The sequence below is a fragment of the Enterobacter sp. CPE_E863 genome (genome assembly GCF_046521465.1).
GTDB lineage: Bacteria > Pseudomonadota > Gammaproteobacteria > Enterobacterales > Enterobacteriaceae > Enterobacter > Enterobacter adelaidei.
Genome location: NZ_JBKFZX010000001.1, coordinates 1 through 922746, shown reverse-complemented (window position 1 = coordinate 922746; position 922746 = coordinate 1). Strand labels below are relative to the sequence as shown.

Annotated in this window: 825 protein-coding genes, 20 tRNA genes, 9 rRNA genes, 23 pseudogenes, 2 riboswitches and 2 other annotated features (1 of these 881 only partly in view); of the genes and pseudogenes, 380 read left to right on the top strand and 497 right to left on the bottom strand. The window is 54.1% G+C overall.

The features are described 5' to 3' along the window. The 5 genes from ACLHV8_RS04385 to ACLHV8_RS04365 form a co-directional block, all read right to left on the bottom strand. A protein-coding gene (locus ACLHV8_RS04385) for a DnaB-like helicase C-terminal domain-containing protein (RefSeq protein ID WP_410377039.1) crosses the window boundary here: on the bottom strand, window positions 1-463 show its 5' end (the start). It extends 950 nt beyond the left edge of the window; the window shows 463 of its 1413 coding nt (coding positions 1-463); it begins with the start codon at window positions 461-463; its stop codon lies beyond the left edge, outside the window. 11 nt (window positions 464-474) lie between these two features. Then, a complete protein-coding gene (locus ACLHV8_RS04380) occupies window positions 475-1293 on the bottom strand; it encodes a replication protein (RefSeq protein ID WP_063448421.1) in 819 nt (272 codons plus the stop codon). Then, window positions 1286-1432, bottom strand: a complete 147-nt coding sequence (locus tag ACLHV8_RS04375; protein WP_165569684.1) for a hypothetical protein — start codon at window positions 1430-1432, stop codon at window positions 1286-1288. The genes ACLHV8_RS04380 and ACLHV8_RS04375 overlap by 8 nt, the downstream gene beginning before the upstream one ends. An 80-nt stretch (window positions 1433-1512) precedes the next feature. Further along, window positions 1513-1734: a CII family transcriptional regulator gene (locus ACLHV8_RS04370; protein ID WP_054626097.1), complete on the bottom strand. Its 222-nt coding sequence runs from the start codon at window positions 1732-1734 to the stop codon at window positions 1513-1515. A 40-nt stretch (window positions 1735-1774) separates the two neighbouring features. Continuing rightward, window positions 1775-1993 (bottom strand): helix-turn-helix domain-containing protein, encoded by a 219-nt coding sequence (locus ACLHV8_RS04365; RefSeq protein ID WP_047721617.1) that lies wholly within the window; start codon window positions 1991-1993, stop codon window positions 1775-1777. 102 nt (window positions 1994-2095) lie between these two features. On the opposite strand from ACLHV8_RS04365, the gene ACLHV8_RS04360 reads away from it, so the two are divergent. The 18 genes from ACLHV8_RS04360 to ACLHV8_RS04275 all read left to right on the top strand — a co-directional run bounded on the left by ACLHV8_RS04360 (window position 2096) and on the right by ACLHV8_RS04275 (window position 12401). Beyond that, complete coding sequence (locus ACLHV8_RS04360) at window positions 2096-2791, top strand: XRE family transcriptional regulator (protein ID WP_047721615.1); 696 nt, start codon at window positions 2096-2098, stop codon at window positions 2789-2791. A 22-nt stretch (window positions 2792-2813) separates the two neighbouring features. Next, window positions 2814-3248, top strand: a complete 435-nt coding sequence (locus ACLHV8_RS04355) for a hypothetical protein (protein WP_063448422.1) — start codon at window positions 2814-2816, stop codon at window positions 3246-3248. 697 nt (window positions 3249-3945) lie between these two features. Then, window positions 3946-4269 carry a hypothetical protein gene (locus tag ACLHV8_RS04350; protein ID WP_410376763.1) on the top strand — a complete coding sequence of 108 codons (324 nt, stop codon included), beginning with the start codon at window positions 3946-3948 and terminating at the stop codon, window positions 4267-4269. A gap of 4 nt (window positions 4270-4273) precedes the next feature. After that, the gene (locus tag ACLHV8_RS04345; RefSeq protein WP_032655957.1) at window positions 4274-4468 is read left to right on the top strand and encodes a hypothetical protein; all 195 of its coding nucleotides are present in this window, start codon (window positions 4274-4276) and stop codon (window positions 4466-4468) included. A gap of 155 nt (window positions 4469-4623) precedes the next feature. After that, window positions 4624-4863 (top strand): hypothetical protein, encoded by a 240-nt coding sequence (locus ACLHV8_RS04340; protein WP_047723660.1) that lies wholly within the window; start codon window positions 4624-4626, stop codon window positions 4861-4863. Next, on the top strand, window positions 4860-5018 hold the full coding sequence (locus ACLHV8_RS04335) for a hypothetical protein (protein ID WP_181388849.1): 159 nt from the start codon (window positions 4860-4862) through the stop codon (window positions 5016-5018). The genes ACLHV8_RS04340 and ACLHV8_RS04335 overlap by 4 nt, the downstream gene beginning before the upstream one ends. Then, window positions 5015-5521 (top strand): HNH endonuclease, encoded by a 507-nt coding sequence (locus tag ACLHV8_RS04330; protein WP_023277200.1) that lies wholly within the window; start codon window positions 5015-5017, stop codon window positions 5519-5521. The genes ACLHV8_RS04335 and ACLHV8_RS04330 overlap by 4 nt, the downstream gene beginning before the upstream one ends. Further along, the gene (locus tag ACLHV8_RS04325) at window positions 5499-5732 is read left to right on the top strand and encodes a hypothetical protein (protein WP_023300417.1); all 234 of its coding nucleotides are present in this window, start codon (window positions 5499-5501) and stop codon (window positions 5730-5732) included. Before ACLHV8_RS04330 ends, ACLHV8_RS04325 begins: the two co-directional genes overlap by 23 nt. 69 nt (window positions 5733-5801) lie before the next feature. Next, entirely contained in the window at window positions 5802-6197 is a 396-nt protein-coding gene (locus tag ACLHV8_RS04320; RefSeq protein ID WP_214597111.1) for a hypothetical protein, read from the top strand. Beyond that, on the top strand, window positions 6191-6346 hold the full coding sequence (locus ACLHV8_RS04315; RefSeq protein WP_214597110.1) for a hypothetical protein: 156 nt from the start codon (window positions 6191-6193) through the stop codon (window positions 6344-6346). The genes ACLHV8_RS04320 and ACLHV8_RS04315 overlap by 7 nt, the downstream gene beginning before the upstream one ends. Then, window positions 6330-6986 carry an exodeoxyribonuclease X gene (gene exoX, locus ACLHV8_RS04310; RefSeq protein WP_032628892.1) on the top strand — a complete coding sequence of 219 codons (657 nt, stop codon included), beginning with the start codon at window positions 6330-6332 and terminating at the stop codon, window positions 6984-6986. The genes ACLHV8_RS04315 and exoX overlap by 17 nt, the downstream gene beginning before the upstream one ends. Window positions 6987-6989: 3 nt before the next feature. Continuing rightward, window positions 6990-7655, top strand: a complete 666-nt coding sequence (locus tag ACLHV8_RS04305; RefSeq protein WP_410376762.1) for an ATP-binding protein — start codon at window positions 6990-6992, stop codon at window positions 7653-7655. 11 nt (window positions 7656-7666) lie between these two features. Continuing rightward, window positions 7667-8377 carry a hypothetical protein gene (locus ACLHV8_RS04300; RefSeq protein WP_410392112.1) on the top strand — a complete coding sequence of 237 codons (711 nt, stop codon included), beginning with the start codon at window positions 7667-7669 and terminating at the stop codon, window positions 8375-8377. Between the two features lie 11 nt (window positions 8378-8388). Next, a complete protein-coding gene (locus ACLHV8_RS04295) occupies window positions 8389-8541 on the top strand; it encodes a DUF1317 family protein (RefSeq protein WP_128348905.1) in 153 nt (50 codons plus the stop codon). Then, complete coding sequence (locus ACLHV8_RS04290; protein ID WP_410376760.1) at window positions 8538-10730, top strand: Dam family site-specific DNA-(adenine-N6)-methyltransferase; 2193 nt, start codon at window positions 8538-8540, stop codon at window positions 10728-10730. The genes ACLHV8_RS04295 and ACLHV8_RS04290 overlap by 4 nt, the downstream gene beginning before the upstream one ends. A gap of 2 nt (window positions 10731-10732) precedes the next feature. Further along, on the top strand, window positions 10733-10972 hold the full coding sequence (locus tag ACLHV8_RS04285; RefSeq protein ID WP_410377038.1) for a DUF4060 family protein: 240 nt from the start codon (window positions 10733-10735) through the stop codon (window positions 10970-10972). 41 nt (window positions 10973-11013) lie between these two features. After that, the gene (locus ACLHV8_RS04280) at window positions 11014-11361 is read left to right on the top strand and encodes a helix-turn-helix domain-containing protein (protein WP_410376759.1); all 348 of its coding nucleotides are present in this window, start codon (window positions 11014-11016) and stop codon (window positions 11359-11361) included. Continuing rightward, window positions 11244-12401: a site-specific integrase gene (locus ACLHV8_RS04275; RefSeq protein ID WP_410377037.1), complete on the top strand. Its 1158-nt coding sequence runs from the start codon at window positions 11244-11246 to the stop codon at window positions 12399-12401. Before ACLHV8_RS04280 ends, ACLHV8_RS04275 begins: the two co-directional genes overlap by 118 nt. Window positions 12402-12415: 14 nt before the next feature. Here the strand turns inward: ACLHV8_RS04275 and ACLHV8_RS04270 are convergent. The 3 genes from ACLHV8_RS04270 to proB form a co-directional block, all read right to left on the bottom strand. Continuing rightward, window positions 12416-12491 (bottom strand) — tRNA-Thr (locus ACLHV8_RS04270). Window positions 12492-12602: 111 nt separating this feature from the next. Beyond that, window positions 12603-13856, bottom strand: coding sequence for a glutamate-5-semialdehyde dehydrogenase (gene proA, locus ACLHV8_RS04265; protein WP_049007196.1), 1254 nt, complete (start codon window positions 13854-13856; stop codon window positions 12603-12605). Between the two features lie 11 nt (window positions 13857-13867). Then, complete coding sequence (gene proB, locus ACLHV8_RS04260) at window positions 13868-14971, bottom strand: glutamate 5-kinase (protein ID WP_028017715.1); 1104 nt, start codon at window positions 14969-14971, stop codon at window positions 13868-13870. Between the two features lie 304 nt (window positions 14972-15275). Between proB and phoE the strand changes: the two genes are divergently transcribed. Continuing rightward, on the top strand, window positions 15276-16328 hold the full coding sequence (gene phoE / locus ACLHV8_RS04255; protein ID WP_028017716.1) for a phosphoporin PhoE: 1053 nt from the start codon (window positions 15276-15278) through the stop codon (window positions 16326-16328). Window positions 16329-16423: 95 nt separating this feature from the next. Here the strand turns inward: phoE and crl are convergent, their stop codons facing one another. From crl to gpt, 3 genes are all read right to left on the bottom strand, one after another. After that, window positions 16424-16825 (bottom strand): sigma factor-binding protein Crl, encoded by a 402-nt coding sequence (gene crl, locus ACLHV8_RS04250; protein ID WP_114977848.1) that lies wholly within the window; start codon window positions 16823-16825, stop codon window positions 16424-16426. A gap of 57 nt (window positions 16826-16882) precedes the next feature. Beyond that, a complete protein-coding gene (gene frsA, locus ACLHV8_RS04245) occupies window positions 16883-18127 on the bottom strand; it encodes an esterase FrsA (RefSeq protein WP_134707175.1) in 1245 nt (414 codons plus the stop codon). A 105-nt stretch (window positions 18128-18232) separates the two neighbouring features. Further along, window positions 18233-18691 carry a xanthine phosphoribosyltransferase gene (gpt, locus tag ACLHV8_RS04240; RefSeq protein ID WP_003863205.1) on the bottom strand — a complete coding sequence of 153 codons (459 nt, stop codon included), beginning with the start codon at window positions 18689-18691 and terminating at the stop codon, window positions 18233-18235. A gap of 260 nt (window positions 18692-18951) precedes the next feature. Between gpt and pepD the strand changes: the two genes are divergently transcribed. After that, window positions 18952-20409, top strand: coding sequence for a cytosol nonspecific dipeptidase (pepD, locus tag ACLHV8_RS04235; protein ID WP_049007195.1), 1458 nt, complete (start codon window positions 18952-18954; stop codon window positions 20407-20409). A gap of 71 nt (window positions 20410-20480) precedes the next feature. Here the strand turns inward: pepD and dinB are convergent, their stop codons facing one another. The 8 genes from dinB to ACLHV8_RS04195 form a co-directional block, all read right to left on the bottom strand. Continuing rightward, the gene (gene dinB / locus ACLHV8_RS04230; protein WP_049007192.1) at window positions 20481-21539 is read right to left on the bottom strand and encodes a DNA polymerase IV; all 1059 of its coding nucleotides are present in this window, start codon (window positions 21537-21539) and stop codon (window positions 20481-20483) included. A 107-nt stretch (window positions 21540-21646) separates the two neighbouring features. Further along, entirely contained in the window at window positions 21647-21850 is a 204-nt protein-coding gene (nqrM, locus tag ACLHV8_RS04225) for a (Na+)-NQR maturation NqrM (RefSeq protein WP_028017721.1), read from the bottom strand. After that, complete coding sequence (nqrF, locus tag ACLHV8_RS04220; protein ID WP_208595080.1) at window positions 21850-23073, bottom strand: NADH:ubiquinone reductase (Na(+)-transporting) subunit F; 1224 nt, start codon at window positions 23071-23073, stop codon at window positions 21850-21852. Before nqrF ends, nqrM begins: the two co-directional genes overlap by 1 nt. Before the next feature lie 10 nt (window positions 23074-23083). Continuing rightward, complete coding sequence (gene nqrE, locus ACLHV8_RS04215; protein WP_023334613.1) at window positions 23084-23680, bottom strand: NADH:ubiquinone reductase (Na(+)-transporting) subunit E; 597 nt, start codon at window positions 23678-23680, stop codon at window positions 23084-23086. Window positions 23681-23686: 6 nt separating this feature from the next. Next, the gene (locus ACLHV8_RS04210) at window positions 23687-24325 is read right to left on the bottom strand and encodes an NADH:ubiquinone reductase (Na(+)-transporting) subunit D (RefSeq protein ID WP_049007189.1); all 639 of its coding nucleotides are present in this window, start codon (window positions 24323-24325) and stop codon (window positions 23687-23689) included. Then, window positions 24318-25112, bottom strand: coding sequence for a Na(+)-translocating NADH-quinone reductase subunit C (locus ACLHV8_RS04205; RefSeq protein WP_049007187.1), 795 nt, complete (start codon window positions 25110-25112; stop codon window positions 24318-24320). Before ACLHV8_RS04205 ends, ACLHV8_RS04210 begins: the two co-directional genes overlap by 8 nt. Further along, window positions 25105-26340, bottom strand: a complete 1236-nt coding sequence (locus tag ACLHV8_RS04200) for an NADH:ubiquinone reductase (Na(+)-transporting) subunit B (RefSeq protein WP_129323778.1) — start codon at window positions 26338-26340, stop codon at window positions 25105-25107. The genes ACLHV8_RS04205 and ACLHV8_RS04200 overlap by 8 nt, the downstream gene beginning before the upstream one ends. Window positions 26341-26343: 3 nt before the next feature. Continuing rightward, window positions 26344-27687, bottom strand: a complete 1344-nt coding sequence (locus ACLHV8_RS04195; RefSeq protein ID WP_028017725.1) for a Na(+)-translocating NADH-quinone reductase subunit A — start codon at window positions 27685-27687, stop codon at window positions 26344-26346. Window positions 27688-27985: 298 nt separating this feature from the next. Here ACLHV8_RS04195 and dpaA point away from each other — a divergent pair, with 298 nt between their 5' ends. Further along, window positions 27986-28726 carry a peptidoglycan meso-diaminopimelic acid protein amidase gene (dpaA, locus tag ACLHV8_RS04190; protein ID WP_208595079.1) on the top strand — a complete coding sequence of 247 codons (741 nt, stop codon included), beginning with the start codon at window positions 27986-27988 and terminating at the stop codon, window positions 28724-28726. Here dpaA and ACLHV8_RS04185 read toward each other — a convergent pair. Further along, on the bottom strand, window positions 28697-29464 hold the full coding sequence (locus ACLHV8_RS04185) for a class II glutamine amidotransferase (RefSeq protein WP_028017727.1): 768 nt from the start codon (window positions 29462-29464) through the stop codon (window positions 28697-28699). The genes dpaA and ACLHV8_RS04185 overlap by 30 nt on opposite strands. Before the next feature lie 46 nt (window positions 29465-29510). Further along, entirely contained in the window at window positions 29511-30089 is a 579-nt protein-coding gene (gene lpcA, locus ACLHV8_RS04180) for a D-sedoheptulose 7-phosphate isomerase (RefSeq protein ID WP_028017728.1), read from the bottom strand. 239 nt (window positions 30090-30328) lie between these two features. Between lpcA and fadE the strand changes: the two genes are divergently transcribed. After that, window positions 30329-32773, top strand: a complete 2445-nt coding sequence (gene fadE, locus ACLHV8_RS04175; RefSeq protein WP_028017729.1) for an acyl-CoA dehydrogenase FadE — start codon at window positions 30329-30331, stop codon at window positions 32771-32773. A gap of 108 nt (window positions 32774-32881) precedes the next feature. Continuing rightward, complete coding sequence (locus ACLHV8_RS04170; protein WP_028017730.1) at window positions 32882-33652, top strand: amidohydrolase; 771 nt, start codon at window positions 32882-32884, stop codon at window positions 33650-33652. Window positions 33653-33703: 51 nt separating this feature from the next. On the opposite strand, the gene ACLHV8_RS04165 is transcribed toward ACLHV8_RS04170, so the two are convergent. The 9 genes from ACLHV8_RS04165 to dnaQ form a co-directional block, all read right to left on the bottom strand. Further along, window positions 33704-35305: a gamma-glutamyltransferase family protein gene (locus tag ACLHV8_RS04165; protein ID WP_208595078.1), complete on the bottom strand. Its 1602-nt coding sequence runs from the start codon at window positions 35303-35305 to the stop codon at window positions 33704-33706. 9 nt (window positions 35306-35314) lie between these two features. Further along, window positions 35315-36190: an ABC transporter permease gene (locus ACLHV8_RS04160; RefSeq protein ID WP_208595077.1), complete on the bottom strand. Its 876-nt coding sequence runs from the start codon at window positions 36188-36190 to the stop codon at window positions 35315-35317. A 2-nt stretch (window positions 36191-36192) separates the two neighbouring features. Next, window positions 36193-37134 (bottom strand): ABC transporter permease, encoded by a 942-nt coding sequence (locus tag ACLHV8_RS04155; protein WP_208595076.1) that lies wholly within the window; start codon window positions 37132-37134, stop codon window positions 36193-36195. Between the two features lie 18 nt (window positions 37135-37152). Continuing rightward, window positions 37153-38667 (bottom strand): ABC transporter substrate-binding protein, encoded by a 1515-nt coding sequence (locus ACLHV8_RS04150; protein WP_208595075.1) that lies wholly within the window; start codon window positions 38665-38667, stop codon window positions 37153-37155. 2 nt (window positions 38668-38669) lie between these two features. After that, window positions 38670-39752 carry an ABC transporter ATP-binding protein gene (locus ACLHV8_RS04145; RefSeq protein WP_208595074.1) on the bottom strand — a complete coding sequence of 361 codons (1083 nt, stop codon included), beginning with the start codon at window positions 39750-39752 and terminating at the stop codon, window positions 38670-38672. Continuing rightward, complete coding sequence (locus ACLHV8_RS04140; RefSeq protein ID WP_129323774.1) at window positions 39749-40762, bottom strand: ABC transporter ATP-binding protein; 1014 nt, start codon at window positions 40760-40762, stop codon at window positions 39749-39751. The genes ACLHV8_RS04145 and ACLHV8_RS04140 overlap by 4 nt, the downstream gene beginning before the upstream one ends. After that, window positions 40759-41478 (bottom strand): FadR/GntR family transcriptional regulator, encoded by a 720-nt coding sequence (locus ACLHV8_RS04135; protein WP_108090747.1) that lies wholly within the window; start codon window positions 41476-41478, stop codon window positions 40759-40761. Before ACLHV8_RS04135 ends, ACLHV8_RS04140 begins: the two co-directional genes overlap by 4 nt. 379 nt (window positions 41479-41857) lie before the next feature. Then, window positions 41858-41934 (bottom strand) — tRNA-Asp (locus ACLHV8_RS04130). Window positions 41935-42065: 131 nt separating this feature from the next. Further along, the gene (dnaQ, locus tag ACLHV8_RS04125; protein ID WP_048029949.1) at window positions 42066-42797 is read right to left on the bottom strand and encodes a DNA polymerase III subunit epsilon; all 732 of its coding nucleotides are present in this window, start codon (window positions 42795-42797) and stop codon (window positions 42066-42068) included. Window positions 42798-42861: 64 nt separating this feature from the next. On the opposite strand from dnaQ, the gene rnhA reads away from it, so the two are divergent. Continuing rightward, complete coding sequence (rnhA, locus tag ACLHV8_RS04120; RefSeq protein WP_028017739.1) at window positions 42862-43329, top strand: ribonuclease HI; 468 nt, start codon at window positions 42862-42864, stop codon at window positions 43327-43329. Here rnhA and ACLHV8_RS04115 read toward each other — a convergent pair. Continuing rightward, a complete protein-coding gene (locus tag ACLHV8_RS04115) occupies window positions 43326-44045 on the bottom strand; it encodes a class I SAM-dependent methyltransferase (RefSeq protein WP_208595073.1) in 720 nt (239 codons plus the stop codon). The genes rnhA and ACLHV8_RS04115 overlap by 4 nt on opposite strands. 32 nt (window positions 44046-44077) lie before the next feature. Here ACLHV8_RS04115 and gloB point away from each other — a divergent pair, with 32 nt between their 5' ends. Further along, a complete protein-coding gene (gene gloB, locus ACLHV8_RS04110; RefSeq protein WP_208595072.1) occupies window positions 44078-44836 on the top strand; it encodes a hydroxyacylglutathione hydrolase in 759 nt (252 codons plus the stop codon). Between the two features lie 68 nt (window positions 44837-44904). Then, the gene (mltD, locus tag ACLHV8_RS04105; protein WP_208595071.1) at window positions 44905-46269 is read left to right on the top strand and encodes a murein transglycosylase D; all 1365 of its coding nucleotides are present in this window, start codon (window positions 44905-44907) and stop codon (window positions 46267-46269) included. Window positions 46270-46321: 52 nt separating this feature from the next. Here the strand turns inward: mltD and ACLHV8_RS04100 are convergent, their stop codons facing one another. The 3 genes from ACLHV8_RS04100 to ACLHV8_RS04090 form a co-directional block, all read right to left on the bottom strand. After that, window positions 46322-47095: a class I SAM-dependent methyltransferase gene (locus tag ACLHV8_RS04100; protein WP_208595070.1), complete on the bottom strand. Its 774-nt coding sequence runs from the start codon at window positions 47093-47095 to the stop codon at window positions 46322-46324. A 75-nt stretch (window positions 47096-47170) separates the two neighbouring features. Beyond that, the gene (locus ACLHV8_RS04095; protein WP_028017744.1) at window positions 47171-47971 is read right to left on the bottom strand and encodes an endonuclease/exonuclease/phosphatase family protein; all 801 of its coding nucleotides are present in this window, start codon (window positions 47969-47971) and stop codon (window positions 47171-47173) included. A gap of 136 nt (window positions 47972-48107) precedes the next feature. Continuing rightward, the gene (locus ACLHV8_RS04090) at window positions 48108-49283 is read right to left on the bottom strand and encodes an MFS transporter (protein WP_028017745.1); all 1176 of its coding nucleotides are present in this window, start codon (window positions 49281-49283) and stop codon (window positions 48108-48110) included. A gap of 104 nt (window positions 49284-49387) precedes the next feature. Here ACLHV8_RS04090 and yafC point away from each other — a divergent pair, with 104 nt between their 5' ends. Continuing rightward, entirely contained in the window at window positions 49388-50293 is a 906-nt protein-coding gene (yafC, locus tag ACLHV8_RS04085) for a DNA-binding transcriptional regulator YafC (RefSeq protein WP_028017746.1), read from the top strand. A gap of 31 nt (window positions 50294-50324) precedes the next feature. Here yafC and dkgB read toward each other — a convergent pair whose 3' ends face one another. The 8 genes from dkgB to gmhB form a co-directional block, all read right to left on the bottom strand. Further along, window positions 50325-51128, bottom strand: coding sequence for a 2,5-didehydrogluconate reductase DkgB (gene dkgB / locus ACLHV8_RS04080; RefSeq protein WP_208595069.1), 804 nt, complete (start codon window positions 51126-51128; stop codon window positions 50325-50327). A 163-nt stretch (window positions 51129-51291) separates the two neighbouring features. Beyond that, a tRNA-Asp gene (locus tag ACLHV8_RS04075) sits at window positions 51292-51368 on the bottom strand. 55 nt (window positions 51369-51423) lie between these two features. Continuing rightward, window positions 51424-51539 (bottom strand): 5S ribosomal RNA (gene rrf / locus ACLHV8_RS04070). Between the two features lie 70 nt (window positions 51540-51609). Further along, window positions 51610-54512 (bottom strand): 23S ribosomal RNA (locus ACLHV8_RS04065). 180 nt (window positions 54513-54692) lie between these two features. Continuing rightward, window positions 54693-54768 (bottom strand) — tRNA-Ala (locus tag ACLHV8_RS04060). A 42-nt stretch (window positions 54769-54810) separates the two neighbouring features. Then, a tRNA-Ile gene (locus tag ACLHV8_RS04055) sits at window positions 54811-54887 on the bottom strand. Window positions 54888-54956: 69 nt separating this feature from the next. Continuing rightward, a 16S ribosomal RNA gene (locus ACLHV8_RS04050) occupies window positions 54957-56495 on the bottom strand. Together the 16S, 23S and 5S rRNA genes with 3 tRNA genes alongside form the textbook arrangement of a ribosomal RNA operon. Window positions 56496-56884: 389 nt before the next feature. Continuing rightward, window positions 56885-57451 (bottom strand): D-glycero-beta-D-manno-heptose 1,7-bisphosphate 7-phosphatase, encoded by a 567-nt coding sequence (gmhB, locus tag ACLHV8_RS04045; RefSeq protein ID WP_028018279.1) that lies wholly within the window; start codon window positions 57449-57451, stop codon window positions 56885-56887. 188 nt (window positions 57452-57639) lie between these two features. Between gmhB and metN the strand changes: the two genes are divergently transcribed. From metN to proS, 6 genes are all read left to right on the top strand, one after another. Then, complete coding sequence (gene metN / locus ACLHV8_RS04040) at window positions 57640-58671, top strand: methionine ABC transporter ATP-binding protein MetN (RefSeq protein ID WP_028018280.1); 1032 nt, start codon at window positions 57640-57642, stop codon at window positions 58669-58671. Then, the gene (locus ACLHV8_RS04035) at window positions 58664-59317 is read left to right on the top strand and encodes a methionine ABC transporter permease MetI (RefSeq protein WP_003856130.1); all 654 of its coding nucleotides are present in this window, start codon (window positions 58664-58666) and stop codon (window positions 59315-59317) included. Before metN ends, ACLHV8_RS04035 begins: the two co-directional genes overlap by 8 nt. Window positions 59318-59357: 40 nt before the next feature. Beyond that, window positions 59358-60173: a methionine ABC transporter substrate-binding lipoprotein MetQ gene (gene metQ, locus ACLHV8_RS04030; protein ID WP_014168729.1), complete on the top strand. Its 816-nt coding sequence runs from the start codon at window positions 59358-59360 to the stop codon at window positions 60171-60173. 106 nt (window positions 60174-60279) lie between these two features. Continuing rightward, window positions 60280-60684, top strand: a complete 405-nt coding sequence (gene rcsF / locus ACLHV8_RS04025; protein WP_008501883.1) for an Rcs stress response system protein RcsF — start codon at window positions 60280-60282, stop codon at window positions 60682-60684. Beyond that, window positions 60681-61388 carry a tRNA (N6-threonylcarbamoyladenosine(37)-N6)-methyltransferase TrmO gene (gene tsaA / locus ACLHV8_RS04020; RefSeq protein WP_028018282.1) on the top strand — a complete coding sequence of 236 codons (708 nt, stop codon included), beginning with the start codon at window positions 60681-60683 and terminating at the stop codon, window positions 61386-61388. The genes rcsF and tsaA overlap by 4 nt, the downstream gene beginning before the upstream one ends. 112 nt (window positions 61389-61500) lie before the next feature. Beyond that, window positions 61501-63219, top strand: a complete 1719-nt coding sequence (gene proS / locus ACLHV8_RS04015) for a proline--tRNA ligase (protein ID WP_208595025.1) — start codon at window positions 61501-61503, stop codon at window positions 63217-63219. A 48-nt stretch (window positions 63220-63267) separates the two neighbouring features. Here proS and nlpE read toward each other — a convergent pair whose 3' ends face one another. Genes nlpE through ACLHV8_RS04000 form a run of 3 tightly spaced genes read right to left on the bottom strand, consistent with a single transcriptional unit; the run spans window position 63268 to window position 64965 of the window. Beyond that, complete coding sequence (gene nlpE / locus ACLHV8_RS04010) at window positions 63268-63966, bottom strand: envelope stress response activation lipoprotein NlpE (RefSeq protein WP_134708327.1); 699 nt, start codon at window positions 63964-63966, stop codon at window positions 63268-63270. Window positions 63967-64000: 34 nt separating this feature from the next. After that, window positions 64001-64423, bottom strand: a complete 423-nt coding sequence (arfB, locus tag ACLHV8_RS04005; RefSeq protein ID WP_208595026.1) for an alternative ribosome rescue aminoacyl-tRNA hydrolase ArfB — start codon at window positions 64421-64423, stop codon at window positions 64001-64003. After that, window positions 64420-64965 (bottom strand): YaeQ family protein, encoded by a 546-nt coding sequence (locus ACLHV8_RS04000; protein ID WP_049005322.1) that lies wholly within the window; start codon window positions 64963-64965, stop codon window positions 64420-64422. The genes arfB and ACLHV8_RS04000 overlap by 4 nt, the downstream gene beginning before the upstream one ends. Window positions 64966-65161: 196 nt before the next feature. Here ACLHV8_RS04000 and ACLHV8_RS03995 point away from each other — a divergent pair, with 196 nt between their 5' ends. Together ACLHV8_RS03995 and rof are read left to right on the top strand one after the other, a co-directional pair. Next, on the top strand, window positions 65162-65362 hold the full coding sequence (locus ACLHV8_RS03995) for a YaeP family protein (RefSeq protein ID WP_008501889.1): 201 nt from the start codon (window positions 65162-65164) through the stop codon (window positions 65360-65362). Further along, complete coding sequence (gene rof / locus ACLHV8_RS03990) at window positions 65349-65609, top strand: Rho-binding antiterminator (RefSeq protein ID WP_008501890.1); 261 nt, start codon at window positions 65349-65351, stop codon at window positions 65607-65609. Before ACLHV8_RS03995 ends, rof begins: the two co-directional genes overlap by 14 nt. A 28-nt stretch (window positions 65610-65637) precedes the next feature. Here rof and tilS read toward each other — a convergent pair whose 3' ends face one another. From tilS to rpsB, 20 genes are all read right to left on the bottom strand, one after another. Then, window positions 65638-66927, bottom strand: coding sequence for a tRNA lysidine(34) synthetase TilS (gene tilS / locus ACLHV8_RS03985; RefSeq protein ID WP_129323892.1), 1290 nt, complete (start codon window positions 66925-66927; stop codon window positions 65638-65640). A 58-nt stretch (window positions 66928-66985) separates the two neighbouring features. Then, a complete protein-coding gene (locus tag ACLHV8_RS03980) occupies window positions 66986-67375 on the bottom strand; it encodes a VOC family protein (protein WP_049005320.1) in 390 nt (129 codons plus the stop codon). A gap of 65 nt (window positions 67376-67440) precedes the next feature. Then, window positions 67441-69573, bottom strand: coding sequence for a lysine decarboxylase LdcC (locus ACLHV8_RS03975; RefSeq protein WP_208595027.1), 2133 nt, complete (start codon window positions 69571-69573; stop codon window positions 67441-67443). A gap of 100 nt (window positions 69574-69673) precedes the next feature. Continuing rightward, complete coding sequence (gene accA / locus ACLHV8_RS03970; protein WP_006810033.1) at window positions 69674-70633, bottom strand: acetyl-CoA carboxylase carboxyl transferase subunit alpha; 960 nt, start codon at window positions 70631-70633, stop codon at window positions 69674-69676. Window positions 70634-70645: 12 nt separating this feature from the next. Further along, window positions 70646-74128: a DNA polymerase III subunit alpha gene (dnaE, locus tag ACLHV8_RS03965; protein WP_208595028.1), complete on the bottom strand. Its 3483-nt coding sequence runs from the start codon at window positions 74126-74128 to the stop codon at window positions 70646-70648. Between the two features lie 38 nt (window positions 74129-74166). Further along, entirely contained in the window at window positions 74167-74763 is a 597-nt protein-coding gene (rnhB, locus tag ACLHV8_RS03960) for a ribonuclease HII (protein WP_134708322.1), read from the bottom strand. Then, on the bottom strand, window positions 74760-75908 hold the full coding sequence (gene lpxB, locus ACLHV8_RS03955; RefSeq protein WP_208595029.1) for a lipid-A-disaccharide synthase: 1149 nt from the start codon (window positions 75906-75908) through the stop codon (window positions 74760-74762). The genes rnhB and lpxB overlap by 4 nt, the downstream gene beginning before the upstream one ends. Further along, window positions 75908-76696, bottom strand: coding sequence for an acyl-ACP--UDP-N-acetylglucosamine O-acyltransferase (gene lpxA / locus ACLHV8_RS03950; protein ID WP_049005315.1), 789 nt, complete (start codon window positions 76694-76696; stop codon window positions 75908-75910). The genes lpxB and lpxA overlap by 1 nt, the downstream gene beginning before the upstream one ends. A 3-nt stretch (window positions 76697-76699) precedes the next feature. After that, window positions 76700-77155 (bottom strand): 3-hydroxyacyl-ACP dehydratase FabZ, encoded by a 456-nt coding sequence (gene fabZ / locus ACLHV8_RS03945; protein WP_010426706.1) that lies wholly within the window; start codon window positions 77153-77155, stop codon window positions 76700-76702. Between the two features lie 102 nt (window positions 77156-77257). After that, window positions 77258-78283 carry a UDP-3-O-(3-hydroxymyristoyl)glucosamine N-acyltransferase gene (gene lpxD / locus ACLHV8_RS03940; RefSeq protein ID WP_208595030.1) on the bottom strand — a complete coding sequence of 342 codons (1026 nt, stop codon included), beginning with the start codon at window positions 78281-78283 and terminating at the stop codon, window positions 77258-77260. A gap of 3 nt (window positions 78284-78286) precedes the next feature. After that, window positions 78287-78781, bottom strand: coding sequence for a molecular chaperone Skp (skp, locus tag ACLHV8_RS03935; RefSeq protein WP_008501902.1), 495 nt, complete (start codon window positions 78779-78781; stop codon window positions 78287-78289). A 122-nt stretch (window positions 78782-78903) separates the two neighbouring features. Continuing rightward, entirely contained in the window at window positions 78904-81321 is a 2418-nt protein-coding gene (gene bamA, locus ACLHV8_RS03930; protein ID WP_208595031.1) for an outer membrane protein assembly factor BamA, read from the bottom strand. A 29-nt stretch (window positions 81322-81350) separates the two neighbouring features. Then, window positions 81351-82703 (bottom strand): sigma E protease regulator RseP, encoded by a 1353-nt coding sequence (gene rseP / locus ACLHV8_RS03925; protein ID WP_028018296.1) that lies wholly within the window; start codon window positions 82701-82703, stop codon window positions 81351-81353. An 11-nt stretch (window positions 82704-82714) separates the two neighbouring features. Further along, a complete protein-coding gene (gene cdsA, locus ACLHV8_RS03920; RefSeq protein ID WP_028018297.1) occupies window positions 82715-83572 on the bottom strand; it encodes a phosphatidate cytidylyltransferase in 858 nt (285 codons plus the stop codon). Window positions 83573-83584: 12 nt separating this feature from the next. Next, complete coding sequence (gene ispU / locus ACLHV8_RS03915) at window positions 83585-84343, bottom strand: (2E,6E)-farnesyl-diphosphate-specific ditrans,polycis-undecaprenyl-diphosphate synthase (RefSeq protein ID WP_028018298.1); 759 nt, start codon at window positions 84341-84343, stop codon at window positions 83585-83587. A 186-nt stretch (window positions 84344-84529) separates the two neighbouring features. Beyond that, window positions 84530-85729 (bottom strand): 1-deoxy-D-xylulose-5-phosphate reductoisomerase, encoded by a 1200-nt coding sequence (gene ispC / locus ACLHV8_RS03910; protein ID WP_410376758.1) that lies wholly within the window; start codon window positions 85727-85729, stop codon window positions 84530-84532. A 95-nt stretch (window positions 85730-85824) separates the two neighbouring features. Further along, complete coding sequence (gene frr, locus ACLHV8_RS03905; protein ID WP_028018300.1) at window positions 85825-86382, bottom strand: ribosome recycling factor; 558 nt, start codon at window positions 86380-86382, stop codon at window positions 85825-85827. Window positions 86383-86549: 167 nt separating this feature from the next. Further along, window positions 86550-87275: a UMP kinase gene (gene pyrH / locus ACLHV8_RS03900; protein ID WP_008501910.1), complete on the bottom strand. Its 726-nt coding sequence runs from the start codon at window positions 87273-87275 to the stop codon at window positions 86550-86552. 150 nt (window positions 87276-87425) lie between these two features. Beyond that, window positions 87426-88277, bottom strand: coding sequence for a translation elongation factor Ts (gene tsf, locus ACLHV8_RS03895; protein ID WP_014830708.1), 852 nt, complete (start codon window positions 88275-88277; stop codon window positions 87426-87428). 117 nt (window positions 88278-88394) lie between these two features. Then, complete coding sequence (gene rpsB, locus ACLHV8_RS03890; RefSeq protein ID WP_003856207.1) at window positions 88395-89120, bottom strand: 30S ribosomal protein S2; 726 nt, start codon at window positions 89118-89120, stop codon at window positions 88395-88397. A gap of 321 nt (window positions 89121-89441) precedes the next feature. Between rpsB and map the strand changes: the two genes are divergently transcribed. The 4 genes from map to ACLHV8_RS03870 all read left to right on the top strand — a co-directional run bounded on the left by map (window position 89442) and on the right by ACLHV8_RS03870 (window position 94333). Continuing rightward, on the top strand, window positions 89442-90236 hold the full coding sequence (gene map, locus ACLHV8_RS03885) for a type I methionyl aminopeptidase (RefSeq protein WP_028018301.1): 795 nt from the start codon (window positions 89442-89444) through the stop codon (window positions 90234-90236). 63 nt (window positions 90237-90299) lie between these two features. After that, entirely contained in the window at window positions 90300-92975 is a 2676-nt protein-coding gene (gene glnD / locus ACLHV8_RS03880) for a bifunctional uridylyltransferase/uridylyl-removing protein GlnD (protein ID WP_032666892.1), read from the top strand. 32 nt (window positions 92976-93007) lie between these two features. Next, window positions 93008-93832, top strand: coding sequence for a 2,3,4,5-tetrahydropyridine-2,6-dicarboxylate N-succinyltransferase (gene dapD, locus ACLHV8_RS03875; protein WP_008501915.1), 825 nt, complete (start codon window positions 93008-93010; stop codon window positions 93830-93832). A 111-nt stretch (window positions 93833-93943) separates the two neighbouring features. After that, on the top strand, window positions 93944-94333 hold the full coding sequence (locus ACLHV8_RS03870; protein ID WP_008501916.1) for a DUF3461 family protein: 390 nt from the start codon (window positions 93944-93946) through the stop codon (window positions 94331-94333). A 59-nt stretch (window positions 94334-94392) separates the two neighbouring features. On the opposite strand, the gene ACLHV8_RS03865 is transcribed toward ACLHV8_RS03870, so the two are convergent. The 3 genes from ACLHV8_RS03865 to dgt form a co-directional block, all read right to left on the bottom strand. After that, a complete protein-coding gene (locus ACLHV8_RS03865) occupies window positions 94393-95550 on the bottom strand; it encodes a CdaR family transcriptional regulator (protein ID WP_049005311.1) in 1158 nt (385 codons plus the stop codon). A 146-nt stretch (window positions 95551-95696) separates the two neighbouring features. Continuing rightward, window positions 95697-97133 (bottom strand): serine endoprotease DegP, encoded by a 1437-nt coding sequence (gene degP / locus ACLHV8_RS03860; protein WP_032666893.1) that lies wholly within the window; start codon window positions 97131-97133, stop codon window positions 95697-95699. 131 nt (window positions 97134-97264) lie between these two features. After that, entirely contained in the window at window positions 97265-98779 is a 1515-nt protein-coding gene (gene dgt / locus ACLHV8_RS03855) for a dGTPase (protein WP_049005310.1), read from the bottom strand. A gap of 83 nt (window positions 98780-98862) precedes the next feature. On the opposite strand from dgt, the gene mtnN reads away from it, so the two are divergent. The 3 genes from mtnN to ACLHV8_RS03840 are packed head-to-tail and all read left to right on the top strand — an operon-like array spanning window position 98863 to window position 101005. Then, window positions 98863-99561 (top strand): 5'-methylthioadenosine/S-adenosylhomocysteine nucleosidase, encoded by a 699-nt coding sequence (gene mtnN, locus ACLHV8_RS03850; RefSeq protein WP_028018306.1) that lies wholly within the window; start codon window positions 98863-98865, stop codon window positions 99559-99561. Continuing rightward, window positions 99554-100354 (top strand): vitamin B12 ABC transporter substrate-binding protein BtuF, encoded by an 801-nt coding sequence (btuF, locus tag ACLHV8_RS03845; RefSeq protein WP_049005309.1) that lies wholly within the window; start codon window positions 99554-99556, stop codon window positions 100352-100354. Before mtnN ends, btuF begins: the two co-directional genes overlap by 8 nt. A 27-nt stretch (window positions 100355-100381) precedes the next feature. Then, a complete protein-coding gene (locus ACLHV8_RS03840) occupies window positions 100382-101005 on the top strand; it encodes a TRIC cation channel family protein (RefSeq protein WP_028018308.1) in 624 nt (207 codons plus the stop codon). 39 nt (window positions 101006-101044) lie between these two features. Here ACLHV8_RS03840 and erpA read toward each other — a convergent pair whose 3' ends face one another. Both erpA and clcA read right to left on the bottom strand, forming a co-directional pair. After that, window positions 101045-101389, bottom strand: a complete 345-nt coding sequence (erpA, locus tag ACLHV8_RS03835; protein ID WP_013095643.1) for an iron-sulfur cluster insertion protein ErpA — start codon at window positions 101387-101389, stop codon at window positions 101045-101047. 79 nt (window positions 101390-101468) lie between these two features. Then, window positions 101469-102869, bottom strand: coding sequence for a H(+)/Cl(-) exchange transporter ClcA (gene clcA / locus ACLHV8_RS03830; RefSeq protein ID WP_049005307.1), 1401 nt, complete (start codon window positions 102867-102869; stop codon window positions 101469-101471). 176 nt (window positions 102870-103045) lie between these two features. Between clcA and hemL the strand changes: the two genes are divergently transcribed. After that, window positions 103046-104326 (top strand): glutamate-1-semialdehyde 2,1-aminomutase, encoded by a 1281-nt coding sequence (hemL, locus tag ACLHV8_RS03825; protein ID WP_134708315.1) that lies wholly within the window; start codon window positions 103046-103048, stop codon window positions 104324-104326. 34 nt (window positions 104327-104360) lie between these two features. Here the strand turns inward: hemL and fhuB are convergent, their stop codons facing one another. The 6 genes from fhuB to hrpB form a co-directional block, all read right to left on the bottom strand. Then, window positions 104361-106343: a Fe(3+)-hydroxamate ABC transporter permease FhuB gene (gene fhuB / locus ACLHV8_RS03820; RefSeq protein ID WP_208595033.1), complete on the bottom strand. Its 1983-nt coding sequence runs from the start codon at window positions 106341-106343 to the stop codon at window positions 104361-104363. After that, complete coding sequence (gene fhuD, locus ACLHV8_RS03815) at window positions 106340-107230, bottom strand: Fe(3+)-hydroxamate ABC transporter substrate-binding protein FhuD (RefSeq protein ID WP_208595034.1); 891 nt, start codon at window positions 107228-107230, stop codon at window positions 106340-106342. The genes fhuB and fhuD overlap by 4 nt, the downstream gene beginning before the upstream one ends. Next, window positions 107230-108027, bottom strand: a complete 798-nt coding sequence (gene fhuC, locus ACLHV8_RS03810) for a Fe3+-hydroxamate ABC transporter ATP-binding protein FhuC (RefSeq protein ID WP_208595035.1) — start codon at window positions 108025-108027, stop codon at window positions 107230-107232. The genes fhuD and fhuC overlap by 1 nt, the downstream gene beginning before the upstream one ends. Window positions 108028-108077: 50 nt before the next feature. After that, window positions 108078-110327, bottom strand: a complete 2250-nt coding sequence (gene fhuA, locus ACLHV8_RS03805) for a ferrichrome porin FhuA (protein WP_208595036.1) — start codon at window positions 110325-110327, stop codon at window positions 108078-108080. Between the two features lie 235 nt (window positions 110328-110562). Then, the gene (gene mrcB, locus ACLHV8_RS03800; RefSeq protein ID WP_128348534.1) at window positions 110563-113088 is read right to left on the bottom strand and encodes a bifunctional glycosyl transferase/transpeptidase; all 2526 of its coding nucleotides are present in this window, start codon (window positions 113086-113088) and stop codon (window positions 110563-110565) included. Window positions 113089-113167: 79 nt separating this feature from the next. After that, window positions 113168-115597: an ATP-dependent helicase HrpB gene (gene hrpB, locus ACLHV8_RS03795; RefSeq protein ID WP_208595037.1), complete on the bottom strand. Its 2430-nt coding sequence runs from the start codon at window positions 115595-115597 to the stop codon at window positions 113168-113170. A 73-nt stretch (window positions 115598-115670) separates the two neighbouring features. Between hrpB and thpR the strand changes: the two genes are divergently transcribed. The 12 genes from thpR (at window position 115671) to ACLHV8_RS03735 (ending at window position 125080) form a co-directional block, all read left to right on the top strand. Beyond that, window positions 115671-116216 (top strand): RNA 2',3'-cyclic phosphodiesterase, encoded by a 546-nt coding sequence (gene thpR / locus ACLHV8_RS03790; protein ID WP_049005299.1) that lies wholly within the window; start codon window positions 115671-115673, stop codon window positions 116214-116216. Beyond that, window positions 116216-116920 carry a DNA/RNA nuclease SfsA gene (sfsA, locus tag ACLHV8_RS03785; protein ID WP_049005298.1) on the top strand — a complete coding sequence of 235 codons (705 nt, stop codon included), beginning with the start codon at window positions 116216-116218 and terminating at the stop codon, window positions 116918-116920. The genes thpR and sfsA overlap by 1 nt, the downstream gene beginning before the upstream one ends. Before the next feature lie 176 nt (window positions 116921-117096). Continuing rightward, the gene (dksA, locus tag ACLHV8_RS03780; protein WP_001155232.1) at window positions 117097-117552 is read left to right on the top strand and encodes an RNA polymerase-binding protein DksA; all 456 of its coding nucleotides are present in this window, start codon (window positions 117097-117099) and stop codon (window positions 117550-117552) included. 59 nt (window positions 117553-117611) lie between these two features. Then, window positions 117612-118502, top strand: a complete 891-nt coding sequence (gene gluQRS / locus ACLHV8_RS03775) for a tRNA glutamyl-Q(34) synthetase GluQRS (protein ID WP_028018319.1) — start codon at window positions 117612-117614, stop codon at window positions 118500-118502. Between the two features lie 42 nt (window positions 118503-118544). After that, window positions 118545-119942, top strand: coding sequence for a polynucleotide adenylyltransferase PcnB (pcnB, locus tag ACLHV8_RS03770; protein WP_028018320.1), 1398 nt, complete (start codon window positions 118545-118547; stop codon window positions 119940-119942). After that, a complete protein-coding gene (gene folK, locus ACLHV8_RS03765) occupies window positions 119939-120418 on the top strand; it encodes a 2-amino-4-hydroxy-6-hydroxymethyldihydropteridine diphosphokinase (RefSeq protein WP_208595038.1) in 480 nt (159 codons plus the stop codon). The genes pcnB and folK overlap by 4 nt, the downstream gene beginning before the upstream one ends. Window positions 120419-120540: 122 nt before the next feature. Next, window positions 120541-121332, top strand: coding sequence for a 3-methyl-2-oxobutanoate hydroxymethyltransferase (gene panB / locus ACLHV8_RS03760; protein ID WP_049005295.1), 792 nt, complete (start codon window positions 120541-120543; stop codon window positions 121330-121332). An 11-nt stretch (window positions 121333-121343) separates the two neighbouring features. Continuing rightward, window positions 121344-122195 (top strand): pantoate--beta-alanine ligase, encoded by an 852-nt coding sequence (panC, locus tag ACLHV8_RS03755; protein WP_208595039.1) that lies wholly within the window; start codon window positions 121344-121346, stop codon window positions 122193-122195. 33 nt (window positions 122196-122228) lie between these two features. Next, window positions 122229-122609 carry an aspartate 1-decarboxylase gene (gene panD, locus ACLHV8_RS03750; protein ID WP_006810068.1) on the top strand — a complete coding sequence of 127 codons (381 nt, stop codon included), beginning with the start codon at window positions 122229-122231 and terminating at the stop codon, window positions 122607-122609. Between the two features lie 289 nt (window positions 122610-122898). Continuing rightward, window positions 122899-123489: a fimbrial protein gene (locus ACLHV8_RS03745; RefSeq protein ID WP_049005293.1), complete on the top strand. Its 591-nt coding sequence runs from the start codon at window positions 122899-122901 to the stop codon at window positions 123487-123489. 74 nt (window positions 123490-123563) lie between these two features. Next, a complete protein-coding gene (locus ACLHV8_RS03740; RefSeq protein WP_075204718.1) occupies window positions 123564-124307 on the top strand; it encodes a fimbrial chaperone in 744 nt (247 codons plus the stop codon). A gap of 62 nt (window positions 124308-124369) precedes the next feature. Then, window positions 124370-125080: a FimD/PapC N-terminal domain-containing protein gene (locus tag ACLHV8_RS03735; protein ID WP_244250138.1), complete on the top strand. Its 711-nt coding sequence runs from the start codon at window positions 124370-124372 to the stop codon at window positions 125078-125080. Window positions 125081-125090: 10 nt separating this feature from the next. Here ACLHV8_RS03735 and ACLHV8_RS03730 read toward each other — a convergent pair. Beyond that, window positions 125091-125787, bottom strand: a protein-coding gene (locus ACLHV8_RS03730; protein ID WP_174491968.1) for an IS1 family transposase whose coding sequence is annotated in 2 segments (ribosomal slippage) — window positions 125091-125535 and window positions 125534-125787 — 699 coding nt in all. Because the reading frame shifts where the segments join, the coding sequence is not laid out codon by codon here. 56 nt (window positions 125788-125843) lie between these two features. Here ACLHV8_RS03730 and ACLHV8_RS03725 point away from each other — a divergent pair. The 5 genes and pseudogenes from ACLHV8_RS03725 to ACLHV8_RS03705 all read left to right on the top strand — a co-directional run. Next, a pseudogene (locus ACLHV8_RS03725) lies at window positions 125844-127733 on the top strand (outer membrane usher protein); the annotation flags it as partial. A 27-nt stretch (window positions 127734-127760) separates the two neighbouring features. After that, window positions 127761-128342 (top strand): fimbrial protein, encoded by a 582-nt coding sequence (locus tag ACLHV8_RS03720; protein ID WP_053089352.1) that lies wholly within the window; start codon window positions 127761-127763, stop codon window positions 128340-128342. Window positions 128343-128367: 25 nt separating this feature from the next. After that, entirely contained in the window at window positions 128368-128919 is a 552-nt protein-coding gene (locus tag ACLHV8_RS03715) for a fimbrial protein (protein ID WP_049005291.1), read from the top strand. A 28-nt stretch (window positions 128920-128947) separates the two neighbouring features. After that, on the top strand, window positions 128948-129565 hold the full coding sequence (locus tag ACLHV8_RS03710) for a fimbrial-like protein (protein ID WP_065422653.1): 618 nt from the start codon (window positions 128948-128950) through the stop codon (window positions 129563-129565). A 73-nt stretch (window positions 129566-129638) separates the two neighbouring features. Further along, on the top strand, window positions 129639-130706 hold the full coding sequence (locus ACLHV8_RS03705) for a fimbrial protein (protein WP_160311040.1): 1068 nt from the start codon (window positions 129639-129641) through the stop codon (window positions 130704-130706). On the opposite strand, the gene ACLHV8_RS03700 is transcribed toward ACLHV8_RS03705, so the two are convergent. From ACLHV8_RS03700 to ACLHV8_RS03685, 4 genes are all read right to left on the bottom strand, one after another. Then, complete coding sequence (locus ACLHV8_RS03700; protein WP_049005290.1) at window positions 130707-131954, bottom strand: polysaccharide deacetylase family protein; 1248 nt, start codon at window positions 131952-131954, stop codon at window positions 130707-130709. Window positions 131955-132018: 64 nt separating this feature from the next. Beyond that, the gene (locus ACLHV8_RS03695) at window positions 132019-132459 is read right to left on the bottom strand and encodes a PTS sugar transporter subunit IIA (protein WP_028016719.1); all 441 of its coding nucleotides are present in this window, start codon (window positions 132457-132459) and stop codon (window positions 132019-132021) included. A 104-nt stretch (window positions 132460-132563) separates the two neighbouring features. Continuing rightward, window positions 132564-133334 (bottom strand): ABC transporter permease, encoded by a 771-nt coding sequence (locus ACLHV8_RS03690; protein WP_028016718.1) that lies wholly within the window; start codon window positions 133332-133334, stop codon window positions 132564-132566. After that, window positions 133331-134257: an ABC transporter ATP-binding protein gene (locus ACLHV8_RS03685; RefSeq protein WP_028016717.1), complete on the bottom strand. Its 927-nt coding sequence runs from the start codon at window positions 134255-134257 to the stop codon at window positions 133331-133333. The genes ACLHV8_RS03690 and ACLHV8_RS03685 overlap by 4 nt, the downstream gene beginning before the upstream one ends. A gap of 107 nt (window positions 134258-134364) precedes the next feature. Between ACLHV8_RS03685 and can the strand changes: the two genes are divergently transcribed. After that, the gene (gene can, locus ACLHV8_RS03680; protein ID WP_013095615.1) at window positions 134365-135027 is read left to right on the top strand and encodes a carbonate dehydratase; all 663 of its coding nucleotides are present in this window, start codon (window positions 134365-134367) and stop codon (window positions 135025-135027) included. A gap of 61 nt (window positions 135028-135088) precedes the next feature. Here can and hpt read toward each other — a convergent pair whose 3' ends face one another. Continuing rightward, a complete protein-coding gene (gene hpt, locus ACLHV8_RS03675; RefSeq protein WP_008501948.1) occupies window positions 135089-135625 on the bottom strand; it encodes a hypoxanthine phosphoribosyltransferase in 537 nt (178 codons plus the stop codon). A gap of 206 nt (window positions 135626-135831) precedes the next feature. On the opposite strand from hpt, the gene ACLHV8_RS03670 reads away from it, so the two are divergent. Continuing rightward, window positions 135832-138222 carry a glucose/quinate/shikimate family membrane-bound PQQ-dependent dehydrogenase gene (locus tag ACLHV8_RS03670; RefSeq protein WP_108089580.1) on the top strand — a complete coding sequence of 797 codons (2391 nt, stop codon included), beginning with the start codon at window positions 135832-135834 and terminating at the stop codon, window positions 138220-138222. Window positions 138223-138306: 84 nt separating this feature from the next. On the opposite strand, the gene cueO is transcribed toward ACLHV8_RS03670, so the two are convergent. Next, window positions 138307-139875 (bottom strand): multicopper oxidase CueO, encoded by a 1569-nt coding sequence (gene cueO, locus ACLHV8_RS03665; protein ID WP_208593959.1) that lies wholly within the window; start codon window positions 139873-139875, stop codon window positions 138307-138309. Between the two features lie 145 nt (window positions 139876-140020). Between cueO and ACLHV8_RS03660 the strand changes: the two genes are divergently transcribed. The 3 genes from ACLHV8_RS03660 (at window position 140021) to speD (ending at window position 142148) form a co-directional block, all read left to right on the top strand. Continuing rightward, complete coding sequence (locus ACLHV8_RS03660; RefSeq protein ID WP_028016713.1) at window positions 140021-140368, top strand: YacC family pilotin-like protein; 348 nt, start codon at window positions 140021-140023, stop codon at window positions 140366-140368. A 115-nt stretch (window positions 140369-140483) separates the two neighbouring features. After that, window positions 140484-141353 carry a polyamine aminopropyltransferase gene (speE, locus tag ACLHV8_RS03655; protein ID WP_028016712.1) on the top strand — a complete coding sequence of 290 codons (870 nt, stop codon included), beginning with the start codon at window positions 140484-140486 and terminating at the stop codon, window positions 141351-141353. Continuing rightward, window positions 141354-142148, top strand: a complete 795-nt coding sequence (speD, locus tag ACLHV8_RS03650) for an adenosylmethionine decarboxylase (protein WP_028016711.1) — start codon at window positions 141354-141356, stop codon at window positions 142146-142148. Window positions 142149-142179: 31 nt separating this feature from the next. On the opposite strand, the gene yacL is transcribed toward speD, so the two are convergent. Both yacL and acnB read right to left on the bottom strand, forming a co-directional pair. Next, window positions 142180-142542, bottom strand: coding sequence for a protein YacL (yacL, locus tag ACLHV8_RS03645; RefSeq protein ID WP_028016710.1), 363 nt, complete (start codon window positions 142540-142542; stop codon window positions 142180-142182). Between the two features lie 190 nt (window positions 142543-142732). Beyond that, on the bottom strand, window positions 142733-145330 hold the full coding sequence (gene acnB, locus ACLHV8_RS03640) for a bifunctional aconitate hydratase 2/2-methylisocitrate dehydratase (RefSeq protein WP_208593960.1): 2598 nt from the start codon (window positions 145328-145330) through the stop codon (window positions 142733-142735). A gap of 400 nt (window positions 145331-145730) precedes the next feature. On the opposite strand from acnB, the gene ACLHV8_RS03635 reads away from it, so the two are divergent. Together ACLHV8_RS03635 and ACLHV8_RS03630 are read left to right on the top strand one after the other, a co-directional pair. Then, window positions 145731-147284: a DUF3300 domain-containing protein gene (locus tag ACLHV8_RS03635; RefSeq protein ID WP_208593961.1), complete on the top strand. Its 1554-nt coding sequence runs from the start codon at window positions 145731-145733 to the stop codon at window positions 147282-147284. A 10-nt stretch (window positions 147285-147294) separates the two neighbouring features. Next, on the top strand, window positions 147295-148086 hold the full coding sequence (locus ACLHV8_RS03630; protein ID WP_208593962.1) for a DUF2950 family protein: 792 nt from the start codon (window positions 147295-147297) through the stop codon (window positions 148084-148086). Between the two features lie 70 nt (window positions 148087-148156). On the opposite strand, the gene traT is transcribed toward ACLHV8_RS03630, so the two are convergent. The 5 genes from traT to pdhR all read right to left on the bottom strand — a co-directional run bounded on the left by traT (window position 148157) and on the right by pdhR (window position 156145). Further along, window positions 148157-148888, bottom strand: a complete 732-nt coding sequence (gene traT, locus ACLHV8_RS03625; RefSeq protein WP_028016706.1) for a conjugal transfer complement resistance protein TraT — start codon at window positions 148886-148888, stop codon at window positions 148157-148159. Window positions 148889-149083: 195 nt separating this feature from the next. Further along, window positions 149084-150508, bottom strand: a complete 1425-nt coding sequence (lpdA, locus tag ACLHV8_RS03620) for a dihydrolipoyl dehydrogenase (RefSeq protein ID WP_023332094.1) — start codon at window positions 150506-150508, stop codon at window positions 149084-149086. 175 nt (window positions 150509-150683) lie between these two features. Continuing rightward, window positions 150684-152579 carry a pyruvate dehydrogenase complex dihydrolipoyllysine-residue acetyltransferase gene (gene aceF, locus ACLHV8_RS03615; RefSeq protein ID WP_108089575.1) on the bottom strand — a complete coding sequence of 632 codons (1896 nt, stop codon included), beginning with the start codon at window positions 152577-152579 and terminating at the stop codon, window positions 150684-150686. A gap of 14 nt (window positions 152580-152593) precedes the next feature. Continuing rightward, the gene (aceE, locus tag ACLHV8_RS03610; protein WP_028016704.1) at window positions 152594-155257 is read right to left on the bottom strand and encodes a pyruvate dehydrogenase (acetyl-transferring), homodimeric type; all 2664 of its coding nucleotides are present in this window, start codon (window positions 155255-155257) and stop codon (window positions 152594-152596) included. 123 nt (window positions 155258-155380) lie between these two features. After that, window positions 155381-156145: a pyruvate dehydrogenase complex transcriptional repressor PdhR gene (gene pdhR / locus ACLHV8_RS03605; RefSeq protein WP_008501960.1), complete on the bottom strand. Its 765-nt coding sequence runs from the start codon at window positions 156143-156145 to the stop codon at window positions 155381-155383. Window positions 156146-156682: 537 nt separating this feature from the next. On the opposite strand from pdhR, the gene aroP reads away from it, so the two are divergent. The 3 genes from aroP to ACLHV8_RS03590 all read left to right on the top strand — a co-directional run bounded on the left by aroP (window position 156683) and on the right by ACLHV8_RS03590 (window position 160579). Continuing rightward, on the top strand, window positions 156683-158053 hold the full coding sequence (gene aroP, locus ACLHV8_RS03600; protein ID WP_028016703.1) for an aromatic amino acid transporter AroP: 1371 nt from the start codon (window positions 156683-156685) through the stop codon (window positions 158051-158053). Window positions 158054-158220: 167 nt separating this feature from the next. Further along, window positions 158221-159618 (top strand): MFS transporter, encoded by a 1398-nt coding sequence (locus ACLHV8_RS03595; protein WP_208593963.1) that lies wholly within the window; start codon window positions 158221-158223, stop codon window positions 159616-159618. Between the two features lie 10 nt (window positions 159619-159628). Further along, window positions 159629-160579: a family 43 glycosylhydrolase gene (locus ACLHV8_RS03590; RefSeq protein WP_208593964.1), complete on the top strand. Its 951-nt coding sequence runs from the start codon at window positions 159629-159631 to the stop codon at window positions 160577-160579. 18 nt (window positions 160580-160597) lie between these two features. On the opposite strand, the gene ampE is transcribed toward ACLHV8_RS03590, so the two are convergent. Continuing rightward, window positions 160598-161452 (bottom strand): beta-lactamase regulator AmpE, encoded by an 855-nt coding sequence (gene ampE / locus ACLHV8_RS03585; RefSeq protein ID WP_208593965.1) that lies wholly within the window; start codon window positions 161450-161452, stop codon window positions 160598-160600. A 9-nt stretch (window positions 161453-161461) separates the two neighbouring features. After that, window positions 161462-162013, bottom strand: a complete 552-nt coding sequence (ampD, locus tag ACLHV8_RS03580; protein WP_208593966.1) for a 1,6-anhydro-N-acetylmuramyl-L-alanine amidase AmpD — start codon at window positions 162011-162013, stop codon at window positions 161462-161464. 87 nt (window positions 162014-162100) lie between these two features. Between ampD and nadC the strand changes: the two genes are divergently transcribed. The 4 genes from nadC to hofC all read left to right on the top strand — a co-directional run bounded on the left by nadC (window position 162101) and on the right by hofC (window position 166173). After that, window positions 162101-162994: a carboxylating nicotinate-nucleotide diphosphorylase gene (nadC, locus tag ACLHV8_RS03575; RefSeq protein WP_208593967.1), complete on the top strand. Its 894-nt coding sequence runs from the start codon at window positions 162101-162103 to the stop codon at window positions 162992-162994. Window positions 162995-163168: 174 nt separating this feature from the next. Next, on the top strand, window positions 163169-163606 hold the full coding sequence (gene ppdD / locus ACLHV8_RS03570) for a prepilin peptidase-dependent pilin (protein ID WP_028016697.1): 438 nt from the start codon (window positions 163169-163171) through the stop codon (window positions 163604-163606). Window positions 163607-163616: 10 nt separating this feature from the next. Continuing rightward, window positions 163617-164999: a type II secretion system protein GspE gene (gene gspE / locus ACLHV8_RS03565; protein ID WP_208593968.1), complete on the top strand. Its 1383-nt coding sequence runs from the start codon at window positions 163617-163619 to the stop codon at window positions 164997-164999. Then, complete coding sequence (hofC, locus tag ACLHV8_RS03560; RefSeq protein WP_208593969.1) at window positions 164989-166173, top strand: protein transport protein HofC; 1185 nt, start codon at window positions 164989-164991, stop codon at window positions 166171-166173. The genes gspE and hofC overlap by 11 nt, the downstream gene beginning before the upstream one ends. Window positions 166174-166206: 33 nt before the next feature. On the opposite strand, the gene ACLHV8_RS03555 is transcribed toward hofC, so the two are convergent. Then, the gene (locus tag ACLHV8_RS03555; protein WP_049005275.1) at window positions 166207-167250 is read right to left on the bottom strand and encodes a GMP reductase; all 1044 of its coding nucleotides are present in this window, start codon (window positions 167248-167250) and stop codon (window positions 166207-166209) included. Window positions 167251-167478: 228 nt separating this feature from the next. Between ACLHV8_RS03555 and coaE the strand changes: the two genes are divergently transcribed. Genes coaE through yacG form a run of 3 tightly spaced genes read left to right on the top strand, consistent with a single transcriptional unit; the run spans window position 167479 to window position 169046 of the window. Then, window positions 167479-168099: a dephospho-CoA kinase gene (coaE, locus tag ACLHV8_RS03550; protein ID WP_028016693.1), complete on the top strand. Its 621-nt coding sequence runs from the start codon at window positions 167479-167481 to the stop codon at window positions 168097-168099. Then, on the top strand, window positions 168099-168842 hold the full coding sequence (gene zapD / locus ACLHV8_RS03545) for a cell division protein ZapD (protein ID WP_028016692.1): 744 nt from the start codon (window positions 168099-168101) through the stop codon (window positions 168840-168842). Before coaE ends, zapD begins: the two co-directional genes overlap by 1 nt. 9 nt (window positions 168843-168851) lie before the next feature. Continuing rightward, window positions 168852-169046, top strand: coding sequence for a DNA gyrase inhibitor YacG (gene yacG / locus ACLHV8_RS03540; protein ID WP_028016691.1), 195 nt, complete (start codon window positions 168852-168854; stop codon window positions 169044-169046). Between the two features lie 34 nt (window positions 169047-169080). On the opposite strand, the gene mutT is transcribed toward yacG, so the two are convergent. The 23 genes from mutT to leuO all read right to left on the bottom strand — a co-directional run bounded on the left by mutT (window position 169081) and on the right by leuO (window position 196275). Beyond that, complete coding sequence (gene mutT, locus ACLHV8_RS03535; RefSeq protein WP_028016690.1) at window positions 169081-169473, bottom strand: 8-oxo-dGTP diphosphatase MutT; 393 nt, start codon at window positions 169471-169473, stop codon at window positions 169081-169083. 57 nt (window positions 169474-169530) lie between these two features. Continuing rightward, window positions 169531-172236: a preprotein translocase subunit SecA gene (gene secA, locus ACLHV8_RS03530; protein ID WP_208593970.1), complete on the bottom strand. Its 2706-nt coding sequence runs from the start codon at window positions 172234-172236 to the stop codon at window positions 169531-169533. A gap of 58 nt (window positions 172237-172294) precedes the next feature. Further along, window positions 172295-172798 (bottom strand): secA translation cis-regulator SecM, encoded by a 504-nt coding sequence (secM, locus tag ACLHV8_RS03525; RefSeq protein ID WP_208593971.1) that lies wholly within the window; start codon window positions 172796-172798, stop codon window positions 172295-172297. A 279-nt stretch (window positions 172799-173077) separates the two neighbouring features. Continuing rightward, a complete protein-coding gene (lpxC, locus tag ACLHV8_RS03520) occupies window positions 173078-173995 on the bottom strand; it encodes a UDP-3-O-acyl-N-acetylglucosamine deacetylase (RefSeq protein ID WP_028016687.1) in 918 nt (305 codons plus the stop codon). A gap of 101 nt (window positions 173996-174096) precedes the next feature. Beyond that, a complete protein-coding gene (ftsZ, locus tag ACLHV8_RS03515) occupies window positions 174097-175248 on the bottom strand; it encodes a cell division protein FtsZ (RefSeq protein WP_008501978.1) in 1152 nt (383 codons plus the stop codon). A 63-nt stretch (window positions 175249-175311) separates the two neighbouring features. Further along, window positions 175312-176568, bottom strand: a complete 1257-nt coding sequence (gene ftsA, locus ACLHV8_RS03510; protein ID WP_006173845.1) for a cell division protein FtsA — start codon at window positions 176566-176568, stop codon at window positions 175312-175314. Further along, window positions 176565-177407: a cell division protein FtsQ gene (ftsQ, locus tag ACLHV8_RS03505; protein ID WP_008501979.1), complete on the bottom strand. Its 843-nt coding sequence runs from the start codon at window positions 177405-177407 to the stop codon at window positions 176565-176567. Before ftsQ ends, ftsA begins: the two co-directional genes overlap by 4 nt. Before the next feature lies 1 nt (window position 177408). After that, window positions 177409-178329 (bottom strand): D-alanine--D-alanine ligase, encoded by a 921-nt coding sequence (locus tag ACLHV8_RS03500; protein ID WP_134708294.1) that lies wholly within the window; start codon window positions 178327-178329, stop codon window positions 177409-177411. Further along, entirely contained in the window at window positions 178322-179797 is a 1476-nt protein-coding gene (gene murC, locus ACLHV8_RS03495; protein ID WP_049005272.1) for a UDP-N-acetylmuramate--L-alanine ligase, read from the bottom strand. The genes ACLHV8_RS03500 and murC overlap by 8 nt, the downstream gene beginning before the upstream one ends. A 56-nt stretch (window positions 179798-179853) precedes the next feature. Continuing rightward, window positions 179854-180918 carry an undecaprenyldiphospho-muramoylpentapeptide beta-N-acetylglucosaminyltransferase gene (murG, locus tag ACLHV8_RS03490; protein WP_049005271.1) on the bottom strand — a complete coding sequence of 355 codons (1065 nt, stop codon included), beginning with the start codon at window positions 180916-180918 and terminating at the stop codon, window positions 179854-179856. Then, a complete protein-coding gene (gene ftsW / locus ACLHV8_RS03485) occupies window positions 180915-182159 on the bottom strand; it encodes a cell division protein FtsW (RefSeq protein WP_028016683.1) in 1245 nt (414 codons plus the stop codon). The genes murG and ftsW overlap by 4 nt, the downstream gene beginning before the upstream one ends. Then, window positions 182159-183475 carry a UDP-N-acetylmuramoyl-L-alanine--D-glutamate ligase gene (gene murD, locus ACLHV8_RS03480; RefSeq protein ID WP_208593972.1) on the bottom strand — a complete coding sequence of 439 codons (1317 nt, stop codon included), beginning with the start codon at window positions 183473-183475 and terminating at the stop codon, window positions 182159-182161. The genes ftsW and murD overlap by 1 nt, the downstream gene beginning before the upstream one ends. Window positions 183476-183477: 2 nt before the next feature. Then, window positions 183478-184560 carry a phospho-N-acetylmuramoyl-pentapeptide-transferase gene (mraY, locus tag ACLHV8_RS03475; protein ID WP_028016681.1) on the bottom strand — a complete coding sequence of 361 codons (1083 nt, stop codon included), beginning with the start codon at window positions 184558-184560 and terminating at the stop codon, window positions 183478-183480. After that, entirely contained in the window at window positions 184554-185912 is a 1359-nt protein-coding gene (gene murF, locus ACLHV8_RS03470) for a UDP-N-acetylmuramoyl-tripeptide--D-alanyl-D-alanine ligase (RefSeq protein WP_208593973.1), read from the bottom strand. The genes mraY and murF overlap by 7 nt, the downstream gene beginning before the upstream one ends. Beyond that, window positions 185909-187396, bottom strand: coding sequence for a UDP-N-acetylmuramoyl-L-alanyl-D-glutamate--2,6-diaminopimelate ligase (gene murE, locus ACLHV8_RS03465; protein WP_208593974.1), 1488 nt, complete (start codon window positions 187394-187396; stop codon window positions 185909-185911). The genes murF and murE overlap by 4 nt, the downstream gene beginning before the upstream one ends. Further along, window positions 187383-189149: a peptidoglycan glycosyltransferase FtsI gene (locus ACLHV8_RS03460; protein WP_028016678.1), complete on the bottom strand. Its 1767-nt coding sequence runs from the start codon at window positions 189147-189149 to the stop codon at window positions 187383-187385. Before ACLHV8_RS03460 ends, murE begins: the two co-directional genes overlap by 14 nt. Window positions 189150-189164: 15 nt before the next feature. Beyond that, entirely contained in the window at window positions 189165-189530 is a 366-nt protein-coding gene (gene ftsL / locus ACLHV8_RS03455) for a cell division protein FtsL (RefSeq protein ID WP_014830643.1), read from the bottom strand. Next, window positions 189527-190468: a 16S rRNA (cytosine(1402)-N(4))-methyltransferase RsmH gene (gene rsmH, locus ACLHV8_RS03450; RefSeq protein WP_028016677.1), complete on the bottom strand. Its 942-nt coding sequence runs from the start codon at window positions 190466-190468 to the stop codon at window positions 189527-189529. The genes ftsL and rsmH overlap by 4 nt, the downstream gene beginning before the upstream one ends. 2 nt (window positions 190469-190470) lie before the next feature. Then, the gene (gene mraZ, locus ACLHV8_RS03445) at window positions 190471-190929 is read right to left on the bottom strand and encodes a division/cell wall cluster transcriptional repressor MraZ (protein WP_021240528.1); all 459 of its coding nucleotides are present in this window, start codon (window positions 190927-190929) and stop codon (window positions 190471-190473) included. Between the two features lie 599 nt (window positions 190930-191528). Beyond that, window positions 191529-192536 carry a catabolite repressor/activator gene (cra, locus tag ACLHV8_RS03440; protein WP_028016676.1) on the bottom strand — a complete coding sequence of 336 codons (1008 nt, stop codon included), beginning with the start codon at window positions 192534-192536 and terminating at the stop codon, window positions 191529-191531. Window positions 192537-192715: 179 nt separating this feature from the next. Continuing rightward, on the bottom strand, window positions 192716-193207 hold the full coding sequence (gene ilvN, locus ACLHV8_RS03435) for an acetolactate synthase small subunit (protein WP_028016675.1): 492 nt from the start codon (window positions 193205-193207) through the stop codon (window positions 192716-192718). A 1-nt stretch (window position 193208) separates the two neighbouring features. Beyond that, window positions 193209-194933: an acetolactate synthase 3 large subunit gene (gene ilvI / locus ACLHV8_RS03430; RefSeq protein WP_028016674.1), complete on the bottom strand. Its 1725-nt coding sequence runs from the start codon at window positions 194931-194933 to the stop codon at window positions 193209-193211. A 379-nt stretch (window positions 194934-195312) separates the two neighbouring features. Next, window positions 195313-196275, bottom strand: a complete 963-nt coding sequence (gene leuO / locus ACLHV8_RS03425; protein WP_410376757.1) for a transcriptional regulator LeuO — start codon at window positions 196273-196275, stop codon at window positions 195313-195315. A 594-nt stretch (window positions 196276-196869) separates the two neighbouring features. Between leuO and leuL the strand changes: the two genes are divergently transcribed. The 7 genes from leuL to ACLHV8_RS03390 all read left to right on the top strand — a co-directional run bounded on the left by leuL (window position 196870) and on the right by ACLHV8_RS03390 (window position 203477). Then, entirely contained in the window at window positions 196870-196956 is an 87-nt protein-coding gene (gene leuL / locus ACLHV8_RS03420) for a leu operon leader peptide (RefSeq protein ID WP_071530973.1), read from the top strand. 91 nt (window positions 196957-197047) lie between these two features. Then, window positions 197048-198619, top strand: a complete 1572-nt coding sequence (gene leuA / locus ACLHV8_RS03415) for a 2-isopropylmalate synthase (RefSeq protein WP_108089561.1) — start codon at window positions 197048-197050, stop codon at window positions 198617-198619. Continuing rightward, a complete protein-coding gene (gene leuB, locus ACLHV8_RS03410; protein ID WP_028016671.1) occupies window positions 198619-199710 on the top strand; it encodes a 3-isopropylmalate dehydrogenase in 1092 nt (363 codons plus the stop codon). Before leuA ends, leuB begins: the two co-directional genes overlap by 1 nt. 2 nt (window positions 199711-199712) lie before the next feature. Next, window positions 199713-201113, top strand: a complete 1401-nt coding sequence (gene leuC, locus ACLHV8_RS03405; RefSeq protein ID WP_208593975.1) for a 3-isopropylmalate dehydratase large subunit — start codon at window positions 199713-199715, stop codon at window positions 201111-201113. 10 nt (window positions 201114-201123) lie between these two features. Beyond that, entirely contained in the window at window positions 201124-201729 is a 606-nt protein-coding gene (gene leuD, locus ACLHV8_RS03400) for a 3-isopropylmalate dehydratase small subunit (protein WP_028016669.1), read from the top strand. Window positions 201730-201893: 164 nt separating this feature from the next. Then, window positions 201894-202784 carry a cation diffusion facilitator family transporter gene (locus ACLHV8_RS03395; RefSeq protein WP_208593976.1) on the top strand — a complete coding sequence of 297 codons (891 nt, stop codon included), beginning with the start codon at window positions 201894-201896 and terminating at the stop codon, window positions 202782-202784. A gap of 111 nt (window positions 202785-202895) precedes the next feature. After that, window positions 202896-203477, top strand: a complete 582-nt coding sequence (locus tag ACLHV8_RS03390) for a cytochrome b/b6 domain-containing protein (protein ID WP_049005261.1) — start codon at window positions 202896-202898, stop codon at window positions 203475-203477. Window positions 203478-203523: 46 nt separating this feature from the next. Here the strand turns inward: ACLHV8_RS03390 and ACLHV8_RS03385 are convergent, their stop codons facing one another. Together ACLHV8_RS03385 and sgrT are read right to left on the bottom strand one after the other, a co-directional pair. Next, the gene (locus ACLHV8_RS03385) at window positions 203524-204702 is read right to left on the bottom strand and encodes a sugar efflux transporter (RefSeq protein ID WP_208593977.1); all 1179 of its coding nucleotides are present in this window, start codon (window positions 204700-204702) and stop codon (window positions 203524-203526) included. A gap of 120 nt (window positions 204703-204822) precedes the next feature. Further along, window positions 204823-204975 (bottom strand): glucose uptake inhibitor SgrT, encoded by a 153-nt coding sequence (sgrT, locus tag ACLHV8_RS03380; protein ID WP_208593978.1) that lies wholly within the window; start codon window positions 204973-204975, stop codon window positions 204823-204825. A gap of 88 nt (window positions 204976-205063) precedes the next feature. On the opposite strand from sgrT, the gene sgrR reads away from it, so the two are divergent. The 4 genes from sgrR (at window position 205064) to thiQ (ending at window position 210136) form a co-directional block, all read left to right on the top strand. Next, entirely contained in the window at window positions 205064-206719 is a 1656-nt protein-coding gene (gene sgrR / locus ACLHV8_RS03375) for an HTH-type transcriptional regulator SgrR (RefSeq protein ID WP_410376756.1), read from the top strand. A gap of 36 nt (window positions 206720-206755) precedes the next feature. Further along, a riboswitch (TPP riboswitch) is annotated at window positions 206756-206856 on the top strand. A 31-nt stretch (window positions 206857-206887) separates the two neighbouring features. Continuing rightward, on the top strand, window positions 206888-207871 hold the full coding sequence (thiB, locus tag ACLHV8_RS03370) for a thiamine ABC transporter substrate binding subunit (protein WP_108089558.1): 984 nt from the start codon (window positions 206888-206890) through the stop codon (window positions 207869-207871). Next, the gene (gene thiP / locus ACLHV8_RS03365) at window positions 207847-209457 is read left to right on the top strand and encodes a thiamine/thiamine pyrophosphate ABC transporter permease ThiP (protein WP_208593979.1); all 1611 of its coding nucleotides are present in this window, start codon (window positions 207847-207849) and stop codon (window positions 209455-209457) included. The genes thiB and thiP overlap by 25 nt, the downstream gene beginning before the upstream one ends. Continuing rightward, window positions 209441-210136 carry a thiamine ABC transporter ATP-binding protein ThiQ gene (thiQ, locus tag ACLHV8_RS03360; protein ID WP_208593980.1) on the top strand — a complete coding sequence of 232 codons (696 nt, stop codon included), beginning with the start codon at window positions 209441-209443 and terminating at the stop codon, window positions 210134-210136. Before thiP ends, thiQ begins: the two co-directional genes overlap by 17 nt. Here thiQ and ACLHV8_RS03355 read toward each other — a convergent pair. Together ACLHV8_RS03355 and araC are read right to left on the bottom strand one after the other, a co-directional pair. After that, on the bottom strand, window positions 210133-210900 hold the full coding sequence (locus ACLHV8_RS03355; protein WP_028016661.1) for a DedA family protein: 768 nt from the start codon (window positions 210898-210900) through the stop codon (window positions 210133-210135). The genes thiQ and ACLHV8_RS03355 overlap by 4 nt on opposite strands. Before the next feature lie 128 nt (window positions 210901-211028). Then, on the bottom strand, window positions 211029-211874 hold the full coding sequence (araC, locus tag ACLHV8_RS03350) for an arabinose operon transcriptional regulator AraC (RefSeq protein ID WP_208593981.1): 846 nt from the start codon (window positions 211872-211874) through the stop codon (window positions 211029-211031). A gap of 337 nt (window positions 211875-212211) precedes the next feature. Here araC and araB point away from each other — a divergent pair, with 337 nt between their 5' ends. The 6 genes from araB (at window position 212212) to rluA (ending at window position 222320) form a co-directional block, all read left to right on the top strand. Beyond that, entirely contained in the window at window positions 212212-213921 is a 1710-nt protein-coding gene (gene araB, locus ACLHV8_RS03345) for a ribulokinase (protein ID WP_208593982.1), read from the top strand. Between the two features lie 10 nt (window positions 213922-213931). Next, window positions 213932-215434, top strand: a complete 1503-nt coding sequence (gene araA / locus ACLHV8_RS03340; protein WP_208593983.1) for an L-arabinose isomerase — start codon at window positions 213932-213934, stop codon at window positions 215432-215434. 52 nt (window positions 215435-215486) lie between these two features. Next, window positions 215487-216182 (top strand): L-ribulose-5-phosphate 4-epimerase, encoded by a 696-nt coding sequence (gene araD, locus ACLHV8_RS03335; RefSeq protein ID WP_028016657.1) that lies wholly within the window; start codon window positions 215487-215489, stop codon window positions 216180-216182. Between the two features lie 44 nt (window positions 216183-216226). Next, window positions 216227-218614 (top strand): DNA polymerase II, encoded by a 2388-nt coding sequence (polB, locus tag ACLHV8_RS03330; protein WP_208593984.1) that lies wholly within the window; start codon window positions 216227-216229, stop codon window positions 218612-218614. Between the two features lie 127 nt (window positions 218615-218741). Then, the gene (gene rapA / locus ACLHV8_RS03325) at window positions 218742-221648 is read left to right on the top strand and encodes an RNA polymerase-associated protein RapA (protein ID WP_208593985.1); all 2907 of its coding nucleotides are present in this window, start codon (window positions 218742-218744) and stop codon (window positions 221646-221648) included. Between the two features lie 12 nt (window positions 221649-221660). After that, window positions 221661-222320: a bifunctional tRNA pseudouridine(32) synthase/23S rRNA pseudouridine(746) synthase RluA gene (rluA, locus tag ACLHV8_RS03320; protein WP_028016654.1), complete on the top strand. Its 660-nt coding sequence runs from the start codon at window positions 221661-221663 to the stop codon at window positions 222318-222320. A 27-nt stretch (window positions 222321-222347) separates the two neighbouring features. On the opposite strand, the gene djlA is transcribed toward rluA, so the two are convergent. Continuing rightward, window positions 222348-223163, bottom strand: coding sequence for a co-chaperone DjlA (djlA, locus tag ACLHV8_RS03315; protein WP_008502016.1), 816 nt, complete (start codon window positions 223161-223163; stop codon window positions 222348-222350). Between the two features lie 238 nt (window positions 223164-223401). Between djlA and lptD the strand changes: the two genes are divergently transcribed. From lptD to apaH, 6 genes are read left to right on the top strand one after another with little or no spacing between them, the layout of a single operon-like run. Continuing rightward, a complete protein-coding gene (gene lptD, locus ACLHV8_RS03310) occupies window positions 223402-225753 on the top strand; it encodes an LPS assembly protein LptD (RefSeq protein WP_028016652.1) in 2352 nt (783 codons plus the stop codon). Window positions 225754-225806: 53 nt separating this feature from the next. Next, window positions 225807-227093, top strand: a complete 1287-nt coding sequence (gene surA / locus ACLHV8_RS03305; protein WP_208593986.1) for a peptidylprolyl isomerase SurA — start codon at window positions 225807-225809, stop codon at window positions 227091-227093. Beyond that, on the top strand, window positions 227093-228079 hold the full coding sequence (pdxA, locus tag ACLHV8_RS03300; RefSeq protein WP_208593987.1) for a 4-hydroxythreonine-4-phosphate dehydrogenase PdxA: 987 nt from the start codon (window positions 227093-227095) through the stop codon (window positions 228077-228079). Before surA ends, pdxA begins: the two co-directional genes overlap by 1 nt. After that, window positions 228076-228897: a 16S rRNA (adenine(1518)-N(6)/adenine(1519)-N(6))-dimethyltransferase RsmA gene (rsmA, locus tag ACLHV8_RS03295; protein WP_013095540.1), complete on the top strand. Its 822-nt coding sequence runs from the start codon at window positions 228076-228078 to the stop codon at window positions 228895-228897. Before pdxA ends, rsmA begins: the two co-directional genes overlap by 4 nt. 3 nt (window positions 228898-228900) lie before the next feature. Beyond that, a complete protein-coding gene (apaG, locus tag ACLHV8_RS03290) occupies window positions 228901-229278 on the top strand; it encodes a Co2+/Mg2+ efflux protein ApaG (RefSeq protein ID WP_028016649.1) in 378 nt (125 codons plus the stop codon). A gap of 4 nt (window positions 229279-229282) precedes the next feature. Beyond that, the gene (apaH, locus tag ACLHV8_RS03285; protein WP_208593988.1) at window positions 229283-230131 is read left to right on the top strand and encodes a bis(5'-nucleosyl)-tetraphosphatase (symmetrical) ApaH; all 849 of its coding nucleotides are present in this window, start codon (window positions 229283-229285) and stop codon (window positions 230129-230131) included. Between the two features lie 38 nt (window positions 230132-230169). Here the strand turns inward: apaH and folA are convergent, their stop codons facing one another. The 8 genes from folA to ACLHV8_RS03245 form a co-directional block, all read right to left on the bottom strand. Further along, window positions 230170-230649, bottom strand: a complete 480-nt coding sequence (folA, locus tag ACLHV8_RS03280; RefSeq protein WP_008502023.1) for a type 3 dihydrofolate reductase — start codon at window positions 230647-230649, stop codon at window positions 230170-230172. A 114-nt stretch (window positions 230650-230763) separates the two neighbouring features. After that, window positions 230764-232629: a glutathione-regulated potassium-efflux system protein KefC gene (kefC, locus tag ACLHV8_RS03275; RefSeq protein ID WP_108089549.1), complete on the bottom strand. Its 1866-nt coding sequence runs from the start codon at window positions 232627-232629 to the stop codon at window positions 230764-230766. Continuing rightward, window positions 232622-233152, bottom strand: a complete 531-nt coding sequence (gene kefF, locus ACLHV8_RS03270; protein ID WP_208593989.1) for a glutathione-regulated potassium-efflux system oxidoreductase KefF — start codon at window positions 233150-233152, stop codon at window positions 232622-232624. The genes kefC and kefF overlap by 8 nt, the downstream gene beginning before the upstream one ends. A gap of 103 nt (window positions 233153-233255) precedes the next feature. Then, entirely contained in the window at window positions 233256-233489 is a 234-nt protein-coding gene (locus ACLHV8_RS03265; protein ID WP_208593990.1) for a YgdI/YgdR family lipoprotein, read from the bottom strand. Between the two features lie 139 nt (window positions 233490-233628). After that, window positions 233629-236853, bottom strand: coding sequence for a carbamoyl-phosphate synthase large subunit (gene carB, locus ACLHV8_RS03260; protein ID WP_028016645.1), 3225 nt, complete (start codon window positions 236851-236853; stop codon window positions 233629-233631). Window positions 236854-236871: 18 nt separating this feature from the next. Further along, complete coding sequence (carA, locus tag ACLHV8_RS03255; protein WP_028016644.1) at window positions 236872-238020, bottom strand: glutamine-hydrolyzing carbamoyl-phosphate synthase small subunit; 1149 nt, start codon at window positions 238018-238020, stop codon at window positions 236872-236874. 454 nt (window positions 238021-238474) lie between these two features. After that, window positions 238475-239296 carry a 4-hydroxy-tetrahydrodipicolinate reductase gene (dapB, locus tag ACLHV8_RS03250; RefSeq protein ID WP_208593991.1) on the bottom strand — a complete coding sequence of 274 codons (822 nt, stop codon included), beginning with the start codon at window positions 239294-239296 and terminating at the stop codon, window positions 238475-238477. 133 nt (window positions 239297-239429) lie between these two features. Continuing rightward, window positions 239430-240437, bottom strand: a complete 1008-nt coding sequence (locus ACLHV8_RS03245; RefSeq protein ID WP_129323952.1) for a LacI family DNA-binding transcriptional regulator — start codon at window positions 240435-240437, stop codon at window positions 239430-239432. Window positions 240438-240624: 187 nt separating this feature from the next. Between ACLHV8_RS03245 and ACLHV8_RS03240 the strand changes: the two genes are divergently transcribed. From ACLHV8_RS03240 to ACLHV8_RS03220, 5 genes are read left to right on the top strand one after another with little or no spacing between them, the layout of a single operon-like run. Next, window positions 240625-242367, top strand: coding sequence for a class I mannose-6-phosphate isomerase (locus ACLHV8_RS03240; protein ID WP_208593992.1), 1743 nt, complete (start codon window positions 240625-240627; stop codon window positions 242365-242367). Window positions 242368-242369: 2 nt separating this feature from the next. Beyond that, window positions 242370-242798, top strand: coding sequence for a PTS sugar transporter subunit IIA (locus tag ACLHV8_RS03235; protein ID WP_049005240.1), 429 nt, complete (start codon window positions 242370-242372; stop codon window positions 242796-242798). 10 nt (window positions 242799-242808) lie between these two features. Further along, the gene (locus ACLHV8_RS03230) at window positions 242809-243303 is read left to right on the top strand and encodes a PTS system mannose/fructose/N-acetylgalactosamine-transporter subunit IIB (RefSeq protein WP_028016639.1); all 495 of its coding nucleotides are present in this window, start codon (window positions 242809-242811) and stop codon (window positions 243301-243303) included. A 10-nt stretch (window positions 243304-243313) separates the two neighbouring features. Continuing rightward, entirely contained in the window at window positions 243314-244111 is a 798-nt protein-coding gene (locus tag ACLHV8_RS03225) for a PTS mannose/fructose/sorbose/N-acetylgalactosamine transporter subunit IIC (protein WP_049005239.1), read from the top strand. Beyond that, on the top strand, window positions 244111-244929 hold the full coding sequence (locus ACLHV8_RS03220; protein ID WP_028016637.1) for a PTS system mannose/fructose/sorbose family transporter subunit IID: 819 nt from the start codon (window positions 244111-244113) through the stop codon (window positions 244927-244929). Before ACLHV8_RS03225 ends, ACLHV8_RS03220 begins: the two co-directional genes overlap by 1 nt. Before the next feature lie 28 nt (window positions 244930-244957). Here the strand turns inward: ACLHV8_RS03220 and ACLHV8_RS03215 are convergent, their stop codons facing one another. The 8 genes and pseudogenes from ACLHV8_RS03215 to ACLHV8_RS03180 form a co-directional block, all read right to left on the bottom strand. Next, entirely contained in the window at window positions 244958-245728 is a 771-nt protein-coding gene (locus tag ACLHV8_RS03215) for a glucose-6-phosphate isomerase family protein (protein WP_049005237.1), read from the bottom strand. Beyond that, on the bottom strand, window positions 245721-246275 hold the full coding sequence (locus tag ACLHV8_RS03210) for a glucose-6-phosphate isomerase family protein (protein ID WP_049005236.1): 555 nt from the start codon (window positions 246273-246275) through the stop codon (window positions 245721-245723). The genes ACLHV8_RS03215 and ACLHV8_RS03210 overlap by 8 nt, the downstream gene beginning before the upstream one ends. 156 nt (window positions 246276-246431) lie before the next feature. Further along, on the bottom strand, window positions 246432-247382 hold the full coding sequence (gene ispH / locus ACLHV8_RS03205) for a 4-hydroxy-3-methylbut-2-enyl diphosphate reductase (RefSeq protein WP_208593993.1): 951 nt from the start codon (window positions 247380-247382) through the stop codon (window positions 246432-246434). Between the two features lies 1 nt (window position 247383). Next, on the bottom strand, window positions 247384-247833 hold the full coding sequence (gene fkpB / locus ACLHV8_RS03200; protein ID WP_013095528.1) for an FKBP-type peptidyl-prolyl cis-trans isomerase: 450 nt from the start codon (window positions 247831-247833) through the stop codon (window positions 247384-247386). A 52-nt stretch (window positions 247834-247885) separates the two neighbouring features. After that, window positions 247886-248386, bottom strand: a complete 501-nt coding sequence (gene lspA / locus ACLHV8_RS03195; RefSeq protein WP_028016633.1) for a signal peptidase II — start codon at window positions 248384-248386, stop codon at window positions 247886-247888. After that, window positions 248386-251202: an isoleucine--tRNA ligase gene (gene ileS, locus ACLHV8_RS03190; protein WP_208593994.1), complete on the bottom strand. Its 2817-nt coding sequence runs from the start codon at window positions 251200-251202 to the stop codon at window positions 248386-248388. Before ileS ends, lspA begins: the two co-directional genes overlap by 1 nt. 45 nt (window positions 251203-251247) lie before the next feature. Continuing rightward, complete coding sequence (ribF, locus tag ACLHV8_RS03185; RefSeq protein WP_208593995.1) at window positions 251248-252174, bottom strand: bifunctional riboflavin kinase/FAD synthetase; 927 nt, start codon at window positions 252172-252174, stop codon at window positions 251248-251250. 7 nt (window positions 252175-252181) lie between these two features. Next, window positions 252182-252400: pseudogene (locus tag ACLHV8_RS03180) on the bottom strand (DUF2575 domain-containing protein). A 101-nt stretch (window positions 252401-252501) separates the two neighbouring features. On the opposite strand from ACLHV8_RS03180, the gene rpsT reads away from it, so the two are divergent. Beyond that, on the top strand, window positions 252502-252765 hold the full coding sequence (gene rpsT, locus ACLHV8_RS03175) for a 30S ribosomal protein S20 (protein ID WP_003856458.1): 264 nt from the start codon (window positions 252502-252504) through the stop codon (window positions 252763-252765). A 57-nt stretch (window positions 252766-252822) separates the two neighbouring features. Here rpsT and nhaR read toward each other — a convergent pair whose 3' ends face one another. The 4 genes from nhaR to dnaK all read right to left on the bottom strand — a co-directional run bounded on the left by nhaR (window position 252823) and on the right by dnaK (window position 258274). Continuing rightward, entirely contained in the window at window positions 252823-253722 is a 900-nt protein-coding gene (gene nhaR, locus ACLHV8_RS03170) for a transcriptional activator NhaR (protein ID WP_032660752.1), read from the bottom strand. Between the two features lie 58 nt (window positions 253723-253780). Further along, window positions 253781-254956 carry a Na+/H+ antiporter NhaA gene (nhaA, locus tag ACLHV8_RS03165; RefSeq protein WP_208593996.1) on the bottom strand — a complete coding sequence of 392 codons (1176 nt, stop codon included), beginning with the start codon at window positions 254954-254956 and terminating at the stop codon, window positions 253781-253783. A 172-nt stretch (window positions 254957-255128) separates the two neighbouring features. Further along, window positions 255129-256274: a molecular chaperone DnaJ gene (gene dnaJ, locus ACLHV8_RS03160; RefSeq protein WP_028016628.1), complete on the bottom strand. Its 1146-nt coding sequence runs from the start codon at window positions 256272-256274 to the stop codon at window positions 255129-255131. A gap of 86 nt (window positions 256275-256360) precedes the next feature. Then, a complete protein-coding gene (gene dnaK / locus ACLHV8_RS03155; RefSeq protein ID WP_128348228.1) occupies window positions 256361-258274 on the bottom strand; it encodes a molecular chaperone DnaK in 1914 nt (637 codons plus the stop codon). A 296-nt stretch (window positions 258275-258570) separates the two neighbouring features. Between dnaK and satP the strand changes: the two genes are divergently transcribed. Continuing rightward, window positions 258571-259137 carry an acetate uptake transporter gene (gene satP, locus ACLHV8_RS03150; protein WP_028016626.1) on the top strand — a complete coding sequence of 189 codons (567 nt, stop codon included), beginning with the start codon at window positions 258571-258573 and terminating at the stop codon, window positions 259135-259137. On the opposite strand, the gene ACLHV8_RS03145 is transcribed toward satP, so the two are convergent. From ACLHV8_RS03145 to tal, 3 genes are all read right to left on the bottom strand, one after another. Further along, complete coding sequence (locus ACLHV8_RS03145) at window positions 259114-260436, bottom strand: MFS transporter (protein ID WP_028016625.1); 1323 nt, start codon at window positions 260434-260436, stop codon at window positions 259114-259116. The two genes, satP and ACLHV8_RS03145, sit on opposite strands and share 24 nt — an antisense overlap. Before the next feature lie 122 nt (window positions 260437-260558). Further along, window positions 260559-261146, bottom strand: a complete 588-nt coding sequence (mog, locus tag ACLHV8_RS03140; protein WP_128348227.1) for a molybdopterin adenylyltransferase — start codon at window positions 261144-261146, stop codon at window positions 260559-260561. Window positions 261147-261257: 111 nt separating this feature from the next. Beyond that, window positions 261258-262211: a transaldolase gene (tal, locus tag ACLHV8_RS03135; protein WP_028016623.1), complete on the bottom strand. Its 954-nt coding sequence runs from the start codon at window positions 262209-262211 to the stop codon at window positions 261258-261260. A gap of 262 nt (window positions 262212-262473) precedes the next feature. Between tal and ACLHV8_RS03130 the strand changes: the two genes are divergently transcribed. Beyond that, complete coding sequence (locus tag ACLHV8_RS03130) at window positions 262474-263904, top strand: alanine/glycine:cation symporter family protein (RefSeq protein ID WP_049005230.1); 1431 nt, start codon at window positions 262474-262476, stop codon at window positions 263902-263904. A gap of 66 nt (window positions 263905-263970) precedes the next feature. After that, window positions 263971-264744, top strand: coding sequence for a peroxide stress protein YaaA (yaaA, locus tag ACLHV8_RS03125; RefSeq protein ID WP_208593997.1), 774 nt, complete (start codon window positions 263971-263973; stop codon window positions 264742-264744). Between the two features lie 31 nt (window positions 264745-264775). On the opposite strand, the gene ACLHV8_RS03120 is transcribed toward yaaA, so the two are convergent. The 7 genes from ACLHV8_RS03120 to yjjY all read right to left on the bottom strand — a co-directional run bounded on the left by ACLHV8_RS03120 (window position 264776) and on the right by yjjY (window position 271586). Then, on the bottom strand, window positions 264776-265069 hold the full coding sequence (locus ACLHV8_RS03120; protein WP_129323958.1) for a DUF2502 domain-containing protein: 294 nt from the start codon (window positions 265067-265069) through the stop codon (window positions 264776-264778). Window positions 265070-265315: 246 nt separating this feature from the next. Continuing rightward, window positions 265316-266602 (bottom strand): threonine synthase, encoded by a 1287-nt coding sequence (thrC, locus tag ACLHV8_RS03115; RefSeq protein WP_208593998.1) that lies wholly within the window; start codon window positions 266600-266602, stop codon window positions 265316-265318. Between the two features lie 3 nt (window positions 266603-266605). Next, window positions 266606-267535: a homoserine kinase gene (gene thrB / locus ACLHV8_RS03110; protein ID WP_028016618.1), complete on the bottom strand. Its 930-nt coding sequence runs from the start codon at window positions 267533-267535 to the stop codon at window positions 266606-266608. A gap of 1 nt (window position 267536) precedes the next feature. Next, window positions 267537-269999: a bifunctional aspartate kinase/homoserine dehydrogenase I gene (gene thrA / locus ACLHV8_RS03105; RefSeq protein WP_049005227.1), complete on the bottom strand. Its 2463-nt coding sequence runs from the start codon at window positions 269997-269999 to the stop codon at window positions 267537-267539. A gap of 24 nt (window positions 270000-270023) precedes the next feature. Further along, window positions 270024-270141, bottom strand: a sequence feature (Thr leader region). Further along, entirely contained in the window at window positions 270080-270148 is a 69-nt protein-coding gene (gene thrL / locus ACLHV8_RS03100) for a thr operon leader peptide (protein WP_015572623.1), read from the bottom strand. (Overlaps the previous feature by 62 nt.) A gap of 211 nt (window positions 270149-270359) precedes the next feature. Further along, window positions 270360-271046, bottom strand: a complete 687-nt coding sequence (locus tag ACLHV8_RS03095; RefSeq protein WP_028016616.1) for a tRNA/rRNA methyltransferase — start codon at window positions 271044-271046, stop codon at window positions 270360-270362. Between the two features lie 399 nt (window positions 271047-271445). Next, on the bottom strand, window positions 271446-271586 hold the full coding sequence (gene yjjY / locus ACLHV8_RS03090; protein WP_085928893.1) for a protein YjjY: 141 nt from the start codon (window positions 271584-271586) through the stop codon (window positions 271446-271448). Between the two features lie 95 nt (window positions 271587-271681). Between yjjY and arcA (ACLHV8_RS03085) the strand changes: the two genes are divergently transcribed. Beyond that, window positions 271682-272398 (top strand): two-component system response regulator ArcA, encoded by a 717-nt coding sequence (arcA, locus tag ACLHV8_RS03085; protein WP_003856501.1) that lies wholly within the window; start codon window positions 271682-271684, stop codon window positions 272396-272398. 45 nt (window positions 272399-272443) lie between these two features. Here arcA (ACLHV8_RS03085) and creD read toward each other — a convergent pair whose 3' ends face one another. Genes creD through creA form a run of 4 tightly spaced genes read right to left on the bottom strand, consistent with a single transcriptional unit; the run spans window position 272444 to window position 276451 of the window. Then, window positions 272444-273796 carry a cell envelope integrity protein CreD gene (gene creD, locus ACLHV8_RS03080; RefSeq protein WP_410376754.1) on the bottom strand — a complete coding sequence of 451 codons (1353 nt, stop codon included), beginning with the start codon at window positions 273794-273796 and terminating at the stop codon, window positions 272444-272446. Between the two features lie 56 nt (window positions 273797-273852). Beyond that, the gene (gene creC, locus ACLHV8_RS03075; protein ID WP_208594000.1) at window positions 273853-275277 is read right to left on the bottom strand and encodes a two-component system sensor histidine kinase CreC; all 1425 of its coding nucleotides are present in this window, start codon (window positions 275275-275277) and stop codon (window positions 273853-273855) included. Beyond that, window positions 275277-275966, bottom strand: a complete 690-nt coding sequence (gene creB / locus ACLHV8_RS03070) for a two-component system response regulator CreB (RefSeq protein ID WP_134708268.1) — start codon at window positions 275964-275966, stop codon at window positions 275277-275279. The genes creC and creB overlap by 1 nt, the downstream gene beginning before the upstream one ends. A gap of 14 nt (window positions 275967-275980) precedes the next feature. Next, window positions 275981-276451 carry a protein CreA gene (creA, locus tag ACLHV8_RS03065; RefSeq protein WP_028016612.1) on the bottom strand — a complete coding sequence of 157 codons (471 nt, stop codon included), beginning with the start codon at window positions 276449-276451 and terminating at the stop codon, window positions 275981-275983. Window positions 276452-276662: 211 nt separating this feature from the next. Between creA and robA the strand changes: the two genes are divergently transcribed. Continuing rightward, window positions 276663-277532, top strand: coding sequence for an MDR efflux pump AcrAB transcriptional activator RobA (gene robA, locus ACLHV8_RS03060; protein ID WP_028016611.1), 870 nt, complete (start codon window positions 276663-276665; stop codon window positions 277530-277532). On the opposite strand, the gene gpmB is transcribed toward robA, so the two are convergent. Further along, window positions 277529-278176, bottom strand: coding sequence for a 2,3-diphosphoglycerate-dependent phosphoglycerate mutase GpmB (gene gpmB, locus ACLHV8_RS03055; protein WP_048989680.1), 648 nt, complete (start codon window positions 278174-278176; stop codon window positions 277529-277531). The genes robA and gpmB overlap by 4 nt on opposite strands. A 51-nt stretch (window positions 278177-278227) precedes the next feature. On the opposite strand from gpmB, the gene yjjX reads away from it, so the two are divergent. Continuing rightward, window positions 278228-278743: an inosine/xanthosine triphosphatase gene (gene yjjX, locus ACLHV8_RS03050; protein WP_208594001.1), complete on the top strand. Its 516-nt coding sequence runs from the start codon at window positions 278228-278230 to the stop codon at window positions 278741-278743. Here the strand turns inward: yjjX and trpR are convergent. Both trpR and sltY read right to left on the bottom strand, forming a co-directional pair. Next, window positions 278734-279063 (bottom strand): trp operon repressor, encoded by a 330-nt coding sequence (gene trpR, locus ACLHV8_RS03045; RefSeq protein WP_080328985.1) that lies wholly within the window; start codon window positions 279061-279063, stop codon window positions 278734-278736. The two genes, yjjX and trpR, sit on opposite strands and share 10 nt — an antisense overlap. A 55-nt stretch (window positions 279064-279118) precedes the next feature. Next, window positions 279119-281056 carry a murein transglycosylase gene (sltY, locus tag ACLHV8_RS03040; RefSeq protein ID WP_208594002.1) on the bottom strand — a complete coding sequence of 646 codons (1938 nt, stop codon included), beginning with the start codon at window positions 281054-281056 and terminating at the stop codon, window positions 279119-279121. Between the two features lie 226 nt (window positions 281057-281282). Between sltY and ettA the strand changes: the two genes are divergently transcribed. After that, a complete protein-coding gene (ettA, locus tag ACLHV8_RS03035; RefSeq protein WP_208594003.1) occupies window positions 281283-282950 on the top strand; it encodes an energy-dependent translational throttle protein EttA in 1668 nt (555 codons plus the stop codon). Between the two features lie 91 nt (window positions 282951-283041). Here ettA and ACLHV8_RS03030 read toward each other — a convergent pair whose 3' ends face one another. Further along, window positions 283042-283941, bottom strand: coding sequence for a LysR family transcriptional regulator (locus ACLHV8_RS03030; protein ID WP_208594004.1), 900 nt, complete (start codon window positions 283939-283941; stop codon window positions 283042-283044). Between the two features lie 108 nt (window positions 283942-284049). Between ACLHV8_RS03030 and ACLHV8_RS03025 the strand changes: the two genes are divergently transcribed. Further along, the gene (locus ACLHV8_RS03025; protein ID WP_208594005.1) at window positions 284050-285051 is read left to right on the top strand and encodes a zinc-binding alcohol dehydrogenase family protein; all 1002 of its coding nucleotides are present in this window, start codon (window positions 284050-284052) and stop codon (window positions 285049-285051) included. 54 nt (window positions 285052-285105) lie between these two features. Here the strand turns inward: ACLHV8_RS03025 and nadR are convergent, their stop codons facing one another. The 3 genes from nadR to serB are packed head-to-tail and all read right to left on the bottom strand — an operon-like array spanning window position 285106 to window position 288739. Beyond that, window positions 285106-286338, bottom strand: a complete 1233-nt coding sequence (gene nadR / locus ACLHV8_RS03020) for a multifunctional transcriptional regulator/nicotinamide-nucleotide adenylyltransferase/ribosylnicotinamide kinase NadR (RefSeq protein ID WP_208594006.1) — start codon at window positions 286336-286338, stop codon at window positions 285106-285108. Window positions 286339-286373: 35 nt separating this feature from the next. Beyond that, window positions 286374-287759 carry a DNA repair protein RadA gene (gene radA / locus ACLHV8_RS03015; RefSeq protein ID WP_014068810.1) on the bottom strand — a complete coding sequence of 462 codons (1386 nt, stop codon included), beginning with the start codon at window positions 287757-287759 and terminating at the stop codon, window positions 286374-286376. 11 nt (window positions 287760-287770) lie between these two features. Continuing rightward, the gene (serB, locus tag ACLHV8_RS03010) at window positions 287771-288739 is read right to left on the bottom strand and encodes a phosphoserine phosphatase (RefSeq protein WP_028016602.1); all 969 of its coding nucleotides are present in this window, start codon (window positions 288737-288739) and stop codon (window positions 287771-287773) included. A 117-nt stretch (window positions 288740-288856) separates the two neighbouring features. Here serB and ACLHV8_RS03005 point away from each other — a divergent pair, with 117 nt between their 5' ends. After that, complete coding sequence (locus ACLHV8_RS03005) at window positions 288857-289501, top strand: YtjB family periplasmic protein (protein ID WP_028016601.1); 645 nt, start codon at window positions 288857-288859, stop codon at window positions 289499-289501. A 39-nt stretch (window positions 289502-289540) separates the two neighbouring features. Beyond that, window positions 289541-290557 carry a lipoate--protein ligase LplA gene (gene lplA / locus ACLHV8_RS03000; RefSeq protein ID WP_208594007.1) on the top strand — a complete coding sequence of 339 codons (1017 nt, stop codon included), beginning with the start codon at window positions 289541-289543 and terminating at the stop codon, window positions 290555-290557. Window positions 290558-290618: 61 nt separating this feature from the next. On the opposite strand, the gene deoD is transcribed toward lplA, so the two are convergent. From deoD to deoC, 4 genes are all read right to left on the bottom strand, one after another. After that, window positions 290619-291341: a purine-nucleoside phosphorylase gene (gene deoD / locus ACLHV8_RS02995; RefSeq protein WP_028016599.1), complete on the bottom strand. Its 723-nt coding sequence runs from the start codon at window positions 291339-291341 to the stop codon at window positions 290619-290621. Window positions 291342-291429: 88 nt separating this feature from the next. Continuing rightward, window positions 291430-292653 carry a phosphopentomutase gene (gene deoB / locus ACLHV8_RS02990; RefSeq protein WP_028016598.1) on the bottom strand — a complete coding sequence of 408 codons (1224 nt, stop codon included), beginning with the start codon at window positions 292651-292653 and terminating at the stop codon, window positions 291430-291432. A gap of 52 nt (window positions 292654-292705) precedes the next feature. Beyond that, entirely contained in the window at window positions 292706-294028 is a 1323-nt protein-coding gene (deoA, locus tag ACLHV8_RS02985) for a thymidine phosphorylase (protein WP_049005216.1), read from the bottom strand. Between the two features lie 54 nt (window positions 294029-294082). Continuing rightward, the gene (gene deoC / locus ACLHV8_RS02980; protein ID WP_208594008.1) at window positions 294083-294862 is read right to left on the bottom strand and encodes a deoxyribose-phosphate aldolase; all 780 of its coding nucleotides are present in this window, start codon (window positions 294860-294862) and stop codon (window positions 294083-294085) included. Between the two features lie 262 nt (window positions 294863-295124). On the opposite strand from deoC, the gene ACLHV8_RS02975 reads away from it, so the two are divergent. Continuing rightward, on the top strand, window positions 295125-296672 hold the full coding sequence (locus ACLHV8_RS02975) for a YjjI family glycine radical enzyme (protein WP_208594009.1): 1548 nt from the start codon (window positions 295125-295127) through the stop codon (window positions 296670-296672). Next, the gene (locus tag ACLHV8_RS02970) at window positions 296647-297507 is read left to right on the top strand and encodes a YjjW family glycine radical enzyme activase (protein ID WP_208594010.1); all 861 of its coding nucleotides are present in this window, start codon (window positions 296647-296649) and stop codon (window positions 297505-297507) included. Before ACLHV8_RS02975 ends, ACLHV8_RS02970 begins: the two co-directional genes overlap by 26 nt. Here ACLHV8_RS02970 and ACLHV8_RS02965 read toward each other — a convergent pair. From ACLHV8_RS02965 to ACLHV8_RS02930, 8 genes are all read right to left on the bottom strand, one after another. Continuing rightward, entirely contained in the window at window positions 297502-298284 is a 783-nt protein-coding gene (locus ACLHV8_RS02965) for a TatD family hydrolase (protein WP_208594011.1), read from the bottom strand. The two genes, ACLHV8_RS02970 and ACLHV8_RS02965, sit on opposite strands and share 6 nt — an antisense overlap. Beyond that, window positions 298281-299333: a patatin family protein gene (locus ACLHV8_RS02960; RefSeq protein ID WP_208594012.1), complete on the bottom strand. Its 1053-nt coding sequence runs from the start codon at window positions 299331-299333 to the stop codon at window positions 298281-298283. Before ACLHV8_RS02960 ends, ACLHV8_RS02965 begins: the two co-directional genes overlap by 4 nt. A gap of 120 nt (window positions 299334-299453) precedes the next feature. After that, a complete protein-coding gene (locus ACLHV8_RS02955) occupies window positions 299454-299615 on the bottom strand; it encodes a DUF1328 domain-containing protein (protein ID WP_032666762.1) in 162 nt (53 codons plus the stop codon). A 127-nt stretch (window positions 299616-299742) separates the two neighbouring features. Next, a complete protein-coding gene (gene osmY, locus ACLHV8_RS02950) occupies window positions 299743-300360 on the bottom strand; it encodes a molecular chaperone OsmY (RefSeq protein ID WP_028016591.1) in 618 nt (205 codons plus the stop codon). 299 nt (window positions 300361-300659) lie between these two features. Further along, complete coding sequence (prfC, locus tag ACLHV8_RS02945; protein ID WP_028016590.1) at window positions 300660-302249, bottom strand: peptide chain release factor 3; 1590 nt, start codon at window positions 302247-302249, stop codon at window positions 300660-300662. Window positions 302250-302340: 91 nt separating this feature from the next. Continuing rightward, window positions 302341-303018: a pyrimidine 5'-nucleotidase gene (gene yjjG, locus ACLHV8_RS02940; RefSeq protein ID WP_028016589.1), complete on the bottom strand. Its 678-nt coding sequence runs from the start codon at window positions 303016-303018 to the stop codon at window positions 302341-302343. Window positions 303019-303037: 19 nt separating this feature from the next. Continuing rightward, window positions 303038-303481 carry a ribosomal protein S18-alanine N-acetyltransferase gene (rimI, locus tag ACLHV8_RS02935; protein WP_023334424.1) on the bottom strand — a complete coding sequence of 148 codons (444 nt, stop codon included), beginning with the start codon at window positions 303479-303481 and terminating at the stop codon, window positions 303038-303040. Beyond that, window positions 303450-303863, bottom strand: a complete 414-nt coding sequence (locus tag ACLHV8_RS02930; protein ID WP_208594013.1) for a DNA polymerase III subunit psi — start codon at window positions 303861-303863, stop codon at window positions 303450-303452. The genes rimI and ACLHV8_RS02930 overlap by 32 nt, the downstream gene beginning before the upstream one ends. A gap of 102 nt (window positions 303864-303965) precedes the next feature. On the opposite strand from ACLHV8_RS02930, the gene rsmC reads away from it, so the two are divergent. The 4 genes from rsmC to ACLHV8_RS02910 all read left to right on the top strand — a co-directional run bounded on the left by rsmC (window position 303966) and on the right by ACLHV8_RS02910 (window position 305487). Further along, window positions 303966-304994 carry a 16S rRNA (guanine(1207)-N(2))-methyltransferase RsmC gene (rsmC, locus tag ACLHV8_RS02925; RefSeq protein WP_208594014.1) on the top strand — a complete coding sequence of 343 codons (1029 nt, stop codon included), beginning with the start codon at window positions 303966-303968 and terminating at the stop codon, window positions 304992-304994. A gap of 172 nt (window positions 304995-305166) precedes the next feature. Further along, window positions 305167-305253 (top strand) — tRNA-Leu (locus tag ACLHV8_RS02920). A gap of 28 nt (window positions 305254-305281) precedes the next feature. Next, window positions 305282-305367, top strand: a tRNA-Leu gene (locus ACLHV8_RS02915). Window positions 305368-305400: 33 nt separating this feature from the next. Then, window positions 305401-305487: transfer RNA gene (locus tag ACLHV8_RS02910), tRNA-Leu, on the top strand. A gap of 38 nt (window positions 305488-305525) precedes the next feature. On the opposite strand, the gene ACLHV8_RS02905 is transcribed toward ACLHV8_RS02910, so the two are convergent. Continuing rightward, complete coding sequence (locus ACLHV8_RS02905) at window positions 305526-305795, bottom strand: DUF1435 domain-containing protein (RefSeq protein ID WP_208594051.1); 270 nt, start codon at window positions 305793-305795, stop codon at window positions 305526-305528. Between the two features lie 215 nt (window positions 305796-306010). Between ACLHV8_RS02905 and ACLHV8_RS02900 the strand changes: the two genes are divergently transcribed. Both ACLHV8_RS02900 and fhuF read left to right on the top strand, forming a co-directional pair. Further along, window positions 306011-307075: a GGDEF domain-containing protein gene (locus tag ACLHV8_RS02900; RefSeq protein WP_028016585.1), complete on the top strand. Its 1065-nt coding sequence runs from the start codon at window positions 306011-306013 to the stop codon at window positions 307073-307075. Window positions 307076-307169: 94 nt separating this feature from the next. Beyond that, entirely contained in the window at window positions 307170-307958 is a 789-nt protein-coding gene (gene fhuF, locus ACLHV8_RS02895; RefSeq protein WP_208594015.1) for a siderophore-iron reductase FhuF, read from the top strand. Between the two features lie 96 nt (window positions 307959-308054). Here fhuF and ACLHV8_RS02890 read toward each other — a convergent pair whose 3' ends face one another. Then, window positions 308055-309401, bottom strand: coding sequence for a PTS sugar transporter subunit IIC (locus ACLHV8_RS02890; RefSeq protein ID WP_028016583.1), 1347 nt, complete (start codon window positions 309399-309401; stop codon window positions 308055-308057). A 328-nt stretch (window positions 309402-309729) separates the two neighbouring features. On the opposite strand from ACLHV8_RS02890, the gene ACLHV8_RS02885 reads away from it, so the two are divergent. After that, window positions 309730-310188 (top strand): YbaK/EbsC family protein, encoded by a 459-nt coding sequence (locus ACLHV8_RS02885; protein ID WP_008502085.1) that lies wholly within the window; start codon window positions 309730-309732, stop codon window positions 310186-310188. A gap of 36 nt (window positions 310189-310224) precedes the next feature. Here ACLHV8_RS02885 and bglJ read toward each other — a convergent pair whose 3' ends face one another. Then, window positions 310225-310860 carry a DNA-binding transcriptional activator BglJ gene (gene bglJ / locus ACLHV8_RS02880; RefSeq protein WP_208594052.1) on the bottom strand — a complete coding sequence of 212 codons (636 nt, stop codon included), beginning with the start codon at window positions 310858-310860 and terminating at the stop codon, window positions 310225-310227. Beyond that, window positions 310857-311588, bottom strand: coding sequence for a helix-turn-helix transcriptional regulator (locus ACLHV8_RS02875; protein ID WP_028016581.1), 732 nt, complete (start codon window positions 311586-311588; stop codon window positions 310857-310859). The genes bglJ and ACLHV8_RS02875 overlap by 4 nt, the downstream gene beginning before the upstream one ends. Window positions 311589-312001: 413 nt before the next feature. Between ACLHV8_RS02875 and ACLHV8_RS02870 the strand changes: the two genes are divergently transcribed. From ACLHV8_RS02870 to ACLHV8_RS02825, 10 genes are all read left to right on the top strand, one after another. Then, window positions 312002-312778, top strand: coding sequence for a threonine/serine exporter ThrE family protein (locus ACLHV8_RS02870; protein ID WP_028016580.1), 777 nt, complete (start codon window positions 312002-312004; stop codon window positions 312776-312778). After that, a complete protein-coding gene (locus ACLHV8_RS02865; RefSeq protein WP_028016579.1) occupies window positions 312769-313242 on the top strand; it encodes a threonine/serine exporter in 474 nt (157 codons plus the stop codon). Before ACLHV8_RS02870 ends, ACLHV8_RS02865 begins: the two co-directional genes overlap by 10 nt. 67 nt (window positions 313243-313309) lie before the next feature. Continuing rightward, complete coding sequence (locus tag ACLHV8_RS02860) at window positions 313310-313951, top strand: TetR family transcriptional regulator (protein ID WP_208594016.1); 642 nt, start codon at window positions 313310-313312, stop codon at window positions 313949-313951. 41 nt (window positions 313952-313992) lie between these two features. Beyond that, entirely contained in the window at window positions 313993-314445 is a 453-nt protein-coding gene (locus tag ACLHV8_RS02855) for a MarR family winged helix-turn-helix transcriptional regulator (RefSeq protein WP_208594017.1), read from the top strand. An 84-nt stretch (window positions 314446-314529) separates the two neighbouring features. Then, complete coding sequence (locus ACLHV8_RS02850) at window positions 314530-314958, top strand: organic hydroperoxide resistance protein (protein ID WP_013095463.1); 429 nt, start codon at window positions 314530-314532, stop codon at window positions 314956-314958. Window positions 314959-315105: 147 nt separating this feature from the next. Continuing rightward, complete coding sequence (gene dnaT / locus ACLHV8_RS02845; protein ID WP_208594018.1) at window positions 315106-315651, top strand: primosomal protein DnaT; 546 nt, start codon at window positions 315106-315108, stop codon at window positions 315649-315651. Beyond that, complete coding sequence (gene dnaC / locus ACLHV8_RS02840; RefSeq protein ID WP_023334409.1) at window positions 315648-316385, top strand: DNA replication protein DnaC; 738 nt, start codon at window positions 315648-315650, stop codon at window positions 316383-316385. Before dnaT ends, dnaC begins: the two co-directional genes overlap by 4 nt. Window positions 316386-316469: 84 nt before the next feature. Continuing rightward, window positions 316470-316952 carry a DUF2501 domain-containing protein gene (locus tag ACLHV8_RS02835; protein WP_049007398.1) on the top strand — a complete coding sequence of 161 codons (483 nt, stop codon included), beginning with the start codon at window positions 316470-316472 and terminating at the stop codon, window positions 316950-316952. Between the two features lie 269 nt (window positions 316953-317221). After that, entirely contained in the window at window positions 317222-319513 is a 2292-nt protein-coding gene (gene opgB / locus ACLHV8_RS02830) for a phosphatidylglycerol--membrane-oligosaccharide glycerophosphotransferase (RefSeq protein ID WP_208594019.1), read from the top strand. Beyond that, entirely contained in the window at window positions 319513-320034 is a 522-nt protein-coding gene (locus tag ACLHV8_RS02825; protein ID WP_208594020.1) for a GNAT family N-acetyltransferase, read from the top strand. The genes opgB and ACLHV8_RS02825 overlap by 1 nt, the downstream gene beginning before the upstream one ends. Here the strand turns inward: ACLHV8_RS02825 and tsr are convergent. The 6 genes from tsr to ACLHV8_RS02795 all read right to left on the bottom strand — a co-directional run bounded on the left by tsr (window position 320031) and on the right by ACLHV8_RS02795 (window position 327944). Then, complete coding sequence (gene tsr / locus ACLHV8_RS02820; protein WP_028016572.1) at window positions 320031-321695, bottom strand: methyl-accepting chemotaxis protein; 1665 nt, start codon at window positions 321693-321695, stop codon at window positions 320031-320033. The genes ACLHV8_RS02825 and tsr overlap by 4 nt on opposite strands. Before the next feature lie 108 nt (window positions 321696-321803). Then, window positions 321804-322823 (bottom strand): Ldh family oxidoreductase, encoded by a 1020-nt coding sequence (locus ACLHV8_RS02815; protein ID WP_134708256.1) that lies wholly within the window; start codon window positions 322821-322823, stop codon window positions 321804-321806. 11 nt (window positions 322824-322834) lie between these two features. Next, window positions 322835-324436 (bottom strand): APC family permease, encoded by a 1602-nt coding sequence (locus ACLHV8_RS02810; protein ID WP_208594022.1) that lies wholly within the window; start codon window positions 324434-324436, stop codon window positions 322835-322837. An 11-nt stretch (window positions 324437-324447) separates the two neighbouring features. After that, a complete protein-coding gene (locus ACLHV8_RS02805; RefSeq protein ID WP_208594023.1) occupies window positions 324448-326055 on the bottom strand; it encodes an aldehyde dehydrogenase (NADP(+)) in 1608 nt (535 codons plus the stop codon). Between the two features lie 14 nt (window positions 326056-326069). After that, window positions 326070-326990 carry a dihydrodipicolinate synthase family protein gene (locus ACLHV8_RS02800; RefSeq protein ID WP_049007403.1) on the bottom strand — a complete coding sequence of 307 codons (921 nt, stop codon included), beginning with the start codon at window positions 326988-326990 and terminating at the stop codon, window positions 326070-326072. 138 nt (window positions 326991-327128) lie between these two features. Then, window positions 327129-327944, bottom strand: coding sequence for an AraC family transcriptional regulator (locus ACLHV8_RS02795; RefSeq protein ID WP_208594024.1), 816 nt, complete (start codon window positions 327942-327944; stop codon window positions 327129-327131). A gap of 308 nt (window positions 327945-328252) precedes the next feature. Here ACLHV8_RS02795 and ACLHV8_RS02790 point away from each other — a divergent pair, with 308 nt between their 5' ends. Genes ACLHV8_RS02790 through ACLHV8_RS02775 form a run of 4 tightly spaced genes read left to right on the top strand, consistent with a single transcriptional unit; the run spans window position 328253 to window position 331788 of the window. After that, complete coding sequence (locus ACLHV8_RS02790) at window positions 328253-329194, top strand: 4-hydroxyproline epimerase (protein ID WP_028016566.1); 942 nt, start codon at window positions 328253-328255, stop codon at window positions 329192-329194. After that, window positions 329191-330294: an NAD(P)/FAD-dependent oxidoreductase gene (locus ACLHV8_RS02785; RefSeq protein ID WP_208594025.1), complete on the top strand. Its 1104-nt coding sequence runs from the start codon at window positions 329191-329193 to the stop codon at window positions 330292-330294. Before ACLHV8_RS02790 ends, ACLHV8_RS02785 begins: the two co-directional genes overlap by 4 nt. After that, complete coding sequence (locus tag ACLHV8_RS02780; protein WP_134708252.1) at window positions 330291-330545, top strand: (2Fe-2S)-binding protein; 255 nt, start codon at window positions 330291-330293, stop codon at window positions 330543-330545. The genes ACLHV8_RS02785 and ACLHV8_RS02780 overlap by 4 nt, the downstream gene beginning before the upstream one ends. Further along, window positions 330532-331788, top strand: a complete 1257-nt coding sequence (locus ACLHV8_RS02775; RefSeq protein ID WP_208594026.1) for an FAD/NAD(P)-binding oxidoreductase — start codon at window positions 330532-330534, stop codon at window positions 331786-331788. The genes ACLHV8_RS02780 and ACLHV8_RS02775 overlap by 14 nt, the downstream gene beginning before the upstream one ends. A gap of 1 nt (window position 331789) precedes the next feature. On the opposite strand, the gene hpaR is transcribed toward ACLHV8_RS02775, so the two are convergent. Continuing rightward, a complete protein-coding gene (gene hpaR / locus ACLHV8_RS02770; protein ID WP_028016562.1) occupies window positions 331790-332233 on the bottom strand; it encodes a homoprotocatechuate degradation operon regulator HpaR in 444 nt (147 codons plus the stop codon). Window positions 332234-332503: 270 nt separating this feature from the next. On the opposite strand from hpaR, the gene hpaG reads away from it, so the two are divergent. The 14 genes and pseudogenes from hpaG to yjiA all read left to right on the top strand — a co-directional run bounded on the left by hpaG (window position 332504) and on the right by yjiA (window position 347404). Continuing rightward, window positions 332504-333781: a 4-hydroxyphenylacetate degradation bifunctional isomerase/decarboxylase gene (hpaG, locus tag ACLHV8_RS02765; RefSeq protein ID WP_208594027.1), complete on the top strand. Its 1278-nt coding sequence runs from the start codon at window positions 332504-332506 to the stop codon at window positions 333779-333781. Next, the gene (hpaE, locus tag ACLHV8_RS02760) at window positions 333778-335244 is read left to right on the top strand and encodes a 5-carboxymethyl-2-hydroxymuconate semialdehyde dehydrogenase (RefSeq protein WP_410376753.1); all 1467 of its coding nucleotides are present in this window, start codon (window positions 333778-333780) and stop codon (window positions 335242-335244) included. Before hpaG ends, hpaE begins: the two co-directional genes overlap by 4 nt. Window position 335245: 1 nt before the next feature. Continuing rightward, window positions 335246-336097 carry a 3,4-dihydroxyphenylacetate 2,3-dioxygenase gene (hpaD, locus tag ACLHV8_RS02755; protein ID WP_208594029.1) on the top strand — a complete coding sequence of 284 codons (852 nt, stop codon included), beginning with the start codon at window positions 335246-335248 and terminating at the stop codon, window positions 336095-336097. Between the two features lie 9 nt (window positions 336098-336106). Continuing rightward, window positions 336107-336487, top strand: coding sequence for a 5-carboxymethyl-2-hydroxymuconate Delta-isomerase (locus tag ACLHV8_RS02750; protein ID WP_028016558.1), 381 nt, complete (start codon window positions 336107-336109; stop codon window positions 336485-336487). A 105-nt stretch (window positions 336488-336592) separates the two neighbouring features. Further along, complete coding sequence (hpaH, locus tag ACLHV8_RS02745; RefSeq protein ID WP_108089514.1) at window positions 336593-337396, top strand: 2-oxo-hept-4-ene-1,7-dioate hydratase; 804 nt, start codon at window positions 336593-336595, stop codon at window positions 337394-337396. A 9-nt stretch (window positions 337397-337405) separates the two neighbouring features. Beyond that, a complete protein-coding gene (hpaI, locus tag ACLHV8_RS02740; protein ID WP_128348638.1) occupies window positions 337406-338203 on the top strand; it encodes a 4-hydroxy-2-oxoheptanedioate aldolase in 798 nt (265 codons plus the stop codon). Window positions 338204-338224: 21 nt separating this feature from the next. After that, a complete protein-coding gene (gene hpaX, locus ACLHV8_RS02735) occupies window positions 338225-339571 on the top strand; it encodes a 4-hydroxyphenylacetate permease (protein WP_208594030.1) in 1347 nt (448 codons plus the stop codon). Beyond that, window positions 339543-340430, top strand: a pseudogene (hpaA, locus tag ACLHV8_RS02730) (4-hydroxyphenylacetate catabolism regulatory protein HpaA); the annotation flags it as partial. The gene hpaX and the pseudogene hpaA, both read left to right, overlap by 29 nt. A 221-nt stretch (window positions 340431-340651) precedes the next feature. Beyond that, entirely contained in the window at window positions 340652-342214 is a 1563-nt protein-coding gene (hpaB, locus tag ACLHV8_RS02725; protein ID WP_208594032.1) for a 4-hydroxyphenylacetate 3-monooxygenase, oxygenase component, read from the top strand. 17 nt (window positions 342215-342231) lie between these two features. Beyond that, the gene (locus ACLHV8_RS02720) at window positions 342232-342741 is read left to right on the top strand and encodes a 4-hydroxyphenylacetate 3-monooxygenase reductase subunit (protein WP_208594033.1); all 510 of its coding nucleotides are present in this window, start codon (window positions 342232-342234) and stop codon (window positions 342739-342741) included. A 179-nt stretch (window positions 342742-342920) separates the two neighbouring features. Further along, window positions 342921-343838, top strand: coding sequence for a helix-turn-helix transcriptional regulator (locus tag ACLHV8_RS02715; protein WP_028016552.1), 918 nt, complete (start codon window positions 342921-342923; stop codon window positions 343836-343838). Window positions 343839-344028: 190 nt separating this feature from the next. Then, window positions 344029-346182, top strand: a complete 2154-nt coding sequence (locus tag ACLHV8_RS02710) for a carbon starvation CstA family protein (protein ID WP_208594034.1) — start codon at window positions 344029-344031, stop codon at window positions 346180-346182. A 54-nt stretch (window positions 346183-346236) separates the two neighbouring features. Beyond that, window positions 346237-346440 carry a YbdD/YjiX family protein gene (locus ACLHV8_RS02705; RefSeq protein WP_003856610.1) on the top strand — a complete coding sequence of 68 codons (204 nt, stop codon included), beginning with the start codon at window positions 346237-346239 and terminating at the stop codon, window positions 346438-346440. Between the two features lie 10 nt (window positions 346441-346450). Beyond that, window positions 346451-347404: a GTPase gene (gene yjiA / locus ACLHV8_RS02700; RefSeq protein ID WP_208594035.1), complete on the top strand. Its 954-nt coding sequence runs from the start codon at window positions 346451-346453 to the stop codon at window positions 347402-347404. A 430-nt stretch (window positions 347405-347834) separates the two neighbouring features. Here yjiA and ACLHV8_RS02695 read toward each other — a convergent pair whose 3' ends face one another. After that, window positions 347835-349193: an esterase-like activity of phytase family protein gene (locus ACLHV8_RS02695; protein ID WP_129324074.1), complete on the bottom strand. Its 1359-nt coding sequence runs from the start codon at window positions 349191-349193 to the stop codon at window positions 347835-347837. A 410-nt stretch (window positions 349194-349603) separates the two neighbouring features. Here ACLHV8_RS02695 and ACLHV8_RS02690 point away from each other — a divergent pair, with 410 nt between their 5' ends. Beyond that, window positions 349604-350149 carry a YfaZ family outer membrane protein gene (locus tag ACLHV8_RS02690; protein ID WP_028016547.1) on the top strand — a complete coding sequence of 182 codons (546 nt, stop codon included), beginning with the start codon at window positions 349604-349606 and terminating at the stop codon, window positions 350147-350149. Window positions 350150-350237: 88 nt separating this feature from the next. Here ACLHV8_RS02690 and ACLHV8_RS02685 read toward each other — a convergent pair whose 3' ends face one another. Beyond that, entirely contained in the window at window positions 350238-350975 is a 738-nt protein-coding gene (locus ACLHV8_RS02685) for an HNH endonuclease (protein ID WP_049006226.1), read from the bottom strand. A 101-nt stretch (window positions 350976-351076) separates the two neighbouring features. Between ACLHV8_RS02685 and ACLHV8_RS02680 the strand changes: the two genes are divergently transcribed. Together ACLHV8_RS02680 and ACLHV8_RS02675 are read left to right on the top strand one after the other, a co-directional pair. Beyond that, a protein-coding gene (locus ACLHV8_RS02680; protein WP_121528277.1) for an IS3-like element ISSen4 family transposase occupies window positions 351077-352197 on the top strand; the annotation gives its coding sequence in 2 pieces (ribosomal slippage) (window positions 351077-351335 and window positions 351335-352197; 1122 coding nt in all). Window positions 352198-352220: 23 nt separating this feature from the next. Beyond that, window positions 352221-355796: pseudogene (locus ACLHV8_RS02675) on the top strand (helicase-related protein); the annotation flags it as partial. Between the two features lie 71 nt (window positions 355797-355867). Here the strand turns inward: ACLHV8_RS02675 and ACLHV8_RS02670 are convergent. From ACLHV8_RS02670 to ACLHV8_RS02600, 15 genes and pseudogenes are all read right to left on the bottom strand, one after another. Next, window positions 355868-357196 carry a restriction endonuclease subunit S gene (locus ACLHV8_RS02670; RefSeq protein WP_410376752.1) on the bottom strand — a complete coding sequence of 443 codons (1329 nt, stop codon included), beginning with the start codon at window positions 357194-357196 and terminating at the stop codon, window positions 355868-355870. Continuing rightward, window positions 357196-358782, bottom strand: coding sequence for a type I restriction-modification system methyltransferase (hsdM, locus tag ACLHV8_RS02665; RefSeq protein WP_410376751.1), 1587 nt, complete (start codon window positions 358780-358782; stop codon window positions 357196-357198). Before hsdM ends, ACLHV8_RS02670 begins: the two co-directional genes overlap by 1 nt. Window positions 358783-358853: 71 nt before the next feature. After that, the gene (hsdR, locus tag ACLHV8_RS02660; protein WP_410376750.1) at window positions 358854-362366 is read right to left on the bottom strand and encodes a type I restriction-modification system endonuclease; all 3513 of its coding nucleotides are present in this window, start codon (window positions 362364-362366) and stop codon (window positions 358854-358856) included. Window positions 362367-362862: 496 nt separating this feature from the next. Next, a pseudogene (locus tag ACLHV8_RS02655) lies at window positions 362863-363408 on the bottom strand (restriction endonuclease); the annotation flags it as partial. A gap of 258 nt (window positions 363409-363666) precedes the next feature. Continuing rightward, on the bottom strand, window positions 363667-364008 hold the full coding sequence (locus ACLHV8_RS02650) for a TA system toxin CbtA family protein (protein WP_049007153.1): 342 nt from the start codon (window positions 364006-364008) through the stop codon (window positions 363667-363669). Window positions 364009-364034: 26 nt separating this feature from the next. After that, the gene (locus ACLHV8_RS02645) at window positions 364035-364352 is read right to left on the bottom strand and encodes a type IV toxin-antitoxin system YeeU family antitoxin (RefSeq protein ID WP_049007152.1); all 318 of its coding nucleotides are present in this window, start codon (window positions 364350-364352) and stop codon (window positions 364035-364037) included. A gap of 18 nt (window positions 364353-364370) precedes the next feature. Next, window positions 364371-364592 (bottom strand): DUF987 domain-containing protein, encoded by a 222-nt coding sequence (locus ACLHV8_RS02640; protein ID WP_049007150.1) that lies wholly within the window; start codon window positions 364590-364592, stop codon window positions 364371-364373. 8 nt (window positions 364593-364600) lie between these two features. After that, entirely contained in the window at window positions 364601-365080 is a 480-nt protein-coding gene (gene radC, locus ACLHV8_RS02635; protein ID WP_049007149.1) for a RadC family protein, read from the bottom strand. A gap of 11 nt (window positions 365081-365091) precedes the next feature. Continuing rightward, window positions 365092-365550: an antirestriction protein gene (locus tag ACLHV8_RS02630; protein ID WP_049007147.1), complete on the bottom strand. Its 459-nt coding sequence runs from the start codon at window positions 365548-365550 to the stop codon at window positions 365092-365094. A gap of 102 nt (window positions 365551-365652) precedes the next feature. After that, the gene (locus ACLHV8_RS02625; RefSeq protein WP_049007145.1) at window positions 365653-365892 is read right to left on the bottom strand and encodes a DUF905 domain-containing protein; all 240 of its coding nucleotides are present in this window, start codon (window positions 365890-365892) and stop codon (window positions 365653-365655) included. Window positions 365893-365918: 26 nt separating this feature from the next. After that, a complete protein-coding gene (locus tag ACLHV8_RS02620; RefSeq protein ID WP_410376749.1) occupies window positions 365919-366740 on the bottom strand; it encodes a DUF932 domain-containing protein in 822 nt (273 codons plus the stop codon). 124 nt (window positions 366741-366864) lie between these two features. Continuing rightward, complete coding sequence (locus ACLHV8_RS02615; RefSeq protein WP_229220742.1) at window positions 366865-367161, bottom strand: permease; 297 nt, start codon at window positions 367159-367161, stop codon at window positions 366865-366867. A 104-nt stretch (window positions 367162-367265) separates the two neighbouring features. Then, a complete protein-coding gene (locus ACLHV8_RS02610; RefSeq protein WP_334632420.1) occupies window positions 367266-367538 on the bottom strand; it encodes a hypothetical protein in 273 nt (90 codons plus the stop codon). Window positions 367539-367602: 64 nt separating this feature from the next. Beyond that, complete coding sequence (locus ACLHV8_RS02605) at window positions 367603-368334, bottom strand: WYL domain-containing protein (RefSeq protein ID WP_049007140.1); 732 nt, start codon at window positions 368332-368334, stop codon at window positions 367603-367605. Window positions 368335-368595: 261 nt separating this feature from the next. Beyond that, a complete protein-coding gene (locus tag ACLHV8_RS02600) occupies window positions 368596-369483 on the bottom strand; it encodes a GTPase family protein (RefSeq protein ID WP_229220743.1) in 888 nt (295 codons plus the stop codon). 89 nt (window positions 369484-369572) lie between these two features. Here ACLHV8_RS02600 and ACLHV8_RS02595 point away from each other — a divergent pair, with 89 nt between their 5' ends. Then, complete coding sequence (locus ACLHV8_RS02595; protein WP_049007795.1) at window positions 369573-370532, top strand: hypothetical protein; 960 nt, start codon at window positions 369573-369575, stop codon at window positions 370530-370532. Here ACLHV8_RS02595 and ACLHV8_RS02590 read toward each other — a convergent pair. Both ACLHV8_RS02590 and ACLHV8_RS02585 read right to left on the bottom strand, forming a co-directional pair. Beyond that, entirely contained in the window at window positions 370529-371734 is a 1206-nt protein-coding gene (locus tag ACLHV8_RS02590; RefSeq protein WP_049007796.1) for a hypothetical protein, read from the bottom strand. The two genes, ACLHV8_RS02595 and ACLHV8_RS02590, sit on opposite strands and share 4 nt — an antisense overlap. Before the next feature lie 16 nt (window positions 371735-371750). After that, the gene (locus tag ACLHV8_RS02585; RefSeq protein WP_049007797.1) at window positions 371751-371918 is read right to left on the bottom strand and encodes a helix-turn-helix transcriptional regulator; all 168 of its coding nucleotides are present in this window, start codon (window positions 371916-371918) and stop codon (window positions 371751-371753) included. A 408-nt stretch (window positions 371919-372326) separates the two neighbouring features. Here ACLHV8_RS02585 and ACLHV8_RS02580 point away from each other — a divergent pair. Together ACLHV8_RS02580 and cysS are read left to right on the top strand one after the other, a co-directional pair. Next, window positions 372327-373294 (top strand): annotated as a pseudogene (locus ACLHV8_RS02580) (IS5 family transposase). A 56-nt stretch (window positions 373295-373350) separates the two neighbouring features. Further along, window positions 373351-374562, top strand: a pseudogene (gene cysS / locus ACLHV8_RS02575) (cysteine--tRNA ligase); the annotation flags it as partial. A 176-nt stretch (window positions 374563-374738) separates the two neighbouring features. On the opposite strand, the gene ACLHV8_RS02570 reads toward cysS, so the two are convergent. The 12 genes from ACLHV8_RS02570 to rraB all read right to left on the bottom strand — a co-directional run bounded on the left by ACLHV8_RS02570 (window position 374739) and on the right by rraB (window position 400975). Further along, complete coding sequence (locus tag ACLHV8_RS02570) at window positions 374739-376847, bottom strand: HlyD family efflux transporter periplasmic adaptor subunit (RefSeq protein ID WP_049005802.1); 2109 nt, start codon at window positions 376845-376847, stop codon at window positions 374739-374741. Between the two features lies 1 nt (window position 376848). Beyond that, on the bottom strand, window positions 376849-378198 hold the full coding sequence (locus ACLHV8_RS02565) for an efflux RND transporter periplasmic adaptor subunit (RefSeq protein ID WP_049005804.1): 1350 nt from the start codon (window positions 378196-378198) through the stop codon (window positions 376849-376851). Beyond that, on the bottom strand, window positions 378195-379283 hold the full coding sequence (locus tag ACLHV8_RS02560) for an efflux RND transporter periplasmic adaptor subunit (RefSeq protein WP_239664021.1): 1089 nt from the start codon (window positions 379281-379283) through the stop codon (window positions 378195-378197). The genes ACLHV8_RS02565 and ACLHV8_RS02560 overlap by 4 nt, the downstream gene beginning before the upstream one ends. 12 nt (window positions 379284-379295) lie before the next feature. Further along, complete coding sequence (locus tag ACLHV8_RS02555) at window positions 379296-381215, bottom strand: TolC family protein (protein WP_049005806.1); 1920 nt, start codon at window positions 381213-381215, stop codon at window positions 379296-379298. 79 nt (window positions 381216-381294) lie between these two features. Next, window positions 381295-395937 carry an Ig-like domain-containing protein gene (locus ACLHV8_RS02550; protein WP_410376748.1) on the bottom strand — a complete coding sequence of 4881 codons (14643 nt, stop codon included), beginning with the start codon at window positions 395935-395937 and terminating at the stop codon, window positions 381295-381297. Window positions 395938-396142: 205 nt separating this feature from the next. Next, window positions 396143-396839 (bottom strand): IS1 family transposase gene (locus ACLHV8_RS02545; RefSeq protein WP_410376747.1). Its coding sequence is split into 2 segments (ribosomal slippage): window positions 396143-396587 and window positions 396586-396839, totalling 699 coding nucleotides; the frame shifts between segments, so codons are not numbered across the junction. 28 nt (window positions 396840-396867) lie between these two features. Beyond that, complete coding sequence (locus ACLHV8_RS02540) at window positions 396868-397128, bottom strand: hypothetical protein (RefSeq protein WP_049007579.1); 261 nt, start codon at window positions 397126-397128, stop codon at window positions 396868-396870. Between the two features lie 203 nt (window positions 397129-397331). Beyond that, window positions 397332-398594: a tyrosine-type recombinase/integrase gene (locus ACLHV8_RS02535; protein WP_208594691.1), complete on the bottom strand. Its 1263-nt coding sequence runs from the start codon at window positions 398592-398594 to the stop codon at window positions 397332-397334. Between the two features lie 198 nt (window positions 398595-398792). Continuing rightward, window positions 398793-398877 (bottom strand) — tRNA-Leu (locus ACLHV8_RS02530). Between the two features lie 106 nt (window positions 398878-398983). Next, window positions 398984-399715, bottom strand: coding sequence for a topoisomerase II (locus ACLHV8_RS02525; protein ID WP_208594690.1), 732 nt, complete (start codon window positions 399713-399715; stop codon window positions 398984-398986). A 30-nt stretch (window positions 399716-399745) separates the two neighbouring features. Beyond that, window positions 399746-400504: a tRNA isopentenyl-2-thiomethyl-A-37 hydroxylase MiaE gene (miaE, locus tag ACLHV8_RS02520; protein WP_208594689.1), complete on the bottom strand. Its 759-nt coding sequence runs from the start codon at window positions 400502-400504 to the stop codon at window positions 399746-399748. A 45-nt stretch (window positions 400505-400549) separates the two neighbouring features. Next, window positions 400550-400975, bottom strand: a complete 426-nt coding sequence (gene rraB, locus ACLHV8_RS02515; RefSeq protein ID WP_025759886.1) for a ribonuclease E inhibitor RraB — start codon at window positions 400973-400975, stop codon at window positions 400550-400552. Window positions 400976-401074: 99 nt separating this feature from the next. Between rraB and argL the strand changes: the two genes are divergently transcribed. The 3 genes from argL (at window position 401075) to ACLHV8_RS02500 (ending at window position 403003) form a co-directional block, all read left to right on the top strand. Next, window positions 401075-401170, top strand: coding sequence for a putative translational regulatory protein ArgL (gene argL, locus ACLHV8_RS02510; RefSeq protein WP_244250088.1), 96 nt, complete (start codon window positions 401075-401077; stop codon window positions 401168-401170). Further along, the gene (argF, locus tag ACLHV8_RS02505; RefSeq protein ID WP_208594688.1) at window positions 401140-402144 is read left to right on the top strand and encodes an ornithine carbamoyltransferase; all 1005 of its coding nucleotides are present in this window, start codon (window positions 401140-401142) and stop codon (window positions 402142-402144) included. The genes argL and argF (ACLHV8_RS02505) overlap by 31 nt, the downstream gene beginning before the upstream one ends. 406 nt (window positions 402145-402550) lie before the next feature. Next, window positions 402551-403003, top strand: coding sequence for a DUF3828 domain-containing protein (locus ACLHV8_RS02500; protein WP_028016508.1), 453 nt, complete (start codon window positions 402551-402553; stop codon window positions 403001-403003). Window positions 403004-403098: 95 nt separating this feature from the next. Here ACLHV8_RS02500 and ACLHV8_RS02495 read toward each other — a convergent pair whose 3' ends face one another. Further along, window positions 403099-403551, bottom strand: a complete 453-nt coding sequence (locus ACLHV8_RS02495) for a YhcH/YjgK/YiaL family protein (RefSeq protein ID WP_208594692.1) — start codon at window positions 403549-403551, stop codon at window positions 403099-403101. Between the two features lie 675 nt (window positions 403552-404226). Here ACLHV8_RS02495 and arcA (ACLHV8_RS02490) point away from each other — a divergent pair. The 5 genes from arcA (ACLHV8_RS02490) to ACLHV8_RS02470 all read left to right on the top strand — a co-directional run bounded on the left by arcA (ACLHV8_RS02490) (window position 404227) and on the right by ACLHV8_RS02470 (window position 409409). Then, a complete protein-coding gene (gene arcA, locus ACLHV8_RS02490; RefSeq protein ID WP_008501384.1) occupies window positions 404227-405447 on the top strand; it encodes an arginine deiminase in 1221 nt (406 codons plus the stop codon). A gap of 10 nt (window positions 405448-405457) precedes the next feature. Beyond that, a complete protein-coding gene (gene arcC, locus ACLHV8_RS02485; protein ID WP_208594687.1) occupies window positions 405458-406369 on the top strand; it encodes a carbamate kinase in 912 nt (303 codons plus the stop codon). A 25-nt stretch (window positions 406370-406394) separates the two neighbouring features. Continuing rightward, on the top strand, window positions 406395-407399 hold the full coding sequence (gene argF / locus ACLHV8_RS02480; RefSeq protein WP_028016505.1) for an ornithine carbamoyltransferase: 1005 nt from the start codon (window positions 406395-406397) through the stop codon (window positions 407397-407399). A gap of 46 nt (window positions 407400-407445) precedes the next feature. Next, window positions 407446-408849, top strand: a complete 1404-nt coding sequence (locus tag ACLHV8_RS02475) for a YfcC family protein (RefSeq protein WP_208594686.1) — start codon at window positions 407446-407448, stop codon at window positions 408847-408849. Window positions 408850-408929: 80 nt separating this feature from the next. Next, window positions 408930-409409: an arginine repressor gene (locus tag ACLHV8_RS02470; RefSeq protein WP_028016503.1), complete on the top strand. Its 480-nt coding sequence runs from the start codon at window positions 408930-408932 to the stop codon at window positions 409407-409409. Between the two features lie 3 nt (window positions 409410-409412). Here the strand turns inward: ACLHV8_RS02470 and ACLHV8_RS02465 are convergent. Then, window positions 409413-409530 (bottom strand): annotated as a pseudogene (locus ACLHV8_RS02465) (hypothetical protein). Here ACLHV8_RS02465 and ACLHV8_RS02460 point away from each other — a divergent pair. From ACLHV8_RS02460 to ridA, 4 genes are all read left to right on the top strand, one after another. Next, window positions 409510-409614 (top strand): pyrBI operon leader peptide, encoded by a 105-nt coding sequence (locus ACLHV8_RS02460; RefSeq protein ID WP_022646880.1) that lies wholly within the window; start codon window positions 409510-409512, stop codon window positions 409612-409614. The pseudogene ACLHV8_RS02465 and the gene ACLHV8_RS02460 overlap by 21 nt on opposite strands. 34 nt (window positions 409615-409648) lie before the next feature. Continuing rightward, a complete protein-coding gene (gene pyrB, locus ACLHV8_RS02455) occupies window positions 409649-410581 on the top strand; it encodes an aspartate carbamoyltransferase (RefSeq protein ID WP_025759900.1) in 933 nt (310 codons plus the stop codon). A 12-nt stretch (window positions 410582-410593) separates the two neighbouring features. Next, window positions 410594-411055 (top strand): aspartate carbamoyltransferase regulatory subunit, encoded by a 462-nt coding sequence (pyrI, locus tag ACLHV8_RS02450; protein WP_028016502.1) that lies wholly within the window; start codon window positions 410594-410596, stop codon window positions 411053-411055. Window positions 411056-411129: 74 nt separating this feature from the next. Continuing rightward, a complete protein-coding gene (gene ridA / locus ACLHV8_RS02445; protein WP_014068687.1) occupies window positions 411130-411516 on the top strand; it encodes a 2-iminobutanoate/2-iminopropanoate deaminase in 387 nt (128 codons plus the stop codon). A gap of 49 nt (window positions 411517-411565) precedes the next feature. Here the strand turns inward: ridA and ACLHV8_RS02440 are convergent, their stop codons facing one another. Both ACLHV8_RS02440 and mgtA read right to left on the bottom strand, forming a co-directional pair. Further along, window positions 411566-413950, bottom strand: a complete 2385-nt coding sequence (locus ACLHV8_RS02440; protein ID WP_208594685.1) for a beta-N-acetylhexosaminidase — start codon at window positions 413948-413950, stop codon at window positions 411566-411568. 200 nt (window positions 413951-414150) lie between these two features. Beyond that, complete coding sequence (mgtA, locus tag ACLHV8_RS02435) at window positions 414151-416859, bottom strand: magnesium-translocating P-type ATPase (RefSeq protein WP_049005193.1); 2709 nt, start codon at window positions 416857-416859, stop codon at window positions 414151-414153. Window positions 416860-417247: 388 nt separating this feature from the next. Between mgtA and treR the strand changes: the two genes are divergently transcribed. The 5 genes from treR to nrdG all read left to right on the top strand — a co-directional run bounded on the left by treR (window position 417248) and on the right by nrdG (window position 424553). Then, entirely contained in the window at window positions 417248-418195 is a 948-nt protein-coding gene (treR, locus tag ACLHV8_RS02430; protein ID WP_049005192.1) for a trehalose operon repressor TreR, read from the top strand. Window positions 418196-418323: 128 nt separating this feature from the next. After that, the gene (treB, locus tag ACLHV8_RS02425) at window positions 418324-419742 is read left to right on the top strand and encodes a PTS trehalose transporter subunit IIBC (RefSeq protein ID WP_049005214.1); all 1419 of its coding nucleotides are present in this window, start codon (window positions 418324-418326) and stop codon (window positions 419740-419742) included. 51 nt (window positions 419743-419793) lie between these two features. Then, window positions 419794-421437 carry an alpha,alpha-phosphotrehalase gene (gene treC / locus ACLHV8_RS02420; protein ID WP_410376746.1) on the top strand — a complete coding sequence of 548 codons (1644 nt, stop codon included), beginning with the start codon at window positions 419794-419796 and terminating at the stop codon, window positions 421435-421437. Between the two features lie 372 nt (window positions 421438-421809). Then, window positions 421810-423948, top strand: coding sequence for an anaerobic ribonucleoside-triphosphate reductase (gene nrdD / locus ACLHV8_RS02415; RefSeq protein ID WP_049005190.1), 2139 nt, complete (start codon window positions 421810-421812; stop codon window positions 423946-423948). A 140-nt stretch (window positions 423949-424088) separates the two neighbouring features. Further along, window positions 424089-424553: an anaerobic ribonucleoside-triphosphate reductase-activating protein gene (gene nrdG, locus ACLHV8_RS02410; RefSeq protein WP_049005189.1), complete on the top strand. Its 465-nt coding sequence runs from the start codon at window positions 424089-424091 to the stop codon at window positions 424551-424553. Window positions 424554-424556: 3 nt separating this feature from the next. Here the strand turns inward: nrdG and ACLHV8_RS02405 are convergent, their stop codons facing one another. The 14 genes from ACLHV8_RS02405 to pmbA all read right to left on the bottom strand — a co-directional run bounded on the left by ACLHV8_RS02405 (window position 424557) and on the right by pmbA (window position 435861). Further along, window positions 424557-424841: a type II toxin-antitoxin system RelE family toxin gene (locus ACLHV8_RS02405; RefSeq protein WP_028016494.1), complete on the bottom strand. Its 285-nt coding sequence runs from the start codon at window positions 424839-424841 to the stop codon at window positions 424557-424559. After that, window positions 424831-425073 (bottom strand): type II toxin-antitoxin system RelB/DinJ family antitoxin, encoded by a 243-nt coding sequence (locus ACLHV8_RS02400; RefSeq protein WP_028016493.1) that lies wholly within the window; start codon window positions 425071-425073, stop codon window positions 424831-424833. The genes ACLHV8_RS02405 and ACLHV8_RS02400 overlap by 11 nt, the downstream gene beginning before the upstream one ends. Before the next feature lie 77 nt (window positions 425074-425150). Then, window positions 425151-427061, bottom strand: coding sequence for a BglG family transcription antiterminator (locus ACLHV8_RS02395; RefSeq protein ID WP_208594683.1), 1911 nt, complete (start codon window positions 427059-427061; stop codon window positions 425151-425153). A 19-nt stretch (window positions 427062-427080) separates the two neighbouring features. Next, window positions 427081-428217: a lactonase family protein gene (locus tag ACLHV8_RS02390; RefSeq protein ID WP_208594682.1), complete on the bottom strand. Its 1137-nt coding sequence runs from the start codon at window positions 428215-428217 to the stop codon at window positions 427081-427083. A gap of 60 nt (window positions 428218-428277) precedes the next feature. Next, a complete protein-coding gene (dagF, locus tag ACLHV8_RS02385; protein WP_208594681.1) occupies window positions 428278-429018 on the bottom strand; it encodes a 2-dehydro-3-deoxy-phosphogluconate aldolase in 741 nt (246 codons plus the stop codon). Beyond that, window positions 429015-430133 carry a DgaE family pyridoxal phosphate-dependent ammonia lyase gene (locus tag ACLHV8_RS02380; RefSeq protein WP_049005185.1) on the bottom strand — a complete coding sequence of 373 codons (1119 nt, stop codon included), beginning with the start codon at window positions 430131-430133 and terminating at the stop codon, window positions 429015-429017. The genes dagF and ACLHV8_RS02380 overlap by 4 nt, the downstream gene beginning before the upstream one ends. Next, window positions 430117-431250: an amidohydrolase/deacetylase family metallohydrolase gene (locus ACLHV8_RS02375; protein WP_129324123.1), complete on the bottom strand. Its 1134-nt coding sequence runs from the start codon at window positions 431248-431250 to the stop codon at window positions 430117-430119. Before ACLHV8_RS02375 ends, ACLHV8_RS02380 begins: the two co-directional genes overlap by 17 nt. A gap of 42 nt (window positions 431251-431292) precedes the next feature. Continuing rightward, entirely contained in the window at window positions 431293-431934 is a 642-nt protein-coding gene (locus ACLHV8_RS02370) for a DUF4310 family protein (RefSeq protein ID WP_015572508.1), read from the bottom strand. Between the two features lie 13 nt (window positions 431935-431947). After that, on the bottom strand, window positions 431948-432724 hold the full coding sequence (locus ACLHV8_RS02365; RefSeq protein WP_006810337.1) for a DUF4311 domain-containing protein: 777 nt from the start codon (window positions 432722-432724) through the stop codon (window positions 431948-431950). Between the two features lie 22 nt (window positions 432725-432746). After that, complete coding sequence (locus ACLHV8_RS02360) at window positions 432747-433046, bottom strand: DUF4312 family protein (RefSeq protein WP_008501409.1); 300 nt, start codon at window positions 433044-433046, stop codon at window positions 432747-432749. Window positions 433047-433048: 2 nt separating this feature from the next. Beyond that, complete coding sequence (locus ACLHV8_RS02355; protein WP_023293430.1) at window positions 433049-433411, bottom strand: SFCGS family glycine-rich protein; 363 nt, start codon at window positions 433409-433411, stop codon at window positions 433049-433051. 10 nt (window positions 433412-433421) lie between these two features. Beyond that, window positions 433422-433760, bottom strand: a complete 339-nt coding sequence (locus ACLHV8_RS02350; protein ID WP_028016486.1) for a glycine dehydrogenase — start codon at window positions 433758-433760, stop codon at window positions 433422-433424. A 320-nt stretch (window positions 433761-434080) separates the two neighbouring features. After that, entirely contained in the window at window positions 434081-434467 is a 387-nt protein-coding gene (gene cybC / locus ACLHV8_RS02345) for a cytochrome b562 (protein WP_208594680.1), read from the bottom strand. Between the two features lie 41 nt (window positions 434468-434508). Then, on the bottom strand, window positions 434509-435861 hold the full coding sequence (pmbA, locus tag ACLHV8_RS02340) for a metalloprotease PmbA (protein ID WP_032666755.1): 1353 nt from the start codon (window positions 435859-435861) through the stop codon (window positions 434509-434511). A gap of 95 nt (window positions 435862-435956) precedes the next feature. On the opposite strand from pmbA, the gene yjgA reads away from it, so the two are divergent. Next, window positions 435957-436508, top strand: a complete 552-nt coding sequence (yjgA, locus tag ACLHV8_RS02335) for a ribosome biogenesis factor YjgA (RefSeq protein WP_008501414.1) — start codon at window positions 435957-435959, stop codon at window positions 436506-436508. A 72-nt stretch (window positions 436509-436580) separates the two neighbouring features. On the opposite strand, the gene mpl is transcribed toward yjgA, so the two are convergent. Next, window positions 436581-437954: a UDP-N-acetylmuramate:L-alanyl-gamma-D-glutamyl-meso-diaminopimelate ligase gene (mpl, locus tag ACLHV8_RS02330; protein WP_028016483.1), complete on the bottom strand. Its 1374-nt coding sequence runs from the start codon at window positions 437952-437954 to the stop codon at window positions 436581-436583. A gap of 197 nt (window positions 437955-438151) precedes the next feature. On the opposite strand from mpl, the gene fbp reads away from it, so the two are divergent. Then, window positions 438152-439150, top strand: coding sequence for a class 1 fructose-bisphosphatase (fbp, locus tag ACLHV8_RS02325; protein WP_049005180.1), 999 nt, complete (start codon window positions 438152-438154; stop codon window positions 439148-439150). Window positions 439151-439300: 150 nt separating this feature from the next. Next, complete coding sequence (locus tag ACLHV8_RS02320) at window positions 439301-439657, top strand: LysR family transcriptional regulator (protein WP_049005179.1); 357 nt, start codon at window positions 439301-439303, stop codon at window positions 439655-439657. Here the strand turns inward: ACLHV8_RS02320 and ACLHV8_RS02315 are convergent. From ACLHV8_RS02315 to ytfQ, 5 genes are all read right to left on the bottom strand, one after another. After that, on the bottom strand, window positions 439629-441200 hold the full coding sequence (locus ACLHV8_RS02315; RefSeq protein ID WP_028016480.1) for a methyl-accepting chemotaxis protein: 1572 nt from the start codon (window positions 441198-441200) through the stop codon (window positions 439629-439631). The genes ACLHV8_RS02320 and ACLHV8_RS02315 overlap by 29 nt on opposite strands. 93 nt (window positions 441201-441293) lie before the next feature. After that, window positions 441294-442295: a galactofuranose ABC transporter, permease protein YjfF gene (yjfF, locus tag ACLHV8_RS02310; protein ID WP_208594679.1), complete on the bottom strand. Its 1002-nt coding sequence runs from the start codon at window positions 442293-442295 to the stop codon at window positions 441294-441296. Beyond that, on the bottom strand, window positions 442282-443307 hold the full coding sequence (gene ytfT, locus ACLHV8_RS02305) for a galactofuranose ABC transporter, ATP-binding protein YtfT (protein ID WP_208594678.1): 1026 nt from the start codon (window positions 443305-443307) through the stop codon (window positions 442282-442284). The genes yjfF and ytfT overlap by 14 nt, the downstream gene beginning before the upstream one ends. A 10-nt stretch (window positions 443308-443317) precedes the next feature. Then, on the bottom strand, window positions 443318-444820 hold the full coding sequence (gene ytfR, locus ACLHV8_RS02300) for a galactofuranose ABC transporter, ATP-binding protein YtfR (RefSeq protein ID WP_049005177.1): 1503 nt from the start codon (window positions 444818-444820) through the stop codon (window positions 443318-443320). A gap of 64 nt (window positions 444821-444884) precedes the next feature. Next, on the bottom strand, window positions 444885-445841 hold the full coding sequence (ytfQ, locus tag ACLHV8_RS02295; protein ID WP_014068659.1) for a galactofuranose ABC transporter substrate-binding protein YtfQ: 957 nt from the start codon (window positions 445839-445841) through the stop codon (window positions 444885-444887). Between the two features lie 308 nt (window positions 445842-446149). On the opposite strand from ytfQ, the gene ppa reads away from it, so the two are divergent. After that, complete coding sequence (gene ppa, locus ACLHV8_RS02290) at window positions 446150-446680, top strand: inorganic diphosphatase (RefSeq protein ID WP_010427397.1); 531 nt, start codon at window positions 446150-446152, stop codon at window positions 446678-446680. A 212-nt stretch (window positions 446681-446892) separates the two neighbouring features. Further along, a complete protein-coding gene (locus tag ACLHV8_RS02285) occupies window positions 446893-448476 on the top strand; it encodes a methyl-accepting chemotaxis protein (RefSeq protein WP_208594677.1) in 1584 nt (527 codons plus the stop codon). 42 nt (window positions 448477-448518) lie between these two features. Here the strand turns inward: ACLHV8_RS02285 and ACLHV8_RS02280 are convergent, their stop codons facing one another. Genes ACLHV8_RS02280 through tamA form a run of 3 tightly spaced genes read right to left on the bottom strand, consistent with a single transcriptional unit; the run spans window position 448519 to window position 454372 of the window. Beyond that, window positions 448519-448863: a gamma-glutamylcyclotransferase gene (locus tag ACLHV8_RS02280; protein ID WP_014830431.1), complete on the bottom strand. Its 345-nt coding sequence runs from the start codon at window positions 448861-448863 to the stop codon at window positions 448519-448521. Between the two features lie 2 nt (window positions 448864-448865). Then, window positions 448866-452642, bottom strand: coding sequence for an autotransporter assembly complex protein TamB (gene tamB / locus ACLHV8_RS02275; protein ID WP_208594675.1), 3777 nt, complete (start codon window positions 452640-452642; stop codon window positions 448866-448868). Beyond that, the gene (tamA, locus tag ACLHV8_RS02270) at window positions 452639-454372 is read right to left on the bottom strand and encodes an autotransporter assembly complex protein TamA (protein ID WP_208594674.1); all 1734 of its coding nucleotides are present in this window, start codon (window positions 454370-454372) and stop codon (window positions 452639-452641) included. Before tamA ends, tamB begins: the two co-directional genes overlap by 4 nt. Window positions 454373-454596: 224 nt before the next feature. Here tamA and msrA point away from each other — a divergent pair, with 224 nt between their 5' ends. Together msrA and ACLHV8_RS02260 are read left to right on the top strand one after the other, a co-directional pair. Beyond that, complete coding sequence (gene msrA, locus ACLHV8_RS02265) at window positions 454597-455238, top strand: peptide-methionine (S)-S-oxide reductase MsrA (RefSeq protein ID WP_208594673.1); 642 nt, start codon at window positions 454597-454599, stop codon at window positions 455236-455238. A 208-nt stretch (window positions 455239-455446) separates the two neighbouring features. Next, entirely contained in the window at window positions 455447-456784 is a 1338-nt protein-coding gene (locus ACLHV8_RS02260; protein ID WP_028016472.1) for a hemolysin family protein, read from the top strand. A 71-nt stretch (window positions 456785-456855) separates the two neighbouring features. On the opposite strand, the gene ACLHV8_RS02255 is transcribed toward ACLHV8_RS02260, so the two are convergent. Continuing rightward, window positions 456856-457062, bottom strand: coding sequence for a DUF1107 domain-containing protein (locus ACLHV8_RS02255; RefSeq protein ID WP_028016471.1), 207 nt, complete (start codon window positions 457060-457062; stop codon window positions 456856-456858). 324 nt (window positions 457063-457386) lie between these two features. Here ACLHV8_RS02255 and ACLHV8_RS02250 point away from each other — a divergent pair, with 324 nt between their 5' ends. After that, complete coding sequence (locus ACLHV8_RS02250; protein WP_028016470.1) at window positions 457387-457944, top strand: YtfJ family protein; 558 nt, start codon at window positions 457387-457389, stop codon at window positions 457942-457944. Here the strand turns inward: ACLHV8_RS02250 and cysQ are convergent. Further along, window positions 457938-458678: a 3'(2'),5'-bisphosphate nucleotidase CysQ gene (gene cysQ, locus ACLHV8_RS02245; protein WP_208594672.1), complete on the bottom strand. Its 741-nt coding sequence runs from the start codon at window positions 458676-458678 to the stop codon at window positions 457938-457940. The two genes, ACLHV8_RS02250 and cysQ, sit on opposite strands and share 7 nt — an antisense overlap. Before the next feature lie 190 nt (window positions 458679-458868). Here cysQ and ACLHV8_RS02240 point away from each other — a divergent pair, with 190 nt between their 5' ends. Continuing rightward, entirely contained in the window at window positions 458869-460812 is a 1944-nt protein-coding gene (locus ACLHV8_RS02240) for a bifunctional 2',3'-cyclic-nucleotide 2'-phosphodiesterase/3'-nucleotidase (protein WP_208594671.1), read from the top strand. A gap of 71 nt (window positions 460813-460883) precedes the next feature. Here the strand turns inward: ACLHV8_RS02240 and ACLHV8_RS02235 are convergent, their stop codons facing one another. After that, the gene (locus ACLHV8_RS02235) at window positions 460884-461270 is read right to left on the bottom strand and encodes a winged helix-turn-helix transcriptional regulator (RefSeq protein WP_108089454.1); all 387 of its coding nucleotides are present in this window, start codon (window positions 461268-461270) and stop codon (window positions 460884-460886) included. Window positions 461271-461354: 84 nt separating this feature from the next. Here ACLHV8_RS02235 and ACLHV8_RS02230 point away from each other — a divergent pair, with 84 nt between their 5' ends. From ACLHV8_RS02230 to ACLHV8_RS02220, 3 genes are all read left to right on the top strand, one after another. Further along, entirely contained in the window at window positions 461355-462203 is an 849-nt protein-coding gene (locus tag ACLHV8_RS02230) for an SDR family oxidoreductase (protein ID WP_028016466.1), read from the top strand. An 81-nt stretch (window positions 462204-462284) separates the two neighbouring features. Next, the gene (locus ACLHV8_RS02225) at window positions 462285-463109 is read left to right on the top strand and encodes an AraC family transcriptional regulator (protein WP_028016465.1); all 825 of its coding nucleotides are present in this window, start codon (window positions 462285-462287) and stop codon (window positions 463107-463109) included. Between the two features lie 75 nt (window positions 463110-463184). Beyond that, window positions 463185-464150, top strand: a complete 966-nt coding sequence (locus tag ACLHV8_RS02220) for a DMT family transporter (RefSeq protein ID WP_128348288.1) — start codon at window positions 463185-463187, stop codon at window positions 464148-464150. Here the strand turns inward: ACLHV8_RS02220 and ACLHV8_RS02215 are convergent. Next, window positions 464147-465796 (bottom strand): annotated as a pseudogene (locus ACLHV8_RS02215) (methyl-accepting chemotaxis protein). The gene ACLHV8_RS02220 and the pseudogene ACLHV8_RS02215 overlap by 4 nt on opposite strands. 244 nt (window positions 465797-466040) lie before the next feature. Between ACLHV8_RS02215 and ytfE the strand changes: the two are divergent. After that, entirely contained in the window at window positions 466041-466703 is a 663-nt protein-coding gene (gene ytfE, locus ACLHV8_RS02210) for an iron-sulfur cluster repair protein YtfE (RefSeq protein WP_208594670.1), read from the top strand. A gap of 95 nt (window positions 466704-466798) precedes the next feature. On the opposite strand, the gene cycA is transcribed toward ytfE, so the two are convergent. Continuing rightward, the gene (cycA, locus tag ACLHV8_RS02205; RefSeq protein WP_049005168.1) at window positions 466799-468208 is read right to left on the bottom strand and encodes a D-serine/D-alanine/glycine transporter; all 1410 of its coding nucleotides are present in this window, start codon (window positions 468206-468208) and stop codon (window positions 466799-466801) included. 313 nt (window positions 468209-468521) lie between these two features. Then, on the bottom strand, window positions 468522-469142 hold the full coding sequence (fklB, locus tag ACLHV8_RS02200) for an FKBP-type peptidyl-prolyl cis-trans isomerase (RefSeq protein ID WP_028016460.1): 621 nt from the start codon (window positions 469140-469142) through the stop codon (window positions 468522-468524). Between the two features lie 233 nt (window positions 469143-469375). Between fklB and ACLHV8_RS02195 the strand changes: the two genes are divergently transcribed. Beyond that, a complete protein-coding gene (locus ACLHV8_RS02195; RefSeq protein WP_208594669.1) occupies window positions 469376-470014 on the top strand; it encodes an OapA family protein in 639 nt (212 codons plus the stop codon). Window positions 470015-470082: 68 nt separating this feature from the next. On the opposite strand, the gene rplI is transcribed toward ACLHV8_RS02195, so the two are convergent. Genes rplI through rpsF form a run of 4 tightly spaced genes read right to left on the bottom strand, consistent with a single transcriptional unit; the run spans window position 470083 to window position 471522 of the window. Further along, window positions 470083-470532 (bottom strand): 50S ribosomal protein L9, encoded by a 450-nt coding sequence (gene rplI, locus ACLHV8_RS02190; protein WP_028016458.1) that lies wholly within the window; start codon window positions 470530-470532, stop codon window positions 470083-470085. Window positions 470533-470573: 41 nt separating this feature from the next. After that, window positions 470574-470801: a 30S ribosomal protein S18 gene (gene rpsR, locus ACLHV8_RS02185; protein ID WP_000135199.1), complete on the bottom strand. Its 228-nt coding sequence runs from the start codon at window positions 470799-470801 to the stop codon at window positions 470574-470576. Between the two features lie 4 nt (window positions 470802-470805). Then, complete coding sequence (priB, locus tag ACLHV8_RS02180; RefSeq protein ID WP_008502895.1) at window positions 470806-471120, bottom strand: primosomal replication protein N; 315 nt, start codon at window positions 471118-471120, stop codon at window positions 470806-470808. A gap of 6 nt (window positions 471121-471126) precedes the next feature. Then, window positions 471127-471522, bottom strand: a complete 396-nt coding sequence (gene rpsF / locus ACLHV8_RS02175; protein ID WP_014830397.1) for a 30S ribosomal protein S6 — start codon at window positions 471520-471522, stop codon at window positions 471127-471129. A gap of 345 nt (window positions 471523-471867) precedes the next feature. Between rpsF and yjfY the strand changes: the two genes are divergently transcribed. After that, window positions 471868-472143, top strand: coding sequence for a DUF1471 family protein YjfY (yjfY, locus tag ACLHV8_RS02170; RefSeq protein WP_028016457.1), 276 nt, complete (start codon window positions 471868-471870; stop codon window positions 472141-472143). 141 nt (window positions 472144-472284) lie between these two features. Here yjfY and ACLHV8_RS02165 read toward each other — a convergent pair whose 3' ends face one another. From ACLHV8_RS02165 to ulaA, 6 genes are read right to left on the bottom strand one after another with little or no spacing between them, the layout of a single operon-like run. After that, complete coding sequence (locus tag ACLHV8_RS02165) at window positions 472285-472971, bottom strand: L-ribulose-5-phosphate 4-epimerase (protein WP_028016456.1); 687 nt, start codon at window positions 472969-472971, stop codon at window positions 472285-472287. Continuing rightward, window positions 472964-473824 carry an L-ribulose-5-phosphate 3-epimerase gene (locus tag ACLHV8_RS02160; protein WP_028016455.1) on the bottom strand — a complete coding sequence of 287 codons (861 nt, stop codon included), beginning with the start codon at window positions 473822-473824 and terminating at the stop codon, window positions 472964-472966. The genes ACLHV8_RS02165 and ACLHV8_RS02160 overlap by 8 nt, the downstream gene beginning before the upstream one ends. Before the next feature lie 9 nt (window positions 473825-473833). Next, on the bottom strand, window positions 473834-474484 hold the full coding sequence (ulaD, locus tag ACLHV8_RS02155) for a 3-keto-L-gulonate-6-phosphate decarboxylase UlaD (protein ID WP_023345304.1): 651 nt from the start codon (window positions 474482-474484) through the stop codon (window positions 473834-473836). Window positions 474485-474496: 12 nt separating this feature from the next. Beyond that, window positions 474497-474964, bottom strand: a complete 468-nt coding sequence (gene ulaC, locus ACLHV8_RS02150) for a PTS ascorbate transporter subunit IIA (protein WP_028016454.1) — start codon at window positions 474962-474964, stop codon at window positions 474497-474499. A 9-nt stretch (window positions 474965-474973) separates the two neighbouring features. Then, complete coding sequence (gene ulaB / locus ACLHV8_RS02145) at window positions 474974-475279, bottom strand: PTS ascorbate transporter subunit IIB (protein WP_003856022.1); 306 nt, start codon at window positions 475277-475279, stop codon at window positions 474974-474976. Window positions 475280-475291: 12 nt separating this feature from the next. Continuing rightward, a complete protein-coding gene (gene ulaA / locus ACLHV8_RS02140; protein WP_028016453.1) occupies window positions 475292-476692 on the bottom strand; it encodes a PTS ascorbate transporter subunit IIC in 1401 nt (466 codons plus the stop codon). A gap of 358 nt (window positions 476693-477050) precedes the next feature. Between ulaA and ulaG the strand changes: the two genes are divergently transcribed. Further along, window positions 477051-478115: an L-ascorbate 6-phosphate lactonase gene (gene ulaG / locus ACLHV8_RS02135; protein ID WP_028016452.1), complete on the top strand. Its 1065-nt coding sequence runs from the start codon at window positions 477051-477053 to the stop codon at window positions 478113-478115. A gap of 109 nt (window positions 478116-478224) precedes the next feature. Further along, window positions 478225-478980 (top strand): HTH-type transcriptional regulator UlaR, encoded by a 756-nt coding sequence (gene ulaR, locus ACLHV8_RS02130; RefSeq protein ID WP_028016451.1) that lies wholly within the window; start codon window positions 478225-478227, stop codon window positions 478978-478980. Here ulaR and yjfP read toward each other — a convergent pair. After that, entirely contained in the window at window positions 478977-479699 is a 723-nt protein-coding gene (gene yjfP, locus ACLHV8_RS02125; protein WP_208594668.1) for an esterase, read from the bottom strand. The two genes, ulaR and yjfP, sit on opposite strands and share 4 nt — an antisense overlap. A 137-nt stretch (window positions 479700-479836) precedes the next feature. Here yjfP and bsmA point away from each other — a divergent pair, with 137 nt between their 5' ends. From bsmA to ACLHV8_RS02110, 3 genes are all read left to right on the top strand, one after another. Continuing rightward, window positions 479837-480166, top strand: a complete 330-nt coding sequence (bsmA, locus tag ACLHV8_RS02120; RefSeq protein WP_028016449.1) for a biofilm peroxide resistance protein BsmA — start codon at window positions 479837-479839, stop codon at window positions 480164-480166. A 136-nt stretch (window positions 480167-480302) separates the two neighbouring features. After that, the gene (gene yjfN, locus ACLHV8_RS02115) at window positions 480303-480590 is read left to right on the top strand and encodes a DUF1471 family protease activator YjfN (RefSeq protein ID WP_032666749.1); all 288 of its coding nucleotides are present in this window, start codon (window positions 480303-480305) and stop codon (window positions 480588-480590) included. A gap of 170 nt (window positions 480591-480760) precedes the next feature. Beyond that, window positions 480761-482692 (top strand): methyl-accepting chemotaxis protein, encoded by a 1932-nt coding sequence (locus tag ACLHV8_RS02110; protein ID WP_208594667.1) that lies wholly within the window; start codon window positions 480761-480763, stop codon window positions 482690-482692. Here ACLHV8_RS02110 and ACLHV8_RS02105 read toward each other — a convergent pair. Beyond that, window positions 482689-484311, bottom strand: a complete 1623-nt coding sequence (locus ACLHV8_RS02105; protein WP_208594666.1) for an isovaleryl-CoA dehydrogenase — start codon at window positions 484309-484311, stop codon at window positions 482689-482691. The genes ACLHV8_RS02110 and ACLHV8_RS02105 overlap by 4 nt on opposite strands. A gap of 201 nt (window positions 484312-484512) precedes the next feature. Between ACLHV8_RS02105 and ACLHV8_RS02100 the strand changes: the two genes are divergently transcribed. Continuing rightward, window positions 484513-485787, top strand: coding sequence for an MFS transporter (locus ACLHV8_RS02100; protein ID WP_208594665.1), 1275 nt, complete (start codon window positions 484513-484515; stop codon window positions 485785-485787). 41 nt (window positions 485788-485828) lie between these two features. Here ACLHV8_RS02100 and rlmB read toward each other — a convergent pair whose 3' ends face one another. The 14 genes from rlmB to nnr all read right to left on the bottom strand — a co-directional run bounded on the left by rlmB (window position 485829) and on the right by nnr (window position 501606). Next, complete coding sequence (rlmB, locus tag ACLHV8_RS02095) at window positions 485829-486560, bottom strand: 23S rRNA (guanosine(2251)-2'-O)-methyltransferase RlmB (RefSeq protein WP_028016444.1); 732 nt, start codon at window positions 486558-486560, stop codon at window positions 485829-485831. 69 nt (window positions 486561-486629) lie between these two features. After that, on the bottom strand, window positions 486630-489071 hold the full coding sequence (gene rnr, locus ACLHV8_RS02090) for a ribonuclease R (RefSeq protein WP_410376745.1): 2442 nt from the start codon (window positions 489069-489071) through the stop codon (window positions 486630-486632). Between the two features lie 38 nt (window positions 489072-489109). Further along, complete coding sequence (gene nsrR, locus ACLHV8_RS02085) at window positions 489110-489535, bottom strand: nitric oxide-sensing transcriptional repressor NsrR (RefSeq protein WP_023293453.1); 426 nt, start codon at window positions 489533-489535, stop codon at window positions 489110-489112. A gap of 193 nt (window positions 489536-489728) precedes the next feature. Further along, on the bottom strand, window positions 489729-491027 hold the full coding sequence (locus ACLHV8_RS02080; protein ID WP_024907332.1) for an adenylosuccinate synthase: 1299 nt from the start codon (window positions 491025-491027) through the stop codon (window positions 489729-489731). Window positions 491028-491131: 104 nt separating this feature from the next. Continuing rightward, window positions 491132-491329 carry a DUF2065 domain-containing protein gene (locus ACLHV8_RS02075; RefSeq protein WP_010427497.1) on the bottom strand — a complete coding sequence of 66 codons (198 nt, stop codon included), beginning with the start codon at window positions 491327-491329 and terminating at the stop codon, window positions 491132-491134. Window positions 491330-491400: 71 nt separating this feature from the next. Further along, a complete protein-coding gene (gene hflC, locus ACLHV8_RS02070) occupies window positions 491401-492405 on the bottom strand; it encodes a protease modulator HflC (protein WP_028016442.1) in 1005 nt (334 codons plus the stop codon). Between the two features lie 2 nt (window positions 492406-492407). Further along, entirely contained in the window at window positions 492408-493670 is a 1263-nt protein-coding gene (hflK, locus tag ACLHV8_RS02065) for an FtsH protease activity modulator HflK (RefSeq protein ID WP_049005160.1), read from the bottom strand. 56 nt (window positions 493671-493726) lie between these two features. After that, window positions 493727-495007, bottom strand: coding sequence for a ribosome rescue GTPase HflX (gene hflX, locus ACLHV8_RS02060; protein ID WP_028016440.1), 1281 nt, complete (start codon window positions 495005-495007; stop codon window positions 493727-493729). Between the two features lie 73 nt (window positions 495008-495080). Further along, window positions 495081-495392, bottom strand: a complete 312-nt coding sequence (hfq, locus tag ACLHV8_RS02055; protein ID WP_008502919.1) for an RNA chaperone Hfq — start codon at window positions 495390-495392, stop codon at window positions 495081-495083. Window positions 495393-495477: 85 nt separating this feature from the next. Further along, window positions 495478-496428, bottom strand: coding sequence for a tRNA (adenosine(37)-N6)-dimethylallyltransferase MiaA (gene miaA / locus ACLHV8_RS02050; RefSeq protein ID WP_049005159.1), 951 nt, complete (start codon window positions 496426-496428; stop codon window positions 495478-495480). Next, complete coding sequence (mutL, locus tag ACLHV8_RS02045) at window positions 496421-498265, bottom strand: DNA mismatch repair endonuclease MutL (protein ID WP_208594662.1); 1845 nt, start codon at window positions 498263-498265, stop codon at window positions 496421-496423. The genes miaA and mutL overlap by 8 nt, the downstream gene beginning before the upstream one ends. Before the next feature lie 9 nt (window positions 498266-498274). Next, the gene (gene amiB / locus ACLHV8_RS02040; protein WP_410376744.1) at window positions 498275-499612 is read right to left on the bottom strand and encodes an N-acetylmuramoyl-L-alanine amidase AmiB; all 1338 of its coding nucleotides are present in this window, start codon (window positions 499610-499612) and stop codon (window positions 498275-498277) included. A 16-nt stretch (window positions 499613-499628) separates the two neighbouring features. Then, window positions 499629-500090, bottom strand: coding sequence for a tRNA (adenosine(37)-N6)-threonylcarbamoyltransferase complex ATPase subunit type 1 TsaE (gene tsaE / locus ACLHV8_RS02035; RefSeq protein WP_028016436.1), 462 nt, complete (start codon window positions 500088-500090; stop codon window positions 499629-499631). After that, window positions 500083-501606 (bottom strand): bifunctional ADP-dependent NAD(P)H-hydrate dehydratase/NAD(P)H-hydrate epimerase, encoded by a 1524-nt coding sequence (gene nnr / locus ACLHV8_RS02030; protein ID WP_208594660.1) that lies wholly within the window; start codon window positions 501604-501606, stop codon window positions 500083-500085. Before nnr ends, tsaE begins: the two co-directional genes overlap by 8 nt. Between nnr and queG the strand changes: the two genes are divergently transcribed. Continuing rightward, a complete protein-coding gene (gene queG / locus ACLHV8_RS02025) occupies window positions 501605-502744 on the top strand; it encodes a tRNA epoxyqueuosine(34) reductase QueG (RefSeq protein WP_208594659.1) in 1140 nt (379 codons plus the stop codon). The genes nnr and queG overlap by 2 nt on opposite strands. Before the next feature lie 270 nt (window positions 502745-503014). Here queG and ACLHV8_RS02020 read toward each other — a convergent pair. From ACLHV8_RS02020 to orn, 4 genes are all read right to left on the bottom strand, one after another. After that, window positions 503015-503090, bottom strand: a tRNA-Gly gene (locus ACLHV8_RS02020). 36 nt (window positions 503091-503126) lie between these two features. Further along, window positions 503127-503202, bottom strand: a tRNA-Gly gene (locus ACLHV8_RS02015). Between the two features lie 36 nt (window positions 503203-503238). Further along, a tRNA-Gly gene (locus ACLHV8_RS02010) sits at window positions 503239-503314 on the bottom strand. A 196-nt stretch (window positions 503315-503510) separates the two neighbouring features. Then, entirely contained in the window at window positions 503511-504056 is a 546-nt protein-coding gene (orn, locus tag ACLHV8_RS02005) for an oligoribonuclease (RefSeq protein WP_028016433.1), read from the bottom strand. 107 nt (window positions 504057-504163) lie between these two features. Between orn and rsgA the strand changes: the two genes are divergently transcribed. The 3 genes from rsgA to mscM all read left to right on the top strand — a co-directional run bounded on the left by rsgA (window position 504164) and on the right by mscM (window position 509625). Beyond that, window positions 504164-505216, top strand: a complete 1053-nt coding sequence (gene rsgA / locus ACLHV8_RS02000) for a small ribosomal subunit biogenesis GTPase RsgA (protein WP_032666746.1) — start codon at window positions 504164-504166, stop codon at window positions 505214-505216. A 97-nt stretch (window positions 505217-505313) separates the two neighbouring features. After that, the gene (gene asd / locus ACLHV8_RS01995) at window positions 505314-506282 is read left to right on the top strand and encodes an archaetidylserine decarboxylase (protein WP_108089439.1); all 969 of its coding nucleotides are present in this window, start codon (window positions 505314-505316) and stop codon (window positions 506280-506282) included. 19 nt (window positions 506283-506301) lie between these two features. Further along, a complete protein-coding gene (gene mscM, locus ACLHV8_RS01990) occupies window positions 506302-509625 on the top strand; it encodes a miniconductance mechanosensitive channel MscM (RefSeq protein WP_028016430.1) in 3324 nt (1107 codons plus the stop codon). Between the two features lie 38 nt (window positions 509626-509663). On the opposite strand, the gene yjeM is transcribed toward mscM, so the two are convergent. After that, on the bottom strand, window positions 509664-511163 hold the full coding sequence (gene yjeM / locus ACLHV8_RS01985; protein WP_134708438.1) for a glutamate/gamma-aminobutyrate family transporter YjeM: 1500 nt from the start codon (window positions 511161-511163) through the stop codon (window positions 509664-509666). Between the two features lie 195 nt (window positions 511164-511358). After that, window positions 511359-512336 carry an elongation factor P--(R)-beta-lysine ligase gene (gene epmA / locus ACLHV8_RS01980; protein WP_028016428.1) on the bottom strand — a complete coding sequence of 326 codons (978 nt, stop codon included), beginning with the start codon at window positions 512334-512336 and terminating at the stop codon, window positions 511359-511361. Between the two features lie 310 nt (window positions 512337-512646). Here epmA and frdA point away from each other — a divergent pair, with 310 nt between their 5' ends. From frdA to frdD, 4 genes are read left to right on the top strand one after another with little or no spacing between them, the layout of a single operon-like run. Next, window positions 512647-514437 carry a fumarate reductase (quinol) flavoprotein subunit gene (gene frdA, locus ACLHV8_RS01975; protein ID WP_028016427.1) on the top strand — a complete coding sequence of 597 codons (1791 nt, stop codon included), beginning with the start codon at window positions 512647-512649 and terminating at the stop codon, window positions 514435-514437. Beyond that, complete coding sequence (frdB, locus tag ACLHV8_RS01970; protein WP_208595129.1) at window positions 514430-515164, top strand: fumarate reductase iron-sulfur protein; 735 nt, start codon at window positions 514430-514432, stop codon at window positions 515162-515164. Before frdA ends, frdB begins: the two co-directional genes overlap by 8 nt. A gap of 10 nt (window positions 515165-515174) precedes the next feature. Then, complete coding sequence (gene frdC / locus ACLHV8_RS01965; protein WP_028016425.1) at window positions 515175-515570, top strand: fumarate reductase subunit FrdC; 396 nt, start codon at window positions 515175-515177, stop codon at window positions 515568-515570. 10 nt (window positions 515571-515580) lie between these two features. Next, window positions 515581-515940 carry a fumarate reductase subunit FrdD gene (frdD, locus tag ACLHV8_RS01960; RefSeq protein WP_013095272.1) on the top strand — a complete coding sequence of 120 codons (360 nt, stop codon included), beginning with the start codon at window positions 515581-515583 and terminating at the stop codon, window positions 515938-515940. A 30-nt stretch (window positions 515941-515970) separates the two neighbouring features. Here the strand turns inward: frdD and ampR are convergent, their stop codons facing one another. After that, entirely contained in the window at window positions 515971-516846 is an 876-nt protein-coding gene (gene ampR / locus ACLHV8_RS01955; protein WP_208595128.1) for a LysR family transcriptional regulator AmpR, read from the bottom strand. 132 nt (window positions 516847-516978) lie between these two features. Between ampR and blaACT the strand changes: the two genes are divergently transcribed. Both blaACT and ACLHV8_RS01945 read left to right on the top strand, forming a co-directional pair. After that, the gene (gene blaACT / locus ACLHV8_RS01950; RefSeq protein WP_208595127.1) at window positions 516979-518124 is read left to right on the top strand and encodes an ACT family cephalosporin-hydrolyzing class C beta-lactamase; all 1146 of its coding nucleotides are present in this window, start codon (window positions 516979-516981) and stop codon (window positions 518122-518124) included. Between the two features lie 95 nt (window positions 518125-518219). After that, on the top strand, window positions 518220-518750 hold the full coding sequence (locus tag ACLHV8_RS01945; RefSeq protein ID WP_028016422.1) for a lipocalin family protein: 531 nt from the start codon (window positions 518220-518222) through the stop codon (window positions 518748-518750). On the opposite strand, the gene sugE is transcribed toward ACLHV8_RS01945, so the two are convergent. Beyond that, window positions 518747-519064, bottom strand: coding sequence for a quaternary ammonium compound efflux SMR transporter SugE (gene sugE / locus ACLHV8_RS01940; RefSeq protein ID WP_028016421.1), 318 nt, complete (start codon window positions 519062-519064; stop codon window positions 518747-518749). The two genes, ACLHV8_RS01945 and sugE, sit on opposite strands and share 4 nt — an antisense overlap. Before the next feature lie 262 nt (window positions 519065-519326). Here sugE and ACLHV8_RS01935 point away from each other — a divergent pair, with 262 nt between their 5' ends. Then, window positions 519327-519926 (top strand): helix-turn-helix transcriptional regulator, encoded by a 600-nt coding sequence (locus tag ACLHV8_RS01935; RefSeq protein ID WP_028016420.1) that lies wholly within the window; start codon window positions 519327-519329, stop codon window positions 519924-519926. A gap of 37 nt (window positions 519927-519963) precedes the next feature. On the opposite strand, the gene ecnB is transcribed toward ACLHV8_RS01935, so the two are convergent. From ecnB to efp, 3 genes are all read right to left on the bottom strand, one after another. After that, window positions 519964-520110, bottom strand: a complete 147-nt coding sequence (ecnB, locus tag ACLHV8_RS01930) for a lipoprotein toxin entericidin B (RefSeq protein WP_003025482.1) — start codon at window positions 520108-520110, stop codon at window positions 519964-519966. A gap of 108 nt (window positions 520111-520218) precedes the next feature. Further along, window positions 520219-520350, bottom strand: coding sequence for an entericidin A/B family lipoprotein (locus tag ACLHV8_RS01925; protein ID WP_024907352.1), 132 nt, complete (start codon window positions 520348-520350; stop codon window positions 520219-520221). A gap of 58 nt (window positions 520351-520408) precedes the next feature. Further along, window positions 520409-520975: an elongation factor P gene (efp, locus tag ACLHV8_RS01920; protein WP_010427766.1), complete on the bottom strand. Its 567-nt coding sequence runs from the start codon at window positions 520973-520975 to the stop codon at window positions 520409-520411. Between the two features lie 40 nt (window positions 520976-521015). On the opposite strand from efp, the gene epmB reads away from it, so the two are divergent. Next, complete coding sequence (epmB, locus tag ACLHV8_RS01915) at window positions 521016-522044, top strand: EF-P beta-lysylation protein EpmB (protein WP_028016419.1); 1029 nt, start codon at window positions 521016-521018, stop codon at window positions 522042-522044. 47 nt (window positions 522045-522091) lie between these two features. On the opposite strand, the gene ACLHV8_RS01910 is transcribed toward epmB, so the two are convergent. From ACLHV8_RS01910 to ACLHV8_RS01900, 3 genes are all read right to left on the bottom strand, one after another. Then, on the bottom strand, window positions 522092-522445 hold the full coding sequence (locus tag ACLHV8_RS01910; protein WP_023310115.1) for a DUF4156 domain-containing protein: 354 nt from the start codon (window positions 522443-522445) through the stop codon (window positions 522092-522094). A gap of 134 nt (window positions 522446-522579) precedes the next feature. Next, window positions 522580-524223 (bottom strand): chaperonin GroEL, encoded by a 1644-nt coding sequence (gene groL / locus ACLHV8_RS01905; protein ID WP_028016418.1) that lies wholly within the window; start codon window positions 524221-524223, stop codon window positions 522580-522582. Between the two features lie 31 nt (window positions 524224-524254). After that, window positions 524255-524548 (bottom strand): co-chaperone GroES, encoded by a 294-nt coding sequence (locus ACLHV8_RS01900; RefSeq protein ID WP_003855929.1) that lies wholly within the window; start codon window positions 524546-524548, stop codon window positions 524255-524257. 179 nt (window positions 524549-524727) lie between these two features. On the opposite strand from ACLHV8_RS01900, the gene yjeH reads away from it, so the two are divergent. Beyond that, a complete protein-coding gene (gene yjeH, locus ACLHV8_RS01895) occupies window positions 524728-525966 on the top strand; it encodes an L-methionine/branched-chain amino acid transporter (RefSeq protein ID WP_208595126.1) in 1239 nt (412 codons plus the stop codon). A 33-nt stretch (window positions 525967-525999) separates the two neighbouring features. Here the strand turns inward: yjeH and ACLHV8_RS01890 are convergent, their stop codons facing one another. Beyond that, window positions 526000-526464, bottom strand: coding sequence for an FxsA family protein (locus ACLHV8_RS01890; protein ID WP_025758222.1), 465 nt, complete (start codon window positions 526462-526464; stop codon window positions 526000-526002). Between the two features lie 335 nt (window positions 526465-526799). On the opposite strand from ACLHV8_RS01890, the gene aspA reads away from it, so the two are divergent. The 6 genes from aspA (at window position 526800) to ACLHV8_RS01860 (ending at window position 532585) form a co-directional block, all read left to right on the top strand. Continuing rightward, window positions 526800-528236, top strand: coding sequence for an aspartate ammonia-lyase (gene aspA, locus ACLHV8_RS01885; RefSeq protein ID WP_003855923.1), 1437 nt, complete (start codon window positions 526800-526802; stop codon window positions 528234-528236). Window positions 528237-528351: 115 nt separating this feature from the next. Next, window positions 528352-529653, top strand: a complete 1302-nt coding sequence (locus tag ACLHV8_RS01880) for an anaerobic C4-dicarboxylate transporter (RefSeq protein WP_028016415.1) — start codon at window positions 528352-528354, stop codon at window positions 529651-529653. A gap of 113 nt (window positions 529654-529766) precedes the next feature. Beyond that, window positions 529767-530090 (top strand): divalent cation tolerance protein CutA, encoded by a 324-nt coding sequence (cutA, locus tag ACLHV8_RS01875; protein ID WP_028016414.1) that lies wholly within the window; start codon window positions 529767-529769, stop codon window positions 530088-530090. Then, window positions 530066-531757 (top strand): protein-disulfide reductase DsbD, encoded by a 1692-nt coding sequence (locus tag ACLHV8_RS01870; protein ID WP_410376743.1) that lies wholly within the window; start codon window positions 530066-530068, stop codon window positions 531755-531757. Before cutA ends, ACLHV8_RS01870 begins: the two co-directional genes overlap by 25 nt. Before the next feature lie 49 nt (window positions 531758-531806). Next, the gene (locus ACLHV8_RS01865; RefSeq protein WP_028016412.1) at window positions 531807-532382 is read left to right on the top strand and encodes a transcriptional regulator; all 576 of its coding nucleotides are present in this window, start codon (window positions 531807-531809) and stop codon (window positions 532380-532382) included. A 127-nt stretch (window positions 532383-532509) separates the two neighbouring features. Continuing rightward, a tRNA-Phe gene (locus tag ACLHV8_RS01860) sits at window positions 532510-532585 on the top strand. Window positions 532586-532808: 223 nt separating this feature from the next. Here the strand turns inward: ACLHV8_RS01860 and rrf (ACLHV8_RS01855) are convergent. The 3 genes from rrf (ACLHV8_RS01855) to ACLHV8_RS01845 form a co-directional block, all read right to left on the bottom strand. After that, a 5S ribosomal RNA gene (gene rrf / locus ACLHV8_RS01855) occupies window positions 532809-532924 on the bottom strand. A 72-nt stretch (window positions 532925-532996) separates the two neighbouring features. Next, window positions 532997-535898 (bottom strand): 23S ribosomal RNA (locus tag ACLHV8_RS01850). Between the two features lie 208 nt (window positions 535899-536106). Beyond that, a 16S ribosomal RNA gene (locus ACLHV8_RS01845) occupies window positions 536107-537644 on the bottom strand. A 498-nt stretch (window positions 537645-538142) separates the two neighbouring features. On the opposite strand from ACLHV8_RS01845, the gene ACLHV8_RS01840 reads away from it, so the two are divergent. After that, window positions 538143-539096, top strand: coding sequence for a nickel/cobalt transporter (locus tag ACLHV8_RS01840; RefSeq protein WP_108089431.1), 954 nt, complete (start codon window positions 538143-538145; stop codon window positions 539094-539096). Window positions 539097-539130: 34 nt separating this feature from the next. Here the strand turns inward: ACLHV8_RS01840 and proP are convergent, their stop codons facing one another. Beyond that, a complete protein-coding gene (proP, locus tag ACLHV8_RS01835) occupies window positions 539131-540633 on the bottom strand; it encodes a glycine betaine/L-proline transporter ProP (RefSeq protein WP_028017885.1) in 1503 nt (500 codons plus the stop codon). A gap of 648 nt (window positions 540634-541281) precedes the next feature. Between proP and kdgT the strand changes: the two genes are divergently transcribed. Beyond that, on the top strand, window positions 541282-542274 hold the full coding sequence (kdgT, locus tag ACLHV8_RS01830) for a 2-keto-3-deoxygluconate transporter (RefSeq protein WP_049007705.1): 993 nt from the start codon (window positions 541282-541284) through the stop codon (window positions 542272-542274). A gap of 58 nt (window positions 542275-542332) precedes the next feature. On the opposite strand, the gene ACLHV8_RS01825 is transcribed toward kdgT, so the two are convergent. Then, a complete protein-coding gene (locus ACLHV8_RS01825) occupies window positions 542333-543208 on the bottom strand; it encodes a diguanylate cyclase regulator RdcB family protein (protein ID WP_028017887.1) in 876 nt (291 codons plus the stop codon). Continuing rightward, window positions 543205-545559, bottom strand: coding sequence for a clamp-binding protein CrfC (crfC, locus tag ACLHV8_RS01820; RefSeq protein WP_208595122.1), 2355 nt, complete (start codon window positions 545557-545559; stop codon window positions 543205-543207). The genes ACLHV8_RS01825 and crfC overlap by 4 nt, the downstream gene beginning before the upstream one ends. 595 nt (window positions 545560-546154) lie before the next feature. On the opposite strand from crfC, the gene ACLHV8_RS01815 reads away from it, so the two are divergent. From ACLHV8_RS01815 to phnP, 16 genes are all read left to right on the top strand, one after another. Next, window positions 546155-546490, top strand: coding sequence for a zinc ribbon domain-containing protein YjdM (locus ACLHV8_RS01815; RefSeq protein WP_028017889.1), 336 nt, complete (start codon window positions 546155-546157; stop codon window positions 546488-546490). 80 nt (window positions 546491-546570) lie between these two features. After that, entirely contained in the window at window positions 546571-547008 is a 438-nt protein-coding gene (yjdN, locus tag ACLHV8_RS01810; protein WP_134708633.1) for a VOC family metalloprotein YjdN, read from the top strand. Window positions 547009-547144: 136 nt separating this feature from the next. After that, window positions 547145-547933 (top strand): phosphonate ABC transporter ATP-binding protein, encoded by a 789-nt coding sequence (gene phnC, locus ACLHV8_RS01805; protein WP_208595121.1) that lies wholly within the window; start codon window positions 547145-547147, stop codon window positions 547931-547933. A gap of 24 nt (window positions 547934-547957) precedes the next feature. After that, window positions 547958-548974 carry a phosphonate ABC transporter substrate-binding protein gene (gene phnD / locus ACLHV8_RS01800; RefSeq protein ID WP_028017892.1) on the top strand — a complete coding sequence of 339 codons (1017 nt, stop codon included), beginning with the start codon at window positions 547958-547960 and terminating at the stop codon, window positions 548972-548974. Window positions 548975-549089: 115 nt separating this feature from the next. After that, a complete protein-coding gene (gene phnE / locus ACLHV8_RS01795) occupies window positions 549090-549869 on the top strand; it encodes a phosphonate ABC transporter, permease protein PhnE (protein ID WP_208595120.1) in 780 nt (259 codons plus the stop codon). 20 nt (window positions 549870-549889) lie between these two features. Further along, window positions 549890-550615 carry a phosphonate metabolism transcriptional regulator PhnF gene (phnF, locus tag ACLHV8_RS01790; protein WP_410376742.1) on the top strand — a complete coding sequence of 242 codons (726 nt, stop codon included), beginning with the start codon at window positions 549890-549892 and terminating at the stop codon, window positions 550613-550615. After that, window positions 550616-551068, top strand: a complete 453-nt coding sequence (gene phnG, locus ACLHV8_RS01785; RefSeq protein WP_208595118.1) for a phosphonate C-P lyase system protein PhnG — start codon at window positions 550616-550618, stop codon at window positions 551066-551068. Further along, window positions 551065-551649 carry a phosphonate C-P lyase system protein PhnH gene (gene phnH / locus ACLHV8_RS01780; RefSeq protein WP_049007711.1) on the top strand — a complete coding sequence of 195 codons (585 nt, stop codon included), beginning with the start codon at window positions 551065-551067 and terminating at the stop codon, window positions 551647-551649. Before phnG ends, phnH begins: the two co-directional genes overlap by 4 nt. Continuing rightward, window positions 551649-552713: a carbon-phosphorus lyase complex subunit PhnI gene (locus ACLHV8_RS01775; RefSeq protein WP_208595116.1), complete on the top strand. Its 1065-nt coding sequence runs from the start codon at window positions 551649-551651 to the stop codon at window positions 552711-552713. The genes phnH and ACLHV8_RS01775 overlap by 1 nt, the downstream gene beginning before the upstream one ends. Then, window positions 552706-553551: an alpha-D-ribose 1-methylphosphonate 5-phosphate C-P-lyase PhnJ gene (gene phnJ, locus ACLHV8_RS01770; protein WP_049007713.1), complete on the top strand. Its 846-nt coding sequence runs from the start codon at window positions 552706-552708 to the stop codon at window positions 553549-553551. Before ACLHV8_RS01775 ends, phnJ begins: the two co-directional genes overlap by 8 nt. Beyond that, on the top strand, window positions 553548-554303 hold the full coding sequence (gene phnK / locus ACLHV8_RS01765) for a phosphonate C-P lyase system protein PhnK (protein WP_208595115.1): 756 nt from the start codon (window positions 553548-553550) through the stop codon (window positions 554301-554303). Before phnJ ends, phnK begins: the two co-directional genes overlap by 4 nt. Window positions 554304-554312: 9 nt before the next feature. Then, window positions 554313-554993, top strand: coding sequence for a phosphonate C-P lyase system protein PhnL (gene phnL, locus ACLHV8_RS01760; RefSeq protein WP_129324880.1), 681 nt, complete (start codon window positions 554313-554315; stop codon window positions 554991-554993). Continuing rightward, complete coding sequence (gene phnM, locus ACLHV8_RS01755; RefSeq protein ID WP_028017900.1) at window positions 554990-556126, top strand: alpha-D-ribose 1-methylphosphonate 5-triphosphate diphosphatase; 1137 nt, start codon at window positions 554990-554992, stop codon at window positions 556124-556126. Before phnL ends, phnM begins: the two co-directional genes overlap by 4 nt. Then, window positions 556123-556674, top strand: a complete 552-nt coding sequence (gene phnN, locus ACLHV8_RS01750; RefSeq protein WP_028017901.1) for a ribose 1,5-bisphosphokinase — start codon at window positions 556123-556125, stop codon at window positions 556672-556674. Before phnM ends, phnN begins: the two co-directional genes overlap by 4 nt. Then, window positions 556667-557101: an aminoalkylphosphonate N-acetyltransferase gene (gene phnO, locus ACLHV8_RS01745; protein WP_049007717.1), complete on the top strand. Its 435-nt coding sequence runs from the start codon at window positions 556667-556669 to the stop codon at window positions 557099-557101. Before phnN ends, phnO begins: the two co-directional genes overlap by 8 nt. Window positions 557102-557110: 9 nt before the next feature. Continuing rightward, window positions 557111-557869 (top strand): phosphonate metabolism protein PhnP, encoded by a 759-nt coding sequence (phnP, locus tag ACLHV8_RS01740; protein ID WP_049007718.1) that lies wholly within the window; start codon window positions 557111-557113, stop codon window positions 557867-557869. 45 nt (window positions 557870-557914) lie between these two features. Here the strand turns inward: phnP and yjdP are convergent, their stop codons facing one another. Together yjdP and rpiB are read right to left on the bottom strand one after the other, a co-directional pair. Continuing rightward, complete coding sequence (gene yjdP / locus ACLHV8_RS01735; RefSeq protein ID WP_049007719.1) at window positions 557915-558238, bottom strand: DDRRRQL repeat protein YjdP; 324 nt, start codon at window positions 558236-558238, stop codon at window positions 557915-557917. Window positions 558239-558307: 69 nt separating this feature from the next. Then, window positions 558308-558757 carry a bifunctional allose-6-phosphate isomerase/ribose-5-phosphate isomerase RpiB gene (gene rpiB, locus ACLHV8_RS01730; protein ID WP_134708623.1) on the bottom strand — a complete coding sequence of 150 codons (450 nt, stop codon included), beginning with the start codon at window positions 558755-558757 and terminating at the stop codon, window positions 558308-558310. 349 nt (window positions 558758-559106) lie between these two features. On the opposite strand from rpiB, the gene alsR reads away from it, so the two are divergent. From alsR to alsK, 6 genes are all read left to right on the top strand, one after another. Further along, window positions 559107-559997 carry a D-allose utilization transcriptional regulator AlsR gene (gene alsR, locus ACLHV8_RS01725; protein ID WP_134708622.1) on the top strand — a complete coding sequence of 297 codons (891 nt, stop codon included), beginning with the start codon at window positions 559107-559109 and terminating at the stop codon, window positions 559995-559997. Window positions 559998-560062: 65 nt separating this feature from the next. Continuing rightward, the gene (alsB, locus tag ACLHV8_RS01720; RefSeq protein ID WP_134708621.1) at window positions 560063-560998 is read left to right on the top strand and encodes a D-allose transporter substrate-binding protein; all 936 of its coding nucleotides are present in this window, start codon (window positions 560063-560065) and stop codon (window positions 560996-560998) included. A gap of 76 nt (window positions 560999-561074) precedes the next feature. Next, a complete protein-coding gene (gene alsA / locus ACLHV8_RS01715; protein ID WP_134708620.1) occupies window positions 561075-562607 on the top strand; it encodes a D-allose ABC transporter ATP-binding protein AlsA in 1533 nt (510 codons plus the stop codon). After that, on the top strand, window positions 562586-563566 hold the full coding sequence (alsC, locus tag ACLHV8_RS01710) for a D-allose ABC transporter permease (RefSeq protein ID WP_134708619.1): 981 nt from the start codon (window positions 562586-562588) through the stop codon (window positions 563564-563566). Before alsA ends, alsC begins: the two co-directional genes overlap by 22 nt. A gap of 10 nt (window positions 563567-563576) precedes the next feature. Continuing rightward, on the top strand, window positions 563577-564272 hold the full coding sequence (gene alsE / locus ACLHV8_RS01705; RefSeq protein ID WP_208595114.1) for a D-allulose 6-phosphate 3-epimerase: 696 nt from the start codon (window positions 563577-563579) through the stop codon (window positions 564270-564272). After that, window positions 564256-565200, top strand: coding sequence for an allose kinase (alsK, locus tag ACLHV8_RS01700; protein ID WP_208595113.1), 945 nt, complete (start codon window positions 564256-564258; stop codon window positions 565198-565200). The genes alsE and alsK overlap by 17 nt, the downstream gene beginning before the upstream one ends. Here alsK and ACLHV8_RS01695 read toward each other — a convergent pair. Further along, window positions 565154-567433 carry a hybrid sensor histidine kinase/response regulator gene (locus ACLHV8_RS01695; protein ID WP_208595112.1) on the bottom strand — a complete coding sequence of 760 codons (2280 nt, stop codon included), beginning with the start codon at window positions 567431-567433 and terminating at the stop codon, window positions 565154-565156. The genes alsK and ACLHV8_RS01695 overlap by 47 nt on opposite strands. A gap of 125 nt (window positions 567434-567558) precedes the next feature. On the opposite strand from ACLHV8_RS01695, the gene ACLHV8_RS01690 reads away from it, so the two are divergent. From ACLHV8_RS01690 to ACLHV8_RS01665, 6 genes are read left to right on the top strand one after another with little or no spacing between them, the layout of a single operon-like run. Continuing rightward, on the top strand, window positions 567559-569079 hold the full coding sequence (locus tag ACLHV8_RS01690) for a sugar ABC transporter ATP-binding protein (protein WP_208595111.1): 1521 nt from the start codon (window positions 567559-567561) through the stop codon (window positions 569077-569079). Beyond that, on the top strand, window positions 569076-570071 hold the full coding sequence (locus ACLHV8_RS01685) for an ABC transporter permease subunit (RefSeq protein WP_208595110.1): 996 nt from the start codon (window positions 569076-569078) through the stop codon (window positions 570069-570071). Before ACLHV8_RS01690 ends, ACLHV8_RS01685 begins: the two co-directional genes overlap by 4 nt. Window positions 570072-570101: 30 nt before the next feature. After that, window positions 570102-571043 carry an ABC transporter substrate-binding protein gene (locus tag ACLHV8_RS01680; RefSeq protein ID WP_049007723.1) on the top strand — a complete coding sequence of 314 codons (942 nt, stop codon included), beginning with the start codon at window positions 570102-570104 and terminating at the stop codon, window positions 571041-571043. Between the two features lie 49 nt (window positions 571044-571092). After that, window positions 571093-571779, top strand: a complete 687-nt coding sequence (locus ACLHV8_RS01675; RefSeq protein WP_028017909.1) for a D-lyxose/D-mannose family sugar isomerase — start codon at window positions 571093-571095, stop codon at window positions 571777-571779. Between the two features lie 10 nt (window positions 571780-571789). After that, the gene (locus tag ACLHV8_RS01670; protein WP_049007724.1) at window positions 571790-572650 is read left to right on the top strand and encodes a ketose 1,6-bisphosphate aldolase; all 861 of its coding nucleotides are present in this window, start codon (window positions 571790-571792) and stop codon (window positions 572648-572650) included. After that, entirely contained in the window at window positions 572650-573654 is a 1005-nt protein-coding gene (locus ACLHV8_RS01665) for a carbohydrate kinase family protein (protein WP_108089417.1), read from the top strand. Before ACLHV8_RS01670 ends, ACLHV8_RS01665 begins: the two co-directional genes overlap by 1 nt. On the opposite strand, the gene ACLHV8_RS01660 is transcribed toward ACLHV8_RS01665, so the two are convergent. Beyond that, window positions 573651-574382 (bottom strand): response regulator, encoded by a 732-nt coding sequence (locus ACLHV8_RS01660; RefSeq protein WP_028017912.1) that lies wholly within the window; start codon window positions 574380-574382, stop codon window positions 573651-573653. The genes ACLHV8_RS01665 and ACLHV8_RS01660 overlap by 4 nt on opposite strands. 256 nt (window positions 574383-574638) lie before the next feature. Here ACLHV8_RS01660 and fdhF point away from each other — a divergent pair, with 256 nt between their 5' ends. The 4 genes from fdhF (at window position 574639) to ACLHV8_RS01640 (ending at window position 579501) form a co-directional block, all read left to right on the top strand. After that, window positions 574639-576786, top strand: coding sequence for a formate dehydrogenase subunit alpha (fdhF, locus tag ACLHV8_RS01655; RefSeq protein ID WP_208595109.1), 2148 nt, complete (start codon window positions 574639-574641; stop codon window positions 576784-576786). Between the two features lie 297 nt (window positions 576787-577083). Then, a protein-coding gene (locus ACLHV8_RS01650; RefSeq protein ID WP_085949440.1) for an IS3-like element ISKpn8 family transposase occupies window positions 577084-578453 on the top strand; the annotation gives its coding sequence in 2 pieces (ribosomal slippage) (window positions 577084-577564 and window positions 577564-578453; 1371 coding nt in all). Window positions 578454-578552: 99 nt separating this feature from the next. Then, complete coding sequence (locus ACLHV8_RS01645; RefSeq protein WP_028017915.1) at window positions 578553-578705, top strand: Hok/Gef family protein; 153 nt, start codon at window positions 578553-578555, stop codon at window positions 578703-578705. Between the two features lie 121 nt (window positions 578706-578826). After that, window positions 578827-579501, top strand: a complete 675-nt coding sequence (locus ACLHV8_RS01640) for a tetratricopeptide repeat protein (protein WP_028017916.1) — start codon at window positions 578827-578829, stop codon at window positions 579499-579501. Between the two features lie 37 nt (window positions 579502-579538). On the opposite strand, the gene gltP is transcribed toward ACLHV8_RS01640, so the two are convergent. Next, on the bottom strand, window positions 579539-580852 hold the full coding sequence (gene gltP, locus ACLHV8_RS01635) for a glutamate/aspartate:proton symporter GltP (protein ID WP_014830305.1): 1314 nt from the start codon (window positions 580850-580852) through the stop codon (window positions 579539-579541). Window positions 580853-581275: 423 nt separating this feature from the next. Between gltP and acs the strand changes: the two genes are divergently transcribed. The 3 genes from acs (at window position 581276) to actP (ending at window position 585273) form a co-directional block, all read left to right on the top strand. After that, complete coding sequence (gene acs, locus ACLHV8_RS01630; RefSeq protein ID WP_028017917.1) at window positions 581276-583234, top strand: acetate--CoA ligase; 1959 nt, start codon at window positions 581276-581278, stop codon at window positions 583232-583234. A 78-nt stretch (window positions 583235-583312) separates the two neighbouring features. After that, entirely contained in the window at window positions 583313-583627 is a 315-nt protein-coding gene (locus ACLHV8_RS01625) for a DUF485 domain-containing protein (protein WP_028017918.1), read from the top strand. After that, window positions 583624-585273, top strand: a complete 1650-nt coding sequence (actP, locus tag ACLHV8_RS01620) for a cation/acetate symporter ActP (RefSeq protein ID WP_129324873.1) — start codon at window positions 583624-583626, stop codon at window positions 585271-585273. Before ACLHV8_RS01625 ends, actP begins: the two co-directional genes overlap by 4 nt. 33 nt (window positions 585274-585306) lie before the next feature. On the opposite strand, the gene ACLHV8_RS01615 is transcribed toward actP, so the two are convergent. Both ACLHV8_RS01615 and ACLHV8_RS01610 read right to left on the bottom strand, forming a co-directional pair. Beyond that, window positions 585307-585996 (bottom strand): LrgB family protein, encoded by a 690-nt coding sequence (locus ACLHV8_RS01615; RefSeq protein ID WP_208595108.1) that lies wholly within the window; start codon window positions 585994-585996, stop codon window positions 585307-585309. Beyond that, the gene (locus tag ACLHV8_RS01610) at window positions 585989-586408 is read right to left on the bottom strand and encodes a CidA/LrgA family protein (RefSeq protein ID WP_410376741.1); all 420 of its coding nucleotides are present in this window, start codon (window positions 586406-586408) and stop codon (window positions 585989-585991) included. The genes ACLHV8_RS01615 and ACLHV8_RS01610 overlap by 8 nt, the downstream gene beginning before the upstream one ends. Before the next feature lie 101 nt (window positions 586409-586509). On the opposite strand from ACLHV8_RS01610, the gene ACLHV8_RS01605 reads away from it, so the two are divergent. After that, window positions 586510-587397 carry a LysR family transcriptional regulator gene (locus ACLHV8_RS01605; RefSeq protein ID WP_028017921.1) on the top strand — a complete coding sequence of 296 codons (888 nt, stop codon included), beginning with the start codon at window positions 586510-586512 and terminating at the stop codon, window positions 587395-587397. A 74-nt stretch (window positions 587398-587471) separates the two neighbouring features. Here ACLHV8_RS01605 and ACLHV8_RS01600 read toward each other — a convergent pair whose 3' ends face one another. The 4 genes from ACLHV8_RS01600 to soxR form a co-directional block, all read right to left on the bottom strand. Further along, window positions 587472-589118, bottom strand: coding sequence for a Na+/H+ antiporter (locus tag ACLHV8_RS01600; RefSeq protein WP_028017922.1), 1647 nt, complete (start codon window positions 589116-589118; stop codon window positions 587472-587474). Between the two features lie 150 nt (window positions 589119-589268). Then, window positions 589269-590618 carry a guanine/hypoxanthine transporter GhxP gene (gene ghxP, locus ACLHV8_RS01595; RefSeq protein ID WP_028017923.1) on the bottom strand — a complete coding sequence of 450 codons (1350 nt, stop codon included), beginning with the start codon at window positions 590616-590618 and terminating at the stop codon, window positions 589269-589271. A 294-nt stretch (window positions 590619-590912) separates the two neighbouring features. Beyond that, a complete protein-coding gene (locus ACLHV8_RS01590) occupies window positions 590913-591584 on the bottom strand; it encodes a glutathione S-transferase family protein (RefSeq protein WP_028017924.1) in 672 nt (223 codons plus the stop codon). Window positions 591585-591850: 266 nt separating this feature from the next. Then, on the bottom strand, window positions 591851-592309 hold the full coding sequence (gene soxR / locus ACLHV8_RS01585; protein ID WP_023331806.1) for a redox-sensitive transcriptional activator SoxR: 459 nt from the start codon (window positions 592307-592309) through the stop codon (window positions 591851-591853). A gap of 97 nt (window positions 592310-592406) precedes the next feature. On the opposite strand from soxR, the gene soxS reads away from it, so the two are divergent. Continuing rightward, the gene (soxS, locus tag ACLHV8_RS01580) at window positions 592407-592733 is read left to right on the top strand and encodes a superoxide response transcriptional regulator SoxS (protein ID WP_013095071.1); all 327 of its coding nucleotides are present in this window, start codon (window positions 592407-592409) and stop codon (window positions 592731-592733) included. Between the two features lie 6 nt (window positions 592734-592739). On the opposite strand, the pseudogene ACLHV8_RS01575 reads toward soxS, so the two are convergent. Beyond that, window positions 592740-593933, bottom strand: a pseudogene (locus tag ACLHV8_RS01575) (EAL domain-containing protein); the annotation flags it as partial. A gap of 55 nt (window positions 593934-593988) precedes the next feature. Here ACLHV8_RS01575 and ACLHV8_RS01570 point away from each other — a divergent pair. After that, a pseudogene (locus tag ACLHV8_RS01570) lies at window positions 593989-594684 on the top strand (IS1 family transposase). A gap of 10 nt (window positions 594685-594694) precedes the next feature. Here the strand turns inward: ACLHV8_RS01570 and ACLHV8_RS01565 are convergent. Continuing rightward, window positions 594695-595066: a hypothetical protein gene (locus ACLHV8_RS01565; protein WP_244250100.1), complete on the bottom strand. Its 372-nt coding sequence runs from the start codon at window positions 595064-595066 to the stop codon at window positions 594695-594697. A gap of 490 nt (window positions 595067-595556) precedes the next feature. Here ACLHV8_RS01565 and ACLHV8_RS01560 point away from each other — a divergent pair, with 490 nt between their 5' ends. After that, a complete protein-coding gene (locus tag ACLHV8_RS01560; RefSeq protein WP_028017927.1) occupies window positions 595557-595838 on the top strand; it encodes a YjcB family protein in 282 nt (93 codons plus the stop codon). 60 nt (window positions 595839-595898) lie between these two features. On the opposite strand, the gene ssb1 is transcribed toward ACLHV8_RS01560, so the two are convergent. Further along, the gene (ssb1, locus tag ACLHV8_RS01555) at window positions 595899-596423 is read right to left on the bottom strand and encodes a single-stranded DNA-binding protein SSB1 (RefSeq protein ID WP_008503384.1); all 525 of its coding nucleotides are present in this window, start codon (window positions 596421-596423) and stop codon (window positions 595899-595901) included. Between the two features lie 251 nt (window positions 596424-596674). Between ssb1 and uvrA the strand changes: the two genes are divergently transcribed. Next, a complete protein-coding gene (uvrA, locus tag ACLHV8_RS01550; RefSeq protein ID WP_028017928.1) occupies window positions 596675-599497 on the top strand; it encodes an excinuclease ABC subunit UvrA in 2823 nt (940 codons plus the stop codon). 3 nt (window positions 599498-599500) lie between these two features. Here the strand turns inward: uvrA and ACLHV8_RS01545 are convergent, their stop codons facing one another. The 5 genes from ACLHV8_RS01545 to dnaB form a co-directional block, all read right to left on the bottom strand. Further along, window positions 599501-599854 (bottom strand): MmcQ/YjbR family DNA-binding protein, encoded by a 354-nt coding sequence (locus ACLHV8_RS01545; protein ID WP_049007732.1) that lies wholly within the window; start codon window positions 599852-599854, stop codon window positions 599501-599503. Window positions 599855-599970: 116 nt separating this feature from the next. Continuing rightward, window positions 599971-600684: an acid phosphatase AphA gene (gene aphA / locus ACLHV8_RS01540; protein WP_028017930.1), complete on the bottom strand. Its 714-nt coding sequence runs from the start codon at window positions 600682-600684 to the stop codon at window positions 599971-599973. A 174-nt stretch (window positions 600685-600858) separates the two neighbouring features. Further along, window positions 600859-602052, bottom strand: a complete 1194-nt coding sequence (tyrB, locus tag ACLHV8_RS01535) for an aromatic amino acid transaminase (RefSeq protein WP_208594811.1) — start codon at window positions 602050-602052, stop codon at window positions 600859-600861. A 119-nt stretch (window positions 602053-602171) separates the two neighbouring features. Continuing rightward, on the bottom strand, window positions 602172-603251 hold the full coding sequence (gene alr, locus ACLHV8_RS01530; RefSeq protein WP_410376740.1) for an alanine racemase: 1080 nt from the start codon (window positions 603249-603251) through the stop codon (window positions 602172-602174). A gap of 16 nt (window positions 603252-603267) precedes the next feature. Beyond that, the gene (dnaB, locus tag ACLHV8_RS01525; protein WP_208594810.1) at window positions 603268-604680 is read right to left on the bottom strand and encodes a replicative DNA helicase; all 1413 of its coding nucleotides are present in this window, start codon (window positions 604678-604680) and stop codon (window positions 603268-603270) included. Window positions 604681-604746: 66 nt separating this feature from the next. On the opposite strand from dnaB, the gene ACLHV8_RS01520 reads away from it, so the two are divergent. Beyond that, window positions 604747-605730, top strand: a complete 984-nt coding sequence (locus ACLHV8_RS01520) for a quinone oxidoreductase (protein ID WP_028017933.1) — start codon at window positions 604747-604749, stop codon at window positions 605728-605730. A gap of 184 nt (window positions 605731-605914) precedes the next feature. Here the strand turns inward: ACLHV8_RS01520 and pspG are convergent, their stop codons facing one another. The 4 genes from pspG to ACLHV8_RS01500 all read right to left on the bottom strand — a co-directional run bounded on the left by pspG (window position 605915) and on the right by ACLHV8_RS01500 (window position 609277). Then, window positions 605915-606157: an envelope stress response protein PspG gene (gene pspG, locus ACLHV8_RS01515; RefSeq protein WP_208594809.1), complete on the bottom strand. Its 243-nt coding sequence runs from the start codon at window positions 606155-606157 to the stop codon at window positions 605915-605917. Window positions 606158-606293: 136 nt separating this feature from the next. Continuing rightward, window positions 606294-607289, bottom strand: a complete 996-nt coding sequence (dusA, locus tag ACLHV8_RS01510; protein ID WP_028017935.1) for a tRNA dihydrouridine(20/20a) synthase DusA — start codon at window positions 607287-607289, stop codon at window positions 606294-606296. Window positions 607290-607370: 81 nt separating this feature from the next. Beyond that, entirely contained in the window at window positions 607371-608618 is a 1248-nt protein-coding gene (locus tag ACLHV8_RS01505) for a conjugal transfer protein TraF (RefSeq protein WP_208594808.1), read from the bottom strand. 170 nt (window positions 608619-608788) lie between these two features. After that, window positions 608789-609277: a cupin domain-containing protein gene (locus tag ACLHV8_RS01500; protein ID WP_049007735.1), complete on the bottom strand. Its 489-nt coding sequence runs from the start codon at window positions 609275-609277 to the stop codon at window positions 608789-608791. 115 nt (window positions 609278-609392) lie between these two features. Between ACLHV8_RS01500 and zur the strand changes: the two genes are divergently transcribed. Next, entirely contained in the window at window positions 609393-609905 is a 513-nt protein-coding gene (gene zur, locus ACLHV8_RS01495; RefSeq protein ID WP_028017938.1) for a zinc uptake transcriptional repressor Zur, read from the top strand. A gap of 66 nt (window positions 609906-609971) precedes the next feature. Here zur and ACLHV8_RS01490 read toward each other — a convergent pair whose 3' ends face one another. The 5 genes and pseudogenes from ACLHV8_RS01490 to ACLHV8_RS01470 all read right to left on the bottom strand — a co-directional run bounded on the left by ACLHV8_RS01490 (window position 609972) and on the right by ACLHV8_RS01470 (window position 612785). Then, entirely contained in the window at window positions 609972-610181 is a 210-nt protein-coding gene (locus tag ACLHV8_RS01490) for a CsbD family protein (RefSeq protein ID WP_028017939.1), read from the bottom strand. A 48-nt stretch (window positions 610182-610229) separates the two neighbouring features. Beyond that, a pseudogene (locus tag ACLHV8_RS01485) lies at window positions 610230-610304 on the bottom strand (hypothetical protein); the annotation flags it as partial. Continuing rightward, window positions 610301-611638, bottom strand: a complete 1338-nt coding sequence (gene dinF / locus ACLHV8_RS01480; RefSeq protein ID WP_208594807.1) for an MATE family efflux transporter DinF — start codon at window positions 611636-611638, stop codon at window positions 610301-610303. The gene dinF and the pseudogene ACLHV8_RS01485, both read right to left, overlap by 4 nt. Before the next feature lie 63 nt (window positions 611639-611701). Continuing rightward, window positions 611702-612309, bottom strand: a pseudogene (gene lexA, locus ACLHV8_RS01475) (transcriptional repressor LexA). A gap of 107 nt (window positions 612310-612416) precedes the next feature. Continuing rightward, window positions 612417-612785, bottom strand: coding sequence for a diacylglycerol kinase (locus tag ACLHV8_RS01470; protein ID WP_028017941.1), 369 nt, complete (start codon window positions 612783-612785; stop codon window positions 612417-612419). Between the two features lie 154 nt (window positions 612786-612939). Between ACLHV8_RS01470 and plsB the strand changes: the two genes are divergently transcribed. Beyond that, window positions 612940-615360 (top strand): glycerol-3-phosphate 1-O-acyltransferase PlsB, encoded by a 2421-nt coding sequence (gene plsB / locus ACLHV8_RS01465; RefSeq protein WP_108089402.1) that lies wholly within the window; start codon window positions 612940-612942, stop codon window positions 615358-615360. 117 nt (window positions 615361-615477) lie between these two features. On the opposite strand, the gene gntU is transcribed toward plsB, so the two are convergent. From gntU to ACLHV8_RS01440, 5 genes are all read right to left on the bottom strand, one after another. Beyond that, window positions 615478-616818, bottom strand: coding sequence for a gluconate transporter (gene gntU / locus ACLHV8_RS01460; RefSeq protein ID WP_049007738.1), 1341 nt, complete (start codon window positions 616816-616818; stop codon window positions 615478-615480). A gap of 3 nt (window positions 616819-616821) precedes the next feature. Next, window positions 616822-617349 (bottom strand): gluconokinase, encoded by a 528-nt coding sequence (gene gntK, locus ACLHV8_RS01455; RefSeq protein ID WP_008503362.1) that lies wholly within the window; start codon window positions 617347-617349, stop codon window positions 616822-616824. Between the two features lie 126 nt (window positions 617350-617475). Further along, the gene (gene gntR, locus ACLHV8_RS01450; RefSeq protein ID WP_028017944.1) at window positions 617476-618471 is read right to left on the bottom strand and encodes a gluconate operon transcriptional repressor GntR; all 996 of its coding nucleotides are present in this window, start codon (window positions 618469-618471) and stop codon (window positions 617476-617478) included. Between the two features lie 101 nt (window positions 618472-618572). Beyond that, a complete protein-coding gene (locus ACLHV8_RS01445; protein ID WP_028017945.1) occupies window positions 618573-619268 on the bottom strand; it encodes a pirin family protein in 696 nt (231 codons plus the stop codon). 123 nt (window positions 619269-619391) lie between these two features. Next, window positions 619392-620429 (bottom strand): oxidoreductase, encoded by a 1038-nt coding sequence (locus ACLHV8_RS01440; RefSeq protein ID WP_208594806.1) that lies wholly within the window; start codon window positions 620427-620429, stop codon window positions 619392-619394. 255 nt (window positions 620430-620684) lie between these two features. Here ACLHV8_RS01440 and yhhY point away from each other — a divergent pair, with 255 nt between their 5' ends. Next, window positions 620685-621173, top strand: coding sequence for an N-acetyltransferase (gene yhhY / locus ACLHV8_RS01435; RefSeq protein WP_049007740.1), 489 nt, complete (start codon window positions 620685-620687; stop codon window positions 621171-621173). A gap of 77 nt (window positions 621174-621250) precedes the next feature. On the opposite strand, the gene ggt is transcribed toward yhhY, so the two are convergent. Then, window positions 621251-622996 (bottom strand): gamma-glutamyltransferase, encoded by a 1746-nt coding sequence (gene ggt, locus ACLHV8_RS01430; protein ID WP_208594805.1) that lies wholly within the window; start codon window positions 622994-622996, stop codon window positions 621251-621253. A gap of 123 nt (window positions 622997-623119) precedes the next feature. Between ggt and ACLHV8_RS01425 the strand changes: the two genes are divergently transcribed. Beyond that, window positions 623120-623497: a DUF2756 family protein gene (locus tag ACLHV8_RS01425; protein ID WP_049007741.1), complete on the top strand. Its 378-nt coding sequence runs from the start codon at window positions 623120-623122 to the stop codon at window positions 623495-623497. On the opposite strand, the gene ugpQ is transcribed toward ACLHV8_RS01425, so the two are convergent. From ugpQ to livK, 10 genes are all read right to left on the bottom strand, one after another. Next, window positions 623481-624227, bottom strand: a complete 747-nt coding sequence (gene ugpQ, locus ACLHV8_RS01420) for a glycerophosphodiester phosphodiesterase (protein WP_049007742.1) — start codon at window positions 624225-624227, stop codon at window positions 623481-623483. The two genes, ACLHV8_RS01425 and ugpQ, sit on opposite strands and share 17 nt — an antisense overlap. Next, window positions 624224-625294 carry a sn-glycerol-3-phosphate import ATP-binding protein UgpC gene (locus tag ACLHV8_RS01415; protein ID WP_028017951.1) on the bottom strand — a complete coding sequence of 357 codons (1071 nt, stop codon included), beginning with the start codon at window positions 625292-625294 and terminating at the stop codon, window positions 624224-624226. Before ACLHV8_RS01415 ends, ugpQ begins: the two co-directional genes overlap by 4 nt. 1 nt (window position 625295) lies before the next feature. Further along, window positions 625296-626141 carry a sn-glycerol-3-phosphate ABC transporter permease UgpE gene (gene ugpE / locus ACLHV8_RS01410; protein ID WP_114979554.1) on the bottom strand — a complete coding sequence of 282 codons (846 nt, stop codon included), beginning with the start codon at window positions 626139-626141 and terminating at the stop codon, window positions 625296-625298. Continuing rightward, a complete protein-coding gene (ugpA, locus tag ACLHV8_RS01405; protein ID WP_023618241.1) occupies window positions 626138-627025 on the bottom strand; it encodes a sn-glycerol-3-phosphate ABC transporter permease UgpA in 888 nt (295 codons plus the stop codon). Before ugpA ends, ugpE begins: the two co-directional genes overlap by 4 nt. 157 nt (window positions 627026-627182) lie before the next feature. Beyond that, on the bottom strand, window positions 627183-628499 hold the full coding sequence (ugpB, locus tag ACLHV8_RS01400) for a sn-glycerol-3-phosphate ABC transporter substrate-binding protein UgpB (protein WP_028017953.1): 1317 nt from the start codon (window positions 628497-628499) through the stop codon (window positions 627183-627185). 247 nt (window positions 628500-628746) lie between these two features. Beyond that, window positions 628747-629460, bottom strand: a complete 714-nt coding sequence (livF, locus tag ACLHV8_RS01395) for a high-affinity branched-chain amino acid ABC transporter ATP-binding protein LivF (protein WP_023298801.1) — start codon at window positions 629458-629460, stop codon at window positions 628747-628749. 17 nt (window positions 629461-629477) lie between these two features. Continuing rightward, window positions 629478-630245 carry a high-affinity branched-chain amino acid ABC transporter ATP-binding protein LivG gene (gene livG, locus ACLHV8_RS01390; protein WP_008500101.1) on the bottom strand — a complete coding sequence of 256 codons (768 nt, stop codon included), beginning with the start codon at window positions 630243-630245 and terminating at the stop codon, window positions 629478-629480. Continuing rightward, window positions 630242-631519, bottom strand: a complete 1278-nt coding sequence (gene livM, locus ACLHV8_RS01385; protein WP_013099130.1) for a branched chain amino acid ABC transporter permease LivM — start codon at window positions 631517-631519, stop codon at window positions 630242-630244. The genes livG and livM overlap by 4 nt, the downstream gene beginning before the upstream one ends. Next, complete coding sequence (gene livH / locus ACLHV8_RS01380) at window positions 631516-632442, bottom strand: high-affinity branched-chain amino acid ABC transporter permease LivH (RefSeq protein ID WP_028017954.1); 927 nt, start codon at window positions 632440-632442, stop codon at window positions 631516-631518. The genes livM and livH overlap by 4 nt, the downstream gene beginning before the upstream one ends. Window positions 632443-632488: 46 nt before the next feature. Beyond that, a complete protein-coding gene (gene livK, locus ACLHV8_RS01375) occupies window positions 632489-633598 on the bottom strand; it encodes a high-affinity branched-chain amino acid ABC transporter substrate-binding protein LivK (protein WP_208594804.1) in 1110 nt (369 codons plus the stop codon). A gap of 424 nt (window positions 633599-634022) precedes the next feature. On the opposite strand from livK, the gene panM reads away from it, so the two are divergent. Then, on the top strand, window positions 634023-634412 hold the full coding sequence (gene panM, locus ACLHV8_RS01370; RefSeq protein WP_134708604.1) for an aspartate 1-decarboxylase autocleavage activator PanM: 390 nt from the start codon (window positions 634023-634025) through the stop codon (window positions 634410-634412). A gap of 217 nt (window positions 634413-634629) precedes the next feature. Here the strand turns inward: panM and livJ are convergent, their stop codons facing one another. The 6 genes from livJ to ftsY all read right to left on the bottom strand — a co-directional run bounded on the left by livJ (window position 634630) and on the right by ftsY (window position 641615). After that, entirely contained in the window at window positions 634630-635730 is a 1101-nt protein-coding gene (livJ, locus tag ACLHV8_RS01365) for a branched chain amino acid ABC transporter substrate-binding protein LivJ (RefSeq protein ID WP_152546598.1), read from the bottom strand. Between the two features lie 197 nt (window positions 635731-635927). Further along, the gene (locus tag ACLHV8_RS01360; RefSeq protein WP_028017958.1) at window positions 635928-637193 is read right to left on the bottom strand and encodes a 4-aminobutyrate--2-oxoglutarate transaminase; all 1266 of its coding nucleotides are present in this window, start codon (window positions 637191-637193) and stop codon (window positions 635928-635930) included. Window positions 637194-637329: 136 nt separating this feature from the next. After that, window positions 637330-638187: an RNA polymerase sigma factor RpoH gene (rpoH, locus tag ACLHV8_RS01355; RefSeq protein WP_208594803.1), complete on the bottom strand. Its 858-nt coding sequence runs from the start codon at window positions 638185-638187 to the stop codon at window positions 637330-637332. A gap of 251 nt (window positions 638188-638438) precedes the next feature. Then, entirely contained in the window at window positions 638439-639494 is a 1056-nt protein-coding gene (ftsX, locus tag ACLHV8_RS01350; RefSeq protein ID WP_208594802.1) for a permease-like cell division protein FtsX, read from the bottom strand. Next, the gene (ftsE, locus tag ACLHV8_RS01345) at window positions 639487-640152 is read right to left on the bottom strand and encodes a cell division ATP-binding protein FtsE (protein WP_025758973.1); all 666 of its coding nucleotides are present in this window, start codon (window positions 640150-640152) and stop codon (window positions 639487-639489) included. Before ftsE ends, ftsX begins: the two co-directional genes overlap by 8 nt. Window positions 640153-640154: 2 nt before the next feature. Then, entirely contained in the window at window positions 640155-641615 is a 1461-nt protein-coding gene (gene ftsY / locus ACLHV8_RS01340) for a signal recognition particle-docking protein FtsY (RefSeq protein WP_028017961.1), read from the bottom strand. 127 nt (window positions 641616-641742) lie between these two features. Between ftsY and rsmD the strand changes: the two genes are divergently transcribed. Together rsmD and ACLHV8_RS01330 are read left to right on the top strand one after the other, a co-directional pair. Then, window positions 641743-642345 carry a 16S rRNA (guanine(966)-N(2))-methyltransferase gene (gene rsmD / locus ACLHV8_RS01335; protein ID WP_028017962.1) on the top strand — a complete coding sequence of 201 codons (603 nt, stop codon included), beginning with the start codon at window positions 641743-641745 and terminating at the stop codon, window positions 642343-642345. Then, entirely contained in the window at window positions 642329-642610 is a 282-nt protein-coding gene (locus ACLHV8_RS01330) for a DUF1145 family protein (protein ID WP_049007747.1), read from the top strand. Before rsmD ends, ACLHV8_RS01330 begins: the two co-directional genes overlap by 17 nt. A 54-nt stretch (window positions 642611-642664) precedes the next feature. Here ACLHV8_RS01330 and ACLHV8_RS01325 read toward each other — a convergent pair whose 3' ends face one another. Then, window positions 642665-643021: a DUF2500 domain-containing protein gene (locus ACLHV8_RS01325; RefSeq protein WP_049007748.1), complete on the bottom strand. Its 357-nt coding sequence runs from the start codon at window positions 643019-643021 to the stop codon at window positions 642665-642667. Window positions 643022-643150: 129 nt separating this feature from the next. Here ACLHV8_RS01325 and ACLHV8_RS01320 point away from each other — a divergent pair, with 129 nt between their 5' ends. Then, window positions 643151-643777 carry a lysoplasmalogenase gene (locus ACLHV8_RS01320; RefSeq protein WP_028017965.1) on the top strand — a complete coding sequence of 209 codons (627 nt, stop codon included), beginning with the start codon at window positions 643151-643153 and terminating at the stop codon, window positions 643775-643777. A gap of 76 nt (window positions 643778-643853) precedes the next feature. Further along, entirely contained in the window at window positions 643854-646025 is a 2172-nt protein-coding gene (gene zntA / locus ACLHV8_RS01315) for a Zn(II)/Cd(II)/Pb(II) translocating P-type ATPase ZntA (RefSeq protein WP_208594801.1), read from the top strand. 38 nt (window positions 646026-646063) lie between these two features. Here the strand turns inward: zntA and ubiA are convergent, their stop codons facing one another. The 5 genes from ubiA to malK form a co-directional block, all read right to left on the bottom strand. Further along, window positions 646064-646933 (bottom strand): 4-hydroxybenzoate octaprenyltransferase, encoded by an 870-nt coding sequence (ubiA, locus tag ACLHV8_RS01310; protein ID WP_208594800.1) that lies wholly within the window; start codon window positions 646931-646933, stop codon window positions 646064-646066. A 13-nt stretch (window positions 646934-646946) separates the two neighbouring features. Beyond that, window positions 646947-647444 (bottom strand): chorismate lyase, encoded by a 498-nt coding sequence (gene ubiC / locus ACLHV8_RS01305; protein ID WP_028017968.1) that lies wholly within the window; start codon window positions 647442-647444, stop codon window positions 646947-646949. Between the two features lie 180 nt (window positions 647445-647624). Then, on the bottom strand, window positions 647625-648581 hold the full coding sequence (gene malM, locus ACLHV8_RS01300) for a maltose operon protein MalM (RefSeq protein ID WP_028017969.1): 957 nt from the start codon (window positions 648579-648581) through the stop codon (window positions 647625-647627). Window positions 648582-648694: 113 nt separating this feature from the next. After that, on the bottom strand, window positions 648695-650008 hold the full coding sequence (locus tag ACLHV8_RS01295) for a maltoporin (RefSeq protein WP_128348333.1): 1314 nt from the start codon (window positions 650006-650008) through the stop codon (window positions 648695-648697). Between the two features lie 71 nt (window positions 650009-650079). Next, complete coding sequence (gene malK / locus ACLHV8_RS01290) at window positions 650080-651189, bottom strand: maltose/maltodextrin ABC transporter ATP-binding protein MalK (RefSeq protein ID WP_028017971.1); 1110 nt, start codon at window positions 651187-651189, stop codon at window positions 650080-650082. 372 nt (window positions 651190-651561) lie between these two features. Between malK and malE the strand changes: the two genes are divergently transcribed. From malE to malG, 3 genes are all read left to right on the top strand, one after another. Continuing rightward, window positions 651562-652752 (top strand): maltose/maltodextrin ABC transporter substrate-binding protein MalE, encoded by a 1191-nt coding sequence (gene malE / locus ACLHV8_RS01285; protein ID WP_032666867.1) that lies wholly within the window; start codon window positions 651562-651564, stop codon window positions 652750-652752. A 121-nt stretch (window positions 652753-652873) separates the two neighbouring features. Further along, entirely contained in the window at window positions 652874-654418 is a 1545-nt protein-coding gene (gene malF, locus ACLHV8_RS01280) for a maltose ABC transporter permease MalF (protein ID WP_208594799.1), read from the top strand. Between the two features lie 14 nt (window positions 654419-654432). Then, the gene (gene malG, locus ACLHV8_RS01275; RefSeq protein WP_014830272.1) at window positions 654433-655323 is read left to right on the top strand and encodes a maltose ABC transporter permease MalG; all 891 of its coding nucleotides are present in this window, start codon (window positions 654433-654435) and stop codon (window positions 655321-655323) included. 97 nt (window positions 655324-655420) lie between these two features. Here the strand turns inward: malG and psiE are convergent, their stop codons facing one another. The 6 genes from psiE to pgi form a co-directional block, all read right to left on the bottom strand. Continuing rightward, entirely contained in the window at window positions 655421-655831 is a 411-nt protein-coding gene (gene psiE / locus ACLHV8_RS01270; RefSeq protein ID WP_000202963.1) for a phosphate-starvation-inducible protein PsiE, read from the bottom strand. A 122-nt stretch (window positions 655832-655953) separates the two neighbouring features. Next, window positions 655954-658050 carry a YjbH domain-containing protein gene (locus ACLHV8_RS01265; protein ID WP_208594798.1) on the bottom strand — a complete coding sequence of 699 codons (2097 nt, stop codon included), beginning with the start codon at window positions 658048-658050 and terminating at the stop codon, window positions 655954-655956. Then, window positions 658050-658787 carry a capsule biosynthesis GfcC D2 domain-containing protein gene (locus ACLHV8_RS01260; RefSeq protein WP_049007753.1) on the bottom strand — a complete coding sequence of 246 codons (738 nt, stop codon included), beginning with the start codon at window positions 658785-658787 and terminating at the stop codon, window positions 658050-658052. The genes ACLHV8_RS01265 and ACLHV8_RS01260 overlap by 1 nt, the downstream gene beginning before the upstream one ends. After that, complete coding sequence (locus ACLHV8_RS01255) at window positions 658784-659422, bottom strand: YjbF family lipoprotein (RefSeq protein WP_049007754.1); 639 nt, start codon at window positions 659420-659422, stop codon at window positions 658784-658786. The genes ACLHV8_RS01260 and ACLHV8_RS01255 overlap by 4 nt, the downstream gene beginning before the upstream one ends. Window positions 659423-659484: 62 nt before the next feature. Beyond that, entirely contained in the window at window positions 659485-659727 is a 243-nt protein-coding gene (yjbE, locus tag ACLHV8_RS01250; protein WP_208594797.1) for an exopolysaccharide production protein YjbE, read from the bottom strand. Between the two features lie 365 nt (window positions 659728-660092). Continuing rightward, a complete protein-coding gene (gene pgi, locus ACLHV8_RS01245) occupies window positions 660093-661742 on the bottom strand; it encodes a glucose-6-phosphate isomerase (protein WP_208594796.1) in 1650 nt (549 codons plus the stop codon). Between the two features lie 375 nt (window positions 661743-662117). On the opposite strand from pgi, the gene lysC reads away from it, so the two are divergent. The 3 genes from lysC to ACLHV8_RS01230 all read left to right on the top strand — a co-directional run bounded on the left by lysC (window position 662118) and on the right by ACLHV8_RS01230 (window position 664825). Beyond that, window positions 662118-663467 (top strand): lysine-sensitive aspartokinase 3, encoded by a 1350-nt coding sequence (gene lysC / locus ACLHV8_RS01240; RefSeq protein WP_028017979.1) that lies wholly within the window; start codon window positions 662118-662120, stop codon window positions 663465-663467. Window positions 663468-663557: 90 nt separating this feature from the next. After that, a complete protein-coding gene (gene panS, locus ACLHV8_RS01235) occupies window positions 663558-664502 on the top strand; it encodes a ketopantoate/pantoate/pantothenate transporter PanS (RefSeq protein WP_208594795.1) in 945 nt (314 codons plus the stop codon). A gap of 50 nt (window positions 664503-664552) precedes the next feature. After that, window positions 664553-664825: a DUF3811 domain-containing protein gene (locus ACLHV8_RS01230; protein ID WP_028017981.1), complete on the top strand. Its 273-nt coding sequence runs from the start codon at window positions 664553-664555 to the stop codon at window positions 664823-664825. On the opposite strand, the gene rluF is transcribed toward ACLHV8_RS01230, so the two are convergent. The 5 genes from rluF to metH form a co-directional block, all read right to left on the bottom strand. After that, window positions 664826-665698 (bottom strand): 23S rRNA pseudouridine(2604) synthase RluF, encoded by an 873-nt coding sequence (gene rluF / locus ACLHV8_RS01225; protein ID WP_049007759.1) that lies wholly within the window; start codon window positions 665696-665698, stop codon window positions 664826-664828. Between the two features lie 54 nt (window positions 665699-665752). Then, window positions 665753-666070 (bottom strand): CcdB family protein, encoded by a 318-nt coding sequence (locus ACLHV8_RS01220; RefSeq protein WP_208594794.1) that lies wholly within the window; start codon window positions 666068-666070, stop codon window positions 665753-665755. Further along, window positions 666070-666363, bottom strand: a complete 294-nt coding sequence (locus tag ACLHV8_RS01215; protein ID WP_049007761.1) for a type II toxin-antitoxin system CcdA family antitoxin — start codon at window positions 666361-666363, stop codon at window positions 666070-666072. The genes ACLHV8_RS01220 and ACLHV8_RS01215 overlap by 1 nt, the downstream gene beginning before the upstream one ends. A 95-nt stretch (window positions 666364-666458) precedes the next feature. Beyond that, on the bottom strand, window positions 666459-668090 hold the full coding sequence (locus ACLHV8_RS01210; protein ID WP_049007762.1) for a Na/Pi cotransporter family protein: 1632 nt from the start codon (window positions 668088-668090) through the stop codon (window positions 666459-666461). 116 nt (window positions 668091-668206) lie between these two features. Beyond that, a complete protein-coding gene (gene metH / locus ACLHV8_RS01205) occupies window positions 668207-671890 on the bottom strand; it encodes a methionine synthase (protein WP_208594792.1) in 3684 nt (1227 codons plus the stop codon). A gap of 193 nt (window positions 671891-672083) precedes the next feature. On the opposite strand from metH, the gene iclR reads away from it, so the two are divergent. Continuing rightward, complete coding sequence (iclR, locus tag ACLHV8_RS01200) at window positions 672084-672911, top strand: glyoxylate bypass operon transcriptional repressor IclR (RefSeq protein WP_075204663.1); 828 nt, start codon at window positions 672084-672086, stop codon at window positions 672909-672911. Here the strand turns inward: iclR and aceK are convergent. The 8 genes from aceK to ACLHV8_RS01160 form a co-directional block, all read right to left on the bottom strand. Next, window positions 672865-674628, bottom strand: coding sequence for a bifunctional isocitrate dehydrogenase kinase/phosphatase (gene aceK, locus ACLHV8_RS01195; RefSeq protein WP_410376739.1), 1764 nt, complete (start codon window positions 674626-674628; stop codon window positions 672865-672867). The two genes, iclR and aceK, sit on opposite strands and share 47 nt — an antisense overlap. Window positions 674629-674679: 51 nt before the next feature. Then, window positions 674680-675984, bottom strand: a complete 1305-nt coding sequence (gene aceA, locus ACLHV8_RS01190; protein WP_028017988.1) for an isocitrate lyase — start codon at window positions 675982-675984, stop codon at window positions 674680-674682. 31 nt (window positions 675985-676015) lie between these two features. Further along, a complete protein-coding gene (gene aceB / locus ACLHV8_RS01185; RefSeq protein ID WP_208594790.1) occupies window positions 676016-677617 on the bottom strand; it encodes a malate synthase A in 1602 nt (533 codons plus the stop codon). A 270-nt stretch (window positions 677618-677887) separates the two neighbouring features. Then, a complete protein-coding gene (gene metA / locus ACLHV8_RS01180) occupies window positions 677888-678817 on the bottom strand; it encodes a homoserine O-succinyltransferase MetA (protein ID WP_028017990.1) in 930 nt (309 codons plus the stop codon). 179 nt (window positions 678818-678996) lie between these two features. After that, a 5S ribosomal RNA gene (gene rrf, locus ACLHV8_RS01175) occupies window positions 678997-679110 on the bottom strand. A gap of 70 nt (window positions 679111-679180) precedes the next feature. Then, window positions 679181-682085 (bottom strand): 23S ribosomal RNA (locus tag ACLHV8_RS01170). Between the two features lie 192 nt (window positions 682086-682277). After that, window positions 682278-682353, bottom strand: a tRNA-Glu gene (locus ACLHV8_RS01165). 85 nt (window positions 682354-682438) lie between these two features. Then, window positions 682439-683975 (bottom strand): 16S ribosomal RNA (locus ACLHV8_RS01160). 565 nt (window positions 683976-684540) lie between these two features. On the opposite strand from ACLHV8_RS01160, the gene purH reads away from it, so the two are divergent. Further along, window positions 684541-686130 (top strand): bifunctional phosphoribosylaminoimidazolecarboxamide formyltransferase/IMP cyclohydrolase, encoded by a 1590-nt coding sequence (gene purH, locus ACLHV8_RS01155; RefSeq protein WP_129325403.1) that lies wholly within the window; start codon window positions 684541-684543, stop codon window positions 686128-686130. A 15-nt stretch (window positions 686131-686145) separates the two neighbouring features. Beyond that, window positions 686146-687438, top strand: a complete 1293-nt coding sequence (gene purD / locus ACLHV8_RS01150; RefSeq protein WP_208595245.1) for a phosphoribosylamine--glycine ligase — start codon at window positions 686146-686148, stop codon at window positions 687436-687438. A gap of 57 nt (window positions 687439-687495) precedes the next feature. On the opposite strand, the gene ACLHV8_RS01145 is transcribed toward purD, so the two are convergent. From ACLHV8_RS01145 to nudC, 6 genes are all read right to left on the bottom strand, one after another. Continuing rightward, entirely contained in the window at window positions 687496-688188 is a 693-nt protein-coding gene (locus ACLHV8_RS01145; protein ID WP_049007695.1) for a DUF1481 domain-containing protein, read from the bottom strand. A gap of 11 nt (window positions 688189-688199) precedes the next feature. After that, complete coding sequence (gene hupA, locus ACLHV8_RS01140; protein ID WP_002445246.1) at window positions 688200-688472, bottom strand: nucleoid-associated protein HU-alpha; 273 nt, start codon at window positions 688470-688472, stop codon at window positions 688200-688202. Between the two features lie 186 nt (window positions 688473-688658). After that, on the bottom strand, window positions 688659-689249 hold the full coding sequence (locus tag ACLHV8_RS01135) for a YjaG family protein (protein WP_028018463.1): 591 nt from the start codon (window positions 689247-689249) through the stop codon (window positions 688659-688661). A gap of 41 nt (window positions 689250-689290) precedes the next feature. Then, window positions 689291-689962, bottom strand: a complete 672-nt coding sequence (gene nfi / locus ACLHV8_RS01130; RefSeq protein WP_049007696.1) for a deoxyribonuclease V — start codon at window positions 689960-689962, stop codon at window positions 689291-689293. Between the two features lie 9 nt (window positions 689963-689971). Then, window positions 689972-691036 carry a uroporphyrinogen decarboxylase gene (gene hemE / locus ACLHV8_RS01125; protein WP_049007697.1) on the bottom strand — a complete coding sequence of 355 codons (1065 nt, stop codon included), beginning with the start codon at window positions 691034-691036 and terminating at the stop codon, window positions 689972-689974. A 38-nt stretch (window positions 691037-691074) separates the two neighbouring features. Beyond that, window positions 691075-691848 carry an NAD(+) diphosphatase gene (nudC, locus tag ACLHV8_RS01120; RefSeq protein WP_028018466.1) on the bottom strand — a complete coding sequence of 258 codons (774 nt, stop codon included), beginning with the start codon at window positions 691846-691848 and terminating at the stop codon, window positions 691075-691077. Window positions 691849-691943: 95 nt separating this feature from the next. Between nudC and rsd the strand changes: the two genes are divergently transcribed. The 10 genes from rsd (at window position 691944) to ACLHV8_RS01070 (ending at window position 700719) form a co-directional block, all read left to right on the top strand. Further along, a complete protein-coding gene (gene rsd, locus ACLHV8_RS01115) occupies window positions 691944-692441 on the top strand; it encodes a sigma D regulator (protein WP_208595244.1) in 498 nt (165 codons plus the stop codon). 54 nt (window positions 692442-692495) lie between these two features. Next, a riboswitch (TPP riboswitch) is annotated at window positions 692496-692609 on the top strand. 78 nt (window positions 692610-692687) lie between these two features. Then, complete coding sequence (gene thiC / locus ACLHV8_RS01110; RefSeq protein ID WP_049007698.1) at window positions 692688-694586, top strand: phosphomethylpyrimidine synthase ThiC; 1899 nt, start codon at window positions 692688-692690, stop codon at window positions 694584-694586. Next, window positions 694586-695221, top strand: a complete 636-nt coding sequence (gene thiE, locus ACLHV8_RS01105; protein WP_049007699.1) for a thiamine phosphate synthase — start codon at window positions 694586-694588, stop codon at window positions 695219-695221. The genes thiC and thiE overlap by 1 nt, the downstream gene beginning before the upstream one ends. Further along, entirely contained in the window at window positions 695214-695969 is a 756-nt protein-coding gene (gene thiF / locus ACLHV8_RS01100) for a thiazole biosynthesis adenylyltransferase ThiF (RefSeq protein ID WP_049007700.1), read from the top strand. The genes thiE and thiF overlap by 8 nt, the downstream gene beginning before the upstream one ends. Further along, window positions 695953-696153: a sulfur carrier protein ThiS gene (thiS, locus tag ACLHV8_RS01095; RefSeq protein ID WP_028018471.1), complete on the top strand. Its 201-nt coding sequence runs from the start codon at window positions 695953-695955 to the stop codon at window positions 696151-696153. The genes thiF and thiS overlap by 17 nt, the downstream gene beginning before the upstream one ends. A 1-nt stretch (window position 696154) precedes the next feature. Then, complete coding sequence (gene thiG / locus ACLHV8_RS01090; protein ID WP_208595243.1) at window positions 696155-696925, top strand: thiazole synthase; 771 nt, start codon at window positions 696155-696157, stop codon at window positions 696923-696925. Continuing rightward, entirely contained in the window at window positions 696922-698055 is a 1134-nt protein-coding gene (thiH, locus tag ACLHV8_RS01085) for a 2-iminoacetate synthase ThiH (protein WP_128348910.1), read from the top strand. Before thiG ends, thiH begins: the two co-directional genes overlap by 4 nt. A gap of 317 nt (window positions 698056-698372) precedes the next feature. Continuing rightward, a complete protein-coding gene (locus ACLHV8_RS01080) occupies window positions 698373-699914 on the top strand; it encodes a diguanylate cyclase domain-containing protein (protein ID WP_410376738.1) in 1542 nt (513 codons plus the stop codon). A gap of 179 nt (window positions 699915-700093) precedes the next feature. Beyond that, window positions 700094-700402 carry a PTS sugar transporter subunit IIB gene (locus ACLHV8_RS01075; protein WP_010425948.1) on the top strand — a complete coding sequence of 103 codons (309 nt, stop codon included), beginning with the start codon at window positions 700094-700096 and terminating at the stop codon, window positions 700400-700402. Next, complete coding sequence (locus tag ACLHV8_RS01070) at window positions 700402-700719, top strand: PTS lactose/cellobiose transporter subunit IIA (RefSeq protein ID WP_028018475.1); 318 nt, start codon at window positions 700402-700404, stop codon at window positions 700717-700719. Before ACLHV8_RS01075 ends, ACLHV8_RS01070 begins: the two co-directional genes overlap by 1 nt. Window positions 700720-700773: 54 nt before the next feature. Here ACLHV8_RS01070 and rpoC read toward each other — a convergent pair whose 3' ends face one another. From rpoC to ACLHV8_RS01005, 13 genes are all read right to left on the bottom strand, one after another. Next, window positions 700774-704997: a DNA-directed RNA polymerase subunit beta' gene (rpoC, locus tag ACLHV8_RS01065; RefSeq protein ID WP_028018476.1), complete on the bottom strand. Its 4224-nt coding sequence runs from the start codon at window positions 704995-704997 to the stop codon at window positions 700774-700776. Between the two features lie 76 nt (window positions 704998-705073). After that, window positions 705074-709102, bottom strand: a complete 4029-nt coding sequence (gene rpoB / locus ACLHV8_RS01060; RefSeq protein ID WP_014882065.1) for a DNA-directed RNA polymerase subunit beta — start codon at window positions 709100-709102, stop codon at window positions 705074-705076. Between the two features lie 319 nt (window positions 709103-709421). Beyond that, complete coding sequence (gene rplL / locus ACLHV8_RS01055) at window positions 709422-709790, bottom strand: 50S ribosomal protein L7/L12 (RefSeq protein ID WP_014882064.1); 369 nt, start codon at window positions 709788-709790, stop codon at window positions 709422-709424. A gap of 66 nt (window positions 709791-709856) precedes the next feature. Beyond that, entirely contained in the window at window positions 709857-710354 is a 498-nt protein-coding gene (gene rplJ, locus ACLHV8_RS01050) for a 50S ribosomal protein L10 (protein ID WP_004097644.1), read from the bottom strand. 291 nt (window positions 710355-710645) lie between these two features. After that, a complete protein-coding gene (gene rplA / locus ACLHV8_RS01045; RefSeq protein WP_013095000.1) occupies window positions 710646-711350 on the bottom strand; it encodes a 50S ribosomal protein L1 in 705 nt (234 codons plus the stop codon). 3 nt (window positions 711351-711353) lie between these two features. Continuing rightward, window positions 711354-711782, bottom strand: a complete 429-nt coding sequence (rplK, locus tag ACLHV8_RS01040) for a 50S ribosomal protein L11 (RefSeq protein ID WP_008503452.1) — start codon at window positions 711780-711782, stop codon at window positions 711354-711356. A 156-nt stretch (window positions 711783-711938) separates the two neighbouring features. Then, window positions 711939-712484 carry a transcription termination/antitermination protein NusG gene (gene nusG, locus ACLHV8_RS01035; protein ID WP_003862341.1) on the bottom strand — a complete coding sequence of 182 codons (546 nt, stop codon included), beginning with the start codon at window positions 712482-712484 and terminating at the stop codon, window positions 711939-711941. A gap of 1 nt (window position 712485) precedes the next feature. After that, window positions 712486-712869, bottom strand: coding sequence for a preprotein translocase subunit SecE (gene secE / locus ACLHV8_RS01030; protein ID WP_013094999.1), 384 nt, complete (start codon window positions 712867-712869; stop codon window positions 712486-712488). A 229-nt stretch (window positions 712870-713098) separates the two neighbouring features. Next, the gene (gene tuf, locus ACLHV8_RS01025; RefSeq protein WP_014830236.1) at window positions 713099-714283 is read right to left on the bottom strand and encodes an elongation factor Tu; all 1185 of its coding nucleotides are present in this window, start codon (window positions 714281-714283) and stop codon (window positions 713099-713101) included. A gap of 118 nt (window positions 714284-714401) precedes the next feature. Beyond that, window positions 714402-714477: transfer RNA gene (locus tag ACLHV8_RS01020), tRNA-Thr, on the bottom strand. 6 nt (window positions 714478-714483) lie between these two features. Next, window positions 714484-714558, bottom strand: a tRNA-Gly gene (locus ACLHV8_RS01015). A 117-nt stretch (window positions 714559-714675) separates the two neighbouring features. After that, window positions 714676-714759, bottom strand: a tRNA-Tyr gene (locus tag ACLHV8_RS01010). A gap of 8 nt (window positions 714760-714767) precedes the next feature. Continuing rightward, window positions 714768-714843: transfer RNA gene (locus ACLHV8_RS01005), tRNA-Thr, on the bottom strand. Window positions 714844-715160: 317 nt separating this feature from the next. On the opposite strand from ACLHV8_RS01005, the gene coaA reads away from it, so the two are divergent. After that, on the top strand, window positions 715161-716111 hold the full coding sequence (coaA, locus tag ACLHV8_RS01000) for a type I pantothenate kinase (protein WP_028018278.1): 951 nt from the start codon (window positions 715161-715163) through the stop codon (window positions 716109-716111). A 44-nt stretch (window positions 716112-716155) separates the two neighbouring features. On the opposite strand, the gene dppF is transcribed toward coaA, so the two are convergent. From dppF to ACLHV8_RS00955, 9 genes are all read right to left on the bottom strand, one after another. Then, a complete protein-coding gene (gene dppF, locus ACLHV8_RS00995; RefSeq protein WP_028018277.1) occupies window positions 716156-717169 on the bottom strand; it encodes a dipeptide ABC transporter ATP-binding subunit DppF in 1014 nt (337 codons plus the stop codon). Beyond that, a complete protein-coding gene (dppD, locus tag ACLHV8_RS00990; RefSeq protein ID WP_208595176.1) occupies window positions 717166-718149 on the bottom strand; it encodes a dipeptide ABC transporter ATP-binding protein in 984 nt (327 codons plus the stop codon). The genes dppF and dppD overlap by 4 nt, the downstream gene beginning before the upstream one ends. Before the next feature lie 10 nt (window positions 718150-718159). Further along, window positions 718160-719062 (bottom strand): dipeptide ABC transporter permease DppC, encoded by a 903-nt coding sequence (gene dppC / locus ACLHV8_RS00985; RefSeq protein ID WP_410376737.1) that lies wholly within the window; start codon window positions 719060-719062, stop codon window positions 718160-718162. Window positions 719063-719071: 9 nt separating this feature from the next. Next, the gene (gene dppB, locus ACLHV8_RS00980) at window positions 719072-720091 is read right to left on the bottom strand and encodes a dipeptide ABC transporter permease DppB (RefSeq protein ID WP_028018275.1); all 1020 of its coding nucleotides are present in this window, start codon (window positions 720089-720091) and stop codon (window positions 719072-719074) included. A gap of 160 nt (window positions 720092-720251) precedes the next feature. Further along, window positions 720252-721859, bottom strand: a complete 1608-nt coding sequence (gene dppA, locus ACLHV8_RS00975; protein ID WP_208595177.1) for a dipeptide ABC transporter periplasmic-binding protein DppA — start codon at window positions 721857-721859, stop codon at window positions 720252-720254. 621 nt (window positions 721860-722480) lie between these two features. After that, a tRNA-Pro gene (locus ACLHV8_RS00970) sits at window positions 722481-722557 on the bottom strand. 91 nt (window positions 722558-722648) lie between these two features. After that, complete coding sequence (eptB, locus tag ACLHV8_RS00965; RefSeq protein ID WP_208595178.1) at window positions 722649-724340, bottom strand: kdo(2)-lipid A phosphoethanolamine 7''-transferase; 1692 nt, start codon at window positions 724338-724340, stop codon at window positions 722649-722651. A 260-nt stretch (window positions 724341-724600) separates the two neighbouring features. Continuing rightward, window positions 724601-725803 (bottom strand): MFS transporter, encoded by a 1203-nt coding sequence (locus ACLHV8_RS00960; protein ID WP_028018272.1) that lies wholly within the window; start codon window positions 725801-725803, stop codon window positions 724601-724603. A gap of 238 nt (window positions 725804-726041) precedes the next feature. Further along, window positions 726042-726740, bottom strand: coding sequence for an autotransporter domain-containing protein (locus ACLHV8_RS00955; RefSeq protein ID WP_108089368.1), 699 nt, complete (start codon window positions 726738-726740; stop codon window positions 726042-726044). A gap of 162 nt (window positions 726741-726902) precedes the next feature. On the opposite strand from ACLHV8_RS00955, the gene tag reads away from it, so the two are divergent. Continuing rightward, complete coding sequence (tag, locus tag ACLHV8_RS00950) at window positions 726903-727484, top strand: DNA-3-methyladenine glycosylase I (RefSeq protein WP_208595179.1); 582 nt, start codon at window positions 726903-726905, stop codon at window positions 727482-727484. Next, window positions 727462-727908: an N-acetyltransferase gene (locus tag ACLHV8_RS00945; RefSeq protein ID WP_208595180.1), complete on the top strand. Its 447-nt coding sequence runs from the start codon at window positions 727462-727464 to the stop codon at window positions 727906-727908. The genes tag and ACLHV8_RS00945 overlap by 23 nt, the downstream gene beginning before the upstream one ends. Here ACLHV8_RS00945 and ACLHV8_RS00940 read toward each other — a convergent pair. After that, window positions 727871-730150, bottom strand: coding sequence for a molybdopterin guanine dinucleotide-containing S/N-oxide reductase (locus ACLHV8_RS00940; protein ID WP_244250156.1), 2280 nt, complete (start codon window positions 730148-730150; stop codon window positions 727871-727873). The genes ACLHV8_RS00945 and ACLHV8_RS00940 overlap by 38 nt on opposite strands. 211 nt (window positions 730151-730361) lie before the next feature. Here ACLHV8_RS00940 and ACLHV8_RS00935 point away from each other — a divergent pair, with 211 nt between their 5' ends. From ACLHV8_RS00935 to ghrB, 6 genes are all read left to right on the top strand, one after another. Next, on the top strand, window positions 730362-731024 hold the full coding sequence (locus ACLHV8_RS00935; protein ID WP_028018267.1) for an OmpA family lipoprotein: 663 nt from the start codon (window positions 730362-730364) through the stop codon (window positions 731022-731024). 97 nt (window positions 731025-731121) lie between these two features. Beyond that, window positions 731122-732138, top strand: coding sequence for a LacI family DNA-binding transcriptional regulator (locus ACLHV8_RS00930; protein ID WP_208595182.1), 1017 nt, complete (start codon window positions 731122-731124; stop codon window positions 732136-732138). A gap of 103 nt (window positions 732139-732241) precedes the next feature. Then, window positions 732242-732991 carry a sugar phosphate isomerase/epimerase family protein gene (locus ACLHV8_RS00925; RefSeq protein WP_410376736.1) on the top strand — a complete coding sequence of 250 codons (750 nt, stop codon included), beginning with the start codon at window positions 732242-732244 and terminating at the stop codon, window positions 732989-732991. Between the two features lie 3 nt (window positions 732992-732994). Next, window positions 732995-733933, top strand: coding sequence for a sugar kinase (locus ACLHV8_RS00920; protein ID WP_208595183.1), 939 nt, complete (start codon window positions 732995-732997; stop codon window positions 733931-733933). Window positions 733934-734015: 82 nt separating this feature from the next. Next, window positions 734016-735296 carry an MFS transporter gene (locus ACLHV8_RS00915; RefSeq protein WP_208595184.1) on the top strand — a complete coding sequence of 427 codons (1281 nt, stop codon included), beginning with the start codon at window positions 734016-734018 and terminating at the stop codon, window positions 735294-735296. 26 nt (window positions 735297-735322) lie between these two features. After that, window positions 735323-736297 (top strand): glyoxylate/hydroxypyruvate reductase GhrB, encoded by a 975-nt coding sequence (ghrB, locus tag ACLHV8_RS00910; RefSeq protein WP_208595185.1) that lies wholly within the window; start codon window positions 735323-735325, stop codon window positions 736295-736297. Between the two features lie 58 nt (window positions 736298-736355). Here ghrB and cspA read toward each other — a convergent pair whose 3' ends face one another. Together cspA and ACLHV8_RS00900 are read right to left on the bottom strand one after the other, a co-directional pair. After that, the gene (gene cspA / locus ACLHV8_RS00905; protein WP_003860775.1) at window positions 736356-736568 is read right to left on the bottom strand and encodes an RNA chaperone/antiterminator CspA; all 213 of its coding nucleotides are present in this window, start codon (window positions 736566-736568) and stop codon (window positions 736356-736358) included. A 246-nt stretch (window positions 736569-736814) separates the two neighbouring features. Then, window positions 736815-737525 (bottom strand): DUF3053 domain-containing protein, encoded by a 711-nt coding sequence (locus ACLHV8_RS00900; protein WP_028018261.1) that lies wholly within the window; start codon window positions 737523-737525, stop codon window positions 736815-736817. Window positions 737526-737855: 330 nt separating this feature from the next. Between ACLHV8_RS00900 and ACLHV8_RS00895 the strand changes: the two genes are divergently transcribed. Further along, complete coding sequence (locus tag ACLHV8_RS00895; RefSeq protein WP_028018260.1) at window positions 737856-738143, top strand: HTH-type transcriptional regulator; 288 nt, start codon at window positions 737856-737858, stop codon at window positions 738141-738143. Window positions 738144-738181: 38 nt separating this feature from the next. On the opposite strand, the gene ACLHV8_RS00890 is transcribed toward ACLHV8_RS00895, so the two are convergent. From ACLHV8_RS00890 to ACLHV8_RS00875, 4 genes are all read right to left on the bottom strand, one after another. Next, window positions 738182-739801: an ABC-F family ATP-binding cassette domain-containing protein gene (locus ACLHV8_RS00890; RefSeq protein ID WP_208595186.1), complete on the bottom strand. Its 1620-nt coding sequence runs from the start codon at window positions 739799-739801 to the stop codon at window positions 738182-738184. Window positions 739802-740030: 229 nt separating this feature from the next. Continuing rightward, entirely contained in the window at window positions 740031-742100 is a 2070-nt protein-coding gene (gene glyS, locus ACLHV8_RS00885) for a glycine--tRNA ligase subunit beta (protein WP_028018257.1), read from the bottom strand. A 9-nt stretch (window positions 742101-742109) separates the two neighbouring features. After that, window positions 742110-743021: a glycine--tRNA ligase subunit alpha gene (glyQ, locus tag ACLHV8_RS00880; RefSeq protein ID WP_003860141.1), complete on the bottom strand. Its 912-nt coding sequence runs from the start codon at window positions 743019-743021 to the stop codon at window positions 742110-742112. Between the two features lie 160 nt (window positions 743022-743181). Continuing rightward, on the bottom strand, window positions 743182-743487 hold the full coding sequence (locus tag ACLHV8_RS00875; RefSeq protein WP_028018256.1) for a YsaB family lipoprotein: 306 nt from the start codon (window positions 743485-743487) through the stop codon (window positions 743182-743184). 183 nt (window positions 743488-743670) lie between these two features. Between ACLHV8_RS00875 and ACLHV8_RS00870 the strand changes: the two genes are divergently transcribed. Continuing rightward, complete coding sequence (locus ACLHV8_RS00870) at window positions 743671-744666, top strand: acyltransferase (protein WP_049007791.1); 996 nt, start codon at window positions 743671-743673, stop codon at window positions 744664-744666. On the opposite strand, the gene ACLHV8_RS00865 is transcribed toward ACLHV8_RS00870, so the two are convergent. The 4 genes from ACLHV8_RS00865 to xylA all read right to left on the bottom strand — a co-directional run bounded on the left by ACLHV8_RS00865 (window position 744659) and on the right by xylA (window position 749057). After that, window positions 744659-745579: a GlxA family transcriptional regulator gene (locus tag ACLHV8_RS00865; RefSeq protein ID WP_208595187.1), complete on the bottom strand. Its 921-nt coding sequence runs from the start codon at window positions 745577-745579 to the stop codon at window positions 744659-744661. The two genes, ACLHV8_RS00870 and ACLHV8_RS00865, sit on opposite strands and share 8 nt — an antisense overlap. Further along, the gene (locus ACLHV8_RS00860) at window positions 745555-746118 is read right to left on the bottom strand and encodes an isochorismatase family protein (protein WP_049007789.1); all 564 of its coding nucleotides are present in this window, start codon (window positions 746116-746118) and stop codon (window positions 745555-745557) included. Before ACLHV8_RS00860 ends, ACLHV8_RS00865 begins: the two co-directional genes overlap by 25 nt. Window positions 746119-746219: 101 nt before the next feature. Further along, window positions 746220-747674 (bottom strand): xylulokinase, encoded by a 1455-nt coding sequence (xylB, locus tag ACLHV8_RS00855; RefSeq protein WP_208595188.1) that lies wholly within the window; start codon window positions 747672-747674, stop codon window positions 746220-746222. 60 nt (window positions 747675-747734) lie between these two features. Beyond that, window positions 747735-749057, bottom strand: coding sequence for a xylose isomerase (gene xylA, locus ACLHV8_RS00850; RefSeq protein ID WP_014830210.1), 1323 nt, complete (start codon window positions 749055-749057; stop codon window positions 747735-747737). A 372-nt stretch (window positions 749058-749429) separates the two neighbouring features. On the opposite strand from xylA, the gene xylF reads away from it, so the two are divergent. The 4 genes from xylF to xylR all read left to right on the top strand — a co-directional run bounded on the left by xylF (window position 749430) and on the right by xylR (window position 754407). Continuing rightward, on the top strand, window positions 749430-750422 hold the full coding sequence (gene xylF, locus ACLHV8_RS00845; RefSeq protein WP_028018251.1) for a D-xylose ABC transporter substrate-binding protein: 993 nt from the start codon (window positions 749430-749432) through the stop codon (window positions 750420-750422). 72 nt (window positions 750423-750494) lie between these two features. Further along, window positions 750495-752036, top strand: a complete 1542-nt coding sequence (locus tag ACLHV8_RS00840; protein WP_028018250.1) for a xylose ABC transporter ATP-binding protein — start codon at window positions 750495-750497, stop codon at window positions 752034-752036. Continuing rightward, window positions 752014-753195, top strand: a complete 1182-nt coding sequence (xylH, locus tag ACLHV8_RS00835) for a xylose ABC transporter permease XylH (RefSeq protein ID WP_208595145.1) — start codon at window positions 752014-752016, stop codon at window positions 753193-753195. Before ACLHV8_RS00840 ends, xylH begins: the two co-directional genes overlap by 23 nt. A gap of 33 nt (window positions 753196-753228) precedes the next feature. Next, window positions 753229-754407 carry a D-xylose utilization transcriptional activator XylR gene (gene xylR / locus ACLHV8_RS00830; RefSeq protein ID WP_028018248.1) on the top strand — a complete coding sequence of 393 codons (1179 nt, stop codon included), beginning with the start codon at window positions 753229-753231 and terminating at the stop codon, window positions 754405-754407. Window positions 754408-754446: 39 nt separating this feature from the next. Here xylR and ACLHV8_RS00825 read toward each other — a convergent pair whose 3' ends face one another. After that, window positions 754447-755271, bottom strand: a complete 825-nt coding sequence (locus ACLHV8_RS00825) for a protein bax (RefSeq protein WP_032666887.1) — start codon at window positions 755269-755271, stop codon at window positions 754447-754449. 314 nt (window positions 755272-755585) lie between these two features. Here ACLHV8_RS00825 and ACLHV8_RS00820 point away from each other — a divergent pair, with 314 nt between their 5' ends. The 4 genes from ACLHV8_RS00820 to ACLHV8_RS00805 all read left to right on the top strand — a co-directional run bounded on the left by ACLHV8_RS00820 (window position 755586) and on the right by ACLHV8_RS00805 (window position 762391). Continuing rightward, window positions 755586-757613, top strand: coding sequence for an alpha-amylase (locus ACLHV8_RS00820; RefSeq protein WP_208595144.1), 2028 nt, complete (start codon window positions 755586-755588; stop codon window positions 757611-757613). 193 nt (window positions 757614-757806) lie between these two features. Continuing rightward, a complete protein-coding gene (gene avtA / locus ACLHV8_RS00815) occupies window positions 757807-759063 on the top strand; it encodes a valine--pyruvate transaminase (RefSeq protein ID WP_208595143.1) in 1257 nt (418 codons plus the stop codon). A gap of 304 nt (window positions 759064-759367) precedes the next feature. Then, window positions 759368-760582: a collagen-like triple helix repeat-containing protein gene (locus tag ACLHV8_RS00810; RefSeq protein WP_244250152.1), complete on the top strand. Its 1215-nt coding sequence runs from the start codon at window positions 759368-759370 to the stop codon at window positions 760580-760582. Between the two features lie 90 nt (window positions 760583-760672). After that, window positions 760673-762391, top strand: a complete 1719-nt coding sequence (locus ACLHV8_RS00805) for a ShlB/FhaC/HecB family hemolysin secretion/activation protein (RefSeq protein ID WP_208595142.1) — start codon at window positions 760673-760675, stop codon at window positions 762389-762391. Here ACLHV8_RS00805 and ACLHV8_RS00800 read toward each other — a convergent pair. Together ACLHV8_RS00800 and yiaJ are read right to left on the bottom strand one after the other, a co-directional pair. Then, window positions 762375-762830: a 4Fe-4S dicluster domain-containing protein gene (locus tag ACLHV8_RS00800; RefSeq protein ID WP_208595141.1), complete on the bottom strand. Its 456-nt coding sequence runs from the start codon at window positions 762828-762830 to the stop codon at window positions 762375-762377. The two genes, ACLHV8_RS00805 and ACLHV8_RS00800, sit on opposite strands and share 17 nt — an antisense overlap. 3 nt (window positions 762831-762833) lie before the next feature. Next, complete coding sequence (gene yiaJ, locus ACLHV8_RS00795) at window positions 762834-763652, bottom strand: IclR family transcriptional regulator YiaJ (protein ID WP_021242452.1); 819 nt, start codon at window positions 763650-763652, stop codon at window positions 762834-762836. Window positions 763653-763878: 226 nt separating this feature from the next. Between yiaJ and yiaK the strand changes: the two genes are divergently transcribed. From yiaK to araD (ACLHV8_RS00755), 8 genes are read left to right on the top strand one after another with little or no spacing between them, the layout of a single operon-like run. Continuing rightward, on the top strand, window positions 763879-764877 hold the full coding sequence (gene yiaK, locus ACLHV8_RS00790; RefSeq protein WP_049007781.1) for a 3-dehydro-L-gulonate 2-dehydrogenase: 999 nt from the start codon (window positions 763879-763881) through the stop codon (window positions 764875-764877). Between the two features lie 10 nt (window positions 764878-764887). After that, window positions 764888-765355, top strand: a complete 468-nt coding sequence (locus tag ACLHV8_RS00785) for a YhcH/YjgK/YiaL family protein (RefSeq protein ID WP_208595140.1) — start codon at window positions 764888-764890, stop codon at window positions 765353-765355. A gap of 26 nt (window positions 765356-765381) precedes the next feature. Next, window positions 765382-766308: a DUF4862 family protein gene (locus ACLHV8_RS00780; protein ID WP_208595139.1), complete on the top strand. Its 927-nt coding sequence runs from the start codon at window positions 765382-765384 to the stop codon at window positions 766306-766308. A 43-nt stretch (window positions 766309-766351) separates the two neighbouring features. Further along, window positions 766352-767671 (top strand): MFS transporter, encoded by a 1320-nt coding sequence (locus tag ACLHV8_RS00775; protein ID WP_208595138.1) that lies wholly within the window; start codon window positions 766352-766354, stop codon window positions 767669-767671. A gap of 56 nt (window positions 767672-767727) precedes the next feature. Further along, complete coding sequence (locus tag ACLHV8_RS00770) at window positions 767728-769233, top strand: FGGY-family carbohydrate kinase (protein ID WP_208595137.1); 1506 nt, start codon at window positions 767728-767730, stop codon at window positions 769231-769233. Continuing rightward, entirely contained in the window at window positions 769230-769883 is a 654-nt protein-coding gene (gene ulaD, locus ACLHV8_RS00765) for a 3-keto-L-gulonate-6-phosphate decarboxylase UlaD (protein WP_208595136.1), read from the top strand. Before ACLHV8_RS00770 ends, ulaD (ACLHV8_RS00765) begins: the two co-directional genes overlap by 4 nt. Before the next feature lie 2 nt (window positions 769884-769885). Then, entirely contained in the window at window positions 769886-770746 is an 861-nt protein-coding gene (locus tag ACLHV8_RS00760) for an L-ribulose-5-phosphate 3-epimerase (RefSeq protein ID WP_108089344.1), read from the top strand. After that, window positions 770740-771435 carry an L-ribulose-5-phosphate 4-epimerase gene (gene araD / locus ACLHV8_RS00755; protein WP_028018236.1) on the top strand — a complete coding sequence of 232 codons (696 nt, stop codon included), beginning with the start codon at window positions 770740-770742 and terminating at the stop codon, window positions 771433-771435. Before ACLHV8_RS00760 ends, araD (ACLHV8_RS00755) begins: the two co-directional genes overlap by 7 nt. Here the strand turns inward: araD (ACLHV8_RS00755) and ACLHV8_RS00750 are convergent, their stop codons facing one another. Continuing rightward, window positions 771436-772245: an AraC family transcriptional regulator gene (locus tag ACLHV8_RS00750; RefSeq protein ID WP_108089343.1), complete on the bottom strand. Its 810-nt coding sequence runs from the start codon at window positions 772243-772245 to the stop codon at window positions 771436-771438. 224 nt (window positions 772246-772469) lie between these two features. On the opposite strand from ACLHV8_RS00750, the gene ACLHV8_RS00745 reads away from it, so the two are divergent. From ACLHV8_RS00745 to ACLHV8_RS00735, 3 genes are all read left to right on the top strand, one after another. Then, window positions 772470-773870 (top strand): MFS transporter, encoded by a 1401-nt coding sequence (locus ACLHV8_RS00745; RefSeq protein WP_108089342.1) that lies wholly within the window; start codon window positions 772470-772472, stop codon window positions 773868-773870. 10 nt (window positions 773871-773880) lie between these two features. Then, the gene (locus tag ACLHV8_RS00740; protein WP_208595135.1) at window positions 773881-775830 is read left to right on the top strand and encodes a glycoside hydrolase family 127 protein; all 1950 of its coding nucleotides are present in this window, start codon (window positions 773881-773883) and stop codon (window positions 775828-775830) included. A gap of 205 nt (window positions 775831-776035) precedes the next feature. Next, entirely contained in the window at window positions 776036-777112 is a 1077-nt protein-coding gene (locus tag ACLHV8_RS00735; RefSeq protein WP_049006244.1) for a type I restriction endonuclease, read from the top strand. 3 nt (window positions 777113-777115) lie between these two features. On the opposite strand, the gene ACLHV8_RS00730 is transcribed toward ACLHV8_RS00735, so the two are convergent. From ACLHV8_RS00730 to ACLHV8_RS00720, 3 genes are all read right to left on the bottom strand, one after another. Next, a complete protein-coding gene (locus ACLHV8_RS00730; RefSeq protein WP_049006243.1) occupies window positions 777116-777523 on the bottom strand; it encodes a type II toxin-antitoxin system HicB family antitoxin in 408 nt (135 codons plus the stop codon). A gap of 14 nt (window positions 777524-777537) precedes the next feature. Next, on the bottom strand, window positions 777538-777723 hold the full coding sequence (locus tag ACLHV8_RS00725; RefSeq protein ID WP_041911637.1) for a type II toxin-antitoxin system HicA family toxin: 186 nt from the start codon (window positions 777721-777723) through the stop codon (window positions 777538-777540). A gap of 210 nt (window positions 777724-777933) precedes the next feature. Further along, window positions 777934-778674: a MipA/OmpV family protein gene (locus ACLHV8_RS00720; RefSeq protein ID WP_049006241.1), complete on the bottom strand. Its 741-nt coding sequence runs from the start codon at window positions 778672-778674 to the stop codon at window positions 777934-777936. 117 nt (window positions 778675-778791) lie between these two features. Here ACLHV8_RS00720 and ACLHV8_RS00715 point away from each other — a divergent pair, with 117 nt between their 5' ends. Then, the gene (locus tag ACLHV8_RS00715; RefSeq protein ID WP_108089338.1) at window positions 778792-779757 is read left to right on the top strand and encodes a LysR family transcriptional regulator; all 966 of its coding nucleotides are present in this window, start codon (window positions 778792-778794) and stop codon (window positions 779755-779757) included. Here the strand turns inward: ACLHV8_RS00715 and aldB are convergent. The 7 genes and pseudogenes from aldB to ACLHV8_RS00680 form a co-directional block, all read right to left on the bottom strand. Next, window positions 779754-781292: an aldehyde dehydrogenase AldB gene (gene aldB / locus ACLHV8_RS00710; RefSeq protein ID WP_208595134.1), complete on the bottom strand. Its 1539-nt coding sequence runs from the start codon at window positions 781290-781292 to the stop codon at window positions 779754-779756. The two genes, ACLHV8_RS00715 and aldB, sit on opposite strands and share 4 nt — an antisense overlap. 85 nt (window positions 781293-781377) lie before the next feature. Further along, a pseudogene (yiaY, locus tag ACLHV8_RS00705) lies at window positions 781378-782529 on the bottom strand (L-threonine dehydrogenase). 179 nt (window positions 782530-782708) lie between these two features. After that, a complete protein-coding gene (selB, locus tag ACLHV8_RS00700; RefSeq protein WP_208595133.1) occupies window positions 782709-784553 on the bottom strand; it encodes a selenocysteine-specific translation elongation factor in 1845 nt (614 codons plus the stop codon). Continuing rightward, window positions 784550-785935, bottom strand: coding sequence for an L-seryl-tRNA(Sec) selenium transferase (gene selA, locus ACLHV8_RS00695; protein ID WP_208595132.1), 1386 nt, complete (start codon window positions 785933-785935; stop codon window positions 784550-784552). The genes selB and selA overlap by 4 nt, the downstream gene beginning before the upstream one ends. Before the next feature lie 103 nt (window positions 785936-786038). Beyond that, window positions 786039-786647 carry a glutathione S-transferase gene (locus ACLHV8_RS00690; RefSeq protein WP_028018226.1) on the bottom strand — a complete coding sequence of 203 codons (609 nt, stop codon included), beginning with the start codon at window positions 786645-786647 and terminating at the stop codon, window positions 786039-786041. Window positions 786648-786737: 90 nt separating this feature from the next. After that, a complete protein-coding gene (locus tag ACLHV8_RS00685; protein WP_129325172.1) occupies window positions 786738-787874 on the bottom strand; it encodes an HlyD family secretion protein in 1137 nt (378 codons plus the stop codon). A gap of 2 nt (window positions 787875-787876) precedes the next feature. Then, the gene (locus tag ACLHV8_RS00680; RefSeq protein WP_028018224.1) at window positions 787877-788233 is read right to left on the bottom strand and encodes a DUF3302 domain-containing protein; all 357 of its coding nucleotides are present in this window, start codon (window positions 788231-788233) and stop codon (window positions 787877-787879) included. Window positions 788234-788890: 657 nt separating this feature from the next. Between ACLHV8_RS00680 and ACLHV8_RS00675 the strand changes: the two genes are divergently transcribed. From ACLHV8_RS00675 to ACLHV8_RS00655, 5 genes are all read left to right on the top strand, one after another. Next, window positions 788891-790798: a PTS mannitol transporter subunit IICBA gene (locus ACLHV8_RS00675; protein ID WP_028018223.1), complete on the top strand. Its 1908-nt coding sequence runs from the start codon at window positions 788891-788893 to the stop codon at window positions 790796-790798. 108 nt (window positions 790799-790906) lie between these two features. Further along, window positions 790907-792055 (top strand): mannitol-1-phosphate 5-dehydrogenase, encoded by a 1149-nt coding sequence (mtlD, locus tag ACLHV8_RS00670; RefSeq protein ID WP_208595131.1) that lies wholly within the window; start codon window positions 790907-790909, stop codon window positions 792053-792055. Further along, entirely contained in the window at window positions 792052-792642 is a 591-nt protein-coding gene (gene mtlR, locus ACLHV8_RS00665) for a mannitol operon repressor MtlR (RefSeq protein WP_028018221.1), read from the top strand. Before mtlD ends, mtlR begins: the two co-directional genes overlap by 4 nt. A 58-nt stretch (window positions 792643-792700) precedes the next feature. Then, complete coding sequence (locus ACLHV8_RS00660) at window positions 792701-793063, top strand: YibL family ribosome-associated protein (protein ID WP_049007966.1); 363 nt, start codon at window positions 792701-792703, stop codon at window positions 793061-793063. 269 nt (window positions 793064-793332) lie between these two features. Then, a complete protein-coding gene (locus ACLHV8_RS00655) occupies window positions 793333-797631 on the top strand; it encodes a DUF4011 domain-containing protein (RefSeq protein ID WP_410376735.1) in 4299 nt (1432 codons plus the stop codon). 9 nt (window positions 797632-797640) lie between these two features. Here ACLHV8_RS00655 and ACLHV8_RS00650 read toward each other — a convergent pair. Then, window positions 797641-798761, bottom strand: a protein-coding gene (locus ACLHV8_RS00650; protein WP_121528277.1) for an IS3-like element ISSen4 family transposase whose coding sequence is annotated in 2 segments (ribosomal slippage) — window positions 797641-798503 and window positions 798503-798761 — 1122 coding nt in all. Because the reading frame shifts where the segments join, the coding sequence is not laid out codon by codon here. 21 nt (window positions 798762-798782) lie between these two features. Between ACLHV8_RS00650 and ACLHV8_RS00645 the strand changes: the two genes are divergently transcribed. The 8 genes and pseudogenes from ACLHV8_RS00645 to trmL all read left to right on the top strand — a co-directional run bounded on the left by ACLHV8_RS00645 (window position 798783) and on the right by trmL (window position 806767). Continuing rightward, a complete protein-coding gene (locus tag ACLHV8_RS00645) occupies window positions 798783-799514 on the top strand; it encodes a DUF3320 domain-containing protein (protein WP_410376734.1) in 732 nt (243 codons plus the stop codon). Between the two features lie 276 nt (window positions 799515-799790). Beyond that, a pseudogene (locus tag ACLHV8_RS00640) lies at window positions 799791-800612 on the top strand (lactate permease LctP family transporter); the annotation flags it as partial. A gap of 67 nt (window positions 800613-800679) precedes the next feature. Then, complete coding sequence (locus tag ACLHV8_RS00635) at window positions 800680-801684, top strand: IS110-like element IS4321 family transposase (protein WP_000427623.1); 1005 nt, start codon at window positions 800680-800682, stop codon at window positions 801682-801684. 255 nt (window positions 801685-801939) lie between these two features. After that, a pseudogene (locus ACLHV8_RS00630) lies at window positions 801940-802773 on the top strand (lactate permease LctP family transporter); the annotation flags it as partial. Continuing rightward, window positions 802770-803543, top strand: a complete 774-nt coding sequence (gene lldR, locus ACLHV8_RS00625) for a transcriptional regulator LldR (protein WP_028017883.1) — start codon at window positions 802770-802772, stop codon at window positions 803541-803543. The pseudogene ACLHV8_RS00630 and the gene lldR, both read left to right, overlap by 4 nt. Further along, window positions 803540-804727, top strand: coding sequence for an FMN-dependent L-lactate dehydrogenase LldD (gene lldD / locus ACLHV8_RS00620; protein WP_208595309.1), 1188 nt, complete (start codon window positions 803540-803542; stop codon window positions 804725-804727). The genes lldR and lldD overlap by 4 nt, the downstream gene beginning before the upstream one ends. A 180-nt stretch (window positions 804728-804907) precedes the next feature. Then, complete coding sequence (locus ACLHV8_RS00615) at window positions 804908-806248, top strand: MFS transporter (RefSeq protein WP_208595310.1); 1341 nt, start codon at window positions 804908-804910, stop codon at window positions 806246-806248. A 45-nt stretch (window positions 806249-806293) separates the two neighbouring features. Then, window positions 806294-806767 carry a tRNA (uridine(34)/cytosine(34)/5-carboxymethylaminomethyluridine(34)-2'-O)-methyltransferase TrmL gene (gene trmL / locus ACLHV8_RS00610; protein WP_028017880.1) on the top strand — a complete coding sequence of 158 codons (474 nt, stop codon included), beginning with the start codon at window positions 806294-806296 and terminating at the stop codon, window positions 806765-806767. On the opposite strand, the gene cysE is transcribed toward trmL, so the two are convergent. From cysE to ACLHV8_RS00585, 5 genes are all read right to left on the bottom strand, one after another. Beyond that, window positions 806764-807585 (bottom strand): serine O-acetyltransferase, encoded by an 822-nt coding sequence (gene cysE / locus ACLHV8_RS00605; protein WP_008502718.1) that lies wholly within the window; start codon window positions 807583-807585, stop codon window positions 806764-806766. The two genes, trmL and cysE, sit on opposite strands and share 4 nt — an antisense overlap. Window positions 807586-807661: 76 nt before the next feature. Beyond that, on the bottom strand, window positions 807662-808681 hold the full coding sequence (gene gpsA, locus ACLHV8_RS00600; protein ID WP_208595311.1) for an NAD(P)H-dependent glycerol-3-phosphate dehydrogenase: 1020 nt from the start codon (window positions 808679-808681) through the stop codon (window positions 807662-807664). Beyond that, window positions 808681-809148 (bottom strand): protein-export chaperone SecB, encoded by a 468-nt coding sequence (secB, locus tag ACLHV8_RS00595; protein ID WP_003860835.1) that lies wholly within the window; start codon window positions 809146-809148, stop codon window positions 808681-808683. The genes gpsA and secB overlap by 1 nt, the downstream gene beginning before the upstream one ends. A 32-nt stretch (window positions 809149-809180) precedes the next feature. After that, the gene (gene grxC / locus ACLHV8_RS00590) at window positions 809181-809432 is read right to left on the bottom strand and encodes a glutaredoxin 3 (RefSeq protein ID WP_014068373.1); all 252 of its coding nucleotides are present in this window, start codon (window positions 809430-809432) and stop codon (window positions 809181-809183) included. Between the two features lie 11 nt (window positions 809433-809443). Beyond that, a complete protein-coding gene (locus ACLHV8_RS00585; protein WP_028017878.1) occupies window positions 809444-809875 on the bottom strand; it encodes a rhodanese-like domain-containing protein in 432 nt (143 codons plus the stop codon). A gap of 248 nt (window positions 809876-810123) precedes the next feature. Between ACLHV8_RS00585 and gpmM the strand changes: the two genes are divergently transcribed. The 4 genes and pseudogenes from gpmM to ACLHV8_RS00565 all read left to right on the top strand — a co-directional run bounded on the left by gpmM (window position 810124) and on the right by ACLHV8_RS00565 (window position 814645). Further along, a complete protein-coding gene (gpmM, locus tag ACLHV8_RS00580; protein WP_208595312.1) occupies window positions 810124-811668 on the top strand; it encodes a 2,3-bisphosphoglycerate-independent phosphoglycerate mutase in 1545 nt (514 codons plus the stop codon). 33 nt (window positions 811669-811701) lie between these two features. Next, complete coding sequence (gene envC, locus ACLHV8_RS00575; protein ID WP_240739585.1) at window positions 811702-812961, top strand: murein hydrolase activator EnvC; 1260 nt, start codon at window positions 811702-811704, stop codon at window positions 812959-812961. 3 nt (window positions 812962-812964) lie between these two features. Next, the gene (locus ACLHV8_RS00570) at window positions 812965-813921 is read left to right on the top strand and encodes a divergent polysaccharide deacetylase family protein (RefSeq protein WP_208595313.1); all 957 of its coding nucleotides are present in this window, start codon (window positions 812965-812967) and stop codon (window positions 813919-813921) included. Between the two features lie 28 nt (window positions 813922-813949). After that, window positions 813950-814645 (top strand): annotated as a pseudogene (locus ACLHV8_RS00565) (IS1 family transposase). 62 nt (window positions 814646-814707) lie between these two features. Here ACLHV8_RS00565 and ACLHV8_RS00560 read toward each other — a convergent pair. The 6 genes from ACLHV8_RS00560 to kbl all read right to left on the bottom strand — a co-directional run bounded on the left by ACLHV8_RS00560 (window position 814708) and on the right by kbl (window position 821868). Further along, window positions 814708-815619, bottom strand: a complete 912-nt coding sequence (locus tag ACLHV8_RS00560; protein WP_247171584.1) for a capsular polysaccharide synthesis protein — start codon at window positions 815617-815619, stop codon at window positions 814708-814710. A 7-nt stretch (window positions 815620-815626) separates the two neighbouring features. Then, entirely contained in the window at window positions 815627-816484 is an 858-nt protein-coding gene (locus ACLHV8_RS00555) for a glycosyltransferase (protein ID WP_049006978.1), read from the bottom strand. A gap of 71 nt (window positions 816485-816555) precedes the next feature. Beyond that, complete coding sequence (locus ACLHV8_RS00550; protein ID WP_323673950.1) at window positions 816556-817818, bottom strand: O-antigen ligase family protein; 1263 nt, start codon at window positions 817816-817818, stop codon at window positions 816556-816558. Between the two features lie 61 nt (window positions 817819-817879). Further along, entirely contained in the window at window positions 817880-819460 is a 1581-nt protein-coding gene (locus ACLHV8_RS00545) for a phosphoethanolamine transferase (RefSeq protein WP_208595149.1), read from the bottom strand. A 176-nt stretch (window positions 819461-819636) separates the two neighbouring features. Further along, on the bottom strand, window positions 819637-820662 hold the full coding sequence (tdh, locus tag ACLHV8_RS00540) for an L-threonine 3-dehydrogenase (protein WP_028017870.1): 1026 nt from the start codon (window positions 820660-820662) through the stop codon (window positions 819637-819639). Window positions 820663-820671: 9 nt separating this feature from the next. Further along, a complete protein-coding gene (gene kbl, locus ACLHV8_RS00535; protein ID WP_128348858.1) occupies window positions 820672-821868 on the bottom strand; it encodes a glycine C-acetyltransferase in 1197 nt (398 codons plus the stop codon). A gap of 214 nt (window positions 821869-822082) precedes the next feature. On the opposite strand from kbl, the gene rfaD reads away from it, so the two are divergent. Genes rfaD through ACLHV8_RS00510 form a run of 5 tightly spaced genes read left to right on the top strand, consistent with a single transcriptional unit; the run spans window position 822083 to window position 827263 of the window. Continuing rightward, window positions 822083-823015 (top strand): ADP-glyceromanno-heptose 6-epimerase, encoded by a 933-nt coding sequence (gene rfaD / locus ACLHV8_RS00530; RefSeq protein ID WP_008502707.1) that lies wholly within the window; start codon window positions 822083-822085, stop codon window positions 823013-823015. Between the two features lie 9 nt (window positions 823016-823024). Next, window positions 823025-824071, top strand: a complete 1047-nt coding sequence (gene rfaF / locus ACLHV8_RS00525; protein ID WP_208595150.1) for an ADP-heptose--LPS heptosyltransferase RfaF — start codon at window positions 823025-823027, stop codon at window positions 824069-824071. Between the two features lie 3 nt (window positions 824072-824074). Then, on the top strand, window positions 824075-825061 hold the full coding sequence (gene rfaC / locus ACLHV8_RS00520; protein ID WP_208595151.1) for a lipopolysaccharide heptosyltransferase RfaC: 987 nt from the start codon (window positions 824075-824077) through the stop codon (window positions 825059-825061). Then, window positions 825054-826157: a putative lipopolysaccharide heptosyltransferase III gene (rfaQ, locus tag ACLHV8_RS00515; protein WP_208595152.1), complete on the top strand. Its 1104-nt coding sequence runs from the start codon at window positions 825054-825056 to the stop codon at window positions 826155-826157. Before rfaC ends, rfaQ begins: the two co-directional genes overlap by 8 nt. After that, entirely contained in the window at window positions 826154-827263 is a 1110-nt protein-coding gene (locus ACLHV8_RS00510) for a glycosyltransferase family 4 protein (RefSeq protein WP_208595153.1), read from the top strand. Before rfaQ ends, ACLHV8_RS00510 begins: the two co-directional genes overlap by 4 nt. Here the strand turns inward: ACLHV8_RS00510 and ACLHV8_RS00505 are convergent. Next, window positions 827242-828345 (bottom strand): glycosyltransferase family 4 protein, encoded by a 1104-nt coding sequence (locus ACLHV8_RS00505; protein WP_049006988.1) that lies wholly within the window; start codon window positions 828343-828345, stop codon window positions 827242-827244. The genes ACLHV8_RS00510 and ACLHV8_RS00505 overlap by 22 nt on opposite strands. A gap of 157 nt (window positions 828346-828502) precedes the next feature. On the opposite strand from ACLHV8_RS00505, the gene ACLHV8_RS00500 reads away from it, so the two are divergent. The 4 genes from ACLHV8_RS00500 (at window position 828503) to coaD (ending at window position 832080) form a co-directional block, all read left to right on the top strand. Then, on the top strand, window positions 828503-829486 hold the full coding sequence (locus ACLHV8_RS00500; protein WP_134708582.1) for a glycosyltransferase: 984 nt from the start codon (window positions 828503-828505) through the stop codon (window positions 829484-829486). 66 nt (window positions 829487-829552) lie between these two features. Next, entirely contained in the window at window positions 829553-830827 is a 1275-nt protein-coding gene (gene waaA, locus ACLHV8_RS00495; RefSeq protein WP_028017861.1) for a lipid IV(A) 3-deoxy-D-manno-octulosonic acid transferase, read from the top strand. Next, window positions 830827-831597: a glycosyltransferase family 2 protein gene (locus ACLHV8_RS00490; protein ID WP_208595154.1), complete on the top strand. Its 771-nt coding sequence runs from the start codon at window positions 830827-830829 to the stop codon at window positions 831595-831597. Before waaA ends, ACLHV8_RS00490 begins: the two co-directional genes overlap by 1 nt. A 3-nt stretch (window positions 831598-831600) precedes the next feature. Next, entirely contained in the window at window positions 831601-832080 is a 480-nt protein-coding gene (gene coaD / locus ACLHV8_RS00485) for a pantetheine-phosphate adenylyltransferase (RefSeq protein ID WP_129324339.1), read from the top strand. 2 nt (window positions 832081-832082) lie between these two features. Here the strand turns inward: coaD and mutM are convergent, their stop codons facing one another. From mutM to radC (ACLHV8_RS00465), 4 genes are all read right to left on the bottom strand, one after another. Next, window positions 832083-832892, bottom strand: coding sequence for a bifunctional DNA-formamidopyrimidine glycosylase/DNA-(apurinic or apyrimidinic site) lyase (mutM, locus tag ACLHV8_RS00480; RefSeq protein WP_028017858.1), 810 nt, complete (start codon window positions 832890-832892; stop codon window positions 832083-832085). A gap of 72 nt (window positions 832893-832964) precedes the next feature. Continuing rightward, a complete protein-coding gene (gene rpmG, locus ACLHV8_RS00475; RefSeq protein WP_003024094.1) occupies window positions 832965-833132 on the bottom strand; it encodes a 50S ribosomal protein L33 in 168 nt (55 codons plus the stop codon). A gap of 22 nt (window positions 833133-833154) precedes the next feature. After that, the gene (rpmB, locus tag ACLHV8_RS00470) at window positions 833155-833391 is read right to left on the bottom strand and encodes a 50S ribosomal protein L28 (protein WP_002436699.1); all 237 of its coding nucleotides are present in this window, start codon (window positions 833389-833391) and stop codon (window positions 833155-833157) included. A 218-nt stretch (window positions 833392-833609) separates the two neighbouring features. Beyond that, a complete protein-coding gene (gene radC, locus ACLHV8_RS00465; RefSeq protein WP_028017857.1) occupies window positions 833610-834278 on the bottom strand; it encodes a RadC family protein in 669 nt (222 codons plus the stop codon). A 170-nt stretch (window positions 834279-834448) separates the two neighbouring features. Between radC (ACLHV8_RS00465) and coaBC the strand changes: the two genes are divergently transcribed. The 3 genes from coaBC to slmA all read left to right on the top strand — a co-directional run bounded on the left by coaBC (window position 834449) and on the right by slmA (window position 836813). Beyond that, on the top strand, window positions 834449-835660 hold the full coding sequence (gene coaBC / locus ACLHV8_RS00460) for a bifunctional phosphopantothenoylcysteine decarboxylase/phosphopantothenate--cysteine ligase CoaBC (RefSeq protein ID WP_028017856.1): 1212 nt from the start codon (window positions 834449-834451) through the stop codon (window positions 835658-835660). Continuing rightward, entirely contained in the window at window positions 835638-836096 is a 459-nt protein-coding gene (gene dut, locus ACLHV8_RS00455) for a dUTP diphosphatase (RefSeq protein ID WP_208595155.1), read from the top strand. Before coaBC ends, dut begins: the two co-directional genes overlap by 23 nt. Before the next feature lie 120 nt (window positions 836097-836216). Continuing rightward, window positions 836217-836813, top strand: a complete 597-nt coding sequence (slmA, locus tag ACLHV8_RS00450; protein ID WP_208595156.1) for a nucleoid occlusion factor SlmA — start codon at window positions 836217-836219, stop codon at window positions 836811-836813. Window positions 836814-836854: 41 nt separating this feature from the next. On the opposite strand, the gene pyrE is transcribed toward slmA, so the two are convergent. Together pyrE and rph are read right to left on the bottom strand one after the other, a co-directional pair. Next, the gene (gene pyrE, locus ACLHV8_RS00445; protein WP_028017854.1) at window positions 836855-837496 is read right to left on the bottom strand and encodes an orotate phosphoribosyltransferase; all 642 of its coding nucleotides are present in this window, start codon (window positions 837494-837496) and stop codon (window positions 836855-836857) included. A gap of 67 nt (window positions 837497-837563) precedes the next feature. Further along, window positions 837564-838280, bottom strand: a complete 717-nt coding sequence (rph, locus tag ACLHV8_RS00440; RefSeq protein ID WP_028017853.1) for a ribonuclease PH — start codon at window positions 838278-838280, stop codon at window positions 837564-837566. A 125-nt stretch (window positions 838281-838405) separates the two neighbouring features. Between rph and ACLHV8_RS00435 the strand changes: the two genes are divergently transcribed. Both ACLHV8_RS00435 and ACLHV8_RS00430 read left to right on the top strand, forming a co-directional pair. Next, a complete protein-coding gene (locus tag ACLHV8_RS00435; protein WP_410376732.1) occupies window positions 838406-839269 on the top strand; it encodes a YicC/YloC family endoribonuclease in 864 nt (287 codons plus the stop codon). A gap of 192 nt (window positions 839270-839461) precedes the next feature. Next, window positions 839462-840724 (top strand): tyrosine-type recombinase/integrase, encoded by a 1263-nt coding sequence (locus ACLHV8_RS00430; RefSeq protein ID WP_049121247.1) that lies wholly within the window; start codon window positions 839462-839464, stop codon window positions 840722-840724. A 73-nt stretch (window positions 840725-840797) separates the two neighbouring features. Here the strand turns inward: ACLHV8_RS00430 and ACLHV8_RS00425 are convergent, their stop codons facing one another. From ACLHV8_RS00425 to ACLHV8_RS00415, 3 genes are all read right to left on the bottom strand, one after another. Continuing rightward, window positions 840798-841157: an acyl-CoA dehydrogenase gene (locus ACLHV8_RS00425; protein WP_239658883.1), complete on the bottom strand. Its 360-nt coding sequence runs from the start codon at window positions 841155-841157 to the stop codon at window positions 840798-840800. A 40-nt stretch (window positions 841158-841197) separates the two neighbouring features. Beyond that, window positions 841198-841692: a hypothetical protein gene (locus tag ACLHV8_RS00420; protein WP_333022531.1), complete on the bottom strand. Its 495-nt coding sequence runs from the start codon at window positions 841690-841692 to the stop codon at window positions 841198-841200. Window positions 841693-841786: 94 nt separating this feature from the next. Further along, complete coding sequence (locus ACLHV8_RS00415) at window positions 841787-842371, bottom strand: hypothetical protein (protein ID WP_084832746.1); 585 nt, start codon at window positions 842369-842371, stop codon at window positions 841787-841789. Between the two features lie 257 nt (window positions 842372-842628). Here ACLHV8_RS00415 and ACLHV8_RS00410 point away from each other — a divergent pair. Next, a pseudogene (locus ACLHV8_RS00410) lies at window positions 842629-843009 on the top strand (helix-turn-helix domain-containing protein). A gap of 31 nt (window positions 843010-843040) precedes the next feature. On the opposite strand, the gene ACLHV8_RS00405 reads toward ACLHV8_RS00410, so the two are convergent. Beyond that, window positions 843041-843592: a hypothetical protein gene (locus ACLHV8_RS00405; RefSeq protein WP_049121918.1), complete on the bottom strand. Its 552-nt coding sequence runs from the start codon at window positions 843590-843592 to the stop codon at window positions 843041-843043. Between the two features lie 284 nt (window positions 843593-843876). Here ACLHV8_RS00405 and ACLHV8_RS00400 point away from each other — a divergent pair, with 284 nt between their 5' ends. Both ACLHV8_RS00400 and ACLHV8_RS00395 read left to right on the top strand, forming a co-directional pair. Beyond that, window positions 843877-844110, top strand: coding sequence for a helix-turn-helix transcriptional regulator (locus ACLHV8_RS00400; protein WP_074165460.1), 234 nt, complete (start codon window positions 843877-843879; stop codon window positions 844108-844110). 188 nt (window positions 844111-844298) lie between these two features. Further along, entirely contained in the window at window positions 844299-845390 is a 1092-nt protein-coding gene (locus ACLHV8_RS00395) for a hypothetical protein (protein WP_063448497.1), read from the top strand. A gap of 242 nt (window positions 845391-845632) precedes the next feature. Here ACLHV8_RS00395 and ACLHV8_RS00390 read toward each other — a convergent pair whose 3' ends face one another. Both ACLHV8_RS00390 and ACLHV8_RS00385 read right to left on the bottom strand, forming a co-directional pair. Further along, on the bottom strand, window positions 845633-847003 hold the full coding sequence (locus ACLHV8_RS00390) for a reverse transcriptase domain-containing protein (RefSeq protein WP_213783215.1): 1371 nt from the start codon (window positions 847001-847003) through the stop codon (window positions 845633-845635). Beyond that, a complete protein-coding gene (locus tag ACLHV8_RS00385) occupies window positions 846987-847535 on the bottom strand; it encodes an SLATT domain-containing protein (RefSeq protein ID WP_049122221.1) in 549 nt (182 codons plus the stop codon). Before ACLHV8_RS00385 ends, ACLHV8_RS00390 begins: the two co-directional genes overlap by 17 nt. A 712-nt stretch (window positions 847536-848247) precedes the next feature. Between ACLHV8_RS00385 and ACLHV8_RS00380 the strand changes: the two genes are divergently transcribed. Beyond that, a complete protein-coding gene (locus tag ACLHV8_RS00380) occupies window positions 848248-848865 on the top strand; it encodes a trimeric intracellular cation channel family protein (RefSeq protein ID WP_028017845.1) in 618 nt (205 codons plus the stop codon). A 2-nt stretch (window positions 848866-848867) separates the two neighbouring features. Here ACLHV8_RS00380 and ligB read toward each other — a convergent pair whose 3' ends face one another. Continuing rightward, a complete protein-coding gene (gene ligB / locus ACLHV8_RS00375; RefSeq protein WP_208595157.1) occupies window positions 848868-850538 on the bottom strand; it encodes an NAD-dependent DNA ligase LigB in 1671 nt (556 codons plus the stop codon). A gap of 250 nt (window positions 850539-850788) precedes the next feature. Between ligB and gmk the strand changes: the two genes are divergently transcribed. The 5 genes from gmk to recG are packed head-to-tail and all read left to right on the top strand — an operon-like array spanning window position 850789 to window position 856655. Then, complete coding sequence (gmk, locus tag ACLHV8_RS00370) at window positions 850789-851412, top strand: guanylate kinase (RefSeq protein WP_028017843.1); 624 nt, start codon at window positions 850789-850791, stop codon at window positions 851410-851412. A gap of 54 nt (window positions 851413-851466) precedes the next feature. Then, on the top strand, window positions 851467-851742 hold the full coding sequence (rpoZ, locus tag ACLHV8_RS00365) for a DNA-directed RNA polymerase subunit omega (RefSeq protein WP_000135058.1): 276 nt from the start codon (window positions 851467-851469) through the stop codon (window positions 851740-851742). Between the two features lie 19 nt (window positions 851743-851761). Beyond that, window positions 851762-853876, top strand: a complete 2115-nt coding sequence (spoT, locus tag ACLHV8_RS00360) for a bifunctional GTP diphosphokinase/guanosine-3',5'-bis pyrophosphate 3'-pyrophosphohydrolase (RefSeq protein ID WP_049006997.1) — start codon at window positions 851762-851764, stop codon at window positions 853874-853876. Window positions 853877-853880: 4 nt separating this feature from the next. After that, window positions 853881-854570, top strand: coding sequence for a tRNA (guanosine(18)-2'-O)-methyltransferase TrmH (gene trmH / locus ACLHV8_RS00355; protein ID WP_049006999.1), 690 nt, complete (start codon window positions 853881-853883; stop codon window positions 854568-854570). Between the two features lie 3 nt (window positions 854571-854573). Further along, window positions 854574-856655: an ATP-dependent DNA helicase RecG gene (gene recG / locus ACLHV8_RS00350; protein ID WP_049007000.1), complete on the top strand. Its 2082-nt coding sequence runs from the start codon at window positions 854574-854576 to the stop codon at window positions 856653-856655. Between the two features lie 2 nt (window positions 856656-856657). Here the strand turns inward: recG and gltS are convergent, their stop codons facing one another. Next, window positions 856658-857860 carry a sodium/glutamate symporter gene (gltS, locus tag ACLHV8_RS00345; RefSeq protein ID WP_049007001.1) on the bottom strand — a complete coding sequence of 401 codons (1203 nt, stop codon included), beginning with the start codon at window positions 857858-857860 and terminating at the stop codon, window positions 856658-856660. A gap of 224 nt (window positions 857861-858084) precedes the next feature. On the opposite strand from gltS, the gene xanP reads away from it, so the two are divergent. Both xanP and ACLHV8_RS00335 read left to right on the top strand, forming a co-directional pair. After that, complete coding sequence (xanP, locus tag ACLHV8_RS00340) at window positions 858085-859476, top strand: xanthine/proton symporter XanP (RefSeq protein ID WP_014881972.1); 1392 nt, start codon at window positions 858085-858087, stop codon at window positions 859474-859476. A gap of 119 nt (window positions 859477-859595) precedes the next feature. Further along, window positions 859596-861284 (top strand): AsmA family protein, encoded by a 1689-nt coding sequence (locus ACLHV8_RS00335; protein WP_049007002.1) that lies wholly within the window; start codon window positions 859596-859598, stop codon window positions 861282-861284. A 90-nt stretch (window positions 861285-861374) separates the two neighbouring features. Here ACLHV8_RS00335 and yicI read toward each other — a convergent pair whose 3' ends face one another. Both yicI and ACLHV8_RS00325 read right to left on the bottom strand, forming a co-directional pair. Then, window positions 861375-863693 carry an alpha-xylosidase gene (yicI, locus tag ACLHV8_RS00330; RefSeq protein WP_208595158.1) on the bottom strand — a complete coding sequence of 773 codons (2319 nt, stop codon included), beginning with the start codon at window positions 863691-863693 and terminating at the stop codon, window positions 861375-861377. Between the two features lie 12 nt (window positions 863694-863705). Continuing rightward, window positions 863706-865097, bottom strand: a complete 1392-nt coding sequence (locus ACLHV8_RS00325; RefSeq protein WP_208595159.1) for a glycoside-pentoside-hexuronide family transporter — start codon at window positions 865095-865097, stop codon at window positions 863706-863708. A gap of 290 nt (window positions 865098-865387) precedes the next feature. On the opposite strand from ACLHV8_RS00325, the gene ACLHV8_RS00320 reads away from it, so the two are divergent. Then, window positions 865388-865482: transfer RNA gene (locus tag ACLHV8_RS00320), tRNA-Sec, on the top strand. A gap of 12 nt (window positions 865483-865494) precedes the next feature. Here ACLHV8_RS00320 and ACLHV8_RS00315 read toward each other — a convergent pair. The 4 genes and pseudogenes from ACLHV8_RS00315 to ACLHV8_RS00300 form a co-directional block, all read right to left on the bottom strand. Continuing rightward, window positions 865495-865737 (bottom strand): annotated as a pseudogene (locus tag ACLHV8_RS00315) (hypothetical protein). Then, a complete protein-coding gene (locus ACLHV8_RS00310; RefSeq protein WP_032636617.1) occupies window positions 865674-866654 on the bottom strand; it encodes an IS5-like element IS5 family transposase in 981 nt (326 codons plus the stop codon). The pseudogene ACLHV8_RS00315 and the gene ACLHV8_RS00310 overlap by 64 nt, the downstream one beginning before the upstream one ends. A 209-nt stretch (window positions 866655-866863) precedes the next feature. Further along, complete coding sequence (locus ACLHV8_RS00305) at window positions 866864-867862, bottom strand: class I SAM-dependent methyltransferase (RefSeq protein ID WP_134708645.1); 999 nt, start codon at window positions 867860-867862, stop codon at window positions 866864-866866. Window positions 867863-867939: 77 nt separating this feature from the next. Next, on the bottom strand, window positions 867940-868464 hold the full coding sequence (locus ACLHV8_RS00300) for a lipocalin family protein (RefSeq protein ID WP_028017827.1): 525 nt from the start codon (window positions 868462-868464) through the stop codon (window positions 867940-867942). A 117-nt stretch (window positions 868465-868581) separates the two neighbouring features. Between ACLHV8_RS00300 and ACLHV8_RS00295 the strand changes: the two genes are divergently transcribed. The 4 genes from ACLHV8_RS00295 (at window position 868582) to ACLHV8_RS00280 (ending at window position 872112) form a co-directional block, all read left to right on the top strand. After that, complete coding sequence (locus ACLHV8_RS00295; RefSeq protein ID WP_028017826.1) at window positions 868582-869307, top strand: MerR family transcriptional regulator; 726 nt, start codon at window positions 868582-868584, stop codon at window positions 869305-869307. A gap of 99 nt (window positions 869308-869406) precedes the next feature. Beyond that, window positions 869407-869817 (top strand): hydroxyisourate hydrolase, encoded by a 411-nt coding sequence (gene uraH / locus ACLHV8_RS00290; RefSeq protein ID WP_028017825.1) that lies wholly within the window; start codon window positions 869407-869409, stop codon window positions 869815-869817. 101 nt (window positions 869818-869918) lie between these two features. Beyond that, entirely contained in the window at window positions 869919-870878 is a 960-nt protein-coding gene (locus tag ACLHV8_RS00285) for a YbgA family protein (RefSeq protein WP_108089309.1), read from the top strand. 145 nt (window positions 870879-871023) lie between these two features. Further along, a complete protein-coding gene (locus ACLHV8_RS00280; protein ID WP_208595322.1) occupies window positions 871024-872112 on the top strand; it encodes an AAA family ATPase in 1089 nt (362 codons plus the stop codon). A gap of 40 nt (window positions 872113-872152) precedes the next feature. On the opposite strand, the gene ACLHV8_RS00275 is transcribed toward ACLHV8_RS00280, so the two are convergent. From ACLHV8_RS00275 to ACLHV8_RS00265, 3 genes and pseudogenes are all read right to left on the bottom strand, one after another. After that, entirely contained in the window at window positions 872153-872383 is a 231-nt protein-coding gene (locus ACLHV8_RS00275) for a hypothetical protein (RefSeq protein ID WP_208595321.1), read from the bottom strand. 517 nt (window positions 872384-872900) lie between these two features. Then, window positions 872901-873527, bottom strand: coding sequence for an SMI1/KNR4 family protein (locus tag ACLHV8_RS00270; RefSeq protein WP_208595320.1), 627 nt, complete (start codon window positions 873525-873527; stop codon window positions 872901-872903). A 443-nt stretch (window positions 873528-873970) separates the two neighbouring features. Further along, window positions 873971-874867: pseudogene (locus ACLHV8_RS00265) on the bottom strand (VENN motif pre-toxin domain-containing protein); the annotation flags it as partial. Here ACLHV8_RS00265 and ACLHV8_RS00260 point away from each other — a divergent pair. Then, a pseudogene (locus tag ACLHV8_RS00260) lies at window positions 874866-875085 on the top strand (AAA family ATPase); the annotation flags it as partial. The pseudogenes ACLHV8_RS00265 and ACLHV8_RS00260 overlap by 2 nt on opposite strands. 243 nt (window positions 875086-875328) lie before the next feature. Here ACLHV8_RS00260 and ACLHV8_RS00255 read toward each other — a convergent pair. From ACLHV8_RS00255 to ACLHV8_RS00235, 5 genes are all read right to left on the bottom strand, one after another. After that, a complete protein-coding gene (locus ACLHV8_RS00255; protein ID WP_410376731.1) occupies window positions 875329-875751 on the bottom strand; it encodes an Imm63 family immunity protein in 423 nt (140 codons plus the stop codon). Further along, a complete protein-coding gene (locus ACLHV8_RS00250) occupies window positions 875741-875815 on the bottom strand; it encodes a hypothetical protein (RefSeq protein ID WP_410377036.1) in 75 nt (24 codons plus the stop codon). Before ACLHV8_RS00250 ends, ACLHV8_RS00255 begins: the two co-directional genes overlap by 11 nt. A 35-nt stretch (window positions 875816-875850) precedes the next feature. Then, entirely contained in the window at window positions 875851-876060 is a 210-nt protein-coding gene (locus ACLHV8_RS00245) for a hypothetical protein (RefSeq protein ID WP_410376730.1), read from the bottom strand. Window positions 876061-876205: 145 nt separating this feature from the next. Then, window positions 876206-876598 carry a DUF596 domain-containing protein gene (locus tag ACLHV8_RS00240; protein ID WP_410376729.1) on the bottom strand — a complete coding sequence of 131 codons (393 nt, stop codon included), beginning with the start codon at window positions 876596-876598 and terminating at the stop codon, window positions 876206-876208. Next, complete coding sequence (locus ACLHV8_RS00235; protein WP_410376728.1) at window positions 876595-876825, bottom strand: hypothetical protein; 231 nt, start codon at window positions 876823-876825, stop codon at window positions 876595-876597. The genes ACLHV8_RS00240 and ACLHV8_RS00235 overlap by 4 nt, the downstream gene beginning before the upstream one ends. A gap of 115 nt (window positions 876826-876940) precedes the next feature. Between ACLHV8_RS00235 and ACLHV8_RS00230 the strand changes: the two genes are divergently transcribed. The 4 genes and pseudogenes from ACLHV8_RS00230 to ACLHV8_RS00215 all read left to right on the top strand — a co-directional run bounded on the left by ACLHV8_RS00230 (window position 876941) and on the right by ACLHV8_RS00215 (window position 879434). Beyond that, window positions 876941-877921, top strand: a complete 981-nt coding sequence (locus tag ACLHV8_RS00230) for an IS5-like element IS5 family transposase (RefSeq protein WP_032636617.1) — start codon at window positions 876941-876943, stop codon at window positions 877919-877921. Continuing rightward, window positions 877858-878067 (top strand): annotated as a pseudogene (locus tag ACLHV8_RS00225) (hypothetical protein); the annotation flags it as partial. The gene ACLHV8_RS00230 and the pseudogene ACLHV8_RS00225, both read left to right, overlap by 64 nt. A 55-nt stretch (window positions 878068-878122) precedes the next feature. Next, window positions 878123-878419 carry a YicS family protein gene (locus ACLHV8_RS00220; protein WP_028017815.1) on the top strand — a complete coding sequence of 99 codons (297 nt, stop codon included), beginning with the start codon at window positions 878123-878125 and terminating at the stop codon, window positions 878417-878419. Window positions 878420-878528: 109 nt separating this feature from the next. Beyond that, a complete protein-coding gene (locus ACLHV8_RS00215; RefSeq protein WP_028017814.1) occupies window positions 878529-879434 on the top strand; it encodes a DMT family transporter in 906 nt (301 codons plus the stop codon). Window positions 879435-879470: 36 nt separating this feature from the next. Here the strand turns inward: ACLHV8_RS00215 and nepI are convergent, their stop codons facing one another. Together nepI and ACLHV8_RS00205 are read right to left on the bottom strand one after the other, a co-directional pair. Further along, window positions 879471-880661 (bottom strand): purine ribonucleoside efflux pump NepI, encoded by a 1191-nt coding sequence (gene nepI, locus ACLHV8_RS00210; RefSeq protein ID WP_028017813.1) that lies wholly within the window; start codon window positions 880659-880661, stop codon window positions 879471-879473. A 102-nt stretch (window positions 880662-880763) separates the two neighbouring features. Beyond that, a complete protein-coding gene (locus tag ACLHV8_RS00205) occupies window positions 880764-881216 on the bottom strand; it encodes a DUF1198 domain-containing protein (RefSeq protein WP_028017809.1) in 453 nt (150 codons plus the stop codon). Window positions 881217-881413: 197 nt separating this feature from the next. On the opposite strand from ACLHV8_RS00205, the gene ACLHV8_RS00200 reads away from it, so the two are divergent. Next, window positions 881414-882214, top strand: coding sequence for an MBL fold metallo-hydrolase (locus ACLHV8_RS00200; protein WP_128348490.1), 801 nt, complete (start codon window positions 881414-881416; stop codon window positions 882212-882214). Window positions 882215-882275: 61 nt separating this feature from the next. Here ACLHV8_RS00200 and uhpT read toward each other — a convergent pair whose 3' ends face one another. The 9 genes from uhpT to ACLHV8_RS00155 all read right to left on the bottom strand — a co-directional run bounded on the left by uhpT (window position 882276) and on the right by ACLHV8_RS00155 (window position 890973). Next, entirely contained in the window at window positions 882276-883673 is a 1398-nt protein-coding gene (gene uhpT / locus ACLHV8_RS00195; protein WP_208595216.1) for a hexose-6-phosphate:phosphate antiporter, read from the bottom strand. A gap of 142 nt (window positions 883674-883815) precedes the next feature. Beyond that, complete coding sequence (locus tag ACLHV8_RS00190; protein ID WP_208595215.1) at window positions 883816-885126, bottom strand: MFS transporter; 1311 nt, start codon at window positions 885124-885126, stop codon at window positions 883816-883818. Continuing rightward, window positions 885119-886624 carry a signal transduction histidine-protein kinase/phosphatase UhpB gene (gene uhpB, locus ACLHV8_RS00185; protein ID WP_208595214.1) on the bottom strand — a complete coding sequence of 502 codons (1506 nt, stop codon included), beginning with the start codon at window positions 886622-886624 and terminating at the stop codon, window positions 885119-885121. Before uhpB ends, ACLHV8_RS00190 begins: the two co-directional genes overlap by 8 nt. Further along, window positions 886621-887214 (bottom strand): transcriptional regulator UhpA, encoded by a 594-nt coding sequence (gene uhpA / locus ACLHV8_RS00180; protein ID WP_028017804.1) that lies wholly within the window; start codon window positions 887212-887214, stop codon window positions 886621-886623. The genes uhpB and uhpA overlap by 4 nt, the downstream gene beginning before the upstream one ends. Before the next feature lie 77 nt (window positions 887215-887291). Beyond that, complete coding sequence (gene ilvN / locus ACLHV8_RS00175; RefSeq protein ID WP_010426528.1) at window positions 887292-887579, bottom strand: acetolactate synthase small subunit; 288 nt, start codon at window positions 887577-887579, stop codon at window positions 887292-887294. A gap of 3 nt (window positions 887580-887582) precedes the next feature. Further along, entirely contained in the window at window positions 887583-889271 is a 1689-nt protein-coding gene (gene ilvB / locus ACLHV8_RS00170) for an acetolactate synthase large subunit (RefSeq protein WP_208595213.1), read from the bottom strand. Window positions 889272-889377: 106 nt separating this feature from the next. Next, entirely contained in the window at window positions 889378-889476 is a 99-nt protein-coding gene (gene ivbL, locus ACLHV8_RS00165; protein WP_057979964.1) for an ilvB operon leader peptide IvbL, read from the bottom strand. Between the two features lie 107 nt (window positions 889477-889583). Continuing rightward, complete coding sequence (locus ACLHV8_RS00160; RefSeq protein ID WP_129324371.1) at window positions 889584-890063, bottom strand: Hcp family type VI secretion system effector; 480 nt, start codon at window positions 890061-890063, stop codon at window positions 889584-889586. A gap of 196 nt (window positions 890064-890259) precedes the next feature. Further along, a complete protein-coding gene (locus ACLHV8_RS00155) occupies window positions 890260-890973 on the bottom strand; it encodes a hypothetical protein (RefSeq protein ID WP_129324372.1) in 714 nt (237 codons plus the stop codon). Window positions 890974-891684: 711 nt separating this feature from the next. On the opposite strand from ACLHV8_RS00155, the gene tisB reads away from it, so the two are divergent. From tisB to emrD, 4 genes are all read left to right on the top strand, one after another. Beyond that, window positions 891685-891774: a type I toxin-antitoxin system toxin TisB gene (gene tisB, locus ACLHV8_RS00150; protein ID WP_020684667.1), complete on the top strand. Its 90-nt coding sequence runs from the start codon at window positions 891685-891687 to the stop codon at window positions 891772-891774. 64 nt (window positions 891775-891838) lie between these two features. Further along, window positions 891839-892285, top strand: coding sequence for a GNAT family N-acetyltransferase (locus tag ACLHV8_RS00145; protein WP_014881927.1), 447 nt, complete (start codon window positions 891839-891841; stop codon window positions 892283-892285). A gap of 62 nt (window positions 892286-892347) precedes the next feature. After that, window positions 892348-893181: an EamA family transporter gene (locus ACLHV8_RS00140; protein ID WP_108089294.1), complete on the top strand. Its 834-nt coding sequence runs from the start codon at window positions 892348-892350 to the stop codon at window positions 893179-893181. A 175-nt stretch (window positions 893182-893356) separates the two neighbouring features. After that, window positions 893357-894541 carry a multidrug efflux MFS transporter EmrD gene (emrD, locus tag ACLHV8_RS00135; RefSeq protein WP_028017801.1) on the top strand — a complete coding sequence of 395 codons (1185 nt, stop codon included), beginning with the start codon at window positions 893357-893359 and terminating at the stop codon, window positions 894539-894541. Here emrD and ACLHV8_RS00130 read toward each other — a convergent pair. Together ACLHV8_RS00130 and dsdC are read right to left on the bottom strand one after the other, a co-directional pair. Further along, the gene (locus ACLHV8_RS00130) at window positions 894444-895520 is read right to left on the bottom strand and encodes a cellulase family glycosylhydrolase (protein ID WP_208594869.1); all 1077 of its coding nucleotides are present in this window, start codon (window positions 895518-895520) and stop codon (window positions 894444-894446) included. The genes emrD and ACLHV8_RS00130 overlap by 98 nt on opposite strands. 84 nt (window positions 895521-895604) lie before the next feature. Then, window positions 895605-896531 (bottom strand): annotated as a pseudogene (gene dsdC / locus ACLHV8_RS00125) (DNA-binding transcriptional regulator DsdC). 204 nt (window positions 896532-896735) lie between these two features. Between dsdC and dsdX the strand changes: the two are divergent. Then, the gene (gene dsdX, locus ACLHV8_RS00120; RefSeq protein ID WP_208594870.1) at window positions 896736-898073 is read left to right on the top strand and encodes a D-serine transporter DsdX; all 1338 of its coding nucleotides are present in this window, start codon (window positions 896736-896738) and stop codon (window positions 898071-898073) included. A gap of 17 nt (window positions 898074-898090) precedes the next feature. After that, on the top strand, window positions 898091-899380 hold the full coding sequence (gene dsdA, locus ACLHV8_RS00115; protein WP_028017797.1) for a D-serine ammonia-lyase: 1290 nt from the start codon (window positions 898091-898093) through the stop codon (window positions 899378-899380). On the opposite strand, the gene ACLHV8_RS00110 is transcribed toward dsdA, so the two are convergent. The 4 genes from ACLHV8_RS00110 to ACLHV8_RS00095 form a co-directional block, all read right to left on the bottom strand. Then, a complete protein-coding gene (locus ACLHV8_RS00110) occupies window positions 899364-899711 on the bottom strand; it encodes a DUF202 domain-containing protein (RefSeq protein WP_028017796.1) in 348 nt (115 codons plus the stop codon). The genes dsdA and ACLHV8_RS00110 overlap by 17 nt on opposite strands. Continuing rightward, on the bottom strand, window positions 899701-900048 hold the full coding sequence (locus tag ACLHV8_RS00105; RefSeq protein ID WP_028017795.1) for a YidH family protein: 348 nt from the start codon (window positions 900046-900048) through the stop codon (window positions 899701-899703). Before ACLHV8_RS00105 ends, ACLHV8_RS00110 begins: the two co-directional genes overlap by 11 nt. Before the next feature lie 92 nt (window positions 900049-900140). Continuing rightward, window positions 900141-901463 (bottom strand): 6-phospho-alpha-glucosidase, encoded by a 1323-nt coding sequence (locus ACLHV8_RS00100; protein ID WP_028017794.1) that lies wholly within the window; start codon window positions 901461-901463, stop codon window positions 900141-900143. Then, window positions 901460-903082, bottom strand: coding sequence for an alpha-glucoside-specific PTS transporter subunit IIBC (locus ACLHV8_RS00095; RefSeq protein ID WP_208594871.1), 1623 nt, complete (start codon window positions 903080-903082; stop codon window positions 901460-901462). Before ACLHV8_RS00095 ends, ACLHV8_RS00100 begins: the two co-directional genes overlap by 4 nt. A gap of 222 nt (window positions 903083-903304) precedes the next feature. Here ACLHV8_RS00095 and ACLHV8_RS00090 point away from each other — a divergent pair, with 222 nt between their 5' ends. After that, window positions 903305-904051: a GntR family transcriptional regulator gene (locus ACLHV8_RS00090; protein WP_208594872.1), complete on the top strand. Its 747-nt coding sequence runs from the start codon at window positions 903305-903307 to the stop codon at window positions 904049-904051. Here ACLHV8_RS00090 and ACLHV8_RS00085 read toward each other — a convergent pair. The 3 genes from ACLHV8_RS00085 to ibpA all read right to left on the bottom strand — a co-directional run bounded on the left by ACLHV8_RS00085 (window position 904019) and on the right by ibpA (window position 906828). Continuing rightward, window positions 904019-905680, bottom strand: a complete 1662-nt coding sequence (locus ACLHV8_RS00085; RefSeq protein ID WP_028017791.1) for a putative transporter — start codon at window positions 905678-905680, stop codon at window positions 904019-904021. The genes ACLHV8_RS00090 and ACLHV8_RS00085 overlap by 33 nt on opposite strands. Before the next feature lie 172 nt (window positions 905681-905852). Then, window positions 905853-906281 carry a small heat shock chaperone IbpB gene (gene ibpB / locus ACLHV8_RS00080; protein WP_028017790.1) on the bottom strand — a complete coding sequence of 143 codons (429 nt, stop codon included), beginning with the start codon at window positions 906279-906281 and terminating at the stop codon, window positions 905853-905855. Window positions 906282-906417: 136 nt separating this feature from the next. After that, window positions 906418-906828, bottom strand: a complete 411-nt coding sequence (gene ibpA / locus ACLHV8_RS00075) for a small heat shock chaperone IbpA (RefSeq protein WP_008500162.1) — start codon at window positions 906826-906828, stop codon at window positions 906418-906420. Beyond that, window positions 906822-906894: a sequence feature (ROSE (Repression Of Heat Shock gene Expression) occurs in the 5'-region of heat shock genes and acts as an RNA thermometer to modulate expression.), on the bottom strand. It overlaps the preceding gene by 7 nt. 247 nt (window positions 906895-907141) lie before the next feature. On the opposite strand from ibpA, the gene ACLHV8_RS00070 reads away from it, so the two are divergent. Further along, window positions 907142-907474, top strand: coding sequence for a YceK/YidQ family lipoprotein (locus ACLHV8_RS00070; RefSeq protein ID WP_028017788.1), 333 nt, complete (start codon window positions 907142-907144; stop codon window positions 907472-907474). Here ACLHV8_RS00070 and ACLHV8_RS00065 read toward each other — a convergent pair. The 8 genes from ACLHV8_RS00065 to ACLHV8_RS00030 all read right to left on the bottom strand — a co-directional run bounded on the left by ACLHV8_RS00065 (window position 907471) and on the right by ACLHV8_RS00030 (window position 915653). Beyond that, window positions 907471-908700: a DUF3748 domain-containing protein gene (locus tag ACLHV8_RS00065; RefSeq protein ID WP_208594873.1), complete on the bottom strand. Its 1230-nt coding sequence runs from the start codon at window positions 908698-908700 to the stop codon at window positions 907471-907473. The two genes, ACLHV8_RS00070 and ACLHV8_RS00065, sit on opposite strands and share 4 nt — an antisense overlap. A gap of 51 nt (window positions 908701-908751) precedes the next feature. Then, entirely contained in the window at window positions 908752-910089 is a 1338-nt protein-coding gene (locus ACLHV8_RS00060; RefSeq protein WP_208594874.1) for an MFS transporter, read from the bottom strand. Window positions 910090-910163: 74 nt separating this feature from the next. Further along, a complete protein-coding gene (gene dgoD / locus ACLHV8_RS00055) occupies window positions 910164-911312 on the bottom strand; it encodes a galactonate dehydratase (RefSeq protein ID WP_049007075.1) in 1149 nt (382 codons plus the stop codon). Then, window positions 911309-911926 (bottom strand): 2-dehydro-3-deoxy-6-phosphogalactonate aldolase, encoded by a 618-nt coding sequence (locus tag ACLHV8_RS00050; RefSeq protein ID WP_129324378.1) that lies wholly within the window; start codon window positions 911924-911926, stop codon window positions 911309-911311. The genes dgoD and ACLHV8_RS00050 overlap by 4 nt, the downstream gene beginning before the upstream one ends. Then, window positions 911910-912788, bottom strand: a complete 879-nt coding sequence (locus ACLHV8_RS00045) for a 2-dehydro-3-deoxygalactonokinase (RefSeq protein ID WP_208594875.1) — start codon at window positions 912786-912788, stop codon at window positions 911910-911912. Before ACLHV8_RS00045 ends, ACLHV8_RS00050 begins: the two co-directional genes overlap by 17 nt. Then, the gene (gene dgoR, locus ACLHV8_RS00040) at window positions 912785-913474 is read right to left on the bottom strand and encodes a D-galactonate utilization transcriptional regulator DgoR (protein ID WP_003861109.1); all 690 of its coding nucleotides are present in this window, start codon (window positions 913472-913474) and stop codon (window positions 912785-912787) included. The genes ACLHV8_RS00045 and dgoR overlap by 4 nt, the downstream gene beginning before the upstream one ends. 225 nt (window positions 913475-913699) lie before the next feature. Then, the gene (gene yidA, locus ACLHV8_RS00035; protein WP_208594876.1) at window positions 913700-914512 is read right to left on the bottom strand and encodes a sugar-phosphatase; all 813 of its coding nucleotides are present in this window, start codon (window positions 914510-914512) and stop codon (window positions 913700-913702) included. 115 nt (window positions 914513-914627) lie between these two features. Then, a complete protein-coding gene (locus ACLHV8_RS00030; RefSeq protein WP_208594877.1) occupies window positions 914628-915653 on the bottom strand; it encodes a zinc-dependent alcohol dehydrogenase family protein in 1026 nt (341 codons plus the stop codon). Between the two features lie 110 nt (window positions 915654-915763). Here ACLHV8_RS00030 and ACLHV8_RS00025 point away from each other — a divergent pair, with 110 nt between their 5' ends. Further along, window positions 915764-916699, top strand: a complete 936-nt coding sequence (locus ACLHV8_RS00025; RefSeq protein ID WP_208594878.1) for a LysR family transcriptional regulator — start codon at window positions 915764-915766, stop codon at window positions 916697-916699. Window positions 916700-916733: 34 nt separating this feature from the next. On the opposite strand, the gene gyrB is transcribed toward ACLHV8_RS00025, so the two are convergent. The 4 genes from gyrB to dnaA all read right to left on the bottom strand — a co-directional run. Beyond that, the gene (gene gyrB, locus ACLHV8_RS00020; protein ID WP_028017779.1) at window positions 916734-919145 is read right to left on the bottom strand and encodes a DNA topoisomerase (ATP-hydrolyzing) subunit B; all 2412 of its coding nucleotides are present in this window, start codon (window positions 919143-919145) and stop codon (window positions 916734-916736) included. Window positions 919146-919173: 28 nt separating this feature from the next. Next, entirely contained in the window at window positions 919174-920247 is a 1074-nt protein-coding gene (gene recF / locus ACLHV8_RS00015; RefSeq protein WP_013094779.1) for a DNA replication/repair protein RecF, read from the bottom strand. Then, window positions 920247-921347 (bottom strand): DNA polymerase III subunit beta, encoded by a 1101-nt coding sequence (dnaN, locus tag ACLHV8_RS00010; RefSeq protein WP_008500170.1) that lies wholly within the window; start codon window positions 921345-921347, stop codon window positions 920247-920249. Before dnaN ends, recF begins: the two co-directional genes overlap by 1 nt. Window positions 921348-921351: 4 nt before the next feature. Next, on the bottom strand, window positions 921352-922746 hold a 1395-nt coding region (dnaA, locus tag ACLHV8_RS00005; protein ID WP_410376727.1), incomplete at its 5' end, for a chromosomal replication initiator protein DnaA.

Genomic DNA, 922746 nt, shown 5'->3' with positions numbered 1-922746 from the left:
TTCTGCCGGTTCGCGCGTAATCGCTGATCTCGGTGAACAGACTCTGGATAGCTTCGAACTTCTCGGCGGTAGTCATTCCGTTGCGCGCATACAGCAGTTCGGTTGCCTTAGTGGTCATGTCGATGCCGTAGCGCTCCATGGCCTTCTCGCGAACCACTATGGCGTAGTGAACGATGTTCGCTGCGCTCGGCGTGTTCTTCGACAGCTCAGCCATGTAGGCAAAACCGCCAGCCATCTCTTCAAGGCCTTTAGCCTCCAGCGACTCAATCAGGGTTATCAGGTCTACCGGTCGCTGTTTTGCCACCAGCTCACGCATCTCTGCAAAGATCACCTGGTGGGCTCGGAGGTAAAACGATTCGGGCTTCAGCATGGCAAGGGCTTTCTGGCAACGTTCGCTGCCGGTATCCAACATGATGCCACCCAGCACGCTCTGCTCTGCTTCGAGGTTATGAGGTACGGTCAGGAATTCATTGCTCACAGTGAACCCTCCCGCGTTTTAACCAGTGTTTCTGAACGCAGCAGGTAGTCAAAGCTGGCACGCCAGCCGGTGTCGTTGTCACCAAAATAAAACGGCTTTGCAGTACGGGAGAACGCTGAAAAATAGTTCTCAATTGCTTCTACCGTTGGTTCTTTCAGCTCAGACAACAGACGCTTGATATTACGGCGACGTTTGTCATTAAGGGCCTCTGCCTGCGGCAATCTGTCTCCCAAGGTTGAGTTGTATGCTGACATCACAGCTTGATAGTCGATTGCTGGTTTTTTCTGTGAAACCGGTTTTTCTTCCTGCCCGCCACATTCCCCCTTGGGGGATTTAGGGGGATCTTTTCTTTCTTTCTTTTGAATAGTTTCTTTTGTGTTTAGCTGAGTTGGCTTATGGGTATTAGCTGAGTTGGCTAATGTTTCATTAGCTGTTTCGGCTAATGTTTTGCCATGTTGGCTAATGCTGAAATTCCAGTCAGAAATCACCTTATTCACCCCGATCGCCAGACCATTGGTAACGATGATGTTCATTGCAATCATCTCGTTCTTGGCCTTGCAGACATGCGTGTGGTGAATGCCGGTCATCGCCGAAATCTGGGTATTGGTAATGCGGTCAAACTTTTTCCCGAACCCGTAGGTTTTGCGGATCACCGCCAGAACGACCTTCAGCTGGCGAGCCGTTAAATCAGCAGCCATAACCGCTTCCAGCAGCTCGTTAGCGATGCGGGTATACCCATCATCGATATCTGCCACCTGACGCTCCACGACCGATACAGACGGTCTGAAAGGTATTACTTTTGCGAGGTTATCCACGACCACTCTCCTTGCGTTTCAGTTCTTCCAGGATGGCGCGCATCTTTTCGGCCACTTCCGGGTTAACGGAACGGACAAAGCGGTCACGGGTAATGTTTTTATGTACAGCGGTATGGAAATAGCGTGGTTTTTTTGCCATTATTCCTCCTGCAACTACTGTCGTTTTTGCACCAGAAAGCCGTTGGTGTTCCAGCACCGCGGCTTTTCCCCTTTCTGCGTTCATGCTTCAAAATCTCCCTTCACTCCATCCCTGCTAGAAATCAGGATGGCGAGCAGCAGCGACATGTTCGGAACCAGGTTCTCCCGCCACCGGCTTACGGTTGATTTGTTCACGCCAGCTACTTCGGCGATCCTGGTGGTCCCAAGATCTGCGATTTGCCGCTGTACCCAGCTCTCAATTCGTCGCGCCTCCGCTTTGTTGCGTGTTGTTAAGGTCTCCATTTGCGATACTTCCTCTGAATTAATTGGTTATGGCCGCCGGTCAGGCGGCTGTTGAATTTGATTGCTCACCGAAAAGTAACCAGCGCGGTTCGCACTGCAGCGCGGTCGCCAGTTCGATCAATTTTCTTGGGCGCTTTGTAAGACCTGACTCAACCTGCTGGATGGTTTGCTGTTTTGTGCCAACCAGTTCGGCCAGGCTTGCTTGAGTAAGGTTTAACTCGTTACGACGTTTTTTTACGCGTTCTGAAAGAGATTCCATGATTCCTCCTTTACAAGGTTATTTGTATTTTATTGTCAAACAAACTTGTTTGTCAAATACCTTGTTTCTTGTAAGCATTGGAATGCTATCTATGAGGTGAATATGACTATTGCGGAGAGAGTTAAGTTAAGAAGAGCTGAGTTATCACTTACTCAGGCTGAGTTGGCGGTTTTGGCAAAAACGTCTCAACAGGCCATTCAGCAACTTGAGGACGGAAAGACAAAGCGACCGCGATATCTTCCAGAGCTGGCATCAGCCTTAAAGTGCTCTGTTAAGTGGCTTCTTACTGGTGAGCACGACAAAAACGATGAGCTTCCTCCAGAAGCCGAATGGGGCACAATTGATGCCTGGGATAAAAACACTCCATTGCCTGTCGACGAGGTCGAAGTGCCGTTTCTTAAGGATATTGAATTCGCATGCGGTAACGGCCGAATTCAGAGCGAGGATCACAACGGTTTTAAGTTAAGATTTTCAAAGGCAACGCTCAGGCGTGTCGGGGCAAATAGTGATGGCTCTGGAGTTCTTTGCTTCCCAGCGTCTGGTGACAGCATGGAACCTGTCATCCCTGATGGAACTACCGTAGCGGTAGACACAAACAATAAAAGAATTGTGGACGGGAAATTATATGCGATTGCTCAACCTGGAGCTGGAGAAGAAAAACTAAAACGCATAAAGCAACTTTACCGAAAGCCGGGCGGAATACTGATAATACGCAGCTTTAACCGTGAGGATGAAGAAGCTATGGAGCAAGATGTTGAAATCATAGGCCGAGTCTTCTGGTACTCAGTTTTGCTATAGCCAACCAAGGAAAGCGGCGCTCATGGATATCCTATCTTTTCTTTTAGGTTTACTTGCTGCACTAGCGATTATCGGTATTGCATTTTATTGGCTGAAAAAAATACACACAAAAAGAAAACTGAAGCAATATCGATCAAATGGTCTTGATTCCTCATTAAAGGATGCCAAGACGCTGCTGAATGCTGCTGATCATCTGAACGCCATTGATAACAATGCTATCGGGGCGATTTGGAGGGCCAGACAATGCTCTGAACACGCCAGCAAAAATGGTGAAGTTTATGCCATCAAAGGCTCTTGGGCATTAAAGAAAAAAATGATGAAAGTAGGTCCGAACGGCTATCTAAACGACAACCCTCTCCCGCGTTCCTGCGGATGCTACTTAACCTACATTTACAACCTGCGAAGCCTTCCAGACAATATGCTCACGGCGAACGCCAATAAAATCCTCAAAAAATAACCGCCCCTTATTAAGAAAGCCTGCTATGCGGGCTTTTTTTTCGTCTTTTACAAAATATGACGCCCCCACTCACATTTACAACAAACTAAATTACAAGCAAAAACATCTACATACCCAATAAAGACAAGAAAATACAAATTTATGTGTTTACAAGATTGATTGTATTCTTGTATCTTTACCCCATCGAAACGAAACATCGACAGCTGAGCGAAGTTAGCCAGCGGCGGACAGCAAGTCGCCTGCTTTTTAACAACATGCAGATTTACAGCGTCAATGACCTGTTAAGACCCCTACACGTAAACGTGCTGTATCACCGGGTGCGATCCGGTCGGTGAGAGAGTATCCCCGCGCGAGAGCGATAACGGCGTGAGAACGGGCAACACTGGCAAGGAGTTGGCGCTGATTCAACTTAGAGGAGTGATTCCAATGAAGCACTAAAGCGGACAGACCGCACTTTCAAGCCGCAGTAATGATGCGGCCCCGAGTCTCAGTGAGAGAGCCAGACGCAGGTCCGAACTGCGACATACCGCTGGTCAGGGTTAAACGAGGAAAAGGGTATGCCGGTAAAGCAGCGCGAACGCCAGCCGCGCACCGGTTATGAGCGGCGATGAGCGACAAGGACTCAAGGGCATGAGCGCGGCCACTGCGAGAGTGTGGCGAAGTACCACAGGAGTGTTTTGGGGTGTGGCAAGCAAGAATGGGTAAACGTGAAGAAGCCCTGACTTGTGCGGCTGGTTACCGCCCACACCACCAAAGCATTTCTATTCATCAACCCACGCAACAAAGGAGATTCTATGCGACGGCAAAGCTATATCGTTCACAAATAATCGGTACCACAAATGATTTCGGAAACCCCGACAATGTCGGGGTTTTTGGTGAGTGCTTTGGGCTGGCAGACGGTTATCAGCTTGTTGGTGAGGTAATGGCTCACCAAGGTGACGACGGCCTTCCCTGCTGCTTGAAAGTGGGGAGCCAGCACCAAAGCATTTCTCCTGCATCAGCGGGTAACGACAGAGGGTAAGACGATGAAAAGCAGTTTATTAACAAGTGAGATTGAAAAAGATAAGGCTAATGAGATTAGCGAAATCATCTTCCAGGCATTGCAGGAAATCGATCCAGCAGAGTTTAAAGATGAGGACTCAGGTGGCCCAGAGCGGGCATCAGGCCTTGCCGATCAAATTTCAGAACGCCTTGTACTCAAGGGCGCATCTATCAACTAACCCGCTCCGGCGGGTTTTTTCATACCTCACCGTTCTCGATGAGTGCGGTTAGTTATGACAATCGGCGGCCATCCACCGCCCATTGAAACACTGAATAAATGCGTTGAAGTCTTGTATTAACCGTTCCGTTCGCCGCGATAAGGCCAAGAGGATTTATGAGCAACAAAACTGGAGGGCGCGCTTTCCCGTGTGATTCTATCGTGGAGCGCGACGAAGTTGGTCACTTACATGGTTTTGAAGTCAGCTCAGGCGGCATGACGCTGCGCGATTACTTCGCGGCTAAGGCTATGCAGGGTCGACTAGCTAATCCTGACTGGTTGTGTAGCGATGACCGCACGGCAACCGAAGCATACCAGATAGCTGACGCAATGCTCCGCGCCCGGGAGGAATCATGACAGTCACCCACAACGGCAAGCAGTACACCGCCAAAAAGCTCAACGATAACGAGTGGCAGCTGACGTCGGTATCGAACCCGCGTGAAAAGATGACGCTTAACCGCTGGCAGATGCATATGGCTGGCCTCCTGGTACAGGTTGAGGTGAAGGTATGATGCGAAAGCACAAGTTGCCAAGTGCTGAAGAGATAGATTCCTTGCTGGATTACAACCCTGAAACCGGAGTATTTACGTGGAAAGTGACGAAATCAGGATGGGTTGTAAAGGGGCGGCCTGCTGGTTCAAAAAACAATAATGGCTATCTCCGAGTTGGTATTGGAAGAAGGCACTACTTCCTTTCTCGAATCGCATTTTTCTTATGCACCGGGGAATCACCTGAAGAAGTAGACCATATCAATGGTGACAGAACAGATAACAGGGCGTGCAACTTAAGAGCCGCAAGCCGTCATGAAAACTGCCTCAATAAGTCGGTAAGAAGCGACAGCAGGACTGGTGTAAAGGGCGTCTCATGGCGACCGGATGTTAAAAAATGGTCTGCACGATCAACTGATTCATCGGGGAAGAGAGTGTTTTTAGGTTACTACCGCACCATCAGAGATGCGGTGGCTGTCCTTAATGATTTTCGGAGAGAACAGCATGGTGAGTTTGCAAAAAATTAGCAGCAACTTGCACTACGGCACCACCCCGCTCATTCGCCAGTGTGTAACGCCCGGCATGATGGCAATGCATGAGGGGCGCACCTATCGCGTCTCAGCAGTCATTCAGGAGCGCAAATGGGTGTACCTGCACACCGATGCAGAAATCATCCGCCTCAGTGACTGCGTGATTGACGTCCTTCTGGACGGTCACGGCAACCCTATCCAGCACTAACTACCCTATTCAACCGATCGGCCTGGCATTGCGCGGGCGGCCTTCGCACGCACTTTTTAAGGAGTCTTTATGCAACCTTACGAGCGATTAACCTCTGAACGTCTGGCAAGTTTGCCAGAAGGATCCCGACTAAAACTCGGCGGGCAAATTATCAAACTTACCGGGCGCGGGTCATTTACCAACAGCGCCGGGCGCACCGAGAACATGATCGAGTATGTCGATTCTAGTGGTGTGCCCGGCAGTTTTGCGGAAAGCATCATTCTCGACTCGGCTACCGAGTACCTCAGCTCTGTAATGTGTGCTTACTGCGGCGCGCAGCGCCATAAGAGCGATTGCACTGTTCAGACGGTATCGACCTACATGTCGACGTCACAAAAGCATTTCTGCACCGACAAAGGCTGCGCTGAGAAGTTCTTCCGCCAGAACCCTTCCCGCACCAAGACATCACGGAGAACGCGATGGTAACTCAGCAGACCGGATTGCTGATGGTTGCCATGCTCTGCCTGCTGTATGACCTGCAGCCGGCAGACCTCGAATCACTGGCCCACCAGCTCGCAGAATTTGACGCAGTTAACGACCACCTTACGGAGATTAAGCATGTTACGAGTTATTGATACCGAAACTACCAGCCTGGAAGGCAGTGTGCTGGAGATTGCCAGCGTTGATATTGTCGACGGTGTTATCTGCAATCCCATGAGCGACTTTGTGAAGCCCACTGAAGCGATCAGCTTCGAGGCTATGGCTATCCACCATATCACTGAAGATATGGTCGCTGACGCCCCGCTGATTGGCGAGGTTATCGGTCGTTACCTTGGCGCTCAGGCTTACGTCGCGCACAACGCAAAGTTCGATAAATCGAAGTTGCCACAAATCGACGCACCATGGATTTGCACCGCTAAGCTGGCCCGCGCCCTTCTCCCCGATCACCCAAGCCACAGTAACCAGTACCTGCGTTACAGCCTGGGCCTGAAACCTGAACTGCCAGAAGGTCTTTATGCGCACCGCGCGCTGTATGACTGCTACGTCACTGCTGAATTGCTTCTGTACATGGGCCGCCTGGCGAAATGGACGTTTGGCGAAATGCGCGCCATTTCAAACAGCCCGTCACTGATTAAGGCTATCCGGTTCGGCAAGCACAAGGGCCTGACATTCGAAGAGATCGCGAAGGTCGACCCTGGCTATCTCCGCTGGTTGTCCAGCAACAGCGACGACGAAGACATTCTCTTCACCATCAAACACTGGCTTAAGGGGTGATTTATGGCGGTGATGACTCTCATCCTTGCCGACTCCGGGTATGGCAAGACGTACAGCATCCGCAACGTTAACCCGGAAAATGCCATTCTCGCTCGTTGTATTCGTAAGGCCCTCCCGTTTCGCAATACCGGCTGGAAACTCCACGGTAAACGTCTGCCGGATAACTCCATCCAGCGCGGGAACGTGGTTGATATCCGCAATGGCCGGCATCTTCTTGACGTGATCCGTAAAGCTGCGATGAGTGGCCGAAAGATTCTGATTATTGATGATTTTCAGGCCGTCATGCAGCACGAGAACATGGACCGGGCCCACGAGACTGGCTACACCAAGTTTACCGAAATGGCGGAACACGCCTGGCGCATCATCGAAGCTGCCACACAGCTTCCTGACGACTTCCGCGTCTATTTTCTCGCTCACACCGAAGAGAGCGAAGGAAAAATCAGGATGAAGACCGTCGGCAAGATGCTTAACGAAAAGCTCACTCCTGAAGGCTACTTCCCTATCGTTCTGCGCATCATCAAGCGCGACGGCAAACACCTTTTCCTGTTGAAGGGCGACGACAACGACACCGTGAAATGTCCTCCTGACCTGTTCGGGCCAGAAGTGACTGACATGGATAACGACCTGGCGGCGTTCGACAACGCAATTTCTGAATTCACTGACTTATAAGAGAGATAACGATGAACCAACCAATCAGCTTTACCTGGAATCAGCAGTCGGCAGAAGCAGCACTCAAAGCAGGATCCTCCGCTGGCATTTCTGAAACCGGCGCATACGAAGGGGTGATCACCTCCGCTGTGTATGAGTTCGGCAAGGACGGATCACAGTCGCAGGCACTTGTTCTTTCGCTTGACGCTGACGGCCAGAAAGCAAACTTCCTGCGTATCAATTTCCTCGGTCGCGACGGCAGCCAGACATTCGGTATGGGCCTGATTGCCGCCATTATGTGGGTTGCTCAGGTTAAAAATGCTCAGGCACAACAGCGCCAGGGGCAAAATGGCCCTGAATGGTTCCTCCCGGCACTGGAAGGTAAGCGTGTCGGCTTGTTCCTGCAAAAAATCCTCACCACCAAGACAGATGGCAGTGACAGCTACAAATTCGAAGTCCGGCATGTTTTCCAGCCGGGAAGTCGTCTGACCTATAAAGAGTTCACCGACAAAACGCCAGCAGAAGCGATCGCCACACTCGAACGCACCATGAAAGACAAAGACGACCGTAAACCTCACGACTCTTCTCGCGGGGGCTGGGGTGCACCATCACATAGCGGTGGTGGATGGGGTGGTAATCAGCAGGATCCGAATGCGGTACCTGAATCGCGCCTGCAGCAGGCCAACCGTCAGGTATCGCAGAGCAATCAACATCCTCAGTTCGACGATGATATCCCCTTCTGAAAGGCATCGCTATGACTCACGCTCACGACGACATCAGGGTTAGCACACTGTGCCTTCCCTTCATTGGTAACGGCTGGCTAATGCCATGGGGTGAAGTGGTCAGCAATCCATTAAAGGCGCAGCGGCTCGCTGAGGAATATCGGGAAAGGCAGGAGGCGGCATGAAATACGGAAGCGTGTGCAGCGGTATCGAAGCCGCCAGTAAAGCGTGGGAACCTCTCGGCTGGAAACCTGCCTGGTTCTCTGAAATCGAACTATTCCCTTCCGCAGTCCTCGCCCATCACTGGCCGGAAGTAACCAACCTCGGCGACATGACCAAAATCGCGGACGCGGTGCGCGCTGGTGATGTCGAAGCGCCTGATGTTCTGGTCGGCGGTACGCCTTGCCAGGCATTCAGCATCGCCGGATTACGTGAAGGCCTGTCTGATGACCGCGGCCAGTTAACTCTTTCTTACGTGGAATTAGCCAATGCAATCGACGCAAAGCGCCGCGAACGCGGTGAACCAGAAGCAATTATCGTCTGGGAAAACGTCCCCGGCGTGCTCAGTAGCAAAGACAATGCCTTCGGGTGCTTTCTGGCAGGACTTGCCGGAGAAAGCAGTGAGTTGCAGCCAGCAGGGGGAAAATGGACGCACGCAGGTTGTGTGTCTGGACCACAAAGGATTATCGCCTGGCGCGTCCTTGATGCTCAATTTTTCGGAGTGGCCCAACGACGCCGCCGTGTGTTCGTTGTCGCAAGTGCTCGAAAAGGATTCGATCCCGCAGCGGTACTTTTTGAGCTCGACAGCGTGCGCCGGGATTCTGCGCCGCGCCGAGAAACGCAAAAGGCTGTTGCCGCCCTTACTGCACGAGGCGTTGGAACGTGTGGCGCAGATGACAATCAGGCACAAGCTGGACACCTGATTGCTTTTGGCGGTGGCAATACTGCCGGTCATATTGATGTGGCGACCGCCTGCACCGCGCATGGAATGAGGCTGGATTTTGATACTGAGACTTTCGCAGTGCACGGCACGCAGGATCCAGATACCAATTGCGAACTGGCGCACACACTTGGCCGCAACAACGGACAAGAAAACGCCTGCATCGCATTTAGCTACAAAGATAATGGTGCTGATGCGACATCGGATCTATCGCCAACGATTCGCGCAGGAAACCACGATAAAAGCCATGCTAACAGCGGACAGCCTCCAGCTATTGCGTATGCATTCAAGGCCGGACAGGGTGCTAAAGCCGGTGGAATTGGTTACGCGGAAGAGCAATCACCGACATTAACCAGCGCCAGCAGCGGAACCAATCTTGCACCAGCGGTAATGCATGGCGTGGCAGTTCGACGACTTACGCCGATTGAGTGCGAGCGCCTTCAGGGCTTTCCTGATAATCACACTCTGATCGGCTGGCGCGGGAAGGATGCTGATGAATGCCCGGACGGGCCACGCTATAAAGCCATCGGCAATAGCATGGCAGTGCCGGTAATGCGCTGGATCGGTGAGCGTATCGCCGCTGCGCTTCCAGTCGAAGCGCCTGCACCGCGCAACTGGCAGCGTCCGTTCCTTAAATGGGCTGGCGGCAAATATTCGCTGCTGCCGGAACTGGATCGCCTGATCCCCGCAGGAAAGCGACTCATTGAGCCTTTTGTGGGTGGCGGATCGGTGTTCCTTAACTCAGACAAGCACGAACGCTTCCTTCTGGCTGACGTCAACGCTGACCTGATTAACCTGTATCAGATGCTGGCGGTGGTCCCCGATTCAGTGATCTATGAGGCAATGAAGGCATTCAGGCATCTGAATGATGCCGAAAACTACACGGTAATTCGTGAAGCATTCAACGCGCAGCGGCTGGATGCGGTTGAGCGCGCAGCAGCATTCCTTTACCTCAACCGGCACTGCTTCAACGGCCTGATCCGTTACAACCTGGACGGTTTTTTTAACGTCGGCTTTGGGAAATATAAAGCGCCATATTTCCCGGAAGAAGAGATCAAGGCATTTAAGCGGAAGGCTCATGCATGCGTATTCATGAATGCAGGCTTCAGGCGCACGCTCGCGCTGGCAGGTGCTGGTGACGTCGTTTACTGCGATCCGCCTTATGAACCGCTGCCCGGCACCGCTGGTTTCACTAACTACGCGGCTGGTGGGTTCTCATGGGATAGCCAGGTGGAGCTTGCGGAAAGCTGTGTGGCAGCCCACCAGCGGGGGGCAAAAGTGGTAATCAGTAATTCTACCGCTCCGCGCGTAATTGAACTTTACGAACAGCACGGCTTCACGCTGCACCGCGTCAGTGCTCGCCGGGCTATATCCAGCAAAGGCAGCACCCGCGAAACAGCGAGTGATGTCGTAGCCACTTTGGGAGTGCAGTGATGATGAAGCTGATTAATCGCAGTAAGCAATCACCTATTGGTCGCCGCGCTTGCGATGTTGCGCTGGCGGCGCATCACGCAAAATATGGCGATTACGGCAGGCAGAAGCACCAGACAAATTACACCGTTGAGGTGGATGGCATGAAGGTCACCGTCGAAGTCGTCAACCGGGCCACCAGCTATGTCGCCACAGCAATGATCGGCGTTCGTAAACTTCGAAGCCTGCCAGCACAGGCACACTGATTAACAATGACGGCCCCGGCTGGGGCCACTGGAGAACATCGATGGACGAAGAAGTATTTACCAGAGATGAGGCCGCCGCCTTCCTTAAAGTGGATAAAGGCACGATTGCCCAGTGGATAAAGTCCGGTCGCCTGGCTGCTACCCGAAAAAATCCACATAAGAAAAAAAGCCCATATCTGATCTGCAAAACAGACTGTATTGCGGCAGTGAAGAACCCGATCCACAATCAACCCGTGAATGCGGTTGATGTGCAGGAGGATAAAGCATGTCAATCAAACAACGTGCCGGTACGTGGCACTGCGACTTCGTTACGCCTGGTGGAAGTCGAATTAGACTGTCTCTTGGGACAACGGACAAAAGGCAAGCGCAGGAGCTCTATGATCAGCTGAAAGCTGAAGCATGGCGAGTTGATAAGATGGGGGAGTTTAAGCCGCGAACGTTTGATGAAGCGTGCGTTCGCTGGCTTAACGAAAAGCAGCACAAGAAAAGCCTGGACGATGACAAAAGCCGGATCGGATTCTGGAGGATGCACTTCAAAGGAATGGACCTGTCAGCAATCACGGAAGACAGGATCTTGTCGGCGGTGAGTTCGATGGTTAATCGCAAACATCGAATGAACTGGGAGGCTAAGCGGGACAGCCTGCTGCGAAGAGGTAAGCCGGTTCCTGAATTTAAGGATAAACCAGCGTCGCTGGCGACGAAGGCAACGCACCTTGCTTTCATCCGGGCGCTGTTACGATGCGCGGCCAACGAATGGCGATGGATAGCCAAAGCGCCGAACATCAAATGCCCGGTGCCGAAAAATAAGCGTATTCGCTGGCTAACCAAAGAGGAAGCGGCGAACCTGATCCGGGAGCTGCCCGAGCATATGAAACCAGTTGTTATTTTTGCACTGGCGACGGGGCTGCGCAGGTCGAACATCACAGATCTGGAGTGGTCGCAAATTGATATGCAGAGGAAGGTCGCATGGATTCATCCCGAGGACGCGAAAGCAGGAAGGGCGATTGGGGTCGCCCTGAACGAATCGGCCTGTAAGGTGCTGCGGGAGCAGCTGGGGAAACATAACCGGTGGGTCTTTGTTCACACTGAATCATCCGTTCGCCCGGATGGAACGAGAACAAAGGCAGTGCGCAAAATGCGGTCTGATGCTAACACGGCATGGCGCGCAGCGTTAAGGCGGGCGGGAATAGAAAATTTCCGCTTCCATGACCTGCGGCACACCTGGGCGAGCTGGCTTGTTCAGTCCGGCGTACCACTCAGTGCGCTACAGGAAATGGGCGGTTGGGAAAGTATCGAGATGGTACAGCGTTATGCACATCTGGCACCGAATCACCTGACGCAGCATGCCATGCAAATCGACTCATTCCTGGCGGGGAATGGCACAAATATGGCACAAGGCGCTTTTGCTGAACTGGTGAATATCGCGTGAACCCGCGTGGTTAGTGGTGCCGATAATAGGAGTCGAACCTACGACCTTCGCATTACGAATGCGCTGCTCTACCAACTGAGCTATATCGGCCCTGAGAGGCCGGTTACGAATGTAACCACGGGGCAAAAGGTTAGATCTATCCGGGTGATGCGTCAATGCCCTTTTGAATCAAACGGCTATTTTTGCATCACCCGTGATTATTTACGCACGAATCGTATCGTCACCAAAGCCGATCCACTTGTAAGTGGTCAGTGCTTCAAGGCCCATCGGGCCGCGCGCGTGCAATTTCTGCGTGCTGACAGCCACTTCGGCGCCCAGCCCGAACTGACCGCCATCGGTGAAGCGCGTCGAGGCATTAACATATACCGCAGAGGAATCCACTTCGTTCACGAAGCGATCGGCATTGCGCAGGGTGCGCGTCAGGATCGCGTCAGAGTGCTGCGTACCGTGTTCACGAATGTGCGCAATCGCGTCGTCGAGATCGGCAACAATCTTCACATTCAGATCCAGAGACAGGAATTCATCGTCATACTGCTCAGCTTTTACTGGAACCGCAGTCGCCGGGCCATCCTTCAACAGCGCCAGAGCACTGGCATCAGCGTGCAGCGTCACGCCGCTTTGCGCCATCTGTTTGCTTAGTGCTGGCAGGAAAGTGCTCGCAATGCCCTGATGCACCAGCAGCGTTTCCACGGTGTTACAGGTGCTTGGACGCTGGGTTTTCGCATTGACGATAATCTTCAGCGCCGGCTCAATCTCAGCACTGTCGTCCACGACGATATGGCACACGCCAATACCACCGGTAATTACTGGAATGGTCGACTGCTCGCGGCAGAGCTTGTGCAAGCCCGCACCCCCACGTGGGATCAGCATGTCGATGTATTTATCCATGCGCAGCATTTCGTTCACCAGTGCGCGGTCCGGGCTCTCGATAGCCTGGACGGCACCCGCCGGTAAACCACACTCTTCCAGCGCCTGCTGAATAACGTTTACCGTCGCAGCATTGGTACGCCAGGTCTCTTTTCCGCCGCGCAGAATGGCGGCGTTGCCGGTCTTCAAACACAGGGAGGCGACATCAACGGTGACGTTTGGGCGAGCTTCATAAATCACGCCGATTACGCCAAGCGGCACACGGCGACGCTCAAGACGTAAACCGCTGTCGAGCAGGCCACCGTCAATCACCTGCCCAACCGGGTCGGCGAGATTGCAAACCTGACGGACATCATCAGCGATGCCTTTCAGACGCGCCGGCGTCAGCGCCAGGCGGTCAAGCATGGCCTCGCTCAGACCGTTTACACGTGCCTCAGCCAGATCCTGTTCATTAGCTCGCAAAATCTCAGCGGATTGCGATTCCAGATAATCAGCGATTTTTTCCAGCACGCGATTTTTCTCGCGGCTGGAAAGGAGCGCCAGTTTGTAAGAGGCGGCTTTCGCAGCTGCGCCCATTTGTTCCAGCATGTTCTGGCTCCTTAACGAATAATCATGTCATCACGATGCACAGCAACCGGGCCATACTCATAGCCGAGGATGGCGTCGATCTGCTGCGAGTGGTGACCGGCAATGCGGCGTAAGGCATCGCTGTTATAGCGGCTTACGCCGTGGGCAATATCGCGACCTTCGAGGTTACGGATGCGGATCACTTCACCACGGGAGAAGTTGCCTGTCACGCTTTTAATTCCTTTAGGAAGTAATGAACTCCCTCGTTCCAGAATCGCGGCTGTCGCCCCTTCATCAACGACGAGTTCGCCAGCAGGAGGCGCGCCAAATATCCAGCGTTTACGGTTTTCCAGCGGGGATTCCTGCGCGTGGAAACGGGTGCCGACGGAGAGGCCTTCCATCACGTCGCCAATCACACCTGGGCGGCTGCCCGCCGCAATAATGGTGTCGATACCGGCGCGGCACGCTACATCAGCGGCCTGCAGCTTGGTACCCATGCCGCCGGTTCCCAGGCCAGACACGCTGTCGCCCGCGATGGCGCGAAGCGCATCGTCAATGCCGTGTACATCGGTAATCAGTTCGGCTTCAGGGTTAGAGCGCGGGTCGGCAGTAAACAGACCCTGCTGATCGGTCAGGAGCAGTAATTTATCGGCACCGGCCAGAATCGCGGCCAGCGCTGAGAGGTTGTCGTTATCACCCACTTTGATTTCAGCGGTGGCAACGGCATCGTTTTCGTTAATGACGGGAACAATATTATTGTCCAGCAACGCACGCAGGGTATCGCGGGCGTTCAGGAAACGCTCCCTATCTTCCATATCCGCACGCGTCAGCAGCATCTGCCCGACGTGGATACCGTAGATAGAGAACAGCTGTTCCCAGAGTTGAATCAGTCGGCTTTGTCCCACGGCGGCCAGCAGCTGTTTAGAGGCGATCGTCGCGGGGAGTTCGGGGTAGCCAAGGTGTTCACGCCCGGCGGCAATCGCCCCGGAGGTTACAATCACAATACGATGCCCTGCGGCATGTAACTGAGCGCACTGACGTACAAGCTCAACAATGTGGGCGCGATTTAGGCGGCGCGATCCGCCTGTTAAAACACTGGTACCGAGTTTTACCACCAGCGTCTGGCTGTCACTCATGATTCTCTGCCGTTCAACGATAAGGGAAAGTAATGTCAAACGAACGTTTTAACAGGAGTCAGCCCCGTTGCCAACTGCCATAGCACATCACGAAACACTTTATTGCTCGGGATCAGGAAGCGTAGCGGCAAAGTTTGACAATTTTATTACTGAAATAATAAATCACAGTTTTTTAAAATTATTCTTAGTTTGTCATAAAAGTTTCACTCCAGAACGATAAAACCCTTCCTGTTTTTTCACGGGACTTAAGCATGAGCTTATCGTCCAGCGAATTTTTTAGCGCGTTTATAAGACAGGATCGAAAATGAAAAAGAGCACTCTGGCATTAGTGGTTATGGGCGTCGTGGCTTCTGCATCTGTTCACGCAGCTGAAGTTTATAATAAAGATGGTAATAAACTGGACGTGTACGGCAAAGTTAAAGCCATGCACTACATCAGTGATGATGCCACCAAAGATGGTGACCAGACTTACGTGCGTTTCGGTTTTAAAGGCGAAACGCAGATCAACGATCAGCTGACAGGCTATGGCCGCTGGGAATCTGAATTTGCGGGTAACAAAGCAGAAAGTGATTCCTCACAGAAAACACGTCTGGCCTTCGCCGGTCTGAAACTGAAAAACTTCGGTTCCCTGGATTATGGTCGTAACCTGGGTGCACTGTACGACGTCGAAGCATGGACCGATATGTTCCCTGAGTTCGGCGGTGACTCTTCCGCGCAGACCGACAACTTCATGACCAAGCGTGCCACCGGCCTTGCCACGTACCGTAACACCGACTTCTTCGGTGCGATTGACGGTCTGGATATGACGCTGCAATACCAGGGTAAAAACGAAAACCGTGACGCCAAGAAGCAGAACGGTGACGGCTTTGGTACTTCTCTGACGTATGACTTCGGTGGCAGCGATTTCGCCATCAGCGGCGCCTACACCAACTCTGACCGTACCAATGCTCAGAACCTGCTGACTCGCGGCCAGGGCGACAAAGCAGAAGCGTGGGCAACCGGTCTGAAATATGATGCTAACGATATTTATCTGGCAGCAATGTATTCAGAAACTCGCAATATGACGCCAATTTCTGGTGGTTTTGCGAATAAAGCTCAGAACTTTGAAGTTGTCGCACAATATCAGTTCGACTTTGGTCTGCGTCCGTCCCTGGGTTATGTCCAGTCTAAGGGCAAAGATATCGAGGGTATTGGTGACGAAGATCTGGTGAAATACATTGATGTTGGCGCAACCTATTACTTCAACAAAAATATGTCTGCGTTTGTTGATTATAAAATCAACCAGATTGACGACAAAAATAAACTGGGCGTGAGCAGCGATGACATCGTTGCCCTGGGGATGACTTACCAGTTCTGATTATGAGAAATAAAAAAACCGGCTTGATGCCGGTTTTTTTTGGTCGAGATTAATGCAGTCTGATGCCCTCTCACACAGGAAGAGGGAGAAAACCATCAGGCAGTCAGCTTCACCGCTTCGCTGGAGAAGTCATCCGCTGGCTCGAACTTGAGATCCAAAGTAGCCAGCAGCGCGCTTGCCTTGTCCTGGAACTCTTTCAGGGTATATTCCAGGCGGTCAATGACTTCCTGATCTTTAATGGAGGTGGCCTGCCATTTGCCGTCTTTATTAAACAGGCCAAACTGGTAGCTATATGTAAAGCGTTTTTCCTCTGCTTCCATTTCCATCCACCAGCCCCAGAATTCACGTTTTTCGGGTGCAGGCTTCACGTTGACGCATACAGCCAGACAGTCGAAAAAAAAGCGATTCTCTTCACACTGCTCTTCTCGAATATACGGGCCAAGAGCCATAAATTTCTTAATCAGTCTACTTTTCGGGTGTCCACTCGGTAACGTCATTGCGATCTCCTTTTGTGAAGCCACTGTTTTACCAAACCAGCAAAATTTAGCAATCTATTAACACAATCTCTGAGCGATCCAGCGCGTGATCTCTTTCAAGGCTTTGTCAAAATTCTGATAAACCGGGCTGAACGGCACCTCAAGCAATTTACCATCCGCAGATGACGAAGTGATTAAGCGGGACTCTTCTTCCGGACTAAACGGATCGTTTTTCCAGAAACCTGATAGCATCGGTGTTGGACACCGACGTCCCAGCAGACCTTGCGTTTTTAACGAGTAACGATTGAGTTCAACGCGTAGCGCTTCGTCTGATGCATCATGCATGCCAAGACGGCTGGCCAGCACATCCAGATACATTTCGGGTACGCTGCCCTGACGTTCGGGATCGCTTAGCAACGCGTGAACGACCGGGCCAAGACAGGCGACGGCTTTCAGGCGGGATGATTCAATGTAAGCCAGACGCACCGCGACGTTCGCCCCGAAACGGAAACCAAATGCGGCAACACGGGTGTGATCTACCCAGGGAATATTCTCCAGCGCTTTTAGCGCATGCTGGTGCAGTAAACTGGAATCCTGAGTCAGTTTCCACTTGGATGAGAAGCCAATTGACGGCATATCAAGCGTTAGCATCGCGATCCCTTTTGGTGCGAAGTAACGCTCATAAAGGCTGTAATAGTCGATCTGTAGTGAATCCAGCCCGCCACACATGAGGACGGTTGGGAACGGACCTTCCCCTTCAGGCATATGCAGGAATCCGGTAACGGACGCCCCGCCAGGAATGGTGAATTCCAGCTCGCGCATCCGCCCCGGTAAGCGTTGAGCAGCCTCTTCATAGGCACGATTCGCCAGCGCCTGAGCCTGCTCAGCCAGTTCATCCCCTTTTAAATGCGGATACGCGGCAATGCCATAGAGGTTTGCAGCATGCAGCCAGTGCTTGCCGCTGATCGTGGCGTCCTCTTCCTGGCTGGCTTTTTGCTGCCAGAGCATCGCCTGTTTAGACCACTCGTAGATCCAGTTACCACCGCGGTATCCCACGACGGTATCGTAGAGTTCACTGTCGGTGCGCTCGGCGTCACTCATGACGATCCGAGCCTGCACGTCGAGAATTTCACGGGGGTCTATACCCCGCCAGATCCACATCAGGCGGTTAATCATGCGATACCAGTGGGGCACGTTTTTACCGTCTAATGCAGACTGGATGGCAGGCATGGTCCCCGGATTAAAGCGGCGCACCAGCGTCGACGTTTCGGGGTGTTTGAAACGGGGTTTGAAGAGAGTCTCGGTGAGATTCGCCTGCGTCATTACGTTGCCTCCATGAATCGTCATATAGAGACTATTGTAACGCGCGCCAGACTAAAAAAAACAACGCCCGGTATCACCGGGCGTTAAAATAATGACGGTTCGGAATTAACGACCAGAGATAGGTGGTACAAAGACCACGCCCATATCCCACGGCTGTTCAATCCAGGTGTCCTGTGGAATATCAATCACATAATCGTCAACCAGAGGGCGGCCTGCAGGCTTGGCGAAAATAGTGACGAAGTGGGCTTTTGGATACATTTCGCGAATGGCCACAGCGGTACCACCGGTATCCACCAGGTCATCAATAACGATGAAACCTTCACCGTCACCTTCCGCGCGTTTCAGCACTTTCAGCTCACGCTGGTTGTCATGGTCATAGCTGGAGATGCAGACGGTATCGACATGACGAATACCCAGCTCACGAGCCAGCAGCGCCCCCGGTACCAGACCGCCGCGGCTAACGGCAATAATGCCTTTCCACTGTTCGGAAGGCATCAGACGCGCAGCCAGTTTGCGGGCGTGAATCTGCAACATGTCCCAGGTGACGACGTATTTTTCGCTCATGTGAAGTGTCCCAGCCTGTTTTTATACGGCTTAAAAAGTGTTCGAGGGGGAAATAGGTTGCGCGAGATTATAGAGATCTGACGCACTAAAAACCAGTGTTTAGCGCCCTGAGCCCGAGTTTTTACATGCTTTATGCTACCAGCCAGCGGAGAAAGTGGTATTCTCGGTTTCATCTCGCAAGTCTGACTTGTGGTAACTATTAACCTGCTAACCCTGTGACCTGCAACCCTGTTTGCAGTGCATCGACAAGGAGACTTATCGTGTCTGAACTGTCTCAATTATCTCCGCAGCCACTGTGGGATATTTTTGCCAAAATCTGTTCCATTCCACACCCTTCCTACCATGAAGAACAGCTTGCCGAACACATTATGGGTTGGGCGAAGGAAAAAGGCCTGCATGCTGAACGTGACCAGGTTGGTAACATTCTGATCCGCAAACCAGCAACTGCTGGCATGGAGAACCGCAAACCGGTTGTACTGCAGGCGCACCTGGACATGGTGCCACAGAAGAACAACGACACCGTTCACGACTTCACCAAAGACCCGATTCAACCGTACATCGACGGCGACTGGGTGAAAGCACGCGGCACCACGCTGGGCGCGGATAACGGCATTGGTATGGCCTCTGCGCTGGCCGTGCTGGCGGACGACAGCGTTGAACATGGTCCGCTGGAAGTGCTGCTGACCATGACCGAAGAAGCGGGTATGGACGGTGCATTCGGTCTGCAGGCGAACTGGCTGCAGGCAGATATTCTGATCAACACCGACTCAGAAGAAGAAGGCGAGATCTACATGGGCTGCGCGGGCGGAATTGATTTCATCTCTACCCTGCCGCTGTCACGCGAAGCGATTCCTGCTGGCTTCCAGACCTTCAAGCTGACGCTGAAAGGGCTAAAAGGCGGTCACTCCGGCGGTGATATTCATCTGGGTCTCGGCAACGCCAACAAACTGCTGGCACGCTTCCTGGCTGGCCATGCGGCTGAGCTGGATCTACGTCTGGTAGACTTCAACGGCGGTACCCTGCGTAACGCGATCCCACGTGAAGCATTCACCACCGTGGCCGTACCAGCGGCAAAAGCGGACGAGTTGAAAAAACTCTCCAGCGTGTATCTGGATATCCTGAAAAACGAATTGTCGGCGAAAGAGAAAAATCTGACCGTGGTGCTGGAACCCGTCTCCACGGATAAAGCCGCGCTGACCGCGCAGTCCCGCGACACCTTCGTTCAGTTGCTGAACGCGACGCCAAACGGCGTGATCCGCAACTCTGACGTGGCCAAAGGCGTGGTTGAAACCTCTCTGAACGTGGGCGTGGTGACCATGAGTGACGACAGCGCAGAGATCATCTGCCTGATCCGTTCACTTATCGACACAGGCAAAGAGTACGTGGTGAGCATGCTGGAATCTCTGGGCACGCTGGCCGGTGCGAAAACATCTGCTAAAGGCAGTTACCCTGGCTGGCAGCCGGATGCAAGTTCTCCGGTGATGGCTCTGGTCCGTGAAACCTATCAGCGTCTGTTCGACAGCACGCCGAACATTCAGGTGATCCACGCGGGTCTGGAATGTGGTCTGTTCAAGAAACCGTATCCGAATATGGACATGGTCTCTATCGGGCCAACTATTACCGGGCCACACTCTCCGGATGAGCAGGTTCATATCGAAAGCGTGGGTCATTACTGGACGCTGCTGACTGAGCTGCTGAAAGCGATTCCTGTTAAGTAACTCCCTCCCCCAGCCCTCACCAAAAGGGAGAGGGTGAAAAACATAGGCCCGGTAAGTACTTCCGGGCTTTTTTACAATCCCAAAACCAGCTGCCGCTCTAACTGCGGGTCCAGCAGCGTGACGTGCAATCCCACCAGCCTCACCCCTCGCCCTCCTCTTCGTTCTTCCCATGCCTTTTTCGCCGTCGCAATGAGATCCTCTTTATTCAGACGCGGCCAAACGTGTTCCTGCGTGGTCTGCTGGAAATCGTTGAATTTTAATTTGATACCCTGACGGGCAATGAGCAGATCCGGTTTCACCTTGAGCAAGCGTCGCTCCAGCTCAGGATAGAGCTGTTCCGTAATGATGGTTTCGCATTCAGACCAGTCATGAATGTCTTCAATCAGCGTTCGCTCAACCCCAACGGATTTCCGTAGCCGTTCGCTGTTCACATCACGATCGTCAATCCCCTGGCTGCGTTCCCACAGTACGCGCCCAAATTTTCCAAAACGCTTAAGCAACATTGCCAGATCGCTTCGCTGCACATCTTCACAGGTCCGTAATCCCATACTTTCCAGCTTTGCAGCAGATACTTTTCCCACACCAGGGATTTTGCCAAGTGGCAGCGTTTTTAAGAACGCAGGCACCTCTTCCGGCGTGATGACGTACTGACCGTTGGGCTTATTTAAATCGGAGGCGATCTTGGCCAGAAATTTCACCGGAGCGACTCCTGCCGACGCGGTCAGATTTAACTCTTTGAAGATGGTCTGGCGGATTTCCTGTGCCATCAGGGTTGCTGAGCCGTGGCAGTGTACGCTGTCGGTCACATCAAGATAGGCTTCGTCCAGCGACAGCGGTTCTATCCGAGAGGTGTAGCGGGAGAAGATTTCCCGAATATGAATTGAGGCCTCTTTGTAAGCGTCAAAGCGACCGGGTAAAAGAGTGAGATGAGGGCAAAGCTTCAGGGCCATTGCGGTAGGCATGGCGCTGCGCACGCCAAATTTACGCGCAGGGTAGTTGGCGGTGCTGATAACACCACGCTGAACGCGGCTGCCGCCAATGGCGATGGGAATATCCCGCAGCGCCGGGTTGTCACGCATCTCCACTGCGGCAAAAAAGCAGTCCATATCAACATGGATTATTTTGCGCATAGTAAGCCCTCACTCATTACTGGATAAGTATACAGTAAATAAATGAGGGTTGAGAAGTGTGCGTGAGAATTGTCGGGTGGCGGTTTCGCCTTACCCAACCTACCAGATTAAATGATGCGCTGCTGCTCGCGCGCCATGCGTTTTTTACGGGCATCGCACGGTTCCGGGCAGTCGCACACCTTCTTCATCCCAATGGAAGAGATGCCGCCGCAGCTGCCCTGAAGGCTTTTCCGCTTAACGATCCAGCCTAACGACATGCCGAAGATGACAAGCACAAAAACCGCAAAGGTTGCCAGAAACGTCAGCATCATCAGCCTCCAAAGTCATCAAGCATGATGTTCTCATCTTCCACGCCAAGATCTTTCAGCATCTTAATGACTGCGGCGTTCATTACTGGCGGGCCACACATATAAAACTCGCAGTCTTCCGGCGCAGGATGCTGTTTGAGGTAGTTTTCATACAGCACGTTGTGGATGAACCCCGTATAGCCCGTCCAGTTATCTTCTGGCTGCGGATCGGAAAGCGCCACGTGGAAGGTAAAGTTCGGGTTTTCACGCGCCAGCTGTTCGAACTCATCGTCGTAGAACATCTCACGCAGCGAACGGGCCCCGTACCAGAAGCTGATTTTTCGCTGGCTACCCAGTCGTTTGAGCTGATCAAAGATGTGCGAGCGCATCGGGGCCATGCCGGCACCGCCGCCGATAAACACCATTTCCGCGTCGGTATCTTTGGCAAAGAACTCACCGAACGGACCGGAGATCGTCACTTTGTCACCAGGCTTGAGAGACCAGATGTACGAAGACATGACACCCGGCGGTGCATCCGGCACATTCGGTGGCGGCGTGGCGATACGCACGTTGAGCATGATGATGCCCTTCTCTTCCGGGTAGTTAGCCATCGAGTAGGCGCGTAGCGTTGGCTCTTTTACCTCCGATACAAAGCGGAAGAGATTGAATTTATCCCAGTCGGCGCGGTACTCATCCGGCACGTCGAAGTCAGCATACGCCACAGCGTGTTCCGGGCACTCAATCTGAATGTATCCTCCGGCGCGGAACGGAACATCTTCCCCTTCCGGCACCCGCAGCTTCAACTCTTTGATAAACGTGGCTTTGTTATCATTAGAGATAACCTCACATTCCCATTTTTTAACGCCAAATATCTCTTCCGGCAGCTCTATTTTCATGTTCTGACGTACGGCGACCTGGCAGGCCAGACGACAGCCCTCTTTTGCCTCACGCTTTGTGATATGCGCCAGTTCGGTTGGCAGGATATCTCCTCCGCCCTCTTTCACCGTAACGCGGCACTGCCCGCAGGAGCCACCGCCGCCACAGGCCGAAGAGACAAAGATCCCGTTGCCGGAGAGCGTATTCAACAGTTTATCTCCGGCGGGCGTGCGGATCTGGTTCTGCGGCTCGTCGTTAATATCAATCACCACGTCGCCGGAATTCACCAGCTTCGCACGTGCCACCAGAATAAGCCCTGACAACACCAGTACAATCAGCGTGAACATCGCCACGCCAAGCATAATTTCCATCAGTTAGCCCTTATAGCTGCACACCGGAGAAGGACATAAACCCCAATGCCATCAGTCCGGTGGTGATAAAGGTGATCCCTAAGCCACGCAGGCCTGCAGGCACGTTGGCATATTTCATTTTTTCGCGGATCCCCGCCATGGTGACAATCGCCAGCATCCAGCCAATGCCAGAACCGAAACCGTACACCACGGATTCACTGAAGTTGTAATCACGCTGAACCATAAACGAGACGCCGCCGAAGATGGCGCAGTTCACCGCGATCAACGGCAGGAAGATCCCCAGCGCGTTGTATAGCGACGGGAAATACTTATCGAGGATCATCTCAAGGATTTGCACCAGCGCCGCAATCACACCGATAAAGGTGATGAAGTTCAGGAAGCTGAGATCAACGCCTTCCACCAGCGCGCCGTCCCGCAGTACAAAGTTGTATACCAGGTTGTTGATCGGCACCGATAAGCCGAGCACCACGGTAACCGCTACGCCCAGGCCAAATGCCGTCGAGACCTTCTTGGACACGGCAAGGAACGTACACATGCCGAGGAAGAACGCGAGCGCCATGTTTTCAACAAACACCGCACGCACAAATAAACTCAGGTAATGAGCCATTGTCGGTTACTCCTTTTCCTGCTGTTCTGGTCTCAAAGTACGAATAAGCCAGATCAACAAACCGATAATGAAAAATGCGCTAGGAGCCAGCAGGAACAGGCCGTTTGGCAGATACCAGCCGCCGTTCTGCACCGTTTCCAGCACCGTGATGCCAAACAGCTTGCCGCTGCCAATGAGTTCACGCAGGAACCCCACGGTCAGCAGGATCACACCGTAGCCGAGGCCGTTACCTATACCGTCCATAAAGCTCGCCAGCGGCGGCATTTTCATAGCGTAGGCTTCCGCACGCCCCATCACGATACAGTTGGTGATAATCAGGCCGACAAACACCGACAGCTGTTTGGAGGTTTCATAGGCGAAGGCGCGCAATAGCTGATCGACCACGATCACCAGCGAGGCGATGATCGCCATCTGCACAATGATCCTCACGCTGTTGGGAATGTGATGACGGATCATGGAGATAAACATGCTGGAAAACGCGGTAACCAGCGTGACTGCCAACGTCATCACTACCGCTGTTTCCAGCTTGGTCGTCACCGCCAGAGCTGAACAGACACCCAGTACCTGCAGCGTGATCGGGTTATTGGCGATCAACGGGCCAATGAGCACCTTTTTGACTTCTTTCAGTTCACCGGTATCAGCCATTGTTCAGCGCTCCTTCACGTACGTTTTTCAGGAAAGGACCAAAGCCCAGCTCGCCCATCCAGAAATCAAAACTGTGCTGCACACCTTTTGAGGTGAGCGTGGCACCGGAGAGCCCGTCGACGGCGTAGTCGTCACCGGGACGAGCAGCCCCTTTCATTACCTTCAGCGCAGGCAGACCGTTATCGTCGAGCACTTTCTTGCCGACAAACTGTGCCCGCCAGTTAGGGTTCTCCACTTCACCGCCGAGCCCCGGCGTTTCGCCCTGGTCATAGTACGTAATGCCTTTCACAGTGCGACCATCCGTATCAAGCGCCACAAAGGCGTACATCATCGACCACAGACCGTTGCCGTAGATAGGCACTACCACTTCCTGCACCCGTTTTTGTTCATCGCGCACGAGATAGATTTCGGCAAGATTACTGCGACGCTTGATGCCAGCCGGATCCTGTGAGGCGTCCAGCGTCAGGCTCATCTGCGGGTCTTTTAATGCCAGCGACTGGTTGTATTTCGCCGGATCTTTATCCAGCAGTTGCCCGGTTTTTAAATCCACCAGACGCGCGGTAATACGCTCAGAAAAGACTGCAGAGACGTCGTCGGCATTCATACCTTCCTGCATCAGCCCGGCAACAGCCAGGATATTGCGCTGTTTATCCAGCGCGCGCTGCTCCTGCTGTCGCGGCTTTAACCCCACGGCAGAACCGGCCACCACAATGGAACAGACAAGGCAGAGCACCAGCACCACCAGCAGCGTTTTGCTGATGCTGTCGTTATTTTTAACTTCAGCCACGCGCCTTCCTCCGCTGAATATTGGCACGCACCACCAGATAATCGAAAAGTGGCGCAAACAGGTTGGCAAACAGAATGGCCAACATCATCCCTTCCGGATACGCCGGGTTGACCACACGAATCAGGACACACATCGCACCAATGAGCACGCCATAGCTCCATTTACCTTTATCGGTAAACGAGGCAGAAACGGGATCGGTCGCCATGAACATCATGCCGAATGCGAAGCCCCCCAACACCAGATGCCAGTACCAGGGCATGGAGAACATCGGATTGGTAGTCGAACCGATCACATTGAACATCGTGGCGGTCAGCACCATGCCGATCATCACACCGGCAACAATCCGCCAGGAGGCTACGCGACCGAAAAGAATGATCGCACCACCCAGCAAAATCATCAGCGTAGAGACTTCTCCAATGGAGCCCGGTATGTTGCCAATAAAGGCATCAAACCAGGTAACAGGCTGGCCTGTCGCGTTGTTAACCAGCGTTTCGCCCCCGTGTGCCGCCCACTGAGAAAGAGGTGTCGCACCGGAGAAACCATCCGCCGCTGTCCATACCAGATCGCCTGAGATTTGCGCAGGATAGGCAAAGAACAGGAACGCACGTCCCGCCAGCGCAGGGTTGAGGAAGTTACGCCCGGTCCCGCCGAAGATCTCTTTCGCAATCACCACACCAAAGCTAATCCCCAGCGCAGCCTGCCAGAGCGGTAATGTTGGCGGAACAATCAGGGCAAAAAGAATGGAAGTAACAAAGAAGCCTTCGTTGATCTCATGTTTACGGATGATGGCAAAAAGCACTTCCCAGAAGCCACCCACGATAAATACCGTGATGTAGATCGGCAGGAAGAACACCGCCCCCAGCGTCATCATGCTGACCCAGCCCGCGTCTGACGCAAAGCTCACGCCCAATGACTGCGCCAGACGGTAGTGCCAGTCAGACTGGATCACCTGCGCCAGCTGCTGAGCATCGTACAGATGATGCAGTGCAGGAATGGTCTGCAGCCCCACGTTGTACATGCCCCAGAACATGGCCGGGAAGACCGCAAACCACACCAGAATCATCATTCGCTTCAGATCGATGGCATCGCGAACGTGTGCCGCGCCTTTCGTCACCAGGCCTGGCGTGTAAAAAATGGTGGTCGTCGCTTCATACAGCGGGTAATACTTTTTGAGCTTCCCTTCGGTAAAGTGCGGCTCAATTTTTTCAAAGAGGTGTTTTAAGCCCATCGGTTATCCTTCCTGCTCAATGCGGGTTAACACCTCGCGCAATACGGGTCCGTATTCGTATTTTCCCGGACAAACATAGGTACAAAGCGCCAGATCTTCTTCGTCCAGCTCCAGGCAACCCAATGCCTGAGCGCTGTCGGTATCGCCGGCGAGCAGATCGCGCAGCAGCATGGTCGGCAGAATATCCAGCGGCATGACGCGCTCGTAGTTGCCAATGGGTACCATCGCGCGCTCTCCGCCATGCGTGCTGGTCGAGAAGTTAAAGAGTTTATGGCGCAGGAAATGGCCCAGCGTGGTCCGGGTGACGGAGTATTTTTCCGCACCGGGCAGAACCCAGCCAAACAGCTCTTTCTCGCGCCCTTCCTGCACAATGCTGACCTGCAAATGGAAACGCCCCAGATAAGCGTGCGCATTCACGGCATGGCGTCCGCTGAGAACCGAGCCGGAGATCAGGCGGTTTTCGCCCTCTTTTATTTCACCCACCAGCAGTTCATTAATGTCAGCGCCCAGCAGCGTTTTCACCAGACGCGGGTTGGCCGCTTGCGGCCCGCCGATGGCGATTACCCGTTCAGCCCTGAGTTCACCCGTGGTAAACAGCGTACCGATGGCAATAACATCCTGATAATTCAGGTGCCAGACCTGTTTCGTCAGGCTCACGGGTTCAAGAAAGTGAATATGCGTCCCGACCAGACCTGCGGGATGAGGGCCTGCAAACTCATTAAATGTCACCTGCCCCTGCGGGTGCCCACCGAGCTTACCGCCACCAGCCTGACAGACGTGGACCTTTCCTGAGGTCAGGCGGGTTAAAATAGTCAGCCCGGCATCAAAGGCTTTTCGCTGAGACAGAATAACCGGTTGCGGGTCTGCGCTGAGCGGGTTGGTGTCGATTGCCGTAACAAAAATAGCGGCCGGTTCCGTACCCGGAACAGGTGATTTGCTAAAAGGACGCGTGCGAAGCGCGGTCCATAAACCAGACGCCAGAAGCTGAGCCTGAACCGCGTCACGGCTCAGCGATGCGAGGTCTGCGGCGTCATAATGCGCAAATTCACACTGCTCATCGCCTTCAATACGGATAACCACCGACTGCAGAACGCGGCGTTCGCCGCGGTTGATCGCGACAACAGTGCCGCTTGCGGGTGCCGTGAACATGACGCCGGGATTTTTTTTGTCCTCAAAGAGCGCCTGCCCTTTAATCACGCGATCGCCCTCCTGCACCAGCATAGAAGGACGCATTCCCAGATAATCATCACCTAAAATGGCAACATGACGGACACTTGCGCCTGACGAGACGAGCTGCTCAGGCACGCCTGCAATCGGCAAATTAAGTCCTTTTTTTATTTTAAACATGTGGTTAGCAGGTTTCCATAAACAACAATCCAGTGGACGCGGAGTGTACCATTTTCACCTTCTGACGGGCAGGTAATCCGCCGTCGGGGGCGCCAAATTGCGAGCTATTGCGCAAAGTTCCTGGCGCAAACGCGATTGTGATGGTTTATAAAGTAAAACTAATTTGTAAACTCACCGCCCGGCTCTTGCGAAAATCTCTGGCGGTGCTAATGTGAGCGCTCCTAACAGAATAATCTGATTTCGGGTCTCTTTTGCCGTCCTGGCAAGTTGGTCATGGTTTTATCAAGGAACTAGTAGTATGCGTAAAATCGCATTGTTCATTGCGATGCTTCTGATTCCGTGCATGTCGTTTGCCGGGCTGCTCAGCAGTAATAGCTCAACGACGCCGATCAGCAAAGAATATAAACAGCAGTTAATGGGATCGCCGGTTTATATTCAGATCTTCAAGGAAGAGCGCACTCTCGATCTGTTTGTAAAAATGGGCGAGACTTATCAGCTGCTTGATAGCTACAAAATTTGTAACTACTCCGGCGGGCTGGGGCCAAAACAGCGTCAGGGCGATTTCAAAAGTCCGGAAGGGTTTTACAGCGTTCAGCGTAACCAGCTCAAACCTGACAGCCGCTTCTATAAAGCCATTAACATCGGCTTCCCGAATGCCTATGACCGTGCTCACGGTTATGAAGGTAAATACCTGATGATCCACGGTGCCTGCGTGTCTATAGGCTGTTATGCGATGACCGATTCCGGCATTGATGAGATTTTCCAGTTCGTGACGGGCGCGCTGGTCTTTGGGCAACCTAACGTTCAGGTCAGCATCTATCCGTTCCGCATGACCGATGCCAACATGGCACGCCACAAGTACTCTTACTACGCGGATTTCTGGAAACAGCTGAAACCTGGTTACGACTACTTTGAGCAGACCCGCAAGCCACCAGTGGTCTCTATCGTAGATGGCCGTTACGTGGTCAGCAAACCGCTGAGCCACGAAGTCGTCCATCCACAACTGGCGTCAAATTACACGGTCCCCGAGACAAAATAGCACCCACTCGCCTGGCATAATCTTTTGCCAGGTTTCGTTGCCCGTCAGCGGCTGCGTTGCAATGACAGTGACCACATCGTTCGGTGTGGTCTCCTTCTGAAAATCAATCTCCACATCCTGATCGAGCAAGGTCGCAACGCCAAACGGTGCGCGACGGGTGATCCAGAACAGATTTGTCGAGCAGAACGCCATCACATATCGCCCGTCAGAGAGCAGCATGTTAAACACGCCTTTTTCGCGTAGCTCCGACGCCAGCGTCGCGATGTATTTAAACACGGCGGCCATGTTACCTGGCGTGCGGGGATAGCGCTCCGTCAGCTTGTGCAGTAACCAGCAGAAGGCTTTTTCACTGTCGGTTTCGCCAACCGGGCGGAAATTGCCCGTCTCCAGAGATTTATAACCCGTGAGTTGCCCATTGTGTGCATAGGTCCAGTTACGGCCCCACAGTTCACGGGTAAACGGATGGGTATTTTCCAGCGCCACTTCGCCACGGTTTGCCTGGCGGATGTGGGCAATCACCGAACAGGATTTAATGGGATAGTCCTGCACCAGTTTAGCGATCGGTGAGTTAAAGCTGGGTTGTGGATCTTTGAACGTGCGACACCCTTTGCCTTCGTAGAAAGTGATGCCCCAGCCGTCTTTATGAGGCCCGGTTCCTCCACCACGCTGAACCAGCCCGGTGAAACTAAAGCAGATATCGGTTGGCACATTGGCGCTCATCCCGAGCAATTCGCACATACATCACCTCCACAACAGCGGGGGCAATTCAGCCCCCAGCGAAGTCTTACTTAACCATCTCTTTTTCGATCAGCTGGATCAGGATATGGATCACTTTGATGTGAATTTCCTGAATGCGGTCAGCATAACCGAAGTGCGGAACGCGAATTTCAATATCCGCCGTACCCGCCATTTTACCGCCATCTTTACCGGTCAGGGTGATAACCTTCATACCCTTCTCACGCGCTGCGGCAATCGCTTTGATCACGTTGCCAGAGTTACCAGAGGTAGAGATACCCAGCAGCACGTCACCTTCACGTCCGACCGCTTCAACATAGCGGGAGAAGACGTAGTCGTAACCAAAATCGTTGCTCACGCAGGAGATATGGCTCACATCAGAGATCGCAATCGCGGGATAGCCCGGACGGTTTTCGCGATAACGCCCGGTCAGCTCTTCTGCGAAGTGCATAGCGTCGCAGTGGGAACCGCCGTTACCGCAAGAGAGCACTTTGCCCCCGGCTTTGAAACTGTCGGCCAGCAGGACCGCCGCGCGCTGAATAGCGTGAATATTGGCATCATCTTTCAGAAAGTTAGCCAGCGTTTCCGCCGCTTCGTTCAGTTCGTTACGAATAAGATCCTGGTACATGAGGATAATCCTTCAGTATTGATGAAATAACACAGTGGAGTGTACCGGATAGCGGGAAAAGCGAGAAGCTAAAGCCATACGAATCGCTCGGCGTTTTGATTTTTTGTGCCGGCTAAAACACGAACAATGTGAACCAGGTTGTAATTATTTTGTAAACACATTGCTAAAAGAATTCACATCAACTACAACCATATCATCACAAGTGGTCAGACCTCCTACAAGCAAGGGAGCTTTTCTTTATGATGATTTTGAGCATTCTCGCAACCGTTGTTCTGCTCGGTGTGTTGTTCTATCACCGTGTAAGTTTATTCCTGAGCAGCCTGATTCTTCTGGCCTGGACGGCTGCACTTGGCGTCGCAGGTCTCTGGAATATCTGGCTTTTAGTCCCACTCGCTATCATTCTTCTGCCGTTTAACTTTGCCCCGATGCGTAAATCCATGATTTCTGCCCCGGTGTTCAAAGGTTTCCGCAAAGTGATGCCGCCAATGTCGCGTACTGAAAAAGAAGCGATTGATGCGGGCACCACCTGGTGGGAAGGCGACCTGTTCCAGGGTAACCCGGACTGGAAAAAGCTGCATAACTACCCACAGCCACGTCTGACTGCTGAAGAACAGGCCTTTATTGACGGCCCTGTGGAAGAAGCGTGCCGTATGGCAAATGATTTCGCCATCACCCATGAAATGGCCGATCTGCCGCCAGAACTGTGGGCGTACCTGAAAGAACATCGCTTCTTCGCGATGATCATCAAGAAAGAGTACGGTGGTCTGGAATTCTCCGCTTACGCTCAGGCCCGTGTCCTGCAAAAACTGGCTGGCGTCTCTGGGATCCTGGCCATCACTGTCGGCGTACCTAACTCCTTAGGCCCGGGCGAACTGCTGCAACATTACGGTACGGAAGAGCAGAAAGATCACTACCTGCCGCGCCTGGCACGCGGTCTGGAAATCCCTTGCTTCGCGCTGACCAGCCCGGAAGCGGGCTCCGATGCGGGTGCGATCCCGGATACTGGCGTGGTTTGCATGGGTGAATGGCAGGGTGAGCAGGTGCTCGGGATGCGCCTGACCTGGAACAAGCGCTACATCACGCTGGCACCTATCGCCACCGTGCTCGGTCTGGCGTTTAAACTCTCTGACCCGCAGAAACTGCTGGGTGGAGAAGAAGATCTGGGCATTACCTGTGCGCTGATCCCAACTTCTACCCCAGGCGTTGAAATTGGTCGTCGTCACTTCCCACTGAACGTGCCGTTCCAGAACGGTCCAACGCGTGGCCAGGATATCTTTGTACCGATTGATTACATCATCGGTGGCCCGAAAATGGCCGGTCAGGGCTGGCGTATGCTGGTGGAATGTCTGTCTGTAGGTCGCGGTATTACCCTGCCGTCAAACTCCACTGGTGGTCTGAAATCTGTGGCGATGGGGATTGGTGCGTACGCTCACATCCGCCGTCAGTTCAAAATCTCCATCGGCAAGATGGAAGGTATTGAAGAACCGCTGGCACGTATCGCGGGTAACGCCTATGTGATGGATGCCGCAGCTTCCCTGATTACCTACGGCATTATGCTGGGCGAGAAACCAGCTGTACTGTCCGCAATCGTGAAGTACCACTGTACTCACCGTGCGCAGCAGTCGATCATTGACGCGATGGATATCGCGGGCGGTAAAGGCATTATGCTCGGCGAAGGTAACTTCCTCGCCCGTGGTTATCAGGGCGCGCCTATCGCAATCACCGTTGAAGGGGCGAATATTCTGACCCGCAGCATGATGATCTTCGGTCAGGGCGCCATTCGCTGCCATCCATACGTGCTGGAAGAGATGGCCGCTGCGCAGAACAACGACGTAGATGCCTTCGATAAGCTGCTGTTCAAACATATTGGTCATGTGGGTAGCAATAAGATGCGCAGCTTCTGGCTCGGTCTGACGAATGGCCGTACCAGCGCTACGCCAACCGGTGATGCGACGAAACGTTACTATCAACAGTTGAACCGTCTGAGCGCCAACCTGGCTCTGCTGTCTGACGTTTCTATGGCAGTGCTGGGCGGTAGCCTGAAGCGTCGCGAACGTATCTCTGCACGTCTGGGAGACGTGCTGAGTCAGGTGTTCCTGGCCTCTGCGGTCCTGAAACGCTACGACGATGAAGGTCGTCAGGAAGCGGATCTGCCGCTGGTCCACTGGGGCGTACAGGATGCGATGTATCAGGCAGAACAGGCCATTGACGATCTGCTGGCGAACTTCCCGAACCGTTTTGTGGCCGGAGCCCTGCGCGTGGTGATCTTCCCGACCGGTCGTCATCACCAGGCACCATCCGACAAGCTGGATCACAAAGTAGCGAAGATCCTGCAGGTTCCGAGCGCAACCCGTTCACGTATCGGTCGTGGTCAGTATCTGGCTCCAACCCCGCATAACCCGGTGGGTCTGCTGGAAGAGGCGCTGCTGGACGTGATGGCTGCCGATCCGATTCATCAGAAGATCTGCAAACAGCTGGGCAAAAACCTGCCGTTTACCCGTTTGGACGAACTGGCAAAACAGGCCCTGGCGGGCGGTATCATCGATAAGGATGAAGCTGCAATCCTGGTGAAAGCTGAAGAGAGCCGTCTGCGCAGTATCAACGTGGATGATTTCGAACCGGATGAGCTGGCGACGCAGCCGGTAAAGCTACCGGAGAAACACCGCAAATCTGAAGCTGCATAAGGCGTTTCGCTTGCACAAACCCCGCCATGCGCGGGGTTTTTTATTGCCACATTTTCTCGTTATGTCGTGCTACAGTGTCAAAAAGTGGTCGTTTGAGGAGTCTGAATTGTGCCTGGTCTGAAGATTTCGATTTTGCAGCAACCGTTAGTGTGGATGGATGGCCCCGCCAACCTGCGTCACTTTGATCGTCAACTGGAAGGTATTACCGGGCGTGATGTGATTGTCCTGCCGGAGATGTTCACCACCGGCTTCGCAATGGAAGCGGCTAAACAGTCTATGCCGCAGGAAGAGGTAGTTGCCTGGATGCATGCCAAAGCGCAGCAGACCAACGCGCTGATCGCGGGCAGCGCCGCCCTGCAAACCGAGCGCGGGCCGGTGAACCGCTTCCTGCTGGTTGAGCCAGAAGGGAAAGTGCATTTTTACGACAAACGCCACCTGTTCCGTATGGCGGATGAACATCATCACTATGAAGCCGGAAACGAGCGCGTGGTGTTCGAATGGCGCGGCTGGCGAATTCTGCCGCTGGTCTGCTATGACCTGCGCTTCCCGGTGTGGTCACGCAACCGCAACGATTACGACGTAGCGCTGTATGTCGCCAACTGGCCTGCGCCACGCTCCCTCCACTGGCAGTCGCTGCTGGTGGCGCGTGCGATTGAGAACCAGGCATACGTGGTGGGCTGTAACCGCGTGGGGACTGACGGCAACGGACATCACTATCGTGGCGACAGCCGGGTGGTGAACCCGCAGGGCGAGATCATTGCCACCGCCGAGCCACATCAGGCGACGCGCATTGATGCCGAGCTGTCGCTGACGGCACTGAAGGAGTATCGGGAGAAGTTTCCGGCGTGGCAGGATGCGGATCCGTTTAGTATTGGGTGAAATTTTCCTCTCACCACCGCCCTCTCCCATTGGGAGAGGGCGGATAAAACATTAACTCACTAATGCCTGCCCGTCTTTGCGGCTTTCCGTCGCGGCAACGTAATGCCCTTCCGGCAGACGGTAAATCACCTGCGCACCGCCAAAGTTGTAATCCTGAAGCGGATCTTCTACCACGATCTGATGCCCGCGTTCGCGTAGCGCCGCAATCGTGTTGCGATCGAACGTCGACTCAACGATCACCTCTCTCCCCTGCACCACGCGCCAGCGCGGCGCGTCGATAGCTGCCTGCGGGTTTTGTCCGTGCAGCATAATGCGCAGCGCCATCTGCATGTGCCCCTGCGCCTGCATTGGCCCGCCCATCACGCCGAATGACATCAGCGGTTTTCCCTTACCGTCCATCGCAAAGCCAGGAATGATGGTGTGGAACGGACGCTTGCCGCCCGCCAGCGCGTTCGGGTGATTCGGATCCAGCGAAAAACCACAGCCGCGATTTTGCAGGCTGATCCCCGTGTCCGGCACCACAATCCCGGAGCCAAAGCCCATATAGTTAGACTGAATAAACGAAACCATCATGCCGTTGGCATCCGCTGTGCTGATGTAGACCGTCCCGCTTTGCGTCGGCGAACCATAGACGAAATCAGAGGCGTTATTCTGATCGATAAGCGCTGCACGCGATTTCAGATAGCTATCGCTCAGCAGCGCTTTGGCAGCGAATTCCATGTGCTCTTCATCCGCCACGTAGCGATCAAGATCGGCCAGCGCCAGTTTCATTGCTTCAATAGACAAGTGCAGCGCCTGAACGGAATCCGGGTGGTGTTTTTCGATACCGCACTGCTCCAGAATGCCGAGCGCAATCAGCGTGGCGATCCCCTGCCCGTTTGGCGGCAACTCCTGCACCGAACCGCCCGCAAAATCACGTGACAACAGTTCAACCCAGTCTACACGATGGTTTGCCAGATCGTCGGCGGTAAGATGTGCGCCATGTTCTTTGGCAAAGCCGGCAATTTTCTGCGCCAGCTCGCCGTGATAAAACGCTTCGCCGTTGGTTTTGGCAATCAGCTCCAGCGAGTTTGCCTGCGCCGGGTTACGGAATATTTCGCCAATGCGCGGGGCGCGTCCCTCAGGGGCAAAACACGCACTAAAGCCCGGCTGGTCTTTCAGCTTGTTGTAGCCCCGTTGCCACAGATGACCAATCAGCGGAGAGACCGGAAAACCGTTGCGCGCGTAATCAATCGCAGGCTGTGCCAGGGTGGTCAGCGGCAGCGTGCCAAAGCGTTCCGCCAGTGCGACCCAGCCGGATACCGCGCCCGGCACGGTCACTGCGTCCCAGCCAATTTCCGGCACCGCGGTTTTGCCAGCAAACAGATCGGCATGCCAGCTGGCAGGTGAGCGGCCCGATGCATTAAGGCCGTGGAGCTTTTCCCCATCCCAGACAATGGCAAAGGCATCGCTACCAATACCATTCCCTGTGGGCTCGACTACCGTCAGCGCCATCGCCGTAGCAACGGCCGCGTCGACGGCATTACCGCCCAGTTGTAACATGCGCATCCCCGCCTGTGCCGCCAGCGGCTGCGAGGTAGCAACGGCATTATGCCCCATCATCGGTGGGCGTCGTGAATCATAACCGGATGTGAAATCAAGCGCTTTGGTCATCATGACTCCTTAGTCGTGGCGCGGCTCGAGCGCATCGCGCAGCCCGTCGCCGAGTAAATTAAAGCCCTGCACGGCAAGGAAAATCGCCACGCCGGGGAAAACGGACATCCACGGAGCCTGCTCCAGGAAACCTTTCGCGGTATTGAGCATCGAGCCCCAGGACGGATTTGGCGGCTGCTGTCCCAGCCCCAAAAACGAGAGGCTGGCTTCGGCGATAATCGCCGAGGCAATCGCCAGCGTGGCCTGCACCAGGATCGGTGACATTACATTCGGCAGGATGTATTTGATGATGATCCAGCGGTCCGGCAGGCCAATCGCCCGCGCACCGTCGATGTACTCTTCGTTGCGGATGGCGATCACCTGCCCGCGCGTCAGGCGGGCGAAGATCGGCATCGCCGAAAGACCGATGGCGATCATGGCGTTGGTCAGGCTCGGGCCCAAAAACGCCCCCAGCGCGATCGCCATGATCAGGAACGGACAGGCCAGTAGCGCCTCGATAACGCGCGAGATCACCCCATCCCACATCTTCTGGAAGTAACCCGCAACCAGCCCCAGCGGAACGCCGATGACAACAGCAATCACCACCGACATACAGCCTGCCATCAGCGAGGTGCGTGCTCCCCAGATAATGCGGGATAAAATGTCGCGCCCCAGCTCGTCGGTGCCGAACCAGTACATCGCCGAAGGCGCTTTGCGCACCGCCAGGAAGTTGGCTTTGACCGGGTCGAACGGCGCAATCCACGGCGCCAGCAGCGCGAGCAATACAAAGAAGCCCACAATCACCGCACCAATCACCGCACTTTTGTTCGCGAGGAATTTCTTCAGCACCCGGTTCTGCGCGCGCGGCAGTGCAGGCACAACGGTTTGAGTCGACAGTTCCGCCATGGTTAACCTCGCATTTTCGGGTTGATAAGAACGTAGAGCACGTCGGCCAGCAGGTTGAGCATCAGGAAGCCAATCGCCACGATCAGCACCACACCCTGCACCACCGCGTAGTCACGGTTAAATACCGAGTCGACGATCATCTTGCCGAAGCCCGGAATGGTGAAGACCTGCTCGGTCAGCACCGCGCCGCCCAGCAGCTCGCCGAACAGCAGCGTGGTGAGGGTAATTACCGGCACCAGCGCGTTGCGAAACGCGTGCTTCAGGATCACCGCCTTAGGCAGCAGCCCCTTAGCCCGCGCGGTACGGATGTAATCTGCTTTCAGGACCGCAATCATCGAGGCGCGGGTGTGGCGCATCAGCGTCGCCGCCAGGCCGGTTCCGAGCACGGACGCGGGCAGCAGCAGCGTGCGTAGGTTCTGGAGAGGATCTTCACTGAACGGTACGTAGCCAGACGCGGGCAGCCACTGCAGGTTTACCGAGAAGACCAGAATCAGCAGGATCCCCAGCCAGAAGTGCGGGATCGAGATCCCCGATATCGCCACAAAGTTCGCCCCATGATCGACCCAGCTGTTTTTGTTCACCGCCGCGAGGATCCCCATGCTGATGCCAAACACCAGCGCGATAATCATCGCCAGTAGCGACAGCTCCAGCGTGACCGGCAGCTTGCTGGCGATCAGCTGCATCACCGGTTCGTGCGTGCGTAAGGAGACGCCCAGATCGCCCTGCAGCGCCCGCGTCAGCCAGTGGAAATACTGCACGGGGATCGGCGCATCGAGATTCAGCTCCGCGCGCAGCTGAGCAATGATCGCCGGGTCGCGCTCCTCGCCGGCCATGGCAATCAGCGGGTCGCCGGGCAACAGCTTTTGCAGTCCGAAGACCATCATGCTCACCAGCAGCAGGGTTGGTATAGCCAGCAGCAGACGTTTGCAAATCAGTTCCAGCATGGGTTCTCCTCAGGACGTTTATTTCGCCAGCGTCAAACCGGCCAGACGCACGATGCCGTCCGGGTACGGCTTAAAGCCCTGCACGCTTTTGTTCAGGCCAAAAATGCGCGGCTCGAAGTAGAGGTAGGCAATCGGCATATCGGTCTGGAGCTGCTTCACCACCTTGTCGTACAGCGGCTGGCGTGCGGCCTGGTCGGTGCTCTGGCGCGCCTGGGTCAGCCACTCATCGACCTGCGCGTTGCTGTAGCGGCCGTCATTCAGGGTGCCTTTGCTGTTGATAAAGCCGTAGATGCTGCCGTCCGGATCCGGGCGACCGGACCAGCCGGAGAAGCTCAGCTGATAGTCCCCGCTCTGCTGGCGGTCGAGCAGGGTAGCGAACTCCGTCATTTGCAGATTAAGGTTAAAGCCCGCCTCCGCCACCATCGCCTGCAGCACCTGACCGACCTGCTGCGATGTCGGGTTGTTCGGCACCAGCAGGTTGACGGTCAGCGGTGCGGTGACGCCTGCCGCTTTCAGCAGCGCTTTGGCTTTATCGACGTCACGCGGTGGTACCGGCAGGTTGACGTGATACGGGCTGACCGGCGAAAACGCCTGATTGGCCGGGGTGTACAACCCCTCAAAGACCACCTGGTTTAACGCATCGCGGTCGATGGCCTGAGAAAACGCCTCGCGCACGCGCGCGTCTTTGAACGGATCGTTGGCCGGCACCTTGCCGTTGTTGATGTTGAAGGTGATGCCCTGATAACCCAGACCGGTGACCTTCGCCAGCGCCAGCTTGCTGTCAGCCTCCACCGTCTTCACGTCGCTGGCGGCGATGCCTTCAGTCAGGTCGAGATCGCCCGCGCGCAGGTTCGCGAGGCGCACGGAGGCATCGGGGATCGGCAGATAGATAATTTTGTCGAAGTGGTAAGCGCCTTTGTTCCAGTAGTTGTCGAAGCGGGTCAGAACGATGCGGTCCTGGGACACGCGGCTGTCGAATTTATACGGACCGGAACAGACGGGATGCGCGGCAAAATCCGGTTTTTTTGCCGCTTCGGGTGCCATCATCGCGCCCGCGCGGTCGGTGAGTTGCATCAGCAGCGCGGCGTCCGGCGTTTTCAGGTGCAGGGCAATCTGCATCGGGCCAGTGACTTCAACGGACTCCACGGAGGAAATCTCGCTTTTACGCAGGGAGCCTTTTAAGGTCAAGGCACGGTCGAGGTTGTATTTTGCGGCGGCAGCATCGAATTTCTCACCGTCGTGGAAGGTGACGCCCTCGCGCAAATTCAGGGTGAGGGTTTTACCGTCGTCGCTCCACGCCCAGTCTTTCGCCAGACCGGGGATAACCTTCAGGTTTTCATCCACGTCCACCAGCCTGTCGCACAGGGAGGCAAACACGAAGCGGCCATAGTAGGTGCGCGCCAGATGCGGGTCGAGCATGTCCGGGTCAGCGCCCAGACCAATCCGCAGGACACTTTCAGAATGGGCGGGCAGCGCCGCGCCGAGCAGCATTACACTTCCCAGTACGGTCAAAAGAGAATTACGCATTGTCATTATCATGAGTTCCTTGAAGGAAGGGAGGAGTGAGATGCCGCGTGTTCAAACAGCGCGCGGCGGCGCAGAAAGGCAGCAGATGGCGGAGCAATCTGGATAACGCTGCGATCGCGGTTGATCTCCTGCCAGCGGTGGCAGGCAACCTGACGCCCGCCGTCGAGCACCTGATTGATCGGCTCAACCTGGCGGCATTCGTCGGTGACGTACGGGCAGCGGGTGTGGAAACGACAGCCGGACGGCGGGCTGGCAGGGTTCGGTAAGTCCCCCTGCAGCAGCGGCGCGTCACGTTCAACGCCTGGCTGCATCTGCGGCGCAGAGGCGATAAGTGCCTGGGTATAGGGGTGCAGCGGCGCATCAAAAATTTCGTCAACAGTCGCAAGCTCGACGATTTGCCCAAGATACATCACCGCCACCCGGTCGCTCATGTGGCGGATAACCGCCAGGCCGTGAGCGACAATCACCATCGTCAGCCCCAGCTGGTGCTTCAGGCTTTCCAGCAGGTTCACCACCTGCGCCTGAACGGACACATCCAGCGCGGATACCGGCTCATCACCCAGCAGCAGCTTCGGTCCCGAGGCCAGCGCGCGCGCGATGCCGATACGCTGGCGCTGCCCGCCGGAAAACTCGTGCGGGTAACGCCCAGCCCAGGCCGCAGGCAGGCCAACGGTTTTAAGCAGCTCGGCAACGCGGTACTGGCGGTCCGCTTTTTTCATATTCTGATGCAGCCACAGCGGCTCACCGACAATCTGCTCCACCGTCATGCGCGGGTTCAGCGAGGCAAAGGGATCCTGGAAGATAATCTGCAGCTCGCGCCGGAGCTGGTTCAGACGCGCTCCTGATGCATAGGTGATCTCCTCCCCCTGGTAAAACACGCGCCCTTCGCTGGCGGCCAGCAGGCGCAGCAGCAGACGACCGAGAGTGGATTTTCCGGAACCGGACTCGCCAACAATCGCCAGCGTTTCGCCCGGCATCACGGCAAGCGAAACGCGATCGACCGCCGTGACGAACCGTGCCGGGGTAAACAGTTTTTTCGGGCCGGGGAAGAGCTTGCTCAGGTCACGGGCTTCAAGAATGGGCGTAGTCATGCAATTTCTCCCAGGGCAATGTGTTGCTCCAGCGGCACGCGGAAGCAGGCAACCTGATGACCCGCGCCGAGCGTATTGAGCAAAGGTTTTTCATCATGGCAGCGTGACTGCGCAAACGGGCAACGGGTAGCGAAACGGCAGCCTTTCGGCATAAATTCTGGCAGTGGCACCGAGCCTGGAATGGTGGAGAGCTGCCCCTTACGTGCCCCAAGAGAAGGAATCGACCCCATCAGGCCGATAGTGTACGGGTGCTGCGGATCGGCAAAGATGGCCTCAACGCTCCCCTGCTCTACCACCTGACCGGCATACATCACCGCCACCTGCTGGGCGACTTCTGCCACCACGCCTAAATCGTGAGTGATCATCAGGACCGCCGTGCCGGTCTCTTCTTTGAGGGTGTTCAGCAAGGTGAGAATTTGCGCCTGGATCGTCACGTCAAGGGCTGTGGTCGGTTCATCGGCAATCAGCAGTTTCGGGTGGTTAATCAGCGCCATCGCAATCATCACGCGCTGGCGCATTCCGCCGGAAAGCTGGTGGGGATATGCTTTCAGGCGCATCTCTGCCGCCGGGATCTGTACCTTCTCGAGGATCTGCAGCGCGACATTCATCGCCTCTGCGCGCGAGACACTCTGGTGTCGCATGACCGCTTCGCTAAGCTGGTCCCCCAGCGTAAACGCCGGATTGAGCGAGGTCATCGGCTCCTGGAAAATCATCGCCAGCTCGCTGCCACGCAGGTCAGCGTATTCCCGAGGCGAAAGCTTGCGGAGATTGTGACGGCGAAACTGCATCTCCCCGCTGACGATCTGCGCGCTGGCGGGCAGTAACCCCATTAACGCCAGTGAGGTGATACTTTTTCCGCATCCAGACTCTCCCACCAGCGCCAGCGTTTCGCCCGCTTTAATTATCAGTGAAATACCATCAAGGACGCTCACAGGCGAGCCGGCGAATTTAACGTTGAGATTATGCAGGTTCAGTACAGGCGCAGTGTCCTTAAACGGGATCGTCGTCATAGCGTGAAGTCGTCCTCAAGGTGGATAGCATGGATCAGGGCGGTTTGCAGGCTGAGCAGGTGTTCGCGCATGGCGGCCGCGGCCTCATTAGGCTGGCGATGGATAATCGCAGACATGATCTTGTGATGGTGGTCGTTGTAGCTGTCGACACGTTCGGGGGTGCGGGCTAATTCGCGCAGATGCTGCCAGCCCGGTTCACGCCGCACGGCATCAATGGCATCAAACAGGCCGAGCATCAGGCGATTACCCGCAGCTTCCGCAATCGCCCGGTGAAATGCGCTGTCCCACAGTTCGTTGAGATCGCGGTCATCCGGGCTGACCTTATCAATGCGTTCCAGCATGCGCTGCATCAGCGCGAGGTTTTCCCTGGTGGCACGCAGTGCCGCAAGCCGGGCTAAGCCGGGTTCGAGCTGCAGACGAGCTTCCATCACTTCCAGAAGGTTGGTTTGCTGAACCAATCCCTGAAGGGCCAGCGGTTCAACCGGGGCAGCCGGACCGATAAAAGTCCCTTTGCCCTGTTTACGCCAGATGCGCCCCTCTTCTTCCAGCACATCCAGCGCACGACGCACTTCACGTCGTCCTACGCCGAGAGTTTCCGATAGCTCACGTTCTGTGGGCAGCGGAGTGCCTGGTGTTGACTCGTGCTGGTTGATTAACCCGCGCAGTTGTTCAAGCGCGGTGCTGGAATTTGCCAGAAACCGTGACGGTTTTTCCATATTGGTTCGCTCGCTTTCATCATTACTTTATTTTTATTAACGATAAGTTATTGATATGAAATGAAGCTTATCGTGCTAATGATTAAGCAATAACCAAACCAATTCACAATTGGTTCGGTTATTTTTTGGAAAGCGGGAGATAACCAAATGATTCTGCGTGAATTATTTTTACAGAAAGACACATTCTGTCTGAGATCTGGAGAGAGGGAGGGTGGCGAAATGCACAACATCAGTGCAAATAACGCACTAAATCTGTGCAAATGTTAATTAATTGCACTATAAAAATTAACGTTTTGTTAACGATAAGTGAGGGAACGGAATTGCAGAATGCTGAAACGACGAAGGCCTGAATCATTTCTGATTCAGGCCTTCTGAATAGTGGCGGAACGGACGGGACTCGAACCCGCGACCCCCTGCGTGACAGGCAGGTATTCTAACCGACTGAACTACCGCTCCACTGTTCCCGTTTGGGGAACGAGGCGCATATTACGGTGTGCCTCCGATCTCGTCAACGCTTTTTCTCACGTTTTGAATCGTTTGCTGCAAAAATCGCCCAAACGATGTTTTTACAAGCATTCCGGCGCTTTTCAGGCGCGCCACAGACAGCTTCCACCCTTCTTCTGTACCAGATCAAGTCGGGATTCGTGGTTAAGAAGCTCTTCATCACTGGCTAAAACAACCCGCAACCGACTGGCCTGACGGACAACGCGCTGAATTCCCGCCTCACCCTGCGTTTGCTGAGATTCATTTTCCATGCTGAACTTCATTGACGTCTGCCCGCCGGTCATCGTCAGATAGACATCGGCCAGGATCTGGGCATCGAGTAATGCCCCGTGCAGCGTTCGCTTGGTATTGTCTATTTCGTAGCGGGAACAGAGCGCATCAAGGCTGTTACGCTTGCCGGGGAACATTTTCCTCGCCAGCGCCAGACTGTCTGTTACCTTACAGAAGGTGTTTGTCTTCGGGATATCACGATTAAGCTTGCTGAATTCATAATCCATAAAGCCGATATCGAACGAGGCGTTATGGATGACAAGCTCGGCACCCTTGATATATTCCAGGAACTCGTCAGCGACATCCGCAAAAGTTGGCTTATCCAGCAAGAACTCATCGGCAATACCGTGAACGCCGAACGCTTCTGGGTCCACCAGCCGATCAGGTTTGAGGTAGACGTGGAAGTTGTTCCCCGTAAGACGACGGTTCACCACTTCAACGGCACCAATCTCGATGATCTTGTGCCCTTCGTAGTGCGCGCCAATCTGGTTCATACCGGTGGTTTCGGTATCGAGGACAATCTGGCGAGTAATTGCAGTGCTCATAGCGGTCATTTATGTCAGACTTATCGTTTAACTGAACGTTTCAATTACAGGAAGTCTACCAGAGATGCGTAAACAGGTAGAAATTTTCACCGATGGATCTTGTCTCGGCAACCCAGGGCCTGGCGGCTATGGCGCCATTATGCGCTATCGCCAGCACGAAAAAACTTTTAGCGAAGGCTATTTTCTGACCACCAACAACCGAATGGAATTGATGGCGGCCATAGTGGCACTGGAGGCGTTAAAAGAGCATTGTGACGTGGTGTTAAGCACCGATAGCCAGTACGTACGTCAGGGGATAACCCAGTGGATCCATAACTGGAAAAAACGCGGCTGGAAGACCGCTGATAAGAAGCCGGTTAAGAACGTCGATCTTTGGAAACGTCTTGATGCGGCGCTGGGCCAGCACGAGATTAAATGGGAATGGGTTAAAGGCCACGCCGGTCACCCGGAAAACGAACGCTGCGACGAACTGGCGCGCGCTGCGGCATCCAATCCTGCACATGAAGATGCAGGGTATCAGCCCGACGTTTAATCGGTTTTTTTGTATTGCCGCGTTGCACCAACAGTTTGACGGATATGCGTTTTCGTTTTGCTCTGCTTCATTGGATTAAGCGTAAGAGGGATTGTGCGCTTACGTGCAACGATGAACTGCATGCAGCCTAAAGCGGGCAAATGCGTGCTCAACAGTACCCCTCCCTGCCGCGCCCAGGGGAGCACCTGAAAACCGCCGTAGCAGAGCACCTCAAAGTTTAGCAGTGAAAGCCAGTCGAGCTGGCGCATCATCGTAAACATCCGGCTGTTGTAAGGTGGCGTCCTGCGCAGCACGGGTACCAGCTTACGCAGACCCATTAAACTCAGTGGATTGAACCCGCTGAGTACCAGCCAGCCATCGTCAATCAGAACACGGTCGGCCTCACGCAGCAAGCGATGGGGATCGCTACACCAGGGCAACGTGTGTGCAAGCAAACACGCATCAACGGACTTTTCCGCAAATGGCAGATGCAATGGGTCTGCTTTCACCTGAACCGGCAATCCGCCGAGCGAGACATTGACCTGATGTGAGATAGCGCAGCTTTCGGTATTGATTTCCGCGCTGAGATTGCCAATCTTAAGCAGGTGAAAGCCATACATTTTCGCAAGCCAGGGCTTCAGTTGTTGCTCTAAGGCCTCGCGATAGTATTCACCCCAGGGCAATTCCGCCCAACGCTCCGGTGCTGCGACAGTCTGAGGTATCCTTGCCGGTTTCATCAAAACACCTGCCACGTTATTAGAGGTAATGTATGAATCTTATCAGTATTCCTGCTTTTGAGGACAATTACATCTGGGTTTTGGTTGACGATGATCGTCGATGCGTCATTGTTGATCCCGGAGAAGCCGCCCCTGTATTACGTGCCATAGAAGAGAATAACTGGCAGCCAGAAGCCATTCTCTTGACGCATCATCATCACGATCACACTGGCGGCGTTCCCGAGCTGCGGGCCCATTTTCCCCATCTTGTGGTTTACGGACCGGCAGAGACACAAGATAAGGGAACAACCCGGATAGTCCAGGAAGGCGAAAAGATCCTCATACACCAGTGGGAATTTTCCGTATTTGCCACACCAGGTCACACTTTGGGACATCTGTGTTTCTACAGCAAACCTTATCTTTTTTGTGGCGACACACTGTTCTCTGGAGGCTGTGGAAGACTTTTCGAAGGCACAGCGACCCAGATGTATCAGTCCTTACAGAAAATTAATGCCCTACCCGATGACACGCTTATTTGTTGCGCACATGAATATACATTAGGAAATATGAAGTTTTCCGTTAACCTCTTACCCGAGGATCGCGCGATCCAGGATTATTATCACAAAGTGAAGGAGTTACGTGCAAAAAACCAAAACACACTCCCCGTAATTCTGAAAAATGAGCGCAAGATTAATTTATTTTTACGAACAGATGATATTGATTTAATTAACAAAATTAACCAAGAAACAAATTTGCAACAACCAGAGCATCGTTTTGCATGGTTAAGGTCAAAGAAAGATAACTTCAGATAATTGCGGGTTGCCTTTTCAAAATTTCGCCGTTATCATCGCTCGTCTTTTAAGCAACTATTGACACACACATGAAGGCAAAAGCGATATTACTCGCCTCTGTCCTGCTTGTAGGTTGCCAGTCGCAGAACGGCAGCAACGTACAACAGCACGCACAGAGCCTTTCTGCAGCTGGTCAAGGGGAAGCAGGGAAGTTTGCAAGTTCGGCGCGATGGATGGACGATGGAACATCATTCGCGCAGGATCAAGACTTGTGGACCTCTATTGGCGACGAGCTAAAGATGGGAATTCCGGAAAACAGCCGGATTCGCGAACAGAAACAGAAGTACTTAAGAAATAAGAGCTATCTCCACGATGTAACGTTACGGGCAGAGCCGTATATGTACTGGATAGCCGGGCAAGTTAAGAAACGTAACATGCCTATGGAGCTGGTACTCCTACCCATAGTGGAGAGCGCTTTTGACCCACACGCAACGTCTGGCGCCAATGCCGCAGGCATTTGGCAGATCATTCCGAGCACCGGGCGAAACTATGGTCTGAAACAGACTCGCAGCTATGATGCGCGTCGTGACGTTGTCGCTTCAACGACAGCCGCTCTCGACATGATGCAACGTCTGAACAAGATGTTTGATGGCGACTGGCTGTTAACGGTCGCAGCGTACAATAGCGGCGAAGGTCGTGTACTGAAGGCAATGAAAGCGAATAAAGCACGGGGTAAATCCACCGATTTTTGGTCGCTCTCACTGCCACAGGAAACAAAGATTTACGTACCGAAGATGCTGGCATTGAGCGATATTCTCAAGAACAGCAAGCGTTACGGTGTACAACTGCCAACACCAGACGAAAGTCGTGCACTGGCGCGCGTTCGCCTCAGCAATCCAGTTGATATTCAACAGGTTGCAGATATGACGGGTATGTCGGTAAGTAAATTGAAAACCTTTAATGCTGGCGTTAAAGGCTCAACGCTGGGGGCGAGTGGCCCGCAGTACGTAATGGTTCCGCAGAAACATGCCGATCAGTTACGCGAGTCTTTAGCATCGGGTGAAATTGCCGCCGTTCAGTCAACGCTGATCGCGGACGCTTCATCAGTCAACAGCCGCAGTTATAAGGTTCGTTCAGGTGATACGCTTTCGGGTATTGCATCACGTCTTGGCGTGACAGCAAGCGATCTGCAGCAGTGGAATAACCTGCGCAGTTCAGGCCTTAAAGTGGGTCAAACTCTGACAGTGGGTGCAGGTAGCAGCGCACAGCGTCTCGCCAGCAACAGCGATAGCATCACCTATCGCGTGCGTAAAGGCGATTCCCTGTCCAGTATCGCAAAACGACACGGCGTGAACATCAAAGATGTGATGCGCTGGAATAATGATACTGACAATCTGAAACCAGGCGACCAGTTGACGCTGTTTGTGAAGAACAGCGCCACGCCAGACTCCTGAGAACACGATGGAAAGATAAAAAGGCACCGATTCCCCTCGGTGCCTTTTTTGTTTATCCCGCTTTTTGCGCTTCAGCCATGATGGTATCGCTGGTAAACGAACCATCCTCCTGTAATTCAAAGTAAGCCTTCACCTCTGCGGACGCACTCTGCTGATACAACCGAATAGCGTGACTTAATGCCTCCGGAGTGCGCATACGGGCGATCCATGAGCTGAATTCCAGCGGTAAGCGATCGGTTATTAATGAGCGCGAAATCAATCCCGCCTCGGTAATGAACGATAACCACTCTCCACTGGAGTAGTTTTGCACATGCGAGGTATCGCGCAGTGCTTCCACCGTCTGCAGCCAGATATTGCGCACCGGGTGTCCCGGAGACATCACATCCATAATGATAAGAACACCACCCGGCTTCAGGACACGTTTTACTTCACGTAATGCCTGGCCAACATCATGCCAGTGATGTGCGGAATAACGGCTGATAACCACCTCAAACGAAGCATCTTCAAAAGGTAAAGATTCGGCATAGCCCTGGTGCGTATCAATGTTTTCCAACCCCTTCGCTTTCGCCGCCTCGGCAACCACCGCCAGCATCTGGCTGGATAAGTCATACGCGGTAACGTGCGCGACCTGTTGCGCAGCCTTAAAGCTGGCATGCCCTGCCCCGCAGCCTAAATCCAGCACGTGCGCCTGCGGGAACGCCGCCAGACGTTCACCGAGACGCACCAGATCGCGGCCAGATGCGTGCACGGCGCTGCTCAGATACGCACTTGCCTGAGAGCCAAACTGTTTTTCTACGTTGTCATGATGGGAGCGTGTTGTTGTCATCGTACTGTCCTTTGTGGGTGAAAAATAAAGGGCAGCACCCGAACAGGCCTGCCCCACGGCAGACCTGACACACCATTATTTATCAGGTTTGCCGGGACTGAATTCAACGAGTAGAGGATTGTGATCGGAGGCGCGCGTCACCAGAACGGAGGCGTCGTGCACGCTCAAACCGCGATAGAAGACAAAATCGAGAGGACGACCAAAGGCTTTCTTGCGTTGGTCATCGCTAAAACGAACTTCACGCAGCGACATCTCGCGCGCAAAGCGATACAAGGCATTCATGCGCGGACGGCTCCAGGCATTGAAATCGCCTGCCATAATGATGGGGCCGCTGTGATGGGCAATCTGATCGCCAATTGGAAGTAACTGCTTACTGTAGACATCCACGCCCAGGCTGAAGTTTACCGCATGGATATTCACGACCATCAACATTCGGGTGTCCGGCAACGGGTAGACCGTGACCAGCGCCGATTTCGCCAGACGCAGAATGGGTTCACGTTCGCGCAGAGGACAGCAATAGACCGGATGCGCTGAAGAGAGTGTCATCACACCTGAGGGATGTTGCGGCAGGACAAACGCGGGAACCTGATCGGCGGCAAGATAGTTCGTGGTGGCAAACCGCACCAGCTCAGGGGTGGTTTGCGCCTCCTGGAGCAGAACCAGATGGGCATCTTTTCCAAAATTCTTAAGTACCGATAACCATTCCGCACGCTGCTGCTTAAAGATATTCCACACCAGTACACGGATTTTCTCATCGCTGCTTAACGGTGTGCCGGCAGGTAATGCCTGGCTTATGCTCGCAAACGACCCCGGAGGCAAGATCCTCTCCGCTGGCATTCCGGCAACATAACGCATGGCATAGGTATTTTTTCGCACTTTTGGAAACAGCCTCTGTAACATGAACCAGCCCTGAAAACGGTCTGGTTCTAATGTTATAGGGACTTTAGGTTACACTTTCAACGCAATTTCTGAGAAACCGCTTTCCAGTTTTGTAAGCAAGCACTTACTGATGTTACCCCAGTGCTACCCGAGTTGGTCTATCAAGGCGTCCACTCAGACCAATCAACAGGAAGGCTACAAGCACGATCGCAGCACCAATCCATGGCGTTTGCGCCAGTCCAAAATGTTCAACCGTCTGCCCACCCACAATGGAGCCAATAGCAATGCCGATATTAAAAGCGGCAATGTTCAGGCCGGATGCCACATCCACCGCGTTGGGCGTATACAGTTCTGCTTTCTGTACCACATAAACCTGAAGGCCCGGCACGTTACCGAAGGCAAAGATCCCCATGACCAGGACCGTGGCCAGTGCGGCGTATTGCATTGATGCAGTGAACTGGAACACCAGCAGCAAAACAACCAATGCTGCAAAGATGAATTTGAGAGCGGGAACCGCACCATGTTTATCTGCCAGTTTGCCGCCCCAGATATTACCTATTGCGACGGAAATACCGTAGCCCAGCAGAATCCAGCTCACCGCATTCGGGGAGAAGCCTGCGAGATCCTGCATCATCGGCGCCAGGAAAGTAAAAGCAGTGAATACACCACCATAGCCCAGTGCGGTCACGGCATAAATGATCAACAGGCGCGGATGCGTCAGAACCTTTAGCTGGTCGCGCAGGCTGGCGCTCGCACGACCAGGTATATTCGATGGCACTAACAGAAAACTGGCTACCAGAGCAATCACACCCAGTAAAGAAACCGCCAGGAAGGTTTCACGCCAGCCGAAGTGTTGGCCGATAAATGTCCCCAGCGGTACGCCTGTAACAAGCGCGACAGTCAGTCCACCAAACATAATCGCAATCGCTGATGCCGCTTTCTCTTTGGGTACCAGACTTGTGGCAATGGTAGAACCAATTGAGAAAAAGACACCATGAGCAAGGCCGGTCAGCAGGCGGGCAATCACCAGTGTGGTGTAATCCGGGGATTGCCAGGCCAGAACGTTACCCGCTGTGAACAACACCATTAGCGCCACCAACAGTTGCTTGCGAGGGAATCGACCGGTGAGTGCCGTCAATACAGGCGCACCGACAGCAACACCCAGTGCATAAATAGATACCAGCAGCCCGGCAGATGGCAGCGAAATCGCAAGCTGGTCGGCGATGGTAGGAACCAGTCCTACGATAACAAATTCGGTCGTGCCAATTGCAAAGGCACTGATCGTGAGGGCAAGTAGCGCCAGTGGCATAAAATACTCCGTCTCTTCAGGATTAAGATGACAGGCAGTATGCGCCAGTGCTTAAATAACAAAAATGGTCAAAATATCAATTGAATTTTGCAGGTGGTGCAACAATGAAAGCAACGTCGGAAGAGCTGACAATCTTTGTCGCCGTCGTCGAAAGCGGCAGTTTTAGCCGTGCGGCTGAACAGTTAGGGCAGGCTAACTCGGCCATCAGTCGCTCGGTGAAAAAGCTGGAGATGAAGCTTGGAGTCAGTCTGCTCAACCGTACGACGCGGCAGCTCAGCCTGACGGAAGAAGGAGAGCGCTATTTCCGCCGCGTGCAGTCCATCCTGCAAGAAATGGCCGCTGCAGAGACGGAGATTATGGAAACCCGCAGCACACCACGTGGATTGCTGCGCATTGATGCGGCCACGCCGGTTGTGCTTCACTTTCTGATGCCGCTGATCAAACCTTTCCGCGAACGCTATCCGGAGATGACGCTCTCTCTGGTCTCCTCAGAGACGTTTATCAATCTTATCGAACGGAAAGTGGATGTGGCCATCCGGGCAGGAACCCTCACAGATTCAAGCTTGCGTGCCCGTCCACTGTTTGCGAGCTACCGCAAAATTATCGCCTCACCGCAGTATATTGCAGAGCATGGAAAACCTGAGACGGTTGAAGAGTTAAAGCAGCATCTGTGCCTGGGCTTTACGGAACCTGTGTCGCTGAACACCTGGCCTGTCGCCTGCCCTGACGGTCAGTTACATGAGATCACCTGCGGGTTGTCGTCTAACAGCGGGGAGACGCTGAAGCAATTGTGCCTTGAAGGTAACGGGATCGCCTGTCTGTCTGACTACATGATTGATAAAGAGATTGCGCGTGGCGAACTGGTGGAACTGATGGCAGATAAACGTCTGCCGGTCGAAATGCCGTTTAGTGCGGTGTATTACAGTGACAGAGCGGTAAGCACGCGCATTCGTGCCTTTATTGACTTCCTGAGCGAGCATATAAAAACAGCTCCCGAAGGAGCTGTATGAGGGTTTCAGGATACAAAGGGTGGGGTCAAACTTAATCCCAGTGAGGGGCTAACCCTTCCGGGCTGACCTGGCGATCGTTGCAATCCAGTGCGGCGATCGCCTTTTTGTCTTCGTCGTCGAGCTGGAGATCCTGTGCTAACAGGTTGCTGGCCAGGTTTTCACGTTTAGTTGAAGATGGGATCACGGCATAACCTTCACCCATTGCCCACGCCAGGATGACCTGAGCTGCAGTCACATTATGTTTTGCTGCGATGCGTGCAATCACTTCATCTTTCAATGCTTTGCCATAAGCCAGCGTCATATAAGACGTAATATGAATGCCATGCTGTTTTGCCCAGTCAACAACTTTGCGGTTTTGCAGGTAAGGTGACAGTTCAATCTGGTTAGTCGCAATATTTTCTGCACCAACGGCCGCAATTGCTTTTTCCATCAGCGGAATAGTGAAGTTAGAAATACCAATTTCACGGGTTAAGCCCTGTTTTTTCGCCTCCAGCAATGCCTGCATGAATTCTTCCACTGAAACAGCATCATTCGGTGAAGGCCAGTGGATTAGAGTCAGATCGACGTAATCAGTACGCAGTTTTTTCAGACTCTCTTTCAGGCTGGGGATTAGCTTGTCTTTGCTGAGGTTTTCAATCCAGATTTTCGTGGTGATAAACAGTTCGTTACGCGGTACACCACTCTCTTCGATAGCCTGACCAACAGCAGCTTCATTTTCATAAATTTGTGCCGTATCGACGGCACGATAGCCAAGTTCAAGAGCAGTTTTTACAGATGCGATAACAACGTCGTCTTTCAGGCGGAAAGTGCCGAGACCAAATGCAGGGATAATCATGTAATTCCTCGTTAATCATAGTTTTCGTTAACTGAGGAAGATTATCGCTATTGTCGTTGTTCAGAAAAAGAGCGTAAAAAGCAGAGGATTTTTGCTAATTAAGCAATAATTATACGACAGATAAGAAAAAAGCCCTGAGCGTTAACTCAGGGCTTTTAATAAGTGGCGGAACGGACGGGACTCGAACCCGCGACCCCCTGCGTGACAGGCAGGTATTCTAACCGACTGAACTACCGCTCCACCGAAGACTACTGTAACCACCGGATTTATGCACCGGCTTACTACTTAATTTGATGCCTGGCAGTTCCCTACTCTCACATGGGGAGACCCCACACTACCATCGGCGCTACGGCGTTTCACTTCTGAGTTCGGCATGGGGTCAGGTGGGACCACCGCGCTAAAGCCGCCAGGCAAATTCTGTTAATCTGTATCAAAGCTGAAAATCTTCTGTCTCTCTTCGCCGAAACAGCTTCGGCGTTGTAAGGTTAAGCCTCACGGTTCATTAGTATCGGTTAGCTCAACGCATCGCTGCGCTTACACACCCGACCTATCAACGTCGTAGTCTTCAACGTTCCTTCAGGACTCTCAAGGAGTCAGGGAGAACTCATCTCGGGGCAAGTTTCGTGCTTAGATGCTTTCAGCACTTATCTCTTCCGCATTTAGCTACCGGGCAGTGCCATTGGCATGACAACCCGAACACCAGTGATGCGTCCACTCCGGTCCTCTCGTACTAGGAGCAGCCCCCCTCAATTCTCCAGCGCCCACGGCAGATAGGGACCGAACTGTCTCACGACGTTCTAAACCCAGCTCGCGTACCACTTTAAATGGCGAACAGCCATACCCTTGGGACCTACTTCAGCCCCAGGATGTGATGAGCCGACATCGAGGTGCCAAACACCGCCGTCGATATGAACTCTTGGGCGGTATCAGCCTGTTATCCCCGGAGTACCTTTTATCCGTTGAGCGATGGCCCTTCCATTCAGAACCACCGGATCACTATGACCTGCTTTCGCACCTGCTCGAGCCGTCACTCTCGCAGTCAAGCTAGCTTATGCCATTGCACTAACCTCCTGATGTCCGACCAGGATTAGCTAACCTTCGTGCTCCTCCGTTACTCTTTGGGAGGAGACCGCCCCAGTCAAACTACCCACCAGACACTGTCCGCAACCCGGATTACGGGTCTACGTTAGAACACCAGCCATTAAAGGGTGGTATTTCAAGGGCGGCTCCACGCAGACTGGCGTCCACGCTTCAAAGCCTCCCACCTATCCTACACATCAAGGACCAGTGTTCAGTGTCAAGCTATAGTAAAGGTTCACGGGGTCTTTCCGTCTTGCCGCGGGTACACTGCATCTTCACAGCGAGTTCAATTTCACTGAGTCTCGGGTGGAGACAGCCTGGCCATCATTACGCCATTCGTGCAGGTCGGAACTTACCCGACAAGGAATTTCGCTACCTTAGGACCGTTATAGTTACGGCCGCGTTTACCGGGGCTTCGATCAAGAGCTTCGCGTTGCCGCTAACCCCATCAATTAACCTTCCGGCACCGGGCAGGCGTCACACCGTATACGTCCACTTTCGTGTTTGCACAGTGCTGTGTTTTTAATAAACAGTTGCAGCCAGCTGGTATCTTCGACTGATTTCAGCTCCACCCGCAGGGGCTTCACCTACATATCAGCGTGCCTTCTCCCGAAGTTACGGCACCATTTTGCCTAGTTCCTTCACCCGAGTTCTCTCAAGCGCCTTGGTATTCTCTACCTGACCACCTGTGTCGGTTTGGGGTACGATTTGATGTTACCTGATGCTTAGAGGCTTTTCCTGGAAGCAGGGCATTTGTTACTTCAGCACCGTAGTGCCTCGTCATCACACCTCAGCGTTAATAAACGACCGGATTTACCTAATCGTTCCGCCTACATGCTTAAACCGGGACAACCGTCGCCCGGCTAACATAGCCTTCTCCGTCCCCCCTTCGCAGTAACACCAAGTACAGGAATATTAACCTGTTTCCCATCGACTACGCCTTTCGGCCTCGCCTTAGGGGTCGACTCACCCTGCCCCGATTAACGTTGGACAGGAACCCTTGGTCTTCCGGCGTGCGGGCTTTTCACCCGCATTATCGTTACTTATGTCAGCATTCGCACTTCTGATACCTCCAGCATCCCTCACAGGACACCTTCAACGGCTTACAGAACGCTCCCCTACCCAACAACGCATAAGCGTCGCTGCCGCAGCTTCGGTGCATGGTTTAGCCCCGTTACATCTTCCGCGCAGGCCGACTCGACCAGTGAGCTATTACGCTTTCTTTAAATGATGGCTGCTTCTAAGCCAACATCCTGGCTGTCTGTGCCTTCCCACATCGTTTCCCACTTAACCATGACTTTGGGACCTTAGCTGGCGGTCTGGGTTGTTTCCCTCTTCACGACGGACGTTAGCACCCGCCGTGTGTCTCCCGTGATAACATTCTTCGGTATTCGTAGTTTGCATCGGGTTGGTAAGCCGGGATGGCCCCCTAGCCGAAACAGTGCTCTACCCCCGAAGATGAGTTCACGAGGCGCTACCTAAATAGCTTTCGGGGAGAACCAGCTATCTCCCGGTTTGATTGGCCTTTCACCCCCAGCCACAAGTCATCCGCTAATTTTTCAACATTAGTCGGTTCGGTCCTCCAGTTAGTGTTACCCAACCTTCAACCTGCCCATGGCTAGATCACCGGGTTTCGGGTCTATACCCTGCAACTTAACGCCCAGTTAAGACTCGGTTTCCCTTCGGCTCCCCTATACGGTTAACCTTGCTACAGAATATAAGTCGCTGACCCATTATACAAAAGGTACGCAGTCACACCACGAAGGTGCTCCCACTGCTTGTACGTACACGGTTTCAGGTTCTTTTTCACTCCCCTCGCCGGGGTTCTTTTCGCCTTTCCCTCACGGTACTGGTTCACTATCGGTCAGTCAGGAGTATTTAGCCTTGGAGGATGGTCCCCCCATATTCAGACAGGATACCACGTGTCCCGCCCTACTCTTCGAGTTCACAGCCTGTGCATTTTCGTGTACGGGACTATCACCCTGTACCGTCGGACTTTCCAGACCGTTCCACTAACACACAAGCTGATTCAGACTCTGGGCTGCTCCCCGTTCGCTCGCCGCTACTGGGGAATCTCGGTTGATTTCTTTTCCTCGGGGTACTTAGATGTTTCAGTTCCCCGGTTCGCCTCGTTAACCTATGTATTCAGTTAACGATAGTGTGACGAATCACACTGGGTTTCCCCATTCGGACATCGCCGGGTCAAAGGTTCATATCACCTCGCCGGCGCTTTTCGCAGATTAGCACGTCCTTCATCGCCTCTGACTGCCAGGGCATCCACCGTGTACGCTTAGTCGCTTAACCTCACAACCCGAAGATGTTTCTTTCGATTCACCATCGACTTGCGAAAATTTGAGAGACTCGAACACACATAACATGTGTGTCGTTTCAATTTTCAGCTTGATCCAGATTTTTAAAGAGCAAAACTTCGCAGTGCACCTTTTCAGGTACACTCTGAAGTTTTCTTGGGTTCGCAGTAAAGGATGGTGGAGCTATGCGGGATCGAACCGCAGACCTCCTGCGTGCAAAGCAGGCGCTCTCCCAGCTGAGCTATAGCCCCATCGTTTGCAATCTCTGTACCGCTCATCCTTTAAAAGGAGTTTGGTAGGCCTGAGTGGACTTGAACCACCGACCTCACCCTTATCAGGGGTGCGCTCTAACCACCTGAGCTACAAGCCTGCAGAGATTTTTACTGCTGTTTTTCATCAGACAATCTGTGTGAGCACTACAAAGGCAGGTTCTTTAAGGTAAGGAGGTGATCCAACCGCAGGTTCCCCTACGGTTACCTTGTTACGACTTCACCCCAGTCATGAATCACAAAGTGGTAAGCGCCCTCCCGAAGGTTAAGCTACCTACTTCTTTTGCAACCCACTCCCATGGTGTGACGGGCGGTGTGTACAAGGCCCGGGAACGTATTCACCGTAGCATTCTGATCTACGATTACTAGCGATTCCGACTTCATGGAGTCGAGTTGCAGACTCCAATCCGGACTACGACGCACTTTATGAGGTCCGCTTGCTCTCGCGAGGTCGCTTCTCTTTGTATGCGCCATTGTAGCACGTGTGTAGCCCTACTCGTAAGGGCCATGATGACTTGACGTCATCCCCACCTTCCTCCAGTTTATCACTGGCAGTCTCCTTTGAGTTCCCGGCCGGACCGCTGGCAACAAAGGATAAGGGTTGCGCTCGTTGCGGGACTTAACCCAACATTTCACAACACGAGCTGACGACAGCCATGCAGCACCTGTCTCAGAGTTCCCGAAGGCACCAATCCATCTCTGGAAAGTTCTCTGGATGTCAAGAGTAGGTAAGGTTCTTCGCGTTGCATCGAATTAAACCACATGCTCCACCGCTTGTGCGGGCCCCCGTCAATTCATTTGAGTTTTAACCTTGCGGCCGTACTCCCCAGGCGGTCGATTTAACGCGTTAGCTCCGGAAGCCACTCCTCAAGGGAACAACCTCCAAATCGACATCGTTTACGGCGTGGACTACCAGGGTATCTAATCCTGTTTGCTCCCCACGCTTTCGCACCTGAGCGTCAGTCTTTGTCCAGGGGGCCGCCTTCGCCACCGGTATTCCTCCAGATCTCTACGCATTTCACCGCTACACCTGGAATTCCACCCCCTCTACAAGAGACTCTAGCCTGCCAGTTTCGAATGCAGTTCCCAGGTTGAGCCCGGGGATTTCACATCCGACTTGACAGACCGCCTGCGTGCGCTTTACGCCCAGTAATTCCGATTAACGCTTGCACCCTCCGTATTACCGCGGCTGCTGGCACGGAGTTAGCCGGTGCTTCTTCTGCGGGTAACGTCAATTGCTGAGGTTATTAACCTCAGCACCTTCCTCCCCGCTGAAAGTACTTTACAACCCGAAGGCCTTCTTCATACACGCGGCATGGCTGCATCAGGCTTGCGCCCATTGTGCAATATCCCCACTGCTGCCTCCCGTAGGAGTCTGGACCGTGTCTCAGTTCCAGTGTGGCTGGTCATCCTCTCAGACCAGCTAGGGATCGTCGCCTAGGTGAGCCGTTACCCCACCTACTAGCTAATCCCATCTGGGCACATCTGATGGCAAGAGGCCCGAAGGTCCCCTCTTTGGTCTTGCGACGTTATGCGGTATTAGCTACCGTTTCCAGTAGTTATCCCCCTCCATCAGGCAGTTTCCCAGACATTACTCACCCGTCCGCCGCTCGTCACCCGAGAGCAAGCTCTCTGTGCTACCGCTCGACTTGCATGTGTTAGGCCTGCCGCCAGCGTTCAATCTGAGCCATGATCAAACTCTTCAATTTAAAAGTTTGATGCTCAATGTTTCTTTATTTCTAAAGAAAAGAACTTCGTAATGAATTACGTGTTCACTCGTTGAGACTTGGTATTCATTTATCGTCCGAGGACGTTAAGAATCCATGTCACTTTGAGTGCCCACACAGATTGTCTGATAAATTGTTAAAGAGCAGTGCAACGTGGCTTTCAGCTCACCGTTGCGAGGTGGCGTATATTACGCTTTCCTCTTTCAGAGTCAACCCGTTATTTCAGGATTTTTTCTCTTCAACCGACCGGGTTGTTTGTGAAGTGATTCACATCCGCCGTGTCGATGGAGGCGCATTATAGGGGGCCGCCGAGGAATGACAAGCGGAAAAATGCATTTTTATTTCAACCGCTCACCTTTTCACCAAAAAGGTTATTTTTGGTGCTTTTTGATCTCTTTTGGCAGTTCAGCCAGACTATTAATCACCCAATCCGCTGCATTCTCTGCTTCTGGCGTCACTGGCTTACCGGTGCGTACTAATATTTTGGTGCCTACGCCAGCTGCGGTTGCCGCCTGCATGTCTTCAAGTTTATCGCCCACCATATAAGAAGCAGCCATATCAATGTGCAAAAATTCCTGCGCAGAGATAAACATGCCTGGATGAGGCTTACGGCAGTCGCAGGTCTGCCGATACTCTTCGACTGTTCCTTGCGGATGATGCGGACAATAATAGATACCGTCGAGATCAACACCGCGATCGGCCAGCGACCAGTCCATCCATTCTGTCAGCGTTTCGAACTGCGCTTCGGTAAATTTACCGCGAGCAATACCAGACTGGTTGGTGACAACCACCAATGCATAGCCCATCTCTTTCAGCTGACGCATTGCATCTATTACGCCTTCGATAAACTCGAACTCATCAATCTCATGGACATAACCGTGATCCACATTAATAGTGCCATCACGATCGAGAAAAATTGCGGGTACTGATTTTGCCACCGGTTTGCTCCTGAAAAAGGCATGTCCGGCTAGTATCTCATGAATCGCAGCGCAATAAAGTGCTCATCGTACAGAGTTGGATTGATTTAGACGTCTGGATGCCTTAACATCCGTTTTGTTTACGGTCATCACCCGTATATGGCAGAAGAAAATGCCACGGCTAACTTACATACGATAAAAATAATCTAATGATTAAACTTTCCAATATCACCAAAGTGTTCCAGCAGGGGAACCGAACCATTCAGGCGCTGAACAACGTCAGCCTGCATGTCCCTGCTGGTCAAATTTATGGCGTCATTGGCGCATCGGGTGCAGGTAAAAGCACGCTGATTCGTTGTGTTAACCTGCTTGAGCGCCCAACCCAGGGCAGCGTAGAAGTTGGCGGCCAGGAACTTACCGCCCTCTCAGAGAAAGAACTCACCAAAGCGCGTCGTCAGATTGGAATGATCTTCCAGCACTTTAACCTGCTGGCCTCCCGCACCGTTTTCGGCAACGTCGCCCTGCCGCTTGAGCTGGATAACACGCCAAAAGAAGAAGTGAAGCGTCGCGTCATCGAACTGCTCGACCTCGTGGGTCTGGGAGACAAACATGATAGCTACCCGGCCAATCTGTCCGGTGGGCAAAAACAGCGTGTGGCCATTGCCCGCGCGCTGGCCAGTAATCCAAAAGTACTGCTGTGTGATGAAGCCACCAGCGCATTGGATCCCGCCACTACACGTTCAATTCTGGAACTGCTGAAAGACATTAACCGTCGTCTGGGCCTGACAATTCTCCTTATTACGCATGAAATGGACGTGGTGAAACGCATCTGTGACTGCGTCGCAGTGATCAGCAACGGCGAACTGATTGAGCAGGATACGGTAAGTGAAGTGTTCTCTCATCCGAAGACACCGCTGGCACAGCAGTTCATTCAGTCCACGCTGCATTTGGATATCCCGGAAGATTATCTGGAGCGTTTGAAAACTGAACCCACTGCAGACAGCGTCCCGATGCTGCGCATGGAGTTCACGGGCCAATCTGTCGATGCTCCCCTGCTTTCCGAAACCGCGCGTCGCTTTAACGTGAACAACAACATCATCAGCGCGCAGATGGATTACGCCGGTGGCGTGAAGTTCGGCATCATGCTGACAGAAATGCACGGCACACAAGAAGAAACCCAGGCCGCGATTGCCTGGCTGCAAGAACACCACGTAAAAGTAGAGGTACTGGGTTATGTCTGAGCCGATGATGTGGCTGCTGGTTCGCGGCGTTTGGGAAACGCTGGCAATGACCTTTGTATCTGGCTTCTTTGGGTTTGTGATTGGTCTCCCGGTCGGCGTGCTGCTGTATGTGACACGTCCGGGGCAAATCATTGAGAACGCGAAACTATACCGCACGCTCTCTGCGCTGGTGAATATCTTCCGTTCTATCCCGTTCATTATTCTGCTGGTATGGATGATTCCATTCACCCGCGTGATTGTCGGTACCTCTATCGGTCTGCAGGCTGCCATCGTTCCCCTGACTGTCGGCGCTGCGCCGTTTATCGCACGTATGGTTGAAAACGCCCTGCTGGAAATCCCGACAGGTTTGATTGAAGCCTCCCGCGCAATGGGTGCCACACCGATGCAGATCGTACGCAAGGTGCTGCTGCCGGAAGCACTGCCAGGGCTGGTCAACGCGGCTACCATTACGCTTATCACCCTGGTGGGTTATTCCGCGATGGGGGGTGCAGTTGGCGCTGGCGGTTTAGGCCAAATTGGTTACCAGTACGGCTATATTGGATATAACGCTACCGTGATGAATACCGTTCTGGTATTGCTGGTTGTGTTGGTTTACTTAATCCAGTTCTCTGGCGATCGCATCGTCCGGGCTGTTACGCACAAATAACGTTACACACAACACAAACTCTACGAGTTAAGGATAAAACATGGCGTTTAAATTAAAGACCTTTGCAGCAGTAGGCGCGCTAATCGGCTCTCTGGCACTGGTGGGTTGCGGTCAGGACGAAAAAGATCCAAACCACATTAAAGTGGGCGTTATCGTGGGTGCAGAACAACAGGTTGCTGAAGTCGCTCAGAAAGTCGCAAAAGAGAAATATGGTCTGGACGTTGAACTGGTCACCTTCAACGATTACGTTCTGCCGAACGAAGCGCTGAGCAAAGGCGATATCGATGCTAACGCCTTCCAGCATAAACCGTACCTGGATCAGCAGATCAAAGATCGTGGCTATAAACTGGTTGGTGTGGGTAACACCTTCGTTTACCCAATTGCGGGTTACTCCAAGAAAATTAAATCTTTGGACGAACTGCAGCCAGGTTCTCAGGTTGCCGTGCCTAACGACCCAACCAACCTTGGACGCTCTCTCCTGCTGTTGCAGAAAGTGGGTCTGATCAAACTGAAAGACGGTGTTGGCCTGCTGCCAACCGTTCTGGATGTCACTGAAAACCCGAAAAATCTGAAAATTGTTGAGCTGGAAGCACCACAGCTGCCACGTTCTCTTGACGATGCGCAGATTGCCCTGGCCGTTATCAACACCACTTACGCCAGCCAGATTGGCCTGACGCCAGCCAAAGACGGTATCTTCGTTGAAGATAAAGACTCCCCGTACGTTAACCTGATCGTGACTCGCGAAGACAATAAAGACGCGGAAAACGTGAAGAAGTTCGTTCAGGCCTATCAGTCTGATGAAGTTTACCAGGAAGCGAACAAAGTGTTTAACGGTGGCGCTGTTAAAGGCTGGTAATCTCACCTCAGTGTAATATCATCAGGACGGGCTTATGCCCGTCTTGTCATTTGTGCAGTCAACTGATTCAATATCTGACGTTTTGATTATCCATTGAGGAACTATTATGCGTGCTTTACCGATCTGTCTTTTAGCACTCATGTTGAGCGGCTGTTCTATGCTAAGCAGATCTCCCGTTGAACCTGTTCAAAGCACGGCAACCCCGCCAAAAACAGAGCCTGCGAAACCGAAAGTGGTTCGTCCTGCACCGGTTCGCATTATCACTAAGGCTGATGAGCTCGTCGGTAAACCGTTCCGTGAACTGGGTGAAGTGAGCGGTGAGTCCTGCCAGGCGACCAACCAGGACTCTCCACCGAATATCCCGACAGCGCGTAAACGCATGCAGATCAATGCCGCAAAAATGAAAGCTAACGCTGTTCTGCTGCACAGCTGCGAAGTGACCAGCGGTACACCGGGCTGCTACCGTCAGGCAGTATGCATCGGTTCTGCGCTGAATATTACGGCGAAATGAGTGCATTTCAGTTCGAGCAAATAGGCGTTATCCGCTCGCCCTATAAAGAGAAGTTCGCCGTACCTCGCCAGCCCGGTCTTGTCACCAGCGGAAGCGGTGAACTTCACCTGATTGCACCTTACAATCAGGCCGATGCGGTACGCGGACTCGACGCTTTCAGCCATTTATGGGTGGTATTTGTGTTTCACCAGACGATGGAAGGTGGCTGGCGTCCAACCGTACGCCCACCCCGGCTTGGTGGAAATGCGAGAATGGGGGTGTTTGCGACGCGTTCGACCTTCCGTCCAAACCCGGTTGGAATGTCGCTGGTCGAACTGAAGGGTATACGTTGCCAGAAGGATCAGGTGATACTCGAGTTAGGCAGTCTTGATCTTGTGGATGGCACACCGGTTATCGACATCAAACCCTATTTGCCTTTCGCCGAAGCTCTCCCGGACGCGCGCGCAAGTTATGCTCAGGATGCCCCCCAGGCGGACATGCCTGTATATTTTACGCCTGAGATAGCAACTCAGCTGAGTCAACTGGAGAAACACTATCCTCGTTTGCAGAATTTCATCACCGAAGTTCTGGCGCAGGACCCCCGTCCCGCTTATCGCAAAGAAGAGGAAGCCGGGAAAACCTACGCTGTCTGGCTGCTGGATTTTAACGTTCGCTGGCGCGTCACACAGGCAGGTTTTGAAGTGTTTGCCCTGGAACCCAGGTAATTTTAATCTCCTCTCTTTTGGCATCTTTGCCACACTGGTAAACTAAACCACTTTTTTTGTGTCAGGTTGACCTTTCAGCCTGTCTCACTAGTCGAAACGGAACCGTAACAACATGCGTACTAGCCAATATCTGCTCTCCACTCTGAAGGAGACGCCTGCCGACGCCGAAGTGATCAGCCATCAGCTGATGCTGCGCGCCGGGATGATCCGCAAGCTGGCCTCCGGGTTATACACCTGGCTGCCGACCGGCGTGCGCGTCCTGAAAAAAGTCGAAAACATCGTGCGTGAAGAGATGAACAACGCCGGTGCTATCGAGGTGTTAATGCCGGTTGTTCAGCCCTCTGAGCTGTGGCAGGAGAGTGGTCGCTGGGAGCAGTACGGTCCGGAACTGCTGCGAATTGCCGATCGAGGCGATCGTCCGTTTGTCCTCGGCCCAACGCATGAAGAAGTCATTACCGACCTGATTCGTAATGAGCTGAGCTCTTACAAACAGCTGCCGCTGAACTTCTTCCAGATCCAGACCAAATTCCGTGACGAAGTTCGCCCACGTTTCGGCGTCATGCGCTCTCGCGAATTCCTGATGAAAGATGCTTACTCTTTCCATACCTCTCAGGAATCCCTGCAAGAGACCTACGACAAAATGTACGAGGCATACAGCAAAATCTTCTCCCGCATGGGTCTGGATTTCCGTGCTGTGCAGGCTGATACCGGCTCCATCGGTGGTAGCGCATCCCATGAGTTCCAGGTACTGGCGCAGAGCGGTGAAGACGATGTGGTCTTCTCTGACTCCTCAGATTACGCGGCAAACATCGAATTTGCAGAAGCGCTGGCACCAAAAGAGCCACGTGCAGCTGCAACACAAGAGATGACGCTGGTTGATACGCCAAATGCAAAAACCATTGCCGAGCTGGTTGAGCAGTTCAACCTGCCTGTCGAAAAAACCGTTAAAACGCTGCTGGTGAAATCCACCGAAGGCAGCGCTTATCCGCTGGTTGCCCTGCTGGTACGTGGCGATCATGAGCTTAACGAAGTGAAAGCAGAGAAGCTGCCGCAGGTTGCCAGCCCGCTGACGTTCGCGACGGAAGCTGAAATCCGCGCTGTGGTCAATGCTGGTCCAGGCTCTCTGGGTCCGGTAAACATGCCTGTGCCTGTTGTTATTGACCGTACGGTAGCGGCAATGAGCGACTTCTCTGCAGGTGCCAACATCGACGGTAAACATTACTTCGGCATCAACTGGGATCGCGATGTGGCGACACCTGAAGTGGCTGACATCCGTAACGTCGTTGCTGGCGACCCAAGCCCGGACGGACAGGGTACGCTGATGATCAAACGCGGCATCGAAGTCGGTCACATCTTCCAGTTGGGTGATAAATACTCTCGTGCGATGAACGCTGCCGTTCAGGGCGAAGATGGTCGTAACCAGATCCTGACCATGGGTTGCTACGGTATTGGGGTAACACGTGTTGTGGCCGCAGCGATTGAGCAGAACTATGACGAGCGTGGTATCGTCTGGCCGGACAACATCGCACCGTTCCAGGTCACGATTCTGCCAATGAACATGCACAAGTCTTACCGCGTGCAGGAACTGGCTGAGAAGCTGTACGCTGAGCTGCGCGCTCAGGGTATCGAAGTGCTGATGGATGACCGTAAAGAGCGTCCAGGTGTGATGTTTGCTGATATGGAACTGATCGGTATCCCACATACCATCGTCATCGGCGACCGTAACCTCGACAGCGACGAAATTGAATACAAATACCGTCGTAACGGCGAGAAACAGATGATCAAGACCGGCGACATTCTTGATTACCTGGTGAAAGCCATTAAAGGTTAAGAAACAAAAACCCCGCTCCGGCGGGGTTTTTAATGGGGCTATGTCGGCTTACTTGCTGTTGCAGTCTTTACCCGCGACAAACTTCGCGTCTTTATCTGCCACCAGCGTTTTCACCATCTCTCCGCTATCCGGGTTTGGCTCCAGCGTAAAGTGACCGTCGACCGTCAGCAATACCGGCTTACTGTCATTTCCGCGCGCAACAGCGTAATCACGCTCAAGCTGTGCGTTGTTCGCCACGCTGACTTTCCTGCCGGTTGCACAGTCGGTAAAGATCGCCGCATCAGCCATATAGAAATACATGCCCCGCATTGCCATCGGCGTGGCAGGCAGGGCCGCCTTTACCGGTGCCAGCGTGTAATTGAACTGGGACTCAATCGGATTACCTTCGCGGTCGAGCATCTCCATCCCCTCGCCTTTAGCGCGGAAATAGGTTTTCTCACCTGTGGTATCCGTCAGGACCAACTTCTCAGCCGTACGCGCCCATGTCCCGTAAGTCGCAAAAGAAGACGGTTCTTTAGCGCCCTGATACCTCTGATTCATGACCCAGGTACCGTCTTTTTGCAGGAACAGAGACGTTTCAATACCCTCACAGTCTGCGCAAGGCAATACGCCGCGCCAGCTCTGCTGCATGGGCTTTAACTCTTCATTCTGCGCGGGCTGCAAAACCTGCGTTTCAGAACGGTTGTTACACCCGAAAAGCGCAAACAGCGTACTCACTGCCAGCGCTGATAATAATGCTTTTTTCACAATGAATTCCTTCTGAAAATTGTGTTCCCTTTCGTCACTCTGTCGGGCGACGAACTTTACCGCGTAGTGCTTTCACTGTGGATTTTTGGGCCTTCGACGACAGCCGACGCTCTTTCGATGCGCGAGTGGGCCGTGTTGCCCGACGGCTCTTTTGTACCGCGGTTAATTCTTTGATTACCGCCACTAGCCTGGCGATGGCCGCTTCCCGGTTGAGCTCCTGGCTGCGGTATTCCTGAGCTTTGATCACCATCACGCCATCGCTGGTGATCAGGTGATGGCTGGCAGCAAGCAGGCTTTCTTTATAATACTCTGGCAGGCTTGAGGCCCGAATGTCAAAACGCAAGTGGATAGCCGTAGAAGCCTTATTGACGTGCTGCCCCCCTGCCCCCTGAGCACGAATGGCGGTGATCTCCAGCTCATTGTCAGGAATGTTGACGTTTCGGGATAAGACGATCATGAGGCGGGTTGCCACGCCGTCAAATGAATTTCCAGATTATTCTGAGAATCAGAGAGCCAGATTGCGCCATCCTGAATCGTCGCCTGCAGGATCATGGTCCGGCTGGCAAAGGCACTCAACTGCGCCAGTTGCTCATCATCCAGATACCAGACGGTAAGATTGGCAAACTGCCTGCATTTGCTTTTATTTTGCTGCCACCAGATCTCCGCAGCACGCTGATTATACGCAAATAACGCGACTTCAGCGGACTGGGTGCAGGCCTTTTTAATACGACGTTCATCCGGCAGGCCAAGTTCAATCCACAGATCGATACCCAGATGATCGTTGCGCAGCCAGGCTTCTGGCTCGTCCTCTGCGCTTAAGCCTCGGGTAAATTGCAGTCGCTCGTCAGCATACTTAATCCACGCCAGCAGGCGCAGCATCATGCGTTCCTGAGTTTCTGAGGGGTGGCGTGCCAGAGTAAGCGACGCATCCAGGAACTGGTTGCGATCAAGATCGGCCACATTGACCACTGCTTTATAAATTGTCGCTTTCAGCGCCATGAGAGAACTCCATTCGAATCAGGCGCACATTGTAGCGAAAACAGCGGCAAAAGGCTGTTACTGGGTGATAAATACACCACTATCAAGGCTCTGATATTGCTTAAATGAGTATGGTATAGTCACCTTGCTAAACCGAGTTTATCTTCGTAGGCTTAATGATATCTCACAGTAAGTCAGTGCGCTGGCGGGAGGGGATGTGAATAATTATTGTGAGTTAATTCGCAAACGGTATGCGGAAATCGCCAGCGGGGATCTGGGGTATGTCCCGGACGCGCTGGGCTGTGTATTGAAAGTGCTTAATGAAGTGGCCTCTGATGAGAGCCTTTCAGAGTCGGTCAGGGAGAAAGCAGCGTATGCTGCGGCGAATTTACTGGTGAGCGATTATGTCGATGAATGATACTTATCAACCCATCAATTGTGATGACTATGACAACCTCGAACTCGCCTGCCAGCATCATTTATTACTGACGCTGGAGCTAAAAGATGGCGAAGTGTTGAAGGCGAAAGCCAGCGATCTGGTTTCGCGTAAGAATGTGGAATATCTGATCGTGGAAGATGCCGGTGCGACGCGTGAGCTGCGTCTGGACAAAATAGCCAGCTTCAGCCACCCGCAAATCGGCACCGTCGTGGTGAGCGAATCCTGATGACACTAACGGGCAGCCAGGCTGCCCGTTACGCTTTCTGCCATGCAAAACTAACACCCTCTTCTGCCCATCCCTCTTCCGTGATGAAAACCCCTGCAGCAGCAATCAGCGTTTCGCCGTAGAAAAGGAGTGGCGTTGTATCGCGCAGCCACGGTGGCACGTTACACTCCTGCCATATTTTCTTCAGCTTCCGCCCCCCGTTGCGCCCGACGATATGCAGCATGCCGCCAGCCTTAAAGCGCACGGTAACCTGTTCACCGCCATTCGGTAGGCGTACATGGCCAGACGATACCAGAGAGACTCGTCCTGCATCACAGGGCAATATCAGCGGTAATTCGGGTGACGCCCAGTTGAGTACGACATCGCTAAAAGAGGGGGTAGATTTTATCCACCAGAGCTTCCCTTTATAGCGCCTTACGTCATAACCATTCAAATGTACGCACGGGGACGCATCCTCCCGCGACCGAGCAACTTCGTCCCAGATACGGCTCAGCATTGCCCGCGATGGCATTGCGGCGCGATGAGTGGCCAGCCAGCGTCGTAACAGTGCCGCCCGACGCACCGGGCTCATCGCTTCCAGCGGTGCGATCGCCAGCGATCCGTCTTCAGAGATCAGTTGAGCCAGCTCTTCACTCAACAACTCATCCAGCAATGCTTCCTGTTCGGCGCACAGCATGGCGCTTCTTGCTGTGGCGTCAGCAAAATGCGGCCAGCGCTCGCTCAAAAGCGGGAGGACATGCAGACGCAGAAAATTACGGTCGTAGCTGTCATCCTGATTGCTCTCATCTTCAATCCAGTTCAGCTGATATTCCCGTGCCCAGGCTTCCAGCGACGCACGTGTCTCACCCAACAGCGGACGAAGTAATGTCGTCCCGGCAAATTCAGCACGTTCGGGCATGGCAGAAAGCCCCGCCGGCCCGCTGCCCCGCTTTAGCGCCAGCAAAAAGGTTTCGCACTGGTCATCCAGATGCTGCGCCGTAACCAGCGCTTCGCCTGGCTGTATTACGCTGGCAAAAGCGGCATAACGCGCTTTACGTGCTTGTGCCTCAATCCCCAGCCCTTCGTCCTGAAGCGTGACGCGCTCAGCAATGAACGGGATCGCCCACGCGGCACACAGCGCCTCACAGTGCGCCACCCAGGCATCGGCATGAGAACTCAATCCGTGGTGGATATGTATCGCCCGAAGCTGAACATCAGGCTCCCGATCGCGCCAGAGCTTCAAACGATGAAGCAGAACGGTAGAATCCAGGCCACCGCTAAACCCCACCAGCAGCTGGCGGTACGGTGAAACGGCTTTGGCGATAGCGGGTAAGGTCATAGGAAATTACACATAAAAAATGCCCGAACTGAGCGGGCATTATCACACAGGAAAATCATTACTGCTGATAAAGCTCCAGCGGCAGGCCGTCCGGGTCGCTGAAAAAGGTGAAACGCTTGTCGGTGAACGGATCGACGCGTATCGCTTCGCACGCCACACCGTGCGCTTCCAGATGTTTTACTGCGCTGTCCAGGTCATCAACGCTAAAGGCAAGATGGCGCAGACCACAGGCTTCCGGGCGTGACGGGCGTGCAGGTGGGAAGGGAAAGGAGAACAGTTCAATCACATATTGCCCGTTTAACGCGAGATCCCCCTTCCAGGAATCACGTTCCTCACGATAGGCCTCGCTCAACAGCGTAAAGCCCAGGATATCGCAGTAGAAGGCCTTACTTTTCGCGTAATCGGTCGCAATGATCGCAATATGATGAACAGCTTTTAAACCCAGCATAGCTTCTCCTTTTTATGATCCCTGAACGTTACAACCGAAAACCCGCACCTGGCAAGTGGCCATCTTTATTTTAGGACTCGCACCCAGTAAACGCCGTTCTCATCGCGCTTCGCACCGTGGATATCCGTCTCAAATCCTGGATAGTGACGCCCTACCGAGCAAAGCATCAACAGGAAATCGAGCACGGCCCGGCTTTCCTCGGTAATCATCTCTCCCGGCATCAGGAGCGGTACGCCCGGCGGGTAAGGCAGGATCATGTTGGCCGATACGCGCCCGACAAGATTTTCCAGCTCAACGGTTTCGACCTCCCCTTTCACCTGCCGCTGCCATGCCTTGTGCGGGGTAAGCTTCATTTCTGGCAAAACATCGAACGCCTGCAGCATCAGACGCGGCAGATCGTGCTGCCGAATAAGCCGATGGATCCCCTGAGCGAGATCCTGAATACGCATATTGCGATAGAAGTCAGGATCCTCTGCATAGAGATCCGGCAGCATGTTTTTCACCCGCAAGTTGAGATCATAAGCGCGCTTAAACTCCATCAGGCCGCGCAATAGCCCCATCGCCCGGGTTTTATCAATACCAATACTGAACAGGAACAGCAGGTTATAAGGACCCGTTTTTTCAACCACCACACCCCGTTCATCAAGAAATTTCGCCACCAGCGCGGCGGGGATCCCTTCGTCGCTCATCTTACCCTGCTCATCCATGCCCGGCGTCAGGATCGTGACTTTTACCGGGTCGAGGAACATATGGTCGCGATCAGCTTCGCGGAAACCATGCCAGTTTTCACCGGGTGAGACGGGCCAGCATGCTGCTTCATCAATCTCTTCCGGTTGCCAGATATCGAAGAACCAGCCGTCAGCTTCATCTTTAAGTCGCTGAACCTCTTTACGAAAATGCAGTGCTCGTTCAACCGAGCGGTTAATCAAACGCTTACCAGGATTACCGCGCAGCATTGCCGCGGCCGTTTCAATGGAGGCAACCAGCGGATAGCTCGGCGAGGTCGTGGTATGCATCATAAAGGCTTCGTTAAACGTCTCTTCGTCGTACTCGCCTTTAATGTGAATTAGCGAAGCCTGGGAAAAGGCGGCCAGCATTTTGTGCGTCGACTGCGTTTCGAAGAACACTTTACCCGGCACGCGTTCACCGCTCATGCCGCTTTTACCCGCGTAAATCGGGTGGAAGTTGGTGTACGGCACCCACGCGGAATCGAAGTGGATCGACGGCACGTCCAGCGTTTTTTTAATCCAGTTAGTGTTGTACAGCAGACCGTCATAGGTCGAGTTGGTGATCACCGCATGGACAGGCCAGCTTGCGCCGGGCACTGCCGCGACCTTGCTTTCAATGGCTTCATGCGTAAACTCCCGGCGCGGAATGCCGCCAAGAATACCGAGCGCGTTACGCGTGGGTGACAGCCAGAGCGGTACGACGTCGCTCATCATGAGCAAGTGCGCCAGCGATTTATGACAGTTCCGGTCAATCAGCAAGGTGCTACCAGCGGGGGCGGCGTACATCCCGACAATTTTGTTCGAGGTCGAGGTGCCGTTGGTCACCATATAGCTTTGCTCAGCGCCGAACGTGCGGGCGATATACTCTTCAGCTTCCAGATGTGGGCCTGTATGGTCGAGCAGAGATCCCAGCTCAGTGACCGAAATCGACACGTCCGCTTTTAGCGTATTGCCACCAAAGAAATCATAGAACAGACAGCCCACCGGACTTTTTTGATACGCCGTTCCCGCCATATGTCCGGGCGTACAGAAGGTATATTTACCTTCTTTCACATAGGTGAACAGCGCGCGGGTAAACGGTGGCGTGATGTTATCGAGATATTCACGCGTGTACTGCTGAATACGGGTCGCAATATCGTCCGCGACGCCAAGCGAATATTCAAAGAACCACAGCGCCATACGCATATCATGGGCGCTGACATCCATCGTCGAGTGGGTATTGATAAACGCGTACAGCGGGAGATATTCGTTCAGCTTGTTGATATCGCTGCACAGCTCGAGGTCGTACTCATCCCAGTCGAAGATTACCCCGCAGATACGCGGGTTGTGCTCAATAAATTTCAGCAGATCGGCGCTATTGTGTGGCCAGATCAGCTGGTACCCGCGCGACTGCAGGGTTTGTTCCAGCTCCTTGATGGGCTCGTCTTTATAAAAGACGCCGTGCGGCCCCATAATGGCAATAATGTTCACGGTTTACCTCCTTGAAAAATATTAGCTAAGCATAGTTAAGGTAAACGGCAGGTATAAAAAAAGCCGCAACATTGTGCGGCTTTTCAGACAATTGTGAATCTTAGGCGTAACCGTAGGTCATCAGACGCTGATAACGACGGTTCAGCAAATCTTCTTTACTCAGCACGTCGAGGTCTGCCAGGTCTGCCAGCAGCTGTGCTTTCAGGGAAGCCGCCATCACTTCAGGCTTGCGATGCGCGCCACCCAGAGGTTCCGGGATAACGGTATCGATCAGCTTCAGCTCTTTCAGACGTGGAGCAATAATGCCCATCGCCTCTGCGGCCAGCGGCGCTTTGTCGGCGCTTTTCCACAGAATGGACGCACAGCCTTCCGGAGAGATAACGGAATAGGTGCTGTATTGCAGCATGTTAACTTTATCGCCAACGCCAATCGCCAGCGCACCACCGGAACCACCTTCACCGATAACGGTACAGATGACCGGCACGCTCAGGCGAGACATCTCACGCAGGTTGCGTGCGATAGCTTCAGACTGGCCACGTTCTTCCGCGCCCACACCCGGGTATGCACCCGGCGTGTCGATAAAGGTGATGATTGGCATGTTGAAACGCTCAGCCATCTCCATCAAACGCAGAGCTTTACGGTAGCCTTCTGGTGCAGGCATACCAAAGTTACGACGGATTTTCTCTTTGGTTTCACGACCTTTCTGATGACCAATGATCATCACCGGGCGTCCATCCAGACGAGCAATACCACCGACGATAGCTTTATCGTCAGCGTATGCGCGATCGCCGGCCAGTTCGTCAAATTCATCAAACGCCAGGCGGACATAATCCAGGGTGTACGGACGCTGTGGGTGACGCGCCAGCTGGGCAATCTGCCATGCGCCGAGATCGGCAAAGATTTTGCGCGTCAGTTCTACGCTTTTTTCGCGCAGACGATGCACTTCTTCGTCGATGTTAATATCCAGTTTTTCATCCTGACGGCTTACCGCTGTCAGAGAATCGATTTTCGCTTCCAGCTCAGCAATCGGCTGTTCGAAATCAAGGAAATTCAGACTCATAGTATTCCTGTATTAGTCAAACTCCAGTTCCACCTGCTCCGAACCAATGAGGCCACGGAGATCGTTAAGTAAACGATCGCTCGGAGAGACACGCCACGTTGCACCAAAGCGCAACCGCGCACGTGCATCCGCCCTCTGATAGTAGAGATGTACTGGAATTGTCCCCGAGCGGTGGGGTTCCAGAGACTGACGGAGTCGGTTTAAAAGCTGGTCATCAATTTGCCTGTCCGTCAGCGAGATAGCAAGCCCGCGAGCATATTTTTCCCGGGCTTCGTCAATGTCCATCACTTCGCGGGCGGTCATTTTAAGCCCCCCGCTGAAGTCATCAAAGCTGACCTGTCCGCTGACGATAAGTATGCGGTCTTTTTCCAGCAATTGCTGGTATTTATCCAGCGCGTCGGTGAACAACATCACCTCCAGACGCCCGGAACGGTCATCCAGCGTACAGATGCCGATACGATTGCCGCGCTTGGTGACCATTACCCTTGCAGCAATCACGAGCCCCGCAGCCGTGGTGATTTTACCACGTTCTGTCGGATGCATGTCTTTCAGCCTGTAGCCTCCGACATAGCGCTCAATTTCTTTGATGTACTGGTTGATCGGGTGTCCTGTCAGGTACAAACCTAACGTTTCACGCTCGCCATCCAGCACCACCTGTTCTGGCCACGGCAGGCAGCTGGCGTATGACTGCTCGATCTGCTCTGGCTCTTCTGCCAACACACCGAACATATCCGCCTGGCCAATGGCTTCCGCTTTCGCATGTTGATCAGCTGCTTTCAGCGCATCGCCGAGCGAGTTCATCAGTGCGGCACGGTGCGGCCCCAGCCTGTCGAACGCGCCAGACATGATCAGTTTTTCCAGCACGCGGCGGTTCAGTTTTTTGGTATCCGTACGGGCGCAAAGATCGAACAGCTCACGGAAATAACCACCGTTGTTACGGGCTTCGATGATCGCTTCGATCGGCCCCTCACCTACGCCTTTGATCGCACCGATCCCGTAGACAATTTCCCCGTGCTCGTTGACGTGGAAATGGTAAAGACCTGAGTTGATATCCGGCGGCAGGATCTTCAGCCCCATGCGCCAGCACTCATCCACCAGACCAACCACCTTCTCGGTGTTGTCCATATCGGCGGTCATAACCGCCGCCATAAACTCAGCCGGATAGTGCGCTTTCAGCCACAGCGTCTGATACGAAACCAAAGCATAGGCGGCAGAGTGAGATTTGTTAAATCCGTACCCGGCGAATTTCTCCACCAGGTCGAAAATTTTCATCGCCAGTTCGCCGTCAACGCCGTTCTTTTTCGCCCCTTCTTCGAAGGTGCCACGCTGCTTGGCCATCTCTTCCGGCTTTTTCTTACCCATCGCACGACGCAGCATGTCCGCACCGCCAAGGGTATAACCAGAGAGCACCTGGGCAATCTGCATAACCTGTTCCTGGTACAGAATGATGCCGTAGGTCGGTTCCAGTACTGGTTTCAGGCTTTCATGCTGCCACTGAACGTCCGGGTAGGAAATCTCTTCGCGCCCGTGCTTACGGTCGATAAAGTTATCTACCATCCCTGACTGAAGGGGCCCCGGACGGAACAGCGCCACCAGTGCGATCATATCTTCGAAACAGTCAGGTTGCAGACGTTTAATCAGGTCTTTCATGCCGCGGGATTCAAGCTGGAAGACCGCGGTGGTCTCCGAGCGCTGCAGCATGTCGAAACTTTTCTTGTCATCCAGCGGGATAGCGGCAATATCCAGCGGCGGCTCGCCGTTCTTCTCACGGCGGGCGTTGATCATCTCCAGCGCCCAGTTGATGATGGTCAAAGTACGCAGACCGAGGAAGTCGAACTTCACCAGCCCGGCGTATTCCACATCGTTCTTGTCAAACTGGGTAACCGGATGCTGACCTGCTTCATCACAGTAAAGCGGCGCAAAATCGGTAATTTTGGTTGGAGCAATAACCACCCCACCCGCATGTTTTCCGGCGTTACGCGTGACCCCTTCCAGCTTACGCGCCATGTCGATCAGCGCTTTGACTTCTTCGTCAGCTTCGTAAATTTCCGGCAGTTGCGGCTCGGCTTCGAACGCTTTCGCCAGCGTCATGCCCGGATCGGGCGGGACCAGTTTCGAGATACGATCAACAAAGCCGTACGGATGTCCCAGCACGCGGCCTACGTCGCGGATAACCGCTTTTGCCGCCATCGTACCGAAAGTAATAATCTGCGATACCGCATCACGACCGTACATATCCGCCACGTGCTCGATAACCTGGTCGCGTTTCTCCATGCAGAAGTCGACGTCGAAGTCGGGCATGGAGACACGTTCCGGGTTAAGGAAACGTTCGAACAGCAGGTCGAATTCCAGCGGATCGAGGTCGGTAATTTTGAGTGCGTAAGCAACCAGTGAACCCGCACCGGAACCACGTCCCGGACCTACCGGCACGCCGTTATCCTTCGACCACTGGATAAACTCCATAACGATCAGGAAGTAGCCTGGGAAGCCCATCTGGTTGATCACCTGGAGTTCTATATCCAGGCGTTCGTCATATTCAGGACGACGTTTTTTGCGTTCTTCTTCATCCGGGAACAGGAATTCCAGACGCTCTTCCAGACCCTCTTTGGATTTCACGACCAGGAAATCTTCCGTGGTCATATCTCCCGTCGGGAACTGCGGAAGGAAGTATTCTCCGAGGCGCACGGTAACGTTGCAGCGTTTTGCTATCTCGACGCTGTTTTCCAGCGCTTCCGGAATATCGGAGAAGAGTTCGCACATTTCCTCTTCGCTGCGCATATATTGCTGCGAGGAGTAATTACGCGGACGCTTTGGATCGTCGAGGGTGAAGCCATCGTGGATAGCGACGCGGATTTCGTGCGCGTCAAAATCACCGGACTCCAGGAAACGCACGTCATTCGTTGCCACCACGGGCAAGCCGCGCTCTTCAGCCAACGCGACAGCAGCGTGCAGATAATTCTCTTCGTCAGGGCGGCCAGTACGAATCAACTCCAGATAATAGCGATCCGGGAAGTACTCTTCATAAAACGAGATGCACTGATCCACCAATGCGCTGTTGCCACGCAGCAGGCATTTACCGACATCACCCATACGGCCGCCAGAGATGAGCAGCAGCCCTTCATTTAGCTCAGCCAGCCAGTCGCGGTCGATCCACGGCCCCAGCGCGCCATAGCCGCGTTGATAGGCTTTTGAGATAAGCAGTGTGAGGTTTTGATAACCCGTGTTGTTCATCGCTAACACGGAAATTTGCGTCATTTCATCGCCGATGAGATCGCTCTGCACATGAAAATCTGCACCGACGATAGGCTTCATCCCCGCGCCATGCGCCGTTCCGTAGAACTTCACCAGGCCACACAGGTTGGTAAAATCGGTGATCGCCAGTGCAGGCATGCCAAGAGAGGCCGCCTTTTTAACCAGCGGTCCGGTCTTCGCCAGCCCATCGATCATGGAGTAGTCACTATGCACCCGCAGGTGTACGAAACGTGGTTCAGCCATCTTCAGATTCCGCGTTACTTAATTGCTTGCGTATTGATTCAGGACACCAGTCCCAGCGCGCGTTTCACCGGGCCAAAGCTGCGCCGGTGATGTTCGGTTGCGCCATGTTCAGCCAGCTTTTCCAGATGGAAAGCTGTTGGATACCCCTTGTGCTGGGCGAAACCATACTGAGGGTAAGTGAGATCCAGCGCGGCCATTTCGGCATCGCGTGTCACTTTGGCAATAATAGAAGCGGCACTGATTTCTGCGACGCGGCTATCGCCTTTGACCACGGCCATCGAAGGCATAGGCAATGACGGACAACGGTTACCGTCAATCAGGACGTATTCCGGGGGTATTTTCAGACCCGCCACCGCACGCTGCATCGCCAGCATCGTGGCATGCAAAATATTCAGCTCGTCGATTTCATGCGGTTCAGCGCGCCCCAGGCTCCAGGCCAGCGCCTTCTCCTGAATCTCACTAAACAGCGCCAGTCGACGCTTTTCGGACAATTTTTTAGAGTCGTTCAGTCCAATAATCGGGCGGGTCGGATCGAGGATCACCGCTGCGGTCACTACAGCCCCCACTAACGGCCCACGCCCCACTTCATCCACACCCGCCACAAGGTGGGTATGAGGATATACAAATTCCATCATCTAGCTAACTCCAGCACCGCATCAGCCGCTTGCTCATCGGCATTACAGCGGATCTGCTGATGCAGTTCACGGAACGTATCATGCATCTGGTGGCTGGTCTTGCCGTCGGCGAGCAGCGGCAGCAACGCATCGGCAAGCGCCTGTGGCTGGCACTCATCCTGCAACAGCTCTTTCACCAGCTCGCGCCCGGCAAGCAGGTTTGGCAGGGAGACATAATCCGTTTTCACCAGACGTTTTGCCAGCCAGAAGGTGAACGGCTTCATGCGATAGCCGACCACCATCGGGCATTTCGCCAGCATACATTCCAGCGCCGCCGTGCCGGAGGCCAGCAGCGCGGCATCGCTCGCATACATCGCTTCCCGCCCTTTCCCGTCCAGAAGACGAACGTGAAGATCCGGGGCGACTTCCGCTTTGATGCGCTCAAACTGCTCGCGGCGTTTGGCATTCACCAGCGGAACAACGACTTCCAGATCGGGGTATGTCTGGCGAAGAATTTGCGCCGTTTTGAGGAAATCGGCGCTCAGCATCTCAACTTCTGCGCCACGGCTGCCTGGCAGCAATGCCAGACAGTGCGCATCATGCGGGATGCCGAGCACGTCGCGCGCCGCTTTTTTATCCGGATCCAATGGCATCGCATCCGCCATGGTATGACCGATAAAACGGCACGGAACATTAAATCTGTCGTAAAACGCTTTTTCGAAAGGCAGGAAAGCCAGCACCAGGTTGGTGGACCGTCCGATTTTGAAAACACGTTTTTGTCGCCACGCCCAGACGGACGGACTGACGTAATGAATGGTTTTTATGCCCTGCTTTTTCAGATTCCCTTCGAGGGTAATGTTGAAATCAGGTGCATCGATACCGACAAACACATCGGGTTTCAGTTCGGTAAAGCGGCGAGTAAGATCGGCACGAATATGCAGTAAACGGCGTAGCCGCCCCAGCACCTCAACGATGCCCATCACAGCCAGCTCTTCCATTTCATACCAGGCTTCACAGCCTTCGGCCTGCATCAGCGGGCCAGCAACGCCAACAAATCGTGCATTGGGTACACGCGCCTTAAGCGCACGGATAAGACCTGCACCAAGAATATCGCCGGAGGTTTCTCCGGCGACCAGGGCTATCGTAAGCGGACGACTGTCGACCATTAACGAATCAGACCCCTTGTTGAACGGTCAAAGAATTCCATGAACGCGTTCACCTCCGGGTACTTATTCGCCAGCTCGGCAATTTCCGGCTTCGCCTCTTCCAGCGTTTTGCCGCTACGGTACAGCAGTTTGTACGCGTTGCGGATGGCAGTAATCGCTTCGCGGCTAAAGCCACGACGCTTGAGGCCTTCGATGTTCACGCCAAACGGCGTGGCATGGTTGCCCTGCGCAATCACATACGGTGGGACGTCCTGCGCCACACCGGAGCATCCGCCGACCATCACGTGTGCACCAATAATGCAGAACTGATGGACTGCGGTCATGCCGCCAATAATTGCGAAGTCATCAACCGATACGTGTCCTGCCAGCGTTGCGTTGTTGGCAAGAATACAGCGGTCACCCACGGTACAGTCGTGCGCGATATGCGCATTAACCATAAACAGGTTATCGCTGCCCACCTTCGTCAACCCACCACCCTGTACTGTTCCACGATGAATGGTGACGCTTTCGCGAATACGGTTACGATCGCCAATTTCCAGACGGGTCGACTCACCAGCATATTTAAGATCCTGGTTAACTTCGCCGATGGAGGCGAACTGATAGATCTCGTTATTGCAGCCAATGGTCGTGTGACCATTCACGACAACGTGAGATTTCAGTACTGTACCCTCACCAATTTCGACATGCGGTCCAACAATACAAAACGGGCCAATGTGGACGTTAGCGCCAATGATGGCACCGGTTTCCACAATCGCGGTAGGATGAATAAAGGCGGATTTATCAATCACGTATCAGGACTCCCGGCTACGAGCACACATCATCGTCGCTTCGCAAACAACTTTGCCGTCAACCAGCGCTACGCCTTTGAAGCGAGTCAGGCCACGACGCGTTTTTTCAAAAGTGACTTCCATGATCATCTGATCACCAGGCACGACAGGGCGCTTAAAGCGCGCTTCATCAATACCCGCGAAGTAATACAGCTCACCTGGCTCCAGTTTGCCAACGCTTTTAAACGCCAGAATACCGGTAGCCTGAGCCATCGCTTCCAGAATCAACACACCCGGGAAGATAGGCTTACCAGGGAAGTGCCCCTGGAAGAACGGCTCGTTCACGGAAACATTTTTCACTGCGCGCAGAAAACGACCTTCTTCAAAATCCAGCACACGGTCTACCAGCAGAAACGGGTAGCGGTGCGGCAGAAGTTCTAAAATCTCTTCAATATGCAGAGTATGAGTGTCAGTAGTCAAAATACTCTTCCTGTCAAAATGTACTGATAACAATAATAACACGGCCTGCCGGTTTATTAGAAAGCCGACAGGCCGGGAAAAATAGCGTTAAACGGATGACGTTTAGTCTTGTTGATCGATCTTGCGCTCAAGAGACTTGAGACGCTTGCTCATATCATCAATGTTCATCACCAGAGCTGCTGTTTTACGCCATACCTTGTTGGGTTGCAGCGGGATGCCGGAGGAATAGACGCCAGGTTCAGTGATAGGGCGCATTACCATGCCCATTCCCGTCACTGTGACTTTGTCGCATATTTCCATATGGCCATTAATCACGCTCGCGCCGCCAATCATGCAGTAACGGCCAATTTTCAGGCTGCCAGCCATGATGACGCCCCCCGCTACCGCGGTATTGTCGCCAATCACAACGTTATGCGCAATCTGGCACTGGTTATCAATGATAACACCATTGCCAATGATCGTGTCGTCAAGCGCGCCACGGTCAATAGTGGTACAGGCCCCGATCTCCACACGATCGCCAATGATCACGCGACCAAGCTGTGGGATTTTAACCCAATTACCACGATCGTTAGCGTAACCAAAGCCATCCGATCCAATCACTGTACTGGACTGGACGAGGCAATTTTCGCCAATTTCAACTTCATGGTAAATGGACACATTGGCCCATAAACGGGTCCCGGCGCCGATTTTCGTATTTTTCCCAACGAAGCAACCCGGTCCGATAACGACGTTATCGCCCAACACTACGCCAGACTCGATAACGGCATTCGCACCAACCGCTACGTTGTTACCCAACTGAGCCGTCGGATCAATCGCTGCACTGGCAGCAATGTTCTGGGCCGGCTGCGGCGTGGTGTCAAGAATTTGTGCCATGCGTGCATAAGTCAGGTAGGGGTTTTTCACTACCAGTGCGCTTACAGTGGCATATGGAAGATCGTCCTGCGTCAGAACAACAGCTGACGCCTGGCATTGAGCCAGTTGCTCACGGTACTTAGGGCTTACCATGAAGGTAATCGTGCCAGCTTTAGCAGATTGCATGGACGCAACAGCGGTGATGACGATATCGCCATCACCGTGTAATTCTGCATCCAACTGCTGAGCTAAATCAGCCAGTCGAATTGAAGGCATTACTTATTTAACCTGTTTCAGAACATCAGCGGTGATGTCTTTAACATCTTTGCTGTTGAAAGCGACGGCGTTCGCATCAACAACCAGATCGATGCTCTGATCGGCAGCCACTGCTTTAACAGCAGTCTGAATGCGAGTTACCAGCTTGCCACGTTCTTCGTTAGAACGACGCTGACGATCCTGCTCGAAAGCCTGCGCTTTCTGAGAGAACGCCTGGCGCTGAGCCATTACGTCTTTTTCCAGCTTGCTGCGATCGCTTGCTTTCATGGTAGAACCATCACGCTGCAGACGCTGCATTTTGGACTGAAGATCGTTTTCCATACCCTGCAGTTCGCTTGCACGGCCTTTGAATTCGTTTTCCAGAGTCGCAGAAACGCCAGTTTTCTGTGCAACCTGCTGGAACAAATTACCCATGTTGACGATTGCAATTTTGTCTGCTGCCTGAGCAGAAGTTGCCATCGCTAAACCGAGACCTGCAGCTAATAACCACTTTTTCACAATTAACTCCTTACCATCCCATTGGCACCAGAAGGTACCGTTCTTTGCGTGGCAAGGCGACCGTGTTACCGATCGCCAGTTGTCAGCGCTACACTGCCAACGCATTCCTTTGCAGCGGATTATTACCAGGTTTTACCAATGTTAAACTGGAATTGCTCCGACTTATCTCCATCATATTTCTTAAACGGCTGGGCGTAAGAGAAGACCAACGGCCCCAGCGGTGACATCCATTGTAATGCGATACCGGCAGACATGCGAATATTGCTCGGATCGCTGTAGTCAGGAATACCTTCTGCACGCATCTGAGCAGTATTCTGCCAGTTGGTATCCCACACAGTACCGGCATCCCAGAAGAAGGACGTACGGACTGAGTTCGCATATTTATCACTGATAAACGGCGTTGGTGTGATGAACTCCAGGCTGGCAACGGCCATGGCGTTACCGCCCACAGCATCATTGGAGCTACAAACGTCGGAAGTCGAGGACTTATTACAATTATCTTTGTCGTTTCCGCCGTAGTAGACCGCTTTCGGACCAATGTTGTTGGACTGGAAGCCACGAACGGTGCTGGAACCACCGGCATAGAAGTTCTCATAGAATGGCAGTTCCTTGCCACCCAGACCATCACCATAGCCCCAACGGGTACGACCCAGAACCACCCACTTGTGGTCGTCATCAATTGGGAAGTAAGACGCGGTATCCAGCGTGACCTTATAGAACTCGTTATCGGAACCCGGTACGGTCACTTTACCGTTCAGGTTGACACGAGAACCTTCCGTCGGGAAGTAACCACGGTCAAGACGGTTATAGGTCCAGCCGTAGTTAAAGGTGAAGTCATCCGCGGCAAAGCCGTTGTCATGACCGCTTTTGCTGGTTGGCTGGCCAATAGAGTCCAGATAACGCCACATCGCCACCTGCGGTTGCATGTTGGACAGGTCGTTATGCACGTAACCTAAGCCCGCACGCAGCGTGTTGTATTCGTTGACAGGGAAGCCAAGCGTACCATCTGCACCGTAACTCTTGTTGGTGTAAGAGGACAGATCCGCGTTGTCAGCTTTAAAGTCGTTATAGAAGATACGACCGCCCAGGCTCACACCGTCTACGGTGAAGTATGGGTTAGTGACAGAGAACTCAGAGTAGGTCTGGTAGTCGTTTTTGGTACCATTAATACCAACAGAGTAACCCGTACCCAGCCAGTTATCCTGCTGTACACCAACCTGGAAGCTCACGCCGCTTTCAGTACCGTAGCCCACACCAAAGTTGAAGCTACCGGTGTTACGCTCTTTCACTTTATAGACGACATCAACCTGATCCGGGCTACCTGGCACGCGCTGGGTATCCGTATCTACGGTTTCAAAATAACCCAGACGGTTCAGACGCTCTTTCCCCTGATCAACGAGGTCGCTACCCAGCCATGCGCCTTCCATCTGACGCATTTCGCGGCGCAGAACGGAATCTTTAGAGGTGTCGTTACCAACGAAGCGGATCTTACGCACGTAGAAACGGTTACCCGCATCAACATTCACGTGCAGCTTAACGGTTTTATCCGCGTCGTTAATTTCCGGCTGTGTTTGTACGCGAGGATAGGCATAACCATAGCGGCCGAGCAGCTTCTTAATGCTGTCTTCCATTTTGGTGACCTTGGAACCACTGTACAGATCGCCTGGCTGAATTTTGGTCAGCGATTCGATCTCAGCAGAATGCCCTGCCAGGTTACCACTTACTTCAACACCAGAAAGCTTGTACTGATCGCCTTCAGTGATGTTAATCGTAATGTAGATCCCTTTCTTGTCCGGCGTCAGACTGACCTGGGTTGAGTCAATGTTGAAACGGGCATAACCACGATCCAGATAGTAGCTGCGCAGGGTCTCAAGGTCGCCCGCCAGTTTCTGTTTCTGGTATTTACGATCGCCCACCACGTTCCACCACGGCACTTCATCGCGCAGTTGGAAGGTCGAGATCAGTTCGTCGGTGCTAAACGCGTGGTTGCCGACAATGTTGATCTGTTGGATCTTCGCAGAAACACCTTCCTGGAAGACCAACTTCAGGTCAACACGGTTACGTGGCAGAGGTGTTACCACTGCTTTCACGCTGGCACTGTATTTACCCACGCTGTAGTAGAAGTCTTCCAGACCTTTCTCAATGTCTGAAAGGGTTGTGCGGTCCAGAGACTCGCCCACACGAACACCCGATGCTTCAAGGTTTTGCTTGAGCATGTCATCTTTCACCGACTTGTTACCGGAGAAAGTGATACTGGCAATCGTTGGACGTTCTTTTACCTGTACCAGCAGCGTATCACCATCGCGCAGGACGCGGACATCCTCGAAGTTGCCGGTGGCAAACAGAGCACGGATGGTGTTACTGATATCATCATCATTGACCGTATCGCCGGGGCGTACAGGCATACTGAGGAGGGCCGCACCAACGGCGACACGCTGGAGGCCTTCGAAATGAATGTCTTTCACTACGAACCCGTCAGCACCGTATACGGTGGCGCTGCTAAACAGCAGCGACGCTATGAGCAACTTTTTCATCGCCATCGTTATTATGCGTTCTTCCTAACACTCTCTTACAACCGAGAGAAATCATTGAAAAGTGCAAGCCCCATTAACAGCACCAGCAAAATCGAGCCAATGCGATAACTAAAGTCTTGAACTCGCTCGGATACCGGTCCGCCTTTTAGCTTTTCAATCGCTAAAAACAGCAGATGACCCCCGTCTAAAACGGGAAGCGGGAACAGGTTGATTATCCCAAGGTTCACGCTAATCAGCGCGAGGAACATGAGATAGTAAATCACCCCGAATTCCGCTGACATCCCAGCCCCCTGAGCAATCGAAATTGGCCCACTGAGGTTGTTCAGTTTCACATCACCGGTTATCAATTTCCCCAACATGTTGACCGTCAGCTTCATCAGTTGCCATGTTTTATCCGTGGCTTCAAGGATGGCGCTGAACGGCCCATACTGGCGTATTGTCTTGTACTCATCTGGCAGCGGGATCACTTTTGGCACAACGCCTGCAAACCCTTCTGCCTTTTTGCCGACCGACTTCGTATCCGGGATCAGCGTCAGCGAAAGCGGACTACCTTTCCTCTCAACTTCCAGTGCGAGGGACGTTCCCGGATTATCGCGCACCAGAGTAACAAAGGTCATCCACTCTGTTAATGGTTGACCATCGACTTTAACGATCCTGTCGCCCGCTTGCAAACCCGCTTTGCTCGCCGCCGAATTTGCCTGTACTTCGGCTAACACCGGCTCAATCTGAGCGCCACGTGGACGAATGCCCAGTGCAGCGACGGGATCTTCTTTGTCTGGCTCGAAACGCCAGTGACGTAAATCGAGCACTTTGTCCTGACGCGTGTCGGAACCAAACGGTGATACGCTGATGGTTGTCTGCTGATCACCAATTTTGGCTACCAGTTGCAGTCGCACGGCATCCCAATCAGGGGTTTCGATGCCATCAATCGCTTTAAGTTCCATCCCTGACGTAATTTGCGCACTCGCCGCGATGGAATTGGGGGCAATTTCACCTACCACAGGGCGCACGCCGGGGACGCCAATGATAAACACCAGCCAGTAAGCGAAAATAGCAAAGATGAAATTGGCTACCGGTCCGGCAGCGATGATGGCGGCGCGTTGTCCAACCGTTTTGTTGTTGAATGCGCTGTGTCGTAATTCAGGTGCGACAGGCTCAACGCGCTCGTCGAGCATTTTAACGTAGCCGCCCAGCGGGATAAGGGCGATGACAAATTCCGTACCGTGACGGTCGGTGCGCGTCCAGAGTGATTTACCGAAACCGATGGAAAATCGCTCTACCCGCACACCACAACGGCGAGCAACCCAGAAATGGCCAAATTCATGCACGGTAATCAGTACACCCAGTGCAACAATGAACGCCGCCAGATTCCAGAGAATGCTCAGCATAAAACCTTCCGTTAAATCGTCCCAAATACCAGTAAAAGCAAGCAAGCAAATACCGGAACAGCCGCTGTCAGGCTATCAATGCGATCCAGTATACCGCCATGCCCTGGAATCAGGTGTCCGCTGTCCTTAATCCCTGCTTCACGCTTAAACATACTCTCGGTTAAATCACCGAGCACTGAGGCAAGCGCAGCAAAAATCGAGCACACCAGCAGTATTGACGGTGCCACTTCCAGATTCGCCCAGACGCCGTAGCCCCAGGAGATAATCGCTGCCGTAAACAAGCCACCGATGAAGCCTTGCCAGGTTTTACCCGGGGAAACCTTCGGCGCCAGTTTATGTTTGCCAAACAGTTTACCAAACATATAGGCCCCGGAGTCAGCCCCCCAAACGAGAATCATCACATAAAGCAGCCAGATCGCGCCGCTGTAGTGGTTTTCGTCATAGTGCCAGGCACGCAGTGCGACCATACCCCAGAAAAATGGAACAATCGTGAGCAAACCAAAAATAAGCCGCAGCACTTTTGAATTACGCCAGATTGCCGCAGAGCCGGGGTAGAAAAGCACCAGCAGCAGAGCAGCAACCCACCAGGCCAGCGATACCCACAGGGAACCAGCAACCAGCGGTTGATGAATATCATGATGATATTCAGGCAACGTAAACAGCATTATGGCCAGGATAAAGCCACAGAGTACCGCAAGCCATACTCGCTGACTGCGTGAGGTAAAGCCGCTAAACTGTCCCCATTCCCACGCGGCGAGCATACAGACCACCAGCGTAACAATAGCGAATCCCACTGGGGGCAGTAAAAACAGCGCCGCAATGACAATGGGTATTAATACAAAAGCGGAAATCAGGCGATACTTCAGCAAAAGCTACCCCCATCAGGCTTTGTCGCCACCAGGCTCGGTGCCGCCGAAACGACGCTCTCGATTGGCAAAGGCATGCAGCGCACCTTCAAAGTCTTGTTCATCAAAATCGGGCCAAAGAACATCCGTAAAGTAAAGTTCGGCATAGGCAATTTGCCATATCAAAAAGTTACTTATGCGATGTTCCCCCCCTGTCCTAATTACCAAATCCACAGGTGCCTGTTCATTCATGCAGATTTGCTTGTTCAGCGCCTCTTCATCAATTTGGTCGGGTCTCAACAGCCCTTCCTGAACCTGTTCGGCAAGATGCCGAACGCCCTGGATAATATCCCAGCGTCCGCCGTAATTCGCCGCAATATTGAGCGTCAGACCCGTATTATTCTCAGTCAGCGCTTCTGCTTTACGAATCCGTTCCTGCAAACGTGAGTTAAAACGACTGGTATCGCCAATGATACGCAGGCGGACGTTGTGGCGGTGCAGGCTTTTTACTTCGCTGTCGAGCGCCCACACAAACAATTCCATCAACGCGGTTACTTCCTGCGGAGGTCGATTCCAGTTTTCACTGCTAAAAGCATAGAGCGTTAACGCATCAATGCCGTTATTGGCGGCAAAAGAAACGGCGCGGCGAACAGATTTCGCCCCAGCTTTATGCCCAAAGGCTCGTATCTTCCCTTGTCTTTTCGCCCAGCGGCCGTTGCCATCCATAATGATTGCTACATGACGACAGCCATGAGCTGGCAAGTTTTCGCTTATTGGTTGATTCGCAGACAACATAACGCGTTTTTTGTCCCTGAAAAGGATTTAACGGTACTCAGGAATACTGAAGCCTATACATAAAAAAGCCGTGTCAAACCACGGCTTACCTGACCACATTAAGTCAAATACCTGCGATCAGGTGGCGCAGACTATATCACTGAAGCCCAACGCTAACAAATAGCACGACGACTAGTGCTTGCTTTATCACCAGCTTGCGGGACGTGTCACTTGTTTACGCGCAATATCACGAGCCGCTGTATCTACCGCCTGCACCTCTTCCACACTTTGTGGTTCACGCAAATCCATCATTTCCAGTACCGATAAATTCAACACTGCAATATCGGTAAAACGGATCTGCTGATTCAAAAATGCCTCAACGGTAATTTCATTAGCTGCATTCAGTGCCGTCGTCGCCGCCTGCCCCTGGTCAAAGGCATGCATCGCAAGCTTCAGACACGGATAGCGATCGTAATCTGGTTCGCTAAATGTCAAAGAACTTAACTTGCAGAAATCAAGCGGCTTCACGCCAGATTTCACTCGATTTGGCCACGCCATTGAATGGGCAATTGGCGTACGCATATCCGGCTCGCCCAACTGTGCCAGCACACTGCCATCCTGATAGCGCACCATCGAGTGAATCACCGATTGCGGGTGGATCAGTACTTCCATCTGTTTCGCTGACGCATTAAACAGCCAGCGCGCTTCAATGTATTCCAGACCTTTATTCATCATGGTGGCAGAGTCAACGGAGATTTTACGCCCCATTGACCAGTTCGGATGACGGCACGCCTGATCCGGCGTCATTGCGCTCAGTTCAGACAGTGGCGTTTCGCGGAACGGGCCACCAGACCCGGTAAGCAGAATAGACACCACACCATTCTGCTCAAGGTCAGCGTACCCCAGGTTCTGTTGAAAAGGTTGCGGTAAACTCTGAAAAATCGCGTTGTGCTCGCTATCGACCGGTAAAAGACGCGCCCCGCGCTGCTTCACCGCTTCCATAAACAAACGTCCGCAGGTAACCAGAGACTCTTTATTGGCTAGCAGAACATCCTTACCGGCATCAATTGCGGCAAGTGTTGGCAACAGCCCAGCCGCCCCGACGATGGCCGCCATAACCTGGTCAACCTCATCCAGCGCAGTCATCTCACAAGCTGCCTGTTGTCCACTCAGAACCTCAGTTCGACAGCCCTTTTCACGCAGTTGCACTTTCAGCAGACGCGCACTCTCTTCGTCATCCATCACCGCATAGCGGGGTGAAAACTCCAGGCACTGCTCGACCATTCGCTGCACATTCTTACCGGCCACCAGCGCTGTCACGGTGTAAAGTTCAGGATTATGGCGAACGACGTCGAGAGTACTGCAACCGATAGAGCCGGTTGAGCCGAGGAGTGTTAAATGCTTCATGAGATGCCCGAAAAAAGTTAGACCAGATAAAAGCAAAACGCCGCCAGCAAGACCCGAAGTCCCTCTGAACGGCGTTTATCAGTGTACGACAGAAATCAGAACTGCATCAGTTCCGCTTCTTTATCTGCCAGCGCCGCATCAATTTTCTTGATGGCAGCATCAGTCATTTTCTGAACATCGTCCTGTGAACGACGATCGTCATCTTCACTGATCTCTTTTTCTTTCAGCAGCGCTTTGACTTTATCGTTCGCGTCGCGACGTACGTTACGAACGGAAACGCGACCCTGCTCAGCTTCGCCACGAACGACTTTGATCAGGTCTTTACGACGCTCTTCCGTCAGCGGAGGAAGTGGAACGCGGATATCAGCGCCCGCAGAGCTTGGGTTCAGACCGAGGTCAGACGCCATGATCGCTTTCTCAACGGCCGGGCCCATAGAACGATCGAATACGTTGATTTTCAGCGTACGGGTATCTTCAACCGTCACGCTTGCCAGCTGACGCAGAGGGGTTGGCGTACCGTAGTATTCTACGATGATGCCATCCAGCAGGCTTGGGGAAGCACGGCCAGTACGGATTTTGCTGATTTGGGTTTTGAACGCTTCTACGCATTTTTCCATGCGTACTTCAGCATCTTTTCTGATGTCGTTAATCACGTTACGAATCCTTGAAAACTTGTCTCAGGCAGACTATCCGCCAGCACAGCGCTACAGGTGTGCTAAGTATAGTCGCGTTTAATTCATGACAACGCCAAAGGCGCGCCCGGGTAAGATACCACTACAAAATAAAGCGGAATCTTACCTGTATTTAGCGTCAACGGAAATTATTCCGTGATCAAAGTGCCTTCTTTTTCACCCATGACCACGCGACGCAGTGCGCCTGGCTTGTTCATGTTGAAGACACGGATCGGCAGTTTGTGGTCGCGAGCCAGCGTGAAGGCGGCAAGATCCATCACTTTCAGCTCTTTATCCAGCACTTCGCTGTAGCTCAGCTGATCGTACATGGTGGCAGAAGGATCTTTTGCCGGGTCGGCAGTAAACACGCCGTCTACTTTGGTCGCTTTCAGTACCACATCGGCTTCGATCTCGATACCGCGCAGGCAGGCAGCGGAATCGGTTGTAAAGAACGGGTTACCCGTACCGGCGGAGAGGATCACCACGCGGTTGTTGCGCAGCAGGCTAATCGCTTCTGCCCAGCTGTAATTATCGCATACGCCATTCAGTGGAATCGCGGACATCAGGCGGGCATTCACATAGGCGCGATGCAGTGCATCACGCATTGCCAGGCCATTCATGACGGTTGCCAGCATACCCATGTGGTCGCCCACAACGCGGTTCATCCCCGCTTTCGCCAGACCAGCACCACGGAAAAGGTTGCCACCGCCAATGACCACGCCAACCTGGATACCCAGTTCGACCAGTTCTTTGATTTCCTGTGCCATGCGATCAAGGATGCTTGCGTCAATACCGAAGCCTTCCGATCCCTGCAGCGCTTCGCCACTCAGCTTAAGCAGAATGCGTTTGTACACGGGTTTTGCATTGGTAGCCATGTTTCTTTCCTGAGACTGTCAACGATTAAGATGGGGGTTAATTCTGGCGACATGATATGCCGCAAATCAGCACAGCGATACTGGAGCCTGTCTGATTTCCTGTGACGGGTGACAAAAAGAAGCCGCCCTCAGGCGGCTCCTTTTCAATCATTAAGACTGCTTGGACATTGCAGCAACTTCTGCTGCGAAGTCAGTCTCAACTTTCTCGATGCCTTCGCCCACTTCGAAGCGGATGAAGCCAGTTACGTCAGCGTTGTGCTCTTTCAGCAGCTGAGCAACAGACTTGCTTGGATCCATTACGAATGGCTGGCCAGTCAGAGAAACTTCGCCGGTGAATTTCTTCATGCGGCCTTCAACCATTTTCTCTGCGATTTCTTTTGGTTTACCAGACTGCATCGCGATGTCCAGCTGAACCTGGTACTCTTTCTCTACCACTTCAGCAGACACGTCTTCTGGCTTAACGAATTCTGGTTTGCTTGCAGCGATGTGCATAGCCAGCTGTTTAACCAGCTCTTCGTCAGCACCTTTAGCAGCAACCAGAACGCCGATACGCGCACCGTGCTGGTAAGAGCCCAGAACGTCACCTTCCAGAGAAGCAACACGACGGATGTTGATGTTCTCACCGATTTTAGCAACCAGCGCAACACGTTCTTCTTCGAACTGTGCTTTCAGAACTTCAACGTCAGTGATTTTGCCAGCAACTGCAGCGTCCAGAACTTTGTTAGCAAATGCCTGGAAACCACCATCTTTAGCAACGAAGTCAGTCTGGCAGTTAACTTCCAGAATGATGCCGTAAGTGCCGTCGATTTTAGTGATGATCACGCCGTCAGCAGCAACGTTGCCTGCTTTTTTAGCTGCTTTGATCGCACCGGATTTACGCATGTTTTCGATTGCCAGCTCGATGTCGCCGTTCGCTTCAGTCAGCGCTTTTTTGCAATCCATCATGCCTGCGCCAGTACGCTCGCGCAGCTCTTTTACCAGGGATGCGGTAATTTCAGCCATTCTTAAATCCTCGGGAGATGTGAACTGCCCGGCCTGCGGCCAAACAGTGTAAATTGAAAAAAGGGGCCGATAATGGGCCCCTATTCATACACGGTACTAATAAGGGGTGAAACCTTATTATTCAGCTTCTACGAAGCTTTCTTCCGCCTGAGAAGCCAGATCCTGGGAACGGCCTTCACGAACGGTAGCAGCTACAGCGCTCAGGTACAGGCTAACAGCACGGATTGCGTCGTCGTTACCCGGGATAACGAAGTCAACACCGTCCGGATCGGAGTTGGTATCAACGATAGCGAATACCGGGATACCCAGGTTGTTAGCTTCTTTGATTGCGATGTGCTCGTGGTCTGCATCGATTACGAACAGCGCGTCTGGCAGGCCGCCCATATCTTTGATACCGCCCAGGCTGTTTTCCAGCTTGTCCAGCTCACGAGTGCGCATCAGCGCTTCTTTCTTAGTCAGCTTGTCGAAAGTACCGTCCTGAGACTGGGTTTCCAGATCTTTCAGGCGTTTGATTGACTGACGAACAGTTTTCCAGTTAGTCAGCATGCCGCCCAACCAGCGATGGTTCACGAAGAACTGGTCGCAGCTGTTAGCAGCATCTTTCACAGCTTCGCTTGCAGCGCGCTTAGTACCAACGAACAGAATCTTACCTTTACGGGAAGAGATCTTGTTCAGCTCAGCCAGGGCTTCGTTGAACATTGGTACAGTTTTCTCAAGGTTGATGATGTGAACTTTGTTACGTGCGCCGAAGATGAAAGGCTTCATTTTCGGGTTCCAGTAACGGGTCTGGTGACCAAAGTGAACACCAGCCTTGAGCATGTCGCGCATGGAAACAGTTGCCATGTTTAAAACCTCTATATTGAAAGTTGGGGTTATGCCTCCACGTATCCCATATTACCGACCCCGAAGGGCACCCCGGAATATGTGCCGATACGTGTGTGTTGTTACACAAAGTGAGATTTGTCGCTTCCGTCCAGCTTGTGTATCTGAGATGGATCGGAAGTCCGGCGCGCTTTATACCACAAAACACGACCAGAAACCAACAGTTGTTGGCGGAGTGTGCTGTTAATGATTCTCAATTTGGCACGAGGTGTGCCTGACTGATACCATTGGCGACACTTAGACTAGTATTGTCGAAAAAATCGACACCGATGGACAGATTACATGGCTATCTCTATTAAGACACCTGAAGAAATTGAAAAGATGCGCGTCGCCGGTCGTCTGGCCGCGGAAGTGCTGGAAATGATCGAGCCGTTCGTGAAGCCGGGCGTCAGCACCGGTGAACTGGACCGCATCTGTAACGACTATATTGTGAACGAGCAGCATGCGGTATCCGCCTGCCTCGGCTACCACGGTTTCCCGAAATCCGTCTGCATTTCTATTAATGAAGTGGTTTGCCACGGTATTCCGGACAACGAAAAACTGCTCAAAGATGGCGACATCGTCAACATCGACGTGACGGTCATTAAAGATGACTACCACGGTGACACCTCTAAGATGTTCATCGTTGGCAAGCCAACCATTCTGGGCGAGCGTCTGTGTAAAGTGACGCAAGAGAGCCTCTACCTGGCGCTGAAAATGGTGAAACCGGGTATTCGCCTGCGTACCATTGGTGCCGCGATTCAGAAGTTCGTGGAAGCGGAAGGGTTCTCCGTCGTTCGCGAATACTGCGGTCACGGCATTGGCCGTGTGTTCCACGAAGAACCGCAGGTTCTGCACTATGATGCAGATGATGGCGGCGTAGTGCTGCAAAAAGGCATGACCTTCACCATCGAGCCGATGGTCAACGCCGGTGACTACCGCATCCGCACCATGAAAGATGGCTGGACGGTGAAAACCAAAGACAGAAGCTTGTCTGCGCAGTACGAGCATACTATTGTGGTAACAGACAACGGCTGCGAAATTATGACGTTGCGCAAGGATGACACTATCCCGGCGATACTGACGCACGATGAATGATAAAAAAGCCGGCAAATGCCGGCTTTTTTAATGGCTATAGCTTTTTCTTATGGGTGGCGCACGATGAGTAATCTTTTACCCGAACAGTATGCTAACACAGCACTTCCCACCCTCCCCGATCAGCCCGATAACCCGGGCGTATGGCCGTCGCACGAGCTGACCTGCGCGCATATTAAAGCCCATATGGATGTTTTCCATCGCTGGCTGGGTAGTGCGTTCGACGCAGGCGTATCAGCCGAGCAGCTCATTGAAGCGCGCACCGAATTTATCGACCAGTTGCTGCAGCGCCTGTGGATCGATTACGGTTTTGGGCAAATCAGTGACGTTGCACTGGTTGCCGTTGGGGGCTATGGCCGCGGTGAGCTGCATCCGCTTTCCGACATTGATTTACTGATCTTAAGTCGCAAAAAACTGCCGGACGAACAGGCTCAAAAAATTGGCGAACTACTGACCCTGCTCTGGGATGTGAAGCTGGAAGTCGGCCACAGCGTACGCACTCTTGAAGAGTGCCTGCTGGAAGGGTTATCTGACCTGACCGTCGCCACCAACCTGATTGAAACCCGCCTGTTGATAGGCGACGTGGCGCTGTTTCTGGAGCTACAAAAACATATTTTCAGTGACGGTTTCTGGCCGTCAGAAAAGTTCTTCGCCGCGAAGGTTGAGGAACAAAACCAGCGCCACCAGCGCTACCACGGCACCAGCTATAATCTGGAGCCTGATATCAAAAGCAGCCCCGGCGGTCTGCGCGACATCCACACCCTGCAGTGGGTGGCCCGTCGCCACTTCGGCGCGACCTCGCTGGATGAGATGGTGGGCTTTGGCTTTTTAACCGAAGCCGAGCGTAACGAATTAAATGAGTGTCTGCACCTGCTGTGGCGCATTCGCTTTGCCCTGCATCTGGAGCTTAATCGCTACGATAACCGCTTGCTGTTTGACCGTCAGCTCAGCGTAGCTCAACGTCTGAATTACCAGGGCGAAGGCAACGAGCCGGTTGAACACATGATGAAGGATTTCTTCCGCGTCACCCGCCGCGTTACCGAACTGAACCAGATGCTGTTGCAGCTATTCGATGAGGCAATTCTGGCCCTGACGGCAGATGAAAAGCCCCGCCCTATCGACGACGAGTTCCAGCTGCGCGGCACCCTTATCGACCTGCGCGACGAAACGTTATTTATCCGCGAACCGGAAGCGATCCTGCGCATGTTTTACACCATGGTGCGTAACAGCGCGATCACCGGGATCTACTCCACCACTCTGCGCCATCTGCGCCATGCGCGCCGCCATTTGACGCAGCCGCTGTGCTATATCCCGGAAGCGCGTTCGCTGTTCCTGAGCATGCTCCGCCACCCGGGGGCCGTCAGCCGCGGCTTGCTGCCGATGCACCGCCACAGCGTGCTGTGGGCCTATATGCCGCAGTGGTCACACATTGTCGGGCAGATGCAGTTCGATCTGTTCCACGCCTACACGGTAGATGAACACACGATCCGCGTGATGCTCAAGCTGGAGAGCTTTGCCAGCGAAGAGACGCGATCTCGCCATCCGCTGTGCGTGGAATTGTGGCCGCGCCTTACTCATCCGGAATTGATCCTGATTGCTGCCCTGTTCCACGATATTGCCAAAGGTCGCGGCGGTGACCATTCGGTGCTGGGTGCCCAGGACGTGCTCAAATTTGCTGAACTGCACGGTCTGAACTCACGTGAAACACAGCTGGTCGCCTGGCTGGTACGCCATCACCTGCTGATGTCGGTCACCGCACAGCGTCGTGATATTCAGGATCCTGAAGTGATCAAGCAGTTCGCGGAAGAGGTGCAAACGGAAAACCGTCTGCGTTATCTGGTCTGCCTGACGGTGGCGGATATTTGTGCCACCAACGAGACGTTGTGGAACAGCTGGAAGCAAAGCCTGCTTCGCGAGCTGTACTTTGCCACCGAAAAACAGCTGCGCCGCGGGATGCAAAATACCCCGGACATGCGCGAGCGTGTGCGCCACCACCAGTTGCAGGCACTGGCTCTGCTGCGGATGGATAACATTGATGAAGAGGCACTGCATCAAATTTGGGCGCGCTGCCGTGCTAACTATTTTGTTCGCCACAGCCCAAATCAGCTTGCCTGGCATGCGCGGCATCTGCTGCAACATGATTTGTCGCAGCCGATGATCCTCCTCAGTCCGCAAGCCACGCGCGGTGGCACGGAGATTTTCATCTGGAGCCCGGACCGACCTTATCTGTTTGCCGCCGTCTGCGCCGAACTGGACAGGCGTAATCTGAGCGTTCACGACGCACAGATTTTTACCACCCGCGACGGCATGGCGATGGATACCTTCATTGTGCTGGAACCGGACGGCAGCCCGCTGTCGTCGGACAGGCACGAAGGAATACGCTTCGGTCTGGAACAGGCCATCACCCAGCGCAGCTGGCAACCTCCTCAGCCGCGTCGTCAACCTGCAAAATTACGCCACTTTACCGTCGATACCGAGGTCAATTTCCTGCCGACCCACACCGACCGTAAATCGTTCCTGGAGCTGATCGCGCTCGACCAGCCAGGGCTGCTCGCCCGTGTCGGCCAGGTTTTTGCCGATCTGGGAATTTCGCTTCACGGGGCCAGAATTACAACCATTGGCGAGCGAGTAGAAGATTTATTTATAATCGCCACCGCAGACCGGCGTGCCCTTAATAATGACCTGCAACTTGAAGTGCAACAACGGTTGACAGCAGCCCTCAATCCAAACGATAAAGGGTGACGTGTTTTTTAGTGAAATGGAAAGAGTAAACAATGCAGCAGTTACAGAACGTTATTGAGTCCGCTTTTGAGCGTCGCGCCGAGATCACCCCGGCCAATGTGGATACCGTGACCCGTGAAGCGGTAAACCAGGTTATTTCCCTGCTGGATTCCGGCGCATTGCGTGTGGCAGAAAAAATCGACGGTCAGTGGGTCACTCATCAATGGCTGAAGAAAGCCGTGCTGCTCTCTTTCCGTATCAACGATAACCAGGTTATCGACGGAGCTGAAAGCCGCTACTTCGATAAAGTGCCAATGAAATTCGCTGACTATGACGAAGCGCGTTTCCAGAAAGAAGGTTTCCGCGTGGTTCCACCAGCGGCAGTTCGTCAGGGTGCTTTTATCGCGCGCAACACCGTGCTGATGCCATCCTACGTGAACATCGGTGCCTACGTTGACGAAGGTACCATGGTGGATACCTGGGCTACCGTTGGCTCCTGCGCGCAGATCGGTAAGAACGTTCACCTGTCCGGCGGCGTCGGTATCGGTGGCGTCCTGGAGCCACTGCAGGCTAACCCAACCATCATCGAAGACAACTGCTTCATCGGCGCACGCTCAGAAGTGGTTGAAGGTGTGATCGTGGAAGAAGGCTCTGTGATCTCCATGGGCGTTTACATCGGCCAAAGCACCCGTATCTACGACCGTGAAACCGGTGAAGTGCATTACGGTCGCGTTCCGGCGGGCTCCGTGGTGGTTTCCGGCAACCTGCCGTCAAAAGATGGCAAATACAGCCTGTACTGTGCGGTTATCGTGAAGAAAGTCGATGCGAAAACTCGTGGCAAAGTTGGCATCAACGAACTGCTGCGCACCATCGATTAATCGGGTATAACAAAAAGCGGGGGCAACCCCGCTTTTTTTATATCTGAGGGTGGCGAAAATAGATTTTTTCGTTAATTATTCAAAGGTTATGTTGAGATCAAGGGTACCGCTATGTACGATAATCTGAAAAGTCTGGGCATTACCAATCCTGATGAAATTGATCGTTACAGCCTCCGTCAGGAAGCCAATAACGATATTCTGAAAATCTATTTTCACAAGGACAAAGGAGAGTTTTTCGCCAAGAGCGTGAAGTTTAAATATCCACGCCAGCGTAAAACCGTCGTCGCTGACGGTGTAGGACAAGGGTACAAAGAAGTTCAGGAAATCAGCCCTAACCTGCGCTACGTGATCGATGAACTCGATCAGATCTGCCAGCGCGACCGCACTGAAGTCGATCTCAAGCGTAAGATCCTCGACGATTTGCGTCACCTTGAAAGCGTTGTGACGAATAAGATCAGCGAGATTGAAGCAGATCTTGAGAAATTAACGCGGAATAAATAAGTCAGGTGCGGCCTGTTGCCCTCACCCCAGCCCTCTCCCACAGGGAGAGGGTGAAACTCTTATCTCTGCTCATCCAGCTGCAGCGCCACATACAGCAGCAGTCTGTCGTCAAAACTCCCCAAATCCAGCCCCGTCAGCTCCGAAATCCGGTTAAGCCGATATTCAAGAGTATTGCGATGAATAAACAGCGCTTTCGAGGTCGCCAGCGGCTGCACATTATGACGAAACCACGCCTGTAGCGTCCGGCGCAGTAAGCCATTGCTGTCCATGGCCTTCAGGCGCGCTAATGGCCGTGCCAGCTCATTAGCCTGCCAGCCCCCGCGCAGGCTGTCGAGCAGCACCGGCAGCATCAGATCCTGATAAAAATAACTGCGGCTTTCCGGCATCCGCTGCTTGCCCACCATCATGGTGGTGCGTGCAGTACGCCAGGAGCGGGCAATGCTGCCCGGTCCGGTAAAGTAATTGCCCAGCGCAACGCGAAAACGCAGTTGACCATTTTCCTTCATCCGGGAGATCAGCAGCTCCACGCGACGACGATGATCGTCCGCATCCCAGCGGCCGAATGCATTGAGCGCCGGTTTGAGCACCACCATTTCCGTCAGAGACACAATTGCCACCAGGTTATCGCGCTCCGGCGTCGCCAGCGCATTTTGTAGCTGCTGCAGCTCAACCATCGCACTGTCGACCCCAAGCTGGCCGCTATCGACCTCAATCACCGCCACCACACGCGGCTGGTTCAGATCAATCCCCAGACGCTGCGCCCATTCGCTCAGTGCCGGCGTGTGTTCTTCCGCCTGGATCAGATTCATCACCAGCTCTTCACGCAGGCGGCTGTCCTGGGCGAGCAGGTGCATCAGGCGCGACTGTTCCAGCATCATCTCTGCCGTCATGCAGACCAGCTCGCCGTATTTACGCAGGGACTCCGGCTCGCCTGTCAGGCCAATTACCCCCACAATCTCGCCTTCAAGGCGCAGCGGCAAATTAATGCCCTGACGGACGCCGTGCAGGTGTTTCGCTACCGCATCGTCGATATCCACGACCCGCCCCTGGGAGAGCACCAGCAACGCACCTTCGTGCAATTCACCAATACGCTCACGATCGCCGCTACCAATAATGCGCCCACGAGCATCCATTACGTTGATATTGGTATCAATGATTCGCATGGTGCGCGCCACAATATCCTGCGCCATTTTGGTATCAAGGTGCCAGCCAGCCATGTAACCCTCCTCTGAGCAGAGCTCAAGCATAGGGAAGTTCAGCGGCGGCTGCATTGTGCGAATGCACAAAGAGAGAGGAAGATATATGGAGTTGTGGTAAGAGTCACAGAAACGAGAAAGCCCCTGCGTACAGGGGCTTTAGAGGATTACTGCATCAGCAGGTAGAGAGAGGTATCCCCACGCTGGATATTCAGCGCCAGCACGGAAGGCTTGCTGTCGAGAATTTTGCGCAGTTCAGCAATGTTTTTCACCGGCTGCTGGTTAGCACCCATGATGACATCACCTTTTTTCAGGCCGATACGTGCAGCCGGTGAATTCGCTTTCACGTTGTTCACCACCACACCTTTATCCGCACCTTTATTGCTCATCTCGGCACCTTCAATACCGCTGAAGATGGTGCTGGAATCCACCTGATTCTGGCTGCTCTGCTGCAGTTCCAGGCTCACATTAACCGGCTTACCGTCACGCAGCAGGCCAAGGGTCACTTTGCTGCCAATCGGCATAGAGCCCACTTCCGCACGCAGGGCGGCAAAGCTGCTGATCGGTTTACCGTTCAGAGAGGTGATCACATCCCCCGCTTTAATACCCGCTTTTGCCGCAGAGGAGTTCGGCATCACCTGGCTGACGAATGCCCCACGCTGAGCGTCAACTTTCATCGCCTTAGCCAGTTCGGAGTTCAGTTCCGTACCGAGGATACCGAGCTCACCGCGTTTCACCTGGCCGTACTGCACCATCTGCGCGGTCAGGTTTTTCACCATGTTACTTGGAATAGCAAAGCCGATGCCGATGTTGCCACCGTCCGGGGCCAGGATCGCGGTGTTGATCCCGATCAGTTCACCGTTCAGGTTAACCAGCGCACCGCCGGAATTACCGCGGTTGATCGCCGCATCCGTCTGGATGAAGTTTTCGTAGTTTTCCGCATTCAGACCGCTGCGACCAAGAGCGGAGACGATACCCGAGGTGACGGTTTCACCCAAACCGAACGGGTTACCGATCGCCACAGTGTAGTCACCCACGCGCAGCGCGTCGGAGTCGGCAATTTTAATCGCCGTCAGGTTTTTCGGATCCTGAATCTGGATCAGCGCGATATCAGAGCGCGGATCTTTACCCACGACTTTTGCATCGAATTTACGGCCGTCGCTCAGCTGAACTTTAATGGTGCTGGCGTTATCAACAACGTGGTTGTTCGTCACCACGTAGCCTTTCGCCGCATCAATAATCACCCCAGAACCAAGCGCCATGAATTTCTGCTGCTGGCCGCCGCCCTGGCTGTCATCCCCAGCGCCACCGCCCTGACAGAACGGAGAACTCTGGAATGGCGAACCGTCCTGGCAGAATGGTGAGTTGTCACCAAAGAACTGCTGGAAGTTACGCGGCATACGCGGCGTGTTGACGGTCGTGCTGCCCTCAACGTTAATACTCACCACCGATGGCATCACTTTTTCGAGCATCGGTGCCAGGCTTGGCATCTGCTGCGCGGTTGCTGACGACGACGCGGTCTCGGCTGCCGTAGCCGTCAGAGGAGACAGCGCTAAACCTAAACTCAGAGCCAGTGCACTCATTGCTAATGTGGTTTTTTTCATGTTTCTCAATCTCGATTTACAGGTAACGCATAATTGCTGTGTAACTCAGATTCGTTTTATACCGCTTAGTTCCGGCGATAAGTTTATGGAAAAGGTAAAAATTTATTGGCCGTCTTTACAAAACTCAGCGTTTATTCCACAGCCATGAGCTTGCGGTATTCATCCCAGGCATACAAATCTGTCATACCGCTGATATAGTCCTGGATAAGACGACAGCGATAATAATATTCCATCACTGGCCATTGGGGAGAATGGCGATCCAGCTTACCGACCGCTTCAACATACGCCAGCCGATGACGGGTTGAGAGTTTCTGATAAAGGCGGGATTCGATGGGTATTCCACGCACGCGTTCTTTTTCCACCAGTTCACTGAACTCATCGACCGATAACTGAAGCAATGGAGAGTAAATTTCCAGTAACCCACTGATCACCCGGTATCCCTGTAGCTCTAGCTGTTCGACATCCGGATGGCTAAATACATGTCGCATTGCCACATGCTTATAAAGCTCAAGGAGTTGACTGAAACTGCTGTCATCTTCCAGCAGCGCGTGATTGAATTCCCCGCTGAAAATTAGCGGCAAATTATCAATAAAACGCGACGCGGCATACGGCACCAGTTTATTTAGTGTATTGACCCGTAAATACATAAAGAACTGATCTTCCGTGCTGCGGCTTAACGTATTTGAGCGCGATTTCTCCCAGGCATTTTCGACAACCTGAGCAAACAGCGACCCTTTTTCATGCTTTCCCCAGGCAGTATAAAGATGCTGATAAAGCTCCTCGACGCTGAATATTCTTTTCTCAACGGCATCTTCCAGGTCGGCAACACAATAGGAAATATCGTCTGCGGCTTCCATAATCCAGGTTAATGGAAAACGGCCGTTTGGCGTCAATGAAAGTTCTTTACGTAGCCGTTCAATATAGGCTTCTTCAGAAAGGTAATAGCCCGGCTTTTTCATCAAATAGCTGTGGGATGCGGGCGTCTCTCCCATCCACCAGGCAGGACGCGTATATTTCAGGATACAGCCGACCTGTGCCCAGGTCAGGTTCATACGCATCAGGGAATGGACCAGTCTGATCCCCTGCGCATTACCTTCGAAGTGACACAGATCCTGGCGCACTTTGCGACGCAGATCGTTCAGCCCCTCTTCGCCTTCGCGCAGGCGTAGATCGCGTACGATGCAGCGGTCATCACTAAGCGGCTGGCTTACCGCATCCGAAGGGTAAAGTCGTTGTTTAAACCAGTCATTGATTGCCGCTTCACCAAAGTGACCAAACGGCGGGTTGCCGATGTCATGCATCAGGCAGGCCATCTCAACGATGCTCTCAAAGGGGCCTGTCAGTTCGTCCAGCCCATAGGTTTCCAGCAAACGTTGCTCTTTGAGACGGCTCAAAATCTCTTTGGCAATGTAACGGCCAACCTGCTGCACTTCCATTGAGTGGGTTAAGCGAGTGCGCACTGCAGCGTTACGTTCAAGCGGAAATACCTGAGTCTTTTGCTGCAGACGACGGATGGCGGGCGAGTTAATGATCCGCCCGCGATCGCTTTCGAAGATACGCAGTATCTCATGTTCGGTCTTGTCGCCCTGCGGCGAACGGAAACGTCGGTGCCAGTTAATTTTGGTGCGAAAATCGATCTGCGCCATGTGCTCCCCCGCGTGAGAAATGCGCTTCCACTAAAGCCCATGATAGACTATGCATCTTAACAAGGCACATCGCGAGTAAATCTATGAAAATCGGCATTATTGGTGCAATGGAAGAAGAAGTTACGCTGCTGCGTGACAAAATTGAGAACCGTCAGACGCTCTCTCTGGGGGGTTGTGAGATCTACACCGGCCAACTGAACGGTGTTGACGTGGCTCTGCTGAAATCAGGCATCGGTAAAGTGGCTGCTGCACTGGGTGCAACCCTGTTGCTTGAGCGCTGCAAGCCAGACGTGATCGTTAATACCGGCTCTGCGGGCGGTCTGGCACCGTCGCTGAAAGTAGGTGATATCGTCGTCTCCGACGAAGCACGTTACCACGATGCTGACGTCACCGCATTCGGCTATGAGTACGGCCAGCTCCCGGGTTGCCCGGCAGGGTTTAAAGCTGACGATAAACTGATTGCGGCGGCAGAAACCTGCATTGCCGAGCTGAACCTCAACGCTGTGCGTGGTCTGATTGTGAGCGGTGATGCCTTCATCAATGGTTCTGTTGGCCTGGCAAAAATCCGCCATAACTTCCCGCAGGCCGTTGCCGTTGAGATGGAAGCGACCGCGATCGCTCACGTTTGCCATAACTTCAACGTACCGTTCGTGGTGGTTCGCGCCATCTCTGACGTGGCAGATCAGCAGTCTCACATCAGCTTCGACGAGTTCCTGACCGTTGCGGCAAAACAGTCCACCGTGATGGTGGAACGCCTGGTGCAGAAACTGGCACGTGGCTAAACATACCGTCAGGGCGCTGGCCGCCCTGCTTCTGCTTACGCCGGTATGGCTCTATGCTGTGCCGCGCGTGATTACACTCTCTCCCGCCAACACCGAACTGGCATTTGCCGCCGGGATCACGCCCGTTGGCGTAAGTAGCTTTTCAGATTACCCCCCGCAAGCGGCAGGTATTGAACAGGTTGCGACCTGGCAGGGAATGAACCTTGAGCGCATCGTCGCACTTAAACCGGATCTGGTGCTGGCGTGGCGTGGCGGTAATGCCGAGCGGCAGGTCAACCAGCTCACCTCGCTTGGGATCAACGTCATGTGGATTGATGCCGTGAGCATTGAACAAGTCGCTCAGGCGCTACGCTCTCTCGCCCCTTATAGCCCAACGCCCAAAAAAGCCGAGAGCGCGGCGAAACAGATGCTCAGCGACTATGCCGCGCTAAAATCGCGATACGACACTCCAGTTAAAAAGCGCATCTTCCTGCAGTTTGGTAGCCAGCCGCTGTTCACCACCGGTAAAGGCTCAATTCAGAATCAGGTGTTGGAAGTTTGCGGCGGTGAAAATATCTTTGCTGCCAGCCGGGTACCGTGGCCTCAGGTCAGCCGAGAACAGGTACTGGCACGCCAGCCACAGGCGATTGTCGTGGTCGGAAATGCGAGCGAGATTCCTAAAATTGAACAATTCTGGCGAAACCAGCTAAAAATTCCGGTGATCCCACTCAACAGTGACTGGTTTGAACGCGCCAGCCCGCGTATTATCCTCGCCGCAAAACAGCTCTGTGCCGCGCTGGCAGAGAGTCACTAACATAAGACCCTGTTCGAGGATTTAACGATGCTCGTCTATTGGCTGGATATTCTTGGCACAGCCGTTTTTGCTATCTCCGGTGTCCTGCTGGCCGGGAAACTACGCATGGATCCGTTTGGCGTGCTGGTACTGGGCGTTGTGACCGCCGTTGGCGGCGGGACTATCCGCGATATGGCGCTGGCGAATGGCCCCGTGTTTTGGGTAAAAGATCCCACCGACCTGGTGGTGGCGATGGTTACCTGCCTGTTAACCATCGTCCTGGTGCGTCAGCCCCGCAGATTACCAAAATGGATACTTCCGGTGCTGGACGCCGTCGGCCTGGCCGTGTTTGTGGGTATTGGGGTCAATAAAGCCTTCAATGCGGGAACAGGCCCGATGGTGGCAATCTGCATGGGGGTCTTAACCGGCGTCGGCGGCGGGATCATTCGCGATATTCTGGCGCGTGAAGTGCCGATGATTCTGCGTACCGAAATCTATGCTACGGCCTGCATTATTGGCGGGATTGTTCACGCCACGGCGTACTACACCTTTGCTGTTCCGCTGGAAAACGCTGCTATGCTGGGCATGGTGGTGACGTTGGGAATACGTTTAGCGGCGATACGCTGGCATCTGAAGCTGCCGACGTTTGCGCTGGATGATAACGGAAGGTAAAAGCAAAACGGTAACCGCCAGGTTACCGTTTTTTGGTCATCAGATGCTGAACGACGAACCACATCCGCAGGTGCTGGTTGCGTTCGGGTTGGTCACAACAAAGCGTGAACCTTCCAGACCTTCAGTGTAATCCACCGAACCGCCTACCAGATATTGCAGGCTCATCGGGTCAACCACCAGCGCAACGCCCTGCTTCTCGATAGTCATATCGCCATCGTTAACCTGGTCGTCAAAGGTAAAACCATACTGGAAGCCGCTGCAGCCGCCACCGGTAATATAGACACGCAGTTTCAGATCCGGATTGTCTTCATCGGCAATCAGGGTTTTCACTTTGTTGGCTGCTGCTTCGGTAAATTCCAGCGGCAGCGCTACGTCATCACTCATCTTATGCTCCCATGAATACTGCTATTGGGCAAAATTCACCCAATTCTTTATGTCATTATCTAATACCCTGGTATTTCATTCAAGTATTCTGCGTGGCCGCCCGTTCAGCCTCTTGTTTTGCCAGGGTACGTGCAAGGATGGTGGAGTATAGCGGTTTTCCACCCAGGAATTGGGCTAATAGTGTCGCGCCGAGGCAGGTAATGATCATTGGCAAAATGAGCTGGTAATTATCCGTCATTTCCAGCACCAGCACGATGCCGGTCAACGGCGCGCGCAAGGACGCGGCCAGCAGCGCCCCCATTCCGGCCACCGCAAACGTCCCGGCGTCCAGATGATAAGCCGGGAAACCCACTTCAGCCGCCATCCCAAACGCGGTCCCCAGCAGCGTGCCCAATGCCAGCATTGGCGCGAAAATCCCGCCGGGTGCACCGGAGGAGAAACACAACACCGTTGTGATGACGCGTGAAATAAACATAAACAGCAGCAGACCCACGCTGAAATTGCCCGCCGCCGCGATGGGAATCAGCCCGAAGCCACCGCCAGCGGCATTGGGCTCAATAAAACCGAGTAGACCACACATCCCACCCAGCAGGCCGCCCATCAGCACCCATTTGGTGGTATTTCCGCCGTGAATGCGCTGGAACATATCCTGAGCACGCAAAATAGAGGTGTTAAATAGCGGGCCAACCACGCCAAAAATCATACCGAGGATCAGGTAAAGCCACAGGGTATTCACCGGGGCATTGGTGAGTTTGCCGACCTCAATCACCGCGCCCTCGCCATTGAAGATGCGAAAAACGATGCTCGACATAATGACGCCAGTAAACACCGCTTTAATCGAAATCAGGTTGTAGCGAAACTGCGCGCGCATCTCTTCGATGATAAACAGGATCCCCGCCAGCGGCGCGTTAAACGCTGCCGAAAGCCCCGCCGCCGCGCCGGTTGCCAGCAGCGTATGGCGCGCTTCGGCGCTACGCATCCGAAACAGATCGCCCACCATGCGGCCGACGTTCCCGCCCAGTTGTACGGTTGGCCCTTCTCGCCCCAGAACCATGCCCGCCCCGAGCGTTCCCATACCCCCGATAAATTTTACCGGGATGACGCGCCACCAGCGCACCGGGCGTAACTCTTCCAGCGCACCTTCAATTTCCGGGATCCCTGAACCGCCAGCTTCAGGAGCAAATTTGCGCACCAGAAAGTAACCCACCATGGCAAACAGCGCCGACAGTCCGAACGCCCATACCCAAACCAGCCACCGACTATCGGCGAAACCGGCTACGGTGCCAACTCGCCAGTTCAGTACCGCATTGACCGCTTTTTCAAATAGTACACCCACCAGCCCGGCGACTGTACCGACCACGGCAGCAGCCAGCAGAATAGCCAGCGGGGTTTTATCGCGATTGAGCAAACGTCGAATGCTAATACGGTGCTGTATGCGTCTGAACTGTTGTTCTTCAAATGTGGGGATGTCTGCTTTCATTACCGTTTCTTATCGTCATACAAATAGCCCCAGGGATTCTACCAGAGTGCGCCATGTCATCCCGTGAAAAATACTTAACAATTGTTTAGGAATGAAAGAGGCAAAAATTTCATTACCTTCCGCGGATCACTTAGAATAGTGTGCTTAATCATTTTATACGAACCAGGAACGACGCCATGAGCAAGTCTGAAAACCTCTACAGTGCAGCCCGCGAGCTTATTCCGGGTGGCGTGAACTCACCTGTACGCGCCTTTACCGGCGTTGGCGGCACGCCGCTGTTTATCGAACGTGCTGACGGCGCGTATCTGTATGATGTCGATGGCAAAGCCTACATTGATTATGTCGGTTCCTGGGGACCGATGGTACTGGGGCATAACCACCCTGCTATTCGTAACGCGGTGATTGAAGCGGCTCAGCGTGGCCTGAGCTTCGGCGCGCCAACCGAGATGGAAGTGAGAATGGCGGAGCTGGTGACTGAACTGGTGCCCACCATGGACATGGTGCGCATGGTGAACTCCGGTACCGAAGCCACCATGAGCGCCATCCGTCTGGCGCGTGGTTTTACTGGCCGCGACAAAATCATCAAATTTGAAGGCTGCTACCACGGCCACGCGGACTGCCTGTTGGTGAAAGCGGGCTCCGGCGCGCTGACCCTCGGCCAGCCAAACTCTCCGGGTGTACCGGCTGATTTCGCAAAGCACACGCTAACCTGTACCTATAACGATCTGGATACCGTTCGCGCAGCGTTCGAGCAATATCCACAGGAGATCGCCTGCATTATCGTTGAGCCCGTTGCGGGCAACATGAACTGCATCCCACCGCAACCTGATTTCCTGCCGGGCCTGCGCGCACTGTGTGATGAATTCGGCGCGCTGCTGATCATTGACGAAGTGATGACCGGCTTCCGCGTAGCGCTGGCGGGTGCCCAGTCCTATTATGGCGTTGAGCCTGATCTGACTTGCCTCGGCAAAATCATCGGCGGCGGTATGCCAGTCGGTGCATTCGGTGGCCGTAAGGATGTGATGGAAGCCCTGGCACCAACAGGCCCGGTTTACCAGGCGGGAACGCTCTCCGGTAACCCAATCGCGATGGCTGCGGGCTTCGCCTGCCTGACCGAAGTGGCTCAGCCTGGTATTCATGAGACCCTGACTGACCTCACCACTCAGCTGGCAAACGGTCTGCTGGAAGCCGCCGAAGAAGCGGGTATCCCGCTGGTGGTGAACCATGTGGGAGGGATGTTCGGAATTTTCTTCACCGATGCGAAAACCGTCACCTGCTATCAGGATGTGGTGAAATGTGACGTCGAACGCTTCAAGCGTTTCTTCCACCTGATGCTGGAAGAAGGGGTGTACCTGGCTCCGTCAGCGTTCGAAGCGGGCTTTATGTCCGTGGCGCACAGCGAAGACGATATCAATAACACCATCGACGCGGCGCGTAAGGTGTTCGCGAAGCTCTAAGGGCATTGCCGGGTGGCGCTAACGCTTACCCGGCCTACCTGCTCTGCTTTCTTAACAGATAAATAAAGTACGGCGCGCCAATAAAGGTCGACAGCAGACCTGCCGGGACCTGATAGGGAAACAGCACCATTCTTCCGCACCAGTCCGCAAACACCAGCATTATCCCGCCCGTTAGCGCCGACATCACAATATGCGGCATGGTCCGGCGAAAACCCATCATTCTGGCGATATGCGGAGCCATCAACCCCACAAAGCTTAGCGGTCCTATCGTCATGGTGGCCGTCGCCGTCAGACACGCAGCCAGCAGAAGAAGCGCCACGCGCGTTGGCGTTAGCGCTAACCCGACCGCACGTGCAGTTTCGCCCCCCAGCGGCAGGATGGTCATCCAGCGACGACACAGCGGCACAACCGCCAGCAACACGATCATCACGATCCCGGTGTAAACAACCTGGCTGCCGGTAGCACTGTACGTTGAGCCGGAAATCCAGGTCAGAATCTTCGCCATACGCGGATCGCCACTCGCCTGAAGCAGCATCAGCAACATGGTAAATGCCGTGCTGAGCGCCATCCCGGCCAGCAGCATTCGGTGCGGGGAAAAACCGCCGCGACCAGAAGCAATCAGGATGATTAACAGCGTCACCGCCGCACCAATACTCCCCGCAGGCATCAACCAGCCGAATGCATTTCCCGGCACGAGGAACAACATCAGCACCACGCCGAACGCCGCGCCAGAGCTAATCCCCAGCACTTCCGGGCTGGCCATCGGATTGCCGGTCAGGCGCTGGATAATACAGCCCGCGACGGCCAACATGACCCCGGCAATTAACGCGGAAAGCACCCGCGGCCAGCGCCACTGCAGCAGTTCATGGAATAAATCGCCCGTTGCCCAGTGCCAGCCCGCCGCATCACGCCCAAAAGCGAATGCGGCAAACAAAGCAATAATCAGCACCGCCAGACCGGCAAGGCTAAACCACAGCACTGACTGACGTTCAGCATGAACCTTATCGCCAACATCCATCGCCGGCGCGCTAATACTGCGCAGACGCGGGAGTAGCCACAGCAGCAGCGGCGCACCTATAAGCGCGGTCACCGAGCCCGTCGACACTTCCCTCCAGACATGCGCCAGCCAGAGAATGATCTGATCGGAAAGCCAGAGGATCAGCGCGCCAATCAGAGGAGCCAGCATCAGGCGCGCCAGAAGACGCCGTGCGCCGAGCATTTTTGCCAGCAGCGGAGCAAAGAGGCCAATAAACCCGATGATGCCAACGGCGTTTACCAGCAAAGCGCTCAATACAATTGCCAGCGTCAGCGCCGCCAGACGAGCCAGCGACAACGCCAACCCCAGGTTACGCGCCACACCATCATCCAGCCCCATTAACGTTAACGGACGCAGGAGCAGCAGGGTCAGCAGTACACCGCCAATTAGCTGCGGCCACAGACGCTCAACACCACTCCAGTCAGTCTGGGTAAGGGTTCCGGTACTCCACAGGAACATGCTTTGCAGCTGATCGTGATGGAACAGCACCAGCAGTTGATTAATCGCGCCACAATAGAGACTGACCACCAGCCCGGCCAGGATTAGCGTCACGGGGGACAGGCGTTTACCCCAGGCCACGCCAAAGACCAGCGCCCCCACCACACATGCCCCCGCGAGAGCCGCAAACTGCGTGGTTAACGCGCCGGGCAGCGCCCACAGCGTGGTAATGGTGATCCCAAGCTGCGCACCTGTTGCAACACCCAGCGTCGTCGGCTCTGCCAGAGGGTTACGCAGTACCTGCTGGAACAAAACGCCCACCAGGCCTAACCCGGCCCCGACCAGCAGCGAGATCGCCAGACGCGGTAGCAGGCTGTAGTGGAACACCATCTGCTGAATGTTGTTGATATCCGGGGCTGTCAGAGCGGTGCCCCACTCCCCGCGCGGCAATGCCGTCGACAGGTTGAACCAGGTTAAAACCAGCGCAGCAAGGAAGAGTAAGGACAACAGCAGTGCCGGGAAGCGTGCAATACGCGTACTCATGCTTTACCTCCCAGCGCATTATCCAGCACGCGGGCAAAATGCATGGCCGACAGCGTCGCGCCGTAGAACCATACCGCTGGCACGCGCTGGAAACGCTGCTCACGCACAAACGGCATCGCCTGCCAGAGCGGAGTGGCCATCAGCGTTTGCATGCCACGTTCGTTGCCGTGGTCGAAACACAGCACGTCGACATCACGAAATGCCGCCAGGCGGTCAATACCTACGGTCGTACTGCCCCAGAAGTTCATCTCACCTTCCCAGGCATTGCGAATACCAACACTGTCGAGCACGTCCTGGAACAGACAGTTTTTGCCAAAGACCAGCATATGGCGGGCATCCAGTAACGTCATCATCAACAGCGGGCGATCGCCCCGATGGGCAAAGCGCGGCTTCAGGGAATCAATCAGGGCGTCGAATTCGTCGAGATGCTTTTTAGCCTCCGCCTCACGGTTGAGGATATGCGCCATCTCGTTAATAGAGTGTTTCGCCATGGTCAACGGTTTTTTACCGTCACTGAAGGAGAAACCTCGACCGGGCGCAATACGCGCCATTGTCTCTTCTGACGGACCGTACCCCGCAGACCAGAACAGGAATGACGGCTTCATCTGAGTGAGCAGTTCAAGGTTTGGCTCAGTACGCAGGCCGACGTCGATCACCGAGTCCGGCAGCTTCGGCTCGTTCACCCAGAGGTTATAGTTGGGAATGTCCGCCACGCCATAAGGCGTGACGCCGAGCGCCATCATCAGCTCGACTGGCAGCCACTCAAGAGCCACGATACGGTGCGGATCGACGGCAGCGGCATGCGCCGTATTCATTTTTAATAACAACGGTGATAGCGCCATTGCCGTCAGCAGGCGACGGCGGCTCATTTGCATTGAATCCAGCATCAGTATACAAAGCTCACCGGTGCTGCCCCGGCCGGGTGAGGCAGAATACCCATTGGAATTCCGTAAATGTGTTCCAGCGTTTCGCTGCGCATCAGTTCGGATGGTGTGCCCTGCGCAATCATTTCCCCGCCACGCAGCGCGACGAGGTAGTCACAATAACGCGCGGCCATGTTGATATCGTGCAGGACCGCAATCACCGTCAACCCACGCTGCTGGCTTAAGCGATGTACCAGCGCCAGAACGTCAACCTGATGGGCAATATCCAGCGCAGAGGTGGGTTCATCCAGCAGCAGGCAACGGCTGTCCTGAGCCACCAGCATCGCAATCCACGCGCGCTGACGTTCGCCCCCGGACAGGCTATCCACCAGACGGTGTGCCAGCGGTTTTAATCCCACCAGCGAAATCGCCTCTTCCACTTTTTCTCTGTCGGCGACACCGAAACGCCCAAGCGCCCCGTGCCACGGATAACGCCCAATCGCTACCAGTTCACGCACCGTCATCCCCTCCGCCTGCGGCAGCTGCTGCGGCAAATACGCGACTTTGCGGGCAAAGGCTTTACTGCTCCAGCTCTCCAGCGGTTGGTCATCAAGCAGAATATCGCCTTCCGAAGGCGGCTGATGGCGGCCCAGCATCTTAAGCAAAGTCGATTTACCGGAACCGTTGTGACCAATCAGGCCAGTGACTTTACCAGCAGGGAATGCCAAAGAGAGCGGATGCAGCAAGGTGCGCCCGGGTACGCGAAAGGAGAGATTGTTGAGCGTAAAAGTGGTGTCGGATTGCGTTTTATTATCCTGCATGTCAGCCAACTTAAATAAAAAGGGCACGGCGAACCGTGCCCAAAGAGAGATTAGAAGCGGAAGGTCGCAGTGGCTACAACCTGACGTTCAGCACCCCAGAAGCAACCGTAGGTGTTGAAGCAGCTGGCAACATATTCACGATCGAACAGGTTGTTCACGTGAAGCGCGACGTTTGAGCCGGCCATCCCTACACGCGCCAGATCGTATCTGACAAGTGCATCAACCACGGTATAGCTGCCCACTTTGAAGGAGTTCGCCGGATCGCCGAAGCTGGAACCGGTATAACGAACGCCAGTACCCAACGTCAGGCCAGACAGCGGGCCATCAAACATGGTGTAATCCCCCCATACGGAGGCCATGTGTTTCGGCACCTGCGCTGGCGTGTTGCCTTTGTAGTTAGTGTCGGTAGTGTACTCGGCATTGGTATAGGTGTAAGAACCGACAACGTTAACGCTCGCAGACAATGCCGCTTTCGCTTCCAGCTCTACGCCACGGGAACGGATCTCACCGCCTTCAACGGAGAAGAATGAGCCCGCTGGATCAGCCATCAGGTTGTTGGTTTTCGTCAGCTGGTATACCGCACCGGTAATCACGATCGGACGATCGTTCGGCACGTATTTCACACCCGCTTCGTATTGCTTCCCTTTAGACGGAGCAAAAATGTTGCCACTCGCACCAGTCTGGGAAGCAGGTTCAAAGGATTCGCTATAGCTGAAGTAAGGCGTTACGCCATTGTCGAACAGATAGTTAACGCCACCGCGCCAGGTGAACTGCGTGTCATCGCGTTTAGCTGTCGTGTTCGTTACGCGGTTATAAGACTCTTGATCGGCCCAGTCATAACGGCCACCAAGGGTTACCAGCACTTTATCCCACTGCGCCTGATCCTGAACGTACAGACCTGTCTGTTTCTGGCGGTTGAGAATTTGATAAGGGCCTGAAGTTGCAGGATCTTTTGAGCCGAAATCAAAATCGCTGTTCACCGGATGGTAGAGATCCAGCAGCGGTACAGAATCGTCATAACCAAACCAGGAGTTGATGTCATTACGCATACGCATAAAGTCAACGCCGGTCAGCAGAATGTGGTCCACCTCACCGGTAGAGAATTTGCTCTGCAGTTGAGTATCAACGGTGAAGTTCTGCAGTTTTTCATGATCGACAACGTATTTACGCGCCAGGTAATGGCCTTTGTCTGCCGGGGCTAACGCTGCACACTGTTTGTTGCCGCTATTCGCAGGATCGGTACAGACGCCATAGCCGTAAACGCTGTTTTGCGAAGTTTTATTCTCGGCAAAACGCAGGTTCTGACGCACGGTAAAGGTATCGTTGAATGCGTGATCGAAGCTATACCCCACCATTTTCTGGTTACGGGAATAGGTGTTGTTCTTCGCGCCTTCGTTGAAGTCAGTCGGCAGACGATCGCCGTTTGGCAGCGGATCAACCGTTCCCTCTTTTGGCAGCCAGCCGTAGTAGCCCGTTTCAGGCTCGTTCTGGAAATAGGAGAGGAACGTGAAGGTGGTTTTATCATCCGGACGCCAGGAGAACGATGGCGCGATAGCATAACGCTGTTCTTCCGCACGCTCCTGCTGGGCATTGTTAGAACGCGCCACGCCGGTTAAACGGTAGGAGTAAACGCCGTCGTCGTCGATCGCATCGCTAAAGTCAAAGCCAGTCTGGAACAGGCTGTCAGTACCCACTTTGAACTGGATCTCTTTCAGCGGCTCAGTGGTTGGGCGCTTACTCACCATATTCAGCAAGCCACCAGGGCTGCTTTTTCCGTACAGAACAGAAACCGGACCACGCATGATTTCAGCGCGTTCCAGCATATAAGGGTCAATCACCGCGTCGTTATAGAAGTTGCCCTGCATCTTCATACCGTCGAGGTAGTTATTCTGGCTCTGACCATCGGCCGCGAAACCGCGAATGAGCAGGTAGTCATAGGTATTGGACGCACCACGCGTGCCGACCGCAACGCCTGGGGTATAACTCAGCGCTTCTTTAACAGAGCGTGGCTGATGCAATGCCATCTCTTCAGCAGTCACGACCGAAATGGACTGTGGGACCTTTTGAATCGGGGTGTCCGTTTTCGTTCCGGTCGCGGATTGCCTTGCAGCGATAGTCGCAGCGGGTCCCCAGGCACTTTCCTGTGCCGCAGGCGCTGCGGTTACCGTAATGTTTTCTTCTTTTTTAGGGGTTTCGGCAGCATGTGCATAAGTCGACATGCCGGCAACCGCTGTGGCGACGACGACCGCGAGTTTACGCAGCGACGTGTTCATTGGCTGAGCAGTATTGGAAAGCGCCATGTTGAATCTCTGATGTGAAAGTGAATGATAACGTAAACGAGAATTATTATTATGAGCGCCAGAATAATATGCGAAACGCTGGTTGCATAGCAAGCAGTAAGCGGCCCTATGAGAATTAAGGGTTTAAGAAATCATCAAGAGAAAACGAAGGGTTAATCAGAGTTAAAGCGAGGGTTAACGAAATGAGGTCTACGGGTAAAAAAAGCCCCCTTCCAGGGAAGAGGGCTTTAAAAGGCTAGTTACCGCCGAACATATCTTTAATCCAGCCGGCGACACCGTCGCTGTCTTTCTTCTCATTCTGCTGCTGCGGCTGTTGCTGCTGCGGCTGCTGTGGCTGAGAAGACGAATCAAACGGATTGCCCGATGGTTGTTCTGGCTGACTTTGCTGACACAGCGCGTCCGGGTTGGTCGTCCAGACCGGCAAGGTACGCATCCCGCCGCCGCAGACAAAGTTACCGGAACCATCCACGCCCATATCAACAATGTCTTCCGGAGCGACCAGATTCAGCGGCACCGGGGACTGATTCGCCAGATAACGCTGGTAAATCGACATTGCCCCGCTTGCGCCGTACAGTTTGGTCGGCTGGTTGTTGTCGCGACCGACCCAGGTGATCACCACTTCACGGCCATCAATACCGGCAAACCAGGTATCGACGTTGTTGTTGGTGGTCCCGGTTTTACCCGCCAGATGCAGACCCGGATACTTCGCTCCCAGTTGACGCCCGGTACCACGCTGCACAACCTGTTGCATCGTCCACAGCGTCATATAGGCGGCCTGAGCGGGCACCGCACGTTCAGCCTGCGGGAAGCTCTGATACAGCACGGAACCATCTTCAGCTATTACTGAACGCAGCGCAGACAGCTGTGCGCGGTTCCCCCCGCTGGCAATGGTCTGGAACGCCTGTGCGACTTCGATTGGCGTCAGGTTAAGCGCACCCAGAATCATCGCCGGTACCGGATTTAGCTGATCTTTCGAAATACCCAGTTTCTGCCAGGTATCAACAATCGCTGGCAGGCCCAGTGACATGCCCAGATTAACCGTTGGTACGTTCATGGAGCGGGTTAACGCATCCACCAGCATCACCTGGCCGCTGAACTGTTTATCATCGTTCTGCGGTGACCATACCTGGCCGTTAGGCTGACGCAGGGAAATTGGCGCATCCGCAATCCAGGTATTCAGGCGGTACTGGTTTGGCTGACTCAGCGCAGTGAGATAGGTTGCTGGTTTTGCCAGAGAGCCGATCGAACGACGCGCCTGCATGGCGCGGTTGTAACCTGCAAACTGTGGCTCAGCCCCGCCCACCATCGCGCGAACTTCACCGGTGTTACGGTCAACCACCACCATCGCGGTTTCAAGATCGGAGAGCTTGCGCTGTTTCTTCAGCGCCGGAATGCCTTCCACCGCCGCTTTTTCCGCGGCATCCTGCGCTACGGAGTCAAAGGTAGTGAAGATCTTCACGCCGGAGAGATCTTTAACCTTATCACCGAGCTTACTTTGCAGCTCCTGACGCACCAGCTGCATAAACGCAGGTTGAGGCGAGATCACGCCACCGCGCGGCTGCACGCCGAGTGGACGAGCGCTCAGCATCTCGTACAACTCCTGATCGATCACCTGCTGTTGCTGCAGCAAACGCAGCACCAGGTTACGACGCTCAAGCGCCAGTTTTGGGTTACGCCACGGGTTATAAATTGACGCCCCTTTCACCATGCCGACCAGCAGCGCCTGCTGGTCAAGGCTCAGCTCTTCAACCGGACGGCCAAAGTAGTACAGACTCGCCAGCGGGAAACCTCGGATTTCGTTATCACCGCTTTGGCCGAGGTACACTTCGTTCATGTACAGCTCAAGGATACGATCCTTGCTGTAACGCGCGTCCATCAGCACGGCCATGTACGCTTCGTTGGCCTTACGCCAGTAAGAGCGTTCGCTGGAGAGGAACAGGTTCTTCACCAGCTGCTGGGTGAGTGTACTCGCCCCCTGCACCGTGCGCCCTGCTGTCAGGTTCGCCAGCACCGCACGCCCTATGGAGTAAAGGCTGATGCCATCGTGCTCGTAGAAGTGACGGTCTTCGGTTGCCAGCAGCGTATCCACCAGCAGATCCGGGAAACCGTTACGGGCCACAAACAGACGCTGTTCACCGTTTGCTGACGAAAGCATGGTGATCAGGCGAGGATCAAGACGGAAGAAACCGAACTGGCGGTTGTTATCCATGTTCTCTATGGTATCCAGACGATCGCCGTCAAAGGTCAGACGCGCCCGCACCTGTCCCTCTTTGCTGTCCGGGAAATCAAACGGACGGCGGATCATCTCGATGCTCTTCGCCTGCACGGTGAATTCACCCGGGCGCGTCATCTTAGACACCTGACGATACTGGGTCGCTTCCAGCAGTTTCACCATCTCGTTCTTACTGATGGACATATCTGGCTCAAGGTTCACCATGCGGCCATAGACTGCCGCAGGCAACTGCCAGACTTTACCGTCGATGCGGCTGCGGATCTTCTGATCCAGATAGACGCCGTAAATCGCCATCAGCACAACAAAAATAATGAACAGCTTCAGCAGCAGCCAGAACCAGCCGCGTTTACCCCGAGGCTTACGCCCTTTGCCTTTCCCTTTACGCGGCATCGGTTCTTCATCCTCATAATCGTCTTCATAGTCATCGTCATAGTCCTCATCTCTGAGGCGACGACGGCTTACCTTTTCTTTCGCCGGACGCGTTGGTTTTCCCTTACGTCCTATTGGCTCGCGGTCATTCCCCGCCATGCTTTTTCTCCGCAACTTTCAGGCGCAAAGGCCCGATTCTCTTTTCTTCCACATCACCGTGAAAGAAGAAATCTCTCAATTAAGAATATTTCTTCGTACGCCGTGTCGGCGCGGTATTCGCCGGATCGTCCGGCCAAACGTGTTTGGGATATCGCCCTTTCATCTCTTTTTGCACTTCCCGGTAGCTTCCCGCCCAGAACGCCCCCAGATCGCGGGTGATCTGTAGAGGACGATGAGCAGGCGACAACAGTTCAAGCACCACCGGCACACGCCCTTCCGCGATAGACGGCGTGGTCGCCTCACCAAACATTTCCTGCATCCGAACCGCCAGCGCTGGCGGATTATCCTCGTGATAACGAATGGCAATTCGGCTTCCGGTCGGCACAGTGTAATGCCCTGGCAGTTCACTATCCAGACGTTGACGTAATGACCAGTCCAGTAAATTCTGTAACGCGACCTTAACATCAAGGGCTTTTAGTGCCCGCAGCGAGTGTACACCGCGCATTTGCGGCAGCAGCCAGCTCTCCAGAGAGGCAAGCAGCGTCTCATCATCCACCGCGGGCCAGGCATATTCTGGCAGCCAGCGCGCGGCACAGTGCAGACGAATACGGTATTGCTCCGCCTCTGGCGTCCAGTTCAGTACGTTCAACCCTTTTTCCCGAATGCCGTTTAGCATCGCCTGATGCATCTCTTCTTCTGACGGCTTCGTCAGTGGCTTCGTGCCGAGGGTCAGTTTGCCAATCTGGCTACGCCGAAACGCTTTCAGGGTGCCCTGGGTGTCATCCCATTCGACAATATCAGATTGCTGAAGCAGTTGCGGACATGCACGCGTCAGGGCCTCAATATCGACAGCTATCGCCAGTAATATCCGCGCATCCGGCGACTGGCTGCCCTGAAGCAGAAGCGGCGCAATCAGCCACTCATGGCGCGTCATAGCATCGTCGCTGTCCAGCATCGCGCCCATGCCATTTGCCAGCTGATATCGACCGTCCAGCCCGCGTCGGCGCGCAATTCGGTCCGGAAATGCTTGTGCCAGCAACTGTGCGATAATATCGCTGTCTGGCAAGCCGCCACGGCTGTTTAGCCGTTTGCTGAGCTGCTGCGCCCGTTGCTGCCAGTTCCCCTGATTACGTGAAAATGCCTGCGCCAGATCGCTGCTGCCACCGCGCGGCGGCTCCTCAAGAATAGCTGCCAGTTTCGCCGCCGTGGCAATTTCATCTTCCCCTTGCGCGGCCACCAGCATTGCGGCCAGACGCGGATCGTTGCCCAGCGCGGCCATTTTTTGACCGCGCGCCGTCAGACGCTCCCCTTCCAGCGCGCCAAGCTGGGCCAGCAGTGTACGCGCTGCGGTGAGGTTTACGACAGGAGGCGGATTAAGCCAGGTCAGTTTTCCCGGATCCGGACAGCCCCATTGCAGCAGATCCATCACCAGACCTGATAAATCACTTTGTAAAATTTCCGGGGGACTTTGTTGTGCCGCGCGTTCAGCCTGCTCTGCGCTGGTCAAATGCAGGCAGATACCCGGCTCAAGACGCCCGGCACGGCCTGCGCGCTGTACCATCGACGCCTGGCTTATACGTTGCGTCAGGAGTTTCGTCAGCCCGGTACGCGGGTCAAAGCTTGCCACTCTCTCCTGCGCGCTATCCACAACCAGGCGAATACCTTCGATGGTCAAACTGGTTTCCGCAATATTGGTTGCCAGTACCACTTTGCGCTGCCCCGCAGGCGCCGGGAGAATCGCTTTACGCTGGTCGGCCAGCGACAGCGCGCCGTAGAGCGGACACAACAGTACATCGCTGCTGACACGGGAGGCCAGGTGCTCCTGCACGCGCTGGATTTCGCCCACGCCGGGTAAAAACAGCAGCAGCGAACCGGGTTCCTGACGCAGCAGTTCTGCGGTTGCGATGGCGACCGCTTCATCAAAACGCTGATGGGCAGGCAGCGGTTGATAACGGCGCTCTACGGGAAACGCTCGCCCTTGCGAGGCTATCACTGGTGCATCAGGCAGCGTCTGCTGCAGCCGTTCGTTATCCAGCGTCGCCGACATGATGAGCAGCCGAAGGTCGTCACGCAGCCCCTGTTGAACATCCAGTAACAGTGCCAGAGCCAGATCCGCCTGCAGGCTGCGTTCGTGGAATTCATCCAGAATCACCAGCCCGACGCCGGTCAGTTCAGGATCGTTTTGCAGCATGCGGGTGAGTATTCCCTCGGTCACCACTTCAAGCCGCGTGGTTGGGCCGATACAGGTTTCAGCGCGCATACGGTAGCCCACCGTCTCGCCCGGTTTTTCGTTAAGCAATTCCGCCAGGCGTTGTGCTACGTTGCGCGCGGCCAGCCTGCGCGGCTCCAGCAGGATAATTTTCCCGCTGATATTCCCGTCTTTCAGGATCTGCAGCGGCAGCCAGGTGGATTTACCGGCCCCTGTCGGGGCATTCAGCAAAACCTGCGGGGCATGTTGTAAGGCAGCGAGAAGCTCGGGAAGGACGACGGCGACCGGCAATGAGGACACTAACAGCTCCAGAGGGTTAACATTAGTCGGCGTACATTGTAGCATCGGCGCATATCATTACCGAGTCCCCCGTATGTCTGAGTCGAAACGGCTGTTTTTTGCCATTGAATTACCCGCCCCGATACAGCGGCAAATCGTTCGCTGGCGCGCTGAGCACTTCCCGCCGGAAGCGGGTCGCCCTGTTGCCGCGGCTAACCTGCACCTGACGCTGGCCTTTTTGGGTGATGTGAGCGCCGATAAGCAGCGAGCCCTGGCATCAATGGCCGGACGGATCTCTCAACCGGGGTTTACGCTACACCTTGATGATGCCGGGCAGTGGTTGCGCTCGCGGGTGGTCTGGCTGGGTACGCGCCAGCCGCCTCGTGGGATATTACAGCTTGCAAATATGCTGCGCGCCCAGGCGGCACGCAGCGGCTGTTACCAGAGCCCGCAGCCGTTTCATCCGCATATCACGTTGCTGCGCGATGCAGGTCAGGCCGTTGCCATCCCACCACCAGGTTTTCACTGGGCCTTTCCGGTTAATGAATTCGCACTTTATGAATCCGTCTTTGCACAAGGACGCACCCGCTACACGCCGCTACAGCGCTGGACGCTGGGCAACACCGTTAAGGACGCCTGATGAAGTTTAGCCCTCCCCTGCAGCACGCCACGCTGATTCAACGCTACAAACGCTTCCTCGCAGACGTAGTCACGCCTGAAGGAACACAGCTCACCCTGCACTGCCCCAATACCGGTGCTATGACGGGGTGTGCGACACCGGGTGACCGGGTCTGGTATTCCACATCAGAGAATATGAAACGCAAATATGCCCATACCTGGGAAATGACCGAAACACAAAGCGGGGCATTTATTTGTGTTAACACCCTGCGTGCCAATCAGCTGGTTAAAGAAGCGCTAATGAATAATGCCCTTCCCGAACTGGTGGGTTATGACACGCATAAAAGCGAAGTGAAATATGGCGATGAAGGCAGCAGAATCGACTTCATGTTACAGGCGCAAGACAGGCCTGAGTGCTATATTGAAGTAAAATCAGTGACGTTAGCGGAACAGGAAAATGGCTACTTCCCGGATGCGGTAACGCTACGCGGGCAGAAGCATCTGCGAGAGCTAATGAGTGTTGCGGCGGCGGGCAAACGCGCCGTGTTGCTGTTTGCGGTTTTGCATTCAGCCATTGAACGATTCTCTCCTGCCCGCCATATTGATCCTAAATACGCGCAATTGTTGAATGAGGCACAAAAGCAGGGGGTAGAGGTTTTGGCTTATAAAGCGGAACTTTCTGCCGATAATATGACTCTGAGATCCTCTCTTCCCATTGTCTTATAAGGGATTAGACGATTGATGATTAAGTGTTCTGGCCGCGTGCGCAAATACGCTTTTCCTCACAGGCTTGTCAAGTGTTACGTTTAGATAATTGCCATCCGGAAAAGCATCTGCTATTTATAGCGACCTGATTTTTCCCCCGACACGGGGATCGATAGTGCGTGTTAAGGAGAAGCAACATGCAAGAAGGGCAAAACCGTAAAACATCGTCCCTGAGTATTCTCGCCATCGCTGGGGTGGAGCCGTATCAAGAGAAACCGGGCGAAGAGTATATGAACGAAGCCCAGCTGTCGCACTTCAAGCGTATTCTTGAAGCATGGCGTAATCAACTCAGGGATGAAGTCGATCGCACCGTTACTCATATGCAGGATGAAGCTGCTAACTTCCCGGATCCGGTCGACCGCGCCGCTCAGGAAGAAGAGTTCAGCCTCGAACTGCGTAACCGTGACCGCGAACGCAAACTGATCAAAAAGATCGAGAAAACGCTGAAAAAAGTCGAAGACGAAGATTTTGGCTACTGCGAATCCTGTGGTGTTGAAATCGGTATTCGTCGCCTGGAAGCGCGTCCAACCGCCGACCTGTGCATCGACTGTAAAACACTGGCTGAAATCCGCGAAAAACAGATGGCCGGTTAATACCAGCGCTGTTTACACACTCCAAAGGCGGGAGTCACTCCCGCCTTGTTACTGTTGATATGTCTGAATCACACTATATTGGGCGCTTCGCGCCATCTCCTTCCGGTGAATTACACTTCGGCTCATTAATTGCCGCGCTCGGCAGCTACCTGCAGGCTCGTGCCAGCCAGGGTAAATGGCTTGTTCGCATTGAAGATATTGACCCTCCGCGTGAAGTTCCCGGTGCAGCAGACACCATTCTGCGTCAGCTGGAACATTACGGTCTTCACTGGGATGACGACGTTCTCTGGCAATCAAAACGTCACGATGCGTATCGGGAACGGCTGGCCTGGCTTCGCGCTCAGGGGCTTTCCTATAACTGCACCTGTACCCGCGCACGCATCCAGAGCGTGGGAGGGGTTTATGACGGTCATTGTCGTACGCTTAATCTTCCCCCGGAAAATGCCGCCGTGCGCATCAAGCAGCGCTCCCCGGTGACGCACTTTAACGATTTACTCTCCGGCAAGATCCACGCCGATGAACGTCTGGCATGTGAAGATTTTATTATCCACCGCCGTGACGGTCTGTTCGCCTACAACCTGGCCGTTGTCGTGGATGACCATTTCCAGGGCGTCACGGAAATCGTTCGTGGCGCAGATCTTGTTGAACCTACCGTGCGGCAAATATCGCTCTATCACCAGTTTGGCTGGAAAGCGCCGGATTACATTCATCTGCCGCTGGCAGTCAATGAACATGGCTGTAAGCTGTCGAAGCAAAACCATGCGCCAGCCCTGCCACACGGCGATCCACGCCCGGTTTTGATCGACGCGCTGCGATTTCTCAACCAGAATGTAACCAACGAATGGCAGGATCTGCGTATTGACGAACTGCTGAAAATGGCGATCGCCCACTGGACGCTCACGGCGGTGCAAAAAATCCAGCATTCTCAAATGCGTTGCGCTGAGCTATGATTAGCCGCTTTTTTCATAACAAAACACACTACGAGGTGTACCATTTTTACCCGAGTCGCTAATTTTTGCCGTAAAGTGCTAAGCCGCGAAGAGAGCATGGCGAATGATGCTATTGCACAGCCACACATGTCGGTTATTCCGCGTGAGCAGCACAATATTTCCCGCAAAGATATCAGTGAAAATGCCCTCAAGGTGCTCTATCGTCTGAATAAAGCGGGCTACGAGGCCTATCTCGTGGGCGGTGGAGTGCGTGATTTACTGCTGGGCAAAAAGCCAAAAGATTTCGACGTGACGACCAGCGCCACGCCTGAGCAGGTGCGTAAATTATTCCGTAACTGCCGTCTTGTTGGCCGCCGTTTCCGTCTGGCTCACGTGATGTTTGGACCGGAGATCATCGAAGTGGCGACCTTCCGCGGCCACCACGAAGCGGGCGCATCGGATCGCACCACGTCGCAGCGCGGCCAGAACGGTATGCTGCTGCGCGATAATATCTTCGGTTCTATCGAAGAAGATGCCCAGCGTCGTGACTTCACGATCAATAGCCTTTACTACAGCGTGGCGGATTTCACCGTGCGTGATTACGTCGGCGGCATGCAGGATCTGAAAGAAGGCCTGATTCGTCTGATCGGCACGCCGGAAACGCGCTACCGTGAAGATCCCGTGCGTATGCTGCGCGCCGTGCGTTTCGCCGCCAAGCTGAATATGCGCATTAGCCCGGAAACAGCCGAGCCTATTCCCCGTCTGGCGACGCTGATCAACGACGTGCCCCCTGCCCGTCTGTTTGAGGAAGCCCTGAAACTGCTGCAGGCCGGCCACGGCTTTGAAACTTATAATCTGCTGCGCGAATACAACCTGTTCCAGCCGCTGTTCCCGACCATTACCCGCTACTTCACCGAAAGCGGTGACAGCCCGATGGAGCGCATGATTGCGCAGGTGCTGAAAAATACCGATACCCGTATTCGCAACGATATGCGCGTGAATCCGGCGTTTCTGTTTGCGGCGATGTTCTGGTATCCACTGCTGGAAACGGCTCAGCGAATCACTCAGGAGAGCGGTCTCGCCTATTACGATGCCTTCGCACTGGCCGCGAACGACGTGCTGGACGAAGGGTGCCGTACGCTGGCGATCCCGAAACGTATTACCACGCTGGTGCGTGATATCTGGCAGCTTCAGTTGCGTATGTCCCGTCGTCAGGGCAAACGTGCCTGGAAGTTGATGGAGCATCCTAAGTTCCGCGCGGCATTCGATCTGCTGTCACTGCGGGCTGAAATTGAAAGGAATCAGGAGCTGCAGCGTCTGGCGCAATGGTGGGCCGAGTTCCAGGTTTCCGCCCCGCCTGAACAGAAAGATATGCTCACCGGGCTGGATGAAGAGCCGGAACCACGTCGCCGTCATCGTCGTCCGCGCAAACGTGCGCCTCGTCGTGAAGGTGCTTCATGACCCTCGCGTATATCGCCATCGGCAGCAATTTAGCCTCTCCGCTGGAGCAGGTTAACGCTGCCGTACAGGCGCTGGGCGAAATTCCGCAAAGCCGGATCGTGGCCGTCTCTTCGTTTTACCGTACCCCACCGTTGGGCCCGCAGGATCAGCCTGATTATCTCAATGCCGCCGTCGTGCTGGAGACCACTCTGGATGCCGAAACGCTGCTGGATAATACTCAGCGCATCGAACTGCAACAGGGTCGCGTACGCAAAGCCGAACGCTGGGGGCCACGCACTCTCGATCTCGATATTATGTTGTATGGTCATGAGGTCATAAACACCGATCGCCTCACTGTTCCGCACTACGACATGAAAAACCGGGGTTTTATGCTCTGGCCGCTGTTCGAAGTTGCACCCGACCTCACCTTTCCGGATGGTATCTCGCTGAAAGCCATTCTGGACACTCTCAAGGCGGAAAGACCCGCTCGCTGGTAATCCTGCATCTTACCGATTAACCCTGAAATATTTGCCGTTAATCGGTTAGCTAAAATCATTGTTCCCCCGAATGTTACTGTTAAAATGCGCAAAGATTCGCTTTTGGGCTATCAGGAAACAGTATGAAACCAACCACCATCTCCTTACTGCAGAAATGCAAACAGGAAAAAAAACGCTTCGCCACCATCACCGCGTATGACTACAGCTTCGCCAAACTCTTTGCCGAAGAGGGTATCAACGTCATGTTGGTCGGAGATTCGTTAGGGATGACGGTACAAGGACATGATTCCACCCTGCCGGTTACGGTTGAGGATATTGCTTACCATACCCGTGCCGTGCGCCGTGGTGCGCCAGCCTGCCTGCTGCTTTCCGACCTGCCGTTTATGGCATACGCCACGCCAGAGCAAGCCTTTGAAAATGCAGCAGTCGTGATGCGTGCCGGGGCCAACATGGTCAAAATCGAAGGTGGCGCCTGGCTCGTTGATACGGTGAAAATGCTCACCGAGCGCGCCGTGCCGGTGTGCGGTCATTTGGGCCTGACGCCGCAATCCGTGAACATCTTTGGCGGTTATAAAGTGCAGGGCCGTGGCGATGCCGCACAAACGCTGTTCGATGATGCCCTCGCCCTTGAAGCCGCAGGCGCACAACTGCTGGTGCTGGAGTGCGTTCCGGTTGAGCTGGCAAAACGCATCACTGACGCGCTGTCGATTCCGGTGATAGGTATTGGCGCAGGTAACGTGACGGATGGCCAGATCCTGGTGATGCACGACGCTTTTGGCATTACTGGCGGACATATCCCGAAATTTGCCAAAAATTTCCTCACGGAAGCGGGCGACATGCGCGCTGCGGTCAGGCAGTATATTGCCGAGGTTGAGTCCGGCGTTTACCCGGGCGAAGAACACAGTTTCCATTAAGGAGTCTCGTTGTGCTAATCATTGAAACCCTGCCGCTGCTGCGCCAGCACATCCGTCGTGCACGTCAGGAAGGTAAACGCATCGCACTGGTCCCGACCATGGGCAACCTGCATGACGGCCATATGAAGCTGGTCGATGAGGCGAGAGCCCGGGCAGACATCGTGGTGGTCAGTATCTTCGTTAACCCAATGCAGTTTGACCGCGCCGACGACCTGGCACGCTACCCGCGCACCCTGCAGGAAGATTGCGAGAAGATCAAAAAACGCCATGCGGATATTGTTTTCTCCCCAGCTTCCGCCGATGTCTACCCTCAGGGTACCGATGAGGCGACCTACGTTGACGTTCCGGGCATTTCCACCATGCTGGAAGGCGCGAGCCGTCCGGGTCATTTCCGCGGTGTGTCCACCATCGTCAGCAAACTGTTCAATCTGGTGCAGCCAGACGTTGCCTGCTTCGGCGAGAAAGATTTCCAGCAGCTGGCATTGATCCGCAAGATGGTTGCCGATATGGGTTACGATATCGAGATCGTCGGCGTGCCGATTGTGCGTGCCAAAGACGGTCTGGCGCTCAGCTCCCGTAACGGCTATCTGACGGCCGATCAGCGCAAAATCGCGCCGGGCTTAAGCAAGGTCATGAATACCATGGCTGAGCAACTTCTGGCTAAAGAGCTGAGTGCAGAAGAGATTATCGCCCTGGCCGAACAAGCGCTGAACGAAAAAGGTTTCCGCGCTGACGACGTTCAAATTCGCGATGCCGATACGCTGCTGGAGCTTGCAGAGACCAGCAAACGTGCGGTGATCCTGGTGGCGGCATGGCTCGGTCAGGCCCGCCTTATTGACAATAAAGTGGTTGAGCTGGCGTAGTTTTTTCTACCCGGACGATTAAAGGTAAACGTAATGATTCGCAAAATGCTGCAAGGTAAGCTTCACCGTGTGAAAGTCACCCAGGCCGACCTGCACTATGAAGGCTCCTGCGCAATCGACCAGGATTTTCTGGACGCGGCTGGCATCCTTGAAAATGAAGCGATTGATATCTGGAACGTGAACAACGGCAAACGCTTTTCTACCTACGCGATTGCCGCCGAGCGCGGCTCAAAAATTATCTCCGTCAACGGCGCGGCAGCACACTGCGCTGACGTGGGTGACATCGTAATCATCGCCAGCTTCGTCATGATGTCCGACGAAGAAGCGCGCCGCTGGCAGCCGAAAGTGGCCTACTTCGAAGGCGACAACGACATGAAACGCACCGCAAAGGCAATTCCTGTTCAGGTTGCCTGATAAAAAGGCCCGAATTATATCGCCAGATAAATAATTCGGGCCGGCAGATATAATCATCACCAAGAAATATTATTCTTCAAAAAGAAATATTCCGCCAGTCCTTTCCATTTTTTTAAGATTTTATTTAATCTTTTTACAATACCACTATTAACCAACTGGTTTATTTGAAAAAACAGAATAGCTAAAGCCCATTTTAAGTAAATTTAAAATTACTTTTTTTAGTGTGCACTCTATTATCCGTCCGCCAAAAACAATGTTTGGCTTTTTAATCTTTTACATGGATATTGTTATGTCACTGAAAAAAATTAGCATGGCAGCTGCTACCGTAGTTCTGGCACTGGGTTCCTCTTCATCTTTCGCTGCTACCGATCTTGGCCTGATCACATTTGACGGTGCAGTTACCGATACCACCTGTACTATTACCACCAACAATGGTGAAGGTACTAACAACATCACTATCGCATTGCCGGTCGTAAAAAAATCTGATGTTGAAGCCACTACGCTGGACAAAGGTGTTGGTGCGAAAAACTTTGAACTGCTGCTGACAAACTGCCCTGATACTGTGTCTAAAGCTTCCGCAAACTTTATGTCCAAAAACATGGGTTCCGTGGCTAACGGTACCGTGGATCCAGACTCTAACGTTGCAGGTTCAGCAACCAACGTTAGCCTGGCGATGTATAACAACTCCAGCAGCAATACCGATCGTATTATGGTTGGCCAGCCTGCCAATAATACGCAGGTTGCGACTGTCACCAGTGGTTCCGGCAAACTGTATTACCGCGTGGCGTATGTTCCGGGTTCTGCCTGGGTGAAAGACACCAACCCAGTCACTGCGGGTAAAGTCTCTGCTAATGCCTACTTCACTATGAGCTACGAATAATCGTCGATTATTTATTTAATAATGCGCCCGCTTAGCCGTGGGCGCTTGTTTATCTCAATTATCCTGGAGTGGATATGCGACAGCTTAATGCAAAAATGATCAAAGGAATGAAAGCACTCTCTTTTGTGCTGACCAGCATAATGGCATGTCATGCCCACGCTGATATTGTTATCTCCGGAACCCGTATTATTTATCCTGAAAAAGCAAAAGATGTTGTGGTGAATCTGGAAAACAGAGGCTCACACCCTTTACTCGTTCAGTCATGGCTGGATGATGGCCGTGACACGACCGACCCTCAGGAGCTTAAGTTACCGTTCGTCATTACGCCGCCGGTCACTCGCGTAGACGCGCAAAAAGGCCAGTCTATCCGCATTACCTCACTCGGCCAGTCATTACCCAAAGACCGTGAATCACTGTTCTGGTTTAATGTGCTGGAAGTACCACCCAAAGCCAAAAACAATGGCGATCAGAATATGCTGCAACTGGCTTTCCGCACGCGTATCAAACTCTTTTTCCGCCCAACAGGACTCAAAGGTTCACCCGATGAATCTGCAAAGCACCTGATCTGGTCGCAGAAAAAGGTTGCTAACGATGTTGTGCTGGTTGCGAAGAATGATTCTGCATACAACGTATCAATTGCCTCCGCTTCTCTGACCGTTAATGGCAAAAAATATGAAGTGGAGAGTAGTTCTGTGAAACCGTTCTCCAGCGAAACAATGAAAGTGAAAGGGCTGACTGGCATTAGCAACGGCAAAGTTAACTATGCATCCATTAATGACTTTGGTGGCATGCAAGAGCACGAAGCAACACTCAACTAATAATAATCATAGTACATGGCTATGCCGAGCACGTTATCGGCAACTCACGGATCGGGATAATAATGTTTTTTCGACGTTCATTTCTGTGCCTTTCTATTAGTGCGGCAATACCTCTGAATGCCATAGCGGATGATATTCAATCCACTGTCAGTTCTGCAGCGGATGATATCGAGTTTAACGACCAGTTTTTATTTAATACGGGCAATAAAATTGACGTAGGTCGTTTTTCACAAGGCAACCCTATTTTACCAGGGAAATATCAGACAAAAATAACGGTTAATGGTAAAGAAAAAATAACAGCCGAAGTCGAGTTTAAAGATAACGGCACGCCGCGTGCAACGCCGTGCATGACATTAACAATACTGAAGCAGGTCGGTATTAATACTGAATCGCTCGAAAAAAATGATTCGGGTGATGCGGCAGCGTGTATTGATATTGCGAAAGCCTTCCCTGGTGCGACGGCGAATTTTAACACATCAACACAAGAGCTGGATCTGACCGTTCCCCAGCTGTACGTGCTTAAACTTCCTCAGGGTTATGTCGATCCTTCACTCTGGGAAGAAGGTATTCCTGTCGCGATGGCATCTTACGACCTCAACGCCTGGCATAGTGAAGGTACGGGCAGCAACAGTGACAGTGCCTATGCGGGCTTACGTTACGGTGCCAATTTAGGCCCGTGGCGTTTCCGCTCACGCGGGAGTCTGAACTGGAATGAAAAAGACGGCAGTGATTACTCAAACCAGGATATTTATCTGCAGCGAGATATCAGGTAATGACTCCAACTTACTGATAGTGTTTTATGTTCAGATAATGCCCGATGACTTTGTCATGCAGCTCCACCGATTTTGAGAACGACAGTGACTTCCTGCCCAGCCTTGCCAGATGCTGCCTCAGATTCAGGTTATGCCGCTCAATGCGCTGCGTATATCGCTTGCTGATAACGTGCAGTTCTCCCTTCAGGCGTGATTCATACAGCGGCCAGCCATCCGTCATCCATACCACGACCTCAAAGGCCGACAGCAGGCCCAGAAGACGCTCCAGCGTGGCCAACGTGCGTTCACCGAATACGTGCGCCACAACCGTCCTCCGTATCCTGTCATACGCGTAAAACAACCAGCGCTGGCGTGATTTAGCGCCGACGTAACCCCACTGTTCGTCCATTTCCGCGCAAACAATGACGTCACTGCCCGGTTGTATGCGTGAGTTTACCGACTGCGGCCTGAGTTTTTAAGTGTCGTAAAATCGTGTTGAGGCCAACGCCCATAATGCGTGCACTGGCGCGACATCCGACGCCATTCATGGCCATATCAATGATTTTCTGATGCGTACCGGGTTGAGAAGCGGTGTAAGTGAACTGTAGCTGCCATGTTTTACGGCAGTGAGAGCAGAGATAGCGCTGATGTCCGGCAGTACTTTTACCGTTACGCACCACGCCTTCAGTAGCTGAACAGGAGGGACAGCTGATAGAAACAGAAGCCACTGGAGCACCTCAAAAACACCATCATACACTAAATCAGTAAGTTGGCACCATTACCAGATATCACGCCGCTTAAAGCCCAAATGCTGATTGGCGACTCTTATACTCGCGGTGACGCATTCGACTCGATCGGCCTGCGCGGTTTACGTCTTTATAACGATGATCGCATGCTGCCGAACGGGCTATCTAACTATGCGCCTGTCATCCGTGGTGTAGCAAACAGCAACGCCCGTGTCTCTGTGACGCAAAGCGGGAACAAGATTTATGAAACCACCGTGCCACCGGGTGCATTTGAGATTTCCGATCTCAGCACCACAGGCTACGGCAACGACCTGCTGGTGACTATCGAGGAAGCCGATGGCAGCAAGCGATCTTTCTCGGTCCCGTATTCATCCGTGACTCAAATGTTACGTCCGGGCTTCGCACGTTGGGATGTTGGTGCCGGCGAATTGCATGACGATTCATTGCATGACTCACCAAAAGTGGCTTATGCCACCCTCTATTACGGGCTGAACAATACCTTCACCGGGTATACCGGCCTGCAATATATGGACACCGGTTTTTACGCGGGCCTCGCAGGTCTTGCCATGAACACTGAGATCGGTGCATTTGCACTGGATGTTACCCACTCCAGCGCAGATATCGACGGGCTTCGTACGCTGACAGGCCAGAGTTATCGACTCTCCTTCAGTAAGATGCTCTCGGCAACGGATACGTCATTAAACGTGGCAGCCTACCGCTTCTCCACGGAAGACTACCTCAGCTTGCACGATGCGGCCTCACTGGCCGATCGCGTGAAGTATCGCGATCAGCAACTGAAACCCGGCAGTAATAGCGAGGATGTGTATAGCACCTTCCAGCGTATGAAAAACCAAATTCAGGTCAACATCAGCCAGCCGCTACGCACTGGCAAAGTGGATTATGGTTCGATGTACATCAACGGTAGCTGGCAGGATTACTGGGATGGCAGCCGTTCAAGCTCTAACTATACCGTGGGTTATAGCAACGCCTTTACCTATGGCAGTTACAGCGTCTCCTTGCAGCGTACTTATGATGAATTTGGTGAACAGGAAGACAGCGTTTACCTCAACGTCAGCCTGCCGTTCGATGCGCTGTTTGGTACGGGTAAACGCCCTGCCGGTTTCAACAGCGTTAACGTGGGTCTGAACTCTGATTTCAAAGGCAGTACGAGTCTCAATACCACCGCAAACGGCAATACCGAGGACAACCGCTTCAACTACAGCGTGACGAGCAGCAATAGCCGCACGGATGAGAGTACGCTCAATCAGATCAGCGGCTACGGCAGTTATAACAGCCCTTATGGTTCGCTAAGCCTTTCTGCCTCAGCGAGCGATGACAACCAGCAACAATATTCTGCCAGCTACAGCGGCGGCATGTTGTTGCATTCCGGTGGGATCACTCTGGCGCCAGGCAGTATCAGTGATACCGATTCGCTGGCACTGATTAAAGCCAGTGGCGCAAAAGGAGCACGTCTGAGCAACGGCGACGGTGAGATCGGTAATTCAGGTTACGCCATCATGCCTTATCTTTCCGCCTACCGTGAAAACCGTATCGGTCTCGATACCAGCACCATGAGTGCCGACGTTGAAGTGAAAAATACCAGTACGGTTGCCGTACCGCGTAGCGGTGCCGTGGTGCTGGTGAATTTCGAAACCGACGAAGGTCGTTCGGCAGTACTTGAACTCCAGCGTTCTGATAACGGCTTCATCCCTCTCGGCGCCGACGTGCTGAGCGAGAAAGGAGAGATTGTCGGCAGCGTGGGCCAGGCAGGACAAGCCTATGTTCGCGGTATCGAAGACAAAGGCACGCTCAGGGTTGTCTGGGGAAACGGGCAGCAAAGTGCCTGTAATGTGCATTATCAGATTCAACCCAATGCACAGAAAGCGGGTCTGACCACGCTTTTAACTCATCAACTTTGCCGGATGTAATTCATCTATAACAGGGAGTTTTCACTCATGACGTTCACTTTGAATCATTTCGTTCGCTGCATTTATGCAGCAACGCTCTTGTCTGTTACCTGTGGCTATGCCCAGGCTGCGGATAATCTCGACGTAACCTTCACGGCCAATATCCGGGAAACGACCTGTGATATGGCCATCAGTGGCGGAACCGGTAACGGCAAAAACAACACGATTACGCTCGGAACCAGCGGAAAAACCCGTATTGATACGATTGCGGCAGGTACAGCAACAACTGATTTCAAACTGGTGCTGACGGAGTGTCCATCCAGCCTCACTTCACTGAAAACAACTGTAAGCGGCTCAGTGTCAAATCTAATGAAAACGGCCATTGCCAACGGCATTACCGCGACATCTGGCGGAGCCAGTTATGTTGGGGTATCGATTGCACGCAGTTCGGCACCGACCACGCCTTTTGAGATCAACTCGACAGATGACAGCAAACGTATTGTCTGGACCCCGGGTGAAATCACCGCAAAAGAAGTGCCTTTAACCGCCAAACTGGTAGAAACCCAGGCAGATAGTGCAACGACAGGTCAGTTCAGCGCCGTCGCCACTTTTAACTTCTATTACGAATAACCAGACAGAAAACGGAGAACCTATAATGGAATTTAAACCTACGATCTTTGCCCTCTCTGTTCTGGGATTCGTATCCACAGCCGCGTCTGCAACCATTACCGGGACGAGCAGTGTTTCAGCCACCTTTAACACCACCATTGAAGCGGGAACCTGTAGCGCTCAGGTGCAGGATGCCTCTGGCTCGCCAACATCGCAGATTAGTTTTGGTGACGTCTTCAAATCCGACCTGGCCAATAAAACCCGCGAAGAGGCGTTCAAAATCGCCTTCACCGGTTGTGCAGGTGTGAGAACGGCAGCAATCAGAGCAACCACTGGCGCAGGTGGCAGTTGTTCTTCCGCGTCTAGCCTGAACTTTGGCGCAAATAACAATACGGCATTTGAACTGTGGAATGGGGATTCAGCGACGGGTACCCAGTTGAGCTGTAAATCACCGCAAACCGAAACCGTGACTATTTCGTCTGGCACCGCGACCTATAATTTGAGTTCGCGCATTGTGGTCGCTGACGGTAAGACCGTTGCCGATGTCACTACAGGGTCGGTTACTTCGCCTGTCACGTTTCTGGTCACCTATCAATAAGTCATAAAGAACAGGCGGTAGCTTGACGATGCGAAATACACCGTTATTTATAAAAAAATACAGGCTGCTGCTGGCCGTTATTTCAGGTTTGCTGATCCCTGCCTCATCCCATGCGGATGGGGCATGGATGGACGTTAATATCAGAGCCAATATTGTCGCCAATACCTGCAAAATTAACGTGTCTGACGGCGGCCAGGTTCAGTTGCCGGTGGTTCCCCGCAGCTGGTTTTTCAATACCGATGGCAGTAATAAATACAATGCAACCCAGGATGCGGGTGGAACGCGCTTCACTGTGCAAGTGACAGATTGTGATGATATTGCCAGTGGTGCAGCAAGCAAATTGCATTTCAATTTTTCACCGCAATCAGGTTCTCTGGCTCAGGGGAATAAACAGGTATTTGCTAATGATAAAGAGCAAGAGAGTGATGGCGCGAAAAATGTCGGTATTGTCATCTTTTCAGACGCATTCCATCAGAATGTTTTAAGTCAGGATGGCAGTTCTGATGTCATCTTTGACGTTACCTCAAAGCAAAATAGTTTCGCGTACTTAACCGATTACGCCTTTTATGCTCGTTACCAGAATATTGGTCAGGTGACGTCAGGACGCGTCACCAGCAATGTACTGGTGAGTGTGATTTACGAATAATCCCCGGACCAGCGTTAAACCGCAGAGTTCTGGTATTGCCCATCACAGGAAGAGAATATTCAGGTTTATGACCATGACAGGATGTTTAAATAAAAAATCAATAATCACGATGTCGCTTTTCGGCGTGCTGTTTTCTGCCACCTCAGCCTGGGGAGCGACCGAATGCCGTTTTGGAAATGGCTATGGTGGGACAACAACATTAGTAAATGGCCCTACCAGTGGCCCAGCTCGCGCGGCCCCACGCCCAAGCACGGGAGGGACATTTTTAATGCAATTTACTACAGATATTTCGCCAGGTATCCAGATTGGCTGTAGTTTAGGTAACGACGGCACCAGTGAATGGGGGATGACCGATCCTTCCGTCTATGCTGGTTCTCTGTATCAGGACGGAACGTTTCAAACCAATATCCCGGGCATTGTCTACACGGTGAATATCGAAACAGTGGATGGCATTGGCCACGTTTTTGGCACCAATACAACGGCCTATAAAGAGCTCTATGTGAATAACGTCCCCAGCAACTGGGATGGCAAATGGGTTAATGCCAAAATTCAACTGTGGCAAACATCTGCTTACAACGGCAACCCGAATAAAGTTAGCGTCATCAAACCCGTTGCCGGAACATTAGGGCTAATGGGGCTCGGGGATCCAAACGACTCTAATAACCGCCCATGGTATTTTAAAGTTACCGAAGATACTTTTCAGATCCCGCTCGTTCTGCCAACTTGTGATGTTGTCACCTTGGCAGATGGGGGAAATACCGTAGAACTGGGTGACTATTTTGTTTCCGATATTCAAAAGAACCAGACACGCGATGTCCCGTTTGCCGTGCAGGTCAGTAACTGCACCAGCGTGGCGAAATTCACGACGAAACTGTCGACATCAAAGATCACTGGCGGTGCAAAAAAGCTGCTTGCCAATACATTGTCCAGTAACGCTGCGGCAGGGGCTGGAGTGAAAATTATCGACGCGAATAACCAACAGCTTATTCCTAACGATTCGAATTCAGCTTTTGTACAGACAGACGCTAACTTACCTGCGGTAAGGAATTTTAATTTTATCGCCAGACTAGAAGCAGACGGAAATACCATTAAATCCGGTGCGTTCAGTGCTGTGGGCACGTTCACCCTGACGTACGAATAATCACCCCTGCGGCTGATTACTGATCAGCCGCGACATCGTCTCCAGCGAATCGGTTCTTAAGATGTACAGGCGTTTCAGTAAGAACGGATTATCTCCCGGTTTCACCTTTCCCCTTACCGTCGTCACTGCCAGGTGGAACCCTGCATCGTTCGCCGCTTTTATCGCCTTCTCGTCGTAGCCACCAAACGGATATGAGAGGTAAAGCACGTGCGGGTTAAACTGCGCCAGGTCGCGTCGTGAGCGCTTAAAATCAAACAAAATATTGTGGTAGCTGCGGCTCAGTAAAATGGGCTGATGGTTGACGTCAACGCGGTGCAGAAAATGCGTGTGAGACTGATAGTCGAACACGTCATGCATCTGATCCAGCTCCGACACGCTCATAAACTGCAGGAATTTTGGCGCCCATTTCTGCGGCTGGCGCTTAATGCGTGACGAAATGATAAATGCAGTCGCCTTAAATCCATACTCTTTCAGGATCGGGTAAGCATAGCGGTTCACGGACTTCAGCCCGTCATCGAAGGTGATCACCACGGCCTTTGCGGGTAGGTTCATTTTATTTCGTACGTACCCTTCCAGCTGGTACATGGTCAGGGTGGTGTAGCCCTGGTCGCGAAGCCAGGTCATCTGGTTGTTAAAGGCACGCACGCTGGTGGTTGTGGAGGTATGACGAAAACGGGTGTTCTCTTCATCACGCAAAATATGGTGGTAAGTAATAACCGGAATACCGTTGTCTTCCTGTGCATCCAGGCTGCTGACCCATGCCAGACGGTTGCCGATGCGGATCTGGAACCAGGTCTGGTTCAGACGGTCCTTAAGCTTGTTCAGTATAGGGTAGCGAAGATTGGCGCTTAACGTCCCGAACGGCGCGCTACCACTGGAGGGCGCGTTATAGATCGGCGTGTCTTTCCAGGTAATGAGGTTCTGATTGCTCAGCGGTTTATTCAGATCGCCAAGGCTGTCCTCAACGCGCTGTTTCCCCTGAACCGGCTCAAGGTGCCCCTTGTCGATAAAACCCGTGCCAAAACCGAAGCGAAATTCGTAGTAATCCGCCGCCGCAGGTACGACGGCCAGGATTTGCCCCGCGCGCACATTGCCAACATTAATGACGCTGTTCCCCACCTGCGCCCAGATCGCCGCATCTTCGGTGGTTTGCATATATTGAGCAGGCAGGCTTTGCTGACTGAGTAAACTGGCAGAAGAAATGCCAGACACGAACATCAATAACAGGAAAACAATACGCGTGAACATGAGGGTCTTATTCGAAGCGGAAATACTTATGCCATTGTAGCAAAAGCGACATCAATACCAACGTTTAATTCTTATACAGGTCATGAAGCAGGACGAAAGGAGGATTTTTTTGCTGCTGATGCCACAAGCTGCTGACTTCCGGTGCGCCCTGCACAACAATAGCGTCACGGAATCCGGCACTGGTTAACGTTTCACGCTGCGGATACATCATTTTCAGTAATGGAAGGCTGATGCCCGAGATCACCTCACAGCAATCATGCTTATGGCTCAGCAATGCGGCTGCGCGGTAAGGCGCCGCGCCCGATTTATCGGTCAAAAAAATCACGCCATCACCGGTGTCGGTTTCATGCAGGGCATCGCACATCATGCGGCTGAGCATGTTGGTGCTCAATCCACGCCAGTAATTTACCGCCCGGCATTGCGCCAGCGGGCCAAATTTGGCTTCAAGCTTATCCAGCATGTCCTGCGCCCGTTCATCGTGGCAGGTAATCACCCATCCCAACATAACTCTCTCCTTAGCAGGCAAGTAGTTTAGCGGAGTGAAGGTTCGCTTTGGGTGATAACTGTCAAAGAAAGTGCCCGGCAAACAGAATGTCGCCGGGCAGACGGTTAGCTGCGAAGACCGCGCCCGCGCTGGATCAAATACCAGCACAGCAGATAGAAGAAGAGGATAAACACCACCAGCACCGCCACCGTGGTAAACAGCGGCACATCGGTAATGCCAAGGAAGCCAAAGCGGAAGCCGCTGATCATGTACACAATCGGGTTCAGGTGCGACAGTGCCTGCCAGAACGGAGGCAGCAGCGTGAGGGAGTAGAATACCCCACCCAGATAAGTCAGTGGCGTCAGCACGAACGTCGGGATCAGGCTAATATCGTCAAACGTTTTGGCGAACACGGCGTTCAGCAGACCAGCCAGCGAGAACAGGATCGCCGTCAGGAGCAGCGTCAGCGCGACAAACAGCCACGAGTGGACCTGGAACGGCACAAAGAACAGCGAGATCGCCGTGACCAGAATCCCCACGCAGAGGCCACGCGCCACGCCGCCACCGACATAACCGGCGATAATGACGTGCGTTGGCACAGGCGCGACCAGCAGCTCTTCAATATTACGCTGGAACTTGGCGCTAAAGAATGACGACGCCACGTTGGCATAGGCGTTAGTGATCACCGCCATCATGATCAGACCCGGCACGATAAACTGCATATAGGTAAAACCGTGCATCTCACCAATACGGGAGCCAATCAGGTTGCCGAAGATGATGAAATAGAGCGTCATGGTGATCACCGGCGGCACCAGGGTTTGCACCCAGATGCGCATAAAGCGGTTAATCTCTTTCGCCCAGATACTTTTCAGCGCGACCCAGTAAAGATGCGTCATGCCTTGTCTCCTTGTTTATCCTGCACCAGAGAGACAAACAGCTCTTCCAGTCGGTTCGCTTTGTTACGCATACTTAAGACCTGAACACCCTGTGCGCTTAGCTGAGAGAACACGCTGTTAATCCCCTGCTCACGCAACACTTCCACTTCCAGCGTCGAGGTATCCACCAGACGATACTGATACCCTTCCAGTTTTGGCAGCGGGCTTTTCGCCGCCAGGTCGAGGATAAAGGTTTCTGATTTCAGCTTGGAGAGCAGGTCTTTCATCGAGGTGTTTTCCACCAGCTCGCCATTCTGAATGATACCGATGTTGCGGCAGAGCATTTCGGCTTCTTCGAGGTAATGGGTTGTCAGAATAATGGTGGTGCCTTTGTCGTTAAGATCTTTCAGGAAGCCCCACATGGAACGACGAAGTTCGATGTCCACACCAGCGGTGGGCTCATCGAGGATCAACAGTTTTGGTTCATGCATCAGCGCACGCGCAATCATCAAACGGCGCTTCATCCCACCGGATAACATCCGCGCACGTTCGTTACGCTTTTCCCACAAATCGAGCTGTTTTAGATACTTTTCGCTGCGCTCAAGCGCCTCTTTGCGCTCAACGCCGTAGTAACCTGCCTGGTTCACTACAATCTGTTGTACGGTTTCAAAGGGGTTAAAGTTGAACTCCTGCGGAACCAGCCCCAGTTGGCGCTTGGCGTTCACCACGTCTTTTTGCAGGTCATAACCAAAGACGCTGACCCGACCGGACGTTTTATTAACCAGCGAGCTGATAATACCGATCGTGGTGGATTTCCCCGCGCCGTTCGGTCCCAGAAGCGCGTAAAAATCACCGGCCTCTACTTTTAGATCTATCCCGCGTAGCGCCTGAACGCCACCTGGATAGGTTTTTTTAAGCTGCTCAAGCTCCAGTGCAATAGCCATGAATTTAACTTACCTTCAGTTCTTACACACGTTGTGTGGTTTCATTAAAAGTCGGGTTACCCTATAGTAGCGCAACGCAATAACTCGGTTACAGGTCGCTAACCTCCATGAACAACATAGATACACTCATCAGCAACAATGCACTATGGTCAAAAATGCTGGTGGAGGAAGACCCAGGATTTTTTGGAAAACTGGCGCAAGCCCAGAATCCACGCTTTCTGTGGATTGGGTGTTCCGACAGCCGCGTCCCGGCCGAACGCCTGACCGGCCTCGAGCCCGGCGAACTGTTTGTTCACCGTAATGTCGCCAACCTGGTGATCCATACCGACCTCAACTGTCTTTCTGTGGTTCAGTATGCCGTTGACGTTCTGGAAGTCGAGCACATCATTATTTGCGGCCACTATGGCTGCGGCGGCGTACAGGCGGCGGTCGAGAACCCGGAGCTGGGGCTCATTGATAACTGGCTGCTGCACATCCGCGATATCTGGTTCAAACATAGCTCACTGCTCGGCGAAATGCCGCAGGAGCGTCGCATGGATACCCTTTGCGAACTGAACGTGATGGAGCAGGTCTATAACCTGGGCCACTCAACGATTATGCAATCGGCGTGGAAACGCGGGCAGAAGGTCTCTATCCACGGCTGGGCGTATGGTATCCATGACGGCCTGCTGCGCAATCTGGAAGTGACTGCAACAAACCGCGAAACGCTGGAACAGCGTTACCGTTCGGGAATTGCCAACCTCAAGCTTAAGCATGTGAACCATAAATAAAGCCGGGGATTGTCTCCCTCTCCCCATGGGAGAGGGCCGGGGTGAGGGCATCAGCCCGCAGTTACTCGTCCAGCAATACCACCTTCCCCACATACGGCAGATGACGGTAACGCTGCGCGTAGTCAATGCCGTAACCGACGACGAATTCGTCAGGAATCGAGAAACCCACGAACTCTACCGGCACCTGCACTTCACGGCGGTCAGGTTTATCCAGTAGCGTACAAATCGCCAGAGATTTTGGTTCACGCAGGCTCAGGATCTCGCGCACTTTAGACAGCGTGTTGCCGGAGTCGATGATGTCCTCAACGATCAACACATCTTTGCCACGAATATCTTCATCCAGGTCTTTCAGGATTTTCACATCACGGGTTGTGGACATGCCGCTGCCGTAGCTGGAGGCGGTCATAAAATCGACCTCATGTGGCACATGCACTTCACGGCACAGGTCTGCCATGAACATGAAAGAGCCACGCAACAGACCGACCAGCACCATTTCGCTGCCGCTGTCCTTGTAATGTTCGGTGATTTGACGACCCAGTTCGGCGATACGCGCTTTGATCTCGGCTTCCGGGATCATCACTTCAACAGTATGTTTCATATTACTAACCATATGATTTTAATGAAAATCTCTCAATGCGGATGAATTAATCTCCGGCATCGATACGCAAGCCAGCCATTATATCAGCAAATGGATAACCCTGGCGTATGAGTTGTAAAAAGCAAATATTGTGATTCCGATCACATTTGTTAATGCCTATAATTAATTGCTAGCAAATAATTAACAAAACTGACGAGTACTTTTCTATGGCTGAAACAAAATCTCAACAGCCGCGTCTACTGGTGACATTAACAGCGGCCTTCGCAGCTTTCTGCGCGCTGTATTTGTTAATCGGTGGCGTCTGGCTGGTCGCGCTTGGCGGCTCCTGGTACTACCCAATTGCAGGTTTGGTTATGGTTGGTGTAACCATCCTGCTATTGCGTAGAAAACAATCCGCGCTGTGGCTGTATGCTGCATTACTCCTCGCCACCATGATCTGGGGCGTCTGGGAAGTCGGGTTCGACTTCTGGGCACTGACGCCACGTAGCGACATCCTCGTGTTCTTTGGTATCTGGCTGATCCTGCCCTTCGTGTGGCGTCGCCTGATTGTGCCTTCCAGTGGTGCCGTTGCAGCGCTGGTGGTAGCCCTGTTAATCAGCGGTGGCATCCTGACCTGGGCCGGTTTTAACGACCCGCAGGAGATCAACGGTACGCTAAACGCGGAATCCACGCCTGCTGCGGCTATCTCGCAGGTGGCGGACGGTGACTGGCCTGCGTATGGTCGTAATCAGGAAGGTCAACGCTACTCCCCGCTGAAGCAGATCAACGCGGATAACGTTAAAAACCTGAAAGAAGCCTGGGTATTCCGTACTGGCGATCTGAAGATGCCAAACGATCCGGGCGAACTGACCAACGAAGTGACGCCAATTAAAGTGGGCGATATGCTTTATCTGTGTACGGCGCACCAGCGTCTGTTCGCGCTTGATGCGGCCACGGGTAAAGAGAAATGGCACTTCGACCCACAGCTCAATTCCAACCCGTCGTTCCAGCATGTCACCTGCCGTGGCGTCTCTTACCACGAAGCGCGTGCCGATAATGCCAGCCCGGAAGTCATTGCCGACTGTCCTCGCCGCATTATGCTACCGGTGAACGATGGCCGCCTGTTCGCCATCAACGCCGAAACGGGCAAGCTGTGCGAAACCTTTGCCAACAAAGGTATCCTTAATCTGCAGACCAATATGCCGGATACCACGCCGGGTCTGTATGAGCCAACCTCTCCGCCGATCATCACCGATAAAACCATCGTGATTGCTGGTTCGGTAACGGATAACTTCTCCACGCGTGAAACCTCCGGCGTCATCCGTGGTTTCGACGTGAACACCGGTAAACTGCTGTGGGCCTTCGACCCGGGCGCGAAAGATCCCAATGCGATCCCGTCAGATGAACACACCTTTACCTTTAACTCGCCAAACTCCTGGGCGCCAGCGGCGTATGACGCGAAGCTGGACCTGGTCTACCTGCCAATGGGTGTAACCACACCCGATATCTGGGGTGGTAACCGCACGCCGGAGCAGGAACGCTACGCGAGCGCTATCGTGGCGCTGAATGCGACCACCGGCAAGCTGGCCTGGAGCTACCAGACCGTTCACCACGATCTGTGGGATATGGACATGCCATCCCAGCCGACACTGGCGGACATTACCGTTAACGGCAAAACCGTTCCGGTGATTTACGCTCCGGCGAAAACCGGCAACATCTTCGTACTGGATCGCAGCAACGGTAAACTGGTTGTGCCTGCGCCAGAAAAACCAGTGCCGCAGGGTGCGGCAAAAGGCGATTACGTCAGCAAGACGCAGCCATTCTCTGACCTGAGCTTCCGTCCGAAGAAAGATCTGAGCGGTGCAGACATGTGGGGTGCCACCATGTTTGACCAGCTGGTGTGCCGCGTGATGTTCCACCAGTTGCGCTACGAAGGTATCTTCACCCCACCTTCTGAGCAGGGCACGCTGGTCTTCCCGGGTAACCTGGGAATGTTCGAATGGGGCGGGATCTCCGTTGACCCGAACCGTCAGGTGGCCATTGCCAACCCGATGGCGCTGCCGTTCGTTTCCCGTCTGATCCCACGTGGCCCAGGTAACCCAATGGAGCCACCGAAAGACGCGAAAGGCACAGGAACCGAATCCGGCATTCAGCCGCAGTATGGCGTGCCGTTTGGCGTGACGCTGAACCCGTTCCTGTCTCCGTTTGGTCTGCCGTGTAAACAGCCTGCCTGGGGTTATATCTCCGGTCTGGACCTGAAAACTAACCAGATTGTGTGGAAAAAACGTATTGGTACGCCACAGGACAGCATGCCGTTCCCAATGCCGGTTCCGGTGCCGTTCAATATGGGTATGCCAATGCTGGGTGGCCCAATCTCCACCGCCGGTAACGTGCTGTTCATCGCGGCAACCGCAGATAACTACCTGCGCGCGTACAACATGACCAACGGTGAGAAACTGTGGCAAGGCCGTCTGCCAGCCGGTGGACAGGCAACGCCGATGACCTATGAAGTGAATGGCAAGCAGTACGTTGTCATCTCTGCGGGTGGTCACGGTTCGTTTGGCACGAAGATGGGCGACTATATTGTCGCGTATGCACTGCCTGATGAAAGTAAGTAACTAAAAAGGCCCGGTGGCGCTACGCTTACCGGGCCTACGGTTCGAGATGTAAGCCGGGTAAGGCGACGCCGCCACCCGGCTTTTTTATACCGTGAACCCCAACATCATCCCCGTATCTTCATGCTCCAGCAGATGACAGTGCGCCATATAGGCAAACTCTTTCGGCGCGGCATGGTCAAATTTCACCAGCACCTCGCTGACCCCTCCTTCAACCCTGACGGTATCTTTCCAGCCCGCGCGATGCACATCAGGCGCTTTGCCGTTCTCTGAAAGAATGCGGAACTGGGTACCGTGGATATGGAACGGATGCAGCATCATGTCGCCTTCGCCAGAAATCACCCAACGCTCAAACTGCCCTTTTGTGGCAGCAAACATTGGCGTGTTCATGTCGAACGCCTGGCCGTTGATCATGTTGGCGTTGTGGAAGTCAAAACCATGGTCACCATGATTCATGTTGCCCATGCCGCCCATTTTGCCGTGGTCCATATTCATATGCCCCATCATCTGCCCGTGGTGCATCCCCGCCATCGCCCGATCGCCATATTTCGCCATCAGCGCCTGCATACCCATCATATCGAGCATCGGGTTCATGGAAAGCTGCAGCTTGCGTTGGGTTAAACCTTCAAGGGAAGGTAACGCCGGGAGCGACGTCAGCGTATCCTGCAGCGTGCCCGATGCTGTAACCTGCAGTGGCTGGATCCGCAACACCGGGTGCGGCTTGTCAAAGGGCGCAACCGCCATACCCATCTGACTGACCGGCAACGTGACCAGGTCAAACGCTTTGCCGTCGCTGATATCCACCAGCACCTCAAAGCGCTCACCCATCAGCATAGGAAGTTCATTCAGTTTGACCGGCTCAGGCAGCAGTCCACCGTCGCTTGCCACCACGTAAAGAGGGCGTTTATCGCTGGTGGCGAAATTCAGCGAGCGCGCATTACATCCGTTGAGCAGACGTAACCGCAGCCAGCCTTTTGGCGCGGCGTGCTGGGGGTAGATCGCGCCATTGGTGAGCAGCGTGTCGCCGAACCAACCAACCGCCGCGGTCATCACATCCAACTGATAATCAATCTGCCCGTCAGCAGTGAATTTTTTGTCCTGGACAATCACCGGTACATCGTCGATCCCCCACTGTTTAGGCAGACGCAGCAGGCGGCTTTCGTCATCTTCAATCAGCACCAGGCCCGCCAACCCCATTGCCACCTGATGGCCCGTTTTGCCGTGCTGATGGGGGTGGAACCAGCAGGTCGCGGCGCGCTGGTCAGGCGTAAAGGTAACGCTGCGCGTACCACCCGCTTTAATAATCCCTTGCGGACCGCCGTCGACCTCGCCCGGTACCTCCAGCCCGTGCCAGTGCAGCGTCGTCTCTTCTGCCAGCGTGTTGTGAATATCAACGGTGACGGCTTTCCCTTTACGTAGCTGAAGCGCCGGACCAAGCAGATTGCCGTTATAACCCCACGTTGTAGCGTTGTGTCCACCGAAGGCCGTTTTACCGGACTGAACAACAAGCTGGATACGACTACGGGCGTCAGCAGTCAGTAAGTCCGGGATGGGTAAGGCAGGTCTGTCAGCCGCGAAAACCGTGCGGCTCCACAGTGGTAATGCGCTGGCAACCCCCAGCGCAACGGAATATTTTAAAAAATCACGACGTTGCATGTTCATTTCCTTATTTCCAGCCGGCGATCTTTTGAGCATAAACCCTCCCCTTACCGGAAGGTCAAGTAAAGCGGTAATAATAAAGATCGTCGCACTGGCACCAAGTATGCTAACGTTATTTTTCCGTGAAGAAGTGGTAGAAGCAATGAAGACGTTTTTCAGGACAATTTTGTTCACCAGCCTGATGGCAATGTGTGCGAACAGCTATGCGCTAAGTGAAAATGAAGCGGAAGATATGGCCGATCTGACGGCGGTTTTTGTATTCCTGAAAAATGATTGTGGCTACCAGAATTTACCCAACGGGCAAATTCGCCGCGCGCTGGTCTTTTTTGCTCAGCAGAACCAATGGGACCTCAGCAATTACGACAGCTTCGACATGAAATCTCTTGGTGAAGACAGCTACCGTGACCTGAGCGGTATTGGTATCCCTACTGCCAAAAAATGCAAAGCGCTGGCTCGCGATTCACTCAGCCTGCTCGCCTACGTGAAATAAGCTTCCCGACGCTCCTTGTTGAGCCTGTAGCCGTGCAACCACGGTGAGAGTTAGCTATCATGTTTCGCTCACTTTTTGTGAATGTAACGGATGTTAACAAAGGAGGAGTCTGCGTATGGCCGACCACACGTTGTGGCATGAAACACTGCATGACCAGTTTGGTCAGTACTTTGCCGTTGATAACGTGCTCTATCATGAGAAAACCGATCACCAGGATCTGATCATCTTCGAGAATGCCGCCTTTGGCCGCGTCATGGCGCTGGACGGCGTCGTGCAAACGACCGAGCGAGATGAGTTTATCTATCATGAAATGATGACCCACGTCCCGCTGCTGGCGCACGGGCATGCGAAGCATGTCCTGATTATCGGCGGTGGCGACGGGGCTATGCTGCGCGAAGTTTCCCGCCATCGCTCTATTGAAACCATCACCATGGTGGAGATCGATGCGGGCGTGGTCTCTTTCTGCCGTCAGTACCTGCCCAACCACAATGCTGGTAGCTATGACGATCCGCGTTTTAATCTGGTGATTGACGACGGGGTTAACTTCGTTAATCAGACCACGCAGACCTTTGATGTCATTATCTCGGACTGTACCGACCCCATCGGCCCAGGCGCGTCGCTGTTTACTTCCTCCTTCTACGAAGGCTGCAAGCGCTGCCTGAATCCTGGTGGGATCTTTGTCGCGCAAAATGGCGTCTGCTTCCTGCAGCAGGATGAAGCTCTCGATAGCCATCGCAAACTGAGCACCTACTTTGGCGACGTCAGCTTCTACCAGGCCGCCATTCCGACCTACTACGGCGGGATCATGACCTTTGCCTGGGCGACGGATAACGACGTGCTGCGCCATCTCTCCACCGAAATTATCCAGGCCCGTTTCCATCAGGCGGGTCTTCAGTGCCGATACTACAATCCTGCTGTTCATACCGCAGCGTTTGCGCTGCCACAGTATCTTCAGGACGCCTTATCCACTAAGGGGGTGAGCTAATTGAAAAAGCTTAAACTACATGGCTTTAACAACCTGACCAAAAGCCTGAGTTTTTGTATTTACGATATCTGCTATGCCAAAACAGCGGAAGAACGCGATGGTTACATCGCCTATATCGATGAACTCTACAACGCCAACCGTCTGACCGAGATCCTGTCAGAAACCTGCTCGATTATCGGGGCAAACATCCTGAATATCGCCAGACAGGATTATGAACCTCAGGGTGCCAGCGTAACCATTCTGGTGAGCGAAGAACCCGTCGATCCTAAGCTTATCGACAAAACCGAACATCCGGGCCCGCTGCCGGAAGTGGTTGTTGCTCACCTTGATAAAAGCCATATCTGCGTTCATACCTATCCGGAGAGCCATCCGGAAGGTGGGCTGTGTACGTTCCGCGCCGATATAGAAGTGTCGACCTGCGGCGTGATCTCCCCGCTGAACGCGCTGAACTATTTAATCCACCAGTTGGAATCCGACATCGTCACCATTGATTACCGCGTGCGCGGTTTCACCCGTGATATCAACGGCATGAAGCACTTCATTGACCACGAGATCAACTCGATTCAGAACTTTATGTCTGAGGATATGAAGGCGCTGTACGACATGATGGACGTGAACGTATATCAGGAGAACATCTTCCATACCAAGATGTTACTGAAGGAATTCGACCTTAAGCACTACATGTTCCACACGAAGCCAGAAGATCTGAGCGAAGAAGAGCGTAAGGCCATCACTGACCTGCTCTGGAAAGAAATGCGCGAAATCTACTACGGCCGCAATATTCCGGCCGTGTAGGTGTTGCCCGGAGCAAGGATGCTTCGGGAAATTATCTCTGTTTCATAAACTCGCGGTATGCATTCACCACCTTCAGGAAGTCTTCAACGCCGCACAGCGACAGACTCTCTTCATCGTAGTAGCTCATCCCCTCTTCCATCTCGTCACCCGAGAATTCAAGCTGGTTGGCTCGCACCATCACCTCTTCACCGTCCATCCACAGCGTGTATTCGTGTCCGGCACGTTGCCAGGAGCGTTCACTGCCTTTCACCGTATTCGCCGCCTGTTCAACTTCATCAAGAAGTGCGAGATTCTCTTTCACCTCTTCGTTAAACCAGTGTCCAACGGCTTCGTGGCCCATCGACATACGCACTTTCACCACTCCGGTGATGTCGCGCAGAAATTCGTAATCCATAGTGTTTTCCTCTGCAAAGCCATTAGGGTAATTATCGCAGCAGAGAGGCAGAAAAAAAGCGTGGGAGGTGGGAGGAATGAAAATAAAAAGGTGAGAGCGAGGCCTTGTAGCCTGATGCTCTCACCCCGTCCCTCTCCCACGGGAGAGGGTGCAAACACTAAAAACCGTCTCGTGGAGACGGTTTTGCTGTTTATACTGCCGTCTGGAAGATAACGCCGTCAGCTTTCTCAGTGTACTGGGACAACTGATCGAAGTTCAGATAGCGGTAGGTATCCACCGCCGTCTTATCAACCTGAGCGACAAAGGTCTGGTACTCTTCCGGCGTTGGCAGTTTGCCAATCAGCGCCGCAACTGCCGCCAGTTCCGCAGAGGCCAGATAGACGTTCGCACCAGTACCTAAACGGTTAGGGAAGTTACGGGTAGAGGTAGACACTACCGTCGCACCGTCAGCTACGCGCGCCTGGTTACCCATACACAGGGAACAGCCAGGGATTTCAATACGCGCCCCGCTCTTACCAAATACGCTGTAGTAGCCCTCTTCGGTCAGCTGAGCCGCGTCCATACGGGTTGGCGGTGCCACCCACAGACGGGTTGGCAGCTGGCCTTTATGGGTATCCAGCAATTTACCTGCCGCGCGGAAGTGACCGATGTTGGTCATACAAGAACCGATGAACACTTCATCGATCTTCTCGCCCTGAACATCAGAGAGCAGACGCGCATCGTCCGGATCGTTCGGTGCACACAGAATTGGCTCTTTGATATCCGCCAGATCGATGTCGATCACTGCCGCGTAGTCTGCGTCAGCATCAGCTTCCAGCAGCTGCGGATCGGCCAGCCATTTTTCCATGCCCTGGATACGACGCTCCAGCGTACGACGGTCGCCGTAGCCTTCTGCAATCATCCACTTCAGCAGCACGATGTTAGAGTTCAGATACTCAATAATCGGCTCTTTGTTCAGCTTGATGGTACAGCCCGCAGCAGAACGTTCAGCGGAGGCATCGGTCAGTTCGAACGCCTGCTCAACTTTCAGATCTGGCAGACCTTCAATTTCCAGGATACGGCCAGAGAAGATGTTTTTCTTCCCTTTCTTCTCAACGGTCAGCAGGCCCTGTTTAATCGCATACAGCGGGATCGCGTGAACCAGGTCACGCAGGGTGATACCCGGCTGCATTTTGCCTTTGAAGCGCACCAGAACAGATTCCGGCATATCCAGCGGCATAACGCCAGTTGCCGCAGCAAACGCCACCAGACCAGAACCCGCCGGGAAGGAGATACCAATCGGGAAACGGGTATGAGAGTCACCGCCGGTACCCACGGTATCTGGCAGCAGCATACGGTTCAACCAGGAGTGGATAACACCATCACCCGGACGCAGGGAAACCCCGCCACGGTTCATGATGAAGTCAGGCAGCGTGTGGTGCGTCGTCACATCAACCGGCTTCGGATACGCCGCAGTGTGGCAGAAGGACTGCATCACCAGATCGGAAGAGAAGCCCAGGCACGCCAGGTCTTTCAGTTCGTCACGGGTCATTGGGCCAGTGGTATCCTGGGAGCCCACAGAGGTCATCTTCGGCTCGCAGTATGCACCAGGACGGATACCGGCGACGCCGCATGCACGACCAACCATTTTCTGCGCCAGTGAGTAACCGCGATTGCTTTCCGCAACGTCTTTCGCGTGACGGAATACATCGCTGTGTGGCAGACCCAGCGCTTCACGCGCTTTGGTTGTCAGGCCACGGCCAATAATCAGAGGAATACGGCCACCTGCACGCACTTCGTCGATCAGCACGTCGGTTTTCAGCTCGAAGCTTGCCAGCAGTTCGTTGGTTTCGTGGTTACGTACTTCGCCTTTGAACGGATAAACGTCAATCACGTCGCCCATGTTCAGGTTAGAAACATCCACTTCGATCGGCAGTGCGCCCGCATCTTCCATGGTGTTGAAGAAGATTGGAGCAATTTTTCCGCCGAGGCACAGACCGCCACCGCGCTTATTCGGCACGTGTGGAATGTCGTCGCCCATGAACCACAGCACGGAGTTGGTTGCAGACTTACGGGAAGAACCGGTACCCACAACGTCACCCACGTAGGCCAGCGGGAAACCTTTTTTCTGCAGAGCTTCGATCTGTTTGATCGGGCCGACGCTGCCCGGCTGATCCGGCTCAATGCCTTCGCGGGCGTTTTTCAGCATCGCCAGAGCATGCAGAGGAATATCAGGACGAGACCACGCATCCGGCGCCGGAGAGAGGTCATCGGTGTTGGTTTCGCCGGTCACTTTAAAGACGGTAACGGTAATTTTTTCAGCCAGAGCAGGACGGTTCAGGAACCATTCGGCATCAGCCCAGGATTGCATCACCTGCTTCGCATAGACATTGCCCGCTTTCGCTTTTTCTTCCACATCGTAGAAGTTATCGAACATCAGCAGCGTTGAGGAGAGCGCTTTAGCGGCAATCGGTGCCAGCTTGTCGTTATCCAGCGCGTCAATCAGCGGATGAATGTTGTAGCCGCCCTGCATAGTGCCGAGCAGTTCAATGGCTTTTTCAGGAGTAACCAGTGGGGAGGTGGCTTCGCCTTTGGCGATAGCAGCAAGGAATCCGGCTTTTACGTAGGCAGCTTCATCTACGCCAGGCGGTACGCGGTTGATCAGCAGATCTAACAGGAATTCTTCTTCGCCCTTAGGCGGGTTCTTCAGCAGCTCGACGAGCGCGGCCATTTGGGTTGCATCTAAAGGTTTGGGTACAATTCCCTCGGCGGCACGTTCTGCTACGTGCTTACGGTATTCTTCTAGCACGACGGTTCTCCTCGCTCTCATTGTCATATGCGGCGGGCGTTCTCTTCACGCTCCTGTGAGACAGCAGTTTGTAGGGTAAATGCCCGATACCGCGTCGGGCAGCATAGCAGGATTTCTGCACAGTGTTAATCCGTTTACAAAAAAGCAACATTAAAAAATTTGCTGAATCGTTAAGCATGGTGTAGCGAGAATTTAGGGCATCATTTTGCGACATCTTCTGCACCGTGACGCTTCAGTTTTTTCTCCATCAGATATAATTGTGTAATAAATGCTCACACTCTTTATCCGGATACCCCGGATGGTTTCCCAAGAAAAGTCAAAACAGTAAAAGACGGGTGAATAATACTCACGCCAACCGTAACGCCTCACGGCACAGCGCTTGTCTCGTTGGAGTCATTTTATGAAGTTGTCTTTTAAGCCACATCTGCTTGTTCTTCTTTGCAGTACCGGGCTGCTTGCTGCCTCTGGCGTCATGTTCGTCAACAGTCGTGCAACGGAGCCTGCTGCTCCGGCACCGGCCGTACAGCAACCCGTCGCACCGGTAGCCCAACCAGCCCCTGCTCCTGCCGCGGCACCTACGTACTCTGCCGCGCAAATCGATCAGTGGGTTGCCCCTATCGCGCTCTACCCGGATGCATTGCTGTCGCAAATTTTGATGGCATCAACCTACCCGGCCAACGTCATCCAGGCTGCACAGTGGTCGAAAGACAACCCTAAAATGGAAGGTGATGCCGCTATTCAGGCCGTTGCCAGCCAACCCTGGGATCCCAGCGTAAAATCGCTGGTCGCCTTTCCTCAGTTGATGTCACTGATGGGAGAGAACCCACCGTGGGTACAAAATCTGGGCGATGCGTTCCTCGCGCAACCCAAAGATGTGATGGATTCCGTTCAACGCCTGCGCGTGCTGGCTCAGAAGACCGGAGCCTTACAGTCGACACCTCAACAAACGGTCACCACGGTGACAAAAGCGGCGCCGTCTAAAACGAGCACCAGCGAGTCAACCACGACAAACACAACGTCCGCACCGGCTCCAACGGTGATCAAAATTGAATCTGCCGATCCACAAGTCGTGTACGTTCCCACCTACAACCCTAATACGGTTTACGGAACCTGGCCAAACACCGCTTATCCCCCCACCTATCTCCCGCCTTCACCCGGCGAGCAGTTTGGCAACAGCTTCGTTAACGGTTTAGGCTTCAGCCTGGGCGTCGCGACAACCTATGCCATCTTCAGCAGCATCGACTGGGATGATGACGATGACTGGGATCATCACCATGACGACTGGGATAATCACGGCGGCTATAACCGCAACGGTGATAACAACATCAATATCAACGTTGAGAACTTCAATAAAATCAGCGGGCAGCGCCTGACGGATGCCAACCGCACCTGGCAGCACAACCCGGCTTATCGGGAAGGCGTACCCTATCCGACGAGCCAGCTCAACAACCGCTTCCACTCCACCAACGCGGCCGCAGGGTTAAGTTCAACGCAGCAAAAACCGGTTAATCGCGATAGCCAGCGTCAGGCCGCCCTCAGCCAGATGGAGAAATCAACGGGTAAAACCTTCCCTCAAACGGCACGTCCGGGAACCAAAGATGTCCAGCGCAAGGCCTCAAATGAGCAGCTGAAGCAGATTTCCCAGCGCAACAACTACCGTGGCTATGACACCAAACCGCAGACGACAAAGCGGACGACTACACAGCAGCGTGATAATCGTCAGACCACAGCGCAAAGAAATGAAAAACGGGTTTCGCAACCTGCGCAGCAACGCACAACCCAGCAGCGAATCAGTCAACCCCGGGCTAATGCTCTGAGTGGCAACGACAGCCGCTCCGCCAACTGGCAGGCACAGCAGCAGCGAGGGGCGCAAAGCCGACAGATCGCTCGTCAACAACAACCGCACCAGGCAGCTGGCGGACGCGCTGAACGCCGTGAAATTCGACATCGTTAAGGGAGCCGACATGAAAAGTAAACTACTCAGTGGAATGGTGTTGTTCATGCTTTCGGCCTCGGCGATGGCGCAACAATCTTTTAGCACGCCTGACCAGGCGACCGACGCACTGGCAAATGCCATTCGTGATCAGAATGAAAGTGCAATGAATAACCTGCTTGGAGAGAACTGGCGCGATTTCCTGCCCCCTGAAGGGGTTGATCCTGATGCCGTCGATCGCTTCCTGCGCGACTGGAAAGTCCGTCATAACACCGTGGTTGAAGGTAATACGGCGCATCTTGTTGTCGGAGAGACTGACTGGCAGCTCCCTATTCCGGTCATCAAGACCAATTCCGGCTGGCAATTTGATATCAAAGAAGGTGCTGAGGAGATCCTGACCCGCGAAATTGGGCGTAACGAGCTCGCAGCGATTGAAGCATTACATGCTTACGTGGATGCACAGCAGAGCTATTATGCGATGAACCAGAAGTATGCCCAGAAGATCGTCAGCACCACAGGGAAAAAGGACGGTTTGTACTGGCCTGCATCACCCGGTGAAGCGCCCAGCCCGCTCGGTCCGGCATTCAGTCCAAAAGAACCGGGTACTGGGTATCACGGCTATCGCTTCAGAATTTTGCCGGATAACCACGGTTTCGCAATGGTTGCCTGGCCGGTCAGCTACGGCCAGACGGGCGTAATGAGCTTTTTGATAAATCAGGACGACAAGGTGTTTCAGTCGGATCTCGGCAGCGATTCGGAGCATAAGGCGCGGGCGCTGGCCTCATATGCTCCTGATAAAACCTGGCAGCCCGTCGAGCCCTGAATGTGCGGTAGCTCTTCTCCAGCGAGGCCTGTAGGCCGGGTAAGGCGAAGTCGCCGCCCGGCTTTTTAACTTACAGAATATTTGCGACCGATTTTGCCAGTTGCGCTTCCAGAACCGGTTTCGCTTCTTCGAATTTCAGGTTCACTTTATTAGCATTAGACACGACACGTGTCTGATACTTAGCACGATCGCCCTGCTCGGAACTGGTCTGCAGTTTCACGCCCGATGTGCCCTGGCGCAGTGCCGCGATGTTATCGGTGGTGACTTTTGCTTTGCTACGCTCAGAGATCTGCAGGTCGGTCACCATGGTATAGTTCACATCTTCTACCATCGCATCCGCCGCCATACCGATCAGACCTGCCGCCAGACCCACACCCAACGCCGCACCAGAAGAGTTGCTGTTGTAGGCCGTAATACCGGCACCCAGCGCAGCACCAACAGCGGCACCTTCATAGCCGGTTTTCAGATAGCCCTGAGATTCTCGCAGGTCCATTTTGTCTGCTTTCAGAACGTTAGCCTGCACCCAATAGTATGCGCTGTCAGGAGAGCTGGTGACCTTGTATCCCTTGGCACTCAGATCGTTTGCCAGCAGCGTCTGCAGGTTGCTCATGTCTTTATCAGAGGTGTTTTTAACCTGAATGTAGACTGTTTTTTCGTTAGATGGCTCCAGCCAGATGGTTTCGCTCATCTGAGTTTTCACTTCCAGATTACGTTTTTTCACCGCAGTGGTCATAGCACCACACCCGGTCAGCGTCATCGCTGCTGCCACTAAGCCAATCACCGCAACTTTCTTCAAAGACATGTTATTTCCTTTTTTCGTGTAATCAAAAGTCCAGAACCCCTAAACCGTGCGGCCAGTAGCTACACAATGGTGAAAAAGGTATCGGCAGATGAGAGAAATTTTTTAGCGGAAATATCAATAAGATACCTACCATAATGGGTAGGCTTTAGACAAAAAAAACGCCTCCGAAGAGGCGTTTAGCAATCGTGAAGAAACTTATTTCTTCTTCGCTTTCGCGTTTGGCAGGTCGGTGATGCTGCCTTCAAACACTTCTGCCGCCAGGCCCACAGACTCGTGCAGAGTTGGGTGAGCGTGGATAGTCAGCGCGATGTCTTCAGCGTCACAACCCATTTCGATAGCCAGACCGATTTCACCCAGCAGCTCACCGCCGTTGGTACCGACAATCGCACCACCGATAACGCGGTGAGTCTCTTTGTCGAAGATCAGTTTGGTCATACCGTCTGCGCAGTCGGAAGCAATAGCACGGCCAGAAGCAGCCCACGGGAAGGTGGCGGTTTCGTAGCTGATGCCTTTCTCTTTCGCTTCTTTCTCAGTCAGACCAACCCATGCAACTTCTGGCTCGGTGTACGCGATGGATGGGATCACTTTCGGATCGAAGTAGTGTTTCATGCCGGCGATAACTTCAGCGGCAACGTGACCTTCGTGAACACCTTTGTGTGCCAGCATTGGCTGACCGACGATATCGCCGATAGCAAAGATGTGCGGCACGTTGGTACGCAGCTGTTTGTCAACGCGGATGAAGCCACGGTCGTCCACTTCCACGCCAGCTTTGCCCGCGTCGAGGTTTTTACCGTTCGGCACACGGCCGATAGCCACCAGCACCGCGTCGTAACGCTGTGGTTCGGATGGGGCTTTTTTGCCTTCCATGGAAACGTAAATACCGTCTTCTTTCGCTTCAACGGCAGTGACTTTGGTTTCCAGCATCAGGTTGAATTTCTTGCTGATGCGTTTGGTGAAGACTTTAACGATGTCTTTGTCAGCAGCCGGGATAACCTGGTCGAACATTTCAACCACGTCAATATCTGAACCCAGCGCATGGTACACGGTACCCATTTCCAGACCGATGATACCGCCACCCATAACCAGCAGGCGTTTTGGAACGGTTTTCAGTTCCAGCGCATCGGTGGAATCCCAAACACGTGGATCTTCGTGTGGAATGAATGGCAGTTCGATTGGGCGAGAGCCTGCCGCGATGATCGCGTTGTCGAAGTTAATCACGGTTTTACCGTTTTCGCCTTCCACTTCCAGGGTGTTCGCACCGGTGAATTTACCCAGACCGTTTACCACTTTCACTTTACGGCCTTTGGCCATACCTGCCAGACCGCCGGTCAGCTGAGTGATAACTTTCTCTTTCCAGGTACGAATTTTGTCGATATCGGTTTTCGGCTCGCCGAAGACGATACCGTGTTCAGCCAGCGCTTTGGCTTCTTCGATAACTTTGGCTACGTGCAGCAGCGCTTTAGAAGGGATACAGCCGACGTTCAGACAAACACCACCGAGGGTGCTGTAACGTTCTACGATGACGGTTTCCAGACCTAAATCCGCGGCGCGGAATGCTGCGGAGTAACCTGCCGGGCCTGCCCCAAGTACTACGACCTGAGTTTTGATTTCTGTGCTCATCATGACCTCTTAATTTATACCCGTCGTCCACCGGGTCGTTCTATCCGCCCGCAGTTTACAAAATTGTTAACAATTTTGAAACAACAAACGGCTCACGAATTATCGCTTTCGCCAATAACCTCACAAACACCATGAGATTACCAGAAAAAAGCCGGCCGTCAGGCCGGCTTTTCGATTACATCACCAGGCGGCGAATGTCGCTCAGGGTGTTGTTGATGATGGTGATGAAACGCGCACCATCAGCACCGTCGATCACGCGGTGGTCGAAGGACAGAGAGATTGGCATCATCAGACGCGGTACGAACTCTTTGCCATTCCACACCGGCTCCATCGCGGACTTGGACACACCAAGGATCGCAACTTCAGGCGCGTTCACAATCGGTGCGAAGTGGGTTGTACCCAGGCCACCGATGCTGGAGATAGTGAAGCAACCGCCCTGCATTTCGCCAGCAGTCAGCTTACCATCACGCGCTTTTTTGGAGATCACGGTCAGTTCACGGGACAGCTCAGTGATGCTCTTCTTGTTCACGTCTTTGAAGACCGGAACAACCAGACCATTTGGCGTATCAACCGCAACACCGATGTTGATGTATTTCTTCAGCGTCAGCTTCTGGCCATCTTCGGACAGGGAGCTGTTGAAGCGTGGCATCTGCTCAAGAGCAGCGGCAACGGCTTTCATGATGAAGACCACTGGGGTGAATTTCACGTCCAGTTTACGCTTCTCAGCTTCGGCGTTCTGCTGTTTACGGAACGCTTCCAGATCGGTGATATCGGTTTTGTCGAAGTGCGTAACGTGCGGGATCATCACCCAGTTACGGCTCAGGTTAGCACCAGAGATTTTCTGGATACGGCCCAGTTCCACTTCTTCGATTTCGCCGAACTTGCTGAAGTCCACTTTCGGCCATGGCAGCATGCCCGGGATGCCGCCGCCTGCCGCTGCAGCTGGTGCAGCTTCAGCGCGTTTCACCGCGTCTTTCACGTAAGTCTGAACGTCTTCGCGCAGGATACGACCTTTACGGCCAGTCCCTTTCACTTTCGCCAGGTTAACACCGAATTCGCGCGCCAGGCGACGAATCAGCGGAGTCGCGTGGACGTAAGCGTCGTTTTCAGCGAACTCAGATTTGCCTTCCGCTTTTGCAGCAGGGGCAGCAGCTGGTTTAGCAGCCTGAGCCGGTGCAGCAGTTGGTGCTGGAGCAGCCGCGGCCGCCGGAGCAGCAGCAGGCGCAGCGCCTTCTACTTCGAAGACCATGATCAGAGAGCCGGTAGACACTTTGTCGCCAGTGCTGATTTTGATCTCTTTAACGGTACCCGCGAATGGCGCAGGGACTTCCATGGAAGCCTTGTCGCCTTCAACGGTGATCAGTGACTGTTCAGCGGCAACTTTGTCGCCCACTTTAACCATCACTTCGGTCACTTCAACTTCGTCACCGCCGATATCTGGTACATTAACGTCTTTCGCGCCACCAGCAACCGCTGGAGCCGCGGCCGCCGGAGCAGCTGCCTGTGCAGGCGCAGCAGCAGGTGCAGCACCCGCCACTTCGAAGATCATGATCAGAGAGCCAGTAGACACTTTGTCACCGGTGTTGATCTTGATCTCTTTAACGGTACCCGCGAACGGCGCTGGCACTTCCATAGAGGCTTTGTCGCCTTCTACGGTGATCAGTGACTGCTCAGCCGCAACGGTATCGCCCACTTTCACGAGGATTTCAGTGACTTCAACTTCGTCACCGCCGATGTCAGGCACGTTAACTTCTTTCGCGCTCGCGGCAGCTGCTGGAGCAGCGGCGGCCGGAGCGGCTTTCTTCTCTTCCTGCGCAGGTGCAGCAGTTGCTGCACCGTCGGCGGAATCGAAAATCATGATCAGTTTGCCAGTCTCGGTTTTATCGCCAACAGAGACTTTGATCTCTTTAACGATGCCAGCCTGAGGAGACGGGACTTCCATAGAGGCTTTGTCGCCTTCTACGGTGATCAGCGACTGTTCAGCTTCAACTTTGTCGCCTACTTTGACCAGGATCTCGGTGATTTCAACTTCATCAGCCCCGATGTCCGGTACATTGATTTCGATAGCCATTATTCTTTTACCTCTTACGCCAGACGCGGGTTAACTTTTTCTGCATCGATGTTGAATTTGGTAATTGCTTCCGCAACCACTTTCTTATCGATTTCGCCACGTTTAGCCAGTTCGCCCAGTGCTGCTACAACCACGTAAGAAGCATCAACTTCGAAGTGGTGACGCAGGTTTTCGCGGCTGTCAGAACGACCGAAGCCGTCAGTACCCAGTACGCGATAATCATCAGCAGGTACGTAAGTACGAACCTGCTCAGCGAACAGTTTCATATAGTCAGTAGACGCCACCGCTGGTGCATCGTTCATCACCTGAGCGATGTACGGAACGCGTGGGGTTTCCATTGGGTGCAGCATGTTCCAGCGCTCACAATCCTGGCCATCACGCGCCAGTTCAGTGAAGGAGGTCACAGAGTACACATCGGAACCGACACCGTAGTCTTTCGCCAGGATCTGTGCTGCTTCACGTACGTGACGCAGGATAGAACCGGAGCCCAGCAGCTGAACTTTACCTTTGCTACCTTCGAGGGTTTCGAGTTTATAGATACCTTTACGGATACCTTCCTCGGCACCTGCTGGCATTGCCGGCATGTGGTAGTTTTCGTTCAGGGTGGTGATGTAGTAGTAAACGTTCTCTTGTGCTTCACCGTACATGCGCTGCAGACCGTCATGCATGATGACTGCCACTTCGTACGCGTAAGACGGGTCGTAAGAGATACAGTTAGGGATAGTCAGAGACTGAATGTGGCTGTGACCATCTTCGTGCTGCAGACCTTCACCGTTCAGGGTCGTACGACCGGAAGTACCGCCTACCAGGAAGCCGCGAGCCTGTTGGTCGCCAGCCTGCCAGCACAGGTCACCGATACGCTGGAACCCGAACATGGAGTAGTAGATGTAGAACGGGATCATTGGCAGGTTGTTGGTGCTGTAAGAGGTCGCAGCAGCCAGCCAGGATGCGCCAGCACCCAGTTCGTTGATACCTTCCTGCAGGATCTGACCTTTCTCGTCTTCTTTGTAGTATGCAACCTGCTCACGGTCCTGCGGGGTGTACTGCTGGCCGTTCGGGCTGTAGATACCGATCTGACGGAACAGACCTTCCATACCGAAAGTACGCGCTTCGTCGGCGATGATTGGAACCAGACGATCTTTGATCGATTTGTTCTTCAGCATCACGTTCAGGGCACGAACGAAAGCGATGGTGGTAGAGATTTCTTTGTTCTGCTCTTCCAGCAGCTGAGAGAAGTCTTCCAGCGCTGGCAGTTCCAGTTTCTCGGTGAAGTTAGGCTGACGAGCTGGCAGGTAGCCTTTCAGCGCCTGACGACGTTCGTGCAGGTACTTGTGCTCTTCAGAGCCTTCCGGGAAGGTGATGTAAGACAGGTTTTCTACCTGCTCATCAGTCACTGGAACGTTGAAACGGTCGCGGATATAACGCACGCCGTCCATGTTCATTTTCTTAACCTGGTGAGCGATGTTTTTACCTTCTGCGGTATCACCCATGCCGTAACCTTTGATGGTGTGGGCCAGGATTACAGTCGCTTTACCTTTGGTTTCCTGCGCTTTTTTCAGTGCAGCGTAGACTTTCTTCGGATCGTGACCACCACGGTTCAGGGCCCAGATCTGCTCGTCAGTCCAGTCTGCAACCAGGGCTGCGGTTTCAGGATATTTACCGAAGAAGTGCTCACGAACGTAGGCACCGTCTTTGGATTTGAAGGTCTGGTAGTCACCGTCAACGGTTTCGTTCATCAGCTGGATCAGTTTACCGCTGGTGTCTTTACGCAGCAGCTCATCCCAACGACCGCCCCACATGACTTTAATCACGTTCCAGCCAGCACCGGCGAAGATGCCTTCCAGTTCGTTGATGATCTTACCGTTACCGGTGACCGGACCATCCAGACGCTGCAGGTTACAGTTGATGATGAAGCACAGGTTGTCCAGCTTCTCACGGGTCGCGATGGTGATCGCACCTTTAGATTCTGGCTCATCCATTTCACCGTCGCCCAGGAAGGCGTATACGGTCTGCTCAGAGGTGTCTTTCAGACCACGGTGTTCCAGATATTTCAGGAATTTAGCCTGGTAGATCGCACCGATTGGGCCCAGACCCATAGAAACGGTCGGGAACTGCCAGAAGGTTGGCATCAGTTTAGGGTGCGGATAAGAAGACAGACCTTTACCGTGAACTTCCTGACGGAAGTTGTTCATCTGCTCTTCAGTCAGACGACCTTCCAGGAATGCACGTGCATAGATGCCCGGAGAGATGTGGCCCTGGAAGTACACCAGATCGCCGCCGTCTTTCTCGTTCGCTGCACGGAAGAAGTGGTTGAAGCACACTTCGTAAACGGTTGCAGAAGACTGGAAGGACGCCATGTGGCCACCCAGTTCCAGGTCTTTCTTAGATGCGCGCAGAACGGTCATGATGGCGTTCCAGCGGATTGCAGAACGGATACGACGTTCCAGATCCAGATTGCCCGGGTATTCCGGTTCGTCTTCGACGGCAATCGTGTTTACGTAGTTGCTAGCCCCTGCACCTGAAGCAACCTTCACACCGCCTTTGCGGGCTTCAGAAAGCAGCTGATCAATCAGATACTGAGCGCGCTCAACACCTTCTTCACGGATGACCGATTCGATCGCCTGTAGCCAGTCGCGAGTTTCGATCGGATCCACGTCATTTTGGAGACGTTCTGACATGGGGGTATTCCTTATCTATCTAATACGTTGATTTGTCTGGAACCTGTCCCATTGTGCTCTTGGGCAAGAACACAATAAGACAGGTTCTGCGTTTAGTTGCCGCGCTCTAAAAGTACCTGGCGCTTAATCCTTTCGTTGCTGTATGCGGCGTAATGAACGTTCGCGACGCGATTGTTCACGGCTGCGGTCCAGCAAGATTTCCTCAATGAAAGCCAGATGTCGGTGCGACGCTTCGCGCGCCTGCTCCGGTTCCCCGGCCATTATCGCCTCGAATACTCGGGTGCGATGGTTGCTTACCAGTGGGAGCATGTCCCGACGGGCATACAACAATTCAAAATTCTGACGAACGTTCTGGGCCAGCATGGGCTCCATGCAGCGTAGCAGATGGAGGAGCACCACATTGTGGGCCGCTTCGGTGACGGCAATTTGATACTGGACGACGGCGCTGGACTCGGCGTCTAAATCGCCGGACTGCTGTGCCCGTTCAATGGCCTGATGCAGTTCGCGGATACGCACGCGATCTTCATCAGTGCTGCGAAGAGCGGCGTAATAGGCCGCAATACCTTCAAGCGCGTGACGGGTCTCAAGCAGGTCAAACTGGGATTCTGGGTGGTCAGAGAGAAGTTCTACCAGCGGATCGCTGAAGCTCTGCCACAGGCTGTTTTGCACAAAGGTTCCGCCGCCCTGGCGACGAAGCAGCAAGCCCTTTGCTTCGAGACGTTGAATCGCCTCACGCAGAGAGGGACGCGAAACGTCGAACTGTTTTGCCAGCTCGCGTTCTGGCGGAAGTTTCTCACCCGGGCGCAGAGTCCCTTCGAGGATTAAAAACTCCAGCTGCTGCTCAATCACATCAGATAGTTTTGGTTGGCGAATTTTGCTGTAGGCCATATTCCCTGTCTTACGCCTTTTTGCCCGGAGTCAATTGGTCTTACCAATTTCTATTTCGTATCGCTAAAGTAACAAAGTATTCACCTTCTGTCCATATTGGTTTTGATTGAAATCAGTAAACGCTGCACATTTTAACAACCTTACAGAAATAACGTTTCAGAAATGTAACTTTGCACAAATGAGTTGATTACTACTAAAGAGGGCGTTTTAACCATAATGAAACGAGGGTTTTTGCAATCTGAAGCGATTCAACAAAGCAAATAATGAAATTTCGCCCACTTATGGCGCATTTCTATTCTATAGGTTGGGATACGAAGGGTGAGCGGAGCGATTTACAAATGCTTTCTTTTTATTCAACTCGTCATCCGTACGTCATAAAGCAGGTGCATTCGCAGGCACTTACCACTATTCTGGCGATTACGGAAGTCATCTACGATTTTTTCGGTATCATTAACCGTAAAGAAATAAATACAGAAAACGGACATTCATAATTACACACGCCCAGCGTGAACATAACAACCACACACGAGGTTTCAAATGGAAGCTCAACAGCACGGCGATCAGCTAAAGCGCGGCCTGAAAAACCGCCACATTCAGCTCATCGCATTGGGTGGTGCTATCGGTACCGGCCTGTTTCTGGGAAGCGCATCCGTTATCCAGTCTGCCGGCCCTGGCATTATTTTGGGTTACGCTATCGCAGGTTTTATTGCTTTTCTGATCATGCGTCAGTTAGGTGAAATGGTCGTTGAAGAACCCGTTGCCGGTTCTTTCAGTCACTTTGCCTATAAGTACTGGGGGAGCTTCGCGGGCTTCGCCTCTGGCTGGAATTACTGGGTGCTGTACGTACTCGTTGCCATGGCTGAACTTACCGCTGTCGGTAAGTACATTCAGTTCTGGTACCCGGAGATCCCAACCTGGGCCTCTGCTGCGGCCTTCTTCGTCATCATTAACGCCATCAACCTGACCAACGTCAAAGTGTTCGGCGAGATGGAGTTCTGGTTCGCCATCATCAAAGTTATCGCCGTTGTGGCCATGATCATCTTCGGTGGCTGGCTGCTGTTCAGCGGTAACGGTGGCCCGCAGGCGACCGTACGTAACCTGTGGGAACAGGGCGGATTCCTGCCACACGGCATGAGCGGCCTGGTAATGATGATGGCAATCATCATGTTCTCCTTCGGGGGGCTGGAGCTGGTGGGTATTACCGCCGCTGAAGCCGACAACCCGGAGCAGAGCATCCCGAAAGCCACTAACCAGGTTATCTACCGTATTCTGATCTTCTATGTGGGTTCACTGGCCGTACTGCTCTCTCTGCTGCCATGGACGCGCGTGACCGCGGATACCAGCCCGTTTGTGCTGATCTTCCACGAGCTGGGCGATACCTTCGTGGCAAACGCCCTGAACATCGTGGTGCTGACTGCAGCGCTGTCCGTTTACAACAGCTGCGTATACTGCAACAGCCGTATGCTGTTTGGTCTGGCTCAGCAAGGTAACGCCCCGAAAGCCCTGCTCAACGTCGACAAACGTGGTGTGCCGGTAAACACCATTATCGTATCGGCCATTGTGACGGCGCTGTGTGTACTGATTAACTATCTGGCCCCGGAATCCGCCTTCGGACTGCTGATGGCACTGGTGGTTTCGGCTCTGGTTATCAACTGGGCGATGATCAGCCTGGCGCACATCAAGTTCCGCCGCGCCAAACAGCAGCAAGGTGTGACTACGCGTTTCCCGGCTCTGCTTTATCCGCTGGGTAACTGGGTGTGTCTGCTGTTCATGGCCGCAGTGCTGGTCATCATGCTGATCACCCCGGGAATGGCGATTTCCGTGTACCTGATCCCGGTCTGGATAGCGATCCTCGGCGTGGGTTATCTGGTTAAACAGAAAAACGGCAACGCGGTGAAAGCACACTAATCTGCCCTTCCACTCTGCACGCCTTTTCCGGTGTGCAGAGTGTTGTTACCTTCCTCACAAATTCCCGCCAACAGCAATTTTATCCATATCACCGACGCGATACTGCAACGCATAAATTCCTTTGCCAGCAAATAATTCTCTCCATACCGCAATCTGGAGAGCAGTTAATGGATAACAGCAAACTGTCAGTAAAAGAAAAGATCGGCTATGGGATGGGAGACGCGGGATGCAACATCATCTTCGGCGCCATCATGTTGTTTGTTAACTATTTCTATACGGATATTTTTGGTCTGGCACCTGCACTGGTCGGCGTATTGCTGTTGTCTGTTCGTGTCATTGATGCCGTAACAGATCCTATTATGGGTGCTATCGCTGACCGTACCCGCAGTAAATATGGGCGGTTTCGTCCATGGCTGCTGTGGATCGCCGTCCCCTATGCACTGTTCAGTATCCTGATGTTCACCACGCCAGAGTGGAGCTATAACAGCAAAGTTATCTATGCCTTTGCCACCTACTTCCTGCTGTCGCTGACCTACACCGCCATCAACATTCCGTACTGCTCGCTGGGTGGCGTGATTACTAACGACCCTAAAGAGCGCGTCGCCTGTCAGTCTTATCGCTTCGTGATGGTCGGTATTGCGACGCTGCTGCTGTCACTCACCTTGCTGCCGATGGCCGACTGGTTTGGTGGGGATAACAAAGCCAAAGGTTACCAGATGGCGATGACCGTACTGGCGCTGATTGGTACCTGTATGTTCCTGTTCTGCTTCGCCACCGTCCGCGAGCGTGTACGCCCGGCGGTACAGACGCATGACGAATTGAAAAACGACCTGAAAGACGTGTGGAAGAACGATCAATGGGTGCGCATTCTGCTGTTAACCCTGTGCAACGTCTGTCCGGGTTTTATCCGCATGGCGGCGACCATGTATTACGTCACCTGGGTTATGGGCCAGAGCACCCACTTCGCCACCCTGTTTATCAGCCTCGGGGTGGTCGGCATGATGCTCGGCAGTATGCTGGCGAAAGTATTAACTGACCGCTGGTGTAAGCTGAAGGTGTTCTTCTGGACCAACATCGCGCTGGCAATTTTCTCCTGTGCATTCTATTTCTTCGACCCGAAAGCCACCGTCACCATCGTCGTGCTCTACTTCCTGCTGAATATCCTGCATCAAATCCCGTCGCCGCTGCACTGGTCGCTGATGGCTGATGTCGATGACTATGGCGAGTGGAAGACCGGAAAACGCATCACGGGTATCAGTTTCTCCGGCAACATCTTCTTCCTCAAGCTGGGGCTGGCGGTTGCCGGTGCAATGGTGGGCTTCCTGCTCTCCTGGTACGGTTACGATGCCGGTGCGAAAGCGCAGAGCGCGGACGCCATCAACGGTATTGTGCTGCTGTTCACGGTGATTCCGGGCGTTGGATATCTGATTACCGCGGGAGTGGTGCGTCTGCTGAAAGTGGACCGTGAAACCATGAAGCAGATCCAGTCCGATCTGCAAAAGCGTCGTAACAACTATCGCGAGCTGAACGATTATCCGGAACTCAAAGCCGCTGAGACAAAATAAGGAAAGCCTAATGCAAACCTGGCCAAACCCGTTTATTGAGCAACGCGCCGATCCGTACATTTTGTACCACGCGGGGCAATACTATTTTATTGCCTCCGTGCCGCAGTATGACAGGCTGGCGATCCGCCGCGCAGATTCGCTGGAAGGGCTGCGCAGCGCCGACGAAGTGGTGGTGTGGCGTAAACCCGACACCGGCCCTATGAGCGAGTTAATATGGGCGCCGGAGCTGCATCATATTGACGGTAAGTGGTACATCTACTTTGCAGCGGCACACACTCAGGCGCTCGACAGGCTCGGCATGTTCCAGCACCGCATGTTTGTGCTGGAATGTACTGACCGCGATCCGCTCGCGGGCACGTGGGAGGAGAAAGGTCAGGTCATCACGCCATTTGACACCTTTGCGCTGGATGCCACCACTTTTATGCACCAGGGGAAACGCTGGTATCTGTGGGCGCAAAAAGCCCCGGATATCTCCGGTAACTCCAACCTCTATCTGTGTGAAATGGAAAATCCGTGGACGCTAAAAGGCGAGCCGGTGATGCTCAGCAAGCCGGAGTATGACTGGGAGTGCCGTGGATTTTGGGTTAACGAAGGCCCGGCAGTACTGTTTCACGGCGACAAACTCTTCATCAGCTATTCCGCCAGCGCGACCGATGAGAACTACTGCATGGGTCTATTGTGGATCGATATGATCGCCGATCCGCAAAACCCGGCGAACTGGCAGAAATCTCCTCGCCCGGTATTCACCACCAGCGATGAAAATCGCCAGTATGGCCCAGGGCACAACAGCTTTACGCAGACGCCGGATGGGGAAGATGTGCTGGTGTATCACGCACGTAACTACACCGAAATTGAAGGCGATCCGCTTTACGATCCGAACCGTCATACCCGCCTTAAGCTTGTCCGCTGGGAAGAAAACGGGATGCCTGATTTCGGCATCCCGCCCGCGGATACGCTTTAGTCTTTGCGGCGCGCTGGCTTACACCAGCGTGCCGTAAATGGTCAGCAGCGCCACGACCACCACCACCACAAATGACGTTTTCTTCGCCATCGACACTGCAGCTTTTGGCGTTTCAATCTTATCGGTATGCGGCTCGCGCGCCAGAGAGAACTGAGCCAGACGCGTTAACACCTGGTACTGCGACGTATGGCGATCGGCAAGAGAAGCGAACCACGCAGGCAACGCTTTTTCACCGTGACCAATCAACGCATATACCACCCCCACGAACCGCACCGGGAGCCAGTCAAGCACGTGCAGGATGGCATCAATCCCGGACTGCAAGCGTTCATGCGGCGTCAGATAGCGGGCAAGCCAGGTTTGCCACGCCCGAAGAAAAGCATACCCCATCAGCAATACCGGTCCCCACGGGCCCCCCACCACAAACCAGAACAGCGGTGCCAGGTAGTAGCGGAAGTTAATCCACAGCAGTGCGTTTTGCAGCTCACGTAAAAAATCACGTTCATCGCAATCCGGTGGTACCCCATGGATCAGGGTCAGTTCGCTCGCCATCGCACTACGTGCATGGGCATCATCACGAGATGCCGCTTTAAGATAAGCGTGATAATGCAAACGTACCTTCCCCGCACCAATGCACAACACACCCAGCAGGATCCACACAACAAGTAGCGGCACGTTGAAAAAGAGTCCGTGCAGCGAGCGCAGCAGCAGAAACGTAATCACCATCACACCTGCCAGCATCAGCAGCGTGCGCAGCATGGAAAAGTGCTTAATCCGGCGGAAAAGCACCTCCAGCCGGTGATCCAGATGCCAGTGCTCGCCGAGTTTGAACAGGCGTTCGGCGATGATGACCAGCAGCATGGTAAACAACGTCATGTTATCTCCTTATTCTGACGGCGCAGTAAGCATGGCGCGAAACCGGGACCAGTCAAAGGCCGGGCCGGGATCGGTTTTTCTCGCCGGAGCGATATCACTGTGTCCCGTGATATTTTCGGCGATGGCCGGGTAGAGTCCAATAAGCGTTTTGGTTACAGTCACGAGCTGTTGATACTGTGAATCGGTATAAGGCACGGTATCAGTGCCTTCCAGCTCGATTCCTATAGAAAAATCGTTGCATCGTTCGCGCCCCTGGTACATCGACACCCCGGCATGCCAGGCGCGTTTATCAAAGGGAACATACTGAACGACTTCACCATCGCGACGAATCAGACAATGAGCCGACACGCGCAGATGTGCAATCTCAGCAAAGAAAGGATGGGCATCGGGATCTATCGTTCCTGTGAATAATGCATCGATCCACGGACCGCCAAACTCACCCGGCGGGAGACTAATATTATGAACAACCAGCAGTGTGGGCTTTTCATCCTCCGGGCGGCAGTCGTGGTGCGGCGAGGGCACATGCCGCGCATCCACCAGCCATCCGTTTTCTAACAACATGCTGGAACTCCTTATGTATGGTGCTGTTACTCGGTTCAGAGTAGCATGTTTCAATATTATGATTCGTTACCAATTTGGAGTTTTATCATGCCGCCTCGCCGCTACAACCCCGACCACCGACGTGAAGCGCTTCTGGAACGTATTAATATGGATATTCCGGCAAGCGTTGCCCATGCTTTGAAAGAAGATCTGGGCGGTGACATCAATGCCGAAAAGGATATTACTGCCCAATTATTGCCAAAAGAAGCACGTTCGCACGCGGTCATTATCACTCGTGAAGATGGCGTTTTTTGCGGCAAGCGCTGGGTTGAAGAGGTCTTTACCCAACTGGCGGGGGATGATGTGCAGATCACCTGGCATGTTGAAGACGGCGATGCGATTACGGCAAACCAGCCGCTGTTTGAGCTGAATGGTCCTTCACGCGTTTTGCTCACCGGTGAACGAACCGCGCTTAACTTCGTCCAGACCTTATCCGGGGTGGCAAGTGAAGTACGCCGCTACGTTGACCTGCTTGTCGGCACCCGTACGCAGTTACTGGATACCCGCAAAACACTGCCGGGCCTGCGTACGGCGCTGAAATACGCGGTGCTCTGTGGCGGCGGCGCAAACCATCGGCTGGGGTTGTCAGACGCGTTCCTGATTAAAGAGAACCATATTATTGCCTCGGGTTCGGTGCGTCAGGCGGTTGAAAAAGCCTTCTGGCTGCATCCGGATGTCCCTGTCGAAGTGGAAGTGGAAAACCTGGACGAGCTGGAGCAGGCAATTAAGGCCGGGGCCGATATCATCATGCTCGATAACTTCGAAACCGAGCAGATGCGTGAAGCAGTAAAACTGACTAACGGCCAGGCTCAGCTTGAGGTATCCGGCAACGTGACGTTCGATACTATCCGTGAATTCGCCGAGACCGGTGTTGATTACATCTCCGTCGGGGCGCTGACCAAACACGTGCGTGCTCTCGACCTCTCGATGCGCTTTAAATAGTGTCTTCTCCCCTCTCCGCCTGGAGAGGGGAATTTCAGCTCCGCTCGCAAATCCGTTGTCCTTCCCTGCAACATCAAATGAATTCTCTGAAGCCCCCTCCCCGTTCCCTTTTTTGTGCCTCGTACCTGCCCTTTTGCGCTGCCAGAGTAGCGCCATTCAACATAAGGAGCAGACATGGACAGACAACAGGGATTTACACTCATTGAGCTGATGGTGGTCATTGGCATTATTGCCATTCTGAGCGCCATCGGCGTACCCGCATACCAGAATTACCTGCGAAAAGCCGCGCTGACCGATATGCTGCAAACCTTCGTTCCCTACCGCACCGCCATTGAGCTTTGCGCACTGGATCATGGTGGGTTGGAACGTTGTGACGCGGGCAGTAACGGTATCCCTTCCCCTACCACAACGCGTTACGTCTCAGGAATGAGCGTGGCGAAAGGGATTGTGATCTTAACGGGACAAGAGAGTCTCAACGGGCTGGAGGTGGTCATGACGCCACAGTGGAACGACGGCAACGGCATGACGGGCTGGATGCGTGACTGCAACATCAGTGCTGACAGTACGCTTAAACAAGCTTGTGAAGATGTTTTCCGCTTCGACACTAACTGAGGAGCAGAGAATGAATACGGATCAACTCGTGGCACTCTGTCTGCGCCATCACGCTCTGCTGCTAACCAGTGATAGTGACATGATTAGCATCGCCGTCGTGGGAAACCCTGGCAGTGAGTTAATGGAAGCCCTGCGTTTCGCGACCCAAAAACGGATTGATATCGAATGCTGGAGCACTGAGCGTATGGAAAAACACCGGCAGTTAACGTCACAATCACATCTGCCTGTCGTTTCTCCTTCACATTCAGCAGTAGATATCCTCAACCACACGCTGCAACAGGCGATAAACCAACGCGCATCAGACATTCATATTGAACCGATGGAGCACGCATGTCAGATCCGCTTACGTATTGACGGCGTACTGTGCCCGCAACCTCCGCTTTCTGCAGCACTGGCAACCCAGTTCAGCGCGCGTTTAAAAGTGTTAAGTAACCTGGATATTGCCGAGCGCCGTTTACCGCAGGACGGTCAGTTTACGATTGAGCTGGCAAATGAGCCGATCTCATTTCGAATCGCCACGCTTCCCTGCAGCGGTGGCGAGAAAATTGTGCTGCGCCTGTTGCATCAGGTTCAGCAGGCTCTTGAGCCGAAAGCACTTGGTATGAGTACTGAACAACTGACCTGCTTTAACGACGCTCTTCATCAGCCACAGGGGCTGATTCTGGTCACGGGTCCCACAGGCAGCGGCAAAACGGTGACGCTTTACAGTGCGTTGCAAGCGCGCAACACGCCGGATGTTAACATCTGTAGCGTGGAGGATCCCATTGAGATCCCCCTTGCGGGATTAAACCAGACGCAGATTAATCCCCGCGCGGGCTTAACATTTCAGAGCGTGCTGAGAGCGCTGCTACGTCAGGATCCTGACATCATTATGGTCGGCGAAATTCGTGATGGTGAAACGGCTGAGATTGCCATTAATGCCGCCCAGACCGGGCATCTGGTGTTATCGACGCTGCACACTAACTCAACAACAGAAGCCCTGACTCGCCTGGAGCAGATGGGCGTGGCGCGCTGGATGATATCTTCCGCACTCTCGATGGTGATAGCTCAACGCCTGGTTCGTCGTCTGTGCCCACATTGTCGCCGGGAAGCCAGCGAAAACGCTGAATTACCTCGCTCAGTCTGGTGCAGACCGCTTCCACGCTGGCAACCCACAGGTTGCGATCGTTGCTATCACGGTTTCTATGGCCGCGTGGCCATTTTTGAAGTTCTTGCGATCGATAGTTTCCTGCGGCAGGCCATTGCCAGCGGCGCAGGAACCGAAGTGATAGAAGCAAGTGCCCGACAGGCAGGAATGCTTTCCCTGTTCGAACACGGCTGTATCGCGGTTGAACAGGGGCTGACCACGCTCGAAGAGTTGCTGCGCGTTCTGGGAATGCCCGATGGTTGCTAATCAACTCTGGCGCTGGCGAGCGCTTTCCATTGAAGGAGAGCCCCGGAGTGGAACACTCTGGGCGACAGACCGTAATGCGGCTTTCACCAGACTGATGCGTAACGAGTTGCATCCGCTGTCAGTGACCCGATGCTCACAGAAATACCGCTGGCGGCCACATCACTGCTACGAGATGTTTCGCCAGCTCGCGACTCTTATGCAGGCTGGGCTGACATTGTCCCATAGTCTGCAAATGCTGGCGGACCAGCATCCATTAAAGCCCTGGCAGGCACTCCTGCAAAGCATTGCCGATGAACTTGGTGAAGGATGCCCTTTTTCTGAGGCACTAAAGCGATGGCCTGCGGTCTTTAGCCCATTGCATGTCTCGATGGTGAAAACCGGTGAACTAACAGGAAAACTGGAGGAGTGCTGCCGCCGGCTAGCACAGCAACAAAAGTCTCAGCAGCAGCTCAGTGCAAAAGTGAAAAAGGCACTGCGCTATCCGGTGATAATCCTGATGCTGGCTGTAATCGTCGTGCTGGCGATGGTCACTCTGGTCTTACCTGAATTTGCCGCTATCTACAGGACGTTTAATACCCCGCTTCCGAAACTGACACAGATTGTCATGGGGATGGCCGCCTTTATGCAGTCATATTTCCTCGCACTGTTCTCGGGACTGCTTGTACCTGTGGCTGCCGCCTGGATTCTGCGAAATGACCCTCGCTGGCAATGCATCTTGCTGCATACTCCCGTCATGGGCGCACTGGCAAAAGGCCAAAAACTGGGACAGATCTTTACCGTGCTGTCGCTTACACAACAGGCGGGTATTCCCTTTTTACAGGGGCTGGAGAGCGCGGAGGAAACCGTTGAAAGTTGTTACTGGCGGGGGATACTCCGCTGCGTTCGGGAGGACATTGAAAAAGGTCTCCCCATATGGTCATCCTTCCAGAAGACGGCAATCTTTACCCCGCTGTGTATTCAGCTTTTACGAACCGGTGAAATGTCAGGTGCGTTGGACGTCATGCTGAAGAACCTTGCCCACCATCACACGGAGCAAACCTTCCAGCAGGCAGATAACCTGGCGGCACTTCTGGAGCCTTTGCTTCTGATTGTGACGGGAGTCATCATCGGTACACTGGTGGTGGCAATGTACCTGCCTATTTTCCATCTGGGGGATGCGATGAGTGCAGGATAATGCTGGCGCACGGGCATGCGCCAGCTGAAGCTATTACAGACTGTTGAACACGCGGTTTTCCTGCTCCTGAACGCGGATAAACGTAGTACGTTTCGTCAGCTCTTTCAGACGGGATGCCCCAACATAGGTGCAGGCTGAGCGTAAGCCGCCAAGGATATCGCGCGCAGTGTTTTCGACCGGGCCACGCAGTGGCAGCTTCACGGTTTTGCCTTCAGCCGCGCGGTATTTTGCTACGCCACCGACGTGACGGGTCATCGCAGATTCAGAGCTCATCCCGTAGAACAGCATAAATTTCTCGCCATTCTCTTCAACCACTGTGCCACCACTCTCTTCGTGGCCTGCCAGCATACCGCCGAGCATCACGAAGTCTGCGCCGCCGCCAAAGGCCTTCGCAACATCACCCGGCATGGTGCAACCGCCGTCGCTGATGATTTGGCCGCCCAGACCATGCGCAGCATCAGCGCACTCAATCACGGCGGAAAGCTGCGGATAACCGACACCGGTTTTAACGCGCGTGGTGCATACGGAACCCGGGCCAATGCCTACTTTCACAATGTCGGCACCGGAAAGGATCAGCTCTTCACACATTTCGCCGGTCACCACGTTACCCGCGATGATGGTTTTGGTCGGCCAGGCTTCGCGAGCCTTGCTGACAAACTGCACGAAGTGCTCGGAATAGCCGTTCGCCACATCAATACAGACGAAGTTTAGTGCTGGATTCGCATTCAGGATCTGTTTGGTCTTCTCAAAATCCGCATCGGATGTACCGGTAGAAACCATGACATGCTTAACCACATCGTCTGAAGCTGACGCAACAAATGCATTCCACTCTTCAGGAGAGTAGTGCTTATGCACAGCGGTGAGGACATCAAATTTTGCCAGCGCCGTTGCCATTTCAAATGTGCCCACAGTGTCCATGTTGGCAGCAATGATTGGCACACCAGACCAGGTCTGACCGGAATGTTTAAAGGTGAATTGACGTTCAAGTTCAACGTCTGAGCGACTTTTCAGTGTAGAGCGTTTAGGGCGGATAAGAACGTCTTTGAAACCTAACTTCAGATCTTCTTCAATACGCATGTGCGGATTCCTGGGGTTAGAGGCAAATATGTTAAAAGCACAACTCCAGTGACGTTATCATACGCACTAATACCTGCTCCGCAAGACTGCGAAATTCTCTTTTTTTACGCTACAATCCTATAAATTTACCTGGTAAAAAGCCGGTAAACGGGGCTAAACAGTTGCTGGGGCACCTAAGAGTTTTAATCAACTGATTTTAATAATGAATAATTCCCAGGATTTGATTTAATGGGGTATATCGTTGCATTAACCGGCGGCATCGGTAGTGGCAAAAGTACCGTTGCGGACGCTTTCTCTCGTCTGGGTATCACGATTATTGATGCCGATATCATTGCCCGCCAGGTGGTAGAGCCTAATACACCCGCGCTAAAGGCCATCGCAGAACATTTTGGTCAGGCAATCATCAATGCCGATGGCACTCTGAATCGCCGTCAGCTTCGCGAATGCATTTTTTCTGATTCTGCGGAAAAAGTCTGGCTTAATGCCTTGCTCCACCCCATTATCCACCAGGAAACCCAGCGTCAGATTGCCGCAGCCAGCTCACCCTATGTATTGTGGGTAGTTCCGTTACTGGTGGAAAATCAGTTGCAGAAAAAAGCCGACCGGGTGCTGGTGATTGATGTCTCTCCCGAAACGCAAATCCAGCGCACCATGATGCGCGACCGCGTCTCGCGTGAACATGCTGAACAAATTCTTGCCGCTCAGGCCACGCGCGATCAGCGCCTTGCCGTGGCGGATGATGTTATTGATAATAACGGCGCACCAGATGCCATTGCATCGGATGTTGCCCGTCTGCACGCGCAGTATCTGACGTTTGCCGCGCAGACCGTTGCACAGGAAAAACCATAATGTCGACTCACATCCTTTTTGAGCATCCGCTCAACGAAAAAATGCGTACCTGGTTACGTATCGAATTTCTCATTCAACAGCTTTCACAGCATCTCCCTGTCAACGATCATGCCACGGCGTTACACTTCTTCCGTAACGTGGGCGATCTACTGGATGTGATTGAACGCGGAGATGTCCGCACAGAATTGCTCAAAGAGCTGGAGCGCCAGCAACGTAAATTGCAGGCCTGGACTGAGGTCCCCGGTGTCGACCAAAGCCGTATCGACGATCTCCGCCAGCAGTTGAAAGCCAGCAGCACCCTTCTGATGGCCGCGCCACGCGTTGGACAATTTTTGCGTGAAGACCGCCTGATTGGCCTGGTCCGCCAGCGTCTGAGTATCCCTGGCGGTTGCTGTAGTTTCGATCTCCCGACGCTTCATATGTGGCTGCATATGCCGCAAGCTCAACGTGATGCACAGGTGAATAGCTGGCTGGCGAGTCTGGAGCCGATGCACCAGACGCTGTCGCTTATCCTCGATCTGATCCGTAACTCAGCCCCATTCCGTAAGCAAACCAGCCTGAACGGTTTCTACCAGGATAACGGTGATGATGCCGATCTTCTACGCCTGAACTTATCGCTTGGCGAACAGCTTTACCCACAAATTTCCGGACATAAAAGTCGTTTCGCCATTCGCTTTATGCCGCTGGACAGTGAAAATGGCACCGTGCCAGAACGTCTCGATTTTGAACTGGCCTGTTGTTGAGGAGTACCGATGTCTGACGTAACCACCGTAAACTGCCCGACCTGTGGCAAAACCGTTGTCTGGGGCGAAATGAGCCCATTCCGCCCATTCTGCTGTAAACGCTGTCAGTTGATTGATCTGGGAGAATGGGCAGCGGAGGAGAAACGCATTCCGAGTGAAGGCGATCTCACGGATAGCGATGACTGGAGCGAGAACCAGCAGTAACGTATAAAGCCTGCTGGCGCTTCGCTTAGCAGGCCTACCTGTTTGCCACTAATCGGCGAATCACAGGCTCATTAGCCGGTGGGAATTTTTCGGCATCACTTACCTGAAGTTCAACCCAATTACCCGGTTGTCCCTCTTTCCCCCAGGGTTCACCTTCCCAGCTTTCTACCAGCCAGAACCATAGCGTGATGTGCCTGTCCGGAAACTGGTATTCGAGCTTATCAAACAGCGTTGCGCCAAGTGGAGTAATCCCCACCTCTTCCTGCAGTTCGCGAACCAGCGCCTCTTCCGGCGTTTCACCTGATTCGATTTTCCCCCCCGGAAACTCCCATTTGTTCGCCATATGGGCGTCAGCCGCGCGCTGGGTAATGAAGATTTGGTTTTGCGGGTTGCGAATAATCCCGACGGCAATTTGCAGTATTTTCATAGTGTCACTTCCATAAAAAAGGCGCAGATGTCTGCGCCTTTTTGCTTTTTCATGAACTTAGTTCAGACGGCCGTGGCACGCCTTGTATTTTTTACCGGAACCACATGGGCACGGATCGTTACGGCCCACTTTACGATCGCCCGTCTGCGCTGCGATCGCCGCTGCGGCTTCACTGTCATCAGTCTGGTGGCTCAGCTGTTGCATCTGCGCCAGACGCTCAGCTTCTTCGCGACGCTGCTGCTCCATCGCTTCCACTTCTTCCGGCATACGCACCTGAACCTTGCTCAGGGTGCTGATCACTTCATATTTCAGCGACTCCAGCATCGACGCAAACATCGAGAAGGATTCACGCTTATATTCCTGCTTCGGATCTTTCTGTGCATAGCCACGCAGGTGGATACCCTGACGCAGGTAGTCCATCGCCGCCAGGTGCTCTTTCCACAGTGAGTCCAGGGTCTGCAGCATTACACCTTTTTCGAAGTGACGCATCATCTCGGCGCCAACAACCTCTTCCTTACGCTTGTAGACATCCAGCGCAGTTTCGTAAATACGTTCGCGCAGCGTCTCTTCATGCAGCTCAGGCTCTTTGTCCAGCCACTCTTTGATTGGCAGATCGAGGTCAAAGTCGTTTTTCAGACGTTCCTGGAGACCTTCGATATCCCACATCTCTTCCAGAGACTGCGGTGGAATATGCGCGTCGATAGTCGCTTTGAATACGTCTTCGCGAATGCTGTTAATGGTTTCGCTCACGTCAGACACGTCCAGCAGTTCGTTACGCTGGGTGTAGATCGCACGACGCTGATCGTTAGCCACATCATCATATTCCAGCAGCTGCTTACGAATATCAAAGTTGCGGCTTTCCACTTTACGCTGCGCGTTTGCAATCGCTTTAGTGACCCACGGGTGCTCGATGGCTTCGCCTGGTTTCATGCCCAGCTTACGCATCATGCCGGATACACGGTCAGAGGCGAAAATACGCATCAGCGCATCTTCCATAGACAGGTAGAAGCGGGAAGAACCGGCATCACCCTGACGACCCGCACGACCACGCAGCTGGTTATCAATACGACGAGATTCGTGACGCTCGGTACCGATAATGTGCAAACCACCGGATGCCAGAACCGCGTCATGACGAACCTGCCAGTCGGCTTTGATCTGCGCAATCTGTTCTGGCGTTGGGTTTTCCAGTTCAGCCACTTCAGCCTGCCAGCTACCGCCAAGCATAATATCGGTACCACGGCCCGCCATGTTGGTGGCAATGGTCACCGCAGCCGGATAACCCGCCTGCGCAACGATATCTGCTTCTTTAGCGTGGAATTTAGCGTTCAGAACGTTGTGTTTGATACCCGCTTTAGTCAGCTCGTGAGAAACCACTTCGGATTTCTCGATGGAGATGGTCCCTACCAGAACCGGCTGACCATTCGCAGTACGATCGCGAATATCTTCGATGATCGCCTGAATTTTTTCCGCTTCGGTCATGTACACCAGGTCCGGCATATCCTTACGGATCATTGGACGGTTGGTTGGCACCACCACGGTATCCAGCTTATAGATGGAGCTGAATTCAAACGCTTCGGTATCGGCAGTACCGGTCATGCCCGCCAGCTTCTCGTACAGACGGAAGTAGTTCTGGAAGGTGATAGACGCCAGCGTCTGGTTTTCATTCTGAATATCCACACCTTCTTTGGCTTCCACAGCCTGGTGCAGGCCATCAGACCAGCGACGCCCCTGCATGGTACGGCCGGTGTGTTCATCGACGATGATCACTTCGCCGTCTTTTACGATGTAGTCGACGTCGCGGGTAAACAGGGCATGGGCACGCAGGGCTGCGGTCACGTGGTGCATCAGCATGATGTTGCTCGGAGAGTACAGAGACTCTCCCTCTTCCATGATGCCTTCAGCGACCAGCAGTTCTTCAATTTTCACCAGACCACGCTCGGTCAGGTTCACCTGGCGCGCTTTTTCATCAACGGAGAAGTGGCCTTCACCCTGGAAGGTATCGGAGTCTTCTTTCTCCTGACGCAGCAGGTGTGGAATGATTTTGTCGACTTTACGGTACATCTCAGAGCTGTCTTCAGCCGGGCCGGAGATAATCAGCGGAGTACGCGCTTCATCGATCAGGATGGAGTCCACCTCATCCACCAGCGCATAGTGCAGCTTACGCTGTACGCGCTCTTCCGGGCTGAACGCCATGTTGTCACGCAGGTAGTCGAAACCGTATTCGTTGTTCGTACCGTAGGTAATATCCGCGTTATACGCGTCACGCTTGGCTGGCGCAGGCAGACCAGACATGTTGATGCCGACAGTCATACCGAGGAATTCGAACAGTGGACGGTTGTTTTCGGCGTCACGCTGTGCCAGATAGTCGTTGACGGTGACGACGTGAACGCCTTTACCGGTCAGCGCGTTCAGGTATGCCGGCAGCGTTGCGGTCAGGGTTTTACCTTCACCGGTACGCATTTCCGCGATGCAGCGTTCGTTGAGCACCATACCCCCCAGCAGCTGAACATCGAAGTGGCGCATGCCGAACACACGCTTGCTCGCTTCACGGACCACGGCAAAAGCTTCCGGGATCAGGCTTTCTAAGGTTTCACCTTTTTCCAGACGCGCACGGAATTCTGCCGTTTTGGCTTTCAGCTCGTCATCAGAGAGCTTCTCCATCGCCGGTTCCATACCGTTGATGACTGCGACGGCTTTGCGCATACGGCGCAGGGTACGATCGTTACGACTACCGAAAACTTTGGTTAATAATTTGATTAGCATAATAAATTCTCAAACGCCCCATCGTGGGCAGATAAATTAAGGTATTGAAAAAGTTAATTTAGCTGAGGCGTTGCGGCCCGGCGCGAATACCGTGAACCTGGCTAATCCATGTTGAAACGGAGAATGAGGCAGGAGAAACGAACGCGAATCGCGCCGTCTGACGCACCATGACCGGTGGCTGGCTATCCTGAGTGAGCAGCGCATTGAGCGTATCGAGCAGGGCAAGATGCTGAGCCTGCTCCGGCCGCGCCGTTTCAGCAACAGGCATTGCCTGCGGTGCCATCGCAAATGACAAATGGCGGATAACCGTGCGAATGGCGTGCTGGTGCCAGTAATCTACTGAGAAATTCGGGCGGCGACTGGCTTCAAGCCACGCGAGGTTCGTAAAGTTAACCCGCGTATTGAGATCGTGTTTGGTTGTGGAGGTTTTCGGCGGTGTCGCTGCTTCAGCACTGTTACTGAGCGCAGGCAAGCCGAGACTCGCCGCGACCATCCCTAATAAGAGATGCGGCCAGAAGTAACGTCTGCCAAATTGTCGCCAGCGCGTCAGTATTCCGCTCACTTGCTCCACCACATAAGTCAGCCTTTACAAGCTGAAGTCAGTTATTCTTTTAAGCGCCCAGATATTACCACTAAAGCCAATACACAGCAGCAGGAATGACATGCTACTGCGGGGAAAAACGGTCAAGAATGCAGCTAACGCACAGATTTTCAACGTATGGCAACGGATTGAGGGACTGAGGGCAAAAATGAAGATAGGTATAAATAAAAATGACTGGTTCCCCTGGTCGGAGAGAGTACCAGGTTAACCAGTCGATTTTTTACGAAACGGCTTGTACCGTTACGCCAGAACCGTGCTTGGTGCTTTGAACGCCAGAGGCAGCTCTGCTTCGTCTTCGAAGGTCACATATTCCCAGGCTTCCTGTTTTGCCAGGACGGCCTGCAACAGTTTGTTGTTCAGCGCATGACCGGATTTGAACGCGGTAAATGCACCAATGATGTTGTGACCACACATGAACAGGTCGCCAATAGCGTCCAGCATTTTGTGACGAACGAATTCATCTTCGAAACGCAGGCCGTCTTCGTTCAGTACGCGATAATCGTCAACAACGATGGCACAATCGAAGCTGCCGCCCAGGCACAGGCCGCGGGACTGCAGATATTCGATATCACGCATGAAGCCAAATGTACGGGCACGGCTGATCTGGCGCATGAATGCATCAGCAGAGAAGTTCATCGCATAGCGTTGGGTGCTGGAATCAATCGCCGGATGGTTAAAGTCGATGGTAAAGTCCAACGAGAAACCATTGTACGGTTTGAATTCAGCCCACTTGTCGCCATCTTCGACACGAACGGTCTCTTTGATGCGAACAAATTTCTTCGCGCAGTTCAGTTCTTCGATGCCGGCATCCAGCAACAGATAAACGAACGGAGCAGCACTGCCATCCATAATCGGGATTTCTGGCGCATCAACTTCAACAATAATGTTGTCGATACCCAGACCCGCCAGGGCGGCGTTCAGGTGCTCTACGGTAGAAATCCGCACGTCATGCTCGTTCACCAGACAAGTACAGAGCATAGTATCACGCACAGATTTGGCATCGGCCGGAAAATCTACCGGTGGATTCAAGTCGGTGCGACGATAGATGACCCCGGTATTGGCCGGCGCAGGGCGTAACGTCAGTGTGACTTTTTTGCCGGTATGTAAACCGACGCCAGTCGCCTGAACGATACGTTTAAGTGTCCTTTGTTTGATCATCGTATAATCTCGCCAAATTAACTATCCGACCGAGAGTGTATATCACTAACGGTGGGCCAGTTTAGCACAAAGAGCGCAAATCCCCAAATTCCAGCCAATTCTTAGTCAGCTTGCTTACGCAGGAACGCCGGGATATCCAGATAATCTGGCTCTTTCGCGGTTTGCGGTGTTGGGTCATTAACCACTTTCGCGGCCGGTTTCTGCTCCTGAGTCAAAGGAGACATACCGTGCTGCTGGTAACGGTCCATTACCGGTTGCTGAGTCTGTTTGTTAGTCACCAGCGTGATTTCAGGACGCTTGTCCATACCGATACCGGTGGCAACCACAGTCACGCGGAGTTCGTCGTTCATTTCCGGATCAAGGGAAGTACCGATTACCACAGTCGCATTGTCAGAGGCGAACGCACGAATGGTGTTACCCACGGTTTCGAACTCATCCAGACGCAGGTCAAAGCCAGCGGTAATGTTGACCAGCACGCCGCGCGCACCAGACAAGTCGATATCTTCCAGCAGTGGAGAAGAGATAGCCATTTCAGCCGCTTCTTCTGCACGGTCTTCACCGCTCGCCACGCCAGAGCCCATCATCGCGTAGCCCATTTCGGACATCACGGTGCGAACGTCTGCAAAGTCAACGTTCATCAGGCCAGGACGGGTGATCAGTTCGGCGATACCCTGAACCGCGCCTTTCAGCACGTCGTTTGCTGCGCCAAAGGCGTCCAGCAGGGAGATACCGCGGCCCAGAACTTTCAACAGCTTGTCGTTCGGGATGGTGATCAGAGAGTCCACATGTTTGGACAGCTCGGTGATACCCTGCTCCGCAAAGGCCATGCGCTTCTTGCCTTCAAAGTTGAAAGGCTTGGTCACAACAGCAACGGTCAGGATACCTAAATCTTTCGCAACTTCAGCCACAACAGGTGCAGCACCAGTACCGGTACCGCCGCCCATGCCTGCTGCGATGAAGACCATGTCCGCACCTTCCAGTGCAGCACGCAGGGCTTCACGATCTTCTTCAGCCGCATTGCGACCGACTTCCGGGTTAGCCCCAGCGCCCAGCCCTTTGGTGATACCACCGCCGATCTGGATAGTCTGGCCAACAGCCGTTTTACGCAGTGCCTGCGCATCGGTGTTAACCGCAAAGAATTCAACGCCTTCAATGCGCTCGCGCACCATATGCTCTACGGCGTTACCGCCGCCGCCACCGACGCCGATGACTTTAATCACCGCGTCGTTGGTCAGTTCCATAGGTTCAAACATAATTTCTCTCTCCGTTGTGCCTGTCGCCCGAGACCGCTAATTCTCTCCGGTCTCTTAAAAAAATTAAAACTCTTTTCGCAACCAGTTGTTCAGTCGTTTGACCCACGACCCCACTGAGACGCGTTTTTCCACTTCTGCTTCGCCACTGAGATGAGATTCTTTCCCATAGTGAAGCAGGCCCACAGCCGTTGAATAATAAGGCTCCTGAGCATAATCCGTTAAACCGGTGATATTCAGTGGCGCACCAATACGCACCTGCGTATGGAACACGCGCTGAGCACAGGCTGCAAGACCTTCAATTTGCGCTGCACCGCCGGTTAATACAATCCCCGCCGCGAGATGATGCTTAACACCCTGCTGACGAAGCTGTTCCTGTAACTGTAAAATCTCTTCGTTGACGAGATTGAGCAGCTCGGTATAGCGCGGCTCGATCACCTCTGCCAGCGTCTGGCGTTGCAGACTGCGCGGTGGACGACCACCTACGCTTGGCACTTCAACGCTCTCATCTTTCCCAACGATAGACCCCAGCGCACAACCATGGCGCACTTTAATCGCTTCTGCATCGCTCGGTGGCGTACCAAAAGCGTAAGCAATATCGCTGGTCACAACATTCCCTGCGTAAGGGATCACTTTGGTGTGGCGCAGAGCACCGCCGGTATATACGGCCATGTCCATTGTACCACCACCAATATCGACCACACAGACGCCCAGTTCACGTTCATCTTCGGTCAGCACGGAATAACTTGCCGCCAGACCGGCGAAAATAAGTTGGTCAACTTTCAGGCCACAACGTTCAACAGCTTTTACAATGTTCTTCGCCATATCGTTGTGACATGTGATCAGGTGCACTTTTGCCTGCATACGCACGCCAGAAAGACCTACCGGGTTCTTGATACCCTCCTGGTAGTCGATGGCATATTCCTGCGGGATCACATGCAGTACGCGATGCTCATCGCGGACACGCACGGATTTCGCCGTATGCACAACGTTTTCAACGTCTTCCTGTGTTACTTCTTCTTCAGAAATCGGCACCATACCGATTTCGTTCTGGCAGCTAATATGCTTACCAGAAAGGGCCAGATAGACAGAAGAAATCTGGCAATCTGCCATCAATTCAGCCTGATCGATAGCGCGCTGTACGCATTTCACCACCGATTCAAGATCGTTTACCCCACCTTTATCCATACCACGGGACGGGCAACTGCCCACGCCAATGATATTGACCATACCGTCGGGCAGAACTTCCCCTACTAAAGCGGCAACCTTCGCGGTGCCAATCTCCAGTCCAACTACCAGTTTTCTGTCCGTCGCCTTGATCATTGTTGTTCTGCCTGTACCTGTGCCTGATTCTGTTGCTGATTAGGTTCCTCGACCGGAGCCGGTACCCAACCGACTGCTGCGCCTGAGTCATAGCGCAAATCAACGTAGCTTATCCGTTTGCCGTCAGTCTGTGCCTGCTGCTGTAAAACCGGGTAAAGTTCTACAAAACGCGCCAGACGCTTCATTGTGTCGCCGCGCCCCAGGTTAAGCTTTATGCCGTTCGTTAACGTCAACTGCCAGGAGCGGCGTGCCGTCATGGCAGCATCTTTTAACGTGAACCTGTCTTTTGCCAGCACCTGTCCCATTTCGCGAAAACCCTGTAACACTTCATTTTCGCTACCTTCAGGGCCATACAACATCGGTAGATTTTGCTTGTTGACACGATCGGTCGGGACGCTGAAGGAATTTCCGTCTACGTCAACCATGTGCTGATCATTCCAACGCGCAATGGGCACATATTCAACCAGATGAATCTTCAATTCATCAGGCCATTGCTTTCTTACACTCGCCTGTTTTATCCACGGCAGACGTTCAATCTGGCTCTGGATAATATTGACGTCCTGAGTCATAAAGGTGCCAGGCGATCCCAGCGCCAGAATTGACTGGCGAATATCATCGTTTCGCGTGTAGTGACGTTCACCGGTGACCACCAGCTTAGAAAGCGGTAACCGTTGTGCGTCTTCCATCCAGCCCAGGACCATCCAGCCGCTGATAAACACGGTGCACAGCACCCCGAGCAGGAAAATAATCCCTGCAAGACGCGTTCCATTACTCCGGCGTGAAGAAGTGTATTCTTCTTCGTCATCGCGGTTGCGTGTGTTCAATGCAGCCTGAGACATATCAGCCCGCCTGGTCCAGAATACGTACGACTAACTGCGAGAAACTCATTCCCGCCTGACGCGCAGCCATAGGCACAAGGCTGTGGCTGGTCATGCCTGGCGAAGTATTGGCTTCCAGCAGATAAAATTGGCCATCACTGTCGAGCATGACATCAATGCGTCCCCAGCCGCGGCATCCTAGAACATTCCAGGCTTTAAGCACCAGGGACTGTAAATCTGCTTCACGTTCTGCTTCAAGACCACTTGGGCAGAAATATTGCGTCTCATCAGAGAGATACTTCGCCTCATAATCATAGAAGACTCCAGCGGGTTGGATACGAATTGACGGTAAAATTTCTTCGCCAAGCATCGCAACGGTAAATTCCGGTCCGCTGAGCCATTTCTCAATCAGAACTTCTTCATCATGTTGAAATGCCAGTTCTAAAGCGGCTGATAAATCTTCAGCTTTATCAACTTTGGACATCCCAACACTTGAACCTTCCCGACTCGGCTTAACAATAACCGGTAAGCCCAGTTCAGCAATGCGTGTATTAACGCTATCCGACAGGCCCAATTCAAATTCGCGACGAGTCAGTGCAACCCATGGCGCGACAGGCAAGCCTGCCCCCTGCCACAGCAATTTGCTGCGCAGTTTATCCATAGAGATCGCGGAAGCCATCACGCCGCTGCCGGTGTACGGCATGCCGATTAAATCCAGCAACCCTTGCAGGGTACCGTCTTCGCCACCACGACCGTGCAGCGCGATAAAGACCTTATCGAAACCCATCGCTTTCAGTTGCGTCACATCCGTCTCTTTCGGATCGACCGGATGGGCATTGACGCCACCTTCACGCAGACCCGCCAGCACCGCCGCACCGGAATTCAGGGAAACCTCGCGCTCTGCGGAGGTACCACCAGACAGGACAGCAATCTTATCAGCCATGATGCTCATCCTCCTGGGTTTGCGGCTTCAGTTTGATTTCGGCTAAGGTACGGGCGATTTTGCCGATATTTCCGGCACCCTGAATCAGAATTAAATCGTTACCTGTCAGTACTGGTGCCAGAATTTCTGCCACCTGCGCCGGGTCAGAAACCAGAATAGGGTCAACTTTCCCGCGGCCACGAATGGTACGACATAATGAACGGCTGTCTGCACCTGGAATCGCGGTTTCGCCTGCAGAATAAACATCCAGCATTAACAGGGTATCGACCTGTGAAAGCACGCTGGCGAAGTCGTCATACAGATCGCGGGTACGCGTGAAGCGGTGCGGCTGGAAGATCATGACCAGATTCTTGTCAGGCCAGCCAGCGCGCGCGGCTTTGATGGTCGCGTCCACTTCGGTCGGATGGTGGCCGTAGTCGTCCACCAGCATCGCGGTACCGGCTTTACCATTCACGGCGTCCAGCGGGAATTCACCGAGGAAGTCGAAACGACGGCCAGTCCCCTGGAAGCTCTCCAGCGCCCTCAGAATCGCCTCATCATCAATACCTTCTTCCGTTGCAACAGCAACGGCCGCTGCCGCATTCAGGGCGTTATGACGGCCTGGAGCATTCAGCGTCACGTGCAGCAGTTCTTTGTCCTGACGCGCGAGGGTGAAATGCCCCTGCGCACCAATCTGTTTGTAATCTTCCACACGGACATCAGCATCTTCGCTGAAACCATAAGTGGTGATTTGACGCCCGACACGCGGCAGCAGCTCGCGGATCACGGGATCGTCCACGCACATCACCGCGCGTCCATAGAACGGCAGGTTATGCAGGAAGTTGATGAAAGTCTGTTTTAAGTTCTCGAAGTCACCCTGGTAGGTATCCATATGGTCAGCTTCGATGTTAGTGACAATCGCCACCATCGGCTGCAGGTGCAGGAACGACGCGTCGCTCTCATCTGCTTCCGCAATCAAATAACGACTGTGTCCCAGACGCGCATGTACGCCTGCGGCTTTGACCAGACCACCATTGACGAACGTCGGGTCGAGACCCGCTTCCGCATAAATACTGGAGACCATCGCCGTGGTCGTGGTTTTACCGTGGGTACCGGCAATGGCGATACCGTGGCGGAAACGCATCAGTTCCGCCAGCATTTCTGCACGGCGGATCACCGGAATTCGCGCTTCATGGGCGGCAACAATTTCCGGGTTGTCAGAGGAGATGGCGCTCGATACCACCACCACGCTCGCATCGCGCACGTTTTCCGGGCGATGGTTGAAATAGATAGTCGCCCCAAGCGACGCCAGTTGCTGCGTAACAGGGTTTGGCGCGAGGTCAGACCCGCTGATCTGATAACCTTCGTTAGCTAACACTTCGGCAATACCGCCCATGCCAGCACCACCGATGCCAACAAAGTGAATGTGCCGGACGCGACGCATCTCGGGCACGATTGAACGCAGTTTTGCCAGTTGTTGTGTATTCATTCTCTAAACGCCATCGACTACTTAAAATTCGTGCAGCGCAACACGCGCTGCGAGGGTTAAGCCTGGGCAGCCAGGCTCACTTCTTTTGCCACCCGTTCCGTCGCATCAGGAATAGCGGTCGCGCGCGCGCGTTCTGCCATCTCCAGTAATACGTCTCTGTTCCAGCCCGCCAGGGTGGTGGCGACCGCATCGGCGGTAAATTGTGGCTGCTCAAATATTTTTGCGGCACCCGCTTTCTCAAGCGGCAGCGCATTCCAGTACTGCTGTCTGTCTTTGTGCTGGAACGGCACAAACAGCGCGGGTAAACCGGCGGCGGCGATCTCGCTCACCGTCAGCGCGCCTGAGCGACAAACGACGACATCGGCCCAGGCGTATGCTGCTGCCATGTCATCAATAAACTCCGTAACGTTATGCTGCGACTGCCCCGCTTCGGCGTAAGCCTGCTCAACGGTCTGCTGAGCACCTTTTCCGCTCTGGTGCCAGATGGTAACGGCATCCCCCAGCTTTGCAGCAACCTGCGGCATCGTCTGGTTTAAGATGCGCGCGCCCTGAGAACCGCCGACGACCAGCACACGAACCGGCCCTTCACGGCCCGTCAGGCGAGCATCCGGCAGCGGCAGTGCCAGCACATCCACACGAACCGGGTTACCCACGACGTCCGCTTTCGGGAACGCGCCGGGAAACGCCTGCATGACTTTGGTGGCAATTTTCGCCAGCCATTTGTTAGTCAGGCCGGCAATTCCGTTCTGCTCATGCAATACGACAGGGATACCTAACGACCATGCAGCCAGCCCGCCAGGACCAGACACATAACCGCCCATGCCCAGTACCACATCCGGCTTAAAGCGCTTCATGATGGTACGCGCCTGACGCCAGGCGTTAAAAATCCGCACCGGCGCCAGGAGTAGCGCCTTTATACCTTTGCCACGCAGGCCAGAAATACGAATAAAGTCGATCTCGATCCCGTGCTTCGGCACCAGATCGGCTTCCATGCGGTCTGCGGTTCCAAGCCAGCGAACCTGCCAGCCCTGATCCATTAAATGGTGCGCAACCGCCAGCCCCGGGAACACATGCCCCCCGGTACCGCCTGCCATCACCATTAACCGCTTCGGTTGATTCATCGTGAACCTCGTGTAAACGCCTGGGCTTTCTCCAGACGCGTCTCATAATCTATGCGTAACAAAAACATGATGGCTGTCGACATGATCAACAGACTCGAACCACCATAACTGATCAACGGCAACGTCAGGCCTTTGGTCGGCAGCATACCTGCTGCGGCCCCGACGTTAACCAATGCCTGGAAACTAAACCAGATACCAATTGAGCAGGCTAAGAAACCTGAGAAACGGTGATCGATTTCCAGCGCTTTTCGGCCAATAGACATGGCGCGGAAAGCGACGAAGAATACCATTAATAGCGCTAATACCACACCGATATAACCCAGTTCTTCCGCAATAATGGAGAAGATGAAGTCAGTATGCGCTTCCGGTAAATACTCCAGCTTTTGAACGGAATTGCCCAGGCCTTGCCCCCAGACCTCACCACGTCCAAAGGCCATCAACGACTGAGTCAGCTGATAACCGCTGCCGAACGGGTCTTCCCACGGGTTCCAGAAGGATGTCACACGGCGGATACGATAAGGCTCGGCGAGGATCAGCAGCACGACCGCCGAAATACCCATGCCGATGATGGCGATGAACTGCCACAGCTTTGCGCCCGCCAGGAACAGCATGGCGAGGGTGGTAACAAACAGTACAACAACGGTACCCAGGTCAGGCTGCGCCAGCAGTAATACCGCCAGCACCAGAATCACGCCCATCGGTTTTAAGAAGCCGCGCAGATTGTTACGCACTTCATCCACTTTACGCACCAGGTAGTTAGCCAGGTAGCAGAACAGGGAGAGCTTGGTAAATTCCGCAGGCTGAATACGCAGCGGGCCAAAGGCAATCCAGCGCGATGCCCCGTTTACGGAGCTCCCCACCACCAGAACGATCAGCAGCATGATGATCGAAGCAATCAGCATTGCCGTACTGTGCCGCTGCCAGAACTCCATCGGCAGACGTAAAGTCACCAACGCCAGGCAGAATGCCAGGATGATGTACAGACCATCACGCTTGGCAAACAGGAAAGGATCGTTCGCCAGACGCTGTCCAACAGGCATTGAGGCCGATGTCACCATAATAAAACCGACAGCTGCCAGCCCCAGCGTGAGCCAGAACAGCGTGCGATCGTACATGATCAGGCTGTCGTTATCTTTTTGACGAGAGCCCATCACCCAGCCTTTCAGTGCCGCAAACAACCACACCAGGATCCCAAATCCTGGCAGGCGCGGCATTCTCAGGCGAGGGAGAGATAAACGCATCAGCCTAACTCCTTCGCCAGGCGGGTAAAGACATCACCACGCTGTTCGAAATTCTTGAATTGGTCGAGACTGGCGCACGCCGGAGAGAGCAGTACCATATCGCCAGGCTTCACACGTGGGGCAATAAGATGCATAGCCTGTTCCATGGTTTCGGTTTGCTCGGCTACCTCAGGGCGCAGTTCAGCCAGTTCACTGCCGTCACGACCAAAGCAGTAGAGACGAATGTTATCGCCAGTAACATACTGCTTCAGGGAGGAGAAATCGGCTGACTTACCGTCGCCGCCCAACAGCAGATGCAGCGTGCCGTCAACGTGCAGGCCGTTCAGCGCAGCCTCAGTGCTGCCCACATTGGTAGCTTTGGAGTCGTTAATCCAGCGAACGCCGTTATGCTCCAGCGCCAGCTGGAAACGATGCGCCAGACCGGAAAACGTGGTCAACGCTTTCAGGCTGGAAGAGCGCGGTAAACCTACCGCATCCGCCAGCGCCAGTGCTGCCAGGGCATTGGTATAGTTATGCTGACCGGAGAGTTTCATCTCTTTGACGTTCAGCACTTTCTCACCTTTTACCCGCAGCCAGGTTTCCCCTTGCTGACGGTTCAGGTGGTAATCACCCATGGTAATACCGAAGCTAATGCAGCGTTCATCCGCCCCACGCACTGGCATGGTCAGCGCGTCATCCGCATTGACCACACAAACTTTGGCATTTTCATACACGCGCAGCTTGGCGGCACGGTACTGCTGCAGACCAAATGGATATCTGTCCATATGATCTTCGGTCACGTTAAGGATCGTCGCAGCGGCAGCGTGCAGGCTGGAGGTCGTTTCCAGCTGGAAGCTGGAAAGCTCGAGGACATATAGTTCACAGCCTTTGTCCAGCAGCATCAGCGCTGGCAGGCCGATATTACCGCCTACCCCTACGTTCATGCCTGCAGCTTTCGCCATCTCACCCACCAGCGTGGTTACGGTGCTTTTGCCGTTAGAACCGGTAATGGCAATAACCGGTGCCTGTGCTTCGCGGCAGAACAGTTCGATATCGCCGACAATCTCAACGCCCGCATCAGCAGCAGCGCTCAGTGACGGATGCGCCAGGGCCATACCCGGGCTGGCGACAATAAGATCGGCTGCCAGCAACCAGTCATCATTCAGACCACCAAGGTGGCGTTCAACCTGTTCCGGCAGCTTGTCCAGACCCGGCGGGGAGACACGCGTATCCATCACCCGTGGCGTCACGCCGCGTGCGAGGAAAAAGTCCACGCAGGAAAGGCCGGTAAGGCCCAACCCGATGATAACGACTTTTTTGCCCTGGTAATCTGCCATGATTAACGTACCTTCAGCGTTGCCAGGCCAATCAGCACCAGCATCAGCGAAATAATCCAGAAGCGCACAATGACGCGCGGTTCCGGCCAGCCTTTCAGTTCATAGTGGTGGTGGATCGGTGCCATACGGAAGATGCGCTGACCACGCAGCTTGAAGGAACCGACCTGCAAAATCACCGACAGGGTTTCAACCACAAACACCCCCCCCATGATCACCAGCAGGAACTCCTGACGCAGCAGAACGGCAATGATGCCGAGCGCACCGCCCAAAGCCAGGGAACCAACATCACCCATAAAGACCTGCGCCGGGTAGGTGTTGAACCACAGGAAGCCCAGTCCCGCACCGACGATCGCCGTACAGACGATCACCAGCTCACCCGCGTGTCGCAGATAAGGAATGTGCAAATAGTTGGCAAAGTTCATGTTACCGGTCGCCCACGCTACCAGCGCAAAACCCGCGGCCACGAAGACGGTTGGCATAATCGCCAGACCATCCAGTCCATCGGTCAGGTTGACGGCGTTACCGGTGCCAACAATGACGAAATACGCCAGCAGGATGTAGAACAACCCAAGTTGCGGCATCACGTCTTTAAAGAACGGTACCACCAGCTCGGTGGCCGGTGTGTCTTTTCCAGCCAGGTACAGCGCAAAGGCTACGCCCAGCGCAATCACCGACATCCAGAAGTACTTCCAGCGGGCGATCAGGCCCTTGGTGTCTTTACGCACCACTTTGCGGTAGTCATCGACAAAGCCAATAATGCCGTAGCCAATCAGGACGGTCAGCACACACCAGACGTACGGGTTTGACGGGTACGCCCACAGCAATACTGATACCACGATGGCAGTCAGGATCATGATCCCACCCATGGTAGGGGTACCACGTTTGCTGAAGTGCGACTCCGGACCATCGTTACGCACAACCTGGCCAAAAGAGAGTTTTTGCAGACGGGCAATCATGCGCGGACCCATCCACAACGAGATGAACAGCGCAGTCAGCAGGCTGACAATGGCGCGAAACGTCAGATAGGAAAAGACGTTAAAGCCTGAGTAATATTTGACCAAATGCTCGGCCAGCCAAACTAACATGTCCCGTTCTCCTGTAATGCGTGCACAACCTCTTCCATGGCGGCACTACGTGAACCTTTCACAAGTACTGTCACAATTTGTTTTTCTGCAATCAACGCGTTGAGGCGTTTAATCAACGCAGCTTTATCGGCAAAATGCTCACCAACGCCGCTGGCCTGGCTAATCGCCTGGCTCAGTTTTCCTGCGCTCAATACGCAGTCCAGTCCCGCCGCTTTCGCCGCTTCACCGACCTGGGTGTGGCAGGCTTCGCTTTCGTCGCCCAGCTCAGCCATATCACCCACTACCATGATGCGGTAGCCCGGCATCTCAGACAGCACCTGCACCGCAGCCGTCATCGAACCGACGTTCGCGTTGTAGGAGTCATCCAGCAGCAGTTTGTTGTCAGCAAGCTGGATAGGGAACAAGCGTCCCGGTACGGCTTTTAAATTTGCCAGCCCGGTTTTAATCGCCTCATGCGAGGCACCTACCGCCGTCGACAACGCCGCCGCCGCAAGTGCATTGGCGATATTATGGCGACCCGGCAGTGGCAGCAGCACATCGACGCCCCCGGTTGGGGTAGTGAGCGTGAATTCCGTGCCATGCGACGCCACATGAATATTGGTTGCGGTAAAATCACTGTTGGCCGCATTCGGCGAAAAGCGCCAGGTTTTACGCGAGCCAATAATGCTCTGCCAGTTCAGCCAGTCATTGTTGTCGGCATTCATAATGGCAATGCCGTCAACAGGCAGGCCGGTATAGATCTCACCTTTCGCTTTCGCCACACCTTCCAGCGAGCCAAAGCCTTCCAGATGCGCAGCCGCCAGGTTATTCACCAGCGCCGCTTCCGGGCGAGTCAAACTCACGGTCCAGGCAATTTCACCCTGGTGGTTTGCCCCCAGCTCGATAACAGCAAATTCGTGCTCTTTGGTCAGGCGAAGTAATGTCATCGGCACGCCGACGTCATTATTGAGGTTGCCTGCGGTATAAAGCGTATTTCCGCACTGACTTAGAATGGCTGCGGTCATTTCTTTCACGGACGTTTTGCCAGAGGACCCGGTCAGGGCCACGACACGAGTAGGGACTTGCTGTCGCACCCATGCCGCCAGCTCGCCAAAAGCGAGACGCGTATCCTTCACCACAATCTGCGGCAGATCGACAGCCAGTTTACGGCTAACCAGCAGCGCACCAGCGCCATTTTCTTTGGCCTGCTGTGCAAAATCATGCGCGTCAAAACGCTCACCTTTTAGCGCCACAAACAGACAACCTGCAGTGACTTTGCGGGTGTCGGTCGTCACGGCGTCAATGGTCAGATCCTGACCCAGCAATTCGCCGTGCAGTACCGTAGCAGCCTGACTTAACGTGATGCTAATCATGCCACCACTCCCAGCAGACGTGCTGCCGTTACGCGGTCCGAGTAGTCCAGACGACGATTGCCAACAATCTGATAATCTTCATGGCCTTTACCGGCCAGCAGCACCACGTCATTTTCCTGCGCCTGCATGATGGTGTTCGTTACCGCTTCGGCACGACCTTCAACAACACGCGCACGACCTGCGTCCAGCATACCAGCCAGAATATCGTTGATAATGGCGCGCGGCTCTTCGGTACGCGGGTTGTCATCGGTTACGACAGGAATATCCGCGAATTGCTCAGCAATGGCACCCATCAACGGACGTTTGCCTTTGTCGCGATCGCCGCCGCAGCCAAACACGCACCAGAGTTTACCGGCACAGTGCAGGCGCGCCGCTTCCAGCGCTTTTTCCAGCGCATCCGGCGTGTGGGCATAATCAACGACCACGGTCGGTTTACCTGGCGCGCTAAACACTTCCATGCGGCCACAAACCGGCTGCAGACGTTCGGCAGTTTTCAGCAGTTCAGCCATCGGATAGCCCAGCGCCAGTAATGTTGCCAGGGCCAGCAGCAGGTTGCTGACGTTAAACGCCCCCATCAGACGGCTTTCAATTTCCCCTTCCCCCCAGGAAGAGGTAAAGAGGATGGTGGCACCGCTATCGTGGTAGTTCACCTTAACGGCCTTCAACCAGCGACCATGGCAGTTAGGGTTAATATGATCTTCCATTGACACCGCAACCGCGTCTGGCAGCTTAGCCAGCCAGCGACGCCCCACTTCGTCATCGGCGTTGATGATGGCCTGTCCGCAGTGGTGCGTGGAGTAGAGCAGCCATTTTGCGGCTTCGTAATGCTCCATATCACCATGATAATCGAGGTGATCGCGGCTCAGGTTAGTGAACACAGAGGCTGCAAATTTCAACGCCGCCACACGGTGCTGTACCAGTCCATGCGAAGAAACTTCCATTGCAGCAAAGGTTGCCCCCTGCTCTGCCAGACCAGCAAGGACATGCTGTACATCAACCGCTGATCCGGTGGTATTTTCCGTCGGGCTCACTTTACCCAGCAGGCCGTTACCTACGGTACCCATCACCGCACCGGTTTCACCCAGCAGTTGCGCCCATTGCGCCATGAGTTGTGTGGTGGTGGTTTTTCCGTTTGTTCCCGTCACGCCAACCAGACGTAATTGGTCGGAAGGTTCGTGGTAGAAACGCCCCGCCAGCGCGGAAAGACGCTCATTTAACTGGCTGAGATAGATAACCGGCACCCCGTGCATCTCACGGATCTCACCGTCGGTTGCCTCATCTTTGGCCTCAGCAATAATGGCAGCAACACCTTGCGCAATCGCCTGCGGGATATAACGACGCCCGTCCGCCTGATGACCGACCACCGCCACAAAAAGATCGCCAGATGCAGCCACGCGGCTGTCCAGTACCATTTCTCGCAGTGCTCGCTCCGGTGCATTTGGCACCCACGGAGCGAGAAGGTCGCGCAAATTACGATCTGCCACCTGTACCCTCGCCTTGATTAATTACAAATTCACTTTTTTCGCCCGTCGCCAGCGCATCCGGTTCAATATTCATGGTGCGCAATACGCCGCCCATGATGGCCCCGAACACAGGCGCGGAGACGGCGCCGCCGTAGTATTTACCCGCCTGTGGATCGTTAATGACGACCACCAGCGCAAAACGCGGATTGCTTGCAGGCGCAACGCCTGCGGTGTAGGCAATGTATTTGTTGATATAGCGGCCGTCTGGCCCCACTTTTTTCGCCGTACCGGTTTTTATGGCGATACGATAGCCTTTGATCGCCGCTTTTACGCCACCGCCACCAGGCAGTGCCACGCTTTCCATCATATGCACAACGGTACGAACGATAGATTCCGGGAAGATTCTCTCTCCAGGAACCGGTGGATCAACTTTGGTAATCGACAGCGGACGATAAACGCCGTAGCTGCCAATCGTTGCGTAGACTCGCGCTAACTGTAACGGGGTTACCATTAGCCCGTAGCCGAAAGAGAAGGTGGCCCTCTCTATGTCAGACCACCGTTGTTTTTGAGGATATAAGCCACTGCGTTCTCCGACCAACCCCAAATTGGTCGCCTTTCCCAGTCCAAAACGTGAGTAAGTCTCTACTAACGCTGAGGACGGCATCGCTAACGCCAGTTTTGAAACACCGACGTTACTCGACTTCTGTAACACCCCGGTCAGGGTTAATTCGCTGTAGCGTGCCACGTCTTTAATCTCGTGGCCGTTAATACGGTAAGGGATCGTGTTCAGAACCGTGTTTTCATTGACGATGCCTCGCTGCAGCGCCGTCATCACCACCATCGGTTTCACCGTCGAGCCCGGCTCGAACACGTCGGTGATCGCCCGGTTACGCATCGCGTCTTTTGCGGTGCCGGTAAAGTTGTTCGGGTTGTAGGATGGACTGTTGGCCATCGCCAGCACTTCGCCCGTGCTGACATCCACCAGCACGGCGCTACCTGACTCCGCTTTGTTGAAAGCCACAGCATTGTTCAGCTCGCGGTAGACCAGCGCCTGCAAGCGCTCATCAATACTCAGCGCCAGGTTGTGTGCCGCCTGGCTGTCCGTGGACGAGATATCTTCGATCACGCGACCATAGCGGTCTTTACGCACGATTCGCTCGCCCGGCTGGCCGGTGAGCCACTTATCGAAACTTTTTTCAACGCCCTCAATCCCCTGGCTATCGACGTTAGTGAAGCCAATGAGGTGAGCAGTTACTTCGCCGGAAGGGTAATAACGGCGGGATTCCTCACGAAGATGAATGCCCGGCAGCTTCAGTTTGCGAATGTAGTCAGCCATGTCAGGGTTCACCTGACGCGCCAGATAGATAAAACGCCCTTTCGGGTTAGCGTTGACGCGGGAGGCAAGCTGGTCCAGCGGCATTTTCAGAGCATCGGAGAGCGCTTTCCAGCGGTTATCGAGGGTGATCCCCCCAGCATCGTGCAGCTCTTTCGGGTCAGCCCAGATCGCTTTGACCGGCACACTCACCGCCAACGGACGGCCTGAGCGGTCAGTGATCATCCCGCGGGAAGTCGAGACCTCCTGGACACGCAGAGAGCGCATATCGCCCTGACGTACCAGCATGTCAGGCGCGACGATTTGTAACCATGCCACGCGTCCCAGCAGAAAACCCAGTGCCAGTAAAATGCAGCCGCAAAGCAACGCAAAACGCCAACTGACAAAGTTGGCCTGTTCTTCCTGACGTTTTGGTTTTAGCGTTTTTGCCGCTGCTTTCATGCGTCGCGTTTTCCCTTATTTTTGTACTACGATATTTTCCTGGGAAGGATCAACATGCTGCAGTTGCAGCTTTTCCGTTGCGATCCGTTCAACCCGGCTGTGATCGCCGAGCGCGTTTTCTTCAAGGATCAGATTTCGCCATTCAATATCCAGCGCATCGCGTTCCAGTACCATCTGCTCGCGCTGCGCAGTTAATAAACGAGTGTGGTGGGCTGTGGTGACCACCGTTACTGCCGTCACAATGATGCAAATGAACAAGCAGAGTGGCAGCTTCCCAAACCGCAAAAGATCGTCGCCGATCACGCCAGGCAAGGCATGGCGCTCGTTGCTTCCTAACGAATCCTTAACTTTGCTTAGGGTCTCTGTCACTCTGCTGATCATGCGTTCGTCCTCTCTGCAACACGCAGCACTGAACTACGGGCACGTGGATTCTCTGCCACCTCTTCTTCGCCCGGCATCAACTTGCCTAATGCTCGCAACTGACGGCCACCCAGCTTCCTGAGTTGTTCTTCCGTCATCGGCAGCCCCGCTGGGACTTGTGGACCGCGGCTTTGTTCACGCATAAAGCGTTTCACAATACGGTCTTCCAGCGAATGGAAGCTGATGATGGATAACCGCCCACCCGGGGCCAGCACGTCGAGCGAGCTTTTTAGCGCCAGCTCTATTTCCTCCAGTTCACTGTTTACCCAGATGCGAACCGCCTGGAAGGTACGGGTCGCGGGATGTTTGTGTTTATCCTTCACCGGTGTCGCCGCCGCGATCACCTCGGCCAGCTCTTTAGTGCGGGTCATTGGCTCAATGCGGTTACGCTCAACAATGGCGCGCGCAATACGTTTGCCAAAGCGCTCCTCGCCGAAGGTTTTGATTACCCATGCAATATCGGCTTCGTCAGCAGTCTGTAACCACTCAGCAGCAGATTGGCCACGAGTCGGGTCCATACGCATGTCCAGCGGACCATCACGCATAAAGGAAAAGCCACGTTCAGCGTCATCAAGCTGTGGTGAAGAGACGCCAAGATCGAGAAGAATCCCGTCGATCTTGCCCGTCAGGCCGCGCTCAGCAACATATTCCGCGAGCGCAGAGAAAGGTCCATGCACGATGGAAAAGCGTGGGTCATCGATGGTTTGCGCCACAGCAATCGCCTGCGGATCGCGATCGATTGCCAGCAGACGTCCTTCCGCTCCAAGTTGGGAGAGGATCAAACGCGAATGGCCACCGCGACCAAAAGTGCCATCAATGTAGATGCCATCCGGACGAATATTCAGGCCGTTAACGGCCTCGTCCAGTAACACCGTTGTATGTTTATAATTTTCCATCATATTTATAGAGACAAGTCCTGCAGCCGTTCCGATAATGTTGCAGAATCAGACTGCTCAGCGTCGATATCTTCCTTGACCTGTTGATACCAGGTCGTTTCGTCCCACAGTTCAAACTTGTTGAACTGCCCGACCAGCATCACTTCTTTGGTCAGACCGGCATGTTGCCGCAACACAGGTGCAATCAGTAATCGCCCTGCGTTATCCATCTGACACTCACTCGCATGTCCCAATAACAACCGCTGCACGCGGCGTTCCTGCGGGTTCATGCTCGACAGTCGCGACAGCTTTTGCTCAATAATTTCCCATTCAGGCAAGGGGTAAAGCAGCAGGCAGGGGGAGTTAATGTCAATGGTGCAAACCATTTGACCCGCAGCGTTCTCAATCAGCTGGTCGCGGTATCGGGTTGGTACCGATAAACGCCCTTTGCTGTCGAGATTGACTAACGTAGCTCCACGGAACATGCCAGTCTCACCCCTCCTCACCACTTTAACCCACAAATTCCCACCTAAAGGAGTTTACGGAGCGAGGGAAAAGCTTGTCAAGCCAGGACTCTCCCTGTAAGGACTCAAATGCCCTCTATTTACAGAGTTAAACAGTCCTGGTTAATAACTGCACAACTGGCGAGGCAAAATTAACGTTATGAATATTTGTAAGAAAAAAACCGAATATGCACACGAGCGTTAAGACTCACTCAATATCATCGCAGATAAATATAAAGTGTCAGTTTGCGACGCGGGCAGCATTTTATGACAGATTCTCAGGGGATAACAGCGCCAGATTCATCACCGCGCTCAATAAGCACGGCGGCTGGCATGCAAGCGGACACAGGAGAAGGAAAAACGTCTGAATATTCATCGACCGAATAGGCTTTGTAACAAAACAATACAAAAATAGGTGCTTAAACCCGCTTAAAAGTTCTTTGACGCTCATTTTAAAAGTCAAAATGAATTAAGAGAAATAGCCGATTATGATTCCTAAGGAATTATCCTAATTTCTGTCAGGGAATTATCTATGCGAATTATTACAACAAAATGGGGCAGATTTCGCCGCCCCAGTCATTTCATTTGTTGCGGCTTAAAATTCCGCGATGGTAGAGATTACGTTTGATACGAGTCAGGCCCGGCTTCGGTTTCCGCGGCTCATCCAGGCTCGCCAGCACAATCTCCAGTACACGTTCAGCCACATCACGATGACGTTGCGCCACCGCCAGCACCGGGCACTGGAGGAAATCGAGCAGTTCGTTATCACCGAAAGTGGCAATGGCCAGGTCTGATGGCAGCTTACCTTCCCGACGTAAGGTCACATCCATTACACCTTGCAGAAGAGCAAACGAGGTGGTGAACAATGCCTGAGGCATCGGGTGCGTCTCCAGCCATTTCTCGAACAGCTGCGCGGCTGCTTCACGTTCATAGCTGTTAGCATAGAGATAGTGAACCTCACGCGGATCGTCTTTCCAGGCGGTCCTGAATCCCTGTTCACGGAGGAAGCTCACAGACAGCTCCGGCAGCGCGCCAAGATAAAGCACGGTTTCAGCCGGAAAGGTTCTTAGCTCTGCAGCCAGCATTTCCGCATCATCCTGATCGGCTCCCACAACACTGGTGAAGTGTTCGCGATCCAGGGCGCGATCCAGCGCAACAATCGGGAACGAATCGTTAGCCCAGCGCTGATAAAACGGATGCTCTGGCGGCAAAGAGGTCGAAACGATGATGGCATCCACCTGACGCTGGAGCAGGTGCTCAATGCAGCGCATCTCGTTGTCGGGCTGGTCTTCCGAGCAGGCAATCAGCAATTGATAGCCACGCTGGCGAGCCTGACGTTCAAGATAGTTAGCGATACGGGTGTAGCTGGTGTTTTCCAGATCCGGGATCACCAGACCAATAGAGCGGGTGCGCCCGGCACGCAAACCGGCTGCGACAGCATTCGGATGGTAGTTATGTTCACGAACCACCGCCATAACTTTTTCAACGGTCTTATCGCTGACACGGTACTGCTTTGCTTTACCGTTAATCACATAGCTGGCCGTTGTTCGTGACACGCCGGCTAGCCGGGCGATTTCATCCAGTTTCACAATTGCCCCTTAAAAAAAGAAAAGAGTCCATGGCCCTGTCAAGGTTATGGTTAAATCTTTTAACATCTAAACGCAGAAAAGCCTTCGCGGCAACCGCTTTTATCTGCGTTGTCGGCTGATTACGCAAAAAAAAGCCCGGCTTTGGTGACCGGGCTGAAAGAGGCGAACCTTTTTGACAACTAACGCATGATTTTCTCGCCGCGTGACAGGCCAACCACGCCCGATCTCGCGACCTCAACAATTTTTGCTACATCCCGCACGGACGCCAGGAAAGCATCCAGCTTGTCACTTGTACCGACCAGTTGAACCGTATAGAGGGAAGGCGTGACGTCGATAATCTGCCCACGGAAGATATCCGCACTGCGTTTGACCTCCTCACGTCCGTAGCCGGTGGCCTGGATTTTCACCAGCATGACCTCACGCTCAACATAGGCCCCCTGCCCCAGCTCGCTCACGCGCAGTACATCAACCAGCTTATGCAGTTGCTTCTCAATTTGCTCAAGCACTTTGGCATCGCCGACGGTTTGAATGGTCATCCGCGACAGCGTCGGATCGTCCGTCGGTGCAACGGTCAGGCTTTCAATGTTATAGCCGCGCTGCGCAAATAGCCCAATGACGCGCGACAGTGCGCCAGACTCGTTTTCCAGTAACACAGATAATATCCGGCGCATATCAGGTTCTCTCCGTTTTGCTTAACCACATTTCATCCATACCACCACCGCGAATATGCATCGGATAAACGTGCTCGGTCCCATCAACAATCACATCCATAAAGACGAGGCGGTTGTTTTTAACGTGTTCAAGCGCTTCAGCGAGCTTCGTTTCCAGCTCAGCTGGATCTGTCACCCGCATGCCAACGTGACCGTAAGCTTCAGCAAGACGAACAAAATCCGGCAGCGATTTCATATATGACTGTGAATGGCGGCCTGAATAGATCATATCCTGCCACTGTTTGACCATACCCAGGTAGCCGTTATTCAGGTTCAGCACGAGAACCGGCAGTTCATACTGCAGCGCGGTAGACAACTCCTGAATGTTCATCTGGATACTGCCGTCCCCGGTTACGCAGACGACGGTTTCATTCGGCAGTGCCAGCTTCACGCCCAGCGCCGCAGGTAGACCAAAGCCCATCGTTCCTAAGCCGCCCGAGTTGATCCAGTGTCGCGGTTTATCAAACGGGTAATACAGGGCGGCAAACATCTGGTGCTGCCCCACGTCTGAGGTCACGTAAGCCTCACCTTTCGTCAGTCGCCACACCGCTTCGATAACCGCCTGCGGCTTAATGTTTTCGCTTTGCGTGTCATATTTCAGACACTGGCGCGCACGCCACCGATCAATCTGCTGCCACCAGTCACGGATCTCATCCAGCGGCTGGGTAGCGTTCTCCTGGGCCAGCAGATCCAGCATTTGCTCCAGAACCTGACGAGCATCACCGACGATCGGCACATCCGCCGACACCGTTTTTGAAATTGACGTCGGATCGATATCAATATGCAGCACGGTGGCGTTCGGACAATACTTCGCCAGATTGTTGGTAGTACGATCGTCAAAGCGCACCCCGACCGCAAAGATCACGTCAGAATGATGCATAGTCATGTTGGCTTCATAGGTACCGTGCATACCCAGCATTCCCAGCGCCTGAGGGTGGGTGGCCGGGAATGCCCCAAGCCCCATCAACGATGACGCTACAGGAAGGTTAAGCTTCTCAATCAGTTCACGAAGCTGTACTTCGCAGGCAGAATTGATCGCCCCGCCGCCGACATAAACCACCGGTTTTTTGGCCGCCAGAAGCGTTTGCAACGCTCGCTTGATCTGACCTTTATGCCCCTGCGTTGTTGGGTTATAAGAGCGCATGCTGACCGATTCTGGCCAGACATAAGGCAGTTTGTTTGCCGGGTTCAGGATATCTTTAGGCAGATCGACCACCACCGGTCCCGGACGCCCGCTTGCCGCCAGCCAGAAGGCCTTTTTCAGGATGCCAGGAATGTCTTCGGTTTGCTTTACCAGGAAGCTGTGCTTCACAACGGGACGCGAAATCCCCACCATGTCGCACTCCTGAAACGCATCGTAGCCGATCAGTGAGGTCGCCACCTGCCCTGAGAGGATCACCAGCGGGATAGAGTCCATATACGCCGTTGCAATACCGGTGATGGCGTTAGTTGCACCAGGACCTGACGTGACCAAGACCACGCCCACTTCACCCGTTGCACGTGCCAGGCCGTCAGCCATATGAACTGCCGCCTGCTCGTGGCGTACCAGAACATGGTCAATGCCACCTACCGTATGCAGCGCATCATAGATATCAAGGACTGCGCCGCCAGGGTAGCCGAACACTTGCTTCACGCCCTGATCGATAAGCGATCGCACGACCATTTCCGCGCCAGACAACATCTCCATGCTTTGCCTCCAGGCATTTTGTTATAGACGGACTGCCGAATTCATTTCCGCACCGTCTTACGATTGGGATAAACCAATCTTATATTTTGCAGAGTGATCCTTACCTTAACCGCTCGTTATGAGGCAGGCAATTAGCAAACCGGCAGAGAGAAGAGGTACTTAAAGCAGAAAAAACAGACATTGGGAGGCGATGTGGTCAATTCATCTGGCATTAGAGGATGCGATGATAAATCATCGCTAAAAAGCGCGATGATTCAGTAATTCATCTATTTTTGCGAGCCTGATAGCAGCCAAAAAAAATCACAACAGAATAAAATATCAATAATCAAAATGAAGTCAGGATAAATCACATATATCGATGCAATTTACCCTGATGCGTTTACCGGCGGCAAATGGTAATAAGCAACTCTTCCATCCACTGATGTCCTTTGTCACGCCCCGCAGCTTCATGCCAGGAAAGATAACAGGTACGGCTATTCAGCTTGAGCGGCAGTGGCAATATTTGCAGATTTAACGGGTCGGAAAACTCTTCTGCCAGCCAACGCGGCGCAATAGCGACCAGCTGAGTCTGTGAGACAACGTTTAATACGCTAACCATTGCCATCCCCTGATAAGCCACGCTGGCCTGTTTATCCACGGAGTCATACCACGGCAGGCTAAAGGAAGCATATCTGTCGAGTGCTACAACGGCGTGCTGTTCACTATAAACATCACTTTCTCGTAGTGGAGAATTCAGCCGTGGGTGTTTTTTACTGGCAACTAAAACCATTTCATCCTTAAACAGCGGCACGCAGGAGAATTCAGGTCGACGGAATTCTTCATATCCCAGAACAAACTCCGTCTCCTGATAGCGTAACTGATGTTCTGTGTTTTGATTTAAGGATGACTTAAAAACAAGGTTGATATTCGGCGCAATTTCTTCAACCTTATTATAAATAATCGAGGTTAAATAATTATCTAATGGGCTACAGACACAAAGATGGAATACTCGCTCACTGCTTAAGGGTTCAAAGCCGGACCCCGGCAACTCATTTTGAACCAGCTGTAATGCCTGCCGGATAGAACCGAATAACTGGAATGCGCGCGCCGTGGGTTGGATCCCGCGCCCATAACGAACAAATAATTCGTCGTTAAACATGACCTTAAGTCTGGCAACGGCATTACTCACGGCAGGTTGTGACATCCCCAGCGCTTGTGCCGCGCGGGTAATATTCTGTTCCTGCATGACAGCATCAAACACCGTCAGAAGATTAAGATCCACCGTGCGTAATTGCGGTTTAATCCCATCAGAAGTTTGAGGTTGTTTAATATTATTTTCTGGCACTTCAGACTCCACTGTCACGCTACACTCCCTTTGCCAAGGTACGATAATAATCCCGGAAAATATGATTTATCATGCAAATACGATTAGCAAAAGAGAATTATTTAAAATTCGGAATATATAAAGATGATGCAAAGACTAAAAAAACAAAAGATCGCAAAAATGATACACTTAACTTTATGCCAGGAATGAAACCATAAACCAAACCAATATACAATCACCATAAAGTTAATGATGACTTAAGTATTATTAAACTGTTAACGCCATTCATCTACAGTTGGTTAACAACCTGTTATCTCCATTGGCATTTAAACGACATCAAAAACATTCACCAAACCCATAACTTAATGATATTAAAATAATTTAAGCATAATGCATTCACTGCGACGTGTTTTACTCAATTTATACCAATTATATTTATTTGTTTCAGCAATCTGTTTTTCAAGTCCAAAATTAGACAATTAGTCGGGTCATGAAAGTAAAATCCAGCACAATTAGCTAATGCAGGCATCTTGCCTGTTACGCCCTTCAGGTCCGTTTTTATCGTCAGGGGTTGACATGAAAGGCCGTATCCAGTACCACTAAAAGCATATTGAATTTAACGGAGCACGATTCATGATTCGCACCATTCGTTTCACCGGTCTACTACTACTAAACGCATCCACTGTGCGCGGTAGACTGGCGGGCGAAATTCAGCGTTGAATCGTCACCAGTAAGACTAAAAACCCGCGCCACTGCGCGGGTTTTTTTATGCTCGTAGCAAGGCGCCCTAAGACTGACAAGGACCTAACCCATGAGCCAGCAAGTCATTATTTTCGATACCACATTACGTGACGGTGAACAGGCGTTGCAGGCAAGCCTGAGTGTAAAAGAGAAACTGCAGATCGCGTTGGCTCTCGAACGTATGGGCGTCGACGTGATGGAGGTAGGTTTCCCTGTCTCGTCTCCGGGTGATTTCGAATCCGTCCAGACCATTGCGCGTACCATTAAAAACAGCCGCGTATGTGGTCTGGCGCGCTGCGTAGAGAAAGATATCGACGTCGCGGCTGAGTCACTGAAAGTTGCCGAAGCCTTCCGCATTCATACCTTTATTGCTACTTCACCGATGCATATCGCAACCAAATTGCGCAGCACCCTGGATGAAGTGATTGAACGCGCGGTGTACATGGTGAAGCGCGCACGCAACTACACCGATGACGTTGAATTCTCCTGTGAGGATGCAGGCCGTACGCCGATTGAAGACCTGGCGCGTGTGGTTGAAGCCGCAATCAACGCCGGTGCCAAAACCATCAACATCCCGGACACCGTCGGTTACACCATGCCTTTTGAGTTCTCCAACATCATCACTGGCCTGTATGAGCGCGTACCGAATATTGATAAAGCTATTATCTCTGTTCATACCCATGATGATTTGGGTCTGGCCGTTGGCAATGCTATAGCCGCGGTACACGCCGGCGCGCGTCAGGTTGAAGGCGCGATGAACGGTATCGGTGAACGTGCCGGTAACTGCTCGCTGGAAGAAGTGATCATGGCGATTAAAGTGCGCAAAGACATTATGGACGTGCACACCCGCATCAATCACAACGAAATCTGGCGCACCAGCCAGACCGTCAGCCAGATTTGCAACATGCCTATTCCGGCCAACAAAGCGATCGTCGGCACTGGCGCCTTCGCGCACTCCTCCGGTATACACCAGGATGGCGTGCTGAAGAACCGTGAAAACTACGAAATCATGACTCCGGAATCGATCGGTCTGAACCAGGTGCAGTTGAACCTGACTTCGCGTTCCGGTCGTGCCGCAGTAAAACACCGTATGGAAGAGATGGGTTATCAGGACAGCGATTACAACATGGATCAGTTGTACGACGCGTTCCTGAAACTGGCCGACAAAAAAGGTCAGGTGTTCGACTATGACCTGGAAGCGCTGGCCTTTATTAACAAGCAGCAGGAAGAACCAGAGCACTTCCGTCTGGATTACTTCAACGTGCAGTCAGGCTCCAGCGATATCGCAACCGCCTCAGTCAAACTGGCCTGTGGTGATGAAATTAAAGCGGAAGCCGCGAACGGCAATGGTCCTGTCGATGCCATCTATCAGGCGATTAACCGTGTTACTGAATACGATGTTGAGCTGGTGAAATATGACCTGACGGCAAAAGGTCATGGCAAAGATGCGCTGGGCCAGGTCGACATTGTTGTCACTCACAATGGCCGCCGTTTCCATGGTGTAGGTCTGGCAACCGATATTGTTGAATCCTCCGCGAAAGCGATGGTGCATGTTCTGAACAACATCTGGCGCGCCGCTGAAGTCGAAAAAGAGTTGCAACGCAAGGCTCAGAATAAAGAGAACAAAAAGGAAACCGTGTAATGTCGAAGAATTACCATATTGCTGTGTTGCCGGGTGACGGTATTGGCCCGGAAGTGATGGCACAGGCGCTGAAAGTACTGGAAGCCGTTCGTTCGCGTTTTGCGATGAAAATCACCACCAGCCACTACGATGTAGGCGGCATTGCGATTGATAATCACGGGACGCCGTTGCCAAAAGCGACCGTCGAAGGCTGCGAAAATGCCGATGCCGTGCTGTTTGGTTCAGTCGGTGGTCCAAAATGGGAACACCTGCCACCGGCAGAGCAACCAGAGCGTGGCGCACTGCTGCCGCTGCGTAAGCATTTCAAGCTGTTCAGCAACCTGCGTCCGGCGAAGCTGTATCAGGGCCTGGAAGAGTTCTGCCCGCTTCGTGCCGATATCGCAGCTAACGGTTTCGACATTCTGTGCGTGCGTGAGCTGACCGGCGGCATCTATTTTGGTCAGCCAAAAGGCCGCGAAGGCAGCGGCCAGCATGAAAAAGCGTTTGATACCGAGGTGTATCACCGTTTTGAAATCGAACGTATCGCCCACATTGCTTTTGAGTCTGCGCGCAAACGCCGCCATAAAGTGACCTCCATTGATAAAGCGAACGTGCTGCAGTCATCCATTCTGTGGCGTGAGATCGTCGGCGAAGTCGCTAAGCAGTACCCGGACGTCGCGCTGTCGCATATGTACATCGACAACGCGACCATGCAGCTGATTAAAGATCCGTCCCAGTTTGACGTGCTGCTGTGCTCCAACCTGTTCGGCGACATTCTTTCTGACGAGTGCGCGATGATCACCGGCTCCATGGGCATGCTGCCATCCGCAAGCCTGAATGAAGAAGGTTTTGGTCTGTACGAACCGGCGGGCGGTTCCGCACCGGATATTGCAGGCAAAAACATTGCTAACCCGATTGCGCAGATCCTCTCCCTGGCCCTGCTGCTGCGCTACAGCCTGGATGCAGGCGATGCAGCAACCGCAATTGAAAACGCCATTAACCGGGCGTTAGAAGAAGGCGTCCGTACCGGTGATTTAGCACGCGGCACGGCGGCAGTCAGTACCGATGAAATGGGCGACATCATTGCCCGCTATGTCGCTGAAGGGGTGTAATCATGGCGAAGACCTTATATGAAAAGTTGTTTGATGCGCACGTTGTTTACGAAGCACCAAACGAAACCCCGCTGCTGTACATCGACCGTCATCTGGTGCACGAAGTGACCTCTCCTCAGGCATTCGACGGGCTGCGCGCGCACAAGCGTCCAGTGCGTCAGCCGGGTAAGACCTTCGCGACCATGGATCACAACGTCTCCACGCAGACCAAAGACATCAACGCGTCAGGTGAGATGGCGCGTATCCAGATGCAGGAATTGATTAAGAACTGCAACGAGTTTGGCGTTGAGCTGTACGACCTGAACCATCCGTATCAGGGCATCGTCCACGTAATGGGGCCTGAGCAAGGGATTACCCTGCCGGGGATGACCATCGTCTGCGGTGACTCCCATACCGCGACCCACGGCGCGTTCGGCGCACTGGCCTTCGGTATCGGTACCTCTGAAGTTGAACACGTACTGGCCACGCAGACCCTGAAACAGGGTCGTGCCAAAACCATGAAGATTGAAGTGAAGGGTAAAGCCGCTCCGGGTATCACGGCAAAAGACATCGTGCTGGCGATTATTGGCAAAACCGGCAGTGCAGGCGGCACCGGTCATGTAGTGGAATTCTGCGGCGAGGCCATCCAGGCGCTGAGCATGGAAGGCCGTATGACCCTGTGCAATATGGCCATTGAGATGGGTGCCAAAGCCGGTCTGGTTGCGCCAGACGAAACCACCTTCAACTATGTCAAAGGTCGTCTGCATGCCCCGAAAGGAGATGATTTTGACGAAGCCGTCGCGTACTGGAAAACCCTGAAAACTGACGACGGGGCAACCTTTGATACGGTTGTCACGCTGCAGGCAGAGGAGATTGCCCCTCAGGTGACCTGGGGAACCAACCCGGGCCAGGTGATTTCTGTCAACGACAACATTCCCGATCCGGCCTCTTTCGCTGACCCGGTCGAGCGCGCCAGTGCGGAAAAAGCGCTGGCTTACATGGGGCTGAAACCTGGCGTTCCGTTGACCGACGTAACCATTGATAAAGTATTTATTGGCTCCTGCACCAACTCCCGTATCGAAGACTTGCGCGCTGCCGCAGAGATTGCCAAAGGTCGTAAAGTGGCACCAGGCGTACAGGCACTGGTGGTTCCGGGTTCCGGCCCGGTAAAAGCCCAGGCCGAAGCCGAAGGTCTGGATAAGATCTTTATCGAAGCAGGTTTCGAGTGGCGCCTGCCGGGTTGCTCCATGTGTCTGGCCATGAACAATGACCGCCTGAATCCAGGCGAGCGCTGTGCCTCCACCAGCAACCGTAACTTTGAAGGCCGTCAGGGCCGCGGTGGGCGTACCCATCTGGTCAGCCCGGCAATGGCCGCCGCTGCGGCAGTCACCGGCCATTTCGCCGACATTCGCAGCCTGAAATAAGGAGACAATCATGGCAGAGAAATTTACCCAACATACGGGCCTGGTTGTCCCTCTGGACGCCGCTAACGTCGATACCGACGCGATCATTCCTAAGCAGTTTTTGCAGAAGGTCACCCGCACTGGATTTGGCGCCCATCTGTTTAACGACTGGCGTTTCCTGGATGACAAAGGCGAAGTCCCTAACCCGGAATTCGTTCTGAACTTCCCGGAATATAAAGGCGCATCGATCCTGCTGGCGCGGGAAAACTTTGGCTGCGGATCATCACGTGAGCACGCTCCGTGGGCCCTGACCGACTACGGGTTTAAAGTGGTTATCGCCCCAAGTTTCGCGGATATCTTTTACGGCAACAGTTTCAACAACCAGCTTTTGCCGGTCACACTGAAGGACGAGCAGGTCGACGAGTTATTCGCTCTGGTTCAGGCAAATCCAGGTATTTCGTTTGAGGTGGATCTGGAAGCAGAAGTCGTGAAAGCCGGGGATAAGACCTACAGCTTCAGCATTGATGCGTTCCGTCGTCACTGCATGCTGAACGGTCTCGACAGCATTGGTTTAACACTCCAGCACGAAGCAGCAATTGCAACTTACGAACACAAACAGCCTGCGTTTATGAAGTAAACCTCCGGCCTGCAGTTTATTCTGCAGGCCTCGCTTTATTCCCTTACCCACCACTCCTGACACGCCGTTTTCGAAAAAATATCCGCTAATGACATTATATTTAATGTCAATTTAATAATGCCTGCGCAAGATAATCTAAAAGTTGGCTTACAGCGGAAATCTAAATGGAAAAGCAAAATAGCAATGATTCTCACCTCCGTTCTCAAGAAATACATAAATGCACATTGGTTAGCGTGGTAATAAATATATTACTCACTGGTTTTCAAATCGTTGCAGGACTATTTTCCGGCTCGCAAGGGTTAATTGCTGATGGGATTCATTCTCTTTCCGATTTATCTTCTGATTTTGTCGTTCTGATTGCGAACAAGAAAAGCCAGAAAGCCTCAGATATCGATCATCATTACGGTCACCTTCGCTTCGAAAACGGAGCAAAGCTCATTATTGGTGCTATTTTGCTGCTTGTGGGCATTGGAATGCTCTGGTCGGCGGGCAATAAACTGCTCCACCCTGAGACGCATCAGACAGTGAAAGGAGCCGCGCTATGGGTAGCGATACTGGCTTTAGTGATTAAGGAAAGTCTGTTCAGATACATGCTTGCAACGGGAAAACGCATCCAGTCCTCACTACTGATAGCTAATGCCTGGCATGCCCGTTCTGACGCGGCTTCATCCGTGGTTGTCGCCATTGGTATAGCCGGGAATTTAATGGGCTTTCACTCTATGGACCTGGTTGCAGCCCTGATTGTCGGGATGTTCATCGCTCATATGGGATACAAATTCTCTGCTGACGCGCTGCACGACCTGATGGATCGTTCGCTTGAACCTGACCTTGAGCGCGACATCAAAACGTGTTTGCTCGAAACCGAAGGTGTCGCCGGGATCCATGACTTAAAAACCCGCAAGATGGGCGACTTAGCCCTTGTCGATGTTCATCTTGAAGTCGACGGAGAATTAAGCGTAAAAGAAGGACATGAAATTGCCGTGAAGGCCAGAAACAACGTGATGCAAAAATTTAATGTGCTTAATGTTATGACGCATATTGATCCGGCACACTAAAATAGTGTAGATGGTTACGGTGTGATGCATTTTATTTATCGTTAAGGTTTCGTTAATTAATCTGCGTCACACTCCATCGCATCAGCTCTCTCATCATTGAGGTAAAAAGCGATGAATCCAACAATACGCGATACGCTTCCCCATAAAGAAACCCCTTTTCTTCGCATACTGCACATTCTTGTTGCAGTACTGGTGCTGGCCCAGATTATTAATTCCAACTTTACTGAAAGCGAAGCACTTGGTGAATCGGGTCTGAACGCGATTGTCACCTGGGTTCATGTTATTTCAGGCTTTGGTTTAATTTTTTGCGGTATTGCCATGATGGCATGGATGTTAACCCAGCGCGGATTTAAGTATTACTTCGCGTGGCTGGCACTGGACTTCAGCGGAATCGTTGATGATATTCGCACTCTCTTGCAACGTCAGCTTCCTGATGCTCACGCTGGCGGTATGGCGGCAACGGTGCAAGGCTTAGGTGTACTGGCTCTGCTCGGCGTTGCACTCTGCGGAGCGGTATGGTTCGTGCTGAACGCCACGCTCGGACCGGTTTCATCCGTCACGGAATCCGTATTAGATTTGCATAAATTCCTGACGGTCTTTATTGAGACCTACTTCTGGGCACACGGATTTATGGGTCTCGTGCATATGTACCTGACTTTACGCGCACAGCGTAAATATCAGTATTCGGAATAGAAAGGTTTGCGGAGCCCGGAGACCCGGGCTCCGCTCATTCATCCGATCACACGTCTTTTACGCGGCAGGTCAGCCCAAGCGTAACCAACGAAATCGCCGCAATCATCCAGTAGACCGACGCATGTCCATAGCTTTGCGACAGCGCCCCCTGAATCACCCCCGCCAGAATCACCCCGGTGGAAATACTGTTGGTAAAAAGCGTGGTCGCCGAGCCCGCACGGCCAGGCATTAAATCCTGGAACCAGAGCATGCCTATTCCGGCAACAATCCCAATAAACACAGCGTTAAATAGCTGTAGCGCCAGCAGCGCTTCCCGCGAGTGGAAGAAGATCAGCCCCACGTAGAACATCACCCCGGCAGCCACCGCAATGACCATCATCCTGCGTTTACCAAAACGCTTCACGTAATACCCGGCCAGAATCATCGCCGGAATTTCCAGCCCGGCCGCGGTTCCCATTAAGATCCCCGCGAGCTTATCCGGCAGCCCCAGGGAGCTGCTGATCCACAGCGGCATGTCGATGATATACATCGTGTTGCAGGTCCACATCAGCGTGGAGGCGATAAATAGCATGCGGACATTTTTGTCCTGCCAGCCGCTCACCTGAGTAATGGGTTTGTCCGTTGTCTGCTCGACGCGCGCCACAGACGGCAGCGCGAAAGCAATCAACACCAGGCTTATCGCAAAAATGCCTGCCGCAATGGAGAACATGGCGGTAAAGCCGTAATTCAATGCCAGCATGAAGGCCAGAGGCGGGCCAATAACCCATGCCAGGGAAAGCTGAGCACGCATCACCGAACTGAACATCACCACTTCCCGCGCGGAATTGTCAGCATACTCACGCGCCAGTGCGAACAGCTGCGGCATGGCGGTATTGGCCAGTGACGCCAGCAGCACGCCGCAGGTGATGAGCGTCAGATAATGACGATTAAAGGCAAAGAGTAACGCATTGCCAACGGCCATCGCACAGCAAAAGAGGATCAGTTTACGGCGATCGCCCTGGCTATCCGATCGTTTCGCCAGCCCCAGGCTGACCAGAATCCCGGCAATGGCGTTGACGGTATAAAACAGGCCAACCCAGAACGGCTGCGCCCCTACCTCCCGGCTGAGAAACAGACTCAGCGTCGGCGCCTGTAGCGCCCCCGCAACGCCCATCATAAAGGACACCAGCATAAAAGCGGCGTAGACGCCATTCAGGCGTCGCCCCATTGTCATCAACCAGAGCATGCGCAAATCCTTGTGAAAGCGAATCGAAATCGGGTGAAAGAATAAACGAAAAAAGCCAGCAAAAACATTTTGCTGGCGGGTGATAAGCACCAATACTCAGTCACACATGATCGAGGCGAGTTAGCGGGAAGAGGTCGGTGTTGTAACGTCCCACTGCATCAATTCTTCTAACGTTTTCAGCCGTTGCTCTGCACACCGGCGGGCCAGCCAGGACGTTCCTTTTGTCGCTGAAAAATAGTGCTGATAAAACTGACGTGCGGTAGACCTCTTCATAATTTACCTCCTCACTTCATCGGGAACTATTATTGGCTTAATATAGGGATTAATAAATTGCTGATTATTTGTCAGGAGTTCCTCTTTTATGCCTTCCGGTCGACTGCAACAACAATTTATCCGCCTCTGGCAGTGCTGTGAGGGGCAATCGAAGGAGACCACGCTGAACGAGCTGGCTGACCTGCTCAGCTGTTCTCGCCGTCATATGCGTACCCTGCTTAACACCATGCAACAGCAAGGCTGGTTGAGCTGGGAAGCAGAGGCGGGTCGCGGCAAACGCTCGCGTCTTACCTTTCTCTATACCGGGTTAGCGCTACAGCAGCAGCGTGCAGAAGATTTGCTGGAGCAGGATCGCATCGATCAGCTGGTGCAACTGGTCGGCGACAAAGCGGCCGTACGCCAGATGCTGGTTTCACATCTCGGGCGCAGTTTTCGTCAGGGCCGACACATCCTGCGGGTGCTCTACTATCGGCCAATGAAAAATCTGTTACCCGGCACGGCGTTGCGTCGCTCTGAAACCCATATGGCCCGACAAATCTTCAGCGGCCTGACGCGCATAAATGAGGAAAATGGGGAACTGGAAGCAGATATTGCGCACCACTGGCAGCAACTTTCCCCGCTTCACTGGCGCTTTTTTTTACGCCCTGGCATCCACTTTCACCACGGCCGCGAGCTGGAGATGAGCGACGTCATTGACTCTCTTCAGCGCGCGCGCGCACTTCCTCTGTATGCCCATGTCTCGCGGATCCACTCCCCGACAGCATGGACCGTTGACATCGAACTGTCCGAGCCAGACCAGTGGTTGCCGTGGCTAATGGGCTATGTTCCGTCGATGATCCTGCCGCGCGAATGGGCATCTCTGCCTCATTTTGCCAGCCAGCCCGTAGGGACAGGCCCTTACGCAGTGACGCGCAATACCAGCAACCAGCTTAAAATTCGCGCCTTTGACGACTACTTTGGCTATCGCGCGCTGATCGATGAAGTCAACGTCTGGGTTCTGCCTGACATCAGCGAAGAGCTGAGCTGCGGCTTAACGCTGGAAGGGCCAACCGAGGGGGAAAAAGCGGTTGAAAGCCGTCTTGAAGAAGGCTGCTATTACCTGCTGTTTGACGCTCGCAGCCATCGTGGCGCCAGTCGCGAGGTGCGCAGGTGGGTTAGCCACATTCTCTCTCCGGCTAACCTTATCTATCAGGCGGAAGAGCAATACCAGACATACTGGTTCCCGGCCTACGGCCTGCTCCCACGCTGGCACCACGCCCGACCGGTTCACGGTGAAAAGCCTGCCGGGCTGGAGTTGATCACGTTGACCTATTACCGTGACCATGTGGAGCACCGCTTTATCGCCCGGATCATGAGCAAACTGCTGGCTGCTGAAGGCGTTCATCTCGACATTCAGGAGGTCGATTATGATGAATGGCACCGCGGAGATATCGTCAGTGATATCTGGCTGAACAGCGCCAACTTCACCCTACCGCTCGATTTCTCGCTGTTCTCTCACCTGTATGAAGTGCCGCTGATCCAGCACTGCATCGAACGCGACTGGCAGCAGGATGCCGCCCGGTGGCGAGCAGGTGAGATGAACCTGGCCTCGTGGTGTCAGCAACTGCTCGCGCAGCAGGCGATTGTGCCGCTGATCCATCACTGGCTGATGATTCAGGGTCAGCGCAGTATGCGCGGCCTGCGGATGAACACCTTAGGCTGGTTTGATTTTAAATCCGCCTGGTTTGCCCCGCCGGAGCCATAACGCTTTCGCAATATTCACCAAATCATTACAATAGCGCCGTTCTCAACGGGGTGCTGCATCACTGATGTGCGCTGAGATAATACCCGTCGAACCTGATCCGGATAACGCCGGCGAAGGGATTTGAGGCTGTTGCTCAAAATCCTTTGCCACTCAACCCTGAGGTGCAAAGTGTTAAAAAAAGTTCTCCCCCTGCTGGCGCTGTTCGCGCTGCCTGCTATTGCGAAGCCCGTTCTGACGGTCTACACCTACGACTCCTTCTCTGCTGACTGGGGCCCAGGCCCGGTGGTGAAAAAAGCCTTTGAAGCGGACTGTAACTGTGAATTGAAATTCGTGGCGCTGGAAGATGGCGTCTCACTGCTCAACCGCCTGCGTATGGAAGGGAAAAACAGTAAAGCCGATGTGGTGCTCGGGCTGGATAACAACCTGCTGGAGGCCGCCTCGCAGACCAAACTGTTTGCCAAAAGTGGCGTAGCTGCAGATGCCGTCAACGTTCCGGGCGGCTGGAAAAATGACACTTTCGTTCCGTTCGACTACGGCTACTTTGCCTTTGTTTACGACAAAAACAAGCTGAAAAACCCGCCGAAAAGCCTGAAAGAGCTGGTGGAAGGCGATCAGAAATGGCGCGTCATTTATGAAGACCCTCGCACCAGCACTCCGGGTCTGGGTCTGCTGCTGTGGATGCAGAAAGTCTATGGGGATAAAGCGCCGGAAGCATGGCAGAAACTGGCCGCCAAAACCGTCACTGTCACTAAAGGCTGGAGTGAAGCCTACGGTCTGTTCCTGAAAGGGGAAAGCGACCTGGTACTGAGTTATACCACCTCCCCGGCCTACCACATCATCGCTGAGAAAAAAGACAACTATGCCGCGGCCAATTTCGCTGAAGGTCATTACCTGCAGGTGGAAGTGGCTGCGCGTACCGCGGCCAGCAAACAGCCAGAACTTGCCGAGAAGTTCCTGAAATTTATGGTTTCACCGGCATTCCAGAATGCCATTCCGGCGGGTAACTGGATGTATCCTGTGACCAACGTAGCATTGCCAGCAGGTTTCGAGCAGCTGACCAAACCGCAAACGTCTCTGGAGTTTACGCCGCAACAGGTCGCTTCACAGCGTGCAGCATGGGTAAGTGAATGGCAACGCGCCGTCAGCCGCTAATTCCCGGCTGGTTAATTCCTGGGCTGCTCGCCGCCATGCTGATGGTGGCGGTCAGCCTGGGCGCTTTTCTTGCATTGTGGTTGAACGCGCCAGAGAGTGACCTGCTCTCCCTCTGGCACGACAGCTATCTCTGGCACGTTATCCGCTTTTCTTTCTGGCAGGCGTTTCTCTCTGCCCTGCTGTCGGTGACCCCCGCCATTTTCCTTGCTCGTGCGCTTTATCGCAGGCGTTTCCCCGGCAGGCAGGCGCTGCTGCGCCTGTGCGCCATGACGCTGATCCTGCCCGTGCTGGTAGCCGTGTTTGGCATCCTGAGCGTTTATGGTCGTCAGGGCTGGCTGTCTTCACTGTTCGGCCTGCTCGGTCTGGAGTGGCATTTCTCGCCATACGGGCTTCAGGGCATCCTGCTGGCGCACGTCTTTTTCAATATGCCGATGGCGACACGGCTCTTTTTACAGGCGCTGGAAAATATCCCCGGCGAGCAGCGCCAGCTTGCGGCACAGCTGGGCATGCGCGGCTGGTCTTTCTTCCGCTTTGTTGAATGGCCGTGGCTGTGCCGCCAAATCCCGCCAGTTGCCGCGCTGATCTTCATGCTCTGCTTTGCCAGCTTTGCTACCGTGCTTTCACTGGGTGGTGGACCGCAGGCAACAACCATTGAGCTGGCAATCTATCAGGCGCTGAGTTACGACTACGATCCTGGTCGGGCTGCGCTGCTGGCGATAGTTCAGATGGTGTGCTGTCTTGTACTGGTGCTGCTGAGCCAGCGTCTGAGTAAAGCCATTTCGCCGGGCAGTAACCAGATAACAGGCTGGCGCGATCCCCAGGATAGCCTGCGTAGCCGTATCACCGATATTTCGCTTATTACGCTGGCGCTGCTGCTGATGCTGCCGCCGCTGATGGCCGTTATCATCGATGGCCTGAACCTCAATCTCCTGTCCGTGTTGCAGCAGTCTGTGCTCTGGCAAACGACCTGGACTTCACTGCGCATTGCGCTGGCCGCCGGGTTGCTGTGCGTCATACTGACCATGATGCTGCTGTGGAGCAGTCGCGAGCTTTATGCCTGCCATGCCCGTAAAGCCGGACAGGCGCTGGAGCTAACGGGTATGCTGATCCTGGCCATGCCAGGCATTGTACTGGCGACGGGATTCTTTTTACTTTTCAACAGTACCGTGGGTCTGCCGGAAAGTGCCGACGGCATTGTGATATTTACCAATGCCCTGATGGCGATCCCTTATGCTCTGAAGGTACTGGAAAACCCGATGCGCGACGTTAATAGCCGCTACGCACTGCTGTGTCAGTCACTTGGCATTCAGGGCTGGCAACGGCTGAGAGTCGTCGAACTGCGGGCACTAAAACGCCCTCTGGCACAGGCGCTGGCTTTCGCCTGCGTGCTCTCAATCGGTGATTTTGGCGTGGTCGCGCTCTTCGGCAATGAAGATTTCCGCACGCTGCCATACTGGCTGTACCAGCAGATCGGCTCTTACCGTAGCCAGGATGGCGCCGTCACGGCACTCTTGCTGCTGTTACTCTGCTTTGCCTTATTTACCGTTATCGAAAAACTTCCGGGGCGTGATGTTAAAACTGATTGATGTAACCTGGCTCTACCAGCACCTGCCAATGCGCTTCACGCTTTCTGCCCGCCAGGGAGAGATGATTGCGGTTCTGGGCCCAAGTGGAGCAGGAAAAAGCACGTTGCTCAATCTGATAGCCGGGTTTCTGCAACCGGCAAGCGGGTCAATAATGATTGAAAACCACGATCATACCCGCACGCCACCCGCCCGGCGTCCGGTGTCGATGCTGTTTCAGGAAAATAATCTTTTCACCCATCTTACCGTACGGCAGAACATCGCCCTGGGGATGGATCCGGGGTTAAAACTGAACGATACCCAGCGCCAGAAGCTGGAGATTATTGCCGGGCAGATGGGGATCACCGGGTTTATCGACCGTCTGCCAGGGGAGCTTTCCGGCGGTCAACGCCAGCGTGTCGCGCTGGCGCGTTGTCTGGTACGCGAGCAGCCTGTTCTGTTGCTGGACGAGCCCTTCTCTGCACTCGACCCGGCGCTGCGCCAGGAAATGCTGGCTCTGGTACAGGAGGTCTGCCAGCGTCAGAAGCTCACCATGTTGATGGTATCGCACAGCATTGAGGATGCCGCGAGGATTGCTCCGCGATCGGTGGTGATCGCGGAGGGTCGCATTCTATGGGATGGCGAAACGGAAGCACTGGTAAGTGGGAAAGCGAGCGCATCACAGCTTCTGGGTATTGGTTAACGGCTGACGACCTTCAATAAAATCTCGCCATACACCGGCATCAGCGGGTGGCGGATCAACGCCACCAGCGCCACTACGGCTATGCCGAGCGTCAACGGCGCAAGCCACAAAAGGCGCGAGCGAGGCAGGTAGCGCGTCAGACGATCAATATTCGCTTTCGCGCTGCGCCACAGCCGCCAGCACAGCCATGCGGCGATCCACAGCAGCAGAGCGGTCGCCAGCAATAGCCACTTAAACTCACCGCTTTGCATACCATCAGGAATATCAATAGCCGCCCCCGCGAGGATCCCCGGCAGGAAGTAAAACGGCGGCCAGAAGACACAGCCGATAATATTCGGCACAACAAATTTTGTGACTGGCAGATCCAGCATCCCGGCGACCATGGGCACCAGCGGACGCGTCGGCCCGACAAAGCGGCCGACCAGGATGGTGAACATGCTGTGCTGGTGCAGCGCATGTTCGGTTTTATCCAGCAGGGCTTTGTTCTTTTTCATGAACGACCAGCGGTGCAGCGGCTTCTTAAAGCGCCAGCCCAGCCAGAAGGAGATCCAGTCGCCCAGCAGGCAGCCGATAATCCCGGCCAGCCACGCCTGCCAGAAGTTGACCTCGCCGCTGCCAATCAGCGCGCCAAGCCCGGCCATCATCACGGTGCCGGGCAGAATTAACCCGACCAGCGCCAGCGATTCCAGAAACGCCACCAGCGCAACGGCGATGAGCGAGTACATAACGGACTGGGTAATAAAGTGTTCCAGCAAAGCCTGCATAACTATTCCGGTCAGAAAACGAATCAGCGATTCTGCTTAGCGCCCCGCACCGCGTCAAGGCATCAATTGTCTGAATAGTTTACAGGTTGCTTCCACAGTTCACCTGTTTGTTTATCTTTTTTTACCGTTTATTCACAACCCGCGCGGAATTCACTGGGGCTGGCACCCGTGCATTTTTTGAAAACACGAGAGAAATAAAGTTGATCCTCAAAGCCCACGTTACGCCCCACGGTGGCAATCGGCATCCGGGTGGTGCTGAGTAACAGCTTCGCCTGACTGATACGCTGGTCCTCACGCCAGCTTAGCACGCTGACGCCAAGCTGCTGGCGAAAGAGATGCGACAGCCGCGACGGAGACAGACAGACGTGCTGAGCGACGCTGGCGATATCAAACTGACTATCTGCCAGATGGTCACTGATGTACTGGCAGGCGTCGCGCACGCGGTTATCCAGTGGAGGATTAAGCGATTCGTTAATGGCCTCCATACGCCGCAGCAGCAGTTGTTCAAGCAGGTTAATCGCCAGCAGTTCGGCATAACGTCCTCCCGCCTGCCCCGCCTCAATGATCTGCGCAAAAAGCTCGCGAAACTGAGCAAGATGGAGATCATCCGGTCGATAAAAACCGGTATGCGCAAAAATCGCCGGCCACGAAAGCCACTCCTGCCAGTAGGCGCGCGGACGGAAGTAGACCCACTGGTGATACCACTCTTTTGCATCCGGGTGACGCCCGTAGTGGTGGATCTCCCCCGGCGGGAACAACAGGATATCGCCGGGGCGGCAGACAAACTGCTGGTCACCGTTCTTGATGATCCCCTCCCCGCGCACGGTCAGGTTGAGGATATACCCTTTCATCCCGAGTGGGCGGTCAATGTAAAAGTCGAGGTATCCCTCAGCCTCGATAGGGGTCAGTCCCGCCACAAGGTGCGCGTTAAACGAGTATCCCGGCAGCAAAGGATCGTTTTGCGTTTCGGCCATAGATTCAGTTCTCCCAAGGGTCCTGAAGGAAACCAATTGTCCATATCGTAAAAAGCAGGTTAAAAATGGCCCGCGAAAAGATCCAAAAAGCATCACGCCTCTTTTACGTCCGCCATGTTTCAGCCTTTCCCCCTGATTTATCCGCCAGGTCAGGCAAATAAGCAGTAACAAAAGTGTCTATAAGTGCGGCAGAAATGTCCACATTGAATATTTGCACGGCGTCACACTTTCCATCGCAACAGCAATTTAGTCCATAAGATTAGCGAATCCTGCCTGACGATTTTCGCCCCCAGTCTCTAATGTTCTTCCATACCTGTTTTTTTGATGGAGCAACACCATGGCAATTGCGATTGGCCTCGATTTTGGCAGCGACTCGGTTCGCGCGCTGGCAGTGGACTGTACGTCCGGCCAGGAGATAGCAACCAGCGTTGAGTGGTACCCGCGCTGGCAAGAGGGGCGCTACTGCGATGCGCCAAATAACCAGTTCCGTCACCACCCGCGTGACTACATCGAGTCAATGGAAGCGGCAATCAAAACCGTTCTCGCTGAACTGACTGACGCTCAGCGGGCAGAGATTGTCGGGATTGGCGTCGACAGTACCGGTTCTACACCAGCCCCTGTGGATGCGGAAGGCCGCGTGCTGGCGCTGCGCCCTGAGTTTGCCGACAACCCGAACGCCATGTTCGTGCTGTGGAAAGACCATACCGCCGTGGAAGAGGCCGAAGCCATCACCCGCCTGTGCCATCAAACGGGTAAAACAGACTACTCGCGCTACATCGGCGGCATTTACTCCAGCGAATGGTTCTGGGCCAAGATCCTGCACGTTACCCGTGCAGACGCATCGGTTGCCCAGGCGGCCGTCTCCTGGATTGAACTGTGCGACTGGGTTCCCGCTCTGCTCTCCGGCACCACCCGCCCGCAGGATATCCGTCGTGGTCGCTGCAGCGCCGGGCATAAATCCCTGTGGCACGAAAGCTGGGGCGGCCTGCCTCCGGCTGCGTTCTTCGATGAACTCGACCCGATCATCAACAAGAGCCTGACATATCCGCTGTTTACCGACACCTTCACCGCTGATATCCCTGCCGGCACGCTCTGCGAAGAGTGGGCGAAGCGTCTTGGGCTTCCGCAGAATGTGGCCATCTCCGGCGGCGCGTTTGACTGCCATATGGGCGCAGTCGGAGCAGGTGCACAACCCAATACGCTGGTGAAAGTGATCGGCACCTCGACCTGCGACATTCTGACGGCAGATAAATCCACCGTTGGCAACCGCGCGGTAAAAGGTATCTGCGGCCAGGTTGACGGTAGCGTGGTGCCGGACTTTATCGGCCTTGAAGCCGGTCAGTCTGCGTTTGGTGATATCTACGCCTGGTTTGGCCGCGTGCTCGGCTGGCCGCTGGACCAGCTGGCGGCGGCGCATCCTGAACTGAAAACCCAGATCGCCGAGAGCAAAAAGCAGCTCCTGCCACAGCTCACTGACGCCTGGGCAAAAAATCCGTCTCTCGATCATCTCCCGGTGGTGCTGGACTGGTTCAACGGCCGCCGTACGCCGTTTGCTAACCAGCGCCTGAAAGGGGTGATTACCGATCTCAACCTGGCAACCGACGCACCTGCGCTGTTTGGCGGTTTGATTGCCGCCACCGCGTTTGGCGCACGCGCCATTATGGAGTGCTTCACCGAACAGGGCATCGACGTGAACAACGTGATGGCGCTGGGCGGTATCGCCCGTAAAAACCCGGTGATCATGCAGGCCTGCTGCGACGTGCTGAACCGTCCGCTGCAGATTGTGGCCTCCGATCAGTGCTGCGCGCTGGGCGCGGCAATTTTCGCCGCCGTCGCCGCAGGTGTTCACGCGGATATCCCGACGGCTCAGCAGCATATGGCGAGCGCCGTCGAAAACACCCTGCAGCCGCGCGCCTCGCAGGCGCAGCGCTTTGAACAGCTTTATCAGCGCTACCAGCAATGGGCAAAAAGCGCCGAACTCCACTATCTCCCTGTCGCCGCCCCGGCCAAAAGCACCGCGGACACTACGGCAACCCTGACCCATTAAGGACACGACGATGACCATTTTTAATAATTATGAAGTGTGGTTTGTGATTGGCAGCCAGCATCTGTACGGGCCGGAAGCACTGAAACAGGTGACGAAACACGCGGAGCATGTCGTTAACGCGCTGAATGCAGAAGCTAAACTGCCGTGCAAACTGGTGCTGAAACCGCTGGGCACCACGCCGGACGAAATCACTCACATTTGCCGGGACGCCAACTACGACGATAAATGCGCCGGGATGGTGGTGTGGCTGCATACCTTCTCGCCCGCCAAAATGTGGATCAATGGCCTGTCCATCCTCAATAAACCTTTACTTCAGTTCCATACCCAGTTCAACGCCTCCCTGCCGTGGGACAGCATCGACATGGACTTTATGAACCTGAACCAGACCGCGCACGGCGGCCGTGAGTTTGGCTTCATCGGCGCGCGTATGCGTCAGCAGCACGCCGTCGTGACTGGCCACTGGCAGGATCAGCACGCGCAAAAACGTATCGGCTCCTGGATGCGTCAGGCGGTCTCTAAGCAGGACACCCGCCACCTGAAAGTGGTGCGTTTTGGTGACAACATGCGTGAAGTTGCGGTCACCGACGGCGATAAAGTCGCCGCGCAGATCAAGTTCGGTTTCTCCGTGAATACCTGGGCCGTGGGCGACCTGGTTCAGGTGGTGAATGAAATCAGCGATGGCGACGTGAGCGCGCTGGTGGATGAGTACGAAAGCAGCTATCGCCTGACGCCAGCGGCACAGATCAACGGCGACAAGCGCCAGAACGTGCTGGACGCGGCGCGCATTGAGCTGGGCATGAAGCGTTTCCTGGAACAGGGCGGCTTCCACGCTTTCACCACCACGTTTGAAGATCTCCACGGTCTGAAACAACTGCCAGGCCTGGCAGTACAACGTCTGATGCAGCAGGGCTACGGCTTTGCGGGCGAAGGCGACTGGAAAACTGCCGCTCTGCTTCGCATCATGAAAGTGATGTCAACCGGTCTGCAGGGCGGCACCTCCTTTATGGAGGATTACACCTACCACTTCGAGAACGGCAACGACCTGGTGCTCGGCTCTCACATGCTGGAAGTGTGCCCTTCTATCGCCGTCGAAGAGAAACCGATCCTCGACGTGCAATACCTTGGTATCGGCGGCAAAGCCGATCCGGCGCGTCTGATCTTCAACACGCGTACTGGCCCGGCTATCAACGCCAGCCTGATCGATCTGGGCGATCGTTTCCGCCTGCTGGTCAACTGCGTCGACGCGGTTGAAACGCCGCACTCCCTGCCTAAACTGCCGGTCGCCAACGCCCTGTGGAAAGCACAGCCTGATCTGCCAACCGCGTCAGAGGCCTGGATCCTGGCCGGTGGAGCGCACCACACGGTCTTCAGCCACGCACTGGATCTCAATGACATGCGTCAGTTTGCCGAACTGCACGATATCGAGCTGACCGTGATTGATAACGATACCCGCCTGCCAGCCTTCAAAGACGCGCTGCGCTGGAACGAAGTCTATTACGGTTCAAAACGTTAACAGGGGAATCTTTGGCCTGCCGCAGGGCGGGCCTCTTTTCCTGGAGGATTGCATGCTAGAAGAACTCAAACGTCAGGTACTCGAAGCCAACCTGGCGCTGCCGAAACACAATCTCGTCACCCTGACCTGGGGTAACGTTAGCGCCGTTGATCGGGAAAAAGGCGTGTTTGTGATCAAGCCTTCCGGCGTCGATTACAGCGTAATGACGGCGGAAGATATGGTCGTGGTCAGTATCGCCACGGGCGAAGTAGTGGAAGGAACGAAAAAGCCCTCCTCTGATACGCCAACTCACCGTCTGCTGTACCAGTCATTCCCGACGGTCGGCGGCATTGTCCACACCCATTCACGCCATGCGACCATCTGGGCGCAGGCTGGCCAGTCCATCCCGGCCACTGGCACCACGCACGCGGACTACTTTTACGGCACCATTCCCTGTACCCGTTTAATGACCGATGCAGAGATCAACGGTGAATATGAGTGGGAAACCGGCAACGTGATTGTCGAAACCTTTGAAAAGCAGGGAATCGACGCGGCTCAGATGCCGGGGGTTCTGGTGCACTCCCACGGCCCGTTTGCCTGGGGGAAAAACGCGGAAGATGCAGTGCATAACGCGATAGTGCTCGAAGAAATTGCCTATATGGGGATCTTCTGTCGCCAGCTGGCGCCGCAGCTACCGGATATGCAGCAAACCCTGCTGGATAAACATTATCTGCGCAAGCACGGTGCGAAAGCCTATTACGGGCAATAAACTGTATATATACCCAGCATAAACTATTCAACCAGGCTATAATCATGCCTGGTTTTGTTTTATGGGATAACGGCGTGGCGCAGGCGCAAGAAGGCTTTTTACTGACCCGACACTGGCGGGATACCCCTCAAGGTACTGAGGTTGCATTCTGGCTGGCAACGGACAACGGCCCGCTGAATGTTACGCTGCCGCCACAGGAATCCGTGGCCTTTATTCCTGAGGCACACGTCGAAAAAGCGAAGCAGTTGCTGCGCGGCGAAAATAACTGGCGCATCACGCCGCTTGAACTGAAGGATTTTCACCGTCAGCCGGTTTACGGACTTTACTGTCGCGCCCACCGGCAATTAATGCGCTATGAAAAACTGCTGCGTGAAGCGGGTGTCACGCTTTATGAAGCGGATATCCGTCCACCGGAGCGTTTTCTGATGGAGCGGTTTATTACCGCACCGGTTTGGGTCGATGGCACCGAGCAAAACGGCCGAATTGTCGATGCACGCCTGAAGCCCAACCCGCACTATCGCCCGCCGCTGAAATGGGTGTCGCTGGATATCGAAACCACCCGCCACGGGGAACTGTACTGCATTGGTCTGGAAGGCTGCGGCGATCGGGTTGTCTATATGCTCGGACCGCCGAATGGCGATGCCTCCGCGCTGGATTTCCGGCTGGAGTATGTCAACAGCCGTCCTCATCTGCTGGAAAAACTGAATCAGTGGTTTGCCGAGTACGACCCCGATGTGCTGATTGGCTGGAACGTGGTGCAGTTTGACCTGCGGGTGTTGCAAAAACACGCCGAGCGGTACCGAATTCCGCTGATGCTGGGACGTGGCAATACGGAAATAGAATGGCGCGAACATGGTTTTAAAAACGGCGTATTCTTCGCCCAGGCTAACGGCCGCCTGATTATCGACGGCATTGAGGCACTGAAATCCGCCTTCTGGAACTTCTCTTCGTTCTCTCTGGAAGCCGTCGCGCAGGAGCTGCTTGGCGAAGGCAAATCTATCGACAACCCCTGGGACAGAATGGATGAAATAGACCGCCGCTTTAACGAAGATAAACCGGCGCTTGCCACCTATAACCTGAAAGACTGCGAGCTGGTCACGCAGATTTTCCACAAAACCGAGATTATGCCGTTCCTGCTGGAGCGTGCGACGGTAAACGGTCTCGCAGCCGATCGACACGGCGGCTCCGTGGCGGCCTTTAGTCATCTCTACTTCCCCCGTATGCACCGTGCGGGGTATGTCGCCCCGAATCTCGGAGAGGTACCACCGCAGGCCAGCCCCGGCGGTTATGTCATGGATTCCCGGCCAGGGTTGTATGACTCCGTGCTGGTGCTGGACTACAAAAGCCTCTACCCGTCGATAATCCGCACCTTCCTGATCGATCCCGTCGGGCTGGTTGAGGGCATGGCCCAACCGGATGATGAGCACAGCACCGAAGGCTTTCTCGGGGCTCGCTTCTCACGCGAAAAACACTGTCTGCCGGAGATCGTCGGAAGCATCTGGCACGGTCGCGACGAAGCCAAGCGCCACGGCAATAAGCCGCTCTCGCAGGCGCTAAAAATCATCATGAATGCCTTTTATGGCGTGCTGGGTACCAGCGCCTGCCGTTTCTTCGACCCACGGCTGGCCTCCTCGATCACCATGCGCGGTCACGAGATCATGCGACAGACCAAAGCGCTGATTGAATCCAGGGGCTATGACGTCATCTACGGCGACACGGACTCCACCTTTGTGTGGCTTAAGGGTGGACATTCGGAAGACGATGCCGCGCAAATCGGCAAAGCACTGGTTGCCTACGTAAACGACTGGTGGCGGGTGCATTTGCAAAAAGAGCGGTTAAACAGCGCGTTAGAACTGGAATATGAAACCCATTTTGCCCGCTTTTTAATGCCCACCATTCGCGGTACCGATCAGGGTAGCAAGAAGCGCTACGCCGGGCTGATTCAGGAAGGCGACGCGCAGAGGATGGTCTTTAAAGGGCTGGAGACGGTACGCACCGACTGGACTCCTCTGGCGCAACAGTTCCAGCAAACGCTCTATCTGCGAGTCTTTCGCAATGAGCCTTATCAGGATTACGTGCGCGAAACCATTGCCAGCCTGATGGCCGGTGAGCTGGACGATCAACTGGTATATCGCAAACGCCTGCGCCGCCCGCTGGCTGAATACCAGCGCAACGTACCGCCACACGTGCGCGCCGCCCGTCTGGCGGATGAAGAGAATGTGCGACGGGGTCGCTCGCCGCAGTATCAAAACCGGGGGACAATCAAATATGTCTGGACCACCAGCGGCCCGGAACCTGTTGATTATCAACAGTCGCCACTCGATTACGATCACTACCTGACGCGCCAGCTCCAGCCCGTTGCAGAGGGAATTTTACCCTTCATCGACGATGATTTTGCTACACTAGTGACAGGGCAACTTGGCCTATTTTGACACGTGACGAAATGGCTGCCATCCAGTACCATAGCGCCCTTTCCATTCCCGGACCCATTTTTCGATGACCGTCTTTTTTGACGGGGTCGAACTATTGCCTGCAATTAAAGATTAGAGCCGAACAACTATGCCTTTTACACTTGGTCAACGCTGGATCAGCGATACAGAAAGCGAACTCGGATTAGGAACTGTCGTTGCCGTCGATGCGCGCATGGTTACCCTCCTCTTCCCTGCCACTGGTGAAAACCGCCTGTACGCTCGCAATGACTCCCCTGTGACCCGCGTGATGTTTAATCCGGGTGACACCGTGACCAGCCATGACGGCTGGCAGCTCAAGGTTGAAGACGTAAAAGAAGAGAATGGACTGCTCGCCTACATTGGCACTCGCCTGGACACTGACGAGACCAATGTCATCCTGCGTGAAGTGCTGCTCGACAGCAAACTGGTTTTCAGTAAGCCGCAGGACCGCCTGTTTGCCGGGCAAATCGACCGCATGGATCGTTTCTCTCTGCGCTATCGCGCCCGTAAGTTCCAGAGTGAACAGTACCGTATGCCGTGGAGCGGCCTGCGTGGTCAACGCACCAGCCTGATCCCTCACCAGTTGAATATCGCCCATGACGTCGGCCGTCGTCATGCACCTCGCGTACTGCTGGCAGACGAAGTGGGTCTGGGTAAGACTATTGAAGCCGGTATGATCCTGCATCAACAGCTGCTTTCTGGCGCAGCCGAGCGCGTGCTGATTGTGGTTCCTGAAACCCTGCAGCATCAGTGGCTGGTCGAAATGCTGCGCCGCTTTAACCTGCGCTTCTCGCTGTTTGACGACGAACGCTACGCAGAAGCCCAGCACGATGCGGACAACCCGTTTGAAACTGAACAGCTGGTAATTTGCTCGCTGGACTTCGTGCGCCGCAGCAAGCAGCGTCTTGAACACCTGTGCGATGCCGAATGGGATCTGATGGTCGTCGATGAAGCGCATCATCTGGTCTGGAGCGAAGATGCGCCGAGCCGCGAATATATGGCGATCGAACAGCTTGCCGAACGTGTACCTGGCGTCCTGCTGCTGACCGCAACGCCGGAACAGCTGGGGCTGCAAAGCCACTTTGCACGTCTTCGCCTGCTCGACCCAAACCGTTTTCATGATTTTGAGCAGTTTGTTGAAGAGCAGAAAAACTACCGCCCGGTTGCCGACGCTGTCGCCCTTTTACTGGCGGGCAAGCGTCTGTCCAATGACGAACTCAATACCCTGAGCGATCTGATTGGCGAGCAGGATATTGAACCGCTGCTGCAGGCAGCCAACAGCGAAGGTGACAACGCGGAATCAGCACGTAAAGAACTGATCGATATGCTGATGGACCGCCACGGCACCAGCCGTGTTCTGTTCCGTAACACCCGTAACGGCGTGAAAGGTTTCCCGAAACGCGAACTGCACACCATCAAACTGCCACTGCCAACGCAGTACCAGACGGCGATTAAAGTGTCCGGCATCATGGGGGCGCGTAAAACCGCCGAAGAACGTGCGCGTGACATGCTCTATCCGGAACAAATTTACCAGGAATTCGAAGGTGATACCGGCACCTGGTGGAACTTTGACCCACGCGTAGAGTGGCTGATGGGCTACCTGACCGCACACCGTTCTCAGAAAGTGCTGGTGATCTGCGCCAAAGCCGCCACTGCACTGCAGCTGGAGCAGGTTCTGCGTGAGCGTGAAGGTATTCGTGCAGCCGTGTTCCACGAAGGCATGTCTATTGTTGAACGTGACCGTGCGGCAGCCTGGTTTGGTGAAGAAGACAGCGGCGCACAAGTTCTGCTGTGTTCTGAGATCGGCTCTGAAGGTCGTAACTTCCAGTTCGCCAGCAATCTCGTGATGTTCGATCTGCCGTTTAATCCGGATCTGCTGGAGCAGCGTATCGGTCGTCTGGATCGTATCGGTCAGGCGCACGATATTCAGATCCACGTTCCGTATCTGGAAAAAACCGCTCAGTCCGTTCTGGTGCGCTGGTTCCATGAAGGTCTGGATGCATTCGAGCATACCTGCCCAACAGGCCGTACCATTTACGATCAGGTTCATAGCGACCTGATCGGTTACCTGGCAGCGCCAGAAACAACCGACGGTTTTGATGAGCTGATCAAATCTTGCCGCGAGAAGCACGACGCGCTGAAAACTCAGCTGGAGCAGGGACGTGACCGTCTGCTGGAGATCCACTCCAACGGTGGCGAAAAGGCACAAGCGCTGGCTGAAAGCATTGAAGAGCAGGATGACGACACCAGCCTGATCAGCTTCTCCATGAACCTGTTCGACATCGTCGGGATCAACCAGGACGATCGCGGTGAGAATATGATCGTTCTGACCCCGTCCGATCACATGCTGGTCCCTGATTTCCCGGGCCTGCCGGAAGATGGCTGCACCATCACCTTCGAGCGCGATCTGGCCCTCTCTCGCGAAGATGCCCAGTTCATTACCTGGGAGCACCCGCTGATCCGCAACGGTCTGGATCTGATCCTCTCTGGTGATACAGGCAGCAGCACCATCTCCCTGTTGAAAAACAAGGCGCTGCCGGTCGGTACCCTGTTGGTCGAGCTGATCTACGTTGTGGAAGCCCAGGCGCCGAAACAGCTGCAGCTCACCCGCTTCCTGCCGCCGACGCCAGTGCGTCTGCTGCTGGACAAAAACGGCACCAACCTGGCCGCACAGGTCGAGTTCGAGAACTTCAACCGTCAGCTAAGCGCGGTAAACCGTCATACGGGCAGCAAGCTGGTCAACGCAGTTCAGCAGGACGTGCATGCCATTCTGCAACTGGGTGAAACCCAGGTTGAAAAAGCGGCCAGGGCGCTGATTGATGCCGCGCGCAGTGAAGCGGACGAGAAGTTATCTGCTGAACTTTCCCGTCTGGAAGCGCTGAAAGCGGTGAACCCGAACATCCGTGACGACGAGCTGGCGGCGATTGAAAGCAACCGCCAGCAGGTGCTGGAAAGCCTGGACCAGGCGAGCTGGCGTCTGGATGCCCTGCGTCTCATCGTTGTGACGCATCAGTAAACGGAGCGCGAAATGGTAATGGAGCCCTACAATCCACCGACGGATCCCTGGCTGGTCATTCTGTATCAGGATGAGCACATTATGGTCGTCAACAAGCCAAGCGGCTTGTTGTCCGTGCCGGGACGTCTGGATGAACACAAAGACAGCGTGATGACGCGTATTCAGCGTGATTATCCGCAGGCTGAGTCCGTCCATCGTCTGGACATGGCAACCAGCGGCGTGATTGTAGTGGCTCTGAATAAAGCGGCGGAGCGGGAGCTTAAACGCCAGTTCCGCGAGCGCGAGCCGAAAAAACAGTACGTGGCGCGCGTATGGGGTCACCCGGCGCAGGAGGAAGGGCTGGTGGATTTACCGCTGATTTGCGACTGGCCGAACCGGCCAAAGCAGAAAGTGTGTTATGAAACCGGCAAGGCGGCGCAAACCGAGTATGAAGTGCTGGAGTACTCGCCGGATAACACCGCGCGCGTATTGTTAAAGCCAATTACCGGACGCTCTCACCAGCTGCGCGTACATATGCTCGCTATGGGGCATCCGATTCTGGGCGACCGCTTCTACGCACCGCCTGAAGCGCTGGCCTTAGCGCCACGTCTGCAGTTGCACGCGCAGACGCTCACCATCACTCACCCGGCCTTCGGTAACGCGATGACGTTTAAAGCCCCGGTGGACTTCTAAAAAAAGCCCGACACCGTCGGGCTTTGTTTATTTGAAACCTTTCTTCTCTTTAATGAGCTCGTACGCCTTCTGGATTTCCTGCGCTTTTTGCTTCGCCATCTCCATCATTTCTGGTGGCAGGCCTTTCGCGACCAGTTTGTCCGGATGATGCTCGCTCATGAGCTTACGATAGGCACGTTTAATCGTGGTCTGATCGTCAGAGGGCTTTACGCCAAGCACATTGCAGGCGTCCTCCAGCGTCGGGCCACGCTGCGCCTGCTGCCAGGCACCGCCAGACGACTGCTGGTGATAGCCGCCGCCAAATTGCGCACCGCCCTGCATCATCCGCAGGAACTGGTCGAACTGCATACGGGAAATCCCCAGTTCCTCCGCAATGACGTATAAAACATCACGTTCATTAGGATGAAGCGAGCCGTCGGCGAATGCCGCCTGAATTTGAATCTCCAGAAACATCCGAATTAAATCGAAACGACCGAAGCAGATGCTGCGGAACTGACGCATTTTTTCGCGCAATGGATAGTTATCAGATTTACCGATGCGGAACGCATTTTGCGCCTCCAGACGGGAGTCTCCATGCAGATTCATACGATCCATAAAGACGCTGGCAATCTGAATATCGGCTTCTGTCACGCGTCCTTTGGATTTGGTTAAGTGCCCCATGACCTCAAAGGTGGTTGAGAAAAAGAGGGACTGGCGCTCGCGCTGGTTGGCAAACCAGGCCATTTTGCGGCTGCGCGCCTTATCAAACATATGGCCGATAATAAGCCCAAGCACAATTCCCCAGAACCCGGCACCCATGATGATGGCGAACGCAACGCCGATTATTTTACCCCAATACTGCATATACTCCCCGGATAGTCATATTCCTGTACGACGCAACGCCATCATCACAGTGTTTAAGCCACGGTCAATTGAAGGACATCGCCTATAATTTGCTTTATCATACTCGTCATTCGATAGCGAGCCTAACACTCTGGCACGCAAACGGCAGGATTAACGCTGGTACTGCGCTGATGAGTAAGATAGTCTCTGAGCGTTTGTAAGCCGTAGCCACTGATGACGGAACAATAAAATACAACGTATGAAAAAACGTATCCCCACCCTCCTGGCCACAATGATTGGCACAGCCCTGTACAGTCAACAGGGGCTGGCGGCCGATCTCGCCTCGCAGTGTATGCTTGGCGTCCCAAGTTATAATCGTCCTCTGGTGAGTGGCGATACAAATAACTTACCGGTAACCATTACTGCCGACAGTTCCAAAGGTACCTATCCTGACAATGCCACGTTTACGGGTAATGTGGATATTAACCAGGGTAACAGCCGCCTGCAGGCAGATGAAGTGCAGTTGCACCAGAAGCAGCCGGAAGGTGCGGCCGAGCCGGTACGAACGGTGGATGCGCTGGGTAATGTGCACTATGACGACAATCAGGTCATCCTGAAAGGTCCGAAAGCCTGGTCAAACCTGAATACTAAAGATACTAACGTCTGGAAAGGTGATTACCAGATGGTGGGTCGCCAGGGGCGCGGTGACGCAGACCTGATGAAACAGCGCGGTGAAAACCGCTATACCATTCTGGAAAATGGTACCTTTACCTCCTGTCTGCCAGGTTCGAATACCTGGAGCGTGGTCGGGAGCGAAGTCATCCATGACCGTGAAGAACAGGTTGCCGAGATCTGGAACGCGCGCTTCAAGCTGGGTCCGGTTCCAGTGTTCTACAGCCCTTACCTGCAACTTCCCGTGGGTGACAAACGTCGCTCCGGCTTCTTGATCCCTAATGCCAAATACAGCACCACGAACTACTTTGAGTTCTACCTGCCGTATTACTGGAACATTGCGCCCAACATGGACGCCACGATCACGCCGCACTATATCCATAAGCGCGGCAACATCATGTGGGAAAACGAGTTCCGTTATCTGACTCACGCCGGTGCGGGTCTGATGGAGCTGGATTATCTGCCGTCGGATAAAGTCTTCCAGGACGAGCATCCAACGGAAGGTAACAAGCACCGCTGGATGTATTTCTGGCAGCATTCCGGGGTGATGGATCAGGTCTGGCGTTTCAACGTCAACTACACCAAGGTCAGTGACCCGAACTACTTCAACGATTTCTCGTCAAAATACGGTTCAAGTACCGATGGCTATGCCACACAGATCTTTAGCGTTGGCTATGCGGTGCAGAACTTTGATGCAACGGTCACAAGCAAGCAGTTCCAGGTCTTCTCCAGCCAAACGGCAAGTACCTATGGTGCTGAGCCACAGCTGGACGTCAACTGGTACCAGAATGACGTAGGTCCATTCGATACCCGTATTTATGGTCAGGCGGTGCATTTTGTAAACACAAACGCCAATATGCCGGAAGCCACGCGTGTTCACCTGGAGCCGACCATCAACCTGCCATGGTCGAACGACTGGGCAAGTCTGAACACAGAAGCCAAGCTGATGGCGACCCACTATCAGCAGAAAAATATTGATGATTACAATACCACCAACAATGCCCATCTTGAGGAATCCGTAAACCGTACGCTTCCTCAGTTCAAAATGGACGGTAAGCTAATCTTCGAACGCAATATGGGCCTGCTGGCGGATGGCTATACCCAGACGCTTGAGCCACGTATGCAGTACCTGTACGTGCCTTATCGCGACCAGAGCAACATCAATAACTACGACTCCTCTTTACTGCAATCTGACTATAGCGGCCTGTTCCGCGACCGTACCTACGGTGGCCTTGACCGCATTGCATCTGCGAACCAGTTAACGACCGGCGTCACATCGCGTGTTTATGATGATGCTGCCGTTGAACGTTTTAACGTTTCTGTTGGTCAAATCTACTATTTCACCGAGTCACGAACCGGTGATGACAACATTAACTGGGAGAAAGACAACAAAACGGGTTCACTGGTTTGGGCTGGTGATACTTACTGGCGTATGACTGAGCGCTGGGGCCTGCGTGGCGGAGTGCAATATGACACTCGCCTGGACAATATCGCCAACAGTACTGCGGCCATTGAATATCGCCGTGATGAAGACCGTATGGTGCAGTTGACCTATCGTTACGCCAGTCCGGAATATATTCAGGCCACATTGCCAAACTATGGTACTGGGGCACAGTATAAAGACGGCATCTCGCAGGTGGGTGGCGCAGCAAGTTGGCCAATCGCCGATCGCTGGTCAATCGTCGGGGCTTACTACTTTGACACCAACACCAGTAAATCAGCTGACCAGATGGTGGGTCTGCAATATAACTCTTGCTGTTACGCGCTGCGCGTCGGTTACGAGCGCAAACTTAACGGCTGGGATACTAAAAACAATCAAAGCGAATACGATAACGTGATTGGCTTTAACTTCGAGTTACGCGGTTTGAGTTCCAATTACGGTCTGGGTACGCAGAAAATGCTTCGTTCGAACATTCTGCCGTACCGTAGCTCTTTGTAATGTGCTTGATTTGCAACGTAATCCGCTTTGCGGTTAATTGAAATGGAAAAAGTATGAAGAACTGGAAAACGCTGCTGCTCGGTGTCGCTATGGTTGCGAATACCAGCTTCGCGGCCCCCCAGGTTGTTGATAAGGTCGCTGCTGTGGTTAACAACGGCGTCGTGCTTGAAAGTGACGTTGACGGTCTGATGAAATCTGTGAAGCTCAATTCGGGCGAAGCAGGCCAGCAACTTCCGGATGATGCAACGTTGCGCCACCAGATCCTGGAGCGTCTGATCATGGATCAGATCGTTCTGCAGATGGGTCAAAAAATGGGTGTGAAGGTCACTGACGAGCAGCTCGATCAGGCGATTGCTAACATCGCGAAACAGAACAATATGTCCATGGATCAGATGCGCAGCCGTCTGGCCTACGACGGTATCAGCTACGCCACCTACCGCAACCAGATCCGTAAAGAGATGCTGATTTCGGAAGTGCGTAACAATGAAGTGCGTCGCCGTGTCACGATCCTGCCTCAGGAAGTGGACGCGCTGGCAAAACAGGTCGGTAACCAGAATGATGCCAGCACTGAGCTGAATCTGAGCCACATTCTGATCCCACTGCCAGAGAATCCAACCTCCGATCAGGCTGCTGAAGCAGAAAGCCAGGCACGTTCTATTGTCGAACAAGCGCGTAATGGCGGTGACTTTGGCAAGCTGGCGATCACCTACTCCGCAGACCAACAGGCGCTTAAAGGCGGCCAGATGGGTTGGGGACGTATTCAGGAGCTGCCATCCATCTTTGCCCAGGCACTGAGCACAGCGAAGAAAGGCGATATCGTCGGTCCAATCCGTTCAGGTGTGGGTTTCCACATTCTGAAAGTGAACGATCTCCGTGGGCAGAGCCAGAATATTTCCGTTACGGAAGTCCATGCTCGTCATATCCTGCTGAATGTCTCTCCGATCATGAATGATGATCAGGCACGTGCGAAACTGGAACAAATTGCTGCTGACATTAAGAGCGGTAAAACATCCTTCGCAAATGCTGCAAAAGAGTTCTCTCAGGATCCAGGCTCTGCTAACCAGGGCGGCGATCTGGGCTGGGCGGCTGCGGATATTTATGATCCTGCATTCCGCGATGCACTGATGAAGCTGAACAAGGGCCAGATCAGTGCTCCGGTTCACTCTTCGTTTGGCTGGCATCTGATCGAGCTGATGGATACCCGTAACGTTGATAAAACGGACGCGGCGCAGAAAGACAGAGCCTACCGGATGCTGTTTAACCGTAAGTTCTCTGAAGAAGCGGCAACCTGGATGCAGGAACAACGCGCCAGTGCTTACGTGAAAATTCTGAGTAACTAATGAAACAGCATCGTGTTGTTATCACTCCCGGCGAACCCGCCGGGATTGGGCCTGACCTCGTTGTCCAGCTCGCCCAGCGCAGCTGGCCGGAAGAACTGGTTGTCTGCGCTGATGCAACACTGTTACAAGACCGGGCAACACTGCTCGGTCTGCCTTTAACGCTTATCCCTTACGTTGAAGGTCAACAGCCAGCACCGCAACAAGCCGGTACGCTCACGCTGCTTTCTGTTCCCCTTCGTACGCCTGTTGTCCCAGGCCAGCTCAGCACGGAAAACGGCCACTATGTCGTTGAAACCCTTGCACGCGCCTGCGACGGTTGTCTGAAAGGTGAATTTGCCGCGCTTATCACCGGCCCCGTGCACAAAGGCGTCATCAACGAAGCGGGTATCCCGTTTACCGGCCATACCGAGTTCTTTGAAGAACGCTCGCACAGCCCGAAAGTGGTGATGATGCTGGCGACGGAGGAGATGCGCGTTGCTCTGGTGACAACCCACCTGCCCATTAAGGCCATCCCTGATGCCATCACTCCGGAACTGCTGCGGGAGATCATCGGGATCCTGCATCATGACCTGCAAACCAAATTCGGCATCAAACAGCCACACGTTCTGGTCTGCGGCCTGAATCCACACGCTGGTGAAGGTGGGCACATGGGCACCGAAGAGATCGACACCATTATTCCGGTACTTGAAGAAATGCGTGCAAAAGGGATGAATTTAAGCGGGCCACTGCCTGCTGATACCCTTTTCCAGCCGAAATACCTGGATAATGCCGACGCCGTACTTGCGATGTACCACGATCAGGGCCTGCCCGTGCTAAAATACCAGGGCTTTGGCCGCGGGGTGAATATCACCCTCGGCTTACCTTTTATTCGAACGTCCGTTGACCACGGTACTGCGCTGGATCTGGCAGGCCAGGGGAAAGCGGATGTCGGCAGTTTTATTACGGCGCTTAATCTCGCCATCAAAATGATTGTTAATACTCAATGACTAATCGAGTCCATCAGGGCCACTTAGCCCGAAAACGCTTCGGGCAAAACTTCCTCAACGATCAGTTCGTGATCGACAGCATCGTCTCTGCCATTAATCCGCAGAAAGGTCAGGCTATGGTCGAAATCGGCCCAGGTCTTGCCGCACTGACCGAGCCAGTAGGTGAACGCCTCGACGAACTGACCGTTATCGAACTGGACCGCGATCTGGCCGCACGCCTGCAAACGCACCCGTTCCTGGGGCCAAAGCTGACCATCTATCAGCAGGATGCCATGACCATGAACTTTGGCGAACTGTCAGAAAAAATGGGACAGCCTCTGCGCGTATTCGGCAACCTGCCGTATAACATCTCCACACCGCTAATGTTCCATCTCTTTAGCTATACTGATGCCATTGCTGATATGCACTTCATGTTGCAAAAAGAGGTTGTTAACCGACTGGTTGCAGGGCCGAACAGTAAAGCGTATGGTCGTTTAAGCGTGATGGCGCAATATTTCTGCAACGTGATCCCGGTCCTCGAAGTTCCGCCATCTGCCTTTACGCCGCCACCGAAAGTAGACTCTGCGGTTGTGCGCCTGGTGCCGCATAAAACGATGCCGTACCCGGTCAAGGATCTGCGCGTACTGAGCCGTATCACTACGGAAGCCTTTAACCAGCGCCGTAAAACAATCCGTAATAGCCTGGGTAATCTGTTTACGGTTGACGTGCTGGCTGAGTTGGGTATCGACCCGGCAATGCGTGCAGAGAACATCTCCGTAGAGCAGTACTGCAAGCTGGCTAATTACATCAGTGAAAATGCGCCTCCGAAGGAGAGTTAAGCCATGATTGATTCGCCCCGCGTCTGTGTCCATGTACAAAGCGTCTATGTTGAATCTCAATCCTCACCGGATGAAGAACGCTATGTCTTCGCTTACACCGTGACCATTCGCAATCTGGGGCGGATGCCTGTGCAACTGCGCGGGCGCTACTGGCTTATCACCAACGGTAATGGCCGTGAAATCGAAGTTCAGGGTGAAGGTGTGGTCGGTGAACAACCCCATATCGATCCTGGCGAAGAGTATCAGTACACCAGCGGCGCGGTGATTGAAACGCCGCTGGGTACCATGCAAGGCCATTACGAAATGGTCGACGTTGATGGCAATGTGTTCCGCGTTGCTATTCCTGTGTTCCGTCTCGCCGTTACAACACTCATTCATTAATCTAATGTCTACATATCTGATTGGCGACGTTCACGGTTGCTACGATGAACTGATCGCATTATTAAAACAGGTCGACTTTACGCCCGGACAGGACACACTCTGGCTAACGGGAGATTTAGTTGCGCGTGGCCCCGGCTCTCTTGATGTTTTACGTTTCGTCAAATCGCTGGGAGACAACGTGCGCATGGTGCTGGGCAATCACGATCTGCATTTACTGGCTGTCTTCGCCGGGATCAGTCGCAACAAACCCAAAGACCGGCTCACGCCATTGCTGGATGCACCGGACGCGGACGAGCTGATCAACTGGCTACGCCGTCAGCCCTTGCTGCAGGTCGACGAAGAGAAAAAGCTGGTCATGGCCCATGCCGGGATCACGCCGCAATGGGATCTTGAAACGGCGAAAACCTGTGCGCGTGATGTTGAAGCGGTTCTGGCAAGCGACTCATATCCTTTCTTCCTCGATGCCATGTACGGCGATATGCCGAACCACTGGAGCGAAGATCTCAGCGGTCTGGCCCGCCTGCGCTTTATCACCAACGCTTTTACCCGAATGCGTTTTTGTTTCCCGAACGGGCAGCTGGACATGTATTCAAAAGAGACACCGGAAAGTGCGCCCGCCCCGCTCAAACCGTGGTTTGCCATTCCGGGGCCTGTGACAAACGAATACAGCGTGGTGTTCGGTCACTGGGCTGCGCTGGAAGGTAAAGGCACGCCTGAAGGGATCTACGGTCTTGATACCGGATGCTGCTGGGGTGGAGAGTTAACCTGCTTGCGCTGGGAAGATAAAGCTTACTTTGTCCAGCCATCCAACCGACAGCTGGACTTAGGTGAAGACGAGGCCGTTGCCTCCTGAGGTTTATTCCCTCTCCCGGACGGGAGAGGGAAAATCACTTAACGACGTTCCAGAATCTCGAAGCAGTAGCTGTGGGAGTTCTGTGCATCCGCATCGTGAAACTCACTGAAGACAGACTCCCACTCATCCGGATCGTAATCCGGGAAATGGGTATCCCCTTCCACTTCTGCATCAATGTGCGTCAGATACAGCTTCTGCGCTTTTGGCAGGAACTGCTCGTACACGCGCCCGCCACCAATCACCATGATCTCTTCGGCGTTACCGCATGCGGCAATCGCCTCGTCCACGGATTTCACCCATTCAACGCGATCGTCAGTGCCAGGCTGGCTACTGATAACGATATTCTTACGGCCCGGCAATGGACGACCAATCGACTCCCAGGTCAGGCGGCCCATCACTACCGGCTTGTTTAACGTCGTACGTTTAAACCATGCGAGATCGGCAGGCAGGTTCCACGGCATGGCATTTTCCATACCGATAACACGGTCCACCGCCAGCGCTGCAATCAGACTGATCATTGAAAATTTCCCGGATGCAAAAAATTGCCGCCACTATACGGAAAGCTTAATCTTTCGTCGACTGGCGGCAGGGTAAAGAAACAGAAATTTTTTATTATTGCTGGCAACACCTCTTCACACTGAGGGTTTACTCTCTGGTTCGTCTTCCGGGTTACCCGTGTGCTTGCCCTCTTCCGTGCCCTGCCAGCCATGACGCTGGATCAGCGACAGATGATTACGATCTTCATTGATGATCTCTGTCAGCATCGCACTGGTACGTTTAAACACTGCAGCACGCTCAGTGGCCGTACTACCCGCCATCGCCGCCATCTCTTCTACCATATCGGTATTGAAGCGGCGGAACAGGTCTGCACGCTCTCGCGCTTCATACGCGCCAAGCCCCAGATTTTCCAGCGCCATACGGCCAGATTTCAGCGCACCTTCAAACGTCTCACGCTCAGGTGCGTCGACGCCCGCCTGCCGCAAGCGGATATAATGATCCACATCGCGTGCACGGGAGATAATGGTCAGCTCCGGGAAATGTTCTTTTACCAGTTCCACCATCTGCATGCTGGTCTCTGGATCGTCGATGGCGTTAATCAGCACCTCGGCTTTTGCCGCCCCGGCAGACTCTAGCAGATCAACACGGGTCGCATCCCCGTAAAAGACTTTCATATCAAATTTACGCAGGGTATCGACATGGTCAGGATCGTGATCGAGGATGACCATTTTAACCCCGCTCGACAGCAGTAAACGACCAACGATCTGCCCATAGCGACCGAATCCGGCGATAATCACCCGCGGCTGTTCTTCATCAATTTCATCGGCCTCCCGCTCCTGCTCACTGCCCGATTTTTCCAGACGCGTCAGCACCACCAGCAGAACAGGCGTCGCCGCCATCGACAGCGCCACGGCAAGCGTCAGCGCTTTCGCCCACTCAGGCTCGAGTACGTTTGCCATCTGCGCCGCACCAAAGACCACGAACGCAAATTCGCTTCCCTGCCCCAGCAGCACGGCAAACCAGCGACGCTGTTTGCCCGGCACCTTCAGCGGACGGGCAATCAACCACAACATCGCCATTTTAATGACCAGGAAACCGACCAGCAGGATGATGATCCGCAGCGGATGTGTCACCAGCGTGCCGAAGTCGACCGACATCCCCACACCGATGAAAAACAGTCCCAGCAGTAGCCCTTTGAACGGCTCAATATCGCTTTCCAGCGCGTGACGATATTCAGAACTCGCCAGCAGAACGCCTGCGAGGAACGCTCCCATCGCCATCGACAGGCCGGCCTCTTCCAGCAGCAGACCAAAACCGAACACCAGGAACAGTGCCACCGCACTGAAGACTTCACGCAGTCCTGAGCGGGCAACAAACCGCAGCAGCGGACGAGTCACGTAGCGGCCAAGCAGGACCACCAGCGCCAGCGCCCCTACCACCTTCAATGCCGACAGCGCGAAAGCGCCAAGCGTCGTAGAGGAACCACTTGCCGCCAGCAGCGGGATCATTGCCACCAGCGGAATAGCAGCAATATCCTGGAACAACAGCACCGAAAACGCACTGCGCCCCATCTGAGAGACCGTCAGATTTCGCTCGTTCATGGCCTGCATAGCAATGGCCGTCGAGGAGAGCGCCAGCGTCATGCCGATAAGCTCAGCCACTTTCCAGTCCATTCCCAACAGAATGCAGAACCCAGCCAGCAGCAGGCCGCAGGCCACCATTTGCAGCGCGCCACCGCCAAATACCGAGGCACGAAGTTTCCACAAACGCTGCGGGTCGAGCTCAAGGCCAATCACAAACAACATCAAGACGACGCCAATTTCAGCGAAATGGAGAATCGCCTCTGCATCCGTGACCAGACGAAAGCCCCACGGCCCAATGACGCAACCCGCAATCAGGTAGCCGAGGACAGACCCCAGCCCCAGACGTACTGCCACGGGCACAATCAGCGCCGCCGCGCCGAGGTAAATCAGCGCCTGTATCAGCGTATGGCTATCCATGGTGCGCCTCCTGCCACTCAAGTAAGCGTTGTTTATAATGACGAGCCTGCGCCTGCAACGTTTCATCGTCGCATACAAAAGTACAGTGCATCGCAAAAGGCGGAAGCCAGTTCATCCCGCAATAGAGCGCGGTGGCCTGCAGCGGCTGTGCCAGGACGTCAAAACCCGGGAAGGAGCCAATATCAAAGTGGCTTTCCCCACCGCCGGTCGTGACCGCCCACATCAGGTTTTTGCCCTTCAGTGCATGGCCGTTATGACCATATGCCCAGCCATGGGAGAAGACTTTATCAATCCACAGTTTCAGAAGCGGAGGGGTGCTGTACCACTGCATAGGATGCTGCCAGATAATCAGATCAGCGCGCGAAACCGCTTCCTGCTCAGCGGCGATGTCGATATTAAAATCGGGATAAAGTTGATAGAGGGAACGTACCTCTACGTTATCAAGCGTCCTTACCTGCTCAAGCATCCGCTTATTCGCATGCGAGTGCTGCGGATAGGGATGTGCATAAATTATCAGAATCATTGATTAGCCTGTTGTTACTGCTTTCTTTTAACAAAAGAGTGTAGTCAGTAATTCAGCAGGCTAATAGTGAATATTATTGACGGGCTAACGGCAGAATTCTGAATTAGTTATCCAGCTCGCCCATAGATTTTACCTGGTCACGGTTAATCTGCTCGTTTTGACCGGTTTCGGCGTTTTTATACGACACCAGCCCGGTATCGTCATCCACCTGCGGTTTGCCGTCGGTGACAATGGTTTTGCCATCAGTGGTTTTTACGGCCTGATTAGACGAACAGCCCGCAACGGTAAACATTGTCGTGGCAGCCAGAACGGAAGCGATCAGTAATTTATTTTGCATGGTGTTTTCCCCTGCATTCAGTTGGATTTCGTTATCGACCTAACCATTTTAGGCTAACTGACTGAATGTGGATGGAAAACCAGAAGGTTCTGAAGGTGGGGATAATGCCCGGCAACAGAGTGCTGCCGGGCATTTTTACTTACTTGTTAATCTGCGCGTGCATTTCCTGCACCGAAATCACCTTCTCGGTGGCATCCGCGTTCAGCGCCATGGCTGTTGCGAAACCGCCGTTCAGGGTGGTGTCGTAGTGCACTTTGTACTGCAGCGCGCTGCGGCGAATCAGCTTGGAGTCTTCAATCGCCTGACGGCCCGCCGTGGTGTTGATGATGTAGGTGTATTCGCCATTCTTGATACGGTCCTGAATGTGCGGACGGCCTTCATGCACCTTGTTCACCAGACGTGGATTGATACCTGCTTCACCCAGCACAATCGCCGTACCGTGGGTCGCATCCAGCTCGAAGCCCTGTTTCAGCAGCTTGGCAGCCAGGTCAACCACGCGCTCTTTATCGCCTTCGCGAACAGAGAGCAGCGCACGGCCTGATTTTCTCATGGTGGAGCTGCTGCCCAGCTGCGCTTTCGCAAAGGCTTCTGCGAAGGTGCGGCCTACGCCCATCACTTCCCCGGTGGAGCGCATTTCTGGCCCTAACAGTGGGTCAACGCCCGGGAATTTGTTGAACGGCAGTACCACTTCTTTCACCGAGTAGTACGGTGGGATGATCTCTTTGGTTACGCCCTGCTGAGCCAGCGTCTGGCCTGCCATCACGCGCGCCGCCACTTTCGCCAGTGGAACACCGGTCGCTTTGGAGACGAACGGTACGGTACGTGCCGCACGGGGGTTCACTTCAATCAGGTACACTTCGTTGTCTTTAACGGCGAACTGGACGTTCATCAGACCACGAACCTGCAGCTCGAAGGCCAGCTTCTGCACCTGCTGACGCATCACGTCCTGAATCTCCTGGCTCAGGGTGTACGCAGGCAGAGAACAGGCAGAGTCACCGGAGTGAACGCCCGCCTGCTCGATGTGCTCCATGATGCCGCCAATCAGCACCATTTCGCCGTCGCAGATAGCGTCAACGTCCACTTCTACTGCATCGTCCAGGAAGCGGTCGAGCAGCACTGGCGCATCGTTAGAGACGCTTACCGCAGTCTGGAAGTAGCGACGCAGGTCTGCTTCGTCATAAACGATTTCCATCGCCCGGCCGCCCAGTACGTAAGAAGGACGCACCACCAGTGGGTAGCCAATCTCTTTCGCCTTCTCAACAGCCTGTTCAATCGCAGTTACGGTGGCGTTTGCCGGCTGTTTCAGTTTCAGACGGTCAACCGCCTGCTGGAAACGCTCACGGTCTTCTGCACGGTCAATCGCATCCGGGCTGGTACCGATAACCGGTACGCCAGCCGCTTCCAGCGCGCGCGCCAACTTCAACGGGGTCTGGCCGCCGTACTGCACGATAACGCCTTTTGGCTTCTCGATACGCACGATTTCCAGCACGTCTTCCAGTGTTACCGGCTCAAAGTACAGACGGTCAGAGGTGTCGTAGTCAGTGGATACGGTTTCCGGGTTACAGTTAACCATAATGGTTTCGTAACCGTCTTCACGCAGCGCCAGAGAGGCGTGAACGCAGCAGTAATCGAACTCAATGCCCTGGCCGATACGGTTTGGACCACCGCCCAGTACCATAATTTTGTCGCGGTCGACTGACGGGTTCGCTTCGCACTCATCTTCATACGTGGAGTACATGTACGCGGTATCGGTCGAGAATTCTGCCGCACAGGTGTCCACACGCTTGTAGACCGGGTGCAGGTTGAACTGGTCACGCAGCTTGCGGATTTCCGCTTCGCGCACGCCTGCCAGCTTAGCCAGACGCGCATCGGCGAAGCCTTTACGCTTCAGCACGCGCAGGAAGTCAGCGTCCAGACCGTTGATGCCCAGATCCGCCACTTTCTCTTCCAGACGCACCAGCTCTTCAATCTGCACCAGGAACCAGCGGTCAATGTTGGTCAGGTTGAAGACGCCGTCCACAGACAGGCCTGCGCGGAAGGCATCGGCGATATACCAGATACGCTCTGCGCCCGCGTCTTTCAGCTCGCGGCGAATTTTTGTCAGTGCTTCCGGGTCGTCCAGGCTCACTTTCGGGTCAAAACCGGTCGCGCCTACTTCCAGGCCACGCAGCGCTTTCTGCAGGGATTCCTGCTGGGTGCGGCCAATTGCCATCACTTCGCCGACAGATTTCATCTGGGTAGTCAGACGGTCGTTCGCGCCAGCGAATTTCTCGAAGTTGAAGCGAGGTATTTTCGTCACAACGTAGTCGATAGACGGTTCGAAGGACGCAGGGGTGCGGCCGCCGGTGATGTCGTTCATCAGCTCGTCGAGGGTGTAACCCACCGCCAGTTTCGCTGCTACTTTGGCAATCGGGAAGCCGGTGGCTTTAGAGGCCAGCGCCGAGGAACGGGATACACGCGGGTTCATTTCGATAACAATCAGGCGTCCGGTTTTCGGGTTCACCGAGAACTGTACGTTAGAACCGCCGGTTTCCACGCCGATTTCACGCAGTACCGCCATCGAGGCGTTACGCATGATTTGATACTCTTTGTCGGTCAGGGTCTGGGCAGGTGCCACGGTGATGGAGTCACCGGTGTGGATCCCCATCGCATCAAAGTTTTCAATGGAACAGACGATGATGCAGTTGTCGTTTTTATCACGCACCACTTCCATCTCGTACTCTTTCCAGCCAATCAGCGATTCGTCAATCAGCAGCTCTTTGGTTGGGGAAAGATCCAGACCGCGTTCGCAAATCTCTTCGAACTCTTCGCGGTTGTAAGCGATACCGCCACCGGTGCCGCCCATGGTGAAGGAAGGACGGATGATACATGGATAACCCACGTCAGCCGCGACGGCCAGCGCTTCTTCCATGTTGTGTGCAATACCGGAACGCGCGGTGTCGAGGCCGATTTTTTTCATCGCCACGTCGAAGCGACGACGGTCTTCTGCTTTATCAATCGCGTCGGCGGTCGCACCAATCATGGTTACGCCGAATTCGGCAAGCACGCCCTGACGCTCCAGCTCCAGCGCACAGTTCAGCGCCGTCTGGCCGCCCATCGTTGGCAGTACCGCATCCGGGCGCTCTTTTTCGATGATTTTGCGCACTACTTCCCAGTGAATTGGCTCGATGTAGGTTGCATCAGCCATTTCCGGGTCGGTCATGATGGTTGCCGGGTTAGAGTTCACCAGAATGACGCGGTAGCCCTCTTCACGCAGAGCTTTACACGCCTGCGCACCGGAGTAGTCAAATTCACAGGCCTGGCCGATAACAATCGGGCCAGCGCCAAGGATCAGGATGCTTTTTATGTCTGTACGTTTTGGCATTGTCTTCTCAGCTCCTGATTATTTAGCGGTCTTACGGTATTGCTCGATAAGTTCGATGAAGTGATCGAACAGCGGTGCGGCATCGTGCGGGCCCGGGCTGGCTTCAGGGTGACCCTGGAAGCTGAACGCTGGCTTGTCGGTACGGTGGATACCCTGCAGGGTGCCATCGAACAGTGATTTATGCGTCACGCGCAGGTTAGCCGGCATTGAGGCTTCATCGACAGCAAAACCGTGGTTCTGCGCGGTGATCATCACCGTGTTGTTGTCGATATCTTTCACCGGGTGGTTACCACCGTGGTGACCGAATTTCATCTTAACGGTGTTCGCACCGCTCGCCAGCGCCAGCAACTGATGGCCGAGACAGATGCCGAAGACCGGGATATCGGTTTCCAGGAAAGATTTAATGGCGTTGATAGCGTAATCGCACGGAGCCGGGTCACCCGGACCGTTAGAGAGGAAGATACCGTCCGGGTTCATCTTCAGGACTTCTTCCGCAGAGGTTTGTGCAGGCACAACGGTCAGACGGCAACCGCGGTCAACCAGCATGCGCAGGATATTGCGCTTGGCACCGAAATCGTAGGCCACCACGTGGAATGGCAGTTCGCTCTCTTTTTTCGCTTCTGGCAGGTCGCCTTCCAGCGTCCAGCTACCCTGCGTCCAGTTGTAGGCTTCAGCGGTAGTCACCTCTTTCGCCAGGTCCATGCCGTTCAGACCCGGGAAGGCTTTCGCTTTTTCCAGCGCCAGGGCCGCATCCAGGTTATCACCCGCAATGATGCAGCCGTTTTGTGCACCTTTCTCGCGCAGCAGACGCGTTAACTTACGGGTATCAATATCGGCAATCGCCACAATGTTATGGCGCTTCAGGTAAGAAGAGAGGTCTTCGGTGTTGCGGAAGTTGCTGGCAATCAGCGGCAGGTCGCGAATGACCAGACCTTGCGCATGTACCTGAGAGGATTCTTCGTCAGCCGCATTGGTGCCGACATTGCCGATATGAGGATAAGTAAGAGTAACGATTTGGCGAGAATAGGAAGGATCAGTGAGGATTTCTTGATAACCGGTCATTGAAGTATTGAAAACGACTTCCCCAACCGCCGAACCTGTTGCCCCTATGGCCCGACCGATAAACTGGGTTCCGTCTTCCAGAACCAATAGCGCTGACTTAATCAAAACACCCTCCAGAGAATATTCACTCACTTTATTTGCATATTAATTCATAACCATGTCATGGATCAATGCAAATGTGTTGCCAGCGGATTTTTGGCAAACGGCGGCATTCTGGAGATTTGGTAGGTAAAAGTCAACTTAAAACGGAGATTTTGTTTGTTCTTTTGCAAGCCTGGAGACCCAAAGGCGGCTTAACCGACAAAAAGATCAGGTAAATCACCGCAGAAAACGCTTGCGCGGCAAGTTTAATGAGAAATCTGGGGTGAGAACTATAAAAAGTAGACCAGATGGTCAAAATTTACATTTCAGCAACGAAAAAAGAGATTTAAAAGCGTGTTTTTGTATGAAAAATAGAGAATAGACAATGAAACAGGTAAAATAAAAGGGCAATAAATTATTGCCCTATGCAATCAAGTAATTACGACTGCAATAACCACATCACGATGGGTAATAAGCTCTACAAATTGTTGAGATCAAGCACATCCCGCATATCAAAAAGACCATTTCTTTTGCCTTTTAACCACAAAGCAGATCGTACGGCACCGTTTGCAAAGGTCATACGGCTGGAGGCTTTATGCGTAATTTCAACACGCTCGCCAATATCGGCGAACATCGCGGTATGTTCGCCGACGATGTCACCCGCTCGCACGGTTGCGAAGCCAATGGTTCCCGGCACGCGTTCGCCGGTGTAACCTTCGCGGGTATAGACCGCGCAGTCTTTTAAATCTTTATCAAGTGCATGAGCAATCGCTTCACCCATTGCCAGCGCCGTACCTGATGGCGCATCAACTTTGTAACGGTGGTGCGCTTCAACAATCTCAATGTCGGTATAGTTGCCCATCACCTTCGCCGCTTTCTCCAGCAGCTTGAGCATGACGTTTACGCCCACGCTAAAGTTCGCAGCAAAGACAATCGCAATTTCTTTTGATGCGTCCTGAATGGCCTGCTTACCTGCGTCGTCAAAACCGGTAGTACCGATGACCATTCCTTTGCCGTGCTGGCGGCAAAACGCCAGATGCGTCAGCGTCCCTTCCGGGCGGGTAAAGTCGATGAACACATCGAAGTCATTTTTAACCGCGTCAAGGCTGCTCTGGACGGTAACGCCCGTCTTTCCCGCCCCCGCCAGTTCACCTGCGTCGGCACCAAGAAGTGAGGAACCTTCACGCTCCAGGGCCGCACCCAGCGCCACACCATCCATCTGTAGCGCCGCCTGAATCAGCTGACGGCCCATACGTCCACCCGCGCCCGCAATCGCGACACGGATCTGTGCATCATGCATAGTTATTCTCTTACGTTAAAATGATGTAAACCGTTTTCAGATTAACCAGCCTTGCTCTGTGCTGCCAACTGAAAACACCAATAATTAGAATTTAATGATAAACAGGAAGAAATATCAGTAAAAAGCATAACGATCAGCGAAAACCGCAGGATTCCCGCACCACGAGGGCGGGGGGAAGGATAATCCGTTTTGCCGGTTCATCATTTCCTTGCATGCGGCTATACAGCAACTCTCCTGCCTTGCGCCCAATCTCTTTCGCGGCGACAGATACCGTCGTTAGTGCAGGCTGAACCAGCGCCGCTTCGGTGATGTCATCGAATCCCACCAGGGCAAAATCACGTCCGGGTTCCCGGTTCAATTTGCGTAAACACTGCATAACCCCGAGGGCCACAATATCCTGATAACAAATCGCGGCGGTGATTTCCGGATTATCGGTCAGCAAACTCTCTGCCACCCGTGCACCATCGCTTTGGCTGGCCTGTGAAGTCACAATCCAGGCCGGATTCGGCGTAATACCGTATTCCAGAAGTTTACTGGTAAATCCGCCAATACGCTGCGCCCGTGACCCCGAATTCTGGCTACCGCCGATAAATGCGATCCGCCGGTGTCCCATTTTTAAAAGATGTTCGGTCGCCATTTGGGTGCCAAGAAAGTTATCTGTTCCAACAAAATCGAACCCCGGATCGCTAAGCGGTCGTACAACCATAATCGCCGGAATATTGCGTCGCTTCAGGCTATCAAAAAATGATTGGGGCGTTTCGCGGGCGGCACAGAGCACCATGCCACCCACGTTGTTACGCATCAGCGAATCAACAAACTTTTGCTGTCGCTCGGCGGATTCTTCGCTATTTGCCAGAAACAGCATCAGCTCATGGCGCTCCATCTCATGGCTTAAGCCGGCGGTCATCTCGCCGTAGAAAGGGTTGGTGATGTCATGCAACAGCAGCCCCACCTGATTACTGCTGCGGTTTCGCAGGTTTGCCGCCGTCTGGTTATAGACATAGCCCGATTCATCCAGCGCCTTCAGTACCCTTTCGCGTGTGCTTTGCGAAATGCGCCCTTTATTGCACAGCACCATTGATACCGTTGCCGTAGATACCCCTGCGTACTTCGCAACATCTGCCAGCGTGATTCCTGTCATGTTGTCTCCTTAGTCTTCACTACAGATTAATCGAATAACCTTTTTTTTGCATTTTTCCCTGTGAGTCTCTTCACATTACGGCTATCAATCAGGATCCCATTCGTATTTATGGCGGGTTAATCGCGTTAACCACTCTTCTCAAATGCGGTTAATCGAATAACCTTAAATAACGATTACGGAGGATAAGATGACAACTTACGACAAATTCCCCACGGTGATGATTCAGGGTTATGACGACAGCGCCTGGCAAGGTTGGGAGGCGATTATCAGCAGCCTTGATGCAAAAACCCGACAGTGCAGCCGCACCGTACTGGTGATTGATTGCTATCCAGGCGTGCGCATGACCGAACTTGAGAACGCTTTGCTGCCGCAATTGCGTCCGACACTCACAATCAATGTCGAACAAGCGCGACAGGATGAGCGCACCATTCATGAAATGCTGGCACGCAACCTCACCGACGATCGCGTCTTTGGCGTACTCTCCTGCCACCAGCTCGGTGAGTTTTTCGATCCCACTCGTCTGGAAACATTGCAGGCTCAGGTGAGCCAATGCTCTGAAGGGCTGATTGTGATTTACGGCCCCGGTGCGGCGCTCGTCCATCCGGGTGATGTGCTGGTGTATGCCGATCTTCCTCGATGGGAGATCCAGCAGCGTATGCGCAGCGGTGAGATGGGGAACTGGGGCGTAGAGAATCAGCATGAAGATATCCTTCGTCGCTACAAACGCGCCTTTTTTATCGAATGGAGAGTCTTCGATCGCCACAAAACGCCGCTTCTCAAACGCGCCGATTTTTTACTGGATACAACCCGGGCAAACCAGCCCGCGATGGTCAGCGGCGAAGCCCTGCGTGCCGGGCTTGAACAAACGACCTCGCAGCCTTTCCGCGTAGTCCCCTTTTTCGACCCCGGAATCTGGGGCGGCCAGTGGATGAAACAACAATTCGATCTCGATCCCTCTGCACCCAATTACGCATGGTGTTTTGACTGTGTGCCCGAGGAAAACAGCCTGTTACTGCGTTTTGGCGCAGTGCGGATCGAGATCCCCTCTCAGGATCTGGTTCTGCTTGAGCCTCGCGCTCTGCTGGGTGAGAAAGTTCACGCACGTTTCGGCGCGGAGTTCCCGATTCGCTTTGACTTTCTCGATACCGTTGGCGGCCAAAACCTAAGCTTCCAGGTCCACCCCGTTACCGAGTACATCCAGCAACAGTTCGGGATGCATTACACCCAGGATGAGAGCTATTACATCCTGGACGCCAGGCCAGATGCCGTTGTTTATCTGGGCACCAAAACCGGTATAGATCCTAAGGACATGATGGACGATCTCAGGCGTGCGGGGCGCGGTGACAAACCGTTTGATGATGCCCGTTTCGTTAATCAAATCCCGGCCAAAAAACACGACCATTTCCTGATCCCTGCAGGCACAGTGCACTGCTCCGGCGCCGGGACCATGGTACTGGAGATCAGCGCTACGCCGTATATCTTCACCTTCAAACTATGGGACTGGGGCCGCCTTGGGCTGGACGGTCTGCCGCGCCCGGTACACCTGGACCACGGTGAAAAGGTGATCGACTGGCAGCGCGACACGCAGTGGGTGCATCAGCATCTGGTGAATCAGTTTGAACCTATCGCAGAAGGAAATTACTGGCGCGAAGAACGAACGGGGCTGCACGAGCGAGAATTTATCGAAACCCGTCGTCACTGGTTTAGCGAACCCGTGTTGCATCATACCGGTGGCGGTGTGAATGTGCTGAATCTCGTGGAGGGAGACGAAGCCATTGTCGATAGCCCAACCGGTGCGTTTGCACCTTTCACCGTCCATTACGCCGAAACCTTCATCATTCCGGCAAGCGTCGGTGAATATCGCATTTCACCGCCCGCCAATTCCTCCAGCCAACCACTGGCGACTATCAAAGCCTGGGTAAGGAGTTAACGATGATTCATTTTATTGTCGCCACCCACGGTCCGCTTGCCAGCGCTCTGCTGGAGAGCGGCCGGATGGTTTATGGCGATCTGCCCGGCGTGCACGCCGTTTGTCTGACCGAACAGGCAGGGATAGAGGGCTTCCGCCGTGACTTTTGCGCCACTCTGGAAGCAGCAAGCATAAATGCTGATGGCGTGCTGGTGCTGTGTGATATGCAAAGCGGCACGCCCTGGAATGTGGCTTGCGAGGTCGCGTTTAACCAGCATACACATCCACCTGTCGCCGTGGTCGCGGGGGTCAACTTCCCGATGCTGCTGCAAACCGACGAGGTGATGATGGCACGCGATGTTCATCATGCTGCCGCGCAAATAATCCAACTCACTCTGCCGACGCTGGTACAGGCGAAACAGATAGATTCTGAACCGACAGACGATTTTTAAGGAGCTGCATATGAGTATTTCTTTTGTTCGCATCGACGATCGCGTGATCCATGGGCAGCTCATCACACGCTGGGCCAAAGAGCTGCCCTGTGACGGCATCGTTGCCATTGATGATGCCGTTGCGGCCGATCCGCTGCTGTCGTCGGTCATGAAAGGCGCCGTCTCTGACACCAAAGTGTGGCTGTTCGATACCGCAACGGCGATTGAAAAACTGCCCAAAGTGATTGCCAGCGAGAAGCGGTATTTTGTGATAGGCAAATCGCCGCTTACGCTGCAGCGAATTGAACAGGCAGGCATTAGCCTGAAAAACAGCAACGGGAAAATCAACGTGGGGCCGATGAGCGCTCGCGCTAACACGATCACCATCGGCCCGAATCAATCGGTCACGAAAGATGAAGCGGCGGCGTTCGAGTGGCTCACCGTCCAGGGACACGCGATTGAATTCCGCCTGGTTCCAGATGCCAGTTTTTATACCTGGCAGGACGCCAGACAAAAGCTGAAATAAGGAGCGGATCATGTTTATCGAAGCGTCATTAATTGGCCTGCTGTGTTATCTGGGTGCACTCAGCAGTCCGTGGCTTTTAGGGTTGACTGGCGGTTGGTATCTCATCTCCCGACCGCTTATTTCCGGGATGCTGGTTGGCCTGATCCTGGGCGATATCAAAACCGGAATTATGATTGGCGTAGCGGTGCAGGCAGTGTATATCGCGATGGTGACCCCCGGCGGCTCGATGCCAGCAGATTTAAACTTTGTGGCTTATCCAGCCATTGCGCTGGGGATCCTTTCCGGCAAAGGACCTGAGGTTGCCGTCGCACTGGCAGCAACTATCGGTATCGCCGGAACCATTCTCTTCAATGCGATGATGGTGCTCAATTCATTCTGGAATCATCGGGCGGATGTCGCGCTGGAAAATGGCGATGAGCGAGGAATCTACCTCAACAGCGCCATATGGCCACAGGTGATGAATTTTGTGCTGCGCTTTGTCCCCACGTTTATCGCCGTCTTTTTTGGCGCGCAATACATTAGCGGCTTTATGGACAGCCTGCCGCAGATCGTACTCTCGACCATGAACGTGCTGGGCGGTATTTTGCCCGCCGTCGGTATTGCCATCCTGCTTAAGCAGATCATCAAAAGCTACACCATGCTCATCTATTTCCTGGTGGGCTTCGTCTGCATCGTTTTCCTGAAACTCAATATGGTTGCGCTGGTGATCGTGGGCGCCCTGCTGGCGCTGATTCATTACAACTACAAACCTGAGACGCCGCAGGCCGTGGCCTCTGCACCAGTCCCTGACGACGAGGATGAATTCTGATGGAAGAACGTAAACTGACCCGCAAAGATCTGCGCCGCTGCTGGCGGGCGTGGATGATGCACAACCTCTCTTCAATGAGCTTTGAACGGCTGGAATCTTTCGGCTTCTGCCTGAGCATGCTGCCGGTGGCAAAAAAACTCTATCCCGATGCAGCACAACGCACCGAGATGCTGCGTCGTCACGCGTCGTTCTACAACACAGAGCCGCAAATTGGCGCGATTGTTAACGGTATGGCGCTGGGTCTGGAAGAGAAGAAAGCCAACGGCGAGCCGATTGATGGTGAAACCATCAACACTCTGAAGGTGGGCCTGATGGGGCCGATAGCAGGGATCGGCGATTCGATGATCCCCGGAATGCTAATCCCCATCCTCCTCAGCATCGGGATGGCGCTGGCGGCAGGAGGGAACATACTTGGCCCGCTGTTTTATACCGTTGCCTGGCTGGCCATTATTATCCCGGGCTCATGGTTCCTGTTTCTTAAAGGCTACCAGATGGGATCAGGCTCTGTGGAGATGCTGGTCAGCAGCAAATCCACCCGCCTACGGGAAGCGCTCTCCCTGCTGGGCGTATTCGTCATGGGCGGCGTGGCGGCCAGCTATGTGAAGCTCGGTACCGGGCTGGAGTTCATCACCCGCGACGGCGTTAACATTCACGTGCAGCAGATGCTGGACGGTATTTTCCCGCAACTGCTTCCGCTGGTGGTGGTGCTGGGTACCTGGTACCTGATGGCAAAACGCGGCGTGTCGCCAGTCAAAGCCATGGTTCTACTGCTGGTACTCGCAGCGCTTGGCGTGGCAACCGGGGTGTTTGCAGGATAAAAAAGCCGGGGCTCTGCCCCGGCTTTTTTTATGGATGGAAATGGTGCCACAGCTCTGCCGTTCTGTCCGGGCGCGAGATAAACTGAAACCGAGCCGGATCGTCAATAAACTGCTGATAAATAGGCTCGTCCGTAATACCAAACTCACTGTAACGACGCGGTGTGATCATCTGTAACCGCCCTGCCATATAGTGGCTATTATGCTGCCATATAATATTTTTTCCCTGAACCAGCGGATACCAGGCCAGCCCCTTGCGCGCGCGAACCGCGTCATATTCAAAGCCGTACTCACGATCGCACCAGGCACCAAAAGTCAGCGGAGTATCAGGCGAGGCCGAAATAGTCGCATGACCCCAGCCAGGTGGCACCAGCACCTTTTCTCCTGGCCCCGCTAAAACGGCAAAACAGCGTCCGGGATCGTCCTCGACGTACTCCTGCATGTAAATAATCGCTTTACCTTGCCAGATCTCATAAAGCTCCGGCGGTGACCATCCGCTATGCTGGCTGATGCGGTGAATATGCCCCTGGCTGCGAATTGGCTCATCGCCGAGCGTACCTGCGGCGTAGGTAACCACACCAAAGAGCAACATCCGTTTTTCCAGCTCCGGCCTGTCCATCAGTCGCGCGACATCCATGGCGATGGCATACACCAGATCCGGCCCCTGACAGTCAGGATCGCGCAGTGACGGGCGAATCTGATCCAGACTACGGATTTCCGGCATCGGCCCGGTGACATCATCACCATAGCTAAAACCCAGCGGTTGATGGGTAATGGTCATATCAAGGCCATAGTCAGACATGACGCACCTCGACACCTTGCCCGGCGGCAAAGACTCGCAGAGCGAAACCCTCTGCCAGCGCCGCGTAGTCGTGCCCCGCGACGCTTGGCCAGACGGCCAGCGAGGAGAGCGTCTCATTACCGGTGTTGATCAAACGGTGCGCCGTAAAAGGAGGAATAATGTGTACCGACCCTGTTGCTACCTGCTCAATACGCGCATCGCCCGCCTCCGTTTGCAACAACAGTAAGCCGCTGCCACGCAGGCCAAAATAGACTTCCCCCTGTTCACGGCGCTCATGAAAATGACCGCGCGTCATAAAGAACTCATCACCAACTTTACCTGCATGAAGGTGCGTGACACCAACGTAGAGCGCCCCCTCAGCCATGGGGGATTCCAGTACCTCAACGTCGTATACGCTTTGTTGGGGGTCGCGACACCTCCACTCCTCGCGGTTAGCGAAGATGCAGGGAAGATCGGCAAGGCGGGTTGTCTTGCGAACAAGCGGGCCTCTGGCTAGCGCCCCAGTAGCCCATGCCACCTGAGGTGGCAGAATAATTTCTGGTTCCATAGTCATCTCCGGCCCAAGGAGAACAGCAACATCAGCCTATCAGATTAAACGATTAACCTGTCGATGAAGGCACCAATCTTGATGGTGAATCACAGTTAACCAGAAACAAAAATGCCGGTAGCTTTCGCCACCGGCATTTTTCAGGCAGAGAGTAAACTATTCCACTTCGCGGGCGTCGATACGCAGTTCTTTCGGGACTTCGAAAACGATGTTCTCTTCGCGTCCTTCCAGCGGTATCGCTTCGCCACCGCCCAGCTCCTGCAGACGGACAATCACGTTCTGCACCAGAATATCCGGCGCGGAAGCGCCTGCGGTAACGCCGACGCAGGCCACATTTTTCACCCACGCTTCCTGAATGTCCGTTGCATCGTCAATCAGGAATGCCGCTTTCCCCATACGCTGCGCAAGCTCGGCCAGGCGGTTGGAGTTAGAGGAGTTCTTCGAGCCAACAACCAGCACCACATCCGCCTGTTCAGCCAGTGCACGCACCGCTTCCTGGCGGTTAGTGGTCGCGTAGCAGATGTCATCTTTACGCGGCCCGACGATTTTCGGGAAACGCTGACGCAGGGCATCAATCACGTCAGAGGTATCGTCCACGGAGAGCGTCGTCTGGGTCATAAACGACAGACGGGCTTCGTTTTTCACATTCAGCGTCAGGACATCTTCCGGTGACTCAACCAGATACATGCCCCCTTCCGGGTTGCTGTACTGGCCCATGGTGCCTTCAACTTCCGGATGACCCGCGTGGCCAATCAGAATCGACTCTTCACCACGACGGCTGGCACGCGCCACTTCCATATGCACCTTTGTCACTAAAGGACAGGTGGCATCAAACACCGTCAAATCGCGGCTTTTCGCTTCGTTACGCACTGCCTGAGAAACGCCATGCGCGGAGAAAATCAGGATCGCACCATCCGGCACTTCGCTAATCTGCTCGATAAAGATGGCACCGCGCTCGCGCAGGCTGTCGACCACATAGCGGTTATGCACTACTTCGTGACGCACATAAATCGGCGCGCCGTAGATCTCCAGCGCGTTTTCAACAATGCTGATAGCGCGGTCTACACCGGCGCAGAAGCCGCGCGGGTTAGCCAACAGGATCTGCATTTCAGGCCTCCAGTACTGGGTCAATCTCCAGCACTTCAATATCAAAATGGACGGTGCGCCCGGCAAGTGGATGGTTGAAGTCAACGGTGATGGAGTCGCCGTTGATTTCGCGGATCACGCCAGGCATTTCGCTGCCATCCATAGCGGTAAAGAGCATAATCGCCCCGATTTCCGGCTCGCCCGCATCCATAAACTCGCGGCGCGAGAAATACTGGATCAGATCCGGGCTTGGCACGCCAAACGCGGCATCCGGCTCCAGTGAAAACGCCTTTTTCTCACCCTCTTTCAGACCAAGAAGCTGTTGTTCAAGACCTTCAGACAGGGAGGTATCGCCAAGACGAAACAGGGCTGGTTTGCCGTTATTGCGGGTGGATTCAGCGGTAGAGCCATCATCCAGTTTCAGCGTGAAGTGAACGAGAACCGCGCTGTTGCTCTGTACGGATTTAGACATGCAAATTGCTCGCTTGTTTTGCCCGGTGGCACTACACCACCGGGCGAGTGTGTTACGCCTGCTCTTTCGCGGCCGAGTTAGGCAAGAAGCCTTCCAGCACGATTAACGCCGCACCGATGCAAATTGCGCTATCGGCGAGGTTAAAGGTCGCGAAGTGCCAGTCGCCGACGTAGAAGTCGATCATATCGACCACAAAGCCGTGCCACAGGCGGTCAAACAGGTTGCCCAGTGCGCCGCCAATGATCAGTGCGTAGGCAATGTTATTCAGCTTTTGCGTTGCCTTCGAACGGTACATCAGCACCGCCAGCACCACACAGATACCGATCGCGATACCTGCAAAGAACCAGCGCTGCCAGCCACCGCTGTCAGCAAGGAAACTAAACGCCGCACCGTAGTTGCGTGCATAGTGCAGGTTAAGCGACGGGAACAGTGAAACCGTCTCCCCCAGAGCAAAATTCTGGAGGATCAGGAACTTGCTGCCCAGATCAATAATCAGCACCACCACAACCAGCCACAGCCAGCGCAGTCCTGTTGAACAGAGAGTTTTACTCATCAGGCAAACTTACGTTTTTCGCCGTCTCCGGCGACGTTGCTTACACAGCGTCCGCAGATATCTGCGTGATCCGCCACCTTGCCGACATCAGTGGTGTAGTGCCAGCAGCGCGGGCATTTCTCACCTTCGGCTTTGCTCAGCGCGACTTTCAGTCCTTTGAGCAACTCGCTCTGCTGAGCATCAGCAGAAGCGTCGGCATAATCTGCAACTTTCGCACCGGAGGTCAACAGGACAAATCGCAATTCATCGCCCAGCGCCGTCAGTTTTGCCGCCAGCTCAGGTTCTGCGTACAGAGTCACTGTCGCTTCCAGAGAGCCACCGACTTTCTTATCCGCACGTGCCTGCTCGATAACCTTGTTCACTTCGCCACGCACTTTCAGCAGCTCGTCCCAGAAAGCGTCATTCATCGCTTCGGTGCTGGAGAGATCGAACAGACCTTCGTACCACTCGCCCGTGAAGACATATTTCTCACGGTTGCCTGGCAGGTAGCCCCAGATTTCATCCGCGGTGAAGGACATGATCGGCGCCATCCAGCGCACCAGCGCTTCTGCGATGTGGAACAGCGCGGTCTGGCAGCTACGACGCGCCACGCTGTCCGCTTTCGCGGTGTACTGGCGGTCTTTGATGATGTCGAGGTAGAACGAGCCCATCTCGATGGAGCAGAAGCGCATCAGGCGCTGCACCACTTCGTGGAAGTCGTAAGACTCATAGGCTTTCAGGATATCTTCCTGCGCCGCTTTCGCACAGCCTACCGCCCAGCGATCCAGAACCACCATCTCTTCCGGTTTCACCATGTCTTTCACCGGATCGAAACCGTTCAGGTTCGCCAGCAGGAAGCGCGCGGTGTTACGGATACGACGATAGCTGTCGGCAGCACGTTTCAGGATCTCATCAGACACCGCCATTTCGCCGGTGTAGTCGGTCGAAGCCACCCACAGACGCAGAATGTCTGCGCCCAGCTTATTCATCACGTCCTGCGGAGAAACGGTGTTACCGATAGACTTGGACATCTTACGGCCCTGACCATCCACGGTGAAACCGTGGGTCAGTACCTGGCGGTAAGGGGCTTTGCCTTTCATAGCGGTAGAGATCATCAGAGATGACATGAACCAGCCACGGTGTTGGTCAGATCCTTCCAGATACATGTCGGCAGCGTGACCGGCAAATTCCGGGCGTACGTCAACGACTGAGGAGTGGGTAGACCCGGAGTCGAACCACACGTCCAGGGTATCCGGCACTTTCTCGTAGTTGTCTGCATCAGCGCCCAGGATGTCGCGGGAATCGAGATCCCACCACGCCTGAATACCGTCAACTTCGACGCGCTTCGCCACTTCTTCCATCAGTTCCAGGGTGTTCGGGTGCAGTTCCTGCGTCTCTTTATGCACGAACAGAGACATTGGCACGCCCCAGGTACGCTGACGGGAGATACACCAGTCAGGACGGTTCGCCACCATGGATTCGATACGCGCCTGGCCCCAGTCAGGGATCCACTGCACGCCTTTGATCTCTTTCAGAGACTGCGCGCGCAGGCCTTTCTGATCCATGCTGACGAACCACTGCGGGGTCGCACGGAAGATGATCGGCGTCTTGTGACGCCAGCAGCACGGGTAGCTGTGCTGCATTTTCTCAACGTGCAGCAGTGCGCCGCTGGTGCGCAGCATATCGACGATGATGTCGTTCGCCTTAAAGACGTTGATACCGTCCAGCGCCGGGTAGGTGCCAGGCAGGTATGAACCGTCCGGGCCAACCGGGTTGGCGATTTCCAGACCGTATTTCAGGCTGATGTTGTAGTCGTCAGGACCGTGGCCACCGGCGGTATGTACCGCACCGGTACCCGCGTCCAGCGTGACGTGGTCGCCCAGGATCGCCGGAACATCGAAGTCCAGGAACGGGTGTTTGAAGCGCATCAGCTCCAGCGCGTCGCCTTTCACGGTGCCCAGCACGGTATAGTTGGCGATATGCGCGCGTTTCAGCACGCTTTCAACCAGGTCTTTCGCCAGGATAACCGCCTGACCGTCAATCTGCACCAGTGCGTATTCGAACTCACCTGACAGGGAGATCGCGCGGTTGGCAGGCAGCGTCCACGGCGTGGTGGTCCAGATAACCAGAGAGACCGGACCGTTAACGGACGACACGCCAAATTTAGCTTTCACCGCATCCTGATCTACCGCGTGGAACGCCACGTCGATAGACGGAGAGGTTTTGTCGTAATACTCAACTTCCGCTTCTGCCAGCGCAGAACGGCAGTCCACGCACCAGTGCACCGGCTTCGCGCCTTTGTGCAGGTGGCCGTTACCGATGATTTTGCCCAGCGCACGGATGATGTTGGCTTCAGTTTTGAAGTCCATGGTCAGGTAAGGGTGTGACCAGTCGCCCAGCACGCCCAGACGGATGAAATCAGCACGCTGACCGTCAACCTGAGTGGCTGCAAATTCGCGGCATTTCGCGCGGAACTCTGCGGCGGTGAACTTCTCACCTGGCTTGCCAAACTCTTGCTCAACTTTCAGCTCGATTGGCAGACCGTGGCAGTCCCAGCCCGGAACGTAAGGCGAGTCATATCCCGCGAGTCCTTTGGACTTCACGATAATGTCTTTCAGAATCTTGTTTACAGAGTGACCAATATGAATGCTGCCATTCGCATATGGAGGGCCATCATGCAGAATGAAGGTTTTTTTGCCTTTTTTGGCTGCACGAATGATGCCGTACAGGTCATCATCAGTCCAACGCGCCAGCATTCCCGGTTCACGCTTGGCGAGATCGCCGCGCATCGGGAACCCTGTTTCCGGCAAATTCAGGGTTGATTTATAGTCACTCATCAGATTCTCGGTTCCGTATTTATCACGTAGGCATTTAAGCCGGGTTCAAAGCCCAAAAAACTCGCGGGCCGTCAATTCATCTCGCGCAATCTGCGCTTTTAGTTCATCCAGCGAAGCAAATCGCTGCTCGTTGCGTATTTTTTTACGCAGTATCACATCTATATGGCGACCATAAAGGTCCATTACAACATCCAGCAGGTGCACTTCTAACTGTTGACGCACACCCGCGACAGTTGGACGCGTGCCAATGTTAGCGACGCCGTAAAACGGCTTATCGCCCAGTCCAGCCACTTCCACCGCATAGACCCCTTTAACCGGGGAAACCTGACGACGCAGCGGTATATTCGCCGTCGGGAAACCAATAGTGCGGCCGAGCGCATCGCCATGAACGACGCGACCTGAGATGGTGAACGGATGTCCCAGCAGGGTTTCTGCCGTATCCAGTTCATCATCTGCCAGTGCCTGGCGTACCGCCGTGCTGCTGACGCGAATGCCACCTTCACAGAAGGTCATCGCGCTCGTGACGTCAAAACCGTACTCCAGACCAGCCTTCTGTAATAGCAAGAAATCGCCCTGACGACTAGCGCCAAAGCGGAAATCATCCCCCACAGCAAGAAACTGCACGCCAAGACGCTCAACCAGCAGGTCACTGACGAAACTTTGTGCTGTCAGTGCGGCAAAGCGACGATCGAAACGTACACACAATACGTAGTCCACACCGGACTCCGCCAGGTAGCGCAACTTCTCGCGCAGGCGAGTGAGACGGGCGGGAGATTTATCGCCCGCAAACAGCTCCAGCGGCTGCGGTTCGAAAATCATCACTACGACAGGTAGGCCACGGGTCTCCCCTTCTTTACGCAATCCCTGCAACAGCGCCTGATGACCACGATGCACGCCGTCGAAATTACCAATGGTCAGCACGCACCCGTGTGGTGCTCTGCTGAGATTATGTATGCCGCGTATCAGCTTCATGTCTGGCTCAAAACAGTGAAAATCGCCAAAGTATACCTTGTACGGCGGTTAAGGTTAACCGGCGATTGTTCGCGCAAAACAGAAAGCCGTAATGATTTCATCAGGCTGACCTTTCGCAGCGAAAAAATCTGCTCGTGAACTGCGATTTTTATGCCGAAAGGCTGTATTCAGGGAACACAAGCTGGTAGAATCCTGCGCCATCACTACGTAACGTAGCGTCGCTAATTAACGGCGCTTATTTGCACAAATCCATTGACAAAAGAAGGCAAAGAGGGCATATTCCTCGGCCTTTGAATTGTCCACATAGATCATATTTGGGAGTTGGACTTGGCTAATATCAAATCAGCTAAGAAACGTGCCGTTCAGTCTGAAAAGGCTCGTAAGCACAACGCAAGCCGTCGCTCTATGATGCGTACTTTCATCAAGAAAGTATACGCAGCAATCGAAGCAGGCGACAAAGCTGCAGCGCAGAACGCATTTAACGAAATGCAACCAATCGTGGATCGTCAGGCTGCTAAAGGTCTGATCCACAAAAACAAAGCAGCGCGTCATAAAGCAAACCTGACCGCGCAGATCAACAAACTGGCTTAATCGCTACTTGTTGTTGCTTGTTTAAAGAACCCGCTTAACGCGGGTTTTTTTATGCCTTCAGATTGCCGGTGGCGTAAACAGCGCCGAGTAGTCGCGGTTACAGATTCGCTGTACCGCCGGGTGCTGAATCATCCTTTCAGCAAATATGGCGTGATACTCCTCCATCACATTATCCACTCTGCCTATCTCCGTAATCTTGTCGTCCGAATAGAGATCGTGCGCGTACAGCGTTGGTGCAACGAAGATCGCATTGTGGGCTTCGCCAAAGGCTTTCATCAGAGCCGCATCATCGAACTCGCCGAGGATTTCTACCTTTAGCCCCTGCGAGTTAAACCAGTTCAGCAGCTTGCGCCCGAGCATTGAGCGCCTTCCCGGCACCAGCAGGCGGCGCTCTTCAAGGCACGCGGGGAACGGTTTTTCCGGCGGCGGGTTAATGCACCAGAAGCTGACGCCGCATTCGCCAATTTTCACTGAGAACAGCCCTTCCTGCTGGGTAGAGTCGATTGGGCAATCCGAGATAATCATGTCCAGCTTATGCTGGCTTAACTGCTCCAGCAGCATCTCGTGAGTAGATTCAAAGCAGCGCAGGTGGATTTGCTCATCTTCAACCACAGCCGCATCCAGCACGCCGCTCACCAGCCGTTTTGACAGCGCATCGGCCACACCGACATCAAAGAGCAGGTTAGACTCTTTGCGGTAGTTAACGATATCCAGCATCTCCTGGCTCAGGGTAAACATTTTGTCTGCGTAACGGAACACCAGCTCGCCCAGTTCGCTGGGCTCAATCCCACGGCCCTTACGCTTGAACAGCTTGCCCTGCAGTCGTTCTTCCAGCGCCTTGATTTGCCCGGTGATGGTTTGTGGTGTCAGGTAGAGCGCCTCTGCGGCCCCCACGACCGAGCCCTGTTTATAGACGTGCCAGAAGTAGTAAAGATGGTTGTAATTCAAATGAGACATTGCGTTTTCGCTCCCTGATAGTGTGTCGGGAGAAGGCTCCCCTCCTCCCGGTTTTCCGTTATGCCTGGACGGCCTGTCCGGACAACTTCACCTTCAACAAGGTATAACCGATCACTGCGGCCAGCAATGACCCGATAAGAATGCCCAGTTTAGCCCAGACGATAAGCTCCGGCGCATGCGTACCAAATGCCAGCGTCGAGATAAAAATCGACATCGTAAACCCGATTCCGCACAGCACACCTACGGCCATTATCTGCTTAAACGTGGTGCCGTGTGGCAATGATGCCATCCTCAGCTTTAGCGCCAGCCAGCAGAAGAGGCTAATCCCCAGCGGCTTACCGATAAACAGCCCGGCAATAATGCCCAAAGGCAGCACGGACGTCAGCCCGTCAAGCGTCACTCCGCCCAGGGAAACGCCCGCGTTGGCAAATGCGAACAGTGGCAGGATCATAAAGGCTACCCACGGGTGCAGCACATGTTCCAGCTGTTTGGCAGGCGACTTGCCGTCCTGCGGCTTAAGCGGCACGAAGAAGCCGACGATCACACCTGCCAGCGTGGCATGCACGCCCGATTTCAGCACTGCCGTCCACAGCACCATCCCCACGAGGATGTAGATGCCGATGCGACGCACATTGAAAATGTTCAGCAGCGCCAGCACTGCAATTGCCCCAGCCGCCACGCTCAGCGACAGGATCGACAGCTCGCTGGTATAGAACAGCGCGATAATCACAATAGCGCCCAAATCATCAATAATTGCCAGCGCCATCAGGAAGATCTTCAGTGCCACCGGCACACGACTTCCCAACAAGGCCAGCACCCCGAGCGCAAACGCGATATCCGTTGCCGCCGGGATCGCCCAGCCATGACGCGCAAGGGGGTCCTGCCAGGTAAATGCCAGGAAGAGTAACGCCGGAACCACCATCCCACCGATGGCGGCAATTACCGGAAACGCTGCACGCTGGCGGCTGGCAAGTGAACCCAGCACCAGCTCGCGTTTAACTTCAAGCCCCACCAGGAGGAAGAACACAGCCATCAGTGCATCGTTGATCCACAGCAACATGTTCTTGTTAATTTCCAGCGCCCCGACCTTCAGCTCGACGGGCGTTTCCAGAAATGCGTGGTATAGATCGCGGGTAACCCCCAGGTTAGCCAGCACCATCGCAGCCGCAGCGGCAATAATCAGGATCACGCCACCGGACGCTTCACTGCTAAAGAAACGGTGTAGTAATTTCACTTTAACTCTCTCTTTTACAACAATACCTCGATAAAACCATAATACCAAGCCACATAGCTCGGCAAAAACAGATTAATATTGAGTATAGATTCAGTTTTACCGAACTATCCTTACAAAAAGAAAAAGCCCGGAATTGCTTCCAGGCTTTTGCAGATTAAGGCCAGCTAACGAATTAGCGGGTCAAATCATCGAAGAATTTTTTGACGCCATCGAAGAAGCTTTTGGAACGCGGGCTGTTCTTCTCACCCGTCGGGCCGCCAAAGCTCTCCTGAAGCTCTTTCAGCAATTGTTTCTGCTTGTCGTTCAGGCCAACCGGCGTTTCCACGACGACGCGGCACAGCAGGTCGCCCTGAGCACCGCCACGAACGGATTTAACGCCTTTCCCGCGCATGCGGAACAGCTTACCGGTCTGGGTTTCACCTGGGATCTTCAGATTGACGCGACCATCCAGCGTCGGGACTTCGATTTCACCACCGAGTGCCGCCATAGCGAAGTTGATCGGCACTTCGCAATACAGGTTGTTACCTTCACGCTCGAAGATGGCGTGCTGTTTAACCTGCACCTGAACATACAGATCGCCTGCCGGTGCGCCGTGTTCCCCAGCTTCACCTTCACCCGCCAGACGAATGCGGTCGCCCGTATCGACGCCAGCCGGAATTTTAACGGACAGGGTCTTGGTTTTCTCAACGCGACCGTGGCCGTGGCATTTGGTGCACGGATCTTTAATCAGCGTACCGCGACCGTGACAGTGAGGACAGGCCTGCTGTACCGCGAAGAAGCCCTGTCGCATCTGTACCTGGCCTGAACCGTGACAGGTTGGACAGGTCTGCGGTTGGGTCCCCGCTTTTGCGCCACTTCCGTGGCAAACGTCACACTCTTCCAGCGTCGGGATACGGATCTCTTTGGTGACACCGCGAACGGCCTCTTCCAGCGTCAGTTCCATGTTGTAGCGCAGGTCCGCGCCGCGCGTTGCGCGCTGACGACCACGGCCACCACCGAAGATGTCGCCGAATACATCACCAAAGATATCGCTGAAGTCAGCACCACCGCCAAAGCCGCCACCACCGAATCCACCGCCGCCCATGCCGCCCTGTTCAAAGGCTGCGTGACCATACTGGTCATAGGCTGCACGTTTTTGTGCATCGGTCAGGACTTCGTAGGCTTCTTTGATCTCTTTAAATTTGGCTTCAGCCTCTTTGTCACCCTGGTTACGGTCCGGGTGGAATTTCATGGCCAGGCGCTTGTATGCCTTTTTGATTTCACGCTCTTCCGCAGTTTTCGGAACGCCTAAAATCTCGTAATAGTCTTGCTTTGCCATTGTTTTTTTAAGCCCCTTAACATGCGAGCACGGGCGTGGAGAGTTCTCCTACGCCCGTGCCGATTAATTACCCTGCATCAGGGCGATTATTTTTTGTCTTTAACTTCTTCGAACTCAGCGTCAACAACATCGTCGTCTTTCGCGTTGTTCTGGGAAGCGTCAGCGCCTGCCTGCTGTTGAGCGTGCTGCTGCTGAGCGATTTCCATCAGCTTCTGGGAAGCCTGTGCAAGTTCCTGCATCTTCGCTTCGATGTCCGCTTTATCTTCACCTTTCAGTGAGGATTCCAGCGCGCTCAGTGCAGCTTCGATAGCAGTCTTGTCTTCCGCTGGCAGTTTATCGCCTGCTTCTTCAACCTGCTTACGGGTGCTGTGCAGCAGATGGTCACCCTGGTTACGGGTCTGAACCAGCTCTTCGAACTTACGGTCGGATTCCGCGTTAGCTTCGGCATCGCGAACCATTTTTTCGATTTCCGCTTCGTTCAGGCCAGAAGATGCCTTGATGGTGATCTTCTGCTCTTTACCGCTGTTTTTGTCTTTCGCAGACACGTGCAGGATACCGTCAGCATCAATATCGAAGGTGACTTCGATCTGTGGCATGCCGCGTGGTGCCGGGTTGATACCATCCAGGTTGAACTGACCCAGAGACTTGTTATCCGCCGCACGTTTACGCTCACCCTGAATCACATGGATGGTTACCGCAGACTGGTTGTCTTCAGCGGTAGAGAACACCTGGCTGTGTTTCGTCGGGATGGTGGTGTTTTTGTTGATGAGCGCAGTCATCACACCACCCATGGTTTCGATACCCAGAGACAGCGGGGTAACGTCCAGCAGCAGTACGTCTTTCACTTCACCAGTCAGTACACCACCCTGAACCGCTGCACCGATAGCAACAGCTTCGTCCGGGTTCACGTCTTTACGTGGCTCTTTACCAAAGAACTCAGCCACTTTCTTCTGAACCATTGGCATACGCGTCTGACCACCCACCAGGATAACGTCCTGGATGTCAGATACAGACAGGCCAGCGTCCTGCAGAGCAACTTTCAGTGGCTCGATGGAACGGTTCACCAGGTCTTCTACCAGGCTTTCCAGTTTCGCACGGGTCACTTTGATGTTCATATGTTTAGGACCGGTCGCGTCTGCAGTGATGTACGGCAGGTTCACGTCGGTCTGCTGAGCGGAAGACAGTTCAATCTTCGCTTTCTCAGCGGCTTCTTTCAGGCGCTGCATGGCCAGCGGGTCGTTACGCAGGTCAATGCCCTGATCTTTCTTGAACTCGTCAACGAGGTAGTTGATCAGACGGGTATCGAAGTCTTCACCACCCAGGTGGGTATCACCGTTGGTTGCCAGAACTTCGAAGGTTTTTTCGCCGTCAACTTCGTCGATTTCGATAATAGAGATATCGAAGGTACCACCACCCAGGTCGTAAACCGCGATAGTACGGTTGCCAACTTCTTTATCCAGACCGTAAGCCAGTGCAGCCGCGGTTGGTTCGTTGATGATACGTTTTACTTCCAGACCTGCAATACGGCCAGCATCTTTGGTTGCCTGACGCTGAGCATCGTTGAAGTATGCAGGAACGGTGATAACAGCTTCAGTTACCGGCTCACCCAGGTAATCTTCCGCGGTTTTCTTCATTTTTTTCAGCACTTCAGCAGAGATCTGCGGTGGTGCCGTTTTGGTGCCTTTCACATCAAGCCATGCATCGCCGTTATCTGCTGCGATGATTTTGTAAGGCATGATAGAAACGTCACGCTGAACTTCTTCGTCCTGGAAGCGGCGGCCAATCAGGCGTTTAATCGCAAACAGGGTGTTTTGCGGGTTTGTCACTGCCTGACGTTTAGCCGGCTGACCAACCAGAGTTTCACCATCCTGGGTATAAGCAATGATAGAAGGCGTGGTGCGATCGCCCTCGGCGTTCTCCAGCACACGTGCAGTAGTGCCATCCATAATCGCTACACAAGAGTTGGTAGTACCCAGGTCGATACCAATAATTTTACCCATCTAAACGTCTCCACTAAAAATTCAGTCAACATGTGGTTGTGTACCTGTAATAAGGGCAGAACGTGCTTTTTCAACTGCCCAGATTTGATTTTTTTCAGGTCCACACACTGCGGTTGACTACAAGATGGGGTCGCCACAGCATCCATCAAGGGGGAAGGATAAAAAAATTTTTAATTTCACCCTGATGAGATCATAGACGCCATCGATTGCGCCCATTATGATGCCGCGCCCCGTCAGGGAGTATTGACGCGGGATTCACCATTTCACCATATTAATGATGATTTTTTTGAGGACTTATGGGCAACACTAAGTTGGCTAATCCGGCTCCGCTGGGCCTGATGGGTTTTGGCATGACCACTATCCTGCTGAACCTGCACAATATCGGGATGTTCCCGATGGATGGCATCATCCTGGCGATGGGCATTTTTTACGGCGGCATCGCGCAAATTTTCGCGGGCCTGCTGGAATATAAGAAAGGTAATACCTTCGGCTTAACCGCCTTCACCTCTTACGGCTCTTTCTGGCTGACCCTGGTTGCCATTCTGCTGATGCCTAAAATGGGTCTGGCAGATGCGGCAAACGCCCACTTCCTGGGCGTTTACCTGGGTCTGTGGGGTGTCTTCACCCTGTTCATGTTCTTCGGCACCCTGAAAGGTAACCGCGCGCTGCAGTTCGTCTTCCTGAGCCTGACCGTACTGTTCGCTCTGCTGGCGATCGGTCACCTGGTGGATAACGAAGGCATCGTTCACGTTGCCGGCTGGATTGGCCTGGTATGTGGCGCGAGCGCTATCTACCTGGCAATGGGCGAAGTGCTGAACGAGCAGTTTGACCGCACCATTCTACCGATTGGTGAAAAACACTGATCCCTCTGTCGTGCCTGCCTCGCGGGCACGACACTCCCACCCTTTGCGAAGCCAGACCCCTAACACCAGCCCCATCAGTGAGAGCGCGAGGACGTACCAGGCTGGAGCCATCGGCGATATCCCCATCAGCATGGTGACGGCAATCGGTGTTAGCCCACCAAAAATGGCATACGACACATTGTAAGAGAAAGAGATACCGGTGAAACGAACCTCTGGCGGGAACGCACGCACCATCACATACGGCACCGCCCCCACAACACCGACGCACAGCCCGACTACGCCGTACAGCAGGAACAGTTGCTCCGGGTGGCTACCCGCCAGATGGTAGAACGCCCAGCTTGATGCTGCCAGCAGCAGACTGCCGACGATAAAGGTCCGGCTCGCGCCAAAACGATCAACAGCAAGGCCAGCCGCCAGACAGCCAAAACAGAGCATAATGGTCGCAATACTGTTTGCCTGCAGGGTGACCGCTGGGGCGAAACCGTACTGTTTTTGCAGCCAGACCGGCGACATCAGGATCACGACGACGATACCCGCCGACAGCAGCCAGGTCAGCAGCATCGACACCACCACCGCACTTCTGTGACGGACCACCACCGCCTTCACCGGTAACTCCTGCGCCAGTGCCTTGCGCTGCTGCATCTCAAGGAAGATCGGCGTCTCCTGTAGCCAGCGGCGCAAGTACATCGCCACCAGACCAAAGGCCCCGCCCAGCAGGAACGGAAGACGCCAGCCCCAGTCGTGCACGGCCTGTTGCGTCATATGGGTATTCACGAGAGTTGCAACGACCGAGCCCAGCAGAATGCCGATGGTCAGGCCCGCCGTTAAGGTTCCACAGGCGATACCAATGCGACGCGCCGGAACATGCTCCGCCACAAACACCCACGCGCCAGGTACTTCACCGCCAATTGCGGCCCCCTGAAGAACGCGCATAAGCAACAGCAATAGCGGGGCAACAAGGCCCATTGAGGCATAGGTAGGCAGCAGGCCTATGGCAAGCGTAGGTACAGCCATCAGCAAAATACTGAGGGTAAACATCTTCTTACGCCCAACCAGATCGCCAAAGTGCGCCATAACAATGCCACCCAACGGACGAGCCAGATACCCGGCGGCAAAAATGCCGAAGGTTTGTACCTGGCGCAGCCATTCCGGGATATCTGCCGGGAAGAAGAGCTCCCCCACCACGGCGGCGAAGAAGACGAAGATGATGAAGTCGTAAAACTCCAGCGCGCCCCCCAGAGCAGCGAGCGTGAGGGTTTTGTAGTCCTGTCGATTCAGAGGTCGGGTGTTATGTGACATAGCGAACCATTATGCGTGTGTTGTGGATTTATTTTTACAGCAAACGTAAAGAAAAAATTACTATACCGTAAAACCTTTACCACGCCATCGCCGCTTCAGCTAATGTCACATAATCATTATTTTCAGGATATTGTCTCGCGGCGCGCGCTTTTAGGCCGAAAAGCTGCTACGACTTTCTCATCGGTTTCCACATACGGACCGTCCAGCAGCTGTATACAATACGGTACACTTGCAAAGATCCCGTGTACGATCACGCTGCCATCGTCGGATTTAAGCCCTTCCAGCGTCTCTTTGATCGACTTCGGCTGGCCCGGCAGGTTCAGGATCAACGCCTGTTTGCGGATCACGCCCACCTGGCGAGAGAGGATGGCGGTTGGAACAAAGTGTAGGCTGATCTGGCGCATTTGCTCACCGAAGCCCGGCATTTCACGGTCGGCGACTGCCAGCGTCGCATCTGGCGTGACATCGCGACGTGCAGGCCCGGTTCCACCCGTGGTCAACACCAGATGGCAGCTCATCTCATCCACCAGCTCGCACAGCGTCTGCTCAATGATCGGCTGTTCGTCTGGGATCAGGCGGGTCTGGATTTCAAAAGGGGTAGTCAGCGCGCTGCCCAGCCACTCTTCCAGAGCCGGGATGCCTTTATCCTGGTAAACACCGCTGGAGGCGCGGTCAGAAATCGACACTAAGCCGATGCGTAAGGTATTCATAGCCATTCCATCTAAAAAGTACTGATTAAAGGGAATGATACACGCAGAGAGGAAATTCAGACAGGGTACGAAAGAAGTCGCGTGACCGGGAACCCGGTCACGCAGAAATGATTACAGCAGGTCGCCGATCATTTTTTCCAGTTTGCCCTGGTCAACAGCAAACTTACGGATACCGTCCGCCAGTTTGTCTACTGCCATTGGATCCTGGTTGTGCTGCCACAGGAACTCGGACTCAGTGATGCGCTCTGGGCGCGCTTTCACTTCACCGGTGTAAGACAGCTTACGCTCGATCGCGCCTTCGCTTTCTGCCAGCTCTTTCAGCAGTGCAGGGGCGATGGTCAGGCGGTCACAGCCAGCCAGCTCGATGATTTCACCGACGTTACGGAAGCTTGCGCCCATAACAACAGTCTCATAGCCGTGCTGTTTGTAGTATTCGTAGATTTCAGTAACGGAAACCACGCCTGGATCTTCAGCAGGTGCGTACTCTTTCTTATCGGTGTTGGCTTTGTACCAGTCCAGAATACGGCCTACGAACGGAGAAATCAGGTAGACACCGGCTTCTGCACATGCACGCGCCTGCGCGAAGGAGAACAGCAGAGTCAGGTTACAGTTGATGCCGTCTTTTTCCAGCTGCTCAGCCGCGCGAATGCCCTGCCAGGTAGAGGCCAGTTTGATCAGGATGCGGTCGTTGCTGATACCCGCATCGTTGTACATTTTGATCAGGCGTTTTGCTTTGGCGATTGACGCTTCGGTGTCGTAGGAGAGGCGTGCATCCACTTCGGTAGAGATGCGGCCAGGAACCAGTTTCAGGATTTCCAGACCGATGTTCACTGCCAGTTTGTCAGTGGCATCAACGATCTGCTGCGCGCGGTCATTGCTCTGCGCTTTCGCCCAGGTCACAGCGTCGTCAATCAGTTTGCGATACTCAGGGATCTGTGCAGCGTTCAGGATCAGAGAAGGGTTAGTTGTGGCATCCTGCGGCTGGTACAACTTCATTGCCGCGATATCTCCGGTGTCAGCTACGACAGTGGTGAACTGACGAAGGGAGGTCAATTTATCCGTCATGATAGTGTTTCTCTTTTAACGTGCCCTGGATAATTCACGCTACCGACAGCATGCCTGCAGCGGAAAAATGACAGGTTTACTTGTTAGGGGGATGTAACCGGTCTGCCCAGATGATAACACGAGTGAGAGGTAGCGCAACCGCAGACAGTGCGCTTAGACAGAGTATGATAAACTCAGAATATTAACAGGCTGCTAAGTAACAGCATGCTCAATCAGTGGTAGCGCTTACATATTCATATTGGCATCAACAAGAGGGACGTTAATGCCTGATTTCCTTTTCTTTATCAACGAAATCCTCTGGGGTTCGATAATGATATATCTGCTATTAGGGGCAGGTATATGGTTCACACTGCGCAGTGGTTTTATCCAGTTTAGATATATACGCAAGTTTGGCAGAAGTCTGAAAAACAGCATTACGCCGCAGCCAGGCGGACTCACCTCGTTTCAGGCGCTTTGTACCAGTCTCGCCGCACGCGTCGGTAGCGGTAACCTGGCGGGTGTAGCGCTGGCCATCAGCGCCGGTGGTCCTGGCGCCGTCTTCTGGATGTGGGTCACCGCGATCGTTGGCATGGCCACCTCGTTTGCCGAATGCTCTCTCGCACAGCTGTACAAGGAGAAGGACAAACACGGTCAGTTTCGCGGCGGTCCGGCCTGGTATATGGCGCGTGGGTTAGGGATGCGCTGGATGGGCGTTCTGTTCTCGCTTTTTTTACTGCTCGCTTATGGCCTTATTTTTAATACGGTTCAGGCTAATTCTGTCGCCAATGCTCTGCGCTATGCCTTCGCCTGCCCGGAGTGGATCACAGGCATCGTTTTATCCCTCTTCGTTCTGTTCACCATTTCTGCTGGTCTCAAAGGCATCGCCCGCCTGATGCAGTGGATGGTTCCCGTGATGGCGCTGCTCTGGGTTGGCGCGAGCCTGTTTGTCGCCGCACTGCATGCCGACCAGGTTCCAGGAATCATTACCACTATCTTCAAAAGCGCTTTTGGCTGGCGTGAGGCGGCATCAGGTGCGCTGGGCTACACCTTCAGCCAGGCGCTGATGGCGGGTTTTCAGCGAGGAATGTTTTCCAATGAAGCGGGTATGGGGTCAACCCCCAACGCGGCGGCAGCCGCCTCTTCCTGGCCGCCACACCCTGCCGCACAAGGCATTGTGCAAATGATTGGCGTCTTTACCGATACCATTATTATCTGCTCCGCCAGCGCCATGATTTTGCTACTGGCAGGCCCCGTACCGCATTCGTCGGGAAACGCCGGGATACAGCTTCTTCAGCAGGCTCTGGTGAACCTTACTGGCAGCTGGGGGGCCGGTTTTGTCGCGATCATACTGATATTGTTCGCCTTCAGCTCAATTGTGGTGAATTACCTTTACGCCGAAAATAACCTTATCTTCCTGAAACTCGACTCCCGCGCCGCAATCAGTGCGTTGCGCCTGGGAGTGATACTGATGGTCATTGCAGGATCCCTGCTCAGCATGCCGTTGGTCTGGCAACTGGCTGACGTCATCATGGCACTGATGGCCATCACCAACCTTACGGCGATCCTGCTGCTCTCCCCCATTGTTAGCCTGATTGCCCGGGACTATCTTCGTCAACGCAAACTGGGTGTTCCACCGGTATTTGATCCCACACGCTATCCTGAAGTTGACGCGCAACTGGCCCCCGGCACATGGGATGATTTGCCCCGGCGATAACAGCTATCGATCAATTCAGGGCGATTTTTTGCTAAAGTCGCTCTAAATTTCCTGCAAGGACTGGATATGCTGATTCTTATTTCACCTGCAAAAACGCTCGACTACCAGAGCCCGCTCGCCACCGAGCGCTATACGCAACCTGAACTGCTGGACTATTCGCAACAGCTGATCCGCGAAGCGCGTAAACTCTCTGCACCACAAATCGCCTCGCTGATGAGCATCAGCGATAAGCTCGCAGATCTTAACGCCACCCGCTTCCACGAGTGGCACCCGGATTTCACGCCAGCCAACGCTCGCCAGGCGCTGCTGGCGTTTAAAGGTGATGTGTATACCGGCCTGCAGGCGGAAGAGTTCTGCGAAGCCGATTTCGATTTTGCCCAGCAGCACCTGCGCATGCTCTCAGGCCTGTACGGCGTTCTGCGTCCGCTGGATTTGATGCAACCTTACCGTCTTGAGATGGGTATCCGATTAGAGAATGCAAAAGGCAAAGATCTGTACCATTTCTGGGGTGACATCATCACCGACAAGCTAAACGCAGCGCTACATGCCCAGGGCGATAACGTGGTGATTAACCTGGCCTCTGACGAATACTACAAGTCCGTGAAGCCAAAGAAACTGGATGCGGAAATCATCAAGCCGGTCTTCCTTGATGAGAAAAACGGTAAGTTCAAAGTGATCAGTTTCTACGCCAAAAAAGCGCGTGGTCTGATGAGCCGCTACATCATTCAGAACCGACTGACGAAGCTGGAGCAGTTGACCGGATTTAACAGCGAAGGGTATTTCTTTGACGAAGCGTCGTCAGGGAAAGGTGAACTGGTGTTTAAGCGCCACGAGCAGTAAAACAAAACCCCGCCAGCTGGCGGGGTTTGCATTAATGGTGCTTCCAGTCCGGACCTGGACGATGATCGTCGTGACGGTGGTCTGGATGGTCGTCACGATCGCGATGTTCGTCATGAGGACGCCAGTGATTATCGCGCCAGTCATAATGGGCCTTCCACCAGTCATGGTCGCGCCAGCGACCGCCATCCCAGTAGTGTCCGTGGTTATCCTGGTCACCAATCTGCAGTTTTACCGCAGGCACGAGTGTGATTTCAGATGCCTGTACCGCCATAGGAGCGACCAGCATCAGTGAAAGTGCGATGAGGACAGGTTTCAACGTAGACATAGGTGACTCCTTATTCTTCTTGCCCAACGTGGGCCGATGTAAGGAGGTTACGTGAGGGGAACCGGGGTTGTTATTCTCTGCAATCCTAATCTCTAAGTTACCGCATTTATTGGGAATTTCTGCATTTTCCCTTCTTTTTTTCTCCTTAATTTCTCCATAAAAAAGCCGGGGGGCGCCGTCGCCTTACCCGGCCTACGTTCTGAGCCGTTGTAGGTCGGGTAAGGCGTAGCCGTCACCCGACAAAAATCACGCTCGAGCCATCATCAACTTACGCAGCGCGGCAAAATCCGCAGGTAGTTCATGAGACAGCAGCGGCAGGTCGGCACGTTCGGCCAGCTCTTTCGGCAGCGGCAGCGTTTCACCCAGAATCTCTTCCACGCTCTCTTTGAATTTTGCCGGATGCGCCGTCCCCAGGAACAGGCCATATTCACCTGGATTAAGCTGATCGCGCAAAGCACGGTAAGCAATTGCGGCGTGCGGTTCGGAGGTATACCCCACCGCTTTCAGCTCACGCATGGTCTCTTTGGTGGTTTCATCCGTCACCGCTGCGTAACCCAGATCGCCAAGACGCCAGATTTTGCGGCGGAACAGTTCTTCCACTCGCGGCCAGTTATTCGGCTGCGACACATCCATCGCATTGGAGAGCGTTGCCTGCGTCGCGTTCGGCGCCCATTTGCCGTCTTTCAGGAAACGCGGCACGGTGTCGTTAGCGTTGGTGGCAGCGATAAAGCGTTTCACCGGCAGACCCAGGGATTTTGCCAGCAGGCCAGCCGTCAGGTCACCAAAGTTACCGCTTGGCACAGAGACAACAAGCTGATTACGCGCTTCCTGCGGGAGCTGTGCAACCGCTTCGAAATAGTAGCAAATCTGCGCCAGCAGACGGCTGATGTTGATGGAGTTCGCCGAGTTCAGACCCAGCGCCGCCTTCAGCTCTTCATCATCGAAGGCCTGTTTGACCAGTGCCTGGCAGGCGTCGAAATCACCGTCGATAGCCACGGTCTCAATGTTGCCGCCGAGGGTACAGAACAGTTTTTCCTGCAGCGGGCTGATTTTGCCTTTCGGGTAGAGGATCACCACACGAACGTTTTTCAGGCCGTAGAACGCATGCGCAACCGCCGCACCGGTATCACCGGAGGTAGCCGTCAGAATGGTTACCGGTTTGTCGCCGCTGATGTGGGTCAGCATCTGCGCCATAAAGCGGCCACCGAAATCTTTGAACGCCAGGGTCGGGCCGTGAAACAGTTCCAGACAGCCAACGTCAGGCTCCACCTGCTGAACCGGAGCCGGGAAAGCGAACGCCGACCGCACGCGTTCTTCCAGCAGATCCTGCGGGATTTCGTCGCCGATAAACGCAGACAGAATTTTGGTACTGCGGGTGACAAAATCCAGCTTCAGCAGTTCATCAATCTCGGTCAGCTGAAATTCCGGCAGGTCATGGGGGAAGAATAACCCCTGATTTTTGCCCAGTCCCTGAGTCACCGCCTGCGCGAAGCTGACCTGCTCGTTATGATCTTTAAGATTGTAGAGTTTCATTCGTTATCCCAGTACTCGTGCGCCAGCCGTGTCCAGACGGCAAATATGAACAAAGCCTTCCTGATTTTGCAGGTAGTGTTTAGAGAGCCAGTCCGCTACGCGTTGCGCAGTGTCTGGTTTATCGCATAAGGCGAACAGCGTCGGGCCGGAGCCGGAGATGCCGCATGCCTGCGCGCCAATATCCAAAGATGCCTGTCGTGCCTCGTTAAAACCAGGCAGCAGTTTGGTACGGTATGGCTCGGCAATAACATCTTTCATCAATTTCGCCGCCAGCTGCGGCTGACGGGTATAGCAGGCGTGAATAAAGCCGGCCAGATGACGTCCGTGCGCGATACAGTCCTGGCGACGATACTGCGCGGGCAGGATCGCACGCGCTTCAGCGGTGGAAACCTTAATACCCGGATAGGCCAGCACCCACAGCCACTCATCAAACCCTGGCACCTGCTGGCTGATGATGCCATTTTCTTCGATCATCAACTGCATGCCGCCAAGGAAGCACGGCGCGACGTTGTCATAATGAATGCTGCCAGAGATCCGCCCTTCCAGCTCGCCCATTAACCCCAGCAGGCGGTTATTGTTCAGCGGTTTGCCGCAGTGTTCATTCATGGCCACCAGCGCAGCGACCACCGAGCAGGCGCTGGAGCCCAGCCCTGAGCCAATCGGCATACTTTTTTCCAGCGTCATGGTGACCGGCACATTTTTGCCAATCTCCTGACAGAAGCGCTCCCAGCACTGATAGACGATATTCTCGCGCGGGTCCGACGGCAGTTTGCTGGCAAAGCGGCCCACGTTATTCAGGCTGAAGCTATTTGCCGCTTCAACCGTGACCGTATCGCCCAGCAGAGAACCATCAACCGGCGTGACCGCCGCACCCAGCACATCAAATCCGACGCTCATATTGGCGCTGGAAGCCGGGGCATAAACTTTGACCATGTTAAACTCCTAACTTCCATGACAGGGTACGCAGCAGATCGGCAAACACACCCGCCGCTGTAACATCGTTCCCTGCGCCATAACCGCGAAGCACCAGCGGCAATGGCTGATAATAGTGGCTGTAAAACGCAAGGGCGTTTTCGCCGTTTTTGACTTTGTACAGCGGATCGTTGCCATCCACTTCGGCAATCTTCACCCGGCACACACCATCTTCTTCAATATTGCCAACATAGCGCAATACCTTACCTTCATCACGGGCTTTCGCAACGCGTGCGGCAAACGCATCGTCAAGCTGCGGCAAATTAGCCATAAAGGCACCGACATCACCGGAGCTATCAAATTCTGCTGGCAGAACCGGTTCAATCACGATATCGGAAAGCTCCAGCTCACGACCTGTTTCACGCGCCAGGATCAGCAGCTTACGCGCCACATCCATCCCGGAGAGATCGTCACGCGGATCCGGCTCGGTATAACCCAGTTCACGCGCAGCGCGGGTCGCTTCTGAAAGGCTCATGCCTTCATCCAGTTTGCCGAAAATAAACGACAGCGATCCGGAGAGGATACCGGAGAAACGCTGCAGTTCATCCCCCGCGTTCAGCAGGTTTTGCAGGTTCTCGATAACCGGCAAACCAGCACCCACGTTGGTGTCATACAGGAATTTGCGACGCGATTTGCTCGCCGCCAGGCGCAACTGGTGGTAGTAGTTCATCGACGAGGTGTTGGCCTTTTTGTTCGGCGTCACCACGTGGAAGCCTTCACGCAGGAAGTCAGCGTACTGATCGGCAACCGCCTGGTTCGACGTACAGTCGACAATCACCGGGTTGAGCAGGTGATACTCTTTCACCAGTCGGATCAGGCGTCCCAGATTAAACGGCTCTTTCGCCTCGTTCATTTCCGCCTGCCAGTTTTCCAGATTCAGGCCATGCACGTTGGTCAGCAACGCTTTTGAGTTGGCGATCCCGCAGACGCGCAGATCAATATGTTTCTTCTTCAGCCACGCCTGCTGGCGCTTCACCTGCTCCAGCAGCGCGCCGCCAACGCCGCCCACGCCAATCAGGAACAGTTCGATGACCTGATCGGTGTTGAACAGCATCTGGTGAACCACGCGAACGCCAGTGGTGGCGTCATCGTTGTCCACAACAACAGAGATTGAACGCTCTGACGAGCCCTGGGCAATCGCAACGATATTGATATTGGCGCGTGCCAGCGCAGCGAAGAACTTGGCGGAGATACCACGAAGCGTGCGCATGCCATCGCCCACCACCGAGATGATCGCCAGACGTTCCTGAATGTACAGCGGCTCAAGCAGTTCTTCTTTCAGCTCAAGATAGAATTCTTCTTCCAGCGCGCGGCGGGCGCGCAGGCAGTCGGCCTGCGGCACGCAGAAGCTGATGCTGTATTCGGAAGAAGACTGGGTGATCAACACCACGGAGATGCCGTTGCGGGACATGGCTGCAAACACGCGCGCCGCCATACCGACCATCCCTTTCATCCCCGGACCGGAGACGCTGAACATCGCCATGTTGTTGAGGTTAGAGATGCCTTTCACCGGCAGGCCGTCTTCATCGTTACTCGCGCCAATCAGCGTACCGGGTGCCTGCGGGTTACCGGTGTTTTTAATCAGGCAAGGGATCTGGAACTGGGCAATCGGGGAGATGGTACGCGGGTGAAGGACTTTAGCGCCGAAGTAGGAAAGCTCCATCGCTTCCTGGTACGACATCGACTTCAACAGCCTGGCGTCCGGTACCTGGCGCGGGTCGCAGGTATAAACACCATCAACGTCAGTCCAGATCTCACAACAGTCCGCGCGTAAACAGGCGGCCAGCACGGCGGCGGAGTAGTCGGAGCCGTTACGGCCCAGCACCACCAGCTCACCCTTCTCGTTACCGGCGGTGAAGCCTGCCATCAGGATCATGTGGTCAGACGGAATTTTGCTTGCAGCGATGCGGCGAGTTGATTCGGCAATATCAACAGTGGATTCGAGGTAGTGGCCCACCGCCAGCAGTTTTTCAACCGGATCGATCACAGTCACGTGATGACCGCGCGCTTCAAGCACGCCCGCCATGATAGCGATAGAGAGTTTTTCGCCGCGGCAGATCAGTGCCGCGTTGATGCTGTCCGGACACTGGCCGAGAAGGCTGATGCCGTGCAGAACATGTTTAATTTGCGCGAATTCCTGCTCAACGAAGGACTTCAGTTGAGCGTGCGGAAAGCCTGGCTGCGCCTCTGCCAGCCCTTGCAGTAAGTCAGCGAAGATGCGCTCTGCGTCGCTGATGTTCGGGAGTGCATCCTGACCACCGATGGTTTTTTCAATCATCGCCACCAGATGGTTCGTGATTTTTGCCGGGGCAGAGAGCACGGTCGCAACCTGCCCCTGCCTGGCGTTGCTTTCCAGGATATCGGCTACGCGCAGAAAACGTTCTGCATTTGCCACTGATGTACCGCCGAACTTCAACACTCGCATGGTTCTACCTCGTTTCCTTTAGCCGAAAAAAAAGCCCGCACTGTTCAGGTGCGGGCTTTTTTTTGTTTTTCCTGTACGCGTCAGCCCGCATCGTTACCTGTGGTAATGATGATGGTTGTGGTAATGGTGGTGATGCTGATGCGTTTCATGGATGTTGTGTACTCTGTCATTATTATCTGTCTGTGCTGTATTCTTTTAGGGTTAAATGATCGGGCACCTTAAGTCAATGGATTTTTAATTTGATCACATTTCGGGAGACTCTCACGTCCCGCTGCGTGCAGATTTATTTTCATCCGATTCCCCCAAGTGCAACCCATCCAGACAGACTTATTCGCCATAGTAAAAACTTATGGCAGTATTTTACTCGGCCAATTTTTTTTCAATATCGTGCAGCAAACGGTGCAGCATGGCGGTGTCCCGCTGCTCAAGACGCCCCAAACGCTGCTGCAGCCAGTCAGCCATTTTTTGATCGTCCGCTACCCCCAATTGAGATAACAGTTGCTCAACACGAGCGCGCAGTGCGGCCAGCTGGTTTTCGTTTGCCCCCTCAGCCTGTGGCTGAGAGATTTGCATTAGGGAAGCTAATTGATAGCAGTAGACCATGACCGCCTGGCCTAAATTCAGGGACGGATAATCGGCCACCATCGGTGCCCCCGTGAGCACGTCAGCGAGTTCCAGCTCTTCGTTTGTTAACCCGGAATCTTCACGGCCAAACACCAGCGCGGCTTTCTCCAGCCACTGGCTTTTCTCTTTCAGCATGGGCACCAGTTCAGCAGGGGTGGCGTAGTAGTGGAATTTCGCACGGCTGCGCGCGGTGGTCGCAACGGTAAACGAAATGTCGTGCAACGCGGCGGCTAGTGTGTCGTAAGTAGTTATATTATCGAGAATATCTCCCGACCCGTGCGCCACCCACCGGGCGGCAGGCTCCAGATGGGCCGCGCTGTCCACAATACGTAAATCGGTAAAACCCATGGTCTTCATGGCACGCGCCGCTGCGCCTATATTTTCGGCTCTGGCTGGGGCAACCAGTACAATCGACAGATGCATTTATGCTCTCTTTTTAATCAGTTAGCGGGTAAAAATGTGATGCACATCAACATATTACGCAGCGCGAATTTACAAAATTGCAACACAAATCACCGAAATAGCGTTTCATAACAAATTAAAAACGCTAAACTATTTTGTGTCTGAACAATCAGTTAGAATGTTAACAGAAGACTATTATCCTTATGTTTTATAATGATAATAGCGACATGAATACCCTATTCTGATTGGATTCACTTCGTTTATAAATCAAGGTCCGCAACTAGTTGGTTTATTGAAAAATTGTGATAAAGGCTAGCATTCAGCTACGATGATTTCATCAAACTGTTAACGTGCTACAATTGAACTTGATATATGTCAACGAAGCGTAGTTTTATTGGGTGTCTGGTGTCACTTAGCCTGTTATGTTGCTGTTAAAATGGTTAGGATGACAGCCGTTTTTGACACTGTCGGGTCCAAAGGGAAAGTACCCAAGACCAAGCTAATGATGTTGTTGACGTTGATGGAAAGTGCATCAAGAACGCAATTACGTACTTTAGTCACGTTAGGCCGGTCATGTTAATTTGCGACATGTATCAGGCAGGTCAGGGACTTTTGTACTTCCTGTTTCGATTTAGTTGGCAATTTAGGTAGCAAACATGCAGACCCCGCACATTCTTATCGTTGAAGACGAGTTGGTAACACGCAACACGTTAAAGAGCATTTTCGAAGCAGAAGGCTACGATGTCTTTGAAGCGACCGATGGCGCAGAGATGCATCAGATCCTTTCTGAAAATGATATCAACCTGGTGATCATGGATATTAACCTTCCGGGCAAAAACGGTCTTCTTCTGGCGCGCGAACTGCGTGAACAGGCGAACGTCGCGTTGATGTTCCTGACAGGCCGTGACAACGAAGTTGATAAAATTCTTGGCCTGGAAATCGGTGCGGATGACTACATCACCAAGCCGTTCAACCCTCGCGAGTTAACCATTCGTGCACGCAACCTGCTGTCTCGCACCATGAACCTGGGTACGGTCAGCGAAGAGCGTCGTAGCGTCGATAGCTACAAATTCAACGGCTGGGAACTTGATATCAATAGCCGTTCACTGATTAGCCCGAACGGTGAGCAGTATAAACTGCCGCGCAGTGAATTCCGCGCCATGCTGCACTTCTGCGAAAACCCGGGCAAAATTCAGTCCCGTGCAGAATTGCTGAAGAAAATGACCGGCCGTGAGCTGAAACCGCACGACCGTACCGTAGACGTAACGATCCGTCGTATTCGTAAACATTTCGAATCTACGCCGGATACCCCGGAAATCATCGCCACGATCCACGGCGAAGGGTACCGTTTCTGCGGTGATCTGCAGGAGTAATCCCGCAGTTAACGCATTAAAAAACGGCGCATTTGCGCCGTTTTTTTATTTCCAAATCCGCATCGTATCGTCATCCGGTGCTGCAGGTGGCTGAGGTCGCTTCGGCTGAGAGAGCGAGTACCAGTCGAAATGCCGGGTCAGGTACATCACCGCAAACAGCGCCAGCGCGAGAACCGCTGACCCCAACAGCAGCGCGCTGTCCTCCGAACGCAGCAGGAACCACATCACCACGTCCAGCCCGAGTAGCGCCAGCACAAACAGCCCGCTGCGCTTCCAGCTTTTCAGCACGGCCTGCAGGTACATTCCGTTCATCGCTGCGCCAACCAGACTTGCAACAACCCAGGCGGGCGTAAACCCGACGTGTTCAGACAGCGCCAGCAGCACCAGATAGAACAGGACCAGCGACAGCCCCACCAGCAGATACTGCATCGGGTGAAGGCGTAATCCGGTTAAGGTTTCGAAGACAAAGAAGGCCATAAACGTCAGCGCAATCAGCAAAATAGCGTACTTGATCGCACGGTCAGTCAGCTGATACTGGTCGGCTGGCGTCGCTACCGTGATGCTGAAGGCCGGGAGCGCCTCCCACTCCGGCGACTCCTTGTCGTAGAACCAGCTCTCAAGGTTATTTGCAAACCAGCTGCTCTGCCAGTTCGCCTGGAAACCGGACTCGCCTATCTGATGCTTAACGGGGAGATAATCGCCCATAAAACCCGGATGCGGCCAGTTGCTGGTGAGCGTCATTTCGCTATTACGCCCTACCGGTACCACCGCAAAACTGCCCGTTCCCGCCAGGCTGAGGGACATCTCAAGCGCAAACGTTTTGGCTTCCAGCGCTTTGTCGGTCAGCGGGATGTGGATCCCAGCAAGCGCCCCGTAGACGCCTGAACCGGGTTCCACGCTTAGCGTCTCACCGTTGATTTTAGAGATACTGACCGTGCCAATGCCCCGCGCGTCGCCAACGCCCGTTACGATAAACGGTTGCCCTGTTGTTATCGTTTCCCCTCTCAGTTGTTTTAGCTCTTCGGTATTAAACTGTGCTTTTATCTTCAGGTCAGCGTTCCAGATTTGCCCGTCGTAGATGCCAATATTTCGGGACTCCACGCGCTGGTTACCTTCCACAACCAGAGATTCCGGCAGAATGAAATGCATATAGCTTTTCTTGTATTCGACCTTCTTCTCGTCCTCTATCTTGTAAAAGATCTCCGTCATCGGAATCGCAATCATCGGACCGACCAGCTTTTGCGGTCCGCTGGTGCTCTGACGAAGCGTATTTTCAACATCGTTGCGGTAGTTTTCACGCTCTGAAATCAGGTTACTGACCATAAAAAGCGGGACTAACAACAGCAGGATGCACCCCAGCAGAGTGCTTACTTTCCAGAACAGGGGGGATTTCATCATTACGTCTCCTTTGTGATGAGGAGAGCGTAACCGGGCTATGTGGGGCCAGTTTGAAGTTATGTGAAGGGACGGTGAAGTATCAGCGTGGCCATCACGCCACCTTCATCACGATTACGCAATGTGATCTCCCCCTGGTGCAGACGCGCCACCTCCTGTACAAAGGCCAGCCCAAGGCCGCTGCTTTTCAATCCGTTGTCACGAGGAAGAGAGTAAAAACGTGCGAAAATTCGCGTCAGGGCATAATCCGGGATCCCGCTGCCGCTGTCGGTGACGGTAAAGTGTATCTGCTTGTCCCCTTCATGGGCTGCAAGCTGAACAGCCCCGCCCTCCGGCGTGAAGTCGATGGCGTTATCCAGTAAATTACCCAATGCCTGTTCAAGCAGCTCCGCATCACCTTCCACACACAGCGCGGTGCTTTTACAGGTCAGGGTGATATTTTTAGCGGTCAGTAGCGTCGAGCGGGCGTCAGCTAGCCGCGCAAACAGCGCATCGACATCAACGCTTGTGGGGACAATCTCCACCCGATTTTCAAGCCGGGCCTGGGCAAGCAACTTTTCGACCAACGATTGCATACGCGCGTTTTGCACCAGGATGTTGTCGATAAACCGCCTGGCGACCTGCGGTGAGGGCTGCTCAGCAAGAATTTCCGCCGCGCCCCGGATTGCGGCCAGCGGGCTTTTCAGCTCGTGGGTGAGCGAGTGGACATAGTGTTCAATGTAATTTTTCCCTTCCAGGCGAATACGCATATTCTCCAGCGCCTGCGCCAGCTTGCGCAGTTCACTGCTGCCGGGATTCGGTAATGGCAGAGGGGAATCGGTGGTAACCGCGTCAGCGTAGCGCGACAACGTACCGATAGAACGATTGATCCACCACGCCACAACAAGGCCAATCAGCAAAGCAATGCCAAGCAATGCACCACCCGCCCACAGGATCCGTCGCTCGCTGCGATGGATAACCGGGGCCATCGCGCTGTTGGGTTTCCCGACCGACAGCACGCCAATAATCTTACCGTTGTCCACAACCGGAGCCGCAACATACATCACCGTGCTCTCTGGATCGTCAGGATTGCTCTGGGTGCTCCGCGCGCCGTATTCGCCACGAAGGGTCAGCCAGACATCGTTCCAGCGGGAGTAATCTTTCCCCACAGCCAGACTCGCGGAATCAAACACCACTCTGCCCTGCGCATCGGTCATGTAGACGTGGTATTCGTTGCGCACTTTATGAATGCCGCCGATATTGGCGCGGAAAGGCCGCTGATGAAGTTGTGAAAAGGCCTGCGCCAGTTTGCCCTGCTGCGCATTGCCCGAAAGGAGATCCTCGCGCCCGACTTCGGCTAGCAAGGTCGCGGTATCGATCAACGTCCCTTCAGTTGCCCTGCGCACGCCGGGCTTCACTTCCTGAACAAAGATCGACAGCACAAACCACGCGGCGATACCCACGATCAGGAAGTACCCCAGCAGCAGCCGCATCCCAATGCGCATTAATAAAGCCCCAGGCTGTAGCCCATACCACGATGGGTGCTGATGGGTGAAAGCTCCTCGTTCACCGCCCGCAGCTTGGCGCGCAGGGTTTTGATATGGGTGTCCACGGTACGATCGAAACTGTCCCCGTCTTCGCCCCACACCTTGTCCATTAGCTGCTGGCGGGAGTACACACGTCCGGGAGCCTGTAACAATGTTTTAAGTAACAAAAACTCGTAGCGCGTGAGGGGTAACACCTCACCGCACCAGCTGATTCGTGCCGCAGGTTCGTTCAGTTCAAACTGGCCGATACGCACAACATCCGAAGGCGCGGCTGATTTTTGCATCCGCCGTAAAATTGTCCGCACCCGGGCACACACTTCGCGCGGTGAGAAAGGTTTAGCGACGTAGTCATCAGCCCCCATCTCCAGACCGAGCAGTTTATCCACCTCGTCGCTTCGCGCCGTTAGAAACAGCACCGGCAACGCCGGATGCAGCGCCAGCAGTTGACGGCACAGCTCAAAGCCGCTGATGTCCGGCAACCCGACATCAAGAATTGCCAGCGCGGGTAACTGCCGCCGCGCCTCTTCCAGCACGGGCAGACCGCGTTCAAACGCCTTCACCGCGAATCCTTCCTGCTGAAGCATGTAGATAAGTGTGTCAGCGATGCTGATTTCGTCTTCAACCAGCCAGACCACAGGTAGTTGCATGGTTCGTCCCTGAATTAACGCCACGGCATGATTGGCACCGCGCTAATCGCATTTTTCGGTGAGCCTTCCACCACTTTGTCGGAATAGGCCAGGTAAGCCAGGGTGTTGCGTTTCGCATCATAGAAACGTACTACCTGCAGCTTTTTAAACACCAGCGAGGTGCGTTTCTGGAACACCACGTCGCCCTGCGCTTTACCGTTCTTAATTTTATCGCTTAACTCAACCGGACCCACCTGCTGGCAAGAGATTGCCGCATCGGAGGTATCTTCCGCCAGTCCCAGGCCACCTTTGATACCGCCGGTTTTCGCCCGGCTGACATAGCAGGTGACATTTTTCACGTCCGGATCGTCAAACGCCTCGACCACAATTTTGTGGTCCGGGCCAAACATTTTGAACACGGTATCGACGGAACCAATCTGTTCTGCCTGCGCCACGCGCCCGACCATCAGCATCAACGCGGTGAAGATCAAAGTCTTGTATTTCATATTGTTACCATTCTTTAAAATTACACTGGGCGATTATTCAACACTTTAGACAAAAATGTAGCAAGATCACAGGATTAGAATATATTTGCCCACAATGTGCTCCAAAAAGCATGAATGCGCAAAAAAAACACTGAATGCTAAAACATCAAAAAATGCTATTATCCGCTAACCTGTTATCAGGCACCTGCTGTTTTAAGGATGAGGATAGTATATGGATCAGGCTGGAATTATTCGCGACCTGCTCACCTGGCTGGAAGGTCATCTCGACCAGCCTTTGTCACTGGATAATGTGGCGGCTAAAGCAGGCTATTCCAAGTGGCATCTGCAAAGGATGTTCAAGGATGTCACCGGTCATGCTATCGGGGCCTATATTCGCGCGCGTCGTCTGTCTAAGTCTGCTGTGGCATTGCGCCTTACGGCACGGCCGATTCTGGATATTGCCCTGCAATATCGTTTCGATTCGCAGCAAACCTTCACCCGAGCCTTTAAAAAACAGTTCTCGTTAACGCCAGCGCTTTATCGTCGCTCGCCTGACTGGAGCTCGTTTGGTATGCGTCCACCGCTGCGTCTGGGCGAGTTCGCGATGCCAAAATACGAAATTGTCACGTTGCCTGAAACCCATCTGATCGGTACGACGCAGAGCTATTCCTGTTCTCTGGAGCAGATTTCTGAGTTCCGTCATCAGATGCGCGTACAGTTCTGGCGCGACTTCCTGAGCCACGCCCCGGCGATCCCGCCGATTCTGTATGGCCTCAACGAAACGCATCCAAGTCAGGAAAAAGACGACGAGCAGGAGGTGTTCTACACCACCGCGCTGACCCCAGAGATGGCCAATGGCTATATTCAGGGTTCGAAGCCTGTCGTGCTCGAAGGCGGCGAATACGTGATGTTCGCCTATGAAGGGCTGGGAACGGGCGTTCAGGAGTTTATCCTGACTGTTTACGGAACCTGCATGCCTATGCTGAATCTGAATCGCCGTAAAGGTCAGGACATTGAGCGCTACTACCCGGCGCAGGATGCCAAACCGGAAGAAGGCCCAATCAATCTGCGTATGGAATTCTTAATTCCGATTCGTCGTTAACGCTGCAGTTCGTCAAGTGCAGGGGCATCGAGATGCGAAATGTCCCCTGCCATCTCCACCACCCACCCCGACGCCAGCCATGCGCTTTCCTGGTAATCAATCCGGGAAATGGAGCAGTTGCGCAGACGCAAACGGCGTTCAGCGTAAGCCGGTAACCCCAGGATGGTGCTCACCAGGCAACCCAACGCAATCCCGTGACTCACCAGCAGCGGACGGCTTCCCGCCGGAAGCTTCAGGCATTCCGCGAGTGCGGCATGCATACGAACGCTCAGCTCTTGCATGGATTCGCCTTCAGGAATACGGCCATCTTCGGTACCGTTAACCAGCGTACGACGCCAGCCCTCCTCCTTCTCCGTCAGCGTATCAATATGGCGTTTTTCCAGCACGCCCATATCCAGCTCGCGCAGGCGCGGCTCAAGCATGACGTCACAGCCACAGGCGTCCGCGATGATGCGTGCCGTCTGCTGTGTGCGACCGAGATCGCTGGTGATAACGTGGGTAATGCCCAGCGTTCGGGCGCGTTCCGCCACCTGCCACGCTTGCTGTACCCCCTTTTCAGTGAGGGGACTGTCTGACTGGCCTTGAATACGTCGCTCGGCGTTCCACTGCGTTTCACCGTGGCGAACAAGGTATACCTGTAACATGCTTTTTTTCCGTTATACTGCGATGAGTTTTTTTTCGAATCGAGCTTAATTATGCACCATGTTGTCTCTGCTACCACTAATCCTGCCAAAATTCAGGCAATTCTAAGGGCATTTGAAGAGATCTTCGGCGAAGGATCCTGCCATATTGATGCTATCGGCGTCGAGAGTGGTGTTCCTGAACAGCCGTTTGGCAGCGAGGAAACGCGGGCTGGCGCACGAAATCGCGTGGCAAATGCCAAAGTTGCGGCACCTGAGGCTGACTTCTGGGTGGCGATCGAAGCGGGTATCGACGAAGGCGCAACCTTTAGCTGGGTGGTGATTGAAAGCCGCGAACAGCGTGGAGAGGCGCGTTCAGCCACCCTGCCGCTGCCAGAGATCATTCTGGAAAAAGTCCGTGCGGGTGACGCGCTGGGGCCGGTGATGTCACAGTACACCGGCATTGATGAGATTGGTCGTAAAGAAGGGGCTATTGGCGTCTTTACTGCAGGCGCACTGACGCGTTCAGGCGTTTACCACCAGGCGGTGATCCTGGCCTTAAGCCCGTTCCATAACGCGATTTATCGCTGATCGCCCAGCAGCACAGACTCCAGCCACTGACGCAGCTCAACCGGTGCCGATTTCAGGCTGTTCGATCCGCGGGTAATCGTTGCGATACCCGCGCCGAGCTCATTTTTGAGTTCACGCTGGCTCATTTCGCCGCGCAACAGCTCTTCAATGATCCGCACGCGCGTGCCCAGCGCTTCACGCTCATCTGGCGTGAGCATCAGCTGCATAAGGGGCAAATGCAAATCCTGATCGTAAGACTGGCGGAGCAACTCCACAAAACGAAGCCACTCCTGATGACGTTGTTCGGCCATTGCCGAGGAATACGGGGAATGCTGGGTCATGTTATGCTGCCTCTTGTACTCTTTAGCGAGTACAGCATAACACAACCCGCGCCGATCAGTAACGTCTCTGCCACTCGGCATCGCTCATCAGGGTATCTTTCTGCCCCATGAAGTAGCGATAGTATGCGTCATACGCCAGCACGTTCTTCACGTAGCCACGCGTTTCCGAAAACGGAATACTCTCGACAAACGCCACGGCATCGATACGTCCGGCGCTGTTGCCAAGCCAGGTGCGCACGCGACCAGGGCCCGCGTTATACGCCGCAGACGAGAAGATACGGTTGTTACCGAACTGCTGATAAACATACTGCAGGTAGCTGGTACCGATATTGATGTTGGTATCCGGATCGAGAAGCTGTGACGGGCTGCTGTACCCCGGGATATTAAACATCTTCACCGTGTGCGTTGCCGTGCCCGGCATGATCTGCATCAGACCGCTGGCACCCACCGGAGAACGAACTTTCGGGTTCCAGGCACTCTCCTGACGGGCAATCGCCATCGCATAGCTTTGCGGGATATCTTTACCGCTGGTATAGCGATCGAACAGATCTTTGTAAGCCAGCGGGAAACGCTCTTCGAGATGATCCCACAGCTTACCGGCGATCGTGGCCTGCACGCTCAGATCCCACCAGTGGTTATCAAACGCATAGCGGGCAAGCTGAGCTTTCTCGTCAGTACTACGGCTGGTGACCAGATTCGCCCACTCGCTGCGCGCGGTGTTATCCATATTCCAGTACATTAGCTCGCGAACGCGCGCCATTTCAGGCCCCTGCGTCAATGCAGGGTTCGCATTGGCTGGCGCTTTATCAATGCGGAAGGTGTACTCTTCCCCCAGGCGTTGCGCGGCCGCCATCGGGTAGAACCCGCGCTGCTGCATCAGAGTATGGAGGATCTCTTTCGCTTCCTCATCACGTCCTCTCTCCATCAGCAGATCGGCCTGCCAGTAGCGCCATTCGTCTTTCTCTTTCGCTTCCATCGGCAGGCGCGCAAGCCAGGTATTGAGCCCACGACGATCGCCTGAGCCCAGCGCCATTCGCACGCGACGTTCCACCAGCGACATGGAGTTCGAACGCATAATGGCATCGTCTCGCCAGCGCGCCTGTTCATCAGTCACATCCGTGCCCATCAGTCGCCACGCCACAATATCGCGCAACTCCTGGGTTTGCTCTTCGTTAAGCTGCTGCGTCTGCACCAGCTGCGGGATCATCAGCCGCGCGTTTTCCACATCGTCACGCGCCACGCTGGCAAAGGCTACCGCTGCCATCTGGCGGGTAAAATCGGTCGCGCCTGTGCTGCGGGCGAAGGTCAGCACCGAGTTGGGATCGTTGGCCAGCCCAATCACCGCAGAGGAAATGGTTTGATAATCCGATGGCATCTGCCCCGCCAGCGCGGTGACCAGACGCGTGTTTCCGGCCTTCATCGCCAGGCGAATACGCTCCAGATAGGCCAGCGGATCTTGCTTGCCAGAAGCGCGCCAGGCTCCAAAGAGAGAGTCGCAGGCATTGGGCTGATTTTTACCGGTTAACCACAGGTCTTTGGCGCCGCTCCACGCCTCTTCCTGCTGCCCCGTGGCCCATTTTGCGTAGTAATAGTTACACTGCGCTTCCGTGGTGTTCGGCTTTTCAGGGCTAAACGCCAACAGCCCGCGCCAGTCTTCACGACGAGCCAGTTCATTCACAAAACGAGACTGTAGCGTCCGCGCGGGAGGCAGGGTTGGGTTAGCCTGAATGAAATTATTCACCGCGACGGTCGGTTGATTCATGAGATCGTCAGTTAGCTGGCGATACTCCAGATACGGATACAGAGGGTAATCCTTCAGTGTCGGCATCAGCGCCTGCACGGTATCCATCTGCTTGTTGTCCCACGCCTGTTTGATCTGGGCGTAGCGATTACGTTGTTCATCCAGTGAATCGGCATGCACCGCCTGGCTTACCGCCATTACGCATACGCTGGCAGCGAGCAGACGCCAGACCACCTGTTTGGCTTTTTCCACAAGCTCTTCCTCTTTGTTTTTCGTCAATTGCAGCGTCTTGCCACGTCAAAGTCTAATCAACTTATGCTAACCAGGCATCCTGCAACGCGCCACGTCATGGACACTTTTTTACCTTTCTTGCGCGTTTTAACACTCCCGACGTTCCTGGCTGGGATTAGGTCGTGAAAAAGGCTACACTTCGAGGCTGAAATTCCTTCTCATTACGATAAAAGAGGCGAAGTCCAACGTGGCTCAATTCGTTTATACCATGCATCGTGTCGGCAAAGTTGTCCCGCCGAAACGTCATATTCTTAAAAATATCTCGCTGAGCTTCTTCCCGGGCGCAAAAATCGGTGTTCTGGGTCTCAACGGTGCCGGTAAGTCCACCCTGCTGCGCATCATGGCCGGCATCGATACAGACATCGAAGGTGAAGCCCGTCCGCAGCCTGGCATCAAGATTGGTTACCTGCCGCAGGAACCTCAGCTGAACCCGGAACACACCGTCCGCGAATCCGTTGAAGAAGCGGTGTCCGAAGTGGTTAACGCCCTGAAAGGTCTGGATGAAGTGTATGCCAAGTATGCCGAGCCGGATGCTGACTTCGATAAACTGGCTGCTCAGCAAGGCAAGTTTGAAGAAATTATCCAGGCGCACGACGGTCATAACCTGAACGTGCAGCTGGAGCGCGCCGCTGACGCCCTGCGTCTGCCGGACTGGGATGCAAAAATCGCTAATCTGTCCGGTGGTGAACGCCGCCGTGTAGCGCTGTGCCGCCTGCTGCTGGAAAAACCAGACATGCTGCTGCTCGACGAACCAACCAACCACCTGGATGCAGAATCCGTGGCGTGGCTGGAGCGTTTCCTGCACGACTTCGAAGGCACCGTTGTGGCGATTACCCACGACCGTTACTTCCTCGACAACGTTGCAGGCTGGATCCTGGAGCTGGACCGTGGTGAAGGTATTCCATGGGAAGGTAACTACTCCTCCTGGCTGGAGCAGAAAGATCAGCGTCTGGCGCAGGAAGCCTCTCAGGAAGCGGCGCGTCGCAAGTCTATTGAGAAAGAGCTGGAGTGGGTTCGTCAAGGCGCGAAAGGCCGTCAGTCTAAGGGCAAAGCCCGTCTGGCACGCTTCGAAGAGCTGAACAACACCGAATACCAGAAACGTAACGAAACCAACGAACTGTTTATTCCACCTGGAGCACGTCTGGGGGATAAAGTGGTTGAAGTCAGCAATCTGCGTAAGTCTTACGGCGATCGCCTGCTGATCGACGAACTGAGCTTCTCTGTGCCGAAGGGCGCGATTGTCGGGATCATCGGTCCGAACGGCGCGGGTAAATCCACCCTGTTCCGCATGATGTCCGGTCAGGAACAACCTGACAGCGGCTCTATCACCCTGGGTGAAACCGTGAAGCTGGCGTCCGTTGACCAGTTCCGTGACGCGATGGATAACAGCAAAACCGTGTGGGAAGAAGTGTCCGGCGGTCTGGATATCATGCGTATCGGCAACACCGAGATGCCAAGCCGCGCCTACGTTGGCCGCTTTAACTTCAAAGGCACCGACCAGGGCAAACGCGTGGGCGAGCTGTCCGGCGGTGAGCGCGGTCGTCTGCACCTGGCGAAGCTGCTGCAGGTGGGCGGTAACGTGCTGCTGCTCGATGAACCAACCAACGACCTGGACATCGAAACCCTGCGCGCGCTGGAAAACGCCCTGCTGGAGTTCCCGGGCTGCGCGATGGTGATCTCGCACGACCGTTGGTTCCTGGACCGTATCGCGACCCACATCCTGGACTACCAGGACGAAGGTAAGGTGGAGTTCTTCGAGGGTAACTTCACCGAATACGAAGAGTACAAGAAACGCACGCTGGGCGCAGACGCGCTGGAGCCGAAGCGTATTAAGTACAAGCGTATTGCGAAATAAAAGCAAAACGGCAACTTCGGTTGCCGTTTTTTATGTTTGTTCCCTCTCCCGGTGGGAGAGGGACAGGGTGAGGGCATCAGGCCGCACAAAATCACCCGCCCACGTAATACCGCTTCACCTCATCGAACTGCATCGCAAACTCGATATAGCTCATCAGCGCAGGCGAATTCAGCTTCCGGCTTGGATAGGCCAGCCACAGGTCATTCCCCTCGACATTCCACTCTGGCAGCACTTTTACCAACGCCCCCTTCTCCACCTTATCTTCCAGCAGAAATGCGGGTAAGAGCGTAATCCCGGCACCGGCAATGGCGCACTCACGTGCGTATACCAGGTTATCCGTCATATGGGCGTTATCCGGCAGATAGCGGTAATCCTCACTCTCGCTGCGTAGCAACCACTCAGACCAGGCTTTGTGCGTAATGCAGCGGTGCTCCACCAGTTGGCGGGGATGCGTCAGCGGCTCCCGACGTGCAAGATATTCGGGCGAGGCCAGCATATAGCGCGGGCAGTGGCCAATCATCCGGCCTATCAGGGAGGAGTCCTGCGGCTTGCCAGTACGCAACGCCACGTCAAAGCCAGACTCGACCAGATCCACCACGTCATCAGAGATCGACACATCCAGCGACACGTCAGGAAAGTTCAACTGGAACTCGGCGTTCATATGCGCCAGCAGCGTCGCGCCAATCCCTGCCGGGCAGGTGATCCTTAGCCGACCACTCGGGTTTTCGCGCAGCCGCTGAATGGCGTACTCTGCACGCTCGCTGGCTGCCAGCATCTCGCGGCAGTGTACCAGATAGTGCTCGCCCGCAAACGTCAGGTTCAGCCTGCGCGTGGTACGGTTAAGCAGACGGATCCCCACCTGCTGCTCAAGCTGGCTAATGCGCTGGCTGACGCTGGATTTCGGCAGTTCGGCCTTCTGCGCCGCAGCGGTAAAACTTCCCATCTCTGCCACCAGCGCAAACAGCGCCATATCCTGCAGCTGTTTAAACATGATTGTTCACCCTGTACGAACGCTGAGTTCTCGATTGTCCATCTTATCATGCAGCTGTCCACTTAATAGACTAGCCTCAACAAAACGCATTCCATTGAGGAGCACACCATGTCCGTTAAAGCCATTGCCGTTGACCCATCGAACCCTTCAGCCTTTATTGAGATTGCTCAACCGATGCCGCAACCCGGCGAGCACGACCTGCTGGTCGAGGTGAAGGCCGTTTCCATCAACCCGGTCGATACCAAAGTGCATGCCAGTATTGCCAGAAACGGTCTGCAGGAGCCGCGTATTCTCGGCTGGGATGCCAGCGGTATCGTTAAATCCGTTGGCGCTGGCGTTAGCGGATTTAAACCGGGCGATGCGGTGTGGTATGCAGGGGATATCACCCGCCCTGGCAGTAACACTACCCACCAGCTGATCGATGCGCGTATCGTCGGGCACAAACCAGCCAGCCTCGGTTGGGCCGCCGCAGCCGCATTGCCACTAACCGCCCTGACAGCCTGGGAAGGATTATTCGAGCGGCTGAACATTCAGAATGCCGACGCGGATAAAACGCTGTTGATTATCGGCGGTGCGGGTGGCGTAGGATCGCTGGCGATCCCGTTTGCGAAGCACAACAGCAAGGTGAAGATCATCGCGACGGCGTCAAGAGAGGATTCTGCCCAGTGGTGCCGCGATCGCGGTGCTGATGTGGTGGTGAACTACCGCGACCTGAAAGGTGAGCTGGCAAAACAGGGGATCACCTTTGTGGATTACATTTTCATTCTCAACGACACCGATGGCCACTGGGATGCGGTCAGTGAGCTGATTGCACCACAGGGGCATATCTGCTCCATCGTTGAGAACGCGCATCCGCTGAACCAGGATAAGCTGAAATCAAAATCTGCCGCCCTGCACTGGGAATTTATGTACACCCGCAGCATGTACCAGACTGCCGATATGGCACGTCAGGGGGAGATCCTCAATGAGGTGGCGAAACTGGTAGATAACGGTGTGGTAGAGAGTTCGCTGAGTGAGACACTGCACGGGCTGAGCGTGGAAAGCATTACCGAGGCGCACCGTAAAGTGCTGGACGGGCATATGCGCGGGAAAGTGGTGGTTGAGTTCTGAGTGGTCTGATTCCCTCACCCTGGCCCTCTCCCGTTGGGAGAGGGCGGTTAACGTTTACCCCTGCTCCCCCATCATCTCCTTCACCAGCTCGACGCAGCGCAGGAAACGGGAGTCGTAGTCTGACTCTTCAACATGCACAAACTCAACGTTGTTCTCATTGAGCATATCCACCAGCATGGTCTGGAATTCCCGCCTGTCCACGGAGCTGCCGAGGCTGCGCATCCCGTCGGCCACCCACGGGGTGTTGTTTTCCAGCAGGATCACCAGGTCAAAGCGGTATTCATCGATCAGCGCCTGCACGAACGGGTGCTCGCGCCCTTCGTACTTTTTACAAAACGCCTGGGTGGTGACGAAATCAGTATCAATGAATGCCACTTTATTGGCATATTTCACCGCGAAATCAATGTACTGGGCATGACCGAGCGCTATTTTGTCGTAGTCGGAATACTGCAGCGCCATCTCGTCGCCGCCCAGATGGGAAAAGACATAGTCACGCCCGTACTCCCACGCGCTGGTGGTATTGAAGATATTCGCCAGCTTGTTGACCAGCGTTGATTTCCCGCTCGACTCACCGCCCAGAATGGCGACGGTACGCACAAAGAACGGTTTCACTTCAGTTGGGATGTAATCCCAGTAGCGGAACGGGTTTTCGCGGATTTGCGCCCCACTGATGTTCATAAACGTTCGTTTCGGATCAATCAGCACCGTTTCAATACCCAGATGCTCGCGGAACTGCGGCGCGTCTGACTCTTCAGAGGTGTAGATCCAGTTAGGCGCAATACCCTTATCTTCCATGAACGCTTTGACGCCGTTGCTCCACACGTCCCAGCCGTGTGGATACGGCTCCATGCCTTCTTCATTAAAGGCATGGATGCGGATATTTTTCTGATACTTGAAGGTCTGGAGCAGCCAGCGCAGACGGTCCGGCACGGTTGGCTGCTGCGACATGGCGCTGTCTTCAAACAGTTGGCGATCGCGGGTTTCGTCATACCCCATGATGATGTGCAGCTCATCCACCTGGCTACAGGCGCGCTGAATCAGATAGATGTGCCCGGTATGCAGCGGGTAAAACTTGCCGAATACCACGCCGATATTCTTTTGCATACGCGGGAATTCAAGCCCCAGAAAGCGATGTAACGCCTCAAGCTTTTGCGCGCTGGGACTTTTGATTTTGGCGTTCAGCAGTTGGCTCAGGTAGCCTTTGGTCATTCCGCTGGCGTCCGCCACCTGCTGTAACGTGCAGCCCTTCTGGCGGATTGCGGTCTTAATGTAGTCAAATGATGACATAAATTACGGTGCCTCCTGCAAAATCGAATACGTAATTATAAGTCGTCAAAGACATTTAACGCATCTGCGAGTTTCTTAACGCCAAAAACCTGCATCCCTTCCGGGATTTTTTTCGGCACGTTAGCGGCGGGTACAATCGCCCGGCGGAAGCCGTGTTTTGCCGCCTCGGAGATACGCTCCTGGCCGCTTGGCACCGGACGGATCTCTCCAGCCAGACCGACCTCACCAAATACCACCAGATCCTGCGGCAGCGGCCTGTCTCGCAGGCTGGAGACCATCGCCAGCAGCAATGCGAGGTCTGCACTGGTCTCAGTGACTTTAACGCCGCCCACCACGTTAACGAAGACGTCCTGATCCGCCATCTGCAGCCCGCCGTGACGGTGCAGCACCGCCAGCAGGATCGCCAGGCGGTTCTGTTCCAGACCGACCGCCACGCGCCGTGGGTTGCCCATCATCGACACGTCCACCAGCGCCTGAATTTCAACGAGCAGCGGGCGCGTCCCTTCCCACAGCACCATCACCGAGCTGCCGGAGGTTATTTCATCGCCGCGACTCAGGAAGATGGCCGACGGGTTGCTAACTTCGCGTAGCCCCTGCTCGGTCATGGCAAATACGCCCAGTTCGTTCACCGCCCCGAAGCGGTTTTTATGGCTACGCAGGGTACGGAAGCGGGAATCTGCGTCGCCGTCGAGCATCACGGAGCAGTCGATACAGTGTTCGAGCACCTTCGGCCCCGCCAGCGAGCCGTCTTTGGTGACGTGGCCGACCATCACAATCGCCACGCCGCGCGTTTTAGCAAAGCGCGTCAGATAGGCCGCGGTTTCACGCACCTGCGCCACGCTGCCTGGCGAGGACTGAATGTCCGCCATGTGCATCACCTGGATGGAGTCGATAACCATCAGCTTCGGCTGCTCTTCTTCGGCAATCATGCAGATCTGCTCGATGCTGGTTTCGGAGAGCATGTTCAGATTGCCGGTTGGCAGGCCAAGGCGGTGCGCGCGCATTGCTACCTGCTGCAGGGACTCTTCCCCCGTGACGTACAGGGTTTTCATCTGCTCGGCGAGCTTACAGAGCGTTTGCAGCAGCAGGGTTGATTTACCCGCGCCCGGGTTACCGCCGATCAGGATGGCGCTGCCCGGCACCACGCCGCCGCCGAGCACGCGGTCAAACTCTTTGAACCCGGTGGAGAAGCGCGGCAGCTCTTCGAGGCTGATATCCGAGAGCTTTTGCACCTTCGCCACGCCCGCGTTACCGGCGTAACCGCTCAGGCGCTCGTTGCGCGCCACGCTCGGCGAAGCCGCCACACCACGCACTTCGGTGATGGTGTTCCAGGCATGACAGGCGCTGCATTGCCCCTGCCAGCGCGGATAATCCGCACCACATTCATTACAGACAAATGCGCGTTTTGGAGCTTTCGCCACGGTTTACCTCGTTATTTCTGATTAAGGCTGCCAGAGAGAATGCAGAACACCCCCATCAGGTCAGCATGACGGATAGTAACTTCCGTCTTTTCGTTCACTTTCGGCTTAGCATGATAGGCAATGCCAAGCCCGGCTGCTTTGATCATCGGCAGATCGTTCGCGCCATCGCCGATGGCGACAGTCTGGACGTGCGGAATTTCATATTTTTCCGCCAGACGGGTAAGGGTGTTAGCTTTGTACTGCGCGTCCACGATATCGCCGATCACCTGGCCGGTCAGCTTGCCATCCATGATCTCCAGCTCGTTGGCCACAACGGTGGTCAGATGCAGTTTTTCCCGCAAATAATCCGCGAAGAAGGTGAAGCCACCGGAGGCGATCGCGACTTTCCAGCCTAACGACTGCAGCTTCAGTACCAGCTGCGTCAGCCCTGGCATCAGCGGCAGCACGTCGCGTACCTGACGCAGAATGTTGGCATCGGCCCCTTTCAGGGTCGCCACGCGCTGTCTCAGGCTGGCGGTGAAGTCCAGTTCTCCGCGCATCGCACGCTCGGTGACTTCTGCCACCAGATCGCCGCTGCCTGCCAGTTTCGCAATCTCGTCAATACACTCGATCTGAATGGCGGTAGAGTCCATATCCATCACCAGCAGGCCCGGCGTTTTCAGGTGAGGAATTTTACCCAGCGGGGCAACGTCCAGCCCGGCGTCATGCGCCAGGCGTGTCGCACGTTGCGTCAGGGAGCCTGCCAGACGAATGACCTGATAATCCTCGACACACCAGGCGGCGACAATGACCATCGCGGCACCCAGTTTGGTTTGATATTGGGTAAGGCGTTGCTTATCCAGGCCGCGTCCGTACAGCAGCCAGCCGCTACGGCCAGCGTGGTAATCCAGAGGCATCACCTCATCGCCACTAAGAGAGAGCGGCAATCCTGGCCATAAAGAGACATCCGTTGGCAGGTCACACCAGGTAATGTTCGGCATTAAAGCTCCTGTAATTTCGTTCGCGCCGGAAGGTTCCAGAGGGAAAATAACGCATGAGGCTACCTTGTAACCATCACTTCTGGCAACATTAAGCCCTAAATTTTCAGCAGGTGGAATATGGCTCGCGCAAAACTGAAATTCCGGCTTCATCGCGCCGTGATTGTCCTTTTCTGTCTCGCACTCCTCGTGGTGCTGATGCAGGGGGCGTCGTGGTTTAGCCAGAATCATCAACGGCAACGTAACCCACAGTTTGAAGAGCTGGCCCGCACGCTGGCGCGTCAGGTGACACTCAACGTCGCACCCTATATGCGTACCGAGACGCCGGACGATAAACGAATCGGTCAGGTCTTACGTCAACTCACTGAAAACAGTCGTATTCTGGATGCGGGCGTTTATGACGAGCAAGGTGACCTGATTGCCCGCGCCGGCGAACATGTCGACGTGCGCGACAGGCTGGCGCTGGACGGCAAAAAAGCCGGAGGCTATTTCAACCAGCAGATTGTCGAACCTGTCCAGGGTAAAAATGGCCCACTGGGGTATCTACGTATGACGCTCGACACTCACACCCTGCCAACCGAAGCTAAACAGGTGGATAACACCACCAATATTCTCCGCCTGATGCTGCTGCTCTCTCTGGCAATTGGCGTCGTGCTGGCGCGCACGCTGCTTCAGGGCAAACGCACCCGCTGGCAACAGTCGCCGTTCCTGCTGACCGCAAGCAAGTCTATCCCCGAAGAGGAAGAGAGCGAGAAGAAAGATTAATGATAAAGTAGGCGGACGACCCGGAAAAGGAACTCTGCCATGACGACTTTACGCCTGCTTATCTCTGACTCTTACGATCCCTGGTTTAATCTCGCGGTAGAAGAGTGCATCTTCCGCCAGATGCCCGCCACCCAACGTGTACTATTTCTCTGGCGCAACGCGGATACGGTGGTCATCGGTCGTGCGCAAAACCCGTGGAAAGAGTGCAATACGCGGCGTATGGAAGAGGACAACGTCCGCCTGGCGCGCAGAAGCAGCGGCGGCGGCGCGGTGTTTCACGATCTGGGCAATACCTGCTTTACCTTTATGGCGGGCAAACCGGAGTACGACAAAACCATCTCAACATCCATCGTCCTGAACGCCCTCAATGCGCTCGGCGTGACGGCAGAGGCCTCCGGGCGTAACGACCTGGTGGTGAAAACCGTTGAAGGCGACCGGAAAGTCTCGGGTTCGGCTTACCGCGAAACGATGGATCGCGGGTTCCACCACGGTACCCTTCTTCTGAACGCCGATCTCAGCCGTCTGGCGAACTATCTGAATCCCGATAAGAAAAAGCTGCAGGCCAAAGGGATTACCTCCGTTCGCGGACGCGTGGCAAATCTGGTGGAACTGCTGCCGGGGATTACTCACGAGCAGATTTGCGATGCGATCCGTGACGCTTTCTTTGAACATTACGGCGAGCGCGTGGAAGCAGAAGTGATCTCCCCAGACAAAACCCCGGATCTGCCCAACTTTGCCGAGACGTTTGCCCGTCAGAGCAGTTGGGAGTGGAACTTCGGTCAGGCTCCTGCATTTTCTCACCTGCTGGATGAGCGTTTTACCTGGGGCGGCGTGGAGCTGCATTTTGACGTGGAGAAAGGCCATATCACCCGCACGCAGGTGTTTACCGATAGCCTGAATCCGGCACCGCTGGAAGCACTTGCGGCACGTGTACAGGGCTGTTTGTATCGGGCGGATATGCTGCAACAGGAATGCGAGGTGTTGATCGAGGATTTCCCGGAGCAGAAAAATGAGCTGCGGGAGCTGTCAGCGTGGATTGCACAGGCCGTGCGCTAGGTGCGGTCTGGTACCCTAACCCCGCCCCTCTCCCACAGGGAGAGGGGCGGAAGAGACAGAATTACTCTTTATCGCCCAGCAGAACGGATTCCAGCGCGATTTTGATCATGTCGTTGAAGGTGGTCTGACGCTCGGCAGCGGTGGTCTGCTCGTGGGTACGGATGTGGTCAGACACGGTGCAGATGGTCAGCGCTTTCGCACCAAACTCAGCCGCCACACCGTAGATGCCCGCAGCTTCCATTTCCACGCCCAGGATGCCGTATTTTTCCATCACGTCGAACATCTCGCCGCCGTCTGGCGCATAGAACAGGTCAGCAGAGAAGAGGTTACCTACGCGAGCGTCAACGCCCAGCGCTTTTGCTGCGTCAACGGCGTTACGCACCATGCCAAAGTCTGCAATCGCAGCAAAGTCATGATCTTTGAAACGCATGCGGTTGACTTTGGAATCGGTGCAGGCACCCATACCAATGACCACATCACGCAGTTGAACGTCCATGCGCACAGCGCCGCAGGAGCCCACACGGATGATTTTCTTCACGCCGAAATCGGTGATCAGCTCTTTGGTGTAGATGGAGCAGGATGGGATACCCATACCGTGGCCCATAACGGAGATTTTGCGGCCTTTGTAAGTCCCGGTGAAGCCCAGCATGCCGCGAACGTTGTTCACTTCACGCACGTCTTCGAGGAAAGTTTCTGCAATGTGCTTCGCGCGCAGCGGGTCACCCGGCATCAATACGACGTCAGCGAAATCACCCATTTCTGCGTTAATGTGAGGAGTTGCCATCTTCAGTTCCTTTTAAATTGTTTATTCTTTTCACCCTCTCCCTGTGGGAGAGGGTTGGGTGAGGGCATCAGACCGCACCCAACATGATTCAGAACATGGCCTTGCCATATTCCATGTCGGACGTACCAAAGTATTTCGCCAGGGTCTGGCCGATATCCGCGAAGCTTTCACGGTGACCAAGGGAGCCTGGTTTCACTTTCGGGCCGTACACCAGCACAGGAATGTGCTCACGGGTGTGATCGGTACCGGTCCAGGTTGGGTCACAGCCGTGGTCCGCCGTCAGGATCAGAATGTCATCTTCACCCACCAGTTCCATCAGCTCCGGCAGACGGCGGTCGAACAACTCCAGGCCCGCTGCATAACCGGCAACATCACGACGGTGGCCCCAGGAAGAGTCGAAGTCGACGAAGTTGGTGAAAACAATGGTCTTGTCACCCGCCTCTTTCATCTCTTTGATGGTGGCATCAAACAGCGCGTCCAGACCGGTGGCTTTCACTTTCTTGGTGATGCCGCAGTTGGCGTAGATATCCGCAATTTTACCCACGGACACCACGTGACCGTCTTTCTCTTCAACCAGCTTCTGCAGCACGGTTGGTGCCGGTGGCTCAACGGCCAGATCGTGACGGTTACCGGTACGCTGGAAGTTACCCGCTTTGTCGCCGATAAACGGACGTGCGATAACGCGACCAATGTTGTATCCGCCTTCGGTCAACTCTTCACGAGCGATTTCGCACAGTTCGTAAAGTTTATCCAGGCCGTAGGTTTCTTCGTGACAGGCAATCTGGAACACGGAGTCAGCAGAGGTATAGAAAATCGGTTTGCCGGTTTTCATGTGCTCTTCACCGAGCTCATCCAGGATCACGGTACCGGAAGAGTGGCAGTTACCGAGGTAGCCCGGCAGGTTTGCACGCTTAACCAGCTTGTCCAGCAGTTCCTGCGGGAAGCTGTTCTGATGATCGGAGAAGTAGCCCCAGTCGAACAGAACCGGCACACCGGCGATTTCCCAGTGTCCAGACGGGGTGTCTTTACCGGAAGAAAGCTCGTGAGCCCATGCGTAGGCACCCACCACTTCCGCGTTGCCGTCCATACCTGCTGCAATTTTACCGGTAGAACCTTCATGCGCTTTCACCAGACCCAGGCGGGTCAGGTTGGGTAGAGTCAGAGGGCCTTTACGACCTTTATCCGCTTCGCCTTTGGCACAGGCTTCCGCGATGTGACCCATGGTATCGGAACCCACGTCACCAAAACGTTCTGCATCTTCGGTTGCGCCGATGCCGAATGAGTCCAGCACCATAATAAATGCACGTTTCATAATTGTTCTCCGTACGTAGTGCTTAAAAATGATTGATCAGATCAGTATACCGCTATTCAGTGATACGACGATAGACCGTTGGTGTGCTTTCCGGTGCTTTATCGTCGAGTGTAATGGCCGCTTTAACCGCTTTCGCCGCTTCCTGCCAGCTGGCTTCATCTTTGGCGTGGATCACCGCCAGCGGACGTTGTCCGTCGACGCTGTCGCCCAATCGGGCCATATCGGTAAAGCCGACGCTGTAATCAATCATGTCCGATGCCTGGCGACGACCGCCGCCCATTGAGACAACCGCCATGCCGAGTGCACGGGTATCCATGGCTGAGACAAAGCCTTCGCTATCGGCATAAACCGCTTTACTGAGCGTCGCCGTTGGCAGGTATTTCGCGTAGTTTTCCACGAAATCAGTTGGACCTTTCTGCGCCGCCACCATGCGACCAAAGATCTCCGCCGCTTTGCCGTTATCCAGCACCGCCTGCAGTTTCGCGCGCGCGTCTGCATCATCTTTGGCAAGCTTGCCGGAGATTAACATCTCAACGCACAGTGCCATGGTGACGTCGAACAGACGCGGGTTGCGGTATTCACCGGTCAGGAATTGTACGGCTTCACGCACTTCAACCGCATTACCTGCACTGGAGGCCAGAACCTGGTTCATGTCGGTGAGCAGTGCAGTGGTGCGCACGCCGGCACCGTTGGAGACGCCAACGATCGCTTCGGCAAGCTGGGCAGAAAGTTCATAGGTTGGCATAAACGCGCCGCTACCTACTTTTACATCCATCACCAGCGCGTCCAGCCCTTCGGCCAGTTTCTTCGCCAGAATAGAGGCGGTGATCAGCGGGATGGAGTCAACGGTCGCGGTGATATCGCGGGTGGCATAGAAACGCTTATCTGCTGGAGCAAGAGAGCTGGTCTGGCCGATAATCGCCACACCAACGTCTTTAATAATGTCGCGGAAGCGGTTGTCATCCGGGAAGATATCGAAGCCCGGAATGGCTTCCAGTTTGTCGAGCGTACCACCGGTATGGCCGAGGCCGCGCCCGGAGATCATCGGGATGTAACCCCCACAGGCCGCCACCATTGGGCCGAGCATCAGGGAAGTCACATCACCTACGCCACCTGTGGAGTGCTTGTCCACAATCGGGCCGTTAAGGTTCAGGCTCTTCCAGTCCAGAACGGTTCCTGAATCTCGCATCGCCATCGTCAGCGAGACCCGCTCAGGCATCGACATATCGTGGAAGAAAATGGTCATCGCCAGCGCAGCGATCTGCCCTTCAGAGACGGTGTTATCACGAATGCCGTTGATAAAGAAGCGGATCTCTTCGTCGCTTAATGCATGACCATCACGTTTTTTACGAATAATTTCTTGTGCGAGAAACACGGTAACCTCCCGAAATAAGCCGGGATCGCTTCGCGTCACCCGGCAATTCAAACCTTAGTAGCTGCTTGTGCTCTTACCATCGCCGTGACCCAGCGCTTTCAGCAGGCTGGCCAGCAGGCTAGATGCGCCAAAGCGATAGTGACGGGAATCTGCCCATTCAGCGCCGAACAGTTCATCCGCGATGGCCAGGAACTGTTGCGCATCTTCCGCGGTACGTACGCCGCCCGCAGGTTTAAAACCAACCGTTTTGGACACGCCCATATCGCGGATCACTTCCATCATGATGCGTGCGCTTTCCGGGGTGGCGTTAACCGGCACTTTACCCGTAGAGGTTTTGATGAAATCAGCACCCGCCTTGATGGAGATTTCAGATGCTTTACGAATCAGGGCTTCTTCTTTCAGCTCACCGGTTTCGATGATCACTTTCAGCAGTACGTTTGCCGCAGCACACGCATCTTTACAGGCTTTCACCAGGTCAAAACCGACCTGCTCGTTGCCCGCAATCAACGCACGGTATGGGAATACCACGTCAACTTCATCTGCACCGTAAGCAATAGCTGCGCGAGTTTCTGCCAGCGCAATCTCGATATCGTCGTTGCCGTGCGGGAAGTTAGTCACGGTTGCAATACGCACGTCCGGCGTGCCCTGCTCTTTCAGCGTTTTACGGGCAATCGGGATAAAGCGCGGGTAGATACAGATAGCAGCGGTGTTACCGACGGGCGTTTTCGCCTGATGGCACAGGGCGATGACTTTTTCATTGGTGTCGTCATCGTTCAGGGTGGTCAGGTCCATCAGTTTCAACGCGCGCAGGCTGCTTGCAGTTAAATCGGTCATAACATTCTCCAACGGCAGTGCCGTATAAATTTTACCTTGCGGGTCTGTGAGTATTCTAACATTCACCCGCATCCACACTTCGACATTCATCACAGTTAATGAAAACTACGTACAAATTTGCATTACTGTAATGAGATCTTCTTCAAATTTTATCGTGCTAATTGCTGACGAAAGCAGCAATACCCCCTGTCGGATCAAAAGCCACAACAGGCTGGCTTCCTACAATCCGTTCATCATCCGCAGAATAAACAAGGAAGCGATCATGTCCCACTCCAGCCCCGACGCCCTGCAACAACGTTGCCAGCACATTGTGACAAGCCCGGTGTTAACCCCGGAACAAAAACGTCATTTCCTGGCGCTGGAAGCGGAAAACAACCTGCCTTATCCTGAACTCCCTCAGGCAGCGCGCGCCGCGCTGGACGAGGGGTTTATCTGCGACATGTTCGAAGGCCACGCACCTTACAAACCCCGCTATGTTCTGCCGGATTACGCAAAATTTTTGGCTAACGGCTCAGAATGGCTGGAGCTGGAAGGCGCGAAAGACCTGGATGACGCTCTTTCACTACTCACCATTCTTTACCACCATGTGCCATCCGTAACATCCATGCCTGTCTATCTGGGCCATCTTGATGTGTTACTGCAACCGTATGTTAGAATTCTAACACAAGAAGAGGTTGATAGCCGAATAAAACGTTTCTGGCGCTATCTCGACCGAACGCTGCCGGATGCATTTATGCACGCAAACATCGGGCCTGCTGACGGCCCCATCACCCGTGCCATTCTGCGTGCCGATGCAGAGCTGAAGCAGGTCGCGCCGAACCTCACCTTTATCTACGACCCAGATATTACCCCGGGCGATTTGCTGATTGAGGTGGCAAAAAACATCTGTGAATGCAGTAAACCGCATATTTCTAACGGCCCTGAAAATGATAAAATTTTCACAAAAAGCCGTTACGGCGTGGTGAGTTGTTACAACTCCCTGCCGCTTGCGGGCGGTGGCAGCACCCTGGTACGCCTTAACCTCAAAGCCATTGCTGAACGCAGCACTTCCATTGAAGACTTCTTCACCCGCACGCTCCCGCATTACTGCCGGCAGCAAATTGCTATCATCGATTCACGCTGCGATTTCCTGTACGAGCAATCTGGCTTCTTTGAGAATAGCTTCCTGGTAAAAGAGGGGCTGATTGATGCCGATCGGTTTGTGCCGATGTTTGGGATGTACGGTCTGGCAGAAGCGGTGAACATACTTTGCGAAAAGGAAAGTATTGCGGGGCGCTACGGTAAAGACGAGCAGGCCAACGCGCTGGGCTACCGCATCAGCGGGCAGCTTGCGGCATTTGTGGAAAACACGCCGGTGAAACACGGCTGGAAGCACCGCGCGATGCTCCACGCGCAGTCGGGGATCAGCTCTGACTCCGGCACCACGCCGGGGGCGCGCCTGCCCTATGGGGATGAACCGGATCCGATCAACCATCTGCTGGCCGTAGCGCCGCATCATAAATACTACCACTCAGGGATCAGCGATATTTTGACCCTGGATGAGACGGTAAAACGCAACCCGCAGGCGGTGGTTCAGCTATGTCTTGGTGCGTTCAGAGCCGGTATGCGTGAATTCACCGCGAACGTAGCCGGTAACGATCTGGTACGCGTGACCGGGTATATGGTGCGCTTGTCAGATCTTGAAAAATACCGTGAAGCCGGATCGCGTACTAATACCACGTGGCTTGGAGAAGAAGCCGCGCGTAACACCCGCATCCTCGAACGTCAGCCGCGCGTGATTAGCCATGAACAGCAGATGCGCTTTAGTTAGTCAGGTTATCCCTTTCTCCTGCGTGGACGGGCCGGGCAGCCGCCTGGCTCTTTTCCTGCAGGGATGTAACCTGCGTTGTAAAACCTGCCACAACCCGTGGACGATCGGCCGCTGCAACGACTGCGGTGACTGCGTGCCCCACTGTCCGCACGACGCGCTGACCATTCATGCCAGGCGCGTCTGGTGGCAGGAGAGTGACTGCCAGCAGTGCGACACCTGCCTCCGCCAGTGCCAGCAGCAGGCAACGCCCATGGCGCATCGCTTTAGCGTGGAGGAGATCCTCGCGCAAATCCGCAGAGCTGCACCCTTTATTGAGGGTATTACGGTGAGTGGCGGTGAGGCTACCACGCAACTTCCTTTTCTGATCGCGCTTTTCACGGCGATCAAAACGGATCCCACGCTGAATCATCTAAGCTGCCTGGTGGACAGCAATGGCCTGTTAAGTGAAACCGGCTGGCAGAAACTCCTGCCGGTGCTGGATGGCGCGATGCTGGATCTAAAAGCATGGGGAAATGAGCATCACCGTTTCCTGACCGGACGCGAAAACCCACAGATTAAACAAAGCATTCGCTGGCTGGCCGATCGTCACCGTTTGACGGAACTGCGCTTACTGGTCATCCCGGATCGGTGCGATTATCTGGAACAGATCAAACCGCTGACGACATTTATCCACGGGCTTGGAAACGTCCCGGTGCGAATCAACGCGTTTCATGCACAGGGGGTTTATGGCGAAGCGGCGTCATGGCGCAGCGCTACACCGGAAGACGTTGAGCCGCTGGCGCTCGCGCTGGAAAAACAGAAGATAACCGTGATCCGTCCGGCGCTTTACCTATAGCGTAATGCCAAATACCGAACGGGTATTCTCAAGCAGCGCATCGGCAATCACCTCTTCAGGCTCCTTTCGCAGTTCACACAGGGTGGTAAACACGCGCGCCGCTTGTTCCGGGCGATTCGGCTGGCCCTGAAAACCATTCAGCGGCATATCCGGCGCGTCGGTTTCCAGCAGAAGCGCCGACAGCGGCAGCTGTGCCATTACGTCCCGGGTTTTACTGGCACGCGGATAAGTGATGGTGCCACCCACGCCAATTTTATAGCCCAGTTCGGTAAAACGCTGCGCCTGCTGCAGGCTGCCGGAGAAACCGTGTACGACACCTCTCCGTGGTAGATCGATGCGTTTCAGGTGCATCGCCAGCTTATCGTGCGTGCGTCTTGAGTGGAGGATCACGGGCAGATCGTAACGCTTGGCCAGCCTGAGCTGCGCATCAAGGATCGTCTGCTGACGCTCAAACTGCGGCTCCTCACGGTAAAGATCGAGGCCGATCTCACCGATGGCGACAAGTTTGTCTCCCGCGGTCTGCAGTACCTCATCAAGCCTCTCAATGTGCTCATCAAGATGTCGCTCAATGACAATCGGATGGAGGCCGAGCGCGGCATAGAGCGCGGGATGTCGTGTGGCAAGCTCCAACACACGGGAAAAGTAAGCAGCTTCCACTGACGGCACAATGATGGCCTGAACGCCTGCTTCGGCAGCTTTCGCAATACTTTGCTCTTCATCCCCCGTAAACGGTGGAAAATCAAAGTGGCAGTGGGTATCGACAAAGCAGTGCGTCACGCCAGATCCTCGTTATCCAATAGAGCGTCATTCGCCTGCGGAATATCCACCAGCGGCATCGTCAGGGTATCGTTAGCGACAATCGCAGGCGGCATAATAATACGTTTATGCCGATGTAGCGGTGGTTGCTCCGCCAGCATTTTCCCCACTGTCGCCAGGAAGTAACGGCCGCACAGCCGGCCCGTTTTATAATCTGCACGCAACGCCGGGACGCGGCTGCCCAGCGCCATACTGACCAGCGGCTTAGGTGGATAGATTTCAAAAATACGCAGTTTTCCCGGCGGTTTTTCAATGAAACGCTGCATCGCGCCGTAGGTGGTTTCATGCTGTTTAGCGATGTTCACCAGCGGTTGCAGGCTGCTGTCGCCTAACCAGCGCTCCATGCGTTTAAACCACTGCGGGGTGTAGTACATTTGCGACGGTACGGTACGGATCACCACAATAGTTTTCGCTCCGCGCCGGGCAGCTTCCTGCACTGGCACTGCGTCACTGATCCCCCCATCCAGATAACTGATGCCATCCAGCTGCGCACCGGTACGATAAAAACCGGGAATGGCACTCGAGGCACGAATGATATCCAGCCAGTTCTCCTTCTGCGGAGAGAAATACCCCGGTGAATAATCATCTCCCCGGCTGGCACACATCCAGAATTCTTTCCCGCCATCAAACAGGCGCGCTGCAGTGTCCATAGCCAGCGGCATCTGGCTGGAGGTGGATTCCAGCAACCAGTCGAGATCGATCAGATTGCCGCCACGCACAAAGCGTACCGGATTAAAAAATTCTTTCGCCGTGGTATAGCGCATTATCACTTTTCGCGCATAACCAGGCTGGTTACAGACATAGGCAGACAGGTTCTGTGCCCCGGCTGAGGTGCCGAAGTAAAGGTCAAACGGGTTGAACTGCGCGCGCATAAATTCATCCAGCACGCCCGCAGTGAAAATGCCACGCTGCCCGCCCCCCTCACAGACCAGCGCGAGCTGGCCTGCACGAAACGGCTTTAACGTTAGCGGCGCGATATTGCCGAGCGTAACGGGAATTCGTTGCCCCACCTCTGCCTTCCTGTTCTGGTTATTCTGTAACAACACAGTAACGCACACGACCTGCAACGCAAATAAGAAAAAGCCAGTCGCAGTGACTGGCTTTTTTTTGTTGAAGGAATATTGCGTTTGCTACGGACGTCGACGTCCGGTAAACAGGCTGACCAGGAACAGAATAATACCGACGACAAAGACAACTTTTGCTGCCCATGCCGCAGTACCCGCCAGTCCACCAAAGCCCAATGCGGCGGCAATTAACGCGATAACCAGAAATATAATGCCCCAACGAAACATAAGCCTCTCCTTTACCATAGTTAATGTCGGCCGCTAAACGTGAGCGCTCAGGTCACTCACCGGCGTTTTCCAGAGTCGTTCTTATTTTCGCCCGCTGGTTTTAGCCAGACGGGCGAATGGTCCAGATTTACTTCGTTTTCAGATCGTTTTTAACGCTTTTCACGCCATCAATCGCTTTCGCGATGGACTCGGCACGTTCACTTTGCGCCTGCGAATCTACCGTACCGGAGAGCTGAACCACACCATCGGTGGTTTCCACTTTCACCTTACGGGACGGCACAATGTCATCTGCTAAAAGTTTAGCTTTGATTTCGCTAGTGGTGGCTGCATCACCGGCATAACCTTTCACCGACGCGTTTTTGCTGTCACGTACGTGCAGCTTATCGCTGACGGACGCAACGCCTTCGACGCCTTTCGCCACTTTCACCGCCTGTTCGGCCTGAGCCTGGCTTTCAACAAAGCCACTCAGCGTGACCACTTTCTTGTCGGTCTTAACGGATATATCGGTGCTCTTAATGGCTTCATCATCCACCAGTGCGGCTTTCACTTTTGCTGTGATTGAGCTGTCATCCATGAAATTGCCGACTTTATTCATAGAGCTATCGATTTTTTGCCCTGCGGTATCGGCCGTGGACTGTGCTTTATCCATGGTGCTGCTTTCCGCCAGAGCGGAACCGCTCACCAAAACGCTACCCAGGGTTACAGCCAGCAGAGTTTTCGAAATCTTCAGTCTTGTCATATTCATCGATCTATTCCTGTGTTTACCCGTTATTCGGGCTACATACTTCCTTAGTAGTTTTATATATTGCGAATAAACGCACGGGCAAAATGGATAACCTAAAGTCATGCATTGAACAGTTAATTTATCCAAGCCCGGCGTTAAACACTGAGTTAAATATAGATCACTCTCACAGAGCCGCTTTCAGAATTGGGTAAAAAACGCGCGAATAGCGAGAAATTGCGTTGAATTAAGAACATTCCGCAAGGGATTAATAAGACAGGAATTAAAGAAGAGCACGGCGGCAGCCGTGCTCTGAGAGGGGATTAGTGTTCGCGGGTTTTGCGGAACTGAACATCAGGATAGCGTTCCTGAGTCAGGTTCAGGTTAACCATGGTTGGGGCGATGTACGTCAGGTTATCGCCACCATCGAGCGCCAGCTGAATTTCGTTCTTACGCTTAAATTCTTCGAATTTCTTCACGTCAGAACACTCAACCCAGCGCGCGGTCGCCACGTTCACCGATTCGTAAATCGCTTCCACGTTGTATTCGCTCTTAAGACGAGCCACCACCACGTCAAACTGCAACACACCCACCGCGCCAACGATCAGATCGTTGTTTGCGATTGGGCGGAACACCTGTACCGCGCCCTCTTCGGAAAGCTGTACCAGGCCTTTCAGCAGCTGTTTCTGCTTCAGCGGATCGCGCAGACGAATACGGCGGAACAGCTCCGGTGCGAAGTTCGGGATACCGGTGAACTTCATCATTTCGCCCTGGGTGAAGGTATCACCGATCTGGATGGTGCCATGGTTGTGGAGACCGATGATGTCGCCCGGGTACGCCTCTTCAACGTGCGAACGGTCGCCCGCCATAAAGGTCAGCGCATCGGAGATCACCACGTCTTTACCGATACGCACCTGGCGCAGCTTCATGCCCTTTTCATATTTACCGGACACTACGCGCATAAAGGCCACGCGGTCGCGGTGTTTCGGGTCCATGTTGGCCTGAATTTTAAACACGAAACCGGTGAACTTCTCTTCCTGTGCTTCCACTTCACGGGTGTCGGTTTTACGTGGCATCGGCTGCGGCGCCCACTCCACCAGACCGTCAAGCATGTGGTCAACGCCGAAGTTACCCAGCGCGGTACCAAAGAATACCGGCGTGATTTCACCGCTCAGGAACAGCTCTTTGTCGAACTCATGAGACGCGCCTTTCACCAGCTCCAGCTCGTCGCGCAGCTGTGCGGCCAACTCTTCACCTACCGCCGTATCCAGATCCGGGTTATCCAGACCTTTCACGATGCGCACTTCCTGGATAGTGTGGCCTTTACCGGTCTGATACAGGTAAGTTTCGTCTTTATAAAGGTGGTAAACCCCTTTGAACAACTTGCCACAGCCGATTGGCCAGGTGATTGGTGCACAGGCGATTTTCAGCTCGTTTTCCACTTCATCCATCAGCTCCATCGGATCACGGATGTCACGGTCGAGTTTGTTCATGAAGGTGAGGATCGGCGTATCGCGCAGACGGGTCACTTCCATCAGCTTACGGGTCCTGTCTTCTACACCTTTTGCGGCGTCGATCACCATCAGACAGCAGTCAACCGCCGTCAGCGTACGGTAGGTATCTTCGGAGAAGTCTTCGTGCCCCGGGGTGTCCAGCAGGTTCACCAGGCAGTTGTGATACGGGAACTGCATCACGGAGGTGGTAATCGAAATACCACGCTGCTTTTCCATCTCCATCCAGTCAGATTTTGCGTGCTGGCTGGAGCCACGGCCTTTAACGGTACCCGCAGTCTGGATCGCCTGTCCGAACAGTAACACCTTCTCGGTGATGGTCGTTTTACCGGCATCCGGGTGCGAGATAATGGCAAAAGTGCGGCGCTTGGCCACCTCTTGCAGATAAGGAGACAACGTCATAATTAAATCTTCTTTTATAAGCGCGGCAGCACGCCACGCATCATGGAATACGAATTTGCGGCTATTTTACCCATCAATGGGGGGCAGGCAATCATTGTTTACACAGGAGTTGCTCCAGTTCGTTCAACGACGTCACGGTCCAGGTCGGTTCGATACCTTCAGGCTTCACGCGACCGTGCGCATTCAGCCAGACGGTCGACAAGCCCGAGTTCATGCCACCCAGAATATCCGACTCAGCGGTGTCACCTACCATCAGTACCCGTTCGCGGTCAGGATTGCCTGCCTGCGCCAGCGCGTAATCAAAAATACGCGGATCGGGTTTTGGTACGCCCACTTCTTCTGAAATCACCAGCGCATCGAAATGATCGCGCAGGCCGGTACGTTCAAGACGGATTTGCTGTAATGCGGTAAACCCGTTGGTAATGATGCCCAGTTTCGCCTTGCCTTTCAGAGAATCAAGCAGGGAAACCGCACCCGGCAGCGGCGCGCAGATATCGGCCATCGCATTCAGGAAGGCATCGTTCAGCGTCCCCGGACTCACCTTTAAACGTTCCGCCCAGACGTCAAAACGCTGATGCTGAAGTTGTAACGCGGTGATGGCACCGTTCTGGTAATCCACCCACAGCGGTTTATTCACCGCCTGATAGTCCTGAAAATCCTCTGCGGTGAAGGTTACGCTATAGTCGAGAAACATCCGCTGTAGACCACCGAACGCGTCGAACGTAAACAACGTTTCATCGGCATCAAAGAAAATCCAGTCCCATTTCATCGTTACAACCTTATTTTCGTTATCCAATCGGCAGAGCCATTATGATGGCGTCTTCACGTCCCTCTGCGGTGGGGTAATAGTTACGGCGGATTGTCGCCTCATTAAAGCCTAAGCTTTCATAGAGCGCGATGGCGGCGACGTTCGATGCGCGCACTTCCAGCCACAGGGTGAAAACGTCACGGGTTTCGAGCTCACGGATGAGGTGCTCAAGCAGTTCTCTTCCCAGCCCACGACGCTGAAACGCAGGATCAACCGCGATATTAAACAGCGTCGCTTCATCAAGAACAACCTGCGTAATCGCGAAGGCGGCCATGGTGCCGTCAACGTCCAGGCGGTAATTCAGATACCGCTCGCCCTGATTGCTGGCGAAGGTTTTTTCGCTCCACGGAAACGCGTGGGCGCGTGTTTCAATCGCAAACGCTGTGGTCAGGTCAGGCGTCGTGAGGGAAGAAATCGTGTTCATATTCGCAGATTTGTTGCCATAGCGCGCAACGCGCTTTTGGGTTGGCTTTCAGTTCGTCCAGCGCTGGCGAGCAGATCTGGCTCCCCTTTAGGGGGATTTCGTTTGTCTCTCCGATACGCCAGCTGTTACAGCGGCTATCAGGAGGAAGCATCGCGACCCGTTCTGGCGTCAGCTGTAAAACCTGGTCGGCCGTCAGCTTCAGGCTGCGAAGGACATCACCGATCAGGGGTTCATTCAGGGCAGGCAGTTCTTCCGCCACCATCACCAGGCGAACGTGCGCCGGGATGGAGATGGCGATTTCGCCCTGCAACGCCGTCGGGCGACGCAAAGCCCACTGGGTGATACCCAGTTGCTGCAACTGCCAGTCTCGTCGGGATGTCATAGGGAAAACTCCTGTCTCTCAGGCGCGCAAATATAGCAAATGTGTCGAAAGTGCGCCATCTACCTACTATAATCCCCGCCTGAGTTTATTGAGGAACAATTCATGTCTGCATTTACCCCGGCAAGTGAAGTCTTGCTGCGTCACAGTGATGATTTCGAAGAAAGCCGTATTCTGTTTGCCGGAGATATGCAGGATGACCTGCCCGCACGTTTCGAATGTGCTGAAAGCCGTGCCCACACCCAATATTATCACCACTGGCAGGTCCTGAGCCGCCAGATGGGCGAGCGCGCGCGCTTTAGCCTGGTGGCGGAGCAGAGCGATATCGCCGACTGCGATACGCTGATTTACTACTGGCCGAAGAATAAACCGGAAGCCCAGTTCCAGCTGATGAACCTGCTCTCCCTGCTGCCGGTCGGCTGCGATATTTTTGTGGTGGGTGAGAACCGCAGCGGCGTGCGTAGCGCTGAACAAATGCTGGAAGGCTACGCGCCGCTGAATAAAGTCGACAGCGCTCGCCGCTGTGGTCTGTACCATGGCCGTCTGGAAAAACAGACTTCGTTTGATGCACAAGCTTACTGGGACGAGTATCAGCTTGACGGTCTGACCATCAAAACCCTGCCGGGCGTGTTCAGCCGTGACGCGCTGGATACGGGTAGCAAACTGCTGCTCTCCACCCTGACGCCGCACACCAAAGGTAAAGTGCTGGACGTGGGCTGTGGCGCGGGGGTACTTTCAACAGTTCTTGCCAGCCATTCGCCAAAAGTGCGTTTAACCCTGTGTGATGTGAGCGCGCCAGCGGTAGAAGCCAGTCGCGCAACGCTTGCCGCAAACGGAATCGAAGGCGAAGTGATTGCCAGTAACGTCTTCTCCGACATTACGGGTCGTTTCGACATGATTATCTCCAACCCGCCGTTCCATAATGGCATGGAGACCAGCCTTGAAGCTGCGCAAACGCTGATCCGTGGCGCAGTTCGTCACCTTAACAGCGGTGGAGAGCTGCGCATCGTGGCTAACGCCTTCCTGGCGTACCCGAAAGTGCTGGACGAAACCTTCGGCTTCCACGAAGTGATTGCTCAGACCGGTCGCTTTAAGGTTTACCGCACCGTGATGACACGTCAGGCCAAAAAATAATCTCTAATCCTGTAGGCCGGAGAAGCGCAAGCGCTATCCGGCTCCACATGGCATCACCATCGGCCATTTTTCCAGCAATCAAGGTGTCGCGCGCACTTTTCTGTTGACGTAAAGCTGAAAACATCTAGAATGCGCCTCCGTGGTTACGATACTTTTACAGTATCGATGGTATGCGAAGGTGGCGGAATTGGTAGACGCGCTAGCTTCAGGTGTTAGTGTCCTTACGGATGTGGGGGTTCGAGTCCCCCCCCTCGCACCATAAATCACGTTGATATTGCTCGCACTGGGCGAAGGTGGCGGAATTGGTAGACGCGCTAGCTTCAGGTGTTAGTGTCCTTAGGATGTGGGGGTTCGAGTCCCCCCCCTCGCACCAACGAGGCGATATCAAAAATAGTAAGATGACTGTGCGAAGGTGGCGGAATTGGTAGACGCGCTAGCTTCAGGTGTTAGTGTCCTTACGGATGTGGGGGTTCGAGTCCCCCCCCTCGCACCAATTATCTTACAGCCCTTCTGAAGCTCTTCTTTTTTCTGTTATTTCAAACTCATCAGTATCACCAGAATTCCACTAACCAGTGCAACGCACGATGGCAGTAGAACAAAGTGGCGTAACTGCTTATGCCATATCATTCCTGACGTGACTAATAATCCTGACACAATGATGGCTTTCCAGACATTGATGGAGAGATCGGCAAACATCAAACCGCCGAGAATCACTCCCGGCAGTAATACACCCCAACCACTTCCCAGCGCCCTGTTCAACATGACTCGCCCTCTCAAATCGATAATGATAACCAGTATCATATGAAATAAATTATCATTTGTCAGCATGGCGAATCAAAAACCATCGACCTTTACCTTTCCCATAATGACAGGAATTGCCTAAGGTGATAAATTGCACACCTGTTAACTACACCTAAAGATTTTCTGATAATTATTCTTTGAGTTTTTTACTTTTTTAATTGCGACACCACACCTATTTATTTGTTTTAATTAAATTTTAATAAAAACGTACTACTATGACATCACAATCCTGGCGGTCTTTGGTTCACAGAAAATATCAATTATCGTTACGTTTATTTTTATTCCTGAACGCAACATCAGCCGTGTTCTCGGTAACAAATCCACTTAATTCTGTGCGCGTGTTCTCTTTCCCTCTGATTGCTATTTTCTCCATCAGCACTGGCCTGCTCGCCTGGCACTGGAAGAAGAGGACACGGAAGATCAATATTCCTGTTATTTCAGGGATTTTCGGTATTTTGTGGGCCTGGCAAATTGTCTCAAAATTTTCACTAATTACTCACGACCATATGACGTATTTGATAATAGCGCTATTAACGGTGCTTTTTATCGGTACGCTGGCATTTGCCAGTAATATTGTGGCATTCATACTGCACTCATTACCCACCTTTATTGTCTGCCTGTGGTTAGGTAACCACGATATATGGCTGAGAATAGCCTATTCTTTCGCACTTCCTGTGGTGGCAATTGCTATTCATAACATTTTGCAAAGACGTAACGATCGCTTTGCTCAGGAGCTGCTCTCTCGCTTACTGGAAGAACGGGAAACCCTCACCGATCTCAGCATGATGGATCCCCTTACCGGACTCTATAATCGTCGCGGCCTGCAAAGCCGTCTGGAGAACTTGCCAGCGGTTGAAAACGGCGAACACTTTGTCCTGCTGATGGATATCGACCACTTCAAGGCCTATAACGACCACTACGGCCATATGATGGGCGATCAGGCATTGAAACGCGTCTCTGCGGCAATTCGCGACGCCGTGCGTTCTCGCGATATTGTGGCGCGTTTTGGCGGGGAGGAGTTTATGGTGCTGCTGACCAATATTTCACTCGAACATGCCCGCCAGACGGCAGAGCGGATCCGTCAGAAAGTCTACGATTTGAAAATCCCGCATCTGTTCAACGAAAGCGTTGCGACAAATGTCACCATCAGCATTGGTATTGCTATTTTCGAGGATGAAGACGTGGAAGGCGCGCTGGAAAAAGCGGACAAAGCTCTCTACGAAGCCAAGCATATGGGACGCAATAATATTCTGCTTAGTGAAGGCCTTCAGTCGGCTTAAGCGCGAGGTCGTTTAACCAGGACAAAAGTCTTGCCATCGGTTTGAGTAATAGTTAGGATTGGCAATCATTATCATTTAGATTTCCATCCATACTATGGCCACTCAGACCGCACACATTGCTGAACCAATCCTCTGGCGAGCCCCCCTCGCCAGTGGGAATGCTTCGCTTGCGGATGCCATACGGGATAAGATTGCGAAAACTCGTGCTCATCTGCTGGACTTTATCCGGCTTGATGAAGCGCACCCGCAGCACGCCATGACGCTTGCTGAGTGGCGGCAACCAGCCCAACTGCAATCATTGCTGGCCACCTATTCCGACCATATCTATCGTCATCAACCCACCCTTAAGCGGGAAAATAAACCCCTGCTCTCTCTCTGGGCGCAGTGGTATATCGGGCTGATGGTGCCTCCCCTCATGCTGGCGCTGTTAACGCAAAAGAGCATGCTGGAACTCTCGCCGGATAATTTCCATGTCGAGTTTCACGAAACCGGGCGTGCAGCCTGTTTCTGGATTGATCTCCACGAAGACCAGGCCGCAGAGCCACTTTCTGCTCAGGAGCGTATGGAGCAGCTTATCACTCAGGCTCTGATTCCGGTGGTTAATGCCCTTGAAGAGACGGGTGAGATTAACGGGAAACTTATCTGGAATAATACCGGGTATTTAATCCACTGGTATTTAACGGAAATGAAGCCTCTGCTTGGTGATGAGATCGTTGATGCCCTGCGTCAGTCCTGTTTCTTTGCAAAACAACTTTCTGATGGCAGTGAAAACCCGTTATTCCGTTCCGTAGTTCTCCGTGACGGACTTCTGGTTCGTCGCACCTGCTGCCAGCGCTATCGCCTGCCGGACGTTAAGCAGTGCGGGGATTGCACGCTGAAATAGTGCACTGAATTGCCCGGTGGCGCTTCGCTTACCGGGCCTACAAAAACCTCAACTCGTAGGCCGGGTAAGGCGTAGCCGCCACCCGGCACAACGCTTTTAAGCCACCTGCTGATTTTCCTCTTCCGCGTTACGCTGCGCTTCCTCGGCTTCCTGCTCCAGCAGCTGCTTCTCGTAGACTTTGAAGAATGGGAAGTAAATTATTGCTGATACGCAGGCCAGAACAACAACCAGAATGGCTGCGCGGAAATCCCAGCCAAGGGCCCATGCGGCGCCAATCGGAGCGGGTGCCGTCCAGGGCACGACTGAAATGACACGGCCAATCAGATCAAATGACATCGCCGCCCAGGCCAGCACGGCGTTCACCATGGGTGCCAACAGGAACGGAATAAAGAACACTGGGTTCATCACAATCGGCGTACCGAAAATGACAGGTTCGTTAATGTTAAAGAAGCTTGGTACCACGCTTAAACGCCCAATAGAGCGTAAATGTGCTGAACGACTGCGCAGATAGCAAATCACCAGTCCCATTGTGGCTCCCGACCCGCCAATCACGATAAAGAACGTCCAGAATGCTTCCATAAAAATATGCGGCAGAGGCTGACTGGCAGCCAGCGCAGTCTGGTTAGCCCCCAGGTTAGTCAACCAGAACATCTGTAACATCCCGGAGACAATGGCGGCTCCGTGGATCCCGGCGAACCAGAGCAAATGACCAATCAACACAGCTAACAGAATCGCAGGCAGCGAGTCCGCAGCAGAAACCAAAGGCTTAAAGACTGACATAATCGCCTGCGGGATCAGCATGTCAAACTGAGACTGAATAATCAGGCTCAGCGGATAGAGCGTCAACACCACAACCAGCACCGGGATCAGCAGGTCGAAAGAGTTTTTGATCATCGGGGGAACCTGGTCTGGCAGGCGAATACCAATGTTATGCGCTTTAAGGAAACGCATCATCTCAACGCAGTAAATAGCCACCAGAATCGCGGTAAAGATGCCCGTCCCGCCCAGGCTGTCCACAGGAAGTGTGCCTTTGGTTTTAGGTGCTGCGACCAGGAGAAACGCCATCAGCGACAGCATGGCGCACATAAATGGGTCTAACTGATGCGATTTGACATAGTGTTTGCCAAGGTTATAGGCAATGGCCGCACAGATATAAATGGACATAATACCCATTGTCATATCAAACGGCGTCAGGATCTGACCTTCAAATTGCTTCGCCATATCCAACCAGGCGCGCGCAAAACCCCAGGTGGTATCAGGCGAAAACGGTGGGTAAGCGAACACTAACAAAAATGAGCCGACAATCATAAATGGCATCGCGGAGATGAACCCATCACGAATAGCCATAACATGACGCTGGGAAGAGATGCGCCCGGCAATTGGGCTAACGTAATTTTCAACAAAACGGAATATCAGGTTAAACGCAGCATGGTTGGCAGACATGGCAGATCTCCTGTCAGACGTTTGTTACGGGCACATTCGTGCCACACGTTGTTCCATAAATCAGCTTCACAACCTTGCTGGCTTGTGTACCAGCGGTACTGCTCAGACTAAATGGTTTCATAATTTGCTCTTATTATTGGATACAGGGAACGTTACGTACTCAGTATTAATCTACGCACCACGCTCTGCAACCGGTTACTGTAACCGGTTTCTGTGATTGTGAAGATGATCCAGAAATCAGCTATATGGGGTATTTGTTACTTAAGAGATATTTACAGAGCATAAATTCTTATGACAGATTACGCAGGATATTTGTCAGGAGGAAACAATGAGTTTGCAGTCTGTACAGCAGTTTTTTGCCGACAACGCTCCGGATATAGACGTTATTGAATTGAGTCAGAGTACCGCTACCGTTGCACTCGCTGCAGCCGCCCATCGCGTTGAGCCGGGACAAATTGCTAAAACCCTGTCATTGAAGGTGAAAAACGAGGTGATTCTGGTGGTAGCGAAAGGCGATGCGCGCCTGGATAACAAAAAGCTAAAAGACACCTTTGGTGCAAAAGCACGCATGCTCAGCAGTGATGAAGTAGTGACCATAACAGGTCATCCTGTTGGTGGTGTTTGTCCGTTCGGGCTGGAAAACCCGCTTGCGGTTTACTGCGATATTTCCTTAAAGCAGTACGCTGAAGTACTCCCTGCCGCTGGCGCGATCCACAGTGCCGTACGTATTTCACCTGACAGGATGGCAGAGCTAACATCTGCAAAATGGGTTGATGTATGCATCTGATTGATGCGCCAGAGAGTATCTGGCGCACAAGGCAGGTTATAAAAATGTGGGTTTGCTGAGTGCAGGATTAAGCGGTTCTCGTGCCGGGAGATGCGTAAGAATATCCGCTGCATCAAGCAGCCCTACGTCAGAACTCACTCCCAACTTCACCATCGCATTAAACTTATGTGCCCGGATAGTTTTAATATTGCGTTCAAGCTGTGCGGCGATTTCGGGAATGGAATACCCGCAAGACATATAACGCAAAATGGCCCGCTCCGTGGGGCTTAACATCCTGTTTTGACTCCGATACCAGTGGTTCAGCATATTGTCATTGATGCGCAGCGTTTCACCCAACAACACCACGAGCTCCTTCTGCAAGTGCTCAAGTGTTAATGATTTACTGACCACTCCGTGAAGACGTGAAGGTGATAGATGGCTAATTAACCGTGCTTCCATCTCATCAGACGTCAGAATAATGCGTTGAATATGGCTATGGGTAAATGCGAGATCCCGCACGTGCGCCAGGCAATTACGACGCTCTTCTCGCGCATCGGAAAGTGAATAGATCAGCGAAAAAAAATTGGTCTGATGAAGTGCCTTCTTAAAGTCCTCAAATCCACTAAATAAGTGCAACTGATAATGGTTAAGGGTGGGCATAGCAAAAAGATGCTGTAGCCCAACAGCACTCATTGAACAATTTTCGATAATGGCGATGTGTCTTGTTGAATCGGTTTTTTCCATTCCTCGAACTCTCCATAGGCTGAGATTAAACTCAGCTCTCTCATTCCCTGTGTACTACTGATCCAGGCATACATATCGGCGTTAGACCGCAACGACAGCCGTCGCATCGCACTGTTTTTCTGCGCACTTATCGTTTTATTGCTCTTCTTGAGCAAGGTGGCAATTTGATTAATCCCCCATCCCTTACCTAACAAACGTAATACTTTGCGTTCAGAGTGCGTGAGCGCAATAACGTGTTCATCTTCAACACTCTGAGGTTCTGGTATTAATAACGTCTGGCTTATCCGTTCAGCACGCTCACTCCCGGCCCGGATGGCATTAATCACGCCGTCGATGGGTTCCATATCGGATAGCAGCGTGCTTTCTGGTCGCATGAGCAACTCAACCGCTATCGGGTACAGCGGTCGGGAGACTAAGAAGATCCAGTGTATTTCACGGTATTGGTTCAATAAGCTGTAGTACTCTTCGAGCGAGCCCCGGGGGTTTCTGTATTCGCCTGAAATATCGGCAATTATTACATCTGCACTGCGTAACTGAAGCAGCGTTAGCTCCTGCAGTGAGCGGCAAAAGGTCAATTCAAAATCGGGGAAGTGACGTGCCATAACGCCTGCAAACCCTTTTTGCATCACGGGTATCCGGCTTATGACTACGCAATGTTTACCATGTAATGACAACATAGACCCTCCGTGTCCATTTTTCATTTGATGAGTAACGTTAATACGCATCAACGTAATAAGTATTTTCGTCCCTGAGTGTAAAACAGATTAATACAAGCAGAAGATGAGATATGTTTCTGATTTAAGAAATGCCTAAAACAGAGATAATATCTCATAAAGTGCAAGAAAATTTAATTACGGACTCATTAAAATATCGACAATATAAATTTAGAATAACTAAATACAAATATTTTATGTTACCGCATTAATAATTCACCATTGTTATGAATTAAAGCGAAAACCCTTTCACAATACAGGTTGCAACTGTTTGCATAAATCTTGATCTGACCCACAGCAAGGGGGACCGCACTTTGTGTTAAAAGTAAGCATCACGGGCCAAACCGCTAACATCCATTTTCTCTTCAGGACAATACATGCAGGCAGATCGGTCAACGCAGCGTGCTATCACGCGGCTATGTATTCAGTGCGGTCTTTTTCTGCTCCAGCACGGTGCGGAAAGCGCGCTGGTTGAGGAACTCTCAACACGGCTGGGGCTGGCGTTAGGTATGGATAGCGTTGAAAGCGCGATCTCTTCAAACGCCATTGTGCTGACCACGATCAAAGATGGTCAATGCCTGACCTCCACCCGCAAAAACCACGACCGCGGTATTAACATGCACGTCGTCACCGAAGTGCAACATATCGTCATTCTTGCTGAGCATAAGCTGCTCGACCACAATGAGATTGAAAAAAAATTCAACCAAATAAAGCCATTGCGTTACCCACGCTGGCTCGTTGTGCTCATGGTTGGGCTGTCGTGCGCCTGTTTTTGTAAGCTCAATAAAGGCGGCTGGGACGGCGCAATCATTACATTTTTCGCCAGCAGCATCGCGATGTATGTCCGCCAGTTACTGACACACCGGCAAATGCACCCACAAATCAATTTCTGTATTACCGCTTTTGTCGCCACCACGGTGTCTGGTTTACTGCTGCGCCTGCCGCAGTTTGTTAACACCCCCACTGTTGCCATGGCCGCCAGTGTGCTTCTGCTGGTCCCGGGGTTCCCGTTGATTAACGCTGTCGCCGATATGTTTAAAGGGCACATCAATACCGGTCTGGCACGTTGGGCTATCGCCAGCCTGCTGACGCTGGCGACCTGTATTGGCGTCGTCATGGCCATGACTCTCTGGGGGTTACGCGGATGGGCGTGATAGATTTTCTGCTGGCACTGGCACAGGACATGCTTCTGTCCGCCATTCCTGCCGTTGGCTTTGCGATGGTCTTTAATGTTCCGCAACGCGCTCTCCCGTGGTGTGCCCTGCTGGGTGCGATTGGTCATGGGTCACGGATGGTCATGATGACGGCAGGTTTTAACATCGAATGGTCGACATTTATGGCGTCTATGCTGGTCGGTAGCATAGGCATTCAGTGGTCGCGCTGGTATCTGGCGCATCCCAAAGTGTTCACCGTTGCCGCCGTTATCCCGATGTTCCCGGGCATATCTGCCTACACGGCGATGATTTCCGCAGTAAAAATCAGCCATTTTGGCTACACCGAGCCACAGATGATCCTCCTTCTGAGCAACTTCCTTAAGGCCTCTTCCATTGTCGGAGCACTCTCTATCGGGCTGTCGATCCCGGGACTGTGGCTGTACCGCAAACGCCCACGCGTTTGATATTTGTGTTATTTCGCTGCCATGGGGATAATCGTCCAGGTCCGTTTGGTGAAAATAAGGAAAGATTGTGGCTAACCCAGGCAGCGAACACCCCGCACACAATGAAGAATCCAGCCTGAAAGAGAAAATTTTTCAGAGCGCGATCGCGCTTTTCGCCGAATATGGTTTGAACGGTGCCCGCATGGAGCAAATTGCGGAGAAAGCAGGCACGACCAAGCGCATGGTGGTTTACCATTTCAAGAACAAAGAAAACCTCTACCTTCTCGTCCTGGAGCATGTTTACACCCAAATCCGCGCCAGTGAGAAAGCGCTGAGCCTGGCGGGAATGCCACCGGTAGAAGCGCTGGTCAACCTGGTTGAAGCTACCTTTGACTATCATGCCGATCACCCGGATTACATCCGCATTATCTGCATGGAAAACATGCAGCGTGGTCGCTTTATGCAGCAGTCGAGCTATCTGCGCCAGGTCAACCGTAGCGCGCTCGATCTGCTGGAAGCGATCCTGGACCGGGGTAAAGAAAAGCAGCTATTCAACCAGACAGTTGACGCCCGCGATCTCCACCGTCTGATAAGCAGTTTCAGCTTTCACTACGTCGCCAACAGCTACACCTTCACATTGCTGTTTGAAGATGGGGCGGATGAACAGGCTCAGCGCGAGCACTACCGCAAAATGGCCGTTCAGGTGGCACTCCGCTATACCTGCCCATAAAATTGCTTGCAATTAGATAGCGCACTATCTATATTCACTCCATGAACACGAAAACGAACGACACCACCGCTGCGCTCCTGCTGGATAACCAGCTCTGCTTTGCTCTCTATTCGGCAAATCTGGCGCTTAACAAGCTGTACCGGCAACTGCTGGCGCCGCTGAACCTGACTTACCCGCAATACCTGGTGATGCTGGTGCTCTGGGAGCAGGACGACATGACGGTGTCGGACATTGGTGAGCGGCTGTTCCTTGACTCTGCCACCCTGACACCGCTGTTAAAACGTCTGGAAAGCGCCGGGCTGATAAAACGCCAGCGCTCGCGTAAAGACGAACGTCAGGTGGCCGTCACGCTGAGCGACGAGGGACGTGCACTGCAGCAGCAGGCACTAAATATCCCCCATGCGATGGGTTGCGCAGCGCAATGTGATACTGACACGATGCTGGCGCTGAAGCAGCAGCTTGAACTTTTGCGACACCAGTTACACCACGCGTAAGGCTATACTTTACGCGTATTTATTTAAACACATATATCGCACGCTATTTAATAGCGCACTTAAATATAAAATGAGGAACCTGCCATGTCTTTAGAAAAAGTCGTTTATACCGCCAAAGCAAAAGCAACCGGAGGCCGTGACGGTCGAGCCACCTCTTCTGATGGCGTCCTGGACGTGAAACTGGGCGTGCCAAAAGAGATGGGTGGCATGGGGGGAGAAGTGACGAACCCTGAGCAGCTGTTTGCTGCCGGCTACTCTGCCTGCTTCCTGGGCGCGATGAAGTTTGTCGCCGCACGCGACAAATTTACCCTGCCAAAAGAGGCCTTTATTGAAGGCGAAGTGGGTATTGGTCCGCTGCCAACCGGCTTTGGTATCGAAGCAAAACTGAACATCCATGTTGAAGGCATGGATCCTGCGGAAGCCAAAAAGCTGGTCGATGCCGCCCACATCGTTTGCCCGTACTCTAACGCGACCCGCGGCAACATCGACGTGACCCTGAATATCATCGCATGATAAATGCCTGATGGCGCTGCGCTTATCAGGTCTACGGTTGTAGCCCTATAAGCGCATCGCCACCGGGGAAATCCCCTCCATCCCCTCATCCTCTCTGTGCTACCATAAGCTCATATCACGCCCGTAGTCATCAGTAGAGTAAGCGTTATGTCCTCCAGAATTCTGACCACCAGCATTGCTGGCATTGATGCCTTTATGCGCGACCCACGCGGTGTGTTGACCCACGCCGAAGGCGGCACGGTTGCGGTTTTTGCCGACAATGCGCCGGCATTTTACGCAATCACACCGGAACGTCTGGCACAGCTCCTGGAGATCGAAGCGCAATTATCACGCCCGGCGAGCGATATCATGCTGGATAACCAGTTTTTTGATGAGCCGGTTAACGCCCCGATGAACGTTCCGATGGGAAAATTTGCCCTCTATGCGGGCTGGCAACCTGATGCCGATTTTCAGCGGCAGGCCGCGCTGTGGGGGATTGCGTTAACACAACCCGCCACCGCTGAAGAGCTGGCCGCGTTTACGGCCTGGTGGCAGGCAGAAGGTAAAGTCTTCACCCATATTCAGTGGCAGCAAAAGCTCGCGCGCCATCTTCAAATCACCCGCGCCAGCAATAATGGCCAGCCAAAACGCGATATCAACGCGTTTTCAGAACCGGATAAACAGATCCCTAACGGATTCCGAGGTGCGAAATGAAGAACGTCGGCGACCTGATGAAACGTCTGCAAAAAATGATGCCTGCCAACGTGAAGCCCGCTTTCACCACGGGTGAAGAACTGCTGGCGTGGCAAAAAGAGCAAGGAGAGATCCGCGCCGCCGCGCTCGCCCGTGAAAATCGGGCGATGAAAATGCAGCGCACCTTTAACCGTTCAGGTATTCGTCCCCTGCATCAGAACTGCTCATTTGATAATTATAAAGTTGAGACCAACGGGCAGATGAACGCGCTTGCCGCCGCCCGTCAGTATGTGGATGAATTCGATGGTAATATTGCCAGCTTCATCTTTAGCGGCAAACCTGGCACCGGAAAAAATCACCTCGCTGCCGCTATCTGCAACGAACTGCTCCTGCGCGGGAAATCGGTGCTCATCATCACCGTGGCCGATATCATGTCTGCGATGAAAGACACCTTCAGCAACCGCGAAACCAGCGAAGAACAACTCCTGAACGACCTGAGTAACGTCGATTTACTGGTCATCGACGAGATTGGCGTGCAGACGGAATCCCGTTATGAAAAGGTGATCATTAACCAGATTGTCGACCGCCGTTCCTCGTCCAAACGACCTACCGGTATGCTGACAAACCACAATATCGACGAGATGACCCGCTTACTGGGTGAGCGCGTTATGGATCGCATGAAGCTGGGTAACAGCCTGTATGTCATCTTCGACTGGGAAAGTTACCGTAGCCGCGTCACCGGAAAAGAGTATTAAGATAGTTCCAGGAATCTATGGTGAGAAGGCGGTATATACTGGAATCACTTCCGGCCCAAAACGGACCTTTTTGAGAAATTTACGATGAAAAAACAGATTATTATCAGCACGCTGTTAGGCACCCTGTTGGTTACCGGCGCAGTGCAAGCGGCGTCCTGGCAGGATTCTCTGTCAAGCGCAGCAAACGAACTGACCAAAGAGAGCAGCAGCACTCAGGGCGGGCTGTCCGCATCTTCTCTCACCAGCCTGCTGGGTAACAGCTCCCAGAGCCTGAGTGCGGGTACAATGAACAACGCGGCGGGCATTCTGGAATATTGCGCGAAGCAAAAGCTGGCCTCCGTGACCGACGCGCAAAATGTCAAAAACCAGGTGCTGGGCAAGCTGGGTCTGGATACCCAGGAGCAGAAAGCGGATACCAACTACATGGACGGTATTCAGGGTCTGCTTAACGCGAAAAACGGCCAGCAGCTTAACCTGAGCACCATCGGCAACTCTTCTCTGGCCAAACAGGTGAAAACCAAAGCCTGCGATCTGGTGCTGAAACAAGGCGTTAATTTCATCTCCTGATCCATCCCATTTTCTGCCACAACACGCCGCGTTTAATGCGATAGTCTTGCAACGCGGCGCTAAATGAGCGTTTTCCCTGCCTGCCACCGTCTCAGCGTCCGTTTGTCAGGATGCGAGCACCTTCAAAAAAACGGTTTTCTAAACCAAATCCTAATAACAGCACACTTTCATGACACTAGAATTGCAGCTAAACGACATCGCAATTACATTGTAGTACCTAAAAATAAACAGTTAGCCAGCGAAGCATCTGGCGTCATGAGGATATGCTGTTGTCTGAATTCATGTCTCTTATCCTTTTTCTGGCTTCTGTCGGCGTTTACGCCTGGAAAGCTGGCCGTCACACCTGGTGGTTTATCGCCACGCTGGTGGTGCTCGGCATTTTTATTATTTTAAACATTACCTTATACGCCAGCGATTACTTTACCGGTGACGGTATTAACGATGCGGTGCTCTACACCCTGACGAACAGCCTGACGGGCGCAGGCGTAGGTAAGTATATTCTTCCTGGGCTGGGCCTGGTTGTGGCGCTGGTGGTCGTTTTTGGCACACTGGCCTGGGTACTGCGGCGACGTCGCCATCATCCGCACCATCATGGTTACAGCCTGCTGGCGCTTTTCCTGGCACTGGCCTCAGTCGACGCCAGTCCCGCATTCCATCAGATCGCCGAGCTGGTAAAGTCCCAGTCGCGCGACGGCGATCCGGATTTCGTGGCCTACTACAAAGAGCCGTCGAAAACGATCGCCAGCCCGAAACTCAACCTGGTCTATATCTACGGCGAAAGCCTGGAGCGCACGTACTTTGATAACGACGCGTTCCCGAACCTGACACCAGAGCTGGGCGCGTTGAAAAACGAAGGTCTTGATTTCAGCCACACCATGCAGCTGCCCGGCACGGATTACACTATCGCCGGAATGGTTGCCTCCCAGTGTGGTATCCCGCTGTTTGCACCTTTTGAAGGGAACGCCTCAGCCTCGATGTCGACATTCTTCCCGCAGAATGTTTGCCTGGGCGATATTCTGAAAAACTCCGGCTATGAAAACTATTTTGTCCAGGGGGCGAACCTGCGCTTTGCCGGAAAAGATGTGTTCCTGAAGTCCCACGGTTTTGACCACCTGTATGGCTCAGAGGAGTTAAAAACGACAGTTGCCGATCCAAACTACCGTAACGACTGGGGCTTCTACGACGATACGGTGCTGGACGAAACCTGGAAGAAATTCGAAGAACTTTCCCGCTCGGGTAAGCGCTTCTCCCTTTTTGCTCTGACCGTGGATACGCACCACCCGGACGGGTTCGTCTCACGTACCTGTAAACGCAGAAGCTATGATGTCGGCGGCAAAAACAACAAATCTTTCAGCGCCGTCACCTGTAGCCAGGAGCATATCGCCGCACTGGTCGAGAAAATCAAAGCTTCACCGTATTTTAAAAATACCGTCATCGTCGTTTCGTCTGACCATCTGGCGATGAAAAACAGCGCATGGGATCAACTCAACAAGCAGGATCGCAGCAATCTGTTCTTCGTACTTCGCGGCGACCAGCCGCAACAGGAAGTGATTGCCACCAAACGTAACTCAATGGATAACGGCGCGACCGTGCTGGACATTCTGGGCGGAGACAACTTTATTGGTCTGGGCCGCAGCACGTTGTCGGGGCAATCTCTCTCTGAAGTCTTCCTCAACATGAAGGAAAAAATCCTCGCGTGGAAGCCAGACATCATCCGCCTGTGGAACTTCCCGAAAGAGATGAAAGATTTCACCATCGATCAAAATAAAAACACGATTGCCTTCTCGGGCAGCAGCTTCCGCCTGCCGCTGCTGGTGCGCGTGTCGGACAATCGCGTCGAACCGCTGCCGGAAAGTGAGTATTCCGCCCCACTGCGTTTCCAGCTGGCTGACTTTGCCCCTCGCGATAACTTCGTCTGGGTCGACAAATGTTACAAAATGGGCCAACTCTGGTCACAGCCGCTGGCGCTTTCTACCGACTGGTGTGTTTCTCAGGGCCAGCTTGGCGGGGAGCAAACCGTGCAGCATGTGGATAAAGCCCAGTGGAAAGGCAAAACCGCGTTTAAAGATACGGTGATTGATACCGCACGCTACCAGCACAACGTCGACATGCTGAAAATCGTCGATAACGATATTCGCTACAAGGCGGACAGCTTTATCTTTAACGTGGCCGGCGCGCCGGAAGAGGTGAAACAGTTTAGCGGCATCTCACGTCCGGAGTCCTGGGGACGCTGGTCAAATGCGCAGTTGGGCAACGAGGTGAAAATTGAGTACACCCATCCCCTGCCAGAACAATTTGACCTGGTGATCACGGCCAGGGCGTATGGCTCCAATGCAAATAAGCCCGTGCCCGTGCGCGTGGGCGATCAAGAGCAGATGCTAACGCTTGGAAACGAAGTGACCACTCACACGCTTCATTTTGAGAATCCATCCCGCAGCAATACCCTGGTGATTGTGCCGCCAGACCCGCAGTCCACGAATGACGGGAATATCCTCGGCCATTCACCGCGTCAGCTGGGGGTAGGTATGGTCGAAATTAAAATTGTGAGTAATGCAGGCTAATGACCGTCCCCCTTAACATAACCGTTCGGCCAACTCGCTGTGACGACGTTTACGCCCTGCCCGCCATTGAACGCGCGGCGGGGGAACGTTTTCGACGCTATCCGGAGCTCGCCTGGCTTGCCGAGGGTGAGGTCATTTCCGCTGAGCAGCATCTTGAGTATGCCGAACGCGGGCAAAGCTGGCTGGCGCTGGCGAATGACCGCCCCGTGGGGTTTATCCTCACCGAAGCACACTCTTCATCGCTGTTTATCGTGGAGCTTTCGGTTGATCTGGACTGGCAGGGAAAAGGGATTGGCCGACAGCTCATCGCCTGTGTGGCTGACCATGCCCGTAAGCTAGGGCTAACGTCGCTGACGTTAACGACGTTCCGGGACGTCCCGTGGAATGCGCCGTTCTATGCGCGGTTGGGATTTGAACAAATTGCTGAGCTAACGCCAGAACTGCGTCAGAAAAGAGAGGATGAAGCGGCGCATGGCTTAGCGTATGAATCCCGCTGTGCCATGCGCCTGTCACTTAATTAGAACGTTTCCCAGTTATCGCCTGAATCGGCAGTCGCGGTTTTACGCGCCATCACCGGCGTGGAAACCGCTTTAGCCGCAGCGAACTCGCGCGCTTTCATCTGCTCCTGCTGAATGCGGAACACCGCCACAGCCTGAGTCAGACGGCTCGCCTGCTCTTCCAGCGCGGCCGCGGCCGCAGCAGACTCTTCCACCAGCGAGGCGTTCTGCTGGGTCACACGATCCATCTCTGCGACTGCCAGACCCACCTGGTCAATACCGCGGCTCTGCTCGTCTGACGCAGAGGCGATTTCACCCATAATGTCGGTAACGCGAGTGACTGCATTAACGATCTCGCCCATGGTTTCACCGGCGCTTTCTACCAGGGTAGAGCCCACTTCCACACGGCCAACAGAGTCTTCAATCAGGCTCTTAATTTCACGTGCCGCCTGGGCGCTGCGCTGCGCCAGGTTACGAACTTCACCTGCCACCACCGCAAAGCCACGGCCCTGCTCGCCCGCACGCGCCGCTTCTACCGCCGCGTTCAGTGCCAGAATGTTGGTCTGGAAAGCAATGCCGTCAATTACGCTGATAATGTCGGCAATTTTCTGCGAACTTCCGGCGATGTCACGCATGGTTTGCACCACGTTATCCACCACTTTACCGCCTTTCTGCGCCGTTTCAGACGCACTTAGCGCCAGATGGCTTGCCTGACGGGCGTTTTCGGCGTTCTGCTTAACGGTTGCCGTCAGCTGTTCCATACTGGCAGCGGTCTCTTCCAGAGAAGCCGCCTGCTGCTCGGTACGGGAGGAGAGATCGTTGTTGCCCATCGCGATTTCGCTCGCACCGCTGTAAATGGCGTTCGCGCCATTACGCACGTCGCCAACGGTACGCACCAGCTCACCCTGCATATGACGCAGTGAATCGGCCAGTTCGCCCATCTCGTTGGAGCCTTCCACATCAATGCGCTTCACCAGGTCGCCGCTGGCGATATGGCGAATGCTGTCGATGAGACGGTTCAACGGAGAGATCAGCGCCTGTTTGATACCCAGCCAGACGGCGACAATCACCACCAGAACGGCAACCAATACGCTAATCAGCACCCAGATAGCCTGAGAGTAAGAGCTGTTGCTGTCCTCAACGGCGGTCTTGTACAGCTTGTCGTTCTGCTGCAGGTAGTTTACGTACTGCTTCTCAAAACCGTCCTGATAGCTCTGAGTCGGCTGGTCAAAGAAGGCGTTGATTTTACCTGCGCCCAGCAGCTGAATCAGCTCCGCCAGCGCACCGTGATAGATATCGTAGTTACGTTTGATTTCCATCGCGTCTGCATCACTTTGACGCGAGTCGCGCGGCAGGGCTTCATAGTCAGCCCAGTTTTTTTCCGCCTGTTTCAGAGACGCAGACGCGATTTGCATCAAATCGTTAACGGTCGCGCCGCTGCCGATATTGCTCTGATCCATCATATAGCGGATGCCCGCACGGTTCAGGGTATTACGGGTTTGCAGCAACGCCACCCAGCTGCCGTTCAGCGTGGATTGTTGCTGGCGAATGGTTTGCAGGACGGTGAAGTTCTCTTTGTCATTCTTCAGAGCGTTAAAGAAAAGACCACCGGATGTGAGTTGTAAAAGGCCAAATATCGCTAAAACCAGCATTAGGCTGGTGACAATCTTGATACGGTTTAACATGTTTTCTCTTTCCTTCAGACAGATAACAGAATTTTCGGTCTGGAAAGGGAAAACTTTACGAAAAACGTACTGAGAAGAGGGACTATTTCCCTCCTCTTGTGTTGATGATCACGATGATGATTTCAGCAGCTCAGATATGTCATTGAAAAGTGTGAGGGTTATCTCCAGGCCATTACGGTTTGCGCGCTCACGAGATTGATAGCGGCGCTCTCCCGGCAATCGGGCCCCCTGCTGCGTCATCCCGCTGAAGAGTGTCTCGGCGCGGGCCAGATGGGCCGCGGCGTCATTCCCCAAAAAACGCGTCGGGTCGAGCGCCAGAATCAGTTCACCGCCGTAAGGCAGGCCGCCTGCGCCCTCATCCCACGCCAGCGATTCCGCACTGGTCATATCACCGATCAGCGGCCCGGCAAGCAGCTCCACCATCGCCGCCAGCACCGATCCTTTATGTCCACCGAAGGTCAACATCGCGCCGTCGAGAATAGCCTGTGCATCGGTCGTCGGTTTGCCCTGAGCATCGATCCCCCATCCTTCCGGCACGGGTTTACCCGCGCGCTGATGCAGCTGGATTTCACCCCGCGCCGCCGCGCTGGTGGCCATATCAAAAATAAACGGCGGCTTATCGCCGCGTGGCCAGCCAAAAGCAATCGGGTTCGTGCCAAACAGCGGTTGCGTGCCGCCCGCAGGGGCGACCCACGCATGGCTCGGCGTGGTCGCCAGCGCCACCAGGCCGGCCTCCGTCAGCGGTTCAACGTCCGCAAACAGGGCAGAAAAGTGCACGCAGCGGTTAATCGCCAGCGCGGCGATACCACCGTGTCGCGCCTTTTCTATCAGCAGCGGCAGCGCACGTTCGAACGCCAGCAGGGAAAATGCCCCACCAGCGTCCGCTTTCACGATGGCGGGTGCGATATCGGCGATCGCCGGCTCTGCGTCTGGTGACACCTTCCCTTTACGCAGCGTTTCGACAATACCCAGCAACCGCCACAAACCGTGCGAGGCGCAGCCATCGCGCTCGCCGTGGGTGACGTTTTTCGCCACCGCGGCGGCGTGCGCCTCGCTGAATCCGTTCCCGCGCAGCACGTTAAATGCCAGCGCATAAGCCTCTGTTAACGAGAGGTTTACCATCTCCATGACCCACTCCTCTACTCTTCTTCGTCTCCGGTAAAGTTAGCCTGTGGCAGACAGGTTCGCTCGCCCCAGTAGTAAATGCCCAGCGACATCACCGCCACCACCACCGTATCCCACGGATGACCAATCACCCCTGTGCCGCCAAAACTGCCCAGCCACGAGAACAGCATAATCAGCGCGTAGAAAGCGATGAGCCACAGGGACGATTTCACCTGCTGCGCCAGACTCACGGTGTGGACAGGCACTTTTGCTTTGCACAGCACGTAGACCACGAACATCACAATCTGCAACCCCAGCAGCCATGACAGCGTCCCCCAGCCAGACCAGAAGACAATCAGGGCTGAAATCACAAACGACACCGGGCCGATAATCCCGAAGGCACGCACGCGGAACGGGCGCGGCAGATCGGGCGCATTACGGCGCAGCCCCGCCGCCGTGACAGGGGCAATGGCATAGCTCAACACCAGCGCCGCCGACACCACGCTAATCAACTGCTCCCAGGACGGGAACGGTAGCGTCCAGAAGATAGACATGGCGAAGGTCAGCCACAGCGCCGGACGCGGAATGCCGGACTCTTTATCAATGTGGGTAAACGCCTTAAAGAACGTCCCCGCTTTCGCCCAGCCGTAAATCACGCGCGGCGTCGCGTTCATATAGATATTGCCGGTGCCGCTCGGGGAGACAATCGCATCGCACACCACCATAAATGCCAGCCAGCCCATACCGAGCGTAATGGCGATATCGCGATAAGGCAGCGAGAACTGTTTGCTGATCTCCGCCCAGCCGCTGCCGAGCATCCCGGTTGGAATACTGCCAAGAAACGCCAGTTGCAGCAGCACATAGATAATCGTCGACAGCACCACCGATAAAATCAGCGCAACCGGGATGGTCCGCTGCGGATTTTGTACTTCGCTCGCCACAGAGATAATCGGTGTCAGCCCCAGGTAGGCAAAAATAATCCCCCCGGCGCTGATCGCCGCCTCAACGCCTGACATACCAAACGGCGCAATCCCCTGAACGTGCAGGTTTTCAGGTTTGAAAAAGGTAAACAGGGTGACGACAACCGCCAGCGGCACCAGAAACTTCAGAATACTGATGATGTTGTTGGAGCGTGCGAACGTTTTTACGCTGTAGTAGTTCAGGCCAAAGAAGAAACAGAGCAGTAAAAACTGCACCACCCAGCCCAGCAGGGTCGGATCGCTTGAGCCTGGCTGCGTTAGCATCGGGAACCAGGCGGCCGCGTACTGGCGCGCGGCAACAATCTCAATGGAGATCAGGCTTGAGAACGCAATCAGCGTAATAAAGCCCAGCAGATACCCCATCAGCTCGCCGTGGGAAAACACCGGATAGCGGATGATCCCCCCGGCGCGCGGCAGCGCCGCCCCCAGTTCACAATAGACAATCCCCAGCAGCAGCACGGCAATCCCGCCGATAACCCACGAGGCAATGCCCGCAGGCCCGGCAATCGAGGCCACATGGCTTGCGGCAAACAGCCAGCCGGAGCCGAAGATAGCCCCAAGACCAATAAACGTCAGGTCGGTTAACGTGAGCTGCTTTTTAAATTTCCCTGACTCAACAACGCGGGACGATGTTTGATGCGTAGAGTGAATCGTCATGGTCATGCCCTTCAGTCAACAGAGGGGGAAATGGCTTCCCGGGTCCACTGCCCGTTAATCAGGCGCAGCAGGTTCAGAGGGTTAGCATCCTGGACAGCAGGCGGCAGCAGTGCAGCGGGCACATTCTGCAGGCACACCGGACGCATAAAACGTTCGATGGAGCGGGTTCCGACGGAGGTCCCGCGTGAATCGGTGGTGGCAGGCCACGGGCCGCCGTGCACCATCGCATCGCACACTTCCACGCCGGTCGGATATCCGTTAAACAGCACGCGCCCGGCCTTTTCGCTCAGGGCTGGCAGCAGGCGTTGTGCCAGCGGGCCGTCATCGGATTCGGCGTGCACCGTTGCCGTCAACTGCCCCTGGATGGCACGCAGAACAGCCTGCATTTCAGCCTCGTCAGCCACCTCAACCAGCACCGCCAGCGGACCAAACACCTCATGCTGCAACAGAGGCTCCTGCGCCAGCAGCAGCGAAACCGGGGCCTGATACAGGCGAGCCTGCGCGCGTCCGCTAACAGAATCATCAGAGCCTGCCAGCCGCTGAATCGCGGGATGCGCCTCAAACGCACTGACGCCTTCTTCGTAGTGGGCAAGGGTCGGGGCATTGAGCATGGTCTGTGCCGGAGCCTGATCCACCGCCTCCTTCAGCGCCTGCGTGAAGCGGGTCATGCCTTCGCCACGCAAGGCCAGGATCAGCCCGGGCTTGGTACAAAACTGCCCGCTGCCGAGGGTAAAAGAGGCCACCAGTTCCTTCGCCAGCTCCTCTGCCCGGGTGGCTAACGCCTGTGGCAGGATAATCAGCGGGTTAATGGCTGACATCTCCGCAAAGACCGGGATCGGCTGCGGACGCTGCTGCGCAAGCAGCCAGAGCGCCTTACCGCCGCGCAAAGAACCGGTAAACCCGACCGCCTGGATCGCCGGGTGACGCACCAGCTCTGCGCCAATGTCGGTGCCGAAAATCATGTTAAAAACGCCCGCAGGAAGGGCGACTTTCTCCACCGCACGCACAATGGCCTGAGCGGTGAGTTCTGCCGTTGCCATATGCCCCGGATGAGCCTTCACCACCACCGGGCAGCCCGCCGCCAGCGCAGAGGCGGTATCGCCCCCTGCGGTGGAGAAAGCCAGCGGGAAATTGCTGGCACCGAATACTGCCACCGGGCCCAGCGCCGTCAGATACTGGCGCAGATCCGGGCGCGGCAGCGGCTGGCGCGCAGGGAGTGCGGTATCAATGCGCACGCCGAAGGCATCACCCCGACGCAGCACGCCAGCGAACATACGCAGCTGATTGCTGGTCCGGGCACGCTCTCCCTGCAAGCGCGGCAGCGGCAGCGCCGTCTCCTGATGGGCTATCGCGAAAAATTCATCGCCGAGTAAATCCAGCTCGTCGGCGAGAGTTTCGAGAAAGCGGGCTCGTACCTCGGGTGACGTCTGTGAATAGATCGGAAATGCCTGTTCTGCCGCCAGCGCCGCGGCGGCGGCCTCCTCGCGGGAGGCCGGGTAAAAGCGGTATCCGGTGGGTTCACCGTCAGCGGCACGCAGGCCCGGCAGCGTCGCCTCACCGCTTGCCACGCGGCGGCCGGCGATAAACTGCTGGCCTGAAACAGAGAGAGATAAAGTCATCGTCACTCCTGTGCTTAAAGGCCGACGTCAGGCAGCTGTGGGCGAGTCGCCAGCGCCTTCTCGACAATCGCTACCACCTGCGCACGGGTTTCCCCTTCCAGCGCCAGGCGCGGCGGACGGGTAATCGCGCTGCCGCGGCCCAACAGCTCTTCGCAAAGCTTGATGCACTGCACCAGATCCGGACGCGCATCCAGATGCAGCAGCGGCATAAACCAGCGGTAAAGCGCCATCGCTTCTTCATAGCGCTGCTGTTTTGCCAGGCGGAACAGCGTCTCCCCTTCACGTGGGAACGCGTTCGACATCCCCGAGATCCAGCCTTCTGCCCCCACGGCGATGCTCTCGACCACCACGTCATCCAGCCCGGCAAACAGCACAAAGCGGTCGCCAACGGAATTACGCAGGTCGATAAAGCGGCGGGTATCGCCGGAAGAGTCTTTAAAGCAGACGATGTTGTCGCAGTCAGCGAGCGTCGCCAGGATATCCGGCGTCACGTCGTTTTTGTAGATTGGCGGGTTGTTATACACCATGATTGGCAGGTCAGTGGCGGTTGCCACGCTGCGGAAGTGGGCCGCTGTTTCATGCGGTTTTGAAGAGTACACCAGCGCAGGCATCACCATAATACCGTCAACGCCCACACGCTCGGCCTCTTTCGCCATCTTCTGCGCAAAGGCGGTGGTAAATTCTGCGACACCGGCGATAACCGGGATCTGTCCACCCGCCGCGTCTTTCGCCACTTCGATAATTTGCAGCTTTTCCTGCGTGGTCAGAGAAGTGTTCTCGCCCACGCTGCCGCACACCACCAGGCCGGAAACACCATCCTTGACCAGGTTTTTCATCACCGTATGGGTGGCATCCAGGTCGAGAGAGTAATCGCTGCGAAACTGGGTGCTGACTGCCGGGAATACACCGCTCCAGTGAATGGCTTTCTTGCTCATGTTCGGTTCCTTGTCGTCAATTTGTTAAGTCAAAGTGAATGAATGGTGAATATTCACTGACAGATTGACGTTTCAGGCGTCCGACGGCTTGGTGGTTTTCCTCCTCTTTGATGACGAAATTAGCACAGTGCGTTTGTCTTACCCAGCCAGCGTGACGCGAAAATCACGCGGCGTAGAGCCGGTCATGGCCTTGAACTGGCGGCTAAAGGCGCTGTGATCGGTATAGCCACACTGCAGGGCAATATCGGTAATCGGCGTATCGCCCGCCAGCAGCTCGGTCGCTTTTTCCAGACGGACTTTGTGTATCATCTGACGCGGGGTGAGGTGGAAAATGCGCTTACAGTAGCGTTCAATTTGCGCCACCGACATACCGCTCAGCGCGGTCAGCTCCTCCATGGCGATCGGCCGGTGGTAATGCTTGCGGATATGATCGTCGACGATCGCCAGCCGCTGCCACGCCGGGTGTCGCGCCTGCGCTTCCTGGAGGTCATGTGAAATGCCCGCCATGCCGATCACCTGGCCCTGCGCATCCCGCAGCGCCAGTTTCTGGGTCAGACACCAGCCGCGCTCACGGCCGTTATAGAGATGCATCTCCAGCTGATCGCGCAGCGTCACCCCTTCGCGCAGCACCCGCATATCCTGCTCGGTATAGCCCTGCCCCAGCGCGGAAGGAAAAACATCGGCAGAGGTTTTCCCCAGCAGCGAAGCCACCGTCTTAAATCCGCAGCGACGCGCCAGGGTCATATTGACCATCAGATAGCGCGCCTGCACGTCTTTGACAAAAAACACCACATTAGGAATGGCGTTGAGCAGTGGCGCAATCAACGCCATCGCATGAAGCAAGGTCTGGATATTGTCCGGACGCTGGCGCGCCAGCCCTTCACAAATCTGACTCAGTTCAGCCACTTCCAGCGCTGGCGACGGTGCCAGCACATCATCAATCACACAGGACATCACGCTTCCTCCCGATCGGTGAGCTGGATCTTTATTAACTTTTCGTTAACTCATCAAGCGCCCTTACCGCGTTTTGCGATCCTGCCACAGGTTTATGATTTACCCTGTTTCATTCACTGGCACAGTCGCTACTTTTGGTTTACCACACCATCAACAGAATGATTAATAAGAAATAAATATGAATTTCACTTAAGAATGAAACCGGTCACTGTGCTGATTTCGTCATTTCTGGTGACGAAAGCGATCAAGCAGGAATCCCGGCCTTACGCCAGCATTTAGCAACAAGGTGTTAACTTTCCGGAGATCCCATGACAGCGCAGCACAGCGAACTGAGAGTAATTGACTCCCACACCGGCGGCGAACCGACCCGCCTGGTCATCGACGGTTTTCCGGATCTGGGCGCTGGAAACATGGCCGAGCGCCGGGACCGCTTCGCCCGCGACTACGACGACTGGCGGAAAGCCATCATTCTTGAGCCGCGCGGCAACGATGTCCTGGTCGGCGCTCTGCTCTGTGAACCGGTGTCGCCGAAGGCCACGGCGGGGGTCATCTTCTTCAACAACAGCGGTTTTCTGAACATGTGCGGTCACGGGACGATCGGGCTTGTCGCCTCGCTGGCCTGGCTTGGCCGCATTCAGCCCGGCAAACATCTGATTGAAACCCCGGTGGGTGATGTGACCGCCACGCTGCACGACGATGGCAGCGTTTCGGTAGAAAACGTCCCGGCGTATCGCTGGCGCAAACAGGTGCAGGTTGAAACCGCTCACGGTACGGTCACGGGGGATATCGCCTGGGGCGGAAACTGGTTCTTCCTCGTCAACGATCATCCTTTTGCAGTGACGCCGGACAAGATACCCCAGTTAACGGAGTATGCCTGGGCGATCCGGGAAGGGTTAGAACGTGCAGGTATTCGCGGTGAACATGACGGCATTATCGACCATATTGAGCTCTTCGCGGAGGATGACCGCGCGGACAGCCGCAGCTTTGTGCTCTGTCCGGGAAAAGCCTGGGATCGCTCACCCTGCGGCACCGGCACCAGCGCCAAGCTGGCCTGTCTGGCAGAAGACGGCAAACTCAGGCCGGGAGAAACCTGGCGACAGGCGAGCATCATCGGCAGCGAATTTACCGCCCATTTCGTGCCGCATGGCAACAAGATCATCCCGACGATCCGTGGTGAGGCATGGGTCTGCGGCGATAACCGGTTGATCCTCAATCCTGGCGATCCGTTCCGCTGGGGGATTACGTTGTGACCGACACCGACGTCATTGTCATTGGTGCCAGGATCGTCGGTGCCGCCTGTGCCTGGCAACTGGCAAAGCGCGGGCAGCGGGTCACGCTGATCGACGACGGTAACGCGGGCGCAACGGCAGCAGGGATGGGACATCTGGTGTGCATGGATGACGACCCCGCCGAGCTTACCCTTTCTGCCTGGTCTCTGGCACGCTGGCGGGAACTGACGCCCCGGATGCCGGAAAGCTGCGCCTGGCGCGGGTGTGGCACGCTGTGGCTGGCGGAAACGCCGCAGGAGCTTGAACTGGCAGAAGAAAAACAACGGCGGATGGCGCAACACCAGGTCGCCAGCGACATGCAGACCCGCGACCAGCTTGCCGCACGTGAACCCCTGCTCACCTCCCGGCTCAGCGGCGGGCTGTGGGTGCCCGGAGACGGGATTGTCTACGCGCCAAACGTCGCTCGCTGGTTAATTGATGATGCCGATGTCACGCATCTTCGCGATCGCGCCCTCGCAGTCGATGCCCCCTACGTCACCCTGCACAGCGGCAAACGCCTGCGCGCGCGCGCCATCGTCATCGCCTGCGGTCTGGGGGCCAACGCGCTGCTTGGCGAAAACTGGCTACGGGCGAAAAAAGGCCAACTGGCGATCACCGATCGCTACACCCCGTTGCTCAGCCACCAGCTGGTAGAGCTGGGATACGGTGCCAGCGCCCATGCGGGCGGCACCTCGGTGGCGTTTAACGTCCAGCCGCGTCCCACCGGGCAACTGCTGATTGGCTCTTCCCGCCAGTTCGATAATACCGACCGCGAGCTGGATTTACCGCTTCTGGCCACCATGCTGACACGCGCGCGCCATTTTCTCCCCTCTCTGGATAACCTCAATATCATTCGCTGCTGGAGCGGCTTTCGCGCCGCGTCGGCAGACGGCAACCCGCTCATCGGCCCGCATCCTGCACGGCCGGGTATCTGGCTGGCACTGGGGCACGAAGGGCTGGGTGTCACCACCGCCCCCGCAACCGCCGAACTGCTCTGCGCGCAGATCCTCGGCGAACGCTCACCCGTTTCACCGGATGCCTGGCTCCCCGCGCGGCTGCAAAAACAGGAGGCCATTGCATGACGACCCTGAAGCTGATTATCGAAGGCGAACCCTGCGACGTTCCTGCTGGCATCAGCATCGCAGCGGCGCTGGCACTCACGGGTAGCGGCGTGACGCGAAGTTCAGTCAGCGGTGAGCTGCGCGCACCCTTCTGCGGCATGGGCGTTTGCCAGGAGTGTCGCGTCACGGTGAATGGACGACGGGTGCTGGCCTGCCAGACGGAATGCCAGCCCGACATGGTGATTGAAAGGAGCCAACATGCGAACGTTTGAGTGCGAGATCCTTGTCCTCGGTGCCGGGCCAGCCGGGCTGTCGGCAGCACTGGCCGCTGCACGCTGTGGAAAGTCGGTGATGGTGCTTGACGACAACCCGCGCCCTGGGGGGCAAATCTGGCGTGATGGTCCGCAGGTTTCGCTGCCTCCGCGCGCCTTACGCCTGCGGCAGGCAGTGGCGGAACAGCCGGGCATTACGCTACTGAACGGCGCCCGGTTGATTGCCCGCCCTGAATCGCATTGCGTTGTTTTTGAAACCGCAGACAGTTGCGGCGAGATCCGCTGGCAGCGGTTAATTTTATGCTGCGGCGCACGGGAACTCTCCCTGCCGTTTCCTGGCTGGACGCTTCCCGGCGTAACGGGAGCCGGTGGGCTACAGGCACAGATTAAACATGGCCTGCCGCTCAACGGCGAGCGGGTCGTCATTGCCGGCAGCGGGCCACTGCTGCTGGCGGTCGCCGGTACGGTGAAACGCGCAGGCGGAAATATCGTCGCCATCATCGAACAGGCGCCGGTGAGCGCGCTGGCCCGGTTCGCGGCTGGGCTCTGGCGCTGGCCAGAAAAACTGCTCCAGCTCGGCGAGCTTTTTCCGGCTCACTATCGCCCGGGAAGCCAGGTCATCCACGCCCGGGGAGATGCGCATCTCCAGTCCGTGACCGTACGCCACGGCGGGAAAAATCAGGAGATAGCCTGTGACAGGCTGGCGATCGGCTACGGACTGGTGCCCAATCTCGAGCCGGGTCTTATCTTCGGCTGCACAACAGAAAATCAGGCGATCCGGGTCGATGCGTCTCAACGCACCAGCGTGGAGGATATCTATGCTGCGGGAGAATGCACCGGCTTTGGCGGCAGCGAGCTGGCGCTGGCCGAGGGGGAAATTGCGGGCTATATCGCGGCGGATAACCCCGGGAAGGCGGAAAAAGCCATCGCCGCCCGTACCCGCTGGCAGCGTTTTGCCCGGGCGCTCCATGCCACCTTCGCCTTACCGGAATCGCTAAAAGAGGTTGCCACTGCCGACACCCTGCTCTGTCGCTGCGAAGATGTGCGCTGCGGCGATGTGCAACATGCAGAGAGCTGGCAGGCGGCAAAGCTCGCCTCGCGCTGTGGCATGGGTGCCTGTCAGGGGAAAACCTGCGCCACCAGCGCCCGCTGGCTGTACGGCTGGCCGCTGCCGCACCCGCGCGAGCCGCTTTCCCCCGCGCGAATCGACACGCTGATCCACCTGGCAAAACCGGAGGGCTGAGTTACTCCTCTTCCCCGCGTTCGGCAATATGGCGATTGCCGAGCGCGATGAACTCTTCCAGTAGCGCCGTTAGCTGTTTCATTTTCTCCGGCGTGTATTCCGCTTCAATCTGCTGGTAGGCCTCTTCCACCTGCGCCTGGGCGTGTTCGTACAGCGCGTTCCCCTCTTTGGTCAGCGACACGTACAGCTTGCGCTGGTCGTTCACCGGCTTTAAGCGCAGCACCAGCCCGTCGCGCTCCATGCGCGTCAGAATACCCGTCAGGCTCGGGCGCAAAATACAGGTCCGAAATGCGAGGTCGTGGAAATCCATCGACGGATGTTCAGCCAGCACGCGCACAATCCGCCACTGCTGTTCGGTCAGGTTATGCCGCTTCACGATCGGGCGGAAGTAAGACATCGCCGCTTCCCGCGCCTGCAACAGCGCGATGGTTAATGAATCATGCATAGCCTCTCCCCACCAGTTATTAACAAGTAAACAATCACACAAAAGATGTTTTTATAAACAACTCGTTTTACGTCAAAAAGTCTAACAGAAACAACCCTATTTTATTAACTGCATGATAAATAAATATTTAATTATCTATATGTAAATTTATTGTTATTCATATCACAAATTTTTCACTTCTGATTGCGAAACGAACAGCAAAAGCATAAAACCAAATCATTAACATATTAACGAAATCACAACCCGGACTTTCAGGGTGAGGAGTAGTCAATGAAAGGTACTGTTTTTGCCGTCGCATTGAACCATCAAAGCCAGCGTGATGCATGGCGCGACGCGTTTGAAAAAGCCCCCTACACCACGCCGCCAAAAACGGCGGTGTGGTTTATCAAACCGCATAACACCGTGATCCGCGCAGGCGAGCCCATTCCGTTCCCAGAAGGTGAAACGGTGTTAAGCGGTGCGACGGTGGCACTGGTCGTGGGCAAAACTGCCAGCAAGGTGCGCGTGGAAGACGCGGCGGCATACATCGCGGGATATGCGTTAGCCAATGAAGTGAGCCTGCCGGAAGAGAGTTTCTACCGCCCGGCGATTAAGGCCAAATGCCGTGACGGTTTTTGTCCGCTGGGTGAGCTTGTCGCCGTTGATAACGTCGATAACCTGACCATCATCACCGAAATCAACGGTCGCGAAGCCGACCACTGGAACACGGCCGATTTGCAGCGCAACGCCGCCGAACTGCTCAGCGCCCTGAGCGAATTCGCCACCCTCAATCCCGGTGATGCCATTCTGCTCGGTACTCCGCATTCCCGCGTCTCCCTGCAGCCCGGCGATCGCGTGCGCATTCTGGCGAAAGGTTTTCCCCCGCTGGAAAACCCGGTGGTGAATGAACGCGACGTAGCCATCGCACACGGCCCGCACCCGCATGCCACGCTGTTTGCTCTGGGGCTGAACTACGCCGATCACGCCAGCGAACTGGACTTCAAACCGCCCACCGAGCCGCTGGTGTTTATCAAAGCCCCGAACACCTTTAACGGTGATAACCAGACGTCGGTACGCCCGGACAACGTTGAGTACATGCACTACGAGGCGGAGCTGGTGGTGGTCATCGGCAAAACCGCCCGCAAGGTGAGTGAAGCCGACGCGATGGACTACGTGGCGGGCTATACGGTGTGCAACGACTACGCCATCCGCGACTATCTCGAAAATTACTATCGCCCGAATCTGCGCGTCAAAAGCCGCGACGGGCTGACGCCGATTTCCCCCAACATCGTGCCGAAAGCGGCCATTCCCGACCCGCACAACCTGGCCCTTCGCACCTTTGTTAACGGCGAATTACGCCAGGAAGGCACCACGGCAGACCTGATCTTCAGCATCCCGTTCCTGATTGCGTACCTGAGCGAATTTATGACCCTGCAGCCGGGCGACATGATTGCCACCGGCACGCCGAAAGGGCTTTCCGACGTGGTGCCGGGTGACGAAGTGGTGGTGGAAGTAGAAGGCGTGGGCCGCCTGGTGAACCGAATTGTCAGTGAGGAGACGACAAAATGAAAAAGATAAACCATTGGATCAACGGTAAAAACGTGGCGGGAAGTGACTACTTCCACACCACTAACCCGGCGTCTGGCGAGGTGCTGGCAGAAGTCGCTTCCGGCGGCGAAGCCGAAGTGAACCAGGCCGTAGCGGCGGCAAAAGAGGCATTCCCGAAATGGGCTAACCTGCCGATGAAAGAGCGCGCGCGCCTGATGCGTCGTCTGGGCGATCTGATCGACCAGAACGTCCCTGAGATCGCCGCCATGGAGACCGCCGACACCGGCCTGCCGATCCACCAGACTAAAAACGTGCTGATCCCACGCGCCTCGCACAACTTCGAGTTTTTCGCCGAGGTGTGCCAGCAGATGAACGGCAAGACCTACCCGGTTGACGACAAGATGCTCAACTACACCCTGGTGCAGCCGGTGGGCGTTTGTGCGCTGGTGTCGCCGTGGAACGTGCCGTTTATGACTGCCACCTGGAAGGTTGCGCCGTGCCTCGCGCTGGGCAATACCGCAGTGCTGAAGATGTCTGAGCTTTCCCCGCTGACCGCCGACCGTCTGGGCGAGCTGGCGCTGGAGGCGGGCATTCCGGCGGGCGTGCTGAACGTAGTGCAGGGCTACGGTGCAACGGCGGGCGATGCGCTGGTGCGTCATCGCGACGTGCGCGCCGTGTCATTCACCGGCGGTACGGCTACCGGGCGCAATATCATGAAAAACGCCGGGCTGAAGAAATACTCCATGGAGCTGGGCGGTAAATCCCCGGTGCTGATTTTTGAAGATGCCGATATCGAGCGCGCCCTGGATGCCGCCCTGTTCACCATTTTCTCTATCAACGGCGAGCGCTGCACCGCGGGCTCGCGCATCTTCATTCAGCAGAGCATCTACCCGGAATTCGTCAAACGCTTCGCGGAACGCGCCAACCGCCTGCGCGTGGGCGACCCGACCGATCCGAACACTCAGGTCGGCGCGCTGATCAGCCAGCAGCACTGGGAGAAAGTCTCCGGCTACATCCGTCTCGGTATTGAAGAAGGCGCGGCCCTGCTGGCCGGCGGGCCGGATAAACCGACCGATCTGCCTGCGCACCTGAGAGGCGGCAACTTCCTGCGCCCAACCGTGCTCGCGGACGTCGATAACCGTATGCGCGTGGCACAGGAGGAGATCTTCGGGCCGGTGGCGTGCCTGCTGCCGTTTAAAGACGAAGCGGAAGGCCTGCGTCTGGCCAACGACGTGGAGTACGGTCTGGCGTCGTACATCTGGACCCAGGACGTGAGCAAAGTGCTGCGCCTGGCGCGCAATATCGAAGCGGGCATGGTGTTTGTGAACACTCAGAACGTGCGCGACCTGCGCCAGCCGTTTGGCGGCGTGAAGGCCTCCGGCACCGGCCGCGAGGGCGGCGAGTACAGCTTCGAAGTGTTTGCGGAGATGAAGAACGTCTGCATCTCTATGGGCGACCATCCGATTCCAAAATGGGGAGTCTGATATGGGCACGTTAGCGTTAGCGGCAAAAATTACCCACGTTCCGTCGATGTACCTTTCTGAGCTGCCGGGGAAAAACCACGGCTGCCGTCAGTCGGCCATCGACGGACACAAAGAGATCAGCAAGCGCTGCCGCGAGCTGGGCGTCGATACCATTATTGTTTTCGACACCCACTGGCTGGTGAACAGCGCGTACCACATTAACTGTGCGGACCATTTTTCCGGCATCTACACCAGCAACGAGCTGCCGCACTTTATCCGCGACATGACCTACGACTACGACGGTAACCCGGCGCTCGGCCAGCTTATCGCCGACGAAGCGGTGAAGCTTGGCGTGCGCGCCAAAGCGCACAACATCCCGAGCCTGAAGCTGGAGTACGGCACGCTGGTGCCGATGCGCTACATGAACAGCGACAAGCACTTCAAAGTGATCTCCATTTCAGCGTTCTGCACCGTTCACGACTTCGCCGACAGCCGCAGGCTCGGCGAAGCCATCGTCAGCGCGATTGAGAAATACGACGGCACGGTCGCGGTACTGGCGAGCGGGTCGCTGTCGCACCGCTTTATTGACGACCAGCGCGCGGAAGAAGGGATGAACAGCTACACCCGCGAGTTCGACCGCCAGATGGACGAGCGCGTGGTGAAGCTGTGGCGCGAAGGCCAGTTCAAAGAGTTTTGCAGCATGCTGCCGGAGTACGCCGACTACTGCTATGGGGAAGGCAATATGCACGACACGGTGATGCTGCTGGGGATGCTCGGCTGGGACAATTACGACGGCAAGGTGGAGTTTCTCACCGAGCTGTTTGCCAGCTCCGGCACCGGCCAGGTCAACGCTGTTTTCCCACTGCCCGCTTAAGGAGCCACCATGCCGCATTTTATCGCTGAATGTACCGACAATATCCGCGAGCAGGCCGACCTGCCGGGACTGTTCGCCAAAGTGAACGAGGCGCTGGCCGCCACGGGCATTTTCCCGCTCGGGGGCATCCGCAGCCGCGCGCACTGGCTGGATACCTGGCAGATGGCCGACGGCAAACATGATTACGCCTTTGTACACATGACCTTGAAAATCGGTGCCGGGCGAAGCCTGGAGAGCCGTGAGGCCGTGGGTGAGATGCTGTTTGCGCTTATCAAAACGCATTTCGCGGATCTGATGGCGGCTCGCTATCTGGCGCTGTCGTTTGAGCTCGACGAGCTTCACCCGACGCTCAATTACAAACAAAACAACGTGCACGCGTTGTTTAAGTAGACATCTTTTCGCCCGGTGGCGCTTCGCTTACCGGGCCTACAACGGCTCGAACGTAGGCCGGGTAAGCGAAGCGCCACCCGGCAACAGCCGCACAAAGGATACGCCATGCTCGATAAACACACCCATACCCTGATCGCCCATCGTCTGCACCAGGCGGAGCAATCCCGCGAGCAGATCCGCCAGATCTCGCTGGACTACCCGACGATCACCATCGACGACGCCTACGCCGTGCAGCGCGAATGGGTCAGCCTGAAAATCGCCGAAGGCCGCGTGCTGAAAGGCCACAAGATCGGCCTGACCTCCAAAGCGATGCAGGCCAGCTCGCAGATCAGCGAACCGGATTACGGCGCGCTGCTGGACGACATGTTCTTCCACGACGGCAGCGACATCCCTGTCGATCGCTTTATCGTTCCGCGCATCGAAGTGGAGCTGGCCTTCGTGCTGGCCAAACCGCTGCGCGGCCCGAACTGCACGATCTTCGACGTCTACAACGCTACGGATTACGTGATCCCGGCGCTGGAACTGATCGACGCCCGCTGCCACAACATCGATCCCGACACCCAACGCCCGCGCAAAGTGTTCGACACCATCTCCGACAACGCCGCCAACGCTGGGGTGATCCTCGGTGGGCGCCCGATTAAACCCGACGAGCTGGATCTGCGCTGGATCTCCGCCCTGCTCTATCGCAACGGCGTGATCGAAGAGACCGGCGTCGCAGCAGGCGTGCTGAACCATCCGGCGAACGGCGTGGCGTGGCTGGCGAACAAACTGGCCCCGTACGACGTGCAGCTTGAACCGGGGCAAATCATCCTCGGCGGTTCGTTTACCCGCCCGGTGGCTGCCAGCAAGGGCGATACCTTCCATGTCGACTACGGCAACATGGGCTCCATCAGTTGCCGCTTCGTCTAGGAGACAACCATGCAAAACGCATTCAAAGCGGCGCTGAAATCCGGAACGCCGCAAATTGGGTTATGGCTGGGGCTGACCAGCAGCTACAGCGCCGAACTGCTGGCAGGCGCGGGCTTCGACTGGCTGCTGATCGACGGTGAACACGCACCAAACAATGTGCAAACCGTCTTAACGCAGCTACAGGCAATTGCGCCTTACGCCAGCCAGCCGGTCGTGCGCCCGTCGTGGAACGATCCCGTGCAGATCAAACAGCTGCTCGACGTGGGCGCGCAAACCCTGCTGGTACCGATGGTGCAAAACGCCGATGAAGCCCGGCTGGCGGTAAGCGCTACCCGTTATCCCCCTGCGGGTATTCGCGGTGTGGGCAGCGCGCTGGCCCGTGCGTCGCGCTGGAACCGTATCCCGGATTACCTGCAACAGGCGAACGATGCCATGTGCGTACTGGTGCAAATCGAAACCCGCGAGGCGCTAAAAAATCTGCCGCAGATCCTGGACGTGGAAGGGGTCGACGGGGTGTTTATCGGCCCGGCGGATCTCAGCGCCGACATGGGTTTTGCGGGTAATCCGCAGCACCCGGACGTACAGGCCGCTATCGAACAGGCCATTGCCCAGATACGCGACGCAGGTAAAGCGCCCGGCATCCTGATGGCGAATGAAGCGCTGGCAAAACGCTATCTCGAACTCGGCGCATTGTTTGTCGCCGTCGGCGTTGATACCACCCTGCTCGCCCGCAGCGCCGAAGCCCTGGCTGCAAGATTTATCGAAAAACCGGTTACGTCAGTTAATAACAATAAATCCGTCTACTAAACGTAAGATCTGGAGCGCACCATGACGACCTCTACCCTGCAAAATAATAAAGCTGTTGAACATCGCGTCATTAACAAACTGTTCCGTCGCTTGATCGTGTTTCTCTTTATCCTGTTTGTCTTCTCGTTTCTCGACCGCATTAACATTGGCTTTGCCGGGCTGACGATGGGCAAAGATCTGGGCTTGACCTCCACCATGTTTGGCCTGGCGGCAACGCTGTTTTACGTCACCTACGTGCTGTGTGGGATCCCGAGCAACATCATGCTGGCCAGGATCGGCGCACGCCGCTGGATCGCCGGGATCATGGTGGTGTGGGGTATTGCCTCGACCAGCACCATGTTCGCCACCAGCCCGCAGACGCTCTACGTCCTGCGTATGCTGGTGGGCATTGCCGAAGCCGGCTTCCTGCCGGGGATCCTGGTCTATCTCACCTGGTGGTTCCCGGCGTATCACCGTGCCCGCGCCAACGCGCTGTTTATGATTGCCATGCCGGTGACCATGATGCTCGGCTCGATCCTCTCCGGGTACATTCTGGCTATGGACGGGCTATGGAACCTGAAAGGCTGGCAGTGGCTGTTCCTGCTGGAAGGCCTGCCGTCCGTGGTGCTTGGCGTAGTGACCTGGTTCTTCCTTAACGACACGCCGGATCAGGCCACCTGGCTTGATGATGACGAAAAGCAGGCGCTCAAAACCATGATCGCCCGCGAACAGGAGCTTGCCGTTGCGCATTCCGCCACGCCGCGCTCGACGCTGCGTGAAGTATTGACCCCTGCGGTGCTGCTCTACACCCTGGCCTACTTCTGTCTGACCAACACGCTGAGTGCAATCAACATCTGGACGCCGCAGATCCTGCAAAGCTTTAACAGCCACAGCAGCAATATCGTGATCGGCCTGCTGGCGGCGATCCCGCAGTTTTGTACCATCCTCGGGATGATCTGGTGGAGCCGCCGCTCCGACAGGCTGAAAGAGCGAAAAAAGCACACCATCCTGCCGTATCTGTTCGCGGCGGCGGGATGGATGCTGGCCTCGGCGACGGATCACAGTCTGATCCAACTACTTGGCATCATCATGGCCTCAACCGGATCGTTTACCGCCATGGCGATATTCTGGACCACGCCGGATCAGGTTATTAGCCTGCAATCCCGCGCGGTGGCACTGGCGGTGATCAATGCCATCGGCAACGTGGGATCTGCCGTCAGCCCGCTGCTGATCGGCATTCTGCGTGATGCGACAGGAAGCTTCAGTTCAGGGCTGTGGTTTGTCGCCGGGCTGCTGGTGGTCGGTGCGCTGGTATTAACACGCATCCCGATGACGCACCGGGAGCAGCAGAGGAGCGGCCATGTGCCAGAGCCCCATCGCCAACATTGATATCAGCAAGGAGTACGACGAAAGTCTGGGCACCGACGATGTGCACTACCAGTCGTTCGCGCGCATGGCGGCCTTTTTTGGCCGCGACATGCAGGCGCATCGTCACGACCAGTATTTTCAGATGCACTTTCTTGATACCGGGCAGATTGAACTTCAGCTCGACGATCACCGCTATTCGGTGCAGGCGCCGCTTTTCGTCCTTACGCCACCGTCGGTGCCGCACGCGTTTATCACCGAATCTGACAGCGACGGGCATGTCCTGACCGTGCGCGAGGATCTGATCTGGCCGCTGCTGGAAGTGCTCTACCCCGGCACGCGTGAAACGTTCGGCCTGCCGGGGATCTGCTTGTCCCTGGCCGACAAACCGGATGAACTGGCGGCGCTGAAACACTACTGGCGGCTGATCGAACGCGAATCCACGGAACAGCTGCCCGGACGTGAACATACGCTGGCACTTTTGGCACAGGCGGTGTTCACCCTGCTGCTGCGCAACGCGAAGCTCGACGACCATGCTTCAGGCGGGATGCGCGGCGAGCTCAAACTTTTCCAGCGCTTTACGCAACTGATTGATGCGCACTACCACCAGCACTGGACGGTGCCGGAATATGCCAGCGAACTTCATCTCACCGAATCCCGTCTGACCGATATCTGCCGCCGCTTTGCCAACCGTCCGCCGAAGCGGCTGATCTTCGACCGCCAGCTGCGCGAAGCCAGGCGGTTGCTGCTCTTCTCCGACAGCGCGGTCAGTGAGATTGCCTGGCAGCTCGGGTTTAAAGATCCGGCCTATTTTGCCCGCTTTTTTAACCGTTTAGTGGGGTGCTCGCCGAGCAGCTATCGGGCGCAGAAAGTACCGGTGTCACCTGTTCCCCACCCCCTGCCCTCTCCCAAAGGGAGAGGGAGTAACCGTCCCCTCTCCCTCTGGGAGAGGGTTAGGGTGAGGGAAATCACACTCTGCGATCTCTCGCGAAAAGTACCCGCCGTTGTCCCAATCGTCCCTTCACGTTCCTCCCCTCTCACGCTTCAATTAAACAACAAAAACAAAACATAAATTTAACAACCCTATTCCGATACGAGGTCCCTATGAAGCCAGAAGATTTCCGCGCTGATGCCAAACGCCCGTTAACCGGCGAAGAGTATTTAAAAAGCCTGCAGGACGGTCGTGAGATTTATATCTACGGCGAGCGCGTCAAAGACGTCACCACCCACCCGGCATTTCGTAATGCGGCAGCCTCCATCGCGCAGATGTACGATGCCCTGCACAAGCCGGACATGCAGGACACGCTGTGCTGGGGTACCGATACGGGCAGTGGCGGCTATACCCATAAGTTCTTCCGCGTGGCGAAAAGCGCCGACGACCTGCGCCAGCAGCGTGATGCCATCGCCGAGTGGTCGCGCCTGAGCTACGGCTGGATGGGGCGCACGCCGGATTACAAAGCGGCATTTGGTTGCGCGCTCGGCGCTAACCCGGCCTTCTACGGTCAGTTCGAACAGAACGCTCGCAACTGGTACACCCGCATTCAGGAAACCGGCCTGTACTTCAACCACGCGATCGTTAACCCCCCGATCGATCGCCATAAACCCGCCGATGAAGTGAAAGATGTCTACATCAAGATGGAGAAAGAGACCGACGCGGGAATTATCGTCAGCGGTGCGAAAGTGGTGGCCACCAACTCGGCGCTGACTCACTACAACATGATTGGCTTCGGCTCCGCGCAGGTGATGGGCGAAAACCCGGACTTCGCACTGATGTTCGTCGCCCCGATGGATGCCGAAGGCGTGAAGCTGATCTCCCGCGCCTCTTACGAGATGGTGGCAGGCGCAACAGGCTCCCCGTACGACTACCCGCTCTCCAGCCGCTTCGACGAGAACGACGCGATCCTGGTGATGGACAATGTGCTGATCCCGTGGGAAAACGTGCTGATCTACCGCGATTTCGACCGTTGCCGTCGCTGGACAATGGAAGGTGGCTTTGCCCGTATGTACCCGCTGCAGGCCTGCGTACGTCTGGCGGTGAAGCTCGACTTCATCACTGCCCTGCTGAAGAAATCCCTGGAGTGTACCGGTACCCTGGAGTTCCGCGGCGTGCAGGCAGATCTCGGCGAAGTGGTGGCCTGGCGCAACATGTTCTGGGCGCTGAGCGACTCCATGTGCTCTGAAGCCACGCCGTGGGTCAACGGTGCGTATCTGCCGGATCACGCCGCGCTGCAAACCTACCGCGTAATGGCGCCGATGGCCTACGCGAAGATCAAGAACATCATCGAACGTAACGTGACGTCCGGTCTGATCTACCTGCCGTCCAGTGCCCGGGATCTGAACAACCCGCAGATCGACCAGTATCTGGCGAAATACGTGCGCGGCTCCAACGGTATGGATCACGTCGAACGCATCAAGATTTTAAAACTGATGTGGGACGCCATCGGCAGCGAATTTGGCGGCCGTCACGAGCTGTACGAAATCAACTACTCCGGTAGCCAGGATGAGATCCGCCTGCAGTGTCTGCGTCAGGCGCAGAGCTCCGGCAACATGGACAAGATGATGGCAATGGTCGACCGCTGCATGTCCGAGTACGACCAACACGGCTGGACGGTGCCGCACCTGCACAACAACAGCGATATCAACATGCTGGATAAGCTGCTGAAATAACGCAGCGGGAGATGACAATGCAATCAGAACAACGTCTGCGTTTTCGCGATGCGATGGCCAGCCTGTCGGCCGCAGTGAATGTTATCACCACCGAGGGTGAAGCTGGTCGCTGCGGGATCACCGCCACCGCCGTCTGCTCGGTAACGGACACGCCACCATCGCTGATGGTGTGCATCAACGCCAATAGCGCCATGAACCCGGTATTTCAGGGCAACGGCAGGCTGTGCGTTAACGTGCTGAACCATGAGCAAGAGATAATGGCTCGCCACTTCGCCGGAATGACCGGTATGGCAATGGAGGACCGCTTTGCGCTCTCCTGCTGGCAGAACGGTGCGCTGGCACAACCGGTGCTGAAAGGCGCGCTGGCCAGCCTTGAGGGCGAGATAAGCCAGGTGCAAACCATCGGTACGCATCTTGTCTATCTCGTTGAAATTAAAAATATCATTCTGAGTGACGCGGAACATGGCCTGATCTACTTCAAACGCCGTTTTCACCCGGTCATGATGGAGACGGAAGCCGCAGTATAACCCCCTCTCGCGCTGGCCTTTTTTCCGGCCAGCGCCGCTTTCCACAAAAATTCCTAAGGTTTCCACTAAATCACGCCGTTATATAACCATAAGAGAAATTTTCTGTGCCTGAATACTGACATCTGTTGTCAGTGCCATCCGCATCATTCAGCGCATACACAAATATACAGGATGACCTTATGGCTAAAACGACGCGGAGCCGCTCGGCTGAACGTCTGGTCGATATTCTGGTTGAACTACATTTAAACGGTGTGGTAAACCGCAGTGCGCTAATGGAAAAATTTAAAATTACCGAGCGTACCGTCTACCGGGATTTAAATGCACTCTCTCCGATTGTTGAACATACCGGTAATGGGCTATATCGACTGATCCATTCTTCACAATCTCCCGGCGGACAAGGATTACATCACTCACTGGCTAACTTCCTGAATGCTGATAGCTTTTTCCCTGAAAGAAATACGGAATTCTGGCAGAAACTTGAAACACGCGTTGACGAAAACCATATTCTTATCCTTGGGAATGAAGCAGAACACACGGTACAACGCGATATTCGTCGTCATTTAGCGAAAATCGAGAAATCGATTAAGAACCATAATGTTTGCCAGATCGTTTATAAGAGTAAAACCCGTCTGATTAATCCCTATAAACTGATTAACAAAAAAAATATATGGTATTTACAAGCCACCGAGAATGGCAGACTGAAATCCTTCTCATTGAGTCAGATTAGCTGGCTTGATATTCATACGACCACCTTCACTCCTGAAGAGAATGCTCGCGAGCTGCTGGAAAAAAGCCTCGACCCCTGGGTGTCGGAAGATACTTTCGCAGTGAAAATATTTATTAAAAATAATATTTCACATTACTTCCTGCGCCGCGATCTCCTGCCGGAGCAAGAGTTGCTGGAGGAGCAACACGGCGGCGTCACGCTGCGCTGTCAGGCGGCACACGAAAATCAGATCTTGCCGCTGCTTTTCTACTGGCTGCCAGACATTCAGATCCTGGAGCCGAGCTGGCTTAAGGAGAAACTCATCCGAACACTGGAAAGCTACCTGGCAATGGAGAGCAGCGCGCATAACCAAGTGATCTCAATCACATAATTTCGACCGCTGGCGGCGAACCGGAACCACTCGCCGCCACCTTTGACCGCTTACCTGGCACTTTCAACCACTCATCCATTTACCCTCCTTTACACACGCGACGTTCTGGCAAGATCCCACCAGCATTAATCAACACCTCCTCACAACGAACCCTGACCCTTTTTTCTTTACATAAAAAACCAGGTCTATTATGGATACTAAAAAACTACTGAAGCACGTGCCCTGGGCCTTACTCGGGATCCTCGGCGCTTTTTGTCTGGCGGTTGTCGCATTACGCCGGGGCGAGCACGTAAGCGCCCTGTGGATCGTGGTCGCGTCTGTTTCCGTCTATCTTGTGGCTTATCGCTACTACAGCTTGTACATCGCGCAGAAGGTCATGAAGCTCGACCCGACGCGTGCCACTCCGGCGGTCATAAACAATGACGGCCTGAACTATGTGCCAACCAACCGCTACGTGCTGTTTGGTCACCACTTTGCCGCGATTGCGGGCGCGGGCCCGTTGGTCGGGCCGGTACTGGCCGCACAAATGGGCTACCTGCCAGGTACCCTGTGGCTGCTCGCAGGCGTTGTGCTGGCAGGTGCGGTACAGGACTTCATGGTGCTGTTTATCTCTTCTCGCCGTAACGGTGCCTCTCTGGGTGAGATGGTCAAAGAAGAGATGGGTCGCGTGCCGGGAACTATCGCCCTGTTTGGCTGCTTCCTGATTATGATCATCATCCTTGCGGTGCTGGCACTGATCGTGGTGAAAGCGCTGGCCGAAAGCCCGTGGGGTGTCTTCACCGTCTGCTCTACCGTGCCGATTGCACTGTTCATGGGTATCTACATGCGCTTCCTGCGTCCGGGACGCGTGGGCGAAGTGTCGGTGATTGGTATTGTGCTGCTGGTTGCGTCCATTTACTTCGGCGGCGTGATTGCACACGACCCGTACTGGGGCCCGGCACTGACCTTCAAAGACACCACTATCACCTTCGCACTGGTCGGTTACGCATTTATCTCCGCCCTGCTGCCGGTCTGGCTGATTCTGGCTCCGCGTGACTACCTGGCAACCTTCCTGAAAATCGGCGTTATTGTCGGTCTGGCGATCGGTATCCTGGTGATTAACCCGGATCTGAAAATGCCAGCCGTGACGCAGTACATCGACGGTACTGGCCCGCTGTGGAAAGGCGCACTGTTCCCGTTCCTGTTTATCACTATCGCTTGTGGTGCGGTCTCGGGCTTCCACGCGCTGATTGCGTCCGGTACTACACCGAAGCTGCTGGCGAACGAGAAAGACGCACGCCTGATCGGTTACGGCGCAATGCTGATGGAATCCTTCGTGGCGATCATGGCGCTGGTTGCCGCTTCCATCATCGAACCGGGTCTGTACTTCGCAATGAACACCCCACCAGCAGGTCTGGGCATTACCATGCCAAACCTGCATGAGATGGGTGGTGACAACGCGGCGCTGATTATGGCGCAGTTGAAAGACGCAAGCGCACATGCTGCAGCAACCGTCAGCTCCTGGGGCTTCGTGATTTCGCCTGAGCAGATCATGCAGACCGCGAAAGACATCGGCGAACCGTCCGTGCTGAACCGTGCAGGTGGTGCTCCAACGCTGGCTGTCGGTATCGCGCACGTGTTCCACAAAGTGCTGCCGTGGGCGGACATGGGCTTCTGGTACCACTTCGGTATTCTGTTTGAAGCCCTGTTCATCCTGACCGCGCTGGACGCCGGTACCCGTGCTGGCCGCTTCATGCTGCAGGATCTGCTGGGTAACTTCGTGCCATTCCTGAAGAAAACCGACTCTCTGGTTGCGGGCGTACTGGGCACGGCGGGTTGTGTTGGCCTGTGGGGTTACCTGCTGTATCAGGGCGTTGTCGACCCACTGGGCGGCGTGAAGAGCCTGTGGCCGCTGTTCGGTATCTCTAACCAGATGCTCGCAGCCGTTGCTCTGGTGCTCGGCACCGTTGTCCTCGTGAAGATGAAACGCACCAAATACATCTGGGTCACCGTGGTCCCTGCGCTGTGGCTGCTGCTCTGCACCACCTGGGCACTTGGCCTGAAACTGTTCAGTGCCAACCCGCAGCTGGAAGGCTTCTTCTTTATGGCTAACCAGTACAAAGAGAAGATTGCCGCAGGCGGCGCAGACCTGACTGCGCAGCAGATTGCCAACATGAACCATATCGTGGTGAACAACTACACCAACGCGGGTCTGAGTATTCTGTTCCTGGTGGTGGTGTACAGCATCATCTTCTACGGCATCAAAACCTGGCTGAAAGTGCGTAACGCCGAGGGTCGTACGGATAAAGAAACCCCGTATGTGCCGGTGCCGGAAGGCGGCGTGAAGACCTCTTCACACCATTAATGACGTCATATCCAGCCCCGCTTCGGCGGGGCTTTGTTCTTATCAGGACACGTTATGTTTGGTAACTTAGGCGAAGCAAAAAAATACCTCGGTCAGGCGGCGAAAATGCTGATTGGCATTCCGGACTATGACAACTACGTTGAGCATATGAAGACCAACCATCCGGATAAGCCGTACATGACCTACACCGAATTCTTCCGCGAGCGTCAGGAAGCGCGCTACGGCGGAAGTGGAGAAGGCGGCGTCCGCTGCTGCTAAAGGAGACACCATGACCCCGATTGCCGTCACCCTGCTGACCGGTTTCCTCGGCGCAGGTAAAACCACCCTGCTGCGCCATATTCTGAACGAGCAGCACGGCTTCAAAATCGCCGTTATCGAAAACGAGTTTGGCGAAGTTTCGGTAGACGATCAGCTGATCGGCGATCGCGCCACGCAGATCAAAACCCTGACCAACGGCTGCATCTGCTGCACCCGCTCTAACGAACTGGAAGACGCTCTGCTGGACCTGCTAGACAGCCGCGATCGTGGTGACATCAATTTCGACCGCCTGGTGATTGAATGCACCGGCATGGCTGACCCCGGCCCAATTATTCAGACCTTTTTCTCCCATGAGATCCTCTGCCAGCGCTACCTGCTGGACGGCGTGATTGCGCTTGTCGATGCCGTCCACGCCGACGAACAGATGAATCAGTTCACCATTGCTCAGTCTCAGGTGGGTTATGCCGACCGCATTCTGCTGACCAAAACCGACGTGGCGGGCGAGAGCGAAAAACTGCGCGAGCGCCTGACGCGCATCAACTCCCGCGCCCCGATTTACAGGGTGACGCACGGGGATATCGACCTGTCTCAACTGTTCAACACCAATGGCTTTATGCTGGAAGAGAATGTCACCTCGAAGCCGCGCTTCCACTTTATGGGAGATAAGCAAAACGACGTGGCGTCGATTGTGGTGGAGCTGGATTATCCGGTGGACATCGGCGAGGTTTCGCGAGTGATGGAGAACCTGCTGCTGTCGTTTGCCGACAAGCTGCTGCGCTACAAAGGGATGCTGTGGATACACGGTGAACCAAACCGCCTGCTGTTCCAGGGTGTACAGCGTTTATATAGCGCCGACTGGGACAGGCCGTGGGGTGAGGAAACGCCACGCAGCGTGATGGTGTTTATTGGCATCCAGCTGCCGGAAGAGGAAATTCGGGCGGCATTTGCGGGACTACAGAAATAAACGCTATGCATCCCCTCTGCCCAGTAATTTATTAACCTGAAGCGATGAGCTTTGTATCAGGAAAATGAATAAATTACAGCGATGTCCTGGTCCGGCTGTAAATCGCCGAGGCGTTTCCGTAAGGCCGGGGCGAGGCGCAGGGATGCGCCGAGAGGGCGTGGCCTGCAGGGATGCAGGCTCATGCCCGACCCGATAGCCTGAAGGAATAAGCTGAGGGCACCGCGAAGCGGCGATTTACCGCCGGGAGCCCGGGTCGCCAGGGTGGTGGCGAGTGAGCCACCCTGGCACGTTCACAGGTCATGCCGTTACAGAGTAGCAAGGAACATAAAGTGAACGGAATAACCTCCACAGCCGTATGTTCCCCCTCACCCCAGCCCTCTCCCTCAAGGGAGAGGGGGCCGTCTGTGCAGGCATTATTTTGTGGGGATACTTATTTCACCGCCTCCGGCAGCGTCACAATCCACAGCTCGCTGTCCGACTCCGGCTTCTTCAGCGGCTTCACGCTGAGCGTGGTTTCCACCGGTTTATCATCCAGCGTCAGCTTACCTTCTGCGTTCACCCGATAATCCTTGAGCTTCTTGCCCTCGACCGGGTTTTGCATCGCCACCTTTACGCCAAAGTCGTTATCGTTCGCCACTGCCAGCGTTTTGCTGTCGATCAGCGCCAGCCCTTCGGCCTTCTCCTGCTGCCAGCCGAGGGCGCGTAAATCAACGACCTGCGTTTTCACCGCAAGGGTTATGCCGCGCTGCGCCAGGGTCTTCTCATCATCAAACTCCGGGTACTCGCCCGGCTTGTCAAAGGCGGAAAGGTCGCTCGCCTTGCTGAGATCCACCTTGTAGATCAGGTTACGCATCCCGTCGTTTTTATCGCTTCCCTGCTCAATCAGCAGGATGTGCTGGTCATCGAGCGCCACAATGTCGCCAATTTTGGCATCACTGTTTTTACTGTAGGCGGAGCTATCGATGGGATAGCCGTACATCGCGGTTTTCCCGGTCGCCGGGTCGAAGCTGACGAGACGCGTAAACAGCGCCTGTTTTTTACTTTTACCGTCGATATCCAGCGTGCTTTGCACAGCGGCAATAATGCGTCCGTCAGGCATACGGGTCAGACCTTCAAAGCCCCGGTTCGGTTGACGCCATTTGATAATGTTTGGCAGACCGCCCGCGATGGATTTTTCCCCTTCCGCCGCCTGCGGCCCATGAATAGCCAGGATTTTCCCACTACTGTCGACGTTTATCAGGAACGGACCATACTCGTCGCACAGCCAGTATCCGCCTTTGCCGTCCGGCGTGATGCCTTCCGTGTCCAGCCCGCGGTTGTCACCCTTCAGCGTCTTTAACGTGTCGCTGAATGCCACTTCATTGGTGGAGCCAATCACGCCGCTTTGCAGCGGTAGCCCGTTAATCTCGCCTTTATCGTCGTGCAGAGGGCGGGCATCAATGGCCTCGGCTTTACCGTCTTGTACACGGATGGTCATCAGCAGCGGCGCGAAATCCGGCGTAACAAAAATTTTGGCTTCGTTTTTACCCATTTTTGGCGCGTCCGCATTCGGACCACGATCGGTAACCGTCACGAAGGTCAGCGCATCGCCCTGCTTGCCGGTGAACAACAGGCCAGAACCGATTCCGACAGGAAGTCCATGCGGGAAAGCATCCGCAAACGCCCCGCTGTAGTTCACGTGGGAGCCTTCGGGAAAGCTAACGACATAGTGTTCAGCCGTGGGCTGCGCCGCCAGGCCAGAGAAAGAGAGCGCACAACCGATAAGTACAGGAATAATTTTTCTTTTCATATTGTTAGCATCCATAGAGTGAAGCCAACACCGTAAAGAATCAACGTGTCAGAAAAATGACATTGCGAGGAAACAGGGCCGAGCAGCTGAACGTATAGTCAGCGCCAGAAATGTAAGTTTTTGTGGTTTTGTATGACACCTGAAACATTTCTGGAAATTATTAGAAATGCCATTAATGCATTCCGAATGATTATCCCCGCCTCGTTCAGTTTATGTTTAGTCAAAAAATTAAACTGTTCTTAAACAGCAGAAAATCACGCGTTGACACCTCTAAAACAAAACACCTTCATAACAATTTGGGCAATAAAATTAACATTTACAGTATAAAAAGTTGATCCTAACCACATTTGCAGTCATAAACATCGCTTGTTAAGGTGCCGTAAGATTAATTTGATGACGAGGCATAAAACATGAAAAAACTGAATATCCTTCTTCTTTCTGCTCTGACCGCTATCTCGGGTTCCGCACTGGCGATGGGTGGCAGCATTGAGCAGGGTAAAAACTTTACCAACCTCAATCTGGAAATGGGTAAATCCTCGTCTGGCCTGTATGCCGAAAGCAACTGGCTTAAAAACACTGACGACGGCACCCAGACAGGTGGAGTGGGTGCAGGTTACAACCTGGAAGTCGGCCCGGTGATGCTGAATGCGGGCGCGAAGGCGATCTACCTTGGCCCGAAAAAAGGCGATAACGGCGTGGCGTTCCCGATTGGTGGCGGCGTTAACGTTGCCCTGACCGACAGCATTCACGTATTTGGTGAAGGTTATGTCGCGCCAGAAGGTCTGAACAACAGCGTGAAAAACTACGTTGAAGCCAATGGCGGCGTAAGCTGGACGCCAATTACGCCAGTGACCCTGAAAGTGGGTTACCGTCACGTGAGCGTAGATGGCAAAGACGGCCGTCCTGGCCATACGCTGATTGACGGCGCCTATGTGGGCGGCGGCGTGAGCTTCTAAGTCTTATGGTCATAAAAAACCTGTCTGATGGCAGGTTTTTTTATGTCGAGTTGGCTAAGCTCTACCAGATTAGAGAGCGTTATAACGACTAATTTGCTTCCGTGCTGGCAAGAATAAATCCTTGCAACTCGTTTACAAAATCCCGAACGCTGTCACCGCCTAATCCACTTTCATTCATCGCCTTTAGATTATCCAGTACCTCTCTCAGCCCGTCATCACGACTCAGCAGAATTTCCGCTTTAGAAATATCATGGAGTAGATCCAGGCACAGTTTTTTACCTGCCGCAGTTATCCCGCCATATGCTCTGAAAGCAAAATCATTTGTAGCATAACTCATCCATGAAATATGATCATTATAGGCATGGTGGTTGCAATGAAATGCCGCCGTCAGTTGAGATGCCACAGGATAAACACCCGCTGGGTTTATACCACTCCACCAGACTGCTTTACTTTTCTTTAAATTGCAGTCATAGCAAGCAACGGCGAGATTTTTCATGGTCAACGAAAACCGAGGAAAATAGTGACGAGGCAAAATATGCTCAATTGGCTTTGCATGGGCAATGTTATAAAGATAGCGTTGACAATAGCAGCAACGGTATTTCTGTTTTTTGGCCAAATAGTCTCGCAGATTTGATGTAATCTCGGAACCTTCAAGTTTCGTCGTTGTCTCATCCTCCGGAATAGATAAGTCACGCAATTCCCCCCAGACATCCACCGCATTAGTAATGGCATGCAAATATAGCCGAACTAGCTCACGCTTAGCGGCCGCTTTTTTTCCTTTCCGGAATGGAAGTTGTGCACAAAAATCATCAAACTGAGTCGTCATTTATCACCCCACCTGCTCATTTTGTTGGTATGACCTGCTCCCCGTTGATTAGTACACCCCGATGTTAGTAATGTCTTCATAAGCCACATGAGGACATCCCCATGAAGAAGCGTTTTTCCGACGAACAGATCATCAGTATTCTCCGCGAAGCCGAAGCTGGGGTACCCGCCCGTGAACTCTGCCGCAAGCATGCCATTTCCGATGCCACGTTTTACACCTGGCGTAAGAAGTATGGCGGTATGGCGGTGCCTGAAGTTAAGCGCCTGAAGTCGCTTGAGGAAGAGAACGCCAGACTCAAGAAGCTGCTTGCCGAAGCCATGCTGGATAAAGAGGCGCTTCAGGTGGCTCTTGGGCGAAAGTACTGACGACAGACCAGAAGCGGGAAGCCGTGATGTTGATGTGTGATGCGACCGGTCTGTCGCAACGTCGTGCCTGCAGGCTTACAGGTTTATCCCTGTCGACCTGCCGCTATGAGGCTCACCGTCCGGCTGCTGATGCGCATTTATCAGGGCGCATCACTGAGCTGGCACTGGAGCGCAGGCGTTTTGGCTACCGTCGTATTTGGCAGTTGCTGCGCCGTGAAGGGCTTCATGTTAATCATAAGCGCGTGTACCGGCTTTATCACCTCAGTGGCCTGGGCGTAAAACGCAGAAGACGTCGTAAAGGGCTGGCAACAGAACGTCTGCCGCTGCTCCGTCCGGCGGCGCCCAATCTGACCTGGTCGATGGATTTCGTCATGGACGCACTTTCCACCGGTCGCAGGATCAAGTGTCTTACCTGCGTCGATGATTTCACAAAGGAATGCCTGACGGTCACTGTTGCCTTTGGGATTTCAGGCGTTCAGGTCACGCGTATTCTGGACAGCATTGCACTGTTTCGAGGCTATCCGGCGACGATAAGAACTGACCAGGGGCCGGAGTTCACTTGCCGTGCACTGGATCAATGGGCCTTTGAGCATGGTGTTGAGTTGCGCTTAATCCAGCCGGGCAAGCCAACGCAGAACGGATTTATTGAGAGCTTTAACGGACGATTTCGCGATGAATGTTTGAATGAGCACTGGTTCAGCGATATCGTTCATGCCAGGAAAATTATTAATGACTGGCGGCAGGATTATAACGAATGCCGCCCGCACTCCACGCTGAATTATCAGACACCGTCTGAATTTGCAGCGGGCTGGAGAAAGGGTCATTCTGAGAATGAAGATTCCGACGTTACTAACTGAGTGTTGTATCTAATCGTGGGGGCAGGTCAGTGAAGTTATTAATGCTTGGTGCGGGATTAAAAAAAGTAAATACGGCGACGATTGATATTATCAATACATGGTTAAAAGAAGCATGGAACCAGCTTACCGGGTCACTTGCCGTACTGAAGCCTGATGGTAACCGTTTCTATTTGCCGAAAGAGCATTTGACCTTCTCTTTAATAACGGATGCCTGGATTTGTCCGGTCACCAATAAAATTCTGGACACTGCTTTTAAAGGGTTAACCCCATATCTACCCACTCACATTTCCTTTGAACAACTCACCCAGACGCAATATGACGCATTTGTCGCGCAAAAGGTCACCATGCCAGAGATCTGGAAGGTGGATCGCTCACAAGAAGACTATGCTCCGGGTTTGGCTAAAGTACGTGACTGGGTCAGCAACGAGCCGCTGATCGCAAAATTGCGTTCGGAAAACGTCTGGACGGATATTAACGATCGTGTCGTGGAAGGCGGATTTTACTACCGCACTGCCGAGCACTCTGCCCAGCAGTCTTCAGAACGCCTGCAAAGCTACGAAAAGATGTTCAAGAACGGGCAGCTTAATGTTCTCAACTGTTCCACCACCATGGAAATGGGGGTTGATATCGGTGGCATTACCGCCGTCGTGATGAACAACGTACCGCCGCATCCGGCTAATTATTTACAGCGAGCCGGGCGAGCCGGACGTAGCAAGGAATCGCGCGCGATATCTTACACATTGTGTAAAGGTAACCCGCACGATCAACAGGTATTTGCCAACCCGCTTTGGCCTTTTGAAACAATGATCCCTGCACCAATGGTGGCGATGAACTCAGCCCGGCTGGTGCAACGCCACGTCAATGCGTTATTGCTCTCTGACTTTTTATGTCACGTTATTGGCGAAACGGATAAAGAAAAAACTAGTCTCGATAGTCTCTGGTTTTTCGGTGAAGACGACGGGCAATCAAAATGTGAACGCTTTAAAGTCTGGCTGGAGCGTCCGGTTCTTAATATCGACGCGGCGCTGGAACGGCTGGTGAAAGGTACGGCGCTGCATGGAGCCAGACCCGACCTGCTGCGGGATAAAACCATTAACGCGATTACTTTCCTGCAACAGAGATGGCTTTCCGTCTATCGCGATCTTGTTGCACAGGAACGCGAATCGCAGCCGCAAACGCCTTATCGCAAGCGCATAGAACTGGAAAAAAAACGACATTGCGGCGAATATTTACTGCGCGATCTGGCGGCCAGAACCTTCCTTCCCGGATACGGCTTCCCAACGGATGTGGTGACGTTTGATAACTTCACAATGGAAGACTATATTCGCGAAAAATCGCAGAAAAGCCGGGATAAAAAAGATCGCGAAGATAACGTGTCACGCTACAAAGGGCTGCCCTCCCGTAACCTGGGAGTCGCTATCCGGGAATATGCACCAGGCGCAGAGATCATACTGGATGGCCGGGTCTTCCGCTCCGCCGGTGTCTCGCTGCACTGGCACAATGTTAACGCTGATACCAATGAGGCCCAGCGTCTGGATTGCGCCTGGCGCTGTCACAAATGCGGGACCATAGTCTATGAAGAGGGGTTGAGCAGTTCCGGGACGCTATTTTGCACCAACAGCACCTGTGGTGAAAAAATCATCCTGGAAAATCGTCGCCAGGTGCTGCAGCCAGCCGGGTTTGTGACCGATGCGCATGCGCCGTTGACAAACAACATTGAAACCATGAAATTTATCCCGGTTGTCCCTGCCTGGGTATTTGTTAAAGCTGAACCCGTACCGCTGCCTAACCCGACAATGGGGTATATGACGTTTGGTGCTGATGGTCATGTTTTCCAGCAAAGTCTCGGAGAAGGTGGGCATGGTTACGCGTTATGCCTGAGCTGTGGGCGTGCAGAGTCGATGCTGAATGAGAAGGATGCACCGAGAAGTATGGAAGCTCACTACCCACCGCGTCCGGGAAAAGCGGATCGCGACAGCCAGAATCAACGTCTAATTTGTCCCGGTTCGACGGCGCTCATGAAGAACGTCACGCTGGGGGCGTTGGCGCGAACGGATGTCTTTGAAATGGTCCTACGCAAGCCGCAAAACGGTGAATATCTGCCGGATAATACAGATGAAGGTCGGCTTGTTGCGATGACGTTGGCGGTTGCATTGCGTCAAGCATTGGCGGGTGTATTGGGTGTTTCTGCCGCAGAACTGGGCTACGCTGTGCGTCCGGTCAGACTGGAAAACGGACAATCGGTATTAGCCGTTCAACTCTACGATGTGATTAGCGGTGGCGCAGGTTTTGCGTCCAGTGCGCCATTGCACATTGAGGCCATTTTGCAGGGGATGGTGAAACAGCTGGGCTGCACCCATTGTGATACCGCATGCAGTGAATGTTTGCTCGATTCCCAAACCCGCCACGATCATGACCTGCTAGACCGTAAAGCTGCGCTGACCTGGCTTGGGGATGACTTCAGTTTCTACATTGGTTTACCGGATGAAGAGACATTCTCGCTACCGGATGCCCGATATTGCCCGGGAGCAATTGGCGATACCCTTCGTCGGGCGATTAACGAGGGAGCTGAAAAACTCACTCTGTGGGTAAACGGGCCGCTAAATGAGTGGGATCTTTATGCCCGTCAATTCCGGGCGGCGATTCAGAACTACCGGATTAAAGACAATGTTGCGGTCGACCTTGTCATTCCTGCTGGCATCGATGATCCGGAGCTGTTGCATGAGCTTTCGCAGTTTACTGCTTTGGGCGTGCGTTTGTGTCATAGCGAACAGGCTCTGGAATTGCCGATTGTTGCGCAAGTCGCCTTTGCCGATCGCGTAATGACGCTGGCTTCACGCAGCCAGCAGGCAACTATCCCAGGGCCAGGCTGGCACCTGAATGACGAACTGGTCGTTCGCAGCCTCGGCTATAACACGGTAAAACTGAACGAGTTTGTTTTGCCGGGGAAAGCAGCGAACGCGGTTGAGCGTGTCAAAGACATAGAGATTCATAAACAGTTAAATGGTCCACTTTCGCAGTTCGGACAACGCTTCTGGGATTTGCTGTGTAACAACCATGAAGAAGCACAGTCACTGATGAAAAACCAGCGAATCACCAGCGTTCACTATACCGATCGCTATCTGCAAAACCCGGTTGCGCTGGCACTGCTGGGTGCGATACTGAAACCGCTAAAAACAAAGCTGACCGATGACGCGGAGCTTGAGCTTGATACTCTGTTTAAGCCCAAAGATCGTTCAGGAAATCGCCCCTCTCATGACTGGATGAGCGAAGCGGATTTTCAGGATTTCGCCGACCAGTGGTTTACTGCGGCAATGGGCAGAGCGGTAGAACTGACGATGTTCGATTCGCCACGTGATATTCCACATCATCGTAAGCTGACGGTGACCTTTGAAGATAGTCAGATGTTGAAGATTCGCTTCGACCAGGGAATGGGATACTGGCGTATCGACTTCCCGTATGCATGGCGTAACTTTGACTTTACTGATGATGTGACTTATCAGCTAGTAAAACTGGCGCAAGCCTGCCAGGAGGGCAAAGTCCTTAATAGCGAGGAACGCTGGGCAACGGATGTGCTGGTAGAGGTGATGCCGTCTTAATGCATTAGCGCTCCCAATAAAGAGTTGGGAGCGCTAAAACGACTCGAGTCAGCGATGGCCGATGACCACCATTACGCTTTTTTACGCGAGTTTTTTTTACCGCCGCTGGCGGCGCGTTCGGCCTTAATTTTTTCCAGCAGGGCGGCGGCGCTGTTTTCACCGCTGATCAGATCCGGGTTTTCAGCCCGCCACTGAGCGGTAAGCTCGCCGCGGAAGGCTTTTGCCAGGATTGACTGGGTGAGGCTGTTGACGCGGGTCAGGGCGCTGTTGACCTGCTTTTCAATGGTGTCGGCGTAGGCGAAGAGTTGTTCGACGCGGCGGACGATTTCGTGTTGTTCTTCAATCGGAGGAATAACTATTTCTATAGAATATATTTTTGCTCCACTTATAACAGGTTGAGCTGAGGAGGATGTATCTACCCTTAAATTTGTAGCCTTAAGTAGCCAGTGCGCGAACTGTTTTGTAATTAATTCACTATTAAAATCAACAAGTAATGCGTTATCAGTTATCCACGATTTTTCGGGAGTCAAATGAACTGAACCACAATAATATCCTACTCTACCAATAACAATAGTTGGTTCTTCAGTGTTATACTTATCATGGTAACCTGTAATACCATTGCCTCCGTAAACAGGGATATCTCCTGAATCATTCATTTCTTTAGCTGTAAGGCCATCACCTGATTTAACATTAAAAATATGCCCGATATTACAACGTAACCATGTCTTCTCCTCACAAGGCTCAGAGATGTTTTTGGCTTTTAATTTTTGTCCTTTCGTTAATTCATAATATTTTTTCAATGAAAGATTAAATGAATTATGAGCTCTCCATATCTCAGTCAGTTTTCCTCTCATTGCCGCAGCAAGCACCGCCTGGCGAAAACGTTTCAGGATTTGCGGGATTTGCTCAAGACGTGCTTTGGTGCTGTCCACCTGCGCCAGTAGCGTATCGATTTTTTCGGCGATGATTTTTTGTTCATTGACGGCAGGGAGTGGAATTTGAACTTTTTCTAAGCCTTGTTTCGTAATTTGAGGTTGTGCAGAGCCTGAGATTGTATCTTGCAACCCCCTGGCCTGAAGTGAATATTTTAAATACTTAATATTTACGTAGTTTGTTGGCTGGTTATCTAATGCCATCGCGTTACCATTAATATATGATAATGGCTCTGATATATGAAGATTTCCACATGTCGCCCCACGACAAGTAATCATAAGCGTCGCGGATTCGTGAGTATATTTATTGTAAAAACCTATTTTCCCATTCGCTCCATAGACTACGTAACCATCATCAGTTAATTCTTTCGTTGAAATTGTTTTCCACTGCTTAGGTGAAACTAGATCAACTAAAAATGGAGTTTCCCATTCAGAGGGTAATGTTCCGGAAATATATCCTAAAGACATTATTTAACCTCACCAAACGCTTCTTCCAGCAACTGACGCTGCGCATCCGCTTCATCGCCCGCACCCAGCTCGCGCATCAGCACATCCAGCTCGCCCAGCGCCTGTACCAGTTCGCCCATCGCTTCTGCCGCCAGCACGTCCGGCTCCGGCAGATTGTCGGCGTCGATGCTGTCCTTATCCTTCAGCCAGGAGATATCCAGCGAATCGGATTTTGCCGTGCGGATCCACTCGCGGCTGAACTTACGCCAGCGGCTGGTCGCCTGGTGCTGGTCGGTGCCTTTGTTCTCTTCGCTGTCGGCGACTTCGCTCTCTTCGGCGTTAAAGCTCCACTCGCCTTCGGTACGTGGGCTTAAACCGTGCGGATCTTCACCGTAGACGGTTTCAAACGGCTGCAGATGCTGCTCGGTAAACGGCGTGCGCTTGCCGAAGCTCGGCATATTGGTCCGCAGGTCATACACCCACACGTCGTCGGTACAGTTTTTATCCTGATTGGGATTCGCCACCGAACCTTTGGTAAAGAACAGCACGTTGGTTTTAACGCCCTGGGCGTAAAAGATGCCGGTTGGCAGACGCAGGATGGTATGCAGATGGCATTTGTCCATCAGGTCGCGACGAATATCGGTACCCTTGCCGCCTTCAAACAGCACGTTATCCGGCACCACCACCGCCGCGCGGCCGCCGGGGTGCAGGGTCTCAATAATATGCTGCATAAAGCACAGCTGTTTGTTGCTGGTCGGGTGCACAAAGGTGCGGGTGATGTTGGTGCCCGCGGCGCTGCCAAACGGTGGGTTGGTGGCGACAATATGCGCCTTCGGCAGGTTTTCACCGTCGCTGCCCAGCGTGTTGCCCAGACGAATGGCGCCGCCGTGGTCGAGGTTGCCTTCAATATCGTGCAGCAGACAGTTCATCAGCGCCAGACGGCGGGTACCGGGCACCAGTTCAAGACCGATAAACGCGCGGTGGATCTGGAAATCCTGCGTGTCTCCATCAAGGTCATCCAGATCGTTAGTCTGTGATTTCACGTAACGGTCGGCTTCAATCAAAAAGCCCGCCGTTCCCGCCGCCGGGTCCTGCACCACTTCACGCGGCTGCGGCTTCAGCAGATGGATAATGGTTTTGATCAGCGGACGCGGAGTAAAATACTGGCCTGCGCCGGATTTGGTTTCGTTAGCGTTCTTCTGCAGCAGCCCTTCGTACATATCGCCGAAGTCATCGCGAGACTTACCGTGAGCACCGTTGTACCAGTCCAGTGAGTCCATGTTACTCACCAGCTCGGTCAGCTGCTTCGGTTGGGTGATGGTGGTATTGACGTTCTGGAACACCGCCTGCACCAGTTTTTTCTCGTCCGCGCCCAGATGCACCAGCAGGTTGCGGTAAAACTGCAACTGCTCTTGGCCAATGCGCGATTTCAGGTCATCCCAGCGGTAGCCTTCCGGCAGGTAGTCCGCTTCCTGGCCGGTCTCTTTACACATTTTCAAAAACAGCAGCGAGGCGAGTTCATTCACGTAGTTTTGATAGGAGACGCCGCCGTCGCGCAGGTTGTCGCACAGTTTCCACAGCTTTGCGACCAGATCGTTATTGTTCATTGAAGATCCCATGTAAAACAGCGGCCCTTATCGGGGCCGCAGAAGAAGAAATTGCCGGGGATGATAACGCGTCAGGCGAGCTCATCCCAGATGTAATCGCTGAACTTATCCAGCACGCTGTCGAGGTTGCCGTCAAAGGTGCGCTGTAACATTGGCTTACCACCGCGACGGTGGAAATTGCCGGTTTTGAAAACGTCGTCGTCGAGCACCACTTTCTCTTTTAGCGCCTGCGCTAAACGGTTGAGCCAGCTTATTTGCTCATCGCTCCAGTCGTTCTCGCCTTTGATGCGCGCCAGCGCGTGATCAACACGCTCGTCGAACGGTTTGAGCGCATCGCCCACTGCCGCACGACGGATATGGCCGATCAGCCGGGCGGCGATATCCTGATTGCGCGTTGCTTTCCACGCGCCACGCAGGGACGACTCTTCAAAATGCTGGCGGTCAAACCACTCCTGCAATTCCACCAGCCCTTTACGGGTGAGGTCGCGCGGCCGATTGATCACCGCCTGCAGCGCGGGCTGGCCATTCGGGGCGTACTGCACCAGCGCATCGAACGCTTCGAGGAAATCCTGCGGCGTGTCGTAATCGCCGTACAGCGATTTGACGTTTACCACCTCATCGTCGATATCGAGGAAAATAGGGGCATCGCGCAGGGTGTTGATATCGGTTTTCAGCCTTTCCAGGCGGGCGATAAAGCCGGGAAGCTTATTGAAAATCTCGGCGCTCCAGTGCGGCCCTTTTTCCCGCAGGCGGGAAGCCAGGCCACCGAAGTTGACGCCCGCGGCATCCTGACACAATTCGTCCAAACGGCGAACCTGCTTATCCACCGCTTCGCTGCGATCGCGGTTATAGGTGGCGAGGCTGATAATCCGCTGCAGCTTGGCGACCAGCTGTTCATGGCTGTGTTCGGCAAAACTGCGACCATCCGCTTCAACGGTTTTGTAGGTTTCTGAGTCGGTAATTTCATTGACCAGCGTTTGCAGTTCCACCTGCGGACGCACAACCACCGGGCGCATGGTGTCGACGCTTTCCAACGAGCTGTAGATATCAACACAGTCGAAAATCTTAAAGCTGGTTTTCCCTACTGACGGGCACAGACGCGTGGCACGGCCCTTCATCTGCTCGTAGAGAATGCGGCTTTTGACTTTGCGCAGAAACACAATATTACAGATAGACGGAATATCCACGCCGGTAGTCAGCAGATCGACGGTAACCACAATATTGGGTAGCCGCTCTTTGTTGAAGCGGACGATCATGCTTTGCACTTTCTTCGCGTCTTTATCGGCATCACCGGTGATCTTGATAATGGCGTCGTGTTCAAGCTGCGGAAACTTTCTCTTAAACGCGGTGCGCAGCTCGTCAACCACCATGTCGGCATGGGCGTTGGTGACGCAGAACACCAGCGTTTTTTGCTGGCCGGTGGGATCCAGGTATTTGGTGAGCTCACCGCATACCGCACGGTTAAACGCCGGGATCACCAGGCCGCGGTTAAAATCGGCGACCTCAAAATCCTGATCGTCAGCCAGCGTGTCGTTGATCAGCTCGCCTTGCGGGTTCAGGCGTTCCACCTGTTCACCTTCTGATAGATAAACTCCATCCTGCGCATTGCGGGTGACGATCTGAATAGGGGGATCCTGGTCAATCAGGTAGCCATCGATCACCGCCATACGGTAGGTGTAGCGGTATACTGGTTCGCCGAAAATATCAACCGTGTGCAGGGCTGGCGTGGCGGTCAGGGCAATTTTTACCGCGTCGAAGTGGTCGAGAATGCGACGGTAGGCGGAAACGTAATCCAGCTGGCTACGGAACTGCAGCTCGCCTTCGGTCTGCTCTTTATCAAGAATGTAGCCGCGGTGTGCTTCGTCGACCACGATACAGTCGTAGCGGCCTACGGGCATCGGTTCATCGGATTGCAGAGTACGCTTGACCAGAGACTGAACCGTAGCGACGTGAATTTTGGTGCTGTCTTCCGGGAATTTGTCGGTCAAGCCTTTGATATCAAAAATACTGTTAAAGGTGTCGCCGTTAATTCGTGTGTCTTCAAACGACCCCAGCGCCTGCTCGCCGAGCGAGCGTCGGTCGACCAGAAACAGGACGCGTTTGAAACGCTGCGACTGGATCAGGCGGAACATCAGGGCGATGGCGGTACGGGTTTTACCGGTACCGGTCGCCATCGCCAGCAGGATCTCTTGTTGGCCGTTAACAATGGCCTTCTCTACCGCGTGAACGGCATCCTCCTGGTAATAACGCAGGCCCAGTTCGCTCATTCCGGGGTTATCGGCAAACCACCGATTCTGTTTTTGCGGGTCACTGCCCAGCATATCCACCAGCTCTTCCGGGCGATGCCATTCCGGCAGCGCTTTCGACATATTGGTGGTGTGGCGGACGTCGCGATACCAAATACCGCTTTTGGTCTTCATCGCCGCGCGATATTCACGCCCGTTGGTGGAGTAGCAAAAGGGGATTTTAAAACGCTGTGTGCCGCTGGTATCTTGCCAGCTGATTTCGTAAACCGGTAGGGCTTCGTGTATATCGTCGGGGGTAAATTGCTCCAGAAGCGTATCGCGCAAAAACGCATTATCGAAATATTTACTGTATCGATAAGCCTCATTCAGCTTGCCGGGAACATCAATATTTTTACGTTTTGCTTCGACAACGGCGATGGGCTTGAGGCCAACGAACAGAACATAATCCGCAAATCCTTGCTTACCCGTTTCATCTACGCCCGTAGGCCATTCGGCAATCGCTTTATTGATACCCGGTTCCGGGCGAGCACCTTTGGCAAAGCGCAGCATTTTACTATCCGCCTGCCAACCCGCTTTACGTAACTGAGCGTCAATCAGGAAGCGACTCTCCTCTTCATTGAGATTCAGTGTACGCTTGACGGCCTGGTCGGTAATTTCTTTATGGTAGGCTTTTCTTTCCTGTTCCGTGAGCTTAGCCAGCTTCGCATTTTTCTCAGCTAACTGCGCTTCCAGAGCTGAGAAACGAGCCAATGTCTGTGCTTCAGTTTCCTGCTGCTTACCTTCAAGAATGGCAATATAGCCGTTCAGAGCAATCAGTTTCTGCTGCTGTGCTTCGAGTTCAGCCTGACTGAGTGCTTTCTCACGTGACTGCTCTTCTAGCTTTTGTTTTAACGTCAGTACTTCCTGACGGTAAAGATTTTCTCCGCGCTCCGGTAAAACAAAAACAGGCACAGGGAAGTCATAATCTTTCGTAACCAAACGGTAGTACCAGACCCCCAGCCGAAAACCCAGCCGTAAGCACATCTGCGCGTCATCAAGATCGTTATGGTATTCGTGGACAGCCTGGTTACCAATACGACGTAATTTATGAAAAACGGAAAGAATGCTGTCGTCAACGAAGGCAATTTTGCCAAGCTCACGCAGGAGTTCGTGCTGATTTTCACAGGGAGGAATGTCCAACAGCAGGCCAAGATGTTTTGCCGTCGCTTCGCCAAACATACGCATTTTTACCAGCGCAGTATTGGGATCATCCGGGTAGTTATTTTCCGCCGCGCATGCGATGGCATAGGTGAAATCGTTCACGCCCTTCAGGAACTCAAAATTGGATTTATTCATCATTGTTATGCAGGCCTGCGCATACATTTTAGGAACATAATTTTTACTTTAACTTTCTGAAGCTTCCCGAGCAATGACCAAAATCACAGCAAGTTAATCAATGATGGAGAAAGTTTGGGGTTCGTTACAGCAGATGAGCGATATTTAAACCATGCGGGATATGCATACATTCCTTTTCCAGGTAAAGCGGAAAGCGTCAGGCTAAGACAAATAACCTTTCAAAATCACCGGAAAGCTTATGCACAAATATGACAATTATCGAATGAGAATATATTCTGTTCTATACTTATAAGAAATTTGATATTGGCTGAATCAGATTGTCTTCCGTTGAAAGGAAAACTTTACGTGTATTTCAGACACAAAAAAAGCCGCCCTTAAGCGACTTTGATTTGCATCTTTATGGTGCGAAGGCCGGACTCGAATTTCATACCTAATATACTGATATCAATGTTGTTTAAAAACAGAAATAAATATTTATACCCGCACTTGTACCCACAAGCAGCGGATCAGAAACGACCTCATCTTCATCCATCACAACTGGATTCTGAGTAATCACATCTACAGTGGGTTTCTTATCCTGCAAAAGCTCTTCTAGAGCATATACTGGAAGCTGGAAAACCGTCAGTGTAGAACCCAATGTGTTTTTGGTAGCAACGGACAGTCGATCGCGGTCGATTTCTTGAGTATTCCATTTAACCTGCCGAGCGATCCCCATCCCCTCTTCCACCCATTCAGAACGATATTGGAAGTCTGAAGTAACTTTGCCTAGCAGGTAAGTACGGTTGGCTGGCGAATAGGTAATAACCCAATCACCCTTTTGGATCTCATTCACAAACCGCCAGACCTGAGATGCACCAGAACGCGCAGTTCCCAGCTTCGTTAAAGGGTCGGCCTCTTGGTATAAAGCGAGTAACTGAGCTCGGGATAGGCCGGGTTTGACCAAAGGAGCCAGCTGAGACCAACCGATACCCGCGATTTGTTTATCGCGGAAATCGTCATAGAGTTTGCCGCCGTCACCGCGGATCATCCACATTCTGTTGCCCATACCCATCCCTTCGTGAGGAAAAGAAATTAAGCTGGATCATAAGCTTGTTCGCCGCATGCGTCAAAACCCTCAACAACGACAGCACAGCATTCCTGGATTGTGTTTTGCGATGATATGGTCAGTTAAAATTACAGCTTCTATTCGCATGATATTTCGTCCAAATAAGCAAAAGCACCGGCCAGCATCGGCAGGTGCTTTTTGGAATGAGTAAATAAGTAAGAAAGGCTGCAATGTGAATGAGGGTGCTATTCCCAATGTTCACCGTGATGCACTGATACAATTTCTTTTCAATAAACCCATTGCCTGTCGTGCTCGCAGAATATCTACAGCCCTCAGATACGGAGATTGCTCCTGCCAGCTAAATCTTTTGCGGTCGATACGGACCAGTTCGTATTTTTCCACAATAAAATTAACAGCATCGACCAGTGTGATACCGGCGTTGATATGCTCCTGAATCACGCCTTCATCGCTGAACGGCGTGTCGTTTAGCGTCAGGCCATAGTGCTGTTCCAGAAGGCGGGTCAACAGCGTCTGCCAGACCACCACAGGTGACGGACATGGCTTCGCCGTCCGCAGGGTTGTTGCAGGTAAGGTTTTCATTTTTTCTCTCAGGTCAATTAAAAGGGTTAGCGTTGCGCAGGGTAAATCACGATATGGACGTAACCGAATGAGCCCAGGGTATCGGCTTCACAGGTAAAATCGTGGTGATACAGAGTGATGCAGTGGGCATGGCGGGGATTCAGCTCACCAGTTGTCAGCATCGATTCCATCTGACGGATAAAGTGCGGGAATACCTCATCCAGCTTCATGCATTCTGTTTCGCTGAAAGTACCAGTAATCCCGGCCCGGTCAGCCAGATAGTGCAGCCGGTTGCCTTCCTGTACCAACCGGGCTCCGAAACGCGGTTTGACGTCACGCTGTAGTCCCCATGTGATGTTGCTCATTATTGTTCTCCTTTATTGTCAGTTCACGGTGATACTCATCAGACAGGCATATGGCCCGTTGCGGTCCTGGCGGCGTTCGGCGTATACCGCCAGGACGCCAGGAATGTCAGGTACTACCTGACCGGCGTAGTGATAGACGCTGCCATGCCACTGATATCTGCCGGTAGAGTAGCGAAAAATGCGGGAGTCAGGATGCTGGCGGTATATCGTCATCGCCCGACGTTTGCTGATAATTTTCATGTAATGCCTCACAACAGACCGTGTTCAGCAAACGAGAGTATCTGGTTGCCGCCAACGATGAGATGGTCAGGCACCCGGATATCAACGAGCTGGAGTGCCTGCACCAGTCGTTGCGTGACAGCCTTGTCTGCCTGACTGGGTGTGGTGTCACTTGAGGGATGGTTGTGGGCAAATATCACCGCGGCGGCATTGAAGTACAGGGCACGTTTTACCACCTCGCGGGGATGCACTTCGGTGCTGCTGATGGAGCCGGTAAACAGGGTTTCATAGGCAATCAGCTGGTTCTGCTGATTCAGGTACATCACCATAAACGCCTCGCGTTCAAGGCCTGCCATTTTCAGCCGCAGCCAGTCACGGGTGGCGCTGGTGGAGGTGAACGCCACACCAGGCTCACGCAGGTGGCGGTCGAGCAGTTTCAGCGCGCGTTTTACCGTGCGTTGTGAGCTCAGTGACAACGCCGCTGTCTGTGGGGAAAGGGAGGTTTCCATAGCGAGTTTCCTTAATCAATAATGCGCAGAATGGCCTGTGATTCGGGATGCTGCAGGGCGTAGTCCCGCAGGCGGTAATAGTGCTCTGTCATGGCATCGCATTCGGTTCGGCAGGCGTGATGGCTGAACTCAATCAGGCAGACAGCAATGCCTGCGGCTTCTGCACTCATCTCCGCGCTATTACCGTTCATTTTGTTGAGCAGGCACCATTTCTCATCACTATCAGTATCGGGAGCCATAAAGGCTCCACCATTACTGAGGGTGTAAAACTGCCAGATACCACCGCTGTAATCCGCACAGAAGCGGTCCATCCAGGCGAAGATGCGGGGCTCCAGCGCTACCCACTGCGGGATAGTGCCGAAGTGCTGAGGCCAGAAATGAATACGCTGTTCATCAGGAGCGGCGGTGGCCATGAGGGTGAAGTGCGGCTCATTAGCCGGGGTCAGGGCGTAGGGGGTGAGAGAGGTCATGCGTGTTCTCCGTAAAGTAAAAAAACGCCAGCAAGGGTGACTGGCGAGTCAGGGAATAAAGGGATGTGATGGTGTGTGACGCAAGGGGCAGGACGAGAAGAATTAGCGGGTAGATAACGCTCGCGGGATACCGTACTGCCGGATATACGGGTTGAGCACCGTTCCGGCGTCAGGTTCAAAGCTCCATGCCCGCCAGACCATCTGCCCTTTTACGTCGCGAACGACCATGCGAAAATGGCTTCCCTGGTCATCCTCAATGAAGATATTGCGGTATGCTGCGGTAAAAGCTTCTGCCTGCTGACGACTGAATGACCCGGGTGGCAGTACGGTGGGAGAAAGCATTTTCAGGTTCCTTCATTCCTGTGGTATCAGGAAGCGAGTTGCAGCATGCTTTCTGCCATCACCCACAGGGCACGGTTCAGCTTCACATCGCCATCAATGCCCTTCACCGCACGGGTATGTGTGCGCTTTCCTGCAGCATTACGCCCGTGCAGACCACCTTTAATCAGGTTCTCCTGAATCCGCTGAAACGTGGTCCACAGATCATTGCTCTCATCCTGCCAGCGCCGTGGCGAAAGGAGTTGCGATTCGGTAACGGGCTGGTGGTCTTCCCCGAAGCGGTACGTGAGTGCTGCGCTGGCCAGTGCCTGTCGGGCGGGCGGTGGCAGTATCAGTGACTGCATGGCATCACGTTTCTCCTCCACCCGGTCGAATATCCCCAGTACTTCATACGCCCCTTTAATCACCTTCTCTACGACGTTGCCTTTATGTGGCACGCGCACCTCACCAAAACTCTCACCGCAGACGAGCCCGTTCTGACACACCGCACGAAATAACCCCGGCAACATCTGGTACGAGCTGGTGCCATCATGAGAGTTGAGCAGAATGATTTCCGGTACCTGCTGACCGGTGATTTGCCCCTCGCGCCGCAGGCGCAGCATGTGCTTTGTGTGCTCACGACGCCCCGGGTCACGTACCCGGGTCTGACAGGCAAAGAATGGCTGAAAGCCTTCACGTTGCAGGCTGTCGAGCAGGGTGATGGTCGGAATGCAGGTGTAACGCTCAGAGCGGGATTCATGCTTGTCTTCACTGAACACACTCGGCACATAGCGCATTAATTCTTCATGGGTTAAGGGACGGTCACGGCGAACGAGGTTTACCGCACCAAAGCGGCTGGCTAATCGGGTCATGAGGGTATTTCCTTCAGAAAGACAAAAGAAAACGGCCTGCTCGGTTGAGAAGGCCGTGGTGTGGGGTTTGACAGGTATAGCGGGAGACTGAATATCCGTCGTTACGTCTGTCGCCGGATACGGCTCAGGCCCGGATACCCAGCAAGCTCATGGCAACCATAAATCCGATGAACCAGCCAATGAACTGGGGTACCACCGCCCAGAACAGGCGGGCCTGAATGACGGCACCGGTGCTTCCGTAAACCGCATCCGGCATTATCCATTTTCGGATGATATTGCCCAGCCAGACGCCCAGCCCTGGCAGAGTGCAGAGCAACACGGCAGCCCATGCGGAATACCAGAACCCGGCAATACGGGTATCAACAAACGCGATAATCAGTCCCACCAGGGTCGACAGGCTGAGACAAAGGCTTAAAGGCATAGCGGCCCTCCTTAAACATGGCCATTCCCGTAAAAACCGGCTCACTGAGGCCGGTGCAAACAACCACCGCAGGTATCAGTGACACAGATAAATCCGTGCTTCATTCAGCTGGTTCTGTCGTAAAACTGCCCGTCGTTCAGGTTTCGAAACATCATTCCCGGGCAGGTATTGGGCATTTCCAGCTGGACATATTTCCGAGTGACCATACTTTGATAGGTGCAGATTTTCTGTGCCCCGCCCGAGGGGCTGTTATCCGTTCTGACCAGATGGAACGACTCGTAATCACTGTACCCGGCCTGGGCCACAGTGGGGATGAACAGACTGAAACTACTCAGGGCCAGGGCGCTGGCAATAATGCGGCGATAACGCTGATGCATAGTGTTTCCTTATTCAATGAGTAACCGATAACAACGTAAGAGGCTGGTGGGCGACGACGCCCCCTCAGCCGGGATGTTCAGGAGGGGTCGCCTCCTGCAGTAATGGTGGTGCCGGATGAGATACGGCCATTACGTCGCTGATGACCGGGAAATGCGGCAGAGCCCGGATGAAGGCCTCCTGACGGGTGAGGTGACAAACCGCATCACGACGCTGGAAGGTGTCACTCAGTACCGTGATGGCGGTGACGCTGGACAGCGGCAGAACAGTAATGCCTCCGTGCTGCTCGCCTGCCAGATACCACTCTCCTTCAAGATAAATAAGCCGGTACGGCGCCAGGTGTTCAGCGCGAACGCCGTCAGCCAGTACCCTGATGCACTGCTGCTGCACAATGGTATCGACCAGCCGGGAGAAGAGGCCGGGGCGCACACTGGCGCTTCCGGCTCCCCCCTGCCAGACCAGGCACGGTGAGATACCTTCACTGTCTGTCAGGGTGTTGACCAGCCGAAGGTCCGTTTCCGGAAACACGTCGTGAAGCCCGACGTTGCGCATAAATGACAATGTTCCCGGGGCACGCTGTGCCATACCGGGGTCTGACAACAGTCGGCAGTGCCCATGACGGTATTCGAGGTTCAGATACATCAGCCGTTCACGAAAATCGCGGCGCAGAGTACGTACCGAGACACCAAACTCAACCGCCAGTTTATTCACGCTTAGCGTTTCGCCTGCCAGCAGGCGACTGATAATGAGGGACAGTCTGACCGCCAGCCGGTCATACCGGTGTTCAGCCTGTGACATGGCATTTTCTCCATCGTGATGAAAGGCATTGAAAAAGATGTGATTACTGTAAACAGGGGGGCGGTCAGGGTATGGACAGAGCAGAAAATATTTTTATCCCCCGTCAGTGCCAGACGGGCTGCGGTACAGAACGTGCTTTGTCGGTTTTTTAACCGGATGCACCCCGCCGCAGATGGACAGGGTGTGTCCGGCAAACGGAGAGTGCATGTCAGGCGCGTACTGACTGCTGCATTTGCTCACGGGATAACGGTATTTCTGCCGTCAGAAGAAAAACCGCCAGACACTGCGGGCAACAGAGACAACGGCACTAATCACGGTACTGACCACCGCCGTCACCGTGCTGGGGAGAGAGAGTTCAGACAGCGTGTGTGTCATCACGTCGCTGACCGTCTCGCCAAAATCCTGTATCGCCTGCTCCTCAATTTTTTGCGTGCGGTATTGTGGTCTGATGACCGAGCTGACGGCACTGCTGGCACGGGCAGGCAGTGAGCGAAACAGCACCCCCACCAGCTCAGGTAGATGCCAGCCAGTGGCTGCTGATATTGTGATCACCGGGAGTGCCGGGTGGTTGAACAACGAGCACACCGCGCGCTGCTTTTCCTCCAGGTGTTTTAACTGTTGCTCTGAAGGTTGATTAAGAAAGCCGCTCCATTCACGAGAGGGCTCGATTTTATCGGCTTGGGTCAGGACAAACAGCACCTTATCCCTCCCGGCACTGCCTGGTGAAAGCATCCGAAAGTAAAAATCACAGTCGGGGGTCAGTGCCCGGTCATCGGCTTTAATCAGCCAGAGCACCAGGTCCAGCTCCGGCCAGATACGCTGATACAGTGCCTGATACTCTTCATCCCGCCCCGGGCTTTCGCCCACTCCGGGCAGGTCAATCAGCGTCACCTGGCGTTCACCTGCCTGCAGCGTAAAATGCTGTGGCTCACGGGTACACGCAGTGGTATGACTGACGGCCGAGACCGTGCTGCGAAACAGTGCGTTACACAGACTGGATTTACCGGCACCGGTTTTACCCATAATGCCAATCACCGGCTGGTAGCAGATAGTTTCGTTAAGGCGTTTCATGACTTCTACGGCAACATTTTTTGGCAGTAAATAAAGTGGAGAGTACATTTTCTTTAATTCATCATTGTGTCTCATCATTTCCTAATTCCTCTGATGGTTAAGCAAACTTGCTTGGTTCAGGAGCATGATATATATTTGAAGTAAATTTAAATTTTTCATGAGAAAGTATGAAAGAGAATAAACAATCAAAACCTAAAGATGAGATAATTGAATTTATCAGAAAGCATAAGAAAATATATGCAAACTTCACATCCTCCTTCACAAAAGAGGATTTAGTAAATGCATTTTATTGCAGGAAGTTGTTTTTTGATTGTGAAAGTGCGGTCAGGAGTGCGGAGAAAAACATTTTTGATTTTGACGGTAAAAAAATCTCAGACAATAAAAAAAGAATAATGAGAAATAAATTCATGAATAACTCTGACCACAGAGATGCGCTTGAGGCATTGTCGGCACGCATTAAAAACTTGGAAATTTTAAAGCATAAAAACAATGATCTTATTTCTTTTAGACCAACCACCAGACAGGTAGTAAAGAAGTTGACGTTTCTTGATGTTTTTAATGCATCGAAAAATGCACATAACACTACATCCGAGCTCTTTAGTTTTTTCAACCATTGCAACAAATATATTGATTTCACCCCTGACGATTTCCCATATAGCAGAAGCGTTAACCCTGAAATGATGGAAGAAATAAAAAAAATCAATAATTCAATTGTTAGAGCTATCCCAGAAAACTATCCTTATGCAGATGATACTATCGCCCTATCTAACTTGTGGCTTAGTTTAGATCTTCGTTATTCTGATGAGATCATTGTCAATCAACTGAAAGGGTTAATTGAAATTGAAAGAAAAAAATATCCACGCGCCGTACAAAATAATATAGATAAAATATTAGCAATTGAAAACATTAAGAGAAAGTTAAATGCGCTGGATGTTTTTATTATAATTGATGCCATTATACTCAGCGCAAACAAAAATGAAATACTCACAAACACTGAAATAAATAATGCACTTGAGTCACAAGATAACGGCACTCGCAATGTAAAAAACGCAATAGATTATTTCATGGACATACTTAACGGTAATCTTGATGATAATAATATCGCACCTTACCAAGATAGTATTTAACGTATCCACCGTGGGTAGCCTTCATCAGAGATATAAGAAGGTTTAACTGCAAAAACCTTAGCATATACAGTTAATATTGTATCTTTAGTTGATTCTAGGTTAGCACTAGATATTGAGAAATATTTCTTACAGTACCGTCGTGATATGGCAAGCACAGAAAACAGTGCGCGTACTCTTCGCGTTGTTGTTTTCCCATTGTCCATCGTCCTCACAAAATCTTTAAATTTAGACAAAAAACAATCAGGATCTCCTCGGAGATATGCATGAAAAAAAGCAAGTGAAATCATATCAAGATAACATGGAAAAAAAGTAACTCTTCTCCCTCTAAATTTTATTGTTTTATTTCTTAGAAATTCATCAACAAATTTAAGACAGTAAAGATAATCTTTTAGTTCTAAACGCTTGCATTCTTTTTTTAATAACTCAAAAATAATAACCTGATTAAATGTATCTGCGACGTCGAGGTTTCTTTTTTGACCATTTTTTAGTCTTGGCAATTTTCCTATTTTATAAAACATCGCATTTATCTCATCCTCTGAGTAATTTTTAGTGATGGCGTTAACAAGACTACACCGAATATCTTTTCTTTTTTTGTTTGCACTTTTACCATTAAACTCTTGAAATGCATTATTTTCAGGAATTTTATCTTTGTTCATTTTATTTATAAATGAAGGGGCAATCATGATATTTTCTACCACATTCATCCCACCTTTAGAATTCGGATATTTATGGCTTAAATCAATCTTAATAAAAGGAATCAGTTTATGTTCGTTTTTTTTATGTTTAGATAATATTTCCCCCCCAAGGAAATGGCTACATGCGAACTGCAACCGAGATTTAAGTTTATATAAATTAATTATTTCTGCCATATCCTCTAAGCTGTTAATCGAGTTTAATTGCAATGGGTTATTTTTAATAAAGCACTCTACGTTTAGCCAGTAAGAATGATGGTAAACTTCTATTTTGTCAGCCTCCTTAAGGATTCGCATACCGATCCCTTTGCATTTGTTTGAACAATATTTATTGTTTCTAGTTTCAGAAAAGTCAGCACCACAAACTTTACAACGAATTTCTTTCTTTACGTTTCTTCTATGACTCAGCTCCTTTCGTTTATTAAAATGAATATAACAAAGTCTGACCTTGTGCTCGTAACTGACAGGATCTATATTTAAATTGCATCCTTTTCTGCAACATATTGCCATCGTACCCCCTTCATATTCACATCACACGACTTTCCAGCCATTCGTTTACGTCACATAACCTCCAGCGAGAGCTTCTGCCAAGTTTTATTGGCTTCATGAATTTTCCATCCTGGATTTGCTTATAAATCCATTTATCAGTGACTTTCAGCGTTGCTGTTATCCACTTCATATCGACAAGTTGCATACCATTCGTTTCATTTCTTTCCACACCATGCTCCCTACACGTTGACCTTTTGTCAGATATTGGCCCTGCCAAACCAGAAAGTGCAGACAAAAGATCGACACCTGAATTGTCTTGACAATTTAACGTGAATATGAACTAGAGGAGGAAGGTGGCTGGCTATGTAGTCTTTGTAAGATGATCTGACAAAATGGCCTAAATTGATCATGCAAAAACACCAAATAGAAGGCTTTCTGTAAGCAAAGCGACATGCCACAAGCGGCTTTGTTACAAGGAGGTTGCTAGTGTTTTAATCTTAATTAATGGACAATATTAAATTATAAATCTATTAAACAAATATTTAATAGAATATTAAATACAACGTGGTTCACATGCACGAGACTTTGTTGAATAAATCGAACTTTTGCTGAGTTGAAGGATCAGATCACGCATCTTCCCGACAACGCAGACCGTTCCGTGGCAAAGCAAAAGTTCAAAATCACCAACTGGCCCACCTACAATAAAGCCCTCATCAACCGTGGCTCCATAACTTTCTGGCTGGATGATGAAGCTATTCAGGCCTGGTATGAGTCGGCAACGCCTTCATCACGGGGAAGACCTCAGCGCTATTCTGATCTCGCCATCACCACCGTTCTGGTCATTAAACGCGTGTTCAGGTTGACCCTGCGGGCTGCACAGGGTTTTATTGATTCCATTTTTACACTGATGAATGTTCCGTTGCGCTGCCCGGATTACACCAGTGTCAGCAAGCGCGCAAAGTCGGTTAATGTCAGTTTCAAAACGTTCACCCGGGGTGAAATCGCGCATCTGGTGATTGATTCCACCGGGCTGAAGGTCTTTGGTGAAGGCGAATGGAAAGTCAAAAACACGGCAAAGAACGCCGTCGTATATGGCGAAAGTTGCATCTGGCAGTTGACAGCAAAACACATGAAATCATCTGTGCAGACCTGTCGCTGAACAATGTGACGGACTCAGAAGCCTTCCCGGGTCTTATCCGGCAGACTCACAGAAAAATCAGGGCAGCATCGGCAGACGGCGCTTACGACACCCGGCTCTGTCACGATGAACTGCGGCGTAAGAAAATCAGCGCGCTTATCCCTCCCCGAAAAGGTGCGGGTTACTGGCCCGGTGAATATGCAGACCGTAACCGTGCAGTGGCTAATCAGCGAATGACCGGGAGTAATGCGCGGTGGAAATGGACAACAGATTACAATCGTCGCTCGATAGCGGAAACGGCAATGTACAGAATGAAGCAGTTGTTGGGAGATTCACTGACGCTGCGTGACTACGATGGTCAGGTTGCGGAGGCTATGGCCCTGGTACGAGCGCTGAACAAAATGACGAAAGCAGGTATGCCTGAAAGCGTGCGTATTGCCTGAAAACACAACCCGCTACGGGGGAGACTTACCCGAAATCTGATTTATTCAACAAAGCCGGCTATAAGCTGAAATACGTGCGCAATATCACCGATATCGACGACAAAATTATCAAACGCGCCAATGAAAACGGTGAGAACTTTGTGGCGCTGGTCGACCGCATGATCGCCGAAATGCACAAAGATTTTGACGCACTGAATATTGTGCACCCGGACAGCGAGCCGCGTGCGACGCACCATATCCACGAGATCATCGAAATCACTGAACAGCTGATCGCGCGCGGTCACGCCTATGTGGCGGATAACGGCGACGTGATGTTCTCTGTGCCGACGGACCCACACTACGGCCAGCTGTCGCGCCAGGATCTTGACCAGCTGCAGGCGGGCGCTCGCGTGGACGTCGTTGATGTGAAGCGTAACCCGATGGACTTCGTGCTGTGGAAGATGTCCAAGCCGGGCGAGCCGAGCTGGACATCGCCGTGGGGCGAAGGACGTCCGGGCTGGCACATTGAGTGTTCCGCAATGAACTGCAAACAGCTGGGCAACCATTTCGATATTCACGGCGGCGGTTCGGACCTGATGTTCCCGCATCACGAAAACGAAATCGCCCAGTCTACTTGTGCCCATGACGGCGAGTATGTGAACTACTGGATGCACTCCGGCATGGTGATGGTGGATCGCGAGAAGATGTCCAAATCACTGGGCAACTTATTTACTGTGCGCGACGTGTTGAAATATTACGATGCCGAAACCATTCGCTATTTCCTGATGTCCGGTCACTATCGCAGCCAGTTGAACTACAGCGAAGATAACCTCAAGCAGGCACGCTCGGCGCTGGAGCGTCTGTATACCGCGTTGCGCGGCACCGACAAATCTGTCGCGGCGGCCGGTGGCGAGGCGTTCGAAGCGCGCTTTGTCGAGGTGATGAACGATGACTTCAACACCCCGGAAGCCTATTCCGTGCTGTTTGATATGGCGCGTGAAGTGAATCGCCTGAAAGCAGAAGATATGGCGGCGGCGAATGCGCTGGCTTCCCATCTGCGTAAGCTTTCTGGCGTGCTGGGTCTGCTGGAGCAGGAGCCGGATGTCTTCCTGCAAAGCAGCGTAAAGGCGGATGACGGCGAAGTGGCTGAGATTGAAGCCTTGATTCAGCAGCGTCTGGATGCGCGTAAAGCGAAGGACTGGGCGGCGGCAGATGCGGCGCGCGACCGTCTCAATGAGATGGGTATCGTGCTGGAAGATGGCCCGCAGGGGACGACCTGGCGTCGTAAGTATTTTTTTCTTAGGTTTCTGCTTTTCCCCCTCACCCTAACCCTCTCCCTCAAGGGAGAGGGGACCGAACGTGCTCGCATTTTTGGGGGGATCCCTCACAGCAAGGGGAGAGCGGTGCGGATTTGTCCCCCAGACCTTGCCGAGAAAGACACTGCCGGGACAATCCCGCACGGCACTTATCCCTCCTTACCGAACCCCGTTTGCTGAATCAGCATCAACATCGCGCTATTTATCCAGCCGTGGGCGAAGCTCTGCGGCTCGCTGCTGACGTCCACCTGCACGCGCTGCTCCTGGGTGAGTGGCCGGGTCGACGTTCCCTCAATCACCACCCGATACCAGACTGCCGCCGGGCGCAGTTCCTTCGCTGCAAGCGTCGGGTTAAGCGCAACGGGGCCGCCGTGAGGCTGGGCCAGCATCAGGTTTGGCAGGCGTTTTACCGCATCGTGGTCGATAGCGACAATTGTGCCCTGCACTGTCTGCCATTGCCCCTCGACATACACCTTCGCCTTCGCCTGAGGGCGCAGACGCGACAAATCGGTCTCGCTCACCAGCGCTTTCACCCGCCAGTGATACGGATCTACCACGCTGGCGATGCGGGTACCCGGCGACACCCAACTGCCCGCGTGCAGCGTCTGAACCACGTCATGCACCACCCCTTTTTGCGTTGCCAGCAGTTGCAGGCGTTGCAGTTCAACGACGCTGGCCTGTTGCTGAGTGGCATACTGGCGCGCCATCTGCTCGGCGAGCACCTGTTTTGCTGCTCCGTCTTTATTCAGCGCCATCGCGCCACGGGCACTGGCCTGCCAGGCCTGATTCAGCGCCTGCGCCTTTGCTTTTTCATCGCCGGGAAGTGGGGCCACCAGCTCAAAGAGCGTCTGCCCGACGGTGACCGTATCTCCATCTTTTACCCGCACCTTCTCAAGCTGGGCGGCGTACGGGGTATAGACAGGTTGTGCGACGCCCGCCTCCATCACCCCGTGCAGCGACACCTGCCTGGACCAGGGCAAAAACACGGTCAGCCCGAGGGCCAGCAACATGATGCACAGGCGCAGAAGCCGCGCGGGTTTTACTTCCTGGCGACGCATATGCCAGATCCTCAGTTCACGAAACAGGGGGTGCACCACAAACGTGATGATTTCAATAAAAAACAGCACCAGGCCGAGCGCTTTGAAAAACGCGTGATAGACCACCAGCGCGATGCCGATAAACAGCGTCAGGCGATAGATCCAGGTGGCGAAAGCAAACAGGGTCAGAAAGCGGGAAAAGGCGGGCGAAACGTTATCTGGCAGGGGATCGTCCAGCCCCAGCAGATGCCCGCGCATCCAGCGTTTTGCCCAGTTGCCCGCGCGCTCATGCAGCGCCGGATAATCCAGCCAGTCGCTCAGAATGTAATAGCCGTCAAAGCGCATAAACGGGCTGGCGTTAACGGCGACCGTCATTACCCAGGCGGTGGTGGCGAGAAAAAACAGCGCGTTTTTGACGTTTCCTTCCGGCGCAAAGCTCCAGAACAGCGTCGCCCAGCCTGCCAGCATCAGTTCGGCCACGATCCCGGCGCTGGCAATCGCCAGCCGGTGCTGCGAGCGGGACAGCTTCCAGCTCTCTCCGGTATCGGTATAGGCCATCGGCCAGAGCACCAGCAGGGCGACACCCATATGGCCGACGCGCACGCCATGCCGGGTTGCCACAAACGCGTGCCCCAGCTCATGCCAGCATTTCGAGAAAATCAGCGCCACGGCAAACGCCAGCGCGCCGTTCCAGCTAAGCGCCCCGTGCAGCGCTGCCTGTACGCTATCCCACTGGCGAGCCGCCAGCACCAGCCCGCTAAGTGCCGCAAGCAGCGTTACCAGCAAAAAAGGTACGCTGAACAGCCAGCAGACCCAGGGTAAAAAGCGGCGCAGGGCTTTTTCCGGGCGAATCAGCGGCAGGCGAATAAACAGATAGCCATGCAGAATGCGTTTCCACAGCGGGGGGCGAGATTTAAAGCTGCTGTGGCGTAACAACTGCTGCTGTTGCAAAAAACGCAGGAAGAGGGTGACGTCCTCCTCTTCCACCGTCAGCGTGGTTTCCCGGCTGATGGCCTCGGCAATCTGAGGCGCGCTACCCAGCGCCCAGCGGCGAACCATCTCAAATTCCAGCCAGCCAAGGCGGAAAAAGAGGTTACGCACCGGATCTGCCAGATGCCAGGCAGGGGAACCGTCCCGATTATTGCCCGCCGGGTGGATGTGTAATTCATCGCGCAGCGGCGGCAGGGTGGCTGCCGGGGAAAGCGCCGTCATTGGCTGCATATCAGAACCCACACCAGGCGCGGGCGGTCGCCAGTGGACGACGGAAGATAAGATAACCCAGCACGCTCCACTCCCCGGTTACGCGGGCGGTCCCCTGCAGGCCGATACGCGCCAGCGCCGAGGGTTCGCTCAGGGAACCGCGCAGCAGATAGCTGGCGACACCGTTGGGTGCCTCTACGGCTTCATAGCCGGCGTAATCCAGCTGTGCATTCAGTGGGTGCAGCGGGTCGACCTTCAAAAAGACGGTCATGGGGGCGTGCGCATTCAGGTTGGTGGATTCCGCCACCGGTGCCCAGGCGCGGATGCCCAGCCGGGTGGGGTCAGCCAGCAGGCCAATACGCTCGCCCGTTTGCACCGGGCGTCCGGCCCAGTCATCCGGATCGCTATAGACAAACACGCCGCTGCTTTGGGCGCGAATCGACAGTTTTTCCAGCTCTCGTTGCAGGGAGGCTACCTGCACTTTCTGCTCGCGCCATTTGCCCTCAGCCAGCGCCAGCTCGGCCCTGGCATTCTGATCTTCAATCGCCTGCTGGGACGACTGGTGCATGTTGAGCGCGGCGGTGGCAAGTTCTGCCTGGGCAATCGCCAGGCGATTTTTTAAGGTCGTGTCATCCAGTTCTGCCAGCACCTGGCCTGCGGTGACGGCGGTGTTCGGAGCAACCGTCATCCGGCGGATCACGCCGTCGCTGGGGGCGGCAATAACCTCGCTGTTAAGTGAAATCACCTCGGCAGGCACCAGGGTGTATTCGCGAATCGGGATCAGCAAAATGGCGACAAGCAGTACCAGCACGAGGGCAATACGCTTTCGCACGGAGGTTGGCAGCAGGCGCTGCAGGCGCGAAGGCCGCGCCGCCAGCGTCCACCACGCATAACCGTACAGGCTGGCAAGCTGGAGCAGGGTATATTCCGGGCTTTCGACGCTCAGTTGCACCGGCCATGGGGTGTCGCGCGCCAGGATAAGCAGGGCGTGAAGTTGCCCATTCGGCCCGGCCAGCGCCAGAACCCAGACGTGGGCCGGTAGCCACTCATCCCACTCCTGCGCCAGCGATGGGCTGAGCTGGCCTGCGCTGAGCGACATGACCCGCGCCCCTTCCGGCAATGCGGCACACTGCGGCGCGATCGCTTTCGCCACGGCGGCAAGCCACAGGGCATACGGGGTATTGCGGTCGGTATCGCTCAGCCCGGAGTGCGCAACCAGTTGGGCGCGCCCGGTGGCGGTATATTTCAGCAGCGCGGCCTGACGGTAGTCCACCAGCGCCCGCGTTTCGTTACAGATAATAAAGCCCAGCTCTTCCGGGCTGTGTGCGGCTTTGACGCGGCCCATCAGGGCATAGAAGACCGAAGCACTCACGAACGGTTCGCCCCGCTGGCACAGGTCGGCATATCTTGCGGGCAGACCGGCGTCGCGCGCCCGCTCATGCCCGGCAGGATCTCTTTGACGTTATCGACAAACTGGGTTTCGATCTCAATGGTCTGGCTCACCGCATCGACGCGTCCGCTAATGTGCGAGACGGTCATCTGATAGTGCTGGCCATTTTCACCCACCACGGCATCGAAGCGGGCGCCGGTCGTCAGCCAGTTCATCCAGCTTGAAGGCACGTTCAGTCGGGCTTTGCGGTTGCCATTGCCCACCAGATCGATGACCGGCGCGCCTGCGCCAATCCCCTGGCCCTCTTTGACATAGATGCGGGCAATTCGGCCTTCGAAGGGCGCGGTAAAGCGGCACTGTGCCAACTGGGCGTCGAAAATCTTAATCTGGCTGCGGGTCCGGTTGACGTCTGCGGCGGCCAGACCAACCTCCAGCGCCCCTGCTGAGTCCAGCCCCTGCAGCTTGGCTTTGGCCTCGTATTTGATCTGGGCGGCGCTGAATTCCGCCTCCGCCGCGTCTTTACGCGCTTTCAGTTCGCTGCAATCGAGGGTCGCCAGCAGTTTTCCGGCTGCGACGTTATCGCCCAGCTGTACGTTTACCTGCATCACGCGGCCTGCCACCACGCTCGACAGCGGGCTCTCTTTATCGGCCATCACCAGAAAACGCACCTGCGCCGGGCCTTGTTCCACGGCAGCGGTCTCCGGCACGGGCTCGCTGGCGGCGACAGGGGCGCTTTTCTCAACGGCGACCGGTGGTGGGGTTATCTGCGTGGTTACCGTCTCTGTTGTGACGGATTCTGAGGGCGCGGCCGATTCCGTGGCAACTGCGGGTTCCTGAGCGACAGCCGCAGGTGCAGATTCCGGCGTTGCCACGGGTTCCTGTGCGACGGTAGCAGGTTCCGGTTCTGCTGTTGAGGCAGGCGCGGCTGTCGGCTCCGCCACCGCTGGCGCTGCCTGTTCCGTGCTGGTGGCAGAGACCGCCGGAGCCGTATCCTCTGCCAGCGCGCTGGCGCTGAATGCCAGCGCGATGATGGCGCCCATGCGCCAGTCGTAATGACGTCTTTTCATACCTGTACCTGCTTAGGGATTATTGGCCGTCGCCATGGTGGAACCGCCTGCGTACTTATTCAGGTCGGACACCACGGACAGCGCGGCAGCCTCAGCCAGTGCACTCACGGAACGGGTGTTCACGTCATTGGGCAAATAGCTGGTGTAGTGCTGTTTCAGCACCGACGCTCCCTGCGGGTTTACCACGGTGATATCCCACACACCGCGCAACGTATTTTGGGCGTGACCCACATTCAGATTCATCTCCAGGCGATAGCTGTTCGGACCACTGCCCACCACCAGTTGGTTGGTGTTAAGTACGCGGGTGACCGATTGATAAATCACATTTTTATTGACGGCAGCAGGCAGGCGACCAAGGGTCACATTCACCGGATGGCGGGTGACCACCGCATCGGCGCTCTGGGTAAAGACATGTTTTTCTCCGGCGACCAGGCTCTGGTGAATTTGCTGCGACAGGCTGGCGAGATCGGTGTTCTTCACGGTTTCTGGCAGCAGGTCGATCCCCACCGAGTTCAACACGCGGCCATAGGCGGACTGCGCCTGGGCATAAGAAGCGGCCTCCTGGAAGCGCGAGACCACGGAGCGTGCCTGGGTGCGCAGCGACTCCAGTTCGCTGGACAGGGAATTGCTCGCGCTCGCGCGGGAGATACTGGCCAGACGCTGGTCGACGCGGGCGGATTCCTGCGCGATTTGCAGGTCGTAAACTGCCAGCTTGTAGCGTTCAACGGAAACGCGTACCTGGGTCAGGATTGCCATGCTCAGGGCCATACGCCGTGCTTCATCCGTCTGCAGACGGGCGTCGTTGGTGCGGTTGATGGCCGGTGCTCCCAGCAGTTTGAACAGATTCATCGACACGCCCATGCCACCCTGAATCCAGCTGCTGTTGTAGAGATATTGGTTAGAGTCGTAGCTGATGCCACCAAACAGGTTCAGGTTGGGGAACAGCGAGGCAATTTGCCGTTTGGTTTCCAGTACGTCGATGCGGGTTTTGTAATCCTCTTCACGCAGCTCCGGGCGGCGTTCGAGCGCCATTTGCTCCAGGCTATCCAACTGGGTCGGTACCTGCGACAGCGCCGGGTTTGTCACGTCCTGTAATTTGAAGTCGGTGTTCGGCGGCAGATTCAGCAGGGCAGCCAGCTCGCTTTTGGCCATCTGCATTTCCTGGCGCTTCTGGTTTAACAGCGAGACCGCGTCCAGCAGCGCGCGCTGGTATTCCAGCCCTTCAACGGGAGGCAAAATGCCTGCGCGTTCGGCTTCACGGGTTTTATTCAGCGCAATCTGGATGTTTTCCGCCAGCGGCTGGGCTTCATCCAGCAGACGCTGTGCCCCCAGCGCACGCCACCAGGCATCGCGCACCTCCTGTACGATGTTTTGCAGCACTTTGCGGCGGCGTTCTTCGGCGATATTGACGTTATCCGCCTGTTGTTTGGCGCGATAGTAGCTCATCCCGAAATCCAGCACGTCCCAGGAAAGCGTCGCGTCGGCGAGGTAATGGTCGCGCTCCTCAGAGGTGGATGGGCGCAGGCTGACCACCCGGTCTTCGATACCGATACTGGTGCCGCCGGAATCATTGTCGCGCCAGCGATATCCGGCATCGGTCATCAGTTTGGGCAACATATCCTGGCGCGATACATCCAGCAGGCCGCGCGACAGGGCGGTCTCCATCAGTTTCAGGCGGTAGTCGAGGTTGTATTTCAGCGCGCGCGCCATCGCGTCTGACAGGGTCAGCGGGCCGGAAAGCGGCTGCTGATCGCGATACATGTTCAGGCGATCGTTGTTAACGCGTGCGGCGATTTCATCCTGGGTTAAAGGTTCCGGTTTTACGGAGCCACAGCCGCTGAGCAGGACCAGGCAGATCAGGGCGGAAATCCGCGCCATCACCGGCACCGGGCGGGTTGCATTCAGCGATACGGTTGTTGTCGTTATCATCATTATTGTGCTTTTAGTTTCAGGTTAACGAACCGGCGGCCCTGGGCTTCGCCGGTGCAGAATAAACAGTGCGTTTCAAGGGTTAGCGAGTCGATGCGGGACCTCCGACGGTGATCGGCTCCGGCGCCTGCGTGTGGTTACGGGCAAGCTTGTCGATCTGCTCGGCAAGGCCTGGCGCACCGGGACGGGGCGCGCCAGCCGGTATCACAACGACGCCCGGTATCGATATGTTGGCCTGCGGTGGGAGATTCTCGTGGGTGTCGTGTTTCACCACCGGTTTGCCTTTGGTTGCCTCGCCGTGCACCACGCGTTCTTCCTGGATCGCAGGCACGTCGGCAGGGGTCGGTTTGCCCGTGGCTTTCGGGGTGAACGGATTGAAACGGCTGGCCAGTTGCTGTGTCGCGACGTCGTGGTTATCACCTGACGGCGTCGGGCTTCTGAGCAACGTAGTGTTAACCCAACGGGTAAACAGCACCGCGTCTTCCAGCACCGGCGTGGCGTTATCGTTCGCCCCACGGCCCAGTTCGGTCACCTTGCGGTTCAGTTCGACCTCACGGGTGAAGCGGTCGCTGTAAATGCCATAAATGGCGGGCAGAATAAACAGCCCCGGCGTATAGGGTTGGTCGAGGGCGGTCTCTTCCTGCCGACGGTCATGCGGGAAAATCTCGTCGCCCTGTTTTGACAGCGGTGGCGTGGTGCCATGAATCACAATCGACAGACGCGCCTGGCTGGTGTTGCCGTCGGCGTCGGTGAGGGTGTACACGAACACTTCGGTCAGCGTGGAGAGCGGATCGAGGGTGGAAACGCGCAGGTTCATGCGGTCAGCGACGTAGCGATAGTTGCCGTTGGCATCGAGCGTCAGCTCGCCAAATTCACCTTTAAAGGTGCCATTAATGACCCCTTCATGCCCAAGATTCACTGACGAGACGGCGGTTAGCGGCCCGCTGGCGATGGTGCCATCGGCACCGATACGGTCGTTGGCGTACAGATTGCCGGAGACAATTTGCTCGCCGCGATCCTGGTCAATGCTGTTGCTGTCATCCTGCGCGACGGGAACATCGTTGACGATGTTGACCCGCAGCAGCCCCGGCGCCTGTGTCTGCTCGCCGTTAACGCTCAGGGAGATATCTTCCTGGGTGCTGACAAAGCCCGGCTGCGCAATGGCGTGGGAGAGGGTGTAGCGATAATCCAGCTGTGCATGGCCCGCGTCGAGCGTCCGCAGCCCGGTCAGGCTCAGCACGCCGTCCGGGGTGACGATATCGAACGGCTGCGTGGCGCTAAGAGCCGTCAACTGCGCCAGGGTTAGCGTGTGGCCGCCAATGGTCAGGCTTTCCATCGCATCAAGTGAGAGCAGGGAGAGCGTTCCGCTGGTGGTTTGCGTACCGCTGGCGCTGTCGACCAGGCCAGCCTCTTTCACCCAGGCTTCGCCGATGGGGCTCACCAGCAGGTGCAGTTCACTGCTGCTGGTGCCGTCAACGTTACCGTCGCTGATGGTGTAGCTCACGGTGGGCACAAAGCCGGACCAGCCCGTGGCGGGGGTAAAACGATAGCTGCCGTCGCTGTTGACCACTAACGTTCCCGCCCCTTGCAGGTCGATGGTGTCGCCCGGCACATAGTGCACGCCGTCCACGGTGACGCTCGTGACGTGCAGGACATCGTGTTCGGCATCGCTGTCGTTGGCGAGCACATTACCGCTCAGCGGGGTATTGAGCAGTGTGCTGGCCTTATCGGTCATGGCGACCGGCGGGGTGTTGAGAATATCCAGCGTCACCACGGCGGTTTCGCTGACGCCGCCGCTGGTGACGGTATAGGTAAAGGTATCGGTCCCGACATAGCCGTTGTTCGGGGTATAGCGGGCTTTCCCGTCTTCAATCACCACCGTGCCATGCTGCCCGTTGGTCGCGCCGCTGATGACGCGATCCGGGTTGCTAAAGGTGTCGTTTGCCAGCACATCAATGGTCACTGGCGTATTCGCGTGGGTCGAGGCGCTGTCGTCATGGCTATCCATCACCGGGGTGACGCGGATATCCAGCGTCGCGGTGACGGTCCCGTTACTGCGCCCGTCGCTTAGCGAATAAATCACCTGCGGTACGTCGCCGTGCCAGTCGGCAACCGGCACGAAATGGTAGCTGCCATCACTGTTGATGGTAAGCGTGCCGCTGCCTGCGAGGGTGGCGGTATCCCCTGCTTGATAGTGCAGTCCACCGACGCTGAACCCGGTGATTGTCAGAGGATCGCCCTCCGCGTCGTGGTCATTATTCAGCAGATTTGGCCCGCTTATCGGCGTGTCTTCCGGCGTGGTGACCTGTTCACTTTGCGTGACCGGTGCGGCGTTGGTTAGCGTGACCGTCACGGAGGTGGTTTCGCTGACGCCGCCGCTGGTCACGGTATAGCTAAAGGTGTCGTTACCGACATAGCCGCCCGTTGGGGTGTAGACAACCTGCCCATTGTTGATGGTCACGGTGCCGTACTGCCCGTTAGTCGTCGCGCTAAGTGTACGATTCGGGTTACTGAACGTATCGTTACCGAGCACGTCAATGACTACCGGCACGCCTGCGTGGGTGGTGGCGCTGTCCGGATTGGCATCGGCGACCGGGGTGACGGTGATAGTCAACGTGGCGGTACTTTCGCCGTTATTGCGTCCGTCAGAGACGGTCCAGGTGATTGGCGAAACATCACCATGCCAGTCAGCGATCGGAGTGAACAGGTAGCTGCCATCGCTGTTCATCACCAGCGAGCCCTGGCCCACGAGAATGGCCGTGTCGCCCGGATGATAATCCTGGCCCGCCACCTGGAAGCCGGTGAGGGTCAGCGGGTCGCCGTCCGGATCGCGCGCGTTTGCCAGCAGGTTTTGCCCGGCAAGCGGCGTATCTTCCGGCGTGCTGACATGCGCAGAGGCCAGCTCCGGTGCGGCATTAACTAGCGTCACGGTGACCGTTGCGCTTTCTGCGATACCGCCGCTGGTGACCGTATAGGTGAAGGTATCACTGCCGACATATGCCGGGTCCGTTGGGGTATAGACCGGTTTACCGTTTTGTAGCGTCACCGTCCCGTGCTGGCCGTCGGTGGTGGCGGTAATGGCTTTGTCGCTGTTGCTGAACGTGTCGTTATTCAGCGCATTAATGCTGACCGGTACGCCAGAGTGGGTGCTGACGGCATCATCAAATGCGTCAATGACCGGCAGAACGCGGATATCCAGCGTGGTGGTACGCGTACCGTTGGTGTGGCCGTCGGTCACCTCATAGGTCACCTGTGGAACCCCGCCGTTCCAGTCGGCAACCGGGGTAAACAGGTAGCTGCCGTCGCGGTTAATGGTCAGCGTACCTTTCCCGCTGAGGGTGGCGGTTTCGCCTGCCAGATAGTGCTGCCCGTCGACGCTAAACCCGCTCAGGGTGAGCGCGTCGCCATCGGCATCATAATCGTTCGCCAGCAGGTTCGGGCCGCTCAGCGGGGTATCTTCCGGTGTCGTCAACTGCTCGCCCGTCAGTACCGGTGGGGTGTTGCTTATCGTCACCGTGACGGTGGCGGTTTCGGTGATACCACCGCTGGTAACGGTATAGGTAAAGGTGTCGGTTCCCAGATAGTTCGGATCGGTGGGGGTATAGACCACTTTGCCTGTGCTGATAGTGACCGTGCCTTGCTGGCCCTGTGTTACGGCGCTTAGGGTTTTATCGGCGTTACTAAAGGTGTCGTTACCCAGAACGTCGATAGTGACCGGCACACCCGCATGGGTGCTGGCGCTGTCGTCAATGGCATCGGCAACCGGTAGAACATGAATATCCAGAGTTGCGCTGCTAAAACCGTTGCTTCGCCCGTCGGAGACGGTCCAGGTCACCTGCGGCACGTCGCCGTTCCAGTCGGCAACCGGGGTAAAGAGATAGTGCCCGTCGCTGTGAATCACCAGCGTGCCTTTACCGCTAATCAGCGCCGTTTCGCCCGGATTGTAGCTGTGTCCGTCAACGCTAAAGCCTGTGACGCTGAGGGCGTCGTTATCCGCATCGCTGGCATGGGCCAGCAGGCCGCTGCTGCCAGAACCAGAAAACGCAGTATCTTCCGGTGTGCTGACATGTTCGCCGCTAAGCTGTGGCGCGCTGTTGGTCAGGGTCACCGTGACGGTGGCCGTTTCGGTGACGCCGCCGCTGGTCACCGTGTAGGTGAAGGTGTCGCTGCCGACATAGCCTGCGTCGCTCGGGGTGTAAACCACCTTGCCGTTTTGGATAGCCACCGAACCGTGCTGGCCTGGGGTGACGGCGGTAATGGTGTTATCCGCATTGCTGAAACTGTCGTTTGCCCGCACATCAATGGTGACCGGGGTGCCCGCGTGGGTGCTGGCCGTATCATCGAACGCGTCAGTCACCGGCGTGACGGTAATATCCAGCGTCGCGCTGCGCTCGCCGTTACTGCGTCCGTCGCTGACCGTGTAAGTAACCTGCGGTGCGCTGCCGTTCCAGTCGGCAACCGGGGTGAACAGATAGCTGCCGTCACTGTTAATGGTCAGCGTTCCGCGACCGCTCAGGGTGGCGGTTTCGCCGGGGTGATAGTTCTGACCGCCCACGCTAAAGCCGGTAATGGTGAGCGGATCGCCTTCCGGGTCGTGGTCGTTAGCGAGCAGATTCGGTACTGCCAGCGGGGTGTCTTCTGGTGTAGAGACATGCTCGCCCGTTAAAACCGGCGCGGCATTGGTCAGGGTCACCACCACCGTCGCGGTTTCAGCGATGCCACCGCTGGTTACCGTATAGGTGAAGGCGTCGCTGCCGACATAGCTGGCATCCGTCGGGGTATAAACGACGCGACCATTTTCGATCGCCACCGTGCCGTACTGGCCGTTCGTGGTGGCGGTAATGGTTTTATCGCTGTTGCTGAACGAGTCGTTTGCCAGCACATCAATGGTCACGGGGGTGCCGGCGTGGGTGGTGGCGCTGTCGTTAACCGCATCGGCAACCGGCAGCACAGCGATATCCAGCGTGGTGCTGCGTTCGCCATTGGTCCGCCCGTCGGTCACGCTATAGGTCACCTGCGGCAGTGCGCCGTTCCAGTCGGCAACCGGGGTAAACAGGTAACTGCCGTCGCTGTTGATGGTCAGCGTGCCTTTCCCGCTCAACGTGGCGGTGTCGCCAGCCAGATAATGCTGCCCGTCGACGCTAAACCCGGTAAGCGTAAGCGTGTCGCCCTCGGCGTCGGTGTCATTTGCCAGCAGGTTTGGCCCGCTTACCGGCGTATCTTCTGGCGTCGTGACATGCTCGTCCGTTAAAACCGGCGCGCTGTTGGTCATCGTCACCGTGACGGTCGCACTTTCTTCAACTCCGCCGCTGCGTACGGTGTAGGTGAAGGTATCCGTGCCGACATAGCGGGAATCGGCAGGCGTATAGATGACCTGGCCATTGTGAATAACAACCGCGCCGTGCTGGCCGTCGGTGGTGGCTAGCAGGGTTTTGTCGGCATTGCTGAACGTATCGTTACCCAGCACATCAATGGTCACCGGTACGCCCGAGTGGGTTGTTGCGCTGTCATCACGGGCATCGGCAACCGGTGTCACGGTGATATTCAGCGTGGCGCTGGTGCTGCCGTTTGTTCGCCCGTCGCTGACCGTAAAGATCACCTGTGGAGCCGTGCCATTCCAGTCGGCAACCGGGGTAAAGCGGTAGCTGCCATCGCTGTTGATGGTAAGTTCACCCACGCCCGCCAGCGTTGCCTGGGTGCCTGCGCTCCAGGTCTGGCTGCCAACGCTAAAGTCGCTAACCGTGAGTGCGTCGTGCTCGCTGTCGGTGGCGTTATGCAGTAATCCACTGGCGGCGGTAACGACAAGCGGGGTGTCCTCGGCGGTGGTGGCCGCTAAGTCGGGTACCGCCGGGGCGCTGTTGGTCAGCGTCACGGTAACGTGGGTGGTTTCGTTAACCCCACCGCTGGTGACCGTGTAGGTAAAGGTGTCGGTGCCAACATAGCCTGCGTCAGACGGGGTATAAACCAGCTGACCGTTCTGCATCGCCACCGTGCCGTGCTGACCGTCCGTGGTGGCGGTAATGGCTTTGTCGCTGTTGCTAAAGGTGTCGTTTGCCAGCACATCAATGGTTACCGGTGTCCCGGCATGGGTGCTGGCGCTGTCCGCAGTGGCGTCAACCACCGGGGTGACGCTGAGATCCAGCGTGGTGGTGCTGTCGCCGTGGATCAGCCCGTCTGAAACGGTGTAGGTCACCTGCGGCAGTGCGCCGTTCCAGTCGGCAACCGGGGTAAACAGGTAGCTGCCATCGCTGTTGATGGTCAACGTGCCTTTCCCGGCAAGGGTTGCCGTGTCGCCTGCGTTGTAGTCGTGCCCGTCAACGCTAAACCTGGTCACGCTAATGGCGTCGTTATCCGGATCGCTGGCGTGTGCCAGTAACCCGGTGCTGCCCGCACCCGCCAGCGGCGTGTCTTCCGGCGTTGTGGCCTGTTCCGGGGTGAGTTCCGGGGCGCTGTTGCCCACCGTCACCGTGACGGTCGCCGTTTCGTTAATGCCACCGCTGGTCACCGTATAGGTGAAGGTATCGGTGCCGATAAAGGTCGGGTCGGTCGGTGTATAAACGACCTTGCCACTCTGGATCGCCACCGTGCCGTTTTGCCCGTCGGTGGTGGCGGTAATCGCTTTATCGGCATTGCTGAACGTGTCATTTGCCAGCACGTCAATGGTCACCGGTACGCCCGCATGGGTGCTGGCGGTGTCATTGTGCGCATCGGCTACCGGCGTGACGCTCAAGGTCAGAATGGCACTGGTGGTGCCGTTGGAACGCCCGTCTGTGACGGTATAGGTCACCTGCGGCAGCGCGCCGTTCCAGTCCGCGACAGGCGTAAAGCGGTAGCTGCCGTCACTGTTGATCGTCAGCGATCCCTTACCGCTGAGATCCGCACGATCCCCCGCGTTATAGCGCTGTCCGTTGACCGTGAAATCCACCACCGTAAGCGTGTCATTGTCGCTGTCCGTCGCAGTGAAAAGCAGGCCGTTACTGGCGGTGCCGACAAGCGCGGTATCTTCCGGGGTCGTGAGCTGGCGGTCCGCAACGACCGGCGCGCTGTTGGTCATGGTGACGCTAACCGTCGCAGTTTCGGCAATGCCGCCGCTGGTAACCGTATAGGTAAAGGTGTCGCTGCCGACGTAGCTGGCATCCGTCGGGGTATAGATGACTTTGCCACTCTGAATGGTGACCGTACCGTGCTGGCCGTCGGTGGTGGCAGTCAGCGTTTTATTGCTGTTGCTAAAGGTGTCGTTACTCAGCACGTCGATGGTGACAGGCACACCGGCGTGAGTGGTGGCGCTGTCATCGTGGATATCGACCACCGGGGTGACGGTGATATCCAGCGTGGCGGTGGTCAGTCCGTTGCTGCGCCCGTCCGAAACGGTATAGGTGACCTGTGGCACGCTGCCGTTCCAGTCCGCCACCGGGGTGAAGGTGTAGCTGCCATCGCTGTTGATAACCAGCGTGCCTTTCCCGGTAATCGTTCCGGTGACGCCCGCGCTCCAGGTATGGCCGTCAGCGCTAAAACTGACAACGGAGAGGGGGTCGCCATCCGGATCGCTGTCGTTGATTAATAGCCCGCTGGTGGCCGGGCGCGACAAGACGGTGTCTTCCGCCGTCGTGACCTGTTCGCCCTGAGTGACCGGGGCGTTGTTGGTCATGGTAACGGTCACCGTGCCGGTTTCGGTCACGCCGCTGCTGCTCACGGTATAGGTAAAGGTATCCGTGCCGACGTAGCCCGTTGTTGGGGTATAGATGACTTTACCGCTGACAATCGTCGTGGTGCCGTGCAGACCACTGGTGGTGGCGCTGAGGTAGCGATCCGGGTTGCTGAACGTATCGTTAGCCAATACGTCGATAGTGACCGCCACCCCCGCATGGGTGGTGGCGGTATCTGCGTGGGTGTCGGCTACCGGGGTGACGGTGATATCGAGCGTCGTGGTTACCGCGCCGTTGGTGCGTCCGTCGCTCACCGTATAGGTGACCTGCGGTACGGTGCCATTCCAGTCGGGAAGCGGGGTAAAGGTATAGCTGCCGTTGGCGTTAACCACCAGCGTTCCTTTCCCGGCAATGGTCGCCGTATCCCCTGCGTTATAGGTTTGGCTGCCAATTTTGAAGGTGGTGACGGTCAGCGTATCGCCATCGGGATCGCTGTCGTTATACAAAAGCCCGGTGGTGCCTGAACCGCTTAGGCTATTGTCTTCGGCGACCGACACATGTTCGCTGGCAACGACCGGTGCGCTGTTGGTCATGGTGATGGTCACGGTGGCGATTTCGTTCACGCCGCCGCTGGTCACGGTGTAGGTAAAGGTATCGCTGCCGACATAGCTGCTATTGTTCGGCGTATACAGCACTTTGCCATCGACAATACTGACTGACCCGCGCGCGCCCTGGGTGACTGATGTCAGCGTTTTATCGCTGTTGCTAAAGGTATCGTTGGCCATCACATCCACGGTGACCGGGGTACCGGAGTGGGTTGAGGCAGCATCGTTTTTGGCATCCGCGACGGCAGTGATAGTGAGCGTGACGGTTTGCGCATTACTCCAGTGGCTGGTATCGCCCTGGTTAATGGCACTTTGCAGATCCTGTACCGCATACAGTGTTGTCACCCCCGCATCGGCGGTGGTACTGGTATCGGCGGCGTGAAGGGTCAGCCCGCCCGGTACCGTGCCGTTGTAGTCGGCCAGGGGCACAAAACGCAGCTGCGAGGTGGTTTTTAACACCAGCGCATTGCTGTCGCTGTAGTCGGTGCCCAGGCTCTGCCAGGTGCTGCCATCGGTGGAGTATTCCCAGTGGCCCAGGCTGGTACTGGTGTTGTTGCCGGTGATCGCCACAAAGCCCGCCGCACCGCTGGCGTTGCCACCGCCGCTGATGGCGCTCTGGTTGTCGGTGTCGTCATTGTATTTTCCGCTCAACAGTGAACCGAGCGTCACCGCCTGCGGAGTATCTTCCACCATGGTCACCGGCATGCTGCCAGTGAGCACCGGGCGATCGTTGACCCCGGTGATGCTGGTGGAAAGCGTGACCGTTCTGGCGCTGTAGCGCGACGTGCCGCCGTTGGTGGCCGTCGACGTGACCAGCCCGCTGGTCGGCGTTGCTGTGGTGCTTGTCGTGTCGTTGTTGCTGTTAGTTTCCACCAGCCGCACGGTCAGCGCCGCCGGGGTGCCAAAGAAATTGGCCGCCGGGACAAAGCGCACGCGGGCGGTTTTATCCAGCAGCAGAGAACTGGCGTCGGTGCGGGTGCCGATGGCGGTCCAGGTGCTGCCACCGTCGGTGGAGTATTGCCAGCTTCCCTGGGCGCTGTTAGTCGTCAGGCTATTAATCGCGACACCCCAGAATGAATCTGAGGATGTACCACCGCTGGCTCCGATAGCCGAGTTATCAACGTTGTCCGCCGTGTCCTGGAAGTAGCTGCCAAACAAATTGTCGACCGTGTCTCCAACGATGGTCGCGTCTGCGCTGTCTTCACTGATGGGGGCAAGGGTCTGCGGTGTGGTTTTGGTTAACCCTGGCGCATCGTTAACCGGCACAACGGTGACCGTGAAGGTGCGGGTGGTGATCAGCGCGGCAGAGGTGGCATCGGCATAGCTGATGTCACCTGGGTTACTGCCCGGATCGTTACTGTCTCCGTCCAGCGTTGACGGGCGGCTACCGTGGTTGCCGTTATCATTGACCACCACCGTTACGCTAAAGCTGCCGTTCCAGTCGGTGGCCGCTACGCCTGTGGTCGTCGGGAGCTGCACCGTCAGGTTTGCCAGCCGCGCGTTCAGTTCGCTGAGGGTGCCGGAGAGCGCCAGCGTCTGGTGACCGGAAGCATCGGTGGTGACCACATCGCCGCTGTTCAGCCCGCTAAAGGTAAAGCCAGAGGGCAGGGTGATTGTCGCCTGCAACGTGGCGACATCGGCATCCGGATCGGCCACGGCGATGGCCGGGAGTTTCACCCTCGCCACGCCTTCTGAGACGTTACTATCGGTGACGGTAATGGTCGCCGGATCGTTAATGCTGCTGGGGAAAATGGTGCGCGCGGCAATGGCGACGTTTTGCGTCAGGCCTGCGGGCAGCGCTGCATACGGGTCAATCACGGTGGTGGGCACGGTTTGCGTGCCGTTGCCGTTGGCATCGTTTTCACCGCCGTTGGCATTGCCTGCGCTAAGCAGCGCCCCGGTGGTGAGATCGCGCATACGGTCATCAGCAATGACTTCAACATGCCAGGCTTTGTCGGCGTTTTCCACGCCGCTGCCGGTCATTGAAACCTGCAAATCGGCCAGATACGCATTCACCTGGGCCAGCGTACCGCGGATCACCAGGGCGTCTTTATTGCCATCGAAGGTCGTGTCGAGGGTTACGCCGGACTGAGTATTGCCAGAGTTGATAATGATGCTGGAGACGCTGCCATTATTGTAAAACGCGGCGGCGAGCGGGGTACCGTCGGTGTCGGTGATACGCACCGTCACCTGCATAAAGTCGCTTTCGCCGTCGGCAATGTCGCCGCCGTCGGTATAGTCGGGATCGCTGATAACAAAACCGCTGACCGCGTTGCCGTTTGTCACGCCCCGATCGCTGTTGAGATAGGCGGTGGACGAATCGGCGCTAACCGTTGGGGCATCGTTAACCGGCACGATAGTGACATCCAGCGTTGCATCGGCAGGGTTGGCACCCCCGGCGGTATCACCAATGTGCGAACCGCCGTCATCCAGGTGCAACGTCACGGTGACATCGCCTGGTGCAGCGCCGTTGAGATCGTGGTTAGTGTTCAACGGGCTGGTCCAGGTCAGCCCCAGCGTCGTGTCGTTAAGCAGGGCCTGAATGTCGCTGGCCCGCCCGGTCAAAACCAGCGTACCGGTATCATCACCGCTGATGGTCACTTGCTGGCTACCCGTCGCACTCGGGGTGACGCTTTCCTGTGTGCCGCTGCCGCCGATACCCAGCGTACCCTCGGCAACGGTGATGGTCACGGTGACCGGGGTACCAAAGCTGGTGGATTCCACATCGCTAAGGGTGATGTTGCCGCCGATAAAGGTGGCCTGATCTTCCAGCGCCGTGCGGGCCGGTGTGGTGATGGTCAGGGTGCCGGGATCGTTAATGGTTGAGGCGCGAACCCAGACCGAGGCCATGCTGATGTTGCCCTTGTCTGCCTCGGCAACGGTGGTACTGCTGTACCAGTTATATTCAGTGCTGCTGATCGTGCCCGGCTGACTTTTGCCCGGCGTATTCGACTGGTTTTCGCTACCGCCGTTTGCCCCTCCCACTAATGCGCCGCTGGCATCGCGCAGGCGGTCATCGGCAATCACCTGTACCTGATAAAGTGTGTTGCGATCTCCGGTGAAGGTGACCGTTAATCCAGCAAGGGCGGCGTTCACCTGGGCATACGTACCGCTCAGCACCAGATAATCGTTCTGGCCGCTGTGGGTGATGGCCGTTGCCGCACCGCTGCTGGAGTCATAGCCTAGGGTGACGCCCGTGTAATCGGTGAGGGCGTTACCGCTGCGATCCAGCAGGCGAACGGTAACCTGCAAATAGTCGGTTTCCCCCGTAATTATCGCCGTGAGGTCAGGGTCGCTGACCGAAAAGCCCGTGATGTGGTTATTGGCCGGGTTCTCACTGGTGATGTTGTGCACGCCAGACGGGGCCGAGACAATCGGCGCATCGTTGGTGGGCAGGGTGTAAATCCAGAATTCGTTGCCGCTCTGCTCTTTGTCACCGTCGGAAAGACGGAAGGTGAACTTGTCGTCCGGGGTGTTGGGCGTACTGGTTTCGCTGCGGCCACTGCCTTCGCTGCCATCACTCAGGTAGTAGATATGCCCGTCGATCACATCCTGCTGGGTAAAGGAACCCCCGGCACCAATAATGCTGAAATGTACGCCATCGGTAGAGTAAGCCAGGTTGCCATGCGCAGGGGCAGAGGTGATGGTGTATTGCACCTGGCGTGCGCTGCTGTCGGAGTCATAGGCCTGTAGCAGGGCGCTGGTGATTTGTTGATAGCTGCCTTCTTTGACATACAGCGGGTTGTTTTCCGGAGCCCCGCCAATGATGTTCGGCGAATTGGGCTGAATAACCGGGTCGGCGAGCGTCGGGTTTTTGGCAATCTGCGGCGCATCGTTGACGTTGGTTATCTGAATCGTCACCTTCCCGCTGCTTGCAGAGCGTGCGCTCCAGCGGTCAATCGCGGTAACGGTAAAGTCGGTTTTGCGTACCTCTGAGCCGTCGTTCACGAAACGCAGGCCGGTGGTGTTGGTGCTGGCGGTAAGCAGCGCCGCATCCAGCGTCATGCCGACCGTGACATCTTTCCAGGCGCTGCCGTCATAATATTGCAGCGTGCCGCCTGTCGGCAGGCTGTCGATTTCAAATTTCAGCGGCGTGCCACCGCCCGCGCCGTTGTTATAGGCGTAGTTATCCACGCCATCACGCAGGGTGGCGCTGCTTTCAAGATCGCTGCCGCTGTTGGCATCATCCGGATCGCTGATGCTCAGTTGCCCGGTGGTGATGTAAGCCGTTTCCCCTTCCGCGATCACGGTCGTCGAGGAACCGGTCACCACCGGCAAATCGTTGACTGGCGTGACATAAATATTGAGCGTTGGGGTCCAGATATCCTGAGTGATATAGCCGTTTTGATCGGTTTTCGTCAGCCCTGCTGACACCGCAAACTGGGCGGCAAAGAAGAACGTCTCGCCACCGTCATGCTGAAAACGGATATTCCCGGCATCAAGATCTGCCTGAATAAAGGTGCCGTAGGCCCCTACGGTAACCCAGTTGCCGCTGCTGTCTTTACGCTGAATCTCGCCGCCTGTCGCCCCATTCGAAAAGCCGAGGAAGGTGTAGACCACCTGCGAAGGATCAACGTCCGTCGCGGTGTAGCTCATGCCCGCAACGGCGGAGAAATCACCGTTTGTGCCGTTAAGGGTGACGCTACCGCCTTCATTGAGCTGCCCGCGGCTGTCGCCCGTGGTGAAAACCGCGCCTGCCCAACTGGAGTCACTGTGGGCAATTTGCGGATCACTGGTGGGCAGCGTGCCAATACCACTGCCGTTGGCGAACTGCACGAGACCCAGGGTAAACGTGAAACGGGTTAGCGTTTGCGTTCCTGGGTCATAAATGCCCCCGGCACGGTTGTAGCGGCTGCCGTCATCGTTCCAGCGCAGCGCCATGGTGTTATCGACGAGAACGAAGTTAAAGCTGTCGGTTTGGCCTGCGGTACTGGCCCCGGCGTACTGCACGTATTGCACCTTACCCGCGAGGATATCCGCCATGGTAAAGGTGCCGCCGTTATTGAGGATTTTACCGTTGAGCGTCAGATAACCATGAGTCAGCCCCGAGTTATCGGTGATAAAGCTCAGATGGTTATTGCCTGAATCCACATCGCTGGCAGACAGCATGTCGGCGGTGAGCGTGACAGCGGTAGTGCCTGTTGATGGCACGTCGGCATTCGGCGTTCTGCCATTGCCAGTGAAGGTTGGATCGTCGTCAACATCCTGCACGCGCAGGGTGATGACGCCATCACTATTCCCCGGGACGCCAGTGCCACCCCCCTGGTCAGTGACGCGCACGCCAAAGCTGTCCTGGCCCTGGTTTTCGCTGCCGTCATTTTTATAAGTCAGCAGGCTGCGATCGGCATAATCAAAGGTCTGGCCGACGGTCACTTCCACGCCGTTGTAGTACAGCGTGCCGTGGGTCGGCAGTGACGTAATGGCAATGGTCAGGATTGTATCCTGCGGATCGCCGCCGGTGCTGGCGACGATATACTGCCCGACATTGCCGGTATCGACCGCGTTAGCCGGCTGGCCTTCATAGACAAGACCGCTACCGCCTACCGACGGCAACTGGTTCAGCGGCGCAATATCCAGCGTGATGTGCACCGTGCCCGAAAGATCTTTCGGCGTAGCGCCGTCGTTGACGACCGCCACAAAACCATCGGCAGTGTTCTGATCGGCCCCGGTTGCCGTGTGGACGTAAACCAGGCTGCCGTTAATGACATCTTCCTGGGTGAAGACGGAGCCAATCCCCAGGCGGTCGCCGTCCAGCGTCAGGTAGCCGTACTTCGGCAATTCGGTTAAGCCATACACGATTTGCACCGGGAACTGTGTCCCCGCACTGACCTCCGGGTCGACAGCGAACAGCGTGGTGTCGGTGATCGCCGTGCTGCCGATTTCGGCGACGGTCTGGTGGTTATCGGCGACGGTGACCGGGTCGTTCGACGGGGTGACCGTAATATCCATCGAACCGCTGGCATCACCGGATTCACTGCTGACGTGGACATCAAGCTGGCTGGTGGCGGCGTTATTGCCAAGCTCCACATCCGCCGCTTTGAATGTCAGGCTATTCAGCCACGCCTGCGCTTCATCTGCCGTGCCGGTCATGGTGAGAATGGTACCGCTACTTTGCCCGTCGCTTAAGGTGCCGATGGTGCTGTCGCGCAGGGTGGCGGTGACGGTCACGCTGCTGTCTGTCGCGCTGATTTGCCAGTCGCTGAGCTGTGCGGCATCTGCGCCTGCGGCATTCAGGGTGCTGGGTTCAATGACGGAGATGCCTTTTATGGGCGCGGTCAGGTCGGGTGCGGCGGCCGGAACGGTGATATCGGCAATGCGCGTTTGCTCAGCGATGCTGGCATGGTGGACCAGATCGCTGGCGGTATCATTATGTGCGGCGGTTTCAGCTAACGCGGCGCCATCAAAAAGTTGGCGAGATTCAAGCGCAAAACGATGGGCGCGGGGCCGTAGACTCCGATTTTTTATACGCGTCATAAATTACCGCTCTATATAGGGCAAAAAGTTTCGGGGTTCAGTGCTGAAAAAAACGATCACGCTAACGCCAGGTTCCAATAGAAGGCCCCGGATATTTACATGCTGAAATTATTGCACGACCGCTTTGCGCGGTTAGCGTTAAGAATATAAAAGCGGACAGTTTAATATCATGGCATTTGCAAAAATGCAAGGTAATGACTCCAACTTACTGATAGTGTTTTATGTTCAGATAATGCCCGATGACCTTGTCATGCAGCTCCACCGATTTTGAGAACGACAGTGACTTCCGTCCCAGCCTTGCCAGATGTTGTCTCAGATTCAGGTTATGTCGCTCAATGCGCTGAGTGTAACGCTTGCTGATAACGTGCAGCTTTCCCTTCAGGCGGGGTTCATACAGCGGCCAGCCATCCGTCATCCATACCACGACCTCAAAGGCCGACAGCAGGCTCAGAAGACGCTCCAGTGTGGCCAGAGTGCGTTCACCGAAGACGTGCGCCACAACCGCCCTCCGTATCCTGTCATACGCGTAAAACAGCCAGCGCTGACGTGATTTAGCACCGACGTAGCCCCACTGTTCGTCCATTTCAGCGCAGACAATCCCATCACTGCCCGGTTGTATGCGCGAGGTTACCGACTGCGGCCTGAGTTTTTAAGTGACGTAAAACCGTGTTGAGGCCAACGCCCATAATGCGTGCACTGGCGCGACATCCGACGCCATTCATGGCCATATCAATGATTTTCTGGTGCGTACCGGGCTGAGAGGCGGTGTAAGTGAACTGTAGTTGCCATGTTTTACGGCAATGAGAGCAGAGATAGCGCTGATGTCCGGCAGTGCTTTTGCCGTTACGCACCACGCCTTCAGTAGCGGAGCAGGAAGGACATCTGATGGAAATGGAAGCCACGCAAGCTCCTTAAAATCACCATCATACACTAAATCAGTAAGTTGGCAGCATTACCAAAAACTGATTCGATATCATCGCTATCGGCTACTGGCTGGTAATAGAGCTTATTTTTTAACCCAACATGTCCAGGCTCTTTCGCAACATTCCGCGCCCCGCCTTGCCGGATGAGACTCAACGTAGCTTTAGGGAACTCAAAAGCAGTTAAAAAGCCGTAGATAAATTCGTCTTGCTCAGGGTTTTCAACCAGTTGTTCGAGATGTTCAAAAATTTTCGCCTGATTAACAGCCATTGTTATTCCTAAAAAATACAGTACCCGTAGAGGATGATGCACTCATTCTAACCGAAGAAAATTTTATCAAGTAGTTCCAATGCGTTACCTAGGTTGTATCAAAAAAATAAAAAACTTTAGCTCTATGCCTGCCACCACAAGGCGGCAGGCTTTGCTCAGAGTACTTAATCCTCAGCAGAAATTTATCCTCAAGACAGCCGTTACTACCGTGTAGACTCTAGTTTCCCAAAATCAAACGGACTCACCGCCTTCTCCCGATTAGCATCAAGATAATCAGCCCACCATTGCAACATCAACCTCCTCTCCCCCAAATGCTCCGCCTTATGAATGTAAGCCGCACGCACAGAGTTACGTTCCTGGTGACTCATCTGCCGCTCTACCGCATCTCTTGACCACAATCCCGACTCAATTAATGAACTACAAGCCATTGTTCTGAAACCATGACCACATACTTCAACCTTCGTATCGTAGCCCATGACTCGTAGTGATTTATTAACTGTGTTTTCACTCATCGGCTTACGCGGATCGTGATCACCAACGAAGATCAGCTCACGGTTTCCACTCAGGCTTTTGATCTTTTCCAAAATGGCGAGAGCTTGACGCGACAAGGGAACAAGATGAGGCGTACGCATCTTCGAACCACGCTGAGAATGCTTAACACCTTCTAAGGGTTCACGCTCGCCCGGAATCGTCCACATAGCCGTTTCAAAATCTACTTCAGACCAGCGAGCAAAACGCAGTTCGCTTGAACGGATAAAGACTAACAAGGTAAGTTCGATAGCAAGTCGGGTTAATGGTCTTCCGGAATAGTGATCAATGCGATGAAGTAATTCAGGTATGCGGTTAAGCCCCAAAGCCGCACGATGCTGTCTTTTCACCGTAGCAACCGCCCCGGCAATTTCTTGTGCAGGGTTGTAGTCGATTAAACCGCTCTGCACAGCAAAGCGCATAATCGCGGTAGTTCGCTGTTGCAAACGAGCAGCGACTTCGAGTCGCCCGGATGACTCCACCGCTTTGATGGGTACAAGAAGATCCCGAGTCTTAAGCTCCGCAATGTTCTGCTTACCGATGGTAGCAAAGAGATTATCTTCGAGACTTTTCAATACACGAGCGCTATGTGATGCAGACCACTTCTGATTGCTGGCGTGCCAGTCTCTTGCAACAACTTCAAACGTTATCGCCTCTTGTTCCTGCTCCACCTTAACAGCTTTCTTGTTCTCACTAGGATCGACGCCCTTAGCTAACAACTTACGGGCTTCATCCCGACGATTTCTGGCATCAGCTAATGACACTTCGGGGTATTTACCCAGCGCCAGCATTTTCTCTTTACCACCAAAGCGATAACGAAGTCGCCAGTATTTAGAACCGTTAGGGTGAACCAGCAAAACCATGCCTTCACCATCAGCCAGTTTATAGGCTTTTGCTTCGGGCTTAGCCGAACGAACCTTCACATCACTCAGAGCCATGATGAATATCCTTTCAAGGGTTCTGTGTGGGTACAATTATTATCGAACCGGGATATACCCGCAGTTATACCCGCATCAGTAAGTTGATGTAGATTGAATCAGGTTGACTTAGGTTGAGTGAAAAAGCGAGGAAAGCCTTGCGGATACTGGATTTCAGGCACAAAAAAAGACGTCCGTTGACGTCTATTGATGTTCCGATGGTGCCGAAGGCCGGACTCGAACCGGCACGTATTTCTACGGTTGATTTTGAATCAACTGCGTCTACCGATTTCGCCACTTCGGCACTGAAGGGGATGCGGAAACGTTGTGGATTATACCTGTCGCGCGCCGCCATGCAAGCGGCGACGCGCTAAACCCGCGCTAAGTGCCCAAAAAACCAGCGCCCTTCATCAATCCAGCTCCGAAACCGCCAGCCGAATCACCCTTGCCGCCTTCTGCTCCGGCAGCGCCAGCACCTTGGCCCACATCTCCTGCACCATATCGCAGGAGAGCTTCTCTTTGCCCACCGCCTTATCCGGCATCTCCAGCAGTTGGATGTCCTCGCCGTACTTATCGGCAAGTTCCTTCATAATAGGCCGCACATCCTCGACTGCCGCCTCGCGTTCGGCCGGGGTCACGGTGTGGCTGTTTTTGCCGTAGGCTGCGCGCATCATGTCGGCGTCGGCCTGCATACGGCGGGACATCATCTGTTGATCGAGCACGCGCATCGGGTTGACGCCGCCTTTCACCGCCGGGTACAGGAAGCGGAAACAGGCGTCGTCGCTCACCTTTTGGATGGCGGCAGTCTGCTCCATGTTGACCTTCATATATTCCACCACGTTGGCGTCCGGAGCATGCTGCAGGCGTGACATCTGCAGGGTCAAAATCTGCGGCTGGATGACGTCGATAATGTGCTGTTCAGACTCGCCCGCTTTCTGCATGGTGAGGATCTGCTCGCGGATGCGTTTCTGGAACGCAGGCTCCTGCTCTTTAATCACCTGCCAGGCGGGCATCGTGTTGAGGGTGGTATCAAGCTGCTGTTCGGGGGTGCGCTGCATACGCTGTTTGTCGAAATACACCCAGAACGCCACGGCGGCGGCCGCGATGACGACAATGACAATACGGGTCCACGTTTTATTCATCTCGCATCCTTATCCTTTAGCTATGCCGGTTTACACCGGCACGCCGCTGTGGAAGCGAAACTCGTGGTCCGGTGTCGAGATAAGTGTGGCTTCAATTTCGCCAAAAAGCTTTATGCGGGGTGAGATATCGTCGTCGCTCACCTGCTGGGCCAGCGTCAGGTAGTCCTGATAATGGCGCGCTTCCGAGCGCAGCAGCGAGAGGTAGAACTTCTGCAAATCATCGTCGAGGAAGGGGGCCAGCGCGGCGAAGCGCTCGCAGGAGCGGGCTTCGATGTACGCGCCGCAGATGAGCTTGTCGATCAGCGTCAGCGGTTCGTGGGTGCGCACTTCCTTCAGCATCCCTTTGGCGTAGCGGCTGGCGGTGATTTTGACGTACGGAATGTCGCGCGCCAGCATCACCTCGCGCACCTGCCAGAAGTGGTGCAGCTCCTCTTTGATCAGCAGCACCATGCTGTCGATAAGCGCCTGGCCCCACGGGTCGTCGGTTTTGGGCATCACGCTTTTGCCAATCTGCTTGTGCAGGGCGATGAAATCCGGCTCCGGGCCGTCGCGGAAGGTGAACAGTTCGTAGGGTTTGAGCCAGTCGAGCAGCGCGTCGGCACCGCTTTCGTCGGCAACGTATTTACGCACCAGCAGCAGCGCGGTCTGGGCGGCCTTGAGCTCGCACACCATATGGTCGGTGAGCAGCAGCGGCAGGTTCGCCGGGTCGCGGGCTTTATCAATCCATGCTTGCGGGGTCGGGCACTGAAGGAAGTTGAGTACGGGGGCGAGTATCTGCGGGTAATCCATGTTTAAACCTTGAAAGCGGCAGCATGCACTGCCGCTTGAACGCTATTAGTGACGCACGCCGTCGTCGTCTTCGTCGATATAATCTTCGTCGTCGCCTTCTTCGCCGTCTTCACCGTTTGGATCTTCGAAGTAGGTTCCCCATCCGTCGTATTCCACGTCGAACTTCTCGGCCAGGTTCATCAGCTGTTCAACCTGCGCGTCGATCAGCTCCGCCTTCAGCGCGCCTTCGCTCAGGATATCGCAGCAGATGACGGTGTCGCCCTCTTCCACTTCCAGCTCTTCCGGCTCGGTCACTTCGTAACCCAATTTGAAGGCTTCCACCGCCATTTTTTCCAGCGCGTCGAAATCATCCGCAGAGAAATGGTGCTCGATGGTGTACAGCGCGTCCGGATCGCTACCGTCTTCCAGCAGCTCTTCAATAATCAGACGCGTCTCTTCGCGTTGCTCTTCCAGGTGTTCCGGGTTTGCCATGGCTCAATCCTCTTTAAAGTGCGGCAGATACTTCTATTTTCACACACGGACGTGTTTGCCTCCACCTTTGTTGGAAAGATTTGTGAAATGGGGTTGCAAATGAATAATTACACATATAAAGTGAATTTATATTCAATAAGTGGCGTTCGCCATGTGAGGATAAAATGTCTGATTTGTACAAGAAACACTTTCTGAAATTGCTCGACTTTACCCCTGCACAGTTCACTTCTCTGCTGACCCTTGCCGCACAGCTCAAAGCAGATAAAAAAAATGGCAAGGAAGTACAAAAGCTTACCGGTAAAAACATCGCGCTCATCTTCGAAAAAGACTCAACCCGTACACGATGCTCTTTCGAAGTTGCCGCATTTGACCAGGGCGCGCGCGTCACGTATTTAGGGCCGAGCGGCAGCCAGATTGGGCATAAAGAGTCAATTAAGGACACCGCGCGCGTGCTCGGGCGGATGTACGACGGCATTCAGTATCGCGGCCACGGCCAGGAAGTCGTCGAGACGCTGGCGCAGTATGCGGGCGTGCCGGTGTGGAACGGGCTGACCAACGAGTTCCACCCCACCCAGCTGCTGGCGGACCTGCTGACCATGCAGGAGCACCTGCCGGGCAAGGCGTTTAACGAGATGACGCTGGTTTATGCAGGCGACGCGCGCAACAACATGGGCAACTCGATGCTCGAAGCCGCAGCGCTGACCGGGCTGGATCTGCGTCTGGTGGCCCCGAAAGCCTGCTGGCCGGAAGCGAGCCTGGTGGCGGAGTGCAGCGCGCTGGCCGCGAAGAACGGCGGGAAAATCACCCTGACGGAAGACGTGGCGGCAGGCGTGAAGGGGGCGGACTTCATCTATACCGACGTCTGGGTGTCGATGGGCGAAGCCAAAGAGAAGTGGGCGGAGCGTATTGCGCTGCTGCGGAGCTATCAGGTGAACAGCCAGATGATGGCGCTGACCGGCAACCCGGACGTGAAGTTCCTGCACTGTCTGCCGGCATTCCATGACGACCAGACCACGCTCGGCAAGCAGATGGCGAAAGAGTTCGACCTGCACGGCGGGATGGAGGTGACGGACGAGGTGTTTGAGTCGGCGGCCAGCATCGTGTTCGACCAGGCGGAGAACCGGATGCATACGATTAAGGCGGTGATGGTGGCGACGCTTGGGGAGTGATCCGCTCTCTCACTTTGAAATGGTGATTATCTGCTGAATTAATTTTCAGCAGATAATCATTTCCGGTCTATTGGCATAAAAAATTTATTTTCCTGACACTTCCCACAGATACACATCAACCATAATATGTATTTATGATTTTATTAGCCATTATTTATTGGATAGATAATGGTTAATATTAACTCATTATCAATTACAAAACATTGTATATTAAAGGCGTAATATTTCCTTATTGAGGGTGATGTTGCAGTCATTGACGCATTACCTGGTGCGCATCAGAACGGGCATGTATGTATCTACGACGGATCGGGTACCTGGTATTCAGACTTTAAACAGAACAGCCTTTATCCCGGTCCGACATATCGGAAGATACAGCCAAAAATCACCCTTTACAGGCACTACTGATATGAAAAATATCTTACCGCTTCTCTTCATATTTTCTTTCTCTGCGATGGCTGGTCATTCTGATCCGATTGAGCGTGCGGTTAAATTTAACAGCTGGTACGTTAATCAAATCAACAAAGATGCATTTCCGATCACTGATGGAAACGAAATAGATAAATATGTCACAGCATCAACAATGAAAAAACTCCGTCACGCGCAGGATCCTCGCTATGCAGACGAAGAGTTTTACGAGGCAGATATATTTTTAAAAGCGCAATACGTCGGCGATGACTGGCCGCAGAATGTAACAGCCATAGCTGGGGATACCGATCCAGTCTGTGTCAACGTATACATTGCATTCGGTAAAAAGCAGGACCACGTAGTCATAGACTGCATGGTTAAAGAAAACAACTTGTGGAAGGTACAGTCGGTTTCAAATGCGGATTTTTCAAGAAATCTGGCTACCACGAAATGAGCCAAACGACGTACTGACAATGATACTGATTCGGTACGATCTTCTTGCCGGGTGGCGCTGCGCTTACCCGGCGTACAAAACCCAGGGAGGGGGTCTTACTCCACCAGCATCTTCACAACGACTTTTCGCACCTTAGCAGGCGCCCCCACCGCGCAAAGCGGCTTGTGCACTTCGCCCGGCCAGAACACCACAAAATCCCCTTCGCTCAGCACCACGGTTTTCTCCTGCTCACCTTCCGGCAGAAACGCGATGTCTTTATCCGCCAGCCAGTCTGTGTCCGGTGTACCGTGCGGCAGGGCGCTGAAGGTCATCCCTTCTTGCCCCTTCATAATGATCTGGATGTCCAGATAGCGTGCGTGGTACTCGGCGCGGCGCTCGGCGAACGGCTGGGTCATGTCTTCCGAGACCAGATAAAACAGGTTGTTGCCGTCGATATCGTGCTTGCCGAGCGGAGTGGCGTCGGTGACGTGGGCTTTAACGTGCTCAATGGCCTGGCGCAATTCGTCAGGGAGCCAGGATTGCAGATGGTGGATGTTGCCGATAATCATAAACAAACCCTCAATATAAAACATCGTTTCACTTTAATCTTTTATACGAGAATTCTGACTGCCATACCACCGCTTTCACGACAGGTTTTGCGCCAGCGCATGTTTATCGGGAAATGTGTTAATTTGCTGTTAAGCCCTCACAGGCATTTATGCAGTCGTTATGCATAACCTCAGATCTTCGTGGTCTCGCCCTATCGCTAACTCATTGATCGTATGGCGTTAACAACAAAACTCTCTCCGGGCTCACACTTTATCATTTTGATAATTTGCTATTAAATTCCATAATTATTTATTGATTTTCCTTAAGTTGAAAATAGTTAATTGCTAATACTGCATAGTCATTCCGTTAATGATTTTTATTCTTTTAAAATCAACATGATAACAAAATATTTCAAATGATTAAATTCCACAAAATAATAACAACTCCAAATAACCCCAGCGTATCCTGCTTAGCTATTCACCCGGCAATTATATCCAATTAATCATTATCTGATGCGAATCATGCAAATGAAAACAAACCGCTTAATATCCGGTTTCACGTGAGCAATATCACAATACGGATTATTTAACCGCCTAGTATGAACCTCGAAATCAATTGAGCTTAGCCGCCATGGAAATAATCACATCACATGGCGCATGCCCTTTTTATTCTGAAAAACAGTTAAAGGAATAATTATGGAAAAGCATTATGTCGGTTCTGAAATTGGTCAATTGCGTAGCGTTATGCTGCACCGTCCAAATTTAAGTCTGAAACGTTTAACGCCGTCGAACTGTCAGGAATTACTCTTCGATGATGTGCTCTCGGTTGAACGGGCGGGTGAAGAGCACGATATTTTCGCAAACACACTGCGCGAGCAGGGTGTGGAAGTCCTGCTGTTGACCGACCTTCTTACTCAAACGCTTGATATTGCAGAAGCAAAAGCCTGGCTTCTCGAAACCCAAATCTCTGACTACCGCCTCGGGCCAACCTTTGCAGGTGATGTGCGCGGCTGGCTGGCGGATATGCCGCACCGTGAACTGGCGCGCCGGTTAAGCGGCGGATTAACCTACGGTGAAATTCCGGCAGCCATTAAAAATATGGTGGTGGATACCCACACGGCGAATGATTTTATTATGAAGCCGCTGCCTAACCATTTATTTACCCGCGATACTTCCTGCTGGATTTATAACGGCGTGTCCATTAACCCAATGGCCAAACCGGCTCGCCAGCGTGAAACCAATAACCTGCGGGCCATATATCGCTGGCATCCTGCGTTTGCCGACGGTGATTTTATTAAATATTTCGGCGACGAGAATATTAATTACGATCACGCGACATTAGAAGGTGGCGATGTATTAGTGATTGGACGCGGCGCGGTATTAATCGGCATGTCAGAGCGCACAACGCCACAGGGTGTGGAATTCCTTGCTAATAGCCTGTTCAAACACCGCCAGGCCGAGCGCGTGATCGCCGTTGAATTGCCAAAACACCGCTCCTGCATGCACCTCGACACCGTGATGACCCACATCGACGTGGACACCTTCTCCGTCTACCCGGAAGTGGTGCGCAAAGATGCCCAGTGCTGGACGCTCACCCCGGACGGACGCGGCGGTCTGCTGCGTACTCAGGAAACCGACCTGCTCCACGCCATCGAAAAAGCCCTCGGCATTAACCAGGTGCGCCTGATCACCACTGGCGGCGACGCCTTTGAGGCCGAGCGCGAGCAGTGGAACGACGCCAATAACGTTCTGACCATCCGCCCGGGCGTGGTGATTGGCTACGAGCGCAACGTCTGGACCAACGAGAAATACGACAAAGCCGGCATAACCGTGCTGCCGATCCCAGGTGACGAACTCGGACGCGGTCGCGGCGGCGCGCGCTGCATGAGCTGCCCACTGGAACGTGACGGAATTTAAAGGAGTCATCATGGAACGAAAACCCACTCTGGTTGTGGCGCTTGGCGGTAACGCGTTACTGAAACGCGGCGAACCGCTGGAAGCGGAGATCCAGCGCCAGAACATCGAGCAGGCCGCCCGCACCATCGCCGGGCTGACGGAGCAGTGGCGCGTGGTGCTGGTGCACGGCAACGGCCCGCAGGTCGGGCTACTGGCGCTGCAGAACAGCGCCTATGACAAAGTCACGCCCTACCCGCTGGACGTTCTCGGCGCCGAAAGTCAGGGGATGATCGGCTACATGCTCCAGCAGGCGCTGAAAAACAATCTTCCTCAGCGCGAAGTGAGCGTGCTGCTCACCCAGGTAGAGGTGGATGCCGCCGACCCGGCGTTCCGCAACCCGACCAAATATATCGGCCCGGTTTACAGCGAAGCTCAGGCGAAAACGCTGGCCGCGGAAAAAGGCTGGGTGTTTAAGGCCGACGGCAGCTACTTCCGCCGCGTCGTTCCCTCCCCGCAACCCAAACGCATCGTCGAGAGCGACGCGATTACGGCGCTTATCCAGCGCGATCACCTGGTGATCTGCAACGGCGGCGGCGGGGTTCCGGTGGTGGAAAACGCCAACGGTTATCGCGGCATTGAGGCGGTGATCGACAAAGACCTCTCTGCCGCGCTGCTGGCGCGCCAGATCGAAGCCGATGCCCTGCTGATCCTGACCGATGCCGACGCGGTGTATCTCGACTGGGGCAAACCGACCCAGCGTCCGCTGGCACAGGTAACACCGGAACTGCTCAGAGGCATGCAGTTCGACGCCGGATCGATGGGACCAAAAGTGGCCGCCTGCCGCGAGTTTGTTGAAACCTGCAACGGGATTGCCGGGATCGGCGCGCTGGCTGACGGCGCGGAGATCCTCGCGGGCGAGAAAGGCACGTTGATTCGCAACTAATTCAAATTTCAAAAAGGATTTACCCATGACCATCAACCTGAAAAACCGCAACTTCCTGAAACTGCTGGACTATACCCCGGCAGAAATCCAGTTCCTGATCGACCTTGCCATCGAACTCAAGGCCGCCAAAAAAGCCGGACGTGAAAAGCAAACCCTGGTCGGGAAAAACATCGCCCTGATCTTTGAAAAAACCTCCACCCGCACCCGCTGCGCCTTTGAAGTCGGCGCGTTTGACCAGGGCGCACAGGTCACTTATCTCGGCCCAAGCGGATCGCAGATCGGCCATAAAGAGTCGATGAAAGACACCGCCCGCGTGCTGGGCCGCATGTACGACGGCATTGAGTATCGCGGCTACGGCCAGGCGATTGTCGAGGAGCTGGGCGAGTACGCTGGCGTACCGGTGTGGAACGGTCTGACTGATGAGTTTCACCCGACCCAGATCCTCGCTGACCTGATGACCATGCTGGAGCATGCGCCAGGGAAAACCCTGCCGGAGCTGAGCTTTGCCTATCTGGGCGACGCGCGGAACAACATGGGCAACTCCCTGATGGTCGGCGCGGCCAAGATGGGGATGGATATCCGCCTCGTGGCACCGAAATCCTTCTGGCCGGAAGCAGGGCTGGTGGAACAGTGCCGCGCCATCGCCAAAGAGACAGGCGCGCGCATCACCCTCACGGATGATGTGGAAGAAGGCGTTCAGGGGACCGATTTCCTCTACACCGACGTGTGGGTCTCCATGGGCGAGCCGAAAGAGGCATGGGCCGAGCGCGTCAGCCTGATGAAGCCTTACCAGATTAACGCTCAGGTGATGAAAGCCACTGGCAACCCGAACGTCAAGTTCATGCACTGCCTGCCGGCGTTCCACAACGAGCACACCAAAGTGGGCCGTGAAATTGAGATGGCTTACGGCCTGAAAGGGCTTGAGGTGACGGAAGAGGTCTTTGAATCACCGAACTCTATCGTCTTTGACGAAGCAGAAAACCGCATGCACACCATTAAAGCGGTCATGGTGGCGACACTCGGCGACTAATCACCGCCCGGCGCGCCACGGGGTGCGCCGGGTTCAGGAGAACATCATGGGCAAGTTCAAGTTTCCCTCCGCTTACACCATTCTCTTTTTTCTGATTGCCGTTGTGGCGGCGCTGAGCTGGGTTGTTCCGGCCGGTCAGTACCAGATGGCGATGAATGAAACCCTTGGCAAAGAAGTCCCGATTGCCGGAACGTACGCGCACGTGGCGGCGCACCCGCAGGGGCTGGTTTCCGTCCTGATGGCCCCCATTGCCGGGCTGTACGATCCCGTTTCCGGTCAGGCTGGGGCAATCGACGTGGCGCTGTTTATCCTGATCATCGGGGGATTTCTCGGGATCGTCACCAAAACCGGGGCGATTGACGCCGGGATCGAACGGGTAACGACCCGCCTGCGCGGACGCGAAGAGTGGATGATCCCGATCCTGATGGCGTTGTTTGCCGCAGGCGGCACGATCTACGGCATGGCCGAAGAGTCACTGCCTTTCTATACCTTGCTGGTGCCCGTCATGCTGGCCGCCCGTTTTGATCCGGTGGTTGCCGCCTCTACCGTGCTGCTCGGGGCGGGGATCGGCACGCTCGGTTCCACCATTAACCCGTTTGCCACGGTGATCGCCGCCAACGCCGCCGGGATCCCCTTCACCCACGGTATTGCCCTGCGCGTGGCGCTGCTGGTGATCGGCTGGATCATCTGCGTGGCATGGGTGATGCGCTACGCCCGTAAAGTTCGTCAGGATCCGTCTCTCTCTATCGTCGCAGACAAACAGGAAGAGAACCGCGCCCATTTCCTCAGCAACAAGGGTGAACAGTCGCTGGAATTTACCCCGGTGCGCAAAATCATTCTGGTGATCTTCGCCCTCGCCTTCGCGGTGATGATCTACGGCGTGGCGGTGCTGGGGTGGTGGATGGCAGAAATCTCGGCGGTGTTTCTCGCCAGCGCCATCATCGTGGGGCTTATCGCCCGTATGAGTGAAGAGGAGCTTACCTCAACCTTTATCAACGGTGCGCGAGATTTGCTGGGTGTCGCGCTGATTATCGGCATTGCGCGCGGTATCGTAGTCATCATGGATAAGGGCATGATTACCCACACCATTTTGCACAGCGCGGAAGGTCTGGTCAGCGGGTTGTCCACGGTGGCGTTTATCAACGTGATGTACTGGCTGGAAGTTGTTCTGTCGTTTCTTGTGCCTTCTTCATCCGGCCTGGCCGTACTGACGATGCCGATCATGGCACCGCTAGCCGATTTCGCTAACGTCAACCGCGACCTGGTAGTTACGGCTTACCAGTCGGCCTCCGGCATCGTTAACCTGGTCACGCCAACCTCAGCGGTGGTGATGGGCGGGCTGGCTATCGCCCGTGTGCCTTACGTGCGCTACCTGAAATGGGTTGCGCCGCTGCTGGCGATCCTGACGGTGGTGATTATGGTGGCGCTAAGCCTGGGTGCCTTGTTGTGATTTGCCGGATGGCGCTGCGCTTATCCGGCCTACGGATCGGTGCAGTGCCACCGGTTATTTCAGGAACTGATATGGGAAACATGATGGATTACGAAGCGTACTCTCCCAAAGAACAACTGCAGCTAACGGTGTGCCAGCGTCTGATCGCCGAAAAGAGCTATCTCTCACAGGAAGAAATTCGCCGCGATTTGCAGGAGAGAGGGTTTGACAGCATCAGCCAGTCGACCGTTTCGCGTCTGCTGAAATTGCTCGGCGTCATAAAAATTCGAAATGCCAAAGGGCTAAAAATTTATTCGTTGAATCCCCAACTGCGCCCTGCCCCCGATGCCGCGCGTACCGTTTCTGAAATGGTGGTGAGCGTGGAGCACAATAGCGAGTTTATCCTCATTCATACTGTCGCCGGATATGGCCGCGCGGTGGCGCGTATTCTGGATTACCACCAGTTACCGGAAATTTTAGGCGTGGTGGCTGGCAGCAGTATCGTCTGGGTCGCCCCCCGGGTGGTGAAGCGTACCGCGCTGGTGCATAAGCAAATTAATTATTTACTCAGAACGAATTAATATTCACAAAGAACCGTTTGCATTGAGTAAAGCGTGCATTAAATCGCTTGATCCGAAAATCGGGGTGCGTATAATGCCCGACAATTTGCCGGGAGGAAGCATGGTCAAGCGTGTACGACATAACGTCTTACCGCGTCTGAAATCAGACGCTGGCCTGCCGTTTTTCTTCCCGTTGCTAAACCTATTCCCAGAGCCCCTCATTTGAGGGGCTTTTTTTTGCCCGGCGTCAGGAGATAAACATGAATCCGCTTTATCAAAAACACATCATTTCCATAAACGACCTCAGCCGCGAAGAGCTGGAACTGGTTCTGGAAACCGCGGCAAAACTGAAAGCTAATCCGCAACCGGAGCTGCTGAAGCACAAAGTGATTGCGAGCTGCTTCTTCGAAGCCTCTACCCGTACGCGCCTCTCCTTTGAAACGTCCATGCACCGCCTGGGCGCGAGCGTGGTCGGCTTCTCTGACAGCAGCAACACGTCGCTGGGTAAAAAAGGCGAAACGCTGGCGGATACCATTTCAGTTATCAGTACTTACGTAGACGCGATTGTCATGCGCCATCCGCAAGAAGGGGCGGCGCGTCTGGCGACCGAGTTTTCCGGTGGCATTCCGGTGCTAAACGCCGGTGACGGTGCCAACCAGCACCCGACGCAGACCCTGCTGGATCTGTTCACCATTCAGGAAACCCAGGGCACGCTTGAAAACCTGAACATCGCGATGGTCGGCGACCTGAAATATGGCCGTACCGTCCACTCGCTGACCCAGGCGCTGGCGAAGTTTAACGGCAACCGTTTCTTCTTCATCGCCCCGGACGCGCTGGCGATGCCGCAGTACATTCTCGACATGCTGGACGAGAAAGGCATTCAGTGGAGCCTGCATGCGAGCATCGAAGAGGTAATGAGCCACGTCGATATTCTGTATATGACCCGCGTGCAGAAAGAGCGTCTGGATCCGTCCGAATACGCCAACGTGAAGGCGCAGTTCGTGCTGCGCGCCAGCGACCTTGAGGGCGCACGCGACAACATGAAGGTGCTGCACCCGCTGCCGCGTATTGATGAAATCACCACCGACGTGGATAAAACGCCGCACGCCTGGTATTTCCAGCAGGCCGGAAACGGCATTTTCGCTCGCCAGGCGTTACTGGCACTGGTTCTGAATCGCGAATTGGCTCTGTAAGGGGAAACGACAATGACACACGATAACAAACTCCAGGTTGAAGCCATCAAGCGTGGCACCGTGATTGACCACATCCCTGCACAGGTGGGCTTTAAGCTGCTGACGCTGTTCAAACTGACCGAAACCGACCAGCGCATCACCATCGGCCTGAACCTGCCGTCGGGCGAAATGGGTCGTAAGGATCTGATCAAGATCGAGAACACCTTCCTGACCGATGAGCAGGTGAACCAGCTGTCCCTGTACGCGCCGGACGCCACCGTCAACCGCATCGACGAATATGAAGTGGTCGGCAAATCCCGTCCGAGCCTGCCGGAGCGCATCGAAAGCGTGCTGGTCTGTCCGAACAGCAACTGCATCAGTCATGCTGAGCCGGTTTCTTCCAGTTTTGCAGTGAAAAAACGCGCTGATGACATCGCACTCAAATGCAAATACTGCGAAAAAGAGTTTTCTCATTATGTGGTGCTGGCCAACTAATTGAGGTTGGTAAAGGATCCCGGCCTCCCTATAATGGCCGGGAACATTTAATCAGCTGTTATTCTGGAGAAATCATGACCAAAGTACTCGCGACGGAAAATGCACCAGCGGCTATCGGCCCATACGTTCAGGGCGTTGATCTGGGTAGCATGATTATTACCTCTGGCCAGATCCCGGTGAACCCGAAAACCGGCGCTGTGCCGGAAGACGTGGCGGCACAGGCGCGTCAGTCGCTGGAGAACGTGCAGGCAATTGTGGAATCTGCCGGTCTGAAAGTTGGCGATATCGTGAAAACCACCGTTTTCGTGAAAGATCTTAACGATTTCGCGACCGTTAACGCCACTTACGAAGCATTCTTCACCGAGCACAACGCGACATTCCCGGCGCGCTCCTGCGTGGAAGTTGCACGTCTGCCAAAAGACGTGAAAATCGAAATTGAAGCGATTGCCGTTCGCCGCTAATTCGCTTTTGCGATAAAAAAGGCAGCCTGGCTGCCTTTTTTGTTGCCCGCTATTGATTCCGCGTCGCGCGCAGCAGCGTCTCCAGCGGATAAACCGCCGCAATCACCACTTCATCCTGAGCTTTCGCCGCGTTATCCAGCTCGCGTTGAATCGACGCAATCTCTTTATCATCCAGCGTCCCCTGACGGGCCACCAGATCCGTCAGCCTCAGACCAATGGAGGCAAGCTTGTCCACCTCCTGGATAACCGGTTTTATCGCCTTCAGCTGGTAGCTATTTTCGCTTAACGCCAGCGCATCGCTGGTGTTGCTCTGCCAGCGGTTGAAGACGTGACGCAGCGCGTCAGCACTTTCCGTGTCTTCGGCATCGCTGACCAGACGGTCAGCCCATTTGTTCATCTGGCGCACGGTGGCACTTTCGGCGTTCAGCGCATCGGCGAACCGGTTAAGCGGCTCAAACTGATGATAGTTTCCGGCCTGGAACTTCAGATGCTGACGCGTGTAATACTGTGCCGGCTCTACCGCCTGGGCGAGGATTTGCAGCGGCAAGGTGTCGGCATTGTTCGCCAGCCGCGTGAACTGCACCTGCTGCTGGGTATGCTGCTGCAACCCGACCGATACCGTCGACCAGCTGTCCATTGCCTGCAGACGGGTATACATGTTGTCGACATCGTTGACGTCCTGCGCGGACCACAGCCGCTCCGCCACTGCAAAAGTACGCGGCCACAGGCGGATATCCAGCACCGGCGCCACCACGTTTTCCGCCCACAGCGCGGCTTCACCGCCGAGCAGGTTGGCCTGATTCGCTACGTCCGGCACGACAGGTGGAATGCCTTTCGGCACGTCGTCCAGACGCGTGCCGCTAATCGGGTAGCGCGTATTCCCCACGAGGAAATAGCCGCTCAGCTTATCGTTTTCAACGGAGACAACCGGCCGCGTTTCGCCCATCCAGGTATCGACGGTGAACGTCACCTGGCTATCATCACGCCATTCAATATCCTGCACCGCGCGGCGGGATTTCCCGGCGAAATCAATAAACCCGCGCCAGCCAGATTCCCCTTTCACCAGGGTGAAACTCCCTTCTACCGGTTTACCTTTCAGACGCGGCATGGAGAAGGCCCAGCTCTGGACGCTGTCGGTGTCGGCAATCACATCCACACCGTTTAATCCCTGTGGGACGATTTCATTGCGATAGTGATAGGCCGTGGACTGAGGCTGGTCGAGATAGAAGCCTGTCGAGAGAATACCTTTGTAGCCGCTTTGTGCCACCTGCCCCAGCGCGTCCTGCCCCTGCCAGGACTGGATCAGAATGCTTTTTGGCAGATCCGGGTGGTAGATCTCGTCCCAGCCGACCATCTGGCGGTGATGTTTTTCAAGGATCGTCTCCAGCTTGCGGTTGAAATACGCCTGCAATGCGTGGCTGTCCGCCAGTTTGTGGTCGCGCATAAACTGTTGAATGGTCGGGTTCGCTTTCCACTGGCTGTCATCCACCTCATCACCACCGATATGCAGATACGGATCGGGGAAGATCGCTGCCAGTTCGCTGACCATCGCATCAGCAAAGGCATAGGTTGCGTCTTTAGTGGGATCCAGCACCGGTTTAAGCACGCCCCAGTTACGCTCCATTTTGTATGGCCCCGGCGCACTCATCAGTTCCGGGTAAGCCACGGCAATGGCCGACGCGTGGCCCGGCATGTCGATCTCTGGCACCACGCGAATACCGCGCTCGGTCGCATAGCGAACGACCTCACGCATCTGCTCAGGCGTGTAAAACAGCCCGTCGCTGGCAAGCTGAGTGAGCTTTGGATAGCGCGTCGAGCTGAAGCGCCAGTCCTGATCGTCGGTCAGGTGCCAGTGCAATACGTTAAGTTTTGCGGCAGCCATACCGTCGATCTGGCGCTTGATATCCGCCAGCGGAATAAAGTGACGCGCCGAATCAAGCAGCAGCCCGCGCCACGGGAAGCGTGGCGAATCTTCAATGGCAACCCACGGCAGCGAGGTGTTTTCCGCGCCGTTCTGCATCAGCTGGAGCAGGGTTTCCATGGCGCGCAATGCGCCGAAACGGGTACTGGCGGAGATATCGACGCCGCTGGCATCCACCGTGAGCTTATAGCTTTCATCGCTATCCGGCAGCGGCTGGGGCTTGACCTTTCTGGAGATGGCAATGCGGATGGTCGGTTTTTCCGGCTTTTCAGCCTGCGGCTGGAGCGTCCAGCCCGTTTGCAGAGCGATGCGCTGGCGAAGGCGGTTGACGGCGTCACCGAGATCGTCCCCGCTGACGCTAATGGAAACGTTGTTGCTGAGCACCAGCGTGCCCTGGGTTGTCGGGCGTTCGACCTTTGCAGGCCAGGGCATCAGGGGGAGATCGCCTGCCGGGGCGGCAAACGCAGAGAAGCCGAGCATCAGCCCGGCGGTTAAGAGACTGTACCGTAACATGAATGTTCCTTATCTGACGGGCCAAATAAAGGCAAAACATTCTGTTAACATGCGCTCAATTTGTCGTCAAGCGAATGCGCCGACGGAGATCACAGGTTGTTGAATTTGAGAGGAAAGCCAGCTGCCGGGTGGCGGCTTCGCCTTACCCGGCCTACGTTCGGATCGTAGGCCCGGTAAGCGCAGCGCCACCGGGCTTGCCGTTACTGCCATCCATACCGACGGCTGTAGAATCCTTTCACCATCTGCGTCAGTACCATGTAACCCGCAAGGATCGCCACCAGCCATGGGAAGTAGCTCAGCGGCAGCGCCTGCAGCTGCAGGTAGCTCGCCAGCGGCGAGAACGGCAGCGCGATCCCAAGCGCCATCACAATCCCCGTCATCACAATCAGCGGCCACGCGGCACGGCTCTGGATGAACGGAATGCGGCGGGTGCGGATCATATGCACAATCAGCGTCTGCGACAGCAGGCCCACCACAAACCAGCCAGACTGGAACAGCGTCTGGTGTTCCGGCGTGTTGGCATGGAACACAAACCACATCAGGCAGAAGGTCAGGATGTCAAAGATGGAGCTGATCGGGCCAAAGAACAGCATAAAGCGCCCCAGATCGGCCGGGTTCCAGCGCTGTGGCTTCTGGATCTGCTCGTCGTCCACGTTATCAAACGGGATCGCCACCTGAGACACATCGTACATCAGGTTTTGGATCAGCAGATGCAGCGGCAACATTGGCAGGAACGGCAAAAATGCACTCGCCACCAGCACGCTGAAGACGTTTCCGAAGTTGGAGCTGGCGGTCATTTTGATGTACTTGAGCATATTCGCAAAAGTACGACGCCCTTCGATAACCCCTTCCTCCAGCACCATCAGGCTCTTTTCCAGCAGAATGATGTCGGCCGCTTCACGGGCAATATCCACCGCACCATCCACGGAGATGCCAATATCCGCTGCTCGCAGGGCGGGTGCATCGTTGATGCCATCGCCCATAAAGCCTACCACGTGACCTTCACGACGCAGCAGGGTGACAATACGTTCTTTGTGCATCGGCGTCAGGCGGGCAAACAGCGTGGTGTGCTGCGCCAGTTTTGCCAGTTCGTCGTCGGAGAGATGCTCAATATCGCTCCCCACCACCACATCACCCGCGTCCAGCCCCACTTCGTGGCACACTTTCGCCGCCACCAGTTCGCTGTCCCCGGTGAGGATTTTCACGGTAATCCCGCTCGCCTTCAGCGCTTTCAGCGCCGGTGCGGTGGTCTCTTTCGGCGGATCGAGGAAGGCGATGTAGCCCTCGAGGATCAGATCGGATTCGTCAATACGCTGATAATCCCCCTCGCGGGCTGGCAGGAACTTGCTCGCCACCGCCACCACGCGCAGCCCCTGGCGGTTCAGGTTGTCGGTGACGCGCTTGATGCGGCGCAGCATGGTGTCGTCCAGCGGCACGATATCACCGTTATAGCGCACCTGCGTTGACACATTCAGGATCTCCTGCAGCGCACCTTTGCAGATCAGCTGATGGACATCCGCCTGCTCGCTCACCACCACCGACATACGGCGGCGCTCGAAGTCGAACGGGATCTCATCCACCTTCTGCCAGCGGCCGGAGAGCGTGCGGGCAGACTCTTCATCCACCCCTTCCAGCACCGCGACGTCGAGCAGGTTTTTCAGCCCGGTCTGATAGTGGCTGTTCAGCCACGCGCTGTGCAGGACACGCTCGCTGGTTTTGCCGGAGATATCGGTGTGGTTCTCCAGCACGATTTTGTCCTGCGTCAGGGTGCCGGTTTTATCGGTGCAGAGAATGTCCATCGCGCCAAAGTTTTGAATGGCGTCGAGGTGTTTAACGATCACTTTCTGTTTAGAGAGCTTCACCGCCCCACGCGCCAGCGTAGAGGTCACAATCATCGGCAGCATTTCCGGCGTTAAGCCGACGGCCACGGAGAGCGCAAACAGCGCCGCTTCCCACCAGTCGCCTTTGGTATAGCCGTTGATCAGCAGTACGATCGGCGTCATCACCATCATAAAGCGGATCAGCAGCATGCTGACGCGACCAATCCCTTTCTGGAAGGCATTGGGTTCACTCTCCTGCTCGCTGACGCGCCCGGCAAGCTGACCAAACCAGGTGTTGCCCCCGGTAGCGGTGACAATCGCCTGCGCGGTGCCGCTCACCACCGTGGTGCCCATAAAGCATAGGGTATCGCACTCGAGCGGGTTCATCTGCTGTGGGTCGCGGCTGCGCGCCACCTTTTCTACCGGCAGGGATTCCCCGGTCAGGGAGGCCTGCGCGACGAACAGATCGCGTGCCTGGATGATGCGTAAATCCGCCGGGATCATATCCCCTGCGGCAAGCTTCACCAGATCGCCCGGCACCAGCTGGTCGATGGGCAGTTCCACCCAGGCGTTTTCGCCGAGATCGTTAATCACGCGCGAGACTGTCGCGGTGTTGCTGACCATCGCCTTCAGGGCATCCGCCGCTTTGGTGGAACGGGCTTCCTGAATAAAATTCAGCAGCGTGGAGATCCCCACCATCAGGGCAATCACGCCTGCGGCAAACAGATCTTCCGTGGCATAAGAGATGATGCCGAGCACGGTCAGCAGGAGGTTGAAAGGGTTGCGGTAGCAGAGCCACAGATGCACCCACCACGGAGACGGTTTTTGCGCCGGGATCTGGTTATCGCCATGCACGGCGCGGATTTTTTCCACTTCGGCCGCATTCAGCCCTTCCGGGTGTCCGCCGAAGGCGCGCCAGACTTCGTTTTCATCCATTGCTGCCACATTCAGGCAGCGCTCGGTCAGAGAAGCGGGGATCGCCGCGCCGGCCATGTTTTTGGCATTGGGCAGCGGGTCGCGCTGAACCAGGCGATGTGGCAGGTGGCGGCTTAACAGGGCCTGTAGTTGCCGGGTAATATTTTTCAACATAGTCATTCCTCCACATCCGCAAACGCGGACGCAGCATTTCCTTCAGGCGTGGCAAGGCCGTACCTGGCAGGCACTTAATTTTTTAAGCAGGAACGTTTATGACGTTGCTGCCTCACGCCGGTGAGACAGCAAAAGGCTGGCTTACCGGAAAGAACGTCTTCTCCCGTTCAGGAGAGGTGTGGGATCGGGATCCATGAAGCCTCCGGTAAGTAAAAAACAGGGTGTCGCCGCGCAGTATAAGGATTTAAGCGTACCCTTTGTGATGATTCGGGCGGTATTATACCCCCCTGCAAATAAACCGAACGTAAACCAGACTTTGCCCATAGCGAAATTGTGCTCAGTCATTAGGCTCAATTAACCACTTTGTTGTTGTTACAGGGAATACAGCATGCAGAACCGCCTTACGATTAAAGACATCGCGCGTTTAAGCGGCGTGGGGAAATCCACCGTGTCGCGCGTGCTGAACAACGAAAGTGGCGTCAGCGAGCGTACTCGCGAGCGCGTTGAGGCGGTGATGAATCAGCACGGTTTTTCCCCTTCCCGCTCTGCGCGTGCCATGCGGGGACAGAGTGACAAGGTGGTGGCCATCATTGTTTCGCGTCTGGATTCGCTGTCGGAAAATCTCGCCGTTCAGACCATGCTGCCCGCCTTCTATGAACAAGGCTATGATCCGATCATGATGGAGAGCCAGTTCTCTCCCCAACTGGTTGAAGAGCATCTGGGGATGCTTCAGCGACGCAACATTGACGGCGTGGTGCTGTTTGGTTTTACCGGCATTCAGGAAGAGATACTGAAACCCTGGCAGCCTTCGCTGGTGCTGCTGGCGCGCGATGCCAACGGTTTTGCCTCCGTTTGTTATGACGACGAAGGCGCGATTATCACCCTGATGCAGCGACTATTCGATAAAGGTCATCGCCACATTAGTTTCCTCGGCGTGCCGCACGCGGACGTCACTACTGGCAAGCGTCGCCACGAAGCCTACCTGGCATTTTGCAAAAAGCACAACCTCTCTGCCGTGGCCTCCCTGCCGGGGCTGGGGATGAAGCAGGGCTACGAGCAGGTCGCCAGCGTCCTGACACCGCAGACCACCGCGCTGGTGTGTGCCACGGATACCCTGGCGCTGGGTGCGAGCAAATATTTGCAGGAACAACGCATCGACGATCTGCAGGTCGCGAGCGTCGGCAGCACGCCGCTGATGAAGTTTTTGCACCCGGAAATTATTACAGTCGACCCGGGCTACGCCGAGTCCGGCAGACAGGCCGCCACACAGCTGATCGAGCAGATCAACGGGCGAACTGAGCCGCGCCAGATCGTTATTCCTGCCCACCTCTCTTAACCCCCGCTCAACGGTTTATTGTGATCTTCGCCCGATTTCGGGAACGTTCCCATTTTCGCCGTTACGATGAAGGAGTAGGCTTGCGCTCAGGTCATTACACCCCTAACCATCTGTCATGAGGTTTCATGATGAGTAAAGTCAAACAAGCAGATATCGATCGGCTGATCGTCCTGGTCGGCGGGCGCGAAAACATCGCAACCGTCAGCCATTGCATTACCCGCCTGCGTTTCGTGCTGAACGATCCGGCCAAAGCCAACCCGAAAGCCATTGAAGAACTCTCAATGGTTAAAGGCTGCTTCACCAACGCCGGTCAGTTCCAGGTCGTTATAGGTACCGAAGTGGGCGATTACTATCAGGCGCTGCTGGCGACTACCGGGCACTCTTCTGCCGATAAAGAGCAGGCAAAGAAAGCCGCGCGCCAGAACATGAAGTGGCACGAGCAGCTGATTTCCCACTTCGCGGAAATCTTCTTCCCACTGCTGCCAGCGCTGATCAGCGGCGGCTTAATTTTAGGCTTCCGTAACGTCATCGGTGATGTGCCGATGAGCGACGGCAAAACCCTGGCGCAGATGTACCCGGCGCTGAAAACCGTTTACGACTTCCTGTGGCTGATTGGCGAAGCGATCTTCTTCTACCTGCCGGTCGGGATCTGCTGGTCCGCCGTGCGCAAAATGGGCGGCACGCCAATTCTGGGTATCGTACTGGGCGTCACGCTGGTCTCTCCACAGTTAATGAACGCTTACTTACTTGGTCAGCAGGTGCCGGAGGTGTGGAACTTTGGTCTGTTTACCATCGCTAAAGTGGGCTATCAGGCGCAGGTTATTCCGGCGTTGCTGGCAGGTCTGGCGCTGGGCTTCATTGAGACTCGCTTAAAACGCATCGTCCCGGATTACCTTTATCTGGTGGTGGTTCCGGTTTGCTCACTGATTATTGCCGTATTCCTGGCGCATGCCTTTATCGGTCCGTTTGGCCGCATGATCGGCGACGGCGTGGCCTTCGCGGTTCGTCACCTGATGACCGGCAGCTTCGCGCCGATTGGTGCCGCGCTGTTTGGCTTCCTGTACGCCCCGCTGGTGATCACCGGCGTGCACCAGACCACCCTGGCCATTGATATGCAGATGATTCAGAGCCTTGGCGGTACGCCGGTCTGGCCGATTATCGCCCTGTCTAACATCGCACAGGCGTCTGCGGTAACCGGCATTATTCTGGTCAGCCGTAAACATAACGAGCGTGAAATCTCCGTTCCGGCTGCCATCTCCGCCTACCTCGGCGTGACCGAGCCGGCGATGTACGGTATCAACCTGAAATACCGTTTCCCGATGCTCTGCGCGATGATCGGTTCCGGTCTGGCAGGGCTGGTGTGCGGTCTGAACGGCGTAATGGCGAACGGTATCGGTGTTGGCGGTCTGCCGGGCATTCTCTCCATCCAGCCCGCTTTCTGGCAGGTGTTTGCCCTGGCGATGGCCATCGCGATTATCGTCCCAATGGCGCTCACCACCGTGGTTTACCAGCGTAAGTTCCGTCAGGGCTCGCTGCAGATTGTTTAACTTTATCTTTCGGGGCGCAGTTGCGCCCCTTCGCATTTGCAGGAACGCATTATGAATACCCTTCCTCACTGGTGGCAGAACGGCGTCATCTATCAGATCTATCCAAAGAGTTTCCAGGACACCACTGGCAGCGGCACCGGTGATTTACGCGGCGTGACGCAGCGTCTGGACTACCTGAAAACCCTCGGTATCGACGCCATCTGGCTGACGCCGTTTTATATCTCCCCGCAGGTGGATAACGGCTACGACGTGGCGAATTACACCGCCATCGATCCCGCCTACGGCACTCTGGATGATTTTGATGAACTGGTCGCCAGGGCGCATGAGCGCGGCATTCGCATCGTGCTGGATATGGTGTTTAACCATACATCAACGCAGCATGCCTGGTTCCGCGAATCACTGAATAAAGAGAGTCCGTACCGCCAGTTTTATATCTGGCGCGACGGCACGCCGGAGCAGCTTCCCAACAACTGGCGCTCCAAGTTTGGCGGCAACGCCTGGCGCTGGCACGCCGAGAGCGAACAGTACTACCTGCACCTCTTTGCTCCGGAGCAGGCGGATCTCAACTGGGAAAACCCTGAAGTGCGCGCCGAGCTGAAAAAGGTGTGCGAATTCTGGGCCGATCGCGGCGTGGACGGCTTACGTCTCGACGTGATTAACCTGATCTCAAAAGATCAGGATTTCCCGAATGACGAGACGGGTGATGGCCGCCGTTTCTACACAGACGGGCCGCGCATTCACGAATATCTGCGGGAGATGAGCCGCGACGTCTTTACGCCGCGCAACCTGATGACGGTGGGCGAGATGTCCTCGACCTCGCTGGAAAACTGCCAGCAGTACGCCTCTCTTGATGGCAGTGAATTGTCGATGACCTTTAACTTCCACCACCTGAAGGTGGATTATCCCGGCGGCGAAAAGTGGACGAAGGCGAAACCGGACTTCGTGGCGCTAAAAACCCTCTTCCGCCACTGGCAGCAGGGCATGCACAACAAAGCCTGGAACGCGCTGTTCTGGTGTAACCACGACCAGCCGCGCATCGTGTCGCGCTTTGGTGACGAAGGGGAATACCGCGTTCAGGCCGCGAAGATGCTCGGCATGGTGCTGCACGGCATGCAAGGTACGCCCTATATCTATCAGGGTGAAGAACTTGGCATGACCAACCCGCACTTCAGCCGCATCACCGATTACCGTGACGTGGAAAGCCTGAACATGTTCGCCGAACTGCGGGCCAGCGAGCGCGATCCGGACGAATTACTGGCGATTCTGGCGTGTAAATCCCGCGATAACGGCCGCACGCCAATGCAGTGGGACGCTTCGCACAATGCGGGCTTCACCGAAGGTGAGCCGTGGATTGGCGTTTGCGACAACTACGAGACGGTAAACGCCCGCGCCGCGCTGGACGACCCGGATTCGGTGTTTTACACCTATCAGTCGTTGATTAGCCTGCGTAAAACCCTGCCGGTACTGACGTGGGGGGATTATGAGGATCTCCTGCCAGAACATCCTTCTCTGTGGTGCTACCGTCGTCAGTGGCAGGGAAAGACGCTGATTGTGGTGGCGAACCTCAGCGGCGAGAGCCAGACATGGCAGAATGACGCCCTCAGTGGCGAATGGCAGCCAGTAATGAGCAACTATGCCGCGCCACAAACCACCAGCCTACGTCCGTTTGAAGCCGTCTGGTGGCTGCAACCGTAATGCGACGCCGGGCACAATACCGTGCCCGGCTTATTTTACTGTTTTTGTTGAATAATTAATCAGATTTTTCCTGCCCGTATTTACAATCGCTGAAGCGCCCGTCGTTTGTACTCTCGTCTTTTTACTTTGTTCTGAATCAAATAAAACGCAAACATGTTTGATGCAAATCACTATATGTAGCACTTAAAATGCACGCCGACCCAACATCTTGTATTTATCGTCTACTATTCCAACCACAAGACGGCGACTCAGCTCTCCGGAATTGTGGATAACAAATGTCGGGAACGAGGGAAGTCACTCACCTGGCTGACAATACAGCCTCTGAATACTTCTCCACCTCTGTGGATAACCTGTTTTTAAAATGGAGTGATCATGACACCGCATGTGATGAAACGTGATGGCTGTAAAGTGCCGTTTAAATCAGAGCGCATCCAGGAAGCCATTCTGCGTGCAGCTAAAGCAGCGGGAGTCGATGACGCAGATTACTGCGCCACCGTCGCAGAAGTCGTTAGCAGCCAGATGAATGAACGCAACCAGGTGGATATCAACGAGATCCAGACCGCGGTTGAGAACCAGCTGATGGCGGGTCCTTACAAGCAGTTAGCCCGTGCCTACATTGAATACCGTCACGATCGTGACGTTGAGCGTGAGAAGCGCGGCCGTCTAAACCAGGAGATCCGTGGCCTGGTAGAGCAGACCAACTCCGCCCTACTGAATGAAAACGCCAACAAAGACAGTAAAGTGATCCCGACCCAGCGCGACCTGCTGGCCGGTATCGTCGCTAAACACTATGCCCGCCAGCACCTGCTGCCGCGCGATGTGGTGTCGGCGCACGAGCGCGGTGAGATCCACTATCACGATCTCGACTACTCGCCATTCTTCCCGATGTTCAACTGCATGCTGATCGACCTGAAAGGCATGCTGACCCACGGTTTTAAAATGGGTAACGCCGAGATTGAACCGCCAAAATCAATCTCCACGGCCACGGCGGTCACGGCGCAGATTATCGCCCAGGTCGCCAGCCACATTTACGGCGGCACCACCATTAACCGCATTGATGAAGTGCTGGCTCCGTTCGTGACGGCAAGCTTCAACAAGCATCGTAAAACGGCCGAAGAGTGGCAGATCCCGGACGCGGACGGCTACGCCCATTCCCGCACCGAGAAAGAGTGCTACGACGCCTTCCAGTCGCTGGAATATGAGGTGAACACGCTGCACACCGCCAACGGCCAGACGCCGTTTGTCACGTTCGGTTTTGGCCTGGGCACCAGCTGGGAATCGCGCCTGATTCAGCAGTCGATCCTGCGCAACCGTATTTCCGGCCTCGGCAAAAACCGCAAAACCGCCGTTTTCCCGAAACTGGTGTTCGCCATCCGCGACGGTCTCAACCATAAGTTTGGCGATCCGAACTACGACATCAAACAGCTGGCGCTGGAGTGCGCGAGCAAACGTATGTATCCGGACATCCTGAACTACGATCAGGTCGTTAAAGTCACCGGTTCGTTTAAAACGCCAATGGGCTGCCGCAGCTTCCTCGGCGTCTACGAAGATGAAAACGGCGAGCAGATCCACGACGGGCGCAACAATCTCGGCGTCATCAGCCTGAACCTGCCGCGCATCGCGCTGGAAGCCAAAGGCAATGAGGCTGAGTTCTGGAAATTGCTGGACGAGCGCCTGCAGCTGGCGCGCAAAGCGTTGATGACCCGCATTGCGCGTCTGGAAGGGGTCAAAGCCCGCGTGGCGCCAATCCTCTACATGGAAGGGGCCTGTGGCGTGCGTCTGAAAGCGGACGATGACGTGTCTGAGATCTTCAAAAATGGTCGTGCGTCGATTTCGCTGGGCTATATCGGCATTCACGAGACCATCAACGCATTGGCTGGCGGCACGCATATGTATGACAGCGAAGCCCTGCGTGAGAAAGGCATCGCCATCGTTCAGCGCCTGCGCGACGCCGTTGATCAGTGGAAAGAGGAAACCGGCTACGGCTTCAGCCTGTACAGTACGCCGAGCGAAAACCTCTGCGACCGTTTCTGCCGTCTGGACACCGCCGAGTTCGGGATTGTGGAAGGGGTTACCGACAAAGGTTACTACACCAACAGCTTCCACCTCGACGTGGAGAAGAAGGTGAACCCGTACGACAAGATCGACTTTGAAGCGGCGTACCCGCCGATCGCCAGCGGCGGCTTTATCTGCTATGGCGAGTACCCAAACATTCAGCATAACCTGAAAGCGCTGGAAGACGTGTGGGATTACAGCTATCGGCACGTGCCGTATTACGGGACCAACACGCCAATCGACGAGTGTTACGAGTGCGGATTTACCGGTGAGTTTGAGTGCACCAGCAAAGGCTTCACCTGCCCGAAATGCGGCAACCACGATGCGGCTCGCGTCTCTGTGACCCGCCGCGTGTGCGGCTATCTCGGCAGCCCGGATGCGCGTCCGTTCAACGCCGGCAAGCAGGAAGAGGTGAAGCGCCGCGTGAAGCATTTGGGGAATGGGCAGATCGGGTAAGTTCTTCGCCGGGTTTTCCCCCTCACCCTACCCCTCTCCCTCAAGGGAGAGGGAACCGATCGAGCACATTGCAAGCCTGACGCCGGTTTTCTCCCTCTCCCTGTGGGAGAGGGCCGGGGTGAGGGCATCAGGTTAACGCTATGAATTATCATCAATATTATCCCGTCGACATCGTCAACGGTCCCGGCACCCGCTGCACCCTGTTCGTCTCAGGCTGCGTCCACGAATGCCCCGGCTGCTACAACAAAAGCACCTGGCGCCTCAATTCCGGTATGCTGTTCACCACCGAGATGGAAGACCGGATCATTAACGATCTCAACGACACGCGCATCAACCGCCAGGGGATTTCACTCTCCGGTGGTGACCCGCTCCACCCGCAAAACGTGCCGGAAATCCTGAAGCTGGTTAAACGCATTCGCCGCGAATGTACGGGAAAAGATATCTGGGTCTGGACAGGCTACAAGCTGGATGAGCTGAACGCGCAGCAAATGGAAGTGGTGGATCTGATTAACGTGCTGGTCGACGGCAAATTCGTGCAGGATTTAAAAGACCCGGCGCTGATCTGGCGCGGCAGCAGCAATCAGGTTGTGCATCATCTGCGGTGATCGTTAGAGCCGTTTGTTTGCATCATGATAAACGGCTGCTTTCTCTCTCTTACCGATAGCGATAACAAATACCGTTACAACGTTTTCCTGAACCTGATAGACCAAACGATAACCCTGGGATCTGAGTTTTATTTTGTAGCAATCCGGTAGACCATGCAGGCGGGCCGATTCGACCCTTGGGTTCACCAATACGTCCGCTAGTTTCTTCTTAAACTGGTCTTTTACAGTCTCCCCCAGCTTGCTCCATTCCTTTAACGCCCTCGGATCAAATGCCAGTTCATAAGTCATCCAGACTAACCTTAATTCCCTTTTGCGGATTAGCCAGCCGCTCCCGGACTGCCTGTATCAGTTCTTCTTCATTGTCGCTAATGGTGACCGTTTTCACCGGCATACGTCCCGTCTCCGCGACGTACTGAAACAGTAATCGCACGGCTTCCGTTGGTGTGATATTGAGTTTTTCCAGCACGGCATAAGCCTCGTTTTTGAGTTTGTCATCCAGACGGACGTTCAGCGTGGCCATTATGCCTCCAGTAAAATCGAATGCGTAATGCAGTTTAGCATTACATTCGCATTACATCGAATTCTGGATAACGCCTCTCAAAACCGGCTCAAACTCTCCATCGCCACTGCCTTAAACTCGGCAAAATCTCCGCAGCTACAGAGCCGCGACATCGCCCGTTCACGCAGGAAGGTGACGAAGATATCGTATATCGCCATCGCCTCTTCGTACTCGCTTTTGCTGATGGCGAGCAGGAAGATGACGTGTGCGGTTTCGTCGCCCCACGGGATGCCGTGCGGAGCCAGCACGGTATAGACCACCGTTTTTTGCGCCAGCAGGCCGAGTGAGTGCGGCAGCGCAATGCCATCGCCGAGCATGGTGCTGACGATGGCTTCACGCTCGACGACCGAATCCAGGAACTCCGCGCCAACAAACCCCTCGCTTTCAAGCTGCGCGCACAGTTCACGGAACAGCGTTTGCTGATCAACGGGCGTGTCGATAATGCGGAAATGGGCTGCATCGAAGTATTTATCCAGCATCCACGGGCGGGTGCGGTCCACCAGCACCAGCTTGCCGATCTGTTCTAACTGATAATCGGTCGGGAATGGGGCGATCATCACCACCGGTTTCGACTTTTCACTGACGCGGGCGGTGGCGATCACAAAGTCTTCGCTAATCATTTCCGCCAGCTCGTACTCGCGCAGGGTGAGCGTGCGCGTCACCTCAATCTGCGGGTATTTGCGCTGAAGCACCGCCTCAATCATACGCACCATCGCATTCCCGGCGTCGCACACCAGCAGCACCCGCGGCTGGCGCTGGTAGCCAATGTTGTAGTGACGCTCCAGCCCGACGCCGATGTGCAGCACCAGGAAGCCGATCTCGTTTTCGCTGATCACATACGGCGTGTATTTGCCCCAGCTCGACACCGCCGCGAGGGTCATATCCCACGCCATCGGGTAGTGCTGCTTGATGTTTTCCAGCAGCGGATTGGGGATCATGATTTGGTACCGCACCCGGGTGATCATGGTTTTAATGTGCGTGAGCAGATCCGCGTGCAGTTGCTCGTCGCTGAGCAGGTTGTAGTTATAGTGGGTGTTGATGTAACGCAGGATGTAGTTGACCAGCGCTTCGTCGTCGTCAGCGTTGATCGCGCTGGGTGCTATCTCCTGGATCTGCCGCGCGGCAATGTGTACGCAAAGCCAGCTCTCTTCCGACGGCGAAAGCGTTTTGCCCGCCAGATGCTGAATGGACACTGCGATATTTTTCGCGGCGTCACGCACGTTCTCTTCCACATCTTCAGCATGGAATTCCGGCAGTGGATAGCCTTCGCTGATACGACGTACCGATACCGCACAGTACAGGCGAAGGAACAACTCACCTTCGTCGGTCAGGCGGATATGGTGGCGTGTTAGCGCATCGTGCAGTACAGGCACCATCTGTTCTGCCACACCCGCATTAAGCGCCACGTCGGTCACCAACGGGTTCAGACTGTCCTGCTGTGCCAGCTCCCAGAGCAAGTCCGTCAGACAGGCACGGGTCGACATCTCGCTGCCAAACAGCTTCATACCATGGCGCGGTCGGGTTTCCAGCGTCAGATTATAACGGTGGAACCACTCGCGCACTTCCGCCATGTCGCTTTGCAGCGTGGCGCGGCTGACGAACCACTCGTCAGCCAGATCCTCAAGTTTGAGAGAAAATGCCGAGGTAAGAAAACGCACCACCAGATAATGCACGCGCTCCATCCCGGTTCGGGGAATACGCAGCGCGCGCGGGTGGGAGGCCTGCAATTGCTGATAACGCTCGGCGTCATCAATTTTAAGCTGATAACCATTCCCCCGGCTCAGAATAAACTGCGCGCCGTGGCTCGCCAGCAGCGCGTTCAGGGCCGTGATATCAGCGCGGACGGTTCGCGTGGAAACCGACAGCCGCTGCGCCAGTTCATCCTGCGGCAGCGTCTCGTTTTGCAACAGATCGAAAAGTTGCGCTAAACGTTGATTCGGAAATCGCACGTCGTTGTCCTCTTACGGCTTAGGGTGAAATGACCATCTGAGATGGGCTACCGACCGGCGTATAGTCTGGCTCAAAGCTGAGCTTGCCGTCCTGCGCCACGCGGAAACGGGTAATGTTATCGCTGCGTTGATTCATGACGTACAGCCAACGCCCCTGTTTATCGAGCGTCAGGGTGCGCGGGTAGTCACCACGGGTCCAGACATCATCCTGATGCGTCAGCGTGCCTTCCGCTGTTACGGTAAAGTGCCCGATGCTGTTATGCAAACGGTTAGCCACATACAGTTGCTTACCATCCGCACTTAACGCCAGACCTGCAGCAAAACTGGTGCCTTTGTAACCTTTCGGCAGGGCGGAGAGCGTTTTGCCCTCTTTCAGGCTGCCGTTTGCATCCACAGTATAGTGAGTCAGCGTAGACGCCTCTTCGTTAATCAACCACAGAGCATCGCCTTTTGGCGTAAAGACAAAGTGGCGCGGCCCGGCCCCTTTCGAGGAGGCGTTGATAAACGGTGGATCGTTAGGCGTCAGCTTTCCGCTTCGATCGTCTAAGCGATACTGATAGATGCGATCCAGCCCCAGATCGGTTGAAAACACGTATTTTCCGCTCGGATCGGCGGCGATCATGTGTGCATGAGGCCCGTTATGATCGCTGATAGCGAAACTGCCCTCCGCAGCGGCTTCCGGCTTCGCCGCACCCGGTTCGCCCTGATCCTGATGTTTGTCCGTGGCATCACCCAGGCTGCCATCGGCTTTGACCGGCAGAACGGCAATCGTTCCGCTGACGTAGTTTGCCACCAGCAGATGGCGACCATTCGGCGTCAGCGAAAGGTAAACCGGCCCTGCGCCACCGGAAGCCACCTGATTGAGCTCACTCAGCTCACCGTTGTCATTCACCCGCAGCGCCTGCACCACGCCCTGCTCTACTTCACTCGCCAGATAGAGCGTTTTGCCATCATGCGAGACGGTAAGCTGTGCAGCATTCGGCAACGTGCTGACCAGCGTTTTATCCGCAAGCGCACCGCTTTGCGGATCGACGGTAAAACGGTACAGCCCTTCACCGTTAGGATTATAGGTTCCCACCCAGGCGTAATGAGTCTGGGCAACAGCGGAAGTAGCAAGCAGAGAGAGTGAAGCAACAAGCAGGTTACGGGTGTGCATGGTGGCTCCTGATCATTATCCCCTCTCCCGGTGGGAGAGGGTTAGGGTTAGGGTTAGGGACTACTTAACTAACCTTTTCGTCATCGCAAGCAACGTGCGCACATCTTCCGGGCGCGTATCGCCGCTGGCTTTGTCGATAATCGAGCTGTAGATATGCGGGATGATTTTGCTCACGCCCGCGTCCAGGGCGATCTGCAGGATCTCTTCGTAATTTTCCAGATCGATACCGCCGGTTGGCTCCAGCCAGAAGTCGTGACGCGCGCAGGCTTCCGCCACCGCTTTGTACTCATCACGGCATTTCAGGCCACCCATCGGGAAATATTTAATGGAGCTACCGCCAAAATCTTTCAGCAGAGCAATTGCCGTTTCCACCGGAACGATACCGTCCGGTGCCGCGCTGCTCAGCGGACCGGTAGAGATTTTCACCATGCCGACGGTTCCGGTTGGAGAAACCAGACCGTTGACCACGGAGTCGTTTTGTCCCAACAGCGCGCGGCTGGTTGCTACGCCGGTAAAGACCTGGTTCACGTGCTGCGGCTGCACCTGGCGGGAAATTTCACTCACCATCGCCGACTGGTTCGGATCGCCCGCCCCCAGGCCAACGGACAGCGCGTTATCAATAAGCTGAGCGTATTCACGCATATCAGCAACGGCGCTTGCCACATCCGGGTAATTTTTGGAGAGCACGCCCACCAGCACATGACCTTCTGCCGCTTCGTAAATGGCGCTGGCATTGGCTTTAGAGCCCGCCAGCACGTTCAGGCAGACGCGATCACGGTAAAAGTTGGGGGTCAGTTTCATGCGTTTTTCTCCTGTCCTAATACTTCGCTAATGCGGCGGTAAACAATGTTTAGCTGGTCAGCATTCACGCTGCGCACGTCCGCTTCGATAATCCCTTCGTTGGCCTTGTAGCCACGGAAGTAAATGGCGTAGTCACCCTGCTTGAGTTTCGCTACCAAATCCCCGGTGCCGACGCCGGTTGTCGCTTCATCGAACTTAATTTCGGTGCGGGCGATATCGCGCCCGGCGCTGTCCCAGACCACGCGTGCCGTCACGCCGTTCAGGGTGTTGAGCGCCTCGATAAACGGCGTCATCTTCGCCACCATCTCTTCGCCGCTCTCTTTGGTTGCCGTGAGGTAATGTTCGATGGCGCAGGTCAGGCCCAGAATGCCCTCTTTGCCGACCTTCATCGCACGGCCAATGCCTGCCGTCTGGCGTTTCACCCATTCAACGTACTGGGTTTTGCCGATCACCAGACCACTGGTTGGCCCTTCAATCGCCTTCGCGCCGCTGTAAATGACCAGGTCTGCACCGGAACGGTAGTAAACGTGCAAATCTTCTTCCGCCGCCGCATCGACAATCAGCGGCAGGCCGTGCTTACGTGCCACAACCGCCGCCTGTTCTACGCTGAGCATACTTTTCTGCACACAGTGGTGAGATTTGATGTAGAGGATCGCTGCCGTGCGCGGGGTAATCGCCGCCGCCAGCTGATCGGCTGAGCATTCGTTGGCATAGCCCGCTTCCACCAGCTTACCGCCGCCCAGTGCGACCATCGTGCCTACCGGCGCGCCAAAGTTCACGTTATGGCCTTTCGGCAGCACGATCTCGTTGTTCTCAACGGGCGTGACGTGCAGGTTTTCCAGCAGCCAGTCGCTGTCTTTTACCAGCACTGCCGCCACGGACTGGGCAATCCCTGCTGACGCGCAGGAAACCACTGTCGCGCCTTCTACATCCAGCAGTTTCGCGATGTATTCACCGGTTTTGTTGACCAGATCCTTCATCTCGAAATAGTGATTCATGCCGTCCATCGCCGCCTGCACCACCTCCGGGCGCGGCGTGGAGACACCCAGCGCCGTCATGCGGCCAGAGGTGTTGATGACTTGCTTTAAGTGGTATTTCTCATAAATCGAAGGCATGTTCCGTGCTCCCTTGTTCTGTCATGTAGCCCTTGCCCGCGCGGATCGCGGCAAGCGGCACCAAAATGTGTTCAGCCTGCAGGCTGTCGTTTTCGGCATCGGTTAATACCGTTGGCTGGCGCTTAATGGTGAACAACGTCAGGTCGGCGTCGAGACCCGCCTGAATGCGGCCTTTACGCGCCAGGCGCAGGCCGTCGGCGGCGTTCGCGGTCACGCAGTCAATCACCTGCGGCAGCGACATACCGATGGCGAGGAATTTCGACATCACGCTCGCCAGCGACCCTACCGGGCCATTAATGCGGTTACGGCAGTAGATATCCGAGCTGATGGTGTGCGGCAGAATGCCCATTGCGATGGCGCGTTTTGCCACTTCAAAGCTAAAGCTCGCCGTGCCGTGGCCGACGTCCAGCCGCACGCCGCGTTTTAGCGCAGAAGTAATGGACGCTCGCAGTTCGCCGGACGGCGTCAGAATGCGGTTGGGTTTGCCGTTGTAGCAGTGGGTAATGATGTCGCCGGAACTCAGCAGTTCGGCAATTTCGTCGAGGTTCGGCGGGTTGTTGCCAATGTGAACCATCAGCGGCAGGTCGCCGTTCTCTTTCTGAATTTCTTTGGCGCGCTCCAGCGGCGTAATGCCGTTTTCACCCACCACGCTGCTGCTCATACGCGCTTTCAGGCCGACAATGAAATCCGGGTGGCGTTTTACCGCCTGCTTCACGGCATCTGCATCAATATTCGCCATGTTGGCCAGTTCGTTCTGGGCTATCAGCCCCACGCGGGAGATGTTCAGCAGGGCAAAGACGTCGGTTGAGGCTTTGCGGGTGATTTCGTAAAAATCGTCCACGTCATCCGCGCCGGTACTGCCTGCATCCACCACGGAGGTGACGCCAGTAGCAATACCTACGCTGTCTGGTTCGTCGTGATAAATCGGCGAGTTCGGGTAACAGTGAACGTGGGAGTCAATCCAGCCTGCGCTGACGAACACATCGCCGTTCAATTCAACCGTTTTACGGGCAGGGGCAGTAATCTCGCCCAACGCCGCGATTTTCCCGTCCTGAATGGCGATATCGGTCAGGGTATCGTCGGCAAGGCGCGCACGGCGCAGGAGTAAATCAAACATGAGGATCTCCTGATAAGACGGGCGCCGGAGCGCCCGTGGGTATTAAAGGGCGACCGGGAACAGCCAGCCCAAAATCATTGCGCCGAGGATGGCGCCACCGGTAATCGGTTTCTGCCAGATGTAGAACAGCAGCGCGCCCACCAGTGAACCGACACCGATAGGAATGGAGGCAGTCATGGCGCTGAGGATAATCAACGGCCCGAGGAAGCGACCGGAGGCGTTACCCGCGCCCATCATCACGTCCGCTCCGTAGGTGGAGTTGCTCTGGTTGATGGTGAACTTGCGCGCCAGGATGATGACGTAGCCAATCGCCAGACCAATCACCAGGCCGGTGATCAGCGCGGCAATGAAGTTGGTCACCGGGAACATGATGCCCGCGCCCAGCAGCAGCGCCGGGACACCGAGGCCCACGCCGGTCTGGATCGCCCCGCCGATATCGAGAATACCGACCAGCGAGCCTTCGATAATACGGGCGAACAGGAAGCTCGCACCGAATGCCGCCACCGCGCCGTACACGCCGGTATCAATCCCCGCTTTCAGCATCGCCACGAAGGCCACTTCGTTGAACGCGCCAATGCCGTAGAGGTAGTACATGTGCGTACCGGCGAACACGCCGGAGGAGAGCAGGCCAACGAAGATCGGGAACGACCAGTCGGCATACCAAAAACCTTTATTCTGTTCCATTTAGAGGCTCCTGTTATTTACCGCTGAGCGAGTTGTGGATCATATCGAGCCAGTTCGGCACGGTCAGATGGAAGGATTCGATCATCTTCATGTCGAAGCCGCGGAAGAAACCGCTCAGCACGAAGAGCAGGACGATAGCCGCCATCATCACTTTGGTGACGTGGTTCCAGCCGCTCTCTTCGACGCCTTTACCGATCAGGATCCCCAGTACCAGGCCCGGTACGGCGTTCCCCATAATCAGTTGCGCCGCGCCGCCGAAAATGGTGGCCCAGAAGCCCGACTTTTTGCCCGCGTCGATGGCCGCCAGCCAGAAGATCACCGGCATCACGGTATTCACCAGCAGGTTTGCCGCCGGTACCAGTACCTTCACGGCGGTGACCTGCAGTGCGGCCGGAACAGACGAGGCAGTCAAGTTAAGGAAGGTGACGACAATCATGCCGATGATGCCGCAGGCAATCGCCATTTTGCGGGGATCATGCAGCGTTTCGCCGACGTTGCGGTTTTTGATCATCAGTGCAGCAGCACCCCAGTTCGGGATGATGCGGTGGTCTACGTCCTGTGTGAAGGCACCTGCGGCCACGGAAGAGGCCCAGGCGTTAAAGAAGAAGCCTAACCCAAAGGAGAAGTGAGAAGCCGGATCCCCTTCGCAGGAGTTCAGTTCTCCCAACGTACGAAACGCGCCCATACCCTGTGTGGTAGGCGCATGAAACATGCGTGCAGCCCCGGCTCCGACACCGACGCCTACCAGGCCGCCAATGATGAGCGATTTTATTAATATAATTAAGAACATCAGTCTGCCCTTTTATGAATAATCAGCGTTGCGTGACGAAATCCACCCGATCGAGATTGATGGCGGTCACGTTGACGGTCACATCCAGCTCCACGCTGTAGGTCCGTCTTTCCCGGCGCAAAAAGAAGAACAGAAACGCTTCTTTACGCACCGCTTCTTGCGCCTGAACGACCTGCACATCCTGTGGCTCAATACGCAGTAAGATATGCGGTGACGCTTTCATCACCGCGGCCTGAACGTGGTTGAGCGCATCGGCAAAGGCGCGCGCTTTGGCGTCGCCTTTCCCCTTCACTCTCACCGTGGTCGTGAATTGTTCTTTCATGCTTATGCGCCGTATTTCTTCTGCCACGCCTGTACCAGACGCTCGCCCAGCTCTTCTTTATCCATAAAGCCAAAGCCCAGCACGTTGCAGCCTTCGTTGATAGCGGTCACGCCCTCTTCCACTGAACGCATACCGTATTTGGCCTTGTAGCCATATTTGGTTTGTGCAGTAATGGCACCCGCGCCGCCGCTGCCGCAGAAGGAGATGCCGAAGGTGGCGTTTTCCGCTTTCATGACGTCGCCCAGCTTCATGTCTGCCGCCATACCCGGTACGACAACCGCGCGTCCACCGGCTTTTTCCACACCTGCAGCCACTTTCTGACCTTTACCCAGGCGATCGCCAATCACGACTGTAATCTGTTCCATGTATTGCTCCTTAAAGGTTGTCTTTTGCGACTTCAAAGTGAACGGAGAGCAGCCAGGCTTCTTCATCAGGAAGATTGCCAAACTGCGCGACCACTTCACGGGCGAGCCGCATTGAATCCGGTGAAATTTCGTCAAACAGCTCCGCTTCAACCTCCGGCAGCGGCTCGCCGGTCACCGACCGGTGCGCCATTGCGCGAACGTGGGAGGTCAGCATCTGTTCCTGTACTGCGTTGGGGATGATGTTGTGCCGGGCCAGCAGGTCATAAACCTGCTGCAGCATGGTGTTAGCGAGCTGCTCTGTTTGCTTCGCCTGATCCCCAACGTCGTTCATTACCGCTCCGTTAATCACTCGTCTTACCCCGTTAATGGCTCTGGAATAAAACTAACGTTGGGTGGGAAATGTTTGTAGCGAGTTGTTTTCCACTTCGAAGTGGAAAGGCGAGCCGCAGCAGTGATCTGTGCCACATAAATGCGGTGAATAATGACAATTCGCTGGATTTACGTGATGAATATCACGCAATCCATTGGCAAAACGGCAAGGAAGAAAACGAAAACATCTGGCAAGGGAGTCGCAGAAATGTGACAGCAATAGGGTTTACTTATTACGACGCATAAAAAAAGCGAGGGCATTTCGCCCTCGCCTTGCTGTTGTGTCAGATGCAGTCTCTGTTAGCGGTATTTTTGGTGGTAGGTATTGCGGGTGGTCACGAACTGCTCGGCCGCCGCCTTCGCCTCTTTCACTTTACCTTCGTTCGCCAGCTTCAGCGCACCGTCAATCTGGCCGCTCAGGATATCAAAACCGTGGCGGTAATCTTTCATTTCCGCGCTGTCTGCCGCTTTGCTTTCCAGCTTCGGCGGTGTCGCTTTCTGGGCGTCCAGCGCCGCTTCACGCATTTTGGTCAGTGCGTCTTTCATTTCCGCCGCATTGTCGGTTTTCTGCACCACCTTCAGGTTTTGACCGAGGGTGCCCATGTCTTCTTCAAGATCGGCAGCAAACGCAGAAGAGCCAATAACCAGCGTTGAAGCCGCGACGATCGCTAACAGATGTTTACGCATTGCTCACTTCCTTTTTTATTATTAAAACGCCTTTACGGGTATTACTGGCCGGCGATTTTCATTTCCGGCAGAAGTACAGAACCACACTGTATATTGCTACGTGTTTCAATATCGTTACCGACCGTAACAATATTGCGCCACATATCTTTCAGGTTTCCGGCGATGGTAATTTCGCTTACCGGATACTGGATTTCGCCGTTTTCCACCCAGAAGCCCGCCGCACCGCGAGAGTAATCCCCGGTAATACCACTTACGCCCTGGCCCATCAGTTCGGTCACCACCAGACCGGTGCCCATCTCTTTGAGCATTTGCGCAAAGTTGAGGCCCTGTCCGGCGATACGCCAGTTATGGATACCGCCCGCGTGACCGGTGCTTTTCAGCCCCAGCTTGCGCGCGGAGTAGTTGGTCAACAGCCACTGGGTCAGCACGCCGTCTTTGACGATGTCGCGACGTTCCGTGCGCACGCCTTCGCTGTCGAACGGTGTGGAGGCCAGTCCTTTCAGCAGATGCGGGTGTTCTTCGATGGTCAGCCATTCCGGCAGGATCTGCTTGCCCAGTGAGTCGAGCAGGAAGGTTGATTTACGGTACACAGAGCCACCGGCAATGGCCCCGACCAGGTGACCAAACAGGCCGGTCGCCACTTCATTGGCAAAAATCACCGGGGCTTTCATGGTGGAGAGTTTGCGCGGTGACAGGCGTGACAGCGTGCGTTCGGCACACTCTTTACCCACCCACTCCGGAGACTGCAAATCACCGAGCGCACGGCCAATGGTGTAGGCGTAGTCACGCTCCATATCACCGTTCTCTTCGGCAATGACGCAGCTGGAGAGTGAATGACGGGTTGAGCAGTAGCCCTGCAACATGCCGTGGCTGTTGCCGAACACTTTGATACCGTAGTGGCTGTTGAAGCTGCCGCCTTCGGTATTGGTGATGCGTTTATCCGCCTGCAAAGAAGCCTGTTCGGCACGCGCCGCCAGCTCGATCGCCTCGTCCGGGGTGACTTCTGCCGGGTGGAAAAGATCGAGATCCGGGGCGTCAAACGCCAGCAGATCTTTATCAGCCACGCCGGCGTAAGGATCTGGGGAGGTATAACGGGCGATATCCAGCGCCGCCTGCACCGTACGAGCAATCGCATCCGGGCTGAGATCGGTCGATGACGCGCTGCCTTTGCGATTCTGGTGATACACCGTGATGCCAAGCGCGCCATCACTGTTGAATTCTACATTCTCCACTTCGCCATAGCGGGTGCTCACGCTAATGCCGGTGGTTTTGCTGACCGCCACTTCGGCGCCATCTGATTTACCTGAAGCGAGCGTCAGCGCGGTGGAGACGGCTTCTTCCAGAATCTTACGCTGCGCTTCAACTTGTGAGGTTACTTTCATCGCAAATGCCATACTGTAAGAGAGAGTTAACTGAAGTCTAACAGAGAACCGTTTTTCAGTGCGCGTCTTAACTGGTAACATTAGCCTCTTTTTTTAAGGAGCCTGACATGACTAAGCAGCCCGAAGACTGGCTCGACGACGTTCCCGGTGATGACATCGAAGACGAAGATGATGAGATCATCTGGGTCAGTAAAAGTGAAATTAAACGTGACGCCGAAGAGTTAAAACAGCTTGGCGCAGAAATGGTAGAACTGGGTAAAAACGCGCTGGATAAGATCCCGCTCGACCAGGATCTGCGTGATGCCATTGAACTGGCACAGAAAATCAAAAAAGAAGGCCGTCGTCGCCAGCTTCAGCTTATCGGTAAAATGCTGCGTCAGCGCGACGTTGATCCGATCCGCCAGGCGCTGGACAAGCTGAAAAACCGCCATAACCAGCAGGTTGCACTGTTCCATAAGCTGGAGCAGATCCGCGATCGTCTGATTGAACAGGGTGATGACGCGGTACCGGAAGTCTTAAATCTGTGGCCAGACGCCGACCGCCAGCAGTTGCGTTCATTGATCCGCAACGCGAAGAAAGAGAAAGAAGGGAATAAGCCGCCGAAGTCCGCGCGCCTGATTTTCCAGTATCTGCGCGAGCTGTCAGAGAACGAAGAGTAATCCCCTCTCCCCATAGGGGCGAGGGAGAAAAGAATGCAGGCCCGGTAAGCGCTAGCGCCACCGGGCTCTTTTTTACTCTGCGGCCTCGGCTTTCTTCGCCAGACCATCAAGCAGCTTCTGGTGGATGCCACCAAAACCGCCGTTGCTCATCACCAGAATGTGGTCGCCAGGCTGAGCGGCTTTCACCACCATATCCGCGAGCGCATCCACATCCGCACTCCAGTGCGCAGGCTGAATACAGGCATCAGCCACTTCCGCCACCTGCCACGGAATATGCTGCGGCTGCAGCAGGAAGACTTCATCGGCGCGGCCTAACGACGGCGCGAGATCGTCTTTGCAGATGCCCATTTTCATGGTGTTTGAGCGCGGCTCCAGCACCGCCAGAATACGGGCTGTGCCGCCGACCTTGCCACGCAGGGCGGCAAGCGTTGCCAGAATGGCCGTTGGGTGGTGTGCGAAATCGTCATACACCGTGACGCCATTGGCTTCACCACGCAGTTCCAGACGACGACGGGCGTTGATAAACGAACCCAGAGCATTGGCCGCATCCGCAGGCAGAACACCCACATGGCGTGCAGCAGCAATCGCCATCAGGCCGTTGTGCATGTTGTGCTCGCCCACCAGACCCCACTTCACCTCACCCACTTTTTCCCCGTCGAGCAGGACTTCCCACTCGGAGGCATCGGCGTTGAGTTTTTTCGCCTGCCAGTGGCCCTGCTCGCCCACCAGCTCCTGTTCGCTCCAGCAGCCCATCGCCATGGTCTGCTTCAGGTTGATGTCGTTTTCCGGCAGGATGATGCGTCCCTGGCCCGGAACGATGCGCACCAGGTGGTGGAACTGTTTCTGAATCGCTTTCAGATCGTCAAAAATATCCGCATGGTCGAACTCAAGGTTGTTGAGGATCAGCGTGCGCGGGCAGTAGTGAACAAACTTGGAACGCTTGTCGAAGAACGCGCAGTCATATTCGTCGGCCTCGATCACAAAGAACGGGCTGTCACCCAGGCGCGCAGAAACATCGAAATTACCCGGCACACCGCCAATCACGAAGCCCGGCTTGTAGCCACAGGCTTCAAGGATCCAGGTCGCCATACCGGCGGTCGTGGTTTTGCCGTGCGTTCCGGCAACAGCAACCACCCAGCGGTCACGCAGGACGAAATCATGCAGCCATTGTGGGCCGGACATGAACGGAATATTGCGTTCCAGCACCGCCTCAACACACGGGTTCCCACGCGTCATGGCGTTACCAATGATCACCAGATCCGGTTCAGGATCCAGCTGGCTGGCATCGTAGCCCTGAATCAAAGAGATGCCCTGTTTCTCCAGAAGTGTGCTCATTGGCGGATACACATTGGCGTCCGAACCTGTCACTTCATGGCCCAGCGAGCGCGCCAGCATTGCCAGTCCGCCCATGAAAGTGCCACAAATCCCCAATATATGAATGCGCATACGTCACTATCCCTCTTCAATGTGGCGCACATTTTACTCACATGTTAGCGGCTGTGAAATGCATTTCAGGTAAATCCGTATACTGCTGGCGCGATTCACCACTGCGCTACTATTTGAATATTTGTTAAGATTGTTGGGCTTTAGTCGTTTTAGTGAACATACAATCGCTCTACTCACAAAGATGCAGGGAAAGTGTTATGAAAACGTTAGGTGAATTTATTGTCGAAAAGCAGCACGAGTTTTCTCATGCTACGGGTGAACTCACTGCTTTGCTGTCGGCAATAAAGCTGGGCGCTAAGATCATCCATCGTGATATCAACAAGGCCGGTCTGGTCGATATCCTGGGTGCCAGCGGTGCCGAGAACGTTCAGGGCGAGGTTCAACAGAAACTCGATCTGTTCGCAAATGAAAAACTGAAAGCTGCACTGCGCGCGCGCGACATCGTGGCGGGTATCGCCTCCGAAGAAGAAGATGAAATTGTTGTTTTCGACGGGTGTGAACACGCTAAATACGTTGTTCTGATGGATCCGCTGGACGGCTCCTCTAACATCGACGTTAACGTTTCTGTCGGTACCATTTTCTCCATCTACCGCCGCGTCACGCCTGTTGGCACGCCGGTGACCGAAGAAGATTTCCTGCAGCCGGGCATTAATCAGGTTGCTGCCGGTTACGTCGTGTATGGCTCCTCCACCATGCTGGTGTATACCACCGGGTGTGGGGTTCACGCCTTTACGTACGATCCTTCACTGGGCGTTTTCTGTCTGAGCCAGGAACGTATGCGCTTCCCGGAGAAGGGCAACACCTACTCCATCAACGAAGGAAACTACATCCGATTCCCGAACGGCGTGAAGAAGTACATCAAATTCTGCCAGGAAGAAGATAAAGCCACTCAGCGCCCTTACACCTCCCGCTATATCGGCTCTCTGGTCGCGGATTTCCACCGTAACCTGCTGAAAGGCGGTATCTACCTCTACCCAAGCACTGCAAGCCACCCGGACGGGAAACTGCGCCTGCTGTACGAATGCAACCCGATGGCGTTCCTGGCCGAACAGGCTGGCGGCAAGGCGAGCGACGGTAAAGATCGTATTCTGGAAATCGTGCCAGAAAGCCTTCACCAGCGCCGTTCGTTCTTCGTCGGCAACAACCATATGGTTGAAGACGTTGAACGTTTTATTCGTGAGTATCCGGACGCGTAATACCTTTCCTCAGGGGAGCCCATCCGGCTCCCCTGGTCATTTATATATTTAACCGTATAAGTGTTTATAAAAAACACGCTTTAATATTCATCACTGCTCCTGCATTATTTCCATAACAGTTTGGCAAATATTTCGTGGAGCAAAATCGCAATGAAAAATTATTCCCGTGCTAATACCGGCATTGATTTAAATCTTATCCCGGTATTTATTGAAGTTGTCCGCTGCGGCAGCATGGCAAAAGCCTCTTTGCGCCTGGAGATGTCCCGTCCAGCGGTCAGTCTGGCGTTGAAGCGCTTTAATCAACTGTTTGATGAGCCGCTATTTTTCCGCAAAGGTTTATATCTTGAGCCGACGGAAAATGCGTTAGCCTTAACCAGCGCACTGGAAATGTTAGTGGGTAATATTCACGATAATATTGCTGAAGTAAATTCAGGGAAGAATAAAACCCCGGCACATCATGCACCGGGGCTGGATAATATTATGCTGCAGTCTGAGCCGACAGCTTGAATGATGACATGGCTTCCATCAGCTGGCGCGACTGCTCCTCAAGGGAGCGAGTCGCGGCGGAGGATTGCTGTACCAGCGCCGCATTCTGCTGCGCAGTCTCATCCATCTGATTCACCGCAATATTCACCTGCTCAATACCGCGACTCTGCTCCTGGGACGCAGTCGCAATTTCACGCATCAGTTTCGTCATGCGCAGCACTTCGGTTGCGATCTCATCCATGGTTTCGCCAGCCTGCTGGGCCAGTTCACTGCCCTCGCTGACGTGGGTCTGGGAATCACTGATAAGCGCTCGGATCTCTTTCGCTGCATCGGCACTGCGGCTGGCAAGGTTTCGCACTTCGCCCGCGACGACGGCAAACCCGCGTCCTTGCTCACCCGCGCGCGCCGCTTCCACGGAGGCGTTCAACGCGAGGATATTGGTCTGGAAGGCAATACCGTCGATAACACTGAGAATGTCCGCGATACGTGCCGAACTGCCGGAGATATCACGCATTTTTTCAATGACGTAGCAGACCATTTCGCTGCCGTGATCGGCCGTGTCTGACACCGATTTCGCCAGCTGGTGAGCCTGCTCGGCATTGTCGGCGTTGAGTTTCACCGTCGCGGTGATCTGTTCCATGCTGGCGGCGGTCTGCTCCAGCGACGTGGCGGTCGATTCCGTACGCTCAGCAAGATCCCTGTTCCCCGCCGTCAGCTCACGGCTGCCGGTATCAATTTGCGAGCTGGCATCACGTACCCGCAGAACCGAGTTCATCAGCGAATGGCGCATCTCTTCGATTGCCGCATTCAAGCGATTAAACTCCTGGCTTGCCGGTGGATTCAGCGTGTGGGTCAAATCGCCTGCTGCCACATTCTCCAGTTGAGCAATAGAGGTCGAGAGCGGTTTGAGCAACATGTGGCGCAGTACCAGCCAGGCCAGCACAATAATGCCCGCCGTCAGCAGAGCCGCCACCACGATCAGGATCAGTACCCGATTTTTGCTGGACTGCACGGCACTCACTTCCGCTTTGCCGCGCGCTTCACTCCATTTCTGGAAGGCCTGCATATCGTTATCAAACCGGGAGGCCACCGGAATCAGCTTGTTTTCCAGTAGGTCGTAATAGCTGTCCGCGCTCTGTTCGTTCAGCGCTTTCAGCATCGGGTTGATCCCCTGCTGGTTGTACGTCGCGAGGCTGGCCGCCACTTTATCAAGCAGTTGTTGGCCTTGCTCATCGGCCACGCCACCATCAATCACGCCTTTCAGCGTTTTCTGAGCCAGGGTGACTTCCTGATTGATATTTTTTACCGATTTGGCCGCATCATCCAGCATGCCGATTTCCATCATTCGGACGGCCTGACCCGCCTCATTGCGGGCGCGGAGGATCAGCGTATAGCCGGAATTAAGCTGCACCATCTGCTCACCCTGAAGGTGGTTGATGCGCTGTAGTGAAGAAGAACTCTGTGTGAGGGCATAAATGCCAATACCGCTGACAATCAGCAGCAGAAGGGTCATAACGGCCAGTAAAGAGAGCAAGCCGGTACGAATCGATAGCGTTTTAAGCATGATATTATTTCCGGTAGCGAGATATTTCTGGGCATAAAAAAAGAGTATCGGCCGCTACCGGAAAATGTTTAGACTTTAAGCAAATTCAGCGTGTTATCGCTCTGTTACTGATGTGTTTACGCGTGTAACCGTCGAGCTTTGACGATTCTCCCAGAGCACCGTCAGACCACGTTGCAGGGCGATAAAAATAAACAGCAAAATGCCGATGGCGATCTTGGTCCACCAGGAGCTGAGCGTGCCGTCAAAGTTAATGTAGGTTTGTATCAGGCCCTGGATTGCTACGCCAAACAGCGTTCCCAGCACCGTCCCCACGCCACCACTGAGCAGGGTTCCACCGATCACCACCGAGGCAATAGCATCCAGTTCCACCCCTACACCTGCCAGGGCATAACCCGCCTGGGTATAAACCGAGAAGACAATCCCCGCCAGCGTCGCCAGACCCGTTGAGAGCATATAGATGCGTATAGTTGTACTGCGGGTGGAGATCCCCATCAGGTTTGCCGACGTGGCGTTGCCGCCAATGGCGTAAACCTGATTGCCAAACCGAGTGCGATGCGCAAGGAAAATACCAATCACCACGACGCCGAGCATCAGTAACCCCATCGCGCTCAAACGACCACCGCCGGGTATTTTCCACGCCAGGCTGGAGAGCGTATCGTAAATCGGATGGTTAATCGGAATAGATTCTTCCGACACCAGATAACTCACGCCGCGAAGGAAGAACATCCCGGCGAGGGTAATAATAAAAGCCGGGATTTTCAGCGCATCGATCAGTAGCCCCATAAAGGCACCAAACGCGCACCCCATCACCTGCACCAGCGGGAAAGCCACCAGCGGTGAGATCCCCCAGAAACCGATCGCCTTCGCAAGAAACACGCCGGTGAATGCGATCACCGAACCAACGGAGAGATCGATCCCACCGGAAAGGATCACAAAGGTCATCCCGACGGCGATAATGCCTAAAAAAGCGTTATCGGTCAGGATATTGCAAATCACACGCGTGGAGGCAAACCCCGGGAACTGGGTCAGACAGTAGAGATAACCCAGCACAAACACGCCCAGCGTGATCATTAGCGGCAAATTACGTTTTATCATGGCCACGGATCCCCTTAATGATGCTGACAAAGCGCGGCGACTGGACGATCAGCACACAGAGCACGACCACCGCTTTCACCACCTGGTTGAGTTCCGGCTGGAACCCCGAAAGCAGGATCCCGGTGTTCATTCCCTGAATGATCAGCGCGCCAATCACCGAGAGCAGCAGGTTAAAGCGCCCGCCCATCAAAGACCCGCCGCCGATCACCACCGCGAGGATCGCGTCCAGCTCCAGCCAGAGTCCCGCGTTGTTGGCATCGGCCCCGCGAATATCCGCCGCGACGATGACCCCGGCGATGGCGGCGCAGACGCCGCTCAGCACGTAGGTCAGCATCACCATCAACCGGGTATTGACCCCGGCGTTGCGCGCGGCACGAATGTTGATCCCGACGGCCTCGATGAACATGCCCAGTGCCGTTTTGCGGGTAAAGAGCCAGAACACCACCAGCGTCACCAGGGCAATGATCACCGGAGTCGGGAAGAACAGCAGTTTTCCGCTGCCAAGCCACGCCAGGCCCGGAGAGTTAAAGGTGACGATCTGCCCGGATGTGATCAGCTGCGCCACACCGCGCCCGGCGACCATTAAAATCAGGGTGGCGACAAACGGCTGGATCTTGAGGACTGCCACCAGAATACCGTTCCACAGCCCGGCGAGTACGCCAGTGCCTAAGGCGGCAAGCAGCACCACCGGCAGACTGTGCCCGGCCACGGTCATTGAGGCTGCCGTAGCCCCGGCGATAGCCATCACCGCGCCGACGGAGAGGTCAATCCCGCCAGTGGCAATGACCAGCGTCATGCCAATCGCCAGCAGCGCCACCGGCGCCGCACGGTTCAAAATATCGATCGGGCTGCCAAACAGACGGCCATCCTGGACAATAATCTGGAAGAAATGCGGCGCGACAAGGCTGTCAACCAACAGTACCACCAGCAGTGCCGCGATTTGCGGTGTGCCGGTTGGCCAGTTGAAGCGGCGCTTTGACTCCCCTGTTTGCGAAAGCGAACGAGACATCACAATTCACTCCTTACGCCGCGATGGCATTCATGATCGCCGGAACGGACAGTTTATCCAGCGGGATCTCTGCCACCTGTTTACGATCGCGCATGATGATAACGCGATCGGCATACCCCACCAGTTCCTCCAGCTCAGACGAGATGACCAGCAGCGCCAGGCCGTCCGCACACAACGTTTCAATAAGCCGGATGATTTCAGCATGCGCGCCGACGTCAATCCCGCGCGTCGGTTCATCGAGGATCAGGAACTGGGGTTTGGTCAGCAGCCAGCGCGACAACAAGACCTTCTGCTGGTTACCCCCTGAAAGGAATTCAATAGGTTGTTCTGCGCTCGGGGTACGAATGCCAAGCTGGCGGATAAAGCGTTCCGCAATGGCGTTTTGCTCTTTGCGTGGGATTGGCCTCAGCCAGCCTCGCTGCGCCTGTAACGCCAGAATGATATTCTCCCGCACCGAGGCGGCGGCAATAATACCGTCCGTTTTTCTGTCTTCCGGACAGAAGCCAACGCCCAGACACGAGGCCTGATGCGGCGATCGCAGCGTTTGCGGTTTGCCTTTGATTAATGCGGTGCCACTGTCTGCTGGCTTAATTCCAAAGATGACTTCGGCGGTTTCTGTTCGTCCGGAGCCTAACAATCCGGCCAGACCGACAATTTCGCCAGGACGAACCTCCAGGTTAAACGGTGAAATAGTCCCTTTTTTGCCGAAATCACTGAAAGCCGCGACGGGTTTATCACTCAGCAACGTGCGACCGGCGCGCTGGAGCGCGTTGGTCTCCAGCTCGCGCCCGAGCATCATTTTGACCAGTTCAATCTGTGGTAATTCACGGGTTTCCCGACAGCCGACAAAACTGCCGTTACGCAGTACCGTAATGCGATCGCTCACTTCATACACTTGATCGAGGAAATGAGTCACGAAGATCAGGCTCACGCCCTGATCGCGCAGCTGGCGCATCAGGGTAAAGAGCATTTCCACTTCCTGGGTATCGAGACTGGCGGTGGGCTCATCGAGGATCAGTACTTTTGCGGAGAGATCGATAGCGCGACAAATCGCGACGATCTGCTGCATGGCAACGGAAAAGCGGTTCAGCGGCTCGCGAACGTCAAGAGAAAAGCCGTAGGATTCCATCAGCTTTGTCGCCCGCGCCTCCATCTCCTTGCGGCGCAGCAGGCCAAAGCGTCGTGGTTCACGGCCAATAAACAGATTATCCGCCACCGACATGTTCGGCAGCAGGTTCACTTCCTGATAGACCGTCCCGATCCCAAGCTGCTGGGCGTGAGCGGTATTTTTTGGCGAAATGGCATTGCCTTCCAGCCAGATAGTGCCGCGATCGGCATGATAGACGCCGGTCAGGGCTTTAATCAGCGTCGACTTCCCTGCTCCGTTCTCACCCAGCAGCGCCATAATCTCACCGCGCCGCAGGCTGAAATCAACGTTATCCAGCGCTTTTACGCCAGGAAAGTATTTACTCAAGCCCTCTGTGCGGAGGATTTCCTGATGTTGTTCCGAGTTCATATTTACGCCTCCGGCACAAATCGTAGGCCGGGTAAGCGTAGCGCTACCCGGCAATTACACTGGATCAGTAACCCATATTTTTCTTCTTCTCTAACTCTTCTTTTGCTGTGTCAGGAAGGTAGAGTGTGGATTTGGTGATGGTCAGTTTTTCAGGCATCGTGCCGTCTTTCTTGAATTTCTCCAGCGCATCAAATGCCGGACCCGCCATGTTCGGCGTGAGCTCCACGCTGGCATTCGCTTCGCCGTCCATCATCGCCTTGTAGATGTCTGGCACGCCGTCGATTGAGCCGGTGAGGATATCTTTGCCCGGCTTCAGACCCGCTTCTTTAATGGCCTGAATCGCACCGATCACCATGTCATCGTTGTGGGCGTAAACCATGCAGATGTTCTTGCCGTTGTTTTCAGCCTTGATAAAGCTCTCCATGACCTCTTTGCCTTTACTGCGCGTGAAGTCACCGGACTGAGAGCGGATAATCTTGATGTTTGGTGCTTTAGCGATAGCCTCAGCAAACCCTTTCTTACGGTCGATGGCCACGCTCGCGCCAACGGTGCCCTGCAACTCAACGACGTTACACGGCTTGCCATCCACCTGTTTCACCAGCCAGTCACCAATCAACTGTCCTTCAAGAATGTTGTTGGCCGTGACGGTGGTCATATAGAGCGATTTGTCTTTGACATCAATGGAACGATCGAGCAGGAAAACCGGGATCTCAGCGTCTTTCGCTTCCTTCAGGACAGGTTCCCAGCCCGTCGCGACGACAGGCGCAATAAAGATGGCATCAACGCCCTGGGCAATAAACGAACGCACGGCTTTGATTTGGTTTTCCTGCTTTTGCTGACCATCGGCAATTTTCAGGGTGATACCACGTTTCTGGGCCTCGCTTTTTGCAACGTTGGTTTCTGCTGCTCGCCAGCCGGATTCAGAGCCGACTTGCGAAAAACCTACGGTTAAAGGGGCGGCCATCGCCATAGACGACATGGCTGCCGAAACTGCTGTGACCAGGAGTAAGCGCTTCCACATATGAACGTCCTCGTAGGGGGATTATTGTTGGTGAAAAGATGTTCTGCGAAATGACTATAGCCAATGAAATATGTAACGAATTGCGTTACATCACACTTCGGGAAAGTGAATAAAACGTTAATCACAAGTTTGTAATCGCTTTCATTTCACCATGAAAAATGCAGCTGAGTTTATGGATTTTTCTGTCATGGAATCGGTCTGAAAAGTGGGGTTAGCGGTGAGAGAAGGCGAAAACAGGCGAAGACATTCAGCGCGAGTTGGCTATAATACCTGCCACTTGTTTACCATCCATTTTAAAGGACACCGACATGAGCTTACTCAACGTCCCAGCGGGTAAAGAACTGCCAGAAGATATCTACGTAGTAATCGAAATCCCGGCTAACGCAGATCCTATCAAATACGAAGTGGACAAAGAGAGCGGCGCCCTGTTCGTAGACCGTTTCATGTCTACCGCGATGTTCTATCCGTGCAACTACGGTTACATCAACCACACCCTGTCTCTGGACGGTGACCCGGTTGACGTACTGGTCCCAACGCCATACCCACTGGAGCCAGGCTCCGTCATTCGCTGCCGTCCAGTTGGCGTGCTGAAAATGACCGACGAATCCGGTGAAGATGCGAAGCTGGTTGCGGTACCGCACACCAAGCTGAGCAAAGAATACGATCACATCAAAGATGTGAACGACCTGCCAGAGCTGCTGAAAGCGCAGATCACTCACTTCTTCGAGCACTACAAAGACCTCGAAAAAGGCAAGTGGGTTAAAGTTGACGGCTGGGACAACGCAGAAGCGGCGAAAGCAGAAATCATCGCCTCTTTCGAACGCGCTGCTAAGAAGTAATTCTTACTGCTGATATTAAGGCCCCGCAAGTCGGGGCTTTTTTGTCTCTCTGAACTGTCACAAAAACGTCATAAAGAGATTTTGTCTCATAATATTAATTAGATATCGCTTTTTACCTGCCTTATCCCCACTTTTCTTCTTAAAGTCTCCCTGCCGACGGTCGATACCTCCCGTGATATGAGCGCAATCGCTTTTTCATATAACAGGAAATCATGAAACTCAACACACTCACAATTGGGCAGCGACTGGGCCTTTTGGCGTCACTTCTGCTGCTTGCAACACTTTTTATTGGTCTGCGTGGCCTGTTGATCAACAGCGACAGCCAGGCGCAGAACGAACAGATTATGGCGATGGAACAAACCATTACCAGCAGCATAGATACTGCACGCAATGCTCAGGTGCAATTCAAGATCCAGGTCCAGGAGTGGAAAAACACCCTGATTCGTGGCGCGCAGGGGCAAGAAGCATTCGATAAATACAAAAAGGCCTTTGTTGCAGAAAGTCAGAACACGCAGACACTGCTGACCCGGCTAAGTGAGCTTCTGCCGAAAATTGGCATGGATAATCAACAAGTGCTGGCAACGCGCGACATCCACGCCAGCCTCGAACAGAAATACCTGGCGGCACTGGCTACCTACCAGGTGGGAGATCCCACCAGCGCCCAGCGCGTGGACAAGCAGGTTACAGGGATTGACCGCGAGCCGACAAAAATGATCGACAACGTCGTGGCCCGTACATTGCAGCATGCCGAGACTATTCACCAGCAGACCATCGCCCGCAATCAGGAGCAGTATCAGAAGACAAAATGGATGCTGTTGCTGGCAATGGCCCTCACGCTGGCGGCCGGGATGCTAGTTACCTGGTGGCTGATTCGCAGCATTACTCTTCCGCTGGCACAAGCCGTCACGATAGCGCGTACCGTAGCCGCCGGTGATTTGCAGTCCCGCTTTACCGTGGCCGGTCGAGATGAAACGGCTGAGCTCATGCGCGCTCTGCAGGAGATGAATGAAAACCTCACGCGTATTGTCTCTGGAGTACGTAAGGGTACCGAAACCATCGCCACCGCATCAGCGCAGATTGCCAGCGGTAGTCATGAGCTTTCTTCCCGCAACGAAGCGCAGGCCAGTGCACTGGAACAGACTGCAGCATCCATGGAGGAGCTGACATCGGTCGTGAAAAGCAACGCAGAACATTCACGCACTGCCAGCGATCTTGCCCGTAATGCCCGTCAGGTAGCCCGCCAGGGCGAAGAGGCCGTTGAACGTGCGATGCACACCATGAGTGAAATTCATAATTTCTCCAGCGAGATCAACTCCATCATCAGCATGATCGACAGTATCGCCTTCCAGACCAATATCCTGGCACTTAACGCTGCTGTTGAAGCGGCGCGCGCGGGAACTGAAGGCCGCGGTTTTGCCGTCGTTGCAGCAGAAGTGCGCGCCCTGGCGCAACGTTCAGCCGCCGCCGCCAAAGATATCCGCGTTCTGATCGACCGCTCCGTTAACCGCATTGACGAGGGGAATGGCCAGGTGCAGCAAGCCGGCGCAGCGATGGCGGATATTCTGCACAGCGTCAGCAAGGTGAGTGAACTGATTGAGGCAATTTCTCATGCCAGCCACGAACAAAGTACCGGGATCGATCAGGTCAATGTGGCCGTCACGCATATGGATACGGCAACACAGCAAAATGCGACCTTGTCGCAAGAATCTTCCGCCGCGGCGCAGGCAATGCATCGCCAGGCGGAACAGCTTCTGGAATCGGTGCAGATATTCAAGCTGCGTCGGGAAGCCGTTTAGCCCACAAAAAACAACGCCACCTTTCGGTGGCGTTGTCGTTTTTCAGTACTGGTCTCTGTCTAACCAGTTACCGCTTACAATCCGCGTTAACCCTTCGACCGGACGCTGGTAGACATACATCCACGCGCTTCCGTACGGCGTCTGGATCAACTGGCGCGCGTATTCACCGCCCCTGGTGCGCAAGGCATCAAGTTCGGCAAGTGTCGCGTTATCAATACGATAAACTTCACCCTGTACTGTTCCTTCGCCGGGAACCGCGCCTGGATAGTGGCCCAGGCTGTACAACTGGTAGTTCTCGATATTGTAATTCCCCAGCAGCAGGGCATTGGTCATCCAGTGACTGTTGCCTTGCTTGGTTCGTAAACTGCCGTAGACAAATATTCGCATTGCTAAAACTCAAACTGATAGAGCAGATCAAGTGCCTGGTCTACGCCGGACACTGCTTCCAGATATAGCTTAGGCATCAGGCGATAGCGTAACGTGAGTGTTGCCAGTGAGTCAAAGATCCCCACACCATATTTTACCTGCAGACCCGGCAGTACATAGCCGCTGACCACCACCTGCGAAGAGTCACCCACGCCCTGGGTGTCCAGCGCCAGATTGCTTACGCCGAACGTCTCGCCGATTTTACCCACAACCTGCCCACTTTGTGCAACCCCCAGACCCACTAACATCGAGGTCATCGCCGCACTGTCGCTCTGACCGCTGTCCAGACCTTGTCCACGCAACAGGTAAGAAAGAGCTTCCTGTTGTGACATCGCCGGGTCAGAGAAGATTTCCGCCTTCGGTTCGTCGGCGGAACCGGTGACGCGTACACCCGCGATGACGTCGTTTTCCGTTGCCTCCGGGTTACGAATCGCTTCGATATTCAACAGAGGTTGATCCGGTGGACCGGAGAACAACAGTTCACCTTTACGCACAATTAAATCCTGACCATAGGCATGGAAACGCCCTTCAGGAATATTAATCTGCCCGTTCAGGCCCAACCCTTGTTTATCCTGCGCCACCTTCAGGTCACCCGTAAGCCTCGCCTTCAGCCCAAACGCATCCAACCGCACGTTATTCCCCACGTGCACGATAAGGTTACTATTAATCGGTATGCCAGCGCTCTTCTGTTCGACAGGTTTCAGATTTTCATTGAGCATAACTTCATCACTTGAAACACCCACCGCACTTTCAGGCACGTCGTGAACCACAATGCGTGCCCATGGCACATCGACGCGTCCGTCGAGCGTGAAGAGGCTTGGCGTGGCTTCAAAGACCACATCAGGTGAGACATCCAGGCGAACCATTGGCGGTACGGTGATACGCACTCGGCTGCCTTTTGCGGCAATACGGGCGCGCCAGTTATTGAGCTGACTCCAGTCTGCGTCGCCGCTCAGGTTGATCTGCCCTTGTTGAGTCAACACCGAGCCGCTAATCGTTGAACTCATGCCGTTGAAGTTCATCGAGATTTGGCTAGGCTGCATATCAAATGGCATGAAGTTGCCGTCGATATCCACACCGCTGAGCCGCATCTGACCGAACAGCTGCGGGCTTTGCGCGTTTCCAGCCAGACGCAAATTGGCATTCAGCATGCCTGCCGCTTTTTCCCCGCGGTCGAAAATCGGGTTCACCATCGCCAGGTTGAAGTTACGGATATTGACGTTGCCGCCAAGATTACGCCGTCCTTGCGGATCGGATATCTGCACTTGTCCATCAAACTGACCGTTGTTGGTCAGACGGATAAGCCATCCCAGCTCTGCACGGTTGTTATGCAGATCCGCACTCAGGTTCAGGGTGTCGAAGGCGACCGCCAGCGGCGCATCATTCACCTGTTGCGTCACCTTCACGTTACGACCCGAAAGCGTGACGCTACCCTGTGGCAGCCCTTCTTTAGTGGTGTCCCAGGCGACATCGGCCTTCCCGCTAAAGACGCCGTTAGCCTGCGTGGTGTCAGGCATAAACGGCTTCAGCATCGCCAGGTCAAAGCGGTTGAGGTTGATCTGCGCGCGCCCTTCCGCGCCTGCATCAATGGTCTGAGGTACGCACAGCTCAGCATTTGGGTTGGTCCAGCAGTGTGGTCCGATGCTGATCTTTTGTTCCGCGTTACGGTAGTCCAGCGCAATAGAGCGTGACAACGCCAACGGCCCGACCGGTGTGTTGAAGCGAGTGTTATCAAGCAGACCTTTCCAGCGTTCCTCTTTACGATCAAAGCTTCCTGTCAGGTGAAGCTGCCCGGAGACCGGCTCACCCTGCACACGCAGCTGAAGGTCGTGCTGCTTTTCGTTGCCTTTCGCTTCCAGCGTCACCAGATTAATGTTCACGTCCGGCTGAGCAATGCGCTCCACGCGCAGGTTCAGGTTACCGCCGATCTGATCGGTGGATTTCACATCCCCTTCAACGCGAACGCGGGCGACAGTCAGCTCCTGCCAGCGCAGGTTATTGGCCGTGATATCCGCCAGAAGTTGGGGGGCGTCTACCGTCCCGCGCACTTTCACTAACCCTTTCGCCGTGCCACCCAGGCCCGGCAGAGCATTATCCAGATTCGGCGCGTCGATAGTGGCATCCAGATTGAGATCTTTCACCCCCAGCTCGCCTTTGATATCCGCCGTGTTGCGGCCCAGCGCTACGTGCAAACCCGGGATCGTCCACTGCAGGTAGCTGTTACCTTTGACCGAGCCCTCAACGTTAACCTTGTTCTGCTTCACGTTCCCGGTGAGTTTGATTTCCGGCACGTCCATCTGCCACGTGCCGCCGTAAAGGCTGCCGCGGGTTTTGATCAGACCATCCAGTTTTGACGGCCAGTCCGGCACCTCTTTGGCGGTGTTAATACCCGTCAGCTTCAGCTCACCGCGCCAGCTGATCGCCTGCTGCCAGTCGAGCAGTGCGGTCAGCTCGGTTTTGCCTTCCAGTGCCGCAACGGTCAGTTTGTCGAGATTAACCTGCTGTTCATTGCCCTTCGCATCCAGCGTGATATTCGCGGGCGGCACGCCCTGCCCCTTCACTGCGGTACGGAACGAGAGCGTGTAATCGGTCATCTTGCCGCTCAGCTTCAGCTTCAGGTCATCGGCCTGGAACTGTTTTTCGCCGGTGAACGGCCAGTAAAGCTGTTTACTGACCATTTCAACATTGAGCGGTAAACCCGCTTCTGCCAATTGAGTTTGCGCCCGCAGAACCATATCTACCGGGCCGGAGAGATTTACCCCGACGTCCAGTTTGTCGCGTAGCGCACCGCCCACTTTGACCTTCACTTTTTCGCCTTTCAGCGGGTCAATACTCAGGGCGCTGTTGAGCGTGATGTCCACCGGCCAGTTGTCGCGCAGCAGGGCATTGCCAGAGGCATTCACCGAGCCCTGGTTGGTGTCGATATCCAGCGCGTCGAGCTTCATATTGCCGTCAATACTGCTGACTTTAAGCAGCATGTTATAGACCGTCAGATCGGTATCGCCGGTCAGGCGCAGCTGCTCACCTTTGAACTCCTCAATGTTGAGATTCAGCGGCAGATGAACATCGGTCATTTCCGGCAGGACGGGTTTCGAGAAGAGGTCTTTCAGCGTTTCACCCAGCGGCTTTTCTTCCGGCTGTGGGTTCTGGATCTTCGGCTCGACGATCTCTTCCTGCGCCACGTCGGCCACTTTCGGCAGCGCGATCAGTAATCCCTGCAGGGACGTCGGCGTCAGGGTGAGGTTTTTCTCCTGCCAGCGCAGGCCGGAGGTGAAATCCATCACGGATACGGTGGTGTCGTCGATTTTGATATTGGCGTTATCAAGCGCCACCCGATAGAGCGCGATCGGATACGGCGTGGAGAGATTCAGCGGGCCGCTGTCTTCTTCCTCGACCGGCGCAGACTTCGGCATTTTCTTTGAATCTATCGCCACGTTCACATCTTTTAGCGACAGTTCGTTGACGCACAGCTTACTGTCCCGCAGACAGCCCAGCTTCACCGCAAGGTGGAACTCCCCGGCGTTTACGGCCACACCAGGTTGCTCATAGCGAATGTTCTTCAGACGCAGATCGCGCCAGCCGCCCGTCACCTGACCAATTTCAAGTCCCGGCACCCAGCGGTTAGCGGCGTTAAACAGCAGGTGCAGCCCGGTCGTCGTTCCTACCAGAAACGCCACCGTACCGAGCAGCAGTACGATAAAAATCAGCACCCCGAGGCTTATCTTCTTCCATAAACTCATAATTCAGGCCCCAGACCGATGTAAAACTGTAAACCATGCTCTTCTTTGTCGCCCACCGGAACGGCGAAATCGAGCTTGATGGGCCCGACGGGTGACTGCCAGCGTACACCCACGCCCGCGCCGGTTTTGAAATCGCTGCGGCGGATGTCGCTCACCGCTTCGCCGCTGTCGACAAACATCGCCCCCCACCATTTACCGCTGACGTTGTACTGATACTCCAGCGAGCCGGTGGCCAGTTTCGACGCACCGATCAGCTTGCCGCTGTCATCTTTTGGCGCAATGGATTTGTATTTATAGCCGCGAATGCTGCGGTCACCACCGGCGAAGAAGCGCAGATCCGGCGGGACTTTGTCGAAGTCTCCGGTTTCAATCCAGCCGAGGTTGCCGCGCACCACAAAGCGGTGTTTGTCATACAACGTACGGATCCAGACGTTTTGTGCCTGAATCACCGAGAAGTCGACATCGGAACCCCACATGGTGTTGGAGTAATCAATGGAATAACGCTGGGAATCGCCCCAGTCAGGCATCAGACCACCGCGTGAGCGGGTACGGCTGATCATCACCCCCGGATAGAGCAACATCGTGGTGTTGGTGACGTTGGCCTGCGTAAAGTGGTCGAGACTCCAGCGCAGGTTAATGGCACGCTGCCAGCCGCTGGAGAGATCCCAGTAGCGTGACAGGGCAAGGGTGGTGGAATCTGACTTAGTATCGTTCAGGTCGGTGCGCTTAAAGCCCCCCTGAACCAGGTAATATTGCTCCAGCGGGTTTTTCAGCAAGGGCATTTTATAGCTGAAATCGAGCTGCTGTTCCGGGGCGGAGATACTCGCGCTGGTCGTCAGGCTGTGGCCGTACGAGTTCATCCACGGCTTTTTCCATGTGGCCTTCACGCGCGGACCGACATCCGTCGAATAACCCACACCGGTCTCAATGGTGTTCTCGATCCGTGGCGAGACGACGCCATGCAGTGGCAACACTTTGGTTTTGCGCGACTTATCAAATTCCGGCGCGACAACCACGGAGTTAAACCATCCGGTGGCTGAAAGGCGACGGTTCAGTTCCGCCAGATCGCTCGACTGGTAGTAATCCCCTTTTTTGAAGGGCACGAGATTTTGCAGATATTCTTCACGGATTTGCGATCCTTCGAAGGTTACATCGCCAAAACGATAGCGCTCCCCACTGTCGTAATCGATATCCCAGAAGGCCTGATGTCTGTCCAGCGCAATGCCAAGCTGACTTTTGTTGAACTGGCTGTCAAAGTAGCCCTTCCGAAGGGAAACGCTCGTCAGCTCTTTTTTGAAATGGTCGTAATCACCGTGATTAAGTACCGTGCCGATTTTCGGCCGCGTACCGAGCAGATCCAGATAATCCCGGTCTGTGCGCGCTCCACCGCGCAGGATGACGTTTGTGCCGCCAATCAGTACCGGCTCACCCGGCGAGACGCGGGCAATAAGCACCTGGCGCCCCTTCTTTGGCGGCGGGCGTAGGTCAAAATCAATGGTAGGTTCGTAATAACCCAGCGCTTTTAGCCCTTCGCGGATTGCGTCATCTACGCGCGCGCGAAAACGGCGGTCCGGCGTCACCTCATCACTCTGGATGGTCGACAACTGCGCACGCACGTTTTTTTCCAGCGCCCCGGACAACCCCTCAACCTGCAAACGAACGTTCGCCGCACTGGCAATCCCGCTTGTTAGTAGCAAACTGACCAAACATAACTGGCGGATTTTTATCACGTTTTCTCCTGAATATCCCTGTTTCCACCCTGGAAGCAAATGCACTGCCGCTCCGCGGCAAAATACGGCCTGTTAGCCAAAAACCCAAATCGCGGGTTGAAAATGGGTGCAACACCCAAATATTTCTTATGATTAAATCTAGACTCATTTAGCGCATTTATTGTGTTCAATTAAACGCTTCGTGACAACCTTAACCGAAACATCGGCCCCCGGGAGACCCCATCGTGAGTTTATTCGACAAAACGCATCTTGTTTCACAAGCTGATGCATTACCGGGACGCAACACGCCCATGCCTGTGGCGACCTTACACGCCGTAAACAACCATTCAATGACCAACGTTCCTGATGGAATGGAAATCGCCCTGTTTGCGATGGGTTGTTTCTGGGGTGTGGAACGCCTGTTCTGGCAACTGCCCGGCGTTTACAGCACGGCAGCCGGTTATACTGGCGGTTACACGCCAAATCCAACCTACCGCGAAGTGTGCTCTGGCGAAACCGGCCATGCGGAAGCCGTTCGTGTGGTGTATGACCCTGCGGTGATTAGCTACGAGCAGCTTCTGCAGGTGTTCTGGGAAAACCACGACCCGGCGCAGGGCATGCGTCAGGGTAACGACCACGGCACACAATATCGTTCGGCCATTTATCCGCTCACACCGGAGCAGGATGCCGCCGCTCATGCCAGCCTTGAGCGCTTCCAGAAAGCCATGCGTGATGCTGGCGATACGCGCGAGGTGACCACGGAAATCGCGACGGCGAAACCGTTCTACTATGCCGAAGACGATCACCAGCAGTATCTGCATAAAAACCCGTACGGCTACTGCGGCATTGGTGGTATTGGCGTCTGCCTGCCGCCGCAAGCAGAATAGCCGCTTGAATCTGGCAGAAATGGATTTCGCCGGGTTTGAAAATCATCACTTTTTCTGCCAAAACGTGACCTCTGGCAGGTTTACACTCCTTTACGCTATACTACCCGCTGAAATAATCGGCTCAACGCTACGAGCTGACGTTCTACGTGTTTTCACACAAATGGTATCAACTTCCCTTCCGAGGATCTGGCGAGAAGCCGGATAAACTATGTTAAACAGTATTTTAGTAATACTTTGTCTTATTGCCGTCAGTGCATTTTTCTCGATATCTGAGATCTCGCTGGCCGCGTCCCGTAAAATCAAACTCAAACTGCTTGCAGATGAAGGCAACATCAACGCCTCACGCATTCTGAAGATGCAGGAAAACCCCGGTACGTTCTTCACCGTGGTGCAGATTGGCCTGAACGCAGTCGCGATTCTGGGTGGTATCGTGGGTGATGCGGCATTCTCGCCGGCGTTTTATAGCCTCTTTATTCAGTACATGTCCGCCGAACTCGCCGAGCAGTTGAGCTTTATTCTCTCCTTCTCGCTGGTGACAGGCCTGTTCATCCTCTTCGCTGATCTGACCCCGAAACGCATCGGTATGATTGCGCCAGAAGCTGTGGCTTTGCGTATCATCAACCCGATGCGCTTCTGCCTGTTTGTTTTCCGCCCGCTGGTATGGTTCTTCAACGGTCTGGCGAACGTGATTTTCCGCATCTTTAAGCTGCCAATGGTGCGCAAAGACGACATCACCTCCGACGATATCTATGCCGTTGTGGAAGCGGGTGCGCTGGCCGGAGTGCTGCGTAAGCAGGAACACGAGCTGATCGAGAACGTATTCGAACTGGAATCCCGCACCGTGCCGTCTTCCATGACGGGTCGTGAAAGCATTATCTGGTTCGATTTACATGAAGATGAGCAGAGTCTGAAGAACAAAGTGGCGGAGCATCCTCACTCCAAGTTCCTCGTCTGTAATGAAGATATCGACCACATCATCGGTTATGTCGATTCCAAAGATCTGCTCAACCGCGTGCTGGCAAACCAGAGCCTGGCGCTCACCAGCGGCGTGCAAATCCGCAATACCCTAATTGTGCCGGACACCCTGACCCTTTCAGAAGCGCTGGAAAGTTTCAAAACCGCCGGGGAAGACTTCGCGGTGATCATGAACGAATACGCGCTGGTGGTAGGTATTATCACCCTGAACGACGTGATGACCACCCTGATGGGTGACCTGGTTGGCCAGGGCCTGGAAGAGCAGATTGTACAGCGTGACGATAATTCATGGCTGATTGATGGCGGCACACCGATTGAAGACGTGATGCGCGTGCTGGATATTGACGAGTTCCCGCAGTCCGGTAACTACGAGACCATCGGCGGCTTTATGATGTTTATGCTGCGTAAGATCCCGAAACGTACCGACTCCGTGAAGTTCTCTGGCTACAAGTTTGAGGTGGTGGATATTGATAACTACCGCATCGACCAGCTGCTGGTGACGCGTATCGACAATAAACCGACCGTGCTGGTACCGAAGCTGCCGGATGTGGAAGAGAAGGTGTCAGCGTAAAATTCCTGCCCCCACAAACATCAACGGCTCCCATCGGGAGCCGTTTTTTTAACTACTGCATAGCACGCTGGTTAAGCCATCTCAGTTTGCAGACGCAAAACCTGACGGTTGACTTCGGACATCACAGACAAGTGCTGCTTATCCTTCACTTTTGGGACGAGGATCTTGCCCTTATCAAACTCAAAAGCGCCAACATCCTTGATATACAACCGTCCACGGAACAGGATCTTCACGTACTTCGCCACCTGAAGCGGGTTGTAGCGTTGGAAAATTTTCATTCTTGTATCTCCTGCGAATCATACGCTCTTGCGGCGCCACAATCGGCCCGACTGTCCTGAGCGCAAATTTTAATGCCCATTGACTATAGACCAGAACAACCTTGATACCCAGTATGCATAAGTTTATTTACCGTTTGATTACAATTATTCAGAATAATCTTTGCAAACCGTGACTCAGGGCAGTATAAGCCGTCGTTTTTTCATGGATATGTGCGTTCACCCGCAAACTGGCATCGGGATTGCGGGAAAACCACATTGATCGCACTTATGATTAAAAGCGTAAGACCAAGTGGTCGGATCACCTGCAAACAATAAGGAAACGCCATGACCCTACGTAATATCCTTGCAGCAGCCTGCCTGCTGCTGCCCCTGTGGGCTTGCGCTCACAACATTGAAAAAGGACAACGTGTACCGCCAGTCGGTATTGCTGACCGGGGAGAATTGATTCTCGACAATGATAAGTTTAGCTACAAACCCTGGAATAGCGCGCAGCTCGCAGGCAAAGTGAGAGTTGTACAACATATTGCCGGTCGTACATCCGCAAAAGAGAAAAATGCCAACCTGGTGGAAGCGATCAAGGCGGCAAAATTCCCCCATGACCGCTATCAGACCACCACGATTGTGAATACCGATGACGCCATTCCTGGCTCCGGTATGTTTGTGCGTTCAAGCCTTGAGAGCAATAAAAAGCTCTACCCGTGGTCGCAGTTTATCGTCGACAGTAACGGCGTGACGCGTCAGGCCTGGCAGCTGGAAGAAGAGAGCTCCGCCATTATCGTGCTGGATAAAGACGGCCGGGTACAGTGGGTGAAAGACGGGGCGTTAACCCAGGAAGAGGTGCAGCAGGTGGTTGCCCTGCTGCACAAGCTACTGGCTCAATAAATCGTGACGCGGAAGCCGGGGTTGAGGAAGGATTCGCGTGGGGTGTAGTCCAGCGTCTTTCCCTGCCAGTCATGAACATGCGCCCCGGCTGCCGCAGCAACGGCATGTCCGGCGGCAGTATCCCAAACGTTGGTTGGCCCAAAGCGAGGGTACAGTTGCGCATGACCTTCCGCTACCAGGCAGAATTTCAGCGATGAGCCAATTGAGGTGGTCTGGTGTTCACCCAACTGTTGCAGATACTCCTGCAATTCGCTGTCGCTGTGAGAGCGACTAATCACCACCAGCGGCGGGCGCGCATCGCGAACCTGAATCTGCTTACGCACACCGCACTCCTCCTTCCAGGCCTTCCCTTCTGCGGCGCTGTACATCACTTTCATTACCGGCGCATAGACCACACCCAGCACCGCTTTGCCCTTCTCAATCAGGGCGATATTGACGGTGAATTCACCGTTACGCTTGATGAACTCTTTAGTTCCGTCCAGCGGATCGACAAGCCAGTAACGTTGCCAGTGTTGACGTTCATCCCAGCTCTGTGGTGCCTCTTCTGACAATACAGGGATCTCCGGCGTTAAGGCCTGCAACCCTTGCAGGATCACCTTATGCGCCGCGATATCTGCTGCCGTGACCGGAGAGTCGTCTGCTTTACTGACGACCTCCATGGGTTTTACACCGTCATACACCTGCATGATGGCGTCCCCCGCATCCCGTACGAGCTGACAAATTTTATCTAACATTCTCCACCTCTTTGTTAACGCAGTGAGGTTAACTCTTTGTTTTAGTTATATCGTAATGTGAACAATTCCGCTATCTGTGAAGTAATTCCGGTTTCAGCACACATTTTTCTGTCAGGATTCACATTTCTGTAAGCAACAAGCTATAGATACATACTCTTTTGTGGCCTGGATCGAAAAAAGGACTCCTCTGATGATTAAGTTTAGCGCAACGCTCCTGGCGACGCTGATTGCAGCAAGCGTGCAGGCAGCGACAGTCGATCTGCGTATTCTGGAAACGACAGATCTGCACAGCAACATGATGGACTTCGATTACTACAAAGATACCCCTACGGAAAAATTCGGACTGGTACGCACGGCCAGTTTGATTAACGCCGCCCGCGAAGAAGTAAAAAACAGCGTACTGGTCGACAATGGCGATCTCATTCAGGGGAGTCCGCTTGGCGATTACATGGCGGCAAAGGGACTGAAAAAAGGCGAGATCCATCCTGTTTATAAAGCGATGAACACGCTGGACTATACCGTCGGCAACCTGGGAAACCACGAATTTAACTACGGGTTGAAATACCTGCATGATGCACTGGCAGGGGCCAAATTCCCGTATGTTAATGCCAATATCATCGACGTTAAGACCCAAAAGCCACTGTTTACCCCTTACCTGATTAAAGAGACCGAGGTTGTCGACAAGGACGGTAAAAAACAGACGCTGAAAATCGGCTATATCGGCTTTGTACCGCCGCAAATCATGACGTGGGATAAGGCAAACCTCAGCGGTAAAGTGACCGTTAATGACATCACCGAGACCGCGCGCCACTACGTGCCGGAGATGCGCGAGAAAGGGGCCGATTTAGTGGTCGTTGTTGCTCACTCAGGTCTTTCAGCCGATCCATACCAGGCGATGGCGGAGAACTCGGTTTACTACCTGAGTGAAGTGCCGGGTGTCGACGCGATCCTCTTCGGCCACGCTCACGCGGTCTTCCCCGGTAAAGATTTCGCCAGCATCAAAGGGGCTGACCTCGATAAAGGGACGCTCAACGGCGTACCGTCGGTTATGCCCGGGATGTGGGGTGACCACCTCGGCGTCGTCGATCTGGTGCTGAATAATGACAGCGGCAGCTGGAAGGTTACCCAGTCGAAAGCCGAAGCGCGCCCCATTTATGATGCTGCCGCCAAAAAATCGCTGGCCGCTGAAGATAAAAAACTGGTCAACGTGCTGAAGCACGATCACGACGCCACGCGCGAATTCGTCAGTAAGCCGATCGGTAAATCCGCTGACAATATGTACAGCTTCCTGGCGCTGGTGCAGGACGATCCGACCGTCCAGGTCGTCAACATGGCGCAGAAAGCCTACGCCGAGCACTTCGTTCAGGGCGATCCGGATCTGGCAAAATTGCCGGTGCTGTCTGCCGCCGCACCGTTCAAAGTGGGTGGACGTAAGAACGACCCAGCCAGCTATGTTGAAGTCGAAAAAGGCAAGCTGACCTTCCGTAACGCCGCCGACCTCTATCTCTACCCGAACACCCTGGTGGTGGTTAAAGCGACGGGCAAAGAGGTGAAAGAGTGGCTGGAGTGTTCCGCCGGGCAGTTCAACCAGATTGATCCACACAGCAGTAAACCGCAATCGTTGATTAACTGGGACGGATTCCGCACCTATAACTTCGACGTGATCGACGGCGTAAATTATCAGATTGATGTCACCCAACCTGCAAAATATGACGGCGAATGTCAGGCCATTAACCCGCAGGCGGAGCGCATCAAAAACCTGACCTTCAATGGCAAAGCCATTGATCCGAATGCCACGTTCCTGGTCGTGACCAATAACTATCGCGCCTATGGCGGTAAGTTTGCCGGGACAGGCGACAGCCATATCGCCTTTGCCTCACCGGATGAAAACCGCTCAGTACTGGCCGCATGGATCAGTGCAGAATCGAAAAAAGCAGGCGAAATTCACCCGGCGGTGGATAACAACTGGCGCCTGGCCCCGATTCACAGCGATACGAAGCTGGACATCCGCTTTGAAACATCACCGTCCGATAAGGCGGCAACGTTCATTAAGGATAAGGCGCAGTACCCGATGAAGAAGGTAGCGACGGACGATATCGGGTTCGCGATTTATCAGGTGGATTTGAGCAGGTAAAAACAAACCGGCAACGCACGTTGCCGTTATTAGTGTTTGTTCCCTCTCCCGGCCGGGAGAGGGTGAGGGCATCAGGCCGCCCGATCGTCCCGATTCGCCATCACCTTCGGCGTATTCACCTCAATCCAGTCCGCCAGCTCGGCGACTTTCTCACTTACCTCAATACCTAACGACGTCAGACTATACTCTACGTGCGGCGGCACAACAGGATACGAAACGCGATCAACGAACCCGTCCTGCTCCAGCGCCTGAAGCGACTGAGCCAGCATCTTCTCGCTCACGCCGCCCATTTTCCGGCGCAGGTCACTGAAACGATGCGTACCCTGGCGCAGGGCGACCAAAATCAGTACCCCCCAGCGGCTGGTGACATGTTTGAGTACCTCCCGGGAGGGGCACTGTTCCGCGAAGAGATTGCCATCGCGCATTTGTTCGCTGAGCGTCGGTATCGTTGTCTTCATACTTACCTTTTTGTGTGTACTTACTAAAAGTTAGTTAAGGTGTTAGTGTGCCACAACACGAGACAAACACGAAGGAGATTCATCATGATCGCAATTACCGGTGCTACCGGCCAGCTTGGCCATCTTGTTATCGAACAACTTTTAAAATCCGTTCCGGCCAACCAGATTGTGGCCATTGTGCGTAATCCGGCAAAAGCCGGGGCACTCAGCCAGCAAGGTATTGTCGTGCGTCAGGCGGATTATACTGACCAGGCAGCGTTTACCACGGCGCTGAACGGCGTGGATAAACTCCTGCTGATCTCCTCCAGCGAAGTCGGCCAGCGCGCCACTCAGCACCAGAATGTGATTAACGCCGCTAAAGCGGCGGGCGTGAAATTCATCGCCTACACCAGCCTGCTGCATGCAGATAAATCACCGCTCGGCCTGCACGTTGAACACGTTGCTACTGAAAAAGCGCTGGCGGCCTCCGGCATTCCTTATGCCCTGCTGCGCAACGGCTGGTATACCGAAAACTATCTGGCGAGTGCACCACCAGCCCTGGAGCACGGCGTGTTTATAGGGGCTGCGGGTGACGGCAAAATTGCCTCAGCCACACGTGCGGATTACGCTGCTGCGGCAGCAAAAGTCATCGCTGAAGAAGGTCATGCAGGCAAAGTTTACGAACTGGCGGGTGACAATAGCTGGACACTGAGCGATCTGGCTGCAGAACTCAGCAAGCAAAGCGGCAAAAACGTGGCGTATCAGAACCTGAGTGAAGCGGACTTTGCCGCCGCATTGAAGGGGGTTGGTCTTCCGGCCGGGCTGGCGGATATGCTGGCGGACTCTGACGTGGGCGCATCCAAAGGCGGCCTGTTCGATGACAGCCATACCCTGAGCAAACTGATCGGTCGCCCAACCACTTCGCTGGCAGACAGCGTCAACGCAATTCTGTAATTGTTACGAACTGGTTATTTTTTGTGGCATCCCCTCGGGTCATCTTTGATAATGGAGAGATGACCCATGAGGAGGTTCAACGTGCAAGGCGTACCGGAACAGTTTATTGATGAGAGAGACAGTGCGCGCTTTCGCCATCTGGCGGAACTGCCGGGCCTTGAACTTTATCACGCGCATATTTCTGAATACGCCTTTGAGCCTCACACCCACGAAGCCTTTGGCATCGGCACCATCGAGACCGGTGCGGAACGCTTTCGCTATCGCGGTACCCAACACCTCGCGTCTGAAAAATCCGTCGTCACCATGAATCCGGACGAGATCCACACCGGCGAGTCCGCCACCGAAGGTGGCTGGCGTTACCGGATGGTCTATATCGACCCCGATCTGCTGGAAGAGGTGACAGGCCTTCGTCACTGGTGGTTTAGCGATGTCACCCGGTATGACCCGCTACGCTCACAGCAAATCGGCAGGCTCATCTATGGTCTGTGGCATACGGACGACCCGCTGGCTCAAAAAGGGCTTTTGTTGGATCTCATTGACACTTTCCAGCCGCTCGCCCATCACGCGCCGCTGATCCGCGAAGGCGCACACCGCTTCGAACGGGTACGCGAATATCTGCACGATAACTATATGCACGCCCTGACGCTGGATGAACTGGCCAACGTTGTCTCGCTGAGCCCGTACCATTTTCTGCGCCAGTTCAAAGCCCATTTTCACGTTACCCCGCATCAGATGTTGATGGCCATCCGCCTGTGGCGGGCCAAAGCGTTCCTCACGCACGGTATGCCTGCAGCCGAAGTCGCCGCCGCAACCGGGCTGACCGATCAGTCACATTTAACCCGCGCGTTTACCCGCCGCTACGGCATTACCCCCGTGCGCTACCAGAAGCAGGTCACCCGACGTTAAAGCGCAATCTCATACAATACGCGCCCCTTTTCCCCTCCTACACTGAGTACAGAGAAAATACCTGTGGATGGAAAAATGATTAGTGGTGTGTTGTATGCCCTGCTGGCAGGGATGATGTGGGGGTTAATCTTTGTCGGCCCGCTGATCGTGCCCGAATATCCGGCAATACTGCAGTCGACTGGACGTTACCTGGCGCTGGGGCTGATTGCCCTGCCCCTGGCGTGGCTGGGACGTGCGCGCTTGCGTCAGCTCAGCCGTCAGGACTGGGGTACCGCGCTGGCGCTGACCATGATGGGCAATCTTATCTATTACGTTTGCCTCGCGAGCGCCATTCAGCGTACCGGGGCGCCAGTGTCTACCATGATTATCGGCACGCTGCCGGTCGTTATCCCCGTCTTTGCTAACCTGCTCTATAGCCAGCGCGATGGCAAACTGGCGTGGTCAAAAATGGTGCCAGCGCTGGGATGCACCGCCGTGGGGCTGGTATGCGTCAATATTGCCGAGCTGCGTCATGGGCAGGCGAATGTTGACCTGTGGCGGTACGGTTCTGGCATTATGCTGGCGTTCATTTCCGTGGCGTGCTGGGCATGGTATGCCCTGCGAAATGCACGCTGGCTGCGGGAGAACCCGGACAAGCATCCGATGATGTGGGCAACGGCGCAGGCGCTAGTGACGCTGCCCGTCTCACTGGTGGGATATGCCGGGGCGTGCATCTGGTTAGGCCATCAACAGCCAGACTTCACCCAGCCCTTCGGGCCAAGACCGTGGGTGTTTATTGGCCTGATGGTTGCGATTGCGGTGCTGTGCTCATGGGTGGGCGCACTGTGCTGGAATATTGCCAGCCAGAAGCTGCCGACGGTGATCTTAGGGCCGCTGATTGTTTTCGAAACCCTGGCCGGGCTGCTTTACACCTTCCTGATGCGCCAGAGCGTGCCGCCGTTATTCACGGCCTGCGGGATCGCGCTGCTGGTCATCGGGGTGGTGATGGCGGTAAGAGCGAAGCCGGAAAAACCGATGGTTGTTCCGGCTTCGGAGAGTTAGAACGTTTCCCAGTTGGCCTCAGACGCAGCCGCTACGGGCTGCGCCTTTGGTGCATAGGTTTTCACCGGAGCCGCTTTAACCGTCTGGTTGCGGATAATTTTAAATACCGCCACCGCTTCGTTCAGGCGAGCTGCCTGATCTTCCAGCGCTGCCGCCGCCGCTGCAGACTCCTCTACCAGCGAGGCGTTCTGCTGGGTCACGCGGTCCATCTCGGCTACCGCCTGACCCACCTGGTCGATACCGCGACTCTGCTCGTCAGAGGCCGAGGCAATTTCGCCCATGATGTCGGTAACGCGGGTGACCGCATTGACGATCTCTGCCATCGTCTCCCCGGCTTCGTTAACCAGCTGGGAGCCCGCGTTCACGCGTTCGCCAGAATCATCGATCAGCGCTTTGATCTCTTTCGCCGCCTGGGCGCTGCGCTGGGCCAGGGTACGTACTTCCCCCGCCACCACCGCAAAACCACGCCCCTGCTCGCCCGCACGGGCAGCTTCCACCGCAGCGTTCAGCGCCAGAATATTCGTCTGGAAGGCAATACCGTCGATCACGTTAGTAATTTGCGCAATCTTACTGGAACTGGTGGCGATTTCGTCCATCGTACGCACCACGCCTTCCACTACGTTACCGCCCTTCTTCGCGGTTGAAGAGGCATCCAGTGCCAGACGAGAAGCCTGACGCGCGTTATCGGCGTTCTGCTTCACGGTTGCCGTCAGTTGCTCCATGCTGGCTGCCGTCTCTTCCAGAGAAGCGGCCTGCTGCTCGGTACGGGAAGAGAGATCGTTACTGCCTGCGGAAATTTCGCCTGCACCGGTGTAAATGGTATCGGCACCTTCACGCACCACGCCAACGGTGTTCGCCAGTGAGGTTTGCATCTCCTGAACGTTGCGCGCCAGGATAGCCATTTCATTTTTACCCTCTGCGTGAATCGGCTGGGTTAAATCGCCTGCCGCAATGGCGCGAATGTGGTTAATCACCTCTTCCAGAGGCAGCAGCAGCACGCGACGCATGGCGACCCAACTGGAGACAATGACCGCAATCACCAGAAGCATCACCGCAGAGAGGATCCACAGGATATGCTTGTAATCACTTTCATTATCCCGAATGCCTTTATCACTGAGCGCGGTCTGCGCTTCACGCCATTCACGGTAAACCGTCTGCATCGCGTTTTGTTTTTGCTCTGCATTCTGCTTGAACATCTCTTCCAGATTACCCTGGCTCAGCAACACGTTCATTTGCGTCAACGTTGCAGAGTAAATGCGGTACTACTCTTCGAGTTGGTTAGTCAGGTTCTCATCCAGGCCTGGCGTATCCGGCAAGGCATAGTATTTATCGTAATGGACCTGTGCTTCAGCCAGCAGGTTTTTCGCCGTGGTTACCAACTCGTTCAGCTGGCCGCCGTTAATTTGAGAGGCCATGCTGCTTTGCAGACGCAACATCCCGCGGTTCAGGGTGACGCGTGCCTGGTTCAGACTGATCCACGCATCGGTAAACTCCGCCACGTTTTTGCTGGAGAGCTGTGACACGGTGAAGTTGTTTTTATCGTTGTTAAGCGCGTTGATAAAGATACCGGCGGAAATCATTTGCATGATGCCGAGCGCAAGCAGCACCGAAATCAGAAGGGTAATAACTTTTATACGTTTAAACATGCGTTGCCTTTGTTATATGCAGGTTTGTCTGACGTGGATATATCGGCAGGCGCGGCGGGTTGTTTACTGTTTCTACGCCTTTAAAAACTTTCTAAACCACTTTCTTAAGTCCATTCAGGGAGTTAATAAGAGCGATTTTTTGTGATCCGAATCTCATTTTCCCCCTTCCCTCTAAAGGGTTATAGCGCTTGCTTAAAGATGCATTTAATATGCATCTTATATTATTGATGACGAGGTAACTGCTATGGCCTATCGCGACCACCCCCTCGGCGAGCTGGCGCTCTCCATCCCTCGCGCTTCTGCGCTGTTTCGTAAATACGACATGGATTACTGCTGTGGCGGTAAGCAAACCCTGGCGCGTGCAGCCTCGCGCAAAGAGCTGGATGTTGAGGTGATTGAAGCAGAGCTGGCGCTGCTGGCCGAGCAGCCCATCGACAAAGACTGGCGAACTGCCCCACTCGCTGAAATCATCGACCATATCATCGTGCGATACCATGACCGTCACCGTGAACAGCTGCCGGAACTGATCCTGCAGGCAACCAAAGTCGAGCGCGTACATGCCGACAAACCTTCCGTACCGTGCGGCCTGGCAAAATACCTGACTATGCTGCACGAAGAACTTTCCAGCCACATGATGAAAGAAGAGCAGATCCTCTTCCCGATGATCAAACAGGGAATGGGCAGTCAGGCAATGGGGCCTATCAGCGTGATGGAAAGCGAACACGATGAAGCAGGTGAACTGCTGGAAGTGATCAAACACACTACCGGCAACGTTACACCGCCGCCAGAAGCCTGTACCACCTGGAAAGCGATGTACAACGGCATTAACGAAACGATCGACGACCTGATGGAACACATCAGTCTTGAGAATAACGTTCTGTTCCCACGTGCATTATCCGGGGAATAAAAAAGCCGCTGCGGCCTGATGCCCTCACCCCGGCCCTCTCCCACCGGGAGAGGGTGCAAAAACTAAAAACGGCAACTGACGTTGCCGTTTTGCTTTTACCTTATGCCTGCCATACGTTTTTTACCGATAAACACCCAACCCAGCCCCAGCGCAATAAACCACAGCGGCGTGACGATCAGTGCCTGACGGGTATCATCTTCCAGCGTCAGCAGAACCAGCACGAAGACGAAGAACGCCATGCACACCCAGCACATCAACTTGCCCAGTGGCATCTTGTAGATCGATTTTTCATGCAGGTGTGGACGCTGCTTGCGGTACACTAGGTATGAACAAAGGATGATGGTCCAGACGAACATAAACAGGATCGCAGAGACCGTGGTAATCATGGTGAACGCGCCAATCACGCTTGGGTTCACGTAGAGCATCACCACACCACCCAGCAGGCACATGCAGGAGAAGGTCAGCCCTTTTGCCGGTACCGCACGCTTAGAGAGCTTGGCGAACGCGCTCGGCGCCACGCCCTCCTGCGCCAGACCAAACAGCATACGGCTGGTGGAGAATACGCCGCTGTTGGCAGAAGAGGCCGCAGAGGTCAGCACCACGAAGTTAATCAGGCTCGCTGCCGCTGGCAGACCCACCAGGACGAACAGCTCAACGAACGGGCTCTTGGTTGGCACGACAGAGCTCCACGGCGTCACGGACATAATGATGACCAGCGCGAAGACGTAGAACATGATGATACGAACCGGAATGGAGTTAATAGCGCGCGGAAGAGACTTCTCAGGATCTTTGGTCTCTGCAGCCGTGGTCCCCACCAGTTCAATGCCCACGAAAGCAAATACCGCAATCTGGAAGCCCGCAAAGAAGCCGCTAATGCCTTTCGGGAACCAACCACCATCATTCCACAGATGAGTAAACGAGGCCTGAACGCCCGTTGGCGACTGGAAGTGCGTGAGAACCATCACCAGCCCCACCACGATGAGCCCTACGATGGCCACGATTTTGATCATCGCGAACCAGAATTCCATCTCACCGAACATTTTAACGGTGGCGAGGTTAAGGCTCAGCAGCAGAACAATGACCGCCAGCGAAGCCACCCAGTCCGAAAGGCCGGGGAACCAGAACTGCGCGTAAGCCGTAATCGCTACAACATCCGCCATACCGGTGACGACCCAGCAGAACCAGTAGGTCCAGCCAGTGAAATAGCCCGCCCATGGCCCGAGGAGGTCAGAAGCAAAGTCGCTGAAGGATTTGTATTCGAGATTAGAGAGCAGCAATTCACCCATTGCACGCATCACGAAGAAAAGCATAAAACCGATAATCATATAAACGAATATGATCGACGGCCCGGCAAGACTGATAGTTTTGCCTGACCCCATAAACAGCCCGGTACCAATGGCTCCTCCAATGGCAATGAGCTGAATATGACGGTTTGTGAGATTGCGCCGTAGCGACTGTTCAGACGGCGCCTCTTCGTCGGCGACGACTTTGACCTGATCTACCATGTGATATTTTCCTGTTTATGCCTGTCTGTGTTGTTAAGGCTCTTCTGGCCTTTAAATACGTCAGAAAAATGACGATCCCTTTGTAAGGGCTTATCGATATTAGGTAAGAATCGGCGGGATGAATACTATGATTTAGATATTATGTTAATAATATGTTGAAAGTGAGTGTCATATCACTCATACAGCGCGAAACAGCTCACAAAAATACACGCAACAGTTTCGTTTGCAAGATAAAATATTGATTACATCGTAACTATAGGTTTTAACACTATTTTCCCCTCCCCAACCGGGGAGAGGAAATAAGAAAAGTCGATTACAGAATTTCCAGCAGCTCGACTTCAAAGACCAGCGTGCTGAATGGCGGGATGGATGCACCAGCACCACGCTCGCCGTAAGCCAGGTTGTGCGGAATAGTCAGTTCCCATTTGGATCCGACTGGCATCAGGGTCAACGCTTCGATCCAGCCCGCGATAACACCATTCACCGGGAATTCAGCCGGTTCGCCGCGCGCAACAGAACTGTCGAACACAGTACCGTCGATCAGTTTACCGGTGTAATGCACACGAACGTGGTCAGTGCGAGCCGGGATTGCGCCATCGCCCTGGTTGATCACGCGGAACTGCAGGCCTGACTCCGTGCTGTTCACACCTTCACGCTCGCGGTTCTCTTCCAGGAATTTAACACCTTCTGCTGCCATCTCTTCGAAACGTGCGCGACGTACAGCGTCAGCACGTTCGTGGATTTCACGCAGCGCACGGTGCACAACATCAACCGGAACGGCAGGCTGTTTGCCTTCCAGCGCATCAGCGATACCCGCCACCAGCGCTTCAGGTAACAGACCTTCCAGGCCGGATTCGCTCAGCTGCTGTCCTACCTGCAAGCCGATACCGTAACTTGCCTGCGCTTCGATAGTGTCAAAAGTCGGGGTGGTCATGGGATTTCCTTCCATCACATTTAAAGTAGCGGGCAGCATATCAGCCATGCCCTTATGGGTAAAACTTTGTCTGAAGTTAAGGTGACAAACCGCGACGAAACAGAAACAATAGAGATAACCAGGATTAATCCCGAACTGATGTCACGGATGTCGGGTTTGCTACGTCGTTCAGGCAGTTAGCAAACTATACTTCGGAGCACAGGATAAAAAATACGCGGAGCAGGAGGAGAGCCATGCCCGGGCGATTTGAACTGAAACCTACCCTGGCGAAAATCTGGCAGGCGCCGGACAATTTTCGCATCATGGACCCGCTGCCTCCCCTGCATCGCAGAGGGATCATCATCGGCGCGCTGATGGTGATCGTGGGCTTCCTGCTTCCTTCCGGCGGCGATGATGTCAATACCGCGCCCGTCGCCCGCAATGCACAGCTGGACATTCAGTCGCAGACGCGGCCTCAGCCTGATGCACAACCCATGCAGACGCAGCTGGTCACGCCGTCTAACGATCCGGGTCAGGTCGCGCCAGTTGAGCCAGAACCGGTCCAGGATGAACAGCCGCAGGAACAGGCCGCTGCTGAGCCACAGACGCAGCAGCCCACCGGTATCCAGCAGCAGTGGCGCTCTTATCGCGTAGAACCAGGCAAAACCCTGGCGCAGCTGTTCCGCGATCATAACCTGCCGCCAACGGATGTGTATGCCATGGCGCAGGTGGAGGGTTCAGGTAAGCCGCTCAGCAACCTGCAAAATGGTCAGATGGTGCAGATTCGTCAGAATGCCAGCGGTGTGGTCACCGGGCTAACGATTGATACGGGAAATGGTCAGCAGGTGCTGTTTACCCGTCAGCCAGATGGCAGTTTTATCAGGGCACGTTAAGAACCCGGTTCTTTAAAAAGCAAAACGCCGGCACAAGGCCGGCGTCTCGACGTGAGCAGAGTAAAAAATTACTCAGCTACAACGTTAACAACCAGTTTAGCGAACACTTCGCTGTGAACCTGGAAGTCAACTTCGTGCTCACCAGTGGTACGCAGAACGCCGTTCGGCAGACGAACTTCGCTCTTAGCCACTTTAACGCCTGCTGCAGAAACTGCATCAGCGATATCGCGGGTACCGATGGAACCGAACAGTTTACCTTCGTCGCCAGATTTGGAAGCGATGGTAACGGTGCCCAGTGCGTTGATTGACTCAGCGCGAGCGTTAGCAGCCGCCAGAACGTCAGCCAGTTTGGCTTCCAGTTCAGCGCGACGTGCTTCGAAAAACTCTACGTTTTTCTTGGTAGCTGGAACAGCTTTACCCTGTGGAACCAGGAAGTTACGAGCGTAGCCCGCTTTAACGTTTACCTGATCACCCAGGCTGCCCAGGTTTGCTACTTTATCAAGCAGAATAACTTGCATTACCTTATCCTCTTAAAGTCGTATTAATGGACCGTGCCCGATTACTGATGACGATCAGTGTACGGCAGCAGGGACAGGTAGCGAGCGCGTTTGATAGCGCGAGCCAGCTGACGCTGGTATTTTGCACGAGTACCGGTGATACGGCTTGGGACAATCTTACCGCTTTCGGTGATGTAGTTTTTCAGCGTTGCGATATCTTTATAGTCGATCTCTTGAACGCCTTCCGCGGTGAAACGGCAGAACTTGCGACGACGGAAATAACGTGCCATATGGCTAGTCTCCAGAATCTATCAAATCAATCTGCTCGGCATGCAGAACCATTTTGCTCAGACCGTTCTTTGCCTTGTGGCAAGAGATGAACCCCTGAACGATTACTGCACTACCGACCGTTAAACTGTGAGTAATGGCCTGGTTTTCGTGTCCGCTAATAATAACGGGCATTTGGCACCATGCCTGCCGGTGAAACCCGGCTTCCTCTTGCACAGAACGATGCTCAAGCACGAACTGGCAATGCGGAATTCCTGATGGACTGACCTTTCGAAGGGGAGCCCTGCATACGATGCCGGACAACGCCAGACGGTTGGTCATCAGAAATTACTCTTCAGAATCCCCAGCATCAGAATCATCTGCGGTTTCGTTTGCGAAATCATCGCGACGCTCGCGGCGCTCGTCTTTCGCTTTAACCATCGGAGATGCTTCGGTAACTGCGTGTTTAGTACGCATAACCATGCTGCGGATAACGGCATCGTTGAAGCGGAAGTTAGTTTCCAGCTCATCGATCACTTCCTGCGGCGCTTCAACGTTCAGCAGAACGTAGTGAGCTTTGTGCAGTTTGTTGATCGGGTAAGCCAGCTGACGGCGGCCCCAGTCTTCCAGACGGTGGATCGTGCCCGCTGCTGCAGTGATTGCACCAGTGTAGCGCTCGATCATACCCGGAACCTGTTCGCTCTGGTCAGGATGGACCATAAAAACGATTTCGTAATGACGCATCGAATTGCTCCTTACGGATTATTCAGCCTCCTGTCTGGGTCAGCCGAGGCCCGGGGAGGCAAGGAACGTGTTAAAGGTCGGCTGAAAAATTGACGCGTCATAATACTTGCACCCCCCTGGAAACTCAAGCTGATTGCACAAATAATTCGCACAAAGCGCAAAGCTGGTCTAAGTGGATGATTTAAAATTACTCACATCCGAAAGCGTTGTTTTTTTGAACAACAGCATCAGAAATGGTCACGCTTTCCCGCCGAATGAGTGATTACACTTTAATCAGAGGTCATCTGAATTAAAGAAGGAGTATCACACCACTCTCTCACAGCACGCAGTCGTGGAGCGCATATCATGAAAAAAATCGTATTAGCCATAATGGCTGCGCTTTTGCTCAGTGCAAACGCGATGGCAGCCATCAAAATAGACAGCCGACAGGCCAGAAACATGGATGATGTGCAAAGCTTGGGCGTAATCTACATCAATCATAATTTCGCCACTGAAAGTGAAGCAGATCAGGCTCTTAACAAAGAAACCGATGCTCAGGGTGCTACATACTATCACGTCATTCTGATGCGTGAACCCGGTAGCAACGGCAACATGCACGCCAGTGCAGATATATACAGATAACGTTTTAACGCTAGCACCAGGAAGCCCAACAACGAGAACATAGCCATAGTTTAACTTGCCCCCAGCCCGGGGGCTTTTTTTTATGAATGGCTCTGAAATACCACCGGTTACAACTGTTTTTTGGTATTCCAGAGCACTTATTCACTTTTGCCCGTAATATGCGTTTGGGCCGTGCTTACGCTTGAAGTGCTTGTCCATCAGGTAATCATCAATGCCCTGAAGCTGTGGGTTAATGTCGCGGGCAATCCACGCCATTCGTGCCACCTCCTCCATGACCACCGCATTATGGACAGCGTCGTGGGCATCTTTACCCCACGAGAACGGACCGTGCTGGTACACCACAATGCCCGGTGTATGCAGCGGCTCACTGTCTCCCAAGGTCTCAATAATCACCTTACCGGTGTTGAGTTCGTACTCACCTTCCACTTCATCCTGCGTAAGTGCCCGTGTACAGGGGATGTCGCCAAAGAAGTAATCTGCATGCGTAGTTCCCAGAGCGGGTATTGCCAGACCCGCCTGTGCCCAGGCCGTAGCATGCGTTGAGTGCGTATGCACAACACCACCCAGTGAAGGATAACGCCGGTAAAGCGCCAGGTGAGTGGCCGTATCGGAAGAAGGTCGCCATTTGCCATCGACAACATTTCCTTCGAGATCCACGAGCACCATATCGTCCACTTTCATGGTTTCATACGCCACACCGCTCGGCTTAATTGCGATCACCCCACGATCGCGATCGATAGCACTGACGTTACCCCAGGTGAAGGTCACCAGGCCGTAACGCGGCAGATCCATATTGGCCTCAAAGACCTGCTGTTTGAGCTTAAGCATGTTCAGCCTCCAGCATACCCGCACGCGCCATTCGCTCACGCACCCAGTCGCGCGCTTTCGCCACTTCCGCGGCCGGGTCATCCGACGTTTCACTCCACATCTCAATCAGGTAAGGCCCGCAATACCCTGTCTGCTTGAGCGTCTGGAAGCACCGTTCGAAATCCACCACCCCGGTGCCGAACGGAACATTTTTGAACACACCAGGCCGCGTATCTTTGACGTGAACCGCCACGATATGACCTATACCTGCCTGCAGTTCCATCTGCACGTCATTATCCCATGCCGACAAGTTGCCAATATCAGGATAGAGCTGGAACCACGGATTATTCAGATAGTGCGCGTAGCCCAGCGCTTTGCTGATCGAGTTCATTAACGGATAATCCATGATCTCCATCGCCAGCGTCACCTGCGCACGGCTTGCCATCTCGACGCTCTCTTTCAGGCCGTCACGGAAACGACGGCGCGTTTCATCGTTGGCTTCCTGATAGTAAACGTCATAACCTGCCAGTTGGATCACCCGGATGCCGACGTCCTGAGCAAAGCGAATGGCTTTCCGCATGATCTCCAGACCCTGAGCACGCACGGCATCATCTTCACTCCCAAGCGGGAATCGCCGATGGGCACTGAGACACATGGAGGGCACGCGCACACCCGTTTCAGCGATAGCGCCCACCAGCGCCAGGCGTTGTTCACGACTCCAGTCGAGGCGAGAGAGGCGATCGTCTGTCTCATCCACTGACATTTCGACAAAATCGAAACCCAGCTCTTTTGCCAACCGTAACCGCGCCAGCCAGCACTCCCCCGCGGGGAGTGCCTTTTCATAGATGCCAAGCGGGACTTGTTTTGACAACATACCCGCTCCTTAGCCCCAAAGCTGAGCGATGGAGCGTTTGAACTGACGCGCCGCTTCTACCGGGGAGGCAGCATCGCGGATGCTACGACCCGCAATGAAGACGTGAATTGGAATACCCTTGAATAACGGCAGATCTTCCAGCGCCAGGCCGCCCGTAACGGTCACTTTAAAGCCCATATCAGCCAGACGTTTAATCGCACTGATATCTGCGTCACCCCACGCCACGCCTGCAGCCTGTGCATCACGGCTACGGTGGTAAACCACCTGCTGAATGCCCGCGTCGCGCCACTCCTGCGCCTGCTCCCAGGTCCAGAAGCCGGTCAATTCAATCTGCACGTCGCCGTTAAACTCTTTTGCCACGTCCAGCGCGCCTTTGGCGGTGTTGATATCCGCACAGCAGATCACGGTGACCCAGTCGGCGTTGGCTTCAAAACACATACGAGAGAGAATTTTGCCTGCGTCCGCAATCTTGGCATCCGCCAGCACGATTTTGTGCGGATAGAGCGCCTTCAGGTCGCGAACAGCACGGACACCTTCGCCCACGCACAAAATGGTTCCAACTTCGATGATGTCCACTTCTTCTGCAATCAGACGGGTCGTTTCGTAAGCGTGGGACAGCGTTTGGTTATCCAGCGCAACCTGCAACATTGGTAATGACATGTTCAATTCCTCTTAAACTGCCGCCGCGGTGGCGATATCAATCAAATCCAGCACTTCCTGCTCGGTGCGGCAGGCACGTAAACGGTCGAAATTGGCCTCGTCATCAAACAGATTCACGATCTGCATGATGCCCACCTCCTGGTGGGTATTGGCATCAACAGCGGCCATGGTGATAAGAATGTCTACCGGGTCGTTATCTTCATGGTTAAACACCAACGGCGTTTTCAGCGTCACCAGGGCAAAGCCGGTTTTCTTCACCCCCTCTTCCGGCCGGCCATGCGGCATGGCCAGGCCCGGTGCAATGACAAAGTAAGGGCCGTGCTGAGCAACGCCATCCAGAATGGCCTGGTAATAACGTGGCTCGACAACATCAGCTTTAACCAGTAAATCCACGCTCAGCTTCACCGCTTCCTGCCAGGTGCTGGCCTCAGCCTGTAAAAGAATGGAATTATTCTCTGCCAGAGAATCACGTAGTTTCATGTGGCGTCCTTACTTCACGTCTTGTGGGAAATGTTCTTTGATCACTTCCAACAGCTTTGGTCCGAAATCCGCAGGTGAAAGCATGTTGCGTACACCCACGACATATTTATTGCCTGACACACTAATTTCGCCGGCGATGTGGGTAGAGGCGATGATGATGTCCGCGCCGTTCAGCTCACTTTTGTATTCACCCACTGCACAGCTGTTCACCGTGTGATCGATGTTTGACTGGGTTAAAAACTGGTCCACTTTCATCTTCATGATCATGGAGCTACCTTGCCCATTGCCACACACAGCCAGGATACGTACGGTCATAATCGAAACTCCTTAATGAGCAGACACTTCTGCTGTTTGTTTTTCCGCATCTTCTTCAGCGCGCAGAGCGCGGCCCGCGAAGAACATATAAGCCAGAGCAATCAGAATGATGACGGCCATAAAGACCAGTCCGACGGATGCAAAGCCCTGCATCATTGGTGGCGCCAGAATTGACCAGTCCGCCATGCCCATCCAGGCGCTCATGCCGGTGAGCTTGACCGCCCACACACAACCGAAAATTTCCACCATGCCCATCACCAGGCAGATCTTGAGCGCCGCGCGCCAGCCGCCAAAGTGGTTTGCAAAGACGCCGATGGTGGCGTTGGAGAAGAACATCGGGATAAAACCAGGGATAATCAGGATTGAGGAGCCGCAGCCTACCAGGATGCCCACAGCAATCAGCTGGCCGATAGTGCCCCACATAAAGCCCCAGACCACCGCGTTCGGTGCGAAGCTGTAGATAGCCGCACAGTCAATCGCCAGTACTGCGCCAGGAATCAGGCGCTGGGAAATCCCGTTGAAGGCTTCAGACAGCTCGGCAACGAACATACGCACGCCCTGAGTGATGATGAAAATTGCCACTGCGAAGGAGAAGCCGGTCTGCAGGATATAGACCGTCCAGTGGGTTTTCCCTGCCATCGCCTGCACTACATCAATGCCGAAGGAGAGCAGAATGGCGCCGAAGAAAAGGGTCATCACAATCGCCGTAGAAACGATGTTGTCGTGGAAGATATTCAGCCAGCCAGGCAGCTTGAGGTCTTCAACGCTCTCTTCTTTTTTACCCAGGTACGGTGCAACTTTGTAAGCAATCCAGGAGGCAAACTGCTGCTGATGGCCGATTGAAAAACCGCAACCATCAGTCACTTCCTGTGTTGGCTTGTACATCATGTTGGAGGTGATACCCCAGTAGAGCGATACCAGCACTGCGGTGCAGATAATCGTGGTCCACATTGGGTAGCCGAAAATATAGAGAGAAACCGCAATGAGCCCCGCCTGCTGGAACATGATGTGTCCCGTCAGCATGATGGTGCGAATGCCTGTAATGCGGCGCAGAAGAACATAAATAATGTTCAGCGCCAGCGCGAGCAGCACCGCATAACCGACCCAACTATAGGCATCCCCCATGCGATCGATAGTGGCCATCATTGATGCATATGTGTCAGAGATCGCACCATTGATGCCATACACTTCCGACATTTTGGCCACGACAGGCTTAAACGTGCTGGTCAGAATGCCTGACCCTGCCTGCAACAGCATGAAACCAATGATGGTCTTAATCGTGCCTTTAATAATAACGCTGACGCTCTTGCGCAGCAGGATATAGCCCAGGCACGTCACGATACCCAGCAGCAGCGGGGCGTTAGTCATTACCTGATTAAAGAACACGGTAAAGACGTTGTAGAGGATCTCCATAACTCTCTCCAGAAATGAGAACACGAGGGGCAATCCCTGTGTGGTTGGTGCCATCACTCTAGTAATCACAAATAATCACCACAAGATTGAATTTGATTATTTGTGACGTATCACGCAAATTATTTCCATGCTGTGAGTAATGATTTTCACCGCCCTCTGAGATAAATAATTTAATCTTTATAATTCATGAAATTAATCATTAATAAGAGATAGTCTAACAAGGTAAAAGCGGATAATCCGTGAAGTCGAACAGATAAAATTCCTCATTTTTACCGTTGCAAAGTACGTCAAATGGTGCCAGCATTAATCACAACAAATCACATTGTGATTACTTTTGATTAAAACCAGGAGTCAAACGATGAGTAAAGTAAACACCATCACCCGCGAATCATGGATTCTGAGCACCTTTCCGGAATGGGGTAGCTGGCTGAACGAAGAGATCGAGCAGGAACGGGTTGCTCCCGGTACCTTTGCAATGTGGTGGCTGGGTTGTACCGGTATCTGGTTGAAATCAGAGGGTGGTGCGAACATTTGCGTCGATTTCTGGTGCGGTACGGGCAAACAGAGCCACGGCAACCCGTTGATGAAAAAAGGCCATCAGATGCAGCGTATGGCGGGTGTGGAAAAACTGCAGCCAAACCTGCGTACGACACCTTTTGTGCTTGATCCATTTGCTATTCGGCAGATCGATGCTGTTCTCTCAACGCACGATCACAACGACCATATCGACGTAAATGTAGCGGCAGCGGTCATGCAAAACTGTGCCGATGACGTCCCGTTTATCGGACCGCAGACCTGCGTGGATCTCTGGATTGGCTGGGGTGTACCGAAAGAGCGCTGCATTGTCATGAAGCCGGGCGATGTGGTGAAAATTAAAGACATTGAAATCCACGCGCTTGATGCCTTTGACCGTACCGCATTGATTACTCTGCCTGCCGATCAGAAAGCCGCTGGGGTACTACCAGATGGCATGGACGAGCGCGCGGTTAACTATCTGTTTAAAACCCCTGGCGGCTCTCTGTACCACAGCGGTGACTCTCACTACTCCAACTACTATGCGAAGCACGGTAATGAACATCAGATTGACGTGGCGCTGGGCTCCTACGGCGAGAACCCACGAGGCATCACTGACAAGATGACCAGCGCTGATATGCTGCGCATGGCGGAAGCATTGAACACCAAAGTGGTGATCCCGTTCCACCATGATATCTGGTCCAATTTCCAGGCCGACCCACAGGAAATCCGCGTACTGTGGGAGATGAAAAAAGATCGTCTGAAATATGGCTTCAAGCCATTCATCTGGCAGGTTGGAGGCAAGTTCACCTGGCCACTGGACAAAGACAACCTCGAGTATCACTACCCGCGTGGCTTTGATGATTGCTTCACCATCGAACCCGACCTGCCGTTCAAGTCCTTCCTCTGATTGTGAAGCCAAATCGCCAGACTTCTGTCTGGCGATTCCATAATTATTTTAGTAATTTCATGCTATTTCAAATATCATCTTTTCAAATCAATTCTTATCGGAATAGCTCATGACGGAAGCGCAACGGCATCAAATTCTCCTGGAACTCCTGGCGCAAACAGGTTTCATCACCGTCGAGAAAGTCATCGAGCATTTAGGGATTTCCCCGGCGACAGCACGGCGGGATATCAACAAGCTGGATGAGAGCGGGAAACTGAAAAAAGTCCGCAACGGCGCAGAAGCGATCAGCCAACAACGCCCGCGCTGGACGCCAATGAACATTCATCAGGCACAAAATCATGATGAAAAAGTGCGTATTGCCAGAGCCGCATCGCAGCTGGTGAATCCCGGCGAGAGCGTAGTCATCAACTGCGGCTCCACGGCGTTTCTTCTGGGCCGGGAGATGTGCGGAAAACCGGTACAAATCATCACCAACTACTTACCGCTCGCCAACTATCTCATCGACCAGGAGCATGAGAGCGTGGTGATCATGGGCGGGCAGTACAACAAAAGCCAGTCCATCACCCTTAGCCCTCAGGACAGCGAAAACAGTCTCTATGCCGGGCACTGGATGTTTACCAGCGGCAAAGGCCTGACGGCAGATGGCCTGTATAAAACCGATATGCTGACCGCGATGGCGGAGCAAAACATGCTTAACGTTGTGGGCAAGCTCGTTGTGCTGGTCGACAGCAGCAAAGTGGGCGAGCGCGCAGGGATGTTATTCAGCCGCGCCGAACAGATCGACATGGTGATCACCGGCAAAGGGGCCAACCCAGAGATCCTCCAGAAGCTGGAAGATCAGGGCGTAAAAGTGCTGCGCGTTTAAAAATGCTGGCGGAAGAATGCCACCGTGGCGTCCAGTGCCGTGGGCGTGATGCGGTGGCGGACGCCCGCTTCCCACAGGCAGGTCAGGTTGCTATCCAGTCCCTCGCGCTGCAACGACTGTTGAAGACGGAAGGTTCCATCGGGTGGGACCACGTCATCCGCGTCACCGTGCCACAACAGCAGCGGGCGATCGGCCAGACGCGGCAATGCCCGGGTCACTTCCCACTCTGCCAGCGTCGCGGTCATTTCCGTTAAATCCTGAGGGGGAAAAAGCGTCTTCGCCAGTGAGGTAAAATAGCCCGAGCCCATCAGGCAGGCGACGGATTTCACCTCTGGGTGATGCGTCATAATCCCCAGCGCCGTCATGCCCCCCATTGACGCCCCGGCCACGGCCAGACGATCATCAGCCACCAGCCCTGCCTCATAGAGCGCATCACGCAACCCGGCAAACTCGGTCAGACTGCCGTGCAGAATGTGCCAGAACCGTCCAAGCCGAGCCTGTTCATTCCCCGTAAAGCGTGCGCCGTGGTCAGGTGCATCCGGCATTACCACTCGAAAGCCGGCCTGAGCCAGCGCCACCGCAAAATAACTGTAAACCAGCTTCGAAGACGTAAATCCATGATAAAAAACGATAACAGGCAGCGGCACATCACGTTTTCCCGCTGGTATCGCGTGTAAAATTTCATGGTCGCCGAGATGGCGTATTTCAATTTCAATCATTGTCGACCCTGTCCGAATGTATGATTCATAATGTTGAGAACTGGGTTACGCTTTCACGTCATTTTCATTCGAAATATACGTCCCAGATAACACTTCGGGAACATTCCCCCAAAACTAAATTCACAGACAACTACACTATGGCTATCAGGAAACGAGATATGGTTATGCGCAGGTTTGCTGCTTTATTGCTGGTGTCTCTGCTCAGTGGCTGTAACGCACTGCAGGGAACGCCGCAGCCCGCTCCGCCGGTCGCCGATCATCCACAGGAGATTCGTCGTAATCAGACGGAAGGATTACAGCGAATGGGCACGGTCTCCGCGCTGGTTCGCGGCTCTCCGGATGACGCTGAAGAGGCAATAAAAGCACAAGCCGTCGCCGCCAAAGCAGATTATTACGTCATCATTATGATCGATGAAACCATCATAACGGGACAGTGGTACTCACAGGCAATTTTGTACCATAAGTAATGGTCTTCCTTTGAACGACATTTACACTGCTTTGCGTCCATAGACATTTTCCTGTCCACAATAAACTCCATGCCCGCGACAATGGAAGTGAGTTTATTTGCGAAGGATTGCCCGGCGGATACCGGAAATATGTGAAATGGAGCTGACGATGAAACGAACTCTTGCTTTGACCTCTCTGTTGCTCTCAGCTGGCCTTGTGAGCACAACCGCACAGTCAGCAGAATTCGCCAGTGCTGATTGTGTAACGGGTCTGAATGAAATAGGCCAGATCTCCGTGAATAATATTTCAGGGAGCCCGCAAGACGTTGAACGTGTAGTTGCATTGAAAGCCGATGAGCAGGGCGCTTCCTGGTATCGAATCATCCAGATGCAGGAAGATAACCATGTTGATCATTGGCGCGTACAGGCCATTCTTTATGTTTAACCCTTCCCGATAAAAGCCACTTATTTTTAGTGGCTTTTCGTTTTTGCAAATTTTTCACCTTGCAACAAACATATCAAAAACAATTAAATAACATTTTGTTACATTAAAGGGATAAACGTCATCCCCGCTCTGCCGTTGAAGAACCATACCTTTTCAATGATGAGCAATATATGATCAATTTTTTTCGCCGTGCAGGACTTGGTACGAAGCTGTCACTGCTTACGGGTGTCAGTGTCGCCATACTGTTTTTGCTTTTCACTTTTCTGCTCAGCCAAAAAGCCAGCCAGCAGCTTGAAGAGCTTGCGGTCGAGGATCTGCATAACCAGTCCACTGGCATGGTCGATATGGTGCAGATGTTTAACACCAGCCTGAGTGAAGAGGTCGAGAGTTATACCCGCCTGTTTTCCACCTTTTTACCGCAGCCTCTGAATATTGATCGTTCCCAACCCCAGACGATAAACGGGCTTAGCGTTCCGCTTCTGAAAGGCGGAGAAACCGGGCTGCATGAAAATAACACCCTTTCGGACGAGTTCCTGAATCGTACGGGAGCCATTTCGACGCTGTTTGTACGCAGCGGTAACGACTTTGTTCGCGTGGCCACTTCCCTGCGCAAAGAGAATGGCGAGCGTGCAATGGGTACTGTTCTGGATGTCTCCAGCCCGGCCTTCGCTGCCGTAAGCAAAGGCGAAGTCTACCGTGGACTGGCGCTGCTGTTTGGCAAGCGTTACATCACCCAGTACCAGCCCGTTAAAAACGCCGAAGGACAGATCATTGCGATCGTCTTTGTCGGCGTGGACATCACCCGCTCCTGGAACGTCATGCGCGAGAAAATCCTCAACCGCCGTCTGGGTGAGAGCGGCCACTTCTTTGTGCTGGATCGCAGCAACGGCAAAACGCGCGGCCAGTATCTGTTCCATTCCAGCGAGGAGGGTCAGTTACCGAAATGGGACAGTGCAACACAACAGCAGCTGCTGAGTGACAAACCCGGCACACTGGAACGCATCACTGAAGATGGCCGCACGGTGAAAATGGCCTATACCCCGCTGCCAGGCTGGAACTGGACCATCGTCGGCGAAGTGGATAAATCCGTACTGCTCTCAAGCGTGACCACTCTGCGTGACCGTTTCCTGCTGGCTGGTGTGGTGTTGTCTGTACTCTTCGCGGGCCTCTTTGTGATGATTATTCGTAGGATGCTTACCCAACCGCTGAGAAATGTGATTCATCTGGCTCGTCAGTATGCTGCGGGCGATCTGCGTTCCAGCCTTCCCGTAACGCGCCAGGACGAGGTTGGTCAGTTGGTTGATGCCATCAATGGTATCGGTGGCGGACTGCAAAAAATGGTTCTGCAGGTTCGCGAAGCGGCAGGTGAAATCCATATGGGGACAAACGCCCTGGCCTCCGATACCGGCGAGATTTCAGAGCAGATCAACAAACAGGCCAGCAGCGTGGAAGAGACCTCCGCCAGCATGGAGCAACTGGCCGCAACCGTACAGCAAAACGCGGCCAATATGGAGCAAACACAGCAGTTGGTAAGTGAAACCTCGCTCGCGGTACATCAGGGTGGCGAGACGGTAACCCATGCGGTTGCCACCATGGATGACATCCGGGAAGCGTCAAAACGCATCGAAGACATCACGCGCGTGATTGAGTCAATCGCTTTCCAGACCAATATCCTGGCGCTCAATGCGGCAGTAGAGGCGGCTCGTGCTGGTGAACACGGAAAAGGTTTTGCGGTGGTCGCGCAGGAAGTTCGCGCTCTGGCTGGACGTAGCGCTAACGCAGTGAAGGAGATTGAACAGCTGATTGGCGATACGCTCAGGAAAGTCAGTGAAGGACACGCGCTGTCCGAACAGACGCGTCTGGCGATGGACTCCATCATTCTTCATATTGATAACATCAGCCAGCTGGTCATGGAGATTAACCACGCGTCACGCGAGCAATCCGCAGGAATCGGTCAGGTTAATCTTGCTATGACCCATATTGGCGAAGCATCACACATCAACGCCGATCGCGTCTCACGCAGCGAACAAACGGCACAAACGCTGCGTGAGAAAGGTTCGCATCTCACCCAACTGGTGAGCTTGTTCCAGCTGAAAAACTAGCCAACCCTGCCGGTGGCACGCAGCAGCAGGTCACTTTGCACCTGCTCGTTCATCAGCGTCCCACCGCGGGTATCAAGCATCATGCGGCACCACGCCTGCGCCACGGGTGGCGATGCGTGCTGCAGCATTTGGCTCCCGGCACCCAGTAAGAAAAGCTGCTGCGCGATCTCCCGCCCCTGTGCCTCCTGAGGTTTACGCAGTTTTTGCTGTAGTTGCCGCCAGCTACGATCGAAGTGTCTGTCCTGCCCTTTCACCTGCGCAAAATCGTCGGTCAGCAGGTCGAAGACACCGGGCTGCTTAGTCAGTACGCGCAACACATCCAGGCACATAATATTGCCCGATCCTTCCCAGATGCTGTTTACCGGCATCTCACGGTAGAGTCGTGGTAGTTCGCTCTCCTCGCAGTAGCCCATACCGCCGAGGACTTCCATTGCTTCTGCCACAAAGGGGATTCCGGTTTTGCACACGCTAAATTTCGCCGCAGGGGTGAACAACCGAGCCCAGGCGGCTTCTTGCGGATCCGCGCGTTTATCCCACGCCCGCGCCAGACGAAATAACAGTGCAGTTTGCCCCTCCAGCACCAGGGCCATACGGCTCAGCACATCGCGCATCAAGGGTTGATCGATAAGGTTTTTCCCGAACGTCTGCCGCTGATGGGCGTGGTAAAGCGCCACAGATAACGCCCGGCGCATCAACCCGTGGCTGCCTAGTGCGCAGTCAAAACGCGTCAGCCCGCCCATTCTCAGGATCTGCCGCACGCCTTCGCCCTCTTCCCCAAGCAGCCAGCCGGAGGCATCAAGAAACTCCACCTCGCTGCTGGCGTTGGATCGGTTACCGAGCTTGTCTTTCAGCCGCTCCAGACGCACGGCATTCCGTTGTCCGTCAGGCAAAAAACGGGGAACAAAAAAGCAGGAGAGTCCGCCTTTCGCCTGGGCCAGCACCAGGTGCGCATCGCTTTGAGGCACCGAGAAAAACCATTTGTGTCCCACCAGCCGGTAGCTACCATCGCTGCATTTTTCTGCTTTGGTGGTGTTGCTGAGAACGTCGGATCCGCCCTGCTTTTCCGTCATCCCCATGCCGATCAGCAGACCACGCTTTTGCGATCCTGGAGCAAGATGAGGATCGTAGCGATCGCTGAGTAGCGGCGTCAGCCAGTCATGAAATATTTTGGGGAGCGTCTGCTGTAGCAAGGGTGTCGCAGCAAAAGTCATGGTTATGGGACAAAGCGTGCCGGCTTCGACCTGCGCATGCAGAACAAACCGTGCGGCTCTGGCGACAAAAGAGCCCTTTCGCGCCTCCTCTTCCCACGCCAGGTTGTGTACACGGTTGGCACAGAGTCCTTGCATCAGCAAGTGCCATGCGGGATGAAAGCGGACATCATCCAGCCGCTCCCCGGTGGCATCATAGCGTAATAGCTCAGGTGGATTCACGTTCGCCAGCCTGCCCAGCTCCAGTGACTCAGCGGTGCCTAACTGCTGCCCGATGCTGGCGAGCAACTCACTATCCCACTCGGCACCCTCGCGGGAAACTGCGTCACGCAGGGCGCAGTCAGAGAGGAAAAGGTTACTGTTTGAGAGTGGGGCTGGTTGATTAAAAACGGTATGGGTCTGCCAGTGCATGCTGTCTCCCTCCTTCAGTGGCTCGGTGGCAATGAAGGTAAGTATGGACAGACCGCATACACGCTGCATGGGAGTGAAGTCACACAGTGGCGATCCTGCTGATATCATTCGTGAAATAGCTCACAGAACATAAGAATAAACTATTTCATCACTTCTCTTTTGTTGAATAATTTATTCTTACCCCCTTCAGTGAGGATCGTTATGCAACCGGATGCGCACAAGCGAGCATTAATTGCAGGCTCCATTGGTAACTTTATCGAGTGGTATGAGTTTGCGGTCTACGGTTTTCTGGCGACCGTTATTGCGAAAAACTTCTTCCAGCTTGAGGGGGAAGCGGGGCTAACCAGCCTGATCCTGACCTACGCCTCGTTTGCCATCGCTTTCTTTTTCCGTCCCCTGGGCGCGGTGGTGTTTGGCCGCATTGGCGACAGGATTGGCCGTAAGCCAACGCTAATCATTGTGCTGGTATTGATGACGCTCGCTACCGCCGCTATCGGCGTGGTGCCGGTCTACGCCAGCATCGGGATTGCCGCACCGCTCATTATTACACTGCTTCGCATCCTGCAGGGGCTGTTCGCGGGCGGCGAGTACGGCGGTGCGGTCTCGCTGATGACGGAGTTTGCCCCGCGCGGCAAGCGCGGCCTGTACGGCGCGTGGCAATCCTTCACCGTGGCGCTGGGATTGCTGGCAGGCGCAGGCATTGTCGCGCTACTCTCCGCCCTCCTCACCCCTGAAGCTTTGCATGACTGGGGCTGGCGCATTCCGTTCTTCCTGGCGCTGCCCATGGGCGTCGTCGCACTATGGCTTCGGGTAAGCATGGAAGAGACACCCAGCTTTGTGCAGCAGCAGGACAAACCGGTCACCGCTCGGGCGGATACCGCTGCGACCCTCAGAGCTATCATAATGGGGATTGGCAGGGTGATGGTCTGGTCAGCGGCGGGGTATACCTATCTGGTGATTATGCCAACCTACCTGCAGTCAGCGCTGCACACCGGCTTTAACCAGGCGTTATTAATAGCGGTGATTTCGAATATTGGTTTTGCACTCACCATCATTCCCTCTGGGATCCTGAGCGACCGGATCGGGCGTCGCACGGTGATGGTTATCGCCACCACGCTGCTGCTGATCCTCGCCCTGCCACTCCTGAAAATCCTGCAGGCCGAATCCAGTACGCTGGCAGTGAAAGCGCTGGTGGTATTGATTGCAGGTGGTCTGGTGGGAATGCTGGCAGGGCCTGGCCCGGCGATGCTCTCTGAGATGTTCCCGACGCGTGTGCGCTATACCGGGCTTGGGTTGGCTTACTCCCTGTCGAACGCTATTTTTTCAGGCTGCGCAGGGTTGATTATTACCGGGCTGATTAAAGAGACGGGCAATCTGGATATTCCAGCGTACTACGTCATGACGACAGCAGTGGTGAGCATTGCGGCGCTGATGACGCTCAGGAAGGATGACCATTTGCGGTCGTTAGAGGAGTGAGGTCAATGCCCGGTGGCGTTGTGCTTACCGGGCACAAAAGGCTAGCCCCGCTGACGCACCGCTTCAAACAGGCAGATGCCCGTCGCAACAGAAACGTTCAGAGACGACACGCTGCCCGCCATCGGAATGCTGATTAGCTCATCGCAGTGCTCGCGCGTCAGACGACGCATCCCTTCACCTTCGGCTCCCATCACCAGCGCCAGACGGCCAGTCATTTTGCTCTGATAGAGGGTATGATCGGCTTCACCGGCGGTACCGACAATCCAGATATTCTCTTCCTGCAGCAGACGCATGGTGCGCGCCAGGTTGGTAACACGGATCAACGGAACGTTCTCTGCCGCGCCGCAGGCCACTTTTTTGGCCGTGGCGTTCAGCTGTGCAGAGCGATCTTTTGGCACGATGACCGCGTGTACACCGGCAGCATCAGCACTACGCAGACATGCACCGAGGTTGTGCGGATCGGTAACGCCATCGAGGATCAGGAAAAATGGGTTATCCAGCTCGGCAATCAGATCCGGCAGATCGTTTTCCTGATACTGACGACCCGGCTTCACGCGGGCAATGATCCCCTGGTGAACCGCGCCGTCACTTTTCTCATCCAGGAACTGGCGGTTTGCCAGTTGGATCACCACACCCTGTGCCTCCAGGGCGTGGATCAGCGGCATCAGACGCTTGTCTTCACGCCCTTTCAGAATGAACACTTCCTGAAAACGCTCCGGTGCGCGCTCCAGCAGGGCTTGCACCGCGTGGATGCCGTAAATCATTTCACTCATTGATGGTTCTCATTATGACGATACTTTTCCCTCTCCCCGATGGGGAGAGGGTCAGGGTAAGGGGCGGAATTACTCCGCCTGCTTTTTCTTCGCCGCGCGCTTCGCTTTGGTAGCGGCGGCAATTTTTTGGGTCTTAGCGGAAGGCTTTTTCGCGGAGCGAGCTTCTTTCTTCGCTGCCTTCGGTTTCTTTTTCTTCTCGCCGCGGAAGGCGCTATCTGGCTCGAAGTTCACTTTCTTACCCGCCTGACGACGTTTGCCGCTGGTATTACCGTTGCCACCCTTTTTCGCCTTCTCACGCGCCGTTTTACCCACATTACGCGGGCCACGCTCGCTGGAGATCAGGCTGAAGTCGATCTTGCGCTCGTCCATATTGACCGCTTCGACCTTCACTTCCACACGATCGCCCAGACGATAGGTCTGACCGCCGGATTCACCAATGAGACGCTGCCCGACCTGGTCAAAACGGTAGTAGTCGTTATCCAGGCTGGAGACATGCACCAGACCGTCGATAAACAGCTCATCGAGACGAACAAAGAAACCAAAACCGGTCACGCTGGCGATCACACCTTTGAACACGTTACCGACCTGATCCAGCATAAAGTCGCACTTCAGCCAGTCTGAGACTTCACGGGTCGCTTCATCCGCGCGGCGTTCGGTCATGGAACAATGCTGACCCAGTTGCAGCATCTCTTCCATTGAATAGTGGTAGCCTCCGGTTTCAGTCGTGTTCCCTTTATGGCCCTGCTCCTGCGCCAGCAAATACTTGATTGCACGGTGCAGGGAAAGATCCGGGTAACGACGAATTGGCGACGTAAAGTGCGCGTAGGACTGCAACGCCAGACCGAAGTGCCCACGGTTTTCCGGATCGTAAATCGCCTGCTTCATGGAGCGCAGCAGCATGGTCTGCAGCATTTCTGCATCCGGACGGTCGCCAATGGATTCCAGCAGCTCGGCATAATCACGCGGCTCTGGCTTGTTACCACCAGGCAGCTCCAGACCCAGTTCAGCCAGTACTGAACGGAACGCGGTGATGGCTTCCGTCGACGGTTTATCGTGAATACGGAACAGCGCAGGTTCTTTGGCTTTCTCAACAAAACGTGCCGCCGAGATGTTCGCCAGGATCATACACTCTTCAATCAGCTTATGCGCGTCGTTACGCTGGGTCTGTTCGATACGTTCAATGCGACGTTCCGCGTTGAAGATAAACTTCGCCTCCTCGCTCTCAAAGGAGATCCCGCCGCGCTCTTCACGAGCCTGATCCAGCGTTTTGTAGAGGTTATGTAGCTCTTCAATGTGCTTCACCAGCGGCGCATATTGTTCGCGCAGATCCTGGTCGCCCTGCAGCATATGCCAGACTTTGGTATAGGTCAGGCGCGCATGTGAGCTCATGACTGCTTCGTAGAATTTGTAACCTGTTAAGCGCCCTTTGGTGGAGATGGTCATCTCACAAACCATACAGAGGCGATCAACCTGCGGGTTCAGGGAGCACAGGCCGTTAGAGAGCACTTCCGGCAGCATCGGCACAACCTGTGACGGGAAGTAAACCGAGGTACCGCGGTTGCGCGCTTCGTTATCCAGCGGGGTGTGCGGGCGAACATAGTAGCTCACATCCGCGATGGCAACCCACAGGCGCCAGCCGCCGCCGCGTTTTTTCTCGCAGTACACCGCATCATCGAAGTCGCGGGCGTCTTCGCCATCAATCGTCACCAGTGGCAGATCGCGGAGGTCCACGCGGCCAGCTTTAGACTCTTCAGGCACTTCTTCACGAAGGCCTTCAATTTGTTCTTCAACCGCTTTCGGCCAGATGTACGGGATCTCATGGGTACGCAGCGCCATATCAACAGCCATGCCGGTGCCCATGTTATCGCCCAATACTTCCACAATTTTCCCGACCGCTTTAGTGCGACGGGTAGGACGCTGGGTGAGCTCAACCACCACCACAAAGCCCATGCGCGCGCCCATAACCTCTTCAGGTGGGATCAGGATATCAAAACTCAGACGGCTGTCGTCCGGTACCACAAAGCCGACGCCCGCATCGGTAAAGTAGCGGCCAACAATCTGGCTGGTTTTTGGCACCAGCACACGCACCACGCGAGCTTCGCGGCGACCTTTACGGTCAGCGCCCAGCGGCTGGGCCAGGATCTGGTCACCGTGGATACACATTTTCATCTGTTCAGATGAAAGGTACAGATCGTCTTTACGACCTTCCACGCGCAGGAAGCCATAGCCGTCGCGGTGACCAATGACGGTTCCTTTCAGCAGATCAAGGCGTTCTGGTAGCGCATAGCACTGACGGCGAGTAAAGACCAGTTGCCCGTCACGCTCCATGGCGCGCAGGCGACGACGAAGGGCTTCAATTTGCTCTTCACCTTCAATATTTAATTGAACGGCAAGTTCTTCACGATTGGCGGGTTTTTCGCGTTTTGTTAAGTGTTCAATGATGAACTCGCGGCTGGGAATAGGGTTCGCGTATTTTTCGGCTTCGCGTTCCTGGAATGGATCTTGTGACATGTCGGTTCCTCCGTTGTCAGCTCCGGTGGAAATTTTCTTCATTCCACCAGCAATAATTTATAAAGCGGTTGATTCTCTTCAACCAAATCGGCCAGCGTGTAGTTATCCAGTTCCTTGAGAAAACTTTGCACGGCCTTAGAAAGCGCCTTTTTCAGACGGCAGGCGGGCGTAATGTGGCAGAACTCGCTGCTGCAGTTCACCAGAGACAATGGCTCCAGCTCACGTACCACATCGCCAACACGAATACTCTGCGCCGGTTTACCGAGACGGATCCCCCCATTCTTCCCGCGAACGGCAGCAACATATCCGGCACGACTAAGTTGATTGATTATTTTGACCATATGATTACGAGACACGCCGTAGACCTCTGTCACTTCAGAGATACTGGTCATTTTCCCATCGGGTAACGACGCCATGTAGATCAGCGCGCGTAAGCCGTAATCGGTGAAACTTGTTAACTGCACATCAACCTCAGGAAAAAGGGAAATCGCGGACAAACCGCTGAGATATTCATTAATGATGATAAACCAGCCAGATAGTTAGCGGCTAATTTATTTGACTGACGGGGCGAAAAAGCAGAGATCGAGGAGTGGTCGCCGGATGGCGCTACGCTTATCCGGCCTACGGGTCACCCCCGCAGGCCAGCAGTCACGAAGATTATGCGTCGAACGGGTCGCGCAGGATCATCGTTTCAGTACGATCCGGGCCGGTAGAAATAATATCGATCGGCACTTCGGTCAGTTCTTCAATACGCTTGATGTAATCCAGCGCCGCCTGTGGCAGGCCGCTACGCTCTTTCACACCGAAAGTGGTCTCAGACCAGCCCGGCATGGTTTCGTAGATTGGCTCGATGCCTTCCCAGTCGTCAGCCGCCAGCGGAGTGGTGGTCACTTCGCGGCCATCTGGCATACGGTAGCCTACGCAGATTTTCACTTCTTTCAGGCCGTCCAGTACGTCCAGCTTGGTCAGGCAGAAGCCAGACAGGGAGTTGATCTGCACTGCGCGACGCACTGCAACCGCATCCAGCCAGCCGGTACGACGACGACGACCGGTGGTCGCGCCAAACTCGTTACCCTGCTTGCACAGGAACTCGCCGGTTTCATCAAACAGTTCGGTCGGGAATGGACCTGCACCCACGCGAGTGGAGTAAGCTTTGATGATACCCAGAACGTAATCCACATAACGCGGGCCCAGGCCAGAGCCGGTCGCCACGCCACCTGCGGTGGTGTTAGAAGAGGTCACATACGGATAGGTACCGTGGTCGATGTCCAGCAGCGTACCCTGCGCACCTTCAAACATGACGAAATCGCCACGTTTGCGCGCCTGGTCCAGCAGATCGGATACATCAACAACCATACCGGTCAGAATGTCAGCAATCGCCATGACGTCATCCAGTACTTTCTGGTAGTCAACAGCGTCAGCTTTGTAGAAGTTCACCAGCTGGAAGTTGTGATATTCCATCACTTCTTTCAGTTTTTCAGCGAAGGTTGCTTTGTCGAAGAGGTCGCCCACGCGCAGACCGCGACGAGCTACTTTGTCTTCGTAAGCCGGGCCGATACCACGGCCGGTGGTACCGATCGCTTTCGCGCCACGCGCTTTCTCACGCGCAACGTCCAGTGCCACGTGATAATCCAGGATCAGCGGGCAAGCTTCGGAGAGCAGCAGACGCTCACGAACAGGGATACCACGGTCTTCCAGACCTTTCATCTCTTTCATCAGCGCAGCAGGAGACAGCACAACGCCGTTACCGATGATGCTGGTGACGTTATCACGAAGAATGCCTGATGGAATAAGATGGAGGACGGTTTTTTCACCGTTGATTACGAGAGTATGGCCTGCGTTGTGACCGCCCTGGTAGCGTACAACATATTTAGCCCGTTCAGTCAGAAGATCAACAATCTTCCCTTTACCTTCGTCACCCCATTGGGTGCCCAGTACGACGACGTTGTTACCCATTTTTTTCAAAATCACCGTTTGCTTAAAAATGGATTCTACCATCGCTTTTTCAGATATACAGCACTTTTTGACCTCAAAATACGCCAAATCCGACCACTTTTTGATCAGCCAATCGTTTTCTTCAACATGTAGTAGATCACGATGCCAGCAACCACAAGACCGCCACCAAAACGACGCAAAATATTATCAGGGAGCTGACTCATCGTCGCAATCATACGACGCCATGCGCGCGGATAAAGCATCGGGCCAAGACCTTCCAGAACTAACACCAGCGCCAGCGCCAGCCAAATGGTTGAATTCATTTTTATTCCTTATAAAAGAAAACCACCGCTCCGTGAAGAGCGGTGGTTTGAATACTCAAACGAGCCTGAGTTTATCGCGTCGCGTTGGTTGGCGTCTTCATATAACGGAAGAAATCGCTGTCCGGGCTGAGGACCATCACATCCTGGTTGCTCTGGAAGCTATTCTCGTAAGCTCGCAGGCTACGGATAAAGGCGTAGAAGTCCGGATCCTGGCTGAAGGCATCTGCAAACAGCTTCGCGGCTTCTGCATCACCTTCACCGCGCAGAATACGTCCCTGACGCTCAGATTCCGCCAGTGTCTTGGTGACTTCGTAGTCCGCTGCCGCGCGCAGCTTCTCAGCCTCTTCCTGACCCTGTGAACGGTGACGACGGGCGACCGCTTCACGCTCGGCGCGCATACGGTTGTAGATCGCCTCGGACACTTCCACAGGAAGGTTGATCTGCTTAATACGCACGTCAACGACTTCAATACCCAGGGCCGCCATACTGTTCGGGTTGATCACCGGCACTTTGCCGTTGGTTTCAGCCTGAACGCGTTCCGCCGCTTTAGCAATCGCATCATCCGCTGCCGGTGTTGAGACTTCGTCTTCGGTGCCTGCGGTACCGGAGTTCAGCGCATCACGCACTTCCAGCGTCAGACGACCGCGGGAATCGGTCACGATATCTTTCACATCCAGACGTCCAATCTCAGAACGCAGACGGTCAGAGAACTTACGTTTCAGCAGCACTTCTGCCTGAGAAACGTCGCCGCCGCCTGTCGCCAGGAAGTAACGGCTGAAATCACTGATACGCCACTTGATGTAAGAGTCAACGATCAGGTCTTTCTTCTCTTTGGTCACGAAACGGTCAGCCTGGTTATCCATGGTCTGGATACGGGCATCAAGCGTTTTCACCGACTGAATGAACGGCACTTTGAAGTGCAGGCCCGGCTCATAGATCACCGGACGCTTGTCGCTGTCACGGACGACGCTGCTGAACTGGAATTTGATCCCGCGTTCACCCTCTTTCACAACGAAAATCGAGGTGTAAAGCACGACCAGCACGATGATGATGATCGCAATAACTGACTTACGCATCCTTATTCCCCCTGACGCTGGTAGTCGTTACGCTGCGCATTAGCACGGCGTTGGTCCATGATGTCACCATCGTTCGAAGAAGGCGTGGTTGTGGCGCTTGAGCTACTGGACGACGCAGGCGGCAGACGCAGCAGGCTGCTGGAACCGCTGGTGTCAGCTTTCGCCGCCGGAGCCGAACCGCCTTTCAGCATCTGGTCCAGTGGCAGTACCATCAGGTTTCCGCCTTTGTTGTCGTTAACCAGCACTTTACGCGTGTGGCTCAGCACTTTTTCCATGGTCTCGATATAGAGACGTTCACGGGTAATTTCCGGAGCCGCTTTATATTCCGGCAGAATTTTCGCGAAACGCGCCACTTCACCCTGTGCTTCCAGGATGGTCTGGGTTTTATATGCGCGAGCTTCTTCAAGAATACGCTGCGCCTGACCGTTAGCACGTGGCTGCACTTCGTTGGTGTACGCTTCCGCTTCACGGATGTACTGCTGTTCGTTTTCACGGGCAGCAATCGCGTCATCAAACGCCGCTTTCACCTCTTCCGGCGGACGAGCGGCCTGGAAGTTGACGTCCAGCAGGGTAATACCCATGTTGTACGGGCGAATGGTCTCTTCCAGCTCACGCTGGGTATCGCTACGAATAACGGTACGACCTTCGGTCAGGATGCGATCCATAGTGTATTTACCGATAACACCACGCAGGGCGCTGTCGGTTGCCTGACGCAGGCTGTCATCAGCGCTGGTCACGCTAAACAGATAACGTTCAGGATCGGTTACGCGGTACTGTACGTTCATCTCAACGCGCACCACGTTCTCATCAGAGGTCAGCATCACACCAGATGCCGCCAGTTCACGAACAGACTCCACGTTGACCGCGGTAACGTCGTCAATGAAGGTCGGTTTCCAGTTAAGACCTGGCTCCACCAGATGGCTGAACTTACCGAAACGGGTGACGACACCGCGTTCCGCTTCTTTAATGGTGTAGAACCCGGTGGCAGCCCAGATGATCACCGCCGCAGCGGCAACAATGCCTACCACGCGGCCACCCATTTGCGGGCGCGGCCCCTGGGTAGAATTTCCACCCGAACCAGAACCTTTACCTCCGCCAAGGCCACCAAGCTTTTTGCTCAGCTTGCGGAAGATATCATCCAGATCCGGCGGCCCCTGCTCGCGACCACCTTTGTTGCCATTTCCCCCAGAGTTGCCGCCTTGATTATTGCTGCTTCCCCACGGGTCGCGGTCTTGTCCGTTGTTACCGGGCTGATTCCACGCCATGTATATGCTCCATATTTGTTATGCAAGGGCGAATTATTCAGGCATCCCCTTTCTGATCAGACGATATAGTCGACCAGCGCAGGTTCTTGTTTACAGAGGCGACGCCAGTCAACGATCGGCATACGCACCTGCATCCCCACGCTGCCGTCATCCTCCATCCACTCTTTTTCTATCGCCTGAAGCTGATAAAACCGGCTGCGCAGCCTGCCTTCCTGTGGCGGCAATCGCAGCGTGTGCTGAGCTACCTCACCGGAAAGACGTTCTGTCAAAGCCTGGAAAAGCAGTGGCACACCAATACCGGACTGGGCAGAAAGCCAGACCCGAATCGGTTTGTTCTCTTCATCTCGATCAATACGCGGCTCGAAATCCTCCAGCATATCGATCTTGTTCATCACCAACAGCGTTGGGATCTCGTGGGCGTCGATCTCTTCGAGCACCACGTTTACCGCGTCTATGTTCTCCTGCACACGAACATCCGCCGCGTCAATCACGTGCACCAGCAGGGTCGCCTGTCGCGTCTCCTGCAGGGTAGCTTTAAACGCCGCCACCAGGTCGTGAGGCAAATGACGGATAAACCCTACGGTATCCGCCAGCACTGTTTCACCCACATCGGCGACGTCAATACGACGTAACGTTGGGTCCAGGGTCGCAAACAACTGGTCTGCGGCATAAACCTGGGCCTCAGTAATCTGGTTAAACAGGGTGGATTTACCAGCGTTGGTATACCCCACCAGCGACACCGTTGGGATGTCGGCTTTTGAGCGTGCACGACGACCTTGCTCACGCTGTTTCTCAACGCGTTCCAGACGTGAGAGGATCTGGGTAATACGGCCACGCAGCAAACGACGGTCGGTTTCGAGCTGGGTTTCACCCGGACCGCGTAAACCAATCCCGCCTTTCTGTCTCTCAAGGTGGGTCCAGCCACGCACAAGCCGCGTTGCCAGATGGCGCAACTGCGCCAGCTCAACCTGCAACTTACCTTCATGGGTACGCGCACGTTGAGCAAAAATATCTAAAATCAAACCCGTGCGATCGATAACACGGCATTCGCAAAGCGCTTCCAGGTTACGTTCCTGGGCCGGAGACAGCGCATGATCAAACAACACAACTGAAGCGCCAGTTGCTTTTACGGCATCCGCAATTTCAACTGCTTTACCTTCACCAACAAAATACTTTGGGTGCGGCGCTTTACGGCTACCGGTAATCACCTGCATTGCTTCGACACCGGCGGAAGAGACCAGAGATTCAAACTCCTGGAGGTCTTCCATATCTTTGTCTTGCGAAAAATAGATGTGTACCAGCACCGCCTGCTCACCGGCATCATAACGGTCAAACAAGCGTAAACCTCTCTAAAAAGATCAGCGGGGAACGCAGGATCCCTGGCTCCCCGTGTGGATAACAGCAGAGACCTTATTCGGTCTCGTCGCTGTCCTGCGCTGGCGTTGAAGAACCCTGCGCGTTGCTGCCGTGATGGTAGTTACTGCCAGTGCCGCCGCCAGCGTTATTGCTGTGATGAGATACCGGACGAGACGGAACAACAGTAGAAATCGCGTGCTTGTAGACCATCTGACTGACCGTGTTTTTCAACAGGATCACGAACTGATCGAAAGACTCAATCTGACCTTGCAGCTTAATACCATTCACCAAATAAATAGAAACTGGAACACGTTCCCGACGCAATGCGTTCAGGAACGGATCTTGTAAAGATTGCCCCTTAGCCATTCTATCTTTTCCTTATATGCTTGTTTTGTACTTAGAACCTTGCGATTCTGAAAAATTGCGCACGATACGTCTCAATTGTACACATTCAGTGAGCGATATCACCAACAACCTCAATCACTTCGTTTAACGCCTGTTGCGGTTTTTCACTGTCTAACCAGTGAACCCCCTCCCAACCGCGCAACCAGGTGATCTGGCGCTTCGCTAACTGTCTCGTGGCGCAAACACCTCGATAAACCATTTCATCGTATGAAATCTCACCTTCAAGATAAGACCACATCTGGCGGTATCCCACACAACGAATGGAAGGCATATCCGTATGCAAATCTCCACGGGCAAATAGCGCCCGCACTTCTGCTTCAAAATCTGAAGCTAACATCTGATGAAAACGCTGCTCAATTCGCTGATGGAGCAGTTCACGGCTCGCCGGGGCGATGGCGAACTGATGCACCTGATACGGCAGAGCCTCTCCTGACGTTTGCGTCAGTTCCGTTAAAGTTTTACCCGAAATGAAAAAAACTTCCAGTGCCCGGGAAAGCCTTTGCGGATCATTTGGATGGATCCGTGCTGCAGCAACCGGATCAATCTCTGCCAGTTGCTTGTGCAAAACGTCCCAGCCCTGCTCTGCCGCCTGCTGCTCAATTTTCGCTCTTACCTCAGGATCCGCTGATGGCAGAGGTGATAGCCCCTCCAGCAACGCCTTGAAATAGAGCATGGTTCCGCCAACCAACAGCGGTATACGTCCCGCCGCTGTTATCTCGGCCATCTCAGCTAAGGCATCCCGGCGGAAATCCGCTGCGGAGTAAGCCTGAGCAGGGTCGAGAATATCCAGCAAACGGTGCGGTGCCGCACGCAACTCTTCTGCGTCAGGCTTCGCCGTGCCGATGTCCATCCCCCGATAGATGAGGGCGGAATCAACGCTAATCAACTCTACGGGCAAAACTTTACGCAACTCAATGGCAAGTGCCGTTTTGCCGGAGGCCGTTGGGCCCATCAAAAAAATCGCCTTAGGCAGGCTCGCCTTGCTTACGTCAATCATGTTTCAGGGCGTTCATCGCCGTTTGTAAATCAACAGGTTGTAATAGACCCCCTGGCGGCGATTTCACCAGTTGCGGACAAAGACGTTCAACCTCTGCCAGCACGCTAATGGCCTGCGCCAGACTCCACGGCGTGTGTTCGCTTGCCAGATGACGGGCGATCCACTGCGCGGTGTTGGCGGCATCAAACGATGTTTGCTGCGCCAGGTAGCCTATCAGTTCAGGAATCAAGTTTTGTAAATTTTGTTGGCGTAAGGGTAAAGGCACTGCACGAATTGTCACATGTTGTGGTTCGAGCACAATTTCAATGCCCATCTGCGCCAGTTGGGCCTCTGCACGTTGCAATACCCTTGTTTCTTCAGCGGATATTTTCAGACGAACCGGGATCAGCAGCGGCTGCGCGCAGGCCAAATTTTCTCCCGGAGTGAGCTGCACCTGTTTGAGCCAGCGTTCGGCTACCGGCAAAGCCAGAAGCATCAATTTGCCGTCACGCTCAAGCAGTGCCATATCCGGTACGACAATCGTCAACACCCGGCCAAAGCTCTGGCTATGAGCGTCCAGGGAAGACGACGCTACCGGGATGTGTTCTTTACGCTCCGCGGCTGGGGTTTCCAGCAGTTTGCGATACAACGCCCCCTGCTGCTTTTGATAGCCAGGCTGGGCGTTCGGGTAGTTTGCTCCCGTTGGGCGCGGAGCGCTCCCTGCAGAGGAGAAACGCGGCGCTTCCGGCTCACGTACCGCAGCGGGTTCCGCAAAATGGTTCCGGCCCGCAGCAACACGGTTTTCCGGGAACGAACGTGGGGCAGGCTCTTCATTTTCCAGTGGCAACACCGGTTCAACCTGCTGTTGCAATACGCTCAGCACGCCCTGATAGATAAAATCGTGTACCAGTCGTGACTGGTGGAACCTTACTTCATGCTTGGCTGGATGGACGTTCACGTCGACCTGATGCGGGTCGATCTCCAGATAAAGCACAAAAGCAGGTTGCTGGTCAGCTCCGAGCTTATCTTCGCAGGCCTGACGAATGGCGTGATTAATGAGACGGTCCCGCATCATGCGGCCATTCACGTAGCAATACTGGATCTCCGCGAACGCCGCGCTGCTGGCGTTTGGGTCAGCCACCCAGCCGCGTAAAGCCAGATCGCCATGCTGCCACTCAATGGCCAGCGCCTGTTCCAGAAACGGTGTTCCACAGATAGTTCCCAGTCGACGCTCTTTCTGCCCCCCTTCGGCCACCGCTCTGTACTGGCGCATCACTTTGCCATTATGACTGAGGTTAATGGTGACATCGAAACGGGCCAGCGCGATACGACGGATGATTTCGTCGATATGGCCAAACTCGGTTTTTTCGGTACGCATGAACTTGCGTCGGGCGGGAGTGTTGTAGAACAGATCCAGGACTTCCAGCGTCGTACCGACAGGATGCGCCGCAGGTTTGACCGTCACATCCATATCGCGCCCTTCAGCATAGGCCTGCCAGGCTTCTGCCTGGTCAGCCGTGCGGGAGGTCAGCGTCAAACGGGAAACCGAGCTGATACTGGCCAGCGCTTCACCGCGAAAACCGAGGCTTATGATGGCTTCCAGGTCATCCAGAGAAGCAATTTTACTGGTAGCGTGACGAGCCAGCGCTAACGCCAGCTCGTCTTTTTTGATACCACAGCCGTTATCACGAATGCGGATTAGCTTCGCGCCACCGCGTTCAATATCAATATCAATGCGGGTCGCGCCCGCATCGAGGCTGTTTTCCACCAGCTCCTTCACCACCGACGCAGGGCGTTCTACCACCTCACCGGCGGCGATTTGGTTCGCAAGCTGCGGCGGTAGAACCTGAATCGGCATGAATTCTCCTTAGTTGGTCGCAGTTATCTCGCCAGGCTGCGCGGCACTGGCCGTCTGAGCTGCCCCGCCCTGTGGCGCGGACTGCAGAGGATGCGCCTCAAAATATTTACGCAAACCGTTATAAATGGCTTCGGCAAGTTGCTGCTGGTAGCTGTCGCTGCCCAGCAGGCGCTCTTCACTGTTATTGCTGATAAAGCCTGTCTCCACCAGAATGGATGGAATATCCGGCGAACGCAGAACCCCCAGGCTCGCATGCTCCGGACGACGCTTATGCAATGCTCCGATGCCCTGCAACTGATTCAATACGTTAGTGGCGACATCATAACCTACGCGCTGGGAATGACCGAACTGTAAATCCAGCACTGCCTGGCTGAGATATGGATCTGACTGGCTGTTTGCCAGCACATCACCCGCACCGCCTAACAGTTCAGACTGTTTCTCGTGCTCTTCCAGCCAGTTTGCCATTTCGCTGTTCGCCCTGCGGTTCGAAAGCACCCATACCGATGCGCCAGTCGCGCTACGGTTTGGCGCTGCATCCGCATGAATGGAGACCAGGAAGTTGGCATTTTGTTTACGCGCCACATCTGAGCGGCCCATTACAGAGATAAAATAGTCGCCGTCGCGAGTCAGCACGCCTTTGAACATCGGATCATCGTTTAACAACGTCCGCAGCTTACGGGCTACCGCAATCGTGACGTTTTTCTCCCGCGTGCCGCCTGGACCAATCGCGCCGGGATCCTGACCTCCATGGCCCGCATCAATCGCGATAATCACTTTATCACCGCTGACCGCACGACGTGCGCTGGCCGCAGGGCGTGTAACGCTATTACTGCTGGTGACGCTGGTAATGCGGTCGCTGTCCGATTTAAACGGATTACGTGCAGGTTCAGAAGGACGCGGTGTGTAAACCGGTTCTTCGACGCGTTTTGACACCACTGGCGGAGGCGGTGGTGGTGGAGGTGCGTCAGCATTGATGGTAAAAACCACCGTATAGTTCGCGCCGTTTTGTTGCTTGACCGCCTTCGTTTTGCCCTTTTCGGTGAGATCAACCACCAGGCGCAATGACTGGCTATCTTGTGGTGTGCCTGAGCGAATGCTCTTCACCAGATTGTTACCGCTGAACTGCAGCGGTAATCCCTGAATCACTCCGGTTTGTTTGATATCCAGCGCCACGCTGTGGCTGTCTGGCTGTGAAAAAGCGTATTCAGGGTCACCCATAAAACTGAATGTGATCCGGGCCTGGTTTTCACCGTTCGATACCTGAATATCTGAGAGGTTAGCCGCCCCGGCCTGCGCGCACAGCAGCACAGTGGCAGCCAATAACCAACTTTTAACGCGATTAATCATCCCGTTATCCCTAAGCTTAACCGGCTAAACGAGCCAGTAAGGAACACCCTGATGAGGAAACCGCACTGATGCGTGCCTCACGCCCTTGTGCCTGGTAATCTAAGTGAATTTCGACATCCGGGTCAGGCAACACACCCGCACCTTGTTGCGGCCACTCCACCAGGCAAATGGCATCATTGGCAAAATAATCACGGATCCCCATAAATTCCAGCTCCTCAGGATCCGCAAGGCGGTATAAATCGAAGTGGTACACCATGAGATTTTCAAGGGTGTACGGTTCTACCAGCGTGTAGGTTGGGCTTTTCACATTCCCGCTATGCCCTAACGCCTGTAAAAAGCCCCGGCTGAAGGTGGTTTTACCCGCACCTAAATCACCATACAGATAAATGACGGTTGCCCCCTGACAGGCCTGCGCCACGCGCTTGCCGAGATCTAAAGTGGCTTGTTCATCAGGTAAAGGAATCGCTCGATTAGTCATTTTCTACGTCAATCACATCCGGGTTAACAACACGCCGCAGCGTGCAAAAAAGATCGGTGGCCAGCATACCGCGTGTACCGTAACGTGCAGCCAGTTGATCTGCCGCTGCACCATGAGCCACGCAGCCCGCACAGGCTGCATCATAAAGGGGAAGTTTCTGTCCAAGCAATGCGCCAATGATGCCTGAAAGCACATCACCCATTCCGCCACTCGCCATGCCCGCATTTCCGGCATCAATAATGCCCAGCGTCTCGTCACTGGCGACGACGGTTCCTGCCCCTTTCAAAACGGCAACACCTCCGTAACGTTTTACCAGACACTGAGCAGAAAGTAAGCGATCGCTTTCAATTTCTGCCACGCTGCAGTTAAGCAGACGCGCGGCTTCGCCGGGGTGTGGCGTCAGAATGCGATTGTGACGCTTATCCGGGTTGATTGCCAGAAGGTTCAGCGCGTCAGCATCCCACAGCATCGGTTTACGAAAATTCTCGACCTTTTGCAGGGCCTGTTTACCCCACGCCTGCTGCCCAAGCCCGGGGCCGATAACGACCACATCTGCCCACTCGAGGCTTTCCTCAAGCATCGGGAGCGTAAGCTCATGCACCATCAACTCGGGTCTGGCAGTAACGATCGGCACAATATTCTCGATGCGCGTGAGGACTCGCACCAGACCAGCACCGCTTCGCAATGCCGCTTCACCCGCCATACGGATAGCCCCCGCCGTACCGTAGTCCCCCCCGACAATCACCAGTTTGCCATGATCGCCTTTATGGGATGTGGGACGTCTCGGGGGCAGCCACTCTGCAAGCTGCGAAGCATCAATGCGCGAAAGGTGCGTTTCCTGACCGGCTAACCAGCTGTCCAGACCCAGCGCATTGTGGTGCAGTACGCCGACCATATCCCGCGCTTTGCCGGTCAGTAAACCCGGCTTCAGGGCGATGAATGTCACCGTATGCGCCGCCTGAATTACTGCCCCCGGCGTCGCGCCAGTTTGTGCTATCAGGCCTGAGGGAATATCCAGCGCCACCACCGGCGCGGAATGGCAATTGGCATGTGTAATCAACGCGGTAATGTTCTCACGCGGCGCACTGCGTAGACCGGTCCCGAGCAGACCATCAATAATCAGATCCATATCCTCCGGCCAGAGGATATCAGGAGCATGAATCACACCGCCGGCATTCAGCCAGGCATCTCGGGCCGCGCAGGCCTCCTCCGGCAGCGGTTTATCACTCTCCAGCGCCAGCAACGTCACGCGGATACCCGCAGCAACGGCAAGACGGGCGACAACATAACCGTCACCGCCGTTATTGCCGTGCCCGCACAAAACCAGCCAGTGTCTGGATTGCGGATATGCATTGTGGGCAACGTTGAACGCGGCTTCGCCTGCGCGCTGCATGAGTTCATATAGGGTGATACCGAGGCTGTCTGCTGCCTCTTTTTCGGCGCGCCGGAGGTCGTCCGCACGCCAGATGGAATGTGGTATACTTGCGGGGTTTTTCTTCACTGTATGGTCCGTCATGTCACAGCCCCTCGATCTCAATCAGTTAGCGCAAAAAATTAAACAGTGGGGTGCTGAGCTTGGCTTCCAGAAGGTAGGCATTACCGATACCGACCTCTCCGCCAGCGAGCCGAAACTACAGGCCTGGCTGGACAAACAATACCACGGCGAAATGGAGTGGATGGCGCGTCATGGCATGATGCGCGCCCGTCCGCACGAGCTTTTGCCGGGCACATTACGTGTCATCAGCGTGCGCATGAACTACCTGCCCGCCAACGCGGCTTTTGCGCGCACGCTAAAAAACCCCTCGCTGGGTTACGTCAGCCGGTACGCCCTGGGACGTGATTACCATAAGCTTCTGCGTAACCGTTTAAAAAAACTCGGGGAAACTATTCAGCAGCACTGTGTTTCGCTGAATTTTAGACCCTTTGTCGATTCTGCGCCTATTCTTGAGCGCCCGATCGCCGAAAAAGCCGGGCTTGGCTGGACAGGTAAGCACTCACTTATCCTTAGCCGCGACGCCGGATCGTTCTTCTTCCTCGGGGAACTGCTGATTGATTTACCGCTGCCGGTAGACGGTCCGGTAGAGGAAGGCTGTGGCCGCTGCGTGGCCTGTATGACCATCTGCCCCACCGGCGCTATCGTTGAACCCTATACTGTTGATGCTCGCCGCTGCATCTCCTACCTCACTATCGAACTGGAAGGTGCGATCCCTGAGGAGTTTCGGCCGCTTATCGGCAACCGAATCTACGGCTGCGATGACTGTCAGCTGATCTGCCCATGGAACCGCTATTCACAACTCACGGATGAAGAAGATTTCAGTCCGCGTAAAGCTCTGCACGCACCGCAACTCGTTGAGCTGTTTGCCTGGAGCGAAGCCTGGTTCCTGAAAGTGACAGAAGGGTCTGCCATTCGTCGCATTGGCCATCTGCGCTGGCTACGTAATGTTGCCGTTGCACTGGGGAATGCGCCCTGGGATGAAGCCAATATTCAGGCGCTCGAAAGCCGCAGAGGTGAGCACCCACTTCTCGATGAACACATAGAATGGGCGGTTGCACAGCAAATCGAGAAGCGAAATGCCTGCGTAGTAGAGGTGCAATCACCGAAGAAACAACGCCTGGTGAGGGTGATTGAGAAAGGGCTTACGCGCGACGCATAATATATTCACAGCCTGTGTATAAAAATACAAACTCAAGCAGCATCGGGACTGGAGAAGAGGTCAAGTGATCTCAATAACATTTTGAAATCAAATTTTATTCATATAATACAGCTAATTACACGAATACTATTCACCCTGCTAAGTTTTTAGCCGATTCCGGTTAAACGTAGTTTCTGTGGATAACTCTGTTCACAAGAGTATTTCAGAGACAACAGAAAACGTCCCCAACGAATTTTTTCGCTGTGGATATTTTAAAGATGAAGATGAATTTGGAGCGGGAAACGAGACTCGAACTCGCGACCCCGACCTTGGCAAGGTCGTGCTCTACCAACTGAGCTATTCCCGCTTGGGTGGTGCGTGCTGTGGAAGCACTTTCAAATTTTGGAGCGGGAAACGAGACTCGAACTCGCGACCCCGACCTTGGCAAGGTCGTGCTCTACCAACTGAGCTATTCCCGCTTGGGTGGTGCATGCTTTAAAAGCACTTTCAAATTTTGGAGCGGGAAACGAGACTCGAACTCGCGACCCCGACCTTGGCAAGGTCGTGCTCTACCAACTGAGCTATTCCCGCAAATCTGTACTGCTTTTGTTGCTGTCGTAACGTGTAATTCTCTGTCGTTACGGGAGGCGCATTATACGAGAAATCCTTTTAGCTGCAACCCCCCTGAAAGCGATTTTTTCGAAATTCAGTTCAAATGCTTATTTAATCGGCAAGCTGCACAATTTAACGGCAAAAACCCGGCCACGCAAGGCGCCGGATCTCAAAATCACAGCTTAATGAAGTTTTCGCGGTAATACGCCAGCTCCGCAACAGACTCACGAATATCGTCCATTGCCTGATGCGTCCCCTGTTTTTTAAAGCCATCCAGGATTTCAGGTTTCCAGCGACGAGCCAGCTCTTTCAGGGTGCTCACATCCAGATAGCGGTAGTGGAAGTAAGACTCGAGCTCCGGCATGTACTTAAACAGAAAGCGGCGATCCTGGCCGATGCTATTACCACAGATTGGCGATTTGCCTGCCGGAACCCACTGTTTCAGGAATTCAAGCGTCGCCAGCTCCGCCTCACGGTCACCCTGAGTACTGGCCTTCACGCGATCCACCAGACCGCTGCCGGTATGGGTACGCACGTTCCAGTCATCCATCAATGCAAGCTGTTCATCAGATTGATGAACCGCAATCGTCGGCCCTTCCGCCAGAATATTCAGGTTGGCATCGGTCACCAGGGTTGCAATCTCAATGATGCGATCGCGCTCGGGATCCAGCCCGGTCATTTCAAGATCGATCCAAATCAGGTTGTTTTCATCCGCGCTCATGTTATTTTCCACCCTTCTCGCATAACCGGCAGTAGCAGGTTAACTAGTATTAATTAGAGTGTATCATAGAGGTTTTGCCCCTTACGGGCGACCAGGAGCCAGCGCGATTGAGTAAAAATAAACTCTCCAAAGGGCAGCAGCGCCGCGTGAATGCCAATCACCAGCGCCGTCTTAAAACCACTTCGGAGAAGGTCGATTACGACGACAACCTGTTTGGCGAACCAACGGAAGGCGTAGTCATCAGCCGTTTCGGTATGCATGCCGACGTGGAATCCGCCGATGGTGAGATCCACCGCTGCAACATCCGCCGGACCATTCGTTCTCTGGTGACCGGTGACCGCGTCGTCTGGCGTCCGGGTAAAGAGGCGGCGGAAGGTGTTACGGTAAAAGGTATCGTTGAAGCGGTCCATGAGCGCACGTCTGTGTTAACCCGTCCCGATTTCTACGACGGCGTGAAACCGATTGCCGCCAACATTAACCAAATCGTTATCGTCTCGGCGATTTTGCCTGAACTTTCACTCAATATTATCGACCGATACCTCGTCGCCTGCGAAACACTGCAGGTTGAACCGATTATCGTGCTGAACAAAATCGATCTGCTGGATGACGAAGGAATGGCTTTCGTCAATGAACAGATGGATATCTATCGCAAGATTGGATACCGCGTTCTGATGGTCTCCAGCTACACCAAAGATGGCCTGAAACCGCTGGAAGAGGCGCTCACCGATCGTATCAGCATCTTCGCGGGTCAATCCGGCGTGGGTAAATCGAGCCTGCTGAATAACCTGCTTGGTCTCCAGCAGGAGATCCTCACCAACGATGTGTCTGATGTCTCGGGTCTGGGCCAGCACACGACCACCGCATCACGCCTGTATCACTTCCCACATGGCGGCGATGTGATCGACTCTCCGGGGGTGCGCGAATTCGGTTTATGGCATCTCGAGCCGGAACAAATCTTCAACGGATTTGTCGAATTCCATGATTATTTAGGCGCTTGCAAATACCGCGACTGTAAACACGATAACGACCCAGGTTGCGCTATCCGTGAAGCGGTCGAGAATGGTGAAATCGCGGAGACTCGCTTCGAGAATTACCACCGTATTCTTGAGAGCATGGATCAAGTAAAAACGCGTAAAAACTTTTCTGATTCTGATAACTGACAACTAAGCTAAGCATCGCTAAAATCGTCCCCTTTTTTCAGGTTCCGGTGCTCTGCCACCGGATCAGGAACGACAAAACAATGGCCTGGAGGCTACCTTGTTAAACGCATTTAAACTTTCGCTTCAATACATTCTGCCAAAACTGTGGCTCACTCGCCTGGCGGGCTGGGGCGCAAGCAAACGAGCAGGCTGGCTGACCAAACTGGTCATCGACCTTTTCGTAAAATATTACAAGGTCGACATGAAAGAGGCGCAGAAGCCGGATACCGCCAGCTATCGCACCTTCAACGAATTCTTCGTGCGCCCACTGCGCGACGAGGTTCGTCCGGTTGATACCGATCCTAACGTGCTGGTGATGCCGGCAGACGGCGTGATCAGCCAGTTGGGCAACATCGAAGACGACAAAATCCTGCAGGCGAAGGGCCACAACTACAGCCTGGAGGCCTTACTGGCAGGTAACTACCTGATGGCAGACCTGTTCCGTAACGGTACGTTTGCCACCACGTATCTGTCACCGCGCGACTACCACCGCGTGCACATGCCGTGCAACGGTATTCTGCGTGAAATGATCTACGTTCCAGGCGATCTGTTCTCCGTGAACCATCTGACTGCGCAAAACGTACCAAACCTGTTTGCCCGTAACGAACGCGTCATCTGCCTGTTTGATACTGAATTTGGCCCAATGGCGCAGATTCTGGTGGGTGCCACCATCGTCGGCAGCATCGAAACCGTCTGGGCAGGCACCATCACTCCGCCACGTGAAGGCGTGATCAAGCGCTGGACCTGGCCTGCCGGTGAAGCGGAAGGCTCTGTCGCCCTGCTGAAAGGTCAGGAAATGGGTCGCTTCAAGCTGGGCTCTACCGTGATCAACCTTTTTGCGCCGGGTAAAGTGAAGCTGGCTGAACAGCTCGAAAGCCTGTCGGTCACCAAACTGGGCCAGCCGCTGGCGGTCTCTGCCGAAACCTTCGTGACGCCAGATGCAGAATCTGCTCCGCTGTCACAGGAAGAGATTAACGCCGAGCACGACGCCAGCCCGCTGGTTGACGACAAAAAAGACGAAGGCTAACAACAGAAGGATCGCTGACGTGCGCCCGATTATCGTTCTACTGATGGCCTGGTGCCTCAGCATGGGGGCGTACGCAGCGACAGCCCCCGACGCCAAACAGATAACGCAGGAACTGGAGCAGGCAAAAGCGGCCAAACCCGCTCAGCCAGAGACCGTCGAGTCGCTCCAGTCTGCCCTGAACGCGCTTGAGGAGCGGAAAGGCTCCCTTGAGCGCGCTCAGCAGTATCAGCAGGTTATCGACAACTTCCCCAAACTCTCGCAGACGCTGCGCGCGCAGCTCAATAATTTGCGTGACGAACCGCGCGACGTGCCCGCAGGCATGACCTCGGACGCCCTGAACCAGGAGATCCTGCAGGTCAGCAGCCAGCTTCTGGAAAAGAGCCGCCTTGCTCAGCAGGAGCAGGAGCGAGCGCGTGAAATTGCCGACTCCCTCAGCCAGCTTCCGCAACAGCAAACCGATGCCCGCCGTCAGCTCAACGAGGTTGAACGCCGTGTCGGCACACAAACCGGCAACACGCCGCAAAACCAGGCACAAAACCTTGGGCTGCAGGCAGAGTCTGCCCGCCTGAAAGCGCTGGTCGATGAACTGGAGCTGGCGCAGCTCTCCGCCAATAACCGCCAGGAGCTATCGCGGATGCGTTCAGAACTGGCGCAAAAACAGAGCGAACAGCTTGATGCTTATCTCCAGGCGCTACGTAACCAGCTTAATAGCCAGCGCCAGCGCGAGGCCGAACGCGCGCTGGAAAGTACCGAGCTACTGGCGGAAAACAGCGCTAACCTGCCCGTCGGCATCGTCGATCAGTTCAAGATCAACCGTGAGCTTTCAGCGGCACTGAACCAGCAGGCACAGCGTATGGACCTGGTCGCTTCACAACAGCGGCAGGCGACGAACCAAACCCTGCAGGTCCGCCAGGCGCTCAACACTCTGCGCGAACAGTCGCAGTGGCTTGGGTCATCAAACCTGCTGGGCGAGGCGTTACGAGCTCAGGTTGCACGCCTGCCGGAAATGCCGAAGCCGCAGCAGTTGGATACCGAGATGGCTCAGCTACGCGTTCAGCGACTGCACTTTGAAGATCTTCTCAACAAACAACCGCAAATTCGCCAGATCCGTCAGGCTGACGGGCAACCTCTGAGCAGTGAGCAAAACCGGATCCTTGAAGCCCAGTTGCGCACCCAGCGTGAACTCCTGAACTCACTGCTCCAGGGCGGTGATACGCTGATCCTCGAGCTTACCAAGCTGAAGGTGTCAAACAGTCAGCTGGAAGATGCGCTGAAAGAGGTAAACGAGGCAACGCACCGTTACCTCTTCTGGACCTCCGACGTGCGTCCAATGACCTTCTCGTGGCCAATTGAGATTGTTCAGGATCTGCGCCGCCTGATTTCACTGGACACCTTCAGCCAGCTGGGACAGGCCAGCGTGATGATGCTCACCAGCAAAGAGACCATTTTCCCACTGCTGGGCGCATTGATTCTGGTGGGCTTTAGCATTTACTCGCGCAGACATTTCACCCGTTTTCTGGAGCGTTCCAGTTCGCGCGTGGGGAAAGTCACCCAGGATCACTTCTGGCTGACGCTCCGCACGGTGTTCTGGTCGATTCTCGTGGCCTCTCCTTTACCGGTATTGTGGATGACGCTGGGGTACGGCCTGCGGGAAGCCTGGCCCTATCCGCTCGCCGTGGCGATAGGCGATGGCGTCACCGCGACGGTTCCACTGCTGTGGGTCGTGATGATTTGTGCCACATTCGCGCGGCCAAATGGCCTGTTCATCGCCCACTTTGGCTGGCCGCGTAATCGTGTTGCACGCGCCATGCGTTACTATCTGATGAGCATCGGACTGATTGTGCCACTCATTATGGCGCTGATTATGTTCGATAATCTTAACGACCGGGAGTTCTCAGGCTCACTGGGTCGCCTCTGCTTTATGCTGATATGCGGGGCGCTGGCCATCGTCACGCTCAGCCTGAAACGCGCCGGTATACCGCTCTATCTTGATAAATCCGGTAGCGGCGACAACATGTTCAACCGCCTGCTCTGGAACCTGCTGCTGAGCGCTCCGCTGATTGCGATGCTGGCAGCGGCGGTGGGTTACCTGGCGACCTCGAAGGCGCTGCTGGCGCGGCTGGAAACCTCGGTGGCGATCTGGTTCCTGCTTCTGGTGGTGTATCACGTCATCCGTCGCTGGATGTTGATTCAGCGCCGCCGTCTGGCCTTCGACCGTGCCAAGCATCGCCGGGCAGAAATCCTCGCTCAGCGTGCGCGGGGTGAGGATGAGCCAAACCACGTCAACAGCACGGAAGGGACGACGGAGGCGGACGATGTCGAACTGGATCTGGATGCCATCAGTACCCAGTCCCTGCGCCTGGTGCGCTCCATCCTGATGTTGATTGCTCTCCTGTCGGTGATCGTGCTGTGGTCGGAAATTCACTCCGCGTTTGGCTTCCTGGAGAACATCTCTCTCTGGGACGTGACATCTACAGTTCAGGGTGTGGAAAGTCTGGAGCCTATAACCTTAGGTTCAGTACTGATTGCCATTCTGGTGTTGATCATTACTACCCAACTGGTACGTAACTTCCCGGCGCTGCTGGAGCTGGCTCTGCTGCAACACCTGGATTTAACCCCCGGCACGGGCTACGCCATTACCACCATCACTAAATACCTGATCCTGCTCTTTGGCGGGATGGTGGGTTTCTCAATGATTGGCATTGAGTGGTCTAAATTACAGTGGCTGGTCGCTGCGCTGACATTTGGACTTGGCTTTGGCATGCAGGAAATTTTCGCTAACTTTGTTTCCGGCCTGATCATCCTGTTTGAAAAACCGATACGTATAGGCGATACGGTGACGATCCGCGATCTGACCGGTAGCGTAACGAAGATCAATACCCGCGCCACAACGATCAGCGACTGGGACCGTAAAGAGATCATCGTGCCGAACAAGGCATTCATCACCGAACAGTTCATCAACTGGTCGCTGTCAGACTCGGTCACGCGTGTTGTGCTGACACTACCGGCACCGTCGGATGCCAACAGTGAAGAGGTGACACAAATTCTCTACACCGCAGCCGAGCGCTGCACGCTGGTGCTCGATAACCCGGCACCGGAAGTGTTCCTGGTCGATTTGCAGCAGGGGATTCAGATTTTCGAGCTGCGTATTTACGCTGCAGAAATGGGACACCGTATGCCGCTGCGCCACGAGATCCACCAGCTGATTCTGGCTGGCTTCCGCGAGCATGGTATTGATATGCCATTCCCACCGTTCCAGATGCGTCTGGAAAGTCTGGACGGACGTAAAACGGGAAGAACATTGACGTCGGCGGCACGTAAGCGCCCGGCGGGAAGCCTGTAAATCTTCGCCCCTCTCTTTCGGGAGGGGCGTTTTAACCGCTACACCGCTTCCGTGACGTACGCCACTGAGCGTCGGCGGTAATTCTCATAAATCCCCATCGCCAGCAGCGAGAAGAAGATCGGGCCGCCAACCATCCACATCGCGCTGTTCCAGTCATTCGCTTCAATCACCGGCTGAATGACAGTGAAGATATTCGCGAACGCCACCACCAGCACGACCACAGTCGTCGCCAGTAGCGTTGACGTGCGGGTTTTAAAAATCACAAACGGACGTTCAAGACCCTGCTTCGCTTTGAAGAACGGGAACGCCAGCGTCAGGAACAGATACGGCAGCGTCATTGACACGTTCGCCATCAGGGTCAGCTTGTTATAAAACGCTGACGCGGTATCACCGCCAAACGATACCAGCAGAATGAATACGCACACCAACAGACATTGCATCCACATCGCGTTGGCAGGCATTCCCGCCGTATTCAGTTGCGTCATACGCGCTGGCCACAGCGCTTTTGGCGTGCCCTGGATTATCGCTTTCAACGGCGAGTAGATAAGCGTAAAGAACGCGCCGGTATAGGCGAGGAACATTGACAGGCCGGTAATGCGCGCAAACCAGATGCCCATTGTCACCGCCGCTTCCGGCGTCAGGTTCATCGCCTGTCCCAGCGTCATTCCCAGGCTTTTCATCAACACATAAGTAATGTTGCCAAGGTTAGTGGTGTTGTTGCTCAACACCTGCTGCCAGTTGGTACTGACCCCCCAGAGGAAGATTGCCAGCGAATAGCCAATGGAAATGACGATGGCGGCAAATATAATCCCTTTCGCGAAGTTCTTTTCCGGGTTCTCCGTTTTGTCGACCAGACCACCTACCGCCTCGATACCACCGTAGGCGAAAATGGCGAATACCACAAAAGAGAGCATCGCAAGGCCGGACTGATAACTTGGGTTAGGCGAAGCAACAAAGTTCACCTCCTGCGCAAAGTGACCGCCGTTCAGGCACAGAATAGCGATACTGACCAGGAGCAGCACCAGATTCAAACACATCACTGCGATCCCGCCCACGGCGGTAATCCGGGCAATCTTATTGATGCCTTTAGACGCGACCAGCGTCACAACCACCATCCAGCAAACAGCCAGAATCCCGACCACCTGTGTAGAACTGAGGCCCGCCAGAGACCAGACCTGGGTTTTATCGCTACCGAAAACAAACGTCGAGAACGGTACCCAAACTTTGGCCGCTGTACTGACCATCCAGACAACGTAAGAGGAGAACCACATAAACGTGCCAATAAACGCGTAGCGCGGGCCGATACTGTTATTCATCCACGAGTAGATCCCTCCCTCTTCTTTCCGGTATGCCGACCCCATTTCCGCCATCATCAGCGCGAATGGGATGAAGAAGAACAGGGCTGAAACGATATAGAACGGCGTCGCACTGTAACCCATCAGGTAAAAGGCCGACGGACTATTAGCGAAGCCAAAGACGGAGGTAAAAATCATCAGGATGAGCCCGGTGAGGGTCATCTTTTTGAGTGAGTGGGACATAGAACCATCCAAAGGAAATTAATCTGCGCGGATGGTAGCAGAAGACCAGACAAAAATTGTGCCTATAGGGAGCAAATTAAGAAAAAGACCCGTGTATAGAGAATGTGGCAGTTTTTAATATTGTTATGCGAAATGGAAAGGAAAATTGCCACCGGGGGAGTAGGCCGGGCAAGCGCAGCGCCACCCGGCATTTTTTCAGGCACGATCGACCGTAAACGCAATCACATCGCCCAACTGTTCTGCACCCAGCGCCAGCATCACCAGGCGGTCAACACCCAGCGCCACGCCGGAGCAATCCGGCAAACCTGCTTTTAATGCCTCAAGCAGATTAACATCAATAGGCTGCTGCGGCAGACCGCGTGCGGCACGCTTACGGTTATCCTGCTCGAAGCGCTGCTGCTGTTCACGCGCGTCCGTCAATTCGTGGAAACCGTTCGCCAGCTCGATGCCTTTGTAATAGACCTCAAAACGCTCTGCCACACGATGATCTTCCGTGCTGATCTGCGCCAGAGACGCCTGGCTTGCCGGGAAGTGATAGACAAACGTCGGGCGGTCTTTGCCAATCTGCGGTTCAACGCCAAACGTGAACAGCAACTGCAGAAGCGTATCGCGATCTTCTTCAGTATCTGCCACATTGCTGAGATCCAGTTTTGCCGCCACTTCGCGCAATTGAGTCTTGTCTGCTGACAATGGATCGATTTCCAGATAGCGCTGGAAAGCCTGCTGATAGGAGAGAGTTTCCGCTTCTGAGCAATCCAGCACCTGCTGCAGCAGGTCATCCACCTCATTCATCAGACGGTACATATCATAGTGCGGACGATACCACTCCAGCATGGTGAATTCCGGATTGTGGTGACGCCCCATCTCTTCATTACGGAAGCTTCTGCACAGCTGATACACCGGACCGCATCCTGCCGCCAGCAGGCGTTTCATGTGGTATTCCGGGCTGGTCATCAGATACAAATTCATGCCCTGAGAGTGCCCCGGGCCAACAAAACGGGTTTCAAACGGGACCAGATGAATATCGGTTACCGTTGCCTGACTCATGCACGGCGTTTCCACCTCCAGGACTCCGCGGTCGGCAAAGAAACGGCGGATCGCCGTCATAATTGCAGCGCGTTTTAACAGATTTGGGATGGATGCGCTCGGCTGCCAGGTGGCCGTTTCGCTCATGGGTAATTCTCCGATTTCAGACAAGGGCACGAAGTCTACTCGTTAGCGGGGACAGAGACAAATTTTGCGCAGTAAAAACGCGCATTTCATTTAGGTGCGTAATTACGTGACGCAATTCATCAATCACGATGATAAATCACCGTACAGAACAGCAAAAAAATCGAACACGTCAAATTTCCCTGACATCTACACGGTTATACTGTTTTACCCATAAAGGAGCAGTGGAAACGCTTTCGCAATTGTCCCTTTGGGCAGGTGAACTACCTTTAGTTTGTCGCGTTGCGAAATAACAAAAATCTGGAGGAATGTCGTGCAAACTTTTCAAGCCGATCTTGCCGTAATTGGCGCTGGCGGTGCTGGATTACGTGCTGCGATTGCTGCAGCACAAGCTAATCCCAACGCTAAAATCGCATTGATTTCAAAAGTCTATCCAATGCGCAGCCACACGGTTGCAGCTGAAGGAGGGTCCGCCGCCGTCGCGCAGGATCATGACAGCTTTGAATACCATTTCCACGACACGGTTGCAGGGGGCGACTGGCTTTGCGAACAGGATGTGGTCGACTACTTTGTGCACCATTGTCCTACGGAGATGACCCAGCTTGAACAGTGGGGATGTCCGTGGAGCCGCCGTCCGGACGGCAGCGTCAACGTTCGCCGCTTCGGTGGGATGAAAATCGAACGTACCTGGTTCGCCGCCGATAAGACCGGCTTCCACATGCTGCATACTCTGTTCCAGACCTCTCTTCAGTTCCCACAAATTCAGCGCTTTGATGAACATTTCGTCCTCGACATTCTGGTTGATGACGGACAGGCTCGTGGCCTGGTGGCGATGAACATGATGGAAGGCACGCTCGTCCAGATCCGCGCTAATGCGGTGGTGATGGCAACGGGCGGTGCGGGCCGCGTGTATCGCTACAATACTAACGGCGGCATCGTCACCGGTGACGGTATGGGCATGGCGCTCAGCCACGGCGTACCGCTGCGCGATATGGAGTTCGTACAGTATCACCCGACCGGTCTGCCAGGCTCCGGCATTCTGATGACAGAAGGCTGCCGTGGTGAAGGCGGTATTCTGGTCAACAAAAATGGCTACCGCTATCTGCAGGATTACGGCATGGGCCCGGAAACCCCGCTTGGCGAGCCGAAAAACAAATACATGGAACTCGGTCCGCGCGACAAAGTCTCCCAGGCCTTCTGGCACGAGTGGCGCAAAGGCAACACCATCTCCACGCCACGCGGCGATGTGGTCTATCTCGACCTGCGTCACCTGGGTGAGAAGAAGCTGCTGGAACGCCTGCCGTTCATCTGCGAACTGGCAAAAGCATATGTCGGTGTTGATCCGGTGAAAGAACCGATTCCGGTACGTCCAACCGCGCACTACACCATGGGCGGGATCGAAACCGACCAACAGTGCGAAACCCGTATCAAAGGTCTGTTCGCCGTGGGTGAATGCTCCTCTGTGGGCCTGCACGGCGCCAACCGTCTGGGGTCTAACTCGCTGGCAGAACTGGTCGTCTTTGGCCGCATGGCGGGCGAGCGCGCAATGGAACGCGCGGCTACAGCGGGTGAAGCTAACGGTGCCGCGCTCGATGCTCAGGTTACTGACGTTGAAAAACGCCTGAAAGACCTGGTGAACCAGGAAGGTAACGAGAACTGGTCTAAGATCCGCGATGAAATGGGCCTGTCGATGGAAGAAGGCTGTGGTATCTACCGTACCCCTGAGCTGATGCAAAAAACTGTCGATAAGCTGGCGGAATTGCAGGAGCGTTTCAAACGTGTGCGCATTACTGATACCTCCAGCGTCTTCAACACCGACCTGCTCTATACCATCGAGCTGGGTCACGGCCTGAACGTGGCAGAATGTATGGCGCACTCTGCGCTGGCGCGCAAAGAGTCACGCGGGGCGCATCAGCGTCTTGATGAAGGCTGTACCGAACGTGACGACGTCAATTTCCTGAAACACACTCTCGCCTGGCGCGATGCAGATGGCACTACGCGTCTGGACTACAGCGACGTGAAAATCACCACGCTGCCACCAGCTAAACGCGTGTACGGCGCAGAAGCAGAAGCCGCCGAGAAGAAGGAGAAGGCGAATGGCTGAGATGCAAAAACTGAAAGTTGAAGTGGTGCGCTACAATCCGGAAGTGGACACCGCACCACATAGCGCTTTCTATGAAGTCCCCTATGACGAGCAAACCTCTCTGCTGGATGCGCTTGGCTATATCAAAGATAACCTCGCACCTGACCTGAGCTACCGCTGGTCCTGCCGCATGGCAATTTGCGGCTCCTGCGGCATGATGGTCAACAAGGTGCCGAAGCTGGCCTGTAAGACCTTCCTGCGGGATTACACCAAAGGCATCAAGGTTGAAGCGCTGGGCAACTTCCCGATCGAGCGCGATCTGGTGGTCGATATGACCCACTTTATCGAAAGCCTGGAAGCGATTAAGCCGTACATCATCGGCAACCCGCGCACGCCGGATCAGGGGCCAAACACCCAGACCCCGGCGCAGATGGCGAAATACCATCAGTTCTCCGGCTGCATCAACTGTGGTCTGTGCTACGCCGCCTGCCCGCAGTTCGGTCTGAATAAAGAGTTCATCGGCCCGGCGGCCATTACCCTGGCGCATCGCTATAACGAAGACAGCCGCGACCACGGTAAAAAAGAACGTATGGCGCAGCTTAACAGCCAGAACGGCGTCTGGAGCTGTACTTTTGTCGGCTACTGCTCTGAAGTCTGTCCGAAGCATGTCGATCCGGCCGCCGCCATTCAGCAGGGTAAAGTGGAAAGCTCGAAAGACTTTCTTATCGCTACCCTGAAACCACGCTAAGGAGTGCATGATGACGACTAAACGCAAAGCCTATGTACGGCCTGTGCCGTCCACCTGGTGGAAAAATCTGCCGTTTTATCGCTTCTATATGCTGCGTGAAGGCACAGCGGTGCCGGCGGTCTGGTTCAGTCTTGAACTGATGTACGGTGTTTTCGCCCTCAAGCATGGTCCGGAAACCTGGGCAAGCTTTGTTGGTTTTCTACAAAACCCGATCATTGTTGTCCTGAACCTGATTGTGCTCGCGGCTGCGTTGCTTCATACCAAGACCTGGTTTGAACTGGCGCCAAAAGCGGCGAACATTATCGTAAAAGGCGAGAAAATGGGGCCAGAGCCGGTGATTAAAGGGCTCTGGGCAGTGACGATTCTGGTCACTGTGGTCATTCTGTTTGTCGCACTGTTCTGGTAAGGAGACTACTGTGATCAATCCAAATCCAAAACGTTCTGACGAGCCGGTCTTCTGGGGGCTGTTTGGCGCTGGCGGCATGTGGAGTGCCATCATCGCACCGGTGATCATCCTGCTGGTCGGCATTATGCTGCCGCTGGGGCTGTTCCCGGGCGATGCACTGAGCTACGAACGCGTACTGGCGTTTGCGGGCAGCTTTATCGGCCGCGTATTTATCTTCCTGATGATCGTCCTGCCGCTGTGGTGTGGCCTGCACCGTATTCACCATGCGATGCATGACCTGAAAATCCATGTTCCGAGTGGTAAATGGGTGTTCTACGGCCTGGCAACCATTCTGACCGTGGTAACGCTGATTGCCGTGGTCACCATCTGACCCTTCTGGCCCGCCCTCCGGCGGGCCTTTTTATTTCTGCATTTTGCCCACCAGCCACTGCGCAAACTCACGCATTGCCGGGGTTTCGGCTCTCGACTGTAGTCTTGTTAACCAGTAACTGCCCAGATCAATCTGTGTGGCAAACGGCTGCACAATACGCTCGCTGTTGAGCAAATGCGTAAACATATCGACCGGAGCGATCGCAATTCCCACACCGGCCTGCGCAGCTTCCAGCATGGTGACAGACGAATCAAACACCATCACCCGATGCGTGGGTGACGGGGGATTCTCCCCCGCCGCCTGCATCCACGCCGACCACTCATCACGTCGGTAGGAGCGCAGCAGGGTAAATTTCAGAATGTCGGCCGGAGTATGTAAACCGGCGGCGATATCAGGTGAGCAAAGCGGGGCCAGCGGCGCATGACAAAGAAACTGCGCTTCGGTACCGTGCCATGCTCCGCCACCATAGCGGATCGTGTAATCAAGCCCCTCAGCCGCCGGATCAACGCGATTGTTATGGGTTGAAAGGTGAAGATCGATATGCGGAGAGCAGCGGCGGAAATCAGACAACCGCGAGAATAAAAAACCGGTCGCGAAGGTTCCTACCACACCAATTTTGAGTTTCTCCTGCGCACGATGGCTGGCAAAGCGATCCAGCATTCCGGCGATACGATCGAACGAATCGTTAAGCACTGGCAGCAAATTCTCACCTTCCGTCGTCAGCATCAACCCGCGCGAAACGCGAACAAAAAGCTGGCAGTTCAGATGCTGTTCCAGCGTCTTAACATGCTGGCTGATAGCAGAATGGGTAACATTCAGCTCTATCGCGGCATGAGTAAAACTGAGATGCCTTGCGGCTGCTTCGAAAGCACGAAGCGAATTAAGCGGGAGATAGCTGCGAGTCATCGGCCCATCCGTTAGAAAAATTAACAGCTAATGCTAAATTTAACCGTTTGTCAGCGACAGTCAAATCCCACAGACTACAGCTGTCTGACGGGCCCGGACACTCCTTTGACCTGCTATTACGGAAGATAACTGATGATGAAAAAATCCCTTTGCTGCGCCCTGTTACTCAGCACCTCCTGCTCCGTCTTTGCTGCACCGATGTCAGAAAAACAGCTGGCTGCAGTGGTCGAACGTACCGTTACCCCGCTGATGAAAGCGCAGACCATCCCGGGGATGGCGGTCGCCGTAATTTATCAGGGTCAGCCGTACTACTTTACCTTCGGCAAAGCCGATATCGCGGCGAACAAACCTGTTACCCCGCAAACGTTGTTCGAGCTGGGTTCTATAAGTAAAACCTTCACCGGCGTCCTGGGTGGCGATGCCATTGCTCGCGGTGAAATTTCGCTGAGCGATCCGGTAACAAAATACTGGCCTGAGCTGACAGGCAAGCAGTGGCAGGGAATTCGCATGCTGGATCTGGCTACCTATACTGCGGGTGGTCTGCCATTACAGGTACCGGATGAGGTGACCGATAACGCCTCTCTGCTGCGCTTCTATCAGGACTGGCAGCCAGAGTGGAAGCCGGGAACCACGCGTCTTTATGCGAACGCCAGTATTGGTCTTTTTGGCGCCCTTGCGGTCAAACCTTCCGGCATGAACTATGAGCAGGCCATAACGACGCGGGTCTTTAAGCCGCTCAAGCTGGACCATACGTGGATTAACGTTCCGGAATCTGAACAAGAGCATTACGCCTGGGGATACCGTGACGGTAAAGCCGTCCACGTTTCTCCGGGCATGCTGGATGCCGAAGCCTATGGTGTGAAAACCAACGTCAAAGATATGGCGAGCTGGGTGATGGCGAACATGTCTCCCGATACTCTGCAGGATACCTCTCTGAAGCAAGGTATCGCCCTTGCGCAATCCCGATACTGGCGCGTAGGTGCCATGTATCAAGGGTTAGGCTGGGAGATGCTGAACTGGCCGGTAGAGGCCAAAACCGTGGTCGAGGGTAGCGATAATAAGGTTGCCCTGGCACCGTTGCCTGCGGTAGAAGTGAATCCCACGGCCACTCCGGTAAAAGCGTCCTGGGTGCATAAAACGGGCTCTACTGGCGGGTTTGGCAGCTATGTGGCGTTTATTCCAGAAAAGCAGCTTGGCATTGTGATGCTGGCGAATAAAAGCTACCCGAACCCGGCACGAGTTGAGGCGGCATATCATATCCTCGACGCGCTGAAGTAAAACATTGCCGGGTGGCGACTCTGCTTACCCGGCAAAACACCCCGCATTTTCCTTGCCGTCATCTACACTTAACAAAAAACAGTAAGGAAACTCCTATGCGCATTCTGCCTGTTATCGCCGCGGTGACAGCCGCGTTTTTAGTGGTTGCCTGTAGTTCCCCTACCCCACCTTCTGGCGTTACCGTTGTCACGCCTTTCGATGCACAACGCTTCCTCGGAACATGGTATGAAATCGCCCGCCTGGACCATCGGTTTGAACGGGGCTTAGAGAAAGTCACTGCGAATTACAGTCCGATGGATGATGGCGGTATTCAGGTGATCAACAGGGGCTATAATCCCGACCGGGAGATGTGGCAGCAGTCGACAGGAAAAGCATACTTCACTGGCGATCCACGGAGGGCCGCGCTCAAAGTCTCCTTCTTTGGCCCCTTCTATGGCGGCTACAACGTAATAGCACTCGACAAAGAGTACCGCCATGCGCTGGTTTGCGGGCCGGATCGCAACTACCTGTGGATACTCTCCCGCACGCCAACCATCTCGTCTGAGATGAAACAGCAGATGCTGGATGTTGCGACCCGGCAGGGGTTTGATGTGTCAAAACTCATCTGGGTAGAACAACCCCATTAATGCGTGCTGAGTTTCAACCCAATGATACCGGCCACGATCAGAGCGAGGCTGGCGATACGTGCCAGGCTCGCTGACTCTCCCAGCAGCAGAATGCCCGTGATGGCAGCGCCTACGGCACCAATGCCAGTCCAGACAGCATAAGCCGTTCCCACAGGCAAAGAACGCATCGCCCACGACAACAGGACGATACTGACTATCATCGCGGTAACGGTAATGACGCTGGGCGTCAGACGGGTAAATCCATGGGTGTACTTGAGACCAATCGCCCATACCACTTCGAGCAGGCCGGCAATTAAAAGAACGATCCAGGACATTTAAGGCTCCTTAACTTACAGGTAAGTTGGGGCCGTCCCCGGTGAAAGATACGCTTACGGGTCGTCCCGTAAGGCAAAGATTACGCCCTTTATTTTGCTTAGCGTGCGATTTTTTTTCAATCCCTTTCTGCTGAACACGTTAAGGCAAGAAATAGCCGCAGTATGGCGCGGAGTTCAGGCATTTACCACTCATCTGACTTCTCTATGATGATGTGCTTTCTGATGGCAGGAAGCCAAACCACTAGCCGACTGCGAATAAAATATGTTCAAAATTCTATTGATTGACCGTTGTCACTTCACCCGCGCAGGGTTTGAAGCATGGCTCAATCACTCCGGTTTGTTCCCTGGGCACTACGTTGTGACCGGGCTGAATAATCTATTTCTTGCCAGAGAGCACATTCTGCAATGGAAACCCAATCTGGTTATCGCTGACCTGTACGGCTTCAGGCAGGATATTCACCATTTCCAACAGCTCTCTACCCTACTTAACGCCAGTGAAAAATTGCCTTTTATCTTGCTGCAATCGGGAGAAGACAACAGCATGACGGACTGGCTCGGGCAGTTCCCGGTTTGGTCGTCATTGTTGAAAAACGCCAGCCTCGAAGAAGTCGCAACGGTTATCAACGACGCATTAGTCTCGCGCGCAAGCGCTGACAGGCCGACGACGGCGGCCCCCTTGCTGACCCGGCAGGAAGAGAAAGTGCTGACATTGTGGATGGACGGTGCGAGCAATCAGAAAATTGCCGCTCACCTGAGTATCAACGGGAAAACGGTCTATACCTATAAACGAAATATCCGCATGAAACTGCATATGGATACGCGTTTTTCACCGTTTTTATCCTTGCAGGAATCAGAAAGCTGACGGTACGAAACCCATCAGGTCCCGTACCGTTTGTTAATTACTGCTGGGCTTTTGTTGCCGCACCAGAGATTGCGCTACCACCTTCAGAAATATCCTGACCGACGCCACGCGTGGTATTACAGGCCGTTAACACCGAAGAAAGTACCAGGACTGAAAAGATCGCTGCAATTGTCTTCTTAACCATAATATCTTCCTTTTATAGCCAAAGTTGTTTTGTGTATAGCAACTTAAGAATAGACAAGATCCCGTCGGCTGACGGAAAAGGAAGCATTTTTAGGAAAATTAGACGAACTTAGCTGGCGGCGTGAGAAATGATATGACCGAGATCCTGGATATCTTGTCCCATTCCACGCGTGGTGTTACAGCCGGAGAGTAATGCGCTGGAAAGCGCTAACAGAAGCAGAATTTTAACGGTACGTTTCATCATCCCTGCCTGTAAAAATCAGGCGCAGCGGGCGCTGCGCCTTCAATCATCACGTAAATTACTTCACGCGGGATACGTATTCGCCGGAGCGGGTATCCACTTTGATCACTTCGCCAGTCTGAACGAACAGTGGAACTTTAACCACTGCGCCGGTAGACAGTTTGGCTGGCTTACCACCGGTACCTGCGGTGTCGCCTTTCAGACCTGGATCGGTTTCAACGATTTCCAGCTCAACGAAGTTAGGTGGGGTCACAGCGATAGGCTGGCCATTCCACAGGGTCACGATGCACTCGGCCTGATCCAGCAGCCATTTCGCGCTGTCACCTACCGCTTTCTCATCAGCAGACAGCTGTTCGAAAGTAGAGTTGTTCATGAAATGATAGAACTCACCGTCGTTGTACAGATAGGTCAGGTTCATATCAACAACATCAGCGCCTTCAGCGGAGTCAGTAGACTTGAAGGTTTTCTCAACACGGGTACCGGTCAGCAGACGGCGCAGCTTAACGCGTGCGAATGCCTGGCCTTTACCTGGTTTAACGAATTCGCTGGCTTCAACCGCGTACGGTTCGCCGTCCATCATGATTTTAAGACCAGCACGAAAATCGTTGCTATAGTACGTTGCCATAAGGCCCTCTAAATTTGTTAACTGGTAGCTAAGCCACAAAATGGCGCATATTGTAACCCTAAACACCCCGTCCAGAGAAGATTGGTTATCGCAACTTGCCGATGTAATCACCAGTCCTGATGAATTGCTGCGTCTTTTAGACCTCGATCAGCACCCAGAGTTGCTTGCAGGACGCGAGGCAAAGCGCCTTTTCGCCCTGCGCGTTCCCCGTGCGTTTGTGGCACGGATGGAGAAAGGCAACCCCGACGATCCACTTTTAAAACAAACACTTACTTCGCAGAATGAATTTGTCACCGCGCCGGGTTATAGCACCGATCCTCTGGAAGAGCAGAACAGTGTGGTGCCAGGTTTACTGCATAAGTATCTCAACCGAGCCCTGCTGCTGGTAAAAGGTGGCTGCGCGGTAAATTGTCGTTATTGCTTCCGTCGGCACTTCCCGTATGCGGAAAATCAGGGCAATAAACGCAACTGGCAGGTCGCGCTGGACTATATTGCCGCCCATCCGGAGCTGGACGAGATTATTTTTTCCGGTGGCGATCCGCTGATGGCGAAAGATCACGAGCTGGACTGGCTGCTGACTCAGCTTGAAGCCATCCCGCACATTAAGCGTCTGCGCATTCACAGCCGTTTACCGATTGTCATTCCGGCGCGTATCACTGACGGCCTGGTGTCGCGCCTGGAGCAGTCTCGACTGCAGGTGCTGCTGGTGAACCACATTAACCACGCGAACGAAATTGGCGATGATTTTCGCGCGGCGATGGCGCGTCTGCGTAAAGCGGGCGTGACGCTGCTAAACCAGAGCGTGCTGCTGCGTGGCGTGAATGATAGCGCCCACGTGCTGGCTGACCTGAGCAATGCCCTGTTTGATGCCGGAGTAATGCCCTATTACCTGCACGTGCTGGATCGCGTTCAGGGTGCGGCACATTTCATGGTAACGGATGAAGAAGCCCGGCAGATTATGCGCGAACTGTTAACGCTGGTTTCAGGCTATATGGTGCCGAAACTGGCACGTGAGATTGGCGGTGAGCCAAGCAAGACGCCGCTGGATTTACAGTTGCGGCAGCACTAATTTCCCCTCACCCTAACCCTCTCCCAACGGGAGAGGGAAAAAGGCAATCAGTTCGGGCACTTGTAGACCTGGCCATTCATCTGGCTGGCGGTCGGCACGAAGCTGGACAGCATACTCTGCGTTGGGCTGCTTACGCCGTAAATCACGTTCCCACCCATGGCCGCAGCCTGGTTACGCAGGGCATTCGCCGCACCGCGCATAGAACCACCTTCCTCGCCATGCTGACCTGACATCCAGTTGCTTTGCTCACCGGTTGCGGTGCCTAACAGCTGACATTCACTGCCAGGCTTATCTTCCACAAAGCGAACGCCCTGGCCCGCTGCCGACAGTTCATTGCTGGAGCTACAACCCGCCAGCAGCAATGCTGCTCCTACGATCCCTGCACAGACTTTTACGCGCATGTTATTCCTCGTTTTCAATAAGCTGGACAGTAGTTGTCCGTGTGTAAACCTTATACCTAAAAGATGACCAAAAGAAAAACCCCCGAGCATTTCTGCCCGGGGGTTTTTCACATTCTACGACGTAGAACGCACGATTACATCATGCCGCCCATACCGCCCATGCCGCCCATACCAGCAGCACCTAAGTCAGGTGCGTCGCCTTTAGGCATGTCGGTCACCATGCACTCGGTAGTGATCATCAGGCCAGCAACAGATGCCGCGTACTGCAGAGCAGAACGGGTCACTTTAGTTGGGTCCAGGATACCGAAGTCGATCATGTTGCCGTATTCTTCAGTCGCTGCGTTGTAACCGTAGTTACCTTCGCCCGCTTTCACGTTGTTCGCAACCACAGATGGCTCTTCACCGGCGTTGGATACGATCTGACGCAGAGGTGCTTCCATTGCACGCAGTGCAACTTTGATACCCACGTTCTGATCTTCGTTCTGCGCAGTCAGGCCAGCCAGTTTAGCGGCAACGCGCACCAGCGCAACACCACCACCAGCAACCACGCCTTCTTCTACCGCAGCACGGGTCGCGTGCAGGGCATCGTCAACGCGTGCTTTCTTCTCTTTCATTTCAACTTCGGTCGCTGCGCCCACTTTGATTACGGCAACACCGCCTGCCAGTTTCGCTACGCGCTCCTGCAGTTTTTCACGGTCGTAATCAGAGGTGGCTTCTTCGATCTGCTTACGGATCTGACCAACGCGGCCCTGAATAGCGGCTTCTTCACCTACGCCATCAATGATGGTGGTGGTGTCTTTGTTGATCACAACACGTTTAGCCTGGCCGAGGTCTTCCAGGGTCGCTTTTTCCAGCTCCATACCGATCTCTTCAGAGATAACGGTACCGCCAGTCAGAGTAGCGATATCCTGAAGCATCGCTTTACGGCGATCGCCGAAGCCAGGTGCTTTCACCGCAGCCACTTTCACGATACCACGCATGGTGTTAACCACCAGGGTCGCCAGCGCTTCGCCTTCAACGTCTTCAGCGATGATAACCAGCGGTTTGCCTGCTTTCGCAACGGCTTCCAGCACTGGCAGCATTTCGCGGATGTTGGAGATTTTCTTGTCAGCCAGCAGGATGAACGGGCTTTCCAGTTCAACAGCACCAGTCTCTGGCTTGTTGATGAAGTATGGGGACAGGTAACCGCGGTCGAACTGCATACCTTCAACCACGTCCAGTTCGTCTTCCAGACCGGTACCGTCTTCAACGGTGATGACGCCTTCTTTACCGACTTTGTCCATCGCTTCCGCGATCAGTTTACCTACGGTTTCGTCGGAGTTAGCGGAGATGGTACCTACCTGAGCAATCGCTTTAGAGTCAGAGCATGGTACAGACAGCGTTTTCAGTTCTTCAACCGCAGCAGCGACAGCTTTGTCGATACCACGTTTCAGATCCATTGGGTTCATGCCCGCAGCAACGGCTTTCAGACCTTCGGTGATGATAGCCTGCGCCAGTACGGTCGCGGTGGTGGTACCGTCGCCAGCAGCGTCGTTCGCTTTAGAGGCAACTTCTTTCACCATCTGCGCACCCATGTTTTCAAACTTGTCTTCCAGCTCGATTTCACGTGCAACGGAAACACCATCTTTGGTGATGGTTGGCGCGCCGAAGGATTTATCCAGCACTACGTTACGGCCTTTCGGGCCCAGAGTTACTTTAACTGCATCTGCCAGTACGTTTACGCCGCGGAGCATTTTTACACGAGCGTCGTTACCGAATTTTACGTCTTTAGCTGCCATGTTCTTATTTCCTCAAATTCTCGTGCGTAAATTACGCTTCAACAATTGCCAGAATGTCGCTCTCGGACATGATCAACACTTCTTCATTGTCGATCTTCTCGGATTTCACGCCGTAGCCATCGTTGAAAATTACGATGTCACCAACTTTAACGTCCAGTGGCTGCACAGTTCCGTTTTCCAGGATGCGGCCCTTACCGACAGCGATGATTTCGCCACGCGTTGATTTGGCTGCTGCAGAACCGGTCAGAACGATACCGCCAGCAGACTTGGTTTCAACTTCTTTACGTTTGACGATCACACGATCATGTAACGGACGAATACTCATTGATAGCTCTCCTTTGAGAAAGTCATTATCAGTTATGGATGACGCCGGCCCGCATGCGGTTTTCCGACTAGTGCCCTGAGAGATGGGGATAGCTTTTTACCCCTTCAAGGGGGAGTTGAAAAAAAAATTTGCGAAAGTGTTACCATCGCCTCTCTTTTAGTACTGGCAGGGCGATGTCAATGAGTGGACTCAAGCAGGAGTTGGGGCTGGCGCAAGGCGTTGGCCTGCTCTCAACCTCCTTGTTAGGGACGGGCGTGTTTGCCGTACCCGCACTGGCGGCGATGGTTGCCGGAAATAACAGCCTGTGGGCGTGGCCGGTACTGATTGCGCTGGTTTTCCCAATAGCCATTGTGTTTGCCATCCTGGGGCGACATTTTCCCAGCGCGGGCGGCGTGGCGCATTTTGTCGGGCTGGCCTTTGGCCCGCGGTTGCAGCGTGTTACCGGCTGGCTGTTTCTCTCCGTCATTCCGGTTGGCCTGCCTGCGGCGCTTCATATTGCGACCGGCTTTGGCCAGGCGTTGTTTGGTTGGCATAACGAGCAACTGCTGTTGGCCGAACTGGGTACGCTGGCGATTGTCTGGTGGGTCGGTTCGCGCGGAGCCAGTTCCAGTGCCAATCTGCAAACGCTGGTCGCAATCCTTATCGTCGCACTGATTGTCGCTATCTGGTGGGCAGGAAATCTCACCGTAGCGGAAATTCCCTTCCCGGCACTCAAGGATGTCGACCATTCGCAGCTTTTCGCTGCGCTCTCCGTCATGTTCTGGTGCTTTGTTGGACTTGAAGCGTTCGCTCATCTGGCTTCTGAGTTTACGCAACCTGAACGCGATTTCCCGCGCGCGCTGATGATTGGTCTGTTGTTGGCGGGAACGGTCTATTGGGCGTGTACCGTGCTTGTGTTGCACTTTAACGCATTCGGGGCGGATAAAGCGGCTGCCGCCTCGCTACCAGGCATTGTGGTGCAATTGTTTGGGGTGAAAGCCCTTTGGGTGGCCTGCGTGATTGGTTATCTCGCCTGTTTTGCCAGCCTCAATATCTACATTCAGAGTTTTGCCCGCCTGGTGTGGTCGCAAGCGTTGTATAAGCCTGAAAGCCGGCTCGCGCGTCTGTCAAAACGCCAGCTTCCATTAACTGCTCTGAATGCCGTGCTGGGTTGTTGCGTGCTGAGTACGCTGTGTATTTACGCCCTGAATATCAATCTGGATGCGCTGATCGTCTACGCCAACGGCATTTTCATTATGATCTATCTGCTGTGCATGCTGTCGGGTTGTCGGCTGCTGAAAGGTCGCTACAAAGTACTGGCGGTCATCGGAGGCGTGCTTTGCCTGTTACTACTGGCGATGGTGGGATGGAAGAGCGTGTACGCTATTGTCATGCTGGTAGGGCTGTGGCTGTTTTTACCAAAACGGCAGAATCCGTAGGCCCGGTAAGCGAAGCGCCACCGGGCAAAAAAATCACCGATCGTCTTTATGGTCTAAACGGTCGTGCTGTTCATCCTTACGCTGATACTCCCCTTCAAACGTATCACCCGGGCCGGTGCTGAACCCACCGCCCGGCATACGGCTAAAGCGCAGATGCGGCAGCAGCTTCATGGTCAGGTGCTTTTGCACCGGTGGCAGAAGCAATAAAAGGCCGAGGAAGTCGGTGAAGAACCCCGGCAGAATCAGCAGCAGACCCGCAATAATCAGAGACACGCTTTTGATCATCTCCGCGGCCGGGCTTTCACCAGCAGCCATCTTCTGCTGCATTATCAGGAAATTTTTGAAACCCTGATTACGCACCAGCGACATGCCGATGACAGAGGTGAAAATCACCAGAATCAGCGTCAGCAGGACGCCCAGCACATGGGCAACCTGGATGAAAATGGAAATCTCAATGTAAACATAGAGAAAGAAAGCAATAAACGGTATCCAGCGCACTGGCATCTCCTGTGTGGCAGGTGCCGTTGGGCCCCTGTCTGAATGTGTTCGCGACGCGCGTTTGTATGAGATGGTGACGGTTAGCGAAATTTCAATCAGTTTGCACGGATATTTTTTTTGGAAATATTAAAGCGGTGACTCATTTCACAGATTAATAATTATCATGGAATCGGCTCGATAATAAGTGATCCAGCTTACGGCAATTCGCTATCATCAGCATATGATCTCGAGCATCTGGCTGATTGAGGGAATAATCGTCGGTCAGAAAATATTCAAAACCACATTAATACTGTGTGTTTAGTACAATCCATCGGCAGCTTGAAAAGAAGGTTCACATGTTAAACAACATTCGTATCGAAGAAGACTTGTTGGGTACCAGGGAAGTTCCAGCGGATGCCTACTACGGTGTCCACACTCTGAGAGCGATTGAAAACTTCTACATCAGCAACAGCAAAATCAGCGACATCCCTGAATTTGTCCGTGGCATGGTGATGGTGAAAAAAGCCGCAGCACTGGCCAACAAAGAGCTGCAAACCATTCCTAAAAGCGCGGCAAATGCGATTATCGCGGCCTGCGATGAAGTGCTGAACAACGGCAAATGCATGGACCAGTTCCCGGTTGACGTCTATCAGGGCGGCGCGGGCACTTCTGTCAACATGAATACCAACGAAGTACTGGCAAACATTGGCCTGGAGCTGATGGGTCACCAGAAAGGTGAATACCAGTACCTGAACCCGAACGACCACGTTAATAAATGCCAGTCCACCAACGACGCCTACCCTACCGGTTTCCGTATCGCGGTGTATGCCTCCGTGGTGAAACTGGTGGACGCGATTAACCAGCTGGGCGATGGCTTCCAGCGTAAAGCGGTTGAGTTCCAGGATATCCTGAAAATGGGTCGTACCCAATTACAGGACGCAGTGCCAATGACCCTCGGCCAGGAATTCCACGCGTTTAACGTGCTGCTCAACGAAGAAACGAAAAACCTGCTGCGCACCTCCGAGTTGCTGCTTGAAGTGAACCTGGGCGCAACTGCCATCGGTACACGTCTGAACACTCCAGATGGCTATCAGCAACTGGCGGTACAGAAACTGGCTGAAGTCTCTAACCTGCCGGTTGTCCCTGCAGAAGACCTGATTGAAGCGACCTCCGACTGCGGCGCTTACGTGATGGTACACAGCGCCCTGAAACGTCTGGCGGTGAAACTGTCCAAAATCTGTAACGACCTGCGCCTGCTCTCCTCTGGTCCGCGTGCGGGTCTGAACGAAATCAACCTGCCAGAACTGCAGGCGGGTTCGTCCATCATGCCAGCCAAAGTGAACCCGGTTGTGCCTGAAGTGGTGAACCAGGTCTGCTTCAAAGTCATCGGTAACGACACGACCGTGACCATGGCCTCTGAAGCGGGTCAGTTGCAGCTGAACGTGATGGAACCAGTGATTGGCCAGGCGATGTTTGAATCCATCCACATCCTGACCAACGCCTGCTACAACCTGCTGGAAAAATGCATTAACGGCATCACAGCGAATAAAGAAGTCTGTGAAGGTTATGTCTACAACTCCATCGGGATCGTCACCTACCTCAACCCGTTCATCGGCCACCACAACGGTGACATCGTCGGTAAGATTTGCGCCGAAACCGGTAAGAGCGTACGTGAAGTGGTGCTGGAACGCGGACTGTTGACCGAAGCCGAGCTGGACGATATTTTCTCGGCCCAAAACCTGATGCACCCGGCATATAAAGCGAAACGATATACCGATGAAAGCGAACAGTAACCGTTCAGGCTAGGCTTCTTAAGGCACGTCACTTGTGACGTGCCTTTTTTCTTTATAAGCGTTACCAAAATACAACAATTCAATATCAACTTGTTAATAAGCAAGGCAGGTCCTTATGTTTGGAGCAGAACTCGTCATCGTCTTGTTGGCGATTTATTTGGGAGCAAGACTCGGGGGTATCGGCATCGGTTTTGCCGGCGGTCTCGGGGTGCTCGTTCTTACCCTTATCTTTCAGATCAAACCCGGTGCAATACCTTTTGACGTTATCGAAATCATCATGGCAGTTATTGCCGCTATCGCAGCGATGCAGGTGGCAGGCGGTATGGACTACCTGGTGAGTCTGGCGGAGCGTATGCTGCGCCGCCATCCAAAATACATCACCTTCCTTGCCCCACTGGTGACCTGGTTTATGACCATTCTCGCGGGAACCGGACACACCGCATTCTCCACGTTGCCGGTGATTACCGAAGTGGCGAAAGAGCAAGGTATTCGTCCTTCTCGTCCGCTCTCCATTGCGGTAGTTGCGTCGCAGATTGCAATCACCGCGTCGCCAATTTCCGCTGCCGTAGTCTTCTTCGCCGGTATTCTTGAACCGATGGGCGTGAGTTACCTGACGCTGCTGGCGATCTGTATTCCAGTGACGCTGATTGCGGTGATGATTACTGCCGTACTGTGTAACTTCCTTGGCGCCGAACTGAAAGACGATCCGGTGTATCAGGAACGTCTGGCTAAGGGTGAAGTGAAACTGCGTGGTAGCCAGGTCTTCGAACTGAAACCGCATGCAAAACGCTCCGTATTGCTGTTCCTGATCGGTATCGTCGCAGTCATGTTCTACGCGACCGCCATCAGTGACACGGTGGGCTTGATCCAGAACCCGGTGCTGCCGCGTAACGAAGCGATTGTGGTGTTCATGTTGACCATCGCTACGCTGATTAGCATCACCTGCAAAATTGACACCAGCGAAGTGCTGAACGCCAGCACCTTTAAATCCGGTATGAGCGCCTGTGTCTGCGTACTGGGCGTTGCATGGCTCGGTGATACCTTCGTGAAAGCACACATCAGCGACATTCAGACCGTTGCGGGTGACCTGCTGCACAACTACCCATGGCTGTTGGCGGTAGTCCTGTTCTTCGCCGCTACCCTGCTTTACTCTCAGGCGGCGACCACCAAAGCACTGATGCCTGCAGCACTGATGCTGGGCGTAACGCCACTGACGGCAATCGCTTCGTTTGCGGCGGTTTCTGCTCTGTTTGTTCTTCCAACCTATCCAACTCTGCTGGCCGCAGTGGAGATGGACGACACCGGCTCAACCCGTATCGGTAAATACGTGTTTAACCATGCGTTCCTGATCCCGGGTGTGGTCGCCATTACGTTGTGCGTGATCCTCGGATTTATCATCGGCGGCATCGTGCTGTAAACCATACGTTGTTGTAAAAATAATTAAAATCGGGCCGCTCTGCGGCCCGATTCATTAATGACCAATCGCCTCGCGTGATATAGTGAAGACTTTCGTGATGAGGAGGTCGACTTGTGAACACGCCTGATGCTGTTGTCGTATTGTGCACCGCCCCTGATGAAGCCTCTGCCCAGGATCTCGCCGCCAAAGTGCTGGCCGAAAAACTGGCTGCCTGCGTGACGCTCCTCCCCGGAGCCACCTCCCTTTACTGCTGGGAAGGTAAACTGGAGCAGGAGTACGAAGTCCAGATGCTGTTAAAAACGAATCAGGCGAACCAGCAGGCACTCCTGGACTGCCTCAAATCTCATCATCCTTACCAAACCCCAGAGCTGCTGGTGTTGCCAGTAGTCCACGGCGATAACGACTATCTCTCATGGCTCAACGCTTCCTTACGCTGATCCTGCTGCTGTGCAGCACGTCAGTATTTGCCGGGTTGTTTGACGCACCCGGCCGTTCGAATTTTATCCCTGCCGACCAGGCGTTCATTTTCGATTTTCAGCAAAATCAGCACGACCTGAATCTCAACTGGCAGGTCAAAGAGGGGTATTACCTCTACCGCAAGCAGGTAAGCATCACGCCAGCTCAGGCAAACGTGGGCGCTTTACAGATGCCCCCAGGCGAGTGGCATGAGGATGAGTTTTACGGCAAAAGTGAAATCTATCGCCAGCGCCTGAGCGTGCCTGTTACGGTGAATCAGGCCGATAAAGGCGCCACGCTGACGGTGACCTATCAGGGGTGTGCGGATGCCGGGTTCTGTTATCCCCCTGAAACGAAGGTGGTTCCACTCAGTGAAGTGAAAGCGTCAACCACGGTTACCCCTCTTCCTTCGGGCGAGAAGCGTGAAGCTCCCGCTGACCTTCCGTTCTCCGCACTGTGGGCCTTACTGATTGGAATTGGCATTGCTTTTACCCCCTGCGTGCTACCGATGTATCCGCTCATCTCTGGCATCGTGCTGGGCGGTAAGCAACGCCTTTCCACCGCCCGCGCGCTGCTGCTGGCCTTTATTTACGTGCAGGGTATGGCGCTTACCTATACGGCGCTCGGCCTTGTGGTCGCCGCTGCCGGGTTACAGTTCCAGGCAGCACTGCAGCATCCTTACGTTCTTATTGGCTTGTCGGCGATCTTCATCCTGCTGGCACTGTCGATGTTCGGCCTGTTTACCCTGCAGTTACCGTCGGCTTTGCAAACCCGCTTAACGCTGATGAGTAACCGTCAGCAGGGGGGCTCTGCAGGCGGCGTGTTTGCGATGGGGGCGATTGCCGGTCTGATTTGTTCCCCGTGTACTACGGCCCCACTGAGCGCCATCCTGCTCTACATCGCCCAGAGCGGCAATATGTGGCTCGGCGGGGGTACGTTGTACCTTTATGCTTTAGGGATGGGTCTACCGCTCATTCTGGTAACAGTATTTGGTAATCGTCTGCTGCCTAAGAGTGGTCCGTGGATGGAAACGGTGAAAACCGCGTTTGGCTTTGTCATCCTCGCGCTGCCGGTATTCCTCCTTGAGCGTATCATTGGCGACGTCTGGGGCTTGCGCCTGTGGGCGATGCTCGGCGTAGCATTCTTTGCCTGGGCATTTCTCGTCAGCCTGGGGGCGAAACAGCCATGGATGCGCCTGGTGCAAATCCTGCTGCTGGCTGCCGCGCTGGTGAGCATACGCCCTCTGCAGGACTGGGCGTTCGGCACACCGGTGGGTCAGACACAAGCGCATCTGAACTTCACCCAAATTAAAAACGTGGATGAACTCAACAGCGCCCTGGCAGAGGCAAAAGGTAAACCGGTGATGCTCGATCTCTATGCTGACTGGTGTGTCGCCTGTAAAGAGTTCGAAAAATACACCTTTAGCGATCCACAGGTGCAAAGTGCCCTGAAAGAGACTGTTCTCCTCCAGGTGAACGTTACAGCCAACAGTGCACAGGACAAGGTCCTGCTGAAACAACTTAATGTTCTCGGTCTGCCAACCATTTTGTTCTTCAATGAACAGGGGAAAGAGCAGCCGGAACAGCGCGTAACCGGGTTTATGGATGCGGCGGCTTTCAGCACACATTTGCGCGATCGCCAACCGTAAACAACACTTTAGACGGGACAAACCGTTGGGAATAGCGGAGGAGAAAACCGTGCAACGTGAAGACGTACTGGGACAAGCCCTGCAATTACTTGAGATTCAAGGGATCGCCAGCACCACGCTTGAGATGGTAGCCGACCGTATCGATTACCCTCTGGATGAGCTTAAGCGCTTCTGGCCGGATAAAGAGGCTCTGCTTTATGATGCTCTGCGCTATCTCAGCCAGCAGGTTGATGTCTGGCGCAGGCAACTGATGCTGAACGAAGAACTGACAGCGGAACAAAAGCTGCTGGCGCGCTATACCGCCCTGACCGAATGTGTCAGTAACAACCGTTATCCGGGCTGCCTGTTTATTGCAGCCTGTACGTTCTATCCTGACCCTGGCCATCCTATCCATCAGTTGGCGGATCAGCAAAAACGGGCGGCGCATGACTTCACCCACGAACTGCTGACCACACTGGAAGTGGATGACCCGGCAATGGTGGCTAAGCAGATGGAGCTCGTGCTGGAGGGTTGTCTGAGCCGCATGCTGGTAAACCGTAGCCAGGCTGATGTCGATACGGCACATCGCCTGGCTGAAGACATTCTGCGCTTTGCTCAATGCCGTATGGGCGGAGCATTGACGTAAACGAATCGGCTAAATTGGGCTGATTCGGCGCGTAAACCGTCAGATTGCCGCAAACTTAAGCAGTTGAACAGCTTTTCCTGAAATAAGGTTGACGATAAGGCCTGATTGCGGTTTAATGCGCTCCGTTGCCCGGATAGCTCAGTCGGTAGAGCAGGGGATTGAAAATCCCCGTGTCCTTGGTTCGATTCCGAGTCCGGGCACCACTATTTAAAGAACCCAGCCTATGGCTGGGTTTTTGCTTTTCTGCGTTTATCAAACCTCAAATGTTGTTTCCACCGCTTAAATCATCTTTCAAAGAAACCAAGTGGCTGGCCTTACCATGTTCTATGGGCGCTACTGAAGGCAAGGCAAAGTCACTACCTGACATTTTTCACGCACAAAGCAAAAAACCCCGCACCTTACGGTACGGGGTTCTTCCTGATTGATGCCTGGCAGTTCCCTACTCTCACATGGGGAGACCCCACACTACCATCGGCGCTACGGCGTTTCACTTCTGAGTTCGGCATGGGGTCAGGTGGGACCACCGCGCTAAAGCCGCCAGGCAAATTCTGTTAAATCTGTATCAGGCTGAAATTTGATTGTCTGTCTCTTCGCCGAAACACCTTCGGCGTTGTAAGGTTAAGCCTCACGGTTCATTAGTATCGGTTAGCTCAACGCATCGCTGCGCTTACACACCCGACCTATCAACGTCGTAGTCTTCAACGTTCCTTCAGGACTCTCAAGGAGTCAGGGAGAACTCATCTCGGGGCAAGTTTCGTGCTTAGATGCTTTCAGCACTTATCTCTTCCGCATTTAGCTACCGGGCAATGCCATTGGCATGACAACCCGAACACCAGTGATGCGTCCACTCCGGTCCTCTCGTACTAGGAGCAGCCCCCCTCAATTCTCCAGCGCCCACGGCAGATAGGGACCGAACTGTCTCACGACGTTCTAAACCCAGCTCGCGTACCACTTTAAATGGCGAACAGCCATACCCTTGGGACCTACTTCAGCCCCAGGATGTGATGAGCCGACATCGAGGTGCCAAACACCGCCGTCGATATGAACTCTTGGGCGGTATCAGCCTGTTATCCCCGGAGTACCTTTTATCCGTTGAGCGATGGCCCTTCCATTCAGAACCACCGGATCACTATGACCTGCTTTCGCACCTGCTCGAGCCGTCACTCTCGCAGTCAAGCTAGCTTATGCCATTGCACTAACCTCCTGATGTCCGACCAGGATTAGCTAACCTTCGTGCTCCTCCGTTACTCTTTGGGAGGAGACCGCCCCAGTCAAACTACCCACCAGACACTGTCCGCAACCCGGATTACGGGTCTACGTTAGAACACCAGCCATTAAAGGGTGGTATTTCAAGGGCGGCTCCACGCAGACTGGCGTCCACGCTTCAAAGCCTCCCACCTATCCTACACATCAAGGACCAGTGTTCAGTGTCAAGCTATAGTAAAGGTTCACGGGGTCTTTCCGTCTTGCCGCGGGTACACTGCATCTTCACAGCGAGTTCAATTTCACTGAGTCTCGGGTGGAGACAGCCTGGCCATCATTACGCCATTCGTGCAGGTCGGAACTTACCCGACAAGGAATTTCGCTACCTTAGGACCGTTATAGTTACGGCCGCCGTTTACCGGGGCTTCGATCAAGAGCTTCGCGTTACCGCTAACCCCATCAATTAACCTTCCGGCACCGGGCAGGCGTCACACCGTATACGTCCACTTTCGTGTTTGCACAGTGCTGTGTTTTTAATAAACAGTTGCAGCCAGCTGGTATCTTCGACTGATTTCAGCTCCACCCGCAGGGGCTTCACCTACATATCAGCGTGCCTTCTCCCGAAGTTACGGCACCATTTTGCCTAGTTCCTTCACCCGAGTTCTCTCAAGCGCCTTGGTATTCTCTACCTGACCACCTGTGTCGGTTTGGGGTACGATTTGATGTTACCTGATGCTTAGAGGCTTTTCCTGGAAGCAGGGCATTTGTTACTTCAGCACCGTAGTGCCTCGTCATCACACCTCAGCGTTAATAAACGACCGGATTTACCTAATCGTTCCGCCTACATGCTTAAACCGGGACAACCGTCGCCCGGCTAACATAGCCTTCTCCGTCCCCCCTTCGCAGTAACACCAAGTACAGGAATATTAACCTGTTTCCCATCGACTACGCCTTTCGGCCTCGCCTTAGGGGTCGACTCACCCTGCCCCGATTAACGTTGGACAGGAACCCTTGGTCTTCCGGCGTGCGGGCTTTTCACCCGCATTATCGTTACTTATGTCAGCATTCGCACTTCTGATACCTCCAGCATCCCTCACAGGACACCTTCAACGGCTTACAGAACGCTCCCCTACCCAACAACGCATAAGCGTCGCTGCCGCAGCTTCGGTGCATGGTTTAGCCCCGTTACATCTTCCGCGCAGGCCGACTCGACCAGTGAGCTATTACGCTTTCTTTAAATGATGGCTGCTTCTAAGCCAACATCCTGGCTGTCTGTGCCTTCCCACATCGTTTCCCACTTAACCATGACTTTGGGACCTTAGCTGGCGGTCTGGGTTGTTTCCCTTCACGACGGACGTTAGCACCCGCCGTGTGTCTCCCGTGATAACATTCTTCGGTATTCGTAGTTTGCATCGGGTTGGTAAGCCGGGATGGCCCCCTAGCCGAAACAGTGCTCTACCCCGAAGATGAGTTCACGAGGCGCTACCTAAATAGCTTTCGGGGAGAACCAGCTATCTCCCGGTTTGATTGGCCTTTCACCCCCAGCCACAAGTCATCCGCTAATTTTTCAACATTAGTCGGTTCGGTCCTCCAGTTAGTGTTACCCAACCTTCAACCTGCCCATGGCTAGATCACCGGGTTTCGGGTCTATACCCTGCAACTTAACGCCCAGTTAAGACTCGGTTTCCCTTCGGCTCCCCTATACGGTTAACCTTGCTACAGAATATAAGTCGCTGACCCATTATACAAAAGGTACGCAGTCACACCACGAAGGTGCTCCCACTGCTTGTACGTACACGGTTTCAGGTTCTTTTTCACTCCCCTCGCCGGGGTTCTTTTCGCCTTTCCCTCACGGTACTGGTTCACTATCGGTCAGTCAGGAGTATTTAGCCTTGGAGGATGGTCCCCCCATATTCAGACAGGATACCACGTGTCCCGCCCTACTCTTCGAGTTCACAGCCTGTGCATTTTCGTGTACGGGACTATCACCCTGTACCGTCGGACTTTCCAGACCGTTCCACTAACACACAAGCTGATTCAGACTCTGGGCTGCTCCCCGTTCGCTCGCCGCTACTGGGGAATCTCGGTTGATTTCTTTTCCTCGGGGTACTTAGATGTTTCAGTTCCCCCGGTTCGCCTCGTTAACCTATGTATTCAGTTAACGATAGTGTGACGAATCACACTGGGTTTCCCCATTCGGACATCGCCGGGTCAAAGGTTCATATCACCTCGCCGGCGCTTTTCGCAGATTAGCACGTCCTTCATCGCCTCTGACTGCCAGGGCATCCACCGTGTACGCTTAGTCGCTTAACCTCACAACCCGAAGATGTTTCTTTCGATTCATCATCGATTTGCGAAAATTTGAGAGACTCGAACACACATTAACTGTGTGTCGTTTCAATTTTCAGCTTGATCCAGATTTTTAAAGAGCAAAATTTCACAATGCACTTCGCAGTACATTTTGAAATTTATCATTCATCAGACAATCTGTGTGAGCACTACAAAGGCAGGTTCTTTAAGGTAAGGAGGTGATCCAACCGCAGGTTCCCCTACGGTTACCTTGTTACGACTTCACCCCAGTCATGAATCACAAAGTGGTAAGCGCCCTCCCGAAGGTTAAGCTACCTACTTCTTTTGCAACCCACTCCCATGGTGTGACGGGCGGTGTGTACAAGGCCCGGGAACGTATTCACCGTAGCATTCTGATCTACGATTACTAGCGATTCCGACTTCATGGAGTCGAGTTGCAGACTCCAATCCGGACTACGACGCACTTTATGAGGTCCGCTTGCTCTCGCGAGGTCGCTTCTCTTTGTATGCGCCATTGTAGCACGTGTGTAGCCCTACTCGTAAGGGCCATGATGACTTGACGTCATCCCCACCTTCCTCCAGTTTATCACTGGCAGTCTCCTTTGAGTTCCCGGCCGGACCGCTGGCAACAAAGGATAAGGGTTGCGCTCGTTGCGGGACTTAACCCAACATTTCACAACACGAGCTGACGACAGCCATGCAGCACCTGTCTCAGAGTTCCCGAAGGCACCAATCCATCTCTGGAAAGTTCTCTGGATGTCAAGAGTAGGTAAGGTTCTTCGCGTTGCATCGAATTAAACCACATGCTCCACCGCTTGTGCGGGCCCCCGTCAATTCATTTGAGTTTTAACCTTGCGGCCGTACTCCCCAGGCGGTCGACTTAACGCGTTAGCTCCGGAAGCCACGCCTCAAGGGCACAACCTCCAAGTCGACATCGTTTACGGCGTGGACTACCAGGGTATCTAATCCTGTTTGCTCCCCACGCTTTCGCACCTGAGCGTCAGTCTTTGTCCAGGGGGCCGCCTTCGCCACCGGTATTCCTCCAGATCTCTACGCATTTCACCGCTACACCTGGAATTCTACCCCCCTCTACAAGACTCTAGCCTGCCAGTTTCGAATGCAGTTCCCAGGTTGAGCCGGGGATTTCACATCCGACTTGACAGACCGCCTGCGTGCGCTTTACGCCCAGTAATTCCGATTAACGCTTGCACCCTCCGTATTACCGCGGCTGCTGGCACGGAGTTAGCCGGTGCTTCTTCTGCGGGTAACGTCAATTGCTGAGGTTATTAACCTCAGCACCTTCCTCCCCGCTGAAAGTACTTTACAACCCGAAGGCCTTCTTCATACACGCGGCATGGCTGCATCAGGCTTGCGCCCATTGTGCAATATTCCCCACTGCTGCCTCCGTAGGAGTCTGGACCGTGTCTCAGTTCCAGTGTGGCTGGTCATCCTCTCAGACCAGCTAGGGATCGTCGCCTAGGTGAGCCGTTACCCCACCTACTAGCTAATCCCATCTGGGCACATCTGATGGCAAGAGGCCCGAAGGTCCCCCTCTTTGGTCTTGCGACGTTATGCGGTATTAGCTACCGTTTCCAGTAGTTATCCCCCTCCATCAGGCAGTTTCCCAGACATTACTCACCCGTCCGCCGCTCGTCACCCGAGAGCAAGCTCTCTGTGCTACCGCTCGACTTGCATGTGTTAGGCCTGCCGCCAGCGTTCAATCTGAGCCATGATCAAACTCTTCAATTTAAAAGTTTGATGCTCAATGAATTAAACTTCGTAATGAATTACGTGTTCACTCGTTGAGACTTGGTATTCATTTTTCGTCCGGGGACGTTAAGAATCCATGTCACTTTGAGTGCCCACACAGATTGTCTGATAAATTGTTAAAGAGCAGTTGCAACGCGGCTTTCAGCTCATCGTTGCGAGGTGGCGTATATTACGCTTTCCTCTTTCAGAGTCAACCCGTTATTTCAGGATTTTTTCTCTTCAACCGACCGGGTTGTTTGTGAAGTGATTCACATCCGCCGTGTCGATGGAGGCGCATTATAGGGAGTTCTCCGCAGGCCGCAACCGAAAAGTTGCAAAAAAATGACTGACTGCTGCATTCCCCAGCAAAACCCCGCTTTATACCCATTTACACACAGACTTATCCACATTTGTTCATGGATCCTGGCGTGATCCTGCGAACCGAGGAGGAAGATCAACTATACTAGCGGCAAATATTCTCCTCCGCAGGCCACCTTCATGACCACACAACGCCTCACCCGTGACTGGCGTATCCCCACAGCAGGGCTAATGTTGCTGGCGATCCTCTTTGCCGGTTTTACCCTGCATACGCACTGGAATGCCTTTATCCAGTGGTGCCTGGCCACGCAAATTACGCTGCACCGTTATCTGGTGATGTATTTGCTGCAGCTTAATAACCACCAGTACAGCGGCGGATTATGGCTATTAACGGGGGCTTTCCTTTATGGCGTTCTCCACGCCATTGGCCCCGGGCACGGAAAGTTCATCGTGACGACCTACCTGACTACAAATAAGGAAAGCGAGCTGGCCGCCCGGGTTGTCCCTTTCCTTGGCAGCCTGATGCAAGGCGTCAGCGCCATTCTTTTTGTCTTTATTCTGGCAGTCGGGTTTAACCTCGCATCAGGGGATATCAGTACCAGCCGCTGGTATGTTGAGAAGATAAGCGCAGTACTCATTGGCGCATTTGGTGCATTTATCATTTACCAGTCGCTTAAGAGCCTGCGTCCGCACAGGATGACTATTTCAGCCATCAAGCCCCTCCATCAGCATGACGAACACTGTGGCTGTAGCCACCATGGTGTGGGAGCGAATCTGACACAAGGTGACTGGAAAACCCGCCTGGGTGTGATTCTGGCAATTGGCGCGCGCCCGTGTAGCGGGGCAATCATGATCCTGATGTTCTCGAACGCGCTGGGCATAGTCACCTGGGGGATGGCAGCAGTAATGACCATGTCTCTGGGAACGGCACTTTCTATTATGGGACTTTCACTGGCAGTACGTTACGCCCGTGAGCGTACCGTGGCCTGGTTTGGAGGAAGCTCCTCACTAAGATGGCTGGTACCGGTAGTCAAAATAGCCGGAGGGATAGTTCTTATCCTGTTCGCGACGATCCTGTTCCTGACAGTGATCCCCATCAGCGCCAATGGCGACTACATCGCTGCCGGATGCTAATAAAAGAAAACCCGCCGTTGGCGGGTTTCATTTATTACTCGTTGATGCGTGGATGCTGATCCACGAGTCGGGAGCGTTTTTTCTGCAGTTCTTCAATCTCTGCGTCAATATCCTCAATCTTCTGCTCTACATTATCGTAGTGCTCACGCAGGATCTCTTTCGCTTCCTGAATATCGGATGCGGCAGGCGTCGCCCCTTTCAATGGACGATTTGCCGTCTCCTTCATAGCAATACCGGTAATCAAACCAATCACCGCAATCACCATCAGGTAATAAGCAGGCATCATCAGGTTCTGCGTACTCTCCACCAGCGAGGCGGCAAGGGTCGGGGTCAGACCGGCAATCAGCACCGAAATGTTAAAAGCTGCGGCCAGCGCACTATAACGAATGTGTGTCGGGAACATCGCGGGTAATGTGGAGGCCATCACCCCAATAAAGCAGTTGAGGATCACTGCCAGCATCAGCAGACCCGCGAAAATCAGCCCCAGTACATTACTGTTAATCAGAATAAATGCCGGGATTGCCAGGGCAAACAGACCAACACTCCCCAGGATAATAAACGGTCGACGGCCAAAGCGGTCACTTAACAGACCCATAATCGGTTGCACAAACAGCATACCGACCATAATGGCGATAATAATCAGCACACCGTGATCTTCCGAGTAATGCAAGTTATGCGACAAATAGCTCGGCATGTAAGTCAACAGCATGTAGTAGGTGACGTTGGTAGAAATAACCAGACCAATACAGGTCAGCAGGCTGCGCCAGTGCTTAGTGGCAATCTCTTTGAACGACACCTTCGGACCTTCCTGCAGCCCTTCACGGTCACCCTGTTCCAGTTTTTCGACGTGCTGCTGGAATGCTGGGGTCTCTTCAAGCGCATGACGCAGGTACAGACCAATGATCCCCAGCGGCAAGGCCAGGAAGAACGGGATACGCCAGCCCCAGTCGAGGAAATTATCTTCCCCTACCACAGTTGAAATCAGTACTACTACGCCCGCGCCCATGACAAACCCGGCAATCGAGCCAAAGTCCAGCCAGCTCCCCATAAAGCCACGCTTACGGTCCGGGGAATACTCTGCGACGAAGATCGAAGCACCGGTATACTCCCCACCCACGGAGAAGCCCTGGGCCATCTTACATATCAGCAGCAGAATCGGCGCCCAGATCCCGATCGTGGCATACGACGGGATCAGGCCGATACAAAACGTACTGATCGACATAATGACGATGGTGATGGCAAGGATCTTCTGGCGACCATATTTATCGCCGAGCATACCGAAGAACAGGCCGCCCAGCGGGCGAATCAGGAAGGGAACGGAAAACGTACCCAGTGCGGCAATCATCTGCAGGCTGGGGTCAGCCCCGGGGAAGAACACTTTACCTAACGCATAGGCCACAAAGCCGTAGACACCAAAATCGAACCACTCCATCGCATTACCGAGCGAAGCTGCGGTAATGGCTTTACGCAATTTTGCGTCATCAATGATGGTGACGTCGCGAAGTGTGATGGGTTTAATCTTTTTCCTTCTCAGCATAACTATCCTCGTAGACTCGGCCCTGTCTGTTTCACAGTCCAGTTTGCGTTCTGTGAACCATGGGATCCGCTCCATGCGAATCGCCTTATTCAAGCGTAGCAGGTTTACTTACATTGACGTTTTACGTCGATACAACCGAACCTGTTGACGCCTGTCTGGGCAGTTAATGACCTTTTTACCCTACCAGCGTTTATATTTGTGATCAACTTCACGCTAATTTGCGCATAAGGTCAACTGAGTTAAGTTTTTGTCAATTAGCGCCAATAAGACCTTCCTCATTCCCCCTACAAGAATATCCTCACGTGCGTCATTATTTCTTTTGTAACGGAAAAACAAACCGCATTAATTCACATCAGATTTACATAACTCCGCCCATCAAGAACCCATCCGAAAATTTACATTGAATATGTGACAAAGATAACTAAAACATCGTTTTGTTTTTGTTGAATCAACATTCCATTGATCGCATGATAAATTCAAATACGACGTTACATGTGTTTTCAAACATGGCTAAACGAGAGCACACGTTTATTTTTTGCTGCATGGCTATCGAAATAAATTCACGAAAAAAAATTCAATTGATTGAATTTATTGAATTATTTTTAGCGATTATCACCCGTTTCGCGGGATCAGATGTGAGGGTTATATATGAAGATTAAGGCCACGATAGAACGCATACCTGGCGGCATGATGCTGGTTCCGCTGGTACTGGGTGCCATCCTGAATACCCTGGCTCCTGATACCGGAGCCTATTTTGGTGGTTTCACAAAAGGAATGATAACCGGCACCGTTCCCATTCTGGCAGTCTGGTTCTTTTGTATTGGAGCATCCATTAATTTGCGGGCAACGGGTACCGTATTACGTAAATCCGGTACGCTGGTGATAACCAAAATAGCAGTCGCCTGGGCTGTGGCAATGATATGTGCAATGTTCATTCCGGAGAATGGAATTCAGACCGGGTTCTTCGCTGGTTTATCAGTTCTGGCAATTGTCTCTGCGATGGATATGACCAACGGTGGATTGTATGCCAGCCTGATGAACCAGTATGGAACGAAAGAAGAGTCCGGGGCATTTGTACTGATGTCTCTGGAATCCGGCCCGCTGATGACGATGCTGATTCTGGGGTCTGCTGGCCTGGCATCATTTGAACCCCACCACTTTGTCGGCGCGATCCTGCCATTCCTGATCGGTTTCGCCCTGGGTAACCTGGATCACGACTTGCGTGACTTCTTTAGCAAAGCCACTCCAGTACTGATCCCGTTCTTTGGTTTCGCATTGGGTAACACCATCAATCTGAATGTCATTCTCGATACAGGCCTGCTGGGTATTGTGCTGGGCGTGGCTGTCATCATCATCACCGGTATTCCGCTGATTATTGCCGACCGCGTGATTGGAGGAGGAAACGGAACGGCGGGTGTCGCCGCCTCTTCAGCCGCAGGTGCGGCGGTAGCAAACCCGGTGATCATTGCCCAAATAAATCCGGCCTTCGAACCGGTGGCCGCGTCAGCGACGGCACTGGTTGCTGCCAGCGTGATTGTTACCGCGATCCTGGTGCCCATCATCACGGCGCTGTATGCAAAACGTTACGGAAATAGGCAAGAGTCCCAGCCTGAACCGAAACCAATAGAAATGAATCATTAACACATCACATCTGCCCCCCTTTTCCCTGTGGGGAAAGGGGGGCAGATGTGTAAGGGATTCACCCAAAAATCTCTTCCATCATCCCATCCACCAACCGTTTTGCCGAACAGAGCCTCGGCATACCCAGCGCGACGGTTTGCCAGTTTTGCGTCACTGACCAGCTCACAGGATGCTTATCCGCCTGGCACCAGTCACCCAACCAGCCCAGCATATCTTTATGATCGATCAATCCTGGAGAAGCAGGCGTCGTTAACCACTGGTGATAAAAATGGCGGGTAGAGGGAGACGCATTGATACCTTGCGCCAGATAGTTCGCCGCCATGCTGCGTAAGTTATCCTTGAGCATTGCCGACACATCTTCATTGGCCAGGCGACATGCGTCGCCAAATGCCCCCCAGCGCAGTTCTTCCAGGACGACAAAGCAGCGCCCGGCCAGAGACCAGCCATCATAGAGCCCGGCTCGCCAGCGGGTAAAAATTTGCTCACTGTGCTCACCCGCCTGCACCGTTAATCCGCGTTGGGTCAGCGCCTTTTCTTTATAAGCTGCACGCTGGGTAAAATGAGAGGAGAGTTCAGCGTACTGCTGCATCAGGCCCGGTGATTGCGGAGCCCGCGGGTGAGTCTGCTGACGCAGCGCCATCAGTTTATCGGCCATCAGCGTCAGCGCGAGATGACCGGGGTCAAGCATACCGGCCAGTTTTTCTGCCAGCCCAAGGCGTAACGCCGCATTTTCATTGAGCATTCCAGCCATTGCCCAGGGCCGTAGCCGGGTATGCGTCATGATCTCCTGAGTCAAACGCTCACGAAACTGCAGCTGTTGTGGTCCCTGGTGGGGATGACGCGGCGCATCGACACCCTGCACCAGATCGACCATAAATTTTGGATTAATGCACTCCAGCGTTCTCCCGGGACCGTCCAGTAGTTGTGTTGTCATGGTTGCTCTGCCGCGAATAGAGTTTGAATGTCATCGCGTAACAGTCGGGTATCTTCCTGAATCCACGTCGCAGTAGTAATACTTTGCTTCAACAACTGGCAGAGCGCTCGGGTTGAATGCTCATTTTGTTGACGCACTGCGAGGCTATCACGCAAGCTTTCCTGTAACCCGGTCAGGCATAACGAAAATTCTGCAAAGAACGTTGCCATTCCTGCCGTAACAGAGACATCGACCTGCGCGGATAAAGCTTTACGGATTTGTTCACAAAACTGCTCAATATGTTGCTTAAATTTGTCATGTAGCTGTGCAATATCGATAACAAAACGCGTGCGCGTTTCGACGTAATCATCCCAACCCCAGCCGGGGTTATTGAGCCAGCGAGAGACCGTTTCACGCATGCTACTCCCGCCAGATGATTGGCCTGCCGGAGTGTTATCCTGCGCAATGGCATCGTTAAACAGCGCCCGCGTGTTGAAGTTAAGCTGGTTAGCCTGAAACGCCGGGAAGCTAATCCGTGCGCGAAAACCGGCATGGCTCAGATGTTCTTTAATACGCGTTTCAATAGGCCGCATCGCTTCATTCAGTGAACGCGCAAGCGTAGACTCCAGCTGATCAAAACGTAACGCCAACTCCCGACAGATCTTCGTCTGCGCATCCAGCATGACCAGCTCGCAGGAGGAACGGATTTTACTCAGCACAATCTGCGCCTGTCCCTCATCTTCCAGCGTAAGCTGTTTAAGCGCTTCCGGTTCATCGCGACGAAGATTCAGCGGATCATTCCCGGCCAAATCAAGAATATTGGGACGGCTAAAAACATGACCAATCGCCTGCTGAAGCGCACTTTTCTGCAACGCCATAAAGTCATCCGTTGCATTCAGCGCCTCCTCGACTTCATGTTTCACTTCATCGCTGACCACCTGCTGACGCGTCTGCAGCTGCGCCATATCCTCTTCAATTCGCGTAATGTTAAGTTCGAGTTCCTCAAAGGCCACAGTCAGCCCCTGATAACGAAAATCGAGATACTCCCGGGCATTTTGCGCGTAGTTTAGAAGCTTATGCGACGCCGAACGCAGCGCAAATAACGACGCATTGGCATAGGCGGCGTAAATCAGTTTGCGTATCGGTTGTTCAAATAACGAGTCTTCCCACAACAGATCGGCGGCATGACGAATATGGTCGATATCATCCAAATCCGCTGTACGCCAACGACGCCCAAGGGCAGCTTCGGCAAAATCCTGAACCCAGGGCTGCTCCTGGTGATCCGGCAGTTGTCCGTGGGTAATCATCTCGTAGCGGGCGCGGTTCGCCAGATACGCCCACATTGATGAAACAGGATAGATCTGCCCGGGCGAAATATTGCCTTTCATGAGCGTGCCAGAGATCATCGCCCTGATCTGTTCTTCATCGTCGCTATTACGATCTTTCTGATCGAATTTATTGACCAGGGCATACAACGGCACTGATTTTCCCGCGACCGAAATAGCCTGGCGGACCTCTTCATCAGAAATAGATTTAAGCTGGGTGTAATCCATCACTGCCAGCACTGCCGATGCACGGGACAACTGCTCGCTAAGCATTTTTTGCAGATGCGGTTGCCCGGCCTCATTAGGCCCTGGGGTATCGAGCAGCGTCAGCTGACCGAGGTGGGCATCCAGACCCGCAAGATGTACGAACTCTACTTCGATCACCGGAATGTGTTCGATAGCCGCGTACTCAGAGAAGGGAAATTCGACACCCAGCGCCAGGGAGAGTCTGACGAGGTCATTGAGGCTTTTCAGACAATGAAATATCGGCTGTGCGCCCAGGTGATGCTTCTCAAAAGCTTCCCCTTTTTCAATTCGCTCCAGCAGCATATTCATGTCTTTATCAATTTCCAGACGCTGAGCCAGTTTCCCACGATCGTTATCGCAGAGCTTTTTCTGTAGCAGTCGGATCAAATCATCAATCGGCGAGACATGAGAGAAATGCAGTACAGGCTCCTTCTGACCCGGTGTATGACGGATCAATGTCGGTAGCGCTGTCATCGGACGATTGCGGTTCGGCAACACTTCCGTGCCCACAATCGCATTAATAGTGGTCGATTTCCCCGCTTTCATGGTACCAACAATAGCCAGAACCATTTCCAGACGCGTTATTTTCCGTAATTCATTATTCAACATTGCCTGCTGTGCTTCGACACCGCGCGCACTAAAATGCAAAGGCAAGACGTTGTTCTTTTCACCCGTAATCGCCGCCGTGGTGCTATCCAGCATCGCCGTCGGCACTGATTTCAGCGTATCGAGATTTTGCAGGGCAAGCTGTAACAAACGCTCTGCTTCCTGGCTTAATTCAAAAATGGTCTGTGTGTGCATGATAAAAGCCTTTCCTTAACGCAAATTTATTACTTTTATTAAGCCACTGGTTTTTATTATGTTGTTCAGGCTTATATGATCACGTGTGGAAAACATGTTCGCCGAAATATAACTGATTGATGCTAATCAGAAATAATTCACTATCCTTGCATGGCGTGTGAAGCTCTCCTCCTGGCCTGACGGCCAAAAGAAAAAAGCGTAGCCCATTTTTAAGAAGCTTCAGGATATATCATCGTTATTTACCCACCTAAAAAGAGAGGTAATGCGTCACCACCATAAGATATGAATGGCGGGGAAGTCCGGAGATAAATAACAATGTGTTGCTTCACCTTATCCGAAATGAAGGAGCGTAGCAATTTGCTGCAATAAAATATTCGATATATTTAACGCCATTTCTTCCCACCGTGTTAATGGCATAAGCATCGCTTAACTGACTGACAGGAAATGTCACTCGCTATACACTTTTTGCATTTTTTTAATCAACAATGTCACCGACAACCGTGTGGATTTGCGCTATACTTGCCGCCTTTTTCGGCACACTGCCGTCATTTAGCTGGCACTTTCCAGCGCGTTAACACTTTTTGAGGATACCGATATGCAACTCCCACACTGCCCAAAATGCAATTCTGAATACACCTATGAAGATAATGGCATGTTTATCTGCCCGGAATGCGCCCATGAATGGAATGATGCCGAGCCATCACACGATGCAGATGCACTTGTCGTAAAAGATGCGAACGGCAATCTGCTGGCGGATGGCGACAGCGTCACCGTGATTAAAGATCTGAAAGTGAAAGGCAGCTCTTCCATGCTGAAGATTGGTACCAAAGTGAAAAATATCCGTCTGGTTGAAGGCGATCATAATATCGACTGCAAAATTGACGGCTTTGGTCCGATGAAACTGAAATCTGAATTCGTGAAAAAGAACTGATTGACCTGCCCGGTGGCGCTTCGCATACCGGGCATTCAGGAACTACACTTAACGAGCTTTTCTTACGTGAGGTAAAGATTATGCCGTTAAGTCCCTACATCTCATTCGCCGGTAACTGCGCAGAGGCCACCGCCTTCTATCAGCAAGCCGTCGGTGCCGAGCTCCTCTATAAAATCACCTTCGGCGAAATGCCAAAAAGCGATAACAGCGAAGAAGGCTGTCCGTCCGGTATGCAATTTCCGGATTCGGCGATCGCTCACTCTAACGTCCGCATTGCGGGCAGCGATATCATGATGAGCGACGGGATGCCGCCGGGCAGCAACGCACAGTACGCGGGTTTCACGCTGGTACTCGATACCCAGGACGTCAATGAAGGCAAGCGCTGGTTCGACAACCTCGCCGCGGGCGGGAATATCGAAATGGCCTGGCAGGAAACCTTCTGGGCACACGGTTTCGGTAAAGTCACCGATAAATACGGCGTGCCGTGGATGATTAACGTCGTTAAGCAGCAGCACTAATTTTCGGGCGGTGGGCGGTCTGCCTCCGCCTGTCATCAAACTCCGCTCAACTCTTCAAACTCCCGCAACCCAGACTTAACCCAAATGTCACATTGATGCGCCAGCATGAGGCCACATTTATCGTGAGGCCCAGCATATGCAAACTGTCATCCGCGTCGAGAAACTGAGCAAGACCTTTCATCATAACAAGGCTCTGCATGCCGTTGATCTGACCGTTAAGCAGGGTGAAATGGTGGCACTGCTGGGGCCATCCGGTTCAGGTAAGTCCACCCTTCTGCGCCACCTGAGCGGCCTTATTACCTGCGATAAAGCACCGGAAAGTCACGTCGAACTGCTGGGTAACACCGTCCAGCGCGCGGGCCGTCTGGCGAGTGATATCCGTAAAAGCCGCGCGCAAACAGGCTATATCTTCCAGCAGTTCAACCTGGTGAACCGCCTGACGGTGCTGGAGAACGTCCTGATTGGCGCACTCGGCAGCACGCCGTTCTGGCGCACCTGTCTGCGCTGGTTTTCCCCTTCTCAGAAACAACAGGCGTTGCAGGCGCTGACACGCGTTGGCATGGCGCATTTCGCCCACCAGCGTGTCTCCACCCTGTCCGGTGGTCAGCAGCAGCGCGTGGCGATTGCCCGTGCGCTGATGCAAAAAGCCAAAGTGATCCTGGCCGATGAGCCGATTGCCTCGCTCGACCCGGAATCCGCGCGCATCGTGATGGAAACCCTGAGAGACATTAACCAGAACGACGGCATCACCGTGGTGGTGACGCTGCATCAGGTGGATTACGCCCTGCGCTACTGCGAGCGCATCGTCGCGCTGCGTCAGGGACATGTGTTCTTTGATGGTGCAAGCCATCAGTTTGATAACGAACGTTTTGACCATCTCTACCGCAGCATTAACCGCGTCGACGAGAACGCGCAGGCTGCATAACCCAACCCGATCCGAGGAAAGTACATGAGCTACAAAGCCGTTGCCGCACTGGCCTTTACCAGTATGTTCAGCATCAGCACCCTGTTAAGCCCTGCGTACGCGGAAGAACAGGAAAAAGCGCTGAACTTCGGCATTATTTCGACGGAATCACAGCAGAATCTCAAACCTCAGTGGGAACCGTTCCTGAAAGATATGGAAACCAAACTGGGGATCAAGGTGAACGCCTTCTTCGCGCCGGATTACGCCGGCATCATCCAGGGGATGCGCTTTAACAAAGTGGACATCGCCTGGTACGGCAACCTCTCTGCGATGGAAGCAGTCGATCGCGCGAACGGTCAGGTCTTTGCCCAGACCGTTGCGGCAGATGGCTCCCCGGGTTACTGGAGTGTGCTGATCGTTAATAAAGACAGCCCAATCAATAACCTCAACGACATGCTCGCCAAACGCAAAGATCTGACCTTTGGTAACGGCGACCCGAATTCCACCTCTGGCTTCCTGGTCCCTGGCTACTACGTCTTCGCTAAGAACAACGCGTCTGCCAGCGACTTCAAGCGCACCGTCAACGCCAGCCACGAAACCAACGCGCTGGCCGTGGCCAACAAGCAGGTGGATGTTGCCACCAACAACACCGAAAACCTCGACAAGCTGAAGACCTCCGCACCGGACAAACTCAAAGAGCTGAAGGTCATCTGGAAATCACCGCTGATCCCGGGCGACCCGATTGTATGGCGCAAAAATCTCTCTGAGAGCACCAAGGACAAGGTCTACGACTTCTTTATGAACTACGGCAAAACGCCGGAAGAGAAGGCAGTTCTGGCGAAACTTGGCTGGGCGCCGTTCCGCGCATCCAGCGACCTGCAGCTGGTGCCGATTCGCCAGCTGGCGCTGTTTAAAGAGATGCAGGGCGTGAAGGACAACAAAGGGCTGAAGGACGAAGAGAAGACCAGCAAAGTGTCTGAAATTCAGGCCAAGCTGGAAGACCTGGACCGCCTGACTGCGGCGCTGAGCGCGATGACCAGCGTGAATAAAGCGGTTCAGTAACTCAAGTCCCCTCTCCCTTGAGGGAGAGGGTTAGGGTGAGGGGGAAATGCGCACGCTGATGCCCTCACCCCGGCCCTCTCCCACAGGGAGAGGGAGAACAGATAAAGGAGCCAACATGCAAACCATCACCCTCCCGCCGCCGAAGCGCAGCTGGTTCTCGCTGATAAGCTGGGCCATCCTGCTGGCGGTGCTGGTTATCTCCTGGAAGGGCGCGGAGATGGATCCGCTCCTGCTCTTCAAAGACGCGGGCAACATGGCGACCTTCGCCGCCGACTTCTTCCCGCCGGATTTCAGCCAGTGGCAGGATTATCTCGGCGAAATGGCGATCACCCTGCAAATCGCCGTCTGGGGTACCGCCCTGGCCGTCATTCTCTCCATTCCGTTTGGCCTGATGAGTGCCGAAAACATCGTGCCGTGGTGGGTGTACCAGCCGATGCGTCGCCTGATGGACGCCTGCCGCGCCATCAACGAAATGGTCTTCGCGATGCTGTTCGTGGTCGCCGTGGGACTTGGCCCGTTTGCCGGGGTAATGGCGTTGTTCATTCACACCACCGGCGTGCTTTCCAAACTGCTTTCAGAAGCGGTTGAAGCCATCGAGCCCGGCCCGGTTGAAGGCATCCGCGCGACTGGCGCCAACAAAATCGAAGAGATTCTGTACGGCGTGCTGCCGCAGGTGATGCCGCTGCTGATCTCCTACTCCCTGTACCGCTTCGAGTCCAACGTCCGCTCCGCCACCGTGGTGGGCATGGTGGGCGCAGGCGGCATTGGCGTGACGCTATGGGAAGCCATTCGCGGTTTCCAGTTCCAGCAAACCTGCGCCCTGATGGTGCTCATTATCATCACCGTCAGCCTGCTGGACTTCCTCTCTCAACGTTTGCGTAAGCACTTCATCTGAGAAGCGAGGCTTTGATTTCTATGCACTTATCCAGACATCCGACCAGTTACCCTACCCGCTGGCAAGAGATTGCGGCAAAGCTTGAAGTGGAACTGCGCACGCACTATCGCTGCGGGGATTACTTGCCTGCCGAGCAACAGCTTGCCGACCGTTATGAAGTGAATCGTCATACCTTGCGCCGCGCCATCGATCAGCTGGTCGAGCGCGGATGGGTTCAGCGCCGTCAGGGCGTGGGCGTGCTGGTGCTGATGCGCCCGTTCGACTACCCGCTCAACGCGCAGGCCCGCTTTAGCCAGAACCTGCTCGATCAGGGCAGCCACCCCACCAGCGAAAAGCTGCTGTCGGTGCTGCGCCCGGCCTCCAGCCACGTGGCTGACGCGCTGGGCATTCAGGAGGGCGACAACGTGGTGCACCTGCGCACGCTGCGCCGGGTTAACGGCGTGGCGGTTTGCCAGATAGATCACTACTTCAGTGACATGAGCCTCTGGCCTGTGCTGCAACATTTCACCAGCGGTTCACTGCATGACTTCCTGCGTGATGCCACCGGTATTGCGCTTAAGCGCACCCAGACGCGCATCAGCGCCCGCCGCGCGCAGGCCAAAGAGAGCAAAGTGCTGGAAATCCCCAACATGGCCCCGCTGCTCTGCGTGCGCACCCTTAACCACCGTGACGGTGAAGTCGACGCGACGGAATACTCCGTCAGTCTGACCCGCGCCGACATGATCGAATTCACCATGGAGCACTGAATGCACTTCGATACCGCCACCCGTCAGCGCTGGATGCGCGTGCTGGCCCACTGTCAGCCTGCTGCGCTGCACAGCCGTATGAACGCGCTCGGCCTGACGCCGGACTACGACACTATTCGCCCGCCGGAAATCAGCCTGGTACAGATCCAGGCGCGCATGGGAGGTACCGGTGAGCGCTTCTTCGCGGGTGATGCCACCCTTACCCGTGCCGTGATCCGCCTGAACAGCGGCACGCTGGGCTACGGCTACGTGCTCGGTCGCGATAAACAGCATGCCGAACATTGCGCAGTGATAGACGCGCTTTTGCAGGAACAACCTTATTTCCAGACGTTAATGGAAACCCTTATCGCCCCTCTGGAAGCCGACCGCGCCGCACGCCTTGCCGCACGTCAGGCCGAAGTGAACACCAGCCGGGTCGACTTCTTTACGCTCGTTCGCGGAGATAACGCATGACGCTTCAACCCGCTTTTATCCTTGCTGTCCAGGATGCCCAACAGAGTTTTCGTCGCCTGCTGAAAGCCATGAGCGAGCCGGGCGTGATTGTCTCGCTGCACCAGCTTTCACAAAGCTGGCTGCCGCTAAACCTGGCGACCACCAGCGTACTGCTGACCCTAGCCGACAACGATACTCCGGTGTGGCTCTCAGGCGCGCTTTCGAATGATATTGCCAGCCAGAACCTGCGTTTTCACACCAACGCTCAGCTGGTTGAACAGCCCCGACAGGCCGTGTTTGCCGTGGCCGATGAGCAAATCAGCCACGAACAGCTCAACGCCCTGAGCGAAGGCAGTGCCGTCGCTCCGGAAACCAGCGCCACGCTGATTTTGCAGGTCTCGAGCCTGAGCGGCGGTCGCATGCTGCGCCTGACCGGTGCTGGCATCGCTGACGAACGGATGGTCGCGCCACAGCTGCCGGATTGCATCATTCATGAGCTGACCGAACGTCCCCACCCGTTCCCGCTGGGTATCGACCTGATCCTGACCTGCGGTGAACGCCTGCTGGCAATACCGCGAACCACTCACGTGGAGGTATGCTGATGTACGTTGCCGTCAAAGGGGGCGAAAAAGCCATCGCCGCCGCCCATGCGCTGCAGGCGCACAGACGACGGGGTGATGAGCAGCTTCCTGAGCTGAGCGTTGCCCAGTTAGAGCAGCAGTTAAACCTCGCCGTCGACCGTGTCATGACCGAAGGCGGCATCGCTGACCGCGAGCTGGCGGCGCTGGCGTTAAAACAGGCCAGCGGTGACAACGTCGAAGCCATCTTTCTGTTACGCGCGTATCGCACCACGCTTGCCAGACTGGCGGTGAGTGAGCCCGTTAACACCGCTGAGATGCGCCTGGAACGCCGCATTTCGGCCGTTTATAAAGACATCCCTGGCGGTCAACTGCTCGGCCCCACCTACGACTACACCCATCGCCTGCTGGATTTCACGCTGCTGGCAAACGGTGAAACGCCTTCCCTGAGCACGGCCGAGCCGCAGCAAGATGCCTCCCCGCACGTCTTTAGCCTGCTGGCGCATCAGGGGCTGGCAAAAGCCGAAGAAGACACCGGCAGCACGCCAGACGACATTACCCGCACACCGCCGGTTTATCCGTGCTCACGCTCGTCGCGCCTTCAGCAGTTGATGCGCGGCGACGAAGGTTATCTGCTGGCGCTGGCCTACTCGACACAGCGCGGTTACGGGCGTAACCACCCGTTTGCAGCAGAAATTCGTAGCGGCTTCATTGACGTTGAAATTGTGCCTGAAGAGCTGGGTTTTGCCGTGAACATCGGGGAACTGCTGCTCACGGAATGCGAAATGGTCAACGGCTTTGTCGCTCCGGAAGACGAAGCGCCACACTTTACCCGGGGTTACGGGCTGGCGTTCGGTATGAGTGAACGTAAAGCGATGGCAATGGCGCTGGTCGACCGCGCGCTGCAGGCCCCGGACTACGGTGAACACATCTCCGGCCCGGCACAGGACGAAGAGTTCGTGCTGGCCCACGCGGATAACGTTGAGGCCGCAGGCTTTGTCTCGCACCTCAAGCTGCCGCACTACGTTGATTTCCAGGCCGAACTGGAACTACTGAAACGCCTGCAACGGGAGCGCGAAAATGGCTAACTTAAGCGGCTACAATTTTGCTTATCTGGATGAGCAAACCAAACGTATGATCCGCCGCGCTATCCTGAAAGCGGTGGCAATCCCGGGCTATCAGGTACCGTTCGGCGGCCGCGAAATGCCGATGCCCTACGGCTGGGGCACCGGCGGTATTCAGCTTACCGCCAGCGTGATTGGGGAAGCGGATGTGCTGAAGGTCATCGACCAGGGGGCGGACGACACCACCAACGCCGTGTCGATTCGTAACTTCTTCAGGCGCGTGACGGGTGTTAACACCACCGAAAAAACCGAAGATGCCACGCTGATCCAGACCCGTCACCGCATTCCAGAAACGCCACTCACCGAAGATCAAATCCTGATTTTTCAGGTCCCTATCCCTGAGCCGCTGCGCTTTATTGAGCCGCGTGAAACCGAAACCCGCACCATGCACGCCCTGGAAGAGTACGGCATCATGCAGGTGAAACTGTATGAAGATATCGCCCGCTTCGGCCATATCGCCACCACCTACGCCTACCCGGTGAAGGTGAACGGTCGCTACGTGATGGACCCGTCGCCAATCCCGAAATTCGATAACCCGAAGATGGACATGATGCCTGCGCTGCAGCTATTCGGTGCCGGGCGTGAAAAGCGCATCTACGCCGTGCCGCCCTACACCCGTGTGGAGAGTCTCGACTTCGATGACCACCCGTTTACGGTGCAAGAGTGGGATGAGCCGTGCGCCATCTGCGGTTCGAAACACAGCTATCTGGATGAAGTGGTGCTGGATGACACGGGCAAACGGATGTTTGTCTGCTCCGACACCGATTACTGCCGCCAACAAAGCGAGGCGAACAGCCTATGAAACCGCTGCTTTCGGTTAACAACCTGACCCACCTTTATGCGCCGGGCAAAGGCTTCAGCGACGTCTCGTTTGAGCTGTGGCCGGGGGAAGTGCTGGGGATCGTCGGGGAGTCCGGCTCAGGCAAAACGACGCTGCTTAAATCCATCTCTGCGCGCCTGACGCCGCAGAATGGCGACATTTTGTATGAAGGAGCATCCCTGTACGGCATGAGTGAAGCCGAGCGCCGCCGCCTGCTGCGCACCGAGTGGGGTGTGGTGCATCAGCACCCGATGGACGGTCTGCGCCGTCAGGTCTCTGCGGGAGGCAACATCGGCGAACGCTTGATGGCCACCGGCGCGCGCCATTACGGCAATATCCGCACCACGGCGCAACACTGGCTGGAAGAAGTTGAAATCCCTGCCTCGCGTATCGACGACCTGCCGACTACTTTCTCGGGCGGCATGCAGCAACGTCTGCAAATCGCCCGCAACCTGGTCACCCATCCGAAGCTGGTGTTTATGGATGAACCCACCGGCGGGCTGGACGTTTCCGTTCAGGCGCGACTGCTCGATCTGCTGCGCGGCCTGGTGGTAGAGCTGAACCTCGCAGTGGTGATTGTCACCCACGATTTGGGCGTGGCGCGCCTGCTGGCAGACCGTTTGCTGGTAATGAAACAAGGTCAGGTGGTGGAAAGTGGGTTAACCGACCGGGTACTCGACGATCCCCATCATCCGTACACCCAGCTGCTGGTGTCGTCGGTATTGCAGAATTAAGAGGCCAACATGATCCGCGTGCAAAACGTAAGTAAAACCTTTGTGCTCCATCAGCAAAACGGCGTGCGCCTGCCGGTGCTGCAAAATGCTTCACTTGAGGTCAGCAAGGGCGAATGTGTGGTCCTGCACGGCCATTCCGGCAGCGGAAAATCCACCCTGCTGCGCTCCCTGTATGCCAACTATCTGCCGGACGAAGGCCATATTCACATCCGCCACGGCGATGAGTGGGTCGATCTGGTTCAGGCACCCGCACGGAAAGTGCTGGAAGTCCGCCGCTCAACGATCGGCTGGGTGAGCCAGTTTCTGCGGGTGATCCCGCGGATCTCCGCCCTGGACGTGGTGATGCAGCCGCTTCTGGATCTTGGCATGCCGCGCGAAACTTGCGCCGCCAAAGCCGCCAGCCTGCTGACGCGCCTGAACGTCCCTGAGCGCTTGTGGCACCTTGCGCCATCGACCTTTTCCGGCGGCGAGCAACAGCGCGTGAACATTGCGCGCGGGTTTATCGTCGATTACCCGATTTTACTGCTCGATGAACCCACCGCCTCGCTCGACAGCAAAAACAGCGCGGCGGTGGTGGAGCTGATCGAACAGGCTAAAGAACGCGGCGCGGCGATCGTCGGGATCTTCCACGACGATACTGTTCGCACCCATGTCGCAGACAGGCTACATCCAATGGGGACCCACGCATGATTATCAATAACGTCAAGCTGGTGTTGGAAAATGAAGTGGTTGGCGGCTCCATTGAGATCCAGGACGGGGTGATCCGCGCGTTCGCCGAAACCCTGAGTCGCTCCCCAGAAGCCATGGACGGCGAAGGCGGCTGGCTGCTGCCAGGGCTGATCGAGCTGCATACCGATAATCTGGATAAGTTCTTCACCCCGCGCCCGAAAGTGGACTGGCCCGCCCATTCGGCGATGAGCAGCCACGACGCGCTGATGGTCGCCAGCGGCATCACCACCGTACTGGATGCGGTAGCGATTGGTGACGTGCGCGACGGAGGCGATCGTCTGGAAAATCTGGAGAAGATGATTAACGCCGTGGAAGAGACGCAAAAACGTGGTCTCAACCGCGCCGAGCACCGCCTGCATCTACGCTGCGAACTGCCGCATCACACCACCCTGCCGCTGTTTGAAAAGCTGGTCGGTCGTGAGCCGGTCTCGCTGGTGTCACTGATGGACCACTCCCCAGGGCAGCGCCAGTTCGCCAATATTGAGAAATATCGCGAATACTACCAGGGCAAGTACTCTCTCACCGATGCTGAGATGGCCCGCTACGAAGATGAGCAGCTGGCGCTGGCAGCACAGTGGTCGCAGCCGAATCGCCTCTCCATTGCTGCGATGTGCCGGGACCGCAACATCGCGCTGGCCAGCCATGATGACGCCACCCATGAACATGTACTCGAATCTCATCAGCTTGGTAGCGTGATCGCCGAATTTCCCACCACATTTGAAGCAGCTGAAGCCTCCCGTAAGCACGGCATGAACGTGCTAATGGGCGCGCCAAACATTGTGCGCGGCGGCTCGCATTCCGGCAACGTGGCGGCAAGCAAGCTCGCCTCACTTGATCTACTCGATATCCTCTCCTCCGATTACTACCCCGCCAGCCTGCTGGATGCGGCATTCCGGGTGGCGGACGACGAGGGCAACAGATTCACGCTGCCGCAGGCCATTCGTCTGGTGACGAAAAACCCGGCATCGGCGCTGAATCTTCAGGATCGTGGAGAGATCGCCGAAGGTAAACGGGCGGATCTGGTGCTGGCCCACCGTAAAGGTGAGCATATCCATATCGACCACGTCTGGCGTCAGGGAAAACGGGTATTCTGATGGGAAGACTAATCTGGCTAATGGGGCCGTCCGGCTCCGGTAAGGACAGCCTGCTGTCCGCGTTAAGACAGCGGGAACACCCGCAACTGCTGGTCGCACACCGCTATATTACCCGCGCGGCGAATGCCGGAAGTGAAAATCATATTGCCCTGAGCGAGCAGGAGTTTTTCACCCGCGCGGGGCAAAACCTGCTGGCGCTCAGCTGGCACGCCAACGGTTATTACTACGGGGTGGGTATCGAGATAGACCTTTGGCTACACGCGGGTTTCGACGTGCTGGTCAACGGTTCGCGTGCACACCTTCAACAAGCGCGCGCCCGATATGAAGCCGCCCTGCTGCCGGTCTGTCTGCAGGTTTCACCCGATGTCCTGCGCAGCCGGTTGCAGAGCCGGGGGCGCGAATCAGCCCGTGAGATAGACCAGCGGCTTGAGCGCGCGGCGCGTTATACCCCGTCTGAATGTCATATCCTCAATAATGACGGAAGTTTGCTACAGTCTGTCGATACCTTTTTATCGCTGATCCGTCAGAAGGAGAAACAGCATGCCTGACTGCCAGCTTCGCCCCGCCACCGCCGACGATGCGGCGATGGTTTACGCTCTCATCTGCGAGTTAAAGCAGGCCGAGTTCGATCATATGGCCTTTCACACCGGTTATCTTGCCAATCTACAGGACCACAATATGCGTTATCAGCTTGCCGAGCTGGACGGGCAGATCGTCGGCATGATTGGCCTACATATGCAGTTTCACCTGCATCACGCACGCTGGATTGGCGAAATCCAGGAGCTGGTGGTGATGCCGCAGGCGCGTGGTCACAAAGTGGGGAGCCAACTCCTGGCGTGGGCAGAAGACGTCGCACGTCAGGCGGGAGCGGAGTTAACCGAGCTTTCCACCAGCGTAAAACGCGTGGATGCCCACCGTTTTTATGTCCGTGAAGGTTACACACAGAGTCATTTTCGATTCACCAAACCGCTGTAGAGGTATGCGATGAGTCTGACGATCACGTTAACCGGCACCGGCGGTGCCCAGCTGGTTCCGGTATTTGGCTGCGACTGTGCGGCGTGTCGCCGGGCGCGTTTGCAGGATAGCTATCGCCGTCGTCCGTGCAGCGCGGTGGTCAAATTCAATGAAGCCATTACCTTGCTGGATGCCGGTATTCCGCATCTGATGGACGACTGGCCGGCAGGCAGCTTCCAGCAGTTTTTGCTCACGCATTACCATATGGATCACGTTCAGGGGTTATTCCCGCTGCGCTGGGGAGTGGGGGCGACCATTCCTGTCTATGGTCCGCCGGACGACGTGGGCTGTGACGACCTGTTCAGGCACCCGGGGCTCCTGGACTTCAGCCATACAGTGGAACCGTTTGTGATGTTTGAGCTACAGGGGCTGCGGGTCACACCGTTGCCGCTCAACCACTCGAAACTGACCTTCGGGTATTTGCTGGAATCGGCCCACAGCCGCGTGGCCTGGCTATCGGATACCGCCGGATTGTCGGAAAAAACGGTGAAGTTCCTGCTTAACAACCGGCCGCAGGCGATGATTATCGACTGCAGCCACGAACCGCGCGATGAAACGCCGCGAAACCATTGCGACTTAAATACCGTAATTGCATTAAACGAGACGATTGGCTGCCCGCAAGTGATCCTGACGCACATCAGCCATCAGTTTGACGTGTGGATGATGAATAATCCGCTTCCGGAAGGGTTTGAAGCGGGGTATGACGGCATGGTGTTGGCGCTGGATTAGTTTTTCACCCTCTCGCGTGGAGAGGGTGAGGGCAACAGGCCGCACTTACCCTCGGTCGTAATCGTCTTCTAACCTGCGCTCATCCTCTTCTAACCGCCGGCGATCGTCATCCAACTGACGCTGACGCTCGTCTAAACGGCGGCGTCTGTCTTCAAGCTGCCGACGACGGTCGTCGTACTGTCGACTGTCGATTTGACGGCTGCGGTCATAACGATCGTCGTCATCGCTGCTTCGGCTACTGCTGGGGTTATAGGCGTCATTGATCGCCTGCTGAATATTGCCAATGGCATCATCAACAATATCGGCGTGAGCCAGTTGGCTGGTGAGTGACAGCAGACCAAATAACAGAGCAGTTGAGTAACGTTTCATAAGGCCAGACTCGCAGGTTAACTGGCTTTACAGTAATAAACGGCAAACGAGAGAGGTAGCGGAGGAATCTCAATTCTTCTCGCGTTCAATCGCTCCTATCGCCTCCACCCGCATCTGGTGCCGTCCCCCTTCAAACGCCGCATCCAGCCACGCATCAACGATCATTTTTGCCAGTTCCAGACCAACCACGCGCGAGCCAAAGGCCAGTACGTTGGTGTCATTGTGCTGACGCGAAAGCTGCGCGGAGTAAGGTTCGCTGCAGACTACCGCGCGAATGCCGGGAAATTTGTTGGCGGTGATGGAGATCCCCACCCCTGTGCCGCAGATCAAAATGCCGCTCTCCGCTTCTCTCGCGATAACAGCCTGCGCCACCGCGCTGGCGAAATGCGGGTAATCGGTTCGCTCTGGCGACCAGGTGCCTTTATCCAACACCTCAATTCCCCGAGCGCGCAGGTGCGCCAGAATGTCCTCTTTCAGGATAAAACCAACGTGGTCGCAACCAAACGCAATCCTTCTCATATATGCCTCTCAGTGGGTTAACTTTACGAACTCGATGATAGTTGTGATTTAAGACCGGTTTGTTGTGCAATAAAACCACAAAACCATCGAGTTCTGTGCGTGTTCTACACCGGTGTTTTTCCCTTTTCAAGCGCATAATAAGTGAAAACGTCCCTCTCCACGCAAAACCACAAAAAGAAGATACGGGTAATTAATTGATTTATAGCGATATTCTCAATCACTTATAACTCAAAACTTCACAATACTAAAAACTTTATGAATTTATAATTATTGTGAAGTTGTCAGCATATTTCCCAGGGTGAATGTGGTGATATAGTGTCGTCTTCATTTTTAAGGACAAAAGAGAGCGATGAGCCAGTCAGAATTTGAAAAAGAGCAGCCTAATGGCATCGGCCTGGCACCGTACCTGCGCATGAAGCAGGAGGGGATGACCGACAACGAAAGCCGTATCGTTGACTGGCTGCTTCAGCCAGGCAATCTGCGCGGCACCCCGGCGATCAAAGATGTGGCCGAGGCGCTGACGGTTTCAGAGGCGATGATTGTCAAAGTTGCGAAACTGCTGGGGTTCAGCGGCTTTCGCAATCTGCGCGCCGCGCTGGTGAACTATTTTTCCCAGTCTGAACAGGTACTGCCTGCCGAACTTGCTTTCGATGAAGCGCCACAGGACGTGGTCAATAAGGTGTTTAACATTACGCTGCGCACCATTATGGAAGGCCAGTCGATTGTGAACGTCGATGAAATTCACCGCGCGGCGCGTTTTTTCGCCCAGGCGAATCAGCGCGACCTGTACGGCGTGGGGGGATCGAACGCCATTTGTGCCGATATCCAGCACAAGTTTTTGCGCATCGGCGTGCGCTGCCAGTCCTACCAGGACGCGCACATTATGATGATGTCTGCATCGCTGCTGAAAGAGGGCGATGTGGTGCTGGTGGTCTCGCACTCCGGGCGCACCAGCGATGTAAAATCGGCCGTTGAGCTGGCAAAAAAGAACGGTGCAAAAATTATCTGTATTACCCACAGCTACCATTCGCCTATTGCCAAATTGGCTGATTATATTATTTGTTCGCCAGCACCAGAGACTCCCTTATTAGGGAGAAACGCCTCCGCGCGTATATTACAATTAACATTATTAGATGCTTTATTTGTTTCCGTGGCCCAACAGAATATTGAACAGGCCACATTAAATATGCAAAAAACCGGCGCTATTGTGGATTTCTTCTCCCCTGGCGCACTAAAGTAAAAATAAAAGGTTGATCCCACATTCGTGGGATCAACAAAAATGTACCCTACATTGAGAACACTGCTATGAATAAATATCTGAAATATTTCAGCGGCGCCGCTATGGGCTTAATGTTATCCACCAGTGCGTTTGCTGCAGCAGAATATGCCGTCGTATTAAAAACGCTCTCGAATCCATTTTGGGTGGATATGAAGAAAGGGATTGAAGATGAAGCGAAAACGCTCGGCGTGAGCGTAGATATTTTTGCCTCGCCTTCCGAAGGGGATTTCCAGTCGCAATTACAGCTTTTCGAAGATTTGAGTAATAAAAAATATAAAGGTATCGCGTTTGCCCCACTTTCTTCCGTCAACCTGGTCATGCCCGTAGCGCGCGCCTGGCATAAGGGGATTTACCTCGTCAACCTCGATGAAAAAATCGATATGGATAACCTGAAAAAAGCGGGCGGCAACGTGGAAGGATTTGTGACTACGGATAACGTCGCCGTGGGCGCTAAAGGGGCGGATTTTATTATCGATAAGCTCGGTGCCGAAGGCGGTGAAGTGGCGATCATCGAAGGTAAAGCCGGGAACGCATCCGGTGAAGCCCGCCGTAACGGTGCGACGGAAGCCTTCAAAAAGGCCAGCCACATAAAGCTGGTTGCCAGCCAGCCGGCTGACTGGGATCGCATTAAGGCGCTGGATGTGGCAACGAACGTATTGCAACGTAACCCGAACCTGAAAGCCTTCTACTGCGCCAACGATACGATGGCGATGGGCGTGGCGCAGGCGGTGGCCAATGCGGGCAAGCTCGGCAAAGTGCTGGTAGTGGGGACCGACGGTATTCCGGAGGCGCGCAAGATGGTCGAAGCCGGGCAGATGACCGCCACGGTAGCGCAGAACCCGGCGGATATTGGCGCTACGGGCCTAAAGCTGATGGTTGATGCGGCGAAAACCGGTAAGGTGATCCCGCTGGAAAAAGCACCGGAATTCAAGCTGGTGGATTCGATTCTGGTGACGAAATAATACCGACTCGGTGCGGCCTGGTGCCCTCACCCCAACCCTCTCCCAAAGGGAGAGGGAGTATTAATAAGGAGTTAACATGGTCACGCCATATATATCAATGGCGGGGATCGGCAAATCCTTTGGTCCGGTTCACGCATTAAAATCGGTTGATTTAACTATATATCCCCACGAGATTCACGCCTTATTAGGGGAGAATGGTGCCGGTAAATCAACCTTAATGAAAGTATTGTCGGGAATACATGAACCGACCAAAGGCACCATTACTATTAAAGAAACAAAATACGACAAACTCGATCATAAACTGGCGGCTCAGCTCGGTATTGGTATTATTTATCAGGAACTCAGCGTAATTGATGAATTAACGGTACTGGAGAATCTCTATATTGGCCGCCACCTGACGAAAAAAGCGTTTGGCGTCAGTATTATCGACTGGAAAGAGATGCGTATTCGCGCAGCGATGATGTTATTGCGCATCGGGCTAAAAGTGGATTTAGATGAAAAAGTGGCAAATTTATCTATCAGCCACAAACAGATGCTGGAAATAGCCAAAACCCTGATGCTCGACGCCAAAGTAATCATCATGGATGAACCCACCTCCTCGCTCACCAATAAAGAGGTGGATTATCTGTTCCTGATCATGAACCAGCTGCGCAAAGAGGGAACGGCGATTGTTTATATCTCTCATAAGCTTGCGGAGATTCGCCGCATCTGCGACCGCTACACGGTCATGAAAGACGGCAGCAGCGTGTGCAGTGGCATGGTGAGTGACGTGTCGAACGACGACATTGTACGCCTGATGGTGGGCCGCGAGCTGCAAAACCGCTTTAACGCCATGAAAGAGAGCACCGGTAACGTTGAGCGCGACACGGTGTTCGAGGTGAAAAACGTCACCAGCCGGGACAAGAAAAAGGTCCGCGATATTTCATTCAGCGTGAACCGAGGTGAAATCCTCGGCTTCGCAGGGCTGGTGGGCTCTGGCCGCACCGAGCTGATGGACTGCCTGTTCGGCGTGGATAAACGCAGCAGTGGTGAAATCCGTCTTAACGGCAAAACCATCTCCCCGCGCTCGCCGCTGGATGCGCTGAAAAAGGGCATGGCCTACATCACCGAGAGCCGCCGGGAAAACGGTTTTTTCCCGAACTTCTCTATCGCCCAGAACATGGCGGTCAGCCATAGCCTGAAAAACGGCGGCTACAAAGGGGCGATGGGGCTGTTCCGGGAAAGCGAGGAGCGCAAAACTGCCGAAGCGCAGCGACAGCTGTTGGCGCTGAAATGCCATAGCATCGAGCAAAACATCACCGAGCTTTCCGGTGGAAATCAGCAAAAGGTGCTGATTTCCAAATGGCTGTGCTGCAACCCGGAAGTCATTATTTTTGATGAGCCCACCCGCGGCATCGACGTCGGTGCGAAAGCCGAAATCTACAAGGTGATGCGCGGTCTTGCCGACGAGGGCAAGGTCATCATGATGGTGTCATCCGAACTTCCTGAAATTATCGCCGTCTGCGACCGCATCGCCGTGTTCTGCGAAGGGCGACTCACGCAAATCCTGACCAATCGCGACAACATGAGCGAAGAGGAGATCATGGTATGGGCATTACCACAAGAGTGAAAGGCGATATGGCCGAGAAGAAGCCGTTTAACTTCGCGCTGTTCTGGGACAAGTACGGCACCTTTTTCATCCTCGCGATCATCGTGGCCATCTTCGGCACGCTGTCGTCGGAGTACTTCCTGACCACCAACAACATCACCCAGATTTTTGTTCAAAGCTCGGTGACGGTATTAATCGGGATGGGCGAGTTTTTTGCCATTCTGGTGGCGGGCATTGACCTCTCCGTCGGCGCAATCCTTGCCCTCTCCGGCATGGTCACCGCCAAGCTGATGCTGGCGGGCGTCGACCCTTTCCTCGCGGCGCTGATTGGCGGCGTGCTGGTCGGCGGTGTGCTCGGGGCCATCAACGGCTGTCTGGTGAACTGGACTGGGCTGCATCCGTTCATTATCACCCTCGGCACCAACGCTATTTTCCGCGGTATTACGCTGGTGATCTCCGACGCCAACTCGGTGTACGGCTTTTCGTTCGAGTTTGTGAACTTCTTTGCCGCCAGCGTGTTAGGCATCCCCGTTCCGGTGATTTTCTCGCTGATTGTGGCGGTGATCCTGTGGTTCCTCACCACCCGGATGCGGCTCGGACGCAATATCTACGCCCTCGGCGGCAACAAGAACTCGGCTTTCTACTCCGGCATCGACGTGAAGTTTCACATTCTGGTCGTGTTTATCATCTCCGGCGTGTGCGCAGGGCTGGCAGGCGTGGTCTCTACCGCGCGTCTGGGGGCGGCGGAGCCGCTGGCCGGAATGGGCTTTGAAACCTACGCTATCGCCAGCGCCATTATCGGCGGCACCAGCTTCTTCGGCGGCAAAGGCCGCATCTTCTCGGTCGTCATTGGCGGGTTAATTATCGGCACCATCAATAACGGACTTAACATTCTCCAGGTTCAGACCTATTACCAGCTGGTGGTGATGGGCGGGTTGATTATCGCCGCTGTCGCCCTCGATAGACTGATCAGTAAGTAAGGAATCCACCATGAAAATCTCTCCCTCTTTGATGTGTATGGATCTGCTGAAATTCAAAGAACAGATCGAATTCATTGATCGGCACGCGGACTACTTCCATATCGACATCATGGATGGTCACTTTGTCCCGAACCTGACACTGTCGCCGTTTTTTGTCGGCCAGGTGAAAAAGCTGGCGACCAAGCCGCTGGACTGCCACTTGATGGTGACCCGCCCGCAGGATTACATCAGCCAGCTGGCGCAGGCAGGGGCCGATTTCATCACCCTGCACCCGGAAACCATCAACGGTCAGGCGTTCCGGCTGATTGAAGAAATCCGCCGCCACGGCATGAAGGTCGGCCTGATCCTCAACCCGGAAACCCCGGTCGAAGCGATGAAATACTATATTCACAAAGCCGAAAAAATTACCGTGATGACCGTTGATCCGGGCTTTGCCGGGCAGCCGTTCATTCCGGAAATGCTGGATAAAATTGCTGAACTGAAGGCCTGGCGTGAGCGCGAAGGGCTGAGTTATGAAATTGAGATCGACGGCTCCTGCAATCAGGCCACCTATCGCAAGCTGATGGCCGCCGGGGCAGACGTGTTTATCGTCGGCACCTCTGGCCTGTTCAATAACGCAGAGAATATCGACGAGGCGTGGCAGCAGATGGCGCGTCAGATCCTGTCGGCCAGAAACGAGGTAATACCCCATGCAAAAACAGCCTGACGTGGTCGCCGGAGTGGATATGGGGGCGACCCATATTCGCTTCTGCCTACAGCGCGAAGACGGCACCGTGCTTCACTGCGAAAAACAGCGTACGGCGGATGTGATTGCGCCCGGCGTGGTGGAGGGCGTGGCGGCACTGATTAACGCCCAGCTTCGACGCTATCAGGTGCGTTGTCGTGGGCTGGTGATGGGCTTTCCGGCCCTGGTGGGTAAAGACAAGCGCACCATTATATCGACGCCCAACCTGCCGCTTCAGGCCAATACGCTGCACGGTCTGGCAGATCATCTGGAGGCCACCCTGTGCTGCCCGGTGGAGTTTTCCCGCGACGTTAACCTGCAGCTCTCGTTTGACGTGGTGCAGCATCATCTTCAGCAGCAGCAGGTGCTGGCGGTCTATCTTGGTACGGGGATGGGCTTTGCCATCTGGCTGAACGGCGCGCCATGGACCGGGGCGCACGGCGTAGCGGGAGAGCTGGGGCATATTCCACAGGGGAAGATGTCCCTTCGCTGCGGGTGCGGCAACGCCGGATGTCTGGAAACCGTCTGCTCCGGCATCGCCCTCAAGCAGTGGTACGAACAGCGGCCGCGGGATTACGCAATGGGCGAAATCTTTACCGCCGCCCGCAACGAACCCTTTGTGCAGCAGTTGCTCGCCCATGCCGCGTGCGCCATTGCCACCAGCGTCAACCTCTTCGATCCGGATGCGGTCATTCTCGGCGGCGGCGTCATGGATATGCCCGATTTTCCGCGCGACGCACTGATTGCACAGATTAAACAGCATCTTCGCCGTCCGCTGCCCTATGACGCGGTGCGTTTTATCGCGGCATCGTCGTCGTCCTTTAACGGGGCGCAGGGCGCAGCGGCGCTGGCCCGCCGGCAGTTTATGCTATCACCTTGCGCAATGCCTGCGCCAACTGTACACGGCTGAACGGCTTGCGCAGGAGCGGGACGTCCGGCAGCTGCGGGTTATGCGCCGGACGTAGATCCTGTCCGCTCACCAGCAGGACCGGAAGCTGCGGGTAGCGGGTGCGTACGTGGTTAATCACCTCCGCGCCGCTTAAGCTGCCGGGAAGCATTAAGTCGCTGATGAACATGCCAATATCCGGTGAGACCTCCAGCATTCTCAACGCCTGCTCACCGTTCTCCGCCTCCAGCGTCAGATAGCCAAGCTGGTGCAGTTGCTCGCACAGGGTCTGACGAACATCCGCCTCATCTTCCAGCACCAGCACCAGCCGCTCGCTATCACCGGCGGCGGTGGCAGAGAGCACTTCATCCTCAGACATAACGGGCAGCATCGAGCGCGGGAGGTGAAGCCGAACGGTCGTCCCCTGCCCCGGCGCGCTTTCAATCTCCACGCGACCACCTGACTGGCGGACAAAGCCGTAGACCATCGACAGACCTAACCCACTCCCGCTTCCGGTCTGCTTAGTGGTGAAGAACGGTTCAAAGACCCTGGATTTCACCTCCTGCGACATACCGCTGCCGCGGTCAATCACCTCCAGCGCCACCATATCCTGCCTGCGCCCGTCGCTACGGGTGACGCGCTGATTCCAGGTACGGATCTTAATCACCCCGCTTTGCCCTTCCATCGCATCGCGGGCATTCATCACCAGATTGATGATGGCGTTCTCCAGCTGGCTGACGTCTATCCATGCGGGCCAGGCGGGGGATTGCGCTTCAATCTCCAGCGTCAGGGTCGCAGGCAAGGAGTGGAGCATGAGTTCCCTGAGATTTTCCAGCAGCGGTTTCATCTCGACCGCGTGCGGCGTCAGGGATTGCTTACGGGAAAACGCCAGCAGACGCTGGGTGAGGAGTGCACCGCGTTCGGCAGCCTTCAGCGCCCGGGTGATACGCGACGCATCTTTTGATTCCGGATCGGTAAGCTCAAGACTGCCGATGATCACCGCCAGCAGGTTATTAAAATCATGCGCCAGCCCACCCGTCAGTTGTCCAACGGCTTTCATCTTCTGGCTGTGCAGCAGTGCCTCTTCCAGCCCCTGACGCTCAATGCGGTCGATCTCCATCTGCGTGGTTTTCTCTTTAAGCAGACGGGTGGTGTGCTCAAGCGAGGCGGTGTTGCGGGCAAAAACGTTAAACGCACGCGCCAGCTCACCCAGCTCATCACGCCGCTGGAGGGCGGGAACGGACACATCCTGTTCGCCGTGAGCAAGACGCGACATCGCCCGGGAAATGGCCGTCAGGTTTGAGGCCAGATTGCGATAGATATACCAGCAGGCGCATCCGGTGATGATCAGCGCCAGCACGGCGAAAATGCTGATAAATACGCTGATAGATTGCAATTCGTGATGGCTCTGGGCCGTGCGAAGCCGGGAGGCTTGCGCCACCTGTTCGACGTACTGATTAATATCACTGTTGAGGATCGCTACCAGCGCCTTGATGTGGAACATATACCAGCTTATCGCCAGATCGCTTTCTTCCAGTTGCTTCGACAGCGGCGCGAGCTTACGCAGTTCGTCGTTAAAATCGGGCAGGACGCCATTAACCACCGGCTGCGCCGCACTCCGCGGCAGCGTTGCCGTCACCGCATCCAGCTGCTGCACCGTGGCGCGCGGCGAGGGGGTGTCGATAGCGGCGATAATCAGCCTGTCCATCTCCATTAGCTGCTGTGCATCCGGGATATTACTGTCGTAACGACGATTGATATCCTGCAAATGCCGTAAGTAGCTCTGACTCTGATACAGCGAGCTCAGCAGCGCATTACGTTCCAGATGGCGTCGCTGCCCGCGTTCAAGCATCTCCGTCACGCTCTGCTGTAATTCATTGCTTCTCTGAATAATTCGCGCCACCAGCGCCGGTTCCTGCTGCGCCAGTGGCGCATCAGCAAGCTGTTCCAGCGAGTGACGCAGTGCCATTTGCGTCTGCTTCAACCGGTCAGCTTCGCCTTTATATTCCAGCGCCCCTACGACTTGCGAAAGCCTCACCGCCGCCGTTGCCACGCTGGCGGTATCCCGTGCGAGATTCATACTGCCGGTCATGTCATCCAGCGTTTGCTGTTGAACCTGCTCCTGGATCTGGCTGGCGTGACGGAAGCCGAGCACCGCCACACCGCTGACCATGAGCGTCACGGCGACCACCAGCAGATTGAAAATCAGCAGGCGACCACGGGCGCTGGCAAAAAACGGGGGGCGGTGTGATGACATGTTAGCTCCGTAACTGTGATCGACATTAGCTATTCATAACTATGACAAATATGAACGGCTTCTGACATTTTGCATTTACGCACCTGTGATGAAGTGCAGATATCGACATTCACAGGAGATCCGCCATGAGCAGAACCCCGGTATTAGAGATGCGTCACATTGCCAAGACGTTTGGCAATTTCCGCGCGCTCAAGGGTGTGGATTTGACGGTCTTCCCCGGTGAGATCCACGCGCTGATGGGTGAAAACGGTGCGGGGAAAAGCACGCTGATGAAGATCCTCGCGGGAGCCTATACCGCCACCAGCGGTGAGATCCTGATCGACGGTCAGCCGTTTCACATCAAGGGGCCAAAAGATGCGCTGGCCGCAGGCATTACCCTGATTTATCAGGAGATGCAGCTAGCGCCCAATCTGACCGTCGCCGAAAACATCTTTCTTGGCAGCGAGTTGTCGCGGGGCGGGCTGGTACAGCGCAAAGAGATGGCTGCTCAGGCGCAGGCTGTGATTGAGCGCCTTGGCGCACATTTTAACGCCACCGACCTGGTGATGAAGCTGACCATTGCCGAGCAGCAGCAGGTGGAAATAGCCCGCGCACTGCACCGCAACAGCCGCATTCTGGTGATGGATGAACCCACCGCGGCCCTCTCCTCACGAGAAACCCATCGCCTGTTTGAGCTGATTTTGCGCCTGCGCGATGAAGGAATGGCCATCATCTATATCAGCCATCGGATGGCGGAAGTGTACGAACTCTCCGACCGCGTCAGCGTTCTGCGTGACGGGCAGTACGTCGGCAGCCTGACCCGCGACAAACTGAACGCCTCTGAGCTGGTGAAGATGATGGTCGGTCGTCCCTTAAGCGATCTGTTTAACAAAGAACGGGATATTCCACTCGGCAGCCCGCGTCTCAACGTTCACCACCTCACCGACGGTAAAAAAGTACAGCCTTGCAGCCTGCAGGTACGTTCAGGGGAGATTGTCGGTCTGGCGGGCCTGGTGGGGGCTGGCCGCTCCGAACTGGCACAACTGATCTTCGGCGCGCGCAAAGCCACAGGCGGCATGATTGAAGTTGATGGCGAGCCGGTAGTGATCCACTCCCCGCGTGCGGCAATTGAAAACGGGATCGGTTTTCTCACTGAAAACCGCAAGGAACAGGGGTTGTTCCTGGAGCTGGCGGCGCAGGAGAACATCACCATGGCCACGCTGGAGCGCGACGCAACCTTCGGCATGCTTAACCGCAAAAAAGCACAGTCCATTTCCGATGACGCCATCGCCCTGCTTAACATCCGCGTGCCCCATTCTCAGGTGCGCGCTGGTGGGCTATCAGGCGGTAACCAGCAAAAACTGCTGATCTCCCGCTGGGTAGCAATCGGCCCGCGCATTCTGATTCTGGACGAACCAACACGCGGCGTGGACGTCGGCGCGAAAAGCGAGATCTACCGCATCATGAACCAGATGGCGCGCAAGGGCGTGGCGATTTTGATGATCTCCAGCGAACTGCCGGAAGTGGTGGGCATGAGTGACCGGGTGTACGTCATGCGTGAAGGCAGCATTGCGGGTGAACTCCACGGGCGCGACATCTCTCAGGAAAACATTATGACGCTGGCAACCGGCGTGAACGACACTCATCATCAGGCGGTGCAATCATGACAACTCCTACCCATCCGCAGCAGGTGGCGAAATCCGCCTCCGCCAAAAAAATGCTGATGAGCGATCTGATGCAAACGGTCGGTATTTTGCCGATTTTAATCCTGATTGTGGCGGTATTTGGTTTTATCGCCCCTAACTTCTTCACCGAGAGCAACCTGCTCAACATTACCCGTCAGGCCTCAATCAACATCGTGCTGGCGGCAGGGATGACATTCATCATCTTAACCGGCGGGATTGACCTCTCCGTGGGCTCGATTCTGGGCACCACGGCGGTAGCGGCGATGGTGGTCTCGCTTATCCCGGAATTTGCCATGCTCTCTATTCCGGCGGCCCTGATGCTCGGCATGGTGCTGGGGCTGTTCAACGGCGCGCTGGTGGCCTTTGCCGGGTTACCGCCCTTTATCGTCACGCTCGGGACCTATACCGCGCTGCGCGGCGCGGCCTATCTGCTGGCCGACGGCACAACGGTCATTAACTCAAACATCAATTTTGAGTGGATCGGTAATAACTATCTCGGCCCCATTCCCTGGCTGGTGGTGATCGCCCTGGCAGTGATTGCGGTGTGCTGGTTTATCCTGCGCCGCACCACGCTTGGGGTTCACATCTACGCGGTCGGCGGCAACATGCAGGCAGCACGACTGACCGGTATTAAGGTCTGGATGGTACTGCTGTTTGTGTACGGCATGAGCGGTCTGCTCTCGGGCCTGGGCGGGGTAATGAGCGCATCGCGACTTTACAGCGCCAACGGCAATCTGGGCATGGGTTATGAGCTGGATGCAATTGCGGCAGTGATCCTCGGTGGTACCAGCTTTGTCGGCGGGATCGGCACGATCACCGGCACGCTGGTAGGTGCGCTGATCATCGCCACCCTCAACAACGGCATGACGCTAATGGGCGTCTCCTACTTCTGGCAACTGGTGATCAAAGGGGCGGTGATCATCATTGCGGTGCTGATCGACAAATACCGTACCCGACACCATCAAAGTGCATAACAACAATACCCTACAAGCGAGGAAGAAAAGATGCGTTTGAAACCGTTAGTGACCGCGCTCTGTGCTGGCGCACTGCTTGCCGCAACGCCGTTTGCGCAGGCGAAAGATTTGAAGTCCATCGGTGTGACGGTGGGTGACCTGGCTAACCCGTTCTTCGTGCAGATCACCAAAGGTGCCGAGCTGGAAGCGCGCAAACTGGCGGGGGATAACGTTAAAGTCACGCTGGTCTCCAGCGGTTACGATCTGGGTCAGCAGGTGGCGCAGATCGACAACTTTATTGCCGCCAAAGTGGACATGATCATCCTTAACGCGGCGGACTCCAAAGGTATCGGCCCGGCGGTAAAACGCGCGAAGGACGCCGGGATCGTGGTGGTCGCGGTTGACGTGGCAGCGGAAGGGGCAGATGCCACCATCACCTCCGATAACACCCAGGCAGGCGAAATGGCCTGTAAGTACATAACCGACCGCCTGAAAGGTAAAGGCAATGTGGTGATCATCAACGGGCCACCGGTGTCAGCGGTACAGAACCGCGTGGAAGGTTGTCAGACAGAATTCAAAAAACATCCGGATATCAAGGTGCTCTCAGATAACCAGAACGCCAAAGGCAGCCGTGAGGGTGGGCTGGAAGTGATGACCTCCTTACTGGCCGCCAATCCGAAGATCGACGGCGTGTTCGCGATTAACGATCCCACCGCGATCGGTGCCGATCTGGCAGCCAAACAGGCACAACGCAGCGAGTTCTTTATCGTTGGCGTGGATGGTAGCCCGGACGGTGAAGAAGCGCTGAAGCGGGAAAACTCCCTGTTTGTGGCGACCCCAGCGCAAGATCCGCAGGTGATGGCGGCAAAAGCGGTGGAGATCGGCTATGACATATTACAGGGCAAGCCTGCACCGAAAGCGCCTGTGCTGATCCCGGTGACGATGATCGATAAAAAGAATGTCGGAACCTATAAGGGATGGACGGTTAAGTAACCCTTTTCCCTCTCCCATTGGGAGAGGGAACTGTTTTCAAGGAGTCCCCATGAAACGCTCCGACATCAACGAAATCCTCGGCCACACGCGGCAGTTTTTCTCCATGCACGATGTGCACCTCCCCCCTTTTGCCAGCTTTCCGCCAACAAAATGGCAGCAGCTTGACCAGACCGCATGGCAGGAAGTGTTCGACCTCAGGCTCGGCTGGGACGTGACGGCATTCGGTGGCAACAATTTTGCCGCCCAGGGCCTGACGCTGTTTACTCTGCGCAATGGCTCCCCCAACGGGGTGCCGTATGAAAAATGCTACGCAGAAAAAATCATGCACGTGCGAGACGGCCAGGTCACGCCGATGCATTTCCACTGGCGCAAGCGGGAAGACATCATCAACCGGGGCGGCGGAAATCTGATCATAGAGTTGTGGAATGCCGGAGGGCATGAAGAGACCGAAAATACCGATGTGACGGTCACCGTCGACGGCTGTCGACAGACCCACGCGCCCGGTAGCCAGTTGCGCCTCACACCAGGGGAAAGCATCTGTCTCACGCCCGGTCTGTACCACAGTTTCTGGGGCGAACGCGGGTTTGGCGACGTTCTGGTGGGCGAAGTGTCATCCGTGAACGATGACGAACACGATAACCATTTTCTGCAGCCCATTGCGCGCTACAACAGTATTGAAGAAGACGAACCGGCGGTACTGGTGTTGTGCAACGAGTACAGCCTGTTTCGAATTTAAGGAGTGAATGATGCCATTGATTTCTCTTGCCGACGGTCTTGAGCACGCCAGAGAGCACCGCTACGCACTGGGTGCGTTTAACGTACTCGACTCCCATTTCCTGCGTGCGTTGTTTGCCGCCGCCAGGCAGGAACGATCGCCGTTTATCATCAACATCGCCGAAGTGCATTTTAAGTATGTGTCGCTGGATTCGCTTGTCGAAGCGGTTAAGTTCGAGGCCGCTCGCCACGATATTCCCGTGGTCCTTAACCTCGACCACGGTCTGCACTTCGAGGCAGTGGTGCGCGCCCTGCGTTTAGGGTTCAGTTCGGTGATGTTCGACGGCTCCGCGTTGAGTTACGAGGAAAACATTCGCCAGACGCGGGAAGTCGTGAAGATGTGCCACGCGGTGGGGGTGTCGGTGGAGGCTGAGTTGGGCGCGGTTGGCGGTGACGAAGGCGGCGCGTTGTATGGGCATGCGGATGAAGCCTTTTTTACTGATCCGCAACTGGCACGCGAATTTGTCGATCTGACGGGTATTGATGCCCTGGCCGTCGCCATTGGTAATGCACATGGCAAATACAAAGGCGAGCCGAAACTCGACTTCCCACGCCTGGATGCGATTCGCCAGCAGACGGGTCTGCCGCTGGTGCTGCATGGAGGTTCCGGGATTAGCGATGCCGATTTTCGTCGCGCCATCGAACTGGGCATTCATAAAATCAATTTCTACACCGGGATGTCGCAAGCGGCTCTGTCCGCCGTTGAGCAGCGTATGGCAAAACGCCAGCCACTTTATGACGAGTTTGCCGAACTGTTGCTGAGTATAGAAGAGGCGATTTCCGATACGGTCGCAGAACAGATGCGCATCTTTGGCAGCGCGGGGCAGGCATAATGGAACGCAAAGGGATTATCGCTGCGGGCAATATGCTGGTGGATCACGTCCATCAGATCGTGCAGTGGCCAGAACGCGGCTGGCTGGCAGAAATTACCCACAGCGAACGTTCCACCGGCGGCGCGCCGCTCAACGTCCTTCTGACACTGGCGAAAATGCACGTTGGCCTGCCGCTGCAGGCCGTGGGACTGATTGGTGAAGATAGCGACGGGGACTACATTCTGGCAATGCTCGACCAGTACCACGTCAACCGTCAGCGCGTACAGCGCACCACCTTTGCACCGACCTCCATGTCGCAGGTCATGACCGATCCCAGCGGACAGCGCACCTTTTTCCACTCGCCAGGGGCAAACCGTCTGCTGGATCTTCCCGCCTTCGATCGTTTAGACGGATCGATGAAGATCTTCCATCTCGGTTATTTGCTGTTGCTCGACAGCCTGGACATGCCGGATGACGAGTTTGGCACCCGTAGCGCGCGGCTGCTGGCGCAAATGCGCGACCAGGGGTATGAAACGTCGCTCGATCTGGTGTCCCGCAAGGGCGACCCGCGCTACCAGCCGCTGGTGCTCCCTGCCCTTCGCCATCTCGATTATCTGGTGATTAACGAGCTGGAAGCCGGAGAGTTTAGCGGGCTGGAGATGCGTGACGAGCATGATGCACTGCACATTACCCATATTGCCCAGGCCGCTTCTCAACTGCTGGCATCTGGCGTTCGTCAGCGCGTGGTGATCCACTGCCCGGAAGGCGCATGGGGTGAAGCGCCGGGTGAGCAAGGCCGCTGGATCCCGTCATGGTTGCTGGAACAGGAACAGATCATCGGCAGCGTTGGCGCGGGAGATGCCTTTTGTGCGGGCTTTTTATACGGCTGCCATGAATCGTTGTCGCTAACGGACAGTATTTATCTGGCACACGCCTGCGCGCGGGCAAGCCTGCTGGCCGCCAATGCGATTGACGGCGCGAAAACGCTGGCCGAGTTGCAGCTGTTTATTAAAGAGAATACCTAGGCCGCTTTTTCGCTGTGAGAGACGTCGGTGGCAAAAACGTAGCCCAGTCCACGGATGGTTTTAATGAGTGCAGGCTGGTGCGGATTGGCCTCGATTTTCCGTCGCAGGCGCATGATTAACACATCAATAGTGCGGTCAAAGACCTCGGCGCTTTCGCTGTGGGTCAACTCAAGCAATTGATCACGGCTCAGTACCCGGCGAGCATTTTGCGTAAGTGCCAGCAGCAAGCCGTACTCGCCCTGCGTTAAGGGCACGGTGTTACGGTTAGGATCGCTCAGTTCACAGCGCGCGGTATCCAGCGTCCAGCCGTTAAAGGTAATCCCCTCTACACTCGGCACGGGAACGTCTGCGGCCAGCACGCCCGTTCGACGCAGCACGGCTTTAACGCGGGCGACCACAACACGCGGGTTAAACGGCTTGCCAATATAATCGTCGGCCCCCATCTCCAGCCCCACCACCACGTCTGACTCACTGCCCAGCCCGGTTAACATGACCACCGGTAGCGCCGGACGCTGCTTTTGCAGCTGCAGCAAAACCTGCAGACCGTTGATATCCGGCAGCATCATATCCAGCAGAACCAGGGCAATATTCGGCTCCTGATGAACACGGTTCAGGGCATCCTGGCCGTTATGGCAGACCAGCACACTAAAGACGTGCTCACTCAGCACATCCTGAAGCAGTTCGCAGACTGCAATATCGTCATCAACCACCAGAATCGCCGGTTTCATCGCATGCTTCCGTCAGGGGATTATTTTAAGTCTGAACCATTCTGCCGTCGGCTCCAGTCAAATAGTTTTTTCAGTCACGAAAATTCAACCCATGTCACATCCGCTGCCCTGTCGACACGTCAATTTTGACGATTGGCTGCTTTTCGTCAGGGTTTTCACTGCAAATGGGCCGTAAAGTCTGGGTATACCCATATAAAAAACATGGCATAGAAGCTGCATAGTGGGTGCGAAAGATTCGATTAACTGGAGCAGACTGATGAAAAAAGTCGTCACGGTTTGCCCTTATTGTGCCTCAGGTTGCAAAATTCACCTGGTGGTCGATAACGGCAAAATCGTCCGGGCGGAGGCCGCGCAGGGGAAAACCAATCAGGGCACGCTGTGCCTGAAAGGTTACTACGGCTGGGATTTTATTAACGATACTCAAATCCTCACCCCGCGCCTGAAAACCCCTATGATCCGCCGCGAGCGCGGTGGCAAGCTGGAATCCGTCTCCTGGAATGAGGCGCTGGATTACGTCGCCTCACGCCTGAGTGCCATTAAGGCCAAATACGGCCCTGATGCCATTCAGACCACCGGTTCCTCACGTGGGACGGGAAATGAAACGAACTATGTAATGCAGAAATTCGCGCGCGCCGTTATTGGTACCAATAACGTCGACTGCTGCGCTCGCGTCTGACACGGCCCATCGGTTGCAGGTCTGCACCAGTCGGTCGGTAACGGCGCAATGAGTAATGCGATCAACGAGATAGATAATACCGATCTCGTGTTTATTTTCGGCTATAACCCGGCGGATTCTCACCCTATCGTCGCGAACCATGTTATTCGCGCCAAACAGAATGGGGCGAAGATCATCGTCTGCGATCCGCGCAAAATTGAAACCGCGCGCATTGCCGATATGCACATTGCATTGAAAAACGGTTCGAACATCGCGCTGTTGAACGCAATGGGGCACGTCATTATTGAGGAGAACCTGTACGACCAGGCGTTTGTCGCCACCCGTACGGAAGGCTTTGACGAGTACCGGAAAATTGTCGAAGTCTATACGCCAGAGTCGGTAGAAGCGATAACCGGCGTCAGCGCGCAGGAGATCCGCCAGGCGGCACGGATGTATGCCGGGGCGAAAACCGCCGCGATCCTGTGGGGCATGGGCGTGACCCAGTTCTACCAGGGGGTGGAAACCGTGCGTTCTCTGACCAGCCTCGCCATGCTGACGGGGAATCTCGGTAAGGCGCACGTTGGCGTCAACCCGGTGCGTGGGCAGAATAACGTGCAGGGCGCGTGTGATATGGGTGCACTGCCGGATACCTATCCGGGCTATCAGTACGTGAAATTCCCGGAGAACCGCGCCAAGTTCGCGAAGGCCTGGGGCGTGGAAAGCCTGCCGGAACACACCGGGTATCGCATCAGCGAGCTGCCGCACCGCGCGGCGCACGGCGAAGTGCGTGCGGCCTACATCATGGGCGAAGATCCGCTCCAGACCGACGCCGAGCTGTCTGCGGTGCGCAAAGGGTTTGAGGACCTGGAGCTGGTGATTGTCCAGGATATCTTTATGACCAAAACCGCGGCAGCGGCGGATGTGATTCTACCGTCAACGTCCTGGGGTGAGCATGAAGGTGTCTATACGGCAGCAGACCGTGGCTTCCAGCGCTTCTTTAAAGCGGTAGAGCCGAAGTGGGATCTGAAAACGGACTGGCAGATCATCAGCGAAATCGCCACCCGCATGGGCTACCCAATGCACTACAACAACACTCAGGAGATCTGGGACGAGCTGCGTCATCTGTGCCCGGATTTCTTTGGTGCCACTTACGAAAAAATGGGTGAACTGGGGTATATCCAGTGGCCATGCCGGGATGAGTCAGAGGCTGATCAGGGCACGTCGTATCTCTTCAAAGAGAAATTCGACACCCCGAACGGACTGGCACAATTCTTCACGTGTGACTGGGTCGCCCCTATCGACAAACTCACCGATGAGTATCCGATGGTGCTTTCCACCGTGCGTGAAGTTGGCCACTACTCCTGTCGTTCCATGACGGGCAACTGTGCCGCGCTGGCGGCACTGGCGGATGAACCAGGCTATGCGCAGATCAACACCGCCGACGCTGACCGTCTCGGTATTGAGGATGAAGCGCTGGTGTGGGTGAACTCTCGTAAAGGCCGAATCATTACTCGTGCGCAGGTCAGCGACCGTCCTAACAAAGGTGCGGTCTATATGACCTACCAGTGGTGGATTGGCGCCTGTAACGAGCTGGTGACGGAGAACTTAAGCCCGATAACTAAAACGCCGGAGTATAAATACTGCGCCGTCAACGTGGAGCCAATTGCGGATCAGCACGCTGCGGAACAGTATGTCATCGACGAATATAACAAGCTGAAAGCCCGACTGCGCGAAAGCGCAATGGGTTGAAGCTGTTAATTCATCAGTGAATAAAGGGAGTGAGATATTCACTCCCTTTTTATTTCCGCTTAAAGCATTCGAAATATCAATTATTATTCTGGAAAGCCGCTCGCAGAAATAATGTAATTTACGCAAACAAGAATTACATCTTTGCATTTTAATTCAGAGGGATAAGATGTGCGGCGGGTGCTTAAGACTTTCTGTCTTGAGCATTGTTGAGGGACAGAAAGTGGAAAGCCCCGGGAAATCGTCATTTACCTGTACTGCACCCATTTTGTTGGACGATGAAATGGAATAGTCCCTGATATGTCAAAGCCAAAATACCCCTTCGAAAAGCGCCTTGAAGTCGTGAATCACTACTTCACAACTGATGATGGTTACAGGATCATCTCTGCACGTTTTGGTGTGCCTCGAACCCAGGTCAGGACGTGGGTTGCCCTCTATGAAAAACATGGAGAAAAAGGTTTAATTCCCAAACCTAAAGGCGTTAGTGCTGATCCAGAGTTGCGCATTAAGGTCGTGAAAGCCGTGACCGAGCAGCAGATGTCCCTCAATCAGGCTGCTGCTCACTTTATGCTTGCTGGTAGTGGTTCTGTAGCCAAGTGGCTGAAAGTCTATGAGGAGCACGGAGAAGCTGGTTTACGCGCACTCAAGATCGGCACCAAAAGAAACATTACAATGTCAGTTGATCCAGAAAAAGCGGCGTTAGCATTGGAGCTGTCGAAAGACCGACGTATTGAGGATCTTGAAAGACAAGTTCGATTCCTTGAAATGCGGCTTACGTATCTAAAAAAGCTGAAAGCCTTAGCTCATCCCGCGAAAAAGTGAAAGTACTCAACGAGCTAAGGCAGTTTTACCCTCTTGATGAGCTTCTCAAGGCAGCGGAGATACCGCGCAGTACGTTTTATTACCATCTAAAGGCTCTCAGCAAGCCTGATAAGTATGCGGATGTTAAAAAGCGTATTGGTGAGATTTATCACGAGAATAAAGGTCGTTACGGATACCGTAGGGTAACGTTGTCTCTCCATCGAGACGGGGAACGGATTAACCATAAAGCCGTTCAGCGCCTGATGGGAACCCTCTCGCTTAAGGCAGCGATTAAGGTCAAGCGATACAGCTCCTACAGAGGAGAGGTAGGGCAAACCGCCCCCAATGTTCTCCAAAGGGATTTCAAGGCTACACGGCCAAACGAGAAGTGGGTTACCGACGTTACTGAATTTGCAGTCAATGGGCGAAAGCTGTATTTGTCTCCAGTAATAGATCTCTTCAACAACGAAGTTATTTCTTACAGCCTGTCGGAAAGACCTGTGATGAACATGGTCGAGAATATGCTCGATCAGGCATTCAAAAAGCTTAAGCCTCACGAGCATCCTATTCTGCACTCTGACCAGGGATGGCAGTATCGTATGAGAAGGTATCAAAACATCCTTAAAGAACAAGGCATTACACAGAGCATGTCCAGAAAAGGCAATTGTCTGGATAATGCAGTCGTGGAATGTTTCTTTGGAACCTTAAAGTCGGAGTGTTTTTATCTTGACGAGTTCAGTAATATAAGCGAACTGAAGGATGCTGTTACGGAATATATTGACTACTACAACAGCAGAAGAATTAGCCTGAAATTAAAAGGTCTGAGTCCAATTGAATATCGAACCCAGACCTATGTGCCTCGTGTTTAACTGTCCAACTTTTTGGGGTCAGTACAACCCGAGGCTACCCCTCAACACCAACAGGTTGAGAGTAGCCTCTTATTCTAGTTTTCACAAGGAGTAAAAGGCATGACGCCATTAAAAACTGCGTTAGGCATTGTCTTTATTATTTGCCTGACGATAGTGATATTTACCTTTATTAATCGCGGTAAGTTATGCGAACTCACAATAAAGAGTGAACATCAGGAGGTGGCGGCGAAATTAGCCTGCAACGCAGGCTAACCTCTTCGGGCGGAGCGACGGTTCCGCCCGGCTTGTCGGATGCTGAGGTCTTAATGCACCCATTTTTTTCTTCTGTCACCGCGATTATACTGCGCGGCATGTACCAAGATGATAAGAATCCATGAAACACATTTTCCTGTTGTTGTTAGTTTTTACGTCGCTTGCCCGTGCCGATGAGATTGGCAGCCAGTATAAAAAGCAAGCTGAAGCGGGTGATGCCCGCGCCCAGTATTATCTTGCCGATACGTACTTCAGCTCTGGCGACAGCAAACAGGCGGCGCTGTGGGCAGAGAAAGCGGCAAAAGGGGGCGACGTTGATGCGATGGCGCTGCTGTCACAAATCCAGTTTACGCAGGGCGATTACGCGCAGGCTAAAGCGCTGGCGCAGCAGGCGAACATCGCAGGCAGTAAACGGGGTGCGATCATGCTGGCACGCGTGCTGGTCAACACCCAGGCAGGCAAAACCGACTATCCACAGGCCATCAAACTGCTGCAAACGGCAACCGAAGATATCGACAATGACTCGGCGGTAGATGCGCAACTGCTGCTGGGTTTGATTTATGCCAACGGTGTAGAAGTGGCTCAGGACGATGTTCAGGCGGCATCATGGTTTAAACGCAGTTCAGCACTTTCACGTACGGGCTACGCCGAGTACTGGGCTGGAATGTTGTTCAGACAGGGTGAGAAAGGCTTTATCATCCCCAATAAACAGAAAGCGCTGTACTGGTTGAACCTGAGTTGTACTGAAGGGTTTGATACGGGATGCGAAGAGTTTGACGCGTTGAGCGGGGAGTAAACATTGCCGGGTGGCGCAGGCCACCCGGCTTTTTACATTATTGGTCAGCCGTCTTATCAAAACGACCCAGCACCTCGCGTTCATACGCCAGCGCTTTTTTACGGTCGAATTTGTGTTCCCACTTGGCAATCACCAGCACCGCCAGGGCGTTACCCACCACATTCAGCGCCGTACGCGCCATGTCGAGGATACGGTCAACACCGGCGATGAATGCCAGGCCTTCCAGCGGGATCCCGACGCTACCCAGCGTTGCCAGCAACACCACGAACGAAACGCCCGGTACGCCTGCGATACCTTTTGAAGTCACCATCAGGGTCAGCACCAGCACGATCTCCTGCCACAGCGACAGGTCAATCCCGTACAGCTGAGCGATGAAGATCGCCGCAATACTCTGGTACAGCGTTGAGCCATCCAGGTTAAAGGAGTAGCCGGTTGGCACCACGAAGCTGGTGATCGACGCTGGCGCGCCGTAGGCTTCCATCTTCTCAATAATACGCGGCAGCACGCTCTCAGAGCTTGCCGTGGAGTAGGCCAGAATCAGCTCATCTTTCAGGATACGAATCAGGATCCAGATGCTCAGCCCGCACAGACGCGCCACGATGCCCAGCACCACCAGCGCAAAGAACAGGATGGCGAAGTGCACCAGAATCACCAGCTTCGCCAGCGGCCACAGGGAGGCGAAACCGAAATTCGCTACGGTCACAGCAATAAGTGCAAACACCCCAACCGGCGCATAGCGCATCACCATGTGAGTCACTTTGAACATGGTTTCAGAGATTGAGCGGAACACCGTCACCAATGGTTCACGGTGTGTCGCAGGCAGGGAAGAGAGACCCAGACCAAACAGCACCGAGAAGAAGATGATAGGCAGCATCTCACCCTTCGCCATAGACGCCACGATGTTGGTCGGAACCAGCGACAGGATTGTGCCCATCAGGCCATGCGCATGGCTCTGCACATCAGCAGTTGTGCTTTGGTATTTCGAAATATCCACCGTCGCGAGTTGCGACATATCAATCCCGGAGCCTGGCTGGAACACATTCGCCATCGTAATGCCCAGGATAATGGCAATCGTCGTGATCACTTCGAAATAGATAATGGTTTTCGCCCCGATACGGCCTAACTGTTTCGCATCGCCGACGCCCGCAATACCGACCACCAGCGTCGAAATCACAATCGGTACCACAATCATCTTGATCAGATGAATAAAGATATCACCTGCTGGCGAGAGCAGGTTCGCAATCAGCCATTCGCGACTGTCACTGTGATAATGGAGGTAACTGCCCAGCAAGATGCCCAGCACAAGGGCTAGCAAAATTTGCCAGGCCAGGCTGACTTTAACGTTTTTCATAGAAACTGACTTCCTCAATGAAGCTCCCTGATCACTCAAACTGCATGAATATGGAGCCATACTGAAAGGGTATGAATTGTGTTGCGTTGGTTTATGGGATTTTTTAACGCGGCGTATGAGTATCATTTGCACGGTATGTTGCGCAAGCCTTAAAGAACGATGCGTTTCACTACAAAAAGTTGCTATGACGCGAGTTTGTGACAATCCCGATAAATAACCTTTTGTTATAAAAACGCTTTTTTATGTTAATTTGTGAATAATCGGCTCGCTAAATTATTTTTCTTCAAAGTTTCATTCGCTCATTTTTCATACTATTCAAACAATGCGTGATCTGCCGCCCAAATAATAAACAAAGCTTGTAAAGCCCCTACAATTAACGTTTTTGCGACATATTATTAACATCTTACAAGGAGAAAAAAAGCCATGAGCCAAATACACAAACATGACATTCCCGCAAACATTGCGGACCGTTGCCTGATCACCCCGGAGCAGTACCACGAGAAATATCAGCAATCTATCAACAGCCCGGACATCTTCTGGGGTGAACAGGGTCATATCCTTGACTGGATCAAACCTTATCAGAAGGTGAAAAACACCTCCTTTGCGCCAGGCAACGTCTCCATAAAATGGTATGAAGATGGCACGCTGAACCTGGCGGCGAACTGCCTTGACCGTCACCTTGCCGAGCGCGGGAACGAGACGGCCATCATCTGGGAAGGCGATGATGCCTCACAGAGCAAACACATTACGTACAAAGAACTGCACCGCGACGTGTGCCGTTTCGCCAACGTCCTGCTGGAAAAGGGCATTAAAAAAGGCGATGTCGTGGCTATTTATATGCCGATGGTACCCGAAGCGGCGGTTGCCATGCTGGCATGCGCGCGCATCGGTGCGATCCACTCCGTCATCTTCGGCGGCTTCTCGCCAGAAGCGGTTGCCGGTCGTATTGTCGATTCAAATTCTAAACTGGTGATCACCGCCGATGAAGGCGTGCGCGCTGGTCGCAGTATTCCGCTGAAGAAAAACGTCGACGAAGCGTTGAAAAACCCGAACGTGAAAAGCGTCAGCAACGTTGTGGTGCTCAAGCGTACCGGCGGTAAGATCGACTGGAAAGAAGGTCGCGACCTGTGGTGGAGCGATTTGATTGAAAAAGCGAGCGACCAGCATCAGCCGCAAGAGATGAATGCGGAAGATCCGCTGTTCATTCTTTACACCTCCGGGTCGACCGGCAAGCCGAAAGGCGTGCTGCACACCACCGGCGGCTATCTGGTCTATGCGGCCACCACTTTCAAATACGTCTTCGACTATCACCCGGGTGACATTTACTGGTGTACCGCCGACGTGGGCTGGGTCACCGGACACAGCTACCTGCTGTACGGCCCGCTGGCCTGCGGTGCCACCACGCTGATGTTTGAAGGTGTCCCAAACTGGCCGACGCCAGCGCGTATGTGTCAGGTGGTCGACAAACACAAGGTCAACATTCTCTATACTGCGCCAACGGCGATCCGTGCGCTGATGGCAGAAGGCGATAAAGCCATCGAAGGTACTGACCGCTCTTCCCTGCGTATTCTTGGTTCCGTGGGTGAGCCAATTAACCCGGAAGCCTGGGAGTGGTACTGGAAGAAAATCGGTAACGAGAAATGCCCGGTGATGGACACCTGGTGGCAGACCGAGACCGGCGGCTTTATGATCACCCCAATGCCGGGAGCGACCCAACTGAAAGCAGGTTCTGCAACGAACCCATTCTTCGGCGTACAGCCTGCACTGGTGGATAACGAAGGTCATCCGCTTGAAGGGGCAACCGAAGGCAACCTGGTGATCACTGACTCCTGGCCAGGTCAGGCGCGCACGTTATTCGGCGATCACGAACGCTTCGAGCAGACCTATTTCTCCACCTTTAAAAATATGTATTTCAGTGGCGATGGCGCGCGTCGCGATGAAGATGGTTACTACTGGATAACCGGGCGCGTGGACGATGTGCTGAACGTCTCCGGCCACCGTCTGGGCACCGCCGAGATTGAATCTGCACTGGTGTCTCATCCGAAGATTGCTGAAGCCGCCGTGGTAGGTATCCCGCATAACATCAAAGGCCAGGCGATTTACGCCTATGTCACCCTGAACCACGGTGAAGAGCCATCGCCAGAGCTGTATGCCGAGGTGCGCAACTGGGTACGTAAAGAGATTGGCCCGCTTGCCACACCGGATGTTCTGCACTGGACCGACTCGCTGCCGAAAACCCGTTCAGGCAAAATTATGCGCCGTATTCTGCGCAAAATCGCGGCAGGTGACACCAGCAACCTCGGTGACACCTCAACGCTCGCGGATCCTGGCGTGGTGGACAAACTGCTCGAAGAAAAGCAGGCCATCGCAATGCCGTCGTAACCCCCTCACCCTAACCCTCTCCCGCAAGGGAGAGGGAACAATAAAACCTCCCCTACCAATACTTCTGGAGACTCTGTGATGAATAACGATATTTGTCAGCAGATAGAGAATAGTGCGCACTACAGGGAGCTCGTCGATAAACGGCAACGGTTTGCCTTCATCCTTTCCATCATCATGCTGATTATCTACGTCGGCTTTATTCTGCTTATCGCCTTTGCCCCACACTGGCTCGGCACCCCGCTGCACGAGGGGACCAGCGTCACGCGCGGGATCCCCATTGGCATTGGCGTGATTGTGATTTCATTTGTGCTGACCGGCGTGTACGTCTGGCGCGCGAACGGTGAATTCGATCGTCTTAATAAAGCGGTACTGCAAGAGGTAAAAGCATCATGAAGCGAGTCCTGACGGCGCTAGCCGCCACACTTCCCATTGCCGCCCACGCGGCGGATGCCATTACCGGTGAGGTACAGCGCCAGCCAACCAACTGGCAGGCGATTGTGATGTTCCTGATTTTCGTCCTGCTGACGCTGTACATCACGTACTGGGCATCGAAACGCGTGCGCTCCCGTAACGATTACTACACTGCGGGCGGCAACATTACCGGTTTCCAGAACGGGCTGGCGATTGCGGGTGACTTTATGTCTGCGGCCTCGTTCCTCGGGATCTCCGCGCTGGTGTATACCTCCGGCTACGATGGTCTGATTTACTCGCTCGGCTTCCTGGTCGGCTGGCCAATCATTCTGTTCCTGATTGCTGAACGCCTGCGTAACCTGGGACGCTACACCTTTGCAGACGTCGCATCTTATCGCCTGAAACAGGGGCCGATTCGCACCCTCTCAGCCTGTGGCTCGCTGGTGGTGGTTGCGCTGTACCTGATTGCGCAGATGGTGGGCGCGGGTAAGTTGATCGAACTCCTGTTCGGCCTGAACTACCACGTCGCAGTGGTGCTGGTTGGCGTCCTGATGGTGATGTACGTCCTGTTCGGCGGCATGCTCGCAACGACCTGGGTGCAGATCATCAAAGCCGTACTGCTGCTGTTCGGCGCCAGCTTTATGGCCTTCATGGTGATGAAACACGTTGGGTTCAGCTTCAATAACCTGTTTACCGAAGCGATGGCGGTCCACCCGAAAGGTGAAGCCATCATGAGCCCGGGCGGTCTGGTGAAAGACCCGATTTCAGCCCTTTCGCTCGGTCTGGGTCTGATGTTCGGTACTGCAGGGTTGCCGCACATCCTGATGCGTTTCTTCACCGTGAGCGATGCACGCGAAGCACGTAAGAGCGTTTTCTACGCCACCGGTTTCATGGGTTACTTCTATATCCTGACCTTTATCATCGGCTTTGGTGCCATCATGCTGGTGGGGGCAAACCCGGTGTTTAAAGATGCGGCAGGTGCGCTGATTGGTGGTAACAACATGGCGGCGGTGCATCTGGCCGACGCGGTGGGCGGGAATCTGTTCCTCGGCTTTATCTCCGCCGTGGCCTTCGCTACCATTCTTGCGGTGGTTGCAGGGCTGACGCTGGCAGGTGCGTCTGCGGTGTCACACGACCTCTACGCCAACGTCTTCCGTAAAGGCGCGAGCGAACGTGATGAGCTGAAGGTTTCCAAGATCACCGTGCTGGTGCTGGGTGTGGTCGCTATTCTGCTGGGCATTCTCTTTGAGAAGCAGAACATCGCCTTTATGGTGGGGCTGGCCTTCTCGATCGCGGCAAGCTGCAATTTCCCGATCATCCTGCTCTCCATGTACTGGTCAAGACTGACCACCCGTGGGGCGATGATTGGTGGCTGGCTGGGACTGCTGACGGCGGTGATCCTGATGATTCTGGGCCCAACCATTTGGGTGCAGATACTCGGTCATGAGAAAGCTATCTTCCCGTATGAATACCCGGCGCTGTTCTCTATTGCCGTGGCGTTTATCGGTATCTGGTTCTTCTCGGCTACCGACAATTCGCCGGAGGGTAACCTGGAACGCGAGAAATTCCGCGCCCAGTTTATTCGTTCGCAAACCGGTCTTGGCGTTGAGCAGGGTCGCGCGCACTAAGCCTTTCCTCCCCGGTTACTCTGGCCGGGGAATTTAAAACATCACCCACGCCACCAGCGGCGCAATCAGCACCATCACCACGCCTGAGAGCATCATCACCTGGCTCGCCACGACGCCCTCCTGCTGACCCAGCTCATAGGAACGTGCCGTGCCCGCACCGTGCGACGCCGCGCCAAAGCCCGCACCTTTCGCCATCCCTTCCCGAATAGACAGCCGCAGAAACAGCATATCACCCACCGCCATGCCGAAGACGCCGGTGACAACAACAAACAGCGCTACCAGATCCGGCTGTCCGCCAAGCGGTTTGGCCGCGGCCAGCGCAAATGGTGTCGTCACCGAACGTACCGCCAGGCTGCGCTGAATTTCATCGGGCAGCGTAAACAGCCGCGCCAGCCAGACCGAGCTACAGACCGCCACCACCGTGGCGGTGATCACGCCTGCGCTGAGCGACATCCAGTGGCGTTTGATAATCGCCAGGTTGTCATACACCGGGACGGCAAAGGCGATAGTCGCCGGCCCCAGCAGCCACAGCAGCCAGTGGGATTCGCCAATGTAGTTCTGCCAGGAGATATGACCGAAGACCAGCATCAACACCAGCAGGATAGGTGTGAAGACCAGCGGCATCAGCGGCAGGGCGTGAAAACGGCGATACAGCCGCTTGTTAGCAAAGTAGATCGCCAGCGTCGCAATCAGGCACAAGACGCTTATCTGAAAGTTAGTCATGTTTGTGCCTGCTGATTTCAAAGCGATACACTTTATCCACCACCCAGGCGGTCGTCCCCAGCACCATCAGCGTACTCAGCGTACTCAGCGCGATGACCGCAAAGATGCGCCAGCCATCCACCATCAGCAGTTGCGCATAGTTCACCACCGCTACCACTGCCGGAACAAAGAACAGCAGCATCTCTGCCAGCAGCCAGCGCGCACCAGCCCGTACCCAATTGAGGGGAATGACGCGACAAAGGATGAGCGTCAGCATCAGCATCATCCCCACAAGGTTGGCTGGCAGCGGCAGATGCAGCCAGCCGACAAGATATTCGGCAAAAACAAACAGTCCCGCGTAGAGCAGTACCTGAACCGGTACCTGGAGTCGTTGCGCAACGGCAGGCGTAACACGGCTTAACGCCACGGCCATGGGGGTTTCCTCAAAAATGAGACGAGGCGCCAGTATAGTGAGCGCACGGTATGGACAGAAATGAATTAAAATCATCAAAGGTATAGTTTCGAGGAATAATCATGGACATAAGAACGCTGCGCTATTTTGTCGAAGTGGTTCGTCAGCAAAGTTTTACCCGCGCAGCGGAGAAGTTGTTTGTTACCCAGCCCACCATCAGCAAGATGCTGAAAAACCTCGAAGATGAACTGAACTGCACTTTGCTGATCCGCGACGGGCGCAAGCTGTTACTGACCGATACCGGGCGCGTCGTCTTTGAGCGTGGGCTGGCAATCCTGGCGGAGTTCCGCCAGCTGGAAGCGGAGCTGGACGATATCAATCATCTGACGAAAGGTGTGCTTCGTCTCGGCATTCCGCCGATGGTAGGGATGATGATGGCCGGGCCGATTAGCCTGTTTCGCCAGCGCTATCCCGGCGTAGAGCTGAAGATATCTGAATTTGGCGGATTAACCGTCCAGCAGGCGGTTATCAACGGCGAGCTGGACGTGGCGATGACCGCCCTCCCCGTTGAGGAAGAGAGTGGCCTGGCGACACTGCCGCTCTTCAGCCATCCACTGTGCGTACTGGTTCCCCGCTCCGGCGACTGGCTGAAGAGAGACTCGGTGAAACCCGAGCTTCTCGGCGAACATCCGCTGCTGATTTACAACGAAGACTTTGCGCTCAGCCGCCAGTTGATGACGTTATTTAATCAACACAACGTGAAGCCGCGCATTGCGGTTCGCAGTGGTCAGTGGGATTTCCTGGCCGCGATGGTGCAGGCAGGTGTGGGGATTGCCATCCTGCCACAACCGATTTGCGAGCGGCTGGATAAAAACACGCTGCGCTGGATCCCGCTGGAGAGCAATCTTCACTGGCAGTTAGGGATGATATGGCGCGAAGGGGTGTATTTGTCGCACAGCGCACAGGCGTGGCTGGAGTGCTGTGAGGGGTTTTGGATCCCCTCACCCTAACCCTCTCCCACAGGGAGAGGGAACCGATCGAGCACGTAGGCCCGGTAAGCGTAGCGCCACCGGGCAAAAGCGCGTTACTGATTCTCTATCAACAGCGCTTCCAGCAGATCCAGATCGTGCAGCAGCTTTTGCAGCGTTTCGTTACTGATCTGGCGCGTGGCGCGCAGATGGTACAATTCAGCACGCTCTGAACGCAGCGCCGCCAGACGGAACCGGCGTTCGAGGTTCTCCTCCTGCAGCGAACTTTCCACATCGTTACGCCCATCGGCACGGCGACGCAGGTTACCAATCACGCGGGAACTGACTTCCGTCAGCAGTTGATTGTCGATGTTCTCTTCCGCATCGGCGGCCAGACGTTCTTCCATTTTCTGGATTGCCACAATCGCCACTTCGGCAGTCGCCGCACGGGCAATGCGCTCTTCCTTGTGCTGCTGGGTCGAATCACCGGCGTCAATGTGCTGCAGCAAAATAGGCAACATCACCACGCCAACAAACAGCGAGAACAGAATGACACCTGCCGCCAGGAACACCAGCTCATAGCGCGCCGGGAAGACATCGCCCGTCGGTAGCAGCAATGGAATAGAGAGCACACCGGCGAGGGTAATCGCCCCGCGTACCCCTGCGAAGGAGGCAATCAGCAGTTCACGTGTGGTCCACGAGCCGAACTCCATCGGTTTTTTCGTCAGGAAACGCACGCTGAACTTTTTCATCGTCCACAGCCAACCGAAACGCACCAGCATTAACGCCAGGTAGATCAGCACGATATCGGTAAACAGCATCCAGACTTCAACGTTCGGATCGGCCTCGGCCGCCACCAGCGAGGACTCCATAATGCCTGGCAATTGCAGGCCCAGGAGCAGGAACACCATGCCGTTAAAGACAAATTCCAGCATTGCCCAGGTGCTGTTCGCACGCAGACGCATAGCCAACGGTGCGCGACGCATCACGCCGGAACGGGTGATGGTCATGCCTGCCGCCACCGCAGCCAGAATGCCTGACACGCCGATATGTTCGGCAATCAGATAAGAGGCAAAAGGCAGAAGGAACAGCAGCACGATTTGCGTTGCGGGCTCATCGCCGCCCCAACGGCTGAGGAACCGCAGCGAACGTCCGTACAGCCAGCTCACCACGAAGCCTGCGAGAATACCGCCAATCGCCACCTTGAAGAATTCCAGCGTCGCACCGCCGACGGTAAAGACCATCGTGCCCATCGCGACCGCCACCGCAAACTTCAGGGCAACCAGGCCGGAGGCGTCATTCATCAGCGCCTCACCCTGTAGAATGCCCATAATTTTCTTCGGAATTCGGCCCTCACCCACAATGCCAGAAAGTGCCACAGCATCGGTTGGTGACAGGACGGCGGCCAGCGCAAAAGCGGGAATTAACGGGATACCCGGCACCGCCCAGTAAATCAGAAAACCAATCCCAACCACGGTGACCACCACCAGCGCCAGCGCCAGACCGAAAATCTCTCGCCCGTGCTCAAGGAATTCGCGCGTGGGGGTTTTCCAGCCATCTGCAAACAGCAGTGGTGGGATAAACAGCACGAGGAACAGTTCGGGATCGAACTCCACGTGCAGGCCAAACGTTGGCCACGCCAGCAGCGCGCCGATGGCAATTTGCATTAATGGAAGGGGGACCTGAAAGGGCAGTACGCGTGTAACTACCCCAGATAGCGAGACCACAAGGGTCATGATGAGTATTGTGAAGAAGATTTCCATGCGTTCCCTGTTTGCTGTGTTGCTTATGTACTCCGGAAGGCGTCGTGCCTTTTATTCTATCTTCCCCAGAGTAACGCAAAAGGCAACAGGATGAGTCCTGAAAATAAAAACGGGCGGCCTGAGCCACCCGTTTTTGCATCAAAGGACAACTTAGATTGCCCAACCGCCCGCGTAGAACGCCACCAGCGCAACGGCGATCACCACCGTGCCGATGTTCAGTTTGCGCCACTCGCCAGAGACCAGACGACCAATCACCAGCGATGCAAAACCGATCATAATGCCGGTCACGATGTTACAGGTCAGTACGATAAATACCGCGGTGATGAGGCCGGACATCGCATCCACAAAGTCAGCAAAGTCGATTTTTGCCACGTTGCTCAGCATCAGCAGACCAACGTACATCAGCGCTGGTGCGGTCGCATACGCCGGAACCAGATAGGAGAGCGGAGAAAGGAACAGGATCAGCAGGAACAGCACGCCGACGGTGATCGCCGTCAGGCCGGTTTTACCGCCTGCCGCCGTCCCCGCTGCGGACTCGATGTATACTGCAGCCGGTGCCGCACCCACCAGACCAGAGAAGACGCTGCTCAGGGAGTCAGTGGTCAGCGCTTTGCCGCCATCAATAATCTGACCGTCTTTATCCAGCAGGTTCGCTTGTCCCGCTACCGCGCGGATAGTTCCGGTTGCATCAAACACGGCAGTCATCACCAGCGCCAGCACGCTTGGCAGGATCACCGGGTTCAGCGCGCCGACGATATCCAGGCTACCAATCAGGGAGTTGCCTTTGTCATCGCTCAGCGACGGCATGGCGAAAATCCCGGAGAAGTGGACGTTTGGATCGAAAATCAGGCCGACAATAGAAACCCCGATAATGGTCAGCAGAATACCGCCCGGGACTTTCAGTTTTTCCAGACCGATAATCACCGCCAGGCCAATCAAAGACATAATCACCGGGAAGCTCGCGAAGTGACCGAGCGCAACCGGCAGACCGTCCAGCGGGTTCTTGATGACCAGACCGACGCCGTTGGCGGCAATCAGCAGCAGGAACAGGCCGATACCGATACCCGTACCGTGCGCTACGCCGTGCGGCAGGTTGCGCAAAATCCAGCTACGGATGCCGGTCGCTGAAATAACGGTAAACAGTACCCCCATCAGGAACACGGCACCCAACGCAACCGGTACGCTGATGTGTTGACCCAGCACCAGACTGAATGCGGTAAACGCCGTCAGAGAGATAGCGCAACCAATTGCCAGCGGCAGGTTCGCCCACAGGCCCATCACGATGGAGCCCACACCGGCCACAAGGCAGGTAGCAACAAAGACAGCTGCAGGCGGGAAGCCCGCTTTGCCCAGCATGCCCGGCACAACAATGACGGAGTAAACCATCGCCAGGAACGTTGTCAGACCGGCAACGACTTCCTGGCGCACGGTGCTGCCGCGAGCCGAAATTTTAAACATGGCGTCAAGTGAACCGCCAGTACGCGCAGATGGCGTAGACATAGAAAACATCCCCTGAGAGTTTTTTAGAAAGTCCGTAAGCGTGGTGGAGACGCCACTGCCAGCTAAACGTCAAATCCTTGAGTTGCGTTGGTGACGAAAGGGCGTCACATAAAAAGCAAACGTTTAGCTCCGCGCTTACAAACGGGTGGTCAAATTAAGGCAAACGATTATCTAGCCTAATCACCGCCCTTTTCAACTGAACTTTGTCGTTTTTCGCTAAAATTCACTTATGACGCTGAAGAAATAAACAGAGGATGCGCAAACGTTATCGTTTATGCGCAATTTGTTTACATTTCAATCGTCCCCCGGGATAGATAATGGCCCACCTTGTTCCAGCGTTCTTTTCCACCCGGGGCTGTTCTCAACCTTTTTCTTCCATGCCTGAATATGCGGCAGATTATTGATGCCACCGCGCGCCAGCAGGGCAAAAATCGGGAAACTCATCTGGATGTCGGCCATGCTGAGCGAATCCCCGGCAAACCAGCTGTTTTTAGCAAGATGCGACTCAATAAAGCGCGCATGGGTTTCCAGCTGGCGGTTAAGATAGGCTTTCTGCACTCCCTGTCCCAGCGCTTTACCCAGCGTTCTGATACCAAACGGGACGGGAGGTTTACCGAGGCTGTTAAACACCAGCTTCATTAACAACAGCGGCATCAGCGACCCTTCGGCATAATGCAGCCAGAAGCGGTATTGCACCTTATGAGCGGGATCCAAGGGTTTCAACCGTGAGTCGGGATCGTACGTTTCCTGCAAATACTCCAGAATGGCGCCTGACTCCGCCAGAATCAGGCCATTATCTTCGACGACCGGCGATTTGCCCAACGGGTGCACTTTTTTGAGGGACTCAGGAGCCAGCATGTTCTTTTCGCGCTGGTAGTGAATGATCTCATAAGGCAGGGCGAGTTCTTCCAGCGCCCAGATCACACGATGTGAGCGCGACTGGTTAAGGTGATGTACCGTAAGCATGGTTGTCTCCTGTTATTCATACTTTTTAACTATAGAAAATCGAACAACACCGCGAAAAAAATTCGGCTAAAAAACAACCGGCGTGGCTGGCGAAATGACGGGGCTTGCATAGAATTAAAGTGTCAGCACAATCCGGAACCTCCCCAACCAGCTCGACATGAGGGGTGCTGATGTCGGGGGAAACCCTCCCGTGAACCAGCGGGATAGAGAGAAAGACAAAGACCGGGAAAAACTAAAGCGCCCTTATGTGGCGCTTTAGTTCTTTATTAATCCTCTTCCAGCAATCGGGCTCCCGTTCCCTGTTCGCCCAGCCTGTCGCCCGGGTTACGCAACGGACAATCACTACGGGACAAACAGCCGCAACCAATGCAGCCATCCAGCTCGTCACGCAGTGCGACCAGGGTATGGATACGCCTGTCCAGCTCTTCACGCCACTGGGACGAAAGCTCCTTCCACTCTTTCGGGCTCAGCGTGTGACCTTCCGGCAGCACGCCAAATGCCTCGCCAATAGTGGCCAGGGGAATTCCGATTCTCTGCGCAATTTTGATAATCGCCACATAGCGAAGCACATCGCGGGTATAGCGGCGCTGGTTTCCACCGTTACGGATACTCTTGATTAACCCTTTGCTTTCATAGAAGTGGAGCGCGGATACTGCAACGCCGCTTCGCTTTGCCACTTCACCTGGAGTTAACAGCGCTTTAATTCGCGGCAATCTCTTTTCCATAAAACCTCTTTACCTCAAGTTAACTTGAGGAATTATACTCCCCCGCAGAGAAAACGACGAATCAACCAGGAAAGTTGTATCTACAGAGGGGCACCGTATGTCACATCAGCAGATTATTCAGACACTTATTGAATGGATTGATGAACATATCGACCAACCGTTGAACATTGATGTGGTCGCTAAAAAGTCGGGCTATTCGAAATGGTATTTACAGAGGATGTTCCGGACGGTTATGCATCAGACGTTGGGTGAGTACATTCGTCAGCGCAGACTGCTGCTGGCAGCCCAGGCGCTACGCTCAACGCAGCGGCCCATTTTTGATATCGCGATGGATCTTGGTTATGTGTCGCAACAAACCTTTTCCCGCGTGTTCCGTCGCGAATTTGACCGCACGCCGAGCGATTATCGCCACCAGTTGAATTAATCACTATCAATGCAAAGGTTGCTGCTGCCAGGTCATAAACTCCTGGGGCGGCATCGCTTTCGCGAAGTGCCATCCCTGACAGAACTGAACACCGCGCTTCAACAACCAACCGACCTGCTCTGCCGTCTCTACCCCTTCCGCAATGGTTTTCAGGCGCAGGCTTTGTGCCATCTCAATAATATGCTCGGCGATCAAGTGACTGGTGCTGTTGGTCGTCAAGGTGTCGATAAAGGATTTGTCGATTTTGAGGATATCAACGTTCAGCGAATAGAGGTTATGCAGGTTAGAGTAACCCGTCCCGAAATCATCAATTGCGACTTCATAACCTGCCTGACGGAAAGCCTGAATCACCGGTGTGGTTTTTGGCACATCAATAAACCCGCGTTCCGTCACCTCAATCTTGATTTGCTGCGCACGCACGTCATAGTGGCGGGCCTTGTCAGAAATCATGGCGATCAGCCGCGAGGAGTGGAAATCCGTGGCCGACAGGTTAATCGAGATATAGAGGTGCGGATGTGCGGCCAGGAAATGGCCCAGATCGCTGAACACCTCCTCAACAACATAATCCGTTATCCGCTCGCTCATTCCCTCTTTTTCAGCCAGCGGAATAAACTCTGCCGGGCTCATTACCTGTCCGTTAAAACCAGGCCAGCGTAACAACGCCTCAGCCCCCACACACTGATTGTTCTTGATATCAATGATCGGCTGATAGTGCAGGCAAAGCTGGCGTTTGTTCAGCGCCCGTTGCAGCAAGCGCCCAGGGGAATTGAGTTCACGATGGGTACGCGACCAAACCAGCAAAATAATAATGCTGCAGATCATCCCCAGTGGCAGCGTCAATGTCGCCTGATGATAAAGCGTTTCATAAAAGCGTTTATTCGATGTTGACACAATAGCCGCAATCGGTCTTTTTGGCGATTTTACGACGGTATAAAAACGGTTATCTTTTTGAAATACCGATTCCTTATCCCGAATCATCGAATTTAATAAAGAAACATTGGCTTTTTGGCTAACGGAAAAGAATGCATTGGTTATCGTGTCGTACACTCCCCATGAAAGGGAATGATCGTTTGACATCACTTCGCTGTACGAAAGCGGATTGACCACCACCACATAATTCCCACGCTGCATATATGTCATTTTATAGCCAGTATAAAATGGGGTATCGCGATAATAATAGATAGCGACATCCGGTTTACGGGTAATGGTGCCAACTTACTGATTTAGTGTATGATGGTGTTTTTGAGGTGCTCCAGTGGCTTCTGTTTCTATCAGCTGTCCCTCCTGTTCAGCTACTGAAGGCGTGGTGCGTAACGGTAAAAGTACTGCCGGACATCAGCGCTATCTCTGCTCTCACTGCCGTAAAACATGGCAGCTACAGTTCACTTACACCGCTTCTCAACCCGGTACGCATCAGAAAATCATTGATATGGCCATGAATGGCGTCGGATGTCGCGCCAGTGCACGCATTATGGGCGTTGGCCTCAACACGATTTTACGACACTTAAAAACTCAGGCCGCAGTCGGTAAACTCACGCATACAACCGGGCAGTGACGTCATTGTTTGCGCGGAAATGGACGAACAGTGGGGTTACGTCGGCGCTAAATCACGCCAGCGCTGGTTGTTTTACGCGTATGACGGGATACGGAGGACGGTTGTGGCGCACGTATTCGGTGAACGCACGTTGGCCACGCTGGAGCGTCTTCTGGGCCTGCTGTCGGCCTTTGAGGTCGTGGTATGGATGACGGATGGCTGGCGCTGTATGAATCACGCCTGAAGGGAGAACTGCACGTTATCAGCAAGCGATATACGCAGCGCATTGAGCGGCATAACCTGAATCTGAGGCAGCATCTGGCAAGGCTGGGCAGGAAGTCACTGTCGTTCTCAAAATCGGTGGAGCTGCATGACAAAGTCATCGGGCATTATCTGAACATAAAACACTATCAGTAAGTTGGAGTCATTACCAAAGTTTGCATAACACCCCACTTTGCAATTGCGTATAGCCAGGGTGCTGCGGAGGAAATAAGGCGCGGCCAATATTCTCTTTCCAGTAGATCACCCGCCATGATCGGTGATGCCGCTGGAGCAGGGTACCTGCCAGAAAATCGGCGGCTTCAAAAGAGTGGCAGGCCACCTCACCTGCGCAGACGACACGGTGCAGCCCGTCATTATCATTAACGCTTACCCAGGCCAGGCTCGCCCCCAGCGAGCGATTGATCGTCTCCAGCATTTCTGCCAGTGAACACTGAGTGTGAAGCTGGGGCATCAACTTAGCCAGCGCATGCAAAGCCTGCATGCTGTCATTAACAATCTCACATCGTTTTTTTTTCATCTTTTTGCCGATTATCACGCGATAAACCGGACGCAACTGTCTTCAGGTTCAAAAACCGGTCAGCCAGAGCTGGAGGCTGAAAATCAGCACAACGAAATGAAACGACTGTTGTGTGTAATTAAAAACGGACAAAGAAATAAAAATAATAATAAAATTCAAAAACCTGAAAGGTTAGCTGCGAGTAAATTAATATGTCCACTCAAGCATAATCTATAGGTTTATTGCTGTAAACGTTGTACAACAGGCGCCGTCTTGCAGAGGTTTTGCTATCTCGATGAATTCATTATGAAGAGTAGGGGAAAAGGGTTTATTAGCCAGCAAAGATATATTTTCTATCTGATACCTATCCATTTCATACAGCTATGAATCCTTCAATTTTCATCATCCTGACACTGGCGAATAAATCATCAAATGTGATATGGTTCACATATCTTATGTAATTAAAAACACTGTTTCATTCAGTGAGTCTGTTTTGTAGAGGATGGGTTTTATGGCAACCATTACTACCAGCATGGTTCTCTTACGCTGGCCGTTGTTGAGTGCGGTATTGATGTTTTTAGCCAGTACGCTGAACATTCAGTTTCGTAAGTCTGATTACGCTGGCCTTGCTATCATCAGCACCCTGCTTGGGCTGGGTGCAGCCTGCTGGTTTGCAACGGGCCTGCTTGGCATCACCCTGCTGGATATCGCTGCCGTCTGGGAAAATATTAAAGTGGTGATGGTTGAAGCGATGAGCCACACGCCACCAGACTGGCCGATGGTGATTACCTGATCCCTTACGGAATAAAAAACCCAGACTATTGTCTGGGTTTTTTGTTTGGATATCAGGGGATCAGAACGGAATATCGTCGTCGAAATCCATTGGTGGCTCGTTAGACGGTGCAGGAGCAGACTGCTGCTGCGGGCGAGACTGTGCGCCACCGCTAAACTGGTTGCCACCCTGCGGCTGCTGAGGCTGACCCCAACCGCCCTGCTGCTGGCCGCCACCTGCTGGTGCGCCACCGCCCTGACGGCCACCCAGCATCTGCATGGTGCCGCCAACGTTTACCACAACTTCAGTAGTGTATTTCTCAGCTCCGGACTGATCGGTCCATTTGCGGGTACGCAGCTGGCCTTCGATATACACCTGAGAACCTTTACGCAGATATTCACCGGCCACTTCTGCCAGTTTGCCAAACAGCACAACGCGGTGCCATTCAGTCTGCTCTTTCATCTCACCGGTCGCTTTATCACGCCAGGATTCGGAAGTAGCCAGCGTAATGTTGGCAACTGCGCCACCACTCGGCATGTAGCGTACTTCCGGGTCCTGGCCCAGATTACCGACGAGAATCACCTTGTTTACGCCTCTGCTGGCCATGTTCGTGTCTCCTGAATACGTTTCTTAATAGTGTAAACGCGCGAGTGTACCATTTCCACGCTGCATTTTGATAGCTGCGAGATGGATTCCAGAGTTCTCGTGCGAACGCTACATTGTTACATAGCCAATCGGAAAATGCATTCCAATACTGTATATTCAAACAGGTTAAATTGTGTCATAATTAGCCGTTTCTGACAGCCGTTTGTCCTTCAAACAAACCAGGCAATCCGTGTTCCAACCGGGAAAGGTGAATGGATAAGATCGAAGTTCGGGGCGCCCGCACCCACAATCTCAAGAATATCAACCTCATAATCCCTCGCGACAAACTCATCGTCGTGACCGGGCTTTCGGGGTCTGGCAAATCCTCACTGGCTTTCGACACTTTATATGCCGAAGGACAGCGTCGTTACGTTGAATCACTCTCTGCGTACGCGCGTCAGTTCCTGTCGCTGATGGAAAAACCGGATGTCGACCACATTGAAGGGTTGTCCCCTGCTATCTCTATTGAGCAGAAGTCCACCTCGCACAACCCGCGTTCAACGGTCGGTACCATTACCGAAATTCACGACTACCTGCGTCTGCTGTATGCCCGTGTGGGTGAGCCGCGCTGCCCGGACCACGACGTCCCGCTGGCGGCCCAGACCGTGAGCCAGATGGTGGATAACGTGCTGTCGCAGCCGGAAGGCAAACGCCTGATGCTGCTGGCCCCCATCATTAAAGAGCGTAAAGGCGAACACACCAAAACGCTGGAAAACCTCGCAAGCCAGGGTTATATCCGCGCCCGTATCGACGGTGAAGTGTGTGATCTGTCAGATCCCCCCAAGCTGGAGCTGCAGAAAAAGCACACCATCGAAGTGGTGATTGACCGCTTCAAAGTACGTGACGATCTCGCGACGCGTCTGGCGGAATCCTTTGAAACGGCGCTGGAACTCTCCGGCGGCACGGCCGTGGTCTCCGACATGGACGATCCGAAAGCAGAAGAGCTGCTCTTCTCCGCTAACTTTGCCTGCCCGATTTGCGGCTACAGCATGCGCGAGCTGGAACCGCGCCTGTTTTCGTTCAACAACCCGGCGGGCGCGTGTCCGACGTGTGACGGCCTGGGCGTTCAGCAGTATTTCGACCCGGATCGTGTGATCCAGAACCCAGAACTGTCCCTGGCAGGCGGGGCCATTCGCGGCTGGGACAAGCGTAACTTCTACTACTTCCAGATGCTGAAATCGCTGGCAGAGCACTATAAGTTCGATGTTGAAGCCCCGTGGGCCAGCCTGAGCCCGAGTGTGCACAAAGTGATCCTGTTCGGTTCCGGCAAAGAGAACATCGAGTTCAAGTACATGAACGATCGCGGTGATACCTCTGTGCGTCGCCACCCGTTTGAAGGTGTGCTGCACAACATGGAGCGCCGTTACAAAGAGACCGAATCCAGCGCGGTACGCGAAGAACTGGCGAAATTCATCAGCAACCGCTCGTGCGCCACCTGTGACGGCACGCGTCTGCGTCGCGAAGCGCGCCACGTCTTTGTCGAAAATACGGCGCTGCCGACCATCTCAGACATGAGCATCGGCCACGCGATGGACTTCTTCAACAACCTGAAGCTCTCCGGACAGCGCGCGAAAATCGCCGAGAAAGTGCTGAAAGAGATCGGCGATCGTTTGAAATTCCTGGTGAACGTCGGCCTGAACTACCTGACGCTTTCACGCTCCGCTGAAACGCTCTCCGGCGGTGAAGCCCAGCGTATCCGTCTTGCCAGCCAGATCGGCGCAGGTTTAGTCGGCGTGATGTACGTCCTGGATGAGCCGTCTATCGGCCTGCACCAGCGTGATAACGAACGTCTGCTCGGCACGCTGATCCACCTGCGTAACCTCGGTAACACGGTAATTGTGGTTGAGCACGACGAAGACGCGATCCGCGCCGCTGACCACGTTATCGACATTGGCCCGGGCGCAGGCGTGCATGGCGGCCAGGTGGTCGCGGAAGGGACGCTGAAAGATATCATGGCGGTACCTGAATCGTTGACCGGCCAGTACATGAGCGGCAAGCGCAAGATCGACGTGCCGAAACAGCGCGTGGCAGCAAACCCGGAAAAAGTCCTGAAGCTGACAGGTGCACGCGGCAACAACCTGAAAGACGTCACCCTGACGCTGCCTGTCGGGCTGTTTACCTGTATTACTGGCGTGTCCGGTTCAGGTAAATCAACGCTTATCAACGATACGCTATTCCCGATTGCACAGACGGCACTGAACGGCGCAACGCTTGCCGAGCCAGCACCGTACCGCGATATTCAAGGTCTGGAGCATTTCGACAAGGTTATCGACATCGACCAGAGCCCGATTGGCCGTACCCCACGTTCTAACCCGGCGACCTATACTGGCGTCTTTACGCCTGTACGCGAACTCTTTGCTGGCGTACCGGAATCTCGTTCACGCGGCTATACACCAGGACGTTTCAGCTTCAACGTGCGTGGTGGGCGCTGTGAAGCGTGCCAGGGCGACGGAGTGATCAAAGTTGAGATGCACTTCCTGCCGGATATCTACGTGCCGTGCGACCAGTGCAAAGGCAAACGCTATAACCGCGAAACGCTGGAAATTAAGTACAAAGGCAAGACTATCCATGAAGTGCTGGATATGACCATTGAAGAAGCACGTGAGTTCTTCGATGCCGTCCCGGCGCTGGCGCGTAAGCTGCAAACGTTAATGGATGTGGGGCTGACCTATATCCGTCTCGGACAGTCAGCAACGACGCTCTCGGGTGGTGAAGCGCAGCGCGTGAAGCTGGCGCGTGAGCTGTCGAAACGCGGCACCGGTCAGACGCTCTACATTCTGGATGAGCCAACCACCGGCCTGCACTTTGCCGATATCCAGCAGTTGCTGGACGTTCTGCATCAGCTCAGAGATCAGGGCAACACCATTGTGGTCATTGAACACAACCTGGACGTGATTAAAACCGCGGACTGGATTGTCGATCTTGGCCCGGAAGGCGGTAGCGGCGGCGGTGAAATCCTCGTCTCCGGGACGCCAGAGACCGTTGCAGAGTGCGAAGCCTCGCACACCGCACGCTTCCTTAAACCGTTGCTGTAATTGTCACACGGAAAGCTGCTGTCGGGTCGTTTCCGGCAGCAGTTCAACCGCCTGCTTGTACGATGCATCCACCAGATAGTAAATTTGCGAGCCCGGCAGAGAACCGTCGAGGTAGACAGTGCTCCAGTGAGCCTTGTTGAGATGCTGGCTCGGTCGGACGTCATGGTGCTGCTGACGTAATAAATCAGCCAGTTCCGGGCTGGTTTTCAGTGCAGCCGCCGGACGGCCTTCAACCTCTTTCACCATCGCAAACAGCACGTCAGCCACTTTGATCTGCGTGGCTTTCCAGTCGCTGTGGACGCTTTGTTCCGCGCCGGGCTTACTCATGCAGTACTGGAGTATCTCCGAAATTGTCATCTTAGCTCCCCTCTAAATGGGTTGGACACGGCCTGAGTTCCTGCCTCTTTAAGTGTGCAGCAAGACGACAAAAGGTAAACCCGGCAGGCGTGATTTGTACAAAAAACCAGCATACCTCAGTATTCAGAATTAACAATCACCTCTTCACCAAATTTCCCGGCCATCGGCAGTGGTCGATAGGTCGAATTAGAGGCGCGTAACACCCTGATCCCTCTTGCCCCTACATCATGCGCAGCGGTGATATCGTTATCAGAATCGCCATAAAACACTTTGATATTTTTCTGCTCCAGCCACTGCGTTTTGCTGTTCTGACCGGGTTTATCTCCCGCAAAAATGACCGGATTCATGTTGGCGGCAGGGATCAGAAAATCGTCCTGCAAGGTTTTAGATACTGTTTCCGTTTTGGTCTGGCTGCGTCCGGTAACAAAGTAAATGCTGTCGCCGCGCTTAACATGCATGGCAATAAGCGATCGGGCGACCTCTTTCGGGATACTGAACTCATCCCAGCCGTTGTTCATTTTTTCCCAGAACTCCGGGTTTTTCAGATAGTCTTCGCTGTCCGGTGAATATGTTTTCTTACCGCGCCAGAAACCCGGGCTTGAGAACAGGACGGTATCGTCAATATCGAAGCCCACGGCCATTGGCGGACGCCCCATCAGACTATTTTCGATTTGTGCCACAGAGACCCAGTGAACAGGCGCCTGCTCGGCAAGGATGGCGGCGGTGGTTCCGGTGTAAAGCGGTGTCGGTGCGGAGGCTCGCGCAACGACTGCGCTATTAAGCGAGAACAATAAGCAGGCGGCGCTGAGCGCCAGTGTGATCTTGCGCATGTTTTCCCCTGAATATTCAGTTTGTTATCGTTTTATTTTGAGCGAATGGTCAAAAAACTATCCGACCATAACCCCAGCGGGAAGCGAAGGAAAGGAGTTTTTGCTTATGGATCAGCGAAAAAGAAGAAAGATCACATTCTCTCTTCTGAAAGAAGAGAGAATGTGATCACTTACTTACATTACAGCGGCAAAGGCCTTCGCCACGCGCTGAACATTGCTGGCATTCAGCCCCGCCACGCACATACGGCCGCTGGCAATCAGATAGACGCCGAACTCTTCGCGCAGACGATCGACCTGAGCGGCACTCAGGCCGGTATAGCTGAACATCCCGCGCTGCTTGAGCAGATAGTCGAAGTTATGGCCCGGCACGGCCTCTTTCAGGACGTTAACCAGCTCCTGACGCATCGCCAGAATGCGCGTACGCATTGATTCCACTTCAGCAAGCCAGGATGCTTTCAGTTGCGCATCACCAAGAACCGTGGCGACGACCTGCGCACCAAAGTTTGGCGGGCTGGAGTAAATGCGGCGCACCGTCGCCTTCAGTTGACCCAGCACGCGGCTGGCGGCTTCGGCATCTTCACACACCACGGACAGACCGCCGACGCGTTCGCCGTACAGAGAGAAGATTTTAGAGAAAGAGTTACTCACCAGCGCCGGCAGACCTGCGCTGGTAACGGCGCGAATGGCGTAAGCATCTTCTTCCATGCCTGCGCCAAAGCCCTGATAGGCAATGTCGAGGAACGGGATCAGATTACGCGCTTTCAGTACCTCAATTATTGCATCCCACTGGTCATTAGTGAGGTCCGCGCCGGTCGGGTTATGGCAACATGGATGCAGCAGCACAATACTGCGCTCCGGCAAGGTGTGCAGTTTTTCCAGTAATGCCTCTACACGCACACCGTTGGTTTCGTTGTCGAACCACGGATAGGTCGCGACCTTAAAGCCTGCGCCTTCAAAAATCGCAACATGGTTTTCCCACGTAGGATCGCTGACCCACACCCCGGAATCCGGGAAGTATTTTTTCAGGAAGTCTGCGCCGACTTTTAGCGCACCCGATCCGCCAAGCGTCTGGATGGTGGCGACACGTTTTTGCGCGAGCACCGGATGATCGGCACCAAACAGCAGCGGCGCGATAGTGTTACGGTAAGTATTTAACCCTTCCATCGGCAGATAAAGCGATGCGCCATGTGGTACAGCGTTAAGGCGTGCTTCAGCTTCGGCAACGGCTTTTAATTGAGGAATAATGCCATCCTCGTTGTAATACAGACCGATGCTGAGGTTCACTTTGTCGCTGCGAGGATCTTCTTTGAAACGCTCCATTAAGGAGAGAATGGGGTCGCCGGCATAGGCGTCAACTTTCTGAAACACGCGATGATTCTCCGGAATTCGATGAGGCAGGAATTTCAACAATAAACCGGATATGGCAGAAGATCGAGGGGATGTTAATAAACGTGGAGTGAGAGTAACACTCTCACTCCAGCTATAAGTTAATCTATGTACTTCATCGCCACCCGTGATGTCAGGCGTGTAATAAGTTCGTAAGCACTCACTTTCGTGATTTCAGCAATGCGTTCAACGGGCAAGCCTTCACCCCACATCACCACAGCGTCACCCGCTTTCTCCTGTGCTTCCGGCCCCAGATCGACGCAAATCATGTCCATCGCCACGCGACCAACAATCTTCACTTCACGGCCATTGACCAACACTGGCGTACCCGACGGTGCGGCACGTGGATAGCCGTCACCATAACCCATCGCCACAACGCCCAACCGGGTATCACGCTCGCTGATCCAGGTTCCACCGTAGCCTACGGGTTCACCCGCTTTGTGCTCACGCACGGCAATCAGGTTAGACACCAATGACATCACCGGCTGGAAGCCAAAATCCGGTCCCCAGGGTTTGTTCTCCAGCGGCGATACGCCGTAAAGAATAATGCCCGGACGCGCCCAGTCGAAGTGGGATTGTGGCCACAGCAAAATACCGCCAGACGCGGCAATAGAGCGCATTCCCGGCTTACCTTCGCAGAAGGTATTAAAGATATCGAGCTGTTGTTCGGTCGCACCACATTCAGGCTCGTCGGCACGAGCAAAGTGACTGACGATGTTCACTGGCTGGCGCACATTTTTGCACTGGCATAAACGCTGATAAAACGCTTGTGCGTTTTCCGGACGGACGCCCAGTCGGTGCATGCCCGTATCGAGCTTCATCCACACGGTTACCGGCTCGCTCAGTTCGGCGGTCTCCAGCGCAGCCAGCTGTTCTTCGTTGTGAACGGCGGTGTGCAGGTGCTGATCGGCAATAGTGGGCAAATCAGTGGCTTCGAAAAAGCCTTCCAGCAGCAAAATGGGTTGTGTGATCCCACCCGCACGCAGTCGGATGGCTTCTTCAAGACGGGCGACGCCAAAGGCGTCGGCATCGGGGAGCGTTCGCGCGGTCTCAAGAAGACCGTGTCCGTAAGCGTTCGCTTTCACGACTGCAACGAGCTTACTGGCGGGAGCCAGTTCACGCAGACGTTGCAGGTTGTGTCGCAGAGCGCGGCGGTTAATGACTACTATTGCCGCTTGCATTTGAATTCCTTAGAAATTACTCATCATCATATTGAGGACCGGCATAGTTGTCGAAACGCGACCACTGTCCGTTAAAGGTCAAACGTACCGTACCGATTGGGCCGTTACGTTGCTTACCAATAATAATTTCGGCGATCCCTTTCAGGTCGCTGTTCTCGTGATAAACCTCATCACGGTAAATAAACATGATTAAGTCAGCATCCTGCTCGATGGAGCCAGACTCACGCAGGTCGGAGTTGACCGGGCGTTTGTCGGCGCGTTGTTCCAGGGAGCGGTTAAGCTGGGAGAGCGCCACCACCGGCACGTGTAGCTCTTTGGCTAATGCCTTGAGCGAGCGGGAAATCTCTGCAATTTCCAGCGTACGGTTGTCGGAGAGCGACGGCACACGCATCAGCTGGAGATAGTCAATCATGATAAGGCCAATACCGCCGTGTTCACGGGCGATACGGCGCGCGCGGGAGCGCACTTCCGTCGGTGTCAGGCCGGAGGAGTCATCGATATAGATATTGCGTTTATCCAGCAGAATCCCCATTGTGCCGGAGATCCGCGCCCAGTCTTCATCGTCGAGCTGGCCGGTACGGATACGGGTCTGATCCACGCGAGACAGCGACGCTAGGGAACGCATCATGATCTGTTCTGATGGCATCTCAAGACTGAAGATTAAAACAGGTTTATCCTGCAACATCGCCGCGTTTTCGACGAGGTTCATCGCAAATGTTGTTTTACCCATTGATGGACGCGCCGCGACGATGATCAAATCCGACGGCTGCAGACCGGCGGTTTTCTTGTTGAGATCGTCATAGCCGGTATTCACACCGGTCACACCATCATGTGGCTGCTGGAACAGCTGTTCGATACGCGCAACGGTAGCATCAAGCACATCGGCGATGTTTTTCGGCCCTTCGTCTTTGTTCGCGCGGCTTTCGGCGATTTTAAAGACGCGGGACTCAGCGAGATCGAGCAGATCTTCACTGGTGCGACCCTGCGGATCAAAACCGGCCTCGGCGATCTCATTCGCCACCGAGATCATCTCACGAACTACAGCACGTTCACGCACGATATCCGCGTAAGCACTGATATTCGCCGCACTTGGCGTGTTTTTCGATAATTCTGCCAGGTAGGCAAACCCACCGACGCTGTCCAGTTGCCCCTGTCGCTCCAGCGATTCCGCAAGTGTGATCAGGTCAATCGGGCTACCCGACTCCTGCAGACGCGCCATTTCGGTAAAGATATGACGATGCGGTCGGGTGTAGAAATCCTCAGACACCACGCGCTCAGCGACGTCGTCCCAGCGTTCGTTATCCAGCATTAAACCGCCCAACACCGACTGTTCCGCTTCAATCGAGTGCGGCGGGACTTTTAAGCCTGCGACCTGGTAATCACGTTCGCGAGGTTCAGTCTGTTTGTTGAAGGGTTTGTTTCCTGCCATAGTGAATGGAGTTACCGAGATAAAGAGTGGGTCGAAAGATTACCATATTTTTCTTACGGAGGGAGCATGGCAACGCGCATTGAATTCCAGAAACACGGTGGGCCAGAAGTGCTGAAAGCGGTGGAATTTACCCCAGTAGCACCAGGCGAAAACGAAGTTCAGGTTGAAAACAAGGCCATAGGTATCAACTACATTGATACCTATATTCGCGGAGGCCTCTACCCGCCTCCGTCACTGCCGAGTGGCCTGGGTACCGAAGCGGCAGGAGTGGTTATCAAAACTGGCCGCGCCGTTAAGCACCTTAAAGAGGGCGATCGCGTGGTGTACGCCCAATCTGCTCTGGGGGCATACAGTTCCGTCCACAACGTCCCGGCGGATAAAGCCGCCCTGCTGCCCAACGCCATCTCCTTTGAGCAAGCTGCAGCCTCATTTCTGAAAGGGCTTACGGTCTATTACCTGCTGCGTAAAACCTACGAAATTAAACCTGACGAGCAGTTCCTGTTCCATGCTGCTGCGGGTGGTGTGGGGCTGATCGCGTGTCAGTGGGCAAAAGCGCTGGGGGCGAAACTGATCGGTACCGTGGGCAACGCGCAAAAAGCGCAGCGCGCATTGCAGGCGGGAGCCTGGCAGGTGATTAACTATCGTGAAGAGAACATCGTCGAGCGGCTGAAAGAAATCACCAACGGCAAAAAAGTGCGGGTGGTGTATGACTCGGTAGGGAAAGACACCTGGGAAGCGTCTCTCGATTGCCTGCAGCGCCGCGGGCTAATGGTGAGCTTCGGGAATGCATCAGGCGCTGTGACCGGGGTTAACCTTGGTATTCTGAACCAGAAAGGCTCACTGTATGTGACTCGCCCTTCGCTGCAAGGTTACATCACTAACCGGGAAGAGCTTGAGGAAGCCAGTAACGAGCTGTTCTCGCTGATCGCCAGTGGGGTGATTAAAGTGGATGTGGCAGATGCACAGAAATATCCGCTTGCCGATGCACAGCGCGCGCATGAGGTACTTGAGAGCAGGGTGACGGAGGGTTCAAGTCTGTTAATTCCCTGAATCCAGAAAAGAAATTGGGCTTCCCTGAGGAAGCCCTTTCTTTTTTTAGTTCGGCTGTATGTAGGGTACAGCTCGATGAATTCTTTAGCGGCAGTCATAGTGACAGATTCGATAAGTAAATCCTATTCTGTTCTAAGCAATGCCACCAGAAAAGTTACAAGTATGTGACGAACCCCTCAATACCTTAGTAACGAAAGCGGTTATTGCTCTGATAAGTGGACACTTTTGGCGTTTTAATCGCCCGTATCACCCACACCACCACAATAGCCAGCAGTAGCCACGGCAACAGCTTGATCGTCAGGGCAAATAATCCGCCGATAAACATCACCACCGTGGCGACAACGATAGCGGCCAGAATGCCGAGCAGCGAAACGCCTGTGGCTAATAGCATGACGAAAAAGCCAATCACAAAAAGTAGTTCCAGCATATTTTTCTCCCACACGCTCCTGAGTAATGCAGTAACCATTACAAAAAGCATGCCAAAACTAACTCATTGTTCTTAAAGCAAAACGCCCCGCAAAGATTTGCAGGGCGTGGTGAATTTGACCATCTTTTAGCGAAATTTATCGCTTATCAGCCACCAGTCTCAGCGCATGTTCCAGCACCTCGATGTCGGCACCGGCTTTATGCGCGTTCTCGCTCAGGTAACGTCGCCACTGACGCGCTCCCGGAATACCCTGGAAAAGGCCAAGCATGTGGCGGGTGATATGGCCAAGATATGTGCCGTTGCTCAGCTCGCGTTCGATGTACGGATACATGGCACGAACTACCGCAACCGGATCGGTATCTGCGCCTTCTACACCGTAGATTTCGCGATCGACCGTCGCCAGAATGCCCGGGTTCTGATACGCCTCGCGCCCGACCATCACGCCATCCATATGTTCCAGATGCGCTTTGGCCTCTTCCAGCGACTTGATGCCACCGTTGATTGACATCGTCAGGTGCGGGAAGTCACGCTTCAGCTGATACACGCGCGGGTAGTCCAGCGGCGGGATCTCACGGTTCTCTTTCGGGCTGAGGCCAGAGAGCCAGGCTTTTCGCGCGTGGATGATAAACATCTCGCACTCACCTTTCCCGGATACCGTATTGATAAAGTCGCACAGGAATTCGTAGCTGTCCTGGTCGTCAATGCCGATACGGGTTTTGACCGTGACCGGAATGGAGACGACATCGCGCATCGCCTTAATGCAGTCCGCCACCAGCTGTGCGTTCCCCATCAGGCACGCGCCAAACATACCGTTTTGCACGCGGTCAGACGGGCAGCCAACGTTGAGGTTGATCTCGTCGTAGCCACGCGCTTCTGCCAGCTTCGCGCACTGCGCCAGCGCGGCCGGATCGCTGCCGCCCAGCTGCAGGGCAACCGGATGCTCCTCTTCGCTGTAAGCCAGATAGTCGCCCTTACCGTGAATAATTGCCCCGGTGGTCACCATTTCGGTGTACAGCAGCGTATGGCGGGAGAGCTGACGCAGGAAGTAGCGGCAGTGTCTGTCCGTCCAGTCGAGCATTGGCGCAATGGAGAAACGGTGTGCAGGGAAAGCAGTCTGTAATTCTGACGACATGGCGAAGTTTTAAGCATCTGGTGAAAAGGGGCGCTACTATAGCACAAAGAAAAGCCGGAGGCGCAGCGCCTCCGGTGGACTTTAGAACGTCATGCTCAGTTGCGCCCCCGCGCCCCAGGTTTCGTCTTCACCATACAGACCCATCAGGTCGATATGAACCGTGTTAAGCGGTGCAAAGCCCACACCTGCGGTAAAGACATTGCTGTCATTGTCTTTCACATCAGCACGATAACCTGCGCGAACCGCCAGCCAGCTCAATGGCGTCACTTCCGCACCCACGCCAACATATTGGGAGTTCTCTTCGCTTTTAAAACCTTTGGTTTCGGTCAGGTCACCATCCGCCGTCAGCGTCAGGAGATCGGTATGCCAGGCCGCACCCGCCGTAACGACAGGGCTGATTTGGTAAGTATCGCGCACGCCATCCACCTCTTTGGTGTCGATATCACGCGAGAACAGGTTTTTACCGGTCAAACCCACCGTCCAGTTTTCGCCGAAATCAGCAGCAAGGCCGGCATCAACGTTAAACCCAGTATCGTCGTTGCGATAGCGACTGCTGTTGATATCGCCACTGTCAAAGTTGTAGATCGAGACCGTGTAGTTGTAGAGCCAGGTCTGTTGCAGCTTAGGAGTGATACCCACGGAAACAGGCACGCCGCTGATATCAAACTGACGCGCCACTGCAACGCCATAGTCTGAAACGATTGCAGCACGACCAAAACCCTTTGATTTCAAATCATTCGGGTCAACCCCAAATACGGCCGCCGGAACGGCTTCCACCGCGCGCAATTTGTCGATATCGCCCTGATCGATGTAAGAACTCACGCGAGCACGCGCATTGGCTTTGGCCACGAAAGCCACTGAGAGCACGTCATTAGGAATACTTACAGCGATCCCACCTCCCGCTTTACCGCTGGCGGTTTTCCCTTTCAGTGAATCCAGTTGATCGGCAAGGTCGCCTGCGGCGGCAGAGACCTGCCGCGATGCAGCACTGGAAGGATTAAGGAGATCGATAAGATTGATATTATCCAGGGTCCTGCGATAGGCGCTGACATCATCACTGATGTCATCAATCTTATCGCGCAGGTTGTCTTTGTCTGAAATTTGCGCACCGATAGATGGCAGGATCAGCGTGATACCATCGTCAGGTTTCGCCTTTGCAAGCAACGCCGGGTTGATTAATACCCCGCTGCCATAGCTCCCAGCCGCGACCCCCGTCCCCCCCATCGCATCGCTACGTGCTTCTGTCCAGGTATTGGCTGCTCCGGCCTGATTTGCCATAAACAAGGAGACGGCGATGCTAACCACCGAAAATTTAAAATGTTTTTTCACAGTATGCTCGTCTTATAGTCTGTTATGAAATAACCCCTGTCTGTTATCACTCAAACAGGTACGAACTATTGCTGTGAATAAGTACAAAAAGACCCGCTATTTCCTTAAGTTAAATTCTAACCAGACCTGTTGTAATTTGTGACGGCCCTCAATATTTATAGAAGAGGAAATTATTTTTTCCCAGGTTTTCCATCATGTGGCCCAAAAAACTGGGGCGGGTGATCGACCCAGCGATCTTCTCGCGTGGCGGCATACACTGGGTTGAGCGGATAGTAGATGCGGTTGTGCTTCTTGTTGGCTTCGCCAACTACCAGGAGTCGAACCTCTTCGTCCGTGTTGTTGATAAAGGTGTGGCAGACGCCGGTTCCGGCGGGAAAACCTACGCTATCGCCGGGTTCAAGTTTCCACAAATAGCCATTAATCCAGGCTTCAGGATACCCTTCAAGCACGTAAATGAACTCTTCTTCGTCGCTTTCCGCATGGGGATAGGATGTCCGACGTCCGGGGGGTAAACGCTCATGATGGATACCAATACGCCCTAGCCCGAGCTTGCGAGCCAGCGGCGCACCGATGGAAAAACGCTCGTCGCTGTCGGGATAGGTTGAGTTATCAGCGCCTTCCACGTCGCGCCAGTGTCGAATACAGTCAGGTCTTTTCATTGTTCGTTTCCCGGTTTGCAATGCGTCAGGTATAGCACAGACAGGCGGATCTCGGTGTTTTTACCAGAACATGATAAAGTGAGGGTTTTCCGTCCTATAACATCCGGGGTGCTAAATGGATAAGTCCACAAAAGAGCTGTTAGCGCAGGCCGAAAAGCTCTGCGCGCAACGCAATGTGCGCCTGACTCCGCAGCGCCTTGAGGTATTACGCCTGATGAGCCTGCAACAGGGAGCCATCAGCGCGTACGATCTGCTCGACCTGCTCCGCGAAAGCGAGCCGCAGGCCAAACCGCCTACGGTGTATCGCGCGCTCGATTTTCTGCTGGAACAAGGGTTCGTGCATAAGGTTGAATCCACAAACAGCTATGTGCTGTGCCACCTGTTTGACCAGCCAACCCATACATCAGCCATGTTTATCTGCGACCGCTGCGGCGTGGTAAAAGAAGAAGGGGCTGAAGGTGTTGAAGACATTATGCATACGCTGGCGGCCAAAATGGGCTTTGCCTTGCGTCATAATGTTATTGAAGCACATGGGCTGTGCTCTGCCTGTGTCGAGGTGGAATCATGCAGCCATCACGATAAGTGCCAGCACGACCACACAATCGTTGTGAAGAAAAAACCTCGCTAGCAATGAAAAAGGCGGCTCATGGCCGCCCTCAGGGTGTACTTCCTTGTACTTTCGGGTATAACCCGGTTACCAGCGGTAGTCGTTGCGTTTTTCCCAGTCGCCAACTTCCTTTTCCGCCTGGTCTTTTGCGTAGCCGTAGCGTTCCTGGATTTTACCGACAAGCTGATCGCGTTTACCTTCAATGACGGTCATATCGTCATCTGTCAGCTTCCCCCACTGCTCTTTCGCTTTACCTTTGAACTGCTTCCAGTTGCCGCTGATTTCGTCTTTATTCATCATCGTGTCCTCTTGTTAAGCGTCGGGTCGCAACGTCCGTTACGTTCTTTTCTGCTGGACGTGATAATAATTGTAGTTAAGGATTCTGCAGCTATTTTGATATTCGGAATCTTTAACCGTCACGATATATCGTGATGGGAAGGCAACCAGGTATTATTTCGCCAGTGACGGCGCCAGATAAAGGCCAGAGACAGGCCCCGCAACGAGAGGAAAACGGCCAACGCCAGCCACAAACCATGATTGCCAAGCCAGGGAAGCGTCAGCAGCGTCAGACCAAACCCTGCAGCTGCCACCGCCATACTGTTACGCATTTCGGCTCCGCGCGTAGCCCCAATGAACATGCCGTCCAGCAGATAACACCAGACACCGACCACCGGTAAGATCACCTGCCAGATGAGATAGTGGCTCGCCAGTTCACGCAGTGTGGGAAGTGAGGTGAGTAATGCAATGATCTGCTCACCAAAAACGGCATAAACCAGCGCAAATGCCAGTGCCACCAGCCCCGACTGACGACAGGCTGCCCGCCAGACATCCTGAAGCTGCCCGCTTTCGCGCGCACCGTACGCCTGCCCGGAATGTGCTTCCACAGCATAGGCAAAACCGTCCAGCGCGTAGGCGGTAAAGGTCAGTAGCGTCATCAATACGGCATTGACCGCGACGATGTCTGGCCCCAGCCGAGCCCCGAAAACCGTCAGCGCACCGAAACAGAGCTGAAGGAAAAGTGAGCGCAGCATGATGTCGCGGTTGAGTGCCAGCAGCTTACGGATATTGCCGCGCCATGCGGTTTTGAGTAGCGCAAGAGAGATCCCGCGCATCGCCAGCACGCGCCAGACCATCCACAGACCGATGATAAAAGTCCCGTATTCGGCAATTGCCGTCGCCAGTGCAGCCCCCTGCACGTTCATATGCAGACCCATTACCAGCCAGACATCAAGCACAATGTTGAGAAGGTTTCCCACCACCAGCAAAATGACGGGCGCGCGGGCATACTGCACGCCCAGTAACCATCCCAGCAGAACCAGGTTAGCCAGCGATGCCGGCGCACTGAGCCAGCGGATTTCAAGGAAACGTCTCGCCTGCTCCAGCACCGCCTCGTTACCGCCAACGATGTGAAGCGCGAGGTCAATCAGGGGCGAGCGCAATACAACGATTAATGCCCCCGCACCAAGCGCCAGAATGAGCGGCTGCACCAGCGCGCGCGCCAGACGCAGCGGATCTCTGGCACCATACGCCTGTGCCGTGAGCCCGGTAGTACTCATGCGCAAAAAGAGCAGCAGCATAAACAGGAAGCTGGTTGCCGTCGCGCCAATCGCCACGCCGCCAAGATAAACAGGTGAATCCAGATGACCAATAACAGCAGTATCGACCAGACCCAGCAAGGGCACGGTAATATTGGAGAAAATCATCGGCAGTGCAAGACGCCACAATGCCTTATCTGATGCCGTCAGCAGTGACATGAAAAATACCGGGAGAGGTAAAGGAAGCAGGCTACAGCAACGCCGTAGCCTGTCAGGAAGAGATTACAGCCATTCGCCGTTGCGAATCACCCCTACTGCCAGCCCTTCGATAGAGAAGTTCTGTTCGCGAAGATCCACCACAATCGGGGAGAATTCGCTGTTTTCAGGCAGCAGCTGTACGGTATTACCCTGTTTTTCAGACGCTTAACGGTCACTTCGTCATCAATACGCGCGACCACAACCTGGCCGTTTCGCACATCCTGCGTTTTGTGAACCGCAAGCAGATCACCGTCAAGAATACCGATGTCTTTCATCGACATGCCGCTTACGCGCAGCAGGAAATCAGCGCTCGGTTTAAACATCCCCGGATCGACCTGGTAGTGGCCTTCAATATGCTGCTGTGCCAGTAAAGGCTCACCGGCAGCAACACGCCCCACCAGCGGAATGCCCGTCTCTTCTTCCACCAGCAGGCGGATACCGCGTGACGCGCCCGAAACAATCTCAATCACGCCCTTACGCGCCAGCGCTTTCAGGTGTTCTTCGGCAGCATTCGGAGAACGGAAGCCCAGACGCTGAGCGATTTCCGCACGCGTGGGTGGCATACCCGTCTGGCCGATATGATCCCGGATGAGATCAAACACCTCTTGCTGCCTGGTCGTTAACGCTTTCATTCCGCCCCTGGGTGTATATACAGTTATGCTGTGAGTATATACAGTCAAAGGCGATTTTGGAACCAAAAACTGCACAAAAAACCAGGGACTTAATTATTCCTCGAGGCTCATCGGAAATGTGACCAAAGCAGCGTGACCCAGGTAATGACCGCAGTAATAATCGCCAGCAACACGGCAGCGGAACCCATGTCTTTTGCCCGGCCAGAGAGCTCGTGGAAATCTGAACCAATCCGGTCAACAACGGCCTCAATAGCGCTATTGAGAATTTCCACTATCATCACCAACAGTACGGAGCCGATGAGAAGAACGCGTGTTATTGCATCAATATCAAGGAAGCAGGCGATAATCACCGCGATGATAGCGGCGACGCCCTCCTGGCGAAAGGCGGCTTCATTGATCCATGCGGCACGGAAACCTTTCCAGGAATAGCCGGCGGCTTTGATGATTCGGGTTAACCCAGTGGTATTATTGGCCATTAAAAGAACCTTTTATTGGAAATAGCGTCAGTAACTAGAGTGGCAGCGCGTTTCGCTGCCGCCTGAAGTATGACGGGTAACAACAGAAATTTTGCGCGCTTTCTGTTATCCTTGCGCCGCAATTGCATTATTAACCAGAGGCTTTACATCGTTTATGTCCGGCTGGCCACGAATTTACTACAAATTACTTAATTTACCATTAAGCATCCTGGTAAAAAGCAAGTCTATCCCAGCAGAACCCGCGCTGGAATTGGGGCTCGATACGTCGCGCCCCATTATGTACGTTTTGCCTTATAACTCGAAGGCAGACTTACTGACGCTTCGCGCCCAGTGCCTGGCGCATGACTTACCTGACCCGCTTGAACCGCTAGAAGTTGACGGTACTCTGCTGCCGCGCTACGTGTTCATTCACGGTGGACCGCGCGTGTTTACCTATTACACGCCAAAAGAAGAGTCCATCAAGCTGTTCCATGACTATCTCGACCTGCACCGCAGCAATCCTGATCTGGATGTGCAGATGGTGCCAGTATCGGTGATGTTTGGTCGTCGCCCGGGTCGTGAAAAAGGTGAAGAGAATCCACCGCTGCGCATGCTTAACGGCATCCAGAAGTTCTTCGCGGTCTCCTGGCTGGGACGCGACAGCTTTGTGCGTTTCTCCCCTTCCGTTTCGCTGCGTCGAATGGCGGACGAGCATGGCACCGATAAGATCATCGCGCAAAAACTGGCGCGCGTAGCGCGTATGCACTTCGCCCGTCAGCGCCTCGCTGCCGTTGGGCCGCGTCTCCCGGCGCGTCAGGATCTGTTCAACAAGCTGTTGGCCTCCAAAGCGATTGCCCGTGCCGTCGAAGACGAAGCACGCAGCAAGAAGATTTCACATGAGAAAGCCCAGCAGAACGCCATTGCACTGATGGAAGAGATTGCAGCGAACTTCTCTTACGAGATGATTCGTCTGTCCGATCGTATTCTCAGCTTTACCTGGAACCGTCTCTATCAGGGCATCAACGTCCATAACGCCGAGCGTGTACGCCAACTGGCGCATGATGGCCATGAAATTGTCTATGTCCCCTGCCACCGCAGCCACATGGACTACCTGCTTCTCTCCTATGTGCTTTATCACCAGGGGCTGGTACCGCCGCATATCGCGGCCGGTATTAACCTGAATTTCTGGCCAGCTGGCCCGATTTTCCGTCGACTGGGCGCCTTCTTTATTCGCCGTACCTTCAAGGGCAATAAGCTCTACTCCACGGTGTTCCGCGAGTATCTGGGTGAGTTGTTCAGCCGCGGATATTCCGTTGAGTACTTCGTGGAAGGTGGTCGCTCCCGTACCGGCCGTCTGCTCGATCCGAAGACCGGCACGCTGTCCATGACCATTCAGGCCATGCTGCGCGGAGGAACTCGTCCAATCACGCTGGTGCCAATCTATATCGGCTATGAGCATGTGATGGAGGTGGGGACTTACGCTAAAGAGCTGCGTGGCGCGACTAAAGAGAAAGAGAGCCTGCCGCAAATGCTGCGCGGTTTGAGCAAGCTACGTAATCTCGGACAGGGCTACGTGAACTTTGGCGAGCCGATGCCGCTGATGACGTATCTGAACCATCACGTTCCGGAGTGGCGCGAGTCTATCGACCCTATCGAAGCGGTTCGTCCGGCCTGGCTGACGCCAACGGTCAACGGCATCGCGTCTGAACTGATGGTGCGCATTAACAATGCTGGTGCGGCTAACGCTATGAACCTGTGTTGTACGGCGCTTCTGGCGTCTCGCCAGCGTTCACTGACTCGCGAACAGCTGACAGAGCAGCTCGATTGTTATCTCGATATGATGCGCAACGTCCCGTACTCGGTTGACTCGACGGTACCTTCTGCGAGCGCCAGTGAGCTTATCGATCACGCTTTGCAGATGAACAAGTTCGAAGTCGAAAAGGACACGATCGGCGACATCATCATTCTGCCGCGCGAGCAGGCCGTGCTGATGACGTACTATCGCAACAATATCGCCCATATGCTGATGCTGCCGTCACTCATGGCAGCTATCATCACCCAGCATCGTCGCATTTCACGCCAGGAGCTATTGCGTCACGTTGACACGCTCTACCCGATGCTGAAAGCGGAGCTGTTCCTGCGCTGGAGCAAGGATGAACTGGCTGGCGAGCTGGATAAACTGACGGAAGAACTGCGTCGTCAGGGGCTGATCACTGTTGTGAACGACGAGCTGCATATCAATCCGTCACGTTCCCGTACCCTGCAACTGCTGGCGGCCGGTGCGCGTGAAACGCTGCAGCGTTATGCCATTACATTCTGGTTGCTCAGTGCGAACCCGTCTATCAACCGTGGAACGCTGGAGAAAGAGAGCCGGACGCTGGCACAGCGCCTGTCCGTTCTGCACGGTATTAACGCTCCTGAATTCTTCGACAAAGCGGTCTTCAGTTCACTGGTTCTGACGCTGCGTGATGAAGGCTTTATCAGTGATACGGGCGATGCCGAACCGGAAGAGACGCTGAAGGTCTACCAGATGCTGGCTGAACTGATTACATCTGATGTGCGTCTGACGATTGAGAGTTCAACGCAGGGCGAGTGATAATAAAAAGCCGGGCGGAGTTTTCACTCTTCCCGGCCTGTCTTTCGCAGAATGATTAAGGCCCGGTAAGCGCTAACGCTACCGGGCCTTATTTTTAGCCTTGGCAAATCACCGCATTTAACTCAGCAGCGTAAAGGCAATCATCCCGACAATTGCGCCTGTCGTACCGAGGATGGTTTCCATCAGCGTCCAGGTTTTCAGCGTCTGCGCTTCGGTGGCACCGGTAAATTTACCGAACAGCCAGAAACCTGCGTCATTCACGTGAGAAACCACGATAGACCCACCTGCAATACAGATAGACAGCGCAGCCATTTGCGCGCCTGAGTAATGCAGCTGTTCAATCACCGGCATCACCAGACCCACTGCGGTTAAACACGCGACGGTCGCAGAACCCTGAATGATACGCACCGCAGCCGCCAGCACGAAGCAGGTCACGGCTATCGGCAAGCCCATTCCGGTCAGCGCTTCACCCAGAGCGGGACCCACGCCGGAATCCACCAGTACCTGCTTGAACACCCCACCCGCACCGATCACCAGCAGAATAATGCCAGCCGGTTGCAGCGCTGCGCCGCAAATCTCCATGACCCGGTCTTTCGGCATCCCCTGGCGCATCGCCAGGCCATAAATCGCCACCAGACACGCCACCAGGATCGCCGTGAACGGATGGCCAATAAACTCAAACCATTCGTACGCGCTGGAACCTACCGGCACAAAGCGCGCGGCAATGGTTTTCAGCCCAACGAGCACCAACGGGAGCAGGATCAGTGACAGACTGAAGCCGAAGGATGGCATTTTACCTTCGCCGAGGTGCGGCTCGGTGATGTCATCCGGAATGTGCAGTTCAACGTAACGGCTGATGAAGTTGCCCCACAGCGGACCGGCAATAATCATCCCCGGGATCGCCGCACACAGACCAATCAGGATCATCCAGCCGAAATCAGCGTGCATCTGAGATGCCAGCAGCATCGGCGCTGGCCCGGGCAGCAGGAACGCCGCTGCCGCTGCCACGCCCGCAAACAGTGGGATAACCAGCTTCACGAGGTTAGTCCCGGTGTGGCGCGCCATAGAGAACGCCACGCTAATCAGCAACACAACCGCCACTTCAAAGAACAGCGGCAGGGCACAAATCAGACCGGCCAGACCAATCGCATAATGCGCACGGTTATGTCCGAAGGATTTCAGCATCTTGACGGCTATCTGATCAACAGCGCCTGTCTCATGTAAAATCTTGCCAAACATCGCCCCAAGCGCGACGACAATCGCCAGGAAGCCCAGCGTACCGCCCATCCCTTTTTCCATGGTCGCTGCGATTTTGTCGAGCGGCATCCCGGAAAAGAGACCTGCACCAATAGAAACCACCATCAAAGCAACGAAAGCGTGCATACGCGCCTTCATCACTAAAAACAGCAGCAGCAACACGGAACCCACTGCTGTCAAAACAAGCGTTAATGTACTCAAAACTTACTGCCTTTTATTAATGACCTCGATGGTGCTGGCAACAACACCTTCCAGTGACTGATCGATATCAACCACTAAGACATCTTTCTCATCTTCACCCGGTTCCTGCAGCGCTTCGAACTGCGTCACCAGCATCTGAGTCTTGAAGAAGTGACCTTTGCGCGCCTTCAGACGGCTTTCAATCACCTCAAAATCCCCTTTCAGGTAGATGAAAGAGAGGTTCGGGTTGCCGTCACGCAGCAGGTCACGGTAGGTTTTTTTCAGCGCGGAGCAAACGATAAGGGAAACTTTGTTGGTGCGCTGCATCGCGAACGCGGCGTCATTCAGCGCCTGCAACCACGGTTTGCGGTCGTCGTCGTTCAGCGGCTCGCCGGAGGCCATTTTCATGATGTTGCTGCGCGGATGGAGGAAGTCACCATCAAGAAACGCAGCCTGGAGTTGATGCGCCACTTCGCTGGCCACGGCTGATTTCCCGCTACCGGAAACGCCCATCAGGACGTAGACGTGGTGATCATGATTAGTCGTGCTCAAAGGGTGTCCCTCAGTCAATTGTTACGGGTAACAGTTATCGGTAACATTGTCCTGCCGGGGCAAAAGCGAAGCAATATCCAAACGTGCGAGAAGTGAATAAGTGTGAGCTAGCTCAAATTTGTCAGCTCAAATAGATCCACCCGGTGACAAGGTGAAACCTAAATCTAACATTTTAGGGGTAACCGTCTCGCCACGAATGCGCGCCAGCAGGCGTTCTGCGCCAATACGCCCCATACGTTCACGCGGTGTCAGGACGCTCGCCAGACGAGGCTCCATGACCTGGCCGATATCGTGGCCGTGGAAACCGGCAATCGCCATATCACGCGGGATGGAAAGTCCCAGACGCTGACATTCGAACGCTGCACCGACAGCAAGGTCATCGTTGGTACAGAAAATACCGTCCAGTTGCGGATACTCGCGCCGCGCCTGACGCATCAGCTCAATACCCGACGTATAGGAAGAGGACTGCTCCACCATCACGCTGTACGGGATTAAGTTCGCGTCGAGCATCGCCTGCTCGTATCCCTTCTGCTTGATGATAGTACGTTCATCAAGACGCGCTCCCAGATAGGCAATGTGACGATGACCGCGCGCGATAATCGCCGCCGTCATCTGACGTGCCGCTTCGAAGTTATCAAAACCCACGGCGATATCGAGGCATGGGGACTGGCTGTCCATCAGCTCCACCACCGGAATGCCCGCCACTTCGATCATCTTCAGCGTGCGCGGCGTGTGGGTACGTTCCGTTAAGATAAGGCCGTCGATGTTCCAGGAAAGCATGGACTCAAGACGTTCCTCTTCCAGCTCCGGCTTGTACCCGTAGTGCGCAAGCATGGTCTGATAACCAAACGCATCGGTCACACTTTCAATTCCGCGCAGCACTTCGGCGAAAACCTGGTTGGTTAAAGAGGGAAGCAGGACGCCCACCGCACGACTGGTCGCATTGGAGAGAATATCGGGTGCGCGGTTAGGGATATAACCCAGTTCATCAAGAGCCGCGGCAATCTTGCCACGCAGCGCCACGGAAACCTGCTCCGGGTTACGTAAAAAGCGGCTGACCGTCATTTTGGTCACACCAACGCGGTCAGCGACATCCTGAAGTACGGGGCGTTTCTTTTTCATCGTCCTGAGAAATCTTGAAGTGAGAGATTTGCTCAGTTTATCACGGACAAAGCCCAACCTTCCCCTGTCAGAGGGAAGGTTGGGCATTTATTTATGATTTATTACACCGGAGGCAGGTCAAACAGCAGAATTTCACTCTCGCTGTCAGCGTGTACGGAGATCGCCTGCTCGTCCCAGATGGCCAGGCCATCAGCCGTTGTTGCTTTAGTACCGTTGATGGTGACTTCACCTTTCACCACCTGGATCCAGATGCGGCGGTTAGCAGCAATCTGATGAACAGACTGTTCGTCTTTCGCCAGCGCCCAACGATACAGTTCCATATCCTGATGCACTTTCAGGGAGCCTTCTCGCGCATCCGGGGACAGCACCAGCTGTTTACCCTGTTTAGCGTCGAAGCGGCGCTGCTCATAGCGTGGCGTGATGCCGGTTTCTTCTGGAATAATCCAGATTTGATACAGGTGCAGTTTTTCCGTTTTGCTCGGGTTGTACTCAGAGTGACGAACCCCGGTACCCGCGCTCATAATCTGGAATTCGCCCGCAGGAACCTGCTCTTTGTTGCCCATGCTGTCCTGGTGTTCAACCGCGCCTTCCAGCACATAGGTCAGAATTTCCATGTCTTTGTGCGGGTGAGTGCCGAAGCCCTGTCCTGCATCAATCACGTCGTCGTTAATCACGCGCAGTGCGGAGAAGCCCATGAAGTTCGGGTCGTAGTAGTCGGCAAACGAGAATGAATGCCATGAGTCCAGCCAGCCATGATTCGCGTGACCACGTTCGTTTGCTTTGCGTAAGTAGATCATTGTTTTCACCCTCAGTTCGTTTCGATGGAGTAAGTGTGGACGCAAACGGCCTGGGATCATAGAGGGTGAAAATTGACTCCTCTGTTCAAAAATTATGAACAAGCGCAGAGGAGCCATTTTTGCTTATTTCGCGAGGGTTACCGTGGCAGGAGAAGCCTGTTCAAAGGCCCGTTCAAGGATTTCAAGGTTAGTCAGAACGTCAGATTCCTTGACGTAATTCGCCGCACCGCTATGGATAGTCGCAAACAGTGCATCGTACACGCGGCCATAATCACCCACCTCGGGCTTCAGCTCTTCTCTGGCCGTCGTGCCATCCGCCTTCACATATTCCAGCACGCCAACCGAATCATCCGCCGCAAAGCCCGGTTCACCCGGCATGATATTGGCCTTCAGGCTGGTCTCCTGCTGGTCAATACCGTATTTGATAAACGAGCCTTTCGTACCGTGAACGATAAATTTCGGATAGTCGATTTTCACCAGATGGCTGGTTTTGACAATGGCTTTCAGGTCGCCGTAGAACAGCTGCGCTTCAAACGTGTCGTCCGGGTTGGCTTTGTTACGCAGGCTGCGGATGTCATATGCCACGTAGTCCGGGCGACCAAACAGGGAGATGACCTGATCCATGGTGTGTACACCCAGCCCATAGAATGCGCCATCCTGAGGCAGACCAGGTTGGGTTTCTGCCACCGGGCGATAGTAGTCAAAATGACTTTCAATCTCGACGATGTCACCGAGCTTACCGCTCTCAATCGCTTTTTTCGCCGTCAGGAAACAGCTGTCAAAGCGACGGTTTTGATATGGCGTAACGGTCAGCCCTTTACTTTTCGCCAGTGCGAACAACGCCTTCGCTTCGGCGATGGTCGGCGTAAACGGTTTTTCCACCAGCACGTTTTTGCCTGCTTCCAGGGCGCGTTTCGCGTAGTCAAAATGGCTGTCAGCATGAGTACAGACAACGACCAGTTTCACCTGCGGATCGTTAAGGATTTCGTCCAGATCGCTGGTGAAATGGATGTGGGAATACTGCGGAGACTGCTCCTCTGGCTTCGCGCGGCGGCGGTAGATATGGGCCACATGCCAGGAATCTTTACGATGAAGGACATACGGAAGGTGATAGCGGGTCGTACTTTTACCAAATCCAATAAATGCGCAATGTAGTGTCATGGCTCAGTCCTTTTGGAAGGTTACTGAGATCTACCATAACAAAAAAAAAGCCAGCTAAAAGCTGGCTAAAGTAATACTGGAAGCAATGTGAGCAATGTCGTGCTTTCAGGTTCCCGTAGCGGTCTTCCTGAATGCAGGACAATAATAATCATTCTCATTCGCAGTTGTCCAATACTTTTTGCAAAAAATAGCGGTTGACTCAAATTTTAAAGTCACTGATGTTAAAGAGGACATTAACCCACAGAGGACGAAGGAATGAGTGAGATAGTGATACGCCACGCTGAACCGAAAGATTATGACGCTATTCGTCAGATTCACGCCCAGCCGGAGGTGTACCACAACACGCTACAAGTCCCTCATCCTTCTATGGAAATGTGGCAGTTGCGGCTAAGCGATCAGCCTGGGATTAAGCAGTTAGTTGCCTGCATTGATGATATCGTCGTCGGGCATCTCACGATTGATGTCGCACAGCGGCCGCGCCGCAGCCACGTCGCTGATTTCGGTATTTGTGTAGGGGCGCAGTGGCACAACCGCGGCGTTGCCAGCGCGCTGCTTCGCACCATGATTGATATGTGCGACAACTGGCTGCGGGTTGATCGTATTGAGCTGACGGTGTTTGTCGACAACGAACCGGCCATTGCGGTCTACAAGAAGCACGGATTCGAAATTGAAGGCACCGGCAAACGTTACGGACTGCGCAACGGCGAGTATGTCGATGCGTATTATATGGCGAGAATGAAGTAGTTTGTTGCCCTCACCCTGTGGGAGAGGGAATGAAAAACGTAGGCCGGGTAAGGCGAAACCGCCACCCGGCAATATAATCAATACCCCGCCGTTAAATCATCCACCGAACGCGGGTCCGATGCCCCAAACAGTGCGCCATCCGGCCCGACCATAATGCTCTGGGTGCTCCCCATCGCCTCTTTCACCGCCACCTTCTGTCCGCGCTGCTCCAGCAGTTTGATCGTATCCGGGCTAAAGCCCTTCTCGACACGCAGCTCATCCGGCAGCCACTGATGGTGGAAACGCGGGGCATTGGTCGCTTCGGCAACGTTCATCCCAAAGTCGATACTGTTCACGACCATTTGCAGCACAGTCGTGATAATGCGGCTGCCGCCCGGGCTACCGGTCACCAGCCAGATTTTACCGTCTTTCACCACGATGGTAGGCGACATGGAAGACAATGGACGCTTCTTCGGCCCCACCGCATTCGCATCACCACCGACCAGCCCGTAGACGTTCGGCACACCCGGTTTGGCAGAGAAATCATCCATCTCGTTATTCAGCAGAATGCCGCTATTGCCCGCCACAATCCCGGTGCCGAAGGTGGTATTCAGCGTATAGGTCACCGCCACCGCGTTACCGTCTTTATCCACCACCGAGAAATGGGTGGTCTGGTTGCTTTCGTACGGTGCCAGCTTGCCCGGGCGGATCTCACTCGACGGCTTAGCCTTGTTGATGTCGATCTGTTCAGCAATCGATTTGGCATAAGCCTTATTGGTCAGCGCCTGCCACGGCACCTTCACGAAGTCCGGATCGCCGAGATATTCCGAACGGTCAGCGTAGGCATGCTTTTCCGCCTCGGCCATCACCTGCATGGCATCGGCACTGCCGAAGCCGAATTTGTGCATATCGAAGTTTTCAAGAATGTTGAGGATCTGCACGATGTGAATGCCACCAGAGGACGGCGGTGGCATGGAGAAGACTTCGTAGCCGCGATAGGTTCCACTGATCGGCGCACGCTCCACCGCCTTGTATTCTGCCAGATCCGCTTTGGTGATGAGCCCGCCGTTCTTTTGCATCTCTTCAGCAATCTGGTCTGCAATCGCGCCTTTGTAGAAGGCGTCCGGGCCGTGCTCCGCAATCAGCTCCAGGCTTTTGGCAAGGTTCTTCTGCACCAGCTTATCGCCCTTCTTCAGCGGCTCACCGTCTTTCCAGAAGATCGCCTTGCTGTTTTCATGGTTCGGAATGACTTCACTACCGTAGGTTTTGAGATCGTCGGCCAGGGCGTCATTCACAATAAAGCCATCCCGCGCCAGCTTGATGGCAGGCTGCACGACTTTGTTCAGCGGCAGAGTGCCGTATTTTTCCAGCGCCAGAGAGAAGCCCGCCACGGTGCCCGGCGTGCCGGACGCGAGATGCGAGGTCAGCGATTTTTTGCTGTCCGGATTGCCCTGATCGTCAAGGAACATATCGCGGGAAGCCTTGCCGGGAGCCATTTCACGGAAGTCGATAGCCGTGGTTTTCCCGTCTTTGGTGCGCAGCATCATAAACCCCCCGCCCCCCAGGTTACCCGCCTGCGGATGCGTCACCGCCAGCGCGTACCCGACGGCAACAGCCGCATCCACCGCGTTACCGCCCTGCTTGAGAATGTCGACGCCCACGCGGGTCGCCAGTGCATCCACGGATGCCACCATCCCGTGGGTTGCCCTCACGGGATGAAAGACATCTTCCTCCACGCCGTAAGAGACTGGCGGTGCCGCTGGCGGGTTGGCCGCCACGCTAAATGTGCCGCCTGCCATCAGCGCGGCGATCGCTACCCAGCGTAAAAATGTTGGTTTCATCATTATTGTTCTCCAGGTGAAGGGATCCATATTCCCCGCTTAAGCCTGGTTCACAACTCCTAAAAAATCATCGTCATGGTGAAATCAGGGTAAACTTAAGAGAGGCCTCAAAAGGAGGAAATGACAATGAAACGCTTACTGATTCTTACCGCGCTGTTACCGTTTACCGCGCTCGCACAGCCACTGAATACCATGAACAATCCGAACCAGCAGGGTTATGTCATTCCGAGCCAGCAGCGTATGCAGACGGAGATGATGAGCCAACAGCAGCAGCAAAAAGGGATGCTTAACCAGCAGTTGAAAACGCAGACCCAGATGCAGCAGCAAAGCCTGCAAAATCAGATGAACGCCAACACTCAGCGCGTGCAGCAGGGCCAGGTACGGGAACAGCCGCTGCCCAACCATAACGGTGGCATGTTAGGCAACGGAACAATGCAGAGCAGCGGACAGCAGCATATGCTGCCGCCGCAGTCGAATGGCAGTATGCTTAATCCGCAGAACTAAAGTCCGGGCCGATGACGTCAATCGCATCGGTACAGATGCTGTCCACGCCCCAGCGCAGCAGTTCGGCTGCACGCTGGGGTTTATTGACGGTGTAGACCAGAATATGCAGACCCGCGTCTTTCAGCATCTTCACGCGCGCCTCATCCAGCAACTTGTGATTGAGATGGATAGAGACACACGCTAAACGGATAGTCAGCTCGCGCCAGTCTTCGCGCCACTCATCCAGCAATAGCCCGCGCGGCAGTTCCGGCACGGCCGCCTGCGCCGCCTCCAGGGCGTCAATTTCAAACGAGGAGAGCAACGGCGCGGTCATTCCTTCCCACAACTCACGCGCGGCCAGCGCGATGACCTTGCCCGTTAGCGGCCCGGTGCCGGTTGTCGGTTTGATTTCAATATTGGCCATCATCCCGTGCTGACGGCAGCGGTCCGCCACTTCCGCCAGCAGCGGCAGCGGCTCGCCTTTGAATTCACCGCTGTACCAGCTTCCGGCATCCACTTTCAGCAGATCGCGCCACGGCAATTCACCCGCCACACCCCAGCCGTTGCTGGTGCGTTCGAGGTTATCGTCATGCAGCAGGAAAATTTCGCCGTCTTTCGACAGCTTGGCGTCGAATTCGATCATCGTGTGGCCGTAACGCGCGCCAACATCAATTGCCGCCAGGGTGTTTTCCGGCGCCAGTTTACCGCCGCCACGGTGGGCGACAATATGGGGATAAGGCCAGTTGCTCATACTCGTTGTCCTGTTTCACCGTCAAATAAGTGCAGGTGATTTTCCGGCAGATGCAGCCATAGCGTGCTGCCGGCTTTAGGGCGTTCCTGATGTGCCAGACGCACCACCATTTTTTGCTCGCCCCAACGTCCGTGCGCCAGGTTATCAGCCCCCAGCATCTCCAGCGTATCCATCACCAGCGGTACGCCGCCTTCCGCCTGAGAGGTTAAACCAATATGCTCCGGGCGGATACCGAGCGTCATTTTACGCCCGGCGTAGCCACGATAGTACCAGTTGATTGGCAATGCCATCCCGCTTTCCAGCTCAAAATGGGTTCCAGCACTGCTGATACGCCCTTCCAGCAGGTTCATTGCCGGGCTGCCGATAAAGCTCGCCACAAAGCGGGTGGCCGGTTTTTCATACACTTCAACCGGGGTGCCGATCTGCTCAGCTATCCCCTTGTTCATCACCATCACGCGCTGGGCGAGCGTCATCGCTTCGACCTGATCGTGGGTCACGTACAAAGAGGTGGTTTTCAGGCGGCGATGCAGCTGCTGTAGCTCCAGGCGCATCTGCACGCGCAGCTTGGCGTCGAGGTTGGAAAGCGGTTCATCAAACAGGAACACCGCCGGGTCACGCACAATCGCGCGCCCCATCGCCACACGCTGACGCTGACCGCCGGAAAGCTCACGCGGTCGGCGCTTCAGCAGGCCATCCAGCTCCAGAATGCGGGCCGCTTCTCTCACGCGCTCCTCGATATGCCCTTTGCCCATTCCGCGGATTTTCAGCCCCCAGGCCATGTTCTCTTCCACACTCATGTGCGGATAGAGCGCGTAGTTCTGGAACACCATCGCGATGCCTCTGTCTTTCGGCTCCATTTCGGTGACGCGCTGACGGTCAATCCAGATATCCCCGGAGGTCACGCGCTCAAGCCCCGCCACCATGCGCAACAAGGTTGATTTACCGCAGCCGGACGGCCCGACCATCACGATAAATTCGCCGTCCGCCACGTCGAGCGTTAACGGCTGAATAACCTGGGTTTTGCCATCCCAGCTTTTAGTAACTGCCTGAAGTTTTAAACCTGCCATCTTATTTCTCGCTATCGACCAGGCCACGGACAAATGCACGTTGCATGGCTAAAACAATGACTACGGGTGGGATAAGGGTGAGCAGCATCGCCGCCATCACCTGGTTCCAGAGGGTGGTACCTTCACCAGTGGCGATCATGCCTTTGATGCCTGCCACGGCAGTGCCGAGGTTGACGTCCTGAATAATCAGCAGTGGCCACAGGTACTGGTTCCAGCCATAGATAAAGGTGATCACAAACAGCGCCGCGAGGTTGGTTTTCGACAGCGGCAGCACGATGTCGCGGAAGAAGCGCATCGGTGAAGCGCCGTCGATACGCGCGGCTTCAATCAGCTCGTCCGGCAGGGTCATAAAGAACTGGCGGAACAGGAAGGTGGCGGTCGCCGAGGCCATCAGCGGCAGGGTTAAGCCCGCATAGCTGTCGAGCATCTTCAGGTTGGCGATGACCTCCACCGTCGGGAAGATACGCACCTCCACCGGCAACATCAGCGTAATAAAGATCATCCAGAAGAACAGGTTACGCAGCGGAAAGCGGAACCAGACGATGGCAAAGGCCGAGAGCATCGACACTGTAATTTTGCCCACCGTGATACCGAACGCCATGATGAAACTGTTGAGCATCATCAACCAGAACGGTGCGCTGTTAACACCCACGCCCTGCGTCCAGATGGTCGACATATTCTCGAAAAGATGACCGCCCGGGATCAGCGTCATCGGCGTATCAAACACCGCCTTGGTGTCCAGCGTGGCGGCGACAAAGGCCACGTACAACGGGAACAGGATGACAATAATCCCTAAAATCAGCATGGTATGGCTGAAAATCGTCAGCCCGCGACGGTTCTCAATCATTGGTAGCGCACCTTACTTTCGACATAACGGAACTGCACCACCGTGAGGATGATGACAAGGAACATCAGCACGACGGACTGCGCGGCAGAGGCCGAGAGATCCAGGCCAGCAAAACCTTCGCGGTAGATCTTATAGATAAGCGTCGTTGTCGCCTGCACCGGGCCGCCTGCGGTCGCTGCGTCGATCACCGGGAAGGTATCGAAGAAGGCGTACACGAGGTTAACCACCAGCAGGAAGAAACTCACCGGGGCGATCAGCGGCAGCGACAGCCTGAAGAAACGACGAATAGGCCCTGCGCCGTCAATTGCCGCAGCTTCCACCAGCGAGCGCGGAATGGACTGCAGCGCGGCAAAGAAGAACAGGAAGTTGTAGCTGATCTGCTTCCACACCGAGGCGAATACCACCAGGAACATCGCCTGGCCGCTGTTCTGCGCGTGGTTCCAGTCGTAGCCGAACTCTGCCAGGAAGTGGGTAATCAGCCCGCGGCCAGGGTTAAACAGGAAGATCCACAGCACGGCAGCGACGGCGGGCGCTACGGCGTAAGGCAGCAGCATCAGCGTTTGATACAGACGGCTGCCGCGCACCACGTAATCCACCAGCGCGGCGAAAAACAGCGAGGCAACAAGGCCGCTGACGGTGACCAGCGCGCTGAACTTCATCGTCGTCCAGAAGGAGTCCAGGTAGTAGCTGTCATGGAACAGCGCGGTGAAGTTGTCCAGGCCAACAAACTGGCTGGAAAGCCCGAACGGATCGACGCTTTGCACCGAATACCACAGCGCTTCGCCCGCAGGCCAGATAAAGAAGATAACGGTGATGACCAGCTGTGGCGCGACCAGCAGATAGGGCAGCCAGCGGGACCGGAACACCGGACGGGATGATGACATTGAGATTTGGTTCCTGAACAATGCCGGGTGGCGGCTGCGCCTTACCCGGCCTACAAATATTTCTCCCTCTCCCCGTGGGAGAGGGTTGGGGTGAGGGCATCAGCCCGCACGATCCCCGTAGGCCCGGTAAGCGCAGCGCCACCGGGCGAATCACGGATTACGATTTGGTCGACTGCTCAAAGCGGCGCAGCAGCTGATTTCCGCGCTCTACCGCAGAGTCCAGCGCCTGCTGTGGCGTTTTCTTCCCGGTCCACACGCTTTCCAGTTCTTCATCGACGATGGTGCGGATCTGCGGCATATTGCCCAGACGCAGACCTTTGGTGTACGGCAACGGCGGCTTGTTCAGCATCTGGCGCGTCGCGATGTCCGCGCCCGGGTTCTTGCTGTAGAAACCCTGCTCGCGGGTCAGGTCATAGGCGGCTTTGGTGATTGGCAGGTAACCGGTTTTCTGGTGCCATTCGGCGGCATTTTCTGGTTTTGCCAGGAAATCCAGGAACTCAGCCACGCCTTTGTAGGTGCCCTTGTCTTTGCCCTGCATCACCCACAGGCTTGCCCCGCCGATGATGGCGTTCTGCGGCGCGCCTTTCACGTCAGCGTCGTAAGGCATCATGCCCACGCCGTAGTTGAATTTGGCGTAATGACGGATGTCTGCCAGCGAGCCGGAAGAAGCGGTAGTAATAGCGCAATCGCCGTTGTAGAACTTCTCGGTGGATTCGTCTTTACGGCCGTAGTAGCTGAAATCGCCCTTCTTGTTGAGTTCTTCCAGGAGCGCAATGTGTTTCACCTGCTCTGGCTTATTGAACTCCAGGACCGCGTCAGTGCCGTCGAAACCGTTGTTTTTGGTCGCCACCGGCAGGCCATGCCAGGCGCTGAAGTTTTCAATCTGGATCCAGCCCTGCCAGCCGCTCGCATAACCGCACTTCATCCCTGCCGCTTTCAGCTTCGCGGTGTACTCGGCCAGATCCTGCCAGGTTTTTGGCGGCTGCTCTGGATCTAAACCGGCTTTTTTGAAGGCGTCTTTGTTGTAGTACAGCACAGGGGTGGAGCTGTTAAACGGCTGGGACAGCAGGTGGCCAGTTTTGGAATCGGTGTAGTAACCGGAAACGGTCGGTACGAACTGGGATTCGTCGAAGTTGATACCCGCGTCTTTAAAGACTTCGTACACCGGTTTGATGGCTTTAGAGGCCATCATGGTGGCGGTACCCACTTCATAAACCTGTAACAGCGCAGGCGCGTTGCCGGTACGGAAAGCAGCAATACCTGCGCTCAGGCTCTGCTCGTAGTTACCTTTATACACCGGCACAATTTTGTAATCCGGATGGGTGTCGTTGAAACGCTGCGCCAGGGAGTCAACTTCTTTACCCAACTCCCCTTCCATGGAATGCCAGAACGGAATGGTGGTGACAGCCATTGCGTTCGTCGCAAAAGCCAGACCAATTGCCAGACCCAAAGCTGTGTGTCGTAACGATGTCATTGTCATCTCTCTTATTGTGCCGGATGCGCGATATCACGCGTTTTATGCTCGCGAGGTAACATGACATGCTCGAATGACAGAAAAATAACTGTTTGTTTACAGATAAGTGACAGCCAGGCGTCAGGGGGATGATGGTTGTGTGAAGGGGGTTGGGGTGAAAAAAAGCCGGGTGGCGGCTACGCCTTACCCGGCCTACTCGATCCTGTAGGCCCGGTAAGCGTAAGCGCCACCGGGCGATGAAGACGGCTCAGCCGCCTAAATAAGCGCTCCGCACCGCCTCGTTCGCGAGCAGCGCGTCTCCGGTATCAGAAAGCACCACGCGGCCGTTCTCCAGCACGTAGCCACGGTCTGCAAGCTTCAGCGCCTGGTTAGCATTCTGCTCGACGAGGAAGATGGTCATCCCCTCTTTACGCAACTGTTCGATGGTGTCGAAAATCTGCTGGATGATGATTGGCGCAAGCCCCAGCGACGGTTCATCGAGCAGCAACAATCGCGGCTGGCTCATCAACGCACGGCCAATCGCCAGCATCTGCTGTTCACCACCGGACATAGTGCCCGCACGCTGAATACGGCGTTCCCACAGGCGCGGGAAGAGTTCATACACCCACTTGATGCGGGTCTGGTATTCATCGCGGTGGGCAAAGAAGCCGCCCATCGCCAGGTTCTCTTCCACCGTCATGCGGGAAAACACGCGGCGCCCTTCCGGCACAATCGCCACCGCTTCACGCATGATTTTGGCGGTCTGCCAGTCGGTAATGTCTTTGCCATCAAACACAATTCGCCCGCTGGTCGCGCGCGGGTCACCGCACAGGGTGCCGAGCAGTGTGGTTTTGCCCGCGCCGTTGGCCCCAATCAGGGTGACGATTTCACCCTGATTGATATGAAGGCTGACATCGTGCAGCGCCTGAATCTTGCCGTAGTGCGCATTGACCTTGTCGAACGTTAACATCGCTTTTTCCATCTTATGGCTCGCCCCCATTATGCTTCGCCTAAATAGGCGCGGATCACGTCCGGATTGTTGCGGATCTCTTCCGGCGTGCCGTTTGCCAGCGGCGTGCCCTGGTTTACCACGTAGATACGGTCAGAAATGCCCATCACCAGCTTCATATCGTGCTCAATCAGCAGGATGGTGGTGTCGTGATGATCGCGCAGCTCGGCAATCAGCTCGTCCAGCTCTTTGGTCTCTTTCGGGTTGAGGCCAGCAGCAGGTTCGTCGAGCATCAGGATTTCCGGCTGCGTCACCATGCAACGCACAATCTCCAGACGGCGTTGGTCGCCGTAAGCCAGGTTGCTAGCCTGACGGTTAGCGTGCTGCAACAGACCGATGCGGTCGAGCCAGGTGGCAGCGCGATCCAGCGCTTCATCCTGCGCGCGACGGAAGGCCGGGGTTTTCAGCAGGCCGGAGAAAAGCCCGGTTTTCAGCTGCTGATGTTGCGCCACCAGCAGGTTCTCAATGACCGTCATCTCGCGGAACAGACGCACGTGCTGGAAAGTACGCACCACGCCCATACGGGCGATCTGTTGCCCGGGCAGGCCTTCAAGGTGCTGGTCGCGCAGCATAATGGTGCCGCCCGTCGGCTTGTAGAAACCGGTCAAACAGTTGAAGACCGTGGTTTTCCCCGCGCCGTTCGGGCCAATCAGGGAGACAATCTCTTTCTTGTGCAGATCCAGATTCACGTTGTTGACCGCCAGCAGGCCGCCAAAACGCATCATCAGACCGTTAACGGATAATAATGGCTGACTCATGCCTGCTCTCCTTTCGCTTGCCCGTTCTTCAGCTTCAGCTGTGGACGGGTCATCGGCAGCAAGCCCTGCGGACGCCAGATCATCATCAGCACCATTAAACCACCCAGCATCAGCATGCTGTATTCGTTAAAGTCGCGCATCAGCTCACGCGAGACCACCAGCAGGATGGCCGCCAGGATAACGGCGAACTGCGAACCCATCCCGCCGAGCACCACAATCGCCAGCACAAAGGCAGATTCGGCAAAAGTGAAGGATTCCGGGCTGACAAAGCCCTGGCGTGCGGCAAACAGCGTTCCGGCAAAACCGGCAAACGCGGCACTGATGGTGAACGCTGTCAGCTTGATGCGGGTAGGGTTCAGGCCCAGGGAGCGGCAGGCGATCTCATCTTCACGCAGTGCTTCCCACGCGCGGCCCAGCGGCATGCGCAGCAGACGGTTGATCACAAACAGGGTAATCACCACCAACAGCAGCGCCACCAGGTAGAGCCAGATGACACGGTCAGACGGGTCGTATTTCACGCCAAAGAAGTTGCTGAAGGTATCCCAGCCGCCTTCACGGGCGGTACGGCTGAATTCCAGACCAAAGAAGGTCGGTTTCGGGATCTGGCTGATACCGTTCGGGCCACCGGTCACTTCAGTGTTGTTGAGCAGCAAGATACGGACGATTTCACCAAAGCCTAAGGTCACAATCGCCAGGTAGTCACCGCGCAGGCGCAGCACCGGGAAGCCCAGCAGGAAGCCCGCAGCCGCAGAAACCAACCCCGCCAGCGGCAGACATGTCCAGAAGCCGAGGCCGTAATAGTGGTTCAACAGCGCAAAAGTGTAGGCGCCGATGGCGTAGAAGCCGCCGTAGCCCAGCACCAGCAGGCCAGACAAACCCACTACCACGTTCAGACCGAGACCGAGGATCACGTAGATCATGGTCAGAGTGGCAATATCTACCGTCCCGCGCGACACCACGAACGGCCACGCCACCGCCGCCACCAGCAGGGCGACGAGGAACAGCTTCTGTTTAACAGTTGAACCATCAATCGCAGGCAGCACGAATTTCGGGCCAGAAACGCCTTTCAGCGTCTTCTGGAACAGCGGACGCAGCAGCTGGAACAGGAACACCACGGCAGTGCCGATAAACACCCACTGCCAGCGGATGTCTGCTGCGGTGTCCACCACCAGCTTAGTACCGTTCAGCTCTAACTGAACGCCCATAAAGACGCCCGCCAGCACGAAGAACATGGCGGCAGAGAGCAGCGCCATTGCAAAATGCATCGGTTTCATACTTTCTCTACCTCCGGACGACCCAGAATACCGGTAGGCATTACCAGCAGAACCAGAATCAGCAGGGCAAACGACACCACATCTTTATATTCCGTACTCAGATACGCCGAGGAGAGCGCTTCGGCCACGCCGAGGATAAGACCGCCAATCATCGCGCCCGGAATGCTGCCGATACCACCCAGCACCGCTGCGGTGAAGGCTTTCATCCCGGCCATAAAGCCGATGTACGGGTTAATCACACCGTAGAACTGACCGAGCAGCACACCTGCGACGGCAGCCATTGCCGCACCAATCACGAAGGTAAGTGCAATCACACGGTCCGTGTTAATGCCAAGCAGGCTCGCCATCTTCAGGTCTTCCGCGCAGGCACGACAGGCGCGCCCCATGCGGGAATAACGAATGAACAAGGTCAGCGCCAGCATCGCAATGAAGGTCACGATCCAGATAACCAACTGCATGGTGGTAATAGACGCAGAGAAGTTATCACTCGCCCCGACAACCCACTGGCCATTAAACAAGCTTGGCAGCGCCACGTCGCGCGAGCCTTCGGTCAGGCTGACGTAGTTTTGCAGGAATATTGACATACCGATGGCGGAGATCAGGGCAATCAGGCGCTTGGAGCTGCGCACTGGCCGGTAGGCCACGCGTTCGATGCTCCAGCCGTAGGCACTGGCAATCACGATCGCGCCGACAAACCCGGCAGCGACCAGCAGCCAGCTGCTGTCGATACCCATCATCATCAGCGCGGCGATGATCATAAAGGAGACATAACTACCGATCATGTACACCTCGCCGTGGGCGAAGTTAATCATGCCGATAATACCGTAAACCATCGTATAGCCGATGGCGATCAGCGCGTAGGTGCTTCCCAGCGTGACGCCGTTAAACATCTGCTGCAGGAAATAGAGAAACTGCTCGGACATATGCAAACCTTTTTATACCCGCCCGTCAGTCCGGGCGGTGGGATAATTATTTGGCGGCCGAGGATGAACCGTCGGCGTGCCACTTAAAGACACCAAACTCAAATCCCTTCAGATCGCCTTTCTCATCCCAGTTCAGCGGCCCAATCACGGTGTTCGCCCCGTGTGCTTTTAAATCTTTCACCAGATCCAGCGGTTCTTTGCTGCCGGAGCGATCCAGTGCGGTTGCCAGAGACTGCACAGCCGCGTAGGTGATCCAGACGTATGGACCACTCGGATCCTTCTTCTGCGCCTTGAGCGCATCAACGATAGCCTTGTTGGCCGGATCCTGGTCATAGCGTTTTGGCATCGTAACCAGCATGCCTTCGGCGGCATCACCCGCGATGTTTGACAGGGAGGCGTTACCCACGCCTTCCGGCCCCATAAACTGGGTTTTCAGCCCTACCGAACGCGCCTGGCGGAGCATCTGGCCCATTTCCGGGTAGTAGCCGCCGTAATAAACGAAATCAATATTCTCTTTTTGCAGACGGGCGATCAGCGCGGAGAAATCTTTCTCACCGGCGGTAATTCCATCGAAGAAGACGACATTCGCGCCGCCTTTTTTCAGGCCGTCCTGAACGGAACGCGCCAGGCCTTCACCGTACTGCTGTTTGTCATGAATAATGGCAATGCGCTGTGGCTTAACGGTGCCGAGGATGTATTTGGCGGCGGTTGGGCCCTGAGAGGAGTCCAGACCCGCGGTACGCATAATGTGCTGATAGCCGCGTTGGGTCAGCTCCGGGTTGGTCGCACCTGGGGTGATCATCAGAATGCCTTCGTCTTCGTAGATATCAGACGCAGGCTGGGTGGAGGATGAGCACAGGTGGCCGATCACATACTGAATACCGTCGTTGACGATTTTGTTGGCGACCGCAACGGCCTGTTTGGGATCGCAGGCATCGTCGTATTCCACACCGACCAGTTTGTCGCCTTTGATACCACCTTTGGCGTTGATGTCTTTGATGGCCTGGCGCGCACCGTTGAACTCCATATCCCCCCACTGGGCAACAGGACCGGACATCGCACCGACTACAGCAACTTTAATCTCTTCCGCCATGGCCGCATGCGAAATCGACAATGCAACCATCCCCGCGAGTAACGTTTTCGCGTTCCTTCTCATCTCTGAATCCCCATTCGTGATGTCGTGTTTATATTTTGTTTTATTCTGGTTAAAAAGCATTCTGTACTTTTAATGCACAACGCTATTTTTACCAGTGCCTTTAATGGTTTAGCGCAGGTTTTTGTCAAAAACCAGACTAAAATCTCTATTTTTCAGGCTATTAAGCAAAGATAATATTCTGAAATCAGGCAGAGATAAACAAATAAAAGTGCAGTTTGCAGCATAAAATAACGGTACAAAGCGCCGAATAAATCACTACCATTCAGGTTAAAATTCTGCTTATTTTTCGATCCATGTGTTTTCAAACTGCCCATCGCGCTGCCAAAAAACTAATCACCTGGTTAATGAGAATAAAAAGAGGAAGCCGCTGAGTGAATAAATTGAGTACACTGCCCCTACTCAATTTGATTTGGACAACAAGCTAATGAAACTGACAATCGTTCGTCTGGTGACCTTTAGCGACCAGGATCATATCGACCTGGGCAAGATCTGGCCGGAATATTCCCCTTCGTCACTGCGCGTTGACGAGACTCACCGCATTTATGCTGCGCGATTTAATGAACGTTTGCTGGCTGCGGTTCGCGTGACTCTGAGCGGCACCGAAGGGGCGCTGGATTCACTGCGCGTGCGTGACGTCACCCGTCGTCGTGGTGTAGGGCAGTATTTGATTGAAGAAGTGATCCGCGAAAACCCGAGCGTGACCTCCTGGTGGATGGCCGACGTGGGCGTGGAAGACCGTGGCGTGATGGCGGCATTTATGCAGGCGTTAGGGTTTACGGCGCAGGAGAATGGGTGGGAGAAGCGCCAGGGATGACCTGTGCGGCCTGATGCCCTCACCCCGACCCTCTCCCACGGGGAGAGGGAGAAAACATTAAAAAAGGCAACTTACGTTGCCTTTTTGCGGCTTTTCCCAAGAATTTCGTGTTGCAGGAAGGCGGCAAGTTATGAAATCCCCGGGAGCTTACATAAGTAAGTGACCGGGGTTGAATAACGCAGCCAACGCACCTGCGGCGCGAAAGGCGACGGGAAAATTATTTGGCGTCTGTCGCCGTGCCATTCGCGTGCCAGTCAAACACGCCGAACTCGAAGCCCTTCAGGTCGCCCTTCTCATCCCAGGAGAGTGGCCCCATCACGGTCTCAACAGTATTCGCTTTCAGCCAGGTGGCAATCTCTGCCGGATCGGCTGATTGGTTCAGGCCCGCCTGCAGCGACTGCAGCGCAGCGTAGGTGGTCCAGACGAACGCACCGCTTGGATCCTGTTTCTTCGCCTTGATGGCATCTACGATTGGTTTGTTCGCCGGAACCTGGTCGTAGTTCTTCGGTTTGGTCACCAGCAGGCCTTCAGCGGATTCACCCGCAATGTTAGACAGGGAAACGTTCGCCACCCCTTCCGGGCCCATGAACTGGGTTTTCAGGCCTGCGGCACGCGCCTGACGCAGGATCTGGCCCATTTCCGGGTGGTAACCACCGTAGTACACAAAATCAATATTCTCTTTCTTCAGACGCGCCACCAGGGTGGAGAAGTCTTTCTCACCGGCAGTAATACCGTCGAAGAACACCACGTCAGCATTCGCTTTCTTCAGGTTGTCCTGGACGGAACGCGCCAGACCTTCACCGTACTGCTGCTTGTCATGAACGATAGCGATGCGCTTCGGCTTCACTTTTTCAACGATGTATTTCGCCGCAGTTGGGCCCTGGTCAGAGTCCAGGCCGGTGGTGCGCAGGGTCAGCTTGTAGCCGCGCGAGGTCAGTTCCGGTGCGGTTGCAGCCGGGGTGATCATCAGAATGCCTTCGTCTTCGTAGATGTCAGACGCTGGCTGAGTAGAGGAAGAGCACAGGTGACCGATAACGTATTTGATCCCGTCGTTCACCACTTTGTTCGCGACCGCGACCGCTTGTTTCGGGTCACAGGCATCATCATATTTTACGATCTGCAGTTTTTCGCCCTTAATACCGCCCTTGGCATTAATGTCTGCAACCGCCTGTTCTGCGCCAGTAAATTCCTGGTCACCATACTGTGCTACCGGACCGGACATCGCTCCTACGACAGCCACTTTAATATCTGCCTGTGCCATCGTGCTAAATGCCAACGCGATACATCCTGCCAGTAACGCTTTACCCTTCATGTTCATCCTGAGATTCCCCATTATTATGGTTATTACGATTATTGTGATGTTGTTGTGTAGCGCTTTATTTCAGTTATAGGTATGCCACTCGCGCTTTTTCAGCATACTCTGCTAAAACATACCCCATTTTTATGATTTTGGAATAGCTAATTTGAAATGAATATATGATAAGCCCGGCAGAGATTTCCGCCGGACGTGTGGCTTTAACGTGTCAGCGACGCGGAGATGATGTCCAGCGCTTTACGGAACTGCACTTCAGGGATAGTCAGCGGATACAAGAAACGAATGACGTTGCCGTAGACGCCGCAGCTCAGAAGAAGTAGCCCTTCCTGCAACGCGCGTTCTTGTACCTGACGGGTGAATTCCGGCGACGGGAGCCCTGATTGCGGGTCGTTAAACTCCACCGCCACCATCGAGCCTTGCGCACGAATGTCAGCGATATACGGGCAATGTTCCTTCGCTTTGCTCAGCACTTCCACCAGGTGATGACCAAGGTGCGCCGAGCGCGTGCAGAGATCCTCTTCATCAATCACGTCCAGCACGGCATGCGCCGCCGCAATCGCCAGCGGGTTACCGGCGTAGGTTCCGCCCAACCCACCAGGCGCAGGTGCGTCCATCACCTCGGCCCGGCCCGACACCGCCGAGAGCGGCATCCCGCCCGCCAGGCTTTTTGCCATGGTGATCAGATCAGGCTTCACACAGTGGTGTTCCATAGAGAACAGTTTGCCGGTACGGGCGAAGCCGCTTTGCACCTCGTCGGCAATCAGCAAAATGCCGTGGGTATCGCACAGCGCGCGCAGGGCCTGCATAAAATCAGCAGGCGCAATGTTGAAACCACCTTCTCCCTGAACCGGCTCGAGAATAATAGCCGCGACCTGGTCGGGTGCGATATCCGCTTTAAAGATGCGTTCCAGGCTCTTTAACGCCTCTGCCGTGCTGACGCCGTGCAATTCATTAGGATATTGCGCGTGGTAAACCGAGCCGGGGAACGGGCCAAAACCCAGTTTGTAGGGTGCCACTTTCCCCGTTAAAGCCATCGTCATAAAGGTGCGGCCGTGGAATGCACCACCGAAGGTGATAAGGCCAGGACGCCTGGTATACGCGCGGGCAATTTTTACGGCGTTTTCGACCGCCTCAGCCCCCGTGGAGAAGAACGCCGTTTTAGCCGGGCCCTCAACGGGCACGCGTTCGTTGAGACGTTCGGCAAGCGCCACGTAGCCTTCGTACGGCACAATCTGGTAGGCCGTGTGGGTAAAGGCATGGAGTTGCTTTTCGATGGCGGCAATGACTTTGGGATGGCGATGGCCGGTATTCAGTACCGCGATCCCCGCAGCGAAGTCGATGTACTCATTACCCTCCACGTCCCACACCGTGGCATTTTCAGCTTTATCGGCATAAAAATTACACATCACGCCGATGCCGCGCGGCGTCGCCTGTAAACGCCGGTCGTTCAGTTCGTTATTTTTCACCCTGTCCCCCTGAGAAAGTCACCTGCTTAGCGCATCAGTAAGTGTTTGCCAGGGGGAAGGAATTCGCCAGAGCGGGCGCTAAAAAAACAAAACCCCCGAATTTGCATTCGAGGGTTCTCGGTGTACTTCGCTTATCTTACGCTTCGATAGCGGCGCGAAGTTTTTTCATGGCGTTCTTCTCAAGCTGACGAACACGTTCAGCGGAAACGCCGTAGCGGTCGGCCAGTTCCTGCAGCGTGGACTTGTTGTCTTCGTCCAGCCAGCGGGCGCGGATAATATCCTGGCTACGTTCGTCGAGGCCTTCCATCGCATGGGTCAGCTTGTTCGCGGCCTGATCTTCCCAGTTATCCTCTTCAATGCCGTCAGCAAAGTTAGAGGCTTTATCCTGCAGATACAGTACCGGTGCCATCGGCTGGCTGTCGGATGCGTCGTCGTCGGAGGACATATCAAAGGTCATGTCCTGCGCGGCCATACGGGATTCCATCTCACGCACATCTTTGCTGGATACGCCCAGCTCGCGCGCCACCATTTCAACTTCATCCTGATTGAACCAGCCCAGACGCTGCTTGGTTTTACGCAGGTTGAAGAACAGTTTGCGTTGCGCTTTTGTCGTGGCGACTTTCACAATACGCCAGTTACGCAGAACGTATTCGTGAATCTCTGCTTTGATCCAGTGCACGGCGAAGGAGACCAGTCGCACACCCACTTCCGGGTTGAAGCGACGCACAGCCTTCATCAGACCGATGTTACCTTCCTGAATCAAGTCCGCCTGCGGCAGGCCGTAGCCCGCATAATTACGAGCAACGTGAACAACAAAGCGCAGGTGAGACAGGATCAGCGTCTTAGCTGCTTCCAGATCGCCCTGGTAATGCAGCTTTTCAGCAAGCTCCTTTTCTTCCTCGGCCGTTAACATCGGCCAGGTGTTCGCAGCCCGGATGTAAGACTCCAGGTTACCAACAGGGGCTAAAGCTAAAGTTTGCATTTCTTTGGTCATTCATTCCTCTCAATGTTTCTTCTGGTCCAGGTTATCCCCATCAGGCAACAACCATGCCAAAGCGTTTGAGCAACGAGATTAGCATTCACTCTTGTATCAGACAGTGATTTTATCCACAAGTTCCAGGTGCAACGGTGAATAAATTACGCACAAAATGTGACATGAAGATGATAACAGGGGAAGAGACAACAGGGACACTTTCCCTGCAGAGCGAACATCTCGGTGCAGGGAAAGATTATATCACGCTTTTATTAATCGGGAGTAAAGTGACGTAAATGTTGAACGGTTGCCAGCCAGGCTGCCACCCACCCAATCATCGAACACACCAGCAGCAGCAACAGGCACTCATCGAACCCTAAGCCGCTGATATCAAACTTCGTTCCGAAAACCTGCGCCACTTCTGTGACTGCCGACGACAGACGCATCACCAAAATTTCTGACAATATCAGTGAAAGAAATGCGCCGGAAAAACCGAGCAGTGCGCCGCCATAGAGGAACGGACGCAGGATGAAACCATCCGTCGCACCAATCAGTTTCTGCACGTTGATGGTATCGCGACGGGCGAAGATGCTCAGGCGCACGCTGTTACCGATGACGAGGAAGACCGCCGCCACCATCAGCACGCCAATCATCGCCGCCACGCGGCCTACCAGCCCGGTCAGGGCAGAGAGACGCGCAAACCAGCTGTCATCCATGCGCACTTCATCAATGCCCTTAATGCGCGTGATGCGATCGCGCAGGGTGTTAAGCGAATCGGTCCCCTGGAAATCCAGCTTCGGGATCACCACCGCCACGGCAGGCAGCGGGTTCTCTTCAAGCATGTCCAGCGCGCCGCCAAAGCCTGACCAGTTGCGGAACTCGCCCAGCGCGTCTTCACGCGAGAGATAGTTAACCTTCTCCACACCCTGCTCGGCCTGAATTTGCCCGACCACCTGCGCTGCGGCGTTATCGTCGAGCGCTTTATCCAGATAGACCGTGATCTGCGGGGACGGATAGTATTGTGAGGCCGCCTGGTTGACGTTTTTATAGACCATATAGCAGACGCTTGGCAGCGTCAGGGAGATGGCAATCACCATCACCGTCAGGAACGTCGCCAGCGGTTTGCTTTTCAGGTCCTGCAGCGCGCCGTGGAACGCGTAGCGCACCTGCTCGTTAAACACGTTGGTTTTGCGGGAGGCAGGCATTGGCGCGGCTTTCTGGCGCTTTGGCGCATTACGATTGCCATCACCACCGCCCTGCGACTTACGGAAACGATCAAACCGGTTCCCGAACTGTCGAATCTGGTTTATTGCATCACGCTTATTCACCATGGCCTCCGTGCAAATGACCGTCGCTCAGGGTCAGCATGCGGTACGAACGACGGGAAATAAGCCCGATATCGTGCGTCGCCATCAAAACCGTCACCCCTACGCGGTTGAACTCCTCAAACAGACGCAAAATCCCTTCTGACAGGGCGTCGTCCAGGTTACCGGTCGGCTCATCCGCCAGCAGCACCGCAGGTTTGTTCACCACCGCACGGGCAATGCCCACGCGCTGCTGTTCACCGCCGGAGAGCTGGATCGGGAAATTCTTCGCTTTGTCCAGCAGCCCGACCTTATCCAGCGCCGCAGAGACGCGACGGCGGATATCATCATAGCTGGCACCGGCAATAATCAGCGGAATCGCCACGTTATCGAAAACGGTGCGATCCATCAGCAGGTGGTGGTCCTGGAAAATCATGCCGATCTGCCGACGCAGAAACGGCACTTCGCGATTTTTCAGACGGCTTATCTCATGACCGCCGAAAAAGATTTTCCCGGCACTTGGCCGTTCGATCCCACAGATAAGCTTGAGCAGGGTACTTTTCCCCGCGCCGGAATGGCCGGTCAGGAATGCCATCTCGCCCGGTTGCAGGTGGAATGTCACCCCCTGCAACGCTTGTCTCCCACCGAGATAGGCCTTGCTGACGTGTTCAAAGCGAATCATTGTTAGTCCTCTCGGGCAAATAGTGCCTCAATAAAGTCGTCCGACTTAAACGGACGTAAATCTTCAATACGCTCGCCCACACCGATGTAACGGATAGGAATGCCGAACTGATCGGCCACGGAGAAGATCACCCCGCCTTTGGCGGTGCCGTCCAGTTTGGTCAGCGTGATCCCCGTCAGTCCTACCGCTTCATGGAACAGTTTTGCCTGACTAATGGCATTCTGTCCGGTGCTGGCATCAATGGTCAGCATAATTTCATGCGGTGCTTCTTCATCCAGTTTTTTCATCACCCGGACGATTTTCTTCAACTCTTCCATCAGGTGCGATTTGTTCTGCAAACGCCCTGCGGTATCGGCAATCAGTACATCCACGTTGCGCGCCTTCGCCGCCTGGATGGCGTCAAAGATAACGGATGCGGAATCCGCGCCGGTATGCTGGGCAATCACCGGGATGTTATTGCGCTGGCCCCAGACCTGCAGCTGCTCAACCGCTGCTGCACGGAAGGTATCACCTGCCGCCAGCATCACCGATTTACCCTGCTGTTCGAACTGACGCGCCAGCTTGCCGATGGTGGTGGTTTTACCCACGCCGTTCACGCCAACCATCAGAATAACAAATGGCGTTTTGCCTTCAATATTAAGCGGTTCGTCAACTTTTGCGAGAATTTCACCCATCTCATCTTTCAGAAGGCCATACAGCGCTTCGGCGTCGCGCAGCTGTTTGCGGCTCGCCCCTTCGGTCAGGTTGGTGATGATCTTACGGGTGGTTTCCACACCGACGTCGGCGATCAGCAGTTGCTCTTCCAGCTCTTCAAACAGATCGTCGTCGATCTTCTTGCCGCGGAAAAGACTGATAAATCCGGAACCTAAGTTTTCTTTTGTTTTAAGCAGGCTGCGTTTCAGGCGGGCGAAGAAACCTTCTTTGGTCGGTTTTTCCTGTTCCTGAACGATCTCCTCTTCTGCCTGCTCTTCCACTGGCACCACGATAACCGCTTCTTCAGCCGCTTCTGCTGCCAGCGCCTGTGCTTCCAGCTCTTCGTCGGTCAGTTCAGGTTCGTTTTCGGCTTCTTCTTCCACCGCCTCAACAATTTCAACGGTTTCCGCTTCGGCCTGCCACTCTTCGGCAGAAACGGCTTCGGTTTTCACCTCTTCCGGCAGCGGCAGTTCTTCGTGTTCGATGACGGCCTGCGGCGCTTCGGGAATCTCTTCGGCGACAACCGGTTCTGGCTTCTCGCTTTCCTGAACCTGTTCAGTGACCTCAACCACCTCTTCAGCGAAAGATTCAATCTCTTCTTTGCTGTGTGCCGTCTCTTCCGCTTCGACAACCGCGGCGGTTTCTACAGGCGTTTCAGGCTGCGACTGCTCTTCAACGGCATGTTGCTCTTCGGTTTTCTGTTCTGTTTCTTGCTCTTTTTCACCGAAGCCCAGCCAGGAAAAGAAGCCACGTTTTTTTTGTTTTGCCATCTGCGACTACACTCCTCGCGGCGCTATATACATGGAAGCTAAAAAAATGATGAAATAGTCTAACACTTTACTTAATTGACATCACCGCCCGCAATCGCAGGCCAATTGTTAACAGAGCTTTCCTGAGATGAAGAAACCCAACCGCGCCCCGGCCGGTCAAATTCGTATTATCGGCGGTCAGTGGCGAGGCCGGAAACTACCGGTGCCGGACAGCCCCGGTTTACGCCCTACTACCGACCGCGTACGCGAGACGCTGTTTAACTGGCTGGCCCCGTCAATGGTAGACGCCCACTGTCTCGACTGTTTCGCCGGAAGCGGCGCACTCGGACTGGAAGCGCTGTCACGCTATGCCGCCAGCGCCACGCTGCTGGAGATGGAACGCGGCGTGGCGCAGACGCTGCAGCAAAATCTGGCGACGCTAAAGGCAACCAACGCTAAAGTCGTGAACACCAACACGCTGAGTTTCCTCGCGCAGAAAGGTACGCCGCATAACGTGGTGTTTGTCGACCCACCGTTCCGTAAGGGGCTGCTGGAAGAGACGTTATCCCTGCTGGAGCAAAACGGCTGGCTGGCAGATGACGCATTGATTTACGTGGAAAGTGAAGTGGAAAACGGTTTACCGCCGGTTCCCGCCCACTGGGATCTGCACCGTGAAAAAGTGGCAGGTCAGGTCGCTTATCGTCTGTATCACCGTCAGGCTCAAGGAGAATCCGATGCCGGTACTGATTAATCTGGGACGTTTGTTGATGCTGGGCGTCTGGGCGTTTTTAATTCTCAACCTGGTGCACCCGTTCCCGCGACCGATGAATATTTTTGTTAACGTCGCGCTGGTTTTCACATCGTTTATGCACGCCCTGCAGATGGTAATGCTGAAAAATGGTCTGCCAAAAGATGGCCCGCAGATGACCGGCTGGCAGCAGCTGCGCGTCTTTATTTTCGGCGTGTTTGAACTGCTGGTGTGGATGAAGAAATTTAAGGCGCAGGTGAAGAAGTAAGGTGCGGCCTGATGCTCTCACCCTCTCCCACAGGGAGAGGGAACCGATCGAGCATTATTCAGGCGTAAAACCTTCGAATCGGGACCCTTTATAACTCAGCGTCCCTTTCTCCCCCACCGTCAACTGATGGTACTGCTGCGCCTCCAGGCGGAAGGTCATCTCGAGCCCGCCGGTTTCCGGCTTAAAGCTCGCTTCATAGCGCATTGTCGTGCCTGCTGGCGTCACCTGCTGCTGGCGTGAACGGCGGTCGTTAAGCGGTTTTTCGCGTTTGTTCGTCACTACCACGCGCTTTTGCAGCAGCGGTGCAGCATCGTTATCCGCCTTTTCGCGGCGCTGCTGTACGAAACGGAACGAGGCGGCAATGACGATAATCGCCACCACGATAATGAAAAACAGCGGCATCTTGCTCATTCTAAAATCCCATCAGATTATGCGGAATTCAGGATACCCTGCCTTCCCTGCCATTGCCAAACGCCCGTCCGCATCACTACACTGGATCAGAAACTGATTATTCAGCCTTAACAGATACAGGGAGTTAATATGCTTTGGTCATTTATCGCTGTCTGTTTTTCCGCATGGCTTTATGTCGATGCGTCGTACCGCGGTCCCACCTGGCAGCGCTGGTTGTTTAAACCGGTCACGCTGTTGCTCCTGCTGCTGCTGGCCTGGCAAGCGCCGATGTTTAACGCCGTAAGCTATCTGGTCCTCGCCGGGCTGTGTGCTTCCCTGATTGGCGATGCCTTAACCCTGCTGCCACGTCAGCGTCTGCTGTATGCCGTGGGGGCATTTTTCCTGTCGCATCTGCTCTATACCATCTACTTTGCCAGCCAGATGACGCTTTCATTCTTCTGGCCGCTGCCGCTGGTACTGCTGGTGATTGGCGCACTGCTTATTGCGGTGATCTGGTCGCGTCTGGAAGAGATGCGTTTGCCGGTCTGTACGTTTATCGCCATGACGCTGGTGATGGTATGGCTGGCAGGCGAACTGTGGTTCTTCCGTCCAACGGCACCGGCGATGTCCGCGTTCTTCGGTGCAGCACTGTTGTTACTCGGGAATATCGTATGGCTGGGCAGCCACTATCGCCGTCGTTTCCGGGCGGATAACGCGATTGCCGCCGCCTGCTACTTTGCCGGACACTTCCTGATTGTGCGCTCGCTGTATATTTAAATAAGCCTTGACTCTGGAGTCGACTCCAGAGTGTATGCTGCGGTTAATGAGAAAATTATCATTGCCGGAGACTGCCATGTCGACTCCAGAAACACCAAAAAAAGCCCCACAATTCTCAGCATTTAAGCTCAGTCCGGTTCCGCCGAAGGACGACTGCTGCTGCGATGGTGCGTGCGAAACACAAACCGAAATACTCCCTGAAAACGGCAACCGCTACAGTTGGGTCGTCAACGGTATGGACTGCGCCGCCTGCGCCCGTAAAGTTGAAAACGCGGTAAAACAGGTGCCGGGTGTGAGTCATGTCCAGGTTCTGTTTGCCACTGAAAAGCTGCTGGTCAGCGCGGATAACGACGTTAGCAAACAGGTTGAAGCTGCCGTAAGTCAGGCGGGTTACAGTCTGCGTAGCGAAAATGCGCCGGCAGAAAAAACCTCTTCCCTGCGAGAAAATCTGCCGCTTATTACCCTCATCATCATGATGGCCCTGAGCTGGGGACTGGAACAGATTAACCATCCGTTCGGCAATCTGGCATTCATCGCCACCACGCTGGTTGGGCTGTTCCCAATTGCCCGTCAGGCATTGCGGCTGATGAAAAGCGGAAGCTGGTTTGCCATCGAAACGCTGATGAGCGTGGCCGCTATTGGTGCACTGTTTATTGGTGCGACAGCAGAAGCGGCGATGGTGCTGCTGCTGTTCTTAATCGGTGAACGTCTTGAGGGCTGGGCCGCCAGCCGCGCGCGTAAAGGAGTCAGCGCGCTAATGGCCCTGAAACCTGAAACCGCCACACGCGTGATCAACGACAACCGGGAAACCGTCGCCATCAACACGCTGCGCCCGGGCGATGTGATTGAAGTCGCCGCAGGCGGGCGTCTGCCTGCAGACGGTGAGTTGCTCACCGCAACAGCAAGCTTCGACGAAAGCGCCCTCACCGGAGAATCGATTCCGGTTGAACGTACAACCGGTGAAAAAGTGCCTGCGGGTGCCACCAGTGTTGATCGTCTGGTGCAACTGACGGTGCTTTCCGAACCCGGTGACAGCGCCATCGACCGTATTCTGAAGCTGATTGAGGAAGCCGAAGAGCGTCGCGCGCCAGTTGAGCGGTTTATCGATCGCTTCAGCAGGATTTACACCCCCGCCATCATGCTGGTTGCCCTGCTGGTCACTGTCGTTCTACCCCTGTTTTTCGGCGCACCGTGGGAAGGCTGGATTTATAAAGGTCTGACGCTGCTGTTGATTGGCTGTCCGTGTGCGCTGGTGATCTCCACCCCGGCGGCCATCACATCCGGGCTTGCGGCGGCGGCACGTCGCGGAGCGCTGATCAAAGGCGGAGCCGCCCTGGAACAGCTAAGCCAGGTTCAGCACATTGCCTTCGATAAAACCGGTACGCTGACCGTAGGTAAGCCGCAGGTGACCGGTGTTTATCCGCAGGAAATCAGTGAAAACGAACTGCTGACATTGGCAGCTGCCGTAGAGCAAGGTTCAACCCACCCGCTGGCGCAGGCGATTGTGCGTGAAGCGAAGGCGCGTGAACTCACCATCCCTGCGGCAACTTCCCAGCGGGCACTGATGGGCTCAGGCATTGAGGCCGTCGTCGACGGTAAAAAGGTGCTGATTGTCGCGGCTGGCAAGTCTTCTACTCCAGAGGTTGAGGCGTTAGAACAGACCGGGCAAACGGTCGTGGTCGTCATGCAGGACGGCGTGGCGAAAGGAATGCTGGCATTGCGCGATACCCTGCGTGATGACGCAAAAGAAGCCGTGGCGGCGCTGCACCAACTGGGCGTACAGGGCGTTATTCTTACAGGCGATAACCCTCGTGCGGCAGCCGCAATTGCCGGTGAACTGGGGCTGGAATTTAAAGCCGGATTGTTGCCTGCAGATAAGGTCAGCGCAGTCACAGAGTTGAACGCTCATGCCCCGCTGGCGATGGTTGGTGACGGGATTAACGATGCCCCGGCGATGAAAGCGTCCACCATTGGTATTGCGATGGGCAGCGGTACCGACGTGGCGCTGGAAACGGCCGACGCGGCGCTGACCCACAACCGCCTGACCGGGCTGGCGCAGATGATCGGGCTGGCACGTGCGACGCGTGCCAATATCCGTCAGAACATTGGCATCGCGCTGGGGCTGAAAGGGATATTCCTGGTGACCACCCTGCTCGGCATGACCGGGCTGTGGCTGGCGGTGCTGGCGGATACCGGGGCAACGGTGCTGGTGACGGCGAACGCACTCCGGCTGTTGCGTCGTCGATAAAAAAACGCCCGGTGGCGTAACGCCTACCGGGCTTTATTTCAGGAGAAATAGCTCATCGCCAGGCCTAAAAATAGCACCAGACCGACGTAGTTATTATTCATAAACGCCTTAAAACAGGCTTCACGCTCGCGCTTCGCAATCAGCTTTTGCTGGTACGCAAACAGCAAGCCCGCCACCAGCACGGACCAGTAAAACTCCCAGTTCAACCCGTTTATGCGACCAATCGCGACCATCAGTGCCAGTACCGCGACCTGCAGGATACCGATAATCAGCTTGTCCTGACGACCAAAGAGGATAGCGGTTGATTTGATGCCAATTTTCAGGTCATCGTCACGGTCTACCATCGCGTATTGCGTGTCATATGCCACGGCCCAGAGAATATTCGCCAGGAACATCAGCCAGCAGCTGAGTGGTAAGGACTCACTAACTGCCGCAAATGCCATCGGAATCGACCAGCCAAATGCCGCCCCCAGCACCACCTGAGGCAGATGGGTGTAGCGTTTCATAAACGGATAAACCCAGGCCAGGGCCAGCGCCGCAACGGAAAGCAGAATGGTCATGGTGTTAAGGGTTAACACCAGCAGGAAAGAGAGCAGCACCAGAACAATGAACAGCACGCGGGCTTCTTTCCCGGTGACTTGCCCGCTGGGTAACGGACGACCGACAGTACGTTTTACATGCCCGTCGAATTTACGATCGGCATAGTCATTGACCACACAGCCTGCCGCGCGCATCAGCCAGACGCCGGCAACGAATACGCCCAGGATCCACAGCGGTGGCACGCCCGGCGTCGCGACCCACAGCGCCCATAAGGTCGGCCACAGCAACAGTAACGCGCCAATCGGTTTATCGGTACGCATTAAGCGGTGATAGGCCAACAGCTTATTCTGCGTCAGGCTCCACTCCATTTTTTTCTTCCTCTTAGTACAACGGCGATGCCGGTAAAAAAAGCTCCGTCAGTATTAACGGTTTACCGCTCAGGCGAAGGCGGGAACGACGCCCCCACAGTTCGGCATCACGACCAATCTCAATAAAATCTCGGGTAAGCTCAGACGAGGTGAAAAGGTAACGCCCCAGAGGCGTTTTCCCCAGCCGTTGCAGCGCCAGCTCGGGCCCGGAAAGGGTAGATTCGGGCACCACCGTCCGCCCGGCAAGCCATGGCTCGCCATCAGCGCAGAGTAAAATTTCACGCAGCCAGTAACGTGGCTCTTGCGGCAATAGCGGCAGCTCGGCAGCAATCTCATCGCCAGAGACAAACCCTTCCTGAATCAGGGTCACCGTGACCGTTTTACCCTGCTGCTCAAAACGTTTCGTCATGGAATCTTCCAGCAGCAACCAGTCCAGTTGCTGCGGATCAAGCGCAGGTATTTGGTCGAAATAGCGCAGCGCACGCAGTTGCGTTAGCGCAGGGTGTGACATGCCAGACTCTCCGATACATAACGTGATGGCATTGTATCGCAGAAAAGCAGATTGAGGGCGGCCAAACGTTATTTAACGATCACTATCGCAACAAGAGCGCAACAGCCCGGAGAATACCAAAAAAAGTGCGCCCACTCAGGCGCACCAAACTACTAACAAATCAGCACTGTGGGGAAACGGTTACCCCTTGCCTTTTACACTGCTGATAAAGGTGGAACGGGCAGTGGTTGAACCTAAACGTTCGGCTTCATCAAGCAGTTTCAGCGCTTTATCGACATCGCCGCGCTTCACCGCCTGCTTAATGGCGTTGTTGAAGTACTCTTCGGTGTCGTTCAGAACCGGTTCAGCTTTCTTCGATGGGGCTGGTGCAGCGGCGGCTACCGGTGCGGCAGCGGCTGTGGCGGCTGGAGCGGCATACACAGGCGCGGCTGTATTGCCTACTGTGACAGGGCCAGTACCGGAAGAGCCAAACAGTGGGCCAACCAGCACGCTGGATGCATTGTTTGTTGAGACTTTCAGCTTAAGCAAACCGTCGGTGACGTGACGCGCTAATGGATCCGGAATATCCGGAACCGAGTTGCCGGTGCCTTTCGCATAGGCTTTTGCCGGATCGATAAGCTTAGTGGTCTGCTGCAGATCTTTTTCGGTCGTGAAAACCAGAACATAAATCTTCTGCTGACCCAGGGCAGGCGTCAGGCGCATTTTGCCTTCCAGACGGTCGGCGCTCATCACGCCTGGTTCCTGGTAACTAAAATATTCGCTTGGGAAGAAAGCAGATGGCGTCAGGTTCTGATCCAGAATCAGTACGTTAGGTGCGAAGACGCTGGTTTGCTTGTTCACTTCGCTGGTCAGCGTCAGGGTTAGCTCACCAATGTTGGCCGGCACGCTGTAGGCGGCAACCGGCCCGGTGATCCCCGGCACGTTCAGTTGCTGGCCGCCCGTAGAAAGCTGTGTCGACTGCGTTTTGGATTGATCAACTGGCGTCCAGGTCAGTTGCTGGAGCGCCGCCGCCGGGATAGCCGGCGCAGCGCTGGTATTTTGTGGTACGAAATTCACGTCTGCAAAGGAGACCGCCGGAACACAGGCCATCAGCCCCGCAGAGAGGCACAGCGCGACGAGACTTTTCTTCATTTTCATTGTTATTACCTCTGATAGCGTGAGCACTGCGGTGGCCAGGCAATAGCGCGCAGCACCCTAAGGATAGAGGGGCTTGCGCCCCTCTTTTAGGTCATTACGTCAGGTCTAACGAATTACCACCAGATTTCCATCTGGGCACCGAAGGTCCACTCATCAGAGTCGCCGCGGCTGAAGGTTTTTGCGGACGTGTCGCTGTACGCAATACCAGAGTCATAGCCTGCACCGGAGTCGCCGTTCGCGTAGCCCCATTTTTCATCCCACTTCGCGTAAGTTGCGAAGACACGGATAGCTGGACGGGACCAGATGCTGTCGCCTGCCTGCCATTGTTGTGCCAGGGTGATTTTGTACTGACTGTTGGTGTCGTCGGTTTTCTGAGACTTAACGTTGTCGTAGCCCACTTCTAACAGGGTGCTCATGATTGGCGTCCATTTGTACATAGGACGCACACCGACGGTCCACCATTTGGTGCCGTTGTTGTTATCCAGGTTGATGTCCTGGTACATACCTACGTACATCAGATCCCAGGAGTCGCCCAGAGAGATCGCACCGTGGTCCAGAACACGCCACATGTCGCCGTTGTTGTTGATGCTACCACCTTCCGGACGGCCCTTGCCGTTGGAGGTCATAGAGTCAGTTGCGTACTGCAGCACAAACTTGTTAAAGCCCTTCAGCATGCTCTGGGTATGTTCAGCGGTGAACATCCAACCGTCTTTAGATGCGCCAGGCTGCAGGTAGTAGTCATCTGGAATATTGGTGTGACCATAATCAACACCGAACTCCAGCGTACCGCCTTCATTGACCTGCATCTGTGCTAAACGGACGTCGAAGACATCGTTCGGTACCAGGTTGTCATAAATACGGTTACCCAGCGCGTCACGATCGGCAAAGGTCGCTGAACCGCCCGCTTCGGAAGAACGGGTTGCAGCCAGAGAGAGCTTACCGAAGCCCAGGTCGATGTTTTCGATACCCGCACCAGGACCAGAAATATCCCAGTAGTAGAAGTCGATCATGTGAACGTCATGACGCTGATAGAAGCGCTTACCGGCCCAGATGGTGGAACCTGGCAGTGCGTCAATCAGGTTTTTACCCTGCACGTTAGCTTCACGGAAGGCCGGGCTGGTAGATTCCCAGTCGTTCTGCTGAGAGACGGAATACGCAACGTTGGTGTCGAAATAGAAGCTCTTATCGCCTTCTTTCCACACTTCCTGGCCCAGTTTCAATTCCGCATAGGTTTCACATTCGTTACCGAGACGGTATTTACTTTGTGCACCGGTTGCCTGGAAACACTGTTGCTCACCGCCACTCCCTGTCCAGCCAATGCCGGAACGAGCATAACCTTTAAAGTCCACAGCACCCGCCTGGGCAGACAGGATGCCTGCCGCAATGGCGATTGCCAGAGGGACTTGTTTGCGCAGAGTAATCATCATTCTATCTCCTGAGATCATTGCTTTTCTTTGAACACTTCACCTGTCGGTTTCGTGTCTTCTATTGGGATTGCTTAAACGCCTGGCTCTTTGTGCAACCGACGACATGCAGTGCCATCCTCACGGAACAGATGGCAACGCTCTGGCGGCAAGCCGATAGCGAATGTGGCACCCTCTTCTACCAACACCACGTCATTCTGGCGGTAGACCAGGTTCTGACGGATGGCGGGGATCTGGATATGAATCTGTGTTTCGTGACCAAGCTGTTCGACAACCTGAACTTCACCTTCCAGCGTCACATCGGCGATGTGGCTCGGCAGCAGGTGCTCAGGACGAATACCGAGGGACATGTTTGCCCCTACCTGTACGTTGGCGCTGTCAACAGGCAGCCAGACCTGCTGGCGGTTTGGCAGCTCCACCTGTACCTGTTCGATCGCAGTTGCCGTCACTTTGACGGGCAGGAAGTTCATCTTTGGCGAGCCAATGAAGCCCGCAACAAAGCGGTCTGCCGGGTAGTGATAAAGCTCGAGTGGTTTGCCCACCTGCGCCACGCGACCGGCGTCCAGCACCACAATTTTGTCGGCGAGGGTCATCGCTTCGACCTGATCGTGGGTGACGTAAATCATCGTGCGGCCAAGACGTTTGTGCAGACGGGAGATTTCAATACGCATCTGGACACGCAGAGCGGCATCCAGGTTGGAAAGGGGTTCATCGAGCAGGAACACGCGCGGTTCCGCCACCAGCGTACGGCCAATCGCCACACGCTGACGCTGACCGCCGGAAAGCGCTTTCGGTTTACGCTCAAGCAGGTGCGCCAGCTGTAATACTTCCGCCACCTGCGTGACGCGCTGGTTAATCACGTCTTTCTTCGCACCCGCCAGTTTCAGGCCAAAGGACATGTTTTCGGCAACGGACAGATGGGGGTAAAGCGCATAAGACTGGAACACCATGCCTACGCCACGTTCGGCAGGCGGGATGTCGTTCATACGGGTGTCACCAATAAACAAATCGCCACTGGTGATCGTTTCAAGACCGGCAATCATACGCAGCAGAGTAGATTTACCGCAGCCTGATGGGCCGACAAATACCACGAACTCACCTTCGTGGATGTCCAGATTGATGTCTTTCGACACCACAACGTCACCCCAGGCTTTCGTTACATTACGCAGCTGTACGCTCGCCATGCCCTTCTCCCTTCGTTACAACCTGTCGCCGACAGAAACATTCAAGATAAGTTCACTATGGGGTATCCATTACTTTCCCGAATCCTCCACCCCCCGGCTTTTTTATGGGGGAGGAGGCGGGAGGATGAGAGAGCAGGCTCTGCGACCGCGGCTGGAGGGCTGAGGCGAAATTCGTGAAGCCACCTGCAAAATTCAGTGTGTTTTTATGTGCGCCAGCACTCATAACTTAAATTTATGCAACGAAGATCACACAAACCGGGGGTGGGGCGTAGGAGTTGGGAGGATGGAAAGAGGATGTCAAATAAGGAGACTGAGTCACGTTGAACCACCTCATTGTATCCACGAGCACATCACCAAAAAAGGATGGCAGATATGAAGATCAAGACTGGCGCACGTGTTTTCGCATTGTCCGCCCTTGCAGCAATGATGATTTCCGCACCGGCTCTCGCCAAAATTGAAGAAGGTAAGCTGGTAATCTGGATTAACGGCGATAAGGGCTATAACGGCCTGGCCGAAGTGGGTAAAAAATTCGAGAAAGACACCGGTATCAAAGTGACCGTAGAACACCCGGATAAGCTGGAAGAGAAATTCCCACAGGTTGCAGCAACCGGTGACGGCCCGGACATCATCTTCTGGGCGCATGACCGTTTCGGTGGCTACGCGCAGTCGGGTCTGCTGGCAGAAGTCACGCCGGACAAAGCCTTCCAGGACAAACTGTTCCCGTTCACCTGGGACGCCGTTCGCTATAACGGCAAGCTGATCGCTTACCCAATCGCGGTTGAAGCCCTTTCTCTGATTTACAACAAAGACCTGGTACCTAACCCACCGAAAACCTGGGAAGAGATCCCGAAACTGGATAAAGAGCTGAAAGCGAAAGGTAAGAGCGCGCTGATGTTCAACCTGCAAGAACCATACTTCACCTGGCCGCTGATTGCTGCGGACGGCGGTTACGCGTTCAAGTTTGAAAACGGCAAGTATGACGTGAAAGACGTGGGCGTGGACAACGCTGGCGCGAAAGCGGGTCTGACCTTCCTGGTTGACCTCATCAAGAACAAACATATGAACGCGGATACCGACTACTCCATCGCGGAAGCGGCGTTCAACAAAGGCGAAACCGCGATGACCATCAACGGTCCGTGGGCCTGGACCAACATCGACAAGAGCAAAATCAACTACGGCGTGACGCTGCTGCCAACTTTCAAAGGCAAGCCGTCTAAACCGTTCGTTGGTGTGCTGAGCGCGGGTATCAACGCGGCAAGCCCGAACAAAGAGCTGGCGAAAGAGTTCCTGGAAAACTACCTGCTGACCGATCAGGGTCTGGATGAAGTGAACAAGGACAAACCGCTGGGTGCCGTTGCGCTGAAATCCTTCCAGGATCACCTGGCAAAAGACCCACGTATTGCGGCCACCATGGATAACGCTCAGAAAGGCGAAATTATGCCGAACATCCCGCAAATGGCGGCGTTCTGGTACGCCACCCGTACTGCGGTCATCAATGCGGCAAGCGGTCGTCAGACTGTTGATGCCGCGCTGAAAGATGCGCAGGGTCGTATTACTAAGTAAGTCTGAAAAACGGCGGGTGGCGCATGCGCTTACCCGCCCTACGACTACGGCACGATCCGTAGGTCAGGTAAGCGCAGCGCCACCTGACGATAAGTTTCCACCGTTGTAGAGGAAGAACCCCATGGATGTCATTAAAAAGAAACGCTGGTGGCAAAGCGACGCGCTGAAGTGGTCAGCGATAGGTCTGCTGTGTCTGCTGGTGGGTTACCTTGTTGTTTTAATGTACGTACAAGGGGAATATCTGTTTGCCATCATGACGCTGATTTTAAGCTCTGCTGGCCTGTATATTTTCGCCAACCGTAAAGCCTATGCCTGGCGCTATGTCTACCCGGGCGTGGCCGGGATGGGGCTGTTTGTTCTCTTCCCGCTGATTTGTACTATTGCCATTGCGTTTACCAACTACAGCAGCACGAACCAGCTTGCGCAGGAACGTGCCCAGCAGGTCCTTCTGGATCGCTCTTACCAGGCCGGCAAGACCTTTAACTTCGGCCTGTATCCTGCCGGTAACGAGTGGAAGTTAGCGCTTACTGACGAAGCAAGCAGCAAATACTATGTCTCCGACGCGTTCAAATTTGGCGGCGAGCAGAAGCTGACCTTAAAAGAGGCCGCAGCGCTGCCGGAAGGCGAACGTGCCAACCTGCGCGTCATTACCCAGAACCGTCAGGCGCTGACCCAGCTCACCGCCGTACTGCCAGACGAAAGCAAAGTGACCATGAGCTCACTGCGCCAGTTCTCCGGCACGCAGCCTCTCTACACGCTGGCGGATGACGGCACGCTGACCAACAACCAGAGCGGCGTGAAATATCGTCCGAACAACGACATTGGTTTCTATCAGTCCATTACTGCCGATGGCAAATGGGGTGATGACAAGCTCAGCCCGGGCTATACCGTCACCATCGGCTGGGACAACTTTACCCGCGTGTTTACCGACGAAGGCATTCAGAAACCGTTCTTCGCCATCTTCATCTGGACGGTGGTCTTCTCGGTTCTGACCGTGATCCTGACCGTGGCTGTGGGCATGGTTCTGGCCTGTCTCGTGCAGTGGGAAGCCCTGAAAGGCAAAGCGATTTATCGCGTACTGCTGATTCTGCCGTATGCCGTACCGTCGTTTATTTCGATTCTGATTTTCAAAGGGCTGTTTAACCAGAGCTTCGGTGAAATCAACATGATGCTGAGCGCGCTGTTTGGTATCAAACCGGCCTGGTTCAGCGACCCGACGACTGCCCGTTCGATGATTATCATCGTCAATACCTGGCTGGGCTATCCGTACATGATGATCCTGTGCATGGGGCTGTTGAAGGCGATCCCGGACGATCTGTACGAAGCCTCGGCGATGGACGGAGCGGGTCCGTTCCAGAACTTCTTTAAGATTACGCTGCCGCTGCTCATTAAGCCGCTGACGCCGCTGATGATTGCCAGCTTCGCCTTCAACTTTAACAACTTTGTGCTGATTCAACTGTTGACCAACGGCGGCCCTGACCGTCTTGGCACCACCACGCCGGCGGGCTATACCGACCTGCTCGTGAGCTACACCTACCGTATTGCTTTCGAAGGCGGCGGTGGTCAGGACTTCGGTCTGGCGGCGGCGATTGCCACCCTGATCTTCCTGCTGGTTGGCGCCCTGGCGATTGTGAACCTGAAAGCCACACGAATGAAATTTGACTAAGGAGGGCATCGATCATGGCTATGGTACAACCCAAATCTCAGAAACTGCGCCTCCTGGCGACGCATTTAGGCCTGCTGATTTTTATTGCGGCGATCATGTTCCCGCTACTGATGGTCATCGCCATCTCCCTGCGTTCGGGTAACTTCGCCACCGGGAGCCTGATCCCGGACGAAATCTCCTGGGAGCACTGGAAGCTCGCGCTGGGCTTCAGCGTGGAACACGCAGATGGTCGCGTCACACCGCCGCCGTTCCCGGTGCTGTTATGGCTGTGGAACTCGGTGAAAATCGCCGGGATCACCGCGATAGGTATCGTGACGCTCTCCACCACTTGTGCGTACGCTTTCGCCCGTATGAAGTTCCCGGGCAAGGCCTCACTGCTGAAAGGGATGCTGATTTTCCAGATGTTCCCGGCGGTACTGTCGCTGGTCGCGTTGTATGCCTTGTTTGACCGTCTGGGCCAGTACGTGCCGTTTATCGGCCTGAACACCCACGGTGGCGTAATCTTCGCCTATCTTGGCGGTATCGCACTGCATGTGTGGACCATCAAAGGGTATTTCGAAACCATCGACGGCTCGCTGGAAGAAGCTGCGGCACTGGATGGTGCAACCCCGTGGCAGGCGTTCCGTCTGGTGCTGCTGCCGCTGTCGGTGCCTATCCTGGCGGTGGTGTTTATCCTGTCGTTTATCGCCGCCATCACCGAAGTGCCCGTCGCTTCTCTGTTACTGCGTGATGTGAATAGCTACACGCTGGCCGTCGGTATGCAGCAATACCTCAACCCGCAAAACTACCTGTGGGGCGACTTTGCCGCGGCGGCCGTGCTCTCCGCCATCCCGATTACCGTGGTATTCCTGCTGGCGCAGCGCTGGCTGGTGAATGGCCTGACGGCGGGCGGTGTGAAAGGTTAAGTTTCATTTTGTTATGCCACTGCAACCCTCAACTTTAGACGTATTGTATTGACCCAACTTGTGACTGTTATTAGGCGGCCTCCGGGCCGCCATTTTTTTATTCGCGTTTCAGCCGCTTCGAGTTACACAGCCAGAGGGTGATTACCAGCAGCAGGATCGCCGCCGAGTAGATCAGCACGTCGAGCGGGGATTTATGATCGACGATGATCAGCCGCACTATCGCGGTGATCCCAATGTAGACGAAATAACGCAGCGGGAAGTGAAAGCCGGACTGAAAGTACTTCACAATCAGGGCGATAAATTCAAAGTAGAGAAAGTAGACCACCAGTCCTTCCACCAGCGCATATTTGCTGGTTTGTTCAGGGGCAAACAGCACATCCGCCAGATGCACCGTCTCTTTTCCCAAAAAGACGACCAGTATCAGTCCAAGGCTCAACAGACCGAGGTTCAGCACGGTCTGGAGGATAGTTGAGATAAACTCAACGCGCGGGCGAGTCAGGGATGTCATACAGCACCTCATTCTCCGGGGCGAGGTTCCTGTATAACGCAAAAATGTGACGGAGATCTATATTTTTTGTTTATATTTCGCGCGATCGCCCGGTGGTGAAGTACCACCGGGCTGGTCAGGCATCAGCGGAAGTTAATGTTTTTATCGCTGGTCATATCATACAGCTGGAACTTACGACCCAACTGCTGACCCCCGTCGCGCGTCAGCGGCGTCCAGCCAATCGCCGCACGGCTGCGGGTTGGGCCTGACGAGAACAGATCCAGCGGAATCGACACGTATACGCCTTTGGTGAAGTCCCCTTCCCCATATTCGTCCGGCGAGACGTTGGTGATGGTGGCATAACCGCCCACCACGACGCCGCTGTCAAAGTGTTTAGATATATCCAGCGTGCCGCCCTTATCACCCGCCAGGTACTGGCCGACGCTGGCTTTCACCAGTACGTCAGGGGCAAATGACGGTGTCCAGTAGGCGGTCAGATGACCCGTTTTGACGCTATAGTCGGTGAACTTCATCATGTCCTGGGCGCTGCGCCAGTCACGCTGTTTGACATAGTTGGCATCAATCCCGAACGCCCAGTTGCTGTCGACAGGACGATAAAGCACTTCTGCCCCAGCGCCGCCGAACATGGTTTCCAGATATCCGCCGTACACCTGGCCGTAGAAGCCGTTGCCGAAGTACTGGAAGTAGTTGGCCTGCAGGTTGTTCACATAGACATTATTCTGCACATACTCACGCACGCGGGTGCGCACGCGCGGCAGCGTCGAGTCATTTGGCGGATTGGTGTAGTTGAACTTGTCGTAGTTGTTAGCAATGTTGCCAAACAGGCTACCGGTGGTCAGCAGGTGGTCGGTGAGCCACAGATCCGCTGTCGCCATCGCGCCCAGCTGATACATGTAGAAGTTCTCTGGCCCGCCGACGGACTGATTCAGCACCGGATCGATATGGAAATCGAAGCGCGACTTGTCGATATACCAGCCCTGCTCGGTGGTATCTGGCACGATCGGCTCTACGCGTTTTTGCACCAGCTCGGTTTCATGCCCGAGCGGTTCACCTTCCAGATGGCGCTTGAGGCTGGCGACGTCCGTTTCCGTCGTCACCTGCGGCAGGTTGAGACGGTTCTCCGTCACGCGGATCGTGCGGATCCCATCCGGGAGATCGTTCATGACGATCCGGTTGGCGCGCTCGATCCCTTCACGCGAGTCGCGGTATTTCACATGCTCGCCGGTAACGTACAGCGTATCGCCTTTTACCTGAATTTTCGGATCCGCCAGACCCGCATTATATTTCAGCAACGTCAGCTGGTTTGCCACCACCGAGTGCTGCAGGATGGCGTCCTGCGGCTCCGGCTGGTATGCAGGCCGTGCGTTATCGTTGTAGTGCGGGCGCATGTCGTTGAAGTTAGTGCGCAGCGTGAAGCCAAACATGAAGGTATTGCCACGCTCGTAGCTGAGGTTAACGTCGGCCCAATCGGTGACGCGATAAATGGCGCCGACGTTAAACTTGCTCTTCTGTTCAATCTTGCCAGCGAAATCCTGCGAGTAGTCATTCCCTTCATACTCCAGCTTCAGGCGCAGCGGCTGCCAGGGTGTCTGGTATTCGACGCCACCAAACAGCGACGCCGGTCCGTGGAACATCTGGTCGCCGTTGATCGAACCCGCTTTCTGGTAACTATTATCGCGGTAGCAATATTTATCGCTGTAGGAGCAAAACGGGTTTTTGACGTTGCCGCTGGTACCGAGATAACCCCAGCCCAGACCGAGTGAGAAATCAAATGGTCCCCAGGCTTTACTGGCAACGATGTATTCCGCATCAAACAGACCGGTACCGCCGATATCTTTTGCGCCGACGGAGACCTGCGGCATCCAGTAACTCTCTTCCCACAGACGTACTTTGAGGTCGAAGGCTTTATCTTTGTAAGTCTGATCGCCGGAGAACGCCTCTACGCTGCTGTACTGTTTCGTACGCACGTCGGTATAGCGCAGCGTGGTTTCAAGCCACGGAAACAGTTGCACCGACGCCGAGTAGTAGCGGTATTGATCGTTATCGCGATAGTTAAGGCTCAACTCACCCTCACGCGCCATACGTGCGGTGGGCGTTTGCAGTAAACCGACGCCACCGAAGTCTGACTGGGACGGGCCAATAGGTGCCGGATACGTTTCTGCATGGCAGGCGGCACTCACACAAAGTGCCAGCATGCTGTAGAGATAGGTTCTTTTCATTATTCCGGAATCCGCTGTATCAGGGAGCGAAGGATATCGGCGTTAAGTCCGTCATACCCCTTCGTCCAGAAATGGTCGGCAAAACCGACAAAAATGATGCTGCCAGGCATAGGTTCGATATGGCGTTTGTTCCAGTAGGCCACTGGCGCTTTTTGTGTGTGCCCGTCAGGGTAAACCACCCAGGCGTAGCTGTTATCCGCACCGCTTAACAGGCTCTGCTCGTCGAGATAGCTCGCCACGTCACGACCGGGCGTAAAGGGCTTTTTCCCGGGGTGGCTGATAAGACCAAAAACGGTGATGGTTGAGGGTTGTGCAGGCAGCCAGAGCGTGTATTCCCCTTCCAGAGCCGGGTTACCGTTCTCCGACACGCGCACGTCATCTGGATCGAGGTTCACCGGCAGCCGACCGGTGATTTTCAGGGCCTGAACCTGCTGGCGAACGCTGTTAATCGCCGCCGCATCGTCACCCTCTTCCTGCTCCGCTAATCCCGTCAGCCTGGCGAGGAGCGCCTTGTATTGTTGTTCCGCTTCAGCGGTTTTCTGGCGTTCAGCGATCACCGCGCCAGGCCACCAGCTGTTCGCCAGTCTGGGCTGGCCGACGAGATCGAACAGATGCCCGGCGTTGGTCAGTGTTTTGGGCTGCGTGCTGTCCGGGATATAGACCTTCACCGTTCCGGCAGACCAGGCAAGCGGCGCGGCAAAACTGGCGATCAGCGCCACGCGAATAAGTGTTTTCATGATTTCGCGGCCTTGATAAGCGTAGTTTTGACCGGGAAGAATCCGGCTCCGAGATACTGCAGGGACTGACGGATTTGTCCGTCATCGTCGACCCAGAAACGGTTATGCCACGTGGCCTGGTCGGTGATCACTTCTTCATCGAGCACGCGAACCTGGGTTTTGTCACTTCCCACGCTGACACTGTCCGTCCCCTCCCAACGGAAGGTGGAGCGTGCGGTGGCGTAACGCACCTGTTTATGCTCGGTCCAGCCCATCGTGCGCGTCCAGCTTGCGCCGTCGGTGATCTGGTTGGGTTTGATAAGCGGGTCAGCAGCGATATTGTTCACCTCAAGCAGGTTGTCTCCACCCAACAGGGTTTTCACGAGACGTCCATGCTGCGTCACGATGGTGGCCTGATCCTGCGTCACCCATTTCTGCTGCCCGTTTTCATCGAAAGCGAGCACCACAAACAGTTGCGGGCCATCGTTTAACTGCATGTACTGGCTGGCATACGGCATGTTCTGAAGTTCATCATCGGTCAGATGTACACCCGGTGTGCCGAACATGCTGTCCCACAGTGAGTTCCCCAGCCCTTTGGTGGTGGCTGAGCACGCCTGCAAGAGCAGGCAAATCATGATGATTGCAGGTCGCTTCACGACTCTTCTCCGAAGGGCGAAATAACCACACCGAAGTGTGGTTATGATTAAAACACCCGGAATTATCGGGTGCTGGTCGTTGTGGTGGTCGTGGTTCCGGTATTGGAGCCATCACCGCCACCGGTTGCCGCCAGCGCGACACCCACGGCTGAACTTACGGTGCTGGTGCTGGCTGCGGTAGAACTTCCCGCAGACGCAGACGTCGCAGCCGACCCTGCCGCTTCCCCGACCTGAACCGGAGCTGCATAGACAGATGTCGCCGCAAGCGCAGATATGGCAAAAATGCCATACAGTACTTTTTTCATAACAATTTCCCTTCAATGAATGAATGGAGATTTGCCCGATAAGAATTTCAGGCGGAATCGAGTATACACAACTACTGCAGAGGGTTTGCCGTAAGGGTAAATAGGGAGAGAGTTTTCAGACTAATGGATAAGATCGAAGTATAAGAAAAGAAAGATAAATATAAAAACCAATAAAATCATTAAGATAAAATAAAAAAGCTGAAAGCAATTATCCGTATATTCCTAAAATAAACCGCAGCAATTAACGGGTTAACGGCTTTTTTCAGATAAAACTCAGTAGTGAAATTTGAGGGAGATAATAGACATCAGGAATTATCCGATAAAAAAATGCCGGCATATCGCCGGCACTTTTCATGACATTTTAATTACGCACGCCATGCTTTATAACGGTTGATCAAACCATTTGTTGAGCTGTCATGGCTGGTAATCGCTTTATCATCACCCAGCTCTGGCAGAATACGGTTTGCCAGCTGTTTGCCCAGCTCAACGCCCCACTGGTCAAAGGTGAAGATGTTCAGGATCGCGCCCTGCGTGAAGATTTTGTGCTCGTACAGGGCAATCAGCGCCCCCAGGCTGAACGGCGTGATTTCGCGCAGCAGGATGGAGTTGGTTGGACGGTTGCCTTCGAACACTTTGAACGGCACAACGTGATCCAGGGTTGCCGGATCTTTACCCTGGTCACGGTATTCCTGCTCGACCACCTCGCGGGATTTACCAAATGCCAGCGCTTCAGTCTGGGCGAAGAAGTTAGACAGCAGCTTCGGATGGTGGTCGGACAGTGGGTTATGGGTGATAGCCGGGGCGATGAAATCGCACGGTACCATTTTGGTGCCCTGGTGAATCAGCTGGTAGAACGCGTGCTGACCGTTCGTGCCCGGCTCACCCCAGATGATTGGACCGGTCTGGTAATCCACGGCGTTGCCGTTACGGTCAACGTATTTACCGTTGGATTCCATGTTGCCCTGCTGGAAGTAGGCCGCGAAACGGTGCATGTACTGATCGTATGGCAGGATCGCTTCGGTTTCAGCGCCGAAGAAGTTGTTGTACCAGATACCAATCAGCGCCAGCAGCACAGGCAGGTTTTTCTCTGGTGCGGTGCTGGAGAAGTGTTTATCCATCGCGTGTGCGCCTGATAGCAGCTCAACGAAGTTGTCGAAGCCGACAGACAGGATGATGGACAGACCGATTGCAGACCACAGAGAGTAACGGCCGCCAACCCAGTCCCAGAACTCAAACATGTTCGCGGTATCAATCCCGAACTCACCAACGGCCTTGCCGTTGGTGGACAGCGCCGCGAAGTGTTTCGCCACGTGCTTGTTGTCGCCAGCAGTCTTCAGGAACCAGTCGCGCGCGCTATGGGCGTTGGTCATGGTTTCCTGAGTGGTAAAGGTTTTAGACGCAACCAGGAACAGGGTGGTTTCCGGGTTCACGTTCTTCAGCACTTCGGCGATGTGGGTACCATCGACGTTAGAGACAAAGTGCATGTTGAGGTGGTTTTTATATGGACGCAGCGCTTCGGTCACCATGAATGGACCGAGGTCAGAACCGCCGATACCGATGTTAACCACGTCGGTGATGGCTTTGCCGGTGTAGCCTTTCCAGCTACCAGAGATGATCGCTTCGGAGAAGGCTTTCATCTTTTCCAGCACCGCGTTCACTTCCGGCATTACATCTTTGCCGTCAACGATGATTGGCGTATTGCTACGGTTACGCAGCGCCACGTGCAGCACGGCACGGTCTTCGGTGCGGTTGATCTTCTCACCGGAGAACATGGATTTGATGGCGTCAGCAAGCTGCGTCTCTTTTGCCAGATCCTGCAGTTTCGCCAGCGTCTCTTCGGTAATGCGGTTTTTGGAGAAATCCACCAGCATCAGGTCATCAAAGGTCGCGGAGAATTTGTTGAAACGATCGGCATCTTTCGCGAACAGCTCCGCGATAGTGACGTCTTTCATTTCATCAAAATGTTTTTGTAGTGCCTGCCAGGCAGCGGTCTGCGTTGGGTTGATGTTTTTCATTAGCAATACTCTTCTGATTTGAGAATTGTGACTGCGGTCGATTGTAGCGCCTGCAAATAAAAATTGTGATGGTTTTTATGCCATTGCCCTGGCCTGCATCAAACGCAGGTGAAAAGACCCGAAAAGTATAGCTGCTGGAGAGCGCTCCCGGAGCGGCGAAATGTCGGTCAAAACCGGGTAAAATGAAGCATAAAATATGGCCCTGTTATAAGTCCTGTTTCTCAGGGGTACCCCCCCATGAAAAATCCGCATAATCCCGGCATTGACAGGACCTCCCCCGCATTTTATTTATAGGGCCGTATTTTGCGCCTGCACCTGTTTTCGTTTCATTCTTGTGCCAAGGTCGCTTTATTCATTCCCTGACACGAGGTTGTTATGACGAGTTTTGTGGTCGCCAAATTTGGCGGCACCAGTGTGGCCGATTACGATGCCATGAACCGCAGCGCCGATGTGGTGCTAGCCGATCCGAATACCCGCCTGGTGGTGCTTTCTGCCTCTGCTGGCGTGACGAACCTGCTGGTTTCTCTGTCTGAAGGACTGGAAGCGACCGAGCGTTTCGTTAAGCTGGATGCACTGCGCAAAATTCAGTTCGACATCCTTGAACGTCTGCAGAACCCGAATGTCATCCGCGAAGAAGTGGAACGCCTGCTGGAAAATATCACCACGCTGGCAGAAGCGGCTTCTCTGGCCACCTCCACCGCCCTGACCGATGAGCTGGTCAGCCATGGCGAACTGATGTCGACTCTGCTGTTTGTGGAAATCATGCGCGAGCGTAACATTCAGGCGCAGTGGTTTGACGTGCGCAAAGTGATGCGTACCAGCGATCGCTTTGGCCGCGCCGAGCCGGACGTTGAAGCGCTGGCGGAGCTGACCAACCAGCAGCTGGCTCCCCGTCTGGCAGATGGTATTGTGATCACCCAGGGCTTTATCGGCAGTGAAGCGAAAGGCCGCACCACCACGCTTGGCCGTGGCGGCAGCGACTACACCGCCGCACTGTTGGGCGAAGCCCTGCATGCAACGCGCGTGGATATCTGGACTGACGTTCCGGGCATTTACACCACCGACCCGCGCGTTGTTTCTGCGGCTAAACGTATTGATGTGATCGCCTTCGAAGAAGCGGCAGAAATGGCCACCTTCGGCGCGAAGGTGCTGCACCCGGCAACCCTTTTGCCAGCCGTACGTAGCGATATTCCGGTCTTCGTCGGCTCCAGTAAAGACCCGAAAGCAGGCGGCACGCTGGTCTGCAAGAAAACGGAAAATCCACCACTGTTCCGCGCGTTGGCCCTGCGCCGTCGCCAGACGCTGGTCACGCTGCACAGCCACAATATGCTGCACTCCCGTGGCTTCCTGGCGGAAGTGTTTGGCATTCTGGCGCGCCATAACATCTCTGTAGACCTGATCACCACCTCCGAAGTGAGCATCGCGCTGACGCTGGATACTACCGGTTCCACCTCCACTGGTGACACCCTGCTGACGCAGTCACTGCTGATTGAGCTTTCTGAACTGTGCCGCGTGGAAGTAGAAGAAAATCTGGCGCTGGTTGCCATCATTGGCAACAAGCTGTCGCGTGCCTGCGGCGTAGGGAAAGAGGTCTTCGGCGTACTCGACCCGTTCAACATCCGTATGATTTGTTACGGTGCATCCAGCTATAACCTCTGCTTCCTGGTCCCTGCCGATCAGGCGGAGCAGGTGGTGCAGAAACTTCATCAGAATTTGTTTGAATAAAATTCGTTAGCACGATAAACAATACCTATAAGCCGGGCACAGACCCGGCTTTTTCATAACTAAACACAACACAATCGCAAGGAAATACCTATGTTATCCGCCATCACACGGCTGTTCCCGTTATGGGCGCTGCTGCTCTCCGTAGTCGCGTATTACACGCCCACCTCGTTCACCGGTATTGGTCCATGGGTCACCACCCTGCTGATGCTGATCATGCTCGGTATGGGCGTGCATCTGAAAATCGACGATTTTAAACGCGTGCTGTCGCGCCCGGCCCCCGTCGCTGCAGGCATATTCCTGCACTACCTGGTGATGCCGCTCGCCGCGTGGCTTCTGGCGATGGCCTTTAAGATGCCGCCCGATCTCTCCGCCGGGATGGTGCTGGTGGGCAGCGTGGCCAGCGGTACCGCATCCAACGTGATGATCTACCTTGCGAAAGGCGATGTGGCACTCTCCGTCACTATCTCTTCCGTTTCCACACTGGTTGGCGTAATTGCCACCCCGCTGTTAACGCGCTTATATGTGGACGCACATATTCAGGTGGACGTCATGGGCATGCTGCTTAGCATCCTGCAAATAGTAGTGATCCCGATTGCGCTAGGGCTGGTCATTCACCATCTTTTCCCGCGCGTGGTGAAAACGGTTGAACCGTATCTGCCGGCGTTCTCGATGGTCTGCATTCTGGCGATCATCAGCGCCGTGGTGGCGGGTTCCGCCTCACACATTGCTTCTGTAGGCTTTGTGGTGATCGTCGCGGTAGTGCTGCATAACACCATTGGATTACTCGGTGGTTACTGGGGCGGGAAGCTGTTTGGCTTTGACGAGTCCACCTGCCGCACGCTGGCAATCGAGGTGGGAATGCAGAACTCCGGTCTGGCGGCAGCACTCGGTAAGATTTACTTCTCACCACTGGCGGCCCTACCTGGCGCACTGTTCTCCGTCTGGCATAACCTGTCCGGTTCGCTGCTGGCGGGTTACTGGTCCGGTAAGCCGATTGATGAACAACCCAAAAAAGATGCGGTGAAGCAGGGTTAATTTACGCGGCTTGCTTTACACTGAAGCCTCCCCATCAGGAGGCTTCAGCAATGGCTACACCACGACTGACCCAGAAAGACATGACGGAAGCCGAGCAGCGCGAACTGAAAACGCTTCTCGACCGCGCCCGTATCGCACATGGCCGCACGCTGACGAACGCCGAAACGAACCAGGTTAAAAAAGAGTATATCGACAAATTGATGACACAGCGTGAGGCTGAGGCGAAAAAAGCCCGCAAACTGAAAAAGCAGCAGGCTTATAAACCCGATGCGGAGGCGACCTTCTCGTGGTCTGCCAACACATCGACTCGTGGAAGGCGCTGATTAGCGCCCTTTCTTTTTACGGCCAGGCTGGGTAAAGCGTTTCCCGTTGGCCGGTTTGCCGCGTCCTTTCTCTTCCGCCTGCGGCGCCTTCACCACCGGGCGCTTAATCGCCTGGGTTTTAGGTTTGGCTTTGGCCTTCGGCTTTGCTTCGGATGAAGAATTCTCAATAAGTTTGAACAGCTCGATCAGCTCGTCATCCGTTAAATCACGCCATTCACCCAGCGGGATCCCGGACAAGCTGACGTTCATGATGCGCGTGCGTTCCAGCTTCGTCACTTCATAACCGAAGTGCTCACACATACGGCGGATCTGCCGGTTTAAACCCTGGACCAGCGTAATACGAAACGCGAACGGTGCTTCTTTCTTCACCTTACACTTCTTCGTAACGGTGCCCAGAATTGGCACGCCCGCCCCCATCCCACGGATAAACTCATCCGTCACAGGCTTATTCACCGTGACGATGTACTCTTTCTCATGGTCATTTCCGGCGCGCAGAATTTTGTTCACCAGGTCACCGTGGTTGGTGAGAAAAATCAGCCCCTGGGAGTCTTTATCCAGTCGACCAATCGGGAAGACACGGCTGCTGTGGTTAACGAAATCAACGATGTTGTCCCGCTCGCCATCTTCCGTGGTACTGACGATACCAACCGGTTTATTCAACGCGATAAACACCAGGTCTTCAGCATCGCGGGGTTCGATGACCTGACCATTCACTTTAACCACATCGCCAGGGACGACCTGGTCGCCAATGGTGGCGCGTTTGCCGTTGAGGAACACGTTACCCTGTTCAATGTAACGGTCAGCCTCGCGACGTGAGCAGATCCCGCTCTCGCTAATGTATTTGTTTAATCGGGTTGATTGAGTTGGCAGCATAGTTTCTCCTGTGAAGGGCGAAATATACCTTACCTTGCGGCTGACAAAAAAGTGTTAGTAACCGTTGATCAAAAAATCGAGTGCATCCCGCAATGAAGCCCGGTTTTGCGTAAGATCGGCGACACGCTCGCCTAACTCTTTTGGCGATATGCCTGCCATCATGTGCATCATGACCACGCAGAGCTTACCCGCTATCTCAACGACAGGGCACACTTTCGCAGGCGGTTGAATGCCTCCCAGGTGGCTAAGCTCAACTGCGGGGGCGACCAGGATATGCTTCATCACATTGGCCACGGGATGCTGCATATTGATTAGCCAGGGATAGGCAGTTTTCCCCTTACCTTCATTCTCATAAGCAAAATATTGCTCCATCAGAACGACCTCTGAAAGTCACTAAAAGAGCCGTTTTCATCAACCCACTGGTTAATGGCCTCAATAGAAGCTTTATTTTCTGCTAACCACTCGGCGCGCTGATGCGCACGAAACTGCTCCTGCAGCGCAGCCGTGAGTACAGCGGATAGATTAAGTTTAAGCCGTCGCGCCTCTTCAAGAATTTCTGGTGCTAACGACACATTAACTGATTTTTTAATGCCTTGAGTAGTGCGCATGAGAACCCCCATCGGAATGCGCATGAATTGGCGAAGAGTAGCGTAATAAACGAGCATTTTCTATTCCCTTAAAAATGTAAGGTCTGAAGAGTAAATGGCGCTTTATAAGGTGTCACGCCTCGCAAAACGGTTTTGCGAGGCGCTTTCAGAGATTAATATTCATCCCGCTCGTCGTCTTCATCCGGCTGTTCCATCACGCTGTACGCCACCGCGCAGAACAACGAGTTGAGACGTTTCATATCCCCCAGCAGCCCCAGGTGCAGCGAACTCGTTTCGATACTCTGCACGTTCTGCTGATGCAGACGCTCAACGTGGGCGTGCGAGTAGCGGCGGTTCAGAATACGGAAACGATGCTTGTTGCGGCGCAGGCGGCGCGCACTCGGCACGTCGCTGGAGAAGAACACCGACATCGCCAGCTTGAGGTTGCTGACCAGCTGTTCGTGCAGCGCCTCCAGCTCCTTCAGGCCTTCACCTGAAAATGCGCGACGCGCGGCAAGGGATTTGTCGGCAATCTCGCTGCCCATGCGCTCAACGATATCTGAGGCCTGCTCCAGGTTAAGCGACATCTCGATAATTTCCGCCCAGCGGCGGGACTCCTCCTCCGCCAGTTCATCCTGCGGAATACGCGCAAGATAGAGCTTGATGGCGGTATAGAGCACGTTGATGTCGTCCGCCAGTCTGCGCAGCTCTTTCTCTTCACGTGGCTCGCCGTGCATCACCTTTTGCAGCCCTTCGAGCATGGTTTCCATCGCATCGCCTATACGCAGCGTCTCACGGGCAGCATTCGCCAGCGCCAGTGCAGGGGTGTCCAACGCGGACGTATCCAGATGCTTAGGTTTCAGACGCGCATCCAGCTCCGGTTCATCCTGAATAAGTCGTTCACAGAAACGGGCCATCGGCTCAGCAAAAGGCACCATCGCCAGGCAGCGCACCAGGTTATAGAAAACGTGGAAATAGATCACCAACTCCGCCTTCGGCAGCGGAAGGTTGTCCATCAGGTTCGCCAGCGGGTGGATAAAGGGCAGGATAATCAGGCTGCCCACCAGCTTGAACAACAGGCTGCCAAGCGCTACGCGACGGGCGGCAGCATTAGCGGCACTGTTGTTGAGCATCGCCAGCAGGCCAGAACCGAGGTTAGCCCCGATCACCAGACATAACGCGACCGGGAAGGAGATCACCCCTGCAGCGGTGAGTGTTGCTGTCAGCAGTACCGCAGCCAGGCTCGAGTAACTGACGATGGCAAACACTGCACCGATCAGCGCGTCCAGCATGATGTCGCCAGTCAGCGAAGCGAAGATGACCTGAACACCATTAGCCTCGGTAATGGGAGTGACCGCCTGCACAATCAGTTCCAGCGCCAGCAGGATAAGCCCCAGGCCAATCCCTACGCGTCCGAGCTGTCCGGCTCGCGTTTGTTTGCGGCCGAGGAAGAAGATGACGCCAATAAAAATCAGCAACGGCGACAGCCAGGAGAGATCAAAGGTAAGGATACGCGCCATCAACGCGGTACCTACATCAGCACCCAGTACAATCACCAGCGCCGGGGCCAGCGCCACCAGATCTTGCGCCACAAACGAGGTGACAAGCAGCGTCGTGGCGTTGCTGCTCTGAACCAGTGCCGTTACGCCAATACCCGCGCAGAAGGCGAGCGGTTTCTTCTCAACGCTGCTGCTGAGAACGGTACGTAAACGGGCACCAAATACGCGCATCACGCCGGTACGGACAATATGGGTGCCCCATACCAGAAGTGCGACTGCGGAGAGCAGATGTAACAGAATCAGCACGGAAGATGTTCCTCCTTATCGTTATTCGTTTTCCCTTGGTTCAGTATAAGGGTTTAAACGTAATAAAGAGACAGGGCGCCCAATGAGCGCCCTGTTTGTTGTAAGGAAAAGTGACGTCAGTCCGCGTCGTAGCCTAAATTCGGCGCTAGCCAACGCTCCACTTCAGAGACACTCATACCTTTGCGCAGGGCGTAATCTTCGATTTGATCGCGTTGCAGCTGCGCCACGGCGAAGTACTTGCTGTCAGGATGGCTGAAATACCAGCCGGAAACGGACGCCCCTGGCCACATGGCGAACGACTCGGTGAGTTTCATCCCTGTATGCGCTTCAACATCCAGCAGCTTCCAGATGGTTCCCTTTTCGGTGTGTTCCGGGCAGGCCGGGTAGCCAGGTGCCGGACGAATCCCCTGATAGTTTTCGCGGATCAGTTCCTCGTTGCTGAGGTTCTCATTGGCCGCGTAGCCCCAGAGTACCTTACGTACGCGCTCGTGCAGGTACTCGGCGAAGGCTTCCGCCAGGCGGTCGGCAATCGCTTTGACCATGATTTTGTTGTAATCATCGTGCTGCGCTTCGTACGCATCCGCCAGGGCATCTTCTTCCAGACCACCGGTTACGGCAAATGCGCCGATGTAATCGGCTTTACCAGAAAGCTTCGGCGCAACGAAATCGGCCAGGCAGTAGTTCGCGAAACCCACTTTCTCGGTTTGCTGACGCAGATGGTGACTCACCGCCAGCACGTGAGTGCGGGTTTCATCGCGATAGATTTCAACATCGTCGCCCACGCGGTTCGCCGGAAACAGCCCCACCACGCCACGCGGGTTGAGGGTTTTCTCCACACTCAGTTTGTCGAGCATCTCGTTGGCATCTTTAAACAGGCGCTGTGCTTCTTCACCGACTACTTCGTCTTCGAGGATGCGCGGATATTTGCCCGCCAGCGACCAGGTCATAAAGAACGGCGTCCAGTCGATGTAGTTGCGCAGCGTCTCGATGCTGGCAGTCACATCCTGCACGCCCAGACGATGCGCGACAGGTGGCGTATAGCTCGACCAGTCAAACGCCAGATCGTTATCGCGTGCCGCCTGCAACGTAACAGGCGGTGTGCGCGGTTTCTTGCGACCGTGCTGAATACGGACGGTTTCGTACTCTTTGCGGGTGCGCGTAACAAACTCGTCGCGCTGGGTGTCAGAGAGCAGCGCGGACACCACGCCTACCGTTCGCGAGGCATTTTGCACGTAGACCGTTGGACCACTGTAGTTCTGCTCGATTTTCACCGCCGTGTGCGCTTTTGAGGTGGTCGCCCCACCAATCAGCAGCGGAATGGTAAAGCCCTGACGCTCCATCTCTTTCGCCACGTTGACCATCTCATCAAGCGACGGGGTGATCAGCCCGGAGAGGCCAATCAGGTCGGCATTCACTTCACGTGCGGTTTTGAGGATTTTGTCCGCAGGTACCATCACGCCAAGATCGATAATCTCGTAGTTATTACACTGCAGCACCACGCCGACGATATTCTTGCCGATGTCGTGAACATCGCCCTTCACGGTGGCGATCACCATTTTCCCGTTGCTGGAGCCTTTCTCTTTGCTGGCTTCGATAAACGGTTCAAGATAGGCCACCGCCTGCTTCATCACGCGGGCGGATTTCACTACCTGCGGCAGGAACATTTTGCCCTCACCGAACAGATCGCCAACCACGTTCATGCCGTCCATCAGTGGCCCTTCGATCACTTCAATCGGACGTGCGGACTGAAGACGCGCTTCTTCGGTATCCAGTTCGATAAACTCGGTAATACCTTTCACCAGCGAATATTCCAGACGCTTTTTCACATCCCAGGAACGCCACTCGGCCTGCTGAACGTTGGCTGCTTCATCCGATTTACTGCCACGGTATTTCTCCGCCAGATCCAGCATCCGCTCGGTGGCATCGTCACGACGGTTCAGGATCACGTCTTCTACCGCGTCGCGCAGTTCTGCCGGCAGGTCGTCGTAAATCGCGAGCTGTCCGGCGTTTACGATCCCCATATCCATCCCGTTACGGATGGCGTAGTAGAGGAACACGGCGTGAATAGCTTCACGCACCGGGTCGTTACCGCGGAACGAGAACGATACGTTCGATACACCGCCGGAGATCAGCGCATGCGGCAGCTCGCGCTTAATGTCTTCACACGCGCCGATAAAGTCCTGGGCGTAGTTGTTGTGCTCTTCAATCCCGGTCGCCACAGCGAAAATGTTCGGGTCAAAGATGATGTCTTCCGGGGGGAAGCCTACCTCTTCGGTCAAAATTTTGTACGCACGGCGGCAAATCTCAATCTTGCGCTCGCGGGTGTCTGCCTGGCCCACTTCATCAAAGGCCATAACCACAACGGCCGCGCCGTAACGGCGTACCAGCTTCGCGTGATGGATAAAGATATCAACGCCTTCTTTCATCGAGATGGAGTTAACGATGCCTTTACCCTGAATGCATTTCAGCCCTTTCTCGATGACTTCCCACTTAGAGGAGTCAATCATGATCGGCACGCGGGCGATGTCCGGTTCACCGGCAATCAGGTTGAGGAAACGCACCATCGCCGCTTCGGCATCGAGCATCCCCTCATCCATGTTGATATCAATAATTTGAGCACCGCTCTCAACCTGCTGGCGGGCGACGTCCAGCGCTTCGCTGTACTTCTCTTCTTTAATCAGACGTTTGAACTTTGCTGAACCGGTGACGTTAGTACGCTCACCCACGTTCACAAACAGGCTGTCGTCACCGATGGTCAACGGCTCAAGGCCGGAGAGACGACAGGCAATAGGCAGCTCAGGTAATTTTCGTGGCGGCAGCCCGGCCACCGCATTGCTCATGGCCGCGATATGCTCAGGCGTCGTGCCGCAGCAGCCACCGACGATGTTCAGGAAACCAGACTCGGCCCACTCGCGGATTTGCGCCGCCATGGTGTTGGCATCGAGATCGTATTCACCAAACGCGTTCGGCAAACCGGCGTTCGGGTGCGCGGTGACGTAACATTCCGCAATGCGCGACAGTTCCTGTACGTACTGACGGAGTTCATCTGGCCCCAGTGCGCAGTTCAGGCCGAAGGAGAGCGCTTCGGCGTGGCGCAGTGAGTTATAAAAGGCTTCGGTTGTCTGGCCGGATAAGGTACGGCCGGAGGCGTCGGTAATGGTGCCGGAAATCATGATCGGCAGGTCAACGCCCAGCGCCTCGAACTCCTCTTTCACCGCGTAAATCGCGGCTTTAGCGTTGAGGGTATCGAACACCGTTTCAATCAGGATCAGATCGGAACCGCCTTCCACCAGCGCTTTGGTCGATTCGCGGTAGGCGGCAACCAGCTGGTCAAAGGTGATATTACGAAACGCCGGGTCGTTCACGTCCGGTGAAATCGACGCGGTGCGGTTGGTAGGGCCAAGCACCCCGGCAACGTAGCGCGGCTTGTCCGGCGTGCGGGCCGTCCACTCGTCGGCGCAGGCGCGCGCCAGCTTCGCGGCTTCAAAGTTGATTTCCGCCGACAGGGATTCCATCTGGTAATCCGCCATGGCGATGGTTGTCGAGTTGAAGGTGTTGGTTTCAACGATATCTGCACCCGCTTCGAAGTACGCGTTGTGGATATCGGTAATGACTTGCGGCTTGCTCAGCACCAGCAGGTCGTTGTTACCCTTCAGATCGCATGGCCAGTCGGCAAAGCGCTCGCCGCGGAAATCGTCTTCGCTCAGACGATAGCCCTGGATCATAGTGCCCATGCCGCCGTCCAGCACCAGAATTCGTTCATTTAACTGCGCACGCAGTTGCTCTACTTTGCTGCTCACACTTGCTCCCGACAACGCTCAACAAGGCCAAAAGGCTGCATTCCATACTGGCATAATCTCGCAGGGTGGAAAAGTCACACAGGGGTAACATGAGACATGTTCACTATCACTCCTCCGATCAGTCAGGATAACGGTTGCAAATTCACCAAATAAAACGAAAATGATTTCCACGATACAGAAAAAGGAGATCGTCATGGTCGCGACCGTTCCCGCTAAACGCGGCAGAAAACCTGCTGCTACCACCGCCGCACAACAGGGCGGACAGGTTCAATCGCTCACGCGCGGTTTGAAGCTGCTGGAGTGGATAGCCGAGTCGCACAACAGCGTGGCCCTGACGGAGCTGGCCCAGCAGGCTGGCCTGCCGAACTCCACAACGCATCGACTGCTGACCACCATGCAGCAGCTGGGCTTTGTCCGTCAGGTCGGTGAGCTGGGACACTGGGCTGTAGGCGCGCATGCGTTTATCGTCGGCAGCAGCTTCCTGCAAAGCCGTAATCTGCTGGCGATTGTGCACCCGATCCTGCGCAAGCTGATGGAAGATTCCGGCGAGACGGTAAACCTGGCGGTACTCGACCAGAGCGACCATCAGGCGATCATCATCGACCAGGTACAGTGTACGCAGCTGATGCGTATGTCGGCCCCCATTGGCGGCAAGCTCCCTATGCACGCCTCCGGGGCGGGGAAAGCGTTTCTGTCGCAACTGAGCGAAGAGCAGGTGACGGGGTTATTGCACCGTAAAGGGTTGCACGCCTACACCCACGCAACGCTGGTTTCGCCGGTGCATCTTAAAGAGGATCTGGCCCTGACCCGCAAACGCGGCTATTCGTTTGATGACGAGGAACATGCTCTGGGCCTGCGTTGCATTGCAGCCTGTATCTTTGACGAACACCGCGAGCCGTTCGCCGCCATCTCCATCTCCGGGCCGATTTCACGCATGACGGATGATCGCGTGACCGAACTGGGTGCGCTGGTGATTAAGGCGGCGAAAGAGGTGACGCTGGCGTATGGTGGGATTCGTTAAACCGCACGCAAAACCGCTGCTTACGTCGATAGGCGTACACATCTTCAACATGCCCATTCTTAATTCGCGTTTGCAATCCACGCCAGTAACTGGCGTGGAACAGATCGTCGTGCATCTCTGCGAATAATGGCCCAATTCGCGGGTCAGCGCACAGCCAGTGGCGGAACTCCTCAGGAAATACATCACCCGGCGAGACGCTGTACCATGGCTCACCGGAGAGTTCATCTTCCGGATAGCGGGGCTGCGGGATGTCGCGGAAATTCACCTCAGTCATGTAACAAATTTCATCGTAATCGTAGAACACGACGCGCCCGTGGCGGGTGACGCCGAAGTTTTTAAACAGCATATCCCCCGGGAAGATATTGGCGGCAGCAAGCTGGCGAATCGCATTGCCATACTCTTCAATGGCATCGCGAAGCGCCTGACCTTCGGACTGCTCCAGCCAGATGTTCAGGGGCACCATACGGCGTTCAATGTAGAGATGGTTAATCACAATTTTGTCACCAATATCGGTGATTTTGCCGGGTACTTCCTGCATTAAAAGCGCCATTAGCGCCGGATCGATCTGCTGCTTATCCAGCACAAAGTTTTCGAATTCCTGGGTATCGGCCATGCGTCCAACACGGTCGTGCTCTTTAACCAGCTGGTAGCAGGCGCGGACATGTGCAGCCGTCATCTCTTTTTGCGGCGCGAATCTGTCTTTAATTACCTTAAAGACCCGGTCAAAGCCCGGCAGCGTAAACACCAGCATTACCATGCCGCGAATGCCCGGTGCTTCGATAAACTTCTCATCAGCGGCAGTGACATAGCGCAGGTATTCCCGGTAGCTTTCCGTTTTAGCGTGCTTCTGGCAACCAATCGCCATATACAGCTCGGCGGTGGTTTTGCCCGGCAGGATCTCGCGCAACCATTCCACGAGCGCGGCAGGTAACGGCGCGTAGACCATAAAGTAGGAACGGGCGAAGCCAAACACAATGCTGGCTTCGGCGCTGGTGGTCAGACAGGTATCGACAAACAGTTCGCCGTCGTCGGTGCGGTGGATCGGTAACAGAAACGGCACGATGGCTGCCGGCGTAACCAGTTTGCCCACCAACCAGGCGGCTTTATTGCGATAGAACAGTTCATTGGCGACCTGCAAATGGCTGTGCCCAAGAACGTCCTCGCCGAAGGTTTCAGTGAGATGCGCGTGGATATAGCCGATATCCCGGGTTTTATTCTCCCAGGGTAAACGCAGCGGCAAGTCTGTTAACACGCGGTGCAGGAGCTTTTCCCACCCGCGATCGGGAAAGAAATCTTTCGCCAGCGGACGAGGAATAGTACGAAAACGCCGCTCGGGCTGGGAGCTGAAAATAAATAACCGCTCAGGAGATAATGAGCGGTGGTCAAATAACCGACAATAGACGGAGTTAAAGAAGCTCTCCGCAATCTCGAAGCGCGGGTAATCGGGTAACAAACGGGTGTAGTGCTCTTTCACGCGCAGTAAAAATTCCGCGTCTGGACTTTTACCGTCGGTGATACAGCGCAACTGCTCCACCACCAGACCCACATGGTGGTCGTAGAGATGGATACGCTGCTTCATGGCCTGCTGAACCGCATGCCAGTCTGCATGTTCGAAGCGCTGCTGCGCGCCGGAGGTCACTTCCAGAAAACGGCCATACTGGGCATCGAAGCCCTGCAAAATAGTTTGGGCAATCAGTAATTCCAGACCACGCGACATATATCCCCCCTCACCCCAACCCTCTCCCCGAGGGGGGAGAGGGGGAAAAGTTTAGAACTGTGCTTCTTCGGTTGATCCCGTTAAGGCGGTGACGGAGGAGGTGCCGCCCTGAATAATCGTGGTCACATTATCAAAGTAGCCAGTTCCCACCTCCTGCTGGTGAGACACGAAGGTGTAGCCATCTTTACCCGCGGCAAATTCCGGCTGCTGCACCTTCTCAACGTAGTGCTTCATGCCCTCACCCTGCGCATAGGCGTGCGCCAGGTCGAACATGTTGAACCACATGCTGTGGATGCCTGCCAAAGTAATGAACTGGTATTTGTAGCCCATGTCGGACAGCTGCTGCTGGAAGCTGGCGATTGTCTTGTCGTCCAGTTTTTTCTGCCAGTTGAAGGACGGTGAGCAGTTGTAGGCCAGCAGTTTGCCCGGGTACTTCGCATGAATGGCATCGGCAAAGCGTTTTGCCAGAGCCAGATCCGGCGTGGAGGTTTCGCACCAGACCAGGTCCGCATAAGGAGCGTACGCCAGACCACGGCTTATCGCCTGCTCAATACCGGCATGGGTACGATAGAACCCTTCGCTGGTACGTTCACCGGTAATGAACTCGCTGTCGTACGGGTCGCAATCTGAGGTAATCAGGTCAGCTGCATCCGCATCCGTACGGGCAATGACCAATGTCGGCACGCCGAGCACGTCAGCAGCCAGACGCGCCGCAACCAGTTTCTGAATCGCCTCCTGGGTCGGGACCAGCACTTTGCCGCCCATATGTCCGCATTTCTTCACTGACGCCAGCTGGTCTTCGAAGTGAACGGCCGCTGCACCGGCCTCAATCATCGATTTCATCAGCTCGAAGGCGTTCAGCACGCCACCGAAACCCGCTTCCGCATCCGCAACTATCGGCAGGAAGTAATCAATAAAGCGCGGATCGTTTGGCTCAATGCCTGCCGCCCACTGGATCTGATCCGCACGGCGGAAGGTGTTGTTGATCCGATCCACGACCGACGGTACGGAGTTAGCCGGATAGAGCGACTGATCCGGGTACATGCTGGAGGCCAGGTTAGCGTCCGCCGCGACCTGCCAGCCGGACAGGTAAATGGCTTCTATCCCCGCCTTTGCCTGCTGCAGTGCCTGACCGCCCGTCAGCGCGCCAAGGCTGTTGATGTAACCTTTTTTGGAACCACCGTGCAGCAGCTTCCACATTTTCGCCGCGCCATTTTGCGCCAGCGTGCATTCCGGATTGACCGAGCCGCGTAATTTCACCACTTCCTCCGCGCTGTACGGACGGCGGATGCCTTCCCAGCGAGGTTGTGTCCACTCTTTCTTTAATTCTTCGATTTGTTGGGTACGGGTTTTCATGTGCAGATGCTCCATATTGTTATGTGGTGAGTTACGCCAGGAAGCGGTAGCCCGGCAGGGTCAGGAAGTCGATTAAGTCATCTGATGTGGTGATTTGCTCCATCAGGCGCGCAGCGTCGTCAAAACGTCCACTGCTGAAGCGGTGTTCGCCCAGCTCGTCCTGGATCACCCGCATCTCTTCGGCCAGCATCTGGCGGAACAGGGATTTGGTTACCGGCTTACCATTGCTGAGTGTTTTTTGATGGTGGATCCACTGCCAGATGGAGGTCCGTGAGATCTCCGCCGTCGCGGCATCTTCCATCAGGCCGTAGATCGGCACACAGCCGTTGCCGGAGATCCACGCTTCGATGTATTGCACGGCGACGCGAATATTGGCACGCATGCCCTCTTCAGTGCGTTCACCCGCACACGGTGCCAGCAGTTGCTCTTCGGCTGTTGGCGCATCGTCTTCACGCGTGACAAACAGCTGGTTTTTATTGTCGCCAAGCACGCGGTTGAATACCTCCATCGCGGTATCGGCCAGGCCCGGATGTGCAATCCACGTCCCGTCATGACCATTGCGTGCTTCAAGCTCTTTATCGGCTTTCACCTTGTTGAGTACCTGGCTATTACGCTCCGCATCTTTGCTTGGAATAAACGCGGCCATGCCGCCCATCGCAAAGGCACCACGCTTGTGGCAGGTTTTGATCAGCAGACGCGAGTAGGCGCTCAGGAACGGTTTATCCATGGTGACAACCTGACGATCCGGCAGTACGCGATCGGGATAATTCTTCAGGGTCTTGATGTAGCTGAAAATGTAGTCCCAGCGCCCGCAGTTCAGGCCGACAATGTGATCGCGCAGGGCATGCAGAATTTCATTCATCTGGAACACGGCAGGCAGCGTTTCAATCAGCAGCGTGGCTTTGATAGTGCCGCGCGGCAGGTTGAATCGATCTTCCGCATAACTAAACACCTCACTCCACCAGGCCGCTTCCTGCCAGGATTGGGTTTTCGGCAGATAGAAGTAAGGGCCGCTACCTTTTGCCAGCAGGTTTTTGTGGTTGTGGAAGAAATAGAGCGCGAAATCAAACAGGCTGCCCGAAATGGCTTCCCCACGCCAGGTGACGTGTTTTTCAGGCAGGTGCAGCCCGCGTACGCGGCATATCAGCACCGCCGGGTTCGGTTTGAGCTGGTAAATTTTGCCGGCTTCGTTGGTATAGCTGATGGTGCCGTTCACGGCGTCGCGCAGATTGATCTGCCCGTCGATAACTTTGTTCCAGTCTGGCGCCAGTGAGTCCTCAAAATCAGCCATAAAGACTTTAACGTTCGCGTTCATGGCGTTGATCACCATTTTGCGCTCTACCGGCCCCGTGATCTCAACCCGGCGATCCTGTAAATCTTCAGGGATGCCGCGGATTTTCCACTCACCGCGACGAATGGAAGCGGTTTCCGAAATAAAACCAGGCAACTTGCCATCGTCAATTTCCTGCTGCTGATGAATGCGCGCTGCCAGCAGCTTATTACGCTGTGGCGTAAAGCGCGTTACCAGTTCAGTCAGGAATTCTACCGCTTCCGCCGTCAAAACTTGCTGTTCTTGCTCGCCATACGGCTGGGTAAAGGCCAGTTCATCGACCGTCGTTGCCTGTTGAGTCATCACTCTGCTCCTCATCAAAGATCCAAATTCACATCCCCAATGCGAACGAAAGATCGTTGTGTAGTTTTCGCTCAGCAGAATTAAGACTATCTATATTTTTTCCAAAATCAAAAACAATTTCCATTTTAATTTAATTTTAGATCCAATTTATTGATTTAATTGAAATTAAAGTTTTATTGAGTGGTGAGTGGCATTTCGGAAATAAAAAAGGCACCCGAAGGTGCCTGATCTGAATAGCTGAAACGCTTTAGGATCGTTTAGTGCAGAAGATTACTCCAGCGTCGGATTCATGTGACGCAGATCGTATGGTGTGATTTGGTAGACGTAATAGTTGAGCCAGTTCGTAAACAGCAAATTCCCGTGGCTGCGCCAGGTTGCTCTCGGTTTGTTTTGCGGATCGTTTTTCGGGAAATAGTTGTACGGAACATCCGGATTCAGACCCGCTTCGACGTCACGGAAAAACTCAGCCGCGAGGGTGTTTGGGTCATACTCGGGATGCCCGGTGACAAAAGCAATACGCTTATCTTTGCTGGCAAACAGGTAGGCATCACCGTCTTCCGTTTCAGCCAGGATCTCCAGATCGGTGTAATCGCGGATCAGTTGTGCCGGGAAATCGGCATAGCGAGAGTGTGGGGCAAGGAAAGTGTCATCAAATCCGCGCGTCAGTAATGCGTGTGGATGCAGAATATGGTGTTCATATACGCCAGAGAGCTTTTCAGTGCGGGTTTGCTTTGGAATGCCATACAGGATATTCAGTGCCGCCTGGACCGCCCAACAGACAAAAAGCGTGGAGGTGACGTGATCTTTTGCCCACTCCAGCACCTGTTTTATCTGCGGCCAGTAGGCAACATCATTGAATTCAACCAGGCCCAGTGGTGCTCCCGTTACAATCAGTCCATCGAAGTTTTCATCGCGGATGTCATCGAAGTTACAGTAGAAATTGTTCAGATGCTCAGAAGGTGTATTTCGCGACTCACGGGCATCAATTCGTAGCAGCTGGATATCAACCTGAAGCGGGGAGTTCGAAAGCAGACGAAGAAACTGGTTTTCTGTTTCGATCTTTTTTGGCATCAGATTGAGAATAAGCACCTTCAGCGGGCGAATTTCCTGACCTGTAGCGCGTGAAGCCGTCATGACAAAGACATTTTCTTCACGTAAGAAATTGACGGCTGGTAGCTCGTCCTGCACCCGAATCGGCATAACCTTATATCCTCACAGCATACGTATAAACGTTTAGACATCCAGACAGCTAACGATAACCAGAAATGATCTGAATGTCGAGTCTGCAAGTGAAAGGTGAGAAAGTTTCAAGGAGGGAATGTGTAAGATCCAAAGCAAAAAACCCCGCACCTTACGGTACGGGGTTCTTCTTGTTTGATGCCTGGCAGTTCCCTACTCACATGGGGAGACCCCACACTACCATCGGCGCTACGGCGTTTCACTTCTGAGTTCGGCATGGGGTCAGGTGGGACCACCGCGCTAAAGCCGCCAGGCAAATTCTGTTAATCTGTATCAAGGCTGAAAATCTTCTGTCTCTCTTCGCCGAAACAGCTTCGGCGTTGTAAGGTTAAGCCTCACGGTTCATTAGTATCGGTTAGCTCAACGCATCGCTGCGCTTACACACCCGACCTATCAACGTCGTAGTCTTCAACGTTCCTTCAGGACTCTCAAGGAGTCAGGGAGAACTCATCTCGGGGCAAGTTTCGTGCTTAGATGCTTTCAGCACTTATCTCTTCCGCATTTAGCTACCGGGCAATGCCATTGGCATGACAACCCGAACACCAGTGATGCGTCCACTCCGGTCCTCTCGTACTAGGAGCAGCCCCCCTCAATTCTCCAGCGCCCACGGCAGATAGGGACCGAACTGTCTCACGACGTTCTAAACCCAGCTCGCGTACCACTTTAAATGGCGAACAGCCATACCCTTGGGACCTACTTCAGCCCCAGGATGTGATGAGCCGACATCGAGGTGCCAAACACCGCCGTCGATATGAACTCTTGGGCGGTATCAGCCTGTTATCCCCGGAGTACCTTTTATCCGTTGAGCGATGGCCCTTCCATTCAGAACCACCGGATCACTATGACCTGCTTTCGCACCTGCTCGAGCCGTCACTCTCGCAGTCAAGCTAGCTTATGCCATTGCACTAACCTCCTGATGTCCGACCAGGATTAGCTAACCTTCGTGCTCCTCCGTTACTCTTTGGGAGGAGACCGCCCCAGTCAAACTACCCACCAGACACTGTCCGCAACCCGGATTACGGGTCTACGTTAGAACACCAGCCATTAAAGGGTGGTATTTCAAGGGCGGCTCCACGCAGACTGGCGTCCACGCTTCAAAGCCTCCCACCTATCCTACACATCAAGGACCAGTGTTCAGTGTCAAGCTATAGTAAAGGTTCACGGGGTCTTTCCGTCTTGCCGCGGGTACACTGCATCTTCACAGCGAGTTCAATTTCACTGAGTCTCGGGTGGAGACAGCCTGGCCATCATTACGCCATTCGTGCAGGTCGGAACTTACCCGACAAGGAATTTCGCTACCTTAGGACCGTTATAGTTACGGCCGCCGTTTACCGGGGCTTCGATCAAGAGCTTCGCGTTGCCGCTAACCCCATCAATTAACCTTCCGGCACCGGGCAGGCGTCACACCGTATACGTCCACTTTCGTGTTTGCACAGTGCTGTGTTTTTAATAAACAGTTGCAGCCAGCTGGTATCTTCGACTGATTTCAGCTCCACCCGCAGGGGCTTCACCTACATATCAGCGTGCCTTCTCCCGAAGTTACGGCACCATTTTGCCTAGTTCCTTCACCCGAGTTCTCTCAAGCGCCTTGGTATTCTCTACCTGACCACCTGTGTCGGTTTGGGGTACGATTTGATGTTACCTGATGCTTAGAGGCTTTTCCTGGAAGCAGGGCATTTGTTACTTCAGCACCGTAGTGCCTCGTCATCACACCTCAGCGTTAATAAGGTACCGGATTTACCTGGAACCTCCGCCTACATGCTTAAACCGGGACAACCGTCGCCCGGCTAACATAGCCTTCTCCGTCCCCCCTTCGCAGTAACACCAAGTACAGGAATATTAACCTGTTTCCCATCGACTACGCCTTTCGGCCTCGCCTTAGGGGTCGACTCACCCTGCCCCGATTAACGTTGGACAGGAACCCTTGGTCTTCCGGCGTGCGGGCTTTTCACCCGCATTATCGTTACTTATGTCAGCATTCGCACTTCTGATACCTCCAGCATCCCTCACAGGACACCTTCAACGGCTTACAGAACGCTCCCCTACCCAACAACGCATAAGCGTCGCTGCCGCAGCTTCGGTGCATGGTTTAGCCCCGTTACATCTTCCGCGCAGGCCGACTCGACCAGTGAGCTATTACGCTTTCTTTAAATGATGGCTGCTTCTAAGCCAACATCCTGGCTGTCTGTGCCTTCCCACATCGTTTCCCACTTAACCATGACTTTGGGACCTTAGCTGGCGGTCTGGGTTGTTTCCCTCTTCACGACGGACGTTAGCACCCGCCGTGTGTCTCCCGTGATAACATTCTTCGGTATTCGTAGTTTGCATCGGGTTGGTAAGCCGGGATGGCCCCCTAGCCGAAACAGTGCTCTACCCCCGAAGATGAGTTCACGAGGCGCTACCTAAATAGCTTTCGGGGAGAACCAGCTATCTCCCGGTTTGATTGGCCTTTCACCCCCAGCCACAAGTCATCCGCTAATTTTTCAACATTAGTCGGTTCGGTCCTCCAGTTAGTGTTACCCAACCTTCAACCTGCCCATGGCTAGATCACCGGGTTTCGGGTCTATACCCTGCAACTTAACGCCCAGTTAAGACTCGGTTTCCCTTCGGCTCCCCTATACGGTTAACCTTGCTACAGAATATAAGTCGCTGACCCATTATACAAAGGTACGCAGTCACACCACGAAGGTGCTCCCACTGCTTGTACGTACACGGTTTCAGGTTCTTTTTCACTCCCCTCGCCGGGGTTCTTTTCGCCTTTCCCTCACGGTACTGGTTCACTATCGGTCAGTCAGGAGTATTTAGCCTTGGAGGATGGTCCCCCCATATTCAGACAGGATACCACGTGTCCCGCCCTACTCTTCGAGTTCACAACCTGTGCATTTTTCGTGTACGGGGCTGTCACCCTGTATCGCCGGACTTTCCAGACCGTTCCACTAACACACAAGCTGATTCAGACTCTGGGCTGCTCCCCGTTCGCTCGCCGCTACTGGGGAATCTCGGTTGATTTCTTTTCCTCGGGGTACTTAGATGTTTCAGTTCCCCCGGTTCGCCTCGTTAACCTATGTATTCAGTTAACGATAGTGTGACGAATCACACTGGGTTTCCCCATTCGGACATCGCCGGGTCAAAGGTTCATATCACCTCGCCGGCGCTTTTCGCAGATTAGCACGTCCTTCATCGCCTCTGACTGCCAGGGCATCCACCGTGTACGCTTAGTCGCTTAACCTCACAACCCGAAGATGTTTCTTTCGATTCATCATCGACTTGCGAAAATTTGAGAGACTCGAACACACATTAACTGTGTGTCGTTTCAATTTTCAGCTTGATCCAGATTTTTAAAGAGCAAATATCTCAAACATGACTCGCAAGTCAGTTTTGAGATATGACGGCAGGTGACTTTCACTCACGAACCAGCAAGTGGCGTCCCCTAGGGGATTCGAACCCCTGTTACCGCCGTGAAAGGGCGGTGTCCTGGGCCTCTAGACGAAGGGGACGTATAAGTCTCAATCGCAAGACGCCTTGCTATTTACTTTTCATCAGACAATCTGTGTGAGCACTACAAAGGCAGGTTCTTTAAGGTAAGGAGGTGATCCAACCGCAGGTTCCCCTACGGTTACCTTGTTACGACTTCACCCCAGTCATGAATCACAAAGTGGTAAGCGCCCTCCCGAAGGTTAAGCTACCTACTTCTTTTGCAACCCACTCCCATGGTGTGACGGGCGGTGTGTACAAGGCCCGGGAACGTATTCACCGTAGCATTCTGATCTACGATTACTAGCGATTCCGACTTCATGGAGTCGAGTTGCAGACTCCAATCCGGACTACGACGCACTTTATGAGGTCCGCTTGCTCTCGCGAGGTCGCTTCTCTTTGTATGCGCCATTGTAGCACGTGTGTAGCCCTACTCGTAAGGGCCATGATGACTTGACGTCATCCCCACCTTCCTCCAGTTTATCACTGGCAGTCTCCTTTGAGTTCCCGGCCGGACCGCTGGCAACAAAGGATAAGGGTTGCGCTCGTTGCGGGACTTAACCCAACATTTCACAACACGAGCTGACGACAGCCATGCAGCACCTGTCTCAGAGTTCCCGAAGGCACCAATCCATCTCTGGAAAGTTCTCTGGATGTCAAGAGTAGGTAAGGTTCTTCGCGTTGCATCGAATTAAACCATGCTCCACCGCTTGTGCGGGCCCCCGTCAATTCATTTGAGTTTTAACCTTGCGGCCGTACTCCCCAGGCGGTCGACTTAACGCGTTAGCTCCGGAAGCCACGCCTCAAGGGCACAACCTCCAAGTCGACATCGTTTACGGCGTGGACTACCAGGGTATCTAATCCTGTTTGCTCCCCACGCTTTCGCACCTGAGCGTCAGTCTTTGTCCAGGGGGCCGCCTTCGCCACCGGTATTCCTCCAGATCTCTACGCATTTCACCGCTACACCTGGAATTCTACCCCCCTCTACAAGACTCTAGCCTGCCAGTTTCGAATGCAGTTCCCAGGTTGAGCCCGGGGATTTCACATCCGACTTGACAGACCGCCTGCGTGCGCTTTACGCCCAGTAATTCCGATTAACGCTTGCACCCTCCGTATTACCGCGGCTGCTGGCACGGAGTTAGCCGGTGCTTCTTCTGCGGGTAACGTCAATTGCTGAGGTTATTAACCTCAGCACCTTCCTCCCCGCTGAAAGTACTTTACAACCCGAAGGCCTTCTTCATACACGCGGCATGGCTGCATCAGGCTTGCGCCCATTGTGCAATATTCCCCACTGCTGCCTCCCGTAGGAGTCTGGACCGTGTCTCAGTTCCAGTGTGGCTGGTCATCCTCTCAGACCAGCTAGGGATCGTCGCCTAGGTGAGCCGTTACCCCACCTACTAGCTAATCCCATCTGGGCACATCTGATGGCAAGAGGCCCGAAGGTCCCCTCTTTGGTCTTGCGACGTTATGCGGTATTAGCTACCGTTTCCAGTAGTTATCCCCCTCCATCAGGCAGTTTCCCAGACATTACTCACCCGTCCGCCGCTCGTCACCCGAGAGCAAGCTCTCTGTGCTACCGCTCGACTTGCATGTGTTAGGCCTGCCGCCAGCGTTCAATCTGAGCCATGATCAAACTCTTCAATTTAAAAGTTTGATGCTCAATGAATTAAACTTCGTAATGAATTACGTGTTCACTCGTTGAGACTTGGTATTCATTTAGTGTCCGAAGACATTAAGAATCCATGTCACTTTGAGTGCCCACACAGATTGTCTGATAAATTGTTAAAGAGCAGTTGCAACGCGGCTTTCAGCTCACCGTTGCGAGGTGGCGTATATTACGCTTTCCTCTTTCAGAGTCAACCCGTTATTTCAGGATTTTTTCTCTTCAACCGACCGGGTTGTTTGTGAAGTGATTCACATCTGCCGTGTCGATGGAGGCGCATTATAGGGAGTTCTCCGCAGGCCGCAACCGAAAAGTTGCAAAAAAATGACTGACTGCTGCATTCCCCAGCAAAACCCCGCTTTATACCTTTTTACACACAGAGTTATCCACAATGATACGAAAAAGTGAAAATGTGCGAGCGTTGCGCAAACGTTTTCGTTAAAATGTTCGCGCTTAACAAGGATGCCCTGTCAGGTGTGTTAGATGAGTTTTTCGCTGGAAAATTCATCTAACGCTCTCTGTAATCGTGAAATCCAGGGGATTTACCATGCAACAACGTCGTCCAGTCCGCCGCGCTCTGCTCAGTGTTTCTGATAAAGCCGGTATTGTCGAATTCGCTCAGGCACTTTCTGCACGTGGTGTGGAGCTGCTTTCCACAGGCGGTACCGCTCGCCTGTTAGCAGATAAAGGTCTGTCGGTAACCGAAGTGTCCGATTACACCGGTTTCCCGGAAATGATGGATGGACGCGTCAAAACCCTGCATCCGAAAGTCCACGGCGGTATTCTTGGCCGCCGCGGTCAGGACGACGCCATTATGGAAAAACATGATATCGCGCCAATCGACATGGTCGTCGTTAACCTCTATCCGTTCGCTCAGACTGTTGCCCGCGAAGGCTGCTCGCTGGAAGATGCCGTAGAGAATATTGATATCGGCGGCCCGACCATGGTGCGCTCCGCTGCCAAGAACCATAAAGATGTGGCTATCGTGGTGAAGAGCAGCGACTACAACACCATTATTAATGAGATGGATGCCAACGAAGGGTCACTGACTCTGCAAACGCGTTTCGATCTCGCCATCAAAGCATTCGAACACACCGCTGCATACGACAGCATGATCGCCAACTACTTCGGTAGCCTGGTGCCGGCTTACCACGGTGAAAGCAAAGATCCTTCTGGCCGCTTCCCGCGCACCCTGAACCTGAACTTCATTAAGAAGCAGGATATGCGTTATGGTGAGAACAGCCACCAGCAGGCAGCCTTCTATATAGAAGAAGAAGTCAAAGAAGCCTCGGTTGCTACCGCTCAACAGGTTCAGGGCAAAGCGCTTTCCTATAACAACATCGCTGACACCGATGCTGCGCTGGAATGTGTGAAAGAGTTCAGTGAGCCTGCCTGCGTTATCGTCAAGCACGCCAACCCATGCGGCGTCGCGGTAAGTAGTTCTATTCTGGATGCCTACGATCGCGCCTACAAAACCGACCCGACCTCCGCGTTCGGCGGTATTATCGCCTTCAACCGCGAGCTGGATGCTGAAACGGCACAGGCCATCATCTCCCGTCAGTTTGTCGAAGTGATCATCGCGCCATCCGCATCTGAAGAAGCGCTGAAAATCACCTCTGCAAAACAGAACGTGCGCGTGCTGGTTTGCGGCCAGTGGGCTGAGCGTGTACCAGGCCTGGACTTCAAACGCGTGAACGGCGGTCTGCTGGTTCAGGACCGCGACCTGGGTATGGTGACAGAAGCCGACCTGCGCGTGGTGACCAAACGTCAACCAACCGAGCAGGAACTGCGTGATGCGCTGTTCTGCTGGAAAGTGGCGAAATTCGTGAAATCCAACGCCATTGTCTACGCGAAAGAGAACATGACCATCGGGATAGGTGCAGGCCAGATGAGCCGTGTCTACTCTGCAAAAATTGCCGGGATTAAAGCAGGTGATGAAGGTCTGGAAGTGAAAGGCTCCGCCATGGCGTCTGACGCCTTCTTCCCGTTCCGTGACGGTATCGATGCTGCCGCAGCAGTAGGCATCACCTGTGTGATCCAGCCTGGCGGTTCCATTCGTGATGACGAAGTGATTGCCGCTGCCGATGAACACGGTATTGCGATGATCTTCACCGACATGCGCCACTTCCGCCATTAATTCCCGGAGTAGAAAATGAAAGTATTAGTGATTGGTAATGGCGGACGCGAGCACGCTCTGGCGTGGAAAGCGGCACAATCCCCGCTGGTGAAAACCGTCTTTGTGGCACCGGGCAACGCCGGTACGGCGCTGGAGCCTGCGCTGCAGAACGTGGCTATCGGCGTGACCGATATTCCAGCACTGCTGAGCTTTGCCCAGAACGAGAAAATCGATCTGACCATCGTCGGCCCGGAAGCGCCGCTGGTGATTGGCGTGGTGGATGCGTTCCGCGCGGCCGGCCTTAAAATCTTCGGGCCAACCGAAGGTGCAGCACAGCTCGAAGGCTCCAAAGCCTTCACCAAAGATTTCCTCGCGCGTCAAAACATCCCGACGGCGGAATATCAGAACTTCACGGAAGTTGAGCCAGCCCTGGCTTATCTGCGTGAAAAAGGCGCGCCGATTGTCATTAAGGCCGACGGCCTGGCTGCCGGTAAAGGCGTTATCGTGGCGATGACTCTCGAAGAAGCGGAGGCCGCGGTGCAGGACATGCTGGCAGGTAACGCATTCGGCGACGCAGGCCATCGCATCGTGATCGAAGAGTTCCTCGATGGTGAAGAGGCGAGCTTCATTGTAATGGTCGACGGCGAGCACGTTCTACCGATGGCTACCAGCCAGGATCATAAACGCGTAGGCAATGCGGATACCGGCCCGAACACCGGCGGTATGGGCGCTTACTCACCCGCTCCGGTCGTGACTGACGAAGTACATCAGCGCACGATGGATCGCATCATCTGGCCAACCGTAAAAGGTATGGCAGCCGAAGGGAACACTTACACTGGTTTCCTCTATGCGGGTCTGATGATCGATAAACAGGGTAACCCTAAGGTCATCGAGTTCAACTGCCGCTTTGGCGATCCAGAAACTCAGCCAATCATGCTGCGCATGAAATCCGATCTGGTCGATCTGTGCCTGGCAGCCTGTGAAGGTAAGCTGGATGAGAAAACTTCCGAGTGGGACAAACGTGCATCTCTGGGCGTGGTGATTGCCGCTGGCGGCTATCCAGGCAATTACAACACCGGAGATGAGATCCACGGTCTGCCGCTGGAAGAGCTCGAAGGCGGTAAAGTGTTCCATGCGGGTACGAAACTGTCTGACGACGATCGCGTACTGACCAACGGTGGCCGCGTGCTGTGTGCGACCGCATTGGGTCATAGCGTTGCAGAAGCACAGAAGCGCGCCTATGCGCTGATGGCGGATATTCACTGGAACGGTAGCTTTAGCCGTCAGGATATCGGCTATCGCGCGATTGCGCGTGAGCAAGGGGAGTAACGGAAGCGTCTGTTACACTCACCCAACTCCTCTCCCTCAAGGGAGAGGGGATTTACGTCAGAAACTTTTTTCTGTCGGCTGCCAGGTGCAGAAGTCTTCGTTCGCCACCAGCAGCAGTTGAGAACCTTCCGGTGCTTCAAGCCACGCCACACTCACCTCCATAGATGAATGACGCTGACGACGTTCAATATGTTCGGTTGCCCAGGATTCAAGCTCAGGCTTCACTGTCTGCCCTTCGCAAGTTGTTACCGTCCCATCGGCGTGCCAGCGCCCCTGGCGCAGTACAACGCGTCCCTGACGCAGCGCATCGCTGGTCTGGCGGATCTGTTCAGCACGATAACGATAGAGAGCAATTTGATCGCTGGAAAGCTGCTGTTTTTGACCACTCACTTCACGCTGCATAAAGCTCAGCTCGCCATGGTCATCAAAACGGACTTTCACATGTTCGGGGGTTTTACTGTAGACGTTCAGTTCGATCAGCGTGAGGTCATCGCCCTGCCAGCGATACTCCGCGGTCGAGGTATTGCCGTTATGCCACGGGCTAAAAGCAGAAAGCAGATGCACTTCCCCGCCGGAATCTTTGCGCCAGATCCTGACCGCCCCCTGGTTGTCAGCGTAGCCGCTGGCGGTAAACGGTGGCAGAGTGGAGTCATGGCTACAGGCTGACAGCAACAGCACGCCGGCCAGCGCGAGCGCACCACGCCAGACAGACAAAAGGGGCGTTACCGCCCCTTCGTTAAAACTGTTCACTGCCACGCGTCTTACTTAACAGCGTCTTTCAGAGCTTTACCAGAAACGAATGCTGGCACGTTAGCTGCGGCGATTTTGATTTCTTTACCGGTCTGCGGGTTGCGGCCAGTGCGCTCAGCACGGTGGTTCACTTTGAAGGTACCGAAACCAACCAGTTGTACAGCATCGCCTTCTTTCAGAGACTCAGTAATTGCAGCCAGGGTAGATTCCAGAGCAGCTTTAGCCTGCACTTTAGACAGATCAGCCTTGTCCGCAATTACATCAATCAGTTGAGTCTTGTTCATAAGTTATCCTTTCAATGTGTTTATCGCTTGCTAAGCATCGAGTGCGACGAAAATGCCAAAAAAGCACTCTCCTGCATACACGCACCGATAGCCACTTTTTTTCGCCCCCCAAATGTAGACCAGACAAGGGGCGAAAGGGAAGAGTCGAGGAGCGACAAAACGGGCGTTATCTCAAGTTTTATTGTCTCATTGGTTAAAAATTATACCAATATTGCTCTCACCGGCCTCACGTAAGTCCGCGCGCAGCCCTTTTATCAGCTCGATATCGCGTTCTTCACACTCTGCCAGCAGGCGGAAAATTTCCCACTGAATGTCCCATTCTTGTTCTACCGCCGGGTTCGCACGCAGCTCTTCGTCGGTCATTTCACGACCTTCCTGAGTCATTTCCAGCATCGCAACGGTCGTAATTGATGCCTTACTGACTTCGATAGCATGCTCCAGCGTTTCACCACTCAGGCGGGAGTGAATCAACTCGCTTAACGCCACACAGGCATCGATCGCCGGATAGACACCGTACAGGTCAAAATCATCCGCAACCGGAATCGCCTCTTCCAGCTTTTCGAGCTGAGAGTCGAAATTCACCTTCGCGTCTTTCACCGTCAGCGTTTCCCAGATCAGATCCAGAATTCGGCGATAAATATGACCATCACCAAAGCCCGTCTGCTTGCAGAACGCGGCATAGTTGGGATACATGCGCTCGCACAGGCAAGCCATAAAGGTGACGTGCTGCCAGCTTTCCAGCTTCTCAAGGCGCAGGTGAATCGGGTTTTGTAACATGATGATCTCTCGAATCGAAAATTAGGCGCAGTTTACCTGAATCATCGCTGAATTTCCTGCCAACGAACAAAAGCTGGGCGTGAAGAAGCCACCGCATCAGCCCAGCGCGTCGGCTCTGGTAACCGGTAACCCTTCACACAGCGCTGCACCCACCCCAGAGCGCTATCCATGCTCACCCGATGTCCGGTGGCAATAAACAGCGGGTTACAACGGGCTTTGCTGCGCCATACCCACGCCAGTTGTTCACCTTTATCAATGAGCGGCGCCAGCGCGCCAGGCTCGGCAGAAAGCGGTTCAAACGCGCCGCACAAGCGTTTCTTAGCAACGCCGATGGTGGGAACATCCACCAGCAGGCCAAAGTGGCTGGCCACGCCTAAACGGCGCGGATGCGAAATACCGTGCCCATCGACAAACAGCAGGTCAGGTTTTTGCGAGAGCTGTTCCCACGCTGCCAGAAGCGCGGGGTATTCGCGGAAGGAGAGAAAGCCCGGGATGTACGGCATAGTGGTGGCAATACGCGCCACTTTGTACTCCACCAGCTCAAGCGAGGGATATTTCAGTACCACCATCGCCGCTCGCGTCACGTCCCCACCCTGCTCAAACCCGACGTCAGCTCCACCGATAAACTGCGGGGGATCCTTATCCAGACGATCCTCGCGGATCACGGATGAAGCCAGTTCAATTTGTTGGGCGCGTAATGACGCGAGATCCATAGAGATTCCTTACTTGTGGTATTGCGCAGAGAGTCGGTGTACCGCCTCCACAAACGCGCCAGCGTGTTCTGGCGGCACGTCCTGATGAATACCATGCCCGAGGTTAAAGACGTGCCCTTCGCCCTGGCCGAAACCGGCGAGAATAGTTGCCACCTCTTCTTCAATGCGAGCCGGCTGTGCATAAAGCATGGACGGATCCATATTGCCCTGCAGCGCCACCTTGTCACCCACGCGACGGCGCGCATCGGCAATATCGGTTGTCCAGTCAAGACCCAGCGCATCACATCCCGTTGCAGCCATCGCCTCCAGCCACTGACCGCCGCCTTTGGTGAACAAGGTCACCGGCACGCGGCGACCTTCGTTTTCACGCAGCAGGCCATCAACGATCTTGTGCATGTAATAGAGCGAGAACTGCTGATAATCGCGCCCGGTAAGTACGCCGCCCCAGGTGTCGAAAATCATCACCGACTGTGCGCCCGCTTTAATCTGTGCGTTCAGGTAGAGAGTGACGCTTTTCGCCAGCTTGTCGAGCAGCGCATGCAACGCCAGCGGCTCCGCGTACATCATCTTTTTAATCACGGTGAAAGCCTTGCTGCTGCCACCTTCAACCATGTAAGTCGCCAGCGTCCACGGACTGCCGGAGAAACCGATCAGCGGTACTTCACCCTTCAGCTCGCGGCGAATGGTGCGCACAGCGTTCATGACATAGCCCAGTTCATCTTCAGGATCGGGAACAGGCAGCTTGTCGACGTCGACTTTGCTTTTGATTGGGGACGTGAAACGTGGACCTTCACCGGTTTCAAAATAGAGCCCAAGGCCCATCGCATCCGGGATGGTCAGAATATCCGAGAAGAGGATCGCAGCATCCAGCGGGAAGCGGCGCAGCGGCTGGAGCGTCACTTCACAGGCCAGCTCAGCGTTTTTGCACAGCGACATAAAATCGCCTGCCTGCGCGCGCGTGGCTTTGTACTCTGGCAGATAGCGTCCCGCCTGGCGCATCATCCACACCGGGGTGACATCAACGGGCTGGCGCAGCAGCGCACGCAGATAACGATCGTTCTTCAGTTCGGTCATTTTTGCAGTTCCTTAAGCGTCATGGCCTCAGTGTAACACTACTCATACTCAGCCCGACACATTGCCACGGTATCTTCTATCAGCCGACGCGCCACCGTACCTGGCGGCGGTAACAGAGGTAAATCGTCATACCGATACCAGTTTGCTTCCAGTAACTCTTTCTGGTCGATGACGATGTCCCCGCTATCGTATTCGGCCATAAATGCCGTCATCAGTGACTGCGGGAACGGCCATGGCTGAGAGGTAACATAGCGCAGGTTCTTCACTTTAATCCCGCTCTCCTCCATAACTTCACGCGCCACCGCCTGCTCCAGCGTTTCGCCCACTTCGACAAACCCGGCCAGCACAGTGTGAATGCCGTTACGGTGACGGGTATGCTGCGCCAGCAGGATGGAATCCTCGCGACGGATAGCGACGATAATGCACGGCGCGATCTGCGGATAGTAGCGTTCGCGGCAGTGACTGCAGAGCATCGCCCACTCGGTTTTGCTCGGGTGCATGGTATGCCCGCAGTAACCGCAGTATTTATGCGAACGATAAAACTCCGCCAGCTGTACACCACGGCCCGCCAGCTGGAACAGCCCCACATCCAGATCCAGCACCTGACGAACCGATCCCATGTCCTGACGTCGAGCCTGCTGGACCATCCACACGGGATCGCCCTGCCACTCACCGATCCTCAGTGCAGGTTGACCAACAAGATCGAATTTTTCCGCCGCACCATAGGGAATTTCCCCGACGGGGAGCCATAATTTTTGTTCGTGACTGACGATCCACCAACCAAGATCTGATTTTTCAATAATACGATCCATATCTATTGCACTACCTTCGCTTCACTGACATGTTGTTAGCATTGTGGTTACATTTTGGATAAGCAGATTCAATTCTAAACTTTGCGGAGTCGAACATGTTAAACCAGCTAGAAAGCCTGACTGAGCGCGTTAGAGGAAGTAACAAACTGGTGGATCGCTGGCTACATGTGCGCAAGCATCTACTCGTGGCTTATTACAATCTGGTCGGTATTAAGCCTGGCAAAGAATCGTTTATGCGTCTGAATGAAAAAGCGCTGGATGATTTTTGTCAGAGCCTGGTCGACTACCTGTCCGACGGCCATTTCAATATTTATGAACGCATTATCTGCGAAATGGAAGGGACTACGCCGTATTTAGCGGCCAGCAAACTCTATCCGCTGCTGGAAGCCAATACCCAGCAGATTATGGACTACTACGATTCCACGCTTGAGAATGCGATCGATCACGATAACTATCTTGAGTTTCAGCAGGCGCTTTCCGACCTTGGCGAAGCGCTGGAAGAGCGATTCACACTGGAAGATAAGCTGATCGCCCTCGTGCTGGATAGCAATCTCAGTGCCAGCAACGAAGATAACATCGCGCGCCCTGCTTGAGTTCTTAATCGTTAACGAGTAATTTACAAACATTCGCCCCTCTCACGAGGGGGATTTTTCTTGTCGGAGTGCCCAGCGTTTACAAAAACGCGGGCTGAGACCGTTAATTCGGGATCCGCGGAACCTGATCAGGCTAATACCTGCGAAGGGAACAAGAGTCACACTGCTGTTGTATCGCCTGCGGGCGATCTTCTCTTGCTTCATCCGTCGTCTGACAAGCCATGTCCTTCACTTTTGGAATGAGCTATGTCTACCACTACTAAACTGACCCGCCGCGAACAGCGCGCACACGCCCAACACTTCATTGATACCCTGGAAGGCACCGCTTTCCCGAACTCGAAACGCATCTACATCACCGGCTCTCAGGCGGATATCCGCGTGCCGATGCGTGAAATTCAGCTTAGCCCAACGCTTATCGGCGGCAGCAAAGATAACCCACAGTATGAAGACAACGAGGCTGTGCCGGTGTATGACACCTCCGGTCCCTACGGTGACCCTGAAATTGCCATCAACGTTCAGAAAGGCCTGGCTAAGCTGCGCCAACCGTGGATCGACGCCCGCCTGGACAGCGAGGAGCTAAACGAGCAAAGTTCTGCCTATACCAAAGAGCGCCTGGCCGACGACGGTCTGGACGAGCTGCGCTTCACCGGCCTGCTGACACCGAAACGCGCTAAAGCGGGCAAATGCGTGACCCAGTTGCACTACGCGCGTCAGGGGATCGTCACCCCCGAAATGGAGTTCATCGCCATCCGCGAAAACATGGGCCGTGAGCGCATCCGTAGCGAAATTCTGCGCCACCAGCATCCTGGAGAAGGTTTTGGCGCTCGCCTGCCGGAAAACATTACGCCGGAATTTGTGCGTGATGAAGTCGCCGCTGGCCGCGCGATTATCCCTGCCAACATCAACCACCCGGAATCTGAGCCAATGATTATTGGCCGTAATTTCCTGGTGAAGGTCAACGCTAACATCGGTAACTCGGCCGTTACTTCGTCTATCGAAGAAGAGGTGGAAAAACTGGTCTGGTCGACGCGCTGGGGTGCGGACACGGTGATGGACCTCTCCACTGGCCGTTATATTCACGAAACCCGCGAATGGATCCTGCGTAACAGCCCGGTACCAATCGGGACGGTGCCTGTGTATCAGGCGCTGGAGAAGGTCAACGGCATTGCCGAAGATCTTACCTGGGAGGCCTTCCGCGACACGTTACTGGAACAGGCTGAACAGGGCGTAGACTACTTCACTATTCACGCAGGTGTACTGCTGCGCTACGTGCCGATGACGGCGAAACGTCTGACCGGCATCGTCTCGCGCGGCGGTTCGATCATGGCGAAGTGGTGTCTGTCCCATCATCAGGAAAACTTCCTCTACGAACACTTCCGTGAGATTTGCGAAATCTGCGCCGCGTACGATGTCTCTCTGTCGCTGGGCGACGGTCTGCGTCCTGGTTCCATCCGCGATGCCAATGACGAAGCGCAGTTTGCCGAACTGCACACGCTGGGTGAACTCACCAAAATCGCCTGGGAATATGACGTACAGGTGATGATTGAAGGCCCGGGACATGTGCCAATGCAGATGATCCGTCGCAACATGACCGAAGAGCTGGAGCACTGCCACGAAGCGCCGTTCTACACCCTCGGGCCATTGACCACCGATATCGCGCCGGGCTATGACCATTTCACCTCCGGGATTGGTGCGGCAATGATTGGCTGGTTCGGCTGCGCCATGCTCTGCTACGTCACGCCGAAAGAGCACCTCGGCCTGCCAAACAAAGAAGATGTAAAACAGGGTCTGATCACCTACAAGATTGCCGCCCACGCAGCCGATCTGGCGAAAGGCCACCCGGGCGCGCAAATCCGGGATAACGCCATGTCGAAAGCACGCTTCGAATTCCGCTGGGAAGATCAGTTCAACCTGGCGCTCGACCCATTCACTGCTCGCGCCTATCACGACGAAACACTGCCGCAGGAATCAGGCAAAGTGGCACACTTCTGCTCCATGTGCGGGCCGAAATTCTGCTCGATGAAAATCAGCCAGGAGGTACGTGACTACGCTGCCGCACAAACCATTGAAGTGGGCATGGCGGATATGTCAGAAACCTTCCGCGCCAAAGGCGGTGAAATCTACCTCAAAAAAGAGGAGGCGTAATGTACCAGCCCGATTTTCCACCTGTGCCCTTTCGTTTAGGGCTCTATCCGGTGGTGGATAGCGTGGAATGGATAGAGCGCCTGCTTGCGACGGGCGTTCGCACAATCCAGCTACGCATTAAAGATAAACACGATGAAGAGGTAGAGACGGATGTGGTTTCTGCCATCGCGCTGGGGCGTCGCTATGACGCTCGCCTGTTTATCAACGACTACTGGCGACTGGCGATCAAACATCAGGCTTACGGCGTACATCTGGGTCAGGAAGACCTTGAGACAACCGACCTCAATGCGATCCGCGACGCAGGGCTGCGTCTGGGGGTATCAACGCATGACGATATGGAAATCGACGTCGCGCTGACCGCCCGCCCCTCTTACATCGCCCTCGGCCACGTCTTCCCGACGCAAACCAAGCAGATGCCCTCCGCACCGCAAGGTCTGGCGCAGCTGGCGAGTCACGTTGAACGCCTTGCCGATTATCCCACCGTTGCCATCGGCGGCATTAGCCTTGAACGTGCCCCGGCGGTGCTGGAGACCGGGGTCGGCAGCATTGCCGTCGTCAGCGCCATTACCCAGGCAGCAGACTGGCAGTCGGCTACCGAGAAGCTGTTACGGCTGGCAGGAGCAGGCGATGAATGATCGTGATTTTATGCGCTACAGCCGTCAGCTTCTGCTGGAGGATATAGCCATTGACGGACAGCAAAAGCTGCTCGCCAGCCGGGTTCTGATTGTGGGTCTGGGCGGGTTAGGAGCCCCTGCCGCGCTCTATCTGGCAGGGGCGGGCGTCGGCACGCTGGTACTGGCCGATGACGACGACGTTCACCTCAGCAACCTGCAACGGCAAATTCTCTTTACCACCGAGGATATTAACCAGCCTAAAGCGCAAATCACCCGCCAGCGGCTGAACCAGCTTAACCCGGATATCGAACTGATTGCCTTACAGCAACGGCTCAGCGGTGAAAGCCTGCAACGCGAAGTTGCCCTGGCCGACGTGGTGCTGGACTGCACCGACAATATGGCGACGCGTCAGGCGATCAACGCCGCCTGTGTGGCAAATAATACGCCGCTTATCACCGCCAGCGCGGTGGGTTTCGGCGGGCAGATGATGGTCCTGACTCCGCCGTGGTCGCAGGGCTGCTATCGCTGCCTGTGGCCGGATGATGCCGAGCCAACGCGCAACTGCCGGACGGCGGGCATTCTTGGTCCGGTGGTCGGCGTGATGGGCACAATGCAGGCGCTGGAAGCTATCAAGCTGCTTAGCGGCATGGAGACGGAACGCAATACGCTGCGCTTGTTTGATGCCCGCTCCAGCGGCTGGCGGCATCTGGCACTTCACCGTGCCAGCCACTGCCCGGTATGCGGAGGCCACGATGCGCATTCTGTTTAACGATGAGCCGATGAGCTGCGACGACGGGCTTACCGTTGCCGTTTTGCTCGATAAATTACGTCAGCTTAAACCAGGCACGGCGCTGGCGCTCAATCAACAGATCCTGCCGCGCGAGCAGTGGGAGCTTCAGCAGGTCAATGAGGGTGATCAGATCCTGCTGTTTCAGGTTATTGCAGGGGGCTAAGATGTTACGTATTGCCGATAAAGTCTTTGATTCACATCTGTTTACCGGAACCGGAAAGTTCGCCTCCCCACAGCTGATGGTGGATGCCATCCGGGAAAGCGGCAGCCAGCTGGTGACGCTGGCCATGAAGCGCGTAGACCTGCGTCACCACAGCGATGCCATTCTGGCGCCTTTACTGGAAGCAGGCGTTACGCTGCTGCCCAATACGTCCGGTGCGAAAACGGCAGAGGAGGCGATTTTTGCCGCACAACTGGCGCGAGAAGCGCTCGGCACCCGCTGGCTGAAGCTGGAAATTCACCCGGATGCCCGCTGGCTGCTGCCTGACCCTATCGAAACGCTGAAAGCAGCCGAAAAACTGGTTCAGCAGGGGTTTATCGTTCTGCCTTACTGCGGAGCCGACCCCGTACTATGCAAGCGTCTGGAAGAGGTCGGCTGTGCCGCCGTCATGCCGCTGGGCGCCCCCATCGGCTCCAATCAGGGGCTGGAAACCCGTGCGATGCTTGAAATCATTATTGAGCAGGCCACCGTGCCAGTCGTTGTGGATGCGGGCATTGGTGTGCCAAGCCATGCTGCGCAGGCGCTGGAGATGGGCGCAGACGCCGTGCTGGTGAACACGGCCATCGCGGTAGCTGATGACCCGGTCATGATGGCGCGTGCGTTCCGCATGGCTGTAGAGGCCGGCGTGCTGGCAAGGGAGTCCGGCCCCGGCTCACGCAGTTTTCAGGCTCAGGCCACCAGCCCGTTGACCGGTTTTCTGGAGGCAATCTCATGAGCACGTTTACCGAGCGCTGGCGGCAGCTTAACTGGGACGACATTGCCCTGCGCATCAACAGCAAGACGGCTGCTGACGTGGAGCGAGCATTGAACGCCCGTCACCTCACCCGCGAGGATTTGATGGCTCTGCTCTCCCCGGCAGCCAGCGCCTATCTTGAACCGATGGCACAGCGTGCTCAGAGGCTGACACGCCAGCGCTTTGGCAACACGGTGAGTTTTTACGTCCCGCTTTACCTCTCTAACCTGTGCGCCAATGACTGTACCTATTGCGGTTTCTCCATGAGTAACCGCATCAAGCGGAAAACGCTCGATGAGAGTGAAATTGCGCGTGAGTGTGCGGCCATTCGTGAAATGGGCTTTGAGCATCTTCTGCTGGTCACGGGTGAACATCAGGGGAAAGTGGGGATGGACTATTTTCGTCAGCACCTCCCCGCCATTCGTCGTCAGTTTGCCTCTTTGCAAATGGAAGTGCAGCCCCTGTCGCAAGAGGAATACGCGGAGTTAAAAACGCTCGGGCTGGACGGGGTCATGGTTTATCAGGAAACCTACCACGAGGCGACATATGCCCGGCACCACCTCAAGGGAAAGAAACAGGATTTCTTTTTCCGGCTGGAGACACCGGACAGACTGGGACGCGCCGGGATCGACAAAATCGGTCTGGGGGCGCTGATCGGGCTATCGGATAGCTGGCGGGTAGATTGCTACATGGTGGCAGAACATCTGCTATGGCTCCAGCAACGCTACTGGCAGAGCCGTTACTCTATCTCCTTCCCCCGGCTGCGGCCTTGCACGGGAGGGGTTGAACCGGCGTCTCTGATGGATGAGCGTCAACTGGTGCAAACCATCTGTGCGTTCCGCCTGCTTGCTCCGGAGGTTGAGTTGTCTCTCTCAACGCGCGAGTCCCCGGCGTTTCGCGATCGCGTGATCCCACTTGCGATCAACAACGTTAGCGCATTTTCCAAAACGCAGCCCGGCGGCTACGCCGACGACCATCCGGAACTGGAGCAGTTTGCGCCACATGACGGGCGACGTCCGGAAGCCGTCGCTGCCGCCCTGATTGAACAGGGTCTACAGCCTGTCTGGAAAGACTGGGACAGCTGGCTGGGAAGAGCCTCGCAATTGCGTTGAAACGCACTGCAACACGTTAAAAAATTGTCGAGACGCGACGAAAAGGCAAAACCGGATGATTGTCAGCAATCGTCCGGTTTTTTATTGTCTCAAGGCCAGCAACGGACGCTGGCCAGGGCGAAAAGCTTCTTCCTCGTTTCGCCCTGCCTCTGCCTGAATCCAGAATGTTCATAAGTAATTTCTTAGTGATTCTTAATATAAATCATCTCGTCTGAAACCGTACATCGTATAATTCACAGCCAATCGCAGGACAGCGACTATGCTGAGAGGATATCGGCAGACAAAAAGCATTCACCATCAGGATCGATGTACAACTCATGGCACTTCACAGCAAAAAACTCTCTTTCACCCGGCCAATTATGCTCAGCTTCGCGGGGATCCTGTGCAGTTTTGTGCTGATCGCGGTCGCGGTGACGCTTTCGCAACGAAAAGATTTTCTTGAGGATTATCACAAGATTAATAGCAATTTCACGCATAACCTGGCGGTGAATTACACCGAATCTATCCTGCGTGAAAATGACTATATCCTTGGCCGTTCCGCGATGTACTTCGCGCGCGACGACAGGCTAAACGAGACGCTAAACGTTAACCCGACGCAGGGGCTGCAGATGATGATGCATTTGCAGAACCTGATGCCGACCGTCTCATCCATTTCACTGGCAGACACGCAGGGGCATTATCTCCGCGCACCGGAAGTGCTCCCTACGGAGACGAGTAAAACCTTCGATCCCCGGACGCGACCGTGGTTTGTCGCCCAGGCGGAAGCCAGCATCTTCAGCCACTATACCCGCCCTTATATGGATTACTTTACGGGTCACCCCACGGTCACTCTTTATAAGCCCGTGATTTCACCAGAAGGCAGGCTGAAGGGAACGCTCGCTTTTCATCTCGATCTCACGTCAATGGGCTATACTCTGCGCCAGATGGTAGCACCCGTTCAGGGGGAGTTCTTCATCGTCGAACGCGACGGTGCTGTGGTGCTGCACCCAGATACCGGTGCACTCTTCAAGCAGTACGTGAGCGAAGCGCTGATGGACAAAATGACCAGCGGCGAAGGGTATCTTTACGACAAGAAAAGCAACGCCTGGTATTACTATTATTCGTTTACCAACCCGGACTGGTTTGTTATTTACCGGGTATCGGGTGCGACGCTCACTGATATTACTCGCCACGAAACGACGATTGTTGGCTGGGGGTTTGCCCTGGCGGCCATCATCATCATCCTCTTTGGTTTATACCTGCGCCATGCATCGCGTACCGTGCTGATGCACATTATCAATGCCATCAAAACCGGCGTCGTCAGCGAAGCGCCGCGTCTGGAAGCGATGCTGAGCCACACTATCCAGTCCAATAAAGAGCGTGAGATGGCGTATGTCCGCCAGGCAACGCACGATGCGCTGACGGGCTGCAAAAACCGCCGCGCGTTCGATAGCGATGTGGCGGAGCTTCTGGAAGCACACCAGCCTTTTGCAATGGCGCTGGTGGATATTGATAACTTCAAGTCGATTAACGATACGCTGGGCCACTTAACCGGTGACATCGTCCTGCGCAACGTGGCCCGCGAAGGGCTCCAGATAATGCAGCCACATCACGTCTCGGTTTACCGTTACGGAGGGGAAGAGTTCGCGGTAGTCTTCCAGGCTGAGCAGATTGCTTCTGCACTTTCATTACTTGAGGCGTGGCGTACCGCCGTTGAAAAACGCGCCTGGCGGGAAGAAAACCTGCGGGTAACGTTCAGTGGTGGTCTGGGAGAATGGCACCACGAACCGCTGGGACAATTTGTGGGTAGTGTTGATAACGCACTTTACAGCGCGAAGCAGCAGGGAAAAAATCGCATTATCCGCACGTCCATCAGCTAATCCTCACCTTTCAGCCTGCCCGTTCCGGCGGGTAAGCTGCTCACCAATGCAAAATTGTAACCGGTTTCAGAAAATCGTCGGTTTCTTTGTGATGCCTCACACACAATCACGGTAAAGCGGTTGTTGAAGCGTTCTGCACGGGATAATTATCAATAAACACATGTAGATCGAGGCTGATTATGAAGAACATCGTTTTATGCTGTGCAGCGGGAATGTCAACCAGCATGCTGGTTCAACGTATGAAAGATGCCGCACAGAAAAAAGGGGTTGAAGTCACCATTAAGGCCGTTCCGGTTGCGGAGTTTAAAGACAACATCGCGACGGCCGACATCGTATTACTGGGGCCACAGGTTAAATACGAGCAGGCTAAACTACAGGCACAGGCCGACCCACTGGGTAAAAAGGTCGCGGTGATCGACATGATGGATTACGGCATGATGAAAGGCGATGCCGTACTGGAAAAAGCGCTCAAACTGCTGGAGTCATAATGGAAGACTTAGAAACCACAATCATGGAACTGCTCGTCAACGCAGGTGCGGCACGCAGTGCTGCCCTTACGGCGTTGCAGATGGCACGTAAAGGTGACTTTGCCGAAGCCGAAAAGGCGATGGAAGAGTCGCGCGAATATGTGAAGCATGCGCACACGATTCAGACGCAGCTTATTGGTCTTGATGAAGGTACCGGGAAGCTGCCGGTTAACCTGATCACCGTCCATTCTCAGGATCACCTGATGAACGCGATGGTCATTCAGGACCTGGCGGGCGATATGATAGAGCTGTACCGTCGGCTACCGCTGATTAACTGAAAAAAGAGATAAAAAAACCCGCCGAAGCGGGTTTTTTATTAGCTGAATCAACGATTACTCGTTGTCGGAACCACCCAGACCTGCGTTCAGCAGTTCTGCCAGGCTCGCGGATGCATCTTCAGCAGTGACCTGCGGTGCAGCTGGCAGTTCACCCGCAGCACGACGACGCATACGATCCTGATGGTACGCATAGCCGGTACCAGCCGGGATCAGACGACCCACGATAACGTTCTCTTTCAGACCGCGCAGTTCATCACGTTTACCTGCAACAGCCGCTTCGGTCAGGACACGCGTAGTTTCCTGGAACGATGCTGCAGAGATGAAGGACTCGGTTGCCAGAGACGCTTTGGTGATACCCAGCAGATCGCGTGCGAAGGTCGCACCGATTTTGCCGTTCGCTTCCAGATCGCGGTTAGCGATCTTAACGCGAGAGTATTCAACCTGCTCGCCTTCCAGGAACTCAGAGCTACCTGCGTTTTCGATGGTTGCTTTACGCAGCATCTGACGAACGATAACTTCGATGTGTTTATCGTTAATCTTAACGCCCTGCAGACGGTATACGTCCTGTACTTCGTTAACGATGTAACGAGTAACAGCATGCACACCACGCAGACGCAGGATATCGTGCGGCGCTTCTGGACCGTCGGAAACCACGTCACCACGTTCTACACGTTCACCTTCGAACACGTTGAGCTGACGCCACTTAGGAATCATCTCTTCGTACGGCTCGCTGCCATCTACTGGAGTGATAACCAGACGGCGTTTACCTTTGGTCTCTTTACCGAAGGAAATGATACCGCTGATTTCAGCCAGGATTGCCGGCTCTTTCGGACGACGTGCTTCGAACAGGTCCGCAACGCGTGGCAGACCACCGGTGATGTCCTTAGTACCGCCGGATTCCTGAGGAATACGCGCCAAGGTGTCACCAGAGCTGATCTGTACGCCATCTTCCAGCTGTACAATCGCTTTACCTGGCAGGAAGTACTGCGCAGGCATATCGGTACCCGGGATCAGAACGTCGTTACCCTGAGCATCAACGATTTTCAGTGCAGGACGCAGATCTTTACCGCCAGTAGTACGCTCTGCGGAATCCAGAACCACCAGAGAAGACAGACCGGTCAGCTCGTCAGTCTGACGAGTAATGGTCTGGCCGTCGATCATGTCAGTGAAGCGGATGAAACCACTTACTTCGGTGATAACTGGCATGGTGTGTGGATCCCAGTTTGCAACGGTTTCACCGCCGGCAACCTGCTCACCATCACCTTTCGCCATAACCGCACCGTAAGGTACTTTATAGCTCTCTTTGGTACGACCGAATTCGTCGATCAGTTTCAGCTCGGTGTTACGAGAGGTCACAACCAGCTTGCCTGCGGAGTTAACAACAGACTTCGCGTTGCTGAGCTTGATGCTACCTTTGTTTTTCACCTGGATGCTGGATTCAGCAGCCGCACGAGATGCCGCACCACCGATGTGGAACGTACGCATCGTCAGCTGTGTACCCGGCTCACCGATGGACTGCGCCGCGATAACACCGATTGCTTCACCTTTGTTGATGATGTGGCCACGCGCCAGGTCACGACCATAGCAGTGCGCACATACACCAAAGTCGGTGTCACAGGATACAACGGAACGTACTTTCACTGAGTCAACAGAGTTTGCTTCCAGCAGGTCACACCACTGTTCGTGCAGCAGCGTATTGCGTGGAACCAGAATGTCTGCAGTACCCGGCTTCAGAATGTCTTCCGCGGTTACACGACCCAGTACGCGATCGCGCAGCGGCTCTTTAACATCACCACCCTCGATAACCGGGGTCATGGTGATACCTTCGAGGGTGCCACAATCGTCTTCGGTTACAACCAGATCCTGCGCAACGTCAACCAGACGACGCGTCAGATAACCGGAGTTCGCTGTTTTCAGTGCGGTATCCGCCAGACCTTTACGAGCACCGTGAGTAGAGATGAAGTACTGGAGTACGTTCAGACCTTCACGGAAGTTCGCGGTGATTGGCGTTTCGATGATGGAGCCATCTGGCTTCGCCATCAGACCACGCATACCTGCCAGCTGACGAATCTGTGCAGCAGAACCACGCGCACCGGAGTCGGCCATCATGTAGATGCTGTTGAAGGAAACCTGCTGTTCTTCAACGCCGTCACGGTTAATCACGGTTTCGGTCTGCAGGTTATCCATCATCGCCTTGGATACACGATCGTTCGCCGCAGCCCAGATATCGATAACTTTGTTATAGCGTTCGCCCGCGGTTACCAGACCAGACTGGAACTGCTCCTGGATCTCAGCAACTTCGGCTTCCGCTTCAGAGATGATCTCGTGTTTCTTCTCTGGGATGACCATGTCATCAATACCAACAGATGCACCTGAACGCGCTGCATAAGCAAAGCCGGTGTACATTGTCTGGTCAGCGAAGATTACGGTCGGCTTCAGACCCAGAATGCGGTAACAGGTGTTCAGCATTTTGGAGATCGCTTTCTTGCCCAGCGCCTGGTTGACGATGGAGAAAGGCAGACCCTTCGGTACGATCATCCACAGAATGGCACGGCCAACGGTCGTGTCTTTCAGGCTGGTTTTCGCAACGAACTCGCCGTTTTCATCTTTTTCGTATTCGGTGATACGCACTTTAACGCGCGCATGCAGAGAGGCCAGGCCAGCGCGATAAATACGCTCAGCTTCTTTCGGGCCAGTCAGTACCATGCCTTCGCCTTTGGCGTTAACACAGTCACGGGTCATGTAGTACAGACCCAATACAACGTCCTGAGAAGGAACGATAATAGGTTCACCGTTCGCTGGAGACAGGATGTTGTTGGTAGACATCATCAGCGCACGCGCTTCCAGCTGGGCTTCCAGCGTCAACGGTACGTGAACAGCCATCTGGTCACCATCGAAGTCGGCGTTATATGCCGCACAAACCAGCGGGTGCAGCTGGATAGCTTTACCTTCGATCAGGACTGGCTCAAATGCCTGGATACCCAGACGGTGCAGGGTTGGTGCACGGTTCAGCAGTACCGGGTGTTCGCGGATAACTTCGTCCAGGATATCCCAAACGACAGCTTCTTCACGCTCAACCATTTTCTTAGCGGCTTTGATGGTGGTGGCCAGGCCACGCAGCTCCAGCTTGCCGTAGATGAACGGTTTGAACAGCTCCAGCGCCATTTTCTTAGGCAGACCGCACTGATGCAGACGCAGGTATGGACCTACGGTGATTACAGAACGACCGGAGTAGTCAACACGCTTACCGAGCAGGTTCTGACGGAAACGACCCTGCTTACCTTTGATCATGTCGGCCAAAGATTTCAGAGGACGTTTGTTAGAACCGGTGATCGCACGACCGCGACGACCGTTATCCAGCAGGGCATCTACTGCTTCCTGCAGCATACGTTTTTCGTTGCGTACGATGATATCCGGCGCAGCCAGATCCAGCAGACGTTTCAGACGGTTGTTACGGTTAATGACGCGACGATATAGATCGTTCAGGTCAGAAGTCGCGAAACGGCCACCATCCAGCGGAACCAATGGACGCAGATCTGGCGGCAGAACCGGCAGAACGGTCAGGATCATCCACTCTGGTTTGTTACCAGACTGAACGAACGCTTCCAGCAGTTTGATACGCTTGGTCAGCTTTTTACGCTTGGTTTCGGAGTTGGTTTCGTTCAGCTCTTCACGCAGCTGCTCGCACTCTTGCTCCAGATCCATGCTCTTCAGCAGGGCCTGAATAGCTTCCGCACCCATCTTCGCGTCGAATTCGTCACCGAATTCTTCCAGCGCGTCCAGATACTGCTCTTCAGTCAGGATCTGGTGACGTTCCAGATTCGTCATCCCGCCTTCGATAACCACATAAGATTCGAAGTACAGAACACGTTCGATATCGCGCAGCGGCATATCCAGCAGCAGACCGATACGGGACGGCAGAGATTTCAGGAACCAGATGTGAGCGGTTGGAGATGCCAGCTCAATGTGGCCCATGCGCTCACGGCGCACTTTGGTCTGGGTCACTTCAACGCCGCACTTCTCACAGATCACACCACGGTGTTTCAGGCGCTTGTACTTACCGCACAGGCACTCGTAATCTTTTACTGGCCCGAAAATACGCGCACAGAAAAGGCCGTCACGCTCAGGTTTGAACGTACGGTAGTTGATGGTTTCCGGCTTTTTAACTTCACCGAACGACCATGAACGGATCATGTCTGGCGAAGCCAGAGCAATTTTGATCGCATCAAACTCTTCGGTTTTAGTCTGCGCTTTCAGAAACTTTAATAAATCTTTCACGGATTTGCTCCCGTCGGAGTTAGCACAATCTGGTGCCGGGGGTTAACCCGGCACCAGTGACCTGTTTGAGCGAGAATTACTCGTCTTCCAGTTCGATGTTGATACCCAGCGAACGAATCTCTTTCAACAGTACGTTGAAGGATTCTGGCATGCCCGGTTCCATCTGATGGTTGCCGTCCACGATGTTTTTATACATCTTGGTACGACCGTTCACGTCATCAGACTTAACGGTGAGCATTTCCTGCAGGGTGTATGCCGCGCCGTATGCTTCCAGCGCCCACACTTCCATCTCCCCGAAGCGCTGACCACCGAACTGTGCCTTACCACCCAGCGGCTGCTGAGTAACCAGGCTGTAAGAACCGGTAGAACGAGCGTGCATTTTGTCGTCGACCAGGTGGTTCAGTTTCAGCATGTACATGTAACCTACGGTTACCGGACGCTCGAACTGTTCACCGGTACGGCCGTCAAACAGCGTAATCTGACCAGACGTTGGCAGACCACCCAGTTGCAGCAGCTCTTTAATTTCAGCTTCTTTTGCACCGTCGAATACCGGCGTTGCAATTGGCATACCTTTGCGCAGGTTCTCTGCCAGACGCAGCACTTCTTCATCGCTGAAGGTGTTCAGGTCGACTTTCTGACGCACATCGGTACCCAGATCGTAGGCACGCTGGATGAACTCGCGCAGTTTCGCGACTTCCTGCTGCTGTTTCAGCATGGCGTTAATCTTGTCGCCAATACCTTTTGCAGCCATACCCAGGTGGGTTTCCAGAATCTGACCGATGTTCATACGAGACGGTACGCCCAGTGGGTTCAGTACGATATCTACCGGCGTACCGTTAGCATCGTGCGGCATATCTTCGATCGGGTTGATCTTAGAGATAACACCCTTGTTACCGTGACGACCTGCCATCTTATCACCAGGCTGGATCTGACGTTTAACAGCCAGATATACCTTAACAATCTTCAGCACGCCTGGTGCCAGATCGTCGCCCTGAGTGATTTTACGGCGTTTCGCTTCGAGTTTTTTCTCGAACTCGTGTTTCAGTTCGTCATACTGCTCAGCCAGTTGTTCCAGCTGATTTTGTTTCTCTTCGTCGGTCAGGCCCAGTTCCAGCCAGCGATCGCGTGGCAGTTTGTCGAGCTTCTCAGCTTCAACGCCACCGGCAACCAGCACCGCATAAATACGGCTGAACAGACCTGCTTCGAGGATCTGCAGTTCTTCAGACAGGTCTTTCTTAGCCTGTTTGAGCTGCATCTCTTCGATTTCCAGCGCACGCTTATCTTTTTCAACGCCATCACGAGTGAAGACCTGAACGTCGATAACCGTACCGGAAACACCGTTTGGTACGCGCAGAGAAGAGTCTTTAACGTCAGACGCTTTCTCACCGAAGATTGCACGCAGCAGTTTCTCTTCTGGCGTCAGCTGGGTTTCACCTTTCGGCGTTACCTTACCAACCAGAATGTCGCCGCCGGTCACTTCCGCACCGATGTAAACAATACCGGATTCATCCAGTTTAGAGAGCGCAGCTTCACCCACGTTAGGGATGTCAGCGGTGATCTCTTCTGGCCCCAGCTTGGTGTCACGGGACACACATGCCAGTTCCTGAATGTGGATGGTGGTGAAACGATCTTCCTGAACCACACGCTCGGAGACGAGGATGGAGTCTTCGAAGTTGTAACCGTTCCACGGCATGAACGCTACGCGCATGTTCTGACCGAGCGCCAGTTCACCGAGGTCGGTGGACGGACCGTCTGCCAGCACGTCGCCGCGCTCAACTGGCTCACCCAGAGATACGCAAGGCATCTGGTTGATACAGGTGTTCTGGTTAGAACGGGTGTATTTGGTCAGGTTATAAATGTCGATACCTGCTTCACCCGGGTACATCTCGTCTTCGTTAACTTTGATAACGATACGAGAGGCATCCACGTACTGAACAGTACCGCCACGTTTAGCAACTGCAGTAACACCGGAGTCAACGGCAACAGCACGTTCCATACCGGTACCAACCAGCGGCTTATCAGCGCGCAGAGTCGGAACGGCCTGACGTTGCATGTTCGCACCCATCAATGCACGGTTGGCGTCATCGTGTTCCAGGAACGGGATCAGGGACGCACCGACGGATACCACCTGTTGGGTGGATACGTCCATGTAGTCAACCTGGTCGCGGCTGAACAAGCTGGATTCGCCTTTGCTACGGCAGGTAACCAGATCTTCTACAAAGTGGCCTTCGTCATCCAGGTTGGAGTTCGCCTGAGCGATAACGTAGTTACCTTCTTCGATAGCAGACAGGTAATGAATCTCGTCGGTTACAACACCGTCGGTCACTTTACGATACGGGGTCTCGAGGAAACCGTATTCGTTTGTCTGTGCGTACACGGACAGGGAGTTGATCAGACCGATGTTTGGACCTTCAGGCGTTTCGATTGGACATACGCGACCATAGTGAGTCGGGTGTACGTCTCGAACTTCGAAGCCTGCGCGTTCACGGGTCAGACCGCCTGGGCCGAGTGCAGAGATACGACGCTTGTGCGTGATCTCAGACAGCGGGTTGTTCTGGTCCATGAACTGAGACAGCTGGCTGGAACCGAAGAACTCTTTCACTGCTGCAGAGATCGGCTTGGCGTTGATCATATCCTGAGGCATCAGGGTATCCAGATCGCCCAGAGACAGACGCTCTTTCACCGCACGCTCTACACGTACCAGGCCAACGCGGAACTGGTTTTCCGCCATTTCGCCAACGGAACGGATACGACGGTTGCCGAGGTGGTCGATATCATCCACTTCGCCTTTACCGTTACGGATATCGATGAGCTTCTTCATCACTTCGATGATGTCGTCTTTGCTCAGGATACCGGAACCTTCGATCTCATCACGCAGCAGAGAACGGTTGAACTTCATACGACCAACCGCGGACAGATCGTAGCGGTCTTCGGAGAAGAACAGGTTCTCGAACAGGCTTTCAGCCGCTTCGCGAGTTGGTGGCTCACCAGGACGCATCATGCGGTAGATTTCAACCAGCGCACTCAGACGATCGGTCGTTGGGTCGACGCGGATAGTCTCAGAGATGTATGGACCATGGTCCAGATCGTTGGTGAACAGCGTTTCGATACGTTTGTGGCCAGACTGGCTCAGCTTAGCCAGCAGATCCAGGCTCAGCTCCATGTTCGCCGGGCAGATCAGCTCGCCAGTTGATTCATCAACGTAATCTTTCGCGGCTACTTTTCCTGCAATGTATTCAACTGGAACTTCGATGTGTTTGATATCATCTTTTTCCAGCTGGCGGATGTGGCGCGCGGTGATACGGCGACCTTTTTCCACATACACTTTGCCGTCGGCTTCGATGTCGAACGACGCGGTCTCACCACGCAGACGTTCCGGCACCAGCTCCATCTGCAGCTTGTTGTCGCGGATTTCAAAGATCACTTTCTCAAAGAACAGGTCCAGGATCTGCTCAGTGGTATATTGCAGCGCACGCAGAATGATGGTTGCAGGCAGTTTACGACGACGGTCGATACGGACAAACAGGTTGTCTTTTGGATCGAACTCGAAGTCCAGCCATGAACCACGGTAAGGAATGATGCGCGCGTTATACAGTACTTTACCGGAAGAGTGTGTTTTACCTTTATCGCTGTCGAAGAAGACGCCCGGGCTACGATGCAGCTGGGAAACGATAACACGCTCAGTACCGTTGATGACGAAAGTACCGTTGTCTGTCATGAGTGGAATTTCACCCATGTAGACTTCTTGTTCTTTAATGTCTTTTACGGTGCCTTCTGGCGCTTCGCGCTCATAGATCACCAGACGCAGTTTTACGCGCAGCGGTGCGGAATAGGTCACGCCACGGATCTGACATTCCTGAACGTCAAACACCGGCTCGCCAAGGCGATAGCTGACGTACTGCAGCTCGGAATTACCGCTGTAGCTCTGAATCGGGAACACGGAACGGAAGGCTGCTTCCAGACCGTACTGCCCTTCAGGATCTTGCTCGATAAACTTCTGGAACGAGTCAAGCTGGATAGAAAGGAGATATGGAATGTCCAGAACTTGTGGACGTTTACCAAAATCCTTACGAATACGTTTTTTCTCGGTATAGGAGTAAACCATAGGGTTCCTCAGCTCGCTGACAAGTCGACCCATCTGTCCGACGAAGGGACAGTTTGTGCAACACCATTTTGTGGACCGGAAAATCGAATACTTTCCGCAATACCTGTTGCTATCACGCTTAAACCATTTCGTTGCGATTTACACAGAGCGAGCACCCTGTCGCAATATATTAAGTCGTCGATAGAAACAAGCATTGTCAGGACAACCAGCAGTCAAACAGTGTGAAATGCTACTGATGCCTTACAGCGCAAAAAGGCTGGTGACTAAAAAGTCACCAGCCATCAGCCTAATTACTTAGGCTGCAACCAGAAAAGTTGGCTTATTTAACTTCAACTTCAGCGCCAGCTTCTTCCAGAGATTTTTTCAGTGCTTCTGCGTCGTCTTTGCTCACGCCTTCTTTCAGCGCAGCTGGAGCAGATTCTACCAGGTCTTTAGCTTCTTTCAGACCCAGGCCAGTTGCGCCACGTACTGCTTTGATAACAGCAACTTTGTTAGCGCCTGCAGCTTTCAGAATTACGTCGAATTCAGTTTTTTCTTCAGCAGCGTCAGCAGCTGGGCCAGCAGCAACAGCTACAGCGGCAGCAGCAGAAACACCGAATTTTTCTTCCATTGCAGAAATCAGTTCTACAACGTCCATTACGGACATAGCTGCAACTGCTTCAATGATTTGATCTTTAGTGATAGACATTTAAATTGTTCCTGAAAATCAGAATAAGTTTATACGTAAGCAAATGCTTTATAAAGACAACTGCAATTAAGCAGCTTCTTTCGCATCGCGAACAGCAGCCAGAGTGCGAACCAGTTTGCCAGCCGAAGCTTCTTTCATGGTTGCCATCAGGCGTGCAATTGCTTCTTCGTAGGTCGGCAGGGTTGCCAGGCGATCGATTTGCGATGCCGGGATCAACTCACCTTCAAAGGCTGCAGCTTTGACCTCAAATTTTGCATTCGCTTTCGCGAACTCTTTGAACAGACGAGCAGCAGCGCCCGGGTGTTCCATAGAGTATGCAATCAGGGTCGGACCAACAAACGTGTCTTTCAGGCACTCGAATGGAGTACCTTCAACTACGCGACGCAGCAGGGTGTTACGAACAACACGCATGTATACGCCAGCTTCACGACCTGCTTTACGCAGTTCAGTCATTTTGTCTACAGTAACGCCACGGGAATCCGCAACTACTGCAGACAGCGCGCCTTTGGCTACTTCGCTGACTTCAGCAACAATCGCTTGTTTGTCTTGAAGATTTAAAGCCATTAGCTTTGCTCCTGGATGTTTGCCGGAACTCATGTTCCGGAACTCACTTCACTCGACCCAACGGGAAGAGCGTCTAAATACGGTGAGCAGAAACAAGCCAGAGTATTCAAAAAATAATCTTAGCGTTCTGTCACCGTCTACGCAGGGGATTAAGTCTCTTACGAAACACCTGCGGTCTTCGACGGAGGCCTGGATAGGCCAGGCTCCAACGAACAAATCTTTTAGCCGCTAACTTTCGTTAGCAAACGTGGGGGTAAGATTGTAGACAAAATCACCGCCCACGTAAAGGCATTAGTTTGCAGCAGCGCTCAGGCCAGCCTGGTCAACTGCAACACCTGCACCCATGGTGGTGGAGATGCTAACTTTCTTGATGTACACGCCTTTCGCCTGAGTTGGTTTTGCTTTTTTCAGCGCAACCAGCAGAGCTTCCAGGTTTTCTTTCAGTTTGTCAGCGTCGAAGTCCACTTTACCGATGGTGGTGTGGATGATGCCGTTTTTGTCGTTACGATAACGAACCTGACCTGCTTTAGCGTTCTTAACCGCTTCAGCAACGTTAGGAGTAACGGTACCCACTTTCGGGTTTGGCATCAGGCCGCGTGGACCCAGAACCTGGCCCAACTGGCCAACAACGCGCATTGCATCTGGAGATGCGATAACAACGTCGAAGTTCATTTCGCCTTTCTTGATCTGGTCAGCCAGATCTTCCATACCTACCAGTTCAGCGCCAGCAGCTTTAGCAGCTTCTGCGTTTGCACCCTGAGTAAATACAGCTACGCGAACGGAACGGCCAGTACCGTGTGGCAGTACAGTTGCACCACGAACGTTCTGATCAGATTTACGAGCATCGATGCCCAGGTTAACAGCAACGTCAACGCTTTCAACGAACTTAGCGGTAGCCAGTTCTTTCAGCAGAGCGATAGCTTCGTTGATGTCGTACTGTTTGGTCGCATCAACTTTGTCACGGATCACGGACATGCGCTTGGTCAGTTTAGCCATTTCTTAGTCCTCCACTACCAGGCCCATGGAACGTGCAGTACCTTCGATGGAGCGAGTCATCGCTTCAATGTCGGCACCAGTCATGTCGGCAGCTTTGGTCTGCGCGATTTCCTGCAGCTGAGCGCGGGAAATTTTACCCACTTTGTCTTTGTTCGGTTTACCGGAACCAGACTTGATACCAGCCGCTTTCTTCAGCAGAACTGCTGCTGGAGGGGTTTTGGTAACGAAAGTGAAAGAACGGTCAGCGTAAACAGTGATTACGACTGGGATTGGCAGACCTTTTTCCAGGGATTCAGTTTTTGCGTTGAACGCTTTACAGAATTCCATGATGTTCACACCCTGCTGACCCAGAGCTGGACCAACTGGTGGACTTGGGTTCGCCATACCAGCTGCAACCTGCAGCTTGACGTAGGCTTGTACTTTCTTAGCCATTCTAAAATCCTCTGATTGGGTAATAACGCCTCAGCGAGGCTCCCCGTGAATAAAATTCGTTTTACGGGCCGTTGCCCATAAAAACAAAAGGCGCGAAATTGTATTCCAATCTCGCGCCCTGTGCAACGATTAAATCGTCGCTTTTTTGATCGCTGCTTAGGCTTTTTCGACCTGGGCAAAGTCCAGTTCTACCGGGGTCGCACGACCGAAGATAGAAACAGAGACTTTCAGGCGGGACTTCTCGTAGTCCACTTCTTCAACCACACCATTAAAGTCAGCAAATGGACCGTCATTAACACGAACCATTTCACCCGGTTCAAACAGCGTTTTCGGACGCGGCTTATCACCCACCTGCTGCAGGCGGTTCATAATCGCATCAACTTCTTTGTCGCTGATTGGCGCCGGACGGTCAGATGTGCCGCCGATAAAGCCCATCACACGCGGTACGCTGCGCACAAGGTGCCAGCTCGCGTCGTTCATAACCATCTGAACCAGCACGTAACCCGGGAAGAATTTACGCTCGCTTTTGCGACGTTGGCCGCCACGGATCTCGACCACTTCTTCGGTCGGAACCATAACTTCGCCAAATAACTCTTCCATGTTGTGTAATTTGATATGCTCACGCAGCGACGTTGCTACGCGGCCTTCAAAACCGGAAAACGCCTGAACGACGTACCAGCGCTTTTTAGGGGCTTCAGACATCTCAGAACCTCAGGCCAGTGATAAAGGATACCAGGCGAACCAGAATACCATCCAGTCCCCACAGGATCAGTGACATTACAGCGGTAACCGCCGCTACAATCAGCGTGGTGTGCAATGTTTCCTGGCGAGTCGGCCAAATTACCTTGCGGACTTCGGTACGCGCTTCGCGAGCAAAAGCGACAGTCGCTTTGCCTTTCGTCGTCAACAGCGCGACACCACCCGCTGCAGCAATCAGAATTACCACTGCAAGCGCACGTAGCGGCAGCATAATGTCACGATAAAGGTAGTTGCCAACAATCGCTACGATCAGCAGAACGGCTACCACTACCCATTTCATCGCTTCCAGGCCGCGCCCGCTCCCTTGAGCTTCGGTATTCGCACTCATAAACCAACCTGTCAGAAGTATTCTACAAACATTTTCACCCCGCGATCGCGAGGCAAACCAAATCGAAATGCTAATTCGCTTTTCGAATTATACGCTCTCTGCAGAGCCTGTCTCAGCAATGATTATGACAAAAATAATCACTGATGAGCCAGGTTCTGACGTGAAAGCGTGCAAAAAGGGCATCAAATGATGCCCTTTTATTGCGCATTGCGTCAAATGTTATCAGCAATTAGCCGAGAACTTTAGCAACCACGCCCGCGCCAACGGTACGGCCGCCTTCACGGATTGCGAAACGCAGGCCGTCGTCCATCGCGATTGGGTGGATCAGAGTCACAACCATCTTGATGTTGTCGCCTGGCATTACCATCTCTACGCCTTCTGGCAGTTCGATGGTACCGGTCACGTCAGTAGTACGGAAGTAGAACTGTGGACGGTAGCCTTTGAAGAACGGAGTATGACGGCCGCCTTCGTCTTTGGACAGAATGTACACTTCAGATTCGAACTTGGTGTGTGGCTTGATTGAGCCTGGCTTCGCCAGAACCTGACCACGTTCGATTTCTTCACGTTTGATACCACGCAGCAGAACACCAACGTTCTCACCAGCACGGCCTTCGTCCAGCAGTTTGCGGAACATTTCAACGCCAGTACAGGTAGACTTCGCAGTCTCTTTGATACCAACGATTTCAACTTCTTCACCAACTTTGATGATACCGCGCTCTACACGACCGGTAACAACGGTACCACGACCGGAGATGGAGAATACGTCTTCGATTGGCAGCAGGAATGGCTTGTCAATCGCACGCTCTGGTTCTGGGATGTAAGAATCCAGGAAGCCAGCCAGTTCGATGATTTTCGCTTCCCACTCTGCGTCGCCTTCCAGCGCTTTCAGAGCAGAACCACGAACGATTGGGGTATCGTCGCCTGGGAAATCGTACTGAGACAGCAGTTCACGAACTTCCATCTCTACCAGTTCCAGCAGCTCTTCGTCATCAACCATGTCGCACTTGTTCAGGAACACGATGATGTAAGGAACGCCTACCTGGCGACCCAGCAGGATGTGCTCACGGGTCTGAGGCATTGGGCCGTCAGTCGCAGCAACAACCAGGATCGCGCCGTCCATCTGCGCAGCACCGGTGATCATGTTTTTAACATAGTCGGCGTGGCCTGGGCAGTCTACGTGTGCGTAGTGGCGAGTCGGGGTGTCGTACTCAACGTGAGAGGTGTTGATGGTGATACCACGAGCTTTTTCTTCTGGTGCGTTATCGATCTGGTCGAATGCGCGAGCAGAACCACCGTAGGTTTTTGCCAGAACGGTAGTGATTGCAGCGGTCAGCGTTGTTTTACCATGGTCAACGTGGCCGATAGTACCGACGTTAACGTGCGGTTTTGTACGTTCAAACTTTTCTTTAGACATCGATTGTCCCTCTAAGACACGGATAAATCGGTGATATCACCACATCAACCAGGCGAAATGCCTGAATTGTTGAATACAGTAAAATTGAAACAGAGAGAAACGGGAAGGAGAAGTGAAGTGGTGCTGATACCCAGAGTCGAACTGGGGACCTCACCCTTACCAAGGGTGCGCTCTACCAACTGAGCCATATCAGCACGTATTGGAGCGGGCAGCGGGAATCGAACCCGCATCATCAGCTTGGAAGGCTGAGGTAATAGCCATTATACGATGCCCGCATCCTGAAACTCGGCTACCCAGTTCTTTCTGTAACAAAAAAAGAGATTTCTCTCTTTTTAAGTTTGAGCTGGTTAATTTTTCCAACCAGCTCCGGCGGCATTAACGCTGCCAGAAAGTGGTGGTGGGGAAGGATTCGAACCTTCGAAGTCTGTGACGGCAGATTTACAGTCTGCTCCCTTTGGCCGCTCGGGAACCCCACCGGACTTGATGGTGCCGACTACCGGAATCGAACTGGTGACCTACTGATTACAAGTCAGTTGCTCTACCTACTGAGCTAAGTCGGCATCAAGTAGCGCGCATTCTATGGATACCTGCGCAGTCATGCAACTAAAAATTTGCATAAAACGTTCTTTCGCTCACATTTTATGCGAACAGCGTGCTGAACGCTGTAAAAGTAGTCATTCGAGGTCAAATATTCAACATATCACGCTGATTTGCACGGTATACACCGTAGCGTGACGGCTTACGCGTAACGCAGCGCTTTCCATCTTTTTTCTTATTATTCCTGTCATCTGGTGTTAACCTCCTGCCCATTGTCCAAAATTAACTGTGTGATGAGCCATGATCCGGCAGTATTGTGCTGGCTCACTGAAGCATGCTTATGAGCAAAAAAGAGCAATCGTTAATGACACCTTATCTTCATTTTAACCGCAGCCAGTGGGCTGCCCTGCGTGATTCCGTCCCTATGACGCTGACGGAAGGTGAAATCGCACGGTTAAAAGGGATAAACGAAGACCTGTCCCTGGAAGAGGTCGCAGAAATATATCTCCCCCTCTCTCGCTTGCTTAACTTCTATATAAGTTCCAACCTGCGCCGTCAGGCGGTGCTGGAACAGTTCCTCGGGACGAATGGTCAACGCATTCCTTATATCATTAGTATTGCGGGTAGCGTGGCCGTGGGTAAAAGCACGACTGCGCGTGTCCTGCAGGCGCTGCTGAGCCGCTGGCCGGAGCACCGCAGCGTGGAGCTGATCACCACCGATGGCTTCCTGCATCCAAACGAAGTACTAAAAGAACGCGGGCTGATGAAGAAGAAAGGCTTCCCGCTCTCTTATGATATGCACCGTCTGGTGAAATTTGTTTCTGACCTGAAATCGGGCGTGCCTCACGTGACTGCGCCGGTGTATTCACACCTGATCTACGATCGCATCCCGGACGGAGATAAAACGGTGGTCCAGCCGGATATCCTGATTCTGGAAGGGCTGAACGTTCTGCAAAGCGGAATGGACTATCCTCACGATCCGCATCATGTGTTTGTCTCCGATTTTGTCGATTTCTCTATTTATGTCGATGCGCCGGAAGATTTACTCCAGAACTGGTATATCAACCGCTTCCTGAAGTTCCGTGAGGGGGCATTCACTGATCCGGACTCCTATTTCCATCACTACGCCCAGCTTTCTGAAGAAGAAGCGGTTAATGTGGCAAGAGGGCTGTGGAACGAGATCAACTACGTGAACCTGAAAGAGAACATCCTGCCAACGCGCGAGCGTGCGAGCTTAATCCTCACCAAGAGCGAGAAGCACGCTGTCGACCAGATTCGCTTGCGGAAATAATAGCGCAGAGATAAAAAAACCGGCTTAACGCCGGTTTTTTTGTTTTAAGCATGTGGCTTTTCGCCATTTTCATCCTGATCGACTGCAAAGCAGGCGACCAGTTGACCACCATAATCCTTCAGCTGTGGCTGGAGCTGGGTGCAAGGACCGAAGCGACGACTGCAGCGGGCGTTGAATGCACACCCCGGAGGCGGATTCAGCGGGCTTGGCAACTCGCCCGTCAGCTTAATACGCTCACGACGATCGTCCGGGTTCAGACGCGGCGTCGCGGAAAGCAGTGCCTGGGTATACGGGTGACGAGGATTATTAAAGATCTGATCTTTCGTCCCCTTCTCCACGCAACGCCCCAGATACATCACCATCACTTCATCAGCAATGTGCTCCACCACTGAAAGGTCGTGCGAGATGAACACGTAAGAGAGCCCAAGTTCCTGCTGCAAGTCCATCATCAGGTTCAGCACCTGCGCGCGGACGGAAACATCGAGTGCCGAAACCGGTTCATCGGCAATCACCACATCCGGGTCGAGCATCAGACCACGTGCAATAGCGATACGCTGACGCTGTCCACCGGAGAACATATGCGGGTAGCGGTCGTAATGTTCAGTTTTCAGGCCAACTTTCGCCATCATCGCCAGCGCTTTTTCCCGACGCTGCTCTTTGCTCAGATTGCTGTTAATCAGCAACGGCTCTTCCAGGATCTGTCCCACTTTTTTACGCGGGTTCAAAGAGCCATACGGGTTCTGGAACACAATCTGGATTTTCTGGCGACGCAGTTTCTGTGCCTGCGGATCATGCTTGAGCAGATCTTGCCCCTGATAGTAAAGCTCACCACCGGTTGGCGTTTCAATCATCGTCAGCAGACGGCCCAGCGTCGATTTACCGCAGCCCGACTCCCCGACCACCGCCAGCGTTTTACCGCGTTCGAGGGTAAAGGAGACGCCATCCAGCGCTTTCACCAGGCGCTCAGGGGCAAAAATCCCCTTCTTCACCGGGTAGTGTTTTTTCAGGTCGATGGCCTGCAACAGCGGTTGTTGCGTGGTGGCCTGTTGCGTACTCATAGTGTTGGCCTCCCGGCATCATCGAGTGGGTAGTGGCATTTCGACTGACGACCGTCAGCCAGCTGGTTCAGCTCTGGCTCTTCTGCCCGGCATTTGTCCGTCGCATACGGGCAGCGCGGATTGAGCAGACAGCCCTGCGGACGGTCAAATTTACCCGGCACCACGCCCGGCAGTGACGCCAGCCGCGCTTTGTCCTGGGCAAACTCCGGCAGTGCACGTAGCAGAGCCTGAGTATACGGATGACGCGGCGCGCGGAAGATATCGTGCGAACTTCCGGTCTCCACCACCTGGCCGGCATACATCACGATGATTTTGTGCGCCGCTTCGGCCACCAGCGCCAGGTCGTGCGTAATCAGCACCAGCGCCATATTCTCTTTCTGCTGCAGTTCCAGCAGCAGCTCGATGATTTGCGCCTGAATGGTTACATCCAGCGCGGTCGTCGGTTCATCCGCGATCAGCAGTTTTGGCCTACAGGCAATCGCCATCGCGATCATCACGCGCTGGCTCATGCCGCCAGAGAGCTGATGCGGATAAACGTCCAGACGCGATGCCGGGTCAGGAATCCCGACCTGGTTCAGCAGATCGATCGCGCGCTGACGACGGGTTTTCTTGTTCCCGCCCTGATGCACCTTAATCGCTTCCATAATCTGGAAACCGACGGTATAGCACGGGTTCAGGCTGGTCATTGGATCCTGGAAAATCATCGCCACTTCCGCGCCCACCAGCTGGCGGCGCTGTTTTTCGGAAATACGCTTCAGATCCTGACCGTTGAACTGCAGGTTTTCCGCCATTACGCGGCCTGGGTAATCAATCAGCCCCATAATTGCCAGCGAGCTTACCGACTTACCGGAACCTGACTCCCCTACGATGCCAACCACTTCGCCCTGATTTACGCTGTAGCTGATGCGGTCCACGGCGCGAAACGGGGTGCCTTCATCGCCGAAGTGCACCGATAATTTATCTACATTTAATAACGCCATCTCGTGCCTCTTACTGCTTCAGTTTGGGATCAAGTGCATCACGCAGACCATCACCCATCAGGTTAAATGCCAGCACCGTCAGCAGAATCGCCAGACCCGGGAAGGTGACGACCCACCAGGCGCTTTGTGCGAACTGCAACACGTCGGAGAGCATAGTGCCCCACTCCGGTGTTGGCGGCTGCGCACCCATGCCCAGGAAGCCAAGAGCGGCCATATCAAGAATGGCGTTAGAGAAACCGAGCGACGCCTGAACAATCAGCGGCGCAAGGCAGTTAGGGAAGATATTGACGAACATCTGACGCATAGCGCCTGCACCCGCCACGCGAGACGCCGTGAGGTAATCACGGTTCACTTCCACCAGCACCGCCGCACGCGTTAAACGTACGTAGTGAGGAAGCGCCACGAAGGTCAATGCAAGCGCAGCGTTACCAATCGACGGACCGAAGATCGCCACCAGCACCAGTGCCAGCAACAGGCTTGGCAGAGCCAGCATAATATCGACGATACGCATGATGATGTTATCAACGATACCACCGAAGTAACCGGCAACCAGACCCAGTACAATCCCCATGATCAGGGAAAGCACCACCACCAGGCAGCCGACCAGCAGCGACAGACGTGCACCGTACATCAGACGCGACAACACGTCACGACCCACATCATCGGTACCTAACAGGTGCGCCAGGCTACCACCGTCCTGCCACGCAGGAGGTGCTAGCAGAGCATCACGGAATTGATCCGCCGGGTTATACGGTGCCAGGACGTTCGCAAACACCGCAATCAGGATCATGATAGAGACATAGACCAGCCCCACTACCGCGCCTTTGTTGCGCTTGAAGTAGTGCCAGAATTCCTGCAGCGGCGTCATTGGAACCGGTGCAGCAACCACTTTATTTTCAGAAAGTTGTGACATGATGGCCCCTTACTTCTTATGACGAATACGCGGGTTCACCACGCCGTACAGCAAATCGACCAGCAGGTTAACGAGGATAATCATCGTCGCAACCAGCAGCACACCGCCCTGCACGACCGGATAGTCACGGCGTTGCAGCGCGTCAATCAGCCAACGCCCCAGGCCTGGCCAGGAGAAGATGGTTTCGGTCAGGATCGCACCTGCCAGCAACGTACCCACCTGCAGACCGATAACGGTCACCACCGGCAGCATGGCGTTACGCAGCGCATGAACGATGATGACACGCATACGCGTCAGGCCTTTGGCGCGCGCGGTGCGGATATAATCCTCACCCAGTACTTCCAGCATGGATGAACGGGTCATACGCACAATCACCGCCAGAGGAATCGTACCGAGCACCATTGCAGGCAGGATCATGTGCGCGACAGCATCAATGAAGTTGCCCTCTTCGCCCCAGATAGCCGTATCAATCAGCATAAAGCCGGTCAACGGGTTGGAATCATCGAGGAAGACCATATCACTGACGCGCCCGGAGACCGGCGTCAGGTTAAGCTGCACCGATACCAGCATAATCAGCATCATGCCCCACCAGAAGATAGGCATGGAATAGCCGGTCAGCGCCAGGCCCACAGCAGTATGGTCAAAAATAGAGCCACGTTTAACCGCAGCCAGGACTCCAACAGGAATACCCACCGCAGTGGCGAAAATCATGGCGCAGACACCAAGTTCGAGTGTCGCTTTGAAACGCGGCACGAACTCATCCCACACCGGAAGACGGCTTTTCAGCGAAATACCCAAATCACCGTGCAACACGCCCCAGATATAGTTGAGGTACTGCTGCCACAGCGGCTTGTTCAGACCAAGCTCAGCCAGCAGCTGTGCATGGCGCTCAGGGGAAATACCACGCTCGCCCGCCATAATCATTACCGGGTCGCCGGGGATCATATGGACGAAGGCAAAAGTGAGAAGGGTGATACCGATAAACGTGGGGATAACAAGTCCCAGACGTCGGAGGATGAACTGCAACATAACCCGGATTCTCTCTGATGACGCACGACCAATGGCGTGACGTCTGTATTGCTCACAAATGTAAATTCCCTCTCCCGTCGGGAGAGGGTTAGGGTGAGGGGATGCATGCACGTCCCTCACCCCTGCCCTCTCCCGGGGGAGAGGGAGAACACCCTACTTATTATTCAACCGATACGTTTTCGAAGTGGTGTTTGCCCAGTGGATCAACCACGTAGCCCTTCACTTCTTTACGCACTGGCTCGTAAACGGTGGAGTGAGCAACAATCAGCGCCGGAGCCTGATCGTGCATAACAACCTGAGCCTGCTTGTACAGTTCAATACGTTTGTTGTGATCGTCGGTCGCACGCGCCGGCTGGATCAGGTCTTCAAACGGCTTGTAGCACCAGCGAGAGTAGTTGGAACCGTCTTTCGCAGCAGCACAGCTGAACAGGGTGGCGAAGAAGTTGTCCGGATCCCCGTTATCACCGGTCCAGCCCATCATTACCGCCTGGTGCTCACCCGCTTTGGCGCGCTTCAGGTACTCGCCCCACTCGTAGGTCACAATCTTGGCCTGTACGCCAATCTTCGCCCAGTCAGCCTGAACCATTTCCGCCATACGGCGTGCGTTCGGGTTATACGGACGCTGTACCGGCATCGCCCACAGTTCAACGGTAAAGCCTTTATCCTGGCCTGCTTCTTTCAGCAGTGCTTTCGCTTTCTCAGGATCGTAGCTGTAGTCTTTAACGTCGTCGTTGTAGCCCCACATTGTTGGTGGGATCAGGTTCTTAGCGGCTACGCCTGCGCCCTGGTAAACGGCTTTGATGATCGCTTCTTTGTTCACCGCGTAAGTCAGCGCCTGACGCACTTTCACATCATCAAACGGTTTCTTCTCGGTGTTAAAGGAGAGATAGCCCACGTTCAGGCCAGCCTGCTCCAGCAGGTTGATATTCTTATCCTGCTTCATGCGAGCGATATCAGCCGGGTTCGGGTATGGCATAACCTGGCATTCGTTTTTCTGCAGTTTTGCATAACGCACAGACGCATCAGGCGTGATGGAGAACACCAGACGGTCGATCTGAGGTTTCGTACCCCAGTAGCCCGGGAACGCTTTATACAGGATGCGAGAATCTTTCTGGTACTGCAGCAGCTGGAATGGGCCGGTACCGATTGGATCCAGGTCCACTTTTTCCGGCGTACCGGCTTTCAGCATGTTATCTGCATATTCTTTAGACAGAATAGACGCGAAGTCCATCGCCAGGTCAGCCAGGAATGGCGCTTCCGGGCGAGTCAGCACGAACTGCACGGTTTTATCGTCAACTTTTTTCACTTCAGAGATCAGATCTGGCAGCCCCATCCCTTCGAAGTATTCATAGCTGCCGCCAGACACTTTGTGGTACGGGTTCTGAGCGTTTTTCTGACGGTCGAAGGAGAACACCACGTCATCGGCGTTGAAGTCGCGCGTGGGTTTGAATTCTTTGCTGTCCTGCCACTTCACGCCCTGGCGCAGGTGGAAGGTATAGGTTTTACCGTCTTCGCTGACGTCCCACTTCTCAGCCAGACCAGGAACAACTTCCGTGGTACCGGTTTTGAATTCAACCAGACGGTTATAGATCGGTACAGAGCTTGCGTCGTAAGTCGTACCAGAGGTAAAGAGCTGTGGGTTAAAGCCTTCCGGCGAGCCTTCAGAACAGTAAACCAGGGTTTTTGCCTGTACGCTTGCTGCCACGGTCATCGCCACCAGGCTCAAACCAAGCTTCAGCATCCCTGACTTCTTCAAGGAAATACTCATTATTCTGCTCCAATGTGATGTTTTGCTTTGTTGTGTTACGCCGCCTGACCTTTATTTATTTTTTACCCGGTCCGGTCGGTGATGCCCTAAGGCGTTAAAGGGATGGAGAATCCTTTCAGAAGAGCGTTTGAGTTGCAGCGCAGATCGTCCCTGAAATGCCCCTCATGCCCTACAATCTGTCAACAGAATGTGAAAACGTCAATACAGGTGGCGGGGATTTACGCTGAGTGTGAGAAACCGCAAACAAAGATTAAAAAAACTATGCATGCCAGTTTTCAGCAGGGAAATTTATGCTACTCGCTATCTTGCAGCACAAATATCTTCATATTTCGCAACAATTAGTGATTAACTTTTATTCAGAATGGGTAAATTTTCTTACAGAATGGCGATTATCTGAGCACTAAATTCCACGAACGTTAAAACGCACAGCGAAAAATGCTGAGGTTATCCATAAGCAACGCGAAAAAAGATCAATCTATATATAAAAAAATACAATGGATTATGTCACAAAATCGTTAACAGGCAGGGAGAAGCAGGGATAAGAGGCGTTTTGGTTAGTCTGGCGGGTTAAGGCTCTAATGCAAAAAGGGCTAACCTTACGGTTAGCCCTTTTTTAGAATGTGGTCGGCGAGAGAGGATTCGAACCTCCGACCCACTGGTCCCAAACCAGTTGCGCTACCAAGCTGCGCTACTCGCCGAATGCGGAGCGCATCTTACTGCTGAGGTGCGCCCCCGTCAATCCCTTATTTTCAAAAAGCCATTCAACTGGCGATATTCTCGCCAGGCGAGCTACTGCGCGGCTTTGGAGGTGCGATCAGGGAGTTTGCACCAGTTGTTATTTTCGTTAATACCGCCATCTGGTGAGGTGTAACCCAGGCAACCTAAAATGGTGTCGTACAGCTCAACATGACGACGCGGTACCTTCATATCAGCTTCTTTCTTCAGTTGAGCAAACATCTTCGCTTTCTCCGGATCTTCCAGATACTTGTCAGACATCCACACAATCATTGGCACGCGGAACTGCTCCGGTGGAGCCATCTTACGTGGCGTACCGTGCAGGTGCTCGAACTCATTGATGGATTCACCGTGGTCAGCCGCATAGAACACAATCGCTTTCTTATCGCGGACCTGGTCAATCACCGAATCAATAAAGTGATCCACATACATCACCGAGTTGTCGTAGGAGTTAATCAGCTGCGCTTTAGAGCAGTCTTTATCCACGCCAACGCACTCCGGCGTCCATTTGGCAAAGCTGCGCGGGTAGCGCTGGGTGTAGTTAAAGTGCGACCCTTTAGTATGCAGAATGATCATATGCTTACCATCAGGATTTCCGTTCAGAGACAGTTTCATCTCGTCAATCAGCAGCATGTCATCGACAGGCTTGCCACGGTTACGCGCCTCCGCACCAATCTGCTCGCGATAAGAAATGTTCTGGGCCATGGTGTTGCTGTAGAACCACATCTCGCTCTGCATCGCATAGAGGTCAGACGTAAACCCAAGCTGATGCAGCACCGAGAAGACGTTTTGCTCTTTCAGGGTACGTTGTGGGTTATCGCTCGCCCCACCCTCGCGTACGAACATGCAGCGTAAGGAGAGCTTGGTGGCGGTGTCGCAGGAATAACCGCGATAGGCAATCAGGTTTTTCTCCTGTGCCATTTTTGGTGTGGTATCGCGGTCATAGCCAAGAATACCCATATGATCCCAGCGCGTAGTTTCCCCGATAATAAAGACGACATAGGTATCATCGATATCTTTTGGCGCGACATAAGTGAATTTCTTCGCCGGGTTAATCAACGATTTATTATCAGAAGACTCATCCACCTGCGCCCACGCGTATAACCCCAGCGCGGAGATCCAGTTAGACGGTAAATAAGAGTTGGCGACCACACCACCGTAGCTTGGCAGATCCACGCCAGAGGTACGCTCATCATATTTCTGTTTCACTTCCAGCAGACGAATAGGTCCCCAGACCATCAGACCGGCCAGCAGAACTATCGCCACGCTTCTGAAACGTTTTCCCGGCGTGCGGATCTGGTGAACCAGCGTATACCGGCAACGGTTACTCCAGATAAGGAGCAACGGCAGGGCACTCACGGCCACCAGCCAGAGTACAAAATGCAGCCCAACCACTTCTTTAGAGAGATCGATGTCCGTGGTCATCACCGAGGCGATAATGCCGTAGCCAATGACAACGTTCATAAAGGTCATGTAATAGCTGGCCCCTGCCGAGCACAGCACGATAAACGTCGCCAGCACTCGCCAGACGCGACGGCCAAACAGCGTAAGAATACGGAATAAAAAGAAGGTGACCAGTACAGCAGCGACCAATTCGACAACCGCTGCAATTCCTTTCCAGACGGTAAAATCTTGCGCGTAACCGTCGAACCGACGGAAAAACACTGCGCCATTCATAAACAGGCCGATGTACAACGCCAGCAAAAAGCACAGCTTTTGTTGCGCCATCGATTTAATGTATTTCATGCAATCTACCCGGAAAAAGGGACAGTACAGCCGCCCACCTCAATATAAAAAGTGGACAGATTAGACATACGCTCAGGGGATCGTTCAATGAAACGACTACAAGCGTGGTAAGTAGACCACAGGGAAGGGAAAAAGTGGCAGCAGAGAGTGTGATCGGTACAGTTATTTACAAAAAAGCAGACCCAGAATCCGACAAATGCGTCTAAAGGCAGTATTGTTCGATAAGAAAAAGGCCGGATGACCGGCCTTTTTCTTCGTTGTCAGGCATGCGCTTCTTTAAAGACTTCCCGCTGCGGCTGTCGAATCGTCGTAGACAGCGCCAGCGAAATGATCAGCAAGGCGAAGATCACGCAGAAGGTCACATAGAACCCACCGAACAGTGAGGCAATCAGCGAACCGCAGATACTGCCGATCCCGAAGCCAAGATAAATAACACCGTAGTTTTTCGCGAGATTGTTAAGACCAAAGAATTCGCTCACCAGTGACGGGAAGACCGTAATGGTGCCACCGAAGTTGAACGCAACGCAGGCAATCGCCGCGAAGAAGGTCGCTTCATTCAGAGGTGCGAAAAGCAGCGCCGCCATGCCCACCAGCGAAACAACCTGGCCAATCGTAATCACACGGATACGGGCGATTTTGTCAGACAGAATACCCAGCACCAGACGCCCGGAAAGGTTGGCAATGGAGATCACGGTCACCGCATTCGCAGCCGTTGCCGCATCCAGTTTCACCATTCCCTGAGCGATATCTTTCGCCACACCGATGACGTACAAACCACTCATGCAGGCCGTCAGGAACATCACCGCCAGCATCCAGTACTGCGGTTTACGCATAGATTGCGCCAGGGTGAAATCGTTCTCCACCACACCGTTCACGGATTTAACCTCCTGCTGAGGCGCATCTTTCATCAGCGTAGCACCAAAGAGGATCATGACCAGAACGATAACCCCCCAGATCATGAAGGTTTTTTCGAGACCAACGGAAGCCAGCAGATGAGAATCGATAAATTTAAAACCGAGGCTGCCCAGGCCATAAGAACCGATGGCAAACGCAGAGATAAGGCCTTTACGTTCCGGGAACCACTTCACGCAGTTCGAGAGTGTCAACAGGTAACCTGCACCATCTGCCAGCCCCACCAGTACCCCGGCGCTCAACCACAGCATCATCAGGTTGCTGGAGTGTGCCGTCAGGAAAAAACCCACGCCCAGCAGAATGCCGGACGCCATGGTCACACGCTTCACACCAAAACGCTCCTGCAGCTTGCCCGCGACGGAAGACGAGAGCGCCAACCCGAGACTCAGTAGCCCAAAGGAGAATGCAACCTGGCTGACCGGTGCGCCGAGCTTATCGGAAAGTGCGCTGTTAAACAGGCTCCAGGTATAGACCGAACCCAACGCAAACTGGGTGACGATGGTACCAAAGAGCGTTAGCCAGCGCGTACGGTTATAAGTTGATGTGTTCATGGCAGTTGTCCTGCAAGAGAAATTAAGGAAGTTCGCTGAGGACAACGATAAACAAAACCTTAAAAGACCTGGGGTAAAACGGCATGAAATGCAGGAAGAATGGAATGAAATGCCTGGAATCAGGAATGAATGACCTTGTGGGGGAATGAAGCGATAGCGTGTTAGTACCTGCTATCGCTACAACCCCTATGGCTATTGTATTTGAGATGTTACCGTAACGTTTAAAAAAGTAACAACTCTAGAAATTCGCACTCACGCCCAGGGTGTACATAAATTCCTCACCTGTGGTGGCGCGTTCCCCTTGAGCGAGCGACGCATAGGCCGCTACATGCGTGTTAAACGGAATATCCGTACCGACCGTCACATCCATCCAGCTCCCGTTTTGTACCGGGGCTGGGGTTTGCGGCATGCCAAACTGAGATTTCCACTGGTTTTCACCAAACTGCTGGTTATAGCTGATCTGTGCCCACGGACGAAGATCGCCGTACTGGGTATTCACGCGCCAGCCCAGCGTGCTAACACTGGCATGCCAGAGCGGGTCAGTGACTGACTGTGTCGACGCGCTATCACCAAATTCGTTGATCATCATGGGAGCCGTGCCGTCGTACCGCCACGCCACGACAGGGCCGGTAGTGATATGCGCTGAAACGGGAAAATTCCAGCCCACGCTCATTGCCCCCTCTGTCGTACTGCCAGACGGTACATTCAGGGCAAGACCTGGCGCATTTTGTGAAGTCTGAATACGCTCAGCAAGAATATCCTCATAACGCGGTTGGTGATCCGCGTCCCATGTATAGCGTTCCGCCGTATTATTTTGGGCGTCTGAAACGATATATTCCTGTTGCCAGGCAGACGCTGTATTACAAAAAAACAGGCAGGCTGAAATTCCCACCAGGCCAGAAGCAGCATGGCGACCACTGATTTTTTTTATCATCATCAACGCGACCCCAGAGAGAGCCGAATTCGGCGATATTTGTCGTTATTCAGGAAGAGCTTATAGAGCATATGGCCCTGTATTAACTATTGTCTTTATAGTAAACACGTCAAGCCAGTCAGAACGAAATATTTGCAAAATCAGTATCAATAAGGGAGATGACGGATGGAACGTTGCGGTTGGGTAAGCCAGGATCAGCTGTATATCGACTATCACGACCAGGAATGGGGCGTGCCGGAGAAAGATGGTAAAAAACTCTTTGAGATGATCTGCCTGGAGGGTCAGCAGGCGGGTTTGTCGTGGATTACTGTGCTCAAGAAACGTGAAAACTACCGCAATGCCTTCCACCAGTTTGATCCTGTCGCCGTCGCCGCCATGACCGATGAGGACGTCGAAAGACTGGTGCTGGATGCCGGCATCATCCGCCATCGCGGTAAAATTCAGGCCATCATCGGCAATGCACGCGCCTGGCTGGCGATGGAACAAAACGGCGAATCATTCTCAGACTTTGTCTGGTCGTTTGTGAATAACGATCCGCAAATCACCCACGCCGCCACGCTGGCAGAGATCCCGGCATCGACGCCTGAATCAGATGCACTCTCTAAGGCCCTGAAAAAACGCGGTTTTAAATTTGTCGGCTCCACCATCTGCTACGCCTTTATGCAGGCCTGTGGCCTGGTCAACGACCACGTTACCGGCTGCTTCTGTCATCCGGGAGGCCATCATGATCCGCAAATGGCAAAATGAGAATACCGCGCCACTTCTGAGCCTATGGCTTGAAAGCACCACAGAAGCGCATCCGTTTATCGAGGCGAGTTACTGGAAAGAGAACGAGGCGATGGTGCGGGACGTTTACCTGCCTTCGGCTGAAACCTGGGTCTGGGAAAAGGATGGCGAACCCTGCGGATTTATCAGCGTGATGCAGTCTAAATTTGTCGGGGCACTGTTTGTTGCACCACCGTTCATCGGGAAAGGCATCGGGCAAGCGCTGCTGAACCATGTTCAACAGCACTTCCCGTATTTAAGCCTGGAGGTGTACCAGAAAAATGTCCGGGCGGTGAATTTCTACCATGCTCAGGGCTTTCGCATCGAAAACAGCGCCTGGCAGGATGACACCCAACATCCGACCTGGATCATGAGCTGGCAGGCGGATCAAACGCCGTTAAGGTAAGCTCGGGTCCCTCATACTTTTCGACCCATGCCAGTGCCGTATTCCCTGCACAACCATTCCCCAGCTTCGAGCTGGGGAGATCTTTGGTCAGTACGTTAACCGCCCCGTTTTTACAGATACCGCCTTCGGCCGGCTCAAGATCTGGCCATGCCCCCTGGTGAATGCACAGAACACCCGGTTTAATCCCGTCACTGACCACCGCACCGGCCAGGACCTGTCCCCGCTGGTTCCAGACGCGCACCACGTCACCGTCTACAATCCCACGGGCTTTGGCATCGAGGATATTCAACGTGATCGGTTCTCGCCCGGCAACCGCATACCGTTCGCGCAGCGAGGTATAGTTAAGCTGGCTGTGCAGGCGGTGCGCAGGATGGGCAGACAACACCTGGAGCTGCTCCGGCTGGGCATTACCGTGCCACTCGTCCGGCTCGAGCCACATAGGGTGTGGCGGGCAGTCGGCATACCCGAAGCTGGCGATGCGCTCGCTGTAGATCACGATCTTTCCGCTCTCGGTTTTCAGCGGGTGGCTCTCCGGGTCACGGCGGAAATCGGCAAAACGAACAAACTGCGCGTTCTGTTCACTCTCGGGCATCTCGAATATCTGGTTCGCTTCCCAGAATTCAGTAAACGGTGGGAGTGTCACACCCTGGGCGGCACCGCGCTGGCTGGCTATCTGGTAGAACGTCTCAAGCCACTGCAGATCGGTTTTACCTTCGGTAAAACGCTCGCGGCCACCTGCTTCCCACAGCTCGCTCAGTTCAGCAAACACCTCGAAATCATCGCGAGCTTCATCACGCGGGGACACAACGCGCTTCATTGGCACCATATGCTGGTTGCTGTAGTCACCGGTCATGGTGAGATCGTTACGCTCAAACGAGGTGGTTGCCGGGAGCACAATATCGGCGTGTTTGGCCGAACCTGTCCAGAAGCACTCTGAGATCACCACCAGCTCTGGTTTCTGCCAGGCGCGGATCAGGCGATGGGTATCCTGATGATGCGTGAAGTTCGACCCGCCCGCCCACCAGACAAATTTAATATCCGGGAAGTGACGGTCCAGCCCATTGTGCTGATAAAACCCCCCCGGGTTTTCCAGGGCTTCAACAATACGCGCCACCGGGATTTTATCCACGGCATCCACGCCGCCCTGCACCGAGCCTTGCAGAGACGCCAGCACCGCCGCTTTACGCGTTGGGTTACCGCCGTTCGCAAAGTGATAGGAGAGACCAAAACCCCCGCCCGGCGTGCCGATCTGCCCAAGCATTGCGGCAAGCGTCACCAGCATCCAGTGTTTCTGCTCGCCAAACTGCTGGCGCTGCATTCCCCAGCCGGACATTAACATCGTGGTATTTTTATGGAATAACGCCGCCAGTTCGCGGATTTTATCCGCAGTAACGCCGCAAATATTTGCCGCCCACTCTGCCGTTTTCGCTACCCCATCGGATTGGCCCGTCAGGTATTCAGCGAATTTATCGAAGCCAGTGGTACAACGCCTCAGGAATTCGCCATCGTGCCAGCCGTTTTCGACCAGCGTATGGGCGATACCCAGCATCATCGCCACGTCGGTGCCCATATGCGGGGCAATCCACTCGGCACTGTCGCCGAAGAAATCCATGGTTTCAGAGCGCATCGGGTCAATGCAGATGATGCGCTTGCCGCTTTTGCGCAGCGCGTCGAAATACCCAATACCCTGTTCGTCGCTGGCATTCCAGGCAATTTTCAATGTGTTGAGAGGGTTAGCGCTCCACAGCACCACCACGTCGGTATGCTCCAGCACCAGCGGCCAGCTGGTCTGTTGCTGATAAACTTCGTTTCCCCCCACCACGTACGGCATGATCGCCTGCGCCGCGCCGGTGGAGTAATCCCCCAGATGACCGGTATAGCCTCCCGCCAGGCTCATATAGCGCTGCAGCAGCGTCGAGGCCTTGTGCAGCACGCCGTTAGAACGCCAGCCGTAAGACCCGGCAAAAATGGACGACGGTCCCCAGGTATCGCGAATGCGCTTATGCTGGGCGTGAATCAACGCCAGCGCCTCATTCCAGCTCACGCGAACAAACTCATCCTGACCACGGATTCCCTGCGGTTTGTCCGGCGAGGCCAGAAAACCTTTACGCACCATCGGCCAGCGCACGCGCGTTTTGCTATGCACCTGATCGCGAACGGTGGTCTGTAACGAGTTGGGATGTTGGGTTGGCAATGCCCCGCGGGACGACAGAACATTTTCGCCATCGGTTTCGACCAGCATCGGCCCCCAGTGGGCGGCGGTCAGAATGGTTTTCGTTGAGGTGCTCAAGCGTGCGCTCCTGGTTGCGTGCAGGTTTACCGCCTTCTTGTTGAGGCAGTTTATGGTTTGTCACAAATTTCAGAGTAATACCCGGAATTTTCTCCGTATCTGGACGTCATAATCAACTGCCACGCTCGCCGTGGCAAAGAATAAAAAGGATTAAGGAAAGAAGATGAAAAAACGCGTACTCGTTATTGCCGCTCTGGTGAGCGGTGCACTGGCTGTTTCTGGCTGCACAACTAACCCTTACACCGGTGAAAGCCAGGCGGGTAAATCCGGCATCGGCGCGGGTATCGGCTCGCTGGTAGGGGCTGGCGTTGGCGCGCTCTCCTCCTCCAAGAAAGACCGTGGCAAAGGCGCACTGATTGGCGCAGCGGCGGGAGCCGCATTGGGCGGTGGCGTCGGCTATTACATGGACGTGCAGGAAGCGAAACTGCGCGACAAAATGAAGGGAACCGGCGTGAGTGTGACGCGTAGTGGCGACAACATCATTCTGAACATGCCGAACAATGTTACCTTCGACAGCAGCAGCGCGACGCTGAAACCTGCGGGTGCGAACACCCTGACAGGTGTGGCAATGGTACTGAAAGAGTATAACAAGACCGCCGTGAATGTGATTGGCTACACCGACAGCACCGGTAGCCAGGATCTGAACATGCGTCTGTCTCAACAGCGTGCCGATTCCGTGGCCAGCTCGCTGATCACTCAGGGCGTTGAAGCGAACCGCATCCGCACCAGCGGAATGGGTCCTGCCAACCCTATCGCCAGCAACAGCACGGCGGAAGGCAAAGCGCAAAACCGCCGCGTTGAGATTACGTTAAGCCCTGTGCAGTAATCGCATTTCCCCCTCTCCTCGCAGGAGAGGGTATGAACCACTTGCCATCGTTGATTTTCCCGCTAAGGTATTCTCACTAAATTCAGGGAAATCAGCGATGAGCAAACCAGCCCGGGCCACCATCAGCGACGTGGCGAAAGCAGCCAAAACCGGTAAAACCAGCATTTCGCGCTATCTCAACGGCGAAAAACACCTGTTGTCCGATGCGCTGCTGGCTCGTATTGAACAGGCCATTGCCGATCTCGACTACCGCCCCAGTATCATGGCACGCGGGCTCAAACGGGGACGTACCCGTCTTATTGGGCTTATCATCGCCGATATCACCAACCCCTACTCCGTAAACGTGCTGAGCGGTATTGAAGCCGCCTGTCGTGAGAAAGGTTTTACGCCACTGGTCTGTAACACCAACAACGAAGTCGACCAGGAGCTGCATTATCTCGATCTGCTGCGTAGCTACCAGGTGGAAGGGATTGTGGTTAACGCCGTGGGTATGCGTGAAGAAGGTCTAAACCGCCTTCAACAATCGTCCCTGCCTATGGTCCTGATTGACCGTAAAATTCCTGAATTCGCCTGCGATGTCGTCGGACTGGATAACACCCAGGCCGCCACTACCGCCACCGAGCATCTGATCGAACAGGGTTTCGAAGCCATTCTATTTCTGAGTGAACCACTGGGGATGGTTAACACGCGTCGCGAGCGTTTGAGTGCATTTCGCGCCACTTTGGAACGTTATCCCGGAGTGATCGCCGAAAATGCCGAAACCCCGCTGCACGAAGCCGATCGACTCGACAATACCCTGCGCCAGTTCCACACCCGGCATCGTGGAATGCGCAAAGCCGTCATTTCCGCCAACGGGGCTCTGACGCTGCAAGTCGCCCGCTCGCTCAAACGCATTGGCCTGCACTGGGGCAGCGATATCGGTCTGCTGGGGTTCGATGAACTGGAGTGGGCGGAACTGGCAGGCGTCGGCATTACCACCCTCAAACAACCCACCTGGCAGATTGGCTATGCTGCTGTAGAACAAGTGGTTCGTCGTATTGAAGGCACCAGTGATGCCGTACGCGAGCAGGTCTTCTCCGGCGAGCTGATCGTTCGCGGCTCCACCGCGCGTTAATTTTCCCTTGTGATACCGATCATAATTTCGACATCCTGAACTTTCCTTTGGAACCGGTTCCATATAGCGTAATAACATTGATATGTTGCGATGGAGTCCGAAGATGGGCAGGAAAATCATGGTGGTCACCGCCGCGTACGGCGCGGAACAGGTGCGACAGGCAGGCGGTCAACGGGCAATGCTTCCCGTGATTGCGGGCGCAGGTGCCGACGGCGTGGAGATCCGCCGCGAGCTGTTCAACAGCGAAGAGTTACTGGCACTGCCTGCGCTGGGTGAATCTATTGAACTGTTGGGCCTGCTGGCGTGTTACTCCGCCCCCGCCGCCCTGTTTATGCCTGACGGTACCCTCAACCCGGACCTGCCCCGCTATCTCTCCGAGGCCAGCACCCTGAATGCGCTGTGGCTGAAAGTTTCACTCGGGTATTTCAGCGACACCCAGCCGCTTGAAGCCCTGCGGAACCTGCTGAATAAAAGCGGCATGGCACTGGTGGTGGAAAACGACCAGACCGACTGCGGCCAGCTTGCGCCAATGCAGCGCTTTAAAGCTGCCTGCCGGGAGAGGGCACTGCCCGTTACGCTAACCTTCGATATGGGTAACTGGCTATGGGTCGGCGACTCCCCTGAAGAAGCCGCCCGTCATCTGGCCCCTGCTGTGAGCTATATCCACGTTAAAGCCGCCGTTCCGCATAAGGATGATTTCCGCGCCGTGGCACCGGATCGTGCTGATGCGCGCTGGCTGGATCTGCTCTGCCAGTTACCCGCCGATGCCCCGCGCGGTATCGAGTTTCCGCTGGAAGGGACGGATTTAACCGCCGTTACCCGCCATTACGTCAACCTGCTGCGCGAGGAGTAAACCATGCACAAGACGCTGGATGTCATTACGATTGGCGAGGCCATGGCGATGTTTGTCGCTACCGAAACCGGCGAGCTGAGCGCGGTAGAGCATTTCATCAAACGCGTGGCTGGCGCAGAGCTGAACGTCGCAACCGGTCTGGCGCGTCTCGGCCTTAACGTGGGCTGGGTCAGCCGCGTAGGGGACGATAGCTTCGGTCATTTCGTTCTCGACTCGTTGAAAAAAGAAGGGATTGATTCGGCAGGCGTGACGCTCAACGGGCGCTTCGCGACCGGCTTTCAGCTTAAATCTAAGGTCGAAAATGGAACCGATCCCATTGTGGAGTATTTCCGTAAAGGGTCGGCGGCAAGCCATCTCTCAGTGGAAGATTACCACGCCGACTATTTTGCCTCTGCACGCCATTTGCACCTGAGCGGCGTGGCGGCAGCGCTCTCAGCCAGCTCATACGCATTGCTGGATCATGCTGCATCTATCATGAAGGCACAGGGTAAAACGATCTCTTTCGATCCTAACCTGCGGCCGGTGCTGTGGAAAAGTGAAGCGGAAATGGTGGAGAAACTTAACCATCTGGCATTCCAGGCTGACTGGGTTCTGCCGGGAGTGAAAGAAGGGATGATCCTCACCGGTGAAAGCACGCCTGAAGGCATCGCCGACTTCTACCTGAATAAAGGGGTAAAAGCCGTGGTGCTGAAAACCGGTGCCGATGGTGCATGGTTTAAAACCGCCGAAGGTGAACAAGGTGCGGTCGCTGCGGTAAAAGTTGAAAACGTGGTCGACACCGTCGGCGCGGGCGATGGCTTTGCCGTGGGAGTCATTAGCGCTCTGCTGGAAGGTAAACCACTGCAGCAAGCCGTCGCGCGGGGCAACAGGATAGGCTCGCTGGCTATTCAGGTACAAGGCGATAGCGAAGGATTACCAACCCGAGCAGAGCTTAACGAATAAACATTCCCCTCACTCAACAAAACAAACCACCGTGTACCCTACAGACAACGGCGGTAACAACCTCAACAACAGAGGCAAGCCTATGAACAGTTCGACCAATGCAGTGAAACGCTGGTGGTACATCATGCCAATCGTGTTTATCACGTACAGCCTGGCGTACCTTGATCGTGCCAACTTCAGTTTCGCGTCCGCGGCGGGGATCACCGAAGACCTTGGGATCACCAAAGGTATCTCCTCTCTGCTGGGTGCCCTTTTCTTCCTGGGTTATTTCTTCTTCCAGATCCCCGGCGCTATCTACGCCGAACGCCGCAGCGTGCGTAAGCTGATCTTCATCTGTCTGATCCTGTGGGGTGCCTGCGCATCACTGACCGGCGTGGTGAACAATATTCCTACACTGGCCGCCATTCGCTTTATCCTCGGCGTCGTTGAGGCGGCCGTCATGCCGGCGATGCTGATCTACATCAGCAACTGGTTTACTAAATCTGAACGCTCCCGCGCGAATACCTTCCTGATCCTCGGTAACCCGGTCACGGTACTGTGGATGTCGGTAGTTTCCGGCTACCTGATCCAGTCCTTCGGCTGGCGCGAAATGTTTATCATCGAAGGGGTACCCGCGGTTATCTGGGCCTTCTGCTGGTGGGTGCTGGTGAAAGATAAGCCGGCTCAGGCGAAATGGCTTTCCGAAGACGAAAAAGCGGCGCTGCAGGCACAGCTGGATAAAGAACAACAAGGTCTGAAGGCCGTACGTAACTATGGTGAAGCCTTCCGCTCGCGTAACGTGATCCTGCTTTGTGCGCAATATTTTACCTGGAGTATTGGCGTGTACGGCTTTGTGCTGTGGCTGCCGTTGATTATCCGCAGCGGTGGCGAAAACCTCGGCATGGTAGAGGTAGGCTGGCTCTCTTCCGTGCCGTATCTGGCGGCAACCATCGCCATGATCGTCGCATCGTGGGCATCGGATAAACTGCAGAACCGTAAGCTGTTTGTCTGGCCGCTGCTGCTGATCGCTGCCTTTGCTTTCATTGGCTCCTGGGCCGTAGGTGCGAATCACTTCTGGGCCTCTTACGCTCTGCTGGTCATTGCCGGTGCAGCCATGTACGCCCCGTACGGTCCGTTCTTTGCCATCATTCCGGAAATGCTGCCGCGTAACGTGGCGGGCGGCGCGATGGCGCTGATTAACAGTATGGGTGCGCTGGGTTCGTTCTGCGGCTCCTGGTTTGTCGGTTATCTGAACGGTGCTACGGGCAGTCCATCCGCATCATACATCTTTATGGGGGTAGCGCTTTTCGCCTCCGTGTGGCTTACTCTGATTGTTAAGCCTGCTAACAATCAACAACACCCCGTCGGCGCACGCCACGCCTGAATCCTTAGAAATCAACGGAGATTAGCATGAAGCCGTCCGTCATTTTGTATAAAGCCCTGCCGGAAGATCTGCAGAAACGTCTTGAAGAACACTTCAGCGTCACGCAGGTGAAGAACCTGAGCCCGGAGACCGTGGCACAGCACGCTGAAGCGTTCGCCAGCGCCGAAGGCCTGTTGGGTTCAAGCGAAAAAGTGGATATCGCCCTGCTGGAAAAAATGCCGAAGCTTCGTGCTACCTCTACCGTTTCCGTGGGTTACGACAACTTCGATGTGGATGCTCTTAACGCCCGCAAGATCCTGTTGATGCACACGCCACATGCCCTGACGGAAACCGTGGCCGACACGCTGATGGCGCTGGTACTCACCACGGCCCGTCGCGTGGTGGAAGTGGCTGAACGCGTCAAAGCGGGCGAATGGACAAAGAGCATTGGTCCGGACTGGTTTGGCGTGGATGTTCACGGCAAAACGCTGGGCATTGTTGGCATGGGGCGTATCGGGCTGGCGCTGGCGCAGCGCGCACATTTTGGTTTTAACATGCCGATTCTGTATAACGCGCGCCGCCATCACAGTGAAGCTGAAGAGCGCTTTAACGCGCGCTATTGCGAGCTGGATACGTTGCTGCAGGAAGCCGATTATGTTTGCCTGATCCTGCCGCTGTCGGAAGAAACGCATCATCTGATTGGCAAAGAGGAATTCGCGAAGATGAAGAAATCAGCCATTTTCATCAACGCGGGTCGTGGCCCGGTGGTGGATGAGAAGGCGCTGATTGAAGCCCTGCAAAACGGCGAGATCCATGCCGCAGGTCTGGACGTATTTGAACAGGAGCCGCTTCCGGTGGATTCTCCCCTGCTTTCGCTGCCTAACGTGGTTGCCCTGCCCCACATCGGCTCAGCCACCCATGAAACACGCTACAATATGGCGGCCACGGCGGTAGATAACCTGATCGCCGCACTCAGCGGAAAAGTGGAGCTAAACTGCGTCAACCCGCAGATACAACAGTAGAAACGAAAAAACCCGCCAGAAGGCGAGTTTTTAAATTCTTTGCTACTGGGTTGGAAGCTTACAGGCTTACAACGTTACCAGCTGCTGGGCCTTTAGCGCCGCTTTCAATGGTGAAGGAAACTTTCTGACCTTCGTCCAGAGATTTGTAGCCATCGTTCTGGATAGCAGAGAAGTGTACGAACACGTCTTTAGAGCCATCGTCAGGAGTGATGAAGCCGAAACCTTTATCAGCGTTGAACCATTTTACCAGACCAGTCATTTTAGCAGACATAGAAATTACCTTATTAACAAATATATTGTGCCTTCCGGCTTGATGGATTGCGTTACAGATTTTTAAGCGATGAAGGAAGGGTCACTACGAAGGGTATCTATGGATAACAATCTGGACTGCTTTACTAAACTGCTTTAGGTCTGTGTAACAAACCGACGGGAATAGTTATACCGATGTGCCAGAGGAATGACAAGCGTTATTTTAATCAGGAATAAAAAAACCCCGCCTGAGGCGGGGTTTTTCAGTTTATTCTGTGGCGGTGACCGCTGCAGTCCACGCCTGACTAAAGGCCTGATGCTGGGAGGCCAGCGGTCCAATCAGCGTATTGTACTGACTTGCCTGCTGCGAGGTCGGGAACTGAATACCGTTAGCGACAAAGCTCACCTGCGTATTCTGCTGGGAGATGAAGTCACCCACCTGAACCAGCTGCTGCGTGAAAATTTGTGCGGCCGGAATCAACGGCTGCAGCGCTTCAGAAGGTTTCGTCACCACTTTCTCATACACTTTGTCGAAGACCGGTTTGAGATCGTCGCCCTGCTTCAGCGCTGAACGTGACGCATCAGCCTGCATTTTCGCATTCTGCAGCTGCTGGCTCAGCACGCCGAGTGCACCGTTGGACTGGCGCAGCGGTTCACGCTGGGTCATATAATCCTGTGGCACGCGGATGGCGTTCACGCTATCCACCACCGGACGAATACCGGAATCCATCGCCTGGCTCACCTGCTGTGAATAACCGTAAAGAATGGCGTAATCGGACACGAAGGGGCCAAACTGTTTTTTCTGATCCGCAGTCAGCGTCGGCAACCGCTCGCCGCTGCGCATCACTGTATTCTGCAGAAAATCGATAAACGCTTTGCGCTGATCGCCTTCTTTATCAAAACACCCACTCAGGCTAACAACCATCAACAACGCCGCAATAGGCGCAAACCAGCGAGAGCAGGACTTTCCTGTCGCCATTTTATTACTCCTTTCACCCAAAAAAGCGCACACCGGCACACGCGTGCCCAACGCTGACAAGGATAGTCCAGGTCAGCCTTGCAAGATACTCTTTTCAATCAAAACGGCTATTGCCGTTTTATTTCTTAGCCTTTACAAAAAATGCCTGACGACGCCGACATATGAGTAATCAGGTAATTAGCATAACTATCCATATCGTTGATACGGGCAAAGCAATCTTTTCCGCACGATTAATCACAACCATGACGATCCCTCGTTTGTATTAGAGACTATCCTTAATTGGCTCTCTGATGTTCTTGATCCCGATGTGTGATTTAAGAGGAGTTCTCAATGGAATATAAAGATCCTGAGTTTGAGCTGCTGAGCAGTCTGGAACAGATTATTTTTAAAGATGTACCGCAGACGATTACCCTGCAACAAAAGTCCAATCCCTTTACAGAATATGAGCAATTGCGCAAAGGGACAGGACTGAAAACCGAAGAATTCGCCAGAGCAATGGGTGTCAGCGTGGCGATGGTACAGGAGTGGGAGTCAAAACGTGAAAAACCCACGCCAACCGAGTTAAAGCTGATGCGCCTGATTCAGGCCAGCCCTGCATTCAGCAAACAGATAGCGTAATAACGTTCGAATGCCCCCGCCTCTGCGGGGGCTTGTGTTTAAAGACTTTCACAGCGCCAACCCTCCTCTTCCCACACCAGCTCATGCGTCAACATTAACCCTTTTAAAAATGCCTCATCGTGTGACACCACCAGCAGCGCACCGGGGAAGCCAGCCAGTGCCGATTCAATCGCCTGGACTGATGCAAGATCCAGATGGTTGGTCGGTTCATCCAGCAGCAGGAGCTGCGTAGCCTCCGCGCGCCACAGTACGCAGGCCAGGGCAGCCTTAAGACGTTCGCCGCCGCTCAACTCTGCCAGCGGGAGCGTGACCTTGTCGGCACCCAGTTGAAGCTGGGCTAAACGGGTTCGTATCACGCCCTCATCCAGCGGTGTATTCCCCAGATTGAGATGCGTCATGACCGACTGCGAAAGATCGAGCTGAGACAGATGCTGGTCGAGATAAGCACAGCTTACAGATACCTTACAGGCACCGGAACGAGGGGTATTTTCACCGAGGATCGCTTTTAACAATGTCGACTTTCCGCAGCCGTTCGGTCCCTTTAACGCTACGCGCATCGGTCCGTCCATCCGCCAGTTGATCGGAGGAACTGGCACATGCGGCAACACCAAATCCTCCATAACCAGCACCTGCTTCCCTTCGGGGATCTGGCTTCCAGGCAAGGTAAACATCACCGGATTATCCGCTTCAACCCGCTCGCGAGCCTTGTTCACCGCGGCGTTCAGCGCTTCATTTTGATCGCTGTGCTGTTTTTTCCAGGAGCCGATCCGCTCCTTTGCCGCGCCTTTATATTTGACCCGCTCGAACGACGCGATATTCAGGGTATCGACGGTGCGCAATGTCTTTGCCGAACGCCGCTGGCTGTCGTCATGCTCTTTTTGCATTCGCGCTCGGGTGCGTTTTCGCTCCGTCGCCGCATGTTCCAGCGCCGCGCGGGCCGCCTGCTGTTCAAAATCCCGCTGATGGGTATAGTCCGCGTAATTCCCGCCGTAGCTGCGCAGACCCGAGGCGCTCAGTTCAAGGATACGCGACACCTGCTCCAGAAGTTCGCGGTCATGGGAGGCCACCAGCACGCCGCCCTGATAGCAGGCAAGCTGGTCGTAGAACCACGTCCGGCCTTGTCGATCAAGATGGTTGGTGGGTTCGTCCAGCAACAGATAATCTGCTTGTGCCGTGAATGCGCCGCACAGCAGGGCGCGAATGCGCTCACCGCCGCTGAATTCGCTGGCTATTTTATCGGGGTCAAACGGTGGCAATTTCGCATGGATAAACGCCTCGCTCAGGCGTTCTGCTAAATCCCAGTTCCCGTCGAGCATTTCCAGATCTTCAGGCTGATAGTCCCCGCTGTCGATACGCGATCGCGCCGCGAAGATTGCCTCGTATCCGAGCAGCTCAGCCAGCGTAGTGTGCGGCAAAATATCCTGCTGTTGAGCCACATAGACGTGTGTTCCTGTACGTTCGATATGCCCGCTTGCGGGCTCATCAAGCCCTGCAAGCAAGCGTAGCAGACGCGTTTTCCCGCTGCCGTTGCGGCCAACCAGTGCGCACAAAGACGCTTCCAGAGAAAAATTCAGCGGACCAAAAAGGGTATCGCCCGTCGCAAACTGACAGGTGACCTGATGCAAAATAAAAGAAGGGGACTGCGCAAAATGAGCCATAAGCACTCCTGAATGAAATCAAAACATCCCCTGCCGACGCGGTGGCGTTTAGCAAGGATCGAAATTCATCAGTCGTGTTTGTTCATTTTTGGGGGGCGCTCCTGAGGGCGAAATTTAACGGGGACAAGGATAGCGGGAATGCGTTGAACATTTCAAGGTTAAATTTTCAGCAACACACCATAAAAAAACCCGCCGAAGCGGGTTTTTAGCATTTGTAGCAACGGGCACATTACTGCAGCAGCGAAATATCCGCCACGCGCAGGAACAGCTCGCGCAGTTTTTCGAGCATAGAGAGACGGTTGATACGCAGCTCTTTATCTTCTACGTTCACCATCACTTTCTCGAAGAAGGCGTCGATAACGTCACGCAGTTCCGCCAGTTCTACCAACGCTTCCTGGTAGCGACCTTCAGCGAAAAACGGCTCGAGCTTGTCACGCAGCACCACAACCTGCATTGCCAGAGCGATCTCTTCCGGCTCTTTCAGGGTCGCGGCGTTCACGCGCTCGTTCAGCGTCTCGTCGGATTTCGCCAGAATGTTAGATACACGCTTATTGGCCGCGGCCAGGGCAGATGCCGCTTCCAGCGTACGGAAGTGGGACACCGCCTTCATACGCGCATCGAAATCGGCCGGACGGGTTGGACGACGCGCCAGTACCGCCTGAATGGTATCGACGGTGTAGCCTTCGTCCTGATACCACGCGCGGAAACGACCGAGCATAAAGTCGATCACGTCATCCACGACTTTCGCGTTGGTCAGCTTGTCACCATACAGACGCACCGCTTCTTCAGTCAGGGTCTGCAGATCCAGGTTCAGGTTCTTCTCAACGATGATGCGCAGCACGCCCAGTGCAGCACGACGCAGCGCGAACGGGTCTTTATCGCCTTTCGGATGCTGACCAATGCCAAAGATACCCGCCAGGGTGTCCATCTTATCGGCAATCGCGACGGCGCAAGCCACCGGGTTAGACGGCAGTTCGTCACCCGCAAAGCGCGGCTGATACTGCTCGTTCAGGGCAACTGCCACATCTTCCGCTTCGCCATCGTGACGCGCGTAGTGCATGCCCATCACACCCTGGGTGTCGGTAAACTCGAACACCATGTTGGTCATCAGGTCACACTTGGACAGCAGGCCAGCACGAGTGGCGTGGTTTACGTCCGCACCAATTTCACGCGCGATCCAGCCAGACAGCTCCGCGATACGGTCAGTTTTGTCACGCAGCGTACCCAGCTGCTGCTGGAACAGCACGGTCTGCAGACGTGGGAGATGATCTTCCAGACGTTTTTTACGGTCGGTGTTGAAGAAGAACTCCGCATCCGCCAGACGTGGACGAACCACTTTCTCGTTACCCGAGATAATCTGGATCGGATCTTTGGATTCGATATTGGCAACGAAGATGAAGTTTGGCAGCAGTTTGCCGTCGTTGGCATAAACCGGGAAGTACTTCTGGTCACCCTTCATGGTGTACACCAGTGCTTCAGCCGGAACGGCCAGGAATTTCTCTTCGAATTTCGCGGTCAGTACAACCGGCCATTCCACCAGTGAAGTCACTTCTTCCAGCAGGCTGTCGCTCAGATCGGCTTTACCGCCAATCTTGCGCGCCGCGTCTTCCGCGTCCGCTTTGATTTTGGCTTTACGCTGTTCGTAGTCAGCAATGACTTTACCGCGTTCCAGCAGGATCTCTGGGTACTGATCGGCGTTGTCGATGGTGAACTCAGGCTCGCCCATAAAGCGGTGGCCACGGATCACGCGATCGGACGCTACGCCCAGAATGGTGGCAGGAACAACGGTATCGCCCAACAGCAGGGTCACGGTGTGAACCGGACGCACGAAGTGCACGTCAGACGCACCCCAGCGCATCAGTTTTGGAATAGGCAGCTTAGCCAGGGAAGTGGCAATCATGTCAGGCAGCAGCGCTTCTGCGCTTTCACCTTTCACATGCGCACGGTACAGCAACCACTCACCTTTGTCGGTGGTCAGACGCTCAGCCTGGTCAACGGTAATACCGCAACCACGCGCCCAACCTTCAGCCGCTTTACTCGGCTTGCCTTCGGCGTCAAACGCCTGGGCAATTGCAGGGCCACGTTTTTCGACTTCGCGATCCGGCTGAGACGCCGCCAGATTTGCCACTTTCAGCGCCAGACGACGCGGTGCAGCAAACCACTCAATTTTACCGTGTGCCAGGCCAGCGTTATCCAGCTCGGCAGTCACGTTCGCAGCAAAAGATTCAGCCAGGCTGCGCAGGGCTTTTGGTGGCAGCTCTTCAGTGCCGATTTCCACCAGGAAAGTTTTCTCAGACATGGCCGCCTCTTATTTGTTTCGATTGCACATCGGGAAGCCAAGGGCTTCACGGGACGCATAGTAAGCTTCTGCAACGGCTTTGGTCAGGGTACGAATACGCAGAATGTAGCGCTGACGTTCAGTCACGGAGATGGCTTTGCGGGCGTCCAGCAGGTTGAAACTGTGGGCGGCCTTCAGAATACGCTCGTAAGCAGGCAGCGGCAGCGGAGTCTCCAGCGCCAGCAACTGCTGCGCTTCTTTCTCGTACTGCTCGAAGCAGGTGAACAGGAAGTCCACGTCTGCGTATTCGAAGTTATAGGTGGATTGCTCCACTTCGTTCTGATGGAACACGTCGCCGTAGGTGGTTTTACCCAGCGGGCCGTCGCTCCAGACCAGGTCGTAAACGCTGTCTACGCCCTGAATATACATAGCCAGACGTTCCAGACCGTAAGTGATTTCACCGGTAATCGGTTTACATTCCAGACCACCAACCTGCTGGAAGTAGGTGAACTGGGTCACTTCCATACCGTTCAGCCACACTTCCCAACCCAGACCCCAAGCACCCAGCGTTGGGTTTTCCCAGTTGTCTTCCACGAAACGAATGTCGTGAATGGTTGGATCCATACCCAGCTCTTTCAGTGACCCGAGGTACAGTTCCTGAATATTGTCTGGTGATGGCTTAATCACCACCTGGAACTGATAGTAATGCTGCAGACGGTTCGGGTTCTCACCGTAGCGACCATCGGTCGGACGACGGGAAGGCTGCACATACGCGGTCGCCATTGGCTCCGGCCCCAACGCGCGTAAGCTGGTCATCGGGTGTGAAGTGCCTGCGCCGACTTCCATGTCCAAAGGTTGAACAATGGTACAGCCCTGACGAGCCCAGTAATCCTGTAAGGTCAGGATCAGGCCCTGGAAGGTCTTGGTATCAAACTTTTGCATAGTATTTCGTGCTGGATACGTGTGGTTTTAAATGGAAGGGACCAGTATACCCGCTGGCTGCAAGATATACAGTATGAAACGGGTTTGTTTAGGGAAAATTGGGAAATAAGCCGTCAAGCCAGAGCGCTGATGGCGTCTGGCTGTAGATTATACGAGCAGGCTAACGCATGGAGAGGTGTAAAAACTGGCCATCCGCATCAAACGAGCAGATAAAGCCCTCTTTACGGGATGTATAACCCCTCAGCTCATAACTTCCCTGAAAGCGCTCAAACCCGGTGACATCAATTTTCTGCACGTCCGAGTTATAGCGTCGGGCCGCCTGCCCCTTACAGAGCTGTTCCATATTCAGCGAACGTTCCGGGCTTATTTTCCCCTGCTGCGCTTTTTGCACGGGGGCTTCTTGTGGGGCACTGCACCCTGCCAGCATGAACAGCAGAAAGAGTGACGCCACACGCTTCATCATCATTTTTATCACCGCCCTGGTCAGTGGCTGTTATTTTTAGTATCAAAGCTTTTATAGATTACGGTCCGGCATTCTGCGAATCTCGCGGCCTCCCTACAAGCCTTCTGAATAAAACTCAGATTTTTCCAGAAGAAGACTTCTGGAAAATGACAGTCATACTCAATTTACAGGGAATACGAGGAACTGATGCAGTCAAAAATTAACTGGATTGATAACCTGCGAGGAATAGCGTGTCTGATGGTGGTGATGATCCACACGACGACCTGGTATGTCACGAATCCGCACAGCATCACTCCTGTTAACTGGGATATCGCCAATATTCTCAACGCGGCTTCGCGCGTCAGCGTGCCGCTATTCTTTATGATTTCCGGCTTTCTCTTTTTTGGCGAGCGTAGTGCGCAACCAAAGCACTTTATCCGCATCGCCGCCTGCCTGGGATTTTACAGCGCCGTTGCCTTGCTCTACATCAGCCTGTTTACCTCCATTAATGCCGGGTTATCGCTAAAATACGTGCTGCAAAAACCGGTGTTCTACCACCTGTGGTTCTTCTTCGCCATTATCGTTATCTATCTGGTCTCCCCGCTTATCCAGGTGAAAAACGTCAGCGGCAAAATGCTCCTGGCTCTGATGGTCGTCATTGGCGTCATTGCCAACCCGAATACTGTCTCGCAGAAACTCGACGGTTTTGAATGGTTACCGGTCAACCTCTATATCAGCGGCGATACGTTTTACTACGTGCTGTACGGCATGCTGGGGCGCGCCATTGGGATGATGGATACTCAAAAACGCGGTATGAACTGGCTGTGTGGGGCGTTGTTCATCGCTGGCGTGGCGGTGATTTCACGCGGGACGCTGCACGAGTTGCAGTGGCGTGGCAATTTTGCCGATACCTGGTATCTGTATTGCGGACCAATGGTCTTTATCTGTGCCGCATCGCTCCTCACGCTAGCCAAAAATACCCTGAATACGCGTCCCTTGCCCATGCTGAGCGTTATCTCGCGGCATTCTCTGGGGATTTATGGATTTCACGCGCTGATCATCCACGCGCTACGAACGAGGGGCGTTGAGCTGAAAAGCTGGCCGGTGCTGGATATTATCTGGATTTTTGTCGCCACGCTGGTTGTCAGCCTGCTGCTGTCGATGCTGCTGCAAAAAATAGACACGCGCCGCTTCGTCAGTTAACGCTTCGCTGCCGGGCTCGATGATACTGGCGCGGGGAGGAAAACCCTGCCGCCAATGAAGCCTGCTCCACGGCGCGCCCCTGCAACAACCACTGCTCCGCCACCGCCAGACGCAACTGCTCCAGATAATCGCGAACGCTAATCCCTAAATGCGACTGAAAAAGCCGGGTTAGATGACGTGGGCTGACATGCGCCACGGCGGCGATCTCAGGCAAATTCCATGTTTTTTGCGGCTCGGCGGTGAGCGCATCCTGCGCCCGATGGATGGCCGGATGAAGATGATTACGGTAGCGCAACCACGGGGATAACTGGGGGTCATCGCCGGAGCGGCGGAACCAGACCACCATCTCACGTGCCACGGCCAGCGCCTTTTCCGGGCCGCACAGGCGGTTAATCATATGCAGTGCCAGATCGATGCCAGAGGTGATCCCTGCGCTGGTCCAGATATTCTCATCCTGCACAAATATCCGGTTTTCTTTAATCATCGCCGTGGGAGCCGCGGTGCGTAAACGGTTAATAACATCATGATGGGTTGTACACTGACGGTGATTCAGCAGGCCTGATTTCGCCGCCAGTAAGGCCCCAGAACAGACACACATCACGGTAATATCCTGGCGTTGGATCTGCGGTTGCAGGCGCATCAGCCAGTGCTGGATCTGCTGCGCCTGTGGCGTTGAGAATTGACAGCGGGAGTCGCTCACCCCCGGCAGGACCAGCAGGCTGCCGGGAGGCAGGCTTTCGGGCAGCGGCTTAATGCCGCTCATCGTCAGACCTATCGACGTCGGAACGTCCGGTTGCGGGCCAATGTAATGCAGACGAAACGCGTTGCCAGCCAGCACAAAGGTCTCCGCCGGGCCCGTCATATCTAATGACAGCACCCCGGGCAACATCACGAACCAGACGTCGATGCGCATTTCAATGACTCCAGCGTCTCCGCTACCGTTTTAATCTCGGCAAAACGCCCGGACAGCACCGTCTCGGTACGGTGGCGAATTTCCGCTGCGCTAAGGGTAATGCCCTTGTAGGTCATTGGAAATGTAAGCGTTGCCTCGCTAACAAAGGTCACAGCATAACCCAGATCGGATGCCACGCGTGCCGTGGTTTCACAGCATTGTTCAGTGCGAATGCCGCAGATAATAAGCTGATTGATATCACGCTCGCGCAACCAGCGGTCGAGCCCGGTATCCGTGAAGGCATTATGGACGTGTTTCTGGAAAACCACATCCGGCTGATGACGCAAAAAGGCCATTGGTTTGACATAGCCGCTCTGCAGGGTGAAAGGGCCATCTTCATCGACATGAAAGATATCAACGACCGAAATATTGCGTGCCTGGCAGCCCTCAATCAGCCCCAGCATCGCCTGCTGAAAGGCAGGAATGTCGTCCTCCTGCCAGTAATAGCGATGATGGAACGACTGCTGCGTATCAATATTGATTAATGCAATGCGTGACATGAGATCTCCTCGCCAGTGGGTGTGACACCATACTGGCAAGGAAAGGAAGGCACGCACAGACCAAAAAAGGACATCCTCGTGCCTATCCAGGACAAGCGTATTTACGACATCAGCGGCAGCAGCTGCTGATAGATTTTGCGGAACACGTCGCGTCTTTCCGCGTACCGCGCATGGCGTGACGCGTCAGGTAAATGCGCCTGTTCAAGCGTAAGCTGCGGCAACAGCTGCGAAAGCGGTTTTTCAGGGTTGATGGCTATCTGTGCCAGACGCGCGGCACCAAGTGCTGGCCCGACATCGCCACCGGTGCGAAAATCCAGCTGCAATCCACTGATATCCGCCAGCATCTGTCGCCAGTAAGGGCTTCGCGCACCGCCGCCGATCAGGGTGACGCTTGCCGGTTTCAGACCGCAGTCATGCACCACGTCCATTCCGTCGGCCAGCGCATAGCCCACACCTTCCAGCACCGCACGCGCCAGTTCTGCCGGGCCATGCTGATGGGTTAAACCGAAGAACACCCCTTTCGCTTCCGGGTTGTTGTGCGGCGTACGCTCGCCGGAAAGATACGGTAAAAACCAGACGGTACCCGCAGCGTCATCCGCCTGCTGCGCCGCAGAAATGAGCGCCGGAACGTCGGCCATGCCGGTCAGCTTCGCCGCCCAGTCCAGGCAAGACGCCGCACTGAGCATGACCGACATCAAATGCCATTTCCCCGGAAGGGCATGGCAGAAGCTGTGTACCGCACTTTCAGGATTGCTGCGATACCCGTCGCTGACGGCAAAATAGACGCCAGACGTTCCCAGAGAAAGCATCGCCTGTCCCGCCTCAACCATGCCGACGCCCACGGCACCCGCCGCGTTGTCACCGCCACCGGCCACCACCGGTACGGCAGGTATATTCCAGCGTTCAGCAACGGCTGGCAGCAATGTACCGGTAATTTCGCTGCCTTCGAACAGTGCGGGCATATGCTCGCGGGTCAAATGGCAGGCATCCAGCATCGCCTCGCTCCAGTCACGTTTCGCCACGTCGAGCCACATGGTGCCGGCGGCATCAGACATGTCGGACGCAAAATCGCCCGTCATACGAAAGCGCAGATAGTCTTTCGGTAGCAGGACTTTCGCCACCTGACGGAAAATCTCCGGCTCGTGTCGCTGCACCCACAGTAATTTGGGCGCAGTAAAACCGGGCATCATCAGGTTGCCGGTGATGTCACGGGATGTGGGCACGCGCGCCTCAAGAAGCGCACACTCTTCTGCACAGCGGCCATCGTTCCAGAGGATCGCAGGACGAAGCACGCGCTGCTGGCTATCCAGCAGCGTAGCGCCGTGCATTTGCCCGGCGATCCCCAGCGCTTTCACGTCACGCAGACTGTGTTGTTCACTTAAGGCCTGTATTGCACGATCCGTCGCCTGCCACCACTGCTCCGGATCCTGTTCCGACCACAGCGGATGCGGACGTGAAACCTGCAGCTTTTCTGTCTGTGTTGCTACCACATCGCCTTGCTCGCTTAACAGGATGGCTTTCACACCCGATGTGCCAAGATCGATCCCGATATACATTCCGGTGACTCCTTTAACAGAAATGCCCGGTGGCGCTGCGCCGACCGGGCCTGGATGCTGTTATTTATCGAACAGATAGTGATTGACCAGATTTTCCAGCAACTCCTGGTGCCCGCTCTGGTGCTGCGGTGCCAGTTGATGTTGTTCAGCGTACTTCGCGATTTCCGCAAGTGATAACTGACCTTTCAAAATTTGCTGGCCCAGCTCACTGTTCCAGCCGCTGTAACGCTTCGCCACGCGTTTATCCAGTTCACCGTCTTCAATCATACGCGCGGCCACTTTCAGCGCCAGCGCCATCGTGTCCATCGCGCCAATGTGGCCATAGAACAGATCGTATTTATCGGTACTCTGACGACGCACTTTGGCGTCAAAGTTCAGGCCACCCGTGGTGAAACCACCCGCTTTGATGATTTCATACATCACCAGCGCATTCTCTTCCACGCTGTTCGGGAACTGGTCTGTATCCCAGCCCAGCTGTGCATCGCCCCGGTTAGCATCAACAGAGCCGAAGATGCCCAGCGCAATAGCAGAGGCAATCTCGTGATGGAAAGAGTGACCCGCCAGGGTGGCATGGTTGGCTTCAATGTTAACTTTAATCTCTTTTTCCAGGCCGAACTGCTTCAGGAAGCCGTACACGGTCGCCACATCGTAGTCATACTGATGCTTCGTCGGTTCCTGCGGTTTCGGTTCAATCAGCAGCGTCCCGCGGAAACCGATTTTGTGCTTATGCTCGACAACCATTTGCATAAAGCGGCCAATCTGCTCGCGTTCCTGGCGCAGATCGGTGTTGAGCAGGGTTTCATAGCCTTCACGACCGCCCCACAGAACATAGTTCTCACCACCCAACTGATGCGTGGCGTTCATTGCCGTCACAACCTGCGTAGCCGCCCAGCTAAACACTTCCGGATCCGGATTGGTTGCCGCGCCCGCACCGTAACGTGGGTTGGTGAAGCAGTTTGCCGTGCCCCACAGCAGCTTCACGCCGCTTTGCTGCTGTTTCGCCGCCAGCACATCCACCATCTGCGCAAAATTGTTCAGGTACTCTTTCAGCGACGCGCCTTCCGGTGACACATCGACATCATGGAAGCAGTAGTACGGCACGTTCAGCTTGTGGAAGAACTCAAACGCCACATCGGCTTTACGCTTCGCCAGCTCGATGGCCTCACCAGGTTGCTGCCACGGGCGGTCAAAGGAACCCACACCGAACATATCGGCACCATTCCAGCAGAAGGTATGCCAGTAACAGGCGGCAAAGCGCAGATGATCTTCCATGCGCTTACCCAGCACCAGCTCATCCGGGTTGTAGTGACGAAATGCTAAAGGATTGGTCGTTTTTGGGCCTTCGTAACGAACACGATCGAGTTGGTCGAAATAAGCTTGCATATTGAGCTCCATAATCAGGGGTATGCGGTGAGTCATAGATACAGGAGTAATAGTGAATAGACATTTTGGGTTGCTCAATTACGTTATTTCACACTGCTATTGAGAGAATGCACAACTGTGCACTGGCTCGCAAAATAATGTGCAAGCAAACTATTTTTCGGTGTGCATTCCAGAATCAAATGCAATTAAGACGTTACGTATTTTAAAATCCGATCGCGGTCATAAATTCAGAAATAAACCAAATATCATAATGAGAAGATAAAAATCTGTAATTGCCAGCCCGCCTTTCCCCGTTAAGAATTTGCTGCGTCTCAGTAGTGAATGTTTCTTTTATCTCAGCAACACATACCCCTACAAAAAGGCCTAATAATTATGAAGATAAAGAACCTTACCCTTACTCTATGCACAACTCTCCTCCTGGCAAGCTTTGCCGGACATGCGAAGGAGGTGAAAATCGGTATGGCGATTGACGATCTGCGTCTGGAGCGCTGGCAAAAAGATCGCGATATTTTTGTTAAAAAAGCAGAATCACTCGGCGCAAGCGTGTTTGTTCAGTCGGCTAACGGCAATGAAGAAACGCAAATGTCGCAAATTGAGAATATGATCAACCGTGGCGTCGATGTCCTGGTCATTATCCCCTATAACGGCCAGGTATTAAGTAACGTGGTGAAAGAAGCTAAACAAGAAGGCATAAAAGTCCTGGCCTATGACCGTATGATTAATAATGCGGACATTGATTATTATATTTCGTTCGACAATGAAAAAGTCGGTGAATTACAAGCGCAAAGCCTGATCGACAAGGTGCCTCAGGGTAATTATTTCCTGATGGGCGGTTCTCCGGTGGATAACAACGCCAAACTGTTCCGCGAAGGGCAAATGAAAGTCCTTAAACCTTACATCGACGACGGAAAAATTAAAGTGGTTGGCGATCAATGGGCCGACGGCTGGCTACCAGAAAACGCGCTGAAAATTATGGAAAACGCACTCACTGCCAACAATAACAAAATTGATGCGGTTGTGGCCTCCAACGATGCCACCGCAGGCGGTGCTATCCAGGCACTAAGCGCCCAGGGGCTGGCCGGTAAAGTCGCGATATCGGGTCAGGATGCCGATCTGGCCGGTGTAAAACGCATTATCGCAGGCACCCAAACCATGACGGTCTACAAACCCATTACCCAGCTCGCCAATACGGCTGCGGAAATCGCCGTAGAGCTGGGTAATGGTAAGCAGCCTAAAGCAGACGCGACGCTGAATAACGGGCTGAAGGATGTTCCGGCTCGCCTGCTCACACCGATTGAAGTCAATAAAGAGAACATTGACGCCACTGTCATTAAAGACGGTTTCCACAAGAAGAGCGAACTGTAACCTTACGCAGCCCCTGCTCTGCAGGGGCGCATCACGTTGTACTGTTCTTCCCTCGGGTTACGTGGAGCAGTTATGTCTTATTTACTTGAAATGAAAAGCATCACTAAGCGCTTCGGTACGGTGAAAGCCGTCGACAACGTCAGTCTCCGGCTGAACCCCGGCGAAGTGGTTTCGCTGTGTGGTGAAAACGGTTCGGGCAAATCAACATTGATGAAAGTGCTGTGCGGGATCTACCCGTACGGCAGCTACGAAGGCGAAATCGTCTTTGCCGGTGAAGTCATCCAGGCGACACACATTCGCGATACCGAACGTAAAGGCATCGCCATCATCCACCAGGAGCTGGCACTGGTGAAGCATCTCACCGTGCTGGAGAACATTTTCCTTGGGGCTGAGATTTCCCGCCACGGCGTGCTGGACTACGACACCATGACGCTGCGCTGTGAAAAGCTGCTGGCGCAGGTGAGTCTCAGCATTTCACCGGATACCCGCGTGGGCGATCTTGGTCTGGGGCAGCAGCAGCTGGTCGAAATTGCGAAAGCGCTTAATAAGCAGGTCAGGCTGCTGATCCTTGATGAACCAACGGCGTCGCTCACCGAACAGGAAACCGCGGTACTGCTCAATATCATCCGCGATCTGCAAAACCACGGCATCGCCTGTATCTACATTTCGCACAAGCTGAATGAGGTCAAAGCCATTTCTGACACCATCTGCGTGATCCGCGATGGGCAACACATCGGCACGCGCGAAGCCGCAGGCATGAGTGAAGATGACATCATCACTATGATGGTAGGCCGCGAGCTGACGGCGCTCTACCCGAATGAACCTCATGCAACCGGCGATGAAGTGTTGCGCGTGGAAAACCTGACCGCTTGGCATCCCGTTAACCGCCACATCAAGCGTGTAAATAACGTCTCGTTTTCTCTGCACAGCGGCGAAATTCTCGGTATTGCCGGGTTAGTCGGCGCCGGGCGCACCGAAGCCGTACAGTGTCTGTTTGGCGTGTGGCCGGGGCGCTGGGAGGGCACGATATATATCGACGGTCAGCCGGTGAAAATCGACAACTGCCAACAGGCGATTGCCCGCGGCATTGCCATGGTGCCGGAAGACCGCAAAAAAGACGGCATCGTACCGGTCATGGCAGTGGGTAAAAACATCACCCTTGCAGCTCTTGATCAGTTCTCCGGCACCCTGAGCAGCCTGGATGATGCCGCTGAGCAGCAGTGTATTCTCCAGTCGCTCGCCCGACTGAAGGTAAAAACATCCTCTCCGGAACTGGCCATTGGCCGACTGAGTGGGGGCAACCAGCAGAAGGCCATTCTGGCGCGCTGCCTGCTTCTCAATCCACGCATATTAATCCTTGATGAGCCAACGCGCGGGATTGATATCGGCGCCAAATATGAAATCTACAAACTGATTAATCAGCTTGTACAGCAAGGGATTGCCGTCATTGTCATCTCGTCTGAATTACCCGAAGTGCTCGGTCTGAGTGACCGCGTGCTGGTGATGCACGAGGGAAAACTGAAAGCCAACCTGATTAACCAGAACCTGACGCAGGAGCAGGTGATGGAAGCCGCTTTAAGGAGCGAACGTCATGTCGAAAAGCAATCCGTCTGATATCAAAGTCGCGGTTCCGACGCCCGGATCATTTGCGGGGCTAAAAGCGCTGAACCTGCAGGTTTTCGTGATGATCGCGGCGATTATCGTCATCATGCTGTTCTTTACCTGGATGACCGATGGCTCGTACTTAAGTGCGCGTAACGTCTCTAACCTGCTGCGTCAGACGGCCATCACCGGCATTCTGGCTGTGGGCATGGTGTTCGTGATTATCTCAGCGGAGATCGACCTGTCAGTCGGTTCGATGATGGGTTTACTCGGTGGCGTGGCGGCCATTTTTGACGTCTGGCTTGGCTGGCCGCTGCCGTTGACCGTTGCGGTAACGCTGGTGCTGGGACTTGTGCTCGGTGCCTGGAACGGCTGGTGGGTTGCCTACCGTAAAGTCCCGTCGTTCATTGTCACTCTGGCAGGGATGCTGGCCTTCCGCGGGATCTTAATCGGCATTACCAACGGCACCACCGTCTCCCCCACCAGCACGGCGATGTCGCAGATTGGTCAGAGTTACCTCTCCGATAGCGTGGGCTTTACGATTGGCGTGGTAGGTTTGCTGGCGTTTGTCGCGTGGCAGTGGCGTGGGCGCATGCGCCGTCAGGCACTGGGGCTGGCTTCTCCTGCATCAACGTCCGTGGTGGGGCGTCAGGCCCTTACGGCGGTTATTGTGCTAGGCGCAATCTGGCTTCTGAACGACTACCGTGGCGTCCCGACGCCTGTATTGCTGCTGGCACTGTTACTGCTGGGTGGCATGTTTATGGCCACGCGTACCGCATTTGGCCGCCGCATTTACGCCATCGGCGGCAATCTGGAGGCCGCTCGCCTCTCCGGGATCAATGTCGAGCGTACCAAACTCGCGGTGTTCGCCATTAACGGTCTGATGGTGGCTATCGCCGGGTTGATCCTCAGCTCACGTCTGGGGGCTGGTTCTCCCTCCGCCGGTAACATCGCCGAGCTGGATGCCATCGCCGCCTGCGTAATTGGTGGTACCAGCCTCGCAGGTGGTATCGGTAGCGTGGCGGGGGCCGTAATGGGCGCATTTATTATGGCTTCGCTGGATAACGGGATGAGTATGATGGACGTCCCGACGTTTTGGCAGTATATCGTCAAGGGGGCCATTCTTTTACTCGCCGTCTGGATGGACTCGGCCACCAAACGACGGGCCTGATAACAGTATGATGACTTAATTGGGAAGAGAGCCATGTTCGAAAAGCGTCACCGCATTACGTTGTTATTCAATGCCAATAAAGCCTATGACCGTCAGGTTGTTGAAGGGGTTGGTGAATATTTGCAGGCGTCGCAATCCGAATGGGATATCTTTATTGAGGAAGATTTTCGTACCCGTCTGGAGAACATCAAAGACTGGCTGGGTGATGGCGTTATCGCCGACTATGACGATCCCGTCATTGAGCAACTGCTGACAGACGTCGACGTCCCGATTGTGGGCGTCGGCGGCTCTTACCATTCCCCCGAACACTATCCGCCGGTTCACTATATTGCCACCGATAACCATGCCCTGGTGGAGGCAGCCTTTCTCCATTTAAAAGAGAAAGGCGTCCATCGCTTCGCTTTTTATGGCTTACCCGCCACCAGCGGCAAGCGCTGGGCCGTTGAGCGTGAACACGCGTTTTGCCAGTTGGTCGCGCAGGAGAAGTACCGTGGCGTAGTGTATCAGGGGCTGGAAACCGCCCCTGAAAACTGGCAGCACGCGCAAAACCGTCTGGCTGACTGGCTGCAAACGCTGCCACCGCAAACCGGGATTATTGCCGTCACGGACGCCCGCGCACGCCACGTTTTGCAGGTATGCGAACATTTGCACATCCCGGTACCGGAAAAACTGTGCGTGATTGGCATTGATAACGAAGAACTCACCCGCTATCTGTCTCGCGTGGCGCTCTCCTCCGTTGCACAAGGGACGCGTCAGATGGGTTATCAGGCAGCGAAGCTGTTGCATCGCCTGCTGGATAAAGAATCCCTGTCGCTTCAGCGGTTGCTTGTGCCTCCTGTCCGCGTCGTAGAACGTCGCTCAACCGACTATCGCTCCTTAAGCGACCCGGCCGTTATTCAGGCCATGCACTTTATTCGCAACCACGCCTGCAAGGGAATTAAGGTCGATCAGGTGCTGGATTCGGTGGGTATTTCGCGTTCGAATCTGGAGAAACGCTTCAAAGAAGAAGTGGGCGAAACCATTCATGCCGTCATCCATGCTGAAAAGCTGGAGAAAGCGCGCAGCTTGCTCATCTCCACGTCACTGTCGATTAACGAAATCTCGCAGATGTGCGGCTACCCGTCTCTGCAATATTTCTATTCGGTGTTTCGCAAAGAGTACGACACCACGCCAAAAGAGTACCGGGATCGCTACAGTGAGGTGCTGATATAGAAAAGAAAACGCCTTCCAGTGGAAGGCGTTTTTTTGAGATTACATATGGGCGGCGATTAAGCGCTGGTTATCCTGGTACATGGCGAACAGATAGTTGTTATAGCTCTGTCCCTTCGTCGAATAACCTTTCAGCTTGTGGATCATCGTCGTGGCCGTCACTTCCTGATCCGCTTTACGCAGCTGTGCGCGTGATTTACGGAACGATGAATAGGCCGGATGCGTGTTCAGATTCACCACGTAGGCACTTACGGAATCCTTCACGGATTCAAACTGCGAATAGCCTTTCACCTTACCAGGCGCATTGTTACAACGACCTTTCACACATTTCATGCCGAAAAGGTTGTTGTTGCTACGCGCCAGCTTTGACGTGCCCCAGCCGCTTTCGGCTGCCGCCATGGTCGCAACCATGCTATTCGGGATGATATCCACACGCTCCAGCAGAGAATTCCACGGCACACGACGCGTGTTACCGTTCCAGCTCAGCTTGTAGCGCTTCGTGATATCTTTCAGACGCGCGCGTTCTGACGGCGACCAGCGGCTATCGTACTGTTTGGAAATCAGCCAGTTACGATCCGCAGTAATCGCGGCATTTTGACTCGTGATGTAAGGCATTACCGTCCGGAGAAACGCTTTTTTCCTTGGTGTTCCGGAAGGGTATTTTCGCAAATCAGGAAGTGAACTACTCTTTGCACTATTGCGAGAATACTCTTGTTTACTGCTAACCTTACTACTTGTCGTCTTTATAACGTGGGCTTTCTTACTCGTTGTATCCGTGTGCGTCTTCGCAAGCACCTCACCCGAAAATGCCGTGGTGAGTAACATGAGTATCGCAGCCCCATATCGTCGAATGGGAGTCGATATCATTAGGTCTCCTGGTCGGATGTAATCATCCTAACACCTTATTTTTTTCACAAATTTGAGAGCGGAATCTCAAATCATATCAAAAATAGACTTCAAGAGCACGTATAGAAATAGTCCAATTCCGAAACTATGTCATCTAAAACTTGCTCACAAAAACACCATTCCCGAAAAAATGTGTGCGGTATCGCAGATAACTGCTTAATTTTGCGCGAGATCACTCATCCTCTCGCGTCCTCCTGGCAGAAAGCGATAAGGGATGAGTTTTTACCCTCAGCCTGGTGGCACACTGGTCAAAAATGCCGCGACAGGAAAATGGAATGAAACGCACCGCAATAGCCTTTCTGATGTTACCCGCACTGGCACATGCAGGCTGGTCATCACCGGGGTTTAATGCATTTAACACCGAAGGCACCGGGATTTTCACCAGCCAGACAAAGCTCGCGAAGGGTACGCGTCCTCTTACACTAAGTTTTGACAAGACGTGCTGGCAGCCAACAGATGCGATAAAACTCAACGAGATGCTGTCGCTCAAACCCTGTGACGGCACCCCGCCGCAGTGGCGTCTTTTCCGCGACGGTGAATACCAGATGCGGATTGATACTCGATCCGGTACACCCACCCTGATGCTGACCATCCGGAGTGCCGCAGAACAGCCGGTTACCAACGTTATCCACCAGTGCCCGAAGTGGGACGGTAAACCGCTGACGCTGGACGTCAGCCATACCTTCCCGGAAGGCTCCGTCGTACGCGACTACTACAGTAAGCAGACGGTGACGGTGCAGAATGGAAAAATCACTCTGCAGCCGGCCGCCAACAGCAACGGCCTGCTGCTGCTTGAGCGCGCCGAAACCGACAAGCCTGCGCCGTTTAGCTGGCAGAACGCCACTGTCTATTTTGTGCTGACCGACCGTTTTGTGAATGGTGACCCGAGCAACGACAACAGCTATGGCCGTCACAAAGACGGCATGCAGGAGATTGGTACCTTCCACGGTGGAGATCTCAAGGGGCTCGCCAGCAAGCTCGACTATTTACAACAGCTGGGGGTGAACGCGCTGTGGATTAGCTCGCCGCTGGAGCAGATCCACGGCTGGGTCGGCGGTGGCACCAAAGGTGACTTCCCACACTACGCCTATCATGGCTATTACACTCAGGACTGGACGAAGCTCGACGCCAACATGGGCACCGAAGATGATTTACGTCATCTGGTCGATGAAGCGCATAAACGTGGTATTCGTATCCTGTTCGATATCGTCATGAACCATACGGGTTACGCGACGCTTGCGGACATGCAGGAGTATCAGTTTGGCGCCTTGTATCTGCAGGGTGATGAGCTGAAAAAGACGTTGGGAGAACGCTGGACGGACTGGAAGCCGGGCGCAGGCCAAAGCTGGCACAGCTTTAACGACTACATCAACTTTAGCGACAAAGCCGCATGGGATAAATGGTGGGGGAAAAAGTGGATCCGCACTGATATCGGTGATTACGACAACCCCGGCTTTGATGATTTAACCATGTCGCTGGCATTTTTACCCGACCTGAAAACGGAATCCACCACACCTTCCGGGTTGCCAAACTTCTATCAACACAAGCCTGATACCCATGCGAAAGCCATCCCCGGGTATACCCCGCGCGATTACCTGACCCACTGGCTCAGCCAGTGGGTGCGTGACTACGGTATTGATGGTTTCCGGGTTGATACGGCCAAACACGTTGAGCTTGCGGCCTGGCAACAGCTGAAAGACCAGGCCAGCCAGGCGCTGGCGGCCTGGAAAGGTGCTCACCCGGACAAAAAGCTCGACAATGCACCATTCTGGATGACCGGGGAATCCTGGGGCCACGGCGTCATGCAGAGCGATTATTACCGCCACGGTTTCGATGCGATGATTAACTTTGATTATCAGGAGCAGGCGGCAAAAGCGGTGAACTGTCTGGCGGATATCGACCTCACCTGGCAGCAGATGGCGGAAAAACTGCAAAGTTTCAACGTCCTGAGCTATCTCTCTTCGCATGACACGCGCCTGTTCCGTGAAGGGGGTCAACGCGCAGCTGAACTGCTCTTGTTAGCACCGGGTAGCGTACAAATCTATTACGGAGATGAATCTGAACGTCCATTTGGGCCAACAGGTTCAGACCCGTTACAAGGTACCCGTTCGGATATGAACTGGCAGGACGTCACGGGCAAACAGTCCTTAACCGTCGCCCACTGGCAAACGCTGGGTCAGTTCCGCGCGCGCCATCCGGCGATTGGTGAAGGCAAACAAACCACGCTGTCGTTGAGAGAGGGATATGGCTTCGTGCGCGAGCATAATGGCGATAAGGTGATGGTAGTATGGGCAGGTAATTAATAACGGCTCACTCCAGTACCCTCTCCCGTTGGGAGAGGGTTACGGTGAGGGAAAAATCAACAGAACTATTCACTTCACAAATCCATTCCTGCCACATAAAACAACAAATCCGACCACACCACCCGATTTGCACCAGCACGGTGCTAGCGTTATGGTTACCCACTTTCAAAATAAGCTCGATAGATCACCTGCTATGACGTTTTCACTTTTCGGCGACAAATTCACCCGCCATTCAGGCATTACTCGCCTGATGGAGGACCTCAACGACGGGCTGCGCACACCGGGCGCAATCATGCTCGGCGGCGGAAACCCGGCTCAAATCCCGGAGATGAATACCTATTTCCAGACGCTGCTCGCTCAGATGCTGGAAAGCGGCAAAGCAACCGATGCGCTTTGCAATTACGACGGCCCGCAGGGTAAAACCGAACTGCTGGCACTCCTCGCCGAAATGCTGCGTGACGAGCTGGGCTGGGATATCGAACCACAGAATATTGCACTGACAAACGGCAGTCAGAGCGCGTTTTTCTACTTGTTTAACCTGTTCGCAGGGCGTCGCGCCGACGGCACCACCAAAAAGGTGTTGTTCCCGCTGGCACCAGAGTATATCGGCTACGCCGATTCCGGCCTGGAAGAGGATCTGTTCGTCTCCGCGCGCCCGAATATCGAGCTGTTGCCGGAAGGCCAGTTTAAATATCACGTCGATTTTGAACACCTGCATATTGGTGAAGAGACGGGCATGATCTGCGTATCGCGTCCGACGAACCCAACGGGCAACGTGATCACCGATGACGAACTGATGAAACTGGATGCGCTGGCGAATCAGCACGGCATTCCGCTGGTGATCGATAACGCCTATGGCGTACCGTTCCCGGGCATTATCTTCAGCGAAGCACGTCCGCTGTGGAACCCGAACATTGTCCTGTGCATGAGCCTCTCTAAGCTGGGCCTGCCGGGTAGCCGCTGCGGCATTATCATCGCGAATGAAAAAATCATCACCGCCATCACCAACATGAACGGCATTATCAGCCTTTCGCCGGGCGGTATCGGCCCGGCGATGATGTGCGAAATGATTAAGCGCAACGACCTGCTGCGTCTGTCCAATGAGGTGATTAAGCCGTTCTATTACCAGCGTGTTCAGGAGACAATTGCGACACTTCGCCGCTATTTACCGGAAGAACGCTGCCTGATCCACAAACCTGAAGGGGCGATTTTCCTGTGGCTGTGGTTTAAGGATCTACCCATCACCACCGAACTGCTCTATCAGCGCCTGAAGAAGCGCGGCGTGTTGATTGTACCGGGCGATTACTTCTTCCCAGGCCTGGATAAACCGTGGCCGCATACGCACCAGTGCATGCGTATGAACTACGTGCCCGATCCGGAAAAAATCGAAGCGGGTGTCAAAATTCTGGCCGAAGAAATCGAAAAAGCCTGGCGCGAAGGCAATTGTTAAAAATAAGGCTCTTCAAATGAAGAGCCTTATTTTTCCGTGATCTTAATCTTGCATCAAGGATATATTCTGTAGCGTTTCATTCAACATCCTCATTGAGTTTCCTTAGGAATATTCCTTTAATTTACGCTCACTAACTTCCCCATTAATAATTAAGCACCAATTAAAGATCTTAACTTATTGTTATTTTGAAATAACCACCTGCAACGCAAGAAAATACCATCCCGAGTCACTTTCATGCATATTTAAAAATAGTGCATATACTCACTAATACGCCGCTCGGCGTTCTTTTGCGTGGAGTATTCATATGCTACCTAATAATGTTAGTCGCATCAGCGCTATTGCTGTTGCGGTACTGCTCGCGTTCTCTCTTTCTGCCTGCAGTGGAAGCAGTGGCGGCTCTCATCATTCAACGGCCAAAAATAACCCTGCGACGGGAAGCAGCAGCGGCTCAGGTGATGGAAGTGGCACGACCGCGAGCAATGGCGGTTCGGGCAGCAACGGCTCGGGTACCGGGACGGGTTCAGGTACCGGGACAGGCGCTGGTGGCGGTACGGGTTCTGGTTCTGGTTCAGGCTCAGGAGGCAATGGCAGCGGAGGAACCGGAACAGGCAACACGGGCGGTGGCGGAACCACTACCGCAGGCGTAAATACGATACTGGGTGATGCCGGCAAAACGGTGACCAGCGTTGGCTCTACGGTGGATGGCCTTGGAAGCCAGCTTCCAACAAATAATCCCGTCACGTCAACCGTTTCAACCACCGTCAGCGGTGTTGGCAGCGCCGTGTCCACCGTGGGGACAGGCGTCACGACTGGCGTTGGCGATCCAAACAACGCGAACGGTGTGGGCACAACGGTTAAAGGCGTGACCACGTCGGTTACCTCCCTGGGCAATACCGTTTCAACGGTAGGCACGGGCCTGGCGAGCTCCACTTCCGGAACACCGGTTAGCGGCGTAACCGGCCTGACGGGCAGCGTGGTCAACAGTACCGGGCAACTGGTCAGTAACACCGGCACGGGTCTTACCAACACGGTAAGCAGCCCTGCGGTCACTCAGGTAACAACCGATACCACGACCGTTGCCAACAAGACGCTGGGCGGAGTACAGGGCGTCACGCAAAGCGTGGGCACCACGACGGGTCTCGGCACACCGGTCAACGGCCTGCTGACCCAGGTGGGTAACACCGTGAGCGGCGTGGGGACCAACGTCAGCAGCAGTAATAGCGGGCTTAACGGCGTGGGTCAGGTCGTTCAAAATGTCGGCCAGACGGTTACGGATAGCGGTACGCTGGTCAAACCCGCCTCTTCGACAACCGGAGGAAGTTCAGGCTCTCTCACAGCTAATGCAAATGTGGCGGCCACGAACAACAGCCTGGGTGCAACGGTCAATACGACCCTCAATACCCTGACTGCGGGCGTTACGGCCAACGCAGCAACAACATCAAGTCAAAACACGTCGACAACTAACCCGGTCAACGGTCTCAACACGTTAACCACCGGTCTGCTGACGCCAAAACAGTAACCTGCTTATTGTCATTCTGCGCCCCTGGTTCAGGGGCGCTTTATACAGCGACACTCCCCCTAACCGGGAATGATGAACAGGGATAGCGCGATGAAACACTACTTCCTTTTTTCGCTGACGGGGCTGGTTGTGCTGAGCATGGCCCGCGCCGATACACTGCCCTCTATTATTAACCCTGATAACCCGGCGCAAGTTTCTCGTAACGTTGCCCCAGAACAGCCTGAGACCGTCCCACAGCCGAAAGTCAAAATAGAAAAACCGCAGTCAACGCTGACGCCTGAAACGCCCATTACCATTCATCACATTCAGTTTATTGGCGGCACGCGTTATCCGTTGCAGGAATTACTTCTGCCCTTCAGGCCGTACGCCGGAAAAACCGTGCCGCTAAAAACGCTCGCGGGGCTGGTAAACGATATTACGGCACGCTACAAGGCAGATGGTCTCCCACTTTCTTATGCCTGGTTGCCTGATAACAATTTCCAGCAGGGAAATATTAAAATTGTTTTGGTTGAAGGGTATGTCGCCCACAGCGACATTATCAGTAATAACCCTCATATCGCCGAACGTCTTAAACGATTATCTGAAAAAATCATGGCGGAAAAACCGCTCTCTCAGGATACGTTTGATCGCTATAGTCAGCTGATGACCCGCACCCCCAACGTTCCGGTCACGGCTAACGCGCAGTTGCCAACCAATATCTATGGCGCGGCAGCGATGCAGATAACCGCCAACCAGGAGCGGAGCTGGAATATCGCCTCCACGATCGATACCCGTAAAGGGCAAGATCTCATGATGCTGAACGGAACGCTCAGCAACCTGACAAGTTATGGCGATCAGCTTGGCGTGGCCACACTCGTGCCATTAGATAGCAACACGCGAAAAAATTATGTCGGTCTGAACTGGCAGCAGTTTTTAAACGATGAAGGGCTGACAATGCAGCTCAAAGGCAGCTATTACCGGGAAGATCCGCAAGATTTCTCAACACTCCTCGCTTTACCAAATAATATAAAGGTCGACTCAAAACAAAAAACAACGCAATACAACGGTGGCGTAAGTTTTGGTTACCCGTTGCTGTTAACGCAAAAATCGCAAATTAATTTTACCAGCGGTTTTGATTATACCGATCGCCAGGATGATTATGCTCTGCAGGCCAGACTGCAGGGCAAAACCTATAAGCTGGACTCCCTCAACCAACACGCACGTTATCCTGCGCTGGAAGTGGGTATTAATGGTGCACATCAATTCGCAACCGCCAGCATCAGCGGCCGACTCAACGTCCGTCAGGGTATTGATGCGATGGGCGCTGATATCGTCTCAGCCCCCAAACCCGATATGAATTTTACGCTCACGAAAAGCTATCTGGACGCTGCGTGGGTGTTTGCCGATAAATGGCGACTATCTACATCCTGGGAGGGGGACTGGTCAAATAACACGCTGCCAGGGCCCGAGCGCGTTAGCTTCGGTGCTCAGCGGTTTGGCCGTGGATACCAGGACAGTGAAGCAAGCGGCGATTATGGCTATGGCGGACAGGTAGAACTGCGCTATATCCAGATGCGAAAAGAGAGTACCTGGCTTACCACCATCCAACCCTACATCCTGACCGATACCGCGCAAACCTGGTATAACACGTCAGGTTTGCCCCACCAACGGCTTGGGTCAGTGGCTGCCGGCGTGATGGTAGGCGATACGCGTCATTATAGCGTCACGGTTGAGGCGGCAAGGCCCGTCGGGGATGTTCCGACAGACAGTCGCAACAGGGACTGGCGCTACAGTCTGACGTTCACGTGGAATTTCAATAAAATGCAGTAAGCCTTTCAGCCCGAATACTGACAGGATCAACACAGCGCAACGCGTGGGTTGGACAGGCCTCCACACAGGCCGGTCCGCCTTCGCGATGCAGGCACAAATCACACTTCAGCGCGTGTGCCTTATTTCCCTCCAGCCGAACCTGCATCGCCCCAAACGGGCACGCCAGCATACAGCTTTTGCAACCAATGCAGCGCGTCTGATCAACGAGCCACGCTCCCGCCGTGCGGCGAATGGCATGGGTTGGGCAGACATTGGCGCAGGGTGCGTCTTCGCACTGGTGGCAGCCAACCGCCGTGGTATATGACCCCCCTTTAACCACACGAATGCGTGGCGTAAAGGCATGTGCGGATACGGAATCCTGATGCGAGACAGCACAGGCCGCTTCGCATGTGCGGCACCCGATGCATTTTTCCGCATCCGCCATGATAAATCGGTTCATCTGTTACGCCTCGCGTACGTTAAAACCCAGTTCTTTTGAAATAGCCTCTGCCGTTTCACGCAGTGGTTTAAGCAAGTTTTTCTCGCCCACCTGCTTCATGCGTGATGTCGATAGCGATATGGAGATCGCATACGGCACGCGGCCATGAATATCAAACACCGGCACGGCGATACAGGAGACACCCAGCTCGTTCTCTTCTTTGTCCATCGCCATGCTGCGATCGCGAATTTCCGCCAGCTCATCATACATGGCACTCAATTCTGTGATGGTGTTGCGGGTCAAAGGTTGGATCTGTTCCTGATGGCTTTCCCAGTAGCTCGCCACATAGTCCTGGTGACCAAACGCCATGTAGATCTTGCCCATCGCTGAGCAGTAAAGCGGCATATGCTGACCGATATAGGCACGCGTGCGCAGCATACCGGTTGTCGGCTCGAGTTTATAAATCAGGATCGCGTGGTCGTCTTCCCGGCTGGAAAAGTTCACGGTTTCACCCGTAGCAATATTCAGCGCTTCAAGATGTGGCGCCGCCACGTGGATGATATTGAGCGACGACAGCGCCTTTTGCCCGACGGCGATAAATTTGGTGGTCAGACGATAACTGCCCGCCGCAGGCGCCGGGGTAACGTACCCGCAAGACTGTAACCCCTGGAGTAACCGGTGCACGGTGCTCTTATTCAAACCCGCCAGTTCCGATAAATGCGCAAGCGGGCACCCGTTCGGATAGTTGCTGAGGATCTCAATCAGCATCAGGCCGCGAAACAAGCTCTGGCTACCTGCTGGCCTCTCTTTTTCTTGCGTCATTTCGCTCTCTTTCATGCTCATTAAATGGCTCCTTTTTGTCGCGCTCCTGATGGTAGCGCAAAGTGTGGTTTAGTTCACGATCTCAACAGAAAAAACACAACCAGTTGATTTTAATCGATTTTGAAAAACATGAATGTCGTTGATCTGACAAAATTTGATCGCTATATTTGAAATCAGATTTCGCATAGTGAAATTTAGCGATAAAAAAGCACTCGCACTTGCCCCTTAAAAGAACAGGAGAACAGGGATGAAAGTGACCTTTGAAGAGTTGAAAGCGGCGTTCAATCGGGTCCTGCTCGATCGCGGCGTGAAAGCGGAAAACGCAGACGCCTGCGCCGAGATGTTTGCCCGCACGACAGAATCCGGCGTCTATTCACACGGCGTGAACCGCTTCCCGCGTTTTATTCAGCAACTTGACGCTGGCGACATCATTCCTGACGCTCTGCCAAAACGGGTAACGTCATTAGGTGCCATTGAGCAGTGGGATGCTCAGCGCGCCATCGGCAACCTGACAGCGAAGAAAATGATGGATCGCGCCACGGAGCTGGCATCCGATCATGGGATCGGCCTGGTGGCTCTGCGTAACGCAAACCACTGGATGCGCGGCGGCAGCTACGGCTGGCAGGCGGCGGAGAAGGGTTATATTGGAATTTGCTGGACCAACTCCATTGCTGTGATGCCCGCGTGGGGATCAAAAGAATGCTGCATCGGCACCAACCCGCTAATCGTTGCGATTCCCTCCAACCCAATCACTATGGTCGACATGTCGATGTCGATGTTCTCCTACGGCATGCTGGAAGTAAATCGCCTGGCCGGGCGCGAGTTGCCGGTTGATGGCGGGTTTGACGACGAGGGTAATCTCACCCGTGAACCCGGCGTCATTGAGAAAAACCGTCGCATTTTGCCAATGGGCTACTGGAAAGGGTCCGGCCTGTCTATCGTACTGGATATGATCGCGACACTGCTTTCCAACGGTTCTTCCGTGGCGGAAGTCACTCAGGACAACAGCGACGAGTACGGTGTATCGCAGATCTTTATCGCCATTGAGGTCGATAAACTGATCGACGGCCCAACCCGCGATGCCAAACTTCAGCGCATTATGGATTTCATCACCAACGCTGAGCGCTCAGACGAAAACGTCGCCATCCGTCTGCCGGGGCATGAATTCACCCGCCTGCAGGAAGAGAACCGCCGTAACGGCATCACGGTTGATGACAGCGTGTGGGCGAAAATCCAGGCCCTGTAAGGAGTGGACGATGATATTCGGACATATTTCACAGCCAAATCCGTGCCGTCTCCCACAGGCGATTGAAAAGGCGCTCGATTTTCTGCGCACCACGGACTTCACGGCACTGGAGCCGGGCGTTGTTGAAATTGAGGGACGCAACATATTTGCCCAGGTGCTCGATCTCACCACCAAAGCGTGGCATGAGAACCGCCCGGAAGTACACCGACGTTATCTGGATATCCAGTTTCTGGCATGGGGTGAAGAGAAAATTGGTATCGCTATAGATACCGGTACTAACAAAATAAGCGAATCATTACTGGAACAGCGGGATATTATTTTTTATCACGCCAGCGAAAATGAATCATTTATTGAAATGATACCCGGCAGCTATGCCATATTTTTCCCGCAGGACGTCCACCGTCCTGCCTGTATTAAGAGCAAAGAATCCACAATTCGTAAAATTGTGGTGAAAGTGACAATCAGCGAATTGAATTAATTTTCTGATAAATACAGGAATGCGAAATGACCAACACCGGTTTTATTATTGGTGCGTCCCCCTGCGCACCTTCGTTTCACCAGAAAGGTGAACAAGAAGAACAAACCTTCTGGCGGGAACTTTCCGACACGCCCAACATCCGCGGGCTGGAACAACCTTGCCTTGAAAACCTGCATCCGTTTGGTGATGAATGGCTGTTCCGTCATACGCCAGGGGACTGGCAAATCGTCGTGACGGCAGTAATGGAAACCATGCGCCGCCGTGGTACCAACGGCGCGTTCGGCCTGGCCTCCGCCGACGAGCAACAGCGTAAGGCCTGCGTCGAATTCTATCGCCATCTGCACCAGAAAATTGACGCCGTGAATGCCCGTTACCCTGGGAAAGCGATCGCCCTGGAGATGCAGGCAGCACCGCAGGCAGGTAATGCCTCTGTCGAACAAGCCACGGAGGCATTCTCTCGCTCCATTCGTGAAATAGCAGGTTGGAACTGGTCATGCGATCTGGTTCTTGAGCACTGCGATGCTATGACCGGACTCGCTCCGCGTAAGGGATTTTTACCCCTGGAGCAGGTACTGGAAGTGGTGAAAGATACGGATATCAGCGTCTGCATCAACTGGGCACGTTCGGCCATCGAAGGTCGTAACACCGCCCTTCCGCTTGAGCATGTTCAGACCGCACTCAACGCCGGAAAACTCGGCGCGCTAATGTTCTCCGGGACAACGGCAACCGGTGAATACGGTGACTGGCAGGATCTCCATGCACCATTTTCTTCATTCTGCGCCGACAGTCTACTGACCACTGAACACGCAAAAACACTCTTTACTGCGGCGAGCGCCGCAACATTGAAATTCTCCGGTATTAAATTGCTGGAAATAAATGCTAATGCTGACGTCAGCCATCGCATTGCCATTTTGCGCGACGGCATTAGCGCCATGAAAAAAGCGACACAATAAAAATAAAAATCTTATTCCGGTTACATTTACTGAGACATTAAATATGAACACGACTTCTCAAGCTCTACATGCGGATATTCCGCGCCAGCGCTGGCTAAGAATCATTCCCCCTATCCTTATCGCCTGCATTATTTCATATATGGACCGAGTGAATATTGCATTTGCGATGCCTGGTGGTATGGATGAAGAATTAGGTATATCCGCCACTATGGCTGGCCTGGCGGGCGGTATCTTCTTTATCGGCTATCTGTTCCTGCAGGTTCCCGGTGGCAAAATTGCTGTTCATGGTAGTGGTAAGAAGTTTATCGGCTGGTCGCTGGTCGCCTGGGCGGTGATCTCGGTACTCACGGGTCTCGTGACGAATCAGTATCAGCTTCTGGTGCTGCGATTCTTACTCGGCGTGGCGGAGGGCGGGATGCTGCCCGTTGTGCTCACCATGATCAGTAACTGGTTCCCGGATGCCGAGCGCGGTCGCGCCAACGCGATTGTGATTATGTTCGTGCCCATTGCCGGGATCATCACAGCACCGTTGTCGGGTTGGATCATCACCGCGCTCGACTGGCGCTGGCTGTTCATTATTGAAGGGCTGATGTCCGTTGTGGTGCTGGTGCTCTGGGCATTCACCGTGTATGACCGTCCACAAGAAGCCCGCTGGATATCGGAAGCCGAAAAAAACTACCTGGTGAAAACGCTGGCGGCGGAACAGCTGGCGATTGCCGGTAAAGAGGTGAAAAATGCCTCGCTCAGCGCAGTGCTGTCCGACAAAACCATGTGGCAGCTGATCGCCCTGAACTTCTTCTACCAGACCGGAATTTACGGTTACACCCTCTGGCTGCCAACCATCCTGAAAGAGCTGACGCATACCAGTATCGGCCAGGTAGGGATGCTCGCCATTCTGCCTTACATCGGCGCGATTGCGGGCATGTTCCTGTTCTCGTCTCTTTCTGACCGTACCGGCAAGCGCAAGTTGTTTGTCTCCCTGCCCTTGATTGGTTTCGCGCTCTGTATGTTCCTTTCTGTGGCGCTAAAAGAGAACACCTGGCTGGCCTATACCGCGCTGGTGGGCTGCGGCTTCTTCCTGCAATCCGCTGCGGGTGTGTTCTGGACTATTCCGGCGCGTCTGTTTAGTGCCGAAATGGCGGGCGGTGCGCGCGGCGTGATTAACGCCCTGGGTAACCTCGGTGGCTTCTGCGGCCCTTATGCGGTTGGCGTGCTTATCACGCTGTACAGCAAAGACGCTGGGGTTTACTGCCTGGCGGTCTCTCTGGCGCTGGCATCGCTGTTGGCCCTGCTGTTACCGGCGAAATGCGATGCCGGAGCTGAGCCGAATCCCTCGGTGAACTCACATAAACGTGCGGCCTGAAGCCCTCACCCCAGCCCTCTCCCACCGGGAGAGGGAGCAACACAAGAGAATCAAAGATGAGTGAAAAAGAGCCCTTCTGGCTGGGTATCGATTGTGGCGGTACTTATCTGAAAGCCGGTTTATACACCCGTCAGGGAAAAGAGGTCTGTATCGAGCGCCGTTCGGTTGCCACTCTCAGCCCGCGTCCTGGCTATGCTGAGCGGGATATGCACCAGCTCTGGCAGCACTGCCACACGACCGTCGCACTGCTGCTCAAAAATGCCAGGGTCGATGGCGAGCAGATCAAAGGTGTCGGTATTTCGGCTCAGGGCAAAGGGCTGTTTCTGCTTGATAAGCAGGATCAGCCACTGGGAAACGCCATGCTCTCTTCTGACCGTCGGGCACTGGAGATTGTGCAGCGCTGGCAGCAAGACGGCATTCCCGAAAAACTGTACCCGCATACTCGCCAGACGCTATGGACCGGGCATCCGACTTCGCTCCTGCGCTGGGTCAAAGAGAACGAACCACAGCGGTATCAGCAGATTGGCTGCGTGATGATGGCGCACGACTACCTGCGCTGGTGTCTGACGGGGGAAAAAGGCTGCGAAGAGAGCAATATCTCGGAGTCCAATCTCTACAACATGAGCACTGCTCAGTACGATCCACAGCTCACACGCTGGCTTGATATCAGCGAAATTGACGGTGCACTACCGCCGATTGTCGGCTCCGCAGAAATTTGCGGGGAAATCACCGCTCAGGCAGCCTCGCTTACCGGTCTGGCGGCGGGTACTCCCGTCGTTGGCGGGCTGTTTGATGTGGTTTCCACCGCGATCTGCGCCGGACTCCATGATGACAACACGCTTAACGCGGTGATGGGAACCTGGGCCGTGACCAGCGGGATCGCCAACGGCATTCGTGATAACGAACCCTTTCCCTATGTGTATGGCCGCTATGTGCACCCGCAGCAGTACATCGTGCACGAAGCCAGCCCGACCTCATCCGGCAACCTGGAGTGGCTGACAGCGCAATGGGGTGACGTCTCGTTCAGTGAGATTAACGATGCCGTTGCCAGATTACCGAAGGCGGAAAGCGATGTGTTTTTCCTGCCGTTCCTCTATGGGAGCAACGCTGGTCTGGAGATGACCAGCGGCTTTTACGGAATGCAGGCACTGCACTCCCGGGCCCATCTGTTGCAGGCGGTTTATGAGGGCGTGGTCTTTAGCCACATGACCCACCTGAACCGCATGCTGGAACGCTTTACACACGTGACGTCGCTGCGCGTCACGGGTGGCCCCACTCATTCAGATGTGTGGATGCAAATGCTGGCAGATGTCAGCGGTCTGGCAATAGAACTACCGCAGGTGGAAGAGACCGGTTGCTCCGGTGCGGCGCTGGCAGCACTTGTCGGTACGGGCATCTATACCGATTTCCACGCCGCTCAGCGTGCCCTGCGACACGACACCAGGGTCATTGAACCCGATATTCGCGCCCATGCTGCCTACCAGCGCAAATATCACCGCTACCAGTTACTGATTACCGCACTACAGGGCTATCACGCCCGTGTTAAGGAGTTCGACCTATGAGCCGTCCATTACTTCAACTGGCGCTCGACCATACCTCACTTCAGGCCGCACAGCGCGATGTCGCTTTGCTTGCGGATCACGTTGATATCGTCGAGGCGGGCACCATTCTGTGCCTGACCGAGGGTTTACAGGCCGTGCGTGCCCTTCGCGAGCAGTGCCCGGACAAAATCATCGTGGCGGACTGGAAAGTGGCCGACGCTGGAGAAACGCTGGCAGAACAGGCGTTCGGTGCAGGCGCGAACTGGATGACCATCATCTGCGCGGCACCGCTGGCGACCGTTAAAAAAGGCCATGAAGTCGCTCAACGCTGCGGCGGCGAAATCCAGATGGAGCTGTTTGGTAACTGGACGCTGGAAGATGCACGCGCATGGCGCCACATCGGGGTGAAACAGGCCATCTATCACCGCGGGCGCGACGCGCAGGCGAGTGGTCAGCAGTGGGGCGAAGCGGATCTCGCGAAAATGAAAGCGCTCTCCGACATCGGTTTACAGCTTTCGATTACCGGCGGGATCACTCCTGCCGACCTGCCGCTGTTTAAGCAGATAAACGTCAAAGCCTTTATTGCCGGCCGCGCGCTGGCTGGTGCTGAAAAGCCACCGCAGGTAGCACAGGCATTCCATTCACAAATCCGCGACATCTGGGGAGAGTAACCATGCGTCAGCATCCGTTGGGTATTTACGAAAAAGCGCTGTCGAAAGATCTCACCTGGCCGGAACGTCTGGTGCTGGCGAAAAGCTGCGGGTTTGATTTTGTCGAAATGTCGGTTGATGAAACTGACGAACGTCTGTCACGTCTTGAGTGGAGCACCACGCAGCGTGCATCGCTGGTTGAAGCCATGCTGGAAACCGGCGTGTCGATTCCATCCATGTGCTTATCTGCCCACCGTCGTTTCCCGTTTGGTAGCCGCGATGAAGCCGTGCGCGAGCGCGCCCGCGAAATCATGACCAAAGCCATCAGGCTGGCGCGTGATTTAGGTATCCGCACCATTCAGCTTGCTGGCTATGACGTTTACTACGAAGAACACGACGAGGGCACCCAGCAGCGCTTCGCAGAAGGGCTGGCGTGGGCGGTGGAACAAGCCGCTGCGGCACAGGTGATGCTGGCAGTGGAGATCATGGACACCGCCTTTATGAACTCGATCAGCAAATGGAAAAAGTGGGACGACATGCTCGCTTCACCGTGGTTTAGCGTTTACCCGGATGTCGGAAACCTGAGCGCGTGGGGCAACGATGTCACCGCCGAGCTGACGTTGGGCATTGACCGTATTGCCGCAATCCACCTGAAAGATACCCAACCCGTCACTGAAAACAGCCCGGGACAGTTCCGCGATGTGCCGTTTGGCGAAGGCTGTGTTGATTTTGTCGGCGTGTTTAACACGCTGAACCAACTGAACTATCGCGGCGCGTTTCTGATTGAAATGTGGACTGAAAAAGCAAAAGAGCCCGTACTGGAAATCATCCAGGCGCGTCGCTGGATTGAAGCCCGTATGCAGGAAGGAGGCATGACATGTTAGAACAACTCAAAGCTGAAGTGCTGGCAGCAAACCTGGCGCTTCCCGCCCACCAGCTGGTGACATTTACCTGGGGCAACGTCAGCGCGGTCGATCGCGAAAGCGGGCTAATGGTGATCAAACCCTCCGGCGTAGAGTATGACGTGATGACCGCAAACGACATGGTGGTGGTTGATCTTGCCACGGGTGCGGTAGTCGAAGGCAGCAAAAAGCCCTCCTCCGACACGCCAACGCATCTTGCATTGTATCGCCGTTACCCTGAGATTGGCGGCATAGTCCATACGCATTCCCGCCACGCCACAATCTGGTCGCAGGCGGGTTTGGATTTACCTGCATGGGGCACCACGCATGCCGACTACTTTTATGGCGCGATCCCCTGCACACGGCTGATGACCACGGCTGAAATAGCCGGGGAATACGAATATCAGACGGGGGAAGTGATCATCAAAACCTTCGAGGAGCGCGACTTAAACCCGATGCAAATTCCGGCAGTGCTGGTCCATTCTCACGGTCCGTTCGCCTGGGGAAAAAATGCGGCCGATGCAGTACACAACGCGGTGGTGCTGGAAGAGTGCGCCTGTATGGGCCTGTTTTCACGTCAGCTGGCACCGCAGCTACCGGTGATGCAACAGGAGCTACTGGACAAGCACTACCTTCGCAAGCACGGGGCGAATGCCTATTACGGGCAGTAATCACCCGGAATTGATGTGTTCCTTACAGTACCGCCGTTTCCAGACGGCGGGTGTTAAGCCCGTGTGTTTGGTAAATATCTGCCGGAAATAGCCCACGTCATTAAACCCGCAGCGGGTTGCCACTTCGGTGAGCGATGCAGAGCCATCCAGTAACAGCTTTTCCGCCGCCCTGACGCGCTGGCGATGTATCGCCTCCGTCAGGGTTAAGTGAAAAGTGCGACGAAACACGCGCCCCAGATAATCGGCATTACAGTGCAACTCTCTGGCGAGCTTCGAAGTAGAGAGGGGTAAATGAAATTGTGTGCGAATAAGCTGTTTCGCCTTCCACGCCATTGCGGCTCCAGCCTCATCCATTTTGTCCTCATACCCCGAAGAGAGCGAAACTTGCTGCAAAATCAGGAGTAAAAGGAGCTCCAGCGCCATACTACGCTGTAATTTTTCCTGCTCACTCAGAAACTGACGGAACAGAGAAATGACATATTGCGCATCCCTGACGCTGCAATGCTGTTCTATTGCCAGAGAGGGGGAGCCCTGCCCTGTGTTTTCCACTTCGAAGTGCAGCCAGTAGAATTTGAGATCTGCCGGGAAATCCTCCACACCAACGTGCCGCCGATCCGGCCAAAGCAATAAACTTTCTCCAGTCTTCACCTCAAAAAGGGTGTTTTCCTCCAGGATCGTTAACGTCCCTTTTTCGACAAAAATTATTTCCCACGACGCCAGCTTTCGCGCCGGATGACGACCCACACCTCGGGAAATAAATAACCCGCCATTTTGTACCTTAATCGGAAGCGCTATGGATAATTCAAGCATCGGTATTCACCATCCCGCTTTTATCGTCATGGAAATTGAGTTTATTCATTGATTATTAATAAATATTAATATCCCTTCCCGATCCAACTCACATTTTTAGCATCAGGTCGGAATTGTCATCTTTTTATACTTTTCCCTTCCCTTGTTGGCCCTGTCGTTCGGTGCAGAATAAATGGAGTACCTTGCATAAATACGATAAAAATCGATTACCGAGGAGTTACCTCATGACTTCCACACCGATTACAGAATCTGACGTTGCACAACCGGCAATAGATGACCGCCTGTCAGTTCGCGAAAAAATAGGCTACGGCCTGGGTGACGCGGGCGGCACGGTCATTACCTGTCTTATCATGAACTTTCTCACCTTTTTCTATACCGATATTTTTGGTCTGACGCCTGCGCTCGTTGGCACGCTATTTATTGCCTTGCGTGTATTTGACGCCATTTCCGACCCGGTAATGGGCGTGATTGCTGACCGCACGCAAAGCCGGTGGGGACGTTTTCGCCCCTGGCAGCTGTGGGTCGCGTTCCCGATTGGGATCATCGGCGTACTGACCTTCACCGTCCCGGAAGCCAGCATGGGAGTAAAAATTACCTGGGCGTTCGGTACCTATTTACTGTTATCCGTAGGCTATACCGCCATCAACGTGCCCTACTGCGCGCTGATCAACACCATGACAACCCGACACAACGAGGTGATCTCCTGCCAGTCATGGCGTTTTGTGCTGTGCGGCGTTGCCGGATTTTTAGTGTCTGTTGGTCTGCCGTGGCTGGTATCCGTATTAGGCCAGGGTAATGCCGCGAAGGGTTATCAGCTTGGCGTGGGCGTGCTGTGCGCCGTCGCCGTGGTGATGTTCCTGTGCTGCTTTTTCTGGGTACGTGAGCGTGTCCCGCTGGCACTGATGGGTAAATTCACTCTGCGCGAGCACCTGGCTGGCCTGCGTAAAAACGACCAACTGCTGTTAATGCTGGTGATGTCCTTCCTGCTGATCAACGTTTTTAACATCCGCGGCAGCGGGTACATGTATTTCATCACCTACGTGCTTCAGGGCAGCACCGCCTACACCTCACTGTTTTTTACCATGGTGACCTTTGCGGCCATTCTTGGGGCGGTGATCGTTAACCCGCTGTCCCGCCGTTTTGATACGGTCAAACTTTACTATTACACCAACCTGGTGCTGGCCGTGCTCGCGGCGGGAATGTGGTTCCTGCCCGGCGGACCAAATTACCAGACGCTCTGGCTGATTGTAATCCTGAGCAACGGCGTCATCCTGGGTTTTACGCTGCCGCTGCACTTCTCGTTGATGGCCTTCGCCGACGACTACGGCGAATGGAAAAACGGCGTGCGCTCGTCGGGCATGAACTTCGCCTTTAACCTGTTTTTCATCAAGCTCGCATGGGCTTCCAGCGCCGGGATCATCAGCCTGGTGTTTATCGCCGTAGCCTATCAACCTGGTGCCGGTAACCAGACGCCGGCATCTCTGCAAGGTATCACCGCCATGGAGACATTACTCCCTGCTCTTTTCCACCTGCTGCTGGCTGTCTCAATTCGCTGGTGCAGACTCAACAATCCAATGATGTCGCGCATTGCCACCGACCTGCGCCAGCGTCACGTACAGTCCTGAGGAGAACAAGATGTCCATAATGGAAGCCGACCTGCATAAACTGAAAATTAACGACCCGTTTCTCGGACAATATCAACGGCTGGTACGCGATGTGGTGATCCCCTACCAGTGGGATGCGCTGAACGATCGCGTGACGGAAGCCGAACCCAGCCACGCCATCACCAACTTCCGTATTGCGGCGGGTCTGGAGAAAGGCGAATTCTACGGCATGGTGTTTCAGGACAGTGACGTAGCAAAATGGCTGGAAGCCGTAGCGTGGTCCCTGTGTCAGAAGCCTGACTCAGACCTGGAAAAAACTGCTGATGAGGTAATTGAGCTGGTTGCGGCGGCACAATGCGAAGACGGTTATCTCAACACCTATTTCACGGTGAAAGCCCCTGAAGCGCGCTGGACGAATCTGGCTGAATGCCACGAGCTGTATTGTGCCGGACACATGATTGAGGCTGGCGTTGCATATTTTCAGGGAACCGGAAAACGCCGTCTGCTGGAGGTGGTGTGCAAACTGGCCGATCACATCGACAGCGTGTTTGGCCCCGGCGAGAACCAGCTACACGGTTATCCGGGTCACCCGGAAATAGAGCTGGCGCTGATGCGGTTGTACGACATCACGCAGGAGCCACGCTACCTGGCACTGGTGAAATATTTCATCGAACAACGCGGTGTACAGCCTCACTTCTATGATATCGAATACGAGAAGCGCGGCAGAACATCATACTGGAACACCTACGGGCCCGCCTGGATGGTCAAGGACAAAGCCTACAGCCAGGCGCATCAGCCGCTTGCTGAACAAGAAACGGCCATCGGCCACGCGGTGCGTTTTGTCTACCTGATGGCGGGCATGGCGCATCTGGCGCGCCTGAGTCATGACGAAGGAAAACGCCAGGACTGCCTGCGGCTGTGGAACAACATGGCCCAGCGCCAGCTGTACATTACCGGCGGGATTGGGTCGCAAAGCAGCGGGGAAGCCTTTAGCAGCGATTACGATCTGCCCAACGATACGGTATATGCCGAAAGCTGCGCCTCCATCGGTCTGATGATGTTTGCCCGCCGGATGCTGGAAATGGAGGCCGACGGTCACTACGCCGACGTGATGGAGCGCGCGCTATATAACACGGTACTCGGCGGCATGGCGCTGGACGGTAAGCACTTCTTCTATGTAAACCCGCTGGAAGTACATCCGAAAACCCTGACGTTCAACCATATCTACGATCACGTAAAACCCGTCCGCCAGCGCTGGTTTGGCTGCGCCTGTTGCCCGCCGAATATCGCCCGCGTGCTGACGTCGCTGGGGCATTACATTTATACCGTTCGCCAGGATGCGCTTTTTATTAATCTCTACGTCGGCAACGATGTCGTTATTCCGGTTGGCGATGAAACCCTGGCGCTGCGGATTAGCGGTAACTACCCGTGGCATGAACAGGTAAAAATCGAAATTACCTCACCTGTACCCGTCACGCATACGCTAGCCCTGCGGCTGCCGGACTGGTGCGCGGCGCCTGGCGTATCGTTGAACGGTGAAGACACTACAGGTGAAATTTCACGGGGATATCTCTACCTGACCCGAAACTGGCAAGAAGGAGATGTCGTCACGCTGACGCTACCGATGCCCGTTCGCCGGGTGTATGGGAACCCGCAGGTACGCCAGCAGGCAGGGAAAGTCGCGCTACAGCGCGGACCGCTGGTTTACTGCCTGGAAGAAGCGGATAACGGTGCCAATCTGCATAACCTTTCCTTGCCGCAAGACAGCGAGTTCCGGGTCTTTGAAGGGAAAGGGATTTTCGCGCACAAGATGCTGATACAGGCAGAGGGGATTGGCTGTCACGTGAAGGACAAGGATGCGCTGTGGCAGTATGACCGCTCGCCAGTACAACGTCAGCCCCAGACGCTGACCTTTATTCCCTGGTTTAGTTGGGCTAACCGGGGAGAAGGAGAAATGCGGATTTGGGTGGATGAAGCATAAACAAAAATAATGTCACCTTTATTAATATATAATATTTTTATCGAGCTCGGTGATGCCGAGCTCACTGATTATCATAGATTGAAAGACAATGTGATCTAACCCTCGGTATTGTTTTTTTGCAGCCGTTCAACTCAGACATACCATTGTCTGACATGCATTTTAGTGTTATTCCATAAAGACACACAGCTCAAAATAAGGATATCCCATGGAATTCACTGAAAGGTTAAATGCCTTATCAAATAAAATCAAACAACAACTTGATGTAATTAATACTGAAGAAGCAACAAAAACTGCATTTGTAATGCCGTTCATTCATAACGTTCTGGGCTATGATGTTTTTGATCCTTCAGAGGTGACACCTGAGTTTGTCTGTGACATCGGTACAAAAAAAGGTGAGAAAATCGATTATGCTATAATGAAAAACAATGATGTACAGATACTTATTGAATGTAAGAAAATTGGCGAACCATTGAATATAAATCATGCCTCGCAGTTATTCAGGTATTTTCATGTAACAAATGCCAGAATCTCAATCCTCACCAATGGACAAAACTATAAATTCTTTACCGATCTGGATGCTCCTAATAAAATGGATGAAAAACCTTTTTTGGAGGTAGATCTTCTTGATATTGACGAAAATATAATACCTGAGTTAAAAAAATTAACTAAATCTTCGTTTGATTTGGAATCAATTATCAATGCTGCTGGTGAATTAAAATATGTCAGCCAAATCAAAAAAATCCTGCATTCTCAGCTAAATAACCCTGAAGATGACTTTGTGAAATTTTTTGCATCCCGAGTTTATGATGGGATTCTCACCCAAAAAGTCAGAGAGTCTTTTTTAAATTTGACTAAAAAAGCTGCAAGCCAGTACATAAATGATCAGGTAAATGAGCGCCTCAAGTCAGCCATTACAGGCATAACCCCAGCGATCATCGAAACTCCAAATGAGTCATCGCATATTGAGGAAGACGAACATAAAGACGAAAGCGATGTGGTAACAACGCTAGAGGAGCTCGAGGGATATCATATTGTTAAAGCAATCACCAGAGCGGTACTGGAGGCACCTCGTATCACTCACAGAGATACCAAAAGCTACTTTGGTATCCTTGTGGATGATAACAACCGCAAACCCCTTTGCCGATTGCATTTTAATCGCACGCAAAAATACATCGGACTTTTCGACATAGAAAAAAACGAAACGCGTCACCCAATAACGACAGTCGATGATATCTATTCCTTTGCAGATATCCTGAAAGCAACAGCAGCTCTGTATAATTAATTTTTACCGGGGCAGCACGCGACGTGCTGCCTCAGCCAGAAATGCGCTTCGGTTGCTAAACTGAGGATGCTCACTGACAAAGGAATCAATCTTTACCAGTAAACGACGGGGCATGGTGATGTTGATACGCTCTGCCCTGCCATCAAACTGTTTCATATCAATGTCCACCAGCAGCCATTGCCCACCAATGAAGTCATCAGGACGACTTTCCAGATGTGTATCAACATTACCCGGAAGAGGCAATGTTTCCTCCACTTCAAACAGCGCTTCAAAGTGTGCTGTGAGAGCATCACGAGCATCCTGAAAAGCCTCATCCAGGGAAACACCTGCAAAAAAACAACCTGGAACGTCAGGGAAAAAACCGCTGGCACTTCCGTCTGAGTCAGAATGAATGTAAGCCGGATAAAACATAACTACTCCTGATATCAGTGTTTAATCCCCGCCTGCCGCCAGATCTGCGCGAGAGTGCCCGGTTTAATATCCTTCTTAGGATGTGGGACTGTAACCAGCCCTTTCTGTTCGGGATGGCGAAACTGATGATGGCTTCCTTTCGTTCTGACACATTTCCAGCCATGGCCGATCAGAACAGTAATCACATCCGCACTTTTCACATCCCAATCCTTCCATGATTATACACATGACACACACCATCACTACCGGGTCGAATCACATTAGCGTATTGAGAAACATCAGTGCAGGCGCTTTTGTCGGAACAGGAAGAAGCATCGGGAAAAGAAAAGAGGATTACAGTCGATTGCAGATAAAAATGCAGGGGCTATCGTAAGCCGGGTAAGGCGAAGCCGCCACCCGGCTTTATCGCATCAGAAACGCCAGGTCAGGCCGGTCATCAGCGCGAAGCTGTCGTCACGGTCGATCATCGGGCTGTTCTTCACGTCATCAGGTAACACGGTATAAACCGCGCTGGCGTTAAGGAACAGTTTCTGGGTTAACTGATATTTAGCCGCCAGACCAACGTATGGCGTCCAGCTGTCACCCGCGGTGTATTCGTCCAGGCCTGAACGACGAGACTCACTGCCGGATACCCCGTAGTAGTAGTCGTTATAGCTCTCATCGCTATAGAAAATACCGACAGATGGCGTCAGTGTCAGGCGTTCCATACGGATTGGACGGAAGTAGGATACCTCACCGATCACGCCGCCGCTTTCATCCGTGGCATCACCAGAGACCGCCACTTTCAGCGAACCCCAGCTTTCATGGCGGTAGTATGCACCACCGAGGAAGGCAGAGGCTTTTCGCTCATCAAGCTTTTTCATCTGATGGTCGTCGTTGTCATCAGGATCAAAGTGGAGCGGCATCCAGGATGCGGTCAGGCTGAATTCATTTTTTTCATCTTTCCACAGGATCCACCCTCCTGTGGTCTGGCGCACATAGAAACGATCGCCTTCGTAGCTAATTAACGGTACTGCCGTTGTATTTTCATTATATCCTTTGTAAGGAGACTCATTAAATACAGCCCCCGCTCCAAGTGAAAAGTCACCGGCCATTGCAGATGATGTTGCAAATAACGTGGCAGCGATGAGTAAATTGTATTTAATAGTCATTACATGTAATCCATTTAAACGCCAAACAAGCGAGGCGAATAATAATGGTTACAAATTTGTCAATGCAACGCTGCGCTTTATATAATATTATATATAAAATCATATAGATTGGTGTGCATGATGAGTAAATTACAACTAAAGCCACGCGAATTAAAAATTATATCCGTCATCGCAGCAACCCACAGTATTGGCGATGCCGCCGCCCTGCTGGGCATGGCGCAGGCCAACGTCAGTAAATATCTCTCTGATTTTGAAACACGGGTTGGACTTAAGGTTTTTGAGCGCACCACGCGCCAGCTGGCCCTGACCCAGTTCGGTGAAGCATTACTCCCTTACATTAACGCCTCGCTGGACAAAAACAGCCAACTTGTTAATTTCATTGCTGATTACAAGCACGAAAAACGTGGAAAAGTGACAATCTATGCCCCTACGGGCATTGTGACCTACCTCGCGCGACACGTGATCCACAAGATAGAGGACATCGGTGATATCCGCATCTCCCTGAAAACGTACAACCTGGATCGGAATGAATATTCAGAAGGTGTTTCCTTTCCTGATGACTGCGATATTTTAATCACCTATGCGCAACCGAAAGACGAAAGTCTGGTTGCGAGTGTTTTAACAAAATATTCGGTCACAGCATTTGCAACCAAAGAGTATTTAAATAAACACCCCTTAACGGGACCTGAAGATTTAATTAACCACTCCTGTATTCTTATAGACTCCATGCTGGTTGATGATGCAAACATCTGGCGTTTCCGCGTGCATGGCAGCGATGAGATCCATGATTATAGAGTGACCGGAAACTATATTTGCGACAATACGCAGACGGCCCTGGAACTGGCAAGAAATAACCTTGGAATTGTTTTTGCTCCCAAAGAGAGCCTGAAAAAAGAATTAACGCAGGGAATGTTGGTCCCTTGCTTCCCGCATCAGGAGGAGTGGTGGCTCGACCTGACGACCATATTCCGCAAGCGCGAATATCAACCCTGGCGTGTGCAATACGTCCTGGATGGCGTACTAAACTGCCTGCGCCAGCAAATTGCTCAGGCCGTCAATGGACGGCCTGAGCGGAGTGATTAGAACAGTCCCAAAGGTTTATCGGAATAACTGACCAGTAGACATTTTGTCTGCTGGTAATGCTCCAGCATCATCTTGTGCGTTTCACGCCCGATGCCCGATTGCTTATAACCACCAAATGCCGCATGCGCCGGATAGGCATGGTAGCAGTTAGTCCATACGCGCCCGGCCTGAATGCCTCTTCCCATCTTATAAGCCAGATTACCGTTGCGGCTCCAGACACCCGCCCCCAGGCCATACGGTGTGTCATTCGCAATTTCCAGTGCCTCCTCCATCGTTTTGAAGGTCGTCACTGCCAGCACCGGTCCGAAAATTTCCTCCTGGAAGACTCGCATATTGTTCTTACCGAACAGGATCGTCGGCTCAAGATAATACCCTTCCTGCAGATCCCCACCGAGCACTTTACGGCGGCCACCGGTCAGGATATCTGCCCCTTCTTTCTTGCCGATATCAATATAGTTGAGGATCGTTTCCAGTTGTCCATGAGAAACCTGCGCCCCCATCTGGGTGACACTATCAAGCGGGTTACCGCTGCGGATAGACTCCACACGACGGATCGCGCGCTCCATAAAGCGCTCGTAAATAGACTCCTGAACCAGCGCCCGGCTCGGGCAAGTGCACACTTCCCCCTGATTGAAGGCAAATAGAGCAAACCCTTCCAGGGCTTTATCGAAGAAGGCATCTTCTTCATCCATCACATCGGCAAAGAAAATATTCGGAGACTTACCGCCCAGTTCCAGCGTTACCGGAATGATGTTCTGCGTCGCGTACTGCATGATCTGCTGACCCACTTCCGTCGACCCGGTAAATGCCACTTTGGCGATACGTTTTGAGGTCGCCAGATATTCACCAATTTCACCTCCGGCACCGTTCACCACGTTGACCACCCCCGGTGGCAGCAGATCGCCAATCACTTCCATCAATAACAGGACCGACAGCGGGGTCAGGCGCGCCGGTTTAAGTACAATACAGTTCCCGGCAGCCAGCGCAGGTGCCATTTTCCAGCTCGCCATCAGCAGCGGGAAGTTCCACGGAATAATTTGCCCTACTACGCCCAAAGGCTCGTGGAAGTGATACGCCACGGTATCGCTGTCGACCTCACTGATTCCGCCCTCCTGAGCACGAATACAGGAAGCAAAATAGCGGAAGTGGTCAATGGCCAGCGGCACATCTGCCGCCATTGTTTCCCGGATAGGCTTGCCGTTATCCCAGGTTTCCGCCGTCGCCAGCAGCTCCAGATTTTGCTCCATCCGGTCGGCAAACTTGAACAATATGGCCGCACGGTCCTGGACGGAAGTATGGCCCCATTTATCTTTCGCTTTATGCGCCGCATCCAGCGCCAGATCGATATCACGCTTGCCGGAGCTGGCTATCTCACAAAGCGGCTGACCGGTGACGGGGGTCAGGTTGGAATAGTATTCGCCGTCGACGGGAGCCACCCAGGCACCGCCAATAAAGTTGTCATAACGGGGTTTCAGCTTGAGGGGAAAACCATACTCGCCAGGCTGGATACGCGATGAGGGAGGATTGTTTGTCATGACCGTCTCCTTGCTGTTGGTGTACAACAAGGGTAGTCCCGACTGACGATTTTCTCGCCAGCCGGTGACGGGTTTACGACAAGGGTCACATCGCGGCGCGGTAAATTTCCATTATCTCTTCATGGGTCGCCTGAACCGGGTTGGTGAACCCACAGGCATCCTTCAGCGCATTGGTTGCCAGGACCGGAATATCTTCCTCTTTGACGTTCAGTTCGCGAAGGCCCGCCGGGATATTGACCTTGCGGGCCAGCGCACGGATCTCAACGATGCAGGCCTGGGCTCCCTGCATGTCGGTCATCTCACTCACATTCACGCCCATGGCTTTTGCACAGTCGCGCAGACGCCCCGCCGCAGCCTTGCTGTTAAACACCTGAACGTGTGGAAGCAGTACAGCATTACAGACGCCATGCGGCAGATCGTAGAAGCCACCCAACTGATGCGCCATCGCGTGTACATAGCCTAGTGAAGCATTGTTAAACGCCATTCCAGCGAGGAATTGTGCATAGGCCATCGCTTCACGCGCCTGAGCGTTACTGCCATCTTCAACGGCATGTACCAGGTTTTCACTAATCATCGTCACCGCTTTCAGCGCGCAGGCATCGGTAATAGGTGTGGCCGCCACAGACACATACGCTTCAATCGCATGCGTCAGGGCATCCATACCGGTTGCCGCTGTCAGTGAGGGTGGCATTCCTGACATGAGCGAGGAATCGTTAACGGACAGTACTGGCGTAACGTGCTTATCCACTATCGCCATTTTAATATGACGCGTCTCATCAGTAATAATACAGAAACGCGTCATTTCCGAAGCCGTACCCGCGGTAGTATTAATCGCAATCATCGGCAATTGGGGCTTTGCAGAGCGATCGACACCTTCATAATCACGAATATCACCGCCGTTCACTGCCACCAGCGCAATACCTTTTGCACAATCGTGAGGTGAACCACCACCCAGTGAAATAATACAGTCACACTGATTTGCTTTTAATATTTCCAGACCTGCCGCCACATTTGCTGTCGTCGGATTAGGGTGCGTGCCGTCATACACAACGCTGGAAATATCACGTTCTTTCAGAGCATGTTGAATACTGGAGACCATACCCAGCTTGCTCAGCATGGTATCGGTGACAATCAGCGCGCGGCATCAGCCGTAGTCGCGCATGGTATCCATTGCGGTGTTTAATGAATCAGAACCAATAATATTCACGGAAGGAATATAAAATACAGATGCAGCCATGATATTTCCTCAAAGAGATAAAAATTGTCTGCAGCATAAGGTAAAGATTACTCAAAAAACATGATCAAAAATATGATTTTGCGAAGACCTTCGCAGGTTGAATAAATTTAACCCTGCGAAGGTGTGAATTAATATTTAAATCTCTTTCTATCTATTCTATTTTTGTATTAATTCCTGTTTTATGTTTGCGGAAATAATAGTGAATCGCGTAATAAATGATCATTTCCGCGACGGCGAGTAAACCCGATACGGTTGAAATATTCCAGGATCTGGATCGCCAGCTTGCGGCCAACATTCAAACGGTCGCGGAAATCGGCTGCACAGGTAGAGCCTCGTTCCTGATCCAGCTCACGGATCAGGTTGGCAAACGCAACAATGCGATCGTTACGGTAATAACGATCTTTCACGATCGCGACGATAAGCCCCTGCTGCGCCGCATGGCGCAATACCTGGCGCATCACTTGCTCGTCAGTATTCGTTTGGCGGGCCAGATCGCGAACCCACCATGGCTCATCGCCAAACAGTGATGCCACTTTTTGCCATACTGCCTCTTGCTCAGCGGTAAACCCGGCTTTGTGATCCGGCAGATGCAGCCAACCGTGGTGACTTTTAATCGCCCCCGTTTCGCGCATATTTTCAATCAACAGCAGCACCAGAGCATCGTCTTCCATCGGCAGCGCCATGCGGCGCAGACGCTCGCGGCCGGGGCCCGGTTCATCCTGATGCTGTTCATGGTAAGTCGCAAGCGTGTTCAATATTTTACGCTGCCAGTGCGCCGCCACCGGGGCATTCAGCAGGCTGTTGCCAGCCTGAATAAAGCCCGGCTCCTGGGTCAGCTGACGTAAACCTTCCTCACTCAACTGGCGAGCCCATGCAAAGTCAGCAAGATTCACCGCACCGCGCTCGAGATGAACCAGCAGCGCTGTTTTATCATCCGTCGCCTGCGCCAGAGCAGACAGCCATTGCAGATACTCAGGTTTACGCTTGCCACGTCGCGGTGAGTGAAGTGTCACCACTCGCGCCCCGGCCAGCGTTTCCCGCGCTGAAATATCGCGCAGAACAAGACGGTCATTATCCGCAAGCCAGAGTGGTGAATCAAAAACCAGCTCGGCAAGGTCGTTTTCCAGCAGCGAGATGCGTCCGGTAATATGGCTGGCCGCGTGATGAATATGCAGCGGTTGCCATTGAGTCAGCGGCATGTGCGTCTGCAGGGAGACGATCACGCGCTCAGACGGTTCTGGAGGGGTATCAGCCAACAGCCAGTCACCACGGTTAAGCTGGTCTTTTTCCGCATCACCGGCAATATTGAGTGCGATTCGCTGCCCGGCATGAGCATGCTCTACGGGCTGGTTTTGCGCATGTAAACCGCGCACGCGCATCGGTTTGTTCACGCCCGTCAGCCATAAACTGTCACCCACTCTCACTTCGCCGCTTAGCGCCGTACCCGTGACGACCAGACCCGCACCTTTAACGGTAAACGCCCGATCAATCGCCAGACGGAAACGATGATGGCTGGCGTGCTCGCGCGACGACAATTGCTGCAAATGGCGGCGAAGATCGTCGATACCGCGACCTTCAGTCGCTACGGTGACAAAAAGCGGCGCATCCGCAAAACCATATTCCCGTAAGGTCGCCTGTACCGTTTCGCGCACTTCACTGATGCGCGCCTCATCCACGCGATCGGCTTTGGTCAGCACCACGGTCAACTGCGGGTTGCCCGTCAGCTGCAGGATCGCCAGATGCTCGCGCGTTTGTGCCATCACGCCGTCATCGCAGGCCACCACCAGCAGGGCATGATCGATCCCCCCCACGCCCGCCAGCATGTTTGAAAGAAACTTTTCATGCCCCGGAACATCAATAAAGCCCAGCACGCGACCATCAGGCTGCGGCCAGTAGGCATAGCCCAGATCGATGGTCATGCCGCGCTTTTTCTCTTCCGGAAGACGATCGGCATTTACGCCCGTAATCGCCTGCAATAACGTGGTTTTTCCGTGGTCGACGTGACCGGCGGTGGCAATAATCATTTCAACAACATCTCCAGAAATCGCTCTTCATCTTCAAGGCAGCGTAGATCCAGCCACATTCTGCCGTCGTAAATCCGCCCGATAACCGGCGTCGGCAACGCGCGCCAGCGCGACGACAGGGTTTCAAGGTGGCTACCGTGCCCGTCACGCGGGGTGAACGTGAGCGCTTCACTCGGCAGTCTGTCCACTGGCAGTGAACCGCTGCCAATCTGCGACTGGCAGGGTTCAATGCGAACGTCAAAATCAGGATAATGAGGGGCAACTCGGGGTAGCAGCAATTCACCCTGTGCACGAATTGAAGCGGCATCCCGGGTTAGCAAACGCAGCGTGGGCAGGCGGTCAGCCAGTTTCTCCGGATGCAGATAGAGCCGCAATGTCGCTTCCAGTGCCGCGAGCGTCATTTTATCCGCGCGCAGGGCTCGCTTGAGCGGATGCTGCTGCAACTGCGCAATCAGCTCACGCTTACCCACTATTATCCCCGCCTGCGGCCCCCCCAGCAGTTTGTCGCCGGAAAAGCTCACCAGGCTGACACCCGCCGCAATCATCTCTTGTGGCATCGGCTCTTTTGGCAAACCGTACTGGCTGAGATCGACCAGGGAACCACTACCGAGATCGGCAATCACCGGTATATTCAGCTCGCGTCCAATCGCTGCCAGCTCAGCTTCTTCAACGGTTTTGGTGAAACCTTCAATATGGTAATTGCTGGTATGAACCTTCATCAGCAGGGCGGTATTTTCATTCACCGCCGCGCGATAATCTTTCGCATGAGTGCGGTTAGTGGTGCCCACTTCATGCAGCGAACAGCCCGCCTGACGCATCACGTCCGGAATGCGAAACGCGCCGCCAATCTCAACCAGCTCACCGCGGGAAACCACCACCTCTCTGCCGCTGGCGGTGGCCGCCAGCATCAGCAGCACCGCGGCGGCGTTGTTATTCACAATGCAGGCATCTTCCGCGCCGGTCAGCTGGCAGAGAAGGTCCGCCAGTGCCCGGTCACGATGTCCGCGCCCTGCACCGTCCAGATCGTACTCCAGCGTCACAGGCATTCGCATGGCCTGCACGACCGCAGCAACCGCCTCTTCCGCCTGTTGCGCGCGCCCCAGGTTGGTGTGCAGTACCGTACCCGTCAGGTTAATCACCGGACGAAGTGCACTTTGCGTTTTCTCATCCAGCCGCTTTTCAACTTCTTGCTCCCACGCCGCGCACCAGTCAGGCAGTGTGTTTTCTGCCTGAATGTGGTGTCGGGCTTCATCCTGAAGCAACCGTAACATCTCAACCGTCGCGGTATGGCCGAAACGCTCAACAGCAGCATGAATGCGAGGCTCGCGAAGAAGACGGTCGGTAGCGGGAATTTGGCTGTACAGCGAATGATGAGTAGTCATGAAAGCGCCTGGCGAGTAAATATCATCCCCCCTCCCGACGGGAGAGGGAGTTAACATGTGGAGGGATTGTACCGCCTCCGGCAGCGAAGTGTTATAACCCGTATCAAGCCTTTGGCGGTTCGGTGCGGGCAAAACTCTCACGGCTAAAAAGCGTTTCGGCAAGTTTTACCAGCAACGGGCGATCGACACACCAGCCAGGGGAAACATGACGGAAGTTGAGATAACCGATGGCGCAGGCGATCGCTATTGTCGCCAGATCCACTCTGTCAGGCTGGATTTTTCCCTCCTGGATGAGCTGCTCACACATATCCAGGCTGCGGCTGATTTTTTCACGCTGGCGTAGCAGTTCTGTTTCCGACTGTTGGGCGGCGGGTCTTGCCTGCTCGCGTACGGAAGTTAACGCCGCATCCATAATGCCATCGGCCAGGGCTTCAATTTGCTTCACAGCCAGCGCGGCTTTTGGGTCAGCCGGTAGCATTGCCGGGGCGACGCCCAGCAGCTCGATGTACTCCGCAATAATCGGGGAATCAAACCAGTATTCACCCTCGTTCGTCACCAGTGCCGGGACTTTACCTAGTGGGTTGTACTGCGCGACGCCGTTTTCGGCGTTGTAAGGCTGTTCATTGACGAATTCAAATTCAATCCCTTTCTCCAGCAGGAGGATAGAGATTTTTCGCACGAAGGGACTGGTGTAGCTACCGATGAGTTTCATTGCCTGATCCTTGATGCCGGAAAAAAATCAGTATGGATCAAGCGACGAAAAAAGGGCAGGTCTGCATGTCGCATTCCTGCCCTGAAAGGATTAGTGATCGAGGTAGAGGTAGTGCATCCAGCTGGTCATACGCAGTAGCACCTTACGCATCACCGAAACATGGGCGAAATGGTCCGAATAAACCGCCACCTGAGCATAAATACCGTCTGGCAGTGCATCGACATCGGCATTCGGGTCAAGCTCGATAGTCCCCAGCACGCCATCCGTACCCGGAACCACCGTCAGAGACTGCAGCGCACCCTGAGCCTGATATGATCCACCCGGCACCACCGGCAGAATGCTGGTGAGCTTACCGGAGAAGACCTGACCCGGCAGCGCATTGAACACCACTTCAGCTTCATCGCCCGGTTTCAGACGCAGCAGCGAGTTCTGACGGAACTGCGCCACAATCTGACGTTTCTGTTCCGGGATAAAGACCATCACCGGGCGCAGAGGCAGCGCGGCGGCATACGTCCCCGGACGAATCAGTACCTGGGTGATATAGCCATTGCTTGGCGCACGCACTACGGTCTGTTCCAGGTTGTATTTGGCTTCGGCAAGCTGGGCGCGCAAAGAGGCAACCTGAGATTGCTCACCGTTAACCATGCTGTCTAACTGAGTCTGAATTTGCGTCTGTTCGGCGACAGAGCCTTTAACCAGCGCGTCTTGTGCCAGATAGTTCTGGCGCGCATTGTCGATATCGCTTTCAGAGAACGGGTTAACCTTTGCCTGACTGCCTTTCAGGTAGCGCTGATAATCCTTATACAGACGATCGCGTTCCGCAGACACCCGCGTGGTATTGGCGACCGCTTCCGACAGTTGTGCCTTAAGGTTGTCGATGTTGTGCGTCGCAGTGACCAGGTCAGCCTGGAGTCTGTCTACACGCGCCTGGTAGCGACCTGGATCAAGTTTAAATAACACTTCACCTTTTTTAATGAGCTGATTATTTTTATCAGTCACTTCACTGACCACCCCGGTGACCTGCGGCGTAATCGGAATAGAAATAACCGCCTTTTGAGCCGTAAAGGTATACGGGTGGTTATAGTTCATTAACAGGATAAGTCCGGCAACAATAAATATCCCGCCTAATGTCGCGGTGGCGAGCGTCCACTGGTTAACGGGAATACGGAATATTTTAAAAATGGCCCAGGCAAATGCCACATAGGTCAGAATAATCAACAGATCCATGATTAGCGCTCCAGCGTGTTCTTATCAGCAGTGGGTTGTGCCGCTGCCAGCTTTTGTTCAAGCTCCGCCACGCGTTTGGTCAGTGCATCCATGCCCGGTACCTCATCAGGCTTCGAGATGTGGTTCTGCATCCCCCAGCCGCGATCTTCACGGTAAAGCGTGGCCCAGATCCACAGGAACGGCCATATAGCATGGAGCGTAAACAGGCTAATCCATCCTGCCGTATGAATCGCATCGGCATGGGGATGGTTACGTTTTTTGGCCATATTATACGGGATGTCATGAATGGCTATGACGCCGTAAAAAAGGACCAGGAATACAAAAATCAATACGCCCAGCGCAAAATAGTTGAGAAACATATTCTCCTCACTTAAACAACGTCAACTCATTAAATTAATAAAACGGTACGCAACCTAATTAATTTTTTATAGGAACAGTAATCACTTGCTATTTCAGCAGCCGGGGAGTATGGATTTTTATAATATCTCCATGCAAGTTTATAAACGTGTCAAAATATAACCTGAATAATAATAGACTTAACCTTACAATATGAGCGTAATCCACGTTTACACTTTTCGCCATACCACATCTGAAAAGTGGTTTTTTAGCTTTCTGTGTCGCCCCATGCCATCCTGACGCTAAATCGCAAGACAGAATTTGTTAAGGATCACAGCCGGAGAATTCTGCATAAAAATATTTTGTGAAATAAGTCACAATACAGAGACAAATCTGCCAGGATCAAATGTGACAAAAATCACAAAAAAGGGTCGTTTCTGCTCTATTTTTCGTCATCGTATTTTTTTTGCCCACTTACTTTGTGATTCAGATCACCACATTGATATCCACACCCCCTACATTTACGTGACACGCATCACACAAATTTTCGTCATCTGGACAGTTGAACGATTCAGTGCCAGATTTCACAGCATGAACAGGGCCCGGCTACCTCTGCCGCCTCACATTAACAATAAACCTCGGGCCGCAAGCCTAAGCGTAAACAGAAGAAGGGGTGTTTTATGTCATCCGATTTCAAGATCAAAGTACAAAGCTTTGGTCGTTTCCTCAGCAACATGGTGATGCCAAATATCGGCGCGTTTATCGCGTGGGGTATCATCACCGCATTGTTCATTCCGACAGGGTGGTTGCCTAACGAAACGCTGGCGAAACTTGTTGGCCCAATGATTACTTATCTGCTGCCGCTGCTCATCGGTTTCACCGGTGGTCGTCTGGTGGGCGGTGACCGTGGCGGTGTAGTGGGTGCAATCACAACCATGGGTGTGATTGTCGGTGCGGATATGCCAATGTTCCTGGGCGCAATGATTGCGGGTCCTCTGGGCGGTTGGGCAATCAAACACTTTGATTCCTGGGTAGACGGTAAGATTCGCTCTGGCTTCGAAATGCTGGTGAACAACTTCTCCGCAGGCATCATTGGTATGATCCTGGCGATTCTGGCGTTCCTCGGCATTGGCCCTGCGGTTGAAGTGCTGTCCAAAATTCTGGCAGCAGGCGTTAACTTCATGGTTGCGCACGACATGCTGCCGCTGGCGTCTATCTTTGTTGAACCGGCGAAAATCCTGTTCCTTAACAACGCCATCAACCACGGTATCTTCTCACCGCTGGGTATTCAGCAGTCTCATGAGCTTGGCAAATCCATCTTCTTCCTGATTGAAGCGAACCCGGGCCCGGGTATGGGTGTTCTGCTGGCGTACATGTTCTTTGGTCGCGGTAGCGCGAAGCAGTCTGCGGGCGGTGCGGCTATCATTCACTTCCTGGGTGGTATCCACGAAATTTACTTCCCGTACGTGCTGATGAATCCGCGTCTGATCCTGGCCGTTATCCTCGGCGGTATGACCGGTGTGTTCACACTGAGCGTGCTGGGCGGTGGTCTGGTTTCTCCGGCGTCTCCGGGTTCTATCCTGGCGGTACTGGCGATGACGCCAAAAGGGGCTTACTTCGCAAACATCGCGGCTATCTGTGCAGCAATGGCGGTCTCCTTCGTGGTCTCTTCTATCCTGCTGAAAACCAGCAAAGTGAAAGAAGATGATGATATCGAAGCGGCTACCCGTCGTATGCACGACATGAAAGCGGAATCCAAAGGTGCTACACCGCTGGCGGCTGGTGATGTCTCTAACGACCTGAGCCACGTGCGTAAAATCATCGTTGCCTGTGACGCCGGTATGGGTTCCAGCGCAATGGGTGCAGGTGTGCTGCGTAAGAAAGTGCAGGATGCGGGTCTGACTAACATCTCTGTGACCAACAGCGCCATCAACAGTCTGCCACCGGATGTGGACCTGGTTATCACGCACCGCGATCTGACCGAACGCGCCATGCGTCAGGTTCCGCAGGCACAGCATATTTCGCTGACCAACTTCCTCGACAGCGGCCTGTACACCAGCCTGACCGAGCGTCTGGTTGCCGCGCAGCGTCACGAAGACAACGAAGTGAAAGTGCGCTCCAGCCTGCAGGACAGTTTCGACGAGAGCAACGCCCACCTGTTCAAACTGGGTGCGGAGAACATCTTCCTCGGTCGTACTGCTGCTACCAAAGAAGAGGCGATTCGCTTTGCCGGTGAGCAACTGGTGAAAGGTGGCTACGTTCAACCTGAATACGTTGATGCGATGCTGGAACGTGAAAAGCTGACACCAACCTACCTGGGTGAATCCATCGCGGTTCCGCACGGTACGGTTGAAGCGAAAGATCGCGTGCTGAAAACCGGCGTCGTATTCTGTCAGTATCCGCAGGGTGTGCGCTTCGGTGAAGAAGAAGACGACATCGCCCGTCTGGTGATTGGTATCGCCGCTCGCAATAACGAGCACATTCAGGTGATTACCAGCCTGACCAACGCCCTGGATGATGAGTCTGTCATTGAGCGTCTGGCCAGCACCACCAGCGTGGAAGAAGTACTGGCGCTGCTGAACAAGTAAGCCCATTTCCGCCCTCTCCCCACAGGGAGAGGGCTAGGGTGAGGGGAAAGTTATGCGGTTCCTCACCCCAGCCCTCTCGGGTAAAAAACATTGATGAAGGTTAACACTATGAAAGCATTACATTTTGGCGCAGGTAATATCGGTCGTGGCTTTATCGGCAAACTGCTGGCAGACGCGGGCATTACGCTGACATTCGCCGATGTGAACCAGGTGGTGCTAGACGCCCTGAATGCCCGTCATAGCTACCAGGTACACGTGGTTGGAGAAAACGAGCAGGTTGAAACGGTTTCAGGTGTGAATGCCGTAAGCAGCATTGGCGACGACGTTATCGACCTGATCGCCAGCGTCGATCTGGTGACCACCGCCGTGGGTCCGGTCGTGCTTGAGCGTATCGCTCCTGCAGTGGCGAAAGGCCTCGCAAAACGTAAAGCGCAGAACATTGATACCCCGCTGAACATCATCGCCTGTGAAAACATGGTGCGCGGCACCACGCAGTTGAAAGGCCATGTGCTCGCCGCTGTTGCCGACGAAGATAAAGCCTGGGTTGAAGCGCACGTGGGGTTTGTTGATTCCGCCGTTGACCGTATCGTCCCACCGTCTGAATCCGCCACCCACGACCCGCTGGAAGTGACCGTTGAAACCTTCAGCGAGTGGATCGTCGATAAAACGCAGTTTAAAGGCGCGCTGCCAACCATACCGGGGATGGAATTAACTGATAACCTGATGGCATTTGTCGAACGCAAACTCTTCACGCTGAACACCGGGCATGCTATAACCGCGTACCTCGGAAAATTGGCCGGTCATCAGACCATCCGTGACGCGATTCTCGATGAGAACATCCGCGCTGTGGTAAAAGGGGCAATGGAAGAGAGCGGCGCGGTGCTGATCAAACGCTACGGTTTTGATGCTGATAAACACGCAGCATACATCCAGAAAATCCTCGGTCGTTTTGAAAACCCGTATCTGAAAGATGACGTTGAGCGCGTTGGCCGTCAGCCCCTGCGCAAGCTGAGCGCGGGCGATCGCCTGATTAAACCGCTGCTGGGCACGCTGGAATACGGTCTGCCGCACGCCAACCTGGTGAAAGGGATTGCCGCCGCAATGCACTACCGCAGCGAGCAGGATCCGCAGGCGCAGGAACTGGCTCAACTGATTGACGATAAAGGCGCGCAGGCTGCGCTGGCGCAGATTTCAGGTCTGGACGCCAACAGCGACGTGGTTGTGGAGGCGGTTAACGCATATAACGCAACCAAATGATGCAGAGTGTGGCGCAGGTAACCCTGCGCCCTGATTACAGATTGTCAGATATGCAGGCAATAATGGAACAAACCCAGGCCTTTGAAAATCGTGTGCTTGAGCGTCTGAATGCTGGCAAAACCGTACGAAGTTTCCTGATTGCCGCCGTCGAGTTGCTAACCGAGGCGGTGAATATCCTGGTGCTTCAGGTGTTTCGCAAAGACGACTACGCGGTAAAATATGCTGTAGAACCGTTACTGGACGGAGACGGACCGCTGGGCGATCTCTCAGTGCGTCTGAAGCTGATTTATGGCCTTGGTGTGCTGAGCAGGCCAGAGTATGAAGACGCTGAGCTGTTGATGGCGCTGCGCGAAGAGTTAAATCATGACGGTAATGAGTACACCTTTACCGATGATGAGATCCTTGGACCTTTCGGCGAGTTGCATTGCGTCACTGCCCTTCCCCCGGCACCTCAGTTTGATAACAGCGATCCTGAGCTATACGCGATGCAAAAGCTGCGTTATCAACAGGTTGTTCGCTCCACAATGGTCCTCTCCCTGACTGAGCTGATTTCCCGAATCAGCTTAAAAAAAGCGTTTCAGAAGTAAGCCTGCTCACATTGGTGTATCCTTCCCTGTAAATTCCCCGTTTTCAGAGTTATTTGTCATGAAAGAAGTCGAAAAGAACGAAATTAAACGCCTGAGCGACCGTCTGGATCTGATCCGCCACCAGATGGCTGGCCTGTCACTGGTCGATTCCGCCGAGAAGTACGCTGAGCTGGAAAAAGAGGTCGCCACGCTGGAAACCGAAATCGAGCGCCTGCGCGAAGTCAAAGGCCAGAGGCTGAGCAAAGAAGCGCAGAAGCTGATGAACATGCCGCACCGCCGTGCGATCACCAAAAAAGAGCAGGCCGACATGGGCAAGCTGAAGAAAAGCGTTCGTGGTCTGGTGGTGGTGCACCCAATGACCGAGCTGGGCCGTGAAATGGGCCTGAAAGAGATGACGGGTTTTTGTAAGACCCCGTTCTGATTCTTAATTTAACTTAAGTTAAATACAAACCAGCCCAATATGTTCACCAGAAGAATGTATTGGGCTTTTTTATTATCTAAAAATACCGGGCCGCTACCCCCACAAATGTAACCAATTACTCGTAAAACCTGCAGGTTCACAATTGTCATTCTTAAGAGTAAAGTAGACATTCATTTCTTTCGATCTAACTAATACACACGGCACGCCATTGAAATATAATATATTTTCTTTGGCTTAATGGTATGTCATTGCATTAGGTTATAAATTTTATGAATTCTACTGAGAGCTCAACTTTTCAAAACAGCGCCCTTTCCTTAGAACAAAAGCTTGAAAAAGCCAGGGCTGAACTTCTGGATTTAGGGGCAAGGAACCGCTTACTCAACATACCGAGATCGAAAAACACACGTTTCCTGGAAGTGATTGATGAACGTTCTGAGCTGGTCTACAACCTTCTGTTTAATGAAAAAAAGACGTTCACATTTTTACATGGTAAATCAGGAAAAGAAGACGACCAGGAGACGGAAGGTAGTACCTCAGAAGAAAAATCCTTTATTTATCAATTTGATGAAGCGGATGATGAAATAAAATCGCAGCATCTCGATACTAAACTGCAAACTCGTTTAACACCGAAAGGGTTGCAGACTCGATTACTCGATTTGTACCACGACGCCAAAACGCTTGAAGAGGAGCAAGGCGCAAATATTCTTTTCCTGGCTCTGGGCACATTGAAGTGGGTAGATCCCGCCAATAAAGAGAATGTCCGTTATGCCCCACTGATACTGGTGCCAGTCAGTCTTGAACGCGGTAGTGCTGGAGAAAGATTTAAACTTAAAGCGCGCTCAGAAGACATCATCTCTAACCTCTCTCTGGAAGCCTTCCTTGAACGCGTGCATCAGATCACATTACCGATAATACAATCTGACAATGATGAAATTAATGTAAGTGGTTACTTTGAAGCTGTACAGCAAGCAATAGCATTGAAAACAGACTGGGAAGTTAAGACCAACGACATTATTCTTGGTTTGTTCTCTTTTTCTAAATTTTTGATGTATCGCGATCTTGACCCTGCCAACTGGCCAGATGATGAAGCTATTACATCAAAATATCTCATTCGTGCGCTCATGGAAGAAGGATTCGATGAAAGCGATGGACTTACTTCAGAAGATAGCCCTATAGACCCCATTATCACGCCAAAAGATATGCTTCATATTATGGATAGCGATAGCTCTCAGACGCTCGCGATCCATGAAGTCAGAAAAGGTAAAAACCTTGTTATACAAGGACCTCCGGGGACGGGTAAGTCGCAGACGATTGCCAATATCATTGCATCGGCTATCGCGGATGGAAAAACAGTACTCTTTGTTGCAGAAAAAATGGCAGCTCTTGAAGTCGTCAAACGGCGTCTCGACCAAACAGGAGTAGGTGATGCTTGTTTAGAACTTCACAGCAATAAAGCCAATAAACGAATTTTACTCGAAGAGTTGAAGCGAGTATGGGATTTAGGTTCACCGCGCGGTGAATTTCCCGATGAATTGATTGAGAACTTAACCGAAGCCCGTGATTCCCTGAATGCCCACCCAGCGCGCCTCCACAAAGTCTACACTCCTTCGGGTTTGAGCCCTTATCAGGTGATTGGGCAATTGGTAAGATTGCGACAAAATGGACAAACACCTACGGACTTCATTCTTCATGGCTTCGATGAATGGACCAATAATGACCTCATAAAACGACTGGATCTCGTTAAAGAGCTTATTGAACGAATTGAAGATATTGGACTACCCCATAATCATCCCTGGAATGGCGTAAAACGAGAATCCGTTTTGCCGGGTGAACTCGATCGCCTAATGCCAAAAATTACAACGTTGTTACATAAAGTACATGACTTTCAGGGCACTATAGCGGCTTTGGCTGTACGAGTAGGGATAACGCCTGAACCCACAATGTTCAATGAGGCAGACAAAATTGTTCAGATTGCTAACCTCATAAATCAGGCACCTGAGTTTGAGGAAGCTGCTCTCGTTAATCCTGTCTGGTCTAACTCTCTTTACGAAATAAAGAGTCTAATTGAGCAGGGTTCTACGTATCAGAATAATTTTCAGGAAATCAAACACCTGCTTCATGACGAACAGTTTGATACCCCTCTTCTTGAATTTCGGGATGAACTGCAAACAATCCCGGAGGATCTTTTGCCAGATGCCTTTTCGGCCGCCAAAGCATTACTACCACTATTACCCCAAATTCAATTAACAGTGGTTCATCTGACGAAAGAACTAGGTACTGAATCTCTGTATCGTTCATCTCAGGAAATCAAAAATCTTATTGAACTCAGTGCTCGTGTAGCTGATGCCCCCGATGCAAGCCCACAAGCCTTTGTCGCTTCTGTATGGGAACATGGTGTCGAACAAGCCAGGGAATTGGTCAATTCTATCGCTGATTTATATTCGTTACGTCAGAAAATCGATCCCCATATTTCGGAGATCATTTGGGATACCGAACTTACACAAATTCGCCATAACCTCGCAATACATACTGGGATGTTCAAGCTATTGAACAGCGAATGGCGCCGTTCACGTGCACTTGCCCGCTCTCTCATTCGAGATACAAATCAACCTATTCAGCAGCAAATCGAGCTGTTGGATAACGTTATTCAGGCGCAAATGCTACGAAAAAAAATCACCAATGCTAGCGAGTTTGGCAACAGTGCGTTTGGTTCACATTGGAGTGGTGAAAACAGTGACAGCAATGCTCTGAAAGCATTAGTAGAATGGATGGCAACGCTTAAAGATGTTGGCTCAGAAGCACGTCTACTTGCGAGCCAACTGTCTGATCGTGAAACACTGAAGCACCTTAGCCAGAAACTGGAGCAGCTTCTTAATCAAGCCGACATCGAACTGAAACAACTTTGGAAAGCATTTGGTGCAACTGCAGATTCTTGGTTTGATAATAATTATTCTATTAGGCGTGTCCCATTAAGTTATGTTGAAACTCTGACTCAAAAACTCAGTCGTATAGATTCAACTTCACATCAGGTATTTAAAGATCCGGCAGATCGCCCCGGTGAATGCCTGACGCTGGTTAAGAAGATTATCGCATTGCAATATCAGAAAAAGGCCATTCAATCTCAATCCGAATTGGGGAAAGCGGCACTGGGTAGTGCGTGGCTAGACATACGATCGAACTGGCACAATCTCGTTAGCGATTATAAATGGATGGAAAAACACGGTGACTTACGCTTCATCTGCGCGACTGTAGACGATCGTGACGAGATACTGAATTCCGCTAATCAACTTTCAACAATACGTGTTTCTATCATTGACGAGCTTGAAAAACTGGCCAACGAGCTCGAATCGTCCACCAACGAATTCTTCCATCTGGAAAACCAGCCTTTACGTGTCGATAGCGTCCTGAGTAAGTTAACCTCCTGGATTGAAAATGCCGAACAGTTATCTAAATGGGTTGCCTGGCAACACCGACGCAACCAGGCGAATAATCAGGGACTGTCAGAAGTAGTAGAACGACTTGAGGATGGGCGCTTACCATTATCTACTTGTTATAGCTCGGTTGAGTATACCTATTATGAATCGCTGTTCAGTTTAATGGCTAAAGAGACTCCTTCCCTTTCCCGCTTCGACGGAGATCTCCATAACCGAAAAGTGCAGTATTTTGCCGAAATGGATTTACGCCGTATAAAGAGCTCAAGTATTGAGGTCGCTCGGGCACACCATCGTCGTATTCCTTCAAAAATCGGAGCGGCAGGTCCAGTTGGAGTCCTACGTGCTGAAATGGCGAGGAAAAGAGGCCATATGCCAATTCGCCAGTTGATGCTTAAAGCGGGCCCGGCAATTCAGGCAATCAAACCAGTCATGATGATGAGCCCGCTTTCCGTTGCACAATTCTTGATCCCAGGTAAGCAAAAATTTGATTTGCTCGTGATGGATGAAGCCAGCCAGATACAGCCTGTCGATGCCATAGGTGCAATTGCACGGTGTCAGCAAGTTGTTGTTGTCGGTGACGAAAGACAGTTACCGCCAACCAGTTTCTTCTCTCGTATGACTGAAGCCAGTAACGATGATGGGGATGAAGATTCGACGCAAGTAGCAGATATCGAAAGCATACTTGGATTGTTTGTTGCCAGAGGCTTGCCACAGCGAATGCTTCGCTGGCATTACCGCAGTCGACACCAGTCGCTTATTGCGGTTTCTAATAGTCAGTTCTACGAAAACAAATTGTTTATAGTACCAAGTCCATATACCGAAGAGGCTGGTATGGGATTGCGGTTCCATTATGTGGAAAACGGTGTTTTCGAATCAGGAGCAGGTAATGCCAATCCTATTGAGGCCAAAAAGATTGCTACCGCAATTCTTGAGCATGTACAGCAGAATCCTGAGTTGTCACTGGGAGTCGCAACATTCTCTGTTTCGCAACGTAAGGCTATTCAGGATGAATTAGAGGTTCTCCGCCGTTTAAATCCTCAATATGAAGATTTCTTTAATTCTCATCCTGGCGAGCCATTCTTCATTAAAAATCTGGAAAATATTCAAGGTGACGTGACCTGCCCCCACGATTAGATACAACACTCAGTTAGTAACGTCGGAATCTTCATTCTCAGAATGACCCTTTCTCCAGCCCGCTGCAAATTCAGACGGTGTCTGATAATTCAGCGTGGAGTGCGGGCGGCATTCGTTATAATCCTGCCGCCAGTCATTAATAATTTTCCTGGCATGAACGATATCGCTGAACCAGTGCTCATTCAAACATTCATCGCGAAATCGTCCGTTAAAGCTCTCAATAAATCCGTTCTGCGTTGGCTTGCCCGGCTGGATTAAGCGCAACTCAACACCATGCTCAAAGGCCCATTGATCCAGTGCACGGCAAGTGAACTCCGGCCCCTGGTCAGTTCTTATCGTCGCCGGATAGCCTCGAAACAGTGCAATGCTGTCCAGAATACGCGTGACCTGAACGCCTGAAATCCCAAAGGCAACAGTGACCGTCAGGCATTCCTTTGTGAAATCATCGACGCAGGTAAGACACTTGATCCTGCGACCGGTGGAAAGTGCGTCCATGACGAAATCCATCGACCAGGTCAGATTGGGCGCCGCCGGACGGAGCAGCGGCAGACGTTCTGTTGCCAGCCCTTTACGACGTCTTCTGCGTTTTACGCCCAGGCCACTGAGGTGATAAAGCCGGTACACGCGCTTATGATTAACATGAAGCCCTTCACGGCGCAGCAACTGCCAAATACGACGGTAGCCAAAACGCCTGCGCTCCAGTGCCAGCTCAGTGATGCGCCCTGATAAATGCGCATCAGCAGCCGGACGGTGAGCCTCATAGCGGCAGGTCGACAGGGATAAACCTGTAAGCCTGCAGGCACGACGTTGCGACAGACCGGTCGCATCACACATCAACATCACGGCTTCCCGCTTCTGGTCTGTCGTCAGTACTTTCGCCCAAGAGCCACCTGAAGCGCCTCTTTATCCAGCATGGCTTCGGCAAGCAGCTTCTTGAGTCTGGCGTTCTCTTCCTCAAGCGACTTCAGGCGCTTAACTTCAGGCACCGCCATACCGCCATACTTCTTACGCCAGGTGTAAAACGTGGCATCGGAAATGGCATGCTTGCGGCAGAGTTCACGGGCGGGTACCCCAGCTTCGGCTTCGCGGAGAATACTGATGATCTGTTCGTCGGAAAAACGCTTCTTCATGGGGATGTCCTCATGTGGCTTATGAAGACATTACTAACATCGGGGTGTACTAATCAACGGGGAGCAGGTCATAGAGCAGAACACACCTACGGGCGTTCTCGAGCCGTTCCTGTTGATATCGTCACCGTTGAACGAGAAGATGCTATTGAGGTTGGTTTTGATAGAACTGATTCCGCTAATGACCAGTCTGTGAGTTATGAAGAAGCACAGCCCGAAGCCAATCTTTCATATGCTTTACATGAAACACCAACCGGTATACTTGCTGACATGGTTGAAAAAATAGTCTTCACAGAATCGCCTATCCATATAAACGAAGTAATAACTCGTCTTCGCTCAGCGTGGGGATTGCAGCGGGCAGGTGCGCGAATAGAAAACGTTGTTAGTCAAGCTGCTCAAATTGCATGCATGAGGGGTAAGATTTATAAGGAGCATGAGTTTTTCATACACAAAGAAGTAACGATTCGACTCCGCAATAGACAGAACGTGTTGTCTGCAGGTGTACGTAAACCGGAACTGATCGCACCTATAGAAATCGCTTCGGGTGTATTTGACATAGTTAGCGCAAGCCTCGGAGCAACTGAAGATGAAATCATTACATCCGTCTCGAGGATGCTTGGTTTTAAATCAACCAGCAGTGTTCTTCGAAAGGTGATCTCAGATGTCATTGAGCAGGAGATTAAAAATAACCGTCTTAAGCAACAAGATGGTTTGACTGTCATCGGAGATACCGCCTCTGTTCAGAATGCTGTTTAATTCCTGAAATTCTATTAACTCTTTAAGGGGCACACCATCATACGGTGGAGCCCCACTCAAATTGGCCCAACCAATCCACGGTTTCTTTCTTCCCCGCTTCACAAATCCATCATTTCTGCTCACAAAACCATTGCCAGCTCATAACATCTGGTTAACCATTTGTTGTCATTACCCCTACAACACAACATTGGCAGGACCAATTTTACACAGACTGTGACGCAGAGATGAGCGGAGACTCACCCGCAGTACAGGCTGTCTGGTCCCCAGGAGACCTGCATGAGCCTCTGGCAACAAAACTACGACCCGGCCGGAAATATCTGGCTGTCGAGCCTGATCGCATCGCTTCCGATCCTGTTCTTCTTCTTTGCGCTGATTAAGCTCAAGTTGAAGGGCTACCTTGCCGCCACCATCACCGTTGCCATTGCGCTGATGGTGGCATTGTTGTTCTACAAAATGCCGGTCGACCGTGCGCTGGCCTCTGTGGTCTACGGTTTCTTCTATGGCCTATGGCCGATTGCGTGGATCATCATCGCCGCGGTCTTTGTCTATAAAATCTCGGTGAAAACCGGGCAGTTCGACATCATCCGTTCGTCGATTCTCTCCATTACCCCTGACCAGCGCCTGCAGATGCTGATTGTCGGCTTCTCCTTTGGGGCGTTCCTGGAAGGGGCTGCAGGTTTTGGCGCACCGGTGGCGATCACCGCCGCGCTGCTGGTCGGTCTGGGCTTTAACCCGCTGTATGCCGCGGGCCTGTGCCTGATTGTGAACACCGCCCCCGTCGCGTTTGGTGCGATGGGCATTCCAATTCTGGTGGCCGGACAGGTCACCGGGCTGGACAGCTTCGAGATTGGCCAGATGGTGGGCCGCCAACTGCCGTTCCTGACCATTATCGTGCTGTTCTGGATCATGGCGATTATGGACGGCTGGCGCGGCGTGAAGGAGACCTGGCCTGCGGTGATGGTGGCAGGTGGTTCGTTCGCCATCGCCCAGTATCTCAGCTCCAACTTCCTCGGCCCTGAACTGCCGGACATTATCTCTTCGCTGGTTTCGCTGGTTTGTCTGACGCTGTTCCTGAAGCGCTGGCAGCCGGTACGTATTTAATGAGATGGTCACTCCCTCCTTCCCGGTACTATGCTGAGGACAGGCTTTCATTCGGAGAACTATCATGGAAAACATTGCGCTCATTGGTATCGATCTGGGTAAAAACTCTTTCCATATTCATTGCCAGGATCGTCGCGGGAAGGCTGTTTACCGTAAAAAATTTACCCGGCCAAAGTTGATCGAATTTTTGGCGACATGCCCCGCTACAACCATCGCAATGGAAGCCTGTGGCGGTTCTCACTTTATGGCACGCAAGTTGGAAGAGTTGGGGCATTCCCCAAAGCTGATATCACCACAATTTGTCCGCCCGTTCGTTAAAAGCAATAAAAACGACTTTGTCGACGCCGAAGCTATTTGTGAAGCTGCATCGCGTCCGTCTATGCGTTTTGTGCAGCCCAGAACGGAATCTCAGCAGGCAATGCGGGCTCTGCATCGTGTCCGTGAATCCCTGGTTCAGGATAAGGTAAAAACAACCAATCAAATGCATGCTTTTCTGCTGGAATTTGGCATTAGCGTTCCCCGAGGAGCTGCCGTTATTAGCCGACTGAGTACCATTCTTGAGGATAATAGTTTGCCTCTTTACCTCAGCCAGTTATTGCTGAAATTACAACAGCATTATCACTATCTTGTTGAGCAGATTAAAGATTTGGAATCCCAGTTGAAACGAAAGTTGGACGAAGATGAGGTTGGACAGCGCTTGCTGAGCATTCCCTGCGTCGGAACACTGACAGCGAGTACTATTTCAACTGAGATTGGCGACGGGAAGCAGTACGCCAGCAGCCGTGACTTTGCGGCGGCAACAGGGCTTGTACCTCGGCAGTACAGCACGGGAGGTAGGACGACATTGCTGGGAATTAGTAAGCGAGGTAATAAAAAGATCCGAACTTTGTTGGTTCAATGTGCCAGGGTATTCATACAAAAACTGGAACACCAGTCTGGCAAATTGGCCGATTGGGTCAGGGATTTACTGTGCCGGAAAAGCAACTTTGTCGTCACTTGTGCTCTGGCAAACAAGCTGGCCAGAATAGCCTGGGCCCTAACGGCACGACAGCAAACTTATGTAGCATAACGGCAGAAATACACCGGTTTAAAGAATTACTGATCTGGTTTTGCGAATACTGATATTGATGATACTAACGGCCCACCGGCCTGTTGAGGAACCTGTAAAACGGAAAGGCTCATTGAAGCCGTATATTTTCTGGAGGTTCATCAGGCGCGGAACTCATCAAGGCGCGGGAATAAAATCCCATTCAGACGCCGGATAGATTCAAGCAAGCCAACTTGTCGTCAAAATCGGTGTTGCAAAAACGGGAGTGACCATAGATTCCGTTTTGCCGATATGGGCGCCTCTCAGGTCGATCAAACCCTGGCACGTACAGGCTATACGGCAGGACAGGTGATCCGCGCCTGGTCGCCGTTCCTGTTCCTGACCGCAACGGTCACGCTGTGGAGCATCCCACCTTTCAAAGCCCTGTTTGCCCCGGGTGGCGCGCTGTACGACATGGTGATTAACATCTCCGTACCGTTCCTCGACAAGATGGTCGCCCGTATGCCGCCAGTGGTCCACGCCGCAACGCCGTATGCCGCGGTGTACAAATTCGACTGGTTCTCCGCGACCGGTACGGCGATTCTGTTTGCCGCTATCCTTTCTGTTGTCTGGCTGCGCATGAAGCCTGTCGCTGCAGTACAGACCTTTGCGGCGACCATTAAAGAACTGATGCTGCCGATTTACTCTATCGGCATGGTGCTGGCATTCGCGTTTATCTCAAACTATTCCGGTTTGTCATCTACGCTGGCTCTGGCGCTGGCGCATACCAGCCACGCATTCACCTTCTTCTCGCCGTTCCTCGGCTGGTTAGGGGTGTTCCTGACCGGTTCAGATACCTCGTCTAACGCCCTGTTTGCTGCTCTGCAGGCGACGGCGGCCCAACAGATTGGCGTGTCAGATGTCCTTCTGGTGGCGGCTAACACCACTGGCGGCGTGACCGGGAAAATGATCTCCCCGCAATCCATCGCCATTGCCTGCGCTGCGGTGGGACTGGTCGGTAAAGAGTCGGACCTGTTCCGCTTTACCGTGAAACACAGCCTGATATTCACCTGCATGGTCGGGGTGATCACCACCCTGCAGGCCTATGTCTTAACCTGGATGATTCCATGATAGTGATGCCCAGACGCCTGTCCGACGAGATCGCCTCTCGCGTGCGGGCGCTGATTGAAGAACAACAGCTGGAAGCGGGCATGAAATTACCCGCCGAACGCCAGCTCGCCGCCCAGCTTGGTGTATCACGTAATTCGCTGCGTGAAGCACTGGCGACACTGGTCAGCGAAGGGGTACTGGTAAGCCGCCGTGGTGGTGGCACCTTTGTCCGCTGGCAGCATGATGACTGGTCTGAGCAAAACATTGTTCAGCCGCTGAAAACGCTGATGGAGAACGACCCGGACTACAGCTTCGACATCCTTGAAGCGCGTCACGCCATCGAAACCAGTACCGCCTGGCATGCAGCCATGCGGGCAACCGAGGCCGATAAAGAGAAGCTAAGAGCCTGTTTTGAGGCCACGCAAAGCAGTGACCCGGATATCGCCTCCCAGGCGGACGTGCGCTTTCACCTGGCGATTGCCGAGGCATCACACAACGTGGTTCTGCTGCAGACCATGCGCGGTTTCTTCGACTTGCTGCAATCCTCCGTGAAGCAGAGCCGCCAGCGTATGTATCTGGTTCCACCGGTGTTTGCCCAGTTGACCGAACAACACGAGGCGGTGCTTAACGCCATTCTGGCCGGTGATGCCGAGGCCGCGCGAAAAGCGATGATGGCGCATCTGGGCTTCGTACACACCACCATTAAACGATTCGATGAAGATCAGGCCCGACAGGCGCGTATTACCCGTCTGCCTGGCGACAGTGATATTTCCAGGGAGAACAAAGCATGATTATTTCAGCAGCCAGTGACTATCGCGCCGCGGCACAGCGCATTTTGCCACCTTTCCTGTTTCACTATATCGACGGCGGGGCCTATGCCGAGCACACCCTGCGTCGCAACGTGGAAGACCTGTCGGAAGTGGCTCTGCGCCAGCGCGTGCTGAAGAATATGTCTGACCTGAGCCTTGAGACGAAATTGTTCAATGAAACGCTCTCCATGCCGGTCGCCCTCGCCCCCGTAGGCCTGTGCGGCATGTACGCCCGTCGTGGCGAAGTACAGGCGGCCGCGGCTGCAGATGCCAAAGGCATTCCGTTTACCCTCTCCACCGTTTCCGTCTGCCCGATTGAAGAAGTCGCTCCAACCATCAAGCGCCCGATGTGGTTCCAGCTGTACGTTCTGCGCGATCGCGGGTTTATGCGTAATGCGCTGGAGCGTGCCAAAGCGGCGGGCTGCTCAACGCTGGTCTTTACCGTCGATATGCCAACCCCCGGCGCACGCTACCGTGATGCTCACTCAGGCATGAGCGGACCGAATGCCGCCCTGCGCCGTTACTGGCAGGCGGTGACGCATCCGCAATGGGCCTGGGATGTCGGTCTGAACGGACGTCCACACGATCTGGGCAACATCTCGGCTTACCTTGGTAAACCTACCGGGCTGGAAGATTACATCGGCTGGCTGGCAAATAACTTCGACCCGTCCATCTCCTGGAAAGACCTGGAGTGGATCCGCGATTTCTGGGACGGCCCGATGGTGATCAAAGGGATCCTCGACCCGGAAGATGCCCGCGACGCGGTACGCTTTGGCGCTGACGGGATTGTGGTTTCTAACCACGGCGGACGCCAGCTTGACGGTGTGCTCTCTTCCGCACGAGCCCTGCCTGCCATTGCCGATGCAGTGAAAGGCGACATCGCTATCCTGGCTGACAGCGGCATCCGCAGCGGGCTGGACGTGGTGCGTATGATCGCGCTGGGCGCTGACAGCGTACTGCTGGGCCGTGCGTATCTGTATGCGCTGGCGACGGCGGGCCAGGCGGGTGTGGCAAACCTGCTGAACCTGATCGAAAAAGAGATGAAGGTGGCGATGACGTTAACTGGCGCGAAAACGATTAGTGAAATCAGTAAGGATTCCCTGGTGCAGGAGTTAAGCAAATTACCGGCGACGCTGGCTCCGCTTGCTCAGGGAAACGCAGCCTGAGTCTTCTCCATTAACACCTCTTTTTCACGCGCCCGATTCCCCCTCGGGCGCTTTTTTATGCCAAAAATAACATCCAGATAACATATTGGATAAGAAAATTTGACATCAACCTGCCGCGCGCAATTGTATAGACAAGCAAATACAAGAACACAAAAACAACATCACATCAGAGGGGAGCGTATGACATATTCAGGTAAGGTGGATATTCAGCAGGTGATCGATGAGAGTCCCTTTTCAGGGTTTCACTGGCTTCTTATCGTTCTGGGCTTTCTGGTTCTGGCGATCGATGGTTTTGATACGGCGGCGATGGGTTACATCGCGCCTACGCTGTCGGCAGAATGGGGGATACACAAACAGGATCTGGGGCCGGTGCTGAGCGCAGCGCTGCTGGGGCTGTCGTTGGGGGCACTTATCGCCGGTCCGGTATCGGACCGGATGGGACGCAAGCGCGTACTGGTCTTTTCGTGTCTGTTCTTCGGTCTTGCGAGCCTGGGAACGGCCTGGGCGCAAAGTCTGAATACGCTCACGCTGTGGCGCTTTTTGACGGGTCTGGGCCTCGGCGCTGCAATGCCTAACGCCATCACGCTGATCTCCGAGTTTGCCCCCCAGCGCTGCCGCGCCATGGCGATTAACACCATGTACTGCGGCTTCCCTCTGGGTGCGGCAGGCGGCGGCGCGATCTCTTCCTGGCTTATCCCCCACCACGGCTGGCGAAGCGTGCTGCTGACCGGCGCGATTGCTCCGCTGATTTTAACGCTGCTTCTGGCACTGCTTTTACCCGAGTCTGTGAAGTTTTTGGTACAACGCGGGAAAGACGTCATGCAGGTCCGCCGCATCGCCAGCCGGTTTGCACGCAGCACGCTGGATAGCGTCACGGGCTTTTTCCTGGCGGAAGAAAAGGTGGTCACTAAAAAAGGGAGCGTGGCGCAACTGTTTGCTATGCCCTGGCTGCCCGGCACCCTGATGCTGTGGGTGACCTACTTTATGGGGCTGGTCATTTACTACGTCCTGCTGAGCTGGATGCCAACGCTGATGCAGGGGATGGGTTATGCTCTGGCGGAATCCGCCTGGCTCACCTCGCTGTTCACCTTCGGCGGTACCGCAGGCATTCTGCTCGCGGGCTGGATGATGGACCGCTGGGAAGCGCACAAGGTGGTCGCCGGGGGATTTGTCCTGACAATGGGACTGATCCTGTTACTCGGCCTTGAGCAAAACCATATCGCCCTGTTTGGCGGACTGATTTTCCTGATGGGGATCGCAATGAACGGTGCGCAATCGGGCATGCAGACCCTGGCCGCTACCTTTTACCCTACCGAGTGCCGCGCGACAGGTATCGCCTGGATGCAGGGCATCGGCCGCTTTGGCGGCGTGGCGGGAACCATGACCAGCGCCCAGCTTCTTTCCATGCAGTGGCAGGCAGACAGTATTTTAATGATCCTCAGCGTACCCGCCATGGTGGCCGCCGCGGCAACCGTCTACAAAATGCTGTATAGCCGCTCGCAGGAACCCGGCGTCGCGTAGTTCCTCTCTTTTCTGCTATTCTGCCCCCGCAATTAAGGGGGCAGCATGCTTAACATCGTTTTATTCGAACCAGAAATCCCGCCGAATACCGGCAATATCATCCGCTTGTGTGCGAACACCGGTTTTCGCCTGCATATCATTGAGCCAATGGGTTTTACGTGGGACGACAAACGTCTGCGACGTGCGGGGCTGGATTATCATGAATTTACTGCCGTGGTGCGTCATCATGATTACGCCGCGTTTCTGGAAAGCGAAAAGCCACAGCGTATGTTCGCCCTGACCACGAAAGGGACGCCTGCACACAGCGCAGTGAGCTATCAGGAAGGGGATTATCTGATGTTTGGCCCGGAAACCCGTGGCCTGCCCGCAATCATCCTGGACGCCCTGCCCGCTGAGCAAAAAATCCGTATTCCAATGATGCCGGACAGTCGCAGCATGAACCTGTCAAATGCGGTGTCAGTGGTTGTGTATGAAGCATGGCGCCAGTTGGGATACCCGGGCGCCATTCTCAGAAGTTAAATACCGTCCCCATACTCGAAAGTATGGTGGATACCGTTGAAGTGCTGATCCATATCCATTGACGGTTTATCGCTGTCTGGCTTGCCGACAATACGTGCCGGTACGCCAGCGGCGGTGGTGTGCGGCGGAACTGGCTGAAGCACGACTGAACCCGCACCAATCTTCGCCCCGCGCCCTACTTCGATATTCCCGAGGATCTTGGCACCTGCGCCAATCATCACCCCTTCACGGATCTTCGGGTGACGATCGCCGCTGGTTTTGCCCGTACCGCCCAGCGTGACCGATTGCAGAATAGAGACGTCATCTTCAATTACCGCCGTTTCACCGACAACAATGCCGGTGGCATGGTCGAGCATAATCCCACGGCCAATTTTCGCCGCCGGGTGGATATCAACCTGAAAGGTTACAGACACCTGGTTTTGCAGGAAGATGGCCAGCGCGCGGCGGCCTTCGTTCCACAGCCAGTGACCAATGCGGTAGGCCTGAAGCGCATGGAAGCCTTTCAGGTACAGCAGCGGTGTAGAGTATTTATCGACAGCCGGGTCACGCGTGCGCACAGCCTGGATATCACAGGCGGCAGAGGCGATCATTTCCGGATCTGCGGCGTAGGCCTCTTCTACCACTTCGCGAATGGCGATGGCAGGCATAATTGAGGAGGCCAGTTTGTTGGCAAGCATATAGCTCAGGGCGCTGCCGAGGTTTTCGTGCTTGAGTAGCGTCGCGTGGTAGAAACTGGCCAGCATAGGCTCGCAGTCGGCCAACGCCCGGGCTTCGGCTTTAATATTGTTCCAGACGATATCCAGTTCTTCACACGGCATTGCTTACTCCAGACGTAATAGTACGATCGGCCAGTCTCTGCTGGCCGTATCGTTGGGTGACAACGGTTCCCTGCGACTAGTTGCTGCTGCGCTCGTCCTTTCGCGCACGACCTAATAAGGTCAATGCTGCCTCGCGCGCATTTTTTCCGCAATACAATACCTGATAAATTTCCTCGGTTATTGGCATTTCAACGCCAAACCGATGGGCAAGTTCGCGAACTTCTTTGGTATTGCGGTAACCTTCAACCACCTGACCAATCTTCTCCTGCGCGCCTTTTACATCGCTGCCCTGTCCGAGCATCATGCCAAAGCGGCGGTTACGCGACTGGTTGTCGGTACAGGTCAGCACCAGGTCGCCCAGACCTGCCATCCCCATAAAGGTCGCCGGATCGGCACCCAGTGCCGCTCCCAGACGGGACATTTCTGTCAAACCACGGGTGATCAACGCCGTACGTGCGTTGGCACCAAAACCAATGCCGTCTGACATCCCGGCACCAATCGCAATCACGTTCTTCACCGCACCGCCCAGCTGCACGCCGATAAAATCAGGGTTGCTGTAGACGCGGAAGCTCTTGCCGCAGTGCAGCAGCTGTTGAAGATCGTCGGAGAAGGCCTGATCGGTTGAAGCCAGCGAAATCGCTGTTGGTAGGCCAGCAGCCAGCTCTTTAGCAAAGGTCGGGCCGGAGATGACCGCCAGCGGGATCTCATCACCCAGCACTTCGCGGGCAACGTCCTGCAGCAGACGCCCGGTTTCGGCTTCCAGTCCTTTCGTCGCCCATACAATACGTGCATCCGGACGCATCAGCGGCTTGATCTGGCGCAGCACTTCGCCAAAGACATGGCTTGGCACCACAATCAGAATGTTGCGGCTGGCTGCCAGTGCGGTCGCAAGATCGCTTTCCAGGTGCAGGGTGTCTGGGAACGGAACGTCAGGGAGAAACGCCACGTTGCAGCGGTCATGTTGCAACGTCGCGATATGTTTTGGATCGTGGCCCCACAGGACCACATCGTGACCATTTCTTGCCAGTGTGATGGCAAGAGCGGTGCCGTATGAGCCGGCACCGATCACAGTCATTGACGCATTAACAGTGCTCATCAGGCATCCTGATGTTGTTCAGCACCTTCGCCAGCTTGCTGCTGCAGATAGTTCATGAACAGCGCATCAAAGTTTACTGGCGCAAGGTTCAGTTGCGGGAATGTACCGCGAGAAACCAGGCTGGTGATGCATTCACGCGCATACGGGAACAGGATGTTCGGGCAGTATGCACCCAGGCAATGCGCCATCTGGTTGCCTTCAATGCCGCCGATGGAGAAGATGCCGCCCTGCTGTACTTCACACAGGAAAGCCGTTTCTTCGCCCAGAGAAGCGGTAACAGTCACACGCAGTACGACTTCATACACATCATCCGCCAGTTGGGTGGATGCAGTATCCAGATCAAGTTTAACCTCTGGCTGCCAATCTTTCTGGAAAACGTGTGGCGCATTTGGCGCTTCGAAAGAGACATCCTTGGTGTAGATGCGCTGGATCTGGAAAGTCATTTCGGTGTTGTTTTGTTCTGACATGGAAAAACCCTTTTTAATTGTCCTAAAGTCTCTTAGCGCAGCAGGGGATCGAGTCCACCACGTGCGTCGAGCGCATACAAGTCATCACAGCCGCCAATGTGCTGCGCATCAATAAAAATCTGCGGAACCGTCGTGCGACCACTACGTTGAATCATCTCTTCGCGTTTTGTCGCGTCACCGTCGATTGGCAATTCCTGGAACGTGACGCCTTTGCTGTTAAGCAGTGCTTTCGCACGATGGCAGAACGGACAGGTTGCTTTGGTGTAGATCTCAATATTGGCCATCACTGAACTCCTTATTTACCGCGAACCAAAGGAAGATTTTCCCCGCTCCAGCCGGAAATACCTTCTTTCAGTACCGTTACGTTTTCGAAACCTGCTTTGTGCAGTGCGTTAGCCGATTCCTGCGCCTGCATGCCAGTACCATCCACGACGATAATTGGCTGGGCTTTATGCTTTTCCAGCTCACCAACGTTGTTCGCTTTGATTTCAGCAGGCAGCAAGTTGATAGAACCTGCGATGTGGCCTTTGCGGAAATCATCACGCTGACGGAGATCGACAACTACAGCGTCTTCTTTGTTGATCAGGCGCGTGGCTTCACCACGGGTGATCACCTTAATTTTAGACGTCAGCCCTTTAAAGGTAGTGAACAGCACAGCGGCCAGCAGGCCAATCCACGCGATGCTCAGAACCGGGTGGCGGCTAACAAATTGCATAATTTCTTGCATGGGGGGTAACAACTCCCGACTAAGTGATTAAAAAAACCAGGACAGGAGTATACCTGTGCGTTGTGGCAAATACAGCCAGCGACATTAAGCTAATCCATTTTCTGCGGCATGCCACGAAAAAAAAGCCTCAAAATGACCAGAGAAGCGCCTTACCCCTACGCATTCTTTGATCTTCTGCGGCTATTTGATCGATTCAGCTGTAGTAAAATTACGCAAATTTTTCGTCTCTTGAGCATGAGGTTGTCGCAATGTCGGTTTCTAAAAAACCTATGGTACTGGTGATTCTGGATGGCTATGGCTACCGTGAAGATCAACAGGATAACGCCATTTTCAACGCCAAAACCCCGGTCATGGATGCAATGTGGGCAAAACGTCCCCATACCCTGATTGACGCATCCGGCCTGGAAGTCGGTCTGCCGGATCGCCAGATGGGTAACTCCGAAGTGGGTCACGTGAACCTGGGCGCGGGCCGTATCGTGTATCAGGATCTGACCCGCCTGGACGTTGAAATCAAAGAACGTACCTTCTTCTCCAACCCTGTTCTGTCTGGCGCGGTAGATAAAGCCGTGGCTGCAGGCAAAGCCGTTCACATCATGGGCCTGCTCTCTGCTGGCGGCGTTCACAGCCACGAAGATCACATCATGGCGATGGTTGAACTGGCCGCTGAGCGCGGTGCGGAAAAAATCTATCTGCACGCTTTCCTGGACGGTCGCGATACGCCACCACGCAGCGCAAAAGGCTCTCTGCAAGCCTTCGAAGAGAAATTCGCCGCGCTGGGTAAAGGCCGCGTAGCGTCCATCATTGGTCGTTACTATGCCATGGACCGCGACAACCGCTGGGATCGCGTTGAACAGGCCTATGACCTGATGACCCTGGCAAAAGGTGAATTCCAGTTCGCCACCGCCGTTGAAGCCCTGGAAGCGGCTTATGCACGTGATGAAAACGACGAATTCGTGAAAGCGACCGTCATTCGTGCTGAAGGCCAGGCTGATGCCGCCATGGAAGATGGCGACGCGCTGATCTTCATGAACTTCCGTGCTGACCGCGCGCGTGAAATCACCCGTGCGTTCGTTAACAGCGATTTCGACGGTTTTGCCCGTAAGAAAGTGGTCAACCTCGATTTCATCCAGCTGACTGAATACGCTGCAGACATCAAAGCCCCATGCGCATATCCACCAGCCTCGCTGGCCAATACTTTTGGTGAGTGGATGGCGAAGAACGATAAAACGCAGCTGCGTATTTCCGAAACTGAAAAATACGCACACGTGACCTTCTTCTTCAACGGCGGTGTGGAAGAGCCGTTCAAAGGCGAAGACCGTATTCTGATCAACTCGCCGAAAGTGGCCACCTACGATCTGCAGCCAGAAATGAGCTCTGCGGAACTGACCGAAAAACTGGTTGCGGCCATCGAGAGCGGCAAGTACGACACCATCATCTGTAACTACCCAAATGGCGATATGGTTGGCCATACCGGGGTCATGGAAGCGGCGGTAAAAGCAGTTGAAGCGCTGGATCACTGTGTTGATCAGGTCGCGAAAGCCGTTGAATCTGTTGGTGGTCAGCTCCTGATCACCGCTGACCACGGTAACGCTGAACAGATGCGCGACCCGGCTACCGGCCAGGCGCACACCGCCCATACCAACCTGCCTGTTCCACTGATTTATGTCGGTGATAAAGCCCTGAAAGCAGTGGAAGGCGGCAAGCTTTCTGACATCGCGCCAACCATGTTGTCGCTGATGGGTATGCCGATCCCTGAAGAGATGACTGGTAAGCCGCTGTTCATCGTGGAATAATCGCTCCCCATGAGGGGAAAGGCGATTTTTTCAATCACATGGGTCGTGAAGCCGCTTAGGTTATCAGTCAGACCTCTGTTTTACGCCAGCGCACTCAGCGCTGGCGTATTGCTGTGCGCCGCATCCGCCCACGCGGATGACCGCGACCAGCTCAAATCTATTCAGGCCGATATCGCCGCCAAAGAGCGTGCGGTACGTCAGCAACAACAGCAACGCTCCGCACTGCTCGCCCAGCTTAAACAGCAGGAAGAGGCGATCTCCGCCGCCACGCGTAAACTCCGTGAAACACAAAACACCCTCGCCCAGTTGAATAAACAGATCGACGAGATGAACGCGTCGATTGCCAAACTGGAACGTCAGCGTGATGCGCAGGAACGCAACCTTGCCGCACAGCTTGATGCCGCATTCCGCCAGGGTGAGCACACCGGCCTTCAGTTGATCCTCAGCGGAGAAGAGAGCCAGCGTGGTCAGCGCCTGCAGGCTTACTTTGGCTACCTGAACCAGGCGCGTCAAGAGACTATCGCGCAGCTGAAACAGACGCGCGAAGAGGTCACCACGCAAAAAGCCGAGCTGGAAGAAAAGCAGAGCCAGCAGCAGACGCTGCTCTACGATCAGCAGGCCCAGCAGGCAAAACTCGAGCAGGCACGTAACGAGCGTAAGAAAACGCTTTCTGGCCTTGAGTCCTCCATTCAGGAAGGGCAGAGCCAGTTGAGCGAAATGCGTGCCAACGAATCAAAACTGCGCAACAGCATCGCCCGTGCGGAAGCCGCGGCGAAAGCACGCGCCGACAAAGAGGCCCGCGAGGCGCAGGCCGTTCGCGACAAACAGCAGGAAGCATCCCGCAAAGGGACAACCTACAAACCAAGCGAAAGCGAACGTTCCCTAATGTCGCGAACCGGTGGTTTGGGCTCTCCTCGCGGCCAGGCGTACTGGCCCGTACGCGGTTCAATTCTGCATCGTTATGGCGAACAGTTGCAGGGTGAGCTACGTTGGAAAGGGATAGTTATCGGTGCGTCTGAAGGTAGCGAAGTGAAAGCCATTGCCGATGGCCGCGTGATTCTGGCCGACTGGCTACAGGGTTACGGGCTGGTAGTGGTGGTCGAACACGGTAAAGGTGATATGAGTCTTTACGGCTACAACCAGAGCGCACTGGTCAGCGTCGGCACGCAGGTGCGCGCCGGCCAACCCATCGCCCTTGTGGGCAGCAGTGGCGGTCAGGGCCGCCCGTCACTCTATTTCGAAATTCGTCGCCAGGGTCAGGCGGTCAATCCACAGCCGTGGTTGGGAAGATAAGTTTTGCTTCAATTTCGTCGAATTGTTTTCTCCGTCGCCAGCGCACTGGCGCTGGCTGCACCGGTATACGCCGGTAAACTCGCCATTGTGATTGATGACTTCGGTTATCGTCCGCAAACTGAAAACCAGGTGCTGGCCATGCCGTCAGCCATCTCTGTTGCCGTCCTGCCCAATGCGCCGCACGCGCGCGAAATGGCGACCAAAGCCCATAACAGTGGACATCAGGTTCTCATCCATCTGCCGATGGCACCGCTCAGCAAGCAGCCACTGGAAAAAGATACCCTGCGCCCGGATATGAGCAGCGATGAGATCGAGCGCATCATCCGCGACGCATACAACAAAGTGCCGTATGCCGTAGGGCTGAACAACCACATGGGCAGCGCGATGACATCGAGCCTGTATGGGATGCTCAAGGTGATGCAGGCGCTGGAGCGCTACAACCTCTACTTCCTCGATAGCATGACGATTGGCAACAGCCAGGCGATGCGCGCCGCTCAGGGAACAGGTGTGAAGGTGATTAAGCGTAAAGTGTTCCTGGATGATACGCAAAACGAAGCGGACATTCGCGTGCAGTTCAATCGTGCCGTGCAGCTGGCCCGACGCAATGGCTCAGCTATTGCTATCGGTCACCCGCATCCGTCTACCGTCCGTGTTCTGCAACAGATGCTGCCGACATTACCGTCTGACATCACGCTGGTACGCCCGAGCGACCTGCTGAATGAACCGCAGGTGGACACCTCTACACCGAATTCGGCCCTGCCCGCTCCGACAGCTCCACGTAATCCGTTCCGCGGCGTGAAGAGTTGCAAACCAAAACAGCCGCCAGCGCCGGTCTACGCGACCCGCTTCTTCTCGGTGATTGGCGAAAGCATTGGAGAAAGCACGCTGGTGAAATACGTTCAGCAGCAATGGCAGGGATGGGGTAAGAAATCCGGTAATGGTGCCAACTTACTGATTTAGTGTATGATGGTGTTTTTGAGGTGCTCCAGTGGCTTCTGTTTCTATCAGCTGTCCCTCCTGTTCAGCTACTGAAGGCGTGGTGCGTAACGGTAAAAGTACTGCCGGACATCAGCGCTATCTCTGCTCACTGCCGTAAAACATGGCAGCTACAGTTCACTTACACCGCTTCTCAACCCGGTACGCATCAGAAAATCATTGATATGGCCATGAATGGCGTCGGATGTCGCGCCAGTGCACGCATTATGGGCGTTGGCCTCAACACGATTTTACGACACTTAAAAACTCAGGCCGCAGTCGGTAAACTCACGCATACAACCGGGCAGTGACGTCATTGTTTGCGCGGAAATGGACGAACAGTGGGGTTACGTCGGCGCTAAATCACGCCAGCGCTGGTTGTTTTACGCGTATGACAGGATACGGAGGACGGTTGTGGCGCACGTATTCGGTGAACGCACGTTGGCCACGCTGGAGCGTCTTCTGGGCCCTGTCGGCGGCTTTTGAGGTCGTGGTATGGATGACGGATGGCTGGCCGCTGTATGAATCACGCCTGAAGGGAGAACTGCACGTTATCAGCAAGCGATATACGCAGCGCATTGAGCGGCATAACCTGAATCTGAGGCAGCATCTGGCAAGGCTGGGCAGGAAGTCACTGTCGTTCTCAAAATCGGTGGAGCTGCATGACAAAGTCATCGGGCATTATCTGAACATAAAACACTATCAGTAAGTTGGAGTCATTACCAGAAATCCTGATAACAAAAAGCCACCTGTAAGGGTGGCTTTTTGTCATTACAGACGGAAGGTATCGTCGAGGATCTGGCTGTACAGCGTCGGCTTACCGTTATCCGCAGTACGATACTGTTCCTTGTGGGAGAGTTTATAGATACCCACAGGATCGCGATTCAGTATCTCTACTGCCGCAGCATCAGGTGCGGCAGAGATAAACTGGCGAATCAAAAAGCGATTATTTCCCGTCACCGGCTGTGCGTTCATGAGCTCGCGAAACTGAGGATAACGTTCGCGTGCATACAAGAAGCTGTAATCAATTAAGAAATATTCGAGCAGGATATCGTGATGTTGCCAGTAGCGATAAAGGATATCCCTGACCAGTTTCACCAGGGTATTGCCCTTTTGTGAGGCAAGAAAATAAGCCGTCCAGAATCCCTGGCTTGTCGCATTTTCACCCGAGTCAAAACGCAGCGATGAGAAGCTATTTTCATAGAAAGACTCAGGCACGGCTTTCGTTATAAAGACGGTGGCATCCATCCAGATCCCACCGTACTGATACAGTAAAGAGCAGCGAACAATATCGGAATACTGCGCTTTGCTGATGAGCCCGGCCTGATACTTGGCTTTAATGTGATCCGGTAATGAGAGGTAGTCAGGAATATTGTCATCCGTCAGGATGACAACCTGAGCGTCTGGCGTATTTCGTTGCACGGATTCGATACAACGTTTAACCAGCTCTGGCGCGCTTTCCAGCCCCTGAAACCAGCAGACCCAGATGATGCGCGACTGTGCAGGTTCAGTGTTACTCGCGGATTCCGGCTGAATTTTCAGCGCATCAATAACGTCAAACAGCGTCTCTTTCTTCTTCTGCTCAAAGTGCTCAGCCGCACGCTGGAAAAGAGATAAACCGGTTTTCTTGTGCCAGCGCCGTGTTTTTTTGATGAGTTTATTGGTTAGATTGAGATTCATCATTCCGCCCTTATGCGCCCTTGAACATCTCTTTTAATGTCCGGCGCAGCAGTTTCATTCTCAGCTTGGCATCTTTTTTACGCCCGCGTAATAAACAGTTCATGCGAGAAGATTTAAAGCCACGGAAAGACATCAGCTGGAACAGGTTGTTGCTTTTGGTTTCATCGGACATATGCTCACGATATTTAAAATAGAGCTTCCGATAAGCATTATATTTTTTAATTTGCGAGGTAATTCGGTTACTGCCGTGCTCAGCATCCACCATGGCAGTGCTAAAACTGTATTTAATACCAGAACCATATTTCAGGATTAATTTAATCCAGACATCGCGATCCTGCTGTTGTTTAATCTCAGGGGAAAAACCACCCACACCAGACAGTTTCTCTTTTGTTGTTAGTACCTGATTACCCACCACGTTTTCACAGAGGATATCCTGTAAACCAATTATTCTTTTATCGTTGGTATCTGGATAGGTGCGGTGAGTTTTGTCCAGTCGGGCAGGCGTATCCGTGACAAAGGCATAGTTTTCATCGTAGCGCGAAACCAGCTTTGATAAACGCTCAGGGAGGAAATAGTCGTCGTCATCCAGACCGGTGACAAACACGCCGTGCGAGAGTGCGTAACCCCGGTTGCGGCTGAAATTGGAACCGCTGTTCTTCTCATTACGTTCGTAGGTGAAATGCACGAAGCGCGCCTCACACTCCGCGCGCATACGCTCAATAAGTTGCGCGGTTTTTTCATTAGAACAGTCATCAACAATAACCAGTTCTACCGCAGGATATGTCTGAGCGATAACTGAACGAATTGCGCGTTCCAGCAACTCCTCTCTGTTGTAAGTAGTGATGATTACTGAAATCAGTTCGTTCATGGCGGGCTCGTCTGGTAAAAGATATTTCTCCATCGGGAGAATACCTTTTTCCCGATGGAGAATCAAAATGATTACTTAATGACCGTTCGATGTTTGTTTTGTTCCAGGAAAACGATCGACATTATAAGTGTCAGCATCCAGGCTACAGGTGTTGTTTTAGAATAGAACATTACGCCGCCCACTCCAAACATAACTATCGAAACGAGGAAAGCGAAAAGAATAATACTTTTACGTTTACACAGTGCATACCAGCCAAGCGATATTACAAACAGGATATAAAGAATAACGCCAGAAGGGCCTTTTACAGAGAGTGTTTCAACAATTTCATTATGAAGATGACCACGGATGTGATCCAGCGCGCCTGACAGGCTTGGATCTTTATTAACTTCTTCGACAATCTTTACGTTTCGCTCATCAGTAGACTGCCATAAATAATTATTTTTAGACGCCGCTAATCCCACCTTCCACATAGCGAAACGTGCACCAACAGACGTGGCACTGTTCGCTTTATCATAGGAAACGATGTCGCTATTAAAGTCATGATAACGCTGAATCAGGCTGTCCTTCATCATAAATGCGCCAGCCAACAATGCAATCAGGAAAACAGAAACCCCTTTCCACGGGATATGCTTTTCCTTGTACAGCTTCACCACCAGCAAACCGAAGAAAATAATCGGATAGGTCAGAATGGCGGCACGCGTTTCTGTCGCCACCAGTACCAGGAAGGTAATAAAAAAGTGCCCAAGGATAAACAGCTCTTTCCATCTGCTTGAACTGTGTTGTAGCACCAGAATCGTGTAGAACGAGATAAATGCAATGGTATAAGCAGCCCCTGTCGCATCCGCACCACCAGCAAGGGAGAGCGTTACCCTTTGGTTTTCAAGAAACAGATGTTGGTACCCGGCGTAGGCAACGATCATCAATTGCAATGCGATGACCAGTAACATATGGATCTTATTGCAGCCTACTTTGAGCTGATTACGGTTTACAAACACAAAAATGGAGAAAGCCCCAAACAGGCAGATTTTCCCGACTTCCAGGTAAGCGCGATACGAGTTGATCGCTTCGCTATCAACCTTATACATCCGGTACCAGATCAGATCGCAAACCCCGATGATCAGCAGAACCAGACAAAGCCAGAATGCATCATTCTTTCTGAAGTTTTTAATATCCAACAAGAAAATCACTAATGCGGTTATACCCGCCAGCCCCAAAATTTTCGCGGATAAATTAGGTGAAACCACGACGCAACCAAAAGCAAGCGCGCACAGTCCGAAGAGTAATTGCAACAATGCAAACTGGACCTTATCTCGTTCTACATTAATCATCATCATTCCATTTACTAAAAGTAAAGCAGGCTAGCACACCGCTAAAAACAAGTTTATCGCACCAGTGTTAACGAATATTACGCCAGTCATAGGACTTCCCGGTTGTGTCCAGCACGGTAACATCCTTATTGTAACCCGCAAGCCAGGACTGTACCGTCTGAACAGGCTCTCCCTGACGGTGGATCCCAAGCCACAGTTCAGCAAGCGTATTAACGTCATCAGCAGACCAAACGGTATTGTAATCTCCGGTATACTTTTTATCCGAATCAACCTGTTGTCCATACCAGATAAACGCCGGGATATGCAGAGCTTCTCGCGGAGGATTAACGTTGCCGTGAGAGTAAGCCACAGCGCGCTTCGGATCGCGAATCAGGCCATGATCGGAGAAATACATGACCGAAGAGCGCGAGTTTTCCAGCAAGCTAAACACCTTGCCCATCAACTTATCCGTATAGCGCACCGAGTTGTCATAACAATCATCGGCTTCATTATCACCGTGTAACACCGCCTCACTGGCCGGGAAACGTCGACAGGAAGGCTCATGGCTCCCATATAAATGCAGGACGACCAGTTTTTTGCCCGGTGTTTTAAGCGCATTCTGCAACAGAGGCAGGAGGTCTTCATCGTAGCCGCCGTCAATCCATTCATGCTGTCTGGTGTTCATGGCAATTCCGGTGATGACGTTGTTATGCGCCCCACCCTTGCCCTGACGACTAAACCAGTAAGTATCATATCCCGCCTTATTCGCGATATTGATGACATTATCGCCATATTTTTTCGGATCGCGCGCATTCACGGCATCAGCGGTCAACGCCAGTGGCACGGCCATAATTGTAACCGGTGCTGGCGTCACAGCATTACGGAACAGTAAAAGCTGCGATTTTTGCTTCTCCAGCTCCGGTGTAGTATCTCGTTGATAACCATAGATACCCATATTTGCCGTACGCTCGGACTCGCCAATGATCAGCACATAATTTTCGATGCCGGTTTCGGTTAGCGCGATCTTATAATCAGGGATGTTGTTACCGATGTTGGCGACTACTGCATTATCTTCAATCGCCTGCATGAAAACTTTTGCCGTGCTAACAGGCGTCGCCTGAACCACACGCTGCGCCAGACTTTCAACACTGCTTTTCCGGAGCTGGTGCTGTAACGCCTGACCATAAAAAGACAGCAGCGTGACGACAAGTACGATGGCTGGCCAGCGACGAAAACGCGGTGCGACAGGCCACATGCCGGTATTGGCGGTATAAATAAATAATGCAGACAGGGCAATAAAGGTCAGACAATCGCGCCAGTACAAGCCGAGCATCGAACTTGCTTCACCTGGTGTCGTGTTGAGTACGCTCAGGGCAAACCCATAGCTAAACGCTGAATTGAAATTATTCCATGCGTATAACTGTAAAGTAATATCTGCCGCAACCGGAATTAATAAAATAATCGCCAGTACATTTCTGATTAATTTATTGTTTAAACATTTCAGTGTCAGCAATATCAGTGTAAAAACCAGCGTACGGTTAATCACCGCATTATATTTGGCATGGATAATATTAACGCCAATGACTATTAGCAGAGAAATCACTACCGTTAAAAAAGCGGCAAGCCGTGGAGGGGTGTTAACCAACTTCTGCGAAAACAATGTGGACATAATAGCCTGATTAGCCTGGCAAAATCTTTCCTGACGTAATCATTATGACTGCAAGAATGAACGCGCGGAGAAGACCCTGTGGAGAAAAATTCGCCAGAAGTTAACAAGTAACCCCTGGAAAGTCAAACCGCTAAAAAGTGTAAGGGCACCCGTAAAAACGGGTGCCTGAGAGCAGGTTAATCCCAGCTCAGGATAACTTTCCCGGACTGGCCTGAACGCATTGCGTCAAAGCCCTGCTGGAATTCATCAATGGAGAAACGATGAGTGATAATTGGCGACAGATCCAGGCCAGACTGGATCAGTGCAGCCATCTTGTACCAGGTCTCAAACATCTCACGGCCATAGATGCCTTTGATGAACAGTCCTTTGAAGATAACCTTGTTCCAGTCGATAGACATGTCTGACGGTGGAATACCCAGCATGGCAATACGACCACCGTGGTTCATGGTATCCAGCATGGTGCGAAACGCCGGTGGCGCGCCGGACATCTCCAGGCCTACGTCGAAGCCTTCGGTCATGCCCAGCTCTTCCATTACGTCGCTCAGGCTCTCTTTAGAGACATCTACCGCGCGGGTCACGCCCATTTTGCGTGCCAGTGACAGACGGTATTCATTCACGTCGGTAATCACGACATTTCGCGCACCAACGTGCTTCGCCACCGCTGCCGCCATAATCCCGATTGGGCCTGCGCCGGAAACCAGCACATCTTCACCGACCAGGTCGAAGGAGAGCGCCGTGTGCACCGCGTTGCCGAACGGGTCGAAGATGGAGGCCAGATCGTCAGAGATATTATCCGGGATTTTGAACGCGTTAAACGCCGGGATCACCAGGTATTCCGCGAAGCAGCCCGGACGGTTTACGCCCACGCCAATGGTATTACGACACAGGTGCGTACGCCCACCGCGGCAGTTACGGCAGTGACCGCAGGTAATATGGCCTTCACCGGAGACGCGGTCGCCAATTTTGAAGCCTTTTACTTCCTGGCCGATACCCACCACTTCGCCGACATATTCGTGACCCACCACCATCGGTACCGGAATGGTTTTCTGCGACCACTGGTCCCAGTTGTAGATGTGAACGTCAGTACCGCAGATAGCCGTTTTACGAATTTTGATCAGCAGATCGTTATGACCGACTTCCGGCTCCGGCACGTCGGTCATCCAAATCCCTTCTTCCGCTTTCAGTTTGGATAACGCTTTCATCACACGTCCTCAGGCAATTACGCCCAGCTGTTTTCCGATGCGGGTAAAGGCTTCCACCGCACGTTCAATTTGTTCAGGCGTATGCGCCGCAGACATCTGGGTGCGGATACGCGCCTGACCTTTTGGCACCACCGGGAAGAAGAACCCGGTGACGTAAATCCCTTCTTTTTGCAGTTCGCGGGCAAAGTTTTGTGCGACTACCGCATCACCCAGCATGACCGGGATGATGGCGTGGTCAGCACCGGCCAGGGTAAAGCCTGCGGCACTCATTTTTTCACGGAACAGACGGGCGTTGGACCACAGACGGTCACGCAGCGCCGCCCCAGACTCCACCATCTCCAGCACTTTGATAGAGGCAGAAACAATGGCTGGTGCCAGGGAGTTAGAGAACAGGTACGGACGGGAGCGTTGACGCAGCCACTCAACCACCTCTTTACGCGCAGCGGTATAGCCACCAGACGCACCGCCCAGTGCTTTACCGAGCGTACCGGTGATGATGTCCACACGCCCCATCACGTCACAGTATTCGTGGGAACCACGACCATTCTCGCCGACAAAACCGACCGCGTGAGAGTCATCAACCATCACCAGCGCATCGTATTTATCCGCCAGATCGCACACGCCTTTCAGGTTGGCAATCACGCCGTCCATGGAGAACACGCCGTCGGTGGCGATCAGCACGTGGCGAGCGCCCGCTTCACGCGCTTCTTTCAGGCGCGCTTCCAGCTCAACCATGTCGTTGTTGGCGTAACGGAAACGCTTCGCTTTGCACAGACGAACGCCGTCAATAATGGAAGCATGGTTCAGTGCGTCGGAGATAATCGCATCTTCTGCGCCGAGCAGGGTCTCGAACAGACCGCCGTTGGCGTCGAAGCAGGAGGAGTACAGAATGGCGTCTTCCATTCCGAGGAAACTCGCCAGCTTTTTCTCAAGCTGCTTATGGCTGTCCTGGGTACCGCAGATAAAGCGGACGGAAGCCATGCCGAAACCGTGGGTGTCCATGCCGTTTTTCGCAGCGGCAATCAGCTCAGGGTGATTCGCAAGACCTAAGTAGTTGTTCGCACAAAAGTTGATCACATGGCTGCCATCGGCAACGGTGATGTCCGCCTGCTGAGCAGACGTGATAATACGCTCTTCCTTGAACAACCCTTCTGCACGTGCAGTTTCGAGGTCGCTATTTAACTGTTTGTAAAAATCACCACGCATTGCAATTCTCCAGACTCGGCAAATTTCGGGACATATTACCCAAACCTATAGTTCATGACGAGATGACACATTATCTCTTCTCGTTTTTGCAGCATAAATCACGTGTACCCTTGCGCTATGTCGGTGAATGGCTGAAGGGCAGCCATACTAATGATATGATAAGCACATTAGCGTCCGGGATTGTCCCCGGCCCCCACACTTCAAAGGTACAGTTATGATCATCGTTACCGGCGGCGCAGGCTTTATCGGCAGCAATATTGTTAAGGCTCTCAACGACAAAGGCATCACCGACATCCTGGTGGTTGACAACCTGAAAGATGGCACCAAGTTCGTCAACCTGGTGGATCTGAACATCGCTGACTATATGGATAAAGAAGACTTCCTTATCCAGATTATGGCAGGTGAAGAGTTCGGCGAAATCGAAGCTATCTTCCACGAGGGTGCGTGCTCTTCCACCACCGAGTGGGACGGCAAGTACATGATGGACAACAACTATCAGTACTCTAAAGAGATCCTTCACTACTGCCTGGAGCGTGAAATTCCGTTCCTGTATGCCTCTTCTGCAGCAACCTACGGCGGTCGCACGTCAGACTTCATCGAATCCCGCGAATATGAACAGCCGCTGAACGTCTACGGTTACTCTAAGTTCCTGTTCGACGAATACGTGCGTCAGGTTCTGCCTGAAGCGAACTCCCAGATTGTGGGCTTCCGCTACTTCAACGTCTACGGGCCGCGCGAAGGGCACAAAGGCAGCATGGCGAGCGTGGCTTTCCACCTGAACACCCAGTTGAATAACGGCGAAAGTCCGAAACTGTTTGAAGGCAGCGACGGCTTCAAGCGTGACTTCGTCTACGTAGGCGACGTTGCCGCAGTGAATCTGTGGTTCTGGGAAAACGGCGTGTCTGGCATCTTTAACCTGGGTACGGGCCGTGCGGAATCCTTCCAGGCTGTTGCAGACGCGACCCTGGCGTACCACAAAAAAGGCAGCATTGAGTACATTCCGTTCCCGGATAAACTGAAAGGCCGCTATCAGGCGTTCACTCAGGCTGATCTGACCAACCTGCGCGCAGCAGGTTATGACAAGCCGTTCAAGACCGTTGCGGAAGGCGTAACGGAATATATGGCCTGGCTGAACCGCGACGCGTAAGAAACAAGCATGAAGATACTGGTGATCGGCCCGTCATGGGTGGGCGACATGATGATGTCGCAAAGTCTCTATCGCACGCTCAAGGCGCGCTATCCCCAGGCGATAATCGACGTGATGGCACCTGCATGGTGCCGTCCGTTGTTATCGCGTATGCCGGAAGTTAACGAGGCGATCCCAATGCCGCTCGGCCACGGGGCGCTGGAAATCGGCGAACGCCGCAAGCTCGGCCACAGCCTGCGCGAGAAGCGTTACGATCGCGCTTACGTGCTGCCCAACTCCTTCAAATCTGCCCTGGTACCTTTCTTTGCAGGCGTGCCTCATCGTACAGGCTGGCGCGGTGAAATGCGTTACGGTCTGCTGAACGACGCCCGCGTGCTGGATAAAGAGGCCTGGCCGCTGATGGTAGAGCGCTATGTCGCGCTGGCCTACGACAAAGGCGTGATGCGCAGCGCGAAAGATCTGCCGCAGCCGCTGCTGTGGCCGCAGTTGCAGGTTAACGATGGCGAAAAATCTCAGACCTGTAACGCATTTGGCATTTCGGCCGAACGTACGATGATCGGCTTCTGCCCTGGCGCAGAGTTCGGCCCGGCAAAACGCTGGCCGCACTATCACTATGCGGAGCTGGCAAAACAGCTGATTGACGAAGGCTACCAGATTGTCCTGTTCGGTTCGGCAAAAGATCACGACGCCGGTAACGAAATCCTTGCCACGCTGAGCACAGAACAGCAGGCCTGGTGCCGCAACCTGGCCGGGGAAACCCAGCTGGAGCAAGCGGTTATTCTGATTGCCGCCTGTAAAGCCGTGGTCACTAATGATTCCGGTCTGATGCACGTCGCCGCGGCGCTAAATCGCCCATTGGTTGCGCTGTATGGCCCAAGCAGCCCGGACTTTACCCCGCCGCTGTCCCACAAAGCGCGTGTCATTCGCCTGATCACCGGCTACCACAAAGTGCGTAAAGGCGATGCGGCGGAAGGCTATCACCAGAGCCTGATCGACATTACGCCAGAGCGCGTGCTGGAAGAGCTTAACGAACTGCTGTTGAGCGAAGAAGGATAACGGATGCGGGTATTGATCGTTAAAACCTCTTCGATGGGCGATGTTCTGCATACGCTGCCGTCGCTGACGGATGCCATGCAGGCCATTCCCGGCATTCGTTTTGACTGGGTGGTGGAAGAAGGCTTCGCGCAGATCCCCACCTGGCATGAAGCGGTCGACCGTGTGATCCCGGTGGCTATCCGCCGCTGGCGTAAGGCGTGGTTCTCGGCACCGATTAAAGCCGAACGCAAAGCGTTTCGTGATGCGGTGCAGGCCCAGCAGTACGATGCCATTATCGACGCGCAAGGGCTGGTCAAAAGCGCTGCGCTGGTAACACGACTGGCACACGGCGTAAAGCACGGCATGGACTGGCACAGCGCCCGTGAACCGCTGGCGAGCCTGTTCTATAACCGTCGCCACGCTATCGCAAAGCAGCAGCACGCGGTGGAACGCACCCGTGAACTGTTTGCCAAAAGCCTGGGCTATACAAAACCTGAAGTGCAGGGTGATTACGCCATTTCACAGCATTTTCTTCACAATTCACGGCAAAATAGTTCCCCTTATCTCATTTTCCTCCATGCCACTACCCGGGATGACAAACACTGGCCGGAAACCCACTGGCGTGAGCTGATTGGTTTACTGGGCACAGCAGGTTTGCGCATCAAACTGCCGTGGGGGGCACCGCATGAAGAAGCGCGCGCCAGACGCCTGGCGGAAGGATTTGATTATGTGGACGTCTTGCCACGCATGAAGCTCGACGGCGTGGCACAAGAGCTGGCGGGTGCTACGGCAGTGGTATCGGTTGATACTGGCCTGAGCCACCTGACGGCCGCGCTGGATAGACCTAATATTACGCTTTACGGCCCAACGGACCCGGGTCTTATCGGCGGCTACGGAAAAAATCAACATATCTGCCGCCCGGAACATTCATCGCAGCTGAGCGACCTTAGTGCCGCTGCGGTATTTGCACAATTAGAGCCTTTGCTGGCAGCAGAGAGAGCCTATGTCTGATTTTTTCTCAGCGGAGCGCCCACCGAAGCGCGTGCTGATCATTAAGCTGCGTCACCACGGTGACGTGCTGCTTACCTCACCGGTCTTTACCGTACTGAAAAAGAACTGGCCAAACGTTGAAGTCGACGCGCTGGTCTACGACGACACGCAGGCGATGTTGACCAGCCATCCGCATATCGATCAGGTACATACCATTGGTCGCAACTGGCGCAAAAAGGGCTGGTTCGAGCAATTCCGTCTGTATCGCGCCCTGGTCAATACGCTGAAAGGGCGTCAGTACGATGTGCTGATTAACCTGACCGAACACTGGCACGGCGCGCGTCTGGCGCGTCGACTGAAGCCACGCGTCTCCGTCGGCTTTAAGCCGGATAAACGCGGTGGGCTGGCACGTCGTCGCTGGGTGAAATCCTTCACCACGCTCTACCCGGCGATTCAGGACAACAGCCGTCATATGGTGGAAGTGAACCTGGACGCCCTGCGCCGGATTGGGATCCACCCGCAGTCTGCTGAAGACAAACATACCCTGTTTGTACCGGGCGATGCGGCGGAAACCTCCGTCGCTGAGAAACTGGCCGGGTTTGGCCTGGAGAGCAAATCCTACATTCTGGTGCACCCAACGTCGCGCTGGATGTTTAAAGCCTGGGATATCAAAAAGCTGGCGGCAACCATCGATAACCTGGCGGCTCGCGGCCTGCCGATTATCCTCTCAGCCGCGCCGTCGAAAGAAGAAACCGCGTATATGGATGAGCTGCGCGCTGCGCTTACCCAGCCGGTGTTTGATTTGAGCGGACAGCTGAACCTGAAAGAGCTCGGCGCCCTGATGAAACACGCGCGTATCTACTTCGGCGTTGACTCTATGCCGATGCACCTCGCGAGTGCCGTGGGGACCCCAACCGTGGCTATCTTTGGCCCAACCGGGGCAATCAAGTGGGCACCGTGGGGGGTGAATTATCGTGTGATCACCGCCGGATTTACCTGCCAGCCTTGCGGCAAAGCGGGTTGCGGTGACGGTGGCGTTTCCGACTGCATCACCGCCATTACCCCGCAACAGGTGCTGAGCGCCATTGATACCCTGCTGCTGGAATATCCGGCATGAAACTGGCGATCGTCCGACAGACCTACAACCCCAACGGCGGTGCGGAGCGTTTCGTTTCCCGCGCCTTAAACGTGCTGGCCCAGGATACCACCCTGGATGTCACGTTGATTGCCCGCCAGTGGGAAGATGCGTCAGGCTGGAAAACGCTGACGGTAAATCCGCCGTTTCGTAACCGTATCGCCCGTGAATCTGGGTTTGCGGTGGAAGCGGCCTCGCATTTTGCTCAGTTCGATATTGTGCAAAGTCATGAGCGTATTCCCGGGGCAACTATTTTCCGCGCAGGCGACGGCGTACACGCCACCTGGCTTGAACAGTATGGCCGCATTCTGTCGCCGCTGGCGCGCTGGGCGCAGTCATTCAGCCGTTACCACCGCTATATTTTGCAGGCTGAAGCGCAGATGTTTACCCATCCGCAACTGCGCAAGGTGATCTGTAACTCAAAGATGGTACGCGATGACATCGCCCGCCGCTTCGCGCTGACGGATGACAGACTGACCGTTATCTACAATGGCGTGGATACGGCGCATTTCAGCCCGAATGTCCGCTCGTTATCGCAGCGTACTGCGCTCGGCATCCCGGAGGATGCGCCAGTGCTGGCGTATGTCGGGTCTGGCTTTAGCCGTAAAGGCGTGGCCACCGCGCTACGGGCCATCGTGCCTCATCCTGACGTTTGGCTACTGATTGCCGGACGAGATAAACACGCGCGCAAATTCGAAAAGCTGGCACAGACGCTGGGGGTTTCTTCGCGGGTGAAGTTCCTGGGGCCGGTTGCGGATGTGCGGGAAGTTTACGGCACGGCGGACGCGCTGATCCTGCCGACGCTCTACGATCCGTTCCCGAATGTCTGCGTGGAAGCGCTGGCCTGCGGTCTGCCGCTGCTCACCAGCCACGGCTGCGGCGCGGCAGAGTGGATAACTGAAGGACAGAACGGCTGGGTGCGTGATGCGCTGGACAGTGAAGGCTACCAGCAGGCTATCGCCCAGTGGCTGAAAGGCCGTGACCAGGGCGTTGATTATTCAGCGACGGCGCGCGCAACAGCTGAACCCTACACCCTGGACAGAATGGCAAAAGAGCTACAGGCGCTTTATCGCGATCTGCTGCGCTGAGCCGCTTCAGAGAAGACTTTCTCCATCGCGTCCAGCATACATTCGCGAGTAAAGTGGGTGCTCAGGTAATCATAACCCTGCTGCGCCAGCTTCTCGCGAAGGGATGCGTCGTCATACAGCTTAACGATGGCATCGTGCAGCGCATTTTCATCACGCTGTGCGACCAGAATCCCCGTCTGGCCATCAATCACCGCATCACCCGTCCCGCCGGCATCGGTCGCGATGGTGGCAATGCGAGAGGCCAGCGATTGCAGGACGCCCTGGGGTACACCTTCCATATCGTGCGAAGGGCTCAGCGCAATATCAAACGCCGGGAACCAGCTCTCCGGATCGCTTTGATGCCCCGCCATCACTACACGCTGCTGTAATCCCAACGCGACAATTTCCTGTTCCAGCGTCGCTTTATGCGGACCTTCACCGACGATCGCCAGCTTAATCTGCGGATTGTCGATTTTCGCCAGGGCGCGCAGCAGTACGCTATGGCCTTTGTTCGGACGCAGATGCGACACCACACCCAGCCAGAAATCCTCCTGCGACAAACCACAATGCGCACGGGCTTCGTGCTTATCTCCCGGGCGGAAACGCTGCGTATCCACACCGCTCGGCACCGACGTACTCTGGGACATCGGGACACCAATATTCGCCACCTGATGACGCAGCGCTTCGCCAGTCGTGACGATATGCGCACAGGCTTTACGGAACAGCCAGCGCGTCGTCCAGTTGTTACGCGGTACACCTGAAGCATGGCGGGTACGGACCAGTGGCACAGGATTAGAGAGCGTCAGATTCGCCAGTGCCACCAGCCAGGTATCCGCCGAGTTATGGCTATTGATGACATCAATAGACTGGCGGTTATCCTTCAGCCAGCGGCGCAGCAACTGCAGGTTTTTAAGGTTCTTACGTTTCAACGGCATCGTGACAACCGTCAACCCAGCATCACGCGCCAGCGTATGCAGCGGTGCAGTTTCCGGGCAAAGAAGGGTCACCTGATGGCCACGCTGAATCATCCCGAGCGATTCGTTAATAATGCGCAGAGGCTGTCCGCCTTTGCCGCCGTCTGCTTCAGTGTGAACAATATGCATACATTTCCTGTTAAGAATCTCGCCAGCATGACGCTAATTTGCCGCCTGAGGGGATCTTTGTCCCTCCAGGCATATGTTTTTAGTATCCACCGGATATAATACAGCACGAATGGTACCACCAACATGGGTGGCCTGCCCTGAACACAACGGAGAAAGCATGTCCGACACACCTTTATTGAGCCTTGTAGTCGCCGTCTATAACGGTGAAAAATTCCTGAGTGCATTTTTCGACAGCATCAAAGCTCAACATCTGGACAGTCTGGAACTGGTCGTTGTGGACGATGGGTCAAGTGATAACTCTGCGGCCATCATTGCGCAATATGCCAGTGAATTTCCGTATTACAAGGTTATCGAACAGGCCAATCAGGGCGTCTCTGCCGCCCGTAACACCGGTCTGGCAGAGGCAACTGGCGAATATGTCGCGTTTCCGGACATCGACGATGTGATCTACCCGGGCATGTACCCACGCCTGCTTGAGATGGCGAAGAAAAACGATCTCGACGTTGCCACCTGTAACGGCACCTATATTTATGATGACGGTAGACCGTCGAAAAAAATCTTCCCGTCCGACAAGCTGCAGTCCACCGACGTGCTGGACGGCCCAACCTGGCTTCAGCGCGCGCTGGCTTCACGTAAATTCCTGCATGTGACCTGGCTGAATATTTACCGCCACGCCTTTATTAAAGCTCAGGGGTTCACGTTTGAGCATGGACTGCGTCATCAGGATATCCCGTGGACGACCGAAGTGCTGCTTACCGCAAAACGCGTTCAGTACACCGACGAAACGTTCTACGACTATCTCATCCATTCCGCCTCGGTATCACACACGCCAGGCACGGATGACACGCGGATGCGTAACGCGCGTCACTATATGAAAATCCTTGAGATGCTGGACGTTATCAACCAGCGCTACCCGGATGCCGTACGCCGCGTGCCCGCCTGCCAGTGGCAAATCGCGAAAGAGGGTCTGGGTATTCTGCACGCGATTAACAACATTGGTGATGCCACCAAAAAGCGTGAAATTATTCAGGAACTGTTCGATCGCGGGATCTGGACGCTTATCTGGAAAAACGCCCGTGGGCTTCGCCAGCACTGGCGACTGGGTCGCCGTTATTTCCGTTTAAAGCGGTATCTGGCATAAGAGATAGCTTTACCTGGCTTAAATGCTTAGAATTTGCCCGCCGAAACTAAAAAAACGGATAATCGCTTGGAATTGTTGTATACCGCCCTGCTCTACATCATTCAGCCACTGGTGTGGCTGAGACTGTTGCTTCGTAGCCGTAAAGCACCTGCGTATCGTAAACGCTGGGCTGAGCGCTATGGCTTCTGCCGCAATAAAGTCGCGCCGGACGGTATTTTGCTGCATTCCGTTTCCGTTGGCGAAACGCTGGCGGCTATTCCGCTGGTCCGCGCCCTGCGCCATCGTTATCCCTCTTTGCCGATCACCGTCACCACCATGACCCCAACCGGCTCTGAGCGCGTGATGTCCGCATTTGGTAAAGACGTGCATCACGTCTATCTGCCCTACGACCTGCCCTGCGCCATGAACCGTTTCCTCGAAACTGTTCGCCCAAAGCTTGTGATCGTGATGGAAACCGAGCTGTGGCCAAACATGATTTCCGCCTTGCATGCCCGTAAAATTCCGCTGGTGATTGCCAACGCGCGCCTGTCAGAACGCTCGGCTAAAGGGTACGGCAAGCTGGGCAAATTTATGCGCCGCCTGCTGAGCCAGATCACGCTGATTGCCGCGCAAAACGAAGAAGATGCCGCACGCTTTGTCTCTCTTGGTCTTAAGCGCAATCAGCTCGCGGTAACCGGCAGTCTGAAATTCGATATTTCGGTCACACCTGAACTCGCTGCCCGAGCGGTGACACTGCGCCGCCAGTGGGCGCCGCGTCGTCAGGTCTGGATTGCGACCAGTACCCACGACGGCGAAGAAGCGATCATCCTGCAAGCACACCGTAAGCTGCTGGAAAAATTCCCGGATTTATTGCTCATTCTGGTGCCTCGTCACCCGGAACGTTTCAAAGACGCCCGCGAGATGGTGCAAAAAGGCGGTTTCAGTTTCACCCTGCGTAGCAGCGGCGAGATCCCGTCCAGCAGCACCCAGGTGGTGATTGGCGATACGATGGGCGAACTGATGCTGCTGTACGGCATTGCCGACCTCGCCTTTGTCGGCGGCAGCCTGGTCGAGCGCGGTGGTCATAACCCGCTGGAGCCAGCGGCGCATGCGATTCCGGTGCTGATGGGGCCGCATACATTTAATTTCAAAGATATCTGCGCTAAATTGCAGCAAGCCGATGGTTTAATTACCGTGACCGATGCGGACTCAGTGGTCAAAGAGGTTTCGACCTTACTGACCGACGAAGATTACCGTCTGTGGTACGGTCGCCATGCCGTCGAAGTGCTGCATCAGAACCAGGGCGCTCTGACCCGTCTGCTGCAGCTTCTGCAACCTTATCTGCCTCAGCGGAGCCACTAATGTCTCAGCGTCTGTCGGTCGTGATGATCGCCAAAAACGCCGCCGACCTGCTTCCCGATTGCCTGGCCTCTGTCGCCTGGGCCGACGAAATTGTCGTGCTTGATTCCGGCAGCACGGACAACACGGTGGATGTTGTCCGTGCTGCGGGCGCAAAGGTCTTTATCGACACAGACTGGCAAGGCTATGGCATCCAGCGCCAGCGCGCGCAGGGACACGCCACTGGTGATTATGTCCTGATGCTCGATACCGACGAGCGCATCACGCCAGAACTCCAGCAGGCGATTCAGAGTGTGCTCTCTGCGCCGCAGCCAGGTGCGGTGTACAGCATCGCGCGTCGTAACTACTTTCTCGGCCGGTTTATGCGCCACAGCGGCTGGTATCCTGACCGCGTGATGCGCCTGTATGAGCGCGAGCGTTATCAGTACAACGATAACCTGGTGCATGAGTCCCTGGCCTGCGATACCGCCCCGGTAGTCGCCTTAAACGGTGATTTACTGCACCTGACCTGCCGCGATTTCGCCAGCTTCCAGCGTAAACAGCTCAACTATGCCACCGCATGGGCGCAGGAACGTCATCAGCGCGGCAAGAAGGCCACGTTGACCGGTATCTTCACCCACACGCTGGGCGCGTTTCTGAAAACGCTGCTGCTACGTGGCGGCGTTCTGGATGGTAAACAGGGCTGGTTACTGGCGGTGGTGAATGCCCAGTATACTTTCAACAAATACACCGAGCTGTGGGCGCTTAGCCGCGGCTACTCAGAGAAAACGTGAGCCATGAGCACAAAAGCGATTTATCCGGGTACCTTCGATCCCATCACTAACGGTCATCTTGATATTATCACCCGTGCGGCGAGTATGTTTGACAAGGTGATTCTGGCGATAGCCGCCAGCCCCAGTAAGAAACCGATGTTCGATCTGCCCGAGCGCGTACAGCTCGCCAGCGATGCGATCTCACATCTGTCGAACGTTGAGGTGGTGGGCTTCAGTGACCTGATGGCTAATTTCGCCCGCACCCAGCAGGCTAATATCCTGATCCGCGGCTTACGCGCAGTGGCAGATTTTGAGTACGAGATGCAATTGGCGCACATGAACCGCCACCTGATGCCAGAGCTGGAGAGCGTGTTTCTGATGCCTTCCAAAGAGTGGTCATTTATCTCTTCCACGCTGGTGAAAGAAGTTGCACGGCATCACGGCGATGTGACCCATTTCCTGCCGGTTAACGTCCATCAGGCGTTGATGGAAAAGTTAAAGTAGCCCTATTTCTGGCACTGACGGCAATAAAACGTGGCGCGCTGGGCATGCTTCGTTGCGATAATCGGCGTTCCGCACACGCGGCATGGTTCACCTTTACGGCCATATACCTGTAGCTCCTGAGCAAAATAACCGGGCTTACCGTCACTCTGCAGGAAATCCTTCAGCGTTGTTCCGCCCTGCTCAATGGAACGCAGCAGCACCGCTTTAATCACCCTCACCAGCAGCTCGCACTCTTGCGCAGACAGCGAAGAGGCCAGCCGATCGGGATGGATCCCGGCAGCAAACAGTGATTCACTGGCATAGATATTCCCCACGCCGACCACCAGCTTGTTATCCATCAGCCATGGCTTAATCGGGCTTTTTTTCTTTGCACACTTCTCTTTCAGGTATTCCGCATTAAACGCGTCTGAGAGCGGCTCTGGCCCCAAATGCGCCAGCACGCTGTGACCTTCAAGTTCTTTAGTCCACAACCATGCGCCAAAGCGTCTTGGGTCGGTGTAACGCAGCACTTTGCCGTTACTCATGACCAGATCGACGTGGTCGTGCTTTTCCGCTGGCAGTTCTTCAGTGAGGATACGCAGGCTCCCGGACATCCCCAGATGGATAATAATCCAGCCGTCGGGCAGCTCCAGCAGCAGATACTTGGCGCGACGCTGAACGCTGAGGATCGGTTTGTCGCTTAACGCATGGATCTCATCGGAAACCGGCCAGCGAAGACGCCCATTACGGACAACCGCATGAAGAATAGTCGCACCGACCAGATGCGGCTCAATACCGCGGCGGCTAGTCTCTACCTCTGGTAATTCTGGCATGGTTCCTCCGTTGAGATACAGAATGCAAAAAACCCCGCAGTTGCGGGGTTTTTCAATACAAGGAGACTAAAATTATTTGATTTTAGCTTCTTTGTACAGTACGTGCTGGCGTACAACTGGATCGAATTTTTTCAGTTCCAGTTTTTCCGGCTTAGTACGTTTGTTCTTCGTGGTGGTGTAGAAGTGACCTGTACCAGCAGAAGAAACCAGCTTGATTTTCTCGCGAATACCTTTAGCCATGATTTATTTCCTCTTTAAGTACTTAGTACTTTTCGCCACGGGCACGCAGTTCAGACAGAACTGTATCGATGCCTTTCTTATCAATTACACGCATACCTTTAGCAGATACACGCAGGGTGACAAAACGCTTCTCGCTCTCAACCCAGAAACGGTGAGAGTGCAGGTTCGGCAGGAAACGGCGTTTAGTCGCGTTCAGTGCGTGGGAACGGTTGTTACCGGTCACCGGACGCTTGCCAGTAACTTGGCAGACTCGGGACATGTCTATTCTCCAAAAATCAAATTAGCTCGAGCTTCGTATGGGGTATCGGCGCCTCGTCAGGCTTTACAGCCCGGTCATCGCATAGTTCTAAGTGAACTCTCGATTGCCAGGCCCAAATGCCAAACCCGAGATTCTCAAAGGTGGCGTAGTATACGCTGACTCGGCGGTGTGCTCAAGTCCCGAACAGACAAAGATCCCGATGGATCGCGAGAAATAGCCTAAATCCAGCCATGTTCTGCAAAAGAAATGTACTCTCCGCGGCCAATTATCAGATGGTCCAGCACACGAATGTCCATGAATTGACAGCATTTGATAATGCGTTCGGTAATTTCTTTGTCAGCTCTGCTCGGTTGTGCACAGCCAGAGGGGTGATTATGCGCGAGGATCACGCCGGCTGCATTCACTTTTATCGCTTCGCGCACAATTTCACGCGGATGTACCTCAACGTGGCTCAATGTGCCCGAAAAGAGGTGGCTATGTTTCAGTATCCGGTTTCTGTTGTCGAGAAAGATCACCATAAAGATCTCGCGCTCCGCATCCGCCAGCTGGCTTTGCAGGAATTCACGCGCGCCTTCTGGGGTCAGAACTGGATCCTCTTCTTCCAGACGGACATTGTAAAAACGCCGTGCAAGCTCGGCAATGCCCCTCAATTGAGCATATTTCGCCACGCCGATCCCCTCGACGTGCTTAAACTGAGCCAGGTCGGCAGTCAACAAGCCATACAGTGAACCAAAATGCCCTATCAGCTCTTTTGCCAGCGTAAATACCGTTTTTCCGGGCGTGCCGGTACGTAAAAAGAGCGCCAGGAGCTCATCGTCTTTTAACAGGGTTACTCCATAACGCAGCAGTTTTTCGCGCGGCAGCAACTGCTCATCCTCTTCTTCCATGCTCTTTCTCCCTTTTCCTCTCATGCTGCCACAAGCCAGACAGGCGCTCGACGGCGACGTTGCAGTCTTGCGTAACGCCTCGCAAAGTGTCCGAAGGACAAAATCACCCCATATTAGGGATTGTGATAAAATGCCCGCTCTCTGGTGAACCCCAACAGGAAAGAATCATGATGAGCCTGGCCGGTAAAAAAATCGTTCTTGGCGTGAGCGGCGGTATTGCTGCTTATAAAGCGCCGGAACTGGTGCGTCGTCTGCGTGAGCGTGGAGCCGATGTGCGGGTCGCGATCACCGAAGGCGGTAAAGCCTTTATCACTCCATTGAGCCTGCAGGCCGTTTCAGGATACCCGGTATCTGACAGCCTGCTTGATCCGGCAGCCGAAGCTGCGATGGGCCATATTGAGCTTGGGAAATGGGCTGACCTGGTTATTCTTGCCCCTGCCACGGCAGATTTAATCGCTCGTGTGGCGGCCGGCATGGCAAATGACCTGGTCTCAACCATTTGCCTGGCCACGCCTGCCCCCGTCGCCGTCGTACCCGCGATGAACCAGCAGATGTATCGCAATGCCGCCACCCAGCATAATCTGGAGACGCTGGCCGCTCGTGGCCTGTTAATTTGGGGACCGGATAGCGGCAGTCAGGCCTGTGGTGATATCGGCCCAGGACGTATGCTCGACCCGCTGACTATCGTTGATATGGCTGCAGCCCATTTTTCCCCTGTCAACGATCTGCAACATCTCAATATCATGATTACCGCGGGCCCAACGCGTGAACCGCTGGATCCGGTGCGTTACATCACTAACCACAGCTCCGGTAAAATGGGCTTTGCGATTGCGGCAGCGGCAGCAAAGCGCGGTGCAAACGTTACGCTTGTGAGCGGCCCGGTCTCATTACCTACACCGCCGTTTGTTCAGCGCATTGATGTGACTACCGCGCTGGAAATGGAAGCCGCAGTACAAGCACATGCGCAAAACCAACAGATTTTTATCGGCTGTGCGGCCGTCGCAGATTATCGCGCCGAGACCATCGCCGAGGCTAAAATCAAAAAGCAAGGTGATGAATTAACAATAAAAATGGTGAAAAACCCGGATATCGTTGCCGGTGTCGCCGCACTAAAAAGCCATCGACCTTACGTTGTTGGGTTTGCCGCAGAAACAAATAATGTGGAAGAATATGCCCGGCAAAAACGTACCCGCAAAAACCTCGATTTGATTTGCGCGAACGACGTATCGCTGGCCACGCAAGGATTTAACAGCGACAGCAACGCACTGCACCTTTTCTGGCAGGATGGAGATAAAGTCTTACCGCTTGAGCGCAAGGAACTCCTGGGCCAACAATTACTGGACGAGATCGTTACCCGTTATGATGAAAAAAATCGACGTTAAGATTCTGGACCCGCGTGTTGGCGAGCAATTTCCGCTGCCAACCTATGCCACCTCCGGCTCTGCCGGACTTGACCTGCGAGCCTGTCTCGATGACGCCGTAGAACTGGCTCCGGGTGCCACTACTCTGATCCCGACGGGTCTGGCGATCCACATTGCTGACCCATCACTCGCCGCAGTGATCCTGCCACGTTCTGGCCTGGGCCATAAGCATGGCGTTGTGCTGGGTAACCTGGTTGGCCTGATCGACTCCGACTACCTGGGTCAGCTGATGGTCTCCGTCTGGAACCGTGGTCAGGACAGCTTCACCATTGAACCTGGCGAGCGTATTGCGCAGATGGTCTTCGTACCGGTGGTACAGGCAGAATTTAACCTGGTGGAAGACTTTGACGCCACCGACCGTGGCGAAGGCGGCTTCGGCCATTCCGGGCGTAAATAATCGCCCAATAAATACGCGTCCCACAGCGCCATAATGCAATAACAAACCGCAAGCCTCAGTTTGCGGTCGCTGTGTGGATGCCAGCCTGGCAAGTGCTTATTTTCAGGGGTATTTTGTAACATGGCAGAAAAACAAACCGCGAAAAGGAATCGTCGCGAAGAAATACTTCAATCTCTGGCTCTGATGCTTGAATCCAGCGATGGCAGTCAACGCATCACCACCGCGAAACTGGCCGCTTCTGTAGGCGTGTCTGAGGCGGCGCTGTATCGTCATTTTCCCAGCAAAACCCGGATGTTCGACAGCCTGATCGAGTTTATCGAAGACAGCCTGATCACGCGCATCAACCTGATTCTGAAAGACGAAAAAGACACCACCGCGCGTCTGCGTCTGATTGTGCTGTTAGTCCTTGGCTTTGGTGAACGCAATCCGGGCTTAACCCGTATCCTGACCGGTCATGCCCTGATGTTTGAGCAGGACAGACTGCAGGGCCGCATTAACCAGCTTTTCGAGCGCATTGAAGCGCAACTGCGCCAGGTTCTGCGTGAGAAGAAAATGCGTGAAGGGGAAGGTTACAACACTGATGAGACGCTGCTGGCAAGCCAGATTCTGGCGTTTTGCGAAGGGATGCTCTCCCGCTTTGTGCGTAGCGAATTCAAATACCGTCCAACGGACGATTTTGACGCCCGCTGGCCGTTAGTGGCTACCCAATTGCAGTAACGCCGTAGGCCCGGTAAGCGTAGCGCTTCCGGGCAATAACATTACACGCCAAACTCTTCTCGATATGCGCGTACCGCTGCAAGATGGTCCGCCATCTCAGGCTTCTCTTCCAGATACGCAATCAGATCTTTCAGGGTGATAATCGACGTCACTTTACAGTTGTAATCGCGCTCCACCTCCTGAATGGCAGAGATCTCTCCGCGACCACGTTCCTGACGATCCAGAGAAATCAGCACGCCTGCAAGCGTCGCGCCATTGGCCTGGATAATTTCCATAGATTCACGAATTGCTGTGCCTGCAGTGATTACATCGTCGACCAGCATGACGCGGCCCTGCAACGCGCTGCCGACCAGATTTCCACCTTCACCGTGGGTTTTGGCCTCTTTGCGGTTAAAGCAGTATGGCACGTCGCGGTCGTGATGTTCTGCCAGCGCCACCGCTGTGGTGGTCGCAATCGGAATGCCTTTATAGGCCGGGCCAAACAGCAGGTCAAAATCAATCCCGGAATCCACCAGCGCTTCGGCATAGAAACGGCCTAACAATGCCAGATCGCGCCCGGTATTAAACAGCCCGGCGTTGAAGAAATAGGGGCTCTTACGCCCGGATTTCAGCGTAAATTCGCCAAACTTAAGTACCTGCTTGTTAAGCGCAAACTCAATAAACTGGCGCTGATACGATTTCATGGATTTGCTCCTTTGGTTTTTCTGTCTTACAGGCAAAAAAAAGGCGACTCATTGGTCGCCTTTAAAATCAATTTTCTAACGCCGCTTTCTGCGTCGTTACAATAGATTCGATTCCCCCTCGGGCCAGAGCCAGCAAGGTAAGAAGTTCTTCATGGGTGAATGGCTCACCTTCTGCAGTGCCCTGCACCTCAATGATGCGACCGTCTTCGGTCATCACCACGTTCATGTCCGTCTCGGCAGCGGAATCTTCCACGTATTCCAGATCGCAAAGCGCTTCGCCGTTAACGATACCCACGGAAACGGCTGCAACCATCCCTTTCATTGGATTGGTTTTCAGCTTACCGGCTGCAACCAGTTTATTCAGGGCATCGGCCAGCGCTACGCAGGCACCAGTAATCGACGCCGTACGCGTACCGCCGTCTGCCTGAATCACATCACAGTCAAGGGTAATGGTGTATTCACCGAGCGTTTTCAGATCAACGGCGGCGCGCAGCGCACGCGCGATCAGACGCTGAATCTCCATGGTACGGCCACCCTGTTTACCCTTTGCCGCTTCGCGGGCATTACGGGTATGGGTCGCACGCGGCAGCATGCCGTATTCAGCCGTGATCCAGCCCTGGCCCTGACCTTTCAGAAAGCGCGGAACACCTTCTTCAATAGATGCAGTACACAGTACTTTGGTGTCACCAAACTCAACCAGCACGGAGCCTTCAGCGTGTTTTGTATAGTTACGGGTCAGGGTGACGGGACGCACCTGATTGGCGCTACGACCTGCTGGACGCATGATGAATTCTCCGGCTTGAAACGAATGTGGCTGCGCATTATACGGATAAAGGACGCTTATTCCTATCCTGAGAAGCCCCCGAAAGCTATAATCCCCCCATCTCTCCTTTAAAAACGGGAATATCTATGATCCGCAGTATGACCGCCTACGCCCGGCGTGAAATCAAGGGTAGCTGGGGTAGCGCTACCTGGGAAATGCGCTCGGTAAACCAGCGCTATCTGGAAACCTATTTCCGTATGCCGGAGCAGTTCCGCAGCCTTGAGCCCGTCGTACGTGAGCGAATCCGTACGCGTCTGACGCGCGGTAAAGTGGAATGTAACCTGCGTTTTGAGCCTGATGCCAGCGCGCAGGGCGAACTGATCCTCAACGAAAAACTGGCAAAACAGCTCGTTAATGCAGCGAACTGGGTCAAAATGCAGAGCGATGAAGGCGAAATCAACCCGGTTGATATTCTGCGCTGGCCAGGCGTCATGGCCGCCGGTGAGCAGGACCTGGATGCCATTGCCGCTGAAATTCTCAGTGCCCTTGACAGCACCCTGGATAACTTTATCGTTGCCCGCGAAACCGAAGGTCAGGCACTGAAGGCGATGATTGAGCAGCGTCTTGAAGGCGTTAGCACTGAAGTAGCGAAAGTGCGCACCCATATGCCTGAAGTGCTGCAATGGCAGCGCGAGCGCCTGGTCGCCAAACTGGAAGAAGCCGAAGTTCAGCTGGAAAATAACCGTCTGGAACAAGAGCTGGTGCTGATGGCGCAGCGCGTTGACGTAGCTGAAGAGCTGGATCGTCTGGAAGCGCACGTTAAAGAGACCTACAACATCCTGAAGAAGAAGGAAGCTGTGGGCCGCCGTCTGGACTTTATGATGCAGGAGTTCAACCGCGAGTCGAACACCCTGGCGTCTAAGTCGATCAATGCCGAAGTAACCAACTCAGCGATTGAACTTAAGGTTCTGATTGAGCAAATGCGCGAGCAGATCCAGAATATCGAGTAACGTTTCACGCGATCTCATAGAGTCTCATCACATCTCACTGTCTAAAAAAGCCATTGTAAAAAATGGCTTTTTTTGTTTTATATAGTCTCATATCGTATCACTACAGCGCATGTTTTAGGTGTACTTAAAGGTGTACTTACTCGGTTTTATGTACACCACTTTAAGTACACCCCATTTGGTAACGAGTGACATATGAGCAAATTGACAGACATACAGATTCGTACATGGATAAAAAACAAAGAACATTTCGCGGGACGCTCCGATGGAAATGGGCTATATATCTGTTTTCCAGAGACATATAGCGCCCCATTCTGGCGCTTTCGTTACAAAATGGCGGGTAAAGCCAGAGTGATGCTCATCGGCTACTACTCCAGCATTTCACTTGCCAAAGCGCGGGAAATCGCTAAAGAGCTTTCCGCTCGTGTCGCTCTGGGCCATGACGTAGCGGGCGAGAAGCAAGAACGCAAAGCAGAAGCGTTGAAGAAAATGGAGGAAGAAAAACACGCACTACGTGTTTCAGAGTTAGCCGCCGAATACTTTGAACGCCAGATCCTGACCCGTTGGAAGAATCCAGACATTCTGCGCCGTCGCATAGACAAGGACATCAACCCTAATATCGGGCACCTCAGAATTGAAGATGTTCGTCCCTTCCATATTGATGACATGCTGCAAAAAATCGTCCAGCGTGGTGCACCGACAATCGCTAACGATGTGTTGAGATGGACTCGCCGCATATTCGATTACGGCATAAAACGGCATATGTTGGAAACTAATCCTACTGGCGCTTTTGAAATCGCTGATGCTGGTGGACAGGAACAAAGCCGGGAGCGCTGGCTTAGTCGTGAAGAACTCGTGCAGTTCTTCCAGACCATGCCAAAGACAAAGGGTTTCTCACGTCAAAATGAGTTAACCATGAAACTTATTCTGGTTTTCTGCTGCCGAAAAATGGAGTTTTGCGGCGCTGCGTGGGAAGAATTCGACTTTAAAAATGCCATCTGGCATCTGCCTGCTGAACGGGTAAAAAACGGCGATGCGATCGATATCCCTATTCCTGCTCCTGCGCTTGAATGGCTACAGGAACTTCATTGTATGTCATGTAATAGTAAGTGGGTTCTTCCGGCCAGAAAAATGCAGCATCGAATGATCCCCCATATTCAGGAAAGTACATTATCTGTAGCGTTAGGAAAAATTAAAGCCAACATGCCTAACGTCCCTAACTTCACTATTCATGATTTCCGGCGTACAGCGCGATCACATCTGGCCGCGCTGGGAATAGATCCCATAGTTGCTGAACGATGCTTAAATCATCGAATCAAGGGCGTTGAAGGTATTTATAATCGTTACCAATATTTTGATGAACGCAAAGCAGCTTTAGGACTATGGAACAATTTACTCGTATCGTTAGAAAAAGGTGAGAATTATAACGTAACACCATTAAGAAAAGATATTGCGTAAGTTTCCCTCTGTTTTAAAACCCTTATTCCTAACCTGAGTTATTTCAGGTTAGGAATTGGCATTCCCACACTAATTATTTCTTCTTGTATTTCCCATCCATAGCACCTATAGCTGATACACCGCAATAGTTGTCACATTTGTCAGTAATAACCTGCATGGTGCCATTTTGTTTTTCACTGATAACTACTGTGCACATACTTTCTTTATCGCTATACACCCATTGATTACGTAGTCCTTTCTCTGCCCCAATTGATATAGCTTCACCATATACTTCACATATTGATGTATCACCATGTGAAGCATTAATGTTGAATTCAGCAATCTCACCTCTCGGAGAAAGGGATAAAATACCATTACGTTTAACATATTCGCCAGCATGTGCCAGAGATACACTTGTGACTAAAATAAATGCTATCGTTATATTTTTCATCATAATTCTGTTATCTTTATAAAAAATTTAATCTAACAAATCATTACCGATAAGTTTTTGTACTTGAAAAGCTAGTTTTTCTTGTTTCCACACCTTGCTCATGATATGTGTCACCACAAACAACACAACGATATTTTCTGGTAACATCATATTTTTCTTCCGTCCAATTTTCATGTATTACAATATGCTTACCTTCACGATCACCTGATATTACCCGACCTCCATTTTTGATTGCACTACGAGGTATAGCGGATAAAAATATCTCTTCTGTATCAATCAGCTCAATACTATATGTTGCATTGCAAGCTTCACATTGATAATCACCGGAGAGAAAATAAATAGTAACCTTAGTTGCAATAAAAAAAGATACCGTAAATACTATTAAAGACAAACCTATTCTCGCAAACATAGGTTCAATAGCAAAAATAAAATAAACAACACCCGCAATTAAAAATGCGATGCCAGCACCAGCCCCGATAGCTCTAAGAACTATTTCATTCTTAATCTTTTTCTGTGAAGCAGAAAGATTCTCGCTCATAATCCACCTATTCAAAAACAGTCAATCTCTAACCCTTGTTAATTTGTCGTTTATCTTAAACGACAAATTAGATTAAATAAAACACGCTCTTTATTCATAAAATATTGTTCATGAAGGCTCCAATCGTATAGGTTCGTGATATATAAGGTGACTCGATAAGTTTAAAAGTTCCTGCACCAACGATATGATTCATTACTTTTACATTCTGGGAAGATGAATTTTCGTGTGATTGTGCTCGATGGTAAAATGCAGAATATGCAACCAACCCTTCCCCCCAACTAATATTTCTTGTTGGAGCAACAATTGCATTACAGAAAGATTTATGCAGAGTAAATAATTCTGCTACTCCATTGCCAACAGAGCAACTTGAGAAACAAATACACTTGCCTCGTAAAATTGGCCATGCAAGACGGTCGAAATCACGCCACGTAACAATATCACCGTCAGTAAGAGAAAAACCCTCATCAAAACCGTGCGCACTGATATGAATGTATTTTATATTTTCTCGCTTGGCTATGTTTAAGGCTTTAATAAACATTTCCTCGTTAATCACCTCTATACTTTTTGCACTAACACCCTGTAATTGAAGGACGCGCTTTAATGTATCGCCTTCGCATCTGCCATCATAAATATCCTGATCACTGCGTGATTCGATAATCAATATTTCTTGTTTTCTCATCAGCCATGCCAAACAAGCTATTCGTTTAAGAGTTTGTTATAGACTTATCAAAAAGACCTCTTATTACGGGAACAAATGAACTTTTACTCCCCTAAAAGCGGCTGATTACGAGGTATCCACTCTCTTGCTCCCCTCCCTTCACCACCACATCTATAGATGCGCAAAATACATTTATAATCTATAGATAATGTTCATACAAGAGCAAAATGACCACAAACTTCCATCTATAGACATTTTATAGGTGAAGAGTGGTAAGTATGGCTCAGTTATCTTCGGACAGTGCAGACAAACAGGTAGGCCAACGCATTCAAATGCGTCGTAAAGAACTGGGAATAACAGCTCAGCATTTAGCAGAACTCGTTGATATATCTCACCAACAACTATCGCGATACGAGCGCGGAACAAACAAGATCAACGTGGCGCATCTGGTGAATATCGCCATTACACTTGATACATCAATTAGCTGGTTTTTCATTGATTGTTTCACGGAACCAGATAGCCATAAACAGTAACAACTCGAATATGTACCAGTAAAGGATACGGATCTGAAAAGCCGATTTGAAAAAATTTGGCCTCGGCTGACACATAAGCAGAGGCGTATATTGATTATGCTTCTTGATGAATATACCAAACAGTAATAAATATCAAGAGTTATTTCAGACAGGAATATTATTCTATTCCTGATGACTTAATGAGTAAAGATTTTTTAAAATCGCCATCTATTTTCTTTAACGCCTCAATTACCTTTTCTTTATCCAATACTCTTTTTAGTGCTTTTTCATTCCACGAAGAATTTTTCGCTCCTTTCATCACCGATAAGGGAGTGAGCATTTTATCAGATGTCATCTTTGTTATGATTTCATTATCAGAGTAATTTTTATCATGTTTTAAATGATTCACAATTTTATATAACCGATAAAAGTTTTTAGCTCTTCGTGATTTAGGTTTGTAAATCGTTGATTCCCTTTCAATACGAAGCAAGTGAATCAAACTGGCTGAGTAAATTTCTATCAGGTTACGTTTTTTTGCCTCTGGACGTTGATATCCTAAAATTTCGCAAATATCCGATAACGACTCATAATCAGCATTATCCAATCTTATTGTAATACTATGCTCGCCAAGTTTTTCAAGTTTCTCTTTACGCTTATTTTGATATTCAATATCCCTTTTTCTTCTAACAGCTAACTCATTAACTTTTTCTGCTTTTGTTTTTTTCGTCATTCTTATTCCAACCACGTGTTAAAAATATCAGATCTGACGATCAGATTAATGTTCGATAGACGATTGTCAAGACTGGATCTGATGATCAGATTAAAATCATTTTTTATAAATCTGACGATCAGATATTTTGACACCAAACACAATAAAAATTTCATTTAATATCAACACTTTAAATCACAAAAAATCTGATCGTCAGATAATAAAAATCAGTATAAAAACGTCTAAATCGAAAACTGTAAAGAATCTTCGTATCAATCCGGTACGCAAATCGAACAGGTTTTGAGATGAATTTTTCACGTTTGATCAAGATGAAAATGGTTCTTGAATTGTGCGCTATATCCCGTGCAACGCTATATCGCCAAATCAAAGCAGGCCACTTCCCTGAACCAGTTCGCTTAACAGGTGGGGCAAATGACCAAAGTAATTCTTCTCGTGCGATTGCATGGCGAGAGGAAGAAATACTTCAATGGATTACTAGTCGCCAAAAAGTACCTTTAGCGCAGGAACAGACGAATTAACCCTCCCATAACCAATATACCGTTGCTCTAATAGCACGTTATATACACACACATAGTATATCTGAATAGATAATATATCAGTTAAACATGCTTCAATAGCCATTAGGAGCATTTACACCCTATTAGGGTAAGTATTAACTGTCATTGTTCTCTATTCCATATATGGCTATCAGCCGTAAGGAATAACAATGCTATTAAATAAGCACAATATCGACTTTTGTTCTTCTATGAGAATTGGTAAAGACAATTTTGGACATTCATTAAAAATGCGAATTGATGGACTTGCAATTGTAAGTTGCTTTCTCAACAAAGCTGAGATGATGAGAGTATATTCTAAACTTAGAAAAATGAGAAAAAGTAACTATAAAAAATATAGAGTGAGACACATAAAAAACAAAAAAGGTAAACCCTATCGTAACGCGTTATTAATCATGGGAATCAAAGAAAACTCTCCAGTTTTATTACGAATTGACTATTCACCAATAAATCATAACACAGGAGGTATACGTTTAGATTTCCACCCCCAACATCTGACTGCAAGTAAGATCGATAATCTATTATCGTGGATGAATCAGCGATTAGGGGAAGTATTTTATCACCTATTGGCACGATCATGGATTACACGAATAGATGTTGCTGTCGATATTTATGGTTGTCAATTAGATAACTATATATGGGGATTAGAACGAGCAGGAAAAACATCGTATCGCAATAATAAAAAGAGTTTACCGAGTGTCAGGATCGGCAGTTCACGTTCTATTTTATATATTCTTTGCTATGAGAAGATAGATGCTCATGGAAGCAAACAACTCACTTTTCGGGAGAAATCCAGACTCATTAACATCAATCTGAATGAGCATCGGCAATTCTTGCGTATCGAGTCCCGATACCAACCCAATGCCACGCCTACGAGCAAGAGCGGTAATGCCCTGATGCTGGCTCACCTTCTGAGTATGGGAAACCCCTTCGAACGACTTCAAGTCTACTCGGACGATTTAGCATATGAGCTACTAACTGAGGGATACATTCGCGCGATTCCAGCAGAACCCAGCATAGCGGCATTGAAACGCTCTATCATGCGAAACATTCAGAACTCACGTTTGCCCCGTGAGGTCATTGGCATAATCGTTAAGCATGAGATTGAGCTACTCAATAAGAATACAATTTGGGAGCAGTGGTCGCTCTGCGTTGAACGATTAAGTAGCATATTTAACATATCGTCTGTTTTCTTTCTACATAACAAAGAGTCAGATCGAAAAAATCAACAAACCAGAAAATAAAATCTATTACTTCATATCTATTTATTTAGCGTAAAAATTTCAATTAGGAAAAGGCTATGATTAATCATAGCCTTTTCCAGAATAACCACCATAATAAAGCCATTTATCTATTTCAATTTCACCCATCAGTAACTGCCGTAATTAAAAATAGAAATCACTATAACTACCACGTCACGCTACATTATAAAAACAAACATTGGTTGTAATAAAAAACAGGTTATGCACACTTACAAATATTTTACTTAAGATATCCCAGTGATATCTTCTTCAAGCTCTTTAACTGCGGATGATATCTTGTAATTAAACTTCCTTTCCACCTCAGAGTCCCTCAATTTGTTAGCAGCCTCTCTGCCAATCCACATAGAAACTACTTCACGTTTCTGTTCTATAGTGAGATTGTCAAAATTGGGGATATATCTTGATGTAAATGCCACTCCACGATTTATTTCATAAAATGTCTTTATCAAGGATTTTGCTTTGATATCATCACCCAGTCCAAATCGCTTAATAAATTTTGTAACAGTATGGTTAACTGCTCGTAATTGAGCAGTACTTGAAATCTGAGAAAAATAAGAAACCCAACCAAGACGTTTACCACCGAAAATACACCCTGTAATTCTTAAATTGAGTTTCCATTGACAATAAGCGATTGATTTTTCTTTATCCCGCTTATTTTTAGCCTGCGAAAGCGCGTGTCTATAGGCAGTGAATATCTTTGCGAGTGATGACTCAAAACGAAGAATACTATCCCTTTTAATTAAAAGTTCTTCACCAATAATTTGATATCCTAAAAAACTAAAGGGTGTACCTATCACACCCACCACTGATTTAGAGTTTTCTTCGTTGAGCGGATGTGGTTTAAGCTCTATTGATTCTAATTTTCTGATAATATTTTCTGCTACGATACTTGCTTGACCGGAAGTAGTTAAAATTAATATGTCATCAACATATCTTTTAAACCATATATTAGGATCAGATGACAATTCATTATCAAACTTTCCAAGCGATATTTCGGCAAGGATATTAGAAATAGCTAACCCTTGAGGGACGCCTTTTGTATTCGGCATGGCATGCTTACTACCCTTGAATTCATTAACTGTAGGTACAGCTAATGCCGACATAATTAGTGATCTAAACTCTTTTTTCCTGATTCGGCTTTTTATCGCGTGTTCTATAAGTGAGTGATCAATTGAAGGGTAAAAAGATTTAAGATCAATCTTGGCATATTCTGTGAATTTTTTTTCGTGCAATGCCTCCTTTAAAGAATCCATGACAGTATGTGGTAACTTAAGTCTCGCTTCGGGAAATACATCTGACAAGCACTCACATAATGCTCTTAGAGTTATTCTATCTCTAGCAGTGGGAATCGAAATTTGTCTAGGATTAGAGCTTGCACCTTTTGAAATTAACTTTTCTTTGTATGCTGTGAATTTGTAGATTCCAGCATTAACTTTTTTTGAAATAAGTTCCAGTTCATCATTAAGTTTTTTTTCTAAACTCGATGGACGGACTCTATCTATACCTATAGCCCCAGAGCTTTTTATTTTGTTTTGATAAATAGATTTAAGATTCCTTATGGAATATTTCCCTTTAAACTTACGCGCCGCATTCATAATTAATCCACATTAGAATCAAAGGAGTTAAATATAATAGAGATGTAATGGTGAACCTTACTCTTTTAAAGCGTCTAACTTCTTTTATCTCTTCTATAGTTGGGTTTCGCGTTGTTAATGTTAAATGGGAGGAAACTCTAGCCATTTTATCGTCGATTTCTTTATGGTTCTCAACCTCGCTCAAGAGATCATTATATGCTGCAATTTGAGCTGACGTGAGAGAGTGTTCTTGAGGAATTTCAGCATATAGTTTCTGGAGAGCCAAATAATTTTTTCGCATTGCAATAGCTCGCCCACGAAAATCCAGATTAGATACTACTAGCGACACACCGAGTAAAACAATAGACAGAATAGCAGCCCAAATATCTGTATTATCTCCAATAATTTTAGGATAACGTATTGTTACAACAGAAAGCACCGCTCCCAAAATAGCATACCAGACAAGAAGAAACTGCGAATGTTTTTCCATCATTTCAAGACGATGATGTGCGTTTATACGAGCTTTGTAAGTAAACCAAATATTATCCCGCACAAAATCCCCCTGTTAGTTTGAAGAAAGAAAGGACAGGAACTATTGAGAACCGTTGAACATCCCGGAGGATCAGTGAGCCGAAGCCCAACAACAGCCAAAAAATAAGCTGTTCTTTATTAGAGCCACCCTTACGTAGGTAAGAGGAAAAACCTGCCCTTCCAAATATACTAATAACAACTTACCTAAGCTACCGTCAACCCGATTTTTCATTATTATTAGCCTATTGCTGCCGATTTCACCCTAAAAAATTGTTGCAAGCCCCATTTCGGGCAAAACTGCTATTCGTAGCATGGCATAGACCTCCTTGTTACATATATCGTGTGTTATGTATAAGACACCTTAACTCAGTTTTTGCACGCAAGAATGGCCGCTATACTTTGAGCAATTAAGTATAGGGTCTGTTTTCGTTGTACTTAAGGGTGTAGTTACTCGAAAACAATATTTTATAAAAACCTTGAAAATCAAACAACTTATAGCGATACTCAACATTCAGATCCAATCGAGTAACACCTTCCGGATGGCGTCGGATGGCGTCATCCATTATTATTTCTAATCCGTTACATGCCGGGATTTCTCATCTCACCACCATTCATAAGCCATTTACGGTAAGGCTTGATAATATTTTATATGGCAAACTGAATCGCCTTAGAAAATCTCAATCGTGATCTTGCGCACAAATCGCTAACCTCCCCACGTTCACTCCGGAGGTTATATGTTGCTTCACATTCTCTATATTATTGGTATCACCGCAGAGGCCATGACTGGCGCACTCGCCGCCGGACGTCGCCGGATGGACACCTTCGGTGTGATCATTATCGCCACTGCTACCGCATTGGGCGGCGGTTCTGTACGCGATATCCTGCTTGGTCATTACCCACTCGGTTGGGTTAAACACCCCGAGTATGTGATTATCGTGGCGACAGCCGCAGTATTAACCACCATTGTTGCCCCCGTTATGCCTCATCTGCGCCGCTTGTTCCTGGTGCTTGATGCACTGGGGCTGATCGTCTTTTCGATCATCGGAGCACAAATCGCGCTCGATATGGGTGAAGGACCTGTTATTGCCACCATTGCCGCGGTGATCACGGGCGTATTCGGAGGTGTACTGCGCGATATGTTCTGCAAACGCATTCCTCTGGTCTTTCAAAAAGAGCTGTATGCCGGCATATCCTTCGCAGCAGCAGTGCTGTATATCGCCCTGCAACATTACGTGTCGAACCATGATGTGGTGGTCATCTCCACGCTGCTGTTCGGCTTTACAGCGCGCATGCTGGCGCTGCGGCTGAAGCTTGGACTGCCTGTTTTTCACTACAAACACAGCGCTCATTGATGTCAAAATCCCTTGATGTGCTGCTCCGCTAGCCACTTTGCCAGCACATCTACCTGAGGCGCGTGCATCCAGTTAACGATTTGCCGCGCTTTCTCCTCTCCCGTCCCCGGCAAGGACTGCCAGTCCTTTTCATTACGCGCGCTCATCTTCTGCCAGGACATGTCCCCCATCGCCTTCAGCGAGGCCTGTGTCAGCGGCACACCCAACGCCATAAGCCAGCGAATAAAAGGTTGCTCACGCACCAGATTAAAGCGATGCCAGAGCGCTAACCCACGCGCAGCGGAAAACCCCGGCGTAGACTGCAGCTGCGACTGAGTTAATAACAGCCATGAAAAGAGATGTTCAAAATGATGTGCTTGCCAGAGTGCCCGCCATCCTGATTCTCCTAAACCTTCAATGTTGAATACCTGCTTTGAGCTGAGCCACGTCAACCGCGCAAAGAATTGTTCCATACACTCCGGTGAAGCATAAAAACAGCTCATTGAATGATAACGCGAGGGCGGAGGGAGTGGTTTTTGTCGGTCCGTTCCTCGCCAGACCACCTTATCAAACCGGGGGATACCCTGACCGGCCAGGCTAACCTGTATCTGATCGCCCGGGGCAATATCCAGACTCTGCCAACGACCGACCGATCCCAGGCTCACTCGCTGCACCTGTTTATCATCCAGTAGCACCGGTTCCAGCGCTGCTACAACGGAAATTTTGCCCGTTCGCCCCACGGTAAAACGAATATCACTGACCTCTGTTACCTGTGTTGCAGGGGAATATTTCCACGCGACAACCCAGTTACCTTCCCCGGGCAACCAGTTTTCACCCTGGGGAGAATCTGCGGATCGCACTACAATGCCATCCGTAGCAAAGGGTAATGCCGTGTTTTGCCACGTTGAACGCTGTTTATCGACGCCTTCTACAGTCTCAACTGGCAAGGTATAGCGCGCCGTCAGAGGAAACCCTGCACTGGTAAGTTCAGACAACATGCTTTGCATATCTTTGGGTCCATCCGGCCAGGCCCAGATAAATATCCCTGTCTGTTTCAGAAGCGCGTTGTCCTTTTGCCGCATCATCGCACCCGCCACTTTTGCGCGTGCATTCAATCCCCCCATCTGTCGTTGAATGTGGTTTTCGCGCAACCAAAAAAGCTCCCCTTGCAGGACACTGTTTGCCAGCGCACCCGACACGTCTTGAGGGACTGACGGGATCAAACGCACTTGTGCAGTCCAGTCCTCACCTTTAAGGCCATTACCACGACTGATGGCCTGAATTAACTTTCCGTCACGATAGACCAGCGTCACCGCCACGCCATCGACTTTTGGCTGCATCCAGAGATTGTGCCGGGCATGCATCCACGTGCGAAGCGCCTCTTTACTGGCCACTTTATGGACCCCGGTATGGGCGACAGGATGTTTGATATTTCCCGTCAGGGCAGGAATGGCGGCATCCAGTGATTCACTGCCAAAACAGTGCTGCCACTGTTTTAACCGGCCGCTAAGCTGGTCGTATACCTCGTCATTGACCTCGCTAACGCCCTGTTTCCAGTAGGCATCATCCCAGCGTTTGATTTGCGCACTTAAGGACGCAATTTCTTTCTCTGCTTTTGCCTGTGACCACACCGGACACACAGCAACCCCATAACCACACCACAACAGCATTAACCCGCTTATCCATTGCCACATCTCAACCCTCCTTTGTGTTGCAGGAGGTATACCCGGATGCCTGACACAACGCTAACGTCAACGTTTCACAATGCGAGACGCTGTCCGGTATTTCTTTTGGTTGCAGAAAACCACAGATAAAACCTGAAAACGGCACGCAAAATTCAATATTCGAGGGGAAAAAGTGTGACAAAGACTACGTCACAGAGCGGTGACGTGTATAATAAGCCCGTATGTAGGACTTCTTCGCTAACACATACAAAAGACTCTCATGGCTCAAGGCACGCTTTATATTGTTTCTGCCCCAAGTGGCGCGGGTAAATCCAGCCTTATTCAGGCACTGTTAAAAACCCAACCGTTGTACGACACACAGGTTTCTGTTTCTCACACCACGCGAGCGCCGCGTCCGGGTGAAGTACACGGTGAACACTATTTCTTTGTGAATCACGACGAATTCAGAGCGATGATTGGCAGAGACGCGTTTCTTGAACACGCAGAAGTGTTCGGTAACTATTACGGCACCTCGCGTGAAACCATTGAGCAAGTTCTGGCAACTGGCGTAAATGTGTTCCTGGATATCGACTGGCAGGGCGCACAGCAGATTCGCAAGAAGATGCCTGACTCACGCAGCATCTTTATTTTACCGCCATCGAAAGATGAGTTGGATCGCCGCCTGCGCGGTCGTGGCCAGGACAGCGAAGAAGTGATCGCAAAGCGTATGGAACAGGCAGTTGCAGAAATGAGCCATTACGCGGAATATGATTACCTTATTGTGAATGATGATTTTGATGCCGCGCTGAGCGATCTCAAAACCATTCTTCGCGCAGAACGTCTGCGTATGAGCCGCCAGAAGCAGCGACATGACGCATTAATCACCAAACTGTTGGCAGACTGAACCCACTTTCAGTATCATGCCCAGTCATTTCTTCACCTGTGGAGCATTTTAAGTATGGCACGCGTAACTGTTCAGGACGCTGTAGAGAAAATTGGTAACCGTTTTGACCTGGTGCTGGTCGCCGCGCGTCGCGCTCGTCAGATGCAGGTAGGCGGTAAAGATCCGCTGGTACCGGAAGAAAACGATAAAACTACCGTTATTGCACTTCGCGAAATCGAAGAAGGTCTGATTAACAACCAGATCCTCGACGTGCGCGAGCGCCAGGAGCAGCAAGAGCAGGAAGCCGCAGAACTGCAGGCCGTAACCGCTATTGCTGAAGGTCGTCGTTAATTAAACCTGCGGGTCGCCCTTGTATCTGTTTGAAAGCCTGAATCAACTGATTCAAACCTACCTGCCTGAAGACCAGATTAAGCGTCTTCAGCAGGCGTATCTCGTTGCACGTGACGCTCACGAGGGCCAGACACGTTCAAGCGGTGAACCCTATATCACGCACCCGGTAGCGGTAGCCTGTATTCTGGCCGAGATGAAACTCGACTACGAAACACTGATGGCCGCTCTGCTGCACGACGTGATTGAAGATACCCCTGCCACTTACCAGGACATGGAACAGCTGTTTGGCAAAAGCGTTGCCGAACTGGTGGAAGGGGTCTCTAAGCTTGATAAGCTGAATTTCCGCGACAAGAAAGAGGCGCAAGCCGAAAACTTCCGCAAGATGATTATGGCGATGGTGCAGGACATCCGCGTCATTCTTATCAAACTCGCTGACCGTACCCACAACATGCGCACGCTGGGCTCACTTCGCCCGGATAAACGTCGCCGCATTGCCCGTGAAACCCTCGAAATCTACAGTCCACTGGCGCATCGTTTAGGTATCCATCACATTAAAACCGAGCTGGAAGAGCTGGGTTTTGAAGCGTTGTACCCGAACCGCTATCGTGTGATTAAAGAGGTGGTGAAAGCCGCACGCGGTAACCGTAAAGAGATGATTCAAAAGATCCTCTCGGAAATCGAAGGGCGTTTACAGGAAGCGGGAATTCCGTGCCGCGTCAGCGGTCGTGAAAAACATCTGTACTCCATTTACTGCAAAATGGTGCTCAAAGAGCAGCGTTTTCACTCGATCATGGATATCTACGCGTTCCGCGTGATCGTCCACGACGCCGACACGTGCTATCGCGTGCTGGGGCAGATGCACAGCCTGTATAAACCGCGTCCGGGTCGCATGAAAGATTACATCGCCATTCCAAAAGCGAACGGCTATCAATCTTTGCACACCTCGATGATCGGGCCACACGGCGTGCCGGTTGAAGTGCAAATTCGCACCGAAGATATGGACCAGATGGCAGAGATGGGTGTTGCCGCACACTGGGCGTATAAAGAGCACGGTGGCGAAAGCAGTACCACCGCACAAATCCGCGCACAACGCTGGATGCAGAGCCTGCTGGAACTTCAGCAGAGTGCGGGCAGCTCGTTTGAATTTATCGAGAGCGTTAAATCCGATCTCTTCCCGGATGAGATTTACGTTTTCACCCCAGAAGGCCGTATTGTCGAACTGCCTGCGGGCGCAACGCCGGTCGACTTCGCTTACGCCGTGCATACCGATATTGGTCATGCCTGCGTGGGTGCACGCGTCGACAGACAGCCTTACCCGCTGTCTCAGCCGCTCTCCAGTGGCCAGACGGTGGAAATTATTACCGCACCGGGCGCACGTCCGAACGCGGCCTGGCTGAACTTTGTCGTGAGTTCTAAAGCACGCGCCAAAATCCGTCAGTTACTGAAAAACCTCAAGCGCGATGATTCGGTCAGTCTGGGACGTCGTCTGCTCAACCACGCGTTGGGCGGCAGCCGTAAGCTGGCTGAAATCCCGCAAGAGAACATTCAGCGTGAGCTGGAGCGCATGAAACTCGCCTCGCTTGATGACCTGCTGGCAGAGATCGGCCTCGGTAACGCCATGAGTGTAGTGGTAGCGAAAAATCTGCAACAGGGGGATGCCTCCGTTGCGCAGCCCGCTACGCAAAGCCACGGTCATTTGCCTATCAAAGGCGCAGACGGCGTGCTTATCACTTTCGCAAAATGCTGCCGTCCAATCCCTGGCGACCCGATTATTGCGCACGTCAGCCCGGGCAAAGGGCTGGTTATCCACCACGAATCCTGTCGTAACATTCGCGGCTACCAGAAAGAAGCCGAGAAGTTTATGGCGGTCGAGTGGGATAAAGAGACCGCACAGGAATTTATCACCGAAATTAAGGTGGATATGTTCAACCACCAGGGTGCCCTGGCGAACCTGACGGCAGCGATCAACACGGCCTCTTCCAACATTCAGAGTCTGAATACGGAAGAAAAAGATGGCCGCGTATACAGCGCCTTTATTCGTCTGACCGCCCGCGACCGCGTGCACCTGGCGAACATTATGCGCAAGATCCGCGTCATGCCGGACGTGATTAAAGTCACCCGAAACAGAAACTAGTTTTATGAATGCACAACGTTATGCACGTATCTGCGAGATGCTCGCCAGGCGTCAGCCAGACCTGACGGTCTGCATGGAGCAGGTCCATAAGCCCCATAACGTTTCTGCCATTGTCCGTACTGCAGACGCCGTCGGCGTGCATGAAGTGCACGCTGTCTGGCCGGGCTCCCGCATGCGTACCATGGTATCTGCCGCTGCAGGCAGTAACAGCTGGGTTTCTGTCAAACACCACCAGACCATAGGCGAAGCCGTAACCCACCTGAAAGGGCGCGGTATGCAGGTACTTGCCACTAACCTGTCCGCTAAAGCCGTAGATTTCCGCGAGATCGACTACACCCGTCCGACCTGTATTTTGATGGGTCAGGAGAAAACCGGTATCACTCAGGAAGCACTGGATCTGGCGGATCGGGACATTATCATTCCGATGATCGGTATGGTTCAGTCCCTCAATGTTTCTGTGGCCTCCGCGCTTATTCTTTATGAAGCGCAGCGCCAGCGTCAGAATGCCGGAATGTACAAACGCAGCAACAGTATGCTGCCGGAAGATGAACAGCAGCGCCTGCTGTTTGAAGGGGGTTATCCGGTGCTGGCTCGCGTTGCGAAACAGAAAAAATTGCCTTACCCCCACGTCAACGCGCAGGGCGAAATTGAAGCCGATGGCGAGTGGTGGGCCACCATGCAGTACGCCGGGTAACCGATGAAAGGCCGCCTGCTGGATGCCATCCCGCTCAATAGCCTGACGGGCGTGGGCGCGGCGCAAAGCAATAAGCTGGCTAAAATCGGCCTGCACACCGTGCAGGATCTCCTGCTCCACCTCCCCCTGCGTTACGAAGACCGCACCCAGCTGTACAAAATTGGCGATTTGCTGCCTGCCATTTATGCCACCGTTGAAGGCGAAGTCCTGAACTGCAATATCACCTTCGGCGGACGTCGGATGATGACCTGTCAGATCAGCGACGGCACCGGCATTCTCACCATGCGCTTTTTCAACTTCAACGCGGCAATGAAAAACAGCCTGGCGACAGGTCGCAGAGTGCTGGCCTATGGCGAAGCCAAACGCGGAAAATACGGCGCAGAGATGATCCACCCGGAGTACCGCGTACAGGGCGATCTCAGCACACCGGAGCTGCAGGAAACACTTACCCCGGTTTATCCGACAACCGAAGGCATCAAGCAGGCGACGTTGCGAAAGCTCACCGATCAGGCGCTGGAGCTGCTAGATACCTGCGCCATTACCGAGCTGCTGCCGCCAGAGCTGGCGCAGGGCATGATGAGCCTGCCCGAAGCGCTGCGTACTCTTCACCGCCCGCCGCCAACGCTGCAGCTCAGCGATTTAGAAAGCGGCAAACACCCCGCCCAACGGCGTCTTATCCTTGAGGAATTACTGGCGCATAACCTGAGCATGCTGGCGCTCCGCGCCGGCGCGCAGCGTTTCCACGCCCAGCCCTTAAGCCCGCGTGATGAGCTCAAAGATAAACTGCTGGCCTCGCTGCCGTTTAAACCCACCGGTGCACAGGCGCGCGTCACCGCCGAGATCGAACGCGATATGGCGCTTGATGTGCCGATGATGCGCCTGGTGCAGGGTGATGTAGGCTCCGGTAAAACGCTGGTCGCCGCCCTGGCCGCCCTGCGCGCCATTGCTCACGGCAAACAGGTGGCACTGATGGCACCGACGGAACTGCTGGCCGAACAGCACGCCAACAATTTCCGCGCCTGGTTTGCGCCGCTGGGCATTGAAGTGGGCTGGCTTGCCGGGAAGCAAAAAGGCAAAGCCCGCCTTGCCCAACAGGACGCAATTGCCAGCGGCCAGGTACAAATGATTGTTGGCACACATGCCATCTTCCAGGAACAGGTTCAGTTTAACGGCCTGGCGCTGGTGATTATCGACGAGCAGCACCGCTTTGGTGTGCATCAGCGTCTGGCACTGTGGGAGAAAGGTTTGCAGCAGGGTTTCCACCCGCATCAGCTGATCATGACCGCGACGCCGATCCCCCGCACCCTGGCAATGACCGCCTACGCCGATCTGGATACCTCCACCATCGACGAGTTGCCGCCGGGTCGTACACCGGTTACAACGGTCGCCATTCCTGACACGCGTCGCAGCGATATCATCGACCGCGTGCGCAACGCCTGCACGCATGAAGGGCGTCAGGCCTACTGGGTGTGTACGCTAATTGAAGAGTCCGAGCTGCTGGAAGCGCAGGCTGCAGAAGCGACGTGGGAAGAACTGAAACTGGCACTGCCAGAGTTGAAGGTGGGTCTGGTTCACGGACGTATGAAGCCCGCCGAAAAGCAGGCGGTGATGCAGTCGTTTAAACAGGGCGATTTACACCTGCTGATCGCCACCACGGTGATCGAGGTCGGCGTGGACGTCCCGAATTCCAGCCTGATGATCATCGAAAACCCGGAGCGCCTGGGGCTTGCCCAACTCCACCAGCTGCGCGGACGTGTTGGCCGTGGTGCGGTAGCGTCCCACTGCGTACTGCTCTATAAAGCCCCGCTCTCGAAAACCGCCCAGATGCGTTTGCAGGTGCTGCGCGACAGCAACGACGGCTTTGTTATTGCGCAAAAAGACCTTGAGATACGTGGCCCGGGAGAACTTTTGGGCACGCGGCAGACGGGGAATGCTGAATTCAAAGTGGCGGATTTGTTGCGCGATCAGGCGATGATCCCCGAAGTTCAACGCCTGGCCCGCCATATTCATGAACGCTACCCCGAACAGGCGGCAGCGTTAATAGAGCGCTGGATGCCGGAAACCGAACGTTATTCCAACGCCTGATCTCAGGCAAACATCGGCAGCATCAGATACAGCTTAATCACCAACGCGTTGACGATATCTATAAAGAACGCACCGACCATCGGTACCACCAGAAACGCCATATGCGATGGGCCAAAGCGTTCAGTGATCGCCTGCATGTTGGCAATCGCCGTTGGGGTTGCCCCCAGACCAAACCCGCAATGACCCGCTGCCAGCACCGCCGCATCGTAGTTCTTGCCCATCATGCGCCAGGTAACAAACATCGCGTACAACGCCATAAACAGTGCCTGCACCGCCAGAATGGCCACCATCGGCAGCGCCAGCGAGGCCAGCTCCCACAGTTTGAGGCTCATCAGCGCCATTGCGAGGAACAGCGACAGACAGACGTTGCCCAGCACTGAAACCGCACGTTCGAACACACGATAAAAACCCATCAGCGCCAGACCGTTGCTCAGGATCACCCCGATAAACAGCACGCAGACAAACGTCGGCAGTTCGAACGGGGAACCTGCCAGCCATTGCGCAACCACTTTCCCCACCGTCAGGCAGATAGCAATCATCGCGATGGTCTCAATCAGCACCAGTGAAGTAATGCTGCGCCCAACATCCGGTTTTTCGAATGCAGTCGGCACCAGCTCATCGTCCGGCCTGCCGTCCGGCGTGGTGGAGTGCTTCACCAGATAACGCGCCACCGGGCCACCAATCAATCCACCCAGCACCAGGCCAAAGGTCGCACAGGCCATCGCCACTTCAGTTGCGTTTTCAAAGCCATAGCGCTCGATAAACAGCTTGCTCCACGCCGCGCCGGTACCGTGTCCACCAGACAATGTAATTGACCCGGCCAGCAACCCCATCAGCGGATCCAGCCCCAGCAACGTCGCCATTCCGATGCCGATAGCGTTTTGCATCAGCAGCAACCCAACCACCACAATCAGAAATACGCCGAGTACTTTACCCCCTGCCCGCAGGCTCGCGAGGTTGGCATTCAGGCCGATGGTGGCAAAAAAGGCCAGCATCAGCGGGTCTTTCAGGGACATATCAAAATCAATTTCCCAGCCCATGCTCTTTTTCAGCACCAGCAGGGCCAGCGCTACCAGCAGGCCACCGGCGACAGGTTCGGGAATGGTGTATTTCTTCAGAAGGGAAACGCTATGCACCAGCTTACGGCCAAGCAGTAAGACCAGCGTTGCGGCAACAAGGGTCGACAACGTATCGAGATGAATCATAGAAGGCTCCTGTATTGCGCGTGTTCCATACACACGCGGCGTTATCCTGGGCCGGTTTGCGCTCTTCATGAGCCACCGGCGCAAAAAGTGTAATTTTTTTCCCGATACGTTGTAGAAAACCTGCTCAAAGCGGCAGATTTTCTTCCTTTTTTTTGCTGGCAATCGTTTGCTTTTACCAGATGGTCAGATAAAATGCCCGCTTTTCCACCGTGGGATTGCCGCCGATGTCCGTTAACACCATAGAGTCGCCTGATGCGCAACCGATTGCGCAGAAGCAAAATAGCGAACTGATTTACCGCCTTGAAGACCGCCCGCCGCTGCCGCAAACGCTTTTCGCCGCCTGCCAGCATCTTCTGGCGATGTTTGTTGCGGTGATCACCCCGGCGCTGCTGATCTGCCAGGCGCTCGGTTTACCGGCTCAGGACACTCAGCACATCATCAGCATGTCTCTCTTTGCCTCTGGCGTGGCCTCGATTATTCAAATTAAAGCGTGGGGTCCGGTGGGGTCGGGTTTATTGTCGATTCAGGGCACCAGTTTTAACTTCGTGGCGCCACTGATCATGGGTGGTACAGCGCTGAAAACCGGCGGTGCGGATGTGCCGACGATGATGGCAGCGCTGTTCGGCACGCTGATGCTGGCAAGCTGCACTGAAATGGTCATCTCCCGCGTTCTGCATCTGGCTCGCCGCGTCATCACCCCGCTGGTGTCTGGCGTCGTCGTGATGATTATCGGCCTGTCGCTGATCCAGGTGGGCCTCACCTCCATCGGCGGCGGCTATGCCGCAATGAGCGACCACACCTTCGGCGCGCCGAAAAACCTGCTGCTGGCGGGTGTCGTGCTGGCGATCATTATTCTGCTTAACCGTCAGCGCAACCCGTATCTGCGCGTCGCCTCGCTGGTGATTGCCATGGCGGCGGGTTATCTGCTGGCGTGGGCGCTGGGCATGCTGCCAGAGAACACCGCGCCGACCAACAGCGCGCTGATCACCGTTCCAACACCACTCTACTACGGCCTGGGCATTGACTGGGGCCTGCTCCTGCCGCTGATGCTGGTCTTTATGATCACCTCTCTGGAGACCATCGGCGATATCACTGCCACGTCAGACGTCTCCGAGCAGCCGGTTTCCGGCCCGCTGTACATGAAGCGCCTGAAAGGCGGCGTGCTGGCGAACGGCCTGAACTCGTTTGTCTCTGCGGTATTCAATACCTTCCCGAACTCCTGCTTCGGCCAGAACAACGGCGTGATCCAGTTGACTGGCGTTGCCAGCCGCTACGTCGGTTTTGTGGTGGCGCTGATGCTGATTGTCCTCGGTCTGTTCCCGGCGGTAAGCGGCTTTGTGCAGCACATTCCTGAGCCGGTACTGGGCGGCGCAACGCTGGTGATGTTTGGCACAATTGCCGCTTCCGGCGTACGTATCGTTTCCCGCGAACCGCTGAACCGCCGTGCGATTATGATTATCGCGCTGTCGCTGGCCGTGGGTCTGGGTGTGTCTCAGCAGCCGCTGATCCTGCAGTTTGCCCCGGACTGGGTGAAAAACCTGCTCTCTTCCGGCATTGCCGCGGGCGGTATCACCGCTATCGTTCTGAACCTCGTATTCCCGCCTGAGAAAAATTGATCTCTCTCACGGCAGGCAGTCAATGCCTGCCGTGACATCTTATTACACCATTCCCGCCTTGAGGATTGCGCATAAATCGTGCATAACTCCTTTATGTGCGTTTTGCGGGATGGAAGACCATGAAATTTATTGGAAAGCTACTCGTCTATCTTCTGGTAGCCGTGCTGATTGTGGTTCTGGCGCTCTATATCCTGCTCCAGACCCGCTGGGGTGCGAGTCAGGTCAGCAACTGGGTGACGGTAAATACCGACTACGAGCTCAGTTTCGACAAGATGAATCACCGCTTTTCGTCGCCTTCCCACATCATTCTGGAAAACGTCACCTTTGGCCGGGATGGCAAACCCGCCACGCTGGTTGCCAAAAAAGTCGATATTGGCCTCAGTAGCCGACAGGTTACCGATCCGCTGCATATGGACACCATCTCCCTGTTCGATGGCACGCTGAACCTTTCTCCTCAGACTGCGCCGCTGCCCTTCCAGGCAGACCGTCTGCAACTGAACAACATGGCCTTTAACAGCCCCAATACGGAGTGGGATTTAAGTGCCCAGAAAGTCACGGGGGGCGTCAGCCCATGGCAACCAGAAGCAGGCAACGTGCTGGGTAAAAATGCGCAGATCCAGATGAGCGCAGGATCGCTCACCCTGAACGGCGTGCCGGCCACCAACGTGTTGATCGAGGGTCAGTTGAACGGCAAGGAAGTGGTGTTGAACACCATCGGTGCCGATATGGCCCGCGGTTCACTCACCGGCTCCGCCCTGCGTAACGCCGACGGAAGCTGGATCATCGACACCCTGCGTCTGAACGAGATCCGTCTGCAGAGCGATAAAACGCTGATGGATTTCTTCGCACCGCTGACCACCATCCCCTCTCTGCAGATTGGCCGCCTGGAAGTGACCGACGCCCGCCTGCAGGGCCCGGACTGGGCAGTTACTGATCTTGATTTAAGCCTGCGCAACCTGACGCTGAGTAAAGGCGACTGGCAGAGCCAGGAAGGGCGTTTATCCATGAACGCCAGCGAATTCATCTACGGTTCGCTGCATCTGTTTGACCCAATCCTGAATGCGGAATTCTCTCCGCAGGGCGTGGCGTTGCGCCAGCTAACCTCCCGCTGGGAAGGCGGCATGGTGCGCACCTCTGGCAACTGGCAGCGCGACGGCAAAGCGCTGATGCTGGACGATGTCGCCATCGCCGGGCTGGAGTATACCCTGCCGCAGAACTGGAAAACGCTGTGGATGGAGCCTCTGCCGGAATGGCTGAACAGCGTGACGCTGCAAAAATTCGGTCTGAGCCGCAACCTGGTGATCGACATCGATCCTGCCTTCCCGTGGCAGATCACCTCTCTGGATGGCTATGGCGCAAACCTGCAGCTGGTGAAAGATCGCCAGTGGGGCGTCTGGGGCGGCAGCGCAACCCTGAATGGCGCGGCGGCAACCTTTAACCGCGTGGATGTGCGTCGTCCGTCACTGGCACTGAATGCTAACGCTGCCACGGTGAATATTACTGACCTGAGCGCGTTTACTGAGAAAGGCATTCTGGAAGCCACGGCGACTGTTTCACAACTGCCCCAACGGCAAACCACTGTTAGCCTGAACGGGCGCGGTGTGCCGCTGAACGTGATCGAGCACTGGGGTTGGCCAGCGCTGCCGATTGCGGGTGACGGCAATATTCAGCTCACCGCCAGCGGCAGCGTGCAGGACAAAGCCCCGCTGAAGCCAACCGTTAACGGGAAACTGAATGCAGTGAATATGGATAAGCAGCAGGTCGAGCAGACAATGACGGGCGGTGTGGTTTCAACACCGGTGCAATAACCAAGCCGGGTGGCGGCTGCGAGGTTTTGTTCCCTCTCCCTGTGGGAGAGGGCCAGGGTGAGGGCATCAGACCGCACAATTCCTGATATATCAAAGATGAACCACCACCTCATCCCCCTCTGCTTTCACCACCACACCCCACTCGCTGCCCGCGTGTGAACCGCCCTTCACACCGCTCACCTTCTGCACGTTGCGCAAGCACACCGACCAGTTTTGCGCGTCTCCCGCGCCGGTAAGGGTCACGATTTCGCCCCGACGTGACGCCTTCAGCGTAAACGTCACGGAGCCGTCCGTCGCAGGCACTTCGCTCATCGCCGTTGCGCCGTCATCCAGGTTAAACAGCTGGAAGGCTGTGCCCTCATGCCACGCGTAATCCGGCTTCTGGTTATTATTGCCCAGCGCCAGCAGTGTGTTATCGCGCACATAAACTGGCAGGCTCATAAAATCGTGCTGCTGTTTATGCCAGCGGCTGCCCTGGATTTCATCGTTATGCCACAGATGCGTCCAGCGTCCTTCCGGCAGATAAAACTGCACGTCACCCACTTCGGAGAACACCGGCGCAACCATCATGGAATCCCCCAGCATGTACTGACGGTCAAGATAATCGCACGCCGGATCGTCCGGGAACTCGAGCATCATCGCCCGCAGCATCGGGGTACCGAACTCGCGCGCCAGCGCAGCCTGACGATACAAATACGGCATCATCTGGCATTTCAACTGAGTGAAATGGCGCACCCCGTCGCAGGACTCGTCATCGTACGCCCACGGCACGCGGTAGGATTTGCTGCCGTGCAGGCGACTGTGGCTGGAGAACAGCCCAAACGCGCACCAGCGCTTGTAGACGTGCGCCGGAGCCGTATTTTCGAACCCGCCGATATCGTGGCTCCAGAAGCCAAAGCCAGACAGGCCGATCGACAGCCCACCGCGCAGGCTTTCTGCCATTGATTCATAGTTGGCGTAACAGTCACCACCCCAGTGCACCGGGAACTTCTGCGCACCCACGGACGCTGAACGGGCGAACAGTACAGCCTCGTCTTCGCCGACGGTTTCTTTCAGTACGTTCCACACCAGTTCGTTATAGATGTAGGCGTAGTGGTTGTGCATCTTCTGCGGATCGGAACCGTCGAACCACTGCACGTCGGTCGGGATACGCTCGCCGAAGTCAGTCTTGAAACAATCCACGCCAATATCCCCCAGGCCTTTCAGCTTGTCGGCGTACCATTTGCAGGCTTCCGGGTTGGTGAAGTCATAGATCGCCAGACCCGGCTGCCATTTGTCCCACTGCCACAGGGAGCCATCCGGGCGCTTGAGCAGGTAACCCTTCTCTTTCAGTTCCTGGAAGATTGGGGATTTCTGGCCGATGTACGGGTTGATCCACACGCAAACCTTCAACCCTTTCTCTTTCAGGCGACGGATCATCCCTTCAGGATCCGGGAAGGTCACCGGGTCCCACTCGAAATCGCACCACTGGAAGGCCTTCATCCAGAAGCAGTCGAAGTGGAAGACGTGTAGCGGCAGGTCGCGCTCGACCATACCGTCGATAAAGCTGTTGACCGTGGCTTCGTCGTAGTTAGTAGTGAACGAAGTGGTCAGCCACAGGCCGAACGACCAGGCTGGCGGCAGCGCCGGACGCCCGGTGAACTGCGTATAGCGGTTCAGCACCTCTTTCGGCGTCGGGCCGTCGATCACGAAGTACTCGAGATATTCTCCTTCCACGCTGAACTGCACTTTGGAGACCTTCTCGGAGCCGACTTCAAACGAGACGTTTTCCGGGTGATTCACCAGCACGCCGTAGCCGCGGTTGGTCAGGTAGAACGGGATATTTTTGTAGGACTGCTCGGTGCTGGTGCCGCCGTCGCGGTTCCAGGTTTCGACCGTTTGCCCGTTGCGCACCAGCGCGGTAAAGCGCTCGCCCAGGCCGTAGACCGTTTCCCCCACGCCCAGATCCAGACGCTCAAAAACGTAGCTGCGGTCGGTATTGCTGTCCTGCACGTAGCCGTTGTTTTTCAGCTGGCTGCCGGTAATACGCTGGCCGTTGCGCAGGAAATCCAGCGTCCAGAACTCACCTTTGGTGACGCGTATGCTAACGCTGCCGCTTTTCAGCTCGGCAAATTCCGCATTGTTTTCAATCTCTACCTTCACGTCTTTCAGCATGTTCAGCGGATAGTGCGGGCCGTTATCCAGCGCGCCCTGGAAGTGCTCAATGCGCACCCCGACAATCCCTTCCTGCGGCGCGAACAGGCGAACCGTAAACATCAGGGTATCGAGTTGCCAGGTACGTTCGCGCACGTCGCGCGGCGCCACGTAGACCACCAGGTCGTTGCCCTGCTGCTCCACGTCGAATACCTGAACCGGATACGTCACGTTCAGCCCCGGTTGAATAAGCCAGTTTCCATCACTGATTTTCATCTTATCGTCCTCTTAGTTCTGCAATTCTTTGCTGACCGGCAGGTTCTCAAACGCCTGCTGGTTGCGGCGCGCGCCCTGCGCCAGTTCGCCCAGGATTTTGGTCAGGAAAGGGGTTTTCAGCGTGTAATAGCGTTTGGCGATAATGGCGCTCAGCACGTAGCAGATCGCCGGTGCCAGGGTAAACAGGCCGATAATGATGCTGATGGTCGCGCTGTTCTGGGTTTTGGCTGCCGCGTCGTAGCCGCCGCCTGCCAGCATCCAGCCAATCATCGCCCCGCCCAGCGCAAGGCCTAGCTTCAGCACGAACAGCGTGCCGGCAAAGCTGATGCCGGTGAGGCGTTTGCCGTTGGTCCATTCACCGTAGTCGACGGTATCGGACATCATCACCCACTGAATCGGCGTCACCAGCTGGTGCAGCACGCCGATGACAAAGATAAAGGCGAACATCAGCACGGTGGCATGCATCGGCACGAAGAACATCGCCACGCTGACCACCGCCAGCGCGGCGTTGGTCCACCAGAAGATGCTTACCTTGCACTTCCAGTCGGTGAGCGGTTTGGCAAGCGCGGAGCCAATCAGGTTGCCGACGCAGTAGGTGGTGAGGAACGCGACGAACACCTCAGGCGAACCCATGATCCAGGTGCAGTAGTACATCATCGCCCCGCCGCGCACGCAGACGGCGAGGATGTTGAGGATAGTGAGCACGCCGACGATTCGCCACTGGTCGTTTTGCCAGATGTCGCGCAGGTCTTCCCGCATGGAGGTGGTGCTCGGCGGCACCTGAATGCGCTCTTTGGTGGTGAAGAAGCAAAACGCCAGCATCAGGAACGCGACCACCGACAGCACGGCGATACCGCCCTGGAATCCAAAGGCTTTATCGTCGCCGCCAATCAGGTTTACCAGCGGCATCATCAGCACCGTGGAGAGCATGCCGCCCGCCGTCGCCAGCACAAAGCGCCAGGACTGGAGGGAGATACGCTGCGTCGGGTCGTTGGTGATCACGCCGCCCAGCGCGCAGTAGGGGATGTTGACGACGGTATAGAGCAGGGTCAGCAGGGTGTAAGTAACGGCGGCGTAAACCATTTTACCGTTGAGGCTGAGGTCCGGCGTGGTGTAGGCCAGCACGCAGACGATGCCGAACGGGATGGCACCAAACAAAATCCACGGACGGAACTTGCCCCAGCGGCTGCGGGTGCGGTCGGCAATCAGGCCCATGCACGGGTCGGAGATCGCATCCAGCGCGCGCGCCAGCAGGAACATGGTGCCGACAAACCCGGCGGGAATGCCGAAAATATCGGTGTAGAAAAACATCATGTACAACATGACGTTATCAAAAATGATGTGGCTGGCGGCGTCTCCCATGCCGTAGCCAATCTTCTCTTTTACTGACAATACTTCGCTCATCTTTTTTTATCCTTCACGCTGTAGGGGGCGCTGAGACCGGTTGCATTGGTTTTAAACCATTGTTTCAAAGGCGGGTATTGCGATTTCTGGTTAGCAGATTACGTTTCTTGTTTTTTGTGATCGCGGTAAATGTCCGGGAGAGCGGAGGGCTAACATGAGGATTTTCTTAGGAATTACCTGAAACAGGGGTGTACAGGTCAAAAGAGAGGTGAAAAAAGTGGTGTGGGGTATGTGGTAAATGCCTGAAAGTAGCTATAATGCGCCCCGCCTCCATGTAGCAATCGAGGCGCGGAAGATCGTCATCTCCGGTGAGGTGGCTGGACTTCAAATCCAGTTGGGGACGCCAGCGTTCCCGGGCAGGTTCGACTCCTGTGATCTTCCGCCAAAATTAAATTTGTTATAAGCCTAACTCAAATCGCATTTTGTTAAGGAAGGTGCGAATAAGCAGGTCATTTCTTCCCAAGCTGACTCGCTGATTAAAATTTCGCGGATCTGGGCCGATTTTTTTCCCGCAAACACATCGAATCAGCCTATTTAGGCTATTTTTTCCACCATTTCTGGCGTTATTTCAGGTTTTTACTGAGATCTCTCCCTCTGACGTATCATTTGGTCCACTCGAAACAGGTTGGCCAGGGTGAATAACATCGCCAGTTGGTTATCGTTTTTCAGCAGCCCCTTGTATCTGGCTTTCACGAAGCCGAACTGCCGCTTGATGATGCGAAACGGGTGCTCCACCCTGGCACGGATGCTGGCTTTCATGTATTCGATGTTGATGGCCGTTTTGTTCTTGCGCGGATGCTGCTTCAAGGTTTTTACCCTGCCGGGACGCTCGGCGATCAGCCAGTCCACATCCACCTCGGCCAGCTCCTCGCGCTGTGGCGCTCCTTGGTAGCCGGCATCGGCTGAGACAAATTGCTCCTCTCCATGAAGCAGATTACCCAGCTGATTGAGGTCATGCTCGTTGGCCGCGGTGGTGACTAGGCTGTGGGTCAGGCCACTCTTGGCATCGACACCAATGTGGGCCTTCATGCCAAAGTGCCACTGATTGCCTTTCTTGGTCTGATGCATCTCCGGATCGCGTTGCTGCTCTTTGTTCTTGGTAGAGCTGGGTGCCTCAATGATGGTGGCATCCACCAAAGTGCCTTGGGTCATCATGACGCCTGCTTCGGCCAGCCAGCGATTGATGGTCTTGAACAATTGACGGGCCAGTTGATGCTGCTCGAGCAGGTGGCGGAAATTCATGATGGTGGTGCGATCCGGCAGGGCGCTATCCAGGGATAATCGGGCAAACAGGCGCATGGAGGCGATTTCGTACAGAGCATCTTCCATCGCGCCATCGCTCAGGTTGTACCAATGCTGCATGCAGTGAATGCGTAGCATGGTTTCCAGCGGATAAGGTCGCCGGCCATTACCAGCCTTGGGGTAAAACGGCTCGATGACTTCCACCATGTTTTGCCATGGCAGAATCTGCTCCATGCGGGACAAGAAAATCTCTTTTCTGGTCTGACGGCGCTTACTGCTGAATTCACTGTCGGCGAAGGTAAGTTGATGACTCATGATGAACCCTGTTCCATGGCTCCAGATGACAAACATGATCTCATATCAGGGACTTGTTCGCACCTTCCCTAATCCTTCATGGCAGTTGTTCGGGTAAACCGAACAACTGAGGAACAGTGAATATTGTAGCGGACTGTCCACCCTCACCCTAGCCCTCTCCCAAAGGGAGAGGGAACCGATTGTGCGGTTTGTCCACTCCACCGACCGTGTTAACTCCTAATCTCCATCACCGCATACACCCCGTCCTTCGGTACCACCACGGTGACGTTTTCCACCGGCACGCCCGCCGCGAGGTGAATATCCTGCAGCTGCTGTAACGACCTCGGGTGAATATCCTCCCAGCCGATACCCCGCAGCACAAAGTCAATTTGCGGGCTGCTGATCAACATGTTCGACACAATCACCGCTCCGCCAGGCTTTACCAGCCGCAGCGCGCGCTGGAGGAAAATCACCGCATCGGTATCGTTGAAGTATTCGAAAATCCCCAGTGCATCGACAAGCTCGGCCTGCTGCTCGCCCAGCTCCAGCAGCAGGTCCTCGTTACGTATCAGCGTATGGAGCAGATTGCGCCTGAGCAGCGTAAGCTGTTCGCCCACCACAATGCCTTCCTGCGCCGCCATGGTTTCGGCCCAGCTGAGCGCCACGGGGTCTTTGTCCACCAGCGTGAGAAAAACCTGCTGACCGTCGAGCTTTGCCTCGCGCAGCGCCTCAAGCACCGGAATAGCGGCCCCACTCGCCAGGCTGACCCAGTTGTTCTCACTTTCGTTATGAATGTACTTTTCCACCAGCGCGGCCAGTACTTTGGCACGGGAGCGCACGCCAACCGCATCGTTAGCGTGGATAAACCACTGGCGGCTGTCGCTGTCCATTTTTGTACCGTCAGGCAGACGGTCTTCCAGCGGGTTTTGCACCACAAACAACGCCAGCGCGGAGGGCACCAGTCGCGTTCGCCACGCGGTAAGCGCCGGCCGGTTACGAAAAGCCTGTTCGGAATAACGGTTCTGAGGGACAAGCACGGCCTGCCCGCCTTCTTCGTATTCAATCAGCGGGGGCCGGAGCGCTGGCTCGGCTTTCAGCGCCCGGTCAAGCGCAGCGATCTCACGGGCAGCATCGTCTTTCATCGGCCACTGGTCGCTGACATCGGGAAATGACGCACTGAAAATCGTCATATTTTCCGGCGCGTCGCCGCGAAAAGGCTGCCAGTTCATCTCGTTGTCTCCCGTTACGCTAATAACGAAAGTCTATCCAGGCAGACCAGTAATACCCTACGAAGAAAGCACGATCTTCACTGCTTCACCCACACCAGTTGATCAACACGAAAACCCAAACCGCGCGCGGTATTCAGGTAATCCTGTTTCACGGCATCCGGGATTGTCGGGGTACGCGACAAAATCCACAGGTAATCGCGGTTCGGGCCGCTCACCAGCGCGTACTGGTACTTATCGTCCAGCTTGATCACGTTATAGCCGCCGTAGAACGGGCCGAAGAACGACACCTTCAGCGCCGCCGTGGTCGGTTCACCGGTAAAATACGCTTTGCCTTCGCTCTCATTCCACGTCTTCTTCACCGGGTCATAACCCCGGTTTAGCACGCTAATGCCGTCGTCACTGCGTTTGCCGTAGGTGGCAGTCACCTGCTCCAGCCCGCGTTCAAAGCGGTTTTCCAGGCGAGCGATTTCGTACCATTTGCCGAGATAGCGGCTGGCATCAAAGCCTGAAATGGGCTGTACGCCTTTCGGCGGCGTAGGAGATTTACAGGCGACCAGTGTCAGAGCGATGGCGACACCGGTCACAACAGGCCATACCTTCATGAGAACTCCTTTCATTTGCATGGTTGGACGTTAATTGTAGTGCACCGTTTCGACGCTTCATCCCGTCCGGGAAAATTCGTAGTATATTGAGAATATTCCTCCACTCTGGACACGGGCATGGCTTACTCCATCGGCGAATTCGCCAGACTCAGCGGCATCACCGCCACCACGCTGCGGGCGTGGCAGCGTCGCTATGGTTTACTCAAGCCGCAGCGCACGGATGGCGGTCACCGCCAGTACAGCGATGAAGACGTCCAGCAGGCGCTAAAAATCCTCGACTGGGTAAAAAAAGGGGTCCCGATTGGCCAGGTCAAACCCCTGCTGGAACGCCCGACACCGGGTCGGACCAATAACTGGCAAACCCTGCAACAGAACATGCTGCAACGCCTGCAGGACGGTAAAGTCGAGTCCCTGCGCCAGATGATTTACGATGCCGGACGCGAATACCCTCGGCCAGAGCTGGTCGCGAACGTACTGCGCCCCTTGCGTAGTCAGGTCTCCGCTAACGTCGCTGCTGCCATGACCCTGCGTGAAATCCTCGATGGCATCATCATCGCCTACACCTCGTTTTGTCTCGAGGGAGATAAAAAAGCGCCTGGCGATAATATTCTGCTCAGTGGCTGGCATCTGAATGACCCGTGCGAGATCTGGCTCGAAGCCTTAACGCGCACCGGGCAAGGTCACCGGATCGACATTCTGCCCTCGCCTCCTGCCGCGCTGGCACCGGAAATATTCCCGGATCGTAAATGGCTTCTGGTCACCAGCGGTAAACTCACCGCTGCACGGAAAAAGCAGGTGGAGCAGTGGCAGCAGCAGGTATCGCTTGAAGTGATTATCCTCTGACGATTTTCTCCTGTGGGAATCTTCACGAAAAGTTGAATATTTTTTCGCACCGCAGATGCTAACGTTTTCCTGTGACGAATAACCCAACAGGAAAACACCATGAAAAAAACCGCCCCTTTGCTGATGCTGACCACCCTGGCCTTTGCTCCGGCTGTATTTAGTGCCCCTGTCGGCACGCTGAGTGTACACGTTCTTGACCAGCAAACCGGGATGCCGCCATCCGACGTTACCGTCACGCTGGAAAAACAGCAGCAGGACAAATGGACCCAGGTTGCCAGCGGTAAAACCGACCACGACGGACGTATCAAATCGCTTTATCCGCAGGATCAGGATATGCAGCCTGGCGTGTATAAAGTGACCTTCAAAACCGCAGATTACTTCCACGGCAAAAAGCTGGACTCCTTCTTCCCGGAGATCCCGGTGCTGTTTACCGTGACCCGCACCAACGAAAAACTGCACATCCCACTCCTGCTGAGCCAGTACGGTTACTCGACCTACAAGGGAAGTTAATATTCATTGATTTTAAAGGAATATAAAAAATACTTACGCTAATACTTGGACAAATTACGCATGTTGTGTAAGTTTTAAAGGGAGAATGGGAGGACCACACCATGACAAAAAAACCTGTGCTGGGTATTAGCGGATGTTTGACCGGTTCCGCCGTTCGCTTTGACGGCGGGCATAAACGTATGGGTTTTGTCATGGACGAACTGGCCCAGTGGGTAAGCTTCAAGCCGGTCTGCCCTGAAATGGCGATTGGGCTGCCTACGCCACGCCCTGCCATTCGTTTAACGCTGACAGAAAGCTGTGAAACGCAGCTGCGCTTCAGCAAGCCACCTCATGACAATCTCACGCAGAAAATGGCTGACTTTACGACAGATTATCTGTCGAAAATCGGCGATCTGGCGGGGTTCATTGTCTGTGCAAAATCCCCAAGCTGCGGCATGGAACGCGTGCGGCTGTATGACGAAAACGGCAACCGGGGCCGCAAGGAGGGCGTCGGGCTGTTCACCGCCGCGCTCCTTGAAACCTGGCCGTGGCTGCCCGTGGAAGAGGATGGACGGCTGCACGACCCGGTTCTGCGGGAAAACTTTGTCGAACGTGTTTTTGCCCTGCACGAACTGAACACGCTGCGTAGAAATGGCCTCACGCGCCGCGCGCTGCTGGACTTCCACAGCCGTTACAAACTCCAGCTGCTGGCGCACCATCAGGCGGGTTACCGTGAAATCGGCCCGTTCGTTGCCTCGCTGCACGAGTGGGAAGACCTGGACGCCTTCTTCGTGGCGTACCGGGAAAAGCTGATGACCATCCTGAAAAAACCCGCTTCGCGTAAGAATCACACCAACGTGCTGATGCATATTCAGGGGTATTTTCGTAACCAGCTGAACACCCGCCAGCGAGGCGAGCTGCGCGACGTAATCCTGCACTATCGCAACGGACAGTTGCCTATTCTCGCCCCGATAACGCTGCTGAAGCATTACCTGGCCGAATACCCCGACCGGTATCTGATGACGCAAAACTACTTTGATCCCTATCCTGATGATTTGGGTCTGCGTCTGGCAGTCAAGTGATCATAAAAATGCGAAGGCCCCATTGACCCTTAGAGGCCCAAAGCAGTACCCCGTTTAGACGACATCCTCACTGTCGTCTCTTTTTTGCATTTCATCTCAAAGGCTGTGATTATATACAGGCTTATTCTGCGAAAGGGGCCTGCCTGTGATCAACACCCTGCACATTCAAAACTACCGATCCATCCGCGACATGTCGCTGGAGCTGGAGCAGCTCAATATCGTCTTCGGGCCGAACGGCACCGGAAAATCGAATATCTACAAGGCGATACACCTGATGCACAGCGCCGCGCAGGGGCAGTTTTCCCAGGCGCTGGCGAATGAAGGTGGAATTTTGAAAGTATTCTGGGCAGGCAAAACCCGCAGCGACCAGCTGCGGCGGATGAATCTGGCGGTGGAAACAGAGACCTACGAATACGAGCTGCAGGTCGGGTTTGTGGAGAAGCTGCCCTATCCCTCGCAGTTTCAGCTCGATCCGGTGATCAAAGAAGAGTCCATCTGGCTGAGCGGCCAGCACCGTCGTCCTTCGTCACAGCTGATGAAGCGTAAGAACCAGGCAGTGTTTCTGAACAACGTGCATCACGAGAAAGTGACCCACAGCGGCACGCTGTACGAGAACGAATCGGTATTCGGACAGCTCGGCGAACCGCATCTTTACCCGGAGGTTTCGCAGATGCGCGAGTCCCTGCGTAACTGGCGCTTTTATCATGAGTTTTCCGTCTCATCCGGCTCGGCGATGCGGGCTCCGCAGGTCGGTTTCCGCTCCCCGGTGCTCGCCAGCGATGGCTCAAATCTGGCCGCAGCGTTTCAGACCATTGTCGAGATTGGCGACGAATTGCTGCTGATGCGCATTCTCGACCAGGCATTTCCTGGCTGCGTATTTTACAGCGACAACACCGGCGGACGTTTCCGCATGATGATGCAGCGGGAAGGTCTGAGCAGGCCGCTGGAACCGGCGGAGTTTTCCGACGGCACCCTGCGTTTCCTGTGCCTGGCGGTGGCGCTATTAAGCCCGCGACCGCCAGCGTTTATCGCGTTGAACGAACCGGAAAACAGCCTGCACCCGCAGATGCTGCCAGCCCTGGCGAGCTTAATCGCCGAAGCCAGCCGCTACTCGCAGATCTGGCTCACCAGCCACTCGCCGGAGCTGGCGACGTTAATTGAGAAGCAGCGATCGTTTTCGCTGTATCAGCTGTCGATGGTGGAGGGGGAGACTAGGGTGGAGAGGCTGGGGTAAGCCGCATTCTCTTCCTTTGAAGTCCAGTAAAATGAAATTTTCATTTTTTCTCTTTCACCTGCAGGGACTGCCCCCCTCCAATGATGAACCCTGCGCCTACAGAGATTTTGAGCGCAGTAATCAAGTCGCTCCACTTGAAATCAAAATCATTAAGGAAGAGATACGAGGCATCTGCAATTAGCAGACGGCCTGCAGCCATAGTGATAAAGAGACCTGACATCCAGAGTAATACCAGTAATAAGAAAAGTTTTAGTCGCGGATTAATCATCATTTTGAATAATCGTCCACCATTCCTTTCGTAATATTTAGTACTCACCATTTGCCGTACGTCGAGATACGTATAGACCTCTTCTCAGCGCTTACATTGAATATTGTCTATCTCGACTACCTGACGATTGCCACGATTGCCACGATTGCCACGATTGCCACGATTGAAGCAATAACATTTGTACTGGCATCCGTTTAATCTCCAACCATAAAAACCACATGACTGATAATTAATTTAACTACAATCAAAACTCGAGAGGAAAAATCAAACATCAATAAAATAAGTAGACCACACTTTACAACAACCTAACGGTTTTTGCAAAAGCACCTTTTATATTAATATTATTAATTATAGCTCATTAAAAATTGCACTTAGCAAATAATTTCGTACAGTTGGACTTGATATCCATCTAACAAGCTTAGCGAAATTTCCGGAAAAATTTGATTGAGTGGCTTCTGCTGCCTACACAACTTTATCTTTTCACTCGCTGGGTTACAAAATTCCTTTGTGTAACAGATAGTTATTCATCGCTAATAATTATCTGGATATTGCTACCATCAGGAATATCTCGAACCTGCAATGCAATATTTGCTCTTATTTTCAATGATTCATGTGAGGTACACATGTATAGATTGCTAAGTTCATATAATCCGCCTGCTATAAATGGGATTTTTGGTACTAAACGACATCCTGGAGGAATGGGACCATTAATCAATTGCCATGAATGTGCCAAAGGATAACCAGTTATAACCCTATAATCTGATAGAATTAACTTAATCCACTCATTTATGGTATTAGCTAATTTATCTACATTTGCCGTTTCTGGATCGAAATAATAAACACCATCATCTTTTAAACAAAATTGTCCACCAAAGATATCCTCTGCAAAATACAATGCATCTAAAGCCATATCTTCATAAGCGGAAATCCATAACTCCTTTTCATTCCAGTCCAGCAACCCTATCTCTTTATCTGTCGTTTCATAAGGGAAAACGTGTAATGCTGACTCAAAACCATAAAACCCATTTTTTTCCCTCAACAACTCATCTAATTGAGCTGCGATTGGTGAGTTGAACAATACAGAGCAATCCTTAACCGATTGATTTGATGATAATTCATCACCACTAATAGATAGTAATTTTTTCATAAAAGTACTCATTTCTTAATATCCCCATCTGTCTTTATAGTTACAGATGTACCATCTGGTAAATTTCGGCATTGTGCACCAATACAAGCACCAGCACCACGATTATCAGAAGGTGTGATGGGCCTAACCGAAGCGCCGGTGCCACCTTCTTTAAACATTGCCGGCGGATATTCATCTCTATCCATACCTTTCACTGGGGGTGTATCCTTTAATGACTCCCGCCGTCTCTGAGCTGCACCGCCACGATCAATAGTTAAAATAGCTGGCTGCCCTGCAGCCTGAGCATCTTCAATATGCTTAGCAGATTCGGGGTACTTCGATTCATTAATAATTATTACCTTACCTCCGGCCCCCTGGACGATACCATCATCATCTACCACCCCCATTTTCAGAGGATTAATTGGATAAACTTTTAATGGGAAATTGCCGTGTTCTTTCTCAATTTTCTCTTCATCATGGCCAGGACTCAGCGTGTTATTCTCAACCGTCGTCTTGCCCGCCTGAGCCGCTGCTACCGCGTTCGCGCTGCTGTCTCCGACAAGCCCGCCAGCCAGACCAGAGGCCAGTGTCGCCAGCGCTGATACCGTCTGTTTATCTTCCTCGCTCAGTTCGCTGACCGGTTTGCCAAAACCATCAACCGCAATCTTACCGGCCAGCTTGTCTACCGCAATTTTACCGACAAGCTCACCCACCGCCGCACCCGCTGCAGCGGACGCCGCATCTCTGCCGGAAGCCGCTGCAAGCGCGGCGTTGACGACCGCATGGGCCAGCACACGTCCCTTAAGGTCCGTATCCGGAATGGCATTCGCGATGGCATTGGCAATATACGGCGCGGAAGCGCCCGCAATCGCGGCTTTAATGTCTCCACCTGCCAGCGCCTGAACCGCTGCCGTTGCTGCCGTGATGGCCCGCTGGGTGCTCTGCCCCGAACCCATACCAGACTGGTTAAACGCTTCGTTATAGAAGGTCTGGTACATCTGGTCATGAATCGCCTGCTCGGTAATCTCTTTACCGTCTTTTTTCAGCTGACTGATGGCGGCGTTACGCGCATCGCCGCCAGCGGTTTTCATCTTCTCGTTGGCCGCTTCCGTGGCCGCAATCTTGCCGTTGGTGCGCGCAATATCCGCAACCTGATTGCCGATATCGCCAATCATCTGCGCGGTTTGCAGGCGTTTCTGCTCTTTCTCTTTGTTAAAGATCGGGCCGATGCTGCCGTTGGCATGGTCAGTGTCACGGCTGAGCGTGCTGACGTCCTGCTTCTGGTTAGCCTGGTCGCGAACAATGATAGCACCATCGGCTACCGCTGACTGCGTCGTCCCTTCAGCATGGCCGCTGCCGCTAAAGCTGATACGTATCCTTGACCACGCCTTCCCCGGCTGCGCGTTTTACAGAGACAACACCGGCGGAGTTCTTCGACGGCACCCTGCGCTTTCTGTACCTGGCGGTGGCGCTCTTAAGCCCACGTCCACCGGCATTTATCGCGTTGAACGAACCGAAAAACAGCCTGCACCCGCAGATGCTGCCCGCGCTGACGAGCTTAATCGCTGAGGCAAGCCGCTAACCTGGGTGCCATCGAGCACGGTGAGTTCGCCGAGTAATGAACACCACCCTCGGCCCGCACCGGGGGTTTTTATTTTAACGCGGGGGGCGGGGCATCGCTCTGACCGGGTGGTTTTGTCATACCGTTGGCATGACGGTAATGACAAAACATTTCCTGTCCGGTTGATAACTGCTTTACAGAGCACGCTGAAAAGCAACTGGCTGGAAGCGATCTGCTTTAACACCAGCCAGATGACTATCGTCACCCAATGTCGCTATAAGGATTTCTAGCTAAAATTTCGTTTATTTCTTCCTGTGCTCTTAAAGCCCATGATGGATTTAGCTTACTCATCAGTTGAACTACTCTGGGAAAAGCGATACGTCGCCCATCTACATGTTCAATGCGGTGTTCAAGTTCATACTGAAAAGCCATTTTGTAGATAACACCAGACATTATCCAATAAAGGAGTTCACTCAGGTTATCAGTTGACTTTCTTTCAAATCCAACCCCTCTCTCCTCATAAATATAATTATATTTATTCTTATCAAAGGACACATGAGGTCGGCCATCTCCTGGTGATGAATCGAAAACATATAAACTTTGTTTAGGCAGACCTATTTTAAAGCCCAATTCATAGATCTTTTCTCGAAGCTCGCTAATAGAACACAACATATCATTTGACATCTTTTATATAACCATTCTTTAAAAGCCAATCAACATTAACCCGTTCTTGCATATTTGGTAAAATTTGAATGCCGCCACCCGGCTCACCATAAGCAGGAGCTATTCTTTCAACGCTTCACGCCGTTCCGTATACATATGCACCGAACAGGCTTCAGCGCTCATTCCGGCACAGCTTTCCTTCTTATAGCATTCGTTTTCGGCTTTTACGTGCTCTTCGTCTTTTTGCTCCAGCGTCTTACCTTCAGACTGTGCCTGCGCAATATCACTGAGCGCATTATTCTCAACGGCCACAACGTGGCGGGTCAACAAAACATACCCTGTCCCTCAGTTTGCAAAGAAATGAGGTGATGCTTGGGTGGATTGGTGATGACAATAACTCCGTAGCTAAAAATGGTGCGCTGGCTCTGGCGGGCAAAAAAATCCTGCCAACTGTGGGCGGGATAGACACATTATTTTAGGTCCATAACTCTTTACCATCGGGTGATAACCATACAACTCCGGCAGGGGCTTTAACCAAAAACCACATGCCATACTCATCTAAATCATCATCTTCATCTTCATCTTCATCTTCATCTTCATCTTCACATGGATATGGTGGCCAAGCTGCTTGTACTATCTGTACTTGTTGCTCAACAGTACCCGATAAAAAAACACCATTCACCGCTAATTTGATTTTTTTCTCATTTAATAGTCTAGTCAATATACAAAAAAATATTTTCTTTCTGAAGGAGTAATTATCAGAAAGGTCAGCGCACTCAACACTGATATGTTGCCATATAGCCCCCATTGATAGGCCATAAGAACTTTTAATAACCAATGAACATATTTCACTAATATCTTTCATCATTTAAATTTAACCTCCACTCTTCTTCCGCCATTTATCGATGGAGTCATCAAATCTATAGTCCATTTAGCACCAGTCTGTTGCGCTGATGTTGAAAAATCTCTCAATGTTACAGTACTACCAGAAGACGGTCCTTCTGTAATTTTTACTGAGTACACATTACCTTTTCCGGGAACAACCTTAACCGATGGCATATTTTCTGATCCTGTAAGCTGCTTAAAGTAAGTCATGACATCAGCATCAGTGGCCCCTTAAATACAGGCGCACCTAAACTTAGGGAAGGTGCGAACAAGTCCCTGATATGAGATCATGTTTGTCATCTGGAGCCATGGAACAGGGTTCATCATGAGTCATCAACTTACCTTCGCCGACAGTGAATTCAGCAGTAAGCGCCGTCAGACCAGAAAAGAGATTTTCTTGTCCCGCATGGAGCAGATTCTGCCATGGCAAAACATGGTGGAAGTCATCGAGCCGTTTTACCCCAAGGCTGGTAATGGCCGGCGACCTTATCCGCTGGAAACCATGCTACGCATTCACTGCATGCAGCATTGGTACAACCTGAGCGATGGCGCGATGGAAGATGCTCTGTACGAAATCGCCTCCATGCGCCTGTTTGCCCGATTATCCCTGGATAGCGCCCTGCCGGATCGCACCACCATCATGAATTTCCGCCACCTGCTCGAGCAGCATCAACTGGCCCGTCAATTGTTCAAGACCATCAATCGCTGGCTGGCCGAAGCAGGCGTCATGATGACCCAAGGCACTTTGGTGGATGCCACCATCATTGAGGCACCCAGCTCTACCAAGAACAAAGAGCAGCAACGCGATCCGGAGATGCATCAGACCAAGAAAGGCAATCAGTGGCACTTTGGCATGAAGGCCCACATTGGTGTCGATGCCAAGAGTGGCCTGACCCACAGCCTAGTCACCACCGCGGCCAACGAGCATGACCTCAATCAGCTGGGTAATCTGCTTCATGGAGAGGAGCAATTTGTCTCAGCCGATGCCGGCTACCAAGGAGCGCCACAGCGCGAGGAGCTGGCCGAGGTGGATGTGGACTGGCTGATCGCCGAGCGTCCCGGCAGGGTAAAAACCTTGAAGCAGCATCCGCGCAAGAACAAAACGGCCATCAACATCGAATACATGAAAGCCAGCATCCGTGCCAGGGTGGAGCACCCGTTTCGCATCATCAAGCGGCAGTTCGGCTTCGTGAAAGCCAGATACAAGGGGCTGCTGAAAAACGATAACCAACTGGCGATGTTATTCACCCTGGCCAACCTGTTTCGAGTGGACCAAATGATACGTCAGAGGGAGAGATCTCAGTAAAAACCTGAAATAACGCCAGAAATGGTGGAAAAAATAGCCTAAATAGGCTGATTCGATGTGTTTGCGGGAAAAAAATCGGCCCAGATCCGCGAAATTTTAATCAGCGAGTCAGCTTGGGAAGAAATGACCTGCTTATTCGCACCTTCCCTGAATGTAACGATATATTTCATAGGAAGCATGTGACTTCTAAAGGGGGTTTTGATGAAAGCTGCGCACCTGGTCTGCCTGCTGGTTTGTCTGCTCTTCGCCGCGTTTGTCCATGCACAGGAAAAGGACGACCCGGCGAAAGAGGCACAAATAAAGCAGCAGGTCCTTAAAGATATTAAGAAAACCTGTACGCCACAGAAAAAGCAGAGCGATAAAGCCTGGCAGGAGATGATTTTGTCATCCGAGGCCAATCAACTCCTGATCAAAAACGCCATTACCGCCGTGAAGCGCGACAATCTGGACGCCTACTGGGCAGCGATTGGTCAGGTGGATTGTATGGAAGATTATTAAGTACGCCGCTACGTTTCCCATGACGAGTCTGGTTTAGGGCTCCAGGCTGCACGCCACAGGCAATCGACCCATGTTATGCTGGGAAAAAACCAACATAACAGGGGAGAACATGGGTTCCACACGTAAAGGGATGCTAAACGTCCTGATCGCCGCCGTTTTATGGGGAAGCTCAGGAGTTTGCGCGCAGTACATCATGGAGAAAAGCCATATTTCTTCGCCTTATCTGACCATGGTTCGCCTGCTGTTTACCGGCGTGATCCTGCTTACGCTTTCCTTTGTTCACGGCGACAAGATTTTCTCGGTCATCAAAAATCGAAAAGATGCCCTCAGCCTGCTGATTTTCTCGCTGGTTGGCGCGCTCACCGTGCAGCTTACTTTCCTGCTGACGATTGAAAAATCCAACGCAGCAACCGCCACCGTGCTGCAATTCCTGTCGCCGACCATCATCGTGGCGTGGTTTGCGCTGGCGCGGAAAAAGCGCCCTGGTGTTTTTGTCTTATCCGCGATAATGACGTCGCTTGTCGGCACGTTCCTGCTGGTGACGCATGGCGACCCGACCTCACTCTCTATTTCGCCTGCGGCGCTGTTCTTCGGGATCGCTTCCGCCTTTGCCGCCGCGTTTTATACCACTTACCCGTCAACGCTGATCGCCCGCTACGGCACGCTGCCGATTGTTGGCTGGAGTATGTTGATTGCCGGGGTAATGCTGACTCCGTTCTACGCCGGGCGCGGGACAACGTTTGTCATTGATGGCAGCCTGCTGCTGGCGTTCTTCTACCTGGTGGTGATCGGTACGGCGCTGACGTTCAGCCTGTACCTGAAAGGTGCGCAGATGATTGGCGGGCCAAAGGCGAGCATTCTGAGCTGCGCCGAGCCGCTGAGCAGCGCGCTATTGTCGGTTATCCTGCTGGGCGTGGCGTTCACCCTGCCGGACTGGCTGGGTACGCTGCTGATTGTGTCGTCGGTAGTGCTGATTTCGATGGATTCGAGAAGACGGGTTCAGACATCGGCGTAGCCAGATTCCCTCTCCCACGGGAGAGGGAGAAAACCACTACTTCGCTTTAACCTTACCCGCCACCAGCAGCGCCGTCAGCAGCATCAGCGTACCGGAAATCACCAGCGGTGACGTCAACCCCAGATGGTCGAGCGCAACACCGCCGATGGCAGCACCGCAGGTGTTCGCCAGCTGGATCACCGCCACCTGAATGGAACCGGCTTTTTCCGCCTGATCGGCCAGTGAGCGGGTGATCCACGTTGACCAGCCCACCGGCACCAGCGCAAAGGCAAAGCCCCAGATAATGGCAATCGCCGACGCCACCCATTTATCGCTACCCCACAGCACCAGTACCGTGGCACTGATAGCCAGCACCAGCGGTGCGCCCGCCAGCGCCACTTTCAGGGAGCGTTTCAGGAACTGGGACGAGAGTGAGGTGCCCACAAAACTGGCGATACCGAAACTCAACAGCACCAGCGTCAGGCCATCCACGTCAAATCCCGCCATGGTCATAAACACCGGGCGGATGTAGGTGAAGAAGGCAAACTGCCCGGCGAAAGACATAAAGATAGCAGTCATCCCCGCCAGCACACCCGGGCGCTTCAGCAGGCTGAACATGTTCTGTTTGTGATGCGCGGCTTCACCGGGCAGAGACGGCAGTGCTTTCCACACCCAGATAATGCACAGAAAACCCATTACCGCCGCCGCATTAAACACGTTTCGCCAGCCGATAATCCCACCAAGGAAACTGCCCAGCGGCGCGGCGATCACCAGCGCGATAGAGACCGCACCGAAGATAACGGACAACGCTTTTGGCACCGTGCGCGCGGGCACCAGGCGCATAGTGAGGGATGCTGACATCGCCCAGAAACCGCCCAGCCCTAATCCCAGGCAGGCGCGTCCAAGCAACAGCAGGGTAAAGTTATTGGCAAAAGAAACCAGCAGGCAGGAGAGCGTTAGCAGCACGCTAAACAGAATAACCACTTTGCGGCGGTCAATGGTACCAATCACCTGGGTGATAAACAGGCTGGCGAACATCGCCACAAAGGCAGTTACGGTAACAGACTGTCCCGCCACACCTTCGGAAATGCCCAGATCCTGCGCCATGGGCGTCAGCAGGCTGACCGGTAAAAACTCAACGGTAATCAGGCAGGCGACGCAGAATGCCACGGAGAAAACCGCCGACCAGTTCGGGCGTGAAACCTCTTTGGTCTGCGGTCTGGTCGTGGGCTGGATATGTTCTGTCATGGCGTCACCTGAAGATAAAAACGTGCGGAAAAGTCGCGCAGTTTATCATCAAAAGTGTGACGAATTTAACGATTTGACAACTTTTGTCGTTATTACAGGGGATCAGTGTAGGTAAAACACGCCCTCTTCCGGCAAGAAAAGTTGGTTGTAGCGTAGCTGGAAGGCATTAAGTTCCTGCAGATCGGGCTCGATCTCGCGCATAAAGCCGAGCGCGAGTCGGACTTGCGCATCGGTGATTGGCGCAGCCAGGCGGGCTTTACGCAGCATGCGGTGCCAGGTGTGCAGGTTCTCTTCGCTACCATCGACGATGCAGACCTGCCAGATCAGCAACACTTGTGCCGCGTTTTGCAGGTGCGCCTCGTCCGGGCGCTCAAGATAACGAATAAACTCATTCCCCGGCGTTTTGCCAAACTGGTCGATCATCGACTCAACGGGCATCGGGGTGATCCCCAGACGTTCGCTTAAGCGTTTGATGGCGCGTCGGGAATCCGAGGTCAGGATCCGAAATCCGACCACAAACACCACAGCAAGCGTTGCCAGCATTATCCAGACCATGCGTTCTCCTTAGAATAGCCGCTCATCATAGCGGGAAACACACGGCGTCAAAAGCGGGCAGAACCATAATAGTGAACTGAAAAGCGCTGGAAAAAGGGCAGGAAAGCCACTTTGGTTTTTATTGGGACGATTGTATATCCACAGTGTATGGTCAATGCCTGGCGGTAACAAATAATCACTTCAGGGAAAGAGCGAACATGTCCATAACAATCAGTGTCCTGCTGGAGAATCGGGCTAACCCCGGCGGTAAAAACTTACTGCGGGCCAAAGCAGGACTTAGCCTGTTTATACAGGATGAAAATGATTCCATTCTGTTTGATACCGGTCCTGATGATAGCTTCCTGTATAACGCTGCTCTAATGGGCATCGATTTGACCCGCCTGACCGCAGCGGTACTTTCTCACGGGCACTATGACCATTGCGGCGGCGTTCCGTGGTTACCGGATAATTGCCGGATCGTATGCCATCCCCACGTGGCCTGCGAGCGCTACTCGGCAATACCTTTTTTAGGGTATACCGCCAGACTAAAAAAATTGTCGCTGAATAATGATTATTCACGCTATCGCATGGAATACAGCAGTACCCCGCTTCAGATTGGAAAGCGTTTTATGTGGTCAGGGGAGATTCCTGTCGCCAAACCGCACGCATACGGTGTTATCGGCAGAAAAAAAGCGAATGCGGACTATGTAAAAGATGAAGGGGCTCTGATTTATAAATCTGACCTTGGACTGATCATTTTTATCGGCTGCGGTCACCGGGGTCTGATGGATATTGTGCGTCACTGCCAGAGCATAACTGGCATCAATCACATCCATGCAATTTTCGGTGGTTTCCATCTTCGCAGTGCATCACCTCGTAAGCTCTGGGCAGTCAGGCAGTTTCTACACGGCCTAAAACCGGACAAAATAATGGGCTGCCACTGTACGGGTAAATGGGGCAATTTGTGGTTGCCCGGCACAGTCACCCCGTCAACAGGGGATATTTTTGTTTTGGGGTAGGTCTTAACTCAGTTAATAAAAAAGCCCGGCGGTCAGCCGGGCAAAGAAGTCACCTGCACACTCAGGCTGCTTTCAATTTCTGCTTCTGCGCGTGGTTTTCGCGGCGAATTTTACGTTCTTCCAGCACCGCGACCATCGCCATCAGGACGATACAGCCGATCGCTGCCGCATCCAGCGCGGCGAAGGTGCCAGCCCAGCCGGTGAGGCCGAAAATTGGCGTGCCGTCGGCGATCATCCCCAGACCGAGCTTGGCGAAGCTATCACCAATCAGATAGGCGAAGGTGCCCTTAATCCCATCGGCAGCGCCGATCGCTTTTTTAGGTACGAAACCAACGGCGGCCACGCCGATCAGCAGCTGTGGACCAAACACCAGGAAGCCGAGCGCAAACAGTGACGCCAGGTACACATACTGGTTGCTGGCATGCTGGTAAACGCCCAAGGTGGCGATAATCAGCGCCAGCGCGATGCAGGCCACCAGCGCGCGACGGCCATTGGCGAGATCCGAGAGCCAGCCCCACAGCAGCGTGCCGACCAGCGCGCCCACTTCGAACAGGGTAAAGCCCTGAATCGCGACCTCTTTAGAGAGCTTCAGCTCCTGGAAGGCATACACGGTTGACCACTGGTCGATACCGATACGCACCACGTACAGGAAGATGTTCGAGAAGCAGAGCAGCCAGATCACTTTGTTTTTCAGCACGTACTCAACAAAGATCTGCCATTTGGTCATCTCGTTTTCTTCGGTCTCTTTATCCTCTTCGCTGATCTCCTCGCCAAACAGCTCTTCAGCTTTGCCGAGGCCATAAGATTCCGGGGAATCGCTGCCGAAGCGCAGACCGATAAAACCGACGATCAGGGCGATAATAGACGGGAAGATAAACATGCCGATCACATGGCCGTCGAACAGATAGTTGGCACCGAACAGCGCCACGCCTGCCGCCCCCGCACCACCGAGGTTGTGGGAGATGTTCCACATGCCAAGATACGAACCACGCTTGCGACGTGGCGTCCATTTGGTGATGGTGGAATAGCTGCAGGACCCGCCGGTACTCTGGAAGAAACCGCTCAGGGCGTAGAAGGCGATCATCAGGAACAGGCTAACCGAGCCCGCGCCCATGCTGGCGCTAAAGCCGAGCATACAGATGGCGGAGAGGATCAGCATAAACGGCAGGAACTGCTTGGTGTTTTTGCCGTCAGCGTAATAGGAAACCAGCGTTTTACCCACGCCGTAGGTGATGGAGAAGCCCAGGCCAATCATCCCCAGCTGCGTCATGCTCAGCCCGTAGGTGGAGATCATGTCGTTCTGCGCGATGTTAAAGTTTTTGCGGATCAGGTACATGGTCAGGTAGCCAATAAAGACCACCAGGTAGGACTGCATGAACGGTTTGAACCACATTTTACGCCGCACGTCGAGCGGCAGATCCAGGGTCGGCTTGCGCACCTGGTTTAAGAAGGCCAGCATGGTTTGCTCCTGAGCTGATTTTTATACCTGCGAATGGCAGGCATTGTAAAAATCAGCCGGGAGAGACGCCTGAGACAGCGTCCAGGTGAAACCGGGAATATTTCCTAGTTTTGCCCCATTCGGGGCGAAAAGGTGAGACGTATCACGCTTCGCGCGGTACCTGGGCGTGCAAAAATGGTAACAGCAGCAGAGCAGAAATCCCCGCCGCGATGGCGATCACCGCAAAGAAGCCGCTCCAGTGCCAGATGTCGATGACCCGCGCCAGCGGCCAGCCGGAGAGCGATGCGCCGAGGTAGGCAAACAGCCCGACAAAGCCCGTCGCCGCACCGGCCGCCTCTTTGTGCGAGCACTCCGCCGCCGCCATGCCGATCAGCATCTGCGGACCAAACACAAAGAAACCGGTGGTGAAGAAGCACGCCGCCTGCATCACGTAGCTGGCAAACGGCATCAGCCACAGCGAGCCAACCGAGAGCAAAATCCCGGCAGCAAAAATGAGATTCATCGGGCCACGGTTGCCGTTGAACAGCTTGTCCGATCCCCAGCCCGCCACCAGCGCGCCGATAAACCCACCCAGTTCAAACATGGTCACCGCCGAGTTGGCCGTCACCAGATCCACGCCAAGCGTCTCGGACATGTACAAATTACCCCAGTCGTTGATCGCCGCGCGCACCACGTAGACCAGCACGTAACAGAGCGACAGCAGCCAGATATAGGGGTTCTTCAGCACGTATTTGGTGAGGATTTCTTTGCGGGTTAACCCCGCCCCTTCCTGCTGCTGGGCAATTTCCATCTCATCATGACGCCAGTCACCCACCGCGGGAAGTCCTACGGTCTGCGGCCTGTCGCGCAAACGCCAGCAGAGGAACAACCCGGCGATAATCGCTAACCCGCCCGCAATCATCATGCCTGCACGCCAGCCGTAATGCAGCGCCGCTGCGCCGACGACGATGGGGATCAGCGCACCACCCACGTTATGCGCGGTGTTCCAGACTGCCCACCAGCCGCCACGCTCGTTGCGCGAGTACCAGGTGGTAAGTAATCGGGCACAAACCGGCGCGCCCCAGCCCTGGAAAAAGGCGTTCAGCGCCCACAGCAGCGCAAAAGCCCACAGCGAGGTGGAAAAACCAAACAGGATATTCACCACTCCCGTGGCAATCAGCCCGAAGCCCATAAAATAGCGGGCGTTGGAGCGGTCGCTGACGATGCCGGAGAAGAACTTCGACAGGCCATAAGTAATGTAAAACAGCGTCGCCAGCAGGCCGATATCGGTGCGGGCCATCACGCCGCTGGCGAGGATCTCCGGTGCGGCGGCGTTGAAGCTTTTGCGGGTGAAGTAGAACAGAGCATAGCCGAGCCAGATGGTGATCAGAATATGGCGACGCCAGTAACGATAGCGGGCGTCAATTTCATTTTTATCGCCGATCGGGGTGGCATTAGCCGGGGCTTTAAACATGGTAACTCCTCAGCGGCAAACTGACGCAGACGCGCGTTCCATGGGTGCAGGAGATATTCAGCGTGCCGCCCAGCGCCTTCACACGCTCGCGCATCCCCGCCAGACCAAATCCCTGCTGGCCGGAGCCCGGCGGCAGGCCGCAGCCGTCATCTTCAATTACCAGCATCAGACGCTCGTCCTGCTGCCAGGCCTGCAACGTTACCGCGCTGGCATTGGCGTGCTTCACAATATTATTCAGCCCTTCCTGACACACCCGAAACAGCGTCACACGCTGGCCTTCACTCAGCAGCGATTCTTCAATCCGCCAGTCGAGATGGCTGACAATCCCGCGACTTTCCAGCTCCATCTCGCGCATGAGCGATCGCACCGCCTGCTCCAGAGACAAATCATCCAGCTGGCGTGGACGTAACCTTCCGAGCAAACGCCTTACCGAGTCATACACACCCAGCGAGAGCTGTTCGATATGCGCCCCACCCTGCTTCACGCCGGCGTTTTCCGCCGCCAGACGCTGAACGATGCCCGCCTGCGTGCGGATGGCGGTAATGGTCTGGCCGATGTCATCGTGCAGTTCGCGCGCGACCTCCTGCCGTACGCTCTCTTCGGTTTCCAGCAGGCGTTCGGCCAGACGACGGTTGCGCGCCAGCTCGGTTTGCAAAGACTGGTTCAGTTCACGCAACCGTTGAATGCCCGCCCCGAGCAGCAGCCCGGTCAGGCTTTGCGCCAGCAGGGAGAGGAGTAAATCTACCGGATGATCGTGCCAGGTCTGGCTGGCTATCAGTGCAATGGCGTTCATCAGGGTGGCGATAAGCGCCCCTTGCCAGCCGTAGTGCCACGCAAGCGCAATAATCGGCAGGGCAAGACAAAACGGAGTAAAACGCGAGAGCTCAGCGGGCAGACCAAGCTGCAGCCACAGGCTTACCACAAACAGCAGCAGATACCAGATGAGGTGCCGTGCGCGCCAGTTCACGGGCTGCGAGACCAGTGCCGGACCGAGCGGCTGCCAGACGGTACTGGTGAGGTAATGCCAGATCACCAGACAGGTTGGCGCGAGCGTCAGGCCGCCGGTAAGGGTCAGTAGCAGAGCGTTGAGCATCTCTTTCTCGCCGACCCACGGGAGAGATTGCAGCAGCGCGGCGGCAATCAGCGCCGCCCCCTGACGCAACAGCGTGCGCCAGTCGCGCTGGTGGCGGTAGCGGGAAATAAGGGCAACAGGGAGAAGCGTGAGCAGGCTTCCGGTAATCAATAAGGGCAGATGCGCCAGCGCCACTTCCTGCGCCAGCCAGACCAGCATCAGCCATTCTGCGCCCAGCAAAACGGGCCAGTAGCCACGCGGGCACTGCAGCATTAACCCCAGACGCAGGCCGAACGGGAACAGCAGTACTGCCAGTTCCGGGCGCTCCACCAGATGCAGGCTGATGCTCCACAGGCAAAACCAGGCTGCAGAGAAGATAAAAAAGCTGGCGACGACGGCGATCAGCCGCGAAAGCACGGGGCTCATTGCCAGCTATCAAACATGCGGCGCGCCAGCTCGACGTCGTTGCTGACGTTGAGTTTTTCCATCAGGTTGGCGCGGTGAACGTGAACCGTTTTCGGCGACAGATCCAGCTCAGCGGCAATCTCTTTCACCGACATCCCCTGAGCGAGCTTCTCCGCCACCTGACGCTCGCGTTTGGTTAGCGGATCTTGTCGCCCGGCGGCCAGCTTGATGGCGATATCCGGCGTCAGGTAGCAGCCGCCGGTAGAGACGGTGCGCACGGCGGCGATCAGTTCGTCCGGGCTACAGCGTTTTGAAAGGAACCCGCGCGCCCCCGCATTGAGCGCCTGCTCCACCAGCGCCGGGCTGTCATGGACCGAAAGCATAATGATCGCCATTCCCTTCGGTAACTGACTCAGCAGTTCCAGTCCGGAGAGATCCGGCATTGAGATGTCACAAATACAGACCTGCACCCCACGTCCGGGTAAACCCGCCAGCGCCTCGCGCCCGGAGCCGAACTCTGCGACGACCTGAAAATCAGGTTCAAGGTTCAAAAGCTGAGCAAATCCGGAGCGGACGATAAGGTGGTCGTCGATAAGAGCGATGGTCGTCATGGCGCGTTCCTGGCGAGCAGATAAAAAAACGCGCTTACCTTAACGATAAGCGCGTGGGTGTTCAAGCAATGAGCGATTTATTCGAAGAACACCGCAATTTTATTAAACATGGTGGGATCGGACTGGTTGCGCGCCACTTTGGTGACATCTTCCAGCTTATCGATCTGCGCCATCATCTGTTCCAGGCGCTGATCGTCGTTGACCAGCAGCCAGATGCGGCTGTGCTCGCTGCCCTGAATCGGCAGACAGAGAATGCCTTCAACGTTAAACGCGCGACGGGCGAATAGCCCACAGACGTGCGTCATGACGCCAGGGTGGTTGCGGACGGTGAGTTCCAGAATGACGTTATCATGTTGTTTCTGCATGGCTTATTCCCCCACCATCTCAGTATTTGCCGCACCCGGCGGCACCATCGGATACACTTTTTGTTCAGGGTCAATACGCACGTGGATCAGCGCCGGGCCCGGGCGTGAAATCGCTTCCTGCAATGCCGCGTGGGCATCCTCTTCAGCGTTCAAATCGCAGGTATGCAGGCCAAAGCCGGCGGCAATCTGCATAAAGTTGATCATACCGGGATAGGTCGCGGCAAACACGCCCTGCTTATAGAACAGGCTCTGCTGCTGATGCACCAGCCCCAGCGCTTCGTTGTTCATCAGGATGATTTTGACGTCTAACTGGTTTTCGGCCGCGGTCGCCATTTCCTGAATGTTCATCATCAGGCTGCCGTCGCCGGAGAAACAGATAACCTTACGGTCCGGGTTAGCCAGCGCCGCGCCCACTGCCGCAGGCAGGCCAAAGCCCATGGTCCCGAGGCCGCCGGAGGTCAGCCACTGGCGCGGACGGTTCAGCGGGTAGGCCTGCGCGGTCCACATCTGATGCTGGCCTACGTCGGTGGTGATGATCGCGCTGTCGTCCACACAGGCAGCCACGGCGTTAATCAGCCCGTAGTGGCTGAGCGGGTCGCCTTCCGTTGGGATTGCACCAGGGAATTCCTGTTGCAGGTCGGCTACCAGCTGACGCCACTCTTCACGCCCGGTCGCCTCAGTTTGCGGGATCAGCTGTGCCAGTACCTCGGCAACGTCACCCTGAATCGCGACGTGCGGCTGTTTAATTTTACCCAGCTCGGCGCGATCGATATCCACGTGAATGATTTTGGCATTCGGACAGAACTGCTCGGTTTTGCCGATCGCCCGGTCATCAAAACGTGCGCCGAGAACAATCAGCAAATCAGCCTCTTGCAGAATGTAGTTGGTGCTGCGCGCACCGTGCATCCCCAGCATCCCCAGTGACAGCGGGTGCGCTTTCGGGAGCATACCAAGCGCCATCAGCGTCATAGTGGTGGGCAGGTTGGCTTTCTCTGCCAGCTCACGCACCGCGTCAGAGGCATTAATCGCCCCGCCGCCCAGATAGAGCACCGGGCGTTTGGCGGCGTTAATCATGGCTGCGGCGTCACGTACGCTTTCAGCGCTGAATTCCGGGGCAGGGGCACGGCCGCCCGGCTCAGGCAGTACGTCGATCTCGATCTCTGCGGTCTGGACATCCTTAGGAATGTCTATCCACACCGGGCCTGGACGGCCGGACTGCGCAATGCGGAACGCATCGCTGATAACCTGAGGAAGCTCGGCGATATCGCGAACTAAATAGTTATGTTTGGTGATGGGGATAGAGATGCCGTAGGTATCCACTTCCTGGAACGCATCAGTACCAATCATTGAGGATGGTACCTGACCGGTAATGCAGATCAGCGGGATGGAGTCGAGACGCGCATCGGCAATGGCGGTCACCAGGTTGGTCGCCCCGGGGCCGCTACAGGCCATACAGACCGCCGGTTTGCCCTGCGTACGCGCCATGCCCTGGGCGATAAATCCCGCCCCCTGCTCGTGACGCGCCAGTACGTGGCGGATCTGCGTGTTTTGGCTTAACGCATCATACAACGGCAGTACCGTCCCGCCAGGGATACCCGCAACCGTGGTGATGCCCTGTCGTTCCAGTAAATGAACGATTAACTGCGCGCCAGTAAAACGCTTCTTGGTGGATGTTGTGCCCGAACTTGCCATGCTCCAGTCCTTTTCTTCTGGGCCGACTTTCCGGGGAGGCTCTTAAACGAAAAACCCCGCCCGGTTTGCGCCGGCGGGGTTTTGGATTCGTGTGTTGATCCAGTCCCTACGGCGCATTGCCGACGACCACCACCACACGCACGACGACCACTGCGGCTGGTTGCGCAGTTTTTAGTAGGGTCGAAGTGAAGATGGATGAAGTCATTGGGGACCTGTGTTTGGAATCATTGATGGAATTTATACAAACACAGGTTTTCTGGCGTGACAATGGAAATATTTTCATCTGCGCAAAAATGCGTCATGGATCACGTTTCAGTACGTTGCTCGCTCATTCCAGGAGTCACTATAGATGACATTGCCGTCGCAATGCTTCCAGGTGATTTTCTCATAACGCATGAGAACCGTTTCAAGGTGTGTCCCGGTGTTTGCACCCGGATACAGGTCTGGTGTGATTGAGGTTATTTTCACACTCTCCAGGATGATATTAAAATACTCCTGTTCTACACCAGCCTCATTAATTAGATACATCTTAATGATCGCTGACTGGAGCGTTCTCCCCGTACTCAGAGCCCGAAATAAAAACGGGGTTATACGATCAAATTCCTTCTGAAACATGACGGGCATGTGTATGCGCGTGCCCGTCAATTTCCCGGTATTCCCGTCGACTGGAATGTTGACATTATGAGTGAACGATTTGAGTTCAATTGCGCCTTCTCGCCCTGACACAAGGCAAGAACCAACCATCGGAGAACCATTTTCATCTGTTAGAAATAAATAAGCTGGATTTGACATAAAAACTCCTTTTTATAAAACTCAATCGTACTTATCAAAGCGGCCGAAGATTATCGGATGAACAATAATAAATGCAACGATAGAAATGAATGTTAGTAATACCCAGTGGTCAGGCACCAGCCACAGGAACAAAGAGGCGCACGCAAAAATATAAACGGGGAATAAAATATCTGAAAATAGAATTGATAGCAGACTCTTAAACATGCGCCTTGTCCTTTAGGTCGTTATAAATTGCATCGAAATCCTTATAGAATCCCATTTGCATCTTCTTAATGAGTTCCGACAGGAAAGGCTCAAAAAAGTAGTAAAGCATCTCCAGCTGTGCGGTATACAGGGTCGCATAATACTTAGGATCCAACGTTTTCAGGCGACGGGCAGCAAGAGCGCACTTCTGTTCTGTTCCAATTAGCTGAAGCGCCATGACAACGTTTGGTACACGGCGTGCAAGCCGTTCGACGACGATTTCAGAGAGCAGGCCAGATTCAGAAAGGGATTTGGCCAGCCCCCATGCTATCGCTAAACGCGTGGTCTTGCTTATCGGTATGTTGTTAACAAGCCCGGTTACTTTTGAATCCATCTTACGAACGCGATTTTGTTCATTTCCATTTTCAGAATCGGTAATAACACTTTCAAAATAAAGATAGAGCATGTGTGCTATTACATCGCGGTAACGATAAAGAGACACAATTGAGAGGTACATCCTCTTTTCTTCTGAGAGAAGTTCATCGCATACATCATGATAGCTGGGGATTAAGCATGATGAATACCAACTTACACGCTCCATTCCTGAATAAATATCAGAACCGATCCCCTTTAACGCCCTCCATGTCCCTGCTACGCCTTGTTGTCCATAAATAGCCAACTGCCTGTCACTCTGGAACTTCATCTTCAAGTAATCAGATGCCTGCATAATGTATCCATACAATTTACATGGTTGTTGGAATATACGTTGGAAAAGCGTGCAATTCAAATAAATTGGATTAATTTAAATACACATTCACGTTAAAAATAAAAAATCCACAGTTATTAATTGCGGCTATGAGTGACAAAAGTTGAATAGCCTAATGGGGAGAGGTTTTTTGTATCTTATAATTATATTAAATACATAGATGATATATATTTAAGACTTATTAGATGAAACATTAATGTATAACGTGTTCCTGCCACGTACGTCATCATTCATTGCCAATAAGTTAACAGACATCCAATCTTGCGGGCAGCCCAAAAAACAAAAAACCCCGCCTAAGCGAGGTTTTTATCAGGGTTTGCGGTTGGTCGCCGCAGAACACACTGTGTTACGTCAACGCAAAAAGTATACGCGATCGCAGGAGAACGCGCAATTCCGGCACGGATTTTGACGTTTTTGAGTATGGATCGTCTTCCTAATTTTGTCCATAAAATACTGTTCATACATACAGTATTTATCTATACTGAGGGTGTTCGCAGTGAGCGAGGGGGCCGCTGTTCTACCGGCGCAACAAAGTCCTGGCTGAAACGGGTGGTGCCGTCAGTGCCTTAACCCCTGAAGTGAGCACACTGTGTTACGTCAATCCAGGTGCTGGCAACAGGCGGCGGAAAGGTACGCCAGCATCGTGCTCCTTTTTACCAAAAGGAGACGCGTATGAGCGTAGTGGATATGGTGATACTTATCCTCAAACTCATTGTTGCTGTACTGCAACTGCTTGATGCTGTCCTGAAATACCTTCGGTGATTCAGGTTCAAGTCGCACCTGAGAGGGGCGGGCAACCGCCCCTCTTTAATAACGAGGGAATGCTATGTCGCGTCTGTTAATTGAGCCCGTCACCCCGGATGAGCCGGGCTACATCGCCCTGAAGGCGGAAAGTATCGCACTGAATTTCAACATGCTGCGCAGGCTGGAAGAGAACTGGCAGCGGGGTGAAAACCGCTTTAACGCGCCGGGTGAAAAGCTACTGGGGGCGTTTCTCAACGGCAAACTGGTAGGCGTGTGCGGCCTCAACCGCGATCCCTTCAGCCAGCAGCCGCGTGCCGGGCGCATTCGCCACCTCTATGTCAGCGAGAAATGCCGTGGGCTGGGCATTGGCAAACAGCTTTTGACCGTGGTGATGGCCGATGCCAGCATCTGGTTTGATTTTCTCAATACCCACGCGCCTGACACCGCTTACGGGTTCTATCGCCGGGCGGGTTTTACGCTGGTCTCGGACGAACCACGGGTGACGCACCGCCTTTTTTGTGCGGTGTAACCGGCTGGCAGCATCAGGGTGTGAATGTTACAGTTGAGTGACAATTCATCAGCCGATACCCCATGACCATCACCGTTTTCTGCATTTTGCTCTTCGCCGCACTGCTGCATGCCAGCTGGAACGCCATCGTCAAAGCCGGAACGGACAAGCTCTATTCCGCGATTAGCGTCAGCGGCTCCGCCACGGTTATCGCTCTGGTCTTACTGCCGTTTTCCCCACAGCCTTCTGCAGAAAGCTGGCCGTTTTTGATTGTCTCCTGTGCCTTACAGGTGGTGTATACCGTACTGGTGGCGAAGACGTATCAGGTCTCAGACATGAGCCAGACCTATCCATTGATGCGCGGGACAGCCCCGTTGCTGGTGGCGCTGATCAGCGTGCTGGTGCTCGGGGATAGCCTCTCATGGCTCGCATGGTCCGGTATCGGCGTGATCTGCCTGTCAATTCTGGCCATGGCGATGAATGGCCGTATGCGGTCGCGCAAAGGGATATGGCTGGCGCTACTCAACGCATGTTTTATCGCCGGGTATACGCTGGTGGACGGCACGGGCGTACGTTTATCCGACTCTGCACTGGGTTATACGCTCTGGACCTTCTTTATGAATGGCTTCTGTCTGCTGTGCTGGGCGATGGTCGCGAGACGACGCGAAGCCTCTCGTTACCTGGGTCTGCACTGGAAAAAAGGGCTGCTCGGCGGTGTCGGGACGATGGGATCGTATGGCCTGGCATTATGGGCGATGACTCAGGCTCCGCTTGCGGTTGTCGCCGCGCTACGTGAAACCTCAATTCTCTTCGGTGCGTTAATTGCTTTTGTGCTTTTGAAAGAGAAGGTTGCCGGCCTGCGCATCGCTGCTGCGCTGGGTATTGCCGGCGGGGCTATCTTGCTACGCCTGGCGTAATCCACTGGCAACATTAGTTGCCGATCTTGTTTACAAATCCTGCCTTTACCGGTTTTTTCATTCACCACGACAATGCTTAAATTGTCATCTCACTGTGGTAGATTCCTCGCGCATTTATGGGAATGCGCAGTCACTTATTCTTCATTTCTCTCTTTTGGCAAAAGTATTCAGCGACATGAAAAAACAAAGGAACGTTAACTTATTGTTGATGCTGGTGTTACTGGTGGCCGTCGGTCAGATGGCACAAACCATCTACATTCCGGCGATTGCCGACATGGCAAAGGAACTTAACGTCCGTGAGGGTGCAGTACAAAGCGTGATGGCAGCCTACCTGCTGACCTATGGCGTTTCGCAGTTGTTCTATGGGCCGCTCTCTGACCGTATCGGCCGCCGCCCGGTGATTTTAGTCGGTATGTCTATTTTCATGGTCGCCACGACGATCGCGATGACCACCCACAACCTGACCGTGTTGATTGCCGCCAGCGCCCTGCAGGGTGTCGGCACCGGCGTCGGCGGGGTGATGGCGCGTACCTTACCGAGGGATATGTATCAGGGCACTCAGCTTCGCCATGCTAACAGTTTGTTGAACATGGGAATTCTGGTCAGCCCGCTGCTGGCCCCGCTGATTGGCGGCCTGCTGGACACGATGTGGTCCTGGCGGGCCTGTTACGCTTTCCTGCTGGTGCTGTGCATGATCGTCACTTTTAGCATGGCGCGCTGGATGCCGGAAACGCGCCCGCAAGACGCACCGCGTACGAAGCTTATCGCCAGCTATAAAACGCTATTCGGTAACGGAGCGTTTACCTGTTACCTGCTGATGCTGATCGGTGGCCTCGCGGGTATTGCGGTGTTCGAAGCCTGCTCAGGTGTACTCCTGGGCGCAGGGCTTGGCCTGAGCAGCATGGTGGTCAGTATTCTGTTTATTCTGCCTATTCCTGCGGCGTTCTTCGGTGCCTGGTTTGCCGGACGTCCCAACAAACGTTTCTCGACGTTGATGTGGCAATCGGTCATTAGCTGCCTGCTGGCAGGCGTAATGATGTGGGTTCCGGGGCTGTTCGGCGTGATGACCGTCTGGACGTTGCTGATCCCGGCGGCACTGTTCTTCTTCGGTGCGGGGATGCTGTTCCCGCTCGCCACCAGCGGCGCGATGGAGCCGTTCCCGTTCCTTGCAGGCACTGCGGGGGCGCTGGTGGGCGGTTTGCAGAATATCGGTTCCGGCGCGCTGGCCTGGCTCTCCGCTATGATGCCGCAGACCGGTCAGGCTAGTTTGGGTTTGCTGATGACGCTGATGGGACTGCTGATTTTACTGTGCTGGCTGCCGCTGGCGTCGCGTGTCCCGCATCACGAGCAACCGGTTTAACCGCATGATGGCCCGGCTTTTCACAGACAGGGGCGATCATCGCCTGCAGCAACGGTTCTGGTGCGGGTCGCCAGGCCCCCTCCTCCCCGTCGTAAAACTGGAAATCCGCGTTAAGCGCATACGGGATTTTCGCCTTTTGCAGCTCGCAGGCCATAAAGGTGGCAAAGGCCATTTGCGAAGCGGTTGGGGTGAAACGGCTTGATTCCCCAACGCCCCAACCCCCGACCCAGCTAACGTGCCCGGTTTTTTGCTGCCAGTGCTGCGCGGTAGTGATGCGGTTATGGATTGCCGCTTTCTCTGCCGCCGTCCCGGAAGTCCATGGATATTTACCGCTATTTTTCAGCGGCCCCCACGGGAAAATGTGCCACTCCGCCAGCAGGTAGTTTTGGCTGTGCGCGGGCAGCTTCAGGCTGGATAAATCCTCCGGCGCGGCACGCAGACGCGGCGCAATGAAGATCATTCGCTGCGGGTCAATGTCGTGGATCGCTTTAATGGTCTTTTCATAGACGCGGTTTAACGATGCAAGGTTGTGGTTGAGCTTGTCGGCCGGCTCATAGATGAGGTCAAAACCCAGCAGAGGGTAGCTCTGACCGAAATAGTGCGCCACGGCAATCCACCAGTTGACCGTCTCTTTCTCGTTATCGGCTTTCGGGTCGTTTTTATATTCATCCGCCTGATACGCGACTATCGGGATCACGCCATACTGCTCGCAGGCTTCCACCAGCTTGCGCAGGTGGATCAGCCGCGCTTCCGTAGGCTCATCGGCGACGCGGATGCGCACGTGGGTAATGCCTTTTGCTCGAAAATCGCGTACCACCAGCGGGTCGAATTCACGTATGCCGCGCTCGGTGCGCGCCCAGTCCACATCCATCCCGACGCCCAGCTGCTGCGCATAAAGGGCGGCCGTCAGCGGCGGCTCAGCGGCAATCGCCCAGCCGGAAGAGATCAGTAATGCAGAGGCAATAAAAGGCTTTAACACGGTTTACCCTGGATAAATCGAAAGCATTACCTGTATTTAGCACGCTTTTTCACATTTGGTGTAGAGCGAAAGCGTAATAATTCTTCAACCTGCCAGCTCTCTCAGCCAGCCGATAAAGGCGTCAATTTTCGGCCACTGACGGCCAGAAAGCGTCGAAATATAGTAGTGCTGATGACATTTCAGGGTCTTGTCACCAAACGGGGCAATCAGCTCGCCTCGTTCCAGCCGTTTCTGCACCAGCCGCTTTCTGCCCATCGCGACGCCGACGTGGTTGATGGCCGCGATAATCGCTAAATCGGAACGATCGAAACCAATGCCCTAGGATGGCGGCATATTCATCGCAAAGTGCTGCGCCCAGCTAAGCCACTCATCCGTACCGGAATCATTGCTCCAGGCCTGACGGTCGTGCAGCAGCGTGCAGTGGCTGAGGTTATCGGGGTTTTTCAGCAGTTCATGCTCGCGGGCATACTGCGGTGAGCAGACGGGCAAGATCTCTTCATCCATCAGGAAGTGATGAGAAAGGTGGTTTGGCGGCGTATCGTCAAAATACAGCGCCAGATCGACGCCCGTTCGCTGCATATTGACGTAATCGTTGCCGGTCAGGATGGTGAGAGAAATAGACGGGTAGCGACGGGTAAAATCCCCCAGCATGGGGACCAGCCAGCACTGGGCAATCGACGGTCGGGAGTAGACCGTCAGCGTACCGGACAGCGCCTGGTTTTTGATGTCCAGGATCTCCTGGTTCAGGGTGTCGAGTGAAGATTTTAGCGTCCAGTAAACGCGTTTTCCCTCCTGCGTCAGCTCGACTTTACGGTGCGAGCGGACAAACAGCTGAATGCCCAACTCCTCTTCCAGCAGGTTGATGCGGTGACTCACCGCGCTGGGGCTGAGCGACAACTCTTCCGCAGCCAGCGCGAAGGACTCGTGCCGGGCAGCCACCTCAAAGGTGTACATTTTCGACAGCTGCCAGCCGTTTAACAGCCGGTTTCGGGCTTCATTCACATCGTTCATCACAATTCTCACGCCTTATTTTCATGTTCAGCATACCGTTCAAAGATGAATTTATGTGAACCTAATACGAATTTAGTGCGCTTTTTAGAGTTTAGTCACTCAGTTGATCCAATCTGGCTCATCTGAAAGCCAATTTATATCGTTTGTCAGCCCAAGCCGTTTTTTCGTCCAATACCCGTAGATGACATAAGGGTGAGGTGAGATATGGGATCTCAGGTCTGGGTTGTGGCAACGCTGCTTGTCAGCATCGTGTTGATTGTTTTAACCATCGTAAAACTGAAGTTTCACCCGTTCCTCGCGCTGCTGCTGGCGAGCTTTTTCGTCGGCGCGATGATGGGGATGAGCCCGCTGGATATGGTGAACGCCATTGAGAGCGGGATTGGCGGTACGCTGGGCTTCCTGGCGGCAGTAATCGGCCTTGGCACTATTCTTGGCAAGATGATGGAAGTCTCCGGGGCGGCAGAGCGCATCGGGATCGCGTTGCAGCGCTGCCGCTGGCTGTCAGCAGACGTGATTATGGTGCTCGTGGGGATGATTTGCGGGATCACGCTGTTTGTGGAAGTGGGCGTGGTGCTGCTGATACCGCTGGCATTTTCCATTGCCAAAAAGACCCACACCTCACTGCTCAAACTTGCCATTCCGCTCTGTACCGCATTGATGGCGGTGCACTGCGTGGTGCCTCCCCATCCTGCGGCGCTGTTTGTCACCAATAAATTAGGTGCGGACGTCGGAACGGTTATCGTCTACGGTCTGCTGGTGGGCCTGATGGCCTCGCTGATCGGCGGCCCGCTGTTCCTGAAACTGCTTGGCAACCGTCTGCCGTTTAAACCGGTTCCGGCGGAATTTTCAGACCTGAAAGTGCGGGAAGAGCATACGCTGCCATCGCTGGGTGCGACGCTGTTCACGGTGCTGCTGCCGATTGCCCTGATGCTGGTGAAAACCATCGCTGAGTTAAATATGGCGAAAGACGGCACGCTGTATACGCTGCTGGAGTTTATCGGCAACCCGATCACCGCGATGTTTATCGCCGTGTTTGTCGCCTACTACCTGCTGGGGATCCGCCAGCATATGAGCATGGGCGCAATGCTGACCCATACCGAGCACGGTTTTGGCTCTATCGCCAACATTTTGCTGATTATCGGCGCAGGCGGGGCGTTTAACGCCATCCTGAAAACCAGCGGGCTGGCGGATACGCTGGCGCATATTCTCTCGAACCTGCACATGCACCCTATCCTGCTCGCCTGGCTGGTGGCGCTGGTTCTGCATGCCGCCGTGGGTTCGGCTACGGTGGCGATGATGGGCGCCACCGCGATTGTTGCACCGATGCTGCCACTCTATCCGAACGTCAGCCCGGAGATCATTACTATTGCCATCGGTTCCGGCGCCATTGGCTGCACGATCGTCACGGATTCTCTCTTCTGGCTGGTGAAGCAGTACTGCGGCGCGACCCTGAATGAGACCTTCAAATACTATACGACGGCGACGTTTATCGCCTCGGTGCTTGCACTTGGCGGCACATTCCTGCTTTCTTTCATTATCTGAGCGCGAAGAGACGTATTATGGAAAACGCAACTATCACTACTTTAACCGCACAGTTTCCTCTGGTTGAGGATCTGATTGCCCTGAAAGAAACCACCTGGCTTAACCCGCGCACTACCACGCTGGCAGAAGGATTGCCTTACGTCGGGCTGACCAAAGCCGACGTGGACGACGCGCATGCTCGTCTCAACCGCTTCGCGCCGTATCTGGCGAAAGCATTCCCGGAAACGGCGGCGACCAATGGCATCATCGAATCTGAACTGGTTGCCATTCCGGCAATGCAAAAACGGCTGGAGAAGGAATTTGCTACAAACATTCCTGGCACCCTGCTGCTGAAAAAAGACAGCCATCTGCCGATCTCTGGCTCCATCAAAGCGCGCGGCGGCATCTATGAAGTACTGACCCACGCCGAAAAACTGGCGCTGGAAGCCGGATTGCTGAGCATTGAAGACGACTACAGCATCCTGCTGGAGCCGCGCTTTAAGGACTTCTTCAGCCAGTACAGCATTGCGGTAGGCTCAACCGGCAACCTGGGGATGTCTATCGGCATTATGAGCGCACGCATCGGCTTTAAGGTGACGGTGCATATGTCCGCCGACGCCCGCGAGTGGAAGAAAGCCAAACTGCGCAGCCACGGCGTGATCGTCGTGGAGTATGAGCAGGATTACGGCGTGGCGGTGGAACAGGGGCGCAAAGCGGCAGAAAGCGATCCGAACTGCTTCTTCATTGACGATGAAAACTCCCGCACCCTGTTCCTGGGCTATGCGGTGGCAGGCGAGCGCCTTAAGGCACAGTTTGCTGCCCAGGGACGCGTAGTGGATGCAGAACATCCGCTGTATGTATACCTGCCATGCGGCGTCGGCGGCGGTCCTGGCGGTGTGGCGTTTGGCCTGAAGCTGGCTTTTGGCGATAACGTTCATTGCTTCTTCGCGGAGCCAACGCATTCGCCGTGCATGCTGCTGGGCGTCTACACCGGCCTGCACGATGAAATCGCGGTGCAGGATCTGGGCATTGATAACGTGACGGCGGCGGACGGTCTGGCCGTAGGACGGGCGTCCGGCTTCGTGGGCCGCGCGATGGAACGCCTGCTTGACGGGTTCTATACGCTTTCCGATCAGAGCATGTACGACATGCTCGGCTGGCTGGCGCAGGAGGAAGGGATCCGCCTGGAACCGTCGGCGCTGGCAGGCATGGCCGGGCCGGTGCGCGTGGATGCCGGTGCGAACGTCACCCACCTGGTCTGGGCGACCGGCGGCGGAATGGTACCGGAAGACGAGATGGCGAAATATCTGGCTAAAGGGAAAAAATAGCCTGTAGGTGGGTTACCGCAAACAGCAGTGACAGGGACAGTACAGCCAGGGCGATCAGGAATTTATCCCGCACCGCCTTCGGCTGTACAAAATCGTCCTGCGACACATCCATCAGGTTACGGCTGCGGGTATAGCGCCATAAAATGAGTGCCACCAACGCCAGCACAACCAGTGAGATCCAAAATGGCACCCCTGTACGGTGCCAGTTGTGCTTAATCGCCAGGGCAATCAGCGCGCCATACCCCAGCAGCGTGCGCAGCCAGGCGAGTGACGTCCGCTCCGGCTGCAGGCCGGGGTCCGCTTCGCGTCGCGCTTTGCGGCTATCCGCCATAGAACACCAGCACCATAATCACCCCCGCCACCGTCAGCAGGATCGTACTGATGATGAGTAACCCGCGCGTATAGGGCAGATCCTGCTTCAGACGCATCGCCTTCTCATTGCGCAGCCAGCGCAGGTAGCCGTAAATCGCCAGTACCCCCGCGAACAGGCACAGCAGCAACGCCAGCACCTCGCGAATCAACGGTGTGGCAAAATCAGGCGCGAGTTGATCGAGACCCACCCCTGCGGCAAGAAAGCCCAGCGCGGTGCGGATCCACGCCAGAAATGTGCGTTCATTAGCCAGAGAGAAGCGATAGTCCGGCGCTTCACCGAGGCGGGAAATTTTCATGAAGGTTCCTTGTCGTGCCAGAGACAGGCTTCAGCATAGCGTAAATCGACAAGGACAAGGAGACCGGCATCGGGCGATGCCGGTCGGAAAGGTTAATGCAGCTCTGGCCAGTAACCCTTATTGGCCTCGATCAGGTCATCCAGAATGGCTTTCGCAACGGAGGCGCTCGGCACGGTTTTCGACAGGGTAATCGCCTGCCAGAGTTTCTGGTATGAGCGTTGTTCCCAGGCATCCACCACCAGTTTTTCCACCGCCACCTGCTGGCTCATCAATCCTTTCTGGAAGTGCGGAATATCGCCCACGGTCAGTGGTTCCGGCCCGTTGTGGCCCACCAGGCACGGAATTTCCACCATCGCGTCGGCATCAAAGTTATGGATAGCCCCGTTGTTTGGCACAATCAGCAACATGCGCTCCTGGGTGTTGAAGGCAATTGCCGTCGCCAGATCGACGATGTACGACGCATGTTCGTCGATTTCCAGCTCACCGGCGGCGGAGTTACCGGCTTCGATAATCGCCCGGCAAGAGCTGAACACGTGCTTCTCGCGGTGATCCATCACCTCATTGGCGCGGGTGCGTTCCGGGTTGGAGTGCGCGACCACGTAGTCCGGGAACAGATAATATTTTAGGTAGGTGTTCGGCATGGTGTCCGGATCCAGCGCCTGCACGTCTTTTGCTTTGGCAAAGGTATCGTTCCAGCTCGCTTCGGTATGCGCATCTTCCGAAGGCGGGACATAGCCGTTTTTCGCAACGTATTCGCGCAGTTTCGGCATCAGATCGTTGCCGTTCAGATCTTCAATCGACGTCCACCAGCCGAAGTGGTTCAACCCGTAGTAGCGAACCCGCATCTCTTTGCGGTCCTTCAGGCCAACAATCTGCGCCATGCGCCCTTCAATGCCGATCGGCATATCGCAGATATTGAGGATTTTGGCATTCGGACGAAGACGGCGGGTAGCTTCCGCCACAATCGCCGCCGGGTTGGAGTAGTTCAGCATCCAGGCGTTCGGGGAGTACTGCTCCATATAATCCACCAGTTCCAGCACGCCGCCGATAGAGCGCATGCCGTAAGAGATCCCACCCGGGCCGCAGGTTTCCTGACCCAGCACGCCGTGACGCAATGGGATTTTCTCGTCTTTTTCACGCATCGGGTATTTGCCCACGCGGATATGCGCCATCACGAAATCGACATCGGTAAAGGCGGCTTTTGGATCGGTGGTGTAGCTAAATTCAATTTCCGGAGCCTGTTCTTTAAGGATGATTTTGCACGCTTCGGCGATAGTCTCCTGACGTGCGCCGTCGTTGTCATAGAACTTCAGCGCGCGCAGCGGGAAACGGTCGCGGTTGGCTAACAGCATCAGGACGATACCAGGCGTAAAGGTGCTGCCGCCGCCTGCAATGACAACTGAGAATTTTTTCATGATATAGCCTCTGTCAGGGTGGTTTGTTCATTCGTTAAAGGGGTTTTCATCAGCGATTCCAGCTGGTCGCGCACCTGAGGAACGTGCAGGCCGACAATCACCTGAATGCCGTTGCCGCGCCGGACGACACCGTGTGCGCCCAGGGCTTTGAAGACGTCATCACTTTGGGTTTTCGCCATATCCACCAGCGCGATACGTAAGCGGGTGGCGCAGTTGTTAATGCTTTCGATATTGGCCGCACCGCCGAGTGCCTGTAAGAATCCGGCAGCTTGTCCAACCTGCTGGCTGGCCGCCGCCGGGGCGGTGGTTTGCTCGCGCGCGGCCTTATAGTCAGCCTTGCTGTAGAGTTTGATTTCACTCTCTTCCCGGCCAGGTGTTTTGAGGTTCAGACGCTCAATCAGCGTTTTGAAGACCACGAAGTAGATCCCGGTAAAGCAGACGCCGATACCGATTTGGGTGAACATCATTGAGGCGTGGTTATGGAACATTGGGATCCAGTTTTGCGGCAGGAACTGGTCCAGCATGCCGCCGCCCATATTCCCTACCACGCCAAAGATGTACATCACCGTTGCCATCGTCGCGGCCAGTACGGCGTGGACGGCAAACAGCAGCGGCGAAATAAACAGGAAGGTGAATTCGAGTGGCTCGGTAATCCCCACCAGTACGGCGGTGAGCGTGGCCGGGATCAGCAACCCCGCTACCTTGACGCGGTTTTCCGGCGACGCGGTGTACCACAGCGCCAGCGCAATCCCGACAGAGCCAAACACTTTGGAGTTACCGTGCAGTGCGAAACCGCCTTCCGGGAACAGGGTTTTCAGCGGCAGCGTGCTCTGGCTGAACTCCTGCAGATGCTGCGCCCAGTAGACCTGAATCCCGCCTTCCACTGCCGCAGGGCCGAAAATAAACGGACCGTAGACAAAGTGATGCAATCCGGTTGGGATCAGAATGCGTTCCAGGAAGGTATAAACCCAGACACCCAATGCACCAGCAGAATGTAAGAAGGCCTGCAGAGACTCAATGCCCATTTGCACTTTCGGCCAACCCAGCAGCGTCAGCCAGGCGCAGGGGATCATAACGAAGAATGCGAGGATAACGACGAACGACGTACCCTGGAAAATCCCCAGAAAAACCGGCAGCGGCTTGTCGAAATAGCGGTTATGGATCGCGGTGACGATGCCCGAAATCACAATCGCCCCAATAATGCTGGTATCCAGCGTTTTGATACCCGCAATCATCGCCAGCCCGCTTCCCGCCATGGGCTCTGCGGAGAAATCGACGCCAAAGAAATGACCCCAGGTCATCCCCATCGCATTGATAAAGTAGTTCCAGGTCAGGAAGCTAATCAGCACCGCCAGACAGGCGCGGCCCTGCGCCTGCTTCGCCAGACCAATCGGCAGGCCGACGGCAAAAATCAGCGGCATATTACGAAACACCGCCCAGCCGCCCTCTTCAATGATGTGAACGATCTGCGCGAAAAGATTATCCGGAGCGGTTAAAGCCTCGCCCACAAACAGCGGGTTGCGAAGCATGATGGCAATTCCCACCACGATCCCGGCGAACGGAAACAGCAACACCGGGGTAAACATGGCACCGCCAAAACGTTGTATTTGACTGAGCATTTTTAAATCCTCACGTAACAACCTGTAGGGGGTAGAGGCCTTTATGGTTTTTTGCTGGCCTGAGGTGAGCATAAGAACTTACTGATGCGCGAACATGGCGTGCCGCTGCGATTCGTGATCGCATTCATGGTTTTATTTTGACCAGTCAGGTCTACTTTTCGTTATAAATATGGACATGTCAGGACGCAATCCACCGCCAGAAAAGGGCAGAGAGGTCTACTGGTGATCTACAAATCTATTGCCGACAGATTACGGCTGCGGCTGAATTCGTCGGACTACAACATCGGCAGCCCGCTTCCTGGTGAAAAGACGTTGGCACAGGAATTCGGCGTGGCGCGGATGACCATTCGAAAGGCACTGGACCTGCTGGTCAGTTGGGGGCTGGTGGAGCGGCGCCACGGCAGCGGGACGTTTGTATCGCGTAAAGATGTCCACCATGAAACCACTAACCTGACCGGGCTGGTGGAGGTGCTGCGTCAGCAGGGGAAAGAGGTGCAGAGCAAGGTGTTGCAGTTCGAAGTCATGCCCGCACCGCCCGCCATCGCCAGCCAGCTGCGGATACAGGTGGATGAACGGATCTACTTTTCGCGTCGCGTGCGTTTCGTGGAGGGGAAACCCCTGATGCTGGAGGACAGCTTTATGCCCGTGAAGCTGTTTCGCAATCTGTCGCTGGCGCATCTTGAAGGGTCGAAGTTTGATTACATCGAGAAGGAGTGCGGGATCACCATCAGCGGCAACTACGAGAGCCTGACGCCAGTGCTGGCAGATAAACAGCTGGCCGGTTACCTGAACCTGCCGGAACAAACGCCGCTGCTGCGAATTACGTCTCTCTCATACAGCGACAGCGGCGAGTTCCTCAATTATTCCGTGATGTTCCGTAATACCAGCGATTACCAGGTGGACTACCATCTGCGGCGCATCCACCCGGACGAATTACTAGCTCATCCCCCAGAACAGCACCGCCAGTAGCTGCGGGGTGATGATGCGCAGGAACATGACCAGCGGGTATACCGTGGCATAGGACAATGCCGCCGCACCGCTGGTGGCGTGCAGGTTATTGGCAAAGGCTAGCGCGGGAGGGTCCGTCATGGAGCCCGCCAGCATACCGCACAGCGTCAGATAGTTCATTTTGGCGAACATCCGCGCCAGAATGCCCACCGTCAGCAGCGGGATCGCCGTGATAAATATCCCGTAGCCGACCCAACTCATCCCTTCGCCCTTGACCAGGGTATCGACAAAATCACCGCCGGATTTCAGGCCGACAACGGCCAGGAACAGCACGATGCCGAGCTCGCGCAGCGCCAGGTTGGCGCTCGGTGGCATAAACCAGTAGAGCTTACCGATGCAGCCGATACGACCAAGGATGAGCGCCATAATCAGCGGCCCGCCCGCCAGGCCCAGCTTCAGCGCAACCGGGAAACCCGGCACGTACAGCGGAATGGAGCCCAGCAGCACGCCAAGCCCGATACCGATAAACACGGGCAGCATCTGCACCTGCTGCAGTTTTTGCTGGGCGTTGCCGACCATATCCGCCACAGCATCAATAGACGACGGACGCCCGACCAGATTAAGGATATCGCCGAACTGCAGGCTAGCCTCTGGGCTGGCGACTAACTCGACACCCGCACGGTTAAGACGGGAGATCACCACGTCGTAGCGCTCTTTTACCTGCAGATCGCGTATTTTCTTGCCCAGAACGTGCTCGTTAGTCACCACCACACGTTCCACGCGCATATCGGTGCCACGGGTTGAGAGCGACGTATCCACTTCCTGACCAATCACCAGCCGCGCGTTGTTTAAATCCCCTGGCTGGCCGACCAGATGCAGCAAATCGCCTTGCTGAATGACGGTGCCGGGCGCGGGCACCATCAGCATATCGTCACGCTTAAGGCGGGAGCAGATGATATTGGCGCTGTTCAGGATCGGCACATCCTGAATCGCCATGTTGTTCAGATTGGGGTTATCAACCCGAATATTGATGGTTTTGATCGGCATATGGCCGTTAGTGAGGGTGGTTTCGTGGTCCTTCGCCTCTTTGTCGACGTTAATCCGGAACAGGACGCGTACCAGCCACATGGAGAGCAGAATGCCGCAAATCCCAAACGGATAGGCCATGGCGTAGCTCATCCCCATCTGGTCGACAATACCGGGTTCGATACCCAAATCGCGCAGAATTTGCTGCCCTGCACCGAGTGCCGGTGTGTTGGTCACCGCCCCGGAGAAGATACCCAACACCACAGGCAGCGGGATATCAAAGACTTTATGCAGAATAGCGGTAACCAGCCCGCCCATCACCACAATGCCGAGAGCAAACAGGTTAAGCCGTAATCCGGAAACCCGAAGTGAGGCAAAAAAGCCCGGCCCCACCTGAATACCGATGGTATAAACGAAGAGGATCAGACCGAATTCCTGAATAAAGTGGAGCATTTCGGCGCTGAGGACCAGCCCGAGTTTGTCGGCAAAGTGCCCGACAAAAATTCCGCCAAACAGAACCCCGCCAATCCCAAACCCGACGCCACGGATTTTGATATTACCTATCCACAGTCCAACTACAGCGACCAGGGCCAACACGCTAACCGTTAACGCGATATCACTCATGATCCACTTCCTGTGCATAACCTTAGTTATGACGAGGATTCTCTCAGAGCCAGACGTAGTTGTATGGGCGATGGCGCACAAAAAAGCCCTGCTGGGGCAGGGCTTTGTGCAGTTGGTGAGTATTGTCGGGTGGCGGCTACGCCTTACCCGACCTACAGGATCGGCGGGCTTGTTAACTGTTTAACGCAGGCCGCTCGCTAATGGCGATACGCTGTGGCGCGATAGCTTCCGGCACATTACGGGTCAGGTCGATATGCAACAGCCCGTTGGTGAAAGTCGCACCGGAGACTTCCATATGATCGGCCAGGGTAAAGCTCAGGCTAAACGGCTGAGTGACCAATCCCTGATGTAACCATTTGGTCTCGGTTTCTGGTTTTTCCGGCGTACCCTTCACGGTCAGACGCGTACCTTCAAGCTGGATATCCAAATCGTCCTGACGGAAACCGGCCAGCGCCAGGGTAATGCGATAGTGGTTATCATCGCTCTTTTCGATGTTGTACGGCGGAAATGTCTGTTGCTCGGTGGTGCTTTGCAGGGCGTTAGCCAGTTTGTCAAAACCAATCCACTGACGCAGCAGGGGGGATAAATCGTAGTTACGCATACTAAATCTCCTTCTGAGAAGCGAGTTCGGCACAGTTTAATTTTGTGCGCAGTTATTCCTGCAAATCCCGATGGATTCGCATATGCTCCCATTACGGCAAGCAATTCTGGTTGGGCCGCTTAGGCGACCCGCATAATTAGTTAATTTCGATACGACGCGGTTTTTTCTCTTCCGGGATCACACGTTCCAGTTCGATAAACAGCAGGCCGTTGACCAGGTTCGCGCCTTTAACGTGAATGTTCTCAGCTAACTGGAACTTACGTTCAAAGTTGCGCTCGGCAATGCCCTGGTAAAGGTAGGTACGTTCTTTCTGCTCGGCCGTATGGGAACCTTTCACCACCAGCAGGTTGTCCTGGGCGGTGATCTCCAGTTCGTTTTCTGCAAAACCGGCGACAGCAATCGCGATGCGGTAGTGGTTTTCGTCAACCAACTCTACATTGTATGGAGGGTAGCCGTTGCTCTGGCTTTGGTTATTTTCTAAATGGTTAAACAGGCGGTCAAAACCAATTGCAGAACGGTATAGCGGAGAAAGATCGAAGTTACGCATAAATAAAACTCCTGAAATCAGCGAGAAAATGTAGCCTTCCACCATGGACAGGCCTTAGTACCCCGAACACCCATCAGGCGTGTTCGTTTTCGTGGTTACATTCTTAAAATGGGTCTTGAACCGGGCTTTTCAAGCACGACAGCTGCACTTTTTTTTGCACTTTCGTGCATCTCGCTTAGACTGGGACAACAGCACAAAGGGTTAAATTGCGATGGCTGCCACAGTGCGGGGTTATCGGGCTATCCATTTTGGTTAAGGCTCGCTATAAACCTGAGTTGCAGGTCTTTGCAGTGCCATTAATGATGACTGAGTGATGATGAAAAATGTTCTGATAAAGCTGACGACGTTCAGCGGGGTAGTTTTACTTTGCGGGTGTTCGAGCGTGATGTCTCACACCGGCGGTAAAGAAGGAACATATCCGGGGACACGTGCCAGCGCGGCGATGATCTCCGATGACGATACAAACTGGGGCACCAAATCCCTGGTTATCCTGGATATGCCGTTTACGGCTGTGGCGGATACGCTTCTGCTGCCGTGGGATATGTTTCGTAAGGACAATTCTGTGCGCTCACGGGTAGAAAAAAGCGAGCAGGAGAATCTGGCGACAAACGCCGTTATTCCGCCCGCTGAATTGCCTCCACGCTAGTGTTGCGCGGTTTCTGTTAACCAAAGCTGACGGAAACCGCCTGTCTCTTCCATCCACGCAATAAAACGTCCGTCTGGGGAGAACACTACCGCATCTGCTGAAGGTGGGTTGCCGTGATCGGTCGTCAAAAACGTCACCGCACCAGTCTGCGCATCGCAACAGGCGATCCGATTTTCAAGTACGAATCCCAGCATGTTCCCGGAAGGGTGCCAGTTAAACGCTGACTGAATACCGCTCTCCGTATGGGTTAACTGGCGCGTCTCGCCACCCTCAGGAGAGATCAGCCACAGCTGCACAATACCGTTATCATCTCGCATCAGAAACGCGATCTGCGTCCCTTGCGGATTACAGCGCACCCAGTGACGCGGCACGTTCACAAGCCCCGGATACGCCCTTTGATGCGTAAAGGTCAGACGACGCTGCTTAACCCCTGCTGGCGGGGCAGGCAGGGTCTCTGTCGTACCCTGCAAAGGCTCATCGCCAGCCTGCTTCCAGCCCTGTTCGTTCTCAGGCAACTCAACAATAAACAGTTCTGGCACTTTCTCGCCCTGCACTGACAGGGTATCGCCAATAAACGCCAGCCGGTCATTACTCACCCAGCCCTCTTCATAGGCGCGGTTGATGTCATCGCTGCCGGGCTGAGGTGTTGGCGTCGTGCGGCTCACCAGCACGCTCCAGTATGCACCGACATATTCTCGCGGATGGTTCCCCTGTGGGTTCACTGGGCCAAACGGTGCGGCAACACCCACGTTACGTAAATCAAGTTTCGGATCGCGCTCGTGCAGGACGTGGTCGTTATAGGTAAAGCTAACGAGCTGCCCGTTCGGGCTGAAGACGTGTACGTGGCTGCCGCCGCGCAACGCGCCTGCGGTGTAAGGCGCGGTGATATCCATCGCATCCAGGTTGCTCACCTGGCCATGATGCGCAATCACCCCCTGACGATGGTGAAAATCATAGTGCCAGTCTGCATCCGGGTGTTTCGGGCCGTGGATAAACACATACTTATCTTCAGCGGGATGAACGGTCACCACGCCGACATGCGCGCCGTCAGTGGCACGATAAATCACCTCAACCTCACCCGTACTGACATTGACTCGCTCAATGGTTTCACCGGTGAACGATGCGCCCGACGGGCGCACATCAAAGACGAGCCACTGGCTGTCCGGCGTCCAGGTATTGATATTGGTCAGCTGGTGATGGCGGGAAGCGAAGGTGATTTGTTTCATGGAGATACCCTGATGCGCAGTTGTCGCATCAGGGTAAAACATCAGCGGGATTTAGCCTACTCGTTTCACATCGCCCACCAGCAGAATGTAGGAGAGCGCACCGATCAGTGCTACCGCTGAGATATAGACCAGCGCCGGGCCAAAGCCGTAATCCTGGGCCAGGTAGCCGATGACCAGCGGTACAGTGATGCCGCCGAGCCCACCGACAAAGTTGAACACGCCACCGGTCAGGCCAATCAGACGCATTGGCGCCAGGGATGAGACCAGTGACCAGGTGATGGAGGCAAAACCGTTGCCGAAGAATGCTACCGCCATCAGGGTCATAATCCATACCGGATCGTTGGTGTAGTTGGCGCCCATGATGCAGGTGGAAATCAGCAGGCCGCAGATAATCGGCGTTTTGCGCGCGACACCCAGCGAGACGCCTTTCTTCACCAGTTTATCCGCCAGCCAGCCCGAGAGCAGTACACCGAAGAATGCCGCAAGGAACGGTACTGTAGTCATAAAGCCAGCTTTCAGCGCAGTGATCCCCTTTTCCTGCGTCAGATAGTTAGGGAACCAGGTCAGGAAGAACCACAGCGTAGAGGTGACCGCGAACTGGCCCAGGTAAACGCCCACCAGCTTACGATGGAAAACCAGCTTCCAGTCCGCTTTGGTCAGCGGCTGGCGCGCCTCTTTTTTTACCGGCGCATCACCGTCCACCAGGCCACCGCCGTCGCGGATGTAGTCCAGCTCGGCTTTGGTGATGCTTTTAGTCAGACGCGGTGGCTGGTAAACCTTGAACCAGATAAACGACCAGATAATGCCGATCCCGCCGGTGACGATAAATACCCAATGCCAGCTCAGCAGCTCCTGGATCCAGATCAGCAGCGGCGTCAGGAACGCCAGGCCGACAAACTGCCCGGAAGTGTAAAAACCAACGGCAGAAGCACGCTCATGTTCCGGGAACCAGCTGGTCACCATGCGGTTGTTGGTCGGAAACGCCGGGGCTTCGAAAATCCCGGTGATGGCGCGCAGACCAATTAGCGACATCAGCCCGGTCGCGAAGCCCTGGAACAGCGTCGCCACGGACCAGCCAAAAATGGCGATGAAATAAGTCAGGCGCGAGCCCACGCGGTCAAGGAACCAGCCACCGGGGATCTGACAAAGCGTATAAAGCCAGGCGAACGCCGAAAAGACGTAGCCCATTTCCGCTTTGGTGATGCCAAACTCTTCCTGAATATGGGCCGATGCCACGGCAAGGTTGGCGCGGTCGACATAGCAAATGACCACGGTGATAAAGATCATAATCAGCGTCAGGTAGCGGCGACGCCCGGTTTTTGTAGCAGTAACTGGAATATCCATCGCAATCTGTCTCCAGATTTTGGGCATAGCGAAGCCGCTCACCATGCCCTGTAATTTACAGAGGGTTATATTTTTTGTAGGTAAGGTTTTTGTCCGGTGGCGAAGCGCCATCCGGCGAACTACCACTCGGCTACGGAACCGTCTTCATGACGCCAGAGTGGATTACGCCAGTCCGGCGCATTTTTGCTGAGCTCAATGACTTTGGCTTCGTCAATATCCACGCCAAGGCCCGGCTTCGTTAACGGTTTAAAGAAACCACCTTCCATGCTGAAGTCTTCTTTGTTTTTCACAAAGTCGAGCAGTTCCGCGCCCTTGTTATAGTGAATGCCCATGCTCTGTTCCTGGAACACAGCATTGCGGGAGACAAAATCCACGTGCAGACAGGCAGCCAGCGCGATCGGCCCAAGCGGACAGTGCGGTGCCAGCGCCACATCGTAGGCTTCCGCCATTCCGGCAATTTTGTAGCATTCGGTGATGCCGCCTGCGTGGGAGAGATCGGGTTGCAGTATGGCAATGCCGCCCGCTTCCAGCACGCGTTTGAACTCGAAACGCGAGAACATACGTTCACCCGCCGCGATAGGAATATGGGTCTGCTCAGCCAGTTTCGGATAGTACTCCGCCTGCTCGGCCAGCACCGGCTCTTCGATAAACAGCGGACGATACGGCTCAAGCTCTTTAATCAGCACTTTAGCCATTGGCGCACTGACGCGGCCGTGGAAATCCAGACCAAACTCAATCTCGTTGCCGAAGGCTTCACGGATTTGCGCGACGGTATTTACCGCACGGTCTACCGCACGCGAGTTATCAATAACGCCCATCTCTTCACAGCCGTTGAGCTTGAAGGTGTCAAAACCGATATTGCTCAGCTGCTTAATGCCGTCGATCACTTCCGCAGGGCGGTCGCCGCCCACCCAGCTGTAGGCTTTGATTTTGTCGCGCACCAGGCCGCCCATTAATTGCCAGACCGGCGCATTCAGGACTTTACCTTTGATATCCCACAGCGCCTGGTCGATACCGGCGATAGCGCTCATCAGGATCGGGCCGCCACGGTAGAAGCCCGCGCGATACATCACCTGCCACAGGTCGTTAATGCGCGCCGGATCCTGGCCAATCAGGTATTCGCCCAGCTCATGCACTGCCGCTTCAACGGTGCGCGCACGCCCTTCAATCACCGGCTCGCCCCAGCCGACAACGCCTTCGTCGGTTTCGATTTTCAGGAACATCCAGCGCGGGGGTAAACGGTACGTGGTGAGTTTGGTAATTTTCATTTCACTGCCTCTCGATACGCTTTCACAAATGCTGTCGCCTGCTGCGCGGTTTGTTCAACTGACTGCCCGGCGCGATAGAGATCGCTGCCCAGACCCGCCCCCACACAACCGGCTTTCATCCACTGCGCCAGGTTTTCTGGCGTGACACCGCCCACGGCAAAGACCGGCACGCTGGTGGGTAATACCGCTTTAAGCGCTTTGATGTAGTCCGGGCCAAAGGCCGATGACGGGAAAATTTTGAGCGCCTGCGCGCCCGCATCGAGGGCAGTAAAGGCTTCCGTAGCTGTCGCACATCCCGGACAAACGGTCATGCCGTAGCTCACCGCGCGGCGGATCACTTCAGGATTAATGTTGGGCGTGACGATAAGCTTGCAGCCCATTTTCGCCAGCTCATCCACCTGCTCCGGGTGTAACACGGTTCCCGCGCCAATCAGTGCCTTATCACCAAAGGCATCCACCACGGCCGGAATACTTTTTTTCCACTCGGGAGAGTTGAGCGGGATTTCCACCGCATCGAACCCGGCGTCAATCACTGCGCCTACGTGCGCGATCGCCTCATCGGGCGTAATGCCGCGCAAAATCGCGATAAGGGGAAGATCAGTTTGCCACTGCATGAGCGATGCTCCTTATTCCTGCCTGAAATGCCGTATCGCCAGAGATCGCCGCCACATCACGCCCAATAGCGTGAAATGCCTGCTGATAGCGCGACGTTAACGCGCTTCCGGCAACAATCGTGATTGCCTGCCCGGTCGGGACAAAATCGCGCATGGTCGCGACTTCTGCGCCAATCAGCAGGCCTGAGAGAAATTCGCTAACCTGCTCGCGCGGGAGATTTCCCAGCACGTGCGAGGCGCGAACTTCGAAGAGTTTCGGCAGAACATCAGGTGATGCGAGACCACGCTCAAGCCCGGCGGTAAACGCTGCGGGCGACGTCTCTTGCGCTGGCAACCCCGCCCCCACCAGCGAATGCGTCAGCAGCAAATGGTGCAGTTCGCCGGTCATTACGGTGCGAAAATCATGGATTTGCTCAGCATCGGCCTGCACCCACTTGCAGTGCGTACCGGGCATAACGTAAACAGAAGAAGGAGAAAGTGTGCGCGCGCCAAGCAACTGTGTCTCTTCGCCGCGCATCACGTTGTGGTTATCGTCGCGAGAGACGCACAGGCCGGGAATAATCCAGGCATTGTCATCAACGGACGTTAACTGCTCGCCAATGGCAGAGAAATGCGCAGGAACCGGCAGGTAAGGGGCGATTTTCCAGCCCACGTTGCTGCCGACCATGCCCGCCATTACCACCGGCGTGGCGCCATCGCGCCAGTTTTGCGTCACCTCTGCTAACACCGCCTCGGGGGATTTACCGTTCAGGCGCGTCACGCCTGCTTCTGATTGCCTGCTCTCCAGGCACTGCTCGCCCTGATAAAGCCAGGCGCGCAGGTTGGTCGATCCCCAGTCAATTGCGATGTAGCGAGATGTCATGTGATTTCCTTCAGCCTTCGTGTCGAGCTGGCGATCATCGTGAGGGCCGCCTGCTCTGCCGCATCGCCGTCCTGATGCCTTATCGCATCGAACAGCGCTTTATGTTCCTGGAGCGTTTTTGGCATGTTGGCCTCATCGCCCATCCAGGTTCGTTCAAATACCGCTCGCTGTAGCGAGCTGATCGCCACGCTAAGCTGCTGTAACACCGGGTTGTGCACCGACTGCAGCACCGCCTCGTGATAGCGAATGTCCGCCTCGTTGAACGCCTCCCGGTTCTGGTTATTAGCGATCATGTCGTTTAAAGCCGACTCAATCTGGGCCAAATCGCCGGAGGTTGCGCGCTCCGCCGCCCAGCGGGCGATGGCCGGTTCCACCAGGTTTCGGACTTCACTCATCGCGCCAATCAGCCGTGGGTCGTAGTCGTTTTCCAGAACCCACTGCAATACGTCGGTATCGAGGTAGTTCCACTGGTTGCGAGGAGCGACAAACGCGCCGCGATAGCGTTTCATTTCAATCAGCCGCTTCGCCATCAGCGAGCGGAACACTTCCCGGATGATGTTGCGCGAGGTTTCAAACTCCTCACACAGTTCGGCCTCAGCAGGGAGCGGCGAACCCGGGACGTATTTGCCCCCCACAATTTGAGTGCCCAGCGTGATGACAATGCGATCGGTTTTGTTAAGCGTCATGGAGAGTCCTTGTGCTCTGTATGTCCATCACTACTTTACCGTGCCCGCCGAATTTCGCCTCACTTTTGCAGTACAAACGTGAGGCCTTTCATCTTTATCGTGATGACAATGTAGTACAATCAATCCATGTTGTACCACAATCAAGATCACAAAAAGAACAATCCAATAAATTCAGCGCAAAAAAAAGCCCCGGTTGATAACCGAGGCTGATGATTTTGGTTGCTGTTACCGCAGGACAAATTTCTCAATGGCGTACGCCACACCGTCTTCCAGGTTGGATTTGGTGACAAAATTGGCCACTTCTTTTACCGACGGGATCGCGTTGTCCATTGCCACGCCCATACCCGCGTATTCAATCATCGCGATGTCGTTTTCCTGATCGCCCAGGGCCATAATCTCCTCAGGTTTGATGCCCAGAGCATCGGCCAGTGATTTAACACCGGTACCTTTATTCACGCGTTTATCGAGAATTTCGAGGAAGTACGGCGCGCTTTTCAGCACGGTGTATTTCTCTTTCACCTCGGCAGGGATGCGTGCAATCGCTTTATCGAGGATCTCGGGCTCGTCAATCATCATCACTTTAAGGAACTGCGTCGCCGGGTCCATTTTCTCGGCTTCACAGAACACCAGCGGAATGGTGGCAACGTAGGATTCATGTACCGTGTAGTAGCTGATATCACGGTTGGCGGTATAGAGCGTGTTGCGATCGAGCGCGTGAAAGTGAGAACCCACTTCGCGGGACAGCTTTTCGAGGAACAGATAGTCATCATAGCTCAGCGCGGTTTGCGCAACCGTACTGCCATCCGCAGCTTTCTGCACCAGCGCGCCGTTATAAGTAATGCAGTAATCGCCCGGCTGATTCATGTGCAGCTCTTTCAGGTAGCTGTGCACACCGGCATACGGACGGCCAGTGGTCAGTACCACATTCACGCCCTTTGCGCGTGCCGCGGCAATTGCGTTTTTAACGGCTGGAGAGATGGTGTGGTCTGGCAGCAGCAGTGTGCCGTCCATATCGATTGCAATGAGTTTGATAGCCATGAGGTCCCCGGAATAAATGAATGCAACCCATGCTAACGCGATTAAGCACACAAAAATAGAGCTAGATTGCGCAACCAGATCACCCCTTTTCAGGCTTATCCCGGGGAACGACAATTCACTCGCGGGTGAGGACTATTTTGCCAAACGCACCGCGATCGAGGTGCTCAAGCGCCTGTTCAAGCTCGTCAAAACGGTAGCGATGCTCAATCACAGGTTTTAATCCGGTTACATCGACAGCCTGAACGAAATCCTCCAGCGCCCGACGATGCCCAACGCCAATCCCCTGAATAACCGGAGATTTCAGCAACAGCTCGCCAGCTGGGAGTGAAATTTCGGTCCCGGCCAGAACGCCGATAACCGAGATACGTCCATGAACGGCAACGGCGCGCAGGGAATACTTCAGATTTTCACCCCCTACGGTTTCGATAATATGGTCGATACCGCGATCCTGAGTCAGCGCCAGAATGGCTTCAGCCCAGTCACCTTTCAGCCTGTTGATCCCTTTGTCAGCCCCGAGTTTTTTGGCCAGTGCCAGTTTTTCATCACTCCCGGACGTGACAAAAACCTCTGCTCCGTGTGCTTTTGCAATTTGCAGGGCGAATATCGCTACGCCGCCCGTCCCCTGTACCAGCACCGATTGCCCGGCGCGTAACTGGCCGCGTTCCACCAGCGCAAACCATGCGGTAAGCCCTGCGCAGGGTAGGGTGCTGGCCTCTGCGTCATCCAGTGTTTCCGGGGCGGCCACCAGCCAGTCTGCATTCACAATCACATATTCAGCCAGCATCCCCTGGAAGTATCCACCGGACGTTCTATAGGGCAAATTGCGCGCGTCCGCCTGCGGCTTGCCGTCGATCCACTCAGGGAAGAAGGTTGAGATGACGCGAGCGCCGGGTTTGAAACGTGTCACACCTTCGCCAATGCTGTCCACCACGCCCGCCATGTCAGACGCCGGCGTAAACGGGAAGGAACGTGAAATCGGCATGTTGCCTTCAATCACCATTTTATCGCGGTAGTTGAGCGCAACGGCATTCACCCGCACACGCACTTCACCCGGACCAGGCTGTGGAACAGGTTCCTGAATGAGTCTGAGGTTCTCGCGCCCGAGGGTGTTCATCGACCAGCGTTGCATTGTCTCTGCCATTGTATTTCTCCAGCCATCAAATGAGTTTCAGTACTCACAGTCTACCGTTGACTCACCATCACCAGTGGCGATAAGTTTTCTCTTTATTGTCGCCACAATGGATACAATTCATGACCGATACACTGAAGGATATTCCTGTTTTTGTGGCCGCCGTTGAGGCGGGGAGTTTTGCTCAGGCCGCAACTCGCCTGCATTTATCGCGCTCGGCGGTAGGGAAAAGTATCGCTCGCCTCGAAGAGCGACTGGGCGTTCGTCTATTCCAGCGCACCACCCGCAGCCAGAGCCTGACCGATAACGGCGCGCTTTTTTATGAGCGCTGTCTGCGCGCGCTGGAGGAAATTCGCGGTGCAGAATCACTGCTTGAAACAGGGAAACAGCAGGTCAGTGGCCGCCTGCGTGTTGCCATGCCGGTGCTGTTTGGTCGCCAGTGCGTCGCCCCGCTGTTGATTGAACTGGCGCAGGAACACCCCGGACTTGAACTGGAAATGTCATTCAGTGACCGCGTGGTGGATCTTGTCGAGGAAGGGTTTGATATGGCGGTACGTAACGGCGTGCTTCAGGACAGCAGCGTGCTGGTTGCCAGAAGGCTGGGGGAGCACCGCATGGTGCTGTGCGCCGCGCCGGATTATCTGCTGAAGAAAGGGCAGCCACAAAGCGTTGATGATTTACCCCTGCATACCGCCATTAACTATCTGCGCGCAGGCAGAGTGCTCCCCTGGCAACTGATGGATAACGAAGGAACATCGCATACGTTTACTCCCCGTTCGTCACTCAATATGGATGATTTGCAGGCGATCTGCGACGCTGCATTGGCCGGACACGGCATTGCATGGCTACCCTGCTGGATGGTCAGCAAAGAAATTCATCAGGGAAAACTCATCCCGCTCTTAAAGCAGGCACCGGATGTGCGTTTCGACGTTCACGCGGTCTGGCAGCAGACGCCGCATCTGCCGCTGAGGGTAAGAATTGCGATAGATACGCTGGCGAGCCGTTTGCCGTCCGTGATGTCGCTGGATATGCCTGCGCCCACAAAAAAGCCGCGCTAAAAGCGCGGCCATATTTCGTGCGGGATAACGACGATTAGATATCGATATTAGCCGCTTTCAGGGCGTTCTCTTCGATGAAGGCACGACGTGGTTCAACCGCATCGCCCATCAGGGTAGTGAACAGCTGGTCAGCAGCAATCGCGTCTTTAACGGTCACGCGCAGCATGCGGCGGCTTTCCGGATCCATAGTGGTTTCCCACAGCTGATCCGGGTTCATTTCACCCAGACCTTTATAACGCTGGATAGACAGACCGCGACGGGACTCTTTCACCAGCCAATCCAGCGCCTGTTCGAAGCTGGCTACCGGCTGACGACGGTCGCCACGTTCGATAAACGCATCGTCCTCGATCAGACCGCGCAGCTTCTCACCGAGCGTGCAGATACGGCGGTATTCCGGGCCGGTCACAAATTCGTGCTCCAGCGGATAGTCAGTGTCGACACCATGGGTACGCACGCGAACAATCGGCTCGAACTGTTGAGCGGCGTTCTGCTGAACATCGAATTTCCACTGGCTACCGTGCTGTTCTTTCTCGTTCAGCTCGCTTACCAGGGTATTCACCCAGCGGGTCACGGTTTGTTCATCGCTCAGGTCAGCTTCGGTCAGCGTTGGCTGATAAACCAGCTCCTTCAGCAGCGCTTTCGGATAACGACGCTCCATACGACCAATCATTTTCTGCGTGGCGTTGAACTCAGACACCAGGCGTTCCAGCGGCTCACCTGCCAGTGCTGGTGCGCTGGAGTTCGCGTGCAGAGTCGCACCATCAAGGGCGATGGCGATTTGATACTGATCCATCGCGTCATCATCTTTGATGTACTGTTCCTGTTTGCCTTTCTTCACTTTGTACAGCGGTGGCTGTGCAATGTAGACGTGGCCACGTTCAACGATTTCCGGCATCTGACGATAGAAGAAGGTCAACAGCAGCGTACGGATGTGCGAGCCGTCGACGTCCGCATCGGTCATGATGATGATGCTGTGATAGCGCAGTTTGTCCGGGTTGTACTCATCACGGCCAATGCCGCAGCCCAGGGCGGTGATGAGCGTCGCCACTTCCTGAGAAGAGAGCATTTTGTCGAAGCGCGCTTTCTCAACGTTGAGGATTTTACCCTTCAGCGGCAGGATAGCCTGGTTCTTACGGTTACGGCCCTGCTTCGCAGAACCGCCCGCGGAGTCCCCTTCCACAAGGTACAGTTCAGACAGCGCCGGGTCACGTTCCTGACAGTCAGCCAGTTTGCCTGGCAGGCCTGCTAAGTCCAGTGCGCCTTTACGACGGGTCATTTCACGGGCTTTACGCGCCGCTTCACGGGCACGTGCCGCATCAATAATTTTGCCGACAACGATTTTCGCGTCAGACGGGTTTTCCTGCAGGTAGTCGCTCAGCAGTTCGTTCATCTGCTGTTCAACCGCCGATTTCACCTCAGAAGAGACCAGTTTGTCTTTGGTCTGTGAGGAGAACTTCGGATCCGGCACCTTCACGGAAACCACAGCAATCAGGCCTTCACGGGCATCGTCACCGGTGGCGCTGACTTTCGCTTTTTTGCTGTAGCCTTCTTTGTCCATGTAGGCGTTCAAAGTACGGGTCATCGCCGCACGGAAGCCCGCCAGGTGAGTACCGCCGTCACGCTGTGGAATGTTGTTGGTGAAGCAGTAGATGTTTTCCTGGAAACCATCGTTCCACTGCAGCGCCACTTCTACGCCGATACCGTCTTTTTCGGTGGAGAAGTAGAAGATATTCGGGTGAATTGGCGTTTTGTTCTTGTTCAGATACTCAACGAACGCCTTGATACCGCCTTCGTAATGGAAGTGGTCTTCTTTGTTGTCGCGTTTATCACGCAGACGAATAGAGACGCCAGAGTTCAGGAACGACAGTTCACGCAGGCGTTTCGCCAGGATGTCGTACTCGAATTCGGTGACGTTAGTGAAGGTTTCCAGGCTTGGCCAGAAGCGCACCATGGTACCGGTTTTGTCGGTATCGCCAGTGACGGCCAGCGGTGCCTGCGGCACGCCGTGGGTATACAGCTGGCGGTGAATTTTGCCTTCGCGCTGAATAACCAGCTCCAGCTTCTGCGAAAGGGCGTTAACCACGGAGACACCTACGCCGTGCAGACCGCCGGAAACTTTATAGGAGTTATCATCGAACTTACCGCCTGCGTGCAGCACGGTCATGATAACTTCCGCAGCGGACACGCCTTCCTCCGGGTGGATACCGGTTGGGATGCCACGACCATCATCGGTGACGGAGACGGAGTTATCCGCATGGATCGTGACCACGATGTCTTTACAGTGACCCGCGAGCGCTTCGTCGATAGCGTTATCTACCACCTCGAATACCATGTGGTGCAGACCGGTGCCGTCATCCGTGTCGCCGATATACATACCCGGGCGCTTACGCACCGCATCCAGCCCTTTCAGGACTTTGATACTGGAGGAGTCATAAGAATTCGACATCAACGTTTCTCGCTCATTTCAACTTGGGTTAATCCGTTATTTTACCCTTTTCCACGGTAAACATCTTCGAATTTTCGTCCGACATGTCCATAACGTGTTCAGCGCTAATGGCGCTGACGAAAACCTGCGACTGCGTGGCTTTTAAGCGGCTGGCAAGCAGCCCACGCCGCGCGTCGTCAAGTTCCGAGGCAAAATCATCTATCAGGTACAGGCAGCGTCGCCCGCTTTCGCGGGTGAGAAATTCCCCCTGTGCCAGGCGTAGCGCGCACATCAGGAGCTTAAGCTGCCCGCGCGACAGCGTGTCTTCCACCGGCGCACCGTCGGCACGAATGCGGAAATCCGCCTTGTGCGGGCCATGCGCGGTGTAGGTCAACATGCGGTCACGCTCGAAGTTTCTCTCTAACACCTCGGCATAATCCGTCTCTTTCTCCCAGCCGCGCTGGAAGGAGAAGGTGAGAGAGAACTCAGGTAAAAACTGTTTGCAGGTATCCGCCATGTCTTCGGCAATACCTGCGCTGTATTCGGCACGCCAGCGGCTGATTTGTTCCGCGAGAGGGATTAACTCCATGTCCCACGGACGCAGCTGGGCGTAACGGGTGACCTGGCGCAGTGCAGCGTTACGCTGCTTAAGCAGACGCTTCAGGTTGCTCCAGGCGTTAAAGAAACCGGCTTCGTTGTGAAAGCATCCCCAGTCAAGGAACGCTCTTCTGTATTTGGGGCCGCCGTTGAGTAAAGTAAACCCCTCCGGCGTAATCAGCTGCATTGGCATCAGCAGTGCCAGCTCCGCCACCTTGTGGCCGTCGGTACCGTCGATACGTACCTTGCTGTCGCCCTGCTTGTCTTTGGTCAGGCCGATGGCGGTTTCCCGCTCTTCACCCTGTAAACGCCCGTGCAGAACAAAGGACTCCTGCTCATGGCGAATGACGCGACCAATCTGCAAACTGCGAAACGCCCGGCCATGGCCGAGCGTGTAGATGGCTTCCAGCACGCTGGTTTTACCGCTGCCATTCGCGCCAACCAGGAAGTTAAAGCCCGGGGATAAAGCAAGATCCGCGCTTTCAATATTGCGAAAGTCGCGGATCAACAGACGGGTGAGCGACATTACAGTCTCATTGGCATGACAACATAGGCAGCCGACTGTGATGCGGCATCTTCAATCTGTACGCTTGAAACGGAATCGGTCAGCAGGATGCGCACGTTCTCGCATTTCAGTGCATTCAGCACATCCAGCACGTAGCTGACGTTAAAGCCGATTTCCATCTCAGCCCCGGCGTAGGTGACGTCCAGAATTTCTTCTGCTTCTTCCTGCTCCGGGTTGTTAGCGGTGATTTTGATCTGGTTTTCGCTCACATACAGGCGCACACCGCGGAATTTCTCGTTAGAGAGAATGGCGGCACGGGCAAACGCCTGCTTGAGGCTATCGCAACCCGCTTCCAGCGTTTTGTCCGGATTCTTCGGCAATACGCGGCGATAATCCGGGAAACGACCGTCAACCAGCTTCGAGGTGAAGACAAAATCGCCTACATGAGCGCGAATGTTGTTGCTGCCGATCTGCACGCGCAGCGGGGTATCACCACCGTCGAGCATGCGCATCAGCTCAATCACGCCTTTACGCGGCACGATCACCGAATGGTTTGGCAGTGAGTCGCCAATTGGCATGGAACAGACCGCCAGACGGTGGCCGTCGGTCGCCACGGTACGCAGCTCTTCACCTTCGGTTTCGAACAGCATGCCGTTTAAGTAGTATCGAACGTCCTGATGCGCCATAGAAAACTGCGTGGCTTCAATCAGACGCTTCATCGTCGCCTGTGGCAGGGTGAATTCAACTTCACTCTGCCAGTCGTCCAGGTTCGGGAAGTCCGCAGCAGGCAGCGTGGAAAGCGAGAAACGGCTGCGGCCAGAGCGCACCAGCATGCGGTCGCCCTCCAGCTGCACGGCGATTTCAGCGCCTTCCGGCAACCCACGGCAAATATCAAAGAATTTACGTGCCGGAACCGTGGTCGCACCCGCGTCGTGTGGCTGAGTCAGCGTAACGCGCGCGATCATTTCCATTTCCAGGTCTGTGCCGGTCAGCGACAGCGTACCGTCCGCGACCTGAAGCAGCAGGTTTCCGAGAATAGGCAGCGTTGGGCGGCCACCTAATGGGCCACTCACCTGTTGCAGCGGTTTTAATAAATGTTCACGTTCAACAGTAAATTTCATAGCGTCACGATGATAATGTTCTGATTAAATTGGAAAAATCTTCTTTTATGTCGTGGCTTTCTTCACGTAACTGCTCAATCTTGCGACAAGCGTGCAGCACGGTCGTATGGTCACGGCCACCAAACGCATCCCCGATTTCCGGCAGACTGTGGTTGGTTAACTCCTTTGCCAGCGCCATCGCCATCTGACGCGGACGCGCCACCGAGCGGGAACGACGTTTAGACAGTAAATCTGCCACTTTGATCTTGTAGTACTCAGCCACCGTCTTTTGAATATTGTCGATGGTGACTAATTTTTCCTGCAATGCCAGCAAATCTCGCAGCGCTTCACGCACAAAATCGATCGTGATCGCACGGCCGGTAAAGTTGGCATTGGCAATAACACGGTTCAGTGCCCCTTCCAGCTCACGCACATTGGAGCGCAGACGCTTGGCAATGAAGAACGCCACTTCACCCGGCAGGCGAATGTCGTTTTCATCGGCTTTCTTCATCAGGATCGCAACGCGGGTTTCCAGCTCCGGTGGCTCGATCGCCACGGTCAGACCCCAGCCAAAGCGGGATTTCAGACGATCTTCAACACCGTTGATCTCTTTTGGATAACGATCCGAGGTCAAAATGATCTGTTGATTGCCTTCCAGCAGCGCATTGAAGGTGTGGAAAAACTCTTCCTGCGATCGTTCTTTATTGGCAAAGAACTGAATGTCATCGATTAGCAGGGCGTCAACGGAACGATAATAGCGTTTAAACTCTTCGATCGCGTTGTTTTGCAGGGCTTTTACCATGTCCTGAACGAAGCGCTCGGAGTGCATATACACCACTTTCGCATTCGGCTTGCGCGCCATAATGCCGTTACCCACTGCATGCAGAAGGTGCGTTTTACCTAAACCCGTACCGCCATAAAGGAACAGTGGGTTGTAGGCACCTCCGGGGTTATCCGCAACCTGACGAGCCGCCGCGCGCGCCAGCTGGTTCGACTTACCTTCAACGAAGTTATCGAACGTGTGTTTAACGTTAACGTTAGAACGGTAGGTTGGCTCAGCAGGTGCAGGAACATTATCCCAGCCCTGACGAGCGGGTGCGACGCGAGGGGCCGGAGCAGGAGCAGCCTGAGCCGGCGCTGCTACGTTCACGGTTTCACGAACTGTTTGGATGACCGGCTTTGTGCCCACTTCAAAGCGCAGCTGTGGGGCATCTGACCCGCAGAAATCGTTCAGCAGTCCATTGATGTTATTAAGGTACTTATCCCTTACCCAATCGAGCACAAAACGGTTTGGCGCATACAAAGCCAGCGTGTTATCGCTCAGTTCCGCCTGCAACGGGCGGATCCACATACTGAATTCTGTGGCTGGTAACTCATCCTGCAATCGGGCAAGACACTGCTGCCAAAGCGAAAGTGACAC

What these genes read in the sequence shown, in the direction of transcription:
- ACLHV8_RS03595 (WP_208593963.1), top strand. Translation starts at nt 158,221, where the DNA reads ATGGATAACAGCAAACTGTCAGTAAAAGAAAAGATCGGCTATGGGATG.
- aphA (WP_028017930.1), bottom strand. Translation starts at nt 600,684, where the DNA reads ATGCGCAAGATCACACTGGCGCTCAGCGCCGCCTGCTTATTGTTCTCG.
- ACLHV8_RS03005 (WP_028016601.1), top strand. Translation starts at nt 288,857, where the DNA reads ATGGCTCGCGCAAAACTGAAATTCCGGCTTCATCGCGCCGTGATTGTC.
- ACLHV8_RS00105 (WP_028017795.1), bottom strand. Translation starts at nt 900,048, where the DNA reads ATGAAAATTTCCCGCCTCGGTGAAGCGCCGGACTATCGCTTCTCTCTG.
- ACLHV8_RS03395 (WP_208593976.1), top strand. Translation starts at nt 201,894, where the DNA reads ATGGAAAAGCAAAATAGCAATGATTCTCACCTCCGTTCTCAAGAAATA.
- mraY (WP_028016681.1), bottom strand. Translation starts at nt 184,560, where the DNA reads ATGTTAGTTTGGCTGGCCGAGCATTTGGTCAAATATTACTCAGGCTTT.
- surA (WP_208593986.1), top strand. Translation starts at nt 225,807, where the DNA reads ATGAAGAACTGGAAAACGCTGCTGCTCGGTGTCGCTATGGTTGCGAAT.
- ribF (WP_208593995.1), bottom strand. Translation starts at nt 252,174, where the DNA reads ATGAAGCTGATACGCGGCATACATAATCTCAGCAGAGCACCACACGGG.
- ampR (WP_208595128.1), bottom strand. Translation starts at nt 516,846, where the DNA reads ATGACTCGCAGCTATCTCCCGCTTAATTCGCTTCGTGCTTTCGAAGCA.
- yafC (WP_028017746.1), top strand. Translation starts at nt 49,388, where the DNA reads ATGAAAGCAACGTCGGAAGAGCTGACAATCTTTGTCGCCGTCGTCGAA.
- ACLHV8_RS01325 (WP_049007748.1), bottom strand. Translation starts at nt 643,021, where the DNA reads ATGAGCAAGATGCCGCTGTTTTTCATTATCGTGGTGGCGATTATCGTC.
- uraH (WP_028017825.1), top strand. Translation starts at nt 869,407, where the DNA reads ATGAAAAAAACCGCCCCTTTGCTGATGCTGACCACCCTGGCCTTTGCT.
- phnO (WP_049007717.1), top strand. Translation starts at nt 556,667, where the DNA reads ATGCCTGACTGCCAGCTTCGCCCCGCCACCGCCGACGATGCGGCGATG.
- gloB (WP_208595072.1), top strand. Translation starts at nt 44,078, where the DNA reads ATGAATCTTATCAGTATTCCTGCTTTTGAGGACAATTACATCTGGGTT.
- rpoB (WP_014882065.1), bottom strand. Translation starts at nt 709,102, where the DNA reads ATGGTTTACTCCTATACCGAGAAAAAACGTATTCGTAAGGATTTTGGT.
- dppB (WP_028018275.1), bottom strand. Translation starts at nt 720,091, where the DNA reads ATGTTGCAGTTCATCCTCCGACGTCTGGGACTTGTTATCCCCACGTTT.
- panB (WP_049005295.1), top strand. Translation starts at nt 120,541, where the DNA reads ATGAAACCAACCACCATCTCCTTACTGCAGAAATGCAAACAGGAAAAA.
- ACLHV8_RS02355 (WP_023293430.1), bottom strand. Translation starts at nt 433,411, where the DNA reads ATGGAACAGATTACAGTCGTGATTGGCGATCGCCTGGGTAAAGGTCAG.
- ACLHV8_RS00335 (WP_049007002.1), top strand. Translation starts at nt 859,596, where the DNA reads ATGAAATTTATTGGAAAGCTACTCGTCTATCTTCTGGTAGCCGTGCTG.
- ulaC (WP_028016454.1), bottom strand. Translation starts at nt 474,964, where the DNA reads ATGAAACTACGTGATTCTCTGGCAGAGAATAATTCCATTCTTTTACAG.
- ACLHV8_RS00215 (WP_028017814.1), top strand. Translation starts at nt 878,529, where the DNA reads ATGGGTTCCACACGTAAAGGGATGCTAAACGTCCTGATCGCCGCCGTT.
- aroP (WP_028016703.1), top strand. Translation starts at nt 156,683, where the DNA reads ATGGAAGCTCAACAGCACGGCGATCAGCTAAAGCGCGGCCTGAAAAAC.
- ACLHV8_RS00405 (WP_049121918.1), bottom strand. Translation starts at nt 843,592, where the DNA reads ATGACGAAAAAAACAAAAGCAGAAAAAGTTAATGAGTTAGCTGTTAGA.
- arcA (WP_008501384.1), top strand. Translation starts at nt 404,227, where the DNA reads ATGGAAAAGCATTATGTCGGTTCTGAAATTGGTCAATTGCGTAGCGTT.
- sgrR (WP_410376756.1), top strand. Translation starts at nt 205,064, where the DNA reads ATGCCTTCCGGTCGACTGCAACAACAATTTATCCGCCTCTGGCAGTGC.
- ACLHV8_RS01640 (WP_028017916.1), top strand. Translation starts at nt 578,827, where the DNA reads ATGAAACACATTTTCCTGTTGTTGTTAGTTTTTACGTCGCTTGCCCGT.
- ACLHV8_RS00420 (WP_333022531.1), bottom strand. Translation starts at nt 841,692, where the DNA reads ATGAGCGAGAATCTTTCTGCTTCACAGAAAAAGATTAAGAATGAAATA.
- leuL (WP_071530973.1), top strand. Translation starts at nt 196,870, where the DNA reads ATGATTCGCACCATTCGTTTCACCGGTCTACTACTACTAAACGCATCC.
- ACLHV8_RS02365 (WP_006810337.1), bottom strand. Translation starts at nt 432,724, where the DNA reads ATGTTCTTAATTATATTAATAAAATCGCTCATCATTGGCGGCCTGGTA.
- ACLHV8_RS04305 (WP_410376762.1), top strand. Translation starts at nt 6,990, where the DNA reads ATGGCGGTGATGACTCTCATCCTTGCCGACTCCGGGTATGGCAAGACG.
- ACLHV8_RS02400 (WP_028016493.1), bottom strand. Translation starts at nt 425,073, where the DNA reads ATGGCCACGCTGAACGTCCGTCTGGATGACAAACTCAAAAACGAGGCT.
- ppdD (WP_028016697.1), top strand. Translation starts at nt 163,169, where the DNA reads ATGGACAGACAACAGGGATTTACACTCATTGAGCTGATGGTGGTCATT.
- satP (WP_028016626.1), top strand. Translation starts at nt 258,571, where the DNA reads ATGGGCAACACTAAGTTGGCTAATCCGGCTCCGCTGGGCCTGATGGGT.
- dppF (WP_028018277.1), bottom strand. Translation starts at nt 717,169, where the DNA reads ATGAGTACGCAACAGGCCACCACGCAACAACCGCTGTTGCAGGCCATC.
- plsB (WP_108089402.1), top strand. Translation starts at nt 612,940, where the DNA reads ATGTCCGGCTGGCCACGAATTTACTACAAATTACTTAATTTACCATTA.
- dinF (WP_208594807.1), bottom strand. Translation starts at nt 611,638, where the DNA reads ATGTCACTGCTGACGGCATCAGATAAGGCATTGTGGCGTCTTGCACTG.
- yjbE (WP_208594797.1), bottom strand. Translation starts at nt 659,727, where the DNA reads ATGAAAAAAGTACTGTATGGCATTTTTGCCATATCTGCGCTTGCGGCG.
- hemL (WP_134708315.1), top strand. Translation starts at nt 103,046, where the DNA reads ATGAGCAAGTCTGAAAACCTCTACAGTGCAGCCCGCGAGCTTATTCCG.
- lpdA (WP_023332094.1), bottom strand. Translation starts at nt 150,508, where the DNA reads ATGAGCACAGAAATCAAAACTCAGGTCGTAGTACTTGGGGCAGGCCCG.
- rnr (WP_410376745.1), bottom strand. Translation starts at nt 489,071, where the DNA reads ATGTCACAAGATCCATTCCAGGAACGCGAAGCCGAAAAATACGCGAAC.
- ACLHV8_RS00825 (WP_032666887.1), bottom strand. Translation starts at nt 755,271, where the DNA reads ATGATATCGACTCCCATTCGACGATATGGGGCTGCGATACTCATGTTA.
- rplJ (WP_004097644.1), bottom strand. Translation starts at nt 710,354, where the DNA reads ATGGCTTTAAATCTTCAAGACAAACAAGCGATTGTTGCTGAAGTCAGC.
- ACLHV8_RS00050 (WP_129324378.1), bottom strand. Translation starts at nt 911,926, where the DNA reads ATGCAGTGGCAAACTGATCTTCCCCTTATCGCGATTTTGCGCGGCATT.
- ACLHV8_RS00310 (WP_032636617.1), bottom strand. Translation starts at nt 866,654, where the DNA reads ATGAGTCATCAACTTACCTTCGCCGACAGTGAATTCAGCAGTAAGCGC.
- hpaD (WP_208594029.1), top strand. Translation starts at nt 335,246, where the DNA reads ATGGGCACGTTAGCGTTAGCGGCAAAAATTACCCACGTTCCGTCGATG.
- groL (WP_028016418.1), bottom strand. Translation starts at nt 524,223, where the DNA reads ATGGCAGCTAAAGACGTAAAATTCGGTAACGACGCTCGTGTAAAAATG.
- hpaX (WP_208594030.1), top strand. Translation starts at nt 338,225, where the DNA reads ATGACGACCTCTACCCTGCAAAATAATAAAGCTGTTGAACATCGCGTC.
- ACLHV8_RS02080 (WP_024907332.1), bottom strand. Translation starts at nt 491,027, where the DNA reads ATGGGTAACAACGTCGTCGTACTGGGCACCCAATGGGGTGACGAAGGT.
- rraB (WP_025759886.1), bottom strand. Translation starts at nt 400,975, where the DNA reads ATGGCAAACCCGGAACACCTGGAAGAGCAACGCGAAGAGACGCGTCTG.
- ACLHV8_RS01880 (WP_028016415.1), top strand. Translation starts at nt 528,352, where the DNA reads ATGTTTGGAGCAGAACTCGTCATCGTCTTGTTGGCGATTTATTTGGGA.
- pdxA (WP_208593987.1), top strand. Translation starts at nt 227,093, where the DNA reads ATGAAACAGCATCGTGTTGTTATCACTCCCGGCGAACCCGCCGGGATT.
- mutM (WP_028017858.1), bottom strand. Translation starts at nt 832,892, where the DNA reads ATGCCAGAATTACCAGAGGTAGAGACTAGCCGCCGCGGTATTGAGCCG.
- hpaR (WP_028016562.1), bottom strand. Translation starts at nt 332,233, where the DNA reads ATGCATGATTCATTAACCATCGCGCTGTTGCAGGCGCGGGAAGCGGCG.
- ACLHV8_RS01625 (WP_028017918.1), top strand. Translation starts at nt 583,313, where the DNA reads ATGAATAACGATATTTGTCAGCAGATAGAGAATAGTGCGCACTACAGG.
- malM (WP_028017969.1), bottom strand. Translation starts at nt 648,581, where the DNA reads ATGAAAATGAAGAAAAGTCTCGTCGCGCTGTGCCTCTCTGCGGGGCTG.
- rfaF (WP_208595150.1), top strand. Translation starts at nt 823,025, where the DNA reads ATGAAGATACTGGTGATCGGCCCGTCATGGGTGGGCGACATGATGATG.
- ACLHV8_RS00865 (WP_208595187.1), bottom strand. Translation starts at nt 745,579, where the DNA reads ATGCGCATCGACGTCTGGTTCGTGATGTTGCCCGGGGTGCTGTCATTA.
- yacG (WP_028016691.1), top strand. Translation starts at nt 168,852, where the DNA reads ATGTCTGACGTAACCACCGTAAACTGCCCGACCTGTGGCAAAACCGTT.
- ACLHV8_RS03390 (WP_049005261.1), top strand. Translation starts at nt 202,896, where the DNA reads ATGAATCCAACAATACGCGATACGCTTCCCCATAAAGAAACCCCTTTT.
- mutL (WP_208594662.1), bottom strand. Translation starts at nt 498,265, where the DNA reads ATGCCGATTCAGGTTCTACCGCCGCAGCTTGCGAACCAAATCGCCGCC.
- arcA (WP_003856501.1), top strand. Translation starts at nt 271,682, where the DNA reads ATGCAGACCCCGCACATTCTTATCGTTGAAGACGAGTTGGTAACACGC.
- creB (WP_134708268.1), bottom strand. Translation starts at nt 275,966, where the DNA reads ATGCAACTACCTGTGGTCTGGCTGGTTGAAGACGAAATCAGCATCGCT.
- rfaQ (WP_208595152.1), top strand. Translation starts at nt 825,054, where the DNA reads ATGTCTGATTTTTTCTCAGCGGAGCGCCCACCGAAGCGCGTGCTGATC.
- ACLHV8_RS00140 (WP_108089294.1), top strand. Translation starts at nt 892,348, where the DNA reads ATGACCATCACCGTTTTCTGCATTTTGCTCTTCGCCGCACTGCTGCAT.
- ACLHV8_RS04320 (WP_214597111.1), top strand. Translation starts at nt 5,802, where the DNA reads ATGCAACCTTACGAGCGATTAACCTCTGAACGTCTGGCAAGTTTGCCA.
- treB (WP_049005214.1), top strand. Translation starts at nt 418,324, where the DNA reads ATGAGTAAAGTCAAACAAGCAGATATCGATCGGCTGATCGTCCTGGTC.
- nrdD (WP_049005190.1), top strand. Translation starts at nt 421,810, where the DNA reads ATGACACCGCATGTGATGAAACGTGATGGCTGTAAAGTGCCGTTTAAA.
- slmA (WP_208595156.1), top strand. Translation starts at nt 836,217, where the DNA reads ATGGCAGAAAAACAAACCGCGAAAAGGAATCGTCGCGAAGAAATACTT.
- tisB (WP_020684667.1), top strand. Translation starts at nt 891,685, where the DNA reads ATGAGCGTAGTGGATATGGTGATACTTATCCTCAAACTCATTGTTGCT.
- ulaD (WP_023345304.1), bottom strand. Translation starts at nt 474,484, where the DNA reads ATGTCATTACCAATGTTGCAGGTTGCGCTGGATAACCAAACGCTGTCC.
- rluF (WP_049007759.1), bottom strand. Translation starts at nt 665,698, where the DNA reads ATGCTGCCAACTCAATCAACCCGATTAAACAAATACATTAGCGAGAGC.
- ACLHV8_RS01295 (WP_128348333.1), bottom strand. Translation starts at nt 650,008, where the DNA reads ATGATGATTACTCTGCGCAAACAAGTCCCTCTGGCAATCGCCATTGCG.
- malG (WP_014830272.1), top strand. Translation starts at nt 654,433, where the DNA reads ATGGCTATGGTACAACCCAAATCTCAGAAACTGCGCCTCCTGGCGACG.
- selB (WP_208595133.1), bottom strand. Translation starts at nt 784,553, where the DNA reads ATGATTATTGCCACCGCCGGTCACGTCGACCACGGAAAAACCACGTTA.
- apaH (WP_208593988.1), top strand. Translation starts at nt 229,283, where the DNA reads ATGTCTACATATCTGATTGGCGACGTTCACGGTTGCTACGATGAACTG.
- cueO (WP_208593959.1), bottom strand. Translation starts at nt 139,875, where the DNA reads ATGCAACGTCGTGATTTTTTAAAATATTCCGTTGCGCTGGGGGTTGCC.
- nqrM (WP_028017721.1), bottom strand. Translation starts at nt 21,850, where the DNA reads ATGATGCTGACGTTTCTGGCAACCTTTGCGGTTTTTGTGCTTGTCATC.
- tal (WP_028016623.1), bottom strand. Translation starts at nt 262,211, where the DNA reads ATGACGGATAAATTGACCTCCCTTCGTCAGTTCACCACTGTCGTAGCT.
- zur (WP_028017938.1), top strand. Translation starts at nt 609,393, where the DNA reads ATGGATAAGTCCACAAAAGAGCTGTTAGCGCAGGCCGAAAAGCTCTGC.
- nqrF (WP_208595080.1), bottom strand. Translation starts at nt 23,073, where the DNA reads ATGGAAATTATGCTTGGCGTGGCGATGTTCACGCTGATTGTACTGGTG.
- ACLHV8_RS01075 (WP_010425948.1), top strand. Translation starts at nt 700,094, where the DNA reads ATGAAGAACATCGTTTTATGCTGTGCAGCGGGAATGTCAACCAGCATG.
- murC (WP_049005272.1), bottom strand. Translation starts at nt 179,797, where the DNA reads ATGAATACACAACAACTGGCAAAACTGCGTTCAATCGTGCCCGAGATG.
- tsaA (WP_028018282.1), top strand. Translation starts at nt 60,681, where the DNA reads ATGAGTGCATTTCAGTTCGAGCAAATAGGCGTTATCCGCTCGCCCTAT.
- ACLHV8_RS02670 (WP_410376752.1), bottom strand. Translation starts at nt 357,196, where the DNA reads ATGTCTTTAGGATATATTTCCGGAACATTACCCTCTGAATGGGAAACT.
- ACLHV8_RS02750 (WP_028016558.1), top strand. Translation starts at nt 336,107, where the DNA reads ATGCCGCATTTTATCGCTGAATGTACCGACAATATCCGCGAGCAGGCC.
- ulaB (WP_003856022.1), bottom strand. Translation starts at nt 475,279, where the DNA reads ATGACCGTACGTATCCTGGCTGTGTGTGGCAATGGGCAAGGTAGCTCC.
- ftsQ (WP_008501979.1), bottom strand. Translation starts at nt 177,407, where the DNA reads ATGTCTCAGGCTGCATTGAACACACGCAACCGCGATGACGAAGAAGAA.
- ACLHV8_RS00955 (WP_108089368.1), bottom strand. Translation starts at nt 726,740, where the DNA reads ATGATGATAAAAAAAATCAGTGGTCGCCATGCTGCTTCTGGCCTGGTG.
- ugpA (WP_023618241.1), bottom strand. Translation starts at nt 627,025, where the DNA reads ATGTCATCATCCCGTCCGGTGTTCCGGTCCCGCTGGCTGCCCTATCTG.
- ACLHV8_RS00400 (WP_074165460.1), top strand. Translation starts at nt 843,877, where the DNA reads ATGAATTTTTCACGTTTGATCAAGATGAAAATGGTTCTTGAATTGTGC.
- malF (WP_208594799.1), top strand. Translation starts at nt 652,874, where the DNA reads ATGGATGTCATTAAAAAGAAACGCTGGTGGCAAAGCGACGCGCTGAAG.
- xylF (WP_028018251.1), top strand. Translation starts at nt 749,430, where the DNA reads ATGAAGATAAAGAACCTTACCCTTACTCTATGCACAACTCTCCTCCTG.
- clcA (WP_049005307.1), bottom strand. Translation starts at nt 102,869, where the DNA reads ATGAAAGCAGACATCCCCACATTTGAAGAACAACAGTTCAGACGCATA.
- purD (WP_208595245.1), top strand. Translation starts at nt 686,146, where the DNA reads ATGAAAGTATTAGTGATTGGTAATGGCGGACGCGAGCACGCTCTGGCG.
- secB (WP_003860835.1), bottom strand. Translation starts at nt 809,148, where the DNA reads ATGTCAGAACAAAACAACACCGAAATGACTTTCCAGATCCAGCGCATC.
- alsR (WP_134708622.1), top strand. Translation starts at nt 559,107, where the DNA reads ATGAGCCAGTCAGAATTTGAAAAAGAGCAGCCTAATGGCATCGGCCTG.
- ACLHV8_RS03460 (WP_028016678.1), bottom strand. Translation starts at nt 189,149, where the DNA reads ATGAAAGCAGCGGCAAAAACGCTAAAACCAAAACGTCAGGAAGAACAG.
- ACLHV8_RS02645 (WP_049007152.1), bottom strand. Translation starts at nt 364,352, where the DNA reads ATGAGCAACATCACATGGGGACTACAGCGTGACGTCAAACCGCGTTTC.
- cysQ (WP_208594672.1), bottom strand. Translation starts at nt 458,678, where the DNA reads ATGTTAGATAAAATTTGTCAGCTCGTACGGGATGCGGGGGACGCCATC.
- hupA (WP_002445246.1), bottom strand. Translation starts at nt 688,472, where the DNA reads ATGAACAAGACTCAACTGATTGATGTAATTGCGGACAAGGCTGATCTG.
- mraZ (WP_021240528.1), bottom strand. Translation starts at nt 190,929, where the DNA reads ATGTTCCGTGGAGCTACGTTAGTCAATCTCGACAGCAAAGGGCGTTTA.
- bamA (WP_208595031.1), bottom strand. Translation starts at nt 81,321, where the DNA reads ATGGCGATGAAAAAGTTGCTCATAGCGTCGCTGCTGTTTAGCAGCGCC.
- ACLHV8_RS02900 (WP_028016585.1), top strand. Translation starts at nt 306,011, where the DNA reads ATGACATCACAATCCTGGCGGTCTTTGGTTCACAGAAAATATCAATTA.
- ACLHV8_RS02315 (WP_028016480.1), bottom strand. Translation starts at nt 441,200, where the DNA reads ATGCTTAAAACGCTATCGATTCGTACCGGCTTGCTCTCTTTACTGGCC.
- pyrH (WP_008501910.1), bottom strand. Translation starts at nt 87,275, where the DNA reads ATGGCTACCAATGCAAAACCCGTGTACAAACGCATTCTGCTTAAGCTG.
- kdgT (WP_049007705.1), top strand. Translation starts at nt 541,282, where the DNA reads ATGAAGATTAAGGCCACGATAGAACGCATACCTGGCGGCATGATGCTG.
- livJ (WP_152546598.1), bottom strand. Translation starts at nt 635,730, where the DNA reads ATGAACATGAAGGGTAAAGCGTTACTGGCAGGATGTATCGCGTTGGCA.
- rpsF (WP_014830397.1), bottom strand. Translation starts at nt 471,522, where the DNA reads ATGCGTCATTACGAAATCGTTTTTATGGTCCATCCTGACCAGAGCGAA.
- ACLHV8_RS00255 (WP_410376731.1), bottom strand. Translation starts at nt 875,751, where the DNA reads ATGTCAAATGATATGTTGTGTTCTATTAGCGAGCTTCGAGAAAAGATC.
- cysE (WP_008502718.1), bottom strand. Translation starts at nt 807,585, where the DNA reads ATGCCGTGTGAAGAACTGGATATCGTCTGGAACAATATTAAAGCCGAA.
- ACLHV8_RS02865 (WP_028016579.1), top strand. Translation starts at nt 312,769, where the DNA reads ATGGGCGTGATAGATTTTCTGCTGGCACTGGCACAGGACATGCTTCTG.
- leuB (WP_028016671.1), top strand. Translation starts at nt 198,619, where the DNA reads ATGTCGAAGAATTACCATATTGCTGTGTTGCCGGGTGACGGTATTGGC.
- mpl (WP_028016483.1), bottom strand. Translation starts at nt 437,954, where the DNA reads ATGCGCATTCATATATTGGGGATTTGTGGCACTTTCATGGGCGGACTG.
- kefF (WP_208593989.1), bottom strand. Translation starts at nt 233,152, where the DNA reads ATGATTCTGATAATTTATGCACATCCCTATCCGCAGCACTCGCATGCG.
- ACLHV8_RS00645 (WP_410376734.1), top strand. Translation starts at nt 798,783, where the DNA reads ATGAAGACATTACTAACATCGGGGTGTACTAATCAACGGGGAGCAGGT.
- ACLHV8_RS00505 (WP_049006988.1), bottom strand. Translation starts at nt 828,345, where the DNA reads ATGCATATTGTTCACACTGAAGCAGACGGCGGCAAAGGCGGACAGCCT.
- thpR (WP_049005299.1), top strand. Translation starts at nt 115,671, where the DNA reads ATGTCTGAGTCGAAACGGCTGTTTTTTGCCATTGAATTACCCGCCCCG.
- dapD (WP_008501915.1), top strand. Translation starts at nt 93,008, where the DNA reads ATGCAGCAGTTACAGAACGTTATTGAGTCCGCTTTTGAGCGTCGCGCC.
- ACLHV8_RS02710 (WP_208594034.1), top strand. Translation starts at nt 344,029, where the DNA reads ATGGATACTAAAAAACTACTGAAGCACGTGCCCTGGGCCTTACTCGGG.
- ACLHV8_RS04210 (WP_049007189.1), bottom strand. Translation starts at nt 24,325, where the DNA reads ATGGCTGATACCGGTGAACTGAAAGAAGTCAAAAAGGTGCTCATTGGC.
- hsdR (WP_410376750.1), bottom strand. Translation starts at nt 362,366, where the DNA reads ATGATGAATAAATCCAATTTTGAGTTCCTGAAGGGCGTGAACGATTTC.
- araB (WP_208593982.1), top strand. Translation starts at nt 212,212, where the DNA reads ATGGCAATTGCGATTGGCCTCGATTTTGGCAGCGACTCGGTTCGCGCG.
- ACLHV8_RS04115 (WP_208595073.1), bottom strand. Translation starts at nt 44,045, where the DNA reads ATGAAACCGGCAAGGATACCTCAGACTGTCGCAGCACCGGAGCGTTGG.
- ACLHV8_RS00110 (WP_028017796.1), bottom strand. Translation starts at nt 899,711, where the DNA reads ATGGCGGATAGCCGCAAAGCGCGACGCGAAGCGGACCCCGGCCTGCAG.
- ACLHV8_RS02640 (WP_049007150.1), bottom strand. Translation starts at nt 364,592, where the DNA reads ATGAAAATTATCAGCAAACGTCGGGCGATGACGATATACCGCCAGCAT.
- ACLHV8_RS00070 (WP_028017788.1), top strand. Translation starts at nt 907,142, where the DNA reads ATGATGAAAAATGTTCTGATAAAGCTGACGACGTTCAGCGGGGTAGTT.
- ACLHV8_RS02890 (WP_028016583.1), bottom strand. Translation starts at nt 309,401, where the DNA reads ATGTCTGCCAACCATGCTGCGTTTAACCTGATATTCCGTTTTGTTGAA.
- yjfF (WP_208594679.1), bottom strand. Translation starts at nt 442,295, where the DNA reads ATGATAAAACGTAATTTGCCGCTAATGATCACGCTGGGCGTGTTTGTG.
- dapB (WP_208593991.1), bottom strand. Translation starts at nt 239,296, where the DNA reads ATGCATGATGCACAGATCCGTGTCGCGATTGCGGGCGCGGGTGGACGT.
- ACLHV8_RS00325 (WP_208595159.1), bottom strand. Translation starts at nt 865,097, where the DNA reads ATGAGCGAAGTATTGTCAGTAAAAGAGAAGATTGGCTACGGCATGGGA.
- ACLHV8_RS02720 (WP_208594033.1), top strand. Translation starts at nt 342,232, where the DNA reads ATGCAATCAGAACAACGTCTGCGTTTTCGCGATGCGATGGCCAGCCTG.
- yicI (WP_208595158.1), bottom strand. Translation starts at nt 863,693, where the DNA reads ATGAAAATCAGTGATGGAAACTGGCTTATTCAACCGGGGCTGAACGTG.
- mgtA (WP_049005193.1), bottom strand. Translation starts at nt 416,859, where the DNA reads ATGTTGAAAAATATTACCCGGCAACTACAGGCCCTGTTAAGCCGCCAC.
- nadR (WP_208594006.1), bottom strand. Translation starts at nt 286,338, where the DNA reads ATGTCATCATTTGACTACATTAAGACCGCAATCCGCCAGAAGGGCTGC.
- dsdX (WP_208594870.1), top strand. Translation starts at nt 896,736, where the DNA reads ATGGGATCTCAGGTCTGGGTTGTGGCAACGCTGCTTGTCAGCATCGTG.
- ACLHV8_RS02250 (WP_028016470.1), top strand. Translation starts at nt 457,387, where the DNA reads ATGACCCTACGTAATATCCTTGCAGCAGCCTGCCTGCTGCTGCCCCTG.
- fhuB (WP_208595033.1), bottom strand. Translation starts at nt 106,343, where the DNA reads ATGAGTACGCGTATTGCACGCTTCCCGGCACTGCTGTTGTCCTTACTC.
- ACLHV8_RS01690 (WP_208595111.1), top strand. Translation starts at nt 567,559, where the DNA reads ATGAGCAGAACCCCGGTATTAGAGATGCGTCACATTGCCAAGACGTTT.
- coaD (WP_129324339.1), top strand. Translation starts at nt 831,601, where the DNA reads ATGAGCACAAAAGCGATTTATCCGGGTACCTTCGATCCCATCACTAAC.
- ACLHV8_RS02685 (WP_049006226.1), bottom strand. Translation starts at nt 350,975, where the DNA reads ATGACGACTCAGTTTGATGATTTTTGTGCACAACTTCCATTCCGGAAA.
- treR (WP_049005192.1), top strand. Translation starts at nt 417,248, where the DNA reads ATGCAGAACCGCCTTACGATTAAAGACATCGCGCGTTTAAGCGGCGTG.
- argF (WP_208594688.1), top strand. Translation starts at nt 401,140, where the DNA reads ATGTCTGATTTGTACAAGAAACACTTTCTGAAATTGCTCGACTTTACC.
- yjfN (WP_032666749.1), top strand. Translation starts at nt 480,303, where the DNA reads ATGGAGCTGACGATGAAACGAACTCTTGCTTTGACCTCTCTGTTGCTC.
- phnJ (WP_049007713.1), top strand. Translation starts at nt 552,706, where the DNA reads ATGGCTAACTTAAGCGGCTACAATTTTGCTTATCTGGATGAGCAAACC.
- tilS (WP_129323892.1), bottom strand. Translation starts at nt 66,927, where the DNA reads ATGACCTTACCCGCTATCGCCAAAGCCGTTTCACCGTACCGCCAGCTG.
- ACLHV8_RS00785 (WP_208595140.1), top strand. Translation starts at nt 764,888, where the DNA reads ATGATATTCGGACATATTTCACAGCCAAATCCGTGCCGTCTCCCACAG.
- ACLHV8_RS01265 (WP_208594798.1), bottom strand. Translation starts at nt 658,050, where the DNA reads ATGAAAAGAACCTATCTCTACAGCATGCTGGCACTTTGTGTGAGTGCC.
- gltS (WP_049007001.1), bottom strand. Translation starts at nt 857,860, where the DNA reads ATGATTCATCTCGATACGTTGTCGACCCTTGTTGCCGCAACGCTGGTC.
- fhuF (WP_208594015.1), top strand. Translation starts at nt 307,170, where the DNA reads ATGGCCACTCAGACCGCACACATTGCTGAACCAATCCTCTGGCGAGCC.
- ACLHV8_RS01330 (WP_049007747.1), top strand. Translation starts at nt 642,329, where the DNA reads ATGCCGGTACTGATTAATCTGGGACGTTTGTTGATGCTGGGCGTCTGG.
- ugpE (WP_114979554.1), bottom strand. Translation starts at nt 626,141, where the DNA reads ATGATTGAGAACCGTCGCGGGCTGACGATTTTCAGCCATACCATGCTG.
- ACLHV8_RS03630 (WP_208593962.1), top strand. Translation starts at nt 147,295, where the DNA reads ATGAAAAGTAAACTACTCAGTGGAATGGTGTTGTTCATGCTTTCGGCC.
- ACLHV8_RS02440 (WP_208594685.1), bottom strand. Translation starts at nt 413,950, where the DNA reads ATGTTACGGTACAGTCTCTTAACCGCCGGGCTGATGCTCGGCTTCTCT.
- ACLHV8_RS00930 (WP_208595182.1), top strand. Translation starts at nt 731,122, where the DNA reads ATGAGCAAACCAGCCCGGGCCACCATCAGCGACGTGGCGAAAGCAGCC.
- ACLHV8_RS02870 (WP_028016580.1), top strand. Translation starts at nt 312,002, where the DNA reads ATGCAGGCAGATCGGTCAACGCAGCGTGCTATCACGCGGCTATGTATT.
- ACLHV8_RS01080 (WP_410376738.1), top strand. Translation starts at nt 698,373, where the DNA reads ATGGCACTTCACAGCAAAAAACTCTCTTTCACCCGGCCAATTATGCTC.
- ACLHV8_RS01135 (WP_028018463.1), bottom strand. Translation starts at nt 689,249, where the DNA reads ATGTTACAAAACCCGATTCACCTGCGCCTTGAGAAGCTGGAAAGCTGG.
- panD (WP_006810068.1), top strand. Translation starts at nt 122,229, where the DNA reads ATGATTCGCAAAATGCTGCAAGGTAAGCTTCACCGTGTGAAAGTCACC.
- sugE (WP_028016421.1), bottom strand. Translation starts at nt 519,064, where the DNA reads ATGTCCTGGATCGTTCTTTTAATTGCCGGCCTGCTCGAAGTGGTATGG.
- zapD (WP_028016692.1), top strand. Translation starts at nt 168,099, where the DNA reads ATGTCGACTCACATCCTTTTTGAGCATCCGCTCAACGAAAAAATGCGT.
- coaBC (WP_028017856.1), top strand. Translation starts at nt 834,449, where the DNA reads ATGAGCCTGGCCGGTAAAAAAATCGTTCTTGGCGTGAGCGGCGGTATT.
- deoB (WP_028016598.1), bottom strand. Translation starts at nt 292,653, where the DNA reads ATGAAACGTGCATTTATTATGGTGCTGGACTCATTCGGCATCGGCGCA.
- yacL (WP_028016710.1), bottom strand. Translation starts at nt 142,542, where the DNA reads ATGGATTACGAATTTCTGCGCGACATCACCGGAGTGGTGAAAGTGCGT.
- dgoD (WP_049007075.1), bottom strand. Translation starts at nt 911,312, where the DNA reads ATGAAAATTACCAAACTCACCACGTACCGTTTACCCCCGCGCTGGATG.
- lpxB (WP_208595029.1), bottom strand. Translation starts at nt 75,908, where the DNA reads ATGGTCGACAGTCGTCCGCTTACGATAGCCCTGGTCGCCGGAGAAACC.
- thiG (WP_208595243.1), top strand. Translation starts at nt 696,155, where the DNA reads ATGTTACGTATTGCCGATAAAGTCTTTGATTCACATCTGTTTACCGGA.
- ACLHV8_RS03865 (WP_049005311.1), bottom strand. Translation starts at nt 95,550, where the DNA reads ATGGCTGGCTGGCACCTTGATACCAAAATGGCGCAGGATATTGTGGCG.
- rplI (WP_028016458.1), bottom strand. Translation starts at nt 470,532, where the DNA reads ATGCAAGTTATTCTGCTTGATAAAGTAGCAAACCTGGGCAGCCTGGGT.
- ACLHV8_RS00860 (WP_049007789.1), bottom strand. Translation starts at nt 746,118, where the DNA reads ATGTCACGCATTGCATTAATCAATATTGATACGCAGCAGTCGTTCCAT.
- ACLHV8_RS03705 (WP_160311040.1), top strand. Translation starts at nt 129,639, where the DNA reads ATGACAGGATGTTTAAATAAAAAATCAATAATCACGATGTCGCTTTTC.
- ACLHV8_RS01560 (WP_028017927.1), top strand. Translation starts at nt 595,557, where the DNA reads ATGGCAACCATTACTACCAGCATGGTTCTCTTACGCTGGCCGTTGTTG.
- lpxD (WP_208595030.1), bottom strand. Translation starts at nt 78,283, where the DNA reads ATGCCTTCAATTCGACTGGCTGATTTAGCTCAGCAGTTGGATGCAGAA.
- pyrE (WP_028017854.1), bottom strand. Translation starts at nt 837,496, where the DNA reads ATGAAATCGTATCAGCGCCAGTTTATTGAGTTTGCGCTTAACAAGCAG.
- nudC (WP_028018466.1), bottom strand. Translation starts at nt 691,848, where the DNA reads ATGGATCGTATTATTGAAAAATCAGATCTTGGTTGGTGGATCGTCAGT.
- cybC (WP_208594680.1), bottom strand. Translation starts at nt 434,467, where the DNA reads ATGCGTAAACATCTGTTAGCGATCGTCGCGGCTTCAACGCTGGTTATT.
- dnaN (WP_008500170.1), bottom strand. Translation starts at nt 921,347, where the DNA reads ATGAAATTTACTGTTGAACGTGAACATTTATTAAAACCGCTGCAACAG.
- yhhY (WP_049007740.1), top strand. Translation starts at nt 620,685, where the DNA reads ATGAGTGAGATAGTGATACGCCACGCTGAACCGAAAGATTATGACGCT.
- panM (WP_134708604.1), top strand. Translation starts at nt 634,023, where the DNA reads ATGAAACTGACAATCGTTCGTCTGGTGACCTTTAGCGACCAGGATCAT.
- xylH (WP_208595145.1), top strand. Translation starts at nt 752,014, where the DNA reads ATGTCGAAAAGCAATCCGTCTGATATCAAAGTCGCGGTTCCGACGCCC.
- ACLHV8_RS01925 (WP_024907352.1), bottom strand. Translation starts at nt 520,350, where the DNA reads ATGAAACGTACCGTTAAAATTCTGCTTCTGTTAGCGCTTTCCAGCGCA.
- ACLHV8_RS02590 (WP_049007796.1), bottom strand. Translation starts at nt 371,734, where the DNA reads ATGGCAATATGTTGCAGAAAAGGATGCAATTTAAATATAGATCCTGTC.
- creA (WP_028016612.1), bottom strand. Translation starts at nt 276,451, where the DNA reads ATGAAATACAAGACTTTGATCTTCACCGCGTTGATGCTGATGGTCGGG.
- ubiC (WP_028017968.1), bottom strand. Translation starts at nt 647,444, where the DNA reads ATGTCACACCCTGCGCTAACGCAACTGCGTGCGCTGCGCTATTTCGAC.
- ulaD (WP_208595136.1), top strand. Translation starts at nt 769,230, where the DNA reads ATGAGCCGTCCATTACTTCAACTGGCGCTCGACCATACCTCACTTCAG.
- ACLHV8_RS00750 (WP_108089343.1), bottom strand. Translation starts at nt 772,245, where the DNA reads ATGCTTGAATTATCCATAGCGCTTCCGATTAAGGTACAAAATGGCGGG.
- ACLHV8_RS03030 (WP_208594004.1), bottom strand. Translation starts at nt 283,941, where the DNA reads ATGTTTAAACAGCTGCAGGATATGGCGCTGTTTGCGCTGGTGGCAGAG.
- ACLHV8_RS03500 (WP_134708294.1), bottom strand. Translation starts at nt 178,329, where the DNA reads ATGGCTGATAAGATTGCTGTCCTGTCTGGTGGTACCTCCGCAGAGCGC.
- ACLHV8_RS01470 (WP_028017941.1), bottom strand. Translation starts at nt 612,785, where the DNA reads ATGGCCAATAATACCACTGGGTTAACCCGAATCATCAAAGCCGCCGGC.
- ACLHV8_RS01910 (WP_023310115.1), bottom strand. Translation starts at nt 522,445, where the DNA reads ATGCGCGTAAAAGTCTGTGCAGGGATCGTAGGAGCAGCATTGCTGCTG.
- phnH (WP_049007711.1), top strand. Translation starts at nt 551,065, where the DNA reads ATGACGCTTCAACCCGCTTTTATCCTTGCTGTCCAGGATGCCCAACAG.
- hpt (WP_008501948.1), bottom strand. Translation starts at nt 135,625, where the DNA reads ATGAAACATACTGTTGAAGTGATGATCCCGGAAGCCGAGATCAAAGCG.
- ACLHV8_RS01815 (WP_028017889.1), top strand. Translation starts at nt 546,155, where the DNA reads ATGCAACTCCCACACTGCCCAAAATGCAATTCTGAATACACCTATGAA.
- ACLHV8_RS02885 (WP_008502085.1), top strand. Translation starts at nt 309,730, where the DNA reads ATGAGTTTGCAGTCTGTACAGCAGTTTTTTGCCGACAACGCTCCGGAT.
- ACLHV8_RS04335 (WP_181388849.1), top strand. Translation starts at nt 4,860, where the DNA reads ATGACAGTCACCCACAACGGCAAGCAGTACACCGCCAAAAAGCTCAAC.
- ACLHV8_RS00145 (WP_014881927.1), top strand. Translation starts at nt 891,839, where the DNA reads ATGTCGCGTCTGTTAATTGAGCCCGTCACCCCGGATGAGCCGGGCTAC.
- ftsL (WP_014830643.1), bottom strand. Translation starts at nt 189,530, where the DNA reads ATGATCAGCAGAGTGACAGAGACCCTAAGCAAAGTTAAGGATTCGTTA.
- miaE (WP_208594689.1), bottom strand. Translation starts at nt 400,504, where the DNA reads ATGGATTACCCGCAGATACTCGCCCCCGTACTCAACTTCCTTCAGTGC.
- mtnN (WP_028018306.1), top strand. Translation starts at nt 98,863, where the DNA reads ATGAAAATCGGCATTATTGGTGCAATGGAAGAAGAAGTTACGCTGCTG.
- ACLHV8_RS00615 (WP_208595310.1), top strand. Translation starts at nt 804,908, where the DNA reads ATGACATATTCAGGTAAGGTGGATATTCAGCAGGTGATCGATGAGAGT.
- rpmB (WP_002436699.1), bottom strand. Translation starts at nt 833,391, where the DNA reads ATGTCCCGAGTCTGCCAAGTTACTGGCAAGCGTCCGGTGACCGGTAAC.
- tsf (WP_014830708.1), bottom strand. Translation starts at nt 88,277, where the DNA reads ATGGCTGAAATTACCGCATCCCTGGTAAAAGAGCTGCGCGAGCGTACT.
- apaG (WP_028016649.1), top strand. Translation starts at nt 228,901, where the DNA reads ATGATTGATTCGCCCCGCGTCTGTGTCCATGTACAAAGCGTCTATGTT.
- rcsF (WP_008501883.1), top strand. Translation starts at nt 60,280, where the DNA reads ATGCGTGCTTTACCGATCTGTCTTTTAGCACTCATGTTGAGCGGCTGT.
- pyrB (WP_025759900.1), top strand. Translation starts at nt 409,649, where the DNA reads ATGAATCCGCTTTATCAAAAACACATCATTTCCATAAACGACCTCAGC.
- ACLHV8_RS01870 (WP_410376743.1), top strand. Translation starts at nt 530,066, where the DNA reads ATGGCTCAACGCTTCCTTACGCTGATCCTGCTGCTGTGCAGCACGTCA.
- yiaK (WP_049007781.1), top strand. Translation starts at nt 763,879, where the DNA reads ATGAAAGTGACCTTTGAAGAGTTGAAAGCGGCGTTCAATCGGGTCCTG.
- fhuC (WP_208595035.1), bottom strand. Translation starts at nt 108,027, where the DNA reads ATGCAGGATAATAAAACGCAATCCGACACCACTTTTACGCTCAACAAT.
- ACLHV8_RS00925 (WP_410376736.1), top strand. Translation starts at nt 732,242, where the DNA reads ATGGGCAGGAAAATCATGGTGGTCACCGCCGCGTACGGCGCGGAACAG.
- ilvI (WP_028016674.1), bottom strand. Translation starts at nt 194,933, where the DNA reads ATGGAGATGTTGTCTGGCGCGGAAATGGTCGTGCGATCGCTTATCGAT.
- ACLHV8_RS00300 (WP_028017827.1), bottom strand. Translation starts at nt 868,464, where the DNA reads ATGAAGGTATGGCCTGTTGTGACCGGTGTCGCCATCGCTCTGACACTG.
- traT (WP_028016706.1), bottom strand. Translation starts at nt 148,888, where the DNA reads ATGTCTTTGAAGAAAGTTGCGGTGATTGGCTTAGTGGCAGCAGCGATG.
- ACLHV8_RS00390 (WP_213783215.1), bottom strand. Translation starts at nt 847,003, where the DNA reads ATGAATGCGGCGCGTAAGTTTAAAGGGAAATATTCCATAAGGAATCTT.
- ACLHV8_RS00870 (WP_049007791.1), top strand. Translation starts at nt 743,671, where the DNA reads ATGCAGTCAAAAATTAACTGGATTGATAACCTGCGAGGAATAGCGTGT.
- nepI (WP_028017813.1), bottom strand. Translation starts at nt 880,661, where the DNA reads ATGACAGAACATATCCAGCCCACGACCAGACCGCAGACCAAAGAGGTT.
- ACLHV8_RS01260 (WP_049007753.1), bottom strand. Translation starts at nt 658,787, where the DNA reads ATGAAAACACTTATTCGCGTGGCGCTGATCGCCAGTTTTGCCGCGCCG.
- ACLHV8_RS04330 (WP_023277200.1), top strand. Translation starts at nt 5,015, where the DNA reads ATGATGCGAAAGCACAAGTTGCCAAGTGCTGAAGAGATAGATTCCTTG.
- ACLHV8_RS04370 (WP_054626097.1), bottom strand. Translation starts at nt 1,734, where the DNA reads ATGGAGACCTTAACAACACGCAACAAAGCGGAGGCGCGACGAATTGAG.
- proS (WP_208595025.1), top strand. Translation starts at nt 61,501, where the DNA reads ATGCGTACTAGCCAATATCTGCTCTCCACTCTGAAGGAGACGCCTGCC.
- cycA (WP_049005168.1), bottom strand. Translation starts at nt 468,208, where the DNA reads ATGGTAGATCAGGTCAAAGTCGTCGCCGACGAAGAGGCGCCGTCTGAA.
- ACLHV8_RS02535 (WP_208594691.1), bottom strand. Translation starts at nt 398,594, where the DNA reads ATGGCTCTGAGTGATGTGAAGGTTCGTTCGGCTAAGCCCGAAGCAAAA.
- yiaJ (WP_021242452.1), bottom strand. Translation starts at nt 763,652, where the DNA reads ATGAGCATGAAAGAGAGCGAAATGACGCAAGAAAAAGAGAGGCCAGCA.
- ACLHV8_RS02260 (WP_028016472.1), top strand. Translation starts at nt 455,447, where the DNA reads ATGTTAAACAGTATTTTAGTAATACTTTGTCTTATTGCCGTCAGTGCA.
- ACLHV8_RS04285 (WP_410377038.1), top strand. Translation starts at nt 10,733, where the DNA reads ATGAAGCTGATTAATCGCAGTAAGCAATCACCTATTGGTCGCCGCGCT.
- ACLHV8_RS01670 (WP_049007724.1), top strand. Translation starts at nt 571,790, where the DNA reads ATGCCATTGATTTCTCTTGCCGACGGTCTTGAGCACGCCAGAGAGCAC.
- ACLHV8_RS04135 (WP_108090747.1), bottom strand. Translation starts at nt 41,478, where the DNA reads ATGGAAAAACCGTCACGGTTTCTGGCAAATTCCAGCACCGCGCTTGAA.
- ACLHV8_RS01490 (WP_028017939.1), bottom strand. Translation starts at nt 610,181, where the DNA reads ATGAATAAAGACGAAATCAGCGGCAACTGGAAGCAGTTCAAAGGTAAA.
- accA (WP_006810033.1), bottom strand. Translation starts at nt 70,633, where the DNA reads ATGAGTCTGAATTTCCTTGATTTCGAACAGCCGATTGCTGAGCTGGAA.
- ACLHV8_RS01665 (WP_108089417.1), top strand. Translation starts at nt 572,650, where the DNA reads ATGGAACGCAAAGGGATTATCGCTGCGGGCAATATGCTGGTGGATCAC.
- ACLHV8_RS03120 (WP_129323958.1), bottom strand. Translation starts at nt 265,069, where the DNA reads ATGTCTACGTTGAAACCTGTCCTCATCGCACTTTCACTGATGCTGGTC.
- ACLHV8_RS01935 (WP_028016420.1), top strand. Translation starts at nt 519,327, where the DNA reads ATGTTCAAAATTCTATTGATTGACCGTTGTCACTTCACCCGCGCAGGG.
- iclR (WP_075204663.1), top strand. Translation starts at nt 672,084, where the DNA reads ATGGTCGCGACCGTTCCCGCTAAACGCGGCAGAAAACCTGCTGCTACC.
- actP (WP_129324873.1), top strand. Translation starts at nt 583,624, where the DNA reads ATGAAGCGAGTCCTGACGGCGCTAGCCGCCACACTTCCCATTGCCGCC.
- ACLHV8_RS02795 (WP_208594024.1), bottom strand. Translation starts at nt 327,944, where the DNA reads ATGTCCTGTGTGATTGATGATGTGCTGGCACCGTCGCCAGCGCTGGAA.
- ACLHV8_RS04100 (WP_208595070.1), bottom strand. Translation starts at nt 47,095, where the DNA reads ATGACAACAACACGCTCCCATCATGACAACGTAGAAAAACAGTTTGGC.
- rplA (WP_013095000.1), bottom strand. Translation starts at nt 711,350, where the DNA reads ATGGCTAAACTGACCAAGCGCATGTCCGTGATCCGTGACAAAGTTGAT.
- thiP (WP_208593979.1), top strand. Translation starts at nt 207,847, where the DNA reads ATGGCAACGCGCCGTCAGCCGCTAATTCCCGGCTGGTTAATTCCTGGG.
- ACLHV8_RS04375 (WP_165569684.1), bottom strand. Translation starts at nt 1,432, where the DNA reads ATGGCAAAAAAACCACGCTATTTCCATACCGCTGTACATAAAAACATT.
- ACLHV8_RS00730 (WP_049006243.1), bottom strand. Translation starts at nt 777,523, where the DNA reads ATGTTTTATCCGGCTTACATTCATTCTGACTCAGACGGAAGTGCCAGC.
- ACLHV8_RS00555 (WP_049006978.1), bottom strand. Translation starts at nt 816,484, where the DNA reads ATGAACGAACTGATTTCAGTAATCATCACTACTTACAACAGAGAGGAG.
- livF (WP_023298801.1), bottom strand. Translation starts at nt 629,460, where the DNA reads ATGGAAAAAGCGATGTTAACGTTCGACAAGGTCAATGCGCACTACGGC.
- tamB (WP_208594675.1), bottom strand. Translation starts at nt 452,642, where the DNA reads ATGAGTTTATGGAAGAAGATAAGCCTCGGGGTGCTGATTTTTATCGTA.
- ACLHV8_RS02100 (WP_208594665.1), top strand. Translation starts at nt 484,513, where the DNA reads ATGCAACCGGATGCGCACAAGCGAGCATTAATTGCAGGCTCCATTGGT.
- ACLHV8_RS01545 (WP_049007732.1), bottom strand. Translation starts at nt 599,854, where the DNA reads ATGACAATTTCGGAGATACTCCAGTACTGCATGAGTAAGCCCGGCGCG.
- uhpA (WP_028017804.1), bottom strand. Translation starts at nt 887,214, where the DNA reads ATGACGACCATCGCTCTTATCGACGACCACCTTATCGTCCGCTCCGGA.
- ACLHV8_RS03740 (WP_075204718.1), top strand. Translation starts at nt 123,564, where the DNA reads ATGCGACAGCTTAATGCAAAAATGATCAAAGGAATGAAAGCACTCTCT.
- ACLHV8_RS00425 (WP_239658883.1), bottom strand. Translation starts at nt 841,157, where the DNA reads ATGATGAAAAATATAACGATAGCATTTATTTTAGTCACAAGTGTATCT.
- ACLHV8_RS04295 (WP_128348905.1), top strand. Translation starts at nt 8,389, where the DNA reads ATGACTCACGCTCACGACGACATCAGGGTTAGCACACTGTGCCTTCCC.
- metA (WP_028017990.1), bottom strand. Translation starts at nt 678,817, where the DNA reads ATGCCGATTCGGGTGCAGGACGAGCTACCAGCCGTCAATTTCTTACGT.
- ACLHV8_RS02390 (WP_208594682.1), bottom strand. Translation starts at nt 428,217, where the DNA reads ATGCACACCCGTAACCTGCTTGTTGCTTCACTCTCTCTGCTTGCTACT.
- panS (WP_208594795.1), top strand. Translation starts at nt 663,558, where the DNA reads ATGTTATCCGCCATCACACGGCTGTTCCCGTTATGGGCGCTGCTGCTC.
- ACLHV8_RS00895 (WP_028018260.1), top strand. Translation starts at nt 737,856, where the DNA reads ATGGAATATAAAGATCCTGAGTTTGAGCTGCTGAGCAGTCTGGAACAG.
- ACLHV8_RS04325 (WP_023300417.1), top strand. Translation starts at nt 5,499, where the DNA reads ATGGTGAGTTTGCAAAAAATTAGCAGCAACTTGCACTACGGCACCACC.
- ACLHV8_RS02110 (WP_208594667.1), top strand. Translation starts at nt 480,761, where the DNA reads ATGATCAATTTTTTTCGCCGTGCAGGACTTGGTACGAAGCTGTCACTG.
- ACLHV8_RS02850 (WP_013095463.1), top strand. Translation starts at nt 314,530, where the DNA reads ATGTCTTTAGAAAAAGTCGTTTATACCGCCAAAGCAAAAGCAACCGGA.
- ACLHV8_RS00415 (WP_084832746.1), bottom strand. Translation starts at nt 842,371, where the DNA reads ATGAGAAAACAAGAAATATTGATTATCGAATCACGCAGTGATCAGGAT.
- ACLHV8_RS03145 (WP_028016625.1), bottom strand. Translation starts at nt 260,436, where the DNA reads ATGTCACATAACACCCGACCTCTGAATCGACAGGACTACAAAACCCTC.
- rapA (WP_208593985.1), top strand. Translation starts at nt 218,742, where the DNA reads ATGCCTTTTACACTTGGTCAACGCTGGATCAGCGATACAGAAAGCGAA.
- folK (WP_208595038.1), top strand. Translation starts at nt 119,939, where the DNA reads ATGACCCTCGCGTATATCGCCATCGGCAGCAATTTAGCCTCTCCGCTG.
- ACLHV8_RS02905 (WP_208594051.1), bottom strand. Translation starts at nt 305,795, where the DNA reads ATGATACTGGTTATCATTATCGATTTGAGAGGGCGAGTCATGTTGAAC.
- ghxP (WP_028017923.1), bottom strand. Translation starts at nt 590,618, where the DNA reads ATGTCTACGCCATCTGCGCGTACTGGCGGTTCACTTGACGCCATGTTT.
- ivbL (WP_057979964.1), bottom strand. Translation starts at nt 889,476, where the DNA reads ATGACTTCATCCATCTTCACTTCGACCCTACTAAAAACTGCGCAACCA.
- ACLHV8_RS02775 (WP_208594026.1), top strand. Translation starts at nt 330,532, where the DNA reads ATGCGAACGTTTGAGTGCGAGATCCTTGTCCTCGGTGCCGGGCCAGCC.
- dnaE (WP_208595028.1), bottom strand. Translation starts at nt 74,128, where the DNA reads ATGGCTGAACCACGTTTCGTACACCTGCGGGTGCATAGTGACTACTCC.
- ACLHV8_RS03685 (WP_028016717.1), bottom strand. Translation starts at nt 134,257, where the DNA reads ATGGCTATTGCACTGGAGCTTGAGCAGCTTAAAAAAACCTATCCAGGT.
- priB (WP_008502895.1), bottom strand. Translation starts at nt 471,120, where the DNA reads ATGACCAACCGTCTGGCGTTGTCCGGCATCGTATGCAGGGCTCCCCTT.
- rpoH (WP_208594803.1), bottom strand. Translation starts at nt 638,187, where the DNA reads ATGACCAAAGAAATGCAAACTTTAGCTTTAGCCCCTGTTGGTAACCTG.
- mltD (WP_208595071.1), top strand. Translation starts at nt 44,905, where the DNA reads ATGAAGGCAAAAGCGATATTACTCGCCTCTGTCCTGCTTGTAGGTTGC.
- ampD (WP_208593966.1), bottom strand. Translation starts at nt 162,013, where the DNA reads ATGTTGTTAGAAAACGGATGGCTGGTGGATGCGCGGCATGTGCCCTCG.
- ACLHV8_RS02555 (WP_049005806.1), bottom strand. Translation starts at nt 381,215, where the DNA reads ATGATGATAACGACAACAACCGTATCGCTGAATGCAACCCGCCCGGTG.
- tsr (WP_028016572.1), bottom strand. Translation starts at nt 321,695, where the DNA reads ATGTTAAACCGTATCAAGATTGTCACCAGCCTAATGCTGGTTTTAGCG.
- osmY (WP_028016591.1), bottom strand. Translation starts at nt 300,360, where the DNA reads ATGAATATGACAAGACTGAAGATTTCGAAAACTCTGCTGGCTGTAACC.
- leuA (WP_108089561.1), top strand. Translation starts at nt 197,048, where the DNA reads ATGAGCCAGCAAGTCATTATTTTCGATACCACATTACGTGACGGTGAA.
- dusA (WP_028017935.1), bottom strand. Translation starts at nt 607,289, where the DNA reads ATGTCGTCAGAATTACAGACTGCTTTCCCTGCACACCGTTTCTCCATT.
- deoD (WP_028016599.1), bottom strand. Translation starts at nt 291,341, where the DNA reads ATGGCAACTCCTCACATTAACGCAGAAATGGGTGATTTCGCTGACGTC.
- rfaD (WP_008502707.1), top strand. Translation starts at nt 822,083, where the DNA reads ATGATCATCGTTACCGGCGGCGCAGGCTTTATCGGCAGCAATATTGTT.
- ACLHV8_RS04140 (WP_129323774.1), bottom strand. Translation starts at nt 40,762, where the DNA reads ATGACGACGATCCCGTTTAAGGACACTGCGCCTGTACTGAACCTGCAT.
- ACLHV8_RS04300 (WP_410392112.1), top strand. Translation starts at nt 7,667, where the DNA reads ATGAACCAACCAATCAGCTTTACCTGGAATCAGCAGTCGGCAGAAGCA.
- ACLHV8_RS02360 (WP_008501409.1), bottom strand. Translation starts at nt 433,046, where the DNA reads ATGAAAGAACAATTCACGACCACGGTGAGAGTGAAGGGGAAAGGCGAC.
- ACLHV8_RS02235 (WP_108089454.1), bottom strand. Translation starts at nt 461,270, where the DNA reads ATGAAGACAACGATACCGACGCTCAGCGAACAAATGCGCGATGGCAAT.
- ulaR (WP_028016451.1), top strand. Translation starts at nt 478,225, where the DNA reads ATGACGGAAGCGCAACGGCATCAAATTCTCCTGGAACTCCTGGCGCAA.
- arcC (WP_208594687.1), top strand. Translation starts at nt 405,458, where the DNA reads ATGGAACGAAAACCCACTCTGGTTGTGGCGCTTGGCGGTAACGCGTTA.
- rimI (WP_023334424.1), bottom strand. Translation starts at nt 303,481, where the DNA reads ATGAACACGATTTCTTCCCTCACGACGCCTGACCTGACCACAGCGTTT.
- prfC (WP_028016590.1), bottom strand. Translation starts at nt 302,249, where the DNA reads ATGACGTTGTCTCCTTATCTGCAAGAGGTGGCCAAGCGCCGCACTTTT.
- dkgB (WP_208595069.1), bottom strand. Translation starts at nt 51,128, where the DNA reads ATGATTATCCCTGCATTTGGTCTCGGCACTTTCCGCCTGAAAGACGAC.
- ftsW (WP_028016683.1), bottom strand. Translation starts at nt 182,159, where the DNA reads ATGCGTTTATCTCTCCCTCGCCTGAGAATGCCGCGCCTGCCAGGATTT.
- ACLHV8_RS04200 (WP_129323778.1), bottom strand. Translation starts at nt 26,340, where the DNA reads ATGGGCTTAAAACACCTCTTTGAAAAAATTGAGCCGCACTTTACCGAA.
- ACLHV8_RS01605 (WP_028017921.1), top strand. Translation starts at nt 586,510, where the DNA reads ATGGACATAAGAACGCTGCGCTATTTTGTCGAAGTGGTTCGTCAGCAA.
- ACLHV8_RS04160 (WP_208595077.1), bottom strand. Translation starts at nt 36,190, where the DNA reads ATGGCGGAACTGTCGACTCAAACCGTTGTGCCTGCACTGCCGCGCGCG.
- fkpB (WP_013095528.1), bottom strand. Translation starts at nt 247,833, where the DNA reads ATGTCTAAATCCGTACAGAGCAACAGCGCGGTTCTCGTTCACTTCACG.
- rpsR (WP_000135199.1), bottom strand. Translation starts at nt 470,801, where the DNA reads ATGGCACGTTATTTCCGTCGTCGCAAGTTCTGCCGTTTCACCGCGGAA.
- cspA (WP_003860775.1), bottom strand. Translation starts at nt 736,568, where the DNA reads ATGTCTGCTAAAATGACTGGTCTGGTAAAATGGTTCAACGCTGATAAA.
- glyQ (WP_003860141.1), bottom strand. Translation starts at nt 743,021, where the DNA reads ATGCAAAAGTTTGATACCAAGACCTTCCAGGGCCTGATCCTGACCTTA.
- ACLHV8_RS01675 (WP_028017909.1), top strand. Translation starts at nt 571,093, where the DNA reads ATGAAACGCTCCGACATCAACGAAATCCTCGGCCACACGCGGCAGTTT.
- ACLHV8_RS01220 (WP_208594794.1), bottom strand. Translation starts at nt 666,070, where the DNA reads ATGGAGCAATATTTTGCTTATGAGAATGAAGGTAAGGGGAAAACTGCC.
- crfC (WP_208595122.1), bottom strand. Translation starts at nt 545,559, where the DNA reads ATGCACACACAGACCATTTTTGAATTAAGCCAGGAAGCAGAGCGTTTG.
- ACLHV8_RS02805 (WP_208594023.1), bottom strand. Translation starts at nt 326,055, where the DNA reads ATGACTTTATCTCTCTCTGTTTCAGGCCAGCAGTTTATCGCCGGCCGC.
- ACLHV8_RS00295 (WP_028017826.1), top strand. Translation starts at nt 868,582, where the DNA reads ATGGCTTACTCCATCGGCGAATTCGCCAGACTCAGCGGCATCACCGCC.
- rfaC (WP_208595151.1), top strand. Translation starts at nt 824,075, where the DNA reads ATGCGGGTATTGATCGTTAAAACCTCTTCGATGGGCGATGTTCTGCAT.
- ACLHV8_RS00500 (WP_134708582.1), top strand. Translation starts at nt 828,503, where the DNA reads ATGTCCGACACACCTTTATTGAGCCTTGTAGTCGCCGTCTATAACGGT.
- phnP (WP_049007718.1), top strand. Translation starts at nt 557,111, where the DNA reads ATGAGTCTGACGATCACGTTAACCGGCACCGGCGGTGCCCAGCTGGTT.
- ACLHV8_RS00675 (WP_028018223.1), top strand. Translation starts at nt 788,891, where the DNA reads ATGTCATCCGATTTCAAGATCAAAGTACAAAGCTTTGGTCGTTTCCTC.
- xylR (WP_028018248.1), top strand. Translation starts at nt 753,229, where the DNA reads ATGTTCGAAAAGCGTCACCGCATTACGTTGTTATTCAATGCCAATAAA.
- ibpA (WP_008500162.1), bottom strand. Translation starts at nt 906,828, where the DNA reads ATGCGTAACTTCGATCTTTCTCCGCTATACCGTTCTGCAATTGGTTTT.
- ACLHV8_RS00890 (WP_208595186.1), bottom strand. Translation starts at nt 739,801, where the DNA reads ATGGCTCATTTTGCGCAGTCCCCTTCTTTTATTTTGCATCAGGTCACC.
- ACLHV8_RS00085 (WP_028017791.1), bottom strand. Translation starts at nt 905,680, where the DNA reads ATGAGTGATATCGCGTTAACGGTTAGCGTGTTGGCCCTGGTCGCTGTA.
- malE (WP_032666867.1), top strand. Translation starts at nt 651,562, where the DNA reads ATGAAGATCAAGACTGGCGCACGTGTTTTCGCATTGTCCGCCCTTGCA.
- ACLHV8_RS03210 (WP_049005236.1), bottom strand. Translation starts at nt 246,275, where the DNA reads ATGGAACCAGAAATTATTCTGCCACCTCAGGTGGCATGGGCTACTGGG.
- mtlD (WP_208595131.1), top strand. Translation starts at nt 790,907, where the DNA reads ATGAAAGCATTACATTTTGGCGCAGGTAATATCGGTCGTGGCTTTATC.
- ACLHV8_RS03690 (WP_028016718.1), bottom strand. Translation starts at nt 133,334, where the DNA reads ATGACGCATCTTTACTGGGTCGCGCTGAAAAGTATCTGGGCGAAAGAG.
- proB (WP_028017715.1), bottom strand. Translation starts at nt 14,971, where the DNA reads ATGAGTGACAGCCAGACGCTGGTGGTAAAACTCGGTACCAGTGTTTTA.
- nfi (WP_049007696.1), bottom strand. Translation starts at nt 689,962, where the DNA reads ATGGATCTCGCGTCATTACGCGCCCAACAAATTGAACTGGCTTCATCC.
- epmB (WP_028016419.1), top strand. Translation starts at nt 521,016, where the DNA reads ATGGCGCATATTGTAACCCTAAACACCCCGTCCAGAGAAGATTGGTTA.
- ACLHV8_RS03555 (WP_049005275.1), bottom strand. Translation starts at nt 167,250, where the DNA reads ATGCGTATTGAAGAAGATCTGAAGTTAGGTTTCAAAGACGTTCTTATC.
- hflK (WP_049005160.1), bottom strand. Translation starts at nt 493,670, where the DNA reads ATGGCGTGGAATCAGCCCGGTAACAACGGACAAGACCGCGACCCGTGG.
- rsd (WP_208595244.1), top strand. Translation starts at nt 691,944, where the DNA reads ATGTTAAACCAGCTAGAAAGCCTGACTGAGCGCGTTAGAGGAAGTAAC.
- hpaE (WP_410376753.1), top strand. Translation starts at nt 333,778, where the DNA reads ATGAAAAAGATAAACCATTGGATCAACGGTAAAAACGTGGCGGGAAGT.
- mtlR (WP_028018221.1), top strand. Translation starts at nt 792,052, where the DNA reads ATGATGCAGAGTGTGGCGCAGGTAACCCTGCGCCCTGATTACAGATTG.
- sgrT (WP_208593978.1), bottom strand. Translation starts at nt 204,975, where the DNA reads ATGAAGAGGTCTACCGCACGTCAGTTTTATCAGCACTATTTTTCAGCG.
- ACLHV8_RS02855 (WP_208594017.1), top strand. Translation starts at nt 313,993, where the DNA reads ATGAACACGAAAACGAACGACACCACCGCTGCGCTCCTGCTGGATAAC.
- ACLHV8_RS00745 (WP_108089342.1), top strand. Translation starts at nt 772,470, where the DNA reads ATGACTTCCACACCGATTACAGAATCTGACGTTGCACAACCGGCAATA.
- coaA (WP_028018278.1), top strand. Translation starts at nt 715,161, where the DNA reads ATGAGCAAAAAAGAGCAATCGTTAATGACACCTTATCTTCATTTTAAC.
- miaA (WP_049005159.1), bottom strand. Translation starts at nt 496,428, where the DNA reads ATGATTGACGTAAGCAAGGCGAGCCTGCCTAAGGCGATTTTTTTGATG.
- dagF (WP_208594681.1), bottom strand. Translation starts at nt 429,018, where the DNA reads ATGAAACTGACCCCCAACTTTTACCGTGATCGCGTCTGCCTGAACGTG.
- ACLHV8_RS03735 (WP_244250138.1), top strand. Translation starts at nt 124,370, where the DNA reads ATGTTTTTTCGACGTTCATTTCTGTGCCTTTCTATTAGTGCGGCAATA.
- ghrB (WP_208595185.1), top strand. Translation starts at nt 735,323, where the DNA reads ATGAAGCCGTCCGTCATTTTGTATAAAGCCCTGCCGGAAGATCTGCAG.
- ACLHV8_RS02835 (WP_049007398.1), top strand. Translation starts at nt 316,470, where the DNA reads ATGAAAAAACAGATTATTATCAGCACGCTGTTAGGCACCCTGTTGGTT.
- ACLHV8_RS01840 (WP_108089431.1), top strand. Translation starts at nt 538,143, where the DNA reads ATGACCACACAACGCCTCACCCGTGACTGGCGTATCCCCACAGCAGGG.
- phnM (WP_028017900.1), top strand. Translation starts at nt 554,990, where the DNA reads ATGATTATCAATAACGTCAAGCTGGTGTTGGAAAATGAAGTGGTTGGC.
- ubiA (WP_208594800.1), bottom strand. Translation starts at nt 646,933, where the DNA reads ATGGAGTGGAGCCTGACGCAGAATAAGCTGTTGGCCTATCACCGCTTA.
- ACLHV8_RS01070 (WP_028018475.1), top strand. Translation starts at nt 700,402, where the DNA reads ATGGAAGACTTAGAAACCACAATCATGGAACTGCTCGTCAACGCAGGT.
- thiF (WP_049007700.1), top strand. Translation starts at nt 695,214, where the DNA reads ATGAATGATCGTGATTTTATGCGCTACAGCCGTCAGCTTCTGCTGGAG.
- ilvN (WP_010426528.1), bottom strand. Translation starts at nt 887,579, where the DNA reads ATGCAGAAACAACATGATAACGTCATTCTGGAACTCACCGTCCGCAAC.
- grxC (WP_014068373.1), bottom strand. Translation starts at nt 809,432, where the DNA reads ATGGCCAATATTGAGATCTACACCAAAGCAACCTGTCCGTTCTGCCAT.
- uhpT (WP_208595216.1), bottom strand. Translation starts at nt 883,673, where the DNA reads ATGCTGGCCTTCTTAAACCAGGTGCGCAAGCCGACCCTGGATCTGCCG.
- ACLHV8_RS04350 (WP_410376763.1), top strand. Translation starts at nt 3,946, where the DNA reads ATGGGTAAACGTGAAGAAGCCCTGACTTGTGCGGCTGGTTACCGCCCA.
- ACLHV8_RS00900 (WP_028018261.1), bottom strand. Translation starts at nt 737,525, where the DNA reads ATGGCGACAGGAAAGTCCTGCTCTCGCTGGTTTGCGCCTATTGCGGCG.
- rsmC (WP_208594014.1), top strand. Translation starts at nt 303,966, where the DNA reads ATGTCTGCATTTACCCCGGCAAGTGAAGTCTTGCTGCGTCACAGTGAT.
- ACLHV8_RS01500 (WP_049007735.1), bottom strand. Translation starts at nt 609,277, where the DNA reads ATGAAAAGACCTGACTGTATTCGACACTGGCGCGACGTGGAAGGCGCT.
- ACLHV8_RS00270 (WP_208595320.1), bottom strand. Translation starts at nt 873,527, where the DNA reads ATGAAAAAATTACTATCTATTAGTGGTGATGAATTATCATCAAATCAA.
- nadC (WP_208593967.1), top strand. Translation starts at nt 162,101, where the DNA reads ATGCCGCCTCGCCGCTACAACCCCGACCACCGACGTGAAGCGCTTCTG.
- rof (WP_008501890.1), top strand. Translation starts at nt 65,349, where the DNA reads ATGTCGATGAATGATACTTATCAACCCATCAATTGTGATGACTATGAC.
- ACLHV8_RS00740 (WP_208595135.1), top strand. Translation starts at nt 773,881, where the DNA reads ATGTCCATAATGGAAGCCGACCTGCATAAACTGAAAATTAACGACCCG.
- ACLHV8_RS02550 (WP_410376748.1), bottom strand. Translation starts at nt 395,937, where the DNA reads ATGACGCGTATAAAAAATCGGAGTCTACGGCCCCGCGCCCATCGTTTT.
- ulaG (WP_028016452.1), top strand. Translation starts at nt 477,051, where the DNA reads ATGAGTAAAGTAAACACCATCACCCGCGAATCATGGATTCTGAGCACC.
- gntR (WP_028017944.1), bottom strand. Translation starts at nt 618,471, where the DNA reads ATGAAAAAGAAACGCCCCGTACTTCAGGATGTCGCTGACCGCGTTGGT.
- ACLHV8_RS01600 (WP_028017922.1), bottom strand. Translation starts at nt 589,118, where the DNA reads ATGGAAATCTTCTTCACAATACTCATCATGACCCTTGTGGTCTCGCTA.
- exoX (WP_032628892.1), top strand. Translation starts at nt 6,330, where the DNA reads ATGTTACGAGTTATTGATACCGAAACTACCAGCCTGGAAGGCAGTGTG.
- efp (WP_010427766.1), bottom strand. Translation starts at nt 520,975, where the DNA reads ATGGCAACGTACTATAGCAACGATTTTCGTGCTGGTCTTAAAATCATG.
- ACLHV8_RS03715 (WP_049005291.1), top strand. Translation starts at nt 128,368, where the DNA reads ATGGAATTTAAACCTACGATCTTTGCCCTCTCTGTTCTGGGATTCGTA.
- ACLHV8_RS03025 (WP_208594005.1), top strand. Translation starts at nt 284,050, where the DNA reads ATGTCCGTTAAAGCCATTGCCGTTGACCCATCGAACCCTTCAGCCTTT.
- yjfY (WP_028016457.1), top strand. Translation starts at nt 471,868, where the DNA reads ATGAAAAAAATCGTATTAGCCATAATGGCTGCGCTTTTGCTCAGTGCA.
- phnC (WP_208595121.1), top strand. Translation starts at nt 547,145, where the DNA reads ATGCAAACTGTCATCCGCGTCGAGAAACTGAGCAAGACCTTTCATCAT.
- lplA (WP_208594007.1), top strand. Translation starts at nt 289,541, where the DNA reads ATGACGACTTTACGCCTGCTTATCTCTGACTCTTACGATCCCTGGTTT.
- ACLHV8_RS00760 (WP_108089344.1), top strand. Translation starts at nt 769,886, where the DNA reads ATGCGTCAGCATCCGTTGGGTATTTACGAAAAAGCGCTGTCGAAAGAT.
- bsmA (WP_028016449.1), top strand. Translation starts at nt 479,837, where the DNA reads ATGGCTATCAGGAAACGAGATATGGTTATGCGCAGGTTTGCTGCTTTA.
- ACLHV8_RS00285 (WP_108089309.1), top strand. Translation starts at nt 869,919, where the DNA reads ATGACAAAAAAACCTGTGCTGGGTATTAGCGGATGTTTGACCGGTTCC.
- ACLHV8_RS02560 (WP_239664021.1), bottom strand. Translation starts at nt 379,283, where the DNA reads ATGAAAAGACGTCATTACGACTGGCGCATGGGCGCCATCATCGCGCTG.
- ACLHV8_RS04035 (WP_003856130.1), top strand. Translation starts at nt 58,664, where the DNA reads ATGTCTGAGCCGATGATGTGGCTGCTGGTTCGCGGCGTTTGGGAAACG.
- yjeM (WP_134708438.1), bottom strand. Translation starts at nt 511,163, where the DNA reads ATGTCCCACTCACTCAAAAAGATGACCCTCACCGGGCTCATCCTGATG.
- phnL (WP_129324880.1), top strand. Translation starts at nt 554,313, where the DNA reads ATGATCCGCGTGCAAAACGTAAGTAAAACCTTTGTGCTCCATCAGCAA.
- ACLHV8_RS00155 (WP_129324372.1), bottom strand. Translation starts at nt 890,973, where the DNA reads ATGCAGGCATCTGATTACTTGAAGATGAAGTTCCAGAGTGACAGGCAG.
- ACLHV8_RS00635 (WP_000427623.1), top strand. Translation starts at nt 800,680, where the DNA reads ATGGAAAACATTGCGCTCATTGGTATCGATCTGGGTAAAAACTCTTTC.
- thrB (WP_028016618.1), bottom strand. Translation starts at nt 267,535, where the DNA reads ATGGTCAAAGTTTATGCCCCGGCTTCCAGCGCCAATATGAGCGTCGGA.
- ytfR (WP_049005177.1), bottom strand. Translation starts at nt 444,820, where the DNA reads ATGAACTCGGAACAACATCAGGAAATCCTCCGCACAGAGGGCTTGAGT.
- folA (WP_008502023.1), bottom strand. Translation starts at nt 230,649, where the DNA reads ATGATCAGTCTGATTGCAGCGCTGGCGGTGGACCGTGTTATCGGTATG.
- rlmB (WP_028016444.1), bottom strand. Translation starts at nt 486,560, where the DNA reads ATGAGTGAAATGATTTACGGCATCCACGCGGTGCAAGCCCTGCTGGAG.
- frsA (WP_134707175.1), bottom strand. Translation starts at nt 18,127, where the DNA reads ATGACGCAGGCGAATCTCACCGAGACTCTCTTCAAACCCCGTTTCAAA.
- ytfE (WP_208594670.1), top strand. Translation starts at nt 466,041, where the DNA reads ATGGCCTATCGCGACCACCCCCTCGGCGAGCTGGCGCTCTCCATCCCT.
- trmH (WP_049006999.1), top strand. Translation starts at nt 853,881, where the DNA reads ATGAATGCACAACGTTATGCACGTATCTGCGAGATGCTCGCCAGGCGT.
- ACLHV8_RS00720 (WP_049006241.1), bottom strand. Translation starts at nt 778,674, where the DNA reads ATGACTATTAAATACAATTTACTCATCGCTGCCACGTTATTTGCAACA.
- alsA (WP_134708620.1), top strand. Translation starts at nt 561,075, where the DNA reads ATGGTCACGCCATATATATCAATGGCGGGGATCGGCAAATCCTTTGGT.
- ACLHV8_RS02405 (WP_028016494.1), bottom strand. Translation starts at nt 424,841, where the DNA reads ATGACTTATGAACTGGCATTTGATCCGAGGGCGTTAAAGGAATGGAGC.
- rluA (WP_028016654.1), top strand. Translation starts at nt 221,661, where the DNA reads ATGGTAATGGAGCCCTACAATCCACCGACGGATCCCTGGCTGGTCATT.
- phnE (WP_208595120.1), top strand. Translation starts at nt 549,090, where the DNA reads ATGCAAACCATCACCCTCCCGCCGCCGAAGCGCAGCTGGTTCTCGCTG.
- alsB (WP_134708621.1), top strand. Translation starts at nt 560,063, where the DNA reads ATGAATAAATATCTGAAATATTTCAGCGGCGCCGCTATGGGCTTAATG.
- livG (WP_008500101.1), bottom strand. Translation starts at nt 630,245, where the DNA reads ATGAGTCAGCCATTATTATCCGTTAACGGTCTGATGATGCGTTTTGGC.
- ACLHV8_RS01900 (WP_003855929.1), bottom strand. Translation starts at nt 524,548, where the DNA reads ATGAGTATTCGTCCGTTACATGATCGTGTGATCGTCAAACGTAAAGAA.
- hemE (WP_049007697.1), bottom strand. Translation starts at nt 691,036, where the DNA reads ATGACCGAACTGAAGAACGATCGTTATCTGCGTGCGCTGCTGCGCCAG.
- alsE (WP_208595114.1), top strand. Translation starts at nt 563,577, where the DNA reads ATGAAAATCTCTCCCTCTTTGATGTGTATGGATCTGCTGAAATTCAAA.
- ACLHV8_RS00430 (WP_049121247.1), top strand. Translation starts at nt 839,462, where the DNA reads ATGAGCAAATTGACAGACATACAGATTCGTACATGGATAAAAAACAAA.
- ACLHV8_RS02160 (WP_028016455.1), bottom strand. Translation starts at nt 473,824, where the DNA reads ATGTTGTCAAAACAAGTCCCGCTTGGCATCTATGAAAAGGCACTCCCC.
- ACLHV8_RS00100 (WP_028017794.1), bottom strand. Translation starts at nt 901,463, where the DNA reads ATGAAAAAATTCTCAGTTGTCATTGCAGGCGGCGGCAGCACCTTTACG.
- acs (WP_028017917.1), top strand. Translation starts at nt 581,276, where the DNA reads ATGAGCCAAATACACAAACATGACATTCCCGCAAACATTGCGGACCGT.
- glyS (WP_028018257.1), bottom strand. Translation starts at nt 742,100, where the DNA reads ATGTCTGAGAAAACTTTCCTGGTGGAAATCGGCACTGAAGAGCTGCCA.
- pyrI (WP_028016502.1), top strand. Translation starts at nt 410,594, where the DNA reads ATGACACACGATAACAAACTCCAGGTTGAAGCCATCAAGCGTGGCACC.
- lpcA (WP_028017728.1), bottom strand. Translation starts at nt 30,089, where the DNA reads ATGTACCAGGATCTTATTCGTAACGAACTGAACGAAGCGGCGGAAACG.
- frdB (WP_208595129.1), top strand. Translation starts at nt 514,430, where the DNA reads ATGGCTGAGATGCAAAAACTGAAAGTTGAAGTGGTGCGCTACAATCCG.
- ACLHV8_RS03720 (WP_053089352.1), top strand. Translation starts at nt 127,761, where the DNA reads ATGACGTTCACTTTGAATCATTTCGTTCGCTGCATTTATGCAGCAACG.
- tsaE (WP_028016436.1), bottom strand. Translation starts at nt 500,090, where the DNA reads ATGACTAATCGAGCGATTCCTTTACCTGATGAACAAGCCACTTTAGAT.
- arfB (WP_208595026.1), bottom strand. Translation starts at nt 64,423, where the DNA reads ATGATCGTCTTATCCCGAAACGTCAACATTCCTGACAATGAGCTGGAG.
- pmbA (WP_032666755.1), bottom strand. Translation starts at nt 435,861, where the DNA reads ATGGCATTTGCGATGAAAGTAACCTCACAAGTTGAAGCGCAGCGTAAG.
- gpsA (WP_208595311.1), bottom strand. Translation starts at nt 808,681, where the DNA reads ATGAGCACTGTTAATGCGTCAATGACTGTGATCGGTGCCGGCTCATAC.
- dnaQ (WP_048029949.1), bottom strand. Translation starts at nt 42,797, where the DNA reads ATGAGCACTGCAATTACTCGCCAGATTGTCCTCGATACCGAAACCACC.
- secE (WP_013094999.1), bottom strand. Translation starts at nt 712,869, where the DNA reads ATGAGTGCGAATACCGAAGCTCAAGGGAGCGGGCGCGGCCTGGAAGCG.
- tag (WP_208595179.1), top strand. Translation starts at nt 726,903, where the DNA reads ATGGAACGTTGCGGTTGGGTAAGCCAGGATCAGCTGTATATCGACTAT.
- psiE (WP_000202963.1), bottom strand. Translation starts at nt 655,831, where the DNA reads ATGACATCCCTGACTCGCCCGCGCGTTGAGTTTATCTCAACTATCCTC.
- ACLHV8_RS02525 (WP_208594690.1), bottom strand. Translation starts at nt 399,715, where the DNA reads ATGAATAAAACGTGGACCCGTATTGTCATTGTCGTCATCGCGGCCGCC.
- alr (WP_410376740.1), bottom strand. Translation starts at nt 603,251, where the DNA reads ATGCAAGCGGCAATAGTAGTCATTAACCGCCGCGCTCTGCGACACAAC.
- gspE (WP_208593968.1), top strand. Translation starts at nt 163,617, where the DNA reads ATGAATACGGATCAACTCGTGGCACTCTGTCTGCGCCATCACGCTCTG.
- yjiA (WP_208594035.1), top strand. Translation starts at nt 346,451, where the DNA reads ATGACCCCGATTGCCGTCACCCTGCTGACCGGTTTCCTCGGCGCAGGT.
- murF (WP_208593973.1), bottom strand. Translation starts at nt 185,912, where the DNA reads ATGATTAGCATCACGTTAAGTCAGGCTGCTACGGTACTGCACGGCGAA.
- ACLHV8_RS02105 (WP_208594666.1), bottom strand. Translation starts at nt 484,311, where the DNA reads ATGCACTGGCAGACCCATACCGTTTTTAATCAACCAGCCCCACTCTCA.
- ACLHV8_RS02495 (WP_208594692.1), bottom strand. Translation starts at nt 403,551, where the DNA reads ATGATTATCGGCAACATCCACCATCTGCAATCCTGGCTCCCTGACGAA.
- argL (WP_244250088.1), top strand. Translation starts at nt 401,075, where the DNA reads ATGAATAATTACACATATAAAGTGAATTTATATTCAATAAGTGGCGTT.
- phnD (WP_028017892.1), top strand. Translation starts at nt 547,958, where the DNA reads ATGAGCTACAAAGCCGTTGCCGCACTGGCCTTTACCAGTATGTTCAGC.
- nrdG (WP_049005189.1), top strand. Translation starts at nt 424,089, where the DNA reads ATGAATTATCATCAATATTATCCCGTCGACATCGTCAACGGTCCCGGC.
- nusG (WP_003862341.1), bottom strand. Translation starts at nt 712,484, where the DNA reads ATGTCTGAAGCCCCTAAAAAGCGCTGGTACGTCGTTCAGGCGTTTTCC.
- murD (WP_208593972.1), bottom strand. Translation starts at nt 183,475, where the DNA reads ATGGCAGATTACCAGGGCAAAAAAGTCGTTATCATCGGGTTGGGCCTT.
- rplL (WP_014882064.1), bottom strand. Translation starts at nt 709,790, where the DNA reads ATGTCTATCACTAAAGATCAAATCATTGAAGCAGTTGCAGCTATGTCC.
- rseP (WP_028018296.1), bottom strand. Translation starts at nt 82,703, where the DNA reads ATGCTGAGCATTCTCTGGAATCTGGCGGCGTTCATTGTTGCACTGGGT.
- hflC (WP_028016442.1), bottom strand. Translation starts at nt 492,405, where the DNA reads ATGCGTAAGTCAGTTATTGCGATCATCATCATCGTGCTGGTCGTGCTT.
- dgt (WP_049005310.1), bottom strand. Translation starts at nt 98,779, where the DNA reads ATGGCGCAGATCGATTTTCGCACCAAAATTAACTGGCACCGACGTTTC.
- ACLHV8_RS01660 (WP_028017912.1), bottom strand. Translation starts at nt 574,382, where the DNA reads ATGAAACCGGCGATTCTGGTGGTTGATGACGATATTGCAGTCTGCGAA.
- ACLHV8_RS00800 (WP_208595141.1), bottom strand. Translation starts at nt 762,830, where the DNA reads ATGAACCGATTTATCATGGCGGATGCGGAAAAATGCATCGGGTGCCGC.
- pgi (WP_208594796.1), bottom strand. Translation starts at nt 661,742, where the DNA reads ATGAAAAACATCAACCCAACGCAGACCGCTGCCTGGCAGGCACTACAA.
- fklB (WP_028016460.1), bottom strand. Translation starts at nt 469,142, where the DNA reads ATGACCACCCCGACTTTTGACACTATCGAAGCGCAGGCAAGTTACGGT.
- radC (WP_028017857.1), bottom strand. Translation starts at nt 834,278, where the DNA reads ATGGAAGAAGAGGATGAGCAGTTGCTGCCGCGCGAAAAACTGCTGCGT.
- xanP (WP_014881972.1), top strand. Translation starts at nt 858,085, where the DNA reads ATGTCCGTTAACACCATAGAGTCGCCTGATGCGCAACCGATTGCGCAG.
- purH (WP_129325403.1), top strand. Translation starts at nt 684,541, where the DNA reads ATGCAACAACGTCGTCCAGTCCGCCGCGCTCTGCTCAGTGTTTCTGAT.
- aceF (WP_108089575.1), bottom strand. Translation starts at nt 152,579, where the DNA reads ATGGCTATCGAAATCAATGTACCGGACATCGGGGCTGATGAAGTTGAA.
- dksA (WP_001155232.1), top strand. Translation starts at nt 117,097, where the DNA reads ATGCAAGAAGGGCAAAACCGTAAAACATCGTCCCTGAGTATTCTCGCC.
- araD (WP_028018236.1), top strand. Translation starts at nt 770,740, where the DNA reads ATGTTAGAACAACTCAAAGCTGAAGTGCTGGCAGCAAACCTGGCGCTT.
- ACLHV8_RS02285 (WP_208594677.1), top strand. Translation starts at nt 446,893, where the DNA reads ATGAAACTCAACACACTCACAATTGGGCAGCGACTGGGCCTTTTGGCG.
- ACLHV8_RS01590 (WP_028017924.1), bottom strand. Translation starts at nt 591,584, where the DNA reads ATGCTTACGGTACATCACCTTAACCAGTCGCGCTCACATCGTGTGATC.
- ACLHV8_RS00545 (WP_208595149.1), bottom strand. Translation starts at nt 819,460, where the DNA reads ATGTCCACATTGTTTTCGCAGAAGTTGGTTAACACCCCTCCACGGCTT.
- nqrE (WP_023334613.1), bottom strand. Translation starts at nt 23,680, where the DNA reads ATGGCTCATTACCTGAGTTTATTTGTGCGTGCGGTGTTTGTTGAAAAC.
- ACLHV8_RS02610 (WP_334632420.1), bottom strand. Translation starts at nt 367,538, where the DNA reads ATGCATCAGCGTTATCGCCGCATTATTGCCAGCGCCCTGGCCCTGAGT.
- rpoZ (WP_000135058.1), top strand. Translation starts at nt 851,467, where the DNA reads ATGGCACGCGTAACTGTTCAGGACGCTGTAGAGAAAATTGGTAACCGT.
- ACLHV8_RS01695 (WP_208595112.1), bottom strand. Translation starts at nt 567,433, where the DNA reads ATGTCATCACACCGCCCCCCGTTTTTTGCCAGCGCCCGTGGTCGCCTG.
- ACLHV8_RS00060 (WP_208594874.1), bottom strand. Translation starts at nt 910,089, where the DNA reads ATGGTGAGCGGCTTCGCTATGCCCAAAATCTGGAGACAGATTGCGATG.
- ACLHV8_RS02600 (WP_229220743.1), bottom strand. Translation starts at nt 369,483, where the DNA reads ATGATGAGACACAATGATGAATTAAAGAAAATGTACTCTCCACTTTAT.
- ACLHV8_RS00220 (WP_028017815.1), top strand. Translation starts at nt 878,123, where the DNA reads ATGAAAGCTGCGCACCTGGTCTGCCTGCTGGTTTGTCTGCTCTTCGCC.
- ACLHV8_RS00690 (WP_028018226.1), bottom strand. Translation starts at nt 786,647, where the DNA reads ATGAAACTCATCGGTAGCTACACCAGTCCCTTCGTGCGAAAAATCTCT.
- gmk (WP_028017843.1), top strand. Translation starts at nt 850,789, where the DNA reads ATGGCTCAAGGCACGCTTTATATTGTTTCTGCCCCAAGTGGCGCGGGT.
- ACLHV8_RS00305 (WP_134708645.1), bottom strand. Translation starts at nt 867,862, where the DNA reads ATGAACTGGCAGCCTTTTCGCGGCGACGCGCCGGAAAATATGACGATT.
- dgoR (WP_003861109.1), bottom strand. Translation starts at nt 913,474, where the DNA reads ATGACGCTTAACAAAACCGATCGCATTGTCATCACGCTGGGCACTCAA.
- ACLHV8_RS00190 (WP_208595215.1), bottom strand. Translation starts at nt 885,126, where the DNA reads ATGTTTAAAGCCCCGGCTAATGCCACCCCGATCGGCGATAAAAATGAA.
- ACLHV8_RS03235 (WP_049005240.1), top strand. Translation starts at nt 242,370, where the DNA reads ATGATTCATTTTATTGTCGCCACCCACGGTCCGCTTGCCAGCGCTCTG.
- ACLHV8_RS00920 (WP_208595183.1), top strand. Translation starts at nt 732,995, where the DNA reads ATGCACAAGACGCTGGATGTCATTACGATTGGCGAGGCCATGGCGATG.
- deoC (WP_208594008.1), bottom strand. Translation starts at nt 294,862, where the DNA reads ATGACCGATTTAACTGCAAGCAGCCTGCGCGCGTTGAAACTGATGGAC.
- ACLHV8_RS00840 (WP_028018250.1), top strand. Translation starts at nt 750,495, where the DNA reads ATGTCTTATTTACTTGAAATGAAAAGCATCACTAAGCGCTTCGGTACG.
- ACLHV8_RS03840 (WP_028018308.1), top strand. Translation starts at nt 100,382, where the DNA reads ATGCTCGTCTATTGGCTGGATATTCTTGGCACAGCCGTTTTTGCTATC.
- ACLHV8_RS02620 (WP_410376749.1), bottom strand. Translation starts at nt 366,740, where the DNA reads ATGACCCGATTAGCCAGCCGCTTTGGTGCGGTAAACCTCGTTCGCCGT.
- ACLHV8_RS00240 (WP_410376729.1), bottom strand. Translation starts at nt 876,598, where the DNA reads ATGATGAAAGATATTAGTGAAATATGTTCATTGGTTATTAAAAGTTCT.
- ligB (WP_208595157.1), bottom strand. Translation starts at nt 850,538, where the DNA reads ATGTGGCAATGGATAAGCGGGTTAATGCTGTTGTGGTGTGGTTATGGG.
- aceE (WP_028016704.1), bottom strand. Translation starts at nt 155,257, where the DNA reads ATGTCAGAACGTCTCCAAAATGACGTGGATCCGATCGAAACTCGCGAC.
- ugpQ (WP_049007742.1), bottom strand. Translation starts at nt 624,227, where the DNA reads ATGAGCAACTGGCCTTATCCCCATATTGTCGCCCACCGTGGCGGCGGT.
- aceB (WP_208594790.1), bottom strand. Translation starts at nt 677,617, where the DNA reads ATGACTCAACAGGCAACGACGGTCGATGAACTGGCCTTTACCCAGCCG.
- lldR (WP_028017883.1), top strand. Translation starts at nt 802,770, where the DNA reads ATGATAGTGATGCCCAGACGCCTGTCCGACGAGATCGCCTCTCGCGTG.
- carB (WP_028016645.1), bottom strand. Translation starts at nt 236,853, where the DNA reads ATGCCAAAACGTACAGACATAAAAAGCATCCTGATCCTTGGCGCTGGC.
- ACLHV8_RS04355 (WP_063448422.1), top strand. Translation starts at nt 2,814, where the DNA reads ATGGATATCCTATCTTTTCTTTTAGGTTTACTTGCTGCACTAGCGATT.
- trpR (WP_080328985.1), bottom strand. Translation starts at nt 279,063, where the DNA reads ATGACCCAGCATTCCCCGTATTCCTCGGCAATGGCCGAACAACGTCAT.
- ftsE (WP_025758973.1), bottom strand. Translation starts at nt 640,152, where the DNA reads ATGATTCGCTTTGAACACGTCAGCAAGGCCTATCTCGGTGGGAGACAA.
- ACLHV8_RS00030 (WP_208594877.1), bottom strand. Translation starts at nt 915,653, where the DNA reads ATGGCAGAGACAATGCAACGCTGGTCGATGAACACCCTCGGGCGCGAG.
- frdC (WP_028016425.1), top strand. Translation starts at nt 515,175, where the DNA reads ATGACGACTAAACGCAAAGCCTATGTACGGCCTGTGCCGTCCACCTGG.
- ACLHV8_RS02595 (WP_049007795.1), top strand. Translation starts at nt 369,573, where the DNA reads ATGAAAGAGAATAAACAATCAAAACCTAAAGATGAGATAATTGAATTT.
- alsK (WP_208595113.1), top strand. Translation starts at nt 564,256, where the DNA reads ATGCAAAAACAGCCTGACGTGGTCGCCGGAGTGGATATGGGGGCGACC.
- ACLHV8_RS02930 (WP_208594013.1), bottom strand. Translation starts at nt 303,863, where the DNA reads ATGACATCCCGACGAGACTGGCAGTTGCAGCAACTGGGTATCACCCAG.
- ACLHV8_RS00875 (WP_028018256.1), bottom strand. Translation starts at nt 743,487, where the DNA reads ATGATGATGAAGCGTGTGGCGTCACTCTTTCTGCTGTTCATGCTGGCA.
- epmA (WP_028016428.1), bottom strand. Translation starts at nt 512,336, where the DNA reads ATGAGCGAAACGGCCACCTGGCAGCCGAGCGCATCCATCCCAAATCTG.
- amiB (WP_410376744.1), bottom strand. Translation starts at nt 499,612, where the DNA reads ATGATTAATCGCGTTAAAAGTTGGTTATTGGCTGCCACTGTGCTGCTG.
- ACLHV8_RS00940 (WP_244250156.1), bottom strand. Translation starts at nt 730,150, where the DNA reads ATGCTGGTCGAAACCGATGGCGAAAATGTTCTGTCGTCCCGCGGGGCA.
- argF (WP_028016505.1), top strand. Translation starts at nt 406,395, where the DNA reads ATGACCATCAACCTGAAAAACCGCAACTTCCTGAAACTGCTGGACTAT.
- crl (WP_114977848.1), bottom strand. Translation starts at nt 16,825, where the DNA reads ATGACGTTACCGAGTGGACACCCGAAAAGTAGACTGATTAAGAAATTT.
- ACLHV8_RS02500 (WP_028016508.1), top strand. Translation starts at nt 402,551, where the DNA reads ATGAAAAATATCTTACCGCTTCTCTTCATATTTTCTTTCTCTGCGATG.
- ACLHV8_RS00915 (WP_208595184.1), top strand. Translation starts at nt 734,016, where the DNA reads ATGAACAGTTCGACCAATGCAGTGAAACGCTGGTGGTACATCATGCCA.
- nhaR (WP_032660752.1), bottom strand. Translation starts at nt 253,722, where the DNA reads ATGTCTCATTTGAATTACAACCATCTTTACTACTTCTGGCACGTCTAT.
- ftsA (WP_006173845.1), bottom strand. Translation starts at nt 176,568, where the DNA reads ATGATCAAGGCGACGGACAGAAAACTGGTAGTTGGACTGGAGATTGGC.
- emrD (WP_028017801.1), top strand. Translation starts at nt 893,357, where the DNA reads ATGAAAAAACAAAGGAACGTTAACTTATTGTTGATGCTGGTGTTACTG.
- ACLHV8_RS02470 (WP_028016503.1), top strand. Translation starts at nt 408,930, where the DNA reads ATGATGGATTACGAAGCGTACTCTCCCAAAGAACAACTGCAGCTAACG.
- ACLHV8_RS00435 (WP_410376732.1), top strand. Translation starts at nt 838,406, where the DNA reads ATGATCCGCAGTATGACCGCCTACGCCCGGCGTGAAATCAAGGGTAGC.
- ACLHV8_RS04150 (WP_208595075.1), bottom strand. Translation starts at nt 38,667, where the DNA reads ATGACAATGCGTAATTCTCTTTTGACCGTACTGGGAAGTGTAATGCTG.
- ACLHV8_RS02585 (WP_049007797.1), bottom strand. Translation starts at nt 371,918, where the DNA reads ATGCAACTTGTCGATATGAAGTGGATAACAGCAACGCTGAAAGTCACT.
- rph (WP_028017853.1), bottom strand. Translation starts at nt 838,280, where the DNA reads ATGCGTCCAGCAGGTCGTAGCGCCAATCAGGTGCGTCCCGTCACCCTG.
- aldB (WP_208595134.1), bottom strand. Translation starts at nt 781,292, where the DNA reads ATGACAAACAATCCTCCCTCATCGCGTATCCAGCCTGGCGAGTATGGT.
- trmL (WP_028017880.1), top strand. Translation starts at nt 806,294, where the DNA reads ATGCTTAACATCGTTTTATTCGAACCAGAAATCCCGCCGAATACCGGC.
- kbl (WP_128348858.1), bottom strand. Translation starts at nt 821,868, where the DNA reads ATGCGTGGTGATTTTTACAAACAGTTAAATAGCGACCTCGAAACTGCA.
- dpaA (WP_208595079.1), top strand. Translation starts at nt 27,986, where the DNA reads ATGCGTAAAATCGCATTGTTCATTGCGATGCTTCTGATTCCGTGCATG.
- dnaK (WP_128348228.1), bottom strand. Translation starts at nt 258,274, where the DNA reads ATGGGTAAAATTATTGGTATCGACCTGGGTACTACCAACTCTTGTGTA.
- yjdN (WP_134708633.1), top strand. Translation starts at nt 546,571, where the DNA reads ATGCCGTTAAGTCCCTACATCTCATTCGCCGGTAACTGCGCAGAGGCC.
- ACLHV8_RS04000 (WP_049005322.1), bottom strand. Translation starts at nt 64,965, where the DNA reads ATGGCGCTGAAAGCGACAATTTATAAAGCAGTGGTCAATGTGGCCGAT.
- araC (WP_208593981.1), bottom strand. Translation starts at nt 211,874, where the DNA reads ATGGCCGAAACGCAAAACGATCCTTTGCTGCCGGGATACTCGTTTAAC.
- ACLHV8_RS01215 (WP_049007761.1), bottom strand. Translation starts at nt 666,363, where the DNA reads ATGCTCGTTTATTACGCTACTCTTCGCCAATTCATGCGCATTCCGATG.
- ACLHV8_RS02690 (WP_028016547.1), top strand. Translation starts at nt 349,604, where the DNA reads ATGAAAAAACTGAATATCCTTCTTCTTTCTGCTCTGACCGCTATCTCG.
- ACLHV8_RS02255 (WP_028016471.1), bottom strand. Translation starts at nt 457,062, where the DNA reads ATGAAAATTTTCCAACGCTACAACCCGCTTCAGGTGGCGAAGTACGTG.
- ispC (WP_410376758.1), bottom strand. Translation starts at nt 85,729, where the DNA reads ATGAAGCATTTAACACTCCTCGGCTCAACCGGCTCTATCGGTTGCAGT.
- ACLHV8_RS00490 (WP_208595154.1), top strand. Translation starts at nt 830,827, where the DNA reads ATGTCTCAGCGTCTGTCGGTCGTGATGATCGCCAAAAACGCCGCCGAC.
- xylA (WP_014830210.1), bottom strand. Translation starts at nt 749,057, where the DNA reads ATGCAAGCTTATTTCGACCAACTCGATCGTGTTCGTTACGAAGGCCCA.
- ACLHV8_RS03870 (WP_008501916.1), top strand. Translation starts at nt 93,944, where the DNA reads ATGTACGATAATCTGAAAAGTCTGGGCATTACCAATCCTGATGAAATT.
- bglJ (WP_208594052.1), bottom strand. Translation starts at nt 310,860, where the DNA reads ATGAGTGCTGTTGGGCTACAGCATCTTTTTGCTATGCCCACCCTTAAC.
- ACLHV8_RS02695 (WP_129324074.1), bottom strand. Translation starts at nt 349,193, where the DNA reads ATGAAAAGAAAAATTATTCCTGTACTTATCGGTTGTGCGCTCTCTTTC.
- ACLHV8_RS03980 (WP_049005320.1), bottom strand. Translation starts at nt 67,375, where the DNA reads ATGCTGGGTTTAAAAGCTGTTCATCATATTGCGATCATTGCGACCGAT.
- ACLHV8_RS02320 (WP_049005179.1), top strand. Translation starts at nt 439,301, where the DNA reads ATGAAAAATTATTCCCGTGCTAATACCGGCATTGATTTAAATCTTATC.
- yjjX (WP_208594001.1), top strand. Translation starts at nt 278,228, where the DNA reads ATGCACCATGTTGTCTCTGCTACCACTAATCCTGCCAAAATTCAGGCA.
- thrA (WP_049005227.1), bottom strand. Translation starts at nt 269,999, where the DNA reads ATGCGAGTGTTGAAGTTCGGCGGTACATCAGTGGCAAATGCAGAACGT.
- ppa (WP_010427397.1), top strand. Translation starts at nt 446,150, where the DNA reads ATGAGCTTACTCAACGTCCCAGCGGGTAAAGAACTGCCAGAAGATATC.
- hpaH (WP_108089514.1), top strand. Translation starts at nt 336,593, where the DNA reads ATGCTCGATAAACACACCCATACCCTGATCGCCCATCGTCTGCACCAG.
- ACLHV8_RS04315 (WP_214597110.1), top strand. Translation starts at nt 6,191, where the DNA reads ATGGTAACTCAGCAGACCGGATTGCTGATGGTTGCCATGCTCTGCCTG.
- aspA (WP_003855923.1), top strand. Translation starts at nt 526,800, where the DNA reads ATGTTAAACAACATTCGTATCGAAGAAGACTTGTTGGGTACCAGGGAA.
- ACLHV8_RS00230 (WP_032636617.1), top strand. Translation starts at nt 876,941, where the DNA reads ATGAGTCATCAACTTACCTTCGCCGACAGTGAATTCAGCAGTAAGCGC.
- ACLHV8_RS01645 (WP_028017915.1), top strand. Translation starts at nt 578,553, where the DNA reads ATGACGCCATTAAAAACTGCGTTAGGCATTGTCTTTATTATTTGCCTG.
- radC (WP_049007149.1), bottom strand. Translation starts at nt 365,080, where the DNA reads ATGGAAACCTCCCTTTCCCCACAGACAGCGGCGTTGTCACTGAGCTCA.
- orn (WP_028016433.1), bottom strand. Translation starts at nt 504,056, where the DNA reads ATGAGCGCGGATGAAAACAACCTGATTTGGATCGATCTTGAAATGACC.
- dut (WP_208595155.1), top strand. Translation starts at nt 835,638, where the DNA reads ATGATGAAAAAAATCGACGTTAAGATTCTGGACCCGCGTGTTGGCGAG.
- nnr (WP_208594660.1), bottom strand. Translation starts at nt 501,606, where the DNA reads ATGACGGACCATACAGTGAAGAAAAACCCCGCAAGTATACCACATTCC.
- mutT (WP_028016690.1), bottom strand. Translation starts at nt 169,473, where the DNA reads ATGAAAATACTGCAAATTGCCGTCGGGATTATTCGCAACCCGCAAAAC.
- dppC (WP_410376737.1), bottom strand. Translation starts at nt 719,062, where the DNA reads ATGTCACAACTTTCTGAAAATAAAGTGGTTGCTGCACCGGTTCCAATG.
- ACLHV8_RS03385 (WP_208593977.1), bottom strand. Translation starts at nt 204,702, where the DNA reads ATGCTCTGGTTGATGACAATGGGGCGACGCCTGAATGGCGTCTACGCC.
- ACLHV8_RS02970 (WP_208594010.1), top strand. Translation starts at nt 296,647, where the DNA reads ATGAACAGCAGATGCGCTTTAGTTAGTCAGGTTATCCCTTTCTCCTGC.
- proA (WP_049007196.1), bottom strand. Translation starts at nt 13,856, where the DNA reads ATGCTGGAACAAATGGGCGCAGCTGCGAAAGCCGCCTCTTACAAACTG.
- thiE (WP_049007699.1), top strand. Translation starts at nt 694,586, where the DNA reads ATGTACCAGCCCGATTTTCCACCTGTGCCCTTTCGTTTAGGGCTCTAT.
- ACLHV8_RS02375 (WP_129324123.1), bottom strand. Translation starts at nt 431,250, where the DNA reads ATGTTTGATTTACTCCTGCGCCGTGCGCGCCTTGCCGACGATACCCTG.
- metQ (WP_014168729.1), top strand. Translation starts at nt 59,358, where the DNA reads ATGGCGTTTAAATTAAAGACCTTTGCAGCAGTAGGCGCGCTAATCGGC.
- djlA (WP_008502016.1), bottom strand. Translation starts at nt 223,163, where the DNA reads ATGCAGTATTGGGGTAAAATAATCGGCGTTGCGTTCGCCATCATCATG.
- ACLHV8_RS03265 (WP_208593990.1), bottom strand. Translation starts at nt 233,489, where the DNA reads ATGCAAAATAAATTACTGATCGCTTCCGTTCTGGCTGCCACGACAATG.
- leuC (WP_208593975.1), top strand. Translation starts at nt 199,713, where the DNA reads ATGGCGAAGACCTTATATGAAAAGTTGTTTGATGCGCACGTTGTTTAC.
- hpaB (WP_208594032.1), top strand. Translation starts at nt 340,652, where the DNA reads ATGAAGCCAGAAGATTTCCGCGCTGATGCCAAACGCCCGTTAACCGGC.
- dinB (WP_049007192.1), bottom strand. Translation starts at nt 21,539, where the DNA reads ATGCGCAAAATAATCCATGTTGATATGGACTGCTTTTTTGCCGCAGTG.
- ACLHV8_RS02540 (WP_049007579.1), bottom strand. Translation starts at nt 397,128, where the DNA reads ATGGCTGTTAATCAGGCGAAAATTTTTGAACATCTCGAACAACTGGTT.
- ssb1 (WP_008503384.1), bottom strand. Translation starts at nt 596,423, where the DNA reads ATGGCCAGCAGAGGCGTAAACAAGGTGATTCTCGTCGGTAATCTGGGC.
- ACLHV8_RS02615 (WP_229220742.1), bottom strand. Translation starts at nt 367,161, where the DNA reads ATGCCTTTAAGCCTTTGTCTCAGCCTGTCGACCCTGGTGGGACTGATT.
- yjfP (WP_208594668.1), bottom strand. Translation starts at nt 479,699, where the DNA reads ATGATTGAAATTGAAATACGCCATCTCGGCGACCATGAAATTTTACAC.
- ACLHV8_RS02650 (WP_049007153.1), bottom strand. Translation starts at nt 364,008, where the DNA reads ATGAAAACCTTACCTGCAACAACCCTGCGGACGGCGAAGCCATGTCCG.
- ACLHV8_RS00045 (WP_208594875.1), bottom strand. Translation starts at nt 912,788, where the DNA reads ATGACATCTCGCTACATCGCAATTGACTGGGGATCGACCAACCTGCGC.
- ACLHV8_RS02825 (WP_208594020.1), top strand. Translation starts at nt 319,513, where the DNA reads ATGACCGTCCCCCTTAACATAACCGTTCGGCCAACTCGCTGTGACGAC.
- ACLHV8_RS04145 (WP_208595074.1), bottom strand. Translation starts at nt 39,752, where the DNA reads ATGACTACGCCCATTCTTGAAGCCCGTGACCTGAGCAAGCTCTTCCCC.
- ACLHV8_RS04340 (WP_047723660.1), top strand. Translation starts at nt 4,624, where the DNA reads ATGAGCAACAAAACTGGAGGGCGCGCTTTCCCGTGTGATTCTATCGTG.
- ACLHV8_RS01680 (WP_049007723.1), top strand. Translation starts at nt 570,102, where the DNA reads ATGCGTTTGAAACCGTTAGTGACCGCGCTCTGTGCTGGCGCACTGCTT.
- lysC (WP_028017979.1), top strand. Translation starts at nt 662,118, where the DNA reads ATGACGAGTTTTGTGGTCGCCAAATTTGGCGGCACCAGTGTGGCCGAT.
- murG (WP_049005271.1), bottom strand. Translation starts at nt 180,918, where the DNA reads ATGAATCAACCGAAGCGGTTAATGGTGATGGCAGGCGGTACCGGGGGG.
- ACLHV8_RS00510 (WP_208595153.1), top strand. Translation starts at nt 826,154, where the DNA reads ATGAAACTGGCGATCGTCCGACAGACCTACAACCCCAACGGCGGTGCG.
- ACLHV8_RS03220 (WP_028016637.1), top strand. Translation starts at nt 244,111, where the DNA reads ATGGAAGAACGTAAACTGACCCGCAAAGATCTGCGCCGCTGCTGGCGG.
- uvrA (WP_028017928.1), top strand. Translation starts at nt 596,675, where the DNA reads ATGGATAAGATCGAAGTTCGGGGCGCCCGCACCCACAATCTCAAGAAT.
- ACLHV8_RS03695 (WP_028016719.1), bottom strand. Translation starts at nt 132,459, where the DNA reads ATGTTGGGATGGGTGATTACCTGCCACGATGAACGGGCGCAGGACATG.
- thiQ (WP_208593980.1), top strand. Translation starts at nt 209,441, where the DNA reads ATGTTAAAACTGATTGATGTAACCTGGCTCTACCAGCACCTGCCAATG.
- ACLHV8_RS02800 (WP_049007403.1), bottom strand. Translation starts at nt 326,990, where the DNA reads ATGAGCAAGAAAGCCATTCACTGGAGCGGTGTATTCCCGGCAGTCAGC.
- gpmM (WP_208595312.1), top strand. Translation starts at nt 810,124, where the DNA reads ATGTCGGTTTCTAAAAAACCTATGGTACTGGTGATTCTGGATGGCTAT.
- ACLHV8_RS03230 (WP_028016639.1), top strand. Translation starts at nt 242,809, where the DNA reads ATGAGTATTTCTTTTGTTCGCATCGACGATCGCGTGATCCATGGGCAG.
- aceK (WP_410376739.1), bottom strand. Translation starts at nt 674,628, where the DNA reads ATGTCGCGTGGTCTGGAATTACTGATTGCCCAAACTATTTTGCAGGGC.
- treC (WP_410376746.1), top strand. Translation starts at nt 419,794, where the DNA reads ATGAATACCCTTCCTCACTGGTGGCAGAACGGCGTCATCTATCAGATC.
- ACLHV8_RS01415 (WP_028017951.1), bottom strand. Translation starts at nt 625,294, where the DNA reads ATGGCAGGTTTAAAACTTCAGGCAGTTACTAAAAGCTGGGATGGCAAA.
- ACLHV8_RS02630 (WP_049007147.1), bottom strand. Translation starts at nt 365,550, where the DNA reads ATGACCTCTCTCACCCCCTACGCCCTGACCCCGGCTAATGAGCCGCAC.
- ACLHV8_RS03355 (WP_028016661.1), bottom strand. Translation starts at nt 210,900, where the DNA reads ATGCAGGCTTTGCTGGAACACTTTATTACCCAGTCCGTTATGTACTCG.
- phnK (WP_208595115.1), top strand. Translation starts at nt 553,548, where the DNA reads ATGAAACCGCTGCTTTCGGTTAACAACCTGACCCACCTTTATGCGCCG.
- ACLHV8_RS02230 (WP_028016466.1), top strand. Translation starts at nt 461,355, where the DNA reads ATGATCGCAATTACCGGTGCTACCGGCCAGCTTGGCCATCTTGTTATC.
- araD (WP_028016657.1), top strand. Translation starts at nt 215,487, where the DNA reads ATGCTAGAAGAACTCAAACGTCAGGTACTCGAAGCCAACCTGGCGCTG.
- pspG (WP_208594809.1), bottom strand. Translation starts at nt 606,157, where the DNA reads ATGCTGGAACTACTTTTTGTGATTGGCTTTTTCGTCATGCTATTAGCC.
- ACLHV8_RS00820 (WP_208595144.1), top strand. Translation starts at nt 755,586, where the DNA reads ATGAAACGCACCGCAATAGCCTTTCTGATGTTACCCGCACTGGCACAT.
- ACLHV8_RS02370 (WP_015572508.1), bottom strand. Translation starts at nt 431,934, where the DNA reads ATGGAACAGAATAAAGGTTTTTGGTATGCCGACTGGTCGTTCCCGATC.
- ACLHV8_RS03240 (WP_208593992.1), top strand. Translation starts at nt 240,625, where the DNA reads ATGACAACTTACGACAAATTCCCCACGGTGATGATTCAGGGTTATGAC.
- hsdM (WP_410376751.1), bottom strand. Translation starts at nt 358,782, where the DNA reads ATGAACAATAACGATCTGGTCGCAAAGCTGTGGAAACTGTGCGACAAC.
- thiS (WP_028018471.1), top strand. Translation starts at nt 695,953, where the DNA reads ATGCGCATTCTGTTTAACGATGAGCCGATGAGCTGCGACGACGGGCTT.
- ampE (WP_208593965.1), bottom strand. Translation starts at nt 161,452, where the DNA reads ATGACGTTGTTTACCATGCTGCTGGTCATCATCGCCGAACGCCTGTTC.
- ACLHV8_RS01615 (WP_208595108.1), bottom strand. Translation starts at nt 585,996, where the DNA reads ATGACTAACTTTCAGATAAGCGTCTTGTGCCTGATTGCGACGCTGGCG.
- ACLHV8_RS02460 (WP_022646880.1), top strand. Translation starts at nt 409,510, where the DNA reads ATGGTCAAGCGTGTACGACATAACGTCTTACCGCGTCTGAAATCAGAC.
- recF (WP_013094779.1), bottom strand. Translation starts at nt 920,247, where the DNA reads ATGTCGCTCACCCGTCTGTTGATCCGCGACTTTCGCAATATTGAAAGC.
- queG (WP_208594659.1), top strand. Translation starts at nt 501,605, where the DNA reads ATGTCACAGCCCCTCGATCTCAATCAGTTAGCGCAAAAAATTAAACAG.
- ACLHV8_RS00655 (WP_410376735.1), top strand. Translation starts at nt 793,333, where the DNA reads ATGAATTCTACTGAGAGCTCAACTTTTCAAAACAGCGCCCTTTCCTTA.
- ACLHV8_RS00685 (WP_129325172.1), bottom strand. Translation starts at nt 787,874, where the DNA reads ATGGATCTGTTGATTATTCTGACCTATGTGGCATTTGCCTGGGCCATT.
- ACLHV8_RS01230 (WP_028017981.1), top strand. Translation starts at nt 664,553, where the DNA reads ATGGCTACACCACGACTGACCCAGAAAGACATGACGGAAGCCGAGCAG.
- ACLHV8_RS02875 (WP_028016581.1), bottom strand. Translation starts at nt 311,588, where the DNA reads ATGTTGTCATTACATGGTAAACATTGCGTAGTCATAAGCCGGATACCC.
- rplK (WP_008503452.1), bottom strand. Translation starts at nt 711,782, where the DNA reads ATGGCTAAGAAAGTACAAGCCTACGTCAAGCTGCAGGTTGCAGCTGGT.
- ACLHV8_RS01520 (WP_028017933.1), top strand. Translation starts at nt 604,747, where the DNA reads ATGGCAACGCGCATTGAATTCCAGAAACACGGTGGGCCAGAAGTGCTG.
- rpiB (WP_134708623.1), bottom strand. Translation starts at nt 558,757, where the DNA reads ATGAGAAGGATTGCGTTTGGTTGCGACCACGTTGGTTTTATCCTGAAA.
- hofC (WP_208593969.1), top strand. Translation starts at nt 164,989, where the DNA reads ATGGTTGCTAATCAACTCTGGCGCTGGCGAGCGCTTTCCATTGAAGGA.
- ACLHV8_RS00680 (WP_028018224.1), bottom strand. Translation starts at nt 788,233, where the DNA reads ATGTTTCTCAACTATTTTGCGCTGGGCGTATTGATTTTTGTATTCCTG.
- rsmA (WP_013095540.1), top strand. Translation starts at nt 228,076, where the DNA reads ATGACTAATCGAGTCCATCAGGGCCACTTAGCCCGAAAACGCTTCGGG.
- ACLHV8_RS01825 (WP_028017887.1), bottom strand. Translation starts at nt 543,208, where the DNA reads ATGACAACACAACTACTGGACGGTCCCGGGAGAACGCTGGAGTGCATT.
- zntA (WP_208594801.1), top strand. Translation starts at nt 643,854, where the DNA reads ATGTCGACTCCAGAAACACCAAAAAAAGCCCCACAATTCTCAGCATTT.
- ACLHV8_RS02715 (WP_028016552.1), top strand. Translation starts at nt 342,921, where the DNA reads ATGGCTAAAACGACGCGGAGCCGCTCGGCTGAACGTCTGGTCGATATT.
- ACLHV8_RS00395 (WP_063448497.1), top strand. Translation starts at nt 844,299, where the DNA reads ATGCTATTAAATAAGCACAATATCGACTTTTGTTCTTCTATGAGAATT.
- araA (WP_208593983.1), top strand. Translation starts at nt 213,932, where the DNA reads ATGACCATTTTTAATAATTATGAAGTGTGGTTTGTGATTGGCAGCCAG.
- coaE (WP_028016693.1), top strand. Translation starts at nt 167,479, where the DNA reads ATGGGGTATATCGTTGCATTAACCGGCGGCATCGGTAGTGGCAAAAGT.
- thrC (WP_208593998.1), bottom strand. Translation starts at nt 266,602, where the DNA reads ATGAAACTCTACAATCTTAAAGATCATAACGAGCAGGTCAGCTTCGCG.
- ACLHV8_RS02475 (WP_208594686.1), top strand. Translation starts at nt 407,446, where the DNA reads ATGGGCAAGTTCAAGTTTCCCTCCGCTTACACCATTCTCTTTTTTCTG.
- degP (WP_032666893.1), bottom strand. Translation starts at nt 97,133, where the DNA reads ATGAAAAAAACCACATTAGCAATGAGTGCACTGGCTCTGAGTTTAGGT.
- tdh (WP_028017870.1), bottom strand. Translation starts at nt 820,662, where the DNA reads ATGAAAGCGTTATCCAAACTGAAAGCGGAAGAAGGGATTTGGATGACC.
- livH (WP_028017954.1), bottom strand. Translation starts at nt 632,442, where the DNA reads ATGTCCGAGCAGTTTCTCTATTTCCTGCAGCAGATGTTTAACGGCGTC.
- yjdP (WP_049007719.1), bottom strand. Translation starts at nt 558,238, where the DNA reads ATGAAACGTTACTCAACTGCTCTGTTATTTGGTCTGCTGTCACTCACC.
- ACLHV8_RS00775 (WP_208595138.1), top strand. Translation starts at nt 766,352, where the DNA reads ATGAACACGACTTCTCAAGCTCTACATGCGGATATTCCGCGCCAGCGC.
- ACLHV8_RS04185 (WP_028017727.1), bottom strand. Translation starts at nt 29,464, where the DNA reads ATGTGCGAATTGCTCGGGATGAGCGCCAATGTGCCAACCGATATCTGC.
- ACLHV8_RS04195 (WP_028017725.1), bottom strand. Translation starts at nt 27,687, where the DNA reads ATGTTTAAAATAAAAAAAGGACTTAATTTGCCGATTGCAGGCGTGCCT.
- ACLHV8_RS02815 (WP_134708256.1), bottom strand. Translation starts at nt 322,823, where the DNA reads ATGGAGATGGTAAACCTCTCGTTAACAGAGGCTTATGCGCTGGCATTT.
- ispH (WP_208593993.1), bottom strand. Translation starts at nt 247,382, where the DNA reads ATGCAGATCCTGTTGGCTAACCCGCGCGGCTTCTGCGCCGGTGTAGAC.
- ACLHV8_RS04280 (WP_410376759.1), top strand. Translation starts at nt 11,014, where the DNA reads ATGGACGAAGAAGTATTTACCAGAGATGAGGCCGCCGCCTTCCTTAAA.
- glnD (WP_032666892.1), top strand. Translation starts at nt 90,300, where the DNA reads ATGAGTAATCTTTTACCCGAACAGTATGCTAACACAGCACTTCCCACC.
- alsC (WP_134708619.1), top strand. Translation starts at nt 562,586, where the DNA reads ATGGGCATTACCACAAGAGTGAAAGGCGATATGGCCGAGAAGAAGCCG.
- aceA (WP_028017988.1), bottom strand. Translation starts at nt 675,984, where the DNA reads ATGAAAACCCGTACCCAACAAATCGAAGAATTAAAGAAAGAGTGGACA.
- ridA (WP_014068687.1), top strand. Translation starts at nt 411,130, where the DNA reads ATGACCAAAGTACTCGCGACGGAAAATGCACCAGCGGCTATCGGCCCA.
- blaACT (WP_208595127.1), top strand. Translation starts at nt 516,979, where the DNA reads ATGATGAAAAAATCCCTTTGCTGCGCCCTGTTACTCAGCACCTCCTGC.
- soxR (WP_023331806.1), bottom strand. Translation starts at nt 592,309, where the DNA reads ATGGAAAAGAGATTGCCGCGAATTAAAGCGCTGTTAACTCCAGGTGAA.
- ACLHV8_RS02570 (WP_049005802.1), bottom strand. Translation starts at nt 376,847, where the DNA reads ATGCAGCCAATGACGGCGCTTTCCCCGGCAGCCACCCTGCCGCCGCTG.
- ACLHV8_RS02280 (WP_014830431.1), bottom strand. Translation starts at nt 448,863, where the DNA reads ATGCGAATATTTGTCTACGGCAGTTTACGAACCAAGCAAGGCAACAGT.
- proP (WP_028017885.1), bottom strand. Translation starts at nt 540,633, where the DNA reads ATGCTGAGAAGGAAAAAGATTAAACCCATCACACTTCGCGACGTCACC.
- ACLHV8_RS02380 (WP_049005185.1), bottom strand. Translation starts at nt 430,133, where the DNA reads ATGCCTTCGATTTATGAGAAATACCACTTAAAGCAAGTCATCAACACC.
- ACLHV8_RS00205 (WP_028017809.1), bottom strand. Translation starts at nt 881,216, where the DNA reads ATGGTCTGGATAATGCTGGCAACGCTTGCTGTGGTGTTTGTGGTCGGA.
- malK (WP_028017971.1), bottom strand. Translation starts at nt 651,189, where the DNA reads ATGGCGAGCGTACAGCTGCGTAATGTAACGAAAGCCTGGGGTGACGTT.
- erpA (WP_013095643.1), bottom strand. Translation starts at nt 101,389, where the DNA reads ATGAGTGATGACGTAGCGCTGCCGCTGGAATTTACCGAAGCAGCAGCC.
- fhuD (WP_208595034.1), bottom strand. Translation starts at nt 107,230, where the DNA reads ATGCTGGATTCAATGCAAATGAGCCGCCGTCGCCTGCTGACGGCAATG.
- ACLHV8_RS01440 (WP_208594806.1), bottom strand. Translation starts at nt 620,429, where the DNA reads ATGACACTACATTGCGCATTTATTGGATTTGGTAAAAGTACGACCCGC.
- ACLHV8_RS00380 (WP_028017845.1), top strand. Translation starts at nt 848,248, where the DNA reads ATGTTGCTTCACATTCTCTATATTATTGGTATCACCGCAGAGGCCATG.
- gltP (WP_014830305.1), bottom strand. Translation starts at nt 580,852, where the DNA reads ATGAAAAACGTTAAAGTCAGCCTGGCCTGGCAAATTTTGCTAGCCCTT.
- fhuA (WP_208595036.1), bottom strand. Translation starts at nt 110,327, where the DNA reads ATGGCGCTTTCCAATACTGCTCAGCCAATGAACACGTCGCTGCGTAAA.
- ACLHV8_RS00960 (WP_028018272.1), bottom strand. Translation starts at nt 725,803, where the DNA reads ATGAACACATCAACTTATAACCGTACGCGCTGGCTAACGCTCTTTGGT.
- rpsB (WP_003856207.1), bottom strand. Translation starts at nt 89,120, where the DNA reads ATGGCAACTGTTTCCATGCGCGACATGCTCAAGGCTGGTGTTCACTTT.
- ACLHV8_RS02705 (WP_003856610.1), top strand. Translation starts at nt 346,237, where the DNA reads ATGTTTGGTAACTTAGGCGAAGCAAAAAAATACCTCGGTCAGGCGGCG.
- ACLHV8_RS01610 (WP_410376741.1), bottom strand. Translation starts at nt 586,408, where the DNA reads ATGGCCGTGGCGTTAAGCCGTGTTACGCCTGCCGTTGCGCAACGACTC.
- ACLHV8_RS01775 (WP_208595116.1), top strand. Translation starts at nt 551,649, where the DNA reads ATGTACGTTGCCGTCAAAGGGGGCGAAAAAGCCATCGCCGCCGCCCAT.
- ACLHV8_RS04360 (WP_047721615.1), top strand. Translation starts at nt 2,096, where the DNA reads ATGACTATTGCGGAGAGAGTTAAGTTAAGAAGAGCTGAGTTATCACTT.
- leuD (WP_028016669.1), top strand. Translation starts at nt 201,124, where the DNA reads ATGGCAGAGAAATTTACCCAACATACGGGCCTGGTTGTCCCTCTGGAC.
- ACLHV8_RS00585 (WP_028017878.1), bottom strand. Translation starts at nt 809,875, where the DNA reads ATGCAAGAAATTATGCAATTTGTTAGCCGCCACCCGGTTCTGAGCATC.
- ileS (WP_208593994.1), bottom strand. Translation starts at nt 251,202, where the DNA reads ATGAGTGACTATAAATCAACCCTGAATTTGCCGGAAACAGGGTTCCCG.
- yidA (WP_208594876.1), bottom strand. Translation starts at nt 914,512, where the DNA reads ATGGCTATCAAACTCATTGCAATCGATATGGACGGCACACTGCTGCTG.
- metN (WP_028018280.1), top strand. Translation starts at nt 57,640, where the DNA reads ATGATTAAACTTTCCAATATCACCAAAGTGTTCCAGCAGGGGAACCGA.
- ACLHV8_RS00095 (WP_208594871.1), bottom strand. Translation starts at nt 903,082, where the DNA reads ATGCTCAGTCAAATACAACGTTTTGGCGGTGCCATGTTTACCCCGGTG.
- avtA (WP_208595143.1), top strand. Translation starts at nt 757,807, where the DNA reads ATGACGTTTTCACTTTTCGGCGACAAATTCACCCGCCATTCAGGCATT.
- ulaA (WP_028016453.1), bottom strand. Translation starts at nt 476,692, where the DNA reads ATGGAGATCCTCTACAACGTCTTTACCGTGTTCTTTAATCAGGTAATG.
- ftsY (WP_028017961.1), bottom strand. Translation starts at nt 641,615, where the DNA reads ATGGCAAAACAAAAAAAACGTGGCTTCTTTTCCTGGCTGGGCTTCGGT.
- phoE (WP_028017716.1), top strand. Translation starts at nt 15,276, where the DNA reads ATGAAAAAGAGCACTCTGGCATTAGTGGTTATGGGCGTCGTGGCTTCT.
- pdhR (WP_008501960.1), bottom strand. Translation starts at nt 156,145, where the DNA reads ATGGCCTACAGCAAAATTCGCCAACCAAAACTATCTGATGTGATTGAG.
- soxS (WP_013095071.1), top strand. Translation starts at nt 592,407, where the DNA reads ATGTCACATCAGCAGATTATTCAGACACTTATTGAATGGATTGATGAA.
- ACLHV8_RS04290 (WP_410376760.1), top strand. Translation starts at nt 8,538, where the DNA reads ATGAAATACGGAAGCGTGTGCAGCGGTATCGAAGCCGCCAGTAAAGCG.
- ACLHV8_RS03710 (WP_065422653.1), top strand. Translation starts at nt 128,948, where the DNA reads ATGCGAAATACACCGTTATTTATAAAAAAATACAGGCTGCTGCTGGCC.
- ACLHV8_RS03215 (WP_049005237.1), bottom strand. Translation starts at nt 245,728, where the DNA reads ATGTCTGACTATGGCCTTGATATGACCATTACCCATCAACCGCTGGGT.
- rnhB (WP_134708322.1), bottom strand. Translation starts at nt 74,763, where the DNA reads ATGATGGAATTTGTATATCCTCATACCCACCTTGTGGCGGGTGTGGAT.
- uhpB (WP_208595214.1), bottom strand. Translation starts at nt 886,624, where the DNA reads ATGAGCCCCGTGCTTTCGCGGCTGATCGCCGTCGTCGCCAGCTTTTTT.
- map (WP_028018301.1), top strand. Translation starts at nt 89,442, where the DNA reads ATGGCTATCTCTATTAAGACACCTGAAGAAATTGAAAAGATGCGCGTC.
- yjgA (WP_008501414.1), top strand. Translation starts at nt 435,957, where the DNA reads ATGACTAAGCAGCCCGAAGACTGGCTCGACGACGTTCCCGGTGATGAC.
- dppA (WP_208595177.1), bottom strand. Translation starts at nt 721,859, where the DNA reads ATGAGTATTTCCTTGAAGAAGTCAGGGATGCTGAAGCTTGGTTTGAGC.
- hpaI (WP_128348638.1), top strand. Translation starts at nt 337,406, where the DNA reads ATGCAAAACGCATTCAAAGCGGCGCTGAAATCCGGAACGCCGCAAATT.
- dsdA (WP_028017797.1), top strand. Translation starts at nt 898,091, where the DNA reads ATGGAAAACGCAACTATCACTACTTTAACCGCACAGTTTCCTCTGGTT.
- ACLHV8_RS02975 (WP_208594009.1), top strand. Translation starts at nt 295,125, where the DNA reads ATGTCCCACTCCAGCCCCGACGCCCTGCAACAACGTTGCCAGCACATT.
- ACLHV8_RS02625 (WP_049007145.1), bottom strand. Translation starts at nt 365,892, where the DNA reads ATGCTTTCTCCCACCGTACTGCCACCCGGGTCATTCAGTCGTCAGCAG.
- ecnB (WP_003025482.1), bottom strand. Translation starts at nt 520,110, where the DNA reads ATGGTTAAGAAGACAATTGCAGCGATCTTTTCAGTCCTGGTACTTTCT.
- hfq (WP_008502919.1), bottom strand. Translation starts at nt 495,392, where the DNA reads ATGGCTAAGGGGCAATCTTTACAAGATCCGTTCCTGAACGCATTGCGT.
- ACLHV8_RS00945 (WP_208595180.1), top strand. Translation starts at nt 727,462, where the DNA reads ATGATCCGCAAATGGCAAAATGAGAATACCGCGCCACTTCTGAGCCTA.
- ACLHV8_RS03635 (WP_208593961.1), top strand. Translation starts at nt 145,731, where the DNA reads ATGAAGTTGTCTTTTAAGCCACATCTGCTTGTTCTTCTTTGCAGTACC.
- ACLHV8_RS01945 (WP_028016422.1), top strand. Translation starts at nt 518,220, where the DNA reads ATGCGCATTCTGCCTGTTATCGCCGCGGTGACAGCCGCGTTTTTAGTG.
- ACLHV8_RS02075 (WP_010427497.1), bottom strand. Translation starts at nt 491,329, where the DNA reads ATGAATTCAACCATTTGGCTGGCGCTGGCGCTGGTGTTAGTTCTGGAA.
- rnhA (WP_028017739.1), top strand. Translation starts at nt 42,862, where the DNA reads ATGCGTAAACAGGTAGAAATTTTCACCGATGGATCTTGTCTCGGCAAC.
- ACLHV8_RS00160 (WP_129324371.1), bottom strand. Translation starts at nt 890,063, where the DNA reads ATGTCAAATCCAGCTTATTTATTTCTAACAGATGAAAATGGTTCTCCG.
- serB (WP_028016602.1), bottom strand. Translation starts at nt 288,739, where the DNA reads ATGCCGAACATTACCTGGTGTGACCTGCCAACGGATGTCTCTTTATGG.
- dnaJ (WP_028016628.1), bottom strand. Translation starts at nt 256,274, where the DNA reads ATGGCAAAGCAAGACTATTACGAGATTTTAGGCGTTCCGAAAACTGCG.
- ACLHV8_RS03095 (WP_028016616.1), bottom strand. Translation starts at nt 271,046, where the DNA reads ATGCATCTGTCGATTGTACTGGTTGCCCCAGCCAGAGCCGAAAATATA.
- ACLHV8_RS03225 (WP_049005239.1), top strand. Translation starts at nt 243,314, where the DNA reads ATGTTTATCGAAGCGTCATTAATTGGCCTGCTGTGTTATCTGGGTGCA.
- can (WP_013095615.1), top strand. Translation starts at nt 134,365, where the DNA reads ATGAACAACATAGATACACTCATCAGCAACAATGCACTATGGTCAAAA.
- lspA (WP_028016633.1), bottom strand. Translation starts at nt 248,386, where the DNA reads ATGAGTAAAACTCTCTGTTCAACAGGACTGCGCTGGCTGTGGCTGGTT.
- thiH (WP_128348910.1), top strand. Translation starts at nt 696,922, where the DNA reads ATGAGCACGTTTACCGAGCGCTGGCGGCAGCTTAACTGGGACGACATT.
- ibpB (WP_028017790.1), bottom strand. Translation starts at nt 906,281, where the DNA reads ATGCGTAACTACGATTTATCCCCCCTGCTGCGTCAGTGGATTGGTTTT.
- yaaA (WP_208593997.1), top strand. Translation starts at nt 263,971, where the DNA reads ATGCTGATTCTTATTTCACCTGCAAAAACGCTCGACTACCAGAGCCCG.
- lldD (WP_208595309.1), top strand. Translation starts at nt 803,540, where the DNA reads ATGATTATTTCAGCAGCCAGTGACTATCGCGCCGCGGCACAGCGCATT.
- gpt (WP_003863205.1), bottom strand. Translation starts at nt 18,691, where the DNA reads ATGAGCGAAAAATACGTCGTCACCTGGGACATGTTGCAGATTCACGCC.
- recG (WP_049007000.1), top strand. Translation starts at nt 854,574, where the DNA reads ATGAAAGGCCGCCTGCTGGATGCCATCCCGCTCAATAGCCTGACGGGC.
- thiC (WP_049007698.1), top strand. Translation starts at nt 692,688, where the DNA reads ATGTCTACCACTACTAAACTGACCCGCCGCGAACAGCGCGCACACGCC.
- speE (WP_028016712.1), top strand. Translation starts at nt 140,484, where the DNA reads ATGGCCGACCACACGTTGTGGCATGAAACACTGCATGACCAGTTTGGT.
- dnaC (WP_023334409.1), top strand. Translation starts at nt 315,648, where the DNA reads ATGAAGAACGTCGGCGACCTGATGAAACGTCTGCAAAAAATGATGCCT.
- rsmH (WP_028016677.1), bottom strand. Translation starts at nt 190,468, where the DNA reads ATGATGGAAAATTATAAACATACAACGGTGTTACTGGACGAGGCCGTT.
- fbp (WP_049005180.1), top strand. Translation starts at nt 438,152, where the DNA reads ATGAAAACGTTAGGTGAATTTATTGTCGAAAAGCAGCACGAGTTTTCT.
- polB (WP_208593984.1), top strand. Translation starts at nt 216,227, where the DNA reads ATGCCTGGTTTTGTTTTATGGGATAACGGCGTGGCGCAGGCGCAAGAA.
- creC (WP_208594000.1), bottom strand. Translation starts at nt 275,277, where the DNA reads ATGCGCATTGGGATGCGGCTGCTGCTGGGGTACTTCCTGATCGTGGGT.
- livM (WP_013099130.1), bottom strand. Translation starts at nt 631,519, where the DNA reads ATGAAACCGATGCATTTTGCAATGGCGCTGCTCTCTGCCGCCATGTTC.
- ACLHV8_RS02790 (WP_028016566.1), top strand. Translation starts at nt 328,253, where the DNA reads ATGACAGCGCAGCACAGCGAACTGAGAGTAATTGACTCCCACACCGGC.
- yjjG (WP_028016589.1), bottom strand. Translation starts at nt 303,018, where the DNA reads ATGAAATGGGACTGGATTTTCTTTGATGCCGATGAAACGTTGTTTACG.
- ACLHV8_RS04165 (WP_208595078.1), bottom strand. Translation starts at nt 35,305, where the DNA reads ATGACCAAAGCGCTTGATTTCACATCCGGTTATGATTCACGACGCCCA.
- xylB (WP_208595188.1), bottom strand. Translation starts at nt 747,674, where the DNA reads ATGTATATCGGGATCGATCTTGGCACATCGGGTGTGAAAGCCATCCTG.
- hpaG (WP_208594027.1), top strand. Translation starts at nt 332,504, where the DNA reads ATGAAAGGTACTGTTTTTGCCGTCGCATTGAACCATCAAAGCCAGCGT.
- ACLHV8_RS04155 (WP_208595076.1), bottom strand. Translation starts at nt 37,134, where the DNA reads ATGCTGGAACTGATTTGCAAACGTCTGCTGCTGGCTATACCAACCCTG.
- ACLHV8_RS03130 (WP_049005230.1), top strand. Translation starts at nt 262,474, where the DNA reads ATGCCTGATTTCCTTTTCTTTATCAACGAAATCCTCTGGGGTTCGATA.
- tuf (WP_014830236.1), bottom strand. Translation starts at nt 714,283, where the DNA reads ATGTCTAAAGAAAAGTTTGAACGTACAAAACCGCACGTTAACGTCGGT.
- ACLHV8_RS02605 (WP_049007140.1), bottom strand. Translation starts at nt 368,334, where the DNA reads ATGTCACAGGCTGAACACCGGTATGACCGGCTGGCGGTCAGACTGTCC.
- creD (WP_410376754.1), bottom strand. Translation starts at nt 273,796, where the DNA reads ATGATGAAATCCCCCCTGTTCTGGAAAGTAAGCACTCTGCTGGGGTGC.
- ACLHV8_RS01445 (WP_028017945.1), bottom strand. Translation starts at nt 619,268, where the DNA reads ATGATCTACTTACGCAAAGCAAACGAACGTGGTCACGCGAATCATGGC.
- rsmD (WP_028017962.1), top strand. Translation starts at nt 641,743, where the DNA reads ATGAAGAAACCCAACCGCGCCCCGGCCGGTCAAATTCGTATTATCGGC.
- ACLHV8_RS00235 (WP_410376728.1), bottom strand. Translation starts at nt 876,825, where the DNA reads ATGACTTACTTTAAGCAGCTTACAGGATCAGAAAATATGCCATCGGTT.
- ispU (WP_028018298.1), bottom strand. Translation starts at nt 84,343, where the DNA reads ATGTTGTCTGCGAATCAACCAATAAGCGAAAACTTGCCAGCTCATGGC.
- lpxC (WP_028016687.1), bottom strand. Translation starts at nt 173,995, where the DNA reads ATGATCAAACAAAGGACACTTAAACGTATCGTTCAGGCGACTGGCGTC.
- secA (WP_208593970.1), bottom strand. Translation starts at nt 172,236, where the DNA reads ATGCTAATCAAATTATTAACCAAAGTTTTCGGTAGTCGTAACGATCGT.
- ACLHV8_RS00660 (WP_049007966.1), top strand. Translation starts at nt 792,701, where the DNA reads ATGAAAGAAGTCGAAAAGAACGAAATTAAACGCCTGAGCGACCGTCTG.
- ACLHV8_RS01685 (WP_208595110.1), top strand. Translation starts at nt 569,076, where the DNA reads ATGACAACTCCTACCCATCCGCAGCAGGTGGCGAAATCCGCCTCCGCC.
- dppD (WP_208595176.1), bottom strand. Translation starts at nt 718,149, where the DNA reads ATGGCGTTATTAAATGTAGATAAATTATCGGTGCACTTCGGCGATGAA.
- ACLHV8_RS01320 (WP_028017965.1), top strand. Translation starts at nt 643,151, where the DNA reads ATGCTTTGGTCATTTATCGCTGTCTGTTTTTCCGCATGGCTTTATGTC.
- fadE (WP_028017729.1), top strand. Translation starts at nt 30,329, where the DNA reads ATGATGATTTTGAGCATTCTCGCAACCGTTGTTCTGCTCGGTGTGTTG.
- livK (WP_208594804.1), bottom strand. Translation starts at nt 633,598, where the DNA reads ATGAGAAGGAACGCGAAAACGTTACTCGCGGGGATGGTTGCATTGTCG.
- sfsA (WP_049005298.1), top strand. Translation starts at nt 116,216, where the DNA reads ATGAAGTTTAGCCCTCCCCTGCAGCACGCCACGCTGATTCAACGCTAC.
- ACLHV8_RS02810 (WP_208594022.1), bottom strand. Translation starts at nt 324,436, where the DNA reads ATGACGATTCACTCTACGCATCAAACATCGTCCCGCGTTGTTGAGTCA.
- ACLHV8_RS04365 (WP_047721617.1), bottom strand. Translation starts at nt 1,993, where the DNA reads ATGGAATCTCTTTCAGAACGCGTAAAAAAACGTCGTAACGAGTTAAAC.
- ACLHV8_RS00275 (WP_208595321.1), bottom strand. Translation starts at nt 872,383, where the DNA reads ATGATGATTAATCCGCGACTAAAACTTTTCTTATTACTGGTATTACTC.
- ilvB (WP_208595213.1), bottom strand. Translation starts at nt 889,271, where the DNA reads ATGGCAAGTTCGGGCACAACATCCACCAAGAAGCGTTTTACTGGCGCG.
- ACLHV8_RS02240 (WP_208594671.1), top strand. Translation starts at nt 458,869, where the DNA reads ATGATTAAGTTTAGCGCAACGCTCCTGGCGACGCTGATTGCAGCAAGC.
- selA (WP_208595132.1), bottom strand. Translation starts at nt 785,935, where the DNA reads ATGACTACTCATCATTCGCTGTACAGCCAAATTCCCGCTACCGACCGT.
- ACLHV8_RS03670 (WP_108089580.1), top strand. Translation starts at nt 135,832, where the DNA reads ATGGCTGAAACAAAATCTCAACAGCCGCGTCTACTGGTGACATTAACA.
- ACLHV8_RS02195 (WP_208594669.1), top strand. Translation starts at nt 469,376, where the DNA reads ATGCCCGGGCGATTTGAACTGAAACCTACCCTGGCGAAAATCTGGCAG.
- rpmG (WP_003024094.1), bottom strand. Translation starts at nt 833,132, where the DNA reads ATGGCTAAAGGTATTCGCGAGAAAATCAAGCTGGTTTCTTCTGCTGGT.
- ACLHV8_RS02165 (WP_028016456.1), bottom strand. Translation starts at nt 472,971, where the DNA reads ATGCTTAAGCTCAAACAGCAGGTCTTTGAGGCCAATATGGATCTGCCG.
- gyrB (WP_028017779.1), bottom strand. Translation starts at nt 919,145, where the DNA reads ATGTCGAATTCTTATGACTCCTCCAGTATCAAAGTCCTGAAAGGGCTG.
- ACLHV8_RS03590 (WP_208593964.1), top strand. Translation starts at nt 159,629, where the DNA reads ATGCAAACCTGGCCAAACCCGTTTATTGAGCAACGCGCCGATCCGTAC.
- ilvN (WP_028016675.1), bottom strand. Translation starts at nt 193,207, where the DNA reads ATGCGCCGGATATTATCTGTGTTACTGGAAAACGAGTCTGGCGCACTG.
- ACLHV8_RS04345 (WP_032655957.1), top strand. Translation starts at nt 4,274, where the DNA reads ATGAAAAGCAGTTTATTAACAAGTGAGATTGAAAAAGATAAGGCTAAT.
- yjeH (WP_208595126.1), top strand. Translation starts at nt 524,728, where the DNA reads ATGAGTGGACTCAAGCAGGAGTTGGGGCTGGCGCAAGGCGTTGGCCTG.
- ugpB (WP_028017953.1), bottom strand. Translation starts at nt 628,499, where the DNA reads ATGACATCGTTACGACACACAGCTTTGGGTCTGGCAATTGGTCTGGCT.
- ACLHV8_RS00065 (WP_208594873.1), bottom strand. Translation starts at nt 908,700, where the DNA reads ATGAAACAAATCACCTTCGCTTCCCGCCATCACCAGCTGACCAATATC.
- ACLHV8_RS00810 (WP_244250152.1), top strand. Translation starts at nt 759,368, where the DNA reads ATGCTACCTAATAATGTTAGTCGCATCAGCGCTATTGCTGTTGCGGTA.
- ACLHV8_RS00560 (WP_247171584.1), bottom strand. Translation starts at nt 815,619, where the DNA reads ATGATGAATCTCAATCTAACCAATAAACTCATCAAAAAAACACGGCGC.
- eptB (WP_208595178.1), bottom strand. Translation starts at nt 724,340, where the DNA reads ATGAAATACATTAAATCGATGGCGCAACAAAAGCTGTGCTTTTTGCTG.
- gpmB (WP_048989680.1), bottom strand. Translation starts at nt 278,176, where the DNA reads ATGTTACAGGTATACCTTGTTCGCCACGGTGAAACGCAGTGGAACGCC.
- ACLHV8_RS01565 (WP_244250100.1), bottom strand. Translation starts at nt 595,066, where the DNA reads ATGAAAAAAAAACGATGTGAGATTGTTAATGACAGCATGCAGGCTTTG.
- ggt (WP_208594805.1), bottom strand. Translation starts at nt 622,996, where the DNA reads ATGATGAAACCAACATTTTTACGCTGGGTAGCGATCGCCGCGCTGATG.
- ACLHV8_RS00780 (WP_208595139.1), top strand. Translation starts at nt 765,382, where the DNA reads ATGACCAACACCGGTTTTATTATTGGTGCGTCCCCCTGCGCACCTTCG.
- ACLHV8_RS01425 (WP_049007741.1), top strand. Translation starts at nt 623,120, where the DNA reads ATGAAACGCTTACTGATTCTTACCGCGCTGTTACCGTTTACCGCGCTC.
- ACLHV8_RS02220 (WP_128348288.1), top strand. Translation starts at nt 463,185, where the DNA reads ATGATTAGTGGTGTGTTGTATGCCCTGCTGGCAGGGATGATGTGGGGG.
- dnaB (WP_208594810.1), bottom strand. Translation starts at nt 604,680, where the DNA reads ATGGCAGGAAACAAACCCTTCAACAAACAGACTGAACCTCGCGAACGT.
- phnF (WP_410376742.1), top strand. Translation starts at nt 549,890, where the DNA reads ATGCACTTATCCAGACATCCGACCAGTTACCCTACCCGCTGGCAAGAG.
- ACLHV8_RS03660 (WP_028016713.1), top strand. Translation starts at nt 140,021, where the DNA reads ATGAAGACGTTTTTCAGGACAATTTTGTTCACCAGCCTGATGGCAATG.
- phnG (WP_208595118.1), top strand. Translation starts at nt 550,616, where the DNA reads ATGCACTTCGATACCGCCACCCGTCAGCGCTGGATGCGCGTGCTGGCC.
- ACLHV8_RS00025 (WP_208594878.1), top strand. Translation starts at nt 915,764, where the DNA reads ATGACCGATACACTGAAGGATATTCCTGTTTTTGTGGCCGCCGTTGAG.
- ACLHV8_RS00715 (WP_108089338.1), top strand. Translation starts at nt 778,792, where the DNA reads ATGATGAGTAAATTACAACTAAAGCCACGCGAATTAAAAATTATATCC.
- ACLHV8_RS03745 (WP_049005293.1), top strand. Translation starts at nt 122,899, where the DNA reads ATGTCACTGAAAAAAATTAGCATGGCAGCTGCTACCGTAGTTCTGGCA.
- mrcB (WP_128348534.1), bottom strand. Translation starts at nt 113,088, where the DNA reads ATGGCGGGGAATGACCGCGAGCCAATAGGACGTAAGGGAAAACCAACG.
- ftsZ (WP_008501978.1), bottom strand. Translation starts at nt 175,248, where the DNA reads ATGTTTGAACCTATGGAACTGACCAACGACGCGGTGATTAAAGTCATC.
- kefC (WP_108089549.1), bottom strand. Translation starts at nt 232,629, where the DNA reads ATGGATAGCCATACGCTGATACAGGCGCTGATTTACCTCGGCGCGGCG.
- ACLHV8_RS00770 (WP_208595137.1), top strand. Translation starts at nt 767,728, where the DNA reads ATGAGTGAAAAAGAGCCCTTCTGGCTGGGTATCGATTGTGGCGGTACT.
- ACLHV8_RS00735 (WP_049006244.1), top strand. Translation starts at nt 776,036, where the DNA reads ATGGAATTCACTGAAAGGTTAAATGCCTTATCAAATAAAATCAAACAA.
- mog (WP_128348227.1), bottom strand. Translation starts at nt 261,146, where the DNA reads ATGAATACCTTACGCATCGGCTTAGTGTCGATTTCTGACCGCGCCTCC.
- ACLHV8_RS00550 (WP_323673950.1), bottom strand. Translation starts at nt 817,818, where the DNA reads ATGATGATGATTAATGTAGAACGAGATAAGGTCCAGTTTGCATTGTTG.
- lptD (WP_028016652.1), top strand. Translation starts at nt 223,402, where the DNA reads ATGAAAAAACGTATCCCCACCCTCCTGGCCACAATGATTGGCACAGCC.
- ACLHV8_RS00200 (WP_128348490.1), top strand. Translation starts at nt 881,414, where the DNA reads ATGTCCATAACAATCAGTGTCCTGCTGGAGAATCGGGCTAACCCCGGC.
- gluQRS (WP_028018319.1), top strand. Translation starts at nt 117,612, where the DNA reads ATGTCTGAATCACACTATATTGGGCGCTTCGCGCCATCTCCTTCCGGT.
- ACLHV8_RS02955 (WP_032666762.1), bottom strand. Translation starts at nt 299,615, where the DNA reads ATGTTTCGTTGGGGCATTATATTTCTGGTTATCGCGTTAATTGCCGCC.
- dnaT (WP_208594018.1), top strand. Translation starts at nt 315,106, where the DNA reads ATGTCCTCCAGAATTCTGACCACCAGCATTGCTGGCATTGATGCCTTT.
- ACLHV8_RS00805 (WP_208595142.1), top strand. Translation starts at nt 760,673, where the DNA reads ATGAAACACTACTTCCTTTTTTCGCTGACGGGGCTGGTTGTGCTGAGC.
- ACLHV8_RS00935 (WP_028018267.1), top strand. Translation starts at nt 730,362, where the DNA reads ATGAAAAAACGCGTACTCGTTATTGCCGCTCTGGTGAGCGGTGCACTG.
- robA (WP_028016611.1), top strand. Translation starts at nt 276,663, where the DNA reads ATGGATCAGGCTGGAATTATTCGCGACCTGCTCACCTGGCTGGAAGGT.
- ytfQ (WP_014068659.1), bottom strand. Translation starts at nt 445,841, where the DNA reads ATGTGGAAGCGCTTACTCCTGGTCACAGCAGTTTCGGCAGCCATGTCG.
- ACLHV8_RS03245 (WP_129323952.1), bottom strand. Translation starts at nt 240,437, where the DNA reads ATGACAGGAATCACGCTGGCAGATGTTGCGAAGTACGCAGGGGTATCT.
- ACLHV8_RS02780 (WP_134708252.1), top strand. Translation starts at nt 330,291, where the DNA reads ATGACGACCCTGAAGCTGATTATCGAAGGCGAACCCTGCGACGTTCCT.
- ACLHV8_RS04090 (WP_028017745.1), bottom strand. Translation starts at nt 49,283, where the DNA reads ATGCCACTGGCGCTACTTGCCCTCACGATCAGTGCCTTTGCAATTGGC.
- ACLHV8_RS03700 (WP_049005290.1), bottom strand. Translation starts at nt 131,954, where the DNA reads ATGTTCACGCGTATTGTTTTCCTGTTATTGATGTTCGTGTCTGGCATT.